This is a genomic window from Nonomuraea thailandensis, assembly GCF_024172165.1.
In the GTDB taxonomy this organism is placed as follows: domain Bacteria; phylum Actinomycetota; class Actinomycetes; order Streptosporangiales; family Streptosporangiaceae; genus Nonomuraea; species Nonomuraea thailandensis.
The window spans coordinates 5,659,818-6,563,976 of sequence record NZ_JAMZEB010000002.1 but is presented as its reverse complement, the minus strand read 5'-3'; the positions used below and the strand labels follow the sequence as shown (position 1 = coordinate 6,563,976).

General features: G+C 71.9%; 873 protein-coding genes, 2 tRNA genes, 2 pseudogenes and 4 riboswitches (2 of these 881 only partly in view). Of the genes and pseudogenes, 524 read left to right on the top strand and 353 right to left on the bottom strand.

Features of this window, described 5'->3' with window-relative positions:
• Nucleotides 1-132, bottom strand: the 5' end (the start) of a protein-coding gene (locus HD597_RS33915) for a YciI family protein (protein WP_253747257.1). 210 nt of this gene lie to the left of the window's left edge; the window shows 132 of its 342 coding nt (coding positions 1-132); it begins with the start codon at nt 130-132; its stop codon lies off the left edge, out of view.
• A 16-nt stretch (nt 133-148) separates the two neighbouring features.
• On the bottom strand, nt 149-763 hold the full coding sequence (locus HD597_RS33910) for an AAA family ATPase (protein ID WP_253747256.1): 615 nt from the start codon (nt 761-763) through the stop codon (nt 149-151).
• A gap of 442 nt (nt 764-1,205) precedes the next feature.
• Between HD597_RS33910 and HD597_RS33905 the strand changes: the two genes are divergently transcribed.
• Nucleotides 1,206-1,919 carry a PaaI family thioesterase gene (locus HD597_RS33905; RefSeq protein ID WP_253747255.1) on the top strand — a complete coding sequence of 238 codons (714 nt, stop codon included), beginning with the start codon at nt 1,206-1,208 and terminating at the stop codon, nt 1,917-1,919.
• A 149-nt stretch (nt 1,920-2,068) separates the two neighbouring features.
• Here the strand turns inward: HD597_RS33905 and HD597_RS33900 are convergent, their stop codons facing one another.
• Complete coding sequence (locus HD597_RS33900; protein WP_253747254.1) at nt 2,069-2,923, bottom strand: alpha/beta fold hydrolase; 855 nt, start codon at nt 2,921-2,923, stop codon at nt 2,069-2,071.
• A gap of 21 nt (nt 2,924-2,944) precedes the next feature.
• Between HD597_RS33900 and HD597_RS33895 the strand changes: the two genes are divergently transcribed.
• Nucleotides 2,945-3,628, top strand: coding sequence for a type 1 glutamine amidotransferase (locus tag HD597_RS33895; protein ID WP_253747253.1), 684 nt, complete (start codon nt 2,945-2,947; stop codon nt 3,626-3,628).
• Here HD597_RS33895 and HD597_RS33890 read toward each other — a convergent pair.
• Nucleotides 3,609-4,157, bottom strand: coding sequence for an HXXEE domain-containing protein (locus HD597_RS33890; protein ID WP_253747252.1), 549 nt, complete (start codon nt 4,155-4,157; stop codon nt 3,609-3,611). The two genes, HD597_RS33895 and HD597_RS33890, sit on opposite strands and share 20 nt — an antisense overlap.
• A gap of 88 nt (nt 4,158-4,245) precedes the next feature.
• Here HD597_RS33890 and HD597_RS33885 point away from each other — a divergent pair, with 88 nt between their 5' ends.
• The 3 genes from HD597_RS33885 to HD597_RS33875 all read left to right on the top strand — a co-directional run bounded on the left by HD597_RS33885 (nt 4,246) and on the right by HD597_RS33875 (nt 8,815).
• On the top strand, nt 4,246-7,173 hold the full coding sequence (locus HD597_RS33885) for a bifunctional [glutamine synthetase] adenylyltransferase/[glutamine synthetase]-adenylyl-L-tyrosine phosphorylase (RefSeq protein ID WP_253747251.1): 2,928 nt from the start codon (nt 4,246-4,248) through the stop codon (nt 7,171-7,173).
• A gap of 81 nt (nt 7,174-7,254) precedes the next feature.
• Complete coding sequence (locus HD597_RS33880; RefSeq protein ID WP_253747250.1) at nt 7,255-8,268, top strand: hypothetical protein; 1,014 nt, start codon at nt 7,255-7,257, stop codon at nt 8,266-8,268.
• Nucleotides 8,269-8,287: 19 nt separating this feature from the next.
• Nucleotides 8,288-8,815, top strand: coding sequence for a GNAT family N-acetyltransferase (locus HD597_RS33875; protein WP_253747249.1), 528 nt, complete (start codon nt 8,288-8,290; stop codon nt 8,813-8,815).
• 41 nt (nt 8,816-8,856) lie between these two features.
• Here the strand turns inward: HD597_RS33875 and HD597_RS33870 are convergent, their stop codons facing one another.
• Nucleotides 8,857-9,699, bottom strand: a complete 843-nt coding sequence (locus tag HD597_RS33870; protein WP_253747248.1) for a LysR family transcriptional regulator — start codon at nt 9,697-9,699, stop codon at nt 8,857-8,859.
• A 72-nt stretch (nt 9,700-9,771) separates the two neighbouring features.
• Here HD597_RS33870 and HD597_RS33865 point away from each other — a divergent pair, with 72 nt between their 5' ends.
• A complete protein-coding gene (locus HD597_RS33865; protein ID WP_253747247.1) occupies nt 9,772-11,016 on the top strand; it encodes an MFS transporter in 1,245 nt (414 codons plus the stop codon).
• Between the two features lie 59 nt (nt 11,017-11,075).
• Nucleotides 11,076-11,777: a B3/B4 domain-containing protein gene (locus HD597_RS33860; protein WP_253747246.1), complete on the top strand. Its 702-nt coding sequence runs from the start codon at nt 11,076-11,078 to the stop codon at nt 11,775-11,777.
• 10 nt (nt 11,778-11,787) lie between these two features.
• Here the strand turns inward: HD597_RS33860 and HD597_RS33855 are convergent, their stop codons facing one another.
• The 4 genes from HD597_RS33855 to HD597_RS33840 all read right to left on the bottom strand — a co-directional run bounded on the left by HD597_RS33855 (nt 11,788) and on the right by HD597_RS33840 (nt 15,708).
• Nucleotides 11,788-12,741, bottom strand: coding sequence for a phage baseplate protein (locus HD597_RS33855; protein WP_253747245.1), 954 nt, complete (start codon nt 12,739-12,741; stop codon nt 11,788-11,790).
• A gap of 103 nt (nt 12,742-12,844) precedes the next feature.
• On the bottom strand, nt 12,845-13,360 hold the full coding sequence (locus tag HD597_RS33850) for a calcium-binding protein (protein ID WP_253747244.1): 516 nt from the start codon (nt 13,358-13,360) through the stop codon (nt 12,845-12,847).
• Nucleotides 13,361-13,585: 225 nt separating this feature from the next.
• Nucleotides 13,586-14,203: a hypothetical protein gene (locus tag HD597_RS33845; protein ID WP_253747243.1), complete on the bottom strand. Its 618-nt coding sequence runs from the start codon at nt 14,201-14,203 to the stop codon at nt 13,586-13,588.
• A gap of 230 nt (nt 14,204-14,433) precedes the next feature.
• Nucleotides 14,434-15,708 carry a tyrosine-type recombinase/integrase gene (locus tag HD597_RS33840; RefSeq protein ID WP_253747242.1) on the bottom strand — a complete coding sequence of 425 codons (1,275 nt, stop codon included), beginning with the start codon at nt 15,706-15,708 and terminating at the stop codon, nt 14,434-14,436.
• Nucleotides 15,709-16,244: 536 nt separating this feature from the next.
• Here HD597_RS33840 and HD597_RS33835 point away from each other — a divergent pair.
• The 20 genes from HD597_RS33835 (at nt 16,245) to HD597_RS33740 (ending at nt 30,314) form a co-directional block, all read left to right on the top strand.
• Complete coding sequence (locus HD597_RS33835; protein WP_253747241.1) at nt 16,245-17,309, top strand: hypothetical protein; 1,065 nt, start codon at nt 16,245-16,247, stop codon at nt 17,307-17,309.
• Nucleotides 17,306-17,617, top strand: a complete 312-nt coding sequence (locus HD597_RS33830; protein ID WP_253747240.1) for a hypothetical protein — start codon at nt 17,306-17,308, stop codon at nt 17,615-17,617. Before HD597_RS33835 ends, HD597_RS33830 begins: the two co-directional genes overlap by 4 nt.
• A gap of 414 nt (nt 17,618-18,031) precedes the next feature.
• Entirely contained in the window at nt 18,032-19,090 is a 1,059-nt protein-coding gene (locus HD597_RS33825; RefSeq protein ID WP_253747239.1) for a hypothetical protein, read from the top strand.
• Between the two features lie 22 nt (nt 19,091-19,112).
• The gene (locus HD597_RS33820) at nt 19,113-19,262 is read left to right on the top strand and encodes a hypothetical protein (protein ID WP_253747238.1); all 150 of its coding nucleotides are present in this window, start codon (nt 19,113-19,115) and stop codon (nt 19,260-19,262) included.
• 23 nt (nt 19,263-19,285) lie between these two features.
• Nucleotides 19,286-19,852: a hypothetical protein gene (locus HD597_RS33815; RefSeq protein ID WP_253747237.1), complete on the top strand. Its 567-nt coding sequence runs from the start codon at nt 19,286-19,288 to the stop codon at nt 19,850-19,852.
• Nucleotides 19,853-19,992: 140 nt separating this feature from the next.
• A complete protein-coding gene (locus HD597_RS33810; protein ID WP_253747236.1) occupies nt 19,993-20,160 on the top strand; it encodes a hypothetical protein in 168 nt (55 codons plus the stop codon).
• Nucleotides 20,161-20,234: 74 nt separating this feature from the next.
• The gene (locus HD597_RS33805; RefSeq protein WP_253747235.1) at nt 20,235-20,513 is read left to right on the top strand and encodes a hypothetical protein; all 279 of its coding nucleotides are present in this window, start codon (nt 20,235-20,237) and stop codon (nt 20,511-20,513) included.
• A gap of 11 nt (nt 20,514-20,524) precedes the next feature.
• Nucleotides 20,525-21,253 carry a protein phosphatase 2C domain-containing protein gene (locus tag HD597_RS33800; protein WP_253747234.1) on the top strand — a complete coding sequence of 243 codons (729 nt, stop codon included), beginning with the start codon at nt 20,525-20,527 and terminating at the stop codon, nt 21,251-21,253.
• Nucleotides 21,250-21,654 (top strand): hypothetical protein, encoded by a 405-nt coding sequence (locus HD597_RS33795; RefSeq protein WP_253747233.1) that lies wholly within the window; start codon nt 21,250-21,252, stop codon nt 21,652-21,654. The genes HD597_RS33800 and HD597_RS33795 overlap by 4 nt, the downstream gene beginning before the upstream one ends.
• Nucleotides 21,651-22,097: a hypothetical protein gene (locus tag HD597_RS33790; RefSeq protein ID WP_253747232.1), complete on the top strand. Its 447-nt coding sequence runs from the start codon at nt 21,651-21,653 to the stop codon at nt 22,095-22,097. Before HD597_RS33795 ends, HD597_RS33790 begins: the two co-directional genes overlap by 4 nt.
• Complete coding sequence (locus tag HD597_RS33785) at nt 22,097-22,351, top strand: hypothetical protein (protein ID WP_253747231.1); 255 nt, start codon at nt 22,097-22,099, stop codon at nt 22,349-22,351. The genes HD597_RS33790 and HD597_RS33785 overlap by 1 nt, the downstream gene beginning before the upstream one ends.
• A gap of 49 nt (nt 22,352-22,400) precedes the next feature.
• Nucleotides 22,401-23,042, top strand: coding sequence for an ArdC-like ssDNA-binding domain-containing protein (locus HD597_RS33780; protein ID WP_253747230.1), 642 nt, complete (start codon nt 22,401-22,403; stop codon nt 23,040-23,042).
• Complete coding sequence (locus HD597_RS33775) at nt 23,039-23,278, top strand: hypothetical protein (protein ID WP_253747229.1); 240 nt, start codon at nt 23,039-23,041, stop codon at nt 23,276-23,278. Before HD597_RS33780 ends, HD597_RS33775 begins: the two co-directional genes overlap by 4 nt.
• A gap of 59 nt (nt 23,279-23,337) precedes the next feature.
• Nucleotides 23,338-24,954: a DUF3560 domain-containing protein gene (locus HD597_RS33770; protein WP_253747228.1), complete on the top strand. Its 1,617-nt coding sequence runs from the start codon at nt 23,338-23,340 to the stop codon at nt 24,952-24,954.
• A 58-nt stretch (nt 24,955-25,012) separates the two neighbouring features.
• Nucleotides 25,013-26,185 (top strand): hypothetical protein, encoded by a 1,173-nt coding sequence (locus HD597_RS33765; protein WP_253747227.1) that lies wholly within the window; start codon nt 25,013-25,015, stop codon nt 26,183-26,185.
• A gap of 77 nt (nt 26,186-26,262) precedes the next feature.
• On the top strand, nt 26,263-26,493 hold the full coding sequence (locus HD597_RS33760; protein ID WP_253747226.1) for a hypothetical protein: 231 nt from the start codon (nt 26,263-26,265) through the stop codon (nt 26,491-26,493).
• Nucleotides 26,487-28,406, top strand: coding sequence for a DNA cytosine methyltransferase (locus tag HD597_RS33755; RefSeq protein WP_253747225.1), 1,920 nt, complete (start codon nt 26,487-26,489; stop codon nt 28,404-28,406). The genes HD597_RS33760 and HD597_RS33755 overlap by 7 nt, the downstream gene beginning before the upstream one ends.
• A 72-nt stretch (nt 28,407-28,478) precedes the next feature.
• Nucleotides 28,479-29,267, top strand: a complete 789-nt coding sequence (locus HD597_RS33750; protein WP_253747224.1) for a hypothetical protein — start codon at nt 28,479-28,481, stop codon at nt 29,265-29,267.
• Nucleotides 29,267-30,025, top strand: a complete 759-nt coding sequence (locus HD597_RS33745; protein WP_253747223.1) for a hypothetical protein — start codon at nt 29,267-29,269, stop codon at nt 30,023-30,025. Before HD597_RS33750 ends, HD597_RS33745 begins: the two co-directional genes overlap by 1 nt.
• A 13-nt stretch (nt 30,026-30,038) precedes the next feature.
• Nucleotides 30,039-30,314, top strand: a complete 276-nt coding sequence (locus tag HD597_RS33740) for a hypothetical protein (protein WP_253747222.1) — start codon at nt 30,039-30,041, stop codon at nt 30,312-30,314.
• Between the two features lie 43 nt (nt 30,315-30,357).
• Here the strand turns inward: HD597_RS33740 and HD597_RS33735 are convergent, their stop codons facing one another.
• Nucleotides 30,358-31,386, bottom strand: coding sequence for a hypothetical protein (locus HD597_RS33735; RefSeq protein WP_253747221.1), 1,029 nt, complete (start codon nt 31,384-31,386; stop codon nt 30,358-30,360).
• A 346-nt stretch (nt 31,387-31,732) separates the two neighbouring features.
• On the opposite strand from HD597_RS33735, the gene HD597_RS33730 reads away from it, so the two are divergent.
• Nucleotides 31,733-32,011 (top strand): HU family DNA-binding protein, encoded by a 279-nt coding sequence (locus HD597_RS33730; protein ID WP_253747220.1) that lies wholly within the window; start codon nt 31,733-31,735, stop codon nt 32,009-32,011.
• Between the two features lie 68 nt (nt 32,012-32,079).
• Nucleotides 32,080-32,667 carry a YkgJ family cysteine cluster protein gene (locus HD597_RS33725; protein ID WP_253747219.1) on the top strand — a complete coding sequence of 196 codons (588 nt, stop codon included), beginning with the start codon at nt 32,080-32,082 and terminating at the stop codon, nt 32,665-32,667.
• Nucleotides 32,668-32,680: 13 nt separating this feature from the next.
• Here HD597_RS33725 and HD597_RS33720 read toward each other — a convergent pair whose 3' ends face one another.
• Entirely contained in the window at nt 32,681-33,214 is a 534-nt protein-coding gene (locus HD597_RS33720) for a hypothetical protein (RefSeq protein ID WP_253747218.1), read from the bottom strand.
• Between the two features lie 170 nt (nt 33,215-33,384).
• Between HD597_RS33720 and HD597_RS33715 the strand changes: the two genes are divergently transcribed.
• The 8 genes from HD597_RS33715 to HD597_RS33680 all read left to right on the top strand — a co-directional run bounded on the left by HD597_RS33715 (nt 33,385) and on the right by HD597_RS33680 (nt 36,922).
• Nucleotides 33,385-33,942 (top strand): hypothetical protein, encoded by a 558-nt coding sequence (locus HD597_RS33715; RefSeq protein ID WP_253747217.1) that lies wholly within the window; start codon nt 33,385-33,387, stop codon nt 33,940-33,942.
• Nucleotides 33,939-34,298 carry a hypothetical protein gene (locus tag HD597_RS33710; RefSeq protein WP_253747216.1) on the top strand — a complete coding sequence of 120 codons (360 nt, stop codon included), beginning with the start codon at nt 33,939-33,941 and terminating at the stop codon, nt 34,296-34,298. Before HD597_RS33715 ends, HD597_RS33710 begins: the two co-directional genes overlap by 4 nt.
• A 69-nt stretch (nt 34,299-34,367) precedes the next feature.
• Nucleotides 34,368-35,072 (top strand): hypothetical protein, encoded by a 705-nt coding sequence (locus HD597_RS33705; RefSeq protein WP_253747215.1) that lies wholly within the window; start codon nt 34,368-34,370, stop codon nt 35,070-35,072.
• Complete coding sequence (locus tag HD597_RS33700; RefSeq protein WP_253747214.1) at nt 35,069-35,467, top strand: hypothetical protein; 399 nt, start codon at nt 35,069-35,071, stop codon at nt 35,465-35,467. Before HD597_RS33705 ends, HD597_RS33700 begins: the two co-directional genes overlap by 4 nt.
• Nucleotides 35,464-35,793, top strand: a complete 330-nt coding sequence (locus tag HD597_RS33695) for a hypothetical protein (protein WP_253747213.1) — start codon at nt 35,464-35,466, stop codon at nt 35,791-35,793. Before HD597_RS33700 ends, HD597_RS33695 begins: the two co-directional genes overlap by 4 nt.
• A gap of 50 nt (nt 35,794-35,843) precedes the next feature.
• On the top strand, nt 35,844-36,059 hold the full coding sequence (locus HD597_RS33690) for a hypothetical protein (protein WP_253747212.1): 216 nt from the start codon (nt 35,844-35,846) through the stop codon (nt 36,057-36,059).
• Complete coding sequence (locus HD597_RS33685; RefSeq protein ID WP_253747211.1) at nt 36,059-36,259, top strand: hypothetical protein; 201 nt, start codon at nt 36,059-36,061, stop codon at nt 36,257-36,259. The genes HD597_RS33690 and HD597_RS33685 overlap by 1 nt, the downstream gene beginning before the upstream one ends.
• Nucleotides 36,260-36,463: 204 nt before the next feature.
• Entirely contained in the window at nt 36,464-36,922 is a 459-nt protein-coding gene (locus tag HD597_RS33680; RefSeq protein WP_253747210.1) for a GntR family transcriptional regulator, read from the top strand.
• 78 nt (nt 36,923-37,000) lie between these two features.
• Here the strand turns inward: HD597_RS33680 and HD597_RS33675 are convergent, their stop codons facing one another.
• The 5 genes from HD597_RS33675 to HD597_RS33655 all read right to left on the bottom strand — a co-directional run bounded on the left by HD597_RS33675 (nt 37,001) and on the right by HD597_RS33655 (nt 39,631).
• Complete coding sequence (locus HD597_RS33675; RefSeq protein WP_253747209.1) at nt 37,001-37,225, bottom strand: hypothetical protein; 225 nt, start codon at nt 37,223-37,225, stop codon at nt 37,001-37,003.
• A 126-nt stretch (nt 37,226-37,351) separates the two neighbouring features.
• Complete coding sequence (locus HD597_RS33670) at nt 37,352-37,492, bottom strand: hypothetical protein (protein ID WP_253747208.1); 141 nt, start codon at nt 37,490-37,492, stop codon at nt 37,352-37,354.
• A gap of 73 nt (nt 37,493-37,565) precedes the next feature.
• Nucleotides 37,566-38,672 carry an MAB_1171c family putative transporter gene (locus HD597_RS33665; protein ID WP_253747207.1) on the bottom strand — a complete coding sequence of 369 codons (1,107 nt, stop codon included), beginning with the start codon at nt 38,670-38,672 and terminating at the stop codon, nt 37,566-37,568.
• Nucleotides 38,669-39,046 (bottom strand): hypothetical protein, encoded by a 378-nt coding sequence (locus HD597_RS33660; RefSeq protein ID WP_253747206.1) that lies wholly within the window; start codon nt 39,044-39,046, stop codon nt 38,669-38,671. Before HD597_RS33660 ends, HD597_RS33665 begins: the two co-directional genes overlap by 4 nt.
• A gap of 168 nt (nt 39,047-39,214) precedes the next feature.
• Entirely contained in the window at nt 39,215-39,631 is a 417-nt protein-coding gene (locus HD597_RS33655) for a helix-turn-helix domain-containing protein (protein WP_253747205.1), read from the bottom strand.
• Between the two features lie 304 nt (nt 39,632-39,935).
• Here HD597_RS33655 and HD597_RS33650 point away from each other — a divergent pair, with 304 nt between their 5' ends.
• A complete protein-coding gene (locus tag HD597_RS33650) occupies nt 39,936-40,223 on the top strand; it encodes a hypothetical protein (protein ID WP_253747204.1) in 288 nt (95 codons plus the stop codon).
• Between the two features lie 97 nt (nt 40,224-40,320).
• Here the strand turns inward: HD597_RS33650 and HD597_RS33645 are convergent, their stop codons facing one another.
• Nucleotides 40,321-40,845, bottom strand: coding sequence for a hypothetical protein (locus HD597_RS33645; RefSeq protein WP_253747203.1), 525 nt, complete (start codon nt 40,843-40,845; stop codon nt 40,321-40,323).
• A 284-nt stretch (nt 40,846-41,129) separates the two neighbouring features.
• Between HD597_RS33645 and HD597_RS33640 the strand changes: the two genes are divergently transcribed.
• From HD597_RS33640 to HD597_RS33495, 30 genes are all read left to right on the top strand, one after another.
• Nucleotides 41,130-41,429, top strand: coding sequence for a hypothetical protein (locus HD597_RS33640; protein ID WP_253747202.1), 300 nt, complete (start codon nt 41,130-41,132; stop codon nt 41,427-41,429).
• Between the two features lie 19 nt (nt 41,430-41,448).
• On the top strand, nt 41,449-41,655 hold the full coding sequence (locus HD597_RS33635) for a hypothetical protein (protein ID WP_253747201.1): 207 nt from the start codon (nt 41,449-41,451) through the stop codon (nt 41,653-41,655).
• Nucleotides 41,652-41,855 (top strand): hypothetical protein, encoded by a 204-nt coding sequence (locus tag HD597_RS33630; RefSeq protein WP_253747200.1) that lies wholly within the window; start codon nt 41,652-41,654, stop codon nt 41,853-41,855. Before HD597_RS33635 ends, HD597_RS33630 begins: the two co-directional genes overlap by 4 nt.
• Complete coding sequence (locus HD597_RS33625) at nt 41,852-42,826, top strand: hypothetical protein (protein WP_253747199.1); 975 nt, start codon at nt 41,852-41,854, stop codon at nt 42,824-42,826. Before HD597_RS33630 ends, HD597_RS33625 begins: the two co-directional genes overlap by 4 nt.
• A complete protein-coding gene (locus HD597_RS33620) occupies nt 42,826-44,538 on the top strand; it encodes a recombination directionality factor (RefSeq protein ID WP_253747198.1) in 1,713 nt (570 codons plus the stop codon). Before HD597_RS33625 ends, HD597_RS33620 begins: the two co-directional genes overlap by 1 nt.
• Entirely contained in the window at nt 44,538-44,957 is a 420-nt protein-coding gene (locus HD597_RS33615; protein WP_253747197.1) for a hypothetical protein, read from the top strand. Before HD597_RS33620 ends, HD597_RS33615 begins: the two co-directional genes overlap by 1 nt.
• Before the next feature lie 57 nt (nt 44,958-45,014).
• Nucleotides 45,015-45,269, top strand: coding sequence for a hypothetical protein (locus HD597_RS33610; RefSeq protein ID WP_253747196.1), 255 nt, complete (start codon nt 45,015-45,017; stop codon nt 45,267-45,269).
• A gap of 48 nt (nt 45,270-45,317) precedes the next feature.
• Nucleotides 45,318-45,701: a hypothetical protein gene (locus HD597_RS33605; RefSeq protein ID WP_253747195.1), complete on the top strand. Its 384-nt coding sequence runs from the start codon at nt 45,318-45,320 to the stop codon at nt 45,699-45,701.
• Nucleotides 45,698-46,051: a DUF1523 family protein gene (locus tag HD597_RS33600; protein WP_253747194.1), complete on the top strand. Its 354-nt coding sequence runs from the start codon at nt 45,698-45,700 to the stop codon at nt 46,049-46,051. The genes HD597_RS33605 and HD597_RS33600 overlap by 4 nt, the downstream gene beginning before the upstream one ends.
• Nucleotides 46,048-46,431, top strand: coding sequence for a hypothetical protein (locus tag HD597_RS33595; protein WP_253747193.1), 384 nt, complete (start codon nt 46,048-46,050; stop codon nt 46,429-46,431). The genes HD597_RS33600 and HD597_RS33595 overlap by 4 nt, the downstream gene beginning before the upstream one ends.
• A complete protein-coding gene (locus HD597_RS33590; protein WP_253747192.1) occupies nt 46,428-46,661 on the top strand; it encodes a hypothetical protein in 234 nt (77 codons plus the stop codon). Before HD597_RS33595 ends, HD597_RS33590 begins: the two co-directional genes overlap by 4 nt.
• Nucleotides 46,658-47,209 (top strand): RuvC family protein, encoded by a 552-nt coding sequence (locus tag HD597_RS33585; RefSeq protein ID WP_253747191.1) that lies wholly within the window; start codon nt 46,658-46,660, stop codon nt 47,207-47,209. The genes HD597_RS33590 and HD597_RS33585 overlap by 4 nt, the downstream gene beginning before the upstream one ends.
• On the top strand, nt 47,206-48,132 hold the full coding sequence (locus tag HD597_RS33580; protein WP_253747190.1) for a hypothetical protein: 927 nt from the start codon (nt 47,206-47,208) through the stop codon (nt 48,130-48,132). The genes HD597_RS33585 and HD597_RS33580 overlap by 4 nt, the downstream gene beginning before the upstream one ends.
• 46 nt (nt 48,133-48,178) lie before the next feature.
• Nucleotides 48,179-48,475 (top strand): hypothetical protein, encoded by a 297-nt coding sequence (locus tag HD597_RS33575; protein WP_253747189.1) that lies wholly within the window; start codon nt 48,179-48,181, stop codon nt 48,473-48,475.
• A complete protein-coding gene (locus HD597_RS33570; protein WP_253747188.1) occupies nt 48,475-48,771 on the top strand; it encodes a WhiB family transcriptional regulator in 297 nt (98 codons plus the stop codon). The genes HD597_RS33575 and HD597_RS33570 overlap by 1 nt, the downstream gene beginning before the upstream one ends.
• Nucleotides 48,765-49,025: a hypothetical protein gene (locus HD597_RS33565; RefSeq protein ID WP_253747187.1), complete on the top strand. Its 261-nt coding sequence runs from the start codon at nt 48,765-48,767 to the stop codon at nt 49,023-49,025. Before HD597_RS33570 ends, HD597_RS33565 begins: the two co-directional genes overlap by 7 nt.
• Complete coding sequence (locus tag HD597_RS33560; protein WP_253747186.1) at nt 49,015-49,380, top strand: hypothetical protein; 366 nt, start codon at nt 49,015-49,017, stop codon at nt 49,378-49,380. The genes HD597_RS33565 and HD597_RS33560 overlap by 11 nt, the downstream gene beginning before the upstream one ends.
• Nucleotides 49,373-49,945 carry a hypothetical protein gene (locus HD597_RS33555; RefSeq protein ID WP_253747185.1) on the top strand — a complete coding sequence of 191 codons (573 nt, stop codon included), beginning with the start codon at nt 49,373-49,375 and terminating at the stop codon, nt 49,943-49,945. The genes HD597_RS33560 and HD597_RS33555 overlap by 8 nt, the downstream gene beginning before the upstream one ends.
• Nucleotides 49,945-50,409: a hypothetical protein gene (locus HD597_RS33550; protein ID WP_253747184.1), complete on the top strand. Its 465-nt coding sequence runs from the start codon at nt 49,945-49,947 to the stop codon at nt 50,407-50,409. Before HD597_RS33555 ends, HD597_RS33550 begins: the two co-directional genes overlap by 1 nt.
• Nucleotides 50,406-50,843 (top strand): hypothetical protein, encoded by a 438-nt coding sequence (locus HD597_RS33545; protein ID WP_253747183.1) that lies wholly within the window; start codon nt 50,406-50,408, stop codon nt 50,841-50,843. The genes HD597_RS33550 and HD597_RS33545 overlap by 4 nt, the downstream gene beginning before the upstream one ends.
• Nucleotides 50,843-51,388, top strand: a complete 546-nt coding sequence (locus tag HD597_RS33540; protein WP_253747182.1) for a hypothetical protein — start codon at nt 50,843-50,845, stop codon at nt 51,386-51,388. Before HD597_RS33545 ends, HD597_RS33540 begins: the two co-directional genes overlap by 1 nt.
• The gene (locus HD597_RS33535; RefSeq protein ID WP_253747181.1) at nt 51,385-52,545 is read left to right on the top strand and encodes a hypothetical protein; all 1,161 of its coding nucleotides are present in this window, start codon (nt 51,385-51,387) and stop codon (nt 52,543-52,545) included. Before HD597_RS33540 ends, HD597_RS33535 begins: the two co-directional genes overlap by 4 nt.
• 33 nt (nt 52,546-52,578) lie before the next feature.
• Nucleotides 52,579-53,103, top strand: coding sequence for a J domain-containing protein (locus HD597_RS66060; RefSeq protein WP_308210739.1), 525 nt, complete (start codon nt 52,579-52,581; stop codon nt 53,101-53,103).
• Nucleotides 53,104-53,185: 82 nt separating this feature from the next.
• Nucleotides 53,186-54,157, top strand: a complete 972-nt coding sequence (locus HD597_RS33525) for a hypothetical protein (protein WP_253747180.1) — start codon at nt 53,186-53,188, stop codon at nt 54,155-54,157.
• The gene (locus HD597_RS33520; protein ID WP_253747179.1) at nt 54,154-54,324 is read left to right on the top strand and encodes a hypothetical protein; all 171 of its coding nucleotides are present in this window, start codon (nt 54,154-54,156) and stop codon (nt 54,322-54,324) included. The genes HD597_RS33525 and HD597_RS33520 overlap by 4 nt, the downstream gene beginning before the upstream one ends.
• Before the next feature lie 1,376 nt (nt 54,325-55,700).
• On the top strand, nt 55,701-56,339 hold the full coding sequence (locus tag HD597_RS33515; protein ID WP_253747178.1) for a hypothetical protein: 639 nt from the start codon (nt 55,701-55,703) through the stop codon (nt 56,337-56,339).
• Nucleotides 56,340-56,423: 84 nt separating this feature from the next.
• On the top strand, nt 56,424-57,116 hold the full coding sequence (locus HD597_RS33510; RefSeq protein ID WP_253747177.1) for a hypothetical protein: 693 nt from the start codon (nt 56,424-56,426) through the stop codon (nt 57,114-57,116).
• Between the two features lie 290 nt (nt 57,117-57,406).
• Nucleotides 57,407-58,066, top strand: coding sequence for a TFIIB-type zinc ribbon-containing protein (locus HD597_RS33505; RefSeq protein WP_253747176.1), 660 nt, complete (start codon nt 57,407-57,409; stop codon nt 58,064-58,066).
• 207 nt (nt 58,067-58,273) lie between these two features.
• Nucleotides 58,274-58,513, top strand: a complete 240-nt coding sequence (locus HD597_RS33500; protein ID WP_253747175.1) for a MerR family transcriptional regulator — start codon at nt 58,274-58,276, stop codon at nt 58,511-58,513.
• A 25-nt stretch (nt 58,514-58,538) separates the two neighbouring features.
• Nucleotides 58,539-58,760 (top strand): helix-turn-helix domain-containing protein, encoded by a 222-nt coding sequence (locus HD597_RS33495; protein WP_276083093.1) that lies wholly within the window; start codon nt 58,539-58,541, stop codon nt 58,758-58,760.
• Between the two features lie 28 nt (nt 58,761-58,788).
• Here HD597_RS33495 and HD597_RS33490 read toward each other — a convergent pair whose 3' ends face one another.
• Nucleotides 58,789-59,163, bottom strand: a complete 375-nt coding sequence (locus tag HD597_RS33490) for a hypothetical protein (RefSeq protein ID WP_253747173.1) — start codon at nt 59,161-59,163, stop codon at nt 58,789-58,791.
• Between the two features lie 215 nt (nt 59,164-59,378).
• Between HD597_RS33490 and HD597_RS33485 the strand changes: the two genes are divergently transcribed.
• The 4 genes from HD597_RS33485 to HD597_RS33470 are packed head-to-tail and all read left to right on the top strand — an operon-like array spanning nt 59,379 to nt 61,038.
• Nucleotides 59,379-59,618, top strand: a complete 240-nt coding sequence (locus HD597_RS33485) for a hypothetical protein (RefSeq protein WP_253747172.1) — start codon at nt 59,379-59,381, stop codon at nt 59,616-59,618.
• Nucleotides 59,615-59,899, top strand: coding sequence for a hypothetical protein (locus HD597_RS33480; protein ID WP_253747171.1), 285 nt, complete (start codon nt 59,615-59,617; stop codon nt 59,897-59,899). Before HD597_RS33485 ends, HD597_RS33480 begins: the two co-directional genes overlap by 4 nt.
• Nucleotides 59,896-60,864, top strand: coding sequence for a tyrosine-type recombinase/integrase (locus tag HD597_RS33475; RefSeq protein ID WP_253747170.1), 969 nt, complete (start codon nt 59,896-59,898; stop codon nt 60,862-60,864). Before HD597_RS33480 ends, HD597_RS33475 begins: the two co-directional genes overlap by 4 nt.
• 9 nt (nt 60,865-60,873) lie before the next feature.
• A complete protein-coding gene (locus HD597_RS33470) occupies nt 60,874-61,038 on the top strand; it encodes a hypothetical protein (protein ID WP_253747169.1) in 165 nt (54 codons plus the stop codon).
• Between the two features lie 8 nt (nt 61,039-61,046).
• On the opposite strand, the gene HD597_RS33465 is transcribed toward HD597_RS33470, so the two are convergent.
• Complete coding sequence (locus HD597_RS33465) at nt 61,047-61,388, bottom strand: peptidase inhibitor family I36 protein (RefSeq protein WP_253747168.1); 342 nt, start codon at nt 61,386-61,388, stop codon at nt 61,047-61,049.
• Between the two features lie 124 nt (nt 61,389-61,512).
• Nucleotides 61,513-62,217: an HNH endonuclease family protein gene (locus HD597_RS33460; protein WP_253747167.1), complete on the bottom strand. Its 705-nt coding sequence runs from the start codon at nt 62,215-62,217 to the stop codon at nt 61,513-61,515.
• Nucleotides 62,218-62,377: 160 nt separating this feature from the next.
• Here HD597_RS33460 and HD597_RS33455 point away from each other — a divergent pair, with 160 nt between their 5' ends.
• From HD597_RS33455 to HD597_RS33445, 3 genes are read left to right on the top strand one after another with little or no spacing between them, the layout of a single operon-like run.
• Complete coding sequence (locus HD597_RS33455; RefSeq protein ID WP_253747166.1) at nt 62,378-63,436, top strand: hypothetical protein; 1,059 nt, start codon at nt 62,378-62,380, stop codon at nt 63,434-63,436.
• Nucleotides 63,433-64,074 (top strand): ParB/RepB/Spo0J family partition protein, encoded by a 642-nt coding sequence (locus HD597_RS33450; protein ID WP_253747165.1) that lies wholly within the window; start codon nt 63,433-63,435, stop codon nt 64,072-64,074. The genes HD597_RS33455 and HD597_RS33450 overlap by 4 nt, the downstream gene beginning before the upstream one ends.
• 34 nt (nt 64,075-64,108) lie before the next feature.
• Complete coding sequence (locus HD597_RS33445; protein WP_253747164.1) at nt 64,109-65,191, top strand: GNAT family N-acetyltransferase; 1,083 nt, start codon at nt 64,109-64,111, stop codon at nt 65,189-65,191.
• Here the strand turns inward: HD597_RS33445 and HD597_RS33440 are convergent.
• Nucleotides 65,188-65,562: an ASCH domain-containing protein gene (locus HD597_RS33440; RefSeq protein WP_253759581.1), complete on the bottom strand. Its 375-nt coding sequence runs from the start codon at nt 65,560-65,562 to the stop codon at nt 65,188-65,190. The genes HD597_RS33445 and HD597_RS33440 overlap by 4 nt on opposite strands.
• 38 nt (nt 65,563-65,600) lie before the next feature.
• Here HD597_RS33440 and HD597_RS33435 point away from each other — a divergent pair, with 38 nt between their 5' ends.
• The 22 genes from HD597_RS33435 to HD597_RS33330 all read left to right on the top strand — a co-directional run bounded on the left by HD597_RS33435 (nt 65,601) and on the right by HD597_RS33330 (nt 82,285).
• Nucleotides 65,601-66,086, top strand: coding sequence for a hypothetical protein (locus HD597_RS33435; RefSeq protein WP_253747163.1), 486 nt, complete (start codon nt 65,601-65,603; stop codon nt 66,084-66,086).
• Entirely contained in the window at nt 66,083-67,369 is a 1,287-nt protein-coding gene (locus HD597_RS33430; protein WP_253747162.1) for a PBSX family phage terminase large subunit, read from the top strand. Before HD597_RS33435 ends, HD597_RS33430 begins: the two co-directional genes overlap by 4 nt.
• A 206-nt stretch (nt 67,370-67,575) precedes the next feature.
• On the top strand, nt 67,576-68,127 hold the full coding sequence (locus HD597_RS33425) for a hypothetical protein (protein ID WP_253747161.1): 552 nt from the start codon (nt 67,576-67,578) through the stop codon (nt 68,125-68,127).
• Between the two features lie 32 nt (nt 68,128-68,159).
• Entirely contained in the window at nt 68,160-70,160 is a 2,001-nt protein-coding gene (locus tag HD597_RS33420; RefSeq protein WP_253747160.1) for a hypothetical protein, read from the top strand.
• 13 nt (nt 70,161-70,173) lie between these two features.
• Complete coding sequence (locus HD597_RS33415) at nt 70,174-70,470, top strand: hypothetical protein (protein ID WP_253747159.1); 297 nt, start codon at nt 70,174-70,176, stop codon at nt 70,468-70,470.
• A 9-nt stretch (nt 70,471-70,479) separates the two neighbouring features.
• The gene (locus HD597_RS33410) at nt 70,480-70,743 is read left to right on the top strand and encodes a hypothetical protein (protein ID WP_253747158.1); all 264 of its coding nucleotides are present in this window, start codon (nt 70,480-70,482) and stop codon (nt 70,741-70,743) included.
• Nucleotides 70,740-70,904, top strand: a complete 165-nt coding sequence (locus HD597_RS33405) for a hypothetical protein (RefSeq protein WP_253747157.1) — start codon at nt 70,740-70,742, stop codon at nt 70,902-70,904. Before HD597_RS33410 ends, HD597_RS33405 begins: the two co-directional genes overlap by 4 nt.
• A 66-nt stretch (nt 70,905-70,970) precedes the next feature.
• Nucleotides 70,971-72,491: a phage portal protein gene (locus tag HD597_RS33400; protein ID WP_253747156.1), complete on the top strand. Its 1,521-nt coding sequence runs from the start codon at nt 70,971-70,973 to the stop codon at nt 72,489-72,491.
• Nucleotides 72,491-73,810, top strand: a complete 1,320-nt coding sequence (locus tag HD597_RS33395) for a phage minor capsid protein (RefSeq protein WP_253747155.1) — start codon at nt 72,491-72,493, stop codon at nt 73,808-73,810. Before HD597_RS33400 ends, HD597_RS33395 begins: the two co-directional genes overlap by 1 nt.
• A gap of 75 nt (nt 73,811-73,885) precedes the next feature.
• Complete coding sequence (locus HD597_RS33390; protein ID WP_253747154.1) at nt 73,886-74,647, top strand: hypothetical protein; 762 nt, start codon at nt 73,886-73,888, stop codon at nt 74,645-74,647.
• 50 nt (nt 74,648-74,697) lie between these two features.
• Nucleotides 74,698-75,636 carry a major capsid protein gene (locus tag HD597_RS33385; RefSeq protein WP_253747153.1) on the top strand — a complete coding sequence of 313 codons (939 nt, stop codon included), beginning with the start codon at nt 74,698-74,700 and terminating at the stop codon, nt 75,634-75,636.
• A complete protein-coding gene (locus HD597_RS33380; RefSeq protein ID WP_253747152.1) occupies nt 75,633-75,917 on the top strand; it encodes a hypothetical protein in 285 nt (94 codons plus the stop codon). Before HD597_RS33385 ends, HD597_RS33380 begins: the two co-directional genes overlap by 4 nt.
• Entirely contained in the window at nt 75,904-76,245 is a 342-nt protein-coding gene (locus tag HD597_RS33375) for a hypothetical protein (protein WP_253747151.1), read from the top strand. Before HD597_RS33380 ends, HD597_RS33375 begins: the two co-directional genes overlap by 14 nt.
• A 3-nt stretch (nt 76,246-76,248) precedes the next feature.
• Nucleotides 76,249-76,638, top strand: coding sequence for a hypothetical protein (locus HD597_RS33370; protein ID WP_253747150.1), 390 nt, complete (start codon nt 76,249-76,251; stop codon nt 76,636-76,638).
• Nucleotides 76,635-76,946 (top strand): hypothetical protein, encoded by a 312-nt coding sequence (locus HD597_RS33365; RefSeq protein WP_253747149.1) that lies wholly within the window; start codon nt 76,635-76,637, stop codon nt 76,944-76,946. The genes HD597_RS33370 and HD597_RS33365 overlap by 4 nt, the downstream gene beginning before the upstream one ends.
• Nucleotides 76,937-77,299 carry a hypothetical protein gene (locus HD597_RS33360; RefSeq protein ID WP_253747148.1) on the top strand — a complete coding sequence of 121 codons (363 nt, stop codon included), beginning with the start codon at nt 76,937-76,939 and terminating at the stop codon, nt 77,297-77,299. Before HD597_RS33365 ends, HD597_RS33360 begins: the two co-directional genes overlap by 10 nt.
• Entirely contained in the window at nt 77,296-77,742 is a 447-nt protein-coding gene (locus HD597_RS33355) for a minor capsid protein (RefSeq protein WP_253747147.1), read from the top strand. Before HD597_RS33360 ends, HD597_RS33355 begins: the two co-directional genes overlap by 4 nt.
• Nucleotides 77,743-77,811: 69 nt before the next feature.
• Nucleotides 77,812-78,288: a phage tail tube protein gene (locus HD597_RS33350; protein ID WP_253747146.1), complete on the top strand. Its 477-nt coding sequence runs from the start codon at nt 77,812-77,814 to the stop codon at nt 78,286-78,288.
• Nucleotides 78,285-78,800 (top strand): DUF7426 family protein, encoded by a 516-nt coding sequence (locus HD597_RS33345; RefSeq protein ID WP_253747145.1) that lies wholly within the window; start codon nt 78,285-78,287, stop codon nt 78,798-78,800. Before HD597_RS33350 ends, HD597_RS33345 begins: the two co-directional genes overlap by 4 nt.
• Before the next feature lie 35 nt (nt 78,801-78,835).
• Nucleotides 78,836-78,973, top strand: a complete 138-nt coding sequence (locus HD597_RS33340; RefSeq protein WP_253747144.1) for a hypothetical protein — start codon at nt 78,836-78,838, stop codon at nt 78,971-78,973.
• 68 nt (nt 78,974-79,041) lie between these two features.
• A complete protein-coding gene (locus HD597_RS33335; protein WP_253747142.1) occupies nt 79,042-81,414 on the top strand; it encodes a phage tail protein in 2,373 nt (790 codons plus the stop codon).
• A 1-nt stretch (nt 81,415) separates the two neighbouring features.
• Nucleotides 81,416-82,285 (top strand): hypothetical protein, encoded by an 870-nt coding sequence (locus tag HD597_RS33330; RefSeq protein WP_253747141.1) that lies wholly within the window; start codon nt 81,416-81,418, stop codon nt 82,283-82,285.
• On the opposite strand, the gene HD597_RS64905 is transcribed toward HD597_RS33330, so the two are convergent.
• Complete coding sequence (locus HD597_RS64905; protein WP_276083092.1) at nt 82,276-82,410, bottom strand: hypothetical protein; 135 nt, start codon at nt 82,408-82,410, stop codon at nt 82,276-82,278. The two genes, HD597_RS33330 and HD597_RS64905, sit on opposite strands and share 10 nt — an antisense overlap.
• Before the next feature lie 74 nt (nt 82,411-82,484).
• On the opposite strand from HD597_RS64905, the gene HD597_RS33325 reads away from it, so the two are divergent.
• The 9 genes from HD597_RS33325 to HD597_RS33285 all read left to right on the top strand — a co-directional run bounded on the left by HD597_RS33325 (nt 82,485) and on the right by HD597_RS33285 (nt 91,252).
• Nucleotides 82,485-85,202 (top strand): phage tail protein, encoded by a 2,718-nt coding sequence (locus tag HD597_RS33325; RefSeq protein ID WP_253747139.1) that lies wholly within the window; start codon nt 82,485-82,487, stop codon nt 85,200-85,202.
• Nucleotides 85,203-85,206: 4 nt separating this feature from the next.
• Nucleotides 85,207-85,677, top strand: a complete 471-nt coding sequence (locus HD597_RS33320) for a hypothetical protein (protein WP_253747138.1) — start codon at nt 85,207-85,209, stop codon at nt 85,675-85,677.
• Nucleotides 85,677-85,841, top strand: a complete 165-nt coding sequence (locus HD597_RS33315; RefSeq protein WP_253747137.1) for a hypothetical protein — start codon at nt 85,677-85,679, stop codon at nt 85,839-85,841. The genes HD597_RS33320 and HD597_RS33315 overlap by 1 nt, the downstream gene beginning before the upstream one ends.
• 121 nt (nt 85,842-85,962) lie before the next feature.
• The gene (locus tag HD597_RS33310) at nt 85,963-88,605 is read left to right on the top strand and encodes a phage tail protein (RefSeq protein WP_253747136.1); all 2,643 of its coding nucleotides are present in this window, start codon (nt 85,963-85,965) and stop codon (nt 88,603-88,605) included.
• Between the two features lie 24 nt (nt 88,606-88,629).
• Nucleotides 88,630-89,283 carry a hypothetical protein gene (locus HD597_RS33305; protein WP_253747135.1) on the top strand — a complete coding sequence of 218 codons (654 nt, stop codon included), beginning with the start codon at nt 88,630-88,632 and terminating at the stop codon, nt 89,281-89,283.
• Nucleotides 89,280-89,618: a hypothetical protein gene (locus HD597_RS33300; protein WP_253747133.1), complete on the top strand. Its 339-nt coding sequence runs from the start codon at nt 89,280-89,282 to the stop codon at nt 89,616-89,618. The genes HD597_RS33305 and HD597_RS33300 overlap by 4 nt, the downstream gene beginning before the upstream one ends.
• A 28-nt stretch (nt 89,619-89,646) precedes the next feature.
• A complete protein-coding gene (locus tag HD597_RS33295; RefSeq protein ID WP_253747132.1) occupies nt 89,647-90,609 on the top strand; it encodes a peptidoglycan recognition protein family protein in 963 nt (320 codons plus the stop codon).
• A gap of 32 nt (nt 90,610-90,641) precedes the next feature.
• A complete protein-coding gene (locus tag HD597_RS33290; protein ID WP_253747131.1) occupies nt 90,642-90,938 on the top strand; it encodes a hypothetical protein in 297 nt (98 codons plus the stop codon).
• 53 nt (nt 90,939-90,991) lie between these two features.
• On the top strand, nt 90,992-91,252 hold the full coding sequence (locus HD597_RS33285) for a hypothetical protein (RefSeq protein WP_253747130.1): 261 nt from the start codon (nt 90,992-90,994) through the stop codon (nt 91,250-91,252).
• Between the two features lie 88 nt (nt 91,253-91,340).
• Here the strand turns inward: HD597_RS33285 and HD597_RS33280 are convergent, their stop codons facing one another.
• From HD597_RS33280 to HD597_RS33240, 9 genes are all read right to left on the bottom strand, one after another.
• The gene (locus tag HD597_RS33280; protein WP_253747129.1) at nt 91,341-92,111 is read right to left on the bottom strand and encodes an endonuclease/exonuclease/phosphatase family protein; all 771 of its coding nucleotides are present in this window, start codon (nt 92,109-92,111) and stop codon (nt 91,341-91,343) included.
• Nucleotides 92,093-92,596 (bottom strand): HAD family hydrolase, encoded by a 504-nt coding sequence (locus HD597_RS33275; RefSeq protein ID WP_276083091.1) that lies wholly within the window; start codon nt 92,594-92,596, stop codon nt 92,093-92,095. The genes HD597_RS33280 and HD597_RS33275 overlap by 19 nt, the downstream gene beginning before the upstream one ends.
• Before the next feature lie 328 nt (nt 92,597-92,924).
• Nucleotides 92,925-94,121 carry a hypothetical protein gene (locus HD597_RS33270; protein WP_253747127.1) on the bottom strand — a complete coding sequence of 399 codons (1,197 nt, stop codon included), beginning with the start codon at nt 94,119-94,121 and terminating at the stop codon, nt 92,925-92,927.
• Complete coding sequence (locus tag HD597_RS33265) at nt 94,118-95,083, bottom strand: thiopeptide-type bacteriocin biosynthesis protein (RefSeq protein WP_253747126.1); 966 nt, start codon at nt 95,081-95,083, stop codon at nt 94,118-94,120. Before HD597_RS33265 ends, HD597_RS33270 begins: the two co-directional genes overlap by 4 nt.
• Nucleotides 95,065-96,195: a lanthionine synthetase C family protein gene (locus HD597_RS33260; RefSeq protein WP_253747125.1), complete on the bottom strand. Its 1,131-nt coding sequence runs from the start codon at nt 96,193-96,195 to the stop codon at nt 95,065-95,067. The genes HD597_RS33265 and HD597_RS33260 overlap by 19 nt, the downstream gene beginning before the upstream one ends.
• Nucleotides 96,192-99,248, bottom strand: a complete 3,057-nt coding sequence (locus tag HD597_RS33255; RefSeq protein ID WP_253747124.1) for a lantibiotic dehydratase — start codon at nt 99,246-99,248, stop codon at nt 96,192-96,194. The genes HD597_RS33260 and HD597_RS33255 overlap by 4 nt, the downstream gene beginning before the upstream one ends.
• A gap of 72 nt (nt 99,249-99,320) precedes the next feature.
• Complete coding sequence (locus tag HD597_RS33250; RefSeq protein WP_253747122.1) at nt 99,321-99,506, bottom strand: FxLD family lanthipeptide; 186 nt, start codon at nt 99,504-99,506, stop codon at nt 99,321-99,323.
• 11 nt (nt 99,507-99,517) lie between these two features.
• On the bottom strand, nt 99,518-100,789 hold the full coding sequence (gene fxlM / locus HD597_RS33245) for a methyltransferase, FxLD system (RefSeq protein ID WP_308210736.1): 1,272 nt from the start codon (nt 100,787-100,789) through the stop codon (nt 99,518-99,520).
• Nucleotides 100,790-101,695: 906 nt separating this feature from the next.
• Nucleotides 101,696-102,046: a hypothetical protein gene (locus HD597_RS33240; protein WP_253747120.1), complete on the bottom strand. Its 351-nt coding sequence runs from the start codon at nt 102,044-102,046 to the stop codon at nt 101,696-101,698.
• Nucleotides 102,047-102,573: 527 nt separating this feature from the next.
• Here HD597_RS33240 and HD597_RS33235 point away from each other — a divergent pair.
• Together HD597_RS33235 and HD597_RS33230 are read left to right on the top strand one after the other, a co-directional pair.
• A complete protein-coding gene (locus tag HD597_RS33235) occupies nt 102,574-103,938 on the top strand; it encodes an NsdA family TPR-like regulatory protein (protein ID WP_253747119.1) in 1,365 nt (454 codons plus the stop codon).
• A complete protein-coding gene (locus tag HD597_RS33230) occupies nt 103,935-104,831 on the top strand; it encodes a phosphotransferase family protein (RefSeq protein WP_253747117.1) in 897 nt (298 codons plus the stop codon). Before HD597_RS33235 ends, HD597_RS33230 begins: the two co-directional genes overlap by 4 nt.
• A 15-nt stretch (nt 104,832-104,846) precedes the next feature.
• Here HD597_RS33230 and HD597_RS33225 read toward each other — a convergent pair whose 3' ends face one another.
• Nucleotides 104,847-105,593: a GntR family transcriptional regulator gene (locus HD597_RS33225; RefSeq protein WP_253747115.1), complete on the bottom strand. Its 747-nt coding sequence runs from the start codon at nt 105,591-105,593 to the stop codon at nt 104,847-104,849.
• 290 nt (nt 105,594-105,883) lie between these two features.
• On the opposite strand from HD597_RS33225, the gene HD597_RS33220 reads away from it, so the two are divergent.
• The 10 genes from HD597_RS33220 (at nt 105,884) to HD597_RS64900 (ending at nt 112,577) form a co-directional block, all read left to right on the top strand.
• Nucleotides 105,884-106,240 carry a WhiB family transcriptional regulator gene (locus tag HD597_RS33220; RefSeq protein WP_253747113.1) on the top strand — a complete coding sequence of 119 codons (357 nt, stop codon included), beginning with the start codon at nt 105,884-105,886 and terminating at the stop codon, nt 106,238-106,240.
• Nucleotides 106,237-107,502 carry a DUF2637 domain-containing protein gene (locus HD597_RS33215; RefSeq protein ID WP_253747112.1) on the top strand — a complete coding sequence of 422 codons (1,266 nt, stop codon included), beginning with the start codon at nt 106,237-106,239 and terminating at the stop codon, nt 107,500-107,502. Before HD597_RS33220 ends, HD597_RS33215 begins: the two co-directional genes overlap by 4 nt.
• Nucleotides 107,502-107,924 (top strand): hypothetical protein, encoded by a 423-nt coding sequence (locus HD597_RS33210; protein WP_253747110.1) that lies wholly within the window; start codon nt 107,502-107,504, stop codon nt 107,922-107,924. The genes HD597_RS33215 and HD597_RS33210 overlap by 1 nt, the downstream gene beginning before the upstream one ends.
• Before the next feature lie 161 nt (nt 107,925-108,085).
• Complete coding sequence (locus tag HD597_RS33205; protein ID WP_253747109.1) at nt 108,086-108,310, top strand: hypothetical protein; 225 nt, start codon at nt 108,086-108,088, stop codon at nt 108,308-108,310.
• 2 nt (nt 108,311-108,312) lie between these two features.
• Nucleotides 108,313-108,759 (top strand): hypothetical protein, encoded by a 447-nt coding sequence (locus HD597_RS33200; protein WP_253747108.1) that lies wholly within the window; start codon nt 108,313-108,315, stop codon nt 108,757-108,759.
• Nucleotides 108,760-108,773: 14 nt separating this feature from the next.
• Complete coding sequence (locus HD597_RS33195; RefSeq protein WP_253747106.1) at nt 108,774-109,187, top strand: hypothetical protein; 414 nt, start codon at nt 108,774-108,776, stop codon at nt 109,185-109,187.
• On the top strand, nt 109,184-110,035 hold the full coding sequence (locus HD597_RS33190; protein WP_253747105.1) for a hypothetical protein: 852 nt from the start codon (nt 109,184-109,186) through the stop codon (nt 110,033-110,035). Before HD597_RS33195 ends, HD597_RS33190 begins: the two co-directional genes overlap by 4 nt.
• A gap of 45 nt (nt 110,036-110,080) precedes the next feature.
• Nucleotides 110,081-111,982: a hypothetical protein gene (locus HD597_RS33185; RefSeq protein ID WP_253747104.1), complete on the top strand. Its 1,902-nt coding sequence runs from the start codon at nt 110,081-110,083 to the stop codon at nt 111,980-111,982.
• Nucleotides 111,979-112,278 (top strand): hypothetical protein, encoded by a 300-nt coding sequence (locus HD597_RS33180; RefSeq protein WP_253747103.1) that lies wholly within the window; start codon nt 111,979-111,981, stop codon nt 112,276-112,278. Before HD597_RS33185 ends, HD597_RS33180 begins: the two co-directional genes overlap by 4 nt.
• Nucleotides 112,279-112,283: 5 nt before the next feature.
• Complete coding sequence (locus HD597_RS64900) at nt 112,284-112,577, top strand: helix-turn-helix transcriptional regulator (RefSeq protein WP_308210735.1); 294 nt, start codon at nt 112,284-112,286, stop codon at nt 112,575-112,577.
• 192 nt (nt 112,578-112,769) lie between these two features.
• Here HD597_RS64900 and glnA read toward each other — a convergent pair whose 3' ends face one another.
• A complete protein-coding gene (glnA, locus tag HD597_RS33170; protein WP_308210734.1) occupies nt 112,770-114,194 on the bottom strand; it encodes a type I glutamate--ammonia ligase in 1,425 nt (474 codons plus the stop codon).
• A 115-nt stretch (nt 114,195-114,309) separates the two neighbouring features.
• Nucleotides 114,310-115,416, bottom strand: coding sequence for an HK97 gp10 family phage protein (locus HD597_RS33165; RefSeq protein ID WP_253747099.1), 1,107 nt, complete (start codon nt 115,414-115,416; stop codon nt 114,310-114,312).
• Nucleotides 115,417-115,493: 77 nt separating this feature from the next.
• On the opposite strand from HD597_RS33165, the gene HD597_RS33160 reads away from it, so the two are divergent.
• The 3 genes from HD597_RS33160 (at nt 115,494) to HD597_RS33150 (ending at nt 117,571) form a co-directional block, all read left to right on the top strand.
• Complete coding sequence (locus HD597_RS33160) at nt 115,494-115,955, top strand: RDD family protein (protein ID WP_253747098.1); 462 nt, start codon at nt 115,494-115,496, stop codon at nt 115,953-115,955.
• Nucleotides 115,956-116,021: 66 nt separating this feature from the next.
• Nucleotides 116,022-116,636 (top strand): TetR/AcrR family transcriptional regulator, encoded by a 615-nt coding sequence (locus tag HD597_RS33155; protein ID WP_253747097.1) that lies wholly within the window; start codon nt 116,022-116,024, stop codon nt 116,634-116,636.
• Nucleotides 116,633-117,571 carry a glycoside hydrolase family 113 protein gene (locus HD597_RS33150; RefSeq protein ID WP_253747095.1) on the top strand — a complete coding sequence of 313 codons (939 nt, stop codon included), beginning with the start codon at nt 116,633-116,635 and terminating at the stop codon, nt 117,569-117,571. Before HD597_RS33155 ends, HD597_RS33150 begins: the two co-directional genes overlap by 4 nt.
• On the opposite strand, the gene HD597_RS33145 is transcribed toward HD597_RS33150, so the two are convergent.
• The 14 genes from HD597_RS33145 to HD597_RS33080 all read right to left on the bottom strand — a co-directional run bounded on the left by HD597_RS33145 (nt 117,552) and on the right by HD597_RS33080 (nt 133,163).
• Nucleotides 117,552-118,316, bottom strand: a complete 765-nt coding sequence (locus HD597_RS33145; protein WP_253747093.1) for a class I SAM-dependent methyltransferase — start codon at nt 118,314-118,316, stop codon at nt 117,552-117,554. The genes HD597_RS33150 and HD597_RS33145 overlap by 20 nt on opposite strands.
• The gene (locus tag HD597_RS33140; RefSeq protein WP_253747092.1) at nt 118,316-118,996 is read right to left on the bottom strand and encodes a DUF4191 domain-containing protein; all 681 of its coding nucleotides are present in this window, start codon (nt 118,994-118,996) and stop codon (nt 118,316-118,318) included. The genes HD597_RS33145 and HD597_RS33140 overlap by 1 nt, the downstream gene beginning before the upstream one ends.
• Before the next feature lie 67 nt (nt 118,997-119,063).
• Nucleotides 119,064-121,475: a beta-glucosidase family protein gene (locus tag HD597_RS33135; RefSeq protein WP_253747091.1), complete on the bottom strand. Its 2,412-nt coding sequence runs from the start codon at nt 121,473-121,475 to the stop codon at nt 119,064-119,066.
• Between the two features lie 97 nt (nt 121,476-121,572).
• Nucleotides 121,573-122,367 (bottom strand): alpha/beta fold hydrolase, encoded by a 795-nt coding sequence (locus HD597_RS33130; protein WP_253747090.1) that lies wholly within the window; start codon nt 122,365-122,367, stop codon nt 121,573-121,575.
• 14 nt (nt 122,368-122,381) lie between these two features.
• The gene (locus tag HD597_RS33125) at nt 122,382-122,768 is read right to left on the bottom strand and encodes a VOC family protein (RefSeq protein ID WP_253747088.1); all 387 of its coding nucleotides are present in this window, start codon (nt 122,766-122,768) and stop codon (nt 122,382-122,384) included.
• Nucleotides 122,769-122,858: 90 nt separating this feature from the next.
• Nucleotides 122,859-123,815: an AraC-like ligand-binding domain-containing protein gene (locus tag HD597_RS33120; RefSeq protein WP_253747086.1), complete on the bottom strand. Its 957-nt coding sequence runs from the start codon at nt 123,813-123,815 to the stop codon at nt 122,859-122,861.
• A 134-nt stretch (nt 123,816-123,949) separates the two neighbouring features.
• Nucleotides 123,950-124,879, bottom strand: coding sequence for a lipoyl synthase (gene lipA / locus HD597_RS33115; protein ID WP_253747085.1), 930 nt, complete (start codon nt 124,877-124,879; stop codon nt 123,950-123,952).
• A gap of 42 nt (nt 124,880-124,921) precedes the next feature.
• Nucleotides 124,922-125,902 (bottom strand): M48 family metalloprotease, encoded by a 981-nt coding sequence (locus tag HD597_RS33110; RefSeq protein ID WP_253747083.1) that lies wholly within the window; start codon nt 125,900-125,902, stop codon nt 124,922-124,924.
• A gap of 129 nt (nt 125,903-126,031) precedes the next feature.
• Nucleotides 126,032-126,724 carry a lipoyl(octanoyl) transferase LipB gene (gene lipB / locus HD597_RS33105; RefSeq protein WP_253747082.1) on the bottom strand — a complete coding sequence of 231 codons (693 nt, stop codon included), beginning with the start codon at nt 126,722-126,724 and terminating at the stop codon, nt 126,032-126,034.
• A 37-nt stretch (nt 126,725-126,761) separates the two neighbouring features.
• Nucleotides 126,762-127,499: a Type 1 glutamine amidotransferase-like domain-containing protein gene (locus tag HD597_RS33100; RefSeq protein WP_253747080.1), complete on the bottom strand. Its 738-nt coding sequence runs from the start codon at nt 127,497-127,499 to the stop codon at nt 126,762-126,764.
• 40 nt (nt 127,500-127,539) lie between these two features.
• Nucleotides 127,540-128,433, bottom strand: coding sequence for a TIGR01777 family oxidoreductase (locus tag HD597_RS33095; protein WP_253747079.1), 894 nt, complete (start codon nt 128,431-128,433; stop codon nt 127,540-127,542).
• A gap of 324 nt (nt 128,434-128,757) precedes the next feature.
• Complete coding sequence (sucB, locus tag HD597_RS33090; protein ID WP_253747077.1) at nt 128,758-130,239, bottom strand: 2-oxoglutarate dehydrogenase, E2 component, dihydrolipoamide succinyltransferase; 1,482 nt, start codon at nt 130,237-130,239, stop codon at nt 128,758-128,760.
• 38 nt (nt 130,240-130,277) lie between these two features.
• Entirely contained in the window at nt 130,278-131,642 is a 1,365-nt protein-coding gene (lpdA, locus tag HD597_RS33085; RefSeq protein ID WP_253747076.1) for a dihydrolipoyl dehydrogenase, read from the bottom strand.
• Between the two features lie 51 nt (nt 131,643-131,693).
• Nucleotides 131,694-133,163, bottom strand: a complete 1,470-nt coding sequence (locus HD597_RS33080) for a leucyl aminopeptidase (protein WP_253747074.1) — start codon at nt 133,161-133,163, stop codon at nt 131,694-131,696.
• A gap of 105 nt (nt 133,164-133,268) precedes the next feature.
• On the opposite strand from HD597_RS33080, the gene HD597_RS33075 reads away from it, so the two are divergent.
• Genes HD597_RS33075 through HD597_RS33065 form a run of 3 tightly spaced genes read left to right on the top strand, consistent with a single transcriptional unit; the run spans nt 133,269 to nt 135,570 of the window.
• On the top strand, nt 133,269-133,616 hold the full coding sequence (locus tag HD597_RS33075) for a GntR family transcriptional regulator (RefSeq protein WP_253747072.1): 348 nt from the start codon (nt 133,269-133,271) through the stop codon (nt 133,614-133,616).
• The gene (locus tag HD597_RS33070; RefSeq protein ID WP_253747071.1) at nt 133,613-134,578 is read left to right on the top strand and encodes a hypothetical protein; all 966 of its coding nucleotides are present in this window, start codon (nt 133,613-133,615) and stop codon (nt 134,576-134,578) included. Before HD597_RS33075 ends, HD597_RS33070 begins: the two co-directional genes overlap by 4 nt.
• On the top strand, nt 134,575-135,570 hold the full coding sequence (locus HD597_RS33065) for a CPBP family intramembrane glutamic endopeptidase (RefSeq protein ID WP_253747069.1): 996 nt from the start codon (nt 134,575-134,577) through the stop codon (nt 135,568-135,570). Before HD597_RS33070 ends, HD597_RS33065 begins: the two co-directional genes overlap by 4 nt.
• A gap of 27 nt (nt 135,571-135,597) precedes the next feature.
• On the opposite strand, the gene HD597_RS66055 is transcribed toward HD597_RS33065, so the two are convergent.
• Nucleotides 135,598-136,578: an adenosylcobinamide-GDP ribazoletransferase gene (locus HD597_RS66055; RefSeq protein WP_308210732.1), complete on the bottom strand. Its 981-nt coding sequence runs from the start codon at nt 136,576-136,578 to the stop codon at nt 135,598-135,600.
• Nucleotides 136,579-136,612: 34 nt separating this feature from the next.
• On the opposite strand from HD597_RS66055, the gene HD597_RS33050 reads away from it, so the two are divergent.
• A complete protein-coding gene (locus HD597_RS33050) occupies nt 136,613-137,413 on the top strand; it encodes an ABC transporter ATP-binding protein (protein WP_253747067.1) in 801 nt (266 codons plus the stop codon).
• Nucleotides 137,414-137,463: 50 nt separating this feature from the next.
• On the opposite strand, the gene HD597_RS33045 is transcribed toward HD597_RS33050, so the two are convergent.
• Together HD597_RS33045 and HD597_RS33040 are read right to left on the bottom strand one after the other, a co-directional pair.
• Complete coding sequence (locus HD597_RS33045) at nt 137,464-138,471, bottom strand: bifunctional adenosylcobinamide kinase/adenosylcobinamide-phosphate guanylyltransferase (RefSeq protein WP_253747066.1); 1,008 nt, start codon at nt 138,469-138,471, stop codon at nt 137,464-137,466.
• Between the two features lie 172 nt (nt 138,472-138,643).
• Nucleotides 138,644-139,300: an SCO2322 family protein gene (locus tag HD597_RS33040; protein ID WP_253747063.1), complete on the bottom strand. Its 657-nt coding sequence runs from the start codon at nt 139,298-139,300 to the stop codon at nt 138,644-138,646.
• An 82-nt stretch (nt 139,301-139,382) separates the two neighbouring features.
• Between HD597_RS33040 and HD597_RS33035 the strand changes: the two genes are divergently transcribed.
• Nucleotides 139,383-139,589 (top strand): hypothetical protein, encoded by a 207-nt coding sequence (locus HD597_RS33035; protein WP_253747062.1) that lies wholly within the window; start codon nt 139,383-139,385, stop codon nt 139,587-139,589.
• A 65-nt stretch (nt 139,590-139,654) separates the two neighbouring features.
• Here the strand turns inward: HD597_RS33035 and HD597_RS33030 are convergent, their stop codons facing one another.
• A complete protein-coding gene (locus tag HD597_RS33030) occupies nt 139,655-140,653 on the bottom strand; it encodes an aldo/keto reductase family protein (RefSeq protein WP_253747059.1) in 999 nt (332 codons plus the stop codon).
• A gap of 57 nt (nt 140,654-140,710) precedes the next feature.
• Here HD597_RS33030 and HD597_RS33025 point away from each other — a divergent pair, with 57 nt between their 5' ends.
• Nucleotides 140,711-141,691, top strand: a complete 981-nt coding sequence (locus HD597_RS33025; RefSeq protein ID WP_253747058.1) for an SMI1/KNR4 family protein — start codon at nt 140,711-140,713, stop codon at nt 141,689-141,691.
• 3 nt (nt 141,692-141,694) lie between these two features.
• Here the strand turns inward: HD597_RS33025 and HD597_RS33020 are convergent, their stop codons facing one another.
• Nucleotides 141,695-142,279: a DUF3043 domain-containing protein gene (locus tag HD597_RS33020; protein WP_253747057.1), complete on the bottom strand. Its 585-nt coding sequence runs from the start codon at nt 142,277-142,279 to the stop codon at nt 141,695-141,697.
• 152 nt (nt 142,280-142,431) lie between these two features.
• Here HD597_RS33020 and HD597_RS33015 point away from each other — a divergent pair, with 152 nt between their 5' ends.
• The 7 genes from HD597_RS33015 (at nt 142,432) to HD597_RS32980 (ending at nt 149,405) form a co-directional block, all read left to right on the top strand.
• Nucleotides 142,432-143,259, top strand: coding sequence for a PspA/IM30 family protein (locus HD597_RS33015; RefSeq protein WP_276083088.1), 828 nt, complete (start codon nt 142,432-142,434; stop codon nt 143,257-143,259).
• Nucleotides 143,256-143,534, top strand: a complete 279-nt coding sequence (gene pspAA, locus HD597_RS33010) for a PspA-associated protein PspAA (protein ID WP_080041207.1) — start codon at nt 143,256-143,258, stop codon at nt 143,532-143,534. The genes HD597_RS33015 and pspAA overlap by 4 nt, the downstream gene beginning before the upstream one ends.
• Before the next feature lie 4 nt (nt 143,535-143,538).
• On the top strand, nt 143,539-144,438 hold the full coding sequence (gene htpX, locus HD597_RS33005) for a zinc metalloprotease HtpX (RefSeq protein WP_308210731.1): 900 nt from the start codon (nt 143,539-143,541) through the stop codon (nt 144,436-144,438).
• A gap of 7 nt (nt 144,439-144,445) precedes the next feature.
• The gene (gene pspAB / locus HD597_RS33000; RefSeq protein ID WP_253747055.1) at nt 144,446-145,003 is read left to right on the top strand and encodes a PspA-associated protein PspAB; all 558 of its coding nucleotides are present in this window, start codon (nt 144,446-144,448) and stop codon (nt 145,001-145,003) included.
• Between the two features lie 47 nt (nt 145,004-145,050).
• Nucleotides 145,051-146,541 (top strand): alpha/beta fold hydrolase, encoded by a 1,491-nt coding sequence (locus HD597_RS32995; protein WP_253747054.1) that lies wholly within the window; start codon nt 145,051-145,053, stop codon nt 146,539-146,541.
• Between the two features lie 91 nt (nt 146,542-146,632).
• Entirely contained in the window at nt 146,633-148,741 is a 2,109-nt protein-coding gene (locus tag HD597_RS64895; protein WP_276083087.1) for a protein kinase domain-containing protein, read from the top strand.
• A gap of 55 nt (nt 148,742-148,796) precedes the next feature.
• Nucleotides 148,797-149,405: an SIMPL domain-containing protein gene (locus tag HD597_RS32980; RefSeq protein WP_253747052.1), complete on the top strand. Its 609-nt coding sequence runs from the start codon at nt 148,797-148,799 to the stop codon at nt 149,403-149,405.
• Nucleotides 149,406-149,408: 3 nt separating this feature from the next.
• Here HD597_RS32980 and nadA read toward each other — a convergent pair whose 3' ends face one another.
• Nucleotides 149,409-150,566: a quinolinate synthase NadA gene (nadA, locus tag HD597_RS32975; protein ID WP_253747051.1), complete on the bottom strand. Its 1,158-nt coding sequence runs from the start codon at nt 150,564-150,566 to the stop codon at nt 149,409-149,411.
• A gap of 157 nt (nt 150,567-150,723) precedes the next feature.
• Between nadA and erpA the strand changes: the two genes are divergently transcribed.
• Together erpA and HD597_RS32965 are read left to right on the top strand one after the other, a co-directional pair.
• Entirely contained in the window at nt 150,724-151,077 is a 354-nt protein-coding gene (erpA, locus tag HD597_RS32970; RefSeq protein WP_185106933.1) for an iron-sulfur cluster insertion protein ErpA, read from the top strand.
• 107 nt (nt 151,078-151,184) lie between these two features.
• Nucleotides 151,185-152,171 carry a carbohydrate kinase family protein gene (locus HD597_RS32965; RefSeq protein ID WP_253747050.1) on the top strand — a complete coding sequence of 329 codons (987 nt, stop codon included), beginning with the start codon at nt 151,185-151,187 and terminating at the stop codon, nt 152,169-152,171.
• A gap of 76 nt (nt 152,172-152,247) precedes the next feature.
• Here the strand turns inward: HD597_RS32965 and HD597_RS32960 are convergent, their stop codons facing one another.
• The 3 genes from HD597_RS32960 to HD597_RS32950 form a co-directional block, all read right to left on the bottom strand.
• Nucleotides 152,248-152,682: a CBS domain-containing protein gene (locus HD597_RS32960; protein WP_253747049.1), complete on the bottom strand. Its 435-nt coding sequence runs from the start codon at nt 152,680-152,682 to the stop codon at nt 152,248-152,250.
• Between the two features lie 86 nt (nt 152,683-152,768).
• Complete coding sequence (locus HD597_RS32955) at nt 152,769-153,014, bottom strand: sulfurtransferase TusA family protein (RefSeq protein WP_225273752.1); 246 nt, start codon at nt 153,012-153,014, stop codon at nt 152,769-152,771.
• Entirely contained in the window at nt 153,011-154,153 is a 1,143-nt protein-coding gene (locus HD597_RS32950; RefSeq protein WP_253747048.1) for a cysteine desulfurase family protein, read from the bottom strand. The genes HD597_RS32955 and HD597_RS32950 overlap by 4 nt, the downstream gene beginning before the upstream one ends.
• A 201-nt stretch (nt 154,154-154,354) precedes the next feature.
• On the opposite strand from HD597_RS32950, the gene ctaC reads away from it, so the two are divergent.
• The 4 genes from ctaC to HD597_RS32930 all read left to right on the top strand — a co-directional run bounded on the left by ctaC (nt 154,355) and on the right by HD597_RS32930 (nt 158,570).
• Nucleotides 154,355-155,137, top strand: coding sequence for an aa3-type cytochrome oxidase subunit II (ctaC, locus tag HD597_RS32945; RefSeq protein ID WP_253747047.1), 783 nt, complete (start codon nt 154,355-154,357; stop codon nt 155,135-155,137).
• Entirely contained in the window at nt 155,134-156,807 is a 1,674-nt protein-coding gene (gene ctaD / locus HD597_RS32940; protein WP_253747046.1) for an aa3-type cytochrome oxidase subunit I, read from the top strand. Before ctaC ends, ctaD begins: the two co-directional genes overlap by 4 nt.
• Complete coding sequence (locus tag HD597_RS32935) at nt 156,807-157,220, top strand: cytochrome c oxidase subunit 4 (RefSeq protein WP_148438045.1); 414 nt, start codon at nt 156,807-156,809, stop codon at nt 157,218-157,220. The genes ctaD and HD597_RS32935 overlap by 1 nt, the downstream gene beginning before the upstream one ends.
• A gap of 144 nt (nt 157,221-157,364) precedes the next feature.
• Entirely contained in the window at nt 157,365-158,570 is a 1,206-nt protein-coding gene (locus HD597_RS32930) for a L,D-transpeptidase (RefSeq protein ID WP_253747045.1), read from the top strand.
• A gap of 573 nt (nt 158,571-159,143) precedes the next feature.
• Here HD597_RS32930 and trpD read toward each other — a convergent pair.
• Both trpD and HD597_RS32920 read right to left on the bottom strand, forming a co-directional pair.
• Nucleotides 159,144-160,193, bottom strand: a complete 1,050-nt coding sequence (trpD, locus tag HD597_RS32925) for an anthranilate phosphoribosyltransferase (protein ID WP_253747044.1) — start codon at nt 160,191-160,193, stop codon at nt 159,144-159,146.
• A 6-nt stretch (nt 160,194-160,199) separates the two neighbouring features.
• On the bottom strand, nt 160,200-160,625 hold the full coding sequence (locus HD597_RS32920; RefSeq protein ID WP_253747043.1) for a response regulator: 426 nt from the start codon (nt 160,623-160,625) through the stop codon (nt 160,200-160,202).
• Nucleotides 160,626-160,804: 179 nt separating this feature from the next.
• Here HD597_RS32920 and ctaE point away from each other — a divergent pair, with 179 nt between their 5' ends.
• Genes ctaE through qcrB form a run of 4 tightly spaced genes read left to right on the top strand, consistent with a single transcriptional unit; the run spans nt 160,805 to nt 165,046 of the window.
• The gene (ctaE, locus tag HD597_RS32915) at nt 160,805-161,461 is read left to right on the top strand and encodes an aa3-type cytochrome oxidase subunit III (RefSeq protein WP_276083084.1); all 657 of its coding nucleotides are present in this window, start codon (nt 160,805-160,807) and stop codon (nt 161,459-161,461) included.
• 14 nt (nt 161,462-161,475) lie between these two features.
• The gene (gene qcrC / locus HD597_RS32910) at nt 161,476-162,285 is read left to right on the top strand and encodes a cytochrome bc1 complex diheme cytochrome c subunit (protein WP_253747041.1); all 810 of its coding nucleotides are present in this window, start codon (nt 161,476-161,478) and stop codon (nt 162,283-162,285) included.
• Complete coding sequence (gene qcrA / locus HD597_RS32905; RefSeq protein ID WP_253747040.1) at nt 162,282-163,394, top strand: cytochrome bc1 complex Rieske iron-sulfur subunit; 1,113 nt, start codon at nt 162,282-162,284, stop codon at nt 163,392-163,394. Before qcrC ends, qcrA begins: the two co-directional genes overlap by 4 nt.
• On the top strand, nt 163,391-165,046 hold the full coding sequence (gene qcrB / locus HD597_RS32900) for a cytochrome bc1 complex cytochrome b subunit (protein ID WP_253747039.1): 1,656 nt from the start codon (nt 163,391-163,393) through the stop codon (nt 165,044-165,046). Before qcrA ends, qcrB begins: the two co-directional genes overlap by 4 nt.
• A 550-nt stretch (nt 165,047-165,596) precedes the next feature.
• On the opposite strand, the gene HD597_RS32895 is transcribed toward qcrB, so the two are convergent.
• Together HD597_RS32895 and HD597_RS32890 are read right to left on the bottom strand one after the other, a co-directional pair.
• A complete protein-coding gene (locus HD597_RS32895; protein ID WP_043638385.1) occupies nt 165,597-165,884 on the bottom strand; it encodes an Lrp/AsnC family transcriptional regulator in 288 nt (95 codons plus the stop codon).
• A gap of 17 nt (nt 165,885-165,901) precedes the next feature.
• Nucleotides 165,902-167,626, bottom strand: a complete 1,725-nt coding sequence (locus tag HD597_RS32890) for a DEDD exonuclease domain-containing protein (protein WP_253747038.1) — start codon at nt 167,624-167,626, stop codon at nt 165,902-165,904.
• A 75-nt stretch (nt 167,627-167,701) separates the two neighbouring features.
• Between HD597_RS32890 and HD597_RS32885 the strand changes: the two genes are divergently transcribed.
• From HD597_RS32885 to HD597_RS32875, 3 genes are all read left to right on the top strand, one after another.
• The gene (locus tag HD597_RS32885; RefSeq protein ID WP_253747037.1) at nt 167,702-169,207 is read left to right on the top strand and encodes a serine/threonine-protein kinase; all 1,506 of its coding nucleotides are present in this window, start codon (nt 167,702-167,704) and stop codon (nt 169,205-169,207) included.
• Nucleotides 169,197-170,675, top strand: a complete 1,479-nt coding sequence (locus HD597_RS32880) for a serine/threonine-protein kinase (protein ID WP_253747036.1) — start codon at nt 169,197-169,199, stop codon at nt 170,673-170,675. Before HD597_RS32885 ends, HD597_RS32880 begins: the two co-directional genes overlap by 11 nt.
• Before the next feature lie 88 nt (nt 170,676-170,763).
• Nucleotides 170,764-172,335 (top strand): hypothetical protein, encoded by a 1,572-nt coding sequence (locus HD597_RS32875; RefSeq protein ID WP_253747035.1) that lies wholly within the window; start codon nt 170,764-170,766, stop codon nt 172,333-172,335.
• Nucleotides 172,336-172,508: 173 nt separating this feature from the next.
• Here HD597_RS32875 and HD597_RS32870 read toward each other — a convergent pair whose 3' ends face one another.
• Genes HD597_RS32870 through HD597_RS32860 form a run of 3 tightly spaced genes read right to left on the bottom strand, consistent with a single transcriptional unit; the run spans nt 172,509 to nt 174,834 of the window.
• The gene (locus HD597_RS32870; protein WP_253747034.1) at nt 172,509-174,122 is read right to left on the bottom strand and encodes a PH domain-containing protein; all 1,614 of its coding nucleotides are present in this window, start codon (nt 174,120-174,122) and stop codon (nt 172,509-172,511) included.
• A complete protein-coding gene (locus HD597_RS32865) occupies nt 174,119-174,610 on the bottom strand; it encodes a PH domain-containing protein (RefSeq protein WP_253747033.1) in 492 nt (163 codons plus the stop codon). Before HD597_RS32865 ends, HD597_RS32870 begins: the two co-directional genes overlap by 4 nt.
• A complete protein-coding gene (locus HD597_RS32860) occupies nt 174,607-174,834 on the bottom strand; it encodes a hypothetical protein (RefSeq protein WP_253747032.1) in 228 nt (75 codons plus the stop codon). The genes HD597_RS32865 and HD597_RS32860 overlap by 4 nt, the downstream gene beginning before the upstream one ends.
• A gap of 111 nt (nt 174,835-174,945) precedes the next feature.
• Between HD597_RS32860 and HD597_RS32855 the strand changes: the two genes are divergently transcribed.
• On the top strand, nt 174,946-176,208 hold the full coding sequence (locus HD597_RS32855) for a sensor histidine kinase (protein ID WP_253747031.1): 1,263 nt from the start codon (nt 174,946-174,948) through the stop codon (nt 176,206-176,208).
• Nucleotides 176,205-176,870: a response regulator gene (locus tag HD597_RS32850; RefSeq protein WP_253747030.1), complete on the top strand. Its 666-nt coding sequence runs from the start codon at nt 176,205-176,207 to the stop codon at nt 176,868-176,870. The genes HD597_RS32855 and HD597_RS32850 overlap by 4 nt, the downstream gene beginning before the upstream one ends.
• Here HD597_RS32850 and HD597_RS32845 read toward each other — a convergent pair.
• Complete coding sequence (locus HD597_RS32845; RefSeq protein ID WP_253747029.1) at nt 176,852-177,823, bottom strand: phosphotransferase family protein; 972 nt, start codon at nt 177,821-177,823, stop codon at nt 176,852-176,854. The two genes, HD597_RS32850 and HD597_RS32845, sit on opposite strands and share 19 nt — an antisense overlap.
• Nucleotides 177,824-178,162: 339 nt before the next feature.
• Here HD597_RS32845 and HD597_RS32840 point away from each other — a divergent pair, with 339 nt between their 5' ends.
• The 6 genes from HD597_RS32840 (at nt 178,163) to HD597_RS32815 (ending at nt 185,219) form a co-directional block, all read left to right on the top strand.
• Nucleotides 178,163-179,395, top strand: coding sequence for an NYN domain-containing protein (locus HD597_RS32840; RefSeq protein ID WP_253747028.1), 1,233 nt, complete (start codon nt 178,163-178,165; stop codon nt 179,393-179,395).
• Nucleotides 179,396-179,500: 105 nt separating this feature from the next.
• Entirely contained in the window at nt 179,501-180,454 is a 954-nt protein-coding gene (locus HD597_RS32835; protein ID WP_253747027.1) for a C40 family peptidase, read from the top strand.
• 422 nt (nt 180,455-180,876) lie between these two features.
• A riboswitch (cyclic di-AMP (ydaO/yuaA leader) is annotated at nt 180,877-181,041 on the top strand.
• Between the two features lie 73 nt (nt 181,042-181,114).
• On the top strand, nt 181,115-181,639 hold the full coding sequence (locus HD597_RS32830; RefSeq protein ID WP_253747026.1) for a C40 family peptidase: 525 nt from the start codon (nt 181,115-181,117) through the stop codon (nt 181,637-181,639).
• Between the two features lie 99 nt (nt 181,640-181,738).
• Nucleotides 181,739-182,560, top strand: a complete 822-nt coding sequence (locus HD597_RS32825; protein WP_253747025.1) for a gluzincin family metallopeptidase — start codon at nt 181,739-181,741, stop codon at nt 182,558-182,560.
• 38 nt (nt 182,561-182,598) lie between these two features.
• Nucleotides 182,599-184,104, top strand: a complete 1,506-nt coding sequence (locus tag HD597_RS32820; RefSeq protein ID WP_253747024.1) for a M48 family metallopeptidase — start codon at nt 182,599-182,601, stop codon at nt 184,102-184,104.
• Nucleotides 184,101-185,219: a glycosyltransferase family 4 protein gene (locus HD597_RS32815; protein ID WP_253747023.1), complete on the top strand. Its 1,119-nt coding sequence runs from the start codon at nt 184,101-184,103 to the stop codon at nt 185,217-185,219. Before HD597_RS32820 ends, HD597_RS32815 begins: the two co-directional genes overlap by 4 nt.
• Here the strand turns inward: HD597_RS32815 and HD597_RS32810 are convergent.
• The 4 genes from HD597_RS32810 to HD597_RS32795 all read right to left on the bottom strand — a co-directional run bounded on the left by HD597_RS32810 (nt 185,216) and on the right by HD597_RS32795 (nt 189,315).
• Complete coding sequence (locus HD597_RS32810) at nt 185,216-186,133, bottom strand: carbohydrate ABC transporter permease (protein ID WP_253747022.1); 918 nt, start codon at nt 186,131-186,133, stop codon at nt 185,216-185,218. The two genes, HD597_RS32815 and HD597_RS32810, sit on opposite strands and share 4 nt — an antisense overlap.
• On the bottom strand, nt 186,130-187,002 hold the full coding sequence (locus tag HD597_RS32805; protein ID WP_253747021.1) for a carbohydrate ABC transporter permease: 873 nt from the start codon (nt 187,000-187,002) through the stop codon (nt 186,130-186,132). Before HD597_RS32805 ends, HD597_RS32810 begins: the two co-directional genes overlap by 4 nt.
• The gene (locus tag HD597_RS32800; RefSeq protein WP_253747020.1) at nt 187,002-188,288 is read right to left on the bottom strand and encodes an ABC transporter substrate-binding protein; all 1,287 of its coding nucleotides are present in this window, start codon (nt 188,286-188,288) and stop codon (nt 187,002-187,004) included. Before HD597_RS32800 ends, HD597_RS32805 begins: the two co-directional genes overlap by 1 nt.
• A gap of 142 nt (nt 188,289-188,430) precedes the next feature.
• Complete coding sequence (locus tag HD597_RS32795; RefSeq protein ID WP_253747019.1) at nt 188,431-189,315, bottom strand: aldo/keto reductase; 885 nt, start codon at nt 189,313-189,315, stop codon at nt 188,431-188,433.
• A gap of 64 nt (nt 189,316-189,379) precedes the next feature.
• On the opposite strand from HD597_RS32795, the gene HD597_RS32790 reads away from it, so the two are divergent.
• Nucleotides 189,380-189,760 carry a MerR family transcriptional regulator gene (locus HD597_RS32790; RefSeq protein ID WP_253747018.1) on the top strand — a complete coding sequence of 127 codons (381 nt, stop codon included), beginning with the start codon at nt 189,380-189,382 and terminating at the stop codon, nt 189,758-189,760.
• 36 nt (nt 189,761-189,796) lie between these two features.
• Here HD597_RS32790 and HD597_RS32785 read toward each other — a convergent pair whose 3' ends face one another.
• The gene (locus HD597_RS32785; protein WP_253747017.1) at nt 189,797-191,545 is read right to left on the bottom strand and encodes an AMP-dependent synthetase/ligase; all 1,749 of its coding nucleotides are present in this window, start codon (nt 191,543-191,545) and stop codon (nt 189,797-189,799) included.
• A 163-nt stretch (nt 191,546-191,708) separates the two neighbouring features.
• Between HD597_RS32785 and HD597_RS32780 the strand changes: the two genes are divergently transcribed.
• From HD597_RS32780 to HD597_RS32750, 7 genes are read left to right on the top strand one after another with little or no spacing between them, the layout of a single operon-like run.
• Nucleotides 191,709-192,476, top strand: a complete 768-nt coding sequence (locus HD597_RS32780; RefSeq protein ID WP_253747016.1) for a metallophosphoesterase family protein — start codon at nt 191,709-191,711, stop codon at nt 192,474-192,476.
• Nucleotides 192,477-192,536: 60 nt separating this feature from the next.
• The gene (locus HD597_RS32775; protein ID WP_253747015.1) at nt 192,537-192,971 is read left to right on the top strand and encodes an SRPBCC family protein; all 435 of its coding nucleotides are present in this window, start codon (nt 192,537-192,539) and stop codon (nt 192,969-192,971) included.
• A 1-nt stretch (nt 192,972) separates the two neighbouring features.
• On the top strand, nt 192,973-194,181 hold the full coding sequence (locus HD597_RS32770; protein ID WP_253747014.1) for an ArsA family ATPase: 1,209 nt from the start codon (nt 192,973-192,975) through the stop codon (nt 194,179-194,181).
• A gap of 47 nt (nt 194,182-194,228) precedes the next feature.
• Nucleotides 194,229-194,654: a DUF5304 family protein gene (locus tag HD597_RS32765; protein WP_253747013.1), complete on the top strand. Its 426-nt coding sequence runs from the start codon at nt 194,229-194,231 to the stop codon at nt 194,652-194,654.
• 13 nt (nt 194,655-194,667) lie between these two features.
• Nucleotides 194,668-195,600, top strand: a complete 933-nt coding sequence (locus HD597_RS32760) for an ROK family glucokinase (protein ID WP_253747012.1) — start codon at nt 194,668-194,670, stop codon at nt 195,598-195,600.
• Nucleotides 195,601-195,623: 23 nt separating this feature from the next.
• A complete protein-coding gene (locus tag HD597_RS32755) occupies nt 195,624-196,319 on the top strand; it encodes an endonuclease/exonuclease/phosphatase family protein (RefSeq protein ID WP_253747011.1) in 696 nt (231 codons plus the stop codon).
• A 38-nt stretch (nt 196,320-196,357) separates the two neighbouring features.
• On the top strand, nt 196,358-197,503 hold the full coding sequence (locus HD597_RS32750; protein WP_253747010.1) for a hypothetical protein: 1,146 nt from the start codon (nt 196,358-196,360) through the stop codon (nt 197,501-197,503).
• 22 nt (nt 197,504-197,525) lie between these two features.
• On the opposite strand, the gene HD597_RS32745 is transcribed toward HD597_RS32750, so the two are convergent.
• Both HD597_RS32745 and HD597_RS32740 read right to left on the bottom strand, forming a co-directional pair.
• Nucleotides 197,526-198,002 (bottom strand): hypothetical protein, encoded by a 477-nt coding sequence (locus tag HD597_RS32745; RefSeq protein WP_253747009.1) that lies wholly within the window; start codon nt 198,000-198,002, stop codon nt 197,526-197,528.
• A 46-nt stretch (nt 198,003-198,048) separates the two neighbouring features.
• On the bottom strand, nt 198,049-198,807 hold the full coding sequence (locus tag HD597_RS32740) for an alpha/beta hydrolase (protein ID WP_253747008.1): 759 nt from the start codon (nt 198,805-198,807) through the stop codon (nt 198,049-198,051).
• Between the two features lie 178 nt (nt 198,808-198,985).
• Here HD597_RS32740 and HD597_RS32735 point away from each other — a divergent pair, with 178 nt between their 5' ends.
• Nucleotides 198,986-199,702: a lysophospholipid acyltransferase family protein gene (locus HD597_RS32735; RefSeq protein WP_253747007.1), complete on the top strand. Its 717-nt coding sequence runs from the start codon at nt 198,986-198,988 to the stop codon at nt 199,700-199,702.
• Nucleotides 199,703-199,714: 12 nt separating this feature from the next.
• On the opposite strand, the gene HD597_RS32730 is transcribed toward HD597_RS32735, so the two are convergent.
• Entirely contained in the window at nt 199,715-200,176 is a 462-nt protein-coding gene (locus tag HD597_RS32730) for a MarR family winged helix-turn-helix transcriptional regulator (protein WP_253747006.1), read from the bottom strand.
• A gap of 83 nt (nt 200,177-200,259) precedes the next feature.
• On the opposite strand from HD597_RS32730, the gene HD597_RS32725 reads away from it, so the two are divergent.
• Complete coding sequence (locus HD597_RS32725; RefSeq protein ID WP_253747005.1) at nt 200,260-200,685, top strand: DoxX family protein; 426 nt, start codon at nt 200,260-200,262, stop codon at nt 200,683-200,685.
• Between the two features lie 19 nt (nt 200,686-200,704).
• Here HD597_RS32725 and mmuM read toward each other — a convergent pair whose 3' ends face one another.
• The 3 genes from mmuM to HD597_RS32710 form a co-directional block, all read right to left on the bottom strand.
• On the bottom strand, nt 200,705-201,571 hold the full coding sequence (gene mmuM / locus HD597_RS32720) for a homocysteine S-methyltransferase (RefSeq protein WP_253747004.1): 867 nt from the start codon (nt 201,569-201,571) through the stop codon (nt 200,705-200,707).
• Nucleotides 201,572-202,390, bottom strand: a complete 819-nt coding sequence (otsB, locus tag HD597_RS32715; protein WP_253747003.1) for a trehalose-phosphatase — start codon at nt 202,388-202,390, stop codon at nt 201,572-201,574.
• A 97-nt stretch (nt 202,391-202,487) separates the two neighbouring features.
• Nucleotides 202,488-202,991: a Crp/Fnr family transcriptional regulator gene (locus HD597_RS32710; RefSeq protein ID WP_253747002.1), complete on the bottom strand. Its 504-nt coding sequence runs from the start codon at nt 202,989-202,991 to the stop codon at nt 202,488-202,490.
• Between the two features lie 74 nt (nt 202,992-203,065).
• Here HD597_RS32710 and HD597_RS32705 point away from each other — a divergent pair, with 74 nt between their 5' ends.
• On the top strand, nt 203,066-203,329 hold the full coding sequence (locus HD597_RS32705) for a YciI family protein (RefSeq protein WP_253747001.1): 264 nt from the start codon (nt 203,066-203,068) through the stop codon (nt 203,327-203,329).
• Nucleotides 203,330-203,403: 74 nt separating this feature from the next.
• Here HD597_RS32705 and HD597_RS32700 read toward each other — a convergent pair whose 3' ends face one another.
• Both HD597_RS32700 and HD597_RS32695 read right to left on the bottom strand, forming a co-directional pair.
• Complete coding sequence (locus HD597_RS32700; protein WP_253747000.1) at nt 203,404-205,875, bottom strand: VIT domain-containing protein; 2,472 nt, start codon at nt 205,873-205,875, stop codon at nt 203,404-203,406.
• Nucleotides 205,872-206,822, bottom strand: a complete 951-nt coding sequence (locus tag HD597_RS32695) for a helix-turn-helix domain-containing protein (RefSeq protein WP_253746999.1) — start codon at nt 206,820-206,822, stop codon at nt 205,872-205,874. Before HD597_RS32695 ends, HD597_RS32700 begins: the two co-directional genes overlap by 4 nt.
• Before the next feature lie 116 nt (nt 206,823-206,938).
• Between HD597_RS32695 and HD597_RS32690 the strand changes: the two genes are divergently transcribed.
• On the top strand, nt 206,939-207,406 hold the full coding sequence (locus HD597_RS32690) for a Dps family protein (protein ID WP_253746998.1): 468 nt from the start codon (nt 206,939-206,941) through the stop codon (nt 207,404-207,406).
• 359 nt (nt 207,407-207,765) lie between these two features.
• Entirely contained in the window at nt 207,766-208,788 is a 1,023-nt protein-coding gene (locus HD597_RS32685; RefSeq protein ID WP_253746997.1) for an alkaline phosphatase PhoX, read from the top strand.
• A gap of 6 nt (nt 208,789-208,794) precedes the next feature.
• Here HD597_RS32685 and HD597_RS32680 read toward each other — a convergent pair whose 3' ends face one another.
• Nucleotides 208,795-209,388 (bottom strand): TetR/AcrR family transcriptional regulator, encoded by a 594-nt coding sequence (locus tag HD597_RS32680; RefSeq protein ID WP_253746996.1) that lies wholly within the window; start codon nt 209,386-209,388, stop codon nt 208,795-208,797.
• A 92-nt stretch (nt 209,389-209,480) separates the two neighbouring features.
• Between HD597_RS32680 and HD597_RS32675 the strand changes: the two genes are divergently transcribed.
• Complete coding sequence (locus HD597_RS32675; protein ID WP_253746995.1) at nt 209,481-211,667, top strand: MMPL family transporter; 2,187 nt, start codon at nt 209,481-209,483, stop codon at nt 211,665-211,667.
• On the opposite strand, the gene HD597_RS32670 is transcribed toward HD597_RS32675, so the two are convergent.
• On the bottom strand, nt 211,636-212,484 hold the full coding sequence (locus tag HD597_RS32670; protein ID WP_253746994.1) for a bifunctional helix-turn-helix transcriptional regulator/GNAT family N-acetyltransferase: 849 nt from the start codon (nt 212,482-212,484) through the stop codon (nt 211,636-211,638). The genes HD597_RS32675 and HD597_RS32670 overlap by 32 nt on opposite strands.
• A 94-nt stretch (nt 212,485-212,578) precedes the next feature.
• On the opposite strand from HD597_RS32670, the gene HD597_RS32665 reads away from it, so the two are divergent.
• Both HD597_RS32665 and HD597_RS32660 read left to right on the top strand, forming a co-directional pair.
• Entirely contained in the window at nt 212,579-213,484 is a 906-nt protein-coding gene (locus HD597_RS32665) for a lactonase family protein (protein ID WP_253746993.1), read from the top strand.
• A 52-nt stretch (nt 213,485-213,536) separates the two neighbouring features.
• Nucleotides 213,537-214,928 (top strand): N,N-dimethylformamidase beta subunit family domain-containing protein, encoded by a 1,392-nt coding sequence (locus tag HD597_RS32660; protein ID WP_253746992.1) that lies wholly within the window; start codon nt 213,537-213,539, stop codon nt 214,926-214,928.
• An 80-nt stretch (nt 214,929-215,008) separates the two neighbouring features.
• Here the strand turns inward: HD597_RS32660 and glpK are convergent, their stop codons facing one another.
• Nucleotides 215,009-216,478 carry a glycerol kinase GlpK gene (glpK, locus tag HD597_RS32655; protein WP_253746991.1) on the bottom strand — a complete coding sequence of 490 codons (1,470 nt, stop codon included), beginning with the start codon at nt 216,476-216,478 and terminating at the stop codon, nt 215,009-215,011.
• 132 nt (nt 216,479-216,610) lie between these two features.
• Between glpK and HD597_RS32650 the strand changes: the two genes are divergently transcribed.
• Complete coding sequence (locus HD597_RS32650) at nt 216,611-217,636, top strand: 6-phosphofructokinase (RefSeq protein ID WP_253746990.1); 1,026 nt, start codon at nt 216,611-216,613, stop codon at nt 217,634-217,636.
• Between the two features lie 140 nt (nt 217,637-217,776).
• Here HD597_RS32650 and HD597_RS32645 read toward each other — a convergent pair whose 3' ends face one another.
• Both HD597_RS32645 and HD597_RS32640 read right to left on the bottom strand, forming a co-directional pair.
• Complete coding sequence (locus HD597_RS32645; RefSeq protein ID WP_253759575.1) at nt 217,777-218,550, bottom strand: MHYT domain-containing protein; 774 nt, start codon at nt 218,548-218,550, stop codon at nt 217,777-217,779.
• Nucleotides 218,551-218,654: 104 nt separating this feature from the next.
• Nucleotides 218,655-219,503, bottom strand: coding sequence for an MHYT domain-containing protein (locus tag HD597_RS32640; RefSeq protein ID WP_253746989.1), 849 nt, complete (start codon nt 219,501-219,503; stop codon nt 218,655-218,657).
• A 111-nt stretch (nt 219,504-219,614) separates the two neighbouring features.
• Here HD597_RS32640 and macS point away from each other — a divergent pair, with 111 nt between their 5' ends.
• The 3 genes from macS to thiI all read left to right on the top strand — a co-directional run bounded on the left by macS (nt 219,615) and on the right by thiI (nt 222,642).
• Nucleotides 219,615-220,715 carry a MacS family sensor histidine kinase gene (gene macS / locus HD597_RS32635; RefSeq protein ID WP_253746988.1) on the top strand — a complete coding sequence of 367 codons (1,101 nt, stop codon included), beginning with the start codon at nt 219,615-219,617 and terminating at the stop codon, nt 220,713-220,715.
• 20 nt (nt 220,716-220,735) lie between these two features.
• Nucleotides 220,736-221,377: a response regulator gene (locus tag HD597_RS32630; RefSeq protein ID WP_253746987.1), complete on the top strand. Its 642-nt coding sequence runs from the start codon at nt 220,736-220,738 to the stop codon at nt 221,375-221,377.
• Between the two features lie 68 nt (nt 221,378-221,445).
• The gene (gene thiI / locus HD597_RS32625) at nt 221,446-222,642 is read left to right on the top strand and encodes a tRNA uracil 4-sulfurtransferase ThiI (protein ID WP_253746986.1); all 1,197 of its coding nucleotides are present in this window, start codon (nt 221,446-221,448) and stop codon (nt 222,640-222,642) included.
• Nucleotides 222,643-222,671: 29 nt separating this feature from the next.
• On the opposite strand, the gene HD597_RS32620 is transcribed toward thiI, so the two are convergent.
• Both HD597_RS32620 and aroF read right to left on the bottom strand, forming a co-directional pair.
• On the bottom strand, nt 222,672-222,959 hold the full coding sequence (locus HD597_RS32620) for a YiaA/YiaB family inner membrane protein (protein WP_253746985.1): 288 nt from the start codon (nt 222,957-222,959) through the stop codon (nt 222,672-222,674).
• Between the two features lie 110 nt (nt 222,960-223,069).
• Nucleotides 223,070-224,086: a 3-deoxy-7-phosphoheptulonate synthase gene (gene aroF, locus HD597_RS32615; RefSeq protein WP_253746984.1), complete on the bottom strand. Its 1,017-nt coding sequence runs from the start codon at nt 224,084-224,086 to the stop codon at nt 223,070-223,072.
• A 253-nt stretch (nt 224,087-224,339) separates the two neighbouring features.
• On the opposite strand from aroF, the gene HD597_RS32610 reads away from it, so the two are divergent.
• From HD597_RS32610 to HD597_RS32590, 5 genes are all read left to right on the top strand, one after another.
• Entirely contained in the window at nt 224,340-224,936 is a 597-nt protein-coding gene (locus HD597_RS32610) for a molybdopterin-dependent oxidoreductase (protein WP_253746983.1), read from the top strand.
• Between the two features lie 54 nt (nt 224,937-224,990).
• Nucleotides 224,991-226,151, top strand: coding sequence for a sensor histidine kinase (locus tag HD597_RS32605; protein WP_253746982.1), 1,161 nt, complete (start codon nt 224,991-224,993; stop codon nt 226,149-226,151).
• A gap of 66 nt (nt 226,152-226,217) precedes the next feature.
• On the top strand, nt 226,218-226,958 hold the full coding sequence (locus HD597_RS32600) for a LytR/AlgR family response regulator transcription factor (protein ID WP_253746981.1): 741 nt from the start codon (nt 226,218-226,220) through the stop codon (nt 226,956-226,958).
• Nucleotides 226,955-227,269 carry a hypothetical protein gene (locus HD597_RS32595; protein WP_253746980.1) on the top strand — a complete coding sequence of 105 codons (315 nt, stop codon included), beginning with the start codon at nt 226,955-226,957 and terminating at the stop codon, nt 227,267-227,269. The genes HD597_RS32600 and HD597_RS32595 overlap by 4 nt, the downstream gene beginning before the upstream one ends.
• Complete coding sequence (locus tag HD597_RS32590) at nt 227,266-228,792, top strand: sodium:solute symporter family transporter (RefSeq protein ID WP_253746979.1); 1,527 nt, start codon at nt 227,266-227,268, stop codon at nt 228,790-228,792. Before HD597_RS32595 ends, HD597_RS32590 begins: the two co-directional genes overlap by 4 nt.
• A 391-nt stretch (nt 228,793-229,183) precedes the next feature.
• On the opposite strand, the gene HD597_RS32585 is transcribed toward HD597_RS32590, so the two are convergent.
• On the bottom strand, nt 229,184-230,023 hold the full coding sequence (locus HD597_RS32585; protein WP_253746978.1) for a deoxyribonuclease IV: 840 nt from the start codon (nt 230,021-230,023) through the stop codon (nt 229,184-229,186).
• A gap of 163 nt (nt 230,024-230,186) precedes the next feature.
• Between HD597_RS32585 and uraD the strand changes: the two genes are divergently transcribed.
• From uraD to HD597_RS32550, 7 genes are all read left to right on the top strand, one after another.
• Nucleotides 230,187-230,678, top strand: a complete 492-nt coding sequence (uraD, locus tag HD597_RS32580; RefSeq protein ID WP_253746977.1) for a 2-oxo-4-hydroxy-4-carboxy-5-ureidoimidazoline decarboxylase — start codon at nt 230,187-230,189, stop codon at nt 230,676-230,678.
• The gene (gene uraH, locus HD597_RS32575; RefSeq protein ID WP_253746976.1) at nt 230,675-230,974 is read left to right on the top strand and encodes a hydroxyisourate hydrolase; all 300 of its coding nucleotides are present in this window, start codon (nt 230,675-230,677) and stop codon (nt 230,972-230,974) included. The genes uraD and uraH overlap by 4 nt, the downstream gene beginning before the upstream one ends.
• Complete coding sequence (pucL, locus tag HD597_RS32570) at nt 230,975-231,838, top strand: factor-independent urate hydroxylase (RefSeq protein ID WP_253746975.1); 864 nt, start codon at nt 230,975-230,977, stop codon at nt 231,836-231,838.
• 5 nt (nt 231,839-231,843) lie between these two features.
• Nucleotides 231,844-232,704, top strand: a complete 861-nt coding sequence (locus tag HD597_RS32565) for an FAD binding domain-containing protein (protein ID WP_253746974.1) — start codon at nt 231,844-231,846, stop codon at nt 232,702-232,704.
• 34 nt (nt 232,705-232,738) lie between these two features.
• Nucleotides 232,739-233,209, top strand: a complete 471-nt coding sequence (locus tag HD597_RS32560) for a (2Fe-2S)-binding protein (protein WP_253746973.1) — start codon at nt 232,739-232,741, stop codon at nt 233,207-233,209.
• Nucleotides 233,206-234,579: an 8-oxoguanine deaminase gene (locus HD597_RS32555; protein WP_253746972.1), complete on the top strand. Its 1,374-nt coding sequence runs from the start codon at nt 233,206-233,208 to the stop codon at nt 234,577-234,579. The genes HD597_RS32560 and HD597_RS32555 overlap by 4 nt, the downstream gene beginning before the upstream one ends.
• Before the next feature lie 94 nt (nt 234,580-234,673).
• Nucleotides 234,674-234,886, top strand: coding sequence for an EF-hand domain-containing protein (locus HD597_RS32550; protein WP_253746971.1), 213 nt, complete (start codon nt 234,674-234,676; stop codon nt 234,884-234,886).
• Between the two features lie 41 nt (nt 234,887-234,927).
• Here the strand turns inward: HD597_RS32550 and HD597_RS32545 are convergent, their stop codons facing one another.
• The gene (locus HD597_RS32545) at nt 234,928-236,115 is read right to left on the bottom strand and encodes a winged helix DNA-binding domain-containing protein (RefSeq protein WP_253746970.1); all 1,188 of its coding nucleotides are present in this window, start codon (nt 236,113-236,115) and stop codon (nt 234,928-234,930) included.
• Between the two features lie 148 nt (nt 236,116-236,263).
• Here HD597_RS32545 and HD597_RS32540 point away from each other — a divergent pair, with 148 nt between their 5' ends.
• The 4 genes from HD597_RS32540 to alc all read left to right on the top strand — a co-directional run bounded on the left by HD597_RS32540 (nt 236,264) and on the right by alc (nt 241,071).
• Nucleotides 236,264-237,580: a nucleobase:cation symporter-2 family protein gene (locus tag HD597_RS32540; protein ID WP_253746969.1), complete on the top strand. Its 1,317-nt coding sequence runs from the start codon at nt 236,264-236,266 to the stop codon at nt 237,578-237,580.
• Between the two features lie 82 nt (nt 237,581-237,662).
• A complete protein-coding gene (locus tag HD597_RS32535) occupies nt 237,663-238,820 on the top strand; it encodes a glycerate kinase (protein ID WP_253746968.1) in 1,158 nt (385 codons plus the stop codon).
• Entirely contained in the window at nt 238,817-240,127 is a 1,311-nt protein-coding gene (allB, locus tag HD597_RS32530) for an allantoinase AllB (RefSeq protein WP_253746967.1), read from the top strand. The genes HD597_RS32535 and allB overlap by 4 nt, the downstream gene beginning before the upstream one ends.
• The gene (gene alc / locus HD597_RS32525; RefSeq protein ID WP_372513632.1) at nt 240,127-241,071 is read left to right on the top strand and encodes an allantoicase; all 945 of its coding nucleotides are present in this window, start codon (nt 240,127-240,129) and stop codon (nt 241,069-241,071) included. The genes allB and alc overlap by 1 nt, the downstream gene beginning before the upstream one ends.
• A gap of 23 nt (nt 241,072-241,094) precedes the next feature.
• Here alc and pknB read toward each other — a convergent pair whose 3' ends face one another.
• From pknB to HD597_RS32505, 4 genes are all read right to left on the bottom strand, one after another.
• The gene (gene pknB, locus HD597_RS32520) at nt 241,095-243,020 is read right to left on the bottom strand and encodes a Stk1 family PASTA domain-containing Ser/Thr kinase (RefSeq protein ID WP_253746965.1); all 1,926 of its coding nucleotides are present in this window, start codon (nt 243,018-243,020) and stop codon (nt 241,095-241,097) included.
• 152 nt (nt 243,021-243,172) lie between these two features.
• Nucleotides 243,173-243,928, bottom strand: coding sequence for a thiazole synthase (locus HD597_RS32515; protein WP_372513427.1), 756 nt, complete (start codon nt 243,926-243,928; stop codon nt 243,173-243,175).
• Nucleotides 243,921-244,121, bottom strand: a complete 201-nt coding sequence (gene thiS, locus HD597_RS32510) for a sulfur carrier protein ThiS (protein ID WP_225273877.1) — start codon at nt 244,119-244,121, stop codon at nt 243,921-243,923. Before thiS ends, HD597_RS32515 begins: the two co-directional genes overlap by 8 nt.
• A complete protein-coding gene (locus HD597_RS32505) occupies nt 244,118-245,407 on the bottom strand; it encodes an FAD-dependent oxidoreductase (RefSeq protein WP_253746964.1) in 1,290 nt (429 codons plus the stop codon). Before HD597_RS32505 ends, thiS begins: the two co-directional genes overlap by 4 nt.
• A riboswitch (TPP riboswitch) is annotated at nt 245,376-245,492 on the bottom strand. (Overlaps the previous gene by 32 nt.)
• Nucleotides 245,493-245,551: 59 nt before the next feature.
• Between HD597_RS32505 and HD597_RS32500 the strand changes: the two genes are divergently transcribed.
• From HD597_RS32500 to thiE, 3 genes are read left to right on the top strand one after another with little or no spacing between them, the layout of a single operon-like run.
• Nucleotides 245,552-246,715 (top strand): NAD(P)/FAD-dependent oxidoreductase, encoded by a 1,164-nt coding sequence (locus tag HD597_RS32500; RefSeq protein WP_253746963.1) that lies wholly within the window; start codon nt 245,552-245,554, stop codon nt 246,713-246,715.
• A 30-nt stretch (nt 246,716-246,745) separates the two neighbouring features.
• Entirely contained in the window at nt 246,746-247,120 is a 375-nt protein-coding gene (locus HD597_RS32495; RefSeq protein ID WP_225273880.1) for an Rv2175c family DNA-binding protein, read from the top strand.
• Nucleotides 247,098-247,736, top strand: coding sequence for a thiamine phosphate synthase (thiE, locus tag HD597_RS32490; protein ID WP_253746962.1), 639 nt, complete (start codon nt 247,098-247,100; stop codon nt 247,734-247,736). Before HD597_RS32495 ends, thiE begins: the two co-directional genes overlap by 23 nt.
• A 226-nt stretch (nt 247,737-247,962) precedes the next feature.
• On the opposite strand, the gene HD597_RS32485 is transcribed toward thiE, so the two are convergent.
• Nucleotides 247,963-249,030, bottom strand: a complete 1,068-nt coding sequence (locus HD597_RS32485) for a polyprenyl synthetase family protein (RefSeq protein WP_253746961.1) — start codon at nt 249,028-249,030, stop codon at nt 247,963-247,965.
• 146 nt (nt 249,031-249,176) lie between these two features.
• On the opposite strand from HD597_RS32485, the gene metF reads away from it, so the two are divergent.
• Nucleotides 249,177-250,043 carry a methylenetetrahydrofolate reductase [NAD(P)H] gene (gene metF / locus HD597_RS32480; RefSeq protein ID WP_253746960.1) on the top strand — a complete coding sequence of 289 codons (867 nt, stop codon included), beginning with the start codon at nt 249,177-249,179 and terminating at the stop codon, nt 250,041-250,043.
• A gap of 146 nt (nt 250,044-250,189) precedes the next feature.
• Here the strand turns inward: metF and HD597_RS32475 are convergent, their stop codons facing one another.
• On the bottom strand, nt 250,190-250,762 hold the full coding sequence (locus tag HD597_RS32475) for a GNAT family N-acetyltransferase (RefSeq protein WP_253746959.1): 573 nt from the start codon (nt 250,760-250,762) through the stop codon (nt 250,190-250,192).
• A 10-nt stretch (nt 250,763-250,772) separates the two neighbouring features.
• Nucleotides 250,773-251,249 carry a YbaK/EbsC family protein gene (locus HD597_RS32470; RefSeq protein ID WP_253746958.1) on the bottom strand — a complete coding sequence of 159 codons (477 nt, stop codon included), beginning with the start codon at nt 251,247-251,249 and terminating at the stop codon, nt 250,773-250,775.
• A gap of 92 nt (nt 251,250-251,341) precedes the next feature.
• Between HD597_RS32470 and HD597_RS32465 the strand changes: the two genes are divergently transcribed.
• Both HD597_RS32465 and HD597_RS32460 read left to right on the top strand, forming a co-directional pair.
• Complete coding sequence (locus HD597_RS32465; protein WP_253746957.1) at nt 251,342-252,160, top strand: L,D-transpeptidase family protein; 819 nt, start codon at nt 251,342-251,344, stop codon at nt 252,158-252,160.
• A gap of 102 nt (nt 252,161-252,262) precedes the next feature.
• On the top strand, nt 252,263-254,041 hold the full coding sequence (locus HD597_RS32460; protein ID WP_253746956.1) for a hypothetical protein: 1,779 nt from the start codon (nt 252,263-252,265) through the stop codon (nt 254,039-254,041).
• Here the strand turns inward: HD597_RS32460 and HD597_RS32455 are convergent.
• Nucleotides 254,038-254,439 carry a winged helix-turn-helix transcriptional regulator gene (locus tag HD597_RS32455; RefSeq protein ID WP_253746955.1) on the bottom strand — a complete coding sequence of 134 codons (402 nt, stop codon included), beginning with the start codon at nt 254,437-254,439 and terminating at the stop codon, nt 254,038-254,040. The two genes, HD597_RS32460 and HD597_RS32455, sit on opposite strands and share 4 nt — an antisense overlap.
• 82 nt (nt 254,440-254,521) lie before the next feature.
• Between HD597_RS32455 and HD597_RS32450 the strand changes: the two genes are divergently transcribed.
• Nucleotides 254,522-255,403 carry a Rossmann-fold NAD(P)-binding domain-containing protein gene (locus HD597_RS32450; protein WP_253746954.1) on the top strand — a complete coding sequence of 294 codons (882 nt, stop codon included), beginning with the start codon at nt 254,522-254,524 and terminating at the stop codon, nt 255,401-255,403.
• On the opposite strand, the gene HD597_RS32445 is transcribed toward HD597_RS32450, so the two are convergent.
• Together HD597_RS32445 and HD597_RS32440 are read right to left on the bottom strand one after the other, a co-directional pair.
• Nucleotides 255,387-255,935, bottom strand: a complete 549-nt coding sequence (locus tag HD597_RS32445) for a hypothetical protein (protein ID WP_253746953.1) — start codon at nt 255,933-255,935, stop codon at nt 255,387-255,389. The genes HD597_RS32450 and HD597_RS32445 overlap by 17 nt on opposite strands.
• Before the next feature lie 91 nt (nt 255,936-256,026).
• Nucleotides 256,027-256,632 (bottom strand): TetR/AcrR family transcriptional regulator, encoded by a 606-nt coding sequence (locus tag HD597_RS32440; RefSeq protein WP_253746952.1) that lies wholly within the window; start codon nt 256,630-256,632, stop codon nt 256,027-256,029.
• A gap of 96 nt (nt 256,633-256,728) precedes the next feature.
• Between HD597_RS32440 and HD597_RS32435 the strand changes: the two genes are divergently transcribed.
• The 3 genes from HD597_RS32435 (at nt 256,729) to HD597_RS66050 (ending at nt 259,032) form a co-directional block, all read left to right on the top strand.
• Entirely contained in the window at nt 256,729-257,925 is a 1,197-nt protein-coding gene (locus HD597_RS32435) for a cytochrome P450 (protein ID WP_253746951.1), read from the top strand.
• 6 nt (nt 257,926-257,931) lie between these two features.
• The gene (locus HD597_RS32430; protein WP_253746950.1) at nt 257,932-258,123 is read left to right on the top strand and encodes a ferredoxin; all 192 of its coding nucleotides are present in this window, start codon (nt 257,932-257,934) and stop codon (nt 258,121-258,123) included.
• Between the two features lie 132 nt (nt 258,124-258,255).
• Nucleotides 258,256-259,032, top strand: a complete 777-nt coding sequence (locus HD597_RS66050) for an SAV_6107 family HEPN domain-containing protein (RefSeq protein WP_308210728.1) — start codon at nt 258,256-258,258, stop codon at nt 259,030-259,032.
• A gap of 611 nt (nt 259,033-259,643) precedes the next feature.
• On the opposite strand, the gene bldD is transcribed toward HD597_RS66050, so the two are convergent.
• The 6 genes from bldD to HD597_RS32395 form a co-directional block, all read right to left on the bottom strand.
• Nucleotides 259,644-260,138, bottom strand: coding sequence for a transcriptional regulator BldD (gene bldD, locus HD597_RS32420; protein ID WP_026214021.1), 495 nt, complete (start codon nt 260,136-260,138; stop codon nt 259,644-259,646).
• A gap of 301 nt (nt 260,139-260,439) precedes the next feature.
• A complete protein-coding gene (locus HD597_RS32415) occupies nt 260,440-261,393 on the bottom strand; it encodes a universal stress protein (RefSeq protein WP_253746948.1) in 954 nt (317 codons plus the stop codon).
• Between the two features lies 1 nt (nt 261,394).
• A complete protein-coding gene (locus tag HD597_RS32410; protein WP_253746947.1) occupies nt 261,395-262,816 on the bottom strand; it encodes an amino acid permease in 1,422 nt (473 codons plus the stop codon).
• Nucleotides 262,817-262,826: 10 nt separating this feature from the next.
• Entirely contained in the window at nt 262,827-263,762 is a 936-nt protein-coding gene (locus tag HD597_RS32405; protein WP_253746946.1) for a carbamate kinase, read from the bottom strand.
• Between the two features lies 1 nt (nt 263,763).
• A complete protein-coding gene (gene argF, locus HD597_RS32400) occupies nt 263,764-264,768 on the bottom strand; it encodes an ornithine carbamoyltransferase (RefSeq protein WP_253746945.1) in 1,005 nt (334 codons plus the stop codon).
• An 11-nt stretch (nt 264,769-264,779) separates the two neighbouring features.
• Nucleotides 264,780-266,024: an arginine deiminase gene (locus HD597_RS32395; protein WP_253746944.1), complete on the bottom strand. Its 1,245-nt coding sequence runs from the start codon at nt 266,022-266,024 to the stop codon at nt 264,780-264,782.
• 275 nt (nt 266,025-266,299) lie between these two features.
• Here HD597_RS32395 and pyrR point away from each other — a divergent pair, with 275 nt between their 5' ends.
• The 29 genes from pyrR (at nt 266,300) to HD597_RS32250 (ending at nt 297,349) form a co-directional block, all read left to right on the top strand.
• The gene (pyrR, locus tag HD597_RS32390) at nt 266,300-266,857 is read left to right on the top strand and encodes a bifunctional pyr operon transcriptional regulator/uracil phosphoribosyltransferase PyrR (protein WP_253746943.1); all 558 of its coding nucleotides are present in this window, start codon (nt 266,300-266,302) and stop codon (nt 266,855-266,857) included.
• Nucleotides 266,854-267,771, top strand: a complete 918-nt coding sequence (locus tag HD597_RS32385) for an aspartate carbamoyltransferase catalytic subunit (protein ID WP_253746942.1) — start codon at nt 266,854-266,856, stop codon at nt 267,769-267,771. Before pyrR ends, HD597_RS32385 begins: the two co-directional genes overlap by 4 nt.
• Nucleotides 267,768-269,054 (top strand): dihydroorotase, encoded by a 1,287-nt coding sequence (locus tag HD597_RS32380; RefSeq protein ID WP_253746941.1) that lies wholly within the window; start codon nt 267,768-267,770, stop codon nt 269,052-269,054. The genes HD597_RS32385 and HD597_RS32380 overlap by 4 nt, the downstream gene beginning before the upstream one ends.
• Entirely contained in the window at nt 269,051-270,157 is a 1,107-nt protein-coding gene (gene carA, locus HD597_RS32375) for a glutamine-hydrolyzing carbamoyl-phosphate synthase small subunit (protein WP_253746940.1), read from the top strand. Before HD597_RS32380 ends, carA begins: the two co-directional genes overlap by 4 nt.
• Nucleotides 270,144-273,431 carry a carbamoyl-phosphate synthase large subunit gene (gene carB / locus HD597_RS32370; RefSeq protein WP_253746939.1) on the top strand — a complete coding sequence of 1,096 codons (3,288 nt, stop codon included), beginning with the start codon at nt 270,144-270,146 and terminating at the stop codon, nt 273,429-273,431. Before carA ends, carB begins: the two co-directional genes overlap by 14 nt.
• Nucleotides 273,432-273,469: 38 nt before the next feature.
• Nucleotides 273,470-274,321 (top strand): dihydroorotate dehydrogenase electron transfer subunit, encoded by an 852-nt coding sequence (locus HD597_RS32365; RefSeq protein ID WP_253746938.1) that lies wholly within the window; start codon nt 273,470-273,472, stop codon nt 274,319-274,321.
• Entirely contained in the window at nt 274,311-275,288 is a 978-nt protein-coding gene (locus tag HD597_RS32360; RefSeq protein ID WP_052424271.1) for a dihydroorotate dehydrogenase, read from the top strand. The genes HD597_RS32365 and HD597_RS32360 overlap by 11 nt, the downstream gene beginning before the upstream one ends.
• Nucleotides 275,289-275,313: 25 nt before the next feature.
• Nucleotides 275,314-276,006 carry an orotidine-5'-phosphate decarboxylase gene (pyrF, locus tag HD597_RS32355; RefSeq protein WP_253746937.1) on the top strand — a complete coding sequence of 231 codons (693 nt, stop codon included), beginning with the start codon at nt 275,314-275,316 and terminating at the stop codon, nt 276,004-276,006.
• Between the two features lie 446 nt (nt 276,007-276,452).
• Entirely contained in the window at nt 276,453-276,776 is a 324-nt protein-coding gene (gene mihF / locus HD597_RS32350) for an integration host factor, actinobacterial type (RefSeq protein WP_020541698.1), read from the top strand.
• A 100-nt stretch (nt 276,777-276,876) separates the two neighbouring features.
• Nucleotides 276,877-277,485, top strand: coding sequence for a guanylate kinase (gmk, locus tag HD597_RS32345; RefSeq protein ID WP_253746936.1), 609 nt, complete (start codon nt 276,877-276,879; stop codon nt 277,483-277,485).
• Nucleotides 277,486-277,489: 4 nt separating this feature from the next.
• Complete coding sequence (gene rpoZ / locus HD597_RS32340; RefSeq protein ID WP_080041099.1) at nt 277,490-277,759, top strand: DNA-directed RNA polymerase subunit omega; 270 nt, start codon at nt 277,490-277,492, stop codon at nt 277,757-277,759.
• A gap of 8 nt (nt 277,760-277,767) precedes the next feature.
• On the top strand, nt 277,768-278,958 hold the full coding sequence (gene coaBC / locus HD597_RS32335; protein ID WP_253746935.1) for a bifunctional phosphopantothenoylcysteine decarboxylase/phosphopantothenate--cysteine ligase CoaBC: 1,191 nt from the start codon (nt 277,768-277,770) through the stop codon (nt 278,956-278,958).
• A 138-nt stretch (nt 278,959-279,096) separates the two neighbouring features.
• Nucleotides 279,097-279,420 (top strand): hypothetical protein, encoded by a 324-nt coding sequence (locus tag HD597_RS32330; protein ID WP_253746934.1) that lies wholly within the window; start codon nt 279,097-279,099, stop codon nt 279,418-279,420.
• A 128-nt stretch (nt 279,421-279,548) separates the two neighbouring features.
• Nucleotides 279,549-280,736: a methionine adenosyltransferase gene (gene metK, locus HD597_RS32325; RefSeq protein ID WP_253746933.1), complete on the top strand. Its 1,188-nt coding sequence runs from the start codon at nt 279,549-279,551 to the stop codon at nt 280,734-280,736.
• A 431-nt stretch (nt 280,737-281,167) separates the two neighbouring features.
• Nucleotides 281,168-283,603, top strand: a complete 2,436-nt coding sequence (locus tag HD597_RS32320) for a primosomal protein N' (RefSeq protein WP_372513426.1) — start codon at nt 281,168-281,170, stop codon at nt 283,601-283,603.
• A 49-nt stretch (nt 283,604-283,652) separates the two neighbouring features.
• Complete coding sequence (locus HD597_RS32315) at nt 283,653-285,122, top strand: hypothetical protein (RefSeq protein ID WP_253746932.1); 1,470 nt, start codon at nt 283,653-283,655, stop codon at nt 285,120-285,122.
• 37 nt (nt 285,123-285,159) lie between these two features.
• Nucleotides 285,160-286,497, top strand: coding sequence for a hypothetical protein (locus tag HD597_RS32310; protein ID WP_253746931.1), 1,338 nt, complete (start codon nt 285,160-285,162; stop codon nt 286,495-286,497).
• A gap of 72 nt (nt 286,498-286,569) precedes the next feature.
• Nucleotides 286,570-287,118, top strand: coding sequence for a peptide deformylase (def, locus tag HD597_RS32305; RefSeq protein WP_253746930.1), 549 nt, complete (start codon nt 286,570-286,572; stop codon nt 287,116-287,118).
• Between the two features lie 4 nt (nt 287,119-287,122).
• A complete protein-coding gene (gene fmt / locus HD597_RS32300) occupies nt 287,123-288,049 on the top strand; it encodes a methionyl-tRNA formyltransferase (protein WP_253746929.1) in 927 nt (308 codons plus the stop codon).
• A 36-nt stretch (nt 288,050-288,085) separates the two neighbouring features.
• Nucleotides 288,086-289,648, top strand: a complete 1,563-nt coding sequence (locus tag HD597_RS32295; RefSeq protein WP_253746928.1) for an RsmB/NOP family class I SAM-dependent RNA methyltransferase — start codon at nt 288,086-288,088, stop codon at nt 289,646-289,648.
• Between the two features lie 27 nt (nt 289,649-289,675).
• Complete coding sequence (locus tag HD597_RS64890) at nt 289,676-290,686, top strand: phosphatase PAP2 family protein (RefSeq protein WP_308210727.1); 1,011 nt, start codon at nt 289,676-289,678, stop codon at nt 290,684-290,686.
• Nucleotides 290,687-290,698: 12 nt separating this feature from the next.
• A complete protein-coding gene (gene rpe / locus HD597_RS32285) occupies nt 290,699-291,361 on the top strand; it encodes a ribulose-phosphate 3-epimerase (protein ID WP_253746927.1) in 663 nt (220 codons plus the stop codon).
• A gap of 35 nt (nt 291,362-291,396) precedes the next feature.
• Nucleotides 291,397-292,206 (top strand): oxygenase MpaB family protein, encoded by an 810-nt coding sequence (locus HD597_RS32280; RefSeq protein WP_253746926.1) that lies wholly within the window; start codon nt 291,397-291,399, stop codon nt 292,204-292,206.
• Nucleotides 292,207-292,283: 77 nt separating this feature from the next.
• A riboswitch (FMN riboswitch) is annotated at nt 292,284-292,414 on the top strand.
• Between the two features lie 110 nt (nt 292,415-292,524).
• Nucleotides 292,525-293,940, top strand: coding sequence for a bifunctional diaminohydroxyphosphoribosylaminopyrimidine deaminase/5-amino-6-(5-phosphoribosylamino)uracil reductase RibD (gene ribD, locus HD597_RS32275; protein ID WP_253746925.1), 1,416 nt, complete (start codon nt 292,525-292,527; stop codon nt 293,938-293,940).
• Nucleotides 293,921-294,511, top strand: a complete 591-nt coding sequence (locus tag HD597_RS32270; RefSeq protein WP_253746924.1) for a riboflavin synthase — start codon at nt 293,921-293,923, stop codon at nt 294,509-294,511. Before ribD ends, HD597_RS32270 begins: the two co-directional genes overlap by 20 nt.
• Nucleotides 294,508-295,170, top strand: a complete 663-nt coding sequence (locus tag HD597_RS32265; protein ID WP_253746923.1) for a nicotinamide mononucleotide transporter family protein — start codon at nt 294,508-294,510, stop codon at nt 295,168-295,170. Before HD597_RS32270 ends, HD597_RS32265 begins: the two co-directional genes overlap by 4 nt.
• Nucleotides 295,167-296,384, top strand: coding sequence for a bifunctional 3,4-dihydroxy-2-butanone-4-phosphate synthase/GTP cyclohydrolase II (locus HD597_RS32260; protein WP_253746922.1), 1,218 nt, complete (start codon nt 295,167-295,169; stop codon nt 296,382-296,384). The genes HD597_RS32265 and HD597_RS32260 overlap by 4 nt, the downstream gene beginning before the upstream one ends.
• Nucleotides 296,385-296,397: 13 nt before the next feature.
• Nucleotides 296,398-296,865, top strand: coding sequence for a 6,7-dimethyl-8-ribityllumazine synthase (gene ribH / locus HD597_RS32255; protein WP_253746921.1), 468 nt, complete (start codon nt 296,398-296,400; stop codon nt 296,863-296,865).
• A gap of 19 nt (nt 296,866-296,884) precedes the next feature.
• Nucleotides 296,885-297,349 carry a PH domain-containing protein gene (locus tag HD597_RS32250; RefSeq protein WP_253746920.1) on the top strand — a complete coding sequence of 155 codons (465 nt, stop codon included), beginning with the start codon at nt 296,885-296,887 and terminating at the stop codon, nt 297,347-297,349.
• Here HD597_RS32250 and HD597_RS32245 read toward each other — a convergent pair.
• On the bottom strand, nt 297,346-297,594 hold the full coding sequence (locus HD597_RS32245) for a hypothetical protein (protein WP_253746919.1): 249 nt from the start codon (nt 297,592-297,594) through the stop codon (nt 297,346-297,348). The two genes, HD597_RS32250 and HD597_RS32245, sit on opposite strands and share 4 nt — an antisense overlap.
• A 202-nt stretch (nt 297,595-297,796) precedes the next feature.
• On the opposite strand from HD597_RS32245, the gene HD597_RS32240 reads away from it, so the two are divergent.
• The 4 genes from HD597_RS32240 to HD597_RS32225 are packed head-to-tail and all read left to right on the top strand — an operon-like array spanning nt 297,797 to nt 301,385.
• Nucleotides 297,797-298,663, top strand: coding sequence for an AAA family ATPase (locus HD597_RS32240; protein WP_253746918.1), 867 nt, complete (start codon nt 297,797-297,799; stop codon nt 298,661-298,663).
• Nucleotides 298,656-299,732, top strand: coding sequence for a vWA domain-containing protein (locus tag HD597_RS32235; protein ID WP_253746917.1), 1,077 nt, complete (start codon nt 298,656-298,658; stop codon nt 299,730-299,732). The genes HD597_RS32240 and HD597_RS32235 overlap by 8 nt, the downstream gene beginning before the upstream one ends.
• Nucleotides 299,725-300,816 carry an XdhC family protein gene (locus HD597_RS32230; protein ID WP_253746916.1) on the top strand — a complete coding sequence of 364 codons (1,092 nt, stop codon included), beginning with the start codon at nt 299,725-299,727 and terminating at the stop codon, nt 300,814-300,816. Before HD597_RS32235 ends, HD597_RS32230 begins: the two co-directional genes overlap by 8 nt.
• A complete protein-coding gene (locus HD597_RS32225) occupies nt 300,813-301,385 on the top strand; it encodes a nucleotidyltransferase family protein (RefSeq protein WP_253746915.1) in 573 nt (190 codons plus the stop codon). The genes HD597_RS32230 and HD597_RS32225 overlap by 4 nt, the downstream gene beginning before the upstream one ends.
• 83 nt (nt 301,386-301,468) lie before the next feature.
• On the opposite strand, the gene HD597_RS32220 is transcribed toward HD597_RS32225, so the two are convergent.
• Nucleotides 301,469-302,356 carry an endonuclease/exonuclease/phosphatase family protein gene (locus HD597_RS32220; RefSeq protein WP_253746914.1) on the bottom strand — a complete coding sequence of 296 codons (888 nt, stop codon included), beginning with the start codon at nt 302,354-302,356 and terminating at the stop codon, nt 301,469-301,471.
• A 93-nt stretch (nt 302,357-302,449) separates the two neighbouring features.
• Here HD597_RS32220 and HD597_RS32215 point away from each other — a divergent pair, with 93 nt between their 5' ends.
• The 3 genes from HD597_RS32215 to HD597_RS32210 all read left to right on the top strand — a co-directional run bounded on the left by HD597_RS32215 (nt 302,450) and on the right by HD597_RS32210 (nt 304,989).
• Nucleotides 302,450-303,490 carry an LLM class F420-dependent oxidoreductase gene (locus HD597_RS32215; RefSeq protein ID WP_253746913.1) on the top strand — a complete coding sequence of 347 codons (1,041 nt, stop codon included), beginning with the start codon at nt 302,450-302,452 and terminating at the stop codon, nt 303,488-303,490.
• 60 nt (nt 303,491-303,550) lie between these two features.
• Entirely contained in the window at nt 303,551-303,634 is an 84-nt protein-coding gene (locus HD597_RS66970) for a putative leader peptide (RefSeq protein WP_372513631.1), read from the top strand.
• Nucleotides 303,635-303,708: 74 nt separating this feature from the next.
• Nucleotides 303,709-304,989 carry a dicarboxylate/amino acid:cation symporter gene (locus HD597_RS32210; RefSeq protein WP_253746912.1) on the top strand — a complete coding sequence of 427 codons (1,281 nt, stop codon included), beginning with the start codon at nt 303,709-303,711 and terminating at the stop codon, nt 304,987-304,989.
• Nucleotides 304,990-305,028: 39 nt separating this feature from the next.
• Here HD597_RS32210 and HD597_RS32205 read toward each other — a convergent pair whose 3' ends face one another.
• Both HD597_RS32205 and HD597_RS32200 read right to left on the bottom strand, forming a co-directional pair.
• Entirely contained in the window at nt 305,029-305,238 is a 210-nt protein-coding gene (locus HD597_RS32205) for a helix-turn-helix domain-containing protein (RefSeq protein WP_253746911.1), read from the bottom strand.
• Entirely contained in the window at nt 305,238-305,843 is a 606-nt protein-coding gene (locus HD597_RS32200; protein WP_253746910.1) for a DUF2975 domain-containing protein, read from the bottom strand. The genes HD597_RS32205 and HD597_RS32200 overlap by 1 nt, the downstream gene beginning before the upstream one ends.
• Before the next feature lie 155 nt (nt 305,844-305,998).
• Here HD597_RS32200 and HD597_RS32195 point away from each other — a divergent pair, with 155 nt between their 5' ends.
• The 8 genes from HD597_RS32195 (at nt 305,999) to HD597_RS32160 (ending at nt 313,102) form a co-directional block, all read left to right on the top strand.
• Nucleotides 305,999-307,600 (top strand): serine/threonine-protein kinase, encoded by a 1,602-nt coding sequence (locus HD597_RS32195; protein WP_253746909.1) that lies wholly within the window; start codon nt 305,999-306,001, stop codon nt 307,598-307,600.
• A gap of 65 nt (nt 307,601-307,665) precedes the next feature.
• On the top strand, nt 307,666-308,703 hold the full coding sequence (locus tag HD597_RS32190) for a M24 family metallopeptidase (protein ID WP_253746908.1): 1,038 nt from the start codon (nt 307,666-307,668) through the stop codon (nt 308,701-308,703).
• A gap of 25 nt (nt 308,704-308,728) precedes the next feature.
• Nucleotides 308,729-309,289, top strand: coding sequence for an elongation factor P (gene efp / locus HD597_RS32185; protein WP_253746907.1), 561 nt, complete (start codon nt 308,729-308,731; stop codon nt 309,287-309,289).
• Between the two features lies 1 nt (nt 309,290).
• Nucleotides 309,291-309,701 carry a transcription antitermination factor NusB gene (nusB, locus tag HD597_RS32180; protein WP_185106722.1) on the top strand — a complete coding sequence of 137 codons (411 nt, stop codon included), beginning with the start codon at nt 309,291-309,293 and terminating at the stop codon, nt 309,699-309,701.
• Nucleotides 309,702-309,931: 230 nt separating this feature from the next.
• Nucleotides 309,932-310,273: an MmcQ/YjbR family DNA-binding protein gene (locus HD597_RS32175; protein WP_253746906.1), complete on the top strand. Its 342-nt coding sequence runs from the start codon at nt 309,932-309,934 to the stop codon at nt 310,271-310,273.
• Between the two features lie 106 nt (nt 310,274-310,379).
• The gene (locus HD597_RS32170) at nt 310,380-311,162 is read left to right on the top strand and encodes a methyltransferase domain-containing protein (protein WP_372513630.1); all 783 of its coding nucleotides are present in this window, start codon (nt 310,380-310,382) and stop codon (nt 311,160-311,162) included.
• A 60-nt stretch (nt 311,163-311,222) separates the two neighbouring features.
• Nucleotides 311,223-312,464: a DNA polymerase IV gene (locus tag HD597_RS32165; protein ID WP_253746904.1), complete on the top strand. Its 1,242-nt coding sequence runs from the start codon at nt 311,223-311,225 to the stop codon at nt 312,462-312,464.
• A 230-nt stretch (nt 312,465-312,694) separates the two neighbouring features.
• Entirely contained in the window at nt 312,695-313,102 is a 408-nt protein-coding gene (locus tag HD597_RS32160) for an SCO2097 family morphological protein (protein WP_253746903.1), read from the top strand.
• A 416-nt stretch (nt 313,103-313,518) separates the two neighbouring features.
• Here HD597_RS32160 and HD597_RS32155 read toward each other — a convergent pair whose 3' ends face one another.
• Genes HD597_RS32155 through HD597_RS32145 form a run of 3 tightly spaced genes read right to left on the bottom strand, consistent with a single transcriptional unit; the run spans nt 313,519 to nt 318,270 of the window.
• Nucleotides 313,519-315,951, bottom strand: coding sequence for a transglutaminase TgpA family protein (locus HD597_RS32155; RefSeq protein WP_253746902.1), 2,433 nt, complete (start codon nt 315,949-315,951; stop codon nt 313,519-313,521).
• Nucleotides 315,948-317,210 (bottom strand): DUF58 domain-containing protein, encoded by a 1,263-nt coding sequence (locus tag HD597_RS32150; RefSeq protein ID WP_253746901.1) that lies wholly within the window; start codon nt 317,208-317,210, stop codon nt 315,948-315,950. The genes HD597_RS32155 and HD597_RS32150 overlap by 4 nt, the downstream gene beginning before the upstream one ends.
• A gap of 31 nt (nt 317,211-317,241) precedes the next feature.
• Nucleotides 317,242-318,270, bottom strand: a complete 1,029-nt coding sequence (locus tag HD597_RS32145; protein WP_372513424.1) for an AAA family ATPase — start codon at nt 318,268-318,270, stop codon at nt 317,242-317,244.
• A 414-nt stretch (nt 318,271-318,684) separates the two neighbouring features.
• Here HD597_RS32145 and mraZ point away from each other — a divergent pair, with 414 nt between their 5' ends.
• The 19 genes from mraZ (at nt 318,685) to HD597_RS32050 (ending at nt 342,611) form a co-directional block, all read left to right on the top strand.
• Entirely contained in the window at nt 318,685-319,116 is a 432-nt protein-coding gene (gene mraZ, locus HD597_RS32140; protein ID WP_185106715.1) for a division/cell wall cluster transcriptional repressor MraZ, read from the top strand.
• 221 nt (nt 319,117-319,337) lie between these two features.
• The gene (gene rsmH / locus HD597_RS32135; protein ID WP_253746899.1) at nt 319,338-320,303 is read left to right on the top strand and encodes a 16S rRNA (cytosine(1402)-N(4))-methyltransferase RsmH; all 966 of its coding nucleotides are present in this window, start codon (nt 319,338-319,340) and stop codon (nt 320,301-320,303) included.
• Nucleotides 320,293-321,153 carry a hypothetical protein gene (locus HD597_RS32130; RefSeq protein ID WP_253746898.1) on the top strand — a complete coding sequence of 287 codons (861 nt, stop codon included), beginning with the start codon at nt 320,293-320,295 and terminating at the stop codon, nt 321,151-321,153. The genes rsmH and HD597_RS32130 overlap by 11 nt, the downstream gene beginning before the upstream one ends.
• A 1,043-nt stretch (nt 321,154-322,196) precedes the next feature.
• Entirely contained in the window at nt 322,197-323,927 is a 1,731-nt protein-coding gene (locus HD597_RS67360) for a peptidoglycan D,D-transpeptidase FtsI family protein (protein ID WP_465263954.1), read from the top strand.
• 40 nt (nt 323,928-323,967) lie between these two features.
• Entirely contained in the window at nt 323,968-325,497 is a 1,530-nt protein-coding gene (locus HD597_RS32120) for a UDP-N-acetylmuramoyl-L-alanyl-D-glutamate--2,6-diaminopimelate ligase (protein ID WP_253746896.1), read from the top strand.
• Complete coding sequence (locus HD597_RS32115) at nt 325,497-327,011, top strand: UDP-N-acetylmuramoyl-tripeptide--D-alanyl-D-alanine ligase (protein WP_253746895.1); 1,515 nt, start codon at nt 325,497-325,499, stop codon at nt 327,009-327,011. Before HD597_RS32120 ends, HD597_RS32115 begins: the two co-directional genes overlap by 1 nt.
• Nucleotides 327,008-328,063 carry a phospho-N-acetylmuramoyl-pentapeptide-transferase gene (mraY, locus tag HD597_RS32110; RefSeq protein WP_253746894.1) on the top strand — a complete coding sequence of 352 codons (1,056 nt, stop codon included), beginning with the start codon at nt 327,008-327,010 and terminating at the stop codon, nt 328,061-328,063. Before HD597_RS32115 ends, mraY begins: the two co-directional genes overlap by 4 nt.
• Complete coding sequence (gene murD / locus HD597_RS32105; RefSeq protein WP_253746893.1) at nt 328,063-329,439, top strand: UDP-N-acetylmuramoyl-L-alanine--D-glutamate ligase; 1,377 nt, start codon at nt 328,063-328,065, stop codon at nt 329,437-329,439. Before mraY ends, murD begins: the two co-directional genes overlap by 1 nt.
• Entirely contained in the window at nt 329,423-330,712 is a 1,290-nt protein-coding gene (ftsW, locus tag HD597_RS32100; protein WP_253746892.1) for a putative lipid II flippase FtsW, read from the top strand. Before murD ends, ftsW begins: the two co-directional genes overlap by 17 nt.
• Nucleotides 330,713-330,724: 12 nt before the next feature.
• Entirely contained in the window at nt 330,725-331,801 is a 1,077-nt protein-coding gene (murG, locus tag HD597_RS32095; RefSeq protein ID WP_253746891.1) for an undecaprenyldiphospho-muramoylpentapeptide beta-N-acetylglucosaminyltransferase, read from the top strand.
• Complete coding sequence (gene murC, locus HD597_RS32090) at nt 331,798-333,195, top strand: UDP-N-acetylmuramate--L-alanine ligase (RefSeq protein ID WP_253746890.1); 1,398 nt, start codon at nt 331,798-331,800, stop codon at nt 333,193-333,195. The genes murG and murC overlap by 4 nt, the downstream gene beginning before the upstream one ends.
• 337 nt (nt 333,196-333,532) lie before the next feature.
• A complete protein-coding gene (locus HD597_RS32085; protein WP_253746889.1) occupies nt 333,533-334,201 on the top strand; it encodes a cell division protein FtsQ/DivIB in 669 nt (222 codons plus the stop codon).
• A gap of 336 nt (nt 334,202-334,537) precedes the next feature.
• Nucleotides 334,538-335,995, top strand: a complete 1,458-nt coding sequence (gene ftsZ / locus HD597_RS32080) for a cell division protein FtsZ (RefSeq protein WP_253746888.1) — start codon at nt 334,538-334,540, stop codon at nt 335,993-335,995.
• 112 nt (nt 335,996-336,107) lie between these two features.
• Entirely contained in the window at nt 336,108-336,800 is a 693-nt protein-coding gene (locus HD597_RS32075; RefSeq protein WP_253746887.1) for a YggS family pyridoxal phosphate-dependent enzyme, read from the top strand.
• Nucleotides 336,801-336,938: 138 nt separating this feature from the next.
• On the top strand, nt 336,939-337,439 hold the full coding sequence (locus tag HD597_RS32070) for a cell division protein SepF (RefSeq protein ID WP_253746886.1): 501 nt from the start codon (nt 336,939-336,941) through the stop codon (nt 337,437-337,439).
• Nucleotides 337,440-337,519: 80 nt separating this feature from the next.
• Nucleotides 337,520-337,813, top strand: coding sequence for a YggT family protein (locus tag HD597_RS32065; protein WP_253746885.1), 294 nt, complete (start codon nt 337,520-337,522; stop codon nt 337,811-337,813).
• A gap of 105 nt (nt 337,814-337,918) precedes the next feature.
• Nucleotides 337,919-338,797: a DivIVA domain-containing protein gene (locus HD597_RS32060; protein WP_148434854.1), complete on the top strand. Its 879-nt coding sequence runs from the start codon at nt 337,919-337,921 to the stop codon at nt 338,795-338,797.
• A gap of 77 nt (nt 338,798-338,874) precedes the next feature.
• Nucleotides 338,875-340,953, top strand: a complete 2,079-nt coding sequence (locus tag HD597_RS32055; protein WP_253746884.1) for a hypothetical protein — start codon at nt 338,875-338,877, stop codon at nt 340,951-340,953.
• Nucleotides 340,954-341,369: 416 nt separating this feature from the next.
• Nucleotides 341,370-342,611 (top strand): MFS transporter, encoded by a 1,242-nt coding sequence (locus HD597_RS32050; RefSeq protein WP_253746883.1) that lies wholly within the window; start codon nt 341,370-341,372, stop codon nt 342,609-342,611.
• Nucleotides 342,612-342,657: 46 nt separating this feature from the next.
• Here the strand turns inward: HD597_RS32050 and ileS are convergent, their stop codons facing one another.
• Nucleotides 342,658-345,804 (bottom strand): isoleucine--tRNA ligase, encoded by a 3,147-nt coding sequence (gene ileS / locus HD597_RS32045; protein WP_253746882.1) that lies wholly within the window; start codon nt 345,802-345,804, stop codon nt 342,658-342,660.
• A 461-nt stretch (nt 345,805-346,265) separates the two neighbouring features.
• On the opposite strand from ileS, the gene HD597_RS32040 reads away from it, so the two are divergent.
• The 3 genes from HD597_RS32040 (at nt 346,266) to HD597_RS32030 (ending at nt 348,155) form a co-directional block, all read left to right on the top strand.
• Complete coding sequence (locus HD597_RS32040; protein WP_253746881.1) at nt 346,266-346,655, top strand: TraR/DksA family transcriptional regulator; 390 nt, start codon at nt 346,266-346,268, stop codon at nt 346,653-346,655.
• A gap of 65 nt (nt 346,656-346,720) precedes the next feature.
• Nucleotides 346,721-347,233, top strand: coding sequence for a signal peptidase II (lspA, locus tag HD597_RS32035; RefSeq protein WP_253746880.1), 513 nt, complete (start codon nt 346,721-346,723; stop codon nt 347,231-347,233).
• Entirely contained in the window at nt 347,226-348,155 is a 930-nt protein-coding gene (locus tag HD597_RS32030) for an RluA family pseudouridine synthase (protein WP_253746879.1), read from the top strand. The genes lspA and HD597_RS32030 overlap by 8 nt, the downstream gene beginning before the upstream one ends.
• A gap of 9 nt (nt 348,156-348,164) precedes the next feature.
• On the opposite strand, the gene HD597_RS32025 is transcribed toward HD597_RS32030, so the two are convergent.
• From HD597_RS32025 to HD597_RS32000, 6 genes are read right to left on the bottom strand one after another with little or no spacing between them, the layout of a single operon-like run.
• Nucleotides 348,165-349,478: a serine/threonine-protein kinase gene (locus HD597_RS32025; RefSeq protein ID WP_253746878.1), complete on the bottom strand. Its 1,314-nt coding sequence runs from the start codon at nt 349,476-349,478 to the stop codon at nt 348,165-348,167.
• Between the two features lie 9 nt (nt 349,479-349,487).
• Nucleotides 349,488-349,799 carry an AzlD domain-containing protein gene (locus HD597_RS32020; protein ID WP_253746877.1) on the bottom strand — a complete coding sequence of 104 codons (312 nt, stop codon included), beginning with the start codon at nt 349,797-349,799 and terminating at the stop codon, nt 349,488-349,490.
• Nucleotides 349,796-350,458 carry an AzlC family ABC transporter permease gene (locus tag HD597_RS32015; protein WP_253746876.1) on the bottom strand — a complete coding sequence of 221 codons (663 nt, stop codon included), beginning with the start codon at nt 350,456-350,458 and terminating at the stop codon, nt 349,796-349,798. The genes HD597_RS32020 and HD597_RS32015 overlap by 4 nt, the downstream gene beginning before the upstream one ends.
• Nucleotides 350,459-350,469: 11 nt before the next feature.
• The gene (locus HD597_RS32010; RefSeq protein ID WP_253746875.1) at nt 350,470-351,312 is read right to left on the bottom strand and encodes an AraC family transcriptional regulator; all 843 of its coding nucleotides are present in this window, start codon (nt 351,310-351,312) and stop codon (nt 350,470-350,472) included.
• A complete protein-coding gene (locus HD597_RS32005; protein ID WP_253746874.1) occupies nt 351,309-353,138 on the bottom strand; it encodes a serine/threonine-protein kinase in 1,830 nt (609 codons plus the stop codon). Before HD597_RS32005 ends, HD597_RS32010 begins: the two co-directional genes overlap by 4 nt.
• Nucleotides 353,139-353,151: 13 nt before the next feature.
• Nucleotides 353,152-355,029: a serine/threonine-protein kinase gene (locus HD597_RS32000; protein WP_253746873.1), complete on the bottom strand. Its 1,878-nt coding sequence runs from the start codon at nt 355,027-355,029 to the stop codon at nt 353,152-353,154.
• A gap of 285 nt (nt 355,030-355,314) precedes the next feature.
• Between HD597_RS32000 and HD597_RS66040 the strand changes: the two genes are divergently transcribed.
• Nucleotides 355,315-356,241: a chorismate mutase gene (locus HD597_RS66040; protein ID WP_308210725.1), complete on the top strand. Its 927-nt coding sequence runs from the start codon at nt 355,315-355,317 to the stop codon at nt 356,239-356,241.
• On the opposite strand, the gene HD597_RS31990 is transcribed toward HD597_RS66040, so the two are convergent.
• On the bottom strand, nt 356,195-357,202 hold the full coding sequence (locus HD597_RS31990; protein WP_253746872.1) for an SGNH/GDSL hydrolase family protein: 1,008 nt from the start codon (nt 357,200-357,202) through the stop codon (nt 356,195-356,197). The genes HD597_RS66040 and HD597_RS31990 overlap by 47 nt on opposite strands.
• Nucleotides 357,203-357,401: 199 nt before the next feature.
• Nucleotides 357,402-358,742, bottom strand: coding sequence for an amino acid permease (locus tag HD597_RS31985; RefSeq protein ID WP_253746871.1), 1,341 nt, complete (start codon nt 358,740-358,742; stop codon nt 357,402-357,404).
• A 166-nt stretch (nt 358,743-358,908) separates the two neighbouring features.
• On the opposite strand from HD597_RS31985, the gene dnaE reads away from it, so the two are divergent.
• Complete coding sequence (gene dnaE / locus HD597_RS31980) at nt 358,909-362,436, top strand: DNA polymerase III subunit alpha (RefSeq protein WP_253746870.1); 3,528 nt, start codon at nt 358,909-358,911, stop codon at nt 362,434-362,436.
• 76 nt (nt 362,437-362,512) lie between these two features.
• Nucleotides 362,513-363,895 (top strand): amidase, encoded by a 1,383-nt coding sequence (locus tag HD597_RS31975; protein WP_253746869.1) that lies wholly within the window; start codon nt 362,513-362,515, stop codon nt 363,893-363,895.
• 14 nt (nt 363,896-363,909) lie between these two features.
• On the opposite strand, the gene HD597_RS31970 is transcribed toward HD597_RS31975, so the two are convergent.
• Complete coding sequence (locus tag HD597_RS31970; protein ID WP_253746868.1) at nt 363,910-364,431, bottom strand: hypothetical protein; 522 nt, start codon at nt 364,429-364,431, stop codon at nt 363,910-363,912.
• Nucleotides 364,432-364,493: 62 nt separating this feature from the next.
• Here HD597_RS31970 and murA point away from each other — a divergent pair, with 62 nt between their 5' ends.
• Both murA and HD597_RS31960 read left to right on the top strand, forming a co-directional pair.
• Complete coding sequence (murA, locus tag HD597_RS31965; protein ID WP_253746867.1) at nt 364,494-365,804, top strand: UDP-N-acetylglucosamine 1-carboxyvinyltransferase; 1,311 nt, start codon at nt 364,494-364,496, stop codon at nt 365,802-365,804.
• Between the two features lie 53 nt (nt 365,805-365,857).
• On the top strand, nt 365,858-368,185 hold the full coding sequence (locus HD597_RS31960; RefSeq protein WP_253746866.1) for a transglycosylase domain-containing protein: 2,328 nt from the start codon (nt 365,858-365,860) through the stop codon (nt 368,183-368,185).
• 45 nt (nt 368,186-368,230) lie between these two features.
• Here HD597_RS31960 and ybaK read toward each other — a convergent pair whose 3' ends face one another.
• Nucleotides 368,231-368,725 (bottom strand): Cys-tRNA(Pro) deacylase, encoded by a 495-nt coding sequence (gene ybaK, locus HD597_RS31955; RefSeq protein WP_253746865.1) that lies wholly within the window; start codon nt 368,723-368,725, stop codon nt 368,231-368,233.
• Between the two features lie 98 nt (nt 368,726-368,823).
• Here ybaK and HD597_RS31950 point away from each other — a divergent pair, with 98 nt between their 5' ends.
• The gene (locus HD597_RS31950) at nt 368,824-369,291 is read left to right on the top strand and encodes a MarR family transcriptional regulator (RefSeq protein ID WP_253746864.1); all 468 of its coding nucleotides are present in this window, start codon (nt 368,824-368,826) and stop codon (nt 369,289-369,291) included.
• 31 nt (nt 369,292-369,322) lie between these two features.
• Here the strand turns inward: HD597_RS31950 and HD597_RS31945 are convergent, their stop codons facing one another.
• A complete protein-coding gene (locus HD597_RS31945) occupies nt 369,323-370,225 on the bottom strand; it encodes an AraC family transcriptional regulator (RefSeq protein WP_253746863.1) in 903 nt (300 codons plus the stop codon).
• A 55-nt stretch (nt 370,226-370,280) separates the two neighbouring features.
• Here HD597_RS31945 and HD597_RS31940 point away from each other — a divergent pair, with 55 nt between their 5' ends.
• Nucleotides 370,281-371,402: an MFS transporter gene (locus HD597_RS31940; protein ID WP_253746862.1), complete on the top strand. Its 1,122-nt coding sequence runs from the start codon at nt 370,281-370,283 to the stop codon at nt 371,400-371,402.
• Between the two features lie 106 nt (nt 371,403-371,508).
• Here HD597_RS31940 and HD597_RS31935 read toward each other — a convergent pair whose 3' ends face one another.
• From HD597_RS31935 to HD597_RS31920, 4 genes are all read right to left on the bottom strand, one after another.
• A complete protein-coding gene (locus HD597_RS31935; protein WP_253746861.1) occupies nt 371,509-373,296 on the bottom strand; it encodes a trypsin-like serine peptidase in 1,788 nt (595 codons plus the stop codon).
• A 90-nt stretch (nt 373,297-373,386) separates the two neighbouring features.
• Nucleotides 373,387-374,391 carry a non-homologous end-joining DNA ligase gene (ligD, locus tag HD597_RS31930; protein ID WP_253746860.1) on the bottom strand — a complete coding sequence of 335 codons (1,005 nt, stop codon included), beginning with the start codon at nt 374,389-374,391 and terminating at the stop codon, nt 373,387-373,389.
• A gap of 48 nt (nt 374,392-374,439) precedes the next feature.
• On the bottom strand, nt 374,440-374,634 hold the full coding sequence (locus HD597_RS31925; protein ID WP_253746859.1) for a hypothetical protein: 195 nt from the start codon (nt 374,632-374,634) through the stop codon (nt 374,440-374,442).
• A 48-nt stretch (nt 374,635-374,682) separates the two neighbouring features.
• Nucleotides 374,683-375,606, bottom strand: coding sequence for a hypothetical protein (locus HD597_RS31920; protein WP_253746858.1), 924 nt, complete (start codon nt 375,604-375,606; stop codon nt 374,683-374,685).
• A gap of 370 nt (nt 375,607-375,976) precedes the next feature.
• On the opposite strand from HD597_RS31920, the gene hisD reads away from it, so the two are divergent.
• From hisD to hisF, 9 genes are read left to right on the top strand one after another with little or no spacing between them, the layout of a single operon-like run.
• The gene (gene hisD, locus HD597_RS31915; RefSeq protein WP_253746857.1) at nt 375,977-377,284 is read left to right on the top strand and encodes a histidinol dehydrogenase; all 1,308 of its coding nucleotides are present in this window, start codon (nt 375,977-375,979) and stop codon (nt 377,282-377,284) included.
• Nucleotides 377,281-378,351, top strand: coding sequence for a histidinol-phosphate transaminase (locus HD597_RS31910; protein ID WP_253746856.1), 1,071 nt, complete (start codon nt 377,281-377,283; stop codon nt 378,349-378,351). The genes hisD and HD597_RS31910 overlap by 4 nt, the downstream gene beginning before the upstream one ends.
• Nucleotides 378,348-378,941, top strand: a complete 594-nt coding sequence (gene hisB, locus HD597_RS31905) for an imidazoleglycerol-phosphate dehydratase HisB (protein ID WP_148434876.1) — start codon at nt 378,348-378,350, stop codon at nt 378,939-378,941. Before HD597_RS31910 ends, hisB begins: the two co-directional genes overlap by 4 nt.
• Nucleotides 378,938-379,093 carry a CG2302 family histidine operon protein gene (locus HD597_RS31900; RefSeq protein ID WP_185106672.1) on the top strand — a complete coding sequence of 52 codons (156 nt, stop codon included), beginning with the start codon at nt 378,938-378,940 and terminating at the stop codon, nt 379,091-379,093. Before hisB ends, HD597_RS31900 begins: the two co-directional genes overlap by 4 nt.
• Entirely contained in the window at nt 379,087-379,725 is a 639-nt protein-coding gene (hisH, locus tag HD597_RS31895) for an imidazole glycerol phosphate synthase subunit HisH (RefSeq protein WP_253746855.1), read from the top strand. The genes HD597_RS31900 and hisH overlap by 7 nt, the downstream gene beginning before the upstream one ends.
• A 7-nt stretch (nt 379,726-379,732) precedes the next feature.
• Nucleotides 379,733-380,062 (top strand): hypothetical protein, encoded by a 330-nt coding sequence (locus HD597_RS31890; protein WP_253746854.1) that lies wholly within the window; start codon nt 379,733-379,735, stop codon nt 380,060-380,062.
• Nucleotides 380,063-380,785, top strand: coding sequence for a bifunctional 1-(5-phosphoribosyl)-5-((5-phosphoribosylamino)methylideneamino)imidazole-4-carboxamide isomerase/phosphoribosylanthranilate isomerase PriA (gene priA, locus HD597_RS31885; RefSeq protein WP_253746853.1), 723 nt, complete (start codon nt 380,063-380,065; stop codon nt 380,783-380,785).
• Between the two features lie 21 nt (nt 380,786-380,806).
• On the top strand, nt 380,807-381,217 hold the full coding sequence (locus tag HD597_RS31880; protein ID WP_253746852.1) for a Rid family hydrolase: 411 nt from the start codon (nt 380,807-380,809) through the stop codon (nt 381,215-381,217).
• On the top strand, nt 381,214-381,975 hold the full coding sequence (hisF, locus tag HD597_RS31875; RefSeq protein ID WP_253746851.1) for an imidazole glycerol phosphate synthase subunit HisF: 762 nt from the start codon (nt 381,214-381,216) through the stop codon (nt 381,973-381,975). Before HD597_RS31880 ends, hisF begins: the two co-directional genes overlap by 4 nt.
• A 39-nt stretch (nt 381,976-382,014) precedes the next feature.
• On the opposite strand, the gene HD597_RS31870 is transcribed toward hisF, so the two are convergent.
• The 3 genes from HD597_RS31870 to HD597_RS31860 form a co-directional block, all read right to left on the bottom strand.
• The gene (locus HD597_RS31870) at nt 382,015-383,376 is read right to left on the bottom strand and encodes a glutamine synthetase family protein (RefSeq protein WP_253746850.1); all 1,362 of its coding nucleotides are present in this window, start codon (nt 383,374-383,376) and stop codon (nt 382,015-382,017) included.
• 61 nt (nt 383,377-383,437) lie between these two features.
• Nucleotides 383,438-383,599: a hypothetical protein gene (locus HD597_RS31865; protein ID WP_169789240.1), complete on the bottom strand. Its 162-nt coding sequence runs from the start codon at nt 383,597-383,599 to the stop codon at nt 383,438-383,440.
• A gap of 190 nt (nt 383,600-383,789) precedes the next feature.
• Nucleotides 383,790-384,419, bottom strand: a complete 630-nt coding sequence (locus tag HD597_RS31860) for a TIGR03085 family metal-binding protein (RefSeq protein ID WP_253746849.1) — start codon at nt 384,417-384,419, stop codon at nt 383,790-383,792.
• A 116-nt stretch (nt 384,420-384,535) separates the two neighbouring features.
• Between HD597_RS31860 and HD597_RS31855 the strand changes: the two genes are divergently transcribed.
• Together HD597_RS31855 and HD597_RS31850 are read left to right on the top strand one after the other, a co-directional pair.
• Nucleotides 384,536-386,320, top strand: coding sequence for an ABC transporter ATP-binding protein (locus HD597_RS31855; protein ID WP_253759566.1), 1,785 nt, complete (start codon nt 384,536-384,538; stop codon nt 386,318-386,320).
• The gene (locus HD597_RS31850; RefSeq protein ID WP_253746848.1) at nt 386,317-388,134 is read left to right on the top strand and encodes an ABC transporter ATP-binding protein; all 1,818 of its coding nucleotides are present in this window, start codon (nt 386,317-386,319) and stop codon (nt 388,132-388,134) included. Before HD597_RS31855 ends, HD597_RS31850 begins: the two co-directional genes overlap by 4 nt.
• Before the next feature lie 15 nt (nt 388,135-388,149).
• Here the strand turns inward: HD597_RS31850 and HD597_RS31845 are convergent, their stop codons facing one another.
• Together HD597_RS31845 and HD597_RS31840 are read right to left on the bottom strand one after the other, a co-directional pair.
• The gene (locus tag HD597_RS31845) at nt 388,150-388,539 is read right to left on the bottom strand and encodes an ATP-binding protein (protein ID WP_253746847.1); all 390 of its coding nucleotides are present in this window, start codon (nt 388,537-388,539) and stop codon (nt 388,150-388,152) included.
• Nucleotides 388,532-389,368 (bottom strand): MEDS and STAS domain-containing protein, encoded by an 837-nt coding sequence (locus HD597_RS31840; RefSeq protein ID WP_253746846.1) that lies wholly within the window; start codon nt 389,366-389,368, stop codon nt 388,532-388,534. The genes HD597_RS31845 and HD597_RS31840 overlap by 8 nt, the downstream gene beginning before the upstream one ends.
• Before the next feature lie 152 nt (nt 389,369-389,520).
• Between HD597_RS31840 and HD597_RS31835 the strand changes: the two genes are divergently transcribed.
• The 10 genes from HD597_RS31835 (at nt 389,521) to HD597_RS31790 (ending at nt 399,960) form a co-directional block, all read left to right on the top strand.
• On the top strand, nt 389,521-389,856 hold the full coding sequence (locus HD597_RS31835; RefSeq protein ID WP_253746845.1) for an STAS domain-containing protein: 336 nt from the start codon (nt 389,521-389,523) through the stop codon (nt 389,854-389,856).
• A 52-nt stretch (nt 389,857-389,908) separates the two neighbouring features.
• On the top strand, nt 389,909-390,256 hold the full coding sequence (gene hisI / locus HD597_RS31830) for a phosphoribosyl-AMP cyclohydrolase (protein WP_253746844.1): 348 nt from the start codon (nt 389,909-389,911) through the stop codon (nt 390,254-390,256).
• A 7-nt stretch (nt 390,257-390,263) separates the two neighbouring features.
• Nucleotides 390,264-390,851, top strand: a complete 588-nt coding sequence (locus HD597_RS31825; protein ID WP_253746843.1) for a Trp biosynthesis-associated membrane protein — start codon at nt 390,264-390,266, stop codon at nt 390,849-390,851.
• Between the two features lie 108 nt (nt 390,852-390,959).
• Nucleotides 390,960-391,547: a DUF4190 domain-containing protein gene (locus tag HD597_RS31820; RefSeq protein ID WP_253746842.1), complete on the top strand. Its 588-nt coding sequence runs from the start codon at nt 390,960-390,962 to the stop codon at nt 391,545-391,547.
• A gap of 158 nt (nt 391,548-391,705) precedes the next feature.
• Nucleotides 391,706-392,275: a CD225/dispanin family protein gene (locus HD597_RS31815; RefSeq protein WP_253746841.1), complete on the top strand. Its 570-nt coding sequence runs from the start codon at nt 391,706-391,708 to the stop codon at nt 392,273-392,275.
• Nucleotides 392,276-392,322: 47 nt separating this feature from the next.
• Entirely contained in the window at nt 392,323-392,754 is a 432-nt protein-coding gene (locus HD597_RS31810) for a DUF2752 domain-containing protein (RefSeq protein ID WP_253746840.1), read from the top strand.
• A 131-nt stretch (nt 392,755-392,885) separates the two neighbouring features.
• Complete coding sequence (trpC, locus tag HD597_RS31805; RefSeq protein WP_253746839.1) at nt 392,886-393,725, top strand: indole-3-glycerol phosphate synthase TrpC; 840 nt, start codon at nt 392,886-392,888, stop codon at nt 393,723-393,725.
• Nucleotides 393,726-393,763: 38 nt separating this feature from the next.
• Nucleotides 393,764-394,969 (top strand): tryptophan synthase subunit beta, encoded by a 1,206-nt coding sequence (trpB, locus tag HD597_RS31800; protein WP_253759564.1) that lies wholly within the window; start codon nt 393,764-393,766, stop codon nt 394,967-394,969.
• A 125-nt stretch (nt 394,970-395,094) separates the two neighbouring features.
• The gene (gene trpA, locus HD597_RS31795; RefSeq protein ID WP_253746838.1) at nt 395,095-395,889 is read left to right on the top strand and encodes a tryptophan synthase subunit alpha; all 795 of its coding nucleotides are present in this window, start codon (nt 395,095-395,097) and stop codon (nt 395,887-395,889) included.
• Nucleotides 395,890-395,982: 93 nt separating this feature from the next.
• A complete protein-coding gene (locus HD597_RS31790; protein ID WP_253746837.1) occupies nt 395,983-399,960 on the top strand; it encodes an endo-alpha-N-acetylgalactosaminidase family protein in 3,978 nt (1,325 codons plus the stop codon).
• Here the strand turns inward: HD597_RS31790 and HD597_RS31785 are convergent.
• Together HD597_RS31785 and HD597_RS31780 are read right to left on the bottom strand one after the other, a co-directional pair.
• Complete coding sequence (locus tag HD597_RS31785; protein ID WP_253746836.1) at nt 399,947-400,594, bottom strand: VC0807 family protein; 648 nt, start codon at nt 400,592-400,594, stop codon at nt 399,947-399,949. The genes HD597_RS31790 and HD597_RS31785 overlap by 14 nt on opposite strands.
• A complete protein-coding gene (locus HD597_RS31780) occupies nt 400,591-401,196 on the bottom strand; it encodes a TetR/AcrR family transcriptional regulator (RefSeq protein ID WP_253746835.1) in 606 nt (201 codons plus the stop codon). The genes HD597_RS31785 and HD597_RS31780 overlap by 4 nt, the downstream gene beginning before the upstream one ends.
• A gap of 194 nt (nt 401,197-401,390) precedes the next feature.
• On the opposite strand from HD597_RS31780, the gene HD597_RS31775 reads away from it, so the two are divergent.
• The 4 genes from HD597_RS31775 (at nt 401,391) to HD597_RS31760 (ending at nt 404,522) form a co-directional block, all read left to right on the top strand.
• Nucleotides 401,391-401,867, top strand: a complete 477-nt coding sequence (locus HD597_RS31775; RefSeq protein WP_253746834.1) for a MauE/DoxX family redox-associated membrane protein — start codon at nt 401,391-401,393, stop codon at nt 401,865-401,867.
• Nucleotides 401,867-402,631, top strand: a complete 765-nt coding sequence (locus HD597_RS31770) for a DsbA family protein (RefSeq protein ID WP_253746833.1) — start codon at nt 401,867-401,869, stop codon at nt 402,629-402,631. Before HD597_RS31775 ends, HD597_RS31770 begins: the two co-directional genes overlap by 1 nt.
• 110 nt (nt 402,632-402,741) lie before the next feature.
• A complete protein-coding gene (gene lgt, locus HD597_RS31765; protein ID WP_372513422.1) occupies nt 402,742-403,821 on the top strand; it encodes a prolipoprotein diacylglyceryl transferase in 1,080 nt (359 codons plus the stop codon).
• Entirely contained in the window at nt 403,818-404,522 is a 705-nt protein-coding gene (locus HD597_RS31760) for a VIT1/CCC1 transporter family protein (RefSeq protein ID WP_253746831.1), read from the top strand. The genes lgt and HD597_RS31760 overlap by 4 nt, the downstream gene beginning before the upstream one ends.
• 662 nt (nt 404,523-405,184) lie before the next feature.
• Here the strand turns inward: HD597_RS31760 and HD597_RS31755 are convergent.
• Nucleotides 405,185-405,346 (bottom strand): hypothetical protein, encoded by a 162-nt coding sequence (locus tag HD597_RS31755; protein ID WP_253760010.1) that lies wholly within the window; start codon nt 405,344-405,346, stop codon nt 405,185-405,187.
• Between the two features lie 681 nt (nt 405,347-406,027).
• Between HD597_RS31755 and HD597_RS31750 the strand changes: the two genes are divergently transcribed.
• Together HD597_RS31750 and HD597_RS31745 are read left to right on the top strand one after the other, a co-directional pair.
• The gene (locus tag HD597_RS31750; RefSeq protein WP_253746830.1) at nt 406,028-406,738 is read left to right on the top strand and encodes a hypothetical protein; all 711 of its coding nucleotides are present in this window, start codon (nt 406,028-406,030) and stop codon (nt 406,736-406,738) included.
• Between the two features lie 419 nt (nt 406,739-407,157).
• Nucleotides 407,158-407,679, top strand: a complete 522-nt coding sequence (locus tag HD597_RS31745) for a hypothetical protein (protein WP_253746829.1) — start codon at nt 407,158-407,160, stop codon at nt 407,677-407,679.
• A 282-nt stretch (nt 407,680-407,961) separates the two neighbouring features.
• Here the strand turns inward: HD597_RS31745 and HD597_RS31740 are convergent, their stop codons facing one another.
• Nucleotides 407,962-409,674, bottom strand: a complete 1,713-nt coding sequence (locus HD597_RS31740; protein WP_253746828.1) for a bis-aminopropyl spermidine synthase family protein — start codon at nt 409,672-409,674, stop codon at nt 407,962-407,964.
• A 259-nt stretch (nt 409,675-409,933) separates the two neighbouring features.
• Here HD597_RS31740 and gltB point away from each other — a divergent pair, with 259 nt between their 5' ends.
• From gltB to pyk, 7 genes and pseudogenes are all read left to right on the top strand, one after another.
• Complete coding sequence (gene gltB, locus HD597_RS31735; protein ID WP_253746827.1) at nt 409,934-414,439, top strand: glutamate synthase large subunit; 4,506 nt, start codon at nt 409,934-409,936, stop codon at nt 414,437-414,439.
• A gap of 13 nt (nt 414,440-414,452) precedes the next feature.
• The gene (locus tag HD597_RS31730; RefSeq protein ID WP_253746826.1) at nt 414,453-415,931 is read left to right on the top strand and encodes a glutamate synthase subunit beta; all 1,479 of its coding nucleotides are present in this window, start codon (nt 414,453-414,455) and stop codon (nt 415,929-415,931) included.
• A 307-nt stretch (nt 415,932-416,238) separates the two neighbouring features.
• Nucleotides 416,239-416,460, top strand: a complete 222-nt coding sequence (locus HD597_RS67355; RefSeq protein WP_465263881.1) for a hypothetical protein — start codon at nt 416,239-416,241, stop codon at nt 416,458-416,460.
• Nucleotides 416,415-416,708: pseudogene (locus HD597_RS67350) on the top strand (aldo/keto reductase); the annotation flags it as partial. The gene HD597_RS67355 and the pseudogene HD597_RS67350, both read left to right, overlap by 46 nt.
• Before the next feature lie 229 nt (nt 416,709-416,937).
• Complete coding sequence (locus HD597_RS31715; RefSeq protein WP_253746825.1) at nt 416,938-418,692, top strand: S8 family peptidase; 1,755 nt, start codon at nt 416,938-416,940, stop codon at nt 418,690-418,692.
• Entirely contained in the window at nt 418,689-419,039 is a 351-nt protein-coding gene (locus HD597_RS31710; RefSeq protein WP_253746824.1) for a DUF2784 domain-containing protein, read from the top strand. The genes HD597_RS31715 and HD597_RS31710 overlap by 4 nt, the downstream gene beginning before the upstream one ends.
• 35 nt (nt 419,040-419,074) lie before the next feature.
• Nucleotides 419,075-420,505 (top strand): pyruvate kinase, encoded by a 1,431-nt coding sequence (gene pyk, locus HD597_RS31705; protein ID WP_253746823.1) that lies wholly within the window; start codon nt 419,075-419,077, stop codon nt 420,503-420,505.
• Nucleotides 420,506-420,821: 316 nt separating this feature from the next.
• Here pyk and dapD read toward each other — a convergent pair whose 3' ends face one another.
• The 3 genes from dapD to HD597_RS31690 all read right to left on the bottom strand — a co-directional run bounded on the left by dapD (nt 420,822) and on the right by HD597_RS31690 (nt 423,278).
• Nucleotides 420,822-421,787, bottom strand: a complete 966-nt coding sequence (gene dapD, locus HD597_RS31700) for a 2,3,4,5-tetrahydropyridine-2,6-dicarboxylate N-succinyltransferase (protein WP_253746822.1) — start codon at nt 421,785-421,787, stop codon at nt 420,822-420,824.
• Between the two features lie 90 nt (nt 421,788-421,877).
• Complete coding sequence (locus tag HD597_RS31695; RefSeq protein ID WP_253746821.1) at nt 421,878-422,300, bottom strand: pyridoxamine 5'-phosphate oxidase family protein; 423 nt, start codon at nt 422,298-422,300, stop codon at nt 421,878-421,880.
• Between the two features lie 36 nt (nt 422,301-422,336).
• Nucleotides 422,337-423,278, bottom strand: a complete 942-nt coding sequence (locus HD597_RS31690; RefSeq protein ID WP_276083072.1) for a LysR family transcriptional regulator — start codon at nt 423,276-423,278, stop codon at nt 422,337-422,339.
• Between the two features lie 71 nt (nt 423,279-423,349).
• Here HD597_RS31690 and HD597_RS31680 point away from each other — a divergent pair, with 71 nt between their 5' ends.
• Nucleotides 423,350-424,198 (top strand): SDR family NAD(P)-dependent oxidoreductase, encoded by an 849-nt coding sequence (locus HD597_RS31680; protein ID WP_253746820.1) that lies wholly within the window; start codon nt 423,350-423,352, stop codon nt 424,196-424,198.
• Nucleotides 424,199-424,334: 136 nt separating this feature from the next.
• Here HD597_RS31680 and HD597_RS31675 read toward each other — a convergent pair.
• Nucleotides 424,335-424,408 (bottom strand) — tRNA-Leu (locus tag HD597_RS31675).
• Nucleotides 424,409-424,498: 90 nt separating this feature from the next.
• Here HD597_RS31675 and HD597_RS31670 point away from each other — a divergent pair.
• From HD597_RS31670 to HD597_RS31660, 3 genes are all read left to right on the top strand, one after another.
• Nucleotides 424,499-425,083 carry an ANTAR domain-containing response regulator gene (locus tag HD597_RS31670; protein WP_253746819.1) on the top strand — a complete coding sequence of 195 codons (585 nt, stop codon included), beginning with the start codon at nt 424,499-424,501 and terminating at the stop codon, nt 425,081-425,083.
• A gap of 152 nt (nt 425,084-425,235) precedes the next feature.
• Complete coding sequence (locus tag HD597_RS31665) at nt 425,236-426,525, top strand: ABC transporter substrate-binding protein (RefSeq protein WP_253746818.1); 1,290 nt, start codon at nt 425,236-425,238, stop codon at nt 426,523-426,525.
• 230 nt (nt 426,526-426,755) lie between these two features.
• On the top strand, nt 426,756-428,072 hold the full coding sequence (locus tag HD597_RS31660) for an ABC transporter substrate-binding protein (RefSeq protein ID WP_253746817.1): 1,317 nt from the start codon (nt 426,756-426,758) through the stop codon (nt 428,070-428,072).
• 86 nt (nt 428,073-428,158) lie between these two features.
• Here the strand turns inward: HD597_RS31660 and HD597_RS31655 are convergent, their stop codons facing one another.
• The gene (locus HD597_RS31655) at nt 428,159-429,013 is read right to left on the bottom strand and encodes a hypothetical protein (RefSeq protein WP_253746816.1); all 855 of its coding nucleotides are present in this window, start codon (nt 429,011-429,013) and stop codon (nt 428,159-428,161) included.
• Nucleotides 429,014-429,201: 188 nt separating this feature from the next.
• Here HD597_RS31655 and HD597_RS31650 point away from each other — a divergent pair, with 188 nt between their 5' ends.
• Nucleotides 429,202-430,497 (top strand): ABC transporter substrate-binding protein, encoded by a 1,296-nt coding sequence (locus HD597_RS31650; protein ID WP_253746815.1) that lies wholly within the window; start codon nt 429,202-429,204, stop codon nt 430,495-430,497.
• Nucleotides 430,498-430,555: 58 nt separating this feature from the next.
• On the opposite strand, the gene HD597_RS31645 is transcribed toward HD597_RS31650, so the two are convergent.
• The 6 genes from HD597_RS31645 to HD597_RS31620 all read right to left on the bottom strand — a co-directional run bounded on the left by HD597_RS31645 (nt 430,556) and on the right by HD597_RS31620 (nt 435,883).
• Nucleotides 430,556-430,960: a hypothetical protein gene (locus tag HD597_RS31645; protein WP_253746814.1), complete on the bottom strand. Its 405-nt coding sequence runs from the start codon at nt 430,958-430,960 to the stop codon at nt 430,556-430,558.
• A gap of 58 nt (nt 430,961-431,018) precedes the next feature.
• Nucleotides 431,019-431,813, bottom strand: coding sequence for an ABC transporter ATP-binding protein (locus HD597_RS31640; protein ID WP_253746813.1), 795 nt, complete (start codon nt 431,811-431,813; stop codon nt 431,019-431,021).
• Nucleotides 431,810-432,808, bottom strand: a complete 999-nt coding sequence (locus tag HD597_RS31635) for an ABC transporter ATP-binding protein (RefSeq protein WP_253746812.1) — start codon at nt 432,806-432,808, stop codon at nt 431,810-431,812. The genes HD597_RS31640 and HD597_RS31635 overlap by 4 nt, the downstream gene beginning before the upstream one ends.
• Nucleotides 432,795-433,796, bottom strand: coding sequence for a branched-chain amino acid ABC transporter permease (locus tag HD597_RS31630; RefSeq protein WP_253746811.1), 1,002 nt, complete (start codon nt 433,794-433,796; stop codon nt 432,795-432,797). Before HD597_RS31630 ends, HD597_RS31635 begins: the two co-directional genes overlap by 14 nt.
• A 16-nt stretch (nt 433,797-433,812) precedes the next feature.
• On the bottom strand, nt 433,813-434,949 hold the full coding sequence (locus tag HD597_RS31625; RefSeq protein WP_253746810.1) for a branched-chain amino acid ABC transporter permease: 1,137 nt from the start codon (nt 434,947-434,949) through the stop codon (nt 433,813-433,815).
• A 589-nt stretch (nt 434,950-435,538) separates the two neighbouring features.
• Nucleotides 435,539-435,883, bottom strand: coding sequence for a PaaI family thioesterase (locus tag HD597_RS31620; protein ID WP_253759558.1), 345 nt, complete (start codon nt 435,881-435,883; stop codon nt 435,539-435,541).
• Between the two features lie 131 nt (nt 435,884-436,014).
• Between HD597_RS31620 and polA the strand changes: the two genes are divergently transcribed.
• From polA to HD597_RS31590, 6 genes are all read left to right on the top strand, one after another.
• Nucleotides 436,015-438,705: a DNA polymerase I gene (gene polA, locus HD597_RS31615; protein WP_253746808.1), complete on the top strand. Its 2,691-nt coding sequence runs from the start codon at nt 436,015-436,017 to the stop codon at nt 438,703-438,705.
• 94 nt (nt 438,706-438,799) lie between these two features.
• Nucleotides 438,800-439,921 (top strand): polysaccharide deacetylase family protein, encoded by a 1,122-nt coding sequence (locus HD597_RS31610; protein ID WP_253746807.1) that lies wholly within the window; start codon nt 438,800-438,802, stop codon nt 439,919-439,921.
• A gap of 192 nt (nt 439,922-440,113) precedes the next feature.
• Nucleotides 440,114-441,595 carry a 30S ribosomal protein S1 gene (gene rpsA, locus HD597_RS31605; RefSeq protein ID WP_253746805.1) on the top strand — a complete coding sequence of 494 codons (1,482 nt, stop codon included), beginning with the start codon at nt 440,114-440,116 and terminating at the stop codon, nt 441,593-441,595.
• A gap of 229 nt (nt 441,596-441,824) precedes the next feature.
• On the top strand, nt 441,825-442,958 hold the full coding sequence (locus HD597_RS31600) for an epoxide hydrolase family protein (RefSeq protein WP_253746803.1): 1,134 nt from the start codon (nt 441,825-441,827) through the stop codon (nt 442,956-442,958).
• Nucleotides 442,959-443,087: 129 nt separating this feature from the next.
• Complete coding sequence (locus tag HD597_RS31595; protein ID WP_253746801.1) at nt 443,088-444,563, top strand: alpha/beta hydrolase; 1,476 nt, start codon at nt 443,088-443,090, stop codon at nt 444,561-444,563.
• A gap of 13 nt (nt 444,564-444,576) precedes the next feature.
• Entirely contained in the window at nt 444,577-445,047 is a 471-nt protein-coding gene (locus tag HD597_RS31590; RefSeq protein ID WP_253759556.1) for a GNAT family N-acetyltransferase, read from the top strand.
• A 268-nt stretch (nt 445,048-445,315) separates the two neighbouring features.
• Here the strand turns inward: HD597_RS31590 and HD597_RS67345 are convergent.
• Nucleotides 445,316-445,624, bottom strand: a pseudogene (locus HD597_RS67345) (Clp protease N-terminal domain-containing protein); the annotation flags it as partial.
• A gap of 34 nt (nt 445,625-445,658) precedes the next feature.
• On the opposite strand from HD597_RS67345, the gene coaE reads away from it, so the two are divergent.
• Nucleotides 445,659-446,261, top strand: coding sequence for a dephospho-CoA kinase (gene coaE, locus HD597_RS31580; protein WP_253746800.1), 603 nt, complete (start codon nt 445,659-445,661; stop codon nt 446,259-446,261).
• Between the two features lie 77 nt (nt 446,262-446,338).
• Nucleotides 446,339-447,730, top strand: coding sequence for a glycoside hydrolase family 43 protein (locus HD597_RS31575; RefSeq protein WP_253746794.1), 1,392 nt, complete (start codon nt 446,339-446,341; stop codon nt 447,728-447,730).
• On the opposite strand, the gene HD597_RS31570 is transcribed toward HD597_RS31575, so the two are convergent.
• Nucleotides 447,727-453,462, bottom strand: coding sequence for a WD40 domain-containing protein (locus HD597_RS31570; RefSeq protein WP_253746792.1), 5,736 nt, complete (start codon nt 453,460-453,462; stop codon nt 447,727-447,729). The two genes, HD597_RS31575 and HD597_RS31570, sit on opposite strands and share 4 nt — an antisense overlap.
• Before the next feature lie 105 nt (nt 453,463-453,567).
• Here HD597_RS31570 and HD597_RS31565 point away from each other — a divergent pair, with 105 nt between their 5' ends.
• The 3 genes from HD597_RS31565 to HD597_RS31555 all read left to right on the top strand — a co-directional run bounded on the left by HD597_RS31565 (nt 453,568) and on the right by HD597_RS31555 (nt 456,245).
• Complete coding sequence (locus HD597_RS31565; protein WP_253746784.1) at nt 453,568-454,572, top strand: hypothetical protein; 1,005 nt, start codon at nt 453,568-453,570, stop codon at nt 454,570-454,572.
• Complete coding sequence (locus HD597_RS31560) at nt 454,565-455,218, top strand: hypothetical protein (RefSeq protein ID WP_253746782.1); 654 nt, start codon at nt 454,565-454,567, stop codon at nt 455,216-455,218. The genes HD597_RS31565 and HD597_RS31560 overlap by 8 nt, the downstream gene beginning before the upstream one ends.
• An 88-nt stretch (nt 455,219-455,306) precedes the next feature.
• Nucleotides 455,307-456,245, top strand: a complete 939-nt coding sequence (locus HD597_RS31555; protein ID WP_253746780.1) for a hypothetical protein — start codon at nt 455,307-455,309, stop codon at nt 456,243-456,245.
• Between the two features lie 31 nt (nt 456,246-456,276).
• Here the strand turns inward: HD597_RS31555 and HD597_RS31550 are convergent, their stop codons facing one another.
• Entirely contained in the window at nt 456,277-456,525 is a 249-nt protein-coding gene (locus HD597_RS31550; protein WP_253746774.1) for a hypothetical protein, read from the bottom strand.
• A 647-nt stretch (nt 456,526-457,172) separates the two neighbouring features.
• Between HD597_RS31550 and HD597_RS31545 the strand changes: the two genes are divergently transcribed.
• Nucleotides 457,173-457,958: a class I SAM-dependent methyltransferase gene (locus HD597_RS31545; RefSeq protein ID WP_253746766.1), complete on the top strand. Its 786-nt coding sequence runs from the start codon at nt 457,173-457,175 to the stop codon at nt 457,956-457,958.
• Between the two features lie 12 nt (nt 457,959-457,970).
• Here HD597_RS31545 and HD597_RS31540 read toward each other — a convergent pair whose 3' ends face one another.
• The 3 genes from HD597_RS31540 to HD597_RS31530 are packed head-to-tail and all read right to left on the bottom strand — an operon-like array spanning nt 457,971 to nt 461,610.
• On the bottom strand, nt 457,971-458,744 hold the full coding sequence (locus tag HD597_RS31540) for a sporulation protein (protein ID WP_253746764.1): 774 nt from the start codon (nt 458,742-458,744) through the stop codon (nt 457,971-457,973).
• A gap of 9 nt (nt 458,745-458,753) precedes the next feature.
• Nucleotides 458,754-459,995 carry an SPFH domain-containing protein gene (locus HD597_RS31535; RefSeq protein ID WP_253746758.1) on the bottom strand — a complete coding sequence of 414 codons (1,242 nt, stop codon included), beginning with the start codon at nt 459,993-459,995 and terminating at the stop codon, nt 458,754-458,756.
• Nucleotide 459,996: 1 nt separating this feature from the next.
• Nucleotides 459,997-461,610 carry an SPFH domain-containing protein gene (locus HD597_RS31530; protein WP_253746756.1) on the bottom strand — a complete coding sequence of 538 codons (1,614 nt, stop codon included), beginning with the start codon at nt 461,608-461,610 and terminating at the stop codon, nt 459,997-459,999.
• A 140-nt stretch (nt 461,611-461,750) separates the two neighbouring features.
• Here HD597_RS31530 and HD597_RS31525 point away from each other — a divergent pair, with 140 nt between their 5' ends.
• Genes HD597_RS31525 through HD597_RS31505 form a run of 5 tightly spaced genes read left to right on the top strand, consistent with a single transcriptional unit; the run spans nt 461,751 to nt 466,556 of the window.
• Nucleotides 461,751-462,665 (top strand): ABC transporter ATP-binding protein, encoded by a 915-nt coding sequence (locus HD597_RS31525; protein ID WP_253746754.1) that lies wholly within the window; start codon nt 461,751-461,753, stop codon nt 462,663-462,665.
• Nucleotides 462,662-463,516, top strand: coding sequence for an ABC transporter permease (locus tag HD597_RS31520; protein ID WP_253746748.1), 855 nt, complete (start codon nt 462,662-462,664; stop codon nt 463,514-463,516). Before HD597_RS31525 ends, HD597_RS31520 begins: the two co-directional genes overlap by 4 nt.
• 14 nt (nt 463,517-463,530) lie before the next feature.
• Entirely contained in the window at nt 463,531-463,764 is a 234-nt protein-coding gene (locus HD597_RS31515) for a helix-turn-helix transcriptional regulator (protein WP_185106606.1), read from the top strand.
• Between the two features lie 35 nt (nt 463,765-463,799).
• Nucleotides 463,800-465,908 (top strand): excinuclease ABC subunit UvrB, encoded by a 2,109-nt coding sequence (gene uvrB / locus HD597_RS31510; protein WP_253746747.1) that lies wholly within the window; start codon nt 463,800-463,802, stop codon nt 465,906-465,908.
• 57 nt (nt 465,909-465,965) lie between these two features.
• On the top strand, nt 465,966-466,556 hold the full coding sequence (locus tag HD597_RS31505) for a PepSY domain-containing protein (protein ID WP_253746746.1): 591 nt from the start codon (nt 465,966-465,968) through the stop codon (nt 466,554-466,556).
• Nucleotides 466,557-466,672: 116 nt separating this feature from the next.
• Here the strand turns inward: HD597_RS31505 and HD597_RS31500 are convergent, their stop codons facing one another.
• The gene (locus tag HD597_RS31500) at nt 466,673-467,434 is read right to left on the bottom strand and encodes an alpha/beta fold hydrolase (protein WP_253746744.1); all 762 of its coding nucleotides are present in this window, start codon (nt 467,432-467,434) and stop codon (nt 466,673-466,675) included.
• Between the two features lie 59 nt (nt 467,435-467,493).
• Between HD597_RS31500 and HD597_RS31495 the strand changes: the two genes are divergently transcribed.
• Nucleotides 467,494-468,027 (top strand): PadR family transcriptional regulator, encoded by a 534-nt coding sequence (locus tag HD597_RS31495; protein WP_253746742.1) that lies wholly within the window; start codon nt 467,494-467,496, stop codon nt 468,025-468,027.
• Nucleotides 468,028-468,313: 286 nt separating this feature from the next.
• On the opposite strand, the gene HD597_RS31490 is transcribed toward HD597_RS31495, so the two are convergent.
• From HD597_RS31490 to HD597_RS31480, 3 genes are all read right to left on the bottom strand, one after another.
• Nucleotides 468,314-468,769, bottom strand: a complete 456-nt coding sequence (locus HD597_RS31490; RefSeq protein WP_253746740.1) for a hypothetical protein — start codon at nt 468,767-468,769, stop codon at nt 468,314-468,316.
• Between the two features lie 446 nt (nt 468,770-469,215).
• The gene (locus HD597_RS31485) at nt 469,216-469,530 is read right to left on the bottom strand and encodes a hypothetical protein (RefSeq protein WP_253746739.1); all 315 of its coding nucleotides are present in this window, start codon (nt 469,528-469,530) and stop codon (nt 469,216-469,218) included.
• A 59-nt stretch (nt 469,531-469,589) separates the two neighbouring features.
• Entirely contained in the window at nt 469,590-470,201 is a 612-nt protein-coding gene (locus HD597_RS31480; protein WP_253746737.1) for a hypothetical protein, read from the bottom strand.
• A 120-nt stretch (nt 470,202-470,321) separates the two neighbouring features.
• Here HD597_RS31480 and HD597_RS31475 point away from each other — a divergent pair, with 120 nt between their 5' ends.
• Together HD597_RS31475 and HD597_RS31470 are read left to right on the top strand one after the other, a co-directional pair.
• Complete coding sequence (locus HD597_RS31475; RefSeq protein WP_276083071.1) at nt 470,322-471,122, top strand: glucose 1-dehydrogenase; 801 nt, start codon at nt 470,322-470,324, stop codon at nt 471,120-471,122.
• Nucleotide 471,123: 1 nt separating this feature from the next.
• Entirely contained in the window at nt 471,124-471,921 is a 798-nt protein-coding gene (locus HD597_RS31470) for an alpha/beta fold hydrolase (protein WP_253746735.1), read from the top strand.
• A gap of 168 nt (nt 471,922-472,089) precedes the next feature.
• On the opposite strand, the gene HD597_RS31465 is transcribed toward HD597_RS31470, so the two are convergent.
• Both HD597_RS31465 and HD597_RS31460 read right to left on the bottom strand, forming a co-directional pair.
• Entirely contained in the window at nt 472,090-472,698 is a 609-nt protein-coding gene (locus tag HD597_RS31465; protein WP_253746732.1) for a DUF4126 domain-containing protein, read from the bottom strand.
• A gap of 4 nt (nt 472,699-472,702) precedes the next feature.
• Nucleotides 472,703-473,611 (bottom strand): choline kinase family protein, encoded by a 909-nt coding sequence (locus HD597_RS31460; protein WP_253746730.1) that lies wholly within the window; start codon nt 473,609-473,611, stop codon nt 472,703-472,705.
• 68 nt (nt 473,612-473,679) lie between these two features.
• On the opposite strand from HD597_RS31460, the gene HD597_RS31455 reads away from it, so the two are divergent.
• The gene (locus HD597_RS31455) at nt 473,680-476,040 is read left to right on the top strand and encodes a GcvT family protein (protein ID WP_253746729.1); all 2,361 of its coding nucleotides are present in this window, start codon (nt 473,680-473,682) and stop codon (nt 476,038-476,040) included.
• Between the two features lie 43 nt (nt 476,041-476,083).
• Here HD597_RS31455 and HD597_RS31450 read toward each other — a convergent pair whose 3' ends face one another.
• From HD597_RS31450 to HD597_RS31440, 3 genes are read right to left on the bottom strand one after another with little or no spacing between them, the layout of a single operon-like run.
• Entirely contained in the window at nt 476,084-476,848 is a 765-nt protein-coding gene (locus tag HD597_RS31450) for a GntR family transcriptional regulator (protein WP_253746727.1), read from the bottom strand.
• A 45-nt stretch (nt 476,849-476,893) separates the two neighbouring features.
• Complete coding sequence (locus HD597_RS31445) at nt 476,894-478,021, bottom strand: NAD(P)H-dependent flavin oxidoreductase (RefSeq protein WP_253746725.1); 1,128 nt, start codon at nt 478,019-478,021, stop codon at nt 476,894-476,896.
• 45 nt (nt 478,022-478,066) lie between these two features.
• A complete protein-coding gene (locus HD597_RS31440) occupies nt 478,067-478,681 on the bottom strand; it encodes an acyltransferase (RefSeq protein ID WP_308210723.1) in 615 nt (204 codons plus the stop codon).
• 140 nt (nt 478,682-478,821) lie between these two features.
• Between HD597_RS31440 and pyrG the strand changes: the two genes are divergently transcribed.
• The 11 genes from pyrG (at nt 478,822) to HD597_RS31385 (ending at nt 490,713) form a co-directional block, all read left to right on the top strand.
• A complete protein-coding gene (pyrG, locus tag HD597_RS31435) occupies nt 478,822-480,483 on the top strand; it encodes a CTP synthase (protein ID WP_253746721.1) in 1,662 nt (553 codons plus the stop codon).
• Nucleotides 480,484-480,569: 86 nt separating this feature from the next.
• Nucleotides 480,570-481,799 (top strand): TIR domain-containing protein, encoded by a 1,230-nt coding sequence (locus HD597_RS31430; RefSeq protein WP_253746720.1) that lies wholly within the window; start codon nt 480,570-480,572, stop codon nt 481,797-481,799.
• Between the two features lie 21 nt (nt 481,800-481,820).
• Nucleotides 481,821-482,432, top strand: a complete 612-nt coding sequence (locus HD597_RS31425; RefSeq protein ID WP_253746718.1) for an NUDIX domain-containing protein — start codon at nt 481,821-481,823, stop codon at nt 482,430-482,432.
• 6 nt (nt 482,433-482,438) lie between these two features.
• Entirely contained in the window at nt 482,439-483,344 is a 906-nt protein-coding gene (locus HD597_RS31420) for a site-specific tyrosine recombinase XerD (RefSeq protein ID WP_253746716.1), read from the top strand.
• Between the two features lie 124 nt (nt 483,345-483,468).
• Nucleotides 483,469-484,404 (top strand): ParA family protein, encoded by a 936-nt coding sequence (locus HD597_RS31415; protein ID WP_372513629.1) that lies wholly within the window; start codon nt 483,469-483,471, stop codon nt 484,402-484,404.
• Nucleotides 484,401-485,219: a segregation and condensation protein A gene (locus tag HD597_RS31410; protein WP_253746712.1), complete on the top strand. Its 819-nt coding sequence runs from the start codon at nt 484,401-484,403 to the stop codon at nt 485,217-485,219. Before HD597_RS31415 ends, HD597_RS31410 begins: the two co-directional genes overlap by 4 nt.
• Nucleotides 485,220-485,601: 382 nt before the next feature.
• Nucleotides 485,602-486,198 carry an SMC-Scp complex subunit ScpB gene (scpB, locus tag HD597_RS31405; protein ID WP_372513628.1) on the top strand — a complete coding sequence of 199 codons (597 nt, stop codon included), beginning with the start codon at nt 485,602-485,604 and terminating at the stop codon, nt 486,196-486,198.
• Nucleotides 486,195-487,868: a pseudouridine synthase gene (locus tag HD597_RS66035; RefSeq protein WP_253746711.1), complete on the top strand. Its 1,674-nt coding sequence runs from the start codon at nt 486,195-486,197 to the stop codon at nt 487,866-487,868. The genes scpB and HD597_RS66035 overlap by 4 nt, the downstream gene beginning before the upstream one ends.
• Nucleotides 487,869-487,936: 68 nt before the next feature.
• The gene (gene aroH, locus HD597_RS31395; protein WP_253746709.1) at nt 487,937-488,296 is read left to right on the top strand and encodes a chorismate mutase; all 360 of its coding nucleotides are present in this window, start codon (nt 487,937-487,939) and stop codon (nt 488,294-488,296) included.
• A 90-nt stretch (nt 488,297-488,386) separates the two neighbouring features.
• Complete coding sequence (locus tag HD597_RS31390; RefSeq protein ID WP_253746706.1) at nt 488,387-489,490, top strand: prephenate dehydrogenase; 1,104 nt, start codon at nt 488,387-488,389, stop codon at nt 489,488-489,490.
• 74 nt (nt 489,491-489,564) lie between these two features.
• Nucleotides 489,565-490,713, top strand: a complete 1,149-nt coding sequence (locus HD597_RS31385; RefSeq protein WP_253746704.1) for an NAD(P)/FAD-dependent oxidoreductase — start codon at nt 489,565-489,567, stop codon at nt 490,711-490,713.
• A 61-nt stretch (nt 490,714-490,774) separates the two neighbouring features.
• Here the strand turns inward: HD597_RS31385 and HD597_RS31380 are convergent, their stop codons facing one another.
• Genes HD597_RS31380 through HD597_RS31370 form a run of 3 tightly spaced genes read right to left on the bottom strand, consistent with a single transcriptional unit; the run spans nt 490,775 to nt 492,727 of the window.
• A complete protein-coding gene (locus HD597_RS31380) occupies nt 490,775-490,969 on the bottom strand; it encodes a DUF2795 domain-containing protein (RefSeq protein WP_253746702.1) in 195 nt (64 codons plus the stop codon).
• Between the two features lie 20 nt (nt 490,970-490,989).
• On the bottom strand, nt 490,990-491,886 hold the full coding sequence (locus HD597_RS31375) for a glycosyltransferase family 2 protein (RefSeq protein ID WP_253746700.1): 897 nt from the start codon (nt 491,884-491,886) through the stop codon (nt 490,990-490,992).
• Complete coding sequence (locus HD597_RS31370) at nt 491,879-492,727, bottom strand: glycosyltransferase family 2 protein (RefSeq protein WP_253746699.1); 849 nt, start codon at nt 492,725-492,727, stop codon at nt 491,879-491,881. Before HD597_RS31370 ends, HD597_RS31375 begins: the two co-directional genes overlap by 8 nt.
• Nucleotides 492,728-492,846: 119 nt before the next feature.
• Between HD597_RS31370 and HD597_RS31365 the strand changes: the two genes are divergently transcribed.
• The 5 genes from HD597_RS31365 (at nt 492,847) to aspS (ending at nt 498,526) form a co-directional block, all read left to right on the top strand.
• A complete protein-coding gene (locus HD597_RS31365) occupies nt 492,847-493,476 on the top strand; it encodes a TetR/AcrR family transcriptional regulator (protein ID WP_253746698.1) in 630 nt (209 codons plus the stop codon).
• Nucleotides 493,473-494,822, top strand: coding sequence for a carotenoid oxygenase family protein (locus HD597_RS31360; RefSeq protein WP_253746694.1), 1,350 nt, complete (start codon nt 493,473-493,475; stop codon nt 494,820-494,822). Before HD597_RS31365 ends, HD597_RS31360 begins: the two co-directional genes overlap by 4 nt.
• Before the next feature lie 54 nt (nt 494,823-494,876).
• Nucleotides 494,877-495,533, top strand: coding sequence for a (d)CMP kinase (gene cmk / locus HD597_RS31355; RefSeq protein WP_253746692.1), 657 nt, complete (start codon nt 494,877-494,879; stop codon nt 495,531-495,533).
• Between the two features lie 39 nt (nt 495,534-495,572).
• A complete protein-coding gene (gene der / locus HD597_RS31350; RefSeq protein ID WP_308210722.1) occupies nt 495,573-496,967 on the top strand; it encodes a ribosome biogenesis GTPase Der in 1,395 nt (464 codons plus the stop codon).
• Nucleotides 496,968-497,263: 296 nt separating this feature from the next.
• Nucleotides 497,264-498,526, top strand: a complete 1,263-nt coding sequence (gene aspS, locus HD597_RS31345) for an aspartate--tRNA(Asn) ligase (protein WP_253746688.1) — start codon at nt 497,264-497,266, stop codon at nt 498,524-498,526.
• A 77-nt stretch (nt 498,527-498,603) separates the two neighbouring features.
• Here the strand turns inward: aspS and HD597_RS31340 are convergent, their stop codons facing one another.
• Genes HD597_RS31340 through HD597_RS31330 form a run of 3 tightly spaced genes read right to left on the bottom strand, consistent with a single transcriptional unit; the run spans nt 498,604 to nt 501,501 of the window.
• Nucleotides 498,604-500,322: an MFS transporter gene (locus tag HD597_RS31340; protein WP_253746686.1), complete on the bottom strand. Its 1,719-nt coding sequence runs from the start codon at nt 500,320-500,322 to the stop codon at nt 498,604-498,606.
• Between the two features lie 10 nt (nt 500,323-500,332).
• Nucleotides 500,333-500,983, bottom strand: coding sequence for an LppX_LprAFG lipoprotein (locus HD597_RS31335; protein ID WP_253746680.1), 651 nt, complete (start codon nt 500,981-500,983; stop codon nt 500,333-500,335).
• A gap of 59 nt (nt 500,984-501,042) precedes the next feature.
• Nucleotides 501,043-501,501, bottom strand: a complete 459-nt coding sequence (locus tag HD597_RS31330; protein WP_253746679.1) for a MarR family winged helix-turn-helix transcriptional regulator — start codon at nt 501,499-501,501, stop codon at nt 501,043-501,045.
• Nucleotides 501,502-501,534: 33 nt separating this feature from the next.
• Between HD597_RS31330 and HD597_RS31325 the strand changes: the two genes are divergently transcribed.
• Nucleotides 501,535-502,467 (top strand): cation diffusion facilitator family transporter, encoded by a 933-nt coding sequence (locus HD597_RS31325; RefSeq protein ID WP_253746676.1) that lies wholly within the window; start codon nt 501,535-501,537, stop codon nt 502,465-502,467.
• A gap of 92 nt (nt 502,468-502,559) precedes the next feature.
• Here the strand turns inward: HD597_RS31325 and HD597_RS31320 are convergent, their stop codons facing one another.
• The 11 genes from HD597_RS31320 to HD597_RS31270 all read right to left on the bottom strand — a co-directional run bounded on the left by HD597_RS31320 (nt 502,560) and on the right by HD597_RS31270 (nt 513,518).
• Nucleotides 502,560-503,156: a 4'-phosphopantetheinyl transferase family protein gene (locus tag HD597_RS31320; protein WP_253746674.1), complete on the bottom strand. Its 597-nt coding sequence runs from the start codon at nt 503,154-503,156 to the stop codon at nt 502,560-502,562.
• Between the two features lie 17 nt (nt 503,157-503,173).
• The gene (locus HD597_RS31315; protein WP_253746672.1) at nt 503,174-503,878 is read right to left on the bottom strand and encodes a hypothetical protein; all 705 of its coding nucleotides are present in this window, start codon (nt 503,876-503,878) and stop codon (nt 503,174-503,176) included.
• On the bottom strand, nt 503,875-505,242 hold the full coding sequence (locus tag HD597_RS31310) for an MCE family protein (RefSeq protein WP_253746671.1): 1,368 nt from the start codon (nt 505,240-505,242) through the stop codon (nt 503,875-503,877). Before HD597_RS31310 ends, HD597_RS31315 begins: the two co-directional genes overlap by 4 nt.
• Complete coding sequence (locus tag HD597_RS31305; protein WP_253746670.1) at nt 505,239-506,237, bottom strand: MCE family protein; 999 nt, start codon at nt 506,235-506,237, stop codon at nt 505,239-505,241. The genes HD597_RS31310 and HD597_RS31305 overlap by 4 nt, the downstream gene beginning before the upstream one ends.
• The gene (locus tag HD597_RS31300) at nt 506,234-507,259 is read right to left on the bottom strand and encodes an MCE family protein (protein ID WP_253746668.1); all 1,026 of its coding nucleotides are present in this window, start codon (nt 507,257-507,259) and stop codon (nt 506,234-506,236) included. Before HD597_RS31300 ends, HD597_RS31305 begins: the two co-directional genes overlap by 4 nt.
• Nucleotides 507,256-508,275, bottom strand: coding sequence for an MlaD family protein (locus HD597_RS31295; protein WP_253746667.1), 1,020 nt, complete (start codon nt 508,273-508,275; stop codon nt 507,256-507,258). The genes HD597_RS31300 and HD597_RS31295 overlap by 4 nt, the downstream gene beginning before the upstream one ends.
• A complete protein-coding gene (locus HD597_RS31290; protein WP_253746666.1) occupies nt 508,272-509,315 on the bottom strand; it encodes an MCE family protein in 1,044 nt (347 codons plus the stop codon). Before HD597_RS31290 ends, HD597_RS31295 begins: the two co-directional genes overlap by 4 nt.
• Nucleotides 509,315-510,328, bottom strand: a complete 1,014-nt coding sequence (locus HD597_RS31285; RefSeq protein WP_253746665.1) for an MCE family protein — start codon at nt 510,326-510,328, stop codon at nt 509,315-509,317. Before HD597_RS31285 ends, HD597_RS31290 begins: the two co-directional genes overlap by 1 nt.
• Before the next feature lie 4 nt (nt 510,329-510,332).
• Nucleotides 510,333-511,187, bottom strand: coding sequence for an MlaE family ABC transporter permease (locus HD597_RS31280; RefSeq protein ID WP_253746664.1), 855 nt, complete (start codon nt 511,185-511,187; stop codon nt 510,333-510,335).
• Nucleotides 511,187-511,978 carry an MlaE family ABC transporter permease gene (locus HD597_RS31275; protein ID WP_253746662.1) on the bottom strand — a complete coding sequence of 264 codons (792 nt, stop codon included), beginning with the start codon at nt 511,976-511,978 and terminating at the stop codon, nt 511,187-511,189. The genes HD597_RS31280 and HD597_RS31275 overlap by 1 nt, the downstream gene beginning before the upstream one ends.
• A gap of 136 nt (nt 511,979-512,114) precedes the next feature.
• Nucleotides 512,115-513,518: an aminopeptidase P family protein gene (locus tag HD597_RS31270; protein WP_253746661.1), complete on the bottom strand. Its 1,404-nt coding sequence runs from the start codon at nt 513,516-513,518 to the stop codon at nt 512,115-512,117.
• Nucleotides 513,519-513,656: 138 nt separating this feature from the next.
• Here HD597_RS31270 and HD597_RS31265 point away from each other — a divergent pair, with 138 nt between their 5' ends.
• The 4 genes from HD597_RS31265 to HD597_RS31250 all read left to right on the top strand — a co-directional run bounded on the left by HD597_RS31265 (nt 513,657) and on the right by HD597_RS31250 (nt 517,342).
• A complete protein-coding gene (locus HD597_RS31265; RefSeq protein ID WP_253746658.1) occupies nt 513,657-514,085 on the top strand; it encodes a CBS domain-containing protein in 429 nt (142 codons plus the stop codon).
• 24 nt (nt 514,086-514,109) lie between these two features.
• Nucleotides 514,110-514,778, top strand: coding sequence for an Rv1352/Rv1906c domain-containing protein (locus HD597_RS31260; RefSeq protein ID WP_486348743.1), 669 nt, complete (start codon nt 514,110-514,112; stop codon nt 514,776-514,778).
• Between the two features lie 117 nt (nt 514,779-514,895).
• A complete protein-coding gene (locus HD597_RS31255; RefSeq protein ID WP_253746654.1) occupies nt 514,896-515,669 on the top strand; it encodes a cyclase family protein in 774 nt (257 codons plus the stop codon).
• Nucleotides 515,666-517,342 carry a thiamine pyrophosphate-binding protein gene (locus HD597_RS31250; RefSeq protein WP_253746653.1) on the top strand — a complete coding sequence of 559 codons (1,677 nt, stop codon included), beginning with the start codon at nt 515,666-515,668 and terminating at the stop codon, nt 517,340-517,342. Before HD597_RS31255 ends, HD597_RS31250 begins: the two co-directional genes overlap by 4 nt.
• Before the next feature lie 95 nt (nt 517,343-517,437).
• Here the strand turns inward: HD597_RS31250 and dhaM are convergent, their stop codons facing one another.
• The 3 genes from dhaM to dhaK all read right to left on the bottom strand — a co-directional run bounded on the left by dhaM (nt 517,438) and on the right by dhaK (nt 519,480).
• Nucleotides 517,438-517,815, bottom strand: coding sequence for a dihydroxyacetone kinase phosphoryl donor subunit DhaM (dhaM, locus tag HD597_RS31245; RefSeq protein WP_253746652.1), 378 nt, complete (start codon nt 517,813-517,815; stop codon nt 517,438-517,440).
• Nucleotides 517,816-517,882: 67 nt separating this feature from the next.
• On the bottom strand, nt 517,883-518,500 hold the full coding sequence (dhaL, locus tag HD597_RS31240; protein WP_253759548.1) for a dihydroxyacetone kinase subunit DhaL: 618 nt from the start codon (nt 518,498-518,500) through the stop codon (nt 517,883-517,885).
• A complete protein-coding gene (gene dhaK / locus HD597_RS31235) occupies nt 518,500-519,480 on the bottom strand; it encodes a dihydroxyacetone kinase subunit DhaK (RefSeq protein WP_253746646.1) in 981 nt (326 codons plus the stop codon). Before dhaK ends, dhaL begins: the two co-directional genes overlap by 1 nt.
• A 54-nt stretch (nt 519,481-519,534) precedes the next feature.
• Here dhaK and HD597_RS31230 point away from each other — a divergent pair, with 54 nt between their 5' ends.
• Complete coding sequence (locus HD597_RS31230; protein ID WP_253746645.1) at nt 519,535-520,701, top strand: cytochrome P450; 1,167 nt, start codon at nt 519,535-519,537, stop codon at nt 520,699-520,701.
• A gap of 18 nt (nt 520,702-520,719) precedes the next feature.
• A complete protein-coding gene (locus tag HD597_RS31225) occupies nt 520,720-521,466 on the top strand; it encodes a lysophospholipid acyltransferase family protein (protein WP_253746644.1) in 747 nt (248 codons plus the stop codon).
• 16 nt (nt 521,467-521,482) lie between these two features.
• Here the strand turns inward: HD597_RS31225 and HD597_RS31220 are convergent, their stop codons facing one another.
• From HD597_RS31220 to HD597_RS31210, 3 genes are all read right to left on the bottom strand, one after another.
• On the bottom strand, nt 521,483-522,496 hold the full coding sequence (locus tag HD597_RS31220) for an ABC-2 transporter permease (RefSeq protein ID WP_253746643.1): 1,014 nt from the start codon (nt 522,494-522,496) through the stop codon (nt 521,483-521,485).
• Nucleotides 522,497-522,571: 75 nt separating this feature from the next.
• Nucleotides 522,572-523,378 carry a serine/threonine-protein kinase gene (locus tag HD597_RS31215; RefSeq protein ID WP_080040917.1) on the bottom strand — a complete coding sequence of 269 codons (807 nt, stop codon included), beginning with the start codon at nt 523,376-523,378 and terminating at the stop codon, nt 522,572-522,574.
• A gap of 56 nt (nt 523,379-523,434) precedes the next feature.
• Nucleotides 523,435-524,682, bottom strand: coding sequence for an MFS transporter (locus HD597_RS31210; RefSeq protein ID WP_253746642.1), 1,248 nt, complete (start codon nt 524,680-524,682; stop codon nt 523,435-523,437).
• A gap of 68 nt (nt 524,683-524,750) precedes the next feature.
• Here HD597_RS31210 and HD597_RS31205 point away from each other — a divergent pair, with 68 nt between their 5' ends.
• Nucleotides 524,751-525,335 carry an ArsR/SmtB family transcription factor gene (locus HD597_RS31205; protein ID WP_253746641.1) on the top strand — a complete coding sequence of 195 codons (585 nt, stop codon included), beginning with the start codon at nt 524,751-524,753 and terminating at the stop codon, nt 525,333-525,335.
• Nucleotides 525,336-525,447: 112 nt separating this feature from the next.
• Here the strand turns inward: HD597_RS31205 and HD597_RS31200 are convergent, their stop codons facing one another.
• The 4 genes from HD597_RS31200 to HD597_RS31185 are packed head-to-tail and all read right to left on the bottom strand — an operon-like array spanning nt 525,448 to nt 528,464.
• Nucleotides 525,448-526,077, bottom strand: a complete 630-nt coding sequence (locus HD597_RS31200) for a DJ-1/PfpI family protein (protein ID WP_253746639.1) — start codon at nt 526,075-526,077, stop codon at nt 525,448-525,450.
• Nucleotides 526,074-527,045, bottom strand: a complete 972-nt coding sequence (locus HD597_RS31195) for a GlxA family transcriptional regulator (protein WP_253746637.1) — start codon at nt 527,043-527,045, stop codon at nt 526,074-526,076. Before HD597_RS31195 ends, HD597_RS31200 begins: the two co-directional genes overlap by 4 nt.
• Before the next feature lie 55 nt (nt 527,046-527,100).
• Nucleotides 527,101-527,244 (bottom strand): hypothetical protein, encoded by a 144-nt coding sequence (locus HD597_RS31190; RefSeq protein WP_253746636.1) that lies wholly within the window; start codon nt 527,242-527,244, stop codon nt 527,101-527,103.
• Nucleotides 527,241-528,464 carry an MFS transporter gene (locus HD597_RS31185; protein ID WP_253746634.1) on the bottom strand — a complete coding sequence of 408 codons (1,224 nt, stop codon included), beginning with the start codon at nt 528,462-528,464 and terminating at the stop codon, nt 527,241-527,243. The genes HD597_RS31190 and HD597_RS31185 overlap by 4 nt, the downstream gene beginning before the upstream one ends.
• Before the next feature lie 99 nt (nt 528,465-528,563).
• Between HD597_RS31185 and HD597_RS31180 the strand changes: the two genes are divergently transcribed.
• Nucleotides 528,564-529,649: a helix-turn-helix domain-containing protein gene (locus HD597_RS31180; RefSeq protein ID WP_253746632.1), complete on the top strand. Its 1,086-nt coding sequence runs from the start codon at nt 528,564-528,566 to the stop codon at nt 529,647-529,649.
• Between the two features lie 114 nt (nt 529,650-529,763).
• Here HD597_RS31180 and pruA read toward each other — a convergent pair whose 3' ends face one another.
• Nucleotides 529,764-531,389 carry an L-glutamate gamma-semialdehyde dehydrogenase gene (gene pruA, locus HD597_RS31175; RefSeq protein WP_253746630.1) on the bottom strand — a complete coding sequence of 542 codons (1,626 nt, stop codon included), beginning with the start codon at nt 531,387-531,389 and terminating at the stop codon, nt 529,764-529,766.
• The gene (locus tag HD597_RS31170) at nt 531,390-532,307 is read right to left on the bottom strand and encodes a proline dehydrogenase family protein (protein ID WP_253746629.1); all 918 of its coding nucleotides are present in this window, start codon (nt 532,305-532,307) and stop codon (nt 531,390-531,392) included.
• 76 nt (nt 532,308-532,383) lie between these two features.
• On the opposite strand from HD597_RS31170, the gene HD597_RS31165 reads away from it, so the two are divergent.
• Nucleotides 532,384-533,475, top strand: coding sequence for a PucR family transcriptional regulator (locus HD597_RS31165; protein WP_253746628.1), 1,092 nt, complete (start codon nt 532,384-532,386; stop codon nt 533,473-533,475).
• Nucleotides 533,476-533,592: 117 nt separating this feature from the next.
• On the opposite strand, the gene HD597_RS31160 is transcribed toward HD597_RS31165, so the two are convergent.
• From HD597_RS31160 to HD597_RS31140, 5 genes are all read right to left on the bottom strand, one after another.
• The gene (locus HD597_RS31160; RefSeq protein WP_253746627.1) at nt 533,593-534,459 is read right to left on the bottom strand and encodes an alpha/beta fold hydrolase; all 867 of its coding nucleotides are present in this window, start codon (nt 534,457-534,459) and stop codon (nt 533,593-533,595) included.
• 173 nt (nt 534,460-534,632) lie between these two features.
• Nucleotides 534,633-535,349: a glycoside hydrolase family 16 protein gene (locus HD597_RS31155; RefSeq protein WP_253746625.1), complete on the bottom strand. Its 717-nt coding sequence runs from the start codon at nt 535,347-535,349 to the stop codon at nt 534,633-534,635.
• A 22-nt stretch (nt 535,350-535,371) separates the two neighbouring features.
• Entirely contained in the window at nt 535,372-536,814 is a 1,443-nt protein-coding gene (locus HD597_RS31150) for an AAA family ATPase (protein WP_253746623.1), read from the bottom strand.
• Between the two features lie 85 nt (nt 536,815-536,899).
• Nucleotides 536,900-537,952 carry a glycosyltransferase gene (locus HD597_RS31145; RefSeq protein WP_253746621.1) on the bottom strand — a complete coding sequence of 351 codons (1,053 nt, stop codon included), beginning with the start codon at nt 537,950-537,952 and terminating at the stop codon, nt 536,900-536,902.
• A 157-nt stretch (nt 537,953-538,109) separates the two neighbouring features.
• Nucleotides 538,110-539,942 carry a SpoIIE family protein phosphatase gene (locus HD597_RS31140; RefSeq protein ID WP_253746618.1) on the bottom strand — a complete coding sequence of 611 codons (1,833 nt, stop codon included), beginning with the start codon at nt 539,940-539,942 and terminating at the stop codon, nt 538,110-538,112.
• 58 nt (nt 539,943-540,000) lie between these two features.
• Between HD597_RS31140 and HD597_RS31135 the strand changes: the two genes are divergently transcribed.
• Nucleotides 540,001-540,720, top strand: a complete 720-nt coding sequence (locus tag HD597_RS31135; protein WP_253746616.1) for a GAF and ANTAR domain-containing protein — start codon at nt 540,001-540,003, stop codon at nt 540,718-540,720.
• 27 nt (nt 540,721-540,747) lie between these two features.
• Here HD597_RS31135 and HD597_RS31130 read toward each other — a convergent pair whose 3' ends face one another.
• On the bottom strand, nt 540,748-541,104 hold the full coding sequence (locus HD597_RS31130) for an STAS domain-containing protein (protein ID WP_253746615.1): 357 nt from the start codon (nt 541,102-541,104) through the stop codon (nt 540,748-540,750).
• A gap of 178 nt (nt 541,105-541,282) precedes the next feature.
• On the opposite strand from HD597_RS31130, the gene HD597_RS31125 reads away from it, so the two are divergent.
• Nucleotides 541,283-542,053, top strand: coding sequence for a SigB/SigF/SigG family RNA polymerase sigma factor (locus HD597_RS31125; protein ID WP_253746614.1), 771 nt, complete (start codon nt 541,283-541,285; stop codon nt 542,051-542,053).
• Between the two features lie 16 nt (nt 542,054-542,069).
• A complete protein-coding gene (locus tag HD597_RS31120; RefSeq protein WP_253746613.1) occupies nt 542,070-542,486 on the top strand; it encodes an ATP-binding protein in 417 nt (138 codons plus the stop codon).
• 58 nt (nt 542,487-542,544) lie between these two features.
• On the opposite strand, the gene HD597_RS31115 is transcribed toward HD597_RS31120, so the two are convergent.
• The 4 genes from HD597_RS31115 to HD597_RS31100 form a co-directional block, all read right to left on the bottom strand.
• Entirely contained in the window at nt 542,545-542,745 is a 201-nt protein-coding gene (locus HD597_RS31115) for a hypothetical protein (RefSeq protein WP_225274243.1), read from the bottom strand.
• Between the two features lie 6 nt (nt 542,746-542,751).
• Nucleotides 542,752-543,531, bottom strand: coding sequence for a hypothetical protein (locus tag HD597_RS31110; protein ID WP_253746611.1), 780 nt, complete (start codon nt 543,529-543,531; stop codon nt 542,752-542,754).
• Nucleotides 543,532-543,536: 5 nt separating this feature from the next.
• Nucleotides 543,537-544,088, bottom strand: coding sequence for a hypothetical protein (locus HD597_RS31105; protein ID WP_253746609.1), 552 nt, complete (start codon nt 544,086-544,088; stop codon nt 543,537-543,539).
• A gap of 68 nt (nt 544,089-544,156) precedes the next feature.
• Nucleotides 544,157-544,621 carry a helix-turn-helix domain-containing protein gene (locus HD597_RS31100; RefSeq protein ID WP_253746607.1) on the bottom strand — a complete coding sequence of 155 codons (465 nt, stop codon included), beginning with the start codon at nt 544,619-544,621 and terminating at the stop codon, nt 544,157-544,159.
• Nucleotides 544,622-544,678: 57 nt separating this feature from the next.
• Here HD597_RS31100 and HD597_RS31095 point away from each other — a divergent pair.
• A tRNA-Pro gene (locus HD597_RS31095) sits at nt 544,679-544,755 on the top strand.
• Nucleotides 544,756-545,212: 457 nt separating this feature from the next.
• On the opposite strand, the gene HD597_RS31090 is transcribed toward HD597_RS31095, so the two are convergent.
• Nucleotides 545,213-546,097 (bottom strand): pyridoxamine 5'-phosphate oxidase family protein, encoded by an 885-nt coding sequence (locus HD597_RS31090; RefSeq protein WP_253746604.1) that lies wholly within the window; start codon nt 546,095-546,097, stop codon nt 545,213-545,215.
• A 61-nt stretch (nt 546,098-546,158) separates the two neighbouring features.
• Nucleotides 546,159-546,611 carry a VOC family protein gene (locus tag HD597_RS31085; RefSeq protein ID WP_253746603.1) on the bottom strand — a complete coding sequence of 151 codons (453 nt, stop codon included), beginning with the start codon at nt 546,609-546,611 and terminating at the stop codon, nt 546,159-546,161.
• Between the two features lie 128 nt (nt 546,612-546,739).
• Here HD597_RS31085 and HD597_RS31080 point away from each other — a divergent pair, with 128 nt between their 5' ends.
• Complete coding sequence (locus tag HD597_RS31080) at nt 546,740-547,369, top strand: CGNR zinc finger domain-containing protein (RefSeq protein WP_253746602.1); 630 nt, start codon at nt 546,740-546,742, stop codon at nt 547,367-547,369.
• 47 nt (nt 547,370-547,416) lie between these two features.
• On the opposite strand, the gene HD597_RS31075 is transcribed toward HD597_RS31080, so the two are convergent.
• From HD597_RS31075 to HD597_RS31055, 5 genes are read right to left on the bottom strand one after another with little or no spacing between them, the layout of a single operon-like run.
• Complete coding sequence (locus HD597_RS31075) at nt 547,417-548,847, bottom strand: aldehyde dehydrogenase (protein WP_253746601.1); 1,431 nt, start codon at nt 548,845-548,847, stop codon at nt 547,417-547,419.
• A gap of 1 nt (nt 548,848) precedes the next feature.
• On the bottom strand, nt 548,849-549,049 hold the full coding sequence (locus HD597_RS31070) for a tautomerase family protein (RefSeq protein ID WP_148438837.1): 201 nt from the start codon (nt 549,047-549,049) through the stop codon (nt 548,849-548,851).
• A gap of 1 nt (nt 549,050) precedes the next feature.
• Nucleotides 549,051-549,833, bottom strand: coding sequence for a 2-keto-4-pentenoate hydratase (locus tag HD597_RS31065; protein ID WP_253746599.1), 783 nt, complete (start codon nt 549,831-549,833; stop codon nt 549,051-549,053).
• 3 nt (nt 549,834-549,836) lie between these two features.
• Entirely contained in the window at nt 549,837-550,727 is an 891-nt protein-coding gene (locus tag HD597_RS31060) for a VOC family protein (RefSeq protein ID WP_253746595.1), read from the bottom strand.
• Nucleotides 550,724-551,365 (bottom strand): class II aldolase/adducin family protein, encoded by a 642-nt coding sequence (locus HD597_RS31055; protein WP_253746594.1) that lies wholly within the window; start codon nt 551,363-551,365, stop codon nt 550,724-550,726. Before HD597_RS31055 ends, HD597_RS31060 begins: the two co-directional genes overlap by 4 nt.
• A gap of 89 nt (nt 551,366-551,454) precedes the next feature.
• On the opposite strand from HD597_RS31055, the gene HD597_RS31050 reads away from it, so the two are divergent.
• A complete protein-coding gene (locus tag HD597_RS31050) occupies nt 551,455-552,033 on the top strand; it encodes a PadR family transcriptional regulator (protein WP_253746593.1) in 579 nt (192 codons plus the stop codon).
• A gap of 27 nt (nt 552,034-552,060) precedes the next feature.
• Here HD597_RS31050 and HD597_RS31045 read toward each other — a convergent pair whose 3' ends face one another.
• The 4 genes from HD597_RS31045 to HD597_RS31030 form a co-directional block, all read right to left on the bottom strand.
• Entirely contained in the window at nt 552,061-552,984 is a 924-nt protein-coding gene (locus tag HD597_RS31045) for a GNAT family N-acetyltransferase (protein ID WP_253746592.1), read from the bottom strand.
• Between the two features lie 89 nt (nt 552,985-553,073).
• Nucleotides 553,074-553,706: a TetR/AcrR family transcriptional regulator gene (locus HD597_RS31040; protein WP_253746591.1), complete on the bottom strand. Its 633-nt coding sequence runs from the start codon at nt 553,704-553,706 to the stop codon at nt 553,074-553,076.
• A 42-nt stretch (nt 553,707-553,748) separates the two neighbouring features.
• Nucleotides 553,749-554,075: a hypothetical protein gene (locus HD597_RS31035; protein WP_253746589.1), complete on the bottom strand. Its 327-nt coding sequence runs from the start codon at nt 554,073-554,075 to the stop codon at nt 553,749-553,751.
• A 142-nt stretch (nt 554,076-554,217) separates the two neighbouring features.
• Complete coding sequence (locus HD597_RS31030; RefSeq protein WP_253746587.1) at nt 554,218-554,580, bottom strand: nuclear transport factor 2 family protein; 363 nt, start codon at nt 554,578-554,580, stop codon at nt 554,218-554,220.
• A gap of 165 nt (nt 554,581-554,745) precedes the next feature.
• Here HD597_RS31030 and HD597_RS31025 point away from each other — a divergent pair, with 165 nt between their 5' ends.
• From HD597_RS31025 to HD597_RS30970, 12 genes are all read left to right on the top strand, one after another.
• Nucleotides 554,746-554,937 carry a hypothetical protein gene (locus HD597_RS31025; RefSeq protein WP_253746586.1) on the top strand — a complete coding sequence of 64 codons (192 nt, stop codon included), beginning with the start codon at nt 554,746-554,748 and terminating at the stop codon, nt 554,935-554,937.
• A gap of 99 nt (nt 554,938-555,036) precedes the next feature.
• Nucleotides 555,037-556,050 carry a zinc-dependent alcohol dehydrogenase family protein gene (locus tag HD597_RS31020; RefSeq protein WP_253746585.1) on the top strand — a complete coding sequence of 338 codons (1,014 nt, stop codon included), beginning with the start codon at nt 555,037-555,039 and terminating at the stop codon, nt 556,048-556,050.
• 63 nt (nt 556,051-556,113) lie between these two features.
• On the top strand, nt 556,114-556,884 hold the full coding sequence (locus HD597_RS31015; RefSeq protein WP_253746583.1) for an IclR family transcriptional regulator: 771 nt from the start codon (nt 556,114-556,116) through the stop codon (nt 556,882-556,884).
• A gap of 68 nt (nt 556,885-556,952) precedes the next feature.
• Nucleotides 556,953-557,801: a fumarylacetoacetate hydrolase family protein gene (locus HD597_RS31010; RefSeq protein ID WP_253746582.1), complete on the top strand. Its 849-nt coding sequence runs from the start codon at nt 556,953-556,955 to the stop codon at nt 557,799-557,801.
• A gap of 55 nt (nt 557,802-557,856) precedes the next feature.
• Nucleotides 557,857-560,619, top strand: coding sequence for an FAD-binding and (Fe-S)-binding domain-containing protein (locus tag HD597_RS31005; RefSeq protein ID WP_253746581.1), 2,763 nt, complete (start codon nt 557,857-557,859; stop codon nt 560,617-560,619).
• A gap of 57 nt (nt 560,620-560,676) precedes the next feature.
• Nucleotides 560,677-560,829, top strand: coding sequence for a hypothetical protein (locus HD597_RS31000; protein ID WP_253746579.1), 153 nt, complete (start codon nt 560,677-560,679; stop codon nt 560,827-560,829).
• A gap of 100 nt (nt 560,830-560,929) precedes the next feature.
• Nucleotides 560,930-561,844 (top strand): LLM class F420-dependent oxidoreductase, encoded by a 915-nt coding sequence (locus tag HD597_RS30995; RefSeq protein ID WP_253746577.1) that lies wholly within the window; start codon nt 560,930-560,932, stop codon nt 561,842-561,844.
• 171 nt (nt 561,845-562,015) lie between these two features.
• The gene (locus HD597_RS30990; protein WP_253746576.1) at nt 562,016-563,626 is read left to right on the top strand and encodes an FAD-dependent oxidoreductase; all 1,611 of its coding nucleotides are present in this window, start codon (nt 562,016-562,018) and stop codon (nt 563,624-563,626) included.
• A gap of 16 nt (nt 563,627-563,642) precedes the next feature.
• Nucleotides 563,643-564,848, top strand: coding sequence for a cytochrome P450 (locus HD597_RS30985; protein ID WP_253746574.1), 1,206 nt, complete (start codon nt 563,643-563,645; stop codon nt 564,846-564,848).
• 73 nt (nt 564,849-564,921) lie between these two features.
• Nucleotides 564,922-566,076, top strand: coding sequence for an L-talarate/galactarate dehydratase (locus HD597_RS30980; RefSeq protein ID WP_253746572.1), 1,155 nt, complete (start codon nt 564,922-564,924; stop codon nt 566,074-566,076).
• Between the two features lie 3 nt (nt 566,077-566,079).
• Nucleotides 566,080-567,204 (top strand): L-talarate/galactarate dehydratase, encoded by a 1,125-nt coding sequence (locus HD597_RS30975; RefSeq protein WP_253746570.1) that lies wholly within the window; start codon nt 566,080-566,082, stop codon nt 567,202-567,204.
• 10 nt (nt 567,205-567,214) lie between these two features.
• Nucleotides 567,215-567,931, top strand: a complete 717-nt coding sequence (locus tag HD597_RS30970) for a FadR/GntR family transcriptional regulator (RefSeq protein ID WP_253746568.1) — start codon at nt 567,215-567,217, stop codon at nt 567,929-567,931.
• Between the two features lie 6 nt (nt 567,932-567,937).
• On the opposite strand, the gene HD597_RS30965 is transcribed toward HD597_RS30970, so the two are convergent.
• The 5 genes from HD597_RS30965 to HD597_RS30945 all read right to left on the bottom strand — a co-directional run bounded on the left by HD597_RS30965 (nt 567,938) and on the right by HD597_RS30945 (nt 572,745).
• Nucleotides 567,938-569,212 (bottom strand): glucarate dehydratase family protein, encoded by a 1,275-nt coding sequence (locus tag HD597_RS30965; protein ID WP_253746566.1) that lies wholly within the window; start codon nt 569,210-569,212, stop codon nt 567,938-567,940.
• The gene (locus HD597_RS30960; RefSeq protein WP_253746564.1) at nt 569,209-569,604 is read right to left on the bottom strand and encodes a universal stress protein; all 396 of its coding nucleotides are present in this window, start codon (nt 569,602-569,604) and stop codon (nt 569,209-569,211) included. The genes HD597_RS30965 and HD597_RS30960 overlap by 4 nt, the downstream gene beginning before the upstream one ends.
• Nucleotides 569,601-571,112, bottom strand: a complete 1,512-nt coding sequence (locus tag HD597_RS30955) for a tripartite tricarboxylate transporter permease (RefSeq protein ID WP_253746562.1) — start codon at nt 571,110-571,112, stop codon at nt 569,601-569,603. Before HD597_RS30955 ends, HD597_RS30960 begins: the two co-directional genes overlap by 4 nt.
• A 9-nt stretch (nt 571,113-571,121) precedes the next feature.
• Entirely contained in the window at nt 571,122-571,673 is a 552-nt protein-coding gene (locus HD597_RS30950) for a tripartite tricarboxylate transporter TctB family protein (protein WP_253746560.1), read from the bottom strand.
• Nucleotides 571,674-571,737: 64 nt separating this feature from the next.
• The gene (locus tag HD597_RS30945) at nt 571,738-572,745 is read right to left on the bottom strand and encodes a tripartite tricarboxylate transporter substrate binding protein (protein WP_253746558.1); all 1,008 of its coding nucleotides are present in this window, start codon (nt 572,743-572,745) and stop codon (nt 571,738-571,740) included.
• 169 nt (nt 572,746-572,914) lie between these two features.
• Here HD597_RS30945 and HD597_RS30940 point away from each other — a divergent pair, with 169 nt between their 5' ends.
• From HD597_RS30940 to HD597_RS30930, 3 genes are all read left to right on the top strand, one after another.
• Entirely contained in the window at nt 572,915-573,829 is a 915-nt protein-coding gene (locus HD597_RS30940; RefSeq protein ID WP_253746556.1) for a LysR substrate-binding domain-containing protein, read from the top strand.
• A gap of 136 nt (nt 573,830-573,965) precedes the next feature.
• Nucleotides 573,966-574,880 carry a 5-dehydro-4-deoxyglucarate dehydratase gene (gene kdgD / locus HD597_RS30935; RefSeq protein WP_253746554.1) on the top strand — a complete coding sequence of 305 codons (915 nt, stop codon included), beginning with the start codon at nt 573,966-573,968 and terminating at the stop codon, nt 574,878-574,880.
• A 9-nt stretch (nt 574,881-574,889) separates the two neighbouring features.
• The gene (locus tag HD597_RS30930; protein ID WP_253746553.1) at nt 574,890-576,212 is read left to right on the top strand and encodes an enolase C-terminal domain-like protein; all 1,323 of its coding nucleotides are present in this window, start codon (nt 574,890-574,892) and stop codon (nt 576,210-576,212) included.
• 24 nt (nt 576,213-576,236) lie between these two features.
• Here HD597_RS30930 and HD597_RS30925 read toward each other — a convergent pair whose 3' ends face one another.
• The gene (locus HD597_RS30925) at nt 576,237-577,103 is read right to left on the bottom strand and encodes a DUF72 domain-containing protein (protein ID WP_253746552.1); all 867 of its coding nucleotides are present in this window, start codon (nt 577,101-577,103) and stop codon (nt 576,237-576,239) included.
• A gap of 69 nt (nt 577,104-577,172) precedes the next feature.
• Between HD597_RS30925 and HD597_RS30920 the strand changes: the two genes are divergently transcribed.
• The gene (locus HD597_RS30920; protein ID WP_253746551.1) at nt 577,173-578,030 is read left to right on the top strand and encodes an NAD(+)/NADH kinase; all 858 of its coding nucleotides are present in this window, start codon (nt 577,173-577,175) and stop codon (nt 578,028-578,030) included.
• Nucleotides 578,031-578,366: 336 nt separating this feature from the next.
• Here HD597_RS30920 and HD597_RS30915 read toward each other — a convergent pair whose 3' ends face one another.
• Complete coding sequence (locus HD597_RS30915) at nt 578,367-578,834, bottom strand: adenylyltransferase/cytidyltransferase family protein (RefSeq protein ID WP_253746549.1); 468 nt, start codon at nt 578,832-578,834, stop codon at nt 578,367-578,369.
• Between the two features lie 171 nt (nt 578,835-579,005).
• Between HD597_RS30915 and HD597_RS30910 the strand changes: the two genes are divergently transcribed.
• Complete coding sequence (locus HD597_RS30910; protein ID WP_253746548.1) at nt 579,006-579,458, top strand: ATP-binding protein; 453 nt, start codon at nt 579,006-579,008, stop codon at nt 579,456-579,458.
• Nucleotides 579,459-579,530: 72 nt separating this feature from the next.
• The gene (locus tag HD597_RS66030; protein WP_253746547.1) at nt 579,531-580,724 is read left to right on the top strand and encodes a cytochrome P450; all 1,194 of its coding nucleotides are present in this window, start codon (nt 579,531-579,533) and stop codon (nt 580,722-580,724) included.
• On the opposite strand, the gene HD597_RS30900 is transcribed toward HD597_RS66030, so the two are convergent.
• Together HD597_RS30900 and HD597_RS30895 are read right to left on the bottom strand one after the other, a co-directional pair.
• Nucleotides 580,704-581,957 (bottom strand): RNA polymerase sigma factor, encoded by a 1,254-nt coding sequence (locus HD597_RS30900; protein ID WP_276083067.1) that lies wholly within the window; start codon nt 581,955-581,957, stop codon nt 580,704-580,706. The two genes, HD597_RS66030 and HD597_RS30900, sit on opposite strands and share 21 nt — an antisense overlap.
• Before the next feature lie 13 nt (nt 581,958-581,970).
• The gene (locus tag HD597_RS30895; protein WP_253746545.1) at nt 581,971-582,312 is read right to left on the bottom strand and encodes a YciI family protein; all 342 of its coding nucleotides are present in this window, start codon (nt 582,310-582,312) and stop codon (nt 581,971-581,973) included.
• Between the two features lie 266 nt (nt 582,313-582,578).
• Here HD597_RS30895 and HD597_RS64870 point away from each other — a divergent pair, with 266 nt between their 5' ends.
• Complete coding sequence (locus tag HD597_RS64870; RefSeq protein WP_276083066.1) at nt 582,579-582,713, top strand: hypothetical protein; 135 nt, start codon at nt 582,579-582,581, stop codon at nt 582,711-582,713.
• A 20-nt stretch (nt 582,714-582,733) separates the two neighbouring features.
• On the opposite strand, the gene HD597_RS66025 is transcribed toward HD597_RS64870, so the two are convergent.
• Entirely contained in the window at nt 582,734-583,705 is a 972-nt protein-coding gene (locus HD597_RS66025) for a helix-turn-helix transcriptional regulator (RefSeq protein WP_253746544.1), read from the bottom strand.
• Nucleotides 583,706-583,826: 121 nt separating this feature from the next.
• Between HD597_RS66025 and thrS the strand changes: the two genes are divergently transcribed.
• The 4 genes from thrS to HD597_RS30870 all read left to right on the top strand — a co-directional run bounded on the left by thrS (nt 583,827) and on the right by HD597_RS30870 (nt 588,605).
• On the top strand, nt 583,827-585,068 hold the full coding sequence (gene thrS, locus HD597_RS30885; protein ID WP_276084301.1) for a threonine--tRNA ligase: 1,242 nt from the start codon (nt 583,827-583,829) through the stop codon (nt 585,066-585,068).
• Nucleotides 585,069-585,157: 89 nt separating this feature from the next.
• Complete coding sequence (locus HD597_RS30880) at nt 585,158-587,161, top strand: TRAP transporter permease (RefSeq protein ID WP_253746541.1); 2,004 nt, start codon at nt 585,158-585,160, stop codon at nt 587,159-587,161.
• Entirely contained in the window at nt 587,158-588,108 is a 951-nt protein-coding gene (locus HD597_RS30875) for a TAXI family TRAP transporter solute-binding subunit (RefSeq protein WP_253746540.1), read from the top strand. Before HD597_RS30880 ends, HD597_RS30875 begins: the two co-directional genes overlap by 4 nt.
• Before the next feature lie 26 nt (nt 588,109-588,134).
• Complete coding sequence (locus HD597_RS30870) at nt 588,135-588,605, top strand: DUF1850 domain-containing protein (protein WP_253746537.1); 471 nt, start codon at nt 588,135-588,137, stop codon at nt 588,603-588,605.
• Here HD597_RS30870 and HD597_RS30865 read toward each other — a convergent pair.
• Entirely contained in the window at nt 588,561-589,529 is a 969-nt protein-coding gene (locus HD597_RS30865) for a magnesium transporter CorA family protein (RefSeq protein WP_253746536.1), read from the bottom strand. The genes HD597_RS30870 and HD597_RS30865 overlap by 45 nt on opposite strands.
• Nucleotides 589,529-590,236 (bottom strand): DUF72 domain-containing protein, encoded by a 708-nt coding sequence (locus HD597_RS30860; RefSeq protein WP_253746535.1) that lies wholly within the window; start codon nt 590,234-590,236, stop codon nt 589,529-589,531. Before HD597_RS30860 ends, HD597_RS30865 begins: the two co-directional genes overlap by 1 nt.
• Before the next feature lie 93 nt (nt 590,237-590,329).
• Between HD597_RS30860 and HD597_RS30855 the strand changes: the two genes are divergently transcribed.
• The 3 genes from HD597_RS30855 to HD597_RS30845 all read left to right on the top strand — a co-directional run bounded on the left by HD597_RS30855 (nt 590,330) and on the right by HD597_RS30845 (nt 593,392).
• Nucleotides 590,330-591,931: a YibE/F family protein gene (locus HD597_RS30855; protein ID WP_253746534.1), complete on the top strand. Its 1,602-nt coding sequence runs from the start codon at nt 590,330-590,332 to the stop codon at nt 591,929-591,931.
• An 82-nt stretch (nt 591,932-592,013) separates the two neighbouring features.
• Nucleotides 592,014-592,601 carry a hypothetical protein gene (locus HD597_RS30850; protein WP_253746533.1) on the top strand — a complete coding sequence of 196 codons (588 nt, stop codon included), beginning with the start codon at nt 592,014-592,016 and terminating at the stop codon, nt 592,599-592,601.
• A 47-nt stretch (nt 592,602-592,648) separates the two neighbouring features.
• On the top strand, nt 592,649-593,392 hold the full coding sequence (locus HD597_RS30845; RefSeq protein WP_253746531.1) for a DUF427 domain-containing protein: 744 nt from the start codon (nt 592,649-592,651) through the stop codon (nt 593,390-593,392).
• 168 nt (nt 593,393-593,560) lie between these two features.
• On the opposite strand, the gene HD597_RS30840 is transcribed toward HD597_RS30845, so the two are convergent.
• A complete protein-coding gene (locus tag HD597_RS30840; protein ID WP_253746529.1) occupies nt 593,561-594,286 on the bottom strand; it encodes an alpha/beta fold hydrolase in 726 nt (241 codons plus the stop codon).
• 248 nt (nt 594,287-594,534) lie between these two features.
• On the opposite strand from HD597_RS30840, the gene HD597_RS30835 reads away from it, so the two are divergent.
• On the top strand, nt 594,535-595,488 hold the full coding sequence (locus HD597_RS30835; protein WP_253746527.1) for an alpha/beta hydrolase: 954 nt from the start codon (nt 594,535-594,537) through the stop codon (nt 595,486-595,488).
• Between the two features lie 31 nt (nt 595,489-595,519).
• Entirely contained in the window at nt 595,520-596,671 is a 1,152-nt protein-coding gene (locus tag HD597_RS30830; protein WP_253746524.1) for an alpha/beta hydrolase, read from the top strand.
• On the opposite strand, the gene HD597_RS30825 is transcribed toward HD597_RS30830, so the two are convergent.
• The 3 genes from HD597_RS30825 to HD597_RS30820 form a co-directional block, all read right to left on the bottom strand.
• On the bottom strand, nt 596,646-599,195 hold the full coding sequence (locus HD597_RS30825; protein ID WP_253746523.1) for a tetratricopeptide repeat protein: 2,550 nt from the start codon (nt 599,193-599,195) through the stop codon (nt 596,646-596,648). The two genes, HD597_RS30830 and HD597_RS30825, sit on opposite strands and share 26 nt — an antisense overlap.
• Before the next feature lie 139 nt (nt 599,196-599,334).
• The gene (locus tag HD597_RS64860) at nt 599,335-599,466 is read right to left on the bottom strand and encodes a hypothetical protein (RefSeq protein WP_276083065.1); all 132 of its coding nucleotides are present in this window, start codon (nt 599,464-599,466) and stop codon (nt 599,335-599,337) included.
• Nucleotides 599,463-599,864, bottom strand: a complete 402-nt coding sequence (locus tag HD597_RS30820; protein ID WP_253746522.1) for a TetR family transcriptional regulator — start codon at nt 599,862-599,864, stop codon at nt 599,463-599,465. Before HD597_RS30820 ends, HD597_RS64860 begins: the two co-directional genes overlap by 4 nt.
• Between HD597_RS30820 and HD597_RS30815 the strand changes: the two genes are divergently transcribed.
• Entirely contained in the window at nt 599,863-600,741 is an 879-nt protein-coding gene (locus HD597_RS30815) for an FAD-dependent monooxygenase (protein WP_253746521.1), read from the top strand. The two genes, HD597_RS30820 and HD597_RS30815, sit on opposite strands and share 2 nt — an antisense overlap.
• Here the strand turns inward: HD597_RS30815 and HD597_RS30810 are convergent.
• The 3 genes from HD597_RS30810 to HD597_RS30800 are packed head-to-tail and all read right to left on the bottom strand — an operon-like array spanning nt 600,738 to nt 604,935.
• A complete protein-coding gene (locus HD597_RS30810; protein WP_253746519.1) occupies nt 600,738-602,000 on the bottom strand; it encodes a M20/M25/M40 family metallo-hydrolase in 1,263 nt (420 codons plus the stop codon). The genes HD597_RS30815 and HD597_RS30810 overlap by 4 nt on opposite strands.
• Nucleotides 601,997-603,853, bottom strand: a complete 1,857-nt coding sequence (locus HD597_RS30805) for a dipeptidyl-peptidase 5 (RefSeq protein ID WP_253746518.1) — start codon at nt 603,851-603,853, stop codon at nt 601,997-601,999. Before HD597_RS30805 ends, HD597_RS30810 begins: the two co-directional genes overlap by 4 nt.
• A 5-nt stretch (nt 603,854-603,858) precedes the next feature.
• Nucleotides 603,859-604,935, bottom strand: coding sequence for a C39 family peptidase (locus HD597_RS30800; protein ID WP_253759546.1), 1,077 nt, complete (start codon nt 604,933-604,935; stop codon nt 603,859-603,861).
• An 85-nt stretch (nt 604,936-605,020) separates the two neighbouring features.
• On the opposite strand from HD597_RS30800, the gene HD597_RS30795 reads away from it, so the two are divergent.
• Nucleotides 605,021-606,352: an SWIM zinc finger family protein gene (locus tag HD597_RS30795; RefSeq protein ID WP_253746513.1), complete on the top strand. Its 1,332-nt coding sequence runs from the start codon at nt 605,021-605,023 to the stop codon at nt 606,350-606,352.
• On the top strand, nt 606,349-609,333 hold the full coding sequence (locus HD597_RS30790) for a DUF6493 family protein (protein ID WP_253746511.1): 2,985 nt from the start codon (nt 606,349-606,351) through the stop codon (nt 609,331-609,333). Before HD597_RS30795 ends, HD597_RS30790 begins: the two co-directional genes overlap by 4 nt.
• 63 nt (nt 609,334-609,396) lie before the next feature.
• On the opposite strand, the gene HD597_RS30785 is transcribed toward HD597_RS30790, so the two are convergent.
• Nucleotides 609,397-610,506, bottom strand: coding sequence for a DUF5925 domain-containing protein (locus HD597_RS30785; RefSeq protein WP_253746506.1), 1,110 nt, complete (start codon nt 610,504-610,506; stop codon nt 609,397-609,399).
• 274 nt (nt 610,507-610,780) lie between these two features.
• Between HD597_RS30785 and HD597_RS30780 the strand changes: the two genes are divergently transcribed.
• The 5 genes from HD597_RS30780 to scpA all read left to right on the top strand — a co-directional run bounded on the left by HD597_RS30780 (nt 610,781) and on the right by scpA (nt 618,512).
• Nucleotides 610,781-612,646, top strand: coding sequence for a CASTOR/POLLUX-related putative ion channel (locus tag HD597_RS30780; RefSeq protein ID WP_253746505.1), 1,866 nt, complete (start codon nt 610,781-610,783; stop codon nt 612,644-612,646).
• A 19-nt stretch (nt 612,647-612,665) separates the two neighbouring features.
• The gene (gene mtnA / locus HD597_RS30775) at nt 612,666-613,604 is read left to right on the top strand and encodes an S-methyl-5-thioribose-1-phosphate isomerase (RefSeq protein WP_253746504.1); all 939 of its coding nucleotides are present in this window, start codon (nt 612,666-612,668) and stop codon (nt 613,602-613,604) included.
• 81 nt (nt 613,605-613,685) lie between these two features.
• Nucleotides 613,686-614,456 carry a peptidoglycan recognition protein family protein gene (locus HD597_RS30770; protein WP_253746503.1) on the top strand — a complete coding sequence of 257 codons (771 nt, stop codon included), beginning with the start codon at nt 613,686-613,688 and terminating at the stop codon, nt 614,454-614,456.
• Between the two features lie 154 nt (nt 614,457-614,610).
• Nucleotides 614,611-616,368, top strand: coding sequence for a methylmalonyl-CoA mutase subunit beta (locus HD597_RS30765; protein ID WP_253746502.1), 1,758 nt, complete (start codon nt 614,611-614,613; stop codon nt 616,366-616,368).
• Nucleotides 616,365-618,512: a methylmalonyl-CoA mutase gene (gene scpA / locus HD597_RS30760; protein WP_253746500.1), complete on the top strand. Its 2,148-nt coding sequence runs from the start codon at nt 616,365-616,367 to the stop codon at nt 618,510-618,512. Before HD597_RS30765 ends, scpA begins: the two co-directional genes overlap by 4 nt.
• A gap of 136 nt (nt 618,513-618,648) precedes the next feature.
• On the opposite strand, the gene HD597_RS30755 is transcribed toward scpA, so the two are convergent.
• Complete coding sequence (locus HD597_RS30755) at nt 618,649-620,679, bottom strand: serine/threonine protein kinase (protein ID WP_253746498.1); 2,031 nt, start codon at nt 620,677-620,679, stop codon at nt 618,649-618,651.
• A gap of 112 nt (nt 620,680-620,791) precedes the next feature.
• Between HD597_RS30755 and meaB the strand changes: the two genes are divergently transcribed.
• The 5 genes from meaB to HD597_RS30730 all read left to right on the top strand — a co-directional run bounded on the left by meaB (nt 620,792) and on the right by HD597_RS30730 (nt 627,016).
• Entirely contained in the window at nt 620,792-621,751 is a 960-nt protein-coding gene (gene meaB / locus HD597_RS30750; protein WP_253746496.1) for a methylmalonyl Co-A mutase-associated GTPase MeaB, read from the top strand.
• Between the two features lie 165 nt (nt 621,752-621,916).
• Entirely contained in the window at nt 621,917-624,316 is a 2,400-nt protein-coding gene (locus HD597_RS30745) for a CehA/McbA family metallohydrolase (protein WP_253746495.1), read from the top strand.
• Between the two features lie 4 nt (nt 624,317-624,320).
• Nucleotides 624,321-625,262, top strand: a complete 942-nt coding sequence (locus HD597_RS30740; RefSeq protein WP_253746492.1) for an acyltransferase domain-containing protein — start codon at nt 624,321-624,323, stop codon at nt 625,260-625,262.
• Between the two features lie 63 nt (nt 625,263-625,325).
• Nucleotides 625,326-625,946 (top strand): TetR/AcrR family transcriptional regulator, encoded by a 621-nt coding sequence (locus tag HD597_RS30735; RefSeq protein WP_253746490.1) that lies wholly within the window; start codon nt 625,326-625,328, stop codon nt 625,944-625,946.
• Nucleotides 625,943-627,016 (top strand): acyltransferase family protein, encoded by a 1,074-nt coding sequence (locus tag HD597_RS30730; RefSeq protein ID WP_253746488.1) that lies wholly within the window; start codon nt 625,943-625,945, stop codon nt 627,014-627,016. Before HD597_RS30735 ends, HD597_RS30730 begins: the two co-directional genes overlap by 4 nt.
• Here the strand turns inward: HD597_RS30730 and HD597_RS30725 are convergent.
• Genes HD597_RS30725 through HD597_RS30715 form a run of 3 tightly spaced genes read right to left on the bottom strand, consistent with a single transcriptional unit; the run spans nt 626,974 to nt 629,349 of the window.
• The gene (locus tag HD597_RS30725; protein WP_253746484.1) at nt 626,974-627,375 is read right to left on the bottom strand and encodes an acyl-CoA thioesterase; all 402 of its coding nucleotides are present in this window, start codon (nt 627,373-627,375) and stop codon (nt 626,974-626,976) included. The two genes, HD597_RS30730 and HD597_RS30725, sit on opposite strands and share 43 nt — an antisense overlap.
• Nucleotides 627,372-629,126, bottom strand: a complete 1,755-nt coding sequence (locus HD597_RS30720) for an AMP-dependent synthetase/ligase (protein ID WP_253746482.1) — start codon at nt 629,124-629,126, stop codon at nt 627,372-627,374. The genes HD597_RS30725 and HD597_RS30720 overlap by 4 nt, the downstream gene beginning before the upstream one ends.
• A 49-nt stretch (nt 629,127-629,175) precedes the next feature.
• Entirely contained in the window at nt 629,176-629,349 is a 174-nt protein-coding gene (locus tag HD597_RS30715) for a hypothetical protein (RefSeq protein WP_253746480.1), read from the bottom strand.
• A 314-nt stretch (nt 629,350-629,663) separates the two neighbouring features.
• On the opposite strand from HD597_RS30715, the gene HD597_RS30710 reads away from it, so the two are divergent.
• Together HD597_RS30710 and HD597_RS30705 are read left to right on the top strand one after the other, a co-directional pair.
• The gene (locus tag HD597_RS30710; RefSeq protein WP_253746479.1) at nt 629,664-631,049 is read left to right on the top strand and encodes an ABC-F family ATP-binding cassette domain-containing protein; all 1,386 of its coding nucleotides are present in this window, start codon (nt 629,664-629,666) and stop codon (nt 631,047-631,049) included.
• A gap of 37 nt (nt 631,050-631,086) precedes the next feature.
• Nucleotides 631,087-632,064 (top strand): hypothetical protein, encoded by a 978-nt coding sequence (locus tag HD597_RS30705; RefSeq protein ID WP_253746476.1) that lies wholly within the window; start codon nt 631,087-631,089, stop codon nt 632,062-632,064.
• Between the two features lie 81 nt (nt 632,065-632,145).
• Here the strand turns inward: HD597_RS30705 and HD597_RS30700 are convergent, their stop codons facing one another.
• Together HD597_RS30700 and HD597_RS30695 are read right to left on the bottom strand one after the other, a co-directional pair.
• Nucleotides 632,146-632,418 (bottom strand): TFIIB-type zinc ribbon-containing protein, encoded by a 273-nt coding sequence (locus HD597_RS30700; RefSeq protein WP_253746473.1) that lies wholly within the window; start codon nt 632,416-632,418, stop codon nt 632,146-632,148.
• 58 nt (nt 632,419-632,476) lie between these two features.
• Nucleotides 632,477-633,331, bottom strand: a complete 855-nt coding sequence (locus HD597_RS30695) for a phosphotransferase (RefSeq protein ID WP_253746472.1) — start codon at nt 633,329-633,331, stop codon at nt 632,477-632,479.
• A gap of 18 nt (nt 633,332-633,349) precedes the next feature.
• Here HD597_RS30695 and HD597_RS30690 point away from each other — a divergent pair, with 18 nt between their 5' ends.
• Nucleotides 633,350-634,237, top strand: coding sequence for a TIGR03619 family F420-dependent LLM class oxidoreductase (locus HD597_RS30690; RefSeq protein WP_253746470.1), 888 nt, complete (start codon nt 633,350-633,352; stop codon nt 634,235-634,237).
• On the opposite strand, the gene HD597_RS30685 is transcribed toward HD597_RS30690, so the two are convergent.
• From HD597_RS30685 to murQ, 3 genes are read right to left on the bottom strand one after another with little or no spacing between them, the layout of a single operon-like run.
• Nucleotides 634,234-634,614 carry a VOC family protein gene (locus HD597_RS30685; RefSeq protein ID WP_253746467.1) on the bottom strand — a complete coding sequence of 127 codons (381 nt, stop codon included), beginning with the start codon at nt 634,612-634,614 and terminating at the stop codon, nt 634,234-634,236. The two genes, HD597_RS30690 and HD597_RS30685, sit on opposite strands and share 4 nt — an antisense overlap.
• Before the next feature lie 31 nt (nt 634,615-634,645).
• Nucleotides 634,646-635,701 carry a serine hydrolase domain-containing protein gene (locus HD597_RS30680; RefSeq protein ID WP_253746465.1) on the bottom strand — a complete coding sequence of 352 codons (1,056 nt, stop codon included), beginning with the start codon at nt 635,699-635,701 and terminating at the stop codon, nt 634,646-634,648.
• Between the two features lie 31 nt (nt 635,702-635,732).
• Entirely contained in the window at nt 635,733-636,632 is a 900-nt protein-coding gene (gene murQ / locus HD597_RS30675; protein WP_253746463.1) for an N-acetylmuramic acid 6-phosphate etherase, read from the bottom strand.
• A gap of 58 nt (nt 636,633-636,690) precedes the next feature.
• On the opposite strand from murQ, the gene HD597_RS30670 reads away from it, so the two are divergent.
• Nucleotides 636,691-637,803: an exo-beta-N-acetylmuramidase NamZ family protein gene (locus tag HD597_RS30670; RefSeq protein ID WP_253746460.1), complete on the top strand. Its 1,113-nt coding sequence runs from the start codon at nt 636,691-636,693 to the stop codon at nt 637,801-637,803.
• A 5-nt stretch (nt 637,804-637,808) separates the two neighbouring features.
• Here HD597_RS30670 and HD597_RS30665 read toward each other — a convergent pair whose 3' ends face one another.
• From HD597_RS30665 to HD597_RS30630, 8 genes are all read right to left on the bottom strand, one after another.
• On the bottom strand, nt 637,809-638,660 hold the full coding sequence (locus tag HD597_RS30665; protein ID WP_253746459.1) for a GNAT family N-acetyltransferase: 852 nt from the start codon (nt 638,658-638,660) through the stop codon (nt 637,809-637,811).
• Nucleotides 638,660-639,670, bottom strand: coding sequence for an ABC transporter ATP-binding protein (locus HD597_RS30660; RefSeq protein ID WP_253746458.1), 1,011 nt, complete (start codon nt 639,668-639,670; stop codon nt 638,660-638,662). Before HD597_RS30660 ends, HD597_RS30665 begins: the two co-directional genes overlap by 1 nt.
• Entirely contained in the window at nt 639,667-640,653 is a 987-nt protein-coding gene (locus HD597_RS30655) for an ABC transporter ATP-binding protein (RefSeq protein WP_253746457.1), read from the bottom strand. The genes HD597_RS30660 and HD597_RS30655 overlap by 4 nt, the downstream gene beginning before the upstream one ends.
• A gap of 4 nt (nt 640,654-640,657) precedes the next feature.
• Nucleotides 640,658-641,566, bottom strand: a complete 909-nt coding sequence (locus HD597_RS30650) for an ABC transporter permease (RefSeq protein ID WP_253746455.1) — start codon at nt 641,564-641,566, stop codon at nt 640,658-640,660.
• A complete protein-coding gene (locus HD597_RS30645) occupies nt 641,563-642,570 on the bottom strand; it encodes an ABC transporter permease (RefSeq protein WP_253746454.1) in 1,008 nt (335 codons plus the stop codon). Before HD597_RS30645 ends, HD597_RS30650 begins: the two co-directional genes overlap by 4 nt.
• A 3-nt stretch (nt 642,571-642,573) precedes the next feature.
• A complete protein-coding gene (locus HD597_RS30640) occupies nt 642,574-644,406 on the bottom strand; it encodes an ABC transporter substrate-binding protein (protein WP_253746452.1) in 1,833 nt (610 codons plus the stop codon).
• A 144-nt stretch (nt 644,407-644,550) separates the two neighbouring features.
• Nucleotides 644,551-645,519: a zinc-dependent alcohol dehydrogenase family protein gene (locus HD597_RS30635; RefSeq protein ID WP_253746449.1), complete on the bottom strand. Its 969-nt coding sequence runs from the start codon at nt 645,517-645,519 to the stop codon at nt 644,551-644,553.
• Between the two features lies 1 nt (nt 645,520).
• Nucleotides 645,521-646,711 carry a M20 metallopeptidase family protein gene (locus HD597_RS30630; RefSeq protein WP_253746447.1) on the bottom strand — a complete coding sequence of 397 codons (1,191 nt, stop codon included), beginning with the start codon at nt 646,709-646,711 and terminating at the stop codon, nt 645,521-645,523.
• 53 nt (nt 646,712-646,764) lie between these two features.
• Between HD597_RS30630 and HD597_RS30625 the strand changes: the two genes are divergently transcribed.
• The 3 genes from HD597_RS30625 (at nt 646,765) to HD597_RS30615 (ending at nt 648,999) form a co-directional block, all read left to right on the top strand.
• The gene (locus tag HD597_RS30625; RefSeq protein WP_253746445.1) at nt 646,765-647,553 is read left to right on the top strand and encodes an HAD-IIA family hydrolase; all 789 of its coding nucleotides are present in this window, start codon (nt 646,765-646,767) and stop codon (nt 647,551-647,553) included.
• Between the two features lie 212 nt (nt 647,554-647,765).
• Complete coding sequence (locus HD597_RS30620) at nt 647,766-648,389, top strand: DinB family protein (RefSeq protein WP_253746443.1); 624 nt, start codon at nt 647,766-647,768, stop codon at nt 648,387-648,389.
• 187 nt (nt 648,390-648,576) lie between these two features.
• Entirely contained in the window at nt 648,577-648,999 is a 423-nt protein-coding gene (locus HD597_RS30615; protein WP_253746441.1) for a hypothetical protein, read from the top strand.
• 18 nt (nt 649,000-649,017) lie between these two features.
• Here the strand turns inward: HD597_RS30615 and HD597_RS30610 are convergent, their stop codons facing one another.
• Nucleotides 649,018-649,551, bottom strand: coding sequence for an NADPH-dependent FMN reductase (locus HD597_RS30610; RefSeq protein ID WP_253746439.1), 534 nt, complete (start codon nt 649,549-649,551; stop codon nt 649,018-649,020).
• A 310-nt stretch (nt 649,552-649,861) separates the two neighbouring features.
• Nucleotides 649,862-650,791 carry an acyl-ACP desaturase gene (locus tag HD597_RS30605; RefSeq protein WP_253746437.1) on the bottom strand — a complete coding sequence of 310 codons (930 nt, stop codon included), beginning with the start codon at nt 650,789-650,791 and terminating at the stop codon, nt 649,862-649,864.
• Between the two features lie 77 nt (nt 650,792-650,868).
• On the opposite strand from HD597_RS30605, the gene HD597_RS30600 reads away from it, so the two are divergent.
• On the top strand, nt 650,869-651,309 hold the full coding sequence (locus HD597_RS30600) for an NUDIX hydrolase (RefSeq protein ID WP_253746435.1): 441 nt from the start codon (nt 650,869-650,871) through the stop codon (nt 651,307-651,309).
• A gap of 79 nt (nt 651,310-651,388) precedes the next feature.
• Here HD597_RS30600 and arfB read toward each other — a convergent pair whose 3' ends face one another.
• The gene (arfB, locus tag HD597_RS30595; protein ID WP_185106439.1) at nt 651,389-651,796 is read right to left on the bottom strand and encodes an alternative ribosome rescue aminoacyl-tRNA hydrolase ArfB; all 408 of its coding nucleotides are present in this window, start codon (nt 651,794-651,796) and stop codon (nt 651,389-651,391) included.
• 176 nt (nt 651,797-651,972) lie between these two features.
• Between arfB and HD597_RS30590 the strand changes: the two genes are divergently transcribed.
• The 3 genes from HD597_RS30590 to HD597_RS30580 all read left to right on the top strand — a co-directional run bounded on the left by HD597_RS30590 (nt 651,973) and on the right by HD597_RS30580 (nt 655,047).
• Nucleotides 651,973-652,794, top strand: coding sequence for a hypothetical protein (locus HD597_RS30590; RefSeq protein WP_253746434.1), 822 nt, complete (start codon nt 651,973-651,975; stop codon nt 652,792-652,794).
• Complete coding sequence (locus tag HD597_RS30585) at nt 652,791-653,384, top strand: HAD family hydrolase (protein ID WP_253746433.1); 594 nt, start codon at nt 652,791-652,793, stop codon at nt 653,382-653,384. The genes HD597_RS30590 and HD597_RS30585 overlap by 4 nt, the downstream gene beginning before the upstream one ends.
• A 94-nt stretch (nt 653,385-653,478) precedes the next feature.
• Nucleotides 653,479-655,047, top strand: coding sequence for an alkaline phosphatase D family protein (locus tag HD597_RS30580; protein WP_253746432.1), 1,569 nt, complete (start codon nt 653,479-653,481; stop codon nt 655,045-655,047).
• A 258-nt stretch (nt 655,048-655,305) separates the two neighbouring features.
• Here HD597_RS30580 and HD597_RS30575 read toward each other — a convergent pair whose 3' ends face one another.
• A complete protein-coding gene (locus tag HD597_RS30575) occupies nt 655,306-657,321 on the bottom strand; it encodes an efflux RND transporter periplasmic adaptor subunit (protein ID WP_253746431.1) in 2,016 nt (671 codons plus the stop codon).
• Nucleotides 657,322-657,467: 146 nt separating this feature from the next.
• On the opposite strand from HD597_RS30575, the gene HD597_RS30570 reads away from it, so the two are divergent.
• Genes HD597_RS30570 through HD597_RS30545 form a run of 6 tightly spaced genes read left to right on the top strand, consistent with a single transcriptional unit; the run spans nt 657,468 to nt 663,447 of the window.
• On the top strand, nt 657,468-658,625 hold the full coding sequence (locus HD597_RS30570; protein WP_253746430.1) for an efflux RND transporter periplasmic adaptor subunit: 1,158 nt from the start codon (nt 657,468-657,470) through the stop codon (nt 658,623-658,625).
• Complete coding sequence (locus HD597_RS30565; RefSeq protein ID WP_253746429.1) at nt 658,622-659,392, top strand: ABC transporter ATP-binding protein; 771 nt, start codon at nt 658,622-658,624, stop codon at nt 659,390-659,392. Before HD597_RS30570 ends, HD597_RS30565 begins: the two co-directional genes overlap by 4 nt.
• A complete protein-coding gene (locus HD597_RS30560) occupies nt 659,389-660,645 on the top strand; it encodes an ABC transporter permease (protein ID WP_253746427.1) in 1,257 nt (418 codons plus the stop codon). The genes HD597_RS30565 and HD597_RS30560 overlap by 4 nt, the downstream gene beginning before the upstream one ends.
• A gap of 11 nt (nt 660,646-660,656) precedes the next feature.
• On the top strand, nt 660,657-661,184 hold the full coding sequence (locus HD597_RS30555; RefSeq protein ID WP_253746424.1) for a hypothetical protein: 528 nt from the start codon (nt 660,657-660,659) through the stop codon (nt 661,182-661,184).
• Complete coding sequence (locus HD597_RS30550; RefSeq protein WP_253746423.1) at nt 661,181-661,873, top strand: response regulator transcription factor; 693 nt, start codon at nt 661,181-661,183, stop codon at nt 661,871-661,873. Before HD597_RS30555 ends, HD597_RS30550 begins: the two co-directional genes overlap by 4 nt.
• The gene (locus HD597_RS30545; RefSeq protein ID WP_253746421.1) at nt 661,870-663,447 is read left to right on the top strand and encodes a sensor histidine kinase; all 1,578 of its coding nucleotides are present in this window, start codon (nt 661,870-661,872) and stop codon (nt 663,445-663,447) included. Before HD597_RS30550 ends, HD597_RS30545 begins: the two co-directional genes overlap by 4 nt.
• Nucleotides 663,448-663,557: 110 nt before the next feature.
• On the opposite strand, the gene HD597_RS30540 is transcribed toward HD597_RS30545, so the two are convergent.
• Nucleotides 663,558-664,943 (bottom strand): FG-GAP and VCBS repeat-containing protein, encoded by a 1,386-nt coding sequence (locus tag HD597_RS30540; protein WP_253746419.1) that lies wholly within the window; start codon nt 664,941-664,943, stop codon nt 663,558-663,560.
• 151 nt (nt 664,944-665,094) lie between these two features.
• Here HD597_RS30540 and HD597_RS30535 point away from each other — a divergent pair, with 151 nt between their 5' ends.
• The gene (locus tag HD597_RS30535) at nt 665,095-666,324 is read left to right on the top strand and encodes a cytochrome P450 (protein ID WP_253746417.1); all 1,230 of its coding nucleotides are present in this window, start codon (nt 665,095-665,097) and stop codon (nt 666,322-666,324) included.
• A gap of 71 nt (nt 666,325-666,395) precedes the next feature.
• Here the strand turns inward: HD597_RS30535 and HD597_RS30530 are convergent, their stop codons facing one another.
• From HD597_RS30530 to HD597_RS30515, 4 genes are all read right to left on the bottom strand, one after another.
• Complete coding sequence (locus tag HD597_RS30530) at nt 666,396-667,805, bottom strand: MFS transporter (protein ID WP_253746414.1); 1,410 nt, start codon at nt 667,803-667,805, stop codon at nt 666,396-666,398.
• Nucleotides 667,806-667,948: 143 nt separating this feature from the next.
• Complete coding sequence (locus HD597_RS30525) at nt 667,949-668,545, bottom strand: TetR/AcrR family transcriptional regulator (protein ID WP_253746413.1); 597 nt, start codon at nt 668,543-668,545, stop codon at nt 667,949-667,951.
• 754 nt (nt 668,546-669,299) lie between these two features.
• A complete protein-coding gene (locus HD597_RS30520; RefSeq protein WP_253746412.1) occupies nt 669,300-669,980 on the bottom strand; it encodes a biliverdin-producing heme oxygenase in 681 nt (226 codons plus the stop codon).
• A gap of 98 nt (nt 669,981-670,078) precedes the next feature.
• Nucleotides 670,079-670,861: an alpha/beta hydrolase gene (locus HD597_RS30515; protein ID WP_253746410.1), complete on the bottom strand. Its 783-nt coding sequence runs from the start codon at nt 670,859-670,861 to the stop codon at nt 670,079-670,081.
• Between the two features lie 598 nt (nt 670,862-671,459).
• Here HD597_RS30515 and HD597_RS30510 point away from each other — a divergent pair.
• From HD597_RS30510 to HD597_RS30485, 6 genes are read left to right on the top strand one after another with little or no spacing between them, the layout of a single operon-like run.
• Nucleotides 671,460-672,281 (top strand): STAS domain-containing protein, encoded by an 822-nt coding sequence (locus HD597_RS30510; RefSeq protein ID WP_372513420.1) that lies wholly within the window; start codon nt 671,460-671,462, stop codon nt 672,279-672,281.
• A 2-nt stretch (nt 672,282-672,283) separates the two neighbouring features.
• Nucleotides 672,284-672,649, top strand: a complete 366-nt coding sequence (locus tag HD597_RS30505; protein WP_253746408.1) for an STAS domain-containing protein — start codon at nt 672,284-672,286, stop codon at nt 672,647-672,649.
• Nucleotides 672,646-673,047, top strand: coding sequence for an anti-sigma regulatory factor (locus HD597_RS30500; RefSeq protein WP_253746407.1), 402 nt, complete (start codon nt 672,646-672,648; stop codon nt 673,045-673,047). Before HD597_RS30505 ends, HD597_RS30500 begins: the two co-directional genes overlap by 4 nt.
• Nucleotides 673,044-674,063: an ATP-binding protein gene (locus tag HD597_RS30495; protein ID WP_253746406.1), complete on the top strand. Its 1,020-nt coding sequence runs from the start codon at nt 673,044-673,046 to the stop codon at nt 674,061-674,063. Before HD597_RS30500 ends, HD597_RS30495 begins: the two co-directional genes overlap by 4 nt.
• Complete coding sequence (locus tag HD597_RS30490) at nt 674,056-675,723, top strand: ATP-binding response regulator (protein ID WP_253746403.1); 1,668 nt, start codon at nt 674,056-674,058, stop codon at nt 675,721-675,723. Before HD597_RS30495 ends, HD597_RS30490 begins: the two co-directional genes overlap by 8 nt.
• On the top strand, nt 675,720-677,288 hold the full coding sequence (locus HD597_RS30485) for a fused response regulator/phosphatase (protein WP_253746399.1): 1,569 nt from the start codon (nt 675,720-675,722) through the stop codon (nt 677,286-677,288). The genes HD597_RS30490 and HD597_RS30485 overlap by 4 nt, the downstream gene beginning before the upstream one ends.
• Nucleotides 677,289-677,551: 263 nt before the next feature.
• Here HD597_RS30485 and HD597_RS30480 read toward each other — a convergent pair whose 3' ends face one another.
• The 4 genes from HD597_RS30480 to HD597_RS66020 form a co-directional block, all read right to left on the bottom strand.
• On the bottom strand, nt 677,552-678,049 hold the full coding sequence (locus tag HD597_RS30480) for a hypothetical protein (RefSeq protein ID WP_253746398.1): 498 nt from the start codon (nt 678,047-678,049) through the stop codon (nt 677,552-677,554).
• 202 nt (nt 678,050-678,251) lie between these two features.
• Complete coding sequence (locus tag HD597_RS30475) at nt 678,252-679,625, bottom strand: phenylacetate--CoA ligase family protein (RefSeq protein ID WP_253746397.1); 1,374 nt, start codon at nt 679,623-679,625, stop codon at nt 678,252-678,254.
• Nucleotides 679,626-679,683: 58 nt separating this feature from the next.
• The gene (locus HD597_RS30470; protein WP_253746395.1) at nt 679,684-680,340 is read right to left on the bottom strand and encodes a response regulator; all 657 of its coding nucleotides are present in this window, start codon (nt 680,338-680,340) and stop codon (nt 679,684-679,686) included.
• A complete protein-coding gene (locus HD597_RS66020) occupies nt 680,337-681,782 on the bottom strand; it encodes a sensor histidine kinase (RefSeq protein ID WP_253746393.1) in 1,446 nt (481 codons plus the stop codon). Before HD597_RS66020 ends, HD597_RS30470 begins: the two co-directional genes overlap by 4 nt.
• Nucleotides 681,783-681,958: 176 nt before the next feature.
• On the opposite strand from HD597_RS66020, the gene lon reads away from it, so the two are divergent.
• The 6 genes from lon (at nt 681,959) to HD597_RS30435 (ending at nt 690,190) form a co-directional block, all read left to right on the top strand.
• Nucleotides 681,959-684,319, top strand: a complete 2,361-nt coding sequence (gene lon, locus HD597_RS30460) for an endopeptidase La (RefSeq protein ID WP_253746392.1) — start codon at nt 681,959-681,961, stop codon at nt 684,317-684,319.
• A 404-nt stretch (nt 684,320-684,723) separates the two neighbouring features.
• On the top strand, nt 684,724-685,677 hold the full coding sequence (locus HD597_RS30455; protein WP_253746391.1) for a methionine ABC transporter ATP-binding protein: 954 nt from the start codon (nt 684,724-684,726) through the stop codon (nt 685,675-685,677).
• Nucleotides 685,674-686,330 (top strand): methionine ABC transporter permease, encoded by a 657-nt coding sequence (locus HD597_RS30450; RefSeq protein ID WP_253746390.1) that lies wholly within the window; start codon nt 685,674-685,676, stop codon nt 686,328-686,330. The genes HD597_RS30455 and HD597_RS30450 overlap by 4 nt, the downstream gene beginning before the upstream one ends.
• Before the next feature lie 9 nt (nt 686,331-686,339).
• Complete coding sequence (locus tag HD597_RS30445; RefSeq protein ID WP_253746389.1) at nt 686,340-687,179, top strand: MetQ/NlpA family ABC transporter substrate-binding protein; 840 nt, start codon at nt 686,340-686,342, stop codon at nt 687,177-687,179.
• A gap of 86 nt (nt 687,180-687,265) precedes the next feature.
• Nucleotides 687,266-688,801, top strand: coding sequence for an AMP-binding protein (locus tag HD597_RS30440; RefSeq protein WP_253746385.1), 1,536 nt, complete (start codon nt 687,266-687,268; stop codon nt 688,799-688,801).
• A 156-nt stretch (nt 688,802-688,957) separates the two neighbouring features.
• Nucleotides 688,958-690,190 carry a S1C family serine protease gene (locus HD597_RS30435; RefSeq protein WP_253746384.1) on the top strand — a complete coding sequence of 411 codons (1,233 nt, stop codon included), beginning with the start codon at nt 688,958-688,960 and terminating at the stop codon, nt 690,188-690,190.
• A 140-nt stretch (nt 690,191-690,330) separates the two neighbouring features.
• Here HD597_RS30435 and HD597_RS30430 read toward each other — a convergent pair whose 3' ends face one another.
• The 8 genes from HD597_RS30430 to HD597_RS30395 form a co-directional block, all read right to left on the bottom strand.
• Nucleotides 690,331-691,071 carry an ABC transporter permease gene (locus HD597_RS30430; protein ID WP_253746383.1) on the bottom strand — a complete coding sequence of 247 codons (741 nt, stop codon included), beginning with the start codon at nt 691,069-691,071 and terminating at the stop codon, nt 690,331-690,333.
• The gene (locus HD597_RS30425) at nt 691,064-691,945 is read right to left on the bottom strand and encodes an ABC transporter ATP-binding protein (protein ID WP_253746382.1); all 882 of its coding nucleotides are present in this window, start codon (nt 691,943-691,945) and stop codon (nt 691,064-691,066) included. The genes HD597_RS30430 and HD597_RS30425 overlap by 8 nt, the downstream gene beginning before the upstream one ends.
• Nucleotides 691,945-692,268 carry a winged helix-turn-helix domain-containing protein gene (locus tag HD597_RS30420; RefSeq protein WP_253746381.1) on the bottom strand — a complete coding sequence of 108 codons (324 nt, stop codon included), beginning with the start codon at nt 692,266-692,268 and terminating at the stop codon, nt 691,945-691,947. Before HD597_RS30420 ends, HD597_RS30425 begins: the two co-directional genes overlap by 1 nt.
• Nucleotides 692,265-692,885, bottom strand: a complete 621-nt coding sequence (locus tag HD597_RS30415; RefSeq protein ID WP_253746379.1) for a hypothetical protein — start codon at nt 692,883-692,885, stop codon at nt 692,265-692,267. Before HD597_RS30415 ends, HD597_RS30420 begins: the two co-directional genes overlap by 4 nt.
• 218 nt (nt 692,886-693,103) lie before the next feature.
• Nucleotides 693,104-694,933, bottom strand: coding sequence for an amino acid ABC transporter ATP-binding/permease protein (locus HD597_RS30410; RefSeq protein ID WP_253746377.1), 1,830 nt, complete (start codon nt 694,931-694,933; stop codon nt 693,104-693,106).
• Entirely contained in the window at nt 694,930-696,672 is a 1,743-nt protein-coding gene (gene cydD, locus HD597_RS30405) for a thiol reductant ABC exporter subunit CydD (protein ID WP_253746375.1), read from the bottom strand. Before cydD ends, HD597_RS30410 begins: the two co-directional genes overlap by 4 nt.
• A 6-nt stretch (nt 696,673-696,678) precedes the next feature.
• Nucleotides 696,679-697,443: a cytochrome d ubiquinol oxidase subunit II gene (locus HD597_RS30400; RefSeq protein WP_253746373.1), complete on the bottom strand. Its 765-nt coding sequence runs from the start codon at nt 697,441-697,443 to the stop codon at nt 696,679-696,681.
• A 13-nt stretch (nt 697,444-697,456) separates the two neighbouring features.
• Complete coding sequence (locus HD597_RS30395) at nt 697,457-698,629, bottom strand: cytochrome ubiquinol oxidase subunit I (protein WP_253746372.1); 1,173 nt, start codon at nt 698,627-698,629, stop codon at nt 697,457-697,459.
• Nucleotides 698,630-698,715: 86 nt separating this feature from the next.
• Here HD597_RS30395 and HD597_RS30390 point away from each other — a divergent pair, with 86 nt between their 5' ends.
• Nucleotides 698,716-699,051 (top strand): PadR family transcriptional regulator, encoded by a 336-nt coding sequence (locus HD597_RS30390; protein ID WP_253746370.1) that lies wholly within the window; start codon nt 698,716-698,718, stop codon nt 699,049-699,051.
• A gap of 21 nt (nt 699,052-699,072) precedes the next feature.
• Here the strand turns inward: HD597_RS30390 and HD597_RS30385 are convergent, their stop codons facing one another.
• A complete protein-coding gene (locus HD597_RS30385; protein WP_253746368.1) occupies nt 699,073-699,741 on the bottom strand; it encodes a permease prefix domain 1-containing protein in 669 nt (222 codons plus the stop codon).
• A gap of 101 nt (nt 699,742-699,842) precedes the next feature.
• Here HD597_RS30385 and HD597_RS30380 point away from each other — a divergent pair, with 101 nt between their 5' ends.
• From HD597_RS30380 to HD597_RS30370, 3 genes are read left to right on the top strand one after another with little or no spacing between them, the layout of a single operon-like run.
• Complete coding sequence (locus HD597_RS30380; protein WP_253746367.1) at nt 699,843-700,196, top strand: VOC family protein; 354 nt, start codon at nt 699,843-699,845, stop codon at nt 700,194-700,196.
• On the top strand, nt 700,193-700,534 hold the full coding sequence (locus tag HD597_RS30375; protein WP_253746364.1) for an ArsR/SmtB family transcription factor: 342 nt from the start codon (nt 700,193-700,195) through the stop codon (nt 700,532-700,534). The genes HD597_RS30380 and HD597_RS30375 overlap by 4 nt, the downstream gene beginning before the upstream one ends.
• Nucleotides 700,512-700,958, top strand: a complete 447-nt coding sequence (locus HD597_RS30370; RefSeq protein ID WP_253746358.1) for an SRPBCC family protein — start codon at nt 700,512-700,514, stop codon at nt 700,956-700,958. The genes HD597_RS30375 and HD597_RS30370 overlap by 23 nt, the downstream gene beginning before the upstream one ends.
• Nucleotides 700,959-700,977: 19 nt before the next feature.
• Here HD597_RS30370 and HD597_RS30365 read toward each other — a convergent pair whose 3' ends face one another.
• Nucleotides 700,978-702,276, bottom strand: a complete 1,299-nt coding sequence (locus HD597_RS30365) for a pentapeptide repeat-containing protein (protein ID WP_253746357.1) — start codon at nt 702,274-702,276, stop codon at nt 700,978-700,980.
• Between the two features lie 271 nt (nt 702,277-702,547).
• Here HD597_RS30365 and HD597_RS30360 point away from each other — a divergent pair, with 271 nt between their 5' ends.
• Nucleotides 702,548-702,922 (top strand): thioredoxin family protein, encoded by a 375-nt coding sequence (locus tag HD597_RS30360; protein WP_253746356.1) that lies wholly within the window; start codon nt 702,548-702,550, stop codon nt 702,920-702,922.
• 56 nt (nt 702,923-702,978) lie between these two features.
• Here the strand turns inward: HD597_RS30360 and HD597_RS30355 are convergent, their stop codons facing one another.
• The 3 genes from HD597_RS30355 to HD597_RS30345 form a co-directional block, all read right to left on the bottom strand.
• Complete coding sequence (locus HD597_RS30355; RefSeq protein ID WP_253746355.1) at nt 702,979-703,752, bottom strand: SAM-dependent methyltransferase; 774 nt, start codon at nt 703,750-703,752, stop codon at nt 702,979-702,981.
• 194 nt (nt 703,753-703,946) lie between these two features.
• Entirely contained in the window at nt 703,947-705,284 is a 1,338-nt protein-coding gene (locus HD597_RS30350; RefSeq protein WP_253746351.1) for a class II 3-deoxy-7-phosphoheptulonate synthase, read from the bottom strand.
• Nucleotides 705,285-705,375: 91 nt separating this feature from the next.
• Nucleotides 705,376-706,572, bottom strand: coding sequence for an FAD-dependent oxidoreductase (locus tag HD597_RS30345; protein ID WP_253746350.1), 1,197 nt, complete (start codon nt 706,570-706,572; stop codon nt 705,376-705,378).
• 121 nt (nt 706,573-706,693) lie between these two features.
• Between HD597_RS30345 and HD597_RS30340 the strand changes: the two genes are divergently transcribed.
• Together HD597_RS30340 and HD597_RS30335 are read left to right on the top strand one after the other, a co-directional pair.
• Nucleotides 706,694-707,572, top strand: a complete 879-nt coding sequence (locus HD597_RS30340) for an anti-sigma factor (RefSeq protein ID WP_253746347.1) — start codon at nt 706,694-706,696, stop codon at nt 707,570-707,572.
• 46 nt (nt 707,573-707,618) lie between these two features.
• Nucleotides 707,619-709,838, top strand: coding sequence for a M64 family metallopeptidase (locus tag HD597_RS30335; RefSeq protein ID WP_253746346.1), 2,220 nt, complete (start codon nt 707,619-707,621; stop codon nt 709,836-709,838).
• A 5-nt stretch (nt 709,839-709,843) separates the two neighbouring features.
• Here the strand turns inward: HD597_RS30335 and HD597_RS30330 are convergent, their stop codons facing one another.
• The 8 genes from HD597_RS30330 to HD597_RS30295 form a co-directional block, all read right to left on the bottom strand.
• Entirely contained in the window at nt 709,844-710,824 is a 981-nt protein-coding gene (locus HD597_RS30330) for a phosphotransferase family protein (RefSeq protein WP_253746345.1), read from the bottom strand.
• Nucleotides 710,825-710,834: 10 nt separating this feature from the next.
• Nucleotides 710,835-711,833: a LacI family DNA-binding transcriptional regulator gene (locus HD597_RS30325; protein WP_253746344.1), complete on the bottom strand. Its 999-nt coding sequence runs from the start codon at nt 711,831-711,833 to the stop codon at nt 710,835-710,837.
• Nucleotides 711,814-713,223, bottom strand: a complete 1,410-nt coding sequence (locus HD597_RS30320) for a GH1 family beta-glucosidase (RefSeq protein WP_253746343.1) — start codon at nt 713,221-713,223, stop codon at nt 711,814-711,816. Before HD597_RS30320 ends, HD597_RS30325 begins: the two co-directional genes overlap by 20 nt.
• Entirely contained in the window at nt 713,220-714,050 is an 831-nt protein-coding gene (locus HD597_RS30315; protein WP_253746342.1) for a carbohydrate ABC transporter permease, read from the bottom strand. The genes HD597_RS30320 and HD597_RS30315 overlap by 4 nt, the downstream gene beginning before the upstream one ends.
• Nucleotides 714,047-715,003 carry a carbohydrate ABC transporter permease gene (locus HD597_RS30310; protein ID WP_253746341.1) on the bottom strand — a complete coding sequence of 319 codons (957 nt, stop codon included), beginning with the start codon at nt 715,001-715,003 and terminating at the stop codon, nt 714,047-714,049. Before HD597_RS30310 ends, HD597_RS30315 begins: the two co-directional genes overlap by 4 nt.
• Before the next feature lie 58 nt (nt 715,004-715,061).
• Nucleotides 715,062-716,402 carry an ABC transporter substrate-binding protein gene (locus HD597_RS30305; RefSeq protein ID WP_253746340.1) on the bottom strand — a complete coding sequence of 447 codons (1,341 nt, stop codon included), beginning with the start codon at nt 716,400-716,402 and terminating at the stop codon, nt 715,062-715,064.
• A 370-nt stretch (nt 716,403-716,772) separates the two neighbouring features.
• Complete coding sequence (locus tag HD597_RS30300) at nt 716,773-718,017, bottom strand: RNA polymerase sigma factor (protein ID WP_253746339.1); 1,245 nt, start codon at nt 718,015-718,017, stop codon at nt 716,773-716,775.
• Nucleotides 718,018-718,123: 106 nt separating this feature from the next.
• Nucleotides 718,124-718,564, bottom strand: a complete 441-nt coding sequence (locus HD597_RS30295; RefSeq protein WP_253746338.1) for a YciI family protein — start codon at nt 718,562-718,564, stop codon at nt 718,124-718,126.
• Between the two features lie 286 nt (nt 718,565-718,850).
• Here HD597_RS30295 and HD597_RS30290 point away from each other — a divergent pair, with 286 nt between their 5' ends.
• On the top strand, nt 718,851-723,521 hold the full coding sequence (locus tag HD597_RS30290) for a hypothetical protein (protein ID WP_253746337.1): 4,671 nt from the start codon (nt 718,851-718,853) through the stop codon (nt 723,519-723,521).
• A gap of 9 nt (nt 723,522-723,530) precedes the next feature.
• On the top strand, nt 723,531-724,067 hold the full coding sequence (locus tag HD597_RS30285; RefSeq protein ID WP_253746336.1) for a FixH family protein: 537 nt from the start codon (nt 723,531-723,533) through the stop codon (nt 724,065-724,067).
• A 43-nt stretch (nt 724,068-724,110) separates the two neighbouring features.
• Here HD597_RS30285 and HD597_RS30280 read toward each other — a convergent pair whose 3' ends face one another.
• Nucleotides 724,111-724,743: a response regulator transcription factor gene (locus tag HD597_RS30280; RefSeq protein ID WP_253746335.1), complete on the bottom strand. Its 633-nt coding sequence runs from the start codon at nt 724,741-724,743 to the stop codon at nt 724,111-724,113.
• A gap of 129 nt (nt 724,744-724,872) precedes the next feature.
• Nucleotides 724,873-725,736, bottom strand: a complete 864-nt coding sequence (locus tag HD597_RS30275; protein ID WP_253746334.1) for a LysR family transcriptional regulator — start codon at nt 725,734-725,736, stop codon at nt 724,873-724,875.
• A gap of 58 nt (nt 725,737-725,794) precedes the next feature.
• Here HD597_RS30275 and HD597_RS30270 point away from each other — a divergent pair, with 58 nt between their 5' ends.
• The 3 genes from HD597_RS30270 (at nt 725,795) to HD597_RS66015 (ending at nt 730,193) form a co-directional block, all read left to right on the top strand.
• A complete protein-coding gene (locus tag HD597_RS30270; RefSeq protein WP_253746333.1) occupies nt 725,795-726,613 on the top strand; it encodes an alpha/beta fold hydrolase in 819 nt (272 codons plus the stop codon).
• Nucleotides 726,614-726,690: 77 nt separating this feature from the next.
• The gene (locus tag HD597_RS30265) at nt 726,691-728,376 is read left to right on the top strand and encodes an ATP-binding cassette domain-containing protein (RefSeq protein ID WP_253746332.1); all 1,686 of its coding nucleotides are present in this window, start codon (nt 726,691-726,693) and stop codon (nt 728,374-728,376) included.
• Nucleotides 728,373-730,193 (top strand): ATP-binding cassette domain-containing protein, encoded by a 1,821-nt coding sequence (locus HD597_RS66015; protein WP_253746331.1) that lies wholly within the window; start codon nt 728,373-728,375, stop codon nt 730,191-730,193. The genes HD597_RS30265 and HD597_RS66015 overlap by 4 nt, the downstream gene beginning before the upstream one ends.
• 85 nt (nt 730,194-730,278) lie before the next feature.
• On the opposite strand, the gene HD597_RS30255 is transcribed toward HD597_RS66015, so the two are convergent.
• On the bottom strand, nt 730,279-730,836 hold the full coding sequence (locus tag HD597_RS30255) for a CGNR zinc finger domain-containing protein (RefSeq protein ID WP_253746330.1): 558 nt from the start codon (nt 730,834-730,836) through the stop codon (nt 730,279-730,281).
• 85 nt (nt 730,837-730,921) lie between these two features.
• On the opposite strand from HD597_RS30255, the gene HD597_RS30250 reads away from it, so the two are divergent.
• Nucleotides 730,922-731,797, top strand: a complete 876-nt coding sequence (locus HD597_RS30250; RefSeq protein ID WP_253746329.1) for an alpha/beta fold hydrolase — start codon at nt 730,922-730,924, stop codon at nt 731,795-731,797.
• A 115-nt stretch (nt 731,798-731,912) separates the two neighbouring features.
• Here the strand turns inward: HD597_RS30250 and HD597_RS30245 are convergent, their stop codons facing one another.
• The 3 genes from HD597_RS30245 to HD597_RS30235 all read right to left on the bottom strand — a co-directional run bounded on the left by HD597_RS30245 (nt 731,913) and on the right by HD597_RS30235 (nt 734,751).
• A complete protein-coding gene (locus tag HD597_RS30245; protein ID WP_253746328.1) occupies nt 731,913-732,623 on the bottom strand; it encodes a CHAP domain-containing protein in 711 nt (236 codons plus the stop codon).
• 12 nt (nt 732,624-732,635) lie between these two features.
• Nucleotides 732,636-732,772, bottom strand: a riboswitch (cyclic di-AMP (ydaO/yuaA leader).
• A 117-nt stretch (nt 732,773-732,889) separates the two neighbouring features.
• Nucleotides 732,890-733,843 (bottom strand): Gfo/Idh/MocA family protein, encoded by a 954-nt coding sequence (locus HD597_RS30240; RefSeq protein ID WP_253746327.1) that lies wholly within the window; start codon nt 733,841-733,843, stop codon nt 732,890-732,892.
• Nucleotides 733,844-733,929: 86 nt separating this feature from the next.
• Complete coding sequence (locus tag HD597_RS30235; RefSeq protein ID WP_253746326.1) at nt 733,930-734,751, bottom strand: aldo/keto reductase; 822 nt, start codon at nt 734,749-734,751, stop codon at nt 733,930-733,932.
• Nucleotides 734,752-734,849: 98 nt separating this feature from the next.
• Here HD597_RS30235 and HD597_RS30230 point away from each other — a divergent pair, with 98 nt between their 5' ends.
• Both HD597_RS30230 and HD597_RS30225 read left to right on the top strand, forming a co-directional pair.
• A complete protein-coding gene (locus HD597_RS30230) occupies nt 734,850-735,794 on the top strand; it encodes a hypothetical protein (RefSeq protein WP_253746325.1) in 945 nt (314 codons plus the stop codon).
• 2 nt (nt 735,795-735,796) lie between these two features.
• Entirely contained in the window at nt 735,797-736,963 is a 1,167-nt protein-coding gene (locus HD597_RS30225; protein WP_253759544.1) for a DUF6716 putative glycosyltransferase, read from the top strand.
• Here the strand turns inward: HD597_RS30225 and HD597_RS30220 are convergent.
• The 5 genes from HD597_RS30220 to HD597_RS30200 form a co-directional block, all read right to left on the bottom strand.
• Nucleotides 736,947-738,182, bottom strand: a complete 1,236-nt coding sequence (locus tag HD597_RS30220; protein WP_253746324.1) for a polysialyltransferase family glycosyltransferase — start codon at nt 738,180-738,182, stop codon at nt 736,947-736,949. The two genes, HD597_RS30225 and HD597_RS30220, sit on opposite strands and share 17 nt — an antisense overlap.
• Before the next feature lie 2 nt (nt 738,183-738,184).
• Nucleotides 738,185-739,165, bottom strand: a complete 981-nt coding sequence (locus tag HD597_RS30215; protein ID WP_253746323.1) for a glycosyltransferase family 2 protein — start codon at nt 739,163-739,165, stop codon at nt 738,185-738,187.
• Between the two features lie 28 nt (nt 739,166-739,193).
• Nucleotides 739,194-741,236: an N-acetylneuraminate synthase family protein gene (locus HD597_RS30210; RefSeq protein ID WP_253746322.1), complete on the bottom strand. Its 2,043-nt coding sequence runs from the start codon at nt 741,234-741,236 to the stop codon at nt 739,194-739,196.
• A 73-nt stretch (nt 741,237-741,309) separates the two neighbouring features.
• Nucleotides 741,310-741,975 carry a response regulator gene (locus HD597_RS30205; RefSeq protein ID WP_253746321.1) on the bottom strand — a complete coding sequence of 222 codons (666 nt, stop codon included), beginning with the start codon at nt 741,973-741,975 and terminating at the stop codon, nt 741,310-741,312.
• The gene (locus HD597_RS30200; RefSeq protein ID WP_253746320.1) at nt 741,972-743,468 is read right to left on the bottom strand and encodes an ATP-binding protein; all 1,497 of its coding nucleotides are present in this window, start codon (nt 743,466-743,468) and stop codon (nt 741,972-741,974) included. Before HD597_RS30200 ends, HD597_RS30205 begins: the two co-directional genes overlap by 4 nt.
• Before the next feature lie 92 nt (nt 743,469-743,560).
• Between HD597_RS30200 and HD597_RS30195 the strand changes: the two genes are divergently transcribed.
• Nucleotides 743,561-744,901 carry a cation:dicarboxylate symporter family transporter gene (locus HD597_RS30195; RefSeq protein WP_253746319.1) on the top strand — a complete coding sequence of 447 codons (1,341 nt, stop codon included), beginning with the start codon at nt 743,561-743,563 and terminating at the stop codon, nt 744,899-744,901.
• 71 nt (nt 744,902-744,972) lie between these two features.
• Here HD597_RS30195 and HD597_RS30190 read toward each other — a convergent pair whose 3' ends face one another.
• The 3 genes from HD597_RS30190 to HD597_RS30180 form a co-directional block, all read right to left on the bottom strand.
• Nucleotides 744,973-745,791 carry an SAM-dependent methyltransferase gene (locus HD597_RS30190; RefSeq protein WP_253746318.1) on the bottom strand — a complete coding sequence of 273 codons (819 nt, stop codon included), beginning with the start codon at nt 745,789-745,791 and terminating at the stop codon, nt 744,973-744,975.
• A 34-nt stretch (nt 745,792-745,825) separates the two neighbouring features.
• Nucleotides 745,826-747,175 carry a sensor histidine kinase gene (locus HD597_RS30185; RefSeq protein ID WP_253746317.1) on the bottom strand — a complete coding sequence of 450 codons (1,350 nt, stop codon included), beginning with the start codon at nt 747,173-747,175 and terminating at the stop codon, nt 745,826-745,828.
• A 64-nt stretch (nt 747,176-747,239) separates the two neighbouring features.
• Complete coding sequence (locus tag HD597_RS30180) at nt 747,240-748,733, bottom strand: glycoside hydrolase family 13 protein (RefSeq protein ID WP_253746316.1); 1,494 nt, start codon at nt 748,731-748,733, stop codon at nt 747,240-747,242.
• A gap of 297 nt (nt 748,734-749,030) precedes the next feature.
• Here HD597_RS30180 and HD597_RS30175 point away from each other — a divergent pair, with 297 nt between their 5' ends.
• The 8 genes from HD597_RS30175 to HD597_RS30140 all read left to right on the top strand — a co-directional run bounded on the left by HD597_RS30175 (nt 749,031) and on the right by HD597_RS30140 (nt 760,564).
• Nucleotides 749,031-750,302 carry a sugar ABC transporter substrate-binding protein gene (locus HD597_RS30175; RefSeq protein ID WP_253746315.1) on the top strand — a complete coding sequence of 424 codons (1,272 nt, stop codon included), beginning with the start codon at nt 749,031-749,033 and terminating at the stop codon, nt 750,300-750,302.
• Nucleotides 750,303-750,306: 4 nt separating this feature from the next.
• The gene (locus tag HD597_RS30170) at nt 750,307-751,875 is read left to right on the top strand and encodes an ABC transporter permease subunit (RefSeq protein WP_253746314.1); all 1,569 of its coding nucleotides are present in this window, start codon (nt 750,307-750,309) and stop codon (nt 751,873-751,875) included.
• Nucleotides 751,876-751,877: 2 nt separating this feature from the next.
• Complete coding sequence (locus HD597_RS30165; RefSeq protein WP_253759542.1) at nt 751,878-752,711, top strand: sugar ABC transporter permease; 834 nt, start codon at nt 751,878-751,880, stop codon at nt 752,709-752,711.
• 5 nt (nt 752,712-752,716) lie between these two features.
• Entirely contained in the window at nt 752,717-754,495 is a 1,779-nt protein-coding gene (locus HD597_RS30160; RefSeq protein ID WP_253746313.1) for a glycoside hydrolase family 13 protein, read from the top strand.
• A 58-nt stretch (nt 754,496-754,553) separates the two neighbouring features.
• Nucleotides 754,554-755,807 carry a right-handed parallel beta-helix repeat-containing protein gene (locus HD597_RS30155; protein ID WP_253746312.1) on the top strand — a complete coding sequence of 418 codons (1,254 nt, stop codon included), beginning with the start codon at nt 754,554-754,556 and terminating at the stop codon, nt 755,805-755,807.
• 135 nt (nt 755,808-755,942) lie between these two features.
• On the top strand, nt 755,943-758,033 hold the full coding sequence (locus HD597_RS30150) for a protein kinase family protein (RefSeq protein ID WP_253746311.1): 2,091 nt from the start codon (nt 755,943-755,945) through the stop codon (nt 758,031-758,033).
• The gene (locus HD597_RS30145; RefSeq protein WP_253746310.1) at nt 758,030-760,228 is read left to right on the top strand and encodes a serine/threonine-protein kinase; all 2,199 of its coding nucleotides are present in this window, start codon (nt 758,030-758,032) and stop codon (nt 760,226-760,228) included. The genes HD597_RS30150 and HD597_RS30145 overlap by 4 nt, the downstream gene beginning before the upstream one ends.
• A 33-nt stretch (nt 760,229-760,261) precedes the next feature.
• The gene (locus HD597_RS30140) at nt 760,262-760,564 is read left to right on the top strand and encodes a hypothetical protein (protein WP_253746309.1); all 303 of its coding nucleotides are present in this window, start codon (nt 760,262-760,264) and stop codon (nt 760,562-760,564) included.
• Between the two features lie 91 nt (nt 760,565-760,655).
• Here HD597_RS30140 and HD597_RS30135 read toward each other — a convergent pair whose 3' ends face one another.
• On the bottom strand, nt 760,656-761,231 hold the full coding sequence (locus HD597_RS30135; protein ID WP_253746308.1) for a TetR/AcrR family transcriptional regulator: 576 nt from the start codon (nt 761,229-761,231) through the stop codon (nt 760,656-760,658).
• 53 nt (nt 761,232-761,284) lie between these two features.
• On the opposite strand from HD597_RS30135, the gene HD597_RS30130 reads away from it, so the two are divergent.
• From HD597_RS30130 to HD597_RS30100, 7 genes are all read left to right on the top strand, one after another.
• Nucleotides 761,285-764,401, top strand: a complete 3,117-nt coding sequence (locus HD597_RS30130; protein ID WP_253746307.1) for a bifunctional cytochrome P450/NADPH--P450 reductase — start codon at nt 761,285-761,287, stop codon at nt 764,399-764,401.
• Between the two features lie 180 nt (nt 764,402-764,581).
• Nucleotides 764,582-765,187, top strand: a complete 606-nt coding sequence (locus HD597_RS30125; RefSeq protein ID WP_253746306.1) for an ACT domain-containing protein — start codon at nt 764,582-764,584, stop codon at nt 765,185-765,187.
• A 69-nt stretch (nt 765,188-765,256) separates the two neighbouring features.
• Nucleotides 765,257-765,769 carry a MaoC family dehydratase gene (locus HD597_RS30120; protein WP_253746305.1) on the top strand — a complete coding sequence of 171 codons (513 nt, stop codon included), beginning with the start codon at nt 765,257-765,259 and terminating at the stop codon, nt 765,767-765,769.
• A gap of 10 nt (nt 765,770-765,779) precedes the next feature.
• Entirely contained in the window at nt 765,780-766,943 is a 1,164-nt protein-coding gene (locus tag HD597_RS30115; protein WP_253746304.1) for an acyl-CoA dehydrogenase family protein, read from the top strand.
• 60 nt (nt 766,944-767,003) lie between these two features.
• A complete protein-coding gene (locus tag HD597_RS30110; RefSeq protein ID WP_253746303.1) occupies nt 767,004-768,086 on the top strand; it encodes a cation diffusion facilitator family transporter in 1,083 nt (360 codons plus the stop codon).
• Between the two features lie 145 nt (nt 768,087-768,231).
• Nucleotides 768,232-769,545: an acyltransferase family protein gene (locus HD597_RS30105; RefSeq protein ID WP_253746302.1), complete on the top strand. Its 1,314-nt coding sequence runs from the start codon at nt 768,232-768,234 to the stop codon at nt 769,543-769,545.
• 426 nt (nt 769,546-769,971) lie between these two features.
• Nucleotides 769,972-771,165, top strand: coding sequence for a CysS/YqeB C-terminal domain-containing protein (locus tag HD597_RS30100; RefSeq protein WP_253746301.1), 1,194 nt, complete (start codon nt 769,972-769,974; stop codon nt 771,163-771,165).
• A 19-nt stretch (nt 771,166-771,184) separates the two neighbouring features.
• Here the strand turns inward: HD597_RS30100 and HD597_RS30095 are convergent, their stop codons facing one another.
• Nucleotides 771,185-771,808, bottom strand: a complete 624-nt coding sequence (locus HD597_RS30095) for an FMN-dependent NADH-azoreductase (protein WP_253746300.1) — start codon at nt 771,806-771,808, stop codon at nt 771,185-771,187.
• 139 nt (nt 771,809-771,947) lie between these two features.
• Nucleotides 771,948-773,240, bottom strand: a complete 1,293-nt coding sequence (locus HD597_RS30090) for an ABC transporter ATP-binding protein (protein ID WP_253746299.1) — start codon at nt 773,238-773,240, stop codon at nt 771,948-771,950.
• A 240-nt stretch (nt 773,241-773,480) separates the two neighbouring features.
• Between HD597_RS30090 and HD597_RS30085 the strand changes: the two genes are divergently transcribed.
• Genes HD597_RS30085 through HD597_RS30075 form a run of 3 tightly spaced genes read left to right on the top strand, consistent with a single transcriptional unit; the run spans nt 773,481 to nt 776,853 of the window.
• Entirely contained in the window at nt 773,481-774,941 is a 1,461-nt protein-coding gene (locus HD597_RS30085; RefSeq protein ID WP_253746298.1) for a glycoside hydrolase family 13 protein, read from the top strand.
• A 5-nt stretch (nt 774,942-774,946) separates the two neighbouring features.
• Nucleotides 774,947-775,972: a LacI family DNA-binding transcriptional regulator gene (locus tag HD597_RS30080; RefSeq protein ID WP_253746297.1), complete on the top strand. Its 1,026-nt coding sequence runs from the start codon at nt 774,947-774,949 to the stop codon at nt 775,970-775,972.
• On the top strand, nt 775,969-776,853 hold the full coding sequence (locus HD597_RS30075) for a carbohydrate kinase family protein (RefSeq protein WP_253746296.1): 885 nt from the start codon (nt 775,969-775,971) through the stop codon (nt 776,851-776,853). Before HD597_RS30080 ends, HD597_RS30075 begins: the two co-directional genes overlap by 4 nt.
• On the opposite strand, the gene HD597_RS30070 is transcribed toward HD597_RS30075, so the two are convergent.
• Complete coding sequence (locus tag HD597_RS30070) at nt 776,835-778,046, bottom strand: MFS transporter (RefSeq protein WP_253746295.1); 1,212 nt, start codon at nt 778,044-778,046, stop codon at nt 776,835-776,837. The genes HD597_RS30075 and HD597_RS30070 overlap by 19 nt on opposite strands.
• 207 nt (nt 778,047-778,253) lie before the next feature.
• Here HD597_RS30070 and HD597_RS30065 point away from each other — a divergent pair, with 207 nt between their 5' ends.
• Nucleotides 778,254-778,874, top strand: a complete 621-nt coding sequence (locus HD597_RS30065; protein WP_253746294.1) for a bifunctional 4-hydroxy-2-oxoglutarate aldolase/2-dehydro-3-deoxy-phosphogluconate aldolase — start codon at nt 778,254-778,256, stop codon at nt 778,872-778,874.
• A 5-nt stretch (nt 778,875-778,879) separates the two neighbouring features.
• On the top strand, nt 778,880-779,599 hold the full coding sequence (locus HD597_RS30060) for a FadR/GntR family transcriptional regulator (RefSeq protein ID WP_253746293.1): 720 nt from the start codon (nt 778,880-778,882) through the stop codon (nt 779,597-779,599).
• Nucleotides 779,600-779,685: 86 nt separating this feature from the next.
• Here HD597_RS30060 and HD597_RS30055 read toward each other — a convergent pair whose 3' ends face one another.
• Nucleotides 779,686-780,582 (bottom strand): alpha/beta fold hydrolase, encoded by an 897-nt coding sequence (locus HD597_RS30055; protein WP_253746292.1) that lies wholly within the window; start codon nt 780,580-780,582, stop codon nt 779,686-779,688.
• 133 nt (nt 780,583-780,715) lie between these two features.
• Here HD597_RS30055 and HD597_RS30050 point away from each other — a divergent pair, with 133 nt between their 5' ends.
• Nucleotides 780,716-781,621: a D-isomer specific 2-hydroxyacid dehydrogenase family protein gene (locus tag HD597_RS30050; RefSeq protein WP_253746291.1), complete on the top strand. Its 906-nt coding sequence runs from the start codon at nt 780,716-780,718 to the stop codon at nt 781,619-781,621.
• A gap of 3 nt (nt 781,622-781,624) precedes the next feature.
• Here HD597_RS30050 and HD597_RS30045 read toward each other — a convergent pair whose 3' ends face one another.
• The 7 genes from HD597_RS30045 to HD597_RS30015 form a co-directional block, all read right to left on the bottom strand.
• The gene (locus HD597_RS30045) at nt 781,625-783,601 is read right to left on the bottom strand and encodes a protein kinase domain-containing protein (RefSeq protein ID WP_253746290.1); all 1,977 of its coding nucleotides are present in this window, start codon (nt 783,599-783,601) and stop codon (nt 781,625-781,627) included.
• 159 nt (nt 783,602-783,760) lie between these two features.
• Nucleotides 783,761-784,903, bottom strand: a complete 1,143-nt coding sequence (locus tag HD597_RS66010) for a cytochrome P450 (protein WP_253746289.1) — start codon at nt 784,901-784,903, stop codon at nt 783,761-783,763.
• A 125-nt stretch (nt 784,904-785,028) separates the two neighbouring features.
• The gene (locus tag HD597_RS30035) at nt 785,029-785,820 is read right to left on the bottom strand and encodes an IclR family transcriptional regulator (RefSeq protein WP_253746288.1); all 792 of its coding nucleotides are present in this window, start codon (nt 785,818-785,820) and stop codon (nt 785,029-785,031) included.
• Between the two features lie 99 nt (nt 785,821-785,919).
• Nucleotides 785,920-786,645, bottom strand: coding sequence for an XdhC family protein (locus HD597_RS30030; protein WP_253746287.1), 726 nt, complete (start codon nt 786,643-786,645; stop codon nt 785,920-785,922).
• Between the two features lie 64 nt (nt 786,646-786,709).
• Entirely contained in the window at nt 786,710-789,043 is a 2,334-nt protein-coding gene (locus HD597_RS30025; RefSeq protein WP_253746286.1) for an aerobic carbon-monoxide dehydrogenase large subunit, read from the bottom strand.
• Nucleotides 789,044-789,054: 11 nt separating this feature from the next.
• Entirely contained in the window at nt 789,055-789,513 is a 459-nt protein-coding gene (locus HD597_RS30020; protein WP_253746285.1) for a (2Fe-2S)-binding protein, read from the bottom strand.
• 2 nt (nt 789,514-789,515) lie between these two features.
• Complete coding sequence (locus HD597_RS30015; RefSeq protein WP_253746284.1) at nt 789,516-790,379, bottom strand: FAD binding domain-containing protein; 864 nt, start codon at nt 790,377-790,379, stop codon at nt 789,516-789,518.
• Between the two features lie 86 nt (nt 790,380-790,465).
• On the opposite strand from HD597_RS30015, the gene HD597_RS30010 reads away from it, so the two are divergent.
• Complete coding sequence (locus HD597_RS30010) at nt 790,466-791,374, top strand: LysR family transcriptional regulator (protein WP_253746283.1); 909 nt, start codon at nt 790,466-790,468, stop codon at nt 791,372-791,374.
• On the opposite strand, the gene HD597_RS30005 is transcribed toward HD597_RS30010, so the two are convergent.
• From HD597_RS30005 to zwf, 7 genes are all read right to left on the bottom strand, one after another.
• Nucleotides 791,375-794,527: an NACHT domain-containing protein gene (locus HD597_RS30005; protein WP_253746282.1), complete on the bottom strand. Its 3,153-nt coding sequence runs from the start codon at nt 794,525-794,527 to the stop codon at nt 791,375-791,377. It abuts the gene before it with no gap.
• Between the two features lie 65 nt (nt 794,528-794,592).
• Nucleotides 794,593-797,844 (bottom strand): P-loop NTPase, encoded by a 3,252-nt coding sequence (locus HD597_RS30000; RefSeq protein ID WP_253746281.1) that lies wholly within the window; start codon nt 797,842-797,844, stop codon nt 794,593-794,595.
• Between the two features lie 4 nt (nt 797,845-797,848).
• The gene (locus tag HD597_RS29995; protein WP_253746280.1) at nt 797,849-798,538 is read right to left on the bottom strand and encodes a hypothetical protein; all 690 of its coding nucleotides are present in this window, start codon (nt 798,536-798,538) and stop codon (nt 797,849-797,851) included.
• Nucleotides 798,539-798,687: 149 nt separating this feature from the next.
• Nucleotides 798,688-799,299, bottom strand: coding sequence for a bifunctional 4-hydroxy-2-oxoglutarate aldolase/2-dehydro-3-deoxy-phosphogluconate aldolase (gene eda / locus HD597_RS29990; RefSeq protein ID WP_253746279.1), 612 nt, complete (start codon nt 799,297-799,299; stop codon nt 798,688-798,690).
• Nucleotides 799,300-799,383: 84 nt separating this feature from the next.
• A complete protein-coding gene (gene glk / locus HD597_RS29985; RefSeq protein WP_253746278.1) occupies nt 799,384-800,349 on the bottom strand; it encodes a glucokinase in 966 nt (321 codons plus the stop codon).
• 162 nt (nt 800,350-800,511) lie between these two features.
• The gene (gene edd, locus HD597_RS29980) at nt 800,512-802,443 is read right to left on the bottom strand and encodes a phosphogluconate dehydratase (RefSeq protein ID WP_253746277.1); all 1,932 of its coding nucleotides are present in this window, start codon (nt 802,441-802,443) and stop codon (nt 800,512-800,514) included.
• Complete coding sequence (gene zwf / locus HD597_RS29975) at nt 802,443-803,933, bottom strand: glucose-6-phosphate dehydrogenase (protein WP_308210717.1); 1,491 nt, start codon at nt 803,931-803,933, stop codon at nt 802,443-802,445. Before zwf ends, edd begins: the two co-directional genes overlap by 1 nt.
• Nucleotides 803,934-804,076: 143 nt before the next feature.
• Between zwf and HD597_RS29970 the strand changes: the two genes are divergently transcribed.
• Both HD597_RS29970 and HD597_RS29965 read left to right on the top strand, forming a co-directional pair.
• Nucleotides 804,077-805,291, top strand: a complete 1,215-nt coding sequence (locus HD597_RS29970; protein ID WP_253746276.1) for an ROK family transcriptional regulator — start codon at nt 804,077-804,079, stop codon at nt 805,289-805,291.
• A gap of 156 nt (nt 805,292-805,447) precedes the next feature.
• Nucleotides 805,448-806,197, top strand: coding sequence for a VOC family protein (locus HD597_RS29965; protein WP_253746275.1), 750 nt, complete (start codon nt 805,448-805,450; stop codon nt 806,195-806,197).
• Between the two features lie 394 nt (nt 806,198-806,591).
• Here the strand turns inward: HD597_RS29965 and HD597_RS29960 are convergent, their stop codons facing one another.
• On the bottom strand, nt 806,592-806,963 hold the full coding sequence (locus HD597_RS29960) for a hypothetical protein (protein ID WP_253746274.1): 372 nt from the start codon (nt 806,961-806,963) through the stop codon (nt 806,592-806,594).
• A gap of 553 nt (nt 806,964-807,516) precedes the next feature.
• On the bottom strand, nt 807,517-809,091 hold the full coding sequence (locus HD597_RS29955) for an ABC-F family ATP-binding cassette domain-containing protein (RefSeq protein WP_253746273.1): 1,575 nt from the start codon (nt 809,089-809,091) through the stop codon (nt 807,517-807,519).
• A 149-nt stretch (nt 809,092-809,240) separates the two neighbouring features.
• On the opposite strand from HD597_RS29955, the gene HD597_RS29950 reads away from it, so the two are divergent.
• From HD597_RS29950 to HD597_RS29935, 4 genes are all read left to right on the top strand, one after another.
• Nucleotides 809,241-810,071, top strand: coding sequence for a TetR/AcrR family transcriptional regulator (locus HD597_RS29950; protein ID WP_253746272.1), 831 nt, complete (start codon nt 809,241-809,243; stop codon nt 810,069-810,071).
• A 106-nt stretch (nt 810,072-810,177) separates the two neighbouring features.
• A complete protein-coding gene (locus HD597_RS29945) occupies nt 810,178-810,783 on the top strand; it encodes a response regulator transcription factor (protein ID WP_253746271.1) in 606 nt (201 codons plus the stop codon).
• A gap of 23 nt (nt 810,784-810,806) precedes the next feature.
• Nucleotides 810,807-813,023 carry a histidine kinase gene (locus HD597_RS29940; RefSeq protein WP_253746270.1) on the top strand — a complete coding sequence of 739 codons (2,217 nt, stop codon included), beginning with the start codon at nt 810,807-810,809 and terminating at the stop codon, nt 813,021-813,023.
• Nucleotides 813,024-813,101: 78 nt separating this feature from the next.
• Nucleotides 813,102-814,562 carry a multicopper oxidase family protein gene (locus HD597_RS29935; RefSeq protein WP_253746269.1) on the top strand — a complete coding sequence of 487 codons (1,461 nt, stop codon included), beginning with the start codon at nt 813,102-813,104 and terminating at the stop codon, nt 814,560-814,562.
• 23 nt (nt 814,563-814,585) lie between these two features.
• Here the strand turns inward: HD597_RS29935 and HD597_RS29930 are convergent, their stop codons facing one another.
• Both HD597_RS29930 and HD597_RS29925 read right to left on the bottom strand, forming a co-directional pair.
• Complete coding sequence (locus HD597_RS29930) at nt 814,586-815,152, bottom strand: hypothetical protein (protein ID WP_253746268.1); 567 nt, start codon at nt 815,150-815,152, stop codon at nt 814,586-814,588.
• Nucleotides 815,153-815,257: 105 nt separating this feature from the next.
• Nucleotides 815,258-815,959: a DUF2470 domain-containing protein gene (locus HD597_RS29925; RefSeq protein WP_253746267.1), complete on the bottom strand. Its 702-nt coding sequence runs from the start codon at nt 815,957-815,959 to the stop codon at nt 815,258-815,260.
• 78 nt (nt 815,960-816,037) lie between these two features.
• Here HD597_RS29925 and rpsD point away from each other — a divergent pair, with 78 nt between their 5' ends.
• Nucleotides 816,038-816,652 carry a 30S ribosomal protein S4 gene (gene rpsD / locus HD597_RS29920; protein WP_253759538.1) on the top strand — a complete coding sequence of 205 codons (615 nt, stop codon included), beginning with the start codon at nt 816,038-816,040 and terminating at the stop codon, nt 816,650-816,652.
• A 66-nt stretch (nt 816,653-816,718) separates the two neighbouring features.
• Here rpsD and HD597_RS29915 read toward each other — a convergent pair whose 3' ends face one another.
• Nucleotides 816,719-817,588 carry an ion transporter gene (locus HD597_RS29915; RefSeq protein WP_253746266.1) on the bottom strand — a complete coding sequence of 290 codons (870 nt, stop codon included), beginning with the start codon at nt 817,586-817,588 and terminating at the stop codon, nt 816,719-816,721.
• A 121-nt stretch (nt 817,589-817,709) separates the two neighbouring features.
• Here HD597_RS29915 and HD597_RS29910 point away from each other — a divergent pair, with 121 nt between their 5' ends.
• Nucleotides 817,710-818,024 carry a DUF4190 domain-containing protein gene (locus HD597_RS29910; RefSeq protein WP_253746265.1) on the top strand — a complete coding sequence of 105 codons (315 nt, stop codon included), beginning with the start codon at nt 817,710-817,712 and terminating at the stop codon, nt 818,022-818,024.
• A gap of 30 nt (nt 818,025-818,054) precedes the next feature.
• Here HD597_RS29910 and HD597_RS29905 read toward each other — a convergent pair whose 3' ends face one another.
• A complete protein-coding gene (locus HD597_RS29905) occupies nt 818,055-819,413 on the bottom strand; it encodes a S8 family serine peptidase (protein WP_253746264.1) in 1,359 nt (452 codons plus the stop codon).
• 187 nt (nt 819,414-819,600) lie between these two features.
• On the opposite strand from HD597_RS29905, the gene HD597_RS64840 reads away from it, so the two are divergent.
• The 3 genes from HD597_RS64840 to HD597_RS29890 all read left to right on the top strand — a co-directional run bounded on the left by HD597_RS64840 (nt 819,601) and on the right by HD597_RS29890 (nt 824,493).
• Complete coding sequence (locus tag HD597_RS64840) at nt 819,601-821,640, top strand: spermine/spermidine synthase domain-containing protein (protein ID WP_276083057.1); 2,040 nt, start codon at nt 819,601-819,603, stop codon at nt 821,638-821,640.
• 239 nt (nt 821,641-821,879) lie between these two features.
• A complete protein-coding gene (locus HD597_RS29895; RefSeq protein ID WP_253746263.1) occupies nt 821,880-823,220 on the top strand; it encodes a hypothetical protein in 1,341 nt (446 codons plus the stop codon).
• 55 nt (nt 823,221-823,275) lie between these two features.
• Nucleotides 823,276-824,493 (top strand): cytochrome P450 family protein, encoded by a 1,218-nt coding sequence (locus HD597_RS29890; RefSeq protein WP_253746262.1) that lies wholly within the window; start codon nt 823,276-823,278, stop codon nt 824,491-824,493.
• Between the two features lie 10 nt (nt 824,494-824,503).
• Here the strand turns inward: HD597_RS29890 and HD597_RS29885 are convergent, their stop codons facing one another.
• Both HD597_RS29885 and HD597_RS29880 read right to left on the bottom strand, forming a co-directional pair.
• Nucleotides 824,504-826,276, bottom strand: coding sequence for an LCP family protein (locus HD597_RS29885; RefSeq protein ID WP_253746261.1), 1,773 nt, complete (start codon nt 826,274-826,276; stop codon nt 824,504-824,506).
• A gap of 134 nt (nt 826,277-826,410) precedes the next feature.
• The gene (locus tag HD597_RS29880) at nt 826,411-827,694 is read right to left on the bottom strand and encodes a neutral zinc metallopeptidase (RefSeq protein ID WP_253746260.1); all 1,284 of its coding nucleotides are present in this window, start codon (nt 827,692-827,694) and stop codon (nt 826,411-826,413) included.
• Between the two features lie 267 nt (nt 827,695-827,961).
• On the opposite strand from HD597_RS29880, the gene HD597_RS29875 reads away from it, so the two are divergent.
• Nucleotides 827,962-828,831 carry a LysR family transcriptional regulator gene (locus HD597_RS29875; RefSeq protein WP_253746259.1) on the top strand — a complete coding sequence of 290 codons (870 nt, stop codon included), beginning with the start codon at nt 827,962-827,964 and terminating at the stop codon, nt 828,829-828,831.
• 139 nt (nt 828,832-828,970) lie between these two features.
• Here HD597_RS29875 and HD597_RS29870 read toward each other — a convergent pair whose 3' ends face one another.
• From HD597_RS29870 to HD597_RS29860, 3 genes are all read right to left on the bottom strand, one after another.
• On the bottom strand, nt 828,971-830,149 hold the full coding sequence (locus HD597_RS29870; protein WP_253759535.1) for a ScyD/ScyE family protein: 1,179 nt from the start codon (nt 830,147-830,149) through the stop codon (nt 828,971-828,973).
• Nucleotides 830,150-830,268: 119 nt separating this feature from the next.
• Complete coding sequence (locus HD597_RS64835) at nt 830,269-831,615, bottom strand: sensor histidine kinase (protein WP_308210715.1); 1,347 nt, start codon at nt 831,613-831,615, stop codon at nt 830,269-830,271.
• Nucleotides 831,608-832,282, bottom strand: a complete 675-nt coding sequence (locus tag HD597_RS29860) for a response regulator transcription factor (protein ID WP_253746258.1) — start codon at nt 832,280-832,282, stop codon at nt 831,608-831,610. Before HD597_RS29860 ends, HD597_RS64835 begins: the two co-directional genes overlap by 8 nt.
• A gap of 178 nt (nt 832,283-832,460) precedes the next feature.
• Between HD597_RS29860 and HD597_RS29855 the strand changes: the two genes are divergently transcribed.
• From HD597_RS29855 to HD597_RS29845, 3 genes are read left to right on the top strand one after another with little or no spacing between them, the layout of a single operon-like run.
• Entirely contained in the window at nt 832,461-833,639 is a 1,179-nt protein-coding gene (locus HD597_RS29855) for a LolA family protein (RefSeq protein WP_253746257.1), read from the top strand.
• On the top strand, nt 833,636-834,622 hold the full coding sequence (locus HD597_RS29850) for an ABC transporter ATP-binding protein (protein WP_253746256.1): 987 nt from the start codon (nt 833,636-833,638) through the stop codon (nt 834,620-834,622). Before HD597_RS29855 ends, HD597_RS29850 begins: the two co-directional genes overlap by 4 nt.
• Nucleotides 834,609-835,586: an ABC transporter permease gene (locus HD597_RS29845; RefSeq protein WP_253746255.1), complete on the top strand. Its 978-nt coding sequence runs from the start codon at nt 834,609-834,611 to the stop codon at nt 835,584-835,586. Before HD597_RS29850 ends, HD597_RS29845 begins: the two co-directional genes overlap by 14 nt.
• Nucleotides 835,587-835,660: 74 nt before the next feature.
• On the opposite strand, the gene HD597_RS29840 is transcribed toward HD597_RS29845, so the two are convergent.
• The 3 genes from HD597_RS29840 to HD597_RS29830 form a co-directional block, all read right to left on the bottom strand.
• Nucleotides 835,661-836,089, bottom strand: a complete 429-nt coding sequence (locus tag HD597_RS29840; RefSeq protein ID WP_253746254.1) for an alpha/beta hydrolase — start codon at nt 836,087-836,089, stop codon at nt 835,661-835,663.
• 315 nt (nt 836,090-836,404) lie between these two features.
• On the bottom strand, nt 836,405-837,127 hold the full coding sequence (locus tag HD597_RS29835; RefSeq protein WP_253746253.1) for a YcnI family copper-binding membrane protein: 723 nt from the start codon (nt 837,125-837,127) through the stop codon (nt 836,405-836,407).
• Nucleotides 837,128-837,175: 48 nt separating this feature from the next.
• Nucleotides 837,176-837,715 carry an MFS transporter gene (locus tag HD597_RS29830; protein ID WP_253746252.1) on the bottom strand — a complete coding sequence of 180 codons (540 nt, stop codon included), beginning with the start codon at nt 837,713-837,715 and terminating at the stop codon, nt 837,176-837,178.
• 129 nt (nt 837,716-837,844) lie between these two features.
• Between HD597_RS29830 and HD597_RS29825 the strand changes: the two genes are divergently transcribed.
• From HD597_RS29825 to HD597_RS29815, 3 genes are all read left to right on the top strand, one after another.
• Nucleotides 837,845-838,318, top strand: a complete 474-nt coding sequence (locus HD597_RS29825) for a hypothetical protein (RefSeq protein WP_253746251.1) — start codon at nt 837,845-837,847, stop codon at nt 838,316-838,318.
• A gap of 143 nt (nt 838,319-838,461) precedes the next feature.
• Entirely contained in the window at nt 838,462-839,052 is a 591-nt protein-coding gene (locus HD597_RS29820) for an RNA polymerase sigma factor (protein ID WP_253746250.1), read from the top strand.
• A complete protein-coding gene (locus HD597_RS29815) occupies nt 839,045-840,022 on the top strand; it encodes a CU044_5270 family protein (protein ID WP_253746249.1) in 978 nt (325 codons plus the stop codon). Before HD597_RS29820 ends, HD597_RS29815 begins: the two co-directional genes overlap by 8 nt.
• 20 nt (nt 840,023-840,042) lie before the next feature.
• Here HD597_RS29815 and HD597_RS29810 read toward each other — a convergent pair whose 3' ends face one another.
• The 3 genes from HD597_RS29810 to HD597_RS29800 are packed head-to-tail and all read right to left on the bottom strand — an operon-like array spanning nt 840,043 to nt 842,472.
• A complete protein-coding gene (locus tag HD597_RS29810) occupies nt 840,043-840,789 on the bottom strand; it encodes an ABC transporter ATP-binding protein (RefSeq protein ID WP_253746248.1) in 747 nt (248 codons plus the stop codon).
• A 5-nt stretch (nt 840,790-840,794) separates the two neighbouring features.
• Nucleotides 840,795-841,583, bottom strand: a complete 789-nt coding sequence (locus HD597_RS29805; RefSeq protein ID WP_253746247.1) for an ABC transporter permease — start codon at nt 841,581-841,583, stop codon at nt 840,795-840,797.
• A complete protein-coding gene (locus HD597_RS29800; RefSeq protein ID WP_253746246.1) occupies nt 841,576-842,472 on the bottom strand; it encodes an ABC transporter permease in 897 nt (298 codons plus the stop codon). The genes HD597_RS29805 and HD597_RS29800 overlap by 8 nt, the downstream gene beginning before the upstream one ends.
• A gap of 127 nt (nt 842,473-842,599) precedes the next feature.
• Here HD597_RS29800 and HD597_RS29795 point away from each other — a divergent pair, with 127 nt between their 5' ends.
• The 3 genes from HD597_RS29795 (at nt 842,600) to HD597_RS29785 (ending at nt 846,257) form a co-directional block, all read left to right on the top strand.
• Entirely contained in the window at nt 842,600-843,580 is a 981-nt protein-coding gene (locus tag HD597_RS29795) for an alpha/beta hydrolase (protein ID WP_253746245.1), read from the top strand.
• An 89-nt stretch (nt 843,581-843,669) separates the two neighbouring features.
• On the top strand, nt 843,670-844,506 hold the full coding sequence (locus HD597_RS29790) for a siderophore-interacting protein (RefSeq protein ID WP_253746244.1): 837 nt from the start codon (nt 843,670-843,672) through the stop codon (nt 844,504-844,506).
• Nucleotides 844,507-844,586: 80 nt separating this feature from the next.
• Nucleotides 844,587-846,257 (top strand): serine/threonine-protein kinase, encoded by a 1,671-nt coding sequence (locus HD597_RS29785; RefSeq protein WP_308210714.1) that lies wholly within the window; start codon nt 844,587-844,589, stop codon nt 846,255-846,257.
• A 497-nt stretch (nt 846,258-846,754) separates the two neighbouring features.
• On the opposite strand, the gene aceA is transcribed toward HD597_RS29785, so the two are convergent.
• Entirely contained in the window at nt 846,755-848,041 is a 1,287-nt protein-coding gene (gene aceA, locus HD597_RS29780; RefSeq protein ID WP_253746243.1) for an isocitrate lyase, read from the bottom strand.
• Between the two features lie 257 nt (nt 848,042-848,298).
• Here aceA and HD597_RS29775 point away from each other — a divergent pair, with 257 nt between their 5' ends.
• Entirely contained in the window at nt 848,299-849,771 is a 1,473-nt protein-coding gene (locus tag HD597_RS29775) for a helix-turn-helix domain-containing protein (RefSeq protein ID WP_372513417.1), read from the top strand.
• A gap of 3 nt (nt 849,772-849,774) precedes the next feature.
• On the opposite strand, the gene HD597_RS29770 is transcribed toward HD597_RS29775, so the two are convergent.
• On the bottom strand, nt 849,775-850,635 hold the full coding sequence (locus tag HD597_RS29770; protein ID WP_253746242.1) for a diacylglycerol/lipid kinase family protein: 861 nt from the start codon (nt 850,633-850,635) through the stop codon (nt 849,775-849,777).
• A gap of 127 nt (nt 850,636-850,762) precedes the next feature.
• On the opposite strand from HD597_RS29770, the gene HD597_RS29765 reads away from it, so the two are divergent.
• From HD597_RS29765 to HD597_RS29755, 3 genes are read left to right on the top strand one after another with little or no spacing between them, the layout of a single operon-like run.
• On the top strand, nt 850,763-851,440 hold the full coding sequence (locus HD597_RS29765; RefSeq protein WP_253746241.1) for a DUF2271 domain-containing protein: 678 nt from the start codon (nt 850,763-850,765) through the stop codon (nt 851,438-851,440).
• Between the two features lies 1 nt (nt 851,441).
• Nucleotides 851,442-852,338, top strand: coding sequence for an FAD:protein FMN transferase (locus tag HD597_RS29760; RefSeq protein ID WP_253746240.1), 897 nt, complete (start codon nt 851,442-851,444; stop codon nt 852,336-852,338).
• Nucleotides 852,335-853,525: a ferric reductase-like transmembrane domain-containing protein gene (locus tag HD597_RS29755; protein ID WP_253746239.1), complete on the top strand. Its 1,191-nt coding sequence runs from the start codon at nt 852,335-852,337 to the stop codon at nt 853,523-853,525. The genes HD597_RS29760 and HD597_RS29755 overlap by 4 nt, the downstream gene beginning before the upstream one ends.
• On the opposite strand, the gene HD597_RS29750 is transcribed toward HD597_RS29755, so the two are convergent.
• Entirely contained in the window at nt 853,420-854,259 is an 840-nt protein-coding gene (locus tag HD597_RS29750) for an AfsR/SARP family transcriptional regulator (RefSeq protein WP_253746238.1), read from the bottom strand. The genes HD597_RS29755 and HD597_RS29750 overlap by 106 nt on opposite strands.
• A gap of 251 nt (nt 854,260-854,510) precedes the next feature.
• On the opposite strand from HD597_RS29750, the gene HD597_RS29745 reads away from it, so the two are divergent.
• Both HD597_RS29745 and HD597_RS29740 read left to right on the top strand, forming a co-directional pair.
• Nucleotides 854,511-856,106: an FAD-dependent monooxygenase gene (locus tag HD597_RS29745; protein WP_253746237.1), complete on the top strand. Its 1,596-nt coding sequence runs from the start codon at nt 854,511-854,513 to the stop codon at nt 856,104-856,106.
• Nucleotides 856,093-856,980 (top strand): cyclase family protein, encoded by an 888-nt coding sequence (locus HD597_RS29740; RefSeq protein WP_253746236.1) that lies wholly within the window; start codon nt 856,093-856,095, stop codon nt 856,978-856,980. The genes HD597_RS29745 and HD597_RS29740 overlap by 14 nt, the downstream gene beginning before the upstream one ends.
• A 158-nt stretch (nt 856,981-857,138) precedes the next feature.
• Here HD597_RS29740 and HD597_RS29735 read toward each other — a convergent pair whose 3' ends face one another.
• Genes HD597_RS29735 through HD597_RS29695 form a run of 9 tightly spaced genes read right to left on the bottom strand, consistent with a single transcriptional unit; the run spans nt 857,139 to nt 872,932 of the window.
• Entirely contained in the window at nt 857,139-857,513 is a 375-nt protein-coding gene (locus HD597_RS29735) for a FixH family protein (RefSeq protein ID WP_253746235.1), read from the bottom strand.
• Entirely contained in the window at nt 857,510-858,805 is a 1,296-nt protein-coding gene (locus HD597_RS29730) for a DUF8832 domain-containing protein (RefSeq protein ID WP_253746234.1), read from the bottom strand. Before HD597_RS29730 ends, HD597_RS29735 begins: the two co-directional genes overlap by 4 nt.
• Nucleotides 858,805-859,305 (bottom strand): acyl-CoA thioesterase, encoded by a 501-nt coding sequence (locus tag HD597_RS29725; protein WP_246546880.1) that lies wholly within the window; start codon nt 859,303-859,305, stop codon nt 858,805-858,807. The genes HD597_RS29730 and HD597_RS29725 overlap by 1 nt, the downstream gene beginning before the upstream one ends.
• Nucleotides 859,278-860,549, bottom strand: coding sequence for an MFS transporter (locus HD597_RS29720; protein WP_253746233.1), 1,272 nt, complete (start codon nt 860,547-860,549; stop codon nt 859,278-859,280). Before HD597_RS29720 ends, HD597_RS29725 begins: the two co-directional genes overlap by 28 nt.
• Nucleotides 860,546-861,484, bottom strand: coding sequence for an AfsA-related hotdog domain-containing protein (locus tag HD597_RS29715; RefSeq protein ID WP_253746232.1), 939 nt, complete (start codon nt 861,482-861,484; stop codon nt 860,546-860,548). Before HD597_RS29715 ends, HD597_RS29720 begins: the two co-directional genes overlap by 4 nt.
• On the bottom strand, nt 861,481-862,233 hold the full coding sequence (locus HD597_RS29710) for a thioesterase II family protein (protein ID WP_253746231.1): 753 nt from the start codon (nt 862,231-862,233) through the stop codon (nt 861,481-861,483). Before HD597_RS29710 ends, HD597_RS29715 begins: the two co-directional genes overlap by 4 nt.
• Before the next feature lie 4 nt (nt 862,234-862,237).
• Nucleotides 862,238-865,282 carry a type I polyketide synthase gene (locus HD597_RS29705; protein ID WP_253746230.1) on the bottom strand — a complete coding sequence of 1,015 codons (3,045 nt, stop codon included), beginning with the start codon at nt 865,280-865,282 and terminating at the stop codon, nt 862,238-862,240.
• Nucleotides 865,275-871,226 (bottom strand): type I polyketide synthase, encoded by a 5,952-nt coding sequence (locus tag HD597_RS29700; protein WP_253746229.1) that lies wholly within the window; start codon nt 871,224-871,226, stop codon nt 865,275-865,277. Before HD597_RS29700 ends, HD597_RS29705 begins: the two co-directional genes overlap by 8 nt.
• Nucleotides 871,223-872,932: a fatty acyl-AMP ligase gene (locus HD597_RS29695; RefSeq protein WP_253746228.1), complete on the bottom strand. Its 1,710-nt coding sequence runs from the start codon at nt 872,930-872,932 to the stop codon at nt 871,223-871,225. The genes HD597_RS29700 and HD597_RS29695 overlap by 4 nt, the downstream gene beginning before the upstream one ends.
• A gap of 112 nt (nt 872,933-873,044) precedes the next feature.
• Between HD597_RS29695 and HD597_RS29690 the strand changes: the two genes are divergently transcribed.
• Nucleotides 873,045-873,701: an HAD family hydrolase gene (locus tag HD597_RS29690; RefSeq protein ID WP_253746227.1), complete on the top strand. Its 657-nt coding sequence runs from the start codon at nt 873,045-873,047 to the stop codon at nt 873,699-873,701.
• An 80-nt stretch (nt 873,702-873,781) separates the two neighbouring features.
• On the opposite strand, the gene HD597_RS29685 is transcribed toward HD597_RS29690, so the two are convergent.
• Nucleotides 873,782-874,411, bottom strand: a complete 630-nt coding sequence (locus HD597_RS29685; RefSeq protein WP_253746226.1) for a MerR family transcriptional regulator — start codon at nt 874,409-874,411, stop codon at nt 873,782-873,784.
• A 150-nt stretch (nt 874,412-874,561) separates the two neighbouring features.
• Between HD597_RS29685 and HD597_RS29680 the strand changes: the two genes are divergently transcribed.
• The 5 genes from HD597_RS29680 (at nt 874,562) to HD597_RS29660 (ending at nt 881,246) form a co-directional block, all read left to right on the top strand.
• Nucleotides 874,562-875,566, top strand: coding sequence for an aldo/keto reductase (locus HD597_RS29680; protein WP_253746225.1), 1,005 nt, complete (start codon nt 874,562-874,564; stop codon nt 875,564-875,566).
• The gene (locus HD597_RS29675) at nt 875,563-876,621 is read left to right on the top strand and encodes a hypothetical protein (protein ID WP_253746224.1); all 1,059 of its coding nucleotides are present in this window, start codon (nt 875,563-875,565) and stop codon (nt 876,619-876,621) included. Before HD597_RS29680 ends, HD597_RS29675 begins: the two co-directional genes overlap by 4 nt.
• Nucleotides 876,622-876,721: 100 nt before the next feature.
• Nucleotides 876,722-878,863 carry an MMPL family transporter gene (locus HD597_RS29670; protein ID WP_253746223.1) on the top strand — a complete coding sequence of 714 codons (2,142 nt, stop codon included), beginning with the start codon at nt 876,722-876,724 and terminating at the stop codon, nt 878,861-878,863.
• A gap of 286 nt (nt 878,864-879,149) precedes the next feature.
• Entirely contained in the window at nt 879,150-879,779 is a 630-nt protein-coding gene (locus tag HD597_RS29665; RefSeq protein WP_253746222.1) for a LuxR C-terminal-related transcriptional regulator, read from the top strand.
• Between the two features lie 39 nt (nt 879,780-879,818).
• On the top strand, nt 879,819-881,246 hold the full coding sequence (locus HD597_RS29660) for a DHA2 family efflux MFS transporter permease subunit (protein ID WP_253746221.1): 1,428 nt from the start codon (nt 879,819-879,821) through the stop codon (nt 881,244-881,246).
• A 10-nt stretch (nt 881,247-881,256) separates the two neighbouring features.
• Here the strand turns inward: HD597_RS29660 and HD597_RS29655 are convergent, their stop codons facing one another.
• The 4 genes from HD597_RS29655 to HD597_RS29640 form a co-directional block, all read right to left on the bottom strand.
• Nucleotides 881,257-881,763 carry a hypothetical protein gene (locus HD597_RS29655; protein WP_253746220.1) on the bottom strand — a complete coding sequence of 169 codons (507 nt, stop codon included), beginning with the start codon at nt 881,761-881,763 and terminating at the stop codon, nt 881,257-881,259.
• Between the two features lie 48 nt (nt 881,764-881,811).
• Entirely contained in the window at nt 881,812-883,140 is a 1,329-nt protein-coding gene (locus HD597_RS29650; RefSeq protein WP_253746219.1) for a trypsin-like serine peptidase, read from the bottom strand.
• Between the two features lie 129 nt (nt 883,141-883,269).
• On the bottom strand, nt 883,270-884,034 hold the full coding sequence (locus HD597_RS29645) for an HpcH/HpaI aldolase family protein (protein WP_253746218.1): 765 nt from the start codon (nt 884,032-884,034) through the stop codon (nt 883,270-883,272).
• A gap of 218 nt (nt 884,035-884,252) precedes the next feature.
• Entirely contained in the window at nt 884,253-885,173 is a 921-nt protein-coding gene (locus HD597_RS29640; protein WP_253746215.1) for an aldo/keto reductase, read from the bottom strand.
• A gap of 136 nt (nt 885,174-885,309) precedes the next feature.
• Here HD597_RS29640 and HD597_RS29635 point away from each other — a divergent pair, with 136 nt between their 5' ends.
• The 6 genes from HD597_RS29635 to HD597_RS29610 all read left to right on the top strand — a co-directional run bounded on the left by HD597_RS29635 (nt 885,310) and on the right by HD597_RS29610 (nt 890,847).
• Nucleotides 885,310-886,596 (top strand): four-carbon acid sugar kinase family protein, encoded by a 1,287-nt coding sequence (locus tag HD597_RS29635; RefSeq protein ID WP_253746213.1) that lies wholly within the window; start codon nt 885,310-885,312, stop codon nt 886,594-886,596.
• A complete protein-coding gene (gene pdxA / locus HD597_RS29630) occupies nt 886,593-887,591 on the top strand; it encodes a 4-hydroxythreonine-4-phosphate dehydrogenase PdxA (RefSeq protein ID WP_253746211.1) in 999 nt (332 codons plus the stop codon). Before HD597_RS29635 ends, pdxA begins: the two co-directional genes overlap by 4 nt.
• A 16-nt stretch (nt 887,592-887,607) precedes the next feature.
• Nucleotides 887,608-888,390: a DeoR/GlpR family DNA-binding transcription regulator gene (locus tag HD597_RS29625; protein ID WP_253746209.1), complete on the top strand. Its 783-nt coding sequence runs from the start codon at nt 887,608-887,610 to the stop codon at nt 888,388-888,390.
• Nucleotides 888,391-888,464: 74 nt separating this feature from the next.
• On the top strand, nt 888,465-888,845 hold the full coding sequence (locus HD597_RS29620; RefSeq protein WP_253746203.1) for an ArsR/SmtB family transcription factor: 381 nt from the start codon (nt 888,465-888,467) through the stop codon (nt 888,843-888,845).
• Nucleotides 888,845-889,744, top strand: coding sequence for a cation diffusion facilitator family transporter (locus tag HD597_RS29615; RefSeq protein ID WP_253746201.1), 900 nt, complete (start codon nt 888,845-888,847; stop codon nt 889,742-889,744). The genes HD597_RS29620 and HD597_RS29615 overlap by 1 nt, the downstream gene beginning before the upstream one ends.
• A gap of 176 nt (nt 889,745-889,920) precedes the next feature.
• Complete coding sequence (locus HD597_RS29610) at nt 889,921-890,847, top strand: glucosyl-3-phosphoglycerate synthase (protein ID WP_253746200.1); 927 nt, start codon at nt 889,921-889,923, stop codon at nt 890,845-890,847.
• A 169-nt stretch (nt 890,848-891,016) separates the two neighbouring features.
• On the opposite strand, the gene HD597_RS29605 is transcribed toward HD597_RS29610, so the two are convergent.
• Nucleotides 891,017-891,592, bottom strand: a complete 576-nt coding sequence (locus HD597_RS29605; RefSeq protein ID WP_253746199.1) for a TetR/AcrR family transcriptional regulator — start codon at nt 891,590-891,592, stop codon at nt 891,017-891,019.
• 85 nt (nt 891,593-891,677) lie between these two features.
• On the opposite strand from HD597_RS29605, the gene HD597_RS29600 reads away from it, so the two are divergent.
• Together HD597_RS29600 and HD597_RS29595 are read left to right on the top strand one after the other, a co-directional pair.
• Nucleotides 891,678-892,913, top strand: a complete 1,236-nt coding sequence (locus tag HD597_RS29600) for an MFS transporter (RefSeq protein ID WP_253746198.1) — start codon at nt 891,678-891,680, stop codon at nt 892,911-892,913.
• A 94-nt stretch (nt 892,914-893,007) separates the two neighbouring features.
• Nucleotides 893,008-894,216 (top strand): acyl-CoA dehydrogenase family protein, encoded by a 1,209-nt coding sequence (locus HD597_RS29595; RefSeq protein ID WP_253746197.1) that lies wholly within the window; start codon nt 893,008-893,010, stop codon nt 894,214-894,216.
• Nucleotides 894,217-894,250: 34 nt separating this feature from the next.
• Here the strand turns inward: HD597_RS29595 and HD597_RS29590 are convergent, their stop codons facing one another.
• A complete protein-coding gene (locus tag HD597_RS29590; RefSeq protein ID WP_253746196.1) occupies nt 894,251-894,547 on the bottom strand; it encodes a hypothetical protein in 297 nt (98 codons plus the stop codon).
• Between the two features lie 130 nt (nt 894,548-894,677).
• Between HD597_RS29590 and HD597_RS29585 the strand changes: the two genes are divergently transcribed.
• Both HD597_RS29585 and HD597_RS29580 read left to right on the top strand, forming a co-directional pair.
• Nucleotides 894,678-895,706 carry a LacI family DNA-binding transcriptional regulator gene (locus tag HD597_RS29585; protein ID WP_253746195.1) on the top strand — a complete coding sequence of 343 codons (1,029 nt, stop codon included), beginning with the start codon at nt 894,678-894,680 and terminating at the stop codon, nt 895,704-895,706.
• Between the two features lie 40 nt (nt 895,707-895,746).
• A complete protein-coding gene (locus tag HD597_RS29580; RefSeq protein ID WP_253746194.1) occupies nt 895,747-897,102 on the top strand; it encodes a mannitol dehydrogenase family protein in 1,356 nt (451 codons plus the stop codon).
• 50 nt (nt 897,103-897,152) lie between these two features.
• Here HD597_RS29580 and HD597_RS29575 read toward each other — a convergent pair whose 3' ends face one another.
• The gene (locus tag HD597_RS29575) at nt 897,153-898,193 is read right to left on the bottom strand and encodes a PP2C family protein-serine/threonine phosphatase (RefSeq protein ID WP_253746193.1); all 1,041 of its coding nucleotides are present in this window, start codon (nt 898,191-898,193) and stop codon (nt 897,153-897,155) included.
• Nucleotides 898,194-898,443: 250 nt separating this feature from the next.
• Between HD597_RS29575 and HD597_RS29570 the strand changes: the two genes are divergently transcribed.
• From HD597_RS29570 to HD597_RS29545, 6 genes are all read left to right on the top strand, one after another.
• Complete coding sequence (locus HD597_RS29570) at nt 898,444-899,604, top strand: hypothetical protein (RefSeq protein WP_253746192.1); 1,161 nt, start codon at nt 898,444-898,446, stop codon at nt 899,602-899,604.
• The gene (locus HD597_RS29565) at nt 899,601-900,944 is read left to right on the top strand and encodes a DUF8832 domain-containing protein (protein WP_253746191.1); all 1,344 of its coding nucleotides are present in this window, start codon (nt 899,601-899,603) and stop codon (nt 900,942-900,944) included. Before HD597_RS29570 ends, HD597_RS29565 begins: the two co-directional genes overlap by 4 nt.
• A complete protein-coding gene (locus HD597_RS29560; RefSeq protein WP_253746190.1) occupies nt 900,941-901,336 on the top strand; it encodes a FixH family protein in 396 nt (131 codons plus the stop codon). Before HD597_RS29565 ends, HD597_RS29560 begins: the two co-directional genes overlap by 4 nt.
• Nucleotides 901,337-901,515: 179 nt before the next feature.
• Nucleotides 901,516-902,457, top strand: coding sequence for a sulfite exporter TauE/SafE family protein (locus tag HD597_RS29555; RefSeq protein ID WP_253746189.1), 942 nt, complete (start codon nt 901,516-901,518; stop codon nt 902,455-902,457).
• 8 nt (nt 902,458-902,465) lie between these two features.
• Nucleotides 902,466-902,945 carry an RrF2 family transcriptional regulator gene (locus HD597_RS29550; protein WP_253746186.1) on the top strand — a complete coding sequence of 160 codons (480 nt, stop codon included), beginning with the start codon at nt 902,466-902,468 and terminating at the stop codon, nt 902,943-902,945.
• Nucleotides 902,946-902,965: 20 nt separating this feature from the next.
• Nucleotides 902,966-903,520, top strand: coding sequence for a hypothetical protein (locus tag HD597_RS29545; protein ID WP_253746185.1), 555 nt, complete (start codon nt 902,966-902,968; stop codon nt 903,518-903,520).
• A 213-nt stretch (nt 903,521-903,733) separates the two neighbouring features.
• On the opposite strand, the gene HD597_RS29540 is transcribed toward HD597_RS29545, so the two are convergent.
• Nucleotides 903,734-904,159 carry the end of an endo-1,4-beta-xylanase gene (locus HD597_RS29540; protein WP_253746184.1) on the bottom strand. Its footprint extends 615 nt past the window's final position, so the window shows 426 of its 1,041 coding nt (coding positions 616-1,041); the start codon falls outside the window, past its right edge; its stop codon occupies nt 903,734-903,736.

The following is a 904,159-nucleotide window of genomic DNA, read 5'->3' as shown; positions in this document are numbered from 1 at the left end:
GGAGAAGAGCCAGGCGCCGGCGGCCTTCATCTCCTCCTCCAGCGCGCCGAGGTCGCGCACGATCGGTTCGAGGATCTCGGGGCCGGGCGGCTCGCCGTCGGGCTGGTAGATGGTGAGCACGTATCGCTGCATGATTCGCTCCTTCCGCTCAGCCCTTGTACGAACGGCTCGGCCGCGGATCGACATCCGGCGCCGGATCGAACACGATCGCCTCCAGCAGCCCCGCCTCCGCCCGGTTCACGATGTACGCCCCCGCCGCCGGCGCCGGGTCACCGCCCTTGACCCGCGCGAGCAGGCTGTCCCACCTGCGCTGGTGCCGGGCGAACGTCCTGGGCGCCACCACCCGGCCCCGCTCCCGCTGCCCCGCCAGCGCCTCGCCGGGCGGCGCGTCCAGCAGGAGCAGGTGGAAGCCGGCGCCGTGCCGGCGCGCCAGCCAGGCGAAGCCGCGCAGCACGTACGGGCCGCAGCCCCGGTTGTGCGCCACCACCGGGTGGCCCTGGGTCAGCGCCTGCCGGATGCGGGCCAGGTGGGTGACGAACACCACGGCGCGGCGCACCGGGTAGGGGGCCCAGGCGATCCTGCCGTCCCAGTGCCGCCTGGACTGCGCTGAGTCGATCACCACGACCGGGCCGGAGGTGACGGGCAGGCTCTCGGCGCCGTGCATGCCGTACAGGCGCCGCAGCAGCGTGGTCTTGCCCGCCCCCGGCAGCCCCGTCAGGATGACCAGGGCCCCTGGCGGATACCGCAGCCTCGCCCCGTCCACGCGCAACACCCTCCCCGCCCGGTCCGCCCTACGCTACCTCTGCCGCGCCAGCATAGGGCGTGTGGTCCCAGCCTCTCCGAGGATGGGGTGAGACGCGCACGACACTCCTTGATCGAGGAGAATCGGCCGTTTGGTCGCGGCAGGCGGGAAACCTCGTTAAGGTACTGCCGACGCCTTGATCGGCCTCACTCCCGGAGCGGTTCGGAGTGAGGCCGATTTTCGTTGCTTCTGACCCCCGAGTCACATCCGAGCGATGTGCGGCGCCTAGCGTCTCGTTACCCGGTGGAGGGAAGTTTCGGGCCCCTTCAAGGCGTTATGGAGACGTACCGAGCGGCCACAGGACCCCCGCATCCTAGGTAAACCGGGGGTCCAGTAAAATCGGCCTGCTCTTTATGATATTTCCGGACTTTTCGCCTGGCGTGGCGATATAGGAGGGTGTGGCATGACGACGGCTGCCCTGCAGACCGTGTTGACCGTTCCCGAGCGCTTCCGTGGTCCCGTGGGCGTCGCCAACGGCGGCTGGATCGCCGGCACCATGGCCGAGGCGCTGAACGGTGGCCGATCAGCCGTCGAGGTCACGCTGCACGCCCCCACGCCGCTGGAGACGGAGCTGCGGCTGGAGCACGTCGCCAACACGGTCTCCCTCTCGCACGGCGACAAGCCGCTGGTCGAGGCGATCCCCGTGGCCGAGGAGCTGCAGGGCCCGGGGTTCGTGCCGTTCAACGACGCCGCCCGCGCCGAGGCCGGGTTCGCGGGGCTCAAGGCGCACCCGTTCGCGGAGTGCTTCGCCTGCGGCCTGCGCGAGCCGGGCGACGGCCTGCGCATCTTCCCCGGCCCGGTGGAGGGCACCGACCTCGTGGCGGCCGGCTGGCGGGTGCCGTTCACCGTGAGCGGCGAGGACGGCGTGCCGGCCTCGATCGTGGGCGCGGTGCTCGACTGCATCACCGGCTGGGCGCACTTCGGCCCTGGTGAGAGCGCCCTGCTCGGCCGCCTGGCGGTGCAGATCCACCGCCCGGTGCTGCCCGGCGGCCGCTACTCGGTGGTGGCCCGCCCGACCGGGCGCGACGGCCGCAAGATGTACGGCCAGAGCGCCATCTACGAGGCCGACGGCACGCTGGTCGCCGCCGCCCGCGCCACGTGGATCGCTCCACGCTGACCCGCTCTCCACGAAGGCCCCCGAGTCGCTTCCCGGGGGCCTTCGCCATTCCCGGAGACCGGCTCAGGCCCGTGTCGGCTCAGGCCCGTGTCGGCTCAGGCCCGTGTCGGCTCAGGGAGGTGCGGAGGTCCGTGACAGTGGCCGGGGTGTCAGCGTGGCGAGGTGAGGCGGTCCACCACCGTGGCCACGCAGCGCTCGTCGAACAGGATCGTGTAGTGGTTGCAGCCGGGCACCACCTCGTCCCGCAGCCCGGGCAGCCGGTCCGCCCACGGCCGCGCCAGGTCGTCGGGCAGCATCCCCGTCGGCTGGTCGAGCAGCCCGCGCGGAGCCCTGAGGAGGCGCAGCGGCGCGGTGATCGCCTGCAGGGCCGCCGCGACGGCCTCCCGTTCCAGGAGCAGCCACCGCCCGTCCTCCAGCACCGCCTCGCCCGCCACCCGCGACCGCAGCGCCCCCTCGGGCCCGGTGAGGTCGTAGCGCACGTACGCCTCCACGTCGGCGTTCCAGCGGCCGGCGAAGGCGGGATGCGCCTTGAAGAAGTCCACGTACGCCTCCGCCGAGGGGAACGTCTGCCGCAGCCGCGCCAGCGCCGGCCCCAGCGTGGCCTCCAGCGCCGCGCCGGGGTCCATGCCCTCGGGGATCGGCGGCAGCGGGATGCCTCCGTCCACCAGCACCACCCCGGCGAACTCGCGCCGCGCCCCGGCCAGCGCCGCCACGTACGCGCCCATGGAGTGCCCCGTCAGCACGGCGTCCGGTCCGGCTCCGACGTGATCGGCCACGCGCAGCACGTCCTCGGCGTGCCTGGGCAGCCCGTACGGGCCGGGCAGGGACGCGCTGTGCCCGCGCCCGCGCAGGTCCATGGCCACCAGTGACCAGCCGTCCGGCAGCCGTCGTCCCACCGCGGCCCACGCCATCAGGGACGCCGTGATGCCGTGGACGGCGATGATCGTGCGCGGGCCCGTGCCGAAGGTGGCGATCCGCAGCCCGTCGACCTCATCAATCCTCATAAACACCACATAATTACGCATATGCGAATCACCGTCATCGAACACGAGGCCGAGGCCGGGCTCGGCTACCTCGCGCAGTGGCTCGGGCTGGACTGCGAGGTCGTGCGGCCGTACCTGGGGCAGGAGGTCCCCGCGCGGGCGCGGGACGGGCTCGTCGTGCTCGGTGGCGCGGCCGCCGCCTGGGAGGACGAGCGCAGCCCCTGGCAGCCCGCCACCCGCGACCTGCTCCGCCGGGCCGTCGATGACGCCACCCCCACCCTGGCCGTCTGCCTGGGCGCGCAACTGCTCACCCTGGCCTGCGGCGGCGTCGTCGAGCGCGGCGCGAACGGGCTGGAGGTGGGCGCCCGCGAGGTGGTCGCGCTGCCCGCCGCCGGCTCCGACCGGCTGCTGTCAGGCGTCTCCGGCACGGTCGTGGCCGTGCAGTACCACCAGGACGCCATGACCAGGCTGCCCGACGGGGCGGTGCCGCTGATGACCGGCTCCCAGTACCCGAACCAGGCCTACCGGCTCGGCGAGGCGGCCTGGGCGGTGCAGTTCCACCCCGAGGCCACGCCGGAGATCTTCGCCTCGTGGACCGCGGACTCGGACCTGGACGCGGCCGAGGACCTCAACGCCGAGGTCAAGGCCGCCGAGAGCGCGCTGGTGGCGACCTGGCGCCCGGTGGCGCGGGCGTTCGCCGACGTGGTCAGGAACGGTCCCGCCTGAGGCGGGGGCCGTGCGGCCGGGCCGGCCTCGCCCGGCGTGCGGTCAGGGCGTGCGCGAGCGCGTGCACGCCCGCCAGGACCAGCGGGAACGCCGCCACGGCCGCCCCGGGCCCGCGCGCGGGCACCCCGGCCCGCCGCAGCCGCCGCCACGCCCACACCGAGTACGGGATCACCACGACAGGCGCGGTCACCACTCCCGGCGTGTACCCGCGGAACAGCGCCGCCTGCGCCAGATGCACCACCCCGTGCACGCCGAACCCGGCCAGCGCCGCCTGGAACACCGCGCTGCGCCCGCCCGTACGCGCCCCCAGCCCCGAGGCCACGGCCAGCACCCCGCCCATCAGCCCGATGGCCACGCTCGCGTGCGCCTGCGACAGCTCCATCCGCTGCCACGGCATCTGAGGCAGGCGCTCCTCCAGCCGGGGCCGCGCCGTCCGCGTCCACCGCGCCATGGTGGCCAGTTCCTCGGCGTCGTGCACCGCCCAGGCGGCCAGCAACCCCCACGCCACCCCCGCGGGAACCCGTCCCATCGCAAGCCTCCTCACCATCCGCGAAACGCAACGCAACGTTGCGTTCGCATGTTACGGCGAAACGCGCGATTGCTGTCAAGATGGAGGCGTGCCCAGGATCGAATCCACCGCCGCGCGGCTCGCGAAGCTCGGCTTCGCCGACGGAGCCAGGGCGGCGCAGCTCGTCCGCCAGTCGGAGGCCGACCTGGACGACATCCTGGAGTCCCTGGTCACCGTGGCCGACCCCGACCAGGCCCTGGTCTCGCTGACCCGCCTGATCGAGCGCGAGCCGGCCGTGCTCGGCGCCCTGCGCGCCGACGAAGGGCTCAAGGACCGGCTCCTGGCCGTGCTCGGAGTCAGCGCCGCGCTCGGCGAGCACCTCGTCCGCCATCCCGGGCAGGTGGCCCGCCTGGCCGAGCCCGCCCTCGGCGAGGCCAGGGCCGAGCTGCTGCGGGCGGTCGGCGCCGAGCCCGGCGAGAGCGAGCCCCGCGCGGCCGAGGGTGGCAACGGCGCGCTGGCGGCGCTGCGCGTGGCCTACCGGGGCCGCCTGGCGCACCTGGCCGCCCGCGACCTGACCGGCCAGGCGACGCTCAGCGAGGTCACCGCCGAGCTGTCCGACCTGGCGGGCGCCGCGCTGGAGGCCGCGCTGGCCGTCGCCCGCACCGAGGTCGAGGCCGAAGAGGTCCGCTTCGCGGTCATCGGCATGGGCAAGTGCGGCGCCAGGGAGCTCAACTACATCAGCGACGTCGACGTGATCTTCGTGGCGGAGCCGAGGGAGGGCGCCGACGAGGCCAAGGCGCTGCGCGCCGCCACCCGGCTGGCCCAGGCCATGATGCGGGCCTGCTCCGCCACCACGCCCGAGGGCTCGCTGTGGGAGGTGGACGCCGGGCTGCGCCCCGAGGGCCGCTCGGGGCCGCTGGTCCGCACGCTCGCCAGCCACCTCGCCTACTACCGCCGCTGGGCCAAGACGTGGGAGTTCCAGGCGCTGCTCAAGGCCAGGCCCGTGGCGGGCGACCTGGAGCTGGGCGCCGCCTACGTCGAGGCCGTCAACGAGCTGGTCTGGACGGCCGCCACCCGCGAGCACTTCGTCGAGGACGTGCAGGCCATGCGCCGCCGCGTCGAGGCCCACGTGCGGGCCGAGGGCGAGCGGCAGCTCAAGCTCGGGCCCGGCGGGCTGCGCGACATCGAGTTCGCGGTGCAGCTCCTGCAGCTCGTGCACGGCAGGCTCGACCCGCTGCTGCGCCGCAGGGGCACGCTCCCGGCGCTGGCGGCGCTCTCGCGGGGCGGCTACGTCGCCCGCGACGACTCGCGCGGGCTGGCGGAGGCGTACTCGTTCCTGCGGCAGGTCGAGCACCTGCTGCAGCTCCACCGGCTGCGGCGCACCCACATCGTGCCCACCGGCGAGGCAGACCTGCGCAGGCTGGGCCGGGCGCTGGGCATGCAGGCCGATCCGGTGGGGGAGTTCACGGCGCGGTGGCGGCGGCACGCGATGGAGGCGCGGCGGCTGCACGAGAAGCTGTTCTACCGGCCGCTGCTGCAGGCCGTGGCGCGGCTGCCGGAGTCGGAGGCGCGGCTGTCCACCGCCGCCGCGGCGGCCCGGCTGGAGGCGCTCGGCTACGTCGATCCCAGGGGCGCGCTGCGCCACATCGCCAACCTGTCCACCGGCGTGTCCAGGCGGGCCGCCATCCAGCGCACGCTGCTGCCGGTCATGCTCGGCTGGTTCGCCGACACGCCCGACCCCGACGCGGCGCTGCTCGGGTTCCGGCAGGTCAGCGACAAGCTGGGCAGCACACCCTGGTACCTGCGGCTGCTGCGCGACGAGACCGCCGTGGCCGCCAGGATGGCCCGGGTGCTCGGCACCAGCCGCTACGCCACCACCCTGCTCATGCACGCCCCCGACGCGGTGGCCATGCTGGGCTCCGACGAGGAGCTGGCCGTGCGCCCGCCGGAGTCGCTGCTCGGCGAGGCGTCGGCCGCGGTCACCCGGTACGCCGGCGACCCCGAGACCGCCGTCACGGCGGTGCGGGCGCTGCGGCGCAAGGAGCTGTTCCGCACGGCCGTGGCCGACCTCTCCGGCCTGATCGACATCGAGACCGTCGGCACCGCGCTGTCCCGGCTCAACGACGTGACCCTGCAGGCCGCGCTCGACGCCGCACTCAGCAAGGCCGCGAACGTCACCTCCTTCGCGGTCATCGCCATGGGCCGGCTGGGCGGCCTGGAGTGCTCCTACGCCAGCGACGCCGACGTCATGTTCGTGCACTCGCCGCTGCCCGGCGTGGCCGAGCGCGAGGCCACCGACGCCGCCTTCGCCGTGGCCAACGAGCTGCGCAGGCTCCTGTCCCTGCCCGCCCCCGACCCGCCCCTGATCATCGACCCCGACCTGCGCCCCGAGGGCCGCCAGGGGCCGCTGGTGCGCACGCTGGCCTCGTACCGGGCCTACTACTCCCGCTGGTCGTCGCCGTGGGAGTCGCAGGCCCTGCTGCGGGCCCGCTTCTCGGCAGGGGACGCCGAGCTGGGCGCCGCGTTCACCGCCATGATCGACGAGCTGCGTTACCCGCAGGGCGGTCTCCAGGACGACGCGGTCAGGGAGATCCGGCGGCTCAAGGCCCGCATGGAGGCCGAACGGCTGCCGCGCGGCGCCGACCCCGCCCTGCACACCAAGCTCGGGCCCGGCGGGCTGTCGGACGTGGAGTGGGTGGCCCAGCTCCTGCAGCTCCGGTACGCCGGCACACGCCCGTCGCTGCGCACCACCCGCACGCTGGAGGCGCTGCGGGCCGCCGTGGCGGAGGAGCTGCTGGCTCCGGCCGACGAGGCGGTGCTGGCGGAGGCCTGGCGGTTCGCCTCGCGGGTGCGCGACGCGATCATGCTGGTCAAGGGGCGGCCGGGAGACAGCGTGCCGCGCGACGCGGGGGAGCGCAGGATGCTCGCCCAGACGCTCGGCTACCCGCCGGACGGCTCGGAGGACTTCCTCGACGACTACCGGCGCGTCACGCGGCGGGCCCGCAAGGTGGTCGACCGGGTCTTCTACGGCGCCTGATCCTCCCCATCTGTCAATGCCGTGCGTCATTGCGGTGATACAGGGCGTGGGTGTATCAAGGGCGCCGTGTTATCCGTATACGTGGATCTGGCCTTGGGCCTGGTGGTCGCATTCCTGCTGCTGTCGCTGCTGGTGAGCGGCCTCAACGAGGCGTTCGTACGGCTGCTCTCCATCCGCAGCAAGTTCCTGTGGGCCTACCTCAGGGACACCCTGGACGGCGTCGGCGAGAAATCGCCGTCGTGGCTGCCCGCCAGCGTCCGGGACGTGCTGCTGGCGCTGCCGTTCGGGCGCGACCCCCGGCCCAGGCACAGCGACAAGCCCGCGCCCGCCCAGCTCGGCGAGATGCCCGCGGCCAAGACCGGCGACTCCATGATGAACCTGCTCTACGAGCGGGTGCGGGAGATCGACCACGCCAAGCGGGGCAGGACGAGCATCGCCAACATCCCGCCCGAGCGGTTCTCGGTGGCCGTGATGGAGCTGGCCGCGATGGAGAACGGCGACATCCCCGAGTTCCTGAAGAAGCTGCAGCGCATCGACAGCCCGCTCTACGGCCATCTCAAGGGCCTGTGGGAGAGCGCGCAGGGCGACCTCGACCGGTTCAGGAAGGGGGTGGAGAGCTGGTTCGACGGGGAGATGCAGCGGCTGTCCATGCTCTACAGGCGCTACGTCAAGTGGGTGCTGGCCGTGCTGGGCCTGGTGGTGACGCTGCTGTTCTCGATGGACGGGTTCGAGTACGCCAAGACGCTGCTGCGCGACAACGCCTTCCGCGCCTCGGTGACGGCCGTGACCGAGGCGGGGCCCGACGCGTACGACGAGCTGAGGCGGCAGTGCACGGGCGGCGACCCGGTGCCGTGCGTGACCGAGCTGCTCAGCGAGCCCGCCCTGGTCAAGGTGATGGGGCAGGCGATGGTCAGCGTGTCGATCCCGGCGCAGGGCGAGCCGAGCGTGCAGGGGAACCTCCCGGTGTGGTGGGATCGCATCACCACGCCGAGCCACTGGCCGGGTTTCCTGCTGACGTACGTGGCGCTGCTGTTCGGGGCGCCGTTCTGGTGGGACGTCTTCCGGCGCATCACCGGGATCAGGTCGCGGCGCTGAGCCGCGTACGCTGGGCCGGATGGAGACAGAACGGCTCATCATGCGCAGATGGCGCGAGGAGGACAGAGAGCCCTTCGCGGCCATGAACGCCGATCCCGAGGTGATGGAGCACTTTCCCGCGCGGCTCACGCGCGCGGAGAGCGACGGGCTGGTGGACAGGATCGAGGCGCAGTTCGACCGGCTGGGCTACTCGCTGTGGGCGCTGGAGGTGCGGGGGAGCGGGGAGTTCATCGGCTTCACGGGGCTCGCGCTGCAGACGTTCGAGGCACCCTTCCTGCCCGCGGTGGAGATCGGCTGGCGGCTGGCGCGCCCGGCCTGGGGGCACGGGTACGCGATCGAGGCCGCCAGGCGGGCCACCCGGTACGCCTTCGAGGAGGCGGGGCTCGACGGCATCATCTCGATGACCGCCGTGCCGAACCTGCGCTCCCAGGCCGTGATGCGGCGGCTGGGCATGACCAGGGACCCGGCCGAGGACTTCGACCATCCGCGCGTGCCGAAGGACAGCCCGCTGCGGCGCCACGTGCTCTACCGCCTCAGCCGCCCCTAACCGGGCCGGCGGCGCCGGCGGAGGGGAAGCGCGCCCGGGGGTCACGCGGCGCTCAGGGCGTACAGGACGTCGCGCAGGGACGGCTCGCGCTCGCGCATCCAGACCAGCCGCAACGCGAGCGCGGGCGCCTGGAGGTCCAGCTCGACCAGCGCCCCCGAGCCGAGAGCCGTGCCGAGCGCGAAGTCCGGCAGCAGCGCCGCTCCCAGCCCCTGCCTGGACCACTCGCGCGCGGTGGTGATGCTGGTCAGCTCCCGGCGCGGCACCTCCCTGCCGAACACCTGGTCGGCCGCCAGCCGGATCGAGCAGCCGGGCGGGCTGACCAGCAGCGGCTCCCGATCGCCGCCCGGCGCCGCGACCAGCGACAGCCGGACCTCGCCCAGGTCCAGGTGGTCCATCCCGGCCGGCCGGGCGAAGCCCAGCCCGCCGACCCGCTCGCCCAGGTCCAGCAGCAGCGCCGCGTCGAGCCTGCCGCCCGCCACCGCCTCCAGCAGCGGCTGCCTGGTGAGGGACTCGACGCTCACGTCCAGGTCGGGGCGGCGCTGGGCCAGGCGGCGGATCACGGCGGGGAGCTTGGCGGCGGCCAGCATCTCCAGCGCGCCGATCCGCACGCGGCGGCGCGCGCCCGTCACGGCGCGCCGCACCTCGTCGGCGTGGTCCAGCAGGCCCTGCGCCCGTTCCAGCAGCGCCGTGCCCGGCCCGGTCAGGCGCATGCCCCGCGCTGTCCGCTCGAAGAGCGCGACGCCGAGGCCGGCCTCCAGCCTGCGCACCTGCTCCGACACCGTGGCGGGGGCCAGGCCCAGGCTGTTGGCGGCCGCCGTGACGGAGCCGGACGCGGCCACGGCCACGAACCCCCTCAACTGCCGCAACTCCACATCCGCCAGCATACGGCTTTCCCGGACGCTCCCTGCGGCTGCGCCTGTTGAGCCGCGTGGCCGCGTTTCAGCAGGCTGAGGGGCATGTTCGGTTTCTCCCTCGGCTACTTCCTGGTGATCCTCGACACCACCGTCCTGACGATCGCGCTGCCCGACCTGCGGGCCTCGCTCGGCGGCTCGCTGGCCGGCCAGCAGTGGGCCGTCAACGCGTACACGGTGGCCTTCGCCGCCTGCCTGCTCACCGGTGGGGCGGTCGCCGACAGGTACGGCGCGGCGCGGACCTTCAAGCTCGGCGTGGCGGCGTTCGGCGTGCTCTCGCTGCTCAGCGCCGCCGCCCCGGACCTGGGCGTGCTGATCGGCCTGCGCGCCCTGCTCGGGGTGGCGGGCGCGCTGTGCACGGGCGGCTCGCTCGGCCTGCTCGCCGAGATGTTCCCGGAGCGCGCCGCCCGGGCCCGCGCCACCGGCCTGTGGGCGGCCATCACCGGCAGCGCGCTGGCGGCCGGCCCGCTGCTCGGCGGCCTCCTCGTGGACCTGTACGGCTGGCGCGCCGTCTTCCTGCTCAACCCGCCCATCGCCCTGATCAGCCTGCTGGCCGTGCGCGGGCTCGCCTCGCCGCGCGGCGGACGCGCCATCGACTGGTGGGTCCAGGTGCTGGCCTGCGCGTTCCTCGGGCTGGTCGCCGAGGCCCTGATCGACTCCGTGGCCGTGGCGGCGCTGCTGTCCGTGGCCGTCCTGGCCGTCCTGGTGCTCGCCGAGCGGCGCAGCCACGCGCCCGCGCTGCCCGGCGGCCTGCTCGCCGCCACCTGGCCGGAGCTGCTGGCGGGCACGGTGGCCAACTTCGCCTTCTCCGGCGCACTGTTCGTGCTGACGCTGCTGCTGCAGGACACCCGCCACCTCAGCCCGACGGCCACCGGGCTGGCCCTCCTCCCGCTCACGCTGCCCATGACGGTGAACCCGCTGCTCACCGGCCGCCTGGTGGCCCGCTACGGCCCGCGCCCGCCGATCCTCGGCGGCCTGGCCCTCATCGCGGCGGGCCTGGCCGGGACCGCGCTCACCGGCGTGCTGACGCCCTGGCTCGTGGTGCTGGGCTTCGGCCTGTCGTTCGTGCTGCCCGCCCTGATGGCCGGGATGGTCAGCAGCGCCCCGCCGGGCACGGCCGGCGCCGCGGGCGGCGTGCTCAACGCCTTCCGCCAGGTCGGCGCCACCCTCGGGGTGGCGGTCATGGGCGTCATCGGGCGGCCCCTGCTGGCGGCGGCCGTCCTGGCGGCGCTGACCTGCGCGGGCTACGCCCTGGCCGCGCGCCGCGCCCGCTCGGCCGCCACCGCCTGACGGGGCGACCGGAGTATCGTGAGTGGCCCGGCGACAGCGGCCACGACGATGGGGTGCACGTGTTCTTCCAGCATTCGAGCGACATCTGGCGCGACTTCCCCGAGCTCGTCCCGGGAGCCCTCTACGCCGAGGGCATCACCCCGGACGCCGTCCCCGACGCCCGCATCGCCGCGCACTCGGAGCGGGCCGCCGCCCGGCTGGCGGGCGCATCCGAGGGCGAGCTGCCGGAGATCCAGGCGTGGCGGCGCACCTTCACCCGGATGGGGCTCAAGCCGACGCAGTACAGATGCGCCTCGGAGGCCCTGCTGCGCCGCTTCAGGAAGGAGGGCTCGCTGCCGCGCCTGCACCCCCTGATCGACCTGTGCAACGCGGTGTCGGTCGGTTACGCGATCCCCGTCGCCGTCTTCGACGTCTCCCGGATCACCTCGTACGTGGAGGTGCGGCACGCCGCGGGCGACGAGACGTACCTGACCTTCGGCGGCGAGACGGAGCACCCGCCGGCCGGCGAAGTGATCTTCGCCGACGCGGAGGGCAGGGCGCACGCCCGCCGCTGGACCAACCGCCAGAGCGGCCACTCGGCCGTGCGCGACACGACGGCGAACGTGCTGATCGTTGCCGAGGCCCTGCACGACACGGCGGCCAGGGACGTCGAGTCGCTCCTGGCCACGCTCACCGAGGAGCTCAACGGCCTGTGGCCCGTCACCCCCAAGTCGGCGATCCTGACACCCGCCGCTCCCCGGTTCGAGTTCCCCGGCCAGTGAGGCGGCCTGCTCAGATCAGCTCGGTCTTGTAGAAGATGCTCGCCAGCCGCGGCCCCGGCTCGGAGGCCAGGCCGAGGCACAGCCGCGGCGCCCCTGAGACGATCTGGATGCCCATGCCCTCCGGCTCCCGGTAGTTCAGCGACTTGCCGGCCACGCTCCTGGCCCGCTGCACCTGGTTCCCGGTGCGCAGGTCCAGGCAGGTGAGGTAGGTGTTGCCGGGAGGCGGGCTGATGTCGTAGGAGTTGCCGGTCAGGACGTAGACGAAGTTCCCGTAGGCCGCGTACCCCTGGAAGGTGCCCAGGCCGCCCGGCTGGGCGATGTCGTACAGCTTCTGGGGCGAGCCCGCCTTGACCGACGCCAGCGTGAACACCGCGAACCGGAACGAGCCTCCGGCCCAGTACCGCATCACCAGGCGGCCGGTGGACGGGTCGATCGTGCACGTGGTGTTGGTGGCGCCCGCGACCGGCGCGTACTTGGTGAGCGCGGAGGACGAGGTGGTCAGCGTCCGCCCGTTGACGAAGGTGAAGCGGCACAGCCTGCTGCCACGGGAGCTGCCGTCGCTGGAGACTCCGTCGGTCTCCGTCCACAGGTGGGCGGCCGACCCGGACGGCTCCACGCCGATCTGCACGCCGTGGCCGAAGCCCATGAGGTACATGTGGCCGAGGATCGTGCCCGACAGGCTCAGCTTCGTCAGGCACAGGTGGCCGGCCGCGTCCGAGCCCGCGCCGTTCTTGACCTGGACGGTGTAGATGTGGCCGTGGGCGTTGTCGATGGCGAACGACTGCATGACCGTCTCGTCGTACAGGGCCTTGCGCCAGATCAGCGACGTGGAAGGGGCGGTCAGCTCGAAGCGGCCGTCCGCGGCGGAGGCGGCCCGGGCGGGGGTCAGCGCGGTGGTGGCGGTGACCGCGGCGCCGAGCTTGAGCAGGCCTCTGCGGGTGACCGGAAGCGGGGAGATCGTCATGCGGCGTCCGTTCGGCTCGGGTCGGTTGCGTGATCAGCACACCCTAGCGGCGGGCGCGCGAAGCGGCCCTCCCGTCCCGGGGGAGGGACGGGAGGGCCGCCGATCAGCTCTCGCAGTTGACCTCGGTCTCGGCCGTGCACGAGTCGACCCCGTCGCCGCCCTGGGCGCTGTCCACGCCGGCGTTGCCGGACAGGAAGTCGTTGCCGGGGCCGCCGTCGAGGAAGTCCCTGTCGGACCCGCCGGAGAGCCTGTCGGTCCCGGCGTTGCCGATCAGGGTCGTGTCGATGGTGGAGGAGGTGACGCGCACGACGTCGTCGCCCGAGCCCATCCTGGCCTGCACCGACAGCTGCGTGGCCGGGCACGACACGACGGCCCCCAGCTGGACGCAGGGGGCGCCGCCGGAGGTGACCGAGTGCAGGACCGAGCTGATCCGCACGCTGTTGCCCGACTGGACGACGTCGATGCTGTCGTTGCCGGTCGTGCCCTGGATGATCACGATCCCGCCGACGACCCGGGCCGTGGCCCCGGCCGCGTGTGCGGGCGCCGCCAGGGCGGCCGTGGCGCCGAGGGCGGCGGTGGTCAGCGCGAGCGCGGCGAACTGCCGACGAACACGGAACATGGTTTTCTCCTGGATCTTGTTCACGGAATCTCGTACGCCGTGAAGTGAAGCAGGAGCTGTCGCGCGGCTCCGTGTCCTAATCCATGCAACAGGTGTGCTCTGCGGTATCGCGGGGCCAGTCGCCTGCCTCGTAGGGGATGATCTTGGACAGGCGGCGGGGGAGCAGCCTGCTGTGGCCGCTGGTGGTCAACACCGATCCGGAGAGCTCATCGCCACGGTGCGGGGCTACGCCTCACCTGAACGGTCCAGCCCCGGGCGGAGGCCGGCCGGCGGGAGGCTCTCGGCGGCCGGAGGGCCAGGCAGCCTGCCCAGAAAGGTGTTGAGCTGCCAGTCGTAGGTGCCGGACGCGCCTGTCTCCCTCATGCCGATCTCACGCTTGACGACTCTGTAGAACTCCCCGCGGGCACGGCTCGTCGCCTTGATCGCGGAATCCCAGGACAGGTCCGCCTCCTGCCCGGTGGCGATCAGCTCCAAGCGGAAGACGGCCTCGTGCCACCTTCTTCCGGCCGCGATCGCTTCGTCGCTGCCGAAGAGCAGCACGGCTTCCCAGCTCACCGTCCGGCCTTCCTCCGCCGCGGCCAGGTCCGCATCGGAATACTCCGGGGCCAGGAAGTTCAGCTCGGCGCCCACGCCCCGCTGGGAGGCCAGTTTGACGCAGATCGAGATGGTCTTCTTGATGGCATGCGCGTAGTCCATGTAAGCGACCACGCGCCGCTCGTCCCACCTGGTGGCGAGCTGCCGTTTCCACCTCTTGTGCTCGGTGAGCGCGGTGACGCTGTACGTCCCGACCGCGCCCAGCAGGACGCCGATCAGTGCGGGAAGCTGGTCCACGAAATTCTGCAACTCGCACGACCTTCCTCGGGACGCCAAGGACGCATCACTGTCTTGGAATATAGTGCGCGGCGCCGGTCCGGGCGCGGGATCGGCTGCTCGAAGCCCGGTCGTGCATGCGCAAACGGCCCGGCATCGCGAGCCGATGCCGGGCCGTTGCGTTCCGGTTCTGTACGAGAACCAGCCGTCACACGTCGTAGGTGTGATCTACAGGCTGTACTGACCTGCTGATCCCTTGATCGTTAAGGGTGCTGTTCCGGCTCTGTTCCGGTCTCCGGGACTTCATGGCGGAACGCCGTGTCGATGACGTTCGCCGCCCGGCCTTCGGTGCCAGCGATCAGGTGCGTGTACACCCGGAGCGTGTACCCAGGGTCCATGTGCCCCAGGTACTCGGCCAAGGCCTTGACGGACACGCCGGCGTCGAGCAGCAAGCTGGCGTACATGTGCCGCAGGGCGTGCATGCCGTGCTTGCGGTTCCTCTGGTTCCGACGCCCTGGCACCCGCGCGTCGAGATCCGCCTGAGTGACCACGCCTGCCCGCACAAGAGCGGGCTTCCAGACGTAGGTGTTGATGTAGTTGCGGTTCAACGCCTTGGACTCCCGGCTGGTGATGATCAGCCGCAAGGTGATCAACTCCCCGTCCAGTTCCTCCCAGGGCAGAGCGACCTCCCGGGCCGGAAACCGCCCCAGGTACTCCCGTAGGACCTGGGCAACCGACTCGGGCAGAGGAATCGTCCGCTCGCGATCATGCTTCGGCAGCCCGAACAGCAGCTTGGAGTCGAGCATCTTCAGTTGCTGCCGGATGTGGACGATGCCCTTGTCAAAGTCCACGTCGTCCACGGCCAGACCGAAGATCTCGCCCTGGCGAAGCCCGAGACCCGCGCCCAAGGTCGCGAGGATCCGGTACCGCTCTGCAAGCGCCTCGGTCACCGCCTGCAGACGCTGCATCGACCACGGCACTACCTTCCGTGCCTCGGCCTTGGGCTTCTTGACGACCTTCGACGCGCACGGATTCTTGGCGATCAGGTCATCATCCACGGCGCTCTGCAGGAGCTGATCGAGAAAGGCCAGCACGCGGTTGGCCGTGCTCTTCGCCAGCCGCTTCTCGAGCTGCTTGACCCAAGCACGGATCTCACTCGGCCGGAGTGAGCCGATCTCCCGCTGCCCGAACTTCGGCTTGATGTGCACCCGCCAGTAGATCTCGTAGATCTGCCGGGTGGACGGGTCGGCAGTGAGGGACGCCAGCCAGCCCTCCTCGCCCTCGACGAGGGCAGCCAGGCGCGTCTTGCCGCCGTTCGGGTCGATGTAGTTCCCCCGCATCTTGTCGGCCTCCATCATCGAGCCGTGCTTCTCGGCCTCCGTCTTCTTGATGAACGCCTTCGTCTGCTCGCGGCCTTCGAGGTTCGTCCAGATCGCTAACCAGCGCTTTCCTTTCCCGTGCCGGGCGGTCTGTTCGCGCTTCTGTGCGCCGTTCGGGTCCGTCACGGTCTTGAACCACAGGTCCTTGACGCGGGCCATCGTGCTTCTCCTTGAGGGGTGGGGGTCGGCGCGCGGCGAGGCTGCTCCGGTCTGACGGTTTCGCCTGGTCGCGGGCCTGAGGCCGCGTGAACCCGTCATCAGCGGGGTCGTCCCGTCGCGCTTGGTGATCTCTGCGCGCACGTCTCGTATAGACGCAGAGAGCGCGCTATGGTGTGTCTGACACGTCAGACGCGTCGAGTTGTATTATTTGTATCACACGAGACCGCCGGAACACGGCGAGAGCCCTCCAGGTCGCCACCCCTCAGGAGCCGCCCCAGGCCAGAGAACGAAAAAGGCGCCCCCCGCCGAAGCGGAGAGCGCCTTCACATCACCAGTGACACCGCACCCCTGACCGGCCCACAGGTTGGTCGCCCAGGCCGATCGGGAGGTGCCCCAGATGCTAGGAGCCGAAGATATCACCTCGCCCAGCGTTCCCCTCGGCGCGCCCGCACCACCGGCGCCCATCACGGCCGAACGCCTCACAATCCTCGTCCAGCCCATCCCGCGCGGCGGTCCTGTCGGCTGTCCCCGAGGGCATGCGGCGCACTCCCTCCCAGCAGGCGTTCCTTCGCGCCGTCAAGGAGTACCCTGACGCGCTCGCGCTGAAGTGCCACGCCTACCGCAACCTGACAGAGGTAGCGGGCAAGCTCGCCGACTGGGCCGACTGGACCACGCTGACGACCCGCCCGACCGAGCAGCGCATCGCTGATGACCTCGACCTGGCGCTGTCCACCGTGAAGCGCTGGATCCGGTGGCTCCGCGAGCGCGGCTTCCTCGGCGTCGTCGAGGAGGGCACCACGAACCGCTACCGCAGAGGCAACCAGTTCGGGCTCACCGAAGACGGCCTGGGGAACCGGGCGGCCGTCTGGGTGCTCTGCACGCCTGCCCCCGAGCTGGACGAAGGCGACGCGCGCACCGACAAAACGACAACTGAACCCCCTTCCTTGACTCTCCCTAAGAGAGTCAAGGAAGGTCCTACGCACGCGCGCGAGGAAAGATCATCTCCGCGCCGCCGAAACCGAATCTCGACGACGACCGAGACCGCCGCCACGCCGGGGACTCGCAAGCACGCGCTCCAGGTCGCCCAGAAGATCCACGACGCCAGCACCACCCTGCGGCGGCTGTCCCCGTGGTACATCCGGCACCTGACCAGGGTCTTCGTCGCTGCTGGTTGGACCGCCGCCGACGTGCTGCACGCCCTCGACCACCAGCCGGACGGGGCGGCCTGGACGTACACCTGGACCAGCCGCGACCAGATCCGCAACGTCCCGGGCTGGGTGCGGTTCCGGCTGTCGGCGTGGCTGAACGAGCACGGCCGGCCTCTGCCCGGCAAGTCGCAGCGGCTCGCTGTGGCTGCCGCCCAGCTCCGCGCTGAGCAGGCCGTCATGCACGAGCGGCTGCAGGCGATGCACGCTGGACGCGTCGGTGGGCCGGTCGAGCCTGCTCCGAGGCTGAGCAGAGCGGAAGCCCTCGCGGGCCCCCCTGCGGCAGAGCTGGGCTCCTCGTCTGGCCCGGGTGAGACCTACCGGGCGGCGCGCGCAGCGTTGGACGCGAAGCGGCTGCAGCGGGAGGCCGAGCGCCTTCGGTGGCTGGCGTCGTGAGCGACGAGTACGCCGAGCGGGCGCAGCGAGCACGCGATCTGCTGGCGCGATCGTCACCGGCTGCTGCTCGGGCGATACGTGCCCGTGAACAGGAGGCGGCGCGTCCGCGCCGGGTGGTGGAGGAGGGGCGGTGGGCCTGGATCGACGCGAAGGTGCAGCAGTCGATCGAGGGGCAATCCCGGCTCGTCGAGACCTCGCCGCCGGAAGTCGAGCCGAAGGTGGAGGACGAAGAGGCGGAGCGGCGCCGGGTGTCGTTGGCGCGGGCGCGGATGCGGGCCCGCGCGTACCGACAAAACGACAAATCCTGATCTACGCGGTAAAGGCGAGAGCCGGGGAGCGTAAACCCTCTGGACCCGTGCTGTACGCGCGTCAGATCAACGGAGACGAGCATTCGGTGTGCGTCTGATACATATAACGCGTCAGATGCTTTGAATCGCTTAGAGCGCGTCTGACGCGTTAATCGGATCGTTATGGAGTAGCTTGATCACCGCACCCCTTAATATCTACTCCACCCCCTCGCATGTGTTAGCGTCGGAGACGAAACACCACGAAACACCGCTTCTGAACAGCCGAAACGCCAGACAGAACGCCTCCACCGGCACCACCGCCCGGCTGGACATGCCCGACAAGATGTGCTGATAGCGGCACCGCAATCAACCAACAGGCTCCGGCCCCGCGACCGCCACGGTCGCGGGGTCGCGGCATGTCACAAGGGAAACGACATGACCACGATGATCGCCCGAACCCACACCGAACTGCTCATCACAGTCAAGGCACTCCGCTACGCGGGCGGCACCACCAGCCAGATGCTCGCAACCATCGCCCGGCTCCTGACCGACCCGGCCACCCCCGACCAGTACGAGGACAACCTGCACACCGTCACCCAGACCGCCGCCCACCACTTCGCCTACGAGAAGGACACCGGCCTCACGTCGTACCCGGAGGACGCCACGTACGACGACCTCACCCCCGAAGGTCAGATGACCGTCCTCCGGCACGTCGTCTTCGACCTCGGCGAGCGCAACAAGCCGGCCGAGACGTCCCCCGTCACGACCAAGGCGACCGACGCGGCCACCCGCTACCTGGCCAGGGCAATCGACGAGCCCGACACCTTCGCCCTGGGCCTCGACGGCGCGTCCCTACCGCCGCACCACCTGGTGGCCATCGCCGAGGCCGAAGCGGACACCGAAGACGGCGAGACGACGCTGTTCCCCCTGCCGAAGATCGTCGCCATCCTGGACACCGGCGTCCCCCTCGGCAACGAGGCACTCGCGCTGGACGGTCTGCTCGACCGTAACGGCTGGAAGCTGACGGGCGAGAGCGACAGTCACCCCGACAACGACGCCCACGAGGTCGCCCCGACCGACCCGCAGAAGACGCCGCCCGCCGTCGAATACCACGACGGCCGCCCCATGCCGTACTACATCGCTGGCCGGAAGAAGCTCGACGAGCGCGGCTCGCTGATGGACGCGCTCCTCGTGGCCACGTTCACCGCCGCCCAGGCCACCGACCCCGCTAAGTGGGGCCTCGACCACACGGGCGTCGAGCTGCTGCTGACCAGCGCCACCCGCGCCGCCGTGGACGACCGGCTCGACTACGAGCAGGTCGTCCGGGGCAACGCCGGTCTCGACTGCAAGCGGCGCCTGTTCGCCGCAGCGTGCGCGGCGATCGACACCGCGCTCGACGTGATCAGCGAGCGCGCCACCTGCCGCACCTGCGACGGTCCCGCCCTCTCCCGCACGACGCACGGCAAGCCCGTCTGCGCCAACACCGGCCACTGACCGCACGAAAGGACCAACGAACATGCTGAGTGACCTGATCGACCTGCCCGAGGGCTGGGAGTGGAGCGTCTACGGCGACACCCCGATCTGCCCGGACGGCTACGAGATCGAGGTGGACGGCTCCTGCCCGGACGGCCACGTCTCGCCCCTGCTCGCCATGGGTCTCATCTGACCCCGTCACCCGAACGGAACATCATGGACACCACCACCCGTGGCATCGCCGAAGACCTGCTGCTCGTCCTGCGCCGCCTCAACCAGGCCGATAACCAGAAGCTCGCCCGCGACCCCGGCCCGTACGGGCACGCCCGGCGAGCTCTCGTCGCCATCATGGAGACCGCAGACTGGGGCCCAGTCCACGCCGACGAGGCGATCCGGCACGCGATGCAGGAAGGCTCCACGCTGTTCGACGCCATGCTGGCGACTCGCACCGGCGAAATCGGTACCGCAATCAACACGATTACCTCGACGAACGCCATCATCACCGAGATCAGTGACGAGCTGGCACAGCAGATCGCCGACGCGATCGGCGAGCACTTCCACGGCGACCGCAACTATTGGCCGCAGGTCATGGACGCCGACTGGGACGACGGCAGCGGTCGCGTCATCGTCTGGGATCACGGCCTGGACGACTGGACGTTCCTGGCCAGCCACGGCGGCCGGCTGGACTGCTCGCCGGTGGAGTACGAGCCGGTTCCGCTGCCTGAAGGCGTGTGGGTCGAGCCGGTCAACCCGGCGGCGCTGCGCGTCATGGCCCTCGCGTAGGCGCGGGAACGCCGATGGCCGGGCCTGCCACAGGCCCGGCCATCCCAACACCACAAAGTCTTCATCGCCACGAAGACCCAGTGCCGTCCAGCGTAACGCACGTATCCGGCCGAGAGAGACCGCCCGAAAGGGGAGCATTCGTGAACAGTCCAGCCGCCGATCGGGACCGTCACGTCACCGAACAGGAGCCGGAAACCATCACCAGCGTGTTCCCCGTCGAGATCCACGACCAGTGCGGCGACTGCTGGGCGCGCGCCGACGCGCCCCCGAAGGAACACCACGTCGCCTGCTCCATCAACTGGAACTAGCCGATCACACCTTGCCCTGCCCCAGGGGCGGCGGCCCGGGGCGGCTCGGCGCTGCCCACGAGAGGACCAGCACCATGCCTATGCAGCCCAACCGCAGCGCGTCCGGAATCATCAACCGGCTCCGCGCTGACGGGTTCACCGTGAACATTCCCAATGAGCCGTACCGCCGCATCTACCAGCTCCGGCTCAGCCGCGGCCTGTACTTCGGCACCCTCGACGTCTCCGCCGCCAAGGGCCGCGCCCTGCGGATCTCCCTCACCTGGCAGACCAACCTCAGCACCCGCAAGCGCGACGGCGCGACCCAGATCATCGGCCTCCTCAACTGCCTGCCCGAGCAGGGCTGGAACAACTGAAAGGCAATCCCATGCCCCTCCTGTACGTGCCGGGCGTCGCCCGCGTCTTCTACGACAGCATCCAGAACAGCCGCCACACCCAGGCCGACTACGTGGCCGTCCTCGACGGCTCCTGGGCGCTGGCCGTCGCGGTGTGTGACGGCGCGGGCGACGACTCCGACGCGGCCGACGCCGCCCAGATCAGCGCGCAGATCGCCGCGGCGGTCACCGGCTCCACCAACAGCGGTGTCCAGGGCCTGCACGCGGCCCGCACCTACCTGCAGCAGCGCAACGAGGACGCCCCTCCCGGTCAGGAAGGCATCACCACGGCGGTCGTCGCCGCGATCACCCCAGGGCTGCTCGACATGGCCTGGGCCGGCGACTCACCCGCCTGGGCCGTGCTCCAGGACGGCAAGGTCATCCCGCTGACCGTGCCCTCCTGCCACCCGTGCGGGACTCCGTGCAACGTCGAGGAGAAGCACGAGGGCGAAGGCACCTGGCCGCACCGGCTGCTCATCTACACCGACGACTACGCCCGCATCATCCTCGCCTCGGACGGTCTGACCGCGCACCTGCCGCTCGCTGGGCGGGCCGACCACATGAACGCGATGCTCGACGACCTGGCGCGCATGGCCGCGCCGGACCTGTCCGGCGAGTACGTCGCGGCGTCGCTGCTCGACATGGCCAGGCAGGGCCGTGGCCGCGACAACACGACAGTCGCCGTCATCGACCTCATCCCGCGCGAGGGAGAGCCCGAGTGACGAGCACTCTGATCGGGCTGCTGCTCGCCGCGAGCCCGGCCTGGATCACGCGCGTGCAACTCCGGACGGCCGACGAAGGCGACCGCTTCGACCCGCGGCACCTGACGGCCGCGCTGACCCTCGGCGACGGCGACAACGACACCGAGATCTCCGAGGTCGAGGAGTACCCCGCCGCCCGCCTGATCGTCGGCCGGCTGTCGCACCCCGGCGACCGGCCACGCAACGAGCTCGCTGCAGTGCTGCTCAGCCACTACTTCCCGCCCGCCGCCAACCGGTGGTGGCTCGACATACGCGGCGGCGTCATCATCACCGGCCTGTGCCAGTGCGGCGCCCCCGCGGACCTCCCCAACCCTGTCTACGACACGGCACGCGTCGTGTCCGCACTGAGAGGCACCCGATGAGCAGGAGAATCAGGCCCGCCACCAACCCGAACACCAGCCACAGCGTGATCACCACGAGGGCGCGGGTGTGCGGGTGGGCCATCGAGCCCGGCGCGACCGACGACGGCACGACGGAGCTGATCCTGACTCGCGACGACTGGAAGATCGTCGTGGCATTCCAGGGCAGCACCGCGCTGGCGGCCGCCCTTCAATACCCCGGCCGGTCGAAGCCCTCGGAGCTGATCGGCAGCGAGCAGTTGGCCAGCTTCCTGCGCGGCAACCGGGAGCAGATGCAGGCGTTCCGCATCGACCAGCGGGTCATCGTCGGCGACCAGGCCGGGACGGTGAAGGACATCAGGCCTGACGACGAGACGAAGGTCCGGCTCATCGTCCGCTACGACAGCGGCACCACGGGCAGCCCGCTGACCACGCACGTCCGAGCCGAGGGCGAGGTGGCGGTGTAGTGTCCCGCGACCCCGATGAGCCCGAAGTCCTCATCGAGGACGGCAAGCTCGTCTGCCCCTGGCCCAATTGCCGCGCCGTCAACAACATCGTCGAACTGGACGTGGCCAGCCGAGAGAACGTCCTGTCCCTCTCGGAGAACGGCGTGATAACCGCGCACCTCGGCGACAGCAGCTTCGAGAGCGACGGCTACGAGTGCCTGGCGTGCAACCGCGCCGTGTCCATCCCGGACAGCCACGAGATCACTCACTCCTAAGCGCTAAAAGCGCTACCGCAATCGCCAACTGAAAAGGGAGAAGGCCGCAATGGTGACCGCCAAGAAGCGCAAGCGCCGCCCAGTCACCCAGGCGCAGAAGGACCGCAGCGCCGCCAGCCGCACCGGAGCACGCGAGGCGCTGCACGCCTACGCCGTGCTGTGCCTGACCAACCCAGCCGAGCTGGAGCACTTCCGCGACATCGCGGCGAGCATCGGCTGGAAGCTCGACCCCGCCAGCGACGAGCCCGGCTACTCGCTGCAGAACGCGTTGCTCCTCGCGGCGCAGCGCCGCCCCCTCACCCACTGCGGCGGCTTCGACTACTGGCTCAGCCAGGGCCGCGCCGTGGCCGAAGGAGAGAAGTCGCTCGGCACGTGGCGCCACGTCGGCCGGAAGAAGACCGACGAGGAGAAGGCCAAGGAGAAGGAGCAGGCCGAGGACGGCTGGCAGTCCTCCAAGCGCGGGCCGCGCTACTACGTGAAGAAGGGCACGTTCGACGTCGCCCAGACCGTGCCGCGCGCCCGGTGCCCGTACTGCGGCACCGCCCCGGCCGGCGAGGACGACCGCACCACGCAGTGCCCGCCGGACTGCGCCGTGTTCGCGCCCCGGGCCGGCTCCAAGCCTCCCCGCGTGATCGTCGTCGAGCTCATGCAGGCCCAGCTCCTGGAGTCGGACGAGGACGGCGAGGAGTGAACCTCGACCCGGCGACGAAGGGTGGCCGCCGCCAACTCGCCCGCAACGCCCGCGGCTACGGCTACTACGACATCCCGGCCAGCCCGGGCCAGGGGCGGCACTACCAAGTCGTCTGCCTGCTGTGTCGCGAGCGGGTCAGTGCCGCGTGGGAGAGCGACAAGACCCGAATCGCGCTGCTCGACGGCGCGATGGACGACCACCTGCTCCACGACTGCGAGCACGGCCCCCAGCAGTAATCCACCCCCGCGCAGGGCGGCGGGTGGCTGCTGCCCTGCGCCTCACCTGATGAGGCACTTTGATCACGATCAAGCACAACCACGAAGACGGCACCCTCGTCTATGGCACCCGCAAGGGCGACGGCGTGTTCGACATCATCCGCAAGTGGGAGAACGGCAACTTCAGGTTCTTCCCCTCCCTCCGCATGATCGGGCTGCGGAACTCGCGTGACCGGGTCGCCGACCGTTGGGCGATCAACGCCGCGGCGAAGGCCTTGCGCGAAGCGGGGTTCGAGGTCACCGTCGAGATCGACGACGAGCACCGCGACCACGCCCAGGTTCTGGAGGACAAGGCCGAACGGCTCGAAGACCGCCGCGACGCGCTGGAGGCGAAGGCCGGGCGGCACGCTGGCGCGGCGGCCGCCGCGCACGAGCGGGCGCACCAGATCAGTGAGCGGTTCGCCGCGGGTCAGCCCATCCTGGTCGGTCACCACTCCGAGCGGGGTGCCCGGCGCGACCGGAAGCGGATGGACCAGGCGATGCGTAAGAGCATCGACAAGGACAACCAGGCGCAGAGCGCCGCTGAGCGCGCCAACGCGGTCGGCAACCAGATGCGGCGCTCCGCGACTCCGACCGTGACCGCGCGCCGAATCAAGACGACTGAGGCCGAGCTGCGCAAGATCGAGCGGTCGTTGGAGGGCTACACCCGCAGGCACCTCGACCACCAGGGGAAGCCGATCTACATCGATCCTCACGAGGCCGCCACCGGCGACCACCGGGAGATGCTGCTCGCCCGCAAGGCCCAGCTCGAGAACCAGCTTGAGTACGACCGGGCGCAGCTCGCCGCGGCGGTCTCAGCGGGCGAGTACATCGAGTGGGGCAAGCACAACGTGCACATCGGCGACACCGTGCACTACTGGGGGATCCGGGCACGCACCGTGGTGAAGGTCAACAAGGTCACGGTCGCCGTCGAGTCTGGCTACTCCTGGCCCGACAAGGTGAAGTACACCGACATCCGCCGAGTCGAGTGCCCGCACGGCGAGGACGGTCCGGCCGTCCTCGCGCCAAATCAGCCCGCGAAGAAGGCCCTGGGCAGGCCGAAGGTCGATGTGCCGAAGCTCGACACCGAGAAGCTTCGGGCGACCGCGACTATGGCCAACAACATGACGGTGGGCCGGGACCGGGAGGCGTTCGTGTCCCCACCCGCCGTAGTCGCCAAGCTGCTGGACCTGGCCGACGTCCAGCCCGGCATGATGGTGCTCGAACCCTCAGCGGGCACCGGCAACATCGCGGCGGCGGTCGTCGAACTGGGTGCCGTCGTGTCCTGCATCGAGCTTGACCAGGGCCTCGGTCGCGTTCTCTCCGAGCGTGTCCCCGGCGCGAACAGCATCCACATCCGGGACTTCTTCGACATGGAGCCGGGCGAGGAGCTGTTTGACCGCGTGGTGATGAACCCGCCGTTCTCCGGCGGCAAGGACATCGCGCACGTCACCCACGCCCTCCGCTTCCTCAAGCCCGGAGGCAGGCTCGTCGCTGTCATGGCCGCCGGGGTGATCTTCCAGCAGTTCAAGGCGGCTGAGAAGTTCCGCGCCCTAGTTGAGGAGCGCGACGGCGAGTTCGAGCCTCTGCCTCCCGAGTCGTTCGCTCCGGCCACGGCCATCAACACGGTCGTCGTGGTCATCCCCGCCGAGCAGTAGCCGCCGACCGAACGCGCCCCCGCCCCGAGCGAGAGGCGGGGGCCTCTCCGGAGACCCCGTGAAGATCATCTTCTCATACGGGCTCGGCCTGGACTCGACGGCGATCCTGCTGCGTTGGCTCACCGAGCCAGCGTCGCGCTGGTTCGACCTGCGAGACCTCGTGATCGTGACGGCGCAGACCGGAGACGAATGGGTGGAAACCGCCTACCTCGTCGAACAGCACATCTACCCGCTGCTCGCCCGCCACGGCGTCCGCACCATCCAGGTCGCCCGAGCTGGCCGCCGCCAGGCGGACGGCATCGTGATCCTCGACGACACCACCCACCCGATCCTGTGCCTGACGTCAGCGCCAGGCGCCTACCGGCTCAGCGAGGAACTGCTGTCGGTAGCGACCGTGCCTCAGTCCGGCGGCATCAGGAAGTGCAGCCTGAAGTTCAAGGGCTGGGTCCTTGACCAGATCATCGCCCAGATCGTCGGCAACGAGGAGTTCGTCCACGTCATCGGCTTCGAGGCGGGCGAAGCCAAGCGGATGATGCGTGACATGCCGCTCGGCCCCGGCACGCGGATCCCGTCCTACCCGCTGATCGAGTGGGGCTGGTACCGCGACGACTGCGAGCAGTACGTCCTCGACCGGCTCGGCGTGCGATGGCCGAAGTCAGCGTGCGTCCAGTGCCCTTACGCATTTTCCCTGGCAGAAGGCCGGGACCGGACCATCCCGCGCTACCTGGCCAACCCCTATGAAGCGCTGCTCGGCCTCACGATGGAGCACCTGGCCGTCGCGGTGAACCCGCGCCAAGGGCTCCTCGCCGGCCAGCAGTTGTACGACCTGATCGCCTCGAACCCCGACAGCGGGCCGCTCCTGGACCTGTTCGAGCGGCACCTTGACCGGATGCCGTGGGCGATCTACGACGTGCGCCGCGCCATGGCGGCCAAGCCCGGCGACGCGATGGCCCGCGGCCAGACCCACCGGTCGCTGGAACTCCTCGTCGAGGGCACCCGCGCCGACATGCTCGCCCACCTCGACCGGGCCGCGTACCTGCTCGGCCGCGAGGTCGAGACGGACGGCCGCCACCACCGGGTGTGGCTGCGCACCCGGAACCTCTACTACCCGTGCGTCGAGCACATCCTGACCGCCGCGCCCGCGCTGGCGAACGACAAGACCTATCGCTCCTTCGAGACGGCATGGCTGGCCGGGCTCAACGGGCCCGCCCAGCTCTCGCTCTCGTTCTAACCCCTCGCTATTCGCGAAAGGCAACACCACAGATGAACCGCCACTCCGCAGTACCCCCTGCCCAAAATCACTCCGCGATGGCGCTTGTCAAGGCGAGCCGAGCCTTGCGGGCCGTGTCCGTGTTCTGGTCATTCCCTGGCCGCTACGAGGCGGTCGTCACGGCCACCGGCCGCATCATCTACCGCCAGCTCCCGGAGATGATCCGCGTCCCGTTCCCCACGGAGGGCGAGCTGGCGAAGGCCGTCGCGCAGACCCGCGCCGCGCGGTCCGCCGCCGAGGAGTCGTCCCGCAGGGAGTCCGGGTGCTGAACCGGCTTTTCCCCGACGACATCGACGTTGTCGAGATGTTCGCGGGCGGCGGCGGCTCTGGAACCGGGATCGCCGCCGTCCCTGGCACCAAGATTAGGTTCGCTGCCAATCACGCCAAGCCCGCGAAGTGGACGTACGTCGAGAACCACCCCGACGTGAACTTCTGGCTCGGCGACGTCCAGCAGGCCGATGCCATCGAGAAGTTTCCGTACGCCAGCTTTTTCTGGGCCTCGCCGGCCTGTCCAGCGTTCTCCACGGCCTCGGGCGAGACGCGGTACTTCGACAAGGAAAACCAGATGGCCCTCTGGGCCGACGACCTGGACAACCTGACCGAGCACCAGAAGACCCGCATCCGGTCGAGGGCTCTGATGGAGGAGGTCGTCACTTACCTGCGCCACTGCCAGGAGAAACACGGCAAGCCGGTGCTCGGGTTCGGCGTCGAGAACGTGGTCCAGGCGAGGTTGTGGGCGCACTGGGACCGGTGGATCCGGGAACTGCGGAAGCTCGGCTACATCATCCAGATCCACGCCGTAAACGCCGCGCACGTGCAGGGACGCACCACGCTGCCGACCCCGCAGTCCCGCGACCGGATGCTTATTTCCGGCATCCACGAGAGCGTCGGGCGCACGCCGAACTACCGCAAGTGGTTCGACCCGTACGCCTTCTGCCCCCGCCACGGCGGATGGGTGCAGGCCGTCCGCGCGTGGAAGAAGCGCGGCGTGGACGTGGGTGTCTACGGCATCAAGAACGGCCAATACGTGTGGGTGTGCCCCGAGGCCGCGTGCCAAGGCCAGCTCATCGAACCGCCCCGTCTCCCGGCTGCGTACACGATCGACTGGACCGACCTCGGCACCCCGATCGGCTCCAGGAAGAAGACGAAGAAGAAGCCCGAGGGCCTGGCGCCCAAGACGATCGCCCGCATCCGCGCCGGGGTCGAGGAACACTGGATCAAACCGTTCATCACGCCCGCGGGCGGCACCTGGAACGACGGGCCCAGGGGAGTGGACGAGCCGATCCCCGCGCTCACTACGCGGGAGGCGAACGCGCTCGTCGTGCCGTGCGAAGGCCGCGACGGGAAGGTGGCACGGCCGGTCAGCATGCCGAAGCGGACCAGCACCACCCGGAACGAGGATGGCATCGCCTTCCCCCCGGACGCGCAGCCAGGCGTGTTCCCCTCGTTCCTGTCGCTCATGCGCTCGGGCCGACCGCGCAACACAGACCCGACCACGGACCCGCTGGCCACCCTCGTCTCGGACGGCTCCAACCACGGGCTGGCTACTGACCCAGCCTTCAAGGACGGCATGTTGCCGCTGATGTTCCCGTTCCGGGGCGGTGGCGACGAGTTCAAATCCCGGCCCGCGTTCGAGGACCCCGCGCACGCGGTCACGGCCGGCGGCTTCCACCACGGGCTCGGCGTCCCTCCCGGCTGGCAGCCGCCGCCAGCGCTGCTCATGCGCAACAACGGCAGCCGGGGCGACGGGCGCGAGCACGTCACCCCGACGAGCGAGCACATGCGGACGGTCACCACGACCGGGCACCAGTCGCTCGTCACCGCGCCGCCTGGCCTGCCCCTGCCGGAGACGCTGCTCATGGCGTACTACGGCAACGGGCGCACGCAGAGCGTGGACGAGCCCCTGGGGACGATCCCAACCCGGGACCGGTGGGCGCTGCTCACCCCGGACGGCCAGATCGACGTGTCGTCCATCCTGTTCCGGATGCTCCGGATCCCGGAGCTCCAGCGGGCCCAGTCGTTCCCGGACCGCTACGTGTTCGTCGCCGACAGTGCCCGAGACAAGGTGAAGCTCATCGGCAACGCGGTCCCGCCGCCCATGGCCGAGATTCTGACCTGCGCCCTGATCGAGGCGTTCCTGGGGATCGAGCTGTCTCGTTTCGAGTACGACAACGCAGCTTGAGCCGCTGATTGCGGTCCCGCTTCCGGCCCCGCCCGTACGGCGGGGCCCTTCTCTTCAGCGAAGGAGATCGTCATGGCCACCCGCCATGTCGTGCAGATGAGCGGCGGCATCGGCTCGTTTCACGCCGCCCGGCGAGTCAAGGCCCGGTACGGCACGGACAACCTCGTGCTGCTGTTCGCCGACACCCTCACCGAGGACGAAGACCTCTACCGGTTCATGGACGACGCCAGCGCCCACCTGGGCGTCGCACCGACCATCGTCGCGGACGGCAGAACGCCGTTCGAGGTGTTTTTCGACGTCAAGTGGCTCGGCAACTCGCGGCTCGCGCCCTGCAGCAAGCACCTCAAGCAGGTGCCGTGCCGGAAATGGATGACCGAGCACTGCGACCCCGACCACACCATCGCCTACGTCGGATTCGACCACGCAGAGACTCGACGCCTGCCGGGCACCGTGGCCGGCTGGTCGCCGTGGCAAGTCGAGTTCCCCATGTGCGACGAGCCGCACTGGGGCAAGGACCGCATGCTCGACGAGTGCAGGGCGCTCGGCATCGCGGTGCCTCGTCTGTACGAGCTGGGCTACGAACACAACAACTGCGGCGGCCTGTGCGTCCGAGCCGGGCGCGAGCAATGGCTGCTCACGCTGGAGAAGTTCCCGGAGCGGTACGCCTACGCCGAGGAACTGGAGGAGAAGTTCCGCGTCACGCACGACAAGGACGTGGCGATCCTCACCGAGACTGTCGCCGGGGTCAAATACCCGCTGACGCTCGCGGAGCTGCGCCGCCGGTATGAGGCCGGGCTGGTCCGTCGTCGCAAGAAGGTCCGGCAGCCGAGTCTGTTCGACACCGCGGCGGCTTGCTACTGATGTACGCGCCGCTGTATCTGGCGCCGCCGTCCACCGCGCGGATCCGGGAGCACGTCCACGCGCGCCGGCTCGGCGCCATCCTCACCCCCTCCTCGGGCAACCGCGTCCCCGAGGAGGGCTGGTGGGCCGCCGACTCTGGCATCTTCGGCAGCACGTACGTCGGCGACGAGGCGTACATGGAGTGGCTGGAGGAACGCGCGCCGTTCGCCGACCGGTGCTTGTTCGCGACCGCGCCCGACCTCCCCTTCAACGCGTTCGCCACCGTGAACCGCTCATACCCGTACCTCGACCGCATCCGGCGAATGGGATACCCGGTCGCGATGGTCGCCCAGGACTACCTCGAATTCTGCGACTGGTGGGCCTGGGAGGACTTCGACTGCCTGTTCATCGGCGGATCAACGTCCTGGAAGCTCAGCCCCGCAGCCGCCGTGCTCGCGCGCGCCGCGTGCGCTGCCGGGCTGTGGGTCCACGTCGGGCGGGTCAACTCGTTCAAGCGGATGCGGTACGCCGCGGCGGCGATGGACGCCGACTCCGCTGACGGGACACTCCTCGCCAACGGCCCAGACAAGCACCTGCCGTCCGTTCTGCGCTGGACGTGGCAACTGCTGCTTGAGAAAGCGCCGTCGCTGATCGACGCGTGCGAGCTGGTCCACGACCCGTACGACGGCCGCTACGACCTCGCCTCCACACGCCCGGTCACGGCTCCACCGCGCACCCCCGCCCACGCGCCCGAACCCGTACAACTCACCCTGATCTGAAAGGGGCCCTCTGATGTCCGTTATGTGCTTCCACTGCCGTGAACCGCTCGACCAGTGCAGGCGCGCCCTGCTGCAGGACGCTACCGACAAGGCGGTCAAGGAGATCGGCTTCGCCGCGCTCGCCGCCGAATCCGACGACCAGGCCGTGCAGACTGTGTCCGCGTGGGACGCCGCCCGCGCGGTCAACGACTTGGTGGACCTCATCGTCGCCCAGAACTACAGCATCACCGTGGACGAAGCGTACGAGCAGGCCCGCGCGCTCATCGACGGCCACATATGGGCTCATTAAAGGAAGTCGCACGCGGCTAAACGCTCTGTCCATGCCGCATCGATCAAAACGTGGAGGCTTTTTCAGTATTTGCCCCTCCGAGGCCGATGGCCGACATGAGCCGGTCCCACCAAAAGGGAGCCCCGAACATAAGGGCTACGATTGTCGCAATAAAGCCTAACCAGTGAGGAGGAGTGATAAGTCGCTCCATCCACTCTACGCCGTTCCAGTGTGCAGTTGGCGGGCCAGTAGAGAACGACATGCTGATCGGTGCATTGCCGAATACCTGGATGATCGGTGGTTGGCTGAGGCAGTAGGATCCGCCCTCTTCTAGGCGGCACCTTGCGGCAAGCGGTTCGGCGATTGTGTCGTTAGCAGATAGCAGGCTTCGGAGGGCGTTATCGTCGATAATTGCTTGGACGTATTCAAATGAGTCTATTGTAAAGAAAATTGTCAGTAGTGTACTGAGCACCATCAACGGGCCCCGGGTGTGGCGGCGATAAAGCCTGTTCAACTGCTGCATCTCGGCCACGAACCACTCTTCTACTCCTCGCTGGAACCGATCGTAGTCGCCTTGCGAGCCTGCCCAGAGTGCACTTAACGGCGCATGCGCTGGACTGTGCCTGGCTTTCATAGAATCGAGCATCTGTTCCACGCTACTGAAAGCCTCAGAAATTTCGCTGATCGCTAAGGCGAAGCGCTTAGCTGGAATGTGACTAATGCTGGTACGCCTGCCTCTAGCATGGTCCATTTCGCGAATGCGCTCGTATAGTAGCTCGGTGAACGTGCAGTTGGGGAGTTTGGACGCATCAGGCAAAGGCGGCGGAGGCTCGTCTGAATACGCTGGGCGCGGATCCCTGGTGAAGCGCAAGATGCGAACGGTGCTGGCCGTGGAGACTGGTAGCCAGCCTTCGCCGGTAGCAATTCCGCCATCTAGAGTGTCGCGTAAGTATGCCCACAGAAATTTGGGGCGTGTGGAGAACGCTGCGAATATTGCCTCGCTGATTCCGTACACCACCAGCGAAAGGATCACAAAGGCTGCGACGAGGCTAACGGCGAGATCTAAAACAACGCTTCCCATCTTGGCCACCACCTTGCTAGGAAAACTGGCCACTTTGTGTGTCGCGGCCAGGCGTCACATCGTTACGACTGTCGACGAGTCGATGGAGTGATACGCAACGGCCTGTTGCTGGTCGATACGCCCGGTGGCGTCAGCCTGTGTGGTGGGATGCCGCATCATCGCGCAGAAGAGGTTCTGGCCTGACTAGGGCCAACTCTCTCGCCCGCAGTAGGCAGATCGGCAGCAATGGGAACCCGTGCCCTGTGGAGCCGGTAGAGCGCTCACGGTTGCGCAACTGGCGCGAATGATGTGTCATATGCGTCTGGCGCGTACTCTACGGTCTCGTGTCAATCCATCGTCACTCTCGGGGGAGTGCAGCGTGAACAAGGCAGACATCATCGAGGAGTTCCGCCAGCGGACCAACGCGCCGTCCCGCGCCGCCGCGGCGCGGGGCGTCCAGGCGTTCATCGACATCATCGTCGGCACCGTCGCCGCCGGTGGTGAGGCCCGCGTCGGCGGGCTCGGCGTGTTCGACCGCAGCTATCACAAGGCCACGGCCCGCCGGAACCCGAACACCAACGAGGTGGTCGAGGTGCCCGGCAAGTGGGTCATGCGGTTCAAGGCGGCCACGAAGGTCAAGGCCGCCGTCAACAAGTAACACCAGCTCGTCGGCGGTCCGCTGCGGGGGCGCGGACCGCCGACGTTTCCATTTGCGAAGGACACCACGTGAAGCGATCTGACATGGACGCCGCCCTCGACGAGCTGTACGCCGCGGTGCCGCAGCCAGGCTGCAAGGGCTTGTGCGTCGATAGCTGCGGCCCGGTCGGGATGAACCCGCGCGAGCACCAGCGAATCCGGGAGCGAGGCGTGAAGATTCCGCACCACCGGGACGCGCTGGCCCAGCTCATCGAGACCGGCGACTACACCTGTCCTGCGCTGAAGGACGGGCAGTGCAGCGTGTACGACGTCCGGCCGATGTCCTGTCACCTCTGGGGCGCGGTCGAGTCGATGCCGTGCCCGTACGGCTGCCGGCCCGAGGAAGGGCTGCTGCCGGACGCAGAGGGGCACGCGCTGCTCGCGCAGTCCCTCGACGTCGGCAAGCCGGACCCGCTCGACGCCGAGCAGCTCGGACGTCTCAAGCAGCGGTTCGACGACCCGAACTTCCGGCGCACCCTGAAGGAGTACGTGCAGGAGAACCGGCCCGCCGCGAACCCGGAGAAGACCCTTGAACGCTGGCGCAGCAAGGCCGCCGACTACGGCTTCAGCATGCCCGCGGGGACGGCCGGAGAGCGACAGCGCCGCTGGCGTGGATGAGGCAGCGGCTCAGTTACTCGGAGTCGTCCTCGTCCACATTGACCAGGTCGCGCTCGTCGAGGTATGCCTCCATGGCGTCGTTGAGGACGGCCATTCCGCCCATCGCTTCCTGTCTGCACGCGGCGGCGAGCCTGGCCCTCGTGTTCCGCTTGAGCCGGACCGTGGCAAGGGGCGCGACGGGGTATGCGCGAGGTGTGCCGGGCATCTGGCTGGGGTCGCGCGGCAGCGCGAGGTCGGCCTTCTTGATCGGTTCAGGAAACTCGGTCTTGATGGGCGGCTGCAGCGCGTCGCAGTACGCGTTGATCGCCAGCTCCCAAGCTTCTTGCGGACCCCGACCGTCTTCTTCAAGAGCCGTGGTGAGGCGGTCGTCGAGGTGCTGGTACAGGTAGATGCTAGTGGGGGCGAGGCCGGTCCATCGGACTGCTCGAACCCGCCGTGACCCAGATCGGCGTGTTGATTGCGGCCCCGCTTCTTGCTGCTGCTCGGTGGTGAGGTCATCGAACAGGGCGAGGTGCGAGTCCTGCGACGGCTCCGGGGTGTGCGACATGTGTGGCTTCCTGTGGCTGTGCTGTGGCGTTTGATCTCACCGTACGGGGTCCGTGTCGCGCGTGTCGCGTGTAGCGTCCCCTGCTGCTCATTTCCCAAGCTCACAAGTGCAACCCTCCTAGTTATCCATATCGCCCTACTTAATGTAATATAAGAGTGATCGCAATGCGCATGATCATTTTCTTACGCAACCTGGTGGCACGCCGCTACCGGCACCAACACTGCAACCCGAAGGGCGTTCGCATGGAAACCCGGCTCTACACCCGCACCAACCCCAACAACGGCCAGATCGAAATCAAGCACTACGAGATCATCCCCAACGCCCGGCCCGACGAGATCGGCCCCGTCTTCCAGACCCACTTCTGGGGGACAGAGGCTCCGGCCGACTTCTTCGCCAACCACGACTACTACGACGACGTGGACGTGCTGTGCCTCGCGGACATCTACTCGGACACGTTGGACGGACCGCTGCCCGACTTCCTCGAAACCACCTGGAAGGAGCACGACGCCGAAGGCTGGGTCCTCCTGCCCACGCCCGAACCGCACGAGTACACCTGCGCAGGCTCGCCCGTCGCAGTCCTCCGTGCGGACGGCAGCAACATCATCGAGATCGCCGCCCTGCCCGGCAGTCGCACCGTCGAGGGCAGTCTCGAAAGGATCACCCTCGAAGAGGCTCTGGGGCTCATCAACAGCCTCACCGACGCCATCGAGGAAGAGAAGTGGGCGTGACCGGGCAGCAACGTGTGCGAGAGACGTTCCGCCTCGGCTTCTACGCATGGAACGTCACCGCCGCCATGCGCATCGTCGAGGGCCGCGAGCCCGACTGCATCCAGGTAGAAAGGGCCGCCGCGCTGCTGTGGCTGGTCTACGTCAATAAGGCCCACGCCGCCACCGTGGACCTGACCCGTCCCCTGATCCTCGTCCCCTTCGAGGGTACCGGGAACATCCCCATCGACGGCTGGCACCGCATCTGGAAGGCCAGGCGCGAGGGGATCGAAACGCTTCCCGCGCTCGCCCTCACGTCCGAGGAAGAGTTCCGAGTTCGCATGCACGGCGGCGACAAAGGCCCTGGTTATCTCCGCTAAAAGCGCTAACACAATCAGCTTCCTCGCCCGCCCGGGCGGGGAAGCTCCCCCCTCACACGGGAGAAGCACGTGAAGAAACTCGCCTTCCTCGACCTTGAAACGACCTCCCTCGACGAACGCCACGGCGACCTTTGGGAGATCGGCCTCATCATGCGTGACCTGCGCCAGCCGATCAGGACCGACATCGAACACTGGTGGCAGGTCCGCCCGGACCTGACGCTCGCCGACCCCAACGCCCTGAAGGTCGGCCGGTACTACGAGCGGTGCCGCGTCAGGCGCTCGCCCATCGGCGCTGGCCGGAAGCTCTCGCCCGCCATCAACCTCGGCAGTCCGTGGATCCACGAGTACACCGGCGAGCCCCCGGCAGAGGGCGACTGGTACATGCAGGCCAGCGCCGGAAGCATCGCCGCCACGATCGCCCGAGAGCTGGACGGTGCCACCATCGTCGCCAACAACCCGACCCACGACCGGAAGTTCGTGGACAAGTTCCTGCGGGCCAACGGGCAGCTCCTCACCGCCCACCACCGCATGATCGACATCCGCGCCCTGCTGATCGGCTACGTAGACGGCCGACTGTCCGCCTACGACGGCAAGGTGGACGAGGCGTTCGGAGCCGAGGCCGTGCCGTACGTTGAGGACTGGCTGGGCGGCTACATGGACAGCCCGTCCTGGGAGATCGTTGGCGTCGCCCAGGACGCGGGCACCAAGCACACCGCGCTCGGGGACGCCCGCCTCGACCGCGATGTGTACGACGCGATCCGGTGCAGCCGATGACCAGCATCTCTGGCTACATCACTCGCGACGAGATCGCCCAGGTGGCCGGACTGCTGTGCGCCAAGCCCGGCGAGTCGGCCGAAACCGCATCCGTCCAGGCCACCGCCGTCGAGGGGCAGTACGAGAACGCCCTCACCCTCACCCGAGCCTGGGTCGAGGTGCAGGAAGTCCGAGATGAAGCCCGGAGGGACGCCGACCACTACGGCGGCACCTGGGAACTCCACATGCCCAACCGGCCCGAGCTGTTCGACCTCGAATACGACGACGAGGACCAGCCGATCTACAGCCACCCTGAGGACTACGACGAGGCCGAAGACCGGCGCGTGGCCATCGAGATCGTCCGCACGCTCAGTACCCGGTACGGGCTGACGCCATACGAGATGCGGCCGCAGTGATCTCCTCGTGGGACGTCTTGTCCCTGATCTGGGCGGTCGGCGTCGCCCACACCGCGCCGCGCATCCTCAAGCGGTGGTCCCTCATCACCACCTGCGACCCGATCGACCTGTGCCAGGGCTGCCGCGACGAGCGCAGGCACGTCAAGCAGGACGCCATGGTCTACGACGTCATGGGCCCCGTCGGCGGCGCGCTGCAGGTCCTGATCGAGGCGTCCATCTGGTACCTCCAGCCGTTTATCCCCGCACTGCGCAAGCTCGCAGGGCGGGAGCCGCTGCCCACCTGCTCCAAGGGTTCATGCCTGGCCTACACCCGGAGGCAGGCGTGAGCGCGCACGACAATCTCTCCATCCCCACCTCCACCGAAAGGAACCCCCTCATGAAGCCCACCATCCGCGTCGTCGTCTGCCTCGTCGCGCTGCTGCTCATGCTGGCGATGTGGCTCACCTTCGCCTATCTGATGAAGGACACCGGCCTGATCACGTGGATCCTCGGTCTGGGCCTGGTCGCGATGCTCGTCATGGGCAACTGGGTCACCGAGCTGGCCGCCGACCAGCCGGCCGGGCGCGAGCCCGCGCAGGGCAGTGAAAAGTGATGGCCGTTGACTTCAGCCACCTTGGCGTCACCGACGATCAGGCGCGCGACCTCTTCAAGCTCGGCGCGGCGGTCTGTGCCGCCGCCGACCTCAAGTTCAACACGTTGTGGTGGGCCCTTGACCACTTCGAGAACGAGGACGATCTGGTCGAGACCGGCGCCAAGGTGTGGAAGCAGATCGAACAGGACGGGTCTGCCTGACGGTAGGCGATGCTGACGGGCGGCCCGGCGTAAGCTGGTCGCGCGTATCTGCACAAATACGCGGGGAGCCCCGGTGCCGTTTGGCGCCGGGGCTCCCCAGTCTTCGGCTCGTCGCCTTCCCGCCCGATCGGCAGACCCCTAATGTCTATAAAGGTTCCCGGTATGTATACTTCGGCCATGACGAAGCGAGGCCCACGGGGTCCAGTGCCGATCTACCAGGTGATCGTCAACGCCATCAAGGACGACATCGCCGCCGGCAAACTTAAGCCCGGCCAGGCACTCCTCACGGAAGCCGAAATGTGCGCGACCCACCAGGCGTCACGGCTGACAGTGCGCAGAGCCCTGGAGGTGCTGCGCGAGGCAGACGTCATCTACACCATCCGTGCCGATGGCTCCTACGTCGGACCGCGCGACGCTCCGCAGATCCGCGAGCCGCGTGAGTTCGAGAAGATCGCCGCCGACCTCGCAGAGGGCATCAAGCGGGGTGACTACGGGCCGGATCAGGTGCTGCCCTCGCAGTTGGAGTTGATCGAGCAGTACGGCGTGGCCAAGAAGACCGCCAGTGCCGCCGTGGCTTTGCTCCGTGAGCAGGGATGGGTATACACCGTGCCCGCGATCGGAACGTTCGTCACAAGCCGCGATAAATGGCCGAATATCCGTTGACCTGCGGGGTTGTGTCCGCGTTTGCGATTACGGGCATGGAGCCGGGCAGATTGTGACCTGTCCGGCTCCATGTGTTTCTCAACGCTCGACGCGCTCGTATCCGCCATCCATCGCGTAAACATCGACGATTGACGCTGCGGGGCGCCGGCGCACAGCCGCCAGCGCGCTGACAGCGACGATTAGCCCGGCCGCCACCATGAAGGCCACGTCTAGGCCCTCGACTTCACGGGACCCGACGGCATGGACGAGAAACACCGCAAACGTCACCGTGCCCACGACAAAGACCAGCGCGATTGCTGCCATCGCTCGTGTCATGATCTAGTCCCATTACCTCTCGTTGCGCCTCCGCAGTGCGTCGGCATCAAGAATCGTTAATGGTATGACGATCTTGTACTGGCTATGGTTGACGTCGGACGCCGATTTAACGTCTCACAGCAAAATTACGAGCGTCGCCCAGGTGGCCGCCGCCCCGGTCGCGGTACGCGCGAGCACCTGAGCAGGCGTGTGGTCGCGGATCTCCGTGCGAGCCCATCCGATCAACGCCACCACGACGGCGCCGACAGCGAGCACTCGCAGTGGTGCTGGCAGGATCAAGCAGGGGACGTTCCGGCCTACAGCAGATGTGCGGTTACGAAAAGCTTCGTCAAGACGCGAGCTGTGCGGCTCTCTCGGCGCTGATCTTCTTGAACTGTGCCGAGACCTGACGCAGCCATGCCGCCTCCCTGCTCACCTTGTCCGTGCTGTCTTCTTCGCCAGTGAGATCCGGACCAGGGATCCGTCCAGTCGGCACCCCCGACTCTTGACCGGCGCGGGCGGCTTTCAATGCCTCGGCAACCCACTGGGCCACCTCGGCGGGATCGCCGTTCGCAGGCGGTTCGTGGACCGAAGTGAGGTTCAGCATCCCGTCCTGGATCTCCACCATTCGGCGCACGAGACGGGTCTGCAGTGAGCCCTTCATACCGAGCGACACGGTTGGGTACTGGCGGACGATCGCCTCCCACAGGGGCTGCAGTTCCCGCAGTTCGGCCCGTTGCCGCAGGCGGGTGGTCGCTGCGCGCCAGGCTGGAATTGACGTGCCCGCCGTGATGAACACGATGCAGATGAGGAACGACGTCTTGTGCAGCACCAGGATTTCCCGCCAGGTGGTGGCCGGGTTGATCAGGTGCGCCACGTTCACCACCATGACGTGGCCACGGTTGACCACGCCGGCGAGGTTCCCGATGGTGGACAAGATCAGCCCGAACCGCAGGAGCGGCGGTGCAAGCCGCGCATGCTGGGCGAACATCCAAGCCGCGGCGCATCCGCACGTCATCAGCCACGCGTCGAACGCAACCAGGTAGATGCGGCCCTGAATGGCGGTTTCCCCGGGTCCGGTCGCGCCGTCCGCCCAGTAGATGCGGCCCCCGCGCGAAAGAAACATCACGAACAGCAAGACAATGACGGCCAGCGCGGTCGGCCAGACCCAGCGAGCCCGGGACGGCCGATCCCGGCGGGTGATCGCCTCTACATACGCCAGCAAACACGCCGCTGAGGCTAGGCCGGTGACGTGGCGGAGCAGAGTAGCCAACTCGGTGCCAGTGGTGGTGTCCATCCATTCGACAACGGGTGCCGCTGAGAACACCCTGGATAAAGCGAGGGCAGTAAACGCGGCCCACAGCATTCGCTGCTCGAATGAATGCCGGGCGGACCGTATGCGGGAGATCGACGCCCCCCACAGCAGCACGAGGGCAATCCAGTCCACAACGCTCACGCGTCGTCGCCTCCAAGGTCGTATCCGAATGTTTTGCCGATCTTGCGCAGGCCCTCGTCGCCGCCTTCGGGCGGGGTGTGGGCGCGCGTCAGGATGAGCGTGGCGAGCTTCTCGGCGTCGCGCTCCTCGACGGTCTCGTATCGGCTGCGTGCTGCCATTCCCGTCACCGAGAGCCCGAGGAGTCGGCGCATGGCCTCCTCGACATCACCGCCGACCTTGCCGTGGCCGAGAAGCATGTGGGAGACCTCATGCAAGACGATGTTGACACGCAGCAGCCCGGCGGCACCGGGAGCGACGAAGATGTGGTCGGCCTTCGTCGTCGCGACCCATATCCCGGATACGGCGCTGGCGGCCTCGGCGGGCAGGTCGAGCATGTGCAGGGGGCGCTTCCGTACGGCCCGGATTCGAGCGATGAAAGCATCCAGGGTGAACGGCTGCGGGAGCGGCGCCGTTGATAGGGCAGCCAGTAGCGTGGGGGACGGCAATATCACAACCTTTCGGTCAGGCCTGCGACAGGCTACCCGCGCCCGTGATCGGATCGCCTACTGCACGTCTGTGTTGCCGTGGAGTTGCTCGGCTTGGCGCATCGCCTCGACCATCTTCTCGATGGCCTCCAGCGAAAGCGGGGACAGGCCGACCATGCGCTCGGCGATGTTCTGCACGCCGAGTTCGGCCAGGCCCTCGCGGACCGTTTGGTGTCGTTGCTGGTCCTCTGCGCTGAGCTGCGGTGGGGGCGGGTCCTCACCGAGAAGCCAACTGACCGACACGTCAAACAACTGCGCTAGCGCGATTACGACCTCGGTTGAAGGGTTGGTGCGCTTGCCCCTCCGCAGACCGCTGATGTAGGCGTGGGTGATGGCCAGATCCGGATGGGTGCGCTTCATTTCGCGCTGGGCTTGACGGGCGGACCAGCCCTTGTCCTTCAACGCTTCTTCTAGCCGCTCGGCGAAGGTCGCCACAGCCACCCCATTCCTCACGCCCGGCTTGCCCTATTCGGACGCCGTTCGCCTACATTAAGCCTGATTGCCAACGGTACACGACCGGCAGGAATGGTAGCCGTCAGTTGACAATATTCATCTCTGCGGGAAAGATCGTTTGCTCTGGCAGTAAGCCAGCCGACAAGCTTGCCAGCCTCCGTCGCCGGTCTTTTCTCCTGCTGAGTCGGAGCCCGATGCGGGGGTACTAAGAGGTGTTCGGACTGGATCCGTCCGTGCACATCGGCGGTATGTGACGTCGGCGGCGGAGAGGACGGGGACCAACTTCATGATCAGTTACGAGGCGCGCGTGTGGCTGCTCAGCATGGCGACTATGTCGGTCGTGAGCTGGGTGGCGACGGCGTCTTGCCTTCTCATCCTGATCGACATGGACAAACTGACCGGCCAGGCGGCGGTGCTGCTGCTGGCGTGGATCATGGCTGTATCTGCACCAGTAACGTTCCACGCCATCTCGGGCTGGCGGCGCGTGCGCACCGTTCGCCGAGTGCTCGCGCTCGGCCAGAAACAACGCACGGCCGTTCGAGGCTTTGCTGAGGAGATCACTAGCCTGCGGTGAGAATGGTTGTCAAGCCGCTGGGGAAGACGTTGGCGTGCGGGGTCTCCGCGTAGTTCCAGCTTGGTGCCTAGGCGTTGCGCCACTGGATGAACGACCGCTACTTGCGTCGGAAGATGCGCAATTGGGCGCCGTACGCCTTCAGCGTTGACTCAACGTTCGACAGCAGGATCTTCTCCATCTCGGCCTTCTCGGCGGCTGTAACGCCACGTAGCGCGCGGATTTCGCCAAGCATCTTCTGAAGTATCTGCTGCAGGGAGTCGGGAGCGAGCTTCGGGTCGATGTCCGCAAGCGCTGGGTCGGCCGCAGTGCGCTCACGGATCCACTCGCGGAACAGTTCGGCCGCCATTGGCCGGCTCCGCTCGTACAAGTCGTCTGGCGTGACGAGAGGCTCGCCCGCCAGGTCGTTGATCGCGGCTGCCATGAGCACGAGTTCCCGGTCTTCCGGGATCCTCTCGCCCGATTCGATGCGTCGCCAGGTGGGTTCGGACATCGCTTCGCGGGCCAGTTCCTTTGCGCGTGCGGCGGCGGCGCGGGTGGGGATGCCTCGCTTGAGCCCTCCGGGATTCTTGCGACGATCAATGAGGTACTGAACTACTTCTGAGGGCTGATTGAGGTCGGCCACGGCGAGTTGGGTGTCCCTTCAGGGTGTTTGATGCGTCATACGAGTCTGGCGCAACGGTATCAACTGACGCGTCAACGCGTGATATGTCATCGCGAAGTTGCTGATTACATAGCGTGACATACGCGAGGTAGCTGCGATGACGCATAAGACGCGTCAGACGTTGCGTGGTGCGTCAGGACGCGATAGTGTCGGTTATGTCGGTGTGATCGTGTGCGACCGAAACGGGAACGCACAGATGAACACCCGGCAAACCAAACCCCCAAGCCACGGAGCGTCATATCGCCATGCCCAACGGCATCCTTCGCTGGGAAGACCCGGCGCCTGTCAAAACCCCCACCAACAAGGAGTACGAGCCGATCGCCGCCGAACTCCAGAAGAACCCCAACCGATGGGCTGTCGTCGCAGAAACTCCCGACACCCCTGAAGGCAGGCGTGACGCCAACCGCCTGTACAACGCAGTCAAGAACGGCTACCGCGGCTTCCGCAACGACGACAGCGGAACGTTCCAAGCCGTTACCCGCACCATCACCAAGGACGGAGGCGGCAAGGCTGTCCTCGTCCACGTCCAGTACGTCCCCCGCTAACAGCGGTGCCGCATTCAGCATGACCAACATCACGCAAGCGCCGCCTCCCGACGACCTGGCGCAGCTCATCGCCACAAGAGCTGCCGAGCACTGGAACTCCGACGCCAAGTCCGCGCTCACCCGTCTGCTCGCCGACGTCCTCGGCGACTACGACGCCGCCTATCAGCTCGTCGAGGAGACCGGCCGAAAGCTTCTGGCCGCCGAATACGAAGAGGACCCCCAGTGACCCCACCGAGCCCTGCGCTCCCCACCGAAGCGGAGCTGACCGCCTACCTCGGCGCTCTCAATACCGACGACCCCCAGCTCACGCCAAGCCGACCGAGCTACCGCGGCGGGCCCGCCCTCGACCCGATGACCGAGGACGAATACCGGTTCGGCTGGTTCGGCCAGGCCGACTATGACGGGCACCTCGGCGGTGGTGCGTGAGCATCACCATCCGCGAGGACGAGCGCGACGAGTACGACCCGAGCCACGCCGTCCCCACCAGCGCAGGCCGCTACTACTGCGACCCGATGCTTGCCCCGGACGACCCCAACCGGATGAAGATCTCCGTCACCAACGCCATCGACCAGCACATGATCGAGGCCCTGGCCCCCGCCGCCGCGAGGGACACCGCGATCTGGCTGATGGACAACCTCCCCGCCGCGAACCGCGCGGCCGCCGACCCCGACGACATGGAAGCGTTCATCAAGCTGGCCAAGGCGCAGTACCGAGTCCAGTGGGACAAGAAGGCTGACCTCGGCTCTCGCGTCCACGCCATCGGCGAAGCGATCAATCTCGGCAAGGCGTACATCCCTGACGAGGAAGCCGAACCGTTCGTCGAGTCCTACCGCCAGTTCCTCGCCGACTTCGGGGTGGACCTGCGTCGCGACATCATGACGGCCGAGTGCACGGTGCTCAACCGCACGATCCCGTACGGCGGTACGAGCGACATCTGGGCCCGCTTGCGGTTCCCCGGCCCGACGTCGCCGATTGCGCCGAAGTTCAAGCCGCGCGCGGTCCCAGCAGACCCGATCCCGACCCCGTCCGGGCTGTGGCTCATCGATATGAAGACCTCGCTGACCAAGCCAGCCAGCGCCGTCTATGACGACTACCTCCTGCAACTCGCAGCGCTGCGGAACGCAGAGGTTGCCCTGGTGTGCCCGCCGTCGTGCAGGTACGGCGAGACCGACGACCACGACGCCAGCCACGAGTTCCCCGTTCCGGAGTTTGCGGGCGCAGCGATTCTCAACCTCCGTACGAACGGCTACGGCTTCGTGCCGCTCCCGGCCGACCGTGACGCGTTCGACGCGTTCTGCGGGCTGCTGCCGCTCGCGCACTACGTCCACGGGCTCGAAATGCGCGGCCACAAGCCCATTCAGCCCCCGAGCAAGACCACCAGGAAGGACGCCGCCTGATGCCCATCGACCCCTCCGTACTGCAGCGCCGCCACTGGCAGGACGGCCGGATCCGCCTCGGCATCAAGAAGATCAGCCGGAACGGCAAGGAGTATCCCAGCAAGATCGACACGTTCCGGTTCACGTCGCCGTCCGAGGACATGATCCGGGGCGTCGCCGAGAAGTACGGCGGCGAGGTCAAGCCATGGAAGTCGCCGCAGGGACCGCAGTTCGAGGTCATCACCAACGCGCAGCGCATCCCCGTCATCGTCCCGCCCAACGGCCTGAGCCAGAACATGGAGCTCTGGGACGGCAAGCTGTGCATCCGCCGCTGCACTGGCGTCGCGATGCAGGCTCCGTTCGTCGGCCCGTGCCTGTGCGGGGCGGACGTCGAACTCAAGAGGCGGCCGTGCAAGCCCCACACCCGACTCGGTGTCTTCCTCAAGGAAGTGCCCAGCCTGGGCCTGTGGCGGCTGGACAGCAAGGGCGGCAACGCCGCAGCCGAGCTGCCCAACGCCGCCGAGTTCCTGGCCCACGCGGGGACGTACGTGGACGCCTGGCTGTACGTGGCCGAGCGCACCGGCTCGTTCCTCGACCCGAAGGACAACGTGGTCAAGGCGACCACGTACATGGTGCCCGGCCTGACGATCGAGGGTATCGGCTTCGACGAGCTGATGTCGGGCGAGGTCGCGCGCCGCGCCGAGCTGGGCCGCGGTGGTGGCGGTCAGCGGGCGATCGAGGCCGCGCCCGCGACCGACTACCTTGCGATGATCGAGGCCGCCACTGACCGAGATGCGGTCGTGGCCGTCTGGAGGACCTCCAAGCTCGACCCCGCCTGGCAGGGACGAGGAGAGGAAGTCGAGGCCGCGGCCAAGGCCCGCGTCGCCACCTTCCCCCCGCCGCCGGACAAGAACGCCCCACAGGGACAACCCGCCTCGGCCGCTGCACAGCCGGACGAGCGCAATGCTCCGCGCGAGGACCCTCCGCACAGCCCGGCGCCAGCCTCGGACGCGCCGCCGGCGGCGAGTGACCCCGAAGCGGACCGGATCCGCCAGCACATCATGACCGCGTGGGCGGGAACGACGAGCCAGCTCCACACCGCGTTCCGCGACCGCACCGGCACCACCATGAAGAACGCGACCCTGCAGCAGCTCCAGCAGTTCGCCGACCAGCTCGGCCAGCCCGCCGCAGGTCCGATCGCGGACGAACCCCGCAAGGCGTCCGAACGCGCCGAAGCGCTCCTCGAGGCCGCCCGCGCGCAGAACACCGCGGCGCCGGCCGACGACGGCGACGACATCGTGGACGCGGTGGTCGTCGAGGACGAGGAGCAGCCGAAGCCCACCGCCAAGGCGCTGCGCGACCTCGGCGTGTGGTTCGGCGAGGCAGGAGTTACGGGCCACACCGGCAAGGGGTCGGCCGCGAAGAACGACGAAGCTCGATTCGCCTGGATCACCGAGCACATGGGCGTCACCGTCACCTCGACGAAGGAGCTCAACGCCGCCCAGGTGAACGACGGGGTCAAGCTGCTCATGCAGCAGGCCGCCGCCCGCCGCAAGGACCTGCAGCAGCGCATCGCCGCCGTGTGGTCCGACCTCGGCGGCACCAACCAGCAGTTGCCCGCCGCGTTCGAGCAGGCCATAGAGACGCCAGTTGGTGGGGCATCAAACGCTGACTTCGCTGCCTTCCTTCAGAAGCTCAGCGACGGAGAAGTCACCCCGGACGGCGGCCAGTGATGCGCCTGACCAACGACCAGCGTGCGGCACTCCGCGCTGACCGACTCACCCGAGACAAGCGCGAGCGTGAGCGGCGTGCCACCACTTTCGCCGAGATCGCGCACCACGCAGGAACGTGCCAAGACCGCCGCAACTGCCTGCTCTGCAAAGCGTTCCGGCTGCTCGTCGAGTACATACCCGAACCTACCGTTCGCGAGGACTACGCCAACATCCGTCACCAGCTCGACGAGCAGCGGGAGCGCCTGGAGCGGATCCGCGACGTGCACCAGAACCTGTCCGAAGCCGCTCGTCTCGGAACGCCGCTGGCCCGCACTGTCCACGACGCCGCGTGGGTCGTCCTCGTCCGCCTCGCCAACGCCTGGCACGGCGAGGAGGTCGAGGACCCGTACACCCCGCTCAAGCCCGACTACTTCATCTGATCAACCTCGGCCCGGCGTTGCACTGCCGACGACGGGTCCGCCCCTCAAGGAGTCCCCATGAAGTCCATCACCGTCGAGTACGACGACGTCACCCCCGCCACGGTCGAACATCGGCTGACCGACCAGGAAACCGTCCTCGCGATGGGGAACCGCCGCTACCCCGCGGCGCTAAATGACCGGGCCGCCCTCCTGGAGGCCCTGCAGATCGCCGACAAGCTGTCCGGCGCCGTCGTCGGCTGGCGCGGCGACATCGTGGCCTCGCTGCAGAAGCTCGACAACGAGCGGTACGCCCGCGAAAACGCCGCCATCTGACCTCAGCATCGTGACCGGCCCGCGCCGACACCGACCACTAAGGAAGTCATGAGCCGCTACACCATCCCCAACCCGCCCGACTCACCCGAAGACCGCGTCATCACGGTCGGCTGGGATGCACCTCTCAACACTTACTGGGCCACGGCGTTCGACCCTCCCGCCTCCATCGACGGGGAGGACGTCGAGGTCTTCTGGATCGGATACACCCCATGCGAGCTGCCCGACGTCGAATCCCTCGCCACCGCGCTCCGCAAGCACGGCGTCGAGATCCCTCCCTTCACCGTGGAAGCGCTACGCGTGGACAAACCGGGCGAAGGGGAGAGCTTCGCGGGCCGGCCCGCGACCAAGCTCATCGCCGAGATGACGAGGCCGTACGTCCCCGCCGACCAGCAGGCGCGCATCGACGTCGCTCTCCAGGGCGGTGGCCGATGAGGCGCCACGACGTCGAGGTCATCGGCGGGCTCATCTTCTTCGCGCTCATCCTCGCGATCATCATCGGCGTCGCGGTGGCGAAGACCGGCACCGGCCGCATCGAGACCGCCACCGTGGAGTCGAAGGAGCGGGTCTGCGACAGCAGCCGCTCGTGCAGGTACCTCATCTTCACGGATCGGGGCGTGTATGAGAACACGGACGCCTGGCTGAGCTTGAAGTTCGACAGCTCCGACATCTACGGCGCGATCAAGCCCGGCCGCACCTACCGGCTCAAGGTCAACGGGTGGCGCGTCGAAGTCACCTCGTCCTACCCCAACATCCTCAGTATCGAGGGCGAGGTCACGAAGTGAAGACCAGGTTCGAGATCGCCGTCGCGAAGGTTGAGCCGTACCAGAAGTACTTCGTGCTCGGCGTGTTCGTCGCGTTCTTCGGCGGCCTGGTCGTCTTCGGCGGTGTGTGGGCGCTGGTCATCGCGACCGTCTGCATGTTTGTCGGCATCCTCCTTGGGCTGATCGTCGGCGCCGAGATGATGCGACGCGACATCGAGACCGAGATGATCGGGCTCCGAGCCCAGTACGAAGCCGCGTCCGAGCTGGCTTACAAGCTGAACGAGGAGCTGAGCGGGCAGGTGCAGCGGGCCGAATCGGCCGAGCGTGACCTGCTCGCCACCGCCGCAGAGAAGACCGCGCTGCGCGCCAAGCTCGACGCCCGCGAGGGCGGCACCACGTGAAAGACGTCCTGGCGGCGATCGGCGCGCTCACCGTGCTGGCCGCCGCCGGGATCGTCGTCCTCTCACTCCTCGCCCATCGCGCTGAGCGGCGACGCTCCCGCAGCAACCGCGACCAGCGGGCCGCCCGGCCGGCCGAGCAAGTCGCCGCCAACCCCGCATTGTGGTCCGACTTCTTCCTTGACCACGACCTACACAAGGTCCTCAGAACCCCGAAGGAATGGAAACCGTGATCCCCTTCCACGTCGTCGGCCTCGACCTCTCCCTCACCGCCACCGGCATGGCCAACGGCCTCGGCTGGTGCGAAAAGGTCGGCCGAGACGGCATCACCAACATGCCCCTGCTCACCAAGTACCGGACGCTCAACGACCTGGCCAGTCGCATCATCGTGCTCACCAGGGCCGAGCACGCCCACCTCGTCCTCGTCGAGAAGCTGGTGTTCAACCGGCAGGACGGTGGCCGCGGCGGCGCCGGTGAACGCTCGTACCTCTACTACCGGACGATGGGCATCATCGCGGAGGCCGGGGTGCCCGTCGTCGAGGTGCCGCAGGCCACGCTGAAGACGTACGCGCTCGGAAAAGGCAGCGGCAGCAAGGGCGAGATCGTCGATTCGATCGCCCGCCGTCTGCCGATGTTCGTCACCGGGGGCGACCACAACATGGCCGACGCCGCGACGCTGGCCGCGCTGGGTTCCGACCACCTCGGGCACCCGCTCGCGGACATGCCGAAGGCGCACCGCGCCGCGCTGGACAAGCTGACGTGGCCGGAGATGACCCAGTGAGCCGGGACGCGGTCGCCGAAGCACGCCGCCGCTATGGGCAGGAACGCGACAAGAAAGTGAAGGCGGGCACCTGGCGGGGCCTTGTCGATGCTCAGCAGGCACGCCAGCACGTGTTGCAACTGCACAGGACCTGGCTCATCAGCTATGAGGCCATCGGCCAACTAGCCGGGCTGACCCACACGGCTGTTCGCCACATCATCGAGGGAAGCGCATACCGGAAGCTCCCTCCACCAGCTCGGATCTCGGCGCGGACGTCCGACGCAATCCTCACGGTCACTGTGGACGACCTGCCGGACCACCACCTGATCAACGCGGTGGGATCGATGAGACGCCTGCGCGCGCTCTCCGTCGCAGGCTGGCCCGTGCGCCACGTGGCCGACCACATGGGAGCCAGTTGGGACAGCCAGAAGCAGCTCCGACGCGGTGAGAGAACAACGGTCCTCCTCCGGACCGCGCGCCAACTGCGGGAGACGTATGAGGAGCTGGTTGGTCTCGACCCGTACGAGCACTGCCGCCCTGCTGTTGTGACCAGCACCAGCACTCAGGCAGCCGCGAGCGGCTGGTATCCAGCGGCAGCGTGGGCCGACGTCATCGACGACCCCGAGGCCAAACCGTGGCAAGTCGTTCGCTGCTCCTACCCGACCTGCATCAACGGGTCGAAGGACGAACGCCTGCTGTGCGACACCCACCTCAAGCTGCTCCAGAAGAGAGGCACCCTCGACGGGGCCCGCCTCATGCGTAACACCCAGGCCCTCCTCGAGGACGCCCGGTTCATCCTCGCCACCGACCCGCCGATCAACCCGAACACGCAGCAGATCGACGGAGAACGACTCGCTGAACGGCTCGGCACCACCTGGGCAGCCCTGGAACGCCTCCTGATCCGGGCGGAGCTCAACCTCGGCAAGCTGCGCCAGACAGCATGAGCCGACAGCGGTACCGCAATCAAGCGGATGAGCAGGAGAAAGGCCCATGAGTAACACGGCGACCGAGGTCATCACCGACGCCCTCACGTCCGCCGCCCCCAACGCCACCGACATCCTCGACGCGCTCGGCAACGCGGGATACCGAGTCATCCGGCCCGAATCCGCGCCGGCCTGGATCCCCGTCACGCCGAGGAGCCTCGCCAAAGCGCAACGCGTCGCAGAGCTGATCAACACCGGCAAGACGCTGCAGCAGATCGCCGCTGAGACGCGGATGTCGCTACGCCAGGTCGAACGGTACAGCGCCGCCGCGCGCGAAATGGGGCTCACCGAGCGGAGGCGTTGATGTCCGCCCACAAGGGGTGGCGGAACAGCGCCGCCTGCCGGGGCCAGAACCTCGCCCTGTTCTTCGGCCCAGGCGAAGGCGAACCCCGCGAGACCCCCAAGCAGAAGGAAGCCCGCATCGAGCGGGCCAAGCAGTTCTGCCGCACCTGCCCCGTCCTGACCGAATGTCTGGACTTCCATCTGCAGGCCAGCGCAGCGCAATACGGCGTCGCCGGAGGCCTCGACGAAGACGAGCGCAGCGCCTACCGGCGCCGCCTGCAGCGCAAAGCAGCACGAGAAAGGAGAACCCCATGCTGACCAAGGCAGCCGAGAGGGCGATGGAAGCGCTCACACAGCGCATCTACGACCGTGACCGCACCGATCCCGAGGAACGGGACAGCACTACGGATTTCGCGTTCGAGTTCATCGTCTGGCTCCGCGCCAACGGATGGGACCACATCCCTCCAGCCGTCAAGCCCGCGCCCCCCGCACCTCCGAGCGGGCTCCACGGTCCAGCCATCGCCCGCCAAGCCCTGGCCCAGATCGGCAGGGGAGACGGCGATGGCCGATGACCTCGACGACGACAAGGCGTTGGTGCCGTTCGACGAGTTCGGCAACCTCCTGCGCGCCGCATGGACCCCGGAAGGCGAGATCGTGTGGCGCGCTCCGGAGCCGTTCACCGCACGACTCCAGCTCGGCCAGTTCGCGCGCGGCCGCGCCGCCGGCTACGTCGTGTGGCTCGACGACGAGAGCCGCATGTTCCCCATGTCCATGACGGAATTCGTCGAGACCGTCCGCACGGTCGGCGTCGAACCCGGCGGCCACGTCGAAGCCGAGTGGATCGCCCACCGCCGCGGCGGCGCGTACGGCATTCAGCTGTACATGTCGCGGCGGGAACGACGTCAGGTGCGGCGCGGCCATGACTGAGCGGGTGCTGGCGCAGCCGTCCGGATGCCGCTGGTGCGGGCTGGCGCAATACGACCACTTCCAGCGGTGGTCCCGAGAAGTCGGCTTCCATCGCTACGCCCCGCCGACGCAAGACCAGATCAAGCAGCGCATGAAGGCGCGCCGGACCATGCAGGGCCAGCGCGCCTCTCACGTGATCATCGACGAGGCCACGAAGTGGCCCGCCCCCGAAAGGACCGACATGCCCGTCACTGAAGCCCCCTACGACGAGCGGGGCAACCTCATGCACTACCCGAAGCGCAACGCCGAGTGGCGACCCAATGAGCCGTTCACCGCCACGCTGCGCATCACCGGGTGGGAGCGCGGCCGGTCGGCAGCACGGTTCTTCCTAGCCGACCAGGACGACCACGAGTTCCCCATGTTCCTCAAGGACCTCTGCACGATGCTCAACGCCACCACCGTCAGCCGGGGCACGGTTACCGGCCGCTGGCACGTGGTGAAGCGAGGCGAGAACTACGGGCTGAGCTACCTCGGGCCGGCCGACGACGATCAGGCGCCGACCACCGGACGGGAGGTGCAGGTCTGATGGCCATCGGAGTGGATCGCGAATCCCTGGCCTGGGCAGCGGGCTTCTTCGACGGTGAGGGCCATGTCCACTACGGAGTGACCCGCCGAACCGAGGGCGGCACGCCGTACCGGCGGATCGGAATTTCCATCGCTCAGTCCGACCGCGAACGTCTCGACAGGTTCGCTGCCGTGATTGGCGTCGGCAAGGTGAACGGCCCCTACAACAGCCGGAACGAGCGAGCCAAGCCGTTCCACCAGTGGGCCGTGAACACCTTCGAGTACGTGCAGCACACGGGCGTCGTCATGTGGACGTGGCTCGGGCCGGCGAAGCGCCAGCAGTTCGATCGCGCACTGACCTCGTGGCTCTCGTACGTGCCAGAGGCAGTGCCCTGCCAGCACGGGGACGACCGTGCGCGATGCCGCGAGTGCCGCTCCGAGGCGACACGGCGCGGTTGGGAGACCCGAAGGAGAAAGGCGTCATGACCAGCGAGCAGGCCGAAGCGCGCACCCTGACCGACTGGCGGGGCAACCCGTACACGGTCGGCACCACCGTCTTCTACCCGCGCATGTCCGACCGGTCGTGCGAGATCCAAGAGGGCGTCGTCATCGACATCTGGGACGCCGTATACGAGTACGGCAAGTGGCGATGGGTCCGGTTCGACCCGGCCAACCCCAAGCACCAGGCCGAAGCCGCCAAGCCGGACGGCCGCATTGTCACCAAGGTCAAGGTCCAGCCGACCGGGCTGGGCTCCCGCAACTTCGGCCGAGCCGACAGCACTCTCGTCCAGGACGAGCAGGGCCGCCTCGTTCACGACGAGCTGGGCAGGCCGGTCTACGAGGTCGGCGAGCTCAAGCCTGCGGTCATCGAGATCATCCAGAACATCACCGTCGCCACCTGCACCCACAGGGACGGCTGATGCTCGACCACTTGACGCCGAGCGAGCGCGCCGTCCTGCTCGTCATGCTCAAACGCAGCCTCGACGACCAGCTCGTCCCGCCCGAAGCCGCCGACCACGTCCGGCAGCACTTCCGGACCCAGCTCGAAACCCTCGTCAGCCTGCGCCCCGCCACCCTGGTCTACACCGGGTGGCGGGGCGCCGCCCGTCACAGAGTCCGAGCCGACCTCGAGTCCACGCTGGCGCGAGCCGGCGGACGCCTCCACGTGATCGTCGGCTACAACCCCGACACCGACGACCCACCCGGCGGCGACCGGTGGACGTACGAATGGGCCAACTACACGCCCGGCGTCACCGTCGAGACGCACCCCGCGCCCTGGCACATCCCCGAGCTGGCCAAATCCGCCGGACCGTACCGCAACGGGTTCATGCTCGGGCTCGCCGCCGGCCGCGGGGGCGCCTTCGAGGTCCTGGCCCACCTGCACCCCGCCAGCAAGGGGGCAGCGGGGACCGCCGCGTACGCCGACCACCTCGGGCTGCGCATCCGGAAGGAGCCCGCCAGATGACCAACAAGTCCGACGTCAAGAAGCTCGTCGAGGCCGAGACGGAACGCCTCGGCTTCACGATGCAGCTCGCCAACGGCAAGTTCCTGATCACCAACCCGGAGAACGGCCGCACCGGCGAGATCCCGCTGCAGGCCATGGGCCGCGGCCTCGACAACTACAAAACCAAGATCCGATCCCTGCTGAACGACCACCCCACGAAACCCTCACCCATGGTCGCCGCCACCGACCCCGCCACTCAGAAAGCCGACACCATGCCCCGTGACACCTGGTGGAGCGTTGACGAACTCGTCGGCGCAGCCCTCGCGAACGGCATCAAGCCGTACGTGTCAGGAGGACTCCTCCACACCCCCGGCCCCGTCGAGTCCAAGTCGTACGCGGACATGCTGCACGCCCGCGAGGCCGAGGTAATCGCCTACCTCACCAAGAACACCACCACCGCCACCACCGAAGGAGACACCACCGTGCCGAAGATCGGCGACACCGCCACCGTCGTCAGGACCAAGCCCCGCGACATCTTCGCCGACGCCGAAGCCCTCTGGGGACTCCTCCGCGACGCGGCCCGCGAGCAGGGAGACGAGCGGCTGACCAACGGCGGTGTCGTCGGCGTGCAATGGCAGGGAGCCCTCTCCCAGATCATCAAGACCGCCTGCCCCGACTGGGACACCATGCACGAGCAGGAAGTCCGGCAGTACCTCAACCGGACCGAGCACACCCGCTGCCACCGGCCCCGCGCCAACCCGCCCGTCTGGTGGATCGCGCTGGATTGGAACGACGGCGGACTCACCATCACCAAGACCACGCCGAAGCCCGATCCCCGCACCGTCGCGGCTGCGGCCGGAGTGAAGACACCCGAGCGGAAGACCAGCGGAAAGACTGCCGCGCTCGCCCCGGCCGTTGGGATCACGCCGCCGGCCACCGCAGGCCCCGCGCTGCGGGCACTCCTCGGATTCGAGCAGGCCATCCAGCGGACCGAGGCCGAGCGGGACCAGGCCATCCGCGAACGCGACGAGGCCCGCACCCAGCGCGACGAGGCCCGCGCCGCCCACGCCGACCTCCTCGTCGAGCTGGACGAGATGAAGGCCGACCGCGACCAGGTGAAGACGGAGCTCGACGCCATCAACGCCGTGTTCGCCCGGTACAACGGAGGTACCGCGTGATCGAACTGTCCGATCGGGACACGGAGGGGCAGGATGCTGTCTCCTTCTGACCTCAAGCCGTGCCAGGGCAGCAAGACCACGATGCCCTGCGGCAAGAAGGTTCGGTGGACTCGCGCAGCGAGCGGTGCCCAGCTCGCTGTGGACCCCGCCCCGCACCCGGACGGCAACACCGCCGTGTGGAGGGACGTCCACAGGGTGCTCCGGTCACGGCGCATCACCGAGGACGAGCCGATCGCCCCGTGGGAGAAGCGGATGATGCCACACGCCGCCACCTGCGCCGGACGACCGCGCGCCCAGACCCCGCCGCCACCGCGGCCCCCGCGCAGACACGCCCCGGCCGGGCGGCTGTATGACCTGCTCGGCGTCGCCAGCACGGCGACCCCGGACGACATCAAGAAGGCGTACCGCAGGCTGGCCCGCCAACTCCACCCCGACGTCAACCCCGACCCGGAGGTGGCCGGGCGGTTCCAGGAAATCGGGGACGCGTATCACGTCCTGTCCGACCCACGCCTGCGGCAGACGTACGACCTGACGGGGCGGCCACCACGAGCCGGATGACAGCTAAAAGCGGTACCGCTATCGTTGCGGGACGCCTCTTCCCTCGGTGGCTCCCTTGGAAAACCAGCACGTAAGGGGCCTGATGGGTTACAAGTTGGCCGACGAGGTGGCGATCAACGCGCCGAAAGCGACCCCGCCGAGGGATCTGCTCGCGCTGATCGCCATCGCCCGGCGGATCAACGACGCGACTCGTACCGGCTGGCTGACCCGTGAGGAGATCGCCCACTGGGCGAGGATCGACGTGCGGTCGGTCAAGGCGATGCGGGAGCGGCTGGTCGAGGCTGGGCTGCTCGTCGTGCTCGAAACCGGGGGCGGCCGCCGGAAGGCGACCGTGTTCTACATCCCTCCGATGCCCGGGTACTTGCCGGGGCAGCCGCCGCGTCCCCTCGATCTGGAGCTCGAAGCGGGACCTTCGGACTTCCCCGTATCGGTGCCGCGCGACCCGAAACGGGGAAGTCCAGACTTCCCCGTTTCTCCTGTGGATGACGCTGTGGACGACCGGGAGGCCGGTGGAAAAGGGGGAAGTCCAGGCTTCCCCGTTTCCGGGACTGAAAGGGGGAAGTCTGGACCGCAAAAGGGGAAGTTTGGAGGCAAAAGGGGGAAGTCTGGACTTCCCCCCAATCCTCTCTCCACTCCTCAACTTCAATCCTCTTCATCTCCGTACGGGGTCGAGGAGGAACCGACCCGACCGGCCGCCGACCACCACCCAGAAGACGACGAAAAGATCAACAAGGAGGACGACAACCCCAACACCCCCAGCCGCGCCGCCAGAGTGATCACCAAACGCATCGGATGCCCCCTGGACGAAGCCGAGCGGATCGCCCAGACGATCGCCCGCGACAACCACGTCCGCAAAGCCCTGCACCTGTACGTCGCAGGCATCCCCGCAGCAGACCTCCGAGGCTGGCGCGAGACCACGCGAAACCAGGAAGCGCAGGAGCAGACCAAGGCCGCGCGGACCACCCGCCCGGCCGGCCGATGCCACATCCACTTCCAGACGCTGCCCTGCATCGGGTGCGCAGCCGACGCCAAGGCCAGGAAGGACCACACGTGATCCACCACCTGGACCAGCACACCCAATGCTGGGACGAGATCCACCACTGGACCGGTGAACAACTCGCCGCGCACATGGCCACACTCGAAGCCCTCACCCGCGTTGGCACACCACACAACCCTGTGACCAGCGCAAATGCCGAAAACAACCACGAGCCGCAGGCCTGAAACCACGCGAAAACAACCCCCAGAGCAGCCAAAACGAGCCGGAAACCCATCAGCACGAGCCGAGCACACCTCCTCGTCGCTGATGGGTTTTCGCATGTCCCTGGAGACGCCTTTGACGCATCTGACGCACCGCAGAAGATGAGACGCATCCTGTGCGTCTCTGAGAGCGACGCTGAGCGACGATCACCGCGTGTCCGGTACATGGAGTGCCCCCTTGGAAGTGAAGCGCTCTGCGTAGATCTGAGAGCGTTCTAGCGATATCAAGATCGCGAAATGCGAGCCGGGGGTGGGCTATGCGTCGCTAGTCGGCGAACCTGGCGAATAGGTGCCAATGCAGACGATCAGCCTCGCTGACGATCAGTCGAACGTGTATTCGATTTGCCTCCAGGCCGCCCCGTTTTGTGACATAATCGTTATAAATCCGCCGGAAAACTGTTACCAAAATCCACCCCCTTAAAGGTCATTATCGCCCTACTCTTTGTCATGTGCAGATACGAACAAGCGAACGGCTCGCGTGGCTCACCGCAGTAGCGGCGCTCGCGTTCCTGGTAGCGAACACGCAGGCAGGAGGGGATGTGGCCACGGCAACGCTGGTAGCGGACGAACCAACCGCAACCGTCACCGTCAGCGGTCCGCCCGGACCGCCCGGACCGCAGGGCCCGCAAGGCGACCCCGGACCGGTCGGACCAAAGGGAGACCAGGGCGACCCCGGAGTCACCGGACCTCCCGGACCGCAGGGCGACCCCGGGCCGATGGGAACCCCCGGACCTTCCGGCCCGCCCGGACCCCAGGGCAACCCCGGCCCAACGGCGACCGTCACCGCCGTACCGGTCCCCGGACCCAAGGGTGACAAGGGCGACACCGGACCCCAGGGCGAGCAGGGCGGCACCGGCCCCAAGGGCGACCCCGGACCGACCGGACCGCAGGGCGACCCCGGCCCCACCGGGAGCGCCGGACCCACCGGACCGACCGGCCCCGCTGGTACCGGTGAGCCCGGACCGACCGGAGCCGCAGGGCCCGCCGGGCGCGACGGAACCGCCGGACCGTCCGGCAAGCCAGGATCGCCCGGACCCAAGGGCGACCAGGGCGACCCCAGCACGGCCGACACAGGCGATCCCGGCAAGCTCAACGCGGCGAACACCGCCACCGGCGACCCCGTAACTGTGTGGTCCGCATGGGCCGCCGCCCTACTGGCAGTCGGAGCCGCAACGCTCGGACTGCTGATCAGATGGCGACGCCGCAAGCGCAGGCATACCAGCGAAACCGCTGCTCAGCCTGCTGAAAGCGGTACCGCTATCGACGGCACGCAGCAGCTCTAACGAACCGCCCGCCCGGACTGTCCGGGCGGGCACCCAACACCACGAAAGGCACCACCAATGAAGATCAGCACCAACCCCGCCGAGATCTACGACGCCATCGAGCGCGTGACCATCGCCCACAAGGCCACGTTCTCCCGGCAGGGCATCTCCCGCCCGACCGGCTTCGCCGTGATCGGTCTCGCCGCAACCGGCCGCCTTGACGAACTGGCCGCCGCCAGCGCTGAGGGCAGCGTGGCCGACCGGATCATGACCGGGGATGAGCTGAAGGACCTTCCCGCCGAGTGCATCGCCACGCGCGGCACCGGCAAGAGCGCGGTCAAGTTCACCACCTATGCCCTGATCGGCATGCACGCAGCCGCTCAGGTTGGGTTCGGTCAGGCGACTCTCACCGAGCTAGGCAAGGTCCCCGGTACCAGCGCCACCAAGGTCCAGAACTTCCTGTCTGAGCTTCCCGAGATGGCCGAGTACCGCAAGGAAATCGAGGCCCGGAAGAAGGCCGCCGCGAAGACCGCCGCCGACACGGCCGCCGTCCGCCTCGTGTGGAAGTTCGCCGAGAAGTTCAAGGCCCCGCACAACGAAGAGACGTACGCGGAGGTCATGGAAGATCGTGGCCTGTCGTTCGACCAGGTCAAGGCGACCATTGCGCTTCTGAAGGCTGACTCCGAGGTCAAGGCCGCCGAGAGCGCCGACGCCTAGCAGCACCGGGCGCGCCCGTGTCGCCACCACGGGCGCGCTCCCCACCCCTCACCAACCAACACCGCAGCGCCGCAGGGAGCCCCCATGTTCACCGTCACCCGAGACCAGGCCGAGAACGCCCGCGACCACGCCATGAACGCGCACCGTAGCGCGACCGATCACCAGGCCACATGCCGGAAGTGCCAGACGGAAGGCGTTCCGTGCGAGCTTGGCGGCATGTTGCAGAGCGGCGCAGTCAAGATCGGCAAGGAAGCTGCGGATGCCCTGGCCGCTTACCTCCCGGTCGGCAGCACCGTGATCTACACCGGGCATGTCGCCCGCTACCGGGACCGCGTGTGGCTGGTCGCCGGGCTCGCCTCACGCGCCCCCTGGTCGGGATACACGCTCGCCACGAACGGCCTTGCCCGGATCACGGCCAGTCTCCCCAGCATCGCACTAAGCAGCGTCGAAGCGCAGCGACGCGAGCACATGCGAGCCGTGAAGCGTGCCGTTGAGCCGTGCGCCGAAGTGCTCGCGCACTACGTCGTGCACCTTGACCCAACCGTGAGCATGAGCGACGCCGGGAAGATCTACTTGTCGTGGACCTCATCGGACTACGCCCGTGCCGAGCGTCGAGCGGTTAACCAGGGCGGCGACGCATCCGGCCAGTACATTGGCGCGGCGCTCTGGCTCTTGCAGACGATCCGGTCTCACGTGCAGCGCAAGGCGTGGCACGAGATTGAGCACGACACAGACCGCGCTCGCAAGCTGCGCGATCACGTGAAGGCGAACGCGTAGCGCGCACCGCGCCGACCAGCGCCGGACCGCATCGCGCGGTTCGGCGCTTTCGCATGCCCCTGGGGGTACCCCGGATCGGGGCCGGCCAGTGCTGCATTCGGCTTGGTGCCTGCGAAAAGAATTTGATCTTGTAGCCTGGTGGGCGTTTTCGTCTCGGGGTCGGGGGTGCCGTGTCTGGTCTTGCTTCTGGGGTGTCGATGGTTCGGGGCGCGTGTATGGGCCCGTGTAATGGGCGTCAGCGTCGGGCGTGGGCTGCTTTCGAGCGGGCGCGCGATGAGCATGCGGACCTGGTGGACGAGTGGGTGAGGAAGGGCGAGGCCGGTGAGCCGCCTGCCGAGCCGGAGGTTCCGGAGTTGCGTTGGCGGCCGGGGGCTCCGCTGGTGTGCGGTCGGTGTACGGCGTCGGTTCGGGCAGCGCTGTTGGAGGTGGATGGGTTCGCTGCGCAGCTCGCTCGGGAGGCGGATGGGTTCCGGCCGCCGTCGAAGTGGTCGAGGGTGTCGGGGTCGAGGCCGAAGCCTGCGGTGTCGCCGGTGGGGGAACTGCTGGAGAAGCTGACGGGCGGGCTGCTCGACTTCGAGGATCGGGCGCGGGTGTGGCTGCGGGCGGGGCCGCGTCCGAGCGGGGTCCGGTCGGCGGTTGCTCGGTCGCGGGCGGTGGGTTGGCTGTCGGAGTCGGGTCGGCTGGAGAGCGTCCTCGTTCGTGAGGACCTGGTGGGCCTGGTGGACTTCGTCTTGTCGTGGCGGCTGGTGCTCGAACGGATGGTGGGGGATGAGCCGCCTGCGTGGACGCCGGCGCGGTGCCGGTGTGGCGAGCGGTCGTTCCGCTGGGACGTGAAGGCAGGCTTCTACGTGTGCGCGTCGTGTGGGACGCACGTTTCGGAGCGGGAGGTGTCGGGGCGGGTTGAGGAGGAGGCAGGTAGCGGGAGTGTGCGTGTTGGCGGTGCGCGCTGAACCTCGGGGGCTAGTGTTGTCCATGTCCTTTGAGGACCAGGTTGGAAGAGGGCTCCCTGTTGCAGCGGGGGGCCCTCGCAATCCTCGCTGATTGCGGTTCCGCTGTCGGCTTGCGCCTGGTGATGCGGCTGTGTAACACTTCCAAGCGACGGAGAGACTTGTGCCCTCGGACCGATCATGGTTCGGGGGCTTTCCGCTGTTCGGGGGGTGTTGGTGTCCCCTGCGACGGCGAAGACCGCTGCTGTCCGGCTGGGCCGGGAGGCGGTGACGATCCGGCAGTGGGCGCGCAGGTATGGCGTCCGGGTGCTGGGCCGGGTTGGCCGCGAGGTCGTGTACGACTTCGCCGACTTGGCGACGATCGAGGGCTGCATCTGGCGGGGCGACGAAGTGCCCGAGACGCCGGAGGGCCGGGATGCGTTGCGGGTTCGGCTGGCGGCGGCTGCGTGAGAGCAATCAGACAGGGGTGGCTGTGATGGTTCGGAAGTATCAGCGGGTGTCCGGTGCCGAGCGCGAGACGCTGAAGGCGGAGCTGAAGCGCCGGTACCTGGACGGGGAGTCGATCCGGGGGCTGTCGCTCTCGACGGGCCGCTCGTACGGGTTCGTTCACCGGCTGCTGGAGGAGGCGGGGGCGCCGCTGCGGCCGCGGGGCGGTAAGCAGAGGCTGGCCCGCGCGCTTGCGGCGGTCAGCGAGTGATCTAGCTAATCGGGGCAGTCGGCCGCCCTTACCGAAAGTCCCGGAAGAAGTACCAACTGGCCGCAGCAATGCACAGCCCGAAGAGGGCGATCGGCCCCCACAGCATGAATTGCAGCTCGACGACCCCCAACGTCCGGCTGAAGAAGGTAACCGGGTTGACCCAAAGACCCAGCGTGGCAGCAGGGATGGCGAGCACGAGCTTTACTGCCCGGGTGCGTCTCGACTTGGGCAGAGGGCGTACCCATCTCAGCTCCGAGACCACTTTCCCGCCGGACAGCCAGCCCAACACCGCATACAACAGGGCAGACCACCAGAGTGCATGCTGCAGTTGCAGTTCGGCCGTGGCCGCTCCCAACCCGATGACCGCCCCTAGGTGGAGGACGCCGAACTGCCAGGTGCTCATTCCTGCAGCGCCACGCCAACTCCGGGTATGCCCAAACCAAAAGACCATGCGCCTATCTTCGTGGCTCCTGGCGGGACGGGTCCCGGCTTCGGTGAGATCGCATTACGGTCTGACGGTGCGGCCAAGATCGCTGAGATGGGAACATAATTCACGTTATGTTCCGCTCTGCGTGGTACCGTCACGAGTGATCCACATCCCTCGTGAAAGGTGCTCTCATGAGCAACCCCAGCAGTGACCGGCTCCACCCGGCCGCCGCGTTCGACACCCTGATCGCTCGTGTCCGGTTCCGCTGGCCCGACGCGACCGGCGAAGGAGTCGCCGCCGCCCTGCAGTCCCGCGACCCGCTCCTCCCCGAGCTGTACGCGCACGCTCGTCCCGAGCTGGAAGCGCTCGCCGTCGGCAACCCAACTCTGCGGGCGCTCCTCGACGAACTCTCGCATGGCGGTACTCGGTGAGCATCGACTACTCCGACCTCTTCCGCCAGGACGAGCCCGAGCACGCCCGCCGCGAGCACACCTCCGAGCGGCTGAGCGACATCATCGCCCAGTACGAGGGCATCGACCTGCGCTCGGCGTCCATCACCGCGGCTGTCCTCAGCGCGGTGATCCGCCAGGCCCGCGAGCATCCCGAGTACACGGCGGACGACCTCGACGCGATCCTGTCGCTGGTATGCGCCAAGCTGTCGATCCGCGCGAGCGTCGAAGAGGCGTGCGAGCACTTCGGCGGTGAGGGATGACCGGCGAGCTGGTCCAGGCGCCGCGCGGCGACCTCGCGCTCCCGCTCGACCTCCCGCCGATCATCCTCGACCTGACCCGGGCGTGGCTGTGGTCGTATGACTCGCCGCACACCCGCGAAGCGTACGAGCGGAACATCCGGCGCTGGTTCCAGTTCTGCGCGGAGACCGGCCTCGACCCGCTGGAGGCACGCAAGCCGCACGGCGACGTGTTCTCCCGCTGGTACCAGGAGACGGCCCGCCGGCCGCCAAAGCCGAAGACGGTCGCTCAGGTGCTGTCGTCGGTGTCGTCCTGGTACGAGTACCTGCACGAGACCGAAGCCCTCGACGCCAACCGGTTCAAGAAGACGCGGCGGCCGAAGATCCCGCGCAAGCACTCCGAGACGGTCGCGCTCACCAAGGGAGAGGCGCAGGATTTCCTCCGGGCGGCCGACGCCGACCACGGCCGGGAACGGCTGCGCACCGCGGCGCTGATCCGGCTGCTGCTGCAGACCGGGATCCGCATCTCCGAGGCAATCAACGCGCAGATCGACGACCTCGGGTTCGCCCGCGGGTACCGGACGCTGCGCATCACGGTGAAGGGCGGCGACACGATCACCCGACGTCTGCCGGTGGAGACGACGCACACGCTGGACATCTACCTCGCTGAGCGGGCGCGCCGCGAAGGGATCGAGCTGCAGGACCTGACGGGTCCGCTGTTCGCGACCTCGACCGGCCAGAGCTGGAGCAGGTCGAAGGCGTTCGAGCTGGTGCGGCGCATCGCCATGCAGGCGGGCATCACGTCGAAGGTGGGGCCGCACTCGTGCAGGCACACCTATGCGTCGCTGGCGCAGGAGGCCGGCGTGGCGATGCGGCAGATCCAGCTCGACCTCAACCACGCCGACGTGTCCACGACGGAGATATATCTGCACAGCCGGGATCGGCTGGAGAAGGACGCCTCTCAGGTGGTGGCGTCGCTACTGGAGTAGGAGGGTCACGTGCCCAGGTCGAGAACGAGCGCACTGGACAAGACGGCGTGGCTGCACCACTGCGGCGCGGTCAACCTGGGCACGTGGACCGACCGTGCGCTGTGCGGCGGCTGCCGGTACTCGGTGGGGCACGCCGAGGACGTGGAACAGTACCGGCTGACGCGCGTCTGGTGATGGGTCCGTTACGACCGCCAACTGTAGGACTCCAGGCCGGTCTTCCACGTGCCCGGCGCGAGGGTGGCGTCCAGCGCGCCGCATTGGGTGTCCCGGTAGAAAGCCCACGGCCTGTTGGTGTTGTTGTAGATCGTGCGGGCTGGCTGGGTGGGAGTGACGTCGCACCAGTCGGAGACGGGCTGGTAGAAGAACACCTCTCCCTGGAAGCCGTCTCCGGTCCAGAAGCAGACGTAGCCCTGAGCGCATCGATGGCTGGGCACTGCAGCGGCGGCGGGCTGCGCGACTCCCGCAGCAAAGGTGAGGGCTGCGGCGCTGGTCAGGCTGGCCAGAACGCGGCGAGTAAGGGACATGATGACCTCCATGGGTCCTCGGGAAGGCGTACTGCCTCGGATGGCGGAGGAGGATGGGGCCCGATCGCCGGATGGCTGACAGCTCCTCCGGTGGCGGGGGTTGTGATGCCGAGATGGCAAGCGATCAAGGGGTGGGCTGTTCGTCCAGGGGTACATTGGGGCAGCCGCGGGCGATTGCCTCCAGGGTCTCCTTCTCCCGGTCGTCCACAGTGAGCTGCCAGCGGCGTTTGATCGCGGTCCATTCGGCCACGTACCGGCAGCGCACCGGCTCGTCCGGGGGTAGCCACTCGGCGGGGTCCCGGTCGGCCTTCTGCCGGTTGCTGCGCTGGGTGACGGCCACCAGGTGGTGTTCGGCGTTTAGGTCATTGGCGTAGGCGACGCGCCGTTCGACGGTCCACGCCGAGGCGCCGGAGTCCCAGGCTTCGGCCAGCGGGACGACGTGGTCGATGTCGAGTTTGTCGGCGCTGTCCACGGTGATGCCGTCGTAGTAGGAGCGCCAGATGCCGCCGGTGAGCGTGCATTTCTGGCCGATCTCGGGTGCGGTGACGGCCTCGGCGATGAGGACCTCGCGGCGGGTATCGCAGCCATCGTGATCGAGGTCGATCCATAGGCGCGCCGATGGGGTCTTGTGGAAGCTGGTGCGTTTGTAGCCGTCGCGGCTCTCGGTTGCTGCTGGCAGTTCAGTGACCGCGTCCCACAGGAGCAGGGGTGGCGGTGCCTGTTCGGCGGCTGGCTTGGCGAGGGCGGGAGACGTGTAGACGGGCGTGGAAGTTATCGCGCTCATGATTGCGGCGGTGATGAGAAGTGAGGGCCGACGCAGGAAACCCATGATCCTCCGGCTAGCAGCGAAGTGTATTCAAATGACTCCACTACGTAATCATGTCTGGTAGAAGGCGCGTTACCGCCTGTGAGGTAACAGAACACTGTCCTGGCCCGCTGCTTCCGGCGGGGACCGGGTTTCCCCCTCTCACCCCTCGGAGGTCACTGGCGTGCGCTGGCACAGCGTCAACTACAAGGCAGAGGACGACAGCCAATCACTCGTCGATCGCGGGTGGTGGCTGTCGGACCTGCCCCGCCTCATGCTCATCTGCCGCCTGCGCGGCCACCGGCCGGTCGTGGACGGCTATGGCCCGTGCGAGCCCGGCCTGCACGCGGCCCGCTGGATCGTCTGCGACCGGTGCGGAGTCCGGCCCAGCCCGCAAGGGTCGCTCGACCCCGCGAAGTACCAGGTGGGCGACCCGTACAGCGGGCCGTGGATCCCGCTCACACGGGTACTGGCGGCCGACGCGTGGATGGCGATGCTCGGACTACGCACCGCGCCCGTCCACGATGCCGACAAGGGCAAGCCCGGCCCGTATCCGGAAAGCCCGCGGGGCGCCATCGGTGGACAGGTCGTCGTCGGCAGTCGAGCTCTTCCCGGCTTCTCGATCGGGTTCGAGGTCGGCAACGCAGGCAGCGATCACATGCTGGACGCACACCTGCGGCTCGGCCGACTGCTGGCCATCTACGTGCACACCGAGGGATACGGCAGGTGGGTGCAGCGCCGACTCAACCCGACCGGATATGAGTCGCGCGAGGTCCGCCTGGCCATCGGCGAGTGGCAGTACCGGTGGGCTCTCTGGGGCCGCAGCGGATACTGGGACAGCGCCGCCCCGTGGTGGCAGCAGGGTTACGCCAGCTTCGACCTGATGGAGCGCCTGTTTGGGCCCAAGCGGTACAGCTACGAGCCGGTCGGCGACGAGCAGGTGGGCGTCGTGCGGATGCCCGAGGGCGATCAACACGAGGTGCGTCTGCAGCTTCAGCGGGAACGACTCGGCCGGCCGCGGCTGCGGTGGCGCGACCGCCTGTCCTGGTCGGTGCAGTGGACGGCCACCCCCGGCATCCCGTACCGGGAGGGCCGCTCGATCGACTCGTGGTCCGTCGAGGTCGATGACGAGGTGGTTGAGAAGGGCACGTGGCAGGTCGCCGCGCTGATCGCGCTTGGCGCGAAGATGTCGCAGATGCGGACCCGGAACGGCTACCGGCCTCGGGCCGAGGAAGGCGGGTGAGCGCGTCCATGCCCGCCATCGTTTCCCAGACCTACCGCATGGTGCCGGTCGCCGATCTCGAACCGCACCCGGACAACCCGCACCAGGGCGACGTGGACGTGATCGCCAAGTCGATCGAGAAGAACGGCTTCTACGGCACGATCCTGGTCCAGAAGTCCCGGATGCGGATCATCGCCGGTGAGCACCGCTGGCGGGGCGCGAAGGCCAAGGGTCTGGGCCAGGTGCCCGCGCTGATCCTCGACGTGGACGACGCCGCCGCGCTGCGCATCCTCCTCGCCGACAACCGCACCGCCGAGATCGGCGGGTACGACGACCAGGCCCTTGCCGAGCTGCTGCGCAGCCTCGACGACCTCGACGGCACCGGCTGGACGGAGCAGGATCTCGACGACCTGGCCGACGCCATCGCCGCCGACAACGCGGTGGCGCTTTCCCCCGACCGCGCTCCGGCTCCGGGCGGTGGCCGCGCCGACCAGGCTGGCACCGACGACGAGGAGGAGTTGCCCGAACCGGGCGACGCCGAGACCCATACGCGGCCCGTCGTCTGGGGCGTGGTGGTCACCTGCGACAGCGAAGCGCAGCAGGTGCAGCTCCTCAACCAGCTCGCCGGTCAGGGCTGGAGCGCCCGCGCCCTGATGTAACCCCGCCGCCCGCTACCCCTTGGAAGGTCGTGCTGTGCGAGCCGAGATCACCGTGTCGGCACCGGTCCACCGGACCGCCCGCGTCCTCCAGATCCAGGGCCTGTTCGACGTGCCCGTGGAGGAGCGGCTGAGCAATTCCTGGGCGATGGACCTGCCGATCGAGGAACGGCCGTGGAGCGTCGGCCTGATCGTCGGCCCCTCGGGAGCCGGGAAGACCAGTATCGCGCGGCATCTGTGGCCCGACCACATCGTCAGCCCGCACACCTGGTCCGATGACCGGTCGCTGGTGGACGACTTCCCGGCGGACATGTCCATCAAGGACATCGTGGCGCTCCTCGGCGCGGTCGGCCTGTCCTCCCCGCCGGCGTGGCTCCGGCCGTACCGGACCCTGTCCAACGGGGAAGCGTTCCGGGCAACGATCGCTCGGGCCCTGGCCGAGTCGGGAGAACTGGTCGTCATCGACGAGTTCACGAGCGTCGTGGACCGCCAGGTCGCGCGGGTCGCTAGCCACACGATCCAGAAGACCGTACGGCGCAGCGACCGCCAGTTCGTTGCGGTGACATGCCATTACGACGTGCTGGAGTGGCTGCAGCCGGATTGGGTGCTGGACGTCTCGACGGGCTCGTTCGAGTGGAGGTCGGTTCAACCCCGGCCCGTGCTCCGGCTCGAAATCCGGCCGGTCGATGGGCAGCTCTGGCCCGTCTTCGCACGCCATCACTATCTGAGCACGGAGCTTCACCGCTCCAGCAAGAAGTTCGCCGGGTTCATCGACGGCGAGCCGGTCGCGTTCCTGGCTTACCGCCACTTCCAGCACCCCGCGACGCGGAACCTGAAGATGGAGCACCGGTTGGTGGTCTTGCCGGACTATCAGGGGCTCGGTATCGGCGTCCGATTCTCCGAGTGGATGGGGCAGCGGCTGTACGAGCAGGGATTCCGCTACCGATCGGTGTCCAGCCATCCGGCGCTGATCGCCTACCGGAGCGGATCGCCGCGGTGGCGGATGATCCAGGGCCAGAAGAAGCTCGGCACCCGCTCCAAGCACCAGTGGATGCACGCGCAGACGCTCGACCCGCGCCGTCTCGGCGTCGTGTCGTTCGAGTACGTGGCGCCGCGCTAGGCCGCGAAAGCCTTCGTCCAACCGGCCGGAGCCGGCCGTAGCCCGAGCGCGCCGACAGCGGCCATCGGCGTGACCGCTGGTCGCGCGTCAGTGACCAGCCAGTGATTCTCTCCCGGGCGGGCCCATGGCGAGGTGCTGTCCTGGCGGATCTCGACGAGGTTCACCGACCCGACGATCGCGCCGCGCAGCAGCGGCCCGTCGAGGGCGACGCCCAGCTCCTCCATCAGCTCGAAGCCTTCCGCGTCGGTCTTGAGGCCCGCATGGATCAGGAGCCTGCCCCGATACGGCGTGACCCAGCTCCGGTTCTCCACGTCCTTGATGCCCGTGACGAGCAACGCCGCCCATGGCTGCCGGACGGTCAGCATCCGCATCCGCACCCGAGAAGCGTAGTAGATCAGGAGCTGCCCTCATGGTCGTCAGCAAGGCCCGTCAGGTCGAGATCTCCCAGCGGCGCTACCAGGCCGTGCAGATGCGGATCGCTGGGGTGTCTCCCACGGTCATCGCTGATCGGCTGGGCTACTCGGGCGCGGCCTCGGTGTCGAAGGACATCGACCGGGCGCTGCAGAAGGCGGCCAAGCAGGAGCAGATGGCCAGCGAGCAGCTTCTCAAGCTGGAGATCGACCGGCTCGACCGCATCATGGCGTCGCTGTGGCCGAAGGTAGTCAAGGGCGAGGTTCAGGCCTGCGAGACGGCGCTGAAGTGCATCAACCGGCGATCGACTCTGCTGGGCCTGGACCTGATCAACCGCAACGGCATCGCGGATGGCGACATGGCGTCGCTGCTGGGCAACCTGCTGATCCAGATCCAGCAGAAGCACGCCATCCCCGACCCCGACACGGACAGCATCGTCGAGGCCGAGGTGATCGGCGAGATCGAGTCGGGGGACGGCCTGTGAGCACGCCGGCGCCGACGCCGCTGAACCTTTCCCCTAAGCAGTTGAGGTCGATCGGCGAGTCCACGGCGCGCTTGAACATCTGGAGCGGGGCGATCCGGTCGGGCAAGACGATCGCCTCGCTGCTGCGGTGGGTTATGTACGTCGCCAACGCGCCGCGCGGGGGCTCGTTGGTGATCGTGGGCAAGACGAGCGACACCATCGCCCGTAACGTCTTTGACGTGCTGCAGGACCCGGCGATCACCGGCCCGATCGCGCGGCGGATCATCTACACCCGGGGTGCTCCCACGGCGAACATCCTCGGGCGGCGTATCGAGATCATCTCGTCGAACGACGCCCGGTCGGAGAACCGGCTGCGGGGTATGACCTGCGCTGGGGCGTACGTCGATGAGATCACGCTGATCGAGCGGGAGTTCTGGGACCAGCTCTTGGCCCGGCTCAGCGTCACGGGCGCCAAACTCTTTGGGACGACAAATCCCGATGCTCCGAACCACTGGTTGAAGCGGCAGTTTCTCGACCGGAAGTATGAGCTTGACCTGCGGCATTGGCACTTCCGGTTGGACGACAACACGGCGTTGGATCCGGCGTACGTCAAGGCGCTCAAGGCCGAGTACACCGGGCTTTGGTACAAGCGGTTCATTGAGGGCCGCTGGGTCATGGCCGAGGGCGCGATCTACGACATGTTCGACCCGGACCGGCACGTCGTCGCCGAGTTGCCGCCCATGGAGCGGTGGCTGGCCTTGGGCGTTGACTATGGCACCGTCAATCCGTTCGACGCCATCCTCATCGGCGTGTCCACCCCCGACGACCAGGGGCAGCGGCGCATCTACCTCGCCAGCGAGTTCCGCTGGGACTCCCGCGCCGAGCGGAAGCAACTCACCGACGCCGAGTACAGCCAGAAGCTCGGCGCGTGGCTGGACAACATCCCCGACACCTATGGCCCTGGCACCCGCGGGGTACGGCCGCAGTGGGTGGTGGTGGACCCGTCCGCCGCGTCGTTCATCACGCAGCTCCAGCGCGACGGCTTCACCCCGACGATGGGGGACAACTCCGTCAACGACGGTATCCGCACCGTGTCCAACCTGCTCGGCGCTGACCACCTGCGGGTGCATAGCTCGGTGTCGGGGTTCCTCGACGAGGTCGGCTCGTACGCGTGGGACGACAAGAAGGCTGAGAAGGGCGATGACGTCCCGGTGAAATTGGACGATCACGCGCTGGACGCTGCCAGGTATGGCCTGCACACCACGCAAGCGGCCTGGCTGCCGCTGCTGCAGCCGGTCTACTGACCTCATGATCGTGCACCCCCGTTCTGTGGCGGGCTGAGGGGTGCGCTGCTCCGCACGTCCACCCGCGTGCGTCGAGCACCAGGTGCGGTCCCGGCCCTGTAGTTGAGGGGCTACCAGGCCGGGGCCGCGCCTACGCCACGCTGTGCATTTCACAACGTCAGGGCCATCCGCGGCGGGTGGCCCTTCTGCATGTCCGGGAGGGCACTATGCGGGAGACCGCGCGACTGACCGAGGGAAGCCACCTGGCGGCCGGTGTGGGCCGCCGCGACACCGCGCGGTGGCGCTGCACCTGGCGCCTGGAGAAGTTCCACGGTGACGACACCGGCCCGCACGCCGTCCCGTTCGAGGTGATCGAGCGTGAGGGCAACGCCCTGATGTACGGCGGGGTGTCCGCGCTGTGGCACCGCCTCACCGGCGGCACTGCCGTGACCGCGTTCGACGCGACCAACGCGAGGGTCGGCGTCGGCGACGGCACCGCCGCGGTGGATCCGCTGCAGACCGACCTTCAGGGGACCAACAAGGTCCGCAAGGGCATGGACGCCGGATACCCGCAGCACACCGACAGCACCGGCGCCGCCGCCAACACAGTCACCTTCAGGGCGACGTTCTCGACCAGCGAGGCCAACTTCGCCTGGGCCGAATGGGCGATCTTCAACGGCGCGTCCGGCGGGCGGATGCTCAACCGCAAGGTAGAGGGCCTTGGCACCAAGACCAGCGCCGCGAGCTGGGTGTTCACGGTGCAGCTTTCCCTGACCTGAGCCACGCGACTGCCTGACGGGGAGGGGACGCGGTGGCGACCATCCTGGAGGACTTCGAGGACGCAACCCTCAACCTCACCATCACCGGAGACTGGGCGAGGACTCAGGACTCGGCGGCTTCGGGCTCTTGGTCGCTGAAGAGTCTCGACATCGACCATCTCGGCACCACGGAGGCCAAGGTTGCCGTCCCAGCCCAGGCGACGAGTCTCACCTTCTATTACCGAGTCTCCACTGAGCCTGATTGGGACGACTTCTACGTCCTGATCGACGGGGTTCAGGCGTTCGAGCCCCTGTCGGGCAACATCCCGTGGGCCCAGGCCACGATCAACGTGACCGGCGCGTCCGAGGTGGTCTTCCAGTTCACCAAGGACGACTCGGTCAACGACCCACTTGGCTTCGACGCGGTCTGGATCGACAACCTGTCGTTCACCGTCCCCGACACGGGCACGCCCAAGAGTTCCACCGACAGCGCAGCGCTCGCCGAGGCGGCCAGCGTCGCCCACGTGCCAGAGGTGGCCAAGACCAACAGCGACAGCGGGCGTCTGGTCGAGGCGCGTTGGACGGGCGAGCCGCAGGCGGCGGGCACACCACCGTCAGTCCGCTCGACATCAACGGGGACGTCCGGCTCGTCGAGCTACAACGTCACCGCTCCCGCCGGTGTGGTCGCGAATGATGTGCTGCTTGCGGTCCAGGCGGCGGATCGCGGGACCACCACGAACATGACGACCCCGAGCGGGGGTAGCGCCTGGCAACCGCTGGATGCGCTGGACGGCACCAGTGGGCTGGGCGTCATCCAGGCGGTCCGGGTGTGGTGGAAGCGTGCCGGGTCGTCCGAACCGACCTCGTTTGTGTTCGCGCAGGGTAGCGGCTCGGACGGCGCCTGCTTGATCGTGGCCATCAAGGACGCGTCGCTGACGGCGGTCCCGAAGATCATGCGCTCGACAGACGGTACCGGCCTGAACGTCACGACACCAGGGATAACCCCGGACTCGGGAAGCGACCTGGAGGTCCGGCTGGTCGCGGCCTACGCGCTCGGCGCCACCATGACCTTCATCTCACCGGCCGGGCTCACCCCGTTGACGAGGGTCCAGTCGCGCACCTACACCGTTCTGGCAGCGGCGGCGCGTGCTCTGCAGTCCAACGCGGCTACCGCCTCGGCCAACTTCGTGGCTTCGGTTGATGAGGTGGAGTGGCGGGCCGGCTACACCTTAGCCATCGCCCCGGCTGTCACTGGGCCTCCGCAGGAGACCAAGTCGGCATCCGACACGGGGGCCGTGGTGGAGGCGTCTGCGGTCACCGTCCTGCCGGACGGAATCCCGAAGGCGGCCAGCGACACCGGAACCCTGAGCGCAACGGCCGCGGCCACGGCCGACATCTCCTCGTTGGACGCGGCGGCGCTGGCGGAAGCTGCGGTCATCGCCAGCGAGCAGCCCAGCGCCGATCAAGCGTCGTTGATCGAGACGTCGATGCTGACGGTCGGCTGGTCGGGTGCTGACCAAGCGGTCTTCGCCGAAACCGCCCAGGTGGGCGTCCAGGTGACCACCGGCGACAGCGGCACACTGGCCGAATCGGTGGCCATCGCCGAAACGATCGGCCCGATCTCCAGCGACCACGCGCTGCTGAGCGAATTCGCGGCGCTGGCGGTGGCGACGGCGACCGGAGACCTCGGCGCGCTGACAGAAGTCGCCGAGGTGGCCGTCCTCAAGCAGGCCAGCGACTCCGCCCAGATCGTCGAGTTGGTCGCGCTGAGCCTGGCGTCGGCCGACAGCGCAACGCTCGTCGAGACGGTCCAGGGCGAGGCCGCGATCACGGCTGGCGACATCGCCTTCATCGACGACCAGGCCGTAATCGAGGCTCCCCGGTCCGCGACGGACGCGGCGGTCCTGGTCGAGACGGCCACCGTGACAAGCCTGGGCCGGGACGTCACCGGGCTTGGCCCGATCTACCGCCGCTGGTCGGCGGGTTCCCCATACCGCAGGTACTCCGCTGGTGAACCGCGCCGCGACTGGGGCGCAGGCTCACCGCGAACGTAGGGAGGACTACCCCATGGAACCGATTTTCTCCCTTAGCCGGGAGTTCCTGTACATCCCCGTCAAGGGCCCGTCCGGTGGTGAAGGCGTGCAAGTCGCTTTCACAAACGAGGACGGCGAGCCGATCGAGACGGACTGGCACGCCGCAACGTGGGACAACCACAGCGCCGCCGGGGCTGACGCGAAGATCCTCGTTGGCCCTGGCGGTGACGGCGCGGTGGCGCTGGCCGAAGGCACCTACCGGGCGTGGGTCCGGGTGTCCGCTCTCGTCGAGAAGCCCGTCCTTCCCGGCGGGCTTGTCCCTGTCATCTGAGGAGACTTCATGCTTCGCATCCCAGCCACCGGCGATATCGTCCGTTATCGCGGTCGGCAGGGCCTGCACGCCGTGCGCGCCGCGATCGTTACGGCGGACACGACGACGCTCGACCCCGAGGGCGTCAAGATCGGCGCAGTGCCCCCGCTGGACGACGAGTCGCACGTCCACCTGTGGGTGTTCACGCCTGGCCAGCTCGGCGGGTTCCACGAGTACAACGTCGCGCTCGGCGCAGAGCCCGGCACGTGGCACTGGCCGGTGAAGGCCGGATGACCCAACAGGCGATCACCTGGCGACAAGCCGCCGCTCACGCCGCTGCCGTCCTGGAGCGCGCCGACTGCGAGCCCAACCCGGACATGGTCGAGGTCAAGGTCTCCATAGCCGACGGCTGGACGCAACTGGCCGTCGCCCTGTCGGAGATCGAGAAGACATGAGGAGGGTGGCCGATGCCGCTTCCCGAGCGTAATCAGGAGTGGCCGCCGCCAGCGATCCGACAGGAGATGCGGCTCTACGACACTCACGGCGCTTGGTACGGCGGTGACCCGGACAAGCTGGCGCAGGTGTATGAAGGCAACCGGGCAGCGCCGATGGTGGGGATGGACCCGAAGGGCTGGGACCGGCCAATCGGTCGCCTCGGCGGCTACCTCGGGCGGGCGGTCCGCTACTTCTGGGGGACGCCCACCCCGGCGGCGCAGTCGCGGGCGACGAAGCTTCACATCCCGCTGGCCGCCGACATCGCCGCCACCAGCGCCGACCTGCTGTTCAGCGAGCCCCCGACGCTGAAGCTGAAGGGCAAGAAGGGGCAGCAGCGGCTCGACTCGGTGCTGCACGAGGCCGGCGTGTACGGCAGCCTGCTGGAGGCCGCCGAGTTGGCCGCCGCGTACGGGGGCGTCTACCTGCGGGTGGGCTGGGACACGACGATGGCTGACCATCCGGTCGTGGACGCGCTGCCGCCGGACGCCGCTGTGCCCGAGTTCCACAACGGTCGGCTCAAGGCGGTGACGTTCTGGCGGGTCGTGTACGAGGACGACCGGTCGGGCGAGGTGTGGCGGCACCTGGAGAAGCACGAACAGGGCCGCATCTTCCACGGCCTGTACTTGGGCGACGAGGATCATCTGGGCCGACAGATGCCGCTGGAGGATCACCCGGCGACCGCCGAGTTTGCCGAGCTGGTGGACGAGGACGGCGGGTTCGACAGCGGGTTCGAGCGTGGCCTGCTGGTCGAGTACATCCCGAACATGAGGCCGCACCGTTCGATCCGGGGCACGGCGATCGGCCGCTCGGACTATGCGGGCGTCGAACCGCTGCTCGATGCGTTGGATGAGACGTGGACGAGTTGGATGCGGGACCTGCGGCTCGGCAAGGCGCGAATCATCGTCCCGGAGATCTACTTGACGACGGCCGGGCGCGGGCAGGCAGCGTCGTGGGATCCGGACCGGGAGATCTACAGCCCGCTGGGCGGCATGCTGCCGTCGCCGCAGAACCCCGGCGGCATGATTACGCTCAGCCAGTTCAAGATCCGCGTGCAGGAGCATGCGGACACGTCGAAGAACCTGGTGGAGCAGATCGTTCGCGGCGCCGGGTATGCGCTGCAGTCGTTCGCAGAGGGGAGCGGTGGCCAGGCCAAGACGGCGACCGAGATCCACATGGAGAAGCACCGGTCCTACTCGACACGTGGCCGGAAGATCGGTTACTGGACACCGCGGCTCGCGTGGCTGTCGGAGGCGATGCTGGCCGTCGATCACGCCGTGTTCGGGACGAAGGTCGTGGCCGAGCGGGCGACCGTGGAGTGGCCGGACGGTGTCATGCCGGACCCGGAGTCGATGGGCCGCACCCTGGACATGCTGAACCGGGCGCAAGCCGTGTCCCTGGACACGAAGGTCCGGTGGGTGCATCCCGACTGGGACGACGTGCAGATCCAGGCCGAGAAGGAGCGGCTTCGCGATGAGCTTGGGCTCAACGTGCCGGACCCGGCCACGCTGGGCGAGACGTGGATCCCTGACGCGACCGGCGAGGACTGATGTCGATCACTCCAGCCGCCGCTATCGAGGAGGGCCTGGAGCAAGCGCGGAAGGTTGCCGCCATGTACGCCGACGCGGAGATGGCGCTGCTGGAACGCATCGCGGCGCGAGTCGGCAAGGACCTCGACAACGACGACGGCGACGACTGGGCGGACAAGCGGCTCGCCGAGGTGACCCAGCTCCGCAAGGAAGCCGAAGCGATCGTCCGCCGTCTGCAGGCCGCTTCGAGGGCAGCCGCACAGGCCGCGGTGCTGGACACGTGGGCCGCAGGCATGGATGCCGCGGTGCGCGGTGCCGTGCTGCAGGTCCATGACCGGAAGGTGCGGAAGCGGCTGGCCAAGGTGCTGGAGGACGCGAAGAACCTTGGCGCGAGCCGGGGCATCAACGCCGGCCAGGGCGTTGCGGAGTTGGCCGCGCAGACCGTCCGCATGGTCACGTCGGTGCATGAGGGCGCGCTGCGTGCGGTGGACGACCTCTACCGCAACGTCATCGCTGAGGCGGCCAGCCGAGCGTTGATCGGCGCGGAGACTCGGCGGGAGGCGGCGCAGCGGGCACTCGACCGGTTCACGGCCGAAGGCATCAAGGGCTTCACCGACTTGTCCAACCCGCCCAGGACATGGAGCATGGCCAGCTACGCCGAGATGGCCATGCGGACGGCGACCGCGCGGGCGGCGGTGGACGGGCATCTGGCGACGCTGCGCGAGGCCGGGATCAACCTGGTGAGCGTGTCGCGGCTGCCGTACACGTGCGACCGGTGCGCCCGCTGGGAGGGCGAGGTGCTGGCCCTGTCCGGGGCGGCCGGGATGCGCGTGGAGGAGAACCCGGCGACGGGCGTGCAGGTGTTCGTCCATGTCGCTGGGACGGTCGCGGAAGCGCGGCTGGCGGGTCTGCTGCACCCGAACTGTGGGCACAGCCTGAACGCCTACCTCCCTGGTGTGTCGAGGCCAGCGCCTGTCGTGCAGTCGAAGGCCAACTACAGGGAGTCGCAGCGGCAGCGCTACCTGGAGCGGAAGGTCCGGGAGACCAAGCGGCGCGCGGCGGTTGCGCTCGACGACGATGCCCGCGCGAAAGCGGACGCCAAGACGGCCGACTATCAGCGGCAGCTCAAGGAACTGGCGAAGGCAACAGGGCTGCGGCGCAAGACCGGGCGGGAGAAGGACAACGCGCCGCCCGCAGACCTGGATGAGCTGACCGACAAGCAGCTCACTGACCTGGCCAGCAAGTTCGGCCACGACGAGCAGGCGTTGGCCCGACTGGAGCAGGAGATGAACCGCCGCGACGAGGCCGCAGCCAAGCAGGAAACCCGCTCGAGCGCATAGACGCGCATTCTCGGGCTCGCCAGGCGCGGGCCTTTCCCATGTTCCGACGACACGCTCCAGGAGGGCGATCTCGTCATGCCTGAAAACACTGTGCCGACCACCGATGGAAGCGGCGAAGGCCAGCCGCAGCAGGAGCAGAACCCTCCGGCTGGGGCCGAGGTCACGCCGCCCGAGCAGTCGGCGACCGACGATACGGCGGTCAACCCCGACGCGAAGCGGGTGGACCAGCTTCCGCCGTGGGCGCAGAAGCTCATCAAGGACACCCGCTCGGAGGCGGCCGACTGGCGGTCCAAGCTGAAGGACGCGCAGAAGACGGCCGACGAGGCGACCGCCCAGCAAGGGCCGTCGCAGGAGGAGATCACCCAGCAGGTCAAGACGGACTTCGCTCAGCAGATTGCCAAGGCCCTGGGCCTGGCGGCTGAGGAAGAGAAGCCGATCGACCCGCAGAAGGTGATCGAGACGCTGACGGCCGAGCGGGACACCACGGCCAAGGAACGCGACTCGGAGAGGGAGCGGCACCGCCGCGCCCTGATCGAGCTCGCGGTCCACCGTGCCAGCCAGAAGGCCGGCGCGGATCCGGACGCCCTGCTCGACAGCAGGAGCTTTTTGAAGGCGGTCCGGGACATGGATCCGGACGCTGACGACTTCTCCACTTCACTCACCGAGATCATCACGACCTCGGTGGAGAACAACCCGAAGTTCAAGGCGGCCACCCAGGCGGGGCCGCCAGCCAGGAGCGGAGGCGAGTTCACCGGCGGGCCTGGTGAGCGAGCGTCGAGTTCCGAGCCCTCCATCGACGAGTTCCGCGCCAGGCGTAAGAAGCGCGCCTCGTCCTAATCACTAGAAGCGGCACCGCTTTTAGCTTCCTGAAGAGGTGAAAGGCCCGAATGGCTAACACTTTCCTGACCCCGAGCATCATCGCCAAGGCGGCGCTCGCCACGCTCTATGAGACGTGTGTGATGGCTCAGCTCGTCCACCGTGACTATGAGCAGGAGTTCGTATCTCGTGTGGGTGACACGATCTCCGTGCGGAAGCCCGCTGTGTTCCAGGCGAACGAGTTCAACAGGGCGCAGGGCATCCAGATTCAGAACGCGTCCGAGGGCAGCGTGCCGATCACGCTGAACCACTTCAGCGACGTCTCCTTCGCGGTCACCGCCGAAGAGTTGACCTTGGAGATCGAGGACTTCGGTACGCAGCTCCTCAACCCGGCGATGGAGGCGATCTCGCAGAAGATCGACCGGGACATCCTGAGCCTGCGGAACGACATCGTGCAGCGGGTGGGCGTCCCGGGGACGACGCCTGCGGGCGTCACCGGCGAGGTGATCCACCCGTACGACGACCCGAAGACGGCGATCGACGCGCGCAGGGTCCTCAACCAGAGGAACGTGCCTGCGGCGGATCGTCATCTGGTGATCGGCCCGGAGATCGAGGCGCTCTGGCTGTCGGATCCGCTGTTTCATCAGGCCGACGTCAGGGGGGACACGGACGGTCTCCGCGAGGCTTCGTTGGGTAGGCGGGTTTTCGGTCACGATGCCTTCCAGACGCAGAACATCGACGCGCCGACCGGTACGCCGTCCGCTGGCCAGCCGAACACCGAGGTCGGAGTGGCTTTTCACAGGACGGCGTTCGCGTTGGTGACGAGGCCCTTGGTGCTTCCGCAGGGTGCGGCCAACGCTGCGGTGGAGAGCTACAAGGGGTTTGGGGTCAGGGTGGTGATGGATTACGACATCTCCAAAAAGCAGGACATCGTGTCGGTGGACTGCCTCTACGGCGTCAAGACCCTCGACGCCAACAGGGCCGTGCTGATCCACGGGGTCGCGGCGTGACCTACGTCTACCGCAACGCCAACACCGGGCAGGTGGTTCCGCTCGAACAGCGAGACCCCTGCCTGGACATGTTGGACAACTGGCGGATCATCGGCGGGCCTGAGCCCGCCGACGCGTCCGGTCCGGCTTCGGCCGGGCCGGCCCGCCCATCTGAGCACGACAACAAGGCCGCGTGGGTCGAGTACGCGGTCTCGCGCGGCATGCCCGAGAGCGACGCCAAGGCGTTGTCGAAGGCCGCGCTGATCGAGGAATTCGGGGAGGCCCCAGATGGCGAGGACTGATCTGGTCGTCCGGCCCATGCCGCGTACCGGCGTAGCGCTCGGCGCTGGCCTGGTCGCGGCCAACGCGGATGGCAACGCCTTCGACCACACCGCGCGGCGCATGCTGCTGCTCAAGAACAGCAACGGCGCGCCCGCAGCGGTGACCGTGCAGATCCCTGCGACGGTCGAAGGTCAGGACGTGGTGGACCTGCCGGTCGCCGTCCCGGCGAACGATTCCCTGCTGCTGCCGCCGTTCAGTGCCGTCTACCGGCAGGCCAACGGCAAGGTGTACATCGACTATGCGGCCCCGGCAGGGCTGACGGTCGGTGTGATCGAGCAGCCGGCGTAGCCCATGGCATACGCGACGGCTGCCGACTTCACGGCATACAGCGGCAAGGCCGCGCCTGACGACATCGACCGGCGGCTGGAGCGCGCGAGCGAGCGGATCGACGAGATGCTGTTCGCCTCGATCTACCCGACCGACGACGCGGGCATGCCCACAAGGCCGGAGGACATCGAGGCGATCAAGCGGGCGACGTGCGCGCAGGTCGCGTGGACGGTCGCCGTGGGCGATGAGTTCGGCGTTGCCGCCGCCTTCGGCCGGGTCGCGATCGGATCGGTCCGGCTGGAGCGTGGCGGCTCCGGGGACGCGCCGCCTCCTCGGTACTCGCCGGACGCCTCGTCGATCCTGCAGCGGGCGGGGCTGCTACCCGGCTACATCCTCGACGGGAGCGTGTGGTGATGCTGCCCGAGTGGCTGCTGCGCCACAAGGCGATCATCGAGCCGTTCCAGGGAGACGGGGCCTACGGGCCGGTGTACGGGGAGCCGTTCGAGTCCCGCTGCCTCGTGGACGACGAGCGGCGCCTGGTGCGGGACGCACAGGGAGCCGAGGTCGTCAGCGATACGACCGTGTTCTTCCCTCCAGGCACGACCTGCCCGGAGGGGAGCAGGGTCACCGTCAACGGGCGGCAGACCACAGTCATCACGAGTTTTGCCCGCGACGGCGGCGGATTGCCGACGCCGGACCACGTTGAGGTGGTGTGCCGCTGATGGCCAGAGCCAGATTCAACGCCAAGGTCAACGCGGAGGAGATCACGGCTGAGATCCGGCGCGCGGCCGGGCGCGGCCTCCGTCATGCCACCGAGCATGTTCTGTCGGTGTCCAATCAGCGTGTCCCGCATGACGAGGGCACGCTGGAGCGGTCGGGTGCGGCCGTTGTCGATGAGAATGAACTGCGTAGCGTCGTCTCCTACGACGGCTCGTATGCGGTGCCGCAGCACGAAAACCTCGACTACAAGCACAAGCCCGGCCGGACCGCGAAGTTCTTGGAACTCGCGGTGCGTGAGGAGCGCGAGGTGGTCAGGTTGCTGATCGCCAAGCAGATCCGGCAGGTGCTCAAGTGACCTGGACTCGTGATCTGCTGACCGGGTTTGCCGTCCTGCTAGGCGAGGCCGGTGTGGCGACGTGGAATCCCAACGGGATCTACACGGCCAACCAGACGGCGCTCACGATCGGTGGTCTCCCGGCATCCCCGGACACGGCCATCGCGCTCGCGGTGTACGGCGTGGGCCAGATGGGCGACGACGTTGAGCAGCCGGACTCGGCCGTGCAGATGCAGGCCCGGTTCCGGGCGAAGACGGACCCGCGGGTTGTGGACGACCTGGCGGACGGCGTGTTCGACGCGATCCACGGCCTGGCCAACGTGATGCTCTCGACCGGCGTTCAGGTGCTGCTCGCGCGGCGGACGCTGGTCGCGCCGCTCGGCCGCGACAGCTCGGGCCGGTGGGAACGGGCCGACTCTTTCGACCTGATGTGCCACCGGCCGTCGCCGCACCGCGACGCCTGACCTCTCCCCTTTCCCTGCTGAAAGCGGTCCCGCTTTCAGTGTTCCAGCATGCCCTTTCAAGGAGTGATCATGGGCCTGCGTTCCCTGCTCGCGAAGGACTGGAAGCTCGACGTCAATACAGGGCCCGACTTCGAGAACCCCATCTGGACGTCGGTCAAGGGCTTGACGTCCTTCCAAGAGACCACCGACGACAACACGGAGGACGACGGCGACTTCGACGACGAGGAAGGCTGGGGCAGCTCCGTCGTGACCGGCCGGACCTGGCAGATCGAGGCCGAGGGACGGAGGAAGCGGACCGACGCCGCAGTGTTCACACCCGACCCGGGGCAGGAGGCCATCCGGAAGGCGGCCCGCAAGGTTGGCTTCGGCGCGAACATCAAGGTCAGGTGGTACCGCAGGGACGGCGCTCCCGACGCCTACGAAGGCGTCTGCACCGTCTCCGAGTTCGTCAAGGGCGGCAGCGTGACCGACCTGGAGCCGTTCTCGTTCACTCTGCTGGGCCAGGGCGAGCCGGTCGAGATCGAGAACCCGGTGGTCACCCCGTGACCCAGTTCCAGGACCTCGACGAGTTCTTTGACGACACCTTGCCGCTCCCGGTGGGCGGGAAGTGGTACGTCGTCCCGCCTCCCGACGCTGAGGTCGGTCTGCTGTGCCAGCGGCTCATGAACGCCAGCCTGGCCGCTGAGCAGGGCGACACGGTGGATGACCCCAAGCTCAACGAGCTGGTTGAAGTCGTGCTCAACGACGACGAGGAGCGCGACCTGTACCAGCGCATCCTCGGGCCGGTGTGGGACGAGCTGCACGCCGACAAGGTGAAGTGGCCTCGCATCCAGCACGTCGGCGCGACCGCGCTGGTGTGGGTCGCCGCCGGTAAGGACGCCGCCGCGAAGATCTGGGCCTCGGGCGGCTCGGGGGAAGCCCAGGCCCCGAATCGGGCGACGCGCCGGGCGACGGCAGCGGCGGCGACATCGACCCGGTCTCGGGGATCCGTGACTACTACGAAGACGACGGCTTCTCGGTCTCGAAAGGCCGCACCGTCTCGTGGCAAGACATCCTGACGCGCTGGGCGCTCGTCGAGCCCGACCTGCATGAGGTGTACGGCATCGACCTCGGCGAGCCCGGCGTGCTGCGCACCCGCTCGTGGCGGTGGCTGCGGACGCGGCTGCACGGGCTGCTGACGTGTGACTCGCGTTTGGCCTGCGCCCTCGACCCGGGCGAGGGGCGGCAGTGAGGCGGGCCTTCGACATGTGTTTTCCCGCCGCGGCTTCACCCGCCCGAGACTCCAGGAGGTGAATCCCGGTGGCGCTGAATGTCGGCGAACTGTTCGCTGAGATCAACGTGAAGGACCGGGGCGCGACCGTTGTCCGCCGGTTCATGACCTTCATGCGCGACGCCGCGAAGAAGATCGACATCGACGTGGGCGCGGTCGCCAAGCGCGCCGGGTCGATGGGCGTCGAGTTCACCGGCGCGGCGCTGAAGGCGGCCACCCTGGCGGCGTCGATGGCTGCGGCGGCGCAGAGCGCGGTCGGTCTGGTCGCAGCGCTGGCCCCGGCAGGCGGCATTGTCGCTGCCCTTCCGGGCATGATCGCGCTCGGTGTCGGCGCGATGGCTGTCCTCAAGGTGGCTTTGGCCGACGTGGGCGACGCCTTCGGCGCAGCCCTTGGCGATGATCCGAAAAAGTTCGAGGAGAGCCTGGCAGGGCTCTCACCTGCGGCGCAGGCAGCCGCCCGCGAGCTGCACTCGGTCAAGCCCGCGATCGACGGTCTCAAGAGCGCCGTCCAAGACGCCTTCTTCCGGCCGCTCGCGGGCCAGATCCGGGCGGTGGCAGACGCGATGGTCGGGCCGCTGCGGACCGGCATGCAGGGCGTGGCCAGAGAGTTCGGTCTCGCCGGCGCAGAGGTGGCGCGGTTCGCCTCGTCGTCGGCGACGGTGGCAGCGATCTCGTCGATCTTCAGTTCGCTGCGATCGGCGGTCGCCTCGATCCAGCCCGCGATCCAACCACTCCTGGCTGGGTTTCGCGACATCGCCGTGGTCGGTGCGTCTTGGTCGTCGGGACTGGTTCCCGGTATCGCGGCTGCGGCTCAGCGGTTCGGAGAGTTCCTGTCCAACGCCGCTAAAAGCGGTACCGCACTTAGTTGGATGCAGGGTGCGCTGGACGTGTTCAAGCAGCTCGGGCAGGTCGGCGGCGACCTGGTCGGCATCGTCAAGTCGGTCTTTTCGGCGATGTCCGCTGGCGGGTCGAACGCTCTCGGAGTGCTCGGGCAGCTTCTTGATCAACTGAACCAGTTCCTGGCGAGCGCGGAGGGCCAGAAAGCGCTCGTCGCGATCTTCGGGGCGTTGTCGCAGGTCGGCTCAGCCCTGATGCCCATCTTCAAGGCACTGGGCGGCGCGTTGGCGTTGGTCGCGCCGCATATCGCGTCCATCGCGACGGCGCTGGGTCCTGGGCTCGCCGCTGCGGTCTCGGCGCTCGGGCCGGCTCTGGCCGCTCTGGGGCCTGGGTTGACCGTGGTCGCCCAGATGCTCGCACAAGCGTTCGCGAGCCCTGAGCTGCAGTCCGGGCTGCTCATGCTCGGTCAGGGGCTCTCTGCAGCTCTCGTTGCAGTCGCTCCGCTGCTACCAGCGGTAGCGCAATTAGCGGGCATTCTGGGCCAGGTCCTTGGCATTGCGCTGAGTAACATCTCGGCTGCGCTCGGTCCGCTGATCAGCGCTTTTTCGAGCGCCCTGCAGCCTGCCTTGGCGTCCATTTCGTCCGCTTTTGCCCTGCTCGGACCTGCAATGCAGCCCGTTTATGCAGCTTTTGGGCAAATTGCGGGCGCAATTGTGCAATCCGTGCTGCCGCCGATCCTGCAGCTCGCCCCGTCGCTGCTAAATGGGCTAGTTCCTGCCTTTATTGAACTGATTAATGCCGTCAAACCGCTTATTCCGCTTTTGGCCGATTTGCTTGTAATGGCGATCAAGGACATCCTGCCTGCGGTCGTCCCGGTCATCCCGATCGTGACTCAGCTCGGAGTCGCCTTCGTGCAGATGGGCGCCAAGGTGGCCCAGATCGTCGCGCAGATCAAACCTGCCATCGAGGCCGGAGTCGCGATCTTCCGCTGGATGTACAACATCCTCGTCGGCAATTCGATCATCCCCGACATGGTCACCGCCATCGGCACGTGGATCGGCACGAAGCTCATCGGCTGGTTCTCGGCGCTCCCAGGCAAGATCAAAAACGCGGTGTCCTCCATAGGTCCGACCATGGCGGGCATCGCCCAGGACGTCGTTTCCGGCTTCTGGAACAAACTCCAGTCGCTGGCCAGCGGCCTGTACAACAACGTCCGCAACTTCTTCGCCAACATCGTCAAGAGCGCCAAGGACGCCCTCGGCATCAAGTCGCCGTCGAAGGTGTTCGCCCAGATCGGAGCCTTCATGATGCAAGGCATGTCGATCGGCGTGGACAAGGGCCGCGGGCTCGTCGTGTCCTCGCTGAAGAAGGTCGCCGGGCTCGCGACGAGGACGGCGATGCCGGACCTGTCGGTGCCGGGCGTGACCGTCCCGGACGGTCTCGGCGGTGGGCGCGCCTTGTCGCGGACGGTGGTGAACGTGACGAATCACTACCCGCAGGCCGAACCCACGTCGGTGACGGTGAACCGCAGCCTGCAGTACGTGGGCGCGATGGGGGTGATCTGAGGTGCCGAGCTACTCACTCGACGGGGTGCCGCTCGACCACCCGGCCGGCTGCTGGCGACTCAAGAAGGGGACGCAGCGCAGGCCGTTGCCCGGCGCGCGGGCCGTCAAAGTCAGCGTGCCGGGCCGGCACGGTGACATCCCGGTCGTCGGCCTTGACCTGGAGGCCACCACGTTTGGCCTGACGTTCAAGGTCACCTCGGCCACCCCTTCGGGGGCTGATGGCGGCTATGAGCAGATGGAGCGCAACCTGGAGGCGCTGTCGGCGCTTCTCGGCACCCGGCATCGGCTGATGAAGTTGCGCTACCAGGCGGGCAACCTCGTCCGCGTCGCCGACGTGACGATCAACGCAGCCAGCGAACCGGAGGTCAACACCGGGGCCGCGACCGCCCGCATCACGGCCGTGGTCGAGGTGCCGGGCGCGCTGTGGCGGGACGACTCCGAGTCCACCTGGGCGGGCGCGCCCGATCAGCTCGCCCAGGCGGTGACCACGCTGGCGGGGGCGACCGGGCCCATCGTGGACGCGCTGCTACGGTTCACCGGCCCGGCCGTGCAACTGTCCATCGGGGACGTCGCCACGGGCGGCTGGGTGTTGCGTCCAGGTGGCCTGCTGGCGGGGCAGCGGCTGCTGATCGACTGTGGCCGGATGCGGGCCGCGGTCGTCACCTCGGACACGTGGGACCTGGCCGCCGGGGATGACGTGACGGGGGAGATCGACGCGATCGGCCCTGGCTCGCAGTTCCGGTGGCTGCACCTGACGTCGTCCGTCGCGGTGGCCGATCCGTTCAGCCGCGCCGTACTGGTTTCGACCTCGGCGACGAGCACCGACGCCCCGTCCAAGGTGGAGATCAGGGCGCGTCGCGCCTACCTCTGACCGGTCTGTGCCCGGCTCTGCTTGGCGGCGGCGATCAGCCGTTGCACCAGGAGCTCGATGTCATCGGCGTCGAGCTCCGGCGGCCACACGGCCGGGAGCATGATGATGCGGCCACGCGGAGTCACTTGGACGTCGATCGGGGGCCGTGAGGTGAAAGCGATCACAATGCTCCACATTCTTCCGTAGGAGGAGGTCGCGCGTGACCTTCGATCTACGGCTCGTGGCCTATGCGCCTTTCGGCGACCGCCTTGGCGTGCTCCCGCATCCGCTGTCGGTCGAGACCGGCTGGCCGCTCAACGACGTGCCGAGCTTGAAGATCGCCTACACCACCACAGCGACCGGCGCGGCTATGCTCGACCAACCGTGCGAGATCGCCACCGAGTGGAGCACGGACGGCACCGTGTGGACCGAAGCGTCGGACTCGCGGTTCCTGCGCATCAAGCGCCGCGGCGACGCCTCCGATACGACTGGGCTGGCCAGGTTCGAGCTGCCGGGCCTCGTGTGGATGCTCCGCAAGATCGTGCTCCATCCCGGTGCGGCGCCGCTGGTGGACGGCAAGAGGGCGTTCCTCAGCGCGACCGCAGGGGAGATCTTGCAGACGTTTATCGGGGAGGCCAAGGGCCGGGGCGCGGTGCCGCTCCTGCAATGGGACTTCACCCCGGACGAGGACAGCGCGGGTCAGGAGTGGGACAAGGTCATCACGATCTACTACCAGCCGGGCATGGACGCGCTCACGGCGCTGCAGAACCTCGCCGAGCAGGGCGTGTGCGACTTCCGCACGTCCGGCCGCACCGTCCAGGTGTTCAACGCCGACACCGCGATGAGCCGCGACCTGGCGTCCGGGCCCAGCCCGGTGGACCTGCGGTACGGGCGCGACGTCGCCGAAGCGCCCGACGAGGGCACGCTGGAGGACACGGCGTCGTCGGTCCTCATCGTCGGGGACAACGGGCTCGTCAAGACGTTCACCAACCCCGCCGCCGTCCAACCGTGGGGCCCCTGGGAGCAGTACGTGGGCGCGGGCGGCGTCTCCGACGAGGGCACTGCGACGATCCTCGCGCAGTCCGCGCTCGAGCGCGCCGGAGGCGAGCGGGTGCAGCGCACGCGCGGCGTCGTTTTGTACGGGGCGCGCTGGCTGCCGCTGAAGGACTACCGGCCTGGTGACCGGGTGCTCGCGCCGGGGGACGGTGGGGCGCTGGAGTCGTTGCGGGTCCGGCAGGTGACGTTGGCGCGCAGCTCGACGGGCGTGCTCGGCGGGTCGCTGGTGCTGCATGACCGGTTCCTGGAGCGGGACATTCGGCTGGCCAGGCGGACAGCCGGTATCGTCGGTGGTTCGACCGCTGACGGAGGGTCCGGCGCGCGACCGGCCCCGGAAGCGCCGGAGCCGCGCACGCCGGCGGCCCCGGCCGGGCTGGTCGTGAACCCGCTCCCGTACATCGACGAGCACGGCCTGCCGCACGGGCAGGTGACGGTCTCGTGGGGCGCGGTCACCTCCGACGTCGGCGGGGTCGCGTTGAACGTGGGCGGCTACGAGCTGTTCATGCGGATCAACGAGACCGGCGCACCGTGGTTCCTCGTCACCTCGACCGAGGCGGGCGACACCACGGCGACGTACTCTCCGCTCGTCATCGGCGAGGCGTACGCCTTCAAGGTGAGGGCGGTGAACCTCGGCAAGGTCGGGGCTTTCTCCGAACCGGTGGCGGTGACGATCCCTGACGACGACGAAGCGCCGCCGGTGCCCACCGCTCCGCAGCTCTCCGCGCGGCTCGGCGTGGTCCGGGCCACATGGGACGGGCTCGGCGTCGGTGCGGTGCCGATGCCGCCGGACTTCCTGCACGTCCGCGTGTGGATGCAAGATCCGCTCGCGCCCGGCTGGTCGGAAATCGGCGTGCTGGGCGAGGCTGGGGCGATCCTCGTCCCGGGCCTGCCGTACGGCGCGGACCGGCAGTTCCGGTTCACGTCCATCGACAGGTCCGGCAACGAGTCGGCCCCGTCCGCGTCGGCGACGATCGCCGCGGTGCAGCTTGTCCGGGGTGACGCCGCGAACGAGAGCATCACGACGGGCGCGTTGGCCGCGAACGCGGTCACCGCCGACAAGCTGGCCGCCGGGACGGTCGAGGCCGAGCACATCACGGCCGGCGCGGTGGTGGCCGACAAGCTCGCCGCGGTGCTGACGTTGTCCACGCGGGTCGTCGCGGGCAGCGCGTCCGGTGCGCGGGTCGAGCTCAACAGCTCGGGCCTGGTGGCGTTCAACGGCTCCGGCCAGCAGACCGCCAGCATCTCGGCGGCCACGGGCGCGGTGTCCATCGTGGGTCAGCTCGCGTCCGGGGTGACCGGCGCGCGGATCGTGGTCAACCCTGCGGGCGCGGCAGCTCCGGAGATCCGGTTCATCCCCGGCAGCGGGATCAATCAGTCGCGCATCTACAGCGACGGCTCCCGTTTTGCCGGGGAGGCGACGCTGGTCATGGAGTCGGGCACCAACCAGGCGAGCACCGCGATGTGCCGTCTGGTCCACGCGGCTGGCTTCTGGCAGGCGGCCATCTTGAACCCGTCGAACGGTGAGCAGCGCGGCGGCGCGGTGTCGGCGGTCGAGGGGCAGGCGTCGATCGGGTGGATGCACCCGAGCCAGCAGGACCAGCTCCTCGTGTTCGACCAGTCCGGGACGTTCCACCGGGGGACGTGGCTGTACGCCAACGACTCCGGCTTGATCATGCTGTCGGTCTCGGTGTCCAGGGGCGCCACCTACTACCAGGTGGCGCTCGGCTTCTCCTTTCCGAGCGTGCCGAAGGTCACGTTCACGGCTGAGCAGACCACGACCATGCAACTCTTCAGCCGCACCAACAGCGACCTGTTCTTCTTCGATCCGTCCGCCGGGACCTCGCCGTCGGCGCGGACGTTCCACATTTGGGCCTGGAGGTGACGCGGTGCCGGACGAATGGCAGGTCACGGAGGTGACCGACACGGCCGACGAGTCGGGGCGGGTCGAGGCGTGGGAGATCACGCTGACCCGCGCCACCGATGGGGTCACGGTCGGGCTGTTCCTGCCGAAGGTGGCGATCGAGTCCACCGCCGTGGCGTGCGCGCTGGCCTCGACGGACGAGGCGATCGACGTGCTGATGCACCGCGCGGTCCACCCGATCTACGAGCCGAACCTGCCCGAAACGAACCCGTGGCAGCTCAGCGGCGAGCAGGCCCGCGCCGCCGTGCTGGAGCGGGTCGAGCGGTGCAAGCGCGACCACGCGACCGTCACGACAGCCGTGCTGAAGGCTCGTACGGCGGCCGCGCGGAAGGCGGCTGACGTGCTCGCGCCGCTGCGAGGGGTGAGGATCGACCCGGTGAAGGCTGCGGCCACGCGACTGGAGCAGCAGCGGGCGCTCCTGTTGGCGGGGACGTGATGGAGGACCTGGTGGTCGAGCCGGGCCGGATTATCGCCGTGCTGCGCCGCCGTATCGAGGAGCTGACGTACGAGAACGCCGTGCTGTCGGCGGCGGTCGATCAGCAGCGCGACGAGATCAACGACTTGAGAGGGACCAGCAGTGCAGGTGATCATCTCGGGTGAACCCGTGGAGTTCGCGCTACGGCTGGCGGCGTACGCGCCGAACGGTGGTCGGCTGGGTGTGCTGCCGCAGCACAGCGGGTTCGAGCTGGGCGACCCACTGAACGACGTGCCCAGCCTCAAGGTGACCTACCCGGACGGCGGGTTGAACGCGGACCTCATCGCGGGGCATTGCGAAGTCGCGGTGGAGTACGCAGCCAACGGCGGCTCGTGGGTTGAGCCGCCTAACGCGAGGTTCCTGCGGATCAAGAGGAGCGGCGACAGCACGGATCGTACCGGTTCCCGGTCGTACGATCTGCCGGGCTGGGCGTGGATGTTGCGAAAGGTCGTGCTGTACCCGAACAGCGCGATGGTGGACGGCAAGCGCCAGTTCAACGCGGTGTCGTCGGGCGAGATCCTGGCGACGTTCATCCAGGAGGGGAAGGCGCGCGGCGCGCTGACTCACCTGGAATTCAACTTCTCTCTGTCGCAGGACAGCGATGGGAAGGCGTGGGCGAAGGCGCTGACGCTGGCGATCGAGCCGGGCAAGGACCTGCTCAGCGTCCTGATCAACTTGGGCGAGCAGGGCGTGCTCGACTGGCGGATGCAGGGCCGCGAGCTGCAGGTGTTCAACCCGGACACGGTGCTCGGCAAGGACCGCGCGTCCGGCCCAGCACCGGTTGACCTGCGGCTTGGCCGTGACGTCACCGAAGCTCCGGACACGGGGACGCTGGAAGACGCCGTGTCAGCTATCTTGATTGGCGGCGAGGCTGGCCTGTCGGTCGAGGTGACCAACGAGGCCGCCGTCGCACCGTGGGGTCGCTGGGAGACCTACCAGTCGCAGAGCGGCGTCTCGGATGTGGGCACGGCGAGGCTGCTGGGCGAGAACGCCCTGGAGCGGGTCGCCCGCGAACGGGTGCAGGTCACCCGCGGCCTGATGTTCGACCGCGCGCGGTGGCTGCCGTTCGAGCACTACCAGCCGGGGGACTATGTGCTCGCGCCGGGCGACGGCGGGGCGATGGAGTCCCTTCGGCTGAGGCAGATCACTCTGTCGGTGGACACGGACGGTCAGGCCGGTGGCAACGTCGTCTTGAACGATCGTTTCCTGGAGCGCGAGATCAGGTTGGCCAGGCAAGCCGCCGGGATTCTCGACGGCGGGGTGGGGTCGGGCGGTTCTGGTGGTGAGCCGGCTCCGGAGACGAACAACCGGACCCCGGCCGCGCCGCAGGGTCTCGTCGTTGATCCGGTCGCCTACCTGGACGAGAACGGGTTCGCCCGAGGCCAGGTGACGGCGAGCTGGGCGGCGGTCAACTCCGACGTCGCGGGCGTCGCGTTGTCCATCGACGGCTACGAGCTGTACGCCCGGGTCAACACCGCTGGGTCGCTGTGGATGCAGATCGCCGTGACCGACGAGACGACGGCGACGTTCTCCCCGCTCGTGGTGGGCACCGAGTACGCCTTCAAGGTGCGGGCGACGTCGGCCGGGATGAAGGGCGACTTCTCCGGCCAGGTGGTGCGGCTCATCCCGGACGACGCGATACCGCCGCCGGTCCCGACGCAGCCGCAGCTCACGACACGCCTCGGAGTGATCCACGTGGGCTGGGACGGCCGGGGCGTCGGCGATGTCCCGATGCCGTCCGACTTCTCGGTGATGCGGGTCTGGATGCAGGACCCGCTCGCGCCCGGGGCAGCCGTGGTCGGGCACTTGGACGCGGCCGGGTCGGTGGTGGTGCCCGGCCAGCCGTACGGGGCGGACCGAGAGTTCTGGTTCACCGCGCTGGACCGGAGCGGCAACGAGTCGGCCGAGTCTGAGCACGCCGTGATCGCGACACAGCCGCTGGTGGACACCGACTTGATCGGCGCGATCATCGACGGTGCCGAGCACATCATCGACGGCACGATCCCCGGCGACGCGAAGATAACAGCCAACACCATCACCGGCCGGCTGATTCAGGCATCCGCGATCCAGGCCGGGCACATCCAGGCCAACGCCGTCGAGGCCGACAAGATCGCAGCGGGAGCTATCCAGGCCGGGCATATTGCGGCCAACGCGGTGACAGCGGGCACCGTTGCCGCTGGGGCGATCACGGCGAACAAGTTGGCGGCCACGGCCATCGACGGTAAGACCATCACGGGCTCGAACATCAGGACCTCAGCGACCGGCCGCCGCATCGACTTGCAGCCTCCTGGCGCGTCGGTGCCGGAGATGCGGTTCTACCCGAGTAGCGGCACGAATTACACGAGCCTGGCAACCTACGACGATTGGTTTCCGGGCGAGGCGACGTTCGAGATCACCTCCGGCACGAACCAAGGCCGGACCGCGGCGTCGTCCACGGTGGTCGCCGCCGGGTTCTTGTCGATGCAGGTGAAGGACTCCTCGCTGTCCTCACCGAACGGCGGCCTGATGGAGATCGCCGAGGGGTACGCCCGCTACGGCTACTTCAAGGACGCCGCCCGAGAGCAGTACTTCTGGTTCGACAACAGCGGCAGGACCAGGCACGTCGGGAAGTGGTGGGACTACACCCAGCAGGGCAACACCGCGGGCGTCTTCGCCGGCTCGGTGACGTTCGGGTCCGGCCAGTTCGCGGCGTTCACCTACGGCGCCACGATGGCCTCCAACATGGGGCCGGTTTGCACCATGCGCGACGGGGCCGCTGGTAACAGCGGCAGCTCGTCGTTCAACCCGAACGCCTACTGGTGCGTGATCGCGTCGTCCGACACCGGATTCACGGCCAAGAGCAGCACCACCACGAGCAAGGCGTACTACTTCTGGAGCCATCGACACTGAACAGGGGACACAGTGCCGCAGATCATGACCACGTGGGATGCCGAACTCGCGTACAGCCACACCTACATGCGCCCAGGCGCGGAGGCCGCGGACGGGAGCCCTGACGGGGCAGCGGAACCCTTGTGGGGCATCTACCTGGTCAACGCCGCTGGCGAGGACGGTGTACAGGCTTTTCCACACTCCGCGTTCGAGTGGCGGGCCGCCGAGAACGGGCTTGATCCGGACGACGTGGCCACGCTGCTGGACGTGATCCTGCACGAAGGGGCTGTGCCCAGCCGCAATGACGCCCTGGTGCACGACGACCCGGCGGCGCTGGCCGTGCTGCAGGAGACCTACGGCCTGCCGGGCGTGTTTACGCCGGGGGTCGCCGATGAGACCCGCCGCCAGGCGTGCCTCGCGCGCATCGCTGCTGTGAAGCGGCACAGACTTCTCATTACCGCCGCTCCGCAGACGGACCGGCAGGGGGCGCTGGAGTACGTTGGCTCCTCCCGTATCGCGCCCGTGGATCCGCTGGCCCCGATCAAGGAGCTGACGCGGATCGACCCGGTCCGTGTGGCGGGCAAGCGCGCGTTCCTCGACTGGGTTCGGGCGACGTCGGAGGACCCGGCTCGGCCCTCGTTCTTCGTTAAGCCTCCGGCCACGTTCGTGGGCATGAAGCCCAACGAGGTGGTGACGTGAGCGACGAGTCGCCGAACCTGGCACTCGCGCTGGAGACGCTGCGCCGCCTGGTCGAGGTGGGATTCGAGCGTACGAACGGCAGCACCGCGCTGATCCTTCAGCGCTTGGACCAGGTGGACGACCGGCATGCCGAGTTGGCGCGACAGGTTGAGCAGGACCGCGCTGCGGCTGAGCTTCGGTACGCCGCGTTGGAGGCCCGTCTGGACACGGTGGAGCGGGAGGCCGTGACACGGTCCCAGCTCGCGGACCGAACCAGGCAGATCATCGCCGTCGTAACTGTGCTGGTTGCCGTGGCGGGCGCGGTGATCGCGCTCATCCAGCTCACTCGCGGCTGACCAGCCGCAACCAACCAAGGAGAACGCCATGCCATGGCTGACGCAGCTCGCGGAGGTCGCGCAGAAGACCGGCTTCCCGGTGACGGAGGTCGGCGGGTGGAAGACCCGTGGCCACGGGCCGCAGGGCTCCGTAGAGGGAGTCGTGTGCCACCACACCGCCGGGTTCAATGATCGGCACGTCGTGGTGAACGGCAGGCCGGGCCTGGACGGGCCGCTCAGCCACATCTGGCTGCAGCACACCGGCCGGATCTGGGTCGTCGCCGCCGGGCGGTGCTGGCACAATGCGCCGTCCACCAGCTCCCACCACATGAACTCCACGAGCATCGGCATCGAGGCCGAGAACGACGGCCGCATGCCGTGGCCGCAGGTGCAGCTCGACGCCTATCACGCGCTGTGCGCCGAGCTGTGCCGCGAGTTCGGCCTGTCGGCGGACAGGATCAAGGGCCACAAGGAGGTCAACACCGGCAAGGTGGACCCCCACTCGATCAACATGAACTCGTTCCGGTCGCAGGTGACTGCGCTGATCAAGAACCCCGGAACGCCCATCAAGCAGGAGGAAGACGTGCCCGAGGTGATCTCTCTGGGGGCCGGTGAGGACCAGGACGTCCCGGCCAGCGGCGAGCTGGCGGTGCGCTGGCACACGGAGTACGCGGACGATCCGCCCGGCCACAACGCGGACGGAGTCGCGGTCCTGGCCAAGGCGTCTCGCTGGTGCATCGTGGACGGCCTGGTCAAGGTCCGCGGCCTGAAGCCGGGCACGGAGATCGACGTGGCCTGGTCGCGCTACTCGCGGGACGGCAAGACGTTCGACGACGACGCCTGGCGGCTGTCGTTCCGCGCCGACGCCAACGGCCGGGTGGAGCAGTCCGTGGGCGGTCAGTTCGCGCTCAACACCAAGCACCAGCTCCGGCTGCGGATCATCAACCCGACCGACGCCGCGGCGGTGGTCGAGAAGGTGACCATGGCCAAGATCGCTATGTTCCAACGCTAAAAGCGATTCCGCTTCTGACAGGAGGCATTTCCATGTCCACGCCTACTGAGACCGCGCCGACGATCGGCCGGATCGTTCACTACAAGCTGTCCGGCCATGACGTCTCCATGATCAACCTGGAGTCGATGCAGTCGTTCGGCGGCCAGAGCGTCATCCGCTCTCCCGCCAAGCTCGGCGACGTCCTCCCGGCGATCATCACTCGCACCTACGAGGGCAGCGGGTCCGCCGTCAACCTCCAGGTGTTCCTCGACGGCAACCACAGCTACTGGGCCACGTCGCGCTCCCAGGGCACCGACCACGGCCAGTGGTCGTGGCCGACCCGCGCTTGATCTTCCCGTTGAAGCTTCTCGCCCAGGTGGCGGGCTGTCCCGAAGGAGGGGCTATGCACGCAGATCCCCAGATCACCTACTCCAAGCCGCCCGTCGAGGCCAAGGTTAAGGCCATGGGCCTGACGGCCTACCTCGCTGGTGTCGCCGGTATGGCGGTGCTGCAGGCGGTCGCCGACGACCCGTCCATGATCGCGTTCCTTCCCGACTGGATCGAGGCGATCGCGCTCCCGCTGGTCCCGACCGCTCTGGCGGCCGTGGCCGGCTTCAAGGCCCAGCACACTCCGCGGCCTGACATCCCGGCCGACCAGCGATAGGTCTTGCCGTTGACGAATGCGCCCCGCTCCTCCCAGATGGGAGGAGCGGGGCGCCTTTTCGCTTTTCACCCTGTAGCAGGTGCATCGTTCATGGCATGACGATTTCCATTTCACCCACGACGGGGCGATGGTCAGACAGCGGCTCGTCCTCCTGGACGACGTGGTGGCTGATGAGCGCTTCCCGCGGCAGGTTGGTGTGGATGCGGTCACACCTGTAAGGGAGGGGACGGCTGACGGTCGGGACGATATCGCCCAGCAGTGCACCCATGTCGCGGAGGCCCGCTTCCTCCAACTCGACCGCTGGACTCCGGTCGAGCTTCTTGCGCACCTTCAAGGGCTGTGAATTGCAGCTTGGCGGAAGCGTGTCCGTGATGGAGAAGGCGTTCATGTCCCCGCACAAGATCGTTGGACGCCCGCGTTGGGAGAGCAGACTGCACGCCTCGGCCTCTCCCCGCCGCTCGTCTGGTGAGGATGGCGCGAAGTGGACGTTACCCAGGACAGCTTCCGTACCTGCGACCTCCACCAGTAGACCGCAGAGAGCGTGCCACCAGGTTCCCGCCTGGTCATGGCGTTCCTCGATGACCCTGATGGGGTCCCGGACGAGCCAGGCCAGGTGACAGCCGTGGTGGGCACTAGACACGGCCCAGGCCCGCATGCCCAGGGCCTGTTCGATTTGCCAGAGCCGCCGCCACCCGTTCATGTGAAAGTTCTTGAGTTCCTGGAGCGCCAGGGCGTGAAGATCGAGGCCGGCCAGCATCTCAACCTGCCGCCGGAGCCGGGAGTCATCGCGGCCGTCGTCGTCGAGGCCGCCCTCTTTCAGGTTGTAGGTGCCTACCCGAATCATGGTCGCAGCGGCCACGGTGACCTCCTCAGAAGGTCGGCAAGCTCATCAATGTGCGTGATCATCACGGCGCCCGCCGGCAGGACTTCGCCCGTACGTAGAGCGCCGTCGTGGCGTATCAGTACAGCGCCCCCAAACCCGTACTGGAGCGCCCCCACGACGTCGTTGGTGAGGTTGTTGCCGACCGACATCACCTGGTCTGGTGGCACGCCAAACGTGGCGATCACCCTGCGATAGAACTCCCGAGCAGGTTTGCCGACTCCGACCTCCTCCGACGTCACCACCGCATCGAACATGTCCTCGATCCCGGCTTGCCGTAGCGCAAGCGAGCGATCCTGGCCCGGCCTATTGTTGCTGGACAAGGCCAGGGCATAGTCAAGATCGTGCAGCTCGCGCACCGCGATAATCGCGCGGGGGTCCACGGGCCTTTGCCCGAGCACGGGATCGACGTGTGTGTTCGGGGCAGAGAGTGTGCCGCCGTAGTCCACAGAGATGCATCTCATGGTTTTCCTCTTGAGCGTCTGAGAAGCCAGACGACGACGTTGGCTCGGCTGGGCCTGCGCAGAAGCCGCACCACCCGCTTCCAGTGATCGCGTAACTCGGCGTTCTCAATGCCGGGCGGCCAGCCGTAATAGCCGCCATCAGGAGTGGGGAGGGGAACCAAGGTTAGGTCCTTCGCTGGTGGTGCTTCTGTCGGGAGACTCGGAAGCATCGCGGCCGTGGGACGACGGTCAGCGTCCTCGTCCCACGGCCGCGTCGCCCCGGACCGGGCCGAAACCGGGGCGGCTGCCGTGGCTGATCTGCGGGGGTTCGCAACCACGGTGGGGTGGCCTATTCCGGGACGCCGCTGTTGACAGTGCTAAAGGTTGGCGGAGCCTGCTGCGGGATGCTGTCGCTTCGCAGCCGGTGTGCCCCTGTGGGTAAGCCGAGGCTTCGCTCGATCGCGATCTCACTCATCTCCACGGCTGCGAGGAGGTCGGCCAACACGGGGACTGGGATCGTGCCGAGTCCAAGCCCGGCAGCCTGCACGGCCGAGGTGAGCGCCTGCTTCTCAGCTCCGATGAGCATCGCTCTGCACCGGTCATGCGCGAGTATCTCTCGCGCGACATACCCGTCTGCTGACGTGAGGGCGTCGTTGATGAGGCGTGCGTAGGCTGGGCCGATCTTTCCGACAGCCGCGAGGGACGTGAGATCGACGACCGCCAGGCCCAGGCGGGCTTGAAAGACGGCGTGTCCCGGCGCTGACCTGCTGGCGAGATACCGTCCGATCATCAGATCGGCCTCGTGCTCCGCAGGCCGGTTGCCAGCGAGATGGCACATCACCGTCAGGCACGCCGCGACCTGCTCCTCCCACGGCTCGGTGAGTGTGCTGTTGTTCAGCACTGCGAGCGCGGTTTCCGTGTCGCCAGCAAGGCAGGTGGCCACGATCTTGACCTGGCGGCCGTCCATCAGGTGCAGGCCGATTCCCTTGTTGCGCTCGATGTGGGCGAGGGCGTCTCGCCAGCGGCCGAGGCGTACGAGGGCGCGGGCGCCTTCAGACAGGTAGACGCGATATGCCCAGACACGTAACTCTTGGTACTCTTCTGGGCTGCCGGTCAGGTCCCGAGTCGGCAGAGTTCGGCCCTCGATTATGGCCTCCGTGTTGGTGGCGATGGCGTGGTGGAGGGTGTCGAGCAGGGCCCATGCCGTTGCCGCGTCGCCTGCGCGCAGGCGCAGGCGAGCAAGGTTGATGGCTGGTTCGAGCATGTGTCTGGCCTGGCGGATGGTGAGGTGACCAACCCGGTGGTATGGGGCGATCTGACGCCAGCACAGTTCTTGCGCGAGGTCCGGCAGGTCGCAGTCGCTGGCGATGAGCGCGGCGGTGTTGAGTGCCTGGGCGGCGGCAAGTAGAGGCTCGGCCGCGTGCTTCGTACTGCGGGCGAGGCTGCCGACCTCGGCGATCCGCTCGGTGAGGGGCGAGTAGGGAGGGCGGGGCCGGTTGACCAGCGGCCACCACCGGGTGAGCTGGGCAACGTCGGGTGTCGTCATGGCCGGCTCCCGGCGGGTAGGAGTGCTTCGCACGCTGCACGGCTGAGGACGCCCTGTGTGGTTGCGGGCAGGCCGAGCCTGTTCCAGTGGAAGATCACGTGGTGGCCGAAGATGTGGCGGATGCCGCGGGTGAGGTGCCCGGCGGTGGCGGCCTCGTACAGGGATTGCCCGGCGTGGCGGAAGTTGTCGGCCCACGGTGCGGCGAAGGCGAGCGGCCCGGCGGGGGTGATGGGGCCGAGAGGGGAGGCGACCAGAGGGCGGATCTTGTCGGCCAGCGCCTCCAGTTGGCCGGGAGGTGGGGTTTCGGGCAGGGGGCGGAGTTCGGCGACGCGGTGCCAGACGTCGCCGCGCTCGAAGCGGTCCAGGGACGTGCTCAACATGGTGCCGAGGAGCAGCATCGACACCTCTCTGCGGCCTACATTCGCCGCCGGGCGCCGCAGATAGGTGACGATGTGTCGGCTGTCGGCGCAGAACAGGTCGTGGGCGATGTCCATGCCGGTTCCGCTGCCGAACGCGGCGGTTTCCGGCTCGTAGATCGCCGTACCCCAGCGTGAGATCGCCCCAGAGCTGGCGAGGTCGTTCAGCGCGGCGTTGACCGCTGTTCTCGTGTCGGTGGTGGCGGCGCGCAGGCGTAGCCGCAGTTTCAGGCCGGGCTTCTTGCGGATGAACCACCAGGCGTCGACCAGGTCGTGAAGGCTGTCCAGGTGCTGGCCGAGGGCGGTAACTGCGGCGTCGGCGCTGCCGGGGAACTTCACGTTGATCTGGTACCAGTCGTGCCCGGCGGCGTGTGTTTCGAGCGCCTCGCGGCCGGCGTTCTGGTAGAGCTCGACCATCGCGGTGAGGTTCTCCGGAGGTGTGTTGATGGCGGATGCGGCCACCTTGATGGGCGTGTCGGATAGGACCGCGAGTACGGCCTTGGTCAGGTCAGCAGGTGCGGTGGTGGTCAGGTGATCAGTAGACATGTGTCCCATCCCGAGTGCGGGGGTAGGTTGCGGGCGGCCGTGTTCAACGCAAGAGCCAGACCCGCGGACCCGGTGAGCAGGCTGCCGTCGGCGTGCGCGTCGGCTTGGTCGAGCATCGCCGCCAAGGCGGGCAGACAGGTGGCGATGTCGGGGGTGAGGGCGTCGCGGGCAGCTCGCCACGCGGTCTGGTAGACGCCGGCGACGCCGTGGCAGAGCCCGGGGTCGGTGAGATACGCGAGCTGGGTGGGGTCGGCTAGGCAGGCGGCGAGGGCATGCTCGGCGAGGTGTTGCCGGGTGGTGTCGCCGAGGGCGATGGCGGCCATCTGCTGAGCGCGGGCGATGCCCACGGTGCCGTAGCACCAGGAAGGGCGGCCAGGCCCAAGCAGCCGTGTTCGGCCGCACTCCAGGTCTGCGCGGGTGATCCACTGCGGCCACCACGGTCCGGTCTCTCCGTCCTGCTGCCATGCGTCGAGGAAGGCGCAGATTCGCCGGATGGCGTCGGTTTGGCCGTCCACGGCGATGCCGTCGCGGAGCGCGATGGCGAGCAGAGCCAGGACGCCCGTGATGCCGTGTGCGATCCCGAGGTTGGCGTGCCCGCCTGGGGTGGGGACGGTGGAGGCAGGATCATGGGCGACCCACCAGCCTGGGAGTTTGTCCAAGGTCGGGCAGGTCAGCCGTACCAGGTGGCTCAGGATCGGTTCGAGGATCCCGGAGTCGGGCAGGTGGCGCAGCAGCAGGACGGCGATCCCGGTCAGGCCGTGGAACAGGTCGTGGTCCGCGAACCTCGCCGCCTCTCCATCTGCGGTCCGGGCGGTCACGCCGGCCAGGCGGCGTTCGGCGAGTCGGATGACGTGCGCGTCGATGGCGGCGGTGGCACGGTCGTAGCGGCCCGTCCGGGTGGCGTGCAGGGTGAAGCTGATGGCCGGGGCACCGAAGTAGAGCCCGGCCTGGTCTGCAGCACTGATCTCGTTGCTGGTGGCGGCCGTGATCCACGCGTGCGCGGTGTGCCATGGTTGCACCCCGGTGTGGGCGCGTTCGATGTGGAGCAGCGCGGTTCCGGCTGCGCCTGAGGCCAGCGACTGCGCCATGGGCTCGTTGGCAGGAGCGGTCATCGTTGGTCCTGTTCGGCGCGGGCCAGGACGCGCAGGGCGGCGGCGCGGGCCAGCCGGTTGGTGACGCTCTCAACGTCGGGATCGACGCCGAGGGCGCGCACGTGGTGGTCGTGCAGCAGGGACCGCAGCACGGTAATGGGCGCGTGGCGATGGCGGGAGAGCTGGGCGCTGTAAACGTTGAGCGTGGCCCGCCGTACAGTCCACGCGCGGGCCACCTCTTCCCCGCCCGCGTGTTCTCGGAGAGCCCGGTAGCCGTTGGCGGGCTCGGCCAGGAGCCGGCTCGTGTCACGTAGCGTCCGGTCGAGCTCCCCATACTCTCGCGGAAGCTGGTTGACCAGCCATCCGTACCCGTCGCCCGAGGAAGAGGCGAGCCCGGCGGCAAGATCGGCCATCGACGCCGCGGCGATCGCCTGATCGGGCAGGCCGGAGCGGGAGGCCATGGTGATCTGGGCCAGTGCCGCAGCCGAGTCAGCGGCGGCGACCCGATGCGAGGTGGCCAGCGCCGTGCCGGGACCGTAGCGGCCGGTCTGCGGCTGGTAGGCGGCCAGGCGCAGACGGGCGAGGAGCCCCTGCGTTTGCAGGCGGGCGGCGAAGTCGGCCAGGCGGGCAGCCGCAGCGGCGTACTGGTCAGGGCCGGACAATTGCAGGTAGAGCCAGAGCTGCTGGAGACTATCGGGCCGAAGGGTGTCGCGGTGACGGCGGAACCACCAGCGCTCCAGATCGAGGGCTTGCAGGAGCCGAGGCAGATGGCTGGTCAGGATCTCGTCGTAGCGGGCGGGGTGACCGGACAACTGCGCGTGAACCACGTCGCCGGCGCCGGGCATCAGCATCGCGGTGGGCCGCTCCATGACAGCAGGTGGGGCAGGGCCGCTGTGGGCAGACGGGGCGGCGGTCAGCGTGGCAAGGAACTCGCAGGCCCGGCCAGCCCAGTCTTCACGGGGATGTTCGCGGAGTTCGACCTGTCCGGCGCGTTCGAGACGGGTCCGCAGCAGGCTCCGGTCTAGACGAGCGTCGAGGTCGAGCGGAAGCCGGGCCTCCTCCTGGTACAGCACCACCCAGGAGGGGACGCGCCATCGGTCACGCCACGCGGCGAGGTGCTTGTCCCACCTCTGCGTAGAGTCGCGCCGCGTGCCCAGGTCGGAAGCGGTGAGGATCCAGCGGGCCGGGGCCAGCACCGTCCGGCCGTAGCGCAGGCGCGGCAGGTGCGGCAGCTTGCGGGCCGCGCCCCAGTCGAACAGCCCGTAGACAGCGTGGCGAGCGCACGGCACTCCAGCAAGGAACCGGGCCAGCGGCGGAGTGTGTGCCGACGCCTCCAGCGCGTGCAACGCCCAGGGCACAATGCGGCGGCGGGTCGAGATCTGGACCAGATACATCTGGGTCGCGTCAGCGGTCACCGCGAGGTCGTCCACGTTGATCGGGACCGTACCGGTAGTGGGATGCTCGGCGAGGTGGATCACTGCGGGCAGGAGTCGCGGGACTCGGACGACGTTCTCGTTGTGTCTGCGGCGGGGCGGGAAGGACAACTGCGCCGCCACCGCCTCACCGTCAGGTGCAAAGGAGGCAGCCAGTAGTTCCCGCTCCTGTGGGGGCAGCAGGTGGGCGAACCGGCCGGCCATGCTGCTGCTGGTCCTCGGCGCACCGGTCACCCACAAGACGAACGCGCCCCGTGTGACCGCGTCCGCCGATGCCGCCTCCAGATGGAAAGGCAGCTCGGCGCGCTGTGGGACGACCATCTCTCCGGGGTTGCCGACCGTCAGGTCCTGAATCAGCGGCTCAGTCAGCGTGATCTCCGCGCGGCCGTCCACCATGGCCTGCTGGATGAGCGCCAGCAGGACGCTGTCGCGGCCACTCAGAGGTCGCACAGGCCGGCCACGCGCCGCGCCGATGAAGTCAGCGGGAAACCCGAGTCCTGAGTCTGCGATCAGTTCCCGTACCGGTACGAGGGCGCCCGGCCCGTATAGTGCCCGGAACGCGAGGTGATAGTCCCGCCAGACTTCCGGCCCGAACGGGCGAGTGGTCAGGCGCAACAGCACCGACGCGGCCGCGGCTGCCTCGTCGAAGACGGTGCGCGGCAGGCTGATCCGCCCGTCCACTGCGGTGTCGGCGGCCAGCACGGTATCGGTGCCGCCGCAAGCGGAGATCATCCGATCTGCGACGGTGGCCATGTCGGCGTGCGCCAGCGGATCGCCCGCAGGAGGGCGGGTCAGTTGATGTTGAATGTCTTCGAGGTCCTGCAGAAGGTCCGCGATATCGGCAAGGTCGTTGCCGGCGGCGTGCAGATGGCTGATCACGTGTGGCAGGCCGTCCACAACGGTTGAGGGCGGACGCAACGCGGTGAGCAGGAACCCTTGCGCGACGAGACTCGCCAGCATGTCAGTGATCGTGGCGCGTGTGGAGGCAGGAAACGCCGCGTGGAGCTGCTCGGCGAGGCAGCCGAACGTGACCGAAGCGCTTGCCGCCTTCAGGGCGAGCTGTACGGGCCGGGTGTGGCGGATCGAGACCTCGGTCAGTGGGCCCGGCCGCCCGGCGCTGGGCCGGTCGGTGATGGCAACCCTGTCGCCACGTACGAAGCACGAGTTGTTGACCACCACTGGCAGGCGGGCCAAGAGTTCGGGATGACTCTCCAGCCGGTCAACGAGCGCGGCGAGCCATTGTCCATCGGCGCGTATCGCCACCCGGTGATCGGGGCCGAAGCGGAGCGCTGCGGCAGGCCCAATGTTTGCTGGTGTGATCCCGGCGAACAGCCCGAACGGGGTCGGGCGGCGATGCCAGCGCACCAGATAGGACGCCACTGCCCGCGTGAGCCGCCGTAGCTGCTCGGCGCTCGCCGTCTCGCAGGTGACGATGTCGAGCCGTCCGGCCAGTGACGGGCTGGCCAGGCGCAGAGCTGCCCGTACGTCGGGACGCGCCCAGATCTGGGTCAACCATCGCCGATCGGTCTCTGCCTGGGCGGCGGGATCGTCGTGGTGGTCGGGCACGTCTAACCCGTCCGGATAGGTGCTCACCCGGGCCAGCATTGGGCCGGAGGGCGAGAAGAACAGCGCTGATCTCATGATCCTCCGCCTCAGGGGTGGGGCTGTCGGCGCCGCCAAGGGCACGGCACCGACAGCGGGGTTACGTCGTCGTCAGAACGGGTCGGCGACGGCGGTGGCGCAGGAGCTGTTGCACGAGGGGTTGCAGTTGTCGTCGGTGTTGCACGCCAGTACGGGCAGCGGCACGCTCGCCTCGATCACGCGCATGTCGAGCTCGAACTCGTCAGGGATCTCCTCGGCAGCCAACCCCTGGGGTGCCTCGACGATGTTGATGGACACTGTTTCCTCCTTCACTGGGTGGGTGGGGCTACCTGGCTCCGAGCAGCTACGTCGGGCCAGGAGATCGTGATCTTCGTGTGGCGCTTGTCGATGACCATCGCGCGCTCGGGCAGCGCCTCGGCGGGGGTGTCGATCGGCCAGACGGCGAAGTCCGGACTGGGGCCGTTGCGGTAGTCGCGGTCCCACACCCGCACCTGTTCCATGATCGCCGTAGCGATCCGGGATCCGTGAGGGCCGTAACCGTGCGCTCCCATCTCGACGATGCCTTCTCCGGCCGGTCGGACCGACAGGTAGGCGAAGGAGTCGCCGTCGTCGTCGAGCGCGGCGAACGGGAACTGGCGTCCACCCGGCTCGACCGCGACTCCTGGACCACCGTCGCTGGTGTCCACGGCCAGGTGGCAGAAGCCTGGGAGCGCGGTCGCCATCCACAGCGCCAGGTCCGGGAACGGTTCCGACCTCTGGACGGTCACTCCAGACCAGGCCGCGGCGGGCTCACCGGCCAGCACGCCATCGAGAGCGCTGGGCCGATGCAGGTTCCCGTCGTCGAAGCGCAGCCCGACCTTTGTCCCCTTCAGTAGCCACAGGTGACCGTCGTTGGCGCCGGCGCCCTGCATCCAGACGAACCCGGAGACCGCCTGCGAAACAGCGACGAGGTGATCGTTCGTAGGCTCAAGGGCGAGTGACCGGCTGATTCCCTTCATCCGCAACGGGACGACGATTCGGCCTCCAGGGGCGAGCTGCTCGCGCCAGGCCGGCGGGATATCCGGCGCTCCGACCGTGACCACGATCCGGTCGTAAGGGGCGTTGTCTTTCAGGCCGTACTCGGCGTCGCCGATGGCCACCCGCACCCGCTCGTATCCGGCTGTGTCCAGGCAGGCGCGGGCCTGGCTGATCACGTCGGCGTCGATGTCCATCGTCGTCACTTGGCCGGTCGGTCCGACCACCTCGGCGAGCAGCGACGCGAAGTAGCCGCCTGAGCCGATCTCCAGTACGCGCATCCCCGGCCTGATGTCGGCCTGCACGAGCTGCACGGCCTGGGTGGCGGGCGCGGACATGGTGGAGATCAGTACGCCGTGCTCGCTGCGCTTGACCTCGACGATGTCCTGCGCATACGCCTTATCCAGTGCCACCCCCGGGGCGAAAAGGTGCCGGGGAACCGTACGGAACGCGGCCTCGACCGGCACGGGGAGCGAAAAGCCCCATTCCGTGCAGAGAGCCGCCACGTCGGCGGTCATGGCGTCACGCAGGGCGGCGGCGTCCTGGACGCCGTTGTCGGTGATCACGGGTACATCCCTCTTCTTGGTTGTGATGGGCAACTGGTCGATGGTGGCTGTTGGCAAGCCGCTCCGGGGTTAGCCGCGCCGGGACCTGCCTCTGGAGGAGGTTGCCGGGCTCAGGCCAACCCGGTCATGACGCCACTTTGGCCGCGTGCTGGTGGCCTGAGGACAGCTCGATCCACGCCTTGGCGGCGCGAGCGTAGGGGCCTCTGGCGGTCTGCTCGTGGCCGCCGTTGGCCGCGCGGCGTCGGACGAAGAACTGAGAATCCTCGGAGCAGAGGATGAACTCCTCGCAGCACGACGACTCGACGACGCACAGGAGGGAGCCTCTTGGGATATGCGGTTCCCAGCGGTACATGGGGATCACTTCCGGATGGCGCGGCGGCACGCCCTGCGGGTGTGAGCCGGGGCCGCCGCGCCTGGTGCTGGTTCCGGAGGTGCAGGGGTCGCGCCTCCGGTCTCGGATCGGTTGGAACCCCCACCCTCTGCTCGCCACGACACCAGTCAACCGGCAGGTCGTGAGGGTGAGGATGGTGGGCGCGACGACGTGACGCCCATGGGGTGTCCCGGCGTTGTGCGCCCAGGGAAGGTGAGGGAGGCGAGCAGACGGCCGCCTAGATTCGCCTCCCTCGGCCCCAGCCGACAGTTCGACGGCGCCTCGTGAGGCGATGTCGAGGGGAAGAGATGATGGCCGGGGGTTGGGGCTCGCAGCCCACGGCGGCCAGGGGCTCCACCGTGGGACTGCGAGTTGTAGGCGGCGCGAGCCTGCACAACGGTGCTGAATTCTGGACAAGGCCCGCGCCGGAGTGCGCGGCCGGCCATTGATGAGCCGTCCTCGACCGGTCGCGCCAAGACGCGGCGTAGCAACGCTCGCTGCTCGCGGTGCCGCCTGCCTGACCGCGTCTCGCTGGATCACCCGAACACCTCCTGAAGGAATCCGGGGGGTACGTGGACGGCCACGGGCGGGTGCGCCGGGATGGCTGCCGCCACCTCGTTCAGCAGTACCTGGTCGATGTCGAGGACGTTGCGCCACAGCTCGCGCAGGTTGGTACCCACGACGGGGGTGTTGACGTCCATGGCGTAGGCGGGGAACGCGCGGAATTTGCGGCCCCAAGGTTCCCACATCACCTGCCAGCGGCCTCCCCAGGACTCCTGCAACTGCGCAGCCAGGAACTGGGCCTTGTCGTCACTCAGTACCTCCGTGGCGTTGCGGGCCATGGATTCGTCATCGGATGAGGGGCTGGTAGGTACGTCGATCGTCATTAGAAGGCCTCAAGGCGGATATCAGGGGAGTGGAAGCTGACCAGGGACTTCACCGTCGCTGCGGAGCGACACGATGGGGGGTGCGGCCGACGGGCATTCCTGACCCTCGCGGGCGGGCCACGCAAGGACCTGCCAGACGACGTTCAGGGCGTGGTCTTCGGTAGCCATGCTCATGGCGGTCATGAGGAAGAGGCGCGCAGCCGTGTCGCACTGGGCGGTGGGCAGGTTCAACGTGCCACTCGGCCGCCAGGTCTGGCCCCGGTCGAACGACACGAGGAGGGCCACCCACGCCGAGTCGCCTGGTAACACCGGGACGCCGGCAGGGCGGGCGCGGGCGAGATGGTGGTCCTCGCCAAGAGCCTGCATCGTGTGCTGCTCCTCACGTGCGGTGAAGGGTCCCTTCCACCTTGGAGTCACGTCGGGCGCTTGGGAACGCCATCGAGTGGGGCAGTCAAGGGGCAGATTGGGGGCAGATTCGCGGGCCTGCCGACGCCGTGCTGTGCGACGATGCCCGCGGGAGGTGCGCCATGTCGGAGCCGAATCTGCTGCTGCAGCGGGCGCGCGAGCGGCTGCCGTCACCGACCGCGCCCGGGGAGCCAGCGTCGCGGCAGGACCTTGCTGACCTGGTCAACGCATGGATGCTGCACCACAAGAAGCAGACGGGGTCGTGGACGGCCAACTATGTCGGCAAGTTGGAACGCGGCATTGTGCGCTGGCCCAACGCCGCCTATCGGGAAGCGCTGCGCTCCGTCTGTGGGGTAGATGAGGACAAGGATCTCGGACTTGCCCGCCCACAGCGGCGCAAACAGGCCGTTACCGTTGCAGATGTGGACCGTAAGCAGTTCATCCGTACTGCGATGGGGGCGGCCGCGTCAGCCTCCCTATCCGGTCTGGCCATGCCTGGCCAGACCATCAGCCCGCCTGCAGTCGTCAAGCCCTCCGACGTCACCGAACTACGAACCATCGCCCACACCTTCACCACCTGGGATCACACCTACGGTGGCTGCCTGGTCCGCGAGGCTGTCAACGGGCAACTGCGGTTCGCCGTAGGACTGCTCAAGCAGTCCCGCTGCCCGGCCAAGCTGCATGATGCCCTGTACTCGGCAGTCGGCTGGCTGGCGCACGCGGCCGCATTCATGGCCTTCGACGCCTACGCCCACGACGACGCTCGGCAGATGTTTGCCCTCGCGCTCACCTGCGCTGAGGAGGCCCAGGACTGGCACCTGCGCGCCAAGGTGCTCTCCAGCATGGCACGGCAAGCCATCTGGGTCGGGGATGCCGACGACGGGCTCACGCTGGTGGAGTTCGCTCTCGTACGCTCCGACCGGCTCACCGCCGGTGAGCGCGCCATGCTGCGGTCCGCTCAGGCGCGGGCGTTCGCGAAGCTCGGCCGCGTGGCCGAGACGTGGCAGGCCGTCCAGGAGGCCGACAAGGAGTTCAATCGCATCCATCCCGGCGAGGAGAAGCCGTGGATGCGGTACTACGACGCCGCCCAGCACCAGGGCGACACTGGCCATGCTGTGTTCGACTTGGCGATCGCCGACCGATCCGTCAGCAAGGTGATCGACGGGAAGGTTATCAGCGAGGCGGTCAACGCCCAGTACGTGGCCGAAGCGTCGGCCCGGCTCTCCGGTGCGGTCGCCGGGCATACCGCCGCCTACGTTCGGTCCCGGGCGATCAGCGGCATCAAGCTCGCCTCCCTGACGATGGCGGCCGGGGAAGTTGAGGAGGCCGCTGCGATCGGCACGCGTGCGCTTACGGACGCGGGCACCGTGCGTTCACGCCGCGCACAGGACGACATGCGGGAGCTGTCGCGGTTCGCCCACCCACACGAGCGGCAGCACCCGGTAGCCGTGTTGCGGCACCGCATCCGTGAGGCGGTCCAGGTATGACCGACACCACGAGTACCGAAGTGGCCGCCCGGGACGCGCTCGATGTGGCCGGCCGTCACGCTGGGCTCGATCCGGTAGGCGCTGAGCTTATCCGGCTGGGCGAGAATGCCTTGTTCAGGCTCCAGTCCGGGGTTATCGCTCGTGTCACTCGCACTGGCCAGTTCGCTGCGGCGGCACGTGAGGTGGCTTTGGCCAGGTGGCTGGAAGCGAACGACGTGTCAGCCGTGCGAGCGTGGCCCGACGTTGAGCAGCCTGTTGAGGTGGACGGCCGCGCGGTCACCTGGTGGTGGGAGCTGCCGCCGCACAAGGAGGGGACGGCGCTGCAGGTGGCGGTCGCGCTTCGGCGCCTGCACGACCTGCCGTTGCCGTCGTTCGACGTCGGCCGTCTGGATCCGTTCGTGCGGCTTGCCGATCGGATCGAGCGGGCCACGACCCTTGAGGACGAGGATCGGCTGTGGATGCGCCGCCATCTGGCCGTGCTGGAAGCCCGGTACGCCAACCTGCCTGACGGGCTGCCTGAGTGCGTCGTGCACGGCGACGCCTGGATCGGGAACGTTGTTTCCACGGGTGACGGTGAGGTGGTGTTGCTCGATCTGGAGCGCTGCTCGGTTGGGCCTCCGGAGTGGGACCTGACGTCCACGGCGGTGAGGGCGTTCACGATGGGCCGGATTACGGCCGAGGAGTATGACCGGTTCGCGCGGGCTTACGGATATGACGTGACGGCGTGGGCCGGGTTCGAGGTGCTGCGGGATATCCGCGAGTTCCGGATGACGTGCATGGCCGCCCAGGTCGCGGCTGAGAACCCCGCGCGGCAGGATGAGATCATGCTGCGGCTGGCGTGTCTGCGTGGCGAGCGCGGACCCCGGCCCTGGAGTTGGACGCCGGTGCCTTAATGGGATCTCTCCTGCTCAGGATGAGGAGAGCGGCACTCCCCGGTCTCGAATGTGAAAACGTAGCGGGTTCGCGACGCGGCGGAGCAGTTCGTATATGCGGCCTTCCTCATCATGGGTGGTCCGGGTGATGTCGTAGACGGGGCTGCCTTCGCTCATCTTCAGTTCCTTCGCCTCCTTGTCCGTGCAGGGCCGAACCCTCGTGGTGAGGTCGGCGTTGCTGGTGTTCGGGTTGATCCGGGACAGCGCGACGTCGAACGCTTCGGGGGTGAGGGCGTTGGACGGTACGTCGCCGAAGATCGATTTCGGGTACCAGACGCGGTCACGGAAGACGGCTGTCCGCTCGCCGATGACGGCTATGCGCGACCACCACACGATGGGATCGCCCTCGTTCAGGTCGAACAGCCGCGCCAGAAGATCGTTGGCGGCACCGGCGCGAATCCGCGAGTCTTCTTGGAAGCGGCCGGTAACGCGGGCGCGATGGCAGGCTTCTCCCCAGTTCTGGTGCTCATAGTGCGGTGCGATCGCTACCGGCACGCCCACGCAGACCGGCGGCTGAAGCACCATCATGCCTCTGTTGGCGACGCGCCAGATCAGCCCCTCGGCCTTCAACCCCTGCATTGCTCGCGTGATCACGGCCGCACTGACGCCGTAGGACTCTTTGAGCTGTTCAGTGTGCGGAAGAAATTCATCGACCGGGTAGCTGCCGTCGAGGATTTTGGCCCGAAGGTCGTCCAGGACCTCGGTGAACCTCTCGACGGGCACGGGCGAATCCTCTCCACGTTGCTGTTCAAGCTGGCGTTGATCGTATTACGAGCGGCGAGAGAGCGCGCGTCTCACCTGGGGGCTTGACAGTGATCGTCGAGTCATGCAGCATGACTCTCTACAAAGTTGTTTACTAGCAAACACAGACTAGCAGGGCATGAAAAAAGCGGCCTCCGCTCCACCGGAAAGCCGCTCGCCACAAGCCCCCTGCGGGCCCACGCCCGGAACTCCACTTCCAGGCGGGGCCCTTAACACCAGGTCTCTCCCCTCGTGAAAGGAACTGGGACCCGATGTCCAGCCACATCGTGGCATCACGCCGCCACACTGTCACATCCGACCCCGAGCGCCAGGCCGCTGCCCGCCTGCGCGAGCTCGACGAACTTCTCCTCACCCCCGCGGCGGTGTGCCGCAAGCCGGGCGCTGACCCCGACGACTGGTTCCCCATCGCGGAGACCGCCGACGCCTACGACGAGGCGAAGAAGCGTTGCTCTGGCTGCCCCTTCACCGGGCTGGCCGGCCCGTGTGTCGAGCGTGCGCGGCTCCTGCCGTACGACCCGGTGGGCGTCATCGGCGGCACCGACCCCGAGCTGCGCCGACAGCTCGGCATCGGCACGTACGTCGAGGGCTACGACGGGGTGGCAGCATGACCACGCCCCGCACGCTCACGCAGGCCGAGCACAACGCCATCAACGCCGTTACCATCGCGGTCGGCGTCCTCGGCGTGATCGGTTTCGTCAACTCCTTCAAGAAGGTCATGGACGCCGCGGCGCCCACCTTCGGCGGGCTCGCGTTCACCGTCCCGCTCGGGATCGACCTCGGCATCCTCGCGTTCTCCGCGCTGGACATCGTGCTGGCCCGCATGGAGATGCGGATCATGTGGCTGCGGCTCATCCCGTGGGCGCTGACCGGCGCGACGGTTTACCTGAACATCGCCAGCGAGGAGACCCTGTTCGGTGTCGTGGCCCACGCCACGCTGCCGCTGCTGTGGGTCATCGCGGTCGAGGTCGGCGCGCACGTCGTCCGCAAGCGGGCGAAGCTGTCGAACCCGACCCGCATGGACAAGATCCGCATCTCTCGCTGGATCCTCGCGCCGCTGCGGACGTTCGGCCTGTGGCGGCGGATGGTGCTGTGGGAGATTCGCTCCTACTCCGATGCCCTGGGCCGCGAGCGTGACCGGGTGCTGGCCAAGACGGACCTGCAAGACCAGCACGGCCGTCTGTGGCGGTGGAAGGCGACGCGTCGGGAGCGGGCGCTGTACCGGCTCGGCGAGCTCGCTCCGGTGACGCAGCCGCGCGCGATCGAGGCTGGCACGGGTGTCACTTCCCCGGCTCCCGTGCCAGCCGAGGTGAGCGACGCGGCCAGTGGCACGACGGCTGGCACGGTTGGTGTCACGGCCAGTGGCACGACGGATGGCACGACGGGCGCGCGCTGGCGTGACGTGCGTGTCACAGGCGATGGCACGAAGAACGGCGCCGTGTCACGCGGCAACGGCGTGACACCGACCGTGTCACCGACGCCCGTGTCACCCCCCATCAAGCCTGCGGCACGCCGCCCGAATGGCACGCGTCAGGGCACGGCCGCGCCACCCACTGACAGAGAGCTTGAGCAGCGCATTACGTGGCTGCACAACCTCGCTAAGGGGAAGCCCGGCATGACCGTGGCAGAGCTACGTGACGCGGTGCTCGACGAGTACAAGGTGAGCCCCCGCACGGCTTACCGCTACATCGAGAAGGCCGGACTTGGCGACCGTGACGCGGCTGATGGCACAAGCGGTGGCACGGCTGGTGACACGGGTGACACACCCGATGACACGGGTGACACGGCCGATGGTGTGACCCTTGACACGACTGACAACGACGTGGCACACGCCGCTGACACACCAACTGACGACGGCGAGGGAGCGAACTGATGACGACCAGCCAGACGAACCAGGCGACCGAGTGGTCCTGCTACGTGCCGATGTGGGACGACGCCAACGACGAGTTCCACAACGGGTGGCTGTCCTACCGGACCGACGATCCGTACTTCGTCCACTTGGAGATCGAGGACTGGCACGCCCCGGTGGTCGCGCCCCGCGATGTCCTGCTGGACGGCCTGAACGAGCGGGCCGAGTGCCTGTCGAAGCCGGACCGCACCGCACTGAGGATCGAGCCGGCCTCGGACGGCAGACACGTGCTGCTCGGGATCACGCAGGGAGACCTCCTGCTGGGCGTGTTCCGCGCCCCCGCCGACATCCTCACCCGGCACGCGCTCGGCTTCTACAAGCTGGTGCCGACCAGAGAGGCGCGGATCGACTGGGACGCCGTGATCGCCAACCTCATGCGGACGTGACCGACCGTGACCAGCCGTCAGGCGGTGTTCGCCACCGACCAGAGCCGGAGCCCGCCACTGCGCGGCGACCCAACGCGCGCAGGTGTACGTGCGCGCACGTGCGCGAGAGCATACCACGGCCCCGCCAGCCGTAACCGTCCGTGACGATCGGGAGGAGTCACGTGCCCACCAAGCCGACCCGCCGCCAGAGCCGCAAGATGCGCTTCCACGCCCGCATCAAGGGCGCGGAGAGTCCGAAGGCCGCGTTCCACGAGGCCGTTCGCTACCTCGCGGCCGAACTCGCCGACAAGCACAACGCGGACGAGACCGAGGGCGATCGGCTCTACACGCACTACGCCGCCGAACTCCGGAGCAGCGGCGACGACGTCAACCGTCAGAGGAGGTGACCATGCGCAGCATCCGCTCCCCGTACCCCACCGAGTCGCAGCCGAAGGACGAGCAGCCCGACCAGGCCGCCGAGCAGCCCCAGATTGCCGAGGAGGCCGAGCAGGTCGCCCCCGTCGTGCCCCTGCGCGACGACCAGCCCCAGACGCCCGCGAAGCCCGCCGCGCCGCGACTGGACCAGCTCGTCGAGTTCGTCCAGGGCCCGCTGTCGGACTGGATCGCCCGCGAGCGGCCCTCCTATCTGGCCTCGCCCATCACGTTCATCCGGGAACGGTGGTCGCCATCGTGGCTGCCGGGCGACGTCGGCGCGCTGGTGTGGGCCTGGCGGGTGCTGCTGCTGGCCCGCGCGCTCCTCTACACGGCGTTCTACATCCCCGCTATGACGATCTTCCTGCCCGAGCTGACCACGGCCGCGCTCGTCGCCTACCTCATCCTCCACTTTTTTGCCTGAAAGGACCCCTCACCGTGGACAACCTGCTCGTTGGGCTCGGCGCCTCGACTGCCCTGCTGCTGGCGGTCGGCATCGTGCTCATCTGGAAGAAGGTCGCGCCCAAGTTCACCGCCTGGTGGATGCTCGCGGCCGGCTTCGGCCTGATCGGCACGTTCTTCGAGACCATCGTCCGCACCGCCACCGGACGGCTGCACCCCATCGTCCCGGCGGTCGCGCTCGGCATCTGCGGCACCATCTGGGTCGCGGACGTGTGGGGCAAGTCGAACAAGGTCGGCCGCGCCACCGCGCTCGTCGCTGCGCTCATCCCCACGCTGCTGGTCGTCAGCGCCATCAGCATCTTCGGCGTCAACACGGCCGACCTTGGGCGCGACGTCAAGAAGGCGTGGCAGGAGACCGTGACGGCCGATGTCAAGGAGGGCCAGAAGTGATCACCGTCTTCCTGGTGCTGGCCCTGTCCGGGGCCATCACCGTCGCGCTGGTCAAGCGCCCCGATGCTCGCGCCGCCACCATGGGCGGCCTCCGGGCCGGTACGGCGGCGGCTGACGTTGAGTTCCGCGAGGGGTTCACTGCCGCCCGCACCCACTACGACCAGGTCCAGAAGTACCTCACCCGCCCCACCGCGTCCGGCGCCCCGCCGGGGCCGCGCAACCTCCGCTGGTGGACATCGCTCGTCTTCGGAGTCGTCGGCGGCACCACCGCGGCGGTCGCGGGCGGAACGTACGGGCTCCTCAAGGTCCTCGGCGGTGCCGTCCGGATCGGCCGCCAGGCCACCGAGGGTGCCCGTCAGGCATACCGCGACTACCAGTCCACCCGCGAGATCGAGGAAGCCGAGGTGGTCGAGGACACCGAGGAGGAAGCCCCACAGACCGAGGAGGAAGCCCCCGAGGAGACGCCCGAACTGTCGGCCGCCGCCGACACCCGCGACCAGAAGCCCGTCACCGACCTGACCAAGTACGACACCACCGAAGGGACCATCGTGAACGCCGAATTCGTCTCGTTCCCCCAGCTCAAGCACGACCACGATACCGCCAACACCGACATGATGCAGGTCGCCGCCGCCATCGACGGTCAGGTGGCCGGCCTGGCTGCGAAGCGCATGGGCCGCGGCGCGCTCATCGCGGCGCTGATGGCCGCGCACGAGACCGCGACCCTGCTTGCCGCCCAGCACGCGGAGATCGCCGCCCTGGCCGCCGCGCAGTCCACGGTGGCCGAGGCTCACGCGGCGGTCGGCGGCGTGGACAACGTGGCCGACAAGGAGGCGTACGCGGGCGGCTGACGCTCGGCCGTACGTCCAACATCATCCAGGTGAAAGGAGCCGTCGTTGTCCAAGGTCAGCAAGCAGAAGCCGACCGATGAGGTCGCCCGTACTGTGAAGCGGGTCGCGTTTCGTCAGCGGTACCGCATGGTGATGGCGGCTCCGTTCGCCTGGTTGATGGCGCTACCGCTTTCAGCGGGAATCTACCTGCTGCCGGTGCACCCGGCCGTGGCCGTCCTCATCGCGGCGGCCACGGTCGTGGTCCCGATCCGCAAGGCAGTCCAGGCCCGCCAGAACGTCGCCGCCGCGGCGTTCGGCGCGGCCTGGCTCATGGCCACCGCGCCCATCGGCCCCACGGGGCTGGTGGCCCAGGTCGGGGTGGCCGGCTGGCTGGCGTTCGCGCTGCTGCACTGGCGACGTCACCGACGCTTGCCCCTGCCCGGCCGTACGGACGACTTCGACGAGAAGCTGCACATCACCGTCGAACAGGTCGAGATCGACCCCGAGGTGGCACGGATCATCAAGCGGTTCAACGAGCGCCTGGCCGCCAAGGGCAAGGCGCTGGACGGCATGACGCTGACGACGCCCAAGCGGATCGACGCCGGGTACCGCACGGAGATCCAGGCCGTGCCGGGCGAGAAGGAGACGAAGGACATCATCGCGGTCGCCGGGAAGGTGGCGTCGGCCTTCCAGACCTCGATGCAGCTCGCCGTGCTGGAGCCGTCGCCCTCGGGCGACAACTCCCGCGCCCTGTTCACCCTCCTCCAGGAGGACACGCTGGCCGAGGTGCGCCGGTTCGAGGACATCCAGCCCCGCATCGGCAAGGACGGCCGCGCGCACGTCGGGTTCTTCTACGACCTGCAGCCCGCGCACTGGGCGTTCTTCACGAAGTCGGGCGGCATGCGGCACGGCATCATCGTCGGCGACTCCGAGGCAGGCAAGTCCCGGTCGGTGGAGACGCTGCTCGGCCTGGCCCACCTGTCCGACAAGCTCGCGACGGTGCTGATCGACCCGCAGGGCGGCTCCGTGCCGGACTGGAACGGGCGCACCCACCGCTGCGCCCTGGGCGAGGACGCCTCCATGGGCGAGCTGGAGATGTGGCACTGGGTGATGCGCCGCCGCGTGCACCACCTCGCGCAGATCCCATGGGTGGACGAGGACGGCGACGAGCGGTGCGGCAAGACCCACCTCGTGCCGGGCGATCCCGACGCGGACGGCATGACCGGCATCTTCTTCGTCCTGGAGGAGGCGCCGGAGCTGCTGCTGAACGACGTGCACGGCAAGAAGGCCGTGGCCCTGCTCGCGTCCGGCGCGAAGACCTGGCGCAAGGGCGGCTGCGGCCTCCTGCTCGTCGCGCAGGACCCGAACATGACCGAGCTGGGCGGGTCGGTGACGCTGCGGGCGCAGCTCCGCAAGAACGCCTGCGCGCTGCGGACGCAGACGCCCGGCGCGGCCTACCAGATGGGGCTCCCGCAGGACCCGTCGCTGCTCCCGGCGACGTTCAAGGACGGGACGCTGACGCAGGGCCTGGCGTACCTGTCCGGGATCGACCGGCGGGCCGCGCTCATGCGGTGGCTGTACACGCAGAAGCCGAAGCTCATCGCCCGACAGCCCGCCGCCGGCCGGATCGACGACCTGACGATGGGCTGGATCGAGGAGTACGCCAGCGCGAAGAAGGACGGGCGCGAGCCGCGCGCGGGCAAGCCCGCGACCTCGGAGCCGCGTTCGACGCCTGGTGACGTGAAGGCCGCGATCATCGACGTGCTCGCCGACGCGGAGGGCCTGGCGCTGGAGCTCGGGGAGCTGCTGCACCTGGTGCTCAAGCGGCGGGTGACGGCGCCGCCGAGCGAGATCCACACGCAGCTCAAGAGGCTCGTAAAGGACGGGCGGGTGTGGCTGGTTGGCAAGGACGGGGGAGAGGCGTACGCGCTTCCTGAGGAGATTCTGGAGCGTCTGGAGGTCCGATGAGGGCGTTGGCTCGGGTCGAGATGGTGGCGGCGTGGCTGGCGGTGGTCTGGGCGGCCGCGCCGCTGGCGCAGGTGTCCACTGCGGGCCTGGCGATGGCAGTGCCGCTCATCGTCGTGCTGGGCGGTGCGGCGCTCGAGAAGTTGGAGCGGCACGGGGCGGGGGCGGTCGGTATCTCGCTGACTGCGGTCGCGCTGTGGTGGCTGGCGGCGACCACGTGGGGCGTGACGGGGGGCAGCGCGCTGGTGCTGTCGGCGGCCGCGGTTCTGATATCCGATGGGGCTCTGGAGGCCGACTAGCAGTGATGACGCATATGACACGTCATGTGCGACAATGGCGACTAGGGCACGGTAACGACAAAGAACGACAAGTGCCCGAAGGGCGGCGCGCTCGTGAAGGGAGATCGGTGGCAGCGAAGCATCTCACTCCGGAGGATCTTGCGGAGCGAATGGGAGTGCCCGTCATGACCGTCTATGCCTGGAACTCTCGCGGCGGCGGCCCGAGGTACATGAAGATCGGCAAGCATGTCCGGTACAAGCTGGCCGACGTGGAGGCGTGGGAGAACCGGCACTACGTGGAGCAGGTAGCCGTCTGCTAAATGCGTTACCGCTGTTAGCGTCTTGATCAGCGCCAGAGGGGCCCGGCACCGTTTGCGGTGCCGGGCCCCTCTGTTCCGGTTCTGTTCCGGCTGACGTTGCTCAGCAACGACAAACAACGACAACTAACGACAAGGTTTCCGCAGCTCAGCGGCCATTCAGAGACCGATCGCCGAGGCCGGGAAACCTTGCCGTCACACGTCGTAGTAGAGCTCGAACTCGTGCGGGTGCGGGCGCAGCCGGATCGGGTCGACCTCGTTCTCCCGCTTGTAGGCGATCCACGTCTCGATCAGGTCGGGCGTGAACACGCCGCCCTCGAGCAGGTAGTCGTGGTCGGCCTCCAGCGCGCTGAGCACGTCGGTGAGCGAGCCGGGCACCTGCGGGATGTTGCGGGCCTCCTCCGGCGGCAGCTCGTAGAGGTCCTTGTCGACCGGCTCCGGCGGCTCGATCTTGTTGCGGATGCCGTCGATGCCCGCCATCAGCATCGCCGAGAAGGCGAAGTACGGGTTGCACGACGGGTCCGGCACGCGGAACTCGATGCGCTTGGCCTTCGGGTTGGAGCCCGTGATCGGGATGCGCACGCAGGCCGAGCGGTTGCGCTGCGAGTAGACCAGGTTGACCGGGGCCTCGTAGCCGGGAACCAGACGGTGGTAGGAGTTGACCGTCGGGTTGGTGAAGGCCAGCAGCGACGGCGCGTGCTTGAGCAGGCCGCCGATGTAGTAGCGGGCGGTGTCGGACAGGCCCGCGTAGCCGACCTCGTCGTAGAAGAGCGGCGAGCCGTCCTTCCACAGCGACTGGTGGCAGTGCATGCCGGAGCCGTTGTCCCCGAAGATCGGCTTGGGCATGAACGTGACCGTGTGGCCGTACTCGAGGGCCGTGCTCTTGATCACGTACTTGTAGAGCATGAGGTTGTCGGCGGTCTTGAGCAGCGTGCCGAACTTGAAGTCGATCTCCGCCTGACCGGCCGTGCCGACCTCGTGGTGCTGCATCTCGACCTCGATGCCGGCCTCGATGAGGTTGCGCACCATCTCCGAGCGCAGGTCGGTGAAGTGGTCCATCGGCGGGACGGGGAAGTAGCCGCCCTTGTAGCGCGGCTTGTAGCCCAGGTTGCCGCCCTCGGTCGCCTTGCCGGTGTTCCAGGCGCCCTCGATGGAGTCGATGTAGTAGTAGCCGGCGTTCTGCTTCGTCTCGAAGCGCACGTCGTCGAAGATGTAGAACTCGGCCTCGGGGCCGAAGTACACCGTGTCGGCGATGCCCGTGCCCTTGAGGTACTCCTCGGCCTTGCGGGCGACGTTGCGCGGGTCGCGGCTGTAGGCCTCGCCGGTCAGCGGGTCGTGCACGAAGAAGTTGAGGTTGAGCGTCTTGTGCTGGCGGAACGGGTCGACCACGGCGCTGGACGGGTCGGGCAGCAGGAGCATGTCGGACTCGTGGATCTGCTGGAAGCCGCGGATCGACGAGCCGTCGAACATGAGACCGTCGGTGAAGACGCTCGCGCCGAAGTTCTCTGCCGGGAAGGTGAAATGGTGCGTCGTCCCCGGCAGGTCGGTGAACCTGACATCGACGAACTGCACCCCTTCGTCGCTGATGAACTTCAGGACGTCGTCGGCGGAGTTGAACACTCTCGAACCTCCCTGGGGACTGGCCATCATTGCGACGCTAGGGCGCGGCCGTTTCCGTATGGTGTCTCGATTGTTTCGCACGTGTTACGCAGGGTCAGGGGCCGGCAAAGGTGGTTCACGTGCCCGTGGAGGCCTGGCAGTTGTACCTGGGCTGAGGTCCGTCCAGCTCGTACGGGTCCACGGGATCGCCGGCCGGATTCTTCGTGCTGGGAGCAGAGCCGTCGTAGGAGGGGTGGATGAAGCCGCCGTCCACGTCGCAGCGGGCAGGCGTCGCGTACCCGCCCGACTTCCGCACCCACACGACGAGCTCGCCCGCCTCGCGGTACACCAGGAACGTCCCGCGCTGTCGCGTGAGGAGCCGGATCGTCGTGTCCGGCTGCCCCGGCCGCCGGACGGCGTGCACGATGATGTAGTCGGTCTCCAGCTCGGCGCCCTCGCGCCCGTCCAGCTCGAACGACGTCAGCTTCGTCCTGCCGCGTACCTTGATCACGTCGCCGACCTGCTCGGCGGTCCCGGGCGCGAAGCTCGTCACCCACCAGCGGGTGTCCCCGGGGCCCTCGCGGTCGAGGCGCTCGCCGAACCAGGACCGCTCCTCGGGGTGGAGCAGCTTCATGAACGCCTTCGGCTCACCGCCCATGAGCGTCTCGCGGTCGAGGTGGGCCGCGGCCAGCAGCTCGCGGATCCGCGCCATCCCCTCAGCCACGTCCTTCTTCGACAGCCCGCCGATCGCCTTGGCCTCCGGCATGACGAAACCGGCGGCGCCCTCCGCCCAGTCCTCCGCCTCGGACCCGGCGAACGGTCCCTCGGAAGTGGCCTCCGGGCCCGCCTCGGCGACGGCCGGTGACGCCGGGGGAGCCGCCACCGGCATCGTCTGCCCGGCCACTGCGCCCGTGGGGGCGAGCAGGTCGGGGCGGAGCGTGATGACGACGCCCGCCGCCGCGATCACCGCCGTGATCCCGGCGACCGCCGGCCAGACACGCCTGGCCCTGCGCCGGGGCTCATGCGGGCGCGGCGTGGCGTCCCACACGGTGCTGTCCCAGGCGGGCCTGTCCCATCCGGCGCGTTCCGCGTTCCGGCGTAAGCGCCCGGCGTCCTCGCTCCTGGCCCGCCGTGACGCCCTGGCCTCCTTCTTCGCCGCCTCGCGCATCTTGCGCTGCTGCTCGGCGTCTATCTGCGCGACCAGCTCGTTGAACCGCTGGTCAAGGTCATCCCCGTGTGGCATGGCGTACATGATGGCCGGTCCGTGACGCGGTTGGGTCACAATCAGGACCGGCCCACCGGGCGGCTACCGTGGAGGGTATGAGCAGCAACGAGCCTCGGTGGACGCAGACCTGGCTGGGCGGGGTCAGGGCCGCCGGCGTCGATCTCGGATATCCCGGGCAGCGCCTGGGCCTGCCCGAGGAGGGCAGCGGATCGATCGCGGGCTGGGGGCGCCGGATCGGCGCGCTCGTCATCGACTGGATGATCTGCACCTGGGTGGTGGTGCAGCTGCTGCTCCGGATGAACCCCGCCGAGTCGCCGTGGGCGCCCGTGCTGGTCTTCGCGCTGCAGTACCTGGTGCTGGTCGGGTGGATGGGCCAGACGTTCGGGCACCGGCTGATGGGCGTCAGGGTCGCCGCGATGGACGGCGGCAACCCGCGGCTGCTGCCCGTCGCGGTGCGTACGGTGCTGCTCGCGCTGGTCGTGCCGGCCGTGATCTGGGATCGCGACCACCGCGGGATCCACGACCGCGCCTCCAACACGATGGTCGTGCGCATGTAGCCGAGGTTACCGACGAAAAACCGTACCGGGTTTAAATTTATACCCGGTACGGTTTATGCTGTCCGCATGATGGCGGGGCTCAGGGAGCGCAAGAAGGAGGAGACCCGGCGGCGGATCTCCGAGGTGGCGCTGCGGCTGTTCGACGAGCGCGGGTACGACGCGGTGACGGTCAACGAGGTCGCCGAGGCGGCCGGGGTCGCCAAGGTCACCCTGTTCAACTACTTCCCGAGCAAGGACTGCCTCGTCCTCGACGCGGTCAGGGACGACACGGCCGCGGTCGTGAAGGGGCGGGCCGAGGGGCAGCCGCCGCTCGCCGCCCTGCGCGCGCACTACCGCGGCATGGCCGGGCTGGGCACCGGCGAGATGGACGTCGAGGGGCTGCTGACCAGGATCCGGGTGATCTCCTCCAGCCCGGCGCTGCTGGCCGGGGTCTACCAGACGAACATGGCGCAACGCTACGAGCTGGCCACCGCCCTCGCCGAGGCGGGGGCCGGCCGCGCGGCGACGCTCATGGCCGGGCAGGTCACGGCCGCCGTCACCACGTTGCAGGAGGCGTTCTTCCACCGGCTCTCCACGGGGGTGCCGCTGGAGGAGGCGGGGCGGCTCCTGGAGGAGGAGGTCGAGCTGGCGTTCGACCTCCTGGAACACGGCTTCTCATCCATCGAGGGGGATGAATCTTGAAAAAGGGCATCAACTACGACACCGGGTTCCTGCCGGGTGACGGGATCTCGCGCAGGGCGTTCGACGCCGGCACCGTCGCCCGCGAGATGCGGGTCATCGCCGGCGAACTGCACTGCCAGGTCGTCCGCGTCTCCGGGCGCGACCCCGTCCGGCTGGGCGTGGCCGCCGAGCAGGCCGCGGCGGCGGGCCTGGAGGTCTGGTTCGCGCCGTTCCCCGTGGACCTCCCGGAGCGGGACGTCCTGGAGCTGTACGCCGACTGCGCCGCGCGGGCCGAGTCCGTACGGCGCGGCGGCGCCGAGGTCGTCTTCGTCGCCGGCTGCGAGACCAGCGCCTTCTGCCCCGGCTACATCCCCGGCGACGCCTACCTGGACCGCCTGACGTGGATGGCCACGGCAGGCATCGAGGAGTGGACCGCGCTGGGCACCGGCATGGACGTCTTCAACGCCTTCCTCGCCGAGGCCGCGCGGACCGTCAGAGCGCGCTTCGGCGGCCGGATCACCTACGCCGCCGGGCCGTGGGAGCTCATCGACTGGAGCCCGTTCGACCTGGTCGGCACCGACGCGTACCGGGCGGCCTACAACAGGGACACCTTCGCCGACGAGCTGCGCGCCCACTTCGAGCACGGCAAGCCGGTCGCGGTCACCGAGTTCGGCACCTGCGCCTACCAGGGGGCGGGGGAGCTGGGCGGCATGGCCTGGTCGGTGCCCGCGGGCGCGGTGCGCGACGAGGGGGAGCAGGTCCGCTACTTCACCGAGCTGCTCGACCTCTTCGAGCGGGAGGGCGTCGAGACCGCCCTCTGGTTCACCTTCGCCGGATACACGCGGTTCGGGGAGGACGACCTCGGCTCCTACGGCGTGGTCAGGATGCTGGACGAGACGCGCTGGGAGCCCAAGCAGCTCTTCCACGCCATGGCGGCTAGGTATTCGCGCAGCTGAAGATGGCCGTGCCGGGCAGGTGACGGCCGCGCAGGGGGCTCCAGCCGCCCCACACCTCTTCGTGCCCCTCGGGCCACTCCGGCTCCAGCAGCCCGGTGATCGTCAGGCCGGAGGCCGCCAGCAGGTTCACCCAGTCGGCCATCGTGCGGTGGTGCTCGACGTAGGTGAGCGCGCCGTGCTCGTCGCGCTCCTCGTACGGGGCCCGGTCGAAGTACGACCGGTCGGACGTGAGCCCCCGCGGCCCCGGATCGTCCGGGAAGGCCCACCGCACCGGATGACTCACCGAGAACACGAACCGCCCGCCCGGCCGCAGCACCCTGCGCACCTCGCGCAGGACGGCCGCGGGATCGGCCACGAACGGCAGCGCGCCGTACGCGGAGCAGGCCACGTCGAAGGAGCCGCCGGCGAACGGCAGCGCCTCCGCGTCGGCCTGCACCACCGGGACGCGGACCCCCGTGTCGAGGTCGATGCGCCGGGAGTGGCGGAGCTGGCGGTGCGAGAGGTCGAACGCCGCCACCCGCGCGCCCTGCCCCGCCAGCCACCGGGCGCACTGGGCGGCGCCGCAGCCGATCTCCAGCACCCGCCGCCCGCGCACCTCGCCGAGCAGCCGCGCGTCGGCCTCGTCGAGGCCCTCAGGGCCCCACACGAAGCCGTCGTCGCGCAGGAACGAGCCGTGCTCGACCTGGTACTCGTCGGCGTTGCCGTCCCACCAGCCGCGGTTGGCCCGCGACGAAGGAGAGAGCACTAGCGCATCTTGGGGCCGCGCGGCATGCGGGCGCCCTTGGGCATCGGGCCCTTGGGCATCGGCATGTTGCGCGGCAGCGAGCGCAGGCGGTCCTTCACCTCGTTGACCGACGGCTTCTTCAGGTTGCGCGGCAGCTTCATCAGGTGCCGCTGCAGCTTGCCGAGCGGCACCTGCCCCTCGCCGTCACCGCACTGGACGTCGTAGATCTCGACGCCCAGCACCACCCGAGAGATGCGCTGCTTCTCGGCCTTGAGCATCTTCGCCACCCGGTTGCCCGGCCCCTCCGACACCAGCACGACGCCCGGGTAGCCGACCACCAGGTGCACGATGTCCTGGTCGCGGTTGACCGCGATGGCCGGGGTGACCTGCCAGTTGCCGCGCATGCCCTGCAGCACGGCCGCCGCGGCGCCGGTCTGGCCGTGCAGGATCGAGTACTGGGCCCTCTGGGCGAGCTGGCCGAACACCACCAGGCCGACGGTGAGCGCGGCCAGGATGCCGATGAACACCGCGTACCACACGTAGCCCGTGACCAGACCGATCACGACGACCACAGCCAGCGTGCCCACCGCCGAGAGGAAGACGATCGGCATTCCCTTGGGATTGGCCTGCTTGATGATCTGCGCGATCATGCGGAGCTGCTTGATGCGCCCCGGCTTCTCTGAGTCCTCGGACTTTGCCATGCTCAGAAGGATACAAACCAACTGGTGCAGGAGGGAAAACGCGCCCCCGGCCGTTCTCCGGCTGTGACTAGATCTTCACCGTAGCCGACAGCCTGAGGTCGGCCGAGCTGCGGCCGGCCTCCACCGTCTGCTCGCCCGACACCGTGCGCCAGCCGTCCTCCCACACCTGGAAGGCCCGTTCCGGCAGGAACAGGGTCGTGACCACCGTCTGGCCCGGCTCCGCCTCCACCACGTCGAAGGCGGCCAGCCGCCTGCGCGGCCCGGCGTAGACCTGCACGACCTCGCGTCCGGGCCGCGTGCCGGTGTTCGTGACGGCCACGCTGACGCTGGTGCCCTCGGCCGCGATCGAGTCGTACGACCAGGTCGTGTAGCCCAGGCCGTGACCGAACCAGAACGCCGGCGGCCGCTCGGCGCGCCGCCACGCCGGATACCCGGTGAAGACGCCCTCGTCGTAGAACACCTTCCCGTCCACCGGCGTCACCGCCGCCACCGGCGCGTCCGCCAGCCGCTCCGGCCACGTCGTCGGCAGCCGCCCGCCCGGCTCGGCGTCCCCGAACAGCACGTCGGCCAGCGCCTCCCCCGCCTCCTGCCCCGGGAACCAGGTCAGCAGCACCGCCGCCACCTCCGCCAGCCACGGCATCTCCACCGGCGAGCCCGCGTTCACCACGACCACCGTGCGCGGGTTGGCGGCGGCCACCGCGCTGATCAGCTCGTCCTGGCGGCCCGGCAGGCGCAGGTCCGGCCGGTCGAAGCCCTCGCTCTCCACCTCCGGCGTCGTCCCGGCCACCACCACCGCCACGTCGCACGCGCGCGCCACGCGCACGGCCTCGGCCATGAGCTCGTCGTCGCCGGGCGTCGGCTCCGCGTGGCCGAGCGTGAACGACACGATCGCCATGCCGCCGAACAGCCCCGGCGGATGGGCCAGGGTCAGCTCGTACGTCTCGCCCGCCGTCATCGGCACCCCGACCCGTTTCTCGGGCGGCGACAGGAAGGCCACCGCCGGGTCGCCGGCGTCCAGGCCGATGCTCTCGTCGAGGACGGCCTCGCCGTTCACGGTGAGCGTGAACGCGCCCACGCCGGCCACCGACAGCTCGTGCTCGCCGCTCTCCCTGGCCGTGTACGCCGCGCGCAGCCGGACCGTCCTGAGCCTGGTGGCGTCCACGCCGGGCGGCAACTGGCCGAGCCAGCGCGCCTCGCCGGTGGCCAGCGGCTGCTCGCTCAGCACGGCGCCCGAGCCGTCCAGGAACTGAGCCGTGACGGGGCCGGGGAGGGGGGACAGGCGGATGCGGGGGTCGGTGCCCAGGGCGTACCGGACCTCGGTGCGCCCGGACAGGCCCTGCAGCGGCGAGACGATCCGGTCGGGGAAGACCTGGGCGCTGCCGCCGCCCATCACCCGCGCCTCCCGGGCCGCCACGCCGATGAGGGCCAGCGCCGGGGCGCCCTGGAGGGGGAGGACGCCGTCGTTGGTGAGCAGGGTGAAGGCGCGGGCGGCGATCTCCCGGGCGAGCGCCACACCGTCGACGACCTCAGGACCGGCGGCGCCCGGCGTGCCGGTGGCGCCGGCCGGGCCGTTCGCCTCGTCCGCGCCGGCGGTGCTGCCGGCGCCGGCACGGCTGCCCGCGCCGGCCGGGTGGAGGGCGCCGACGCGTTGGGCCAGGCGCAGGATGCGGCGGACGCGGTCGTCCACGGCCGATTCCGGCACCCGCCCCTCACGGACGGCCGCCTCCAGCCGTGGGCCCCAGGGCCCGCGCGGCCCCGGCATGGCCACGTCGGTGCCGCCGAGCGCGGCGGCCTCGGTCGAGCGCACCGCCGTCCAGTCCGACACCACGAAGCCGTCGAACCCCCACTCGTCCTTGAGCACCCCGTGCACCAGCTCGGCGTGCTCGGTCATGGTGGTCCCGTTCACCGAGTTGTAGGCCGTCATCATCCCCCACGCCCCGGCCCGCACCACCCGCTCGAACGGCCGCAGGTACAGCTCGCGCAGCGCCTGCTCCCCGGCCACCACGTCCACGGTGAACCGGTCGGTCTCGAAGTCGTTGGCGACGAAGTGCTTGGGCGTGGTGGCGACCCCGCCCTCCTGCACGCCCTCGACGTACGCCGCGCCGATCTCACCCGTCAGGTACGCGTCCTCGGAGAAGCACTCGAAGTGCCGCCCGCCGAGAGGTGAGCGGTGCAGGTTGAGCGTGGGCGCGAGCAGCACGTGCACGCCCTTGCGCCGCGCCTCCTGGGCCAGCAGCGCGCCGGCCCGCCTGACCAGCTCCACGTCCCAGGTCGCGGCCAGCGCCGTCGGGCTCGGCAGGGCGATCGAGGGGTCGGCGGCGCTCCACTGCTCGCCGCGTACGCCGATGGGCCCGTCGCTCATCACGAGCCGGTCGAGCCCGATCTCGGGCAGCGGGGGCAGCGACCACATGTCGGCCCCGGTCAGCAGGCGGATCTTGGTGGGCAGGTCGAGGCGGGAGATCAGTTCATCCAGGTCCACGAGCACAGTGTTCACCAGAAAACCGAGCGCCCGATAGGTTTGTGACCTTTGCGTAACGCAAAGCCCGTCGGGCCGCCGGTGCGAGGACCGGCGGCCGTCAGGCCGTCACGAAGAACTCCAGCAGCTCGGGCACCAGCGCCTCCGGCGCCACGTTGTGCGCCTGGTCGTCCAGCACCCGCCGTACCGCGCCGGGCACCGCCGCCGCCACCGCCAGCCCCGCGTTCGCCATCCACGCCGCGCTGTCGGCCCCGTTGAGCACCAGCGTCGGCTGCGTGATGCGGGCCAGCCGCCCGGCGGGCAGGGCGTTGCCCGGGCCCAGCACCGCCGCCTCGTAGGCCAGCGTGTGCGCCACGGCCTCCATCTCCGCCCACGCGGGGTGCGCCCGCATCCCGGCGACGGCCTCGCGCGGCAGCTCGGCCGCCTCGACCATGAACCGCTCCACCGCCTCGCCCCGCCGGCCCATCGTGACCAGGTCGGCGAGATGCTCGGCGAAGTCGAGGGGGAGGGCGGGCGCGCTGTCGTCCACGTGGTACGGCGGCTCCCACACGGCCAGCTTCGTGATCGACGGGTTGACGACCGCAGCCTCCAGAGCCAGCGCCGCGCCCGACGAGCCGCCGAACACCATGGCCGACCCGCCCGCCGCCTCGACGACCGCGGCCAGATCCTCGATCTCCCGCTCCACCGCGTACGGCTGGACGTCACCGCTGCCGCCGCGCCCGCGGCGGTCGTAGTTGCAGACCGTGAACCACCGCGCCAGGCCGTCGGCGATGGCGGTCATCAGCGGATGCCGCCGATCCGAGAACGCGCCCTGGACCAGGACGACCGCGGGGCCCGCACCTCGCCGGTCGTAGGCGATGAGGGTCCCGTCGGCCGACTTCACCGCATCGGACATGACCGTCTCCGACTTCACTCGGTCGGCGGCACCAGGCACAGCACCTCCCAGTGGTGTCCGTCGAGGTCGGCGAAGCCGCGCTGGTAGCGGGGGCCGCCCTGCTGCGGGACGCCCGCGGGGGTGGCGCCGGCGGCCAGCGCCTTGTCCACCAGCTCGTCGACCTTGGCCGGGTTCTCCACGCCGAGGCACAGGATCGCCTCGGTGCTCCTGCCGGAGTCGGCGATCTCCTTGGTGATGAACGAGCCGAACACCGGCTCCTCCAGCAGCATCACCTGCGTCTGCTCGCTGATGATGACCGACGCCATGCCCTGGGCCATGCCGAACAGGTTGAAGCCGAGCTCGGTGAAGAACTTCGACGACCGGTCCAGATCCTTGACCGCCATGTTGACGAAGAGCTGCATCTCCAGATCCCTTTCTCGTCTGCGTGTGCCCTCAGTCTGCTCGGACAGGGCCCCGCCGGTCTTGGATCTGGACGCCAGGAGGATTGACGATCAGCGCACGGTGTGGGCCCGGCGGTACTCGGCCGGCGGCATCCCGTACGCCTGCCGGAACAACCTGGAGAAATGCGCCGCGTCAGGCAGCCCCCACCGGGCGCCGACCGCGCTGACGGACTGGCCGCCGCCCGAGATGAGCTCAGCGCGGCACCGTTCGAGGCGGCGCTGCCGGATCCAGGCGGCCACCGTCGTGTGCTCCGACTCGAACAGGCGGTGCAGGTAGCGCACGGAGATGTGGTGCGCCGCCGCGACGGTCGCCGGGTCGAGGTCGATCTCGCCCAGCCGCCGCTCGATGAACGCGTGCACCTCCATCAGCAACGTACGCTGCCGGGCGTCGGCGGGCAGCGACCGCGCCTGGTCGAGGCGCTCGGCCACGGCGGCGCTGACCAGGTCCGTCACCACGCTCGACAGCCGCGCGGCGCTGCCCGGCCGGTAGGTCTCGTGATCCAGCGCCACCCGCCGCAGCAGCGGCACGGCCAGCGCGGCGGCACCCGACTCCGCCCCGATGGGCAGCGCGGCCAGCTCCGCCACCGCGTCCACGGGCACGGCGAGCTGCTCGCGCGGGAGGCTGAACACCGCCAGCCGCACCGCCGAGTCGTAGGCCAGCTCGTACGGCCGGGAGAAGTCGTAGATCGCGAACTCGCCCCTGCTGAGCTGCGTGTTACGCCCGTCCTGGGACAGGCGAGGGCTGCCCGACAGCGTGAGCACCACGCGGTACAGCTCGGGGTTGTCGCGGTGGATCATGCCGGGGGTGCGGTGGACGCTGTGCGGCGTGGAGGTCCGGATCCGGCCGACGCCCACGGCCCCGAGCTTGCCGAACTCGATCTCGCCACGTAACGGCGCGTCGGGATCGATGCGCAGGTCGAGCGGCCCAAGAGTGTCGCAGACGATGCTGCGCCAGGCGTCGTGCCGGCGCGCCGCGGGCAGGTCACTGGTGCGGATCAGCACGGCCATGCGAGTCGCCCCTCCGTCGGCTGCGGTGCCATGCTAACCGTTTTGCGATCGCCCGAACGGAACGCCGCATTTCCGGACGGCCTCCGGACATGAAGGAGCCCCGGGATGAGGCTCCCGGGGCTCGGACGCCGTGATCAGGCGCTCTGGCGGGCCTCGATGGCCTGCTTGTAGAGCCGGCCGGCCCGGTACGACGAGCGCACCAGCGGCCCGGACAGGACCCCGGCGAACCCGATCGCCTCGGCCTCGGCCTGCAGCTCCACGAACTCCTCCGGCTTGACCCACCGCTCCACCGGGTGGTGGCGCGGCGTCGGCCGCAGGTACTGGGTGATCGTGAGCAGGTCGGTGCCGGCCTCGTGCAGGTCGCGCATGGCCTCGACGATCTCCTCGCGCGTCTCGCCCATGCCCAGGATCAGGTTGGACTTGGTGACCAGGCCGGCCTCGCGGGCCGTCGTGATCACGCCGAGCGAGCGCTCGTAGCGGAAGGCCGGGCGGATGCGCTTGAAGATCCGCGGCACCGTCTCGACGTTGTGCGCGAACACCTCGGGCTTGCTGGAGAAGACCTCCTCCAGCTGCTCGCGGTTGCCGTTGAAGTCGGGCACCAGCAGCTCGACGCCGCAGTCGGGCAGCAGCGCGTGGATCTGGCGCGCGGTCTCCGCGTAGAGCCAGGCGCCGCCGTCGGGCAGGTCGTCGCGGGCCACGCCGGTCACGGTCGCGTACTTCAGGCCCATCTGCTGGACGGACTCGGCCACCCTGCGCGGCTCGTCGCGGTCGTATTCCTTCGGCTTGCCCGTGTCGATCTGGCAGAAGTCGCAGCGGCGGGTGCACTGGTCGCCGCCGATGAGGAAGGTCGCCTCGCGATCCTCCCAGCACTCGTAGATGTTCGGACAGCCCGCCTCTTCACAGACCGTGTGCAGGCCCTCCCGGCGCACGAGCGATTTCAGCTCGGTGTATTCGGGGCCCGTCCTCAGCTTGGTCTTGATCCACGGGGGCTTGCGCTCGATAGGGGTTTCGGCGTTACGCACCTCCAGGCGGAGGAGCTTTCGGCCTTCAGGAGCAACGGTCACGTTCTCAGCTTACGTCCGCCGCGGCAGCGACCCGGTCCAGGGTCAGGAGATGAGCCCGAAGCCCCGGATCGCGCGGGCGTAGTGGGCGGCCAGCTCCTCGTCGATCCGCGCGGAGCGGGCGCTGTCGAGCAGCTCGGAGTGCGGGTCGGCGGCCAGCACGCCGTCCCTGGTGAGCCGGAACCTGGCCAGCGCGCCGTTCCTGATCGCCGCCACGCTTTCGCCGCGCAGCGCCGCCGCCTGCATCGGCGCCAGGTAGCCGCCTCCGCCGGCCAGCTCGGCCAGCTCGGTCAGGTCCTCCTCCGAGGAGACCCGCAGGGCCAGGGTCCGGTGCCTGGTCAGGGCTCGGCGCTCGCCGGAGCGGGCCAGCCGCGTCAGCGCGTACCGCGCGAGCAGGACCGGCCCGCCCAGCACCCGCCCCACGATCCTGCCGAGCAGACCCGCCACCTGGTACGTGGTGTCCGGCGGGCTCAGCGCCCCCAGCGAGGCCGTGATCTTGTCCTGGGCGTCCTCCCTGGCCTTCAGCGGCGTGGCTCCCACCAGGGCGTCCCGCCACGACTCCAGCGTGTCCAGCGCCTCGCGCACCACCCGCTCGTCGCCGGTGGGCAGCGCCGCGTACGCGGTGGCCAGCAGCGTCACCCGCTGCTTGGGCGGCAGCGCCAGCCACAGGGGCAGGCCGACCACCAGCACGGGGGTGCGCGCCACGCCGACGCGGTCGTAACCGGTCAGCGTGGTCAGGTCCCTGACCGCGACCTTCCTGGGCCGCCTGACCCCGATCCGGTCGGCCACACGGTCGGCGAGCTCGTACAGCTCCTCGGCGGAGGAGCGGTCGAGCACCTCGGCGTCGGCGGGCAGCCTGCCCAGGCTGGGCCGCAGCGCCCAGCCGATGGCCAGGCTCGCGCCGCCGAAGATCCACGAAAGAACAGATCCCGGGTCACGCAGGATGATCCACCCGCCCAGCGCGACGAACGCCACCGTCAGCAAGTGCACCATGAGCGCGAGCACGAGAGCGCAAAGACGCGTCACACAGGCGATGGTAAGCCGGGAACGCGCGCCTACCAGATGCCGATTCGGTCAACGACCCCGGCCGGCTGCTCCGCCGCGGCCCCCCGTCAGGGGCCGCCAGTGGCTTCTCAGCGGCTTCTCAGCGGCTTCTCAGCGGCGGAGCAGGTCCTCTTCGTGCAGGTCGAACGGCTCCTTGCCGAGCGCCTCCGCCAGCCGCTTCTCCGCGATCGGCATGACCTCCTCGACCACGATCCGGCGGCCCGTCTCGGCCGACAGGGAGGTGACGCCCACGTCGGGGATGCCGCACGGCGTGATGCGGTTGAACCAGCGCGGGTCGTTGGCGCAGTTGAGCGCGAAGCCGTGCATGGTCACGCCGCGCGCCAGCCGCAGGCCGACCGCGCCGAGCTGGCGGTCGGGCAGGCCGAGGGCGGCGTCGCCGACGGCCCAGACCCCCGCCCGGCCGGCCACCCGCCTCGCCGTGACCCCGAAGTCGGCGCACACCTGGATCATCGCGTCCTCCAGGCGGCAGGCGAACGCCACCACGTCGGTGATCGCCACGATCGGGTAGGCCACGAGCTGCCCAGGACCGTGCCAGGTCAGGCGCCCGCCGCGATCGACGTCGACGACGGGGGTGCCGTCGGAGGGACGCTCGTGCGCGGCGGTGCGCTTGCCCGCCGTGTAGACGGGCGCGTGCTCAAGGATCAGGACGGTGTCGGTGAGCTCTCCGGCGACCCGCTTGCCGTGCACCCAGCGCTGCAACGACCAGGCCTGCTCGTAGGGGACGTCGACGCCGAGTCGGACGATGGCGAGTGCGTGGGGATCGTCCCCGGGGATGGGGCGCATGAGCCTATTGTGCCGTTCCCTCACCATTGAAGGGTAATCAGGGGGTCAGCAAGCGTGGCTCGATCCTGAACTCCTTTACCTTCCCCGCACCGTCGGGCTCCACCTTGTACGCGTAGTTACCCGGCTCCGCGCTCACGGCCTGGATGAACTCCGTGCCCACGTAGTGCAGGCCCACGTTCTCGTCGGCGGCGTACCCGCCGGGCAGCTCGCCCTCCGCCACCGACCGCTGCAGCAGCGGCCGGCGCTGCGGCTCGGAGTTGTAGTGCACCCCGCACGAGTACGGCAGCAGCGCCAGGCCCTCGGCCCACACGTGCAGGTCGGGGCCGAAGGAGTCGGTGTTGCCGCCGACGTGCCAGCACAACGCGCCCGCGCTCTGCCCCGACAGCACCACCCCGGCCCGCCACGCCTCCTCGAAGGCCTCGTCGAGCCCGTGCAACCGCCACAACGCCATCAGGTTCGCCACGCTGCCACCGCTGACATAGATCATGTCCTGCTCCAGGAGCCACGCCCGCGGATCCGGCACGTTCGGCATCGGGAACACCGTCAGGTGGCTCACCTCGACGTCCCAGCCGGCGAAGGCGCCGTACATCTTCAGCACCCAGTCGGCCGAGTCGCCCATCGCCGTGGCCACCAGGCCGAGCTTCGGACGGTCCTGGCCGGTCAGGTCGAGGCCGTAACGCAGCAAGGCACTGGCCTCGATCTGGCCGTGGCGCCTGCTGGGGCGGAACGACCCGCCCCCGATGGCGAGGATGTGCGACTGTCCTGACCGGGTCATGTCAGATTTCTCCCAGGTGCTAGAAGGATGGGACGGCCTTCTACAGTACGGCGCGCAGCGCCTCGTCGAGACGCGTATGCGCGAAGCGGTAGCCGCCGGCCGTCAGCTTGGCCGGCTTCAGCCTATGGCTGACCAGCAGTCCTTCGCGGGCGAACTCGCCCAGCCCCGCTGCCAGCGCGAACGCCGGCACCGGGATCGGCATCGTGCCCCGGCGCAGGGCCTTGCCGAGGGTCCTGGTGAACTCGGCGTTCGTGACGGGCGAGGGGGCCGTGAAGTTCACCGGGCCCTCGACGTCCCCGGTCGCGAGGACGTGCAGCGCCGCACCCACCCAGTCGTCCACGCTGATCCACGACCAGTACTGCCGGCCCGTGCCGAGCGGCGCGCCCAGCCCCATCCTGAAGATCGGCAGGATCCGGCCGAGCGCCCCGCCGTGCCCGCTCAGCACCAGCGACGAGCGCGCCAGCACCGTCCTGATCCCCGCCTCGCCGGCCCGCAGCGCCTCGGCCTCCCACCGCTCGCACAGGTCGGACAGGAATCCGCGGCCCTTGCCCTGCTCCTCGTCGATCAGCCGGTCGCCGGTGTCGCCGTAGAAGTCCATGCCGGAGGCCGACAGGAGCACCCCGGGCGGCGCTGAGAGCTCGCGCAGCGCGTCCACCAGCACCCTGGTGCCCTGGGTGCGGCTGGTGACCAGCTCGCGCTTGTACGCGGGCGTCCACCGCCTGCCGGCGATCGACGCGCCCGCCAGGTGCACGACGGCCTGCGACCCTTCGAGGGCGGCCAGGTCCACGACCTGCTCCGCCGGGTCCCAGAACGCCTCGTCGTCCCTCTGCGGCGGTCTGCGCACCAGGCGGACCACCTCGCGCCCCTCGGCCCGCAGCGCCTCGACCAGCGCCGTCCCGAGCAACCCCGACGCGCCCGTCACGATGATCGCCATGACCCCACAGTACGCCGGGCCTGCCTCCGGACACCTTTCACCGTGCCGTGGACCCTCCCGCCGTACTCCGGCCGGTGTCCTCGGAGCAAGGCATGGGCCATGCCGGCCGGGCCCCGAGCTCGATGGAGACGCCCGGAGGGAAGCCGCCGCAGGGCGTGGGCGGCGGAACCCCGGCTCCGCCACCCGGTCACGGCCGAGCCGAGCGCGCGGACGCGCCTGGCGTGGCGCAGGCATCGGCGTGCGGAAGGCGAGCGCGGCCGGAAGCGAAAGGCCGGGCGGCCCCGTGGGAGCCGCCCGGCCGATCAGAGACCCGGAGGTGCCGCGTTACGCGAGCCCGAGCTGAGCCTCGAAGCGCCCCTCCTCGAGACGACGCTTGATCGTCGTCAGGAAGCGGGCCGCGTCGGCGCCGTCCACCAGGCGGTGGTCGTAGGTCAGCGCCAGGTAGACCATCGACCGCACCGCGATGACCTCGCCCTCGGGCGTGTCGATCACCACGGGCCGCTTCACGACGGCGCCCGTGCCGAGCATGCCGACCTGCGGCTGGTTGAGGATCGGCGTGTCGAACAGCGCGCCACGGCTGCCGGTGTTGGTCAGCGTGAACGTGCCGCCGGTGATCTCGTCGGGCGTCACCTGGTTGTTGCGGGTGCGCTCGGCGAGGTCGGTGATCTTGCGGGCGATGCCGGCGAGGTTGAGGTCACCGGCGTTCTTGACGACGGCCGCGAGCAGCCCGCGCTCGGTGTCGACCGCCATGCCGAGGTTCTCCACGTCGAAGTACGTGACCTCGTTGGTCTCGTTGTTGATCGTGGCGTTCAGCTTGGGGTGCTGCTTGAGCGCCTCGACCGTGGCCATCGCGAAGAACGGGGTGAAGGTCAGCTTCACGCCCTCGCGGCGGAAGAAGTCGTCCTTCGCCTTCGCCCGGAGCTGCGCGATCTTCGTCACGTCGACCTCGACGACCGACGTGAGCTGCGCCGCCGTCTGCAGCGACTCGACCATGCGCTTGGCGATGGTCTGACGCAGGCGCGACATCTTCTCCGTACGGCCACGCAGCGTGGTGTCGACCTCCACCGGCTCGGGCGCCGCGGCCACGGGGGCGGCCTGGGCGGCGGGAGCCTGAGCGGCGGCGGGGGCGGCCGCGGGGGCCGGGGCGGCCGGCTGGGCGGCGGCGGCCTTGTCGCGCTGCGCCTTGGCGGCCTCCAGGACGTCCTGCTTGCGGATCCGGCCGCCCACGCCGGTGCCGTCGATGGCGTCGAGGTCGACGCCGTGCTCGTTGGCCAGCTTGCGCACCAGCGGCGTCACGTACGGGCTGTCACCCGAGGGTGCGGCCGGAGCGGGGGCGGCGGGCTGGGCCGGGGGAGCGGCCTGCGGCGCGGGCGCCGGGGCCGGGGCGGGGGCCGGGGCGGGGGCGGGCGCGGGCGCGGGAGCCGGGGCGGCCTGGGCCGGAGCCGGCTGCGGGATGGAGGAGGCCTGCGGGGCGGGAGCGGGCTCGGGCTGCGGGGCCGGAGCGGGCTCGGGCTCCGGAGCCGGGGCGGGGGCCGCCTCCGGCGCCGGGGCGGCGGCGCCCGGCTGGCCGTTCTCGTCGATGATGGCCAGCTCGGCGCCGACCTCGACCGTCTCGTCCTCAGCCACGACGATCTTGGTGAGCACGCCGGCGGACGGCGACGGGATCTCGGTGTCGACCTTGTCGGTCGAGACTTCGAGGAGCGGCTCGTCGGCCTCGACGCGCTCGCCCTCCTTCTTCAGCCAACGGGTTACCGTGCCCTCGGTAACGCTCTCGCCGAGCTGGGGCATCTGTACGGAGACCGGCATCGTTATTCTTCTCTCGCGTTCTGATCTCGAGGGCTGGATTAGTTGTGTACGTGCAGCGGCTTGCCGGCCAGGGCCAGCATCGCCTCACCCATGGCCTCGGACTGGGTCGGGTGTGCGTGGATGAGCTGGGCGACCTCTGCGGGCAGAGCCTCCCAGTTGTAGATGAGCTGGCCTTCCGTGACGAGCTCGCCGATGCGCCGGCCCACCATGTGGACGCCGACGACGCGCCCGCCCTTCTCGGCGATGACCTTCACGGCGCCCGCGGTGCCGAGGATCTGGCTCTTGGGGTTGCCCGCCAGGTCGTAGACCTGCTCGACGGTCTCGATGCCGCGCTCGGCCGCCTGTGCCGAGGTCAGGCCGACCGAGGCCACTTCGGGGTCGGAGTAGGTGATGCGCGGGACGCCGGCGTAGTCGATGGGCGGCGGGTTGAGGCCGGCGATGTGCTCGGCCACCATGATGCCCTCGGCGAAGCCGGCGTGCGCGAGCTGCAGGGTCGGGATCAGGTCGCCGATGGCGTAGACCCCGGGCACGGAGGTCTGGCAGTGCTCGTCGACCACGACCGCGCCGCGCTCGATGGCGATGCCCTGCTCCTCGAAGCCCATGCCCGCCGACACCGCGCCGCGGCCGACCGCGACGAGCAGCAGCTCGGCGTCGAGGGTCTTGCCGTTGGCCAGGGTCACGACCACGCCCGTCTCGGTGGTCTTGGCGCTGTCGAAGAAGACGCCCAGCTCGTACTTGATGCCGCGGCGGCGGAAGGCCCGCTCCAGCAGCTTGGAGCTGGACTCCTCCTCGGTCGGCAGCAGGTGCGGCAGCGCCTCGACGATCGTCACCTCGGCCCCGAAGGAGCGGTAGACGCTGGCCAGCTCGACGCCGATGACGCCGCCGCCCAGCACGATCACCGACGTGGGCACGCGGTCCATCTTCAGCGTGTGCTCGCTGGTGATGACGCGCTCGCCGTCGATCTCCAGGCCCGGCAGCGACTTGGGGGCGGAGCCCGTGGCCAGGACGACGTTGCGGCCCTCGTAGACCTCGGAGCCGACCTGGACCCGGCCGGCGCCGACGAGGCGGCCCTCGCCTTCGACGATCGTCACGCCCGCGGCCTTCAGCAGGCCCTGCACGCCCTTCCAGGCCCGAGTGACGATCTTGTCCTTGAAGGCGTGGACGCCCTGGACGTCGATGCCCTCGAAACGTGCCTTGACGCCGTACGACTCGCTCTCGCGGGTCTCGTCGGCGACCTCGGCGGAGTGCAGCAGGGCCTTCGTGGGGATGCATCCCCTGTGGAGGCAGGTGCCGCCGATCTTGTCCTTTTCGATCAGGGCGACCGACTTGCCCAGCTCAGCCGCCCTCAGGGCACAGGCGTAACCGCCGCTGCCGCCCCCTAGGACGACGATGTCATAGGCCACGGGAAGGCTCCTTGTCGGGGTGTTCGTGATGCCGTCATCTTTTCATTTGTTTCAGATGCTCGCGTGCCGCTCTGCGAGTCCGATGAGGGTGCGGGTGATGGCGCCCGTGCCGCCCTTCGGGGTGTAACCGTACGGCTCGCCCTTGTTGAAGGCGGGACCGGCCATGTCGATGTGCGCCCAGCGAACCCCGTCGGGCACGAACTCCCGCAGGAAGATGCCGGCCGTCAGCATGCCGCCCCACCGCTCCGGGTGGAGGTTGGCCAGGTCGGCGATCGGCGAGTCGAGGCCCTTGCGCAGCTCCTCGGGCAGCGGCATGCCCCACGCGCCCTCGCCCGCGGCGCCGGCGGCCTCGACCACCAGCTCCCTGATGGCGTCGTCGTTGGACATGACGCCCGCGGTACGCCAGCCGAGCGAGACGATCTGGGCGCCGGTGAGGGTGGCCACGTCGACGATCAGGTCGGGGGAGTCCTCGGCGGCGCGCGCGATGCCGTCCATGAGCACCAGGCGGCCCTCGGCGTCGGTGTCGAGCACCTCGACGGTCTTGCCGCTGTAGCTGTGGATGACGTCGGAGGGGCGCTGCGCGGTGCCGCTCGGCAGGTTCTCCGCCAGGCAGAGGTAGCCGACGGCGTTGACCGGCAGGCCGAGGCGCGCGATGCCGATCACCGCGCCGAGCACGGCCGCGGCGCCGCCCATGTCGGACTTCATCCAGTCCATGGCGGCGGACGGCTTCAGCGACAGGCCGCCCGAGTCGAACGTGATGCCCTTGCCCACGAAGGCGAGCGTCTTGCCGGCCTCGGGGTGGCGGTAGGAGAGGCGGACCAGGCGCGGCGGGTTGGCCGAGCCCTGGCCGACGCCGACGAGGCCGCCGTAGCCGCCGTCCCTGAGCTGCTGCTCGTCCAGCACCTCGACGGTGAGGCCCGCCTTGCCGCCGACCTCCTCGGCGAGCTCGGCGAACCTGGCCGGCCACAGGTCGGACGGCGGGGTGTTGACCAGGTCGCGCACGAGGGAGACCGACTCGGCCAGCACGCCGGCGCGCTCGGCCGCGTCGCCGGCCTGCCCCGACAGGACCGTGAGCTCGGCCACGGGGGCCTTCTGCTCGCCGTCGGTGCGGTAGCGGGCGAAGGCGTAGGCGCCGAGCAGCGCGCCCAGCGCGACCGCCTCGGCCTCCTGCGCGGTGCCGGCGGGCAGCGCGAGCGCGGCGCGGGCGGTGCCGGCCAGGGAGCGGGTGGCGGCGCCGGCGGCGCGGCGCAGATCCTCGGGGCCGGGGGCGTCGCCCAGGCCGACGGCGACCAGCAGCGGGGCGGTGACGGCGCCGAACGTCGGCAGCTTGACCAGCTCACCCGCCTTGCCGGAGAACGCCACCGCGCCGAGCGACGGGGCGAGCCTGCCGCCGAAAGCGGCCTCCAAGGACTCGGCGCCCACGGCGGGGACGGGGCCCTCCTGGCCCGGCAGGAAACCGACGATCAACGCGTCGGTGTCGACGGAGACTGGATCTGCTGAGTTCAGCCGCACAGTGGTCACGTAAACCGATGCTATCCACGGTTTCTGCGTACTCACAAACAGGGGTTCATCCTACAAATCGTTGGTCAGCGTCATCTGAGTAATAGTGCTAGTGTCATTAGCACCATGTTGCTGACGCTCGACCTCAATGACGCGCGCCCCCTCCACGAGCAGGTGGCGGGCGCCATCCGCCGTGCCATCGGCGAGGGCTCCTACCGGCCGGGCGACCGCCTGCCGCCGGCCCGTGACCTGGCCGCCGTGCTGGGCATCAACCCCAACACCGTGCTGCGCGCGCTGCGCGACCTGCGCGACGAGGGGCTGCTGGAGTTCAGAAGAGGCCGCGGAGTCAGCGTGGCCGGCCGCGCGGACGGGCGCGCCCTGCTCGTCCAGCGCGCCCGCGAGCTGCTCGACGAGGCCAAGAAGTACGGCTACAGCCGAGAAGACCTCATCACCATCGTGGAGGAACTGACGTGAGAGCCCGTGTCGCCGCCGTCGCGTGGTGGCTCGCCGTGGCCACCGCACTGCTCCTGGCGCCCCTGGCGCTGCGCGACCGGCTGCCCGAGCCCCTGGCCACCCACTGGGGGTCGTCGGGCAGCGTGCCGGACGGGTCGAGCTCGTTCACGGGTCACCTGATCACGACCCAGGTCCTCTGGGCCGCGCTGTGGCTGCTGTTCTTCCTGCTCGGCCGGGCACGCGACCGGCGCGCGGCCCGGATGACCTCCACCGCGTGCCTGGTGGGGATGGGCGTGCTCCTGCTCGGCGTGGACGCCTCGACGCTGGCCGTCAACCTCGGCGCCGCCACGTGGCGGGAGGCCCTGCTGCCCGGCTGGCACATCCCGGCGGTGATCGGGGCCATGGTCGCGGCAGGGGCGCTGGCCGCGTACCTGAGCAGGGGCGCCCCCGACGAGGAGCCGGAGGGCAGCGGCGCGCGGCCCGTGCTCAGGCTCGGGCCGGGCCAGCGGGCCGTCTGGGTCAGCCGCGTCGTCAACCCGTGGCTCGCCGCCGCCACGCTCCTGGCGCTGGCCTTCACCGCCGTGATGGGCGTGCTGACCCTCTCCGGCGCGGCGCCCGGCGGCTTCGTGGCCGGGCTGCTGCCCGCCCTCGTCATCATCCTCGTCGTCGGGCTCGCGACCGTGGCCGTCTCCGTCAGGGTCGGCGACGACCTGATCACGATCGGCTTCGGCCCGCTGGGCTGGCCGGCGCGCAGGATCCCCCTGTCCAAGGTGGAGTCCGCCTGGTCGCAGATCCGCCGGCCGGGCGAGGTCGGCGGCTGGGGCTTCCGCGGGCTGCCCGGAAGCGCCACCATCATGCTGCGCGGCGGCGAATGCCTGGTCCTCCGCTACCGTTCCGGCGGTCAGCTCACCATCAGCATCGACGACGCCGAGCGCGGCGCATCCCTCATCAACGCCCTCATCGCGGAGCGTGTCCAGCCATGAAAAGACCCCTGCTCGTCTTCACCGTCCTGGCCTTCGGGCTGTCCTGGGCCGTGGCGCTGCCCCTGTGGTTCGGCGGCGGGCTCGGCTCGCCGCTGATGCTGGTGCTCGGCGCGCTGATGATGTTCACCCCCAGCGTGGGCGTGCTCGGCGTGTGGGCCGTCTCGCGCACGCCGTTCCGCGAGTTCGCCAGGCAGACCGGCCTCACGCTCGGGGAGCGCAAGGGCCGCACCGCCGTGCTCGTGCTGACGGCCTGGCTGGGGGTGCCGCTGCTGGCGTTCCTGGCCATGGGGATCAGCGCCGCCCTGGGGCTGGTCGCGCTGGACCTCGACCGGCTCAGCATGTTCGGCGCGGCCTACCGGGCGGCCGGCTCGGCGGCGCCCGCCGACCTGACCACGCTGGCCATCGTGCAGATCCTGATCGCCGTCGTGGCCGGGCCCGTCCTGAACGCCATCCCCGCGCTGGGGGAGGAGTGGGGCTGGCGCGGCTGGCTGGTGCCGCGGCTCGTGTCCGCCAACGGCATGCTCGCCGGGCTGCTGCTGTCCGGCTTCGTCTGGGGGCTCTGGCACGCCCCGCTCACGCTGCTCGGCTACAACTACCCGAGGCTGGGCTCCTGGGCGGCGCTGGTGTTCATCGGCTTCTGCGTGCTGGCCGGGGTGGTGATGGGGTGGCTGCGGCTGCGTACGGGCAGCGTGTGGCCCGCGGTCGTGGCGCACGGCTCGCTGAACGCCATCGCCGGGGTCGCGCTGCTGCTGGGCGACGCCGCGGACCCGCCGAACGAGCTGCTGGCCGGCATCACCGGCGTGGTGGGCTGGGCGCTGCTCGCGCTGCTCGGCGCGGCCCTGCTCCGCTTCTATCCGGTACGCCCCGCGCGTCCGGCCGAAGCCGCCGATCCCGCGGCGCCGACCGAGAGCGCCGAGCCCGCCGAACGCGCCGAGCCCGCCGAACGCGCCGAGCCCGCCGAACGGGACGAGCGCGCCGAACCGGTCACCTGAGCCGCCCGGCCCTGGCCTCGCGGCGGCTCAGCCGAGGATCGCGCAGACCACCAGGGTCGCGGCCGTGGCCGTCTCGACGAGGGCGCCGAGCACGTCGCCGGTGATGCCGCCGAGGCGCCGCCTGGCGTGCGCGAGCAGCAGCAGGGCGGCGCCGAGCCCGGCGAGCAGCGCCACCGGCGCCACCACGAGCCCGGAGAGGCCCTGCCCGGCGCCGCTCCCGCCGGACACCGCCACCATGCGGACGTCCTGCGGCTCCTCCTCCCGCAGGACGAAGGCACCGTTGGACCGCGGGCCGGGCGGCGGCGACTGCGCGCACCAGGAGCTGCCGGCGTCATCGGGCGAGCAGGCCGACCTGGCGTAGTACTTCTCCTCGAAGAGCACCGTGCCGGGGTCGGGTCCGGGGCCGCCGCTCCACGCCCACAGGCCCGTGCCCGGCGCGGAGAGCAGGCCGATCACGGCCGCGGCGAGCAGCGCGGCCACGGTGGCGAGCCAGACGGCCGGGCCCCGTACGGTGCCGGCGACCATCGCGCCGAGCCCGTCGGGGCGGGCGGCGGGCACGCCGGAGCGGCAGGCCCAGGTCAGCGCCAGCCGGCCGGCCACGCACGCCGTCACCAGGGCCCAGAGCCCGGTGTCGGCGAGTGCCACGACCTGCACGAGCAGCGTCAGCACCAGCGTCATCACGCCGAACGGCCCGATGTCCGACTTTTTCATGATGTCGAGGGCCTGGCCGGCCGGCTTGCCGCTGCCCAGCCCGTCGGCCAGGTCGGCCAGCCCGTCGAGATGCAGGCCGCGGGTGAGCAGCGCCAGCAGCCCGAGCGCCAGCGCGGCGCCGAGCAGCGGCGGCGCCGGCGGCAGCAGCGCCAGACCGGCGATCAGCCCGAGCAGCAGCCCGACCGCCGGGGCCAGCGTCATCGCCTGCCCCGCCACCTGCCGGTCCACCCGCTCGACCCGCACGGGCAGGACGCTCAACGTGCCCACGGCGAACCTCAGCCCGTCCATCAGCCGCATAACGCAGGATCCTAGGGCCCACTAGTGTGGCGGGATGCACGTGGTTGAACTGGAAGGCGTAGGTGTCCGGGTCGTCGGCAAATCGCTACTGGACGGCGTCGATTGGCAGGTGGACTACGGCGATCACTGGGTGATCCTCGGCCCCAACGGCGCGGGCAAGACGACGCTGCTGTCGCTGGCGGCGGCCGTGCGGCATCCCAGCGAGGGCACAGTCAGGGTGCTCGGGCACCGGCTCGGCCGGGTCGACGTGCGCGAGCTGCGCCGTCACCTCGGCCTCGTCGCGGAGAGCCAGCGGCTGATCGACGAGGAGCTGATGGAGGAGGAGGGCGCCACCGCGCACACCGTGGTGCTCACCGGCCACACCGGGACGAGCGTTCCGCTGTGGGACAAGTACGGCGACGCCGAGCGCGAGCGCGCCCACCGGTTGCTGGCCGACCTCGGCTGCAAGGACCTGGCCGACCGGAAGTTCCGCGTCTGCTCGCAGGGGGAGCGGGCCAGGATCAGGGTCGCCAGGGCCCTCATGGGCGACCCCGCCGTGCTGCTGCTCGACGAGCCGTTCGCGGGGCTCGACCTGCCCGCCCGCGAGGACCTCATCTCCGCCGTGGAGGACCTGGCCACCACCAGGCCCGTGCTGACCACCGTCACGGTGACGCACCACCTGGAGGAGGTGCCCGCGACGACCACGCACGCCATGCTCATGCGCGACGCCCGGGTGCTGGCCGCGGGGCCGGTGGCCGACGTGCTCACCTCCGCCGGCCTCAGCGACTGCTTCGGCCGTCCCCTTCACGTGGATCGCCTGGACGGCCGCTGGTACGCCCGCGCCGCCCGCTCCTGACCATCCCCCCGGCGGGCCGGAGCGGCGACGAGACGGCCGGTGGTGGCGGTTCAGAGCTCGATGAGGCGGCCGGCGACCACCAGGGCCACGTACTCCGACTCGGCCGCCAGGCGCTCGTTGAGCCGTCCCAGGGCGTCCCTGAACGCCCGCCCGCTCGACGTGGCCGGCACCACGCCCATCCCCACCTCGTCCGACACCGCCACGATCGGCTCGGGCGCCTGGCGCCACGCAGCCACGAGGTCGTCGCAGCGGGCGGCGACCGGGGCACGATCGCCCTCCCAGGCGCCGTGCTCGTCGAACACCGCCGCCACCCACGTCCCCAGCCCGTCGATCAGCAGCGGCCCGGTGGCCGTGCGGATCGCGGTGACCAGGTCGGTGGTCTCGGCGGTGCTCCAGTGCGCGGGCCGCCGCTCCCGATGCGCCCGCACCCGCGCCGCCCACTCACCGTCGCCCGCGCCGCCCGGCCCGGTGGCCACGTACGTCACGTACGGCTCGGCCGCCAGCCGCAGCTCCGCCTCGGCCGACTTCCCCGACCTCGACCCGCCCAGCAGCAGCGCCCGCCCGGCCGTCCGGCGCGCCGGCCCGGCTCCCCGCCCCGGCGCCACGTCCAGCCCGGTCCCGTCGGGGACGGCCCGCGCACCCCACAGCCGCAGCCGCCTGGCCAGCTCCTCCTCCGACCGGACCCGGTGATCGAGCCCGACGGCCACCACCGTGGTCCCGTCGTCCACCACGCCCGCCCGCCGCAGCTCCCCGAGGCGCTCCGGGCGGTCGAGGAGGTCGATGAGCACCGCGTCGTACCTGGCGGACCCGCCGGAGGGAACGGGGTGTCCCTGGGGCAGGCAGAGCAGCCGTGAGCCGTCGGGCCCCGTCAGCCCCAGACCGTCGGCGCAGGGCCGGTATCCGGCGGGCGGATCGGTGAACGGGAACGGGATCGCGCCGTCCACGACCAGCCCGAAGGGGCGGCGGTGGCCGGGGGGCAGGGCCGAGCAGGAGGCGCAGCGGCATCCGGGCTCCGGCCAGCCCGCGCTCCCCGCCGTACCGGTGAGAAGGACTTCCACCGCGCCGAGCGTACAAAGCCGCCGTCACCCCGCCCCCACCGGGCCGCCACAGCCGGGGTACCGCCGGGCCACCGCCGGGGCACCGCCGGGCCACAGCCGGGCCACCGCCGGGCCACCGCCGGGCGCAGAACGCGGCCGGGGCGCGGGGCGGTCGGTGGCGCGAGCGGGTCGCCTAGCGGCCGGAGCGGGTCCTTGAGCGGCGGCGGGTGGCGACGGCGGTGCCGGACGCCAGCAGGGCCAGAGCGCCCGCGCCGGCCACGATCAGCAGGGCCGGCGGCCCGGCCGCGGCGGTCGTGGGCAGGGCGGCGGTGAGGGCGGTGCCGTCCTGCGCGGGGGAGCCCGGGTAGCCGTCCACGGACGTCACGCCGCCCGCGCCGTCCACGCGGACCTGGGCGGCCGCGGCGAGGAGCTGGGCCGTGGTGGCGTTCTCGGCGCCCGCCACGCACGCCGGCGCCGCCTGCGCGGGCGGTCGCTCGCCGGGGTGGGCGTCGGCCTCCGCGTCGCCGAAGTCCAGCGCCAGCACCACGCGCTTGTGGCCCGAGCCGGCCGTGTCCCTGCCGCACACCGCCTCGAACGAGGGCAGGTCCCCGCCGGGAGGCTCCCAGGCGGCCCCGTCCGGCGCCACCGAGAAGCGCCAGCCGACCACCGAGCCGTCCGGCGGCGAGTCCTCCGGCGCGGCGGCCAGCCACGCGGTCCCGTCGCTCAGCCAGACGCTCCACGCCCGCGTCGCGCCCCCGGGAGAGGGTGAGGCGAGGGCGGAGGAGGGGAGGGAGAGGAAGGCGGTCACCCCGAGGGCGACCCCCGCCACAACACGATACGCGCGCAGCATCGATTGACCTCCAAGCTCGGGAGTAGGGTTCCAGTGCCTGCGGAGGGTGCGCCGGCGAACCCGCGGAAAAGGAGCGTATGGCATGACATGGCGATGGCGTTATGAAAATGCAAATGGTGGTGAGGTAACCGATCGCCCTTTGCCGCGAGAGGTTTTTCCGAGCCAGGCCGACGCGGAGTCCTGGCTCGGCGAGAACTGGCGTGAGCTGCTGGATTCGGGAGTTGAGCAGGTCGCGTTGCTCGATGAGGACCGCGTCGAGTACGCGGGTTTGTCATTGCGTCCGGAGTGATTCCCGGACAACGAAAAACCCCTTGAGCGCAATTGTGGCTCAAGGGGTTTTTGTTTCGGAGGGGGTTACGGGCGCGAAGCCGGGCTCTGCGTCTTGGCGGGGTCGCGCTCCACGACCGAGCCGAGCACGTCGTCGATGCGCTTGAGCACGTCGGCCTCCAGCTTGACGCCGGCGGCCTTGACGTTGTCACGCACCTGCTCGGGCCGGCTGGCGCCGATGATGGCGCTGGAGACGTTCGGGTTCTGCAGGACCCACGCGACCGCCAGCTGGGCCATGGACAGGCCCAGGTCGGCGGCGATCGGCTTGAGCTCCTGCACGCGCGTGAGCACGTCGTCGTTCATGAACCGCGAGATCATGGCGCTGCCGCTCTTGTCGGTGGCCCGCGAGCCCTCGGGCGGCTGCTGGCCCGGCAGGTACTTGCCGGTCAGCACGCCCTGGCCGATCGGCGACCAGACGATCTGGCCCAGGCCCTCCTGCTCGCACAGGGGGACGATCTCCGACTCGATGACCCGCCACAGCATGGAGTACTGCGGCTGGTTCGACACGAGCCGGTCGAAGCCCATCTCGTCGGCGATCTTCAGAGCGCGGGCGATCTGGTCGGCGTTCCACTCGCTCACGCCGACGTAGAGGACCTTGCCCTGGCGGACGAGGTCGTCGAACGTCTTGAGCGTCTCCTCCAGCGGAGTCTCGGAGTCGAACCGGTGCGCCTGGTACAGGTCGACGTAGTCGGTCTGCAGCCGGCGCAGCGAGCCGTGGATCGACTCGGTGATGTGCTTGCGGGACAGGCCCCGGTCGTTCTTGCCGGGCCCGGTCGGCCAGTAGACCTTCGTGAAGATCTCCAGCGACTCCCTGCGGACGCCCTTGAGCGCGCGGCCGAGCACCTCCTCGGCCTTCGTGCCCGCGTAGACGTCTGCGGTGTCGAACGTGGTGATGCCCTCGTCGAGCGCCGCCTGCACGCACTGCTTGGCGGCGTCCTCCTCGACCTGGGAGCCGTGGGTGAGCCAGTTGCCGTAGCTGATCTCGCTGACCATGAGACCACTGCGACCAAGGTGACGGAATTCCATGGGTCCGACCTTAATCCCGGCACATGGGATGATCCGATTCGGGATAGGGTGCGCGACGTGCTGAAGCTCGTTCGGCTGGCGCTCACCGCGGCCATCCTGACCGCGATCGCGGTACGGCTGCGCCGCCGCGCCCGCATGCCGGAAAGGCGGATCGTCACCAGGGCCCGTTCCGCGGCGGCTCCCCGCACGCGGATGGGATGGGTTTGGGTCGGCATCGCCGCGACCGTCGTGGTGACCCTGACGGTCGCGCTGGTCCCGGGGAGCGGGCGGACGGCCACGACGGCGCCTGGCGCCTGGATCCTGCACGTGACGGAGAGTGAGGCGGAGGTGCCGCCCCAGTCCGCGCGCGAGCGGCTGAGCGCCCAGCCGTCCACGCCTGCGACGCCGGCCGAGATCCCCGACCCCTACTGCTCGCCCGCGCCCCGCCCGATCACCGTGCGGCCCATCGACCCGCGGGTCAAGCGGGCCGTGGACCGGCAGTGGCGGCGGATCGAACGGTGGCTGAAGGCGAACGCGCCGCGCACGTACCGCACGCTCGGCGCACCCGGCAGGGCCCGCACGATCGCGATCGCCGAGGCGCAGATGGGCGTGGACTTCCCGGACGACCTGCGCGCCTCCCTGCTGCGCCACAACGGCTCGCGAGGGGCGGACGGGTTCGGATTCGGAGCCTGGTTCTCCGGCGCGTCGAACCTCGGCATCCGCGACATCAGGGACACCTGGCGCCACATGTGCCGCCTCGACCCCACCGACCGCGGCGTCGAGCCCTGGGAGGAGCTCTGGAGCGGCCGGTTGATCCCGTTCCTCTCCTTCTCCGGGCGGGAGGACGGCTCAGCGGTGTGGGCCGTGGCCGACTCGGCCGACGGCGCGGTCGGCTGGGACGACACGATCGCCGGCCTGACGCGGAGAGCGCCGTCCTACTACGCGCTCATGCGGGCCGTGGCCGACGCCCTGGAGAAGGGAACGGAGTTCGACGGCCGGCGGCCCGCGGTCAAGCGAGGCGTGCTGCGCTGGGAGAACGTGGAGTACGGCAACCCATAGCGGCTAGCGCTTCGGCGGCACCGGCTTGCCGCCGGGCAGCACCTGGGGCGGCGGGAAGCGCAGCTTGCGGATCTGCAGCGCCCGCATGGCCGCGTAGAAGCCCACGCCCTTGACGCTCTCGCCGGGCAGCTTCTCGGCCACCAGCTTCTTCACCTTCCACGACACGAAGACGGAGGTGAAGAGCACGCCGATCATCATGATCGGCCAGCCGATCGTGACGACGTAGCCGAGCACCTGCGCGCGGATCGCCATCGGCCACGGGATCCAGGTGGCCAGCAGGATGACTAGCGAGAACGGCAGGAAATACTGGCTCGGCAACCGCCGCGAGTCGACCCAGTCGCGCGCGAACTTGCGCGCTGGGCCCTTGTCACGAACGGGAAGATACCGTTCGTCACCTGCGAGCATGCCCTGACGGGCGCGCTCGCGCTCGGCGGACTGCTTGGCCCGCATCTGCCGATATGCCTCTTTGCGGTCCTTCGGCGCGGAGACATATTGGCGCCGCTTGCCCTCGGCTTCCCGGCGCTTGGGTGTGGGACGACCTTTACCCTGGGGCTTAGGATCGTCAACGGGGACGGGGGTGTCGTCCACGGAGGTTTGGGAACGGCGTCGCAACACACGTCAACCCTACCTGGACTGCAACTTAGTGACGCCCCCGTGCGTTATGCGTAGGGTAATCCCAAGGCGGCTGCGCTGCATTGGGATTGACACCAGCACGACCTAGAAGGGGACGGCCGACGCGCATGAGCGTGATGAAGAGACTTTCGATGATCTTCAAGTCCAAGGCCAACAAGGCCCTGGACAAGATGGAGGATCCGCGCGAGACCCTTGACTACTCCTATCAGCGGCAGCTCGAGCTGCTGCAGAAGGTGCGGCGGGGGGTGGCCGACGTCGCCACCTCGCGCAAGAGGGTGGAGCTCCAGATCACCGGCATTGAGAAGCAGGCCCAGCGGCTGGAGGAGCAGGGCCGCAAGGCGCTGTCCGTCGGCCGGGAGGATCTTGCCCGTGAGGCGCTGCAGCGCCGGTCCAGCCTGCAGACGCAGATGGCGGACCTGAAGGTGCAGCACGACAACCTGCAGGCCGAGGAGGAGAAGCTGACCACGGCTTCCCAGCGGCTGCAGGCCAAGGTCGACTCCTTCCGCACGAAGAAGGAGACGATCAAGGCGACCTACACCGCCGCCGAGGCGCAGACGCGCATCAACGAGGCGTTCTCCGGCATCTCCGAGGAGATGGGCGACGTCGGCCTGGCGATCCAGCGCGCCGAGGACAAGACGGCGCAGATGCAGGCCCGTGCCGGCGCCATCGACGAGCTGCTGGCCAGCGGCGCGCTCGACGACTTCAGCGGCACCCGCGGCGACGACATCCAGGCCGAGCTCGACCGCATGGGCGGCGGCATGGACGTCGAGCTGGAGCTGGCCAGGATGAAGGCCGAGCTGGGCCAGGGCCCGGCGCCGAAGTCGGCGATCGAGCAGGGCCAGCCGCAGCAGCAGGGCCAGCCCCAGCAGCAGGCGCAGCCCCAGCAGCAGGGCGGCCAGACCCAGCAGTACCGCCAGCCTGGGGAGGGCGCATGATTGTCAGGATCATGGGCGAGGGTCAGGTGGAGATCTCCGCCGACGACATCTCGGTCCTCAACGAGCTGGACAGCGAGCTCGAAGCGGCCATCGAGGCCAGCGACGAGAAGGCCTTCAGGGTCAAGCTGCACGCGTTGCTCGACAAGGTGCGCCACGTGGGCAAGGCGCTCCCCGACGACAGCCTTGAGCCGTCAGAGCTGATCCTTCCCCCCGCGGACGCCTCGATCGAGGAGGTCCGGGAGATGCTGGGCGACCAAGGCCTCATCCCGGGCTGAGCCCGTGCGTACGCGGTTCGCGTCCGACCGCGGCCTGACCAGCCGCATGGTCGTGACGATGTTCCTGCTCGGGCTGCTCTACGTCGTGTTCGTCGGCGTCCTGATCGCCCTCGGCGTACGGGCGCTGACCGTCCTGGTGCTGGCGGGCGGCCTGCTGCTGGTGCAGTACTTCCTGTCCGACCGCATCGCGCTGTTCGCGATGCACGGTCGGGAGGTCTCGCCGCAGGAGGCCCCTGAGCTGCACGGCCTGATCGACCGGCTGTGCGCCCTGGCCGACATGCCCAAGCCGCGGGTGGCGATCGCGGATTCCGACGTCCCCAACGCGTTCGCCACCGGCCGCAACCAGAAGAAGGCGGTCGTCTGCGTGACGACCGGCATCCTGCGCCGCCTGGAGCCGCAGGAGCTCGAGGGCGTGATCGCCCACGAGCTGTCCCACGTCGCCCACCGCGACGTGGCCGTCATGACGATCGCCTCGTTCCTCGGGATCGTGGCGGGCCTGATGACCAGGTTCGCGCTCTACACCGGGCTCGGTGGCCGCCGCAACGGCGGCCAGGGAGGGCTGCCCGTCGGCGCGATCATCCTGCTGGTCTCCGTCATCGTGTACGCCGTCAGCTTCCTGCTCACCCGCGCCCTGTCGCGCTACCGGGAGCTGGCAGCCGACCGGGCGGGCGCCCTGCTCACGCAGCGGCCGTCGGCCCTGGCCAGCGCGCTGACCAAGGTGACCGGCGACATGGCCAGGATCCCGACCAGGGACCTGCGCGAGGCGGAGCCGTTCAACGCCTTCTACTTCGCCCCGGCGCTGGCCAAGGGCCAGAGCGTGGCGAACCTGTTCGCCACGCACCCGCCGCTGGAGCGCCGGCTCGAACAACTCGCCGACATCTCCCGGCAACTAGGAAGGGGCTGAACACCGCATGGGCTGGCTCGACGCGCTGCTCGGCCGGTCGAAGCCGGTCAAACCCAACCTCGACGCGCTGTTCGCGCTGCCGTCGGCGGCCGTGACGCTGCAGGCGGCGACCGGGCTGGTGCCCACCGGTCTCGGCTCCGTGGCGTTCAGGGCCGCGGAGGGCGGCGCGTTCGCCACGGCGGAGAGCGACGCCAAGGCGCTGCTGGGGGAGCGCGTCGAGGAGTCCGACGACGGCTACGGCTACACCTGGCTGCTCGCGCGCCGCCCGGCGGAGGCGCTCGGCGACCTGGTCACCGAGTTGCACGCGGTCAACTCCACGTTGGAGGGGGCCGGGTTCGGGCCCTCGCTGCTGTGCTCGCTGGTGTCGTTCGCCGGTGAGGGCGGCCGGCGGCTGGCCGTGGTCTACCTGTACAAACGCGGAACCTTCTACCCGTTCGCCCCGGTACCGGGGCAGAAGCGCGACAATCCGCTCGAATTGCAGGCCAGGGGAGCTCTGGAGGGCGAGCTGCCGCTGGAGAAGGATCTCAGCCGATGGTTCCCTGTCTGGGGCGCTCCGGGGCTCTGACCGGGGCGCTCATGGGCACGGGTAGCCCGGAGTGATCTAATTGTTACGTGGAGCGAAGGTTGTTCGTGCTCGCCGCGTCCGCGTTCATCGTGGCGGCGGTGCTCGGCAGCGCCTGGGTGACCGGCCAGTTCACCACGCCCGCCGTGGACAGGACCGAGGGGTACGTCAGCGAGCTGGCGGCCGGCGACCAGCCGTGGACCAGGCTGTTCCGGGTCAGCGACGTGCTGTCGGGGCTGGCCTGCCTGGCGGGGGTGGCGCTGGTGCCGAGGGTGGCGCGCGAGTGGCCGGGCTGGCTGGCGCTGGCCGCGTTCGGGCTCCTCACCCTCGTGGCCGGGCTGTTCCCGCTCGACTGCGCCGCGCTCAGCGATCCGCTGTGCGGGCGGCGGGAGACGTCCTTCTCGCACGTGGCGCACGCGCTGGCGCGGGTGCTGGGCACGGTCGCCGTGCTGGCGGCCATGGCGCTGCTCAGCGCGCGGTGGGCGTCGCGGGCGTCGTGGCTGTTCACGTGGCTGACCTTGGGCACCACCCTGCTCACCGCGATCGCGCAGGTCGCGGGGCACGGCGTGGGGCTCGCGCACCGCGCCCAGCTCACGACGATCGCGGTGTGGCTGGTGTACGTCGCGTTGCGCCTGCTCGTGGCCGACGACCCCGAGGAGGCGGGGCCGAGGATCGCGCCCGGCCGCATGGGAGGGGTGGGCGGAGCCCGCGTCCGCATGGACGACGCCCCGGCCTGGAGCGGCACGGGCAACGGCGCGGATCCCGCGCGGGACCGGTGCGCGGGCGCGGATCCCACGGGGGGCGGGCGGCCGCATGTCGTCGTGCAGGGGGCCGGGCCCGCGGTGCTGATCACGGCGGGGCTCGCGGGCGCCTGGTTCCACTGGGACGCGGTGGCGGCGCGGCTCGCGAGCGGTCACCAGGTCATCCGGTTCGACCGGCCCGGCCTCGGGCTCAGCCCGTGTGCCCCTGGCCCGCCCACCCTGTACGGCGAGGTCGCCCGGCTGGCCGCGCTGTCGCCGGCGCATCCCCAGCAGGTGACGCTCGTCGCCGACGGGACGGCGTGCTGGCACGCGGAGGCGTTCGCCAGGCTGCACCCGCTGTGCCTGGCCAGGCTGGTGCTGGTGGAGCCCGCCTGCGCGGGTGAGCGCCGGCCGCTGCCGTTCGCCGGGACCGCGGGCAGATGGCTGCCCGCGCTGGGCCGCACCTGGGCCGCGACCGCCCTGGCCCGCCTGGCGGGGCCGCCGGCGCACCGGCTGCTCACCGGGACGGCCGACCCGTCGGGCGTCTACGGCACGGGCAGGGTGCTCGCCGCGGCGGCGGGGGAGTGGCTGGCCCGCCGCCGCATGGCCGCCGACCTGCGCCGGTTGCGGGCCGAGAAGCCGTTCCCCGAGGTGCCCGTCACCGTGATCAGCTCCGGCGACGCCGACGGCTGCGCCGGCCACCTGGCGGGCGAGCTCGCGGCCGAGCACGTACGCCTGCCGGGGGCCGGCCACCTGCTCCAGCTCCGCGCCCCCCAGGCCGTCGCCGACGCCGTCACCTGAGCCGGAACCCCGCGCCTTCCCCGAACACATGACGGAACCCGGGGCGAACCACCAGAATGGCGGAAAAGACGCCACATAGGGGGAGTCGCCAATGCCGGACCTCGCGGCCCTGAGACCAGGGGACCCCGCGACGGTGGGCGAGTACCGCCTGGCCGGGCGGCTCGGCGAGGGCGGGCAGGGCATCGTCTACCTCGCCACGAACCCCGCCGGCACGAAGGTGGCGCTCAAGCTCCTGCGCTCCGACCTGGCCGGCGACGCCGAGGCGTCGGAGCGGTTCGTCCGCGAGGTGGCGCTGGCCAGGCGGGTGGCGCCGTTCTGCACGGCCCAGGTCGTCGAGACCGGCCTGTTCGGCGGGCGGCCGTACATCGTCAGCGAGTACATCGACGGCCCCACCCTGACCGACGTCGTACGCGAGCAGGGCCCGCGCTCCGGCACCTCGCTGCACCGGCTGGCCATCGGCACCGTCACCGCCCTGGTCGCCATCCACCAGGCCGGCATCGTGCACCGCGACTTCAAGCCGTCGAACGTGGTGCTCGCCTCCGACGGGCCGCGAGTGATCGACTTCGGCATCGCCAAGGCGCTCGACCTGACCTCGACGCTCACCGGCGCGGTGATCGGCACGCCGTCGTACATGGCGCCCGAGCAGCTCACCGAGACCGGCCCCGGGCCGAAGTCGGACCTGTTCGCGTGGGCGTGCACGCTGCTGTTCGCCGCGTCGGGGCAGCCGCCGTTCGGGCAGGACAGCGTGCCGGCGGTGGTCAACCGGATCCTGCACAACGAGGCCGACACCGGCTCGCTGACCGATCCCGCGCTGCGCGCGCTGGTCACGGACTGCCTGGCCAAGGATCCCGCCCGGCGGCCCTCGTCGAGCGAGGCCCTCATGCGCCTCCTGGGCCACGCCCCCGGCGGTCCCTCCGGCCGTGTCCCGCCCGCCGATCCCCGCGCTCACGCGGCGCCCGCCCCGTCGCCCGGGCTGCTCCAGCAGGGCACGGCGGCGGCCGCGCCAGGGGGCGCCGGGAGTGGCGCCGCGGGTGGCCCGCCAGGCGGGGCCTCAGGCGGCGCGCCGGGCAGGCCGCCCGCGGTGCCCGGCGCGTACCAGCCGCCGGGGCCGTACCTCCAGGGGCCGGCCACCAGGCCCGCGGGGCGCCGGCGTACCGGATGGGTGGTCGCGGGCGGTGTCGCGGGCGCGCTCGTGCTCGCCGCCGCCAGCGCGTTCGTCGCCGTGCGCCTGTCGGGGATCCCGGAGCGCACCACCTCACCGACGCCGAGCACCGCGGCGATCACCACCTCGGCCCCGCCCGGCACGACGGCGCCGCCCGCCACCCGCCCGCTCAGCCTCCCCGGCACGTCGGTGAAGCTGGAGGAGCGCGACGGCGACCCCATCAGGCTCGCCTCCTACACCGTGGACGGCGGCAAGCGCCTCTACGTCAGGAAACACGCCACCGGCCGCTTCGCCTCCGACCCCCGCTACTTCGAGTACGCCCTCGACCCCGCCACGAACCGGGCCCTGGGCACCGACGTGGACTACAGCACCGACCTGTACGCCACCGTCTCCATCATCGACCACGTCAGCGACGCCAGACGCGTCGTCGAGCTCAGCCCCAAGCCGGTCTTCCCCACCACGCCCCGCTGGTCGCCCGACGGCAGGTACGGCCTGGTCACCCTCTACAAGGGCGCCGACGGCAACGCCGTCGAGCACGGCTTCGGCATCATCGACGTGGCCGCGGAGAAGGGCCGGGTGTTCGAGATCAAGGACGAGGGCGCGGGGGAGTGGCGCTTCTTCTGGGACGCGGACGGCCGCGCCGTGGGCACGTGGACCGGCGGCCGGATGAGGTTCTACGACCTGAACGGCAAGGTGGTGCGCACGCTGACCGGCGTGGGCACGCCCGTGTGGGTGGAGGGCGACGACATCTCCCCGTCGGGCACCCGGTTCCTGGCCCACTGCACCTCGGCGGGCACCTCGCTGTGCGCCCGCCCCACCTCGGGCGGCGACGCAGAACCGATCACGATCCCGTTCGCCAGCAACCGGCTCATCGGCTGGTGGGACGACGACCACCTCGCGGTGTGGCGGGCCAGGGGCGGCGGGTACGAGGCCGTGGTGATCGACCTGGCGGGGAAGGTCTCCCGGGTGCTGGCGACGGCGGGCAAGAAGGCCGAGTTCGACAAGATGGGCTTCCGCTTCAGCCGGGTCTCCCCGTAGCTCCGCCCGCCGTTCTAGGATCAAGGCTGGACCCGCCCGGAGGGAGCTGGGGCTCGTGGACATCACCGTGACCGGCGAGGGCTCCGTCATGGTCGCGCCCGACATGCTGCGGCTGCACGCGGGCGTCGAGGTCCGCAGGGCCTCGGCAGGGGAGGCGTTCGCCGCCGTGCGGGCCGCCGCGGCCCGGCTGGGGGAGGCGCTCAGGCAGGCGGGCGTCGCGCCGGAGGACCTGTCCACGGCGGAGCTGTTCCTCGGCCCCGAGTACGAGTCCTACCCGAAGGTGTCGGCGTACCGGGCGGCGCAGGGGCTCGAGGTCGTGGTGCGCGACGTGAGCAGGGGCGACCACGTCATCGACACCGTGGTGGGGGTGGGCGAGGAGGCCAGGCTGCACGGCGTGGCCTTCGAGGTGGCCGAGCCGGCCGCCGCGCTGGCGGAGGCCAGGGTCAGGGCGTTCAGGCAGGCCGCGGCCAAGGCCGCCCAGTACGCCGAGCTGGCCGGCCGCCCGCTGGGGCGGGTGGTGGAGGTCTCGGAGCTCAGGGACGCGCCGCCGATGCCGATGCGGCGGATGGGCGCGCAGACCCTGGCGGCCGAGAGCGACGCCTCCATCAGCCCCGGCCGCCAGAGCCTCACGGTGCACGTGACGCTCGGCTACGACTTCGCCTGACGCCTACGGCAGGGCGAGCATGCGGTCGAGGGCCACCTTGGCCCAGTGGGTGGTGTCCGCGTCCACCGTGATCTGGTTGACGACGTCGCCGAGCACCAGCGACTCCAGCGCCCACACCAGGTGCGGCAGGTCGATCCTGTTCATGGTCGAGCAGTAGCAGACCGTGCGGTCGAGGAACGAGATGTTCTTGTCGGGGAAGGTCTGGGCCAGCCGCTTGACCAGGTTCAGCTCCGTGCCGATGGCCCAGCTCGATCCCGCCGGCGCCGCCTCCAGCGTCTTGATGATGTGCTCGGTGGAGCCCACGTGGTCGGCCTTGAGCACGACCTCGTGGCGGCACTCGGGGTGCACGAGCACGTTCACGCCGGGGATGCGCTCGCGCACGTCGTCCACGGACTCGGCCGTGAAGCGGCCGTGCACCGAGCAGTGCCCGCGCCACAGGATCATCCTGGCGCGCTCCAGCTGCTCGCGGCTCAGCCCGCCGTCGGGGCGGTGGGGGTTCCACACCACGCAGTCGTCCAGCGACATGCCCATCTCCAGCACCGCCGTGTTGCGGCCCAGGTGCTGGTCGGGCAGGAACAGCACCTTCCGCCCCTGCTCGAAGGCCCAGTCGAGGGCGCGGCGGGCGTTGGAGGAGGTGCAGACCGCGCCGCCGTTCCTGCCGCAGAAGGCCTTGATGTCGGCGCTGGAGTTCATGTACGTGACAGGGATCACCTGATCGGCCAGCCCGGCGTCCTCCAGGGCCTCCCAGCACTCCTCCACCTGGTCGAACGTGGCCATGTCCGCCATCGAACAGCCGGCCGCCAGGTCGGGCAGGACCACCTTCTGGGCGTCGGTCGTCAGGATGTCGGCCGACTCGGCCATGAAGTGCACGCCGCAGAAGACGATGAACTCGGCCCCGGGCCGCGCGGCGGCCTGCTGGGCGAGCTTGAAGGAGTCACCCGTCACGTCGGCGAACTGGATGACCTCGTCACGCTGGTAGTGATGGCCGAGCACGAAAAGGCGGTCGCCGAGCGCCTCCTTCGCCTTGCGCGCACGCTCCACCAGCTCGGGGTCGGAGGCGGGCGGCAGCTCGCCGGGGCAGTCGACCCCCTTCTCGCTGTGCGGATCGGCGTCCCGGCCGAGGACGTAGAGCGGCAGTCCGGTCTGGGCAGCCATGGCCATACCCCCTTATCGTCGTTTTGACGATACTCATGATGACACACGGCTTCCCGTGGTTATTCCGGGGGAGCCCACCCCGGGAATGTGTGGCATCGCCCAGGTGTTGGTAGCGTCATTAGTAGGACGTCAGAAACAGACAGCCGGGTTAGGGAGTCAGCAGATGACGGTTGAGAGCAGCGAGACCACGGCACAGGGCCTGATCCTGACTGAGGCCGCCGCCGCCAAGGTCAAGAGCCTGCTCGAGCAGCAGGGCGAGGAAGGTCTGCAGCTGCGGGTCGCCGTGCAGCCGGGAGGTTGCTCCGGCCTGCGCTATCAGCTCTTCTTCGACGACCGTTCGATGGACGGTGACGTCGTGTCGGACTTCGGCGGTGTCAGCGTGGTCACCGACCGGATGAGCGCCCCCTACCTGATGGGCGCCTCCATCGACTTCGTCGACACGATCGAGAAGCAGGGCTTCACGATCGACAACCCCAACGCCACGGGCTCGTGCGCTTGTGGAGACTCGTTCAACTAGCGCTCGACCGGCGCTCGAGGGAGGTCCCGCCCGCCTTTGTGCGTGCGGGACCTTCGCGTATTCTCGTGGGGCCCATTGGCCTGCTGACAACGAGGAAGAAGAATCCCGTGCGCATTGCCGTGACCGGCTCAATCGCGACAGACCACCTGATGACGTTCCCTGGCAGCTTCGGCGACCAGCTCATCGCCGAGCAGCTCGACAGGGTGTCACTCTCCTTCCTGGTCGATGATCTCCAGATCCGGCGCGGTGGCTGCGCCGCGAACATCGCCTTCGGAATGGCCTGCCTCGGTCTCAACCCGATCCTGGTGGGCGCCGTCGGCAACGACTTCGCCGACTACCGCTCCTGGCTGGAGCGCCACGGCGTGGACTGCGGCTCCGTGCACGTCTCCGAGACGCAGCACACCGCCCGCTTCCTGTGCACCACCGACGAGAACCACAACCAGATCGCCTCGTTCTACACCGGCGCCATGGCCGAGGCGCGGCTCATCGAGCTGCAGCCCGTCGCGGACCGGGTGAAGGGGCTCGACCTGGTGCTGATCAGCCCCAACGACCCCGACGCGATGCTGCGTCACACCGACGAGTGCCGCCAGCGCGGCATCCCGTTCGCCGCCGACATCTCCCAGCAGCTCGCGCGCATGGCGGACGAGCAGATCCGCCAGCTCGTCGACGGGGCCGCCTACCTGTTCTCCAACGACTACGAGAAGGGGCTCATCGAGCAGAAGACCGGCTGGTCCGACGAGGAGATCCTCGGCCGGGTCGGCGTCCGTGTCACCACGCTCGGCCCCAAGGGCGCCGTCATCGACCGCGAGGGCGAGCCGTCCATCCAGGTCGCCCCCGCCCCCGAGCGCGGCAAGGCCGACCCCACGGGTGTCGGCGACGCCTTCCGCGCCGGCTTCATGTCCGGGCTGGCCTGGGGCCTGTCGCTGGAGCGGTGCGGCCAGATCGGCAACCTCACCGCCACGCACGTGCTGGAGCGCGTGGGCGGGCAGGAGTACGAGCTGGGCCAGGAGGTCTTCCTGGAGCGGTTCGGCGCCGCGTACGGGGCCGAGGCCGCCGCCGAGATCGCCGAGCACGTCCGCTGCTACCACCCCTGAGCCCCGGGAAACGGTGAAGGCCGCCCCGGCTCGCGGGACGGCCTTCACGTGTGCGGCCAGCGCAGCGCGTATGCGGTCAGCGCAGCGCGTAGACCCGGTGCACGAACTCGGCGAGCTGGTCGTCGGGCAGGTGCCTGGCCAGGTCGGCCTCGCTGATCATGCCGACGATGCGGCCTCCGTCCATCACCGGCAGCCGCTTGATCTGGTGCTCCTCCATGCGTGCCAGCGCTTCCTCCACGGTCGCCTCCGGCGGCACCCAGACCAGGCCGGTGGCCAGCTCTCCCGCCGTCACCTGCGCCGGATCGTGACCCGCCGCGACACATTTGACGACGATGTCGCGGTCGGTGATGATGCCCGTCACGCGGTCGTCGGGACCGCACACGGGCAGGGCCCCCACGTCGTTGTTGCGCATCATCTGCGACGCCCGGTCGAGGGTCTCGTGCGCGCCGATGCACTCCGCCCCCGCGCTCATGACGTCGCGGGCGGTCTCGTTCGGTTGTCCGCTGATCATGGCTTCCCCTGCATGTCGATGGACTCGTACGGGAGGCCCCTACCCACCGTGCGGAGCTGAATCAGGCATTTGGGGACGGCCGGAAATCAGTAGTTGCGCATGACGTGGATCGCCCAGCCGCCCTCGGGCAGCTCGTACGACCCGACGTGGCGGTGCGACTTCAGCCTGCACCACGCCGGCACGTCCGTGTACGCGGCCGGATCGTCGGCCAGCACGGCCACCACGGCGTTCAGCGGGACGTAGTTGATCTGTTCGGCCAGCATGATGATCGGGATCGGGCACTTCTTGCCCAGCGCGTCGATCGTCAAAGCCGGCTGTGTCACCTCGGTCATGCGACTCCCGCGTCCTGGCGGATGCGGCGCACCAGCTCTGGCAGCGCGGCGAGGAACCTGTCGACCTCGTCCGCGGCAGCGCCCCTGGGCAGCGACACCCGGACATTCCCATGCGTCAGCACGCCCATCGCTTCGAGGACGTGCGATGGACGAAGCGTACTAGCGGTGCACGAACTTCCGGACGATACGGCGAATCCGGCCTTGTCCAGCTCCGTCAGCAGCGCCTCCCCGTCAACGTACAGGCACGAAAAGGTCACGATGTGCGGCGCCCGGTCAACGGGGTCGCCGATGACCTCCACGTCCGGCACGATCTCCGGGACGGTCTGCCTGATCCTGTCGACGAGCGCGGAAAGTCTCGCCTGCTCGTGCCCGGCCTCGGCGGCCGTCGCGCGCAGGGCCGCCGCCGCGGCGACGACGGCCGGCACGTTCTCGAAGCCCGGCACCCGCCGCCGCTCCCGCTCGTCCTCCGGCAGGTAGGAGCGGAACCGCGTGCCCTTGCGCACCACCAGCACGCCCACCCCCGCGGGGCCGCCCCACTTGTGCGCGCTGGCCGCCAGCACCGACCAGCCCCGCGGCAGCGGCATCCGGCCGGCCGTCTGCGCCGCGTCCACCAGCAGCGGCACCCCGTGCTCGCGGCACGCATCCGCCGCCTCCGCCACCGGCTGCAGCGTGCCCACCTCGTGGTTGGCCGTCTGCAGGCAGGCCAGCGCCGTGCCCGGCCGCGCGACCGCCTCGGCGAACCGGCCGGGATCCACCCGCCCGCTCAGCGCCACCCCCACCGTCTCGACCGTGCCGCCCTCGCGCTCGTGCACCTGACCGGCGTGCAGCACGCTGGAATGCTCGACCGCGCTCGTCACCAGATGGCGCCCGGCCCTGCGCCTTCCGTGTAGGGTGCCGAGGACGCCGAGATGCACGGCCTGCGTGCCGGACGTGGTGAACGAAACCTCGTCGGGGCGCGCGCCGAACACCTCGGCCACCTCCGTGCGGGCCTGCTCCAGCAGCAGGTGCGCGCGGCGGGCCTGGCCATAGAGTCTCGCGGGGTCGGCCCAGCCGGCGTCGATCGCCGTCAGCAGCGCCTCGCGCGCCTGAGGGTGGAGCGGTTCGCTCGAAGCCGCGTCGAAGTAAGCCACGAGACTCATCGTCCCACTTGCGGCACCACCGAGGGGTCGCGCGGTAGGGCGAGGCCCCTGCACGCTAATGTGTCTGCTTGTCAGTCTGTGCTTGATGCAGAAAGAGCAATACGAGCGCCCAAGGGAAAGACTCTTGGGCTTCATCTGTGGGGTAGGCGATCCGTGAGTCCGACTCGCCGTACGACGCGGCGTTCGTTGGCCCGGCGCAGGGTGCCGCGCGCCGCCGCTTTGGCGTTGCTGCTGGCCACTGCTACGGCGTGTGCTAATGACGTCCCCGAGGCCGACTGGTCTCGCGGCCTTCTTCCCGACCACGTCACCCAGCAGGGCGAGATCGTCCAGACGCTGTGGAACGGGGCCTGGATCGCCGCACTCGCCACGGGTGCCGTCGTCATCGGTCTGATCATCTGGGCGTGCATCTTCCACCGCAAGCGCCGGGCCAAGGCCGAGCTTCCGCCGCAGGTGCGTTACAACCTGCCGATCGAGATGCTCTACACCTTGATCCCGCTGGTGATGGTGTCGGTGTTCTTCTTCTTCACCGCCCGCGACAGCGAGGCGCTCGCCAAGGTCGACGGCGACGCGCCGGTCAAGGTCAAGGTCGAGGCCTTCCAGTGGAGCTGGCGCTTCACCACCACCGTGAGCGGCAAGGGCACCAAGCCCGTCGCCGGTGTGCCGGTGAGCGATTACAAGCAGGGCCCGCAGCTCGTTCTGCCGGTGAACACGAAGATCGAGTTCGATCTTCAGACGGACGACGTCATCCACTCCTTCTGGGTGCCGGAGTTCCTGTTCAAGCGGGACGTCATCCCCGGCATCCCCGAGGGCGACCCGGGCCGGAAGTTCCAGATCACGACGCTGAACAAGCCTGGTGTCTACGCCGGCCGCTGTGCCGAGCTGTGCGGTGTCGACCACAGCCGGATGTTGTTCTCCGTGAAGCTCGTTCCGCAGGCTGAGTTCGACCAGTACGTCGCGACCAACCAGGCTGGGAGTGCCCAGTGACCGCCATTCACGAACCCCTGACGACCGCGCCGGTCCGGCCTACGGGAAGCCCCAAGGGTCAGATCATCGCCAAGTGGCTGTCCTCGACTGATCACAAGATCATCGGGCACATGTACTTGATCACGTCGTTCGCCTTCTTCCTCATCGGCGGCGTGATGGCCCTCGTCATGCGGGCCGAGCTGGCGCAGCCGGGGCTGCAGTTCACCAGCAACGAGCAGTTCAACCAGCTGTTCACCATGCACGGCACGATCATGCTGCTGATGTTCGCGACGCCGCTGTTCGCCGGCTTCGCCAACGAGCTGATGCCGCTGCAGATCGGCGCCCCCGACGTGGCTTTCCCGCGTCTGAACATGGTCAGCTACTGGCTCTACCTGTTCGGCAGCATCATCGCCGTCTCCGGCTTCTTCACGCCGGGCGGCGCCGCCTCGTTCGGCTGGTTCGCGTACACGCCGCTGTCCAACGCGATCAACTCGCCCGGCATCGGCGGCGACCTGTGGATCATGGGTCTGGCCCTGTCCGGTCTGGGCACGATTCTCGGCGCGGTCAACTTCATCACCACGATCATCTGCATGCGCGCGCCCGGCATGACCATGTTCCGCATGCCGATGTTCGTCTGGAACGTGCTGCTGACCAGCATGCTCGTGCTGATGGCCTTCCCCGTGCTGGCCGCCGCGCTGCTGGCGCTGGAGTCCGACCGCAAGCTCGGCACCCACATCTTCGACTCCGAGAACGGCGGCGCGCTGCTCTGGCAGCACCTGTTCTGGTTCTTCGGACACCCCGAGGTGTACATCATCGCGCTGCCGTTCTTCGGCATCGTGACCGAGATCATCCCGGTCTTCAGCCGCAAGCCCATCTTCGGCTACATCAGCCTCGTGGGCGCGACGATCTCGATCGCCGGTCTGTCCATCACGGTCTGGGCGCACCACATGTTCCCGACCGGGCAGGTGCTGCTGCCGTTCTTCTCGTTCATGACGTTCCTCATCGCCGTACCGACCGGTGTGAAGTTCTTCAACTGGATCGGCACGATGTGGCGCGGCCACCTGAGCTTCGAGTCGCCGATGCTGTTCTCGGTCGGCTTCCTCATCACCTTCCTCCTGGGCGGCCTGACGGGCGTCATCCTGGCCTCGCCGCCGCTCGACTTCCACATCAGCGACACCTACTTCGTCGTCGCCCACTTCCACTACGTGGTCTTCGGCACCGTGGTGTTCGCGATGTTCGCCGGGTTCTACTTCTGGTGGCCCAAGTTCACCGGCAAGATGCTCGACGACAAGCTGGGCAAGCTGCACTTCTGGCTGCTGTTCGTCGGCTTCCACACGACGTTCCTCGTCCAGCACTGGCTGGGCATGGCCGGCTTCCCGCGCCGTTACGCCGACTACAGCGCGGCCGACGGCTTCACCGACCTCAACATGCTCTCGTCGGTGGGCGCGTTCGTGCTCGGCGCCTCGACGCTGCCGTTCTTCTACAACGTCTGGAAGACCTGGCGCAGCGCGCCCAAGGTCACCGTGGACGACCCGTGGGGCTACGGCAACTCGCTGGAGTGGGCCACGAGCTGCCCGCCGCCGCGGCACAACTTCACCTCGCTGCCGCGCATCCGGTCGGAGCGTCCCGCCTTCGACAAGCGGTTCCCGCACGCTTCCGCCAAGTCCGACCACCCGGAGGTTGAGTCCTGATGAAGGTGCAGGGATGGTTGTTCCTGCTGTGCGGCGTGTTCTTCGCCGGCGTGGACATCGCCTACTGGTTCTGGACCAAGGCCGCGACGGGCAAGGGTGAGCCGGTCGGCACCACCGCCATGGCCATCTCGGTCGGCTTCGCGTTCATGGTCGGCTACTACCTGATGTTCACCGCGCGCCGCATCGGCGCGCAGCCGGAGGACAACAAGCAGGCCGAGATCAGCGACGGCGCGGGCGAGCTGGGCTTCTTCAGCCCGAGCAGCTGGTGGCCGCTGTTCCTGTGCCTGGCGGCGGCCTTCGCCTTCGCCGGGTTCGTGATCGGCTTCTGGATGTTCCTGATCGGGGTCTTCCTGGTGATCATGGCCATGATCGGGTTCGTGTTCCAGTACTACCGGGGTCACTTCTCGCACTGAGCGGATTTACCTGGAGCGGGCGTTCTCCCTTGCGGGAGGACGCCCGCTTTTTGGTGTTCTTTACCAGTGCACGGATGTGGTGATTCGATCACTCAGGGTAATAAAGGAGGCAGAAGTGGGTTGATGGTGGACGAGGGAGTACTCGTGGGGCGCGGAGCGTATGGAACGGCCGGCCTGCTGGCCCTGGCCCTGCTGACGGCGTGCTCGGCGAGCCCCGCCGCCAAGCCACAAGGGGTCGCCATGGCGGGAGGGGCGCGTGGCGCCCCTGTAGGGGTCTCTCCGGCGGACAAGAGCGCCAACGTGCCCACTGACCAGCCCGTGGTGGTGTCGGTCCATGGAGGCAGGCTGAAGAGCGTACGGGTGGAAGGCGGCAAGGCCGGGTCGCTGAAGGGCGTCCTGAGCTCCGACGGCACCCGCTGGCGCAGCGTCGGCAACGCCAGGCCCGGAACCTCCTACACGGTCACGGCGGTCTCCGTGGACGCCTCGGGGCGGGCGAGCGAGACCCGGAGCGCGTTCACCACGGTCAAGGGGAACAAGGTCTTCGACATCGAGAACATCACCCCGAACAAGGACGACACCGGTCTGACCGTGGGCGTCGGCATGCCCGTCATGATCGCCTTCGACCAGCCCATCACCGACCGGGTGGCCATCGAGCGCAACCTGACCGTGCACAGCTCCAAGCCGGTCGAGGGGGCCTGGCACTGGTTCGACAGCCAGCACGTGGACTTCCGGCCGGAGAAGTACTGGCCCGCGCACACCAGGGTGCGGGTGGAGGCCAAGCTGGCGGGGGTGCGCGGCGGGCCCGGCATGTACGGCAAGCGGGACGTACGGCTCGACTTCAAGATCGGCCGGTCGCAGATCACCAAGGGCAGCACCGACGAGCACGTGCTCATCGTCCGGCGGAACGGCAAGAAGATCCGCGCCATGCCGATGAGCGCCGGGCAGGGCGGGCAGTGGAAGTACTACACGACCTCCGGCATCCACCTGGCGATGTCGCGCGAGCCCGTCACCGTGATGACCTCGCCGGGGATCGGGCCCGGGTCGCCGGGCTACTACCGGCTCACCGTCTACAACACCGTGCGGATCTCCAACAGCGGTGAGTACGTGCACAGCGCGCCGTGGTCGGTGGGGTCGCAGGGGAACTCGAACGTCAGCCACGGGTGCGTGAACATCAGCCCGGCCAATGCCGTGTGGTTCCTCAAGAACACGCTGATCGGGGATCCGATCATCATCACCGGCTCGCCTCGGAAGCTGGAACCGACCAACGGGTGGGGGCACTGGCAGGAGAACTGGAAGCAGTGGCTCAAGTGGAGCTCGCTCAAGGCGGGGCCCACCCTGGCGCTGCGCTGAGTCGCTCCCGGCGGCCCGCCACGTGACGGCCTCGGCGCCCGGCCCGCTCGCTCCTGTCGCCACCTGAGCGGGCTGGCCGCCTCGCGCCCGCCGAACGCTCCCGCAGGCCGCCTGCCGCGGCGCCGCTTTCGGCGCTCGCCGTCTGACGTGCTCGCGCGTGCGCGGTGCTTGCGCGCGGTGCGGTGGCTGCGTGCAACGCGGCGCCTACGTGCGCCACGGTGGCTGCATGCGGCGTGGTGCCTGCGCGCGGTGCCTGCGTGCAGCGATGCCTACGGGTCTCGTGGCGCGGTGCCGCGCGGCGTGGCGTCTGCACGGTGCGATCGCACACGCAGCGGGGCTCAGGGGCGCATGCGCGGCGCGCTCTGCGCGCCTACGCGGCCCGGAGACGGCGACGGCGTCAGGTGCCGGTCCTGGGGCGCCTGCGAGATCGTCGTGCCGCCGAGCGCCGAGCGCCGAGCGCCGAGCGCCGAGCGCCGAGCGCCGGGCGCCGAGCGCCGGGCGCCGGGCGACGGGCGACGGGCGCCCGGACCGCCGGGCTCCGCAGGGAGCGGTGGGGAGCCCGGGGAGGGGGTGTCAGGAGGCGGGGCGGAAGGAGCCGCTGGCCTCGATCCAGCGGTCGAGGGTGGCCGCCGCGGCCCCGGAGTCCACCGCCTGGACCGCGCGGGCGTACCCGTCGATCATGGCCGAGTCGAGGTCGTCGCCCGGCCCGTCGAGCGCCACCAGGGCGGCCGCCGTGTTCAGCAGGACGGCGTCGCGCACCGGGCCCGTCTTGCCGCGGACGAGGTCGTGCACGGCCTGGGCGTTGAACGCCACGTCGCCGCCGCGCAGCGCGCCGACGTCGGCGCGCGGGATGCCGAGCACCGCCGGGTCGAACGTGGTCTGCGTCGCGGTGCCGTCCTTGACCACCCAGACCGTCGAGGTGGCGGCGATGGTGAGCTCGTCGAGGCCGTCGTCGCCGCGGAACACCAGGGCGGAGACCCCGCGTTCGGCGAAGACGCCCGCGAGCACCGGCAGCATGCCGGGGTCGTAGACGCCGATGGCCTGGGCCGACGGGCGGGCGGGGTTGGTGAGCGGCCCCAGGAAGTTGAAGATCGTGGGCACGCCGATCTCCTTGCGCGTCGGGCCGGCGAAGCGCAGCGCGGGGTGGTAGACGGGGGCGAAGCAGAACGCGATGCCCGCGTCGCGCGCCACCTGCGCCGTCTGCTCGGGCGTGAGGTCGAGCCTGATGCCCAGGTGCTCCAGCACGTCGGCGGCGCCGCAGGAGGACGAGGCGGCGCGGTTGCCGTGCTTGACGACCCTGGCCCCCGCCGCGGCGGCCACGATGGCGGCCATGGTGGAGACGTTGACGGTGTGCGCCCGGTCGCCGCCGGTGCCGACGATGTCGACGACCGGCCCCTCGACGCTCAGCGGCGTGGCCAGATCGAGCATGGTGCGGGCGAGCCCGACCACCTCGGCCACGGTCTCGCCCTTGGCGCGCAGCGCGATCACGAAGCCGGCGATCTGGGACGGCGTCGCGGCGCCGGACATGATCTCCCGCATCGCCCAGGCCGACTCGTCAGAGGTGAGGTGCTCTCCCGACAGGAGAGCGGAAAGCAGGGTGGGCCAGGTCGTCCGGGAGTCCATGGGCACCTACTTAGCGTTGAGACGGGTGGAGTTACGGCGGCGCATCAGATCGGCCACGGTTTCGGCCAGGACCATGGGCTCCAGGGGCTGCGACACCACCGCGTCGGCCTTGGACCAGTCGGCCAGCCAGCGGTCGTCGCGCCTGGCGATGATCAGGCAGATGGGCGGGCAGTCGTAGACCTCGTCCTTGGCCTGGCGGGCGACCCCCATGCCGCCCGCGGGCTGCGTCTCGCCGTCGAGGATCGCCACGTCGATCTCACCCGAGCCCAGCCACTGGTGGACCTTGGGCTCGGTGGCGCACTCCACGATCTCCACGAAGGGTACGTCGGCCGCGGGGCGCCTGCCGATGGCCTGGCTCACCTCGGCCCTGGTGGCGGCGTCGTCGCTGTAGACGAGGACTTTCATCTTCTCGTCGGTGCTCCCAGTGGACATCGGTCGCGCTCACTATCAGTCGAAGAGGTATGGTCACCTGGGATCGTACCGGTGTGCCGGGATGCAAACCCAGGGCACCATGCCTGGTGGGTGTTATGTGGCAATTATCCCAGGTTGGCTCCCGGTTTGTACCTGCTAACGGGGGGTCGTGCGCCGGACCGACCACCGGAGCCGCAATAATGCTGCCCGTGGCGACAGCATCCGCAATAACTTCGACGACGACAGCACAGTCGTACCGCAGACCGAATCTGGTCAGTGTGGGTACGATCGTCTGGCTGTCCTCTGAGCTCATGTTCTTCGCGGCGCTGTTCGCGATGTACTTCACCATCCGGTCGGTGAGCGAGGGCAAGGGCCTCGAGTGGGGCCCGGCACTCCTTCCTGCAGGCGCAGAGGCCGCAGAGGGAGTCGCTCACCTGAACATCCCGTTCGCGACGGCCAACACGATCATCCTGGTTCTGTCGAGTGTGACGTGCCAGCTGGGCGTGTGGGCCGCAGAGAAGGGGCAGGTCGGAAAGCTCCGCTTCTGGTACATCGTCAGCTTCCTCATGGGCGCCGTCTTCGTCGCCGGGCAGCTGTACGAGTACATGGAGCTGGCGTCAGAGGGCGCGACCTTGTCCGCTAACGCCTACACCTCGGTGTTCTACCTGACGACGGGCTTCCACGGCCTGCACGTGACCGGTGGCCTGATCGCGTTCCTGTTCATGCTGGGACGCACGTACGCCGCGAAGCGCTTCACGCATGAGCAGGCCACCAGCGCGATCGTCGTGTCCTACTACTGGCACTTCGTAGACGTCGTCTGGATCGGTCTTTTCGCGACCATCTACATCATTCGTTAAGGAACGGGATCTCTGTGACTAGGATCACCGCTTGGCGGCGGCATCCCCTCGCGAGATACGCCGTCCTGATTTTGGCCTTGGCGCTGGTCGGGATGGTATACGCCGCCTTTGTCCAGGCGGGTAAGCCTGCCGACGCGGCACTGGCGACAGGCAAGGTCGATGACGTGGCCGAGGGCAGGAGCCTGTTCGAAGCGCACTGCATGAGCTGCCACGGCACCAACGCGCAGGGCACCACGACGGCGCCCACGCTCATCGGCGTCGGCGCCGCGGCCGTCGACTTCCAGATGAGCACCGGCCGCATGCCGGCCGGCGCGCCCGGCCCCCAGGCGCCGCGCAAGCCGCTGGCCGAGTGGGTCGACGAGACGAAGATCCGCCAGATCTCGGCCTACGTGCAGTCGCTCGGCGGCGGCCCGCAGGTGCCCGGCGCCGAGCAGGTCGACCCGAAGCTCGGTGACGCCGGCAAGGGCGGCGAGCTCTTCCGCGCCAACTGCATCCAGTGCCACAACTGGGTCGGCGCCGGTGGTGCGCTGACGCAGGGCAAGTACGCGCCCAACCTCAATGAGTCGACGCCGACGCAGATCTACGAGGCGATGATCACTGGCCCGCAGGCCATGCCGGTCTTCAACGACACGACGATCACGCCCGAAGAGAAGCGCAGCATGATCGCCTACATCACCCAGGTTCGTGAGCAGAGAGACCCGGGCGGTTTCGCCCTCGGACGTATTGGCCCGGTCACCGAAGGTCTCGTAGCGTTTGTGGTGGGCATCGCCGCCCTCGCACTCGCCGCCATCTGGATCACCGCGAAGAAGCGACAGAAGTCATGACAGACAACGAGCACGAGATCGAGCAGCCGGATGAGCGCGTGCCCAAGCGCGTCATCGGCACCCCCGCGCCGGGCACCTCGATGCTCGGCACGGCGGAAACGGCAGAGGCCGACCAGGACGTCCCCGGCGTGACGCTGCAGGACCCGGTCAAGGCCCGCAAGGCCGAGAAGATCGTGGCGCTGTGCTTCACGATCACGTTCCTCGCGGCCATCGCGTTCATCATCTCCTACGTGTACTTCCAGGTCGGCAGCCCTGAGGCGACGGGCAACTCCAACCTGGCGCTGGGCAGCACGCTCACGATCGCGATCCTGGGTCTGGCGGTCGGCATCGTGATCTGGGTCCGCCAGATCATGCCGAAGTACGCGCTGATCCAGGAGCGCCACACGATGGCCTCCGAGGAGGAGGACCGCGACGTCGTCGCGGACACCTTCCTGCGGGGCGCCAACGAGAGCGGCTTCGTCAAGCACAAGCTGCTGCGCCGCACCCTGCTGCTGGCGGCCGCGCCGCTCGGCCTGGTGCCGCTGGTGCTGCTGCGCGACCTCGACAACAACCGGATGCCGGGCTCGAAGTTCAACGAGCAGCTGCGGCACACGGTGTGGGGCGAGAAGAACAAGGAGGGCAAGCCGCTCAGGCTCGTCGTCGAGGGCACCGGCCAGCCCATCAGGGCGGCCGACTTCAACTCGCCCGGCGGCATCCTGTCGGTCGTCCCCGAGGGGTACGAGCACGACCTGACCGCTCTGGCCAAGGCCACGCTGATCCTGATCAAGTTCCGTCCGGAGGAGATCAAGGGCGGCACCAGGCTCAACTGGACGCACGACGGCATCGTCGCCTACTCCAAGATCTGCACCCACGTGGGCTGCCCCGCCGCCCTCTACGAGCAGAACACCCATCACATCCTCTGCCCGTGCCACCAGTCGACGTTCGACGCCGCCGACGGCGCCAAGGTCATCTTCGGTCCGGCCGCGCGGCCGCTGCCGCAGCTGCCGATCGCCGTGGACGCCGAGGGCTACCTCGTCGCGCAGGGCGACTTCGACGTGCCCGTCGGTCCCAGCTACTGGGAGCGCGGTGACGCGGAGGCCGCGGTCAGGGAGAAGGGAGGCCAGGCATGAGTGATCTGAAGGCCGTGCCCAAGGCCATCGCCGGCCCGTCGAACTTCCTCGACGAGCGGCTCGGCGGTGCCAACGCCCTCAAGCGCAACCTGCGCAAGGTCTTTCCCGACCACTGGTCGTTCCTGCTGGGTGAGATCGCGCTCTACTCCTTCATCATCCTGCTGCTGACCGGTACGTTCCTGACGTTCTGGTTCAAGCCCAGCATGATGGAGGTCGCCTACGACGGCTCGTACGCGCCGCTCAAGGGCGTCATGATGTCGGAGGCCTACGCGTCGGCGCTGGACATCAGCTTCGACGTCCGGGGTGGTCTGCTCATGCGGCAGATGCACCACTGGGCGGCCCTGCTCTTCGTGGCCGGCATGATGGTGCACGCGCTGCGCGTGTTCTTCACCGGCGCCTACCGCAAGCCGCGCGAGATCAACTGGATCATCGGCGTGCTGCTGCTGACGCTGGCGCTGGCCGAGGGCCTGACCGGTTACTCCCTCCCCGACGACCTGCTCTCCGGCGCCGGTCTGCGGATCACCGAGGGTGTGGCGATCTCGCTGCCGCTGGTGGGCACGTACATCACGTTCTTCCTGTTCGGTGGTGAGTATCCCGGCGAGGCGGTCATCTCCCGGTTCTACTCGCTGCACATCCTGCTCATCCCGGGCATCATCCTGGCGCTGGTCACGGCGCACATGGTGCTCATGTGGGTGCAGAAGCACACGCAGATGCCGGGCAAGGGCCGCGGCAACCAGAACGTGGTCGGCGCGCCGTTCTACCCGGCCTTCATGGCCAAGGCGGGCGCGTACTTCCTGTTCACGCTGGGCGTGATCAGCGGTCTGGCGACGTTCACCCAGATCAACCCGATCTGGCTGTTCGGGCCGTACACACCGGCGGACGTGTCGGCGGGCTCGCAGCCCGACTTCTACATGGGCTTCCTCGAAGGCGCGCTGCGCATCATGCCGGCATGGGAGATCAACCTCTTCGGCACGTCCCACGCGGGCACGCTGCCACTGAGCGTGATCATCCCGGCGCTGGTGCCGATGGGCATCATCATGACGGGCCTGGCGCTGTATCCGTTCCTGGAACGGTGGGTCACGGGCGACAACCGCGAGCACCACGTGGCCGACCGCCCGCGCAACAACCCGCACCGCACCTCGATCGGCATGGCCGCCATCACGTTCTACGGCGTGCTGTGGCTGCTCGGCGCGAACGACGAGATCGCGGCGAACTTCCACGTGAGCCTCAACCACACGACCTACGCGGGCCGTGTGCTGATCTTCGTCGGGCCGGCCCTGGCCTACCTGATCACCTACCGCATCTGCCTCGGCCTGCAGCGCTCCGACCAGGCGATCATCTCGCACGGTGTGGAGTCCGGCGTGATCAAGCGGCTGCCGCACGGTGAGTTCATCGAGGTCCACACGCCTCCGTCGGAGGACATCGAGGCTCACATGCGCGGCAAGGAGCCGGTGCCGATGCTGCCGGTCGACGAGGACAGCTCGGGCATCCCGCCGAAGGGCATGCGCGGGCCCGTCGGCAAGCTGCGCGGGCGCATGTCCAAGGCGTACGGCGGGGAGAAGATCCCGATCGACGACGGGCATGGGCACGAGCACGAGGACGAGCACGCCGCCATCGGCAGCGGTGGTGACGAGCGCAGCATCACCCACTGAGTCCTGACGCCACAACCGCACGGGCCCGGAACGAGAGCAGTTTCTCGTTCCGGGCCCGTCGGCGTTCGGCGGGGGTTCCGGCGCGCGCGCACGTGCGCCTGGGATGCGGCTGACGGGGCGCGCACGCGCACGCGCACCCGGGCACAGGCGCGCTGGACTCGCGTGGCGTACGGGCGGACGCGCTGGACTCGCGTGGCATTCGGGCGGACGCGCTGGACTCGCGTGGCATTCGGGCGGACGCGCTGGGATCGGCGCGGCGGGCCGGACACGGCCCGCTCCCCAAGGAGGCTCGGGCAGGCGCGGGTGGACGTGGTGCGCAGGTGTGATGCGGGGCGGTGGGGGCGCGGCGTCGCTCGGCGCGAGCGATGCCCGGACGTGCGGGCACGCAGGCGTGGGGCGTGGGGAGGACCGGGCGAACTCCTGGTCCGCCCGTGACGGGCGGGCACGCGGGCTTCGGGGACGTGGCGTCGCGCGGGCGGCAGTCGCGTCGTCCGTTCAGCCCGGGGCGGGGGCGCGCGTCAAGGCGGGGCCGGACGGCCCCGTGGGTGGGTCAGTCGGCCTCGGGGAAGCCGATCGAGAAGGCGGCGTCCAGGTCGTGCTTGGAGTAGGCGCGGAAGGCGATGTGCGTCTCCGTGTGCAGCACCCCGGCGACCTTGTTGATCCGCCCCGGCACGACCTCGGCGATCTCCTCGTACGCCGCCACCCTGACCATGGCCAGCAGGTCGTACTCGCCGGTGATGGAGTAGACCTCGCTGACCCCCTCGATCTCGGCGATCGTCTGGGCGACCTCCGGGATCCGGTCTACCTCTGCGTTGATGTGGACGATAGCCGTGACCATGTATCAACTCTATCGTTTCACCTCAAAGGTCGCCCCTCCCGAGGGCGACGTTGGTCGAGATGCCGGTAAGCGAGGTCAATGCGGGCCTTGTGCCGCCCCGCGCCGAAGGCGGGCAGGCTCCACTCGCCCTCCACCTCCACCAGCCGCACCCCTGGCGACTCCAGCCAGCGCAGGATGCACTCCGTCTCCTCCGCGCTGGCCGCGTGCACGGGCCCCGGACCCGGGATCACGACCTCGGCGGTGGCCTTCAGCGAGGCGACGAAAGGGGTCGGATGGGCGCCCTTCGGCATGACCCCGGCGGCGGCGAGCCGGCCGTAGCGGACCACGTGGATGTCCCACCCGCCGCCGAAGGCCGGGCTGGCGGCCACGAGCTGCGGGATGCGGGTGATGGCGCTGAGCCGCTGCATGCGGGCCGCCGTGCGGACGAACGCGGCCAGCCGGTCGCGATCGACCGACGCCTCCTCGTAACGCTGCTCGACCGACAGCCGCTCCATGCGGGCCGAAACCGCGCTGAAGACGGGCGAGGCGTCGAGGGTCATGGCGCGGCGGGCGCTCTCGACGTGCAGGGCGTACTCCTCGGGGCTCTGCCTGCCCTCGCAGGGCGCGCCGCAGCGGCCCATCTCGTGCAGCACGCACGCCGCCCGCCGGGTGCGCAAGGTGACCGGCTGGGTGCACTGGCGCAGCGGGATGGCCTCGTGCAGGGCGATGCGGGCGTCGTCGGCCAGGCGGGTGCTGGTGAACGGCCCCAGGTAGGTGGCGCCGTCGTCCTTGAGATCGCGGACGATCGACAGCCGCGGGAAGACGTCGGCGGTGAGCTTGAGCCACACCACCTTCTCCGGGAAGCGGGAGCGGCGGTTGTAGCGGGGCTTGGCGCCGCCGATCAGCCGCAGCTCGCGCACCTCCGCCTCCAGCCCGGTCGAGCAGACGATGTGCCGCACCCGCTCGGCGATGCCGATCATCTCGCGGATGCGGGGACGGGTCTCGCCGGCGGTGAAGTAGGAGCGCACGCGGTTGCGCAGGTTGGTGCTCTTGCCGATGTAGAGGACCTCGCCGCGCTCGTCCTCGAACAGGTAGACGCCGGGCGCGTGCGGCACCGACTCGGCCAGATGGCGCTTGCGCTGCTGCTCGGGCGTGGGGGCGCGGACGAACGACTTGAGCTCCTCCAGCGTGTGCACCTGGAAGGAGCCGGCCCGCTCGATCAGCCCGTGCAGCACGTCCACGGTCGCCCTGGCGTCCTGAAGGGCGCGGTGGCACGGCTCGACGGGGCTGCGGAAGAACCGCGCGAGCGTCGCCAGCTTGGCGTTGGGCGTCTCGTCGCGGGTCAGCACCCGCCTGGCCAGGTCGACGGTGTCGACGACCGGATTGGCCGGCGGGGGATAGCCGAGCGCGGCGCAGGCGGCCTTGACGAAGCGGGTGTCGAACCCCGCGTTGTGCGCCACCAGCGTGGACCCGCGGATGAACTCCAGGAAGCTCGGCAGCACCGACTCGATCTTCGGCGCGGCCATCACCATGGCGTCGGTGATGCCGGTCAGCACGGAGATGAACGGCGGTATCGGCCCTCCAGGATCGACCAGCGTCGAGAACTCGCCGAGCACCTCGCCCGCCCGCACCTTGACCGCCCCGATCTCGGTGATGGAGTCCTCGGCGGGCGAGCCGCCGGTCGTCTCGAGGTCGAACACGACGAACGTGACTTCGCTCAGCGGCGTGCCGAGCTCGTCGAGAGTGACTTGAACCGGATCCACGAACCAAGACCATAGAGAGCGGGACCGACAGGAACGAGTAAGCACCCCTCTTGATCCTTAGTTACCCTTCCCTTTATGTCCGCGGGAAGACTTGCCGGCCGTTACTCCCTGGTGCGCCCGCTGGGCGCGGGCGGCATGGGGAAAGTGTGGCTGGCCAGGGACGAGATGCTTGATCGCGAGGTGGCGGTCAAGGAGCTCACGCTGCCCGAGGGCATGTCCGACAAGGAGCGCCACGACCTCGTGACCAGGGCGGTGCGCGAGGCGCAGGCCATGGCGCGGCTGCGCCACCCCGGCATCGTGGCGCTGCACGACGTCGTCGTCGAGCAGGAGCGGCCGTGGCTGGTCATGGAGCTGCTGCGGGGCCGCACGCTGGCCGAGACGGTGCGCGAGTTCGGGCCCATGCCGCCCGCGCACGCCGCCAGGGTGGGCGCCGACGTGCTCGAGGCGCTGATGGCCGCGCACGCGCAGGGCATGCAGCACCGTGACGTCAAGCCGGGCAACGTGTTCCTGACCGAGAGCGGCCGGGTGGTGCTCACCGACTTCGGCATCGCCAGGCAGGAGGGGCAGGCCACGCTCACCGAGCAGGGGCTGATGATCGGCTCGCCCGGGTTCATCGCGCCGGAGCGGCTGGAGGGGCAGCCCGGCGGGCCGGCCGCCGACCTGTGGTCGCTCGGGGCGACGCTGCACGTCGCGCTGACGGGCGCGCCCGCCTACGAGGGCTCGGCCGCCCAGCGCATCCGGGCGACGCTGACGCAGCCGGTGCCGGCCATGCGGGGCCCGCTGGGCCCGCTGGTGGCCGCCGTGATGGCCTACCAGCCGGCCGCCCGGCCCGATCCGCGCTGGGTCGTGCACGCGCTGCGGCAGGTGGCGGCGGGCGGCGCGCTGCCGCAGATCCCCGCCGGCGCCGAGGTGACGGCGCCGCGCGCGGCGGGGCGGCGCGGCCGGGCGCGGCTGTGGATCGCCGCGGCGGCGGCGGTGGTGGTGCTCGCGGCGGCGGGGGCCACCGGGTTCGTGCTGATGAACCGCGACGGGGGCGCAGCCGGCGCGTTCACCGTCCCGATGGACGTCTGCACGCTCATGGGCGGGCAGGAGGTGGGCAGGCTGCTGCTCACGCAGAGCCCGCCCAAGGGCGTGCCCGACTCCGACGAGATCGGCCCCAAGTGCGGCTGGCCGCTGGCCGGCACCGGGGTGGGCCTGCAGGTGCAGAAGGACTCCGACACCGTCGACCCCTGGTCCATGACGGAGGACTCGGCGCGCAGGCTCTTCCAGAACCAGCACCGCTACTGGACCAAGTACGACTCCGTCGACTGGAGCTGGCCGGAGATCGGCGTGAAGCAGCCCATGCGGGCGGTCCGCACGCCGGTGCGCCAGGTGACCGGCATCGGCGAGGAGGCGTTCGGCTTCGAGCTGAAGGGACCCACGGGCCGCATGATCTCGGCCCTCGTCTACTACCGGCTGGCCAACCTGGTGGTGAGCGTCGAGTACACCACTCTCAGCGACAAGCCGACCGACGAGAACATCAAGCAGGCGGCCCTGAAAGCCGCGCAGGCGAGCGAGCGGGCGTTGCGCGATGCCGGGTGACCTCTACTTGCTCGCGGGCCGTTACCGGCTGATCGAGCGGCTCGGGCAGGGCGGCGCCGGCACGGTGTGGCGGGCGATCGACGAGATGCTCGACCGGCAGGTCGCGGTCAAGCAGGTGCGCGTTCCCGAGGGGCTGGGGCCGCGGGAGCGGGCGGAGTTCGCCGACCGGGCCATGCACGAGGCCAGGTCGGCGGGGCGGCTGCGCGACCCGGCCATCGTGCTGGTGCACGACGTGGTCCTCGAGGGCGACCAGCCCTGGATCATCATGGACCTGACCACCGGCCGCTCGCTCGACAAGGTGATCAAGGAGCGGGGGCCGCTGCCGCCGGACTTCGTGGCCGCGGTCGGGCTGCGCGTGCTGTCGGCGCTGGAGGTGGCGCACCGGCACGGCCTGCTGCACCAGGACGTCAAGCCCGCCAACATCCTGCTCGACGCCGACGGCACGGCGATGCTCACCGACTTCGGCATCGCCGCGCCGATGGGCGGCAGGGGCGACATGTTCGGCAGCGCCGGCTCGCCCGGCTACATGGCTCCCGAGCGGCTGAACGAGCAGCCGTCCGGCCCGTCCGCCGACCTGTGGTCGCTGGGCGCGAGCCTCTACACGGCGGTGGAGGGCCGGGCGCCGTTCGAGCGGGCGCTGCCCGCGGCCGTCGCGGCGGCGGTGCTGCTGCACGAGCCGCCGTTCCCGGCCAGGGCCGGGCACGAGCTGGGCGGCCTGCTCATGTCCATGCTGGCCAAGGACCCCGCGGTCCGTCCCACGGCGGCCCAGATCCGCCAGGCGCTGAGCCGGCTGACGGGCCCCGCCACGGCCCCGCGCCACCGGCGGGAGCGTTCCCGCAGGTGGTGGCCGGTGCCGGCCGCGCTCGCCGCCGTCGTGGCGCTGGGCGCGGGCGGCTGGTACGCCGCCGCCGCGCTCACCGGGCAGGAGACCGGCAGGTACGCCACGGCGCCCGACCCGTGCACCCTGCTCACCGACGCCGAGGTCGCCCGGCTGGTGAAGGGCGCCCCGAAACGCAGCCTCACCAGGCCGGGCGAGTGCCAGTGGCTCATCCGCGAGGGCACGGTCCCCGCGCGCAGCCTCATCGTGCGCGTCTGGGCCGAGCAGCCCACCGGCGGCCTCGGCGGCCCCGAGGTGGCGCAGCGCCGCTTCGCCAGCGAGAAGAGCACCCGCGCCGCCGCCGAGGGCATGGGCCAGCGGCAGGCGTACGGCGGGGTCACCGACGTCACCGGCGTGGGTGAGGCGGCGATCGCCCAGAACGGCTTCAGGTTCTACATCACCTCCAACGAGAGCGGCACCGCCGGCAGCACCCTGCTCTTCCGCACGAGCAACCTGCTGGGCGAGGTGGTCTGGCGGCGCGAGGACGTGCCGGCCGACGTCTCGCCGGGCAAGGAGGCGGCCGACAAGATGGCGGACCCGGAGACGGCCATCGCCGCCGCCCGGCTCATCACGGCGGCGCTCGCCAAATGAGACATAGCAAGCACACATGGTGCAAGCGCCTTGCAAGGTGCGTGACTACTATGTCTCCCCGCAAGTCAGGGCAACCCCAGGAGTCCCCGTGAATCCCGGCAGCGAGTTCCAGCCGCCCGGCACCCCTCATCAGGGGCCGGGCGGGCAGTTCCAGCCACCGGGCCCGCCGCCCCCGCCGCCGGGCTGGCCGCCCATGCAGCCACCCATGCAGCCACCTTCGCAGCAGGGCATGCCGCCCATGCCCCAGCCGCCCCAGCCGCCCCAGCCGCCGCGGCGCCCGGCCTGGCTCCTGCCCACCCTCGCCGCCGCGCTCGTCGTGCTGGTCGCGGCGGGCGGTGTGGGGGCCTACTTCCTGTACGGCAAGGTCTCCGGCGGCACGCCCTCCGGCACCGGCTCCTCATCGCCCGCCAAGCGGCCCGCGGCCGCCGCGACGGCTCCCGACGTGTGCGCCATGCTGCCCGAGGAGGAGGCCGAGCGGCTGGTGCCCGGCGCGACCGTGGGCAAGTCGTCCCGCGACAGCGACTACACGGTGAACTTCAGCTGCAACTGGACCAACCAGCGCATCTCGTTCGGCGAGTTCTGGCGCAACCGGGAGATCGACGTCAAGATCGCGCAGCACAAGGGCGAGGGCGCCAAGACGGGCCGGGCGATGGCACAGAACTCGTACGAGGTGGAGTACCGCGGCGGCAAGTACGGCGAGACCGCCAAGCCGTCGCTCGAGCCCGACGAGAAGCAGTACGTCTCCCCGGTCAAGGACATCGCGGGCGTCGGCGACGCCGCGTTCGCCCAGTACATCTGGCGCCGCGACGGCAAGCTGCACTGGTACGCCTACGGCACCGCGCACGCCCGCGTCGGCGACATGACGATCCAGGTCAGGTTCCAGGCGGGCCAGCAGCGCAAGGACGCGCAGATCCTGAGCAACGACAGCACGCAGGCGATCACGGAGGAGAACGCCGTCCGCGAGGTGAGCGGGCTGGTCGGGCACTTCGCCAAGGGCGTGGCGGCCTGGCAGGCGCAGCACCCCGGGATGCTGGCCAAGGCCGAGCCGTCGGCGGCGGCCACCGTCACGCCGACCGTGGCCCCGACGCCCTCGCCCACCGTGCTGGCCTCCTTCCCCGCCGACTGCGAGGCCGTGACGGAGACGGCCACCCGGCTCGTGCCCGAGCCGACGACCCGCGCGCGCGGCACCGTGGTCGGCGACGACAACCAGACCGAGTGCCGGTGGCTCAACCGGGAGCTGTCCGGAGGGCCTGGCATCGCGAAGATCCGTAGCGCGCTGATCACCGTGCACCGGTTCACGAACCGGGCGGGGGCGGCCGACGAGCCCGCGGCCAAGGCGTTCTACGCCGGCCAGTACGGCCGGGCCAAGACCACCGGCGAGTCCTCGATGGGGGCCATCACCTGGGGCGAGCTGAGCGAGGTCAAGGGGCTGGGCGACCAGGCGTGGAAGCAGTTCGTGCAGAGCAGGAGCGGGGAGGTCTCCGCCTCCAGCGGCTCGGTGATGATCCGCCAGGGCCCGGTGGTGGTCACCGTCGACTACTCGGGCCACCAGCGGCCCGAGGGCGAGGCGACCAACTCGCCCGAGGTGACGTTCATGCCCGAGAAGGAGGCGATGGCCGGCGCGCTCACCCTGGCCAGGGCCTACCTGAAGAGCGGCTGAACGGGGCGCGCCCCCGGCTTTCGTGACCCTGACTCGTGATCTGTGGCAACGGTTAATGCGGCTGCAACCCGGTTGCAAGCGGGACAAATACGGTTATGTCTGCAAGCACCTGAGCCGCGCGATCACGTTTGTCCAGTACAGGGGCATGGGCAAACCGTGGGGGATCTCGCGGCTCATTGCTTTTCCCGGGTCAGGAAGGGCTCCAGCAGCCCGGGGACGGCCTGAGCGGCCAGATCGAGGCCGTCGCCGCGGCCCACGTCCACCACGTCGTAGCGACCACGGCCCGCCGCCGTCGTCGCCGAGACCGTCAGCAGGCCGGAGCGCCGCTGGAAGTACGACTCGGTGAAGGTCCAGCCCGCGATGCCCCCGCGGTCGAGCGCGACCGTGCGCCGCACCACGGCGCCCCTCCTGGCGACCAGGTGCCGGGGGCCCAGCGCGTGGCCGAGGCTCGCGGCGCCCGCCAGGGCGTGCCACAGCCCGTACAGCAGCACCGCCATCGGCCCGAGCCACACCCAGCCGCCCAGCCGGGCGTTCACCCAGCCGCTCACCCCGGGCACCCAGCCGCTCACGTCGGACGCCCAGCCGCTCACCCCGGGCCATGGCGCCGCCCCACCCGTGCCGGTGACCAGCGCCGTGACCAGGCCGGCGATCAGAGCCGCCGTGGCCGCCCGGACCAGCCGCCTGCGCCTGGCCGCGGCGGGGTGCGCCACCAGCGCGGGCAGGCCGGCGCCGGTGATCGCGGCGGCGACCCGCATCGCCAGGGCGCGCGGCATCGGCGGGGTGAGCGCGGCGGCGTCCTCGCTGTCGGTGTCGGCGCTCCTGCCCAGCCCGGTGGCGACGGACCTGAGCCGGGCGGCCCCGGCCAGCCGCAGCAGCAGCGGCTCGCCGATCTCCACCCCGCGCAGCCTGCGCTCCTCCAGCGTCAGCGACCGGCTGGTCAGCAGGCCCCTGCGCATCCTGAGCCTGCCCGGCTCCCGCTCCAGCCGGTAACGCCCCCACGACTCGGCGAACAGCAGCACCGCGCCCAGCACGCCCACCACCACGTTCGCCGCGACCACCAGCGGGACGGTCAGCAGCGGCTGCGCCGCCAGCCACTCCCACAGCTCCGTCGCCAGGCGGGTGGTGAACCTCTTGAGCCCGAACGAGTCGAGCGCCTTGTACAGCGCCCCGAGCACCACGGCCGCGCCCGTGAACGTCCACACCGACAGCGGCGCGTACCTGATCCACGACCACCTCAGCTCCGCCAGCGGTCCGTCTCCAGCCTCGGCCTCCTGGGACTGGCGCAGCAGGGTGCGGCGCAGGGCCTCGGCGTCGTGCCTGCTCAGCGGGTCGAGCTTGAGCTCCGAGCCGTCCTGCGCGTGCTCTCCCGTGCCCACCTTGACCACGGTCAGGCCGAACATCCGGTTCACCGGGTCGGCGCGCAGGTCGACGCTGCGCACCCGGTCCCGCGGGATCGAGCGGTGCTGGCGGGTCGTGATGCCGGAGCGCAGCTCCAGCCGCTCGGGGGTGAGCCGCCAGCGGGTGGTGCGCAGCCTGAGCACGTCGTACGCGACCACGCCGGCGACGATCAGCACCGCCGCGCCCGCGCAGACGGCCACGATCCCGCCCACCGGCCAGTCGCGGCCCGCCAGCAGGCGCACCAGCCCCGCCGTGGCGCCGGCCACGATCGCCAGCGACTTGACCGCCGACGCCCACAGGCTCCGCCGCGCCGGCGCCTGCCACCCGCCGTCGCCGGGAGCGCCTTCCGCGCGCAGTTCCGCCGCGGGCGGGGTGCCGTAGGCGTTCACGTCGCGTCGCCCGGAGTGGCCTGGGTGATGGCGGTCAGGCGTTCGGCCAGCTCGGCCGCCACCTCGTGGTCCAGGGCCTCGATCTTGACGGCCCCGGCCGACGAGGCGGTGGTCACCGTGACGTCCGCCAGCCCGAACAGCCGCTGCACCGGCCCCCGCGCGGTGTCGACCCGCTGGATCCGCGACATCGGCGCCACCCGCCAGGTGTGCGTCAGCCACCCCTTGCGCGTGTAGACCGCCTGGTCGGTGACCTCCCACCGCTCCACCCGGTACGAGGCCCGCGGCGCCACCACCGCCAGCGCCAGGCAGCCCGCCGCGAACACTCCCGCGACCGCGCCCAGCCACACCGGCCGCTCCGTGAACAGCCAGTACGCCGCCACGGCCGCCCCCGCCACCGGCACCATGAGGATCAGCCACTGCACCGTCCACCACGCCACCGCCCGCGGATCGGCCCGGTGGCGCGGCGGCCGCAGCATGGTCGTGCTCATTCGGCGTCCTCCACCCTGTCCATGGACTCGGCGACGGCCAGCAGCGCGAAGCCGAGCACCCCCATCACGATCGCCGCGAACACCTCGTATCCCTCCAGCAACGGCAGCACGTTGACCACGAGCAGGTCGTGGGCCCACCGCCACCATCCGAGCAGGCCGTTCACCAGGCCGCCCACCCCTTGCAGGATCAGCAGCCAGCCGAACACCTTCAACACCGCTTGCATGCCGTCAAGCCTCGCCGGCGCACCCGCTCGCCCGCGTCGGCCGTTGGTCTGGGCAGGCACCGACTTTGGTCGCTGTCGCGCTGCCCTCGGTAGGGCCTAACCTCGATGAACGTGACGGAACTGCGGGGAGACGGCGCCGCCACCTCCGAATACCGGTGGGCGCTGCCGTCGGTGCTGCTCGGCGACGGCAGCGCGGGCGGGCGCGTGCGGCGCTCGACGCGCGACTGGATCGTCGACATCCTCATGTTCCTGTTCGCGTGCGGCCTGACCTTCCTGTCCCTGGTCGAGCTGGACGCGCAGCGCACGCCCGAGCTGCTGATGCTGATCGAGCAGGTCGCGGGGGCGCTGGCGTGCGTGGCGGTGTGGCTGCGGCGCAGGTGGCCGGTCGCGCTCGCGATCGTCACCGGCCTGCTCTCGTCCTACCTGGAGATGATCGGCGGGGCCTCGGTGGTCGCGCTGTTCACGGTGGCGGTGCACCGCCCGTTCAAGATCTCGGGGCCGGTGACGCTGCTGAACCTCCTCACGCTCGCCCCCTACGTCATCCTGCGGCCGCAGAGCGATCTCGACCGCTCGTGGGCGGCGGCGCTGGGCGTGGCGATCGTGCTGACCGTGTTCGCGTGGGGCATCGTGATCAGGGCCAGGCGGCAGCTCGTCTGGTCGCTCAGGCAGCGCGCCGACAGCGCCGCCGAGGAGGCCAAGCGGCTCGAACGCGAGCGCATCGCCAGGGAGATGCACGACGTGCTGGCCCATCGCATCTCGATGCTGAGCCTGCACGCGGGCGCCCTGGAGTTCCGGCCCGACGCGCCGCCCGGCGAGATCGCCAGGGCCGCCGGGGCGATCAGGGCCAATGCCCACCTGGCGCTGCAGGACCTGCGCGAGGTGATCGGCGTGCTGCGCCACTCCACCTCCGAGGGCGAGGGCGAGGGCACGGTGCCGGAACGGCCCCAGCCCACCCTCGCCGACCTGCCCGCGCTGGTCGAGGAGTGCCGCCACGCGGGCATGGACGTACGGCTCGGCCTGCGGGCCGACGGCGCGCCCGAGGGGCTGGGCCGCAACCTCTACCGCATCGTCCAGGAGGCGCTCACCAACGCGCGCAAGCACGCGGGCGGCGCGCCGGTGACCGTCACCGTCGAGGGCACACCCGGCGGGCGCCTGTCGGTGGAGGTGCGCAACCCGCTGGGCCCGCGGCACGGCGGGCGCCTGCCCGGGGCGGGCACGCGCATCCCGGGGGCCGGCGCCGGGCTCATCGGGCTGACCGAGCGGGCGGAGCTGGCCGGCGGCAGGCTGGAGCACGGCGCGACGCCGCAGGGGGAGTTCCTGGTACGCGCCTGGCTGCCGTGGCCGGTGGAGACGACTCGGGAGGACGACGCATGACCGCTGACAGGCCGATCAGGCTGCTCATCGTGGACGACGACGCGATGGTGCGGGCCGGGCTGTCGATGATCCTCGGCGGCGTGGCCGACATCGAGATCGTCGCGCAGGCCGGTGACGGCTCCGAGGTGCCGCCGCTGGTGGGCGAGCACCGGCCCGACGTCGTGCTGATGGACATCAGGATGCCCGGCATCGACGGGCTGACCGCCACCGAGACGCTGCGCCGCGCGCCGGAGCCGCCCGAGGTGGTGGTGCTGACCACCTTCCACGCCGACGCGCAGGTGCTGCGGGCGCTGCGCGCCGGGGCGGCCGGGTTCCTGCTGAAGGACATCGCGCCCGGTGACCTGGTGCAGGCGATCAGGAAGGTGGCCGCGGGCGAGCCGATCCTGTCGCCCGCGGTGACGCGGCAGCTCATCACCCACGTCTCCGACGGCGGCGGGGCGGGGGAGCGCGGCGAGCGCGCCAGGCGGCTGCTCGGCCGGCTCAGCGAGCGGGAGCGCGAGGTGGCCACGGCCGTCGGGCAGGGCAAGTCCAACGCCGACATCGGGCGCGAGCTCTACATGAGCGTGCCCACGGTCAAGGCGCACGTCTCGCGGATCCTCACCAAGCTGGGCCTCAACAACCGGGTCCAGGTGGCGCTGCTGGTCTACGACGCCGCGTCGTAGTCGCCCAGCAGCTCCTCGATGGTGGCCCGGTGCAGCACCAGATCGTCGGGGTCGTCCGGCATGGGCAGCTCGCCGAAGTGGACCCTGCGGTGCCAGATCCTGGCCATGATGACGCCGTGCCGCAGCGCCGCGTACATCTCGTAGAAGTCCAGGTCGCGCGGCTCGTAGCCGGTGAGCTCGCGGTAGGTCGCGCAGACGTCCTCGCGGCGCATGAACCCCGGCATGCCGGGCAGGCCCGCGCTGACCGTGATGTCCTGGAAGAACCGGTGCAGGAAGATCATCCAGGACAGGTCCAGCTCGCGCGGCCCGATGGCGGCCATCTCCCAGTCCAGCACCGCGACCGGGTCACAGCCCTGGTACATCACGTTGCCGATCCTGGCGTCGCCCCACGTCAGCACGTCGGGGCCGGGGTCGTCCGGCCAGTGGGCCTCCAGCCAGCCGAACGCCCGCTCCAGCAGCGGGACCCGGTGCTCGCCGTGCGCCCACTCGTAGTAGGCGCGCTGCGCCTCGACGTGCGCGCGCAGCCCGGCGGCGCCGAACGGGGCCAGCTCCCCGGGCGTGAACTCGGTCTGGTGCAGCGCCGCCAGGATGCCCACGCTGGCGTCCTGGAGCCGGCGCTGGTCCTCGGGGGAGGCGTCGTACAGCCAGCCGCCGAACGTGTACGGCATCACGTCGGGCGGCACCTCGCCCTCGGCCCGCTCCATGACGAAGAACGGGGTGCCGAGCGGGCCTGGGTCCGGTTCGAACCACAGGGGCCTGGGCGCTGGGATCCCAGCTTTTTCCCTGGCCAGGCGCATCATCTCGAACTGGGCGCGCAGATCGTAGGAGGGAAAAACCGGAACGGCTTCCACCGCAGGTGCGAGCCTGGCTACGCAGCGCGTGCTCCGCCCGCCCCAGGTGGCGGTGAAGAACAGGGTCTCGCTTGACAGGCCGTTCTCCGACGGTCTGGACATCTCGGACACCGTGGCGTTCGCACCGACTCGGGCGCTCAGCCAGACGGTGGCACGTTTCCGCAGTTCTTCGAGGTCACGGGTGGAAGTGCGCAACTGTTCCGTCACAGGGGGCCTCCCGGTTGGACATGTGCCCTTCGACAGTCGTATACCCCCTAGCAAGCGCTTGTCCATACAGGAGTGGCCGTTACGGTCAGGTACGCAACAGCCGTACCCTTGTCTGAAAGGGCATGTCGCGAAGGGACAAGTGGGATGAGTTCAGCGGGTGAAGGCCTGTCTCGCCCGCTTCCCGAGCAGGTGCGGCTCAACGTCGTGGATCTGGCTTCCCAGGTCCTCGGTTCGATGCCCGCTGCCACCATCCCGGCCCCCCTGCGTGGCATCGCCAAGTTCGACCCCCGCAAACGGGCCAAGCTGGGCGGCGCGCCCATCGCCGCGCAGCTGGAGAACGACAAGAAGTTCCGCGAGCTGGTCGCCGAGTCGGTGGCCGCCGGGTGGCCCGAGCTGGTCGCCTCGCTCGCCGAGGGCAACGTGCCACCGGCCGCCGACCCCGTGCTCGTGGCCGCGGCCGCGTACCTGACCCGGCCGCCTGGCTGGGCGGAGATGATCGACGCCGCCCGCGCCGACCTGGAGCAGTCGGCGGTGGCCGCCGAGGACCAGGAGCGCGAGGAGACGGTCACCCGGCTGCGCGAGCAGCTCGCCGGGCAGAAGAGCGCCGCCAAGGAGGAGGCCGACCGGCTGCGCGAGCAGATCAAGGCGGCCCGTGTGGAGAACTCCGACCTGCGCCGCAAGCTGCACGACGCCCGGGAGAGGGCCAAGGCCGCCGCGCGGCGGGCCGAGGAGATGGAGCGGGCGGCGGAGGAGGCCAGATCGGCCGCCACGGCCGCGGGCAGCGCCGGCGAGTCCGAGCTGCGGCGGCTGCGCGAGCGGGTGGCCGACGTGGAGAAACAGCTCGAGGCCTCGCGCCGGGCGGCCCGCGAGGGCAGGAGCATCGAGGACGCCCGCATCCGGGTGCTGCTCGACGCGCTTCAGGACGCCTCGGCGGGGCTCCGCCGCGAGCTGGCCCTGCCCACCACGATCAGCCGGCCCGCCGACTCGGTCGCGGCCGTCACCGGCGAGCGCCCCGGCGTGCGCGGCGTGCCCGCCCGGGCCCTGGCCGACGACGACCCGCAGCTCCTCGACCAGCTCCTCGCGCTGCCGCAGGTGCACCTGATCATCGACGGCTACAACGTCACCAAGACCGGCTACGGCACCCTCACCCTCGCCGACCAGCGCACCCGGCTGATGACCTCGCTGGGCGGGCTGGTGGCGCAGACCAGGGTCGAGGTGACGGTCGTGTTCGACGGCGCGGAGCTCAACGCGCCCGTGCAGGTGGTGGCGCCGCGCGGGGTGCGGGTGCTGTTCAGCGCGCCGGGGGAGATCGCCGACGACCTCATCCGGCAGCTCGTCCGCGCCGAGCCGTCCGGGCGGGCCATCGCCGTGGTCTCGTCCGACCGGGAGGTGGCCGAGTCCGTCAGGCGGATGGGCGCCAGACCCGTTCCGTCTGGTTTGCTACTGCGCAGGCTGGGCCGCGCATAAATTACGAATTGGTAGGTTTGGCGATACCCCGCCTGCCACTTCTGTACTATTTCGCCCCAGGTGTAATCCCTGGGAGGCGATACAGTGAGGTTTGGCCGGGTACCGGTGGCCGCGGGTCTCGCGTTCGGACTGGTGCTGACCCCGCTGGGAGCTGCCCTCGCCGATCCTCGCCCGACCTTGGCGCAGGCCAAGGCGAAGCTGGAGAAGCTCAACGACAAGGCCGACAAGGTCGTCGAGCAGTTCAACCAGGCGAACGAGCGCTACAAGTCGGCCAAGAGCACCTACACGAAGCTGAACGACAGCTACAAGCGCAAGCTGCAGACGGTCGCGGACCTGCGCGCGCAGGTGATCGGGATGGCCGTCGAGAGCTACAAGCTCGGTGAGGACGTCACCTCCTGGCCCGGCATGTTCGGGGCCGACAACCCGCGGGCGATGCTCTCGGGCTGGGCCGTGGCCGGGCAGCTCTCCCAGGAACGAGCCGAGAAGCTGGCCGCCTTCGACCGCGAGAACAAGGGGCTGAAGGCCGAGCGCGACAAGGCCGAGGTGGCGCTGGACGACGCCGAGAAGGAGCGCGACTCCGTCGAGAAGGAGCGCGCCGAGATCCGCAAGCTGATCGCCGAGCAGAAGAAGCTGCTGGACCGGCTGGGGGCGTACAACCCCGGCAATCCCAACAGCACGGGCATCAAGTACACGGGTCCCGCTTCGGGCAGCGCGGCGGCGGCGCTGCGGTTCGCGTACGCGCAGGTGGGCAAGCCGTACATCTACGGCGGCACGGGGCCGCGTGGCTTCGACTGCTCCGGGCTCACCCAGGCGGCCTGGGCGGCGGCCGGCGTGTCGCTGCCTCGTACGACGTGGCAGCAGTGGTCGTGGGGAGCGAGCCGGAAGGTGTCGCTCGACGCGCTGCAGCCCGGGGACCTGATCTTCAGTGAAGGGCTCGGGCACGTCAGCATGTACGCGGGCAACGGGCAGATCGTCCACGCGCCCCAGACGGGCGACGTCGTCAAGGTCGTCAAGCTTTCGGCGTACGGCCGTTCCCTGGTCGGAGCGGTCCGCCCGTAACCGTCCCCGGTCGCTGGTTCCCGGGTCTCCGACGCCATTGCACTACGATCGAGCGTCGTAGAGCGCTGCCCGTGTTGGGAGCGCGCCCAGTGGCGTTGCTCACGTTCAGAGCGCGACAAGTGTGACGTAAGTTACAAATAAGACCTGACAATCATGGCGTTCCCGAAGTGTGAGCAGGGTCACATTTCAGTAACGGAACCTGGTGTTCCAGCAGGGGTTTCCGACTTGACTCCACCCTCTGTCTGATCTTTACAACCTGACTCACCCTTTGCCGTTCCTTGACCTTTCGGCGTAGCTTCTGGCGTCGTCGCGGTGAACAAGCCATGTCCCCGCGGTCCCCGCATCGGTCCCTCCCGATGTGAGACAGATAAAAAAATCCGCCGGTCGCACCCCGAGCATCCCCGCATCGCATTCGGATCGGGGCACGCGGCCTGCCGAATCCGTGCAGCCAGGAGGCACGGAGCCGGGGACCCACGCGATCCCACCTCCCCAAGGGATCAGGGGTGAATCGGCGCGCCATCGCGCCGTAGGGCGACTTCCACGCCCGAATCCGTCAGCTAACCCGGTAGGCGTTCGTGGAAGATTCAAGGAGAAATCCTGTCTAATCCCCTGCAGAACCCCCGCCTGTCCCGCCTTGCCCTGAGTGGCGTAGCACTCACGATGACCGTGACGGCCGGAGGTGCGATCCTCCATGCCCCAACGGCTCAGGCGGCGACGACGAGCGATGTGACCGCTCTGACGACGGTGAAGGCGGAAACCACCGCCAGGACGTCGCAGAAGGCCACGGCGGCCCAGCGAAGGGCGGCCAAGCTCGCTCGGCAGAAGGCTAAGGCCCTCAAGGCCCTCGCCGTGGCCAAGAACCAGATCGGTGACCCGTACCGGTACGGAGGCACAGGGCCTGGTTCGTTTGACTGCTCCGGTCTCGTCCAGTTCGCCTGGAAGAAGGCCGGCGTCAAGCTCCCGCGTGTGGCGAGCAGCCAGTTCGCCCGCACCAGGCACAAGGTCTCCTGGCGCAATCTCAAGCCCGGCGACCTGATGTTCTTCAGCGGGCTCGGCCACGTCGGCATGTACGTCGGCAAGGGCAGAATGATCCACTCACCGCGGACAGGTGAACGGGTACGCATCGACAAGCTGAGCGGATGGCGCCGATCGTCCTTCGTAGGCGCGGTTCGTCCCGGCATGTGAAGAAGCCCCGTCCGGATTCTTGGAGGATTTCCTGGATTCGGACGGGGCTCTCGCACGTCCGGAGCTCTCAGCAGGCAGGGAGCACTACGATCGGGCATCGTGTCCGAGCAGGTGAGCCGGCGAGCGGTGGTGACGGGCCTCCTGCTCCTCGTCCCCGCGGCGGCCGCCCCGCTGCCCGATTCCCCCGTCCTTCCCCCCGAGCTGCGCGACCTGTGGCCGGGACGGCCCCCGGTCGTCAGGCGGGGAGCCCGGTCCACCGTCGCGGGCCCCGGCACGGTCCCGCCCGGGCGGCTCGACGAGCTGGCGCGCAGGGCCGACAGCGCGGGCGCGCGGGTCTCGGCCGTGCTCGGCAGGCCCGTACGCCCCCTCGTCGTGCTGCCGGAGTCGGGCCGCGACGCCGCCCGCCTGGCCCGCGCGGGGCGGCTCGACGGGCTGGCCGCCGTGGCCGACGGCCGGCGCGTGATCGTCGTGCCCGAGGCGTTCGCCACCCTCACCCCCACCGGCAGGGACGTGGTCCTCACCCACGAGCTGACCCACGTCGTGGCCGGCACCGACGGCCTGCCCGTCTGGCTGTACGAGGGTTTCGCCGACTACGTCGGCTACCGCGACGCCGGGCTGCCGGTGGCCACGGCCGCCGCCGAACTGGCGGCCGAGGTGCGGGCCGGGCGGCTGCCGAGCGCTTTGCCCGGCCCTGAGGCTTTCGTGGCCGACGGGCGTGACCCCGGCCGGCTCGCGCGGGCGTACCAGGAGGCCTGGCTGGCGTGTCGCTTCCTCGCTGACCGGTTCGGTGAGGGGACCCTGGTGAGGCTCTACCGTGAAGCCCGGGCGGCAGGCGTCGATCGGGCGCTCGCCTCGCTGGGGCTCTCCGTCGCCACGCTGACGGCACGGTGGCGCGCATACGTGCGGGATCGGCTCGTGTGAAGGGGAGGCAGATGGACGATCGCAGAGACGCTGGAGACGTGACACGGGAAGAGGAGGTGACAGGCGGCGCGATGGCCGCCGTCGGCGCCGCCGGCCATCCGGGCGAGGACCCGGCCCGCGGCGAGCGCGCCGGCACCGGTGAGGGCGCGCCGAGCGGGCCGGGCACGGGTGAGGGCGCGTCGAGCGGGCCCGGCACCGCGGGAGAGGGCCCGTACGGGAGGGAGGCGGCGGATTCGGAGGACGCCGCCCGGCCCGGGCGAGCCCGCCCCGGCGACACGGAGGCCCCCGTGACAGGAGAGGACGGCGAGGACGGCGGGACCCGCCCCGCGGCCATCGCGCTCGTGCTGCTGGGCCTGGTGATCCTGGCCGTGGCCGCCTTCAGCACCCCCTGGCGGGTGCTCACCGGCGGCCCGCCCGACCCGGCCCGCGACTTCAGCGCCGCCCAGATCGCCCGGTCGCAGGCGTTCGACGCGGCCACCACCCTGCCGAGCTACCTCTCGCTGGCTCTGACGGTCATCATCGCGGGCATCCTGGTGGCCACCCCGTTCAGCGCCAGGGTGCTGGGCAGGCTGCAGGGCCCGTGGTGGGTGCGGGTCGTCCTGGGCGCACTGGTGATCACCGTGCTCGCCGAAGTGATCAGGTGGCCTCTCGGCATCTGGGTCGAGACGATCCTGCGGGACTACGGCCTGTCCATCCAGGACTGGGCCGGCTGGGCGGGCGACCGGCTGAAGAACCTGGGCGTGGAGGTGGTCCTGCTCTGCGTCATGCTGCTGGCCCTGGTCGCGCTGGCGCGCAGGGTCAGGCGCTGGTGGATCCCCGCGGCGGTGGGCGCGTTCGCGCTGACGGTGGTGACGTCGTTCGTGTACCCGGTGGTGTTCGAGCCGCTGTTCAACGACTTCAGCTCCATGCGGCAGGGCCCGCTGCGCACGAACCTGCTGGAGATGGCCGAGCGTGACGGCGTGCCGGTCGAGGACGTGCTGGTCGCCGACGCCTCCCGTCGCACGACGGCGCTCAACGCGTACGTGTCCGGCTTCGGCGCCACGCGCCGCATCGTCGTCTACGACACGCTGCTCCAGGCCCCGCAGCGCGAGGTCGAGCTGGTCGTGGCGCACGAGCTGGGCCACGCCAAGTACGACGACGTGCTGTACGGCACGGTCATCGGCGCCCTGGGCGCCGGCTTCGGCGCGATCGCGCTGTTCCTGGTCCTCAAGCCGCTACGGCGGCGCACCGGCGTCACCTCGATCACCGATCCCCGGGCGGTCGGCGTGGTCATGGGCCTCATGACGGTCGGCTCGCTGATCATGGGCCCCGCGCAGAACGTGATCAGCCGGCACATCGAGGCCAGGGCCGACGAGCACGCGCTGGACCTGACCAGGGATCCGGCCACGTTCATCGCCATGCAGAAACGGCTCTCCCTAACCAATATTTCCGACTTGTCGCCGGATGCGGTGGAATATGTGCTCTATGCCTCCCATCCTTCCGGCCCTGAGCGCATCGCGGCGGCCCGCGCGTGGGCCGAGCTGAACGGCGTCCCCGCGCCGTGACCCACCCCGGCGGCCCGGCCGGCGACACCGGCGGCAGCGTGCTCATCGTGACGAACGACTTCCCGCCCAGGCCGGGCGGCATCCAGTCGTTCGTGCACGGGCTCGCGCTGCGCACCCCGGGCGTCGTGGTCTACGCCCCCGCCTGGCCCGGCGCCGCCGAGTTCGACCGGCGCCAGCCGTACCGGATCGTGCGGCACCCGACGCGGCTCATGCTGCCCACTCCGGCCGTCGCGCGCACGGCGGCCGGGCTGGTGGCCGAGCACGGCGTGCGGACCGTGGTGTTCGGCGCGGCGGCGCCGCTGGGCCTGCTCGCCCCGCGCCTGCGGCGGGCGGGCGCGCGGCGGGTGGTGATGCTCACCCACGGTCACGAGGCGTCGTGGGCGAGCGCGCCGGGCTTCCGCTCGGTGCTGCGCAGGATCGGCGGGCACGCCGACGTGGTGACCTACCTGGGCGAGTACACGCGCCGGCGGCTGGCCGCCGCCATCCCGGCGGGCAAGCTCGTCCGGCTCGCGCCCGGCGTGGACGTCGGGCAGTTCCACCCCGGCGCCGTTAGGGCCGAACCGGGTCTGGCGGGGCGGCCCGTCGTGCTGTGCGTCTCGCGGCTGGTGCCGCGCAAGGGCCAGGACCAGCTCATCAGGGCCTGGCCCCAGGTGCTGCGCGCGGTGCCGGAGGCGGTGCTGCTGCTGGTGGGCGGCGGGCCGTACCGCGGGAAGCTGGAGCGGCTGGCGGCGGGGCAGGAGTCGGTCAGGTTCACCGGCACGGTGCCGGCGGCCGCGCTGCCGGGGTACTACGCGGCGGCCGACGTGTTCGCGATGCCGTGCCGGACCAGGCTCAAGGGGGTGGACGTGGAGGGGCTCGGGATCGTGTTCCTGGAGGCGTCCGCGACCGGGCTGCCGGTGGTGGCGGGCGCGTCCGGCGGCGCGCCCGACGCGGTCAGGGCCGGCGAGACCGGGCTGGTCGTGAACGGGGAGGATGCGGGCGAGGTGGCGCACGCCGTCGTCGAGCTGCTGACCGACCCCGACAAGGCACGCAAGATGGGCGCGGCCGGCCGCGACTGGATCACCCGCGAGTGGGCGTGGGACCAGGTGGCCGCCCGCTTCCACCAGTTGCTCTAGCCTTTCGTGGAGCCGAGCGTGAGCCCGGCCACGAACTGCTTGTGCAGGAGCTGGAAGACGACCAGCGTCGGCAGCGCCACCAGCATCGAGCCGGCGGCCAGCAGGTTGTAGTCGGTGAAGAACTGGCCCCGCAGGTTGTTCAGCGCCGAGGTGACGGGCAGCTTGTCGCCCGACGACATCAGCACCAGCGCCCACAGGAAGTCGTTGTACATCCAGGTGAACTGCAGCGTGGACAGCGCCGCCAGCACCGGACGGCACAGCGGCAGCGTCAGCCGCCAGTACCGCTTCCACACCCCCGCCCCGTCCACCAGCGCCGCCTCGGTGATCTCCTCGGGGATCGTGCGCATGAAGTTGGCCAGCACGAAGACGCAGAAGCCGAACTGGAACGCCACGTGGACGAGGATCAGCCCGAGATAGGAGTCGTAGAGCGACTGCGAGTCCGACAGCCACACCGGCAGCGGGACAAGCGTGTAGAGCGTGTAGAGCGGGGTGATGAGGACCTGCGGCGGCAGCAGGTTGCCCGCGGTGAAGACGATCAGCAGCGTCTTGCGGCCCGGGATGCGCAGCCGTGCGATCGCGAAGGCCGTGAACGAGGCCAGCAGCAGCGTCACCACCACCGCGGGCACCACGATGATGAACGTGTTGAGGTAGTAGCGGGGCAGCCCGGCCTGCGTCCACGCCTGCGTGTAGTAGCCGAGGGTGAGCTGCTCGGGCAGCGAGACGTACCCCAGGCGGGCCGTCTCCTCGTACGGCCGCAGCGAGGCGTACACGGCCAGCACCAGCGGCAGCAGCCACCCCAGCGCCACCAGCCCGAGGAAGGCGTGCAGCAGGACCCGCAGCGGCCGGACCGGCCGCCTCGCCGGTGGGCGCCCGGCCTGGGCCGGGGGAGCGGAGGCGGGTGCGGTGAGAGTCATCGCTCCTCCCTGAAGAGCTGCGACAGGTACGCCACGATGAACCCCATCGAGATCACCAGCAGGATCACCGCGATCGCCGAGCCGAACCCGATCCTGCTGGCCTCGCCCACGATGTTCTCGGTGACCAGCACCGACAGCAGCTCCAGCCCGTTCCTGCCCTTGTTGACGGCGTAGACGATGTCGAACGCCCGCAGCGCCTCGATCACGGTGATGACCAGCACGATCACGTTGACCGGCCGCAGCGTCGGGAACACCACCCGGAAGAACGCCTGACGCTCGTTCGCCCCGTCGATGGCCGCGGCCTCCTTCAGCGCCGGATCGACCGCCTTGAGCCCCGCCAGATAGATGATCATGACGTAGCCGACGTGCCGCCAGCCCGCCGCGACCATGACGACCCAGATGTTGATGGAGCTGTCGCCCAGCCAGTCCACGCCCAGCCCGGTCACCGCGTTCAGCACGCCGTAGTCGGAGGAGTAGACGAGCTGCGCGATGAAGCCCACCACCGCCAGCGACAGCACGACCGGCATGTACAGGGCGCCCTGGTAGAAGCGCGACAACCGCAGCCGCCGGTCCAGCAGCACCGCGCAGAACAGCCCGAACGGCGTCGCGACCAGCCCGAGGAAGCCCAGCCACAACACGTTGTTGCGGACCGCCGACCAGAACGGCGGGTACTCGGCCGACAGGTCGTGGTAGTTCTGGCCCCCGATCCACTCGATGGGCCCGATCCCGTTCCAGCCGGTGCCCGACAGCCCGATGGAGGCCAGCGTGGGCCCCCAGATGACGCTCACGTTGACGGCGATGGCCACCCCCAGCCCGATGACCAGGACGGTCACGTCGCGGGCGGAGTAGCGACGGGTCTTGACGGCCATCAGCGGAAGATGTTCGCCTTCTGCTTCTCGATGCTCGCCAGCAGGGAGTCGATCTCGGCCGGCTCGCTGACGAACGACTGCAGCGACGGGATCATCACGGTGGAGGCGAAGTCGGGCCGCGTGTCACGGTCGAGGAACTGGGCGATGTGCGTGGCCTTCGACACCAGCTCCGCGCCGCGCTTCTGCAGCGCGCTGTAGCCGGAGGTGTCGGCCTTCGAGCTCGCGGCCAGCGTGCCGGGGTCCAGCTTCGTGGCGACGTCCTGCGAGGACGGCTGGGCGAAGTGCTTGAGCAGGGCCTTGGCTCCCTCGACGTTCCTGGCCTTGGCGGAGATCATGTAGCCGTCGATGGGGGCGTCGATCGAGTCCGTCCCGTGCGCGGGGTCGATCTCGGGGAAGGTGAAGAAGTCGAGGTCGTCGCGGTCGGCCTCGGGGAACTGCTGGGCGACGAACATGCCGAGCAGGTACATCCCGGTCTTCTTCTGCGCCAGCGACTGCCCGGCCTCCTGCCACGTACGGCCCAGCGCCGCCGGCTGGTGGTGCTCCATCAGCCCCCGCCACGTCTCGAACACCTGCTTGACCCGCGGATCGGTCCACGACTCCTTGCCCGCCATGAGCGAGATGTGGAAGTCGTAGCCGTTCGTGCGCAGGTTGAGGATGTCGAACGTGCCCATCGCCGGCCAGCCGTCCTTGTCGGCGAACGCGATCGGGACCAGCCCGTCGGCCTTCATCCTCCTGGCCAGCGCGGTGAGCTCGTCCAGCGTGGCCGGCGGCTCGTACCCCTTCTCCTGCCACACGCTCTTGCGGTAGAAGACCGCCCACGGATAGTAGGTGAACGGGATGAAGTACTGCTTGCCGTCCACGCCGGTCGACTGGTCCTTGAACGCCTGCGTGTAGTTGCCGCCGATCTCCTGCCACACGTCGGAGATGTCGACGGCCAGCCCCTGCTCGGCGAAGAACTGCATGCGGTAGCCCGCGAACCAGGTGAACACGTCGTCGGGCGTGCCCCTGAGGTAGCGGTTGATGTTCTCCTGGAACGTGTTGTGATCGACCGTGTTGATCCGCGTCGTGGCCTGGGTGAAGGCCTTGACCACGGTGTCGAGGGACTTCTTCGGGATCTCGTCGGAGGCGTTCGAGCCGATCGTCACCGTGCCGAGGTCGCCGCCGGACCCGCCGGGCGCGGGGGCCGGGCTGCCGGAGCCGCACCCGGCCAGGACCGCGGGGACGCCGAACGCGGCGGCGGTGCCCAGCAGGAGATTGCGGCGTGAGATCGGCGGCCGTTGGTTCATGGGGGTGCCTCCTTGCCGGACCCGTCAGAATCCCCCGAGTTCGCTCACCTTTCCTCATCGAAAAGCCAGCATTTCTGACTGTCAACGGACAGAATCGGACCGCTGTGCGGTGGCGTCCCTACCGAGACCGTCGCGTGACCGGCTAGACCGCGCGGGAGAGGCGGTCGTACTGGTCGTCCGTCAGCTTGACGGACAACGCGGCCACGTTCTCCTCCAGATGGGCGATCGAGGAGGTCCCGGGGATCGGGATCACCGTCGGGGAGCGGCGCAGCAGCCAGGCCAGCGACGCCTGCGCCGCCGTGACCCCGATCTCGGCCGCCACCTCCGCCAGCGGGCTCCCCGGCCCCGCGTGCGAGCCGGCCGCGAACGGGAACCACGGCAGGAACGCGATCCCGCGCTCGGCCGCGTAGTCCACCACGGGGTCGTGGTCGCGGGTGCTCAGGTTGTACAGGTTCTGGACGCTCGCGATGGGCGTGATCTCCGCGGCCCGGCGCAGCTCGTCCACGCCCACCTCCGACAGGCCGATGTGGCGCACCTTGCCCTCGTCCCTGAGCTGCTTGAGCGCGCCGATCTGGTCCGCCAGCGGGTACTCGGGGTCGATGCGGTGCAGCTGGAGGAGGTCGATGCGCTCCACGCGCAGCCGGCGCAGCGCCAGCTCCGCCTGCTGCCGCAGGTAGGCCGGGTGGCCGTGGGTGACCCACTCGGTGGGCGACGGGCGCAGCACGCCGATCTTGGTGGCGATCGTCACGCTTCCCGCGTACGGGTGCAGCGCCTCGGCGATCAGCTCCTCATTGGCGCCCAGGGCGTAGGCGTCGGCCGTGTCGAACAGGTCCACCCCCAGCTCGGCGGCTCTGCGCAGGAGCGCGATCGCGCCGGCGCGGCCGGCCGGGGGACGCCAGATGTGTGCCTCGGCGGCGGACGGCGCGGGCTCCGGGCCGTCGGCCAGCCGCATCGCGCCGTAGCCGATCCGGCTCACCTGAAGGTCGCCGCCGATGGAGAAGATCTCACGTGCAGGAATTTCGCTCATGACCGTCACGCTAGGACTTCACATAGATGTGAGATTCAAGCCGGAACGCTGTGAGGAGCGTCACATGAGGATCGGGGCGTTGTCGCGCGAGACCGGGGTCAGCCCGAGGCTGCTTCGCTACTACGAGGAGCAGGGATTGCTGGCCTCCCACCGCGGGGAGGGCGGTCACCGGCGCTACGACGCGGACGCGCCCGTCGTCGTCCGCCGGATCCGCACGCTGCTCGCCGCCGGGCTGCCGACCAAGGTCATCAGGGACGTGCTGCCGTGCGCGTCCGGCTCGGGCGAGGTGCTCGACGCCTGCACGCTGGGGCACCTGCGCGACCGCCTCGCGGGCCTGGAGGTGCAGCTCGCCGAGATCCAGGCGACGCGCGACAGCCTGGCCGCGCTCGTGGCGGACACGGAGCGGGCGAGCGGCCCGGCCGCATCCCTGGCGGGCGCGGCCTGACCACGACGACCCCGGAGCCCTTCCCCGGGGGAGGGCTCAGTGGCCGCTGTAGAGGTCGTCGACGTCCTTGGCGAAGTCGCGCATCACGAGGCTGCGCTTGACCTTGAGCGTGGGCGTGAGGTGCCCGCTCTCCTCCGTGATGTCCGCGTCGAGGATGGTGAACTTCTTGATCTGCTCGGCCTTGGACACCGTCAGGTTCGCCCGGTCCACCGCGCCCTGGATCTCCGCCTGCACCTTCGGGTCGCCCCGCAGCTCGGAGATCTTCGTGCCGGCGGGGACGGCCTCGGGGTCGAGCGTGATGAGGGCGGCCACGAACGGCCGGCCGTCGCCGACGATCATGGCCTGGGAGATCAGGGGGTGCGCCCGCAGCGCGTCCTCCAGCGGCCCGGGGGCGACGTTCTTGCCCGCCGCCGTGACCAGGATCTCCTTCTTGCGCCCGGTGATCCGCAGGTAGCCGTCGGCGTCGAGCTCGCCGATGTCGCCGGTGTGGAACCAGCCGTCCGCGTCGATCACGTCACCGGTCGCCGAGTCGTTCTTCCAGTAGCCGTCGAAGACGTTGCGGCCCCTGGCCAGGATCTCGCCGTCGCCGTCGATGCGCAGCGTGACGCCGGGCAGCGGCTTGCCGACAGTGCCGATCTTGTTGGCGCCGGGCATGTTGACCGAGACCGGGGCCGAGGTCTCGGTCAGGCCGTAGCCCTCGAAGACCTCGATGCCGACGCCCCTGAAGAAGTGGCCGAGCCGGTCGCCCAGGGCCGAGCCGCCGCACACCGCGGCCGACAGCCGGCCGCCGGTGGCCGCGCGCAGCTTGGAGTACACCAGCTTGTCGAACACCGCCCGCTGCAACCGCAGCCCGAGCGGGGCGCCGCCGGAGCTCTCGGCCTTGCTCCAGGCCACCGCCACGTCCACGGCGCGGGCGAAGATCTTGCCCTTGCCGCCCGAGATGGCCTTCTGCTCGGCGCCGTTGTAGACCTTCTCGAACACCCGGGGCACGCCCAGCAGGAACGTCGGCTGGAAGTCCTGGAGGTCGGGCGCGACGTTCTTCATGTTGGGGGTGTGCGCCATGACGGCGCCCGCCTCGAACAGCACGACCTGGATCATCCGCGCGAAGATGTGCGCCAGCGGCAGGAACAGCAGCGCGGCCGGGTCCTTGCGGGCGAACAGCGGCTCCAGCGGCCCGCGCAGCACGTTGAGCGCGGTGAACAGCAGGTTGTCGTGGGTGATCCGGCAGCCCTTGGGCCGGCCCGTGGTGCCCGAGGTGTAGACGACCGTGGCCAGGTCGGCGGAGGAGACGAGCTTCCTGCGCTCGTCCACGTCGGCGGCGGTGACCTCGCCGGTCTCCAGCGTGCCGTCCACCCGCCAGAGCGACTTCAGCTCGGGCGCCGCCTCCCTGACGGACTCCTCGTGCCCGTCGAGCTCGACGAACGCGGCCTTGGCCTCGCTGTCGTGCAGGATCCACCTGACCTGCTCGACGGAGGACGTCTCGTAGATCGGCACGGTCACCCCGCCGACGGCCCAGATGGCGTAGTCGACCAGCGTCCACTCGTAGCGGGTGCGCGACATGAGCGCGACCCGGTCGCCGTGCTCGACGCCCGCCGCGATCAGCCCCTTGGCCACCTCGACCACCTGGTCGCGGAACTCGGCCGCGGTGACGACGGGCCAGCCCGCGCCGGCCTTGCGGCGCATCACCACCGCGCCGGGCTCCTGCTCCGCGCGCCGGAAGACGGTGTCGGCCAGGCCCGCGGAAGCAGGCACGTCGACCAGGACGGGGACGCTGTACTCGCGCACGAACTCAACTCCTCTTCGGGGACCGCCTGGACGTTACCGCCTTAAGTTACGCGCCGGTAGCTCCGTCATAGAGGCGTTATGAAGGGCGTTTCCCACGCTAGCAGCCACTACCGGTCCGTACGCGCACCGGAAACGCCGATCGGGACGGGCTTAGGATCTCCTCATGAAGGTGCATGTCGTCAGTGACGTCCACGGCAGGGCCGACGCCCTGGCCGGCGCGGCCGACGGCGCGGACGCGCTGATCTGCCTCGGCGACCTGATCCTGTTCGTCGACTACGACGACCACGCCCAGGGCATCTTCGCCGACCTGTTCGGCGCGGAGAACGCCAGGCGGTTCATCGAGCTGCGCACGGCCAAGCGGTTCGACGAGGCCAGGGCCATGTCGGCGCGGCTGTGGGCCACGCTCGACGGCGATCCGCGCGAGCACATCGAGCGCAACGTGCGCGCCCAGTACGACGCCCTCTTCGCCGCCATGCCCACCCCCGCCTTCCTCACCTACGGCAACGTCGACCTGCCGCGCCTGTGGGCCGACTACCTCAGGCCCGGCCACCAGGTGCTCGACGGGCAGGTGGCGGAGATCGGCGGGCTGCGGTTCGGCTTCGTCGGCGGCGGGCTCAAGACCCCCTACCGCACCCCGCACGAGATCACCGACGAGGAGTACGCCGCCAAGGTCGAGGCCGTCGGCGAGGTGGACGTGCTGTGCTGCCACATCCCGCCCGCGCTGCCCGAGCTGCTGTACGACGTGGTGGCCCGGCGGTTCGAGCGCGGCAGCGAGGCGACGCTGGAGGCGATCAGGCGCACCCAGCCGCGCTACGCCCTGTTCGGCCACGTGCACAACCCCCTGCGCGCGCGTGCCCGCGTGGGGCGCACCGAATGCGTGAACGTGGGGCATTTCCGGGGGAAGGGCGTGCCGTACGTCCTCGAATGGTGATCTGACCGGCACCGTGCAGCGGTCCGCCGCGGTCGGCGGTTTGTGCACTACGGTGGTCGCATGTCTGATCGCACCACTTCGAGCATCACCATCGGCGCCCCGCAGGCCGACGTGATGGCGGTCATCGCCGACTTCCCCTCCTACCCGGAATGGGCCGGGCAGGTCAAGAGCGCCGAGGTCCTCAGCACCGACCCCGACGGCAGGCCGCGGACGGTGCGGTTCGCCCTGGACGCCGGCCCGATCAGCGACACCTACGCCCTGGCCTACACCTGGGAGGGCGACGGCGTGCGCTGGCAGGTGGCCGAGCCGGGGAAGATGGTCTCCGACCTCCGGGGGAGTTACCGGCTCGCCGGCGCGGGCAGTGGCACCGAGGTGACGTACGAGCTGACGGTCGATCTCAGCGTGCCCATGATCGGCCTGATCAAGCGCAAGGCGGAGAAGGTGATCGTGGACACCGCGCTGAAGGGCCTCAAGAAGCGCGTCGAAGGCCGCTGAGTTGAGCCCGCGGGTCCTGCTCTTCACCGGCAAGGGAGGCGTCGGCAAGACGACGGCCGCCGCGGCCACCGCCACGCTCGCCGCCGGCCGCGGCCTCAAGACGCTCATCATCTCCACCGACACCGCGCACTCGCTGTCCGACGCGCTGGCCGCGGGGCCCGGGGAGATCACACCCGGCCTGCACCTGCACCAGGTCGACACGCAGAAGACGCTGGAGCGCCACTGGGGCGAGCTGCAGGACTACGCCAGGGGAGTACTGGTCGAGCTGGGCCTCGACCAGATCACCTCCGAGGAGATCACCGTCCTTCCGGGCGCCGAGGAGATCATCGCCCTGCTGGAGCTGCGCGAGCACGCCCGCGCGGGCCGCTGGGACGTGATCGTGGTCGACTGCGCGCCCACCGCCGAGACGCTGCGGCTGCTGGCCCTGCCCGAGGCGCTCGACTGGCACGTCAACCGGCTCATGCCGGTCGGGCGCAAGCTGGTGCGGCTCGCCGCGCCCTTCGTGCGCAGCGTGGCCCGCGTGAGCGCGCCCGGCGAGGACGTGATGAGCGCGGGCGAGCGCTTCCACCGCGGCCTCATGGAGGTCCGCGAGCTGCTCACCGGCGACCACGCCTCCGTCCGGCTCGTGCTCACCCCCGAGTCCGTGGTCCTCGCCGAGGCCAGGCGCACCCTGACCTCGCTCAGCCTGTACGGCTACCGCGTCGACGCCGTCATCGCCAACCGGGTCTTCCCCGGCGAGGGCGCCGACGAGTGGCGCGCCCGGTGGGTGGCGGCGCAGTCGCGGCTGCTGGCCGAGGCGGAGCAGTCGTTCGCGCCGCTGCCCGTCCACGTCGTGCCGTACCTGCCCGCCGAGCCCGTCGGCAAGGACGCCCTGGCCGGCCTGGGCGCGGCGATGTACGGGGAGTCCGACCCGTTCGCCCCCCACGCCGTCGAGCCGCCGCTGCGGATGAGCGCCGACGAGCTGACGCTGGCCCTGCCGGGCGCCGACCGCGGCGACGTCGACCTGGCCCGCAAGGGTGACGAGCTGATCGTCACCGCGGGGCCGTACCGGAGGATCCTGGCGCTGCCCGCGGCGCTGGCCCGCAGGAAGATCGGCGGGGCGGAGCTGCGCGACGGCGTGCTGCGCGTGCGCTGGGCCACCGGCGGGAGCCCGCCCGGGAGCGCGGGGTCTGCACTACCGTTCAGCTCGGGGAGCGAATCCGCCACCTGAAGAGTTGAACATGGAGGAGCGACCCCAAAACGCCAGGGAGGGCCAAGATGAGCGAGAGCCAGGACAGAGACCCCATCGGGACGGTAGCCGACGAGGCCCGCAAGCTGTTCGACTCGATCCAGGGGCGGGCCACCCGCCAGGTGGGCAGGAGCGTGTTCAACTCCTTCACCGGCGGCGGCGGCAGCCGCAGGGAGCGGGACGTGTGGGAGGAGGCGGTCTCCGAGCCGCACGACGAGTACATCTGCCGCGCCTGCCCCGTCTGCCGGGCGATCGCGGCGCAGCGCGAGTCGGGCGGCGACGTGACCGGGCACCTGATGGCCGCGGGCGGCGAGCTGTTCGCCGCCTTCAGGGGCGCGCTCGACGCGCTGAGCAGGCCCGCGCCGCGCACCAGCGGGCCGCGCGACGACCGGCCGGATGACGACCGGCGCGACGGCGACCGGCGCGACGACGTGGAACACATAGATCTGAACTAGGGAGACACGGGGCATGCTCACGATCGGTGTCGACATCGGCGGGACCAAGGTGGCCGCCGGTGTGGTCGACGACAATGGCGAGATCGTCGAACACACGCTCAGGCCCACCGCCGCCGACCGCCCCGACGTGGTCGCCGAGACGGTGGCCGACGTCGTACGCGAGCTGTCCAGGGACAGGACGATCGAGGCCGTCGGCGTCGGCGCGGCGGGCTTCGTGGACGAGACCAGGTCTGTCGTGCGCTTCGCGCCCAACCTCGCCTGGCGCGAGGAGCCGCTGCAGAAGAAGATCAGCGGCCTGGTCGGCCTGCCGGTCGTCGTGGAGAACGACGCCAACGCCATGGCCTGGGGCGAGACCCGGTTCGGCGCGGGAAGGGGCCAGTCGCACGTGGTCTGCCTGACGCTCGGCACCGGCATCGGCGGCGGCATCGTCATCGACGGCGCGCTCTACCGGGGCCGCTGGGGCATGGGCGCCGAGCTGGGCCACATGCAGGTCCTGCCCGGCGGGCGGCAGTGCGGGTGCGGCAACATCGGCTGCTGGGAGCAGTACGCCAGCGGCCAGGCCCTGGTCAAGGAGGCCAGGGAGCTCGCCGAGGCGCATCCCGAGCAGGCCGCCACGCTGCTGGGGCTGGCCGGCGGCAAGATCGAGGGCGAGGAGGTGACCGAGGCCGCGCGGCAGGGCGACGAGGCCTCGCTGGCCGCCTTCCGCAACCTGGCCGACTGGCTCGGGCAGGGCATGGCCGACCTGGCCGCCGTGCTCGACCCCGGCTGCTTCATCGTGGGCGGCGGCGTCTCGCGCGCGGCCGACCTGTTCATCGACCGGGCCAGGCAGGCCTTCGCCGAGCGGCTCACCGGCCGCGGGCACCGGCCGCTCGCCGAGATCAGGCTGGCCGAGCTGGGCGCTTCCGCGGGCGTCGTGGGAGCCGCCGATCTGGCCAGGCAGCGCTGAGCGGCGCACCTGACGATCCGCACGTGACGGTCAGGGTCGGGACGTACAACCTGCACGGGCTGCGCGACAGCCTGCCCGCGCTCACCAGGGTCATGGCCGCGGCGCGCGCCGACGTGCTGTGCGTGCAGGAGGCGCCCAGGTTCGGCCGCTGGCGGGCCAGGCGGGCGGCGCTGGCCGCCGCGGCGGGCCTGGCCGTGGCGACGCCGGACAGGGCGGGGGGAGTGGCCGTCCTGGTCGGGCGGCGCGCCCGCGTGCTGCACGCCGAGAGCCACCGGCTGCGCGCGTTCCTCGGCCTGGAACGGCGCGCGCTGGCCGTCGCCGTGGTGCAGGCCGAGGGGGCCCGGCTGGCCGTCGGCTCGCTCCACCTCGACCTCAGCGACCCCGCCAGGATGCATCACGCCGCCGAGGCCGTGGCGCTGATGGAGGGCGTGGCCGCCAGGCACGGCGCCGTCGTCCTGCTCGCCGGCGACGTCAACGAGCACCCCCACCGGCCCGCCTGGCGTTACCTGGCCGGGCGGCTGGCCGACTGCCACGCGGCGGCGCCCGAGGGCGACGGGCTGACGTTCCCCGCCGCGAGGCCGTCCGCGCGCATCGACGGGGTCTTCGCCGCGCGCGGGACGCACGTCGTGTCGTGCGGGGGAGTGGACGCCTCGATCGCCGATCTGACCGGGGCAAGCGACCATCTCCCGGTCGTCGCGGAGTTGCGAGTTGGGCACTAGCGGGCATGTCAGGCTCTCCAGCCCGTAGCATTTCCTTCATGACCCGTCGCTCTCAGCGGCGTGCGCTCTCCTTGATCCTGGCGACGTTCGTGGCCTGGTCGCAGGTCACGCCCGCCGCGCATGCCGATCCCCGCCCCGCGCAGATCGAGGCGTGGCAGCAGTCGACCAGCGTGCGCCTGCAGGCCGACGGCTCACTCTCCGACGTGCTGGCGATCTCACCGGGCGACGTGTGGGCGGTGGGCCAGCAGGAGATCTGGGACGTCTGGAAGAACCGCGGCACCATCCGCCACTGGAACGGCAGCAGGTGGGCCGAGATCGGCATCCGCGACAACACGGCCGCGGGCAACCTGCGCGGCCTGGCCGCCGTCTCCTCCTCCGACGTGTGGGCGGTCGGAGACGGGCACGACGGGCTGCCGTTCCTCGCGCACGGCGACCAGGCGGGCTTCGACCGGGTCAGGCCGCTCTGCGACCCGCCGGGGTCCGACCGGGTCAGGCCGCCGTGCCTGCGGGCCGGCGACTGGCTGGGCGGCATCGACGCCAAGTCGGGCAAGGTCGTGGCGGTCGGCAGCCGCGAGAAGAACGGGCTGATCCTCACCGGCCAGGGCAACAACTGGACCGTGCAGGCGACCAAGGAGCAAGGCGCCCTGTACGCGGTGTCGGGCGGCTTCGCCGTCGGCGACACCGGCACCGAGCCGCTGATCGTGCACTACTCGGGCGGCTCGTGGAAGTCCATGCCCTTGCCCTCCATCCCCGGCGGCTACCTGCGCGACGTGCAGGTCGACAACTCCAAGCGGGCGCTGGCCGTCGGCGGGGTCTACCGCGGCCCCGGCGACATCTCGCCGCTCGCCCTGACCTGGAACGGCAAGCGGTGGCGCGAGCTGCGCCTGCCGCGCTCCGAGGCCAGGCTGTACGGCGTGACCGGCGACGGCAAGGGGCGCTACTGGATGACCGGCTACGACCCGGCGCGGGCCGCGGAGCCGTTCATGCTGCGCTGCGAGAAGGGCGATTGCGAGACGATCAGGGGCGGCGCCCAGCAGGGCAGGAGCAGCGTGCGGCTGCAGGCGGTGGCGTACCTGGCGGGCAAGAGCACGGTCTGGGCGGTCGGCCACGCCGTCGACACCAAGGACCGCTACACCGACGTGGTGGAGTCGTTCGCGCCCAGGACCACCACGTCGAAGTCGTAGGCCCTCAGAGGTCGTAGCCCCCCTAGAGGACGGCGCCGTCGTCCCAGCCGGAGTCGTTGGGCGGCCCGTCGCCCATGCGGACCACCAGCGCCACGAACCCTCCGATGAACGCCGCCACCGCGGTGAACAGCGCCCACCCCTCCATGTGCCAGCTCGCCATGGCGGCGACCAGCAGGTAGGCGGGGCCGCCGAACAGCGCCACCCACGCCAGCTTGGTCGCCAGGTCGAGCTTGGGCAGCGGAGGGGGCGGCGGAGGCTCGAAGTGGCCCTCGTCCTCCTCCTCGCCGTCGTCGCCGCGCTCCGGCGGGGCGTCGTCGAGGACGGTGCCTGTCGCGGGCTCCTGCTCCTCCTCCGGCGGTTTGACCACCCGGCGGGTCGGCTCGGCAGGAACGTTCTCGCTGTCCGGCCATGGCTGGTCGGCCGAGTCGTGCTCGGCGGTGTCGTTGAAGGACGCGACGATCTGCCGCCAGACCTCGTCCTCGTCACTCTGGGGCGTCACCTAGATGGGCCTCTCCGCAGCGATCGCGACTTCCCCCTGGGTGCGATCAGTCCCTCTGCAAGGGTACCGAGGCATGTGTCCGGATGAAGTCGAGGCTCCCGGCAAAGATCCTGTCGGCATCGTTGTCAAGCGTCGCAACATGGTAGCTATCGGTAAGCTCCTCGATCGTGGCCTGCGGGACCTTCGCGCGTATGATCGCGACACTCGTCGGCTTCACCACGTGGTCCTCCGTGCTGTGGAAGACCAGCAGCGGCTGCGTCAGCTTCTTCAGGTCGGCCTGCACCAGCGACCACAGCCCGGGCAGCGAGGCCGCCGCCTTGACCGGGGTGCGGGTGTAGGCCAGCTCGCGCACGCCGGGCTTCTTGACGTCGTTGGCGACGCCGGGCACCGACGGCACGAACCATTTGAGCAGCGGAGCCAGCTTCAGTAACGGCACGTCGTTGGCGATCGACGGGTTGACCACCATGATCCCCGAGATCGCCGGCCCGTGCACCTCGGCCAGCCGCAACGCCAGGCAGCCGCCCAGCGACAGCCCCGCCACGAACACCTCCGCGCACCGGCCCTGGAGGTCGGCGAACGCCTTCTCCACCTCGGCGTACCAGTCCTCCCAGCGCGTCCTGTTCATCTCCTGCCACCTGGTGCCGTGCCCGGGCTGGCGGGGGAGCGAGACGCTGACCCCGTGCCGGGCAAGGTATTCACCCCACGGCCGCAGGGACTGCGGCGTGCCGGTGAACCCGTGACACAGCAGCACGCCGATCTGGCCTGCTTCGTGGTGGTAGGGCTCTGCGCCTGGCATGAGCGGCATAACAGCTCCTCTGTGCCGTTTCATTCCGGCAATTTCCGCCGGAACGGCCCGATCGTCGCATGTTCCGGGGTATTTGTGCGAGAGCTGATGTAGGAGCATGGCCGTCGAGATGGGAAGATGACTCTGCCCGCAGCTGACGATGCCCGCCGACGAGAAGTGCGCAGGAAGAGGTGCCAGGGTGTTCTACTGGGTGGTCAAGGCCATCTTGGGGCCGTTCCTCCACCTCATCTTCAGGCCGTGGACCGAAGGTGCGGAGAACGTGCCGAAGCAGGGGCCCGCGATCCTGGCCGGCAACCACCTGTCCTTCGCCGACCACTTCTTCGGCCCGCTGCAGATCCGGCGCAAGGTCATCTCCCTGGGCAAGGCCGACTACTTCACCGGGCGCGGGATCAAGGGCTTCTTCACCCGGCTGTTCTTCAGCGGCGTCGGCACCGTGCCGATCGACCGCTCGGGCGGCAAGGCCAGCGAGGCCGCCCTGCGCACCGGGCTGCGCGTGCTGCGCGAGGGTAACATCCTGGGCATCTACCCCGAGGGCACCCGCACCCCCGACGGCCGCCTCTACAAGGGCAAGACCGGCGTGGCCAGGCTCGCCCTGGAGTCGCGGGTGCCGGTGATCCCGTGGGCGATGATCAACACGTACGAGATGATGCCGCCGGGGCGGCTGCTGCCCAAGCTGGGCATCAAGCCGGGCGTGCGGTTCGGCAAGCCCCTCGACTTCTCCCGCTACTACGGCATGGAGGACGACCGGCTGGTGCTGCGCGCGGTGACCGACGAGATCATGTACGCGCTGATGGAGCTGTCGGGCCAGGAGTACGTCGACAAGTACGCCGCCAGCGCCCGCGTCGAGATGGAACGCGCCGCGCGGGCCGCCGCCTCGGGCGGCAAGAGCGAGTGATCGCGGGAGCGGTCAGGCCGAGGACCGTAAGGCCTCTTCCGTCCTGCGCATGGCGCTCGTCATCGTGCGCAGCTCCTCCCGGCTGAGCCGGTCGATCAGGAAGGCGCGCACGACCTCCAGGTGACCGGGAGCCACCTGCTCCAGGCAGCGCGCGCCCTTCTCCGTCAGCACCGCGAGCACGCCGCGCTCGTCGGACGGGCATGTCGCCCGCTCGACCAGCCCCGCCTTCTCCAGCTGGGTGATCTGGTACGTCAGCGCGCTCTTCGACACCACGACGTCCCTCGCCAGCTCCGTCATGCGCATCTGGCGGCCGGGGGACTCCGACAGGACCACCAGGATCTCGTACTGCGGGTGCGTCAGGCCGGCGGCGGCCTTGAGCTGCTCCTCGATGCGCCGCTCGAGCAGGTGGGAGGTCGACACGAAGGCGCGCCATGCCGCCATCTCGGTCGCGTCCAGCCATCGGGTGTCCGTCACCGATTCAGTGTACTGTCGTTCGAATTTGAACAAATCACTGCTAGAGTCGTTGTTCAAATCTGAACAACCATCGAGGAGTCCGCATGGTGGATCAGGCGCGTCCCTTCGTCCTGTTGCTGGCGAGGGTCGCCATCGGGGTGATCTTCCTGGTGCACGGCTATCAGAAGTTCGCGACGATGGGGATCGCGGGCACGACCAAGTTCTTCGAGTCCGTCGGCATCCCGCTGGCCGGCCTGGCCGCCCCGGCGGTGGCCGTGCTGGAGGTCGCCGGCGGCCTGGCGCTGATCGTGGGCGTCGCGCTGCCGATCGTCGGCACGCTGCTCGCCCTGGACATGCTGGGGGCGATCGCCTTCGTGCACGGGGCCAACGGGCTGGCCGGCGACGGTGGCTACGAGTTCGTGCTGGCGCTGGCGGCGGCCAGCCTGGCCGTCGGGTTCACCGGAGGCGGCGCGCTGGCGCTCGACCGCGTCCTGCTCCGCCGCCGCAGCCCCGCCACCGCGACCGCCTGACGGCTCTCGCCGTCCGGGCTCAGGCCAGCCGGGTGCGGATCTGCCTGATGTGCTCCGGTGTCGTGCGGCAGCAGCCGCCGATCAGCGACGCCCCCGCCCGCTGCCACTCCTGGGCGGCCCTGCCGTACTCGACCGGGTCGGCCAGGCCCGTCCAGCGGCGGGCGGCGGCGTCCCAGGCTTCGCCCGAGTTGGGGTAGACCACCACGGGCAGGCCGCCCGCCAGGCACCCGATGAGGCCGGGGATGTGGCGCGGCGCGGTGCAGTTCGCGCCGACGGCCAGCACCTGCGGGTTTCCCGTGAAAAGGGCCGCAGCCTCACGGATCGGGGTGCCGTCGTTGAGCCGCTCGCCGTCGCGGCACGAGAAGCTCACCCACGCCTTCACCCCCGGCGTGCGGGCCAGCAGCGCGGCCAGCGCCCGCGCCTCGACCAGGGACGGGATCGTCTCGCAGGCCAGCAGATCGGCCCCCGCCGCCGCCAGGATCTCCCAGCGCGGCAGGTGCCAGGCGTACAGGCCGTCCTCGTCGAGATCGTAGTCGCCGGTGTACTCGGCGCCGTTGGCCAGGTAGGCGCCGTACGGGCCGACCGAGGCCGCCACCAGGCCGCGCCCGGCCTCGTCGCGCGCCTGGGCGGCCAGCTCCACCGACAGCCGGATCAGCCGCTCGGCCTCGACCACGTCCAGCCCGCGCCGCGCGAACCCCGGCAGCGTCGCCTGATAGCTGGCCGTGGTCGCCACGTCGGCCCCCGCCGCGAAGTAGTCGGCGTGCGCGCGCCGGATCAGCGCCGGCTCCTCCAGCAGCAGCCGCGCCGACCACAGCGCGTCGCTCAGATCCGCGCCGAGCTCCTCCAGCCGCGTGGCCAGCCCGCCGTCCAGGACAAGTGTCGTCACTTATCCAGCGTACGGGGCCGCCGGAAATGCGCGGATGACGTGGTCGAGCATGGCCGGGGTGTCCTCCGGCGCGTCGATTGTGAAGTCCGCCCGGCGCGCCAGCTCGTCACCCGTCTCCCTGTTGGCCACCGCGACCCTGACGCCCAGGAACGCCGGATCCCGCGCCTCCCGCCCCCGCAGCGCGTCGAACGCCCGGCCGTCGGACAGGTCGTCGCCGAAGTACCAGGCCCGGGCGAGCGTCTCGGTCTCGCGCTCGACGATGGTGCCCTTGTCGCTCTCGATCGGAGGTCTGAGCTCGACGACCATGCGCCCGTACTGCTCCCGCAGGCCCAGCTCGGCGGCCTTCGCCGAGGCCCACCGCTCCACCGCGCCGCGCAACGACGGCGCCGCGCGGTAGTGCAGCGCCACCAGCAGCGCCTTGTCCTCCACCAGCACCTCGCCGGGCAGCTCGCGGGCGGCGTCGGCGGCCACCCGGCCGATCACCGGGGCCCAGGCGCCCGCTCCGGCCTCCGTGCGCACCCGGCCGTCCACGACGGTCTGCATGCCGTACAGGCCGAACAGGCTCAGCCGGGGCACGGCCGCGAACCGCTCGCACAGGAACGCCGCCGGGCGGGCCGAGACGATGGCGACCCTGCCGACCAGCCCCGACAGCAACCGCAGCCGCTCCACCGCGCCGGCCACCGGGAACACGGCGGCGGGATCTCGCATGATGGGGGCGATCGTGCCGTCGAAGTCGAAGAAGAACCCTGACTTCGTGCTCTCCGAGACCGTGGCGTGCACCGCTTCGGTGAAGCGGAGGGGGGCGCGAGAGGTCGCCATGCTCAGTGACTGTAGAACAGCCCGACCGGTTCGGACAGACGCCTGTTCGCGATGCGTCCGGGGCCTCGTGGGAGTGCGGCCGGCTGGTGCCGGCGGGTCACGTGGTGGGCGTGGGGAGGGCGGCGGCGCAGCGGCGTACCAGCCAGGTGGCCACCCGCGACGGCACGTCCCGCACCGACGCGTCGAGGAGCCGCTCGTCGAGGTCGCGCACGGTCGTGGCGAGCGTGCGCAGCAGCCGCGCCGCCACGGACGGCTCCGCGCCGACGAGCTCCAGCACGGCGGCGCGTGGAAGGTACGCCACCTCCACCGCCGTCAGCGCCGTACGGGTGGCGCGATGGGGCCCGTCAACCAGCAGGGCCGTCTTGTCGAAGGCCACCGGCGCCTCCTCCACGGCCAGCACCACCTCCCGGCCCTCCGCGCTCACCCGCGCCGCCCTGACTCTCCCGGCCAGCAGCACGATCAGGTGGTCGGCCGGATCCCCCTCCGTGCACAGCACCTGCCCGGCCGCATACCGCCGCCGGCGGGCCCGCACCGCCAGCCCGCGCAGCCGCTCCTCACCGAGCTCCCCGAACATGGGCAGGTCGGCCAGCGTGTGCGTCATGTATCCCGTGATACACCACGCCGGTGCCCCGCGATGCTGAGCGCGAGGGCGGCCGGGGCCTGACGTGCGGGGGCATGGCGAGATACGTGGTGCAACTGGCCTTCGAGGGCGGCCCCCGGCGGCTCGCGGCCCGGCCCGCGCACCGGGAGCACCTGCGGCGGCTCAAGGAACGGGGGCGGCTGGTGACCGCGGGGCCGTGGGCCGACGACAGCGGGGCGTTGCACGTCTACGAGGTGGCGGACGAGGCCGAGCTGCGGGCGATCCTCCAGGAGGACCCGTACACGGCGGTGGACGGCTACGAGATCGTGCTGCTGAGGGAGTGGACTCCGATCATGTGACGCCCACGGCCACCCGGCCTGTGCGGGGCCGCCGCCACCGCGCCGTGACGGTGGCGGCGCGCCCCGCGGGCCGGTCAGGCGCGCTTCCAGAAGGGGCCGCGCCGCTCGCCGCCGGCAGGTCCGGGCGCCGGGGACGGGGAGCCGCCACCGGTGAGCGCGGTCAGCACCTCGACGGCGCGATCGTGCAGCGCCTGCGCGTCCGCGCCCGGCCGCTCGGCTCCCTCCAGCTCGCGGGCCAGCGTCTCCAGGTTCTCGTTCCCGCCGAGGAAGGCCGCCAGGGCCGCGAGCCGGGTCCCCAGGTCCGCCAGGTACAGCAGGTCGGGGGCCGGGAGAGCCTTGAGCCGGTCGAGCTCGGCGGAGAGCTGCGGCCGTACCGCGTCCAGGCGGTGCGCGGGCCGCGCGCCCGGCCTGCCCCAGCGGCCGCCTCCGGGAGCGGCCGGAGCGGGCATCGGCGGCCCGCCGGACGCGGCCGGCCGCGGCGCCCCGCCATGAGCCGGGCCTCCAACACCGGGACCGCCAGGACCGCCACCGGGACCACCGCCAGGACGCCCGCCGGGACCGCCACCGGGAGCGCCGGCGGGGCCGCCGAACACCGGGCCGCCCTCCTGCGCGCCACCGCCCACGAACCCCTGGTCCAGGTCGGCCTGGCTGAGCCCGGGCGCGGGCATCCGCATCCGGGGCGCCGCCATGGGGGCGGCGGCCAGCATCATGCCGGACGCGAACGCGCCCGCCGCCGGCGCCGCGCTCGGCAGCTCCCAGCCGCTCGGCGGCTCGACCGGCTGGATGACGCGGTGCTCGGGCCCCTCGCCGGCGACCTGCCTGGTGTCGACGGCCACGTACGCGGTGAACCGGCAGAGCACGCCGTACTCCAGCGACGTGCGCACGATGCGCTGCTCCAGGTCGTGCTCGCCCATGGCGTAGCGGTCCTCCAGCTCGCGCAGGTGCGCCCGCGCCCACACCGCGCGGATGGCCGGACTGTCCGTGCTCACACCCGGCACCCGCTGCTCCCAGGGCGCGCCCGACGCCGTCCCGCGCACGGTGACCGAGGAGCCCTCGCGGTAACGCCCGTACGCGCGCAGCGGCACGCCGGGGAAGATCGAGCCCAGGTGGGTGACCGTGTCGGGTTCGACGTCGAGGTCCTTGAGCGACAGGCCGGTCACCAGGGGAGCGCCGATCCTGCGGTGGATGGCGTCCATGGCGGCGTCGAGCCGGTCCTCCGACTCGACCAGCTCGCACCGCCCGGCGCCGAGCCCGGCCAGCCGGCCGAGGAACCCGGCGTTCACGGCGCGGTCGATGCCGACCGTGTGCACGCGCATGGCCGACAGCGCGCCGCCCGCCTGCTCCAGGATCTGGTCCTCGTTGCCCACCTGGCCGTCGGTGACCAGCACCACCACGCGTTCGCGTCCGCTCTCGGCGCCGCCCAGCAGGGTGGTGGCCTGGCGCAGCGGTTCGAGCAGCTCGGTGCCGCCGCGGGCGTCCACCCTGGCCAGGTGCTCGACCGCGCGGTACCGGTTGCGGTCGGACGCCTCCACCAGCCCCTCGAACGCCTGCTCCACCACCGAGTCGAAGGTCAGCACCGCGAACCTGTCCTGCTGGGTCAGCGTGTCGACGATGCGCGCGGCGGCCCGGCGGGCGCAGACCATCTTCCAGCCGCCCATGCTGCCCGAGCGGTCGAGCAGCAGCACCAGGTCGCGCGGCGTCCGGGTGGCCTGCAACGGCGGCGGCAGCACGGTGAGCGCGAACGTTCCCCGGTCGTCGAGCTGCAACGACGTGGAGGCGTCGAACGACAGCCGCAGCACGAAGTCCCGGTCGAGCCGCTCGCCCGGGCGCAGCCGTACGGTGTGGCCCTCCTCCTCGACCACGTGCAGGCTGGAGGCCAGCTCGCGCAGCTCCAGCCCGGCCGCGTCCACGGTGGCGGTCAGCGACAGCCGTACGGGGTCGGGGAAGCCCGGCAGCAGGACCGGCGGGCTGATCCTCGACGCGTCGGGCACGGCGTCGGTGTCGGGGGCCGTGCCGTCACCGGCCGGCGGGCCGTCGATCGGGCTGCCCGGGATGTAGCGCGGGGCCACGACCAGCGGGAACCTGAACGTCGCCGCGCCGTCCTCGTACGGCAGGGGCTGGCTCATCGTGAGCTTCACCGAGACGCGCTCGCCGGGCAGGATGTTGCCCACCCTGATCGTGAACACGTCCGGCCGGTCCTCCTCGGCGATCGCAGCCCGCCTGCCCTCGCGCAGCGCCCTGTCGTAGTCCGCCCTGGCCTGGCCGCGCTCCTTCAGCACGCCCTCGATCACCCGGTCGTCGGCCTCCATCCGGAAGCCGGTGACGGCCGCCCTGTCGGGCAGCGGGAAGACGTACGTGGCCTCCAGCGTGACGTCGAACGGGTTCCTGAAGCCCTGCGTGACCTCCACGCCGGCGATCAGGCCCGAGATGTCCGCGGAGACGTCCACGCTCTCCAGCGGCAGGTTGCCGCGCTCGGTCAGCAGCGCGCCGAACCCGGCGTCCGGCACCGGCAGGCACCGTGCGGGCTCCAGCGAAGTGATCCTCATATCAGCTCCCTCTCTTCGAGCACCGCGAGCAGCGGCCGCGCGGCCGCCAGCACCGCCTGAACGTCCTCCTCGGACGGCGCCCGGCCCGCGTCCAGCACGAGCCGCACCCCGTCTCCCAGCCTGACCCCCGTCACCACCTCACCACGTGCCCCGCCTCCGGCCGCCCTGACACGCTCCTGACCTTCGCCGGTCCGCGCCGCCGTGCGGGCAGAGCCTGCTCCGCGGGAGCGCTCGCGGCGCGGCGCGCGCGCGTCGTGGGACGGGCGTGCGCTCCTTGGTGCCCCGGACTCGGGCGCCGGTGAGCCATGCTCGGGCGCCGGTGAGCCATGCTCGGGTGCGGGTGCGGGTGCGGGTGCGGGTGCGGGTGCGGGTGCGGAGGGCTCGGGCGCCGGTGCGCCGGGCGGCGCTTCGTGAGCGGGCGCCGCGCCGCTGCCCGGCCGCTCGGCCCAGAACCGGTCGCGCACGGGCTCGCCGCCACCCGCCGCTCCGGCTCGCGCCCCGTCGGCCGCCGCCGCGGGCACGTGGCCGGCCACGTCCGAAGGCCCGCTCGCCGACGGCCCGCCCAGGCCGTGCGCCGCGGGCAGGTCGTCGGGGCGGTGGGTCGCCGGAAGACCGTCCGGGGCGTGCGGCGGGGCCTCCAGGCGGGCCGCCGCCTCCAGCATCCGGTCCGTGGCTCCCGCCAGGGCCGCCTGGATCTCCGCGATCGACCGCCCGGCCGCCTGCAGCCGCTTCACGGCGACGAGCTGCAGCAGGTGCCGCCGCCCGTACCGGGCCACCCGGCCGCGCCGCGTGAGCGGCGGGTCCACCAGGCCGATCGTCGTGTACCACCTGATCAGCCGCTCGCCCGGCACGTCGCGGACCCGCCCGTTGGGCGGTGACGGCGCGCCGGCGCGCAGGGCGCGGGCCGCGTGCTCGGCCAGCTCGCCGATCGTCCAGGTGTCACTCATGGACCCACAATGACACTGTCACTATTACACTGTCAATGACGTCGGGAAGCGGAAGATCTGAGGCTCCAATCTCGTTCTCAAATGTGTAAATTCCGACCTCTGGGGAGGAAGTAGACATGGCTACCATCACCGGCCCGCTCTCGGGCGACGCCAAGAACACCGTCGCGGAGGCCCTCCAGGGTGCTCTGGTCGACCTCATCGACCTGTCGCTGGTCGCCAAGCAGGCGCACTGGAACCTCATCGGCACCCACTTCCGCTCTATCCACCTCCAGCTCGACGAGGTCGTCGCGCTGGCCAGAACGCATATGGACACCATCGCCGAGCGTGCCGTCGCCCTCGGGGTCAACCCGGACGGCCGCGCCGCCACGATCTCCCGCTCCAGCAGGCTCCAGCAGCCGGAGAGCGGCTGGATCGAGGACGGGAAGGTGCTGGCGACGATCACCGACGTCCTCGACGGCATCAGCAAGCGCATGTACGAGCGCATCCGGGCCACCGAGGAGGCCGACCCCGTCACCCAGGACCTGCTGATCGCCGTGGCGCAGGAGATCGACAAGCAGCACTGGATGTTCCAGGCTCAGCGCTGACCCGTCGCGAAGAGAGCCCGGGCCCCGAGCCCGGGCTTTCGCATGCGTCAGCCTCGCGCCCGCCCGCTACCGGCGGGCGGCAGGCGGCGTGTCCGTCCCCGCCACGGTGATGTCACCGGCGCCCGGTCCCGGCGCGAGGGCGGCGTCCTCTGCGGGCGGTCCGCCGTCACCGACCGTCACGACGCGGCAGGCCGGCGGTTCGCGTACCTCCCCTAGCTGCCCCTAGCTGTACGGAACGTCACCGCGCACGGACCACCCGGCGAACCGAAGCCGGGGTTTGCGCAGAGTTTGATGTCGCGAGTCCCTGCCATTCATGTCGGTGCGGTCGACTAGCGTGGCACCTAGAGGGAGGCCCCACGATGTCGCGCAAGACTCTCCTCCGCACGGGCCCGCTCGTGACGGGCGGCGTCAGCCCGTACGGTCCGCTCGGCCTGGCAGGCACGGGCGGCCTGGCGCTGCCCCCAGGGTTCGCCGGCCGGATCGTGGCCCGCTCGGGGCAGAAGGTCGCCGGCCTGACCTGGCACGCCGCCCCCGACGGCGGCGCCTGCTTCCCCGACGGCGACGGCTGGATCTACGTGAGCAACTCCGAGCTGCCCCTGCTCGGCGGCGCGTCGGCGCTGCGGTTCCGGGCCGACGGCAGCGTCGGCGACGCCTACCGCATCCTGTCGGGCACCGATCTCAACTGCGCCGGCGGCGCCACGCCGTGGCACACCTGGCTGTCGTGCGAGCTCGGCCACCGGGGCCGCGTCTTCGAGTGCGACCCCTACGGCGCCCGCGCCGCCCGGCCCAGGCTGGCCATGGGGCGCTTCAAGCACGAGGCCGCCGCCTGCGACCCCGAGCGGCACGTCATCTACATGACGGAGGACGAGCCCGACGGCTGCTTCTACCGCTTCCGGCCGAGCGACTGGGGCGACCTGACGGAGGGCACGCTGGAGGTGCTGTGCGCCTCGGGCCACTGGCAGGCCGTGCCGTCGCCGGCCGCCCTGCTCAAGGAGGCCCGGCACCAGGTGGAGGGCGCCCGCCACTTCGACGGCGGCGACGGCTGCCACTACGCCGGAGGGGTGTGCTACTTCACCACGAAGGGCGACACCGGCCTGTGGGCGTACGACGCCCAGAGCTCGACCCTCGACCGGCTCTGCGAGGGTGTGCGCGCCATCACCGCAGCCCCCTCCGGCGACCTGTACGTGGCCAGGGAGCGCGCCGAGATCGACGTCATCGCGCCCGACCGGGCCGTGACGCCGTTCCTCAGGCTGGAGGGGCACGACGGGGCCGAGCTGACCGGGCTGGCTTTCTCGCCCGGCGGCGAGCGGCTCTACTTCTCGGCCAGGCGCGGCCGCACCGAGGGGCACACGTTCGAGGTGAGCGGCCCCTTCCGCCCCTGACCCCGGTCATTCCAGGTAGCGCACGAGCATGAGCTTGAGCTCGCCGACGAGCTCGGCCGACCGCTCGGGCGCCGACGAGGTGATCATCGGCATCACCGCCTTCACCGTGGCCAGCGCCATGGTCCCGGTCAGCAGCGCGCGTTCCTCGGGCAGCGAGGGGGAGCGGCGGCGCAGCATGGCCGCGATGTGCCGGGCGATGTCCTCGTGCAGCCGTTGCGACGCCGCCGCGAGCTGGTCGCCGGTGGCCGAGCCGTACAGCAGCGACCAGTACGCGGGCGAGGCGCTCTTGAACCGCACGCTCTCGTCCACGAGCTGCCCCACCAGCGCCTCCAGGGGCACCTCCGGCGTGACGGCGGCCAGCCGGCCGGCCCAGAACTCCTGCCGGTCGACCGTGTAGCGGGCCACCAGCCCGTCGAGGATCTCCTCCTTGTTCCTGAAGAACTGGTACAGCGACCCCGGCGACACCCCCGCCCGCGCGGCGACCTGGTTCGTGGTCAGCTCCGGGTAGCCGACCTCGGCGATCACCAGCTCGGCGGCGTCGAGGATCTCGGCCATGCGCTTGAGACCGCGCGCCTGCCGGCGGACCGTGCGTTCAGCCATGGGTCTCCTCGTTGACAAATGCGAGCATTTACTTGTATTTCTGGGTCCGGAAGTGAAACACGAGCAGTTTACCGAGTTTTCGGGGAGACCTCATGGTGACCACCCGCGCCCGCCCTGCCCGCCGAGCGACGGCGGGCCCGCCGCTGCGCAGGCTGGGCTTCCTGCTCGTCCGCCACCGCCGGCTGGTGCTCGCGCTGGCCCTGGCCCTGCTGATCGGCGCCGGCGTGCTGGCGGCGGGCGCGGCGTCGGGGCTGTCGCTGGCCAGGTTCGAGGCGCCGGGATCGGAGTCGGACCGGGCGCAGGCCGAGCTGGAGAAGCGGTTCGGCACCGGCAGTCCCGACATGATCTTCCTGGTGACGGCGCGCGGCGGCACCGTGGACGACCCCGCCGTCGCGGCCGCGGGCAGGGAGCTGACCGAGCGCGTCGGCCGCCACGAGGGCGTGGCCGAGTCCGCCTCGTACTGGACCCGCGGCAGGCCCGCCACGCTGCGCAGCGAGGACGGCAGGCACGCGCTGGTCGTCGTGCGCATCCCGGGGGACGCCGACCACGTGCGCGCCGAGGTCCTGCCCGGGCTCGTGCCCGGGATCACCAAGGGCACGGATCTGCTGCAGGTGCGGGCCGGGGGCGGGGAGGAGGTCTTCCGGGAGACCGTGCCGCTGGCCAGGCAGGACTTCGTCCGGGCCGAGCTGGTCATCTTCCCGCTGGCGTTCGTGCTGCTCTGGCTCTACCAGCGGCGCGCCATGGCGGCCCTGGTGCCGATCCTGGCCGGCGTGTACGCCATGGTGCTCGGCCTGGCGCTGCTCAGCGGCGTCCTGCTGTTCACCGAGATCTCCACCTTCGCCCTGAACCTGACCCTGGCCATGGGCCTGGGCCTGGGCATCGACTACTGCCTGTTCGTCATCCAGCGTTTCCGCGAGGAGACGCGGCGCGGCGCCGGCCGGGCCGCCGCGGTCGCCGGGGCGGTGGAGCACGCGGGCAGGACGGTGCTGTTCAGCGGCCTGACCGTGGCCTCGTCGCTGGCCGTGCTGTTCGCGCTGCCGTTCGACTTCCTGCGCTCCTTCGCCTACGCCGGGATCGCGGTCGTCCTGGGCGGCCTGGTGGCGGCGGTGATCGTGCTGCCCGCCGTGCTGGCCACGATCGGCGGCACGATGCTGCCCAGGCGGGACCGCCCCGAGCGGGCGGACGGCTTCTGGCACGGCCTGGCCACCCGGGTGATGCGCCGTCCGCTGGTGACCGGCGGGCTGGCCACGGTGCTGCTGCTCGTGCTCGCCTCGCCGTTCCTGGGGCTGCGTTTCGGCGTGGCCGACGACCGCATCCTGCCGCCGGAGGCCTCCTCCCGCCAGACCCAGGAGGTCATCCGCCAGTCCTTCCCCGCCGAGGAGACCGACGCCATCCAGCTCGTCTCCAGGGACGCCCGGGCGGGGGACGTCTCCGGCTACGCCGCGAGCCTGTCCAGACTGCCCGGGGTGGCTCAGGTGGACTCGGCGGCGGGCTCGTACGCGGGCGGCACGCGCGTGGGCGACGGCGACCCGGCCAGGTTCCGTGGGCAGGGGCAGGGCACGTGGCTGTCCGTGGTCCCGTCCGCGGCGGCGCTGGCCGACGACCCCGTACGCCTGGTCGAGGCCGTACGCACGGTGCGGCCGCCCTTCGAGGTGCTGGTCGGCGGCTACCCCGCCGAGTTGTCCGACTACCGCTCCTCCGTGGTGGACCGGCTCCCGCTGCTGCTGGCGCTCATGCTGGGCGTGACGTTCGCCGTCCTGTTCCTCATGACCAGGAGCGTGATCATCCCGCTCAAGGCGACCCTGTTGAACGTCCTCAGCCTCGGCGTGATGTTCGGCGCCCTCGTCTGGATCTTCCAGGACGGCAACCTGTCGGGCCTGCTCGGCTTCACCCCGACGGGCACGCTCGACCCGAGCATCCCGATCCTGATGCTCTGCGTGGCCTACGGGCTGTCGATGGACTACGAGGTCTTCCTGCTCTCCCGGATCAAGGAGGAGTACGACAGGACGGGCGACACGGAGTCGGCCGTGGCCACGGGCCTGCAGGAGGGGGCGCCGCTGATCACGGCGGCCGGCGGCATCCTGGCGCTGACGTTCGCCGCCTACGCCACGGCGTCGGTGACGTTCGTGCAGATGCTGGGCGTCGGCATGGCGGTGGCCGTGCTGGTGGACGCCACCGTGATCAGAGCGGTGCTGGTGCCGAGCCTGATGCGCCTGGCGGGCCCGCTGAACTGGTGGCCGGACCGGCCTAGAGCTCGCGCGACCACATCTGCTCGGTGACCTCGACGCCGTTCTCCATCCCCTTCTCCTGCGAGTCCAGCTCGAACCCGGCCGCCTGGTAGATGCGCCGCGCGCTGGTCAGGGAGTCGCGGGTCCACAACTCGATCCGCTTGAACCCCTCGGCCCGCGCGTGCCGCAGGCACTCGTCCACGAGCCGCCGCCCGATGCCCAGCCCGCGGGCGGACGGCTCGACGAGCAGCATCCGCAGCTTGGCCGTCGTGTCGTCCTGCCGCACGCAGAACACGCATCCGGCCCGCTCCCCGTCCACCTCGGCGATCCATCCGGCGTCGCGCGAGAAGTCGAGGTCGCTCACGATCCTGGCGACGAGCTGCTCGAACTCGGTGCCCCAGCCGTACTCGGCGCTGTAGAGCGCGCCGTGCCGGTAGACGACCCAGCCCAGGTCGCCGGTGCGCGGCGGCCTGATCACGTACGGCGCGCCCGCCTTCCCACCGCCCAGCAGCCGCCTGATCGCGGCCATGCCGGCGACCAGCCGCTCCTGGTCAGCCTCCGGCAGGCCGCCCAGCAGCGCCGCGATCTCCTCCGACGAGCGCCGGTCGAGCGCCGCGAACACGTCGGCCCCCGCCGGGGTGAGCCCGACGAGCTGCTTGCGCGCGTCGGCCGCCGAGCGCTCGCGGGTGACCAGTCCGTCGCCCTCGAAGCGGGCCAGGATCCGGCTGAGGTAGCCCGCGTCCAGGCCGAGCAGCCCGCGCAGCTCGCCGGTCTCCATGCGCTCGGCGTGCGCGAGCTCGAACAGCACCCTGACCTCGGTCAGCGAGTACGGCGAGTCGAGCATCCCCGCCTGGAGCGCGCCGATCACCTTCGTATAGAACCGGTTGAAGGCTCTGACCTCAGAGACTCTTGCTTCTGTCAACGAACTCATTGCCATAGTCAACCATAGGAGGATCCCCGCTGTGAAGCACGTGCGCATAGGCGGATACGGCCCCGGCATCGTCACCATCGGGGGGGACCTCACCAGGGTGACGTCCCCCTCGTTCCTGGCCGCCCACCCCTCGCTGCCGGTGCTGTACGCCGTGGGCGAGCTCGAACGCGGCTGGCTCACCGCGTACCAGGCCCAGGGAGCGGAGCTCGCCCCGCTGGACGAGCGCCCCAGCGAGGGCCACAGCCCCTGCCACGTCGCCGTCGATCCCGAGGGCGGCCTGCTCGCGGCGGCCAACTACGGCGACGGCACCGCCACCCTCTACCGGCTGGACGAGCGGGGCGCGTTCGCGGGGGAGCCGATCGTGCTGCGCCACACGGGCTCGGGCCCGGACGCCCGGCGCCAGGAGGGCCCGCACGCCCACCAGGCCGTCTTCCACGACGGCCTGCTGCACGTCTCCGACCTCGGCACCGACGAGATCCGCCGCTACCGCCACGACGGCACCCCGCTGGAGCCGATCACCCTGGCCCCAGGCACCGGCCCGCGGCACTTCGCCTTCGCGGGCTCGCGCCTGTACGTGGCGGGGGAGCTCGACGGCACCGTCACCCTGATCGAGGGCGAGCACCGCACGGTCGTCCGCGCCTCCCGCCACGAGGGCGGGAACGCCCCCTCCCACCTGCAGCTCCACGGAGACCTGGTCTACGTCGGCAACCGCGGCCCGAACACGATCTCCGTGCTGCTCGCCGCCGACCTGTCACCGGTGGCGGAGGTGCCCTCCGGCGGCGACTGGCCCAGGCACTTCGCCATCGACGGCGAGCGCATGTACGTGGCGAACCAGTACTCCGACACGGTCACCTCCTTCCGCCTCGAGGACGGCGTGCCGGTGCCGGACGGGGAGTCGTACGAGGTGCAAAGCCCGGCCTGCGTGCTGATCATGTAAGGAGTTCGCCAAGTCGGGTCCCGCCGGGGCGTCCGGTCCCGACCATGGGCACGTGCGCAAGATCCTGCTCGCCCTCGCCCTGCTGGCCGCCGGCTGCGGCGAGGCGCCCGCCGTCAAGCCGCCCGCCGGGCCATCGGCCGATCCGCCCGTCACGCGGGAGGTCGCCAAGCCCTCCGTCGCCGACGTGCAGGAGTCGTGGCGGATCACCCGGCAGGGCGCCGAGCACGAGATCGAGGGCTACGCCGACGAGGTGAGCGTGCTGCCGGGAGAGCGCTTCCGGCTGCACGTCTCCACGACCGCGCCGCGCTTCTCCGCCCGCGCCTTCCGCATGGGCGCCAACCCGTCGAAGGTGTGGGAGTCGGCGGCGGTGCGGGGGAGGCGGCAGGGGGCGGCGCGGGTCGTGGACGGCACGGTGACCGCCGCCCACTGGGCCCCGTCGCTGACCGTGGACACCACCGGCTGGCCCGAGGGCGCCTACCTCGTCAGGCTCGACGCCTCCACCGGCGCCCAGCGCTACGTCCCGATCACCGTGCGCTCGGCCTCCACCGCCGGTCGCGTGGTGATCGTGAACGCGGTCACCACCTGGCAGGCGTACAACCTGTGGGGCGGGCGCAGCCTCTACACGGGCCCCGGCGGGTACGGGTACCGCTCCCGGGCGGTCACCTTCGACCGCCCCTACGACGGCACCGGCGCCCGGCTCTTCCTGGACTTCGAGGAGGAGGCGCTGGCCGTGGCCGAGCAGAGCGGGGTGCCGCTTGCGTACCTGACGAACCTGGACCTCGTGCCGGGCGCGCTGGACGGCGCCCGCGCGGTGATCTCGCTCGGCCACGACGAGTACTGGTCGCCCGGCATGCGCAGGGCCGTGACCGGCGCCAGGGACCGCGGCACGAACCTCGCCTTCCTCGGCGCCAACGCCGTCTACTGGCGCATCGCCATGCGCGGCAGGCAGGTCGTGTGCGACAAGGAGCGGGTCTGCGAGCTGTGGCGGGAGTCGGAGCCGGAGAGCTCGCTGATCGGGCAGATGTACGACTGCTTCCCGGCCGAGGGGGTCTACCGGGTCAGCAGGCCGGGGCACTGGATCTTCGCGGGGACGCGGGGGCGGCGCTTCCCCGGGATGGTCGGCGTGGAGACCGACAAGGTGTCGCGGGGGTCGCCGCCCGGTGTCCAGGTGCTGGCCGAGTCGCCGTTCTCGTGCGGCGGGCGGGCCAGCGTCACGCACAGCACGTACTACACGGCGCCGAGCGGGGCCGGGGTGTTCGCCTCCGGGACCATGCGCTGGGTGTGCGCGCTGCGCGGGCGGCGGTGCGGCCACGGCGTCACCGACTCCGCCGCCGCCTTCACCCGCCGGGCCACGCTCAACCTCCTCACCCGCTTCGCCAAGGGCCCGGCGGGCCACGCCGAGCCGGGCGCGCAGCCACCGCGCCCGGCCGCCCGGGTGCCGTGACGCCGAGCTCAGGGGCCCCGTGAAGGCGGCGGTCAAGAGGTCCGCGACGCCGAGGGGTCAGGGGCCGGGACGCCGGGCGTTCAGGAGTCCTGAGCGCCCGCCGTCGCGAGCCGGACGGCCGCCCGCCACCGCTCGTAGGCGGCGTCGTCGCGCTCGCCCGGCTCGAAGCGCCGGTCCAGGTGCCAGGTCTTGCGCAGCTCGCTCAGCGACCCCCACACGCCCGCCCCCAGCCCGGCCAGGAACGCCGCCCCGAGCGCCGTCGTCTCCTGGATCGCCGGCCGCTCCACCGCCGCGCCGAGCTGGTCGGCCTGGAGCTGCATGAGCAGGTCGTTGGCGCTCGCCCCGCCGTCGGCCTTCAGCACCGGGACCGACCCGCCGGTCATCGACTCGACCACGTCCCGCACCTCGAACGCGATCGCCTCCAGCGTGGCCCTGACCAGGTGCGCCCGCGTCGTGCCGCGGGTGATGCCGGTGATCAGCCCGCGCGCCTGCGGATCCCAGTGCGGCGCCCCCAGGCCGGTCAGCGCGGGCACGAACACCACCCCGCCGCTGTCGGGCACCGTGCGCGCCACGGCCTCCGACTCCGGAGCCGTCCCGATCACCCCGAGCCCGTCGCGCAGCCACTGCACCGCCGCCCCGGTCACGAAGATCGACCCCTCCAGCGCGTACGTGCGCTCGCCCGACGGCGTCTGCCAGGCCACCGTGGTCAGCAGCCCCGACTCCGAGCGCACGATCTCCCCGCCGAGGTTGGTCAGCACGAACGAGCCCGTGCCGTAGGTGCACTTCACGTCGCCCACGTCGAAGCAGGTCTGCCCGAACAGCGCCGCCTGCTGGTCGCCCGCGACCCCGCTGATCGGCACGTCCAGCCCGAGGAAGGCCGACGGCTCCGTGCGCCCGATCGGCCCGTGGTTCGGCACGATCCGCGGCAGGGCCGCCTCCGGCACCCCGAACAGCTCACAGAGCTCCGGCTCCCAGGCGCCGGACTCCAGCCCGTACAGCAGGGTGCGGGAGGCGTTGGACGGGTCGGTGACGTGCCGCGCGCCCGCCGTCAGCCTGGCGATCAGGTACGAGTCCACAGTCCCTATGGCCACATTTCCGGATTCGACCCCTTCCCAGACGCGGGGGTCGTTCTCGGCCAGCCAGGTGAGCTTGGTGGCGGTGAAATAGGGGTCGAGGCGCAGCCCGGTCAGCTCCGACACGCGCGGCTCGTGCCCCGCCTCGCGCAGCCGCCCGCACAGCCCGGCCGTGCGGCGGTCCTGCCACACGATCGCCCGCCGCGGCGCCGCCAGCGTGCGGCGATCCCACAACACGGCGGTCTCGCGCTGGTTGGTGATGCCCACGCAGGACGGCGTTTGGGTGGTTGCGCGCAGGGCGGTGGCGCAGGCCGACAGGGTGGCCTGCCAGATGTCCTCGGGGTTGTGCTCGACCCGGCCGGGCTCGGGGAAGTGCTGCGCGAACTCCTCGTACCCCTTGGCGATGATCTGCCCGTTCTCCGTGACGAGCAGCGCCGTCACCCCGGTCGTACCGGCATCGATCGCGAGCACAGTCATGAAAATTCCTCCGGGGTGAGGGTTTAGTTTTTCGGGCTGGCGTTTGGTCTAGACCACTGCGTGTGATGCCGGGCACAATGCGAGTCTGACATCAAGGTCTGGTTCGTGACCCCTATCTGGGAGGAACCCGCCATGCGTATCGGAGTGCTCACCGGAGGCGGCGACTGCCCCGGGCTCAACGCCGTGATCAGGGCAGTGGTGCGTAAGGGGGTGAGCGTTTACGGCCATGAGTTCGTCGGCTTCCGTGACGGCTGGCGCGGCCCTCTCGAAGGCGACACGATGCCACTGGACATCCAGGCCGTCCGCGGCATCCTGCCACGCGGCGGCACCATTCTGGGCTCCTCCAGGACGAACCCGATGAAGATCGAGAACGGGGTCGGCCGGATCAAGGAGAATCTGGCCGCCACCGGCGTGGACGCCCTGATCGCCATCGGCGGGGAGGACACGCTCGGCGTCGCCAAGCAGCTCTACGACCGCGAGGTCAACGTCGTGGGCGTGCCCAAGACCATCGACAACGACCTGTCGGGCACCGACTACACCTTCGGCTTCGACACCGCGGTGAACATCGCGATGGAGGCCATCGACCGGCTGCACACCACCGCGGAGTCCCACCACCGGGCGCTGATCTGCGAGGTCATGGGGCGGCACGCGGGCTGGATCGCGCTGCACGCGGGCATGGCCGGCGGCGCGAACGTCATCCTCATCCCGGAGAAGCCGTTCGACATCGACCGGGTCTGCGAGTACGTCGAGTCCCGCTTCCGCACCCGTTACTCGCCGATCATCGTGGTCGCCGAGGGCGCGCACCCCATCGAGGGGCAGATGGAGCTGCAGACGGGCACCCTCGACGCGTTCGGCCACGTGCGCCTGGGCGGCGTCGGCGAGGTGCTGGCCAAGGAGATCGAGAAGCGCACCGGCAAGGAGGCCCGCACCACGGTGCTCGGCCACATCCAGCGCGGCGGCACCCCCACCGCCTACGACCGGGTGCTGGCGACCAGGTTCGGGCTGCAGGCGATCGACGCGGCCCACGAGGGCGACTACGGCAAGATGGTCGCGCTACGCGGCACCGACATCGTGCGGGTCGGCCTCGACGAGGCCACGGCCGAGCTGAAGACCGTGCCGGTGGAGCGCTACTCCGAGGCCGAGGTGTTCTTCGGATGACCGGCTGAAAGCGGCTTGCAAGCGGGCGGCCGTACCTTCGAGTCAGCGGGGTTGCCGCTACAACCCCCTCGAGGTACGGCTTGCGCCGCGGAAAGTCGGCGGCCCACCACCCGCGTCGCAAGCCGTACCCGGCACATGGCTCAACTGCGGGGCGTGCCGAAGAGATCGACTTCCGGCGCGCCCTCGTCGCGTCCGCGCAGCCGCTCCCTGTACTCCGCCTCGCTGCGCAGCTCCTTCTCCGAGGGCGACAGGATGACGGTGAGCAGCAGCCCCACCGTGATCACGCTGATGCCCACGATGAGCGGCAGCAGGAAGTCGATGGCCCGCGCGCCGGGCACGGCCGTCATCTCCGCGTGCGACGAGACCGACATCGAGGACATGCCGGTGTAGTGCATGCCCGAGACGGCCACGCCCATGAGCAGCGCCGCCCCGCCGATCCTGAGCGCCCCGCTGACCCGCAGCGTGAACCAGAGCGCCACCGTGGCCGCCGCCACCGCGATGAGCACCGACAGCGTGACGACCACCGGGTCGTAGCTGACGTGGGCGGACATGTTCATGGCCGCCATGCCCAGGTAGTGCATGCCGGCCACGCCGAGCCCGGTCAGGACGCCGCCGCCGACCAGGAAGCCCAGCCGCTCGCCGCCGTGGGCGGCCATGAACAGCCCCATGCCCACGACCACGACGGCGAGGAAGGCGGACGCGGCGGTGAGCGGCACGTCGTACCTGATCGCCAGGCCGCTCACGGAGAAGCCGAGCATGGCGATGAAGTGCATCGTCCAGATGCCGGTGCCGCCGATCGCGAAGGCCGCGCCCACGAGCCACCACCTGGCCTCACGCCCGCCGATCAGCCTCGCACGCGAGGTGAGCAGCAGGCCGAGCATGGAGCCCACGCTGGACATGACGTACGCGAGCACAGGCGTCAAGAGCCCGTGGGAAAAATGATCGATCGGCGACATTACCCCACCCATCCCCTACGCACCGATAAGGGAGTATGAGCAGGGAGTGGCCGCGTGCGCAACTACCTTCGCCGAGCCTGCATCGGCTGTTGGCGCGGCATTGGCGTGGGGTACGTGAGTTGTTGCTGATGAGCGGTGCGACGGCGCAGCTCCAGCTTCGCGATGAGCTCCGCGTCCTCGTGCAGTTCCTCCTCCGAGGGCGACAGGATGACCATGAGGAGCATGGTCAGGGTGATGAGGCTGATCACGGTCATGAGGGGCACGAGGAAGTCGAGCGCGTCGGCGCCGGCCACGACACCGGGCTCACCGTCGACCGAGACGTGCATGGCGTACATGCCGGTGTAGTGCATGCCCGCGACGGCCACGCCCATGACGAGGGCGGCGCCGGTGATCCAGATGGGCTTCTTGACCCGCAGCGTGAACCACAGGGCCACGGTCGCGGCCACCACCGCGATGCCCACGGAGGCGGCCACGGTGAGGCGGTCGTAGGAGACGTGGGCGGACATGTTCATCGCGTACATGCCGAGGTAGTGCATGGAGGCCACGCCGAGGCCGGTCAGCAGGCCGCCGCCGAGCAGCGCGAGGATCCGGCCGCCGCCGTAGGAGACCAGGAACAGGCCGGTGCCGACGACCACGATGGCCACCACCGCCGAGGCCACGGTGAGCAGCACGTCGTACTTGATCTGCGTGCCCTCCACCTCGAAGCCCATCATGGCGATGAAGTGCATGACCCAGATGCCGGTGCCGCCGATGGAGACGGCCGCGCCCAGCAGCCAGCGCACGCGGGCGCCGCCGCGCGAGGCGTGGGCCTGCGCGGTGAGCCGCAGTCCGAGCATCGAGCCGATGCAGGACATGACGTAGGCGAGCAACGGCGTGATCAGTCCGTAGGTGAAATGATTCACAGCGGTCATCTATCGGTTCCTTGCATTAGGGGTTCCCGGATTGTGCCATCCCGGATGTCCCTTTCGCTTGGATATCCGAACTATCTGTCAACTGCCGTGTCGGAAACATGAGAAAGGCTCATGGCTATCGAGGGGCCCTTCTGGCGGGCGATCGCGGTCTTCCGCCTCGCCTCGCTGGTGTACGCCGCCGTGCTGATGGCCCAGCACCGCGGCTACGAGCAGCCGCTGATCGGCTGGCTGGTCATCGGCGTGATGGCGCTGTGGACCGCCGCGGCGACGTTCGCCTACTCGGCCGAGCCGCTGCGCCGGTGGCCGCTGCTGACCATCGACCTGATGGTGACGATGGCGTGCCTGCTCACCACCCCGTACGTGCAGGGCGCCCAGCAGGTGTCGATGGGCGCCATGCCCGTGCCCGCGACCTGGATCGCCGCGCCCGTGCTCGCCTGGGCCGTACGCCACGGCAGGCGCGCGGGCACCCTCTCGGCGGCCGTGGTCGCGGCGGGCGAGCTGTGGTCACGGTCGCGGGTCGAGGAGGCGGCCGTCCTGATCAACGAGACGGTGCTCCTGCTCATGGCGGGCTGGCTGGTCGGCCACATGGTCCGGCTGGCCAAGCGGGCGGAGGAACGCATGCAGCGGGCCGCCGAGATGGAGGCCGCCCAGCGCGAGCGGGAGCGGCTGGCCCGCGACATCCACGACTCGGTCCTCCAGGTCCTCGCCCTGGTGCAGCGGCGCGGCCGGGAGCTCGGCGGGGAGGCGGCCGAGCTGGGCCGCCTGGCGGGGGAGCAGGAGGCCGCGCTGCGCGAGCTCGTCTCGGTCGGGCCGCCGCCTCCCCTCGGCACGATCGACCTGCGCTCCCTCCTCGCCCGGCACGGCTCGCCCTCGGTGACGGTCTCGACGCCGGCCACGCCGCTGCTCCTGCCCGCCGAGGCCGCCGCGTCCGTCGCGGCCGCCGTCGGCGCGGCCCTGGACAACGTCCGCGCGCACTGCGGTCATCAGGCCCGCGCCTGGGTGCTGGCCGAATTCCTGGACGGCACGGTCACGGTCACGGTCAGGGACGAGGGCCCCGGCATCCCGGAGGGCCGGCTGGAGCAGGCCGCCGCGGACGGGCGCATGGGGGTGGCCAGGTCGATCCGTGGGCGGATGGCCGAGCTGGGCGGGAAGGTGTCGATCGTGAGCGTTCCCGGGCAGGGCACCGAGGTGGAGATCACCCTGTCCGCCTGACGAACGCTTACAGTTGCGCCATGGTGCGGGTCATGGTGGTGGACGATCATCCCATGTGGCGCGACGGCGTCGCCAGGGATCTCACGGAGGCCGGTTACGAGGTCGTGGCCGCCGTGGGGGAGGGGCGGCAGGCGGTCAGGGTGGCCGCCGCGGTGCTGCCCGAGGTCGTCGTGCTCGACCTTCGGCTGCCCGACCTGTCCGGCCCCGAGGTGGCGGCCCGCCTGGCGCAGGTGGACCCGCCCCCCAGGGTGCTCGTGCTGTCGGCCAGCGCCGAGCAGGAGGACGTGCTGGAGGCCGTCAAGGCCGGCGCCTGCGGATACCTCGTGAAGTCGGCCGGGCGCGAGGAGTTCCTCGACGCCGTGCGCCGCACCGCCGACGGCGACGCCGTGTTCACCCCGGGGCTGGCCGGGCTGGTGCTGGGGGAGTACAGGCGGCTGGCCGTCGCGCTGGAGCCCACCGAGGGGCCGCGGCTGACCGAGCGGGAGACCGAGGTGCTCAGGCTGGTGGCCAAGGGGCTGTCGTACAAGCAGATCGCCGAACGGCTCGTGCTGTCGCACCGCACCGTGCAGAACCACGTGCAGAACACCCTCGGCAAGCTCCACCTGCACAACCGGGTCGAGCTGGTGCGATATGCGATCGAGCGGGGGCTCGACGCGGACTAAACTCGGATGGTCGCGGCGTTCCCTTCAGCAAGCGCCGCGCTCATCCCCATTCTCCCGGAGGTTCCACCATGACGATGTCCGCCCTGGGCGAGCCGTGCGTTCTGCTCAAGCTGGGCGAGATCGTCCTCAAGGGCAAGAACCGCGAGCTGTTCGAACGCCGCCTGATCGCCAACATCCGCGATGCCCTGCAGACGGTCGGCGTCCAGGTCGACGTGCGCAAGCGGCACGGCGTGATCGCGATCTTCCTGCCCGAGGGCGCCGCCGCCGAGCAGGCCGAGGCCGTGGCGCAGCGGGTCGCCGACGTGCCCGGGCTGGTCTGGATCCACCAGGCCTGGCGGGTCGCCAAGGACCCCGACGCCGTGCTCAAGGCCGGCCTGGAGCTGGTCGGCGAGAGCGAGGAGGCCAAGCGGGGCGCCCGCTTCGCGGTCCGCTCCCGCCGCCGCGACAAGCGCTTCCCCCTGCGCTCCAACGAGCTCGACCGGCTCGTGGGCGGCGCCATCAACGACGAGTACGGCCTGCCCGTCGACCTGAAGAACCCCGAGCTGACGGTCTCCATCGAGGTCGACAGGGACGAGGTGTTCGTCTTCACCGGCGGCATCCCCGGCCAGGGCGGCCTGCCCGTCGGCAGCAGCGGCCGGGCCCTGGTGCTCATGTCGGGCGGCATCGACTCGCCCGTGGCGGCGTACCGGATGATGCGGCGCGGCCTGCACGTCGACTTCCTGCACTTCTCCGGCATCCCGTTCACCACGTCGGAGTCGATCTACAAGGCGTACGCGCTGGTCAGGAAGCTCGACCGGTTCCAGGGCAAGTCGCGCCTGTGGGTGGTCCCGTTCGGCAAGGCCCAGCAGTCCATCCGCACCTCCGGCCAGGACCGGCTGGCGGTGATCGCGCAGCGGCGGCTGATGCTCAAGACGGCCGAGGAGGTCGCCCACCGCATCCGCGCCGCCGCCCTGATCACCGGCGACGCGCTCGGGCAGGTCTCCTCCCAGACGCTGGCCAACATCACCGCCCAGGACAACGCGGTGGAGCTGCCGATCCTGCGGCCGCTGGTCGGCTGGGACAAGACCGAGATCATGGCCGAGGCCCGGCGCATCGGCACGCTGGAGATCTCGGAGCTGCCCGACGAGGACTGCTGCTCGCTGCTGGCTCCCAAGCGCGCCGAGACGCGGGCCAAGATCGAGGACCTCAAGCAGATCGAGAAGCGGCTCGACGCGGAGGAGCTGTGCGTGCAGCTCGCCGACTCGATCCAGGAGTACACCCTGTAGCCGGGCATCGGGGTAGCCGGGCTTCGTGGCTACGCGTCGACCTTGAACGGGTCGTGCTCGGCCAGGAGCTTGTCCAGCCGGGCCTGGTCGACGCGGTTGCTGACCTCCGACAGCTCCTGCCGGTCCCGTACGACCTTGCACAGGGTGACCGTGGAGGTGACGACGTACAGGAGGCCGAGCCCGAGGAACGCCCTGATCCAGCCCTCGACGGGCAGGTAGACCAGGGCGATCACCACGGAGGTCAGCGAGACGGCGAACGACAGGACCGCCTGGACGTAGAACGCGGTGGTCTGCGTGGGCTGAATGGGCTTCGTCATGTGGCCATGGTGCGGCCCGGGCGAAGCCCGGCGCATGAGGACAAGTACTCAAGTTACCCATGAGTACAACCGGCGGGCGGCTCGTGGCCGGCCGGTCGTGCCCGGGCCGATCAGGCGGCCGTCTTGCCGAGCAGCGGCGGGAAGTCGGTCATCACCTGCGCCAGCTCGCCCAGGTCGGTGTCCACCAGGGCCTGCGGCCCGTCGCAGAGCGCCTGCTCGGGCTGCGGGTGCACGTCGATGATGACACCGTCGGCGCCGACCGCGATGGCCGCGCGGGTCAGCGGCAGCACCAGGTCGCGCCGCCCGCCCGAGTGCGACGGGTCGATGATCACCGGCAGGTGCGACAGCCGCTGCGCCACCGGCACGGCCGAGACGTCGAGGGTGTTGCGGGTGGCCGTCTCGTAGGTCCGCACGCCCCGCTCGCACAGCACGATGTCGAGGTTGCCGCGCTGGGCGATGTACTCGGCCGCCATCAGCCACTCCTCGATCGTGGCCGTCATGCCGCGCTTGAGCATCACCGGCCTGCCGGCCGCGCCCACCTCCTGCAGCAGCGCGAAGTTCTGCATGTTGCGGGTGCCGACCTGCAGCATGTCCGCGTACGAGGCCACCATCTCCACGTCACGGGCGTCCACGACCTCCGTCACGATCGGCAGGCCCGTCTCCTCGCGCACGTCCGCCAGGATGCGCAGCCCCTTCTCGCCCAGCCCCTGGAAGGCGTACGGGGACGTGCGCGGCTTGAAGGCCCCGCCACGCAGCAGCACCGCCCCGGCCGTCTGCGCCATCCTGGCCGCGGCGAGCGTCTGCTCCGGCGTCTCCACCGCGCACGGCCCCGCGATCAGCGTCACGGTGTCGGGGCCGATCGGCACGCCGCCCACGTGGACCGTGGAACGTTCCGGATGGTTCTCCCTGCTGACCAGCTTGTACGGCGTGGACACGCGCATCACGTCGCGCACCCCCGCCATGCCGCGCAGGCTCGCCGCGTCGAGCTGCGTCACGTCGCCGACCAGGCCGACGATCGTGCGCCGCACCCCCTTGCTGACGAACGCCTCCACCCCGGCCGCCTCGACGACGGACACGATCGCCTCGATGTCGGCGGCGGTGGCCTCGGGCCCCATCACGATCACCATGTGCTTGCTCCTTGCTGAAGGGAAACTGCCGGGAAAAACAAGAAGGCCCCGGGTCCGATCGGACCCGGGGCCTTCGTTCGCCTGTCTGCTAGCGCAGCACCAGATGGCGAACGGACTCGGGTCCGCCGCCATAGGAAAACAGGAACGCTGCGTGCATAGTCCGCAAGCTTACCGCACCGCACCCGCTCGCGAACCACTCACGACCCGATGGCAGGATGGCCCAAGACGCGAGACCGGGTTGAGGGGAGTGATCGTGGAGGAGTCGCGCCTGCCTCCAGGCCAGTACGTCCCGCGCGGCCGACCCGTGATCCACTACGGCAGGGTGCCGGCGTTCAAGCCGGACTCCTGGGACTTCCGGGTGTTCGGGGCCACGGCGTCGGGCGAGGAGCACCGCTTCGACTGGGGCGAGTTCGAGCAGTTGCCACGCGCCACGCGCATCGCCGACTTCCACTGCGTCACCAAGTTCTCCCTGATGGCCAACGAGTGGCGCGGCGTCACCCCGGCCACGATCATCGAGGCCGCCCCGCCCGACCCCGGCGTGCGCCACGTGATGATCTGGGCCGAGTACGGCTACAGCGCCAACCTGCGGATGTCCGACTTCACCGCGCCCGGCACGCTGTTCGCCATGGAGCTGGACGAGAAGCCGCTCAGCCCCGAGCGCGGCTTTCCCCTGCGCATCGTCGTGCCCCACCTGTACGCGTGGAAGAGCGTGAAATGGGTGCGCGGCATCGAGTACCTCCTGGAGGACCGCAGGGGCTTCTGGGAGGAGCGCGGCTACCACAACGTGGCCGACCCGTGGGGCGAGCAGCGCTACTCCTACCAGGAAGAACCCGGAGAGGGCCCACCCTGACACAACTCCCGGTTTTCCCCCGGGCACGCTCCGTTATTGGTTACGGTTTCCAGCATGCTGACCACCGTGTGCGTGGCGCTGTGCTCTCTGACCTTCCTCCTGGGCTTCGGGCTCGCCCGCGCGCCATGGCGCGGCCGGGCGGTGCCGGCAGAGGCTCACAGGGCGGACGACGCGACGTACACCACGCTGCACCTCGCCGCGATGGCGGCCCCCGCCCTGCGGGCGGGGCTCGACCGTGACTCCGCCCGCAAGGCGGTGCGGCACCTGCGCACCCTGCTCGGCACCTCCGCCGTCGCGATCACCTCCACGGAGGCCGCGCTGGCGTGGGACGGGCCGTGCACCGACGACGTGCTCACCTACGCCCGCGCCACGCTGGCCGCCGGGCGGGCCCAGGTGTTCCCCGGGCAGCCGCAGGGGCCGGAGCTGGGGGCGGTGGCGGTGCCGCTGACGGTGGACGGCACCGTGGTGGGCGTGCTGGCCGCCTTCGACGGCGAGGTGAGCGCCGCGCTGGTGCGTACCGTGAGCGAGGTCGGCCGCTGGATCTCCGGCCAGCTGGAGCTGGCCGAGCTCGACGCCTCCAGGCGGCGCGCGCTGGAGGCGGAGATGCGCGCCCTGCGCGCGCAGATCTCGCCGCACTTCGTCTACAACGCGCTCACCACGATCGCCTCGTTCGTCCGCACCAACCCCAAGCGCGCCCGCGAGCTGCTGCTCGACTTCGCCGACTTCTCCCGCTACGCGCTGCGCAGGGCGCACGACTTCACCACCCTGGCCGACGAGCTGACCTGCGTGGACCGCTACCTGCTGCTGGAGCGCGCCCGCTTCGGCGACAAGCTGCGCTTCAGCATGCAGGTGGCCCCGGAGGTGCTGCCGGTGCCGGTGCCGTTCCTGTGCCTGCAGCCGCTGGTCGAGAACGCCATCAAGCACGGCATGGCCGGGCGCGGCGGCCCAGGCGAGGTGCGGGTCGTGGTGCGCGACGCGGGCCCCGAGGCGCACATCACGGTCGAGGACGACGGCGCCGGCATGGACCCCGAGTGCGCGCGGCGCATGCTGGACGAGGACCCGGCGCGCGAGGGCAGCGGCATCGGCCTGGCCAACGTGGACCTGCGCATGCGCCAGATCTACGGCGACGGCTACGGCCTCGTCGTGGAGACGGCGCTGGGCGCGGGCACGAAGGTGCGGCTGCGCGTGCCCAAGACGCAGCTTAGCTCTTTGTAGTCAAAGTCTTACTCAATGCTAGCGTGGCGCTGGTAACCTCTGCTTTCATACGACAGCGTGGTGGACATGCTGAGAGTGCTGGCCGTTGACGACGAAGTGCCTGCTCTGGAGGAGCTGGCCTACCTGCTGCGCCAGGACGACCGGATCGAACACGTCACGACCGCGGCCGACGGCGTCACGGCGCTGCAGGACATGGTCCAGATGATCGGCGGCGGGGAGCGGCTCGACGGGGTGTTCCTCGACATCCGCATGCCCGGTCTCGACGGGCTCGACCTGGCCAGGCTGGTCGGCGGCTTCCCCAGCCCGCCCAGGCTGGTGTTCGTCACGGCGCACGAGGAGTGCGCGGTGCAGGCGTTCGAGCTGGAGGCGGTCGACTACCTGCTCAAACCCGTCAGGGCCGAGCGCCTGTCGGAGGCGGTGCGCAGGCTGGAGGCCGCCGCCAACCCGGTGCCGGACCCGGGCCAGGACGAGGTGATCCCGGTCGAGCTGGGCGGGCGCACCAGGTTCGTGCCGCAGCAGGCCGTCTGGTTCGCCGAGGCCAAGGGCGACTACGTGCGCCTGCACACGGTCGACGGCAGCTACCTGGTGCGCATGTCGCTGGCCGCGCTGGAGCGGCGCTGGTCGGATGCCGGGTTCATCCGCATCCACCGCAGCACGCTCGTCTCCGGCCGGCACGTCAGCGAGCTCAGGTTCGAGGGCGGGCGGGTGACGCTCACCGTCGGCACCGAGACGCTGCAGGTAAGCAGGAGGCACAGCCGTCAGGTGCGCGAGCAGCTCGTGCGCCAGCACCGAGGAGTCATCTCGTGACCGGCGGGCGCCGCGTCGTGGTGTCGCGGCGGCCTCCCCCGCTCGCCGCCCGCGGCGCGCCGCGCCCGTCAGGTGACGCGTCCGGTGACGCGCCCGGTGACGCGCCCGGCGTGCCCGCCATCGTCGGCCTGCAGTTACGGCGGGCGCTGCGCACCGTGGCCGCCGTGGCCGGGCTGCTGGTGGGCGTGCCGGTCCTCGCCGCGTGGGTGCCCGGTCCCTGGGGCTGGGCGGCGATGTCGGTGGCGGTCCAGTGCGCCTGGGTGGGCCTGTCCCTGCTGCAGCTCAGGTGGGCGGAGCGGCTGGAGAGATGACCGTCGCGGTGCTGACCGGGATCGCCTACGTGCTGGTTCTGGGCGTCGTGGTGGGCGCCGCGCGACCGCGCCGCTCCAGCGGCGCCTCCGACTTCTACGTGGCGGCCAGGGCGGTTCCCCCCTGGTGGAACGGCGCCGCGATCACTTCCGAGTTCACCTCGGCCGCCGCGTGCCTGGGCGCGGCCGGGCTCATCGCCACGCACGGCTCGCCGATGTTGTGGTACCCGGCGGGGGCCGCCGCCGGGTTCGTCGTCATCCTGGCCCTGGTGGTCGCGCCGCTGCGGCGGTCGGGGACGTACACGCTGCCGGACTTCGCCGAATGGCGGCTGCGCTCGGCGCCGCTGCGCCGCTTCACGACCTGTTTCGTGCTCGTCGTCGGGCTGGCGTTCCTGGTCGCCCAGCTCCACGCCGCCGGGGTGGTGGTGCGGCTGCTGACCGGGCTGCCGCCGTGGCTGGGCTGGGCGGCCGTCGCGGCGGCGGCGCTGACCGTGGCGTTCGCCGGCGGGATGGGGAGCGTGACCAGCGTGCAGGCCGCGCAGTTCTGGCTGAAGCTGGCGGTGTTCCTCGGGGTCGGGGCGGTGTGCTGGGGGATGGCCGGCACGTCGCTGGTCACCGGGCCCATCACCGAGCCCGTCACCGGGCCCGTCTCGTGGCTGGAGGGCGCCTACCGGGCCGGCGGCGGAGGGCTGGCGGGGGCCGGCGACCCGTCGCTGCCCGGCGTGCTGGCGGTGCTGGTGGCCTGCGCGCTGGGCACGATGGGGCTGCCGCACGTGATCGTGCGCGTCTACACCAGCAGGGACGGGCGCGGCGCCCGGCGCTCGATCCTGGCCACGCAGGTCCTGCTGGCGCTGTTCGGCGTCGTGCCGCCGCTGTACGGCATTCTGGGGAGCGTTCACGTGCGCGGTGCCGAGGCGGACGAGATCGTGCTCCTGCTGCCCGCCACGCTGCTCTCCGGGGCCGTGGGGGACGTGCTGACGGGCCTGCTGGCGGCCGGGGCGTTCGCGGCCTTCCTGGCCACCTCGGGCGGCGTGCTGGTGGCCGTCGGGGGCGCGCTGTCGGCGTGCCTGTCGCCGCCGGGGGTGCGCTCGTTCCGCGCGGCCGTGCTCGTGGTCATGCTGGCCGGGCTGGCCCTGACGGCGGTCACCGGCCCCGGCGTGTCGATGGCGCTGGTGCTGCTGGGCTTCTGCCTCTCCGCCGCCACGTTCTGCCCGATGCTGGTGCTGGGCATCTGGTGGCGGCGGCTGACGGACGCGGGCGTCGCGGCCGGGTTCCTGGCCGGCGGGGGCGTGACGGCGGCGCTGGTGCTCGCGGAGCAGGCAGGCGTGAAGATGGGCGCGCTGACTTCCTGCCCCGCACCGGTCGCGGTGCCGGTCTCCTTTGCCGCCATGGTGGTGATATCCCTGGTCACACCGGGTCGAGTGCCGCGGGTGGCGGGCCGGATGTTGGCCAGGATGCATGTGCCCGAGCATCTCGCGGGCCCCCTGACCTACCGCTCGTCGCATGGCGACGACCGCTGGTCGTGACACCACTCTCCGTACATCGACGACTACGGACCGTTCGACGAGCTGACCGTAAACAGGGTTTCGCCCGCAAGATCGCAACCGTAGTGTTTCGGCATCGGAAGCCATCCCGGCGCACCGGGGGGACGGGCCGCAAGGCTCATCGAGAAGCCCGGTGCGCGGGGTTCACCGGCGACGCGCAGGTCGCCGCGGCTGTCGGGCCCCTTACCGGGGGGTGGGGCCCGCCACGCCGGACGTGAAGGGGCGCCCGCTGAGGCCGCTGGCGCGGCCCCGCGATCCGGCCTTCGGGGGCGGTCGGATCGCGTGAGCGGGCGCCCCTATCACGGTTGCCGCTCCGGTGGGGGTTTTATCCCCGGCGCTTCAGGCGCCCGGGCTCCGACGGGCTTCGTCCCGCTCAGCCGTCCCTGAGCTTCTTCAGCAGCGCGATGTCCTCGGCGTGCTTGGGCGCCTTGCCCGGCGTCTCGATGCAGATCGGCACGCCGGCCACCGCCGGGTGCCGCATCATGTCGGCGAACGGCCGGGCGCCGATGTGCCCCGCCCCGATGTTCTCGTGGCGGTCCTTCTTGGCGCCGCACACGTCCTTGGAGTCGTTGGCGTGGATCAGCCTGAGCCGCCCCGGCGCGATCGTGTGCAGCGCGTCGAACGTCTCCCGCACCCCGCCCTCGGCGGCCAGGTCGTGACCGGCGGCGAAGGCGTGGCAGGTGTCGAGGCAGACGCAGGCCCGCGGATGCCAGTCGAGGGCGGCCAGGTAGGGCTCCAGATCCTGGACGGTGGCGCAGAGCATGGCGCCCTGGCCCGCCATCGGCTCCAGCAGCAGGTCGGGCCCGCCCTCGGGGATCTCGTCGAGCAGCGGCAGCAGGTTGTCGTGCACCTGCCGCAGCGCGTCGTCGCGCGGCTGCGTCACCGCCGAGCCGGTGTGCACCACGACCCCCCTGGCGCCGGTCTCCACCCCGCGGCGCAGAGCGTGGCGCACGACCGCGATGGAGTTGGCCAGCGTCTCCGGGCTGGGCGAGCCGAAGTTGACGAGGTACGGCACGTGGATGAACGCGGCCACCCCCGACTCGGCCAGCCTGGCGTCCTCGTCGGGCCTGCCGTCGTTGAGCGCCCAGCCTCGCGGGTTGGTGACGAAGACCTGGATCATCTCGGCGCCGATCTCGGCCATGTACTTGAGGCCGCCCGTCGCCAGGCCGCCCGTCACGGACACGTGTCCGCCGATCAGGGAAGTTGGGGTCATGATGGCTCACAGTGTAGGCGCAGCCGCTGACCGTTTCCGTCGCGGCGACACGCGCCCGCCGGCCCCGATTGGAGCATGACACGAAAAGTGTCCGGCATCCGGACCGGGAGTTGGGAGTTCTGGCGGATGGACCGGGCACGAAGCGCGTGTGTGTACTTCTGACATGCTCACCGACTTCAACGCCAGGTCCCCGGCCGAGGCGGAGGCGGACCTGCTGGCCTGCTGCGCCTCCCGCGCGTTCGCCGGGAAGGTGGCCGCGCTGCGGCCGTACGCCGACCAGGAGCGGCTGTTCGACGCCGCCGGGGCGGCGGTGCAGGAGCTGGCCTGGGACGACGTCCTGGAGGCGCTGAGCGCCCATCCCAGGATCGGCGAGCGCCCGGGCGGCGACGGCAGGGAGGCGTCGTGGTCCCGGCAGGAGCAGTCGGGCGTGGAGGACGGGCTGCGCGCGGCGCTCGCCGAGGGCAACCGGGCCTACGAGGAGCGGTTCGGGCACGTCTACCTCGTCTGCGCCACCGGGCTCACCGGCGCCCAGATGCTGGCCAGGCTGCGCGAGCGGCTGGGCAACGACGAGGAGCGCGAGCGCGCGGTCGTGCGGGCCGAGCTGGCCGCCATCACCCGGCTGCGGCTGGGCAGGCTGGTGGGGGAGGGGCCATGAGCTTCTCCACCCACGTGCTCGACGCGGTCACCGGCCTGCCCGCCGCCGGCCTGCGCGTACGCCTGGAGCACGACGGCGAGGTCGTGGCCGAGGGCCGCACCGACGACGACGGCCGCATCAAGGGCTGGAACCCGGGCGCCGGCGTGCACCGGGTCGTCTTCGACACCGGCGGCTACCTGGAGGACACCTTCTACCCGGAGGTCGTCGTGACCTTCACGATCACCGACCCCGACCGGCACCACCACGTGCCGCTGCTGCTCAGCCCGTACGCCTACTCCACCTACCGAGGGAGCTGAATGATCGTCAAGCTCGGCGCCAACCGCTACGGCAAGGCGGAGACCAGGCTCGTGCACGTGCGCAGGGACGGCCCCGTGCACCACGTCAAGGACGTCAACGTCAGCACCTCCCTGTCAGGCGACATGGAGGCCGCGCACCTGACCGGCGACAACTCGGCCGTGCTGCCGACCGACACGCAGAAGAACACCGTGTACGCCTTCGCCAGGCGGTACGGCGTCGGCCAGATCGAGGAGTTCGCCCTCCGCCTGGCCAGGCACTTCGTCACCACGCAGCCCTCGATCCGGCACGCCAGGGTGACGATCGAGGAGTACGGCTGGAACCGCGCCGGCCCCCACTCCTTCGTGCGCCACGGCGGCGAGGTGCGCACCTGCGTGGTCCACCACGACGAGGACGGCCGCACCACCGTGCTGTCCGGACTGCGCGACCTGGTGGTGCTGAACTCGACGGGCTCGGAGTTCCACGGCTACATCACCGACGAGTACACCACGCTCCAGCCGACCACCGACCGCGTCCTGGCCACCGCCGTCACCGCCCGGTGGCGGCACGCCGCGACCGGGTCCTCCTCCTACGCGAAGTCGTTCGAGGAGGCCAGGCGGTGCCTGATCGACGCGTTCGCCGGCACCCACAGCCTCTCGCTCCAGCAGACCCTGTACGCCATGGGCGAGCGGGTCCTGACCACCTGCCCCGAGATCTGCGAGGTCAGGCTGTCCATGCCGAACAAGCACCACTTCGCCGTGGACCTGTCGCCGTTCGGCCTGGACAACGACAACGAGGTGTTCCACGCCGCCGACCGGCCGTACGGGCTCATCGAGGGCGGCGTGCTGCGCGAGGACGCCCCCGACGCCGGATTCGCCTGGGAGTAGGGGAGATGGACTTTCTGCGCCCCACGACGTGGGAGGAGGCGCTGGCCGCCAAGGCGGACCAGCCGGAGTCGGTGCCCATCCAGGGCGGCACCGACGTGATGGTGGAGATCAACTTCGACGTGCGCAGGCCGCCCGCGCTGCTCGACCTCAACCGGGTGGCCGAGCTGCGTGAATGGTCGATGACCGGCGGGCTGTGCCGGGTGGGGGCCGGGGTGCCGTACGCGGCGGTCGTCGGCGAGCTCGGCGGCCCGCTGCCGGGGCTCGCGCAGGCGTCGCGCACGGTCGGCTCGCCGCAGATCCGCAACCGCGGCACCGTCGGCGGCAACCTGGGCGCGGCCTCGCCCGCGGGCGACAGCCATCCGCCGCTGCTGGCCGCCGGGGCGGTGGTCGAGGTGGAGTCGCGCGACCGGGGGGTCAGGATGATCCCGGCGGCCGAGTTCTACCGCGGGGTCAAGCGCAGCGCGCTGGAGCCGGACGAGCTGATCAGGGCCGTGCACGTGCCGCCCGCCACGGGGCCGCAGTACTTCTCGAAGGTCGGCACGCGCAACGCGATGGTGATCGCGGTGTGCTCGTTCGCGATCGCGCTGCACCCGCGCGAGCGGCGGGTCGGCACCGGCCTCGGCTCGGCCGCGCCCACGCCGCGCCGCGCCCTGGAGGCCGAGGAACTGCTGGCCGCCGAGCTCGACTGGGACGCGCCGCTGGCGCCCGCGCTGGTCAGGCGGTTCGGCGAGCTGTGCGCGCGGGCGGCGGCGCCGATCGACGACGTGCGCGGCACCGCCGCCTACCGCGTGCACGCCATCGGCGTGCTGGCCCGCCGCACGCTCACCTGGGCCTGGAACGACCACCTGGAGAAGAGGGCCGCCTGATGCCGGCGCGTCACCTGGGAAGGAGGGCCGCCTGATGCGCGTGAGCTTCACCGTCAACGGCCGCGAGGAGAGCGCCGACGGCGTCTGGGAGGGCGAGAGCCTGCTGTACGTGCTGCGCGAGCGCCTGGGCCTGCCCGGCTCCAAGAACGCCTGCGAGCAGGGCGAGTGCGGCTCCTGCACGGTCTACCTGGACGGCGTGCCGGTCTGCGCCTGCCTGGTCGCCGCCGGGCAGGCGGAGGGGCGGCGGGTGCGTACCGTCGAGGGGCTGGCCGACGGCGACCGGCTCGACCCGGTGCAGGAGGCGTTCGTGGAGTGCGGGGCCGTGCAGTGCGGCTTCTGCACGCCCGGGCTGGTCGTGCAGGCGCACGACCTGCTCGAACGCTGCCCGCGCCCGTCGGACGCGGAGATCAGGGAGGCGCTGGCGGGCAACCTGTGCCGGTGCACCGGCTACGAGAAGATCCTTGACGCCGTACGCCTGGCCGCCTCCCGCAAGGAGCCCCGATGATCATCGAGAACGTGCACGTGGCCCCCGTCGCCGGCCCCGAACTCGAATCCGGATACATCCGCATCGATGGTGACCGGATCGCCGAAGTGGCGGCGGGCCCCGCGCCCGAGGCCCCGGGCGTCCCCCGGATCGACGGCACCGGCTGCCTGGCCACCCCCGGCCTGGTCAACACCCACCACCACCTCTACCAGTGGGCCTCGCAGGGCCTGGCCCAGGACGCCACGCTGTTCGAATGGCTGGTGGCGCTCTACGACGTGTGGGCCGCCATGGACGCCGAGGTGGTCGAGGGCGCGGCCACCGCCGGGCTGAGCTGGCTGGCGCTGTCGGGCTGCACCACCACCAGCGACCACCACTACGTCTTCCCCAAGGGCAGGGGCGACCTGCTGGCCGCCGAGATCGAGGCCGCCCGCGCCGTCGGGCTGCGCTTCCACCCGGCGCGCGGCTCCATGGACCGGGGGCGGTCCAAGGGCGGCCTGCCGCCGGACGAGGTGGTCGAGGAGCTGGACGACATCCTGAGCGCCACCGCCGAGGCCGTGGACGCCTACCACGACCCGTCGTTCTCCTCGATGCTGCGCGTGGCGGTCGCGCCGTGCTCGCCGTTCTCCGCCAGCGCCGACCTGATGACCGAGTCGGCCGTCCTGGCCAGGCAGAAGGGCGTACGGCTGCACACGCACCTGGCCGAGACCCTCGACGAGGAGGAGCACTGCCGCGAGCAGTTCGGGCTGCGTCCCGTCGACTACATGACGAAGCTGGGCTGGCTCGGCCCCGACGTGTGGTTCGCGCACGCCGTGCACCTCAGCGACGACGACATCGGCAGGCTGGCCGCCACCGGCACCGGCTCCGCGCACTGCCCCTCCTCCAACGGGCGGCTCGGCGCGGGCATCGCCCGGGTGTCGGAGATGCTGCGGCGCGGCGCGAACGTGGGCCTCGGCGTCGACGGCAACGCCTCCTCCGAGCTGACGCCGCTGGCCGGAGAGATGCGGCAGGCCCTGCTGTTCCAGCGCGCCAGGTACGGGCCGCGCGCGCTCACCGCCCGGCAGGCGCTGGAGCTGGCCACCCTGGGCGGCGCGCGCAACCTGGGACGTCAGGACGAGCTCGGCTCACTGGAGCCAGGCAAGCTGGCCGACATCGCCCTGTGGCGGGTGGACGGCCCCCACGCCGCCGCCGTCCCCGACCCGGTCTGCGCGCTCGTCTTCGGGCCCGTGCCGCCGCTGGCCAGGGTGCTGGTGGGCGGGCGCACGGTGGTGGCCGACGGCGAGCTGCGCACGCTCGCCCACGACGAGGCGGGGCGCGCCGGGGTGCGGGCGCGGCGGCGACTGGCGCGGCTGGCGGAGGAACGCGGCTTCACCGCCGCCGAGCAGATCCACTGAGAACGGGCTCGCAGGAGGCGCCCGGCCTCATGAGTCCATGAGGCCGGGCCCACTAGGGTGGGATTGTCCTGAAACGAGTAGGAAAGGCGGTCCCGTGTCGGCGGAACTCCCAGACGAGCGGCTGGCGGAGCTCAAGATTGCGTTCGCCTCGATCGACACCGACGGCGACGGCTACATCAGCGAGGCCGAGCTGAAGCGGCACTTCCCCGACCTCCCGGCGGAGGCGCTCGGCGCGATGAGCCAGGAGGCCGACTCCGACCAGGACGGCCGCTACTCCTTCGAGGAGTTCGTCCGCACGGTCTCCTAGGAGGCTGCCTCCTAGGAGGCTGCGCCAGCCTCCCGGGTTCCTCAGGGACGCGACAGCGCCCGCTCCAGCGGGGTGCGGAAGCGGGGAGTCACCCTGACCTCGCCGAGCCAGGCGGCCAGCCCGGCCGCCTCGGCCTCGATCGCGGCCACGGCCTGCCCGCCGGCGTCCTCCAGCAGCCGCCAGACGATCTCGCCGTCCGGCCGCTGCGCCCAGCCGCCCACGACCCGGCCGTCCCACCACACCGTCGGCCCCACGTTGCCGTTGCGGTCGAACAGCTCTGCCCGGTGCTCCTGCGGCAGGTACCAGTCGCGCGCCTGCCAGCCCATCGGCGTCGGGTCGAGCGCGGGCAGCAGCGCCGCCCAGGGCTCGGGCGCGGCGACCCTCCTCCCGTCTGCCAGCGTCACGTGACCCGCGATCTCCTCCTCGTCGCCGGGCAGCACGTAGCCGGCGCCCTCGTCCAGCTCGACGGTCACCGCGCCGACGGCCGCCAGCGCCCGGCGCACGTCCTTGAGCGTCCAGCCGGTCCACCACTTCAGGTCCGCCTCCGTGCCGGGCCCGAACGCCGCCAGCCACCGGGCCACCAGCTCCGCCTGCGCCTCGTGCACGGCCAGCTCGGCCATCTCCGGCGCCAGGCCCCAGTAGTGGGTGCCGCTGACCCAGGTGCCGGCCGCGCGGGCCCGCCGTACCAGCAGGCCGTCCATCGCCATCAGGGCCAGCAGCCGCGAGCCGATGCTCACCACGCCCTCGTACGGCTTGCCCACGGCCACCCTGACCTGCTCGCGCAATCGCGGCTCCAGCCTGCCCAGCCCGGCCGCCGTGGCGTCGCCGGACTCCGCCAGCAGCCGCAGCACGGACGCCTCCACGTCCTTCAGCCGCGCCTCGTCCCAGCCGCCCTCGCCGAACGTCTTCAGCACCGACGCGCGCTCCTTGCGGGCGATGGCCAGCGTCGAGGAGTGGTGCACCACCGGCACCAGCTCCGCCGGCACCACGAACACCGTGCGCCGCATGCCGGTCATCCGCACCAGCGTGCGGTCGGCGTACAGGGCCCGCTCGACGGGCTCGGGGCCCGGCGCGGCCAGGCGCGCGCCCGCCGACAGGAACACCGTCGCCGGGTCCGTGCCGTGCAGCGCCACCACGGCCGCCGCGGCCTCCTCCGGGGTGGCCGCCTTGCCCGCCACCCGGTGCCGCACCGCGAGGCGGGCCCGCCGCTGTACCTGAGAAATCCGCACAAACGCCCCCTTTCTGGTGGTGAGCCTAGTTGGAGGATCACACATCTGGAGCCGGGTTCGAGGGGCGCCGGTTGATGGACCCGTGCATAGGTTCGCGCGCACGGTGCCGGTTTCACTGGAGATCACCCCCCGAACCTGGAGTTGACCCATGAAGAGTGAGGTGCATCCGGTCGACGCCCGCCTGCCGGCCGCGCAACTCGGCGCGCTCGGGCTGCAGCACGTGCTGGCGATGTACGCGGGAGCCGTGGCGGTGCCGCTCATCGTGGGCGGCGCGCTGAAGCTGCCACCCGACCAGCTCGCCTACCTGATCAACGCCGACCTGCTGATCAGCGGCATCGCCACGCTCATCCAGTGCGTCGGCGTGTGGCGATTCGGCGTCCGGCTGCCCATCATGCAGGGCTGCACGTTCGCCGCCGTCACCCCGATGGTGCTGATCGGCACCACCCAGGGCGGGCTGCCCGCCATCTACGGCGCCGTCATCGTGTCAGGGTTGCTCGTGGTGGCAGTCGCGCCCTACTTCGCCAGGATCGTGAGGTTCTTCCCGCCCCTGGTCACCGGAACCATCATCACGATCATCGGGATCTCGCTGCTGCCCGTCGCCGCCCGCTGGGCCGCCGGAGGCGCGGGCAGCCCCACGTACGGGGAGCCGCGCAACATCGCCATGGCCGCCGCCGTGCTGCTGTTCATCCTGGCGATCCACCGGCTGTCCAAGGGCTTCCTGGGCCGGGTCGCGGTGCTGGCCGGCATCGCCGCCGGCACGCTGGTCGCGATCCCGCTCGGCTTCACGGACTTCTCGAACGTGGGCTCGGCCGACCTGTTCGGGATCAGCACGCCGTTCGCGTTCGGGCTGCCGACCTTCCACGTCACCGCGATCATCTCGATGTGCGTGGTCATGCTCGTCTCCATGACCGAGACGACCGGCGACTTCGTGGCGGTGTCGGAGATGACCGGCTCCGAGCTCACCCCCAGGCGGCTGGCCGACGGGCTGCGCGCCGACGGGTTCTCCACCGCGCTCGGCGGCGTGTTCAACACCTTCCCCTACACCGCCTTCGCGCAGAACGTCGGGCTCGTCGGGCTGACCGGCGTACGCAGCCGCTGGGTCGTGGCGACCGCCGGCGGCATCCTCGTGGTGCTCGGCCTCATCCCCGTGCTCGGCGCGGTGATCGCGGCCATCCCGCAGCCGGTGCTGGGCGGCGCGGGCATCGCCATGTTCGGCACCGTGGCCGCCTCCGGCATCCGCACGCTGTCGAAGGTGAGCTTCGAGGGCAACCACAACCTGGTCATCGTGGCCGTCTCCATCGGCGTGGCCGCCATCCCGGTCGGCGCCCCGGACTTCTACGACCGGTTCCCCCACTGGGCCCAGACCATCCTGGACAGCGGCATCAGCACCGGCAGCCTGCTGGTGATCATCCTGAACCTGGTCTTCAACCACCTGCGGTCTGCCCCGGCCGAGCGCGGGATGTGATGATGAGTCACGCCTTCCTGCCCGCTCGCACCGGGCAGGAAGGCGTGTCTGGACATTGTTCATCATCAGGTGGGAGTTCGTAGTGGTTCAGCATGTTCTGGTCGCCCCGGACAAGTTCAAGGGGTCGCTGACCGCCGCCGAAGTGGCCGCCCGGGTGTCGGCCGGGCTGGGTGTGCCCACGGTGGAGCTCCCGGTCGCCGACGGCGGCGACGGCACCGTGGACGCGGCCGTGGCCTGCGGCTTCGACCGGATCACGATCGAGGTGACCGGGCCGACGGGCGAGCGCGTCCCCGCCTCGTACGCCTGGCAGCCCGCCGGCACTGCCGTGGTCGAGTTGGCGGAGGCGTCCGGCCTGCGCCGCCTGCCCGGCGACCGCGAGCCCCTGACCGCCACCAGCTACGGCACCGGCGAGCTGATCGCCGACGCCGTGCGCCGCGGCGCCAAGCGCGTGGTGCTCGGGCTGGGCGGCAGCGCCTGCACCGACGGGGGAGCGGGCATGGCCCAGGCGCTCGGCGCCCGCCTGCTCGACGCCGCCGGCGACGACCTGCCCAGGGGCGGGGCGGCGCTGAAGGAGCTGGACCGCATCGACCTGTCGGGCTTCATGAACGTCTCGGGCGTGGAGTTCGTGGTGGCCAGCGACGTGGACAACCCGTTGCTCGGCCCGCACGGCGCCGCCGCCGTCTACGGCCCCCAGAAGGGCGCCACGCCCGGCGACGTGCGGACGCTGGAGGCGGCGCTGGCCCGCCTGGCCGCCGTCGCCACCGCCACGCACGGGCTGATGGGCGCCGTCGAGCACGACGACGTCGTGCGCGCCATGGGCGTGGCGGGGGCGCCGGGAGCGGGCGCGGCCGGCGGGGTCGGCTTCGCGGCGCTGGCGTTCCTGCACGCCGAGATCAGGCCCGGCATCGACTACCTGCTCGACCTGCTCGGGTTCGGCGAGCTGGTCCAGGACGCCCGCCTGGTGATCACCGGCGAGGGGTCGCTGGACGAGCAGTCGCTGCGCGGCAAGGCCCCCGTCGGCGTCGCGCAGGCCGCGGCCAGGGCCGGCGTGCCCGTCGTGGCCGTCTGCGGGCGCCGCACGCTCACCGACGCCGAGCTCAAGTCGGCGGGCATCGAGGCCGCCTACGCCCTGACCGACCTGGAGCCCGACCCGGCCCGCTGCATGGCGGAGGCCGGCCCCCTGCTCGAACGTCTCGCCACCCGGCTCGCCGCCGACCGCCACCTGGAGGGCAATGGATGACCCCGTTCGATCTCGTCGTCAGGTCCCGCAGAACCGTCACGCCCGAGGGGGAGCGCGCGGCCGCCGTCGCCGTACGGGGTGAGAAGGTCGCCGCCCTGTACGACTACGCCGCGCCCCTGCCCGCGGCCGAGGAGGTGGACCTGCGCGACCTGGCGCTGCTGCCCGGCCTGGTCGACACGCACGTCCACGTCAACGAGCCCGGCCGCACCCACTGGGAGGGCTTCGCCAGCGCGACCAGGGCCGCGGCGGCCGGAGGCGTCACCACGATCGTCGACATGCCGCTCAACTCCCTGCCTCCCACCGTCTCCTGCGAGGCGCTGGACGCCAAGCTGAGGGCCGCCGAGGGGCAGTGCCACGTGGACGTCGGGTTCTGGGGCGGGGCCGTGCCGGGGAACGCCAAGGAGCTCGCGGCGCTGCACGGGCGCGGGGTCTACGGGTTCAAGTGCTTCATGTCGCCGTCGGGCGTGGCGGAGTTCCCGCCGCTCGGGCCCGCCGAGCTGCGGCCCGCGCTGGAGGAGATCGCCTCCTTCGGCGGGCTGATGATCGTGCACGCCGAGGATCCCGAGCTGCTGGCCGAGCCGGGCGGGCCGGGTTACCGCGAGTTCCTGGACTCGCGGCCGGGGGCGGCGGAGCGCAGCGCCGTCGCGCGGGTCGTGCGGCTGGCGGAGGAGACCGGCTGCCGGGTGCACGTCCTGCACGTCTCCAGTGCCGAGTGCCTGGAGGTGCTGGAGACGGCCCGGGCCCGCGGCGTGCCGGTCTCCGCCGAGACGTGCCCCCACTACCTGACGCTGGCGGCCGAGCAGGTGCCCGAGGGGGAGACCGCCTACAAGTGCTGCCCGCCGATCCGCTCGCAGGCCAACCGGGACCTGCTGTGGGAGGGGCTGGCGCGGGGCGTGCTGAGCTGCGTCGTGTCCGACCACTCGCCCTCGACGGCCGAGCTCAAGGTGCCCGACTTCGCCGCCGCGTGGGGCGGCATCGCCTCGCTCCAGCTCGGGCTGACGGCGGTCTGGACCGAGGCCGCGCGCCGCGGGCACGGGCTGGCGGACGTGGTCCGCTGGATGTCGGCCGGCCCGGCCGCCCTGGCCGGCATCGCCGGGAAAGGCGGGATAGAGGCCGGCAACGACGCCGATCTCGTGGCCTTCGACCCCGCCGCCGACACCCTCGTCGACGCCGCCCGCCTGCACCACAAGAACCCCGTCACCCCCTACCACGGCCGCACCCTCAAGGGCGCCGTCCTGACCACGTGGCTGCGCGGCCGGCCGGTGGACGGCCGGCCGCACGGACGACTGCTCCTGGAGAGGCGATGATGAGCTCCTTCACCACGCTGCCCGACCTGGCCCTGCGCACCTGCGGCGGCTCGGTGGTGGCCGCCAGCGACGAGTCGTTCGCCGAGAAGGAGAGCCTGATCAGGCCCGGCAGGCCCGGCTTCCGGCCCGAGACGTTCGGCGGCAAGGGGCAGGTGTACGACGGCTGGGAGACCCGGCGCAGGCGCGAGCCCGGGCACGACTGGGCCCTGGTGCGGCTGGGGATGCCGGGCGTGATCCGCGGGGTGGTGATCGACACGGCCTGGTTCAGGGGCAACTATCCCACCCACGCCTCCGTGGAGGCCGCGGCCGTCGGCGGGCACCCGTCACCGGCCGAGGTGCTGGCGGCGCCGTGGACGCAGATCGTGCCGCTGTCGAAGCTCGGAGGCGACGCCGAGCACGCCTTCGAGGTGCTCGACGAGGGCCGCTACACCCACGTCCGGCTCAACATCCACCCCGACGGTGGCGTCGCCCGGCTGCGCGTGCACGGGGAGGCCCGCCCCGACCTGACGGTCCACGACGGGCTCGGGCTCGACCTGGCCGCGCTCGCCAACGGCGGGCTCGTCACCGCCTGCTCCGACGAGTTCTACTCCGCGCCCGACAATGTCATCGCGCCCGGCCTGGCCAGGCACCAGGCGGAGGGCTGGGAGACCGCCCGGCGGCGCGACGGGGGCAACGACTGGCTCGTCATCCGGCTGGCCGGGCGCGGCGTCGTCAGGCTGGCCGAGATCGACACCACCAACCTGCTGTTCAACGCGCCCGCCGCGGTGGCGCTGACCGGGCTCGACGGGGAGCGCGAGGTCGAGCTCCTGCCCAGGACCCGCCTCCAGCCCGACACGCCGCACCGCTTCCGCCTCACGTCCGTGGAGCCGGTCACGCACGTGCGCGTGGACATCTACCCGGACGGCGGGCTGGCCAGGGTCCGCCTGCACGGCCACCTGGCCTGACCCCCGGCCGCGCGCCGGGCGGATCACTGCCAGAGGTAGACGGTGCTGCCGGCCGGGCGCTCGCTGTTCGGGAGCGGCCGCTGGTACTGCACCACGCCGCCACCGCCCAGCCGCTGCACCTGCACGCGGAAGCCCAGCGCCTCCAGCTCGGCCTTGGCGTCGTTGACGTTCTTGCCGATCACCCCGGGCACCAGGGCGAACTGGTCGCCGTCCCTGGCCTCGCCGTGCCTGCGGAAGAAGTCCCAGATGTCGGTCTGGCAGCGCGCCACCGTCACCATGACCTGCGCGCCCTTGTCGACCTCGGCCTTGGCCTTGGGCGCCTGGGCGATGACCGTGCACGGCTCCGCGTCGTCGTCGACCTCGTTGACCTGCACCTGGAAGCCCTGGCGGCCGAGGAACTCGGCGGCCTGGTCCTTCGGCATCCCGCCCACGTCGGGCATGGTGAGCCCGGCGCTGACGTAGATGTTGACCTTGGCGCCCTCCTTGAGCCTCTCACCCGACTGCGGCGAGGTGCGGATCACCCTGTCGCGCTCGACCTCCGGGTTGGCCAGGCGCTTGACGACGCCGACGGTCAGCCCGGCCCCGGCGATCTCGGCACGGGCCTCGTTGGGGGTCTTGCCCTCGACGTTGGGCACCACGATGCGCTTGGGCCCGAGCGAGAGCACCAGCGTGATCGTGGAGCCCTTCTCCAGCTCGGCGTCGGCCGCCGGGTCGGTGCTGAGGACCAGGCCCTCCGCCACCTTCTCGTCGTGGCGGCCCTCGGCCTTGCGCATCAGCAGCCCGGCGCCCGCGAGGTTCTTCTCCGCCGAGGTGAGGTCCTTGCCGACCAGGTTGGGGACGATGACGTACTCGGGCTGGGAGAAGTACCACCCCGTGAGCCCGACCGCCACCACCATCACGGCGGCGAGGACGACCAGGAACCAGTTGGGCCGGAACCCGCGCCGCCGCTCCGGCGCCTCGGCCCGCGGCTGGATCAGCGTGTGGGCCGGCGGCGGCTGCGGCATCGACGGCGCGCCGAACGGCGCCGAGGCCATGCCCGGGGACGCGGCGAGCGGCTGGGAGTGCGACATGACCGGGCCGGTGCCCGGCGGGACGGTCGTGCGCGGCAGCATGCGGTGCGCGTCGACCGCGGCCACGAGCATCGCGGTCGCGTCGGCGGGCCGGTGCTCCGGCTCGCGGGCGGTCGCGCCCGCCACCAGCGTGTCGATCAGCGGCGGCACCTCCGGCACCAGCGACGACGGCGCCGGGACCGTGTCGTGGACGTGCCGGTAGGCCACCGACATCGGGGTCTCCCCGTCGTACGGCTGCTGCCCCGTCACCAGCTCGAACAGCATGATGCCCGCGGCGTAGACGTCGCTGCGCACGTCGGCGGCGCCGGTGATGACCTGCTCGGGCGCCATGTAGCCGACCGTGCCGATCATCACGCCGGTACGGGTCTGGTTGGTCGCCTCGATCGCCTTGGCCAGGCCGAAGTCGACGACCTTGACCCGGCCGTCGTCGGTCATCAGGACGTTCTCGGGCTTGACGTCACGGTGGACCATCCCGGCCTGGTGGGCCGCGCCGAGCGCGGCGAGCACCGGGATCATGATCTCGAGCGCCTCACGGGCCGGCACCCTGCCGCGCTCGCGCAGGATGTCGCGCAGGGTCTTGCCCGGGACGTACTCCATCGACAGGTAGACGACGTCGTTGTCGGTGCCCTGGTCGAAGACGTGCACCACGTTGGGGTGCGAGAGGCTGGCAACCGATTTGGCCTCGCCGATGAACCTTCTGACGAACGCCGGGTCCTCGGCGAGCGAGCGGTGCATGACCTTCAGCGCCACCGTCCGGTCGAGCCGGATGTCCAGCGCGAGGTAGACGGTCGCCATACCGCCCCGGGCGATCCGGCTCTCGATGCGGTAGCGCCCATCGAGGAGCCGCCCGACCAGGGGGTCCGCAGTCGTCGTATCCACCCCGCTGAGTTTACGGGCGTTTTGCCACCGGCATGGCCTCGGCGCCCGAAACCGATGCGGAGACGTTCCCGTCGGAACGCCCCCGCTGCGGCTTCACCGGCACATCGGCCCCTGCGGTCACGGCCGCATCGGCGGTGACCCGGACGGGGGTCCTACGGTGTCGTCGGGGACGAGGCCTCGGCGTAGCGGCGGCGCGGGATGCGGCCCGCCTGCCGCGCCAGCCGCCCGGACACCACGGCCGCCTTCATGGCCGCCGCCATGAGGTCGGGCCGCTGCGCCCTGGTGACGGCCGTGGCCAGCAGCACGGCGTCGCAGCCCAGCTCCATCGCCAGCGCGGCGTCACTGGCCGTGCCGATGCCGGCGTCGAGGATGACCGGCACGGAGGCGGCCTCCACGATGAGCTCGATGTTGTGCGGGTTGCGGATGCCCAGGCCCGAGCCGATCGGCGCGCCCAGGGGCATCACGGCCGCGCAGCCGGCCTGCTCCAGCCGCCGCGCCAGCGCCGGGTCGTCGCCGATGTACGGCAGCACCACGAACCCGTCGGCCACCAGCCGCTCGGCCGCGTCGAACGTCTCGATCGGGTCGGGCAGCAGCGTGCGCTCGTCGGCGATGACCTCGAGCTTGACCCAGTTCGTGCCCAGGGCGTCCCTGGCCAGCCGGGCGGTCAGCACGGCCTCGCCCGCGGTGAAGCACCCCGCGGTGTTGGGCAGCACCTTGATGTCGCGCTCGCGCAGCACGTCCAGCACGGAGCCGCGGGCGCCCGGATCGAGCCTGCGCATCGCCACCGTGGTCAGCTCGGTGCCGGACGCAGCCAGCGCCTGGTCGAGCACTTCCAGCGAGGGCGCGCCGCCCGTCCCCATGATGAGCCGGGAGGAGAACTTCTCCCCGGCTATGATCAGATCATCCACCTTGCACCGCCGTCAGAACCTCCACGCGGTCACGGTCGCGCAGCGCCGTCGTCTCCCAGGTGCTGCGCGTGACCACCTCGTCGTTCACGGCCACGGCCACTCCGGTGGTGGCCGAGGTCAGGGTATGCACGGCTTGCGCCACGGTCATGCCGTCGGCCACCTCGTGGGTGGAGCCGTTGATCACAACAATCATGAAATTTCCCGAAATCTCCCCGGCGCGCACAGCGCCGCCAGTTCGCTCTCCTCGCCCAGCAGGATCGCGGTCGTGAGCGGGGCGAGCAGCACGCCGCCCCGGTGGTGCCCGGTCGCGTACGCCAGCCCGGGCGTCCTGCCGGGGCCGATCAGCGGCAGGTTGTCCGGGGTCCCCGGACGCAGCCCCGCCACCACGTCGGCGACCTCCAGCTCGGTGACGCCCGGCACCAGCTCCCTGGCGTCCCGCAGCAGCTCGTAGAGCCCGCCGGCCGTCACCCTGGTGTCGAACCCCATCTCCTCCTGCGTGGCCCCCACCACGAGCTCGCCGTCGCCCCGGGGGACCAGGTAGACGGACGAGCCGTGCACGGAGCCGCGTACGCACCGGCTGAGCAGCGGCTGCGGCGAGCGCAACCGCATGATCTGGCCCTTGACCGGCCGCACCGGCACCTCGGCCAGCTCGGAGCTCCACGCCCCGGCCGCCAGCACGACCCGCTCACCCCGCACCTCGTGGGGGAGGACCTCCCGCGCGGCGGCGTCAGGACCGGCGGCGTCCGGGCCGGTGGTGTCCGGGCCGGTGGCCCTCCGGAGGTCCGGGCCGTCCTCGGAGGCCGGCGGCGCGAGGCGGACCCCCGCGACCCGGCCGCCCTCGTACAGGAGCCCGGTCGCCCGGGCCCGCACCACGGGGACGTCCAGCCGTTCCAGCGCGGCCAGCAGGGCCGCTGTCACGCGGCGCGGGTCCACCCACGCGTCGCCGGGCGCCAGCAGGCCGCCGCGCACGGAGGGGGCCAGCATGGGCTCCAGGCGGCGGCACTCGCGCCCGGTGAGCCGCTCGACCGGCAGCCCAAGCTTCTCCATGTACGCGGCCAGCTCGTCCAGCGCCGCCAGGTCGTCGGCCCCGAACGCCACGTCCAGCGTCCCGTCGGCCCGCAGGTCCAGCCCGCGCACCTCGGCGAACCCCGGCCCGGCGCCCGATTCGACGCTCGATGCCGGCCCTTTGCCCGCGGCCGGGCCTGTGCCCGCGGGCAGGCCCGCGTCGGCGGCCAGTTCGGCGGCGAAGGCGGGCCAGCGCCGCAGCGAGGCCACCCCCAGCCGCAGCAGCGGCGCCTCGGTGTAGGTCACCTCACTGACCGGGGCCAGCATCCCCGCCGCCGCGTACGAGGCCCCCCTGCCGGGGGCCGGGTCCACCACGGTGACGGCCCGCCCCGCGCGTGCCGTTCGCCAGGCCACGGAGAGCCCGACGACCCCGCCACCCACGATCACATCCACCTGCGCTCCCTTCGCCGGCATGATCCGGATCAGGTGTCTTGCGGTCGAAGGCCCGGTAAAGCCTTCCTCTCAGCCCGGTTACGGCCGGACTCCCGCGCGTCTTACAACGGACAGCCTACGGCCTCGGTGCGCTGTCCGAGCACGCCCCCCGTTATGGTCATCAACGTGAACCATGTCGTGGTGGTGGGAGCGGGCCTGGCCGGAGTGCGTACGGTGGAGGCCCTGCGAGGGCGCGGCTTCACCGGCCGGATCACGCTGATCGGGCAGGAGCGGCACCGGCCCTACGACCGCCCGCCGCTGTCCAAGGCCGTGCTGAAGGGCGAGGCCGACACCAGCTTCGTCGACACCGACCTGGAGACGCTCGGCGTCGAGTTCTGGCCGGGCGTCGGCGCCAAGTCGCTGCGCGCGGGCGTCGTGGAGACCACCGAGGGCGAGGTCGCCTACGACGGCCTGGTCATCGCCACCGGAGCCGACCCGATCCGGCTGCCCGGCGACGGCCCCCAGCACGTCCTGCGCACCCTCGACGACGCGCACGAGCTGCGCGCCATGCTCGTCCCAGGAGCCCGGGTCGCGATCATCGGCGCCGGCTGGATCGGCGCCGAGGTCGCCACCGCGGCCCGCCGCGCCGGCTGCGAGGTGACGGTCGTCGAGTCCGCCTCCGCCCCGCTCTCGACCGCCGTCGGCGCCGAGCTCGGCGGGCGCACGCTGTCCTGGTACGACGGCATCGACCTGCGGCTGGGCACCATGGTCGACTCGGTGGACGAGGGCGGTGTGCGGCTGGTGGGCGGCGAGTTCGTCGAGGCCCACGTGGTCGTCACCGGCATCGGCGTGCGCCCGGCCGTCGAATGGCTCGCCGACGCAGACATCGACCTGCACAACGGCGTCGTCACCGACGAGCACCTGCGCACGTCGCTGCCCGGAGTCGTCGCGGTCGGCGACTGCGCCGCCTGGTGGTCGCGCCGCTGGCGGACCCGGCTGCGGGTCGAGCACTGGGACACCGCGCTCAACGCCCCCGAGGTCGCCGCCGCGACGCTCCTGGGGGAGGAGGCGGTGTACGACCCGGTGCCCTACTTCTGGTCGGAGCAGTTCGGGCACATGCTCCAGTACGCCGGCCATCATCCCGCGGGTGACCGGCTCGTTCACCGCGGCGAACCCGAGGGCAAGTGGTCGGCCGTGTGGCTCGCCGGAGACGGCACCCTGGCCGCCGTACTGGCCGTCGACCGGCCCCGCGACCTCGTACAGGGGCGCCGGATCATCGACGCGGGCTCGCGCCTCGACCCGGAACGCCTGGTAGATCCACAAGTACCCCTACGAGATTGTGTTGTTTGAGCAAGCACGGCATGTGGTAGTTGTGGTTTCGTGACGCTTTCTGTTGCACAGATCGACCGGGAGACCGACCAGCTCGTTGACGAGTGGCTCACCCTCCCCGAAGTGGCCTCGCGCCTCGACCTTCCGATCGGGCGGGCCAAGCAACTCCTCCGGGACCACAAGCTCCTCGGCGTGCGCCGGGGCAGCGGCGGGCCACAAGTGCCCGCGGTGTTCCTCGATGGAAAGGACGTGATGAAGGGCCTGCCCGGCACGCTGACCGTGTTGCAGGACGCCGGCTACGACGATGTCGAGTCGCTGCGCTGGCTCTTCACCCCAGACGAGTCCCTGCCAGGGTCGCCCATCGAGGCGATCAAGGCCGGCCGTCACACAGAGGTCAAGCGGCGTGCCCAAGCCCTCGCTTTCTGAGGCCCGCCTCTATCTCTGCACAGACGGCCGCCGCGACCGCGGCGATCTGGCAGAGTTCCTCGATTCGGTGCTGGCCGGAGGCGTGGACATCATCCAGCTGCGGGAGAAGGGCCTGGAGGCCCGCGAAGAACTCGCGCTCCTCGAAGTCTTCCGCGACGCCTGCGACCGGCACGGCAAGCTGCTGGCCGTCAACGACCGGGCGGACATCGCCTACGCCGCCCGGCCCGACGTGCTCCATCTGGGGCAGGACGACCTTCCTGTGACGGTCGCGCGAGAGATACTCGGCGACGACATCGTCATCGGACGGTCCACCCACTCCGCTGCCGAGGCTTCCGCCGCGGCCGTGGAGGAGGGCGTCGACTACTTCTGCTGCGGCCCCGTCTGGCCCACCCCGACCAAGCCCGGCCGCCCGGCTCCCGGCCCGTCGCTGCTGCGGCACGCGGCGTCGCTGGAGACGTCGCGGCCGTGGTTCGGGATCGGCGGCATCGACCTCGGGAATCTGGACGAGGTGATGGCGTTCGGGGTGCGGCGCGTGGTGGTGGTGCGGGCGATCACCGACGCCGACGACCCCGGGGCGGCGGCGGCGGAGTTCGCCAAGCGGCTGTCGGCCGGCTGAGCACAGGGGCGCCCGCTTCTCGCCGCGGGCGCCTCCACGCCGGGCGGCTGCCTGGCGTGCGCGGGCTTGTGCCGTGCGGTGCTTCCGCGCTGCGGCGTTCGGCGCCGCCTGCGTCAACGGCCCGCAAGCGGCAGCGCTCGCACGCCCGCGTCGCCTCGCGAGAGCCGCGTCGCCCCCGCCAGGCGCGTCGTACCCTCGCGCCCCGATGGCGGCGCGAGGGTGACGGTCACGTCCTGCGGGAGGTGGCCGCGATGGCGAGGTCGGTGAGCGCCGCCCGGGACTCGGAGGTGACCGGCGCCGTGTCGAGGGCCGCCAGCGCCTGCCCCAGGTAGTCGCCGATCAGGTCCTCGCACTCCTGCAGCGCTCCCGTGCCGTCGATGATCCCGCGCAGCGTGGCGACCCCGTCCTCGTCCAGCTCGGGATCCCCGAGGAGCCGCCGCACGGTCCGCGCGTCGGAGGGGGTGGCGGCGGCCAGGGTGCGGGCCACGAGCATGGTGCGCTTGCCCTCCCGCAGGTCGTCGCCGGCGGGCTTGCCCGTCTGCGCCGGATCGCCGAAGACCCCGAGGATGTCGTCACGGAGCTGGAAGGCGATCCCGACCCGCCGCCCGTACCCGGTGCACAGGTCGTCCACCCACGGCGCGAGCTCGCGGGCGGCGAGCGCCAGGCCGAGCCTGAGCGGCTGCTCCACCGAGTACTTGCCGCTCTTGAACAGCGCCACCCGCAGCGCCGACTCGAACGTGTTCTCCCCGTTGGCCTGCTCCAGCAGGTCGAGGTACTGCCCGCACATCAGCTCGCTGCGCATGTGGTCGTGGACGGGCTGGGCCACTTCGAGGGACTCGCGCGGCAGCCCGCTGGAGCGCCACATCTCGCCCGACCAGATGAGCAGCAGGTTGCCGAGCAGGATCGCCGCGCCCTCGCCGAACTGCTCGGCCGAGCCGTACCAGCCGGACTTCTCGTGCATCGCCTGGAAGCGGCGGTGCGCGGACGGCATGCCGCGGCGCAGGTCGCTCTTGTCCATCACGTCGTCGTGCACCAGCGCGCTGGCCTGCAGCAGCTCCAGCGAGGCCGCGGCGGTGAAGATGCCGGGCACGTCGGTGCCGCCGGCGCCGCGCCAGCCCCAGTAGCAGAACGCGGGGCGCAGCCGCTTGCCGCCGGACAGCAGCTCGTCGGCCGCCGTGCGCAGCGGAGCGAACTCGGGGTCGTCGGCGGAGGGCAGCTTCCGCTCGACGAAGTCGGCGAGGGCACGCTCCACCTGGGCGCGCAGGGTCTCCATGCCGGCGGCGTCAGTGGTCATGCCCCTGAGACTAGTGGCCCCGGGGACAGGTCCGGATCTCCAGGTGGCTCCTCTCACCCGCCGGCTCGAGGATGTGACGGTAACCTTGCCTCATGGCGCTTGGTCGACCCTCCATACGGCCCGATCGTGTTCCCACCGTCCGCGAGATGCTCGCCTCCGGTGGCCGGTCGTTCTCGTTCGAGTTCTTCCCCCCGAAGACCGACGAGGGCGAGCGGCAGCTGTGGCGGGCGATCAGAGAGCTGGAGTCGCTGCGGCCGACCTTCGTGTCGGTGACGTACGGCGCCGGCGGCTCCACCCGCGACCGCACGGTCGACATCGTCGAGCGGATCGCCCACGACACCACGCTCACCCCTGTCGCGCACTTCACCGCGGTCGACCACTCGATCCGCGAGCTGCGGCACCTCGTGGGGCGCTTCGCCGACGCCGGGGTGCGCAACATCCTGGCCGTGCGCGGCGACCCGCCCGGCGACCCGATGGGCGAGTGGGTGCAGCACCCCGAGGGCGTGCTCTACGCCGAGGAGCTGGTGCGGCTGATCCGGCAGGCGGGCGACTTCTGCGTCGGCGTGGCGGCCTTCCCGTTCAAGCACCCGCGCTCGCCGTCCGTCGAGTCCGACACCGACTACTTCGTCGCCAAGTGCCGGGCCGGGGCCGACTACGCGATCACGCAGATGTTCTTCCAGGCCGACGACTACCTCCGGCTGCGTGACCGGGTGGCGGCCAAGGGCTGTGACACGCCGATCATCCCGTGCGTCATGCCGGTCACGCAGATGAGCACGATCGCCAGGTCGGAGCAGCTTTCCGGGGCGCCGTTCCCGCCCGACGTGGCGGCCAGGTTCGAGGCGGTCAAGGACGATCCGGCGGCGGTGCGGCGGCTGGGCATCGAGCACGGCGCCGAGCTGTGCCAGCGGCTGCTCGACGAGGGCGCGCCGGGCATCCACTTCATCACGTTCAACCGGTCGAGCGCGTCGCGCGAGGTGTTCCAGCGGCTGGAGCGGCTGCCCGCCTCCGCGTGAGTGAGCGCCCGCCACCCGCCCGCAGGGGGATCGGGCGGGTGACGGGCAGGGGAAGATGGGCGGCGGGTAAAGGGTCGGCTACTTTCCGTCATTGATCGTGCCCCGCGTCATGGCACGGCAAACCCTCAGGTCATGGCTTTACCAGTTCAGGTCAAGGGCAGCGGGCGGCCCGCGATGGCGTACTCCTCCGAGCCGCCGGGGAAGACGAACCTCGTCAGCAGGTCGCCGAAGCCCATGCTGGCGTAGAGGTGGCGGGCGGCCGTGGGCTGGTCGTGGGTGGACAGCACGGCCGAGCGCTCGCGGCGGCCGGCGCACAGCGTCGTGATCATGGCGCGGCCGACGCCCTTGCCCTGGTAGTCGGGGTGCACGTGGATCTCGGCCAGCTCGAACGCGTGCCCCATCCAGGCGTGCGCCGCCTCCTCGCCCAGGCGGTCGGCCAGGCCCCGCAGGACGACGTCGTGCCACCACTGCCCGGGCGCGCCCCGGAATCCGTACGCGAAGCCGACGGTCACGGGTTCCGGAGCGGGCATATCTGGGGATGAATCACGCAATTCCGCGAAATAGCACTGAAAATTGGGATATGTCGCGTGATTTCGCATGATGGTCTTGCGGCCGTTGATCTGCTCCTCCGGCGGGTTCATGGCCGCCGTGTAAATATCGATCACCGTCTCCAGCCGCTCGGTGAACTCGGCCGGCCCGGCCCCGCGAAACTCGATCACTCGTCGCACACTACTCGACGTCCACCGGCGTGCCTGCGGTGATCCGCACGAGCTCGTCGAACGTCGTCGGGAACACCGTGTGCGGATGCCCGCCCGCGGCCCACACCACCTCGTGCTTGCCCAGCCAGTTGTCCACCAGCGTGCGCACGGGCGCGGGATGCCCCACCGGGGCCACGCCGCCGATGGGCTGCCCGGTGGCCTCCCTGACGAACTCCGGCGTCGCCCGGCGTACCCGCTCGACCCCCGCCGTACGGGCGATCAGGTCGACGTCCACCCGGTGCGCGCCGCTGGTCAGCACGAGCAGCGGCGCGCCGTCGGCGTCGAAGATCAGGCTGTTGGCGATCGCGCCCACCTCGCACCCGAGCTGCGCCGCCGCGGTCGCGGCCGTGGGCGCCTTCTCGGGCAGGACCACGATCTCGCCGTTCGCGCCCAGTGCGCGCAGAGCGGATTCCACGATGACGGCGTTCGCAGGCAACTTCTCAGACATGGGGACACTCTAAACATATTGACGCCCCTATTACCCATTCCTGGTAAGTGGTGTAGGGTCCCCTGATCCGTTCTTTAGGAGAGGTGGTACGGGTGCGGGTTCGACGGCTGCCCGGGGTGGCTGCTCTTCTGACGGCCGGAGCGGTCGCCGTCTCCGGTTGCGGCACGCAGCACGCGGAACGGCGGGCAGAGGCTCCGCCGCCCGCCTCCCCTCCCGCGGCCGCCGCCCAGCAGGGCCCGTCCGCCGTCACTCCCGAGCCCGTGATCGCGCCGCGCAAGACGCTCCGGCTCGGCGCCAAGGGCAAGTCCGTCACCTGGATGCAGAAGCGGCTCAAGGAGCTCGGCTACCGCCCCGGCAGGATCGACGGCCAGTACGGCGGCACCACGCTGGCCGCAGTCTGGGCGTTCCAGAAGGTCAACGGCATCAAGCCGACCAGCACCATCGCCAAGCGCACGTGGCAGGCGCTGGAGACGCCCAGGGCGCCCAAGGTCCTGGTCCCGAACGGCAAGGCGACCCGCGCCGAGGTCAACCTCAGCAAGCAGGTCATGGTCCTGTACGTGCGCGGCCAGGTGAAGCTGATCACCCACATCTCCTCCGGCAGCGGCGTCCCGTACTGCGAGACCACCACCTGGCAGGGCAAGGAGCAGCGCTTCTGCGGCTCGGCCCGCACGCCGACGGGCGACTACCGCACGACGTGGCGGGTGGGCGGCTGGCACAAGTCGTACCTGGGCGAGCTGTACAACCCGATCTTCTTCAACGGCGGCATCGCCTTCCACGGCGCGCTGTCGGTGCCGCTCTACCCGGCCTCGCACGGGTGCGTGCGCATGCCCATGAACGTGGCCGAGGAGCTGCCCGGGCTGCTGGGCAAGGGTGTCCCGGTGCACGTCAAGGGCGCGTACAAGCGTGCCTGAAGCCGGATAACGCCCGCATAACCGAAATCGGTGACAGGCCGGTTATCCGTGGTCTGGTGAGCTTCCCCCGAACTTCTGGGGGATCTCATGACTACGGCTTTCATGCTGAGAACGCCCGCTCCGCCCGTACCCCGGAGCGGGGCGGCGCCGCGGGTGCGGTGGCTGCTCGCCGCCGGATGGGTCGCGCAGGTGGCGCTGCGGCTGTGGCTGAACCGCTACCACGGCGCGCCCGTGGCGAACCCGGACGAGACCGGCTACCTCCTGGCCGCCCGATGGCTGGCCGGCGGCGCGGGGGCCGATCTGTCCGGCTCGACCTTCTACCAGGCCGGGTACGCGCTGCTGCTCGTGCCGATCTTCTGGCTGACCTCCGATCCCGGGCTCGCGTACCGGCTGGCCGTCGGGGTGGGGGCGGTGGCGGCGGCGAGCGCGTACCCGGTGGCGTACGTGCTGCTGCGGCGGCTGCGCGTCGGCAGGCGGGCGGCGCTGGCGCTGGCGTTCACGGCGGGATCGTCGCCCTCGCTGCTGGTGTTCTCCGGGTTCGCGCTGGCCGACGCGGTCCTGCCGGTGGTCGTGCTGGGGTGGCTGGTCGCGCTGCACGACCTGGTCGCGGGCGGGCCCCTGCGGCGGCGCGTGGCGGCCGGGGCCGCCGCCGGCGGGCTGGCGGCGTACGCGATGGCGGTGCACCTGCGGGGGACCGTGATCGTGGCGGTGTGCCTGCTCGTGCTGGTCGCGCTGTGGCGCAGGCTGCCGCGCGCGGCCCTGATCGCGACGCTGGTGAGCGCGGTCGCGGGCGCCGTGGCCGGGGACGCGCTCAACGGGGCGCTGCGGGCCGCGCTCTACCCCGGCGGGCCCCGTGACCTGTCGGGGCTGCTGGTCGAGCGCCTCACGAGCCTGGAGGGGCAGGCGTGGGCGCTGTCGGGGGCCGCCGGGCAGCTCTGGTACCTCGTAGCCGGCACGTGGGGCCTGGCGGGCGTGGGGCTGGCGGGCGCGGCGGCCCTGCTGACGCGGCGATCGGCGCCGTTCGTGCCGCGCGTCCTGGCGGGGGCGCTGCTGACGCTGACCCTGGGCATCGCGTACGCCTCCTCGGCCGCCCTGCCGGACGAGCACCGGGTCGGCAACTTCGCCTACGGCCGCTACCTGGCGTGCGTGGCGGTGGCGTGGACGCTCGTGGGCATGCTGGTCCTCCTGCGCGCGAGACGCCTGCCGGCCGCGCGGGCTTCCGCGGCGGGTCACGCGCAGGCGGGGGCCGGGCGGGCTTCCGCGGCGGGACGCGCGCAGGCCGGGGCCGGGCGGGCTTCCGTGGCGGGACGCGGACTGTCCGGGGCCGGGTGGCTCTCGGTGGTGCGGCACGTGGTGGCCGCTGCCGGGTTACTCGCCGTGACCGGCGGCGTGGTCGCCTGGTACGCGGGGGACCGGCTGCACCGGCACGCCTTCATCGCCTTCGACTTCCCTGAAGTGATCTTTCTCACGCAGCGGCCCGGCTCGCTCGACCTGGTCGCCGCCTCCCTGTCCGCCCTGGCGCTGCTCGCCTGCCTGGCGGGCGCGGCCCTGGCCCGGAGGCCCGCGGTGCTCGCCACGGCCGTCCTGGGCCTGATCCAGATGGCGTTCGTCGTGCACCTGGCACCCGCCCCGCCGGCGCCGGGCCCCGACTGGCTGCCCGCGCCGTCTCCGCCCGGCCGGGTGGCGGTGGAGGCGGGGGTGAAGTGGAACGTCTGGGTGCCGCTGTCGTACCGCGTGTGGTGGACCGGGATCGAGCGCTTCCGCGGCACGCCTCCCGAGGGCGTCTGCACCGCCGTCGTCCCGCAGGAGGCCGGGCCGCCGCCGGCGGGCTGGACCGTCACCGGCGCCCGCCACGGCTGGGTCACCTGGTCGCGCTGCTAGCCCTCGCCGGGATGCCCGGCGTCCCAGCGGGTGCGGGCGTCCTCCATGGCGTCCTTGTGCTCGCGCGACCAGTCGGCCAGCCGCTGCACGGCCTCGGCGAGGCTGCGGCCCATCGGCGTCAGCCGGTACTCCACCTGCGGCGGGATCGTCGCGAACGCCGTGCGCTCGACGAGCCCGTCGCGGCACAGCCGCCGCGTCGTCAGCGTCAGCATCCGCTGCGAGATGCCCGGCACCGCCCGGTGCAGCTCCCTGAACCGGCGCACCCCCTTGGCCAGCTCCACCATCACCAGCACCGTCCACTTGTCGCCGATGCGGTCGAGCACGTCCCTGATGCCGCAGTCGTCGTCCCCGCACGGGCCCGCGGCCTGGTGGGTTACCTCCGTGTGCGCGACTGACATGAGAGTGCCTCCTTACGGCGAGCGCGGGGCCTCGCCCATGCTGGGGTTCGTTTCACCTGGCAGATCCACATTAGGGGGACCCATGATTGTCGTGACGGGCGTGTCCGGGGCACTGGGCGGAGCGATCCTCGGCGGGCTGCGGGCCGCCGGCGGGCCGCAGGCCGCGGGGGCCAGCAGCTCGGGCGGCGGAGCCGGGGTGCGGCTCGCCGACTTCGACCGGCCCGCGACGCTGGAGCGGGCGTTCGAAGGGGCGCGGGTGCTGGTGTTCGTGTCCGCCGGGTACGCCGAGGACGACGTCGTGCTCGCCCGGCACGGCGCGGTCGTACGGGCCGCGGCCGCCGCGGGCGTCGAGCACGTGATCTACACCAGCCTGGCGGGGTCGGGGGAGCGGCTCACGATCGCCCTGGCCCACCGGTGGACCGAGGCGCGGCTGGCCGAGGCGCCCTTCGACGTCACGGTGCTGCGCAACGCCCTGTACGCCGAGATCCCCGCCGGGCTGGCGCTGGCCGGCGTCCACGCGGCGGCGGACAGCGGGGTGTTCGCGGCTCCTCTCGGCGAGGGGCGGGTGTCGGTGGCGGCCAGGCAGGACCTGGCCGCCGTGGCCGTGCGCGTGGCGGCCGAGGCCTGGCAGGACGTCGTGTCGGGCGGGGCGCGGCGGCACGCGGGCAGGACGTACGAGCTGGAGGGCGTGAGCGCGGTCGGCGGGCACGACCTGGCCGAGGTGCTCTCCGAGGTGCTGGGGCGGCCCGTCGCCTACCGTCCGGTGCCGCTGGGGGACGCCAGGGCGGGGCTGGCCGGGCTGGAGGCGTACCAGGCGGGCCACACGATCTCGACCTTCTCCAACATCGGGGCCGGCCTGCTGGAGGCCGGGCGGAGCGACCTGCCCGCGTTCCTGGACGCGCCCCGGCCGGCCCGCGACCTGATCGCGGCGACCGTGCGGGCGGGCGTCAGCCCTGCCCGTTGACCTCCGCGGCCTCCGGAGGCGGCTGCGGGGCCGCGCGCCTGCCGTGCGCGGCGGCCATGACCATCCCCACGGCCTGCGCCAGCCCGCCGGCCAGCAGCAGCCAGGCCGTGTACGGCTGCCACCAGGGCAGGCCCGCGAGGAAGTCGGGGGAGTCGTACAGGCCGGCCAGCCCTCTGACGGGATTGAACAGCGCGACCGCGAACCCCAGCGCGTAGGGGACGATGAGCACGCCCGACACCACGAGGATCAGCGCCCGGCCGCGCCGCTCCCGCAGCAGCAACACCCCGAAGACCAGGTAGGCCACCGCCGCCAGGCCCACCACCATGGCGGTCCACCAGGTCAGCCGCCACGTGTCCACGCCCAGCGAGGTCAGCCCCGACCCGTCGATCCTGCCGCCCTCCCACTCGGGGCCGGTGGTCTGCGCGCGCACCGCCGCGCGGACGGCCAGATGGCCCGCGCCCGCGTACGCCGCCGCCAGCACCGGCCCCAGGGCCAGCAGCACGAGCCCCGCCGGGCGACCGCTTCCCGCCATCCGCTCTCCCCTCCCGCGGCGGTTTCCGTGAGACAGCTTCTCAGAAGGAGCCGGGCGCTCTGCACGCGCGATCGCGCGGAGCGGACGGGCGCTACCCGAGGGCGCGCAGGCCGGAGATGGCGACCTCGGCCGCGCGGCGCGCGGTGCCCAGGATGTCCGCCAGCGTCTGCTCGTCCTCCAGGGTGGCCATGACGCCCAGCTTGACGGCCCCGATCAGCGCGCCCACCGCCGCGGCGGCGTCCACCCGCGTCAGCTCGGGGAACGCCTCGTGCAGCCCCTCGGCCAGCTTGAGCTGGGTGTCGAACAGCAGGAGCAGCGCCCGCGCCTGCAACGCGGGCTCCGTGAGGATCAGCCGCACCCGCAGCGCCGCGTCCTCGCTCGTCAGGTCCTGGTACGAGACCGCCTGCTCGAAGCTCTCCTCGACGATCCTCATCAGCACGCCGGTCACGCTCTCGTCGGGGCGCCTGCCCTCCAGCACCCCGAGCGCCAGGTCCAGCCGGGCCGCGGTGTCGTAGAAGACCACGTCCTCCTTGCCGGCGAAGTAGCTGAAGAACGTGCGGGTGGACACGTCGGCCTGCTCCGCGATCTCCGCGAGCGTGGTCTCCTCGAAGCCCTTCTCCAGGAACAGCCGCAGCGCCGCCTCGATCAGTGCCTGACGCGTGCGCTGCTTCTTGCGCTCCCGGAGCCCTTCCACCATGCCGGAACTATACTGCACGTCCTAATTGTTTTCATCCATTGAAATTTTGCATTCAATGAGGTTTTCTGGGAGGGAGAGCTCGGAAAGGAGCGGAACATGTCAGAACTGACCCTGCCCACCGCCCGCCAGCGCCCCCTCGACCCGCCCGACGAACTCACGGCGCTGCGACAACAGGGCGCGATCCACCGCATGACGTACGCCGACGGCCACCAGGGCTGGCTCGTGACCGGCCATGCCGCCGCCCGCGCGGTGCTGGCCAGCCCGCACTTCAGCAACCGGCCCGAGCACATGCACCCGCCGATCCCGTCCGCCCGGATGGAGCTGGCGACCAGGCCGGAGCAACTGCGCGTGCCGCCCGGGTTCTTCCTGCGCATGGACGCGCCCGAACACACGCGCTTCCGCAGGCTGCTGACCGGGCAGTTCACGGTGCGCCGGATGAAGACGCTGGAGCCCCGCATCGAGGAGATCACCGACGCCTGCCTCGACGCCATGGAGGCCGCCGGCCCGCCCGTGGACCTCGTCCAGGAGTTCGCGCTGCCGATCCCCTCGCTGGTGATCTGCGAGCTGCTCGGGGTGCCGTACGAGGAACGCGCGCAGTTCCAGGCCGACACCAAGGTCCTGGCCAGCCTGGAGGCCAAGGCGGACGACGCGATCGCGGCGCTCGGCGGCATCTCGGCCTACCTCCACGGGCTCGTCCGGCGCAAGCGCAAGGAGCCCGGCGACGACCTGCTCAGCGGGCTCGTCGAAGGCGGGGAGCTGAGCGACGAGGAGCTGACCGGGGTCGGGGTGCTGCTGCTCATCGCCGGGCACGGGACGACCGCCAACATGCTGGGGCTGGGGACGTACGCGCTGCTCACGAACCCCGGCCAGCTCGCCGCCCTGCGCGACGACCCCTCCCTGGCGGACAACGGTGTCGAGGAGCTGCTGCGCCACCTCACGATCATCCATCTGGGCCCGATCCGCTCGGCGCTGGAGGACGTCGAGATCGAGGGCGTCACGATCAGGGCCGGTGAGACCGTCACCATCCACCTGCCCACCGCCAACCGCGACTCCGCCCGCTTCCCCGACGGCGAGCGGCTCGACGTCACCCGGCCGGCCGGCGGGCACCTGACGTTCGGCCACGGCATCCACCAGTGCCTCGGCCAGCAGCTCGCCCGCGCGGAGATGCGCATCGCCTACCCTGCGCTGCTGCGCCGCTTCCCTGGCCTACGCTTGGCGGTAACACCCGAGGAGGTGCCGATGCGCTCGGACATGAGTATTTACGGAGTGCACCGCCTCCCTGTCACTTGGTAGGTCGCGATGGAAATCAAGGCAGATACGACGGTGTGCATCGGTGCGGGCATGTGCGCGCTGACGGTGCCGAAGGTGTTCGACCAGAGCGAGGACGAGGGCACGGTCCTCCTCCTGCAGGACGAGCCGCCGCAGGAGCTGGAGGAGGCCGTTCGCCGCGCCGTGACCCTCTGCCCGTCGGGGGCGATCTCGGTCTCCTGACGCGGGCCGCGTCTTGACACCGCCCTGACAGCACCCGTTCGCCGTCGCCGCATCCCTGACCGCGGCGGCGGCTCTTTCGTCTGCGCCGTCGCCGACCGGGCCGTCTCCGTCGCGTGTCGATCCTTTCACTTCATGGTCATCGAACCTATGTTCGTGGATCGGTTGACAACGGGGCGTGATCGAAATTATGTTCGACCTAGTGACGGTGGGGCTCGCGGCTCAACGTCACCAGGACCTGGTCGCGGGCCGTTCGCTTCTCCAAGCGATTCCCGCGGCCAGGTTCCCGGGCGAAGGGTGCGTCCTCGTCGTCGGCGGAGACGAGTGGGCGTGTCCTGGCCGGACGGGGAGAGGGGAAGCTCCTCGTCCGGCCTGCCCGGCGGAAATGTCGGTGGCGTCTGCGATTGTTGGCTCCATCGGCGCAGAAGCCGGACGCCGCCCACGACTCCAGAGGAGGCGCGCAAGATGGCACCACGGCCTAGAGACACGCCCGGGCCCCGGCTGTCGCCTGCGGTTCGGGCACACCTGACCGATTCACGTTCCTGCCTGGCGGAGGCGACCGGCGCTCGCACCCCGGCATCCCGATATGTGGCCGCCCACCTGGCGGCTCTGCGAGCGGCAGCGGCGATCCTCGCCGCCCACCCCCGTCCCACCGAGGGCCGTCGTCGCCGGCTGCGCAGCGCCTGGGAGCTGCTGCCCGAGGCGGAGCCCGACCTGGCCCAGTGGGCCTCCTACTTCGCGGACACCGCCGCCAAGCGCGCGGCCGCGGAGGCGGGGATGGTCCGCCGGATCAGCGCGGCGGACGCGGACGAGATCCTGGCGGAGGCGGAGACGTTCGTCTCGACCGTCGAGGGCATCCTCGGGGTCCCTAGCCAGCCGCAACTTCCGGTGGACGTGCCGCTGGCGGGCTGAGCCCCGGAGGCATGATTCCGCGGCCGTGAAGGGGCTGCGGAGGCGCGATTTCGCGCCGCCACGACGGCTCGGTGCTGCGCGGCCAGGAAGGCTTGGCCTTGCGCCGTCCCCGAGTTCGGCGCTGCACTGCCCCACGCCGGCTTGCCCGAGCCCTGCGGCCCTCGCCGCCGCCTCACGCCCTCCAGCCGACGGGACGGACCACGACGCGCCGGCCGGGCGTTCGGGCACTGCGCGGGCGGCCACTGCGGGGGCAGCCACCGCGCGGGCGGGATTCGCGTGGTGAGAACCGAGGCGGTCGCACGTGTCGCGGGTCAGGTGCTGAGCCGGCCGGATGCTGAGCCGGCCGGGCGTGGCGAGGGTGAGGCCGCGCCGGGAGCGTGCGCGTGCCGGGGCGTGCGCGTGCCGGGAGCGTATGTGCCGCGATGACGCCGGACATGCCGATGGGCTCGCCGGAGTGCGGCGAGCCCATCGGTCGGAGCGGGCGACCTGCAAAAACCACGGGTCTCGAAGCGGCCTCACGAAGCCGGAACGAGCTGCTGACGGGACCGTCTCGCGACCCGGAAACGGACTCGGGACCACAAGAGCCCCGAGACCCGGACGAACTCAGGACGTCAGAACGACTCCACGGCCCGGCGGGCCTCGGCGTCGAGGACGCCCCAGCTGATGAGCTCCTCGGTCAGCTCGCTCGGCGACTTGTCGTAGATCACGGCCAGGGAGCGCAGGTCCTCCTGGCGGATCGACAGCACCTTGCCGTTGTAGTCGCCACGCTGGCTCTGGATGGTGGCGGCGTACCGGGCCAGGGCTCCGGCCTTCTCCTTCGGCAGCGTCGCGAGCCGCTCCAGGTCGATCACAAGCTTGGGCGTCGGCCCGAGCGGGCTGGGGGCGGCTCCGCCCGGCAGCAGCTCGGAGACGGGCACCCCGTAGAAGTCGGCAAGCTCGGCAAGCTTCTGCACGGTCACCGCTCGGTCGCCACGCTCATAGGAGCCCACGACTACGGCTTTCCACCTGCCACGCGACTTCTCTTCGACTCCATGCAGGGACAGGCCCTGCTGGGTGCGGATGGCGCGGAGTCGTGCACCCAGCGACTTTGCGTACTCAGACGGCATCGTGTGGCCCCCCGGCTCTCGTATGTATCGCTCTCAGTAGATTGTGCTCCCTTGCGGCGTATGCCCGGGCCACCGGGGGGTCTGGTGCCTGGGTCGGCACCATCGGTAGCCATGGCTCTGGGTTTACCCCAGAACGCCGCGCGGTGTGGTTACGCACAGTGACGGTAAAGGGGTGGACGCCTAAGGTCAAGCTGATTGGAAAAAAGATGCCGAATCCGGTCCGGTACGGATCGCCACAATCGCCCCTCATGTCCCAGTGGCAACGATGACTTCGTCAGGTTTTGACGAGAAATTCCCGCGGTCAGGGCTCACGAGTGAGAATCATGACAGGGCAGGTCGAGGCCCGGACGATCTTCAGCGAGGTGTCCCCGAGGAAGACCCGCCTGAGTGGCCCGGTGTCGCTGGAAGCGCATATGATCATCTCGCCGGGCAGCCACGAGGTCGTCCCGAGTGCCTGGGCCACGTTGCGGCCCTCCAGCACCTCGACCTCCACGGGCAGCCCCGCGGGCTGCCCTCCGGGTCGTCGTCCCGACGGCCGCTGGCCTCGCGCCGCCGCGTGGAGGTCGGCCGCCGCCTGGTCGCGCAGGCGTACGAGCATCTCTTCCTCGATCCTCGCCCGCCTGCCACTGCTGATCACCAGGGTGACGAGCCGCAGCGGCACGCCGAGCGCCGCGGCCGTCCGCGCCGCGTCCGTGACCGCCGCGTCGCAGCCGGGGCCGCGCCGGTAGGCGACGGTGAGGCGGTCGATGGCGGCCGGCGGCCGGTCGCCGTAGCCGCGCGGGGCGAGCAGGACGGGAACGGAGGAGGAGTGCAGGAGCTGGTCAGCGGTGCTGCCCACCGAGATGCGCCCCCTGCCGCCGCCAGGGGCCGAGCCGATCACCACGACGCCGGCGCCGCGCCTGCGCGCCAGCTCCACCAGCCCGCGCCCGCTGCCCCGGTGAGTGTGCGCGACGAACTCGACGCCGCCGCCCTCAAGCCCGCCGCCTCCGGCCCCGGCGCCCCGGCCCGCCCGTCCGGCGAGTTCGGCCACCAGCTCGCGGGCCTGGGCGAGCGTCGCCTCGGCCTGCTCGCGCAGGTAGGCGCGCCAGGCGCTCTCCTCGGCCCTGGCGGGCCCCGGCGTGGAGCGGGCCGGCGGCTGCACGGTCGCCACCGTCAGGCGGGCGTGCGCCTGCCCGGCCAGCAGTACGGCCAGCGCCAGCCCGTCGCGCCCCCGCGATCCGGGGCCATAGCCGGCCAGCACCTCGTCGAGCTTCATCTCAGCGCACCTCGGCATTCAGCCGCGAATGGCCATAGCCGTACAGGAAGTAGCAGATCAGCCCCGCGAGCATCCACAGCCCGAACGCCAGCCAGGTCACCCCGGCCAGCCCCGCCATGACCACGACGCACATGATCGCGCCCAGCACGGGGGTGACGGGGAACAGCGGCGTGCGGAAGCTGCGCGGCAGCTCGGGGCTGCGGTACCGCAGCACGAGCACGCCGACGTTGACGATGGCGAAGGCGAACAGCGTGCCGATGCTGGTCGCCTCGGCGAGCTGCCCGAGCGGCACCAGCCCGGCCAGCACGGAGATGAACGCGGCCACGATGAGGGTGTTGGCGATCGGCACCTGCCGCCGGGGGTTGACCTTCTGGAAGATCCGGGGGATGAGCCCGTCGCGGGACATCGCGAACAGGATGCGCGTCTGCCCGTAGATGACGGTGAGCACGACGCTGGCGATGGCGATGACCGCGCCGAAGGAGACGATCAGGCCGGGCCAGGTGGCGCCCACGGCCAGGTCGGCGATGTACGACAGGCTCGCCTCGGTGTTGTCGGGGTCGAAGTCGGTCCACGGCATCGCGCCGACGGCGGCCAGCGCCACGAGCACGTAGACGGCCGTCACGATGGCCAGGGACAGGATGATCGCCAGCGGCAGGTCGCGCCTGGGGTTCCTGGCCTCCTCACCGGCGGTGGAGGCGGCGTCGAAGCCGATGTAGGAGAAGAAGACCTGCGAGGCCGCCGCGGTGATGCCGGCCACGCCCATGGGGGCGAACGGCGCGAGGTTCCCCGACTGGAAGGCCGTGAAGGTCACCACGCAGAAGAACAGCAGCACCGCGATCTTGATGAGCACGAAGAAGGCGTTCGCCCGGGCGCTCTCGGACGCCCCGTACAGCAGCAGCCACGTGGCCAGCAGCACGATGACGATCGCGGTGACGTTCACCACGCCGCCGTCCTGGCCGGGGGAGCGGGTGATCGCCTCGGGCAGCTCGAAGCCGAACAGCGCGCGCAGGAACGAGTTCAGGTACTCGCCCCAGCCTACGGCCACGGCCGCCACGGAGACGGCGTACTCCAGCATCAGGCACCAGCCGCAGATCCAGGCCACGAGCTCGCCCAGCGTCGCGTACGCGTAGGAGTAGGACGAGCCGGACACCGGGATCGTGCCGGCCAGCTCGGCGTACGACAGCGCGGAGAACAGCGCCGTGACCGCCGCCAGCACGAACGCCAGCACCACCGCCGGCCCCGCCTTGGGCACCGCCTGCCCGAGGATCACGAAGATCCCGGTGCCCAGCGTCGCGCCGACGCTGAAGAGCGTGAGCTGCCACAGCGACATGGTGCGCCGCAGCTCGCCGCCCTCGCCGTGACCGCCCTCGGCCACGATGCGCTCCGTGGGCTTGGTACGCAGGAGCCGCCGGGCCAGTGTCATCGGACACCCCCTACAACGTGCTCGTCAGCGGCCACCGGCCGTTGGGTGTGACGATGGTGCCCGCTGAGCCGCCGAGTATGCTCCCGGCGTCCTCCAGCCTGCCGATGGCGGCCATGTCGCCGGTCGTCTCCACGAACCGGCACACCGCCTCCACCTTCGGCCCCATCGACCCGGCGGGGAAGTCGAGCGCGCGCAGCTCGTGCGGGGTGGTGTGGCCGATCTCGCTCTGGTGCGGCGTGCCGAAGCCCCGCATGACGCGCGGCACGTCGGTCAGGCTGAGGAACGCGTCGCACTCCAGCGCCTCGGCCAGCATCGCGGTGGTGAGGTCCTTGTCGACCACGCCCTCCACGCCGGTCAGCCGGCCGCGCTCGTCGCGCACGACGGGCACCCCGCCGCCGCCCGCGCACACCACGATCACGCCCTCGCCCACCATCCGCCGGATCAGCCGCGTCTCGACGACGCGCTGCGGGGCCGGGGACGGGACGACGCGCCGCCAGTGCGGGCCGTCCTGCCGCACCGTCCAGCCGTGCTCGGCGGCCAGCTTCTCGGCCTCCTCCTGCTCGTAGACCTGGCCGACGAACTTGGACGGCTCGGCGAAGGCCGGATCGACCGCCGACACCAGCGTCTGCGTCACCATGGCCAGCACCTGCCTGCCGGGCAGCGCGTTCTGCAGGGCCTGCTGCATCCAGTAGCCGATCAGGCCCTGCGTCTGCGCGCCGAGCGCGTCGAACGGGTACGGCGCGTTCAGCCCGGGGTCGGCGGCGCTCTGCATGGCCAGCAGGCCCACCTGAGGGCCGTTGCCATGGGTGATGACCAGCTCGTGCTCGGCCGCCAGCGCGGCGAGCGCCCTGGCGGCCGCCCGTACGTTGGCGAGCTGTACGTCCGCGTCGGGCCGCTGCCCGCGCCGCAGCACCGCGTTGCCGCCCAGCGCCACGATGACCCGCATGTCAGCCTCCCAGCGTCGCGACCATGACGGCCTTGATGGTGTGCAGCCGGTTCTCGGCCTGGTCGAAGACGATCGAGCGCGGCGACTCGAAGACGCTCTCGGTCACCTCCAGCGCGTCGAGCCCGGTCTTGTCGTACAGGTCGCGCCCGGCCCGCGTCCGCGTGTTGTGCAGGGCGGGCAGGCAGTGCATGAACCGCACCGACGGGTTGCCGGTGGCCCGCACCACCACGTCGTTGACCTGGTACGGCAGCAGCAGCTTGATCCGCTCCTGCCACAGGTCGGCCGGCTCGCCCATCGACACCCACACGTCGGTGTAGAGGAAGTCCACGCCCCTGACGCCCCTGCCCAGGTCGTCGGTGACGGTGATCCTGGCCCCGGTGCCGGCGGCCAGCTTCTCGGCGGGCCCCGCCGCCGGCTCCGGATCGGGCCACAGGGCCCTCGGCGCGACCAGGCGTACGTCCATGCCCAGCATCGCCCCCGTGACCAGCAGCGAGTTCCCCATGGTGGTGCGCGCGTCGCCCAGGTAGGCGAACGACACCTCGCGCAGCGGCCGGTCGCTGTGCTCCCGCATGGTGAGCATGTCGGCCAGCGTCTGCGTGGGATGCCACTCGTCGGTCAGCCCGTTCCACACCGGCACCCCCGACAGCGCCGCCAGCTCCTCGGCGTGCTCCTGCCTGGAGCCGCGGTACTCGATGCCGTCGAACATCCGGCCCAGCACCCGCGCGGTGTCGCCGACCGGTTCCTCGTGCCCGAGCCGGGCGCCGGACGGGTCCAGGCACGTGGCGTGCGCGCCCTGGTCGCGGGCGGCCACCTCGAACGCGCAGCGCGTCCGCGTGGAGCTCTTCTCGAAGATCAGCGCGAGGTTCCTGCCGCGCAGCCGCTGCCGCTCGGCCCCGGCGCGCCTGGCGGCCTTGAGCTCCGCCGACAGCCGCAGCAGGAAGCCGAACTCCTCCTGGGTGAAGTCCAGCTCCTTGAGAAAGCTGCGGCCCCGCAGGTCCACCGCCATGTGTCGTCCCCCTAGACGGCGTCGCGCTCCAGCGGGCAGCTCATGCACCGCGGCCCCCCGCGCCCCCTGCCGAGCTCGCTGCCCCTGATCGTGATCACCTCGATGCCGTTGTCGCGCAGGTGGTTGTTGGTGGTGGTGTTGCGCTCGTAGGCCACGACCACGCCGGGCTCCAGCGCCAGCCCGTTGCAGCCGTCGTCCCACTGCTCCCGCTCGGCGGCGTAGACGTCCTGGGTGGGAGTCAGGACCTTTATGTCGGGCAGGTCGAGGGCGTGCGCGATGGCCCTGTGCATGTCCTCGGGCGGATGGTCGGTGACCTTGAGCTCCTTGGACGTCTCGCCCGGCTCGATCGTGTACGCCGGCAGCATGCCCAGGCCGGCGTACTTGGTGAACACGCCCACGTCGAGCATCGTCATCACCGTGTCCAGATGCATGAACGCCCGCGCCTTCGGCATGTCGAGCGCCACGATCCGCCGCGCGGACCCGGCGCTGAACAGCCGCTGCGCCAGCATCTCGACGGCCTGCGGCTGGGTGCGCTCGCTCATCCCGACCAGCACCGCGCCCCGCCCGATGACCAGCACGTCGCCGCCCTCCATGGTGGCGGGGGCGACAGGCTGGCCGGGCATCCAGCAGTGGTAGCCGCCCTGCCCGGGCCGGTCGAAGCCGCCGGCGAACGTCGGGTGGTACATGTAGACGGCCTCCATGTTGACCGTCTCCCGCATGCGGGCCTTCTTCTTCATCGCGTTGATGGACACGCCGTCGTAGATCCAGCACGAGGTGTCCCGCGTGAACAGGTGGTTCGGCAGCGGCGGCAGGATGAAGTCGTCCTCGCCCGTGGCGTGGAAGGTCACCGACTTGGGGTCGCAGCCCATCGCGACCAGCTCGCGCTTGGTGATGCCGCCGGTCAGGTAGACCTGCAGCGTGGCGGAGTCCATCCCGTCGAGCGTGTTGCGGACGTCGTCGATGGCGCCGGGGCCGAGCCAGCGCTCGTCGATGACCGCGTCGAGGATGTGCTTGCGGGCCTCGGGGATCTCGACGGTCTCCCTGAGCAGGTCGGCCAGCAGGTGGACACGGATGCCGCGGCCCGTCAGCACCTGCTGGAACTCCTCGTGCTCCTCGATCGCGCGCTGCACCCACAGCACGTCGTCGAAGAGGAACGCGTCCTTGCTGGTGGGGGTCAGCCGCTTCAGCGCGAGGTCGGGCCCGTGCAGCAGGACCTGCCGCAGGTGCCCGACCTCGGAATCGACATGGAACGTCATCTGTCCTGTATCCCCCTCCAGGAAGCGGAAGTCACGCCCGACCCCCGCCCCGCGCGCCGGGTAGACGTGCCCCGCGCGGGCCGCCCCGACACGGCGCGGTGCGGGAAATTACCTGATCCAGGACATCGCCCTGATCCGCGACCGTGCCGTCGCTCCCCGTACGGACGCCGGGGGAGGGTGCCCGCGTTGTACCTGGTAGCCCCTGGTACTGTGTGTCCCGACCAACACCCTTTTAAGACCCGTCCCGTGAGGCGGGAAAGGTGGTGAGCTTCGCCATGTCCGCACCCTCGGGCGATTCCAGGGCCGTCCTGGAAGCCCCGGACATCCACCGGGCGCTGACCCGGATCGCGCACGAGATCCTCGAGCGCACCAAGGGCGCCGGCGACGTCGTCCTCCTCGGCATCCCGACCCGCGGCGCCACGCTGGCCCGCCGGCTCGGCGACCGCATCGAGCAGTTCGAAGGCGTCAAGATCCCCGTCGGCTCGATCGACATCACGATGTACCGCGACGACCTGCGGCGCGGGCCCGTGCGCCCGCTCGGCCCCACCGAGCTGCCGCCCGACGGCATCGACGGCAAGGTCGTGGTGCTCGTCGACGACGTCCTCTACTCCGGCCGCACCGTGCGCGCCGCGCTCGACGCGCTCAACGACCTCGGCCGGCCCACCGCCGTGCAGCTCGCCACGCTGGTCGACCGCGGCCACCGCGAGCTGCCCATCCGCGCCGACTACGTCGGCAAGAACCTGCCGACCGCCAAGAGCGAGAAGGTCAAGGTCTACCTGCAGGAGATCGACGGCCGCGACGCCGTCCTGCTCATGAAGGAGGGCGCCAGGTGAATCGGCACCTGATCTCCGCCGGAGACCTGACCCGGGACGACGCGCTGCTCATCCTCGACACCGCCGAGGAGCTGGCGAGGGTCTCGGAACGTTCCATCAAGAAGCTGCCCACGCTGCGCGGGCGCACGGTGGTCAACCTGTTCTTCGAGGACTCCACGCGCACGCGGATCTCGTTCGAGGCGGCGGCCAAGCGGCTGTCCGCCGACGTGATCAACTTCTCCGCCAAGGGGTCGAGCGTGTCCAAGGGCGAGTCGCTCAAGGACACCGCGCTCACCCTGGAGGCGATGGGCGCCGACGCGGTCGTCATCCGCCACAGCGCCTCCGGCGCGCCGCACCGCCTGGCCAACTGGGTGCGCGGCAGCGTCGTCAACGCCGGCGACGGCACCCACGAGCACCCCACGCAGGCGCTGCTCGACGCCTTCTCCATGCGCCGCCGCCTGGGCAGCCTGGAGGGCCGCAGGGTCACCATCGTCGGCGACGTGCTGCACAGCCGGGTCGCCCGCTCCAACGTGCTGCTGCTGCACACGCTCGGCGCCGAGGTCACCCTGGTCGCGCCGCCCACGCTGCTGCCGGTCTCCATCGGCACCTGGCCGTGCGAGGTGTCCTACGACCTCGACGCGGTGCTGCCGAAGTCCGACGCGGTGATGATGCTGCGGGTGCAGAAGGAGCGGATGAACGCCGCCTACTTCCCCAGCGAGCGCGAGTACTCCCGCCGCTACGGCCTCGACAGGGACCGCTTCGCCAAGATGCCCGACGAGGCGATCGTCATGCACCCGGGGCCGATGAACCGCGGCATGGAGATCGCCGCCGAGGTGGCCGACTCGGCTCGCTCCACCATCGTCGAACAGGTCGCCAACGGCGTGACCATCCGCATGGCCGTCCTGTACCTGCTGCTCGGGGGAGAGATCGCATGATCATTCGCAACGTGAGGATCCTGGGCGCGGAGCCCGCCGACATCCGGGTCGAGGACGGCGCGATCGCCGAGATCGGGCCCGGCCTGGCGGGCGACGACACGCTCGACGGCGCGGGCGCGATCGCGCTGCCCGGCCTCGTGGACCTGCACACGCACCTGCGCGAGCCCGGCCGCGAGGACGCCGAGACCGTGCAGACCGGCACCCAGTCGGCCGCGCGCGGCGGCTACACCGCCGTGCACGCCATGGCCAACACCTCGCCCGTCGCCGACACCGCCGGCGTGGTCGAGCAGGTCTGGCGGCTGGGCCGCGAGTTCGCCCACTGCGACGTGCACCCGGTCGGCGCCGTCACCGTCGGCCTGGAGGGCAGGCAGCTCGCCGAATTGGGCGCGATGGCCGACTCGGCCGCCCGCGTGCGGGTCTTCTCCGACGACGGCAGGTGCGTGGACGACGCGGTGCTGATGCGCCGCGCCCTGGAGTACGTCAAGGCGTTCGACGGCGTCATCGCCCAGCACGCCCAGGAGCCCAGGCTCACCGCCGGCGCCCAGATGAACGAGGGCGTCATCAGCGGCAGGCTCGGCCTGACCGGCTGGCCCGCGGTCGCCGAGGAGGCGATCATCGCCCGCGACTGCCTCCTGGCCGCCCACGTCGGCTCCCGGCTGCACGTCTGCCACGTCTCCACGGCCGGCTCGGTCGAGATCCTCCGCTGGGCCAAGTCCAAGGGCTGGAACGTCACCGCCGAGGTGACCCCCCACCACCTGCTCCTCACCGACGACCTCGTGGAGGAGTCGCCGGTGGGCGCCTACAACCCGATCTACAAGGTCAACCCGCCGCTGCGCACCCGCGCGGACGTCGAGGCGCTGCGCGCCGCCCTGGCCGACGGCACGATCGACATCGTGGCCACCGACCACGCGCCCCACCCGGTCGAGGACAAGGAGACCGAGTGGTCGGCCGCGGCCATGGGCATGGTCGGCCTGGAGACCGCGCTCAGCGTGGTCCAGGAGGCCATGGTCGAGACCGGGCTGCTCGACTGGGCGGGCGTCGCCCAGCGCATGTCCGTCGTGCCCGCCCGCATCGGGCGCCTGGCCGGTCAGGGGCAGCCGCTCGAGGTGGGCGCCCCGGCCAACATCACGCTGTACGACCCGTCCGTGCGGACGAAGGTGGACCCGTCCGCCTTCGCCTCCAAGAGCCGGAACACCCCGTACGAGGGGATGACGCTGCCCGGCCGGGTAGTGGCCACGTTCCTGCGCGGCAGGCCGACCGTTCTCGAAGGGAAGCTGGTTTGAACACTGCGGTGCTCGTCCTGGAAGACGGCCGCGTCTTCCATGGCACTCCATACGGCGCCGAAGGCGAGACGTTCGGCGAAATGGTCTTCAACACCGGCATGACCGGCTACCAGGAGACCCTCACGGACCCGTCCTACCACCGGCAGATCGTCGCCATGACGGCGCCGCACATCGGCAACACCGGCGTCAACGACGAGGACCCGGAGTCCCGGCGCGTCTGGGTGGCCGGTTACGTCGTGCGCGAGCCGTCCAGGGTGGTCTCCAACTGGCGGGCCAACCGCTCGCTCGACGACTACCTCAAGGAGCAGGGCGTCGTCGGGATCGCCATCTCCGGCACCCGCGCGCTCACCCGCCACCTGCGCGAGCGCGGGGCCATGCGCGCCGGCATCTTCAGCGCGCCCGGGGCGCCGGTCGAGGAGCTCGTCGAGCGCGTGCGGCAGTCGCCCCGGATGGAGGGCGCGGACCTGGCGCGCGAGGTGGCCACGGGGGAGACGTACGTCGTGCCCGCCGTCGGCGACAAGCGCTTCACGGTCGCGGCCGTGGACCTGGGCATCAAGGGCATGACCCCGCACCGGATGGCCGAGCGCGGCTGCGAGGTGCACGTGCTGCCCGCCGGCGCCACCTACGAGCAGATCATGGCGGTCGAGCCCGACGGCGTGTTCTTCTCCAACGGGCCGGGCGACCCCGCCACCGCCGACGTGTCGGCGCTGCGAGGGGTGCTGGAGGCCAGGGTGCCGTTCTTCGGCATCTGCTTCGGCAACCAGCTCTTCGGGCGGGCCCTCGGGCTGTCCACGTACAAGCTGCGCTACGGCCACCGGGGCGTCAACCAGCCGGTGCAGGACGTGCGCACCGGGAAGGTGGAGATCTCCGCGCACAACCACGGGTTCGCGGTGGAGGCGCCGCTCGACGGGCCGTTCGAGACCCCGTACGGGCAGGCCGAGGTGAGCCACGTCAACCTCAACGACCGCTGCGTCGAAGGGCTGCGCCTGCTCGACGGCCGCGCCTTCAGCGTCCAGTACCACCCCGAGGCCGCCGCCGGCCCGCACGACGCCGCCTATCTTTTCGACGAGTTCTGCGAGGTCATGACCCGTGCCAAAGCGTGAGGACATCCAGTCGGTCCTGGTGATCGGCTCGGGGCCGATCGTGATCGGCCAGGCGTGCGAGTTCGACTACTCGGGCACCCAGGCGTGCCGCGTGCTGCGGGCCGAGGGCTTCCGCGTGATCCTGGTCAACAGCAACCCGGCGACGATCATGACGGACCCGGAGTTCGCCGACGCCACGTACGTCGAGCCGATCACCCCGGAGTTCGTCGAGAAGATCATCGCCAAGGAGCGGCCCGACGCGCTGCTGCCCACGCTGGGCGGCCAGACGGCGCTCAACACCGCCGTGGCGCTGCACGAGTCGGGCGTGCTGGACAAGTACGAGGTCGAGCTGATCGGCGCCGACTTCGACGCGATCCAGGCGGGCGAGAACCGCGAGAAGTTCAAGGACATCGTCGCCAAGGTCGCCCGCGAGCACGGCCTGAACGCCGAGTCCGCCAGGTCGGCCATCTGCCACACCATGGACGAGTGCCTGGCCGCCGCGAACGAGCTGGGCTACCCGGTCGTCGTGCGGCCCTCGTTCACCATGGGCGGCGCCGGCTCCGGCTTCGCGTACACGGAGGAGGACCTGCGCCGCATCGCCGGCGCCGGGCTCGACGCCTCCCCGACCACCGAGGTGCTCCTGGAGGAGTCGATCCTCGGCTGGAAGGAGTACGAGCTGGAGGTCATGCGCGACAAGGCCGACAACGTCGTCATCGTCTGCTCCATCGAGAACATCGACCCGATGGGCGTGCACACCGGCGACAGCGTCACCGTGGCGCCCGCGCTGACCCTGACCGACCGCGAGTACCAGAACATGCGCGACGTCGCCATCGCGGTCATCCGCGAGGTCGGCGTCGACACCGGCGGCTGCAACATCCAGTTCGCGGTGGACCCGCGCACCGGGCGCATGATCGTCATCGAGATGAACCCGCGCGTGTCGCGCTCGTCGGCGCTGGCCTCCAAGGCCACCGGCTTCCCGATCGCCAAGATCGCCGCCAAGCTGGCCATCGGCTACACCCTCGACGAGATCCCCAACGACATCACCAAGGAGACCCCGGCCTCCTTCGAGCCGACGCTCGACTACATCGTGGTGAAGGTGCCGCGCTTCGCGTTCGAGAAGTTCAGGGGCGCCGACCAGACCCTCACCACGCACATGAAGTCGGTGGGCGAGGCCATGGCCATCGGCCGCTCCTTCCCCGAGGCGCTGCAGAAGGCGCTGCGCTCGATGGAGAAGAAGGGCTCCTCCTTCACCTGGGCCGGCGACGTCGCGCCCAAGGACGAGCTGCTGACGGCCTGCCGCACCCCGCACGACGGCCGGCTGCGCACGATGCAGCAGGCCATCAGGGCCGGCGCCACGCCCGAGGAGCTGTTCGAGGCCACCAGCGTGGACCCGTGGTTCATCGACCAGCTCTTCCTGCTGCACGAGGAGGCCCAGGCGGTCGCCGCGGCCGACGACCTGACCGCCGAGGTGCTCGAGCGGGCCAAGCACCTCGGGTTCAGCGACGTGCAGATCGGCGAGATCCGCGGCATCGACGAGGCCAGGGTCCGCGACCTGCGGCACGCGCTGGGGCTGCGGCCGGTCTACAACACGGTCGACACCTGCGCCGCCGAGTTCGCCGCCAGGACGCCCTACCTCTACTCGACCTACGACGAGGAGAGCGAGGTCCCCTCCGGGGAGCGGCAGAAGGTCATCATCCTCGGCTCCGGGCCCAACCGCATCGGGCAGGGCATCGAGTTCGACTACGCGTGCGTGCACGCCTCGTTCGAGCTGTCGCGGGCCGGGTTCGAGACCGTCATGGTCAACTGCAACCCCGAGACCGTCTCCACCGACTACGACACCTCCGACCGGCTCTACTTCGAGCCGCTCACGCTGGAGGACGTCCTGGAGGTCGTGCACGCCGAGCAGCAGACGGGCCCGGTCGCGGGCGTGATCGTGCAGCTCGGCGGCCAGACGCCGCTCGGGCTCGCGCAGGCGCTCAAGGACGCGGGCGTGCCCGTGGTCGGCACCTCGCCCGAGTCCATCCACCTGGCCGAGGAGCGCGGCGCGTTCGGGCGGGTGCTGGCCGAGGCGGGGCTGCCCGCGCCCAAGCACGGCACCGCGCTGACCGTGGCCGAGGCGCTGGAGATCGCCGAGGAGATCGGCTACCCCGTGCTCGTGCGGCCCTCGTACGTGCTCGGCGGGGCCGGCATGGCCATCGTCTACGACGAGCAGACGCTCACCACGTACATGGCGGCCCAGGAGGGCGGCCACCCGGTGCTGGTGGACAAGTTCCTCGACGAGGCCATCGAGATCGACGTGGACGCCCTCTACGACGGCGAGGAGCTGTTCCTGGGCGGCGTCATGGAGCACATCGAGGAGGCCGGCATCCACTCCGGCGACTCGGCGTGCGCACTGCCGCCGATCACGCTCGGCGGCGCCGACATCAAGGCCATCCGCGCCGCCACCGAGGGCATCGCCGCCGGGGTGGGCGTGCGCGGCCTGCTGAACGTCCAGTACGCCATGCACGCCGGCATCCTGTACGTCCTGGAGGCCAACCCGCGCGCCAGCCGCACGGTGCCGTTCGTGTCCAAGGCCACCGGCACGCCGCTGGCCAAGGCGGCGGCCAGGGTGATGCTCGGCGCGTCGATCGCCTCGCTGCGCGAGGAGGGCATGCTGCCCGCCGAGGGCGACGGCGGCACGCTGCCGCTCGACGCCTCGATCGCGGTCAAGGAGGCGGTGCTGCCGTTCAACCGCTTCCGCGGCGTGGACATCGTCCTGGGGCCCGAGATGCGCTCCACGGGCGAGGTCATGGGCATCGACGAGTTCTTCGGCATCGCCTACGCCAAGTCGCAGGCGGGCGCGTACGGCCGGCTCCCGACCAAGGGACGCGCGTTCGTATCCGTGGCCAACAGGGACAAGCGTGCGATGATCTTCCCTGTGAAGGCGCTCGCGGATCTCGGGTTCGAGATCCTGGCCACCGAGGGGACCGCCGAGGTGCTGCGCCGCAACGGCGTCCATGCCAAGATCGTGCGAAAGCACAGCGAGGGGACGGGTCCCGGAGGTGAGCCCACGAGCGTGCAGGCCATTCTCGACGGCGAGGTCGACCTGATCGTCAACACGCCCTTCGGCAGCCCGGGCCAGTCGGGGCCGCGGCTCGACGGCTACGAGATCCGCACGGCCGCCGTGCTGCGCGGCATCCCGTGCATCACCACGGTCTCGGGCCTCGCGGCGGCGGCGGCCGGCATCCAGGCGATCGTGCGCGGCGACGTCGGCGTACGGTCTCTCCAGGAGCACGCACAGGCACTCCGGGGCTGACCCCGCACGGGAGGTGAAGACGACTGGCCGGCACACCGGTGCAGGTGACGGGCACGGTGCTGACGACGCGCCGGGTCGACGCCTACCATGCGCTGACGGTGGTGGCGCCCGGCATCGCCGAGCGTTACCGCCCCGGCCACTTCGTCTCCGTGGCGGTGGGCGGGCCGTACACGTCGATGGTGACGCGCCGCGCGCTGTCCATCCACGACGTGAAATCCGACTACGGCGGCACGGTGGAGCTCGTCTTCACCGTGCGCGGGTCGGGCACGGCCTGGCTGGCCGAGCGGCGCGCCCGTGACACGCTCGACCTGGTCGGGCCGCTCGGGCGGCCCTTCCCGCTGCCACGCGACCCCGTCCACTGCGTGCTGGTCGGCTCCGAGTACGGCTCCGCCGTGCTGTTCCCGCTGGCCGACGCGCTGCTGGCGCGGGGCTGCCGGGTGGACTTCGTGCTCGGCGGGGCCGGGGCGGAGCGCGTGTTCGGCGCGATGCGGGCCCGCAGGATCGCCCAGACGACCACGCTGACCACCGAGGACGGCTCGCTCGGGCTGCGCGGCAAGGTCACCGACGCGCTGCCGTCGGTGATCGCCGACACGCGCGCCGACGCCGTGTACGCCTGCGCGCCCATGGAGACGCTGCGGGCGGTGACGGCGGTGGCCATGGAGTTCGACATCCCGGTGCAGGTGGCGGTCGAGGAGGCCATGGCCTGCGGCATCGGGGTGTGCATGACGTGCGTGCTGCCCGTCATCGGTGACGACGGGGCCACCAGGATGGTCAGGGCGTGCGCCGAGGGGCCGGTGTTCCGGGGGGAGCGGGTGCGCTTCGAGGACGTGGGAACGATCCCGTTCGACGCGCTCGGCGCCCCCGGAGGCGGTGCACGACATGTCAGTTGATATGCGGACGTTTCTGGCGCACGTGGAGCTCGCGAACCCCATCACCACCGCCGCCGGCTGCGCCTCCTCGGGGCGGGAGCTGGCCCAGTTCTTCGACCTGCACCGGCTCGGCGCGCTGACCACCCGCTCGATCACCATGGCCCCGCGCGCCGGCCGTCCCACGCCGCGCATGGCCGAGACGCCCTCGGGCATGCTCAACGCCGTCGGGCTGCAGGGGCCGGGCATCGAGGCGTTCCTGGAGCGGGAGCTGCCCTGGCTGGCCCAGCGCGGCATCAAGACCATCGTCTCGATCGGCGGCGGCACCGTCGCCGAGTACTCCGAGCTGGCGCGCAGGCTCGCCGACGCGCCCGGGGTGACGGCGCTGGAGGTCAATCTCTCCTGCCCGAACATGGAGGACCGCGGGCGCGTCTTCGCCCGCGAGGGCAGCGCCGCGGCCGAGGTGATCGCCTCCGTGCGCTCCATCATGCGCTACGACGTGCCCGTCGTCGCCAAGCTCGCGCCCGACGTGGCCGACATCGTCTCCGTCGCGCGCGCCTGCGTGGACGCGGGGGCCGACGCGCTGTCCATGATCAACAACCCGCTGGGCATGGCCATCGACACCGAGGCGCTGCGTCCCTCGCTCGCCGCCGTCACCGGCGGCCTGTCGGGGCCGGCCATCCTGCCGCTGGCCGTGCGGTGCGTCTGGCAGGTGCACGCGGCCCTGCCCGGGGTGCCCCTGATCGGCGTCGGCGGCGTCATGACGGGCAGGGACGCCTTCCAGCTCGTCCTGGCGGGCGCCTGTGCGGTCGGAGTGGGCACGGCGCTGTTCCACGACCCCTATGCCTGCCTGCGCATCGAACGCGAGCTTGAGGAGCTCCTGAGGGCCCGCGGCTTCCAGCGGCTGGCCGACGCCGTCGGCCTGGCGCACCGCCCGCCGGGGAGCGCACCCCGGCACCTGCTAGTCGATACCGAGGAGAGCACGCCTTGACTCCCGATTGTCTGGAGAGCACGTCTTGACCCCCGCACCGATCGCCGTCGCTCTCGACGCCCCCGACCTGGAGACCGCCGCCCGGTGGGCCGCCCTGGTCACGCCGCACGTCAGCACGGTCAAGGTGGGCCTTGAGCTCTACCTGCGCTACGGGCCCGACGTGATCGCCTCCGTGCGCGGGGCCAGCGGCGTACGCGTGTTCCTCGACCTCAAGCTGCACGACATCCCCAACACCGTGGCCGGGGCCGCGCGGGCCGTGGCGCGGCTGCGTCCTTCGATCCTGACCGTGCACGCCGCCGGCGGGCCCGCCATGATCAGGGCGGCCGTGGAGGCCGCGCCGCACACCCGGATCGCCGCCGTCACCGTCCTGACCTCGCTCACCGAGGGCGACCTGGAGCGCATCGGGCTCGCCGGGCCGGCCGACGCCGCCGTGCGCCGCCTGGCAGCGCTGTCGGTCGAGGCGGGCGCCACGGCGCTCGTGTGCTCGCCCAACGAGGTCTCGGCGGTGCGCGCCGAGGTGGGCGAGGAGATCACCCTCATCACGCCCGGCGTGCGCCCCACGGGGGCCGCCACGCAGGACCAGATGCGCGTCGCCACGCCCGAGCAGGCTCTGGCGGACGGCGCCGACCTGCTCGTGATCGGACGGCCCATCACGGGCGCGGCCGACCCGGGAGCGGCGGCCGCGGCCATCGCCGCCTCGCTCCGCCGCGCCACCTGAAACAAGCGCCGGTCTGAGACGAGCGCCGGTCTGAGACGCGCCGGTCTGATGCGCATGCCCTTTCAGGCACATGCCCTCTGAGGCGTCCGCCCGGGCATGCGTCGCCCGCCGCCACGCGCCGCACCTGCCGGGCCCTGCTCACAAGATCATAATGCATCCGCAGGTGATCGCGTGACCGGGTTTCGGCCCTGGTGTAGGCCGGGTTTCGGACATTGGCGGGTGGCGGGCCCGGGCGCGCCCTTGCGTTTCGCGACACCGGCGCGAGCCGACGCGCGAAGGGGGAAGTGAGGGCGATTTGATCAGCACAATGTGATTTTACGAACACGCAGAGTGATGAAGTGGATTTTGTCGCGAGAGAAACCGCTCTTGACGTTGCTTAGGGGGCGATGACCAGCTAGTTTCCCATCCCGTCCGAGTACATCGACAGAAATTCGAGGTGACCCGGCGTGGCTCTTCCTCCCCTGACCCCTGAGCAGCGCGCCGCAGCTTTGGAAAAGGCTGCCAAGGCCCGTAAAGAGCGTGCCGAGGTCAAGAACCGGCTCAAGCATGGCGCGGTTTCTCTGGCTGAGGTGCTCAAGGATGGGCAGACCGACGACGTCATCGGCAAGATGAAGGTGTCGGCACTGTTGGAATCGCTCCCCGGCGTGGGCAAGGTCCGCGCCAAGCAGCTCATGGAGCGGCTTGCCATCGCCGAGTCCCGCCGCGTGCGGGGCCTCGGCGCGAACCAGAGGGCCTCCCTCGAGCGCGAGTTCGGTGGCAACGAGAGCTAATCTCTGTTCCACACGAAAGCGCAGGTTCAACGGGGGGTAGGAAGTGACCGACAGGTCCTGGTCCGGCGAAGTCAGTGCCCACGAGGCGGTCGGACCGGAAGTGGAAGTCGACTTCCCGCCCTTGAGCGAACGGCGGCTGACGGTCCTCTCAGGGCCGTCGGGCGTCGGCAAGTCCACGGTCGTCGCCGAGCTCCGGCGGGCGCACCCCCAGGTGTGGCTGTCGGTCTCGGTGACCACCAGGAGGCCCCGGCCCGGCGAGGTCAACGGGATCCACTACTTCTTCGTCGACGGCGAGGAGTTCGACCGGCTCGTGGAGTCGGGGGAGCTGCTCGAGTGGGCGGAGTTCGCGGGCAACCGCTACGGCACGCCGCGCGAGCCGGTGCTGAAGAAACTCGCCGACGGGGTGCCCACCCTGCTCGAGATCGACCTCGAGGGCGCCAGGCAGGTGCGCAGGAGCATGCCGGAGGCGCTGCTGGTGTTCCTGGCCCCGCCCACCTGGGAGGAGCTGGAGAAGCGGCTGCGCGGGCGCGGCACCGAGCCGGAGGACGTCATCGCGCGCCGGCTGGAGGCCGGGCGGGTCGAGATGGCCGCCGAGTCGGAATTCGACCTGACACTGGTGAACACGAGTGTCCAAGACGTGTGCCACCGGCTGATAGCCTTGATGACTGACCCTCAGGGGGTCACGACAACCACCAACCGAGAGGTCTGACATCGTGGCAGGCACCACCCCGGCCGCGGAGGGCATCACCAACCCGCCGATCGACGCGCTGCTCGACATCGTCGACAGCAAGTACTCCCTGGTGATCATGGGCGCCAAGCGCGCCCGCCAGATCAACGCCTACTACTCCCAGCTCGGCGAGGGCCTGCTGGAGTACGTCGGGCCGCTGGTCGAGACGCACGCGCAGGAGAAGCCGCTGTCCATCGCGCTGCGGGAGGTCTCCGAGGGCCTGCTCAACGCCGAGCCCATCGAAGGCGCGGCCTGACCCCTTCGATGAAGGTCGTCCTGGGCGTCAGCGGCGGCATCGCCGCGTACAAGGCGTGCGAGCTGCTGCGGCTGTTCACCGAGTCGGGCCACGAGGTGCGGGTCGTGCCGACCCGCGAGGCCCTGAAGTTCGTGGGCGCGCCCACCTGGGCCGCCCTGTCCGGCAACCCCGTGTCGCCGGAGGTGTGGGACGACGTCCACGAGGTGCCGCACGTGCGCATCGGCAAGCGGGCCGACCTCGTCGTGGTGGCGCCGGCGACCGCCGACGTGCTGGCCAAGGCCGCGCACGGGCTGGCGGGCGACCTGCTCACCAACACGCTGCTGACGGCGACGTGCCCGGTGGTGTTCGCGCCCGCGATGCACACCGAGATGTGGCAGCACCCCGCCACGCGGGCCAACGTCGCGACGCTGCGCGAGCGGGGCACCGTCGTGATCGACCCCGCGGTGGGCCGGCTCACCGGCGCCGACACCGGCCCCGGCCGGCTGCCCGACCCCGCCGAGATCTTCCAGGTGTGCCTGCGCGTGCTCCGTGGCAGGCCGCAGGACCTGGCCGGCCGCAAGGTCGTCGTCTCCGCGGGCGGCACCCGCGAGGCCATCGACCCCGTGCGCTACATCGGCAACCGCTCCTCCGGGCTGCAGGGCTACGCCCTGGCGCGCACGGCCGCCGCCCGGGGCGCCGAGGTCACGCTCGTCTCGGCCAACGCCGCGCTCCCCGACCCCGCCGGGGCGAAGGTGGTGCGGGTCGAGTCCACGGCCGAGCTGCGCGACGCCGTCCTGGCCGCCTCCACCGGCGCCGACGTGGTGGTCATGGCCGCCGCGGTGGCCGACTTCCGCCCCGCGACACGGCACGACACCAAGATCAAGAAGACCGACGGTGAGCCCGAGGCCATCCATCTCGTCAAGAACCCCGACATCCTCGCCGAGCTCGGTGAGCGCCGCCGTGCGGAGCCGGGTCCTTCGGTGATCGTGGGCTTCGCGGCCGAGACGCACGACGTGCTGGCCAACGGGCAGGCCAAGCTCGCCCGCAAGGGCTGCGACCTGCTGGTGGTCAACCAGGTGGGGGAGGGCCTGGCCTTCGGCACCCCCGACAACGCGGCCACCGTGCTGGTGGCGGGCGGGGATCCGGTCGAGGTGCCGTTCGGGCCCAAGGAGGATCTCGCCGACGCCGTGTGGGACCTGGTCGCCGTACGGCTCGGGTGAGTCGGCGGAAACTCGTACAAAGCGTACAGACCTGATTACTCGATCACCCGTTGCAACAAACCTCTTTGCCTGCGGATACTTGGGGGCAAGGGGGTTGGAATGCCGGTGGGTTCTGCTGTCAGGGAGCGTTGTAGAACATTGCTCGGCGATCAGGGGGAGATCCATTACGTCTTCCCCGCGTTCTCCGAGGGTTCGGCGGGGACGGGCAACTTCTTGATCGTAGTCACCGGCACGGCCATCTCCGTGCTGGCCACGAGGACCCTCAGGATCGACAGGCCGGTGTCGGTGTTCGCGGAGTTCCCGCGGCACACCAGGCTCGGCCCCATCCTGCCGGGAAACGTTCTCGAGCTCGGCTCGATCGTGTTCGAGTTCGATGAGGAGTACGCCGCTGTGGTGTCGGCCGCGGACGCGGAGATCTTCGCCCCGGAGATCCTGCCGGCCGATCCCCTGCCCGAGCTCTGATGGGAGACATATGGTGGACAGTTTCGCGACCTGGCGCCTGGTAGGGCTAGACTTCGGCGAGGCCCAGCCGTGCCCATTGGTCCCGGGCCTTACATCCGTCAGCAGCCGCTGCATGAGGAGCCACTGAGTTGTCACGTCGCCTGTTCACCTCCGAGTCGGTCACCGAAGGCCACCCGGACAAGATCGCCGACCAGATCAGTGACGCGATTCTCGACGCCATGCTCAAGGACGACCCCAAGAGCCGGGTCGCCGTCGAGACGATGATCACTACCGGCCAGGTTCACGTCGCAGGCGAGGTCACGACCGAGACCTACGTCGACATCCCCGGCGTCATCCGCGAGAAGATCCTGGAGATCGGCTACGACGCCTCCCACAAGGGCTTCGACGGCGCCTCCTGTGGCGTGTCGGTGTCCATCGGCGCGCAGTCGCCCGACATCGCCCAGGGTGTCGACGACGCCTACGAGCACCGCGTCGACGGTGACGGTGACGAGCTCGACCGCCAGGGCGCCGGTGACCAGGGCCTCATGTTCGGCTACGCCTGCCGCGAGACCCCCGAGCTGATGCCGCTGCCGATCACGCTCGCCCACCGGCTGGCCCAGCGCCTGTCCCAGGTGCGCAAGAGCGGCACGGTGCCCTACCTGCGCCCCGACGGCAAGACCCAGGTCACGATCGAGTACGACGGCGACACGCCCGTCCGCCTCGACACCGTCGTGGTCTCCACGCAGCACGCCGCGGAGATCGACCTCAAGGAGATGCTGGCTCCCGACATCAAGGAGCACGTGGTCGACCCCGTGCTCGCCGGCCTCGAGCTCGACACCGAGGGCTACCGCCTGCTGGTGAACCCGACCGGCCGCTTCGAGATCGGCGGCCCGATGGGCGACGCCGGCCTCACCGGCCGCAAGATCATCATCGACACCTACGGCGGCATGGCCCGCCACGGTGGCGGCGCCTTCTCCGGCAAGGACCCGTCCAAGGTCGACCGCTCGGCCGCCTACGCCATGCGCTGGGTCGCCAAGAACGTCGTCGCCGCCGGGCTCGCCGACCGGTGCGAGGTGCAGGTGGCGTACGCGATCGGCAAGGCGCAGCCGGTGGGCCTGTTCGTCGAGTGCTTCGGCACCGAGAAGCTGCCCGTGGAGAAGATCCAGGAGGCCGTGCTGCAGGTGTTCGACCTGCGGCCCGCCGCGATCATCCGCGACCTCGACCTGCTGCGGCCGATCTACTCGGAGACCGCCGCCTACGGGCACTTCGGGCGCGAGGGCTTCTCCTGGGAGTCCACCGACCGCGCGGAGGCCCTGCGGACCGCCGCGGGTCTGTGACCCCTGACGTTCGCTGACCGGTGCCGTCGCCCTGAGGGGGCGGCACCGGTTTTCGCGCGCCGCCGGGTTTCATGGCGTCCGGTTTCTGTGCCCGATCTTCGCGTCGCCCGATCTTCGCGTCGCCCGATCTTCGCCCCCGGCCCGATCTTCGCGCCGCCCGGTTCTCGCGGCGTTCGATCTTCGTGTCGCGGGGGTTCGCCGCGCCCGATCGTCGCGTGACCCGGTCCCGTGTTTCGCGTCGCCCGGTTTCCGGCGGGCCTGAAGGCCGGTTCCGGTCCGCGGGAGCGCGTCTTCCAGCGTGCGCACTTTCGGCGGGCCCGCGGATGCCGAAGGGGCGCGTGGGGCGGCGGTGGTCCGGCCGCCGCGGCGGCTCGCGCCCGATGATCACGTCGCGGGCGTGGACGCGAGCGCGGGTCTGGTAGACCTACTGCGTGACCCCTTCCTCCGACGACGCGCTCCTGCCGCTCGAAGCCGTGCGGCCCGCGGCGTCGTCGAAGGACACCAAGGGGGCGCCCGTCCCCGCCCCCGAGAACCCCGTGGCCAGGGTCGTGGTGGACAGCCCGCTGCCGCACCTCGACCGGCCCTTCGACTACCTCATTCCCCGGACCATGCACGAGACGGCCGAGCCGGGGGTGCGGGTGCGGGTGCGGTTCGCGGGCAAGCTCGTGGACGGGTTCCTGCTGGAGCGGGTGCCGGAGAGCGAGCACGAGGGCCGGCTCACCCCGCTGGAACGCGTGGTCTCGCCCGAGCGGGTGCTCACCCCGGAGATCGCCGGGCTGGCCAGGGCGGTCGCCGACCGGTACGCGGGCACCCTCACCGACGTACTCCGCCTGGCCGTCCCGCCCCGCCACGCCAAGGCCGAGTCGGAGCCCCCCAAGACCGACCCGCCCCCGGATTCCCGGGGCCAAGGGCCGGGCCCGTCACCACACCCATCGGCGGCCCCGAGCACGAGCGGCGCCCCTCATCCTCCGAGCGGGAGCGGCGCGGCTCCCGCCTCGAGTGCGGCCGGTGCGGCGTACGTCCCGGGCGATGGCGGCGCGGCGCAGGCCGTGAGCGCGTGGGACGCGTACCCCACGGGGCCCTCCTTCCTTGACGCGTTGCGTGACGGACGGGCGCCCAGGGCCGTGTGGTCGGCGTTGCCCGGGGCGCGGGGCTGGGCCGGCGCCGTGGCCGAGGCCGTGCGGGCCACGCTGGACGGCGGCAGGGGAGCGGTCGTCGTGGTCCCCGACGGGAAGGACGTGGCGCTGGCCGACGCCGAGTTCGGGCGGCTGCTCGGCCCCGGCAGGCACGTGGCGCTCACCGCCGACCTGGGCCCCGCCGAGCGGTATCGGCGGTGGCTGAGGGTGCTGCGGGGCCAGGTGCGGGCCGTGGTGGGCACCAGGGCCGCCATGTTCGCCCCCGTCGCGGAGCTCGGCCTGGTGGCCATCTGGGACGACGGAGACGACCTGCACGCCGAGCGCCTGGCCCCGTACCCGCACGCCCGCGAGGTGCTCGGCCTGCGCGCCCACAGGACCGGCGCGGGCATGCTCATCGGCGGCTACGCCCGCACGGCGGAGGCCACCCAGCTCATCGTGAGCGGCTGGGCCAGGCCCATCGTGGCGGCGCGCACGACGATCAGGACCCTGGCCCCCCGCGTACGCCCGGCGGGCGAGGACGCCGAGCTGGCCAAGGACCAGGCCGCCCGCCTGGCCCGCCTGCCCAGCATCGCCTGGCGCGCCCTGCGGCTCGGCCTGGAGAGCGGCCCCGTGCTGGTACAGGTGCCCAGGCGCGGCTACCTGCCCGCCCTGGCCTGTCAGCACTGCCGCGCGCCCGCCCGCTGCGTCCTGCCCCCCACCCGCACCGGCCCCCGGCACCCCGAGCCGGCCCCAGCCCCTGCGCACTCCGCGTCGAGCGCGCACACCGGCGCCCTACCGGCCGGGCAGGCGCAGATCGCGCTGGGCAACTCAGAACAGGGCCTGCCAGGCGCGGGTTCGGGCCTCCAGGGTGAAGGCCTTCACGGTGCGGGCCTGACGCGCGCGGAGTCGCCGGGGCAGGGATCGCAAGGCCCGCCGGGCGGGCAGGCTCCGCCCGGCGGATGGGGTCCGGGCGGTCAGGAGCCGTTGTGCCATGGGCCGCTGGCGCTCAGGGGCGGCCACGCGGCGCCGTACTGCCGGTGGTGCGGCCGGGTGGACGCCGACTGGCGGTGCTCGTCCTGCGGCAGCCCGCGCCTGCGTGCCGTCGTCACCGGCGCCAGGCGGACGGCGGAGGAGCTCGGCAGGGCCTTCCCGTCGGTGCCGGTGCGGACCTCGGGACGCGACGGCGTGCTGGCCACCGTGCCCGCCGGCCGCGCGCTGGTCGTCGCGACGCCGGGCGCGGAGCCGGTGGCGGAGGGCGGGTACGCGGCGGCCGTGCTGCTGGACGGGTGGGCGCTGCTCGGGCGGGCGGACCTGCGGGCGGCCGAGGAGACGCTGCGCCGCTGGATGAACGCCGCGGCCCTGCTGCGCCCCGCCGCCGAGCTGGTCGTGCTCGGTGACGCGGCGCTGCCGTCCGTACAGGCACTGCTCAGGTGGGACCCGGTCACGCACGCCGAGCGGGAGCTCGGCGACCGCGCCGAGCTGGGGTTCCCGCCGGCGGTGCGGATGGCCACGCTCACCGGCGCGGCCGCCGCGGTCAGGCAGATGCTGGACGAGATGCGCCTGCCGCCCGACGCCCAGGTGCTCGGCCCCGTGCCGGTGGACGAGTCCGGCCAGGAACGCGCCATGATCCGGGTGCGCCGAGCAGGGGGAGCGGCGCTGAGCGCCGCGCTCAAAGGGGCCAGCGGGGTTCGTGCGGCCAGAAAGACACCAGATGTCGTGAGGGTGAGTGTCGACCCGCTCGACCTGATTTAGACCGTTTCCCCGATTCGCTCATCCGTTGGTCACCCGTTAGCGTGCCCCTGTGTCGATCGAATGGGTGAACCAGGCCATCGACGACCTGCGTGCATGGGGGCGTGCGCGGGAAGTCGAGGTGGACGCGGACGAGGTCCGCCTGCTCTGCGACTACGCCAGCGACTACCTCAACGTCAACGAACTGGGGGATTTCACCCCTGAGACCTTCGACGAATTGCTGCTGTCCATCTACCCGCGCAAGGTCATCGCCCCTCCGGAGAGCGCGCCGGAGACCATCGCCGCCGCCCGCACCCTCGTCGACTACCTCGACGAGGCCGCCCGGGTGAGCGGCGGCACGGCCGCGCGGATGCGCGAGCGGCTCGACGACATCGCGCCCCGCATGCCCGAGGCGCTGGCCGACACCTCGAACTTCGGCATGGCCAAGAGCCTGTTCAGCTCCATCGGCCCCGAGTCGCTGGAGCAGTCGGTCGCCATCCCCTCCGGCGAGCTGCCCGACCTGGGCGAGGCGCCCTGCGACTGCCCCGGCTGCACCCCGCTGCCCGCCGTGCGGCTGGCCGCGCCGGAGGAGCTGCGTGCCGCGCTGGACGGCGTTGCGATGCTGGCGGAGGAGCCGCTGCCCGCAGGCGGCGATCCGCTGACCGCCTGGGCGCAGCGCGTCGCCCACCTGCTGGAGCAGGACACCGGCGGCGCGGTCACCGGGTCGGCGGAGCTCGACGAGGGGCTCTACGACCTGTTCGACATGATCTACCGGCTCCAGGTGCGGGTGCCCGTCACCGTGATCGGCGAGTACCTCGACGAGATCGCCGGCGAGGGCGAGGCCGACCTGGCCGCCGTGCTGGGCCGGCTGGAGCGCACCGGCATCGTCAGGGTCGACGGCGACCGCGCGGAGCTGACGCCCCTGGGCGTCTGGGGGCTGCGCGAGCACTACCTCTCGCTCGGCGTCGAGGCCCCGCAGGCGCCCGACCTGGCCGAGGCCGACGCGCTCGGGCTCATCGAGGGGCTGCTCGACGGCGTGCCCACCGAGATCGCCGAGGGCGACATCAGCCGCTGGCTGTCCGGCAGGGAGGCCGGCGAGGCCGCCGCGGAGCTGCTGGCCGCCGCCTCGGGCGCGCCCGCGGTGGCCCGCGGCATCGCCATCACCATCGTCGACCGCCTGGGCGCCGAGGCCGAGCCCGCCGTCCGCGGCTACCTGGAGGACCAGGAGCTGCGCCCGCACGCCATACACTGGCTTGCCGCCAGGAAGCTGCCGGCGCCGCCGCTCACGCAGGACGAGCTGCTCTGGGTCAGCGTCGACATGCTGGCCCTGGCCATGCCCGCGGCCGAGGAGGACCCGGAGATCTTCGCCGAGAACATGGCGGCCTCCGGCCCGCCGGCCCACCTCATCGAGGAGATGTGGCGGGTCGACCACCCCGACGTCGTCGAGGTCCTGGAGCTGCTCGGACGTTCCATGCCCGACGGCACGGTGGCCAAGGCGGCGCGCAAGGCCGCGTTCAAAGCCCGCTCCCGGGCGATCCGTTGAGTACGCTCATGTGACCGGTGTGCAGTAAGTTTCGTGGGTGGCAAACAACGTCTTCGACCTCGCCGAGCTGCGCAAGCTGATCGATGAGCAGGCCGCCGTGCCTCCACGGCCCCCTGAGGAGACTCACGTGGAGCATGAGGCGCTGACGTTCCCGCCGGTCCTGCCGGCGCCCGACGCCGAGCTGGCCCGGGCGGTGCCCACCGTGCCGCTCGTGGCCGACGCCATCAGGCTCACCACGTGGACAGGAGAGCGCCAGGTCACCCCCGAGGGGCACCTGAGCGAGCCCGACGCCGCTGCCGCCGCCGCGGAGCTCGGCCTGCCCGCCTCCCGCCTGCGCCTGATCTGGATCGTCGCGGTCAACACCGGCCTGCTGCAGATCCTGGGCGGCCGCGCCTCGCGCGGGCCGCTGTCGATGCAGCTCACGGTCGAGGCCACGCTGGAGTTCTGGGACGGCGTGGTGATGGACGTGCTCGACCGTGCCGACGACGGCCTGACCGGCTCCGCCGTGGTCGACGGTCACCTGGCCGAGATGCTGGCCACGATCTACTCCGTACGATCGGGGGTGGCCACGGCCAACCTCGCCCGCGGCATCCTGCAGTCCCACGAGGTCGCCTGCGCGCCCGGCCCCGTCGAGATGCGCAAGATCGCCGCCGCGCTGCCCGCGGAGCTGCTGGAGGCGCTGTCGCTGCTGACGTACTGCGGGCTGGTCGAGCAGACCGCCGCCGGGCGCACCGCGCTCACGCCGCTCGGCGTCTGGGCCATCCGCCGCGATCTGCTGCGCGAGGGGCACGACGCGCCGACCGCCGCGGAGGTGGAGGTGTTCGCCGACCTGTCGGCGGCCGAGCTGGTCGAGGCGCTGGTCAAGGGCAGCGCCACGCAGAGCGCGGTGGCCGGCTGGCTGGAGCGCCGCTCGCCCGAGTCGGCCGCCCGCGACCTGATCGAGATCGCCGCCTCCGGCACGGCCGGGCAGCGCGGCGCCGTCGGCGCGATCCTGGAGGAGCTCGGGCCGGAGGCCGAGGCCCCGGTCAGGCAGGCGCTGGAGCATCCGCTGACGCGCCGCTACGCCGCCTCCTGGCTGCACATCCGCGACCTCGAGGCTCCCACGCTCAGCCCCGAGGACCACACCTGGATCGCGGTCGACTCGCTGGCCGCCCTCATGCACCTGTCGGGCCCCGCCGCGGGCCGCATCGACCCGCCCGAGCCCGGCGAGGACCTGATCAAGCTGGTGGGCGAGATGCCCGCGGTCGGCCACCCCGACACGATCGCCGTGCTCGACATGCTCGCCGCCGCCCACGACGACCAGGCCGTGGTCAAGGCGGCGCGCAAGGCCGCGATGAAGGCCCGTTCGCTGGAGCACGCGCGCCGCAGCGGCTAGCGCGGGCCACCTGATCGGGCCCGCACCTGCACTAAACTGGGCTGATCCACGCTTGAGAACGGAGTGACCCCCTTGGCGATCCAGTCGATCCGGCTGTTCGGAGATCCGGTGCTGCGCACCCCGGCGGCCCCTGTCGTCGACTTCGACAAGGAGCTGCGCAAGCTGGTCAAGGACCTGACCGACACGATGATGGACGCCCCGGGCGCGGGCCTGGCGGCCCCGCAGATCGGCGTCGGGCTGCGGGTGTTCACCTACTACGTGGACGACCGGCTCGGCCACCTGATCAACCCCGACCTCGACCTGTCCTCCGAGCTCGACGAGGAGGGCGAGGAGGGCTGCCTGTCCTTCCCCGGCCTGTCGTTCCCGACGCCGCGCGCCATCCGCGCCGTCGCCAAGGGCTTCGACATGCACGGCGAGCCGGTCACGCTGGAGGGCACCGACCTGATGGCCCGCTGCTTCCAGCACGAGACCGACCACCTCGACGGCATCCTGTTCATCGACCGCATGGACGTCAAGCAGCGCAAGCTGGCCATGAAGGCCGTACGCGAGGCGGAGTGGAGCGGCCTGTCCGCCCCCGTGATCAAGGTCTCGCCCCACGCCACCGGCGGAAAGGCACTCTGAGAGCATGCGTCTGGTCTTCGCGGGCACGCCCGAGACGGCACTGCCGTCGCTGCGCACCCTGATCGACTCGCCCCGGCACGAGGTGGTGGCGGTCGTCACCCGCCCCGACGCGCAGTCGGGCCGCGGCCGCAAGGTCCACCCCTCGCCGGTGGCCGAGCTCGCGGAGGAGGCGGGCATCGAGGTGCTGCGCCCGCAGAAGGCCGGCGACCCCGCCTTCCTCGACCGGCTCCGGGAGCTGGAGCCCGACTGCTGCCCCGTGGTCGCCTACGGCGCCCTGCTGCCGCAGTCGGCGCTCGACGTGCCCCGTAACGGCTGGATCAACCTGCACTTCTCGATCCTGCCCGCCTGGCGCGGCGCGGCGCCCGTCCAGCACGCGATCCTGCACGGTGACGAGATCACCGGGGCGAGCACGTTCCAGATCGTCAAGGAGCTGGACGCCGGGCCCGTCTACGGCGTGGTGACCGAGGAGGTCCGCGCCTCCGACACCAGCGGGGCGCTGCTGGAGCGGCTGTCGGTGTCGGGTGCCGGGCTGCTCGCCGCCACCCTCGACGGGGTCGAGGACGGCACCCTGGAGGCCCGCCCGCAGCCCGCCGACGGCGTCACGATCGCCCCCAAGATCGCCGTGGGCGACGCGCGGGTCGACTGGGGCAAGCCCGCCATGCACGTCGATCGGCTGGTCCGGGCCTGCACCCCCAATCCGGGGGCGTGGAGCGAGTTCCGGGGGCAGCGGGTGAAGGTGGGGCCCGTGCGGGTGGTGGCCGGCGAGCGGCTGGCGCCCGGGCAGGTCGTCGCCACGAAGACGGCCGTGCTGGTCGGGACTGCCAGTGACGCGGTGGAGCTGGGTGAGGTGCAGCCGCAGGGCAAGCGGTTGATGGGGGCCGTGGAGTGGGCTCGCGGGGTGCGCCCCGAGGGTGACGAGGTCTTCAAGTGATCATGTTGCCGGCGGCGCGAGCGAGAGTTTGAGGCGATGAAGACCAGGGGGCAGCAGGGGGGCGGCGGCAGGCGCGGCGACGACCGGGCGGGAAGGCCGCGCAGGCCGTCGCGTGACCCGGCCCGCAACGCGGCGTACGACGTGGTGCGGGCGGTGGACGAACGCGACGCGTACGCCAACCTGCTCCTGCCGCGGCTGCTGCGCGATCGTGGCATCAAGGGCCGCGATGCCGCGCTGGCCACCGAGCTCGCGTACGGGACGCTGCGCGGTCTCGGCACCTACGACGCCATCATCGAGCTGTGCAGCGACCGCGCGCCCGACCCCGACGTGCGCGACGCGCTGCGGATCGGCGCCCACCAGCTGCTGCGCATGCGCGTTCCGCCGCACGCGGCCGTCGGCACGACCGTCGATCTGGTACGCCTGCGCATCGGCCAGGGGGCCGCCAAGTTCGTCAACGCGGTGCTGCGCAAGATCGGCTCCAGGACTCTGGAGGAGTGGGTGCCCATCGTGGCGCCCGACCCGGCCGTCGACCCGGTCGGTCACCTCGCGGTCGCCTACGGTCACCCGCGCTGGATCGTCTCCGCCTTCCGCGACGCGCTCGGCCCGGCCGACGAGATGGCCGACCTGCTCGACGCCGACAACGCCCGTCCCCTGGTGACGCTCGTCGCTCGGCCGGGGCGCAGCTCGGCGGAGGAGCTGCAGGACGCCGGCGCCCTGCCGGGCCGATACTCCCCGTACGCCGCCTATCTGCGCGAGGGGGACCCGGGGCAGATCGAGGCCGTGGCCGAGACGCGCGCGGCCGTCCAGGACGAGGCCAGCCAGCTCGTGGCGCTCGCCCTCACCCGGGTGCCGGTGGCCGGCGACGGTGAGGAGCTGTGGCTCGACATGTGCGCGGGGCCGGGCGGCAAGGCCGGGCTCCTGGACGCCATCGCCACCCACGGCGATCTCGCCGGGCTGAGCGAGGAGGCCCGCCGCCGGACGGGCGGCGACGCCGGACCCGGCTCCGCGAGCGATGACGCCGGACCGCGCTCCGAGGCTGGTGACGGCTCCGCGGGCGTTGGCGCCGCACCGGGCTCTGCGGGCGGTGCCGGTGAGGCGTTTCCGGGTGGGGCGCGGTTGCTGGCCGCCGACGTCCAGCCGCATCGGGCGCGGCTCGTCTGGGAGACGACCAGGGACGCGTCCGTGGTCACCGCCGACGGCACCGAGCCCGCGTGGCGGCCGGGCGTCTTCGACCGGGTCATGCTCGACGCGCCCTGCACCGGGCTCGGCGCGCTGCGGCGGCGGCCCGAGGCGCGCTGGCGGCGCGACCCGGCGGGCATCGCCGACCTGGGCAAGCTGCAGCGGCGGTTGCTGGAGACGGCGCTCGACGCCGTGCGCCCGGGCGGCGTCGTGGCCTACGTGACGTGCTCCCCGCACCTGGCCGAGACCCGGGTCGTGGTGGGCGACGTCCTGGCGCGCAGGACGGACGTCGAGCAACTGGACGCCCGCGACTACCTGCCGGAGGTCGAGGGGCTGGGCGACGGGCCGCACGCCCAGTTCTGGCCGCACCGGCACGGCACCGACGCGATGTTCCTGGCCCTGCTGCGCAAGATCACCTGACACGCCGCCCGGCCGTGTGGTCCGATCGTGAACGTGGATCTTCTGGACGATTTGCACCTGGCGGAGCTGGCACCGATCATCTGGCTCCAGAGCTGGCCCGGCGTCGTCCGGCCCGTGCTGGAGCTCGTGTCGGTGCTCGGCACCGACACGTTCTTCCTGCTCTGCCTGCCGCTGCTCTACTGGTGCGTCAACCCGGCGCTGGCGCTGCGGCTCGGGTTCACCGTCCTGGCGGCCGCCGCCACGAACGCGATCGGCAAGCTCGCCGCCCACCAGCCCAGGCCGTACTGGATCGATCCGAGGATCCACGCGTTCTCCGCCGAGGGGGCCTTCGGGCTGCCCTCCGGGCACGCGCAGATCGGCACCGCGGGCCTGGGGCGGCTCGCGGCGGCGGTGGCGCGGCCGTGGGCGTGGTGGACGGCCGGCGTGATCGTCGCGCTGGTGTGCCTGAGCCGCGTGTACCTGGGCGTGCACTTCATCTCGGACGTGGTCGCCGGCGTGCTGCTCGGGCTCGCGGTGCTGGTGCTCGTGCGGCGGCTGGAACGGCCGGCGACGGCGTGGTGGCGCGGGCGGCCGCTGTGGGTGCAGCTCGCCGCGTCCGCGGTGCTGTCGGGCGCGCTGGTCGGCTGCGCGGCGCTGGCCAACGCGCCGTACGCCGGATGGGTGGTGCCGCCGGGCTGGAGCTTCGCCGGGGCGATCGACCCCGAGAGCCTGGACGCCGTGGTGAGCATGGCGGGGGTGCTGCTGGGCACGCTGGCCGGGGCGTCGATCATGTACCGGCTGGGGTGGTTCGACGCGGGCGGGTCGCTCGGCGCGCGGGCCGGGCGGTGGGTGATCGGGACGGTCGTGGCGGTGCTCATCTGGTACGCCGAGCGCGAAGTGCTGCCGCAGGGCGCCGCGGGGACGTACGTGGGATACGCGGTGCTGACCCTGTGGGTGCAGGTGGGGGCGCCGGTGCTGTTCATCAGGCTCGGGCTGATGACCCGGAGGGGGAAGCAGACTCAGGACGCCGGGCGAGGGCGGGCCGGCTCGGGTCACTAGACTAGGGAGATCATGGCCGTACAGATCTCGCCCAGCATCCTCGCCGCCGACTTCGCCAGGCTCGCCGACGAGGCCGCCGCCGTGCCGAACGCCGACTGGCTGCACGTCGACGTCATGGACTACCACTTCGTGCCCAACCTGACCCTTGGGCTGCCCGTGGTGGAGGCGCTGCGCAAGGCGACCGACACCCCGCTCGACTGCCACCTCATGATCGCCGACCCCGACCGCTGGGCGCCGCAGTACGCCGAGGCGGGAGCGGGCAGCGTGACGATCCACGCGGAGGCGGCCAAGGCACCCGTCCGCACGTTGCGCGAGATCCGCTCGCTCGGCGCCAGGGCGGGGCTCGCGCTCAACCCCGCCACCGCCGTCGAGCCGTACGAAGACCTGCTCGGCGAGGTCGACATGCTGCTGCTGATGACCGTGGAGCCGGGCTTCGGGGGCCAGAAGTTCCTCGACGTCGTGCTGCCGAAGGTCCGGCGGGCCCGCGAGCTGATCGGGCGGCACGGCGGCCGGGTCTGGCTGCAGGTCGACGGCGGCGTGGACGCGGGCACCATCGAGCGGTGCGCCGAGGCCGGGGCCGACGTGTTCGTGGCCGGAAGCGCCGTGTACGGCGCCTCCGACCCGGTGGCCGCGATCGACGGGTTGCGCGCCGCCGCCAATCGCGCCGTCTCCTGACATGAACCCTGCATCACCTGGGTAATTCTTCACTTATGAGCGACCATGGGATCTTCGGGCCCCGCTCGGTGACGTGGCGGGTGATGGGCGAGCCGATCCTGCTGGTGGGCGGCATTCGCGCGCTGCTGATGCAGGGGCTGCACCCGAGGGCGATGCGCGGGGTGCTGCAGAACTCGGCGCTGATGGATCCGCAGGAGGCCTGGTCCCGGTTCGTGCGCACCACGGAGTTCGTCCGCGTGCGCACCTACGGCACCCACGCCGAGGTCGAACGCGCCGGCCGCCGCGTGCGGAAGATCCACGCCAAGCTGACCGCGTACGACCCCGACACCGGGGTCACCTTCCGGCTCGACGAGCCCGACGCGCTGCGCTGGGTGCACGTGGGCGAGGTCGATTCGTACCTGTCGGTCGCCCGCCGGGCCGGGGTCGGGCTGTCGGACGCCGAGGCGGACACGTTCGTGGCGGAGTGGCGGCGGGCCGCCGAGGTCGTGGGGCTGGAGCCGGCGGACGTGCCCGGCTCGGTGGCGGAGCTGCGCGACTACATCGAGGCCGAGCGCCCGGGGCTGCGGTTCGTGCCCGAGGCCGCCCATCCGCTGCGCCTGTCGCTGAACGCTCCGCTCCCGCGCCTGCTCACGCCGCTCAAGCCGGCGATGCCCGCGCTGACGCTGCTGGCGTTCGCGACGCTGCCGCGCTGGGCGAGGAGGCTGTACGGGCTGCCCGCCACGCCGGTCGGCGACCTGTGGGCGACCGCCACGCTGCGTACCCTGCACACCGGGCTCGGCCTGGTCCCGGGGCACGTCCGCTACAGCCCGGCGGCGCGGCGCGCGCACCGGCTGATGGCCGCCTGAAGCGAGCGCTTGGTTGTTTTTCCGGGGGTGGTCGCGTGCTCGGCCACCGGCATGGCAAACTGGTATGCGAAGAGAGCTAGCGTGCTCCGGGGTCGGTGAAATTCCGAACCGGCGGTGACAGTCCGCGACCCGGCCGATGCCATCGGCCGGTTGACCCGGTGAAATTCCGGGACCGACGGTTAAAGTCCGGATGGGAGGAAGCGCGCGAGGTGTCCGGTGTCCCAGCCGGGCGCCTGCCGTGATGCGTCTGCCGCATCATGGTGAAATCCCCCGGGGCCCGCCGTGGCTTGGAGCTACTGGCGAGTAGGAGACCCGGGGTTGGAGACACCCGCGCAGGACGCCGCGCACATGGCGCGCGCCGTCGAGCTGGCCGCGCACGGGCACGGCACCACCAGCCCCAACCCCGTCGTCGGCTGCGTCGTGCTCGACGCCGCCGGCCGGGTCGCGGGCGAGGGCTTCCACGCGTACGCCGGCGGGCCGCACGCCGAGGTGGTCGCGCTGGCGCAGGCGGGGGAGCGGGCCCGTGGCGGCACGGCGTACGTGACGCTGGAGCCCTGCGACCACACCGGCAGGACGGGGCCGTGCAGCCGGGCGCTGCTGGAGGCGGGGGTCGCGCGGGTCGTGATCGCCGTGTCCGACCCCAACCCGAAGGCGGCCGGCGGCGCGGCCCGGCTGCGGGGCCAGGGGGTGGCCGTCACCGCCGGGGTGCTCGCCGAGGCGGCCGAGCGGGTCAACGAGGAGTGGCTGACCTACGCGCGGCTCGGGCGGGCCCACGTGACCTGGAAGTTCGCCGCCACGCTCGACGGGCGGTCGGCGGCCGAGGACGGCACCAGCAAGTGGATCACCTCGCCCGAGGCCCGGGCGGACGTGCACCGGCTGCGGGCCGCCTCCGACGCGATCGTCGCCGGGATCGGCACCGTGCTGGCCGACGACCCCCACCTCACCGCCCGCCCCGCCGCCGTGACGCGGGCCGATGCGGCGGGCTCGGCCGTCGCGGTGCGAGAGGTGACTCAGGGGCGCTCCGGAACCGCGGGGCAGGCGGGCGCTGAGGCGCTTGACGGCCGTGGCGGCCGTGGCGGGCGTGCGGACGGCACAGGACGTTTCGACGGACGCGACGGCGCGGCTGGGCGGCCCGAGAACGCAGCCGGGCGGCCCGACGGCGGGGCCGGGTGGCCCGCGAGCGCGGGCGGACGGCCGGAGATGGCGGCCGGGCGGCCCGAAGGTGCTGCCGGGTGGCCCGCGAGCGCGGGCGGGGGTGCGGAGCCCGGTGGGCGGGTGCCGTTGCGGGTGGTGGTCGATGCCGGGGCCAGGACGCCGCAGTCCGCCCGGGTCCTCGACGACCAGGCGCCCACCCTCATCGCCGTCGCCGACGACAGCGACACCACGCTCAAGGCCGACCTGCTGCGGCTGCCCCGCCGTGACGGCGGGCTCGACCTGGAGGCGCTGCTGCGGGAGCTGGCCGCGCGCGGCGTGGTCAGCGTGTTCCTGGAGGGCGGGCCGACGCTGGCCGGTTCGTTCGTGCGGCAGGGGCTGGCCGACCGTGTGGTGGCGTACCTGGCTCCGGCGCTGCTGGGCTCGGGACGGGCCGCGCTGGGCGCGGCCGGGGTGGGGACGATCGGCGAGCTCCACCGCCTGACTTTTGACGAAATTTCCCCCATCGGGCCGGATGTGCGGCTTATTGCCCGGCCCGCACGCAACGAGGCAGGGAGTAGTGATGTTCACCGGAATCATTGAGGAAAAGGGCGAAGTGGTGGCCATCGACCAGGCGGGCGGCGGCGCCCTGCTGGCGGTGCGCGGCCCGGTCGTCACCTCCGACGCCAAGCACGGCGACTCGATCGCCGTCAACGGCGTGTGCCTCACGGTCGTCGAGGTCAAGGACGACGTGTTCACCGTGGACGTGATCAAGGAGTCCCTCGACCGCAGCTCCCTGGGCGGCCTCGCCGAGGGCTCCGCGGTGAACCTGGAGCGCGCCGTACGCGCCGACCAGCGCCTCGGCGGCCACATCGTGCAGGGCCACGTGGACGGCACCTCCGTCCTGCTGTCCCGCGACCCCGGCGAGAGCTGGGACGACCTGCGCTTCTCCCTGCCCGGGCCGATCGCCCCCTACGTCGCGGAGAAGGGCTCGATCGCCATCGACGGAATCAGCCTGACGGTGACGACGGTTGACGACGACAGCTTCGGCGTGAGCCTCATCCCGACCACGCTGAAGCTCACCACGATGGGCGAGCGGCAGGTGGGTGACGTGGTCAACATCGAGGTGGACGTGATCGCGAAATACGTGGAGAGACTGGTGGTCAGGCGATGAACTGGCTCAACGCCGGATTCGAGATTTTCGGCACGCATGTGCTCTGGACCGACCTGGTGGGCAACATCGCCGCCCTGGCCACGGTCCTGCTCGCCATGCGCAAGTCGATGTGGACGTGGCCGGTGCAGTTCGCCGGGGCGGTGTTGTTGTTCGCCGCCTCGATCAACGCGCATGTGACCGGCAACGCGCTCAAGCAGGTGCTGTTCGCGGGCCTGGCGATCTACGGCTGGTGGGCGTGGCGGCGCGGCACCCAGGACGGCGGGCGGCTGGCGGTCAGGCCCGCCCACTGGTGGGAGCGGTCGATGCTGATCGGCGTCATGCTGGTGGGCACGGCCGTCATCGGAGTGCTGTTCTACGTGACCGGCCTGTCGTGGGGCGCTTCCGTGCCGGGGCCCAAGGGTATGGCGCTGGTGGCCGCCGACGCCTACATCTTCGTCGGCAGCGCGATGGCCACCTGGGCGCAGGGCAGGGCGCTGGTGGACTTCTGGATCGTGTGGGTGGCGGTGGACCTGGTCGGGGTGCCGCTGGCGTTCAGCTCGGGGCTGGTGGTCTCCGGAGCGGTGTATGGGGTGTTCTTCGTGCTGGTCCTGATCGGGTTCGTGAAGTGGTTGCGCGAATACCGTACGGGGCCCCTGGGCGTGGCGGCGGTGGCGCAGTGAACGACATCAAGCTCGACCCGATCGAGCGGGCGATCGAGGACATCCGCAACGGCAAGCCCGTGGTGGTCGTGGACGACGAGAACCGCGAGAACGAGGGCGACCTCATCTTCGCCGCGGCCAAGGCCACGCCGGAGCTGTGCACGTTCACGATCAGGCACACCAGCGGCATGATCTGCGTGGCCATGGAGGGCAAGGAGCTCGACCGGCTCGGCCTGCCGCTCATGGTCTTCCACAACAAGGAGCGCATGCGCACGGCGTACACGATCACCGTGGACGCCCGCGACGGCGTCAGCACGGGCATCTCGGCGGCCGACCGGGCCAAGACCATCCGCACGCTCGCCGACTCGGCCACCGAGCCGAACGAGCTGGTCCGCCCCGGTCACGTCTTCCCGCTGCGTTACCACGAGGGCGGCGTGCTGGCCCGGCGCGGCCACACCGAGGCGGCCGTCGACCTGGCCAGGCTGGCGGGGCTGTCGGCGGCCGGCGCGCTGGCCGAGGTGGTCAACGACGACGGCACCATGTCCAGGCTGCCCGAGCTGCGCCGCTTCGCCGACGAGCACGATCTGGCGCTGGTCTCCATCGAGCAGCTCGTCGACCACCGGCGGCGGGCCGAGAGCATGGTCACCAGGGTCGCCGAGACGCGGCTGCCGAACACGTACGGGATGTGGCAGGCGTTCGGGTACGCCAGCGCGCTCGACGGCGGCGAGCACGTCGCGCTCGTCTACGGCGACCTGTCCGGGGGCGAGAACATCCTGGTCCGGGCCCACTCGGAGTGCCTGACGGGCGACGTGTTCGGCTCGATGCGGTGCGACTGCGGGGTGCAGCTCGACAACGCCATGTCGGCCATCGCGCAGGAGGGCCGCGGCGTGATCGTCTACCTGCGCGGGCACGAGGGCCGGGGGATCGGCCTGCTGGCCAAGCTCAAGGCGTACAGCCTCCAGGACAACGGCAGCGACACCGTCGACGCCAACGTGGAGCTGGGCCTGCCGGTGGACGCGCGGGAGTTCTCCAACGCGGGGCAGATCCTGGCCGACCTGGGGGTCAAGTCCATCCGGCTGCTCACCAACAACCCGGCCAAGCTCAAGGGCATGGACGGGTACGGCATCAAGGTGCTCGGCCGCGAGCCCATGCCGGTGGCCATGAACCCCTACAACGAGCGTTACCTGAAGGCCAAGCGCGAGCGCCTCGGCCACGACATCTCGGAGGCGTCATGATCGGGGAGAACGAATGAGCGGCGAAGGACGGCCGGGAGTCGCGGCGCCCGACGCGTCGGGGCTGACGGTGGGCGTGGTCGCGGCGAGCTGGCACGCCAAGATCACCGACCAGCTCGTCTCGCGGGCCGTGCAGGCGTGCGACGACAGCGGCGCCAGCGCGACCGTGGTACGGGTGCCGGGCTCGCTGGAGATCCCGGTGATCGCCCAGGCCCTGGCCCGCCGCTGCGACGCGGTGGTGGCGCTGGGCGCGGTCATCCGCGGCGAGACGGCCCACTTCGACTACGTGTGCGACTCGGTGACCTCGGGCCTGACCAGGATCTCGCTGGATGAGGAGACGCCGATCGGCAACGGCGTCCTCACCGTCGAGAACATGGACCAGGCGCTCGACCGCTCGGGCCTGCCGGGGAGCAAGGAGGACAAGGGGTATGAGTCGGCCATCGCCGCGCTCGAGACCGCCCTCCTGCTGCGGACCCTCCACTGACCTGCGGTAGGTTTCCTTCGTGCCAGAGCCCGTATCCCCTCCGCCCCTGCCCGTCACCTGGCGTCCGCGCCGGGGCCGCGTCGTCGCCTACGGCTTCGCGGTCGTGATCGTGCTGGGGGCGGTGGTGATGGCGGTCTTCATCGCGCAGCCGTTCAAGCTGCCCGACCGGGTGGCGATCGTGGCGTTCGGGTGCGCGGTGGCGTGGGTGCTGCACATGCTGGGCCGGGTGCGGGTGGAGGCGGACGAGAAGGGCCTGACGATCGTCAACGCCCTCCGCACCCAGCGGGTGACGTGGCCGGAGGTGCTGGAGGTCACGATGGTGACCGGCGATCCGTGGCCGCGCCTCGACCTGTCGGACGGGCGTACGGTCGGGGCCATGGGCATCCAGGGCTCGGAGAAGGCCCGCGCCCGTCAGGCGACGGCGGAGCTGCGCGCGCTGGTCCGGGAGCGCGGCGAGGCGCCCGAGGCCCGGCCCCGGGCCTAACCCGGCTCGGCGAAGAGCTCGTCGACCGTGTCGACGGTGAGGATGCGGATCAGCCACTGCTGCAGGAGCTCGAGGTCCTCGCAGGTGGCGATCGCTTCGCGCTTCTCCGGGCTGATCCACAGGAAGCGGGTCTGCAGGGCGATGTCGATCGCCCTGCGGGCGGCGGTGATCTTGCGCTGCTCTCTGGTGGCTGGCGAGACGTGGTGGTCGTCCCACGACTCGGGCATGCCTGGGGGAACGGGCATCAGTCCTCGACCGGGATCTCGGCCGCCGTGACGGCGGTGACGGAGCACGGGGTCAGATCGGTGGCAAGGCGAGGGGGCATGCCTTGTCATCCTCTCGTTCGGTGATCAAGATCTTACACGCTGTCATGGCTGCTCCGGGTGAATATCGCCGAAGCGGGTGTCGACGTAGCCTGAAGGCGTGCTGCGGCGGACAATCAGGGCAATGGACATCGAGTCGCCGGACAAGCTCATCGAGCTTCTGGACCGGCACGCCTACCTGGCCGACGAGGGGCTGGCCACGGCCGCCTTCCTCGCGTTGCGGATGGGGCGGCCGCTCTTTCTCGAAGGGGAGGCGGGCGTCGGCAAGACGGAGCTGGCCAAGACGCTCGCCACGCTGCTGAAGGCGCCGCTCATCCGGCTCCAGTGCTACGAGGGCCTGGACGCCGCGCAGGCGCTGTACGACTGGGACTTCGCCCGCCAGCTCCTCCACCTCAAGGCCGCCGAGGCCGCCGGGATCACCGACGTGAGCAGGCTGGAAGGGGAGATCTACGACCGCAGGTTCCTGATCGCCAGGCCGCTGCTGAAGGCGATCGAGACGCAGCCGAGCGTGCTGCTGGTGGACGAGATCGACCGGGCGGACGACGAGTTCGAGGCGTTCCTGCTGGAGGTGCTCTCCGACTTCACGATCTCGATCCCCGAGCTGGGCACGGTGAAGGCCAGGACACCGCCGGTGGTCGTGGTGACCTCGAACCGGACACGCGAGGTGCACGACGCGCTCAAGCGGCGCTGCCTCTACCACTGGCTGGAGCATCCGAGCTTCGACCGCGAGGTGGCCATCCTGCTGCGCCGGCTGCCCGCCTGCACCGAGACGCTGGCGACGCAGGTGGCGCGGGCGGCCGAGCGGCTGCGGCAGGCCGACCTGGTCAAGCCGCCCGGCGTGGCCGAGACGCTGGACTGGACGGAGGCGCTGCTGACGCTGGGAGCCAAGGAGCTCGACCCCGACCGGGCCGCCGCCACGCTGGGCGCGGCGCTGAAGTACCGGGAGGACGTGGCGGCGGTGATCGGCAACGGGCTGCTCTCCCATGGATGAGCTCGCCGCCACCATGACGGGGTTCGCCAGGACGCTGCGCGCGGCAGGCGTCGCGGCCGACCACGAGCGGACGCAGAGCCTGCTCAGGGCGCTCGACCACCTCGACGTGACCGACCCGGACGAGGTGTACTGGGCCGGCCGGCTGACGTTGTGCGCCGGCCCCGACGACCTGCCCCGCTACGACCGCTGCTTCGCCGCCTACTTCGGCGGCACCAGGGCCGCGCTCTCGCGTACGGCGACCACGAGCGTCACCCGCCACCTCGCCGAACGGCAGGGCGACGGCGAGAGCGGCGACGACGACGGCACGCCCGCCCCCGCCACCGCCAGCCGGATCGAGGTGCTGCGGCACCGGGACGTCGCCAGGCTCACCGAGGCCGAGCGGGCCGAGGTGCACCGCATGATGGCGCTGCTGAGGGGCGGCAGGGCACGACGGCGGTCGCGGCGCTTCGAGAGCGCCCACCGGGGCGTTCTGGACCAGCGCCGCACCATCCGCGACGCGCTCAGGAAGGGCGAGGTCGCCAGGCTCCGGCACCGCAGGCACACCACCCGGCCGCGTACGGTGGTGATGTTCGTGGACGTGAGCGGCTCGATGGCCCCGTACGCCGAGACCCTGCTGCGCTTCGCCCACGCGCTGGTCAGGAACGAGCCGAGGGCCACCAGGGTCTACTCGGTCGGCACCCGGCTCACCCCGGTCACGGCCGAGCTGCGCCACCGCGACCCCGGCACCGCGCTGAACGAGGTGTCCAAGGTCATCCCCGACTGGAGCGGCGGCACCCGGCTGGGGGAGGAACTCAAGGAATATCTCGCCCGTTTCAGCGCAAGGGGCGCGATCGTGTTGATCGCCTCCGACGGGTGGGAACGAGGAGACCCGGAGCTGCTGGGCGCGCAGCTGGCGAGGCTGGCCAGGCAGGCGTACCGGGTGATCTGGGTCAACCCGCACAAGGGGTACGCGGACTACCAGCCGCTCACCGGCGGCATGCGGGCCGCCCTGCCGTACCTCGACGACCTGGTGGCCGGGCACAGCCTGGCCGCCTTCGAGCAACTCAGCGAAAGGCTCGCGCATGCGTGACGTGCTGCCGGAGATCATGAAGTGGTGGCGGTCGGGGCTCAGGTTCGGGCTGGCCACGGTGGTCGGCACCTGGAGCAGCGCGCCCAGGGCGCCGGGCGCGGCGATGGCGGTGCGCGGGGACGAGGTGGTCGGCAGCGTCTCGGGCGGCTGCGTCGAGGGCGCGGTGTTCGAGCTGGCCTCCGAGGTCGAGACGCCCGTCCTGCAGCGGTACGGCGTGAGCGACGACGACGCCTTCGCCGTCGGGCTCACCTGCGGAGGCATCATCGACATCCTGGTGGAGCCCGTCTCCATCGAGACCTTCCCCGAGCTGGGCGAGATCGCGGCGTCGGTGGAGGCGCACGAGCCGGTCGCCGTGGCCACCATCGTCTCCGGCCCCGGTCAGGCCGGCGCCCGCCGCGTCATCTGGCCGGACCGCGCCAAGGGCACGCTCGGCCTCGAACGCCTCGACGACGCCGTGGACGACGACGCCCGCGGCATGCTCGCCCAGGGCCTGACCGGCCTGCGGCACTACGGCGGTCAGGGGGAGCGGAGGCTGGACGACCTGGCGGTGTTCGTGCACTCCTTCGCGCCGCCGCCGCGGATGCTGGTCTTCGGGGCGATCGACTTCGCCGCGGCGGTCGCCAGGGTGGGCAAGTTCCTCGGCTACCACGTCACGGTGTGCGACGCGCGGCCGATCTTCGCCACCGCCAAGCGTTTCCCCGACGCCGACGAGGTCGTGGTCAAGTGGCCGCACGACTACCTGGCCTCCGTGCAGGTGGACGAGCGCACGGTGATCTGCGTGCTGACCCACGACCCCAAGTTCGACGTGCCGCTGCTGGAGGTGGCGCTGCGCACCGGCGCCGGGTACGTCGGCGCCATGGGCTCGCGCCGCACCCACGAGGACCGCCTGGCCCGCCTGCGCGAGGCCGGGCTCACCGAGGCCGAGCTGGCCGGGCTGAGGTCGCCGATCGGCCTCGACCTGGGCGCGCGCACGCCGGAGGAGACGGCCGTGTCGATCGCCGCCGAGCTGATCCAGCTCCGGTGGGGCGGCTCGGGCGCCCCGCTGTCCACGACACAGGGCCGCATCCACCACGAGGCGCCATGAGGTCGTCCAGGACGGCCGGGCTGCTGCTGGCGGCCGGCGAGGGGACGCGGCTGGGCAGGCCCAAGGCGCTGGTCGAGTTCGCGGGCGAGCGGCTGGTGGACCGGGGCGTGCGGACGCTGGAGGAGGGCGGCTGCCACCCGGTCGTGGTCGTGCTGGGCGCGGCCACGGTGCAGGTGCGCGGGGCCGTCACCGTACGCAATCCGGGCTGGGCCTCCGGCATGGGGTCGTCGCTGCGGGTCGGGCTGGCCGCGCTGCCCGAGGAGGCCGAGTCGGTCGTCGTCGCGCTGATCGACCAGCCGCTGATCGGGCCGGGCGCGGTACGCGCGCTCATCGCCTCGAAGGCCGCCGGGCTGGCGGTCGCGACCTACGGGGGCCGGCGCAGGAACCCCGTGCTGATCACCCGCGCGCACTTCGCCGGCGTGGCCGGCCTGGCCGTGGGCGACGTCGGGGCGCGGCCGTACATGAAGGCGCATCCCGAGCTGGTCACCGAGGTGCCGTGCGACGAGCACGGCGACCCGGCCGACATCGACACGCCGGAGGACCTCGCCCGCCTGGAGCCACGGGCGTAGGCCGCCGGTCCTGGAGCCGCCGGTCCTGGAGCCGCCGGTCCTGGAGCCGCCGGTCCTGGAGCCGCTGGTCTGGAGTCGCCGGTCTAGAGCCGCAGCGAGGCGATCGCGGCCCGGTGGTCGCTGCCGGTCGCCGGGGCCACGCCCGCCTTGGTCGCCGTCATCCCCTTGAACAGGATGTGGTCGGGCCGGGTGACGGGGAACTCGGCCGGCCAGGTGAAGCCGAACCCGTCGCCGGCCGCGACCTGCGCGTCGGTCAGCGGCGGCGTCAGGCCGCGCATGCCGCGGTCGGTGGTGGCGGTGTTGAGGTCGCCGAGCAGCAGGATGCGCTTGCTGCGGTCGGCGTCGATGAGCTTGCGCGCGTGCGCCAGCGAGGCGTCGCGCGTGGTGGTGTGCCCGGGCCTGGCCGAGGCCAGGTGCATGACGTAGACGGTCACCTTGCCCTTGGGAGTGGTGATGATCGCGCGCAGGGCGCGCGGCCAGCCGAGGCCGACGTCGAGCGGCTCGGTCCCGCTGATCGGGTAGCGGCTCCACAGGCCGACCGTGCTGACCGGGTAGTGGTACTTGAACATCTTGTTGAGCTGCTTGGCCGCGGGCCCGCCCCTGGTCAGCTCCTGCGCGGCCAGCACGTCGAGGTCCTTGGCGATCACGCGCACGGCCTCGCCGGACGCGCTGTTGCGCACGCCCACGTTGACGGTGCCGACGGCCAGGTCGCTCGGCCCGCCCGGCGGCGTGCGGAAGAGCGTGGAGCCGAACATGAAGGCCCACACCACCCCCGGCACCAGCGCCGCGGCGGCGGCGGAGGTGGAACGTGCCACCGCGGCGGCGGCGAGCAGCACGGGAACGGCCAGCCCGATCCAGGGCAGCAGGCTCTCGAGGACGGGCGTGAACCCGCCGAGAGCCGGGATCAGCCCGTGCCCCGCCAGGGCCGCGGCCACCACGACGGACACGACGATGACGAGCCGACTCAGCACCCGAACCAGGCTAGCGGCTCCCGCCCCGCATCGCCGACGCGATAACATGGCCGAGTCGCAACAGAACATCATTCGGTCCAGCGGGAGCCCGGCATGCGCATCGGTATGGCACTCAAGTACTCGGGTGGTTTCAAGGAGTCCGTGGCCGAACTGGCCGACTACGAGAAGGCCGGGCTGGACATCGTGTTCGTGGCCGAGGCCTACTCCTTCGACGCGGTCAGCCAGATGGGCTACATCGCGGCCAAGACCGAACGGCTGGAGATCGCCTCGGGCATCCTGCCGATCTACTCACGCACGCCGACGCTGATGGCGATGACGGCCGCGGGCCTCGACTACGTCTCCGACGGGCGTTTCACGCTCGGCATCGGCGCCTCGGGGCCGCAGGTGATCGAGGGCTTCCACGGGGTGCCGTACACCGCTCCCCTGGGGCGTACCAGGGAGGTCATCGAGATCTGCCGCCAGGTCTGGCAGCGCGAGCGCGTCCAGTACGAGGGCAGGCACTACACCGTGCCGCTCCCCGCCGGCCAGGGCACCGGCCTCGGCAAGCCCCTGAAGATCATCAACCACCCGGTCCGCCCCCGCATCCCCATCGTGGTGGCCGCCATCGGGCCCAAGAACGTCGAGCTGACCGCCGAGCTGGCCGAGGGCTGGGAGCCGATCTTCTACGTGCCCGAGAAGGCCGCCGACGTCTGGGGCCCCGCGCTGGCCGCGGGCAAGGCCAGGCGCGACCCCGAGCTGGGCGAGCTCGACGTGATCGCCCAGGCCAGCCTGGCCATCGGTGACGACGTGGCCGGGCTGCTGGAGTTCGGGCGGCCGATGGCGGCCCTCTACATCGGCGGCATGGGCGCCAGGGGCAAGAACTTCTACAACGACCTGGCCAGGCGCTACGGCTACGAGAAGGAGGCCGAGCTGATCCAGGACCTCTACCTGGCGGGCAGGAAGGAGGAGGCCGCCGCGCAGGTGCCGGCCGAGCTGCTGGAGAAGATGTCGCTGGTCGGCAGCGAGGGTTACGTGCGCGATCGGGTGCAGGCGATGAAGGAGTCGGGCGTGACGACCCTGAACGTGACGCCGCTCGGCAGGACGCACGAGGAGCGCCTCCGCCTGATCGAGACGATCAAGGAGTTCGCCGCATAGTGAAGTAGATCACCCGTTTTGCGGGGAATGCTCCGCTTTTCACGGCTGTTGTAGCTCCTCGTGAGGTTTTCCCTGGTGGTCGTGTGGCTCGTAGAGCGGCTGCACATCGACCTGTGCCGGTTGCACGGGTCGCTCTGTAGCTGACGGCTGTCGTCCGTCCACACCCCTCACCAGGCGTGCCGTTCCGGCATGCCCTTCTCGCGAAGGCTTCCTCATCCGTGAAGAGATTCTCCTTCTCCCTGCAGCTCCTGCTGGGCCTGGCCGTCGGCGTGGCCCTGGGCTTCGCCGCCAAGATCTGGGACGTGGCCTGGCTCGCTGAGACGCTGAAGCAGGTCGGCCAGATCTTCGTGCAGCTGCTCAAGCTGGCCGTGCCGCCGCTGGTCTTCACCGCCGTGCTGGTCAGCGTGGCCAATTTGCGCAACGTCAACGGCGCGGCCCGGCTCGCCTCCAAGACGCTGCTGTGGTTCCTGATCACGGCGTTCGTCTCGGTCTCGCTGGCGATCGGGCTCGGCCTGCTCATCAACCCCGGCCAGGGCGTCACCCTCGACACCGGCGCGGCCAGGCCGTCGGACACCCAGGGCACCTGGCTCGACTTCGTCACCGGCATCCTGCCGACCAACGTCGTGACGGCCTTCACCGAGGTGAACGTCCTCCAGATCGTGTTTCTGGGCGTCGTCCTCGGTGCGGCGGCGATGGCCGTCGGCGAGAAGGCCGAGCCGTTCCTGAACCTCGCCCGCTCCGTGCTGGAGCTGGTGCAGAAGGCGCTGTGGTGGGTCATCCGCCTGGCTCCCATCGGCACGGCGGGCCTGATCGGCAAGGCCGTGTCCACGTACGGCTGGGAGCTGCTGGCGCCGCTGGCCAAGTTCAGCGCCGGGGTCTACATCGGCTGCTTCGTCGTGCTGCTGGCCGTGTACCCGACGCTGCTCGCCGTGTGGGGCAAGGTCAGCCCCATCACGTTCTTCCGCAACGCCTGGCCCGCCATCGAGCTGGCCTTCGTCTCGCGCTCCTCGGTCGGGACGCTGCCGCTGACGCAGCGGGTCACGGTCGAGCGCAACGGCGTGGACCGCGACTACGCCTCGTTCGCGGTGCCGTTCGGGGCCACCACCAAGATGGACGGCTGCGCCTCGGTGTACCCGGCGCTGGCCGCGATCTTCGTGGCCCAGGTGTTCGGGGTGCCGCTCGGCTTCGGCGACTACCTGCTGATCGCGTTCGTCTCTGTGGTCGGCTCGGCCGCCACGGCGGGCCTGACCGGCGCCACCGTCATGCTGACGCTCACGCTCAGCACCCTGGGGCTGCCGCTGGAGGGCGTCGGGCTGCTGCTGGCGATCGACCCCATCCTCGACATGATCCGCACCGCGACCAACGTGGCCGGCCAGCTCGTGGTGCCGGTGCTCGTGGCGCGCTCCGAGGGGCGCCTGGACACGGCGGTCTTCAACGCGCCGCCGCAGTCGCTCGACCGCGCGCCCGCGCCGCGCGTGCCCGAGCCGGCCGCGCTCTGATCCGGTTCGATCGATGAGGGGGTGGCTCCGGCCGCCCCCTCATTCGTATGTCAGCAGGTCCCCGGGCTGGCAGCCCAGCGCCTCGCACAGGCGCGCGAGGGTGGAGAAGCGCACGGCCTTGGCGTGGCCGTTCTTCAGGATCGACAGGTTGACGACGGTGATCTCCACGCGGTGCGACAGCTCGGTGAGCGTCATGCCGCGCTCCTTGAGCATCTCGTCCAGCCGCACCCTGATGATCGGCTCGGCCATCAGATCGTGGCCTCGACCTCTTCGAGCAGGGCCAGGCCCCGGCGGACGATCTCCGAAACGCCGAGCGCGGCGAGCCCCGCGACGACGGCGCCGACCAGCTCGCCCGACGGCAGGTAGAAGGGGTGGGTCTCGGCCAGCAGCATGGGGGAGAGTATGGCCTGCGCCGCGGCGCCGAGCACGGCCGACACGGCCGAGCCCGCGATCAGGATCCACCCGAGCCTGCGCAGGTGATCGGCCGTGGCCGTGGAGAACAGGGCACGGTCGCCCGACCTGGCCCTGCGCAGCGCCCGTACGACTGTGAACAGCGCCAGCAGGCCCGTCGCCGTGCCCGGCGCCCACATCAGCAGGTAGAGCAGGCCGGCCAGCGGCGAGGCCCCGCGCGGGCGGACCGTCACCTCGGCGGTGACGTTCTCGACCGTCGCGCCGCCGACGGTCATGCCCGCCGTCGGCACGTCGAAGACCTGCAGGGGGATGCCCATGCCCTTCGCGGTGCCGAAGAACGCGATCGCGGCGTTGGCGATGAGACCGGCCAGGGCGCCCAGGACGCCGAGGACCAGGCCGATGCTCAGCAGGGTCTCGAGTCTGATGATCCAGCGAGTTGGCATAACGATAATCGTAAATAACGAAAGTCGTTATGTCGAGGGCGGCGGCGAGTGAAGGTGGGGCGGGCGGGGGTGTGAGGGCCCTATCGTGGGTCGGAAATCCTGATATTCGAGTAATTGGCGGGGATATGTCCGACGGGACGGAGCGTGCGCCGTCGTTGGTCGCTGACCGGTACCGGCTCGACGAGCGCATCGGCAGCGGGCCGATGGGCGAGGTGTGGCGCGGGTACGACACGCGGGCCGACTGGGTCGTGGCCGTGAAGGTGCTGGGCGCCAGGGCGGCCGGGGCCGCCACCCGGGAGGTGCTCAGGCAGCACGCTCAGGCCGTGGCGCGGGTGATCCATCCGAACGTGGCCATGGTCCTCGACGTCGGTGACCACGAGGGGGCTCCGTTCCTGGTCATGGAGTACCTCGTCGGGCTCAGCCTCGGTGAGGAGCTGGCCGCGCGCGGGCCCATGAAGATCGTCGAAGTGTGCGACCTGATCGGGCAGGCCGCCGCCGGGCTCGACGCCGCGCACCGGGCCGGGGTGGTGCACGGGCGGGTCGGTCCCGACAGCTTCCGGCAGGCCGCCAGCGGGGTGCTCAAGGTCGTCGGGTTCGGGATGGACGAGCGGGGGCCGGCGCCCGCCGCGAGCCCGTACGTGGCGCCCGAGCGGGCCGCGGGGGAGCCGGCGCAGGCCCCGGGGGACGTGTACGCCCTGGGGTGCGTGTGTTACGAGCTGCTGTGCGGGCGGCCGCCCTTTGAGGACGGGGCGCCGGGCCGGGAGGCCGTTGCGCCGAGTGCGATCAGGCGTGAGGTGCCGCCCGAGCTGGACCGGCTGGTGCTGGCCATGCTCGCCGAGGACCCGGCGCGGCGGCCCGCCAGCGGCGAGGCCATCAGGCGCGCGCTGGCGGCCATCGCCCGGCCGAAGCCCGGCCCGGCCGGCTCGCCGGTGACCGGCGTCTCCCTGCGTGACCCCGGCCTCGGCCCGGGCGCCGCGGGCGCGATGGGCGCGGGCGCGGGTGCCGCGGGTGCGGGCGGCCCCGGCGCGGGCCCAGGCGGCAATCCAGGTGCGGGCAACGCGCCGACCGGGGGCTACGGGAGTCCGGGGCAGGGGGCGACGGAGGTCTTCCAGGCCGGGGCGCTGGGCGGGGCGCCGCCCAGGGCCGGGGACACCGCGGTCTTCCAGGCGGCCGACCTGGAGCCGGAGCCGCCCTCGTCCCCGAACCGCAAGCTGATCGTCCAGCTCGGCGTCGCCGTCGTCGTCATCGCGGCCGCGACCGTCGGCATGGTGCTGTGGGCGGGGGCGCGCGAGGAGCCGCAGGTCGCGCAGAGCACCCCGACGGTCGAGATCATCACCCCGTCCGCGACGCCCAGCACCCTGCCGCCCTCCCCGGAGCCCTCGCAGGACCCCGTGGTCACCGCCGGTCCCGGGGAGGACTCCGACGGAGATCCCGACCACCTGCGCGAGACCTCCAATCCCAGGGCCACACTCGGGGAGGAGATCCCGCCCGGCGGGTACGCCAAGTGGCTGCAGGAGTTCGACGCGGCGCTGATGGCCCAGCAGGGCATGGGCGGCATCAACCCCGAGGTCGCGGGCAAGGCCCGGGAGAAGCTCCGCAAGGCGGCCAAGAAGTTCGGCGAGGGCAAGCCCGACGCCACCCTCGGCCAGATCGCCGACATCTACCGTGACCTGACCAGGGCGCAGGAGAGGGGCGACATGGCGCCGGAGGGCCCGGCTGTGGAGTTCATGGGGGAGTGGCGGCTCCCCAGCCGGTAGGCGGCCGGCATCTGGGACACGACGGGCAATAGTGACAAGAGGGGCGTTACACGTACATTGGGCGGATGACCTTCGACTACGCGGCTCGCCGGGCGCGGCTCGCCGGGCTGCTGCCCGCCCACGAGGTCCACGCCCTGCTGGTCACCTCCCCCGTCAACGTCCGCTACCTCACCGGCCTGACCAGCTCGAACGCCGCCGTCCTGATCAGGGCGGACGGCACTGCGCTGCTGGCCACCGACAACCGCTACATCGAGGCGGCCCGCAGGCTGGACGTGCCGTCGGCCGAGGCGAGTGACGTGGCGGGCAGGCTGGCGGCGCCGGGCACCGGGATCGAGGCCGCGAGCATGAGCGTGGCCGCCTACCGCCGGCTGGGGGACGGGCTCGTGCCGCTGGGGCCGGTGGTCGAGGTGCTGCGCGCGGTCAAGGACGAGGCGGAGCTGGAGCTGATCCGCACCGCCTGCGCCATCACCGACCAGGCCTTCGCCGACGTCTGCCCGCGCATCGCCCCCGGGATGACCGAGCGCGAGGTGGCCGGCCTGCTCGAACGCCGCATGGCCGAGCTGGGCGCCGACAAGCCCGCGTTCGACACGATCGTGGCGTCCGGCGAGAACGGCGCGATCCCGCACCACACCCCCACCTCGCGGGAGCTGCGCGCCGGTGACCTGGTGACCATGGACTTCGGCGCCCGCTACCAGGGCTACCACGCCGACATGACCAGGACGGTCAGCCTCGGCCCGCCCGCCGGCTGGCAGCGCGAGGTCTACGACCTGGTCGCCGCCGCGCAGCAAGCGGGCAGGCACGCCCTCGCCCCCGGAGCGCGGGCCGGAGAGGTGGACGAGGCAGCCCGCTCCGTCATCGAGGGCGCGGGACACGGCGGGCACTTCAGGCACGGTCTCGGTCACGGAGTCGGGCTGGAGATCCACGAGGAGCCGTTCCTGGGCCCCTCTCGGACCGGTAGACTAGAGGATCGAGTTCCGATCACCGTCGAGCCCGGGGTCTACCTCCCTGGCCGGGGCGGCGTCCGGATCGAGGACACCCTCGTGACACGTGAGGGCGGGCCGGAACTTTTCACGAAGACGACCAAGGAGCTGCTCGCCCTTTAGAGCGGCCGCACGCGGGAGAGAACGAGTGGCGACGACCAACGACCTCAAGAACGGCATGGTGCTGAAGCTCGATGGCGGTGAGCTCTGGGCCGTTGTGGAGTTCCAGCACGTCAAGCCGGGCAAGGGCGGCGCGTTCGTGCGCACCAAGCTCAAGAACGTCCTCTCCGGCAAGGTCGTCGACAAGACCTTCAACGCCGGTGTGAAGGTCGAGGTGGCCAACGTCGACAAGCGCGAGATGCAGTACTCGTACAAGGACGGCGACGACTTCGTGTTCATGGACACCGAGACCTACGACATGGTCAACGTGCCCAGCGCCACGGTCGGCACCGCCGCCAACTACATGCTGGAGAACACCCTGGCCACGGTGGCCTTCAACGAGGGCTCCGCGCTCTACGTCGACCTGCCCGCCGCCGCCGAGCTGACCATCGCCGAGACCGAGCCCGGCCTGCAGGGCGACCGCTCCACCGGCGGCACCAAGCCCGCCAGGCTGGAGACCGGCGCCGAGATCAAGGTGCCGCTGTTCATCACCACCGGCGAGAAGGTCAAGGTCGACACCCGCAGCGGCGAATACCTCGGCCGGGCCTGAGGTGTCGGCACGGGGCAAAGCACGCAGACGGGCGCTCGACATCCTCTTCGAGGCCGAGTTGCGCAGCGAGGATCCGCTGAAGATCCTCGCTGAGCGCGTGGAGCGGCAGGAGCCGCCGGTGAACGAGTACACCTCGGCCATCGTCGAGGGCGTCGCCAGGCACCACGCGCGCATCGACGAGCTGATCACCACCTACGCCGAGGGCTGGACACTCGACCGGATGCCCGCGGTCGACCGCAACCTGCTGCGCGGCGGCACGTACGAGCTGCTCTGGATGCCCGACGTGCCCGAGGGCGTGGTCATCAGCGAGTGGGTGCACCTGGCGGGGGAGCTGTCGACCGACGAGTCCCCGCAGTTCGTCAACGGCCTGCTGGCCCGCTTCAAGCAACTCAAGCCAAGCCTCACCCTTTAGACACCCCCTTTGGTCACGGGTTCGCGGGCCGGGGCCGCGCGTTCGGGGTACGTTCTGACCACGCCGGCCCGCACCACGGCTTGCGAGGCGAGGGACGTGTACCGGTCCGCGGTCAGGCGTCGCATCCGTCAGCCCGGGGCGGGTGCCTGACCGTGTGGCCGAGCTCGTCCGGAAAGTGGCGCGTCACCAGCCGCGACGCGCCCCTTTTCATGTCCGGCTAGCGTGGGCTCATGGTGACCGAGGACGACGTGCGCGGGCTCGCGCTCGCGCTGCCCGAGACCTCCGAGAAGCTCATGTACGGCACCCCCGCCTTCTACGTGCGGGGCAGGTGGTTCGCCCGGATCAAGGAGGAGGGCGACCTCCTGGTGCTCCCGGTGGCCTCGCTGGAGGACAAGCAGGAGCTGATCGCCGCCGAGCCGGGCACGTTCGGCAGCACGCCGCACTACGACGGGCACGCCGTCGTGCTGGTGCGGTTCGGGGCGGTGGACGCCGGGGAGCTGGGCGAGCTGCTGACCGACGCGTGGCGGCTGAGGGCGCCCCGGCGCCTGGCCGCGTCCCTGGGCGACGGGTGAGCGCAACGGGTATCGGCGGTGGGGAGCGGGAGCTCTCGCGTACGGCGTAGGCTGGGCCCGACCACGAAGAACAGCCGTTCGCGACGTGCACCTTCGCGGCGTGCACATGTGCGGGGAGAGAGGCGAGCCGACGTTGCGTGCAGAAGGCGTCACCACGGGGACCCCGGCGGTGCGGACCGCCGTCGTCTGGGACGCGTTGCGCTCCATGCTGGCCGAGCGCACGGCGGCCACCGGCCGGGAGTCGCTCGACATCGTCGACGCCGGCGGCGGCACCGGCGGGTTCGCCGTGCCGCTGGCCGCGCTGGGCCACGCCGTCACCGTCGTCGACCCCAGCCCCGACTCGCTGGCCGCGCTGGAGCGCCGTGCCAAGGAGAAGGGCGTCGACGTGCGCGGCCTGCAGGGCGACGCCGCCGACCTGGGCGAGCTGCTCGACCGCGACTGCGCCGACCTGGTCCTGTGCCACAGCGTGCTGGAGTACGTCGAGGACCCGATCAGCGCGCTGACCGCGGTCGCGACCCTGCTGCGCAGGGGCGGGGCCGTCAGCGTGCTGGCCGCCAACCCCGTCGGCAGCGCCATCCACCGGGCGCTGTCCGGGCAGTTCGACGAGGCCGTCGCCGTGCTGGCCGACCCGGGCGGCACCTGGGGCGACCGCGACCCCACACCCAGGCGCTTCGCCGCCGACACGCTCGTCGAGCTGCTGACCGCGACCGGGTTCGTGGTCGGCGCGATCCACGGCGTGCGCGTCTTCACCGACCTGGTGCCCAGCAGGCTCGTGGACGGCGAGCCGGGCGCCGCCCAGGCGCTGGTGGCGCTGGAGCAGGCCGCCTCGACCCATCCCGTGCTGCGTGACATCGCCACGCAGCTCCACGTGCTCGGCCACCGCAACTGAAGGAAGTTCGCATGCCTGCTCCCCTCGGTGTAGAACGCGTGTTCGGATAGACTCGGAGGCGTGTCTCGCAAGCAGATCACCGGCATCGGCCCCGCTCCGCGGACCGGGGTCGATGACAGCGGCTGCCCGATCCTCCATGTCGACATGGACGCCTTCTTCGCCAGCGTCGAGCTGCTCGACCGTCCCGAGCTGCGCGGGCGCCCGGTGATCGTGGGCTCGCCCGCGGGGCGCGGCGTCGTGCTCAGCGCCACCTACGAGGCCAGGGCCTTCGGCGTGCACTCGGCGATGCCCATGAGCAGGGCGCGCCGGCTCTGCCCCCAGGCCACGATCATCCCGCCCAGCCACGGCAAGTACTCCGAGGTCTCCAGGGGGGTCATGGAGATCTTCCATTCGATCACCCCGCTGGTGGAGCCGATCGCCTCCGACGAGGCGTTCCTCGACGTCGGGGGCGCGCGGCGGCGGCTCGGCGCGCCCGCCGCCGTGGCGGCCATGATCAGGGAGCAGGTGCTCGACCGCTACGGCATCACGTGCTCCGTCGGCGTGGCGAGCAGCAAATTCGTGGCAAAGCTGGCCTCCAAGCAGTGCAAGCCCGACGGGTTGCTGGTGGTGCCCGCCGGCCAGGTCGTCGACTTCCTCCATCCGCTGCCCGTGTCCGCCCTGTGGGGGGTCGGCGAGCGCACCGAGCAGTCCCTCGTGCGCCTGGGCATCCGCACGGTCGGAGATCTGGCCAGAGTGCCGTCCAGCACGCTCCAGCGGGAGCTGGGGCAGGCCGTGGGGGGCCACCTGGCGGCGCTGGCCTGGGGGCGTGACGAGCGGGCCGTGACCGCGCACGTGCCCGACAAGAGCATCGGCAACGAGGAGACGTTCGCGGCCGACGTGGACGATCCCGAAGTGATCAAGCGGGAGCTGCTGCGTCTGTCGGAGCGGGTGGCGGCCCGCATGCGTAAGGCCGGTCACGTGGGAAGAACTGTAAGTGTGAAGCTACGCCGAGCCGATTTCACCACGATCAATCGCTCGCGCACGCTGCGTGAGCCGACCGACGTGGCACAGGTGATTTACGCCACCGCCTGCGAGCTGTTCGAGGCGGCCGGGCTCGATCGGGTGCGGTTGCGCCTGGTGGGGGTCCGGATGGAGAACCTGCGGCCGGCAGACGAGGCCACCCGCCAGCTCGCTCTGGGGGAGAAGGAGACCGGGTGGCGCGAGGCAGAGCAGGCCATGGACAAGGCGATCCGAAGATTCGGACCCGATGCGGTGCTCCCGGCGTCGCTAGTACGTGGCAAGCTTGATGAAATAGAGACATGACGTTCGATGTGCGGACATGCTGGGGGCGTCCGTGTCAGGATTTTGGGGGAAGGGGGGCGAGATGGTCCACAATAGAGCCATGACGTCACCTCCGGTTTGGTCTGCGTTGGACGTTTGCTTTCGCCTACGTCTACAGCCTCGTATTCTGGGGATAACCGACCGCGAGGTTCGGACACCCCGTGTCGTCCGTTGCCGTCTTCCCCGTCCTGGGGCTGTCCTTGGGAGGCGCCGTGCCGCTCTCTGAGCACGAGCAGCGCTTGCTCGACCAGATCGAGCAGGCCCTCTACGCCGAGGACCCGAAGTGGGCCAACACCGTAAGGATCAGCGACCCGCGCAGCCATTACAAGCGTCGCCTCATCAAGGCCTCCATCGGCTTTGCTGTCGGTGTCGTGACCATGATGGTCGGCGTGGTGTTGAGTGGCGCTGCCCTGATCCCGCTCGGCGTCGGCGGTTTCGTGGTCATGCTCGCCGCGTGTCTGTGGGGCCTGTCCAGTTGGAAAAAGATGAACGGGTTCGGTGACTCCGCTCCCGCCTCAGGCGCGGCTCCGCCTCCGGGCAAGCAGGCCCGTAGAGGCAACCGGGGCACTTTCATGGAGCGCATGGAAGAGCGCTGGCGCCGTCGCCACGACGAGCGCTGACGCGGCGACCGGCAGAACCACGGCGTGCGGCCGCCCCCTTCGGGGGACGGCCGCACGCCGTGCGGTCGGTGTGCACGCGGAGCTCGGCGCCCCGCGCCCTCGCGAGCTCCCGGCACCGCCACGCCACCCGCACCACCGCCGCCTCGCTGGTCGCAGCGCCGCCGCGTCGGTCGTACCGCCGCCGCGCCGGCCGCAACTCACCGTCCCGATCGCAGCGCCGCGTCCGCCGCAGCTTCGCCGCGTTGGCCGCACCGCTCTCGACGGTGCCGTCCGCGGCTTTCTCGGCGGCGCTGGATCCTCCGCAGGTCTTGACGGCCGGGCGTCGCCCGCCGGGGAAGACGGGCCCGACGGCACAGACAAACGGATGGCGGTCGCCCCCAGGGGGACGACCGCCATCCGCGTGTCAGGCCGGTGCCTCAGCCGCCCTTCTGGGCCGCCGTCCGGCGCAACCTGATCGTCTCCAGCAGATCGAACCCGTCCAGCAGCCGCTCGCCCAGCAGCCGCAGCCGGCGCAGCGTCGACGGGGGCAGCAGCACCGCCCGTACCCGCCGGCCGCGTGACACCGTGGCCGCCAGCGCCTGCCGTACCTTGCGCAGGTCCTTGTTCATGGGCTCGATCCGGCCCGGCTCCCGGGCGAACAGCACCCGCTCGACCGCCGAGGCGATGGCCGCGACGGCCGCCGCCGAGCCGGCGTCGAACTCGTACTGCTGGGTCAGCCGCCGGGCCAGCGCCCGCGGGGTCTCGCTGGTCTCGCGGGCCATGCCGTAGTCGTACAGCACGTCGTCCAGCTCGGCCCACGCGGCGGCCACCGTGACCTGGTCGCGGCCCGACACCATCCTGGCCGTCAGCTCGTCGGAGGGCTGTGACACCTTCCAGCCGAGGCTGCGCACCCGCCGGTTCCTGGTGATCAGCCGCACCATGGCCGGGATCAGCAGGACGAGCACCAGCGCCGCCGCCCCGATGCCGATCTTGCCGATCAGCGGCATCGAGTCGTCCGGCGGCAGCGCGCCGGCCGCGACCGTGCCCTCGCGGTCCAGCTCGCGGATGTTGCGCCGGGCCGACGGGTTCTGCGGCTCGTCGGCGGAGGAGCTGGTCGCCCCCGGCGTCGGCGTGCTGCTCGCCCCCGGCGTCGGCGTCGGCCGCGGCTCCGCGTACGACGGCACGCGAGCGCTGCCCTGACCGGCCGCCCCCGACGGGGTCGGCTCGAACGGCAGCCAGCCCACGCCCTCGAAGTACAGCTCCGGCCAGGAGTGGGAGTCGTTCGTGCCGACCTCCCACCGGTCGCCGACCTGCACGCCGCCCGTGTAGCCGATCGCCACCCGCGACGGGATGCCCACCAGCCTGGCCAGCACCGCCATCGACGCGGCGAACTGCTCGCAGTAACCGACCCGGTCACTGATCAGGAAGTTGCGCAGCGCCGAGCTGTTGTGCCCCTGCGTGCGCAGGTCGTACTGGAAGTTGCCCGGCCTGGTGAAGAACTCCTGCAGCTTCAGCGCCGCGTCGTAGCTGGTCCTGGCGCCCGCCGTCTCGTCGTTGGCCAGCTTCCTGATCTCCGGCGGCAGGTCCTCGGGCAGGGCGAGGAAGCGCTCGTCCACCTCCGGCCTGATGCCGTCGAAGGAGTCGAGCAGGTCCGCGGTCGGCTCCGGCTCGCTCGTCGACACGTCGTACTCGATGCCGGCGGCCTCCTCGCGGGTGGAGAAGACCATGAGCGTGTCCACGTCGGCCCGCCAGTCGCCGTCCACCCTGATCTCCCGCGCCGGGTACGGCAGCGGCAGGAACTGCAGCCGCGCGATCTCGTCGCTGATCTGGACGTTCGTGACGACGTTGTTGATCTTCACCTCGGGGCCGAGCCCCGGCGGCTCGGGCAGCGGCCCGTTCTCCGTCCTGTTCTCCGGCGCGCCCTTGGGCTGCGTCATGCCGAACTGCTGGCCGTCGAAGGTGTCCAGCGCGTAGATCCGCAGGTAGCGGGGCTTGTTGTCGGAGCTGTCGTAGGACAGGACCACCCGCCGCTCCGGCAGGTCGAGCTGTCCCTTCAGGTTGGCGATCGGGTTCGGGATGCTGATCGAGTTGCCGGGCCCCGAGCCGCGCCCGCCCACGCCGAACGTGAAGAACGACACCGGCTCCATCGCCGGCAGCGCCGCCGGCAGCAGCACGGCCAGCAGGATCGCGGCGAACCCGATGCGCTTGCCCGACAGCCGCAGGCCGGTGGTGTCCGCCTGGGCCCCGCCGCCGGCCGGCGCGCTGGTGGCGGCCTGGCGGGTGCGGCGCACCAGCACCGCCCTGCCCCAGTGGCCCACCCGCTCGCGGCCGTCGGCGATCAGCAGGCTGACGAAGCCGAGCGCGGCCACGATGAACGCCCACCAGCTGATCGGATCGGTCAGGATCGTCGCCGGCACCGTGGCCAGCGCCAGCAGCGGCAACCCCGACAGGGCCGCTCGCCGCACCCGCGCGGCGAGCAGGTCCACGGCGATCGCGATCAGCGCCACGCCGCCGGCGGTCAGCAGCGTGATGCCCTCGGTGTCCGGCACGGGGGCCGCGAAGCGCTGGATGTCGGCCCAGCCGACGCCCAGCAGCCTGGCCAGCTCCAGCACCGATCCCTTGGTGGGCACCACCAGCGCCCACGCCTCCTCGGAGGCGAAGGCCGCCGTCAGGTAGATCCACGTCGCGGCCGCGCCCAGCAGCGGCGCCGCCCACGCGGGCAGGGACAGGCGGCTGCTCAGCAGCCCCGCCGCCACCACGGCCAGCACGGCGCCGAGCGAGGTCCAGAACCAGTTGCCGCCCTGGAAGAGCGGGGAGAGCAGGAAGGCCGCGGTGAACGCGGCCACTCCCGAGGCGATCGTCAGTCTCATGCCGCCCCTCCCGTGGGGTTGAGCGCGTACCTGCCGCGGTTGCCGGCGTCCTGCCAGACGGAGGCGATCGAGGTGCCCGCGGGCAGGTTCACGATGCGCCAGCCGTACCCGGCCAGCACGGTCTGCACGGCCTGGTGGTTCTCCTCGGCGGCCCGGTCGCGGCCCTCCCACGTGCTCACGTCGAGCAGGACGGCCACGCCGGTGATGCCGCTGTGCCGCAGCCTGGCCAGCTCCCTGGCCTCCTCGGCGTCCATCCCGCCCAGCACCGCCACGATCAGCCCGTCGCCGCCGCCCGAGCGCAGCGCCGAGATGCCCATCTCCAGGGAGCGGGCCGGGCTGTGCCGCACCACGGCCAGGGTGTCGAGCAGCGAGTAGCTCAGACCGGAGTCGGTCAGGTGCTCGGCGCCCTGGTCGGTGACGAGCCGCAGGCCCAGGCCCTCGTGGGCGAGGTGCACGCCGATCGAGGCAGCGGCCGAGACCGCCACCTCGAACGACGAGCGCGGGCCCTCGCCGCGGTGGGCGTGCCTGCGCGTGTCCAGCAGGAGCGCGCCGCGGCTCTGCCACTGCTGCTCCTCGCGGCGCACCATCAGCTCGCCGTAGCGGGCCGTCGAGCGCCAGTGCACCCGGCGCAGGTCGTCGCCCTGGCGGTACTCGCGCGGCGCCACGTCGTCGTCGCCCGCCGCCGCCACGCTCCTGGTCCTGCTGTCGCCACCGCCCGTCCACTCACCCGACAGCCGGACGTGCGGCAGCGCCGCGACGTGCGGCGTCACCACCAGCGTGTCACTGATCGTGAACGAGCGGGTCAGCTCCACCAGCCCGAACGGGTCGGCGATGCGGATGGACAGCGGCCCGATCGTGTACCGGCCGCGCAGGTCCGAGCGGACCCGGTAGTCGATCTCCCGCACGCCGCGCGGCTCCACCCGGTCCAGCACGAACCGGGGTCGCACGCCCAGCGCGTACGGCACCGTGTCCTCGATGAGCAGCAGGCCGGTGGGCAGCCTGGTGACGTTCTCCAGCCGCAGGGTCACGGTGGCCTCTCCGCCCACCTCGGCCCTCGGCGGGTCCAGGCGCCTGGCGCAGCTCAGCCGGTAGCGGGTCCGCGCCACCACCATCGCGGCCAGCAGCGGCAGCGTCGTCACCAGGACGCCGATCCTGAACAGGTCGTTCTCGCCCAGCAGGAACGCCATCAGCAGGGCCGCGATCCCGGACGCGAGGAACGACCTCCCCCTGGACGTCAGGGCCCTCAGTCCGGCTCTCACTGTGCCTCACTCCACGTACGCCGCTGTCTCATCAGCGGGTCTCCGGCACCGGCACGCGCCTGATCAGATCCGTCACCACCTGCTCGGGCAGGCGGCGCTGCCCCTGGGCCTCGACGCTGGGCAGCAGGCGGTGCGCCAGCACCGGGATGGCCAGGTCCTGGAGGTCGTCGGGGATGACGTAGTCGCGTCCGGACAGGGCCGCGTGCGCCCGCGCCGCGCGTACGAGCTGCAGCGTGGACCGGGGGGAGGCACCCAGCCGCAGGTCGGGGGAGTGGCGGGTGGCCACGACGAGGTCGATGGCGTACTTCTTGACCGCCTGGGAGACGTAGACGCCGCGTACGGCCTCGATCAGCGCGCGCACCTCGGCGGTCGTGGCGACCGGCTCGAGCTTGTCGAGGGGCGAGGTGCCCCCGTGCACGTCGAGCATCTCCAGCTCGGCGGTCGGCTCGGGGTAGCCCATCGCGACGCGCGCGGTGAAGCGGTCGCGCTGCGCCTCGGGCAGGGGATAGGTGCCCTCCATCTCGATCGGGTTCTGGGTGGCGATCACCATGAACGGCGCGTCGAGCTGGTACGTGTGCCCGTCCACCGTCACCTGGTGCTCCTCCATGCACTCCAGCAACGCCGACTGCGTCTTGGGAGAGGCACGGTTGATCTCGTCGCCCACCACGATGTTGGCGAAGACGGGCCCTGGCTTGAACTCGAACTCTCTGGTCTGCTGGTTGTAGGCGCTCACTCCGGTGATGTCGCTGGGCAGCAGGTCCGGGGTGAACTGGACCCGTCGCACAGGACAGTCGATGGAGCGGGCCAATGCCTTGGCGAGCATCGTCTTGCCGACACCCGGCACGTCCTCGATCAGGAGGTGGCCCTCCGCGAGCAAGACGGTCAGCGTGAGGCGGACGGCATCGCTCTTGCCCTCGATCACCGATTCGATGGCCTGCCGAATCCGGTGGGCTGTGGAGACCAGCTCGTCGAGCTGGGGAGGGACGTCATGGGTTACTGCCACCAGGCCTCCATGAGAAGTGCGACGGCTGTCCCGGTACGGTGCCTTTGCGGGAGCCATGCCATTCCTTTTCCATTGTCTGTACGACCCTACGACGCTGCGGGTTCTTGAGCGACATTTGCGGATATTCCAGCGAACACCGGCAAAGTTCCTGTTCTTGTGGCATGGCAGTGCGAATCCGGTGACACAGCGGACCCCGCGGAGCGCCCCACTTTCCCCCACCCGGGCACCCCCGGTCCCCGCGAGCCCTGTTTCCACGGGCTTTTCAACCCTCGACACGCCCATGAGGGTTGACCCCCCGCGCACCGCCCCCCACCCTGCTCCATCGCTCTGACCTGCGGTAACGCAACGGAAACCGATGATGAAGACGGTTCGAATCAGTTGACGGTGGGGAGAAGTGGAGTATGGTGGTGCGCAGTGGAGAGCCCGGTGCACCAGCGCTGAGCGCTCCACGAGGCACGGGAGGTGGGGCCGATGTTCCTCGGCACCCATCAACCGCGTCTGGACGACAAGGGACGGCTGTTCCTGCCGGCTAAGTACCGTGAGGAGCTGGCGGAGGGTCTTGTGATCACCAAAGGCCAGGAGCGATGCCTCTACGTGTTTCCCGTGGAGGAGTTCCAGCGCATAACCGAGGCTCTCAGCACCGCCCCGGTCACCGCCAAGGCGGTGCGTGACTACAGCCGCGTCTTCTTCGCCAGCGCGTCCGACGAGAAACCAGACAAGCAAGGGCGCATCACGATCCCGCAGAGCCTCCGCCAGTACGCGGGGCTGGAACGTGACTGCGTCGTCATCGGGGCCAACACCCGGCTGGAGATCTGGGACGCACAGGCCTGGGACACCTATCTCAGCGCGCAGGAGCAGGCGTTTTCCGAGCTGTCGGAGGAGGTGCTGCCAGGGATCTTGTAGTGACCACGGTCGATCCGTCGGTGATGTCGTTCGGCGAGGTCTCCACCCGCAACCACTGTCCGCAGCTGATGCACCTTCCCCGGTGTCAGATGGCGGGCGTCCACGAAGAGGGTGCGGATGGGGACCTGGCCGGGCGGCTCCGGGTGGGGACCCAGGAAAGGACCGGCGAACGATCGATGAACGCGTCATCCGCGAGCAAGGACGCGAGAGGGGGGTTGGAGATGGGCGACGACGTCGGCACGGGCGGTCACGTTCCGGTGCTGCTCGAGCGCGTTCTGGAGCTGCTGGGCCCCGCGCTCTCCGTGCCTGATCCGGTCGTCGTCGACGCCAACCTCGGCCTCGGTGGCCACTCGGAGGCCCTGCTCGCCGCCCACCCCGGGCTGCATCTGATCGGGATCGACCGCGATCCCTTCGCCATCGACTTCTCCACGCGCAGGCTCCGCCCGTACGCCGACAGGATCACCCTCGTCCACGCCTCCTCCGCCGACCTGGCGGGCGTGCTCGCCCGCACGGGCCGCACCGCGATCAACGGGGCGCTGTTCGACCTGGGCGTCTCCTCGCCGCAGCTCGACGAGGCGGAGCGCGGTTTCGCCTACTCCTACGACGCTCCGCTCGACATGCGCATGGACACCTCGCAGGAGCTGACGGCCGAGCAGGTGGTCAACACCTACGACGCCGCGGAGCTGACCCGCATCCTGCGCGTCTACGGCGAGGAGAGATTCGCCCCGCGTGTCGCGGGGCTGATCATCAAGGAACGGGCCAAAGAGGCAATAACGTCTACGAAGCGGCTGGCGGACATCGTCCGCGAGGCGATCCCCGCCGCGACCCGGCGCACCGGGGGCAACCCGGCCAAGCGCACTTTCCAGGCTTTGCGCATCGAGGTGAACGCGGAGCTGTCCGCCCTGGAGGCGGCGCTCCCCGCGGCACTCGACGCGCTGGTGCTCGGCGGGAGAGTCGTCGTGCTCTCCTACCACTCACTCGAGGACCGGCTCACCAAGCAGGCCCTCACGGCGCGAACCAGGGACACCAGCCCTCCCGGGCTGCCCGTCCCGCTACCGGCTCACCAGCCGAGGTTCCGCCTGCTGACGAGGGGAGCGGAGCTCCCAAGCGACGAAGAGCTCGCCCGCAACCCGCGGGCGGCCTCGGCCCGGCTACGGGCGGCAGAGAGGATCCGTGTTGACGACTGAGCAGGAGACCGGCAAGGGCACGCCCGGCCGCCGCGCCGTGCCCAAGACGGGCACGCGCCGCTCGGCGACGGGGCACCAGCCCAAGCCGCGTCCCCGTCCTGACACGCGGCACGAGCCCGAGGCCAAGCGCTCGGCCGCCGAACGGGCCCGCGCCGAGGCCGCCGGGAGGCGGCCGGCCGACGAGCGCGCGCGGGCCGACGCCGACGGCACGGCGCCCGCCGCGGGCCGCGCGCGCGGCGGCGCCGGTGGTCGCGAGGCCGCTGGGCAGGCACGCGGTGCCGCGAGCCGTGAGGCCGCCGGCCGGGTGCGCGAGGCCGCAGGCCGTGAGGCCGCTGGGCGGGTGCGTGAGGCAGCCGGTCGTGAGACGGGTGAGCGCGCGCGTGAGGCCGCCGGTCGTGAGACGCCGGCCGACGAGCGGGTGCGGGGCACGGGCCGCAGGACGCCGGTCGTCGAGCGGGTTCGTGGCCAGGCCGCCGCCAGGCGGCCGCTGGGCGGTCGCGCGCGTGCCGAGGCGGCCCCGGGCCGTCCCGCGCCGCGGCGCGGTCCCGCGCGCCGGCAGCGGGCCCCGTTCGTGCTGCTCGTCGTCGGGCTGCTCTGTGGCGGCCTGGTGAGCCTGCTGCTGCTCAACACCATGCTCGCCCAGGACGCCATCACCGACGCCACCCTGCGCAAGGAGATCGCCGAGGCGCGGCTGCAGAACGAGCAGATCGACCAGGAGTACCAGCGCAAGACCCAGCCCGGCGTCATCGCCGACCTGGCCGAGAAGCAGGGCTACGACCGCGACTGGAGCGAGGTCGACAGCTGGAGCAGCGCGGGCGACCAGGCGAGCCGGGTGGACACGGAGCGGTGAGGGAATCAGGCGGCAGGGGGCAGGGTCCCGGCCGCGGCGCTGGCGGCGCCGGCTCTCAGGGAGGGCCTGGCGCCGCTCGTCGTACGCCGGGAGGTCCGGGGCGGACGGGGCGTCAGGGCGGCGCCTCCCGTTCGGACGGGGGCCGTTCCGACGGGTCGGGCCGTCCGGCGTCGCCGGAGAACCCGCCGCGACGCCCGCGCGACCCCCTCGACCTGCCGTTCGGGCGTGACACGTTCGGGCGCGACGACGACCGTGACCGGCCGGGGCGCGACTCCGGCGACAACGCGCGCGGCCGGAGCGGGCGCGACTCCGGCGACGAGCCGCGCCGCTCCCGGCAGGAGCCGGCCGACGACGCCCGCTCGCGTCCGGAGACCGGTGACGGCGCCCGCAGGCGCTCGCGCGACGGTGAGCGGCCGAGGGGGCGCGACGAGGGCGACTCCCCGCGCGGGCGCGGCGCCCAGGGCCGCGAGGACACCGACCGGCCCAGGGGGCATGGTTCCCGGGGGGCCGGCGACGAGCAGCCGAGAGGGCGTGGCTCCCGGGGGACCGACGACGGCGAGCGGCCGAGGGGGCGTGGTGGCTCCCGGGGCGGTGAGGACGACGAGCGGCTCAGGGGCCGCGTGCAGGGGCACGACGAGCGTGCCCGCGGTCGCGCGGGTGATCGGCCCGGTGATCGGCCCGGTGATCGGCCCGCAGCGTCCCGGGGCGCCGGCTCTGGAGGCGTGGCGGCTCGCGGGTCCGGCGCGCGGCGTGAGGCCGGGCGCACGGGCGCGGAGAGCGGGCGTTCCAGGGCCGAGAACGGCCGTACCGGTGCGGAGAGCGGGCGTTCCAGGGCCGAGGCCGGGCGCGGCGGGGCCGAGCCGGGCCGTGGCGGAGGCGAGGAGGCCCGGCGCAGGAGCAGGCAGGAGGACGGGCCGCAGCGCCGCGCCCAGCCGGGCGGCTCCCGGCCGGAGGCGCGCGAGCGGGTGGCCCGGCGCGGCGGTGACGTGCCGCCGCCCAGGGGCCCGCGCCGGCCGCCGCCCAGGCCGCCGCGCCCGCCGCTGGTGCTGCGGCTGGGCAGCCCGCGCAGGCGGATCAACTTCGGCCTGATCGGCATGACGTTCATCCTGTCGATCTTCGCCGGCCGGCTGATCCAGATGCAGGGCCTCGACTCCAAGGTCTACGAGGAGGCCGCGGCCGACCAGCGCCAGCACACCGAGACGATCCCGGCCAAGCGCGGCTCGATCACCGACGTCAACGGCCACGACCTGGCCGTCACCGTCGAGGCCCGCGAGGTGTCGATCGACCCCTCCAAGGTGCCCGCAGGCGTGCGCGCGAACATCGCCAAGATCCTGGCCCAGCAGCTCGGCAAGGACGAGCAGGAGATGGCCGCCAAGCTGGGCAGGACCGGCACCCACTACCAGCTCCTGGCCAGGGACGTCGAGCCCGTCGTGGCCACGCGCCTGCTGCAGCAGCGCGTGCCCGCGCTGTCGACGAAGAAGACCTACAAGCGGCTGTACCCGGCGGGCGACCTGGCGGGCAGCCTGATCGGGTTCGTCGGCGACGAGGGCAACGGCCTGGGCGGCATGGAGCAGGCCAGGAACTCGCTGCTGGCCGGGCACGACGGCGAGCAGCGCGTGGAGACCGGCCGCGACGGCCAGCGCATCCCGATGACCAGCAGCCAGCGCACCGCGCCCGTCGACGGCCAGGACGTGCGGCTGACCATCGACCGCGACATCCAGTGGGCCGCCCAGAAGTCGATCGGCGAGCAGGTGCAGAAGTCCGGGGCCGACAGCGGCACCGTGATCGTCATGGACGTGCAGACGGCGCAGATCGTCGCCATGGCCAACGCCCCCGAGCTCGACCTGAACGACTGGCGCAAGGCCCCCGAGTCCCGGTACGTCAACAAGGCCGCCGCCGACGTGTTCGAGCCGGGCAGCACCAACAAGGTGATCACCGCCGCCGCCGCGCTGGAGGCCAAGGCGGTGACGCCCGACACGGTCTACCAGGTGCCCGACCGGATCAGGTGCGCCGACCAGGTGCTGCGTGACGCGCACGCGCACAAGGTGGAGGCGCTGACGTTCCGCCAGGCGATGGCGCAGTCCAGTAACGTGGCCACGGTCATGGCGGCGCGCAAGGTCGGCAGCCAGAAGCTGTACGAGATGCTGAAGGCGTTCGGGTTCGGCTCCGCGCCGGGCGGCGGCGTGCCCGGCGCGGAGGCGGGCCTGCTGCCCGACTACCGCAAGTGGTCGGGCAGCCAGAGCTGCACGGTCGCCTACGGGCAGGGTGTTTCCGTGACGGCGCTGCAGATGGCCAGCGTCTACCAGACCATCGCCAACGGCGGCGTGAAGCTCGACCCGCAGATCGTGGCGGGCACGACGGACGCCACGGGCAGGTTCGTCCCGGCTCCTGCCGGTAAGCAGACCAGGGTGGTGAGCGAGACGACGGCCAGGGAGATCACGACCATGCTGGAGAGCGCGGTGGGCGAGGAGGGCACGGGCCAGCTCGCGGCCATCGACGGTTACCGGGTGGCGGGCAAGACGGGCACGGCCAACCGCTACGACGCCGAGCTCGGCCGCTACGACGGCTACACCGCCTCGTTCGTCGGGTTCGCGCCGGCCGACAAGCCCCGCCTGGTGGTGCTCTCGGTGGTGCAGAACCCGAAGAAGGGCCACTTCGGCGGGCAGTTGGCGGCCCCCGTGTTCAAGGATGTGATGACGTTCGCCATCAAGAGCAAGAAGATTCCTCCCACAGGCTCCGCCGCGCCGACGGTGCGTACGCGCGCCGGACAGTGACCAGGGAAGGTACGCTCTCGCCGTGCGTCCCCCGTCGTCTATGCGTCCCACGACCAGCCCGCCTCGCCCGCTGACCGGGCTCGCGACCATGCTCGACGCCGATTCGGGCACTGCGCGGTCGCCTCATGCCGCGCTGACCGGCGTCACCATCGACAGCCGCAACGTCAGGCGCGGCGACCTGTACGTAGCGCTGCCCGGCAACCGGGTCCACGGCGCCACGTTCGCCGCCGACGCCATGGCCGGCGGCGCCGTGGCCGTGCTCACCGACCGGGCGGGCCGCGACGCGGCCGTGGCCACCGGGCTGCCGGTGCTCATCGTGCCCGACCCGCGCGCCCTGCTCGGGCAGATCTCCTCCTGGGTGTACGGGCAGCCGGCCCACGACATCCAGGTCCTCGGCGTCACGGGCACCAGCGGCAAGTCCACCACCACGTTCATGCTGGAGGCGGGCCTGCGGGCCGCCGGTCACCGGGCGGGCCTGGTGGGCGGCGTCGAGATCCACGTGGGCGATCTCCGCTTCCAGCCCACGCTCACCACGCCGGAGGCTTGCGACCTGCACGGCCTGTTCGCGCTGATGCGCGAGGAGGGCGTCACCGCGGCCGCCATGGAGGTCTCCAGCCACGCGCTGGCGCTGGGCAGGGTCGACGGCATCTACTACGACGTCGCCCTGTTCACGAACCTGTCGCAGGACCACCTCGACTTCCACAAGGACTTCGAGGACTACTTCGCGACCAAGGTGAAGCTGTTCCAGCCTGAGCTGAGCCGCGCCGGGGTGACCAACCTCGACGACCGCTACGGGCGCGAGCTGCTCGGCCTGGCGAAGGTGCCGATGACCACGTTCTCGGCGCTGGGCGACCCGGAGGCCGAGTGGCGGGCGGTGGACGCCAGGCTCGGCTCCGACGGCAGCGTCTTCCGGGTGGTCGGCCCCGGCGGCGTCGAGGCCGACGCGAGCGTCGCGCTGCCCGGCCCGTTCAACGTGGCCAACGCGCTCGGCGCCATCGTCACGCTCGTCGAGGCCGGGGTGCCGCTGCACACGGCCGTGCACGGCGTCGGCTCGCTGAGCGGGGTGCCGGGGCGCATGCAGCGTGTCACGGGCGCCGGTGACGGCTTCCAGGCCGTCGTGGACTACTCGCACAAGCCGGGGGCCGTCGAGTCGGTGCTGCGCTCGCTGCGTACGGTCACGGAGGGCACGCTGACGATCGTGCTCGGCTGCGGCGGCGACCGCGACAAGGGCAAACGGCCCATCATGGGCCAGATCTCCGCCGAGCTGGCAGATGTGGCCATTTTCACGAGCGACAATCCCCGCTCCGAGGATCCGCTGGCCATCCTCGCGACGATGATGGAGGGAGCGCTCCGCGTTCCGCAGCACGACCGCGCTCATGTGATCATTGAGCCCGACCGCGCGGCCGCCATCGGCCTGGCGATCGCCCGGGCCGGGCGCGGCGACGTGATCGTCGTAGCGGGCAAGGGTCACGAGCAGGGCCAGTACGTTTCAGGCGAGGTGATCCCCTTCGACGACCGCGAAGTGGTCGCCGGAGCGATCGACGCACGCAAGGAAAGCAGGAAGCACTAATGATCCCGTTGCCGCTGGCCAGGATCGCCGAGATAACCTCGGGCGCCCTGTCGGGCATGGCCGATCCCCGCGCGGTGGTGCGCGGGCCCGTCGTGATCGACTCGCGGGCCGTAGAACCGGGATCCCTGTTCGTCGCCATCAAGGGCGCGCGGGTCGACGGTCACGACTACGCCGCGCACGCCATCCGGGCCGGAGCCGTCGCCGTGCTGGCCTCCAGGCCGGTCGAGGCGCCCGCGGTGATCGTGCCCGACGCCGCCGCCGCGCTGGCCGAGCTGGCCGCCGCGCAGGTCCGTACGCTGCCGAACGTCACCGTGATCGGCGTGACCGGCTCGGCCGGCAAGACCAGCACCAAGGACCTGCTGGCCCGGCTCACCGCCAGGGTGGGCTCCACCATCGCGCCCCAGGGCAGCTTCAACAACGAGCTCGGCCACCCGCTGACCGTGCTGCGCGCCGACCTCGACACCCGGTTCATGGTGCTGGAGCTGGCCGCGCGCAACATCGGCCACATCAAGGAGCTGACCCGCATCGCGCCGCCGCAGATCGGCGTGGTGCTCAACGTCGGCACGGCGCACCTCGGCGTGTTCGGCGGCAAGGAGGCCATCGCCAAGGCCAAGGGGGAGCTGGTGGAGTCGCTGCCGCGCTCGGGCGTGGCGGTGCTCAACGCCGACGACCCGCTGGTGCGCGGCATGGCCACGCGCACCGAGGCGCGGGTCACCTACTACGGGCGCGGCGAGTCGGCCGCGATCAGGGCCGAGGGGGTGGTGGTGGACGCGCGCGGGCGCGCCTCGTTCACGCTGCGCACCCCGTCCGGGGCCGCGCACGTGTCGCTGCAGCTCTACGGGGAGCACGCGGTCGAGAACGCGCTCGCCGCGGCGGCGGCCGGCTACGAGCTGGGCCTGCCGGTGGCCACGATCGCCGAGGAGCTGTCGGAGGCCACCCCGCGCAGCCGGTGGCGGATGGAGGTCACCGACCGGGCCGACGGCGTCACCGTGGTCAACGACGCCTACAACGCCAACCCCGACTCCATGAGGGCGGCCTTCTCGGCGTTCGAGGTGCTGGGCAAGGGGCGGCGGCGCTTCGCGGTCATCGCGGCGCTGCGGGAGCTGGGCGACGAAGGGCCCGCGCTCAACGCCGAGCTCGGCCGGCTGGCCGGCGGGGCGGGGCTCGCGGGGCTGATCGTCGCGGGGCCCGACGCCGAGCCGGTCCTGGCGGGCGCGCACGCGGCCGCCCAGGCGAGCGCCCAGCCGAGCGCTCAGACGGGCGCTCAGACGCCCACCCAAGCGGGCGTTCAGGCGGGCGGTCAGGCGGGCGCTGCGCAGGCGCCGGACGGCGCGCCTCCGGGGGCGCCCGGCTACGGCGAGCCGGTGCGGATCGTGCACGTGCCCGACGCCGAGGCCGCGGCGGCGGAGCTGGCCGTGTGGCTGCGGCCCGGTGACGCGGTGCTGATCAAGGGGCCGAGGGCGATGGGTCTGGAGCGGACGGCCGAGCTCGTGCTCGGAGGTGCCACCCAGTGATCAACATCGTCATCGCCGGCGCGGTGGGACTCGTCCTGTCGATGCTCGGCACCCCCCTGGCGATCAGGCTGTTCTCCCGGCGCGGCATCGGTCAGAACGTCCGCGAGGAGGGCGTGCAGGCCCACCTCGGCAAGAAGGGCACGCCCACGATGGGCGGCATCGTCTTCGTGCTGGCCGCGCTGCTCGCCTACGGAGCCTCCCATCTGGCCACGCTGGAGCCCCCGACCGTGTCGGGGATGCTGGTGCTGTTCCTGATGACGGGGCTGGGCGCGGTCGGGTTCCTCGACGACTTCATCAAGATCTACAAGCAGCGCAGCCTCGGCCTGCGCAGCGGTGCCAAGGCGCTCGGCCAGCTCGTCGTCGGCGCGGTCTTCGCCGTCCTGGTGACCCGCCAGCCGAACGTCTACGGCATCACCCCCGCCGAGACCCGCGTGTCGTTCCTGCGTGACATCGGCCCGTCGATCGGCATCGTCGGGTTCACCATCTGGGTGCTCATCATGATCGTCGGGTTCTCCAACGCGGTGAACCTCACCGACGGTCTCGACGGCCTGGCCAGTGGCGCGACCGGCGCCGTGCTGGCCGCGTACGTGCTGATCGGCAACTGGCAGCTGCGCAACAACTGCATCGACCAGCTCGGGCCCAACTGCTACTGGGTGCGAGATCCGCTCGACCTGTCCGTGGTGGCCGCCGCCGTGCTGGGGGCGCTGATCGGGTTCCTGTGGTGGAACGCCCCGCCCGCCCGCATCTTCATGGGCGACACCGGCTCGCTGGCCCTGGGCGGCGTGCTGGCCGGGCTGGCCATCGCCACCCGCACCCAGCTCCTGCTCATCATTCTCGCCGGTCTGTGTGTGATCATCACGCTGTCGGTCATCATCCAGGTCGGGTCCTTCAAGATGACCGGCAAACGTGTGTTCAGAATGGCCCCCCTGCAGCATCACTTCGAGCTCAAGGGCTGGGCCGAGACCACGATCGTGGTCCGTTTCTGGCTGATCGCGATCCTGTGCGCGGCGCTCGGGCTGGGGCTGTTCTACGTGGAGTGGATGCCCAAGTAATGAGTTACACCTGTGTGGCCGGGCTCGGAGTGTCCGGCACCGCCGTCGCCAAGGTGCTGGCCGCGCGCGGCGAGCGGGTCGTGGTCGTCGAGGCCGTGGAGGGCGAGCGGCAGCTCGCCGCAGCGGCCGAGCTCGCCGGGACCGGCGTGGAGACCCGGTTCGGCGAGATGACGCTGCCGGCAGGGGTGACGCGCGTGGTCACCACCGGGTGGGCGCCGCACCATCCGCTGATCGCCGCCGCGCTGAGCGCCGGGGTGGAGGTCGTCGGCGAGGTGGAGCTGGCCTGGCGGCTGCGGCCCGCGCAGGCCGCGCCCTGGCTGGCGCTCACCGGCACCAACGGCAAGACCACCGCGGTGCGCATGCTCACCTCCATCCTCCAGGCCGACGGCCGAAAGGCGCTGGCCGTGGGGAACGTGGGCGTGCCCGTCGTGCAGGCCGTCGCGGAGCCGTACGACGTGCTGGCCGTCGAGCTGTCCAGCTTCCAGCTCCACTGGTCCGGCACGCTGGCCCCGCACGCCGCGGCCATCCTGAACGTGGCGCCCGACCACCTCGACTGGCACGGGTCCATGGAGGAGTACGCCGCCGCCAAGGGCCGCATCTACGAGCGGGCCGGCACCGTGATCTTCAACGCCGACGACCCCGAGGCCGCCCGGCTGGCGGCGCCGTACTCGGGCGCTGTCGGGTTCACGCTGCGGGTGCCCAAGCGGGGCGAGATCGGCGTGGTGGAGGACCTGCTGGTGGACCGGGCGTTCGTGGCCGATCCGGTCGAGGCGGCCGAGGAGCTGGCGACGCTGGAGGACATCCGCCCCTTCGCGCCGCACAACGTGGCCAACGCGCTGGCCGCCGCCGCCCTGGCCCGCTCGCTCGGGGTGCCGTCCGAGGCCGTGAGCCAGGGGCTGCGCGACTTCGTGCCCGACCCGCACCGGCTGGCCCACGTGGACCGGATCGGCGAGGTCGACTACGTCGACGACTCCAAGGCCACCAACCCGCACGCCGCCGCGGCGGCGCTGGCGTCGTACCCGTCGGTGGTGTGGGTGGCGGGCGGGCTGCTCAAGGGCGCCGACGTCGACGACCTGGTACGCCAGGCCGCCCCCAGGCTGCGCGGCGCGGTGCTGCTGGGCGCCGATCGCGCGAGGATCGCCGAAGCCATTGCGCGACACGCGCCGAATGTCCCCCTCGTGGACATCCCCGATCGGGACACTGGTGCGATGGAAAAAGTCGTCACCGAAGCCGCGCGGCTGGCCTCCCCCGGGGACACCGTGCTGCTGTCCCCGGCGGGGGCTTCCCTCGACATGTTCGCGAACTATCCGGCGCGGGGGGAGGCCTTCGCGCGTGCCGTACGTGAGCTGAAGCAGCGACATGAGCGCGAGCGCTGAGGAGCGGGTCCGGCCGCCCGCCCCCGCCCGCGAGGGCCCGCAGGGGTGGGCGCGCGAGCAGCTCGGCACGCTGAAGGAGCTGCTCGACCGGCCGCTGACCACCTACTACCTGATCATCATGTGCAGCGCGCTGCTGCTCGCGCTGGGGCTGATGATGGTGCTGTCCGCCTCCAGCATCGAGGCGCTGCAGAAGACCGGCAGCCCGTTCTCGTGGTTCATCAAGCAGTCGCTGTCGGCCGCGATCGGCGTGCCCGTCATGTACGTGTGCTCGCGCCTGCCCGTCAAGTTCTTCCGCTGGGCCGGCTACCCGCTGATGGCGCTGTCGATCATCGCGCTGGTCATGGTGCTGTTCATCGGCTCCTCGGAGCTGGGCGCGCAGCGGTGGATCTACATCGGCCCGCTGACCATCCAGCCGTCCGAGCCGGCCAAGCTCGGGCTCGTCCTGTGGGGCGCCGACCTGCTGGCCAGGCGGGCGCGGCAGGGCCGCATCGAGTGGCGGCAGATGCTGATCCCGCTCATGCCCGGCACCGCGATCCTGGCCGTCATGGTCATGCTCGGCCGCGACCTGGGCACCACGCTGGTCCTCTTCATGATCTTCCTGTCGCTGCTGTGGGTGGTGGGGGCGCCGATCAAGCTGTTCGGCGGCATCATGGCGCTGGCGGTGCTGGCCGCGGTCATCATGATCAGGGTGGAGCCGTACCGGATGGCGCGCATCGGCGCCTTCCTCGACCCGTGGGCCGACGCGCAGGGCGCCGGCTACCAGGCCGTCCAGGGGCAGATCGCGATGGGCTCGGGGAGCTGGTTCGGGCTGGGCCTGGGCAGCAGCCGGCAGAAGTGGAGCTGGCTGCCGCACGGCGAGAGCGACTTCATCTTCGCCATCGTCGGTGAGGAGCTCGGGCTGATGGGCACGCTGATGGTGGTGGCCCTGTTCGGGCTGCTCGGCTACGCGGGGCTGCGCGTGGCCGTCCGGGTGAACGACGCCTTCATCAGGCTGGCCGCCGCCGCCATGGTGGCCTGGATCGTCGGGCAGGCGACCGTCAACATGGGGGCCGTGCTGAGCGTGCTGCCGATCACCGGCATCCCGCTCCCGCTGGTCTCGTACGGCGGCTCCGCGCTCCTGCCCACCCTCGCCGCGCTCGGCATGCTGCTGTCGTTCGCCAAGCGAGAGCCAGGGGCGCGTGAGGCCTTGGCGGCTCGTGGCCCCGGACCGGCCGCCCGGGCCCTAAGCTGGCTTGGCCTGGGGGGCACGTCCAGAGGCCGAGCGACACGTTAGGGAGTGACCGAGATGAGGGTGGTCCTCGCCGGTGGGGGGACAGCCGGGCACATCGAGCCCGCGCTCGCCCTTGCGGACGCGCTGCGTCATCTTGACGGGAGCGTCGGCATCACCTGCGTGGGCACGGAGCGCGGCTTGGAGACGCGGCTCGTGCCTGCCAGGGGCTACGAGCTGGAGCTGGTGCCGGCCGTGCCGCTGCCCAGGGCGATCACTCCGAGCCTGCTCACCGTGCCCGGCAGGCTGGCCGGGGCGATCAACGCCACCGCGGCGATCCTCGACCGGGTCAAGGCCGACGTCCTGGTCGGTTTCGGCGGGTACGTGGCGACCCCCGCCTACCTGGCGGCCAAGCGGCGCGGCGTGCCGATCGTCGTGCACGAGGCCAACCCGCGCCCCGGCCTGGCCAACCGGCTGGGCGCGCGGCTGACCGACCACGTCTTCAGCGGCTTCCCCGACGCGGCGCTGCCCAAGGCCGAGTTCATCGGCACGCCGTTGCGGCGCGACATCGTCACGCTCGACCGGCTGTCCACGGGCGACAAGGCGCGCTCGTGGTTCGGGCTGGAGAACGACCGGCCGACGCTGCTGGTGTTCGGCGGCTCGCAGGGCGCCAGGTCGATCAACGAGGCGGCGCTCGCCGCCGCCCCCGTGCTGCGCCGGGCGGGCGTGCAGGTGCTGCACGTGCTCGGCCCGAAGAACACCGTCGAGCGCGAGCCGCCGCCCGGCGACCCGCAGTACGTCCTGCTGCCCTACATCGACCGCATGGACCTCGCCTACGCCGCCGCCGACCTGGCCCTGTGCCGCAGCGGCGCGCTGACCTGCGCGGAGCTGACCGCGGTGGGGCTGCCCGCCGCGTACGTGCCGCTGCCGTACGGCAACGGCGAGCAGCGCATCAACGCCGAGCGCATCACCGCCGGCGGCGGCGGCCTCATGGCCGACGACGCCGAGTTGTCACCCGAATGGATCATCCACAACGTGCTGCCCGTCCTCCACGACCCGGAGCGGGTCGCCGTCATGTCGGAGGCCGCCTCCAGACTGGGGAGGAAGGACGCCGATATCATGCTTGCCAGGAAAGTGTTGGAGATAGCCCGATGAGTCTCGTGAAGCTGGTCGATCCCGTGTCCGTCGAAGAGCTGGGGCGGGTGCACTTCATCGGCATCGGCGGCGCGGGGATGTCGGGCATCGCCCGCATCCTGCTCAAGCGCGGCGTGCGGGTGACGGGCAGCGACGCGCGCAGCTCCGAGCAGATCACCGAGCTGCGCGAGCTGGGCGCCACCGTGCACATCGGGCACGCCGCCTCCCACATCCGCGACGTCGACACCGTGGTCGTCTCCACCGCCATCCGCGACTCCAACCCCGAGCTGGGCGAGGCGCTCAAGCAGGGGCTGCGGATCATCCCGCGGGCCGCCGCGCTGGCCTCCGTCATGGCCGGGCGCACCGCCGTCGCCATCGCCGGCACCCACGGCAAGACCACCACCACCTCGATGCTCACCGTGGCGCTGCAGAAGTGCGGCGCCGACCCGTCCTACTGCGTGGGCGGCCAGCTCGTCACCACCGGGCTCGGCGCCGACGACGGGCACGGGCGGGTGTTCGTGGCCGAGGCCGACGAGAGCGACGGCTCCTTCCTCATGCTCGCCCCCGACATCGCCGTGGTGACCAACGTCGAGGCCGACCACCTCGACAACTACGGCGACCCGCGGGCCGTGCACGACAGCTTCGCCCGCTTCGCCGAGCGGGTCGGCTCGCTGCTGATCGTCTGCGCCGACGACCCCGGCGCGACGGAGCTGGCGCTGCGGGCCAGGGAGCGGGGGCTGCGCGTCAGGACGTACGGCGCGCAGGGCGAGGACTACCGCGTGTCCGGGGTCAGGCCCGACGGGTTCGGCACCGTCTTCACCATCGAGGGCCGGGGCGAGGTGCGGCTGGCCGTTCCCGGGGCTCACAACGCGCTCAACGCCACCGCGGTGATCGCCGTGGCCGACGAGCTGGGGCTCCCGTTCGAGGAGATCAGGGAGGGCCTGGGGGCCTTCACCGGGGCCAAGCGGCGCTTCGAGGCCAAGGGCGAGGCCGGGGGCATCGCCGTGTTCGACAGCTACGCCCACCACCCGACCGAGCTGACCGCCGACCTGAGGGCCGCCAGGGACGTCGTGGCGTCCTACTCCGGCACCGGGCGGGTCATCGCGATCTTCCAGCCGCACCTGTACTCGCGGACCCGGTTCTTCGCCGACGAGTTCGGCACGGCCCTGGGGCTGGCCGACGAGGCCATCGTGCTCGACGTCTACGGGGCCAGGGAGGACCCGGAGCCCGGGGTGTCGGGGGCCATGGTGGCGGGGCGGGTGCCGCTGCCGCCGGAGCGGGTGGCGTACGCGCCGGACCGGTCGGCGGTGCCGGGGATGGTGGCCGAGCGGGCCCGGCCCGGGGACATCGTGCTGACGATGGGCGCCGGTGACGTGACGGAGCTGGGGCCGCAGATCGTGGCGCGGCTGTCCTGAGTGCTGCCCGCCTGCGCGACGCGCGCATGCGGGCCCATGCGTGGCCGGGCGCCGACGGCGGGCGCCCGGCCTTCTCTTGCGCCGCATCCCCGCCGGCGTTCGCCTTCGGCGGCGGGCCCCGGCCCGTGCGGGGAGCGGCGGGGTTCCGGCCCGTGCGGGGAGCGGCGGGTTCCGGCTCGTGCGGGGACGCGGGGGAGCGGCGGCCCCGGCCCCGTGCGGGGACGCCGGGGAGCGGCGGGCGTCCGGCGGGGCGGGCGTTTGGGCGTGGCGCGCGGGTGTCGGGCCGCGCGTCGGCGTAGGTTCGGTGCCGACATGAGCCGCGTTCGGTGGGAGGGCGATGAAGGCGCGCACGGCGTTCCTGGTGTTGCTGACGGCAGGGGTGGTGGGCTCGGCCGCGTGGCTGGTGTTCTTCTCGCCCGTGCTGGGAGTGCGTTCGATCGAGATCGTGGGAAATCTCACAGTCCCCAGCGAACGGATCGAGCAGCAGGCCGGCGTGGCGGACCTGCATCCTCTGGCGACCGTGAACCTCGCCGACGTCGAGACCCGCGTCCTGGGCATCAGACAGCTCGCCTCGGCCAAGGTCGACCGGATCTGGCCCGGCACCCTCAAGATCGAGGTGGTGGAGCGCCGGCCGGTCGCCGCCGTCCAGGCGGGCGACAAGGTGGCCATCGTCGACGGGCAGGGCGTGGTGATCGAGCTGAAGTCGGCCGTCCCGCCCATGGTGCCGCTGCTCAAGGTGGACCGCCCGCAGCAGGGCGACCCGGCCATGATGGCCGCGCTCAAGGTCATCGAGGCGGTGCCCGACGAGGTGGCGGCCAAGGTCAGGCAGGTGCGCGCGGGCACGGCCGAGGGCGTGACGCTGGTGCTGTCGGACGGCCGTACCGTCATCTGGGGCGGCCCGGACCGGCCCGAGGAGAAGGGCCGCATCCTGAGCTCGCTGCTCAGGCGCGAAAGGTCGGTCACCCTGTACGACGTCAGCTCGCCCGACGTGGTGACCCTGAAGTGATCGTGATCGTCAGGGTCTGGCAACTCAGGGGCAAGGGCATGGCCGAGCCTGTGCGAGGCGGGGGCCGCGGCGTGAGAGCCTGTAAGCCGGACTTTCGGCGAAGGAGGGCCGCCACCAGGCGCGACTGCGGAGCGAAACGGACAGCCCGCGACACGCCGGACGTGCTTGCGGCGCGGTTAGTTGACCCGCCTGGAGCGTAACTCCTACTGTCCGTATCAATCCTCAGGTTGACATAAATCTAAATCTCAACCTGAGGTTGAGAGTTACCCGAACTGACAAAAAGCGGAGACGATCCGCACCGAAATGGCAAGTCAACGAGCGGAAAGGCCCCTCGTCGTGGCAGCACCGCAGAACTACCTCGCGGTCATCAAGGTCGTCGGCATCGGCGGCGGCGGAGTCAACGCCGTCAACCGGATGATCGAAGAGGGACTCAAGGGCGTCGAGTTCATCGCGATAAACACCGACGCCCAGGCGCTGCTGATGAGTGACGCCGATGTGAAACTCGACGTGGGCCGCGAGCTCACGCGCGGACTGGGCGCGGGCGCCAACCCCGACGTCGGCCGTAAGGCCGCCGAGGACCACCGTGAGGAGATCGAGGAGGTCCTCAAGGGGGCCGACATGGTCTTCGTCACGGCGGGCGAGGGCGGCGGCACGGGCACGGGCGGCGCACCCGTCGTGGCCAACATCGCCAGGTCGCTCGGCGCGCTCACCATCGGTGTCGTGACCAGGCCCTTCAGCTTCGAAGGACGGCGCAGGGCGTCGCAGGCGGAAGCCGGCATCGAGACCCTGCGCGACGAGGTCGACACCCTCATCGTGATCCCCAACGACCGGCTGCTGTCGATCTCGGATCGGCAGGTGAGCGTGCTCGACGCGTTCAAGGCCGCCGACCAGGTGCTGCTGTCCGGTGTCCAGGGCATCACCGACCTGATCACCACCCCTGGTCTGATCAACCTCGACTTCGCCGACGTGAAGTCGGTCATGTCGGGCGCCGGCTCGGCCCTCATGGGCATCGGCCACGCGCGCGGCGACGACCGCTCCGTGGCGGCGGCCGAGATGGCCGTCTCCAGCCCGCTGCTGGAGGCCAGCATCGACGGCGCGCACGGCGTGCTGCTGTCGATCGCGGGCGGCTCCGACCTCGGCCTGTTCGAGATCAACGAGGCGGCCCAGCTCGTCTCCATGGCCGCCGCGCCCGACGCGAACATCATCTTCGGCACGGTCATCGACGACGCCCTCGGCGACGAGGTGCGCGTGACCGTGATCGCCGCGGGCTTCGACGACGTGCCGGGGCCGGCGGAGAAGCAGGCGCCGCGCCCGGTGGGCCGCGCGCCCGCGCCGCCGCCCGCCGCGGCTCCCGTCTCGCCTCCGCGGCCGAGCGCGGCCGCCCCGAGCGTGAAGTCGGAGCCGCCCGCGCCGCGCCCTGAGGTGCGTCCTGAGCCCCGTCCCGAGCCGCGCGCGGAGTTCAGGCCCGAGCCGCGCCCCGAGCCCCGTCCCGAGCCGCGCGCGGAGTTCAGGCCCGAGCCGCCTCGGCCCGAGCCGGTGCGCCCGGTAGAGCCGGTGCGCGAGGTGCCCCGCGAGGCCGTGCGCGAGACGGTGCGCGACTCGCTGCGTGACACCGGGCCCGGCGACGACCCCGCGGACGAGCCGTCCGGCCCCGTCTCGATCCCCCGGCCCGCGCCCGAGCCCGCCAACCCGCCCACGCCCATCACCTCCCGCATGTCGGAGCCCCCCAAACGTCCTCGGGTGATCTTCGAGGAGCAGGAAGAGGAACTCGACGTTCCCGACTTCCTCAAGTAGCCGTCAAGTACCCGCGCCTGACGCCGCTCCCCACAGGGACACGGGAGCGGCGCCGTCGTGCGTACGGGGTGCCGGCGAGGACACCCGAAGTGAGGGGGAGGGGAAGAGTCACGTGAGAAGGGACGAGATCGCCGCCGGTCTCGCCGAGGTCGACGCGCGCATCACCGCGGCGTGCCACGCGGTGGGCCGCGACCGGGGCGAGGTCACGCTGATCGCCGTCACCAAGACGCGTCCGGCCGAGGACGTGCGCATCCTGGCCGAGCTGGGCGTGCGCGACGTCGGCGAGAACCGCGACCAGGAGGCCGCCCCCAAGGCGCACGAGCTCACCGGCCTCCCGCTGACCTGGCACTTCGTCGGCCAGTTGCAGACCAACAAGGTGCGCTCCGTGGTCGGCTACGCCGACGTGATCCACTCCGTCGACCGGGTCAGGCTGGTGGAGGCCATCAGCGGCGAGGCCGTGCGCCAGGGCCGCCGGGTCGGCTGCCTGGTGCAGGTCTCGCTCGACGACGATCCCGCCAGGGGCGGCGTGGCCCCCGCCGGCCTGCTGGAGCTCGCCGACGAGATCGCGCTGACCGAGGGCGTGTGGCTGGGCGGCGTCATGGCGGTGGCGCCGCTGGGCGAGGAGCCCGCCAAGGCCTTCGCCCGGCTGCGCGAACTGGCGCTGCGCCTCCAGGAGCAGCACCCGCGCGCCACCATGATCTCGGCCGGGATGAGCGAGGACCTCACGGAGGCCATCGCCTACGGCGCGACACACGTGCGGGTCGGTACGGCGTTGCTCGGTCGTCGCAAGCCCTTCGTCAGGTAATGTCCCCTCAAGTGGGTCTTCAGGCCCATGACCAAGTAGAGGTCGATCAGCGGTGAGCTCCAAGGGGGTACGGCTACCGCCTCGGACACGGCGACGGGCCCGAGCGAGTGCGACCATGAGCAGGAGGACGACGTAGCGATGGCCGGCGCGATGCGCAAGATGGCGGTCTACCTCGGTCTCGTGGAGGACGACCGCTACGAGAGGTACGAGACCTACACCGACGACTACACCTACGACGACGAGGTGCAGCGGCCCGGCGAGGAGCGTGCCGTGGCGGTCCAGGAGCGCGAGGACGAGCCCGACGCCGGGGCGCCCGCACCGAGGCCCACCACGACGATCCTGGAACGCCGCACGACCGATCTGGCCCGCATCACCACCCTGCACCCCCGCACGTACAACGAGGCCCGCACCATCGGAGAGCACTTCCGCGACGGCACCCCGGTCATCATGAACCTGACCGAGATGGTTGACAGTGACGCCAAACGGCTCGTTGATTTCGCGGCAGGTCTGGTCTTTGGCCTACACGGCAGCATTGAACGTGTTACCAACAAGGTGTTCCTGTTGTCCCCTGCCAATGTCGAGGTGACTGCCGAGGACAAGGCTCGAATCGCGGAACGCGGGTTCTTCAATCAGAGTTAGAGTCTCTGTATGCCTATCGGACCCAACCCGGTCTCGCCGAGGCCGGGCGGGCACATCAGAAGTGGAGGCGCGGCCGGGCCGTGGAGATCATCGGTGGGATCTTGGTCGTTGTCCTGTCTCTCTACTTGGTGCTGCTCATCGGCAGGATGATCTTTGAGACGGTGCAGGCGTTCGCCCGCCAGTGGCGGCCTTCCGGTGTCGTCCTGGTGCTGGCGGAGGCCACATACACCGCAACTGACCCACCCCTCAAGTTCCTCCGCCGTTTCATTCCTCCGCTCCGGTTGGGTACGGTGGCCTTTGACCTAAGCTTCACTGTCCTGTTCATCGTGGTCCTGATCTTGATTCAGATCGCCGGATCGCTCGGTCCGCGATGAACGGTGCCTGTGGGGCGCCGGTCGTGATCCAACTCGTGTCCGCGCTGAGGTGATTCGGGTTACCGTCCTCCGGACAGACTCCAAGCGCGCCAAGGAGACCAAAAAATGCCGCTGACGCCCGCTGATGTGCGGAACAAGCAGTTCAGTACCACCCGGCTGCGGCCGGGCTACGACGAGGAAGAGGTCGACGCCTTCCTCGACGAGGTGGAGGCTGAGCTCGACCGCCTGATCCAAGAGAACGAGGAGCTCCGCGCCAAGCTGGCCGAGTGCCTGCGCGGGAAGGTGCCGGGCGGCATGAACATGCCCATGGCCTCCGCCCCGGTCCAGGAGCAGCCCAAGCCCGAGATGATGGCGCCGCCGCAGCCGGAGCCCATGCGGGCCCCCGAGCCGCCGCCGATGCAGCAGCAGCCGCCGGTCCCCGTGGCGATGAGCATGCCTCCCGCCGAGGACAACATGGACACCGCGGCCCGCGTGCTCGCGCTCGCCCAGCAGACCGCCGACCAGGCGATCTCCGACGCCCGCCGGGAGGCGGACGAGACGGTCACCCGCGCCCGCCGCGAGGCCGACGAGATCCTCACCAAGGCCCGCCGCCAGGCCGAGCAGGTCATCGGCGACGCCCGCGCCCGTGCCGAGACGCTCGAGCGCGACGCGCAGGAGCGTCACCGCCAGGCCATGGGCTCGCTGGTGCAGACCCGTGACGAGCTCGAGCGCAAGGTCGAGGAGCTGCGCAGCTTCGAGCGCGAGTACCGCAGCCGCCTCAAGCTCTACCTGGAGAACCAGCTCGCCGAGCTGAACGTCTCCGCCGAGGGCAGCGGTGGCTTCCCGGTGATGTCCGGTGGTCCGCAGGGTCAGGCTCCCGCCATGTCGCACGCCGTGCCTCAGGGTGGCCAGCAGCCTCTTCCCGGTGGTCCGAGCCCGTTCGGTGGCGAGGCTCCGCAGGGCGCCTTCCCCGGCGGTGACGGTCCGCACAACGACCGCCGGTAAAGTAGCGGGTCACTAGGACCTGACACTCGAAAGAGCCCCCTGTGATCCTTATCAGTGCTGGTTTGGTGCTCGCGGCAGTGGTTCTGCTGATCGCGGGCTTCGTACTGGCGAAGCCGTTCCTGATCATGTGGTCCATCGTGGTCAGCGTGCTGTCCGCGCTGTTCCTGGTGATCGGGGCGTTCCTGCGGCGGAACGAGCTTTTTCCCGGAGGTGGGCAGGCCGCTGCGCCGGCCACCCCCCCGAAGGGGCTCATGCCGTCCGCGCCGCCGTACAACCAGACCGCTCCGATGGTTCACCCGCAGCACCCGCAGCCGCGGCAGCCTCCGCAGGCGCATCCCCACGCGCCGCAGCGTACGGCGACCGCACCGGGCCCCGTCCCGCGCAGGCCCGCGCCGACCGGCATCTCGCCGGATGCGATCGTGCTGGTGATCCCCGGGCGCAAGCGCTACCACGTGCCGGGCTGCAGGCAGCTGATCGGCCGGGATCACGAGGAGCTCACCCACGAAGAGGCGCGCGAGGAGGGCTTCACGCCCTGCACGGCGTGCCTTCCGGACGCAGCGCTCGGCGGGCGGCAGCTACCGCCTGCCGCCGACCCCGAGCCCGCCGTCACCCCCGGCCCCGCCGCCGACGTTCCCACGGCGAGCCGGGCCGAGACCTCCGCGGAGACCCGCGACGTACGTCCGCCGGTCGCCCCGCCGAAGCCCGACACGAAGGCTTCCACCCCCAGCCCGGAGCCTGCCGCCTCCCACGAGGAGGAAGGCGCCACCGGGTGGTTCGGCCGCCCCTCCGCCGCCCCCGCGGGCCAGGCCAAGGCCACCTCTCCGTCCGCCGCCCCCGAGCCCGGCTCGGATGACGAGCAGGCGGACGACGCACAGACTTCCTACTTCCGGCCGCCGCCCTTCGCGCGCCAGGCCGGCTCCTCCTCCGGTGAGCCCGGTCCGGGCCCGGACGAGCCTTCTTCCTCTTCCTCTTCCTCCTCCTCCGACGAGACGGAGACGTCGCCGGGCAACCCCCGGCCGGTGGGCAAGCCCCAGCGGCCCGCCGCCACCACCCGCAGTCCCGAGCAGCCGGGCGGGCCGGGCGCCAAGCCCGTGGCCGGGCAGCCGGGCACGAAGCCCGCGGTCGGGCAGCCGGGTGCCAAGCCCGAGAGCAGGCCCGCGCAGTCCGGCACGACGCCGGGTGTGAGGTCCGGGGAGGCCGGCGCGAGGCCGGGGCAGGCCGGTTCGACCTCCGACCCGAGGCCCGGGCAGGCCGGCGCGAGGCCGGGGCAGGCCGGTTCGGCGTCCGGAGCCAGGCCCGGGCAGCCGGGTGCGAAGGCCGAGAGCAGGCCCGGGCAGGCCAACGGCACGTCCGAGCGGCCCGGTGCCGGTGCGGGGCAGGCGGGTGGCAAGCCGCAGACGCCCGATGCCAAGCCGGAGAGCGCCGGCGCGAAGACTCCAGCGGCCGGCGCGAAGGCTCCGGCCGAGGGCGCGAAGAGCCCGACGGCCGGTGGCAAGCCTCAGACCTCGGGTGGCAAGCCTCAGACTCCCAGCGGTGAGCCTCAGACGGCCGCCGGTAAGGGCGGGCCGGCGGGCAGGCGTGTCGAGGACGATGACGTGTCGGGGCCCGCGACGGCGCCGCAGCCGCGGGTGACCGCGTCCGGGATGCCTGTCGAGCCGACGGGTGGTGGCGCCAAGCGTCCGTCCGGGGCTGGTGAGGAGTCGCCGTCGTCCGGGGAGACCGCGATCCTGCACGAGCGGCCCGCATCCTCGGCCGAGTCGACGGCCAAGCCCAAGGGGCCGCTGCCTCCGGGTGCTCCGGCCAAGCCCTCGGCCGCCAAGCCCGCCGCCGTCCCCGGGAAGACCACATCCGAGCGGCCGCCTGCGCCCAAGTCCGGGGTCGCCAAGGGGGAGCCGCCGCACAGCGCGGAGAGCCCCACGGGCGGCGCGGCCGGTAAGGGCGACGAGCCCGGCAAGGGAGGCACCGGCGGCGGCAAGGGCGAGCGGCCGGGCACGGTGAAGGTCATCGTCGGCACCCGCCGCTACCACAGCACCGCCTGCCCGTTGATCCGGGGCGCGGGTGAGACCGGCGTGGAGACGATGACGCTGGCCGCGGCCGAGGCTGCCGGGCTGACGAGCTGCTCGGTGTGCCAGCACGACCGCGAGACGGTCGGCTGAGCGCCGGTCGCGCAACGGTCGCTTGTGCGCCGGTCGCGCAACGGTCGGTCCAGTGCCGAGCGCGGAGGGGCCGGCTGAGCGCTGGACGCGACCGGCTCGGCTGAGCGCCGCCTGCTGATCACGATCCCTGTCCACGGCCTCCCGCATGAAGCGGGGAGCCGCGCTGGCATGCGCGGCCCGAGACGGGGCGGGCTTCTGCCTGCCAACGCGCCCCGACGCCGGGGCGGCCGGCCGGTGGCCTTGGGCGCGAGGTCGGGTAGGCCTGATCAGCGGTGCCGGTGGGCCGGGTGATCAGGGGTGTGGGGTGCGCTGGTTGACGGGAGGGGTGGGGGCCGGTAACGTGCCCCACCCCTGGCGACGCTTCCGGAGCTGCGGGTGGGGCTTGGCCACCCACCGCACTCCCTGGAGGCTCCCAGATGTCCAGCCGTTCGCCGTTCCACCGGCGCGACTTCCGGCTGCTCCTGCTCGGCCAGACCACCACCCAGCTGGGCACCCAGGTCAGCGGCGTGGCGATTCCGCTGCTCGCCGTCGTGACCCTCGACGCCTCACCCCTGCAGCTCGGCCTCGTCACCGCCTCGGGGACGGTCGCGTTCGCGCTGATCGGCCTGCCCGCCGGCGCGTGGATCGACCGCCGGCGCCGCCGCCCCCTGCTCGTCGCCGCCGATGCGGCCCGCGCGGCGCTGCTGGCCACGATCCCGCTCGCCGCGTTCCTCGGGACGCTGACCATCGCGCAGCTCATGATCGTCTCGTTGCTGGCCGGCGTGGCCAGGGTCTTCTTCGACGTCGGCTACCAGAGCTACCTGCCGTCCGTGGTCGGCCGGGCCGGCCTGCTCCACGGCAACGCGGCGATGGAGACCGTCCGCGCCTGCGGCCAGGTGGCCGGGCCCGGCGCCGGAGGCTGGGCCGTCACCGTGCTCGGCGCCGCGAACGTCGTGCTCGCCCAGGCCGTCACGTTCGCCGTCTCGGCCGCGTCGCTGCTGGCCATCAGGGCTCCCGAGCCGCCCCCGCGGCCCCGGCAGGGCAGCCTCGTCGCGGAGGTCGGGGAGGGGCTGGCGTTCGTCGCCAGGACCAGGGTCCTGCGTGCGACGGCGATCACCAGCGCCGCCGGCAACTTCTCGTTCGCGATCGCCTCGGCGGCGAGCTTCGTCTTCATGGTCCGCACGCTCGGCCTCGCACCCGGCGCGATCGGGCTGGTGCTCGCGGCCGGCTCGCTCGCCGCCCTGGCCGGCGCGGCCCTCACGCCGCGCCTGGCCCGCCGTGTGGGCTCGGCCCGCGTCATCTGGCTGTCCCTGGCCGTCACGGGCCCCGTCGGGCTGCTCGGCCCCCTGGCGCAGCCGGGCTGGGCGGTGGCGCTGCTGGTGGCCGGCACGGCGGCGGGCGAGCTCGGCCAGATCGTGTACGCCGTCACGAACGTCAGCCTGCGCCAGCGCCTGTGCCCCGAGCGCATGCTCGGCCGGGTCAACGCCACCATGCGCTTCCTCATGATGGGCCTGTTCCCCCTGGGCGCCCTGCTCGGCGGGGTGATCGGGGAGGCGGCGGGGCCGCGGCAGGCGCTCTGGGCGGCCGCCGTCGTCATCCTGCTGTCACCGCTGCCCGTGTACGCGGCGCTGCGCGGGATCCGCGACGCCGAGGACGTCGCGCCCTGGGACGGGCCCTGAGCACGTGGGGCGGCACCCGGCCCGGGTGCCGCCCCTCATGAACGCGTCAGGCGCGGCGGAGCTGGAAGGTGAGGCCGAGGTCGGCGTCCGTGTGGGACGGCAGGTCCGCGGCGGAGCCCTCCGTGATGGCGGTAGCCAGGACCTCCTCGCCGACCACGCGACCCTCCGCGCGCAGCGCCGCGGCGAGGTCGTCGGACGTGGCGGCCCACCACAGCTCGATCCGGTCGGTGATCGACAGGCCGGTCGACTTGCGGGCCTCCTGCACCAGGCGGATGACCTCGCGCAGGAGGCCGGCGCGGCGCAGCTCGTCGGTCAGCTCCAGGTCGAGAGCCACGGTCTCGCCCGTGCCGGTGCCGATGGCGCCCGTCTCGACCGCCCAGCCGGAGCGGGGCTGCTCGTTGACGATCACCTCGTCGGGGCCGAGCATGATCTCGCCGAGCTCGTCCGCCTCCACCATGACCGTGGCGCCCGAGCGCAGGGCCCTGGCGACGCGGGTGGCGTCGGCGGCGGCCACGGCGGCGGCCACGAGCTTGGTCTGCGAGCCGAAGCGCTTGCCCAGGGCCCGGAAGTTGGGCTTGACCGTGTAGGACACGAGGTCGGCGCTGAAGCCGGACATGTCCTCCAGCGTCTGGACGTTCAGCTCGTCGGCCACCAGGCCGCGCAGCTCGCCGGGCAGCGACGGCCAGCCGTGCGCGCCCACCAGGGCCCGCCGCAGCGGCTGGCGCGTCTTGACGCCCGAGGAGGCGCGGGCCGAGCGGCCCAGCTCCACCAGGCGCCGCACGAGCACCATCTGGTCCGACAGCGCCGGGTTCAGCAGGTCCTCGCGCACCTCGGGCCAGGGGGCCAGGTGGATCGAGGAGGGCGCGTCGGCCGGGCGCAGGACGTCCCACAGGTAGTCGGTGACGAACGGCGTGACGGGCGCCATCAGCCGCAGCACCGTCTCCAGGCACTCGTACAGGGTCGCGAACGCGTCCTGCGAGCCCTGCCAGAAGCGGCGGCGCGAGCGGCGCACGTACCAGTTGGACAGGTCGTCGAGGAAGTCGGCCAGGCGGCGGCCGGCGCGCTGGGTGTCGTACTCGTCGAGCGCCGCCGTGACCTCGGCCACCGTGCGGTGCAGCTCGGCCAGCGCCCACCGGTCGAGCAGCGGGCGCTGCGCGGCCGGGGTGGCCTCGGCGAGCATGGCCGGCGACCAGGACTCGGCGTTGGCGTAGAGGGTGAAGAACGACGAGGTGTTCCACAGGGTCAGCAGGACCTTGCGGACGATCTCCTCCAGCGTGCCGTGACCCACCCGGCGCGCCGCCCACGGCGAGCCCGCGCAGGCCATGAACCAGCGCAGCGCGTCGGCCCCGTGCTGGTCCATCAGCGGGATCGGCTCGAGGATGTTGCCCAGGTGCTTGCTCATCTTGCGGCCGTCCTCGGCCAGGATGAGGCCGAGGCAGAGCACGTTCTCGTAGGAGGACTGGCCGAAGACGAGCGTGCCGACGGCCATCATCGAGTAGAACCAGCCGCGCGTCTGGTCGGTGGCCTCGCAGATGAACTGCGCCGGGTAGACGCCCTCGGGCTTGCCGCGCTCGCCCCACTGGGCGAACGGCATGGAGCCCGAGTCGTACCAGGCGTCGATGACGTCGGGCACGCGCGTGGCCAGGGCGCCGCACGACGGGCAGTCGAAGGTGACGTCGTCGACGAACGGGCGGTGCGGGTCGAGGGCCGAGACGTCCTGGCCGGACAGCGCGCCGAGCTCCTCCATCGACCCGACGCACGTCACGTGCGACTCGTCCTGCGAGCACACCCACAGCGGCAGCGGCGTGCCCCAGTAGCGCGAGCGCGACAGCGACCAGTCGACGTTGTTGCGCAGCCACTCGCCGAACCGGCCCCACTTGATCGTGTCGGGGTACCAGTTGGTGTTCGCGTTCTCCGCCAGCATCCGGTCCTTGACCGCGGTGGTGCGGATGTACCAGGAGGGCAGGGCGTAGTAGAGCAGCGCCGTGTGGCAGCGCCAGCAGTGCGGGTAGCTGTGCTCGAAGTGGCCGCCGCGGTAGAGCAGGCCGCGCGCCCGAAGGTCCTCGGTCAGCTCCTCGTCGGCGTCCTTGAAGAACCTGCCGCCGACCATGGGCACGTCGTCGAGGAAGCGGCCGTCGGGGCCGATCGGGTTGACGACCGGCATCTCGTACTTCCTGATCACGGCCATGTCGTCGGCGCCGAAGGCGGGCGCCTGATGGACCAGGCCGGTGCCGTCCTCGACCGTGACGTAGTCGCCGAGCACGACGTAGTGCGCGCCCGGGATGTCGACCAGGTCGAACGGGCGGTTGTAGCTGGTGTGCTCCAGCTCGCGGCCGGTGAGGCGGGCCACCTCGGTGGCGCCCTCGCCGAGCACCGACAGCAGGGGCTCGGCCACGACCAGCACCTCGCCGCCGGCGGTGCGGGCCGCGACGTAGGTGACGTCGGGGTGCACGGCGACGGCCGTGTTGGAGACGAGAGTCCAGGGCGTGGTCGTCCAGATGAGCAGCGCGGCGCCCAGCTCGGCCAGGGGGCCGGAGGTCACGGGCATGCGGACGTAGACCGAGGGGCTGGAGACCGTCTCGTACGCGCCGGGCTGGCCCAGCTCGTGGTCGGACAGGCCGGTGCCGCAGCGCGGGCAGTAGGGCGTGATCCGGAAGTCGCGGAACAGCAGCCCCTTGTCGAAGATGACCTTCAGCGACCACCACACGGACTCGACGTAGGACGGGTCCATGGTGCGGTAGGCCTGGGACAGGTCGATCCAGTAGCCCATCCGCTCGGTCATCTGCTCGAACGCGTCGACGTGCCGCAGCACCGACTCGCGGCACTTGGCGTTGAACTCGGCGATGCCGTACGTCTCGATGTCGCGTTTGCCGGACAGGCCCAGCTCGCGCTCGACGCTCACCTCGACCGGCAGGCCGTGGCAGTCCCAGCCCGCCTTGCGCGGCACGCTGAAGCCGCGCATCGACTTGTAGCGGGGGAACAGGTCCTTGAACACGCGCGCCTCGACGTGGTGCACGCCGGGCAGGCCGTTGGCGGTGGGCGGCCCCTCGTAGAAGACCCACGCCGGGTTGCCCGCGTTCTGCTCCACGGAGCGCTCGAAGATCTTCCCGTCCCGCCAGCGGTCGAGGACCTCGCGCTCGAGCGCGGGCAGGTCGACCTGCGCGGGAAGAGAGCGGAATGATGGGGAAGACATCTCGGGCGTGACCTCCACGCTTGATCGGCCGGTATGGCTGGACGCGTGAAGGGACGAAGCCTGGCGGCTCCGCGGTACCACCCTTCTTGACCCCGCCTCGGGCGGGGCCCTCTTCTTTTGGCCTGCTGCCGGTTCTAGTGAGCTCGCGAGAGCCGTTCTTCCGGCGGCTCCGGGGTGATATCCCTCACAGTCGGGCCCCATCGACGCCTTGCAGACTCAAACCATAACGCAGAGTGGGGGCGAAGGCTTCCTTGTTTTCCTGGTGGCGGCGCCCCCGCTGCCGGTACGCCAGTCGTAAACGGCGCAAAGATGTGGGAATGGACGCCTGCGGGGAGGAGTTGAATGCGCGAGGCGGGATAGTACGGGGGAGGTAAACCGTCCGGCGGGTCGTTTGCCGTTCCGTTATCTGGATCCTAAGCTGCCCGCACCATTCACGGCCTTGATCAGCAATGGAGGCAGCCATGGCGGCAGTCACGCAGACCGCTACACCCTCGACGTGGTCGGATGAGGAGCTGGCCGAGGTACGCGGCAGGCTCCAGGAGGAGATCGACGAGCTCGAGGCGGACATCCTCCGTCACGAGTCGGAGATAGCCTCGGGAGACGTCACCCAGGGCGCGGGCGACGACCAGGCGGACGCCGGCGCCAAGACGTACGAGCGCGAACGCGAGATCGCCCTTACCCTGAATGCGCGCGATCTGGTCGCGCAGAACGAACGTGCGATCGCCAGGATCGACGCAGGGACCTATGGAGTGTGCGAATCGTGCCACAAGCCGATCGGCAAGGAACGCCTCCAGGCGTTCCCGAGGGCGACGCTGTGCGTGACCTGCAAGCAGAAGGAGGAGCGCCGGTAACCGGCTCCGACGCAGGCTCGGGAGGCGCTGCGGGCAGGCCCCGCCGGCGCCTCTTCGCCGTCCTCGTGACGCTGGCGGCCCTGATCTACGCCGCCGACCTCGCCACCAAGACGGTGGTGCTGCGCACGCTCGAGGGCGAGCCGCCGCTGGTCGTCATCCCGGGGGTGCTGCAGTTCCGGGTGATCTTCAACTCGGGCGCCGCGTTCAGCATCGGCACGGGGATGACGTTCGTCTTCACCCTCATCGCGGCCGGCGTGGTCGTGGCGATCGTGCGTACGGCGCGCAAGCTCGGCAGCCGCTCCTGGGCCGTCACGCTCGGCCTGCTGCTGGGCGGCGCGACCGGCAACCTCACCGACCGGCTGCTGCGCTACCCGTCGGGGATCGGCCGCTCCTCGCAGCTCCAGGGGCACGTCGTCGACTTCATCGAGGTGCTGCCGGGCAACTTCCCCGTCATCGACTACTTCCCGGTGTTCAACATCGCCGACTCGGCGATCGTCTGCGGCGGCATCCTGGCCGTGATCCTGGCCTGGCGCAACGTGCAGATCGACGGCTCCAGGGAGGTGGCCAAGGATGACTGAGCAGCGCAGCCTGCCCGTTCCCGACGGGCTGGAGGGCGAGCGGCTCGACGCGGCGCTCTCGCGGCTGTTCGGCTTCTCCCGCACCCGCGCGGCCGAGCTGATCACGGCCGGCGAGGTGCTCGTGGACGGCCGCCAGCCCGCCAAGTCGGACCGGGTGCACGCGGGCGCGTGGCTGGACGTGACGCTGCCGCCGCCGGTGACCACCCCCATGCCGGTGGCCGAGCCGGTGCCGGGCATGGCCATCGTGTACGAGGACGACGACCTCATCGTGGTCAACAAGCCCATCGGGGTGGCGGCCCACCCGACCGTCGGCTGGACCGGCCCGACCGTCATCGGCGGGCTGCTCGGCGCCGGGCACACGATCGCGACCAGCGGCGCCGCCGAGCGCCAGGGCATCGTGCACCGGCTCGACGCCAACACCACGGGCGCGATGGTGGTGGCCAAGAGCGAGCACGCCTACTCGCGGCTCAAGCGGGCCTTCAAGGAGCGCACGGTCGACAAGCGCTACCACGCGCTGGTCCAGGGGCATCCCGACCCGTTCAGGGGCACGGTCGACGCGCCGATCGACAGGCACCCGGCGGGCGACGGCCGGTTCGCGGTGGTGGCCGGGGGCAAGCCGTCCGTCACGCACTACGACACGGTCGAGGCGTTCAGGGCCGCGTCGCTGCTGGACATCAAGCTGGAGACCGGGCGCACCCACCAGATCAGGGTGCACATGTCGGCGCTGCGCCATCCGTGTGTCGGAGACCTGCTGTACGGCGCCGATCCGACGCTCGCGGCGCGGCTGGGGGTCACCCGGCAGTGGCTGCACGCGGTGGCGCTCGGGTTCGAGCACCCCACGTCCGGGGAGTGGATGTCGTTCAGCACCGACTATCCGCAGGACCTGCAGAAGGCGCTGGACCTCGTCCGCGCGGAGTCCTGAGCCCGCCGCTCAGGAGTCCTCCTCCTCCGGCTCCTCGCCGTCGTCGGCCGCCTGGCCGGTCTGCGAGCCCTCGACCCGGCCGGGGCTCTCGTCCTCCTTGCTCTTGGCCGGCTTCGGCTCCTTGGTGGGGCTCTTCTTGCTCGCGCTGGGCGACGGGCTGCGCGGCTGTTCCCGGGTCGGCGGCGGGGTGCTGCGCGGCGGCGGCGTCGTGGTGCCCTGGGGCTGGACGCCCTGCGGGGCCGGGCTGCTCTCGGGCCGGGTGGTCTTCAGCTCCGGTGTGGGGGATTCGTACACGGTCGTCGCCTCGGTGGTCACCACGGCGGGCGCGGGGCTGGGGGAGATCGCCTCGCCCGGGCGCTGCGACCACCAGGCCGCGCCGCCGGTGACCAGCCCGACGAGCAGCGCGCCCCCGGCGATCGCGGCCAGCGGCAGCAGCCGCCGCTTCGAACGCCACGGCCGCGGCCCTGACGGCACGGTGACGGGGCCGGTCCGCTCGGGGGCGGCGCCCGTCAGGATGGCCGCCAGCCGCCGCTCCGCCTCGTCCAGCGACATGCGCTCGGCCGGGTCCTTGCGCAGCAGCCCGTGCAGCACCGGGGCGAGCGCGCCCGCGCTGGTCAGCGGGCGGGGCTCGGCGTGCATGACGGCCCCCAGCGTGGCCAGGGCGTTGTCCCGCTGGAAAGGGGAGTGGCCCTCCACGGCCATGTACAGCGTCACGCCCAGCGACCACATGTCCGAGGCGGGCCTGGCCTGGCCGCCCGCCGCGCGTTCCGGCGCCATGAAGGCGGGGGTGCCGACCAGGATGCCCGTCCTGGTGACGGGCGCCTCGTCCTCCGTGGTGGCGATGCCGAAGTCGGTCAGCACCGCGCGGCCGTCCTCCGCCAGCAGCACGTTGTCGGGCTTGACGTCGCGGTGCAGCACGCCGGCCGCGTGCGCCGCGCGCAGCGCCTCCAGGAGCTGTACGCCGACGCGGGCGACCTCGGCCGGCGGCATGGGCCCGTCCTCGCGGATCAGGGCGCCCAGCGTGCGCGAAGGCACGAGCTGCATGACGATCCAGGGGTGACCGCGCTCCTCCAGCACGTCGTAGACGGTGGCCACGCCGGGGTGCGCCACCCGGCCCGCGGCCCGGGCCTCGCGGAAGGTGCGCACGGCGAACTCGTCACGCTCGGGGCCGGACATGTTCGGCGGCGGCAGCACCTCCTTGACGGCCACGTCCCGGCCGAGCACCTCGTCGTGGGCGTGCCACACCATGCCCATGCCGCCCTTGCCGATGGTTTTGAGCAGCCGGTAACGCCCACCGACCACCAAGCCAGCTGAATCGGACATGCACGGCGACTACCCCAGAAGCATCCGGGCAAGCGCGGTGACGACGGCCGCCGACGCCAGCACGACGAGGAACGGCGCCCGCAGCAGCAGCGCCACCACCGCCGCCCCCAGCCCCGCCGTACGGGCCGGATCGAAGCTCAGCCCGCCTTCCGCCGTGAACGTCTGCACCGCGACCAGCGCCGCCAGCAGCGCCACCGGCACCAGCTCCGCGAACCTGCGCACCCGCGGATGGTCCAGCACCCGCCGGGGCGCGGCCAGGCCCGCCAGCTTCAGCGCGTAACAGCCCAGGCAGACCGCGGCGATCGCCCACCACAGCGTCATCGCAGCACCACCACCAGCACCACGGCCGCCGACAGCAGCACCGGCACGCCGGCAGGCAGGAACGGGGTGGCGCACAGGGCGATCGCCGCCGCCCCGGCGGCCAGCCAGCGCAGCTCGGCGCTCTCGGCCAGCCGCGGCCACAGGATGGCCAGGAACGCCACCGGGCCCACCACGTCCAGCCCCAGCACGGCGGGGTCGCCCAGGAACGAGGTGCCGTACGCGCCGGCCAGCGTGCTGAGGTTCCAGGCGATGTACAGGCTGGCGAACGTGGTGACGAAGCCCGTGCGCGCGGCCCGGGGGTCCGGCTGGGCCATGGTGACGGCGGTGGTCTCGTCGATGACGCCGTGGGCGGCCAGCAGCCGGCGCGGGCCGCGTACCCGCAGGAGGTTGGCCAGGCGCAGGCCGTAGAGCGTGTTGCGGCCGCCGAGCAGCAGCGCGCCGAGCGTGGCGGCCACCAGGTCGCCGCCCGCGGCGACCGCGCCGGTCAGCGCGAACTGCGAGGCGCCCGTGAACGCCAGCAGGCTCAGCACGCACGCCTGCGGCACGGACAGGCCCGCGGTGACCGCCGCGGCGCCGAAGGCGATCCCGGACAGCCCCACGGCCAGTCCCACGCCGAGACCGTCCCGCACGGCGGCGGAACGGGAGGTCGTCTCTTCCATGCCGCCCGAGGTTAGGCGTTGGGTGAATCGCCCGTCTTGTACGTTCCTGCAGCGCGCTGATAGGCGGCGGGCGGAACACCCACGACGCGCTTGAAGTGACGGTTCAGATGCGCCTGGTCGGTGAAGCCCACCTCGGCGGCCACCTGCGCCGGCCGCACGCCCGACTGCAGCAGGTGGCGCGCCTGGCGCACGCGCAGCGAGGTCAGGTACGCGTGCGGCGGCAGCCCCGTCGCCGCCTTGAACGCCCGCAGCAGCGCGAACGGCCGCGCCCCCACCGCCCCGGCCAGGTCCTCCAGCGTCGGCGGGTCCACGAGGCTCTCGTGCAGCAGCTCGAGCGCCATCCGCACCGCCCGCCTGCCCTCCGCCGGCAGCACCGTGACCGGCCTGGGCGTGGTGTGGCGGGCCACCAGCCGGGCGAACAGCGTGCGGCTCAGCGTCGAGGCCGCCAGCGCGTCACCCCGCTCGGCCGCCTCGTGCGCTCGCGCCAGCAGCGCCGCCACCTGGTCGTCGCGCACCACCTGCCGCGGGAAGTGCGGCGTGCCGCGGGGCGCCCCCAGCTCTGCCGCGATGCCGCTCAGCGCGTCGATCGAGGGATAGAGCATCCGGTACGCCCACCCGCCCGGCACGCCCGCCTGGCCCGTGTGCACGGAGTCGGGGTTCACCAGGACCAGCTCGCCCGCGCCCGCCCGGTGCAGCGTGCCCCGGTAGTCGAACTCCTCCACGCCCGCCACGATCAGGCCGATCGCGTAGCCGTCGTGCGCGTGCCTGGAGAAGCGGTGGGTGACGTAACGGGCCTTGAGCAGGTCCGTCTCCGGCACCGCCGGGTGCCGCCAGAATCGGGCCTGCTCCTTCACAGCGGCCTGAACGTCCTGGCGAACGTCTCGAAGTAGTGCAGGTCCGTGGCCCAGCTGGAGCTCGGGGTCTCCCAGTACAGGGCGTACGGGCGGCCGTCCTCGGTGTGGAAGCCGCGGTTGATCACGTGGATGGTCCGGCCGCCGCGCACGCGGGTGAACTCCCAGTCGGCGGCCTTCACGCCCAGGTAGTCGAGCGGGGTGATGCCGATCCGCTTGTACCGCTGGAACTCGCCCTTGGCCCGGATCTCCTTCTCCAGGCCGAGCCAGTGCCGCACCGGGTCGTCCCACGGGATGTCGGGGACGGTCCACTCCACGATCAGGGTGCCGGAGCTGCCGGGGCCCTTGATGGAGATGCTGTCCCGGGCCGGGTTCTTCGCCGGGCGCCACCGGTCGGGCATGGCGATCTGGAAGCGGCCGATCGCGCTCCGGTAGGACCGCCACCCCGCCGGGACCGCAGTGCGGGTGGGCCGTGGTGTGGGCTCTGGTGTGGGCTCGGCGGTCGTGGGGGACGGGCTGCCCTCGGCCGGGCCCGTGGTGGTCCCCGTGCTGGGAGATGTGCTGGGAGACGTGCTGGGAGACGTGCTGGGAGACGCGGTGGGGGACGTGCTGGGAGACGCGGTGGGGGAGGCGGCCGTCCAGCGGTCGGACAGCAGGACGCCGCCCGTGCCCAGCACCGCCACGGTCGCCAGCGCCGCGGGCAGGCCGATCCACAACGCCTTGCGGCGGGCGCGGGCGGGCCCGCGCCGCTGCCCGGGCGCCGTCGTGTGCGAGGGGCTCGTGTGCGAGGGGCTGGGGTGCGGGCCGGTGCCGGCCGTCTGCCAGCCGGTCTCGCGCTGACCGGTGCCCGCCCCCGGCTGCCAGGGCGGCGCCGCGTCAGGCGCGCCAGGCTGAGGTGTGAAGACGCCAGGATGCGGAGCGGGGACGCCCGGCTGCGGGGCGGCGCCGCCATGATGTGCGGCGGGGGCGCCAGGATGCGGTGTGGGGGCGCCCGGGTACGGGGCGGGGGCGGCGGGCGTGCCGGACGGCGGGGCGGAGGCGGCCTCGTACAGGAGCCTGGCGGCCTGCGCGGCGGGCAGCCGCGCGCCCGGGTCGCGGCGCAGCAGCCCCATGATGACCGGCTCCAGCACCCCGGCCCGCATCGGCGGCTCCGGCTCGTCGCGCAGCACCGCCGCCACCGTCGCCGCCCACGAGTCGCGCTTGAACGGCGGCCGGCCCTCGACCGCCGCGTACAGGGTGGCCCCCAGCGACCACAGGTCGGACTCGGGGCGCGCGGGATCGCCGTTCAGCCGCTCCGGCGGCATGTACGCGGGCGTGCCCACCAGCCCGCCCGTGGCCGTCAGCCCCGCCTCGGTCTCCATGGAGGCGATGCCGAAGTCGGTGAGCACGACGCGGCCGTCGTCGGCCAGCAGCACGTTCTCGGGCTTGACGTCACGGTGCAGCACCCCGGTGGCGTGCGCGGCCCGCAGCGCGTCGAGCACCCGGCCGCCGATCACCGCGACCTGCGCCGGCCGCAGCGGCCCGCTCTCGCCGACCACCTGCGCCAGGGAGCGCGAGCGGACGAGCTGCATCACGATCCACGGCCGGCCGTCCTCCTCCACGACGTCGTGGATGACGACCACCGAAGGGTGGTCGAGGCGGCCGGCCGCCCGGGCCTCCCTGATGGTCCTGCGGTTGAGCTCGGCCCGCTTGGCGTCGCCGACGCCCGTGTAGCGGACCTCCTTGATCGCGACCGTACGGTCGAGCAGCTCGTCGTGGGCCCGCCAGACGACGCCCATCCCGCCCTCGCCGAGCGGTTCGATGAGGCGATAGCGGTTGCTGACGTGCACGCCGCGAGCCTACCTACTTGGGAGGCACGAACGTCGCGCAGAACCCTTCGAAGAAGTCGTAGTCCTTCTTCCAGTGGCTGCTCAGCGTGTGCCAGTAGATGGCGTACGACTTCCCGTTCTCCGCGACGAACCCCCGGTAGCGGATGCGGCTCTTGCCGGTGTTGGTGGGCCAGTAGAAGTCCCAGTCGGCGGCGGCCTCGCGGTAGTCGGCCTTCTCGATGCCGATCTTCTTGTAGCCGCCGTACCGGTCCTTGAGGCTGGGCTCCAGCTTCTTCCAGCCCTTCAGCGGGTCCTTGCCCAGCTTGGGCATCTCCTCGACGCGCACGTGCGCGTTGGACGCCCCGCCGGGTCCCTTGAACTCGACGCCCCTGCCGCTGCGGACCCACTCGTCCCAGCCCTTGGGCAGGCCGATCTTGAAGCCGAGCTTCTTGTCCGTGTAGTACTTCCACCCGGACGGCAGCGGGTCCTTCTCGGCCTCCTTGGTCTCCTCGGGGGCCGAGGTGGGCGAGGCACTCGGGGACGCCGAGGGGGAGGACGAGACCGTCGGCGAGGGCGAGGGCGGCTGCGAGGCGGGCGTGCTCGGCGACGCCTGTGACGGGCTCGTCGTGACGGCCGCCGCACGCGCGCCGGCGTGCTGCCTGGTCTCGTCGTCGGGAGCCGAGTTCAGGCCGAGGTAGCCGCCCACGGCCGCCACCAGCAGCACCGCGATGGCCGCCGCGATGACGATCGTGGGCTTGCGCTGCGGGTCGGGCCTGGCCGCGTCCATCGTGGACTCGGCGGGCGGCCGCGGCGGCTCGGCGGTCGGCGTCTGCGTGATGCGCGCGCCGGTCTCGGGCATGGCCTCCTGGGAGGCGCGGTCGGCCAGGAGGTTCGGGTCGGTCGGAGTGTCGTCCTCGACGGGCTCGTACGGGCGCCTGGCCTTGGCGGGGCGCTTCGGCCTGGCCGGCGGCGCGGCGGGGCGCTTCTGCTCGGCCGGGGCCGGCACCTGCAGCTCCTGCGCGGCGGGGAACTGCTTGGTGAGCGGCGGGTTCGACGGCCCGGTGGAGCCGCTGTCCGGCTCGGCGGCGATCATGGCGCGCAGGGCCCGGCGCAGCATGCGCTGCGTCTCCTCGTACGTCAGCCGCTGCACCGGCTCCTTGACCAGCAGCCCGCTGATCACGTCCGAGAGCGGGCCCGCGTGCGTGGCGGGGTCGGGCTCGTCGGTGAGCACGGCGTGCATGGTGGCCAGCGCCATCCCGCGCTCGTGCGGGGAGCGGCCCTCCACCGCCGTGTAGAGCGTGGCGCCCAGCGACCACAGGTCGGACTCGCGCCGCGCGGGCAGGCCCTTGAGCCGCTCGGGCGCGATGAACGCCGGCGTGCCCGCGAGGCCGGTCACGGTGAGCTGCGTCTCGGTCTCCAGCGTGGCGATGCCGAAGTCGGTGAGCACGACGCGGCCGTCGTCGGCCAGGAGCACGTTCTCGGGCTTGACGTCGCGGTGCAGCACGCCCGCCTCATGGGCGCGGTGCAGCGCGTCCAGCACGGCCAGGCCGATCTCGGCCACCCGCTTGGGCGGCAGCGGCCCGTCCTGCTTGATCACGGCGCCCAGCGAGCGCGACGGGACGAGCTGCATGACGATCCAGGGACGTTCATCCTCCTCGATCACGTCGTGCACGACGATCACGTTGGGATGCTCGAACCTCGCCGCCGCCCTCGCCTCGCGCATCGTGCGCCGGTTCAGCAGCTGCACCTCCTCGCCCAGGGCGGCGGCGTACCTGACCTCCTTGACCGCGACCGTGCGATCCAGGAGCTCGTCGTAGGCGCGCCAGACGATGCCCATCCCGCCCCTGCCGATGGGTTCCTGCAGCTGGTAGCGGCCGGCGATGCGGCGTCCGTCCTGCTTGCGATCCGACATCAACGGCCTCAAACCCTCCTCTAGGCCAAGAAATACTCTCATGGGCAGGGATCAACGGCGACTCGCCCGAAGGCCAGTCCGTCATGTGAGAAGCGCCGCCCAGCAGGTGGAGGCAGGGGTGTAGGGTTCAGATATGACTTGTCGTCGCTACGCGTTTACCGAGCCGGCTCCGGGAGAGCCGGTCGTCAGCTAGCGACCACCTGGAGCCGGCACGAGGCAGAGACAACCGTCTCTGCCTTTTTCGTTTTCCGCCGGCTCCGCAGGCCGGCCGAGTGAGGAGTCGGGATGTCATCGGCCTTGGAACGGCACGGCGTCGCCGTGGGCGGCCTTCTCGTGGGCGCGGGGCCCGCCGTGGTGATCGGCGACCGGCTGAGCCTGCGCACGGACGCACGGGCGTCGCGCCCGGGTGCCGCGCCGGGGGACCCGCACGCGGCGTCGCGCCCGGGTGCCGTGCCCGCGGACCCGCACGCGGCGCTGCGGGCGGGTGTCACGCTCGCGGAGCCGGCCACGGCGGCCGATCTGCCCGCCATCGCCGAGCACGCGGCGGCCGTGGTGGTGGGGGCGTCGTGGACGCGTGACATCCCCCTCGTGCGCGCCGCGGCCGGGCTCGGGCTGCCGGTCGTCGTGGAGCGGCGGGCCACGGCCTCCATGGAGGAGTGGCTGGGGCTGGCCGCCTACTGCGCGGGCGAGGGCGACGGGCGGGTGATCCTCTGCGAGGGTGGCCGCCGACCCGACCTGGCGCTCGTACGCGCCGCGCGGGCCGCGTCGGGGCGTCCCGCGCTGGTGGACGTCTCGGGCGACATCGGCCTGTCGGCCGCCGCCGTCGCGGCGGGCGCCGACGGCCTGATCATCGGCACCGGCGGGGAGACGTCACCCGGGGCGGAGCGGCGGGTCGCCGAGGAGGCCGTGACGGTCGTCGGCGCGCTGCTGCGCGACGAGACGCCCGGCACGCTGCCCGAGTGCAGGCAGGCGATCGACCGGGTGGACGCCGCCCTGGCCACGCTGCTGGAGCGCCGGGCCGAGCTGGCGGGCACCGTGCAGCGGCTCAAGCCCGTCGGCGGCTTCGCCGGGCGCGACCTGGGCAGGGAGCACGACGTCGTGGCCAGGATGGCCGTACGGGCGCCCGCGCTGGGCGAGTCGCGGCTGTCGGCCATCATGAACGCCGTCATCGAGGCGGGGCTGCACCTTGCCGAGGAGCGTTCGGGTCGGTGACCAGGACGTTGTTCATCGGCCGGCCGGGGCCGGCGGCGATCTGCCCGGTGATGAGCCCGGCGAAGCGGCGGTAGCCGTCACCCGTCGGGTGGTAGCTGCGCGCGTTGACCCGCAGCTCGTCCATGTCGAGCGCCAGCCCGTTCAGGAACGGGCGCGGCCGGCCCACCTCGTGCCCGGTGAACGCCTCGTAGGCGTCCACGTACTCCGCGCTGCCCGGCGCCCCGAACGCCGCGATGGCCCGGTCGAACTCCGCCACCACCGCCCCCACCGTGTCGTTGAGCCGCCGCGTCATGGTGTTCAGCCAGCGCTGGTCGGCCACGGTCAGGTTGTCGACGCTCTCCACCGGGTCCGCGGGGAACGGGCGCGGGTAGCCGAGCACGATGACGCGCGCGGCCGGCGCGCGCACGCGCACCTCCCTGAGCACCTTGAGCATGCTCGTACGCAGCTCCTCGATGCGCCGGTTGACCGCGGCGTCCTGGTCGACGCAGGCCGACGACCACGGGATCTTGACGATGCAGCCCGTCAGCACCCGGGAGAAACCGGCGTCGTTGCCCCCGATGCTCAGCGTCACCAGGCTCGCCGCCGCGCTCACGCGGGTGATCTGGGGCGGCTGGCCGTGCTGGCCCGACAGGAGCTGGCGGGTGGTGGCGCCGCTGCAGGCGTAGAAGGCGGTGCCGCCGCCGAACCGGTAGGCCTGGGCGACGAGCGGCACGTACGAGCCCTCGGAACGGTGGCAGCGGCCGGCCCCGTCGTTGACCGGCGCCTGGCTCAGCTCCCACACCCCCTCGCCCGAGGAGTAGGAGTCGCCGAGCGCCACGTACGTGCCGCTCTGCGCCACCTGCACGGCCGTCAGCCTGGTGATCCGCGGTAACTCGCCCCGCGGCGCGGCGCCGGTGGGGCAGCCCGCGTCCAGCACGGCGCAGGCCAGCTTGGGGTAGAGGTCCAGAGGCAGGCACGCCACGGCCAGCGCGACGCCGATCGCGGCCGCGGCCGCCGTCCGGACGATCCTCCGTCTCGCAGCGTCCAGTGCGACCTCCCTGCCCGGCGACTCCTCTGCTGCGCCATCGAGACTACCCAGCGGCCCCGCCGCCGCGGGCGCTCCGGGACGGCGCCTCTCAGGACGGCGCCTCTCAGGACGGCGGCTCCCGGGACGGCGCCTCTCAGGACGCGCGGCGGCGCCGCACGGTCCACCAGCCCGCGGCGATGGCGACGACCAGCAGGGGGATCAGGTAGAACGCCACCCGCTGGTCCTCGTCGGCGAACGGCATCAGCAGCACCACCAGCGCCAGGAACGCGAGCGTGAGCCAGTTGGTGTAGGGCGAGCCCGGCATCGGGAAGGCCGAGCGGTGGCCCGAGCGGCGCAGCCGGGTCTGGCAGTGCACCAGCACGCCCCACGTCGTGATCACGCCCAGGGACGCCACGGCGGTCGCGATGTTGAAGGCCCGCTCCGGCAGGAAGTAGAACAGCGCCACCCCCGCCAGGAACATGAGCGCGGTGAACAGGATGCCGCCGATCGGCACGTGCCGGGTGCTGAGCGCGCCGGCGAAGCGGGGCGCCTCCTGCTTCATGGCCATCGAGCGCAGGATGCGGCCGGTGGCGTACAGGCCGGAGTTGCAGGAGGAGAGCGCGGCGGTGATCACGACGAGGTTCATGGCGTCGGCCGCCCACGGGACCCCCAGCCCGGAGAAGACCGTCACGAACGGCGACGTGCCCGCGCTGTAGGCGGTCCACGGCAGGACCATGGCCAGCAGCGCCACCGAGCCCACGTAGAAGATCGCGATCCGCCACACCACGCCGTTGATGGCCTTGGGCATGATCTCGTGCGGCCTGGCCGTCTCGCCCGCCGTGATGCCGACCAGCTCGATCGAGGCGTACGCGAACACCACCGACTGCAGGCTCATCAGCACCAGCGGGAACCCGGTCGGGAAGAACCCGCCGTGCGAGACCAGGTTGTGCGGCCCCGCCTCGCCGACCGCGAACACCACCAGCACCAGGCCGACGACCAGGAACACCGTGATGGCCACCACCTTGAGCATGGCGAACCAGAACTCCAGCTCGCCGAACAGGCGCACCGACAGCAGGTTGACCGTCATGACGAAGGCGAGCGCCAGCAGCGCCGTGAGCCACTGGGGGAAGGCGGGGGCCCAGTAGTGGATGTAGGCGGCGATCGCGGTCAGCTCGGCGACGCCGGTGGCGGCCCAGTTGATCCAGTACATCCAGCCGCTGGCGAAGGCCGCCCACGGGCCGATGAACTCGCCGGCGTACTCGACGAACGAGCCGGAGACCGGCCGGTAGAGCACGAGCTCGCCGAGCGCCCGCATGACGAAGAACGCCGCCACCCCGGCGGCGGCGTAGGAGAGCACCAGGGCGGGCCCGGCGGCCGCCAGGCGCCCTCCGGAGCCCAGGAACAGCCCCACGCCGATGGCCCCGCCGATGGCGATCATCTGGACCTGGCGGTTGCCCAGCGCGTGCGTGTATCCCTCTTCGGTCTGCGTGCGCACCCCGTGACTCCTCGATCACCCAGTGTGAATCCGAGGATATCGGTGCTGCTGATCGCCGCGCCGCGCGGCGCGCCGGTCCCCGGGGCCGCCGGATGGGCCCCGGGTTGTCGGCCGGGGCCACTAAAGTCAGATGCCACAACCCATCGAGACCGGGAGGCGCCGCTCCATGTCGTCCAGCGACTCGTTCGTGCACCTGCATGTACATACGGAATACTCCATGCTGGACGGGGCGGCCCGCCTCAAGCAGATGTTCAAGCAGGTCGGCGACCTGGGGATGCCCGCGATCGCGATCACCGACCACGGCAACATGCACGGCGCCTACGACTTCTACAAGCAGGCCACGGCCGCCGACATCAAGCCGATCATCGGCATCGAGGCGTACGTCGCGCCGGAGTCGCGCCACAACAAGAAGCCGGTGCTGTGGGGTGAGCCGCACCAGAAGCGCGACGACGTCTCGGCGGGCGGTTACTACACCCACATGACGATCTGGGCGCGCAACAAGACGGGCCTGCACAACCTGATGCGGCTGTCCTCGCGCGCCTACACCGAGGGCTTCGTGCGCAAGTGGGCGCGCATGGACGCCGACATCCTGGCCGAGCACGCCGACGGCCTGATCGCCACCACCGGCTGCCCGTCGGGCGAGGTGCAGACGAGGCTGCGGCTCGGCCAGTACGACGAGGCGCTGAAGGCCGCCGCGAAATTTCAGGACATCTTCGGCAAGGACAACTTCTTCCTGGAGATCATGGACCACGGCCTCGACATCGAGCGCCGCGTCCGCGACGGCCTGACCAGGATCAGCAAAGAGCTGAACATCCCGCCGCTGGTGACCAACGACTCGCACTACACCTACGAGTCCGACGCCTCCTCCCACGACGCCCTCCTGTGCATCCAGACCGGCAAGCAGCTGTCCGACCCCGACCGCTTCCGCTTCGACGGCTCCGGCTACTACATCAAGAGCGCCGACGAGATGCGCGCGGTCGACTCCTCCGACCTGTGGGCCGAGGGCTGCCGCAACACCCTCCTGGTGGCCGAGAAGGTCGACGCGACCGGGTTCTTCGAGTTCAAGAACCTCATGCCGACCTACCCCATCCCCGACGGCATGACGGAGAGCGCGTTCTTCCGCCAGACCGTCTGGGAGGGCATGGACCGCCGCTGGCCCGAGGGCTACGACGAGGAGCACCGCAAGCAGGCCGAGTACGAGATCGGCATCATCGAGCAGATGGGCTTCCCGAGCTACTTCCTCGTGGTCGCCGACTTCATCATGTGGGCCAAGCAGAACGGCATCCCGGTCGGCCCCGGCCGTGGCTCGGCCGCCGGCTCGCTGGTCGCGTACGCGATGGGCATCACCGACCTCGACCCGCTCCCGCACGGCCTGATCTTCGAGCGGTTCCTCAACCCCGAGCGCGTGTCCATGCCCGACGTCGACATCGACTTCGACGAGCGCAGGCGCGGCGACGTGATCCGCTACGTGACCGAGAAGTGGGGCGCCGACAAGGTCGCCATGATCGCCACGTTCGGCACCATCAAGGCCAAGGCCGCCATCAAGGACGCGGGCCGCGTCCTGGGCTACCCGTACGCGCTGGGCGACCGCGTCTCCAAGGCGTTCCCGCCCGCCGTCATGGGCAAGGACATCCCGCTGTCCGGCATCTTCGACAAGGACCACCCGCGCTACGCCGAGGCGGGCGAGCTGCGCCGGCTCTACGAGGAGGACGTCGACGTCAAGGCGACGATGGACCTCGGCAAGGGCCTGGAGGGCCTGATCAGGCAGACCGGCGTGCACGCCGCCGGCGTGATCATGTCCGCCGAGGTGCTGACCGACCACGTCCCGATCATGCGCCGCGACTCCGACGGTGCGATCATCACGCAGTTCGACTACCCGACCTGCGAGACGCTCGGCCTGCTGAAGATGGACTTCCTGGGCCTGCGCAACCTCACCATCATGGACGACTGCCTCAAGATGATCGAGGCGACCACCGGTGAGAAGATCGACCTGCTCGCGCTGCCGCTGGACGACCGCAAGTCGTACGAGCTGCTGGGCAAGGGCGACACGCTGGGCGTCTTCCAGCTCGACGGCGGCGGCATGCGCTCGCTGCTGCGCCTCATGCGCCCCGACAACTTCGAGGACATCTCCGCCGCCCTCGCGCTCTACCGTCCCGGCCCGATGGGCGCCAACTCCCACACCAACTACGCCCTGCGCAAGAACGGCCAGCAGGACATCACGCCGATCCATCCGGCGCTGGAGGAGCCGCTCAAGGACATCCTCGACACGACCTACGGCCTGATCATCTATCAGGAGCAGGTCATGGCCATCGCCCAGAAGGTGGCCGGCTTCACCCTCGGCGCCGCCGACCTGCTGCGCCGGGCGATGGGCAAGAAGAAGAAGTCGGAGCTGGACAAGCAGTACGCCGGCTTCGAGGCGGGCATGCTGGAGCGGGGCTATCCCGCCGAGGCCATCAAGGCGCTGTGGGACATCCTGCTGCCCTTCTCCGACTACGCCTTCAACAAGGCGCACACCGCCGCCTACGGCCTCATCGCTTACTGGACCGCCTACCTCAAGGCCAACTACCCGGCCGCCTACATGGCCGCGCTGCTGTCGTCGGTCAAGGACGACAAGGACAAGTCGGCCCTCTACCTCAACGAGTGCCGCCGCATGGGCATCAAGGTGTTCCCGCCGGACGTCAACGACTCCGACTTCGACTTCACCCCGCGCGGCACCGACATCCGCTTCGGCCTGTCGGCCGTCCGCAACGTCGGCGGCAACGTCGTCGACGGCATCATCGCCGCGCGCAAGGAGAAGGGCCGCTTCGGCGACTTCAAGGACTTCCTGCGCAAGGTGCCGGCCATCGTCTGCAACAAGCGCGTGATCGAGTCGCTGATCAAGGCGGGCGCGTTCGACTCGCTGGGCCACGTGCGCAAGGGCCTGGTCATGGTGCACGAGCAGGCCGTCGACGCGATCATCGACATCAAGAAGAACGAGGCCATCGGCCAGGACTCCTTGTTCGGCGCCATCGACGGCGGCGAGGACCAGACGTTCGACGTGCAGATCCCGGTGGGCGAGTGGGACAAGAACACGCTGCTGCAGTTCGAGCGGGAGATGCTCGGCCTGTACGTGTCCGACCACCCGCTGTTCGGCGTGGAGCACATCCTGGCGGCCGGGGCCGACTGCTCGGTCGCGGCCGTGCAGGACGAGAGCCGGGCCGACGGGCAGGTCGTGACCGTGGGCGGCATCCTCAGCGGCGTGCAGCGCAAGGTCACCAAGAAGGGCGACACCTGGGTGCTGACCCAGCTGGAGGACCTCGCGGGCTCCATCGAGGTGATGATCTTCCCGTCGGCGTACCAGCTCTGCTCGACGCTGCTGGCCGAGGACGCGATCGTGTTCGTCAAGGGCCGGATCGACAAGCGGGAGGACGTCGCCAAGATCATCGCGATGGAGGTGACGGCGCCCGACCTCACCGTGGAGGCAGGCGGGCCGCTGCTGGTGAGCCTGCCGCTGACCCGCTGCACGCCGCCGGTGGTCGGGCGGCTGAAGGAGATCCTCACCACGCATCCGGGCACGTCCGAGGTGCATCTTCAGGTGCACAACGGGCCCAAGACGACGGTGATGCGGGTGGACGACCGGCTGCGGGTCTCACCCTCGCCGGCGCTGATGGGCGACCTGAAGCAGCTACTCGGCCCGGCGTGCCTGGGGGCGTGATCTCCACGTTCCGGCAGGGCGTTGCCGGCAACCCTCGCCGTCGCCCCGCCGGAGCCCGTGGGGCAGGATCGCAGGCGTGAGCGAACTGCATTTCCTGACCGCGACCGAGCTGGCCCGGCTGATCAAGGCCCGGCAGGTGAGCGCCGTGGAGGTCCTCCAGGCCCACCTCGACCGGATCGAAGAGGTCAACCCGCACGTCAACGCCATCGTCACCCTCGTGGCCGAGCAGGCCAGGCGGGCGGCCGAGGCGGCCGACGCGGCCCTGGCGTCCTCGGGGCCGCGCGGGCCGCTGCACGGCGTGCCGGTGGCGCACAAGGACCTCGTCGACACCGCCGGGATCAGGACCACCTACGGGTCGCCGCTGTTCGCCGACCACGTGCCCGAGCAGGACGACCTGATCGTCCAGCGGTTGCGCGCGGCCGGGGCCGTCACCGTGGGCAAGACCAACACCCCCGAGTTCGGCACCGGCTCCCACACCGTCAACGAGGTGTTCGGCGCCACCAGGAACCCCTACGACCTGTCCAAGTCCGCCGGAGGCAGCAGCGGGGGAGCGGCGGTCGCGCTGGCGACCGGGATGGTGCCGCTGGCCGACGGCTCCGACATGGGCGGGTCCCTGCGCAACCCCGCCTCGTTCTGCAACGTCGTCGGCCTGCGCCCGACGCCCGGCCGGGTGCCCGACATCTCCGACATCAACGCCTGGTACACGCTGAGCGTCTCCGGCCCCATGGCCAGGACGGTCGAGGACGTGACGCTGATGCTCGGGGTGGTCGCCGGGTTCGACCGGCGCTCGCCGTACTCGATCAAGGAGGTGTTCGCGCCCGAGCCCGAGCAGGGGGTGGCCGGGCTGCGCGTGGCGTGGAGCCCCGACCTGGGCGGGCTGCCCGTGGACCCGCGGACGGCGGCGGTCACCGCGACCGCGCCCGGGGTGTTCGAGCGGCTCGGGGCGCGGGTGGAGCAGGTCGAGCTGGATCTGGGCGACGCCGAGGACGCGTTCCGCACGTACCGGGCGTGGAACTACCTGCTGGTCCACGGCGACAAGAGCGGGCTCGGCCCCAACACGGCCTGGAACGTCGAGCAGGGCCGCAAGGTCACGGGCGCCGACCTGGCCAGGGCCGAGACGGCGCGCAGCCGCCTCTACCAGCGCATGGCCGCCTTCTTCGACACCTACGACGTGCTGATCGCGCCCGTCAGCCAGGTGCCGCCGTTCCCGATCGAGCAGCCGCACGTCAGCGAGATCAACGGGCAGAGGCTGCCGGACTATCTGGCGTGGATGCGCTCGGCGTACTGGATCAGCGTGCTGCACGCGCCGGCCGCCTCCGTGCCCGCCGGGTTCACCGAGGACGGGCTGCCGGTGGGGGTGCAGATCGTGGGCAGGCCGTTCGAGGACGCCAGGGTGCTGCGGGTGGCGCGGGCCTTCGAACAGGCCACCGGCCACGGCCTGCGCCGCCCTCCGCTCTAGCCCGCCGCCCGCTCTCAGTTCGGGCCGAGACCTCCGTAGGGGGCGCGCAGCGGCGACTCGCGGTAGCCGTGCATGCCCTCCAGCAGCCCGAAGAACCCCACGGCCAGCAGCGGCCAGGACACGAGCACACCCTGCGCGGTCAGCTTCAGCGCGCCAGGCACGATCTTCGCCCCCGTCGCGCTGGGGGCCGCCTCGACCACGACGGCTCCCAGCGTGAACGTGGACCCCGTCCACAACGTCAGGTACGCGGCCGCCACCCCGCCCGCGCACAATCCCAGCAGCACCGGCAGCATCCACCGCCGCGCCGAGAACCAGGCCACTCCGCCGCACAGCAGCCCGAGCCCGCCCGTGATCACCGCGAACCAGCCGTCGGCGGCGATCAGCGCCTGCGTGGTCGGATCGGCCAGCACCGTGCCCTGATCGGTCACCTGGTACGGCGCCCGCGGCGTCAGCCCCGACCAGAGCAGCCCGGCGGTGACCCCGAGAGCGGCGAGTGTGAGGACAGTTACCGCAAAAGCGCGTACTTCCCTCGTCACGCCACTCCCCCTCACATGTCCGTCCGAATCAGCTCGATGGTATCCCCGGCTAGGCTCACTCCGTGATTGCAGAAGAGGTCTGGCAGATTGAACCCTCCGGCCCGCTCCGGGGAGACGTCGAAGTACGCGGTTCCAAGAACGGCGTGTCCAAGCACATGGTCGCGGCCATGATGGGCAACGGCGAGAGCAGCATCCACAACGCCCCCGAGGTGGGCGAGGTGGAGATCACCGCCGCCATGCTGCGGGCGCTGGGCATCAACGTCGAGATCTCCCGCACGGAGATCAGGATCGAGAAGGGCGCGGAGATCGAGCCCCGGGTCCCCGACGCGTTCACCGGCCTGAACCGCATCCCGATCCTCATGCTCGGCCCCCTGCTGCACCTGGCGGGGGAGGCGTTCGTGCCGCTGGTCGGCGGCGACCCGATCGGGCGGCGGCCGGTGAACTTCCACGTGGACGCCCTGCGCGCGATGGGCGCCGAGGTGCAGGTGGGCGACACCGGCATCTACGCCAAGGCCAAGCGGCTCAACGGCACCCGGATCGAGCTGCCGTACCCGAGCGTGGGCGCCACGGAGACGGTGCTGATGTCGGCGGTGCTGGCCGACGGCAAGACCGTGCTGAAGAACGCGGCCACCGAGCCCGAGGTGGTGGAGCTGGCGCTCTTCCTGCAGCGGATGGGGGCCAGGATCGAGCTGTCGCCCGACCGCAGGATCGTCATCGAGGGCGTCGAACGGCTGCGCGGCGCCCAGACCTGGCTGACCGGCGACCGCATCGAGGCGTTCTCGTACCTGGCGGCGGGCCTGGTCACCGGCGGCGAGGTGCGCGTGCACGGCTGCCCCCAGGACCGCCTGGTCACCGCGATCACCACGCTGGCCAGGATGGGCGCCCAGTTCGACATCAACGACGAGTACCTGTGCGCCACCGCGCCCCCCGAGGGCCTGCGCTCGGCGGCCGTGCAGACCGACACCCACCCCGGGTTCATGACCGACTGGCAGACGCCGCTGATGGTGCTGTTCACGCAGAGCCAGGGCATGTCGGTGCTGCACGAGACGGTCTTCGAGAACCGCCTGGTGTACGTGCCGGCGCTGCAGAAGATGGGCTGCGAGATCGAGGTGTTCGACCAGTGCCTCGGCGGGCCCGCCTGCCGCTACCACGACACCAACGCCCGGCACTCGGCCGTCGTGCGCGGGGTGTCCAGGCTCAAGGGCGCCGACGTGACGCTGCCCGACATCCGGGCCGGCTTCTCGGCGGTGCTGGCGGCGGCGGTGGCCGACGGGCCGTCCACGCTGCGCGGCGTGCACCACATCGAGCGCGGCTACCACCGGCCGTTCGAGCAGTTCGTGTCGCTCGGTCTGAACATCACACGTCAACGGTAAAGAGGCTGGAAGCGGGCGTTTGCCACTGATCGGGACGTCGCACATCATCTGACGTGACCGTACTCAGATCCGTCGGGGCGCTCGGCCTGGCGGGGGCGCTCGGCGGGGTACTGGCGGCCGCGCTGGCCGCCCCGCTGGTGGGCGGGGGCGGCCTCGCGGCGATGAGCGTCACGAACACCTTCGTGGAGCTGCCGCCCGCCCCGCGCGAGGAGCCGCTCTCCCAGGTGACCAGGCTGCTGGACAAGGACGGGCGGCCGTTCGCCCAGTTCTACGAGGCCAACAGGACGGCCGTCCGGCTCGGCGCCGTCGCGCCCGTGATGCGCAAGGCCATCGTGGCGATCGAGGACGCCCGCTTCTACGAGCACGGCGGCCTCGACGTCAGGGGCACGATCCGGGCGCTGCTCACCAACACCCAGGCAGGCGGCATCCGGCAGGGCGGCTCGTCCCTGACGCAGCAGCTCGTCAAGAACATCCTGGTGGAGAGCGCGCGCAGCGACGCCGAACGCAACAAGGCCCGCGCCCCGAACCTGGCCCGCAAGATCACCGAACTGCGGCTGGCGCTGGCGCTGGAGAAGAAGTACCGCAAGGACGAGATCCTGGAGCGGTACCTGAACATCGCCTACTTCGGCGCGGGCGCGCACGGGGTGGAGGCGGCGGCCAGGCGCTTCTTCTCCACCTCGGCCTCCCGGCTGACGCTCGGCCAGGCGGCCACGCTGGCGGGCGCGGTGCGCATGCCGTACTCGACCGACCCCTCGCTCGGGCAGGAGCACAGGGAGCGCCTGAAGATGCGCCGCGACCTCGTGCTCGACCGCATGGCGGGGCTCAAGCAGATCACCCCGCAGGAGGCGGCGAGCGGCAAGGCGGCGCCGCTGGGCATCCGGCTGCGGCCCGAGCCCGGCGGCTGTGCCCAGAGCCAGTACCCGTTCTACTGCCTGTACGTGCAGCAGGAGCTCCTGTCGAACCCCGTCTTCGGCAACACGGCCCGCGAACGGCAGCGCCGGATGGCCAGGGGCGGCCTGACGATCAGGACCAGCCTCGACCCGATCGCGCAGCGCGCCGCCGAGCGGGCCATCCGCGAGCACGTCTCGCCCGAGGACACCGAGGTGGCCGCCGAGGCCATGGTGGAGCCGCGTACCGGGCGGATCAGGGCGATGGCCGCCAGCAAACGCTTCGGCCGCAACCCCGGCAACCGCAAGAACGGCCCCAAGACCACCTTCAACCTGCCCGCCGACGTGGCGCACGGAGGCGGGCAGGGCTTCCAGGCCGGCTCCACGTTCAAGGTGTTCACCCTGGCCACCGCGTTGCAGCAGGGGTGGCGCTTCGGCGACGGCTTCCAGACGCCGGGGTCGCTGGTGCCCGGGCAGGGCTACCGCGACTGCTCGGGCAGGCCCGTCAACGACCCGAACACCCGCGTGCTGAACGCCAGCGGCGAGGGCGAGGGCGGGCCGCACAGCATCGAGACCGGCACCTGGAAGTCGGTGAACATCTTCTACATGATGCTGGAGCGCAAGGTCGGGCTCTGCAACGTCGTGCGCATGGCCAGGACGCTCGGCGTCACCAGGGCGGACGGGGAGCCGCTGAAGGAGGTGCCGACGTTCACGCTGGGGGTCAACGAGATGGACCCGGTGACGGTCGCGGCGTCCTTCGCGGCGTTCGCGGCGCGGGGCCAGTACTGCCGGCCGCTGGCCATCGTGGAGATCACCGGCAGGGACGGGCGGCGCACGCACGTGCCGCCGTCGTGCGAGCAGGTGATCGAGCGGCCCATCGCGGACGCGGTCAACCACGTGCTGGAGGGCGTGTTCGACAAGGGCACGATGAAGGGGCAGAGCATCGGGCGGCCCGCCGCCGGGAAGACGGGCACCAACAACGGTTACACCTCGGCCTGGTTCGCCGGCTACACGCCGCACCTGGCGGCGGCGGTCAGCGTGGGGGACATCCGGGGGTCCTACCGGTTCCCGCTGCAGGGGGTGCAGATCGGGGAGCGGCACTACGGGTCGGTGCAGGGGGCGTCGCTGCCGGGGCCGATCTGGGTGGAGTCGATGGGGGCGGCGCTGCGGCGTACGGAGCCGCGCGGGTTCACCAAACCTGACATGTCACGCTTCGGCGGAGGACACACGCCGGGGCTGGAGAAGGCGCTGGCGGAGGAGGAGCGCAAGAGGCGAGGCAACAACCCGTTCGGGCGGCGGACCCGGCGGCTGTTCGAGTGGCTGCTCGGGCAGAGCCCGGGCCCGTCCGTGGCGTTGCCGCCGCGCGAGCCCGACCGGCTCCGGAACCGGCCTCGGCGGGACCTCCCGTGGCTGGACCGGCCGCGCCGCGACCGCGCCGCCCGGCCGCACCCGGGCCGGGTGCGCGAGGGACGCCGGCACAACCGCAGGGGCTGAGCCGCCGGCCGCCGCCACGGCGGTTGGCTGCCGTATGAGCGGGGGTCAGCCGGTCTTGCCGATGGGGGCCGTGACCGCGCGGGTGAGCGTGATGAGGTTGTCGGGAGCCGTCTCGATCTGCAGCCCCCGCTTGCCCGCCGAGAAGTAGATCGTCTCGAAGTCGAGCGCCGACGAGTCCACCACGGTGGGCAGCTGCTTGCGCTGCCCCAGCGGGCTGATGCCGCCGACGACGTACCCCGTCACCCGTTCCACCTTGGCGGCGTCGGCCATCGCGGCCCGCTTGCTGTTGAGCGCCCCCGCCAGCGCCTTCAGGTCGAGCTTGCCCGCCACCGGCACCACCGCCACCGCCAGCCCGCTCTCCACCTCGGCGACGAGCGTCTTGAAGATCCGCTCGTACGGCACGCCGAGCGCGTCGGCGGCCTCCTCGCCGTAGGCCTGGGCGGCGGCGTCATGCTCGTACGGGTGCAGCGTGAACTCCGCCTTGGCCTTGGCCAGCGCCATCGTGGCAGGAGTGCCCCCGGTCCTGGTTTTGCGCGACATGGTTGTCGACCCTAGCGCGGCCACCGCCGTCGGACACGCGGCGCTTCCCCTCTGCGATACTCATCGAGATGGTTGCCGGCAAACCCACAGAGGAAGCGATGCCCACGGACGGCCCGACCGTCGACCAGGGAGTGCGGGAGATGCTCCTGCTGATGCCGCGGCTGGTCGCGCGTGCCAAGCGCATGCCGGTCCCCGAGCAACTGCGGGACTTCGCGCTCACACCCCGCCATCTGACCCTGCTGGCCCTCCTGCTGCACGACGGCCCCGCCACGGTGAAGACGCTGGCCGGCAGGCTGGAGATCGCGTCCACGACGGTCAGCCTGATGGTCGGTGACCTGAGCCGGCAGGGGATCCTCGTCCGGACCGAGGACGAGCGCGACCGCCGGCGCACGATCGTGAGCATCAGCGACGCGCACCGCGACGCGATCGAGGGCTGGCTGGCCGCCGGCGCGGACGCGTGGCGAACCGCCCTGGAGCCACTGGCTCCGGCCGAGCGGCAACTGGTCATCGACGCGCTGCGCACGTACGAGCGCGAGACGATGAAGCGCACCGGGCAGCCCGACTGACCCTCCCGGCTCGCGCGCGGCGCCTTGCCTTCTACGCCTGACGCGGCCCGGCCGCCGGTCGCAGGCGGCCGGGGGTGTAGCCGAAGGCCCTCCTGAACACGTCGATGAACGCGCTCGCCGACGCCCACCCGCACCGGTGCGCCACGGCGGTCACCGGGGTGCCCTCGGCGAGCAGGAGGAGGGCGTGGTGGAGGCGGAGCTGGGTGCGCCACTGGGGGAAGGTCATGCCCAGCTCGGCCCGGAAGAGGCGGGCCAGCGTGCGGTCGCTGGTCCCGGCCATGGCGGCGAGCCGGGCCAGGGTGCTGTTGTCGGCGGGGTCGCGGTGCAGGGCGGCGCAGACGGCGGCCAGGCGCGCGTCACTGGCGGTGGGCAGGTGGAGCGGCTGCTCGGGGGCGTGCCTCAGCTGGTCGAGCAGCACCGCCAGCAGCCGCCCCCGCTCCCCGCCGTCCCTTCCGCCGCCGTCCCTGCTGCTGCCGTCCCTGCTGCTGTCGTCCCTGCTGCTGTCGTCCCTTCCGCCGGTGTGCCGCTCGCCGCCGCTCCTCCCGTCGCCGTCTCGGCCGGTCCTCCCGTCACCGCCTCGGCGGTCGCTTCGGCGGCCGTGATGGTCGCCGGTGTAGGCGATGATCAGCTCGCGGAGCAGGGGGCCGACCGCCAGCACCGCCGGCCGGTCCAGCCCGAGCGGGTTCTCCGTGAGGCCGACCAGGCGCAGGTCGGTGTCCCCGTGGGCGCGGTGCTCGTGGACGGTCCCGGCGGGCACCCACAGGGCCCGGTTCGCGGGGGCGACCCAGGTGCCGGCGCCGGTGGTGACGGAGATGACGCCGCGGCTGGCGTACGCGATCTGGTGGGTGTCGTGACGGTGCGCGTCGATGCCCGCGCCCGGCGCGAGGGGACGCCGCCCGGTGGGTGCTTCGGGCAGATGGCGGATTTCCATCATGGATTGGCATGTTATCGGAAGCGAGCCAACCGCCTCCGAAGACAGGATCGAAGGCGTGAACAGGATCCCCATGCTCGCCGCCGGTCACGCCACCGTGGACTTCTACCAGGGCGCGGTGCCCGCCCTCGTGCCGTTCCTGGTGGCCGGGCGCGGTTACGGGTACGTCGCCGTCTCCGGCATCGTGCTGGCCGCCACGCTCCTGTCGTCGATCGTGCAGCCGATCTTCGGCGTGCTGACGGACAAGTGGCGCATGCCGTGGCTGATCCCGGTGAGCATGATCCTGGCGGGAACGGGGGTGGCCGTCTGCGGGGTGTCCGACTCGTACGCGCTGACCTGGCTGGCCGCGGCCCTGTCCGGGCTCGGTGTGGCCGCCTACCATCCCGAGTCCGCGCGCCTGGCCAGGATCGCCAGCGAGGGCAGTCACGTGCGGATGAGCTGGTTCTCCACCGGGGGGACTCTGGGGTTCGCGTCGGCGCCCGTGCTGGTGACGCCGCTGCTGGCGGGGTGGGGCCTGGGCGCCTCGCCGCTCCTCGTGCTGCCCGCCGTGCTGGGCGCGATCGTGACGCTGCCCGCGATCAGGGCGCTGGCCGGCAGCGCCGGGACGGCACGGGCCGCGGGGCCCGGCTCCGGGCGGGACGACTGGCCGTCGTTCGTCCGGCTCACGCTGGTGATCGTCTTCCGCTCGGTCGTGTACGTCGGGCTGAGCGCCTTCGTGGCCCTCTACATGGGCGGCGGCGCGGCCGGTGCGGTGGCCCTGTTCGTGCTGTTCGCGGGCGGGGCGGTGGGCACCGTGGCGGGTGGCAGGACGGCGGCGCGCCTGGGCCGGGTACGGACGATGCGGCTGTCGTACGCGCTGGCCGTGCCCGCGGTGGCCGGCGTGGTGCTCGTGCCCGGCCCCGCCGCGTACGTCTTCGTCGCCGCCTCCTCCATCGCCCTGTACGCCCCGTTCTCCCTGCACGTGACGCTGGGGCAGGACTTCCTGCCGACCCGGGTGGGCACGGCCAGCGGCGTCACCCTGGGGCTGGCGGTCAGCGTGGGCGGCCTGGCCGGCCCGCTGGTGGGCGCGGTGGCCGAGGCGGCCTCGCTGCGTACGGCGCTGGCGTGCCTGATCGCGTTCCCCGTGCTGGCGCTGCTCATGGCCCGCACGATCAAGGAGCCTGCCCCGGCGGCCGCCTGACCGGGACGCCCGCCCGGCCGGACACCGGGATGCCTGACCACGGTGCCTGCTCGATCAGGGACTGACCATGATGCCTGCCGATCAGGGCCTGACCGCGGTGCGGGGCCTAACCGGTGGTCGGGAGCCGCAGGGCGCTGGTGTTGTCGCGCTGCGTCGGGTCCAGCCGGCTGGAGGTGACGCGCGCCGAGAGGGACAGCCGCCGGGGCGCGTCGCCGGCCACGCGGACGCGGGCCCGCAGCCGTACCGGCCTGCCCGGATGGATGGTGCCGATCGTGCAGGCGGCCTCGCGCGCGCCGCGCCTGCAGGTGGCGCCGCTGATCGAGACCAGGGACGCGCCGGGCGGCGCGGTGAGCGTGACGGGCACCTGGGCGGCGGCCAGCAGCCCGCGCATGGTGACGGTGGCCGTCACCGTGGCGGTGCCGCCGCGCCTGACCGGCCGCCCGGGCCCCGACAGGCTGACGGACAGCGCGTCGTACACTCCGCGCGGGTCGGCCCGCTTGACGATCGCGCCGTAACCCTCCGGGTTGATCGCGTTGGCGACCGAGTTGCCCTCGGCCTCGCCGTCCTCCTTGCCCGCCGACAGCACGCCGACCAGGTCGCCGGTGCCCTTGATCACCCACGGCCCGCCGCTGTGCCCCTTGAACAGGTGGCAGTTGAACGTCTCCAGCCGCCCCGCCTTCGACGCCGTGCCCGCCATGCGGGCGGCGAGCATGGTCTCGGCGTGGGCGATCCCGAGCGCCTGCGTGGTTCTGGCCAGGCACCAGAGCTGGTCCCTGCCGTCGTACGGCTTCCTCCCGAGCAGGCCCGGGTAGCCGGGGGTGGCGATCGTGTGCCTGCCGCCCTGGTTGAGCAGCGGGGTGAAGGCGCCCACGGCGTCCTGAAGGGTGCCGTTGCGCCGGCCGACCTCGATGAGGGCGATGTCGTAGATCGAGTTCCAGTCGCCGCCGGGCGTCCCGGTGTAGCCGTCGGGCTTCCACGCCTGCCGCCCGCCCCACCGCCCGTACGGCTCGCGCTGCCGAACGGTGGTCGCTCGGCCGTCGTAGGCCGGCACGAACGCGAAGCTGGTGTGCCAGCGGCCGGTCGTCGAGCCCGCCGGCACGCCGTACACGCAGTGGGCCGCCGTGACGATGAGCAGCCCGGAGGCCGAGCGGACCACCGAGGCGCTGCAGGAGTCGCCGTTGCCCGCCGCGTTGACGAAGAACAGGCGGCCGGTGATCCGGCTGGCCGCCGCGGAGGTGTACGGGCGCCGGACGCGGGCGTAGCCGTTGGTGTCGCCACCGGGGGTGATGCGTTTGCCCGAGGGCACGCTGAACCGCCGCTCGGCCGCCCCGCCGCTCCCGCCGGACTCCTCACCCGCCTCCGCCCCGGCCACCATCCCCGCCCTCGCGTCGGCCCCCGCGCCGGCCCCCGTGCCTGCGTCCGTCCCCGCGCCCGTGCCGGCCTTCGTGCCTGTGCCGCTTGCCGTGCCTGTGCCGCTTGCCGTGCCGGTGTCCGCCGCCGCGCCTGCCCCCGTCCCGGAGCCCGGACCCGGGGTCGGCACGCTCGCCGGCAGGTCGGTCGCCTCGGCCTTGGCCTGCTTCTCCGCCGTCCAGTACCGCACCGCGCGCCCGGGCCGCATCACCGGCGACGCCGCCGCCCCCCAGGACCGGTCGGCCCGCACGACCGGCGCGCCGGACGACGTCTGGGCGGTGACCGGCGCGTCGGACGACGCCTGTGCGGCGGACGACGCCTGTGCGGCGGGCGACGTCCGGGCGACCGGCGCGGCGGACGACGAGTGTGCAACGACCGGCGCCGCGGGCGACGTCCGGGCGGCGGGCTGCTGGTCGGCGACCGCGGGGAGCGCGAGTGTGACGCCGGCCAGCGTGGTCAGCGTGGTGACCAGAGTTCTCTGCACATTGTCCCCCGAGACCGCTCGATGACCTTGTGTTCACTTTAAGTCACCAAAAGGTGACGAAGTGTTGTCCCGGGGTGTGTGTCGGGTAAATCAGCCCGCGGCGGCGTCACCCGCCCCGGGCAGCAGCTCGGCCGTGGTGGCCTCGTGCGGCTCGCGGTCGGGCCGCAGCCCCCGCCACGACGGATGCCGCAGCCGCCCGTCACCGGTGACCTCGGCGTACTGCACCTCGCCGACCACCTGAGGCTCCACCCAGTGCGCGTCGCGGGCGTGCTCGCGCGGCACCACCTCGTCGAACGGCGGCTCCGCCCGCTCCAGCGGCGCCAGCCGCTCCAGCAGGTCGCGCAGCATGGCCTGGGTGAAGCCGGTGCCGACGTGCCCGACGTACCGGAGCCGGCCGCGCAGGTCGTACGCGCCGAGCAGCAGCGACCCGATCATCCCCGCCCGCCGCCCGCCGCCCGGCTTCCACCCGCCGATGACGACCTCGACCGCGCTGACGTTCTTGACCTTGGTCCACTCGCCGCTGCGCCGGCCGGGCCGGTACGGCGAGCTCATCCGCTTGCACACCACCCCTTCGAGCCCGAGCTGCCGCGAGGAGTCGAACGCCCGCGAGGCGTGGTCGGCGAACCAGACGGGCACCTGCCACCGGTACCCGGGCCGCACGGTGCCCTCCAGCAGCTCGCGCCGGTCGGTGTAGGGCCGCGAGACCGTGCTCGCGTCGCCGAGGTGCAGGATGTCGAAGGCCATGTACGTCACCGGCACCACCCTGGTCAGCTCCGCCACGGCCGCCGGGTTGCGCTGGTGCATCCGGGGCTGCAGCGCCTCGAAGCTGGGCCGCCCGGCCTCGTCGAAGGCCACCACCTCCCCGTCGAGCACGGCCGCGCGCCCGCCGGTGGCGCCGGCCATGAGCTGCAGCTCCGGGTAGGCGGGGGTGATGTCCTTGCCGTTGCGCGACATCAGGCGGACGGCGCCGTTCTCGACATAGGCGAGGGCGCGCACGCCGTCCCACTTCATCTCCACGGCCCAGTCGTCACCCTGGACGGAGGTCAGCGTCCCGAGCTGGGCCAGCATCGGGGCGTAGGCCGGCAGCCGAACCATGGTGCATGCCGTACCCCGTCCGCTTGATCGACAGTGGTGAACAGGGGTCTACAGATGGTCAAGTGGCCTGTCTTCCACCAGTTCGGCCAGATCCACGCCGTGCCGGCCGAGATCGGCGACCATGGCGCAGTAGCCGCGCAGGTAGGTGCGGCCGTTGACCTGGTGGGAGACGCGCAGCAGCGGGCGATCGTCCAGGATGATCGCCTCCACGAGGATGCCGCCGGGCCCACGCCACTGTCCCATGCCGGTAAGAGTAAGTGCCCGGACATAATGGACAGGTAATAAAGCGCCTCACGGGAAGGCCGGACCGGGCTCCGGAGCGCCGTCCGGCCATGTGCGCCGCAGGCGCAGCACGGCCGCGGGCGCGTCGGGCGACTTCACGAACGCGTCCTTCAGCGGGAAGCACAGGTAGCCGCCCGTCGTCCAGATGTGGTGGCCGCCGAGGTCGAAGCAGCGGGCGCCGTGCTCGTCGTGCCTCGGGAAACCGGCCATGGCGAAGTAGAGCAACCCGGAGTAGACGCCGCCGATGCCGTAGACGTCGATCCGGCCCTGCTCGCCCGGCTCGACCAGCAGGTGCGAGTGGACGGTGTCGGAGCTGGGCCAGGGGCTCGTGTTGCCCACCCCGTGCGTGTAGCTGCCGGTGAACCGCCCGTGCCCGGGCACCGCGATGTCGACCGTGCCGCCGACCGCCCACCCGCCGGACGCGGTGACGGCCTTGCGGATCTCGCTGCCGACGGAGTAACGCAACCGCGCGCCGCCCCCGACGACGGCGGTGGCGGCCCGCCACGGGTAGCGGGCCGCCAGGCAGCCGCCGAAGGCCAGGTGCCCGGCGTAGCGGGAGATCAGCTCCTCGAAGTGGTCGAGCACGAGCCTGGCGGTGGCGTGACGGGCGCGGTGGTCGATGATCGCGGTGCCGCGCGCCCGCTCGGCGTCGCTGAAGCAGCCGGGGCACACCTTCCGCACCTCGGCCCACCGCTCCTCGCACGGCTCCACCCCGGAGACCGTCTTCCACTGCGCGCCGCGCGGCACGCCGGCGGCGGCGACGTGCGCGGGGATCGCGTAGCCCGGGTCGGTCCCCGGGCGGACGAGCGGGATGCCCGCCACCGCGTCGGACTCCACGTCCTCGACCTGGTGCAGGGCCGCCGCGTGCTGGGCAGACGCGCAGACCGCCACGCCGAGGTGGTGTGTGTCCGCGCCGGTGTTGTCGTGGTGCATGAGACGGCCCCCCTGCGACACGTTCCCTGCCGTAAAGGCGACGTAACGTTATTTTTTGATTACTCTAAGTTTTTCTTGGTCCGGAGTGTTAGAAGCCGCCCGTCCCGGGCAGATGTGACCCCTTGAGCTTTTCCCTGTCGTGGCCGTGCCCCCGTGACGGCCACGGCTCCCGCCCCGGCAGGCCCGGTCCGGGGTGATGGTGGCCGCGGGGCGCGCGTCGGCGAGCGCCCGCCCCGCGGCCTTCACCCCGTACGCCCGCCCGTGCGTCCACTCGGCCCGTCCACTCGGCCCGTGCGTCCACTCGGTACGACGACATGTCCGGATCGTGGACAGAACCAGATTCAGGGCCCGGACTCCGTAGACTGTCAGGGTGATTTCCCGTATTGACATGCGCGGTTCTCTTCCGGAGGATCTGCGCGACGTGCTGCCCCGCGCCGAGCTCGACGTCGAGGCCGCCCTGGAGAAGGTGCGGCCCATCTGCGACGACGTGCGCCATCGCGGGGCGGCAGCCGTACGGGAGCTGACCGCCAGGTTCGACGGTGTCGAGATCGCCTCCGCCCGCGTGCCCGCCGAGGCCCTGAAAGGGGCGCTCGCCGAGCTCGACCCCAGGGTCAGGGCGGCGCTGGAGGAGTCGATCAGGCGGGCCAGGCTGGTCCACCGCGACCAGCGCCGGGCCGACGTCACCACCGAGGTCGTGCCCGGCGGCACGGTGACGGAGCGGTGGGTGCCGGTCGACCGCGTGGGCCTCTACGTCCCCGGCGGCCGCGCGGTCTATCCCTCCAGCGTGGTGATGAACGTCGTGCCCGCGCAGGAGGCGGGCGTCGGCTCGCTGGCCGTGGCCAGCCCGGCGCAGAAGGAGTTCGGCGGGCTGCCGCACCCTACGATCCTGGCCGCGTGCGCGCTGCTCGGCGTCGAGGAGGTCTACTCCGTGGGCGGGGCGCAGGCCGTGGCCATGTTCGCGTACGGCACCGAGGACTGCGCCCCGGTCACCATGGTCACCGGGCCGGGCAACATCTACGTGGCGGCGGCCAAGCGGCTGCTCAAGGGCGTCATCGGCATCGACTCCGAGGCGGGCCCGACGGAGATCGCCATCCTGGCCGACGAGACGGCCGACCCGGTCCATGTCGCCGCCGACCTGATCAGCCAGGCCGAGCACGACACCATCGCCGCCGCCGTGCTCGTCACGACCAGCGCCGAGCTGGCCGACGCCGTCGAGAAGGAGCTGCCGGGCCAGGTCTCGGCCACCAAGCACTCCGGGCGCATCACCGAGGCGCTGAGCGGCAAGCAGTCGGGCATCGTGCTGGTGAGCTCGATCGACGACGGCCTCAAGGTCGTCGACGCCTACGCCGCCGAGCACCTGGAGATCCACACCGCCGGCGCCGCGGCCGTCGCGGCCCGCGTGCGCAACGCGGGAGCGATCTTCGTGGGCACCTACGCGCCGGTCTCGCTCGGCGACTACCTCGCCGGCTCCAACCACGTGCTGCCCACGGGCGGCTGCGCCTGCCACTCCAGCGGCCTGTCGGTGCAGTCGTTCCTGCGCGGCATCCACGTCGTCGACTACAGCCGCGACGCCCTCGCCGGCGCGGCGGCCCACGTGTCGGTCCTCGCCGACGCCGAAGACCTGCCCGCACACGGCGCGGCGATCCGCGCCCGATTCGACTGGCGAGTGCCCGAGTGAACCTCGACGACCTGCCCATCCGCGACGACCTGAGGGGCAAGACGCCGTACGGCGCGCCCCAGATCGACGTCCCGGTCCGGCTCAACACCAACGAGAATCCCCACCCGCCCTCGCCCGCGCTGGTCGCCGACCTGGCCAGGGCGATCGGCGAGCAGGCGGGCGAGCTCAACCGCTACCCCGACCGCGACGCCGTCGAGCTGCGCGCCGAGCTGGCCGCCTACCTCGGCCACGGGCTGACGACCGAGCAGGTGTGGGCCGCCAACGGCTCCAACGAGGTGCTCCAGCAGATCCTGCAGGCCTTCGGCGGCCACGGCCGCACCGCCATGGGCTTCGAGCCGTCCTACTCCATGCACCCGATCATCACCAGCGGCACCAGCACGGAGTGGGTCAGGGCCAGCCGCGAGGACGACTTCTCGATCGACCCCGGCAAGGCCGTGGCCGCGGTCGAGGAGCACCGCCCCGACATCGTCTTCATCACCTCCCCGAACAACCCGACGGGCACCGCCCAGCCCCTGGCCACGATCGAGGCCATCGCCTCGGCGGCGCCCGGCATCGTCGTGGTGGACGAGGCCTACGCCGAGTTCGCCCGCGAGGGCACGCCGTCGGCACTGACCCTGCTGCCCGCGCATCCGCGGATGATCGTCACCCGCACGATGTCCAAGGCGTTCGCCATGGCGGGCACCCGCGTGGGCTACCTGGCCGCGCACCCCGCGGTGGTGCAGGCGCTGCTGCTGGTGCGGCTGCCGTACCACCTGTCGACGCTCACCCAGACGGCGGCGCGCGTGGCGCTGCGGCACCAGGAGGAGCTGCTCGGCAGCGTCGACGAGCTGCGGCGCGAGCGCGACGCCACGGTGACGTGGCTGCGGTCCAAGGGCCTGGCGGTGGCCGACTCCGACGCCAATTTCGTGCTGTTCGGGCGTTTCCCCGAGCGCCGCACGGTGTGGGAGGGGATGCTGGAGCGCGGCGTGCTCATCCGCGAGGTGGGCCCGCCCGAGTGGCTGCGTGTCTCGATCGGCACCAGCGAGGAGATGGCGGCCTTCCGCGCCGCCCTGGAAGGAGTGCTTTGAGCCGCGTAGGTCGCATCGAGCGTGTCACCAAGGAGACCTCGGTCCTGGTCGAGGTGAACCTCGACGGCACCGGCCGGGTCGAGGTGGCCACCGGGGTCGGGTTCTACGACCACATGCTGGCCCAGCTCGGCAAGCACGGGCTGTTCGACCTGACCGTCAAGACCGAGGGCGACCTGCACATCGACTCCCACCACACGATCGAGGACACCGCGCTCGCGCTGGGCGCGGCCTTCCGCGAGGCGCTGGGCGACAAGTCGGGCATCAGGCGGTTCGGTAGCGCATCGTGCCCGCTGGACGAGTCGCTCGCCCAGGTCACCGTCGATCTGTCCGGCCGCCCCTACCTCGTGCACCACGAGCCCGAGGGCATGGCGCCGATGATCGGCCCCGAGTATGACACGACGATGACCCGCCACATCCTGGAGTCGTTCGTCGCGCAGGCCGCGATCTGCCTGCACGTGCACGTCCCCTACGGCCGCAACGCCCACCACATCGTCGAGGCCCAGTTCAAGGCGCTGGCCAGGGCGCTGCGCGAGGCGTCCGAGCTCGACCCCCGGGCCACGGGGGTGCCCAGCACCAAGGGCGTGCTATGACCGACAACGTCCTGGCCATCGTGATGGTCTTCCTCGGGTTGTTCCTGATCGGTGGCGTGTTCTCCCTGGGCAAGCAGGGGCTCAAGATCGGTGCGGCCGTCTGCGCGCTCGGCGCGGCGATGGCGATCACGGCGGGGGTGCTGTGGTGGTGAGCAAGAAGAAGGTCGTGGTGCTCGACTACGGCTCGGGCAACCTGCGCTCCGCGGAGCGCGCCCTGGCCAGGGCGGGCGCCGAGGTGACCGTCACGCCCGACTTCGAGGCGGCGCAGGAGTGCGACGGGCTCGTCGTGCCGGGCGTGGGCGCGTTCGAGGCGTGCATGAAGGGGCTCAAGGGCGTGCGCGGCGAGCAGATCGTCGGCCGCCGCCTGTCCGGGGGCCGCCCGGTGCTGGGCATCTGCGTCGGCATGCAGATCCTGTTCGCCAGGGGCGTCGAGCACGGCGTCGAGACCGAGGGCTGCGGCGAGTGGCCCGGCACGGTCGAGCGGCTGGAGGCGCCGGTGCTGCCCCACATGGGCTGGAACACCGTCAAGTCCCCCGCGGGCAGCGTGCTGTTCGCCGGGCTCGACGCGGCCACCCGCTTCTACTTCGTGCACTCCTACGGCGTGCGCGAGTGGGAGCTGCGCCCCGGCGACGGCTTCGCCGAGCCCGCCGTCACGTGGGCCGAGCACGGCGTGCCATTCGTGGCCGCCGTGGAGAACGGCCCGCTCATGGCCACCCAGTTCCACCCCGAGAAGTCCGGCGACGCCGGAGCCCACCTGCTGCGCAACTGGTTGCAGACGCTGTGAGCCCGTCATGAGCAAGGAACGCGCGCGCCGCAGGGCCGAGCGGGAGGCCGAGCGGGCGCGCGCGATCCGGGCCAACGAGGAGCGGCAGGCCCGCCGGGCGCGCCGCCGCACCCTGGTGGCCCGCCTGACCCCGCGCCCGGTGCGGTTCTACCGCCAGGGCGGCCTGCTGGCCCGCCGCCACCGCGCCCAGAACGCGGTGGTGGCGCTCGGCTTCCTGCTCGTGCAGGTGATCGTCTGGCTGATCTGGGGCTCGTTCCCGCTCAGCTTCGGCGTCCTCATCCTCTCCCTGCTGCTCGCACCCGTCGTCGTGACGCTCGCTTTCGACCGGAGGACCTGAATGTCGCTCGTTTTGCTGCCCGCCGTGGACATCGTGGACGGCCAGGCCGTACGCCTGACGCAGGGCGAGGCCGGCACCGAGACCGTCCACGGCGCGCCCCAGGCCGCCGCGCTGGCCTGGCAGGAGGCGGGCGCCGAGTGGATCCACATGGTCGACCTCGACGCCGCGTTCGGCCGGGGGAGCAACCGCGAGCTGATCGCCGAGGTGATCGGCAAGCTGGACGTCAACGTGGAGCTGTCCGGCGGCATCCGCGACGACGAGTCGCTGGCCGCCGCGCTGGCCACCGGCTGCCGCCGGGTCAACATCGGCACCGCCGCGCTGCTGAACCCCGAGTGGTGCCGGAAGATCATCGCCGAGTACGGCGACAGGATCGCGGTCGGGCTCGACGTGCGCGGCACCACGCTGGCCGCCCGCGGCTGGACCGAGGACGCCGGCGACCTGTGGGAGGTGCTCGACCGGCTGGAGGCCGACGGCTGCCCCCGCTACGTGGTCACCGACGTGACCAAGGACGGCATGATGCAGGGCCCCAACCTCGACCTCTACCGCCGCATCTGCGCCCGCACCGACAAGCCCGTCATCGCCAGCGGAGGCGTTTCCAGCCTCGATGACCTGGTCGCACTGGCTTCTCTCGTCCCGGTCGGAGTGGAGGGCGCCATTGTGGGCAGGGCGCTCTACGCTCACGCGTTCACGCTGGAAGACGCGCTTTCCGCGGTGCGCGTGTAACTCTTGCCGGGAGGGGGCGAGATGAGCGTCAGCAGCATCGGCATGGAGAGCACCGGTTACAGGGTGTTTTCTGGCGGCATCTGGGAGGAGAAGTACGGCTACGCCCGTGCCGTGGTGGCGGGCGAGCGGGTGATCGTGTCCGGTTGCACGGCCACGGTCGACGGAGAGGTGCGGCACGTCGGAGATCCGTACAAGCAGGCCCTGACCGCGATCGACATCGCTCTCGAAGCCGTCCTGATGGGCGGCCTGACGAGGGAGGACGTCGTCATGGTCCGTTACTACGTGGTGGAGCAGCGCCACTTCGACCCCGTCGGACAGGCCATCCACGAGGTCTTCTGCAAGGTACGCCCCGCCTGCACCGGGGTGCGGGTGGCCGGGCTGGTCGACCCTAGAATGCTGGTAGAGATCGAGATCGAGGCACTGCGAACATGACCGTGGCGGTAAGAGTCATCCCCTGTCTCGACGTGGACGCCGGACGCGTGGTCAAGGGCGTCAACTTCGAGAACCTGCGCGACGCGGGCGACCCCGTCGAGCTGGCCAGGCGCTATGACGAGGAAGGCGCCGACGAGCTGACCTTCCTCGACATCACGGCGTCCTCCGGCGAGCGCGAGACGATGTTCGACGTGGTGCGCAGGACGGCGGAGCAGGTGTTCATCCCGCTCACCGTCGGCGGGGGAGTCCGCGCGGTCGAGGACGTGAACCGGTTGCTGCGGGCGGGCGCCGACAAGGTGTCGCTCAACACGGCCGCCATCGCCAGGCCCGAGCTGCTCACCGAGGCGTCCAGGCGGTTCGGCGCGCAGTGCATCGTGCTGTCGGTCGACGCGCGCCGGGCTCCGGGCACGGAGAGCGGCTTCGAGGTGACGACGCACGGCGGCCGGCGCGGCACCGGGATCGACGCGGTGGAGTGGGCCGCCCGGGGCGAGGAGCTCGGCGTGGGCGAGATCCTGCTCAACTCGATGGACGGCGACGGCACGCTCGACGGCTACGACCTGGAGATGCTGCGCGCGGTCCGGGCGGCCGTGCGGGTGCCGGTGATCGCCAGCGGTGGCGCGGGCCGGCTGGAGGACTTCCCTCCGGCGGTGGCGGCAGGCGCCGACGCCGTGCTCGCGGCCAGTGTGTTCCACTTCGGCACGCTGAAGATCTCCGAGGTCAAGGACACGCTCAGGATGGCGGGGCACCCCGTCCGCTGAGCGGCTCGCCCCGGGCCGCGCCGCCCGGGGCCCAGAGCCTCAGAACACCCGCAGGTGGTGGAAGAGCTCGTAGGCGACGTCCTTGCCCTTGAACGCCGCCGCCTCGGACCGCTTGACGGCCAGGTACGCGCTGCGCCGCAACGGCCCGAGCGCCTCCATGAGCACCTCGTCGCCCTCCAGCGCGTCGAGCGCCTCGTCCAGCGACCGGGGCAGGCGGGGATAGCGGCCGGGGACGGTGTCGGGGTCGACGTCCACCGCCTCGCCGGGGTCGAGCTTGCGCCGGATGCCGTCGAGCCCGGCGTGGATGACGGCGCCGAGCGACAGGTAGGGATTGGCGGAGGAGTCGGAGGGCTTCAGCTCCAGGTTCGGCTCGCCGCTCTCGCCCAGCGGGGAGCACACCCGGACCGCGGCCTCGCGGTTGTCGGGCCCGTACACGGCGTAGGCGCTGGCCCACGTGCGGGGCGCCAGGCGCCGGAAGCTGTTGACGCTGCCGCAGGTGAGCGCCGTCAGGGCGGGCAGGTGCGCGAGCAGGCCGCCGATGAAGCCGTCGCGTACCTCGCTCTCCTCGGCGAAGACGTTCTGCGTGTCGTTCCACAGCGACAGGTGCAGGTGGCAGCCGTTGCCCGCCTGGTCGGCCAGCGGTTTCGGGGCCAGCGAGGCCCACATCTGCATGCGCATGGCCACACCGCGCACGGTCTCGCGGTAGATCACGTGGTTGTCGGCGGCACGCAGCGCGGGCGCGTGGCGGATCGACAGCTCCTGCTGCCCGGGGCCGAGCTCCGGGTGGTAGTGCTCGACGCGCAGCCCCTGCGTCTCCAGGGCGCGGATCAGCTTGATCGTGTAGTCGTGGGCCGTGTCGAAGCCCGTGGCGGCATAGCAGAGCGAGTCGTCGAGCGGCACCAGCCGGTCGGGGCCGCCCGCCGGGTCGGGCAGCCGCCGCCCGAGCGTGAACTCGGGCTCGAAGGCCGCCACCAGCGTGTACCCCTCCGTCCTGAGCTCGGCGACGGCCTCCTTCAGGAACGTCCGTGCGCACGCCCCCCACGGGCTGCCATCGGGCAGGCACAGGTCCGACAGCATGGCCGCCGCGCCAGGGGCGTGAGGCAACGGGACGTACGTGGACGGATCGGGGACAATGCGCACCTCGCCCACCGGTCCCAGATGCTCGACCTCCTGGAGCTGGTCGAGCATGTTCATCGCCATCATGGCCACCGTGTGCCCGATGCCCGTGCTGAGCCGTTCGGCCAACCGTGACCGGGATGCCGCCTTCCCACGAATCACGCCACCGTGGTCGGCGTACAGGAAACGGATCAGCTCGATACCCTCGAGCTCCGCTCGCTCGAGGATGCGCCGCGCCTGTGGGTCGAGCTGATGAGGTTTGGTGCCGCTGGGGCGATCTCTCATCCTGCCTGCGTAACACGATCTGGCAGCGCGGGGAAGCACCTGACGCAGACAGAACCTACGGTCAGGTCAGAACACTTGAGAAGAACACGGCCAACTGATTAGCTCCTTGGATGATTCCGTCGAACACACCGTTGACCGCGGCGGCGGCTTGGGCCGGCCGGGTGAACAGGTAGAAGACCACGAACGCGACAGCCACGTAGGTGATCACCTTCTTGACCTGCATGGGGGGCCTCCTGCAGTCCATTCCCAGCCGTATATACCCGGATCTGGGCGATCCCTAGGCATCTTCTGTGAAGATGTACATGATCCTAACCGGGGGGCTTCTTACTCATGCCATGGTACGGGCAGGAGATTACCCGCGAGCGCCTTCCGCATCGGGATTTCCGCGGTAGCACGGCAACCTCGGAGACGGCTCAGACCCCCAGAGTGGCCTCCCGCAGCCGGGTGACGGAGCCGGGGTCGCCGGTGAGCTCCACGCGGGCGTGAGCCTGCCGCCCGAAGCAGAACATCAGCAGCTCCGCCGCCTTGCCGGTGACCTCCACCCGCGAGCCGCCGCGCGGCCCGCCGAGCGCCACGCCGCCGCCGAGGCGGTGCAGGACCACGCCCACCGGCGACTTGCGCAGCATGAGCCGGGCGCCGGTGGAGACCCGCTTCCAGATGAGCGCCTCCAGGTCGGCGGGCAGCTCGCGCGGCTGCCACGCGGGCTGGGCGCGGCGCACGTCCTCGTGGTGCACGAACAGCTCAAGTGTGTTGACGGCCTCGTCGAGCGCGGGCAGCAGGCCGTACACGCCGCCGGGCTTGCGGATGACGCCGACCAGCTCGGGGAAGGGATGGCGGGCCTTGAAACCGTTCTGGACCGAGGCGGTGTAACCGGCCAGGGCCTTGATCGCTATGCCGCCCATGGCGTCCGGCCTGCGCTCGCGCACCGCGAGGTGGGCCGCGAGGTCGTAGGCGGTCCAGCCCGCGCAGAGGGTCGGCGCGTCGGGGCCGAGCCGGTCGAGCAGGTCGCAGAGCGCGGAGCGTTCGCCACGAGCGTGAGTCACGTGCCCAACCCTACCGCTGGGAATAACCACCTGATCGGGAGTGATACTGACATACGGAGAAACATCAGATCTGAGAGGAAACCCACCGAGTGGCGAGCAAGGTCACCTCGGCCGTGATGCGTCAAGGGCTCCGTGTCCTTGGGGTGGCCATTCGCACGGAGAAAGCGGTGTTCACGCTGGCGGTCGTGGCCAGCGCCGTCTACGGAGGCATGACCGTCGCCTCCGCCTGGGCGCTGGGCTGGGCGACGCAGAACGTGGTGCTGGCCTCGTTCGCCGACGGCGACGTCACGGCGGGCGCGCTGTGGACCGGCACGTTACTGATCCTCGGTACCGCGCTGCTCAAGGCGCTCGGCGTGGCCGGGCGCCGCATCCTTGCCGGCGTCATGCAGTACCGCATGCAGGCCCGCTCGCGCCGCGACGTCACCAAGCAGTACCTGCGCCTGCCGCTGTCGTGGCACCACCAGCACCCCACCGGACAGCTCCTGTCGAACGCCAGCGCCGACGCCGAGGCCGCCTGGGCCCCGCTCGCGCCGCTGCCGATGGCCGTGGGGGTGATCGTCATGCTGGTCACCGCCGCCGTCGCGATGTTGTTCACCGACCTCGTGCTCGCCCTGGTGGGCTTCCTCATCTTCCCGGCCATCGCCGTGCTGAACCTGGTCTACCAGCGCAGGCTCAGCCCGCTGGCGACCCGCGCGCAGCAACTGCGCGCAGAGGTGAGCGAGATCGCGCACGAGAGCTTCGACGGCGCGCTCGTCGTCAAGACGCTCGGCCGGGAGGAGCTGGAGACCGAGCGTTTCCGGCGGCGCGCCCACGAGCTGCGTGACGCCAACATCGCCGTCGGGCGGGTGCGCGGGCTGTTCGACCCGATGCTGGAGGCGCTGCCCACGCTCGGCGTGCTCGCGGTGCTGGCCGTGGGCGCGGCCCGGCTGTCCGCCGGCGCGATCGACGCCGGCGGCCTGGTGCAGGTGGCGTACCTGTTCACCCTGCTCGCCTTCCCCATCAGGGCGCTGGGCTGGGTGCTGGCCGAGCTGCCGCGCAGCGTCGTCGGCTGGCAGCGGGTGCAGGCCGTGCTCGACGCGACCGGCTCCATGGAGTACGGCTCCACCGCCTCGGTCTCCACGACCCCGGCGAAGCTGGCGGTCGAGGGCGTCTCCTACGCCTACGGCGAGGCCGAGGTGCTGCACGACGTCACCTTCGAGGTGCCCGCCGGCCGCACGGTCGCCCTCGTGGGGCCCACCGGTTCCGGCAAGTCCACGCTCGTCCAGCTCCTGGCCCGCCTGGTCGACCCCGGCTCGGGCCGGGTGCTGCTCGACGACGTGGACCTGCGCGAGCTGCCCTACGGCGGCGTGGCCGGGTCGGTCGCGCTGGTGCCGCAGCAGACGTTCCTGTTCGACGACACCGTGCGCGGCAACGTCGCGCTCGGCGCCGAGACCTCCGAGGAGGACGTGCGGGCCGCCCTGCGCCTGGCCCAGGCGGACGGTTTCGTCGAACGGCTGTCCGACGGCCTCGACACCCGCGTCGGCGAGCGCGGCGCCTCCCTGTCGGGCGGCCAGCGCCAGCGCCTGGCCCTGGCCCGCGCGGTCGTGCGCCGCCCCCGCCTGCTCGTCCTCGACGACGCCACCTCCAGCGTGGACCCCCAGGTCGAGGCCAAGATCCTGTACGGCCTGCGCGACGCCGCCGAGGCCTCGACCGTCGTGGTCGTCGCCTACCGCATGGCCACGATCGCCCTGGCCGACGAGGTCGTCTACCTGGACAAGGGCCGGGTGGTGGACCGCGGGCCGCACGAGGAGCTGATCGAGCGCTGCGCCGGTTACCGCAACCTGGTCACCGCGTACGAGCGCGAGGAGGCCGAGCGCGCGGCCATCGAAGTCGAAGAAGCGGTCGAAGGGGTGCAGGCATGACGGCCCAGAGCACGGCGAAGGGCACGGCCAAGGGCACGGCGCAGAACATCCGGAGCGACGCGGAGCGCTCGGCGCTGGCCACGGTCCGCCATGGCCTCTCGCTCACGCCGGAGTTCCGCAAGGGCCTGGCGGGCACGCTGGCGCTGGCGGTCATCGCCACCATCGGCAAGATCATCGTGCCGATCGCGGTCCAGCAGACGATCGACACCGGCCTCAAGGGCGGCGTGCCCGACATTCCGTACATCACCACCGCCGTCCTGATCTGCGCGGCGGCGGTCGTCCTGACCGCCCTGGCCGGGTACGTCATGAACGTCCGCCTCTACAAGGCCACCGAGGCCTCGCTCGCCACCCTGCGCGTACGCGGCTTCCGCCACGTCCACGACCTGTCGGTGCTCACCCAGAACACCGAGCGCCGCGGAGCCCTGGTCTCCCGCGTCACCAACGACATCGACCAGATCAGCAACTTCATGCAATGGGGCGGGCTGATGATCATCGTGGCGCTCGGCCAGCTCCTCGTGGCCACCGTCCTGATGTTCGTCTACTCCTGGCAGCTCACCCTGCTGGTCTGGGTCTGCTTCATCCCGCTGATGATCGCCCTGCCGCGCTTCCAGCGGCTGCTGTCGCGCGCGTACACGGTCGTCCGCGAGCGCACCGGCGACATGCTCGCGGCCGTCAGCGAGTCCGTCGTCGGCGCCACCGTCATCCGGGCCTACGCCTCCGAGCGGCGCACCGCCGAGCGCATCGACCAGGCGGTCAACGCCAACAGGAAGGCCCAGACCAGGGCGCAGACCATCGTCGGCTTCGTCTTCCCGCTGACCGAGATCGTGGCCGCCGTCGCCATCGCCGGCATCGTGCTGCTCGGCGTGCGGCTCGGCCTGTCGGGCGAGATCTCGCAGGGGCGGCTGGTGGCGTTCCTCTTCCTCGTCACGCTGTTCGTCTCGCCGCTGCAGACGGCCACCGAGGTGCTGAACGAGGCGCAGAACGCGGTCGCCGGCTGGCGCCGCATCCTCGGCGTCCTCGACACCCCGCCCGACGTCGCCGACCCCGGCGAGAAGGGCGTGACGCTGCCCCGAGGCCCCATCGAGGTCGCCTTCGAGGACGTGCACTTCTCCTACCCGGGAGGCGCGCCCGTGCTGCGCGAGGTCACCGTGGGCATCCCGCCGCGCTCCCGCGTCGCCGTCGTGGGGGAGACCGGCTCGGGCAAGACCACGTTCGCCAAGCTCCTGACCAGGCTGATGGACCCCGGCTCCGGGCGCGTCACCGTGGACGGCCACGACCTGCGCGACGTGCGCTTCTCCTCGCTGCGCGAGCGGATCGTCATGGTCCCGCAGGACGGCTTCCTGTTCGACGGGACCCTGGCGGACAACATCCGCTACGGCAGGCCCGAGGCCACCGCCGAGGAGATCGAGCTGGCGATGACCGAGCTGGGCCTGGCCGACTGGCTGGAGGGCCTGCCCGCCGGCCTCGGCACCCCGGTCGGCCAGCGCGGCGAGTCCCTGTCGGCCGGCGAGCGCCAGCTCGTCGCCCTGGCCCGCGCCTACCTCGCCGACCCCGACCTGCTCCTGCTGGACGAGGCCACCTCGGCGGTGGACCCCGCGACGGAGGTGCGGCTGGCGCGCGCGCTCGAAGGCGTCACGCGCGGCCGCACGGCCATCTCGATCGCGCACCGCCTGTCCACGGCGGAGAACGCCGACGAGGTGCTGGTCTTCGACGCCGGTCGGCTGGTGCAGCGGGGGCCGCACGCGGACCTGGTCAAAGAGCCCGGCGTGTACGCCGACCTGCACGCCTCGTGGATCTCGGCCGCCCGCTCCTGACCCCTGGCCCGGCCGCTATCCACGGATGGCGGCGAACGTCACGGTCGTGCCCGCCGGCCCGGACACGATCGTGATGTGATCGCACAACATGCTGGTCAGCCACAGGCCCCGCCCGCGGAAGTCGAACCCCTCGGGCGGGCGCATGTCGCCCATCCACCCGGCGGGCAGCCCCGGCCCCTCGTCGCTGACCTCGCACCACAGCCGCTCGCCGTGCGACCACAGCCGCAGCCGCCCGTGCCCGCCGCCGTGCAGGACCGCGTTCGTGGTGACCTCGTTGACCGCCAGCACGAAGTCCTCCAGGCGCCTGCCGGTGAGCCCTTCGTACCTGGCGTGCTCGGCGACGGCCCTGCGCAGGAACGTGATGCGCCCCCGGGCGAAGGCCGCGCAGAGCACCTGCCTACACATCGTCCACCCTGCGCACGGCGACGTACTCGTCGGCGCCGATCAGCCGCAGCACGCGGGCGGTGGAGTCGCGGCAGACGACCGTCGTGGCGCCGCGCGGCCTGGCCATCGCCGTGACGGTCAGCAACTGCGCCGAGCCCGCGTCGATGAAGTCCAGCCCGGCCGCGTCGATCACGATCTCGCCCGGCTCCTTCTCCAGCCGCGCCAGCAGCGAGGCGAACGCCGGCCGGTTGGTGAGGTCGATGTCCCCCCACACCCGCAGGCCGGCCGGCTCGAAGGTGCTGGCGAAGCGCAGCAGCGCCTGCTCCGGCGCGATCGGATGCACGGAGGCGGCCCGGTCGATGGCGTCGCGGGGGAAGAGCGCGCGGTCGTACTGGCACACGGCCGCCAGCCACCGCTCCCCGAACAGCTCGTTGGTCGCCGCCTCGAACGCCGCCTGCTCCGGCGCGTCACCCGCCCCCCAGGAGGCGTCGACCAGCGCGTACACGCCGTGCTGGCCGTGCTTGCGGGCCCGGTCGTAGGCGTCGGCCAGCCCCGCGTACACCCGCTCGGGGTCGAGGCGGCCGCCGGTGAAGTGGGTGTCGGCGCAGTCGAGGATCTCGATCTGCCCCGCGGACTCGGCGTCGGCGAACCCGGGCACGAGCGGCGCCAGCCACCCGCGCGTCCGCTCCGGGCTGTCGGCATGCGTGATGATCACGATCTTGGTCCGGCGGCGCAGGCCGTTCACCGTGAACAGCCTGGTGGCCGTCCTCCGCTCCCGCTCGCCCTCGAACGGCAGGCAGACATGATCACCGAGGTCGGGATCGAGGACGGAGCCCGCGACGTCCACCACGATGGCCTCCCCCCCGGCGCGCGTCGGGACGAAAGTACTCCGATCCCCGCCATCACGTAGCGCATTCTCGGCAAAACCCACTGTGACGCGACGCAGACCGGTGTACCTTTTCGGCGGGGCCGCCCGCGGGAGGGGTCGTGAGGAGCATGGGCGTGGATGTGCTGGAGATGTCGCGACGCCGACACGGTGAGCTCGTGGTGGTCAGCCTGGCGGGTGAGGTGGACGTCGACAACGTCTCCCAGGTGCGCAAGTGCCTGGACGAGGCGGTGGCCACGGCCGAGCCCCGGCTGGTGGTGGATCTGAGCGCGCTGACCTTCATCGACACCACGGGGCTGGGGGTGCTGGTGCGGATGCTGGCCTCGCTGCGGGACCGCAACGGGACCATGGCCCTGGTGGCGCCCGACGGGCAGGTGCTGCGGCGCCTGCGGCGGACGAACCTGGCGCCGCTGTTCCCCATCTACGACACGCTGTCCCAGGCCCTCGCCTGAGGTCGCCCGCGCCTGTGCGGGGGGCGGGAGACGGTGCTGGTTGAATGGGTGCATGTCCCTTGACCCCAAGATCGCCGCGCGGCTGAAGCGCAACCCTGAGGGGCTGGTCCCGGCGATCGCCCAGCAGTACGACACCGGCGAGGTCCTCATGCTCGCGTGGATGAACGACGAGGCGCTGCACCGGACCCTCACCACCGGCAGGGCCACCTACTGGTCCCGCAGCCGCCAGGAGTTCTGGGTCAAGGGCGACACCTCCGGCCACGTCCAGCACGTCAAGTCCGTGGCGCTCGACTGCGACGGCGACACCGTCCTGGTGCGGGTGGACCAGGAGGGCGCCGCGTGCCACACCGGCGACCGCACCTGCTTCGACGCCGACCGGCTCGAGATCGTGCTCGGCTGAGGGCGTCGTGGAAACCGAGAGGCCGCAGGCCGGCCGCCGGGAGTTGTGGGGCTGGGTGGTGGCGACCGCGCTCGGCTGCCTGCTCGTGCTGGTGGCCGCCGGGCAGGCCTGGGCGCGGGTGTCGCAGGGGTTCGAGGCGGTGGCGCCCACCGGGAGCGATCTCGGCCCCGCGCTGACGCCCATGGCGCTGGCCGGGCTGGCCGGGGTGGTGGCGGTGCTGGCCACCAAGGGTGTGGGGCGCCGGCTCGTCGGCGTGCTGCTGGCGCTCTGCGGCGCCGGCGCTGCGGCGGCGACGTGGGCGGCGCTGAGCGGCGGCAACGTGACCGGCTGGCTGCGCGAGCAGAACGCGTTGCACGGCGCCACCGACATTCCCTGGCAGAGCGCGCCGCTGTGGCCGGGCGTGGCGGTGGCCGGTGCGCTGCTGATGGTGGCGGGCGGGATCGTGGCGGCCGTCCGCGGCGGCAGCTGGGCGGGCATGTCGGCCCGCTACGACCGGGGCCCGGGAGCGGGCTCCGAGGCCAAGGCGCAGGTCAAGGACGACAGGGCGCTCTGGGACGCGCTCGACAGAGGAGACGATCCCACGGATTCCCGGTGAGACCGGCTCTGTCGAATCCTCCACTGTTCTGAACCATTGTCTGCTTGGCAAACGTTTCCTCAATAAGCTGCCGTTGCAACTCGCCACGGAACTATGAGGAGCCAGCTCATGACCTACGGGGATCAGGGCGCCAGCGGCGGCTACGGGCAACAGCCGCAGAGCGGGGGCGGATACGGGCAGCAGCCCCCCGGCTACGGCGGCGGTTACGGGCAGCAACCGCCGAGCGGAGGCGGCGGATACGGCCAGCAGCCGCAGAGCGGGGGCGGATACGGGCAGCAGCCGCCCAGCTACGGCGGCGGTTACGGCGACCAGCCGAACAGCCAGCAGAACCTCGGCTACGGCCAGCTTCCCCCGAGCGGCGGCTTCGGTTACGGCCAGCAGCCGCCCCCCGGCTACTACCCCCCGCCGCACCCGCCGCGCTCCACCAACGGCATGGCGGTGGCCTCGCTCGTGCTGGGCATCATCGGCCTGATCTTCTGCGGTCTCACGAGCATCCCGGGCGTGATCCTCGGGCACATCGCGCTCAACCGGATCAAGAAGACGGGCGAGGAGGGCTCGGGCATGGCGGTGGGCGGCCTCGTCACGTCGTACATCACGGTCGTGATCTGGGTGCTGTGCTGGGTCTTCTTCGGCGCGTTCTTCCTGTGGGCACTGGGCCTGTCCGCCGCGGCCACCTCGTCCTCCTACGACTACTGACCGGCCGGTAATGTGCCGAATGTCTAGCCGGACCGTGACGACCCGCTTGCGGTCCGATTACGAATTGTCCGCAAAATGGACGTTCGTCCACGTAGGAGATGCATTCTCGCTAGGCTGCCGCGCGCAACTCAAAGATGACGACATGAGGGGTCATGAGCATGAGTTACGGTAACCAGGGCGACGGCGGTTACGGCGGCGCCCAGCCTCCTGGCGGCGGCTACGGCCAGCAGCCGCCCAGCGGCGGTGGCTACGGCGGTGGCTACGGCCAGCAGCCGCCGAGTGGTGGTGGCGGTTACGGCCAGCAGCCTCCCTCCGGTGGTGGCTACGGTCAGCAGCCGCCGAGTGGTGGCGGTTACGGCGGTGGCTACGGCCAGCAGCCGCCGAGCGGTGGCGGTTACGGCCAGCAGCCCCCGTCGGGCGGCGGCTACGGTGGCGGTTACGGCGGCCCCGGGGGCAACCCGCCGGACAACCAGCTCGTCCCGGCCATCCTCACCACCCTGTTCTGCTGCCTCCCGCTGGGCATCGTGGCGATCGTGAAGTCGTCGCAGGTGAACCAGAAGTGGCAGGTCGGCGACTACGCCGGCGCCCAGGTGGCGGCCGACGAGGCGAAGACCTGGTGGAAGCGCAGCCTGATCTTCGGCGCCATCGGCATCGGCCTGATCATCATCGCGTACGTGCTGTTCTTCGTGATCCTGGCCGCCAGCGTCTCCACGACGTACTCGTACTAGGCCGCGCCACGATCAGCGGCACGCACCGGAAGGCGGATACTGGGGACATGAGCCTCGCGACAACCGAGCGGCACGGGACACGGCGCGTCAAGGGCCTGCTCGCGCCACTCGGTGTTGCGGCCGCCGCCGGCGCGGTGTTCGCGGTCGTCGGCGTGATCGACCCGAACGAGCCGGGCCACTACCCGACGTGCCCGTTCCTGTGGGCCACCGGCCTGTACTGCCCGGGTTGCGGCACGCTGCGCACGGTCCACGCGCTGGCCCACCTCGACCCGGTCGCCGCCCTCGGCCTCAACCCCCTCGCCGTCGCCATGATTCCGTTCCTGGTGTTCTGGTGGGGCCGATGGGTGGTGCGGGCGTGGCAGGGCCGGCCCCGGCGCACCACGCTGGCCCATCCGGCGTGGCTGTGGGCCTTCCTCGCCATCGTCATGGTCTACTGGGTCGTCCGTAATCTGCCTTTCGGGGCGTTCCTAGCTCCATAGGCGGCGTCCACATGGGGACCGGTGGTGAGGTGACCCCGTAGGGGCCGATACCATCGCAGGACAAGGCAGAGAGCGGACGCGACGCGAACTCTCCGCCACCCCCAGAAGCCGACCGGAGGGACCTCAAGCGCGTGAGTGAGCGGACGGAAGGGCCGAGTGTCCTCGACGACATCCTCGACGGGGTGCGCGCCGACCTCGCCGCACGACAGCAGTCCGTGTCGATCGACGAGCTCAAGCAGCGAGCCGAGCGGGCCAGGGCGCCCCGCGACGCGATGGCCGCACTGGGAGGCGACCGGATCTCGGTGATCGCCGAGGTCAAGCGCTCCAGCCCGTCCAAGGGCGCGCTCGCCGCGATCGCCGACCCGGCGGCGCTGGCCGCCGACTACGAGGCGGGCGGCGCGCACGTCATCAGCGTGCTGACCGAGCGCCGCAAGTTCGGCGGCAGCCTCGACGACCTGGCCGCGGTCCGCGCCCGGGTGGACATCCCGATCCTGCGCAAGGACTTCATCCTCACCTCCTACCAGCTCTGGGAGGCCCGTGCCTACGGCGCCGACCTGGCCCTGCTCATGGTCGTCTGCCTGGAGCAGGAGGCGCTGGTCTCGCTCATCGAGCGGGCCGAGTCGATCGGGCTCACCCCGCTGGTCGAGGTGCACACCGAGGAGGAGCTGGAGCGGGCGGTCGCCGCCGGCGCCCGGGTCATCGGGGTCAACGCGCGCAATCTCAAGACACTCGAGGTCGACCGCGATGTCTTCGCGAAGATCGCGCCGAAGATCCCCGATAATGTGATCAAGATTGCCGAGTCGGGCGTGCGCGGCCCGCACGACCTGCTCGCCTACGCGCGGGGCGGCGCGGACGCCGTCCTGGTGGGCGAGAGCCTGGTCACCGGCAAGGACCCGCGCAAGGCAGTGGAGGCGTTGGTGACCGCCGGCGCTCATCCGTCGACGCGCCCCGACCACTCAGCAGAGGGATAGCAGTGGCAAACGAAGGCACCATCCTGACGGCCGCCGACCTGGCGGGCAACGGCGCGTACGGCGACGACCCCGACGTGCACGGCAAGTTCGGCATCTTCGGCGGCCGGTACGTGCCCGAGGCGCTCATCCCGGCGCTCGACGAGGTGGCCGCCACCTACGAGAAGGCCAAGAACGACGCGCAGTTCCTGCGCGAGTTCGACCATCTGCTGCGCACCTACGCGGGCCGTCCCACCACGCTGACCGACGTGCCGCGCTTCAGCGAGCAGGCCGGCGGCGCGCGGATCGTCCTCAAGCGCGAGGACCTCACCCACACCGGCGCCCACAAGATCAACAACGTGCTCGGCCAGGCGCTGCTGACCAAGCGGCTGGGCAAGAAGCGGGTGATCGCCGAGACCGGCGCGGGCCAGCACGGCGTGGCCACCGCCACCGCCGCGGCCCTGCTCGGCCTGGAGTGCGTCATCTACATGGGCGCGGTCGACTGCGAACGCCAGGCGCTCAACGTCGCCAGGATGAAGCTGCTCGGCGCCACCGTGGTGCCGGTCACCAACGGCTCCCAGACGCTGAAGGACGCCATCAACGAGGCCTTCCGCGACTGGGTGACCAACGTCGACACCACCCACTACCTGTTCGGCACCGTGGCGGGCCCGCACCCGTTCCCCGAGATCGTGCGCGACTTCGCGCGCATCATCGGCGTCGAGGCCCGCCGCCAGATGCTGGAGCTGACCGGCAGGCTGCCCGACGCGGTGTGCGCGGCGGTCGGCGGCGGCAGCAACGCGATCGGCATCTTCCACGCCTTCATCGGCGACCAGGACGTCAAGCTGCACGGCTACGAGGCCGCCGGTCACGGCCTGGAGAGCGGCGAGCACGCGCTCACGCTCACCGCCGGCTCGGTCGGCGTGCTGCACGGCTCGCGCACCTACGTCCTGCAGGACGACGAGGGCCAGACGATCGAGTCGCACTCGATCTCCGCCGGGCTCGACTACCCGGGCGTCGGCCCCGAGCACGCCTGGCTGAAGGACTCCGGCCGCGCCACCTACCACGGCGTCACCGACGACCAGGCGATGGCCGCGTTCTCGCTGCTGGCCAGGACCGAGGGCATCATCCCCGCCATCGAGTCCTCCCACGCCCTGGCGGGCGCGCTGGAGCTGGGCCGCGAGCTCGGCCCCCAGGCGACCATCCTGGTTAACCTCTCCGGCCGCGGCGACAAGGACATGGGCACGGCGATGAAGTACTTCAACCTCTAGGATCTTCCGGCGTCCCACGATCGCCGACGACCCGCGCCGGGCCGGCGACTCACCGGCGCGGGGATTCTGGGGCGGGCCCGCGGCAGGGCATCATGGGAAGACTTCGACCTTCGAAACGGACAGACATGACGACTCTTCAGACGGTTTTCGCCAAGGCGAAGGCGGACAACCGGGCCGCGCTCGTCGGCTACCTGCCCGCGGGCTTCCCCACCAAGGGTGGCGACGTCGCCGCCGCCGCGGCCCTGGTGGAAGCCGGCTGCGACGTCATCGAGATCGGCCTGCCCTACTCCGACCCGCTCATGGACGGCCCGACCATCCAGGACGCGGTGCACAGGTCGCTGACCAACGGCACCCGCATCGCCGACGTGATGCGCACGGTCGAGGGGGTGGCCGCCACCGGCGCCGCCACGCTCGTCATGACGTACTGGAACCCGATCGACAAGTACGGCGCCGACCGGTTCGCGCGTGACCTGGCCAACGCGGGCGGCGTGGGCACCATCACGCCCGACCTGACGCCCGAGGAGTCCGAGCCGTGGCGGGAGGCGTCCGCCGCGGCGGGCATCGACACGGTGTTCCTGGTCGCGCCCAGCTCCACCGAGGCGCGCATCAAGGCCGTCGTCGACTGCTGCACCGGTTTCGTCTACGCCGCCTCGCTCATGGGCGTCACCGGCGCCAGGGAGACCGTCAACGTCGCCGCCGAGGGCCTGGTCAAGCGGACCAAGGCGCACACGGACCTGCCGGTGTGCGTGGGCCTCGGGGTCGGCACGGGCGCGCAGGCGGCCGAGGTGGCCTCCTACGCCGACGGCGTGATCGTGGGGTCGGCGTTCATCCGCCGCATCCTCGACGCGCCCGACGAGGCGACCGGGCGCGAGTCCATCGGAGCGCTGGCCAGGGACATGGCCAAGGGCGTGCGCCGCTGAGCGTGGCCTGACACGGTGATCTGACCGGGCGCGGTTCCCCAACGGGGGGCCGCGCTTTACCGTCTATGTCAGACGGTCCCGGGAGGACAGGTCATGCGTCCCTTGTCACTGGCAGCAGCCCTCACCCTCGCGGCCACGGCCATGGCCGCCCCCATCTCGCGGCCCGCACCGCCCGCGCCCGCGCTCGCCGCCCCGCTCGCCGCCCCGCTCGCCGCGCCGCTCGCCGCCCCGGCCCCGCCGCCGGAGCAGGCGGCGGGCCAGGAGCCGCCCGGGGCCGCGCGGGGCGCGGGCCAGGAGCCGCCCGGGCCGGAGCCGACCCCGACCTATGAGCTGCCGTCCCCCGAGCACTCGCCCACCGGGGCGGCGCCGCCGAGCTCCACCGCGCAGGACCTGCCGCCCACCCCGGTGCGGGTCGCCGAGCCGATCGTGATCGCGTCGGCGGCCCTGCGCGTGGAGCTGGACCCGGCCTTCCCGCGCGTGCTGCGCTACACCGACCGGGCGAGCGGCGCCACGCTCGGCGGCGGCACCGCGGTGCCCGCCGTGGTGCTGAACGGGCAGCCCAGGGCCGCAGACGTGCGGCTGACCGGCAACGACGGCGCGACCGCCCGCTACCTGCTGGACCTCGGCGACGGGGTCGCCCTGCGGGCCGGCATCGGGGTCAGGGGCAGGGTGACGACGTTCGCGATCGACGAGGTGATCGACACCGAGGCGTTCCGGGTCGGCACCATCGACCTGCCCGGCCACGACCTGGTGTCCGTGTCGAGCACGCAACCGGGCGCGGCCACCGCGTTCACCCGCCTGGACCCGAACTCCACCCGCACCGCGGACGTCTTCGCCCGGGTCACCGCGGACACGGCGGCCGAGGAGACACCGGCCGGGGCGACGTACGCGATCGTGCACACCGACCGGCTGGCCGCCGCCGTCGAGACGAACTCCACCTACGACCGCCCGTCCGGCGCGACCGACAGGGACGCCGCCCGGCTCTGGCACCAGGCCAGGAAGGACCCGGACGGCACCGTGCGGGTGGGCGTGTGGAGCGGCCAGTGGACCCACCGCGCGAGCGGCTCGCCGTTCACCGAGGCGCGCCCGTGGGCCAAGGTCGTGCTCACGCCCGACGCCAACGGCGACGGCACGCTCGACTGGCAGGACGGCGCGATCGCGTTCAGGAGCATCGCGATCAAGGCGCTCGGCGCGGAGGAGACCAGGGACCGGGTGGTCACGCACATCCCGTTCAACTTCTCCAGCCAGGCCACGCACCCGTTCCTGCGCACGCTGGACGACGTCAAGCGCATCTCGCTGGCCACCGACGGGCTCGGGCAGCTCGCCCTGCTGAAGGGCTACCAGTCGGAGGGGCACGACTCCGCGCACCCCGACTACGGCGGCAACCACAACCGCCGCGCGGGCGGGCTGAAGGACCTCAACACCCTCCTGGAGGCGGGCAGGGCGTGGAACGCCACGTTCGGCGCGCACGTCAACGCCACCGAGGCCTACCCCGAGGCGAGGAGCTTCGACGAGCAACTCGTGAACAAGGACGCCGAGGGCTGGAACTGGCTCGACCAGGCGTACCTGATCGACCAGCGCGGCGACCTGACCAGAGGCACGCTGGCCGCGCGGCTGTCCCGGTTGCGCGAGGAGACGGACAGGAACCTCGCGGTGCTGTACGTGGACGTCTTCCGTCCCTTCGGCTGGGTCGCCGACCGCACGCTGGCCGAGCTGCGCGCGCAGGGCTGGCAGGTGACCACGGAGTGGTCGGACAAGCTGGAACGTTCGTCGCTGTGGGCGCACTGGGCCACCGACCTCGACTACGGCGGCGTCACCAACAAGGGGCTGAACTCGCAGATCATCCGGTTCGCGCGCAACCACGAGAAGGACGTCTGGAACGCCCACCCGATCCTGGGCAACGCCCGCATCGTCGAGTTCGAGGGCTGGACGGCGGAGAACGACTACACCGCCTTCTACCGCAACATCTGGGAGCACAACCTGCCGGTCAAGTTCCTCCAGCAGCAGCGGATCATGGACTGGAACGCCGACGAGATCGTGTTCACCGGCGGCGTGCGCGGCACCTACCGGGACGGCAGGCGCGAGCTGTTCGCCGGCGGGCGCAAGGTGCTCGACGGCGGCACGTACCTGCTGCCCTGGCACGGCAGGCTGTACCACTACAACCCGGCGGGCGGCGAGAGCACGTGGGAGGCCGACCGGCCGATGAGCGTGTACGAGCTCACCGACCAGGGCCGCGTCCCCGCCGGCACGGTCACCCCGTCGGGCGGGAAGATCACGCTGAGGGCCGAGGCGGGCGTGCCGTACGTGCTCTACCCCGGCCGGGCGCCCAGGCGGGCCGATCCCGGGTGGGGGCAGGGGAGCGGCCTGCGCGATCCGGGCTTCAACGGCGACCGGCTCGCCGGCTGGACCGTCAGCGGGCCTGTGAGCGTGGAGCGCAACGCGCTGGGCCACCGGGTGGCGCTGCTCGGCGCGGGCGCGCAGGCGCGCCTTGAGCAGCCGCTGAGAGGTCTGCGGCCGGGCCGCACCTACACCGCGTCCGCGTTCGTCGAGGTGGAGCCGGGCCGGACGCGCGCGACCACGCTGGAGGCGGGCGGGCAGTCGGTGACCGTGCCGCGGTCCACGGCCAGGAACCACATCGCCTCCGACGAGAAGCACGACACCTACTTCCAGCGGGTGAAGGTGACGTTCACGGCGTCCTCCCCGTCCTCGGCGCTGCGGATCACGGCCGCCGCGGCCGAGGGGGAGGTGCGGGTGGACGACGTGCGCGTCTTCGAGCGGGAGCCGGCGGGCGCGGTGGAGACGTTCGAGTCGGTGGAGCCCGGGTGGGGGCCGTTCGTGAAGGGGGACGCGGGCGGGTCGTTCGACGCGCGCACCCACCTGTCGGAGCGGCACGAGCCGTACACGCAGGCAGGCTGGAACGGCAAGACGGTGGACGACGTGCTGAACGGCGACTGGTCGCTGAAGGCGCACGAGGAGCGGCAGGGCCTGATCTACCGTACGGTGCCGCAGACCGCGCGGTTCGAGCCGGGGCACGCCTACGAGGTGTCGTTCGCCTACCAGAACGCGCTGGCCGGCGCCTACCAGTGGGTCACCGGTTACGACAAGGGCGGCGCGAGCGTGGAGACGCGCCGTACGCCGATCCCCGAGCGACGGGTCACCGCCCGGTTCGGCGAGCGGGTCGTGGCCGGGTGCGGCGACGTGTGGGTGGGGCTGCGCTCGCTCCAGCCGGAGCAGGCCGGGGCCGACTTCGTCCTCGACGACTTCGCCGTCACCGACCTCGGGCCCGTCCCCGGCGCGCAGGCGTGCGGGACGCTGGAGGTGAGGCCCGCCTCGCCGGCGTTCGAGCAGGGCGCCGTCAGCGAGGTCACCACCACCTTCACCAACCTCGAGGAGGTGGCGGTGCGGGACGTGGCCGTGCGGCTCGACGTGCCCGAGGGGTGGACGGCGGAGGGCGACGGCGGCGGCTCGGTGGAGCCCGGCGGGAAGCTGGCCACGACCTGGCGGGTCACGCCGCCCGCCGGCGCGCCGTACGGCACGTACGAGCTGGCCGCCACCGCCTCGTACACGGTCGGCGGCGCGGCCAGGACGCTGACCGGCTCGGCGTCCGTGCGCACGCTGCCGCCGCCGCCCTCGGCCGACGCGTACGCCAGTGACCTGGAGTGGGTGAGTGCGGACAACGGCTGGGGACCGGTGGAGCGCGACCGGTCCAACGGCGACATCGGCCCGGCCGACGGCGGGCCGATCGTCGTCGGCGGGCGGGCGTTCGACAAGGGGCTGGGCACGCATGCGCCCGCCAAAGTGCGTTTTTTCCTGGGCGGCCGGTGTACGGCGTTCACGGCTTTCGTCGGCGTTGACGACGTGCAGGCCACGCGGGGTTCCGTGGAGTTCGGCGTGGTGGCCGACGGGGTGGAGAAGGCGCGCAGCCCGGTGCTGCGGGCCGCCGACGCGGCGTACGAGCTGAGCGCCGACGTGACCGGCGCCCGGTACGCGGACCTCGTGGCCGGCGACGCGGGGGACGGCATCGGCAACGATCACGCGGACTGGGGCGAGGCCCGGTTCAGGTGCTCCTGAGCACGGCGTAGAGAGGGGACCAGCGGTTGTAGATGCCGGTGGGCACCAGGTAGACGTTCATGGCGACCTGCATGAGCAGCAGGAAGACGATGTACTGCGCGGTGTTGACCCCCGGCACCGCGTCGATCGGCAGGGCGTAGGCGATGACGATCCGCACCACGGCGTCCAGGAGCAGGCCGACGCCCCACATGACGCTCGCCACCCGCCAGATGCGCCGGAAGGCGGGCAGCCGCTCCCACAACACGTCCCAGGACTCGCGGTTGGGGCCGATCCGGCCTTCCAGGACGAACCGGGTGAACACGAATGCCAGCGGCCGCTCCCCGCGCGCGCTGACCAGGAACCACAACCCGCCGGCCGCCGTGAACCAGCCGTCCTTGGCCAGCAGGAGCCGCGGGTCGTCGACGAGGACGGACACGGCGGCGCTCGCCAGCATCATGGCCGTCATGTAGAGGCCCAGCCGGTCGGGCCTGCGGCGGCGTACCAGGTCGGAGACGACGCTGACGCCGGGCACGAACGAGCTGATCACGAACGCGGTGTGGGCCTCGACGCCGCTCGCGCGCAGGACGTAGTAGAGCGCCACGGTCAGGCCGACGTCCACGGCCAGCGTGAGGAGCCCTCTCGACCTGACGCTCATGCGCGGGTCGCCCTGGCGAACAGCGCGGCCAGCTCGTCGGCGTACTCGGCCAGGTCGGCGCCGGGGTCGGCCTCCAGCAGGAACGGCAGCCCGTCCAGCGACCGCTGGACCGTCATCGCCATCACCCGCGTGCTGAACGGCCCGAACTCGCCACTCTCCTGCCCCCACGCCAGCAGGCGCTCCAGGTGGGCCAGCTGAGACAGGTCCGTGGCCGCGTCCTGTGCCGCCGTGCCGCCCTCCGGGCGGAAGTTGAGGAAGATCTCCGTGGCCGCGCGCATCTCGGCGCGGCGGTCGCCGAGGTACTCCACCAGCGAGCGGATGTAGGTCTCCAGCGCGCCGGAGGCCGTCCGCTGAGCGCTGACGCGCTCGTGCATGAACCGGCTCAGATCCCCGTAGATGGTGGCGATGGCCTGGCCGATCAGCTCGTCCTTGCCGTCGAAGTGGTACGAGATCAGCCGCGTGCTGCTGAGCCCGGCCCGCTCGGCGATCCGGGCGAAGGACGCCTGGTGGTAGCCGAGCTCGGCGATGGTCTCGATGGTGGCGGCCACGATCTGCGCCCGCCGGGCGGAGCTCGTGACCGACTCATCTCGTTTTACTGGCATGAGTAATTTTTAACTTAGATGAGTAAATGAGGCAACCCTCCCAGCTCCAGAGCGGGAAACTCGCTTAGCTGACGCTTATCCGCGACGTGATGCGATGGGATCCGGGTACTGTGCGCATTCCGGCGCAGAGACAGAGGAGAACGCTTGTGGCCGCGTCACTACCGTCACCTTGGGCGAGATGGGCGATACCCTGGGTGACGACCGTCGCCCGCTTGGTTCTGGGCGGGGTGCTGATCGCGGCGGGTGCGCTCAAGATCGGCAATCCGGCCGACTCCGTCGTGGCGGTCAAGGCCTACCAGTTGCTGCCGGAATCGATCGCCGTCGCGGTGGGCTACGCCCTGCCGATCCTGGAGATCGTCGTCGGCGTGCTGCTGGTCGTCGGCCTGCTGACCAGGGTGGCCGCGGTGATCGCCGCGCTGCTCATGCTCGCGTTCGTGTTCGGCATCGGCTGGGCGTGGGCGAAGGGCCTGCGGATCGACTGCGGCTGCTTCGGCGGCGGGGGCCAGCTCGGAGCCGGGCAGGAGCCGACCTACCTGCTCGACATCCTGCGCGACTTCGGCCTCGTGCTGCTCGGCGCGTGGGTCGCGCGTTTCCCGCCGGGCCGCTTCGCGCTCGACGGGGCCCTCGGTCTCGGGGGCGATACTCATGATGAGGACGAGGGGGACGAGTGATGGGCAAGGGCGAGCGTACGAAGACGAAGTCGCAGTCGGCGCGCGACAAGATCAAGGCGCAGCAGGCCGCGCAGCGGGCCCGGGACAAGCGCCGCAAGACGGTGACGTACGTGACTGCGGGCGTCGTCGCGGTGGCCGCGGTCGGGCTCGGCTGGTGGTACGCCGCCAGCATCTCGCGCTCGGAGGAGGCCACCGGCGCCCTCGCCCCGATCACCGTGCAGGCCGACGGCACCGCCGTGATGGCGAAGGCCGGCGTCACCGCGCCGGTCGTCGACATCTACGAGGACTTCCAGTGCCCGGCCTGCAAGGAGCTGGAGCGCGTCAGCGGCCAGACCTTCAAGAACCTCGCCGCCGAGGGCAAGGCCAAGGTCGTCTTCCACCCGATCACGATCTTCTCCCAGGAGCCGACCAAGTCCAACTCCGTGCGCGCGGGCAACGCCGTCCGGTGCGTCGCCGACGGCAAGCAGTGGATGGCCATGCACGACCTGCTCTTCAAGAACCAGCCCTCGGAGAGCGAGGAGGGCTTCAAGGTCGACCAGCTCAAGCAGTGGGGCAAGGAGGCCGGGGTCACCTCGCCCGGCTTCGACCAGTGCGTCACGTCCAACAAGAACGCCGACGCGCAGCTCGCGTACAGCAAGAAGGTCAGCCAGGAGCAGAAGCTCGATCACACGCCGACAGTGAAATTGAACGGCACAGAAATAGACAATCAGGTACTGTTCAGCCCGGCGCAACTTCGCGATGAGATTACGGGGGCGGCCAAGTAGCCTCGCTTCCGCTACCCTCACCTGACATGCCCCTTGCCTCGATTCCCAGCCCTTCCCAAGGGGTCTGGTATCTCGGAATCATCCCGATCCGGGCTTATGCGCTATGCATCGTGCTCGGCGTCATCGTCGCGGTCTGGCTGAGCGAGCGCCGCTGGCGCGCCCGCGGTGGCCAGAAGGGGACGATCATTGACATCGCGGTCCCCGCGGTCATCTTCGGCCTGATCGGCGGCCGCCTCTACCACGTCATCACCGACTGGCAGACGTACTTCGGCAGCCGCGCGATCAAGGAGCCCATCCAGGCCCTGTACATCTGGGAGGGCGGCCTCGGCATCTGGGGCGCGATCGCGCTCGGCGGCGTCGGCGTCTGGTTCGCCGCGCGCAGGCGCGGACTGTCCATGACGGCTCTCGCCGACACGATCGCCCCCGGCATCGCCTTCGCGCAGGCCATCGGCCGCTGGGGCAACTGGTTCAACCAGGAGCTGTACGGCTCGCCGACCACGCTGCCGTGGGGCCTGGAGATCGACATCGACCACGGCGGCGAGCCCGGCGTTCTCTACCACCCGACGTTCCTGTACGAGTCGCTGTGGGACGTCGCGCTCGGCTTCGCGCTCATCTACGTGGGCCGCCGCCTCGCGCTGCACCACGGGCGGCTGTTCGCCCTCTACGTGGCCGGCTACACGCTCGGCCGCTTCTGGATCGAGGGGCTGCGCATCGACCCGGTCGGCGGCGTGGACCACGCGGTGGAGTTCCTCGGGCTGCGGATCAACCAGTGGACCTCGATCGTGCTGTTCATCGGCGCGCTGGTGTACTTCTGGGCGACCAGGAACAAGACGGGCGAGGAGATCGTCGTCTCACCGTCGGCGCACTACGAGCCCGGCGCGGAGTCCGCCGACCCGGCCCACGCCACCGGCCAGGCCGACCCCGGCACGGGCGAGTCCTCCACGGCCGACACGCCCGAGGCGCCGGAGAGCCGCGATTCCGAGCCTGACGCCGAGGCCGGCGAGACCCCGGCCGACGAGAGCCCGAAGGCGGAGACGACCGCCGGCGAGGCTCCGGAGGCCGGGACGACCGCCGAGGAGGCTCCGGAGGCCACGGACGACACGCCTTCGGCGGCCACCGGCGAGGATGACGACGACCGGGCGAAGCTTTCCGGCACCGAGCCCGTGACGAAGGAGAAGAACTCGCGATGAACGGTCGCGCGGAGGTCCACCACCGACATCGCGACGTCACCGGAGGCTGGTTGCGGCCCTCGGTGTTCGGCGCGATGGACGGCCTGGTGTCGAACTTCGCGCTCATCGCGGGCGTCGCCGGTGGCACCGCCAACACCAGGGTGATCGCGCTCAGCGGCGCCGCCGGGCTCGCCGCCGGAGCACTGTCCATGGCGGGCGGGGAGTACGTCTCGGTGGCCAGCCAGCGCGAGCTGGCCCAGGCCGAGATCGCCGTCGAACGGCACGCGCTGGCCCACCACCCCGAGGACGAGCGGGCGGAGCTGGCCCAGACCTTCGTCGACAAGGGCGTGACGCCCGGCCTGGCCGCCGAGGTGGCCAGGCAGATCTCCGCGCACCCCGAGCGGGCCCTGGAGGTCCACACCCGCAACGAGCTGGGCGTCGTCCCGGGGGATCTGCCGTCGCCGGTGCTGGCCGCGGTCTCGTCGTTCCTGTCGTTCGCGGTGGGGGCGGTGCTGCCGCTGATGCCGTACCTGTTCGGGGCTCAGGGGCTGGAGGTCTCGGCGGTGGTCTCGTCCGTGGCGCTGTTCGCGGCAGGGGCGCTCGTCTCCACCGTGACGGCGCGGAGCTGGTGGTACTCAGGGCTGCGCCAGCTCCTCGTGGGCGCCGTGGCGGCGGGCGTCACGTTCGCCCTCGGCAACCTGATCGGTGCGGCGGGGTTGTGATGGCTCGTCGCAGAGGCCCGTCCGGCTCCGGCGGCGGGCGGTCGAACGGCGACCGCTCGGGCCGCACCCGAGGCACCCGCTCCACCCCTGACACCCACACGCCGGACACCGACGGGCGGGGCACGCACGCTTCCGGCCCTCACGCCCCCGGCACTCACGGCCCCGGCACTCACGCCCCCGGCACTCACGCCCCCGGCACCGACGGGCGCGGCTTTCCGTCTCCGGCCGCCGACGGCTGGTCGGCCGGGGGTGGCGGCGACCGGCGAGGCCCCGGCACGGACGGTGGCGGCTGGGCGGCCGGCGGCACGGGCAGCGGTGGCTGGGCTGCTGCCGGTGGCGCGGACAGCGGTGGCTGGGCCGGCGGCTGGCAGGGCACTGGTGGTGGCTTGGCAGCGTCCGGCGCCGGCGGGCACGGCCGGCGTCCGTCCGGCACTGACGCCGGCGGTTGGCCCGTCGCTTCCGGCGGGGGAGTGGGCGGCACCGATGTCACCGGCTGGCCCGTCGTCGGTGCGCCCGGCGGCGGCCACGCCGCGGGAGGCACGGACGATGGCGGCTGGTCCGCGGCCCGCAACCGCTCTGCGGGCGGCACGGACGGCGGTGGCTGGTCCGCGGCCCGCAACCAGCCCGTGGGCGGCACGGACGGCGCCGGTTGGCCGGTGGCTTCAGGCGGGGGAGTGGGCGGCACCGATGTCACCGGCTGGCCCGTCGTCGGTGCGCCCGGCGGCGGTCACGTCGGGGGTGGTACGGATGGTGGCGGTTGGCCCGTGGCGGGCGCCCATGGTGGCGGCCAGGCTGCGGGTGGCACGGACGGTGGTGGCTGGCACGCGAGCGGCGATGGCCGGTCCGAGGGCGACGCGGAGGGGGGCAGGCGGTCGTCGGGGAGCCGCGGCGGCCGGAGGGCGTCCCGTTCGCGCGGCTCGCGATCCGCTGAACCGGTCAGCGGCGACCGGCAGGCCGCGGGCACGGACAGCAGCGGCCGGCCGGCCACGGGCGCGGACGGCATCATGTCCTCGTCAGGAGAGGACGACGGCACCTGGCTGCCGAGAGACCTGCCCCACGTACGCCCGGCGAGGAAGGTCCAGACCGGCGGACGCCCGGGGAACGATCGTCGCCGGAGCGCGGACGGTGGCGCCGACGTCGATGGGGGCGCAGGGCCCGACATGGCCGGATGGGGCGACGAGGCCCCGCAAGGCCGTGAGACCAGACGTGGCCACGAATCCGGAAGTGGTCGCGAAGCCGGAAGTGGTCGTGGGGCCGGAAGTGGTCGTGGGGCCGGAAGCGGTCGCGAAGCCGGAAGTGGTCGTGGGACCGGAAGCGGTCACGAAGCCGGAAGTGGTCGTCGGGCCGGAAGTGGTCTTGAGGCTGGAAGCGGCCCCGAGACCGGGGGTGGCGATGGAGCCGATCCGGCGGCGGCGGGCTCCCGGAAGCGGCGCCGTACCCCCCGCTCGGACTGGCAGCTTCCCCTGCTCACCGACTGGGGCTTCCGGCCGGAGCAGCAGCGGCTGATGGTCATCATCGCCACGGTCATCGCCGTGCTGGCAGGCGGAACGGGTCTGGTGGTGGCCATCACCAGCCTGGGCACGTACAAGCCGCAACAGCAGACCAGCGGCGCAGTGCTCGGCCCCGACGCGGCCGTGCCGCAGGTGTTCCACGGGTGGGGCTCGCCGAAGCTGTTCGAACCCCTCGGCGAACGGAGCAAGGACGGGAAGGCACTGACCGAGAAGGAAGTGTTCAGCGAGGGCGAGCTCGCCGTCACCAAGAAGCTCAAGCTCAAGCTCGTCGCCAAAGAGCTCGACGCCGACTGCTCGGCCGCGCTGTGGGGCGGCACCCTCCTCCAGCGGGTCTCGGACGCGGGATGCACCCAGGCCGCCCGCGGCCTGTACGCCAGCTCCGACGGCCGGTACGTCGGCCAGTACACGCTACTCAACCTCAAGGACGGCACGTCGGCCGCCGAGCTGGTCGAATCCTTGAAGACCCTTTACCGCGGCGGCTGGGCACTCCCCCTGACCTCCGCCAAGGCGTCCTTCCCCGGAGGCGGCTACTCCGAGGCGGGCGGCTACGCGCTGGGCCACTACGTCGGGCTGGTGTGGATCGGCAAGGTGGACGGCACGGAGCCCACCACCAAGGACGACTTCGTCTCCCTCACCCTGGCCCTGCGCGGGGCGGAGAAAGCCGTCTACCGGCGCGTCGTCGCGATCACGGGATCGGCCTCCTGATGGCCCGTACCGGCCCCGGCCCGGCTTCCTCGGACGACCCCACCTCGGCCCGCGACACACTTTCCGGAGCCTCCGCCTCGGCACAGGGCAGCCCTTCCGACGGCGCCACGCCCGCACAAGGCATGGCCTCCGGCGGCCCCGCGCCGGCAGCAGGCAGGGCTTCCAGCGCGGCGGGCGGGCCTCCCGGCGCCCCCGGGTCAGCACGCGGCAGGGCTTCCGGCGGTCCCTCGTCAGCACGGGACACACCCTCCAGAGGTGCTGCGTCGGCACAAGGCAGAGCTTCGGGCGGCCCCGGTCCGGCACCGGAACCGACCTCCAGCGACCCGTGGGACGAGGATCGTAACGATCGCCCCAAAACCAGGCTGCTCGTCATCGCCGCAGCCGTCGTCGTCGCAGCGGCCGTCGGCGTCGGCGGATGGTTGTGGCTGGGCCGCGAGCAGCCCCGCCCCGCCACCTTCCACGCCGAGCCCACCTCCGCCTTCTACGCCGCCATCGACACCCGCCAGAACGACGCCGCCCCGCTGACCCTCCAGGAGGTCTTCACCGCGGACGGCAAGACCCTGGGCAAGATGAGCCTGGCCGCGACCCGCGAGTTCACCGACTGCGACGAGGCCCTCTGGGGCGTCACGGCGTCCGGGTGCACGCAGGCGCTCCAGGCCACGTACGAGGGCGGGTCCATGTCCGGCCAGTTCGTCATCTTCAACCTCGCCGACGGGCGCGCCGCCGACGCGCTGGTGGCGGCGCTGCGCAAGAACGGGTTCGTACGGCAGGGCATCGCGTTCGAGGCCACCGGCAGCCGGGCGCAGGCTCGCGCGATGGGGCACTACGTGACGGTGAGCTGGGTCGGCGGCACGGCCTCCGCGCAGGACCTGGTCACGACCCTCGTCGCCCTCGACGGCCTCGGCCGCGTGGTCCAGGGCCGCATCATCGCCGCCATCTGACCCCGCCCGGCCCTGGGCCGTCCCGCTACGGGAAACGAGGCGCCGCCAGCGAGGCCCGCTGGACGCGGTTTCGGTGTTGTGGATGGGGTGCTGGACGCCTCTGCGGGTGTGGCGGCGGGATGTGGATGGGGCGCTGGACGCGCCTGCGGGGGTTGCGGCGGTAGTGAGCGGGTCCGCCGGCCAGAGGCTCAGGCCCCGTTGGAGGAGGCGGAGACTCCAGGCGGAGGCGGTGACGTGCCTTCGGCCGGTGATGTGACAGGGGTGTCCGGTGCGGGCTCCGGGTCAGGGGGTGGTGCCGGTCAGGGCCCTGACCGTGATGGTGACCGCGTCGCGGAGGGCGGACAGGCGGTGGAGGGGGGCCTCCAGCGGGGTCAGGTCGTCGGACCAGTCGGCCGCCTCCCGGATCAGGGTGCGGGCCTCGTTCTTGGTCAGCGTCGTGCCCTGCGCCCTGGCCAGCGCGATGAGGGCCTCACGCCACGTGTTCGCCAGCTTGGCGTGGCCGTTGTCCAGGATCCGGCGCAGCACCGTGTCGACGTCGCCCTCGGGCTGCGGCCGGCGGACGACGTCCAGGACGCCCTCGCCCGCCGCGTCGAGCACGTACACGGGCGACAGTGCCGCAGGCAGGCGCGGCGGGAGGCCCGAGCCCACGACACGGAGGTGTGCGGCGCGGGAGGCCAGCAGGAGGCGGGGGAGTGCGGCCTCCAGGCCGGCCGGGACGGCCACGGCCACCCGGGCGGGCGCGGCGGCGTACGGCTTGGCGAGCCAGGTCGAGAGCTTGACCCGAGGCTGGGCCAGGGACTTGGGCCAGTCGCCCACCAGAAGCTCGGCCTCGAACCCCGCCAACGCCGTCGGGGCCGCATGAGGGCCTGTGACCCCCGGCTGAGCCGTCGCGGGCGCGGACACCGCCTCACCGGCCTCTGCCTGCGAGGCCCCTGCCGGCGTGCTCGTGGCAGCGCCCTGTGCCTGCCCGGCTCCTGCCTTCGTCCTGGCGTTCGCGGGCACCGCCGTGGCGGCCTCGCCTCTCGAAGCCCCGGTGCTCTCCACGGCCTGCGGGCCCTGGGTGTAGATGGCGGTGGTCTGGCGGCTCAGGCGGGACTGGACGGCCGGGCGGGTCTTGGTGGTGGGGCGGAGGATGTACAGGTCGGCGGCGGAGCCGATGGCTTCTGCTCCGAAATACCGGTTGAAGTCGGGGTAGATCGCTTCGTACGTGAGGTTGAGCTCCGCCAGCTCCTGCTGCACCTTGAAGGCCAGCAGCGGCGTACGCTCACTGGCCCCGTACGCCAGCAGCACCCGCCCCCCGTCCTTCAGCCCCTCGACGGCGCGGGCCACGAACAGGCCCGTGCCCTCCGGCGTGTACGGCGGGTCGGTGAGGGCCAGGTCGTGATCCCTGGCCGACTGGGGGAGGCCGAGGCGCAGGTCGGCCCAGCGGGTGCGGACGCCGAGCCGCTGCTCGTCGAGGTAGGCCAGGATGCGCTCGTCGACGTCGACCACGGTCACGTCGGTCTCGGGGTGCACGAGCTTGACCGCCAGGGAGGTCAGGTCGTGGTCGCCCACGCAGAGCAGGCGCGCCCCCGGCAGCCAGAAGCGGGCCCCGAGCAGCAGCGCCCGGCGCAGCACCGTCTCCGGCGTGGCCGAGACGTGGTCGAGCACGTGGCGGGCGCGCGGGGCCTTGGCGATGAGCGTGGTGAGCCGGTCGAGAGCGGGGCCGTAGTGGGGCAGGAGGTGCGCCACCGGGTCCTCGGGGGGCGGGGCGACGGCGATGAGCTGCTGGTAGGCGGGCGTGTCGGCGAGCGGGACGCGGAAGCGGTCGCCGTCGTGCTCCAGCACCAGCTCGCGCAGCAGGGCCTCGACGGTGCGCCGGGACGTGGCCGTATCCCTGACCAGATCCGCCAGGGACCACCACTGGCCGTCGCACACGAGGGCGAGGGCGTGCCTCAGCCGCCTGCTGTCGGCCCCGGCCTCGGTGAGCAGGCGCTCGACCCCGTCACGCTCCATGACCCAAACCCTATCGGCTCGCGGGCACTCGCTCCCCCTGGCGGAAATCGCTGCGCCGCACGGGAATTTCGGTGGTCAGGCTCAGGGTTTGGGATAGGGAGTTCGGATGTCGAGATGGGCGCGAAAGTTCGTAATGCGGACGCGGCGGGCACCATTCCGGCAGGGTGAGGTAACCTCTACCCACGATATGCAGCAGGGCCAACGTCGTCCCTCGCCTGTGAAGCAGTTCTAGACAGACGAAGACGACGGGAGGGATTCAATGCCTGCTGCCCACCTCGGGTTCCCCGAGCCCCAGGGCCTGTACCACCCCGCCAACGAGCACGATGCCTGCGGTGTCGCCATGGTTGCCGACGTCGCCGGGCGCCGTGATCACGGCATCGTGGTCAAGGCGCTGACGGCGCTGTGCAATCTTGATCACCGGGGGGCCAAGGGTAGCGAGCCGGACACCGGCGACGGAGCCGGGATCCTGACGCAGATCCCCGATGGGTTCTACCGGGCGGTCGTGCCGTTCACGCTGCCCGAGGCCGGCGCGTACGCCGCCGGCATCGCCTTCCTGCCCTTCGACGGCGAGGCCAGGGCCACGGCCGTGCGCCTGATCGAGGAGATCGCGGCCGAGGAGGGCCTGACCGTGCTCGGCTGGCGCGACACGCCGGTCGACCGGGAGCTGCCGGGGCCGAGCGCCCGGGCGGTCATGCCGCACTTCGCCCAGCTCTTCGTGTCCGACCCCGAGGGGCGCACGGGGCTGGAGCTGGACCGGCTCGCCTTCTGCCTGCGCAAGCGGGCCGAGCACGAGGCCGACGTGTACTTCCCCTCGCTGTCGTCCCGGACGGTCGTCTACAAGGGCATGCTCACGCCCGACCAGGTCGAGCCCTTCTTCCCCGACCTGAGCGACGAGCGTTACGAGAGCGCGATCGCGCTGGTGCACTCGCGTTTCTCCACCAACACCTTCCCGAGCTGGCCGCTGGCCCACCCGTACCGGTACATCGCCCACAACGGCGAGATCAACACGGTCAAGGGCAACCGCAACTGGATGCGCGCCCGCGAGGCGATGCTGGCCTCCGCCCACATTCCGGGCGATATTTCGCGACTTTTCCCCATCTGTGACCCGGATGGCAGCGACACCGCGAGCTTCGACGAGGCCCTGGAGCTCCTGCACATCGGCGGCCGGAGCCTGCCGCACGCCGTCCTCATGATGATCCCCGAGGCGTGGGAGAACCACACCGAGATGGATCCGGCGCGCCGGGCCTTCTACGAGTTCCACTCCACGATGATGGAGGCCTGGGACGGCCCCGCCTCGATCACGTTCACCGACGGCACCCTGGCCGGCGCCGTGCTCGACCGCAACGGCCTGCGCCCCGGCCGCTTCTGGGTGACCGCCGACGGCCTGGTCGTGCTCGCCTCCGAGGCCGGCGTGCTGGACATCGAGCCTGAGGACGTCGTCCGCAAGGGCCGCCTCCAGCCGGGCCGCATGTTCCTCATCGACACCGCCCGCGGCAAGATCATCGAGGACGACGAGATCAAGGCCGAGCTCGCCGCCGAGCTCCCTTACTCCGAGTGGCTGCACGCCGGTCTCGTCCGCTTCGAGGAGCTGCCCACCCGCCGGCGCGAGATCCCCACCCACGAGGCGCTGGTCAAGCGGCAGCAGACCTTCGGCTACACCGAGGAAGAGCTGCGCATCATCCTGTCGCCGATGGCCAAGACCGGCATCGAGCCGATCGGCTCCATGGGCACCGACACCCCCGTCGCCGTGCTGAGCGAGAAGCCGCGGCTGCTGTTCGACTACTTCACGCAGCTGTTCGCGCAGGTCACGAACCCGCCGCTGGACGCCATCCGTGAAGAGCTGGTGACCTCCCTGGCCAGCACCATCGGCCCGGAGGGCAACCTGCTGGACCCCGGGCCCAGCTCCTGCCGCCAGCTCGTGCTGCCGTACCCGGTGATCGACAACGACGAGCTCGCCAAGATCATCCACATCAACGACGAGCACGACCTGCCGGGCTTCCACCCGTACGTCATCAGCGGCCTGTACGAGGTCGCCGGCGGCGGCCAGGCGCTGCTGCGGCGGCTGGAGGAGATCAGGGCCGAGGCGTCCAAGGCGATCGCCGACGGCGCGCGCATCCTCGTGCTGTCCGACCGCGGCTCCTCCGACGCGCTCGCGCCGATCCCGGCGCTGCTGTTGACCGGCGCGGTGCACCACCACCTGATCCAGGAGAAGACCCGCACCAAGATCGGCCTGGTCATCGAGACCGCCGAGGCCCGCGAGTGCCACCACATGGCGCTGCTGATCGGCTACGGCGCCGGGGCGATCAACCCGTACCTGGCGATCGAGACCATCGAGGACCTCGTCGACACCGGCGCGCTGGAGCTCGACAAGCACAAGGCCGTCCGCAACCTGATCAAGGCGTACGGCAAGGGCGTCATCAAGGTCATGTCCAAGATGGGCGTGTCCACGGTCGCCTCCTACACCGGCGCGCAGATCTTCGAGGCGCTCGGCCTGAGCCAGGAGGTCATCGACTCCTGCTTCACCGGCACCACCTCGCGCCTCGGCGGCGTCGGCTTCGACGTGCTGGCCGAGGAGGTCGCGCAGCGTCACCGCCACGCCTACCCGCGGGTGGAGAACGCCCACCGCAGGCTCCAGGTCGGCGGCGAGTACCAGTGGCGGCGCGAGGGTGAGCCGCACCTGTTCAACCCCGAGACCGTCTTCAAGCTGCAGCACGCCACCAGGACCCGCCGCTACGAGATCTTCAAGGAGTACACGAACCTCGTGGACTCCCAGGCGGAGCGGCTGATGACCCTGCGCGGCCTGTTCAAGCTGCGCAAGGGCAACCCGATCCCCATCGAGGAGGTCGAGCCCGTCTCGGAGATCGTCAAGCGGTTCTCCACGGGCGCGATGTCGTACGGCTCCATCTCGATGGAGGCGCACGAGACGCTCGCCATCGCGATGAACCGGCTCGGCGGCAAGTCCAACACCGGCGAGGGCGGCGAGGACCCCGAGCGCCTGTACGACCCGGCCCGCCGGTCGGCGATCAAGCAGGTGGCCTCCGGCCGGTTCGGCGTCACCTCCGAGTACCTGGTCAACGCCGACGACCTGCAGATCAAGATGGCCCAGGGCGCCAAGCCCGGCGAGGGCGGCCAGCTGCCCGGCCACAAGGTCTACCCGTGGATCGCCAAGACCAGGCACTCCACGCCCGGCGTCGGCCTCATCTCGCCGCCGCCGCACCACGACATCTACTCGATCGAGGACCTGGCCCAGCTCATCCACGACCTGAAGAACTCCAACCCGGAGGCCAGGGTCCACGTGAAGCTGGTCGCCGAGGTCGGGGTCGGCACGGTCGCGGCCGGCGTGTCCAAGGCGCACGCCGACGTGGTGCTCATCTCCGGCCACGACGGCGGCACCGGCGCCTCGCCGCTGACGTCCCTCAAGCACGCGGGCGCCCCGTGGGAGCTCGGCCTGGCCGAGACCCAGCAGACGCTGCTGCTGAACGACCTGCGCGACCGCATCGTCGTCCAGGTGGACGGCCAGCTCAAGACCGGCCGCGACGTCGTCATCGCCGCGCTGCTGGGCGCCGAGGAGTACGGCTTCGCCACCGCTCCGCTGGTCGTCTCCGGCTGCGTGATGATGCGCGTCTGCCACCTCGACACCTGCCCGGTCGGCGTGGCCACGCAGAACCCCGAGCTGCGCAAGCGCTTCACCGGCAAGCCCGAGTTCGTGGTCAACTTCTTCGAGTTCATCGCCGAGGAGATCCGCGAGTACCTCGCCGAGCTGGGCTTCCGCTCGCTCGACGAGGCGATCGGGCACGCCGAGCTGCTCGACATGACGGCGGCCGAGGACCACTGGAAGGCCAGCGGCCTGGACCTGTCGCCGATCCTGCACCAGCCGGAGCTGCCCGCGGGCACCCCGCTGCGCCGCACGGTCGAGCAGGACCACGGGCTGCAGCACGCGCTGGACAACACGCTCATCCAGCTCGCCGAGGGCGCCATCGCCGACGGCACCCCGGTCACGCTGGAGCTGCCCATCCGCAACGTGAACCGCACGGTCGGCACCATGCTCGGCTACCAGGTCACCAAGCGGCACGGCGGCAAGGGCCTGCCCGACAACACGATCGACATCTCCTTCACCGGCTCGGCGGGCAACTCGTTCGGCGCGTTCGTGCCGCGCGGGATCACGCTGCGGCTGACCGGCGACGCCAACGACTACCTCGGCAAGGGCCTGTCCGGCGGGCGGATCACCGTCCGGCCGCACGACGAGGCCCCGCTCGACGGCCACATCATCGCCGGCAACGTCGCCCTGTACGGGGCCACGTCGGGCGAGGTGTTCGTCCGCGGCGTCGTGGGCGAGCGGTTCTGCGTGCGCAACTCCGGCGCCACGGCGGTCGTGGAGGGCGTGGGCGACCACGGCTGCGAGTACATGACCGGCGGCAAGGTCGTGGTGCTCGGCCAGACCGGGCGCAACTTCGCGGCCGGCATGTCGGGCGGCGTCGCGTACCTGCTGGACCTCGCGCCCGAGCGGGTCAACCGCGAGATGGTCGCCATCGAGGCGCTCACCGAGCAGGACGCCGAGTTCCTCAAGGAGACCGTCGAGAAGCACTTCGCGGAGACCGGCTCGCCGGTCGCCAAGGCGCTGCTGGCCGACTGGGACGCGGCGCTCACCAGGTTCGGCAAGATCATGCCGACCGACTACAAGAGGGTGCTGGAGGCCGCCGAGGCCGCCCGCATCGAAGGCCGGGACATCGACGAGGCCGTCATGGCGGCCGCGGTCAAGGGATAAGGGGGCGTACCGAATGGCTGACCCGAAGGGTTTTCTCACGCACGACCGGGAGCTGCCGGCGCGCCGCCCCGTGGACGTCCGGATCAGCGACTGGCGCGAGGTCTACCAGGACTTCTCGCAGGAGAAGCTGACCAAGCAGGCGGCCCGCTGCATGGACTGCGGCATCCCGTTCTGCCACAACGGCTGCCCGCTGGGTAACCTCATCCCCGAGTGGAACGACCTCGTCTACCGCACCGACTGGCGCGAGGCGATCGAGCGGCTGCACGCCACCAACAACTTCCCGGAGTTCACCGGCAGGCTCTGCCCGGCTCCGTGTGAGGCGGCGTGCGTGCTCGGCATCAACTCCGATCCCGTGGCGATCAAGCGGGTCGAGGTCGAGATCATCGACCGCGCGTTCGCCGAGGGCTGGGTGACCCCGCAGCCGCCGGCCGTCAGGACCGGCAAGAAGGTCGCGGTCGTCGGCTCGGGCCCCGCCGGGCTCGCCGCAGCCCAGCAGCTCACCCGGGCCGGCCACGACGTGGTCGTGTTCGAGCGGGCCGACCGCATCGGCGGGCTGCTGCGCTACGGCATCCCCGAGTTCAAGATGGAGAAGCGGCACATCGAGCGCCGCCTGGAGCAGATGCGGGCCGAGGGCACCGAGTTCCGCACCGGCGTGAACGTCGGCGTCGACATCACGGCCGCCGAGCTGCGCGAGCAGTTCGACGCCGTGGTGCTGTCCGGCGGCGCCACCCAGTGGCGCGACCTGACGGTGGCCGGGCGCGAGCTCAAGGGCATCTACCAGGCGATGGAGTACCTGCCGCTGTCCAACAAGGTCCAGGAGGGCGACTTCGAGGTCTCGCCCATCTCGGCCGAGGGCAAGCACGTCGTCGTCATCGGCGGCGGCGACACCGGCGCCGACTGCATCGGCACCGCGGTCCGGCAGGGCGCGGCGTCCGTCACCCAGCTCGAGATCATGCCCCAGCCGCCGCGCAGCCGGCCCGGCAGCCAGCCGTGGCCGACGTTTCCCATCCTGTTCAAGACGGAGAGCGCCCACGAGGAGCTGGAGGACGGCGGCGGGCAGCGCGTCTACGCCGTCTCCACCACCGAGTTCGTCGGCGACGCGGACGGCAACGTGCGCGCGCTGCGGCTGGTCGAGGTCGAGGGGCCGCAGAGCGGCTTCAAGCCGATCGCGGGCACCGAGCGGGAGATCCCGGCCGAGCTGGTCACGCTGTCCATGGGCTTCGTCGGGCCGGAGAAGGGCTCGCTGCTGCAGGACCTGGCCGAGGTCGGCGGTGACGGCTTCTTCGACGCCAGGGGGAACGTGGCGCGCGACAAGACCTACATGTCCAAGGTGGACGGGGTCTTCGTGGCGGGCGACATGGGGCGCGGGCAGTCGCTGATCGTGTGGGCGATCGCCGAGGGGCGCGCCGCCGCCTCCGGCGTCGACCGCTTCCTCACCGGCGACACCGCCCTTCCCTACCCGATCCTTCCCACTGCTCGTCCGCTCGTCTGATGTGCTGGACGGCCCGGTCCCGCGGGGTCGGGCCGTCCTGCGTCCTTCATCGGTCACGGCAGGCCGGCGTCACCGCCACCCGCCGCACGTGGCCGAGGGCCTCCAGGAAGACGCCCGCTGAACCCGCACGTGGCCGGCCGCCGTCACGCGCGCTCTCTTGACCGTCCGCGTGGTCAGGCCGCACAGGCGCGCGCGATGGCGTCGAGCACCCGCTGCGATCCGGGATCGGCGGCCCGGTGGATGATCAGCCGCTGCCCGGGCGCCTGCAGATCGAGTACGGCCTGATCGAGCGGACGGGGAGGGCGACCTGATCCCCATGGGCCGCGAGCTGGGTCTCGGCGTGATCCCCTGGTCGCCGCTGGGCAGCGGCGTGCTCACCGGCAAGTACACCCGGGCCGACCTGGCCCACGAGATCTCCGCCGACCCGTCGGGGACCCGCAGGAACGTGGGGCGGCCGACGGATCCCTCACCGAGCGCTCGCTCGGCCTCGCCGAGGTGGTCAAGCGGGTGGCCGGCGAGCCGGGAGTGACGCCGTCGCAGGTGGCGCTGGCCTGGACGCTGCTGAATCCCGGCGTGACGGCGCCCATCGTGGGGGCCCGCACGCCCGCTCAGCTGGAGGACAACCTGGGCGCGCTCGACGTGCGCTTCACCGGCGCGCAGCTCGCCACGCTCGCCGAGGCCAGTGAGGTGGAGCTGGGCTTCCCGCACGAGTTCCTGCGGCGGCCGATGGCGCGCGGGGTCGTCTCGGGCGCCGTCACGCTCGACACGGCCCGCTGAACGACGCGCTCGCTGAACGATGTTGCCGGAACACCACTCTGAGGGGCCGGCCGGGAGGCGGGCGCGGGGTGGCGCGGGACCGGCGTGACGGCCCTGGCCAGGGGTGGAGCGGGCCTCCGGTGGAGGTCCGCTTCGTCGTTAATCGACCGAAATTTCACCACTAAGTTGCATCAGGAGATTACTGTCGGGAAGATTCAGGTTCTGCGGCAAGTCGGTGGATGGGGGAAGAATGCGGCGGGTCGCCTCGGGCTTGACGGCGCTGGTCGCCGTGGTGTCGCTCGGCGCCTGCACGCCGGCCGCGTCCCGTGACGCCGCCACGCCGCGGGCCGAGTTCCTCGTCTTCTACGACTTCGGCAAGCGGCACCAGGCCGAGGCCGCCGTGGAACGCGCCGGTGGCACCACGGTCTCCGCCGACACCAGACTCGGCTACCTCATGGCCGCCGGCTCGGGCGCCGGGTTCGAGGAGGCCGTGGGCGCGGACCCGGCTATCGCCGGCGTCTCCCCGGACCGCCGCATCGGCTACGCCCCCTCCCGCCCCGCCACGGCGGACACCGCCCGCGCCGCCGAAGCAGCCCGTACCGCCGAAGCCGCCCGTGCGCGGGAAACGAGCACCGCCGCGGAGGCCGCCCGTACCGGAGCAGGCGCCCGCCGGACCGCGGAGGCAGCCGCGGGAAGGGCCGCGTTCCCCGACGAGGACGCCTTCACCAAGAAGACCAGGGGCGAGCCGCTCGCCGGCCGCCAGTGGGACATGCGCATGATCGGCGCCGACCGCGCCAACGCCAAGGCCCCCGGCACCCGCCAGGTCCTCGTCGGCGTCATCGACACCGGCGTGGACGGCAAGCACCCCGACATCGCCCCCAACTTCAACCGCGAGCTCAGCCGCAACTTCGTCACCGACAAGCCCAAGGACGAGTACGGCGAGACGCTCGACGGCCCGTGCGAGGCGTCCGGCTGCAAGGACGCCGTGGACGTGGACGACGACGGCCACGGCACCCATGTCGCCAGCACCATCGCCTCCCCGCTGAACGGCATCGGCATCGCCGGCGTCGCCCCCGGCGTGCAGATCGTGAACCTCAGGGCCGGCCAGGACTCCGGCTTCTTCTTCCTCAAGCCCAGCCTCGACGCCCTCACCTACGCCGGCGACATCGGCGTGGACGTCGTGAACATGAGCTACTTCGTCGACCCCTGGCTGTTCAACTGCGCGAACAACAAGGCCGACACCAAGAAGCAGCAGCTCGAACAGCAGGGCATCATCACCGGCATGCAGCGCGCCCTCGACTACGCCCGCCAGCGCGGCGTCACGCTGGTCTCCGCCCTCGGCAACGGCTCCACGGACCTCGGCCGCCCCCAGGTCGACAAGCAGAGCCCCGGCTACCCGAAGGGCGACGAGAAGGAGCGCAAGGTCGACAACTCCTGCCTCAACGTGCCCGCCGAGTCCAACGGCGTCATCTCCGTCTCCGCCCTCGGCCCGTCCGGCCGCAAGGCCATCTACAGCGACTACGGCAACGAGCAGACCGACGTGGCGGCGCCCGGCGGAGACGTGCTCGACGGGCAGGGCACCCAGGCCACCCGGTCGATCCTGGCCGCCGCGCCCGAGCACGTGCTGCGCGCCGCCGGCCGCATCGACGCCAAGGGCGAGCCGAAGGGCGCCGACGTCGTCAAGGACTGCACCGGCGGCGACTGCTCCTACTACCAGTACCTCGAAGGCACCTCGATGGCCTCGCCGCACGCCGCCGGCGTCGCGGCGATCCTCGTCAGCCGTTTCGGCAAGCCGGGCAAGGGCGGGCTCGACCTCGCCGCGGCCACGGTCGAGCAACTCCTGTACAAGACCGCGACGCAGAAGGCGTGCCCCACGCCCCGCCAGTACGTGTACAAGATCTTCGGGCAGACCGAGACGCACGAGTGCGAGGGCACCCCGGCCGACAACGGTTTCTACGGCCACGGCATCGTGGACGCCTGGAAGGCCGCTACCGTCGAACCATGATGTATCGCCTCCTCGCGGACGCCGCGATGGTGGTGCACTTCTCCTTTCTCGTCTACATGGCCGTGGGCGGGTTCCTCGCGTGGCGCTGGCGGCGTACGATCTGGGCGCACCTCGCCGTCGCCGCCTGGGGCGTGCTCTCGGTCGTGACCGGCGTCGAGTGCCCTCTCACCCTCGCCGAGGACTGGGCGCGCCAGGGCGCGGGGCAGGAGGGGTTACCCGCCAGCGGCTTCATCGACCACTACATCGAGGGCGTGATCTACCCGCAGGAGTACACGAACTTGGCGCGACTTGGGGTCGCCGTTCTCGTTCTGTTCTCCTACGTCGGGTACGTTCTCCGTCGTCAGTGACTGCCAAGTGGTCTGTACCAATTAAGGTAGGACTCGTGACTCGTCGCGCGAAAATCGTCTGCACCCTAGGCCCCGCCACATCCTCCAAAGAACGTCTCCGCGAGCTGATCGCCGCGGGCATGGACGTGGCACGGTTCAACCTCAGCCATGGCAATCATGACCTGCACAGAGAGGTTTACGACCGGGTCAAGGAGGTGGCGGCCGACCTCGGCCGCGGTGTAGGCGTGCTCGCCGACCTGCAGGGCCCCAAGATCCGTGTCGGCACGTTCGAGGAAGGCCCCGTCAGGCTCGGCTTCGGCGACGTCTTCACCATCACCACCGAAGACGTGCCGGGCGACCGCGAGCAGGTCTCCACCACCTACAAGGGGCTGCCCAAGGACGTCCGCCCCGGTGACACGATCCTCGTCGACGACGGCCGCCTCGTGCTCGAGGCCACCCGCGTCGACGGCGAGCGCATCATCACCCGCGTCGTCATCGGCGGCATGATCTCCGACAACAAGGGCCTCAACCTCCCCGGCGTCAACGTCAGCGCCCCCGCCCTCACCGACAAGGACGAGGCCGACCTGCGCTGGGCGCTGCGCACCGGCTTCGACATGATCGCCCTGTCCTTCGTCCGCCGCCCGTCCGACGCCGACGTGGTGCGCAACATCATGGAGCAGGAGGCCGTCCGCCTCCCGCTGCTCGCCAAGATCGAGAAGCCGCAGGCCGTCGACCGCCTCCCCGACATCGTCGAGGCCTTCGACGGCATCATGGTCGCCCGCGGCGACCTCGGCGTCGAGCTGCCCCTGGAGCAGGTCCCGATCGTGCAGCGGCGCATCATCGAGCTCTGCCGCGAGAAGGCCCGCCCGGTCATCGTCGCCACCCAGATGCTCGACTCGATGATGAACGCCCCGCGCCCCACCCGCGCCGAGGCCTCCGACGTGGCCTACGCGGTCATGGACGGCGCCGACGCGGTCATGCTCTCGGGCGAGACCTCGGTCGGCAACTACCCGATCGAGGCCGTCTCCACGATGGACCGCATCGCCTGCGCCGCGGAGAAGTCCTCCCTGCACGCCACCCACACGCTGGAGCGCATGCCGGAGACCACCGGCGGCGCCATCGCCCGCGCCGCCGCCGAGGTGGGCGCGATCGTGGGGGCCAAGGCGCTGGTGGCGTTCACGATGTCGGGGGAGACGGCACGCCGCCTGGCCCGCTACCGCTCGCCGATCCCGCTGCTCGCCTTCACCTCCGCGCCGCACGTGCGGGGGCAGCTTTCGCTGACGTGGGGGGTGGAGACGTTCCACGTGCCGTTCGTGCACCACACGGATGACATGGTGCGGCAGGTGGAGGCGTCGCTGCTGTCGCTGGGGCGGCTGGAGAAGGGCGACAAGGTCGTCATCGTGGCCGGCTCGCCTCCCGGCACCCCGGGCTCCACCAACGCCCTGCGCGTCCACACGATCGGCTCCGCCGTCTCCCACGCACACTGATTCATGAAAGGGCCACTCGCCGTACTCCGGCGCGTGGCCCTTTCATGTAACGGTCTCTGACCCCGGTGTGATGTTCTTCTTCTACGCTGCGACGTGGTCCGCCACCCGCCGCACGCCGGCGGACGGCCCTCCAGGAAACGGCCTCTGACCCTTCACCGGCTGAGCGCCGTAACGCGAGCCCAAGTGGGCCGTCGGCGTGGTCACACACCGGCCAGGGCGCCCCACCTGCCTTCCGTGGCCGGGCCAGGGCCGGGCCCGGAGACGGTGATGGGGCGGCGCGTCGAGGCGCTGCCCCATCGGCGTGTTGGCAGGGCGGTCAGTCGTTGGCGTGCAGGGCCGCGTTGAGTTCGATGCCGCCGCCCTTGCGGGGGAGGGCCTCCACCGCGCCCGACTGGGAGTTGCGCCGGAGCAGGATGCCGTCGGAGCCCGACAGCTCGGCCGCCTTGACGACCGTGCCGTCCGGCAGCGTGACCCGCGTGCCCGCCGTGACGTACAGGCCCGCCTCCACCACGCAGTCGTCGCCCAGCGAGATGCCCACGCCCGAGTTGGCGCCCAGCAGGCAGCGCTCGCCGACCGAGATGACCTGCTTGCCGCCGCCCGACAGCGTCCCCATGATCGAGGCGCCGCCGCCCACGTCGGAGCCGTCGCCGACGATCACGCCGGCCGAGATCCGGCCCTCGACCATGGAGCTGCCGAGCGTGCCGGCGTTGAAGTTCACGAAGCCCTCGTGCATGACCGTGGTGCCGACCGCCAGGTGGGCGCCCAGCCGCACCCGGTCGGCGTCGGCGATCCGGACGCCGGAAGGCAGCACGTAGTCGACCATCCGGGGGAACTTGTCCACCCCGTACACCGTCACCGCGCCCCTGGCCCGCAACCGCAGCCGCGTGCGCTCGAAGTCCGGCACCGGGCACGGGCCGAAGTTCGTCCACACCACGTTGGCCAGCAGGCCGAAGATGCCGTCCAGGTTGACGCCGTGCGGCTGGACCAGGCGGGAGGAGAGCAGGTGGAGGCGCAGGTAGACGTCGTGCGCGTCCACGGGCGCCTCGGAGAGCTTGGCGATGCCGGTGCGGACCGCCACCACCTCCACGCCCCGCGCCGCATCGGGGCCGGCCAGCTCGGCCAGCTCCCCGGCCTCGTCGGCCGGGAGCCGCTGAGTGCCCGAACGGGGCGCGTCGCCCAGCTCGGGGGCGGGGAACCAGGTGTCGAGTACGGTGCCGTCGGCGGCGATGGTGGCGAGGCCGACGCCGAACGCGCCGGTCGAGGTGGGATCGATAGCAGTCACGGCCCCAAAAATACCGTTTCCCAGGTCAGCGCGGGGCCCCGGGCGCCCAGAGCCTCGCCCTTCTCATCCCGGCTTCCGAGGCCGGTGGTGTCAGCTCACCGCGCCCAGGTCGGCCGAGAGCCAGTGCTCCGGGCGCATTCTGAAGGTCACCAGCGCGTGGAGGTCCGAGCCCTGCACGTAGCCGGACACCGCGTCCGGCGGCAGGTAGCGGGCGGAGATGCGGGTCAGGTCGTCCAGGGTCGTCGGGGTGGAGCGCACCACAGGGCCCTCCACCGACACGTAGCGGTAGGTCGGGCTGACCCGTTGCGCCAGTATCGAGAACCGGCCCGCCTTCGCGATCAGCCTGGCCTTGTGCGAGTCGCCGTCCGTCAGGAACCGGATCTCGCCGCCAGGGCTGTAGTCGTACCAGACCGGCACGACCAGCGGCGCCCTGCCGTCGCCCGCCTCCACCGCCAGGCTGGCGATGTGCGACTCCGCCAGGAACGCCTCCCGCTCCGCCACGTTCAACGGCATCCCGCCCCACCCCCGTGTTCTTCGATCTTGACACGCCTATTCCCGGTGGGAGCGATCCCGAAAAGTCCCCACCATGCCAGGAGCGCCGGCCACGACCTCCGCTCCCGTCCGGGGTGCGGCGGCCTCTGCCGCCGTCCCGGTCGTGGTCACCTCTGCCCCTGTCCGCCGCGCGGCCACCTCCGCCGCCGTGCGTACGAACTCGGCCAGCGCCCGTGACCGGGCCCCTTCCGGCCAGGCCAGCACCACGGTCGTCGGCGCCCCGTCGAGCACCGGCACGCACGCCAGATCCCGCCGCACCTGGTCGCGCACCGACTCCGGCGCCACCACGATGAGCCGTCCCACCACGACGAACTGCATCAGCATCCCCGGGTCGCTCGCGTCCGGATGGGCGCCCGGCCAGCGCGGCGTCGGGTCGGCGTCGAGCTCGGCCAGGCGTACGTGGCCGCGCCCCGCCAGCGGGTGGTTCGCCGCCATTACCGCCACGCTGCCCTCCTCCAGCAGCGGCTCGCTGTCGAACCCCGTCAGGTCCTCGTACGGGCTGTGCAGGAACGCCACGTCCGCCGTCCCGTCACGCACCAGCCGCGCCCGCTCCGCCACCCCGCACAGCGCCAGCTCCACCGCCACCGCGCCGGGCCGCGCCCGGTAGGCGGCCAGCACGTCCGGCAGCAGCCCGCCGTCGCCTCCGGGTTTGAGCGCGACGACCAGCCGCGGCTCGCTCAGCCCCGCCCGGCGCGTACGGGCCGTGGCGGCGGACACCGCGTCGAGCACCTTCGCGGCCTCCCTGGCCAGCACCTCGCCCGCGGGGGTCAGCGACACCCCGCGGCTGTTCCGCTCGAACAGGCGCACTCCGAGCCGCCGCTCCAGCTTCTGGATCGCCCTCGACAGCGGCGGCTGCGCCATGCCGAGCCGTGCCGCCGCCCGCCCGAAGTGCAGCTCCTCCGCGACGGCCGCGAAGTAGGCCAGCTCGCGCGTCTCCATACCCTCAGGGTATTGCTCGCGACCCATCCGGTGTTGGCCCGCGGACGGCCGCCGATGGTGTGCTTCCAGACATGACCGAAACCAGCACCGCCCTGGTGACCGGGGCGAACAAGGGCATCGGATACGCGGTCGCGGCCGGCCTCGCGGCCCGCGGCATGACCGTCCTGCTCGGCTCCCGTGACCGCACCCGCGGCGAACAGGCCGCCGCCCGCCTCCGCGCCGAGCTGACCGCCGCCCGGAAGCACCCCGAGCCGCCCTCCGACGCGCACCAGCACGCCGAGACGCCGGCCCACTCCCGCCCGCACCCCGAGACGCCGGCCGACGGGCGCCTGCGCGAGGAGTCGGCGCCCGACGTGCGGGCGATCGTTCTGGACGTCACCGACCCCGCGACCGTCGAGGCCGCCGCGGCCTCGCTCGACCGTCTGGACGTGCTGGTCAACAACGCCGGCATCTCCGGCCCCACCTCCCAGGCGCCCGGCGACACCCCGGCCGCCATCATGCGCGAGGTCCTGGAGACCAACGTCATCGGTGTCCTCATGGTCACCGACGCCATGCTTTCCCTGCTCAGACGCTCACCCGCCCCGCGCATCGTGAACGTCTCCAGCGGCGTCGGCTCCCTGCACCACCACACCGACCCCGACCACTACCTGTCCGCCCTCCCGCCCATGGCGGCGTATCCGCCCTCCAAGTCCGCCCTCAACTCCCTGACCGTCCAGTACGCCAAGCAGCTGCGCAAGGACGGCATCCTCGTCAACGCCGCCGCCCCCGGAGCCTGCGCCACCGACTTCACCAAGGACCTGCCGTACGCCATCACCCGCACGGCGGCGCAGGGAGCGGCCGTCATCATCCGGCTGGCCACCCTGGGGCCCGGCGGGCCGACGGGAGGCTTCTTCGACGACGCCGGGCCCGTGCCCTGGTGACGGCGGCCGGCATTACGGTCAAGCATTTTCGGCCATCGGTCACGGAGTGCGATATCGTGCATGCGGAGAGTGTCGCAGCCGGGTACGACAAAACCGCCGGGCTCGGAGGCCGGGCGGTCGGTCGGTGTCACATGAGTGCCCCGGGTGGGATTCGAACCCACACTGAATGGATTTTGAGGCCATCGACTCTGCCGATTGGTCTACCGGGGCGGCGAATGTCCGGGCTGTGATCTCGTAGCGTAGCGCTCCGAGCCGCACCGGCGTGGATCTAATCTACCGGACGTCTGTACTCTTCTGCTCGTGAGTACGCAGCGGCGAGTAGTGATCGCGGAAGACGAGGCCCTGATCCGCCTCGACCTCAAGGAGATGCTCCAGGAGGACGGCTACGTCGTCGTGGGCGAGGCCGGTGACGGTGAGCAGGCGATCCGGCTGGCCGCCGAGCTGCGGCCCGATCTCGTCATCCTCGACGTGAAGATGCCGGTGCTCGACGGCATCTCGGCGGCCGAGCGCATCGTGTCCGAGCGGATCGCCCCGTGCCTCATCCTGACCGCGTTCTCCCAGCGCGACCTGGTCGAGCGGGCCAGGGACGCGGGGGCGATGGCCTACCTGGTCAAGCCGTTCACCAAGGCCGACCTGGTGCCGGCGATCGAGATGGCGGTCAGCAGGCACGAGGAGATGGTGGCGCTGGCGGCCGAGGTCTCCAGCCTGTCGGAGCGGCTGGAGACGAGGAAGCTGGTCGAGCGGGCCAAGGGGCAGCTCATGGCGCAGCACGGCTGGACGGAGCCGCAGGCGTTCCGATGGATCCAGAAGGCGTCGATGGACCGGCGCCTGAGCATGCGCGAGGTTGCTCAGATCGTTATCGACGACACGGCGGAGCGATCCTGAAAAAGCCCTATATCAGGTGATTTAGCCCGGCGGGTTGTGGTGCGGTCACGAGTGGGCATCCAACCGGCTTCGGCTGCTTACGCAGGGGGCGTCCCGGCGCGTAACTGATGGTCGGACGGAAGGTCCGCTCATCTCGATCGGAGACGCACTCCATGATCCGCATTTTCCGCGCGCCGCTCGCCGTCACCGCGGCGGTTCTGGCGCTGGCGGCGTGCTCGCCCGGCGACACGACCGCCGGCACCGCCCCCTCCGGCTCCGCTTCCGCCCAGCCGCCCTCGGCGTCGGCGCAGGGGGACGGCACGCTGAGCATCGGCACGGTGCTGCCGCAGACGGGGTCGCTCGCCTATCTGGGCCCGCCCATGTTCGGCGGCGTCGACCTGGCACTCAAGGAGATCAACGAAGCCGGCGGCGTGCTCGGCAAGCCGGTCGCCAAGTCCGACACGGACTCGGGGGACACGACCACGAACATCGCCTCGCAGTCGGTGGACAAGCTGCTGACAGAGAAGGTGGACGCGATCGTCGGCGCCGCGTCCTCGTCGGTGTCGGAGTCGATCATCGACAAGATCACGCGGGCGGGCGTGGTGCAGTTCTCGCCGGCCAACACCTCCGACAAGTTCACCACGATCGAGGATGACGGCCTGTACTTCCGCACGGCGCCGCCGGACAAGCTGCAGGGGCGGGTCCTGGGTGATCTGGTGGTCGCCGACGGCAACGACACCATCGGGATCCTGGCCATGCAGGACTCCTACGGTTCCGGCCTGGCCGACCAGGTGACCAAGACGGCCCAGGACGGCGGCGCGACGGTCGTGGAGCGGGTGGACTACGACCCGAAGGCGGCCGACTTCTCCGCCGACGTGGCCAAGATCAAGGCCGCGAACCCGAAGGGCATCGTGCTGATCGGGTTCGAGGAGACGTCGAAGGTCGTGCAGGAGCTGGTCAAGCAGGGCCTGACCAGCGACAAGTACAAGTGGTACATGGTGGACGGCAACATGTCGAACACCAACTTCGCGCAGACCCCGAAGGGCACGATGGACGGGGTCAAGGGCACGCTGCCGGGGGCCGAGGCGCCCGAGGCGTTCCAGAAGCGGCTGCTGAAGGTGAACCCGGAGCTGGCCGAGTACACCTACGCGGCGGAGTCGTACGACGCCGTGACGCTCATCGCGCTGGCCGCGGAGGCGGCCAAGGCCGACACCGGCGCGGCGATCGCGGGCAAGCTGGTGGAGGTCAGCAAGGGCGGCACGAAGTGCACCGGGTTCAAGGAGTGCGCCGACCTGCTGAAGGCGGGCACGGACATCGACTACGACGGCGTCAGCGGGCCGGTGGACTTCAACGACGTGGGTGACCCGTCGGTCGCCACGATCGGGGTCTACCAGTACAGGGCCGACAACACCTTCGACGCCGCCAAGGCGATCGAATATCGCCGGGGGAACATCGACGGCTGAACCGCCCGGCTCTTTCGCCCTGGCCCGGATATTCCGGGCCAGGGCTCTCTGCTTTACCGGCGTGTCCGTAACTCTCCTGAAACAGAGCATAACTCTCCGTATTTAGGACATTACGATCCAGTATAAAAGTCAGGTAAGAACTCCCCATCTCCGTGCCGGACAGGCATGCTGAGCTCGGAAAACGCGGCGAGGGTGATCGTCTCTTCGCCGAGATAGGGGGAGTTTCTTCTATGAACCGCATTGCTCCGATGGGGCGCCTGCTGGCCGTGGCGGCCGCGGCGAGCCTGGCTCTGACGGCCTGCGGCGGCGAGACGGCCGACCAGACCGCCTCCACCGCGCCGTCCACCGCGACGTCCGCCGCGGCGTCCACGGAGGCCTCCTCGGCGCCGGCGGCGAAGGGTGACGGCACGCTGACCATCGGCACGGTCCTGCCGCAGACCGGTTCGCTGGCCTTCCTCGGCCCGCCCGAGTTCGCCGGTGTGGACCAGGCCGTCAAGGAGATCAACGAGGCCGGCGGCGTGCTCGGCAAGCCGGTCACCAAGGTGCACACCGACTCCGGCGACACCACCACCAACATCGCCTCGCAGTCGGTGGACAAGCTGCTGGGCCAGAAGGCCGACGCCATCATCGGCGCCGCGTCCTCGTCGGTGTCGGAGTCGATCATCGACAAGATCACGGGTGCCGGGGTGGTGCAGTTCTCGCCGGCCAACACCTCCGACAAGTTCACCACGATCGAGGACAACGGCCTGTACTTCCGTACGGCGCCGCCGGACAAGCTGCAGGGCCGCGTGCTGGGCGACCTGATCGCGGCCGACGGCAACGACACCGTCGGCATCCTGGCCATGCAGGACTCCTACGGCTCCGGCCTGGCCGACCAGATCACCAAGACGGCCGAGGCCGCCGGCGCCAGCGTCGTGGAGCGGGTGGACTACGACCCCAAGGCGGCCGAGTTCTCCGCCGACGTGGCCAAGATCAAGGCCGCGAACCCGAAGGCCGTCGTGCTGATCGGGTTCGAGGAGGGTGCCAAGGTCGTCGCCGAGCTGGTCAAGCAGGGGCTGAGCGCCGACAAGGTGAAGTGGTACATGGTGGACGGCAACATGTCGAACACCAACTACCTGAAGATGCCCAAGGGCACCCTCAAGGGCGTCAAGGGCACCATCCCGGGCGCCGAGGCGCCGGAGGAGTTCAGGGAGAAGCTGAAGAAGCTCGACCCGAAGCTCGACGACTTCACCTACGCCGCGGAGTCGTACGACGCGGCGAACCTGATCGCGCTGGCCGCCGAGGCCGCCAAGGACGACAGCGGCACCTCCATCGCGGGCAAGCTGGCCGAGGTGAGCGGCGGCGGCGAGAAGTGCAAGAGCTTCAAGGAGTGCGTCGACCTGCTGAAGGCCGGCAAGGACATCGACTACGACGGCATCAGCGGGCCCGTCGAGTTCGACGCCGCCGGTGACCCCGCGGTGGCGACCATCGGGGTCTACCAGTACGGCGACGACAACAAGTACGCCAGCAAGGCGCTGGAGTACCGCACCGGCAAGATCGAGGGCTAGTCCCTCCTCCGTGCCCGGCCCGCAGGCGGAGACCCCCACCTGAGCTTCAGGAGCCCTGCCTGCGGGCCAGGGGCCCGGCCTGGGGCTCAGGAGCCGAGGTCGCAGGCGCGCCGGGCGTAGGAGATGAGACGGTCCTGGACGGGCTTGGGCGGGGTGACGATCACCACGCGCTCCTCGCCGCCGTCCACCGACGCCCGCACCGGGAACAGGAACGCCTTCTTGGCCTCGGCGAAGGCGTGTCCGTCGCAGCGGGCGGGGACGAGCTCCAGCGGCACCTCCAGCCGCTGCGCCCCCGCCGCCAGCGTGCCCAGGGGCCTGCGCTCGGGGGTGACGATGTAGTGGGTGGTGCCGCCGACGTCGGAGAGCGTCACCGCGCCCTGCCCGCGCCGCGTGACCACCAGGCTCGTACGCATGACCCGCTCGGAGTCCGGCCCCGCCTCCGTCCAGGAGGGCCCGAACTCGATGCTCGCGCGCTGCTTGACGAGGAACTCCGAGCACTCGTCGCGCAGCAGCCTGGTCAGCAGCGGGTCGGGGTGCGGCACCTCGAAGACCACCTTGCGGACCTGCTCGGACCCGGTCCGCAGGTGGGCCACGACGGTCGCCGGCTGCACCTGGGGCAGGCCCTCGGGCCGGCAGTTGGCGGCGCCGTACATGATGGGCAGGTCCGTGCGCTCGGTCTTCCTGATGACGGCGTCGGCCTGCTGCGGCGGCAGCGTCTTGAAGGACGGCGTGACAAGCTGGACGTCGGCGAAATAAACAGGTGTTTCACTAGTATTTCGGACAGCCACTTGAAGCACGTGCACCGGCTCGTCCGAGCGATATTGGGCCAGCGAGACCGACACCCCGGGCGGTGGTCCGGCGGGTGGGGGAGAGGGCGGCTCGGTGGAGCCGCAACCGGTGGCGAACGCGACCAACAGGAGCAGAGGCGTTTTGCGCTTCACCTGTCGCACATTAAGCGCCGGTGCGCAGCTCTCGTAAGTTGAGGAGTGATTACGACTCCGCATCCAAGTGCCGACAGTTCCCCAGCGGATCTGGTTCGAGTGTGCAGCAATTTTGTACGTTTCCTGCATTCGATCGGGAACGCTCGGCGGTGCTGAGGATCCCGGCCTGGAATCGGAGGAGACACTTCATGATCCGCATTGCTCCCGTGGGGCGGGCGCTGGCTGTCGTGGCTGCCACCAGCCTCGCCCTGACAGCCTGCGGTGGTGGCGGCGGTGACACCGCCACTCAGGCTTCCCAGAGTGCCGCGCCTGCCTCATCCGCGCCCGCGGCGAAGGGTGATGGCACGCTGACCCTCGGCACGCTGCTGCCCCAGACCGGTTCGCTGGCGTTCCTCGGCCCGCCCGAGTTCGCGGGCGTCGACCTCGCCCTCAAGGAGATCAACGAGGCCGGTGGCGTGCTCGGCAAGCCCGTGGCCAAGTTCGACACGGACTCGGGCGACACGACCACCAACATCGCCTCGCAGTCGGTGGACAAGCTGCTGGCGCAGAAGGCCGACGCCATCATCGGCGCGGCGTCCTCGTCGGTGTCCGAGTCGGTGATCGACAAGATCACGGGCGCGGGCGTGGTGCACTTCTCCCCGGCCAACACCTCGGACAAGTTCACCACGATCGAGGACAAGGGCCTGTACTTCCGTACGTCCCCCCCGGACAAGCTGCAGGGCCGCGTGCTCGGTGACCTGATCATCGCCGACGGCAACGACACCGTCGGCATCATGGCCATGCAGGACTCCTACGGCACCGGCCTGGCCGACCAGGTCCAGAAGACGGTCACGGACGGCGGTGGCGAGGTCGTCGAGCGCGTCGACTACGACCCCAAGGCCGCCGACTTCTCGGCCGACGTGGCCAAGCTGAAGGCGAAGAACCCCAAGGGCATCGTCCTGATCGGCTTCGAGGAGACCGCCAAGGTCGTGCAGGAGCTGGTCAAGCAGGGCATGCCGGCTGACAAGCACAAGTGGTACATGGTGGACGGCAACACGTCGAACACCAACTACGTCAAGATGCCCAAGGGCACGCTGACCGGTGTCAAGGGCACGATTCCGGGCGCCGCGGCTCCGGAGGAGTTCCAGAAGAAGCTGACCACGGTCGACCCCGACCTGGAGGACTTCAGCTACGCCCCCGAGTCGTACGACGCGGCGAACCTGATCGCGCTGGCCGCCGAGGCCGCCAAGAGCGACGCGGGCGTCGACATCGCCACCAAGCTGGAGGAGGTCAGCAAGGGCGGCACGAAGTGCAAGAGCTTCAAGGAGTGCGTCGACCTGCTGAAGGCGGGCACGGACATCGACTACGACGGCGTCAGCGGTCCGGTCGAGTTCGACGCGGCCGGTGACCCGGCCGTCGCCACCATCGGCATCTACCAGTACGGCGACGACAACAAGTACGCCACCAAGGCGCTGGAGTACCGCACCGGCAACATCGCCGGCTGATCGAACACGATCCAGGCATCACCAGAAGGGCCCGGCCGCCTCGGCCGGGCCCTTCGCCCTATCCACCGCATTCCGCCACGATCCGGTCGGCGGCGGCGCGGTACTGCCTCAGCAGCGCCACCTGCCGCTCCCTGGGCACGTCGTTCTTCGACAGGGCCCCGGTGGTGCTCCTGACGGTCTCGGCGGCCTCCCGCAGCGAGCCGGGCAGCCGGTCGCCGAACTCGCTCGTGATGCCGTGAGCCTCGGCCAGGCGGCCGATGACGGCGTCCTCGAAGTTCTGCCGGTCCTCCTGGCCCTTCGGCTCCAGCATGAGGCCGGCGTACCCGATGGCCGAGACCACGCGGTCGCAGGGGCTGTCGGTGGGGTCGCCGCCGGTGCTGTACTTCCGCGAGGAGGAGGCGCCCTCCTGGCAGCCGGCGAGCAGGGCGGGCAGGATGAGCGCGACTGCCGCGAAACGTTTCACACGAGTCATTAAAAAACGGAGAAGGGGCCCGCGGGGAGCCCCTTCTCCGTTTCGCCGGTTACGCCTTGGCCAGCGTCCCCAGGTACAGCTCGATGACCTTCGGGTCGTCGGCGAGCTGCCTGCCGGTGCCGGTGTAGGCGTTGCGGCCCTGGTCGAGGACGTAACCCCGGTGGCAGATCTGCAGGCAGCGCCGCGCGTTCTGCTCCACCATGATCACCGTCACGCCGGCCTTGTTGATCTGCTGGGCCTGGATGAAGACCAGGTCCTGCAGCTTGGGCGACAGGCCCGCCGACGGCTCGTCGAGCAGCAGCACGGAGGGCTCGGTCATCAGGGCCCTGGCCATCGCCACCATCTGCCGCTCACCGCCCGACAGGGAGCCTGCGCGCTGCTTGCGCCGCTCCTTGAGCGCGGGGAACAGCTCGGCCACGAACTCGAAGCGCTCCTTGAACTTCCCCGGCACCTGGAAGGCGCCCATCTCGAGGTTCTCCTCGATGGTGAGGCTGGGGAAGACGTTGTTGGTCTGCGGGACGTAGCCGACGCCGCGGGCCACCAGCGAGTGGGCCTTCATGTTCGTGATGTTCTCACCCTTGAGCACGACCGTGCCGCTGCGGATGGTGACCAGGCCGAACATGGCCTTGAGCAGGGTCGACTTACCGGCGCCGTTGGGGCCGATGATGCCGATCAGCTCGCCGTCCTTCACGTACAGGTCGGAGCCGTTGAGGATGTTGACGCCCGGGAGGTAACCCGCGATCAGCTCGTCGCAGCGCAGCACCGCGTCCTCGGCGCCCTCCAGGTGGGCGCTGCGGTCGGTGACGGCGGCCTTCGACTGGACGGGCGCTTCGTCGGCGCTCACTTCTGCTTCTCCTCTGCGGTCTCGGGCTCGGGGGCGCTCGTCCCCCCGGTGGTGCCGTCGGTCTCGTGGATCTCCGCCTCCAGGGCCGCCTCAGCCTCGTGGAGCTGGGCCTCCAGCTCGCTCTCCGACAGCGGCGCGTCGTGGTGGGCGCCCAGGTAGGCGTCGATCACGCGCTCGTCGGACATGATCGTCGAGGGCGGGCCCTCGGCGATGACCGCACCCTGCGCCATGACGATGACCCAGTCGCTGATGTCGCGGACCATGTCCATGTCGTGCTCCACGAACAGCACGGTCATGCCCTGCTCGCGCAGGTCCTTGACGTGGCCCAGCAGCGACTGCGTCAGCGCCGGGTTCACGCCGGCCATCGGCTCGTCGAGCATGACCAGCTCCGGCCGGACCATCAGCGCGCGGGCCATCTCCAGCAGCTTGCGCTGGCCGCCGGACAACGATCCGGCGAAGTCGTCGCGCTTGGCGTCGAGCTTGAAGCGAACCAGCAGCTCCTCGGCCCGCTCGGTGATCTCCTCCTCCTGCCCGCGCCAGACGCCCGGGATGAGGGCCCGCCAGAAGTTCTCGCCTTTCTGCTGCTGGGCGCCCAGGCGCATGTTCTCCATCACCGTCAGGCGCGAGAGCGCCTTGGTGAGCTGGAACGTGCGCACCATGCCGGCCCGCGCCACCTTGTGGGCGGGGACGCCGTTGATGGGCCGCCCGTTGAACGTCCACGTGCCGGAGTCGGCCGTGTCGAAGCCGGTGAGCTGGTTGAAGAACGTGGTCTTGCCGGCCCCGTTGGGGCCGATCAGCGCGGTGATGGAGCCGCGCTGGACCTCGACGTGGTTGACCTCGACGGCGGTCAGGCCGCCGAAGCGGCGCACCACGTTGTCCGCCACGAGGATCGGGTCCGGCTTGGGCACTCCGGGATCGCGGGCCAGGTCCTTGAACGCGGCCAGCGCCGCCGCCTTGCGGTCGGTGGCGGCCACAGTCGTCTCAGCGTCGTGCATCGATCGCTATCTCCCTCTTGTCACCCAAAATGCCCTGCGGCCGGTAGATGAGCAACAGGATCAGACCGAGGCCCACCAGGATCCACCGCATGGCACCGACCTGGTTGGTGTCCAGGAACGTGATGTACCCGGCGGCGACCGCCTCGGTCATCACGTTGTAGAACAGAACCAGGAGCACCCAGAAGATCATCGAGCCGAGCACGGGGCCGAGCACGCGTGCGGCGCCGCCGAGGATGAGCATCGTGTACATGTAGAAGGTGGTCTCGGTGCCGAACACGTCGGGCTGCACCGAGGCGTAGCCGAGACCGTAGATGAAGCCGCCGAAGCAGCCGATGACGCCGCCCAGGACGAGCGCCTGCATCTTGTACGAGAACACGCTCTTGCCCAGGCTGCGCACCGCGTCCTCGTCCTCGCGGATGGCCTTGAGCACGCGGCCCCACGGGCTCTTCATCAGCAGGTAGACGACGAAGCTGAACAGGGCGATGAGCACCCAGCCCACCGTCAGCACCCACATCGTGCGGTGACCGAACAGCAGCGGCACGGGCCCGAGGTTGAAGCCGTACTCCCCTTCGGGGAACGGGTTGAGCGCGTAGAAGCCGTCGGAGAAGCCGCGCTGGCCGTCGGAGCCGCCGAAGACGCTCTTGAACTGCACCGAGCGGAAGATGAGGCGGACGATCTCGGCCGCGGCGATGGTGACGATGGCCAGGTAGTCGGCGCGCAGCTTCAGCGTCGGTATGCCCAGCAGGATCGCCAGAACCACGGCGGCGGCCAGGCCGACGAAGATGCCGACCCAGAACGGCAGGCCCATGACGGTGACCGTGACGGCCAGGCCGTAGCCGGCCACGCCCATGAACGCGGCCTGCCCGAAGTTCAGCAGGCCGGTGTAGCCGAAGTGCACGTTGAGGCCGATGGCCCCGATGGCGTACAGCACCGTCTCGACGCCTACGGCTGCCTTGATGGTGGTGCTGAGAATCGTGATCCAGTCCATTCTGATCCTCCCCCGATCAGCCGATCCGCTCGCGGCGGCCGAGAATGCCCTGCGGCCGGACGAGGAGCACGATGATGAGTACGGCGAGTGCGCCCACGCTCTTGAGCTCCGGCGGCACCCACAGGGTCGAGACCTGGATGAACAGGCCGACCACGAGCGAGCCCACCAGAGCGCCGAAGGCGGTGCCGAGCCCGCCCAGCGTCACGCCGGCGAAGATGAGCAGCAGGACGTCCTGGCCCATCGTGTACTTCAGGTTCTGGGAGAGGCCGAGCATGACGCCGGCCAGCGCGGCGATGGCGCCGCCGAACGTCCAGATGATCCTGATGACCCGGTCGACGTTGATGCCGGACGAGGCCGCCAGCGCGGGGTTGTCGGCCACGGCGCGGGCCGCCTTGCCGGTGCGGGTGCGCAGCAGCGCGATGCCGACGATGATCAGGACCGCCAGCTCGATGCCCATGGCCACGAAGTTCTTGGGGGCGGCCGAGATGGGGCCGAACTCGACGCCGGGCTGGGCGGTGTACTGGGCGTAGGCCTCGGTCTGGCCGCCGAAGAAGATCAGGAACACGTACCGGAGGAAGAGCGCCACGCCGATCGAGATGATCATCATGGCGATCGTGCCGGTGCCGCGCCTGCGCAGTTGCCCCCAGAACAGGCGGTCCTGGAGGTAGCCGAGGACTCCGGCGACGATGACGGCGATCACCGCTGCCGGGATGAGATGCAGCCCGAAGCCTATGTTGAAGGCGTAGGCGAGGATGGCGCCGAGCGTGACCAGCTCGCCGTGGGCGAAGTTGGTCAGGCCGGTGGTGCCGTAGATGAGCGACAGGCCAAGCGCGGCCAGGGCGATGATCAGGCCGAGGTTCAGGCCCTCGAACGTGAGCTGCGCCGCCTGCGCCCAGAACGTGCTGGTCTCACCGCCGCCCTGCTGCTGGTTCGCGGCGCCCTTGGGCTGCAGGGCGTACAGGACCGTGGAGCAGTTGCCCTCGTAGACCGTCGGCGTGCGGATGTTGTTGCCACCCCGCACCTCGGCGTTCTGCGGAAGGCTGGCGGGGTCCAGTGTGACCTTGTACTTGCCCGGCTTGTCGACCTGTACGTCCCAGGTGCCTTCCGCGTTTGTCGTGACCGTCTCGACGGGTTGTCCGCCTTCTGTGGTCACAGCGAGTTTGGCGCCGTTCACTGGCTGGCCTTGGAGTTTGAGTGTTCCCCTCAATCCCTGGCAGTCGGCGGGGCCCGCGTGGGCGGGCCCGGCCAGCAGGAAGATGAGTCCACCCAGGAAGGCCGTGAACGCGATCACGGCTCTGCGCAATGGTGCTCCCTCAAAGTAGGTCAAGGCGGGGTTGTGCCCCTCCATCTCGACACGCGCGCATCGCAGGCACAACTGGGATGCAATGGCGGGAGCTTATTCCGGCAGCGCCCGGTTCAGTATCGTTCGTCACCAATTAGTGACATGTGTGTGTCACTGATGTGAGGAATCAACAAGCCTGGTCAGGGCCTAAATGAGGCGAGACGCCTGGCGCTGCGGCGGAACGAATCGGTAACGATCAGTGTAAAACGTGGACGAGCCCGCGGGGGCGGCCTTTGGGGCCATGTAGGGATCCCCTTGACGTTCGCGAGAGCACCCTCGCAGACGTGGGGCCGAACACGTTTTCTACTGGGCCTCCCCGCGGGCTCTGATGCGACCACGGTAGCGACCCGCGGGGGGCATGCGCAAAGGGTCGGCGAAAGTAACGGACGCGACGTAAGCGTTATCGGTCGCGCAACATGCAGGTGAGACGCGAGGTGCAGACGCGACGGCCCTGCTCATCGGTGATCTCGATGTCGTACGTCGCCAAAGTGCGGCCGCCGTGCAACCGTGTCGCGACCCCGGTGACGTATCCGGAGGTGGCCGAGCGGTGGTGGGTGGCGTTCAGCTCGATGCCCACGGCGATGCGCTCGGGACCGGCGTGGACCGCCGCCCCCACCGAGCCCAGCGTCTCGGCGAGCACGGCCGAGGCCCCGCCGTGCAGCAGCCCGTACGGCTGCGTGTTGCCCTCGACCGGCATGCGGCCCACGACCCGCTCGGCCGTGACCTCCAGGAACTGGATGCCCATCCTGTCGGCGAGGGTGCCCTCGTGCAGGTCGCCGAATATCGAGACATCCAAGGGATTGGTCTGCGTCAAAGTGCCGCCTCCACTCTTCCGAGCTCGGGTTTTCTGTCGGAGACGCAGACTAGGCTGCGTACGTGCCGAAGAGTGAAGTGACCCCCAGCCGCCCGTGCCTGCTGCTGCTTGACGGGCATTCCCTGGCCTACCGCGCGTTCTACGCGCTCAAGGACGCCAACCTGATGACCACCGACGGTCAGCACACCGAGGCGGTCTACGGGTTCACCTCGATGCTGACCAACATCCTGCGCGATGAGCAGCCCACGCACGTCGCGGTGGCCTTCGACCGGTCGGAGCCGACGTTCCGCCACGAGGAGTACGCCGAGTACAAGGCCAACAGGAGCGAGACCCCGGAAGACTTCCGCGGTCAGATGCAGCTCATCTTCGAGCTGCTCGACACGCTGCGCATCCCGCGCATGTCCAAGGCGGGCTTCGAGGCCGACGACCTCATCGCCACCCTGGCCACCCGCGCCGCCGGGCAGGGCATGAACGTCCTGATCGTCACCGGCGACCGCGACGCGCTGCAACTGGTCGACGAGCACGTCACCGTCCTGATGACGCGGCGCGGCATCAGCGACATGACCCGGTTCACGCCGGAGGCGGTGGAGGAGAAGTACGGCCTCACCCCCGCCCAGTACCCCGACTTCGCCGCTCTGCGCGGCGACCCCAGCGACAACCTCCTGAGCATCCCCAGCGTGGGGGAGAAGACCGCCGCCAAGTGGGTGCGCGAGTTCGGCTCCCTGACCGCGCTGGTCGACCGCGTCGACGAGGTCAAGGGCAAGGTCGGCGACAAGCTGCGCGAGCACGTCGCCCAGGTCCTGATGAACCGCCGGCTCACCGAGCTGCTGCGCGACGTGCCGATCGACGTCGAGCTGGGCGACCTCCAGCAGGGCGCCTGGGAGCGCGAGGAGATCAACAAGCTGTTCGACACCCTGCAGATCCGCGGCGAGCTGCGCGAGCGGGTGTTCAAGGTGCTCGGCACCGGCGAGCAGGAGCCCGAGCAGGGCTTCGAGGTCGAGACCGTGCTGCTCGGCCCCGACCGGGTCGCCGGCTGGCTGTCCGCGCTGCCCGAGGGCCGCGCCGGGCTCGCCTTCAAGGGCTCCTACGGCAGCGGCACCGGCCGCATCGACGCGATCGCGGTCGCCTCGCCCGACGGCACCGCCGCCTACATCGACCCCGTCAAGCTCACCGAGGGCGACGAGGCGGCCCTGCGGGCCTGGCTGGGCGACGACGCCAAGCCCAAGGCCGTGCACGACGCCAAGGGGCCCATCCTGGCCCTCTGGGCGCAGGGCATGGAGCTGCGCGGCCTGAGCTGCGACACGGCGCTGGCCGCCTACCTCGCCATGCCGGGCCAGCGCACCTTCGCCCTGGAAGACCTGGCCAGGCGCTACCTGTACCGCGACCTGCGGGCCGAGGAGGAGCCCAACGGCCAGGCCGCGCTGTTCGGCGACGACGAGGACGCCCCGGCCAAGGACCTCGCGCTGCGCGCCCACGCCGTGCGCGAGCTGGCCGAGGCCCTGGAGACGTTCCTGGCCGGGCGCGGCGGCACCCAGCTCCTGGCCGACGTGGAGCTGCCGCTGCTGTCGGTGCTGGCCGAGCTGGAGCGGGCGGGCATCGCCGTCGACGCCGAGTACTTCGCCGGTCTGGAGGCCGAGTTCGGCGCCGCGGTCAAGCACGCCGTCGAGGAGGCCCACCGCGCGGTCGGCGAGCAGTTCAACCTGGGCTCGCCCAAGCAGCTCCAGGAGATCCTGTTCACCCGGCTCAACCTGCCCAAGACCAAGAAGATCAAGACCGGCTACAGCACCGACGCCGACCAGCTCGCCTGGCTCGCCACCCAGACCGAGCACGAGCTGCCCACGATCATGCTGCGCCACCGCGACCAGCAGAAGCTGCGCACCACGGTGGAGGGCCTGATCAAGGAGATCTCCGACGACGGGCGCATCCACACCACGTTCAACCAGATCATCGCCGCCACCGGCCGGCTGTCGTCGGAGAAGCCCAACCTGCAGAACATCCCGATCCGCACCGCCGAGGGCCGCCGCATCCGGCAGGGATTCACGGTCGGCGAGGGCTACGAGACGCTGCTGACCGCCGACTACAGCCAGATCGAGCTGCGCATCATGGCGCACCTGTCGGGCGACGAGTCGCTGATCGAGGCGTTCGAGTCGGGGCACGACTTCCACCAGGCCACCGCGGCCAGGGTCTTCGACCTGCCGCCCGAGCAGATCGACGGCGAGCTGCGGGCCCGGATCAAGGCGATGAACTACGGCCTGGCCTACGGCCTGTCCGACTTCGGGCTGTCCGGCCAGCTCAACATCCCGGTGTCGGAGGCGCGGGCGTTGAAGGAGGAGTACTTCCAGGAGTTCGGCGGCGTGCGCGACTTCCTCAACGCCATCGTCTCCCAGGCCCGCACCGACGGCTACACCGAGACGATCATGGGCCGTCGCCGCTACCTGCCCGACCTCACCAGCGACAACCGCCAGCGCCGGGAGATGGCCGAGCGCATGGCGCTCAACGCCCCCATCCAGGGCTCGGCCGCCGACATCATCAAGGTGGCCATGCTCCACGTGCACCAGGCGCTGCGCGAGGAGGGGCTGGCCTCGCGGATGTTGCTGCAGGTCCACGACGAGCTGGTGTTCGAGGTGGCCACGGGCGAGCTGGAGCGGCTCACGCAGCTCGTGTGCGACCAGATGAACGCCGCCTACCACCTGCGGGTGCCGCTGGAGGTCTCCGTGGGCGTGGGCCGCACCTGGGAGGACGCGGGGCACTGACCGAGGGCCGCCGAGGCGGCGCGGAAGCGCCGCTTCTGCCCCGGATTCTCCACTAACCTGGGGAAACCGTCTTCACCGAGCGGCCGGGGGTTTCGTGCGGATACCAGGGTCCCTTCCGCGGATCATCGGCGTCGCGAACATCGCCGTGATCACGGTGGCCGTCGTCGGCCTGAGCCTCCTGCCGGGCGAGCCGCGGCCCCCGGTCAGACCGAAGGAGGCCGTCAAGGCCGGGCAGAGCCCCGCGCCGGCCGGATCCTCCGCCCCGTCGCCCGCTCCGTCCACCAGCCCGGTCGGGCAGCCGCCCGGGGTGGTGGCCACGCCGGAGTTCGCCCGGCAGGTGCGCGCCAACGAGGCGGGGCTGGTGCCCGTCCTGATGTACCACCGCATCCTGGCCAAGCGGCACGCCTCGCTCGACCGCACGCCCGACCAGCTCAGGAAGGAGCTGGAGAAGCTGGCAGAGCAGGGGTACGTGCCGATCACCGCCAGGGAGTTCGCCGCCGGGGACATCCGGGTGCCGGCGGGGAAGCATCCCGTCGTGCTCACCTTCGACGACGGGCACCCCAGCCACTTCGGGCTCGACGCGAACGGCGCCCCGCTGCCCGGCACGGCCGTGGCCGTGATCCAGGAGGTGGCCGGCCGCCATCCGGGCTTCCGGCCCGTGGCCACGTTCTGGGTCAACAGGGAGCCGTTCGGGCTGCGTGACAGGGCCTCGCAGCAGGCCGCCGTGCGGTGGCTGGTCGATCACGGCTACGAGGTCGCCAACCACACCTGGGGCCACCCCAATCTGAGGACGCTCAGGCACAAGAAGGTCAGCGAGCAGATCGTCAGGGTCGAGCGCCTGCTCAAGAAGCTCGGCGCGCCGCCGTCGCAGACGATGGCCCTGCCGTACGGGTCGATGCCCCGGCCCGGGAAGGCCGCGCGGAGCGGATCATGGGACGGCACGCGGTATGATTTCGCGGGCGTGTTCCTCGCGGGAGCCGAGCCATCGCTTTCGCCCTACGCGAAAAAGTTCGACCGCGGGGCGATCCAGCGGATCCAGAGCAACGGCAAGAAGGGCGAGTGCCGCAAATGGTGCTCGCAGTACTGGCTGGAATGGCTGGACAAGCACCCTGATGAGCGCTATGTGAGCGACGGCGATCCGGAGCGCATCTCCATCCCGGAGGCACTACGGGGTAATATCGTCGCCAAGCGAGGGCTCGAGGTCATCGCCTACTGACGTCCTCCCGGATTGACCCAGTGGCGAAGGTCTCATATGCTGATCGCTGCGCTGTGGGCTCGCGCGCGCCTCAGACGGAGCGGGCTCGCGCTCGGTCACGTCGATGTCGTAATTCCTCGGCTTGATGCGGAAGAGGGCCTGCCGCGCATCCGCCACATCGACATCCTGTCCGCGTTCGGAGCAATTCCACACATGACGTCCAGCACTGAGGCCACCTCGAGCACCCCGCAGGTAGCGGTCAACGACATCGGGTCCGAGGAAGCCTTCCTCGCGGCGATCGACGAGACCATCAAGTACTTCAACGACGGCGACATCGTCGAGGGCACCGTCGTCAAGGTCGATCGAGACGAGGTTCTTCTCGATATCGGCTACAAGACCGAGGGTGTCATCCCCTCGCGTGAGCTTTCGATCAAGCACGATGTCGATCCTGCTGACGTCGTGGAGGTCGGGGAGCACGTCGAAGCCCTGGTTCTCCAGAAGGAGGACAAGGAAGGGCGCCTGATCCTGTCCAAGAAGCGGGCTCAGTACGAGCGCGCCTGGGGCACGATCGAGAAGATCAAGGACGAGGACGGCATCGTCACCGGCACCGTCATCGAGGTCGTCAAGGGTGGTCTCATCCTCGACATCGGCCTGCGAGGCTTCCTGCCCGCGTCCCTGGTCGAGATGCGCCGTGTCCGCGATCTGCAGCCGTACGTCGGCCGCGAGCTCGAGGCGAAGATCATCGAGCTCGACAAGAACCGCAACAACGTGGTTCTGTCGCGCCGCGCCTGGCTCGAGCAGACGCAGTCGGAGGTCCGCCAGACCTTCCTCAACACCCTCCAGAAGGGTCAGGTCCGCAAGGGCGTCGTCTCCTCGATCGTCAACTTCGGTGCGTTCGTGGACCTCGGCGGCGTCGACGGTCTGGTCCACGTGTCCGAGCTGTCCTGGAAGCACATCGACCACCCGTCCGAGGTGGTCGAGGTCGGCCAGGAGGTCACGGTCGAGGTCCTCGACGTCGACATGGAGCGCGAGCGCGTCTCCCTGTCGCTCAAGGCCACGCAGGAAGACCCGTGGCAGCAGTTCGCCCGCACCCACCAGATCGGCCAGGTCGTGCCGGGCCGCGTCACCAAGCTGGTGCCGTTCGGCGCGTTCGTCCGGGTCGAGGAGGGCATCGAGGGCCTGGTCCACATCTCCGAGCTGGCCGAGCGCCACGTGGAGATCCCGGAGCAGGTCGTCCAGGTCGGCGACGAGATCTTCGTGAAGATCATCGACATCGACCTCGACCGTCGCCGCATCAGCCTCTCGCTGAAGCAGGCCAACGAGGGCGTCGGGACCGAGGTCGAGTTCGACCCGACCCTGTACGGCATGGCGGCCACCTACGACGACCAGGGCAACTACATCTACCCCGAGGGTTTCGACCCCGAGACGGGCGAGTGGCTCGAGGGCTTCGACAAGCAGCGCGAGGAGTGGGAGCGGCAGTACGCCGAGGCCCAGCAGCGCTTCGAGGCCCACAGGAAGCAGATCGAGGAGGCCCGCAAGGCCGAGGCGGAGGCCGGCGAGGCCGCTCCCTCGACCTACCAGGGCGAGACGCCGGCCCAGGCCGGCAGCTCCTCGTCGGCTCCGGCCAGCGGCGCGCTCGCCTCTGACGAGGCGCTCGCGGCTCTGCGCGAGAAGCTCGCGGGCGGCCAGAGCTGAGGTCCTGCTTGAGGACTTCGGCCGCCTGAGGCACAGGTAGTCGCGAAGGCCCCGCACGGTTCGCCGTGCGGGGCCTTTCGCTTGCCCGGGAAAGGGCTGGGATCTTTCGCTTGTCCGGGGAGCGGGCCGCACCTGTCCGGGAACACGCCCGGAGGGCCGGGCCTTCACCTGTCCGGGAACGGGATAACGCGGAACGATCCTTGCCGCATTGCCGTCTACGTTCAGGGGCATGGACGAGATCAAGCCTTTCCGCATCGACATTCCGCAGGCCGACCTGGACGACCTGCGAGCACGGCTGCGGCGGACCCGATGGGCCGCGCAACTGCCCGGAGGGTGGAGCAGGGGCGTGCCCGTGCGCTACGTGCGCGAGCTGGCCGAGTACTGGGCCGGCGGGTTCGACTGGCGGGCCCAGGAGTCCAAACTCAACGCCTTCCCGCAGTTCACCACCGTCATCGACGGGCAGCCCATCCACTTCCTGCACGCGCGCTCGCCCGAGCCGGACGCCCTGCCGCTGATCATGACGCACAGCTGGCCCAGCTCCGTGGCCGAGTTCCTGGAGGTGATCGGCCCGCTCACCGACCCGCGCCGGCACGGGCTCGACCCCGATGCCGCCTTCCACGTCGTGGCCCCGTCGCTGCCCGGGTTCGCGTTCTCGCCGTTCCCCGAGCCCGCCGACGAGCGGCCGTGGAGCGTCGAGCGGGTCGCGCGGACGTGGGCCGAGCTCATGCGCGGGCTCGGGTACGAGCGGTACGGCGCGCACGGCAACGACGCCGGCGCGCTCGTCACCCCCCAACTGGCCGCGCTGGACAGCGAGCACGTGGTGGGCTCGCTGATCACCGCCGGGCTCGGCATCCCCACGGGCCGGCCGGGCGAGCTCGACGGGCTCGGCGAGAGGGAGCTGGCCGAGCTGGAGGAGCTGACCGCCTGGACGAGCGGGGGCAGCGGGTACGGGCCCTACCTGGCGGCCCGGCCGCAGACCCTCGCGTACGGGTTCGCCGACTCGCCGGTGGCGCAGCTCGCGTACCTGGTGGAGCGGTTCAAGGAGTTCGACGGGTGGGGGACGGGCAAGGAGCCCGTGGAGCGGGACCTGGTGCTCACCAACGCCAGCCTGTACTGGCTGACGCAGACGGGCGGCTCGTCCTCCTGGACGTACTACGAAGGCGCCGCCGGGCTGCCGATCTCCCAGCGGGCCGTGCCCACCGGGGTCACGCACGGCGGGCCGGAGGTGATGCGGCGGATCGCCGAGCGTGGCAACGACATCGTGTACTGGGGGCAGGCGCACAGCCCCAGCCACATGGTCGGCATGGCGGCGCCCGACACGCTGGTGACGGGCATACGGGACTTTTTCCGGATGATTCGCTGAGGCCGCCGGAAATTTTACCCAAGGCTCTTTGCAACCCCCTGACCTGCGAGATCACGCGCTGGGAAACTGAGCGGCGGCGCTGGTGGTCGCGACTCTCCCAGGGGTGACGCAGTGGGCATGGTTCAGCGGATGGTCCGGGCGACGGCCGTGCTGGCGACAGCCGTCGCCGCCTGTCTCCCGGCCACCCCCGCACCCTCCGCGGCCGCCCCGCCCGCCGGGCCGGTGTGGCAGGGGTGCGGCGACGGGCTGGAGTGCGCGAAGCTGTCCGTGCCCGTCGACTGGGCCAGGCCGCGCGGGCCGCGCACGGAGATCGACCTGGCCAGGATGCCCGCCCGCGACCCCCGCGGCGGCCTCGGCCCGCTGGTCGTCAGCACCGGCTCCGAGTCCACCGTCCAGGGCGTGCGGGCGCGGCCCGACGGCGTGAGCGAGCTGGCGCGCTGGTTCGACGTGGTGTTCGTCGAGTCGCGCGGGATCGGTGATCGGGGGAGCGCCGCCACCGTACGGTGCTCCGTGCCGCAGCCCGACCCCCGCCGCCTCCAGCTCACCCCTGGACCGGCCGCGTGGCGCGCCCACGCCCGCGACAACGCCGCCTACGACCGCAGCTGCCGGATCGCCGCCGGGCCCGCCTACGCGGGCCTCACGTCCTGGCAGGTGGCCCACGACCTCGACGCCGTACGCGCCGCGCTCGGGCAGCCGCGGCTGCGCTACTTCGGCAACGCCTACGGGGCCGTGTACGGACAGGCGTACCTGAAGCTGTTCCCGCGGCGCGTGGAGCGGATGTACCTGGAAGGGGTGCCCGACCACGGCGAGCCCGGCGTGGGGCGGCGGCTGATCGCGCACGCGCGGGCGGCCGAGCGGCAGCTCGCCTCCTTCCGCGCCTGGTGCGCGGGGCGGCTGGGCTGCCCCCTCGGGGGTGACGACGCCGTGGAGGTGCTCGACGGCCTGCTCGGACGGGCGCCCCTGCCCGCCGCCTCCGGCCGCCCGGTGGACGAACGCGAGATCGTGGCCGCCGTGCTCGCCGGGCTCGTCTCGCAGCGCTGGCCCGAGCTGGCCCGCGCCCTGTCGGCGGCCGAGGCGGGCGACGCGAGCGCACTGGCGGCGATGGCGGCGCCCGGGCAGCCCGTGGCGCCCGCGACGGTGACGCGGTCGCTGCACTGCCACGACTTCATGCCCGCAGTGCCCGGGTACCGGCGGTTCCTGGCGATGGAGTCGCGCCTGCGGTCGATCGCGCCGCGGGTCGGCTGGCTGACCGGCCGGTACGAGGTCGGCCGCTGCCTGGGCATCGCCGGCCGCCCGAGCCGGCCCCCCTCCGCGGCCGGCGGCGACCCGGCGGCCGGGGTGCGGGCACGCAAGGCCCCGTCCGTGCTGGTCGCGATCGGGCGGCTGGACCTCGAGAGCCCCGCCTCCGGCGCCGCGCGGGCGGCCGGCCGCATCCCCGGGGCCGCGGTGCTCTGGCACGGCGACGGGCACGGCGCGTACCTGCTGCAGGGCACCGCCAAGCTGCGCGCCACCTGCCTGCGCTCGCGCGTGCACGACTTCCTGGTCAACGGCACCCCGCCCCGGGCCCGTACACGCTGCCCGGGGGAGCTGACCGCCGTGAGATAGGCTGCCGCAGGTGGTGATCGAACGAGCGGAGCCCGCGGACGCGGGCGAGCTCCTCACTCTGCAGCGCGCGGCGTACCTCAGCGAGGCCCAGCTCTACGGCGACCCGTACATCCCGCCCCTCGTCGAGTCGCTGGAGCAGGTGCGCAAGGTCATCGAGGGCGCGCTCGTGCTCAAGGCGCTCGACGGCACGCGGATCGTCGGCGCCGTACGCGGCCAGATGTCCGGCACCACCTGCCTGGTGGGCCGCCTCGTCGTCGCCCCCGACCGGCAGGGTCAGGGCCTGGGCACGGCCCTGCTGGGCGCCCTGCACGAGGAGCTGCCAGAGGCCGAGGCGTTCGACCTGTTCACGGGCCACCTGTCGGAGGGGAACCTGCGGCTCTACCGCCGTCTGGGCTACCGGGAGACGAGCCGCGAGCGGATGGACGATCACCTGACGGTGGTGTACCTGCGCAGGACGCCAGATCGATCCCCTCCTCCGCGATGATCACGGCGCGGCCCAGGTCGTCGTCCACCCAGTTCCACGCCCACCGCCACTCCGAGCCCGCCGGATGCTCGGCGTTCAGCCGGTCGAGCACGGCCTGCAGCCCGGCGGCGGGCACCACGATCTGGTGCCGGCCCCGCCAGGGCACGTGCTCGGGCGCGTCCAGCGGCGGCACCCGCACCCCGTGGCGCCGCAGCGCCGCCAGCACCTGCGCCGGCGACACCCCGAACGGGTGCAGCGGCGTCGCCCCCCGCTCCACCTCGGCGTCGTGGGCCAGCGCGATCAGCCAGTGCTCCGGCGACGGCGCCCGCTCGCCCTCGGCCAGGGCCAGGCCGGTCGCGATGCCGGACAGCCGGTGGAAGGCCGGATTGGCGAACCCGCCGCCCCGGTGGTGCCCGGGCCGCCCGTGACGGGGCAGGAGCTCCAGGGCGCGCTCGCGGTCGAGCCCGGCCTCGTTCAGCACCCGGGCGGCGAGCGAGTCGCCGCCCAGCAGGGCGAGCACCACGTGCCACGGCCCCACCCAGTCGTCTCCGGCGGCCGCCGCCTGCTCGTGGGCGGCCCGTACGATCCAGCTCACCATGCTCTGATGATGCACCTTGGAATAGGCTGCTGGGGTGCTGAAGATCGGACTGACCGGCGGCATCGGCTCCGGCAAGAGCGAGGTGGCCAAGCGGCTGTCGGCCGCGGGCGCCATGGTGATCGACGCCGACAGGATCGCGCGTGAGGTGGTGGAGCCGGGCACACCCGGCCTGGCGCGGGTGACGGCCACGTTCGGGGAGGAGGTGCTGCGGCCGGACGGCTCGCTCAACAGGGAGAAGCTGGGCTCGCTGGTGTTCGCCGACTCCGAGAGGCTGGCGGCGCTGAACGCGATCGTGCACCCCCTCGTGGGGGAGCGGGTGGCGGAGCTGCAGCGCGCCGCCGCCGACGACACGATCCTGGTCTACGACGTGCCGCTGCTGGTGGAGAACAACCTGGCCCCCATGTACGACGTCGTCATCGTCGTCGACGCCCCCGACGACCTGCGCATCAGGCGGCTGGCCGAGCACCGCGGCATGCCGGAGGCCGACGCCAAGGCACGCATCGCCGCCCAGGCGAGCCGCGAGGAGCGGCTGGCGGCGGCCGACTTCGTCATCCCCAACGACGGCTCGCTGGAGGAGCTGGACGCGCGGGTGGCGCAGGTCTGGCAGGAGCTGCTCGGGCGCGCCGCCCGCGGCTGAGCCGGCGGGTTGACGGCCTGACCGGGATCCGTGACGATCGGAAAGCTCGCCCGGCAGGATCACCGGAAGGAACGCCCATGCCGCGTCCCTGGCGTGCCGCCCTGGCCGCTCTGACCGTCGCCATGACCGTGCTCGTCCCGGCCGGAGAGGCGGGCGCGGCGGCGCAGTCGTTCCGCAACCCGGTGAACCCGTCCGCCGACCCCAGCCTCATCCACCACGACGGCAGCTACTACGTGGCCACCACGCGCGGCGACCGGATCGGCATCTGGCGCTCGCCCAGCCTCGCCACCCTGCTGGCCGCGCCCGAGCAGGTGGTCTGGCGCGACAGCGACCCCACCCGCAACCGGCAGATGTGGGCGCCCGCGTTCCGGCATGTCGGCTCCCGCTGGTACCTCTACTACACGGCCTCCGACGGCGTGGACGCCAACCACCGGATGTACGTCCTGGAGTCGGCGGGCGACGACCCGATGGGCCCGTACACGTTCAAGGCCAGGATCGCCGACTTCGGCGAGTACGCCATCGACGGCGAGCCGATCACCCACAACGGGCAGTCCTACTTCCTGTGGAGCGGCCCCGGCCGCGGCCTGGGCGGCCCCGCCCAGCTCTACATCGCCAGGATGAGCAACCCGTGGACGGTCACCGGCGGCCGGGTCGCGATCCCGGCGGACGGCGGCTGCACCGAGGTGCGCGAGGGCCCCACCCCGCTCCATCGCAACGGCAGGACGTTCCTCACCTACTCCACCTGCGACACCGGCAAGCCGGACTACCAGCTCTGGATGAAGAGCATCGCGGACGGCGCCGACCCCATGGTGGCGGCGAACTGGAAGCAGCACCCCGGCCCGGTGTTCTCCCGCAACGACGCGACCGGCGTGTGGGGCCCCGGCCACCACTCGTTCTTCCGCTCGCCCGACGGCACCGAGGACTGGATCGCCTACCACGGCAAGAACACCGGCACCTACACCTACGACTTCCGCACCACCCGGGTGCAGCGGTTCAGCTGGAACGCCGACGGCACCCCGAGCTTCGGCCGCCCCCTGGCCGCCGGCGCCACCCAGCAGCTCCCGTCCGGTGATCCCGGCGCCGCCACCTCGGTGATCAACGACTTCGACGCGCAGGTCACGTACGCGGGGACGTGGCAGTCCGGCTCCGGCTGCGGCAACCAGTGCTTCTGGAGCGACGACCACTGGAGCGGCCAGGCCGGCGCGACCGCTACCGTCACCTTCACCGGCAGCCGCGTGGCCCTGCTCAGCGTGCGCGACCGGGGCAACGGCATCGCCGCCGTCTCCATCGACGGCGGCCCCGAGCAGCGCGTCGACTACTACAGCGGCATCCGGGTGGGAGAGCAGCTCAACTACCTGAGCCCCGTCCTGCCGCGCGGGCAGCACACGCTGCGCGTGCGGGTGACGGGCGAGCGCAACCCCGCCTCCGGCAGCACGGTGATCAGCATGGACCGGATCGAGGTGTTCTAGAAGGGCGAGTCGAGCGGCACCTGCCGCACCTCCGGCAGGTACGGCTCCAGCTCGCCCGGCTCGAACCGCGACAGCCCTGCCACGTGCCAGAACTGCCCGCCGGGCTCGCCCTCCGCCTTGTACCGCCCGTCAGGCGCCATCGCCGCCCACCCCTCGGGCAGCCCGAGCAGGGTCGCCCGCCGCTCGCCGCCCGCCCAGAGGATCACCAGGCCGTCGTCGCCCGCGCTGGCCAGGAGGTCCCCGGCGGGGCTGAAGGCCACCGACCAGACCCTGCGCGCGTGCCCGGCCAGCGTGTGCAGGAGCTGCCCGGTGGCGGTCTCCCAGACGCGCACCAGCGCGTCGTCGCCGCAGGTCGCCAGCCGCTCGCCAGAGGCGTCGAACGCCAGGCTCCACAACCTTCCGTCGTGGGGGCCGAGCGTGCGCACCAGGCGGCCGGGGTGCCGCTCCCACACCAGGGCCAGGCCGTCGTCGCCGGCGCCGGCCAGGTGGCGGCCGTCCGGGGAGAAGGCGACGGAGCAGACCCGGTCGTGGTGTCCCTCCAGCCTGGCCACCAGGAGGCCGGTGCCCGCCTCCCACACGCGGACCCCGTGGTCGTCACAGCCGGTGGCCACGAACGCGCCGTCGGGACTGAACGCGATCGAGCGCACCCGCCCCCGGTGGCCCGCCAGCTCGCCCACCGGCCGCCCGGTCGGCCGGTGCCAGATGCGCACGCTGTCGTCGTCGGCGATGGCCAGCAGGCTGCCGTCGGGGCTGAACGCCTGCGCCCACACGTGCTCGGTCCCGGCGTTCAGCTCGCGCTCGTGCTCGCCGGTGGCGGCGTTCCAGAAGTGCACGCCGCCGTCGTCGCCCGCGGTGGCCAGGACGGGCCCGGCGGGGGAGAAGGAGGCCGAGAGCAGCCGCCCGTGCGAGCCGGTGAGCTCGCGCAGCCGCCGCCCGGTGCGCGGCTCCCACACCCGCACGACGCCGTCGTTGCCGCTGGTCGCCAGCATCGTCCCGTCGGCGCTGAACCGGACGGAGGAGACGCGCCGCCCGTGGCCGCGCAGCACCCGCTGGCACCGGCCGCTCTCCGCGTCCCACAGCCGCACGGTGCCGTCGTCGCCGGTGGTGGCGAGCTGCTGCCCGCCGGGGCTGAACGCGAACGGCCAGACCGAGCCGCGGTGCCCCGTCAGCTCGGCCCGGCGGCCCGAGCCGAGCCGCTGCAACCGGATGACGCCCTCGGCGTCGCCGCTGGCCAGGACCTGCCCGTCGGGGCCGAACGCCACCTGCTGGACCGCCGCGGCGTGGGTGGTGTGCACGCCTCGGGCCCCGCCGGAGGTCTCCCACACCCGTACGCTGCCGGCCGTGTCGCCGGTGGCCAGCAGCGAGCCGTCGGGCGAGAACGCCACGCAGCGGACGCCGCCCGCGTGCCCGGTCAGCTCGTGGGCGAGCTCCCACGTGCGGGTGTCCCACAGCCTGACCGTGCCCGCCCCGTCGCCGGTGGCCAGCAGGCGGCCGTCCGGGCTGTGCAGGGCGCGGCAACCGCCGCCGTGGTGCTCGCCGAGCGCCGTCTCCTCCGCCCGTCTGGAGCCGAGCGCCGTCTCCTCCGCCCGTCTGGAGCCGAGCGCCGTCTCCTCCGCCCGTCTGGAGCCGAGCGCCGTCTCCCTCGCCTGCCCGGAGCCGAGGTTCCAGACGCGCACCACGCCCGCCGAGTCGCCGGTCACCAGCGTCTGGCCGCCGAAGGATGCGCTGCGGACCGGCGCCGCGTGCCCGGCCAGCTCGTGCGCGAGCCGCCCGGTGGCCGTCTCCCACACGCGGACGACGCCGTCGCCGCCGCCCGCCGCGACCAGCTCGCCGGAGGCGTCCAGCCGCAGCGGCCAGACGCCGTCCGGATGGCACTCCAGCCGGTGCAGCGGCTCGCCGCTCAGGGCGTCCCACAGCCGCACGACGCCGTCACCGGCCGCCGTCGCCAGCAGGCCGCCGGCGAACGTGACCGCGTACACGCGGCCCCGGTGACCTCGCAGCGTGCGCACCGGCGCGCCGCCGGCGCACAGCAGCACGCCGCCGTCCGCGTCGCCGACCGCGACCGTGGCCCCGTCGGGGCTGTAGGCGATCGGCTCGGGCAGAGGGCCGGTCCGCACGCGGTAGCCGTACGGGACGCCGATGACGGGCGGCGCGAACTGCGCCTCGACCGGCTGCCCCGGCACCACGGCGGCGCCGGGCAGGCGCGGTGGCGCGCCGGTCACGTCGATCAGCGCGGCCCGGTGCCAGCGGGCGCCCTCGATCTCGGCGCCGCTCAGGTCCACCCGCGTCAGCCGCGCCCCCGACAGGTCGGCGCCGCGCAGGTCGGCTCCGGTGAGCAGGGCGCCGTCGAGCCGCGCGCCGATCAGCCTGGCGTCGCGCAGCGCGGCCCGGGACAGGTCCGTGCCGGACAGCGTGGCCCCCGACAGGTCGGCGCCGGTGAGATCGACCCCGCTCAGGTCCCTGCCCGACAGGTCCTCGCCCCTCAGCCCGGCCCCGCGCAGGTCCGCGCTCGCGGGCGTGCGCAGCCTGGCGGAGATCTTGACCGCGTTCGCCCTGGACACCTCGCCGGGAGGCGGGCTCTCAGCCCACGCCCGCAGGGCCCGCACGTCGGCCAGGTCGCACAGGAACTCCACGGTCAGCGCCGACAGCGGCCGGCGCGCCAGCAGCACCGGCCCGTCCAGCACCGGCCCGTCCAGCACCGGCCCGTCCCACACCGGCCCGTCCAGCACCGGTCCGTCCGATGCCCGGCGGTTGAGCGCCGGTCCGTTGAGCGCCGTGGCGATGTGCCGGGCGACCAGCCACTCCATCACCGAGGAGTGGATGAACCCGAACCGGCCCTCCTCGGTACGCACCAGCAGGCTGCCCGAGCCCATGCGGAACGCGGCGTGCGCGGCCGTGAGCCGCCCGCCGGCCAGGCCGGTCAGCGTCTGGCCGATCTCGGTCAGCTCGTCGAGGGCCAGCAGCGCCTCGCCGGACTCCCACAGCCGCACCGCCAGCGCCGTCACCGCCTGCCACAGGTCCTCGGCGGTCAGGCTCGCGGGCGAGCCGGGGGTCCTGGCCCGCCGCTCCTCGAAGGCCAGCCACGAGGTGAGGATCTCCTCGTACAGCAGGGCGGGGCCGAGCACGCGGCGGGCCCCGGCGACCGTGCGCAGGCGGTCGGCGCCGAGGTCGGCGATGAAGCCGAGCATGCGCGGGTTCTGCGCCAGCGCCGGCAGGTCCTCGATCTCCTCCATCAGCGCCATGCGGGCGCCGGCCTCCTCGCCGCCGCCGAACCGGTTGGCCAGGTAGGCGCGGATCTGGCCGGGCGTGAAGTCCTCGACGCTGAGCACCCGGCGCTGCGGCAGCACCCCGACCATCTCGCCGAGCGAGGTGAGCACCTGACTGTGCGAGGTGAAGTGCTGGGTGCGGCCGGCGACCACGATCTTGGCCTTGTCCTCGGCCGCCGCCAGCAGGGTGGCGAGGTGGTCGGCCGCCCGGTCGTAGGTCAGCCGCGTCACCAGCTCGTCGAACCCGTCGAACAGCAGCACGATCCGCCCCTGCCGCAGCAGGTAGCGGAACGCCTTGAGGTCGATGACCTCCTCGCCGTGGCCCGCCAGGTGCGCCGCCACCAGCTCGTCCACCGAGTGCGCCTTGTCCAGGTCGCGCAGCTCGATGAGGATCGGCGTCAGGTGCGGCAGCTCGGTCGGGACGCGCCGGGCCAGCTCGCGCAGCGCGAACGTCTTGCCGTGGCCGAAGCCGCCCAGCAGCAGCACGAAGCGGCCGTGGTCGGCGGCCAGCAGCCGCATCAGCTCGTCGGTCAGGCCGTGCCGCACCTGGCCGCCGGGGCGGTCGAGCTCGCGGTAGCGCTGCGGGACGTACAGGGCGGGCGGATAGCGCCGGTCGGAGGTCAGCCCGGCGGTCTGCTCCGCGACGTAACCGCTCAGATCGAGCAGCCCCTGGAACTCGGTGAAGCTGCGCAGCCGCACGCCCACGCGCATCAGGTCGTCGCGCAGCGAGCGCGGCGCCGGCGGCCCCTGGTAGACCAGCTCGGCGGCCAGGCCGACGGCGTGCGCCAGCCGGACGAACCCGGCCGCGGCGTCCTCGTCCAGCGCGCCCGCGTGCGCGCCGATCATCGTCTGGCGGACGAACCCGTCCTCGGCCTGGGTGACGACCAGATGCGTGGCGAACCTGCGGATCTTCACCCGCTCGTGCCTGGCCTCGCACACCTCGGTGACCCGGTCGAGCAGCAGCTCCACCGGGCTCGGCCCGTGCTCCTCCTCCTCGGCGGCGGGCGGCAGCGCGGGCGGGCTCTGCCCGGTGAACGGGGCCTGCGCGGCCCGCCATCGGCCGCGCACCGGCTCGGGAGGCTCCTGGCCGGGCGTCCATGTGCGCAGCCCGCCGGGGCCGATCTCCACGAGCCGGTGCCGCCCCGGCTCCGGCGCGCCGGCGCGCCCCTCGGCGGCCTGCCCGGTGCCGCCGTGCAGGAGCAGGTTGAGCCGGTGGCCCAGCAGCCGCTCGAACGCCGGCGCGTCCCTCAACTCCTCCGGCGGATGCCCCATCGCGCCCAGGCGCAGCCACCCGAGCTCCTCGTAGGGCCGCAGCCGCTCGGCGAACCAGGCCGCCTGCGCCTCACCGATCATCGCGTACGCGTCGCGCTCCAGATGGCTCATCGCCATCGTCGAGTTCAGCCCCGCCACGACCACCCTCAGATCGGGCACCTCGAACAGCGTCCACGGCTGCCCGGCGTCGAACACCCGGTCGTCCAGCCCCTGGTAGACCTCGCCGAACAGGGTGGCGAAGTGGCGCCACTTGGGCCAGTAGGGCGGCTGCGGGCGCACGTCGTCGGCCTCGCAGGTCAGGAAGTACGCGCCGGCCGCGGCCCTGGTGACGTCGCGCGGGCCCGGCAGCAGCACCAGGCGGTGCGGCTCCAGGCCGAGCAGCAGCCGCAGGCCGGTCACGAACCGGGTCGCCTGCGCGAACTGCCCGAGGCCGCCGGAGTCGGTCAGGTCGCCGCTGACGACCACCAGGTCGGGGCGGGGCATGCCGCGGTCGTACAGGGCGGTCAGGTCGGCCCAGATGCGGGCCTGCAGGTCCTCGGGCGTGAGCGGGTCGCCGGGGCCGGGCAGCGCCCGGCCGAACCGGGGGCCGCCGACGTGCAGCACGCTGATCGACTCCCGCCCCCACCTCTCGCCGGGCACGGCCGGGAACGCGGGCGGCCTGACCAGCGTGCGCCGGGCCCTGGCCCGTTCGGCGGGCGGCGGCAGGGCCGACGGGAGCGGCGGGACCACCGAGCCGTCGGGGAAGGCGGGCGCGGCCTCCGGCTTGGCCCGGCCCGCCAGCGCCTCCCTCACCCGGCCCAGCAGCAGCCCTCTGGCCTGGGCCGGGTCGGTGACGCCGGCCAGGTCCACCCAGATGAGCGTGGACAGCAGGCCCTCCACCTCGACGTCCTGCAGCCGGACCGTGACCAGCCGGGCCGACGGGTTGTCGGGCTCGCTGCGCAGCGCCGCCTGCCACTCCAGCCGGCCGTACCGCGAGGACAGGTAGTTCGTCGAGAGCAGCGCCACGACGAGCCGGGACTCGCTGACGCCGCGGTCCATGAAATCGATGAAGTTCGTGCCCGGGACGAAATCCCAGATCTGGATCATGGTCCGGTAGCCGGCGGCCTCCAGCTCCCACGCGATCCACGCAGCCCATGCCTCGTCGGCCGGTGAATAGCTGATGAAGATGTCCACCGGCCTGCCGTCCCGCGCCATCTGCTCAGTATTACGGAAATCGGCGGCGAACATATCCGCGTTCGGCTCCGCGTGCTATTTCTTGATTGTCTTGCCGCCGCGGCAAGGATTCCGTGGAGGTCGCGCATGCAGGGCAAGAGGGTGCTCAATTGGCTGGGCTCCAACGCGGAGGCGCTGATCGCCCTGCTGATCGCCGTGGTGGCGGGCGTCCTGGGCATCATGGGCGTCGCTCCGGCGCAGCTCATCGACGCGGCGACATTGCTCACCATCGCCGCTCTGGCACTGGCGTTGCTGCGCGACCGGTGGCGTACCGATGCCGAGCCGCGGGCGCGCGAAGCGCTCATGAAGGCCGAGTCGGCGTTACATGAATTTCCTTCGCACGTGTCCCGGATCAACACTCTGGAATCGGTCATCGGGGATACGCGGATCGCCTTGGGAGAGGCTTCGATGGTCCGCATTCTGGTCGGCCAGGAGATCGACCGGGCGCTGTCCGAAACCCGGTCCAACGCCCGTGAATGGCATTTCAAGGGCGGCACCGCGACGTTCGTCCGGGCGGTCGTGATTCCCGAGTGCGTACGCAACGCCCGGCGCAACCGCCGGGTCCTGAGCATGCGGCTGGAGGTCCTCGACCCCAGGAACGAGAAGTTGTGCGAGCGGTACGCCAACTACTTCCGCCGGATCGTGGACGATCCCAACGAGGACGAGCAGTCGTGGACCGGCGAGGGCACCCAGCTCGAGATCTTCGCCACGATCCTGGCGGCCTGCTGGTGGAAGCAGCGGTACCCGCCGCTGGAGATCCACGTCGCGCTGTCCGCGCACATGAGCATCTTCAGGTGGGACATGACGCAGGACTGCCTGATCGTCACCGAACGGGGCCCCCGGTTCCCCGCCATGATGTTCAAGGAAGGGCGCTTCTACTACGACTACTGGCGCAACGAACTGCGCGAGAGTTTCGCCCAGGCGTTCCCGCTGGCGTTGCATCTCGCGCCGCAGCTGAGCGATGAGCCTACGGTGGAGGAGACGCGCGAGTTGTTCAGCCGGCTGGGGGTCGATCTGCCCGATGCGTATTCGGACGAGCACGTCGGAGAAGTCATCAAGCAGGCCATCCGCGCCGCGAATCCCTATGCTTGACGGGCACGGCGCCGCCGTCGCGCTCCGGCGCGGGCACGGAGTCGTGGCGGCCCGATGGTGCGGGCAGGTCCTGTCCGGGATCCTGCGCTGCGGCGGGGACCTGCGCGCGGTACGCCATCCGCTGGAGTTCGTCTGCGTCCCCCTGCACCGGGCGCGCGGCGGCGCCGGGGTGTGCCTGCACGTGTGGGAGGGGGAGGAGGACGTCGTCAACCCCGTCGTGCACTCGCACAGCTGGGACCTTCACAGCCACGTCCTCGCGGGCACCGTGCTGAACGAGCGCATCGCCGTCTCCCCTCGCCCGGAGCACGGCCAATGGCAGGTCTACCAGGTGAAGGTCGGTGACGAGGCGGACGAGATCGCGCCCGCCGGCGGCCTGGTGGGCCACGTGACGACGGCACTGGACACGATCCGCCGCGGGGAGCAGTACCACCTGCCCGCCGGGGCGTACCACCGCAACGGGCATCGGGGAGCGGCGGCCACCGTCGTCCTCGGCGTCCCCCGTCCAGGCGTGCGCGACACCGTGCTGGGCCCGCCGGGGCAGCCGCCGAGGTCGGAGCGCCGGGAGGTGCTGTCCCGGCAGGCGGCCCTGCGCGCGCTGGAGCCGATGCTCGCGGCGATCGAAAGGGCGGGCGACGCCCCGGCCTGAGACCGGCGATCACGGTTCCCGCACATCTGTTGACGCTCCGTCCGCTCTTTGAGATCCTGCGGCGGGGCACGACGAGAACGGGGGGGAATTGAACGGTTCTTCCATTCCCGGATGGCTGCGCCGGATGACCCGGGCGCAATTGGCGTGGGCGGTCGTCGGGCTGGCCGTCCTCGTGCTCGTGGCAATCATCGCCAGGGGAAACCTGGAGGAGATCTACAAGCAGCAACCGGATTTCGTGCTGGGCTCGTTACTCGCCATCGTCGGTTTCTGCTTCGCCAAGGCGTTCACGCGCACCGCGGTCAACTCCGCCCTGGAGATGATTCGCGGGGACCGCAGCGTGGAAGTCGCCGGCGAAATGGACAAACAGTTCGCCCGGCGCCTGCACGACCGCAACGTGCATTCCGACCTGGCTCTGGCCAAAAGAAATGTGGTGGCCGCCGCCCGGCGCTCCGCCGAATTCTACGACCTCCAGTCGAAGGACCCCCGGTTCTACATCAACGCCCCTCTGATGCGGGTGATTCTCGACGACCTCGACGAGGCCCTGGCGAGCATCATGAACCTCGAACGCGCCGTGGAGAGCCCGGACGCCCAGAGCGCGTTCGTCCTGCCCGTCGACGTGCGCTCCGAGCTGGGTGACGTGCTGCGCGACGTGCGCGAGGCGGTCCAGCGCAGGAACGAGACCTACGAGGCCCTCGTCGCGCAGTTCGAGCGCGCGCCCGCCGACGATCTGTGGGGCGCCTTCGCCGTCCTGTCCTCCGACACCCTCAAGGCGCTGCGCGACCTGGAGGCGCTGATGGCCAAGTGCCTCGTCCAGCCGCCCGACGGGCGCCTCACCGCCCTGGCCGGCTACATCGCGGCGGCGCTGCGGCGCGCCCACGAGGTCGACAACCTGATCAGCACCAAAGCCCTGGCTCGCCCGGCGGCGATGGCGACGCTGATCGAGGATCTCGCCCACGCCCAGGACAAGCTGGCCCGCATCGACCTGGGGCCACGCCTGACCATCGGCGGCAAGGCCCTGACAGGTTGACCCCACGGACACGGGGCCCCGCCGGGCAGGCTCACGCGGCGGCGGGTTCCAGCCTGTACGCCTCGGCGACCGCCTTCAGCGCCCAGCCCATCCGCCGGGCGTACGCGTCGGGGTGATCGCCGGCCTCCTGGGCCACGTACGCCGCACACCAGGACGGGTCGCCGCCGCACGCGCACAGCCGCTCGGTCACGGCCTCGCGGATCCGGAACGGGGACGGCGCGTCGGACGGCTGAACGGCGGTGACGAAGAGCACCTGCGCCAGCTCGATCGTGGTCATCATGTCGGGCTCCTCTCCGCGGTGGTGCCGTTCTCCGGCACCCTCTGAGTAGACGTCGAACGGCGGCCGAACTCATCGACAAAGGACACACAACATCTGTGGATTTCTCCTCACCGGAGGGGGAGCCCCGCCGCGGCAGCGCCTCGCGGGCGAGACCGGCGACGTCGCGGTCGGCGTAGGACCCGGGCAGGGGCATCCCGATCCGCTCGAACAGCTCCCGCGCCTCCACGACGGTGGGCTCGTGCCGAGCGGCGCCTTCCCGGCGGCCTCCAGCGCGAGCTGCCGCTTGTCCCTGCGGGCGGCGGCCACACCCGGGCAGCGTGACCGCGCGCGGGTAGGCGCTGGCTCCGCCCCTGAAGCTCCACCGGGAGGCGCCCTCGCGGGCCTCGGCGTAGGAGCGGGCGATCTGGCCGCTGCCCGGCACCCTGACGAGTTGCACGGAGCCGAGCGCCTTGAGGGTGCTGCGAGCCAGGGCCTCGACCTCCTCCAGGCGGGCGCGCCGCGATCCGCCGATCAATCCAGTCCCCGGGGTCATGGTGACGACCGCGCCGGGCGGCCCGCCGGCGTACGGAATCGTCCCCCGGCCCTGGCGCAGGACGCCGCAATATTGCCTCGCGCCCGGATCGGGAGCGCTTCTAGGATCGGAGGGCATGATCATCGATCCCGCTGTCATGGGCTACTACGAGCGCGGAGGCGAGCTGACGCGCCTGCGGCAGGGCCGGGGCCGCCTGGAGTACTGGCGCACGCGTGACGTGCTGCGCCGCGTCCTGCCGCCGGCGCCCGCGCGGGTGCTGGACGTGGGCGGCGGCACGGGCGCGCACGCCGAGTGGCTGGCCGCCGAGGGGTACGACGTCGAGCTGGTCGACCCGGTGCCGATGCACGTCGAGGAGGCGGGGAAGCTGCCCGGGGTGCGCGCCCGCCTCGGCGACGCCCGCGCGCTGCCGGTCCCCGGCGGCGAGGCCGACGCCGTCCTGCTGCTCGGCCCTCTCTACCACCTGCCCGACCGCGCCGACCGCGTGCGGGCCCTGGCCGAGGCCCGCCGCGCCGTCCGGCCCGGCGGCGTGGTGGCCGCGGCCGTCATCAGCCGGTACGCGGCCCTGCACGACAGCGTCTACCTCGGCGGGCTCCTGCTGGAGGAGCGCCGGAAGGTCGAGTACGGCACCCTGGAGACAGGCGTGATCATCTCGGGCAGGGAGGGCGGCTTCCGCGGCTACGGGCACCACCCCGACGAGATCCTCGGGGAGTTCACCGACGCCGGCCTGCCCGAGCCGCGCCGCTACGGCGTGGAGGGCGCCTTCTGGCTCTACGGTGACGTCAACGACTGGCTGGACGACGAAGGGCGGCGCGAGCTGCTGCTCGACGCCGCCCGCCGCCTGGAGTGCGAGCCGTCGCTGCTCGGCGTCAGCGGCCACCTGCTCGCCGTGTCGCCCGCCTGACGGCCCGGGGGATCAGAACCAGCCGCGGTGGCGGGCCATCTGCTCCAGGCCGCGCTGCAGGGCCGCGTCCGCCTCGTGCGGCGACTGGTCGTAGCGCACCGTGAAGCGGTTGTAGGCGTCGTGGCTGGAGGTCAGGAAGCCGCCCCGCTTGTCGGCCTCCAGGATGACGTCCATCTGCCGCGGCCCGGCGATGAACGTCAGCTCCAGCTCGTTGAAGTAACGCCGCCACTGCCCGCCCGCGTAGTACTCGATCTCCTGGAAGAACGGCATGGTCGAGCCGTACAGGGTGCCCCGCTCCAGGTCGGCCTTCTTGAACTGGAAGCCCAGCCGGTCGAGCGCCCCGATCACGTGCTCCTGGGCCGGCAGCGGGCTGACGAACAACGGGTCGAGGTCGCCCTTGTCGAGCGCCCCCGCCAGCGCCAGCTCCGTCTGGACGCCCAGCTTCATGCCGTGCAGCGGATGCCCGGCGATCGCGCTGATCGGCGTCTCCCACGGGATCGGGATCTCGAACGTCTGCTGGTGCTGCGCGCCCGACGCCAGCTGGAAGGTTCCGGCCACCTGCTGGCGCAGGAAGCTGTAGGACGTCTTGTACTCGTTGTCGCCCTGCTCGACCTCGACCACGGCGGTGAGGTCGATGTAGATGCCCTCGACCTTGTAGTCGGAGTTGCCGCCACGGAAGTGCACGACGCCGCGCAGCGGCTCGCCGGGACGCACGCCCGTGTTGGTCAACACCGTGTCAACCTCGACGCCCGCGCCGAACGCGGCCATCAACTTGCGGAACACCATGGGGTTCTCCTATGCGGAAGGTGTGTGGCCGTTCATGTGGCCTGTTCCCGTACCCGAGATGCGGGGGAGCAGCTGGGCCAGGAGAAGGGTGGAGAGCGCGGAGTCCGACTGCCCCTGCTGGGTGCGCACGACCAGCGGCTGGGGTGCGTTCTCCGCCAGTTTGGCGCCCACGTCGAGGCGCCTGCGGGCCAGCTCGTACTGCAGCACGGCCCGGTTGTCCCGGTACGACTCGGCCAGCCGGCGCAGCGCCTTGGCCTCGTTCTCGGCGGCGGTCAGCTCGGCCCTGCCGCGCGCCTCGATCTCCCACGTCACGCGCTGCGCCTCGGTCTCCTGCTCCTCCAGCATGCGCGCCACGTCCTTGCGCGCCTTGTTGTGGGCGGCCTTGACCTCGACGACGCGGGCGTCACGGGTCTTCTTGGAGCGTTCGATCTCCATCAGCAGCGTGTCGATGCGGCGCTTGCGGGTCAGCTCCCACTCGCGCTCGTAGGCCGACAGCTCCTTGGCCACCTTCTCGCGGGTGGCCAGGTGCTGCTGGTACTGGTCGGGGAGCTGCACGTCGGGGATGTTGGCGCCGGTGATGCGCACGCCGTAGCGGCCGAGCTGGCGGTTGAGCGCGTCCTGCATGTCGCCGACGTCGGAGCCGCGCAGGTCGTACGCGCGCTCGGTGTTGACCCTGCGGCTGCGCTGCCGGATCGCGTCCTGCACCGCGCTGGACAGCACCAGGTCGAAGTTGCCCGCGCCGATCGTGCGGACGAACGCCACGGGGTCCACGATCCTGAACTTCAGGAAGAACTCGATCGACTTCAGCGGCACGTTCTCGGCGGTGGGGCAGGCCACGATCGGCGCCGAGTACGGGATCTCGGTGGAGGTGTCGACGACGGCGTCCACCCGGTCCCACGGCAGCCAGAGGTAGTGGCGGCCCGGCGGCAGCGTGCCGGTGATGGCGCCCCAGCGGCTGCGCACGCCGGTGGTGCCCTCCTCGATCTCGATGATGGCCTTGCGCCACATCGTCAGCAGCGCCAGCAGCAGGAACAGCAGCGCCGCGAACGCCCCGACGAGCTTGAAGTCGGTCAGCGCGGCCATGCCGGCGAAGTAGACCGCCAGGAACACCAGCGTCATCCAGGCGAAGCCGCGCCGGTCCTTGGGGATGACGACGGGCACGAGCTGGCCCTGCTCGCCGCCGCGCAGCAGCTGGCGGATCTCACCCCAGGAGGCCAGCGATTCCTTGATCTTCGAGAACTCGCGGCTCATCTCAGACCTCCTTCCCGGGCAGCAGGCGCTCGACGGTGCGTTCCAGATCGTGGTCGGGCTCCGGCGTCTGCGCCGGCATCCGAGGGGGCTCGGCCACGTCCGCGGCGGCCTTCTTGAGCAGCGCGGCGATCTCGTCCTCGCGCTCGCGCACGCGGGTGGCGATCTCGTCGAGCCTGCCGCGGATGGCGGCCATGTCCTCGGCGGAGAACAGCGCCGCGTCCTTGCCGCCCACGAGCTGCTGGGCCAGGGCCAGGAAGTCGATGTCGGTCTGCTCACCCACCTGCACCACCTGCGGCAGCCTGGTGGCGACCGACTCCAGCTTGGCCAGCAGGTCCTGCTGGAAGCGGTAGTCGAGGATCTCGGGCGCCTCGGCGGCGGACAGCGCCCTGATGTCCAGCGCCTGCGCCTCCAGGAGCGCGGCGTTGGCGTTGGCCGTGGACTCGGCCTCGACCAGGCGCTGCCTGGCCTGCGCGGTGGCCTGGTGGCTGGCGCGTTCGAGCGCGGTGTCCATGCGGGCCTGGTAGCCGGCGATCTCGGCCTGGATGGCGCTCAGCGTCTCCTGCAGCCCTGCCAGCTCCTTGACCAGGTCGCCCTCGTTCTGCTCCTTGCGGAGCTGGAGCTCGTACTCGTAGGTGTAGGCCTCCTTGGCGACCCGGACCATCTCGGGGGCGGCCAGGTCCATGCGGTATTCCTGGCTGGACGGCTCGGCGTGGGTGATGTTCACGTCGGTGAGCCGTACGGCGGGCAGGAACTGCTGGTTGAGGCTCTCCAGCATGCCGAGCGTGCTCTCGCCGACGAGGTCGTAGATCTCCTCGGCCCGCTGGGCGTAGATGAGCGAGCGGGTGACCTCGCTGATGGCGTTCTGCAGCTTGGACTGGAAGCCGCTGACCGAGCCGAGCACGAAGATGAACTCCGCCGGGTTCTCGATCCTGAACTGCAGGAACAGGTCCACGCTGGCCTTGACGCCCTGCTGGGTGGGGGCCTCGCTGATCGGCGCGTTGAACGGGTACTCGCGGGTGGTGTTGACGATGTAGCTGACCCGCTTCCACGGGTTGAACAGCGTCACCCGGCCCGGGTCCGCGATGTGCACCAGCTTGCCGAACTGGGTGATGAGCGCCTTGCAGCCCTCGGGCACCATCACCACGCTGCGCCGCCACCACAGGAACACCGCGGCCAGCACCAGGACGACCCAGTAGTGCGGGCCGAAGACCACGTCGGCGTTCGGCACGATGTTGCCGAGCGCGCCGATGAGGCCGAGCGCCACGAGGATGCCCAGCGGCACGACCACCTTGGCGGTGCTGCCCTTGGGGATCACCACAGGCGAGATGACGTGCATGCCGTTCTCGGCGAAGCTGCGGTTGACGATCTCGCCGGCTTCGTTGAGCGAGGCGGATCTGGCCTCGATGACGGTGCCGACGGAGGCGCCGCCGTCACGGGCGGCGGCGAAGTCGTGCGGGTTCAGCCTGAAGCCCGGGGCCTGGCCGGCCAGCTGCCCCGCCTGGTCGACGACCTGCCCGACGGCCTGCCCCATGGCCTGCCTCACGTCACCCCCTTGGGCCACCGCTTGGGCCATGCCCCGTCCTGCCTGGATCAGTGCCTCTCTGGGTCGTGACATCGAACCTTCCTTTTCCGCTACAGGCGATTCCGACCGTATCGGGTGTGACTTACTGTTCGCTTGCAATGCGGTGTCATATGTGTATTGCCTCCTGTAGTAGATGTGCTATAGATGTAGTAGACCTACTATGTGGAGGATTGATGGGAGCGGTGAAGGAGCTCGCAGGCGGTGTCGACCTCGGAAAGAACGCCGCCGCCATCGAGGTCGCGGGGCTGCGGATGGCGTACGGCGAGAAGGAGGTCCTGCGGGACGTCGCCTTCACCGTCAGTCCCGGCGAGGTGATCGCCCTGCTCGGGCCGAACGGCGCCGGCAAGACCACGACGATCGAGATCCTGGAGGGCTTCAGGAAGCCGTCCGCGGGTCACGTGCGGGTGCTCGGCGTCGAGCCCGCCCGCGGCGACGAGCGCTGGCGCGCCAGGCTCGGCGTCGTGCTCCAGTCATGGCGCGACCACGGCCGCTGGCGGGTGCACCAGCTCCTGCACCACCTCAGCCGCTACTACGAGCCGTACGCGCGCCCGGACCGGCCACCGCTCGACACCGCAGAGCTGATCGGGGCGGTCGGGCTCACCGAGCAGGCCGGGCAGCGGATCAGGCAGCTCTCGGGTGGCCAGCGGCGCAGGCTCGACGTCGCCATCGGCATCGTCGGCCGGCCCGAGGTGCTCTTCCTCGACGAGCCGACCGCCGGGTTCGACCCGCAGGCCAGGCGCGACTTCCACGACCTCGCGCACCGCCTGTCGGACCTGGACGACACCACGATCCTGCTCACCACGCACGACCTCGACGAGGCGGAGAAGCTCGCCGACCGCATCCTCATCCTGTCCGGCGGCCGGATCGTCGCCGACGGCAGCCCCGACAGCCTCACGCGCGAGTTCTCCCGCGACGCCCAGGTGCGCTGGAGCCGCGACGGCGAGCACTTCGTGCACGCCACCCAGGACGCCACGGGCTTCGTCCGCGAGCTGTTCGAGCAGTACGGCGGCCAGATCGGCGACCTGGAGGTGCGCCGGGCCACCCTGGAGGACACCTACATGACGATCGTCAAGAAGGAGGAAGGGTGAACCCCACGCTGCACGCCGCCCGGCTCGGGGTGACCCGCGGGTGGGTCGAGTTCAGGCAGCAGCTCACCAGCGCGCAGGACATGGGCTTCACCGTGGTGAGCACCGCGGCCCTCGTGGTCGTGCTGTACTTCCAGCGCGACGCGACGCTGCCCGGCACCGGCGTCTCGCTGGCCGCGGCGACGCTGCCCGGCCTGGTGGGCCTGATGATCCCGCTCAACGGGCTCATGGGAGCGGTGGGCGCGCTGTCCGTCGAGCGCGAGGACGGCACCCTGCTGCGGGCCAAGGCCGTGCCGCAGGGCATGGTCGGCTATCTCGTCGGCAGGATCGTCATGCTGTCCATCACCACGATCTGCTCCGTGGCGGTGATGCTGACCGCCGGGCTGTTCTTCGTGCCCGGGCTGCTCGGCATCGGGGCGGGAGGCTGGCTCACCCTGGCCTGGATCGCCCTGCTGGGGCTGCTGTCCTCGCTCCCGCTCGGCGCGATCATCGGCTCCCTGGCCAAGAGCCCCCAGTCCGCGGCCGGGCTGGCCATGCTGGCCGTCGGCGTGCTCACCTCGGTCTCGGGCATCTTCTACCCGATCACGGCGCTGGCCGGCTGGCTCCAGGCCGTCGCCCACGCCTTCCCGCTCTACTGGCTCGGCCTGGGCATGCGCTCGGCGCTGCTGCCCGACGCGGCCGCCGCCGCGGAGATCGGCGGCTCCTGGCGGCCCGTGGAGACCACGCTCGTGCTGCTCGTCTGGGCCGTGGCCGGGCTGCTGCTGGCGCCCCCGATCCTGCGCAGGATGGCCAGGCGCGAGTCCGGCTCGGCGATGGAAGAGCGCCGTCACCGGGCGATGCAGCGCGTGACCTGAGAAACTACGGCCTGATGAGTGAGACCGTCTACAACCGCATCGCGCTGCTGCGCGCAGAGCGGAACGTGACCCGCAGGCAGCTCTCCGACGCGCTGGGGGTGCACTACCAGACCATCGGCTATCTCGAACGCGGCGAGTACAGCCCCAGCCTCTACCTGGCGCTGCGCATCGCCGAGTATTTCGAGGTGCCCGTCGAGGTGGTCTTCTCCACCACGCCCTTCCCCCGGATAGGGGAGCGGACGGCCTGACTGTTTCTGTCGGTCGGGCCGCCTACAGTGGCAGCATGCGACCGGTCACTGATTTGCAGCGGAAGGTGGCGCCCTTCGAGGTCGTCACCGAGATGACTCCATCGGGCGACCAGCCTACGGCCATCGCCGAGCTGGAGCGCCGCGTCAAGGCCGGGGAGAAGGACAACGTCCTGCTGGGCGCCACGGGCACCGGCAAGACGGCCACGATCGCCTGGCTGATCGAGCGCCTGCAGCGGCCCGCCCTGGTCATGCAGCCCAACAAGACGCTCGCCGCGCAGTTCGCCAACGAGCTGCGCGAGATGCTGCCCAACAACGCGGTCGAGTACTTCGTCTCGTACTACGACTACTACCAGCCCGAGGCGTACGTCCCGCAGAGCGACACCTACATCGAGAAGGACTCCTCGATCAACGACGAGGTCGAGCGGCTGCGCCACTCGGCCACCAACTCGCTGCTCACCCGCCGCGACACGATCGTGGTCGCCTCGGTGTCGTGCATCTACGGCCTGGGCACGCCGCAGGAGTACGTCGACCGCATGGCCCGCCTGCGCGTCGGCATGGAGACCGATCGCGACCAGCTCCTGCGCCGCCTGGTCGACATGCAGTACACCCGCAACGACCTGGCCTTCACCAGGGGCACGTTCCGGGTGCGCGGCGACACGATCGAGATCATCCCGAAGTACGAGGAGCTCGCCGTCCGCATCGAGATGTTCGGCGACGAGATCGAGAAGCTCTCGACCATGCACCCGCTCACCGGCGAGGTCATCACCGAGGACGAGGAGCTCTACATCTTCCCCGCCTCCCACTACGTCGCCGGCGAGCAGCGCATGGCCGCCGCCGTGGCCGGCATCGAGGCGGAGCTGGCCGACCGCCTGGCGGAGCTGGAGCGGCAGGGCAAGCTGCTGGAGGCCCAGCGGCTGCGCATGCGCACGACGTACGACATCGAGATGATGCGCCAGGTCGGCACCTGCTCCGGCATCGAGAACTACTCGCGCCACATGGACGGCCGCGAGGCGGGCAGCGCGCCCAACACGCTGCTCGACTACTTCCCTGAGGACTTCGTGCTGGTCCTCGACGAGTCCCACCAGACCGTGCCGCAGATCGGCGCCATGTACGAGGGTGACGCCTCCCGCAAGCGCACGCTGGTCGAGCACGGCTTCCGGCTGCCGTCGGCGCTCGACAACCGGCCGCTGAAGTGGGAGGAGTTCCTGGAGCGCATCGGGCAGACGGTCTACCTGTCGGCCACGCCGGGGCCGTACGAGCTGGGGCGGGTCAAGGGCGACGTGGTGGAGCAGGTCATCCGCCCGACCGGCCTGGTCGACCCCGAGATCGTGGTCAAGCCCACCAAGGGCCAGATCGACGACCTGGTGCACGAGATCCGCGAGCGGGCCGAGCGCGACGAGCGCGTCCTGGTCACCACGCTGACCAAGAAGATGTCCGAAGACCTCACCGACTACCTCCTGGAGCTCGGCATCCGGGTCCGCTACCTGCACAGCGAGGTCGACACGCTGCGCCGCATCGAGCTGCTGCGGGAGCTGCGCACCGGCGAGTTCGACGTGCTCGTCGGCATCAACCTGTTGCGCGAGGGCCTCGACCTGCCCGAGGTGTCGCTGGTGTGCATCCTCGACGCCGACAAGGAGGGCTTCCTGCGCTCGGAGACGTCGCTGATCCAGACCATCGGCCGCGCCGCCCGTAACGTCTCGGGCCAGGTGCACATGTACGCCGACAAGATCACCCCGTCGATGGAGCGGGCCATCGACGAGACCAACCGGCGCCGTGCCAAGCAGATCGCCTACAACGAGGCCAACGGCATCGACCCGCAGCCGCTGCGCAAGAAGATCGCCGACATCCTCGACTCGCTGCAGCGCGAGGACGCCGACACCCAGCAGCTCATGGGCGGCGGCCGGCAGCAGTCGCGCGGCAAGGCCCCGGTGCCCGGGTTCGCCGCCCGGCAGGCGGGCCAGCACGCCAAGGCCATCGCCGGCGAGATGCCGCGCGCCCAGATGGAGTCGCTCATCGAGTCGCTGACCGAGCAGATGCACCAGTCGGCGGCCGACCTCCAGTTCGAGGTGGCGGCCCGGCTGCGCGACGAGATCAAGGAGCTCAAGCGCGAGCTGCGCGACATGCGCGAGGCGGGGGTTCAATAGGACGTATGCCTTCTGACCTGGGCGAATGCTTCACCCCTGGGTGGGCAGCGTCCAGGTATGAACAAGACGCTCATCGGGGCCCTGGTCGGCGCGTCGGTGCTGGCGGGGGGCTGCGGCGCCGTGCCGCACGAGGCGAGGCTGGCCGTCCAGTCCTCGCCGACCATCGGCACCCCCACGGCCACCACCGCGCCCCCGGGGAGCCCCACGAGCTCCCCGGGGGCGGGAGACCTCAAGCAGGCCGCCAAGGCGGCGCTGGGCGCGGTGCCGGGCTCCACCCTCGTCTCGATCGAGACCGAGGAGAACGGCCGGCTGTGGGAGGTGCAGGTCGTCGGCGAGGACGGGACCGAGCACCAGATGGACGTGGAGGCCGGCAAGGTCGTCAGCGGTCCCACCACCGAGCAGGAGGACGCCGACGACAAGGCCAAGCACCGCGCGCGGGTGTCGGCGAGCAAGGTCGACTACGCCCAGGCTGCCGACAAGATCGCGGCGGCGGTGCCCGAAGGGCGGATCACCGAGCTGAACCTGGACATGAAGCAGGGCAGGACCGTCTGGGAGGCGGACGTGATCGCGCCGGACGGGGCGAAGCACGAGGTCGCGGTGGACGCCGCCACTGGCGCCGTCACCAGGACCAACAGCGCCACGACGTGACGCGCGCCGCGAGGTGACGTGTGCCGCGAGGTGACGTGTGCCGCGAGGTGACGTGTGCCGTGGCGTCATGCGTTGTCCTTCGGCCCGCAGGTGGGCTGCGGGCCGAAGGCGGCGCGTCAGGAGAGCAGGCCCGTGAGCGTGCGGGCGAAGGCCTCAGGGTTGTCGAGCATGATGTTGTGCCCCGACTCGGGGATCTCCAGCACCCGCACGCCCGCCTCCCGCAGCTCCTCCGCCCCGGCCGGCTCGTCGCCCTCCGGGTGCAGGAAGGCGCGGGGGATCGCCAGCCCGGCCAGCAGCTCCCGGACGGTGGGCGGGGACATCTCGGCCAGGCTGACCGCCGTACGGTGCAGGGCGCGCAGGTCGGCCAGGCGCATCGTGGACCACCAGTGCGGCCCCACCCGATCGCGCACCTCCTTCCACCCTCCCGCCACGAACTCCTCCTCGCCGAAGGCCACGATGCCGCTTCCGCCCGGCCGGACCGGCGTGCGGGGATAGGGGTCGAGGTTGGCGTCGACCAGGATCAGGCGGGCGACCAGCTCGGGATGGCGCGCGGCCAGGATCGTGGCCACCGCCCCGCCCATGCTGTGCGCGATCACCGAGGCCCCGGCCACCCCGGCCTTGCGCAGCCCCGCCGCCAGGGCCTCCGCGTGGGCCTCCAGCGTGTACGGGAAGTCCTGCGGCCGGTCGCTGATGCCGAACCCGAGCAGGTCGATCAGGAGGGACCGGTGCCGGGGCAGGAGGGGGTGCGCCGCCACCTCCGCGTAGTACGGGGCCGAGGTGGCGCCCAGACCGTGAACGTAGACACGCGCCGGCTCCTCGCCGGGCAGCTCCACCCAGCGCATGCGGGCGCCGCTGGGGTGAACGATGGCATCGTGCATGACGGATCTCCTCATGTATCGGGGCCAATATATATCGGCATCGAGGTATGCTGACAGCCATGTTGGAGCTGGCGATACTCGGGTTCCTCAGGGATCGGCCGTTACACGGCTACGACCTGCGCCGCAGGGTGGCGGCGCTGATGGGGCACGTGCGCCCGGTGGCCGACGGCACGCTCTACCCGGCCATCAAGCGGATGGCCGCGGCCGGGTGGCTCGTCAGGAAGGACGAGCCGGGCGTGGCCGCCGCGCCACGGCGCATGTTGTACCTGACGCCCGAGGGGCGCGCGGAGCTGGAGCACCGGCTCCGGGTCCCGGACGAGCTCGACATCAGCGACGAGAACCGGTGGTTCATGCTGCTGGCCTTCCTGCGCCATCTGGACGAGCCGAAGGAGCAGGCGGCGGTGCTGCGCAGGCGGCTGGCGTTCCTGGAGGAGCCGACCAGCTTCTTCTACGACGGTGAGCGGCCGATGGCGGCCGAGGAGTTCGGCGACCCCTTCCGGCAGGGGCTGCTGACCATCGCCCATGCCACCAGCCAGGCCGAGCTCGCCTGGCTGCGCGCCACCATCGAAACCCTGGAGACCCCTGACGCCTGACGCCTCTCGGGCATGCCGGGCCAGGCGGTCCCACGCCCGTGGTGACCCCGTGGTGACGGGCCGCCTCCGGTTGGACAGCCGGCCCGCGCTCGCCCCATCCGGGCGCGCGAGGCGGCCTGTGCCCGTCGCGAAGGAGCAGCGTCAGGCGGCGAGGCGGCCCGTGGCCGGGCGAGGGGGCCTCGGGGTCTGGGACGCCCACGCTCGTCCTGAGGGGGCCGTGCCGGGCGGGGGAGGCGGTCCGCGCTCGTCCCGAAGGGATCGCGTCGGGCATGAAGGGCCGGGCGTGTCAGGGGAGGAGGCCGGCCTCCTCGCGGAGCAGGGTGGCCAGGGCGTCGGGGTCGGCGTCGGTGACGCCCTTGGCGGCGAACCAGGTGGCGACGTTGCGCGCGTCGCGGTCGAGGAACGCGCCCGGCCCTTCGTCCGCCTGCGCCAGCCGCGGAGCCGCGTACCCGCCGGGCGTCCCGGCGAACTCATGCAGGATCTCCGTCCCCACGATCTGCACCCGGGTACGGCACCGGCACTCCAGCTCCCCCAGCCGGCGCAGCGCCGAGAACTCGGCCACCGCCCGCTGCGCGGCGATGACCTGCTTGCCGAAGGCCGTACGGCCCGCCACGGCCCGGTTCATGCGGTCGTCGCGGGTCCTGCGGCCCTCCAGGTAGCCGGCGTCGCGATGGAAGAGCCGATGCTCGGCGGAGCGGTACCGCTCGGCGGCCGGCAGGCAGACCCGGTCGGTGCCCGGCACGCCGCGGGAGATCAGACGGACGTCGGCCTCCTTGCCCGTCGTGAGGATGCCGTGCTCGGTGCCGACGGCGGCCCGGCTCGGTGACGAGCCGGTCAGGGTGGGATCGCGGCCCCTTCTCCGTCGGCGTGCTCTGGTCCCAGGTGGACCAGCGGTCGCCTTCCGGCGGGCCGTCGTGCGCCTCGGGAGGCGGTCTCGAGCCGTTCGAGGTCGTCGGCGTCGAGGGCGTGCTTGCCACGGCGGCGGTGTTGCGAGTGCTTCGGCACGGTGGGGCGACTGCAGGTCTGAGGCCCACCGGCCGGCCGCGATCAGGTCGGCTGACGTCCGGTGGAAGGGAATGAGGACGCGGAAAACGGCACGCGAACAGTCGTCGTCACGGTCTCACCCTCCCTTCGTGCAGCGGTGATCGACACGAGCCACGGCCGGTGTCGCCGCAGCCCGTTCACCGCTCAGCGCCGGACCTTCTCCAAGTCGAGGTCGACGTCCACGTCGAAGCCGATGTTCGTCCGCAGCCGCCTGCGGTGGATGCCGGTAGGGACGTATGCCGTGACCGCGGGCTCCAGCTCGAACGTGTACACGACGGGTATGCCGTCTTCCTGCTCCACTCGCCGGAAATGCTTGATGCCCGCATCCGAGTACTTGATGAGTGACCCGTCGATCAGTTCGACGTGCCGGGGCGCGTCAGGGGGAAGGTGATCGAGCATGTCGGCGGTCCACCCACCCGGAGGCGCCGGGTAGAACCACTCGGGAAGGACCGTGCTCATCGGAGCATCTCCTCGGCGAATCTCACGCCTCGCATCCATGGTGTCACAGGACGTGACCCTCAGGGGCGGTCCTTGCGTTCCTCCATCGAGCGCCGGTAGAGCTCGTCGATCTGGTCCAGGGGATCGGGGGCGGGGGCGTGGCGGCGGGCCTCGATCTCCAGGTCGGTGCGGGAGGTGAGGTCGGCGATGCCGGTGGCGGTGTGCTGCACCTGGTCGCCGAGGAGGTCGGCGCGGATGCGGGCGCACATGGCCGTCAGCTTGGCCTGGTGCTCCCTGAGCCGGTCGAGGGTGGCGTGGTCCACGTACGGCGACACGCGGCGCTGCTGGGCGTACATGCCGAGCTGCCCGTCGTGCACGTCGGCCTGGGACGTCAGGTCGGCCAGGAGGCGGGGCAGGTCGCCCAGACCCCAGCCCAGGCTCTGCGCGTGCTCGACCGCCTGGCGGGTGAGGGAGACCTCGCGGCGCAGGTCGAGGCGGAGCCGCTCGACCTCGGCGGCGTCGCCCGTGCCCATCGCGTTGACGTGCGTGCTGAGGCGGGCGGTGGCCTGCTTGGCCCGGACCGCGGCCTTCCTGCCCAGCTTGACCAGGAGGTAGATGCCGACGCCGCCCAGGAGCAGGAGGAACGCCAGGATCACCAGCACGATGACAAGGAACTCGCCGATCTTCGCCACCTCCCGTTGGTGTTCGTGACTTGAAGGATAGTCGGCTCCGGAGGTTCAGGCGCGCCCGCGCGGGCGCCGCGGTGAGCAAGCAAGCTCTTGATCGGATCCGGCCCGTGTGTTTCAGTGCACATGTCTTCCCAACCACCCCTAGGAAGGGCGTTCAGGGTGCTTGACGGCAAGGTTGTGATCATCACAGGCGGCGCCCGCGGCATGGGGGCGGCCACCGCCCGGCGCTGCGTCGCGGCAGGGGCTCGGGTCGTGGTCACCGACGTGCTGGTGGAGGAGGGCACGGCGACCGCCAAGGAGCTGGACGCCCGCTTCGTCGCGCACGACGTGACGAGCCAGGACGCCTGGGCGGCCGTCGTCGCCGAGACCCTGGAGGCTTACGGCCGGATCGACGGCCTGGTGAACAACGCCGGCATCGCCACCATGCTGCCGATCGAGCAGCAGCCCCTGGAGGAGTTCCAGAACGTCCTGCAGGTGAACCTGGTCGGCACCTTCCTGGGGCTGAAGGCCGTGGTGGGGCCGATGCGCGAGCAGGGCGGCGGCGCCATCGTGAACCTGTCGTCGGTCGCGGGGCTGTTCGCGCTGCCCATGACCGGCGGGTACGGCGCCTCCAAGTGGGGGGTGCGCGGGCTGACGAAGATCGCGGCACTGGAGTTCGGGCGGGACCGGATCCGCGTCAACTCGGTGCATCCCGGGATGATCGTCACCCCGATGACGCAGAGCCTCGGCGCCGTGTCGGGGGAGGGCACGTTCGGGCTGGCCGCCGCCGGGCGCTGGGGCGAGCCGGAGGAGGTGGCGGAGGCGATCGCGTTCCTGCTGTCCGACGCCGCCTCGTACGTCACCGGCGCCGAGCTGGCCATCGACGGCGGCTGGACCGCGGGGGAGGGCTCGCTGCTGCCCCCGCCGAAGGCGCCAGGGGCCTAGGGTGCCGTACGCGGAGGTCGGCGAGGGCGTCCGGCTCTTCTACACCGACGACGGCGCGGGCGGCCCGGCGCCGCTGCTGCTGGTCCACGGCTGGGGGACCGACTCGCACCAGTGGTCGTGGCACATCGACGCGCTCGCCTCCGCGCACCGCGTGCTCGCCGTGGACCTGCGCGGCCACGGCTACTCCTCGGTCCCGGAGACGGGCAACACGCCGCGCGCGATGGCCGAGGACCTGAACGTCCTGCTCGACAGCCTGGGCATCCCCCAGGTGGTCGCGATCGGGCACTCGATGGGCGGCCAGGTGGTCTCCATCCTGGCCGTTGAGCACCCGGAGCGGGTACGGGCGCTGGTCACCCTCGACCCCGGCTACGGCATGTCGGCCGAGATCGCCCGCGGCTTCCCCGGGATGATCGCCGGCCTGCGGGGCGAGCGCCCCCACGAGGTGGCCGAGCGCATCGACGAGTGGTGCACGAACGCCGCCACCCCGCCCGTCATCAGGCGCTGGCACAAGCGCAGGCTGTACGGGATGCCGCCGCACGTGCTCGTCCAGGCGTTCGAGGCCATGTTCACCGGCCCTGACGCCATCGGGGTGCGCCCGGCCAGCGACGGCTACCTGGCCCGCAGGCAGTGCCCGGTGCTGTCGATCTGGGCCGACGCGGGGCGGGCGAGCTGGGAGGCCGGCCTGCTCAAGGACCCGGCGTCGGTGGTGCTGTCGTGGGAGGGCGCGAGCCACCGGCTGCACGAGGAGCGCCCCGGCGACTTCGTCACCGCCGTGGAGGGCTGGTTGCGCCGCCTGTGAAGGGCCCGGCGGCACAGGATGTCCCGCCGGGCGCCAACGCGCGTGAGCGTGCCAGGGTTGGGGGCCACGGATTGACGCTCACACGTCTCGATCCCTTTGTTCGCTACCTCGCACCCACCGTAGGAGACCGCGCGGGGCCGGCGCGTCAGCCTGCGGGCGGATCGCGGGTCAGCCTGGCGGGTGATGACCCCTGGCCGCCCTCCTGCGGGCGCGGAAGCGGCGTACCCGCCGCAGCAGCCACCACGCGGCCACGGCCAGCACCAGCAGCGTGACGATCACCAGCGCGGGCAGGAACACCGCGATCAGGCTCATCCCGAACGACCCGGCGTCCTCGACCGTGCTGACGACCGGGGCGCCGACGCCCGCCGTGCCCGCGTTGATCACCGGGCGGGCGGCGGCCTTGACCGCGTGCACGCCCAGCGCCAGCACGATGCCCAGCAGCCACCCCACCCAGGGGCGCTCGGTCATCCAGGTCGAATTCTCCAGCTCGGCGGCGGCACTCGTGGCGGAGAAGACCACGCCGCCCGAGGCCGGGCGCACCACGGTCTGGACGGCGTCGTTGACGCTGTCGACGGCGGGCACCTTGTCGAGCACCATCTCGGCCACCAGCAGCACCGCGAGGATGGCCAGCACCCCCCAGTTCGACAGCCAGGAGTAGCCGTCGGGCAGCCGCACGGCGTCGGTGACGTTCGCGAGCACCCCCACGACCAGGAGCGGGATGTATGCGTTCAGCCCGGCGGCCGTGGACAGCCCCAGACCGGTCAAAGCGGCCAGCATGCCCCTAGTCTGCCCGGGCCGCCTCCTCCATGAGGCGCTGCAGAGCGGGATCGGTGAACTCGGCCACCGCCCGGTCGTACTTCTCCATGCCCCACGACCAGAAGTCGAAGTCGATGCTCTCGTTCGCGCCGTCCTGGATGGAGGCCCACAACGTCCAGCCGTACTTGGACATGAGGCCGAGCAGGCGCGCCCGGGCGATCTTGTTGCGCAGGCGGCGGCCGTAGTAGGCGGTGACGAGCTGCTCCAGGTGCCCGGGCGGCAGGGCGGACTCGCTCCAGATGTTGCCGAGCTCGAAGCAGGGGTCGTTGTTGCCCGCGTACTCGTAGTCGATCAGCCAGAGGCGCTCGCCGTCGTCCAGGATGTTCCCGGGCAGCAGGTCGTTGTTACACGGAACCGTCCCTTCGTCTCTGAGGGCAAGACATTTCCGGATCTGGGTGACGGTGGGCATGAAGTCGAGATAGCGGGGCGGCAGCCGGAAGCCACGCTCGCGGACGATCTCCAGGTAGCGCCGCTGCACCTCGAACATGTCGAAGTCGCGCACGAACCGCGGCCCCGCGTGCAGCCGCCGGCACGCCTCGGCCACGCGCGGCAGGTTCGCCTGATCGTGCAGGTCGGCCTCCGTGAACGTGTGGCAGCCGGGCAGGTAGCCCACCACCAGCACCCCGAGCCCCGGCAGGTAGTCGTGCACCGGCGCGCCGACCCCCGCCCGCGCCGCCGCGATCGAGTTGGCGTGCTCGGCGTCCCTGTCGATGGCCAGCAACGCGCCGTCGCTGGCCCACACGCGCACCACGTACGCGCCGGACGGCGTCGTGACCTTGTAGTTGTGGTTGGTGAGCCCGCCGGGCAGCTCCTCCACGGAGCGCGGCACGCCGGACAGCAGGGGGATGCGATCGAGGACCTCGGGCGCGGCCATGCTCGATGCTAGCCCCGCCACCCCGAACGGTCTAGACCTTTAACGGCGTGCCGGTTAGCCTCGCGACCATGAGCGACTCGGCCCGGATCGTGATCATCGGCGGCGGGGTGGGCGGCGCGTCCGTCGCCTACCACCTCACCCGACTCGGCGAACGTGACGTCGTCCTGCTGGAGCGGGACGAGCTCACCAGCGGCTCCACCTTCCACTCCGCCGGGCTCGTCGGTCAGCTGCGCGCCGATCCCACGCTGACCCGGATGAACCAGTACTCCGTCGAGCTCTACCGCACCCTCGACGCCGGATGGACCGAGTGCGGCGGCATCAAGCTCGCCTCCACGCCCGAGCGGATGGCGGAGATCCGCCGCCAGATCGGCTGGGCGCGCACGTTCGGGCTGCCGCTGGAGGAGATCTCCGTGGCCGAGGCCGTGGACCTGTTCCCGCTCATGGACCCGGAGGGCGTGGTCGGCGCGGCGTACCTGCCCACCGACGGTCAGATCGACCCCTCCCAGCTCTGCTACGCCCTGGCCACCCGCGCCCGCGAGGGCGGCGTCACCGTGCGCACCCGCACCCGCGTGCTCGGCGTCACCGTCGAGCGCGGCCGGGTCACGGGCGTGCGCACCGACCAGGGCGACATCGCGTGCGAGATCGTGGTCAACTGCGGCGGCATGTTCGCGGCCGAGATCGGCCGCATGGCCGGCGTGCGGGTCCCGATCGTGCCCATGTCGCACCAGTACGTCGTCAGCGACGCCTTCCACGACCACACCGGCCTGCCCACCCTGCGCGACCCCGACCTGCTCGTCTACTACCGCCAGGAGGTCCAGGGCCTGGTCATGGGCGGATACGAGCGCCAGTGCGCGCCCTGGACGGCCGGCCCAGGCGCCTACGACGCGGTGCCCGGCGACTTCAACGGCCGCCTCCTGCCGGAGGACTGGCCGAGGTTCGAGGAGATCTCCGACAACTCCCGCGTCCGCGTGCCCGCCATGGCCGACGTCGGCATCCGAAAGCTGATCAACGGGCCCGAGGCGTTCACCCCCGACAACGAGTTCTGCCTCGGGGAGACCGAGGTCGCCGGGTTCTTCGTCGCCGCAGGCTTCTGCGCCCACGGCATCGCGGGCGCGGGCGGCATCGGCAAGGTGATGGCCGAGTGGATCGTCGAGGGCGAGCCCAGCATGGACCTGTGGCACATGGACGTGCGCCGCTTCGGCCGCCACTACCGCTCGCCGTCGTACACGATCAAGCGGGCGGTCGAGAACTACGAGACGTACTACGACATCCGCTACCCCGGTCACGAGCGGTCGGCGGGCCGGCCGCTGCGGGTCTCGCCCGCCTACGGCTGGCACGCCGGCCACGGGGCCGTCTTCGGCGAGAAGTCCGGGTGGGAGCGGGTCAACCACTACGCCGCCAACGAGCTTCCCGGCGAGGAGGAGCGCCCGCACGGGTGGGCCGGGCGGCTGTGGTCGTCCGCGATCGGCGCCGAGCACCGGGCCACGCGCACGGCCGCCGGGCTGTTCGACGAGAGCTCGTTCGCCAAGATCGAGGTCACCGGGCCCGACGCCGCCGCGCTGCTGGAACGGGTGTGCGACAACCGGGTCGCCAGGCACGTGGGCGCCGTCACGTACACGCAGGCGCTCAACCGGCGCGGCGGCATCGAGTGCGACTTCACCGTCACCCGGCGCGGCGAGGAGGAGTTCCTGATCGTCACCGGCACCGCGTTCGGCGCGCACGACCTGGGCTGGCTGCGCAAGCAGGCCGCGCACACCGGGTCCAGAGCCCGGATCGCGGACGTGACCGGGCAGTACGCGTGCTTCGCGCTGTGGGGGCCGCGGGCCCAGGAGGTGCTGGGCGGGCTGACTCCCGACCCGCTGGACTTCCCCTTCATGGCCGCGCGCGAGCTCACCGTGGGGGACGTGCCGGTGCTGGCGCTGCGGGTGACGTTCGTGGGGGAGCACGGGTGGGAGCTGTACTGCTCCAGCGAGTACGGGCTCGGGCTCTGGCAGACGCTGTGGCGGGCGGGGGAGCCGTACGGGCTGGTGGCCGGGGGGTACAAGGCCATCGACAGCCTGCGGCTGGAGAAGGGGTACCGGGTGTGGGGGGCCGACATCGGGCCCGAGACGACGCCGTACGAGGCGGGGCTGGGGTTCTGCGTCAAGAACGACAAGGACTTCCTCGGCAGGGACGCCCTCGACCCCGCGCCCGCGCGGCGGCTGCGCTGCCTGACGCTGCGCGATCCGCGCGCCGTCGCGCTGGGCAACGAGCCGGTGCGCGTGGACGGGCGGGTGGAGGCCCGGGTGACCTCCGGCGGTTACGGGTACACCGCGCGGGAGTCGATCGCCTACGCCTACCTGGAGGCCGAGCCGGGGACGCCGGTCGAGGTCGAGGTGGAAGGACGGTGGGTGCCGGGGGTGGTCGTCAAGGGCCCGCTGGTGCCGTGATCGGGCCCGCGTCCCCAGGCGTGCCCGTGACGCGGGCCGCCCCTCAGGCGGGCTCCGTGACGCCGCTGCGTACCGAGATGCGGACGCGGTCGGGGCGGAACAGGTCGAGCGCGTACTCCACCGGCGTGCCGCCCGCCGCGTAGGCGGTGCGCTCGATCAGCATCAGCGGCGCGCCCGGCTCGATGCCCAGCTCGGCGGCCTCGGCCGGCTGGGCGATCACCGGGTCGAGGTGCTCGACCGCGGTGCGCGGCTCCAGGTCGTACCGGGCGGCCAGCAGCGCGTACAGCGAGCCGGTGAGGTCCTGGTCGAGCAGGCCGGGCAGGTCGGGGAAGTACGAGCGCTCCAGCGCCACCGGCGACCGGCCCGCCGAGCGCACCCGCGCCACCTCGTGCACCGGCGAGCCGGGCGCGACGCCCAGCGCCACGGCCGCGGCGGCGGGCGCGGGCACCGTCGCGGCCCGCAGGATCCGCGCCTCGGCCCGCAGGTGGGCGCGGCGCATCTGCTCGGTGAACCCGGCCAGCCCGGTCAGGTCGCAGTCGACGCGCGGGCCGGGGCCGGGCTCGGCGACGAAGGCGCCGCCCGACCTGCCGGGCACGCGCAGCAGCACGCCGTCGCGCTCCAGGGAGGCCAGCGCCTGCCTCAGCGTCATCCTGCTCACGCCGAGCCGCCCGGCCAGCTCCCGCTCACCGGGCAACCGGTCGCCCGGCACCAGCTCGCCGGCCGCGATCGAGGCCAGCAGCCAGCGCTCGATCTGGGCGTGCGCCGGGACGCCGGTGCCGCGTTCCAGCTCAGGCGGAGTCCCGACCACAGGCGCAGGTTACCTTCTGGGAAAGAACGGGCAAACGCCCGGGTCTCACTCCGCAGACAGCCGGTGCAGCCGCTCGATCGCCTCGCCGAACTCGCCGATCATGTCGTAGACCACGTCCTTGGCCGGTCTCACCTGGTCGAGCTGGCCCACGACCTGCCCCACGAAGTAGTTGACCAGCTCCACCGCTCCCGGCTCGCCCTTCTCGGCCGCCGTCCCGATGCGCGCCATCGCGCCCTCGGCCAGCAGCATCTGCAGCGGCATCCCCAGAGCGCCCGGGCTCTCCTGGCCGGAGTCCCACTCCTCGGTCCAGGCGGACTTGAGCTGGCGGGCCGGCTTTCCCGTACGGGAGCGCGACCTGACCGTGTCCAGCGACGACGCCGCCAGGAACTTGGCCTTGACCGCCGGCGCCGTCTCGGCCTCCTCGGTCGTCAGCCACACCGAGCCGCACCACACGCCTTCGGCCCCGAGCGCCATGGCCGCCGCCATCTGCCGTCCCGACGCGATCCCGCCCGCCGCCAGCACCGGGACCGGCGCGACCGCGTCCACGACCTGCGGGACCAGCACCATCGTGGAGACGTCACCGGTGTGACCGCCCGCCTCCGTGCCCTGCGCCACGATGAGGTCCGCGCCCGCCGCCACCTGCCTGCGGGCGTGCTCGACCGTGCCCACCAGCGCGGCCACCGGCACCCCGGCCTCCCTGGCCCTGGAGACCATCTCGGGCGGCGGCGGCCCCAGGGCGCTGGCGATCAGCCCGATGCGGTGCTTGAGCGCCACGTCGATCAGCCCGGTCGCCCCGGCCGCCGTCACCCTCCTGCCGAACTCGTCGGCCACCGCCGTCATGGGCTGGCCCGGGGCGCTGACGCCGTACTTGGCCAGCAGATGGGTGACGAAGTCGCGGTGGCGGTCGGGGACGGCCTCCATGAGGTGCGTGCGCCGGTCGAGCGCGGAGGCGTCGATCTTGCCCGGGACGAGCACGTCCACGCCGTACGGGCGGCCGCCCACCCGTTCGTCCAGCCAGGTCAGCTCCGTGTCGAGCTGCTCGGGCGAGTACGCGACCGCGCCCAGCACCCCGAAACCGCCCGCGTTCGTCACGGCGGCCACCACGTCGCGGCAGTGGCTGAAGGCGAACAACGGGAACTCGATGCCCAAACGCTCACAGATGGCGGTCCGCATGGAACGACGCTAACTGTCAGAACCTTGTTCGGTCCAGAGGGTGACTCAGGGGAAGGTGTCCAGCGTGATCGGCGCGTGCCAGCCGAGCTCCGGCGTGTAGCCGCGCACGCGCTTGGCGGGCACCCCCGCGACCACGCTGTGGTCGGGGAACTCGCCGCGCACCACGGCGCCGCCCGCCACCACGCACTGGCGTCCCAGCGTGGTGCCCGGCAGGATGATCGCGCCCGTGCCCAGCCAGGAGCCGGAGCCGATGGAGACCGGGCTGTTGCGCGGCCACTGCCGCCCGATGGGGATGTCCGGGTCGTCGTAGACGTGGTTCTGGTCGGTGATGTAGACGTACGGGCCGGTGAAGACGTCGTCGCCGATCTCGACCGACTGGTGCGCGACGATGTGCGAGCCCCGGCCGATCGAGCAGCTCGCGCCGATCCGCAGGATCGTGTCGGGGCCGAGATCCCGGTCGGGGACCATGCCGCACGACATCGACACCCGCTCCCCGATGAGCGTGTGGTCACCGATCTCGATCCACTGCTCGCCGAAGATCGCGCCAGGGGGGAACGCGATGCTGACCCCGGGGCCGAGCCGGCGGAATCGGTAGCCGGCGGGACTGGCCGGAGAAATCTCACCGGCGTGCCGGATCGCCGCGTAGGTACGGTGAATCAACGCGCCCAAAGCCCGCCGAACTACTGACATAGGGACCAAAGTTACCGCTAGGTCATGCCGTTCAGGCATGTGAGGGGCGTTGTTTGATATCCTGAGAGCCCGTGGACACTTCGACCACACCTCGAGCCACGGGAGCCCCTTTGCGCAGCGCATCGCAAACCAAGCATCTGTTCGTCACCGGCGGTGTCGCCTCCAGTCTCGGCAAGGGGCTCACGGCATCCAGCCTCGGTCGCCTGCTCAAAGGGCGCGGTCTCAGGGTCACCATGCAGAAGCTCGACCCTTACCTCAACGTCGACCCCGGCACCATGAACCCGTTCCAGCACGGCGAGGTGTTCGTCACCGACGACGGTGCCGAGACCGACCTCGACGTCGGCCACTACGAGCGGTTCCTCGACACCCACCTGCACGGCTCGGCCAACGTGACCACCGGGCAGGTGTACTCCAACGTCATCGCCAAGGAGCGGCGGGGCGAGTACCTGGGCGACACCGTCCAGGTCATCCCGCACATCACCAACGAGATCAAGGACCGGATCCGGGGGATGGCCGGCCCTGACGTGGACGTCGTCATCACCGAGGTCGGCGGCACGGTCGGCGACATCGAGTCGCTGCCGTTCCTGGAGGCCGTGCGCCAGATCAGGCACGAGGTCGGGCGCGACAACGTGTTCTTCCTGCACGTGTCGCTGCTGCCGTACATCGGCCCGTCCGGCGAGCTGAAGACCAAGCCCACCCAGCACAGCGTGTCGGCGCTGCGCAGCATCGGCATCCAGCCCGACGCGATCGTGCTGCGCTCCGACCGCCCCGTGCAGGCGGCCATCAAGCGCAAGATCAGCCTGATGTGCGACGTCGACGAGGACGCCGTCGTCTCCGCCGTGGACGCGGCCTCGATCTACGACATCCCCAAGGTGCTGCACTCCGAGGGCCTCGACGCCTACGTCGTGCGCCGCCTCGGCCTGCCCTTCCGCGACGTCGACTGGAAGGAGTGGGAGCAGCTCCTGCGCCGCGTTCACCGGCCCGCCAAGGAGGTCACGGTCGCGCTCGTCGGCAAGTACATCGACCTGCCCGACGCGTACCTGTCGGTCACCGAGGCGCTGCGCGCCGGCGGCTTCGCCAACGACGCCCGCGTCAACATCCGCTGGGTCAAGAGCGACGACTGCGAGACGCCCGAGGGCGCCGAGCGCGAGCTCGACGGCGTGGACGGCGTGCTCATCCCCGGCGGCTTCGGCGTCCGCGGCATCGAGGGCAAGATCGGCGCGATCCGCCACGCCCGCGAGAACAAGATCCCGCTGCTCGGCATCTGCCTCGGCATGCAGGGCATGGTCATCGAGGCCGCCAGGAACATGGCCGGCATCGAGGCCGCCAACTCCGCCGAGTTCGACCCCGACACCAAGCACCCGGTCATCTCCACCATGGCCGACCAGGAGGACGTCGTCGCCGGCGAACGCGACATGGGCGGCACCATGCGCCTGGGCAGCTACACCGCCAAACTCGGCGAGGGCACCCTGGCCAGGCAGCTCTACGGCGGCAAGGCCAAGGCCGACGAGCGCCACCGCCACCGCTACGAGGTCAACAACGCCTACCGCGAGCAGCTCGAGCAGGTCGGCCTGGTCTTCTCCGGCCTGTCGCCCGACGGCCGCCTGGTCGAGTACACCGAGCTGCCGACCGACGTGCACCCGTTCTTCATCGGCACCCAGGCCCACCCCGAGTTCCGCTCCCGGCCCACCCGGGCCAACCCGATGTTCAAGGGGCTCATCAACGCCGCCCTCGCCTACGCCGACAGCCGCGTGGTCCAGACGGTCAACTGACTGCGGGCAAGGCGGACGGCAGTAGCCGACCCGGGCCCGTCTCTGGCAGTATCGCGGCATACAACCGTGGCCAAGGGGCGGGCTCGATGCGCGTCTTCATCTGCTACAAGAAACGCCTCCTCCGGCAGGAGGAGGGTGTGCAGGTCGTCCAGGACAACACCAAGGCCGAGATCCTGCACTACATCCTGGCGCAGCACGAAGAGTACGAGCCGTGGATGGACGACGCCGCGCTGATGGCGGGGATGCGGTGGGAGACCGAGATCTACCGCCAGATCCTGGCGAGCGACGTGCTCCTGGTGCTGATCGGCCCTGGAACGTCCCGATCGGAGTGGGTCCGCCGGGAGCTCGCCCTGGCGACCGCGCTCGGCCTGGCGATCGTGCCGCTCGGCTTCGAGCTCTCCGACGAGGAGATGGTCGCCGAGGTCAAGGCGCTCAACCTGGCCGACCGGCAGTACGTGATGACCCGCAACATCGCCCTGGCCCGCGGCGACGCCCTCATCCTGGAGCTGGCCGGAGCGCTGGACCACGGCGCCCGCGCCACCGCCGAGCGGCAGGGCAGGCGGCGGCCCCGCCGCACCAAGGCCAGGGACGACCAGCGGGCCGCCGGCTTCGAGCTGCCGGGCGGCGTGGCCCTTCACCTGGCCAGCGGCGACATCGCCCGGGTCAGGGGCATCGACGCTCTGGTCAACCCCGAGAACGACTACATGCAGATGGCGCGGTTCTTCGAGAGCCACACCGTCTCGTCGCTGCTGCGCCGGCGCGGCGCGACGATCAAGGCCGGGCTGTACGTCGACACCATCCAGCAGGAGCTGGACTGGCAGCTACGCGAGCGCGGCAGGCCGGTGCAGGCGGGGGAGGCGTTCGCCACCAGCGCGGGCGGCCCCGGCAGCGACTTGGCGAAGGTCAACCGGGCGCGGGCGATCCTGCACGTCGCCGCCGTCCAGGCGGTGGACGCCGAGAGCAAGGTCATTCCCTACAAGCACCCCCACCAGATCCAGGCGGCGGTCCGGTCCGTCATGGCCGTCCTTTCCGACATCAACGCCGCCGAAGGGGTGTTCTCCCCTCCGGCCACGCCGCAGCGGGCCGAGCAGGAACGCCTCGCCGCCCTCGGCGACGGCAGGCTGCGCAGCGTGATCCTGCCCCTGTTCGGCACGGGGCAGGGCGGGGCCGAGACCTCCGAGGTGATCCGGCCGATCATCGAGGGTCTGGTCGACACCACGGAGCTGGTGCCTGACGTGCGGGAGATCTACATCTCCTGCTACGCACAGGAAGATCTTGACATCGTCGCCCGAGAGGTCGCCGTGCGACTTGCTTGATCTCCGCGTTACGGTGGGCGAATGCACGTTCGCGACACGGCAGACAAGTGGGAGGTCGTCTCCTCCACCGAGCGTCTGCGCACCAGGTTGCTGAAGGTCACCACGGACGCGGTCCGCATGCCGGACGGAGAGGTGGCCGAGCGGGACCTGATCTCCCACCCGGGCTCGGTCGTCGTCGTCGCGCTGGACGAACGCGGGCGCGTGCTGCTGCTGCGCCAGTACCGGCACGCCGTCAGGCACCTGCTGTGGGAGGTCCCCGCCGGGCTGCGCGACCGCCCCGGCGAGCCGCTGGTCGACCTGGCGGCACGCGAGCTGGCCGAGGAGACCGGCTACCGCGCGGACACCTGGCACACGCTGCTCGACCTGTTCATCACTCCCGGCGCGTCGGACGAGCGCTCGCGCGTCTTCCTCGCCCGGGGCCTGAGCGCCATTCCCCCCGAGGAGAACCACTATGTGCGCATGCACGAGGAGGCCGACATGCCGACCGTGTGGATGCCACTGGAGGAGGCGGTTCAGCGCGTACTCTCGGGGATGATCCACAATTCCCCGACCGTGGCGGGTATCCTCGCCGCGTACATGGCTTCGGCTGAGGGATTCGCGCGGTTGCGGCCCGCCGACGCACCTGAGGAGTGACTTCACGTGGAGGCGGTGCTCTCCAGCTACCTCGCCCACCTGGCCGTGGAACGCGGCCTGGCCGCCAACACGCTCGCGTCCTACCGTCGTGACCTGCGCCGATACTTCGAGCACCTCCAGGCGCGCGGCCGCCTGGAGCTGGGCGAGGTGGGCGAGGCCGACGTGCTGGCCTTCCTGGCCGCGCTGCGCGAGGGCGACGGCGAGCACCCCGCCCTGGTCGCCAGCTCCGCCGCCCGCGCCGTCTCCGCCGTACGCGGCCTGCACCGGTTCGCCCTGCGCGAAGGCGTCACGGCCCACGACCCCGCCCACCAGGTACGCCCGCCGCGCCAGCTCCGCCGGCTGCCCAAGGCCATCGGCGTGGACGAGGTCGAGCGCCTCATCGCCGCCTCCGGCCCCGACGGCGCGCCCCTCACCCTGCGCAACCGCGCCCTCCTGGAGGTCCTGTACGGCACCGGCGCCCGCATCTCCGAGGCCGTCGGGCTGGCCGTGGACGACCTGGAGGACGACCAGGTGCGCCTGCACGGCAAGGGCGGCCGCACCCGCGTCGTGCCCCTGGGGAGATACGCCCGATCGGCGCTGGACGCCTACCTCGTACGGGCCCGGCCCGGGCTGCTGGCCCACGGACGCGGCACCCCCGCGGTCTTCCTCAACGCCCGCGGTGGCCGCCTGACCAGGCAGGGAGCCTGGGAGGTGCTCCAGGCCGCCGCCGAGCGCGCCGGACTCGACGGGATAAGCCCCCACGTACTCCGGCATTCCTTCGCAACCCACCTGATCGACGGCGGCGCTGACGTTAGGGTGGTACAGGAGTTGCTCGGCCATGCCTCTGTGACGACCACTCAGGTCTACACCCTGGTCACGGTCGACAAACTCCGCGAGGTCTACGCCGCGGCGCATCCACGCGCCCGGCAGTGATCTATAGTCTTTTGGGACGTGCGCCGGCCCACGGCGTGCCGCCTTGCCGCGTTAAGTGGTGACGCCATAGTGTCCGTCCGGACGGTCCGGTTCGGGATCGTCAGGGAGGTTCGAGCTGGTGACTGTGACGACCAAGGGTTCGACCCCGGGGACCCCCGACAACCCCTGGGGCGACACGAAGACCAACGCGCCTTCCAACGGCGTCAATCTCGGCCCGACACAGCGGCCCCGGCCGGTGTTCCCGGAGCCGGTGCCGCCGGCGGTGCACGGCCCGGCGCGCGTGGTCGCGATGGTCAACCAGAAGGGTGGCGTCGGCAAGACCACCACCACCATCAACCTGGGCGCCGCGCTCGTCGAATGCGGCCTCAAGGTGCTGCTGGTCGACTTCGACCCCCAGGGCGCCCTGTCCGTCGGCCTGGGCATCAACCCGCTCCAGCTCGACCTGACCGTCTACAACCTGCTCATGGAGCGCGGCGTCACCGCCGAAGAGGTGCTGCTGCAGACCGGCGTCGAGGGCCTCGACCTGCTGCCCAGCAACATCGACCTGTCGGCCGCGGAAGTGCAGCTCGTCACCGAGGTCGCCCGCGAGCAGGTGCTCGGCCGCGTCATCAAGCCGCTGCTGCCGCACTACGACGTGTGCCTCATCGACTGCCAGCCGTCGCTCGGCCTGCTCACGATCAACGCGCTGACCTGCGCCCACGGCGTGATGGTGCCGCTGGAGTGCGAGTTCTTCGCCCTGCGCGGCGTCGCCCTGCTCATGGACACCATCTCCAAGGTCCAGGAGCGGCTCAACGAGGAGCTCGAGATCGAGGGCCTGCTGGCCACCATGTACGACGCCCGCACCCTGCACGGCCGCGAGGTGCTGGCCCGCGTCGTGGAGGCGTTCGGCGACAAGGTGTTCCACACGGTGATCAACCGCACGGTGCGCTTCCCCGACGCGACGGTGGCCGGTGAGCCGATCACCACGTTCGACCCGTCGTCCCTCGGCGCGAACGCCTACCGTGAGCTGGCCCGCGAGGTGCTCTCGCGCTGGCCGGCGCCTGCGACAATGGCCAGGTGACCACCGAGCAGCCGCCGCCCCAGGGCTTCCAGGTCCACCTGGACGTCTTCGAGGGTCCGTTCGACCTGCTCCTCGGCCTCATCGCCAAGCACAAGCTCGACATCACCGAGGTCTCGCTCTCCAAGGTCACCGACGAGTTCATCTCCTACATCCGCTCGCGCGGCCCCGAGTGGGATCTCGACCAGACCAGCCACTTCCTGCTGGTCGCGGCCACCCTGCTCGACCTCAAGGCGGCCCGCCTGCTGCCCACCGGCGAGGTGGAGGACGAGGAGGACCTGGCGCTGCTGGAGGCCAGGGACCTGCTGTTCGCCCGGCTGCTGCAGTACAAGGCGTACAAAGAGGTGGCCAAGGTCTTCGCCGGGCGGATGGCGGAGGAGGCGCTGCGCTTCCCCCGCACCGTGGGGCTGGAGGAGCAGTTCGCCAACCTGCTGCCCGAGCTGATCCTCGGCATCGGCCCCGAGCAGCTCGCCCGCATCGCCGCCAAGGCCTTCACCCCCAAGCTGCCGCCCACCGTCAACCTGGGGCACGTCTACCAGCCGCTGGCCAGCGTCAAGGAGCAGGCGGCGATCCTCGTCATGCACCTGCGCCGGCTCCGGCGCGCCACCTTCCGGGCGCTGGTCGCCGACTGCGACGGCACCATCGAGGTCATCGCGCGGTTCCTGGCCGTGCTGGAGCTCTTCCGGGAGTCGGCGGTGACGTTCGAGCAGATCGAGCCGCTGGGTGACCTGCACGTGACGTGGACGGGCTCCGACGAGGGGGACGTCGCGGTGGGCGACGACTACGAGGAATCCGCGGAGAAACCATCCCATGACTGACGACAACCCGCTGCCCAACCCCCGCCGCTCCCCCGACTCGGAGCCGCCCCTGCCCGTCTGGATGACCCTCCCGGGCTCCCTCGCCCAGCCGGGCGCGCCCGAGGTGGAAGCCGAGGACCCCGAGTCGCAGGGGCCAGGCGTGACGGGGGTGTCCGAGGAGGTGGACACACCGGCGGCTGCGGCGGAGGCCGTAGTGGAGGCCGCGGTGGACGCCGAGGTGGAGGCCGAGGAGGGCGATGCCCCGGACGCGGCCGAGGCCGCGCGCGCTCTGGAGCCGTCCGAGACCGCTGCCGTGGAGTGGGCGCCCGCCGAGGCTGCAGGTGCGGCGGAGGCGGAACCGGCCGACGTCGCGGGTGCGGTGGAGGTCGACCCTGCCGACGTCGTGGGTGGGGCGGAGGAGGCCGCCGAGGCCCATGGGGCCGTCGGGAGTGAGGCGGGGCCGACGCTGGAGGCGGCGTTGGAGGCTATCCTGCTCGTGGTGGACGAGCCCGTCGCCGAGGTGACCCTCGCCCAGGTGCTGGAACGGCCCACACACGAGGTGAGTGCCGCTCTTCGCGCACTGACGGCGGAATACACCGCCGCCGGGCGGGGTTTTGACTTGAGAGAAGTCGCGGGTGGCTGGCGGTTCTACACGCGAGCCGACTGCGCGCCACTGGTCGAGCGATTCGTACGCGACGGCCAGCAGACGCGGCTGACCCAGGCCGCGCTGGAGACACTCGCGGTCGTGGCCTACCGGCAGCCGGTGAGCCGTGCCCGCGTCGCCGCGGTGCGCGGCGTCAACAGCGACGGCGTCATGCGGACGCTCGTCGCCAGGGGGCTGGTCGAAGAGGCCGGCACCGACCCGGAGAGCCAGGCAGTGCTCTACCGGACAAGCTCATACTTCCTTGAACGTCTGGGACTGCGGGACCTGAGCGAGCTCCCCGAGCTCGCGCCCTTCCTCCCGGACGACGTGGAGAATCTCGAGGAGACAACAAAGTGATCAACAGGCGCAGCACCCCGTCCGGTGATGGACGCGGTCGTGGACGCGCGGGCGGCTCCGGCCGTGGCGGGCGTCCCGCCTTCCGCTCCGACGACACTCGTGGCGGCACCCGAGGCGGCTTCCGCCGCGACGACGAATCCCGTGGCGGCGGCCCCCGCCGCGAGGGCGGCTTCCGCGACGACACCCGCCGCGACTCCCTGCGCGCCGACCGGGGCGGCAGCCGCGCCCGGTACGGCGGCGGGCGCGACGGCGAGAACGAGGGCCGTCCCAGCCGCGACGACCGCTTCGGCCGCGACGACCGGCCCGGCCGCGATGACCGCTTCGCCGGCCGCGGCGACCGCCCTGCCCGTGGCGGGCGCGATGACCGCTTCGGCGGGCGTGGTGATCGGCCTGCCCGCGATGACCGCTTCGGCGGGCGTGGTGATCGGCCTGCCCGCGATGACCGCTTCGGCGGCCGGGGTGACCGGCCGGTCCGTGGCGAGCGCGATGACCGCTTCGGCGGGCGTGGCGAGCGTCCCGCCCGCGAGGAGCGCTACGGGCGTGGTGAGCGTTACGACCGCGCACCCCGCCGCGACGAGCGGGGCGGCGGTTACCGTCCCGAGGGCCGTGACGAGCGCCGTGAGGACCGCCGTGACGTGCGGGCCGGCGGGTTCAGGGCCGGGCGGAGCGGGCGTCGCGAGGACGCCGCGCCCGGGCCGGCGACGAGCTCGACCCGCTCCCGCTACGGCAGGCGCGACGGCGACGATCGGCAGGGCGGAGCCCGCGCGCCGCGCGCCCCGCGCCGCGACGACGTCCAGACCATTGGCGGCGGCGCCAGGCGCGGCGGCGGCTCGCCGGGTTACGGCAGCCCGCAGCACGACCGCATCAAGGCCGCGCGGCAGCCCATCCGCGACCGCGACCTCTTCCCCGAGGGCTACACCGACGAGCGCGACACCACCGAGGTCCCGGGCGGCGTGCGGCTGCAGAAGGTGCTCGCCCAGGCGGGCGTGGCCAGCCGCAGGGCCTGCGAGGAGATGATCGGCGAGGGCCGCGTGACCGTGAACGGCCAGGTCGTACGGAGGTTCGGCGCCAAGGTCGACCCAGCGACGCAGGTCATCCACGTGGACGGCAAGCGCATCCCGACCGCGCCCGACCTGGTCTACTACGCGCTGAACAAGCCCATCGGCGTCGTCTCCACGATGGACGACCCGCAGGGCCGCCCGTGCCTGGCCGACTACGTCGAGGAGCTGGCTCCGAGGCTGTTCCACGTGGGCCGGCTCGACACCGAGACCGAGGGCCTGCTGCTGCTCACCAACGACGGCGAGCTGGCCAACAGGCTGACGCACCCCAGCTACGGCGTGCAGAAGAAGTACTGGGCCAAGGTGCCGGGGCCGATCCCGCGCGACCTGGGCCGCAGGCTCAAGCAGGGCATCGAGCTGGAGGACGGCATCGCCAGGGCCGACGCGTTCTCGATCGTGCAGGAGCACGGCCAGCAGGCGCTGGTCGAGGTCGTGCTGCACGAGGGGCGCAAGCACGTGGTGCGGCGGATGCTGGAGGAGGCCGGTCACCGCGTGATCGACCTGGCCAGGATCGAGTTCGGGCCGGTGAAGCTGGGCAGGACCAAGCCGGGCACCGTCAGGGCGCTGAGCTTGAAGGAAGTCGGCGAGCTGTACGCGGCGGTGAAGCTGTAATCTGGCCGGACGAAGGAGCCCGTGCGAACCTCCGCACGGGCTTCGCGGCTATGGAAGGGACGAACCACATGGTGCGGGCGATCCGTGGGGCGATCCAGGTGGACGCCAACGACCGCGAATCGGTCATCTCCGGGACGACCGAGCTGGTCAGCGCGATCATGGAGCGCAACAGCCTGTCCCCGGACGACGTGATCAGCGTGTTGTTCACGGCCACGCCCGACCTGACGGCCGAGTTCCCGGCGCTCGCGGCGCGCAAGCTGGGCTTCCACGAGGTGCCGCTGATCTGCTGCACCGAGATCGACGTGCCGGGGGCGCTGCCCCGTGTCGTACGGCTCATGGCCCACGTGGAGTCCGACCGCCCGCGTTCGGAGATCCAGCACGTCTATCTGCGCGGTGCGGTGGCGCTGCGCCAGGACATCGCCCAGTAGCCGGCCCCCGTACCACCCCCGTTCAAGCGCGCGGCAAGCCGGCCGCGCGACACTACCAGCCCGTACGACCCGATAAATCAGGACATCGTGATGGATCTTCGTACCGTGCTCGTCGTCGGCACCGGTCTCATCGGCACTTCAGCGGCACTGGCGCTGCGCAAGCGCGGGGTGCGGGTGCTGCTCGCCGACCGCGACCAGGGCGCCGTGCGGCTGGCCCGTGAGCTGGGCGCGGGCGAGGAGTGGCAGCCGATGAAGGGCGGGCAGGCGGCGCAGGCGTCCGAGCGGGCAGACCTGGCGATCATCGCGGTGCCGCCGGCGTACGTGGCGAGCGAGCTGCTGGAGCTGCAGCGCATCGACGCGGCCCGGTTCTACACCGACGTCGCCAGCGTCAAGGCCGAGCCCATCCACCGGGCCGCGCAGCTCGGCTGCGACCTGGCCGCCTACGTCGCCTCGCACCCGCTGGCCGGCCGCGAGAAGTCGGGGCCCGGCGCGGCCAGGGAGGACCTGTTCCTCGGGCGGCCGTGGGCGCTGTGCCCCACCGAGGAGGCCGACCCCGAGGCGAAGGCGGCGGTGCTGCGGCTGATCGAGCTGTGCGGCGCCAACGCGGTCGAGGTCAGCGCGACCGACCATGACCGCGCGGTCGCCGTGGTCTCCCACGCGCCGCACGTGGCCGCCTCCGCCGTGGCCGCCCGCCTGGCCGACGCCACGGACGTCGCGCTGGGGCTGGCCGGGCAGGGCGTGCGCGACGTCACGCGGATCGCGGGCAGCGACCCGGGGCTGTGGCTGGGCATCCTGTCCGGCAACGCGTCCCCGGTCGCCGAGGTGCTGGAGGCCGTGGCCAACGACCTGGCCGACGCGGCGAGCGCGCTGCGCGCCCTGGCCGAGGGCGACGGCACCGCCACCAACGAGATCACCCAGTTGCTCAAGCGCGGCGTGGTCGGCCACGACCGCATCCCCGGCAAGCACGGCGGCCCCGCCTCCTCCTACGCCGCCGTCCAGGTCGTGATCGGCGACAGCCCCGGCCAGCTCGCCCGGCTGTTCCAGGTGTGCGACGAGGTCGGCGTCAACGTCGAGGACGTGCGCCTGGAGCACGCCCCCGGCCTGCCCCTGGGCATCGCCGAGCTGTCGGTGGAGCCCGACGCGGCCGGCGCGCTCACCGAGGCCCTGCGCGAGCGCGGCTGGCAGGTCCCCTGAGGCGATCTCCGCGCCGATGTCACATCCGCGCCTCCCCGATCCGTCTGCGAGCACGAATCGAGGAGGCAACGAACATGACCGAGATCCTGGTAATCGGCGGAGGCTACACCGGCGTCACGGCGGCCATCAGGGTCGCGCGCAGGACCCGCTCCACGGGCGCGCGCGTCACGCTGGTGAACGCCTCGCCCAGGTTCACCGAGCGGCTGCGCCTGCACCAGACGGCGGCGGGTGAGCGGCTGGCCGACCATGCGCTGACCGAGGTGCTGGCGGGCAGCGGCGTTGCGTTCGTGCTGGGGCGGGTGGCCGCGATCGATCCGGTACAGCGGCAGGTGCGGCTGGACGCCGGCCGCACCCTCGGCTACGACAAGCTGATCTACGCGCTCGGCACGATGACCGACGCGGGCGTCCCCGGCGTCGCCGAGCACGCCCACGTCTACGACGACCACGCGGCCGCCGTCCGCCTCGCGCAGCACCTGGACACCCTCGCCCAGGGCACGGTGGTCGTCGCCGGCGGCGGCCTGACCGGCGTCGAGTCGGCCGCCGAGCTGGCCGAGGCCCGCCCGCACCTGCGCGTCGTCCTGCTCACCAGGGGACGCCCCGGCTCGATGATGGGCCAGGGCGCGCGGGCGTACATGGACAGGGTGCTGGAGCGGCTCGGCGTGGAGGTGCGCGCGGGCGTGCACATCACCAAGGTGCTGCCCGACGGCGTCGAGCTGGACGACGGCGAGCTGATCCACTCCGACGCCACGCTCTGGACGACCGGCACCAAGGGCCTCCCCCTGGCCGCGGAGTCGGGGCTGAGCGTGGACGAGCGCGGCCGGATCGTGGTGGACCCGGTGCTGCGGTCGGTCTCCCACCCGGACGTCTACGCCGTCGGCGACGCCGCCGCGGTCACCCAGAAGTTCGGCGTCATGCACGGCACCTGCCAGGGCGGCATCCCCACGGGGCTCGGCGCGGCCGACTCGCTGGCCGCCACGCTGCGCGGCAGGACGCCCCCGCCGTTCAGGTTCGGGTATGTGCACCAGCCCGTGAGCCTCGGCCGCCGGGACGCCGTCATCCAGTTCACCCGCCCCGACGACACCCCGCGCCGGTGGTACCTGACCGGGCGCGCGGCCATCGCCTACAAGGAGACGGTCAGCAGCAGCCCGATCATCACGTTCAAGCTGCTCAAGCGTGGTCTGGTGCCGGTCTGGACGTTCGGCCTGACGGCCGGGCCGTCGTGAGCGGGCGCGGACGCGCGGTGGGCGGGGCCGGGACCGGCCCCGCCCACCGCACCCCCACGCATCAGCGTCTGGTGACCGCCTCACTGACCGCGTTCGGGCCGTCGTACTGGCGGTCGGGCATGTTCTGCAGCGCCTGGACGATGTCGTCGCCCGCGTCGTGGTCGCGGGCGGCCTGGACCAGGTCGTCCCTGGAGGCGGGGTAGTCGACCCCGCTCAGGTGCTTCTGCAGGTCGATCGGGTTGGGTGCAGTGCTCATATCCGCCTGCTGCCCCCCGTTCACGAGACGTAACGGCGGGCCCGCGAGTTCTCCTGGGACGCCTCCAGGCTGGCCAGCCTGGCCTCCACGCGGGGCGGCACGCGCCGCCGCTCGGCCAGCACCCACGGCAGCCCGCGCAGGGCGTCCAGGGCCGCCAGCGCCGAGACGCGGTCCCGCGGCACCGTCCTGGCCAGGTGCACGGTGCGCCGCAGCGCCGCGCGCAGCGGCCGCCGCAGCCACGTGAACCACAGCGTGTTGCGCAGCCCCACCCGCCGCCTGCCGTGCGCGTCACGCTGCGCCGAGGCCTGGTGGTGGACGGTCAGCTCCTCCAGGTAGCACAGCTCCCAGCCCGCCGTGGCCAGGTCCACGGCCAGCAGCTCCTCCTCGCCGCCCAGCCACAGCCGCCGCGAGAAGCCGCCGCACTGCAGGAACGCCTCCCGCCGCAGCACCGACGCGCCCGCCAGGAAGCTGCCCAGCGCGGGGCCGGGCAGCCAGCCGGGCCCGGTCACGGGGGAGTCGCGCAGTTCGGCCACGATCGGGTCGTCGCGCCCGCCGGGCTCGGCCAGGATGCGGGCCGTCACGACGGCCAGTCGGGGATGGGCGTCCAGCGCGTCGGCGGCCCGGGCCAGTGAGCCCGGCGCCCACCAGGTGTCGTCGTCGGCGAAGGCCACGTACGGCGTGCGCAGCCGCTCCACGCCCACGTTGCGGCCCACCGCGCCCAGGTTCTCGTCCAGGGCGACCACGTCCACCTCGGGATAGGCCCGCGCGACCGCCTGCGCGGTGCCGTCGGCCGAGCCGTTGTCCACCAGCACCACCTGGGGCCGCTCGGGGAGCGCGAGCAGGCGGCCCAGCGCGGTGAGCACCTCCTCGCGGCGGTTCCAGGTGATCACGACGGCGCCCACGCGCGGATCAGTCATCGCTGCGCTCCAGCGTGCGCCGCGCCCGTTCCACGGAGACCGGCAGCCCGCGCCGCTCGGCCAGCGCCCGCGGCAGCCTGCGCACCGCCGTGCGCAGGCCCTCACGGCCCGCGGAGCCGCCCCTCAGCGCCTCAAGGGAGCGCCTGGCCACCACCCGCCACGGGCGGCGCAGCACGGCCGTCAGCACGGCGTTGCGCGCGGCCAGCACCTGCCTGCCGCGCGGGTCCCTGGCCGGCGAGGGGTGGTGGTGCGCCACCACGTCGTCCACGTACGCCAGCCCCCATCCCTTCGCGGCCAGATCCACGGCCAGCCGCTCCTCCTCGCCGAAGAAGAAGATCACGTCGTCGAACCCTCCCGCATCGAGGAACGCCTCCTTGCGCACCACCGCCCCGCACGCCAGGAACCCCAGCACGCTCGGCCCCGGCAGGTCAGGCTCGACGCCGAGCGGGGAGTCGCGCATCTGCTCCGACACCGTGTCCAGCCGCTCCTCCGGGCCCACCAGCACGCGCGCGCCCAGGACCGCGAGCCGCGGATGGGCGTCCAGCACGTCGGCGGCCCGATCCAGCGCGCCGGGCGCCCACCAGGAGTCGTCGTCGGCGAAGGCCACATAGGGGGTCTCGGCCATCTGGACGCCGATGTTGCGGCCGGGGGCGCCGAGGTTCCTGCCCGCCTCGACCACGTGGACGTCGGGGAAGTGGCGCCGGACGAAGGTGACGGTGCCGTCGGTGGAGCCGTTGTCCACGAGGATGACCGGGCGCGGGTGCAGGGGGAGCGAGCGGGTCAGCGCCCGCAGCCTGTCCTTGCTCGCCACGACCACCGTGACGCGGGCTCCGTTCTTCACACGATGTCACTTACCGGAGGGGACGGCCTTACTCCTCCGGCGGCGCCGTTGACGGGCCCTCCGGGAAGGCGTATGAAGAGAGGTAACAGTGTTACCGCAAAGAAACGGCGTTACCCACCATGACGGTTTCCGCGTACCGGCAGGCCCAGCGCGAGGGGCAGAGCGTCGTCAGGGCGGCCGTCCTCGACGCGGCCAAGCGGCTGCTCGTCACCGAGGGCCCGGCCGCGCTCACCGTGCGGCGGATCTCCGGCGAGGTGGGCTGCTCGACCAAGGTGATCTACACCCTCTTCGGCGGCAAGGACGGGCTCGGCGAGGCGCTCTGGCTGGAGGGGTTCGCCCGGTTCGAGCGGGCGCTGCTGGCCGTGCCGCCGCACGACGACTCCCTCGAACTGCTGCACCGGGGGCTGATGGCCTACCGGGAGTACGCCCTGAGCGAGCCCGACTACTACCGGGTCATGTTCCTGGGGGCGCTGCCGGGGCTGAAGCCGAGCCCCGAGGCGGTGCGGGCGGCCAGGCGCACGTTCGAGCTGCTGGTGCGCGAGGTGGCCGGCTGCCTGGAGGCCGGGACGCTGCGCGGGGCCGAGGCCGCGGAGATCGCCGACGTGTTGTGGATGGCCGTCCACGGCGCCGTGAGCCTGGAGATCCTGGGCCACTTCGACGGGGACGTGGCCGCGCGGCGTTACCGCCTGCTCTGCGCCTCGGTGCTGACGCCGTTCCTGGCTTCCGACGATGAAAGGGGCACGCCATGACCACTCCCTTCAAGGACGGATTCGCCCCGGTGAACGAGGAGATCACCGCGTTCGACCTCGACGTCACCGGCCGCATCCCGGCCGAGCTGAACGGCCGCTACCTGCGCAACGGCCCCAACCCGCTCAGTCTCGACGACACCAGCGCCGGCCACCTGTTCTTCGGCGAGGGCATGGTGCACGGCGTGCGGCTGCGCGACGGCCGCGCCGAGTGGTACCGCAACCGGTGGGTCCGCAGCGCCCGCGTCGCCGAGCGGCTCGGCGAGGAGCCCAGGCCGGGGCCCGTGCACGCCGGCCTCGACTTCTCGGCCAACACCCACGTCATCGGGCTGGGCGGGCGCACGTTCGCCACTGTGGAGGCGGGGGCGCTGCCGTACGAGCTGGGGTACGAGCTCGACACCATCGGCGCGTGCGACTTCGACGGCGGGCTGCCGGGCGGGTTCGCCGCGCACACCCACCTCGACCCGGTCACCGGCGAGCTGCACGCGCTGGCGTACTTCTTCGGCTGGGACCACCACCAGCACCTCGTGCTCGATCCCAAGGGCGTGGTCCAGCGGGTCACGGACATCCCGGTCGCCGACAAGCCGATGGTGCACGACTTCGCGCTCACCGAGCGGTTCGTGGTGATCTACGACCTGCCGGTCACGTTCAGCATGGCCCACGCCGAGCGGGGCGACCGGCTGCCGTACGCGTGGAACGACGACCACCCCCCGCGCATCGGGCTCATGTCGCGCGAGAGCGGCGACCTGCGGTGGGTGGACGCGCCGCCGTGCTGGGTCTTCCACACGCTCAACGCCTACGACGACGGCGGCGAGGTGGTCGTGGACGTGGTCAGCTACCCCAAGGGGTTCGTGGACGCGCGGCTCGACCTGGGTGGCTCGCCCGCGCTGGACCGGTGGCGGATCGACCTCACCACCGGCCGGGTCCGGCAGACGCGGCTCGACGACCGCGCCCAGGAGTTCCCGCGCATGGACGAGCGCCGCACCGGCCGGCCCTACCGCTACGGCTACACCGCCGCCACCCGCGAGCTGGTCGACCTGGTGGGCGGCGAGCTGGAGGACCTGCCGGACGAGGCGTTCCACAACACGCTGATCAAGCACGACCTGCGGCGGGGCACGCAGGAGTCGCGGCGGCTCGGGCGCGGCGCGTACGCGGGCGAGCCCGTCTTCGTCGCCGCGGGGGAGGCCGAGGACGACGGCTACGTGCTGTCGTTCGTCAACGACCCGTCCCGGGGAGCCGCCGACCTGGTGATCCTCTCGGCGCAGGACTTCACCGGCGAGCCGGTCGCCACCGTGCACCTGCCCGCCCGGGTGCCGCTCGGCTTCCACGGAAGCTGGATCGGCGACTGACGCGGAGGCGGTAGCCTCTTCAGGTTGGACCTAACACGTGAAGAGGGAGAGGCCGTGACCGGTCTGGTCGTCGCCATGGACGGCCCTTCGGGGTCGGGTAAGTCGAGCGTGTCGCGCGGAGCCGCCCGCGCGCTTGGCCTGCGTTACCTCGACACCGGGGCGATGTACCGCGCGATGACCTGGTGGATGCTCCAGCAGGGCGTCGACCTGGCCGACCCCGCCGCCGTCGCGGCCCGCTGCGGCGAGCCCGCGATCGTCTCCGGCACCGACCCCGACGGCCCCGCCATCCACGTCGACGGCGTGGACGTGGCGGAGCCGATCCGGCGGGCCGAGGTCACCGGAGCGGTCTCGGCCGTCGCCGCCGTGCCCGAGGTGCGCGCGCGGCTCGTCGCGCTGCAGCGGGAGATCATCGGCGCCGGTGACATCGTGGTCGAGGGCCGCGACATCGGCTCGGTCGTCTGGCCCCGGGCCGCCGTCAAGATCTACCTGACGGCCAGTGCGCAGGCCCGCGCCCGCAGGCGCAGCGCCGAGGTGGCCGGCTCCACCGTGGAGGCGCAGCAGGAGGCCATGGCCAGGCGTGACACCCTGGACTCAACACGTAAGACGGACCCGCTCTCGATGGCGGCTGGCGCCATCGAGCTCGACACCACCGCGCTGACCCTGGATGAGGTCGTCGCGGAGGTGCTGAGACTGGTCAAGGAGCGCACCTGAACCGTTCAGGTGCGGTACTCACTGTAAGGACGAAGAATCGTGTCAACGGGGGATTGGGTCGAGGCTGACCTCGACGAGCTGGAGATCGACGAGCAGGAGCACCACAGTGCGCCGCTGCCGGTCGTCGCCATCGTCGGACGGCCGAACGTCGGCAAGTCCACGCTGGTCAACCGCATCATCGGCCGCCGCGAGGCAGTCGTCGAGGACGTGCCGGGCGTCACCCGCGACCGCGTCACCTACGACGCCAACTGGCGGGGCCGCCGCTTCACCGTGGTCGACACCGGCGGCTGGGACCCTGACGCCACGGGCATGAACCTGCGCATCGCCGAGCAGGCCCAGGTCGCGGTCGAGCTGGCCGACGTGATCGTGTTCGTCGTGGACGCCACCGTGGGCGCCACCGACGCCGACGAGATCGTGGGCTCCGTGCTGCGGCAGTCCGGCAAACCGGTCATCCTGGCCGCCAACAAGGTCGACAACCAGCAGCTCGAGCTGGAGGCCGCCGCGCTGTGGTCCCTCGGGCTCGGCGAGCCGTACCCTGTCTCGGCCCTGCACGGCCGATCCAGCGGCGACCTGCTCGACGTGATGCTCGACGCGCTGCCCGAGACGCCCGCGGTCACGTTCGGCACCGAGCGCGGGCCCGCCCGCGTCGCGCTGCTCGGCAAGCCCAACGTCGGCAAGTCCTCCCTGCTCAACAAGCTGGCCGGGGAGGAGCGGGTGCTGGTGGACCCCATGGCGGGCACCACCCGCGACCCCGTGGACGAGCTGATCGAGCTCGGCGGGCGCACCTGGCGCTTCGTCGACACCGCCGGCATCCGGCGGCGCGACCGCGAGCTGCAGGGCGCCGACTTCTACGCCGCCATGCGCACCCGCGCGGCGCTGGAGCGCACCGAGGTGGCGATCGTGCTGATCGACGCCAGCGAGCCGCTCACCGAGCAGGACCTGCGCATCATCGGCCTGGTCATCGAGTCCGGCCGGGCCATGGTGGTGGCCTTCAACAAGTGGGACCTGGTCGACGAGGACCGGCGCTACTACCTGGAGAAGGAGATCGACCGGCAGCTCGTCCGCACCCCGTGGGCGCTGCGGGTCAACATCTCCGCCAAGACCGGCAGGCACGTCGACCGGCTCGTGCCCGCCCTGGAGAAGGCGCTCGACTCCTGGTCCACGCGGGTGCCGACGTCCCGGCTCAACGCGTTCCTGACCGAGCTGGTGCAGCAGACCCCGCCGCCGGTGCGGGGCGGCAAGCAGCCGAAGATCCTCTTCGCCACGCAGGCGTCCGTCGAGCCGCCCAAGTTCGTGCTGTTCACCTCCGGGTGGCTGGAGGACACCTACCGGCGCTTCATCGAGCGGCGCATCCGCGAGGAGTTCGGCTTCGCCGGGTCGCCGATCGAGGTGACGATGAAGATCCGCGAGAAGCGCCCCAAGAAGGACAAGTAATCGTTTTGCCGCCGGTCCCGCGTTGATCGTAGGATCGGCGGCAACACGTTGACGGAGACGAGTAGCCAGCGGGCCCGCACGGGCCGAGAGAGCCGCCGGTAGCTGCGAAGGCGGCGCCGTGCCCCGCCGGTGAAGACACTCCCGAGTGCGGGGAGGAAATGCCCCGCCGGCCTGACCCCCGTCACAGGGTCGCCGAGGCCGTCCCCGTCGCGGGGCGGCGAAAGTGCGGTGGCACCGAGAGCTCCCTTCTCTCCCGCACTCCCAAGGGGTCATGCACTTCCTTGACAGGAGCTGTGATGATCTCTCGTGTCATGTCGGCGGAGCTCGCTGAGCACGCCGGCCAACGAGTGACGATCGCCGGTTGGGTCCATCGCCGCCGGCAACTCAAGTCCGTGTCCTTCCTCGTCGTCCGGGACCGTACCGGCCTGGCGCAGGTGGTCGCCACCGGCGACCTGCCGCCCGAGGAGAGCGTCGTCCGGGTCACCGGCACCGTCGTCGCCGGCGAGCAGGCGCCGGGCGGCTACGAGCTGGTCGCGCCCGAGGTGGACGTGCTCGCGCGGCCGTGCGCGGCGCCGCCGTTCGACCTCTACAGGCCCGCCGTCGGGGCGGCGCTGCCGACCGTGCTCGACCACGCGCCGGTCGCGTTGCGGCACCCGCTGCTGCGGGCCGGGCTGGAGATCTCGGCCGCCGGCGTGGCCGGCTTCCGCGAGACGCTCGACCGGCTCGGCTTCACCGAGATCCACACACCCAAGATCGTCGGCTCGGCCACCGAGTCCGGCGCGAACGTCTTCGGCATCGACTACTTCGGGCGGCCCGCCTACCTCGCCCAGTCGCCCCAGTTCTACAAGCAGGCGATGGTCGGGGTGTTCGAGCGGGTCTACGAGGTGGGGCCCGTCTTCCGCGCCGAGCCGCACGACACCGTACGGCACCTGGCCCAGTACACCAGCCTGGACGCCGAGCTGGGCTTCGTCCGCGACCACCGGGACGTGATGGCCGTGCTGCGGGAGGTGGTGGCGGGCATGACGGAGTCGGTACGCCTGCGCGCCGCCGCCGCACTCGACCTGCTGGGCCTCACCCTGCCCGCGGTGCCCGCCGAGATCCCCGCCGTGCACTTCACCGAGGCGCAGCGGCTGACCTCCTCCGGCGAGCCCGACCTGGCGCCCGCGCAGGAGCGGTGGCTGTCGGAGTGGGCGGAGCGGGAGCACGGGTCCGCCTTCCTGTTCGTCACCGGGTACCCGATGGCCAAGCGGCCGTTCTACACCCATCCCGACCCCGAACGGCCCGCGTACTCCAACGGGTTCGACCTGCTCTTCCGCGGGATGGAGCTGGTCACCGGCGGGCAGCGGCTGCACCGGTACGACGACTACGTGCGGGCGCTGGCCGAGCGGGGTGAGGGGACGCAGGCGTACGAAGGGTATCTGCAGGCCTTCCGGTACGGGATGCCGCCGCACGGCGGGTTCGCGCTGGGGCTGGAGCGGTGGACGGCGCGGCTGACCGGCGCGGCCAACGTCCGCTGGGCCACCGCGTTCCCGCGCGACCTGCACCGGCTCTCGCCGTGACCTGAAGCGTGCCCGCCCCGCTCCTGCGCGGGGCGGGCCCGCTCCGCACGGTTCAGGCGGGCCCGCTCCGCACAGGTTCAGCGGCGCGGCATGAGGACGGCGACCGCCGCACCCGCCGCGCAGATGAACGCCGTCACCAGGAACATCTCGGTGTACTCGGTGTGCAGGGCCGCCTGCACCGCGGCGGTGTAGTCGGCCAGCCGCCGCTGGTACGTCTCCGGATCCACGCCGAACGGCAGCGGCGTGTCCAACCGGGCCGTCAGCGACTGGAAGCGGTAGAACCCCCACGCCGACACGGCCGCGATGCCGATCAGCATGCCCATCATCCTGGCCACCACGACCGCCGCCGACGCCACCCCGTGCTGCGCCGCCGTGCTCACCCGCAGCACCGCCGACGACACCGGCGCGATCACCAGGCCCAGGCCCAGGCCGGCGACCACCAGGTCGCGGTCCATCACCAGGCCCGACCCGGCCAGGTCGAGCGGCCAGCGGCTCATCAGCCAGTAACCTCCGGCCGCCAGCGCCATGCCCGCCACCGCCACGACCCGGTCGCCCAGCCTGCGCGCCAGGAGCCCGCCCAGCAGGGCCGCGACGGTCAGTGCCGCCAGGAACCTGGCCAGGACCAGCGACGCCGCCAGCGCCTCCTTGCCGAGCAGGGTCTGGGCGGCGAGCTGCACGAACACCATGGTCACCAGGAGCGCGGCCCCGGCCAGGAAGCTGACGCCCAGAGTGGCCAGCAGCGGGCCCTTGCGGGTGGTGGTGAGGTCGAGCAGGCGTACGGGGGAGCGGATCTCCCACCAGACGAAGGCCACGGCCACCAGCACCCCGGCCGCGATCACCGGCGGGCCCCACGGCGGGAGGACGGCGGTGGCGGGGTCGGGGTTGTACAGGCCCACGACCAGCAGGCCCAGCGCCAGCGCGAGCAACGCCCCGCCGACCACGTCCATCCGCCCGTCCACCCGCCCGTCCACCCGCCCGGTCACCGCCCGGCCCGCCACCGTCGCCGGTGCGGTCGCGGGCACGCCCGGTGTGCCCGCCGTCGCCGGTGCGGTCGCGGGCACGCCCGGTGTGCCCGCCGCCGCCGGTGGGGTCGCGGGCGCGCCCGGTGTGCCCGCCGCCGCGGGATCCGCGTCGAGGGACGTGGCGTCCTCGCGGGCGGACGGGCGGGTGGACGGGCGGGTGGACGGGCGGGTGGACGGGGTGCCGGGCGGGACGGTGAAGTGGATGGCCAGGGCGGCCAGGGCGGCGAGCGGGACGTTGATCCAGAAGATCGCGTGCCAGCCGCCCAGCTCGACCCCCGCGACCACGGCGCCGGGAATCCCGGCCAGCAGCCCGCCGTACAGGGGCCCGAGCGCGCTGCCCAGCTCCTGCGCCGCCCCCACCGCGCCCAGGGCGATCGGCCGCTCCCGCTCCTCCCACAGGTCCCCGATGAGCGCCATCGTGATGGGCAGCAGCGCGCCTCCCGCCACCCCCTGCACGGCACGCCCGGCCACCACCATGACCTCCCCGGCCGCCAGCGCCGTCAGCACCGAGCCGAGGGCGAAGGCCGCCAGGCAGGCGTGGATCAGGGGGCGGCGGCCGTACCGGTCGGAGAGCTGGCCGAGCAGCGGCATCGCGGCGACGTACCCGAGCAGGAAGCCCGTCACGATCGGCGTGGCCCGCTCCAGGTGGTTGAGCGGGATGCCGACGTCCTCGGCGATGTCGATGAGGACCGTCACCACCACGTACGCGTCCAGCGCCGCCAGCAGCACCACCGCGCCGCCTGTGCCGAGCACCACCCGGCGGGCGCGCCTCATCCGGCCGGCCTCACCCGGCGGCGGGCGGCGTGATCGTCACGGGGGCGTCGTAGTCGCTGAACGACACCGTGACCGTACCGCCCTGCAACGGCAGGCTCGCCTTGGTGAGCCTGCTGCTGGCCTGGTCGATCCAGACCCTGCCGTTCACGCCCTGAGTGACGCCCGGCACGATCGGCGCGACGACGTTCGCGGGGAAGGTGGTGGCGACCCGGTAGGAGCCGTCCTCGACGCCCTCCACCTTGGGCTCGGTGGCCGAGGCCAGGAGCTGCGCGATGCCCTTGGTGGGCTCCAGGATCACCGACGGGTCGTAGAACTGCGCGAGCTGCGCCCGCGTCATCTTCTGGAAGCCGCCCGTCGGCCCCTTGAAGTGCACCGTCTCCCCGACCAGGGCGAAGGAGACCTCCTGCAGGGTGCCCAGGATGTCGAGCGTGAGCGTGCCGTCGGCGTCGCCCTCGGCCGTGAGCCGGCCGTCGGCCTTCTTGACCGGCACCTGCGGCTTGCCCTCGGTCGCGATCGAGAAGCCGGCCGACTTGACGGCCTTCATGGACTCCGAGGCCTTCTTCATCAACTCGGGCCCGGCGGGCAGCTCGGCCCCGCCGCCGCCCGATGAGCACGCCGCCGCCAGCGCGAGCGCGGCCACGACGAGGAGTCTTCTGAGCATGACCGGATCGTATCGACCACCGGCGGAGGCCGTGCGCCGTCGCCGGTATCGGTTGGGTGTCAGCGCAGCTTCTTCAGCTGCTCCACCAGAGGCGCGTACGCCTCCTCGATCGCGTCGAGCTGGTCGTCGGTGAGCCGGTCGACGAAGTGCTCGCGGACGCTCGCCACGTGGAACGGGGCCACCCGCTGGATGGTGTCCCACCCCTCGTCGGTCAGCACCGCGAACGTGCCCCTCCGGTCGTCACGGCAGTCCTCCCTGACGACCAGGCCCTTGGCCTCCATGCGGGAGATCTGGTGCGACAACCGGCTGCGCGACTGGATCGTCGCGTCGGCCAGGTCGCTCATCCGCATGCGCCTGCCCGGGCTCTCGGAGAGGTTGACGAGGATCTCGTAGTCGTTCAACGAGAGCGAGTGCTCCTGCAGCTCGCGGTCGAGCCGGTGCATGAGGAGCTTGTGCAGCGCCAGGTGCGTACGCCAGGCACGCTGTTCGGCGGGTGAAAGCCAGCGAGGCGCGCTCATGATCTCAATCTATCGCACGTACAGTGGAGCGCCATGGGAGAGGGCAAGCCGGGGGAGAGCTTGGGCACCGTGCTCGTCGCCGGCGCCGCGAACCTCACCATCGCGCTGGCCAAGCTCGTCGCCGGGCTGATCGGCGGCTCGGCGGCCATGCTCTCCGAGGCGGCGCACTCGGCGGCCGACACCGTCACCGAGCTCCTGCTGCTGGTGGCGGTGCGCCGCTCGGGCAGGCCGGCCGACCGGCGGCACCCGTTCGGGCACGGCAAGGCCGGGTTCTTCTGGGCCATGATGGCGGCGGTCGCGACCCTGGTGGGCGGGGCCGGGTTCTCCGTCACGCACGGGCTGCACGAGATCAGCCACGGCGAGGAGCTGTCCGACCTGACGCCGTCCTACGTCGTGCTGGCCGTCTCGTTCGTCATCGAGGCCGTCTCGTTCGCCAAGGCGTACAGGCAGTTGCGGGGCCAGGCGCGCCGCTACGACGTGACACCCGTGCGGCTGGTGCGGCTCACCTCCGACACCGCGCTGAAGGCCGTGCTGTTCGAGGACGCCGCCGCGCTGGCCGGGCTGCTCATCGCCGGTGCGGGGCTGCTCGGCTCGCAGCTCACCGGCTCCGCGCTCTGGGACGGCGCCGCGTCGGTCGCGATCGGGCTGCTCCTGGTGGTCATCGCGCTCATCCTGATCCGGTCGAACCTGTCGCTGCTCATCGGCCAGGCCGCGCCGCAGGGGGTCGAGACCGGCATCCGGGCGGTGCTGCTGGCCCAGCCCGAGGTGGAGGACGTGGTCGAGCTGCTGACCATGATGATCGGCCCCGGTGAGGTGCTGGTCGCGGCGAAGATCGACTTCAGGGACGAGGCCGGCGCGGCGGGGGTGGAGCTCGCGTGCGAGGAGGTGGACCGGCGGCTGCGGGAGCGGATCCCCGGGGTCAGGCAGGTCTTCCTCGACCCGACCCCGACGCTCCGCCGTTCATGACCCCCGCACGGTCTCGCCCCGCCGCCGTTCATGGCTCCCCGGACGGTCTCGCCCCGCCGCCGTTCATGATCTCCGGGAGGGCCGCCTGCCGTTCATGATGCCTGGCCGGGGATGGGCACGCGCCGGGCGGGGCTGTCGGTGACGACCGCGACCCTGATGTCCGGGCCGGCGCTCCACTCCAGCAGGTGTCGGCCGGCCAGGTCCTCGCCGCCCTCGCTCACCTTGTCGAGCGTCAGCTCGCCGCGCTTGATGAGCGCCTCCTTGCGGGTCCAGTGCCGGATCAGCTCGTCGTTGCCGGTGACCATCGCGCGCTCGCGCGGGGTCAGCACGCGGTCGGCCAGCACCGTGTCCAGGGGGCCGGGTCGTACGCGCTCGGCGTCCGCCCCGATGTTGCCGGGACCCGCCGCCGCGCACACGTAGCCGCGCGTGTGGCTGAAGCTGACCCCGAGGTCGGGGGCCTGCTCGATGGACGGCCTGCCGTGCCCGAAGCCGTGCAGGTCGCAGTACTGCAGCAACGTGAGCTCCGCGGGGTCGGCGCCGAGCACCTCGGCGGCGCACAGCCGGACCAGGAGGTGGGCGGCGACGAAGATGGTGCGGTCGTGGTCGAACTTGAAGCGGGCGGCCCGCTCCAGCTCCACCTCGGTGAGCCATTCGTCGGGGGCGCGCACCTCGTCGGGGCGACCACCCATCGCTAAGGGGCCGATCGTCAGTCCTTCTTCTCGTCGCCGTTGAGGTTGTACTGGTCTTCCGACGCCGCGCCGAGCACGGTCACGTCATGAATCTTCCAGGTCCCCTTCTCCTTGACAAGGCTGATCTTAAGGTGCGAGTCCTTGACGGAGCGGATCGCCTCCGAAGTGTTCACCTGCTGGTCCACCACGACGATGGCGTGGGCGGTGGCCTCGTCCACGTCCGCCAGGTAGACCTGGCGGACGGTGGCCTGCGAGGTGGCCTTGAGCTTGACGATGACCTGCGCCATCGCGCCGCCGAACGCCGCGTCGTACGTGGTCAGGAAGTCGCCCGTGGCCTGGGCGGCGAGGGTGGAGCGGGTGCTCTGGAGGTCCTGGTAGTCGTAGCTGAGCAGGGCGCGGCTGAACGCGCTCGCCGCGCCGGACACCTCCAGGCGCAGGGCGCGCTCCGACTCCAGGCCGGCGCGGGCGTCCTGGGCCTGGGCGGCGGAGATCCACTGCAGGACGGCGGTGGCGGCGATCGCGGCCACCAGCATCGCGGCCAGCGCCCCGGCGACCTTGGCCCGCGTGAAGCGCCTGCCCCGGGAGGGCGGCTCGTCGCCGCGCGTGGTGTCCGCGTCCGGCTCCGCCCGCGAAGCGTCCTCGGGGCCGGACTCCGGGCCGGCCGGCGGGGCGTCCTCCGTCTCGGGCTCGGCCTGCGAGGCTCTCTCGGGCTCGGCGGTCATGGTGACTCCTCACGGCGGCGGGCGGCCCGGCCCGCCGCGATCCAGCCCACGATGCCACCGCTCACCACCACGGCGAGGAAGATCGCGGCAATCAGCGGGGCGATGTCCATCGGGGTTCCTGACGCGGCCCGGGTGCCGGCCACGCCCTTGGGCGACTTGGTGCTGGTCTCGGGGGAGGGCTCCGGGGTGTCCTGCCCGGAAGGCCGCTCGGCGGGCCGGGAGGCGGCGGCGTGCCGGTCGTCGTCCGGGGCGGGACCGGAGTCCGGATGGCCGCGATCGGGGCCGGGCTCGGGGTCGGGCTCGCTGTCGGGGCCGGGCGCGCGGGAGGGGCAGGAGCGCACCTTGGGCACGGTGGGCGGCCCGAGCGGGCCCGCGTACTCCTCGGCCGGCGCCGGCCCGCCCGGCACGCTGAAGATGAACGACGCCTTCCCGTACACGGTCCCCCCGCGCCGCTCGCTGATGTCGTCGGCCAGGGTGAGCGCGGTCGGCACGATGCCCAGCAGGTGGTGCACGTTCCGCTCGGTCGCCGCCGAGAAGGCGGGCTGGTGCGGCAGCCCCGCGGCCGTCAGCAGGCACGAGAATCCCGGCCTGGACGTCCGCACGGCCGCGTCGAGCTGCGCGAACACGCCGGGCCCCTGGTCGAGGAAGGCGTTGAGGTCCGTCCGGGACGCCCGCAGCGCCGCCGTCACCGTGCTCAGGTCCGAGATCCCGGAGGCCAGCTCGCCGCGCCTGCCGGCCAGCGTGTGGGTGAGCCGGGTGAGCTGCACCGACAGGTCGTCGAGCAGCTCGGTGTTGTCGGCGAGGGTCCCGGTCAGGGCGTGGGCGTCGTCGACGATGCGCCTGATCGCGGGCGCCCGCCCGTCCAGGGCGACGGCCAGCTCGTGCACGACGGTGTCGGCGTCCTCGGGCGGCACCGCGTTCAGCAGCTTGCCGACCCCTTCGAACAGCTTCTTGTAGTCCAGCGGCACGGTCGTCCTGGCCAGCGGGATCGTGTCGCCGGGAGCCAGCTCGGGCCCGGTGACGCCGGTGGGCGGCGGCGAGAGCGCCACGTACGGCTCCCCGATGGCCGAGCGGCGCCGCACCTCGGCCGTGACGCCCTTGGGCAGCCGGATCTCCCTGTCGATGTCCAGGCCGACGACGATCCTGCCCGGCGCCAGCCGCACGTCGCCGATCTTGCCGACCCGGACGCCCAGGTACGCCACGTCGAACCCGCGGATCAGCCCGGGGGAGGAGACGAACTCGGCCGACACCCGGTACGGCCGCTCGATCGCGTCCAGCCGGATGATCGTGCTGAACGCCCAGACCGTCATGACGATCCCCAGCAGCACGAAGAACCCGAGGTTGACGTAGATGCGGCTTCTCATCGCGGCGGCTCCAGCAACAGGCTGAAGTCCCCGCCCCGCTCGCGAACGGGGGTCCCGCGCACGCTCGGCAGCAGGCCCTTCAGCCACACGTAGATCAGCACCTGACCATTGACGGTGATCGGCGGCGTGTCGATGAACGCCTGCAGCTTGGCCACCAGCGCCTTCAGGTCCTCCTTGCCCCGCTGCATGGCCGTGGAGACGGCCTCCAGCTCGCGCAGCAGCGTGCGCAGCCGCTCGGCGTGGCGCGGGTAGACGGTGAGGTTGGCCTGCTCGGCCAGCCTGGTGAGCGCGACGATCGTGTGCTTGACGTGCCGCCGGCCGTGCGCGAGGCGTTCGGTGGCCGCGGCCAGCGTGCCCGGCAGCCGGTCCAGCTCGGCGCTGCCCTCGGCCAGGTCGTCGCCGAGCCTGGCCAGGGCGTCGATGGAGGTGCCGAGGTCGCGGCGGGCGGCGGCGTAGGCGTCGGTGACCTGCGCGGTCTGCTTGATCAGCCGGTTCACCTCGTCGCCCTGCCCGGCGAAGGCCGTGGAGGCGGCGTCCAGGACGGCGTTCACGTCCTGCGCGCCGAGCGCCTCGATGAGCGGCCCGGCCTTGGCGGTGACCTGCTCGATGTCGGGCTCGACCGAGGTCTCGGCGATGGTGGCGCCGTCCTTCAGGTACGGGCCGCCGGCCAGGCTCTTCCCGGCGGGCGGGGCGAGCTGGACGTAGTTCTCGCCGAGCACGGACGTCTTGGCGACGGTGGCCGTGCTGCCCTCGGGCACCCGGTGCGCCGACTGGACCGACATGGTCACCCTGGCCCGGTAGCCCTCCAGCCGGATGCCGGTGACCGTGCCCACGCGTACGTCGGCGATCTGCACGCTGTGCCCGGCCACCAGGCTCTGCACGTCGTCGAAGACGGCGTGCAGGGTCATGTCGCCGGTGGTCGCGCCGAGGGTCTGCAGCGAGCACCCGGCGGCCAGGGCCAGCGCCGCCAGCGCGGCGGCCGGCCGTCCGATCATCGTGAGCCTCCCCGGCGTTCGAAGGGGCAGTTGCTCAGCCCGGCGGGCAGGCACGGCACCGGGCCCAGGTTCAGCGCGTCGAACAGCGGCGTCAGCCACGCCCTGGTCATCGCGTTCAGCACGACGCGGATCTTGAGCACGTGCTGCTTGCGGTCCCAGGAGTCGATCAGGATGTCGGCGAAGTCGGCGGCGCCCTTGACGGCGCGCGCGGTGGAGGCGCTGTTGGCCCGGACCGTCAGCACCAGCTCGGCCAGCGTCGTGGCCGCCCTGGGCAGCCGTTCCGCGTACTGCTCGATGATCACGTCGCCGCGCCGCACGAACCCGGCCATGGCCGTGACGAACCCGCGCAGCCGCTGTCGCTCCTCCGCCAGGATCGCGCTCGCCTCGGAGAAGGAGTCGATGGCGCCGGTCACCTGGCGCTCGCGCCGGTTGAGGCTGGTGGCCAGCTCGTTCAGGCTCCTGGCCAGGTCCACGAGCTGCTGGTCCTGCTTGGCCAGGACGCCGGTGAGGTCGGCGGTGTCGGCGATCGCGTCGTTGATCGTCCTGCCGCGCCCGCGCACCCCGTCGGCCAGGTCGCCCGCCACGTCACCCAGCTTCTCGTCGTCGAGCGCGTCGGTCAGCTTGGTGAACGCGTCGAGCGCCTCGTCGATCTCCACCGGCAGGTCGGTGCGCTCCAGCGGGATCGTCGCCCCGGCCTGGATCCGCTCGTCGCCCGGCTTCCACGGCGGGTGGAGCACGACGTTGCGCTCGCCCAGCGTGTTCTGCGGCGCGACCACGGCCTTGACGCCGGACGGCAGCGGCACGTGCCGGTCGATCCGCAGCTCGACCCGCACCTTGTCGCCGGATATCCGGATCCGGTCCACGTACCCCGCGTCGAGTCCCATGACCTTCACCCGCGCCTCCTCGTACAGGGAGGGCGCCTGGCTGAAGATCGCCACCAGCAGGTACGGCCCCGCCCCGCCCACCGAGCAGCCGGAGGCCAGGAGCGTCCAGGCGAGCAGCACCGCCGCGAGCCGCCTCACCGCTCGCTCTCCCTGTCCTTGGCGATGGCGGCCAGCACCTCGGGGTTGATCGGCCCCAGGCCCGTGGCGATGGCCTCCAGCCACGGCCCCTGCCCGCCCATCGTGGCCAGCCCGGAGAACGTCGGCCCCGCCCACGCCAGCAGCGAGTTGAGCCGCCCGGTGCTGCCGCTGAGCCGGGTGGTGATGGCCGCGTTGTCGTCGAGCACGCGCACCAGCGTCTTCTCGTGCTCGGTGATCAGCCGGGTGGTGCTCCGCACCAGGTCGCTGCCGTCGCCGAGGATGGTGCGCAGCTCGTTGCGGCGCCTGCGCAGCTCGTTCAGCATCACCTCGACGGCGTCGATGAGCCGCCCGAGCTGGGCGTCCTTCTTCTCCAGGACCTCCATGACCCTGGTGCCGTTGTCGAGCAGCCGCTGGAGCTGTGGCTCGCTCCTGCTGATGGTCTGCGACAACTCGCCGATGTTGTCCAGGAGCCGGGTGACGCGGCCGCGCTTGAAGGTGTCGAGCTTGCCCAGCTCGGCGAGCAGGTCGTCCACGGCCTCGGTGTCGAGCCGCTCGACCAGCCTGGTGGCGTCCTTGACGGCGTCGTTGACGAGGGTGGGCACGCCGGTCCGCTGCACCGGGATGCGCCGCTGGGCCTCGGGGAGCTGGTCCAGGTACGGGGGCGCGACGGCGCCGGTGAGCCTGACGTACCGGCCGCCGAGCAGGTTGGACAGGGCGACGTCGGCCCGTGTGGAGCGGCCGAGCCGCACGCCGTCGTCCACCTTCCAGGTGACGACCACGTGCCCCTGGCCGTAGTCGGCCCGCACCTCGGTCACCTTGCCCACCCGCACCCCGGCGACGCGCACGTCGTTGCCGGTGCGCAGCCCGCCGGAGTCGACGAACACCCCCGACACGGTGTAACCGCCTTCCAGCAGCCCGAGGTTGCCGACGAGGAACGTGGCCACGAGGACGACGGCCAGCGTGGCCAGCGACACCAGGCCGACGGCGTGCTTGTTGCGATCACGGAAGGACTTCACCGGCCCACCAGCAGCTTCCTGAGGTCCTTCTCGCTCTGGATGCGGGTGTTGCGCAGCGGCGGCGGCGTCTGCATCCCGTACGGGCAGGGCGCGGCGCTGAGCGCCAGGCAGGGGACGGCGGTGATGAAGTAGTGGCCCCGGTTGACCGACGAGTACGCCCGCGTGAGCAGCGGCGGGAAGGTGCCGACCACCTTGTCGATCTCGCCCACGTGCCGCCTGATGCCGCCGGTGAGCCCCGACAGGTTGTCCACCAGCCGGCCGAGCTCGTCGGCGTTCCTGCCGAGCACCTCGTCGGAGGTGTGGAAGGTGGCCGACAGCTCCACCAGCGCGTCGTCCACGAGCCGCCGGTTGTCGGCGAACGCCTCCGACAGCGTGACCAGGTTGTCCACCAGCCGCTCGATCTGCGCGTCCCGCTTGGCCACCACGCCGGTGACGGTGGCGTAGTCCTCCAGGAGCCGCTCGATGGTCTGCTTGCGCTCGGCGACCGTGGTGGTGATGGCGTTGACGTTGTCGAGCAGGCGCGGGATGTTGCGGTCGTTGCCCTTGAGCGAGGTGGCGGCGGCCGTCAGGAGCTGGTTGATCTGCTCGGGGTCCAGGCTGCGGGTGAGCGGGCCGAGGTCGCTGACCAGCTCGCCGATGTCCACGACGGAGGAGGTGCGGGTGATGCGCGAGCCGGGCGGCAGCCTGCCGGGCGCGGTGCCGGGCAGCAGGTAGACCACGCGCTGGCCGACGGCGTTGCGCCAGCGGATCGCGGCCTCGGTGTCCGTCGGCACCCTGACCGCGTCCTGCACCTCCATGGTCACCTCCGCCCGCCCGTCCACGACCCTGATCGAGTCCACCTGGCCGACCGGCGCTCCGGCGATCTTCACCTGGTCGCCCTCGACCAGCCCCGACACGTCGTCGAAGACGGCGGTCAGCCGGTAGCCGCCGCCCGTGCTCACCCGGGCGATCTGCACGGCGATGAACACGATCAGCGACACGGTCAGGCCGATGAACAGCACGAAACGCAGGAAGGTCCAGCGGCGGCGCACGCGTTCCATCAGCGCCTCCCGTCGGTCGGGCCGCAGGCGCCGACGATCAGCTCGCAGATGTCGGTGGCCACGAACGCCTCCACCTGGAGCTGGCGGCTGTTGCCCGGGCCCGGCGCCTCGATCAGCTCGTTCAGCAGGTCCACCAGCCTGCCCAGGCCGCGTACGCCGTCGCCCGCCAGGCCGAGCTGGGCGTAGATGAGCGCGGCCACGCGCTCGCCCGAGTGCACGCCGGCCCGCAGGTTCTGCCGGTGCTCGGCCAGGCCGTGCGTGACCTGGCCGGAGACCGAGGTGATCTCCTGCAGCAGCACGCGGACCTTGTCGGCCCGCTCCAGCAGGTCCGGCGTGATGACGTTGACGTCGGAGGAGATGGCCACGAGGTCGTCGCCCTTGTCCGACAGGGCCGTGCCCAGCAGCGCCGCGTCGTGCAGGAACTGCCTGGCCCGCTGCCGGTGCCGGTGCGCCACGTCCACGACGTCGCCGGCGTCGCCGATCAGCTCCCGCAGGTCGCTTCCCTGACCCTCCAGCCCCTTGGCCAGCGTGTGCACGATGACCGTGACCTCGCGCGGATCGACCGCGTCCAGGCCCTCGTAGGCGTCGCCGAGCGTGCCGGACAGGTCGAGCGGGTCCCGGGTGTCGGTGATGACGGCACCGGCGGCCAGGTAGGGGCCGGTGGTCTCGCCGGAGCCCGGCTCCAGGCCGACGAACTTGGGGCCGAACACCGACGCGGGCTCCACGGTGGCGACCGTCGTCCTGGGCAGCCTGACGGTCACGTGCATGGTGACCACGGCCCGGCCCCCGGCGTCCAGCGACAGGCCCGTCACCTCGCCCACCGTGATGCCGCGGATCTTGACGGGGGAGCCGGTGTCGAGGCCCTGGCCGGCCCGGCCGAACACGGCGTCGATGCGGGTGCCGGGGACCTGGGTGGCGGCGCGCACGGCGTACAGGGCCGCGGCGGCGAAGACGGCCAGCACGGCCAGCGCGATGCCCAGCCGGGCGGCGAGAGGGAGATCAGCTCGGGCCACCGGCTCACCCCGTCAGCGGTATGTTGCCGCCGCCGCCCCAGAACAGGTACGACAGCAGCAGGTTGAGCAGCACGATCGTGACGATCGACTGGCGGATGGCCCGGCCCGCCGCCACGCCCACGCCCACCGGCCCGCCCGTGGCGTGGAAACCGTGGAAGCAGTGGATCACGATGACGGCGAAGGCGAACACCGCGACCTTGGCGACGCTGAACACGATGTCGCTGACCGGCAGGTACAGGTAGAAGTAGTAGTCGTAGACGCCGGGCGCCAGCCCGAACAGCACGGTGCACATCAGCCGCGTGGCGAAGAAGCTGGCGAACAGCGCGATGAGGTAGATCGGCACCAGCGCCAGCAGCGCCGCCACGACGCGGGTGCAGATCAGGTAGGTGAAGGCGTTGATGCCCATCACCTCCAGCGCGTCGATCTCGTCGGAGATCCGCATCGCGCCCAGCTCCGCCGTGAACGACGAGCCGACCTGCGCCGCCAGCGCCGTGGCCGCGATGATCGGGGTGATCTCGCGGACGTTGGCGAAGCTGCCGACCAGCCCCATGAACGACTCCGCGCCGATGGCCTGCAACCCCTGGTAGCCCTGCAGGCCCACGGTGGCGCCCACGACGAACGCCATCGTGAACACCACGAAGATCATGCCGCCGCCGATGACGGTCGCCCCGACGCCGACGACGACGTCGCTGACCTGCCGGATGACGACCTTGAAGTACTTCAGCCGCAGCACGACGTCGCGCACGGAGTAGAACAGCACCCGCCACACGAACAGCGGCCAGTCGGCCAGCGAGGCGAACCGCTCGGCCGCGTCCCGCCCCTTCAGGGCGATCCGCAGGCCGGCGGTCCGCGTGACCATCAGAGCGACCTCGGCGGGTAGGCCAGGAAGTACACGGCCGAGATCACGTAGTTGAGCGTGAACACCAGCATGAACGTCACCACGGTGGCCTGGTTGACCGCCCGGCCCACCCCGACCGGGCTGGTCGCGCACGTCATGCCCTTCCAGCAGGCCACGCCCGCCGCGACGAACCCGAAGATCCACGCCTTGAACAGCGTCACGTACAGGTCGGAGGCCACGACCAGCGACAGCGCCCCGTCGAAGTACGCGCCGGGCGTGACGCCCTGCACGACGACGTTGAAGAAGTAGCCGCCGGCCGCGCCCGCCACGATGACCAGCGGGCACAGGCAGACCGCGATCGTGCTGGCCGCCCACATGCGCGGCGTGACCAGGCGATGGATCGGATTGACCGACATGACCTCCATCGCGCTCAGCTCGTCGCGGATGTGCCGCGCGCCGATGTCGGAGGTCATCGCGCTGCCGCCGGCCCCGGCGATGAGCAGCGCGCTGGCCAGCGGCGCCACCTCGCGGATGAGGCCGACGAAGACCGCGCTGCCGGTGGCGGAGCCGGCGCCGAGCTGCCTGGCCAGCTCGCCCACCTGTAAGGCCACGGTGGCGCCCAGGGGCAGGGCGACCAGCAGCACCGGGACGCTGGTGACGCGGGCCAGGAACCAGCACTGGTCGACGAACTCCCACCACCAGCGCCTGACGTCCCAGCTCCGGCGCAGGCCCTCCAGGACGATGACGAACAGGTCACCGACCTGGCCGAGGGCCGAGCCGGCCCGCCGCCCGACGTACCCGGACCAGGCCATCACCACCTCCGCCGCCTACGGATCGCCAACCCTACTGACGGGTTGTCCAGTAGGCCATGGCTTGGCGGGAATTTGCGCGAAAGGTATGAGGGCCGGCTCGTCCCTTGTCAGCCGGGTACGAATAGTGGCCGTTCCGTTACAGCAGGGCGCCCATCCACGACTCGATCTCGTCCGGGTGGCGGGGCAGCGCCGACGACATCAGGGTGGCGCCGCCCGCGGTGATGACCAGGTCGTCCTCGATCCGGATGCCGATCCCGCGCAGCTCCTCCGGCAGCGTCAGGTCGTCCGGCTGGAGGTACAGGCCCGGCTCGACGGTCAGCACGTGGCCCTCCTCCAGGACGCCGTCCAGGTAGACCTCGGAGCGGGACCTGGCGCAGTCGTGCACGTCCAGGCCGAGCATGTGGCCGCTGCTGCACAGCGTGTAGCGGCGGTACAGGCCCGTCTCCATCAGCTCGTCCGTGGACTGCTTGAACAGGCCCCAGTCGCGCAGCCCGTCGCAGATGACGCGCATGGCCGCGAGGTGGAAGTCGCGGAAGCGGGCGCCGGGCCGCAGGGCGGCGATGGCGGCCGTCTGCGCCTGGTACACCAGCTCGTACGCCTGCCGCTGCACGGCGCTGAAGCGGCCGGACATCGGGAAGGTGCGGGTGACGTCGGCGGTGTAGAGGGTGTCGGCCTCGACGCCCGCGTCCATCAGCAGCAGGTCGCCGGCGTCCAGCGCGCCGTCGTTGCGGATCCAGTGCAGCACGCAGGCGTGCGCGCCGGCGGCCACGATGCTGTCGTAGCCGACGGCGTTGCCCTCCAGGCGCGAGCGCAGCCCGAACACGCCCTCCAGGTACCGCTCGCCCCTCGGGTGGGCGAGGGCCTGGGGCAGCGCGCGCACGACGTCCTCGAAGCCGCGCGCGGTGGCGTCCACGGCGCCCTGCAGCTCGCCCAGCTCCCACTCGTCCTTGACCAGCCGCATCTCCGACAGGAACGACTCCAGCTCCGCGTCACCGTCGCCCCGCGGGACGCGGGCGTCCACCGTGGCGTCCACCGTGGCGTCCACCCCGCGCAGCACCCTGGCCGGGCCCGTGAGGTCCAGCTCCCTGATGTGGGCGCAGTCGAGCTGGTACAGCTCGGCCGCCTCCGCCAGGTCGGGGCGCGGGCCGGCCCAGAACTCGCCGTAGCGGCGGTCGCGGTAGAACTCCTGGCCCTCCTCGCGCGCGGCGCGCGGCCTGACGTACAGGACGGCCTCGCCGGACGGCTCGATCACCAGCACGTCGTCCGACTCGCTCGCCCCCGTCAGGTACGAGTACGCGCTGTGCGGCCTGAACCGGTAGTCGCTGTCGTTGCTGCGCACCTTCAGCGTGCCCGCCGGGATCACCAGCCGCTCGCCCGGGAACCGCTGCGCCAGCGCGGCCCGCCGCTTGGCCGCCCAGGGGGCGATCGGCCGCGCGCTCACCTCGGCCGCGCCTCGCCTCCCCCAGCCGGTCCGCATGAACGCGGCCAGCTCCTCGGTGACGGGCAGATCGTGGCTTCCGGTGTTGAGCGGCTCGGTCATCTGGCAGTCCTTGGGTGATATTTCGGTCTCTGTACGGAATTTCGTACGCCAAGCAGCCTACGGGACCCATTGACTCCGTCCCCACGGGCTTGTTTGCCTGGATGCAGGCTTGGAAGACTGAGGGCAGAGGTGATGCACATGCTCATCGGGACGATCCTTCGCGGCAAGGGCAGTGGCGTGACGACCGTGGCGCCCGACGCGACCGTGCGGGAGTTGCTCGCCAAGCTCGCGGAGCACAACATCGGAGCCGTGGTCGTCTCGACCGACGGCGAGGTCATCGAGGGGATCGTCTCCGAGCGGGACGTCGTGCGGCGCCTGCACGACCGCGGCGCCTCGATCCTCGACGCCCCGGTCTCGGCGATCATGACGACCGAGGTCACCACGGTCGGCCCCGGCGAGAACGTCGACTCGCTGCGCCGCACGATGACCACGCAGCGGTTCCGGCACATGCCGGTGGTCGAGGAAGGCCGGCTCATCGGCATCGTGAGCATCGGCGACGTGGTCAAGAGCGCCATCGAGGAGCTGGAGACGGAGAAGGCGTCGCTCGTCGACTATCTCCACCGTTGACAGGGATGGCACGCTTGGTCCGTGATGTACGGGCCTCCGCCTCCTGACCATCCCCGGTACCCCGAGTACCCGCGTGCGACGAGCAGTCCGCCGATCATCGTGCTCGTCGCGGGGCTCGCCGCGCTGCTGGGCTTCCTGCTGGGCGTGCTCATCGGGTACGGGGCGGGGACGACGGCGGAGGAGGAGCCCGAGCCCAGGGTCACGGTGACCGTCGAGGACACCCCGCCGGAGCAGACGGCCCCCGCCGACACCTCGCCGCCCCCGGCACAGACCCAGCCGGGTCAGACGCAGCCCGGTCAGACGCAGCCGGGCCAGACGGGGCAGCCCCAGCCCGGCCAGACGGGGCAGCCGCAGCCAGATCAGACCGGGCAGCCGCAGCCAGGCCAGACGGGGCAGCCTCTGCCGGGTCAGACGCAGCCCGGTCTGTCGACTCCGGGCGGCGGCGCCACCGGTCCCGCCGTGGACCTGTCCTCCCTGCTGCGCACGCTCGTCGTCGGCACCGACATCCAGCCCGGCACGTACCGCACGACCGGCCCCATGTCCGGCTTCCCGATGTGCTACTGGGCCAGGCTGCGCACCCCGACCGGCGGCGTGATCGCCACCGGCATGCCGAACGGCCCGGCCACCGTCACGATCCAGGCCACGGACAAGGCGTTCCAGACGGGCGGCTGCGTGGAGTGGACCCGCGCCTGACGTGCTGCGGCGGCTGTCCCGCGGCCTGGACGGGACCCGCATCCGCCTGCCGCTCCAGGTGTTTGCACTGGTAGGGCGAGCGTAGGAAGATTCGCTCAACCCACCAAGGAGGAAGACATGTCGGTGTTGCGGAGCTTTGTCGACAGTGTGCGCAGCGGCGCCATCGAAGTGATCGACCTGACCGCGCCCCTCTCGGCGCAGACGCCGATCCTCCAGTTGCCCGAGCCGTTCGGCAACACGATCCCGTTCCGGCTGGAGGAGATCAGCCGGTACGACGACCGCGGCCCGGGCTGGTACTGGAACGACATCCACACCGGCGAGCACACCGGCACCCATTTCGACGCCCCCGTCCACTGGGTCACCGGCCGTGACGGCCACGACGTCTCCCAGGTGCCCGCGCGCAGCCTGATCGCGCCCGCCGTGGTGCTCGACTTCACGGCCGAGGCGTCGAAGGACCCCGACTTCCTCCTGCAGATCGACCACGTCAAGGAGTGGGAGCGGGTCAACGGCCCGCTGCCCGAAGGCGGCTGGCTGCTCTACCGCACCGGCTGGGACACCCGCTCCGGCGACCAGGCCGCCTTCCTGAACGCCGACGAGACCGGGCCGCACACGCCCGGCGTCTCCGTGGAGTGCGCGCGGTGGCTGGCCGACGAGACCCCGATCCTGGGCATCGGCGTCGAGACCGTGGGCACCGACGCGGGCGCCGCCCACTCCTTCGACCCCGCCTTCCCGTGCCACTCCTTCCTCCTGGGCGCCGGCAAGTACGGCCTCACCCAGCTCCGCAACATCGACCGCCTGCCGGCGACGGGCGCCGTCGTGGTCGCGCCGCCGCTGCCCATCGTGGGCGGCTCGGGCAGCCCGGTGCGCGTGCTGGCCCTGGTGGAACGTTGATCGTCGCGGAGGCCGTCGGCCGGGCCCTGGCCGCGTGCGGGGCGGGGGCCGTCTTCGGGGTGGTCGGCAGCGGCAACTTCCACGTCACCAACGCCCTCGTGGCGAGCGGCGCGCGCTTCGTCGCCGCCCGCCACGAGGGCGGCGCCGCCACCATGGCCGACGCCTACGCCCGGATGAGCGGGCGGGCCGGCGTGGTGTCGGTGCACCAGGGGCCGGGGCTCACGAACGCCATGACGGGCCTGACGGAGGCGGCCAAGAGCCGGACGCCGCTGATCGTGCTGGCCGGCGAGGCCACCGAGGCCCAGTCCAACTTCCACATCGACCAGGCCGCCCTGGCGACCGCGGTGGGGGCGGTGGCGCTGCGGATCACCTCGGCGCAGGCCGCCGTGGAGCAGGCGGTGCGGGCGTACCGGGTGGCGGTGGAGGAGCGGCGCACGGTGCTGCTGAACCTGCCTCTCGGCGTCCAGGCCGCCCCCTACGAGGGGCCCGGCGACGTGGCCGGGCACGTCGCCGGGCTGCTCAGCCCGGCTGGCGCCCTCGCCGGGTCGGTGCCGGAGGGGGCGGGGTCCGCCGGGTCGGTGGCGGAGGCCGAGGTGGCGGCGCTGGCCGGGGCCCTGGAGGCGGCGCGGCGGCCGGTGTTCATCGCCGGGCGCGGCGCCAGGCACGCGCGGCGCGAGCTGGAGGAGCTGGCCGCGCGGACGGGCGCGCTGCTGGCGACGTCCGCGGTGGCCAGGGGCCTGTTCCGCGGCAGCCCGTGGGACCTGGACGTGTCCGGCGGGTTCGCCACGCCGCTGACCGCCGAGCTGATCCGCGGGGCCGACCTGGTCGTCGCCTGGGGGTGCGCCCTGAACATGTGGACCACCCGCCACGGCTCGCTCATCTCACCCGGCACCCGGGTGGCGAAGGTGGATCTCGACGCCGCGGCGCTCAACACGCACGTCCCCGCCGACCTGGGCGTGGTGGGCGACGTGGCCGGGGTCGCCCGGGCCGTGACGGGCCGGGCCACGCAGGCCTCCGGCTACCGGACGCCCGAGGTGGCGGAGCGCATCCGGGCCGAGGGGCGCTGGCGGGCCGTGCCGTACGAGGACGAGAGCGGCGGCGGGAGGATCGACCCGAGGACGCTCACGATCGGCCTGGACGAGCTCCTGCCCGCGGAGCGGATCGTCTCCATCGACTCCGGCAATTTCATGGGATATCCGTCGATGTTCCTTGATGTCCCGGATGAGGGAGGGTTCTGCTTCACGCAGGCGTTCCAGTCGGTCGGGCTGGGGCTGGCGACGGCGATCGGCGCCGCCGTGGCCCGCCCCGACCGCCTCCCGGTGGCCGCGCTCGGCGACGGCGGCCTGCTCATGGGCCTGGCCGAGCTGGAGACCGTGGTGAGGCTCGGGCTGCCCATGGTGATCGTCGTGTACGACGACGAGGCGTACGGGGCCGAGGTGCACCACTTCGGGCCGCACGGTCACCCGCTCGGCACGGTCACCTTCCCGCCGGCCGACCTGGCCGCCATCGCCCGCGGCCACGGCCTGGCCGCCGTGACCGTCACCCGCCGCGAGGACCTGGCGGGCGTGGCGGGCTGGCTGGACGGCCCGCGCGACCGGCCGCTGCTCGTCCACGCCAAGGTGACGGGGGAGCGCGGCTCGTGGTGGCTGGAGGAGGCATTCAAGGGCCACTGAACGCACCCGCCCGCGAGCCGCCGAGCGCACCTGCCTCGCGAGCCGCCGGGCGCAGGCGGCTCGCGGGCGTCAGAGCTTGCGGAAGGCGCGGGGCGTCAGAGCTTGCGGAAGGCGCGGGCCTCCTCGGCCGCCTCCAGCACCTCGGCCAGCGGGGCGCCCACGCCCGCCGCCACCGCCGCCGCGACGGCCCCCTCCACGAACGGCACGTCGGCCACCACCACCCGCCCCTCCTCCTCCAGCAGGCGGGCGGTCAGCACCGAGCTGCCGAGATCCGGGATGATCACCACCCCGAGCCCGCTGTCGACGCTGCGCACGGCCGCCTTGATGAGGTCCACGCTCGTGCCCAGCCCGCCGTCCTGCGTGCCCCCGGCAGCCGCCACGGGCGCGTCCTCGCCCGCGATCCCGCGCGCCAGCGCCGCCGCCTCGGCCGCCAGCCCGGCGCTGTGCGAGACCAGCACCACACCCACCTTCACGCCGCCCCGCCACCTCCCGTCGTCGCGCCGCCGCCGCCCGCCCCGGGACGTGCCCGCCCCGCTACGGTCATCCGGCCACGGTGGCCAGCGCCGTCATGAACAGCGCCGCCGACGCCGCGCCAGGGTCCTCGTGCCCGATGCTGCGCTCGCCGAGGTAGCTGGCCCGCCCCTTCCTCGCCTGCATCGGGATCGTCGCCTTGGAGCCCTCCGCGGCCGCGCGCGCCGCCTGGTCGAGCGCCTGGCGCACCCCCACCCCGTCGCGCACGGCCAGGGCCAGCGCCCGCGAGGCGGGGGCCAGCGCGTCCACCATGGTCTTGTCGCCCAGCGCGGCCTTGCCCAGCCGCTCGACCGCCACCACGCCCTCCTCGAACGCCGCGGCGAACCCGGCCAGCGTCACCGGCGTCTCCAGCACCTTGCCCATCTGCCGGAACAGCGACCCGTACAGGGGCCCGGAAGCGCCGCCGACGCGGCGGATCAGCGTCGCGCCCGCCGTCGTCAGCACGTGCGCCTCGGACTCGAGGGCCGTGTCGGCCAGCGCCTTGAGCACTTCGGTGAGGCCGCGGTCGAGGTTGGTGCCGTGGTCGGCGTCGCCGATCGCCGCGTCCAGCCGGGTCAGCCGGTCGCGGTCGGCGCGCACGAGCCTGGCCGCCTCCTCGAACCAGGCCACGAACAGCGCGGTCTCCATCACCGCCCCCAGCGCAGGCCGGGCGTCTCGACCGGCGCGTCCCACAGCCGGGTCAGCCTGTCGTCGAGCCGGCAGACGGTCACGGAGAAGCCCTGCATCTCCAGGCTCGTCACGTAGTTGCCCACCAGCGACCGCGTCACCCGCGCCCCCTTGCCCCTGACGAACGCCGCGACCTCCGCGAACACCACGTACAGCTCCATGAGGGGGGTGCCGCCCATGCCGTTCACCAGCACCAGCAGGTCGCCCTGGAGCGGCAGGTCGCCGTGGATCGCCTCCATGGCCACGCCCGCCAGCTCGCGCGCCGACACCATCGCCACCCGGGCCCGCCCGGGCTCGCCGTGGATGCCGATGCCCAGCTCCACGTCCGTCTCCGGCAGGTCGAACGTGGGCTTGCCGGCCGCCGGGACCGTGCAGGAGGACAGCGCGACGCCGAACGACCTGCTGCGCTCGTCCACCTCGGCCGCCACGGCGGCGACCTCGGCCAGCGGCGCGCCCTCCTCGGCCAGCGCCCCGGCCATCTTCTCCACGAACAGCGTGGCGCCGGTGCCGCGGCGGCCGGCCGTGTAGAGGGAGTCCTGGACGGCCACGTCGTCGTCGACCAGCACGCTGGCCACCTCGACGTCCTCGACCAGCTCGGCGGCCATCTCGAAGTTGAGCACGTCGCCGGTGTAGTTCTTGACGATGTGCAGCACCCCGGCGCCGCCGTCGACGGCCCTCGTGGCGTCGATGATCTGGTCGGGGACCGGCGAGGTGAAGACCTCGCCGGGGCAGGCGGCGTCCAGCATGCCGTGACCGACGAACCCGGCGTGCAGGGGCTCGTGCCCCGAGCCGCCGCCGGAGACCAGGCCCACCTTGCCCGGGCGGGGGCCTTGCGCCCGGTAGACCACCCGGTCGCGGACGCGCAGCGACGGGTGGGCCGCGGCCATGCCGTTCAGCGCGTCTTCAACCACGGAGTCCGCCGAGTTGATGAGCTTCTTCATGGTCAAAACATCTGCCCGTTTTCACGACCGTGCAAGCGTCGTAGCGTGGGCGGGGTGGATGTCGTCTACAACCCGTACGATCCCGCGGTGAACGACGAGCCTTACCCCGTCTACGCGCGGCTGCGTGCGCGAGCGCCGCTGTACCACAATCCCGATCTCGGCTTCTGGGCGCTGTCCAGATACGCCGACGTCTCGGCCGCGCTCACCGACAGCTCGCTGCTGTCCAGCGACCACGGCCCCATGCTGGACCCGGGCGCGTGGGGGCCGCACGCGCGCACGTTCCTGTCGTTCGTGGCCATGGACCCGCCCGAGCACACCCGCATGCGCGCCGCCATCTCCCGCGGCTTCACCCCGCGCCGGGTCGCCGCGCTGGAGCCGATGATCAGGCAGATCGCCCGCGGGCACATCGAACGGGCGGTCGAGCGGCGGACGTTCGACTTCGCCCGCGAGATCGCGGCCAGGCTGCCGCTCGACGTGATCTCGGAGCTGGTGGGGGTGCCGCCGTCCGAGCGGGCGCACGTGCGCAGGAACTTCGGCTCCCTGCTCATGTACGACCCGGACGGCAGGATGGCCGAGGACGGGCTCAAGGGCGTCATCGGGCTCGGCGACTACTACCGCTCGATCGTGGCCGAGCGCAGGAAGGCGCTCCGCGACGACCTCGTCTCCGTGCTCACCGCCGACGACGAGCTGACCGACGACGACATCGTGGCGTTCCTCTTCCTGCTCATCGGCGCCGGCGCGGAGACCACCACGCACCTGCTCAGCGCCGCGTGGTACTGGGCGTGGCGCAACCCCGCCCAGCGCGCCGCCGCCTTCGGCGGGGCGATCGAGCAGTGGGTGGAGGAGTCGCTGCGCTACGACACGCCCGCCCACGGCATCGCCCGCCGCCTCACGCGCGAGACCGACTGGTACGGCGTCCGTGTCCCCAAGGACGCCAGGATGTGGCTCCTGATCGGCTCGGCCAACCGCGACGAGACGGTCTTCCCCGGCCCCGACGTCTACGACCTGGCCCGCGACACCGGCCGGGCCATCAGCTTCGGCTCCGGCCGCCACTACTGTCTGGGCGGCCCCCTGGCCAGGCTGGAGGGCCGGGTGGCGCTGGAGGAGCTGACGCGGGCCGTCGCGCCCGGTTACGACATCGATCCGGCCGGCATCAGGCGCACCGCCCACGGCAACGTGCGGGGCATGGTCAGCCTCCCGACTACCGTGACACCCGTCTGAGTAGGTTACCTTCTGCACATGGCTGAGATCGTGTACCCGCCGGTGATCGCCGCCGCGCGGACCCTCTTTCGCGTGCTCGACATCCGCTTCCACATGGAGGGCACCGAGCACGTGCCGCGGTCCGGGGGAGCGGTGCTGGTGAGCAACCACATCAGCTACCTCGACTTCATCTTCGCGGGGTTCGCCGCGCTGCCGTCGAAGCGGCTGGTGCGCTTCATGGCCAAGGAGGACGTGTTCACGCACCGGATCTCGGGGCCGCTCATGCGTGGGATGCATCACATCCCGGTGGACCGGGGGGCGGGCGCGGGCTCGTACGCGACGGCGCTGCGGATGCTGAAGGCGGGGGAGGTCGTCGGCGTGTTCGCCGAGGCCACGATCAGCCGCTCCTTCACCGTCAAGGAGATCAAGAACGGGGCGATCCGCATGGCCATGGCCACCGGCACCCCGATCATCCCGGTGAGCCTGTGGGGCAGCCAGCGGCTGTGGACCAAGGGCAGGCCGCGCAAGCTGCTGCAGCGCCACGTGCCGCTGTCGATCCTGGTGGGGGAGCCGATGTACCCCAAGCGCGGCGAGAACGTCGACGAGCACACGGCCGACCTGCACGCCCGCCTGTCGGAGCTGGTGGACCGGGCGCAGCGCACGTACCCGGAGGTGCCGCAGGGCGTGTGGTGGCAGCCCGCCCACCTCGGCGGCACGGCGCCGACGCCCGAGGAGGCCGCGGCCATGGACGCCGCCGAGGCGGAGGCCCGCGCCAGGCGCGACTGAGGGCCGGCGTCCCCGGCTACCCGGCGGGACGGCCGCCTTGGGGATGGCGGTCGCGCCAGATGAGGAAGACGACGCACGACACCAGCGCCCAGGCGGCCAGCACCAGGAACGGCATCAGCCGCTGGTGCCCGCCGAAGTAGACGGCGGTGTGCTGGGCGTTGATCGAGGCCCCGGGCGGCAGCCACCGCCCGATCGCGCCCAGCGGCGACGGCAGCAGCGGCCACGACACCGCCCCGCCCGAGGACGGGTTGCCGAGCAGCACCATCAGCCCCCAGGTGGGCACCATCGCCCAGCGCCGTACGAGCGTGTTGAACATGGTGAAGACCATCCCGGAGGCGAACATGGTCAGCGCCAGGATGAACCACGACTCCAGCAGGGGCAGGTCGAGCGCGCCGAGCCCCCAGTCCACGACGGCCACGATGGACAGCCCGCCGAGCACGGCGTACGCCATCGTGAACGCGATGCGCTCCCACGCGGCCAGCGCGTCGGCGTTGACGCTGAGCTGGACGGCCCCGATGAACCCGATGACCACCGCCGCGAGGGTGATGTAGAACAGCGCCAGCCCGCGCGGATCGCCCCGCTGCAGCGGCTTCATGTCCTGGACGGTCAGCCGCACCCCGACGCGCGGGGCCACCTTCGGCGCCGCCTCGGTGAGCAGCTCCGCCACCGACGCCCCTGAGGCGCTCGACACGTACAGCGTGACGTGGTCGCCGTGCACCGCGACGACGCCGAAGACCCGCTGCTCCTCGACCGCCTGCCTGGCCCGCTCGAAGGAGCCCTCGAAGGACAGGGCGAGCGAGGCGTTCAGCGCCTGCTCCATGCCGGCGGCGAACGCCCTGCCGCGCACGGTCTCGTGGCTGACGCCGACCACCGCGACCGGGACGCGGTGCGGGGTGGGGTCGGCCATGGCGTAGGTGTAGGACCCGGCGAAGAGCCCCGCCGCGGCGGCGAGGATCAGCACGATCACGGTCGCCGGGAAGAACGGCGACCCCTTGAAGGCCGTCCAGTGGCGGCTCGTCCGGTCGTCCATGCCCACCCACGCTAGGCACGCGGGCGCCGCGGTCCCCTCGCCGACACGCGGGAACCGCCCCGGGGCGTCACGCCGTCAGATGGCCGCCTGGTACGCGCTGGCGCGCATGCCCGCCAGCAACCCCGCCGTCTGCTCCGGCGTGTACCTGCGCACCGGATCGTGGTGCAGCAGCCCCTCGATGAGCGGCCGCATCACCCCCGCCCGCCGGGGCGGCGGGTACGGCCCGCTGCGGGCCATGCCGAGCACCGTGGCGGCGTCCTGCCCGGGGTAGGGCGGCTGGCCCTCGATGGCGCTGTAGAGGGTGGCGCCGAAGGACCACATGTCGGCCTCCTTGCTGGCCGGCCCGCCGTGCAGGCGCTCGGGCGCCATGAAGGCGGGCGTGCCGCGCAGGCGGCGGGAGGTGGTCATGCGGATGTCGCCCTCGGCGGTCGCGATGCCGAAGTCGGTCAGCACCACCCGGTCGCCGGTCAGCATGACGTTGGCGGGCTTGACGTCACGGTGCAGCACGCCGGCCTGGTGGGCGGTGCGCAGCGCCGCGAGCAGGTGCTGCCCGATGGCCGCCACCGACTGGGCGGGCAGCGTGCCCACCTGCGAGAGCAACTGGTGCAGCGAGAGCCCGTCGAGGTACTCCATCACGATCCAGAGCTTGCCGCCCTCCTCGATGAGGTCGTGGACCGTGATGATGTTCGGGTGCGTGAGCCCGGCTGCCATCCGCGCCTCACGCAGCACCCGGCGGCGCACCATCTCGGCCTCACCGGCCAAGGTCAGCTCCTTAAGCGCCACCGTACGGTGGAGGAGCTGATCGAACGCCCGCCAGACGACGCCCATCCCCCCACGACCGGCCTCCTCATTCAGGAGGTACCGTCCGCCGATCTTCCGCATACCATCCCCTCAAGCTCGGGGATAATCATGTCACCTCAGCACAGGCTGTAGGGTGCCTAACGTGATCTGGATATGTCGGAAAGTGTAGGTTCGCTGGTCAGAGGCCCAGAAAATTGATCTGACAAAGCGCGCCACACCAGCCCGACTGCCACCAAACATACTCCTGTGGCGCCCACGAGGGCGGCCGTAAGCCCCGCGAGCTCCGCCACGACGCCTCCGAGGACCGCTCCCAGCGGCATCCCGCCCATCCCGACGAGGCGGTATGCCGAATTGACCCTCCCGAGGAGCGCGGCCGGGATCAGCCGCTGCCGGGCCGAGATCACCAGGACGTTCCCCGCGGCGCCGACCACGCCCCACAGCACGGCGGTCGGGTAGAGCGTCCAGGGCGACGGCACGAGCACCGGCACCAGGAGCAGCACGCTGGTGGTCAGCCAGTTGCCCACGAGCGTCCGCAGGTCGCCGAACACCGCCGCCGCCCGGCCGGCCAGCAGCGACCCGAAGATCGCGCCCGCGGCGAAGGCCGTGGTCATGAGGCCGTACTCGCCCGGCTCCAGCCCGATCCGCGACCCGTCGCCGACCGCCCACAGCACGAAGACGGCGAAGTAGCCGGCGTTGGCGAGGTTGAGCAGGCCGGCCGTGATCGCGAGGCTGCGCAGGATCCGGTGGCCCCACAGGTAGCGCAGCGCCTCGGCGATGTCGGCCCGCATCGGGCGGCGCTCGGGCGGGCCGGGGAGCCGGTACGAGCCGCGCATGCCCAGCAGGAGCAGTCCCGCGGCGCCGTACAGGACGGCGGGGGCGCCGAAGACGGCCGCGGGCAGCGCCACGACGAGGAGCCCCGCGACGGGGGCGCCGACGAAGTCGTTGCCGATCATCTGGGCGGTGGACACCCGGCCGTTCGCCCGGGTCAGCTCCCCTCCGGGGACGGTCATGGGCAGAACGGACTGCGCCGACAGGTCCGCGAACACCTCGCACACCCCCGCCAGCAGCACGGCGGCCAGCAGCAGCCAGAGGTTCAGCAGGCCGAGCACGGCCAGGGCGGCGACGGCGGCGAGGAGGGCGGCGCGGACGAGGTTCGCCCACACCATGACGCGGCGGCGGTCGGCCCGGTCGGCGACGGCGCCCGCGTGCAGCGCCAGCACCAGCCACGGCAGCGTGGCCGCCGCTCCCGCGAGGGAGACCAGCGTGGGGGAACGGGTCATCGTCACGGCCAGCAGGGGCGCGCCGATCTTGAGTACGCCGTCCGCCAGGTTGGACAGCCCCGTGGATGACCACAGGAAGGCGAACGATCGCCCGAGACGTGCCACGGCTCGCTCCGATAATGTGTAAGGAAAAGTGTGCACAGGTTTCTTTGCAAAGATAGGCTTGCACAGTCATGCAGATCAAGAGCTTCTCCGGCCGTACTCTCGGCGCGAACGCGCTGAAGTCGTTCGCCCACCCGTTGCGCCTGCGCATCTACCAGCTCATCGAGGAGCACGGCCCCTCGACGGCCACCGGCCTGGCCGCCCGGCTCGGCCAGAACACCGGCGCCACCAGCTACCACCTGAGGGAGCTGGCCAAGCACGGCATGATCGAGGTGGTGGCCGGGATGGGCCGCGGCAAGGAGAAGTACTGGCGCGTCACGCCCGGCGGCTTCTCCTACGGCGAGGCGCGCCCCGCCGACCCCGAGGTGGCGGGCGCGCTCGACTACCTGCTCGACGACCTGGTGCGCACGCGCGGCGCGGAGCTGGCCCGCTGGCGCGAGGAGTCGGCCACGGCGCCGGAGGAGTGGGTGCAGGCCGGCGCGTACGGGCGGCGCTCCCTGCGGCTCACCCCGGAGGAGACGGCGCTCATGCGGGACCAGGTGTTCGAGGTGCTGGAGCGGTACCGCGCGCTGTCGGAGAGCGGCGACCGCGACGGGACCGGGCACGTCGTGGTGCACTTCGACGTCCTGCCCGTGGGCACCGGAGACGGCGGATGACCTGGGGGCCGGGCCACGGGTGCCGGCCTGGAACGGCGCAGGACCGGAGGGGCGGCGCCCTCGTCCCGGGCTGGAGGGACGGGGGCGCCCGCTCCACGCGGGAGCGGGCGGGTCAGGGGAGCGGGAGCAGGTTCAGGGCGCGCTCCATCATGGCCCGCGAGGCCGTCTTCGCCGAGCCGCCGTCGAACGGCGGCTGCGGGTCGTACTCGATCAGGAGCTGCACGCTGCGCGCCGTCTCCTCGTCGCGCGCCTGCCCCAGCAGGGTCAGCGCCATGTCGATGCCCGCCGAGACCCCCGCCCCCGTCACGATCCTGCCCGCGGTGACCACGCGCTCGCTCACCGGCTCGGCCCCGTACTTCGCGAGCTCGCCGAGCACCGACCAGTGCGAGGTCGCCGGCACCCCCTCCAGCACCCCCGCGGCGCCGAGCAGCAGCGAGCCGCTGCACACGGAGGTCGTCCACCGCGTGTGCTCGTGCGCCTGCCTGATCCACCCCACCAGGGCCTCGTCGGACAGCGCGTCGAAGGTGCCGCTGCCGCCCGGGACGACGATCACGTCCGGCGCGGGCAGGTCGGCGTACGAGGCGGTGGCGTTGATCGTGAGTGTGCCGTGGTCGTCGGGGACCGGCCCCGGCCGGTCGGCCACGAACGTGACCGTGCAGCCCGGCGAGAAGGCCAGCACCGTGTACGGCCCCACCGCGTCGAGCGCGGTGAACCGGGGATAGAGCGGGATGGCTACGTTCATGGGCCTGGCCTTTCCTGAGCGTGGAATCGTCTGCGATGGTCGCCGGGCGAGATCCGCCAGTGGCGGCGGAAGACCCGGTAGAGCGTCTCCTGCGTGCCGAGACCCGCCTGCCTGGCCACCGCCGCCAGCGGGAGACCGGTCACCTCCAGCAGCCGCCTGGCGATGTCGGCCCGGCTGCGCTCGACGTACCGTCCCGGTGACAGGCCGGTCTGCTCGGTGAAGACTCGGGAGAAGTGACGCTCGCTCATCCCGGCGCGCGCCGCCAGCGCGGGCACGCTGAGGTCGGCGCCCGGGTTGGCGTCGATGTAGGCCTGCAGCTCCCTGAGCGGCTCGCTGCGCGGCGTCATGGCCCGCATCGGGGTGCTGAACTGGCTCTGCCCGCCCGGCCGGTGCAGGTACACCACGAGGCCGCGGGCGACGTCGCCGGCGAGCGCGTGGCCGTGGTCCCTGGCGACCAGCGCCAGAGCCAGGTCCACGCCCGACAGCACGCCGGCCGAGGTCCAGACGTCGCCGTCCTCGATGTAGAGCGGGTCGGGGTCCACCTCGACGGCGGCGTACCGGCTGCCGAGCTCGCTGGCGGACAGCCAGTGCGTGGTGACCCGCCGGTGGTCCAGCAGCCCGGCCTCCGCCAGCAGGAACGCGCCGTTGCAGACCGAGGCCACCCGGCGCGCGCCGGCGGCCAGCCGCACGATGTCGCCGATCAGCTCCCGGTCCTCGACGTGCCCGGGCACGCTCAGCCCGCCCGCCACCAGCAGCGTGTCCACCGGCCCCGCGACGTCGCCGAGCGCTCCCGCCATGACCGTGACGCCGTTCCCCGCGGGCACGGCGCCACCGCCCGGCGCCGCCACCTCCACCACGTAGCCGCCGCCGGGCGCGAACAGGCTCGCCGTCCCGAACACGTCGGCCGGACCGGCCATGTCGAGGAGCTGGAACCCGGGGAAGACGACGATCAGGACCCGTCGCTGCATGTTCCTCATGCTGGTCGCGCCGCCCGCGTGGCGTCAACGACACGAATATTGCAGATTACGCCATGGGGCCGCCGAGGATGACGACGGGCGCGGCCTCCACGTCCATGCGGCCGCCCTCGACGCCCGCGCCCACGCCCACGCCCGTGACCTGCCCGGCGAAGGCGAGCGCAGCGGCCGCCGGCAGGGGCGCTCCCCTCACGAGCCTGCTCGCGCCCGGCGGCGTCCCTGATCCTTCTCGGCGGCGACGGCGGAGGCGGACAGCAGCGTCGCGGCGGAGAGGCCGCCCCAGAGGGCGGCCGAGCCGTGGGAGGCGAGAGCGGTGATGACCGCCGGGGAGACGGCGAGCCCGAAGCCCGTGGACAGCTGGAAACGGGCGAGGGCACGTCCCAGGAGATGGGCCGGGGCGAGGGCGGTGACGAGCGCGGTGGCGCTGCCGGCGTAGATGATCTCACCGATGGTGCAGACCACGGAGATCGCGGTGACGGCCGGCGCGGCCCAGCCGGGCCCCAGCGAGGTGGCCGCGAGGAAGCCGAGGTAGGACGCGGTGAGCACCACGCCGGCCAGAGCCAGCACGGCGCGCCGGGAGAAGCGGGACATCAGGACGGTGACCGGAACCTGCAAGGTGACCACCAGCACCGTGTTCGCCACGAAGACGGCCGCCGGCCACACCGGGGAAGCGTGCAACTGCGTCACCAGGATCACAGGCAGCGCGATCTCCGGGACGTTGAGGCAGAAGACGTAGATCACGTTGGCGGCCAGCAGCGCGCGCATCCGGGGCGCGGGCCCGCCGGTCCCGCCCGTGACCGGAGCGGCGGCCGGATGCGTGCGCAGGCGGACCGACCAGGCCAGGGCCGCCGCGGCGAGATAGGCGAGCCCGGTGACGGCCGCCAGCGCCTGCAAGGCGGTGGCGCCGCCCGCCAGGCACGCGGTCGCGAGCAGGGCGCCCGCCCCCAGGCCGGCGTTGCGCAGGGCGCGGCCTGCCGCCAGAGCGGCGTCACGCTCGCGGCCATGGGCGAGCGTGGCCACGAGAGCCGCGTGGGCGGCCGGCCAGGCCTGGTTGCCGATGCCGAGGAAGAGCGCCGCCGTCGCGAACAGCCAGACGTGCCCCGCCGGGGCGGCCAGCAGCAGCGCCACGCCCGCCACCCGCACCAGCATCGAGGCCGCCACGACCGTGCTGCGTGCGCCCCGGTCAAGCCACCGGCCGGCCGCGGGCATGCACGCCAGGCCCGCGACGACGCCGGCCGTCATGGCGATGCCGGTGACCGGCGCCGACAGCTGCAGCACCATCACCCCGTAGAGCAGCAGGAAGGGCCGCAGCAGGCCGGTGCCGAGCGCGTCCACGGCCAGGGCGACGGCATACCGTGGCCCTCCGGAGGCACGGACGAGGGCGCGCGGCCGGATCTTGGTGGTGGTTGCCATGGCGTCAACGATGCGGCCGGCCGCCAGGCGGGCTGCGCCGGTTGACGGACACCGTCAATCGAGGCGGTCGCCGGCCGTCCGGCCCGCGATGATGAGGGGATGACGTTGAGGATCGACATCGGCGGCCCGCCGTCCGGGCGGCTGCGGTTCGCCGTCTCCCCGCTGGCCGAGCTGACCGCGATGCTGCACGTGCTGGCCGAACCCGGGCATCACCCGCAGTTCGCCGGCTGGGCCGGGGACGTCTGGGCCGGGCTGCGGCCGGAGCTGGCCGAGCGGCTCAGGGAGGCGGAGTTCCTCTGGCGTTCCTCACGGGCCGACTTCCTGGTCCCCGCGCGTCCCCGGCCGACCCTCGCCGAGGAGCTGGACGATGTGGACCGGATCGACGACGAGTCCTACGTGAGCGCCGCGCTCATCACCACGTGCGGCAGCAACCGGGTCAGCTTCGCCGGGCCGTCGCCGCTCGCCGACGCGACGGCGCGCGAGCGGGCCCTCAACCTGGCCCAGGCCCGCGGCGCGCTCCAGGAGGCCTTCGCCGAACGGCTGCTCGCCGACCCCGCAGCCGTGCGGGCGCGGGTGCGGCAGACCCTCGAACAGTGCGCCGAGGCCTTCTTCGACGCCGCCTGGACGGGCGTCGCCATGCGACTCGCCACCGACCTGCGCCTGAAGAACGACCTGCTCAAGCGCCAGGGCGCCGGGGCGGCACTCGCGTCGGTCTCCGGCGCCCTCACCCTGGCGCCGGACGGCGACCGCATCATCGTGGACAAGCTGCAGGACAACGCGACCGCCGCCCACGGCAACGGGGTCACCTTCCTGCCCAGCGTCTTCGGCCGCCCGCACCTGGTGGTGCTCCACGCCCCCGGGTGGCAGCCGGTGGTGCAGTACCCCGTGGCCGAGGCGGGCCCGTCGGAGCCGGTGTCGCTGGAGACGGTCACGCGGCGGCTGGAGGCACTCGCGCACCCGGTACGGCTGCGGCTGCTGCGCACCCTGGCCCGCGGCCCGCACACCACCGGTGAGCTGGCCCACGCCTGGGAGCTCTCACCCCCGGAGGTCTCCCGCCACCTCGCCGTGCTGCGCCGCGCGGGCCTGCTCACGGCCCGGCGGCACGGTCGTTACGTCCGCTACACCGTCAACGTCCCCGACCTGACGGCGCTGGGAGCCGACCTGCTGACGGCCGTCCTGCGCTGAGTGACTCCGGTCCGCCGACACGCCGCCTTCGAGCCATCGTCCGGCTCGCCGGGCCGCCCGGCGGGGGACGCCCGGCCGGGATGCCCCGGCCCGAGTGTCCATCGCCCTTGGCGCTCAGCCCATGTGCGGGTAACGGTGGTCGGTCGGCGGCACGAACGTCTCCTTGATCGCGCGGGCGCTCACCCACCGCGTCAGGTTGAAGATCGAGCCGGCCTTGTCGTTGGTGCCGGACGCGCGCCCGCCGCCGAACGGCTGCTGGCCCACGACGGCGCCCGTCGGCTTGTCGTTGACGTAGAAGTTGCCCGCCGCGAAGCGCAGCCGCTCGGCGGCCGTGGCGATGGCGTAGCGGTCCTGGGCGATGATCGACCCGGTCAGCGCGTACGGGGCGACGCCCTCCATCTGCTCCACGACCCGGTCGTAGTCGCGGTCCTCGTAGACGTGCACGCCGAGGATCGGCCCGAAGTACTCCTTGACGAAGATCTCGTCGGCCGGGTCCGCGCACTCCAGCACGGTCGGCTTGACGAAGTAGCCGACGGAGTCGTCGTAGGAGCCGGTGAGCACCTCGATGTTCGAGGCCGCGCGTGCCCGGTCGATCGCCTCCTTGTGCTTGGCGAACGCCCGCTCGTCGATGACCGCGCCCATGAACGTCGACAGGTCCGCCGCCACGTCGCCCACCGTCAGAGACTCGGCGGTGGCGACGAAGTCGTCACGCATGCGGCTCCACACCGAGCGCGGCACGTACGCCCGCGACGCCGCCGAGCACTTCTGCCCCTGGTACTCGAACGCGCCCCTGACCAGCGCCGTCGTCAGCACGGCAGGGTCGGCGGAGGGGTGCGCGAGCACGAAGTCCTTGCCGCCGGTCTCCCCGACCAGGCGCGGGTAGGCGTGGTAGGAGGAGATGTTCTCGCCGATCGTGCGCCACAGGTGCTGGAACGTCGCGGTCGAGCCGGTGAAGTGGATGCCCGCGAGCGCCGGGTGCCCCAGCGCCACCTCCGACACGGCCTGCCCGTTGCCCGTCACCAGGTTGATCACGCCCGGCGGCAGCCCCGCCTCCTCCAGCAGCCGCATCGTGAAGTGCGCGGCGAACTGCTGCGTCGGGGACGGCTTCCAGACGACGACGTTGCCCATCAGCGCGGCCGAGGTCGGCAGGTTGCCGGCGATCGCGGTGAAGTTGAACGGCGTGATCGCCAGCACGAAGCCCTCGAGCGGCCGGTACTCCATCCGGTTCCACACGCCCGGCGAGGAGATCGGCTGGTCGGCGTAGAGCTGACGGGCGTAGGCCACGTTGAAGCGCAGGAAGTCGATCAGCTCGCAGGCCGCGTCGATCTCCGCCTGCTGCGCCGACTTCGACTGCCCGAGGACGGTCGCCGCGTTCAGCGTCGCCCGCCACGGGCCCGCCAGCAGGTCCGCCGCCTTGAGGAAGATCGCCGCACGCTCGTCGAACGACAGCGACCGCCACGCCGGCGCCGCCTTCAGCGCCGCACCGATGGCGTCCTGCACGTCCTGGGCCGTAGCGTCGTTGGTACGGCCCAGGACGGAGGCATGGTTGTGCGGCTGCACCACGTCGATGGGGGCGCCGCCGCCGAGCCGCTGCTCGCCGCCGATGGTCATGGTCAGGTCGAGCGACGCTCCGGCCAGCTCCTTGATGCGGCCCGCCAGCGTCTCCCGCTCGGCGCTGCCGGGCGCGTAGCCGAGCACGCGCTCGTTCGCCGGCGCCGGGACGTTGCTGATGGCATCCATTTACTTACCCCCAAGGGCACGAAGGAAGAAGGCGACGTTGGCCGGGCGCTCCGCGAGGCGGCGCATGAAGTAGCCGTACCAGTCGTCGCCGTAGGGGACGTACACGCGGACCGTGTGACCGGCTCCCGCCAGGGCCTCCTGCCGGTCAGTCCTGATTCCGTAGAGCATCTGGAACTCGTGGTCGCCGATCGTCCTGCCGAAGCGGTCGGCGAGCAGCTCGGTGATCGCGATCATGCGGTCGTCGTGCGTCGCCACCATGGGGTACCCCTTCCCCGCCATGAGGATCCGCAGGCATCGCACGTACGCCTTGTCCACGTCCGTCTTGCCCTGGTGGGCCACCGACGCGGGCTCGCGGTAGGCGCCCTTGACCAGGCGCACGCGGGAGCCCTCCGAGGACAGGTCGCGGCAGTCCTGCTCACTGCGGAACAGGTACGCCTGGATCGCCACGCCCGTCGCCGGGTAGTCCTCGCGCAGCTTGCGCAGGATCGACAGCGTGGAGTCGACCGTGGTGTGGTCCTCCATGTCGAGCGTGACGGTCGAGCCGCTGGCGGCCGCGGCGGCGCAGATCTCGCGGGCGTGCTCCAGCGCCATCGACTCGTCGAGCCGCTGGCCGACGGCCGACAGCTTCACCGACACCTCGCCCCGGGCGCCGAGGCGGAGCGGCTCGACGGCCTGCAGCAGCGTGATGTAGGCGTTCGCGGTGTCCTCGGCGGCCCGCGCGTCGAGCGTCTCCTCGCCGAGGTGGTCCACGGTGACGGCGAGGTTCGCGTCGCGCAGCCGTTCGATCGCGGCGCGGGCCTCCTGGACGCCCTCGCCCGCGACGAACCGCTGCACGACCTTCTTCGTGAGCGGGAAGCCTGACACGGAGCGGCGTACGACGCCGCTTCTGGAAGCGGCGAGCAGCAGTTGACCCAGCATGCGTTCAGTCTAGAAACCGCAGCTCAGAGGGGGCCATCGACGGGCGTAACGCCGCTTGTGGCAGGCTGTCGTACAAATGCACAACTCGGCTGACCTACAAGAGATCGTCGACGAGATCGCCGCCCGGCTGGGCGCGTCCGCGACGCTGGAGGACCGTTCGTTCCGGCTGCTGGCGTACGGGGCGCAGCACGGCGACATCGACACGGTCCGCCAGGAGTCGATCCTGCGCCGGCGCGCCACAGGGGAGGTGCGCGAGTACTTCGAACGCTACGGCATCGCCAGGGCCGGCGGGCCGGTCAGGATCCCCGCCGACGCCGAGCTCAAGGTGCTGGCCAGAGTCTGCTGGCCGCTGCGCCACGCCGACGTCACCTACGGCTACCTGTGGCTGCTCGACTCCGGCGAGCTGACCGACGAGACCCTGCGCGCCGCCGCGCCGCTCGTCGCCAGGGCCGCCGCCGCGCTCGCCCAGGAGGCCAGGAGCCGCCAGGACCTCGGGCACGGCCTGCGCGCCCTGCTCTCCGCCGACCCCGAGGAGCGGGCCGGCGTCTCCATCGAGGTGCCGGGCCCGGTCGCGGCCATCGCCGTACGCGAGTCGCAGGAGCGCGTGGCGGCCCTCTGGACGCTCCCGCGCGGCGTCCTGGCCCGCGCCGGCTCCCCTGTCGCCCTGCTCGCCCCCGCCCACCTGGCGGCCGAGGTGGCGCAGACCCTGCAGAGCGCGTACGGCACCGCGGCCGGCATCGGCGCCCCCCGCGCCGACCCGGCCGACGCCTGGCTGAGCTGGCGCGAGGCCCGCCAGGCGCTGCGCATCGCCGAGCACTTCCCCCGCCACGCGCCCATCGCCCGCTGGGAGGACCTGGGCGTGCACCGCCTGCTGGCCCGGCTGGGCCAGGCGGACCTGCGCGAGCTGGCAGGCGAGACCGCGGCGCTGGACACCGAGCTGGCCCAGACCGTGGAGGTCTACCTCGACCGGGGCGGCCACGCGCAGAGGACGGCGGCCGAGCTCGGCATCCACCGGCAGACGCTCTACTACCGGCTGGGCAAGGCCGAGCGCCTCATCCACCGCGACCTGTCGGACGGCGACGACCGGCTCGCCGTGCACATGGGGCTGAAGGCCGCCCGGCTACGCGCCCCCGACGCTCCGGGCGGCCCGGCCGTCACCCGTCCCTGAGGCTCGCCGGCGGCCCCGTTACGCGCCCGCGCGACCGGCGATCGGCCCGGCGGTCACGTGAGGCTCGCGGGCGGCCGGGCCGTACGCCGCTCATGAGGCTCGCGGGCGGCCGGGCTGTCACGCGGTCAGGACCTGCCTCAACGTGACGGCGAAGGCCTCGGGCTGGCCGGGCATGCCGAACTCGTCGCCCATGAAACCCCCGTGGTTGCTGGGGAACGTCACGGGCTTCGCACCGAGCCCCTCGGCCACCCCCTCGCCCCCGCGATGGGCCATCTCCCCCTCCGACTCGGCGCCGACCCCCACCACGACGCGGGTCGAGGCGGCCCGCAGCGCCTCGAAGTCGGGCTCGTAGTGCGTGCAGGTGATGAGGTTCTGCCCCAGCAGCGGGTCGTCGCGCGACCCGTCGTCCTGCGTCGGCATGCCCATCATGGCCGGATCCTGCACCGGCAGCTCCTTCGGATCGGCCGGGAACTCGCCGCGGTGCGCCGTCACCGAGATGAACATCGCCATCGCCGGCCCGAAGCCCTCCCGCTCGTACGTCTCCCGCATGTGCCTGATCGCGGCCATCACCCGCTCCCGGTCCGGCAGCACCTTGGCGACCGGCGGCTCGTGCGCCACCAGCGTGCGCACCTGCTCGGGATGCCGCGCCACCAGCGCCAGCGCGTTCACCGCGCCCCCGCTGCTGGCGAAGACGTCGACCGGGCCGCCGCCGATCGCGTCGATCAGCCGGTGCAGGTCGTCGGCGTGCAGCTCGGGCGTGGACTCGGTCAGGCCGTCGGTCCGCCTGCTGCGGGAGACGCCGCGCGGGTCGTACGTCACGACCGTGCGGTCCTGGAAGAGGCCGGCCAGGGTGGTGAAGCCGGTGGCGTCCATCGGCGAGCCGATCATCAGCAGGGGCGGCTCGCCGCTGCCCCCGGCCTCGCGCACGTCGTAGGCGATGGTGGCGCCGGGCACCTCGAGGGTGTGGGTCTTGGGCTCGGTCATGGGGTCGCTCCTTCTCGTCGGTCGTCAATCTAGACCAGGGAGCCGACAGAAACTCATCGGCCTGAACCCCGGCCCGCGCCGGCCGCCGGCAACACCGCTGGATCGGCGAGCGGGGCCGCCGTGTCGCCGGGGCACCCGGACCGGGAGGACGCCGCGATGCCGGGCGTCCTGCCTCAACGAGCCTTGTAGACCTTCACCCAGTCCACGTACATCGAGACGGTGTCAGGCGTGGAGGAGTCGCGGCAGCGCGGCTCGCACACCACGTCGTTCTGCAGCGCGAGCCCCATCCGCCGCCCCTCCGGCACGTGCGCCCCCCGATAGTCCCAGACCTTCCTCCCGTCCACCCAGAACGTCAGCCGCCCCGGCAGCCAGTCCACCGCCACCGTGTGCCAGCGCGTGAAGTCGCCCCGCAGCACCTTCCTGGCGCGGCCCTGCCCGCTGTGCACGAAGATCCCGCCGCCCTGCCGCCCGGGGTCGACGATCTCGGCGAAGTTGACCTCGGCGTACGCCTCGTCCTGGGAGGCCGGCCAGAGCAGCGCCACCGGCGTGTACCCGGCCCCTGCCTCCGCCTTGAACCTGACCTCCCACCGGCCGTACTCCTGGGCGAGCCTGGTCGCCACGCCGCCCGACAGGTCCTTGCCGCCGTACAGGCCGCCCTTGAGCCGCAGCACGCCGCCGGAGACCGAGGCGGCCCTGCCCGTGCGCGGGTTACGCGTGGCCTGAGGGGAGTGGTAGATCATCCAGCGGTTCGTGTCGATGGCGGAGCCGTTGAAGTTCTCCACCAGGACGGGGCGGCCCCAACCCGAAGAGGGCTGCGCGTGCGCGGTCTGGGGGAGGACGGCGACGCCGGCGAGCGCCACCGCCGCCACGATCGGGCTGCGTGTAGGCATGCGGTCCATCGAAGCAAAGATCTCACTCGGATAACAACCCTTCTGTCCCATCCGTCACTCTGGGCACGGGGCGGGGAGCGGGCCGCGGGGCGCCGAGCAGCGAGCGGGTGAGGGCCTCGTGGCCGTGCAGCATCTCCTCCAGCGCGACGGTCAGGTGGGCCATGCCGGGCCGGTCCGGGGCGGGGTCCTCGCGCAGCGACTCCAGCACCGCGCGGCGCAGCAGCTCCTTGAAGAACGACGCGGTCATGCCCTCGGTCCTGGTCACCAGCCGCTCCAGGTCCGGCTCGGCCAGGTGGCCGGCGCCGTACAGGCGCAGCAGCGCGGCCCGGCGGACCGGGTCGGGCCTGGGCACCTCCACGGCCAGGTCCACCCGGCCGGGGCGGCCGGCGAGGGCCTCCTCCAGGAGGTCGGCGCGGTTCGTGGTGAGCACGAACGTGACGTCGGCGTCGGCGCCGATGCCGTCCATCGCGTCGAACAGCGTGAACAGCAGCGGGCTGCCCTCCTCCGAGAAGCGGCGCTCGTGCGCGATCAGGTCGACGTCCTCGACCACCACGATGGCCGGCTGCAGGCGCCTGGCCAGGGCCGCGGCGTCGGAGACGGCGCGCAGGGCCGTGCCGGCCATGACCACCACCGTCACGCCCGGCATGCGGCCCATCAGGTAGCGCACCGTGTGGGTCTTGCCGGTGCCGGGCGGGCCGTGCAGCAGCAGGCCGCGCTTGAGGTGCCGGCCACGGGCCAGCAGCGCCCGCGCGTGCCGGCCGATGCCCGCCACGTGCCGCTCCACCGTCTCCAGGACGCCCTCGGGCAGGATCACCTCGTCAGGGCCGAGCGCCGGGCGCGGCAGGAACGTCACCAGGCTGTTGCCCCGGTGCTCCGAGACGCCGAACGTGAGGATCTGGCCGCGCATCACGTCGTGCCGGCGCATCAGCCGCTCGATCTCCTCCCGCGCGGCCGTGGCGCTCGCCCGCGACGCGGCGATCACCTCGACCCGGCAGCCCTCCCTGCGGAACATCTCGGCCGGCCCGCGCATGCCGATCAGGATGGGCGCGCCGTCCGGCGCGAACGTCTCGACCAGGCCGAACGTCACGACGTCGATCGTCTGGTCCGGGCCGGTCGCGGTGGTGGCGTAGTCGACGGCGCCGATCTCGAAGTGCTCGAAGCCGCGCCTGGACATGGTCAGGATGTCGATGGTGTCGCTGTGCGACCGGCCCTGCCCCGACACGCCGTACCAGGCGGGCTCCCCCCTGGTCTCCAGGTACGCGTCCACGCCGCGCTGGAGGCTGGCGTGCTCCCAGTTCTGGAAGGACTGCGTGACGCACACCAGGTCCCTGAGCGCGCAGGACAGGTGCTCCGTCACCCTGGCCGCCAGCTCGGAGACCGGCTGCGAGTCGTCGATGACCTTGTGGGCGTCGTTGAAGAGCTTCTGGATGGCACGGGCCAGCGCCTGCGCGTCTTGGAGGTCCATGCGCGCACGATCCCACACGGGGGACGGTCTGGAAACGGCTCCGGCAGGTGGCCACCGCCACCTGCCGGAGTGAGTGCCGAAGGGGTCAGGCGCAGGCCGCCTCGTAGACGCGTACGAGCTCCTGGCTCACCCGCTCCCACGAGTAACGCGAGCGGGCCCGGTCGGCGCCCGCGTAGCCCAGCGCGGTGCGCAGGGTGGGGTCGTAGAGTAGCTCGCGGGCCAGCCGCGCGGTGCGGGCGGGCCGGTCCGGCGGCACCAGCAGGCCGGTGACGCCGTCGATGATGGAGTCGAGGTGCGCGCCCACGGCCGAGGCGATCACCGGCACGCCGCAGGCCATCGCCTCCAGCGCCACGATGCCCGTCACGGCCTCGCGCGGCACCGACACCACGGCGTCCGCGCTGCGCATCAGCTTCGGCACGGCGGCCCGCTTCACCTGGCCGAGCAGCGTCACCCGGTCGGACACGCCGAGCTGCTCCGCCAGCGCGCGCAGGCGGCGCGCGTCACGGTCCTGGTCGAGGTCCTCCGGCTCGGGCCCGCCCGCGATGACGAGCTCGACGTCGCCGAGCCCCGGCAGCGCCCGCACGATGGTGTGCGCGCCGCGTTCGATGGACAGGGGGCCCACGTGCACGAGGCGCTTGCGGCTGCCGCGCGTGGCGACCGCGCCCCGCCGCTGGAAGCGCTCGGTGTCCACGCCGTACGGCACCACGGCGATGTTGCCGCGCGGCACGCCCAGCCTGATCAGTGCCGACTCCTCGTCGCCCGAGCCCGCGATGACCGCGTTGGCCCGGCGGCCGAGTGCCCGCTCCAGCTCCATGTGGGTGGTGTCGACCGTGTGGAACGTCTGCGTGACGGGTACGCCGAGCCCCTTGGCGCCGGCCACCGCCACCAGCCCGCCGGTCCACGAGTGCGCGTGGATCACGTCGGGACGATCCTGGCTCCACCGCTTCATCAACTGGTTGCCGACCTCGTTGAGGTAGGGCACCACGTCGTCACTCGTGAGCTCCTTGGCCGGGCCCACGTCGATGTGCTCCAGCGTGACACCCGGGGCCACCCGCGTCTTGGGCTTGCCATCGGTGTTGTCACGGCGGGAGTAGATGGTGACGTGATGCTCGCGCCCCAGCTCACGTGCTACGGACATGATCCGGTGGCGCTGGTTACCGTTTGCGGAAGCGACGATCGCGATATTCATGGCACACCTCAGCGTGGAAAGCCTTAAAGGTGTGCCTGCGTCTTAGGCACGTCGTTCTACTTCTCCGACCATACCCAGATTTTCGTCGATCGCAAACCCCCGCAGATCAGACACCTCGCAGCGCGAAGACCACGATCTCGTCCCAAACCTGGCCGCCGGAGAACGTGTGCCGGTCCGCCTCCACCGCCTTGACCACGGTGGACGGCGCCTGGCCGGCGCACCGGCTGAGCACGTCGGCCAGCCGCTCCTCCCCGTACGGCTCGCCGTGCTCGTTCCTGGAGGAGATCAGCCCCTCCGAGTACAGCAGCAGCGTCTCGCCGGGGGCGATCGTCAGCGTCTGCACCCCGGTCTCCGCCTCGGGCGAGATGCCCAGCGGCACGCCGCCGCCCGCCGCGAAGCGCACGCCGCCGTCGGGCTGCAGCGTCACGGCCGGATGGTGCCCGGCCGACGACAGCCGGATCTCCCGCCCCTTCACGAACCCGGCCACGGCCATCACGAACATGCCCGTGCCCTGCCTCACCAGGGCCTGGTTGACCTTGCGCATCACCAGGTCGGGATCGGTCTCCCAGACGCTCAGCACGCGCAGCCCGCCGCGCACCATGGCGCTGACCGAGGCCGCCTCCTCGCCCTTGCCCGCGGCCCCGCCCAGCGCGAAGCCCCAGCCGCCCGAGACGGGGAACACGTCGTAGAACTCGGCGCCCACCGACGAGCCGGGGTGGTAGACGGCCGCGGCCTCGTAGCCGGGCACGTCGGGCAGGTTGCGCGGGGCGACGCTGGCCGACAGGGCGTCGGCGGCCCGCGAGCGGCTCTGGAAGCTGCTCTGGGCGCGTACGGCCAGCCCGATCTGCAACCCCACCTCCTGCAGCACGGCCAGGTCCGCCAGCGCGAACGGCGGCCTGTCGTGCGCCCGTACGAGCGTCAGCACCCCGTCCGCGCGGCCCAGCGGCACGCACAGCACCGAGCCGGCGCCCATGGTGGTCAGCAGCGGCCCGTCGGCGCAGAAGCCGAGCAGCGTGTCGTCGTCGACCATCTCCAGCACCATGCCGGAGCCGCGCTCCAGCACCTGCAGCACGAGCTGGCCGGCCGACGGGTCGGCGGACTCGACCTGCCGGACGAGCTCGCCCAGCGGGTGGTTCTTGGGCGCCATGACGACCGAGCGGCGCAGCGCCCCGTCGCGGACCACGTCGGCGATCACCCAGTCGGCCCACTCCGCCGCCAGCAGCCGCGAGGCCCGCTGCAGCGCGACGGGGCGCAGCAGCGCCTCCTCGTCAAGCAGCAGCCTGCCCATGCGCGTCAGCAGGTCCTGCCGCCGGGCCGCGGCCACCAGCAGCGCGCCGTCGCTCTGCTCGGGCCGGCGCGCGCCCGGCTCGGGGAGCTGCACCTCGGTCGGCAGCGCCACCGCCGCCACCATCTGCTGCGGCTCGCCCGGCATCGTCAGCCTGGTCAGCGCGAGCTGGACGGTGTGCGTGCGCCCCTGGTGCGCCAGCCGCGTCTCGAACGCCGCCGGCTGCCCGGTCTGCAGCACCGACGTCAGGTGCGAGCGGAACGCCGCCCGCCGCGACACGTCCACCAGCAGCGGGAACGAGCGCCCCACCAGGTAGCCGTCGGGGCTGCCCAGCACGCGGGAGGTCTCGGGGTTGATCCGCCGCACCACGCCGCCACCGTCGAGCACGATGACGGGCACGGGGAAGGCCCGCAGGACCTGGCGCAGCAGCTTCAGCTCCCGCTGACCGCCGTCCTTGCGGCCGCCGGCCCGCTTGGGAGCCTTGCGCAGCTCCTCGCGGGCCTCGGCCAGCAGCTCGGCGGCGGTGTCGAGCTCGGCGAGCGCGGCGTCCAGCGTGGGCGCCAGGTCGGCGGGGTAGGCGGCCCTCGCCTCACGCAACGAGGTGACGCGCCCGCTCAGCGCGTCAAGCGCGTGTTCGAGGTCCGGCATGGTCATGGTCTGACGCTACGCCACTCGGGATAATGCTAGCCATAAGGGGTAGAAGCTTGTTGCTATGGAATCGACCGCGATGATCACCCCTGGACTCGCCCGAGACCTCGCCGCACTGGGCCGGCTGGGGGAGGACACCTCAACAGAAAGCGTACTGCGCGGCCTGACCACAGCGCTGGCCACCGGCGTCCCCAACTGCTCAGGCGCCTCCGCCGAGCACTGGCGCGACCACCGGGTCACCGTCTCGGGCTCCCACAGCGAGCTCATCATGCTCGTCGAGGGCGAGCGCGAGCTCGGGGAAGGCCCCTCCATCGAGGCGCGGCAGAGCGGCGGCCGTGCCACGGTCACCGACGTGCTCAAGGAGACCCGCTGGCCCCGCTACGACGCGCTGGCCACCCGCTGGGGCGTGCGCTCGGTGCTCGTCGTCCCCATCGAGGCGCCGCCCGACCTGCTCGTCGTGGGCCTGTACTCCGTACGGCCCGGCGCCTTCTCCCCGCAGGGCGCGGGCTCGCTCGCCGACATGCTGACCGAGCAGGTCGGCGTGGCGATGGCGAACATCTGGGAGTTCGAGGAGGTGCGCACCGACCACGCGCAGCTCCAGGAGGCCCTGGCCGGCCGCTCGGTGATCGACCAGGCCAAGGGCATCATCATGCAGACCAGCGGCTGCACCGCCGAGGCCGCCTTCGAGGAACTGCGCAGGATCTCCCAGCACCACCAGGTCAAGGTGGCCGACCTGGCCAGGCTCCTGGTCGACGAGCACCAGCGCAAATCGGCGCGGCGCTGACGGGCCGGCCGGTCGCTCGCCGGCCGGTCACTTGATGGCGGACAGCGCATCCTCCAGCGTGTCGTAGAGCGGCAGGCGCTGAGCCAGGCCGGTGATCCACATCACCTTGGACTTGGAGTATTCGACCCCGATCAGGGCGAACTTGGCGCCCGCCGCCAGGCTCGTCTGCCAATGGTGGACGATCAGCCCGAGGGCGCGCGAATCCATGAACGTCACCCCGGCCAGATCCAGGATCAGGTCCGAGCCCGCCATCGCGAGATAGTCGGCGAACTGGGCCCGTGTCGTGGCGTCGAGCACGCCATCGACCCTGACCACGGTGATCTCGTCCACGGTCGACGACGTCAGGCTGAGGGCCGCCACTGGCTCCTCGCCGTTCTCCGGCATTGTCACGGAGCAACCCTACTGTCACCACGCGATCGGGGAATACTTCCCGCCGCATGGGGGATACTGGAGCCGAAGTCCAGCAGAGGGCTTCGGTCTCGAGAGTAGAGCGAGGCGTGCCTCTGCATGGGCTTTTTTCCATGCGTGGAAGGCCGCCCTGCGACCCATATGAGGAGCAGCGATGGCTGTGCAGGAATACGTCCTCGAGGAGATGACCGCGGAAGAACTCCTGGCCGAGATGGTCAGGGAAGAGACGCCCGACAGCCACAGGGAACGCCTGCGCGAGCGCATCGTCGAGATGCACCGGCCGCTCGCCATGGAGATCGCCCGGCGCTACCGCTACCGCGGCGAACCTTTGGAAGATCTCCTCCAGGCCGCGTATGTTGGCCTGATGAAGGCCGTCAACGGCTTCGACCCGACCCTCGGGCACGCGTTTCGCGGGTACGCGGTCGTGACGATGACCGGCGAGGTCAAGCGCCACTTCCGCGACCGCACCTGGGCCATCCGGGTGCCCCGGCTCTACCAGGAGCGGCGCTCCGAGCTCAACCGGCTCGTGGCCGACCTCAGCCAGGACCTCGGCCGGTCGCCGACCGTGGCCGAGCTGGCCGCCAAGATGAACATCAGCGAGGAGGACGTTCTGCTCACGCTCGACGCCTCCGCCGCGTACAGCACCCTGTCGCTCGACGCGCCCCTGGGCACCGACGACGACGCCGCCTCGCTCGGCGACGTCATCCCCGAGGACGACGACACGCTGAGCAACATGGTCGACAGGGAAGCCGTCAAACCGCTCATCGACGCGCTGCCCTCCCGCGAGAAGCACATCCTGCTGCTGCGCTTCTTCGGCAACATGACCCAGGCCGAGATCGCGGCCGAGTTCGGAATCTCCCAGATGCATGTTTCGCGCATTCTCCGCAAAGTTCTCGACCAGCTTCGCACCGAGCTGGTCGGCTGACGAGGGCGGTCGCCGGGTGAACGAGGACGTCGAGCCTCAGTCGGGCTACACGAGCCCGCCACCCGGCGCGCCCGTGAAGTCGCTGCCGTTCCGGCTGCCGGATCTGCCGGAGGTCCGCCAGTTCGCCGAGGACGAAGCCCGGGCCGTCGGCATGCCGGAAGAGGTCATCGGCGACTTCGTCATCGCCGTCAACGAGGTGGCGACCAACGCCGTCACCCACGGCGCCGCCGACGCCCGCATGCGCACCTGGGTGATCAGCGGGGATCTGATCGTCGAGGTGCACGACGAGGGCGCCTGGAAGCCGGGCCCCCTGCCGGGCGCCGTGGGCGGCATGGGGCTGTGGGTCGCGCGCCTGCTCTCCTCGGACCTGACCCTGCGCGTCGGCAGCGGCGGCAGCACGGTGATCATGAGGTTCCCCGGCAAGGGCGGCTGACCCTCCAGAACGTGGATCGCCGGGCGGCACGGCCGCCCGGCGATCTCGTGTGACTCGTCTATCGGCGGGCCCTGCCGCCGCGCCAGTTGCTGTAACCCGTGCGGATGCTGGCCGTGCCGACGCCTGCCTGGTGCAGGGCCAGCAGGGTCAGCCCCAGCAGGACGAACGTCATGCCGGAGAACCCGCCGGGAATCGACGCGCCTACCAGGTCGAGCAGGAAGCCCAGCCCGAAGATGATCGCTGCGATGACCGCGAGCATGTCATGTCACCTCATTCCCTGACTCTGGAACGGATCGGGCTGCGAGGTCGTCTGCGCCGGCTGCGCCGGTGACTTGCTGGACAGCGCCAGCAGGCGCTCCAGGACCGTCCTGTAGTCGCGCAGGGCCAGGCGGAGCTGCTCCGTGTCGGCGGTGCTCCCGGTCTCCTTCCAGCGGTCCCGCAGGGCGTTCGTCCGGTTGGACAGGGTGCTGGTGAGGGACTCCACCACCTCGTTGACCAGCCCGTCCGCCCGCTGCACGGCCTGGCCGGGGTCGTCCACGAAGGAGGACTGCAGGTCGCGCCAGCGGGCCTGCACCTCGGTGGGGTCCTGGTCGAACAGCACGATGTCGTCGGGGGCGGCGTGGGAGCCGGGGGTGACGTGGGCAGGGTCGGGCTCGGCCAGCATGTCGCCGTCGGTCCTGGCGTACGGGTCCCGGTAGGAGGCCTCGTCGTCGGGGCCGGAGGCGCCGGGAGCGGGGGCGACGGGAACGGGGGCGCCGGGGACGGCGGTGCCGGGGACGGCGGCGTCAGGGACGACTGTCGCGTGCTCGTCGCCGTCGCGCGGGCCGCGGCCCGTCCCTTCCTCCTCCTCCTCGTCGTCGTGCCGGGCAAGGTTCTCGGTCCTGGCCTCGCTGCGGGCGAGCTCGTCGCCGTCGACGGGGTCGTCCCTCAGCGCGTCCCTGTCCCTGTCCCTGTCCCTGTCGTGATCGTTGTCGTGGTCGTAGTCGTTGTCCTGCACATCGTTGCGCTGCTGCTGCGACGGAACCTTCAGCTCGTCGCTGCTCATATCGTTCACCGTCCTCGGGTGGTCTCCTGCAGCAGCTCCTCGAACAGCGCGCGGTAGTGCACCATGGCCTGCCGGAGGTCCTCGGTGGAGGCCTCCTTCCTGGCCGCGCGCCCGCTGATCTCGTGAGCCGTCCGGTAGTGGTCGATCGTCGCGGCGTGCCCCACCGACAGGTCGGACACCCGCTGCTCGAAGTCCTCCGTGGGGTAGCCCCGCTCCGCCATGACCGCGGTGACCAGCTGGTCGGCCTCGGTCACCGCGAACCCGGGTGCGTCCACGAAACGTTCCTGCACCTCGGTCCACCGATTGGCGTAGGTGTCGCGGGACTCCTGCGTCAGGGGGCGGATGTCGAGCTCCGCATGGCGCTGCTCGCGGCCGAGCAGCTCCTGCTCCGCCTCGCGGCGGTTGTTGTCGTGCTCGGCGACTATGCGTTCGTACTCCGGGCCGAAGCGTTCGCGGAGATGGGCGCGGCGCTTCTGTTGCTGCAGCACGAAGTATCCGACTGCGGCGAGCGCCACCACCGCGACCACGACGACGGCCACCCAAGCCCAGGTGGTCATGATGTTCGCCTCCGGTCTCTGTGTCGAGACCAGCGACTGCCCTCGAACGGCAGGTCGAAACGCCTTTCTCAGCGAGCGTCAAGTGCCTTCCTGGCCGCGGACAGCACGGACGCGACATGCGAGCCCTGTGGGGCGGCGGGTGCCTCGGTGAAGCCCGTGGCGGCGTCGTAGCGCACGTCGAGCCCGGCGTCGACGAGCCGCTGCGCCCAGCGCAGCGCCGTGTTCAGCCGCTCCGCCGCGGGCGGCTTGCCCTGGGCCGCGGCCGACAGGTTGCGCAGGTTCGTGGCCGGCCCGGACTGCGCGTGCGCGCGGGCCAGCTTCCACGGGAGCGCGGCGCTGTGGTCCAGCATCGGCCTGGCCAGCCCGGCGGCCCGCTTGGCCTGCAGCACCCCCGACTCGCTGACGCCGAAGTGAGCGGCCAGCTCCTGCACGCTCATCCCCTCGGCCACCCGCCGGGTCAGCTCCTCGCGATCAATGGTCGGCTTGCGCCCCACCTGGCCGCCTCCGCTCCCGCTCTCCGTGTACGCGTGCACGTCCGATGTGCGCTAAGGTTATGACGTCTCGCCCCCCACGGGGGCGGCCGACACAGCCGGGACGTAGCGCAGCTTGGTAGCGCACTTGACTGGGGGTCAAGGGGTCGCAGGTTCAAATCCTGTCGTCCCGACCAGGGTTCGCTGGTCGATCAGGGTGTCACTCATCGGGGTGGCACCCTTTCGCGTATGAGGAACGCTTCGTGGACTGGTCACGGCAGAGTCCGACCTTCACCTCCGGCCGGCCGGTCCGGAGCGCGGCGCGGGCGCTGGAGGCGGCGCTCGGCATCGTGCTGGAGCAGAAGCACGACCGGGCCGACGAGAGTCCTGGTCCATGCCACCAGCGGGGTCGGGAGCGTCGTCGAGGCGCCGACAGCGGCGGGCTTCACAGTCACGGGCCGTGACCCGTTTCCCCGGCTGACGTCCAGGAGGCCGCCGCGGTCTGGGAGCGGCGCCTCGAAGGCGAGTACGCGGCCGGCTACGTCCATCCGGACGAGGCCGTCCGCATCCTGCTGGAGTTGCACGAGCGGTGGCTCGGGCGGCCAGGCGCCCGCTGAGGGCCGCACACAGCGGCCCTGACGCAGGCGGGACGGGTCAGGCGGGGTTGTGGCGCGAGTAGGCGCCGAAGGACCAGCGCTGGGGGAGGCCGCCGGTGATCTGGACGACCCGTTCGACGTCGAAGTCGATCAGGCGTTGCGCGCCCGGCACGGCGGCGGCCCGGCCCGGGTCCCAGTCGACCCGGGCGCGGCCGGTCAGGTGCAGCGTGTGCCCGCTCTCCCAGTCCAGGAAGAGCAGGCCGCAGCGCGGTTCGAGCTCCAGGTTGCCCAGCGTCATGTACATCGAGTTGCCGCGGTAGTCGGGCCAGGTCAGCCGGCGGGCGCCGGACACCGTGACGAATCCGGGGTTGCCGCCCCGGTGCGAGGCGTCGGCACCCAGCCCCGCCACCCGGGTGGCGACGAAGAACGTGTCGGCCCCGGCGATCCACCGCCGCTGATCGGCGGTCAGCTCGCCGGTGACGCGTGCGGTCCCGCTCCGCGCGGGCGCGGCGTCGGCGTAGGTGCGGGTCTGGATGTACTTCGGGCAGTTGGCGTACACCTGCTCGGTGTGCACCACGAGCCGGGCGCCCTCGCGGCGGGCACGGCCGTTGACCCGCATGCGCCTGCGGGTGGACGGCTCGATCGCGAGGATGCCGATGTCCCGTCCGGTGTCGAACGCGCCGGCGAGCGGATCGCCCGCGCCGGGCAGCCCGTCGGCGACGACGGTGCGGTCGCCGGGCGCGGTGATGAACCCGGGCGGGCCGGTGAGCGCGCCGGCCCACGGGGCGCCGGTCCCGTCGGCGGCCGCGATCACCACCAGGCGTTGCCGGCTGAGGAACTCCGCGGCCACCGGGGGGACGGCCGCCCCCACGGCGGCCGATCCCCGGTGGCCGGCCGTCACGCCGGCGCGGAGCTGTACCGCGCGTTCGCCTCGGTGAAGCATGGGTGATCCCTTCGGTTGCCGGCCCGGGCCGCGGCGTGCGGCCCGGGCGCGAGCGGCCGGGTTAGAAGAAGCCGCAGGTGGGAGAGCCCTGGACGGGCGCCGGTGCGAGATCGGCGCCGGTGGGCGCGTAGATCTCCAGGCGGATGCCGTCCGGGTCGGAGAAGAAGACGCCGCCGGAGGCCGCGCCCTCCCCGTGCGGCACGATCCCGTCGTAGGCGAACTCCACCCCGAGGCCCCGCAGAACGGTCTCGGCGCGGCGCACCGCCTCGAGGTCGGGCACCTGGAACGACAGGTGGTGCAGGCCGGGGCGGTCGGCGGCGAACGTGCCGTCGCTCTGCTGCCACAACGTGACCAGCAGGGCGCCGTCGCGGCCGAGGAAGGCGAAACTGCGCTCGCCGTCGGTCCGCTCGGCCATGACGTCGAAGCCGAAGACCGTGCCGTAGAAGGCGGTGGAACGTGCCAGGTCGGTCACGTTCAGGGCGACGTGCCCGGTCTGCAGGGCCGGTGTGCTCATGCGGAACTCCAAGCTGGGCGGGAATGGACAGGCCGGCAGCGCCGTTTCTAATGGAAGTAATTACGGCTCGCCATTAGAATGCTGGCAGTCGTTTCTAGCGGTGTCAACTCAGAGGTAGCGTTAGAACGGTGGATGTGGCACACCTTGCGGGCGGCGGCGCCCCGCTCCTGGGCGAACCGGCGCCGATCGAGCTCGGCAACACCTCGTACGCGGCCAGAGGCCGTCCCAAGGAGGGGCTGCAGAGCGCCGAGCACCTGGCGGCGTGGCTGCGTGACATGCGCCCGCGCCTGGCGGTCACGCTCACGGACGCCGATCTGGACGGCGTGACCGACGACGACCTGCACGCCGCCAGGGAGCTCAGGGACGTCATCCGCTCGCTCGCCGCCGCGGCCGTGGCCGGCCGCGAACCTGACCCGGGAGAGGTCGAGACCCTGAACCGGCACGCGGGCCGGGCCCCGCGGTGGCGCGAGCTGCGCACGACCCCCGAGCCGCGCGTGGTGGTGCGCACCGCCGGCCGGCCTGTCGCCGCCGCGCTCGGGTGGCTGGCCGAGGAGGCCGTCGGCCTGTTCGCCGGGCCGCTGCGCGGCGAGCTGCGCGCCTGCCACGGCCCCGGCTGCGTGCTGCACTTCGTGCGCGACAGCCCGCGGCGCGAGTGGTGCTCACCCGGCTGCGGCAACCGCGCGCGGGCCGCCCGCCACTACGCCAAGGTGCGGCAGGGGCCCCGGGACGAGACCGCGGCGGGGGAAACGGAAAGCTGAACGGCGCCCGCGCGCAGGAAACGCGGGCGCCGTGCCGGTGGGGGTCGTCAGCTGATCTGCATGACGACGGCCTTGGGCTCGGTGAAGAACTCGCGGCTGAAGGTGCCGCCCTCGCGGCCGACGCCCGAGTCGCCGACGCCGCCGAAGGGGGCGCGCAGGTCGCGGACGAAGAAGCAGTTCACCCAGACCGTGCCGGCGCGCAGGCGGGCCGAGACCCGGTGGGCGCGTGACAGGTTCTCGGTGAACAGCATGGCGTTGAGGCCGTAGCGGGTGCCGTTCATGAGCGCCACGACCTCGTCCTCGGTGTCGAACGGGGTGACCGTGACCACCGGCCCGAAGATCTCCTCCCGCTGGTGGCGGCCGGTGGCGGGCATGCCGGTGACGACCGTGGGGCGGACGAACCAGCCGTCGCCGAGCCCGCCCGAGTGCACCGTCCCGCCCTCGTCGGCGACGGTCTCGACGTAGCCGCGGACCTTGCGGTAGTGGGTCTCGGAGGCCAGCGGGCCGATCTCGGTGCTCTCCTCCTTCGGGTCGCCCAGGCGCATGGCCTCGGCGCCGGCCGTGAAGCGGGCCAGGAACTCCTCGAAGACCGGCCGCTGCACGTACAGGCGGGAACCCGCCAGGCAGACCTGGCCGGCGTTGGTGAAGATCGCGCGAAGTGACCAGCTCACCGCGTTGTCCAGGTCGGCGTCGGCGAAGACGGCGTTGGCGCCCTTGCCGCCGAGCTCCAGGCTGACCGGCACCAGGTGCCCGGCGGCGGCGGCCGAGATGGCCCGCCCCGTGGCGGACTCGCCGGTGAAGGTGATGCGGTCGATGCCGGGGTGCTCGGTGAGCGCCTGGCCGGCGGAGCCCGGGCCGTAGCCGTGCACGACGTTCAGCACGCCGGGCGGCAGGCCCGCCTCCAGCGCCAGGCGCGCCAGGATCGTGGCGGAGGCGGGGGTGTCCTCGGCGGGCTTGAGCACGACCGTGTTGCCCCACGCCAGCGCGGGCGCGATCTTCCAGGTCTCCAGCATGAGCGGGAAGTTCCACGGCGCGATGGCGGCGGCCACGCCCACGGGGTCGTAGCGGGTGTAGGCGTGGTGGCCGGAGTCCATGGGCAGGGCCTCGGCGGGCGTCAGGCGGGCGTGGTCGGCGAAGAAGCGGAAGTTGTCGGCGGAGCGGGGCACGTCCTTGCCGCGGCTCTGGGAGATCGGCTTGCCCATGTCGCGGGTGTCGGCCAGGGCCAGCGTGTCCGTGCCGGCGATGATGAGGTCGGCCAGGCGGTGCAGCAGCCGGCCGCGTTCGGCGCGGGTCATGCGCGGCCAGGGGCCCTCGTCGAAGGCCCGCCGGGCCGCGGTGACGGCCAAATCCACCTCGGCGGCGCCGCCGAGCGCCACCTCCGCCCAGGGCTCGCGGGTGTAGGGGTCGACGTCGGCGAACGTCTCGCCGCTCGCGGACTTCACCTCCGCGCCGTCGATCACGTGTCCGAAGAATTCCATGTCAGCCTCCTCGGGAGTCTCGTTCGGCGAGCGTCTCGTCGCCTGCCGCCCAGTGGGTGCGCGGCACCTCGCGTACGATCACCCGGATGCTCTGCGCGGGCGCGCCGAGCGAGCGCTCCACGGCGGCGTGCACCTCGTGGATGAGCGCCCGGATCGCGGCCGGCTCGCGCCCCTCCGACAGCGTCACCTCGACCAGCGGCACGTCACACCCCCGCCACGGTCAGGCCGCCGAGGCCGGCGAAGCGTACGGTCACCGACGAGCCGCGCCGCAGCGGCACCGCGTCCGTCATCCCGCCCGTCAGCACGATCCACCCGGCCTCCAGGGCCAGCCCGCGCTCGGCCAGCGAGTTCGCCGCCAGGGCCAGCGCCTGGCCGGGATGGCCCTGGACGGCGGCGCCGGTCGCGGTGTCCACGACCTGGCCGTCCACCTCCAGCACGCAGCCCAGCAGGGACAGGTCCAGCCCGCCGGGCGCCAGGCCCACCGGGCCGATGCCGAAGAGGGCGGACGAGGCGTTGTCGGCGACCACGTCCGGCAGCGTGAACCTGAAGTCGCGGTAGCGGGAGTCGATCACTTCGAACCCGCCGTGCACCGCGCCCACCGCCGCCATCGCCGAGGCCGCCGTGACGCCGGGGCCGGCCAGGCGGTCCTTGAGCACGAAGACGATCTCGGGCTCGACCCGCGGATGGATCAGCTCGTCCACCTGGACGGGCGTGCCGGCGGGAAGCACCATGGCATCGGTCAGCCACGCGGTCAGCGGCGCGTCGATGCCCATCCTGAGCTGCTTGGCCCGCGAGGTGAGGCCCAGCTTCACCCCGACGACCGTCTCGCCGGCGGCCTTCCTGCGCTCCAGCAGCACGTCCTGGGCGCGGTAGGCGGTGGCCAGGTCCAGGCCGGGCCACTCGTCGGTGATGGGGCCGCGGTCCGCGCGGGTGCGCTCCGCCTGCAGCAGTACCTCGGCGGTGCGCTCGATGGTCCAGTCGGTCATGTTTCAGCTCTGCCCTAGTGGCCGGCGGATCTGGGGCTGGGTGTGCACGCGGCGGGTCGGGCCCTGCCACATGTCGATGGAGCCGGGCTCGGCCGGGTCGAAGTAGCGGGGCCGCCAGGCGTCCTCGTCGGTGATGAGCCGCACGCCCCAGGAGTACTCGTACGTGATGCCCTCGGGGCCCTTGAAGTAGACGAAGACGGCCGTGGACTGCGGGTGGCGGCCGGGGCCCATCTCGATCTCGACGCCGTTGGCCTCCAGGAAGTGCCAGTTGCGCATGACGTCGTCCAGCGAGCCGACCTGGAAGTTGATGTGGCACAGGCCCGGCTGACTCCCCTGGAAGACGGCCAGCTTGTGGTGGACCGGGTCGATGCGCATGAGGCACGCCCAGTCGCCGATCCAGTCGGAGACGCGGGCGTTGAAGTGGCCGTTCCAGAAGCGGTACGCCTCGCGCACGTCGGGGGCGTCCAGGCACAGGTGGCCGAACTCGGTGATGCCGGCCGCGCGGCCGCCGTGCACGGGCGCGGTCAGGGTGACCTGGTCGATCGCCAGGTCGACGCGGTTGCCGAAGGGGTCGTCGAAGGCGATGAAGTCGCGGACGCGGCGGGAGCGGGCGGCCTTGGCGTCGCCCCGGGCGACGGCGATGCCGGCCTTCTCCAGCTCGGTCTCGGCGGCGGCCAGCGCGTCCTCGTCGCGGACCAGGAAGCCGGAGCTGATCACCCCGGACTCGCCCCCGACCAGGGCCAGGCAGTGGTGGCGCTGGTCGGCGCGCAGGTAGGCGACGCCGTCCTCCTGGGCGGTCAGCTCCATGCCGACGACGTCCACGGCGAAGCGCACGGCGGTGTCCAGGTCGGCGGCGCCGGAGCGGACGTAGGCGATGTCGGTTAACTCGATCATGACGACTCCCGGAGATGGGACCAGATGCGGTCGGACAGTTCGGATCGCACGGCCCGCCACGCGTCCTGCTCGGCGGGCGTGAGGGGAACGGGGGTGCCCGCGGCGGCGGTGGCGTTCATGCGGGCGCTGGCCTCCAGCACCCACATCAGGGCCACGGCCTCGCCGACGCTCGCGCCGACGGTCACCGCGCCGTTGCCCCGCATGACGAGGGCCGGGGCGTCGCCCAGGCGCTCGGCCAGCGCCCTGCCGCGGGCGCGGTCGCGTACCAGCACGGCGTCGTCGAGGACGGGCACCTGCGGGCCGAGGAACGCGCCCTGCCCGTGCAGCGGCAGGATCGGCACCCCTGCCGAGGCCAGCGCGGTGGCGGTGGGCGGCTGCGCCCGGCAGATCGCGCCCGCGCCGGGCCGCGCCGCGGCGATCTCGACGTGGATCCACGCCTCGCGTGGCGCGCCTCCGGGCAGGTCATCGGCGTCGATCGGGATCTCCGCGTACGGAGAGCCGGGGCCGAGCGTGCCCAGCGGCACCGGCGGCGTCATGAGCAACCGGCCGCCCGGCAGCCGCGCCGACACGTGCCCGAACGCGGTGACCAGCCCGGCCGCCGCGAGCACCCGCCCCGCGTCCGCCAGCTCTGTGTTCACCCAGGACCTCCCTCGTTGATCAGGCAGGACCATACATGTATCTCGATACATGTTCTAGGGGTTCTGTCGCCCTCCCTATGCTGAGGGGCATGTCGCTTCAGCACGCGCTGCTCGGCGTCCTGGAGGCGCGCCCGATGAACGGGTACGAGCTGACCCGCTTCTTCGAGGCCGCCCCGCGCTGGGTGTGGTCCGCGCCGCACAGCCAGATCTATCCGACGCTGCGGCAGATGGAGCAGGCCGGCCTGATCGAGGGCCAGCAGGAGATCCGCGGCACGAAGCTGAGGCGGATGGTCTACTCGATCACCGAGCGGGGGCTGGAGGAGCTGCGCGGCTGGGTGAGCACCGGCCACTCCGCGCCGCCGGTGCGGGACGCGTTCTTCCTCCAGGCGCTCTTCTTCGACATGGTCGACCCGGAGGAGGCCGCGTCGGTGCTGCGGGCCTACATCGAGGGGCAGGAGAAGCTGATCGCCGAATGGCGCGCGCACAGCCAGGCGCTGCTGGCCAAGGAGACCGATCTGCTCAGGGAACGGCTGAAGAACCGGCCGCCTGCCGAGCACGACCGGATCGCCAGGCTGAAGGCGCATGTGTTCGACGGCCAGATCGCCGTCGCGCAGGCCCGCGCCGACTGGGCCCGGGAGAGCCTGCGCCTCCTGGCCGGGGACGCCTGAGCGCCCCCGCCCGGCGGGCGGCGTTCCTCAGCCGAGGTCCGGATGGGGGATGTAGCGGTCGGGGTGGATGAGGGCGAGTGCGGCGTCGTCGGCCATGAGGGTGTCCAGGTCGCGGATCCGCCAGCCGGCCGCGATCAGCGCCGGTACGAGAGGATGCGGGCCCGGAACGGCGATCTTGCCGATGTCCGGCGTCGTGGTGGCGGCGAGGGCGGGTGCCGCGGTCTTCGCGGTGCCCGGTGTAGCGGTGCCTGGTGTCGCGGTGCCCGGCGTCGTGGTGCCCGGCGTCGTGGTGGCGGCGAGGGCGCCCAGAACGGCGTTCGCGCAGTCCTGGGGCGTGGCGCCGCCCGCCGGGCCGATCAGCACGCCGCCGGCGGTGGCGCGGGCGAAGGCGTATCCCTCGCCCGCCGCGTACGCGGTGACCCCGGGCAGGGCCGCGTGCCAGGCGAGCGTCCGACGGCGGTCGCCGCCCGCGACGGCGGCGTCCAGGGCCGCGACCTCGCCGGCGGACGTCACGCGCACGCGCGGGGCGGGCAGGCCCGCCGCCGGGCCGGTCAGGTAGAGCAGCGGGCACCACGGACGCAGCCCGTGCCGCACGTACAGGCCCAGCGCGCGAGGGTCGGACGAGGCGAAGGTCGCCCTGGGGCCGTCCGCGGCGAGCAGCCGCGCCAGCAGGGCCCGGCCGAGCCCCGACGACTGGTGGGCGGGCAGCACGAACAGGTCGGCCAGGTGGGTGAGCTCGCCCCTGCGCAGGGTGCCGCCGAACCCCAGCGCGAGCCCGTCCTCCTCGCCGGGCGGGGCCGGGGCGAGGAGCAGCGTGCCGAAGGCGCGCTCGGCGTCGAGGAAGTCGGGGGAGCCGGGCCGCCAGCCGCCCAGCAGGCCGAAACGCCGGGCCACGCCGCGCACGGCCGGCATGTCGTCCTGCGTCGCGGCCCGCACACCGGTCTCCAGCACGTCCCTCGCCCCTCTGTCCGCTCCGGCTCAGATTCTAGGGAACGCGGGGATCCGGGGCGGTCCGGTCAGCGCGTGATCCCGGGTGGCGGTCAGTCGTGGTCGGGGGTGGTGCCGGGTGGCGGCGTCGGTCGTGGTCCGGGAGCCCGGCCGGTGAGGTAGCGCTGGAGCGCGGGGGCGACCCAGCCGGCCAGTTCGTCCGGCCCGGCGGCGACCAGCGCGTCCGCCCGGACGGCGTAGCGGGTGATGGCCAGGCCCACGAGCTGCCCCGCGGCCAGCGCGGCGCGCAGCTCGGGCCGGTCCACGCCGAGCCGCCGCGTGACCTCGCCCAGCATGTCGTCGGCCAGGAAGCTCCTGATCAGGGCCGCGGCGGGCTCGCTGGTCGCCGCCGAGCGCATCAGCCCCAGCAGCGGGCCGGGCCGCTCCACCTCGCCCAGCAGGCCCAGGACGTAGGTGACCAGCCGCTCGCCCAGCCTGCCCCGCGGGCCGTCCAGCAGCATGGCCACGGCCCGCTCCGGCTGGAACACGTCCGTCACGACCGCGCCGAACAGCTGCTCCTTGCTCCCGAAGAACCGCCGCACCAGGGCCGGGTCCACGCCCGCCGCGGCGGCCACCTGGCGCATGCTGGTGGCCTCGAAGCCGCCGGTGCTGAACGCCTCGGCCGCCGCCGCCAGGATCTCCTCCCGGGTGGTGGAGGCGCCCGGCCGCCGTCCTGTCCTGTTCATGGAGGTGAGGTTAGGCCCTGAAGCCTGCTCATGGAGGCGAGGTCATGGCCTGAAGCGCACCGGCCGGGCGACGGCCTCGCTCGCCCGGCTCACCACGACCTCGCCCCGGTGCGCGGCGGTCTGCTCGACGCCGAACCGCTCGCCGAGATCGCGCTGGAGCTCGGCCACCGTGGCCTCCGAGCGTACGGCCGCCTCCTCGTCGTCGTAGATCGTGATGGTGATCGCCGTGCCGTCGCCGGTGTCGACGGCGCTGTAGAGGACGGCGCCGACCTCCTGGGGGACACGGTCGGCGTACTCGTGGTCGACGGCCGAGACCATCGCCTCGACCGAGCCCGGCGCGGTGCTGTAGTGGCGGACGACTGCGTACATGGCATCTCCTGATCGCCAGAGGGCGGGTTCGTCTGACCCGACTCTAAAGTCCTCATGTGGGGACTTTCAAGTCCTCGGATGAGGACTTGTGGAGAGGAGGTGACGCCCGGCCCCCCCGGGCTGCGCGGAGACCCGTGCCCGGCTACGGCGCGTAGACGGGGGCGAGGTCGACGAAGATGCGGTAGTCGTAGATCAGACCGTCGGAGCCGGTGCGCCAGATCGACACGGCCGGGACGCCGACGTCCTTGCCGTCGAGCCGCCGGTAGGTGACCTCGGTCTCGGCGATGGTGTCGCCACCGGCCTCCCAGGTGCGCACGATGCGGTGCCGCAGGCCGCCGATGGTGGCGAAGAACGTCCGGAGCCCGGCGGCGATCGCCTCGCGGCCGACGGCCGGCTCGGCGTTGGCGAACACCAGCGTGGCGTCCTCGGACAGCAGCTTCACGAACTCGTCGGGGTCGAAGGAGTCCACTACCCGGAAGACGTGCCGTACCGCAGCGACGGACATGCCGATCACCCCTCACGTGATCAGGATCGTTGCTGGGGACGATACGGGAGCAGGTGCGGCGCGCAACTAGCAGAAAAGGGAGGATTCGGGGTGGACGGGCGGGGGTGTGGAGCCGATCCTGGTGAGGAGCACGGTCGTGATCACCGGTCGACTGAAGGAGCCCCCATGAAGTTCCGCACCCGGACCCGTCGTGCCGCCGCCGCGACCGGCGCGCTGCTCGCCGTGCTGGCGCTGGGCGCCTCCCCGGCGCGGGCCGACGGCGCGTCGGACCCGTGCTCCGACGCGACCGTGGTCCGCACGCCGCAGCTCGCCATGGTGCTGGCCGACGGCGAGTCGGGCACCAAGCGCCCGCTGTGACGGTGCCCGTGGTTCGGTAACCATCGAAGTTTGACAGCCATCGAACTTCCGTGCTGGAGTGGACCCCTGCGTTCCCCCTGTGACGGAAGGACTTGTGCGATGGCCAGGACGGTGGTGTTCCGCGAGCTCGGCGGGCCTGAGGTGCTGCGGCTGGAGGACGTGGAGGTGCGCGATCCCGGGCCCGGCGAGGTGCGCGTCCGGGTGGAGGCCATCGGGCTGAACCGGTCGGAGGTGCTGTTCCGCTCGGGCCTGTACATCGAGCCCGTGAAGCGGTTCCCCGCCACGCTGGGCACGGAGGCCGCCGGCGTCGTGGAGGCGGTCGGCGCCGGGGTGACCGGCCTGCGGCCCGGCCAGCCGGTCAGCACGGTGCAGACGTTCTCGATGAACGACTACGGCGTGTACGGCGAGAGCGTCGTCGTGCCCGCCGCGGCGGTGCTGCGCCGCCCGGAGGGGATCGGCGCGGTCGAGGGCGCCGCCGTGTGGATGTCGTACGTGACGGCCTACGGCGCCCTGATGGAGACCGGCGGGGTCCGGCCCGGTGACACGGTCGTGCTGAACGCGGCCTCCAGCAGCGTGGGCCTGGCCGCCATCCACGTCGCCGACCGCCTCGGCGCCACGCCGATCGCCCTGACCCGCACCGCCGCCAAGAAGGAGGCGCTGCTGAAGGAGGGCGCGGCGGAGGTGATCGTCACCGGGCCCGAGGAGGGCGTGAGCGGGGAGGACGTGGCGGAGCGGGTGCTGGCGGCCACCGGCGGCCGGGGCGCCGGGCTCGTCCTCGACGCCGTGGCGGGCCCCGGCGTGCGGGGCCTGATGAGGGCGGTCGCGAGCGGCGGCATGCTGCTGGTGTACGGGGCGCTGAGCGGGCAGCCGACGCCCTATCCGGGGATCGAGCTCGGCATGCCGGCGGTGGCCATGCGCACGTACACGATGCTGGAGACGACGAGAAGGCCCGAGCGGCTGCGCCGCGCGGAGGCGTTCGTGGCGTCCGGGCTGCGCTCGGGAGCCTTCAGAGCCGTCGTGGACCGCACCTTCGAGCTGGACGAGATCGCGGCGGCGCACCGCCACCTGGAGTCGAACGCGCAGATCGGCAAGATCGTCGTCACCGTCCCCTGACCCGTGCCGGCCGGCGAGGACGCCAGCTTTCGCATGCCGGAACGATGGTCTAGGGTTCGGAACATGTCCGAGCTGAACCCCGCGGACAAGCTCGTCGGCTCCGACCGCGTGCTGGCGGTGCTGGCCGAGCTGGCGCGCCATCCCGACGGCATCGGGCTGGAGGAGATGGCGCGGGCGGTGGCCAGCCCCAAGCCGACGGTGCACCGCGCGCTGGCCGCGCTGCGCCGCGCCGGCTTCGCCGCCCAGCACGGCCACGGCCGGTACGTCCTGGGCGACGAGTTCCTGCGGATGGCCTTCGCGCACCACGAGGCCCGGCCCGACCACGTCCGCGTCATGCCGGTGCTCAGGGCGCTGTGCGAGCGCCACGGCGAGACGGCCCACTACGCCGTGCTCGACGGGCACTCGGTCGTCTACCGGTCCAAGCTCGACCCGGCGACAGGCGCGGTGCGGCTCAGCTCGGTGGTGGGCGGGCGCAACCCGGCCCACTGCACGGCGGTCGGCAAGGTGCTCCTGGCCGACGCGCTCAGGACCGAGGACGAGGTCCGCGCCTGGGCGGGGGGCCGCGTGCTGGAACGGCCGACCGGGCAGTCGATCGGCACGGCGGGGGAACTGCACGCCGAGCTCGTACGCATCCGCGAGCAGGGCTACGCCACCGACGACCAGGAGAACGAGCCCGGCGTCAACTGCGTGGCCGTCGCCGCCTACCTGACCTCGCCCACCGTGCCCAGCGGCGCGATCAGCGTCAGCGGCCTGGCCTACCGCACCCCGCTGCGCAGGCTCGTCGAGGACGTGCCCGCCATCCGGGCCATCGCCTCGGGAGAGGACCTCCCGTGACGCGCACCGCCGGGCGGGCGTACGCGGCCTGCCCACGCCCTACCGGAACCCCTGCTGAGAGAGACCCCATGTACCTCATGCGCATCGGCGCGCCCGGCGCCGAGAAGCCGGTCGTCCGCGTGGACGACACCCACTACATCGACGTCTCCGACCTCACCCCCGACTTCGACGAGCGCTTCTTCGCCTCGGGAGGGGCCGCGACGCTGGCCGGGCGGGTGGCCACCGGCCGGCCCCAGGAGTTCGCCGGCGAGCGGATCGGCGCGCCGATCGCCCGGCCGCACCAGATCCTGTGCATCGGCCTCAACTACAGCGACCACGCCGCCGAGACCGGCCAGGCCGTGCCGGACGAGCCGATCCTGTTCACCAAGTCGCCCAACACGCTCGTCGGCCCGTACGACGACGTGCGCATCCCGCGCGGCTCGACCAAGACCGACTGGGAGGTGGAGCTGGGCATCGTCATCGGCCGCCGCACCTCCTACCTCGACTCGGCCGAGGAGGCCAGGGGCGCGATCGCCGGCTACTGCGTGGTCAACGACGTCAGCGAGCGCGCCTTCCAGATGGAGCGCGGCGGGCAGTGGAGCAAGGGCAAGTCGGCCGAGACGTTCAACCCCGCAGGGCCGTGGCTGGTCACCCCGGACGAGCTCGCCGACGTCAGGAACCTCGGCATGTGGCTGGACGTCAACGGCGTGCGCCGCCAGACCGGCACCACCAAGACGATGATCTTCGACCCGTACGTCATCGTGCACCACCTGAGCCAGTTCATGGTCCTGGAGCCCGGCGACCTGATCAACACCGGCACCCCGCCCGGCGTGGGCATGGGCCACGACCCCCAGATCTGGCTCCAGCCGGGCGACGTGATGGAGTTGGGGATCGAGGGCCTCGGCAGCCAGCGTCAGCAGGTCGTCGGCCCCCGCTGAGCCATCACCGCCGAAGGCCCTCGCCGCGGGCCCCTGGAGAAAGACCGGAGTGAGCATGAGTCTGACCGCACCCGACCCCGCCGTCCTGGCCGCGGTGGAGGCCGCCGTCCCGGGGATCGCCAGGGCGCGGGCGAGCGACCGGCTCGGCCTGGCTCACGACGCCTCCCACTACCTGCTCACCCCGCAGGCCGTGCTGGTGCCGGAGAGCGCGCAGCAGGTGGCGGCGCTGCTGCGGACGGGGCTGCCGCTGACGTTCCGCTCGGGCGGCACCAGCCTGAGCGGGCAGGGGGTCAGCGAGCACCTGCTCGTGGACACCCGGCGGCACTTCCGCGCCATCGAGGTGCTGGACGGCGGGGAGCGGGTGCGGGTGCAGCCCGGCGCGGTGCTGCGGCAGGTCAACGCCCGCCTCGCCCCGTACGGCCGCAAGCTCGGCCCCGACCCGGCCAGCGAGTCGGCGTGCACGATCGGCGGCGTCGTCGCCAACAACTCCAGCGGCATGACCTGCGGCACGCACGCCAACACGTATCAGACGCTGGAGTCGATGACGATCGTGCTGCCCAGCGGCACCGTCATCGACACCGGCGCCCCCGACGCCGACGAGCGGCTGCGCGCGCTGGAGCCCGCCCTGGCGGAGGGCCTGCTCAGGCTGCGCGACCGAGTCCGGGAGAATCCGGACTCGGTGCGGCGCGTCCAGGCCCAGTTCTCGCTGAAGAACACCATGGGCTACGGCCTGAACAGCCTGCTCGACCACGACACGCCCGCGCGGATCCTCGCCCACCTCGTCATCGGCAGCGAGGGCACGCTCGGCTTCGTCGCCGAGGCCGTCTTCCGCACGGTCCCCGCGCACCGGCTGGCCGCGACCGGCCTGCTCGTCTTCCCCACCCTGCGCCAGGCCATGGCCGCCATGCCCCGGCTGGTGGAGGCCGCCCCCGCCGCCGTCGAACTGCTGGACGCCGAGTCGCTGCGTGTCGCCCGCACCGACCCCAAGGCCGGCGACCTGCTGCGCACGCTCACCGTACGAGAGCACGCCGCCCTCCTGGTCGAGTGGCAGGAGTCCGAGGAGGACCTCCTCGCGGCGCGCGAGCTTGCGGCCGGGGAGCTGCTCCCCGAGCTGGAACTGGCCGTCCCCGCCGCGCTGAGCAGGGACACGGGCGGCCGGGCCGCGCTGTGGCACATCCGCAAGGGCCTGTACGCCTCGGTCGCCGGCGCCCGCCCCAGCGGCACCACCGCCCTGCTCGAGGACGTCGCCGTCCCCGTGCCCGCCCTGGCCGAGCTCTGCGACGAGCTGAACGCCCTGTTCGCCCGGCACCGCTACGATCGCAGCGTCATCTTCGGCCACGCCAAGGACGGCAACCTGCACTTCATGCTCAACGAGCGCTTCGACACCGAGCTGGAGCGCTACGCCGCCTTCACCGAGGACATGGTCGAGGCCGTCCTGTCCAGGGGCGGCACGCTCAAGGCCGAGCACGGCACCGGCCGCGTCATGGCCCCGTTCGTGCGCCGCCAGTACGGCGACGAGCTGTACGAGGTGATGCGCGAGATCAAGCGCCTGTGCGACCCGGACGGCACGCTCAACCCGGGCGTCGTGCTCACCGAGCGGGACGACGCCCACCTGCGCGACCTCAAGCACGTGGTCACCGTCGAGCCCGAGGTGGACCGGTGCGTGGAGTGCGGCTACTGCGAGCCCGTCTGCCCCAGCCGCGACCTGACCACCACCCCGCGCCAGCGCATCGTGCTGCGCCGCGAACTGGCCGCCGCTCACGAGGCGGGCGACCACGCCCTCGCCCGCGAGCTGGAGGCCGAGTACGGCTACGACGCCGTCGACACCTGCGCCGTGGACGGCATGTGCGCCACCGCCTGCCCCGTCGGCATCAACACCGGCGACCTGACCAAGCGCCTGCGCGCCGAACGCCACGGCCGCGCCGCGCGGCAGGGCTGGAAGAGCGCCGCCAGGCACTGGGACGGCGTCACCCGGGCGATGAACCTGGCCCTGGACACCGCCGCCGCGGCCCCGCCCGCGCTGCCCGAGGCCGCGAGCCGGGCCGCCCGCGGGATGGCCGAGGCCGTGCCGCAGTGGAGCCGCGACCTGCCGCGCGGCGGGATGCGCCGCCGCCCGCTGCCGAACGCCGAGGCCGACGCGGTCTACCTCCCCTCCTGCCTGAACACCATGTTCGCCCCCGCCGACGGCGGCCCCGGCGTGATGATCGCCTTCGCCCGGCTGGCCGGGCGCGCGGGCGTGCGGCTGCGCGTGCCGGAGGGCATCGGCGGGCTGTGCTGCGGCACGCCCTGGTCGTCCAAGGGCTACTCCGACGGCCACGAGGTGATGGCCGGCCGCGTCCGCGACGTGCTCCTCGAAGCGACGGACGGCGGCCGTGTCCCGGTGATCAGCGACGCCGCCTCCTGCACCGAGGGCTTCGGCCACCTCGGCCTGGAGGTGACGGACGCGGTCGCCTACACCGCCGAGCACCTCCTGCCCCGCCTGGCCGTCAAGCGCCGCCTGCCCTCCCTGGCCCTGCATCCCACCTGCTCCTCCACCCGCCTGGGCCTGGACACCGCCATCGACCGGATCGCCCGGGCGGTCGCCGAGGAGGTGACGGTGCCGCAGGGCTGGCAGTGCTGCGCGTTCGCCGGCGACCGCGGCCTGCTGCACCCCGAGCTGACCGCCTCGGCCACCCGGGCCGAGGCCGCCGGCGTGCGGGCCGGGAGCTTCGCCGCGCACGCCTCGGTCAACCGCACCTGCGAGCTGGGCATGACGCGCGCCACCGGCGAGCCGTACCACCACCTCCTCGAACTGCTCGACCGCGCCACCGCGCCCTGACCGGCGCCGGGCCGCCTTCCGGGGCCTGAGATCCGTACGGGCGGGCAGAGACCCACCATGCACGCCCTCGACATCCTGGCCGTCATCGCCCTCCTCGCCGGCATCCTCCTCGCGCTCACCCAGAAGGTGTGGCCGGTGGCGCTGCTGTGCCTGGGACTGTTCCTGGCCGTCCTCGCCGACGCCGGCGTGATCCCGGCGCAGGCCCCGTGACCGGGATGGCCGGGAGCACGGCACGTCATTAACCTGCCTCGACCATGGGCTGTCTATCGTGGATCTTGCCAAGCCCGGTCCGACGAGGTGGTGGAGCGCGATGCCGGAGACGAGCGAGATCGAGGCGCTGAAGCGGCGCATGGGGCGCGTGGGGGTCTGGAACGCCACCCTCAGCCGGGAGCCGGCCTCGTTCGAGCGGGAGGCCGCCGCGGAGATCGAGAGCCTGGGCTTCAAGACGTTGTGGGTCGGCGAGACGCCGAACGGCAAGGAGTCGCTGGCCCACGCGGCGATCCTGCTGGGCGCCACCAGCAGCCTCACGGTGGCGACCGGCATCGCCAGCATCTGGGCGCGCGACCCCGTCGCCGCCGCCAACGGCGCCAACGCGCTCGCGGAGGCGTACGAGAGCCGCTTCCTGCTCGGCCTCGGCGTCAGCCACGCGCCCGCGGTGACGGCACGCGGGCACGACTACCGCAAGCCGGTGTCGGCCATGCGCCACTACCTCGACGCCATGGACGCCTCCGAGTACGCCGGCCCGCTGGCGGAGTCCGCGCCCCGGGTGCTGGCCGCGCTGCGCCCGAAGATGCTGGAGCTGGCCGCCCAGCGGGCCAGCGGGGCGCATCCCTACTTCGTGCCCCCGGAGCACACCGCCCGCGCGCGAGCCGTGCTCGGCCCCGAGCCGCTGCTGGCGCCGGAGCAGACCGTCCTGCTGGAGACCGACCCGGACCGGGCGCGGCGCATCGCCCGCCAGTTCACCTCGCGCTACCTGGCGCTGCCGAACTACGCCAACAACCTGCGCGAGCTGGGCTGGAGCGACGAGGACCTGACCGAGGGCGGCAGCGACGCGCTGGTGGACGCCATCGTGGCGTGGGGCGATCCCGAGACCATCATCGAGCGGGCGCGCGCGCATCTCGACGCGGGCGCCGACCACGTCTGCATCCAGCCGCTCACCGGCAGCGCCGAGGAACTGCTGGAGCACCTGCGCATCCTGGCCCGCGCCGACATCATCGAGACCTGATCCCGCCGCCCGTGACGGTCCCGGCCTCGGCAAGGGCAGGAAAAGGATTGGAGCGGGCGCGCTACGGCCCGCGGCGGCGGGGAAGAGCTCAGGGAGCCGGGCCCGCCTCCGGCGCGCAGGGGCGGGGCGCTCCCCACCGGTAGCCGTCGCGGTCAACCGGGGGAGAGGCTTGTGCGAGTCGTCGTCGATCTGACGCGCTGCCAGGGTTACGGGCAGTGCGTGTTCCTCGCGCCGGACGTCTTCACCATGCACGACGAGGCGCTCCTGTACGACCTGCAGCCCGCCGACGAGCAGCGCCGGCACGTGCTCAGGGCGGCGGCGGCCTGCCCGGTCCAGGCCATCCACCTCGACAGGACGGCGCTGCCCATGCCGCCGCCCGGCCGGCAGCAGGCCGGGCCGCAGCCCCCGGCGACCGGCGCCGCGTCCAAGGACGGCCGGATCGTGATCGTGGGGGCCTCGCTGGCCGGGGCGCGGGCGGCCGAGGTGCTCAGGCGGGAGGGGTTCGCCGGGTCGCTGACCATGATCGGCGACGAGACGCGGGAGCCGTACGACCGGCCGCCCCTGTCCAAGCAGGTGCTCACCGGCCAGGTGCCGCCCGAGCACACGCTGCTGCCCCGCCTGCGCGAGGTGGAGGCCGAGCTGCTGTTCGGCACGCCGGCGACCGGGCTGGACGTGGCGGGCAAGCGCGTACGGCTGGCGGACGGCAGGGAGATCGGCTTCGACCGGGTCCTGCTGGCCACCGGCACCCGCGCCCGCCCGTGGCCCGACGCGGCCGAGGGCGCGCTCGAAGGCGTGCACACGCTGCGCGACGCGCGCGACGCCGCCGAGCTGCGGCAGTCGCTGGCCGCCGGCCCGCGCCGCGTGCTGATCCTCGGCGCCGGGTTCACCGGCAGCGAGATCGCCTCCGTCTGCCGGGAGCTGGACCTGCCGGTGACGGTCGTCGAGCGCGGCCCCGCCCCGCTCTACAACGCCATGGGCGGCGTCATCGGCGACGTGGCCGCGCAACTCCAGCGCGACCACGGCGTGGACCTGCGCTGCGGCACGACGGTCACGGCGCTGGAGTCGGACGGGAACGGGCGGCTGAGCGGGGCCCGGCTGTCGGACGGCAGCACGGTCGAGGCGGACGTGGCCGTGGTGGCGCTCGGCTCCGTGCGCAACGTGGAGTGGCTGCGGGACTCCGGGCTGGCCGCCGGGGTGTGGGGCGTGGCGTGCGACGCGGGCTGCCGGGCCGTGGACATCAACGGCCTGGTCACCGACGACGTCTTCGTGGCCGGCGACATCGCCCGCTTCCCGCACCCGCTGTACGAGTACCAGTTCATGAGCCTCGAACACTGGGGCAACGCGGTCGCCCAGGCCGAGATCGCCGCGCACAACATGGTGAGCGACCAGGCGCACCGCTGGCCGCACCTGTCGGTGCCGGTCTTCTGGTCCAGCCAGTTCGGCGTGAACATCAAGTCGGTCGGGGTGCCCACGTTCGCCGACCAGGTGGTCTTCGCCCAGGGCTCGCCGGAGCGGCGGCGGTTCGTCGCCGTCTACGGCTACCAGGGCCGGGTCACCGCGGCGGTCACCTTCGACCAGGCCATGTGGCTGGAGTTCTACCGGCACGAGATCGAGCGGGCGGCGCCGTTCCCGCCGGACTTCCGCCACGTCGGCGGCGGCGCGGACGGGCAGCCGGCGGCCGCGCGGGTCCCCGAGCGGCTGGTGGCCGCCGCGGGGGCGACGGTCGTGGTCACCGGCCACGACCCGGCGGAGCGCCGCGCCTCCCTGGTGCACCCGCACTGAACGGCAGGAGAAGAGCATGAACGTCCTGAAGCAGATCCTCGACCCGGCCGCCCGCGCCGACCCGTACCGGTTCTTCGGCGCGCTGCGCGAGAGCCCCGTGACGTTGCAGGACGACGGCTCGTACCTCGTCAGCACCTACCGGGAGATCGTCGCCCTGCTGCACGATCCGCGCATCAGCTCCGACCGCCGCAACCTCGACAGCGCCGCGCCCCACGACCCGGACCTCGACCCGTCCTTCATCGGCCTCGACCCGCCGGAGCACGACCGGCTGCGCCACCTGGCCATGCGGCACTTCGGCCCGCCGCACTCGCCGGGCACGGTCGAGCGGCTGCGCCCGAAGATGCTCGGCCTGACCACCTCGCTGATCGACGCGCTGGCCGGCAGGAACCGGGCCGACCTCGTGGACGAGGTGGCCTACCCGCTGCCGGTGGCGGTGATCTGCGCGCTGCTCGGCGTACCGGAGGAGGACGAGCCGCGCTTCCACGCGCTGGCGGACGAGGTCGTCGAGACGCTCGGGCCGGGGGAGGAGGACCGCGCGGAACGCGAGCGGGCGCGCAGGGCGGCGTCCATGGAGCTGTCGCGCTACCTGGCCGGGCTCGCCGAGGCGCGCGGCCGGGAGCCGCGGGACGACATGCTGTCGGGGCTCATGACCTACCGCGGCCCCGAGGGCGGCATGACGCAGGACGAGGTGGTGGCCACGTCGGTGCTGCTGCTGATCGCCGGCCACGAGACCACGATCAACCTCATCGCCAACGGCATGCTCACCTTCCTGCGCCGCCCCGAGCTGCTGGAACTGCTGCGCGAGGACCCCGATCTGATCATCCCCGCCGTCGAGGAGCTGCTGCGCTACGAGCCGCCGGTGCAGTTCGTCTCCTCCCGGGTGGCGCTGGACGACATCACGATCGCGGACACCACGATCCCGGCAGGAGCGCCCGTCGTGCTGGCCATGGCCGCGGGCAGCCGCGACCCCGGCCACGTGGCGCGGCCGGACGAGTTCGACCTCGACCGGCCGCGCAACGAGCACCTCGGTTTCGGAGGTGGCGTGCACTACTGCTTCGGCGCGCCGCTGGCCAGGACGGAGGCGCAGATCGTGCTGAACGAGCTGGTGCGCAGGCTGGACAATCCGCGGCTGGTCGCCGACCCGCCGCCCTACCGGCCGAGCGCCGTCCTGAGGGGCCCGCGGCACCTGGTGGTGGAGTACGACGGCGTCGCCCCCGCCTGACAGGCGGAACCGGTGCGCGAGGACCGTCGGTCCCAGAAGTTGTCATACGACTTATGGAGTCATACGATGACGGATGAATCTGCCGCCGACCATGCCGAGGACCTCCATGGACCGCATCCGCCACGTCGCACTCTCCTCCGTCACGCTCCCGCTCGACGTCCCCATCAGCGACGCGAAGGTGCTGACCGGGCGGCAGAAGCCGATGACCGAGATCGCCTTCCTCTTCGCCGAGATCTCCACCGAGGACGGTCACAGCGGCACCGGCTTCAGCTACTCCAAGCGGGCCGGCGGCCCCGCCCAGTACGCGCACGCCAAGGAGGTCGGCGAGAACCTGCTCGGGCAGGACCCGTCCGACATCGGCAAGGTCTACGAGTCGCTGCTGTGGGCCGGCGCGTCGGTCGGCCGGTCCGGGGTGGCGACGCAGGCGCTGGCCGCGATCGACGTGGCGCTATGGGACCTGAAGGCCAGGCGGGCCGGGCTGCCGCTGGCCAAGCTGCTGGGCGCCTACCGCGACTCCGTCAGGACGTACAACACCTCCGGCGGCTTCCTGCACGCGCCGATCGAGGAGGTCAAGGCGCGGGCGACGCAGTCGCTGGCCGACGGCATCGGCGGCATCAAGATCAAGGTCGGCCAGCCGGACATGAAGGAGGACCTGCGCAGGCTCGCGGCCGTGCGGGAGCACCTGGGCGACGGGGTGCCGCTGATGGTGGACGCCAACCAGCAGTGGGACCGGGCGAGCGCGCTGCGGTTCGGCCGGGCGGTCGAGGACCTGGGTCTGGTGTGGATCGAGGAGCCGCTGGACGCGTACGACGCGGAAGGCCACGCGCAGCTCGCCGCCGCGCTCGACACCCCGATCGCCACCGGCGAGATGCTCTCCAGCGTCGCCGAGCACGTCCGCCTCATCGAGGCGCGCGCCGCCGACATCATCCAGCCCGACGCCCCGCGCGTCGGCGGCATCACCCCGTTCCTGCGCCTGGCCACGCTCGCCGACCACGCGGGGCTGCAGCTCGCGCCGCACTTCGCCATGGAGATCCACCTCCACCTGGCCGCCGTGTACCCGCGCGAGCCGTGGGTCGAGCACTTCGAGTGGCTGAACCCGCTGTTCAACGAGCGCCTGGAGACGCGGGACGGCCGCATGATCGTGCCGGACCGGCCCGGGCTCGGCTTCACGCTCAGCGACCAGTGCCGCAAGTGGACGGTGGACTCCGTCGAGTTCGGGAAGGCCTGAGCCGTGCGCGTGGAGTCGGTGCGGTTCTGCCGCTACGCCGTGCCCCTGGCCCGGCCGGTCAGCGACGCCAAGGTGGCCACCGGGCGGCAGCGTCCCCTGGCCCGGATCGACGTTCTGACCTGCGAGATCGTCACCACGGACGGCCTGGCGGGGCTGGGGTTCTCCTACACGACCCGGGCGGGCACGCCGGCGCAGTTCGCGCACGCCGGGGAGGTCGGCGAGCTCCTGCTGGGCGAGGACCCCGCCGACATCGGCAGGATCTACGACCGGCTGCTGTGGGCGGGCGCGTCGGTGGGCCGGTCCGGGGTGGCGACGCAGGCGCTGGCCGCGATCGACGTGGCGTTGTGGGACCTGAAGGCGAAGCGGGCCGGGCTGCCGCTGGCCAAGCTGCTGGGCGCCTACCGCGACTCGGTGCGGGTCTACAACACCTCCGGCGGCTACCTCCAGGCCCCGATCGAGGAGGTCGAGGAGAAGGCCACCGAGTCGCTGAAGAACGGCATCGGCGGCATCAAGATCAAGGTCGGCCAGCCCTCGATGGGGGAGGACCTGCGGCGGCTGACGGCGGTCCGCGAGCACCTGGGTGACGGGGTGCCGCTGATGGTGGACGCCAACCAGCAGTGGGACCGGGCGAGCGCGCTGCGGTTCGGCCGGGCGGTGGAGGACCTGGGTCTGGTGTGGATCGAGGAGCCGCTGGACGCGTACGACGCCGAGGGGCACGCGCAGCTCGCCGCCGCGCTCGACACCCCGATCGCCACCGGCGAGATGCTCGCCGGAGTCCCCGACCTGGTCCGCCTCGTGGACCTGCGGGCCGTGGACTTCCTGCAGCCCGACGTGCCCCGCGTCGGCGGCATCACCCCCTACCTCAAGGTCGCGGCGCTGGCCGACCACGCGCACCTGCAGGTCGCGCCGCACTTCGTGATGGAGATCCACGTGCACCTGGCCGCGGCCTACCCGCGTGACTCCTGGGTCGAGCACATCGAATGGCTCTCGCCGCTGTTCGAGGAGCGGCTGGAGATCGCGGACGGGCGGATGGCCGTACCGGACCGGCCGGGGCTCGGCCTGACCCTCTCCGGGCGGGCGCGGGACTGGCGGCTGGACGAGGTCGAGTTCCACGTGGACGGCCGGTAGATTGTCCGCCGTGCCGCCCGATCACAGACTCGACCGCGACACCGGTCGCGGCCTCGCGCACGAGCTCGTCGAGCGGCTCAAGGCCCGCATCCTGGCCGGCGAGATCCAGCCGGGGCAGAAGCTGCCCACCGAGTCGTCGCTGATCCAGGAGTTCGGGGTCAGCCGCACGGTGGTGCGCGAGGCCGTCTCGCGGCTGCAGGCCGCCGGGCTCGTCGAGACCTTCCAGGGGCGCGGGTCGTTCGTGCTGGCGCTGCCCGCCTCCACGGCGTTCTCCGTGGAGGCCTCGCAGGTGCGCACCCATCGCGACGTCCTCGACATGATCGACTTCCGGATCGGCGTCGAGTCGGAGGCGGCGGGGCTGGCGGCGGAGCGGCGCACGGACCTGCAGCTCAAGGCGATCGAACGGGCCCTGGTCGACCTCGGGCGGATCGGGGAGCAGCCGAGCCACGCGGTCGAGGCCGACTTCGAGTTCCACCTCAAGATCGCGCTCGCCGCGAACAACCGGTTCTACGCCGATCTGCTCACGTCGCTCGGGCCCATGATGATCATGCTGCCGCGGACGCGGCTGGAGCACGTCTACACGGTCTCCGACGCCACCCACTTCACGCGGGTGACGCTGGAGCACGAGAACGTCTACCGCGCCATCGCCGGCCAGGACGCCGCGGCGGCGCGGGCCGCCATGCGCCTGCACCTGTCCAACTCCCGGGCCAGGCTGCAGGCGCCCTGACCGCGGTTACCAGCGAGCGGTGTTCGGGGTGAAGCCCGGGACGATCGAGCGCATGTACGCCGTGTCCTCGCGCCCCCGCTGCCCGCACCGCACGTACTGCTCGTGCAGGGCGGCCAGCGCGTCCTCGTCCAGCTCGACGCCGAGCCCCGGCCCGGTGGGCACGGCGACGGCGCCCTCGCTGAACTCCAGCGCCCCCGGCTTGACGACCTCCTCCGTCTTCCACGGGTAGTGGGTGTCGCAGGCGTAGGTGAGGTTGGGGGTGGCGGCGGCCAGATGGGTCATGGCGGCCAGGCTGACCCCGAGGTGGGAGTTGGAGTGCATCGACAGGCCCATGCCGAACGTCTCGCAGATGCCCCCCAGCAGCGCCGAGCGGCGCAGGCCGCCCCACAGGTGGTGGTCGGAGAGCACGACCTGCACGGCGTCCGCGGCGACCGCGGGCTTGAGGTGCTCGAACGAGATCACGCACATGTTCGTGGCCAGGGGGAGGTCGGTGTGCCTGGAGACCTCGGCCATGCCGGGGATGCCGGGCGTCGGGTCCTCCAGGTACTCCAGCACGCCGGAGAGCCGGCCGGCCGCCTCGATCGAGGTCTCGACGGTCCAGGCGCCGTTGGGGTCGATGCGCAGCGCGTGGCCGGGGAAGGCCGCCGCCAGGGCCTCGACGGTCTCCCACTCGTGGCGCGGATCGTACACGCCGCCCTTGAGCTTGACGGCGGTGAAGCCGTACTCCGAGATCATCCGCCGCGCCTGGCCGACCATCTGCTCGGGCGTGCGCCCCTCGCCCCAGGTGTCCTCCTCGTGGCCCGGGTGGCCGGCCCACTTGTAGAACAGGTACGCCGAGAACGGCACGCGGTCGCGTACGGCGCCGCCGAGCAGGTCGCTCACCGGCCGGCCGAGCGCGCGGCCCTGAAGGTCCAGCAGCGCCACCTCGAAGGGCGACACCACGGTGTCCACGGCGCTGGAGACCTCCAGCATGCCGCCGAAGCTCGCGCCCGCGCCGTCCGTGGAGGCGCCGAGGGTCTCGCTCACGATCCGGCGCAGGGCGTGCAGGTCGAAGACGTCCGCGCCGGGCAGGGCGGCGGCCACCGCCTCCAGCCGCTGCACGTGCGCCGTGTCGGCGTAGGTCTCGCCGAGGCCGACGAGCCCTTCGTCGGTGTGCACCTGGACGATGGCCCGCAGCACGTACGGCTGGTGCACGCCCACGACGTTGAGCAGGGGCGGGTCGCGGAAGGCGACGGGCGTGACGACGACCCGGCTGATCCGGCCGGCCTCGCGAGGACTCACTGGGCCGCCTTCACCGTCAGCACGGGGACGGTCGACTCCATGAGGATGCGCTGCGCCTCGCTGCCCATGATGAACTTGCCCACCAGCGACCGGTGCCGCAGCCCGATCACCACGAGCGTCGCGCCGGTCTCCTTGGCCAGCGCCTCGAAGGTCTCGGGCAGGTCGTCGTCGTGCAGCGGCTGGCGCAGCTCGGCGTCGACCCCCGCCTCCTGGGCCCGGCGCAGCAGCTCCGCGCCGGCGGCATCGTCGATCTTGTGCTCATCGATGGGGGCGCCGCGGCGCGGGGAGTTCACGATGATCACGCGCTCCCCGCGCAGTCTGCCCTCGCGCAGGCCCGCGTCGACGGCGGCCTCGCCCTCGGGCGTGGGCAGGTAACCGACGAGGATGGTCATTTGGTCTTCTCCTCAACACGATCATCGGATGTCTTGCGGCGTATCGCCTTGCGGATCAGCGGCCAGGCCGCCACCACCAGGATCACGGCGAAGATCGTCCCCGAGATGGGCCGGGTGAGGAAGCCGGTCGGGTCGCCGCCGTAGATCAGCAGCCCCTGCCGCGCGGAGCTCTCGATCATCGAGCCCAGCACGAACGCCAGCACCAGCGGCCCCGGCTCGAAGCCGAACTTCTTCATCAGATACCCCAGCACGCCGAACACGATCACCAGGAAGATGTCGTAGACCTGGTTGCGCACCGTGTACGCGCCGAGCAGCGTGATCAGCACCGTGATCGGGGCCATGATGGCCGGCCGCACCCGCAGGATGCGCACGAAGACGCCCACCATCGGGATGCTCATGATCAGCAGCAGGATGTTGCCGATGTACATCGAGTTGATGACGCCCCAGAACACGTCGGGGTGCTCGGTGACGAGCTGCGGCCCCGGCTGGATGCCCTGGATGAGCAGCGCGCCGAACATCAGCGCCATCGTCGCGTTCGCCGGGATGCCGAGCGTCAGCAGCGGGATGAAGGAGGAGGTCGCGGCGGCGTTGTTGGCGGTCTCCGGCGCGGCCACGCCCTCGACCGCGCCCTGCCCGAAGCGCTCGGGCTGCTTGGCGCGCCGCTTCTCCAGCGCGTACGCGGCCAGCGACGACAGCACCGCGCCACCGCCGGGCAGCACGCCCAGCACGAACCCGATGAGCGAGCCGCGCCCGATCGCGCCTCCGGCCTGCCCGAGGTCCTTGCGCGACGGCCACACGTTGCCGACCTTGGCCGGCGAGTGCACCTTGTTGTGCCGCTCCTCCAGGTTGTAGAGGATCTCGCTGAGGCCGAACAGACCCATGGCGATCGGGATGAAGTCGATGCCCTCGGCCAGGTTCAGGCTGCCGAAGGTGAAGCGCTCGGCGCCGGTGAACGTGTCGCGGCCCACGGTCGCGATCAGCAGGCCGACGCAGGCGGCGATGATGGCCTTGAGCTTGTTGCCGTTGCCGATCGAGGAGATCAGCAGCACGCCGAGGATGCCCAGGGCGGCGTACTCGGGCGGCCCGAAGTCGAGCGCGAACCCGGCCACGACCGGGGCGACGAGCGTCAGGCCGATGATCGAGACCGTGCCGCCGACGAAGGAGCCGATGGCCGCGATGCCCAGGGCCGTGCCCGCCTTGCCCTGTTTGGCCAGGGCGAAGCCGTCGAAGACGGTGACGACGGAGGACGCCTCGCCGGGCAGGCGGAGCAGGACCGAGGTGATCGTGCCGCCGTACTGGGCGCCGTAGAAGATGCCCGCCAGCATGATGATCGCCGACACGGGCCCGATGCCGTACGTGATCGGCAGCAGGATGGCGATCGTCGCGCCGGGCCCGAGGCCGGGCAGCACGCCGATGAGCATGCCGATGATGACGCCGATGAGGCAGTAGAGCAGGTTGGTCGGCTCCAGGACGACGCCGAAACCGTCGAGGATCGGGGAGATGTCCATGTGACTTTCTCAGATGAGGCGGGGGAGCGGGATCTGCAGCAGCAGCACGAAGAGCACGTAGAACACGGCCACGGCGCCGATGCTGATCACGATGGAGGAGCGCCACGACTCCTTGCCCAGCCAGCGCAGCCAGATGAACATCAGCAGCAGCGAGGGGATCTCGAAGCCGATCACCGGCAGCAGCGCGGCGAGCCCGACGAGCGTCACCAGGCCGACCGCGGTCAGCAGGCTGGAGCGGGAGAACCGCTCGGTGTCCTGCAGGCCGCGGCCCGTGACGACGAGCACCGCCGACAGCACGATGATGACGACGCTGATGGCGAACGGCCACAGGCCGGGGCCGGGCTGGGTGAGTTGCCCGAGCCCGAGCGCGTACGAGCCGACCGCACCGAAGACGCCGACGGCGAGCGCCACCACAGCGGCCGCGACCTGCGAGATCGGGCCCGCGTGCGGCGGCCTGGCCTCCTCCAGCTCAGCCTGGAGCCGGTCGGCCTCCTCCTGGAGGTCCATCGCGACAGCGGCCTGGTCAGGCTCCGCGCCGGGCGGCTTCGTGGGGTCGGACATGGATGATGCACACTCCTTTGTGCCGGCGACGGCGGCGGCCGGTGTGCCCGGCCGCCGCTGCGCATCAACCGGCCAGGTTGATGCCGAACTTGTCGAGCTGCGCCTTGAAGGTGGTGGAGTCGTTCTGCAGCGAGGTGAGGACCTCCTGCGGGGAGACCTCCATCGGGGTGAGCGAGTTCTCCTCGTTGAACTTCTTGTACTCCGGCGTGGCGAACGTCTTCTTGGCCGCGTCGAGCAGCTTGGTCTTGACGTTCTCCGGCGTGCCCTTGGGCGCGGTCAGGAAGCGGTACTGCGTCACCAGGACGTCGTAACCCTGCTCCTTGGCCGTCTTCACGTCGGGCAGGTACGGGATGCGCTCCTGCGAGAAGACGGCGAGCGGGACGAGCTTGCCGCCCTTGATGTTCTCGATGGCCTCGCCGATCTGCATGGTGGACACGTCCACCTGGTTGCCCAGCAGGGCGGTCAGGTTGGGGGCGCCGCCGTCGAAGGGCACGGCCGTGGCCTCGACGCCGGCCGACTTGAAGGTCAGCGCGGAGGCGAGCTGGGCGCCGGTGCCGACGCCGGTGGTGCCGTACCTGATCGTCTTGCCGGCCTTCTTCAGGTCGTCGATCGACTTGAAGCCGGACTGCGTGCTGGTCGCCATGACGTAGTCGTCACGGGAGATGCCGGTGATGACGTCGAACGAGTCGATCTTCGTGGCCTCGGCGGCCGACACCGTCAGCGGCGTGATCGTGAAGAGCGAGGCGTTCTGCACGGCGATCTTGTAGCCGTCGGCCTTGGCCGACTGCAGCTCCTTGGCGTTCAGCGCGCCGTTCGCGCCGGGCTTGTTCAGCACCGGGGTGGAGACGCCGAGCTCCTTGCCGATGCCCTGGGCGAGCGCGCGGGTGATGAGGTCGGTCGAGCCGCCCGCGGAGGCGCCCACGCTGAACTCGATGTTGCCCGTGGGATAGTCGCCGTCCCCGCCACCGGAGGAGGTCGTCTTGACACCACCACAGGCGGTCAGCGCGATCGCGGCGGCGGCGCCGACGACACCCAGGAGGATGCGGCGGGGGGCTGTCCGAGATGTCGGCATTGACTTCTCCTTCATGCGGGCGGGAGCCGCCCGTGGATCTTCGTGAAGCGGAGAGGGAGGTTGCGTAAGGTTACGGCAAGGTTTCCGCTCTGTAGTCTCCGGAGACTATGGACCAGCCTCGATGCCTGTCCAGGCTCAATTCGGTATCGAGTGATACCCTTCATGCATCATGCTAACACTCGATCAGATCAGGGCCTTCGTGGCGGTCGCCGAGGAGCTGCACTTCGGCCGCGCGGCTGATCGGCTGCGCATGACCCAGCCCCCGCTGAGCAGGCACATCCAGAAGCTGGAGCGCGTGATCGGGGTGACCCTGCTGGAACGTGACAACCGGCGCGTGGTGCTCACCGACGCCGGGCGCGGGTTCCTGGAGGACGCCCGCCGCATGCTCTCCCTCGTCGACACCGCGGGCGACCGGGCGCGCCGGATCGCCAGCGGCGCGGCGGGCACCGTACGGCTGGGGTTCACCGCCGTCTCGGCCATCAGCATGCTCGGCGCGCTGCTGCGGCGGCTGTCGGAGCAGCTCCCGGAGATCGACGTGATCCTGCACGAGCGGGTGACCGCCGGGCAGGTGGACGGCCTGCTGCGCGGCGAGCTCGACCTGGGCCTGGCCCGCCCGCCGTTCGACATCGACACGCTCGACTCCCGCGTCGTCTTCCGCGAGCCGCTGTGCGCCGCCGTGCCGCTCGGCCACCCGCTCGCCGGGCTGGGGCGGCCGCTCGCCCCCGACGACTTCGACGGCCTGCCGGTGATCAGCTACAACCCGGTCCAGTCGCGCTACTTCCACGAGCTGACCGTGCGCTTCCTCACCAACGCCCACCCCAGGATCGAGCAGCAGGTCCACCAGATCCTCACCGCCGTGCTGCTCGTCGCGGCCGGCCGGGGCGTGGCGCTGACGCCCGCCAGCGCCCGCTCGCTCGGGGTGGACGGCATCGCCTTCTGCGACCTCGTGCGCGGCGGTGGCGACCCGCTGGACGGCGAGGGGGGCACCGGCGAGCCGGTCGAGCTGCACGTCATCTGGAGCCGCGAGTCCACCAACCCCGCGCTGGCCCGCGTGCTCGAACTGCTGCCGGACCTGGAAGCGTGATGATGCTCGATGGGTATCGCCGGATACATAATCGCACTTGGACAAGTATCGCCCCACTTCCTTAGCCTGTCGGCGTCAGTCCTTACCGGCGGTGCGGGAGAATCCCACGACCGCAAGTGAAGCGAGGAGCGTCCACATGCCCCGTTACTCCCCGCAGGAGCTCGCCACACAGCTCAAGAGCGGTCTGCTGTCGTTCCCCGTCACCCATTTCACCCAGGACCTGGAGTTCGACGAGGCGGGCTACCGCGAGCACCTGGCGTGGCTGAGCTCGTATCCTGTGGCCGGCCTGTTCGCGGCCGGAGGCACCGGCGAGGGCTTCTCGCTGACCGCCGAGGAGATCGACCGCGTGGTCCGCGTCGCGGTGAGCGAGGTGAACGGCAAGGTCCCGGTCATGGCCCCCGCCACCGGCGGCACCGCCAGCGCCGTCGCCCAGGCCAGGGCGGCCGAGGCCGCCGGCGCCGACGGCATCCTCCTCATGCCCCCCTACCTCACGGAGGCCGGCCAGGAGGGCCTGGTCGAGCACGTCTCCGCGGTCTGCCGCGCCAGCGGCCTCGGCGTGATCGTCTACAGCCGCGCCAACGCCGTGCTGAACGACCGCTCCGTGGCCGCCCTGGCCGAGCGGAACGAGACGCTGATCGGGTTCAAGGACGGCGTCGGCAACATCGAGAACCTCACCCGCATCTACGCCTCCGTCGGCGACCGCCTGGCCTACATCGGCGGCCTGCCCACCGCCGAGACGTTCGCGCTGCCGCTGCTGCAGCTCGGCATGAGCACCTACTCCTCGGCGATCTTCAACTTCGTGCCGCAGTACGCGCTCGACTTCTACGCCGACGTCCGCGCCCAGGACCGCGAGGCCGTCTACCGGCGCATCCGCGAGTTCGTGCTGCCCTACCTGGACATCCGCGACCGCACCAAGGGATACGCCGTCTCGATCATCAAGGCGGGGCTGGCCGCCGTCGGCCGCCCGGCCGGCCCGGTGCGCCCGCCGCTGTCGGACCTGAAGGACGGCGAGCTCGCCGAGCTGACCGCCCTCATCAACAAGATCAGCTAGGGGGCCTGCTTGTCTCCCACGATCCAGCGCGTGGAGGTCGTCCCGGTCGCCGGGTACGACAGCATGCTGCTCAACCTGAGCGGCGCCCACGGCCCGTTCTTCACCCGCAACGTCGTCATCGTCACCGACTCCGACGGGCGCACCGGCCTCGGCGAGGTGCCCGGCGGCGAGGCCATCAGGCGGACCGTCGAGGAGGCCGGCGAGCTGCTGGCCGGCCGGCCCGTCGCCCGCTACCGCTCGCTGCTGCGGACGGTGGCCGAGCGGTTCGCCGCCAGGGACGCCGGCGGGCGCGGCCTGCAGACCTTCGACCTGCGCACCACCGTGCACGCCGTCACCGGGCTGGAGTCGTCCCTGCTCGACCTGCACGGCCAGTACCTCGGCCTGCCCGTGGCCGACCTGCTCGGCGAGGGGCGGCAGCGCGACCGGGTGCCGATGCTGGGCTACCTGTTCTACGTCGGCGACCCCGGCAGGACCGACCTGCCGTACCTGGTGGACGACGGCGGCGACGACGCCTGGTCCAGGCTGCGCCGCCGCGAGGCCCTCACCCCCGACGCCGTCGTCGCGCTGGCCGAGGCCGCGCAGGAGCGCTACGGCTTCGCCGACTTCAAGCTCAAGGGCGGCGTGCTGCCCGGCGAGGAGGAGGTGGAAGCGGTCAAGGCGCTGGCCGCCCGGTTCCCCGAGGCGCGCGTGACGCTCGACCCCAACGGCGGCTGGCTGCTGTCGGAGGCCGTACGGCTGTGCCGCGGCCTCGGCGGCGTGCTCGCCTACGCCGAGGACCCGTGCGGCGCCGAGGGGCGCTTCTCGGGGCGCGAGACGATGGCCGAGTTCCGGCGCGCCACCGGCCTGCCGACCGCCACCAACATGATCGCCACCGACTGGCGGGAGATGGCCCACGCCATCCGCTCCGACGCGGTGGACATCCCCCTCGCCGACCCGCACTTCTGGACCATGGCGGGGTCGGTCCGCGTCGCCCAGCTCTGCCACGACTTCGGGCTGACGTGGGGCTCGCACTCCAACAACCACTTCGACATCTCGCTGGCCATGTTCACGCACGTCGGGGCCGCCGCGCCGGGCGAGATCACGGCGCTGGACACGCACTGGATCTGGCAGGACGGCCAGGCGCTCACCACCAGGCCGTTCCAGATCACCGGCGGAGCGATCGAGGTGCCCGACACGCCCGGCCTGGGCGTCGAGCTCGACCGGGACGCCCTGGCCGCGGCCCACGAGCTCTACCTGCGCCACGGCCTCGGTGCCCGCGACGACTCCGTCGCCATGCAGTTCCTCGTGCAGGGCTGGGCCTTCGACCCGAAGCGGCCCTGCCTCGTCCGCTAGAAGGAAGCAGCCCTGCCGCGTCCGCTAGAAGAGGGTCAGCGGCTCGTCCGGCGCCGGGCCGTCCGGCATCGGTTCGGGCAGCGGGTCCAGCTCCGGGACGCCGGCGCGCACCTCGTCGTGGAAGCGGCGGGCCAGCCGCAGCGCGTCGGCGTTGTCCGGGGTGTGCACGAACACGGTCGGCTCGCGCCCCTCGCGCAGCCACCGCGTGACCTGCTCCACCCACGGCCGCCAGCCCTCGATCGTGCGCTCCTCGGCGTCGCGCCCCAGGTAGCGCACGATCGGGCGGGCGGTCAGCGCGCGCGTGCGGCGCGGCACGCGCGGCTTCTTCGTCCACGCGTCGCGCTCGGCGTCGCTGGTGGGCGGGGCGGCGAACATGACCGTCGTGTCGAACGGCACCCATTCGGCGTCCGCGGGGGCCAGGACGCGCTCCAGCAGGCGCTCGGAGCGCTCGTCCTCGAAGAACGCGCGGTGACGGACCTCCACGGCGTAACGGTGGCCCTTCGGGAGCCTCCTCAGGAACGCCGCCAGCGTGCCCAGATCGGCGGGGGAGAAGGAGCCGGGCAACTGGATCCAGAAGGCGTGCACCCGCGGCCCCAGCGGCTCCATCGCCTCCAGGAACGCCGCCAGCTCCGCCTCGGCGCCCGCCAGGCGGCGCTCGTGCGTGATCGGCTTCGGCAGCTTGATCACGAAGCGGAAGTCGTCCGGGGTCTGCGCCGCCCACGACTCGACCGTGGCCCTGGACGGGGTGGCGTAGAACGTCGTGTTGCCCTCCACCGCGTCGCACCAGGTGGCGTAGGCGCGCAGGCGGTCACCGGGGCCGAGGTGGCCGGGCAGATACCGTCCTTGCCAGCGCGCATGTGTCCACATCGCGCATCCCACGTGAAGCCGCATGGGCATGACGTTATCGCCACCCGCGCCCCCTGGCGTCGCCGCCGATCGGGTGGCCGTAGTGTGGGCGGCATGGGCATGGTCGGGACGGTCGGGCTGGTTCTGCATCCGCAGCGCGACTCCAAGAAGGCGATAGACACGATCCTGCGGTGGGCCGCGGGCAAGGGCGCCACCGTGCTCGGCCTGCCCGAGGAGGTGGGCCGCATCGACTGCACCGCCGTCCCGGTGGACGCCACCACGCTGGTGGAGCGGGCCGACCTGCTGGTCGGGCTCGGCGGCGACGGCACGATGCTGCGCACCATGCGGCTGCTGGCCGGGCGGCCGACGCCCATCCTGGGGGTGAACCTGGGGCGGCTCGGGTTCCTCGCGGAGATCGACGTGGACGAGCTGCCCGCCACGTTGTCGGCGATCGACGAGCACGCGTACACGATCGAGCCGCGCATGGCGATCCGCAGCTCGGTGGCCGGGGTGCAGGTGACCGCCTTCAACGACATCGCGCTCGTCCGCACCCCCGGTGACGGGCTGGCCGGCGTGTCCGTCACCCCGTCGGGCAGCCCCTTCGTCCGCTACTCCGCCGACGCCGTCATCGTGGCCACCTCCACCGGGTCCACCGCCTACAGCTTCTCCGCCGGCGGGCCGATCGTCTCGCCGCGGGTGGAGGCGGTGCTGGTGGTCGCCGCCGCCGCGCACTCGTCCTTCAACCGGGCGCTGGTGCTGCCGGCGGACGAGGAGGTCACCCTCCAGGTCCTGCCCAGCAGCGGGCGCCTGGCCGTGGAGGTCGACGGGGCCGTGGTGGGGCACCTGTCCCCGGGCGACAGCGTCACGGTCACGGCGTGGCCGGGGGCCGCCAAGGTGGTGCGGCTGGGGACCACGTTCTACGAGCGCGCCCGCCGCAAGCTCCGCGTCGACGGCAGCGCCGAGGCCTACTGACCGCCCCGCGCCCGCGCCCGTTCCGGTCCCGCGCCCGCGCCCGTTCCGGTCCCGCGCCCGCGCCCGTTCCGGTCCCGGTCCCGTGCTCGTTCCGGCCCGTCCCGGACCTGGCGCCGGATACGCGGCGGGCGCACGCCGCGTGCGGTGGTGCTTGCGCGCGTGCCGACTTGGGCGGCGCGTCGCGGGCACGCGGTGGCGCCTCCGCAGACCGGGCACCGGGCGGAGCGGCGGGTGCTTCCTGGGTGCCGAGGCAGCACACGGCGCGTTCCCGTACGTGCCCGGCCGGTCAGTGAGGCAGCCCGCGCCGGTGCTACGGCGAGGGGCAGGGCGGGTGGGTCAGCCCTTGCCGGCCGCGTTGACGATGCGGGTGGTCGAGCGGTCCGGGATGGCGTTCATCTCCCAGCACTCGGCGCCCAGGATCGCCGCCGCCGCGGCGCGGGCCCCCGCGTGGGGGTCGCCGGCTGTGTGGGCGAGGGCGGAGGGGCGCATCGGGGCCAGGAGGTCGATGTAGTCCTCGGGGCCGTGCGCGTCGGGCGGCCCCGTCACGATGAAGACGCCGGTGACGAAGCGGAGCGCGGCCAGCACCTCGGCGCGCTCCGCCGATGGGTTGAACGGGCGGGTCGGCCCCTTCCACGCGCGCACGCGCGGATCGTCCTCGACGCCCACGACCAGCGGCAGCCCGCGCGCCGCCACCGCGCCGAGATAGCGCACGTGGCCGACGTGCAGAATGTCGAAGACGCCGGTCACGACCGCCGCCCCCGGCCGCTCGTACGGCTGCGTCCAGACGGCCTCCAGGCTGCTCACGCGACCTCCTGCTCCCCCACGGGCCTAGACGACTCGTCGATCGCAGCGTACTCGGTCGGTGAACCGGGACGCGCAAGCGACCTCGGGAAAGGTCATTCCTACCTTTTCGCGATAATCTCCGGGCGCCCCCCGAGGCGTCTCATATCGGCACCGGATTTGGGGGAGGTCACCGTGGCACCGCCGGACTCGCACCACGTGAACGGGGATGATCGGACCGGCACCGGTGATCTCGTGGTCCGGTTGCCGGGAATGCCGTCCCAGGTGGCCAGGGCGAGAGAGCTCGTCACCGCGGCGCTCGGCCGCGACCACCCGCTCTACGACGACGTGGCGCTGCTCACCAGCGAGCTGGCCACGAACGCGATCCTGCACACCAGGTCCGGCGCCGGCGGCTCGTTCACGGTCAGCGTGGCCAGCTCGGCGACGGCGGTGCGGGTGTTCGTGGCGGACGGCGGGTCGGAGGAGCCGCCGTGCGTGTGCCGTACGAGCATGCACGCCACGAGCGGCCGCGGCCTGCCGCTGATCGAGGCGCTCAGCCACCGCTGGGGCTTCATCAGGGAGGCCGGGGCGACGACGGTCTGGTTCGAGCTGCTGCGGGAACGGGCGCCCGCCCGCGTGGCCGTCTGACCGTCTTGATCCGCGGCCGGTCCCGAAGGACCATGGTCAGCGGGATCCGCGTACGGACGGGAGACACGGGGCGTGAGTCGGGACGACGGCGACGCTCGGAAGATCGAGCGGCCAGGCACGGGGCAGCGGCAGGCCTGCCCGATCCATCGGGCGGACGACGGCACCTGGCAGGTGAGCGGTCTGGCGGCGGCCCGTGCCGTGCTGCGCAGCGAGGCCACCGTCCAGGCCGGGCTGGGTGTCGAGACGGTGGAGAAGCTGCCGGCCAGGGTCCGGCGGCCGGTGTTGTACCGCGACGGTCCCGAGCATCGTGAGGACCGGCGGCAGACGGCGCGGTTCTTCACGCCCCGCCGCGTGGACGAGCGGTATCGCGGGCTGATGGCGGAGGTCGCCGACCGGCAGCTGGCGAAGCTGCGGGCGGCGGGCCGGGCGCAGCTCTCCGAGCTGAGCTTCGGGATGGCGATCGAGGTGGCGGGCGCGATCATCGGGCTCACCTCCGGCAGGCCGGGGATCCGCGAGCGGCTGGAGCGCTTCTTCCCCGAGAAGTACGGCAAGCCCGGCCTCACCAGCCTGCACGGCCTCTACTGGACCGTCAGGCAGAACGTCAACTGGCTGCGCGTCTACCTGGCCGACGTGCGCCCGGCGATCCGCGACCATCGCCGCGAGCCGCGCGACGACCTCATCTCGCACCTGCTGGACGACGGCTGCTCGGAGGCGGAGATCCTCGGCGAGTGCCTGACGTTCGCGGCGGCCGGGATGGTGACCACGAGGGAGTTCATCTGCGTGGCGGCCTGGCACCTGTTCACCGACGACGCGCTGATGGCCCGCTACCGGGAGGCGGACGAGCCGGAGCGGCTGGCGGTGCTGCACGAGATCGTGCGGCTGGAGCCGGTGGTCTCCCGGCTGCGGCGGCGCACGACGGCCGCGATCGAGCTGCCCGGCGACGGCGGGCCGGTCACGGTGCCGGCGGGCGCGCTGGTCGAGGTGCTGGTCGACGAGGCCAACACCGACCCCGCCGCCGTGGGCGCCGAGCCGCTGGCGGTGCGGCCGGGCCGGGCCGACGGCGACGGCACGGGGGCCGCGGCGCTGGCGTTCGGCGACGGCCCGCACAAGTGCCCGGGATCGGGTGTCGCGATCCTAGAGACGGACGTCTTCCTGACCCGGCTGCTGGCCATGGAGGGGGTCGGGATGGCGGCGGCCCCGAGGGTGACGTTCAACAACGACATCGGGGGATACGAGATCAGGGGGTTAGTCGTCGCCCTCTCCTGAGCAGGCCTCCAGCCTGCGCCGCAGGTGGGCGCGCTCGGGCTCCGTGCCGGCCCAGCCGAGGGCCTGGCGGTAGGCGTCGGCGGCGGCGCGGTGGCGGCCGAGCCGGTGCAGCAGGTCGCCGCGCGCCGTCGGGTACGGATGGTAACCGTTCAGCCGCGGCTCCCCGGCCAGCTCGTCGAGCAGCGCGAGCCCGGCTTCGGCGCCGTCGCGCATGGCCACCGCCACGGCCCGGTTGAGCGCGATCACCGGCGACGGGGCGAGCGCGAGCAGCACGTCGTACAGTGCCACGATCTGCGGCCAGTCGGTGGTTGCCACGTCGGCGGCCTCGTCGTGCAGGGCGGCGATGGCGGCCTGCACGCCGTACAGGCCGGGCGGGCCGCCGGTGAGCGCCTCGACGACCAGGCCCTGCCCCTCCTCGATCATCGTGCGGTCCCACCGGGAGCGGTCCTGGTCGTCGAGCAGGACCAGCTCGCCGTCCGCGCCGATCCTGGCCTCGTGGCGGGCGTGGACGAGCAGCATCAGGCCGAGCAGCCCGGCGACCTCCCGCTCCCCGGGCAGCAGCCGGCGCAGGATGCGCGCCAGCCGGATGGCCTCCTGCGCCAGGTCCGGCCGCTGCAGGTCGGGGCCGGTGCTGGCGGCGTACCCCTCGGTGAAGACGGAGTAGATCACCTGGAGTACGCCGGGCAGCCGGCCGGGCAGCTCGTCCGCGCCCGGCACGCGGAACGGGATGCGGGCCTCGCGGATCTTCTTCTTGGCCCGCACGATGCGCTTGGCCATGGTGGCGGGCGGCAGGAGGAAGGCGCGCGCGACCTCCTGCGTGGTCAGCCCGGCCAGGCAGCGCAGGGTCAGCGCCACCCGGTCCTCGGCGGGCAGGGCGGGGTGGGCGCAGGTGAAGAAGAGCTGCAGCCGCTCGTCCGGCAGCTCGCCGCCGGTGCCGGCGGGCGCCGCGGGGCCGGCGCGCTCGGCCTCCACCTGGAGGACGGCCAGGCGGGCCGCGTACGTGCGGTCGCGGCGCAGCCGGTCGACGGCCCGGCGGCGCGCGGTGGTCATCAGCCAGGCGCCCGGGTTCGGCGGCACGCCGTCGGCCGGCCAGTGCACGAGCGCCGCCTCGACGGCCTCCGAGGCGACCTCCTCGGCCAGGTCCAGATCGCCGAAGCGGCGCACCAGGGCCGCGAGGAGCCGGCCCCGCTCCTCGCGGAAGACCGCCTCGACGGAGGATCCCACTCCCGCCATCACAGCCCCCGGCTCAGTCGAACTCGGCGACCGGGCGGACCACGACGGAGCCGCCGCCGCGCGCCCCGGGGCAGCGGGCCGCCCAGTCGAGGGCGACGTCGAGGTCGGGCACGTCGATGACGTAGAAGCCGCCGAGGATCTCCCGCGTCTCGGCGAACGGCCCGTCGGTGACGGTGGGCTCGCCCGACGCGTTGACGCGGACGGTCGTGGCGGTGGTGAGGTCGGCGAGCGATTCGCCCGCGACGTACACGCCCGACTCCCTGACGGTCTTGTCGTAGGCCACCCACTCCTCGAACGAGGCCGTCTCGGCGTCGCTCTCGGTGGCGGGGCTGTTGATCAGCAGCATGTACTTCATGCCGGTCTCCCTGTCGTCTCGCGCGGCCGGAGTGCCGCGTCGCCATGTCTACGAACGGGACGAGCGCGGAAGGACACGCCCCCGGAACTTTTTTATCGCGACTTCCGGACGCCGGAGGGACGGGGGCCGCGCGGCCTTCCGGGTGCTTGGTTTTACGTGGTGAAGTCGCCGTCAAACCCTGGCGAAATGAGTGGATATGTCATGGTTTAGGGCGATTTGCATAGCTATCGTGGAGTACGAGGGAGTGATGATGCGGGGGAGGAGTCATGGCTGGAATCTCGGGCATCCACGAAGGCGGAGGCGGCCGCTGCCGCCGTCGCCGCTGGCGTCGCCGCTGCCGCGGACGCAGGCGCTGGTGGGGCGGCGGCTGGGGCGGCTGGGACGACTGGGGCTGGTGGTGAACCAGGCCCGCTGAGGCCGCTCAGAGATCGAGGCGGCACAGGCCCTCGGCCAGGGCCTTGGTGGTCAGGCGGGTGCGGCTGTCGCAGCCCAGCTTGGCGAAGATGTGCTCCAGATGCGTGGTCACGGTGCGGACGCTGAGCACCAGCGCGGCCGCGATCTGCGGATTGGAGTCACCCGCCGCCACCCGGGTCAGCACGTCCACCTCACGCCCCGTCAGGTCGTACGGCAGGGGGCAGCGCCGCTCGGCCGCCACGGCCCCCTGCAGAGTCCCCTGGAACCCCACGCCGGCCCGCAGCAGCCGCACCTCGTGCCAGCGCCCGTCGGCGCCCGGCCAGAGCCCGTGCCGGCTCAGCTCGCGCGAGTCGATGAACGACCGCGCGTACGCGGCCATCGCCGGATCGTCCCACAGCGCGGCGGAGACCTCGTGCCCCGGCACCTCGCGCCGCGTGCCCACCCGGTCGTAGGCGACCGCGCGGAAGCCGGGCGGCAGCCCCACCGGATCGATCACGCACCTGCTCAGGTCGGTGACGTGCGCCAGCATCGGGCTGAGCGCCGCCACCAGCGCGCCCGTGAGCCCCGGGAACGCCTGCCTGGAGGCCAGGTGCAGCAGCCCCGTGTAGCGGCCCTCGCTCAGGAACAGCGGCGCCGTCAGCCCGGCCCGCCAGCCGTAGGGGGCGAGGTGGCGGCGGAAGTACCGCTCGGTGTCCGGCTCCGGCATGGGAACGGGCGCCCGGGTGGCGATGGCCCTGCGGTAGGCCGCCAGCCCGGCGTACTCCTCGGCCGCGTCGCGGTCGATGCGCGCGTGACCGTCGGAGATCACGCTGTGGTGGCGCCCGGTCGCGGGGTCGTACGCGACGAACTCGTAGGCGTCGAGCGGGACCACGCGGCGCAGCGCCGCCATCGCCCCGTGCGCGCCCCCGCCGCCCGCCACCTGGTAGCCGACCTCGGCGAACGCCTGGAGCTGGCGCACGTCCACGGTGATCTGGGCCACGGTGCTTTTATATCAGTTGGCGTTTTCCATGCCGAAGATCTACGCGGGGCCGGATGCTATGGTCGTGCACATGCAGCGCGCCTCCGTCACGTCGACGCCGGACACCGTCCCGGCGCGCTGACTGCATGCTTCCCGGGCGGACGCCCGGGACTGCTGGTCGTTCGCCCTTTCCACGGAAAGGATGATCATGAACGACCACCGCAGGCTCGGCCGTGAGCTGGGCATCTTCGACACCGATCCGCTGATCGGCGCCGGCCTGCCCTTCTGGCTGCCCGCCGGCGCGGCCGTGCGCAAGGCCGTCGAGGACTACGTGCACGAGCTGGAGCGCCGCAACGGATACCAGCACGTCAACTCGCCGGTGCTGGGCAAACGCGAGCTGTACGAACGCTCGGGGCACTGGGCGCACTACGCCGAGGACATGTTCCCGCCCATGGAGGTGGGCGGGGAGGAGTTCGTGCTGCGGCCCAGCCTGTGCCCGCACCACGCGATCGTCTACCGCTCCCGGCAGCGCAGCCACCGCGAGCTGCCGCTGCGCATCGCCGAGCTGGGCGGCATGTACCGCTCGGAGCTGTCGGGCGTGCTGGGCGGGCTGACCAGGGTGCGGGCCATCCAGCTCAACGACGGCCACGTGTTCTGCGCGCCCGACCAGGCCGCCGCCGAGGTGTCGGCCGCGCTCGACCTGATCGAGGCCGCGCACGAGCGGCTCGGCATCCGGGCCGCGCGCTACCGGCTGTCGCTGCGCGGCGAGGGCGCGAAGTTCGTGGACGACCCCGCCATGTGGGCGCGCTCGGAGTCGGTGCTTCGGGAGGTGCTGAAGGAGCGGGGCCGCGCCTGCGACGAGGAGCGCGGCGAGGGGGCCTTCTACGGCCCGAAGATCGACATCCAGATCGCCGACCCGGCCGGCCGCGAGTCGACCCTGTCGACCGTCCAGGTCGACTACTTCCAGCCCGAGCGCTTCGACCTGCGTCACCCGGGCGGCGAGCGGCCCGTGATGGTGCACCGCAGCGTGGTCGGCGGCCTGGAGCGCCTGGTCGCCCACCTCATCGAGGTGCACGGCGGCGCCTTCCCCGCCTGGATGGCGCCCGTGCAGGCGGTGGTGCTGCCGCTGTCGGACGCCGAGCACGCCGGCGCCGAGCAGGTGCTGCGCCGGTGCGTGGAGGCCGGTCTGCGGGCGGAGCTGGTGCCCGCCGGCCGGGGCAGCCTCGGGGCCAGGATCAGGGCGCACCGGCTGGTGCCGTACCAGCTCGTGGTGGGGCCGCGCGAGCTGGCGGGCGGGGGAGCGGCGGTGCGGCTGCGCGACGGGAGCCAGGTGGGGGAGGTGCCGATCGAGCAGTTGGCCGCGCGATCACGACCGTTCGGCTGACGAGCGGAAATCAAATGCATAACAGAGGCTTCCCTGATCACGTAAACGGCTCGTAAAGTCCCTCCAACGCCGTGTCGGGGAGGACGCACTTGACCGAGCTGAGCGATCGTGAGGCCGAACTGGTCTCGGCCCACGAGCAGGAACGTCCGGCGCGGCAATTGGGCGGGCCGCTCAAACTCGGCGTGTGGATCGTGGGCGGGCTGCTTTCCGCGTATTCGCTGATGGTGGTCTTCCGGCCGGTCGAGGCGATCGAGCACCGGATGACGTTCCTGGCGGTGGCGCTGCCGCTGGTCTTCCTCTGTTACCGCTCCGGGACGGCGCCGTACGTGCGGCGCCTCCTGCGGCGCCTCCGGCCGCGGCCGGAGCGCGTCGTCGCGGCGGATGGGCCGCAGGGGGATGGGCCGCGGGTGGAGTGGCCGAGCGGGCTCGACTGGGCGCTGGCGGCGGCGTCGCTGGCGGTGCTGCTCTACCCGCTGCTGGACATCGACGCCTTCCGCGACCGGGGCTCGGGCGCGGCGCTGACGGACATGGACATCGTGGCGGGCGTGGTGCTGACGGTGCTGCTGCTGGAGGCGGTACGGCGCACGGTCGGCTGGGCTTTCGCCATCATCTGTATCGTTTTCCTGATTTATGCGTACTACGGCTCATATCTACCGATTGATTGGACTATCGGGCATATCGGGTTTGATATCGGGCAAATCGTGTCGCAGCTCTACACCGGCACCGAGGGTTTCTTCGGCGTGCCGATGCAGGTGGCGGCCAGTTACATCATCCTGTTCACCATTTACGGCGCGGTGCTCGACTACTCGGGCGCCAGCAAGTTCTTCATCGACCTCAGCTTCGCCGCCTTCCGTAAATCCCGCGCCGCCCCCGGCCGCACCGTCACCACCGCCGGCTTCCTGCTCGGCACCGTGTCCGGCTCGGGCGTGGCCACCACGGTCAGCCTGGGCAGCGTGGCCTGGCCGGTGCTGCGGCGGGCCGGCTACCCCAAGGAGCCCGCCGGCGGCATCCTCGCGGCCGGCGGCATCGGCGCCATCCTGTCGCCGCCCACGCTCGGCGCGGCGGCGTTCATCATCGCCGAGTACCTCGGGGTCAGCTACCTCCAGGTGCTGCTGTACGCCACGATCCCCACGCTGCTGTACTACCTCGGCATCTTCCTGGCCATCGAGATCGACTCGCGCCGCTTCGGCACCCACGCCGTGCAGGTGGACGCGCCCAGGGCCGGGCGGCTGCTGCTGCGCTTCGGCTACCACTTCAGCTCGCTGATCCTCATCGTCGTGCTGATGGCGATGAACCGGTCGGCGTTCCAGTCCGTGGTGATCGCCACGGCGGTCGCGTTCCTGCTGTCGTTCCTGGACCCCGCGCACCGGATGGGGCCCAAGCGGATCGGGCAGGCGCTGGCCAAGGGCGCGCTGGAGGTGCTGCCGGTGACCGCGGTCTGCGCGGCGGCCGGCATCATCGTCGGCGCGATCACGCTGACCGGGCTCGGCCAGAACCTGGCCGACATCATCGTGGACATCGGCGCCGGCAACCTGATCATCACCACGGTCATGGCCGCGATCGCGGTGCTCCTGCTGGGCCTGGCCGTGCCGGTGACGGCCAGCTTCATCATCGCGGCCGTGATCATCGGGCCGGCGCTCTTCGACCTCGGCGTCACCAGGCCCGAGGCGTACATGTTCGTCTTCTACTACGCGGTGCTGTCGGAGGTGAGCCCGCCCACGGCGCTGTCCGCGGTCGCGGCGGCCGCGATCACCGGCGGCAACACGTACAAGACCATGATGATGACCTGGCGTTACACGTTGCCGGCCTTCCTGGTGCCGTTCGCCTTCGTGCTGACGCCCAACGGGCAGGCGCTGCTCGGGCAGGGGCCGATCGGCACCGTGCTGCTCATGACCGCGGTCTCGGCCGTCGCGGTGGCCGCGCTGGCCATCGCCACCGGCGGGCTGGCCGCCCTGCCGGAGCGGCTGCTGGCGGCGGTGGCCGCGGTCCTGCTGCTGTTCCTCGAGCCCGTCCCCATCGTCGCCGGTCTGGCCGTGCTGGCCGTGGCCGCCGTCATGCACCTCATCAGAAGCAGGAGAAGGAGAGCAGCGTGAAGCGGATACTCACGATCGTCGCCGCCGCCGTCCTGGCGGCGGGCTGCGGCGGCGGTGGCGCCGGCGGCGGCTCCGGCAACCGGCTGTCGATCGCCACGGGCGGCACGACCGGCGTCTACTACGTCTACGGCGGCGGCCTGGCCCAGCAGCTGTCGGCGAACATCGCCGACACCCGGGCCACCGCGTCCGTCACCTCGGCCTCCGTCGAGAACATCAAGCTGCTGGCCTCGGGCAAGGCGCACATCGGGTTCTCCCAGTCCGACACGGCCGCCGACGCGGTCAACGGCAAGGACACCTTCACCGCCAAGCAGCCCGTCAAGGCCATCGCCCGCATCTACGACAACTACACGCACGTCGTGGTCGCCCCCGGCGTCCAGGCCACCAAGGTCGCCGACCTGAAGGGCAAGCGCGTCTCGCTCGGCCCCGCCAACTCCGGCACCCAGGTCGTGGCCAGGCGCATGCTGGAGGCGGCCGGGCTGAACCCCGACACCGACATCACCAAGCAGCAGCTCTCGATCAACGAGTCCGTGCAGGCGGTCAAGGACGACACGATCGACGCGTTCTTCTGGGTCGGCGGCCTGCCCACCGCCGGCATCACCGACCTGGCCACCAGCAAGCCCGACATGAAGATGCTCGACACCGGCGACGTGCTGGCCAAGATGCAGTCCACGTACGGGCAGCAGTACGTCGCGCTGAACGTGGACATGGACGCCACCTACAAGCTGCCCGGCAAGCTCCAGACCGTCGGCATCGCGAACGTGCTGCTGGTGCCCGACTCGATGAACGAGCAGCTCGCCTACGACATCACCAAGACCCTGTTCGAGAAGAAGTCCGAGCTGGCGAAGGTGCACCCGGAGGCCCAGAAGCTCGACCCGGCGATGGGACAGCAGGTGGAGCCGGTCGCGCTGCACCCGGGGGCCGCGCGTTACTACAAGGAGAAGGGCTGATCCGCCTGCTCCTGGCGCTCGCGGCGGTGGCGGCGCTCGGCACCGGCGACGGCGCCGGGCGCCTCACCGTCAACGGGCTCCCCATCACCCGGGGGTTCGGGATCGGCTACGTGCACTCCGTCTACAGGGCTCCCTCCGCCGAGCTCTTCACCGTGGACGGCCCGCGCTTCACCATGCGGGCCGTCGTTTCGGTCAACGAGGGCGTGCTCGACTACTACGCGGTGGAGGGCGAGCGGGCGCGCCTGCCGGGCGGCCTGTGGCTGCTGCGGCTCGCCGAGCCCGCCACGTACGAGGAGCTGTCGCTGCTGACGACCTCCATCGGCCGCAGGACGGTCATCTCGGGCGGGCGCTGCCTGCCCCTCTACCCGGCCTCCGGCGCCGGCGAGGTGCGGCTGTCGCTCGCGCTCACCCGGCAGGTCACGAGCAGGCCGTGCCCCGGCACCTTCGCGGCCCTACAACCAGTCCTTCTTCTTGAACACCGCGTACAGGCCCGCTGAGGCCAGCGCCACCAGCACCGAGGACGTCCAGAAGCCGACGGGCGTCCCCGACCCCGGATAGGGCACGTTCTGGCCGTAGAAGCCGGTGATCGCGGTGGGCACGGCGATGATCGCGGCCCAGCTCGTCACCCGCTTCATGATCTCGTTCAGCCGGAAGCCCTGCTGCGACAGGCGCGTCTCGCGGACGTTCGCCAGCATGTCGCGGATGGACTCCACCCACTCGGTGACGCGCAGGACGTGGTCGTGGACGTCCTCGAAGTACGGCTTCATGACAGGGTCGGCGATGAGGTCCTGGTCGCGGCGGAGCAGGGTGCCGACCACCTCGCGCATCGGGAAGGTGAGCCTGCGCAGCTTGGTGGTGTCCTTGCGCAGCACGTACATGGAGTGCTGCAGCGCCCTGCTGTCGCGCACGCCCTGCACGAACAGCGCCTCCTCCATCGCCTCGACCTGCCCGTCGAGATCCTGCACCAGGTCGAAGTGCTGGTCCACGACGTAGTCGAGCAGGCCGTGCAGCAGGAACGTCACCCCGTGGCCGGCCATGCGGGAGGCGGCGTCCCAGCGCCTGACCACCCCGCCGATGTCGAAGCGGTCGCTCTCCCGCACGGTGACCAGGGCGTTGGCGGTGACGAAGACGTTCACCTCGACGGGGACGATCCGGCCCTCCTCCAGGTGCAGGCCGTACACGGTGATGAACAGGTGGTTGTCGTAGACGTCCACCTTCGGCCGCTGATGGTCGGTGAGCACGTCCTCCACCGCCAGCTCGTGCAGCCCCAGCTCCTCGCCGATCACGGCCAGCCGATCGGGCGACGGGGCGCACAGGTCGAACCAGACCGCGTTCGCCGGGTCCGCCACGTGGTCGGAGACCTCCTCGATCGGGAAGCCTTCCTTCTCCAGGACGCCGTTCCGGTAAAGCCGCGTGTGCACTAGCCGAGTCTGACAAATCGCCTGGCGTTCCGCACGGCCGCCCCTCCCGGGTCGTTGTTGAAGTAGACCCAGGCGTCCTGCCAGCCCGCCTCGCGCACCCGGGCGGCCCAGGTCCGCAGCGAGCTCTCGCCGTACTCCCAGCCGGAACGGCCCTGGTGCAGGCGCACGTAACCCCAGCCGGCCGTACGCCACAGCGGGCTCACCGGCCTGCCCAGCCGGTCGGCCCAGCACAGGGCGGCCCCGCGCGCGACCAGGAGCTGCCGCACCTCCTCCGTCCACCACGAGTCGTGGCGCGGCTCCACCGCCACCCGCACCTCCGGCGGGAAGCAGCCCAGGCACCGGTCCAGCCTGCCCGGGTCGGCCCTCAGCGTCGGCGGGAGCTGCAGCAGGATCGGGCCGAGCTTCTCCTTCAGCCCGGCGGCGGCGCCCATCAGGCGCGCGACCGGCTCCTCCGGCTCCTCCAGCCGCTTGATGTGGGTGAGGAACCTGCTGGCCTTCACCGCCATCACGAAGCCGGGCGGCGTACGCTCGCGCCAGGCGGCGAACGACTCCTGGCTGGGCAGCCGGTAGAAGGCGTTGTTGCTCTCCACGGTGGCGAACTCGGCGGCGTACGTCTCCAGCCAGAGCCGCTGCGGCACGCCCTCCGGATACAGGACCCCGCGCCAGTCCTTGTACTGCCACCCGGAGGTGCCCACCAGCCGTGTCATGGCATCTGGCCTACCCTGTGAGGTCGCGTGCAGTACAACTGTCCTAGTTCGTCACCCCTCTAGTCCCGCATACCGAGGAGGACCTTTCACGCGATGGGCGCCAACCACGCGCACGGCACCGCCGTCCCCAGCTCGCGGCGCACGGTGGTGGCCGGCCTGGCCGTCCTGGTGCCGCTGGCCGTCGTCACGCTGATCGCCCTGGTGTGGCTCTGGCCGGCCGGCGGGACGGACGCCGCCCCGGCGCAGTCCGGCGTGCAGCGGCTGACCGGCACGGTCGTCGGCGTCACGCTCAGGACCTGCCCCGCCGCCGTCGAGGGCTCGCCCCAGCCCGACCCCGCCACCTGCGGGAACGCCGTCGTGAAGGTCGGCGAGGGGCCCGACGCCGGTCAGGACGTCGAGCTCCGCCTGCCCGGCGGGCCGGGGGCGCAGCACTTCGCCGTGGACGACGAGGTGATCCTGCTGCGCGGGGCCGACGGCGCGTACCAGATCTCCGATCACGACCGGGCCGTGCCGCTGTGGCTGTTCGGGGCGGCGTTCGCGCTGGCGGTGATCGCCTTCGGGCGGTGGCGGGGCGTGACGGCGCTGGTGGGGCTGGCGGTCACGTTCGTGCTGCTGCTGACGTTCGTGATCCCCGGCATCCTGGAGGGGCGGCCGCCCATGCTGGTGGCCATCGTGGGCGCGGCGGCGATCATGCTGGCGGTGCTCTACCTGACGCACGGCTTCTCGCTGTCCACCTCCGTGGCCGTGCTCGGGACGCTGGCCAGCCTGGCGCTCACCGGGGGGCTGTCGTACGCGGCGCTGGGGTTCGCCCGGCTCAACGGGGTCACCGACGACAGCGCGCTGGCCCTGGACATGAGCCTGTCCATCGACACGCAGGGGCTGCTGCTGGCCAGCATCATCATCGGCGCGCTGGGAGTGCTCGACGACGTCACGGTCACGCAGTCGGTGACGGTGGCCGAGCTGGCCCACGCCAACCCGTCGTACGGCTTCGCCAAGCTCTACCGGGCCGCGAGCCGGATCGGGCGCGCGCACATCGCCTCGGTGATCAACACCATCATCCTGGCGTACGCGGGGGCGTCGCTGCCGCTGCTGCTGCTGTTCAGCATCGGGGAGCAGCCGCTGGGCGAGGTCATGTCGACGCCGGTCATCGCGCAGGAGATCGTCCGCAGCATCGTGGGCACGCTGGGGCTCATCGCGGCCGTTCCCATCACGACGGCCCTGGCCGCCCTCACGGCGTCGCGGCGGCCGGCGGAGGCGCCCGCCGAGGAGGATCATGCCGGCGTCGGCCCGGAGCGGGGGCCGCGGGCGAAGGCGTCCCGGCGGGGTGAGGGTTTCTTCGGAGCGCAGGACACCGAGGACGACGGGTTCTTCTCCCGGCAGGCCGATCGCGACGGGTTCTTCTCCCGGCAGGCCGATCACGACGAGGACGACGGGTTCTTCGCGCCGCAGCCCCACGCGGCGCCGCCCGGCCACCGCGGGACCGCGCCTTCGCCGTCCCCCGGCCTTTCCGTGCCACCCGCGCCCTTCGCGCCTTCCGCGCCTTCCTCGCCACCCGCGCCCTCCGTTCGTGAGGACGTCAGCGCCGCACGCGGCGACTTCTTCACGCCGCAGCCGCGCCCCGACGCGCCCTCCCGCCCGGAGCCGTCCCCCGCCCAGGACCGCCCGGCCCGGCACCGCCGCCGCACGGGCCACTAGCGAGGAAACCGGCCGCCGCCACCCCCCGCCACGTGGCCCCGTTGCGCGGCGCGGGTGCCATGATCGCGTAATCTTTCCTGACATGACGGCCGACCTGGTGGCAAGACGGGTGACGAACGTGCTGGCACCGCAGGTGCTGGTGATCGTCATGCCGCCGCTCGTCGGCCTGCTGGCGCAGGGATGGTCCGGGGCGGCCTGGGGGCTGGTGGCGTCGGCGTTCTGCGGCGGGGTGCCGGCGGCGGTGATCGCGGTGGGCGTGCGGTCGGGCAAGCTCGACTCCCACCACATCGTGGACCGCACCCGCCGTACCGGCCCGCTGCTCGCGGCCGTGGCGGCCGTGCTGGTGGCGCTGGCGCTGCTGGTCGCGATGGGCGCGCCGACGTTGCTCGTCGCCACCGTGACGGCCATGCTGGCCGCCCTGGGCGTGACCGTGCCGATCACGTTGCGCTGGAAGATCTCCTTCCACGCCGCCGTCTCCGCCGGCACGGTCGTGGTGCTCACCCACGTCCTGCCCGCGTGGCCGACCGCGATCGCCGGGGCCGCCGTCGTGGGGCTGGTGTGCTGGGCGAGGGTACGCCTCACGCACCACACCTGGGCCCAGGTCGCCGTGGGGGCGGTGGCCGGCACCCTCACGACCTGGGCGACGCTGAGCGCCTTCGGCCTGGGCTGAGCCCGTACCCGTGGAATAGGAGCGCGGCCGGCGGGGTTGGCGCGAACATGGATGCCACGAACCGCGGCCGGGTGCGTGTCGAGCGCACGGCCAAGCGCGTGCGGACCTATCTGGGCGGCCGGGTGGTGGCCGACACCACCTCCGCCCTGCTGGTGTGGGAGGTTCCGTACTATCCCACCTACTACTTCCCGCTGGACGACGTGGACGAGTCCGCGCTGAAGGCCACCGGAGCCACCAAGCGCTCCCCGAGCAGGGGCGACGCGGTGGTCTACACCGTCACCTCGGGCACCGCCGAGGCCGCTGACGCGGCCCTGGCCTACCCGGAGTCGCCGCTGGAGCAGATCCGGGGGCACGTCCGCTTCGAGTGGGACGCGATGGACGCCTGGTTCGAGGAGGACGAGGAGGTGTTCTTCCACGCGCGCGACCCGTACACCAGGGTGGACATCCTGGCCAGCTCGCGGCACGTGCGGATCGAGGTCGACGGCGTGACCGTGGCCGACTCCCGCAGCCCGCGCATCCTCTTCGAGACCGGCCTGCCCACCCGGTACTACCTGCCGAAGACCGACGTGCGGCTGGACCTGCTCGAGCCGACCGGCACCGCCACGCACTGCCCGTACAAGGGCACGGCCGAGTACTGGGCGGTCAACGGCAAGAAGGACCTGGCGTGGTCGTACCGGACGCCGCTGCCCGAGAGCACGAAGGTGGCCGGGCTGATCGCGTTCTACGACGAGAAGCTCGACGTGTACGTGGACGGCGAACTGCAGGAGCGGCCGAAGAGCAAGTTCGCCTGACAGGCGGCGGGCCCACGGTACGGCGGGGCCGCGGTGCGGCGGGGCCACGGTGGGGCGGGGCCACGGTGGGGTGGGCCCACGTTGGGGTGGGCCCACGGTGGGGTGGGCCCGCGGTCGGGGTGCCGCGGCAGCGCGGCCAGGGCGCGTCCGCCGGCGCCCGCCAGGCCGTCACGCGGCGGCGCGGACCGCTTCCAGGATCACGGCGGCGACCTCCTTCGGCCGCGAGAGCGCGACGGCGTGCGAGGCGCCGTCGAGCTCGACGGTCCTCGCCCCCGCCCGCTGGGCCCCGAACCGCTCGACCTCCGGGTTGATCGCCTGGTCGGCGCCCGCGACGACGGCCCAGGAGGGCTTCGACCGCCAGGCCGCGGCCGTCGCGGTCTCGGCGAAGGCGCCGGCCGCGAGCGGGCGCTGGGTCACCGCCAGGACGCGGGTGTCCTCGGCGGGCAGGTCCGCGGCGAAGATCCCGGGGAACGCCTCGGGCACGATCGTCACCTCGACCGCGGGATCGCCGCCCTCGACCGGGTAGGTCGCCTGCCGCAGGGAGGAGACCAGCGGCGAGGCGGGGAACCGGCCCTGCAGCTCGCCCAGGCTCTCGCCCTGCTCCAGTGCGTAGGCGGCGACGTAGACGAGGCCCGTGACGTTCGGTGCGACGCCGGCCACGGTGATGACCGCGCCGCCGTAGGAGTGGCCGACGAGGACGACGGGGCCCTCGATCTGGGCGGCCACCGACGCGATGTAGGCCGCGTCGGCGGACAGGCCGCGCAGCGGGTTCGGCGGGGCGACGACGGGCACGCCGTGCTGCTGGAGCTCGGCGATGACGCCGGACCAGCTCGCGGCGTCGGCGAACGCGCCGTGCACGAGGACGACGGTCGGGGTGGGGGCGCTGTCGGTCATGGACGTGCTCCTCATGAGCGCTTGAAGGGAACGGCCGCCGGGTCGGGCGGCCGAGCTGACAGGGAACGGCCGCGGGGGCGGGCGGCCGCGCTGACATCGGGTATCCAACCGGGCGGGTGCGGCGGGCACGAGGCGGAAGCACCAGCAGTCGCCACTTCTGCCTGTTGTTCTGCCTCGTGCGGGAGACGGGCGGTTGCTTGGATGGCAGTGCACCGAAAAAGCACTGTTTGTCGTATTTGGAGTGGCATATGAGCAAGCCCGTCCTGGAACCGGCCGCGCAGGCCTTCGCCGACGCCACCGCGCAGCCCCCGTACCTCTTCCAGCTCCCGCCGGCCGAGGGCCGCAAGGCCGTGGACGAGGCCCAGTCGGGGCCGGTCGACCTGCTCCCCGTGGACGAGGAGTGGGTGGCCGTCGCCGGCGGCCCGACCGGTGAGGTCAGGGCGCGCATCGTCCGCCCCGCGGGCCTGACGGGCGACCTGCCCGTGATCATCTACATCCACGGCGCGGGCTGGGTGTTCGGCAACGCCCACACCCACGACCGCCTGGTACGCGAGCTCGCGACCGGCGCCGGCGCCGCCGTGGTCTTCCCCGAGTACGACCTGTCGCCCGAGCACCGCTACCCGGTCGCCATCGAGCAGAACTGGGCCGTCGCCCGCTGGGTCGTCACCGAGGGCGCGGGCAAGGGCCTGGACCCGTCGCGGATCGCGGTGGCCGGCGACTCCGTCGGCGGCAACATGAGCGCCGCCCTGACGCTCATGGCCAAGGAGCGCGGGGGCCTGGAGCTGCGGCAGCAGGTGCTCTTCTACCCGGTGACGGACGCCTCCTTCGACACCGGCTCCTACCAGGAGTTCGCCGAGGGGTACTTCCTGCGGCGCGACGGCATGCAGTGGTTCTGGGACCAGTACACGACCGACCCCGGCCGGCGCGCCGAGATCACCGCCTCCCCGCTGCGCGCCACCGCCGAGCAGCTCGCCGGGCTGCCCCCGGCGCTGGTCATCACCGCCGAGGCCGACGTGCTGCGCGACGAGGGCGAGGCGTACGCCGGCAGGCTGCGCGCGGCCGGCGTGCCGGTGACCGCCGTGCGCTTCCAGGGGGTCATCCACGACTTCGTCATGCTGAACGCGCTGCGCGAGACGCACGGGGCGGGCGCGGCGATCGAGCTGGCCGCCGGCACCCTCCGCAGGGCGCTCGCGGCCCGCTGACCCTGACCCGCGTTCGGGAGGACTCGCCCTCATGCCCCGCCATCCGGAGCCGCCTGCCCCCGCCCAGGCCGGAACGCAGGCCGGGGCGCCCGGTACGGCCCGGATAGGGGCGCCCGGTACGGCCCGGATGGGGGCGTCCGGGGTGGCGCAGGCCGGGGTGTCCGGGGTGGCGCAGGTCGAGCGCGTCAACGCCGCGGGCCGCGTCCCGGTCGTGTTCCTGCACGGCCTGTGGCTGCTGCCCCGGAGCTGGGACCGCTGGGCGGCGGTGTTCGGCGAGGCGGGGTTCGAGGCGGTGTTCCCAGACTGGCCCGAGGACCCGCCGGGCACGTCCGCAGGCGGGCAGGAGACGTCCCCCCGGACCGCTGGGCACCTCGCGCCCGCGTTCCGGGAGGGACGGCCCGTGCCTCCGGGTTCCCGGACCGCGGGGCACGTCCCGCCTGCGTCGCGGGAGGCGGGGCGAGTGCCGCCCGTCCCCTGGACGGTGGGGCAGGTGGCCGGGCACGTCGCGGACCTGATCGGCCGCCTGGAGCGCAGGCCCGTCGTCGTCGGCCACTCCTTCGGCGGCCTGCTCGCCCAGCTCCTCGCCGGGAACGGCCTGGCCGCCGCCACCGTCGCCATCGGCCCCGCACCCGGGTGCGGCGTCCTGCCGCTGCCGATCTCCCCGCTGCACGCCGCCGCCCGTACCGAAGGCGCCGCCGGGCCCGGTGCTGCACCCGCACCACTGCCCGGTGGCGCCGGCCCGCCTGTCAGCGCCGGCGGGGCCGGGAACGCCGGCGGGGCCGGGAACGCCGGCCGGGCCGTTCCGCTCACCTACGACCAGTTCCGGTACTCCTTCGCCAACGCCGTCGGCGAGGAGGAGGCCAGGTGGCTGCACGAGCGGTTCGCCGTCCCCGCCCCGGGCGTGCCGCAGCCGCGGGCGGCGGCGCTCGACCCGTGGAACGACCGGGAGGCGGACGCCGCCGCCCCTGCCCGGGGACCGCTGCTGATGATCTCCGGCGAGCTGGACCGCACCGCGCCGTGGGCCCTCACCCGCGCCGCCTACGAGCGGCAGTCCCGCAACGCGCACCACCGCACCGAGATCGCCGAGCTCCCCGGCCGCGGTCACTCGCTGATCGTGGACGGCGGCTGGCGCGAGGTGTGCGGCACGGCCCTGGCCTTCATCGAGCGGTTCGTGTCCCCGTGATCGCCTCGTCGCGCTGCCTGCGCGTCCGCGCCGCCCGGACGCCGTCACCGGCGCTCTCGTACAGCTCCACCGCGTCCTGGAACGCCGCCCGCGCCTCCTCCACCCGGCCGAGGCGGGCCAGCGCCTTGCCCAGGCCGATCAGCGACACCGCCATCGACCGGCCGATCGGGCGGGTGCGCATCCGCTCCAGCGCCCGGGTGTAGTGGTCGGCGGCCTCCTGCCAGCGGCCGAGGGCGAGGTAGTCGGCGCCCGCGCCGTCCAGCGCCGCGCCGAGCGCCTGCGTGATCAGCTCCTGGTCGCCGCCGAAGGCCGGGTCGCCGAGCCGGGTGATCATGTGCAGGTTGTGCTCCAGGGACTCCTCGACGCGGCCGAGCCGGTGCAGGCTGCTGGCGACGCTGAGCGCGGCGTGGGCGTAGCCTTCGGTGTCGCCCGCCTCCAGCAGGTACGCCGCCGCCTGCCGGGCGTAGCCCAGCGCCGTCTCCTTGCGCGCGGGGTCGTCCAGGTGCCACAGGGCCCAGGTGGCGTAGGTGAGCGACCACCCCTGCTGGCGCACGTCGCCCGCCTCGCCGGCCAGGCGCATCGCCCGCAGCGCGGTCGCCTCGGCCTCCTCGAAGCGGGCCAGGCAGTACGTCTGCGCCCACGACAGGTAGTTGAGGTGCACCGCCTCCAGGACGGGCTCGCCCAGGGCGCGGGCGGCGGCGCAGGACAGCTCGAACACCTCCGGCCAGTGCCCCCAGTGCATCCACAGGTCCGAGAACCAGTGCATGGCCTCGGCCACCTCGACCACGCGGGCGTGCTCCCCGCGGCGGGCCGCCTGGCGCAGCGCGGCCAGCCAGGCCTGGTCCTCCAGCCGCAGCCAGTCCTCGGCCGCCTGCCTGCTGCCCAGCTCCACCAGGGAGCTCCAGCCCGGCGGGGGCGCGCCGTAACCCGGCTCGAACCAGCGCCCGGCGACCGTCGCGACCTCCAGCAGCCAGTCGTCCATCCGCCGCCGCGCCTCCCGGTGCGCCTCGATGGGCTCCTCCTCGGCCAGGCGGGCGCGGGCGAACAGCCGTACCAGGTCGTGGAAGCGGTAGCGGCCCGCGTGCGGCGACTGCAGGAGGCCGAGGTCCACCAGCTCCTCCAGCGCGTCCTCGGCGGCGAACGGGCCCAGCTCGGCCAGGACCGCCGTCAGCGGCGCCCCGAAGCCGGGCCCGGCGGCCAGAGTGAGGCGGCGGAAGCTCCGCCGGGCCTGCGGGGAGAGCTGCCGGTACGACAGCGCGAAGGCCGTGGCGACCGACAGGTCCCCGGCGGCCAGGGACTCCACGCGCCGGCCCTCGTCGCCGAGCCGGGCGGCGAGCTGTCCCGGCGTCCAGGCGGGGCGGCTCTGCAACCGGTTGCCCGCGATGCGCAGGGCCAGCGGCAGGTTCCCGCACAGCCGCGCCACCTGCGCGAGGCCGTCCGGGTCGGCCGCGGCGCGCCGGTCGCCGACGATCGCGCGCAGCAGCGTGGCCGACTCGTCCGCGGCCAGGTGCGCCAGCGGGATCCGGTGCACCCCCTCCAGCCCGGCCAGCGGGCGGCGGCTGGTGACGATCGTCATGCCCGGCCCCTCGGCGGGCAGCAGCGGGCGGACCTGGGCCTCGTTCGCCGCGTTGTCCAGGATGATCAGGCAGCGCCGCTCGCGCAGCAGGGCCCGGTACTGGCCGGCGCGCTCCTCCTCGTCGGCCGGGATGCGCCGGTCGGGCATGCCCAGCGCCTTCAGCAGCACCGACAGGGCTGTAGAGGGAGGGACCGGGACCGCGTCCATGCCGCGCAGGTCCAGGTAGAGGCGGCCGTCGGGGAACGCGGGGGCCAGGCGGCCGGCGGCCTGCACCGCCAGCGCCGTCTTCCCGATCCCCGCAGCCCCGCAGACCGCCACCACCACCGCCGCCCCACGCCCGCCCCCGGCACCCGCACCCGTGCCCGCAATCGCGCCTGTGCCCGCACTCGTGCTCGCGCCCGCGCCTGTGCCCGCGCCTGTGCCCCGGCTCGCGGCCTCGTCAGCGGGGTGGCCCGCGACGGCAACCGTGTCGTCGCTGTCCGCCCGGATGCCTGGCCCGTCAGGGTCGCCTGGACCGTCCCCTCCATCGGCATCGCGACGTCCGCCCGGCCCGGTGGTGGTGCCGTCGTGGGCCGGGCCGTCCGTGCGGTGGGGGAGGGCGGAGCCGGTGGCGCGGGCGGCGAGACGGTCCAGGACGAGCAGCTCTCGCGTGCGTCCGGTGAAGTCGCCGACGCCGCGCGGAAGCTCGCAGGCCCCGGCCACCGGCGCCTCGGCGGGCCGGGGACGGCCCGCCCGGGAGGCCTCCGACAGCGCCGCCCGCTGCTCGTCGCCGAGCCGCAGCGCGTCGGCCAGCGCCTCCACGGTACGCCGCTGCGGCCCCCGGCTCGCGCCGCGCTCCATGTCGCCGATCGCCCGCACGCTCACGCCCGACGCGTGGGACAGCTCCTCGATCGTCAGCTTCGCGGCGTGCCGCAAGCTCCGCAGCAACGTGCCGAACGACCCGGCCAACCATCCTCCTCGCGCTCACCCTCAGCAAAACCCGGCATATCGGCTATATATAGCGAAATGCCTCAGCTTGACGTTATCCGGCCCCGTCCGGTGCTCGCCGCCCAGCATCGGCGCTGGACCGGGCGTCCCGGGGCCACCGTCAGGGGAGCTCGCTCTCCAGGCCTCTGATCAGCAGGTCGAGGGCCTGTGCGAAGTCGGCCTCCGGATCGACGCCCCCGCCCCGCGCCCACCGCAGCAGCCGGCTGAAGTGCGGCAGCGCGACGGGGTTCATCTCGGTGATTCGTCGAACCCGCCCGCGTACAGGGCCCCCACCAGGGCGTCCACCCGCGACATGGCGGGCACGGAGGTCGGGTTGGAGCGGTCGGTCACCAGCGCCAGCGGCACCACAGGGTGGCGGCGGAAGGCCCGGTACATGCTCAGCGCCGCCGACCGGATCTGCTCCTGCCACGGCAGCTCCGGATCCGGCAGCTCCACCTGGGCGAACACCCGCTCCGCGATGCCGTCGAGCAGGTCGGCCTTGTTCGAGACGTGGTTGTAGAGCGACATCGCCTCCACGCCGAGCACCTTGGCCAGGCGGCGCATCGACAGGCCGTCCAGGCCCTCCTCGTCGGCCAGCGCCAAGGCCGCGTCGAGGACCTTCTCCCTGTTCAGCGGCTCGCGTCGGGCCATGTGCGACGTCCTCGTCGGCGGCGGGCCTGTCGGGCTGCTGCTGGCCTGCGAGCTCAAGCTGGCCGGAGCCGACCCGCTGGTCCTGGAGGCGGCCGACGGTCAGGAGCGCAGGACGCGCAGCCTGGGGCTGCGCTCGCTCAACGCCCGTACGGTGCAGTCACTGGCCCTGCGCGGGCTGGTCGAGCCGGTCGAGCGGGCCCAGTGGGAGATGCTCGACGCGCCGGCCGGGGAGCGTCAGGACCCCGCCGGGGCCGACGTGGTCGCGCTGATGCTGGAGATCCTGCGCAAGGGGCAGATCAGGGGCCACTTCGCCGGGCTGCCGCTGCTGGACCCGGCGGGCGGCGCCGCGTACGTCATGCTCAGGCAGGACCGGCTGGAGGAGATCCTCGCCGAGCGCGCCGCCGCGATGGGCGTGCGGATCCGGCAGGGACGCGCGGTGACGGACGTCGCGCAGGACGAGTCCGCCGCCTCGGCCACGCTCGCCGGCGGGCAGGTCGTGCGCGGGGCGTACCTCGTGGGCTGCGACGGCGGGCGCAGCGTGGTGCGCAGGCGGGCGGGGTTCGCGTTCGACGGCACGCCGCCGACCATGACCGGGCGGACGGCGGTCGCCGAGCTGGCCGATCCGTCCCTGGTGACGTCGTCGCTGCGCGGGCCCGGCGGGCTGGTGAACCTGTCGCTGGTGCCGGGGGAGATCGCGACCATCGAGTTCGACGGCGGGCCCGGTGACCGGGACGCGCCGATGGCGGGGCGAGCGCGATGCTGGTGCGGCCCGACGGGTACGTCGCCTGGGCGGGCGAGCCGGGCGAGGCGGCCGGCGCCCTTGCCACGTGGTTCGGCCCGCCCGCCCGTACGGCGGCGTGACGTCCGGACGACCTAGGCGAACAGGCGGGTCAGCACCCGGGTGCCGAACTCCAGCCCCTCCACCGGCACGCGCTCGTCCTTCCCATGGAACATCCCGAAGTAGTCCAGATCGGGCCGGAGCATCAGCGGCGCGAACCCGTACCCCTTGATCCCGATCCTGGCGAACGACTTGGCGTCCGTGCCCCCGGCCATCACGTACGGCACCGGTCGCGCCATCCCGTCCTCCGCCACCAGCGCCCCGGCCAGCTCGTCGAAGAAGGCCGACGGGTACGGGGCGTCGGGCGCGTCCTCCAGGTTCACGAACTCGCGGGTCACCTTCGGCCCGAGCAGCTCGTCGATCGTCGACAGGAACTCCTCCTGCATCCCCGGCATGAACCGCCCGTCCACGTGGGCGGAGGCCGTGGAGGGCACGACGTTGACCTTGTACCCGGCGTCGAGCATGGTCGGGTTCGCCGAGTTGCGGATCTGGCTCTTGAACAGGCTGCCCAGCGGCCCGAGCCGGGCCGCCTCGGCGTCCAGCCGGTCCAGGTCGATCGGCTGCCCGGTGATCTCCGACAGGCTCTGGACGAGCGCCGCGACCGTCGGCGTCAGCCGCACGGGCCACTGGTACGCGGCCACCCGCGACAACGCGTGCACCAGCGTCGCGACCGGATTGTCCACGGCCGGCCGCGACCCGTGCCCGGCCACGCCGTGCGCGGTCAGCTTCATCCAGGCGGTGCCGCGCTCGCCGACCGCGATCGGGTACACCCGGTGCCCCTGCGAGTCCACGCTGAACCCGCCCGACTCGCTGATGGCCTCGCTCACCCCGTCGAACAGCTCCCGGTGCTCCATCACGGCGTGCCGCGAGCCGTAGTCGCCGGTGGCCTCCTCGTCCGCGAGGAACGCCAGCACCAGGTCCCGCCTGGGCCGCTCGCCCCTGGCCCGCATGCCGAGCACGGTGGCCAGGGTCATCGCGCACGAGCCCTTCATGTCGACCGCGCCCCGCCCGTACACGCAGCCGTCCTCGATCTCCCCGGAGAACGGGTGCATCCGCCACTCGGCCGGGTCGGCGGGCACCACGTCGAGGTGGCCGTGCACGAGCAGCGCGTCGGGCGAGTCGCCGTCCATCCTGGCCACGACCGTGGTCCGCTTGGGCGCCGACTCGAACACCACCGGCTCCAGGCCCGCGTCGGCCAGCAGCGTGGCGACGTACTCGGCGGCCGGGCGCTCGCCGGAGCCCGGGTTCGTGGTGTCGAACCGGATCAGATCCGAGCAGATCTCGGCAACGCTCTTCATGCTCTCCCCTTCAACGCAAGCGGCGGCACTTCCGGTGTGTCCATGCCGAAGATCAGCCCGTAGAAGGCCAGCTCGGCCTCCAGCACCGCGACGACAGTCTCCTCCCTGCGCCAGCCGTGCTGCTCGCCGGGGAAGGTCAGCAGGGCCCACTCTTTGCCGTGCCTGTCCAGTTCGGCGGTGAACCGCTCGGCCTGCGAGACGTCCACGATGGCGTCCTCCAGGCCGTGCAGCATCAGGCACGGGCCCGAGGCGCGGAAGGCGTTCAGCAGCGGGGAGCGCTCGGTGTAGCGCTGCCGGGTCTCCGGCAGCGGGCCCACCAGCCCGTCCAGGTAGCGCGACTCGAAGTCGTGCGTCTCGGCCGCCCAGCTCTCCGGGTCGGTGATCGCGTAGTGGGCCACGCCGCCCGCGAACACGTCGCTGTGCACCAGCGCCGCCACCGTGGTCCAGCCGCCCGCGCTGCCGCCCCTGACGGCCAGCTTGGCGGCGTCGGCCCGGCCCAGCTCGACCAGGCCGCGCGCGACCTTGGCGCAGTCGTGCACGTCCACCACGCCCCACTGGTGGCGCAGCCGCTCCCGGTAGGCGCGGCCGTAGCCGGTGGAGCCGCCGTAGTTCACCACGGCCACGCCGATGCCCCTGCTGGTGAAGTAGGCGATCTCCAGGTCGAGCATGACCGGCAGGTTCCCGGTGGGGCCGCCGTGCGCGAAGATCACGTACGGTCCGGGCCCCTGCACCCCGGACGGCGGGTACAGGTGCGCGTGCACGCCCTCGACCGTCACGGCCTCCGGGGTGGGCAGCAGGTCGCGGTCCGGCAGCGCCTTGCGCGGCGACACCACCTCGTGCGCGCCGTCGTCCAGGCCGACCAGCGTGACCTCCAGCGGCGTGTACGGCGTCGCCCCCACCGCCGCCACCTTGCCGTCCGCGGCCGACACGGTCGACGACCAGTGGGTGGCCGCGCCGCCGATCTCCCGCAGGTCGCCGGTCGCGGGGTCCAGCACGCCCAGGCGCCGGTGGTCGGCGGTGCCGTAGACGACGGCCAGGCGGCCGTCCCCGGCGACGGCGAGGCAGGTCAGGCCCGGCTTCCAGGCCGCCGCGCCGAACTCCAGCTCCATCGGGGTGAGGTTGCGGGAGGGGGATCCGTCCAGGGGGACGAGGTGTACGTTCCACCAGCCGGTCGGGTCCGTCACCGCGTACAGGCTCGTGTCGTCGCGCCACTCGGCCTGGAACACCGACTCGCTCGGGCCGCCCGCGACCACCTCGTACGGCCCGGCCGTGCCGTCCCCGGACAGCGGGGCCACGCACAGCTCGGTGCCGTCCCACGGCATGTTCGGGTGGTCCCAGCCGATCCAGGCCACCCACCGGCCATCGGGGGAGATACGGGGATTCATCAGGAAATGCTGGGCCTTGGCGATGACCCTCACCGGGCCGCCGCCCAGCGGCACCGCCACCAGGTCCCGCACGTCGGCGAGCTCCCTGACCGCCCACACCTCGTCCCTGCCCGGCGGCAGGTAGAGGTCGCCGTAGCGCGACGGGCCCTCCGGGGTGAGCGCCACGGGATCGCCGCCGTCCAGCCGGTACAGGCGCTGGTCGGCCCAGTTCGTGAAGACCAGGCCGCCGCCGGGCAGCGGGCGCCAGGAGCGGCCGCCGTACTCGACGAGCCGGTTGCGGGCGTTCCAGCCCGGCGGGAGCGCGTCGACACGGGAGCCGTCCGGCAGGCGGCGCACCACGCAGCGCCTGCCGCCCTCGTGCGGGCGCGGCTCGTCCCACCAGACCTCGACACCGGAGGGCGTGGCCACCGCCTCCACCCACTGGGGGCCGCCGTCGATATGGGCCACGTCGATCGGTCGAATGCTCATCGAACTCACCAATTGCCGTTGGTACAAGGAGGAAGAGGAACGTCAGGGGGATGGAGCACGTACGCGATGCCGCCGCTGCCCGAGCTCCTGAGCCACACGTGCTCGAACGCGGCCCGCGGGTAGACCCGCCGGACCTCGGCGTCGCGGGGCGCGGCCGGGTCGTTCACCACGATGTCGCCCCCGGTGGTGAAACCGGTGACGACCAGGATGTGGCCGCTGGTGGAGTAGCAGGATCCGGGCAACTCGTGCACCTTGAACGACTGCGACGTGATCACCGGGATGCCGGCCCGTACGAACTGCTCCAGCTCAGCCGCCGACCGCAGCCGCGTCACGAACCCGGACAGCCCGAACCGCCCCGCGTACGCCACGTTGAACGGCCAGTTGCCGGTGCCCTGGTAGCTCTCGTCGTACGTGCCCGCCGCCGCGTGGTCCACGGCCGGGGCCGGATCGCCGTCGCCCACCCAGGCCAGCTCGCCGGGCGCGGGCCCGCGGTCCCAGTAGGACAGCACCATGGCGACCGAGGCCGGGCTGCACCAGTTGACGCCACCGCCGTCGTAGCGCACGTGGTGCCCGGCGTGCGCGTGCTGCGAGCGCCGCGGCACCGCGAGCTCCACGGCGCCGCCGGGGCCCGGCGTGCTCGGCGCGGGCGGCAGCCGCGGCAGCGCCGAGGCCATCACGCCCAGCCCGGTCACCCGGGCGCCGTCGCCGTGCCGCGTCACCCGCACCTGGTAGGCCGTCACCGGCTGCCTGGCCACGAACGTGTCCACCGCCACGTCCCCGTGCTCGTCGCCCTGGCCGGGCACCGAGGTGCGCGGGGCGCCGTGCTCGGACCAGCGGCCCATGACGTACCACTTGGTGCGGTCGCCGGAGGCGGTCGTGGCGCGCAGCGCGATCTCGATCCACGCGCCCGGCGGGGTGCGCGCGGTCCACGACGGGACGATCTGGGTCGCGGCGAAGCCGATCGGCCGCTCCTCGCTCAGCCACTCACCGGCACGTCCTTCGCCGGTGGGCCCTTCGTCGGCGGGCACCGTGAAGCGGGTGAAGGCGACATGGGCCAGATCGACGGTGAGCACCAGGCACATTGTGGTTTCGCACTCCATGTCGCACATCGGAAGGTTTACGTACCGGCCCCGAATTGTGTCGGTGATCATCTCTATGGTTCGGGGCATGACATCAGCGGTACAGGCATACACCTACACCGGGCCGTCCGTGCTGGCCGACGGCAGGCTCGGCCTCTCGACGTCCGGTGGCACGGCGTTGTCCGGCCCGCGGGCCCATCCCCGGTTCTTCAGCGGGCTGCTCACCCACGCCGCCCCGGCCGCCGCCGGGCTGCTGGCCGTGGCCGACGTGGCGCTCACCCGCTACCACCAGCCCCGGCCCGGATGGACCCGCGACCCGGTCGTGACGTGCGACGGCGAGCGGCTCAGGTTCGAGTCGTTCTCCGCCTGCGGCGGCGTCTACGCCCGGCTCGACGTGCTCGCCCTCGACGGCGACGTGCTCGACCGGGGCACCACCAACGTCGACGTCAACGGGCCGCTGCGCGAGGCGCTGGCCAGGGTCGGCGGCAAGGACCCGCTGCACGTGGGCGTCGGGGCCGACGAGCTGACCGTCACGACGCTCGACGGGGCGGTGGTGGAGAAGAAGGTGCCGCTGCCGTCGCGGTGGCTGCGCGGGTTCGCCGAGGTGCAGGTGATGGCCGCCGGGTGGGACCTGCGGGCCGAGCTGGCCGGGCCGCAGGCCGTACGCTTCCTGCGCTCCCTGCCCAAGGGGGCCCGCTCCACCCTCTGGGCCGTGCCCGCCGGTCGCGACCTGCGGCTGTCCTCGGCCGCGGCGCGCGGCGGCGTGTGCCTGCCGGGCACCGGGCGGGTGGCGACGCTGTTGCCGCTGCTCAGGTTCGCCAAGGCGCTGCGGGTCTACGGCCCGGCCGACGGCTCGTCCACCGCGAGCGCGTGGGAGCTGGAGCTGCCCGGCATGCGCTACACGCTGGCCGTCTCGCCCCAGCCGTCGCGCGGCTTCTCCGGTGAGGGCCAGGTGCTCGACGACCTGGCCACCGACGAGGCCGGGGCCGACGCCGACGTGGTCGGCATGCTGCTCAACTTCGAGCCCACCGTCGAGCTCGGGCTGCTCGCCGACCGCTCCGGCCTGCCCGTCGAGCGCGTACGCGCGGCGCTCACCCAGCTCGGCACCTCCGGCAGGGTCGGGTACGACCTGCACGAGGCCGCCCACTTCCACCGCGAGCTGCCCTACGACAAGGACCAGGTGGCCGAGCTCAATCCGCGTCTGATCTCGGCCAGGAAGCTCGTCGAGGCCGGCGCCGTCCGCCTGCTGCCCGACGGGCAGGCCGAGGTCACCACGGGCGGCGGCGTCCGGCGGGTGGCCGTCGGCGACGGGACCTGCACGTGCCCGTGGTGGTTCGACCACCGGGGGTCGCGCGGGCCGTGCAAGCACGTGCTCTCGGCCAGGATCGCCGTCCGGCTGGCGGTGGAGGCCACACCGTGACGCCGCAGACGCCGGCCGGCGGGACGGGGGTGTGGGAGCCGGTGGTGGCCGCGCTCGGCACCGGGGACCTCGACCTGGTGGCCGACCGGGTGCTGGCGCTCGACGAGCGCGCCCGCCGGGAGGTGGCCGCCGCCCTGCCCGCGTACATCCCCGTGGCGGAGGAACGCGCGCAGGCCCGCCGGCACGAGTACGAGACCAGGCGCGCCCGCGAGGCCGAGGCCGCCTGGCGCGAGCACGTACGCGCCGAGGAACGCGCCGGCCGCACCGTTCACGACCACGAGCGCCGGCAGTGGGAGGTCCCCCGGCACCTCTGGCTGGTCTCCGGCGACGAGAGCTGGGCGGCCCCGCTGCGGGTGGCGGGCGCGGCGGCCATCGGCGGAGCCGCGGCCGTCGTCGCCTGGCTCAACCGCCGCGACCTCCAGGACCGCTGGCCGTGGGACCGCCGCACCGCAGACGTCCTCGAACGCGTGCTCTCGGCCCGCCCGGCGGCCTGGCAGGCCGACTTCGCCGCCCGCGCCACGCTCAGGCTCCGCGACACCCCGCGCCGCCGCGCCGCCCGCGACCCCATGGCCGGGCTGGTGCTGGCCATGCTGCGGCGCAGCGGCGCCACGCCGCCCCAGCACGACCCGCTCGTGGTGGCCTGGGCCACCGGCACGCCCATCGCGGCCGAGCTGCGCGCGGACCCGCTGCTCGACCACCTCCTGCCCCGGCTGTTCGAGGCGGAGGGCGTCGGCGCCCTGCTGCGCGACGAACGCGCCGACCCGCCCGCCCCCAGGAGCTGGCTGGCCGCGCTCAGGAAGCTGCAGCGCGAGGGCCGGATCGGGCGCGAGGTGCTGCTCGACGGGTGCCTGCGGCGCTTCCTGCGCGGCGGGCAGGCCGCCGACCTGCGCTTCTTCGTACGGTTGCACGAGCTGCTCGAACCCACCTACGACGAGGTGAGCAAGCGGCGCAACGACTACCTGCGGCTGCTGCCCGTCGCGCCCGGCGCCGTGGCCGAGCCGATGCTCAGGCACCTGCGGCGGCTGGAGGACCTCGACCCCGGCGACGTGACCGAGGCGGTGCGGGCGCTGCTGTCGCGCGGCGAGCGCAAGCTGCTGACGGCCGGGCTCACCTGGCTCGACGAGGTCGCCCGCGATCCGGCGGCCGAGCTGGAGCCGCTGGCGCCCGCCCTGGGGTACGCGTTCGCCTGCGAGTCCGCCGACGTGCAGGGGCGGGCGGTGCGGCTGGCGGTCAAGCACGCCAAGCGGTTCGGCGAGGCGGGGGCGCGGGCCGTCCGGGAGGCGGCCGGCGTGCTGCCGCAGGAGCTGGGCGAGACGCTGGCCTCGGTGCTCGGCGGAGAGGCCGCCGGCGATCCGCGCGAAGCCGACGGGTTCGCGCCGGTGCCGCTGCCGCCGCCGGCCTCCGCTGCCGCGTTCCCCTCGCCTGTGGTGGTGGCGGGGGATCTGGAAGGGCTGCCCGACGGCGGCCGGTGGGAGGCCGCCGAGCTGTGGCTGGCCGGGGTGGTGCGGCTCCACGCGAGCGATCGCGACGGGCTGGCCGCCCGGCTGCGCGGGCTGATGCCGGGCGTGGCGCCGCCGGCGGGGCGGTGGCAGGCGGTCTGGCACTGGGCGTGGGAGATCGCGCGGCTGGTGCTGGCGGCAGCCGGTGACTCCGGTGGCACGGCGCCCGCGAGAGGCGAGGCGCCCGGTGGCGGGGTGCTCGCGAGGAGCGAGGCGCCGGGTGGCGGGGTGCTCGCGGCGGGGGGTTCTCGGCTGCCCGAGGCCGGTGACGTGCCGGGTCCGCACCTGTTCCTGCTGCGGCGCTGGGCCGAGGTGTGTACGGCGATCGAGGCCGGGACGCTGCCGCCGTACCTGCTGGCCGAGCCCACCTCGACGACCGGCCACCTGGACGGCGCGGTGCTGGTGGAGCGGCTGGCGGGATACGAGCGGGCGGGCGCCGGGGCCCTGCCCGCCGACCTGCGCCAGGCGCTGCTGAGGCTGCCGCGCGGGACCGCGCCCGAGGTGGTGGCGCGGGCCGGGCGGCTCACCTCGGCGGCGGGCCGGGCGGCGGCACGCTGGATGAGCGGCGAGCGGCCCGAGCCGGTCGCGGAGATCGCCTGGTGGTACCACCCGCCGGCGGGCACGCCCGGGTGCGGTGACAGGCGGGTGTACGGCGAGGACCACGAGCCGGTCGCGACGGGAGCGGTGCTCCACGAGCTGACGGCGCACCTCCACGTGACAGCGCCGCCTGACGGCGAGCTTCCGGGCGGCGAGCTTCCGGGCGGCGAGCTTCTGGGCGGCGAGCGTCTGACGGCGCCGGCCGCCCGGCTGCCGGGACGCGAGCGCATCGCGGAGCCCGTGCCGGTCGGGGAGCTGCCGGTCGGGGCCGTGGAGCACCGGTTGAAGGAGCACGACGGTTACATGCGCTGGTGGCCCTACCTGATGCCGTCCGACCGGGAGGCCGTCGCGGCGCACCTCGTGCCGCACCTGACCGAGCGGTGGCTGCGGGCCCGCGCCGAGCCCGCCCAGGCGTGGGCGCTCGCGCTGGCGGACGGGCCGATGGGCGAGGCGGGCGCGCTCGTGCAGGCGTACTTCGCGGCCGACCGGGCCTGGTGCGCCGACCCCGGGGAGCGCGCCAGGCCCCTCGTGGAGCTGGCCGCCCGGGGCGCGCTGGCCGCCGAGGAGGTGGGGCGGCAGCTCGCGCTGCTGGTCCGCCGGTCGGACCTCAAGCCGGGGCCGGTGTTCGAGACGCTGGAGAGCGCGGCGGCGCTCGGCGCCCACCGGGAGGTGTGGCGGATCATGACGGGGTTCCTGGCCGTGTACCTGCCGGGGCAGGGGGAGCGGCCGCACTCCCGGCACGCTCAGGGGCTCACGTTCGCCCTGCGGGCCGCGCGGTGGGCGCAGGCGCGTGGGGCGGTGGCCTGCGTCGCCGAGATCGCGCGGCGCCGCGCCTCGAACAACTTCGTCCGGGAGGCCCGCAGGCTGCACACCTACCTGATGTGACGGCCCGCGGGGCCCGCTGACGTGCTCGTCCCCACTCCCGCAACACGCGGGTGGGGACGAGGATCAGAGGTACAGGCCGGTGGACTCGTCGCCCGGCACCGGGGTGATGTCGCGGCCGGAGCGCAGCGCGTACAGCTGCGCCAGCGTCGCCCCCGACGGCCCGACCCCCTCGGAGGACCCCAGCCAGGCGGCGGCCTCCTCCTTGCTCAGCGGCCCCACCTCGACCTGCGCCAGGCAGCGGCCGGGACGGACGACGGCGGGGTGGAGGCGGGCCAGGTCCTCGTTGGTGGTGATCGCCACCAGGACGTCGCGGCCCTGCCCGAGCAGCCCGTCGGTCAGGTTGAGCAGGCGCGAGAGCCCCTGCCCCGCCTGCGCCTTGGCACCCGAGCTGATCAGCTCGTCGCAGTCTTCCAGGACCAGCAGGCGCCAGCGCTGCGCCTCCTCGTCGGTGTCGTAGCCGACCGCCACCTCCATGAGGTAGCCCGGCTCGTTGAACAGCCGCTCGGGGTCGAGCACGCAGTCGACCTGGCACCACTCGTGCCACTGCTTGGCCAGCGAGCGCAGCAGCGTGGTCTTGCCGGTGCCGGGCTGCCCGTGCAGGAGGATGAGCCGGCCGTTGACGTCGGCCGGGGTGATCGACATGAGCCGGTCGAGCGCCGGGCGGACCTTGGCCGAGTAGTTGGCGCTGATCTCGCCCCAGGGCTGCGCCGTGATCGGCTTCTCCGAGCGGGTGCCGCCGTGCATGCCCCGCCACCAGAAGCCCATCTCGACGTGGTCGGCTTCGGGCACGGGCTCCTCGGCGCCCTCGATGCTCTCCGCCAGCACGGTCTTGGCCAGGTCCTCGTTGACCGCCGTGACGCTCACCGTCGCGGTGCGGTTGCGGTGCCGGATGACCCGCAGGGTCCAGCCGTCGCCGCTGATCAGCCGCGACTCCGAGCCGTCCTCGACCCGCGCGGTGCGCAGCACCTGCCCGCCGGCGGGGGTGAGCGTGGCCTCCGGGCGCACGCGCTCCAGGTTGGCCAGGCGCGACCACGGCTGCGCGCCCGTCGCGAACGGCGACAGCGCCAGCGCGTCGATGACGTCGATGGCCGAGTCGGCGTCGTCGATCCAGATGTTCATCGGGAGCTCAGCGGACTCGGAGCTGGGGAACGGCACCTCCCTGATCACAGACATACCGTTGATGATCTCCGTCTCTGGGCCGGATGTCGAAGGGTTTTGGCTGGGGATCCGGTGAGTTTCGTCCTCAGCGTACCGGGTGGGGGAGCGCCTCGCCCGGGCACCGCGCACGTACCGCCCCGGCCGGGACGGTACCGGTATGTTTCGGGTTTATCGGGGAGTGGCGTGATTTGCGGGGGTCTGGGAGGTTGCCCGTCGTCATGCGGAAGCCAAGATCGCCCGGTACCGTGTCTTCGGGCCAAATCACTCCTTACTCGGAGGTATCGGGGAAGTGTCGAAGATCACGTTCCGCGAGCGGGCGCGGTACTGGTTCGACAACACCATGTCCAGGGGCACGGCGTCGCTGATCGGCTGGCTCGCTGTGGTGTCGGTCGGGCTGATCGTGGTCGTCGCGGTGCTCACGATGTGGCTGGCGCCCGGCGAGCCCGAGGGCGTGGGTCACGCGGGCGAGGTGCTCTGGATCGCTCTCATGCACGCCCTGACCCCCGGCAAGGTGGCCAGCGACAAGGGCTCGCTGGCGTACATGACGGTGATGTTCGTCTGCTCGCTCGGCGGCCTGTTCATCGTCAGCATGCTCGTCGGCCTGCTCTCCAACGGCCTCAAGCAGAAGGTGGACCGGCTGCGCAGGGGGCGTTCGCGGATCGTGGAGTCCGGGCACACGGTGATCCTCGGCTGGTCGGACCAGGTGTTCACGATCGTCGCCGAGCTGGTCAAGGCGCACGCCAGCCAGAAGGGCTCGGTGATCGCCGTACTCGCCGAACGTGACAAGCTCGAGATGGAGGAGGCTGTCCGCGAGCACGTCGGCGACCTCGGCAGGACCCGCATCGTCTGCCGCACCGGCCGCCCCACCGAGCCGCGCGACCTCGCGCTGATGAACCTGGCCGCGGCCCGCTCCGTCGTCGTGCTCTCGCCCGAGGGCGACGACCCCGACGCCCACGTCATCAAGATCCTGCTCGCCCTGGCCAAGCGCCGCGGCGCCCACCCGCCGGTGGTGGCCGGCCTCACCTCCAGCCGCAACGCCGCCGCCGCCCGCCTGGCCGGCGGCCCCGACGTGCACCTGGTCGACTCCGACGACACCGCCTCCCGGCTCATCGTGCAGTCCTCCCGCCAGTCCGGCATGTCGGTCGTCTGCATGGACCTGCTGAACTTCGACGGCGGCGAGATCTACCTGCGCACCCCGAAGAAGCTCGTCGGCGTCACCTACGGCGAGGCGCTGCACGCCTACCAGACCGCCTCCGCCATCGGCCTGCGCCGGCCCTCCGGCGTCGTGCTGAACCCGCCCGCGGACACCGTCATCAACGCCGACGACGAGGTCATCGTCATCGCCCACGACGACTCCCACGTCCGCCTGGCCGCCGGCATGCCGGCCATCGACGAGGCCGCCATCGTCACCACCGGCACGGCGCCCACCGAGCCCGAGCGCACGCTCCTGCTCAACTGGAACGGCCGCGCCGAGCAGATCATCCGCTACCTCGACGGCTACGTGGCCCCCGGCTCCGTCCTGGAGGTCGCCGCCGACCACCCCAAGGCCGGCACGAACCTCGCGGGCCTGCGCAACCTCACCGTGAACGTCAAGGACTGCGACACCACCGACAGGTTCGCCCTGGAATCGCTCGGCGTCGGCCTCTTCCAGCACGTCATCGTGCTCTCCGACGACCGCTTCGACCCGCACCACGCCGACACGCGCACCCTCATGACGCTGCTGCAGCTACGTGACATGCAGAGCACGCTCGGCGAGCACTACTCGATCGTCAGCGAGATGCACGACGAGAACAACCGCGCCCTGGCCGAGGTCACCGAGGCCGACGACATCGTGATCAGCGACACCGTCATCGGCCTGCTCCTGGCCCAGCTCGCCGAGAACCGCCACCTCGCGGACGTGTTCGCCTACCTCTTCGACTCTCAGGGCTCGGAGATCTACCCCCGGCCCGCCGGCGACTACGTCAAGACCGGCACGCGGGTGTCGTTCGCCACCGTCGTGGAGTCGGCGCGGCGCAGGGGCGAGACCGCCATCGGCTATCGCAACGCCACGGCCCGCAACGACCCGCCGCACTACGGCATCGTGCTCAACCCCGACAAGTCCGAGCCCATCGTGCTGGGCAGACGGGACTCGGTCATCGTCCTCGCCGAACGCTGAGGTGAGTTAGCGTTTGCCCGTGAGGACCATCGACTGGGTCGACGGCGCCGTCGAGCTCGTGGACCAGACCCTGCTCCCCGACAAGCTGGTGACGTTGCGCATCCACACCGTCGGCGAGCTCATCGAGGCCATCCAGCGGCTGGCCGTGCGCGGCGCGCCCGCGCTCGGCGTGGCGGGGGCGCTCGGCGTCGTGCTGGCCGACGGCGACCCCGGCCGGATCGCCGCGCTGCGCGCCGCCCGCCCCACGGCCGTCAACCTCGCGTGGGGCGTCGACCGGGCCGCCGCCCACCTGAACGGAGGCCGCGAGGCGGTGCTGGCGGCGGCGCTGAAGGTGCGCGACGACGACATCGCCGCCTGCCGCGCCATGGGCGAGCGCGGCGCGGACCTGCTCGAAGGCGACCGCCTGCGGATCATGACCGTGTGCAACACCGGCGGCCTGGCCGCCGTCGAACGCGGCACCGCCCTCGGCGTCGTGCAGACCCTGCACGAGCGCGGTCGCCTGGCCGAGGTGCTCGCCCTGGAGACCCGGCCGCTGCTCCAGGGCGCCAGGCTCACCACCTGGGAGCTGGCCAGGATGGGCGCGCCGCACCGGCTCATCGCCGACTCCGCCGGGCCGTACCTGCTGGCCAAGGGCGGGGTGGACGCGGTGCTCATCGGCGCCGACCGCATCGCCGCCAACGGCGACACCGCCAACAAGATCGGCTCGTACGCGCTGGCGCTCGGGGCGGAGCGGGCCGGGGTGCCGTTCGTGGTCGTCGCGCCCGAGTCCACCATCGACCAGGGCACCCCCTCGGGCGAGCACATCGAGATCGAGGACCGCGGCCCCGGCGAGATCGTGACCGTCAGGGGCGTGCGCGTCGCCCCGGAGGGGACACAGGCCTCCAACCCGGCGTTCGACGTGACCCCGCACGACCTGATCAGCGCGATCGTGACCGAGCAGCGGGTGATCAGACCGTAACCGAAATCCCCGATCTCCATGACCGGTGCGCGTCCCCCGCGTTACGCTCGGTCGTCCCCATAGCGAGACTCGGAGATCACCGTGGCCATCGACCTGGTGTTACGGCGTGACTGGAACGCGCGTGCGCCGCGCGGCGACTACACACAGCTCGACTCCACCAAGGGAGTCAAAGTCCACTACACCGGCGGCAGGGTGGATCCGGCGATCGTCTCCGACCACAGCCGGTGCGTGGCCCTGGTGCGGTCGATCCAGGGCTACCACATGGACGGCAACGGCTGGATCGACATCGGCTACACCTTCGTGGCCTGCCCGCACCGGAAGGTGTTCGAGGGGCGCGGCCTGTACCACCTGCCCGCCGCCAACGGGCCGGGGCTCAACGCCGGTCACTACGCCGTGCTCGGGCTGGTCGGCGACTCGGGGCTGCTCCAGCCGCCCGACGGGGTCCTGCACGGCATCCTCGACGCCGTCCAGTACGTGCGCGACCACGGGCGCGCCGGCAAGGAGATCAAGGGGCACCGCGACGGCTACGCCACCGACTGCCCCGGCGAGCCCCTCCACTCCTGGGTCAGGCGCGGGGCGCCCCGGCCCGGCGGCGGCGACGGCACCCCGGAGCCGGGCGCGCCGCCGTTCCCCGGGCGGTTGCTGAAGTACCCGCCGGTCATGCGGGGCCAGGACGTGCGCACCTGGCAGGCGCGGATGCGCGAGCGCGGCTTCGACCTGGCCGCGGACGGGGCGTACGGGGCCGAGTCGCGCGAGGTGTGCGTGCGGTTCCAGCGGGAGCAGGGCGTGGCCGCCGACGGGATCGTGGGGCCGGTCACCTGGCGGCTGGCCTGGGAGGCGCCACCCGGCTGAGCAGTGCGGCTCCCGGGCGGCTCCCGGGGGATTCCGGGCCGTTCACGGGGGATCCCGGGTGGCTCCCGTGCCGTTCACGGGGGGATCCCGCCCGGATCATGGCGGGCGACCCCCGGGGTTACTGGCGCGTGGCCGTTCCGCCTACTATCCGAACATGGAACTGGCAGCGGGGTTCGCGTCCATCTCACGAGACGACTGGCGCGCGCTGGCGGCGGAGGTCCTGCGCAAGTCGGGGGTCGAGGCCGGCTCGCCTGAGGAGGCGCTGTCGAGGCAGACCTACGACGGGGTGACCATCGCGCCGCTGTACGACGCGGACGACCTGCCGGGCGATCCCGGCCCGCCGGGCGTCGCCCCCTACGTGCGCGGGGCCCGCGCCGTCGCCGGGTGGGACGTCCGGCAGCGGCACGCGGTGGCCGACCCGGAGGCCGTGATGGCCGATCTGGAGAACGGTGTCACGTCGTTGTGGCTGGTCGTCGGTGACGGCGCCATCCCGGTGGGCGAGCTGGGCGCGGTGCTGAAGGACGTCTACCTCGACCTGGCGCCGATCGTGCTGGAGGCGGGGGATCGGACCCGCGAGGCCGCCGAGGTCCTGTTCGGCCTGGCCGCCACCCGCAGCTCCGCGCTGAGCGGCAATCTGGGGGCCTCCGCGGTCTCCGGGGGCGACGGGGTCGAGCTGGCGCTGCGCTGCGCCGCCGAGTACCCGGGGCTGCGGGCCGTCATGGTGGACGCGACGCCGTACCACGACGCGGGCGGCAGCGACGCCGAGGAACTGGCCTGCTCGATCGCCAGGGGCGTCGCCGAGCTGCGGGCCCTCACCGGCGGCGGGCTGTCGGTGGAGCAGGCGCTGGGGCAGCTCGAGTTCCGGTACGCCGCCACCGCCGACCAGTTCGCCACCATCGCCAAGCTGCGGGCCGCGCGCCGCCTGTGGGCCAGGGTCGCCGAGGCCTGCGGCGCCCCCGAGGCGGGAGGCCAGCGGCAGCACGCCGTCACCGGCTCGGCCATGATGACCTCCCGCGACCCCTGGGTGAACATGCTGCGCACCACCGTGGCCTGCTTCGCCGCCGGGGTGGGCGGGGCGGAGGCCGTCACCGTGCAGCCGTTCGACGCGTGCCTCGGGCTGCCGGACGACTTCTCCCGCCGCATCGCCCGCAACACGCAGTCGCTGCTGCTGGAGGAGTCGGGGCTCGGCCGGGTGATCGACCCGGCGGGCGGCTCCTGGTACGTCGAGCGCCGCACCGCCGACCTGGCGGCGGCCGCGTGGGCGTTCTTCCAGGAGATCGAGGCGGCCGGAGGCATCACGGCCTCCGCCGAGCTGGTGTCAGGGCGGATCGCCGCCACGCGCGCCCGCCGCGCCGACGACATCGCCCACCGCCGCCTGCCGATCACGGGCGTGAGCGAGTACCCCGACATCAACGAGAAGCCCGTCCGCCGCCGCAAGGCGGTCCCGTCCCGGACCGGCCTCGCGGCGCCCGGGGCCGACGAAGGGGCCGTGCGGTACGCGGAGCCGTTCGAGCGGCTGCGCGACCTGGCCGACGCGCAGCCCGAGCGCCCTACGGTGTTCCTGGCCACCATCGGCCCCCTCGCCGCCCACACGGCCAGGGCCGCGTTCGCCGCGAACCTGTTCCAGGCCGGCGGCCTGGCCACCGAGACGGCCGGCCCCGGCACGGACCCCGAGCAGATCGCGACCGCGTTCGCCGTCAGCGGCGCCACCGTCGCCTGCCTGTGCTCCAGCGACAAGCTGTACGCCCAGCACGCCACCGCCGTGGCCGCCGCCCTGCGCAGGGCGGGCGCGAGAAAGGTCTGGCTGGCGGGGAAGGGACGCTACGAGGGCGTGGACGACAACCTGCACGCCGGTTGCGACGTGCTGGCCGTGCTCCGCGAGACGTTCGACGACCTGGAGGTGACCCGATGATCCCGGACTTCTCCGGCATCCCGCTCGACCCCCTGCCGGAGCGGGCGGCACCGGCTCCGGAGCCGCGGGGCGAGCCGTGGGAGACGCCCGAGGGCATCGCGGTCAAGCCCCTCTACACCGCCGCCGACCTGCGGGGCCTCGACTTCCTGCGCACGTACCCCGGCGCCGCGCCCTACCTGCGCGGCCCGTACCCCACCATGTACGTCAACCAGCCCTGGACCATCCGCCAGTACGCGGGATTCTCCACGGCCGAGGACTCCAACGCCTTCTACCGGCGCAACCTGGCCGCCGGGCAGAAGGGCCTGTCGGTGGCGTTCGACCTGGCCACGCACCGGGGCTACGACTCCGACCACCCGCGCGTGGCCGGCGACGTGGGCATGGCCGGGGTGGCGATCGACTCGATCTACGACATGCGGCAGCTCTTCGACGGCATCCCGCTGGACCGCATGTCGGTGTCCATGACCATGAACGGGGCGGTGCTGCCGGTCCTCGCGCTGTACATCGTGGCGGCCGAGGAGCAGGGTGTCGCGCCGGAGCAGCTCTCCGGGACCATCCAGAACGACATCCTCAAGGAGTTCATGGTCCGCAACACCTACATCTACCCGCCCGCGCCGTCGATGCGCATCATCTCGGACATCTTCGCCTACACCAGCGAGAAGATGCCGAAGTTCAACTCCATCAGCATCTCCGGCTACCACATCCAGGAAGCCGGGGCGACCTGCGACCTGGAGCTGGCCTACACGCTCGCCGACGGGGTCGAGTACCTGCGGGCCGGGGTCGCGGCCGGCATGGACGTCGACCGGTTCGCGCCGCGCCTGTCGTTCTTCTGGTGCATCGGCATGAACTTCTTCATGGAGGTCGCCAAGCTCCGCGCCGCCCGGCTGCTGTGGGCCAAGCTCGTCTCCGGGTTCGGCGCCGGGAACCCGAAGTCGCTGAGCCTGCGCACGCACAGCCAGACCTCCGGCTGGTCGCTGACCGCGCAGGACGTGTTCAACAACGTCGCCCGCACGTGTGTCGAGGCCATGGCCGCCACCCAGGGCCACACCCAGTCGCTGCACACCAACGCCCTGGACGAGGCGCTGGCCCTGCCCACCGACTTCTCCGCGCGCATCGCCCGCAACACCCAGCTCCTCCTCCAGCAGGAGTCGGGCACCACGCACGTGATCGACCCGTGGGGCGGCTCGTACTACGTCGAGCGGCTCACCCACGACCTGGCCGAGCGAGCCTGGGAGCACATCCAGGAGGTCGAGGCCGCCGGCGGCATGGCCAAGGCCATCGAGGCGGGGCTGCCCAAGCTGCGCATCGAGGAGGCCGCCGCGCGCACGCAGGCCCGCATCGACTCCGGCCGCCAGCCGGTGATCGGCGTGAACAAGTACCGCGCGAACGCCGACGAGGACATCGAGGTGCTCAAGGTCGACAACAGCGCCGTACGCGCCCAGCAGCTCGACAAGCTGGCCCGCCTGCGCGCCGAGCGCGATCCCGAGGCCGTGCGGCACGCCCTCGACGCGCTCACCAAGGCCGCCGGCCACCCCGCCCCCGGCCTGGAGCACAACCTGCTCAAGCTGGCCGTGGACGCCGCCCGCGCCAAGGCCACGGTCGGGGAGATCTCCGACGCGCTGGAACGGGTGTTCGGCCGGCACGCCGAGCAGGTGCGTACCATAACCGGCGTGTACCGGGACGAGTCCGGATCAGCCGGCAACATCGAACGGGTCCGCGCGGCCTGCGCCGGCTTCGAGCGGGCCGAGGGCCGCCGGCCGCGCATCCTGGTGGCCAAGATGGGGCAGGACGGTCACGACCGCGGCCAGAAGGTGATCGCCACGGCCTTCGCCGACCTGGGGTTCGACGTGGACGTCGGCCCGCTGTTCCAGACGCCCGAGGAGGTCGCCAGGCAGGCGGTCGAGGCGGACGTGCACATCGTGGGCGTCTCGTCGCTGGCCGCCGGGCACCTCACGCTGGTGCCCGCGCTGCGCGAGGCCCTGGCCGAGCTGGACGCCGCCGACATCATGATCGTGGTGGGCGGCGTCATCCCGCCCGGCGATCACGACGAGCTGCGGGCCGCGGGCGCCGCCGCGATCTTCCCGCCGGGGACCGTGATCGCGGACGCCGCCCTGGACCTGCTGGAGCAGCTCCGCGACCGCACGTGAGCCCGCTGCCCCGGAGCCCGTCAACGGCGCTCCGGGGCCGGCGGCGGCGCTGACGGGACGGCGCTCCCCGGCGTCTGCGGCGCCCGCGATGTTGTCTGCGGCGCCCGCGATGCCGTCCGTGCCGCTTGCGAGCCCGTCAGTAGGCCGCTTCCTCGCCGCACATGGTGACGGAGATCGTCCGCTTGGCGGTGACGGGGGCGGTGATGCGCAGGGTGACGGTGTGGGTGCCGCCGCTGCTCGTGAGGGTGCTCGGCGCGGTCAGGTAACGCTGGCCGTTCTCGGCGATGGTCGCCGTCGCGCGGCCCGCGGTGGCGCCGTCGATGAGCCAGGTGTAGGTGAACGTCACCGGGGCCCCCGTGCGGCGTACCAGCGCCTGGAGCGTCACCTCGCCGCCCGCCCAGCACTCGCCGGACATGGTGCCGCCGGGGCGGACGTACATCACCCTGAGCCGGTCCGCGGCGGCCGTCGGGGTGCCGGAGACGGCCTGGCCGTCGCTCGGGACCGTGCTGGGGGTGCCGTCCGTCTGCGGGGTCGGCCTGGTCGTGCGGGTGCGCCTGGGAGCCGGGGTGGCGGCGGACGTGGTGGGAGCGCCGCTGGTCACGGCGACGTTCTTGGTCTTGGGAGTGGGGGTGGTGGGGGTGAGCCAGACGATGGCGGCGCCCAGCGCGCACACGGACACGGCGGAGACACCCGCGATCATCACCTTCTTCACCCGGCGCCCCCTGCGCCGCTTCGGCTGCGGCGCCGGCGTCCCGTTCCCATGCGGCTCGTTCCCGTACGGCCCGTTCCCGTGCGGCTCATTCCCGTACGGCCCGTCTCCGTGCGGTTCGTCCCCGTACGGTCCGTCCCCGTGCGGCCCGCCCGCGGGCGGGTACTGCGCCGCCGGAGGGTCGTCGAACGCCACCGGAGCGCCCAGCGGCCCCCTGCGGTCCGAGACGCCCGGGGCTGCGAACGCCGCCGTGGCCTGGGACGCCGCCGCGCCGCCGAACGGCTCCCGCGCCGGGGACGGGTGGGAGCCCGGCGCGGCGGGCGGCTGCTCGACCTGCGAGGAGAGGTCGAACAGCGCCTGCAGCGGCGAGGTCGCCGGGCCGGGACCCTCGTGCGTGACGGCGGGATCGGCATGAGAGCGGCCGTGCTCGGGCCGCGGGCCACGGTGCTGCGCCGGGCCGTGCGCCTGCTCGGGAGCCTGGACCTGGCCGTGCATGTGCGGCTGGGTGGGTGGCTGGGTGGGGCCGCGCCTGCGCAGGGCGTCCCTCGGGTCGGCGGCCGGGGGCCGGACCGGGGGATGGTCGACGGTGTCCTGCCAGGCGTCGCGCGGGTCGGAGGGCGCGGGCGGCTCCGGGACGCGGGACGGCTCAGGAGCGGCGTACGGCGTGGCGGTCTGCCGGGACGGGGCCGTCAGGCGGAGCAGGACGTCGCGCATCGACGGCCGGGCCGCCGGATCCTTGGCCAGGCAGGCCGTCACGACCTCGCGCAGCGGCCGTCCCAGCTCCCCGAGCACCGGCTCCTCGCGCAGGATGCGGTTGATCACCGCGGGCAGCGAGTCGTCCCCGAACGGCGGCACGCCTGTCGCCGCGAACACGAGCACGGACGCCCACGAGAACACGTCGGCCTCGGCCCCGACGGGCCGCCCCGCGAGCTGCTCGGGCGCCATGTAGGCGGGCGTGCCCACGATGTTGCTGGTCGCCTTCATGCCCGAGCTCAGCGCCGCGGCGATGCCGAAGTCGACCACCCGCGCCCCGTCGGGCCCGAGCAGGACGTTGGCCGGGGTGAGGTCGCCGTGGACGACGCCGGCCTGGTGGATCGCGTCGAGCGCGGTCGCGGTCGCCACGGCGAGCCGCTGCAGCTCCGCCGCGCCGCGCCGGCCCGCCTGCTGCAGCGAGGGCCCGTCCACGTACTCGGACACGATGTACGGCCTGCCGCTGGTCGAGGCGTCGAGCACCTGCGCGAGGCAGAACGGCTCGACGTTGCGCGCGGCGGCGATGTCCTTGACCAGGCGTTCGCCCACGGCCAGCCCCTCGCGCAGCACCTTGACGGCGACCGGGGTTCCGTTGCGTGCCTGGCCGAGGTAGACGACACCGTGGCCGCCCGCGCCGAGCCGCCCGACCAGCCGGTAGGGCCCCACCGCTGCCGGGTCGCCCTCGCGCAGGGGTTCGACGTTGGGCATGAGGGGAGTGACTCCTGTGACGGCTGAGACAAGAACATCGAGCACCCTACTGGCAAAAGTCAAGACTTGTCAGAAGTTAGGCTGATCAACTGCGAAGAAAGGGGTTGGTGGGGTGCACTCGCTGGAGGACTACGCCCGGGGTGTGCGGGCGGGCTCCCGTACCTGGATCGCCCGCGCGATCACGCTGGTCGAGTCGACCAGGCCCGACCACAACGCGCTCGCGCAGCGGCTCCTCGTCGAGCTCACGCCGCTGTCCGGGCGGGCCCGCAGGGTCGGCGTGTCGGGGGTGCCGGGGGTGGGCAAGTCCACGTTCATCGACGCGCTCGGCACCCGGCTGACGGCCGCGGGACACCAGGTGGCCGTGCTGGCCGTGGACCCGTCCTCCACCAGGACGGGCGGCAGCATCCTCGGCGACAAGACCCGCATGTCCAGGCTGGCGGCGGACCCGGCGGCGTTCATCCGCCCCTCGCCGACCTCCGGCACGCTCGGCGGCGTCACCAAGGCCACCAGGGAGGCCATGGTCGTGGTGGAGGCGGCCGGGTTCGACGTGGTGCTGGTGGAGACCGTCGGCGTGGGGCAGTCGGAGACCGCGGTGGCCGACATGGTGGACACGTTCCTGCTGCTCACCCTGGCCCGCACCGGCGACCAGCTCCAGGGCATCAAGAAGGGCGTGCTGGAGCTCGCCGACGTCATCGCCGTCAACAAGGCCGACGGCGAGTACGAGCTGCCGGCCAGGAAGGCGGCGCGCGAGCTGTCGGGCGCGCTGCGCCTGCTCCGCTCCGACACGACCCCGCCTCCCGTGCTCACCTGCAGCGGGCTCAGCGGCGCCGGGCTGGAGGAGCTCTGGCGGCGCGTGCTGTCCCACCAGGACACGATCGACCTGCCGGCCAGGCGCCGCCGCCAGCAGGTGCGCTGGACGTGGACGCTCGTCCAGGACCGGCTCCTGGCGGAGCTGCGCGGCGACCCGGAGGTGGCGGCGATCAGCGGTGAGGTCGAGCGCGAGGTGCTGTCGGGAGAGCTGACGCCGGCCCTCGCTGCGGAAAAAATTCTGTCCGTGTTCAAGAGGCTTTGACCTGAGTTATGGCCCCGTAGAGCCCGACATCGGAGCTGCATCGGTACTCCCCGGGTGGAGATACATCCCCCGGGGATGAGAAAACCCCCTCTCCGCGGAGGTAGCCGAACCGGGCGGCTGCGTGATGCATGTCACGATGTCGCGCAACCGATGGGGAGGGCTCATATGGGTGCGGAATCGATGCTGCCCGGCAGGGTGACGGAGGCGCTGGAGGAGTACGGGCGCCTCCTGGGCGAACACGGGATCACCTGGGGCGAACCGGAGATCCATTACGTGAAGTTCTTCGCCAGGCGCAGGGTGCTGCCGCCCACGTTGTTCGACCGGTTCTGGCAGCTCGTCCTCGAAGCGGTGGCCGAGAGCCATCCCGACGAGCCGCGGGACCAGCTGGCCGCCAGGCTGGCCGAGCCCGACTACGACCGCGTGCTGCGCGACACCCTGGACGGCGAGCTGCCCGGGCACCTCGTCGCCGTGCGGATAGAGCCGGACACCGTCGCGCTCGAAGGCGCCCCGCGCACGGTGCTGCTGCCCTCTGAGCCGCCCGCGGCGGACCGCCGCGGCAGGCGCCGGGCCAGGGACAAGCCGTTCATGGTGCTGCCGGGCGGCGCGCGCACGGCCGACGACGGCGGCGCCGCGGCACCGCTCTGCGGGCCGCTCCCGGCGGACGGGCCCCTGCCCGAGCCTTCGTCCGAGCCCCCGTCCGGGCCCCAGTCCGCGGACAGGCCGATGCTCGCCGTGATGCTCCCCGGGCGCGGCGAGGAGCGGATGTCGCTGCTCATCGACTCCAGGCGGGACACGCCCTGCCTGGTCAGCGTGGACGAGACGCAGCGCCTGCTGCCCCCGCACGGCGCCTGGCTGGTCGAGGTGGACGAGGAGAGCATGATCATCGCCGACGGCGTGCGCGTCCGCCTGGACACCCTGCTGCGGCCCATCCCGTCCGCCACGCTGCGCCTGGTGGCAGGCGTGCCCTGCCGGTGGAGCGTCGTGGCGAGCGACGGCAGCGGCTGGTTCCCGCCCGACGTCCCGCACCGCTACGACTACCACGGCCGCCCGTACTTCCACGGCGACGACCTCCGCGTCGAGGTGCCCTGCATGCAGCTGACGGTCACGGCGGCCAGGGGCATGGAGCACGACGAGGCCAGGACCCGGCTGGTCCCGCGCCCCGGCGGCGAGCACCTGGTCGAGCTGACCCCCGCGCGCCTGTACGACGCCGCCGCCCGCGGCTGGTACGGCGGCGACCTGCACGTGCACCTCAACTGGGCGGGCGACCTGGTCGCCGTGCCCGCCGACGCGGCCGCCGCCCAGCACGGCGAGGACCTGCACGTGCTCAACCTGCTGGCGGGCAACGTCTCCGGCAGGCGCGTGTACGACCGGGAGGCGCTGGAGCACTGGACGGACCGCGACCTGCCCTGGTCCGACGCCACCCACGTGGCCAGGATGGGCGTCGAGTACCGCAACGACCTGCTCGGCCACATCTACGCCTTCGCCCCCCGCGCCGCCCCCGGCCGCTACCACACCGGCTTCGACGGCGACGCCGACTGGCCGCCGAACGCCGACGGGCTGCGCGAGCTGCGCGGCCTCGGAGCGCTCGTCGGCTACAGCCACCCTTTCCGCACGCCCATCGCCGACGGCGACCCGCCCAAGGGCATCGTCTCGCCGGTGCCGCGCAACTGCGCCGCCAGGGAGCTGGTCGCCGACGCCGCCCTCGGTCTCGTGGACAGCCTCGACGTGCTCACCCACGCCTCGATCCCGGCCACGGCGTCGGTCTACAGGCGGCTGCTCGGCGCGGGCAACCGGCTGGCGGTGACGGCGGGCACGGACGCGATGATCTCCTTCACCCGCTCCGACAACCAGTCGAACCCGCCCGGCTGGGCCCGCGTCTACGCCCGCGTCGAGGGCGAGCTGAGCGCCCGCTCGTTCGCCGCGGCCGTGCGCGCGGGCCGCACGTTCGCCACCACCGGCCCCTGGCTGGAGCTGTCGGTCGACGGCCACGGCCCCGGTCACGTGCTCCACGCCGGGAAGGGCGAGCGCATCAGCGTCACCGCCACCGCCATCGGCCCCGAGGTGACCGCCGTGCGCATCCGCACCGCGGAGGGCGTGCGGGCCGGAGCCGAGCGGCTGCCCGCCGACGACCGCCACGGCCACCGCAACGGCCACGGCTACGGCACCGGCAACGGTCACAGGGCCGGGTCCGGGTACAGCGCCGTTCACGGCGCCGAGTACAACCCCGTTCCCAGCGCCGCCCACTGGAGCAGGGGCGAGGACCGGCTCACCGTGACGGCCGAGCTGCGCGTGGACGCGCCCACGTACGTGGTGGCCGAGGTCCTGTGCGACCCGCACCCGCGCACCCTCACCGCCACCGGCTACGCCCTGACCAGCCCCGTGTACGTGGACGTGGACGGCGGGCAGGTCGCCAGGCAGGAGGACGTGCGCTGGTGCCTGGAGTGGCTGGACGGCCTGGAGAACCTGATCAGGCAGCACGGCCGGCTGGCCAGCCCGTACCAGTTCGGCGACCACATGTCCCTGCTCCAGCAGGCCAGGGCCGTTTACCAGGGGCGGCTAAGCTGATCCGATGGACGTCAAGGCCCTGCTGCACGCCCATCCGGAGTGGCTCGCGCACCTGGAGTCCGCCGACGGCCCCGACCTCGTCCTGCCCGCCGCCCCCGTCACGGAGCTGCTGCGCCTCACGGTGCCGCACGAGGACCTCGCCGCGGTGCTGGCCTCCAGGCCGGAGCCGGGCAGCGGGCAGTGGTGGCTGGCCGAGCGGTGCGTGCGCTCGCTGGTGTCCACGATGGGCCGCCTGGACGGCCCGCCGTTCTTCCAGCCGCTGCCCGGGCTGGGGCCGTACTTCTACGTGCACGTCTTCCTCGGCGCGCTGCCGCACACCCTGGCCTACCACCGGAAGCTCGGCATCGCGCCGGAGGTGTCCTGGGCGACGCTGGCCGACCTGGGCCGCTGCATGGCCGTGCACCGCAAGCGGCACGGCACGGGCGGGCTGCACGCGCCCTTCTGGCTGATGCTGCACACCAGGGGCATCCTCTACGCGCTGGGGCGGCTCCAGTTCAACCGCGACACGCTCAGCCCCGGCGTCGGGGCGGCCGTCCAGGCGGCGGGGATGCCGGCGGGGCCGGGGTCGCCCTCGCTGGGGGTGCACATCCCCGACTTCCTCGGGCCGATGACGCCGGCCGCCTGCGACGCCTCGTTCGCGCTCGCCAGGGAGTTCTTCCCGCGGCACTTCCCCGGCGAGCAGGTCAGGGTGATGACGTGCGGGTCGTGGCTGCTGGACGACCAGCTGGCCGCGTACCTGCCGGCCGATTCCAACATCCTCGCCTTCCAGCGGCGCTTCCGCCTGCTGGAGCGGTTCGGCGACGGCGACCTGCTGGGCTTCGTGTACGGCGAGCGCGCGGGCGACCCCGCGGGCCTGCCCCGGCGCACCCGGCTGGAGCGGGCCATCGCCGACCACCTCGCATCAGGCGGCGCCTGGTACGGCCGCGTCGGCTGGCTTCCCTTCTGATCCACCCGGCTGAAAATCTGACCGCCCGGCCAATACAGCATCCATGCGTGCTAGATTCTGGCCATGCGGTCAGAAATTGAGGCGGGCGGCCAGAAGGCACGCTCGTTCATCGAGGAGGCCAGGCGGGCGCAGATCATCGCGTCCGCCATCGAGGTCATCGCCGAGGTCGGGTTCGCCCAGGCGTCCCTGGCGCGGATCGCCGCGCACGCCGGCATCAGCAAGGGCGTCATCTCCTACCACTTCGCCGGCAAGGACGAGCTGATGGAGCAGGTCGTCGAGCACACCTACGGAGCCATCGCCGAGCACGTCTTCGCGAAGATGGACGGCATCTCGACGGCGACCGAGCTGCTCAGGACGCACGTCATGGCCGTCGCCGAGCACATGCTCGGCCACCGCACCCAGGTCAGGGCGCTGGGTGAGATCTTCGGCAACCTCAGGACCGCGGACGGCAGGCAACGCTACGGGATGCACACCAACGAGGAGCTCTACCAGGGGATAGAGCTCGTCTACCGGCTGGGGCAGTCGAACGGGGAGTTCCGGCAGTTCGACATGCGCGTCATGGCCGTCACCCAGCAGGCGGCCATCGACCACATGTTCGCCTACTGGATCACCCACCCGGGACACGACCTCGAAGCACACGCCACCGAACTCGCCGACTTGATGGAAAGGGCGTGCCGAGCATGAAGACGGGGACCAGAACCAGGCTCTACGCGATCGACAACCTGCGGATATTACTGACCGTGCTCGTGGTCGCCCACCACGTCGCCATCACCTACGGCAACATCCCCCTCTGGTACTACGTCGAGCCCGCCCAAGACCCCTCGGGGATCGCGCTCGACATGCTGGTCGTCACGAACCAGGCGTTCTTCATGGGGTTCTTCTTCCTCCTGTCCGGCTTCTTCACCCCCGGCTCCTACGACCGCAAGGGCGCCCGCGTGTTCGTGCGCGACCGGCTGGTGCGGCTGGGCGTCCCGCTGGTGGTCTACATCCTGCTGCTGCGGCCGCTGGCCGACCTCGGCGGCGCGCTCGGCCGGGGTGACGAGCCGTTCTGGCAGTACTACCTGCGCACGTGGGACCCGGGGCCCATGTGGTTCGTCGAGGTGCTGATCGTCCTCGCGCTGGCGTACGTGGGGTGGCGCGCCGTGCGAGCGCCCCTCGACCAGCGGCCCGCGCCGCTCGCCGTGAAGTGGATCGTGCTGTTCGCGGCGGGGCTGGCGGCGGCCACGTTCCTGTGGCGGCTGCTCGTGCCGGTCACCAGTTACTGGCCGATCGTCGGGCTGCCGACTCCGTACTTCCTGCCGCAGTACGTCTCCCTGTTCGTGCTCGGCTGCGTGGCCTTCCGCCGCGGCTGGTTCGAGACGCTGCCCGCGCGGGCCGCGGTGCTCGGCTTCACCGCCGCCGGCGCGGCGACCCCCCTGCTGCTGGTGCCGGCGCTGTTCACCTCCGGGCCGCTGTCGACGGCGCTGATGGCGGCCTGGGAGTCCGCTCTCGCGGTCGGCCTGATCATCGGCTTCACGGTGTGGTTCAGGGAACGGCACAACACGCAGGGGCCGCGCGGCCGGTTCCTGGCCGAGCACGCCTTCACCGTCTACATCATCCACCCGCTCGTGCTGGTCGGGCTGGGCTGGGCGCTGCGCTGGCTGGAGACGATCGCGATCGTGAAGTTCGCGGCCATGCTGGTGCTCGCGCTGCCGTTGTGCTGGTGGGTGGCCTATCTGGTGCGGTCGCTGCCGGGGGCCAAGCGGGTGCTCTGAACGAGCATCCCCGGCAGCGGGGAGGGGCGGCCGTCGCGGACGCACACGTACGTGACCGTGCCGACCGCGACCAGCTCCTCCCCGCGCCGCATGGTGAACGTCATCGTGAGCGAGGTGGAGCCGATCCTGGCAGGCTCGCTCTCCACCGCCAGCACGTCGCCCAGCCGGGCGGGCGCGTGGTGCTCGCAGCCGCTGACCTTGACCACCAGGTCGGCGCCGTCCTGCCGGAGCCGCTCGTAGCCGCCCCTGGCGCCGAGCCAGTCGAGGAAGGCGTCCTCGAAGTACTCGTAGTAGCGGGTCGCGTGCATCATGGCCTGCGCGTCGCAGTGCCGTGGCCGCACCGGCAGGTGGGAGATCACTCGTAGAAGGAGTCGAGCGTCGTGCCGTGCCGCTCCTCCACGGCCTTGCGCTTGATCTTGAGGCTGGGCGTCAGCTCGCCCGTCTCCACCGAGAAGTCCTCGGCCAGGATCGCGAACTTCTTGACCGTGGAGTAGCTCGCCTCGCCCTCGTTGACCTGCTTGATCGCCTTCTCGACCTCGGCGCGCATGCGCGGGTGCTCGCGCAGCTCCTCGGGCTCGGCGGGCAGCGACTCGGCCTGCGCCCACGGCTTGACCACGTCCATGTCGAGCGTGACCAGCGCGGTGACGTAGTTGCGCCGGTCGCCGTGCACGAACACGTGCGAGACGAACGGGCAGGCGGCCTTGATCCGGCCCTCCAGGTAGGTGGGCGCGACGTACTTGCCGCCCGAGGTCTTGATCAGCTCCTTCTTGCGGTCGGTGATGCGCAGCCGGCCGGCCTCGTCGAGCTCGCCGATGTCGCCCGTGTGCAGCCAGCCGTCCTCCAGCGCCTCGGCCGTCTCCTCGGCCAGCCCGTGGTAGCCGCGCATGATGCCGCGCCCGCCGATGAGGATCTCGCCGTCTTCGGCGATGCGCACCTCGGTGCCGGGCAGCGGCAGGCCGACCGTGCCGAACCGCACCGACTCGGGCCGGTTGAGGAAGCTGCCTGCCGACGACTCCGTCAGCCCGTACCCTTCGAGGATCGTCAGGCCCGCCGCGTCGAAGAACTCGGCGACCTCCTGGTTCAGCGGGGCGGCGCCGGAGATGAAGAAGCGGATCCGGCCGCCGAAGCGGTCGCGCAGCTTGGCGAAGACCAGGCGGTCGGCCAGGGCGTACTCGGCGCGGGTGGTGGCCGGCACCGCGGCGCCGCGCTGCCGGGCGGCGACGACCCGCCGGCCGGTCTTGCGCGCCCAGGTGAAGATGCGCAGCTTGAGGCCGCCCTCGCGCTGCATGTTCGCCACGACCGTGTTGTGGATCTTCTCGAAGATGCGGGGCGCGGCGGCCATGACGGTCGGCTTCACCACGCCGAGGTTCTCGGCGATCTTGTCGAGGCGGCCGTCGATCACGGTCGGCACGCCGATGCCGATCATCACGACCTCCAGCAGCTTGCCGAAGGAGTGCGACAGCGGCAGCCACAGGAAGTGCAGGTCGGACGGCGAGATCAGGTCGATCTCGCGCACCGCGCCGGCCGCGTAGAGCCAGTTGTCGTGGGTCAGCTCGACGCCCTTGGGGCGGCCGGTGGTGCCGGAGGTGTAGATCAGGGTGGCCAGGTCGGTCTCGGTGATGGCGTCCACCATGGCGTCGTAGTCGCCGTCACCGCCGCTCAGCGAGCCGAGGGTGATCACCCAGCCGTCGTCGCTCGCGGACCCGTCGATGACGATCACCTGGGTGACGTCGGGGAGCTCCTTCTGGACGGACCTGAGCTTGGTCACCTGCTCGTCGTTCTCGGCGATGACGATCGTGCTGTTCGAGTCGGTGATGACGAAGGCGGACTCGGCGGCCGTGTTCGACGGGTAGATCGTGGTCGTGGCCGCCCCCGTGGCCAGCACCGCCAGATCGCAGACGATCCATTCGAGGCGGGTGGAGCACAGGATCGACACGCGGGTGCCGGGCCCCGAGCCCAGGCCGGACAGCGCCAGCGCCAGGCCGCGAACCCGCTCGCCCACCTCCCGCCAGGTCAACGAGGCCCACCCGTCGTCCGAGGGCACACGGTAGGCCTCGGCGTCGGGGGTCGCCGCGATGCGGTCGCGCAAAAGGGAGGGAATGCTGGACATGCCTGACCTCCTGGGGGTGTAGGGCCGACTCTAGGACGACGGCACCGTCTCAGTCGATGGTCATCTTCGAACGCCTGCCCGGAGTGGCCAGGCCGACCATCCGCGCAGTGCGCACCTCCCAGACGCCGCAGGAGCACCTCAGGTACGACACCACCCCCTCCGAGGTGCGGTGGGAGGAGACGACGGTCATGGAGAGGGGGTCGTGCAGATCTCTGGAGTGCATGATTCCAACCTGATGTCATGGCCTTGGGCATTTCAACGCTTACGGCGGCATCCGGCTCCTTGCCACGTGATCGGCCGGTCACATATACTGCCGCACGTCCTATCGCCGACCCGTGGGGGCAGCTGACGTGAGGATCTGAGGTCGCGGGCACCGCGCCGTCCGGCCCTGTCATGGCCATGCGCGCATCACCTGGACCTCAAGGGCATCCTCGCCCCTTGCCGCGGACTTCGACTCCGAGTTCCCGGGTGTCGCGCGTGTATGCGGTGTTTCCCGCCAAGTCACGAAATTTCGATTTTTGTGATGGGAGCCGCCTCATGCCTTGTTCCATTGTCGTCGATCACGTCTCCTTCGCCTGGCCCGACGGGGTCACCGTGCTCGACCGGCTCGACGCCGCCTTCCCCGCCGGACGTACCGGGCTCATCGGGGTCAACGGGTCGGGCAAGTCCACCCTGCTCAAGATCATCGCGGGCGGGCTGACGCCGCGGTCCGGATCCGTGTCCGTCTCCGGCGTGGTCGGCCACCTGCCGCAGAACGTGCCGCTCGGTGCCCGGCGTACCGTGTCGGACCTGCTGGAGATCAGCCGGACGCGGGCCGCGCTGCACGCCATCGAGCGCGGCGACGTGGCCGAGGAGCACTTCACGGCCGTCGGCGACGACTGGGACGTCGAGGAGCGCGCCCTGGCCGAGCTCGACCGGCTCGGGCTCGGCCACGTCGGCCTCGACCGCACGGTCGGCACGCTGTCCGGCGGCGAGACCATCATGGTCGCGCTGGCCGCCCAGCTGCTCAAGCGCCCCGACGCGCTGCTGCTCGACGAGCCCACCAACAACCTCGACCTGGACGCGCGGCGCCGGCTCTACGCCGCCGTCGCCGCCTGGCAGGGGGTGCTCCTGGTCGTCAGCCACGACCGGGCGCTGCTGGAGCTGGTGGACCAGATCGCCGAGCTGCGCGAGGGAGCCGTGCGCATGTACGGCGGCAACCTCGGCGCGTACGAGGAGCAGGTCGCCGCCGAGCGGGAGGCGGCCGAGCGCTCGGTGCGCACGGCCGAGGCCGAGCAGGCCGTGCGCGGCGACGCGGAGATCCGCATCGAGCTCCCGCGCACCGAGGTGCCCGCGGGCCGTACGGTGCTGGCGCTCCCGCTGGAGCCGCCGCGCCGGGTGGACGCGGACTCCGCCGCGGCGGTGCTGGAGACGCTGGTCGTGCGCGGGCCGGAACGGATCGCGCTGCTCGGGCCGAACGGCTCGGGCAAGACCACGCTGCTGCGGCGCATCGTCGCGCACGGCGCCCAGGTGCCCGTCCGCTACCTGCCGCAGCGGCTCGACCTGCTCGACGACGGCCTGAGCGTGGTGGACAACGTTCGGGCCCTGGCGCCGTCCGCCCCGGTGAACGACGTGCGCGCGAGGCTGGCCCGGTTCCTCTTCCGCGGGGAGCGGGCCGACCAGGCCGCCGGCACGCTCTCCGGCGGGGAACGCTTCCGCGCGACGCTCGCCGCGCTGCTGTCGGCCGAGCCGCCGCCACAGCTCCTCCTGCTCGACGAGCCCACCAACAACCTGGACATGGCCAGCGTCCGCCGGCTCGCGCAGGCGCTGTCGGCCTACCGGGGCGCGCTCATCGTGGCCAGCCACGATCTGCCGTTCCTGGAGACGCTGGGGATCACCCGCCGGCTGCGGCAGGACCGGGAGGAGGGACTGACCGAATCGTAATTGACGGTTGGGGATCAACCCGGCGATAGTGTGGCAGGTGGCTACACCCCGGTTGATCTCCAGCTTTCTCGCACTGGTAACGCTCACCTCCGTCGGCGCGTGCTCCTCCGGCGCACTCTCCCCGACCGGAGGCGAGCCCAGGGTCACGGGCGTCGCGGGCGGCAACGGCATCGTTCCCCAGGCGGGCACCGGAGGCGGCCAGACCTCGGCCGCGCTCACGCCTGAGGCGTACAAGAGCGAGCTGGAGAGCCGGCACAAGCCGATGGCCGACGCGATCACCGCGCTGGCGGGCGCGCGCGGCGTCAAGGCGCTGGACCAGCGGGTCGGGCGCGCCGAGGAGGAGCTGAGCGGCGCCGCGGACGCCCTGTCGGCGCTCACCCCGCCCGAGGCCGTGCGCGCCCAGCACGAGACGTACGTGACGAGCCTGCGCGACGTGGCCACCGGGCTGGGCGACACCTCCGGCAAGGTCGGCGCGCGCGACCTGTGCACCTCCTCCGCCGTGCTCGCCGACCTCGGCGACAAGCTGAACGCCCTCGACCAGGCCGGCAAGGCGCTGCAGAGCGCCGGCGACTACCCGGCCGACGTCGTGTCGGTGAAGGCGGGGGAGCGGCAGACCAGGCGGCTGCGCAACGGCACGTTCATCCGCAAGAGCACGCTCAACGGGCGCAGCTCACTGGAGATCGACAACGGCGGCAGCTCCGACGCCGTGGTCACCGTGCTCAAGGGCGGCAGCAAAGTGCTCACCGTGTACGTGCGCAAGAAGGCCAAGTACAAGATCAGAGGCGTGCGCGACGGCAACTACAAGATCTACTTCACCCACGGCGTGGACTGGGACGGCAAGAACAAGACGTTCACCAGGGACTGCAGCTTCGAGCGGTTCGAGAAGACGGTGAAGTTCAGGACCACGTACACCGCCACGCAGATCCTCTGGCACGACTGGCGGATCACCCTGCACTCGATCAGCGGCGGCAACGCCCGCACCGCGCCCGTGGACCCGGACGACTTCCCCGAGTGACCCAGACCGGTGAAGCCGAGGGCCGCGCACTGTGACAGTGCGCGGCCCTCGTCACGCCGGGCCTTGTCAGGCCGGCACTCGTCAGGTCGAGAACAGCATGCCCACCCAGCTGCGCTGACGGTGGTGGCCGCCGTAGTGGCCGCCGCCGTGGCCGCCGCCGTGGTGCGGGGCGCCCCAGGCCGGGCCGGGGGCGGCGGGGGGCGGGGGAGCCGCGTTGTACTGCGACTCCATCCGGGTCAGCGTCTCCAGCTCACCGTAGTCGAGGAAGATCCCACGGCAGTTGTCGCACTGTTCGATGTGGACGCCGTTGCGCTCATAGGTCCGCATGTTCCCGCGGCACTTGGGGCACTGCATCTAGTCGCTCTCCTTGACTTCGAGGTCTCAGGGTGAAACCTACCGCGCGCAACCCCCGTCATGCTCGGACGATTCTGTTGCACGACTCGATTAACGAGTGCTCGACCTCGTCGAGTTCCCGGCCCTCGCCGTCGGCGTTGACCACGGCCACGGCGGCGAGCTGGACGGTCAGCGCGCGGGCGGGCACGTCCAGCCGCGCCCACGGGTCGTCGCCCTGCCCGAGCGCGGGCCCGCCGGAGGCCAGGTACGCCCCCAGGAACCGCTCCCACACGTCCGGTTCGAGCAGCCCCGCCGCGTACCACGCCGCGGGTCTGGCCAGGTCCCACGCCGGATCGCCGACTCCCAGGTCGTCGACGTCGATGAGCAGCCACCGGTCGCGGTGCACGAGCTGCCCCAGATGCCAGTCGCCGTGCGTCAGCAGGCCGGGCAGCGGCGGCGGCTCGGGCAGCTCCTTGAACGCCCGCCTGACGAGCTGCTCCACCGGCCCGTCGCCGGTCATCCGGCCCACCGCCCGCGCGGCCCTGGCGGGCCCGCCGGCGGGCGGCAGCGGGGGCATCAGCGTGAGCGGGACGGCGTGCAGCCTGGCCAGCAGCCTGGCGCCCTCCTCCCACGGCGCCGAGCCGGGGTCGTCGTGGGAGACCGGCCGGCCCGCCGGCCACACCGTCACCGCGCGCCCGCCCGCCGACAGCACCTCGCGCTCCAGCGGGGGCAGCATCACGCCGCTCACCGAGGCCGAGGCGACGGCCCGCAGCCTCGGCCGCAGCGCCTCGGCGTCGTCGCGCGCCGAATGGGCCTTCACCACGACCTCGCCCATGCGTAACACCACGACGTCCGTACGCGTCGGATGTAACACGGGCTTTCCCGTGCCGCCGTACGCCGCGGCGATACCCGCCAGCTCAGCTTCAAGACCCACTCGTACAGACTAGGTCCCATGAGAGTCGGTTTCGCCGTACCCGTGTCAGGGCCCTGGGCCACACCCGAGAACCTGCGCCGCATCGCCGTACGAGCCGAGGAGCTGGGCTACCACGAGCTCTGGACGTTCCAGCGGCTGCTGTACCCGGTCGGGCACCCGATGGGGCCCACCTACCGCTCCGTGCACGACCCGATCGTCACGCTCGCCCACGTCTCGGCCGTGACCAGCCGCATCCGGCTGGGCGTCGCGGTGATCAACGCGTACGTGCAGCCCGTGCTGCTGGCCAAGCAGCTCGCCACGCTCCAGACGCTCTCGGGCGGCAGGCTCACCGCCGGGATCGGGCTGGGCTGGCTGCCGGAGGAGTTCGAGGCGAGCGGCGTCGGCATGGCGCGGCGCGGGCGCCGGGGCGAGGAGTTCGTCGAGGTGCTGCGCAAGGCGTGGACCGACGACGTGGTGGCGCACGAGGGCGAGTTCTACCGCGTGCCGCCCGCCCACGTCGATCCCAAGCCGCTGCCCGGCCCGCCGCCGATCCTGCTCGGCGGCACGGCCGACGTCGCGCTGCGCCGCGCCGCCCGGCTGGCCGACGGCTGGGTCAGCTCCAGCAGGGAGGACCTGGCCTCCATCACCGCCCGGATCGGGCTGATCAAGTCGGAGCTGGACGCGGCGGGGCGGGACGGGAGCGCGTTCCGGCTCGTCTGCCGCGGCTCCACGCAGGTGCGCGCGCGGGACGAGGACCGCCCGCTGACCGGCACCTACGACAAGATCAGGCGCGACGTCGAGGACCTGGGCGCCGCGGGCGTCACGGAGGTCTTCCACGACCTCAACTTCGACCGCGAGATACCCGCCTCCGACGCCGAGGAGGCGATGCGGCGGGCCGAGGAGGCGCTGGAGGCGCTGGCGCCCTAACCGCCGCCGTACGGCACCGTGATGATCTCCAGGTTGTGCCCGTTGGGGTCGGACCAGTAGAGGCCGCGCCCGCCGTCGTTGGTGTTGATCCGCCCCTCCTGCCGGTGGAACGGATCGGCCCAGTACGTCAGCCCGCGCTCCTCGATCCGGCCCCGGATCTGGTCGAACTCGTCCTCGCTGACCAGGAACGCGTAGTGCAGCGACGGCAGCTCGTCGCCCGCCTGCACGACGTCGATCGACACGTCGTTGCCGAGCGAGACCACCCGGAACGGGCCGTACTCGGGCGCGGGCTCCAGGCCGAGCAGCTCGACGAGGTAGTCGGCCGTCGCGTCCCTGTCCCTGGCCGGCATGATGGTGTGGTTCAAGTGGACGGACATGTCTGCAGGCTACGCCAGTGAGGAGCGGCCGTCAGCGTGCGGGGGCGGCCAGTCGCAGCGCCTCGGCGGCCACCGCGAGGCGCAGCTCGCGGATGCCGTCGCGGCCCCGTACGGGATGCACGGCGTTCGTCAGCAGCACCACCGTCAGGCGGCGGGCCGGGTCGACCACCAGGGAGGTCCCGGTGAAGCCCGAGTGGCCGTAGGCGTCGCCGAGCGGGCCCGCGATGGCGGGGTCGCCGATGCGCACGCCCAGCCCGTGCCGGAACGGCGCGCCGGGCACCCCCTGGTCGCGCGTCATCTCGGCCACGCTGCCGGGGCGCAGCACGGGCCCGCCGCCGCGCCGCAGCATCTCGCCGAAGGCCAGCAGGTCCCCGGCGGTGGCGAACAGCCCGGCGTGCCCGGCCACGCCGCCCAGCGCGTACGCGGTCTCGTCGTGCACCTCGCCCCGTACGCACCCGGCCCCCGGGCGCCCGGCCTTGCACTCGGTGGCGGCGATCCGGTCCGCGCGGGCGGGCCGGTAGCAGGTGTCGGCCAGCCCGAGCACGTCCGTGATCCGGGCGCGGACCAGCGCGTCCAGCGGCGCGCCGCCGGCCAGCTCGGCGAGCCGGCCCGCCATCACCATGCCGACGTCGCTGTAGAGGTACGGCCCGCCGGCCGGGTGGAGGACCGGCGTGCCGACCATGGCGGCCATCCGCGCCGCGGCGTCCGCGGCGGGCAGCTCCCGGTCGATCCGGCGGATCGGGGGCAGGCCCGCCGTGTGCGTGAGCAGGCGGCGCGGCGTGATGCGCGGGTCGGCTCCGGGGATCCGGCCCGCCACCGGCTCGTCGAGGTCCAGCAGCCCGTCCTCGGCCAGCGAGAGCAGCACGACCGTGGTGAAGAGCTTGCTGACCGAGGCCAGGTCGAAGACGGAGCAGGGGCCCGCGGGCGGGCGTTCGGGCGCCAGGTTCCCGTCGGCGTCGGCGTAGCGGACGAGCTCGCCGGTGGCGGCCGAGGCCACCACGGAGCCGTCCGCGGCGATCAGCGCGACCGCGGCGGCGCAGACGCGCGGCACCGCGTCCGCCAGGATCGCCTCCAGCCGGTCGCTCATCTTCCCCCTCTTCCCGTAGGTGATCGCCCGCTCAGCCGCTCAGCGCGTCGCTCAGGCGCTCCCCGTGCGACTCCAGCAGCGCGCGGGCGCCGTCGGCGTCGAGGCCGTGCCGGATCATCAGCACCGCGACCTTCGCCTGGCCGCCCGCCGCGTCCAGCGCCGCCCCCGCGGTCTCGCGGTCGGCGCCGGTGATGTCGGCGACGATGCGCATGGCCCGCCCGGCGAGCTTGCTGTTCATGGCCGACATCTCGATCATCGTGTTCCCGTACGTGCGGCCCAGCTTGACCATCGAGATCGTGGAGATCATGTTCAGCACGAGCTTCTGCGCCGTGCCGGCCTTCAGCCGGGTCGAGCCGGTCACCACCTCGGGCCCCACGACCACCTCGATCGCGTGCTCCGCGGCGGCCGACAGCGGCGCGTCGTCATTGCACGACAGGCCGACGGTCAGCGCGCCGCGAAGGGCGGCCTCCGCCAGCGCGCCCAGCACGAAAGGGGCCCGCCCGCTGGCGGACACGCCCACCACCGAGTCGAGCGGTCCCACCTCCAGGTCCTTCAGCGCTGTGGCGCCCCCCTCGGTGTCGTCCTCCGCCCCCTCGACGGACCGGGTCAGCGCGTCCGGCCCGCCCGCGATCACGCCCTGCACCAGCGACGGATCGGTGCCGAACGTGGGCGGGCACTCGCTGGCGTCGAGCACGGCCAGGCGCCCCGACGTGCCGGCGCCGACGTAGATGAGCCGCCCGCCCGCGGCCATCCTGTCGGCGATCGCGTCGATGGCCGCCGAGATCGCCGGGATGACCACCGCGACGGCGGCGGGCACGGCGGCGTCGGCCTGGTTCATCAGGCGGGCGATCCGCTCGGTCGGCAGCCGGTCGATCTGGCTGTAGCGGGGATCGCTCTGCTCGGTGGACAGCTCGGGCAGCGGCTCAATCATGTCGCTAATTTCCACCCTCTACTTCTCTCTTGTAAATATCTTTCAGACAATGGGTTCCATGCCACACGTACGAACCGGAGCAGAACGGCTGGCCACGGACCCCGCCCTCGCGGGAGGCGCCCGCCTCGGCCTGATCACCAACCCCACCGGAGTCCTGCCCGACCTGACCCCCACGGCCGACGCCCTGCTGGCCGCGGGGGTGAAGCTGACCGCGCTGTTCGGCCCCGAGCACGGCATGCGCGGCACCGCCCAGGCGGCGGGGGCCGAGGGCGACACCGTGGACGAGCGGACCGGGCTGCCGGTGTACGACACGTACCAGCTGTCCGGGGAGGCGCTGGACCGCGTGGTGGCGGCCGCCGGCGTGGACACGCTGGTCTTCGACATCGCCGACGTGGGCGCCCGCTTCTACACCTACGTCTGGACCATGTACGACCTGATGGAGTCGGCCGCCCGGCTCGGCCTGCGCTTCGTGGTCCTGGACCGGCCGAACCCCCTCGGCGGGACCGTCGAGGAGGGGCCGCCGCTCGACCCGGCGTTCGCCAGCTTCGTGGGCCGCTTCCCGCTGCCCCTGCGGCACGGCAGGACCGTGGGCGAGCTGGCCGGGCTGTTCGGCCTCGGCGTGGACCTGACGGTCGTCACGATGGAGGGCTGGCGGCGCGACATGACGTACGGCGAGACGGGGCTGCCCTGGGTGATGCCCTCGGTCAACATGCCGACCCCGGACACCGCGCTGGTCTATCCGGGCACCGGTCTCGTCGAGGGCACGAACTTCTCCGAAGGGCGCGGCACGACCCGGCCCTTCGAGCTGATCGGGGCTCCGTACGCCGACGCGCGGCTCGCCCCCGCCCTGGCCGCTCTCGGGCTGCCGGGTGTGCGGTTCAGGGAGGCGTGGTTCACGCCGACGTTCCACAAGCACGCCGGCGTCCCCGTCCGGGGGGTGCAGCTCCACGTGCACGACCGTGACGCCTTCAGGCCGGTGCTGACGGGCCTGTCCATCCTGCACGTGGCCCGCACCCTCTACCCGGGGGACCTGCGCTGGCAGGGGCCCGAGCTGTTCCTGGACCACCTGTGGGGGTCCGGCGCCCTGACCGGGTGCCTGGAGGCCGGCGCCGACCCGCGCGAGCTGTGCCCGCCGCCGCGCCGTCCCGAAGGATCGTTGCTCTACCGCTGAGGCCATCACGCCAGGTCGCGCCGGTAGAGCCAGAAGACGCGCTCCGCCCGCGCGCCAACAGCGCGCGAGTAGAACCGCAACGGCCCCACCCACCCGATCTGGGCGCTGTCCTGGCCCGCGGCCCGCTGCTCCGCCAGGCACCTGCGGAGCAGCACCCGGCCCAGCCCGAGGCCGCGCGCGCCCGGAGCGGTGCCCATGGGGCCGAACCAGGCGGGCCGCGCGCCCCAGGCGGCGAAGCCCAGGATCTCGCCGTCGCGCTCGGCGTAGTGCAGCCCCGCCCCGGTGACCGCCTCCCAGGCCCACCGCTCGTTCCAGTGCTCCTGGACGAAGGCGGCCACCCGCTCGCGGTCCGCGCCGGCGGCGTGCACGGTGACGCCCGCCTTCTCCAGCCGCGTCAGGTCGTCCTCGACGGACAGGTCCGCACCCAGGTCGGCCGTCATGTTCCAGGCCACGTGGTAGCGCTCGTAGCCGAGGCTCTCGGCCAGGCAGGCGGCGGCGGTGTAGCGCACGTCGATGCCCGGCCAGGCGTAACACGGCGGGTTCCCGGCGAAGCGGGCCTGGCGCGCCCCCTGCTCGCGCAGCCACTCCTCGGCAGCGCGCACCAGCGTCCTGCCGCGCCCCTCGCCCCTGGCCTCCGGACGCACGGCGAGCAGGTCGAGGTGCCCGACGCCCGGGTCCTTGTCCGACATCGAGGCCATGACCACGCCGCCGTCCACGGCCAGCGCCGTCCACCGGCGCCCCGCGGGGGGCCGCGACAGGTGCCCGACCAGGGCGGCCCCCTCGCCGGCGTCGAGCGTCAGCGCGGCCTCGGCGATCCCGGCCGCCGCGGCCAGGTCCGCCGCCTTGACAGAGGACATCACACCTCGCTCATCGGGCGGGCGATCACGCTGCGCCGCTCGGGGTAGAAGCACGCGTGCTCCTGCGGCACACCCTCGGTGACCTGCAGCAGCGGCCGCTCGCCCGCGCACCGCTCACCCTGGAACGGGCAGCGGCGGGCGAACAGGCAGCCCTCGTCCGACTGGCTCTCGTCCAGGGACTCCAGCGGCACCACGGGCTGCTCGCCCGGCTGCTCCAGCCCGTGCAGGACCGGGATGGCCGACAGCAGCGACTGCGTGTACGGATGCACGGGGTCGGCGATGATCGTGTCCACCGGGCCGCGCTCGACGACCTGGCCGCGGTAGATGACGTACAGCTCGCCGTCGCCGCCGATGTAGCGTGCCGTGGCCACGTCGTGCGTGATGAACAGCACGCTCACGCCCAGCCGCTCGCGCAGGTCCTTCAGCAGCGCCAGGATGCCCAGCCGGAGCGAGACGTCGATCATGGACACGGCCTCGTCGGCGACCAGCATCTCCGGGTCCACGGTCAGCGCGCGGGCGATGACCACGCGCTGCCGCATGCCGCCCGAGAGCTGGTGCGGGTAGCGCGACAGCACCGTGCCCGGGTCCAGGCCGACCAGCGACAGCACCTCGGCCGCCCGCTCGTCGATCCACTGCCGCGAGCGCCCGGTCTGCCCGGCCCGCAGGGCCAGCGGCGCGTGCAGCGTCTGGTGGATGGTCCTGGTCGGGTTCAGGGCCGAGTACGGGTCCTGGTGGATCATCTGGATCTTGCGGAAGTGCGGCTGGCGCTGCTTGGGCTTCAGCCCCGACATGGAGACGCCGTCGATGGCGACCTCCCCCTCGTCGTACGACTCCAGCCCCGCGATGATCCGCCCCAGCGTCGTCTTGCCGCACCCGGACTCGCCGATGAACGAGGCCGCGCCGCCCTTGGGGATCGCGAAGTCCACGCCCCGCAGCGCCCGCACCTCGCGGGCCCCGAGCAGCTTGCCGCGCTGCTTGAAGGTCTTGACGACCCCGGTACCGGTGATCATGCATGCTCCTTGACGGATACGGCGTGACAGGCAACGGTCCTGGGACCGTCGGCCACCGCCTCCGGGTCCACGGTGTCGCACACGTCCATGCGCAGCGGGCAGCGCTCCCTGAACACGCAGCCCTGCTTCGGCACGGTCGCCAGCGTCGGGGGCCGGCCCGGCAGCGCCCGCGCCTCGTCGATGTCGCCGACGAGCCGGGGGATGGCCCTGATCAGGCCCTGGGTGTAGGGGTGGCGGGGCGCGCCCAGCACCTGCCTGGTGGGGCCCTGCTCGACCAGGCGGCCGCCGTACATGACGGCCAGCCGGTCGGCCACCTCGGCCACCACGCCGATGTCGTGCGTGATGACCAGCGTGGTCAGGCCGCGCTCGGCGTGCACCTCCCGGACGATCTTCAGGATGTTCGCCTGGGTGATCATGTCGAGCGCCGTGGTGGGCTCGTCCAGCACGACCAGGTGGGCGTTGAGCACCAGGGCCAGCATGATGCCCACGCGCTGGCGCATGCCGCCGGACAGCTCGTGCTGGTGCGAGTCCAGCACCCGGGCGCCGTCCAGGCCCATCCTGCCCAGCAGCTCCCTGGCCTCGCGCACCAGGCCGCGCAGGTCGTCCACGCCGTGCGAGCGGCCCAGGTCGAGCAGTTGCTTGCCGACCGTCTTGAGCGGGTTGAGGCTGTTCTGGGCGGCCTGGAAGACGTACCCGATGTGCTTGCCGCGGGCCTTGCGGAGCTGCTCGCCCTGCAGCCCCACCACGTCGCCGAGCCCGTCGATCTCGACGCTGCCCGCCGCGATCCTGCCGGGCGGCTGGACGGCGTTGAGCAGCGACAGCGCCAGCGTGGACTTGCCGGAGCCGGACTCGCCGACGATGCCGGTGATCGACCCGGGCTCCAGCGTCAGGCTGACGTCCCGGACGGCGGGCAGCTCGCCCGCGGGGGTCTTGTAGACGACCGTCAGGCCGCCGATGCGCACTCCCGGCGCTTGCTTGACCACGGGCCTACTCCTCGCGCAGCCGGGGGTTGAAGATCTCGTCCATGGCGTCCACCACGAGCACGATGCCGAGCGTCAGCAGCAGGATCGCCAGCAGCGGGGCCAGCAGGTAGCCGAGCGCGGTCGGCGTGATCATGGCGCCGGCCTGGAAGACGGCCAGGTTGAGCATGACGCCCCAGTTGTCCGACTCGTACGGCAGCACGCCGAGGAAGAACAACCCCACCTGCGAGTAGACGGCTCCGGTGACCGAGATGAGCATGTTCATCGCGATGTACGGCGCCATGCTCGGCAGCAGCTCCTTGCCGATGATGTGCGTCGTGGACAGCCCCAGCCCGCGCGCCGCCTCGATGAAGCCCCGCTCGCGCAGCGACAGCGTCTGCGCGCGCACCGCCCGCGCCACGCCGCCCCAGCCGAGCAGCCCCAGCACCAGGCCCATCTGGATCGGGCTGCCGAACTGCCACACCGTCGCCAGCACCAGCAGCAGCGGCAGGCCGGGGATGGTGAGCTTCATGTCGGTCAGCCGCATGAGCACGGTGTCCCAGCGGCCCCGCTTGAAGCCGGAGTACAGGCCGATCGCGGTGCCGACCACGACCGTGATGAGCGCGGTGACCGCGGCGGTCAGCAGCACGTACCGCGAGCCCTTGATCACCAGCGCGGTCACGTCGCGACCCTGCGGGTCGGTGCCGAACCAGTGCTCCCAGCTCGGCGGCCGGGTGAGGGCGTTGGGATCGGTGGGCAGGTGCTCGGGCAGGATCATCGGCCCGAACACGGCCATGAGGACGAAGCCGAGGAGGATGACCACCCCGGCCATCCGGCTGGGCTTGCGCCGCATGACCCGCCACACCCCGCGCCAGAAGTTGCGCCGCATGGCCGAGGCGGTGGACGAGCCGGTCTCGGGGATGAGCGTCGCGCTCACGACGCCTCCTCTCCGCTGCGGACCCGTGGGTCGATCACGGTGTAGAACAGGTCGGCCACGATGTTGGCCAGGATGGTCGCGACCGTGATCAGCAGGAAGGCCCCGCTCATCACCGCGAAGTCGCGGTCCTGGACGCTGGTGATGAGCAGCCAGCCGAGCCCGGGATAGTTGAAGATCTTCTCGATGAACACCGCCCCGCCCAGCAGCAGGCCCAGCGACAGGGCCAGCAGGGTGAACAGGGGCAGGATCGCGTTGCGCGCGATGTAGCGGAAGATGATCGAGCGCTTCACGCCGCGCAGCTCGGCCGCGAGGATGAAGTCGTCGCCGAGCACGGTCACCACGCTGGACTTCATGGCCAGGATCCAGCCGCCGTACGCCGAGAGCGCGTAGGTGACGACCGGCAGGACGGCGTGCTCGACCAGCGAGCCGATGTAGCCGGCGTTGAAGCCCGGCTCGTAGAGAATGTCCACCGACCCGGCATCGGGCAGGATCGGGATCAGCGTCGCGAAGATCACCACCAGCAGCATCGCCAGCACGTACTGCGGGATGCCGTGCAGCAGCGAGCCGGTGACGGCCAGCGCGTCACCCAGCTTGCCGGTGCGCTTGATGGCCGCGAACACGCCCAGGATGACGCCGACGAGGAAGCTGAGCAGCGTGCCCGCCAGCACCGGTAGAACGGTCCACTTGGCGGCCTCGCCCAGCACGTCCACCACGGGGGTGCCCGCCCTGGTGACGGATTCGCCGAGGTCGAGGCGCACCAGGCCGGACAGGTACTCGGTGTACTGCTGCCACAGCGTGCCGTCGGGCTGGAACCCGTAGAGCACCTTCACGGCCTGCGCCGCCGCCTCGGGCGACATGCCTCCTTCGATGAGCTTCTCGTACCGGGCGGCCATGGGGTCGCCCGGGATGTTGTTGACGATGAAGAAGGTGATCGTCGCAACTACGAGGATCATGACGACACCGCGGGCCAGGTGGCCCGCGAGTCGCCGTGCGATGAGCGTCATAGGCTACTGCTTCGCCTTGATCAGACCTTGCTGGATCCACACGCCCGACATGAGCACGCTGCCGCCGCCGCGCAGGATCTCCTCGTCGTGCGGCCAGCCGGTGAACCGGTTGTTGTTGACGAACAGGGTGTTGACGTAGTCCCAGAGCTGGATGACCGGGAGGTCCTGGTTGGCGGCCTTGGCGAGCTGGGCCATGATCGGCTTGGCCTCCTCGGCGCCGACCGTGTTCAGCTTGGCGGTCAGCTCACCGGGGTTGACCTTCTGGCCGTCGACCTCGATCTCCTCGGGGCCGCCCATCCAGTTGTTGTTCTTGCCGGGCGCGGAGTGCGAGACCTTGTTGCCGACGTTGGACCAGCCGTTGGAGGCGCCGTAGAGGCGCTGGTAGATGTCGTACGGCGCGGGGCCGAGCGCCATCAGCCAGAAGCCGACGTCGTACTTGCCGGCCGCCAGCTCCTCCAGGTAGAGCGGGTAGTCGGCGGTCGTGACGACCTCGGCGTCCACGCCGGCCTTGACGAGCTGGCTCTTGATGTTCTCCTGGGCCGACAGCCAGTCGGTGAACCCGGACGGCGCGTGCATGGAGACCTTCCACGCCGAGCCGTCGGCCAGCGTCCACTTGCCGTCCTTCTTGGTCAGGCCGGCCTGCTCGAACTCGGCCTCGGCCTTGGCCACGTCCGCCTTGTACGGCTCGAGCTGCGGCACCGTCTCCGGGATCCACGCCTGCGCGGCCTTCTGGTGGATGCCGCTGGTCGTGGCGGCCGGCGTGCCGCCCTCGGGCGAGGCGACCTTGGTGACCTGCTCGCGGTCGATGAGGTAGGCCAGGCCGCGGCGCACGTGCACGTTGTCGTACGGCTTCTTGCTCTGGTTGAAGGCCATGCCGACGGCGACCGGCGAGTAGCCCTTGATGACCTCGTTGCCCGGGGCCTGCTTGATGCGGTTCATCACGTCGCTCGGGGTGGCGGTGAAGCCGGCCTGGTCGAGCTTGCCCTGCGTGAGGTAGTTCCAGATCTGCTCGTTGCCGGTGTAGTTGAGGAACTTCACCTGAGCAGGGGCCACGTTCGCGGCGTTGTAGAAGTTCTTGTTCTTGACCAGCAGCGCCTCGGACGGGTTGACCCGCTCCAGCACGAACGGGCCGGCGCTGACGTCCTTCGGCGGGGCGAAGGCGATGACCTTCTCACCGAGGGCGGTGATCTCCTCGCGCGCCTTCTCGGCGTCGGCGCCGTCGCCCCTGGCGGCCTTGAGCTTGTCCCAGAAGTCGGCCGGCAGCACGCTGCCCCACACGTGGGCGGGCAGGACGTTGGTGTCGAGCACGCCGCGGGCGAACTTCGGGCTGGGGTTGGCCATGTCCTGGGTGATCTTGAGGGTCTGCGGGTCGACGACCGTGACCTCGGCCGCCGCCCCCGCCGCGCCGGGCGTGATCGAGAAGGCGGTGCTGCCCTGCGTGTAGGCGATGCCGATGGACATCTTGACGTCGTCGGCCGTGACCGGCTTGCCGTCGGACCACTTGGCGTTCGGCTGGAGCTTCAGCGTGATCGACGAGTTGTCGGGCGCGATCTCCCAGCTCGCCGCGATGCCGGGCAGAGCCTGGTTGGGGTCGGTCAGGTGGTTCTTGACCCAGCCGATCCGCATCGCGTTGTAACCCACGAAGGAGTTGCCCTTGGGGTTGTACGGGTTGGCCGGCGCCGTCGCTTCGAGGCCCGGCCTCGTCACGTCGATCGTGGTGAAGAGCCCGCCGCCGCCACCGCCGCCCGAGCCGGATGTGTTGGTCGAACCACCGCTGCATGCCGCAGTCGCGGTGGCAAGGCCCAGCAACGTCACTACCGCTGCCAGTCGCTTCATTTGCCGCTCCGGGGGATGTCTCTAGGGATTGACCGGACATTACGATCGGGCCCGATCGACGTCAATAATCTCCAGAGGTTGTGAGGTTAATGTAACTTTCCTTCATGAGTGTATGGACTGGTGCTTATCTCCATCAAGTGCTGTTCAGTCCATGATCAGGACGGCGGCCCCGTTCACCCGCCCCGCCGCCAGATCGCCCAGCGCCCGGCCGGCCTCCTCCAACGGGTACGTCACCGTCGTCACCCGCGGTGGATGCGCCAGCGCCAGCTCCAGGTAGGCCCGCCCGTCGGCCCTGGTGTTGGCCGTCACGCTGCGCAGCGTGCGCTCCTGGAACAGGTGCCGCTCGTAGTTCAGCACAGGTATGTCGGTGAGGTGGATGCCCGCCACCGCGAGCGTCCCGCCCCTGTCGAGGGCCTCCAGCGCCGGCGGCACCAGCTCGCCCACCGGCGCGAACAGGATGGCGGCGTCCAGCGGCTCCGGCGGCCGGTCCTCGCCGGCCGAGGCCGCGCCCAGCTCCAGCGCCAGCTCCCGTGACGCGGGCGACCTGCTGACCGCGTGCACCACCGCGCCCTGGGCGATCGCGGCCTGCGCCGTCAGGTGCGCCGAGGCGCCGAAGCCGTAGATCCCCAGCCGCCCGCCCGGCGGCAGCTCGCACCGCGCCAGCGCGCGGTAGCCGATGATCCCGGCGCACAGCAGCGGCGCCAGCTCCACGGCGGGCCGGTCGCCGGGCAGGGGATAGACGTAGTCCGCGTGCGCGACGACGTACTCGGCGTATCCGCCGTCGGCGTCCCACCCGGTGTAGGCCGACCTGGGGCACAGGTTCTCCATACCCCGCAGGCAGTACCGGCACGTGCCGCAGGTCGAGCGCAGCCACGCCACGCCCACCCGCTCACCGGTGCCCTCGACGCGGCCGACCACCTGGTGGCCGGGCGAGGTGCGCGGGCGGCGCGGCTCCAGATCGCCCTCCGCCAGGTGCAGGTCCGTACGGCACACGCCGCACGCCTCCACCTTCACCAGCACCTCACCGGGCCCCGGCTCGGGCACCTCCCGATCGGCCGGGACCAGCGGCCCGGACGCCATCGGCCCCGGCCGCCCGACCACCCAGGCGCGCACGTCAGGCCGACAGCCGCGCGTGCGCCAGTTGCGCGTAGAGGGCGGCCCCGTCGGGCAGCACCGCGTCGTCGAAGATCGCCTCGGGGGAGTGGTTGTACGGCGCCGTCGCCGGATCCCGGTCCGGCGGGCAGGCGCCCAGGAACACGAACGCGCCCGGCACGTTCTCCAGCACGTACGAGAAGTCCTCCGACCCCATCACCGGCTGCGGCGAGACGAAGTACCGCCCCGGCCCGAACAGCTCGTCGGCCGTCCTGCCGACGAAGCCCGCCTCGCTCCCGTCGTTGACCGTCACGGGGTAGCCGTTGTTGAACGACGCCTCCACCTCCAGCCCGTGCGCCGCCGCGATGCCCTGCACGACCTCCACCAGCCGCCGCTTGACCAGCACCCGGTTGTCCTTGCTGAAGGTCCGCACCGTCGCGTCGAACCTGGCCTCGTCGGGGATCACGTTGTCGGCCGAGCCGCCGTGGAAACTGCCCACCGTCACCACGACCGGGTCGAACACGTCGAACGTCCTGGTCACCATCGTCTGCAGCGCCGTGACCATCTCGCAGCCCGCCTGGATCGGGTCCAGCGACCGGTGCGGGCTCGAACCGTGACCGCCGCGCCCCTTCACCGTCACGCAGAACGTGTCGGCCGCCGCCATGATCGGCCCCGGCCTGGACGCGAACAGCCCCGGAGGCAGCATCGCCGACACCACGTGCATGCCGTACGCCGCCACCGGCCGCGCGCCGGCCGCGTCCAGCACCCCCTCCTCGATCATGTGCCTGGCGCCGTGGTGACCCTCCTCGCCCGGCTGGAACATGAAGATCACATCGCCGGCCAGCTCCTCGCGCCGCGCGCTCAGCAGGTGCGCGGCCCCCGCCAGCATGGCGGTGTGCAGGTCGTGGCCGCAGGCGTGCATCTGACCGGGCAACTGGGAGACGTAGGCCAGATCGTTCTTCTCGGTCACGGGCAGGGCGTCCATGTCGCCCCGCAGCAGGACCGCGGGGCCCGGCCTGCCGCCCCGCAGCACGGCGGTGACGGAGCTCAGCGCCGTCCCCGTCTTGATCTCCAGTGGCAGTCCCTCCAGCGCCGCGAGCACCTTCTCCTGGGTGCGCGGCAGGTGGAGCCCCAGCTCCGGGGTGGTGTGCAGCGAGTGCCTGAGCTGGACCAGTTCGTCCCGCATGTCCTGGGCGGATTCAGTGAACGACATGAGGAACATTGTTCACGTGCCGGGCGGGAAGTCGATAAGGCGCGCTCGGTACGATGGGCCACGTGACTCAGCGTAAGCGGATCGACTCCTGGTTGTCCGACATGGACGGCGTGCTCGTCCACGAGGGACGACCGGTCCCAGGTGCGGACGAATTCATCAAGCGGCTCAGCGAATCGGGCAGGAAGTTCCGGGTGCTGACCAACAACTCGATCTACACCCAGCGCGATCTGTCCGTACGTCTGGCGGGCGCGGGCCTCGCCGTGCCGCCCGAGTCCATCTGGACCTCCGCCCTGGCCACCGCCCAGTTCCTCGACGACCAGCGCTCCGGCGGCTCGGCGTACGTGATCGGCGAGGCCGGCCTGACCACGGCGCTGCACGAGGTCGGCTACGTGCTGACCGACCTCGACCCCGACTACGTGGTGCTCGGCGAGACCCGCACCTACAGCTTCACGCAGATCACCCGCGCGATCCGGCTCATCGAGAGCGGCGCCCGCTTCATCGCCACCAACCCCGACCCGATCGGCCCCTCCACCGAGGGCTCCCTGCCGGCCTGCGGGGCCGTCGCCGCCATGATCACCAAGGCGACCGGCGTGGAGCCGTACTTCGTCGGCAAGCCCAACCCGCGCATGATGCGCAGCGCGCTCAACGAGATCGAGGCCCACAGCGAGACCACGGCCATGATCGGTGACCGCATGGACACCGACATCGTCTCGGGCATGGAGGCGGGGCTGTTCACGATCCTCGTGCTCACGGGCGTCACCCAGCGACACGAGATCGACCGCTTCCCCTACCGGCCCTCCCTGGTCGTCGACTCGGTCGCCGACCTGATCGACCTCATCTGACCCACCCCCCTCCCTCCCTCGGACTCCCGCGGCGCCGCCCCCGCCCGCTCCGGCGTGGTGCGGGCGCGTCCGTTCCGCGACGGCGGCGTGAGCTCGCCGCGTTCTTCCCTCTCAAAGGACCTCGCCGGAGTACGGCGGCGCAGGGGAACGGCAGTGAGAAGCCCGGGTGAACCTGACGGCCGTTGACAGGTAAGCGTGGCAGGCTCGGCACCATGACCCGCGTCTACCTCGAACTAGGCCCCAAGAAGGTGTTCGCCTGCTCCCTCGACTGGCCCGGCTGGTGCCGGATCGACAAGGGCGAGGAGGCGGCACTCGACCGGCTCATCGACTACGCCCCCCGCTACCGCGTGATCGCCGAACGGGCCGGGCTGGCGTTCGAGCCCGGCGAGCCCCGGGTGGTGGCCACGGTGCAGGGCACGTCGACGACCGACTTCGGCGTGCCGTACGAGGTGCCGGACCTCGACCTGGAGCCGCTGCCCGCCGCCGAGGCCGAGCGCGAGGTCGCCCTGCTGCGCGCGGCCTGGGAGCTGTTCGACGAGGTCGCCGCCGTCTCGCCGGAGGAACTGCGCAAGGGCCCGCGCGGCGGCGGACGGGACCGGACGAAGATCATCGACCATGTGACGGACGCCGAGCGCGCCTTCGCCAGGAAGGCCGGCGTGCGGCACAAGCCGTACAAGTCGATCGAGGACCGGGACGCGATGCGCGCGGAGCTCGCGCAAACGCTGTCGCGCCCCTGGGAGCCGCCGCCCGCGACCGCCTGGCCGCCCCGCTACGCGCTGCGGCGCATCGCCTGGCACGTCATCGACCACCTGTGGGAGATCGAGGACCGGCGGTAGCGGGTAGAAGATTTCTCCACCCGCCCGGACCGGCCGTCACGCGGCCGGATCAGGGACGGCGCCGTCGCCGCCGGCGGGCCCGGTGGAAAGAACCACACCCCCGCTTTTCTCCCTGCTCGCTGCCGCCCTTGACGGCCTGCGACGATGAGTTGACGCGAGGCCGAACGGTGAGAAAAGGCAGGGGTGCGTGGACATACGGGCGGAGATTCTCGACCTGAAACTCCGTGTCGAGGATCTTGAAACCACCACGGAACGGGTCAGGGAGTCACGGGAGCAGGAGGAGCTCCTGCGCGAGGTCATCGACCGGTCCAGGAAGCTGCAGGCGGAGATGGCCGCACTGCGGGCCGACCTGGCCGAGGCGCGGGCCGGGCTGGGGGAGGAGGTCGCGGCGGTCGGCACCGAGGTCGAGGGGGTCAGGAGAGCGGTCGCGGCGCCCGCCGGGTCACAGGGCGACCAGGACGACCAGGACGGCGAGGACGACGTGCGTACGGAGATCGCCGTCGAGTTCGCGGTCATCCGGTCGGAGATCGAGCACGAGTTCAACTTCCTGCGGTCCGAGGTCATGGACCTGGCCATCAAGCTCGACCGGCTGAGCCCCGGCGCCGGCTGACCCCCGCTAGCCCGCTGATCAGAGGGAGAGGGCGGGCTCCATCACCCCGGCGGGGCACAGTTGCCGGATCACGTTGCGCACCTGGGTGCGCAGGTCGGGGGCGGCCAGGCGGCCGTCCTCGTCGAAGTGCGGCCAGCTGGGCGAGATCACCAGCTCGGCCCCCATCACGACGGCGCCCGCGCCCAGGAGCTGCTTGTACAGCTCCGCCTGCGCCCACATGGCCCCGCAGGCGCGCGCGCTCGCGCTCATCACCGCCACGTGCTTGCCCGACAGGCCCTCCCGCGCCGACATCCAGTCCAGCGTGTACGCCAGCTCCAGTGGCAGCAGGCTGTGCTCGGGCGCGGTCAGCAGGATCGCGTCACCGCCCGCGACCAGCGTGAGCAGCTCCCTCGCCGGGGCCGGGACGGGGCCGGGACGGTAGGCCGGGATCTCGCCCAGTCCCCGCCACACCTCGAAGCCGATGCCAGGCGGCAGCTCGCCGCCCGCCGCGTCCAGCAATCTGGTGATGAATGACCCCGCGTGGAGGCTGGCGGCGATCCCGATGATTTTCACCCTTGCTCCCCAGGGGTTCCGGTGTTACCGGGAACCTGCCCGATGCCTCGGATGTCCAAGACCATCAGCGGGTCAAGAGGCGCACAGACATTGCCGTCCGAACGGGACGCCGCCTGGCGCGTCCCGTCACGTCCGGCAGGGCGGACACCGTGTTGAGGGGTGGCCCGCAGGAGCGAGACGGGGGGAGCACCGGCGCTGGGGGGCTGGCTGCGGCGCCGGGTGCTTGTCGCGGACGACGAAGGCGGCCTGTCCTGCTGTCAGGCGGCGGCTGCTGTCAGGCGGCTGCTGTCAGGCGGCTGCTGTCAGGCGGCTACTGGCGGGCGGCGGCGCGGGCGCGGCGCTCCTCGCGGCGCTCCACGAACTTGGCGGCGGTCGCGTCCGCCTTCGCCAGGAACTCCGACAGCTCCTCGCGCGCCTTCTCGCCGTCGGCGTCCAGATCGGTCTTGTCGAACACCGACCACTGCCGCAGCACCGGCATGAGCACGTCGTCCAGGTGCAGGCGAAGGTCGTAGATGCCCTCGTTCGCGATGATCATGGCCTTGCGGGCGAAGCCGTCCATGCCCTGGCCGGGCATCTGGAACGTGGTGACCACGTCGGTCACGGCGCGCATGGTCTGGTTCGGGTCGAGCTCGAAGGCCGCCTTGAGCAGGTTGCGGTAGAAGAGCATGTGCAGGTTCTCGTCGGCGGCGATCCTGGCCAGCAGCCGCTCGCAGCCCTCCTCGCCGGACGCCCTGCCGGTGTTGCGGTGCGCGATGCGGGTGGCGAGCTCCTGGAAGGAGACGTACGCGAGCTGCTGGAGCATCGTGTCGTACTCCGTCATGAAGCCGCTCTCCATGTGCGCCATGCGGGCCCGCTCCAGCGCCACCGGGTCCACGGCGCGGGTGACGGTCAGGTAGTCGCGCAGGGCGGTGCCGTGACGGTCCTCCTCGGCGGTCCACCGGTGCACCCAGGTGCCCCAGGCGCCGTCGCGGCCGAACGTCGTGGCGATCTCGTGGTGGTAGCTGGGCAGGTTGTCCTCGGTGAGGAGGTTGACGATGAGTGATACGCGGGCCGCCTCGGGCAGTTTGGAGTGCCCTTCCTCCCACGCCTCGCCCCCGTAGATGCCGTCGAAGTTGCGGCCTTCGCTCCACGGGATGTACTCGTGCGGGAACCACTCCTTCGCCACCTTCTCGTGGCGGTTGAGCTCGACCTCCACGACCGGCTCGAGGGCGTGGAGGAGCTCCGTCTGAGTCATCGCCATAAAAGATCTTCTCCTTCAGGTTACGGTACCGTAGGTTAGGCTACCCGAAGGACATACCGGTCAAATAGTGTGTACGTATGCGACCTAGTGTCCGTGGTGTCCTGCTCGACCACGACGAGCGGCTGGTTCTCTTCCGGCGCACGGTCCCGGGCCGCGCGCGCTACTGGTCCGTGCCCGGCGGCCACGTGGAGCCGGAGGACGGCTCGCTGGAGGACACGCTGCACCGCGAGCTGCTGGAGGAGCTGGGGGCGACGGTCTCCGACGTGACCTTCCTGGTGACCGTCTCCTATCCGTGGCGGGGCGAGGTCAAGACACAGCACGTCTTCGGCTGCCGCCTGGTGTCCATGGACCCGGAGCTGCGGCACGGGCCCGAGTTCGAGGATCCTTCGCGCGGGTTGTACGAGGTGGAGCGCGTGCCGCTGGAACGTTCTGAGATCTACGCGCGCAACCTGATCCCGGAGGCGGTGGCCGGCTACCTCTCGGCCAACATCGCCGCCCTGCCCCGCCTCATCGGCTGACCGGGGCCCGCGCACCCGGGCGTGTCCAGGGGCCGGCGCAGGCTCCAGGGGTTGCGCGCGCCGCAGGCTCCAGGGGGCCCTACGGGTTGCGGCGCAGGCGCTTGACGTCCGAGCGGTGCTTCTTGGCGGCGATGCGGCGCTCGACGGAGCCCCGGCTGGGCTTGGTCGGACGGCGGCGCTTGGGCGGCGGGGCGACGGCCTCGCGCAGGCGCTGCGCCAGGCGGTGCGCGGCGGCCTCACGGTTGCGCAGCTGCGAGCGGTACTCGGAGGCGGCGATGGTGATGGTGTCCGAGCCCAGCCGTTCGAGGGCGCGCGCCTTGAGCGCGGGCGGCAGCGCCGTGCTGGCGGCCACGTCGAAGCTGAGCTCCACCCGGCTGTCGGTGGTGTTGACGCCCTGGCCTCCCGGGCCCGAGGAGCGGGAGAAACGCCAGACGAGCTCGATGTCGGGAATGACGATCGAGTCGTTGACGACCAGCGGGCCGGGCATGCTCAGAGCTCCTGTTCGCGAAGCATTGCGTTCGTAGTGACATGTCACCGTATCCGGCCGCCCCATGCCACCCGCAACGGCATTTTCCGCACAGAGCCGTACCCGGCCCGCCCGCTGACGGCGGACTGCAAGCAGCGTGTGGCAGTATGCCGCCAAAAAGATCACGGGGAGGCGCGGTGGCCGTCATCGTCGGCGTGCACGGGATCGGCAAGTACAACTACTACCTCCAGGCGGGCAGGTCCGCCACGGGGGCGGCCGAGGCCATGCGGGCCAAATGGGACCGGTACCTGCACCTGGGGCTCGGCGGGGAGCCGCGGGCGTACTTCGCCGAGATCGCCTACTTCTCCCACCTCCTCAACGACGGCGACGACGAGTACGGCGCGGCGGCGCCGAGGAAGGCCATGGAGCTGCAGGCCCAGCAGGTCCTCGCCGGCTGGGCGCGGCAGCTCGGCGTGGGCGAGCACGTCACGGGGGCGCTGAAGTCGTTCACCGGCTGGTTGCTGGAACGGCTGGACGGCAGGTCGGCCGCCTTCGCCAAGCTGTTCGCGCCCGAGGTGGCCGCCTACCTCACCGACCAGACCCGGCGCGAGAAGTCGCGGCAGGCCGTGGCCGAGTGCATCAGGAAGAACCGGCCGAAGGTGGTGATCGCCCACTCGCTCGGCAGCGTGGTCGCGTACGAGGCCCTGTGGGCCAACCCCGACCTGGAGGTGGACCTGCTGCTGACGCTCGGCAGCCCGCTCGGCATGCGCAACGTCATCTTCGAACGGCTCCTGCCCGCCCCCGTCAACGGCCGCGGCGAGCGGCCCAAGGGCGTCAGGCGCTGGGTGAACATCGCCGACAAGGACGACATCGCCGCCATCCCGCCCGCGCTGACCGGCAGCTTCACCGGCGTGGACGTCGAGCAGCTCGTCAACCTCGACTGGATCGACTTCCACACGGCCGGGAAGTATCTGGGCTGCCCGGCGCTGGACCCGCATCTGCGACCATTCCTGGCATGACATGGATAGTCTTCGACTACGGCGGTGTCCTGTCCCTGCCGCAGCCCCGGTCCGACGCCGACGCCATGGCGCGGGCCATGGGGGCCGAGCCCGAGGAGTTCAGGCGCGGCTACTGGGAGCACCGGCTCGAGTTCGACCGGGCGAGCCTGAGCCCGCACGCCTACTGGTCGGCGGTGCTGGGCCGGCCCGCCGCGCAGAACGAGGTGGCGCGGCTGGTGGCCATGGACGTCGCGAGCTGGGCCTACCCCAACCGAGGCACGATCACCCTGCTCGGCGAGCTCCTGGAGGCGGGCCGCGACGTGGCGCTGCTGTCCAACGCGCCTGTGTGCGTCGGAGACGGCCTGGACGAGCTGCCCTGGGTCGCCGCCATCGGCCACCGCTTCTACAGCGGCAGGATGGGCCTGGTGAAGCCGGACAGGGAGATCTACGAGGAGCTGGCGCGCGGGCTCGGCGCCGACCCCGCCGAGATCGTCTTCATCGACGACCGTCCGGAGAACGTCGAGGGCGCCGAGCGCGCCGGCATGACCGGCGTGCGGTTCACCGACGCCACCGCGCTCCGCGCGGCGCTCCCGCGCGTGCCGAGGGCCTGACCGCCGGCGGCGCACGCTGACCGACCGATGCTGTTCACCCGCGCTTGACTCCGCAGTCACGGCGGAGTCAGCGCAGGTGGACATACCTGGGATCGTGGACCGCAGAGCCTTCCTGACAGCGGCGACAGCCGGCCTTCTCCTCCCGCAGCCCGCCGCCCCGGCGGCCGCCGCCTCCTCATCCAGAACCCTCAGAGCCGACCCGTTCACGCTGGGCGTGGCCTCCGGCGACCCCTCCGCCGACGGGTTCGTCCTGTGGACCAGGCTGGCCGTCGACCCGCTGGGCGGCGACGGCCGCGGCGGCATGCCCTCCCGCGACGTCGAGGTGGACTGGCAGGTCGCCACGGACGAGCGCTTCGCCAGGGTGGTCGAGTCCGGCACGGCCACCGCCGGGGCGGGCGCCGCCCACAGCGTGCACGTCGAGCTGAAGGGGCTGGAGCCGGGGCGCGAGTACTTCTACCGGTTCAGGAGCCAGGGCCGCCTCTCGCCGGCCGGCCGCACCAGGACGACGCCGGCGGGGGAGACGCCGCTCAACTTCGCCGTCGCCGCCTGCGCGCACTACGAGCACGGCTACTACACCGCCTACCGCCGCCTGGCCGAGCAGGAGCCCGACCTGGTGGTCTTCCTCGGCGACTACATGTACGAGTACGGCCCCAGCGGCTACACCGCGCTGGCCGGCCGCGTACGCACCCACACGCCCGGCAAGTGCGAGACCCTCGCCGACTACCGCCTGCGGCACGCCCAGTACAAGAGCGACCCCGACCTGCAGGCCGCCCACGCCGTGGCGCCGTGGCTGATGTCGTTCGACGACCACGAGGTGGAGAACAACTGGGCCGGCCGCGTCTCCAGCACGGGCGCGCCCGGCTTCGAGCGGCGGCGGGCGCAGGCGTTCAGGGCGTACTACGAGAACATGCCGCTGCGCCGCGCCAGCCTCCAGGGCGCCGCGCTCAAGGTGAACCGGCGCATCTCCTGGGGCACGCTGGCGCGCTTCCACCTGCTCGACACCCGGCAGTTCCGCGACGACCAGGCCTGCCTGGACGGCGTGCGGGCCGGCTGCGACGAGCGGCTGGCGGACGAGCGCACGCTGCTCGGCGCCGACCAGTGGCGCTGGCTGGAGAGCGGCCTGAACGACTCCACCACCTGCTGGAACCTGCTCGGCCAGCAGATCATGGTGGCGCACCGCGACTACAAGATCGGGCCGGGCCGCGAGGTGAACCTGGACTCCTGGGACGGGTACGCCGCCGAGCGCACGCGGCTGCTGCGGTCCCTGTCGCGCACGCCCAACCCCGTGGTGCTGACCGGCGACGCGCACATGCACCACCTGGCCGAGCTCAAGACCGACTTCGACGACCCCGACGCGCCGGTGGTGGCCAGGGAGCTGGTGGCCTCCTCGATCGCCAGCGACGGCGACGGGTACCGGGACCGTACGTGGATCTCGGAGGCCCTCCAGGAGAACCCGCACATCTCCTACATCGACCAGCGGCGCGGCTACCTGATGGCCCGGCTGACCAGGGACGAGCTGTCGGTGGACTTCCGGACGCTCGACTACATCTCCCGCAGGGGCGCCCGCGCCAGGACCGCCCACCGGCTCACGATCCCGGCGCTCACCGGGGCGGCGGCCGCCGGACAGGCGGCTCCCCGCGTCGGGTGGGGCGTCGTTGGCTGAACGTCCGCTGGGAGCCCGCTGAGGATCCGCTCAACCGTTTCGTCCACATGGTGAGACCCGGCCGGACTCCTGGTGGCAGGTGGATCGGAGTCCGGCCGGGCGTTGGCCGGCCCGGGCGGGCGGGTGGTATCCGTCCGGACCGGCCGGCTCAGGTGCCGGCGCGCCTCCCGGCCTCCGGTGCCCGCCGGCTTCGGCGCGGCGCGGACCGGCCGGCGTGGTGGCTTCCGCGCGGCGCGGACCGGCAGGCGTGATGGGGGATCACGCGTCCGGCCAGCTTCCGTCGGGGAACTCGCCCGACGTGGTGCCCGACATGACCACCTGGTCGGTCTCCGACAGGCCCGAGACGACCTCCACGTACTGGTCGCCGCGCACGCCCGTCCGCACCGCCTTCGCCGAGTCCCGGCCGCCGGAGCGCACGGTGACCACCTGGGTGCCGTCCGGCCTGGTGCGCACCGCCGCGGCCGGCACGTAGACCGCGTTCCTGGACTCGTCCGTGGTGATCGTCACCGAGGCGGTCTGGCCGAGCATCAGGCCCGCGGGCGGCTCGTCGAAGGCGAGGGTGACCGGGTAGCGGACGAGCCGGCCGTCCACCGTCGCGGTCGGCGCGATGGCCGTCACCGTGCCCTGGTACTTCTCGCCGCTCCTGGTGGCCAGGGTGATCTGGGCTTTCTGGCCTAGCTTGAGCCGGTTCACGTCGGACTCGGTGACCATGGCGGAGATCTGGAGCTCGTTCAGGTTCCCGAGGCTGATGAAGGTGCCGGTGCCCGCCGCGTCGCCGGTCCTGCCGGCGATCGACAGCACCGTTCCGGAGGCCGGAGCCACGATGCGGGTGCCCCGTACGGCGTCGGCGGCCTCCTCCAGGGCGGCCTCGGCGCGGTCCACGTTCGCGGCGGCCTGCTCCTCGCTCGTCCCCGCCCTGGAGGGCTGGCCGGTGCCCGGGGCGGCCTGGTTGCCGGTGCCGGTGTTCCCGGTTCCCGGCGGGGTGGCGCAGGGGCTCTGCGAGGGGCGGGCGCCCGTCGTGGGCCTGCCGCTCGCCGTCGGCTTCGCGGTGGTGGACGGCTTGCCGGTGGCCGAGGGCCTGGCCGTGGTGGACGGGCGCGCGGTGGCGGAGGGGGAGCCCGTGCCGGGCGGCTGCCCTTCCGGCCTGCCGGTCCCGTCGCCGCCGGTCCCGTTGCCGCCGGTGTCGTTGCCGCCGTTGGGAGCGCCGGCCGTCGGGGTCGCGGTGACCGTCGTGGTGACGGTGGCGGTGGCCGTCACGGTGGCCGTCACGGTGACCGTCACCGTGGGCTGGGGCTCGGGGTCCGTGGGGCCGGGCGTCGCCGTGGCCGTCGGATGCGGCGTGAGGTCGGGCGTCGGGCTCGCCTTCGCGGCCGTGCCGGTCTTCTCGTCGGGCGGCGCTGTGGGGCCCAGCGCGCCGTCGGCTCCGCCGCCGTGCGCCGTCGCCGGGCTACCGCCGGCGCGTCCGGCCGGGCCCGCACCGCCCTGCCCGGCGGGGTCGCCTGCCTGGGCGGCCGGGCTTCCTCCGCCCGTGGACCGGGGCGCGGGAACGCCCGTCACGACGCCGCCGGTCGGGGTGGCGGGGCCGGAGGGAGCGGCGCCTCCGGTCGGGGCGGGTGCGGTGCCGGTCGCCTTGCCGGAGGGGGCCGGGGTCGCGCCGTTGGCGGGCGACGTCCCGGCGGCGGGCGTCGCGGGGGCGCAGGTCGTCCCGGAGGTGCCGCCACCGGCCGACGAGGCCCGCCCGCCGGTGCCCGCCGAGGACGCGGCGGACGGTCCCGCGCCGGTGCCGGTCGCGGCCGATGCCCCACCGCCCGTGCCCGCCGAGCCACCCGTCGGGTTGCCGGTCGAGTTGCCCGTCGGGTTGCCGGTCGAGTTGCCGGTCGTGGTGGCCGCTGAGGTGCCCGTGGGCGTGGAGGTGCCGGAGGACGCCTGCTCCAGCGCCTCCTCGGCCGCCGCCAGATCGGCCCTGGCCGCCGTGTGCGCCTCGCGCGCCGCCCGCCCGTCGATCCTGGCCAGGACCTGGCCCTTCTTCACCTTGGCCCCGACCTTGACGTACACCTTGGTCAGCGTCCCCGGGGAGCCGAACGCCAGGTCCCTGCGCGAGCCGTCCACGGTGCTCCCCGCCGCGCTCACCGAGGCCGTGACCAGGCCGCGCTGGGCGGAGGCCAGCCGTACCCGGACGGTGGGCGGGGTGTCGTCGCGCAGCGCCAGCGCCAGGCCGGAGCCGGCCACGAGCACGGCGAGGGCGAGGCCGCCCAGCGCGAAAGTCGGTCTCATGACGGCACATCATGGCCGCGCAGGATCGCGGCAGCCTGCGAGCACCCTCAGAGTTGCCTGTGGGCCCGCACCGGGCCGCAGGCTCCCAGCGGACGTTCAGCTTGCCCACGGCTGCGGCGCAGCCTTGTGTGCAAGGGTCCTCGCTCGTGAAGGTGTCGATCAGGCGCAGAGCGCTGATTACCAACGGAGCGCTCGCGGTGCTCCTGCTCGGCGGCGCCGGGCTCGCCTACGCGCAGCTCGGCACGGGACAGGCCGCGGGCGAGAGCGCCGTGCGGACGGTGACCGCGGGCCGCGGCTCCGTGACGGCCTCCGTGTCCGCCTCGGGAGCGGTGGAGAGCTCCCGATCCAGTGCGCTCTCGTTCGGGACGAGCGGGACCGTGGAGAAGATCTACGTCAAGGCCGGGGACAAGGTGTCCAAGGGCGACATCCTGGCCAGGCTGGACGACGCAGCCTCCCAGGAGAGCCTGTCGGCCGCCAAGGCCACGTACGAGAGCGCCGTCGACGACGGGACCGGCACGGCCCAGCTCTACGCCGCCTACGTCAAGGCCCGCAACGCCTACAGGCAGGCCCAGCGCACGGTCGCGGGCACCGTGCTGAAGGCGCCGTTCAAGGCCACGGTCACCGCGGTGAACGGCTCGGTGGGCGGCACCGCCGCGGGCAGCGGCCAGAGCTCCACCGGCAGCACTGGCAGCACGGGCGGCACCGGCAGCACGGGCGGCACCGGCGGCACGGGCGGCACGGGTTCCTCCGGCTTCGTCGAGCTGGCCGACACCACCCGGCTCCAGCTCGTCGGCACCTTCACCGAGTCGGACGCCGGCAAGCTCAAGCAGGGCCAGGCGGCCTCGATCACGTTCGACGCGCTGCCGGGCGTCACGGCCACCGGCGAGGTCACGCAGATCCAGCCGGTCGCCTCCACCAGCGACAACGTCGTCCAGTACCCGGTCACGATCACCTTCACCAAGGTGCCCGACCAGGTCAGGCTGGGCCAGACCGCCACCGTCGAGGTCGTGGTGGGCCAGGCGGAGAACGTCGTCACCGTCCCCTCCACGGCGATCTCCACCAGCGGCGGCCAGACCACCGTCACCGTGCTGGAGAACGGCAGGCAGACCAGGACCCCGGTCGAGGTGGGCGTTCAGGGCGCCACGCTGACCGAGATCAGATCCGGCGTGTCGGAGGGCGACCAGATCGTGCCCCCGGCCACGACCACCGGCACCACCGGCAACGGCGGCGGGATGATGCGCGGCGTCGGCGGCACCGGAGGCTTCCCCGGTGGCGGCGGCGTGCCCGGCGGAGGCGGGCGATGACGGCCGCGGGCCTGCGCGCCGTGGACCCCGTGCCGGTCCTGCGCGTGCGGAACCTGGTCAAGGAGTACGGCGAGGGCAACGCCACGGTACGCGCCCTGCGCGGCATCAGCCTGGACGTCCAGCAGGGCGACTACGTGGCCATCATGGGCGCCTCCGGCTCCGGCAAGTCCACGCTCATGAACATCCTCGGCTGCCTCGACGTCCCGACCTCCGGCACGTACTCCATCGACGGCGCCGACGTCGGCCTGCTCGACGAGCACCAGCTCGCCATCCTGCGCAACCGCAGGGTCGGCTTCGTCTTCCAGTCCTTCAACCTCATCCCGCGCATGAGCGCGCTGGCCAACGTGGAGCTGCCGCTCGTGTACGGCGGCGTCGGCCAGGCCGAGCGGCGCGAGCGGGCGCTGGCCGCGCTGGCGCAGGTGGGCCTGACCGACCGGGTGCACCACGAGCCGAACCAGCTCTCCGGCGGCCAGCAGCAGCGCGTGGCCGTCGCCAGGGCCCTGGTCACGGCCCCCGCGCTGCTGCTGGCCGACGAGCCGACCGGCAACCTCGACACCGCCTCCACCGGCGACGTCCTGGAGATCATGGACAGGCTCAGCGCGTCCGGCCGCACGATCGTGCTGATCACGCACGAGGACGACGTGGCCGCGCACGCCAAGCGGGTGATCAGGCTGGTGGACGGCCAGATCGTGGAGGACCGCCGCCAGGCGCCGGTGGACGGCCCGCCGCCGCGCGTGGCGGACGAGGACGGGGCGGTCGCCCGGTGAACCAGATCGAGATCCTCCGCTTCGCGCTGCGCGGCCTGCTGGCCAACAAGATGCGCAGCGCGCTGACCACGCTCGGCATCCTCATCGGCGTGGCCGCGGTCATCATGCTGGTCGCGGTCGGCGAGGGCTCCTCGCAGAGCATCCAGCAGAACATCCAGCGCCTCGGCGCGAACACGCTGACGATCTCCCCGTCCTTCTCGGGCGGTGGAGGCGGGGGCGGCGGCATGCGCGCGCCGGGCGGCGGGGGCGGGAACACCGGGCCGCGCACCCAGGCCAGGCAGCTCAGCCTCGCCGACGCCAAGGCGCTGACCGACAGGACGCTCGCCCCGTCGGTGCGCAGCGTCTCGCCGGTGGTCAACGCCTCCTCCTCGACCGCCGCGTACGGCGCCGCCAGCCACGCCGTCTCGCAGTTCGTCGGCACCTACCCCAGCTACTTCGAGGCCGTCAACAAGCCCGTCGCGAAGGGCACGTACTTCTTCAACGACGACGTGCTGGCCGCCAGGAAGGTCGTGGTGCTCGGCCAGACCGTGGTGGAGGAGCTGTTCGGCTCCGTGGACCCGATCGGCAAGCAGATCAGCGTGTCCGGGGTGCCGTTCACGGTGGTCGGCGTGCTGAAGGAGGCCGGGTCCACCGGCATGCAGGACGCCGACGACGTGGCCATCGCGCCGCTGCCGGCGGTGCAGCAGAGCCTGAGCGGGTTCGGCTCGCTCGGCCAGATCGTCGTGCAGGCCACCGGGGCGGAGACCACCACGTCCGCGCAGGCCGAGGTCACGGCTATCCTCAACCAGCGGCACGGCATCACCAACAACAACCCCGACTACCGCATCCTCAACCAGGCCACCCTGCAGGAGACCGTCAGTGAGGCGACCGGCACCTTCACCGTGCTGCTGGCCGCCGTCGCCGCGATCTCGTTGCTGGTGGGCGGCATCGGCATCACCAACATCATGCTGGTGACGGTCACCGAGCGCACGCGCGAGATCGGCATCCGCAAGGCCATCGGCGCGCCCAGGAGCGCGATCCTGGGCCAGTTCCTGATGGAGGCGACGCTGCTCAGCCTGGTCGGCGGGCTGTCGGGGGTGCTGGTGGCGTTCCTGGGGACCAGGTTCACCATCGCCGGCATCGAGCCGGTCCTCGTGCCGTCCTCGGTGGTGCTCGCGCTCGGCGTGTCGCTGGGCATCGGGCTGTTCTTCGGCAGTTACCCCGCCAACAGGGCGGCCAAGCTCAGGCCGATCCAGGCCTTGCGCCACGAGTAAGGGAGAAGGACATGGACAAGCTGGACTCCTCGCCGTTCCCCGACGACCTGCGGGAGGAGCTCGCCGTCCAGCCCGCCAAGGGCACCTCGAAGGTCACGCTGGCGCTGGCCGCCGGGGTCGTCCTGGTGGCGGGCATCCTGATCGGCATCCAGGCGGAGAGCTGGTTCGGCGGCGCCGACGCGCCGCCGCAGGCCGCCGCCCAGCAACGCCCCGTGAACGGCGGGTACGGCCAGCAGCGCGGCCAGATCCCCGGCAGTGGCCGGCAGCAGCCGGACGGCGGGCAGCGGATCGGCGGCACCGTCGGCACGGTCGAGAAGGTCGAGGACGGCAAGGTGTACGTCAAGACCATGGACGGCTCCACCGTCACCGTCACCACCACCGACCAGACCACCGTGCAGATTTCCCAGCCCGGTAAGGTCTCTGACCTGGAGACCGGCACCACGATCGTGGTGCGCGGCAGGCAGGGCGCCGACGGCGCGGTCGCCGCCACCTCGATCAGCCAGGGGAGCCAGGGATTCCAGGGAGGAGGCCCACGATGAGCGAGCCCGAGGCCAGGCTGCTGGTGGTCGACGACGAGCCCAACATCAGGGAGCTGTTCTCCGCCAGCCTGCGCATGGCCGGGTTCGAGGTGCTGACGGCGGCCGACGGCATGGAGGCCCTGCGGGTGGCCGAGGAGAGCACGCCCGACCTGGTGATGCTCGACGTGATGCTGCCCGACCTGGACGGCCTGGCGGTCGCGGGAAGGCTGCGGTCCCGCGGCCGCCGGGTCCCGGTGCTGTTCGTGACCGCCAAGGACACGCCGGAGGACCGCATCGCCGGGCTGGGGCTCGGCGAGGACTACGTGACCAAGCCGTTCAGCCTGGAGGAGGTCATCGCCCGCATCCGGGCCGTGCTGCGCAGGACCAGGCGCGGCACCCCGCCGCCGAACCGCCTGCGCGTCGCCGACCTGGAGCTGGACGAGGAGAGCCACGAGGTCTGGCGCGACGGCGTGCCCGTGCGGCTGTCGCCGACGGAGTTCCGGCTGCTGCAGTACTTCATGCTGAACACAGGCCGGGTGCTGTCGAAGACGCAGATCCTCGACCACGTCTGGAACGGCGACTGGCGCACCGACGTCGGCCTCGTCGAGTCGTACGTGTCCTACCTGCGCCGCAAGGTCGACACCGGCGAACGCAAGTACCTGCACACGCTGCGCGGGGTCGGCTACATCCTGCGCCCGCCGCGCGTATGAGCAGGAGCGGCGGACCCCCGGCCGGGCCTTCCGGCGGGCCCGGGAAGCGGCGGCTGCGCGAGGCCCTGGGCGGCCTCAGGAAGCAGCTCTCCAGGGCGCCGCTCTGGCTGCGCCTGGTCTCGGCCACCCTCCTGCTGGTGACCATCGCGATCACGGCGACCGGCCTGTTCGCCGTGCGGCTGCTGCGCAGCTACCTCGTCGAGCGGGTGGACGAACAGCTCCGCGTGGCCACCGCGCCGCGCGACCCGCCCCCGCCGCCCGTGGAGCTGCGCCCCGGCGGCCGGCCGCAACGCTACTTCGGGCTCTTCCACGGTGTGGTGCTCGGGCCGGGCGGCGAGCTCGTCAGGACCATCAGCGAGTCCACCGAGGAGCACACGCCCGACCTGCCGCCGCTGACCCTCGCCGAGGTCGTCGAGCTCAGGGGGCGGCCCTTCACCGTGGAGTCACGCGACGCCGGCGGCCCGAGCTGGCGGGTCGTCGCCGTGCCCACGCGCGGCGGCCAGAGCCGCATGATGGCCATCAGCACGGCCGACGTGGACGCGACGGTCTCCCAGCTCATCCTGATCGTGGCGGCCGGCGGCGGCAGCACGCTGATCGTGCTCGGGTTCGTCTGCTACGGGCTGGTACGCCGCAGCCTGCGCCCCCTGCGCCAGATCGCGAGCACCGCCAACGACATCGCCGGCGGCGACCTGTCGCGCCGCGTGCCCCTCTGGGCAGGCACCACCGAGGTCGGCAAGCTCGGCCGCTCGCTCAACACCATGCTCGCCCGGATCGAGGTGGCGGTCCGCGAGCGCGAGGAGGCCGCCGAGTCCGCCCGCAGGTCCGCCGTCTCGGCCCGCGAGTCCGCCACGGCCGCCAGGCGCTCGGAGGAGCTGATGCGCCGGTTCATGGCCGACGCCTCCCACGAGCTGCGCACGCCGCTGACCTCGATCAGGGGCTTCGCCGAGCTGTACCGGCTGGGGGAGGAGAAGGACCTGGCCGAGGCCGTACGGCTGCTCAGCCGCATCGAGGGGCAGGCCGCCCGCATGGGGCTGCTGGTGGAGGACATGCTCCTGCTGGCCCGGCTCGACCAGCGGCGCGCGCTGGCGATGCGGCCCGTGGACCTGCTCAGCCTGGCCGCCACCGTCGTCATCGACGCGCAGACGCTGGCGCCCGACAGGAAGATCGAGCTGGTCCGGCTGTTCGGCGGCGAGGGCGACGTGGTCGTCACCGGCGACGAGCCCCGGCTGGGGCAGGTGCTCAACAACCTCGTCACCAACGCGCTCACCCACACCCCGCCCGGCACCCCGTTCCAGGTGCGCGTGGGGCTTCATCCGGACGGTGACCAGGCCGTGGTGGAGGTGGCCGACGAGGGGCCCGGGTTCTCCGGGGAGGTGGCCGAGCGGGTCTTCGAGCGCTTCTACCGGGCCGACCCCGCCCGCGGCGCCGGAGGGTCGGGGCTCGGGCTGTCGATCGCGGCCACGCTGGTGGAGGCGCACGGCGGGATCGTGCTGGCGGAGAGCGAGCCCGGCAAGGGCGCCCTGTTCCGGGTCATCCTCCCGACCCGGCCACCGGACCCCGGCCCCGAGTCGTAGCCCGCCGCCTCGGCCCGCCGTCGCGGTGAGCCGGCTGCCCGTAGCCCTCGGCCCGCCGTCGCGGTGAGCCGGCTGCCCGTCGCCTCGGCCTGCTGTAGCGGTGAGCCGCCTCAGCCGAAGGTGTAGCCGTACAGGCCGGTCCCCTTGTCGAGCTGCCGCACCTTGCCCAGCCTGACCCGCCCCGACTCCCGCCTGCTCCCCGGCGCGTACATGATGATCCCCTGATCGGGCGCCGCCACCACCAGCCCGTACACCGGCGGCCGCTTGGCCAGTGACCGGTACCGCTCCCAGCCGGGCAGCGCGGCCACCGACGCCCCGAAGTCCTGCCCCTTGCCCTTGACCAGCAGGTTGCCCACCCGCGTCAGCCCGCCTGAGGAGCGCCCGGCGAGCACCTGCACGGCCTTCTCGCCGGGCACGCCGATGGCCAGCTCGTCGTTGCCGTCGCCGTTGAAGTCCCCCGCGGCCAGTGAGGCCCCGAACCGGTCGTAGTAGCGGGGCCTGCCGTCGAGCGTGTTCTGCGACCACGCCTCGGTCCTGTCGGTACGCAGCCCGGCCCGCGAGCCGTACAGGACGTCCACGGTGCCGTCACCGTAGTCCATGGCCCGCTGGTTGGCGCTCAGCCCCTCGCCCGGCACCCCGATCGCCAGGTCGGCCTTGCCGTCGCCGTTGAAGTCGCCGGTCGCCAGCGAGGCGCCGAAGTTGTCCCACTTCTCGGCGGCCCCCTTGATCCCCGGCGTGCTCTGCGTGAGGAACCGGGCCCGTTTCCCCCGCACGTCGATCACGGTCACCGAGCCCTGCCCGTCCTTGCTCACACTGTCGGCCGGCGCGCCCACGGCCAGCTCGTCCCGCCCGTCGCCGTCGAAGTCGCCGGTGGCCAGCGACGCGCCCCACTGGTCGGTGACGTTCGCCCCCTGCCGCACCCACGGCGTCTTCTGCGTGATCTGGTACGCCTTGCGCCCCTTCATCCCGTACACCGTCACCGCCCCGCCCGACCGGTGACCCGGCGCGCCCACCGCGAGCTCGTCCCGCCCGTCCCCGTCCAGGTCCCCCGCCGCCAGCGAGGCCCCGAACCGGTCGCTGGACGGCTTGACCAGCTTCAGCTCCTTCCCCGCCACGAGCCCCGCCGGTGACCCGTCGAAGATCTGCACGACCCCGTTCCCGTCGCCCCCCGGCACCCGCTCGCCCGCGAACTCCTCCGACACCCCCACCGCCAGGTCCGCGCACCGGTCCCCGTTGAAGTCGCCCACGGCCAGCGCCGACCCGAACGAGTCACCCGGCTCGGCCCCCTTCTGGGTCAGCTTCGCCTTCTCGCCGGACCCGTACATGACGGTGACGGAGCCTGCCCTGGCGGCGTCGTACGGGGCGGCCACGGCCAGGTCGGGACGGCCGTCGGCGTCGAAGTCGAGCGGGTGGCCGCCACACGCGCGGGCGGCGGCGGCCGGAGCCGCTCCTGAGGCTAGCGGGACGATCAGACAGGCGGCGAGCAGCGCATTCATACCGGAAGTAATGACCAGGCAGGTCGAACCTGGCCTGAACGGCACGAGAACGGGCCAGGAGGGCAGGATGCACATTCACGAGCGTTCCCGCCGCCGGATCGGGCCCGCTCCGAAGGGCTCCCGGGGCACGGGAACGTGCCACCATAGACGGGTGGACATCGACCTCGCTGATCTGGATTTCTGGCGCAAACCCCTCAAAGAGCGAAACGAGGCGTTCGCCCGGCTCCGGCAATTGGAGCACCCGGTGTTCTTCCCGGAGAAGAAGGTGCCCTTCCTCCGCTCGGGCAAGGGCTTCTACGCCCTGGTCCGCCACGCCGACGTGGTCGAGGCCAGCCGCAACGCCAAGATCTTCTCCAGCGAGCCGGCCGTCACCAACCCCGAGCCGCCGAGCTGGGTGAAGCAGGTGTTCGGCGAGTCGATGGTCAACATGGACGACCCGCGCCACGCCCGCCTGCGCCGCATCGTGACGCGCTCGTTCAGCCCCAGGATGCTCGCCGGGCTGCAGAGCGACATCGAGGCCACGTGCGGGCGCATCGTGGACGACGTGGTCAGGGACGGCCCGCGCGACTTCGTCACCCAGGTCGCCGCCCGGCTGCCCATCCACGTCATCTGCGACATGCTGGACATCCCGCAGGAGCTGCGGGAGAAGGTGCACCAGCACGTCGACATCTCCACCGCCTACACCGGCGTGCGGCCCAGCCTGGCGCGCAGCGTGCAGATGGCCGGGCAGAACATGCTGGCCCTGCTGGCGCTGCAGCGCATGGTCATCAAGCTCGGCCACGAGCGCGTCGCCGACCCCAAGGGCGACCTGGTCTCCCTGCTGGTCAACGCCAACCCCGACGGGGAGAAGCTGACCGACAAGGAGCTCGGCTCGTTCTTCTCGCTGTTGCTGGTGGCCGGCAACGAGACGGCCCGCAACACGATGGCCCACGGCATCAGGCTCCTGACGGAGAACCCGGCCCAGCGCGAGCTGCTGATGAGCGACTTCGACGCGCACATCAACGGCGCCGTCGAGGAGATGGTCCGATACGTCTCGCCCATCATGCAGTTCCGCCGCACGGTCACCGAGGACCACTCGCTGCGCGGCCTGGAGCTGAAGAAGGGCGACAAGGTCGTGCTCTTCTACGGCTCCGCCAACCGCGACGAGTCGGTGTTCCCGAACGCCGACACGTTCGACATCACCCGCGACACCAAGCCGCACGTCGGCTTCGGCGGCCCCGGCCCGCACTTCTGCCTGGGCGCCAACCTGGCCAGGCAGGAGATGCGGACGATGTTCCGCGAGCTGCTGACCCGGCTGCCGGGCATCCGCTCGGTCGGCGAGCCCGAGCTGCTGCTGTCGAACTTCGACAACAGCGTGCGCAGCCAGGCCTTCACCTTCTGATCCGACCGCAGGCTTCTGACCGGCGGCTTCTGGTCCGCGGCTGCTGACCGGAGGCGGGCCAGGCGGGCTGGTCAGTCGTCGGCGGCCAGGACGTTCGTCCTGATCGTGAGGAACGTGATCAGCGCGGCCACCACCATCATCGCCGCGCTGATCAGCATCGCCGTGCGGAAGCCCGCGTCGAACACCCGAGGCTGCTCGAACGCGTCTCCCACCAAGCCCACGAGCGGCGGCACCGCGGCCACGGCCAGCAGGCTCCCGGTGCGGGCCACCGCGTTGTTCACCCCGCTGGCCGTGCCCGCGAGCCGCTCCTCGGCCGTGGCCAGCACGGTCGCCGTCAGCGGCGCGACCGCCGCCGACAGCCCCAGCCCGAACACGAACACCGCCGGCAGCACCTGCAGCGGGTACGACGCGCCGAACCCGATGGTGCTCATCAGCACGAACCCGCCTCCCGCCACCAGGATCCCGATCGTCATGGGCCAGCGCGGCCCCACCCGCTTGGCCAGGTCTCCGGCCCGCGCCGACAGCAGCAGCATCAGGATCGTCGTCGGCAGCATCGCCAGCCCGGCCGCGATGGGGGAGAACCCGGACACCACCTGGAGCTGCACCACCAGCAGGAAGAACACCACGCCCATGGCCGCGTACATGATCAGCGTCACCACGTTCACCGCCGTGAACACCCGGTCGCGGAACATGCCCACCGGCACCAGCGCGTCCGGCGACCTGCGGATCTCCACCACCACGAACGCCAGCGCCAGCGCCAGCCCGGCCACCAGCGGCACCGACACGCCCTTCTGGATCAGCCCGTACGTGATGCCGGCCAGCGCCAGCGCCGCCAGCACCGAGCCGAGCACGTCGAAACGGCCCGATGCCGCCTCGTCCCTGCTCTCCGGCACGTGCCGCAGCGTGACGAACACGACGAACGCCGCGAACGGCAGGTTGATCAGGAACGCCCACCGCCAGCCTGCCGACTGCACCAGCCAGCCGCCCAGCAGCGGCCCGATGGCGCTGGCCACGCCGCCGAGCCCGGACCACACCCCGACCGCCCTGGGCCGGTCGTGCCGGACGAAGGACGCCTGGATGATGGCCAGAGAGCCGGGCGTCAGCAGCGCCCCGCCGATGCCCTGCAGCGCGCGGGCGCCGATGAGGAACTCGATGTTCGGCGCCAGCCCGCACAGGGCCGACGCGACCGCGAACCAGACCGTCCCGACGAGGAAGAGCCTGCGGCGCCCGTATCGGTCGCCGAGCGAGCCGCCCAGCAGGATCAGCCCGGCCAGGGTCAGGGTGTAGGCGTTGATCGTCCACTGCAGGCCGGCCATGCCCGCGTCGAGCTCCCGCCCCAGGAACGGCAGCGCGACGTTGACCACCGTGCTGTCGAGCATCGCCAGGCCGGAGCCGAGCACGGTCGCGAACAGGATCCACCGGCCGCGTGCCGACTTGAGCGCGACGTGTTCTCCGTGCACGAGGGCGGGATTGTCGGTCATGGGGCCATCCTGTCACCGGGCCCCGACAGTCTCCCCGCCACCCATCACCTGCAACCCGCGCCGCCGCTGATCGCCTGCCACCTTCGCCTGCGCCGTTGCCTGTCGCCCAGGCCCGCCGCCCGCCGTCGTCCGGGGGTGGTGGGTCAGCCGTTGCCCAGTGCCCGCAGCACGAACTCCGACACCAGCTCCCCGGCCGTCTCCACCGTCACGTCTCCGCTGATCAGCGGCACCCGCTCGGCGCCGATGACCGCCAGGATCATCCGCGCAGTGGCGTCCACGTCGAGCGCGCGGAAGTCACCGGCCTCGATGCCGTTGTCCAGGATCTCCACCAGGATGCTCTGCATCGGCGCCACGTGCTCGGCCAGCCGCTGGTAGGCGTCGGGTCCGAGCGCGGCGCTGAGATCGGCCGCCCCCGGGTGCGGATGCGCGAGCAGCCCGGTGAGCTGCAGCCGTACGAACGCGCGCAACCGGTCGGCGGGCGAGGCCCCCGCAGGCAGCTCCCGCTCGTAGCTGTCGATGAAGTAGCGGGTGACGCGCTCGGTGAACGCCAGCAGCAGCGCCGCCTTGTCGGGAAAGTAGTTGTACAGGACCGTACGGGTGATGCCGGCCTCGCCGGCCACGTCGGTCATGGAGATGGCGTCGATGCCCTGCACCCTGGACAGGCGCGAGACGGCCTGCAGGATCCGATCACGCGTCTGGGCGCGGTGCTCGCCGATCGTGGCGGCCGAGATGCGGGGCATACGCCCATGGTAGGCCGGGGCGCGCCGGAAGTTCCGCACTATCGCTGCGGCTCCTACGTTCAGGGGTGACACCTCGGCCCTCGGAAACCCCAGGCGACACGCTGATAACAGCGTTCGCACCCTCCAAACGGGCTGGCGCTGACTCCGTGGCTTCGCCACGGGCTCGGGCCGGGGTCCTGTAGCCCGAGCTGAGCGCCTGCACCTGGCGGTGGTACCGCTGCAGAGCTCCGGCTGGGAGCGTCGGCTCCAAGGTCCGAGCTGAGCCCCTGCGTCCGGTGGTGTCGGGTCCGCAGCCTCGCTCGGACTTCGGGCTGGGAGTGTCGGCCCCGAAGCCGCGTCCGCGGGCGGGGGTGTCGGCTCCGTGGGCCTGCCCGGCGGTCTCCGGCCGCTGGCACTGGTGCCGGCTCTGGAGCCCTCGGACGGCCTCGGCCGGGTGGTGCCAGCACTGTGGCCCACCCCAAGGGCGGGACCAGCGTTGGAGCCGCACCTGAGGGCGGTAGCAGCGTCGGAGCCGCATCTGAGGTACCAGCGTTGGAGCCGCACCCGAGGGCGGGTATCAGCGTTGTGGTCGGGCCCGGAGCGGTGTCGGCGCTGCGGCTTTGCCTGAAGCGGTGCCGGCTGCGGCCCCAGGCGGGTCTTCGGCTGATGCCGTTGTCAAGGCTGTAGCCCCGCCCCCAGGGCCGTCAAAGGCGTAGCCCGGGCCCCAGGGCCGTCAAAGGCTGTAGCGCCGGGCCCGGGCCGTCAGTGGTCGGGCTCAGGCGGCGGCCTTGACCACGTGCCTGAGCTCCGTCAGCACTTCCGTGTTGAGCTGGTAGGCCAGCCTGACCTCACCGATCAGGCGCTGCTGCTCCCGCTCGTCCAGCTCCAGCCCCAGCACGTCCAGCCGCGAGCGGTAGTCGTTCTTGAACCGGGGCAGGCTGCCCAGCTCGTCGAAGAAGTAGAAGTCGACGCCCCCGCCCTTCGCGTAGCCGTAGATCTTCTGCAGCTCCATCCGGATGAACTGGCCGCCCGACAGGTCACCCAGGTAGCGGGTGTAGTGATGGGCGACGTAGCCGCCGGGCCAGTCGGCGACCTGGTGGATGCGGGCCACGAGGGTGCGGGTGGACTTCGACGGGGTGATCCGGTCGCGCCAGCCCTGGCCGTAGATCGTCGCGAGGTCGCGCTCCAGTGCCGGCTCCCGGTACAGCTCGGGGAACACGAAGCGGCCCGCCACCGGGTGATCCGCCAGCTGGCGTGACACGCCGTCGAGGGCGACGTACGCGAAATAGTGCTGGGCGACCATCTCGCCGTAGTCGTGCTCGCTCAACCGGCCGCTCATCAGCGCTGAGAGGTAGCCCTCCGACTCCGCCGACTGGTGGTCGGCCCAGGTGGAGTTGCGCAAAGTTTCGGAGAACGACGTGGTCACGGCCCACCTCTGCTCGTGCTGGCGTTTCATGACGAAGTGTCACAAACGTCGGCGTCCGACGTCAAGCTGATGACGACACCATGTCATCAAAGCCTGCCTCCTCCGACACGTACCCAGGAACGCGGGAGTCAAGAGCCGTCCTGCTCTCGGGTCACCTCCCGGTGGCGGCCGAGGGCGATCAGGGTCAGGTTGCGCAGGGACGGGGTGCCCGGAGTGTAGTAGTCGCTGTGGCCGCCCGTGCCCGTCTCGAAGCGGCGGGCGCCGTACGCGGCCTGCATCGGGTCGGTGCCGAACCCGAGGGGGCCGAGCTTGGCCTTGGGCACGAGTCTGATCCAGTCGTCGTCGCCGAGCCCGGCCCAGATCCGGACCCCGCCCGAGGGGGTCTCGCCTCGGACGTCGAGCCCCTCGGCGCCCTGGCGGGCTGCGCCGACGCCGGGGCTGCCGATGAAGGCGAGGTCGGCGATCGGTAAGCCCGGGGCCGCGAGGGCGCAGGCGTAGGAGCCGTAACTGTGGCAGAGGAGGCTGATCGGGGCGGGGGTGCGCCGGCGCAGGCCGGCGACCGTGCGGCGGAGCTCCTGGGCGCCGGCGACGGCCGCCTCGTCGGTGAGGGCAGCCAGGCTCAGGGTGGGTGGTGAGTCGTAGCCCAGCCATGCCATCACGGCCAGCCGCTCGTGGGGAGCCAGCCGGGCGGCCTCCGCCAGCAGGGCGCGGGCCGCGCCTCCGGGGTGCCTGGTGCTGGAGTCGAACGTCGCCACCCTGGTGTCGGCGCCGGGCACGATGATCGCCACCCGGTCGGCCGTCGCCAGGTCGCTGCCGTAGATCCTCACCAGCCGCTCGCCCGGCTGGGACGGCGACAGCAGGAGTGTGCCGATCACCGCGACGCTGCTCGCGATGGCAAGGTTTCTGAGCATGGTGCGACGTTATGGAGAAGGGGATGTGACGCGCGTCACCGCGGAGTTTGAAAATCGGCGTCATACCGGAGGGTGATGCGGATTCGATGGGGTGGAGGCGGCAGGCACGACCCCATCCGCCTTCCAACGGTGAGGTGGAGGGCGAAGGAGGTGCGGGGTGGGATCTCACCCGGCGTGGTGCGGGGGATGCCACGGGGCCGAGGGCGGGAGCGTCGCCGGGGCGTGGGGTGAGAGATGTCACCAGACAAGGGGCCGGGGACGTCACCGGTTGTGGGTGCGGGGGACGTCACGGAGCGTGGGGGCCCGCTGGTCGCGGCCGGTCGGTGCCAGGGGCCGCCGTACAAGGAGAAAGCGCTGGCCACGTGGACGAGGGCGAGCGCCGGCGTGGAGCCTGATCGTGCCGGTGGGCGGCGCGGTGCCGGTGGTGCGGAAGAGCGCGCAGTCACCCGGCGTGGGGGTGGGGCGGAACCGGGGTCCGCGGGGCCCCGGAACGGCGCAGTGGATCCGATCGGAGTCCCTGGCACCGACAATCCGCACTAGCATACGAGCAACTAGCCAGCCGCCCTCCATGGAGAGATCTTTGTCCGTTCATGCCGATGTGACCAGGCGACGCATCGAAGAGCTGCTCCGCCTCCACCAGGAGCAGATCGTCCGCCGCTGGGCACAGATCGCCAACGCGTCGTCCGAAGAGCTCACCGAGCTCTACCAGGCGCTGCTCACCTCACTGGACGAGGGCAAGAACGACCTCGCCGACGTCCGTGGCCTGCTCGCCGAGCTCTCGCGCTCGCGGGCCCGCGCCGGGTTCGCCCCGGCCGACACCGCCAGGGCCGTCTTCGGCCTGAAGGAGGCGCTGTACGAGGTCGTCGAGCTCGACACGGAGAGTGTCGAGGCGGCACGCGGCTTCATCTGGTTCTCCAGGCTGATCGACGACCTTGGCCTGTTCACGTTCGAGACGTACGCGGAAGCCCGCGAGAAGATCATCCTCGACCAGGCCGAGCAACTCCTGGAGCTGTCCACCCCGGTGGTCAAGCTGTGGGAGGGCATCGTGGCGGTGCCGCTGGTCGGCACGCTCGACTCCGCCAGGACCCAGGTGGTCATGGAGAAGCTGCTGCAGACGCTGGTCGACACCGGCGCCGAGCACGCGGTCATCGACATCACCGGCGTGCCCGCCGTCGACACGCAGGTCGCCCAGCACCTGCTGAAGACGGTCGTCGCCGCCCGCCTGATGGGCGCCGAGTGCGTCATCTCCGGCATCCGCCCGCAGATCGCGCACACCATCGTCACGCTCGGCATCGAGTTCGGCGACATCGTCACCAAGGCGTCCCTGGCCGACGCGCTGGCCCACGCCTTCAAGCACGCCGGGATCCACGTGAGCGGAGCTCGCGATACGCGCATCGCGATCCGGGCGGAGAACGGATAGCCGTGCAGCGCATACCCATCCTCAAACTCGGAGACGTCCTCATCGTCTCCATCCAGGTGGACCTGGAGGACCAGGGCGTGCTCGCCCTGCAGGAGGACCTCGCCGACGCGGTCGTCCAGAACGGCGCCAAGGGCGTGATCATCGACATCTCCGCCGTGGAGATCGTCGACTCGTTCATCGGCCGGATGCTGGCCACGATCGCCTCCATGTGCAGCATGCTCGACGCCCAGACCGTGGTGGTCGGCATGCGGCCCGCCGTGGCGATCACGCTGGTGGAGCTCGGGCTCTCGCTCGGCGGCGTCCGTACGGCACTCAATCTGGAGAAGGGGGTTGCGCTACTGGACCACATCAGGAGCGCGACCAGGTGAGCGGCGAACGCGAGGTCGTCATCGCCGGCAGTGCGGACGTCGTCGGCGTCCGCCAGCTCGTCAGGAGCCTCGCCGTGGAGGTGGGCCTGTCCCTGGTCGACCAGACGAAGATCATCACAGCCGCCAGCGAGCTGGCGCGCAACGCCCTGGTGTACGCCGGTGGCGGCGACGTGCGCATGGAGGTTGTGCAGAAGGGGCTGCGGCGCGGCCTCAAGCTGGTCTTCAGCGACGAGGGCCCCGGCATCCCCGACCTGGAGCAGGCCCTCACCGACGGCTGGACCACCGGCGGCGGCCTGGGGCTGGGCCTCGGCGGCTCGCGCCGGCTGGTCGACGAGTTCGACCTGGTCTCCGAGCCGGGCAAGGGCACGACCGTGACGGTGACGAAGTGGTCGCGATGACCGGCTGGGTCCGCGCCGAGGACCCCAGCGCGGTCGGCGCGGTACGCAGGAAGGCCGTCGAGCTGGCCGAGGCGGCGGGTTTCGACCAGACGCTCATCGGGCAGACGGCCGTGGCCGTGAGCGAGGCGGTCTCCAACCTCGTCAAGCACGCCATGGAGGGCACCGTCATCGTGCGCCCCCATCCGGAGGCCCCCACCACGGTCGAGCTGATCACCGTGGACAAGGGGCCGGGCATGGCTGACGTGGCTCGCGCGCTGCGCGACGGCTACTCGACCTCGGGCACGCTGGGCATCGGCCTGGGCGCGATCTCCCGCATCGCCACCGGCTACGACGTGCACTCCCTGCCGGGCAAGGGCACCGTGCTGGCCATGCACTTCACCGCGGGCGCCGCGCCGGGGCCGCCGCTGCGGGCCAGCGGGCTGACCAAGCCGATCGGAGACGAGACGGTGTGCGGCGACGGGTTCGCCATCGCCGAGGCGGGCCAGGTCACGACCGTGCTCGTCTGCGACGGGCTCGGGCACGGCCTCATCGCCGCGCAGGCCACGCAGCGGGCCGTGGAGCTGTTCCTCGCCGTACGGGACCAGGAGCCGGTCGCGATCGTGGAGCGCCTGCACGCCGGCATGAAGGGCACCCGGGGCGGCGCGATCGCGGTGGCCCGCGTCGAGCGGGGCCAGGTGCACTACGCCGGGCTCGGCAACGTCTCCGGCTGGGTCGCGCACGCCGAGGGCAGGCAGGGGATGGTGTCGGTGCCGGGGATCGCCGGCCACCAGGGCGGGCGGCTGCGCCAGTACACCTACGAGCTGCCCGGCTACGCCACCGTCGTCCTGCACTCCGACGGGCTGACGGAGCGCTGGGACCCCAAGCTGCTGCCCGGCCTGTTCTCCCGCACGCCCGCCGTGATCGCCGCCGGGCTGATGCGCGAGGCGGGCAGCAGGCGCGACGACGCCTGCGTGGTGACGGTCAGGCCCGCCCAGGAGAGCGCGCCGCCCAGCCAGGAGACGACGCGGCATGGCTAAGCCCGAGGCCGAGGTGACCGAGCTCATCCGCGTCCGGCTCGACGCCGACCAGGACGTCTTCGTCCTGCGCCGGCTCGGCCGCGCCGCCGCCGAGCTGGCCGGCCTGGAGCCGCAGGACCAGGTCCGCGTGGCGACGGCGCTCAGCGAGGCCGGCCGCGAGCTGTTCGGCACCGGCTCGATCGCGGTCCTCGCGCTCGGCGACCGGCACCTGTTCATCACCCTGGAGCACGAGCGGCACTCCGACCTGTCCGGCCTGGAGGGCCTGAAGCTGGCGGGCAGGCTGGTCGACGAGATCATGGTGAACGAGGGCAGCGTCACGCTCGCCAAGCGGCTGCTCGCCCGCCGGCCGCCCGTCCCGGTGGCGGAGATCCGCGCCAGGCTGACCGCCCTCTCCCCGGTCTCCGCCATGGACGAGCTGCGCGAGCAGAACAGGGAGCTGGCCGAGACGCTGGAGGACCTCCTGCGGCTCAACGCCGAGCTGGAGGAGACCAACTCGGGCGTGATGGCGATGTACAACCAGCTCTCGGCCGAGCTGGAGGAGACCAACAGGGGAGTGGTCGCCCTGTACGCCGAGCTGGACGAGAAGTCCAGCCAGCTCAGGGAGGCCAACGAGGCCAGGAACCGGTTCTGGGCCACCGTCAGCCACGAGCTGCGCACCCCGCTGAACTCCGTGATCGGCCTGGTCAGGCTGCTGATCGGGCCGGGCGGCGACCCCATGACGGAGGAGCAGGCCCACCAGGTGCGGCTCATCGGCAGCTCGACCGAGACCCTGCTGGAGCTCGTCAGCGAGCTGCTCGACATGGCCAAGGCCGAGTCGGGCCGCCTGGACCCGCAGCCGTCGGCCGTGGAGCTGACACGGATGGCCGAGCAGCTCCACGTGATGCTGCGCCCGAACGCCAGCAACGGCGTCGAGCTGCGCCACGAGGTGGCCGCCGAGGTCGCCGAGCTGTACGTGGACGAGGTCATGCTGCTGCGCATCCTGCGCAACCTGCTGTCGAACGCGGTCAAGTTCACCGTACGCGGCGAGGTCCGCCTAGAGGCCCACCTCGACCAGGCCAAGGGTGAGGCCGTCATCGTCGTGGCCGACACCGGCATCGGCATCGCGCCGGAGCACCTGACGCGGGTGTTCGAGGACTTCTACCAGGTGCCGGGCTCCCTCCAGGTCAGGTCCAGGGGCACGGGCCTGGGCCTGCCGTACGCGCGCAGGCTCGCCGAGGCGCTCGGCGGCACGCTGGAGCTGGCCAGCACGGCGGGCGAGGGCACCGCGGTCACGCTGCGGCTGCCGCACTACAGCGGCCCGCCCGAGCTGGAGCGCGTGCTGATCGCGGACGACGACGAGGTGTTCCGCGCCGCCGCCCGCCGCATGCTGCACGGCTTCGCCGCGAACGTGGACGAGGCCGCCGACGGCGCCGCCGCGCTCGACCTGATGGCGGTGAGCCCGCCCGACGTGATCCTGGTGGACCTGCTCATGCCGCGCGTGGACGGCCACGTGCTGCTCCAGCGCATGGCCGAGGACGAAAGGCTGGCGGGCATCCCGGTGGTGGTGGTCACGATCGCGCCCCAGCGCGCCTCCGGCGGCGTGGTCGTGCTGGACAAGCACGGGCTGCGCAGGGAGGACCTGCTCCAGGCCATCCGCAGCGCGATGGGAGGGCAGGCGTGAGCGAGACGGCGACCGTGCTGGTGGTGGACGACACGCCGACCAAGCGCTACATCCTGTCGAGCTGGCTGCGCCGCGCCGGGCATCAAGTGATCGAGGCGAGCGGCGGCGAGGAGGCGCTGGCCACGCTCGCCACCCAGCACGTGGACCTGGTCATCCTGGACGTGCGGCTGCCCGACATCCCCGGCCACGAGGTGTGCGAGCGGATCAAGGCCGACCCGGCGACCGCCTCGATCCCCGTCATCCAGGTGTCGGCCGACGCCATCACCGTGGCCGACCGCGCGGAGGGGCTGGAGCGGGGCGCCGACGCGTACCTGGCCGAGCCGATCGAGCCGGCCGAGTTCGCCGCGACGGTGGAGGCCATGCTGCGCTACTACCGGGCGCGGTGGCGGGCCGAGCAGATGGCCGAGCGCCTGGCGGGGCTGGCGGACGTGACGCTGCGCATGAACGAGGCCGAGACGTTCGACGAGCTGCTGTCGGTCGCGGTCGAGGGCTCGGCCGGTGTGCTGGGCCGCTTCTGCGGCACGCTGGCGCTCCTGCCCGACGGGCGCACACGCCGTTTCCGCGCCCGCCCCGGCGAGCCGGCCACCTCCCATCCCGCCGGGCCCGACCTGCTGGACCGCCTGAGCGGCATGGTGCAGCGGGAGGCGCAGCGCTCCCACGTGTTCACGCTGCACGCGCAGGAGTGGCGCGGGCTGCTGCCGGACGTGCAGATCGAGGGCAGCAGCACGGGCGTGCTCTGCCGCACGAAGAACTCCGGCTCGCCCATCTACCTGGGCGTGGAGAGCGAGCCCCCGCTCGACGCCGACGAGGTGAACCTGCTGCGCCAGCTCGGGCAGCAGCTCGCCCTGGCCGTGGCCGCGCTGCGCGCCTACACCGAGGAGCACGCGATCGCGCTGACCCTGCAGCGCAGCCTGCTGCCCACCCGCATCCCCGAGGTGCCGGGCCTGCGGGTGGCGATGCGCTACCAGCCGGCCGCCGACAACATCGAGGTGGGCGGCGACTTCTACGAGGTGCTGCCGATCGGCGACCGGGTGCTGGTGGCCATCGGCGACGTGGAGGGGCACTCGCTGCACGCCGCGACCGTGATGGCCGAGCTGCGGCACGCGATGCGGGCCTCGTTCATCGGGCAGGTGGACCTCAGCGCCTCGCTCGACCTGCTCAACCAGATGATGCGGCGCTACCACCCGCGCATGACGGCCACCCTCTGCCTGATGCTCATCGACCCGGCCACGGGCGAGGTCGAGGTGGCCAACGCCGGCCACATCCCGCCCCTGTTCGCCGGGCCCGGCGGCACCTACCACCACCTGGGGAACCTGCTGCTGGGGGCGCTGCCGGAGACGTACACGGTGGACCGGCTGAAGCTGCCGCCAGGCGGGACGCTGCTGCTGTTCACCGACGGGCTGGTGGAGGACCGCGCGATCTCGCTGGACGAGAGCCTGGAGAGGGCCAGGGAGCTCGCCGAGACCGTCGAGGACGACCTGGAGGAGTTCGCCGAGCGCATGCTGGACGCGTTCGGGGTGCGCGAGGACGACGTCGCGCTGGTGGCCGTGCGCCGCGAGCCCTGACCCGGCTCCGCGGGGCCAGGGCCGGGCCAGCGCCAGGGCGGGGCCAGGGCTCCGGTGGGAGCCCGCCGGCGTCGAGCAGGAACGAGCCGCGCGCCGGGTCGAGCCGCCGTCCGTCGCCGTGGTCGGGCAGCAGCTCGTACGGCAGCGTGAAGCCGCGGCTCCCGGACACCTGGCGCGGCCATTCGTGCACGTACTCGACCGACGCCCCGCCCTGCGCCCGCAGCCGCGCGACCAGCGCCGCCTCGGCGGCGTCGCCCCAGGTGTCAGGCCGGCCGAGACCATGTTCGCGCCACGCCCCGCTCGGAGGTGATCACGTCCTTGATCCTGGCCGGGCGCGGGCCCTCCGGGCCGGGGACCGTCCAGGTGGGCGGCTCCGCGGGGCCGTCCCAGGGCGTCTCGCCGACGTCGCGGACGCGCAGCCGCGCCATGTCCCACATCGCGCGGCGGAAGCCGTCCACGGTACGGCCGGCCATCTGGACGCGGTAGAACCAGTGCCAGTCGCGGAACAGGTCGAACTCCTCCACCGTGCCCAGCTCGCGCGCCCCGCCGCCCTCCCGCGGCACGGCAGGGCGGCCGGTGTACTTGCGCTGGCCCGGGTTGAACAGCTCCGCGCCGTTCCGGCCCCACTCCGTGGCGACGTCCACGCCGAAGCGGCCGAACGCCTGGGCGAACGCGTACCGGTTCGTCGCCTTCAGACAGGCGACGAAGCCCCACAACTCGCCCTCGTCCACGGCGCCGCCGGGGGAGGGGCCGGTCGCCATGACGGCCGGCCACGTGGCCGTGGTGAAGGCCGTCGCGTCCGGAGGGACCCGGGCCCGGCGAGCGAAGCCGCCGGCCAGGCGAACAACCGGCCGAGATCATCCAGCATGTGCCGTCACCTGCCCCGTCGAAGCGCCGACCTCCCTGACGGTAGGCCCCGCCGCCCGTGTCCCCCCAGGGGCCGCGCTAGGGAAAACTCTGGGCCTACCGGGTGTAACGGTGCTTGGCGCCCGGCGGGAAGTAGTCCGGGTCGCCCGACTCCCGCAGCCTGATGAACGGCGTCTGCTGCGGTACCGGCACGTACGCCGCGAACTCGCTGTTCAGCCGCAGCAACTGCGCCAGGATCGACTCGCTGACCGCGTGGGCGATCTCCTCGGAGGGCTTCTCCCCGGGCATCAGCTCCACCGTCACGGTCAGGTGCCGGTCGTGCCGCTCGTCCTCGGCCGCCTCCAGCACGAACTTGCCCGTCACCCACGGGCTCACCCCCGGCTGCTCCAGGCCGATCGCGATGTTCTCCGGGTAGACGTTCGCGCCGTAGTAGGACACGGTGAAGTGGCTGCGGCCGAAGACGTACACGAACGGGCGCTCGGGCCCGTCCGCGTACGTCTTCGGCCGCGGCTCGAAGCCGTGCCGCCGCACGAAGTCCAGCAGCTCCCGGTACGGGAGGACGCCGCCCTCGTCGGCGATGTGGTAGCGGACGAGCGGGACGCCGTTGTCGCCGGAGAACAGCAGGGTGCCCTCGTGCTCCTCGAAGAAGCGCACACCGGGGTCGTACTGCACGAGCGTCGGCAGCCGCGACTCGCCGAACAGCTCCCTGGCCTGCCGGGGCCGGGCGGACAGGAAACGGCGGATCTCCACCGACAAGGGGGTCTCGTTGCCCAGGACGCCCGCGTCGGCGGTGCCGTACAGGGAGGCGATGCCGCGTACGGGGTCGGCGATGCCGGCCCGCTCGGCGACCAGCGCCCGCCACTCCTCGCTGAACACCTCGCCCGCCGTCACCAGCCTGACGTTCCAGCTCGCCCAGGGCAGGTCCTCGGTGTCGATGACGTTCTTCAGGAACGGCGGGTAACCCAGCAGCACGACCTGGTCGAAGTGCGGCGCCAGCTCGGGGATCACCCGCACGATCTCCCGCCGGTCGGTGCCGGGGGCGACCACGGTGATCGGGTAGCCGCGCTCGGCCAGGTGGCGGCAGCAGGCGACGGTGAACAGGCCGCCCACCCAGGTGCCCAGGGCGAAGCAGACCACGGCCAGCGTACGGCGCTCGCGGGCGGCGAACGAGCCGCCGAACACCTCCTCGAACCGGTCGGCGATCACCCGCTCGTCCGCCGCCGAGCGCGGCCAGAACGACGGCACGCCCGTGGACCCGGAGGAGACGGCGATCAGGTCGCCGATCACGCCGTTCCTGCACAGGTCCGGCAGGGGGTGGCGGTGGGTGTAGTTGTCCTTGGTCGTCATGGGGAGCCGCGCGAAGTCCGCCGCGGCCGTCACCTTCGCGGGATCGACGCCGTGCTCGGCGAGGAACCTGCCGTAGGCGGGAACGGTGGCCGCCACCTGATGGAAGAGCTCAACCGGGTCCATCCGCCGACTGTACGACGCGGGCCGGTGGAGGGGAACGCGAGTGACCGCACGCGCGCGGTCACTCGCCCGGGCGCACCAGCCCCGTCTCGTACGCGTACACGATCGCCTGAGCCCGATCGCGCAGGCCGAGCTTCATCAGCATCCGCCCCACGTGCGTCTTGACCGTCTGCTCGGCCACGAACAGCTTCTCGGCGATCTCCTGGTTGGACAGCGCCTGCGCGACCAGGCTGAGCACCTCCGTCTCCCGCTCGGTCAGCTCGTCGAGGCGCCGCCCCGCGATCGGCCGCGGCGCGCCCATCCGGGCGAACTCGGTGATCAGCCGCTTGGTGATCGCCGGGGCGATCAGCGCCTCCCCGGCCGCCACCACGCGGACGGCCTCGGCGAGCTGCGCGGCCGAGGCGTCCTTGAGCAGGAACCCGCTGGCCCCGGCCCGCAACGCCTCGTAGACGTAGTCGTCGAGGTCGAACGTCGTCAGGATGAGCACCTTGGCCGTGCTCTGCCGTGCCATGAGCTCCCTGGTCGCCTCCAGGCCGTTCATGACCGGCATGCGCACGTCCATGAGCACCACGTCGGGGCTCAGCTCGGCGGCCCGCTCGACCGCCTCCCGCCCGTCCGCCGCCTCGCCCACGACCTCGATGTCGGGCTGGCCGCTCAGGAACACCGTGAACCCGGTGCGCACCATGCCCTGGTCGTCGGCGATCAGAACCCGGATCAAACGCTCTTCCTCTCCGCGATCGGTAACGCCGCGAGCACCTCGAAGCCTCCACCGGCGACGGGGCCCGCGTCGAGCGTGCCGCCGAGCAGCACCGCCCGCTCCCGCATGCCCACCAGCCCCTGCCCCGCCCCGCGCGCCTCCTGCGCCGTGCCGGGCTCGGTGCCCGCGCCGTTGGCGACGCGCAGCCGCAGCTCCTCGCCCCGGCGGGCGATCTCCACCGCGACGGTGGCGCCGGGCGCGTGCCGCATCGCGTTGGACAGCGACTCCTGCACGATCCGGTACGCCGACAGCTCCACGGCCTGCGGCAGCCCGTCGAGCGCGCCGGACCGCTTGACCAGCACGGCCAGCCCGGTGGCGCGCGCGTTGGAGACCAGCTCGTCGATCCGGTCGAGCCCCGGCTGCGGCGCGGTGTCGGTGCGGCCCTGGGGGTCGCGCAGCACGCCCAGCACCTGGCGCAGCTCCGCGATGGCCTCCAGCGACAGCCCCCGGATCTCGGCCAGGCCCGCCTCGAGCTGCGCCACGTCGCCGGCCGCCTTGAGCGGCACCGCCTCCGCCTGGATGGCGATCACCGACATGTGGTGCGCCACCACGTCGTGCAGCTCGCGGGCGATGCGGGCGCGCTCCTCCAGCACCGCCTGCGCGCCCTCCGCCTGCCGCGTGCGCTGCTCCTCCTCCACCAGGCGGGCCGTGGCGGTGCGCCGGGCCCGCACGTTGTAGCCGAACAGCACGGCGACCGACGCGATGATCGAGGCGATGAACATCGAGTCGGGGTGGACGATCCACAGGGTGAGGACCGTGAGGACCCACACGCCCGCCGTGATCCGCCGCTCGCACCGGACCGCCACCGAGTAGAGGACCAGCGGGTACATGATGATCGCCGTGATGATGTAGGGCGGCTCGCCTTCGCCGATCGAGAGGGTCAGCCAGATGACCACGGGCGACATCACGAAGGCGACCCGCCACGCCGCCAGCGGCCACCGGTCGCGCAGGGCGACGGGCAGGGAGACGCCGATCGCGGCCAGGTAGGAGAAGATCAGCGGGGCGGGACCGTGCGCGGCCGGGTCGGCGGCGTAGGCGCGGGCGGCGCTCTCGTTCCAGTCGAGGGTGGTGCTGATCGTGATGCCGTACAGGACGAACGCCAGCAGGAGGTCGGCCACCTGGACCAGGTCCCACGACTGGTAGGGGACCAGCGCCTCCATCTGGCGGGGGACCTTCAGCCGCAGGCGGCGCGTGGCGGGCGGGGGATCGGCGTCCCCCTGGAACAGGGCCAGCGCGAACGGCCGCCCGACCACCTGCCCGGCCCGCTTGACCCGCTCGGCCCGCTCGCCCCGCCCCTCGTCACGCGCGCCGGCGGTCTCGGCGGCGCCCTCACGCGCCCGCCCCCACGGGCGCAGGCGGGCGAGCGACCGGCCGAGCGAGCGGGCGCGCTGGACGAGGATCACCTGGTCAAGCTTACGAGCGCACGCGCGCCGGGTCGTCACCCCAGGGTCTGACGTTCCCGTCACCCGAAGGTAGCGATTACATCATTACGATCGCCGTGAGCGAACATCGGCAAGGAAGGGAACAGGCAGGGGCTCCGATGAGTTGAGCCGGTATAACTCAACCCTTTGGAGTTCGCATGAGTGAGAGCTTGATCCTCCCGGTCCTGCCGCTGGACGACGAGGTCGTCCTGCCGGGCATGGTGGTTCCGCTGGACCTGTCCGACTCCGAGGTGCGCGCCGCCATAGACGCGGCCCGTGCATCCGGTGGCAACAAGCCACGGGTCCTCCTCGTTCCCCGGATAGACGGCCGTTATGGCGCGATCGGCGTGCAGGCCGTTGTCGAGCAGGTCGGGAGGCTGCCGGGCGGCGAGCCCGCCGCCGTCGTGCGCGGCGTGAACCGGGTTCGCGTGGGCACCGGCACGACCGGCCCCGGCGCCGCACTGTGGGTCGAGGCCGAGACGATCGACACCGTCGCCGCCGGTGAGCGCGCCCAGGAGCTGGCCAAGGAGTACAAGGCGCTGGCCACCACCATCCTGCAGAAGCGCGGCGCCTGGCAGGTGGTCGACCAGGTCAACACGATCGACGACCCCTCCGTGCTGGCCGACAGCTCCGGCTACACCCCGTGGCTGAGCACGGCGCAGAAGGTCGAGCTGCTGGAGGCGGCCGACCCGGCCGAGCGGCTGGCCAGGCTGATCGAGTGGTCCCGCGACCACCTCGCCGAGCTCGACGTCGCCGAGACGATCCGCAAGGACGTCCAGGAGGGCATGGAGAAGCAGCAGCGCGAGTTCCTCCTGCGCCAGCAGCTCGCCGCCGTCCGCAAGGAGCTCAAGGAGCTCAACGGCGACTCCACCGAGAGCGAGGAGGAGGACTACCGCGCCCGGGTGGAGGCCGCCGACCTGCCGGAGAAGGTGCGCGAGGCCGCGCTCAAGGAGGTCGACAAGCTGGAGCGGACGCCCGACCAGTCCCCTGAGACCGGCTGGATCCGCACCTGGCTCGACACCGTCCTCGACATCCCGTGGAACGACCGCACCGAGGACAACTACGACATCGCCGGCGCCAGGGCCGTGCTCGACGCCGACCACACGGGCCTCGACGACGTCAAGGACCGCATCATCGAGCACCTGGCCGTGCGCAAGCGCCGCCAGGACAAGGGCCTCGGCGTGGTGGGCGGCCGCCGCAGCGGCGCCGTGCTGGCCCTGGCCGGCCCTCCCGGAGTCGGCAAGACCTCGCTGGGCGAGTCCGTGGCCCGCGCGATGGGCCGCAAGTTCGTCCGCGTCGCGCTCGGCGGCGTCCGCGACGAGGCCGAGATCCGCGGCCACCGGCGCACCTACGTCGGCGCGCTGCCCGGCCGCGTCGTGCGCGCCATCCGCGAGGCCGGCTCGATGAACCCGGTCGTCCTGCTCGACGAGGTCGACAAGGTCGGCGCCGACTACCGCGGCGACCCCACGGCCGCCCTGCTGGAGGTGCTCGACCCGGCGCAGAACCACACGTTCCGCGACCACTACCTCGAGGTCGAGCTCGACCTGTCCGACGTGCTGTTCCTGGCCACGGCCAACGTCCTGGAGGCCATCCCCGGGCCGCTGCTCGACCGCATGGAGGTCGTCACGCTCGACGGCTACACCGAGGACGAGAAGGTCGCGATCGCCCGTGACCACCTGCTGCCCAGGCAGCTGGAGCTGGCCGGGCTGACCGCCGAGGAGGTCAAGGTCGAGGACGCGGCGCTGCGCAGGCTGGCCGCCGAGTACACCCGTGAGGCCGGCGTGCGCTCGCTGGAGCGCTCGGTCGCGAGGATCCTGCGCAAGGTGGCGGCCAAGGACGAGCTGCCCGTCACCGTGGGCGAGAGCTCCCTGGTCGACTACATCGGCCGGCCGAGGTTCGTGCCGGAGTCGTCGCTGCCCGAGGCCAAGCAGCGCACCTCGGTGCCCGGCGTGGCCACCGGCCTGGCGGTCACCGGGGCCGGCGGCGACGTCCTGTACGTCGAGGCGTCCCTGGCCGACCCGGAGACCGGCGAGACGGGCCTGACCCTGACCGGCCAGCTCGGCGACGTGATGAAGGAGTCGGCGCGGATCGCGCTGTCCTACCTGCGCTCGCACGGCGCGGAGCTGGAGCTGCCGGTCACCGCGCTGAAGGACCGCTCGGTGCACGTGCACTTCCCGGCCGGCGCGGTGCCGAAGGACGGCCCCTCGGCGGGCGTGACGCTGACGACGGCGCTGGCCTCGCTCCTGTCCGGGCGGCAGGTGCGCGGCGACGTGGCCATGACCGGCGAGATCTCGCTGACCGGGCGGGTGCTGCCGATCGGCGGCGTCAAGCAGAAGCTGTTGGCGGCGCACCGGGCGGGCATCACGACCGTCCTCATCCCGGCCCGCAACGAGCCGGACCTGGACGACGTGCCCGAGGAGGTCCGCAAGGAGCTGACCATCCACACCGTCAGCGACGTGCGCGAGGTGCTGGACATCGCGCTCACGTCGGCCAAGGTCGCCTCCTCCGTGGCGGCCTGACCCCAGGACGAACGCCCCGCCGCGCCCGGCCTTCCCAGGGCGCGCGGCGGGGCGTTCGCATGCCGGCGCTCACGCGCAGTGATGCAGATCACGAAACAGATCAGGAATATGGGGATCTAACCCCGGCGTTAGCAAGGGCGTGAACGAGGCATACGCGACCGGTCGCGGCGTCCCCATGATGGGGGCCGCGTGTCGCCGCATGCGTATGGGGCGAATGCCTGCCCGTTAAGAGCGACCCGTCCCGCCCGTTCTCCTCGAAGGCCATCATGATCGCACCTGGTTTCGTGCTGCGCAGGCTGAGCCACCTGCCCTTCCACCCCGGCACCCGCTGAGGGCCGGAGCCCTCCTCCACCGGTGATGTACGTTCCCGCGGCCCCGGCCGCCCTCAGTCATGGGGATTCCCAGTGATCCAGGCTTCAGGCCTGCGCAAGCAGTACGGCACGACCGTCGCGTTGGACGGCGTGGACCTGCACGTGCGCGAAGGCGAGATCCACGGCGTGCTCGGCCAGAGCGGCGCCGGCAAGAGCACGCTCCTGCGCTGCGTCAACCTGCTGGAGCGCCCCACCGCGGGCACCGTCACCGTCGCCGGCCAGGACCTCACCGCGCTCGCCGACCGCGACCTGAACCGCGCCAGGCAGCGCATCGGCATGATCCACCAGCACTTCGCCCTGCTCTCCTCCCGCACGGTCGCCGGGAACGTGGCCTTCCCCCTGGAGGTCATGGGCGTGCCCAGGGCCGAGCGCGAGCGCCGCGTCGGCGAGCTGCTGGAGCTGGTCGGACTGGAGGGGCGCGGCAAGCACCGCCCCCACCAGCTCTCCGGCGGCCAGAAGCAGCGCGTCGGCATCGCCAGGGCGCTGGCGGGCAACCCGTCGGTGCTGCTGTCGGACGAGGCCACCTCCGCGCTCGACCCGGCCACCACGCAGTCGATCCTGGCCCTGCTCAAGCGGCTGAACGCGGAGCTGGGCCTGACGATCCTGCTCATCACCCACGAGATGAACGTGGTCAAGAGCGTCTGCGACTCGGTCGCCATCATGGCGCAGGGCCGCATCGAGGAGTCCGGCTCCATCGCCGACCTGATCAGGACGCCGGGATCCCGACTGACCAGGGAGATCTTCCCGCTGCCCGAGCCCGCGCCGTCCGGCTCGGTGACGCTGACGTTCACCGGCGAGCCGGGCCGGCCCGTGGTGTCGGAGGTGGTGCGCAAGTTCGACGTGGACCTGAGCATCCTCGGCGGCTCCATCGAGGACCTGGCCGCGGGGTCCGTCGGCCGCCTGCGGGTGGCGCTGGACGGGGCCGAGGCCCCTGCCGCGCTGGCGTACCTGCGTGATTCCGGACTGATCGTGGAGGAGGCGCCGTGACCTGGGAAGAGATGCTGCCGCTGCTGTGGCCGGCGACGGTGGAGACCGCCGTGATGGTGGGCTGGGCCACGCTGTTCACCGTGCTGCTCGGGCTGCCGCTGGGCGTGGCGCTCGTGGTGTTCGACCGGGACGGGCTGCGGCCGCTGCCCGCGTTCAAGTCGGGGCTCGGGTTCGTGGTCAACATCGGGCGGTCGCTGCCGTTCATCGTGCTGATGATCGCGATCATCCCGTTCACCCGGCTCGTCGTCGGCACCACCATCGGGACCGCCGCGTTCGTGGTGCCGCTGACCGTGGGGGCGGTGCCGTTCTTCGCCCGGCTGGTCGAGACCGCGCTGCGCGAGGTCGGCACGGACGTGGTGCAGGCGGCCCAGGCCATGGGTGCGAGCAGGACCGAGATCGTGCGCAAGGTCCTGCTGCCCGAGGCGCTGCCCGGCCTGGTGGCGGGCCTCACCGTCACCGTCGTCGCGCTGATCGGCTACTCCGCCATGGCCGGCACGCTCGGCGGCGGCGGGCTGGGCGACCTGGCGGTCCGGTACGGCTACCAGCGGTTCGAGACGCTCCTCATGATCGTGACGGTCGTGCTGCTGCTCGTGATCGTGCAACTCCTGCAGAGCCTGGGCGACTGGGTCGCTCGGCGCCTTTCGCATAAGTAAGGAAAAATCATGAAAATTCACCGCCTTGTAGGTGCCGTCGCGCTGGCTCTGTCGCTCGCCGCATGCGGCACGTCGCAGTCCGCGACGGGGACCGGCGCCGACACCGCGGCGTCGCAGGGCGCCGACGCCGTGCTGAAGGTCGGCGCCAGCCCCGTGCCGCACGCCGAGATCCTGAACTTCGTCAAGGACAACCTGGCCCCGGCCGCCGGCCTCAAGCTGGAGGTCGTGGAGTTCACCGACTACGTGCAGCCGAACGTGCAGCTCGACGAGGGGCAGCTCACGGCCAACTTCTTCCAGCACAAGCCGTACCTCGACGACTTCAACTCCACCAAGGGCACCAAGCTGAGCTTCGTCACGCCGGTGCACCTGGAGCCGCTCGGCCTCTACTCCAAGAAGATCACGGACGTGTCCGCCCTGGCCAGTGGCGCCACCGTCGCCCTGCCCAACGACGCCACCAACCTCGGCCGCGCCCTCAAGCTGCTCGCCGACAACGGCCTCGTCACGCTCAAGGACGGCGTCGGCACCGCCGCCACCGAGCGCGACGTGACGGGCAACCCGAAGAACCTGCAGTTCAAGCCGCTGGAGGCGGCGCAGCTCCCGCGCTCGCTGGAGGACGTGGACGCCGCGGTGATCAACGGCAACTACGCCATCGAGGCCAGCCTCAAGCCTGCCACGCAGGCGCTGGTGCTGGAGAAGACCGAGGGCAACCCGTACGTGAACGGCCTGGTCGTGCAGGCCGGCCACGAGAAGGACGCGAACATCGTCACCCTCGGCAAGCTGCTGCAGGACCAGAAGGTCAAGGACTTCATCAAGCAGAAGTACGAGGGCTCGGTCATCGCCGCCGAGTGACCCGCAGCCGCGGCCTCGACGGGAGGCCGCGGCTGCACCACGCGGGTTCTGGCGCGGCGGGCGATCAACCGAATACTGTTCTGTTCATGCATCCGGGAGCCATCGCAGCCGTCACCCCCGACAAGCCCGCTGTGATCATGGCGGGCTCCGGGCAAGTCATCACCTTCCGCGAACTGGACGAAGAGTCGAACCGCCTGGCCCACCTGTTCCGCGCGGCGGGGCTGCGGCCGGGTGACCACATCGCGTTCATGCTCGCCAACCACCCCCGCTTCCTGGCCATCGCGTGGGCCGCGCACCGCTCGGGCCTGTACTACACCCCTGTCAGCTCGCGGCTGCAGACCGACGAGCTGGCCTACATCGTCGGCAACTGCGGGGCGCGGGTCTTCATCTCCAGCGCGGACCTGGCCGCCGTCGCCACCTCGATCACCGGCGCGACCCCCGGCGTCGAGCTGCGCCTCATGCTGGACGGCGTGGCCGAGGGCTTCGAGTCGTACGAGGAGGCGGTGGCCAAGCAGCCGGTCACCCCGATCGAGGACGAGTGCCTGGGCGCCGACATGCTCTACTCCTCCGGCACCACGGGCCGCCCCAAGGGCGTCAAGCTGGCCGCCACGCACGGCCCGCTCGACGAGCCCGGCATGTTGTTCAAGCTGATCCAGGGCCTGTTCGCGCCCACGCCCGACAGCGTCTACCTCTCGCCCGCGCCGCTCTACCACGCCGCGCCGCTGCGCTACAGCCTGACCTTCCAGCGGCTCGGGGCCACGGTCGTGGTGATGGAGCGCTTCGATCCCGAGCGGTACCTGGCGCTGGTGGAGCGGTACGGGGTGACGCACTCGCAGCTCGTGCCGACGATGTTCATCAAGATGCTCAAGCTGCCGGAAGAGATCCGCGCCAAGTACGACATCTCAACACTCCAGTACGCCATCCACGCCGCCGCCCCCTGCCCCGTCCCCGTCAAGGAACAGATGATGGACTGGTGGGGCCCCATCATCCACGAGTACTACGCGGGCACCGAGGGCAACGGCTTCCTCTACGTCGGCCCCGACGACTGGCTCCGGCACAAGGGCACGGTCGGCCGCTCCCTGCTCGGCGTCGTGCACATCTGCGACGAGGACGGCGACGACCTGCCGCCCGGCGAGCACGGCACGATCTACTTCGAGAACGGCGGCCGCTTCGAGTACCACGGCGACCCCGACAAGACCCGCTCGTCCCAGGACCCGCTCGGGCGCGGCTGGACCACCCTCGGAGACATCGGCTACCTGGACGAGGACGGCTTCCTGTACCTCACGGACCGCCGCTCGTACATGATCATCTCCGGCGGCGTGAACATCTACCCGCAGGAGGCCGAGAACGTGCTCTCGGTGCATCCGAAGGTGGCCGACGTGGCGGTCTTCGGCGTCCCGGACGAGGAGATGGGCGAGCAGGTCAAGGCCGTGGTCGAGCCGGTGTCCATGGCCGAGGCGGGGCCGGCGCTGGAGGCGGAGCTGATCGCGTACTGCCGGGAGCAGCTGGCGCACTACAAGTGCCCCAAGTCGGTGGACTTCCGCGAGGAGCTGCCGAGGCACCCGACGGGCAAGCTCTACAAGCGGCTGCTGCGCGACGAGTACTGGCCGGCGGCCGGGTAAAAATCATGGAGATCTTTCCGGCCCGGCATCCCCCGGCCCCACCTCGGTCGATAAGGGCTTCGTCAGGCCGGGCCGACCCCGCTGAATCATCGGCTTAACCAGGTCTTACGCGCTTGTTGACACCCTTGAATCATCGGGATTTGAGGGAGATGGAAGATGAACGCGAACGAGCCTCGCGAGCAGGGCACCGGCGGGTGGAGCCAGTTCGGCGCCACCCCGCCGGCCGCCGGGGGCTTCCCCCGGCGGGACACGATCGCCATGGAGGTGCCCGCACCCCCGCCCCCTCCGCCGTCGGGGAAGCACGGTCTCACCGCCGCGCAGAAGGCCATCGCGGGACTGGCGCTGGCCGCGATGGCGGTCGGCGGCGGTGTCGTGGGGGCCGTCGTCGCCACCTCGTTCCAGCCTGAGCCGGTCGCCAGTAGCAGCCCCAGCTCGCCCAGCCCCGTCTTCAGGTCCGCCTCCGACCAGCTCACCGTGGCCGAGGTCGCCGCCAAGGTGCAGCCCTCCGTCGTGATGATCCAGGGCCAGAGCGGCGAGGGCTCCGGCGTGGTGCTGTCGGAGGACGGGCTCATCCTCACCAACAACCACGTGGTCGTCGGCGCGGGGCAGGGCGGTCAGATGACCGTCAAGTTCAGCGACGGCAAGACGGCCAAGGCCAGCGTGGTCGGCACCGACCCCGCCACCGACCTCGGTGTCATCCGCGCCGAAGGCGTCTCGGGGCTGACCGAGGCCTCGCTCGGCGACAGCGACCAGCTCAGGGTCGGCGACTCGGTGCTCGCCATCGGCAGCCCGCTCGGCCTCGACGGGTCCGTCACCGCCGGCATCATCAGCGCCCTGGACCGCACGCTCAACCTCGGCGACGACCAGCCGCAGGTCCCGCCGGGCTGGGGCGAGCAGCGGCAGCAGCAGAGCGCGCCCACCACCATCGGCGGCGCCATCCAGACCGACGCCTCCATCAACCCGGGCAACTCCGGCGGCGCGCTGGTCAACGCGGCGGGCCAGCTCGTCGGCATCAACACCGCGATCGCCTCGCAGGCCGCCGGCGGCGGCGTCGGCTTCGCCATCCCGGTCAACACCGCCAAGCAGGTGGCCGACCAGCTCATCAGCACCGGCAAGGTCACCCACGCCTTCCTCGGCGTGAGCGTCACCGACGCGACCGGCGACGTGCCCGGAGCCCTGGTCCGGCAGGTCACCGCGGGAAGCCCGGCCGAGCAGGCGGGGCTGAGGGAAGGCGACCTGATCACGAAGATCGGCGACAAGGCGGTTGACGGAGGCGATACGGTTGTCGGGCAGGTCAGAGGTTTCAAACCGGGCCAAGAGGTCAAGATCACATATATGAGGGATGGCGCGACCCAGGAGGTCAACGTCACGCTCTCGGAGAACAAGTAACAAGGACCCCCTCATGGACGGGTGTGCCGTTGAGATCGCTGCGGACTCGGCGGCACACCCCCCCGGTCACCGGGCCCGGCTTCCACGCTGAAGCGGGCCCGTTCCCCTAGGAGGCTCGTCCCCCTAGGAGGCTCGTCCCCTTAGGAGAAGCGCCGGCCCTCGTCGCGCCGGTAGGCCCAGGCCGCCGCGATCGCCGCCACCACGGTCCAGCCGGCCAGCGAGATCAGCGCCACCGCGTTCGGGGTGGTGCCCGCCGTGACCGCCCACAGCAGCTCGGCGACGCCCCGCGTCGGCACGTACGGGGAGACGACCTCGATGAAGTCGGGCAGGATCGCCGGCGGCAGCAGCAGCCCGCCCACGATCGCCATCGGGAAGAACAGCACCTGCGAGGCGGCGATCGCCGCCTTGGCCGACATCACCGACCCGATGAACAGGCCCATCAGCATGAACGGCACCACCCCGACGACCAGCGCGCCCAGCCCCAGCAGCAGCCGCAGCGGCGTGGTCGTGGCCTCGGTGAGGAACGCCGCCACCAGCAGCACCGGCACCACCGAGACCAGCGTGCCGGCCAGCGCCGCCAGGATCCGCCCGGTGAAGCGGGGGACCGGGCCCGCGGGCAGGGTGCGCAGGTACGGGTTCCACGGCAGCTCGCGGTCCTGGGCCACGGTGATGCTCAGGTTGACGAGCGTCCCGGCCATCGCGCCGAAGAACATCATCGACCCCGTCGCCATGGTCGCGGCCCTCGGATCGTCGCCCGCGAACGGCACCACGAACGCCACCATCGAGATGGCCGGGAACAGCGAGCTCGCCAGCAGCCCGACCGGCACCCTGAGCTGCTCCAGCAGGAAGAGTCTCGTGTGCGCGACGACCAGCTCAGGCATGGGCCGGCTCCTTCGTGGTGAGGGTGAGGAAGGCCTCCTCGAGGGTGGTGGGCCTGATCTCCAGGCCCGAGAACGGCGTGCCGCTGCGTACGAGCTCGACGACCAGCCGGTCGGGGTCGGTGGTCATCAGGCTGACCCGCCCGTCCACGCGCTCGGAGCCGAGCACGCCGGGCAGCTCGGGCAGGTCATCCGCGACGAGCGAGACGCGCCGCACGCCCACGATGTCGCGTACGGCGCGCACGGTGTCGTCGGCCAGCACCCGGCCGGAGCCGACCACCACCACCCGCTCGGCCAGCGCCTCGATCTCCTCCAGGTAGTGGCTGGTCAGCAGCACCGTGCCGCCGCCCTCGTGGAAGGACCTGATGCCCTCCCAGAGCGTGCGCCGGGCCTCCACGTCGAGCCCGGTCGTCGGCTCGTCCAGGAAGACCAGCCGGGGCTTGCCCGCGAACGCCAGCGCCACCGCCAGCCGCCGCCGCTGCCCGCCGGACAGCCCGCCGACCTGCCGCCTGACCAGGTCGCTCAGCCCGAAGCGGGCCAGCAGCTCGCCTCTGTCCTCGCGCTCGGGGAAGTGCGCCGAGACGAAGTCGACGATCTCGCCGACCCGTAACGTCTCCGGCAGCCCCGTCTCCTGCGGGGTCACGCCGATGCCGCGGCGCATGACCGGATCCCCGGGCGAGCCGCCGAACAGCTCGACCGCGCCCGACGTCGGCCGGCGCAGCCCCACGAACAGGTTGATCAGGGTGGACTTGCCCGCGCCGTTGGGGCCGAGCAGGCCGACCAGCTCACCCGCCCTGATGTCGAGCGAGACGCGGTCGAGCGCCAGCACGTCGCCGTATCGGCGGGAGACCTCGATCGCCCGGGCCAGAACCGTCATCACGAGCCTCCAGCGTTGTCGAGCAGGGTGCGGATCGCCGCGGTGTAGTCCTCGAACGCCAGCCGCCCGCGCTTGGTGAGCCGCGCGAACGTGACCGGCGTGCGGCCCCGATGCGTCTTGTTGATGGCCACGTATCCGGCCTCCTCCAGCTTGGTCAGATGCACCGACAGATTTCCCGCCGTCATGCCGAGCAGGTCCTTCAGCGAGTTGAAGGCCATCTCGTCCCCCTCCGCGAGGACGTTGAGCGTGGCCACCACCCGCAGCCTGGCCTGGGCGTGGATGACGGGGTCGAGCTCGGGCAGCGCCCTGTCGTCCGCGGTCACGTGCGCAGCCTCACCACGATCCCCACGGCGATGAACCCGCCGCCCAGCAGCACCGCCGACAGCAGCGCGTGCCAGCCGGCGCCGAGCAGCACGCCCAGCCCGTTGACGCCGGCGATCCAGACGCCGAAGAAGAACATCGGCCAGGCCAGGAAGACCGCGCCGCCCGCCATGTACAGCACCGCCACCAGCATCAGCGAGCTGCCGCCCCACATCAGGCCGCTCTCCTGGGGCGGCAGGTGGGGGCTCATCCTGGAGCAGATGATGTTCATGAGCAGGAAGCCCGCGAACCAGGAGTAGCCGAACATCGCCCCTCGCGCGTTCGAGTCTCCGCGGACCCGTCTGTTCATCCCCACGAAGCCGCGCGCGGCGACGGCCCCCGCCACGATCAGGCCCGCCAGCAGCACGCCCACGGCCTGCGGCTGGGAGATCGGCGCGTACGGGCGGCCGTCGAGGCCGTAGTGCAGGAACAGCGCCGTGAAGCCGAGCAGCCAGGCCACGCCCCACGGGATGTAGAGCAGCAGCGGATCGCCGGAGAGCCACTTGGCGGTGGCGGCGCTCTGCTCCTCGATGACGCGGAGCATCTCCTCGGGACTCGGTGCGCGCTCGTCTTCCGTCATGCAAACCCCTCGATCCTGCAAAGTGGTTTGAATCGTAAACCTCATAGCGCCGCCAACTCAAGTCACCGGACGGAACGGGCAGGCTCGCGGGCCCCTGGCCGGGCGCGTGGCTCAGCGGCCCGCAGGCGGGCGCGGGCCTACCGGCCCGCAGGCGGGCGTGCGCTCAGCGGCCCGCACGCGGGTGCGGGCTCAGCGGCCCGCTGGTGGGTGCGGGCCGGTCATCGCCTCGTCAGGACCTCGGACTCCCACAGGTCGCGGTAGTAGCCGGGCACGGAGACCAGCTCGTCGTGGCGTCCCCGCTGCACGACCCGGCCCTCCTCCAGCACGACGATCTCGTCGACCGACTCCAGCCCCTTGAGCCGGTGGGTCACGAGCAGCGTCGTGCGGTCGCGGGTCACGTCCAGCAGGTCGGCCATCAGCCGGTCGGCCGTCTCCTCGTCCAGCGCCTCGGCCGGCTCGTCGAGCAGCAGCACCGGCGGGTCGTACAGCAGCGCCCTGGCCAGGGCCAGCCGCTGGAGCTGGCCGCCGGACACGGTCCTGCCGTCCTCGCCCAGCTCGGCGTCCCAGCCGGTGCGCTCCACCCAGCCGTCGAGCCGGGCGTCCCGCACGGCGCGCCGCAGCGCCTCGTCGTCCGCGTCGGGGCCGGCCAGGCGCAGGTTGTCGCGCAGGGTGGCGCGGAAGATGTACGGGTCCTGGGTCAGGCCCGTCATCAGCGCCCGGACGTCGTCGCCCGCCAGGTCCCCGAGGCCGACGCCGTTGACGGTGATGCGGCCGGACTCGGGCTCGACCAGGCGCATCAGCGCGGCCAGCAACGTGCTCTTGCCCGCCCCGCTGGGGCCGACGATCGCGACCCGCTTGCCGGGCGTCAGCCGCAACGACACCCCGTCCAACGCCGGCCGCCCCGCCCGCTCCGGCGCTGCACGCTCGTCCAGCGCGGGCCGGTGGGCCCGGCCCGGTGCCGGCTCTCCGGCCTCTTCCGGTGCGGGCCGTCCGGCCCCGTCCGGCGCCGGACGGCCGCCGTGCGCAGCGTCCGGCGGGACCTCGGGCAGGTCCGAGGTCGCGTGGCGGACCACGAGGTCGTCGATCTCGATGGTGAGCGGCGCCTCGGGCCGGGGCGCGGGCGCGGCGGGCTCCGTGGTGGCGGGGGAGGCCGAGCGTACGTCGCGCAGCCGCCGCAGGGCGGCGGTGATGCCCGCCATCCGCTCGCCGGCCGCGGCCAGCGGCAGCACCGGCTCGAAGGCGACCAGGGACGTCAGCGCCAGCACCGCCGTGCCCACCGACGACGCTCCGGCGCCCTGAGCCAGCAGCACGACGCCCGCCACCGTCAGCCCCTGCACCAGGGTGCCCCCCGCCAGGGCGGCGGCGTGCACGCGCGCCTGGCGGCGCTCCAGCGCGGCCAGGGACTCGTCGGCCGCCAGCGCCTTGGCCAGCGCCTCGTCATCGGCCCCGTACGCGGCCAGGTCGGCGGAGCCGTGCACCAGGTCGGCCACCCGGCCGGCCAGCGCCGCCCGCGCGGGGGCGATCCTGGCCGACCAGCGGCGCGCCGCCGCCGCGGTGCCCGCGGGCAGCGCCACCCCGGCCACCAGCAGCCCGGCCACCAGCACCAGCGCGGCCGACGGCAGGATCGCCAGCCCGACGACGACCGCCGCCAGCCCCGCCATCGCCGCCGCCGCGGCGGGCAGCAGGCAGCGGACCAGCAGGTCCTGTACGGCCTCGGTGTCGTCCACCATCCGGCTCAGCAGGTCGGCGCCGCCGTGGCGGGGGCGCTGGGGCGGGACGAGGGCCTCGTACAGCCGCTCCCGGGTGCCCGCCTGGGCGCGCAGGGCCACGTCGTGGCCGGTGAGGCGCTCGGCGTAGCGGAAGACGCCCTTGCCGGTCGCGAACGCCCTGGTGGCCACGATCGCCACGCTCAGCGCGGCCAGGGGCGGCTGCTCGGCGGCCCTGGTGATCAGCCACGCGGCGGCGGCGATGAGCCCCAGCCCGGCCAGGTCGGCCGCCGACCCCGCCAGGACGGCCCACAGCAGCCGCGTCCCCATCCGCCGGTTCATCGCGCGCTCCCCTCGCTCCGCACCGCCGCGCGGGGATCGGCGGGGGATCGGTGGCGGGTGGTGTCGGAGACGACACGGCCGTCGTGGACGCGGATGACGCGGTCGGCGAGGTCGATCATGGCCGGGCGGTGCGCGACGATGACGGCCGTGCGGTCGCGGGCCAGGTCCGCGGTGCCCGACACCACGGCCGCCTCGCTGCGCCCGTCCAGGCGGGCCGTGGGCTCGTCCAGGAGCAGGACCGACGCGGCCGGGCGGCAGAAGGCCCTGGCCAGGGCGATGCGCTGGCGCTGACCCGCCGAGAGGTCGGCGCCGCGCTCGCCCAGCACCGTGTCGAACCCCTGGGGCAGGGCCGCCACGAAGTCCGCGTGCGCCGCAGCCGCGGCCCTGCGCACGTCGTCCGGCGAGGCCGAGGGCGAGCCGAGGCGGATGTTGTCGGCCACCGAGGTGGCGAACAGGTGCGGGCGCTGCGCCACGAACGCCAGCCGGGCCCGCCAGCCCACCAGGTCCAGGTCGCGCAGGTCCGTGCCGTCCACGAGGACCCGGCCCTCGGACGGCCGGACGAAGCCGAGGATGAGGTGGAGCAGCGTGCTCTTGCCGCCGCCGCTCTCGCCGACCAGGGCCACCCGCTCGTGCGGGCCGATGGTGAGCGAGACGTTCTCCAGGGCGGCGCCGTCGCGGCCGGGATAGCGCACGGTGACGTTCTCCAGCCGGATCTCCGGCGCCCCGCGCCGCTCGCCGGCCGCCCCCGGCGTCTCCCCGCGCTCGCCGGACGCCTCGGGCCGGGCGGCGTCGTCCTCCGGCCGATCCAGTACGGCGAAGGCCGCGTCGGCGGCGGCCACCCCCTCCATGGAGGCGTGGAAACGTGTCCCCATGGCCCGCAGCGGCAGGTAGGCCTCCGGCGCCAGCAGCAGCACCAGCAGCGCCGTCGTCAGATCCAGCGACCCCCCGAGCAGCCGCAGCCCGATCGGCACCGCGACCAGCGCCAGCGACAGCGACGCGCACAGCTCCAGCACCAGCGAGGACAGGAACGCCACCCGCAACGTCCGCATGGTGGCGGCGCGGTGCGCGTCGGCGATCTGCTGGATGACGGTGGCCTGGTAGCGGGCCCGGCCGAAGGCGCGCAGGGTGGGCAGGCCGCGCACCACGTCCAGGAAGTGCCCGCCGAGCCGCGACAGCGCCACGAACTGCTTCTCGGTGACCGCCTTCGTGGTCATCCCGACCAGCGCCCCGAAGACGGGGATGAGCGGCAGCGTGACCAGCACGATCACCGCGCTGGCCAGGTCGGCGGCGAACAGCCGGACCAGGACGGCCACGGGCACCACGGCGGCCACCGCGATCGCGGGCAGGTAGCCGGTCAGGTAGTCGTCGAGCCCGTCGAGGCCGCGCCCCGCCAGCGTGACGAGCTCGCCGGAGCGGTGCGCGGCGAGCCGGGCGGGGCCGAGCTCGCGCAGCCGCTCCAGGAGCCGGTGCCGCAGCGCGGACTTCACGCCGGTGGCGGTGCGCCCGGCGAAGACGCCCTGCGTCCAGGCCAGCAGCGCCCGCACTCCCACCACCCCCGCCAGCGCCGCCAGCGCGCCCCCGGCGGCCGCGGGGGCGAATCGCCCCGACAGCACTCCGGCCAGCAGCTCGGCCTGCACCAGCACGAGCAGCCCCGCCAGCACGGCGGCGGCCATGGTGAGGCCGAGGTGGAGGCGGACCGAGCGCTCGGCCCGCATGAGTGCGAGAAGATCCTTGTGCACGTTCCCTCAGAAGAACGACGGGAGCCGGAAGGCGTCCTTGCCTGGCCGGAAAGTGCGCCATACCCATACTTGCGCCCCGAGCATGATGGGTGCGACGGGCAGGACCATGACACTGAGCACATTCAGCGTGGCCGCCGGCGCGCTGTGGTCCAGCAGGTACGGCATCGCGCCCGCCAGCACTCCCAGCGCGGGCAGCGCGGCGACGAGCCCCGACACCATCAGCACCCACCCCGGTCTGGTGGCCCCGAACACGCCCGGAGTCCGCCAGGCCAGGAACGTCCAGCCGTGGAAGGCGAACAGCAGCGTCACGACCATGCCGAGCAGGAGCCCGAGCGGGTGCACGGGCGAGGACTCGAAGCCGGTGGCGGCGGCGTACAGGGCCATGCCCCAGCCGACCGACAGCCCGAGTGAGCCGAACGCGATCGCCGCGTCCCACAGGCCCCGCCACGCGGAGCCGTCGAGCCTGCGGCGGAACCACAGCCCGGCGTCGCGCAGCACCCAGCACAGCAGCATGGCCACGACCAGCGGGTACAGCCCGAACAGCACCTTGCCTTCGAGCAGCGGGTAGACGCCGAACATGGTCCCGGCGACCGCCACCAGCCACACCTCGTTGGCCAGCACGTACGGGGCCATGGCGGCCACCATCCGGTCCCGGTTCGCGCGCGTCCTGCCCAGCACGGGCAGCAGCAGGCCGACCCCCAGGTCGAAGCCTTCGAGCGCGAAATATCCGGCCAGCAGCACCGTGAAGACGGCGAACCAGATCACTTCCATGTCCAGACGCTCCTCAGTGGCTCAGCGCGGGGGTGCGCGGCTCTTCGCGGTCGGTGGCGCCGAGGTCGAGGGCGTGCGGGCCGCGCCTGATCACCCGGGCGATGAGGACGTAGTCGACGACCGCCAGCAGCCCGAGCACGGCGGTGAACCCGATGAGCGAGGTCGTCACCATCCCCGCGGTCAGGCCGGGCGACATGGCGTCGGCGACGGTGAGCCGCTCCCAGATCATCCAGGGCTGGCGGCCGATCTCCCTGGCCATCCAGCCGAGGATGGACAGGACGAACGGCAGCGGCGTCATCGCGATCAGGATCGGATGCGTCCACCGCGCCCGCGGCAGGATCCCGATCATCGGCAGCATCACGAACAGCACGACGAGCCCCAGGAGCTGCCCGAACTCGATCATGAGCCCGAGCGGGACGGCCGCGGCGGTGTTGTGGCTGCCGAACTTGCCCTCGGGGACGCCGGCGAACTGGGCGTACCCGAAGCCCATGGTCAGCAGCATCCCGACGGCCGCCGTCACCACGCCCATCCGCAGCGACCGGCCGAAGAACTCGGTCTCCTGGGCCCTGCGCCGCAGCCGGTACGCGCTCGCCCCCACCAGCACCATGCCCCCGGTGAACAGTCCCGCCCCGATCACGTGCGGGAAGGAGAAGACGAGGGTCTGGTTGGTGAGCAGCGCGCCGAAGTCGACCAGCTCCATCCGGTCGCCGCTGACGACGGCGCCGGCCGGGTTCTGCAGGAACGAGTTGGCCACCATGATGAAGAACGCGCTCGCGTACGCCGTCAGCGTCACGAGCCAGATGCACGCCAGGTGCGCCCACCTGGGCAGCCGGCCCCAGCCGAAGATCCACAGGCCGAGGAACGTGGACTCCAGGAAGAAGGCCACCAGGGTCTCCATGGCCAGCGGGGCGCCGAACACGTCGCCCGCGTAGTGCGAGAGCCCGCTCCACGCCAGGCCGAACTGGAACTCCATCACCAGCCCGGTCACGATGCCGAGGGCGTAGTTGATGACGTAGATCTGCCCCCAGAACCGCGTCATCCCCTCGTGCAGCGGCTTGCCCGACATCGCCCACCGGGTCTGCATGATCGCCACCAGCGGCGCCAGTCCCAGCGTGAGCACCACGAACAGGAAGTGCAGGCTGCCCGTCACCGCGAACTGTGTTCGCGCCAGATCCAGTACGTCCATGAGCGCTCCGTTGTTGTGCCTACCTACATATAGACAGCCTACATGTAGACTGGCTACTTAGCGGAACGGTGTTTAGGATCAGAGGCATGAACCCGGATGCGCTGCGCGGGCACATGGACGCGCTGTTGCTCTCAGTGCTGGAGCGCGAGCCGTTGCACGGCTACGCCATCATCGAGGCGCTGCAGGAGCGCAGCGGAGGCGCGCTCACCGTGCCCACGGGCACCGTCTACCCCGCGCTGCGCAGGCTGGAGCGCATCGGCTACCTGTCGAGCGAGTGGGCGACGGTGGGCGGGCGCAAGCGGCGCACGTACCGGCTGACCGACTCGGGCAGGAAGCAGCTCCAGGGGGAGCGGTCGGCCTGGCAGGAGTTCACCAGCGTGATCGGCAGCGTCCTGCGGTCGGAGGCGAGCGCCGTGCGGTGAGCGGGGCCGGCCCGCGCCGGCTCAGCGGGTGGAGCCGGAGGCCCGCGTCATGCGCACGCAGCGCGTGGCGCAGTAGATCTGGATGCCCCACATGGCCGACGTCACCAGGTTGGCCAGCAGGGCGGGCAGGCCGTGCAGGGTGTTGGGCGACTCCATGCCGAACGTCATGAGCAGGCTCAGCCCGGCCGTGATCGGCAGGGAGGCGAAGACGAGCACGCCCAGCGACCTGGTCGCCAGCCTCGGGCGGCGGATCCAGCGCGCTCCACGGCTCAGCGCGAACAGCACGAGCCCGCCGTACAGGCCGGTGCCGAGCTGGACCAGATCGAGCAGCACGGAGCTGGGGGAGTACCACCAGGGCTGGCTGAGCCAGACGTCGTCGGTGGCGGGATAGATCCGCCACAGGACCGACCACATGGCCACGGTGATCGGCACGCTGATGAACAGCAGCACCCCCAGCCGCCGCCCCGCGACCGCGGTCAGCTCGGCCTGGTAGCCGGGCGCGACCTCGTGGACCTCGCCGAACTCCGCCACCGCCCGCCGCTCGGCCTCCACCCGCGCCAGCCCGCCGGCCTCGAGCGCGTCGGCGGTGTCCACCAGGCTGTCGCGCGCCTCGACGACCAGGTCGCGCTTGGGGCCGTGGGGGCCGCTCAGGACGCCGTCGAGCTCGGCCACGTAGTCGTCGATGAGCATGTGCCCGAGTCTACGGAAGGCGATCTAGGGGGTCCATCGGGGAGCACCCTGAGATTGGTCCGGGTTGTCATGTAGGAAAATTCCTACGTATAGTGGCTGACATGCCAATCTCCTCCATCCTCACGGTCACCGTGCCCGTCGCCGACCAGGAACGGGCGCTCGGCTTCTACGCCCGCGTGCTCGGCTTCGAGGTGCGCACCGACAACCCGTTCCCGATGGGCCGCTGGCTCACCGTCGCGCCCAAGGGCGCCGAGACGACCCTGCTGCTGGCCTCCTGGTTCCCTGACATGGCCCCGATCGGCGGCCTCGTGGTGGGCGCGCCCGACCTCGACGCGCTGGCCGCCCGGCTCCAGGAGCACGAGATCGCCTTCCAGGGCCCGAGTGAGGAGGCGTGGGGCCGCCAGCTGCTGTTCCACGACCCGTTCGGCAACGGATTCGTGGTCAGCCAGGCGTGAGCGCCGATCACGTCTTCACCGCGCTGGCCAGCCCGGCCCGGCGCGAGCTGCTGCGCCTCCTGCTCGACGAGGGCGCCCAGCCCGCCGGCCGGCTGGCCGAGCGGTTCGACATGAGCAGGCCCAGCGTGTCGGAGCACCTCAAGGTGCTCAGGGACGCCGGGCTCGTGGCCGAGACCCGCAGGGGAAGGGAGCGCCACTACCGGCTGGAGGCGGGGCCTCTCATGGAGATCCGCGACTGGCTCACCCCGTACGAGCGGTTCTGGCGCGAGCGCCTGACCGCCCTGACCGACCTCCTCGACGAAATGGACGACGACCATGACGCACGACCGGACCGCTGAAGACCTGCGCGCGATCAGGCTCGACCAGTTCATCGCGCATCCGCCCGCCAAGGTGTGGCGGGCGCTCACCGAGCCCGACCTCGTCGCCCGCTGGCTCATGCCGGGCGACTTCAGGCCCGAGGTGGGGCACCGGTTCACGTTCACCACGCAGCCCAAGAAGCAGGTCGGCTTCGACGGGGTCGTCTACTGCGAGGTGCTGCGGATCGAGCCGGAGAAGCTGCTGCGGATCAGCTGGAGCGACAACAAGCGGGCCGACTGGACGGTCACCTGGCGGCTGGAGCCCGAGGGGAAGGGCACGCGGCTCTTCCTCGACCACGAGGGCTTCGACCCGGGCGACGAGCTGCAGCAGCTCTCGCGGCGGATCATGGGCGGCGGCTGGCCGCGCATGTTCGGCGCCATCGAGCTGATCGCCGCCGAGCTCTGACCAGCCGGAGTCACGAAGGTCAGGGGTGCAGGGCCGGGCCGACGGTCCCGGGGCGGTGGCCGGCGTGGGAGGCCGAGCTCCACGCGACGGCCGCCGCCATCAGGGCCATCACCAGCGCGAGCCAGACCGCCGCCCGGCCCATGCGCATCCCGTACCCGCACAACAGCCACGACACCGACAGCCACCACCCGTGACCGGCCTGCCGGCGCATCTCCATGGCGGCGAAGGCGAAGTCGGCCGAGGTGGCGCTGTCGGAGGGCCGCAGCCCGGCGTAGAGCGCCGCCAGCCGGTCGGGGGAGGCGCCGGGGTCGCCGGGATCGCCGGCGCGGCCGTGCAGGGTGCGCTCGTCGGCCAGCACCCGCCGCCGCGAGAACCACCGCACCATCGGCCACCGCATGCTCACCCGCACCCCGCGCGGCGTGAGCGCGAACGTGCACTCCTTCACCCGCACCCCGGCAGGATGGGCCAGCCCCGCGAACCGGCACGCCGACAGGTCCAGCCCGAACAGCTCCAGGCTGGCCGCGTCGACCTGCCGCAGCGACGTCAGCGTGGACCTGCCCCGCCCCATGACGGTGGCGGGTCCGCGCAGCACCGCTCCCTCCAGGTCGGCCTGCGAGTCCGTCAGCCGCACGGTCGTGGGGCCCCGCACCTCCAGGTGCCGCAGGTCGACCCCGCACCGCGCGGCCGCCACGTCGAGCAGTCCGTCGGCGCGCGCCCTGGCCGCCGAGAGCCGCCCGGTGGCCGACAGGTAGGCGTCCGCGGCGAAGTGCGCCGCCTCGAACCCGGCGTGCCCGCTGACCTTGCGGAACGACAGCGTACGGCCGAAGCGCGCCCCCCTGAACGCGGCCCCGTCGCCGAGCCGGGCGCCGTCGAAGGTGGCGTACCCGTCGAACCTGGCCCGCTCGCACGACAGCCCGTGCCCGAACACGGCCTGGCTGAACAGCGCGTCACGCGACATCACGGCCCGGTCGAGCGAGACGTGCCCGCGCGCGGTGACCCCGTGGAAGGACAGCTCCCTGGTGAACCGCACGCCCGCCAGCGACACGTTGCCCTCGAAACGGGCGCCGAAGAACGAGGCCAGCCGGTCGAAGCGGGCGCCGTCGAGCGAGACGTCCCCGGCGAACGTCACCCCCGACAGCCTGACGTCGCCGGTGAACCTGGCCCGGTCCAGCCGCATCCGCCCGGGCCGGCGGCCGGCCGCGTCGAGGACCCTGGACAGCAGGTCGCTGGTGACGGTGGTGCCCCGCAGGTCGATGAGGCGGCCGGGGGCGAGCGCGCTCAGGGCCGCGCCGAGTTGCTCGGGATCGAGGTGAGCCATGCACAAGCCGGACGGCCGGCTAGCGACTCCGGTGCAAGCAGCCGAATACGCGCAGGTGACCCAGTCCATGCATGGGTGATACCCGTCGCGGCCGGTGTCAAGGTTCGCTGATTTTTTGTCTCCTCATGTTTGTGCGGAAACAGCCGGTCTGAATTGCGTCGTACACCTGTGTCCTCCAGCGGGCGGCGAGGTGCGCCGGAGCATGGAATGCTGGTGATGGGTACGTGGTTGAGACGGATGCATTGCCAGCGACACGAGCGAGGAGCCACTTGTGGCGACCATCGAAGTAACCGAGAAGAACTTCAACGACATCGCCGACAAGGGGATCGTGCTGCTCGACTTCTGGGCCGAGTGGTGCCCGCCGTGCAAGAAGTTCGGGCCGATCTTCGAGCAGGCGTCGGACAAGCATGACGACATCACCTTCGGCAAGATCGACACGGATGCCGAGCAGGGGCTCGCGCAGGGGTTCGACATCACCTCGATCCCCACGCTGATGGCCATCCGTGACGGCATCGTGGTCTTCGCCCAGGCCGGCGCCATCCCGGCGCCCGCGCTCGAGGATCTGATCAGCCAGGTCCGGGCGCTCGACATGGACGCCATCAGGGCGGAGCTCAGCGAGGAGCTGAAGAAGGCCCAGCAGAACTGACCGTCATGCGAGAAGGCCCCGCCCATGTGGCGGGGCTTTCGCGTTCCCGGGGCAGGTCAGAGGGCGGGCTTGCGGCCGACGCCGACGTAGCCGAAGTTGATGCCGTTGCCCGGCGCCGACGGGTCGTCGGGACGCCAGCCGTTCGGGAACGTCAGCCCCGGCTCGGCCAGCTCGTAGCCCTCGAAGAAGCGCAGGATCTCCTCGCGGGTGCGCAGGTTCAGCGAGGCCGTGGCCTTCTTGTAGATCTCCAGGGCCTGCGGGGTGACGTCCGGCGTGGGGTCCACGGCGTGGCTGATGACCAGGTGGCTGCCGGGCGCGCTCGCCTTGCGCAGCTTGGCCACCACGTCGTAGGCGACCTCGTCGGGGATGAAGTGCAGGATCGCCAGCGCCAGGAACGCCACCGGCTGCTCGAAGTCCACCATCCCGCCCAGCTTGTCGAGCAGCGCGTCCGGCTCGCGTACGTCGGCCTGGAGGAAGTCGACGTTCTCCTTCCTGGCCAGCAGCGCCCTGCCGTGCACGCACACCACGGAGTCGTAGTCGACGTAGACGACGCGGGCCTCGGGGGCGATCTCGTGCGTGTTTCCCTGGGTCGGCAGGCCGGCGCCGAGGTCGACGATCTGGCGCACGCCCTGGTCCACGAGGTACCGCACGGCACGGCGCAGGAAGGCACGGTTGGCGCGCGCGCCTACCTTGGTGTCCGGGAAGTTCTTGAGGATCTGCTCCGCCGCCGCCCGGTCCGCGGCGAAGTTGTCCTTACCGTCGAGGTAGTAGTCGTACATACGCGCGACGTTGGGGACGTTGGGGTCGACCCCCTCCGGAGCACTATCCACATCTTCTCCCGAAAAATGGGCTCTTTTCGGGGTGATCATAGCTCTGGAACCTGCGGTGATACCGGGAATTCGGTTCACCTGTGGAATGAGAGGTAAATCACTCGAACGGGCTGTGATGACGCGGACGCGGGCCGGAGTGTTCTCCGGCCCGCGTCGGCACGTGCGGGCGATCGGCCCCTGAGCCGGGCCCCGGGTCAGCCGCGGTAGAGCTCCGCCACCCGGAAGGCCAGGTCGAGCGACTGGCCGCGGTTGAGGCGCGGGTCGCAGGCCGTCTCGTAGCGCGTGGCCAGGTCGGTCTCGCCGATCTCGAACCCGCCGCCCACGCACTCGGTCACGTCGTCGCCGGTGAACTCGATGTGGATGCCGCCCGGGTGCGTGCCCAGCGACCGGTGCACCTCGAAGAAGCCGGCCACCTCGTCGAGCACGTCGTCGAGGCGGCGCGTCTTGTGGCCGCTCGGCGCCTCGAACGTGTTGCCGTGCATCGGGTCGCAGATCCAGGCCACCTTGGCGCCGGTCGCGGTGACCTCCTTGACCAGCGCGGGCAGGTGCTCGCGGATCTTGGAGGCGCCCATGCGGGTGATGAACGTGAGCCGCCCCGCCTCGTTGGCCGGGTTGAGCTTGTCGATCAGCGCCAGCGCCTCGTCGGGCGAGGTCGTCGGGCCGAGCTTGACGCCGATCGGGTTGCGGATCTTCGAGAAGAAGTCGACGTGCGCGCCGTCGAGCTGGCGGGTGCGCTCGCCGATCCAGACCATGTGCGCCGACACGTCGTACGGCAGCCCCGTACGCGAGTCGATGCGCGTGAGCGCCTGGTCGTAGTCGAGGATGAGCGCCTCGTGCGAGGAGTAGAACTCGACCGTGTGGAACTCCTCGGGGTCGGCCCCGCACGCCCGCATGAACGCCAGCGCCTGGTCGATCTCCCTGGCCAGTTGCTCGTAGCGGCGCCCGGCGGGCGACTCGGACACGAAGTCCTGGTTCCACGCGTGCACCTGCCGCAGGTCGGCGTAGCCGCCCTTGGTGAAGGCGCGCGCCAGGTTGAGCGTCACGGCGGAGGAGTGGTACGCCTTGAGCAGCCGCCACGGGTCGGGTCTGCGCGCCTCGGGGGTGAAGTCGAAGCCGTTGACCATGTCGCCCCGGTAGGCGGGCAGCTCCACGCCGCCGCGCGTCTCGGTGCCCTTGGAGCGCGGCTTGGCGAACTGCCCGGCCACCCGGCCGATCTTCACCACCGGCACCCGGCCCGCGTACGTCAGCACGATGGCCATCTGGAGCAACGTCTTCAGCTTCTGGCGCACGTTGTCGGCCGTCGCGCCGGCGAAGGTCTCGGCGCAGTCACCGCCCTGAAGGACGAACGCCTCGCCGCGGGCGACCGCGGCCAATTGCTCCTTGAGCTGGTCGCACTCGCCGGCGAAGACCAGCGGGGGCAGGCCGCCGAGCTCGGCGACAACCTTGTCGAGCTCGCCGCGGTCCGGCCAGTCGGGCTGCTGCGCCGCGGGGAGGGCTCGCCAGGAATCGAGATCCACTAGATTGCTGCTCACGAGATACGAGGGTATTCCACTGGCTCGGCACCACCGACCCCCTTGTCCACGTTGTGAGAATGCGGTTATACGCAGACGAACCCAGGGGCGGTCAAAGTTCCTTTACGGTGACGTGCTCGGGCCGTACGCCGTGGCCGATGAAGCGCGGCGCCACCCGGTTGAGCAGCGGGATCCTCGTCAGGTCGCGAGGCAGCCCCGACGGGTCGAGCCGATGGGTCAGCGCCGGGCCGATCACCAGGTTCTGCACCAGCCGCTGGGCCGCCTGCGTGACCCTGGTGGGGAGCATGCGCCGGCGCTGCACCCGGTGCAGTGCCGCCTCCGGCACCGGCGTGCCCGAGGCGAGCGGGCCGGCCAGCAGGTTGGCGGTGGCCACGGCGTCCTGCACGGCCAGGTTGATGCCCACGCCGAACACCGGCGACATGGCGTGCGCGGCGTCCCCGACGCACAGGAATCCGGGCCGGTGCCAGCGGCGCAGCCGGTTGATCGCGACCGTGAGCACGCTGACGTCGTCGTACGAGCCGATCTCCCCGATCCGGTCGCCCAGCCACGGCAGCAGCGCGGCCACCGGGCCGCGCAGCGCGTCGATGCCCTCCCGGACCAGCCCGTCGTAACCGCCCTTGAGGATCAGGTAGGCGAGCTGCCAGTAGCTCTCCCGGTTGATGGCGACCATCATGTGCCCCGGCGAGATGCGCAGGAACGTGTCGTCGCGGTCGCCGGGCTCGCGGGGGAGCCTGAACCACACCACGTCCATGGGCGCGCCGAGGTTCTGCGGCACCAGGCCGGCCCGTCCGCGCAGCACCGAGTGCCGCCCGTCGGCGGCGACCGTCAGCTCCGCCCTGATCTCGTGCTCGCCCGAGGGGTCGCGGTAGCGCAGGCCGCGCACCGCCCCGCCCTCCCTGATGAGGTCGTGGGCCTCGGCGTTCATCAGCAGCCGGAACCCCGGGTAGCGCCCGGCCGCCGACGTGATGAGGTCGAGGAAGTCCCACTGCGGAACGAAGGCCACGTACCGGTATCGGCCCGGCAGCCGGCGCAGGCTGGCGATCCGCACGTCGCCGCGGTCGGTGGCCAGGAACAGGTCGTACGCCTTGCGGTGCGGCAGCTCCAGGAACTCCCGTGCCAGCCCCAGCTCGTCGAGCACCTGCAGCGTCGAGGGGTGGATCGTGTCACCCCGGAAGTCCCGCAGGAAGTCGCCGTGTTTCTCCAGCAGCGTCACCTCGACGCCCGACCTGGCCAGCAGCAGGGCGAGCATCGCCCCGGCGGGCCCGCCGCCCGCTATCACGCATCCCATAATTCACCACCTAATGAGATTGTGCCATCTCATGCGAAATGAGCAAGGCTCCCGGCCATCCGGCGTGCCCGAGCGGGCGAAGTACATGCAGTGAGCCGCCTCTCACACACAGGGAGTGGAAATGAAGGACGAACTCCACACCCTCTCTGGCGCCTACGCCGTGCACGCACTGCCGTACGCCGAGTGGGTGCTGTTCGAGAAGCACCTGCATGCGTGCGGCACGTGCGCGGCCGAGGTGCGGCAGCTGCGCGAGACGGCCGCGAGGCTGGCGGAGACGGTGGCCGAGCGTCCGCCCTCCGGGCTGCGGCGGCGCCTGCTCGACGCCGCCTCCAGGTCCCGCGGCTTCGAGGACCCGACCCAGCAGCCCCGCGACGACGGCCCGACCGTCTGGAGACGCCCGCCGCCCGCCGCCCCGCCGGCCGGGGAAGAGCGGCAGCCGGCGACGCTCAGCCTGCCGCCGGAGCGGCCCGGCCACCGGACGGGCCCGCAGCTGCCCGGGACGGCCGGCGGCGGGCAGGTCGTGCCGCTGCGGCGCCGGCGTTCGAGGACGGCGGCGGTGCTGGTCGCGGTCTCCGCCGCGGCGGCCACCGTCTCCGGCGTGGTCGCCTTCGACGCCCGCCGCGACCTCAGCGACCTGACCAGCAGGAACGAGGAGATGGTCGCGGTGCTGGCCGCGCCCGACGCCGAGACCATGCGCGAGCCCGTCACCACCGGCGGCACCGCCACGGTCGTGATCTCGCGCGACATGGGACGCATGGTGTTCACCTCGTCCGGCCTGGCCGACCTGCCCGGCACCAAGGGATACGAGCTGTGGCTCATGGGCCCGGACGGGCCGCGCCCGGCCGGCCTGCTCGACCGGCGGCAGGACGGCGTGAGCCACCCCATGATGCTGGCCCCGCTGGACCGCGACGGGCACGTCGCGCTCACGGTCGAGCCGGCGAGCGGCTCCGAGCGGCCCACCACGCAGCCCGTCATGCTGGCCGAGCTGCCCGAGGCGTGATCGAACGGGGATGGACGGGCGGCCCCGGCGGCCCGATAGTTCGATCATGCGTATTTTCGCCGCCCTGACACTGGCCGCCGCCCTGTTATGCGTGTCCCCAGCGGCACCCGCCTCCGCCGCCGAGCCCGGCTCGGCCACGGTCGTGCCCGTTCAGGTGACGGGCGCTCCGGCCAAGAGATTCAACCTGATCATCCTCGGTGACGGTTACACCGAGGCCGAGCAGGCGAAGTTCCGTGCCGACGCCGACCGGCACCTGAACGTGATGTGGTCGATCGAGCCGTTCAAGTCCTACCGCAACTACATCAACGTCTACCGCGTCGACATCGTCTCCGGGGAGTCGGGCATCAGCTGCGACCCCGGGCTCGACGCGCCGCGCCGCACGACGCCGCTCAGCATGGGCTTCTGGGGCCGCTGCAACCCCGCCAGCGTCCAGCGCCTGATCACCATGGACAACGCCGCCGCCACCCGCTACGCCGACCTGGTCACCGGCACCGCCTCCGGCAACCGGCAGATCCTCGCCCTGGGCAACAGCGGCACGTACGGCGGGGCAGGCGGCTCGTACGCCACCGCCTCCGGCAGCAACAGCATGTCCGCCCTGATCAGCCCGCACGAGCTGGGCCACTCCCTGGGCGGCCTGCAGGACGAGTACGACTACTACCAGCGCGGCGTCCCCGGCGGCGCGTACACCGGCCCCGAGCCGTCCAGCGCCCACCACACGCTGCTGACCGAGCAGGAGCTGCTCGACCAGCGCAGGAAGTGGTGGCGCTGGCTGGGCGAGCCCAGCGAGTCCGGCGGCCCCATCGGCCGCTACGAGGGCGGCCTGTACTACACCTCGGGCGTGTGGCGGCCCAGCGCCCACTCGATGATGAAGACCCTCGGCTACTACTTCGACCAGGTCAGCCGCGAGGTCATGACCCAGCGCATCACCGCCAAGACCATGCTGATCCAGGACGCCACGCCCGCCGGCGCGCCGGTCGGCGCCGACCGCGTGCTCTGGGTCGAGCCGATGCGCCCCGTCAGCCACTCCCTGGTGACCACCTGGACCGTGGACGGCAAGGACCTGCCCGGCGACCGCGACTCCCTCGACCTGCGCACCCTCGGCCTCGCGCCGGGCACGCACACCGTCACCGCGACCGTCTCGGACCCGACCGGGTTCGTCCGGGACCCGGCCATCAGGGCCGCCATGACCAGGACCCGGTCCTGGACCGTGGACACGGCGGTCACCACCCCGCCGGACGGCCTGGAGCCCGCGTTCGTCTCCTCCACCCCGACCGACCGGCCCCTCGGCCGCGACGACGTCGTGTACGTCGAGACCACCCACCCCGCGGCCACCGTCCCCGAGGTCACCTGGACCCTGAACGGCCGCACCTACCAGGGCACCGACCTGGACCTGGAGAAGCTGGACGCCGAGCCGGGCACGCTCACGGCGACCCTCGGCGGCAGGACCCTCACCTGGACGATCGACGCCACCGGGCCGCGCACGGCGTACGAGCTGTCACGGCCGCTGGCCCGCTCCGGCGACACCTACGTCTACAACGGCCCCTTCACCATGCGGCTCACCGGCACCGACGACCGCGACGGGTACGTGGTCTCGGAGTCGCGGGTGGACGGCGACGGCTGGTTCAACTACTTCGGCTGGCCCACCTCCTCGGAGCTGCCCTGGACGTTCTCCGAGCAGGGCACGGTGATCGACTCCCTCGTGTACGGCAAGCTGCCGCGCGGCAGGCACGTCGTCGAGTACCGCTCGATCGACGCCGCGGGCAACTACGGCAAGGCCAAGAGCTTCACCGTCACCACCATCGCCCCGCCGCCCGCCTGCACCAGGACCGTCACGGGCGCCCACCGCGGCCCGCTCACCGTCACCGGCGGCGTCACCTGCCTGGACGACGCCCAGGTCACGGGGGTCGTCACGGTCGGGCCCGGCGCGTCGCTGGTCGTCACGGGCGGCCGGATCACCGGCGCGCTCAGCGCCTCCAGGGCGGCCGAGGTGCACCTGCTCGGCGCCCGCGTGGACGGCGCACTGGCCGTGAGCGGCGCGGCCGGGCTGACGGTCGTGGGCGCCGACCTGCGCGGCGCCGTGCTGCTCAGCGGCAACACGGCGCCGATCCTGTCGGGCAGCACGATCAGGGGGGCGCTCGCCTGCACCGGGAACACGCCCGCCGACCTCGGCGTGCCGAACACGGTCAAGGGCGGTGGCCGCTGCGGGCAAGCCGGTGGACAGCCCGCCGGACGCGCGTACGAGGCGGTCCAGCACCCCGCCGGGTGACGCCGTCAGGACGCGCGCACGAGGCGGTCCAGCACGCCGCTGAGTGAGGCCGTCGCGAGATCGCGGACCCTGGCGTACTCGTCCGGCGGGTACTGCCGGGGTCCGTTCTCGATCAGCAGGATCAGGTACAGGTAGGCGCGGTAGAGGTCGAGCCTGGTGCGCGCCGCCGGCGTCAGCTCCAGGGGGGTCACCTCGCGGTACCCCGCCAGCAGCGGATCGTCCTCCGCCAGCTCACCGAAGATCGTCGGCGTGACGAACTCGGCCAGCGGGTCGCCCCAGAAGGCCCGCTCGTGGTCGATGATCGCCTGAATCCTGGGCGTCCCGCTCAGGTCGAGGAAGACGTTGCCCGCCCACACGTCGAAGTGCACCAGCCGCGGCGTCGTCACCTCGTCCAGGGCCGGCGCCGCCGCCTCGAAGACCGCCAGGATCTCCCCGGCGGGCAGCGGCAGCGGTGTCGGGTACCGCTCGGTGTCGCCGAGCAGCGCCGCCGTCATCGCCAGGAACGCCTCGCGCCACGTCGCGCCGGTGATCCCGGCGTGCGGGTAGCCGAACACCTCGCCCGTCACCGCGTTGAACCTGGCCAGATGCCCGCCCAGCTCCCTGCGCAGCTCCGCGTGGTTGTCCGGCTTGACGTCGTTCCACGACACGCCGTCGAGCGCGGCCAGCAGCAGGTAGTCGCCGCCCAGCACCGGGTCGTCGTAGCCCGCCCGCAGCAACCCGGCCACGGGCACGCCCGCGGCGGCGGCCAGGCCGATCGCGGCGGCCTCCATGCGCAGCAGGTTGCGCTCGTAGCTGAGCTGCTCCAGCTCGGGCGGGGGAGACAGCTTGAGCACCGCCTCGCGCCCGTCGTCCAGCTTCAGCCGCCAGACGGCGTTGGCGTAGCCGTCGGTCAGCTCGGTCGCGGCCGTGACGCCCGCGCCCACCGCCCGGCGCACCAGCGCGCCGAGCTCGGCGTCGGATAACCGGCGCTTGGTCCTGCTGTCCACGTGACCCCTCTCAGGCGGATTCCCTGCGCACCAGGTGCGTGTCGAGGATCACGACGGGCTGGCGCAGCTCCTCGCCGTTGATCCTGGCCACCAGCAACTGTGCCATCTGCCGGCCCATGGCCTCGGTCGGCTGGTGCACGGTGGTCAGCGGGGGATCGGCGTGCAACGCCGCCTTGGAGTCGTCGAACCCGATCACCGCCACGTCGCCCGGCACCGACCGGCCCTCGGCCTTGAGCACGCGCATCGCGCCCAGCGCCATCGGGTCGGACGCGGCGAACACGGCGTCGAGATCGGGATGGGTGCGCAGCAGCTCCTGCATCGCCGTCGCGCCGCTGTGCTCGGAGAAGTCGCCGTAGGCGACCAGCTCCGGCAGGCCCGACGGCAGCAGCGCGTCGCGGTAGCCCGACAGACGGTCGACGCCCACGCCCATGTCCTGGGACCCGGCGATCGTGGCGATCGCCCTGCGGCCCAGGCCCAGCAGGTGCTTGACGGCCTGCCGGGCCCCTGCCCTGTTGTCCATGTCCACGTAGCTGTAGGGGTCGAGGCCGACGGGGCGGCCGCCCAGCACGGTCGGCACGCCCATCGCCTCCAGCCTGCCCGGCAACGGGTCGGCGCCGTGCAGCGACAGCAGCAGCACGCCGTCGACGTGCTGGCCCGTCAGGTAGTGCTCCAGCCGCGCGTGCTCCTCCGGGGTGCGCGCCATCGCCAGGATGAGCTGCAACCCGGTCTCGGCCAGCGCCGAGCCGATGCCGCGGATGGTGCCCGCGAAGTACGGCTCGTCGAAGACCCGGAACTGGGACTCGGACACCACCAGGGCCACCGTGTCCGTGCGGCGCGTGACCAGGGCCCGCGCCGCACGGTTGGGCACGTAGCCCAGCTCGCGGATGGCCAGCTCGACGGCCTCGCGGGCCTTCGCGCTGACGTTCGGCGAGCCATTGATGACTCTAGACACCGTGCCCCGGCCCACCCCGGCCCGAGCCGCGACTGCCTCAAGAGTCGGTCGGTTCATGGCGCCTATTCTGCCGGATGATCTCCGCGTACCAGAGCGCGCTGTCCTTGACCAGCCGTTCCTGCGTCTCGAAGTCCACGCGAACCAGGCCGAACCGCTTGCCGTAGCCCCACGCCCACTCGAAGTTGTCCATCAGTGACCAGGCGAAATACCCCTCCAGGGGCACGCCGGCGTCGATGGCCTGCTTGCAGGCGCCCAGGTGGGCCTCCACGTACGCCAGCCGCTCCCGGTCGTGGATGCGGCCCTCGTCCAGCACGTCCTCGAAGGCCGCGCCGTTCTCGGAGACGACCATCGGGATCGGCGGGTAGTCGCGCGCCACCCTGGTGAGGATCTCCACCAGGCCGCCCTCGTCGATCTCCCAGCCCATCGCGGTGACCGGCCGGCCGCCGTTGACGAACGACACGTGCTCGCTGCCCACCCACGGGGAACCCGAGTCCGTGGGGGCCGCCGCCGCCGACTGCGCGCCTCCCGGTGCTCCCGAGACCGTGAAGCGGCTGTAGTAGTTGACGAGCAGCACGTCGATGGGCGCGTTGATGGTCTTCATGTCGCCGGGCTCGATGAAGTCCTTGTCGAACGGCAGGTCCGCCAGCACGTCCTCCGGGTAGCGGCCCAGCAGCAGCGCGTCCAGGAAGAAGCGGTTCTGCAGGCCGTCGATGCGGCGGGCCGCGTCGAGGTCGCGCTCGCTGTCGGTCTCCGGGGTGATGGCGTACAGGTTCACGCAGCCGCCGACCCTGCGTGCGTTCATCGCCTGGACGGCCAGCCCGTGGGCCAGGTTGAGGTGGTGCGCGCCCCTGATCGCGTTCTCCGGCTCGCGCCTGCCCGGGGCGTGCTCGCCCGAGGCGTAGCCGAGGAACGCGGCGCACCATGGCTCGTTGACCGTGCTGAAGGTGTGGACGTAGTCCTTGAGCGCGTCGTGCACGGCCGCCGCGTACTCCGCGAAGCGGTAGGCCGTGTCACGGTTGGGCCAGCCGCCCCTGTCCTCCAGCTCCTGGGGCAGGTCCCAGTGGTAGAGGGTCAGCCACGGGTCGATGGCGTGCTGGCGCAGCTCGTCGCAGAGCCGCTTGTAGAAGTCCAGGCCCTTCTGGTTGACGGCGCCGGAGCCGGACGGCTGGATGCGCGGCCAGGACACGGAGAACCGGTAGGCCGACAGGCCCAGGTCCGCCATGATGGCGACGTCCTCGCGGTAGCGGTGGTAGTGGTCGATGGCCACGTCCGCGTTGTGCCCGTTGAGCACCCGGCCCGGCGTCGCGGTGAAGGTGTCCCAGATCGACACGCCGCGCCCGTCCTCGGCGACGGCCCCCTCGATCTGGTACGCCGACGTCGCGGCCCCCCACGCGAAGCCCGCGGGGAAGCGCAGTCCGGTACGCGTCTGTTCTTCTTGAGTCGTCACGCCTTGACCGCACCTTCCATGAGTCCGCCGACGATCTGACGGCCGAAGAGGACGAAAACCAGCACGAGCGGGATGATGGACAGCGCCGTGCCCGCGAAGATCAGCGAGTATTCCGTGGAGAATCTCGCGTTGAGCCCGTTGATCGCGATCTGGACGGTCGGGTTGTCCTGGTTGAGCACGATCAGCGGCCACATGTAGTCGTTCCACATGAGCATGAACGTGTTGATGCCGAGCACCGCCATGCCGGGCCGGACGGCCGGCAGCACGACGTTCCACCAGATCCGCAGCGTGGCGGCGCCGTCCACCCGGGCGGCCTCGACCAGCTCCATCGGCACCGACTGCCGGGTGTACTGCGTCATGAGGAACACGCCGAACCCGTTGAGCAGGTACGGCAGGATGACCGCCTTGAGAGTGTTGGTCCACTCCAGGCTCACCATGAGCCGGTAGAGCGGCACCACGCCCATCTGCTGCAGCGGGACCGCCATCGTCAGCAGCACGAGCAGCAGCAGCGCGTTGCGGCCCTTGAAGTTCAGGTTGGCGAAGGCGAAGCCGGCCAGCGTCGAGATGAGGATGACGGAGACGGTGACGACGGTCGCCACGATGAACGAGTTCGTCAGGCCCAGCAGGAACTGCGCCTCCGGGTGGGTGAGGACCCGCACGATGTTGTCGCCCAGGTTCCCGCCCGGCAGGAACTTCGGCGGCGAGGCCACCGCGTCCGCGTTCGTCCGCGAGGCGATGACCAGCATCCAGTACAGCGGGAACGCCGAGACGAAGATGGCCAGCCCCAGCAGAACCCTGGTGAGGACGGTCGGTTTCCAGACGGTCATCGCGTGCCCCCGATCCTGCGCACGAACAGGAAGTTGATGGCTGCTCCGATGAGGATCAGCAGGAACAGCAGCCAGGCGGCCGCGGAGGCGTAGCCGTAGTCGAACTCCCGGAAGGCCTCCTTGTAGACGAACATGGCCACCGTCTGGAACTGGCCCTGGGAGCCGCCGTCGGGGTTGCCGTTGTAGAACGTCATCGGCTCCGAGAACAGCGTCAGGCCGCCGATCGTGGAGTTGAGCACCACGAAGATCATGGTCGGGCGCAGCATCGGCAGCGTGATCTGCCAGAACTGCCGGCGGCGCGAGGCGCCGTCGATCGAGGCCGCCTCGTACAGGTCCTTCGGGATCGTCTGCATGCCGGCCAGGAAGATGATCGCGTTGTAGCCGGTCCAGCGCCAGTCGACCATGGTGGCGATCGCGATCCACGACGGGACGCGCTCGGCCCGCCAGTTCGTGTTGTCGACCCCGAACAGGCCCAGCAGGTAGTTGACCAGACCCCAGTCGCGGGCGAACAGCTGCGTGAACACCACCGCGACCGCGACCACCGACGTGACGAGCGGAAGCAGCACGCTCATCCGGATCGGCAGGCGGAACTTCATGTGCTTGTTGAGCGCGTTGGCCAGGAACAGGGCCAGGAACATCTGGGGGACGGTGGCGATGAGGAACATGGCCACCGTGTTCACCGTGGCGCGCCAGAAGTCGTCGTCACCCAGGAGCGCGGTGTAGTTGCCCAGCCCGGCCCACTCCGTGGTCCCGGTCAGGTCGTAGTCGTAGAGCGAGTAGTAGAGCGTGAAGGCCAACGGGAAGAGCCCGAAGGCGGCGAACAGGATGAAGTAGGGAGACACCAGGGCGTACGGCATCGCCTTGACGTCCAGTCGGGAACGCCAGCGGCGGCCGGGCGGGCGTTCACGGCGATGGGTGTTCCGTGACGCCCGCGGAAGGGTGTCGAGGCTCATAACAGACCTTTCGGCGGCAACATGCCCGGCCCGCGGCTGGCGGGCCGGGCGGGGAGGATCAGCCCGCGGCCTTCACCGCGTCGTCGACCAGCTGCTGCCAGGCCTTGTCGTGAGAGACGGAGCCGTCGTCCATGCCCTGGATGACCGACTCGATGGCGTTCTTGACCTGGGCGTGCTTCACGCCGAGGAAGACCGGCTGGAGGCTCGCCGCGGACTTGGCGAAGATCTCACCGATGGGGGCGTCGTTGAAGAACTCGTTCTTCGCGCCCTGGACGGCGGTGTCCTGCTGCGCCTTCGTGTTGCTCGGCATGTTGCCGAAGTCCGTGAAGACGGTCGCCTGCGTCTGCGCCTGCGTCAGGTAGTCGGCCACCATGGCCGCTTCCTTCGGGTGCTTGGTCTGCTTCGGCACGGCCAGCCAGGAGCCGCCCCAGTTGCCGCCGCCACCGGGCACCGAGGCCACGTCCCACTGGCCCTTGGCGTCGTCGCCGGCGTTGCCGCTGACCACGCCGAGCATCCAGGAGGGGCAGCCGAGCGTGGCGAACGAGCCCTTCTGGGTGCCCGTCGCCCACTCGTCGGTGAAGTTGCGCAGCTTGGCGGTCAGGCCCTGCTGGGTCATCTTCTGGGCGAAGTCGAAGGCCGTCTTCACCGCCGGGTTCTTGTCGACGATGAGGTTGTTGCTCGTGTCGAAGTAGCTGACGTTGCCGTTCTTGGCCGCCTCCTGGTAGAGGACGACCTGGTACAGCGTGTTGGTGCCGTCAGCCCACTTGGTGTCCTTGACCTTGCCCTGGAACTTCTTGCCGACGTTCATGAACTCGTCCCAGGTCGGCCACAGGGCGCTGACCTCGTCACGGTTCGACGGCAGACCGGCCTTCTCGAACAGGTCCTTGCGGTAGCAGATGCTCATGCCGCCGATGTCGGTGCCCAGGCCGAACAGCTTGCCGTCGGCGGCGACGCCGTTCTCCCACTTCCACGCGGGGAAGTCGGCCTTGCGGGACTCCAGGCCGTACTCCTTCAGGTCGGCCCACCACTCGGAGCGCGCCTTGGCCAGGCCCATGCCGCCCTCGTCGATGCCGACCACGTCGCCCGCACCGGAGCCGGAGGTCAGCCACTGGATCATCTGCGGCCAGTACTGCTGCTCGAACTGGTCGGTGAGGTTCTCGTGCTTGATCTGGATGTCCTTGTGCTCGGCGTTCCACTTGGCGATGGCGTTCTTGTAGCCGAAGTTCTCGCCGCCGCCGAACGTCTGGACCCGGATCGTGACCGGCTGAGCCGCCCCCGACGAGGCGGGAGCGCTGGACTCCGTGGTGGTGCCGCCGGAACCACAGGACGCGACGGTAAGCGCCACCGCGGCCAGGGCCGAAGCCGCGGCGATACCGCCGCGACGCTTGCTGATCATCATGGTGGACCCCTTCTCGGGTGAATGTTGGGGGAGTGCACCGCGGCACGCGCTCCGCCGCGGTGGGAGTCTTTGGGAGCGCTCCCACAAAGGGTGCACTCAGCGGGTGAGGACGTCAATCCCGCGAAACGTAACCGTTACCAATGGTGCAGTTTGGACTGTTGAAACTGGCTTTAGTGGGATAAACACCCCAAAGAGCCGATTGGGAGCGCTCCCACCTCAAGAGGCACTTTTCGTGTCACATCAAGGGCATGTCACCCGCACCGCCGGCCCTTTCCCCCGGTCACGAGGCCCAGTCACCGGTCGCGGCGGCGCGCGGACGGCCGTACCGTAGGCGCGTGAACCTTCCCGCCGCGCCCGAGAGCCGCGAGGCTCAGCCGCGCCCGCAGGCGGCGGCGCGCTCCTCCAGCAGGGCGCGCTCGCGGGCGTTGCGCGTCATCCCCGCCGCCCGCTCGAACTCCGCCCGCGCCTCCTCCGCCCGGCCCAGCCTGAACAGCAGATCCCCTCGTACGCTGGGCAGCAGGTGGTAGTCCCTGAGCGACGGCTCGGCCACGATCTGGTCGAGCAGCTCCAGCCCCGCCGCCGGGCCGTAGGCCATCGACAGGGCCACCGCCCGGTTGAGCTCCACGACGGGCGAGCGGGACATCCTGGCCAGCGCCTCGTACAGCTCGGCGATCCGCACCCAGTCGGTCTCCTGCGGGGTGAGGGCGCGGGCGTGGCAGGCGGCGATGGCGGCCTGCAGCGTGTACGGCCCCGGCGTGCCCGACAGCTCCTCGGCGTGGCCGAGCGCCGCCAGGCCGCGGCCGATGAGCAGCCGGTCCCAGCGGGCCCGGTTCTGCTCCAGCAGCAGGATCGGCTCGCCCGCGGGGCCGACCCGGGCGGCCGAGCGGGACGCCTGGATCTCCATGAGCGCGACCAGGCCGTGCACCTCGGGCTCCTTGGGCATCAGACCGGCCAGCACCCGCCCCAGGCGCAGCGCGTCCTCGCACAGGCCCGGGCGCATCCAGTCGTCGCCGGCCGTGGCGGAGTAACCCTCGTTGAAGATCAGGTAGATGACCTCCAGCACCGACGACAGGCGCCCGGCCAGCTCCGCGCCCTGCGGCACCTCGAACGGCACCCGAGTGTCGGCCAGCGTGCGCTTGGCCCGCACGATGCGCTGGGCCACCGTGGACTCCGGGACCAGGAACGCCCGCGCGATCTCGTCGGTGGTCAGGCCGCCGAGCACGCGCAGCGTCAGCGCCACCCTGGCCTCCACCGACAGCGCGGGGTGGCAGGCGGTGAACACCAGCCGCAGCAGGTCGTCCTCGATCTCGTCGACCTCGGGCAGCTCCTCCTCCAGGTCGAGGCGGTGGCCGAGCTCGACGAGGTTGCGCTGGAGGCGTTCGTTCCTGCGGATGAGGTCGATGGCGCGGCGCTTGGAGACCGTCATCAGCCACGCGCCGGGGTTGCGCGGCACGCCCGACTCCGGCCACTGCTCCAGGGCGGCGACCAGCGCGTCCTGCGCCAGCTCCTCGGCCAGGCCGACGTCGCGCACGAGCCCGGCGAGCCCGGCGATCAGCCGGGCCGCCTCGATCCGCCATACCGCCTCGATGGCACGGTGGGTGTCTGAAGCCGTCACCGGGCCATGAGACCAGCCGGGCGCGCGCCCCGCAACCCGGCCGGACCCGGACGGGCCGCGGGCTGGTCAGGCACTCAGGTCAGGCGCCCGGTGTCAGGCACTCAGTTCAGGCGTCGGGGTCCTCCACGCCGAGGCGCTCGCGCAGGGCCTCCTCGCGGGCGCGCTCCTGCGGCGGCAGCGAGTCGTCCGGGACGTCGGCGGCGTCGAACACCCGCCACACGTCCAGCCCGACGCCCTCGGCCCCCGGCGGCACCGGCACCCGCAGAGCCCACTCGATGGCCTCCTCGCGCGACTTGACCTGGATCAGCCAGAACCCGGCGATCAGCTCCTTGGCCTCGGTGAAAGGCCCGTCGATCACGCTCGCCCTGCCGCCGCTGTAGGCGATCTGGGCGCCGTACGAGCTGGGGTAGAGCCCTTCGCCCGCCAGCAGCACCCCGGCCTTGGTCAGCGACTCGTTGTAGGCGTGCATGTCGTCGACCAGCTCCTGACTGGGCAGCGCCCCGGCCTCGGTCTCGGCGCTCGCCTTGCCCACGATCATGAACTTCATCGGTGTCTCCTTCGAGGGATTCCTGCCGTCTCACCGACGCGTCGAACGGCTGCGGGGCGGATCGACACGGCCGGAGGACATTTTCCCGCCCCCGGGCCGCGCTCGTGGCCGATCCGGGTCGCGGAGGTGGACCTGCCCGGTCACCGCGTTCGCGCGGCCGGGCCGACTTGTGGACCGCGGGGGTCAGGTTGCGCCCGCGTCGTTGATCGCGCTCCCGCCGCGCGCGGTACTGGCGGGGTGGCCCTCACGCCCCAGTCCCCCGCACCCTCAGCGAAAGGAGCGCGTGGTGCACACCCATGCGGTGGCCGACCTGTCCACGGTCGGCCTGGCGGGAATCGCCCTCGCCGTGGTGCTCGTCAGGATCGGACGCCGCGGCCTCGGGCCGCGTCTGCTCCTGGGAGCGGTGGCCACGGCGTGGCTGGTCGCGATGGGCGGAGGGATGTGGAGCTTCAGCACGGCGCTGGCCGAGCGGGCTCCCGCCGCCGCCGATCCCTGCACGACGAGCGCCCCGGTCAGGACGTTCGGCGTGTCGCTGATCAACATCCCGCTCTTTCTCAACCGCTTCGGTGACGTCGTCCCCGAAGGGCGCATGTACGTCCTGGACGAGAACGTCGCCGTCGTACGGTCCACGTTCAAGAAGGCCGCCGACCCGTTCGCCCAGCGCGACCTCGTCGAGCCGCTCACCCTGCGGGTCAACAAGGGCGACTGCGTGGCGGTCACCTTCACCAACAGGCTGCACGAGCCCGCCCCCGACCTGGAGTTCGACCCCGGCGAGTCGGTCTTCACGCTGCCGGGCGAGACCCTCGTCGCCACCCCGGGCGCGGTCACCACGGCCAAGCGCCAGTTCGCCCCGTCCAAGTCGGCGCGCAAGGTGCAGTTCGACACCTCCGAGGCGCCGCACGCCTCGATGCACTTCGACGGGCTGACCTACGACGTGACCACCTCGGACGGCACGGCCGTCGGCAACAACGCGCCCTCCACGGCCGCGCCGGGCGCGTCGGTGTCCTACCGGCTGTTCGCCGGCGTGGAGGGGGAGTTCCAGTTCAAGGACGGCGCCGACCTGAGCTCCCACCAGACCGGCGCCGGCAACTTCATCGGCTCGCACGCCTTCGGCGCCTTCGGCGCGATCATGGTGGAGCCGCCGGGCGCCACCTGGGTCGACTCCTCGACCGGCCAGCCGATCAAGTCCGGCACCCGCGCCGTCATCCGGAACCCGAACGGCAAGGACTTCCGCGAGCAGGTCGTGTTCATGCACGACGAGGTGGAGGCGCAGCCGGGCATCCTGACGCGGCTGTGCCGCGGCGACGAAGGCGAGGGCGGCGAGGAGAGCGGGAGCTGCGTCGAGCCGACCGCGGCGGAGCTGGCCAAGCTGAAGGCCGGCACGCTGCCGGACCTGTCGGGCGGCGACGCCGACGCGCTCGTCCAGGGCGAGGTGCCCGTCAAGCTGGAGTGGTTCGCGTTCAACTACCGGGCCGAGCCGGGGTTCAACCGGGAGGAGGTCGGCTGTCCCGCAGCCACCCGGGCCGCGCAGGGCTTCAACGCCGCCGAGTGCATCGGCGAGGAGACGAGCCTGTCGTCCTGGCCGTTCGGCGATCCGGGCGGCGGCGACCTGGTCTTCCCCAGCTACCGGGGCGAGCCGACGCAGTTCCGGCTGATCCATCCGGCCGAGTTCGAGACGCACACGTTCCACCAGCACGTCAACCGCTGGCCGTTCGACCCGCAGGACGAGGGCGGCCTCGACGAGATCAGCAAGGCCACGCACCACATCGCGGTCACCAACGCGCTCGACGTGCAGGCGGTCAGCCCCGGCTCCCACTACTCGCTGATCATGGAGGGCGGCGCGGGCAGCGCCCACGACGACAAGCCGGCGACCTTCGGCGACATCATCTTCCACTGCCACCTGTATCCGCACTTCGCCAACGGCATGTGGGGGCTGAACCGCACGTACGACAAGCTGGAGGACGGCACCCGGCGCAACCCCGACACCACGCAGATCCCCAGGCTGATCCCGCTCGCCGACCATCCGGCGCCGCCGGCGCCCACGGCCGACGAGCCGGGGTTCCCGCACTTCATCCCGGGCAAGTTCGGCTTCAAGGGGCCGAAGGCGCCGCTGTCGGTCGCCGAGCGCAAGACCGGCGCCGTGTTCCCGCCGACCGCGGCGGAGATCCGCGCCGCCGACGACCGCGGCCAGGTGCCCGGCGGGTTCTTCCAGGACCCGTGCCCGGCCGCCCGCTCGGACGGAAAGCCGATCCCGGTCAAGACGTTCTTCGTCTCGGCCATCCAGATCCGGCAGGGCTACACCGGAGGCGCCCTCCAGTGGAACAACCCGCAGAGCCGCATCTACGTCGGCGGCACGACCTCGGCCGAACGGGACGCCAAGGTCGCCGCGATCAGGAACGGCGAGAAACCGGAGCCCTTCTCCCCGCTGCTCAACGTGGGTGACTGCGTCGTCTACCACCTGCGTAACGACCTGCCGGCCGACTTCGGCGGCACGGTCTTCGACCGGCGGCAGATCACCAACGAGGTGGGCATCCACCAGCACATGGTCCAGTTCGACGTGCTGTCCTCCGACGGCGCGGCCAACGGCTGGAACTACGACCAGGGCGCGGACGCCGCCGCGCCCGACAAGGAGTACACCTACCGGGACTTCGTGCACGCCGACACGGCGACGAACTCCTTCCACGACCACTTCTTCCCGAACGTGCACCAGGACAACGGCCTGTTCGGCGGGGCCACCATCCATCCGCCGGGCTGCACGTTCCACGACTCGGAGTCGGGGGCGCAGGTCAGCATCGGCACGATCGTCGACGTGCGGTGCGTCCCCACGACCGACTATCACGGCAACCCCACCGACGGAGAGTCCTACCGGAACTTCTCGCTCTTCATCGAGGACCACGTGCCGATGTTCAAACCCGCCGACGCGAGCGATCCCAACGACGACCGGTTCGTCACCCCGGAAGGCGTGCCCATCTTCCCGGCCAAGTTCCCCTCCAGCGCCGACGACCAGGGCGTGATGGGCATCAACTACCGGCTTGAGCCGTTCGAGCGCCGGCGCGCGTTCGACCCGGCGGGCATGTTCCGGGCCGAGAGCCTGCCCAACACGCCGATCCCCCGGGCGTTCGAGGGCGACAAGGTCAAGTGGCGGCTGTTCCAGCTCTCACAGGAGGAGTCCCACGGGTTCAACCTGGACAGGTTCCGGTGGCGACAGGAGCCCAACGACCCGCAGTCACCCCTGGTGCAGGCGCAGCACATCGGCATGCTGGAGTACTTCGAGATGCGCCTGGACATGGGCTACGAGCTGCCCAGCCCGATGGACCCGTTCTTCGTGCGCTCCTACCTCTACAACTACGGCGGCGCCGACGACTGGTTCCTCGGCACGTGGGGCATCCTGGAGGTGCGCGGCTGCAACGGCGCCCAGTCCTACACCGGCAGGCTCCAGCTCCTGCCCGGGAGCGACCCGCCGCCCTGCGCCAATCCCGGGCCCGCCGCCCGGGACGAGAAGGCGGCCAGGCTGCCGGTCGTCGGCGAGAACAACCCCTGCCCGCAGGCGTCCGACGGCACGATCACCGCGCCGGTCAAGAGGTACACCGTGGTCGCCTTCAACCACGACATCACCTACAACAAGGCCGGTGACCACGACCCGCACGGCGCGATGTACGCGCTGGAAGAAGACGTGGCGGCGATCAAGGCCGGCACCAGGAAGCCGGAGCCGCTCGTCATCCGGGCCAACGCCGGCGACTGCGTCGAGGTGACCCTGAAGAACCAGCTCGACCCGGCCAAGATGCAGCCCCACTGCTTCGAGGGGACGGAGCCCGGCCAGCTCGGCTTCCGCGACCCGTCGCAGGGCGGGTTCACGCTGCCGGGATGCCTGGACCAGCCGCCCAGGAACGAGCACAACGTGCCCGGCTTCAAGCCGATGCCGGTCAGCGCCAAGGTGGGATTGCGACCGGCCATGGTCGACTACCACGTGCAGGGTGCGGGATCCGACGTCGGCTGGAACTCCCCGGACACGCTGGTGGGCGTGGGGCAGTCGCGCCTGCTGCGCTGGTACGCGCCGGAGGAGGACGGCGCGACGGGCCTCGGTGTGCTGCAGGACTACGCCGACCCGCTCGGCCACGGTCACCACGGCCTCTTCGGCGGGCTGGTGATCGAGCCGAAGGGGTCGACGTACAAGGACCCGAGGACCGGAGCCGACCTGAGGAGCGGCGTGGACGCCGTGATCGTGGACCCGAACGGCAAGGACTTCCGCGAGCACGTGATCCTCATGAACAGCGACCTGTCGCTCTTCCGCAAGGACACCAACGGCAACGTCGCCGACGACCAGCCGGTGCCCGACAACTTCGACCTGTCCCTCACCCCTGGCCGCCAGGCCGACGACCCCGAGGACCAGGGCGAGTTCGCCGTCAACTACAACAACGAGCCGTGGAGCCACCGCTACGCCGTGAACCAGGACCTGGCGAAGATCTTCTCCAGCACGGTGCACGGCGACCCGGCGACGCCGCTGTTCCGGGCCTACCCCAGGGACCCGGTACGGCTGCGCGTGGCGCAGGTGGTCGGGGACCCCCGCTCGACGGGCTTCGCCCTGCACGGGCACACCTGGCGGCGCTCCCCGGACGACCCGCAGTCGCAGATCGCGGCCTTCCAGGGCCAGTTCAACCCCGGGGTCGCCTACAACATCCACCTCGATCCCGCCGTGACGGGCGGCGCGGGCGGGCCCGCCGGCACTCCCGGCGACTACCTCTACCGCTCGGGCACGCTGGCCCGGCACCTCACGGGCGGGCAGTGGGGCATCTTCCGCGTCCTCGGCGCCAAGCAGCCGGACCTCATCGAGCTGCCGGACCACCCGTTCGGCACGGCGCCCGCCAGGGCGGCTTCGAACGGCGCGGCAGGCGCCAGCGGGACCGCCGGTGCCAGCGGGACGGCGGCTGTGAACGGCATGCGATCGCGAGCAGAGTAGGAGCGTCCGATGGCGATGACGAGGACGAAGGCGACGAAGCGGACCCGGCCCGCCAGGCCGGATCCGGCCGGGCAGACCCGGACCCGCGCGTTCCGCGTCGGCTTCCTGGTCGGCGCCGGGTCGGGGCTGACGGCTGCCACGCTGATCACGGCGCTGGCGTTCGTCGTGACGGACCCGGTCCCCGCCCCGCCCGCCGCCGGCGCGGTGCCGAGCGCCACCGCCCCCGCGCCGGCCGGCGTGCCGGGCATCCATGTCGTGGCCCGCCATCTCGGCGATCTCAAGGTCAAGGTGGAGGCGCAGGTCAGCACCAGGACCTACGACCCGCTCGGGCGGGCGAGCGTGGCCCTGTACGCCGACATGGTCGCGATGCCGATGGCGCATCGCACGGGGCCGATCACGATGGCCGAGGTGCCGGGAAAGGCGGGGTGGTACGCGGCCGAGGTGGTGGTGCCGATGGTCGGTGAGTACGACATCCAGGTCAGCGTGCAGCGCCCGATCCCGGGCGAGGCGCACGCCAGGGTGCGGGTGGGCACCCAGCCGGGCTGAACCGCGGGCCGCCCCGGCACGCCCGTGCCGGGGCGGCCCGCGGTCAGAGGAGCCCGGCCTTGGCGGCCGCCAGCAGCGCGCCCGCCCTGTCGGTCGCGTCCAGCTTGGTCAGGATCGGCTTGAGGTTGCGCTTCAGCGTCGACTGGCTGATCGCGAGCTGCCGGGCGATCTCGTCGTTGCGCATGCCCCGCGCGACCAGCCGCAGGATCCGCAGCTCGTGCGCGGTCAGGTCGGGAGCGGGCCCGCCGGGCTCGCGGAAGACCAGGCCGGAGGCGACCCCGTCGATCACGACGTCACCGGCGCCGATCACCTCGAGCCCGCGTAACAGGCCGCGCGGATCGGCCTCGGCCGAGAAGAGCCCGCTCACCCCGAGCCGCATCACCTCCCGCGCGCCGCCCGGGTCGATGGCGCCCACCACCAGCACGATCTTCACCGTCGGCACCGTCTCCCGCAGCCGCCGGACCACCCCGATCAGCATCGGGTGCAGCGAACGCACATCGAGCAGCGCGATGTCCGGGACGCGCGTCTCCACGGCACGGCGGTACTCGTCGAGCCGGCGCACCACGGTGAGCACGCTCAGGTCCGAGGAGATCTCGCGCAGGAGCGCCCCGAACGCCACGGCCTGAAGCAGTGACCCCTCCACCATGACGACGACACGGGTCAGATCGTCATGCAAAGCCCGTTCTCCACTCGTCTGCCCCCAAGACGATGATTTTGGACCGTTTGAGATCGAGACTGACCCCGAAGCAGCCGCCCGTCAACCCCGCCTGTCCCATCCGGTCGGACACCGCGCCGACCAATAAATCTACGATGTAAAGGCGGCCAGCTCGTCCAGGAAGGCGCGCACCGTCGGCGCGCAGTCCTCCAGCGACGGGACGGCCAGCGCCAGCGACCGCGTCATCCCCGGCTCCAGCGGCCGGGTGACCACTCCGGGCAGGCCGGCGGGCAGGCCGAGCGCGGGCACGATGCTGACGCCGAGCCCCGCGCCCACCATCTCCAGGATGGCGGCCGGCCCGCTCGCCTCGAACGCGATGTCCAGCGCCACCCCCGCTGCCATGGCCGCTCCCGTGATCAGCGGGCGGCAGCCGGCGGTGGTCAGGATGAACGGCCGCCCGGCCAGGTCGGACAGGCGCACGGCGGGCCTGGCGGCGAGCGGGTCGCCGGCCGGCAGGGCGCTCACCATGTCGTGCGTGCTCAGGTGCACGGTGTGCAGGCCGGGGGCGGGGAGGGTGACGACGCCGACCTCGGCCGCGCCGCGCCGCAGCCAGTCGCGGACGTCGTCGTCCACGCCCTCGAACAGGCGGACCCTGACCTGCGGGTAGCGGTCGGTGAAGGCGCGCAGCAGCCGGGCGACGAGCGTGCCCGTGGCGCTGGGAAGGCTGGCCAGGCGCAGCTCGCCGGTGATCCGGCCGCTGGCGGCGGCCACGTCGGCGCGGATGAGGTCGAAGTGGCGCAGCGCCTCGCGGGCCCGGGCGAGCGCGCGGCGGCCGGCCTCGGTGAGGGCGATGCCGTCGCGGTGGCGGACGAACAGGGCCGCGCCCAGCTCGCGCTCCAGGCTCGCGACGGCGCGGCTGACGGCGGGCTGGGACATGCCCACGAGCTCGGCCGCGGCGGTGAACCCGCCCTGCTCGGCGACCGCGATCAGCACTCTGAGCTGCGCTAACGTCATACCGACATACCCTAATTGGTATTTGACCGGGCAGCTGGCAGAACATCATCGTTATGCCATGTCCACACGCATGACGATCGAGGTTGACGGGCGGCGGGCCAGCTATCTGACGGCCGGCGAGCGGGGTCCCGTGGTGTTGCTGCTGCACGGCACGTACTGGAGCCGGGTGTGGGAGCCGGTGCTCGACCGGCTGGCCGCGGCGGGGCTGCGGCCGGTCGCGGTCGACCTGCCGGGGCTGGGCCGCTCCGAGGGTGAGCTGACGGCGGAGACGGCCACGGTTCCGGCGCTGGCGGCGTGGGTGGGCCGCTTCGCGGCGGCGATCGGGGAGGCCGGGCCGCTGGCCGTGGCCGGCCACGACATCGGCGGCGGGATCGCCCAGCACCTGCTGGCCGGCGGGGTGGCGAAGGTGCGCGGGCTGGCGCTGGTGAACGCGGTGACGTACGACTCGTGGCCGGTGCCGGCGGTGGCGCGGTACCGGGATCCGGCGGTGGTGGCCGGCACGACGGTGGAGGACCTGCTGGCCGCGCGGCGCCAGGCGGTCACCGCCGCGCTGGCCCGCCCGGCCTCCGAGCAGGAGGTCGCCGGCTACCTCGACCCCTGGAACGATCCGCGGGTCTGCCGGTCCTGGATGGCGCTCGCGGCCGCGGCCGACGGCCGGTACACCCTGGACCTGGTGCCCGCGCTGCGGGCCGACGAGACGCCGAAGCTGCTGGTGTGGGGGGAGGCGGACACCTTCCAGGAGGTGCGTCACGCCGAGCGGTTCGCCGCGGAGATGCCGAACACGCGGCTCGTGCGCATCCCGGGGGCGGGCCACATCCCCATGGAGAACGACCCGGAGGGGGTGGCCTCGGCACTGGCCGCGTTCTTTTCGATGTGACCTCATTGGTTTGACCGGTCGGGCGGGGCCGGGTTACGGTCGCGTGCATGGCAGACCGATGTGGTCACATTGGATTGATGGCATTGCTGCCGCTCGCCGGGGCGCGGCGGGCGGTGCCGTTCGCGGGGCTCGCGGCGGGGGCGGCGGTGCTGGGGCCGCTGAGCACCGTTCCGCTCGGCCTGCTGGCCTCCGGCGGCGGGCTCGCCGCGCTGGCCGGGCTGCTGGGGCTGCTGCTCGCGCAGGAGCTCTGCGCGGCGTTGCGCGAACCGGCCGCGGCCGCGGTGGCCCGCCGCGTCGACGGGGTGCTGCGTGCGCGCGTCCGCGCCGCGACGGCCGCCCTGCCGCTGGAGCGCCTGGAGAGCCCGCAGGTGCAGGCGGACGTGCGGCTGGCCCTGCACGGGCACCGCGGCCGGACGGCGGGGGCGGCGGCGGTGGCCGCGGCCGGCGAGCTATGCCGGCTGGCCTCGGCGGCGCTGGGGGCGGTGGTGCTGTCGGTGCACGTGTGGTGGCTGGGAGCCGCCGCGCTCATGCTCGCCGTGGCCCAGAACCGGCGCATCGAGGCCATGCTGGTCGGCCCCGGGGGAGTGGAGGCGCTGGCCGACAGCCCCGATCAGGCGCGGCGCCGGCGGCGGGCCGACTATCTGGCCGGGGTGGCCGGCGGCCCGGGCGGCGCCGCCAAGGAGATCCGCGTCTTCGGGCTGGAGTCGTTCTTCGTCGGGCGTTACGTGGCGGCGATGCGCGCGTACCTCGCCCCGCAGGCGCGCGGGCGGCGGGCCGTGGTCCGCGGGTATGGGTGGGTGCTGGGGGTGCAGGCGGTCGCCGCGTGCGGCACGTTCGCCGTGCCGGCGTGGCAGGCCGGGGCGGGGCGGCTGGAGGCGGGCGCGCTGGCGCAGTGCGTGGTGGCCGCGCTGCTGGTCTTCGCGTACGGGGCGGGCGGCCACCACATGTTCGACCTCGCCCACGGCGCCGAGCCGTTCCGTGCCGTCACCCGCCTGCTGGAGCCGGTGCCCGCTCCGCGGCCCTCCGGGACCGGTGGCATCGAGCTCACCGGCGTGACCTTCGCCTACCCTCACGCCGCGGCTCCCGTCCTGGACGGTCTCGACCTGCGGGTGCGGCAGGGGGAGCGGCTGGCGATCGTCGGCCGCAACGGCGCGGGCAAGACCACCCTGGTCAAGCTGCTCACCGGCCTCTACACCCCGCAGCGCGGCACCGCCGCCACGTGCCCGGCGGCCGTGGTGTTCCAGGACTTCGTGCGTCACCCCCTCCCGCTGCGTGACAACGTCCGGCTCGGGGATCCGGCATTCGAGGGGACGGACGCCGACGTCCTGGCGGCGCTGGAGGCGGTCGGCGCCCTCGACCTGCTGGACGTCCTTCCGCAGGGTCTCGGCACGCCGCTGTCGCGCGCCTTCACCGGCGGACACGACCTGTCGGGCGGCCAATGGCAGAAGGTCGCCCTGGCGCGCGCCGTGTACGCCCTGAACGCCGGCCGCCACCGAGCCCTGATCGTGGACGAGCCCACCGCCCACCTGGACGCCCGCGCCGAGCGGGAGGTCTTCGAACGGCTCCTGGACGGCACCCGGGGGCGCACCCTGGTGCTCATCTCGCACCGCTTCGCCACCGTCCGGCGGGCCGACCGGATCGTGGTCCTGGAGGGCGGGGCGATCACCGAGCAGGGCAGTCACGCCGAGCTGATGGGCGCGGGCGGGCACTACGCGCGCTGGTACCGCCTCCAGGCGGACCTGATCACCAGGGACGATCGGTGACCGGCGCGTGGGGCACCCTCCGCACCCTCCTGGTCCTGGCCTGGCGGACGGACCGGAGGGCCGGGCTCGTCCTGGTCGCGTTCCTCCTGACGGGCGCGGTCGGCCACGGCCTGGTGGGGGTCTTCCTGCGCGAGCTGACCGACGCCGCCACCGCCGGCCGTCCGGCGCCGGCCGCGCTGTGGGCGCTGGCGGCGGGAGGCGCGCTGGCGGCGGGCGTCGCGCTGGGGCGGGCCGAGCTGGCGCTGATGCAGGAGCTGGCCGAGCGGATGGGCGTGGCCGTCCAGGAGGAGATCCTCACCCTCACCTCCGGCATCCCCACGATCGAGCACCTGGAGCGGCCGGCCTGCCTCGACCGGTTGCAGACCCTGCGCGAGGAGAGCCTGCAGCTCTACTTCACGGTGTGGGCGCTGGCGCTGGTGGGGGAGCACGTGGTGCAGATCGGGCTCGGCGTGGCGCTGATGGCCGCCGTGCATCCGCTGCTGCCGCTCCTGCTCGGGGGCGCCGCCCTGCCGTCGCTGCTCGTACGGGGCCGCGCCGCCCGCCGGCTCGACGCCGCCGCCGAACGCACCGCCGAGACCGCGCGGCTGGAGCAGCAGTTGTCCGAGACGGTCACGGGTGCGGAGCCCGCCAAGGAGGTGCGCCTCAGCGGGGCCGCGCCCGCCCTGGACGGGATGGCCGCGCGGCGCTGGGAGGAGGTGTCGGCCGTGCGGGCGCGGGCCGGGATCCGGGCGGGGCTGCTCACGTTCGCCGGCTCGGCCACGTTCCTGGCCGGGTACGCCGGCGCGCTCGGCCACACCGCCTGGCTGGCGGGGCAGGGGGCGGCCACGGCGGGGGACCTCGTGCTGGTGGCCACGGTCGGCGTGCAGTTCGTCACGCAGGCGTCGCGGCTCGCCTTCCACGCCGGCTCGGTCGCCGCCGGCCTGCGCGCCGCCGCCCGCCTGGCCTGGCTCCGCGCCTACGCGTCCTCCTCGCCCGGCCTCGGTGGGCAGAACGCGTCGTTCTCGCCCGACCGTGCCGGATCGCGTACCCACAGCCCGCCCGAGCGGCTGACCGGCGGCATCACCCTGCGCCAGGTGTCGTTCACCTACCCAGGCACCGGCCGCCAGGTCCTGCACGAGCTCGACCTGCACCTGCCCGCCGGCGCCACGGTCGCGCTGGTCGGCGCGCACGGCTCGGGCAAGACCACCCTGGCCAAGCTCCTGTGCGCCCTCTACCGGCCGGATCGGGGTGAGATCCGGGCGGACGACGTCCCCCTCCACGTCCTGGCCCCTCAGGCTTGGCGGCGGCGCGTCAGCGCCGTCTTCCAGGACCTGGCGCGCTTCGAGCTGACCGCCGCCGAGACGGTCGGCGTGGGCGACCTGCCCCGTCTCGACGACCGTGGCGCCGTGGCGGCGGCCCTGGCCCGGGCGGGCGCCACCGGCCTGGTCGAGGCCCTGCCCGGGGGTCTGGCCACCGAGCTGGGCGACACGTTCGCACGCGGCCACCGCCTGTCGGGCGGCCAGTGGCAGCAGCTCGCCCTGGCGCGCGCCTCGATGCGCCGCTCCCCGCTCCTCCTCGTCCTGGACGAGCCGACGGCCTCGCTCGACGCGCCGGCGGAGAGCGCCGTCTTCGCCCGCTACGCCGAGGCCGCCCGCCGCCACCCCGGCGCCGTCACCCTCCTGATCACCCACCGCTTCCCGACGGTGCGGACGGCGGACCTGATCGTCGTCCTCGACTCCGGCCGCATCGTCCAGCAGGGCACCCACGCCGGCCTCGTCGCCCGCCCCGGCCCGTACGCCGACCTGTACGCCATCCAGCGCGACGCCTTCACCACCTGAGCGGGCACGTGAGCATGGCCGCCTGAGCGGCCACGTGAGCATGGCCGCCTGTGCGGGCGTCTGAGCGGGGCCGCATGGGCGGTCGTCAGGCGGGCGGCTTGTGGCGCCGGTAGTGGCGGGCGACGCGGACCCGGTTCCCGCACCGCGCGGCCGAGCACCAGCGGCGGCGCGGATGCGCGGGCAGGAACACCATCACGCAGTCGTCCGCCTCGCACTCACGCACCAGGGCGACGGCCGGATCGGCCAGCAGTTCGGCGGCGGCCTCGGCCAGCCACGCCGCCAGCCGCTCCCCGGCCGAGCCGCTGACCCGCCGGCGGGCCGCGGTGACGGCCTGCCCGTCCCAGGACAGCTCGGTGATGGCGGGCGCGGCACGCTGGGCCCGGTTGAGCGCCGCGAGATCGTCCGCCGGCGGCCCGGTGCCGCGCCGGACGCGGTCGAGGGCGCGCGCGACGTGCTCGCGGACCCGCCGCACGGCGGCCACGTCGGCCTCGGTCAGCTCCCCCGGCAGGGAGATCCGGCCGGCCTGGAGCCGTAGCCAGGCCCGCAGGTCCTCGGGCGTGGTCAGCAGGTCGCCACTGGCCGTCCGGGTGTTGACCAGGTCCAGAGCCAGCGGCTCCCCGGTCAGCGGACCGAGCTCACTCATGTCTCTAATGCTACAGCTCCCGGTTGACCCATTAGAAGCTCGCCCGCTATACCTAATGCATCACCTACGTCAGAAGGAATTAGGAATGCTTCCCGAGATCGCCCGCATCAGCCACCGCCACCTTGACGTGGACGGCGTCCGCGTCTTCTACCGCGAGTCGCACCCCGGCCGCGCCGACGCCCCCGTGCTGCTGCTCCTGCACGGCTTCCCGTCCGCCTCGCACCAGTTCCGCCGCCTCATGGACGTCCTCGGCGCCCGCTACCGGCTGATCGCCCCGGACTATCCCGGCTTCGGCCACACGCAGGCGCCGCCCGGCTTCACGTACACCTTCGACCGGCTCGCCGACGTCACCGAAGGGTTCGTGCGGCGGCTCGGGCTGACGCGCTTCGTGATGTACGTGTTCGACTTCGGCGCGCCGGTCGGCTTCCGGCTGGCCGAGCGGCACCCGGAGTGGATCGCCGGGCTCGTGATCCAGAACGGCAACGCCTACACCGAGGGCCTGTCCGGCGGCGCCCGCGACTTCGTCGCGCTCCGCCCGTGGACGCCGGGCGCCGAGCGGACGATCCGCGACCTGCTCACCCTGGACGGCACCCGCGGCCAGTACGAGACCGGCGTCCCCGACCCTGCCGTGATCGCCCCGGACGGCTGGACCCTCGACCAGCACTTCCTCGACCTGCCGGGGCGCAAGGAGGCCCAGGTGGCGCTCGCCTTCGACTACCACTCCAACGTGGAGCGGTACGAGCGCTGGCAGGCCTGGCTGCGCGCCCACACCCCGCCGGCGCTCATCACGTGGGGCGGCGACGACCCGTTCTTCCCCGAGCCCGGCGCCCGCGCCTACCTGCGGGACCTGCCCGGCGCCGAGCTCCACGTGTTCCCCACCGGGCACTTCGCGCTGGAGACGCACCTGCCGGAGATCGCGCCGCTCATCGCCGCCTTCCTCGACCGGACCTGGGCAAGGTAGCGAGCCGGTCCGGCAGCACCCGGGAACGCGACGAGCGCGCGTCCCCGGGGTGGGGACGCGCGCTCGTCGCGTCACATGGAAGGCAGAGAGCGGGCTCCCGGCCTGGAACGTTCCGTCAGGAGGCGTACTGCGGGTAGCCGTAGCCGACGACCTGCGACTTCGGACGGATGCGCTCTTCGACCTTGCCGTTGCCGGTGTTGCCCTCGATCGTCGAGATGGTGCCGTTCTGGTTGTCCTTCACGACGAACCCGACGTGCTGGATGTCGCTCAGGCTCTTGCCGCCGTCCCAGGCGAAGAACACGACGGCGCCGGGCTTGGCGGCGGTGCCCCAGCGGTCGTTGGCGGCGAACCACTTGGCGTGGGCGACGGTGTAGGCGTCCCAGCCGACCTGCGGGCGGGCGCCGGTCTGCTCGCCGACCCAGGAGACGAACATCGAGCACCAGGCGGCGTTCAGGTACGCGGCGCGGTTGCCGCCGTCGCGGGCGACGGTCTCGCCGGCGCGCTGGGAAGCGGCGTACCACTGCTGGAACTTGGTGCCGCCGCCGTAGGCGTTCTCGGAGGTGCCGACCTGGGCCTTGGCCAGGGCCAGGACCTGGTCAGCGGTAACGTTGATCTTGGTCTCGGTGCGGTCGTCCGCCGCGCCGGCCTTGTGGGCGGCGATGGCGGCGTCCGGGTGCCTGGCGGCGGTGGCCGCGGCGACGCCCGTGGCGGTGTCGGCGCTGGCGGTCATGGCGTTGACGCCGAGGGCCGAGGCGATGACGGTGGCGCCGAGGGCGGCGCGGGCGATGTTGGTCTTCGAGACAGCGGTAAGACGGTGCTTGGCCATCGAGGGAGGTGCTCCTTGCTTCCATGCCGCTTACCGGGTTAGCTGACGGGCTCGGGCGTGGAAGCTGCCCTACGGCACCGGAGTGCCGATTCGCCCCAAAGACATGGGTCCCCGGTTCCGCCCTGAGGCGGATTCAGCGGTCGCAGGACGATCCTGCGATGTTTCGTGCGATGGTCTGACATAGCCGGACAAACCGGGCGTATGCCTCAAGATGCCCCATAAGGTAATACATGAGGCAAGAGGATTACAAATCCATAAAAGCTCAGCTAGGCAATCTGCCTGCGAGCGTCGGCCAGAAGCCCCAGCATGGCAAGGGATTCGTCAAGAGGCATGATCGAGGATTCGGTCCTGCCTTCGGCCGTGGCGGCGCGGACTTCGCGAAGCTCTCCGGCGTATCCGTTGTCCGCCGGATCGAGCACATGCTCTTCCGGCTCCATGGAGGGCCCGGTGAGAACGATCCGCTGCGGAGCCCAGAACGGAGCCTGGAGGTCCGCCCGCATCTGACTACCTACAACACAGGCCGTGTTCGGGTAATTCCCGAGCAATGAGGCCGCCACGAGAGCGTGTCGGCCACCGGGGTAGAGCAATACGCCGGCCGCCTCCGCATCCACCCCGCTCGGGGCCAGGGATCCGGTGATGCGCAGGTCAGAGGGCATGCCCAGGAGCAGCTGGGCCAGCCCGAACGGGTAGATCCCCAGGTCCAGCAGGGCCCCGCCGCCCAGCTCCGGAGCCCACAGCCGGTGGGCCGGGTCGTAGGGCGCCGCGAAGCCGAACGTGGCCTGCACCGAGCGGAGCTCGCCGAAGCGCGGATCGGCCGCGAGGCGCTGGACGAGCGGGTTGAACCGCATCCACATGGCTTCCATCAGGAACACGCCCGCCTCGCGCGCCAGGCGCACCATCTTCTCCGCGTCGTCCACGGTGGCCGCCAGCGGCTTCTCGCAGAGCACGGCTTTACCTGCGGCGATGGCCATCTCGGCGACCTGCAGGTGCTGCGCGTGCGGGGTGGCCACGTAGATGGCGTCCACCCCCGGGTCGGCGCACAGCCGCTCGTAGGAGCCGTACGCCGACTCCGCCTCCAGCGCGGCGGCCAGGGCCTGGGCCCTGGCCAGGTTCCGCGATCCGACGGCTGCCACGCGCATGCCGGGCTCGGCCGCGATGGCGGCCCCGACCGTACGCGCGATGCCGCCGGTCGCCGCAATTCCCCAAGTGAAATCTCGCACGCGGAGATGTTATAGGGGAGGTAAAGAAAGGGTTATGGGGGGATATGTCATCAATGGCGTGGCGTCACAAAAGTCACGCCGGTCACTTACGTCAGGTTGAACGTGTCGGGATCCGGCCCGAGACGCTCCCCCCTGTTCATGGCGCCGATGGCCGACATGTCCTCGCTGTCGAGGATGAAATCGAACACGCCGATGTTCTCCTTGATGCGCGCGGGCGTGACGGACTTCGGGATCACCACGTTCCCGAGCTGCAGATGCCAGCGCAGCACGATCTGCGCGGGCGTCCTGCCGTACTTCTCCGACAGCACCGACAGCGCCGGGTCCGACAGCAGCCCCTTGCCCTGCCCCAGCGGGCTCCAGGCCTCGGTGAGGATGCCGTTGGCCTCGTGGAAGGCCCGCATCTCGCGCTGCTGCAGGTACGGGTGGAGCTCGATCTGGTTGATGGAGGGCGTGATGCCGGTCTCGTCCATGAGCCGGGTGAGCGTGTCCACCGTGAAGTTGGAGACCCCGATGGCCCTGACCCGGCCGTCACGGTAGATCTTCTCCATCGCCTTCCACGCCTGCACGTACTTGTCCTGCTGCGGCACCGGCCAGTGGATCAGGAACAGATCCAGGTGGTCCAGGCCCAGCCTGGCGAGGCTCTCGTCGAAGGCGGCCTCGGTGCGGCCGTGGTCCCCGTTCCACAGCTTCGTGGTCACGAACACCTTCTCGCGCGGCAGGCCGCTGCCGCGCACGGCCCGCCCCACGCCCTCCTCGTTGCCGTAGGCGGCGGCGGTGTCGACGTGCCGGTAGCCGGCCTGGAGCGCGGTGGCGACCGCCTGCTCGGCCTCTTCGGCCGGGACCTGCCAGACGCCGTACCCGAGCTGCGGGATCTGCACGCCGTCGGTGTTGAGCATGAGCGAATTCATACCCTCCATTGTTCACGCCGCGTTTCTGAGGGCTTAAGGCGGTGGGGCTAGCTTGAAGCGGTCGTTAACGCGCCATCACCCCGCTGGGAGGGCAACGAGTGGTCGAGCAGGCGTCGGCCTGGGTGGAGTCCCCGCTCCAGATGCTGTGCGCCGTCGAGGCCCACCACGCCGGGCTTCTCGGCCCCGAGACGGCTGTCGTGCCGCGGGCGGGCCTGCGGCCGCTGAAGGCCACGCGCCGCGAGCTGCGCTCCCTGGGGCTGCCCGACGGGCTGGTGCTGGCCGAGCCGCGCGAGCGCATGCCCAGGCGCGTGCAGGCCGTCGGGGACGCCTTCTCCGGCAAGGTGCAGCTGCGCTGGCTCACCTCCCGGCCGGGCCGCATCGTCATCGTGGACGACGGGCTGGCGACGCTGCGGCTGCTCGAACTGCTCGCCGCCGGCCCGTACCGGCCGCTGCTGCGCGCCCGCGCCGAGCCCACCAGGCTGCGCGCCGCCCTCGGCGTGGCGGCCGCGCTGCGGCTGCGCCTGAGCAAGGTGTCGGTCTTCACCGCCCTGAACGTGGACGACAAGCTGGCGCAGGCCGTCCGCCAGGCGGGCGTCGACCTCGTCCGCCACGACTTCGCCTGGCTGCGGGCCCAGCCGCCCAGCACCGAGAGCCCGGCCGAGCGCACGGTCGTGCTCGGCACCTCCCTCGTGCGCAACGGCCTCGTGCACCGCGACCACTACCTGCGCTGGCTGACCGACCTGGCCGCGCGCGAGCCGCTGGCCTACTACCCGCACCGCCGCGAGGACCCCGTGGACGTCGCCCTGATCCGGGAGCGCCCCGGCATCACCGTCCACGACGCAGGCGCGCCCGCCGAGCTGACGCTGCGCGGCCTGGACCCGGGCCAGCGCGTGCTCAGCCTTCCCTCGACCGCGATCACCTCGCTGCGGGTGCTGCTCAGCCCGCGCGGTGTCGCCGTCGAGCCCGTGGACGTTCCAGATGACTGGTGGACCAGCAGGGCGGCCCCCGCCCTGCGATCGCATTTGACCGGAGTGTCCAGTTGAAAGTGTTGGCGGTCGCCGACTCCGACTCGTATCTGAAATGGGCGGCCTGCCTGCTCGGTGACCTGCCTCCGGGCTGTGTGACGGAGCTGGTCGTGGTGCGCACGCCGATCGCCCCCTCGCCGGAGCAGATCGCCGCCGCGGTGAACGGCAGCGCGGGCGCGCCGCCGCCGGTGTTGTCGGCGCGATCCGTGCGGCGGCTGGCCGAGCGGACCAGGCCCGACGTGATCCTCGTGGCCTGCACGGGCCCCGTGGTGGACGTGCTGGTGGCCGAGGTGCTGAACGACCTGCGGCCGCGGCCGGTGTTCGTCAGCGGGCTGCCCGGCATCTCGGTGCCGGCCACGGAGAAGGCGTGGTTGTTCCGCAGCGGCTGCGACCTGTTCGTGGTGCACAGCGAGCGGGAGGTGGCGGAGTTCTCCGAGATCGCCGCCAGGCTCGGCGGGGGAGGCGCGGTCGGCCTGGCCCGGCTGCCGTTCCTGCGGCCGGAGCCGAGCGCGCGGGGCGGCAACCGGGTGGTGTTCGCCACGCAGGCCAAGGTGCCGCGGGGGCGGGAGGAGCGCGAGCGCATCCTGCTGTCGCTGGCCGAGCTGGCCGGGCGCCGCCCCGACCTCGACGTGGTGGTCAAGCTGCGCGCGCTGGAGGACGAGCGGCAGACCCACAACGAGCGCTTCCACTACCAGCGGCTGTGGCGGGAGCTGGGCGAGCCGGGACGGCTGGCTTTCGAAGCCGGCTCGATGCAGGACCAGCTCCAGCGGGCCGCCGGATTCGTCACGGTGAGCTCGACGGCGGCCCTGGAGGCCATCGCGATGGGCGTGCCGTCGCTGGTGCTGCGCGACTTCGGCGTGAGCGCCGAGATGATCAACCTGGTGTTCGAGGGCAGCGACCTGCTGGGCACGCTGGAGGAGCTGGCGGCGGGCGAGTTCCGCGACGCCGCCGGAGCCTGGTGCGCGGCCAACTACTTCCATCCGGCCGAGCGCAACGACTGGGCGGGGCTGCTGAGCGGGCTGGTCATCTCCCGGCCGCGCGTGCCCGCCAGGTCGCTGCTCGACGGGCCGGAGCACGCGGCGGGGCGGCGCCGGGCCCGGCTCCGTGTGGAGGTGCCGCCCAAGATGTTGCGGGTGGGCTACCGGGCCAAGCGCCGCATGCGCCGCTACCTCAGATCGCTGACCTGATCTTCTTGCGGATCCTGGAGAGCGTGCTGGGCTTCTCCGCGAAGCCCAGCGTCTCCAGGCGCTTGCGCTTGAAGTAGCGCCGGTCGAAGTCGATGCGGTCCGGCCGCAGGCCGGGATAGGTCTCGGCCTGCATGCAGTAGCCGACGGACCGCACGAGCGCCTGCAGGTCCGTGACCGGCGGGCGCTCGATGTGCCCCTGCGCCGACAGCCTCGGGAGCATGGCGTCGACGATGGTGGCGGGGATGCGGTTGCTGTTCTCGTACGGGGCCAGCCGCTCCAGCACCAGGTCCGTGCCGTAGGAGGCCACCTGCAGCCCGAAGTAGCGCTGCGCGGTCACCAGCCCCGTGGAGAAGCAGCCCACCACCAGCTCGGGCCGCAGTGCCGCGAAGCACACCTCGGCGGGCACGCTCTCCCCGGCCACCGACAGCCGCACCCCTAAGGGATCGGCGGCGGCGCGCAGGAGCTGGGCGTGCCGGCGGCCGGCGGCCGGGTGCGGCTTGAACACGACGTCGGTGTGGCCGCGGGCGACCAGGGCCTTCAGCATGGTCTCGTGCAGCCCGGCCTCCTCCTCCGGCGTGAGCAGCTCCAGCGCCGACAGGTACTGGCCGAGGATGATCGCCTGCCCGGCCATCATGTCGGGCGCCGTCGCGGTGACCTCGTGCACGATCGACAGGAATCGCTCGTCGGGCAGGATCTCGGGGGCGACGCCGTACTCGCTGAGCAGCAGCGGCTTCAGCCCCGGCACCAGGTCGAGGTGGATCAGCCGCTCGATGCGGCGGAAGATCTCCGCGGGCAGCGGGTCGCGGGTCGGGCCGTAGCTCATCAGCCCGTCGGAGTAGACCGAGATCGGGCAGTCGCGCACCAGGCCCGCGATCGTGCGCGCCGGCGGCACCGCGATCGACTCCAGCACCAGTTCCTCGGCCCCGTCCAGGCCCCAGTGGGAGCGGATCAGGCGCTCCATCATCGGCACCTCGATGACGCGGGCCCGCCAGTCGGAGGGGTGCAGCGGCGCGATCAGCTCGTTCCACGAGTGCACCTCCTCGAAGCGGGAGCGCAGCGCGGCGAAGCCTGGCGTCCTGTCCAGCGGGGTCGCCACCTCGGGGATGGCCGCGTTGTTCGAGACGATCAGGACGCGGCGGCCGTCGCCGAAGCGGCCCTCGTCGATGGCGGCCGCCAGCGACATCGCCCCGAACAGCGTCGAGGCGTAGAAGACCTTCACCTTTAGGACTCCTCCCGGTCGCGGCGGACCCGGACGTGCGGGCTGGGGGGCAGGTCGGGCACCAGGGCCCGCAGGGTGGCCTCGCGTTCCACGGACATCCGCGACACCGACTCGGCCACCAGCTCCGGCGGCAGCGCCCGCACCATCTGCGCGCCGCGCTCGCAGAAGCGGGCGCGCAACGCCGGCGTGAGCCGGTCGCCGATCTCCAGGTGGTGGGCGAGCAGCGCGCAGAAGTTCCGCGCGGCCTTGGGCAGGAACTCCGGCTCCAGGTCCTTGAAGACCAGCTCGAACGCGTCGAAGAAGTGGAGCTGGCGCTCGTCGCCCACCTGGGTCAGCGACCCCGACACCATGCGCCGGTAGAACACCCCGGCCAGCGACGCCACCGCGAACGTGGCGGCCTCCCGGTGCAGCCGCCAGATCCACGGCCGGTCCTCGGCGGTGTGCAGGGAGCCGGGGAAGTGCAGCAGGTCGCCCAGGGAGCGCCTGTAGACGCCGGCCCAGGCGTACGGGTAGTCCACCATGGTGCGCACGCCGGCCGGCAGGATGGCGTCGCGGGGGGCGAGCACCGTGCCCCTCCGCGCCAGCGGGGCACGGTGCACGACCCGTTTACGGCCCTCCACCTGCACGTGGTCGACGCGTACGAAGTCGCAGCCGAGCCCGTCGATCGCCTCGACGAGCCGTGCCAGGTAGCCGGGCGCCAGCCAGTCGTCGCCGTCCATGAACGTGACGTACCGGCCGGTCGCGGCCGACAGGCCCGTGTTGCGCGCGTCCGCCAGCCCCACCGGCGCGGGGTTGCGGATCACGACCAGCCCGGGCAGCTCACCGATGAAGTCGTCGATGATGTCGCCCGTGGCGTCCACGGACCCGTCGTTCACGATGATGAACTCGAAGTCGCCGCGCGCGTTGCGGGACAGCGAGGAGAGCGCGTCGGCGATGAAGCGCTCGCCGTCCCGGATGGGCACGACGACCGAGAGCGTGATCAATGTTGTCGATTCTTCCTGATGCGTACGGTCAGACGGTCACCCGGCGCAGGCGGGCCTTCGGAGCCTCCTCACCGGGGAAGACCCGCTTGACGCCGTCACCCAGGGCCTGCTCGATGATGCGGATGTCGCGGACCAGGTGCTCGAGGCCAGACGGCTCCAGCGAGGCGGCGTGGTCGGAGCCCCACATGGTGCGGTCGAGGGTGATGTGCCGCTCCACGCAGACCGCGCCGAGCGTGACCGCGGCCAGCGAGATCTGCAGGCCGCGCTCGTGGCCGGAGTAGCCGACGGGGACGCCGTAGCGCTCCTTGAGCGTGGTGATCGTCCGCAGGTTCGCCTCCTCCGGAGGCAGCGGGTACGTGGACGTGGCGTGCATCATGATCAGCTTGTCGGTGCCGAGGATCTCCACGGCGGCGTCGATCTCCGACAGCGTCGACATGCCGGTCGACAGGATGATCGGCTTGCCGGTCGCGGCCAGGGCGCGCAGCATCTCGTGGTCGGCCACGCTGGCCGAGGCCACCTTGTGCACCAGGACGTTCATGTCCTCCAGGAACTCCACCGACGGCACGTCCCACGGCGAGGCGAACCAGTGCAGCCCGCGCTCGTCGCAGTACTTGGCGATCTGCGTGTACTCGTCGCGGCCGAACTCGGTGCGCTCCTTGTACTCCAGGTACGTCATCTCGCCCCACGGCGTCTGCCGGATCTGGCCCTTCTGCTCCTCGGGCACGCAGATCGCGGGGGTGCGCTTCTGGAACTTGACCGCCTGGCAGCCGGCCTCGGCGGCCACGTCGATGAGCTGCCTGGCCAGGTCGATGTCGCCGTTGTGGTTGATGCCGATCTCGCCGATGACGTACACCGGCTCGCCGTCGCCGACCAGCACGTCGCCGATCGCCACCGGGGCGAACTGCGGCCGGGTGCGCACCGCCACGGGAGCCGGCTCGGGCTCCGGCCGGGCGGCCACGACGCGGTCGCACAGCTCGCGCACCGCGCCGGCCCCGCCGGCGGCGGTCAGCACCACGCGGGCGGCGGCGCGCACGCGCGGGTGGGCCTCAGGGGTGGCGACGGGCCAGCCGACCTCGCCCATCGGGCCCAGGTCGTTGACGTCGTTGCCGACGTAGGCGACGCGGGCCGGGTCGAGGCTCTCGATGCGCAGCCAGTCGCGCAGCACGGTCCGCTTGTCGGCCAGGCCCTGCAGCACGGGCACGCCGAGCTTGCGGGCGCGGGCCGCCACGACCGGGTTCTGCTCGGTGGACATGATCAGGACCTTGACGCCGGAGCGCTTCAGCAGCGAGACGCCCATCCCGTCGGAGCGGCTGACCAGCACCATCTCGCGGCCGTCGGAGTCGACGTAGGCGCGGTCGTCGGTGTGCACGCCGTCGAAGTCGGTGATGACGGCGTCCACGTCGATCGGCTCGGGCTGGTCGATGAACGGGGCGAGTGCTCGCACGAGCTCCAGGTCCTCCGGGTTGTCGATCTCGATGGCGTGCTGGGCGGGCACCGGCTGGACGGCGATCTCGCCGAAGAAGCGGTGGCCGTGCTCGCGCAGGCCCGCGGTGCGCATGACGTAGAAGGCGCCGTTCTCGCGGAACTCGGGCGCGCGGTCCTGCCGGCGCTGCCGGACGGCCGGGTCGTGGTTGACACCGCCGCCCGTGGCCGTCCAGAGGAACTCGTGCGTGGGCAGCCCGGACACGACCGAGTCGGCCTCGCCGTCGAGCACCTTGCGCACCGCCGCGGACAGGTCATCGGGGTCGATGAACGCGCTGGTGGCCTGCACCAGCACGACGACCTCGGGCTCCTCGCCGAGGGCGTCGAGCGCGTGCAGCACCGCCGACTCGCTGGAGGCGGTGGCGCCGCTCAGCTCCGCCGGGCGCTCCACCACGATCGCGCCCGCCTCCCTGGCGGTCTCGGCGATCCCGTCGTGGTCGGTGCTGACCACGACCTGGTCCACCAGCTCGGCGCGCAGGCAGGCCCGCACCGCCCGGGTGACCAACGGGACGCCCCCGACCAGGGCGAGGTTCTTCAGGGGTACGCCCGCCGAACCTCCGCGGGCGGGAACAACGGCCAGGACTCGCAAGGTGTGTCTCCTCAGTGCATCGGATTGCACCCAGAAGCTAGAGGGCCGGATTGAACGGCCAGCGTCACCACCATTAACTTTCCATGGGGATCCGGTAGAGCAACTCTGGCCGGCCCACCCCGCCGTACTGCGGGATGCGGGCCGCCACACCCACCTCGACCAGGTATTCCAGGTATCTGCGAGCCGTCACGCGAGACACTCCGATCGCATCCGCCACGGCCTGCGCGCCCATCCCTTCCGGGTGCGCGCGCAACTGCGAGGCCACGGTGTCCAGGGTGTCGCGTGCCATGCCTTTCGGCAGCTCCGAGGGACCGCGCAGGGCGCCGAGCACCCGGTCCACGTCACCCTGCCCGACCGCCAGGCCCGCCTGCTCCTTGAACCGGGCGTAACGCGACAGCTTCTCCGCCAGTGTCGCGAACGTGAACGGCTTGAGCAGGTACTGGGAGACTCCCAGCGACACCGCTGAACGGACCATGGCCAGATCGCGAGCGGAGGTGACCGCGATCACGTCGCACATGAGGCCGCCCGCCCGCACCGCGCGGCACACGTCCAGGCCGTGCATGTCGGGCAGGTACAGGTCGAGCAGGATGAGGTCCACGGGCCGCCGGCGCAGGAAGCGCAGCGCCTCCGCGCCCGACCTGGCCACGCCCGCCACCTCGAAGCCGGGCACCCGCTCGACGAAGATGCGGTTGGCCTCGGCGGTGATCTCCTCGTCCTCGACCACCAGCACGGAGATCATGACGTCGGCAGCCTCACCGTGAACGTCGAGCCCTTGGCCTCGATCGTGCCGCCCAGCCGCCGCACCGCCTGACCGACCAGGGCCAGGCCGAGCCCGCGGCCGTCGCCCTTGGTGGTCCAGCCCTTCTCGAACGCCTCCGTGCCGGTCAGCCCCGGCCCGTCGTCGGACACCCTGATCAGCACGTGCCGCTCGCCGGCGCTCAGGTGCACCTCCACCCGGGAGGCCGCGTCGATGGCGTTGTCGATCAGGTTGCCCACGATCGTGACCAGCTCGCGGGCGTCCAGGCCCAGGTCGTCCAGCTCGCTGTCCTGGGTGATCACCAGCTCGGAGCCGCGCTCGGCCGCCTCCGCGCTCTTGCCCAGCAGCAGCGCCGCCAGCACCGGCTCGCGCACCGCGCCCACCACGCGGTCGGTCAGCTCCTGCGCGGCCCGCAGCTCCGCCGTGCCCAGCGCCACCGCCTGCTCGGTACGGCCCAGCTCCACCAGCGTGATGACCGTGTGCAGCCGGTTGGCCGCCTCGTGCGCGGCCGAGCGCAGCGACTCGGCGAAGCCGCGCTCGGCGTCGAGCTGGCCGGTCAGCGCCTGCAGCTCGGTGTGGTCGCGTACGGTGACGACCGTGCCGAGCCTGCTGGCGGCGCTGTTGACGGCCAGGACCCGGTCACCGGCCAGGTGGATCCGCTCCTCGCCGGCGGTCGGCACCTCCCGCAGGCCCAGCTCCCGCACGTGACGGCCCTCGGCGTCGGCGGGCAGGCCGAGCAGCAGGCGCGCGGCGTCGTTGCACAGCGTCAGCGTGCCGTCCCTGCCGATCAGCAGCAGCCCCTCCCTGACGGCGTGCAGCACCGCGTCGTGGTGGTCGTGGATGCGGCCCAGCTCGACCGGCCCCAGGCCGTGCGTCTGGCGGCGCAGCCGTACGGTGACCAGCCAGGTGCCCGCGGCGCCCAGGCCGAGCGCCAGCGCCACGATCAGGCCGCCCCAGGCGAGCTGGCCGCGCAGCCTGGCGCTGATCCTGTCGATCGTGATCCCGGCGCTGACCAGCGCCCGCACCCTGCCGTCCGCCATGACGGGCGTCACCGCCCGCTTGGAGGCGCCCAGCGTGCCGGTGTAGGTCTCGGTGAACGTCTCGCCCCGCAGCGCCGGCTCGATGTGGCCGAGGAAGCGCCTGCCGATCTCCGCCTCGTTCGGGTGGGTGTAGCGGGTGCCGTCCGTCTTCATGATGGTGATGAAATCGACCCCCGTCGCCGCTCGCGCCCGCTGCGCGTACGGCTGCAGCCGTACGGTCGGATCCCGCTCGCCGAGGGCCTCCAGCACGTCGGGCGACGTCGCCACGGTGACCGCCACGGCCCTGGCCGTGGCGCCCGCCTCCTCCTGCAGCAGCTCGTGGGCCTGCAACAGGGCCAGCACCGCGCCCCCCGTCGCTGTGACGGCGACCACGAGCAGCTGCAGGACCAGCATCTGCCCTGCCAGGCTCCAGCGCCGCATCGGATTCCCCTCCATGTACGAAACTTACGCAATGGTGACCTGCATCACTCGTGAGGCGCATAGTCGCACATCAGAAGGTCCCTCAAGAACCGCCGGAGAACCCCCCTATGCGCGATCGCACCCGCTATCTCTACCTGGCCGTCATCGTGGCGGTCCTGCTCGGGATCCTGGTCGGCTTCATCTGGCCGGACGTGGGCAAGGAGCTCAAACCCCTCGGCACCGGCTTCGTGGCGCTGATCCAGATGGTGATCGGCCCCATCATCTTCTGCACGATCGTGCTCGGCATCGGCTCCGTACGCCAGGCAGCCCAGGTCGGCAAGGTCGGCGGGCTCGCCCTCGGCTACTTCATCGCCATGTCCACGGTCGCCCTGGTCATCGGCCTCGTCGTGGGCAACCTGATCGACCCGGGCTCGGGGCTGCAGCTCACCGACACCGCCAGGCAGGCCGCCGAGGCGGAGGCGGCCAAGGGCGCGGACGCCAGCACCGTGGACTTCCTGCTCGGCATCATCCCCGAGACGGTCGTCTCGGCGCTCACCGACGGCTCGGTGCTGCAGGCGCTGCTGGTCGCGCTGCTCGCCGGGTTCGCGCTGCAGGCCATGGGGCCCAAGGGCGCGCCGATCCTGCGCGGCGTGGAGCACTTCCAGCGGCTCGTGTTCCGCATCCTCGCCATGATCATGTGGGCGGCGCCGGTCGGCGCGTTCGGCGCGATCGCGGCCGTCGTGGGTGCCACCGGCATCGAGGCGCTCAAGAGCCTGGCGATCATCATGGTCGCCTTCTACGTGACGTGCGTGCTGTTCGTCGGCGTGGTGCTCGGCACGATCCTGTGGCTGGTCGCCCGGATCAACCTGTGGTCGCTGCTGCGTTACCTGGGCCGCGAGTTCCTGCTCATCCTGTCCACGTCCTCGTCGGAGACCGCCCTGCCGCGGCTCATCGCGAAGATGGAGCACCTGGGCGTCAGCAAGACCGTGGCCGGCATCACCGTGCCGACCGGCTACTCCTTCAACCTCGACGGCACCGCGATCTACCTGACCATGGCCACGCTGTTCATCGCCACGGCCACCGGGTCGCCGCTGGAGTTCGGGGAGCAGGTCGCGCTGCTGCTGTTCATGATGATCGCCTCGAAGGGCGCCGCCGGTGTCACCGGCGCGGGCCTGGCCACCCTGGCGGGCGGGCTGCAGGCGCACCGGCCCGAGCTGGTCGACGGGGTGGGCCTGATCGTGGGCATCGACCGCTTCATGTCCGAGGCCAGGGCACTGACCAATTTCGCCGGCAACGCCGTGGCGACCGTGCTCGTCGGCACCTGGACCGGGGAGTTCGACCGGGACCGCGCGGAGCGGGTCCTGACCGGCCAGGCGCCGTTCGACGAGGCCACGCTGCTGGACGACGACGACGCGGACGGGCAGGACGGCGAGCCGCGCGAGCCGGCCAAGGAGCTGTCCCCGGCCTGACCCGGCCCCGGGGCCCCGGTCCGCCGCCGTCTGGCGCGGCGGACCGGGGCCTCAGCGTGTGCGGGCCGGGGTCAGGGCTTGCGGCCGATCCCCGCGTACGCCATCCGCGCCATGTCCTCGTCCACGAAGACCGGGTTGAGCGGGTCATGGAACGGCCAGACCTGGTGCGCCGGCAGCCCCGTGGCCAGGCCGGGCGGGATGAGCTCGAAGTCGCCGAAGAAGGCGCGGATCTCCGTCCCCGGCCGGGGCGTGAAGTCGGCGTTGGCCTTGCGGTAGAAGTCCGTGACCTGCGCGGCCCGCTCCGAGGCCACGTCGTTGGTGACGTGCGAGACGGCCAGGTAGCTGCCGGGCGCGAGGGCGTCGCGGTAGGCGGCCATGAAACGCTGCGGCTCGTCCTGGTCGCCGATGAGATGCAGGACGAACATCATGAGCACGGCCACCGGCCGGTCGAAGTCGATCAGCCCGCGCACCCCGGGGTCGGAGAGGATCTCCTCCGGCCTGCGGCAGTCCCCCAGCACCATCGCCACCCGGTTCGGGTCGGCCAGCAGCGCCCTGCCGTGCGTGGCCACCACCGGGTCGCTGTCCACGTACACCACCCGCGCCTCGGGGGCGTGGCGCAGCGCCACCTCGTGCACGTTCTCCTGCGCCGGCAGGCCGGAGCCCAGGTCGAGGAACTGGGTGACGCCCTGCTCGCAGAGGTAGCGCACCACCCGGCCGATCAGCGCGCGGTTCTCCCTGGTCCCCTCGCGCACCTCGGGCATCACGCTCAGCACCATGTCACCGAGGTCGCGGTCGGCCTTGAAGTTGTCCTTGCCGCCGAGGAAGTAGTCGTACATCCGCGCCGCGTTGGGGATGTGGGGGTTCACGCCCTGCGGCGCCTGTTCCGTCATGCCTTCCATGATCCACGACCACGGCGAGGGAAATCTACCGATTCGCGATCGGCAGCCGCAGGACGAACCGGGCGCCGCCCCGGCAGTCGTCCACGCGGATCTCGCCGCGGTGCGCCATGGCCACGTCCCGCGCGATGGCCAGGCCCAGGCCCGTGCCGCCCGCGTCGCGGCTGCGGGCGGCGTCCAGGCGGGTGAAGCGCTCGAAGATGCGCTCGCGGTCGCACTCGGCGATCTCCATGCCGTCGTTCTCGACCGCCAGCACCGCCGTGCCCGGCTCCTGCTCGGCGACCGTGACACGGACGGTGTGCTCGGCGTGCCGCTGGGCGTTGTCCAGCAGGTTCGTCAGGACCCTGGCCAGTTGCAGCCGCACGCCCTCGACCACCACCCCGTCGGCCAGCTCCACCCGCACGGGCAGCTTGTCGCTGCGGACGGCGAGCTCCTTGCGCACCAGGTCGGCCAGGTCGATCCGCTCCCTGGCGACGTCCACCCGGGAGCCGATCCTGGCGAGCAGCAGCAGGTCCGTGATGATCGCCTCCAGCCGGTCCGTGTCGCGCAGCGCGCTGTTGACCAGCGCCCGCATGTCGGTGTCGTCCGGGTAGAGCTGGGCGCTCTCGAGCTGGGCGCGCAGGCCGGCGATGGGGGTGCGCAGCTCGTGGGAGGCGTCGGAGGCGAACTGGCGCTGCTGCTCGGCCGAGCGTTCCAGGCGGGCCAGGGTGCCGTTGACGGAGCGGGCGAGCTGGGCCACCTCGTCGTCGCCCGGCGGTTGCGTGACGCGGTGGCTGAGGTCGCCGGCGTGCACGGCGTCCAGCTCGGCCCGCATGGTCGCCACCGGCCGCAGCGCCCGGCCGGTGACCAGCCACGTGGCCCACGCGGTCAGCCCGATGAGCAGGGCGACCTCGGCGAACACGATGACTTCGAGCGTCCGGTCGGACAGCACCTCGGGCGTCCTGCGGCCGGCGTAGACGATGGGGGAGTCGGCGAACATGCTGACCCGCACCGCCGTCAGGTGCACGCATTCGGTCGGCAGGCAGCTCGTGGTGCTGATGACCCGGTTCCTGGCGGTCGGGTGCACGTCGCTGAGCGGCGGCAGGTTCCTGGCGGCGTCGCTCGTGCTCAGCAGCCGCCCGTCGGGCCCGACGACCTGGATGAGGTCCACCGGCGGGTGCGGCACCGGGATGGCGGCGCCCATGGGCAGGGCGCCGCCGCGCATCTCGTAGGCGATCCGCTCGGCCGTGTCACGGGTCTCGCTGAACACGTTGGCGTTGATCACCGACCTGGTCACCAGGACTCCGGCGATGCCCACGGGGATGAGCACGAGGGCGGCTACCGCCGTCGCGATGAGGGTGACGCGTCCGCGCAGGGACCTGGCCCACCAGGGTGCCATCCATCGAGGCTACCGAGCGTGATCTTCGACAATTGCCGCGTAACGGGAAAGGTTTCGCCAATCCCTAGCGCTGGATCCAGACCGTGGTGTCCGGCGGGATCGTGCCGTCGGCGGGCAGCGGGCCGCTGGACAGCAGCACCTCGCCGGGCAGGTCGAGCGTCACCGGCTGCTCGCCGGTGTTGAGCACCACGACCAGGCCCGGGTCGCGCTCGATGGCCAGCACGTCCTTGGGGGTGTCGAGCCACTTCAGCGTGCCGCCGCCGAGCGCCGGGTGCTGCTTGCGCAGCTTGAGCGCGGCCCGGTAGAGGTTCAGCGTGGAGCCGGGGTCGTCCTCCTGGGCCTGCGCCGACAGCGCCGCCCACCCGGCCGGGATCGGCAGCCACGGGTCGCGCCAGCCGAGGTCGCCGGTGGACGTCCAGGGCAGCGGCACGCGGCAGCCGTCGCGGCTCTCGCCGCGGCGCAGGAACGCGGGGTCCTGGCGCAGCTCGTCCGGCAGGTCGAGCACCTCGGGCAGGCCGAGCTCCTCGCCGTTGTAGAGGTAGGCCGAGCCGGGCAGGGCCAGCATGAGCAGGGTGGCCGCGCGGGCGCGGGCCAGGCTGCCGTGCCGGGTGACGTGGCGCGGCTTGTCGTGGTTGGACAGCACCCAGGTGGTGGGCGCGCCGACCAGGTCGGCCTCGCGCAGCGACTTCTCGATCACGGTACGGAACGACTTGGCGTGGAAGTCCGCCATCATGAACTCGAAGTTGAACGCCTGGTGCAGCTCGTCCGGCCCGACGTAGCGGGCCAGCCGCTCGGGCGAGGAGACCCAGGCCTCGGCGACGGCCATGCGCCCGCCCGGGTAGGAGTCGAGGATCGGCCGCCACTCGCGGTAGATGTCGTGCACGCCGTCCTGGTCGAAGTACGGCACCCGCTCGTCACCCAGCATCTCGGCCTGCGGGCCGTCCTTCTGGCCCACGTCCGGCAGCCCGTCGGCCTTGATCATGCCGTGCGCCACGTCCACGCGGAAGCCGTCCACGCCCCGGTCGAGCCAGAAGCGCAGGATGTCGCGGAACTCGGCGCGCACCTCGGGGTTGTCCCAGTTGAGGTCCGGCTGCTCGGGGGCGAACAGGTGCAGGTACCACTGCCCGTCCTCGACCTGCGTCCACGCGGGCCCGCCGAAGATGGACTCCCAGTCGTTGGGCCGGTCGCGGAAGACGTACCGGTCGCGCAGGCCGGCCTTGAACCAGGGGTGCTGGTCGGAGGAGTGGTTGGGCACCAGGTCCACGACGACCCGGATGCCCAGGCCGTGGGCTTCGGTGATGAGCGCGTCGAAGTCGGCGAGCGTGCCGAACATGGGGTCCACGTCCCGGTAGTCGGCCACGTCGTAGCCGCCGTCGGCCATGGGGGAGGTGTAGAAGGGGCTCAGCCAGATGGCGTCCACCCCGAGCCGGGAGAGGTATCCCAGGTGCTGGCGGACGCCTTCCAGGTCCCCCATGCCGTCACCGTTGGCGTCGGCGAAGCTACGCGGGTACACCTGGTACACGACGGCGTCACGCCACCAGTCGTCGTTGCCGAGCATGGCTGTCCTTCCCCCGGAAGACCCGAGATGTCGGGTGATGTTCCGGTCAACGATGTCGCGATCACCAGAGAACGGTCAAGTGCAAGTTGCGGAAAGTTGCGGACCGAGTCCTTCAGCATAGGTGTGCTCAGTCGCGAGGTCAGACGGGGTGCAGCCGATGTGGATCAGGTAACGCTCTTTCGCAAGTTCTTCCAATTCTTGCAAAGAGCCGCTAACGTCCCGGAAACGTTCGAGCTTTCATCTCCGGCGGCGGCGCCTGTGGCGCCGCCGTTCCTCCGTGACCTCAGGAGGTCCTCCATGCGCATGCGGGCACTGGGTGTGGCAGCACTCGCGACCCTGGCGTTCGCCGCGACGGCGTGCGGTAACACCCCGTCGGCCGCTCCGACGACGGAGCCGGGCGCGTCCGCCCCGGCCTCGGCGGCCGCGGGCGGCGGCACGCTCGTCATCTGGGCCGACCCCCTGCGGGTCAAGCCGCTGCAGCCCTTCGCCGAGCAGTTCGGCACCGAGAACGGCGTGACCGTCGAGGTGAAGGAGATCAGCAAGGACAACCAGATGACCTTCCTGACCGCCTCCCAGCAGGGCAGCGGCCCGGACGTCATGATCGGCGCCCACGACTGGATCGGGAACCTGGTGCAGAACGGCGCCATCGACCCGGTCACCTTCACCGAGGAGCAGAAGGCGTCCTTCTCGGCCAAGGCCATCCAGGCCGTGACGTTCGACGGCCAGATCTACGGAGCCCCGTACGCGCTGGAGAACATCGCCCTGATCCGCAACACCGACCTGGCCCCCGACGCGCCCGCCACGATCGAGGACATGATCGCCAAGGGCAAGGAGCTCAAGGAGGCCGGCAAGGTCAAGGAGGTGCTCTGCCTCCCGGTCGGCCAGAAGGGCGACGCCTTCCACGTCTACCCGATCTTCGCCTCCGGTGGGGGCGCGCTGTTCGGCGCCACCGCCGGCGGCGACCCCGACCCCAAGCAGGTGCTGCTCGGGTCCGAGGACTCCGTCAAGGCGTTCGGCAAGCTCAAGGAGCTCGGCGAGAAGGGCGACGGCGCGCTGCGCACCTCGCTGACCAACGAGAACTACATCGTCAACTTCGCCGGCGGCAAGTGCGCCTACCTCGTCTCGGGCCCGTGGGCGATCAGCGAGGTCAAGAAGGGCGGCGTCAAGTACGACATCAGCGCCGTCCCCGCCTTCAAGGACGGCAAGCCCGCCACCCCGTTCGTCGGCGTGCAGAGCTTCTTCGTCGCCTCCAAGGGCAAGAACAAGGCCCTGGCCCAGGAGTTCGTCGCCAACTACGTGACCAACAAGGACGTCGCCAAGGCGCTCTACGACGCCGACCCGCGGCCCCCGGCGCTGACCGCCGCCCTCGAGGAGGTCCAGGCGGGCGACCCCGACGCCGCCAAGTTCCTGGACGCCGGCAAGGACGGCATGCCGATGCCCGCCATCCCCGAGATGGCCGCCATCTGGGAGCCGTTCGGCATCGCCGAGAACGCCGTGGTCAGGGGCGGCGACGCGGCCAAGGCCGCCGCGGCGGCGCAGAAGGCCATCGACGGCGCGCTCAAGAACTGACGACATGGCTCTCGACGTGCGTCAGGCCGCTCCCGCCGGCGTGCGGGAGCGGCCCCGCCGGGAGATCACCACGGCGTTCGTGGTGAGCAGGATCGCGGTGCTCGCCGTGGCGGCCGCGATCCTGCTCTACGCCGCGCCGCCGCTGGCCGCCGCCGGGTCGTGGGTCGCGCTGGGGCTGCTGTGCGCCGTCAGCGCGGTCATCGCCTACCTCTACCTGACCCGGCGCTTCATCCCGGCCAAGTACCTCATCCCCGGCACCGTCTTCCTGATCGCCTTCCAGGTGTTCCCGGTCGTCTACACGCTGACCACCGCGTTCACGAACTTCGGCGACGGGCACCGCGGCGACAAGGCCGCCGCCGTCACCGCCATCGAGACCGGCTCCGTCCGGCAGGCGCCCGGCTCGCCCGAGTACACCCTGTCCGTCGCCACGCGCGGCGAGGAGCTGGTGTTCCTGCTGGTGGACCCGGCGACCAAGCAGGTCTCGCTGGGCACCGCCGACGGGCTGACCCCGCTGCGGGGCGCCCGGGTCGGCGTCACCGGCAAGGTGCTCGCGGCGCCCGGCCTGACCGTGCTCAAGGCGCCCGAGGCCGCCGCCCGCGGGCAGGAGGTCACGGCGCTGGCCGTGCCGACCGGCGACGGCGTGATCAAGGCCAACGGGCTCAGCCGCGCCGTCGAGGGCAAGGCCGCCCTGGTGTACGACGCCGCCTGCGACTGCGTACGCGGCAACGGCGACACCTGGACGGCCGACGAGAGCCAGGGATACTTCGTCAACGCCAGGGGCGAGCACCTGGCGCAGGGCTGGCAGGTCAACGTCGGCCTGGACAACTTCGCCCGCGTGCTGACGAACCCCACCATCTCCGGCTACTTCGCGGGAGTCCTGGGCTGGAACCTCGTCTTCGCCCTGGTCTCCGTGCTCGGCTGCTTCGGGCTCGGCATGGGCGTCGCCCTCGCGCTGCACCACCCGCGGATGCGCGGCACCCGGTTCTACCGGATCGTGCTGATCCTGCCGTACGCGATGCCGGCCTTCGCCATGCTGCTGGTCTGGCGCGACATGTTCAACCGCGACTTCGGCCTGATCAACCAGATCCTCGGCGCGGAGATCGACTGGCTCGGCCAGACGGGGACGGCCAGGCTCGGCGTGCTGCTCGTCAACATCTGGCTCGGCTTCCCGTACATGTTCCTCGTCACCACCGGCGCGCTGCAGGCCATCCCGCGCGAGCTGACCGAGGCCGCCTCCATCGACGGGGCCACGCCGTTCAAGGCGTTCCGCCGGGTGACGCTGCCGCTGCTGCTCGTCGCGCTGACGCCGCTGCTGATCTCGGCGTTCGCCTACAACTTCAACAACTACAACGCCATCGCGCTCACCACCGACGGCGGGCCGTTCCCCGCCGACAGCCCGCAGGTGGGCGGCACCGACCTGCTCATCACCTACACCTTCAGGCTGGCGTTCGGCGCGGGCGGCGCGCAGTTCGGCTTCGCGGCGGCGATCTCGGTGTTCATCTTCGCCATCGTGGCCGTCATCTCGGCCGTGGCGTTCCGCCGCACCCGCAGGCAGGAGGAGGTCTACGCGTGAAGATGACGCTCCGGCACGTCTTCGTGCTCGTCGTGTGCGCGTTCGCGGTGTTCCCGATCCTGTTCGTGCTCTCGGCCGCGATCAACCCGATGGGCACGCTGGCCTCCACCGAGCTGCTGCCCACGGGCGCGAGCCTGAACAACTTCGCCAACCTGCTGACCTCCGACACCTATCCCTTCGGCCGGTGGTTCTCCAACTCGGTGTTCATCGCGCTGACGTCGTCGTTCGCCAGCCTGCTGCTGTCGATGTTCGCCGCGTACGCCTTCAGCCGCATGCGCTTCGCCGGCCGCCGGGTCGGCATGATGGCGCTGCTGCTCATCCAGATGTTCCCGCAGTTCCTGGCCATCGTGACGATCTTCATGATCTTCACCGAGGTGACCGAGCTCTACCCCGCCTTCGGCTTCAACACCGTGTGGGGCCTGCTGCTGCTCTACCTCGGCGGCGCGCTCGGCGTGAACACCTGGCTGATGAAGGGCTTCCTCGACACCGTGCCCAAGGAGCTGGACGAGGCCGCGACCGTCGACGGCGCCACGCACGCCCAGATCTTCTGGCGGGTCATCATGCCGCTGGTCACGCCGATCCTCGCGGTCACCGCGCTGCTGGCGTTCATCGGCACCATGAGCGAGTTCCTCATGGCCAACGTGTTCCTGCGCGACACCGGGAGCAAGACCCTCGCGGTCGGCATGTACGGCATGATCGCCGGCGACCACCGCAACGCCAACTTCGGCATGTTCGCCGCCGCCACCCTCATTACCGCCGTTCCGACGGTCGGTGTGTTCCTCTGGTTGCAGAAGTACATCGTCTCCGGCCTGACCGCCGGAGCAGTCAAGGGATAGGTGCAGTGCTGCGATTTCTGGGGGAGCCGCATCACGACGGCTCGGCTCTGTACGTCTCCGACCAGCGGCCCCGGCTCGGCGCGCGCGTCACGCTCTGGCTGCGCGCGCCGCTGGTGGCCGGGGTCACCGCCGTGCACGTCCGCGCCGTGCACGACGGCGAGCCGCGCTACTTCGAGGCCGCGGTGGACGGGGGCAGGCAGGCGAGCGGGTACGGCAGGACCGACGTCTGGTGGCGGGCCGAGATCACCGCGGTCAACCCCGTCACCCCGTACCGCTTCCTGCTGCACACCACGGGCGGGCAGCGGTGGCTGACCGCGGCCGGGCTCGCCGCCCACGACCTGACCGACGCCGGCGACTTCCGCCTCGTCTGCCACCAGGCCCCGCCCGAGTGGATGTCGGACGCCATCGTCTACCAGATCTTCCCCGACCGTTTCGACCGCTCCCGGCCCATGCCGGAGCCGCCCGACTGGGCGCTGCCCCGCGACTGGGACCGCGACCCGGTCATCCCCAGCGGCGCCGGCACCGCCGAGCAGTTCTACGGCGGCGACCTCGACGGCGTCACCCGCCGCCTCGACCACATCCAGAGCCTCGGCGCCGACACCGTCTACCTGACGCCGATCTTCCCCGCCCGCTCCAACCACCGCTACAACGCTTCCACGTTCGAGCACGTGGACCCGCTGCTCGGCGGCGACGAGGCGTTGCACCGCCTGTCCGGCGCGCTGCACGCGCGCGGCATGCGGCTGCTCGGCGACATCACCACCAACCACACCGGCGACACGCACGAATGGTTCACCGCGGCCGTCTCCGACGTGAACGCGCCGGAACGCGAGATGTTCTACTTCGACCCGGTGACGGGCGACTACGAATCCTGGTGGGGCTTCAAGTCGCTGCCCAAGCTCAACTGGGGCAGCGACCTGGTGCGCGCCGAGATGACGGCCGTGCTCAAGAAGTGGCTCGGCCCGTTCGACGGCTGGCGCGTGGACGTGGCCAACATGACCGGCAGGCGCGGCGCCGACGACTACGCGGCCGAGGTCGCCGCCCTGCTGCGCGCCGAGCTCGGCCCCGACGCCGCCTACATCGCCGAGCACAACCACGACGCCACCCGCGATCTCGACCGCGACGGCTGGCAGGGCACCATGAACTACGGCGGCTTCACCCGCCCCGTGTGGGCCTGGCTGCGCGGCCCCGGCTGCGACCTGGAGCACTTCCTCGGCGTGCCGGGCGGCGTGCCGCACCGCGACGGCGCCGCCACGCTGGCCGCGTTCAGGTCGTTCGCCTCGCAGATGTCGTGGCGCTCGCTCGTGCACTCCTGGCAGCTCCTCGACTCGCACGACACGCCCCGCGTCCGCACCGTGACCGGCTCGCGCGAGCGCCACCTGCTCGCCGCCGGCCTTCAGGCGACGCTGCCCGGCACGCCCATGGTCTTCGCCGGCAGCGAGTACGGCCTGACCGGCGTGAACGGCGAGCACTCCCGTACCCCCATGCCCTGGAACCGGCCCGCCGACCAGGACCTCCAGACGCTGGCGGGCTACCGCGACCTGTTCGGGCTGCGCCGGGCCGAGCCCGCCCTGCGCCACGGCGGCCTGCGCTGGCTGCACGCCGACGCGGACTGCCTGGTGTTCGCGCGCGAGACGTACGACGAGACGATCCTCGTGTCCGCGCGCCGCGCGCCCGGCGAGCCGCTCGCCATCGGCACGCACGCGACAGGCCTCCACAACGCCGAGGACGGCGACGTGATCCCGGGTGAGGGACCTTCGCTGCGTGTGTGGCGCCTCACACGCTGATGACGCTACGGTGGCCTCTGCCGACTCTCCCGTCCCAACTAGATAGTGGTGTGCTCGTATGAGGTTGCTGTCCGTGGCCGTGCTGGCCTCGCTCCTGCCTGTCGTACCGTCCACGGCCTTCGCGGCCACTGCGGGCACCACCTACTACGTGGACTCCCGCGGCGGTGACGACGCCGCCGACGGCACCACCGCCGCCACCGCGTGGAAGTCGCTGGAGAAGGTCGCCGCCGCCGAGCTCAAGCCGGGCGACACCGTCGCCTTCAAGCGCGGCGGCAGCTTCACCGGGCCGCTCAAGCTGGAGGCGAACGGCACGGCCGCCCAGCCCATCACCGTCAAGGCGTACGGCAGCGGCCCGCTCGCCAAGATCAGCGGCACCGACGACGACTGCGTGGTCGTCAACGGCGACCACTGGAAGATCAGCGGCCTGCGCGCGTCCAACTGCCGCTGGGCCGGCTTCGAGCTCGGCGGCGACTCCAACGAGCTGAGCCGGGTCGAGGCCGACCGCAACATCGCCGGCGTCTTCGTCACGCCCACCGGCTCGCGCAACACCATCCGCGACAGCGTCCTGACCGACAACAACCGGATGAGCGTCAACGACGACGGCGGCGACAACGACTCCGGAGCCTTCGGCGTGCTCCTCAACGGCGACGACAACGTGGTGACCGGCAACACCATCACCGGCAGCTTCGCCAAGAGCGCCGACTACGGCACCGACGGGGCCGCCGTCGAGATCTTCAACGGCGACCGCAACAAGGTCACCCACAACATCTCCAGGAACAACGAGACGTTCACCGAGCTCGGCGCCCAGAAGGGCAAGACCGCCGGCGGCAACCTCTTCGCCTTCAACGTCGTCACCTCCTCCCGCAGCCGCGGCTCCTTCCTCATCACCCGCGGCTCCCGCCACATCGTCGGCCCCGTCAAGGGCACGATCGCCGTGCACAACTCCGTGTACCTGCCGGCCAAGGACACCATCGGCTGGTCCTGCCACGACGGCTGCTCCCCGTCGATCCTGAAGCTGCGCAACAACGTGATCGCGGTCGGCGGGGAGGCCGGCTGGGAGGACGGGGCCGGGGCCGACGAGGCCGGCAGCGTCTACCAGGGGCGGACGGCCACGTTCAAGCTGGGGCCCAAGTCGGTGGTGGCCGATCCCAAGTTCGCCTCCAGGACCGACCTGCGGCTGCGGGCGGGGTCCCCGGCGCTGGGCCGCGGGGTGGCGCTGACGGCGAAGTGGTACGGCGGCAAGGCCTTCGGCAAGGACGTCAAGGGCAAGGCCCTGTCGGGCCCGCTGGACGCCGGGGCCTACCAGCAGTAACCCCTGGCCAGGAGGAGCCCCGGGGCGGCGCGCCTCCGGCCGCTCTGGACCGTTCCGGCGCCTGCCGTTGCGAGGCGCCGCCACCATGATTGATCATTTATGGGTGGACGGGCGAGGGGGGCGCGGGACATGCCGGTGATCCAGCCACTGCGTGCGGGAGATCCTTCCGAGATCGGGTCATATCGGCTCGCGGGAAGGCTGGGCGCGAGCACCTACGTCAGCGAGCCGGACGACGGTGAGCGGGTGGTCGTCAGGGTCCTGCCCGCGGACGTCGATCCCGGGAGCTTCCTGGAGGCCGTCGAGCCGCTCCAGGACGTCTCGGCCTTCTGCACGGCGCAGGTCCTCGGCTCCGGCACGCTGGAGGACGGGCGGCCGTTCGTCGTCAGCGAGCACATCGACGGGCCGACGTTGCGGGAGGCCGTCGCCGCGGGGCAGCGGCTGCGCGACGCGGCGTTGCACCGGTTCGCGGTGGGGACGGTGACCGCCCTGGTCGCCCTGCACCAGCTCGGGTGGGCGCACGGCGAGCTGGGGCCGGACACGGTGGTGCTCGGGCCGGACGGTCCCCGGGTGATCGGGTTCGGGCCGGCGCGGGCGATGGCGTCCACCGGCGAGGCCACGACCCGCACGGTGGACGTTCCCGCCTTCACCGCTCCGGAGCGGTTACAGGGAGGGGTGGCGGGGCCGGCCGCTGACCTGTTCTCGTGGGCGGCGACGGTCGCGTACGCGTCGTCCGGGCGTTCGCCCTTCGACGGCGGCTCGATGGCCGGGACGGTGAACCGCGTCGCCAACGCCGCGCCGGAGCTGCCGGAGCTCGGTGACCTGCGGGAGCTGGTGCTGGCCTGCCTGGACAAGGATCCGGCGCGGCGTCCGTCCGCGAGCGACGCGCTGTTGCGCCTGGTCGGAGAGACGAGCTTCCTGACCGGTACGGTGCCCGCCGCCGTCCCGGGAGGCGCGCCCGGAGGTGAGGCGGGCGCGGCGGAGCAGGCGGACGGTGGGGCGCCGGAGCCGGTCGCGCCGCCGGTCGCGGCGCCCGGGCGGCGCAGGAGCACGGCACTGGTCGCGGTGGCGGCGTTCGTCGCGGGAGCCGTGTTGTCGGGCGGCGGCGTGTACGCGCTCACGGGCCGGAGCGCGACACCCTCCCGCCCGCCTGCCGCCCTGCACTCCGCCCTCTCGCCCTCCACCACCCTGCCCTCCACCCCCCTGCCCTCCACCACCCTGCCTGCCACCGCGCCGCCGACGCAGGCCACAGGGGCGGTGCCGACGCAGGTGGCCGAGGCGGTGATCACGGCGGCGCCCCGGATCACGGCCGGTGCGACGGCCGCGCCCGTGCCGTCCGTAGCCAAGAAGGCCGACAAGAAGGTCAAGCTGCCGGACCTCGGCGCCACCCTCCACGAGCACACCTCCGACGCGGTCCGCCTGGCCGCGTACCTGCAGACCAAGGAGCCGTTCAGCGCCTTCGCCCGCGACACCACGGGAGCGTTCAAGCAGGTCGGCTTCGGCGAGGAGCCCGCGGTCTCCCCGGACGGCGCCTGGGTCGTCCTGAACCCGTGGCTGAAGTTCCAGGACTCCGACCTGGACCAGGTCAGGTTCGTCAACCTCAGGACGGGCGAGCGGTTCACGGTCGCCACGGTGAAGAAGCCGCGGCAGACGTGGTTCCCGGTGTGGTCCCGCGACAGCAGGCGGGTGGTGCTGTCGGTCACCGACGAGAAGCGGACCAAGATCAGCGGCTTCGCGCTGGTGGACCTGACCGCCAGGACCGCCAAGGTGGTGGAGGCGGAGTACTCCGACGACATCAGCCTCGCCTTCACCTTCACCCCGGACGGCGGGCTGGCACGCGGCTACCACGACGGCGACACCAACGGCATCGACTTCTACAACGACGCCGGCCAGGTGACCCGGAGCATGCACTGGGTGGGCAAGCCGCGCAACCGCGACTGGTTCTCCCCCTCGGGCAGGCTCTTCTACACCGTCTGCCCCAAGGGCGGGGAGCTGTGCGTGTGGAACGCCGAGACGGGCGTGCGGGTGGCCACGGTCCCGGGGATCAGCCCCGACGCCAACCTGCTCGGCTGGTTCGACGAGGCCCACCTGCTCCTCCAGCAGCCGGACAAGAAGAACGACAAGCGTGCCGAGGTGCGCATCCTGGACCTGGCCGGCGACGTGTCGCGCGTCCTCGCTGACGTCAACCCGCTCAACGGCGCCCTGAACTGGGCGCCCGTGGCGCGGTGACGGCCACCCCGCTGGTCGCCGGTGACCCCGCCGAGGTGGCCTCGTACCGCATCCTGGGCCGGCTCGGCGAAGGCGGCCAGGGCGTGGTGTACCTGGGGGAGTCACCGCAGGGCGAGAAGGTCGCGGTCAAGGTGCTCCGATACGGCCCGGCCGCGGACGGCGGGGCGGGCGGCGGGGCGGACGAAGGGATGGATTTCGCCCGGGAGATCGAGCTGACCCGCCGCGTGAAGGCGTTCTGCACCGCGAACGTGCTGGCGACCGGTGACCTGGACGGGCTGCCGTACATCGTCAGCGAGTACGTGGACGGCCCGTCGCTGGCCCAGGTGATCGCCCAGCGCGGGCCGCTGCGCGGCGCGGAGCTGCGCCGGCTGGCGATCGGCACGCTGACCGCGCTGACGGCGATCCACCAGGCGGGGGTGGTGCACCGCGACCTCAAGCCGGGCAACGTGCTGCTCGGCCGGGACGGCCCGCGGGTGATCGACTTCGGGATCGCGCGCGGGCTGGACGCGGGCGAGCGCACGGCCGCCGAGCTCGTGGGGACGCCGCCGTACATGGCGCCTGAGCAGTTCTCGGGGGCGGGCTCGGGCCCGGCGGCCGACCTGTTCGCGTGGGCGTGCACGATCGTGGCCGCGGGCACGGGCCGGCCGCCGTTCGGCTCCGCCCACCTCCCGGTGGTGATCAACCGCATCCTCACGGCGGAGCCCGAGGTGGGCGAGCTCCAGGGCGATCTGCGGGAGCTGGTGCTGCGCTGCCTGGCCAAGGAACCCGCCGAGCGCCCGGCGGCCTCGCGCGCGCTGCTGACCCTGCTCGGACATCCCGTGCCGCCCCGGCGCCTGCTCGCGGCCGGCCGGCGATCCGCGTCCCCACCGGAACCGCGGCCCGCGCCCGGCCCTGTGCCCGAGCCGCAGCCCATGCCCGGCCAGGGGTCCGAGTCGCGGCTCGCGGCCGGGCGGGCGTCCGGGGTGTCGTCCGGACCGCGGCCCGGGGCCGGGCCGGGGTCCGGCGCACCGGCCGGGTCGCAGCCCGGCGGGCCTGAGGTGCGGGCAGCCCGCCGCCAGCACCACCAGCGGCGGATCCGGTACGCGGCCGCCGGTGCGGCGCTGGTGGTGCTGGCGGCGGGCGGCGCGGCGCACGTCCTGACGCGGACGCCCGGCGAGCAGGCCGCCCAGGCGGTCACGCCCTCGCCCGAGCGCTCGGCACCCCCGCCGGAGCGCTCGCCGGCCTCGCCCGAGGGCTCGTCGCCCTGGCCCGGGGGCTCGTCGCCCTCGACCGAGCGCTCGCCGTACACGCTCGCGAAGCCGATGCGGACCTCCTCGACGGCGACCGTCCGTCTCCCCGACTGGTCGATCACGGTGCACGACAACCCGGACGACCCCCTGTGGGTGTCATCGGTCTTCGGCGTGACGGACGACGCGGCGACGGGCCACCCGGCGTACGTCCGTGACCCCGCCTCGGGAGCGTTCACCTTCTTCGGCAACTTCCAGACGCCGGTGGTCTCCCCAGGCGGCCGATACGTCGCCGCCCTGGGCCTGGGGACCCTGGCCCGCACCGACTTCAACGTGCTGCGCCTGGTGACCCGCCGCACCGGTGAGGACGTCCAGATCCGCACCTCCGACAAGCCCGGCGACACCACCGACCTGCGCTGGAGCGACGACGAACGCCTGCTCCTGACCGTCCACGAGGGCACGGGGAAGGACCGGCGCGCCACCGGCTTCGTCGTGGTGGACCCGGTCACGCGGGCCGTCACCGCCCGCGACGTCCCCGGCGGCGGCGCCGGCCCGTACGTCTGGGGTCCGGGCGACAGCGTGCTGCACCAGGGCCGGGACGGCACGATCCGCCTGCACGACCTGAAGGGCGCCGAGCTGCGCTCGTTCACCGGAGCGGGGGAGCTCCTCGCCGCCAACGCGGTGACCGGCCCGAGGTACGGCACGGTGTTCAGCACCCGGTGCCCGCCGCCGGGGCGCGACCTGTGCCTGTGGGACGCCGCCACCGGCCGGCGCGCGGCCGAGGTGCCGCTCGGCGACGGCCACGAGTTCCAGGGCTGGCTGGACGGCGAGCACTACCTCGCCACCGCCTCCGGCGGCGGACGCACCAGGTTCGTCATGGCGGACCTGCGGGGCAAGGCGGTGCGCACCCTCGCCGAAGGCCCGGCGAAGGAGCTGGACAGGGTGACGGTCTCGCTGACCGTTCGATGACGGTCTCCGACCGGCCGGGGCTAGAGTGGCGGCGTGGTCCCAGATCTTCGCCAGCCGCTGGTGCGGCAGCTCGCCGAGTCCGACACGCCCCGCCACTACTGGCACCTGGGCGACGAGGACGGTCGGGCGTGGCTGTTCGAGAGCGTCGAGGGTGACGAGCGCGAGCAGTGGGCCGTGCGGCAGGTCGAGGTGGGCGCCGACCGGGGCGCCCGCCGCTACTGGTGGCGGCATCTGCAGGACGAGTACGGCTTCCTGACCGACCAGCCGCTGGAGGTGTGGGAGCTGACCGAGATCACCCCGGAGGCGTTCGAGGCGGTCTGGGAGGCGGCGGGCTGAGACCCGTCACGCTCAGCCGCACCGCCCAGCCACACCAGGTCAGCCGCACCGCCCAGCCGCACCGCCCAGCCGCACCGCTCAGCCTGAGCGCTCAGGCGGACCGTTCAGATGGCCCCGACAGCCCGGCCAGCCCGCCGATGATCAGCCTGATGGCCGTGTCGAAGCCGCGCTCGACCTCGTCGGCCGGCAGGTGCCCCGTCGTCTCGGCGATGACGAAGCCCGTGACGAAGGCGTGCAGCACGTCGCTCGTCCGCCGCAGCTCCGGCTCCGGCACCCCGGCCAGGCGCAGGATGCGGTAGAGCGTCTGCCAGATGACCAGCCCCCGGTCCGCGATGATCTCGGGGTGGTTGTGCAGGTGCTGCCACATGGCCGGATGCTCCAGCGCGTTGCGGTGGTAGGCCAGGGCCAGCGCCCGGAGCTGGTCCTGCCAGGGTGAGCCGTCGTCCGGCGGCAGCTCCATGCGCTGCGCGGCCGTCGAGCAGATCAGCCTGATCAGCGCGTCCTTGTTGTCCACGTGGTGGTACAGCGACATGGGGTTGACGTCCAGCTCGGCCGCCAGCTTGCGCATGGACAACCCTTCCACGCCGCCCTGGTCCATCAGACGCAGGGCGGTGGAGCTGATCTCTTCGAGAGTCAGGGGTGCGCCCCTGCGCGCGCTCACTGCCATACACCGTATGGTAGCTTCAGCCATACGGTGTATGGCTATGGAAGGGAGCACTCATGGCTCGGATCCCCGCCCCCGCGGGCCTGCCCCTCGTGGGCAACACGCTGCAGGTCCCCTCGCACGCGCCGGTGGAGCACTTCGTCAAGGTCGCCTCGCAGTACGACGAGGGCATCTTCCAGCTCGAGATCGCCGGTCGCAGGGTCGTCCTCGTCTACGACCCCGACCTGGTCGCCGAGGTGTGCGACGAGAGCAGGTTCGTCAAGCGGATCAGGCCGCCGCTGTCGATCGTGCGCGACTTCGGCGGTGACGGCCTGTTCACGGCCGATCATGACGAGCCGGTGTGGGGTCACGCGCACCGCATCCTGATGCCGGCCTTCAGCCAGCGCTCGATGAAGGCGTACTATCCGCAGTTCCTGGAGGTCGCCGAGCAGCTCGTCGCGTCGTGGGCAGCCCGCCAGGGGGAGGACCTGCCCGTCGCCGACGACATGACCAGGCTGACCCTCGACACGATCTCGCTGACCGGGTTCGGCTACCGGTTCAACTCCTTCGACTCGCCGCGGCTGCACCCGTTCCTGGAGGCCATGGGCGGGGCGCTGACCGAGGCCATGCACCGCAACCAGCAGCTCCCGTTCGTGACCAGGCTCAAGAAGCGGAACGAGGAGAGCTACCGGCGCGACATCGCCACCATGCAGGAGCTGGTGGACGAGGTGATCAGGCAGCGCCGCGCCGAGGGCGGCAACGGGGCCGCCAAGGACCTGCTCGGGCTGATGCTGGAGGCGTCCGACCCGCAGACGGGCGCCCGCCTGTCCGACGAGAACATTCGCAACCAGGTCCTCACCTTCCTGATCGCCGGCCACGAGACCACCAGCGGCCTGCTCTCCTTCGCGCTGTACAACCTGCTGCGCGAGCCGCACGTGCTGGCCCGCGCGTACGAGGAGGTGGACCGGCTGCTGCCGGGCGACGAGCCGCCGGCGTACGAGACGATCATGAAGCTGGACGTCATCCCCCGCGTCCTGGAGGAGACGCTGCGGATCTGGTCGCCGATCCCCGCCTTCAGCGTGGCCGCCGAGCGCGACACCATGATCGGCCCCTACCTCATCCCCAGGGGCCAGGGCGTCGGCGTGCTGCTTCCGCCGCTGCACCGCAGCCCCAAGGCGTGGGAGCGGCCGGACGAGTTCGACATCGACCGCTGGCTGCCGGAGAACAAGCAGAGCCACCACCCCGCCGCGTACAAGCCGTTCGGCAACGGCGAGCGAGCCTGCATCGGCCGCCAGTTCGCGCTCACGGAGGCCAGGCTGGCGCTGGCGATGATCCTGCGGCGCTTCGCCCTGTCCGACCCGAACGTCTACCGCATGAAGACGAAGCAGACGCTGACGCTGAAGCCCGACGGGTTCACGCTCAGGGTCCGCGAGCGGCGCGCGCACGAGCGGGCCGTGCCGGCCGCGCTGCCGGAGCGGGAGAGCGAGCAGCACGACATCGCGGTGACCGGCGTGCCGCTCACCGTCGCCTACGGCTCCAACCTCGGCACCAGCGCCGACATCGCCGAGCGGCTGGCCGAGCGGGCCGGGCGGGCCGGGTTCGCCACGACACTGACCACGCTGGACGAACTGGCGCCGCCCGCCGAGGGGCTGCTGATCGTGGTGGCCTCCTCCTACAACGGCAAGGCGCCCGACAACGCGCAGATCTTCGACGCCCTGGAGGCGCTGCCCGACCTGTCCGGGGTGCGGCTGGCCGTGCTGGGCTGCGGCAACACGCAGTGGCCCACGTACCAGGACTTCCCGCGGCGCGCGTACGAGAAGCTGACGGCGGCGGGGGCCGTCCCGCTCATCGAGCGGGGCGAGGCCGACACGGACGGCGACTTCGACGGCGACGTGTCGGCGTGGACGGCGCGCCTGTGGGCGGCGCTGGCCGAGGAGTACAGCGCCGACGCCGGCGCGGCGGGGCCCCGCTACGAGATGGACGTGCTCAGCGAGGCCGAGGTCAGGCCGTCGGTGGTGTCGGAGCGGGCCTTCCCGCTCACCGTCATCTCGAACGAGGAGCTCACCGGCGACCCCGAAGGGCTCTGGGACTTCTCGGCCGAGGCGCCGCGCCCCGGCGTGCGCTCCATCGTGGCCAGGCTGCCCGAAGGGGTGACGTACTCGGCGGGCGACCACGTGGCCGTCTTCGCCAAGAACGACCCCGAGCTGGTGGAGTGGGCGCTGCGCTGCCTGCGCGTCCCCCGCGAGCAGGTCGTACGGCTGCGCGCCGCCGGCGCGACCCACCTGCCCGTGGACACGCCCGTCACCGCCGGGCTGCTGCTGACCGAGTTCGCCGAGCTGCAGGAGGTGGCAACCCGCGCCGACCTGGAGGCGCTGGCCGCGCACACCGCCTGCCCGTGGACCAAGGGGCAGCTCGCCGAGCTGACCGCGGGCTACGCCGACGAGATCCTCGCCAAGCGGGTCTCCCCGCTGGCGCTGCTGGAGCGCTTCCCGGCGATCGAGCTGCCGCTGCCGGTGTTCCTGGAGATGGCCGGGCCGATCAAGCCGCGCTACTACTCCGTCTCCTCCTCGCCGCTGGCCGATCCGGGCGTGGTCCGGCTCACCGTCGGGCTGGTGGAGGGCCCCGCCTGGTCCGGCGCCGGCACCTACCAGGGCATGTGCTCGGCGTACCTGGCGGGGCTGGAGGAGGGCGAGGTGTTCTACGGCTACGTCCGGGTGCCCGCGCCGCCGTTCCGGCTGCCGGACGACCCGGCCACGCCGGTGATCCTCGTCGGCCCCGGCACCGGGTTCGCGCCGCTACGCGGCTTCCTGGAGGAGCGGGCGCTGGGCGGGGCGACGGGGCGCGCCGAGGTGTTCACCGGGTGCCGCCATCCCGAGCACGACCTGCTGTACGCCGACGAGCTGGCCTCCTGGGAGCTGGCCGATGAGGTGAGCGTGCACCGGGCGTACTCGGCCGTGGCGGGGCATCCGTACCGGTTCGTGCAGGATGCCGTGGCGGCGCGCGCGGACGAGGTGTGGGAGCTGCTGGAACAGGGCGCTCACGTGTACGTCTGCGGTGACGGGCTGCGGATGGCGCCCGCCGTACGGCAGGCCCTGCTGGACATCCACCGGAGCAGGACCGGTGGCGAGGACGGCGCCGCGTGGCTGGCCGGGCTGGAGGCGGGCGGGCGTTACCAGCAGGACGTGTTCGCCTGACCCGCGGGCCGCCGACCCGCGTGGCACAGGATGCCGGGCGGAAAACCTCAACTTCCCTTTATCGACAATCCGGACTTAACACTGCATCTTGGGATATAACCGCAGCATGCGCGACATATCCGTGGAACATGCTCGAAACCTTTCCACGGCACTGTGAGAGCTCCTGGAAAGGGGGCGGAAATGCTGCTGCGACTGAGGGTGTCGTTGCCCGACCGGCCGGGTGGGCTCGGCCAGGTCGCCAAGGCGCTGGGCGCGCTGGGAGCGGACATCCTGCAGGTCACCGTGCTCGAACGCGAGGCCGGCCGCGCCGTGGACGACTTCACCGTCTCCTGGCCGGGGCCGGTGACCGCCGCCGAGGCGCGGGAGCGGCTGTCCGCCATGCCCGGCGTCCGGGTGGAAGGCGTGTGGGCCACCAAGGAGGTGCCGGGCTCGGCCCCCGACTACGACCTGCTCATGCACGTGGCCGCCGAGCCCGCCAGAGGTTTCGCCACCCTCGTGGACGCCCTGCCCGCCCTGTGCGGCGCGGAGTGGTCGGTGGCGGTGGCCGACGGAGCCGTGCGGCACGCCTCGCTGGCCGCGCCCGCCGAGTTCGAGCTGCCGGAGTCGCCGCCGCGGGCCATCTGCGTGGACGCCAAGGAGGTGCGGCTGATGTTGCTGCCCGTGCTCACGGCCGGGCTGCACGTGGTGGTGGCGCGGGCGGAGGGGCCGGTGTTCCACCGCGCCGAGGTCGAGCGGGCCGCCCGCATCGTGGACGTGGTCTCGAAGCTGGCGGCACGCGCCTCCTGACATGATTGACCGAACAATCATCTGGTCACTAACGTGGGCCTCCTGATCGCGTAGCAACAGGAGCAGCCCGTGACCGTGCACGAGCCCGCCATCGGCCGCTACTACGAGGACTTCACCGTCGGCGACGTCTACCAGCACCCCATGGGCCGCACGATCAGCGAGGCGGACAACACCTGGTTCACGCTCCTGACCATGAACACGAACCAGAACCACTTCAACGCCCACCTGGCCGCGAAGTCGCCCACCGGCAAGATCATCGTCAACTCCGGGCTGAGCGTGGCCATCGTGCTCGGCCTGTCCGTCATCGACGTCAGCCAGACCGCGATCATGAACCTGGGCTGGGAGGAGATCAAGCTCACCCACCCGGTGTTCGTGGGCGACACGCTGTACGCCGAGTCCAAGGTGACCGCGAAACGGGAGTCGAAGTCCCGCCCGTACGCCGGCATCGTCACCTGCTACACCCGCGGGCTCAACCAGGACGGCGACGAGATCATGTCCTGGACGCGGACCGTCATGGTCTACCGGCGCGACGCCCCGCACGACAAGGGTTACTTCCCCCAGGCCAGCACCGGCCCGCTCTGAGGAGAGCCACATGGACTTCGAGCTGACCGACGAGCAGAAGGCGTTCCGCGAGACCCTGCGCGCGTTCGTGGACAAGGAGATCGTGCCGGTCGCCACCGAGTGGGAGCACTCCGGGCGCTACCCGGCCGAGATCGTCGAGAAGATGAAGCAGATGGGGCTGTTCGGGCTGTCCGTGCCCGAGGAGTACGGCGGCATGGCGGCCGACATGGTGTCGTTCGCGCTGGTCTTCGAGGAGATCGCGCGCGGCTGGATGGGCGTGGCGGGCACCATCGGCTCCCACTCGCTGGCCTGCTGGATGATCTCCCGGCACGGCACCGAGGAGCAGAAGCGGCTGCACCTGCCCGACCTGGCCACCGGCGCGCGCCGTACCGCGATCGCGCTGACCGAGCCCGGCGCGGGCACCGATCTGCAGGGCATCCAGACCCGCGCCGTCCGCGACGGCGACCACTACGTCGTGACCGGCACCAAGACGTGGATCACCAACGCCCGCCACGCCGACCCGCTGCCCGTCCTCGTCAAGACCTCGATCGCCGAGCCCGCCCACAAGGGCATGTCGGTACTGCTGGTGGACCCGTCGTCGCCCGGCTTCGGCGTCAGCCGCGACCTGCCCAAGCTCGGCTACAAGGGCACCGAGACGTGCGAGGTGGTGCTCGACGAGGTGCGCGTGCCGGTCTCCTGCCTGCTCGGCGGCGTCGAGGGGCGCGGCATGCAGCAGGTGCTCGGCGGGCTGGAGCTGGGTCGCGTCAACATCGCCGCCCGGGCCGTCGGCGTCGCCCAGGCCGCCTACGACGCCGCGCTCGGCTACGCCCGCGAGCGCACCGCCTTCGGCCAGCCGATCGCCGACTTCCAGGCCGTCCAGCTCAAGCTCGCCGACATGGCCACGGAGATCCAGGCCGCGCGGCTGCTCACGTACTGGGCCGCGTCCCAGGCCGACGGGGGCAGGCGGGTGGACATGGAGGCGGGCATGGCCAAGTACTTCGCCTCGGAGGTGGCGCTCAAGGCGTCGCTGGAGTCGATGCGCATCCACGGTGGGTACGGGTACTCGCAGGAGTACGTGGTCGAGCGCCTCTACCGGGACGCGCCGCTGATGGCGATCGGCGAGGGCACCAACGACGTGCAGCGGATGGTCATCGCCCGCGCGCTCGTCTCGGGGAAGGGCAAGGTCGGCTGGTAGGCGGCCGAGCGCGACTCCTTATCCTGACGAAAGGGACGAAGGGCGCAAGCGAGGGATGCCATGTCCGACCAGCACGACCATGAATCCGATCATGAACCCGCTCACGGGCACGGGCATGGGCACGGGCATGGGCGGGCGGAGGGCGGGCGCGGCGGGATCGGGGCCGTGCTGGGCAGGATCGGCCACGCCATCGCCCCCCACAGCCACGACACCTCCGACAAGACCGACAGTGCCCTGGAGGCCAGCGACCGGGGCATGCGCGTGCTGGCCGTCTCGTTCGCCGTGCTCATGGTCACCGCCGCCGTCCAGGCCGTCATCGTCGCCGCCTCGGGCTCCGTCGCGCTGCTCGGCGACACGCTGCACAACTTCGCCGACGCCCTCACCGCCGTGCCGCTGGCGATCGCGTTCTCGGTCGGCCGCCGCGCCGCCGACCGCCGCTTCACCTACGGCTACGGCCGCGCCGAGGACCTGGCGGGCATCGTCATCGTGCTGCTCATCACCGCCTCGGCGGCGCTGGCCGGGTACGAGGCGGTGCGGCGGCTGCTCGACCCGCAGGAGATCAGGGCCGTGGGCTGGGTGGCCGCGGCGGCGGTGATCGGGTTCGCCGGGAACGAGTGGGTGGCCCGCTACCGCATCAAGGTGGGCAAGGAGATCGGCTCGGCCGCGCTGGTGGCCGACGGCCTGCACGCCAGGACCGACGGCTTCACCTCGCTGGCCGTGCTCCTCGGCGCGGGCGGCGCCGCGCTCGGCTTCCCCGTGGTCGACCCCGTCGTGGGCCTGCTCATCACGATCGCCATCGGCTTCGTCCTGCGCGACGCGGCCCGCGAGATCTACCACCGCCTCATGGACGCCGTGGATCCCGCGCTCGTGGACGACGCCGAACGCATCCTGGCCACGGTGGACGGGGTGCGGCGGGTGGAGTCCGTACGGCTGCGGTGGATCGGCCACGCGCTGCACGCCGAGGTGGAGATCCTCGTCGATCACGACATGTCGGTCGTGGCGGCGCACAAGGTGGCCGTCGAGGCCGAGCACCGCCTCATCCACGACCTGCCCCGGCTGCGCGCCGCCACCGTGCACACGGACCCGGACGGCCCGGACGGCGCCGACCACCACGCCAGCCTCACCGCCCACCGCGACCCGTGAGGTCCAGGATCCGTGAGGTCCAGGATCCGCGAGGTCCAGGATCCGCGAGGTCCAGGACCCGTGAGGTGCGCCCGGCCCTTCGAGGGAGATCTCCGACCCCGCCGATCCCGGCATCACCGCGGCCGGAAAGGGTAGGTTGGGGCGAGTGTCCGCAGCCGCCCTTCCCGCCGTCACGCCGCCCGCCCGTCCAGCCGCGCGACTCGCCTGGCTGGACGCCCTGCGCGGCATCGGCGCGCTCGCCGTGGTGGCCGAGCACCTGCTGCCGTGGTTCCTGCCCGCGCTGCGGCCCTACTGGTTCAGCCTGGGCGTCTACGGCATCCTGGTCTTCTTCCTGGTCAGCGGCTACATCATCCCGACGTCCCTGGAGCGCCACGGCGACGTCAGAGCCTTCTGGATCAGCCGCTTCTTCCGCCTCTACCCCCTCTACCTCGCGGTCATCGTCCTCGTCCTGGCCCTTTCGTGGTGGGTGCCGGTGCGGGGGGAGGTGCCGCGCGACGGGAGCGCGGTGGCGGCGCACGCGACCATGCTGCTCGACGTCGTCAGCGTCGGCGGCGTGGCCGACACCATGTGGACGCTGTCGTACGAGATGGTGTTCTACCTGCTCGTCACGGCGCTGTTCCTGATCCGCGGGCACGATCGCAGCGGGCTGCTGTCGATGGGGTTCGCGGCGGGGGCCGTGGTGGTGGGGCTGGTGGCGTCGGGCGCGGTGCTCAAGGGCGGGTGGCCGGCGTACGTGTCGTGCGCGGTGTTCGTCGTCGGCCTGGCCGGGGTGCTCCTGGGCAGGCTCCGTACGCTGTCGGCCTGCGTGCTCGGCCTCATGGCGGTGACGTTGCTGGTGCTGAGCAGCCGGGTGCCGTGGCTGGGCACGGCGGTGCTGGCCGTGATGTTCGCGGGCACGGCGATCCATCGCTGGGAGCGCGGGACCGGCGGGTTGTGGCCGGTCGCGGTCACCTCGGCGCTGGTCGCGATCTCGCCCCTGTGGGCGATCGAGAGCGGCTGGTGGTGGGTGGAGGCCGACGTGTGGATCACCACGATCGCGCTGGCCGGCGCCACGTTCGCGATCGGGATGGCGCTGCGCGGGCGGCGGCTGCCCCGGGTGCTGGTGTGGTTCGGGCTGATCAGCTACTCGCTCTACCTGGTGCACCACCCGCTGCTGAAGTACTTCGTGGAGATCTCCGGCGACCTGCGGCGGGCGGACCTGCCGGTGCAGCTCGGCATGTCGGCGCTGGCGCTGGCCGTGGTGCTCGGCGCCAGCGCGCTGACCTACCGCTACGTCGAGCGGCCCATGCAGGAGCTGGGCCGCCGCGTGTCACGCCGGAGCCGTCACGGGCTCCAGGGCGGCGGCGATCAGCGGGTGGCGAGCCAGGACACCGGAGACGACGGGGTCCTCGGCCATCAGGAACGCCAGGTGCCTGACCGCGTGCGCGACCACGTTGGCCAGGCCGACCCGCTCGGGTGACGGCGTCGCGGGCGCCTCGCCGCGGGCGATCTCCAGCACCGGCACCTCGACGGCCGCCAGCCACGGCTCCGGATCGGGGCAGATCGCGTACGTCAGCACGATCCTCCCGCCCGGCTCGTGCCGCCAGCTCGTGGAGTGCACGACCACACCCGGGTCGCCGGCCGTGACGCCGGCCAGCCTGCGGGCGGCCTCGTCGGGGCTTTCGCCGTGTAGTGGCCGGGTAATGGCATGCCGGTATGACCATCGCCTGTCGGTGCCCACCCGTAGCATGAGCGTCTCAACCGAGACCACGTGTCTCCCCGTCACCGACGACAACTTACTGCCAATCATATGCAACTGCGTTCATGAGGCATATGTGTCCTGGTCTTGAAACTTCGCGGCGGGCCGGGTTGTAGTCGAGGGCGTGCGAGAGAGAGGCCGAGACTGATGCCCGGTTTGCTGGTGCTGATGGGGTCGGGCGAGACGAGCCCGACCATGGTGGAGATCCACCGCGCCGCCGCGCGGACGCTGCGCGCGGGGGCGCGGGCCGTGCTGCTCGACACCCCGTACGCCTTCCAGGAGAACCGCGCCGACATCTCCGCCCGCGCTCGCGGATACTTCGCCCGCAGCGTCGGCCTGGATGTGGAGGTGGCGCCGGCGATCACCGGCGCCGACTGGGTGTTCTCCGGCCCCGGCAGCCCCACGTACGCGCTCGACAGCTGGGCCGGCTCCGGCGTGGCCGGCGACCTGCGGGCCAGGATCCGCGCCCGCACGGGCGTGACCGTGCTGGCCTCGGCCGCCGCCTGCACCGCCGGCCTGGCCACCGTGCCGGTCTACGAGATCTACAAGGTCGGCGCCGAGCCCCACTGGCGCGAGGGCATCGACCTGCTGGAGCCGCTCGGGCTGCGCGCGGTGCTGATCCCGCACTTCGACAACGCCGAGGGCGGCACCCACGACACCCGCTACTGCTACCTCGGCGAGCGCCGGCTGTCGCGCATGGAGCGCGAGCTGCCGCCCGGCACGGCGGTCCTCGGGCTAGACGAGCACACCGCCCTGATCATCGACCTGGAGACCGAGTCGGTGCGCGTCTCGGGCCGCGGCGGCCTGACCGTGCGGCGGCCCGGCTCGCTCACGGTCCTGCCCACAGGCACCGGCACCGACCTCGCCGAGCTGCGCCGCCTGGCCGAGGGCCGCGCCGGCGCTCCCGTCCCGCTCCCGGCTCGCGGCTCCGTGGCGGGCGCGCCCGCCGAGGTGACGCTGGAGGAGTCGATCCGCTCCTGCGAGGAGCTCTTCAAGATCGCCGCCGACCGGCCCGACATGGTGGCGGCGGCGCAGGCCGTGCTCGACCTGGAGGCGGAGATCGTCAAGTGGGCCGCCGACACGGAGGAGGACTCGGGCGGGGTGGAGCAGGCCAGGGAGCTGATGCGGCTGCTGATCGCCCGCCTGGGCGAGCTCGCCCAGGCGGCCGGCCGTCGCTCCGAAGGGCTGCCCGCGCTGGTGGAGCCACTGCTGGAGCTGCGGGCGGAGCTCCGGGGGAAGGGGTGTTACGACGTGGCGGACGCGTTGCGGGACGCGATGGCGCGCGGCGGCGTGGCGGTCGAGGACACCCCCGGCGGCCCCCGCTGGTCGGCGGTTTCCTGAGCGCCTCGCGGCCGCGCCGTTAGAACGTCCTGGCGATCTGCCTGGCGCGTTCGTCCGCCTGCTTGCGCTCGTCCTCGTACGAGCCCGTCAGCGTCGGATGGTGCCGGATCGTCCGCACGTCGCCCACGCCCGCCCACCTCAGCCACTCCTCGAAGAACGTCGACTGGAAGTCGATCCCGAACTCCGGCCCCAGCCCCGGCCCCCACACCGCGCTGGTGTAGACGACGGCGGCGCGCTTGCCCGTGACGAGGCCGCGGTAGCCGGTCCCGGGGTGCACGTCGAAGACCATCGCGGGCTGGCTGACGACGTCGATGAACTGCTTCAGCTTGTACGGCACCCCCGCGTTCCACATCGGCACGCTGAACAGGTACCGGTCGTAGGCGTCGAAGCGCTCGAACGTGCGCACGGCCGCGGCCCACGCCTGCGCCTGCTCGCCCTGCGGGGTTCCGCCCCCGAACACGGTCATCTTGGCGTGCGCGGCGGCCGGGCCGAACTCGGGGAGCGTGCCGTCCCACAGGTCGAAGTGGTCGGCGGAGGAGCCGGGGTGGGTGGCGAGGTATTCGTCGGTGAACGTCCGGGCGACGGCCAGGGAGATGGACTCCGCTCCGCGCGGTGAGGCGGAGATGTGCAGCAGGCGGCTCATGGTGCCGGGTCCCTTCGGTGGAGAGGAATCGGACTGTGGTCCGGTTATCTGAGCCGACAATACGGACTATGGTCCGGTTGGTCAAGCGAAAGAAGGCCGGGCGCCGTCGGGCGGCACCCGGCCTGGGGGCGGGGGAGTGCTAGCGGCGCGGCGGGTCGATGCGGGCGCCGTCCGGGGTGAAGATCATGATGCGGGACAGGTCCACCCCGACCTTGGCCGCGTCGCCCGCGCGCCAGATGGGCCGGCCGCCGAGCCGGACGATCAGGTCGGAGCGGCGGTGGATGCCGCTGTTGGGGTTCGCGCCGACCTGCTCCTGGTCCTGCCACTCCTGCTCCTGGCGCGGGAACAGCCGCCGCACCAGGCCCGACAGCTTGCCGGTGCCGTTCTTGTCGCCGTTGGCGCGCCCGCCCCGGCTGCGCGGGTCCGGCGGCTCGGGCACCGGTACGGCCGGCATTCCGCACTCCAGGTACGCCAGCCACTCGTGCCCGTGGTACTCCAGCGCCCGCACCCGCCCGAAGAACGCCGGCCCCTCGTACGACTCCGGCACCGGCGCCAGCCCGTCCGGCCGCAGCCCCACCAGGACCTGCCCGCCGGTGTGCTGAGAGATGGCGTACGCCCTGGGATCGCTCCACGGCATCGTGAGCCGGTGCGGGCCGAAGTCGAGCATCACGTACTGGTTCTGCGGAGTCCTGACACCCGCCGCCAACAGGTTCAACTGCTGGGAGTTGAGAAAGGCCGCCACGAAGGCCGTCGCTGGATCGTTGTAAATCTGGGCCGGAGTGCCGACGTCCTGGAGGACGCCGCGATTGAGAATCGCGATCCGGTCCGCCAGCGTCAGCGCCTCCACCTGGTCGTGCGTGACGTAGATCGTGGTGACGCCGAGCGACCTGACCAGCGCGGAGATCTCCATCCGCAGCTCGGTGCGCATGCCGGCGTCCAGGTTCGACAGCGGCTCGTCCATGAGGAACAGCCTGGGCTGGCGCACGATCGCCCGGCCCATCGCCACCCGCTGCCGCTGGCCGCCGGAGAGCGTGCCCGGGCGGCGGTCCAGCGTCTCGTCGATGTGCAGCGCCTTGGACAGCTCCGTGACGCGTTCGCGCACCATCGCCGGGTCGGACTTGGCGATCTCCAGGGGAAAGGCGATGTTCCCGCGCACCGTGCGGTGGGGGTAGAGGGCGCCGTTCTGGAAGACCATCGCCACGTCGCGGTCGCGCGGGGCCAGGTGGTTGGCCATCTGGCCGTCTAACCAGAGCTCACCTTCGGTGATCTCCTCCAGGCCCGCGATCATGCGCAGCAACGTGGACTTGCCGCATCCGGAGGGGCCGAGGAGGACGAGGAACTCGCCGTCTTCCGCCCGTAGGCTCAGCCGGTCGACTGCGAGGTAGTCGCCCGGATACACCTTGGTCACTTTGTCGAGAACGACCGAGCTCATGGGCTCACACCTTGCGCGCGTGTCACCTGTGACGAGGCTGATTGAAGAGGTAGTACATCGCGCCTTAACGCTAGATGTCCACCCTTGACATAAAGAATCTCTTTCGTGCGTGTTTCGGACGGGAGTTTTGGGTGTCCGTACGCCCAAATTTCCGGATCTGGTGGGCGTGGAAGGACTTGCGTAAAGTTGCGGAAAAGGCTTTCATAGTCGGGACGTTCGGGGGATGACTCGGGGGAGACCATGACCGCTTGGTGGCGAGACGCCGCGATCTACCAGGTCTACGTGCGCAGTTTCGCCGATGGCAACGGCGACGGCATCGGCGACCTGATCGGTGTTCGCGATCGCCTGCCGTACCTCGCCGACCTGGGCGTGGACGCCATCTGGCTGACGCCGTTCTACACCTCGCCGATGGCCGACTTCGGCTACGACGTGGCGGACTACCGCGACGTCGACCCGCTTTTCGGCTCGCTCGCGGACGCCAAGGCGCTCATCGACGAGGCCCACGAGCACGGGCTGCGGGTCATCGTGGACGTCGTGCCGAACCACACCTCCTCCGCCCACCCCTGGTTCCAGCAGGCGCTGCGCGGTGAGAGACGCGATCGTTACATCTTCCGCGACCGGCCCAACGACTGGGAGTCGATCTTCGGCGGGCCCGCGTGGACGCGGGTCGAGGACGGGCAGTGGTACCTGCACCTGTTCGACCCCTCCCAGCCGGACCTCAACTGGGACAGCGAGGAGGTGCGCGGCGAGTTCCTGTCGATCCTGCGCTTCTGGCTCGACCTGGGCGTCGACGGCTTCCGCGTGGACGTCGCGCACGGCATGGTCAAGCCGGCGGGCCTGCCCGACATCGGCCGCGGCAACCAGGCCAGGATGGTCGGCAGGGAGCCGGTGCCGTTCTTCGACAACGACGGCGTGCACGAGATCCACCGCACCTGGCGGGCCGTGCTCGACTCCTACCCCGGCGAGCGGATCGGCGTGGCCGAGGCCTGGGCGCCGACCCCCGAGCGGCTGGCCAGGTACGTCCGCCCCGACGAGCTGCACCAGGCCTTCAACTTCCACTACCTGTTCGCCCCCTGGGACGCCGCCGAGCTGCGCGCCGTGATCGACTCCTCGCTGGCCACGGCCGGCTCGGTCGGCGCGCCGACCACCTGGGTGCTGTCGAACCACGACGTCAAGCGGCACGTCACCCGCTACGGCAGCCTGGCCCGCGCCCGCGCCGCCGCGCTGCTGACGCTCGCCCTGCCCGGCTCGGCCTACGTCTACAACGGCGAGGAGCTCGGCCTGCCCGAGGTGCTCGACCTGCCGGCGGAGCTGTGCCAGGACCCGCAGCGGCTGCGCGACCCCGACAGCGGCCGCGACGGCTGCCGCGTGCCGATGCCGTGGACGCGCGACGGCGGCTGGACCGAGCCGTGGCTGCCCATCCCCGCCGCGTGGGCCGAGCTGAGCGTGCAGGCCCAGCGCGGCGTGCCCGGCTCGACGCTGGAGCTGTACCGCCAGGCCCTGCGGCTGCGCAGGGAGATCGACGGCGAGCTGGTTTGGCACGACTCGCCGGAGGGCACGCTGGTGTTCTCCCGCGGTACGTTCGTCTGCGCCGTCAACCTGACCGCGAGCCCCGTGGACCTCGGCTTCGACGGCGAGCTCCTGATCGCCTCCGATGTCCCTGGAGCAGCGGATTCGGCGGCCTGGTGGAAAGTAAAGTAAGTGCCATGAACGGTCACGCTCGCCTAGCCGACATCGCCGCCCAGGCCGGGGTGAGCGAGGCCACGGTCAGCCGGGTCCTCAACGGGAAACCCGGAGTCTCGGCCGCCACCCGCCAAGCGGTGATGACCGCGCTCGACCTCATGGGCTACGAACGCCCGCCCCGCCTGCGGCAACGCAGCAACGGGCTGGTCGGCCTGGTGACGCCGGAGCTCGACAACCCGATCTTCCCCGCGTTCGCGCAGGCCATCGAGAAGGCCCTGACGCAGCACGGCTACACGCCCGTGCTGTGCACGCAGCTGCCCGGCGGCGCCCCCGAGGACGAGTTCACCGAGCTGCTGGTCGATCGCGGCGTGAGCGGCATCGTGTTCGTCTCCGGGCTGCACGCCGACACCACCGCGCGGATGGACCGCTACACCCGGCTGACCGACCGCGGGCTGCCGATCGTGCTGGTCGACGGCTACAGCGAGCACATCGACGCGCCCTTCATCTCGCCCGACGACCGCATGGCCGCGCGGCTGGCCGTGCAGCACCTGGTCGACCTCGGCCACGAGCGCATCGGCCTGGCGCTGGGGCCGCGCAGGTTCGTGCCGGTGATCAGGAAGATCGAGGGTTACCGGCAGGCCATGGCGCAGCTCCTCGGCGCCGACGGCCTGGACGACCTGATCGCGCACTCGCTGTTCTCGGTCGAGGGCGGGCAGGCCGCCGCCGCCCAGCTCCTGTCCCGCGGCTGCACCGGCATCGTGTGCGCGAGCGACCTGATGGCGCTGGGCGCGATCCGCGCCTGCCGGGAGAAGGGGCTGTCGGTGCCCGGTGAGGTGTCGGTGGTCGGCTTCGACGACTCGCCGCTGATCGCGTTCACCGACCCGCCGCTGACCACGGTGCGCAAGCCGATAGGAGCGATGGCCTCGGCCGCCGTGCAGACCCTGCTCGAAGAGGTCAACGGCGCGCCCGCCAAGCACGTCGAGCTGATCTTCCAGCCGGAGCTCGTCGTGCGCGGCTCCACCGGCTCAGGGCCGCTGGTCAACCGGTGAGGGCCGACGTCCTGGTCCTCGGCGGGTCCGGGGTCGACACCACCGTGTACGTGCCCGAGCTGCCCCTGCCCTACCGCGACACCTACCACGTGCCGCCGGTCGTCGACCGGATCGGCAACACCGGCTCCGGCGTCGCGCTCGGCTGCCACGCCCTCGGGCTCGGCGTCGTCTTCGCCGACCTCATCGGCGACGACCCGCAAGGCGCCCTGATCCGCCACGCGCTGCGCGGGATCGACTGCCGCTGGGGCCCGGCCGAGGCCGGCACCACGCGCAGCGTGCTGCTCGTCGGCCCCGACGGGCGCCGGCTGTCACTGCACGACCCGAAGGCCACGCCCGGCGAGCGCCTGCCGGAGGAGCTGTACACCGGCGTCGACGCCGCGCACGTGCACGTGTCGATCACCGAGCGCTGCCGCGACGTCTTCCCCGGCCTGGAAGGCAGGCCCGTCTCCACCGACCTGCACGACTGGGACGGCGCCGACGACTACCACAAGGACTTCGCCTACCGCTCCGACCTGGTGTTCCTGTCGGCCACCGCGCTGAAGGACCCGGCCGCGGCGATGCGCGGCATCCTCGGCCGCGGGCGCGCCCGCACGGTCGTGTGCACGCGCGGCGCCGACGGCTGCCTCGTCCTGACCCGCGACTCCGGCGAGGTGCGCGCCTTCCCCGCCGCCCCGCTGCCCGGCCCGGTGGCCGACAGCAACGGCGCGGGCGACGCGTTCGTCTCGGGCTTCCTGTACGGCCTGCTGCGCGGCAGGCCGCTGGAGGAGTCCGTACGGCTGGGCGCCGTCGCCGGCGCGCACGCCTGCACGGTCACCGGCACGCACGAGTCGCCGATCAGCGAGCCGCTGCTGCTGGCCAGGGCTCAGGCGTCGGCAGGCTGACGCCGGTCGAGCTCCCGCCAGGCCCGGCAGACGAAGGGCGGCACGGAGATCAGCAGGTAGACGCCGGTGAAGACGAACAGGGTGGCGCCGAGGCCGATGACCGCGGTGAGCGCGCCGGCCAGCAGCCCGCCGAGCGGCATCCCCGCGTACGCGGCGGCCGTCATCGCGCCGATCACCCGGGCCCGCAGCGGGGCGGGGATCCGGCCGTACTGGAGGATGCCCAGGATGGGGTTGATCGCGCCCGCCGCGAACCCGGACATCGCCGTGACGGCGAGCGCGGCGGGGAACGGTGCGCCCAGGGCCAGCACCAGCACGCGCGGCACCCCGGCCACCAGGAAGCACCATCCGTACGTCAGCCGCATGGGTAATCGGTCGCCGGCCGTCCCGTACACGATGGTCCCGGCCACCGCGCCGGCGCCCAGCACGCCGGTGAGCAGCCCGAACGCCCGCGGGTCGCCGGTCATCTCGCGCGCGTACAGCGCCAGCAGCACCTGTGTCACGCCGGTGTCCAGCAGGTTCACGACCACGATCATCGCGGTGGCGCTGACCTGCAACCGGTCCCGCCACAGGAAGGCCAGCCCGGCGCGCAGCTCGCCGGCGTACCCGCCGGAGTCGCGCCGCGCCCGTCCCGCCCGGGGCACCCCCGCGGCGACCAGCGCCGCGGACAGCAGGAACGTCACCCCGTCCACCAGCAGCAGCATGCTCGGCCCGAGCCACAGGATGAGCACCCCGGCCAGCGGCGCTCCCACCATCGCGGCCCCGCGGTGGACGCCGTCGTAGGCGGACGTGGCCCGCTCGATCCGCACGCCGGCCGCCGCGGCCAGGTCGGGCAGCATGGCCTTGCGCGCGGTCTCGCCCGGGGTGGCCGCCAGCCAGCGCAGGAACAGCAGCGCCAGCAGCAGCGGGTAGCTCAGCCCGGTGGTCAGGAAGAGCGCCGGCACGGCCAGCACGATCAGCCCGCTGACCAGGTCGGACAGCACGCTCACCGTGCGGAACCCGAGCCGGTCCACGATCGTGCTGCCGAAGGCGGCGGAGATGACGATGGGGAGCGTCGTGGCGAACGAGGCCACCCCCGTGAGCACGGCGCTGCCGGTGGTCTCCAGGACGAACCACGGGACGGCGAGGAGGCAGAGCATGGTTCCCGTGACGGAAAGGGCGGTGGCGGCCAGCAAGGTGATGAATGCACGCCTCACGCGGTATGCCCCCGGGCAACGATTCCGATTGTCAGCGTTCCTCATGGGCGGCTTGTGGTCAAGGGAGCATGTTTGCATAGGCATGTCGTATATAAGGTGATTTGATAGTACGATTCCGGAGATCACGCCGTAAGACCGTCCACTGCCAGGGGCTCGCACATGACGGCTGAGAGTCGGACGCTGTTGATATCCGAGAAAAGGAGTCCCATGTACCGCTGGGAGATCGTGCGGGCGGTCACCGCGCAACGAGTGTTCGGGATCGTCAGGAGCGCGGGCCCGCAGGAGGCGGTGACCGCCGCCGAGGCCGTGCTGGACGCGGGGCTGCGGGCCGTGGAAGTGGCGCTCACCACGCCCCGGGCGCTCACGGCCGTCGCGCGCCTCACCGAGCGGCGGCCCGAGGCGCTGGTGGGCGCCGGCACCGTGCTCGACGAGGCCGCCGCCAGAGCCGCCGTCGAGGCGGGGGCGCGCTTCCTGGTCTCGCCCAGCCTGCACCCCGGGGTGATCCGCACCGGGCACCGCTACGGCGTGCCGGTCTTCCCCGGCGTCGCCACGCCGACGGAGATCGTCCGGGCACTGGAGGAGGGCGCGGACGCCGTGAAGATCTTCCCGGCGTCGGCTGTGACGCCGTCCTGGCTGCGCGCCGTGCGGGCCGCGCTGCCGCAGGTCCCCGCCATCCCCACGGGCGGCGTGACCGTCGACGACGCCCCGGGCTGGATCGCCGCCGGCGCCGTGGCCTGCGGCATGGGCTCCGCGCTGACCTCGGGCGGCGCGCAGGCGGCGGGGGAGCGGGTCGCGGCGCTGCTCGCCCGCCTCGCGCAGGCGGGCTGACGGGCGTGAAACTGCAGGGCCTGCACGGACAGGTGGTCGACGGTCTCGGCCGCTCGCTCGCCGCCGGCGAGCTGCGCGCCGGCGAGGTGGTGCGGCTGGAGGACGTCCAGGAGCGCTTCGGCGTCTCCCGTACGGTCGCCCGCGAGGCCGTACGCGTGCTGGAGTCCAAGCGGCTGGTCAGCAGCCGCCCGCGCGTCGGCGTCACCGTGCGCCCGATGAGTGCCTGGAACCTCTACGACCCCCAGGTGATCCGCTGGCGGCTCACCTCGCCGGGGCGCGAGGCGCAGCTGCGCGAGCTGGCCGAGCTGCGGGCCGCCGTCGAGCCCGCCGCCGCCGCGCTGGCCGCCCGGCACGCCGGGCCCGCGGTGCGGCAGGAGCTCGTGGAGCACGCGCGCGCCCTGACCGCGGCCGCGGCGGCCGGCGACAAGGAGGGTTTCGTGACCGCCGACGCCGCCTTTCACCGGGTGCTGCTCGGCGCGGCGGGCAACGGCATGTTCGCCCAGCTCGCCGAGGTGACGGAGGAGCTGATCGTGGCCCGGCGCGACCTGCTGCTCCTGCCCGAGCGGCTCGACAACCCCGCGGTGCGCCGCCACCTCGACGTGGCCGCGGCCGTCGCCGAGGGCCGCGGCGAGGACGCGGCACGGGCGGCCGGTTCGATCGTGGCGGCGGCGCGGGACGAGGTGGAGAGCATCCTCGGCGGCACCGCCTGCCCGCTCGTCACGTAACGGCGCGAGCGCGCCCCGCGCTGCCCGCGCCGGTCGCGCCGGTCGCGCCGGTCGAGCCGCAGGGTGCGAGGGTGCGCCCGTCGGCGTCAAGCGGTCGAGCCGGAGGGGGGTCCCTGCGCGGTCGCGGCGCCCGAGGCCAGGGCCCGCAGCTCGTCCGCGATCGACGGCCACAGGCCGCGCGGCAGGTCGTGACCCATGCCCGGGTACAGGACCAGCCGCGCGCCGGGGACGGCCGCGGCGATCTCCCTGGCCGACCGGACGCGCACCACGGGGTCGGCCTCGCCGTGGATGACGAGCGTGGGCACGGTGACGCCGCCCAGCCGCGGCAGCAGGTCGCCGGCCGCCTGGAGCGCGGCGGCCTGGCGCATCGAGCCGGGGCCGGGCTCCGGGCACCGGTCGAACATCGTCAGGGCGATCTCCCGCCACATCTCCTCGTCGAGCGGGTGCTCGGGCGTGGTGAGCGGCCGCACCGCCTCGACGAACGCCCGCGCGTAGCCCTCCCGCCCGGGCGCCGGACGCCGCAGCCCCTTGCCGATCATGCGCAGGATCGCGCCGGGACGCATCCTGCCGAGCCGCCACCCCGCGTACGAGGCGGCCAGGCCGAGCGTGCGCACCCGGTGCGGCCGGCGCAGCGCCGTGAGCTGCGCGATGACGCCGCCCGCCGCCGCGCCGAAGAGGTGGGCGCTGTCCCAGCCGAGCGCGTCCATGACGGCCACCGCGTCGTCGGCCAGGTCGTCCAGCGTGTACGCGGGCCGCCTCCTGGACGCGCCCTCGGCCTCGACCCGCGTGGACAGCCCCGAGTCGCGGTTGTCGTACCGGACCACCGCGAACCCCCTGGCCCCCAGCTCGGCGCAGAGCCCGTCCGCCCAGGCGACCATCTGCAGGGCCGTGCCGACGATCAGCAGCAGCGGCTCCCCCTCGCGAGGCCCCATCCGTTCGTAGGCGAGCTTCACCCCACCGTTGTGCGCGAACTCGATCGGCATCCCGCCGCCCCCTTGTTCAGTTTTTTCAATGCACTCGCATTTTAACCCGAGGGGCAGGGCTCGGTCGATCCGGACATCGCGTGCGATATATGCTCACTCGTGATCAACGTGCTATGACCGGGAGGCTGCCCCGATGACCGTCGCCGTCCACGTCGGCCCCGAGCCCGTGCCCGCGCTCATCGACGCCGTCCGCCGCGCCGGCGCCCGCGTCGTGCCCCTGGCCGAGGCCGAGGCGATCGTCTACTACGGCAACGACGACCCCGGCGAGGTGCGCTCCATGCTGCACGAGGGCATCCGCTGGGTGCAGCTCCCGCACGCGGGCGTCGAGCGGTGGGCCGACGCCGGCGTCATCACCGACCACCCCGTCTTCACCGCCGCCACCGGCTCGTACGGGCGGCCCGTGGCCGAGCACGCGCTGGCCCTGATGCTGGCCGCCGCGCGCGGGCTGTACCGGCTGGCCAGGGCCACGACATGGTCGCCGAACACGTCGAGGGAGCTGGCCGGGTCCACGGTCGCGATCGTCGGCGCCGGCGGCATCGGGCGGGCGCTGATCGGGATGCTGGAGCCGTTCGCATGCCGGGTGGTGGCGGTCAGCGACAGCGGCGAGGTGCCGGGGGCCGCCGAGGTGCTGCCTCGCGCCCGCTACCGCGAGGCGCTGCCCGGGGCCGGCTACGTGGTCGTCGCCGCGCCCGCCACGCCGGGCACCCGGGGCATGTTCGGTACGTACGAGTTCGAGCTCATGCGGCAGGACGCGTGGCTGGTGAACGTGGCCAGAGGCGGCCTCGTCGTCACCGACGAGCTGGTCGAGGCGCTGCGCGCGGGCCGCATCGGCGGGGCGGCGCTCGACGTCACCGACCCCGAGCCGCTGCCCGACGGCCATCCGCTCTGGTCGCTGGAGAACGTCCTGATCACGCCGCACTCCGCGAACCCGCGGCCCGCCTACTGGCGCGGCCTGGCCGAGCGCGTCACCGCGAACGTGCGCCGCTTCCGCGACGGCGAGCCCCTGGAAGGGGTCGTCTCCCCGGCACGCGGTTTCTAGCTCCTAGGGGAGGTTGAGCCGGGCGCCCGTGCTCAGGCCCGAGTCGTGCACCTCGAGGCCGACCGGCTCCAGCTCCTTCGGCAGCTCGAACACCAGCGCGCCGGTGAACGAGGCGCCCGCCTCGATGCGGATCGGCGTGATCTCCTTGCCGCCCTTGTCGAGCAGCTTGGTGCCGCCGTGCAGCTCGTCGTCCTCGTCGATGAGCTTCTGCTGGCCGGGGTAGAGCACCCTGGCCTCCTCGCCGACGTTCCTGACCTGCACGCCGATCTGGCAGGTGCGCTCGGCCGCGGCCTTGGCGGGCTTGGGGCACTTGGCGTCGGTCACGGCGAAGCGCAGCTTGCCGTCCTGCACCGGCCCGTCCGCGCCGACGGCGGGCGAGCGGAACACCCAGGCCAGCACCGCCAGCAGCACCACCATGAGCACCACGGCGATCACCAGCGCGGTCAGGCAGCCGGCGAACACGCCCCGCTTCGGCCTGGCGGGCCGGTAACCGGGCAGCCGCCCCTGACCGGTGGCCGAAGGGTCGGGCAGCGGCCCCTGGCCGGTGGCCGAGTGGTGCAGCGGGGCCTGGCCGGTCGGGTGCGGCGGCGGCATCTGGCCGGTCTGGGGCGGTAACGGCCCCCGGCCCGCGCCCCGCGGCCCGCGCGAGGAGCCGGGCGTCGGCCCGGTCCGCTCGGCCGGCGACGGGCCACGGCCGGGCATGGGCGTCGGCCCCGTCCGCTCGGCGGGCGGCGGCTGCTGCGCCACGTGCTGCGCACCCGGCACGGGCTGCGGCCCCCTGGCCGCCCCCGGCGTGGGCCCGGTGCGCTCGGCTGGGGAGGGAGCGTGGCTCAAGCCAGGACCGGCTCCCGTGCGCTCGGCAGGAGAGGGCACGTGGCCCATCCCCGGGCCGGGCCCGGTGCGTTCGGCGGGGGACGGCGCGTGGCTCATCCCGGGGCCGGGCCCGGTGCGTTCGGCGGGGGACGGCGCGTGGCTCATTCCGGGCGTGGGGCCGGTGCGCTCGGCGGGCGGCGGCTGGGGCGCCCGGTGCTGCTCCGGGTGGTGGGGCGGCCTGGGGGCGTGGCCCGTGCGGTCGGGCGGCGGCATCAGCGGGCCGAACTCCGACGGGTTCCACGCGTTGGTCAGGTGCTTGGTGGCGGCGAGCTGCGCGGCCGGCTCGTCGGAGGCCTCCACCAGCTCCAGCAGCAGCTGCCGGGCCGCGGGCCGGCGCGCCGGGTCGGGGTGGATGGCCGCCGCGACCAGCCGGTCCAGCGGCGCGGGCAGCCCCCGCAGGTCCGGCGGCGCCTGGCGAGCCCTGGCCGCCATCACGTACGCGTCGCCCTCGCCGAACGGATGCCCGCCCAGCCCCGCGTACGCGATCAGCGACCCCCACGCGAACACGTCGCCCGCCGGGCTCGACACCCCCTCGAAGACCTGCTCGGGAGCGATCCATCCCGGCGTGCCCATCACCATGCCGGCGTTGGTGTGCCGGGAGTGCACGTGCGTCGAGCGCGCCAGGCCGAAGTCGATCACCCGCGGCCCGGCCAGCGTCAGCATCACGTTGGCCGGCTTGAGGTCGCGGTGCACCAGCCCGGCGGCGTGGATGGCGGTCAGCGCGGCGGCCACGCCCACGGCGGCGGCGTGCAGCACCGACGGCGACAGCGCGCCGTGCTCGATGAGGTGGTCCTCCAGCGAGATGCCGTCGATGTACTCGGTGACGAGGTAGAGCACGCCCCGGTCCTCGCCGTGGTCGAGCACCCGCGCCGTGCAGAACGAGGCCACCTTGCGCGCGTTGGACACCTCTTCGTGGAAGCGTGCCCGGTAGACGGGGTCGGCGGTGTAGTCGCGCCGGATGGCCTTGAGCGCCACCCGCGAGCCGTCGGCCGCCTTGGCGAGGTAGACCACGCCCATGCCGCCCGAGCCGAGACGGCTGATCAGCTCGTAGGGGCCGATCGCCGGCGGATCTTCCGGCTCAAGAGGAGTGCCTGCGGAGCGCCCCAACGTCGCCGTCCTCTCGCCGTCGTCATCCCGTCTCAACCCGAACCGTTCCTCCCGCCGGTTCGTTCCGCTGGCAACCTTCTGGCAACCCGAACCGTTCCGCCGCCCGGCATCCCGTTTGTACCCCAGACTCTAACGGAGGAAGGGCCTGTCCGTAGGACACTAGCTCCCAGGAGGGTCGCGCCGGAGTGGCCGCATGGCCACCCGCAGCCGCGCGAGATCGATCGCGTGGGGGAGCGGCCGGTGCTGTGAGATCAGCCGCCCGACCGGCTTGGGGCGGGCCGCGCTCAGGACGGCCCCGAGGAAGGCCGTGCCGACGGCGAGCGTCAGGTGCATGCCGCCGCAGCCGGGCCGCGCCCACCACTCGTGCGCGGCCGTGCCGTCCAGCCAGATCTCGGGCGCGAACGTGTTCGCGTACGGCAGTCGCCGGCTGCGCTGGTGTGCCGCGATGGGCACGAGCACGGTGGTGCCGGCGGGCAGGACGCTGCCGTACCATTCGGTCTCGGCGGTCGTGACCCGCGCCAGGGCGGGCACCGGCGGCCACAGGCGCAGCCCTTCGCGCAGGCACGCCCGCAGGTGCTCCGGGTCCTTGCGGGCCGCCTTGCGGTGGGCCGGGTGGGCGGCGAGCAGCGCCAGCGTCTGTGTCAGGCCCGCCGCGGTGGAGCCCAGCCCCATCAGCCAGAACGCGGCGTGCATCAGCGCGCGCGACTCGTTCTCCGGCGTCTCGGCGATCAGCCCCGCCAGGCTGCCGGGCTCGGCGCGGCGCAGGTGGTCGATGATGCGGGCGTCGTAGCGCCCGGACAGGAGCTCCTGGCGCCGCCTGGCCCGCCACCGGCCGGCCCGCGTGACGCCTTCCAGCAGCCGGGTGAGCTCCTCGTCGGCGGCCGCGCCGTCGCCGTACACGCAGCGCCTGGCCACGCGCTGCCAGCAGGCGTTGAGCCGCGCGTGGTCCACCACCCCCTCGGTGAGCCCGGCGGCCTCCTGCCGGGCGATCTCGATGAAGCGCGGGCGCAGCACGTCCGTGGGCAGGCCGAACGGGCGCTCGTCGAGGGCGGGGGCGTAGGCGTCGTCGTCCTCGGCCAGCACGCGCAGGGCGTCGCGCTTGGACATGACCAGCAGGGCCCGGCCGCGCAGGCCGCGGACTAGCACGGGCCGGCCGCCGTACCGGGACTCCAGGGTGGCCAGCAGCGCGCGGGCCCGCAGCGGGTCGCGGCCCCGCGTCAGGTGCGGCGTGCCCGGCGGGACGAGGGTGGCCGCCAGGCGCAGGCTCTCCAGCAGGGTGGCCCTGGGCAGTCCCCTAGGCACGTGTGACCTTCCGCGCTCTCATGCGTCGATGTGATCGCTCGGGGCGCGCGTTCGCAATGAGGAGTTTCGGTCAGTGGAACACTTCCGGTCTCAAGATTCGCGAGTGTTCCGGTGACCGGAACGCGTCACGCGGGCAGGAGCGCGGCGGAGATGGCCTGGGCGGCGCCCCGCACGGAGATGCCCAGCTTGGCCAGCGGCGCCAGGTGAGCGGGCGCGGCCACGCCGACCGACATGCAGACCCGCCCGCCGGGCCCGAACACCGGTGCCGCCACACAGGCCACACCCTCGGTGAACTCCTCCTGCGAGTAGGCGATGCCGTGCCGGCGGACCTGCGCCAGCTCCCGTTCGAGCCCGGCCAGGTTGGTGATCGTGCGGCGCGTCAGCCGCTCGAACGCGCCACGCGCCATCAGCTCCTGGCGCAGCCTCGGGTCGAAGGCCAGCAGCGCCTTGCCGGTCGCCGTGCAGTGCAGCGGCGCGCGGTCGAGGCCGTCGGAGCGCGAGCCGACGCGGTTGTGGCCGTACAGGCGCTCGACGTAGCGGGCCTCCAGGCCGGACGGCACGGCCAGGTTCACCGTGTGCCTGGTGGTCTCGAACAGGTACAGCAGATAGGGCAGCACCACCCGGCGCGTGCCGGGCACGCGCGCGCGGGTGATGCCCGCCATCGACTCCAGCAGCTCGCCGGGCAGGTACGCGTTGCCCACCCGGCGGGCCAGCTCACGCGAGCAGAGCACGCCCAGGATCCGGTGCGCGGTCGACTTGGGCAGGCCCGTGCTGCGGCAGAGCTGCGACAGCGTGACGGGACGGGAGGCGGCGCCGAGCGCGAGCAGGATGTCGATCCCGCGCTCGAGGCTGCCGGGCTGGGACGCGGGGCGCTCGTCCGTCATCGTCTGCGCTTGGCTGACCGTTTCCGTCGGCATGGACCTCCCTTTCGCTCTCCGGATAGCGGAAGGGGCTTCCCGGGGCTCGGCTTTACAGTTCCTGGCGTACCCGGTCGCCGCGCGCTGATACCCCGCCGATCAGCGCAGCCGGATGATCTCGGCGTACACCGAAACAGCAACCTCACCAGGCGTTCTGGCCCCAATGTCCAGGCCTGCGGGCACGTGGACGCGTTCGCCTCCCTCCACCCGCGCCAGCACCGCCGCGCCCCGTCTGCGGCTGGCGATCAGCCCCACGTACGGCACGCCCGCCGCCAGCGCCTCGCGCAGCACCGGCTCCTCTCCCACGCCGTGCGAGGCCACCAGCACGGCGGCGGTGCCGGTCGCGACGGGGCCCGTCCCCGGCTCGACCGTGTACCCCATCGCCCGGCCCACCTCGGCGAAGGCCCGCGCGATCGGGCTGTCGCCGTGCACGCGCACCAGCCTGGGCGGCGAGACGGACTCCAGGAAGATCTCCAGCGTGCCGCCCGACAGGCACGGCTGGCCCACGGCCACCAGGCCTTCCTCCTCGCGCTGCGCGTCCTCCTCGGGGGTGATCCGCAGCAGCGTGGCCGCGCCGGTGCCCATCAGGCGCAGGCCCTGCGCGCGTACGGTGTCGGTCGCGCACACGCCGCCCACGAACCCCTCGATCGTCCCGTCGGCCAGCACCAGCGCGCGGTCGCCCGCCTTGGCGCTGGTCGGCCGCTGCGCGCGCACGACGGTGGCCATCACGTACGGCTCCCGCCCCGACCGCAGCCCCGCCGCCCTCGTGTCGAGGTCGGCGACGGGCCGCGGCCGGGACGTCGGCATGCCCAGGAACTCGGTCACAGGCCCTCCTTCGCCGGGCCTGTGACCGGGGCGCTGCGTCTGATGGCGCGCCTCCTCCGGTCGCTCACGGAATCGCCAGGTCCGTACGGAACGGGTCGCCGTTGACGACGCGCCACACGTTCGCCGGCGTGAGCGGCATGTCGGCGTGCCGCACCCCGTACGGCCCGAGCGCGTCCACCACGGCGTTGACCACGGCGGCGGGCGAGCCGACCGTGGCCGACTCGCCGACGCCCTTGGCGCCGATCGGGTGCGTCGGCGAGGGCGTGACGGTCTCGCCCAGCTCCCACGACGGGCACTCCATCGAGGTCGGCAGCAGGTAGTCCATGAACGAGGCCCCCAGGTGGTTGCCGTCCTCGTCGAACGCCATCACCTGCATGAGCGCCATGCCCACCCCGTCGGCCAGGCCGCCGTGGATCTGCCCCTCGACGATCATCGGGTTGATCCGCACCCCGCAGTCGTCCACCGCCACGAACCTGCGCACCTTCACCTGCCCGGTGCCGGGATCCACGTCCACGACGCAGATGTAGGCGCCGAACGGGTAGGTGAGGTTCGGCGGGTTGTAGACGGTGACCGCGTCCAGGTGGCCCTCGACGCCGTCGGGCAGCTCCAGGTTCGAGTGGGCGGCCAGCGCGATCTCCGCCAGCGACTTGCCGGTGGACGGGTCGCCCACCACCGACCACCTGCCGTCGGCCCACTCCAGATCGTCCGGGGAGGCCTCCAGCATGGCCGCCGCGACGATCTTGGCCCGGTCCCGCACCTTCCTGGCCACGATGGCCGTGGCGGCCCCGGAGACGGGCGTGGAGCGCGAGCCGTACGTGCCGAGGCCGAACGGCGTCTGGTCGGTGTCGCCGTGCACCACCTCCACGTCGTCGGCCGGGATGCCCAGCTCCTGCCCGACGATCTGGGCGAACGTGGTCTCGTGCCCCTGGCCCTGCGACTGGCACGACACCCGCAGCACCGCCTTGCCCGTCGGGTGCACGCGCAGCTCGGCGCCGTCGGCCATGCCGAGGCCGAGGATGTCCATGTGCTTGCGCGGGCCCGCGCCGACCGCCTCGGTGAAGAAGCTGACGCCGATGCCCATCAGCTCGCCCCTGGCCCGCTTGTCGGCCTGCTCGGCGCGGAGCTTGTCGTAGCCGGCCATGTCCATGGCCAGGCGCAGCGCCTTCGGGTAGTCGCCCGAGTCGTACTCCCAGCCGGTGGGGGAGGTGTAGGGGAACTGGTCGGGCTTGAGCAGGTTGCGCATGCGCAGCTCGGCCGGGTCCATGCCGAGCTCGGCGGCCAGCACGTCCACCAAGCGCTCGACCAGGTAGACGGCCTCGGTGACGCGGAAGGAGCAGGCGTAGGCGACGCCGCCCGGGGCCTTGTTCGTGTAGACGCCGGTGACCTCGCAGTGGGCGGTCTCGACGTCGTAGGAGCCGGAGAAGACGTGGAAGAACCCGGCGGGGAACTTGGTCGGCTGCGCGGTGCCGTTGAACGCCCCGTGGTCGGCCAGCACCTTGACCCGGATGCCCTGGATCTTGCCGTCGCGCGTCGCGGCGATCTCGCCGCGCATGTGGTAGTCGCGGGCGAAGGCCGTGCTCATGAGGTTCTCGGAGCGGTCCTCCATCCACTTGACCGGCTTGCCGGTGACGATCGAGCCGACGATCGCGCACACGTACCCCGGATAGATGCCGACCTTGCCGCCGAATCCGCCGCCGATGTCCGGCGAGATCACCCGGATCTTGTGCTCGGGCAGCCCGGCCACCATCGCGTACAGCGTGCGGTGGGCGTGCGGCGCCTGCGTCGGGCACCAGACGGTCAGCTTGCCCGTGACCTTGTCGAAGTCCGCGAGAGCGCCGCACGTCTCCAGCGGGGCGGGGTGCACGCGGGGATAGATCATGTCCTGCGCGACCGTCACCTCGGCCTGCTCGAACACGGCGTCGGTGCGTGCCCTGTCGCCGGCCTCCCAGTCGAAGATGTGGTTGCCGGTACGCCCTTCGAGGTCGTCGCGGATGACCGGGGCGCCGGGGTCGAGGGCCTTCCTGGCGTCGATGACCGCGTCGAGGGGGTCGTACTCGACGTCGATCAGCTCCAGCGCGTCGCGTGCCGAGTACGCGTCCTCGGCCACCACGAACGCGACCTCCTGGCCCTGGAAGCGCACCTTGTCCGTGGCCAGCACCGCCTGGATGTCGTTCGACAGGGTGGGCATCCAGGCCAGGTTCAGCCCCGCGAGGGTCTGGCCGGTGATGACCGCCTTGACCTTCGGATGCGCCTCGGCCGCGCTGGTGTCGATGGAGACGATGCGCGCGTGGGCGTGGGGGCTGCGCAGGACGGCGCCGTACAGCATGCCGGGCAGGCGTACGTCGTCGGTGTAGTTGCCGCGCCCGCGGATGAAACGGGCGTCCTCTTTGCGGTGCATGCGTCCATACGTCATTTGGCTTCAGCCGCCCATCGGATCGAACGGACGATGTTCTCGTAACCGGTGCACCGGCACAGTTGCCCCGAGATGGCCTCGCGGATCTGTGACTCGTCGGGGTCGGGGTGGCGGTCGAGCAGCGCCCGCGCGGTCAGCAGCATGCCCGGCGTGCAGAACCCGCACTGCAGCCCGTGACACTCCACGAACCCCTTCTGCACCGCGTCCAGCTCGCCGTCGCGCTCCAGCCCCTCCACCGTGGTGACCTCGTGCCCGTCGGCCATGACGGCCAGCACCGTGCACGACTTGACCGGCACGCCGTCGAGCTGCACCGTGCACACCCCGCAGTTGGAGGTGTCGCAGCCCCAGTGGGTGCCGGTCAGGTCCAGCTCGTCGCGCAGGAAGTGCACGAGCAGCAGCCGCGGCTCGACGTCCCTGGTGTACGACTGCCCGTTCACGGAGACCGTGATCCGCATGCTCAGATCCTCCCTGCGGCCTTGGCCAGGGCGCGCCTGGTCAGCTCGGCGGCCAGATGGCGCTTGTAGTCGGCGGGTCCGCGCTGGTCGGCGTGCGGCTCGCAGTGCTCGGCGGCGATCAGGCCCGCCTGGGTGAACGCCTCCTGATCCGGCGCCCGGCCGTCGAGGTAGGCCTCGGCCTCGGGGGCGCAGAAGTGGCCGGCGCCGACCGCCGTCAGCCCGATGCCCGCCTGCGCGATCACGCCGCCCTCGATCCGCAGCACCGCTCCGGCCGCCGCCACGGGCCAGTCGCCGACGCGCCGCTCGACCTTCTCGTACGCGCTGCCCGTGCCGGGCGCGACGGGCACGCGGAGCTGGATCAGCAGCTCGTTCGGCTCGACCGCGGTCTCGTAAGGCCCCTGGTGGAATTCCCTGACAGGCACGGTACGCATTCCGCCCGGCCCCTGGATGACCGCGGTCGCCCGCAATGCCGCGAACACGGCAGACAAATCTTCCGAAGGATCTCCTTGGCAGAGAGAACCGCCAACGGTCCCCCGATTTCGTACTATTGGGTCAGCGATAACACGCTCCGCATCCCGAAATATCGGGAAAAGGTCGGTGGCGGTGGCGCTCTCCAGCAACTCCGTGTGCCGCACCATCGCCCCGATGGCCAGCTCGTCGCCCTCCACGGCGATGCCGCCCAGCTCGTCGGCCAGGCCGTTGATGTCGATCAGTGCCTCCGGCTGGGCCAGGCGGAGCTTCATCATCGGGATGAGACTGTGCCCACCTGCGACGACCCTCGCCTCGGGGCCGTAGCGCTCCAAGAGCTCCAGCGCGTGCGGGACGCTGTCCGCTCTCTCATATTCGAACGTCGCGGGAACCTGCATGAGAGCACATTGCTGTTCCCGATTTGTCGCGACAATCCGCAAATAAGGCTTTCCTTAATGCGGGCCGGAGAACTAAGAAGGGAAACGTGACTCTCAGCCAGCTCGGCGCGTTCGTCTTCGTCGCCCGCCTCGGCTCGGTCAAGGCCGCCGCGCGGGCGCTCGGCGTCAGCGAGCCCGCCGTGTCCCAGTCGCTGGCCCAGCTCCGCCGGCACCTCGGCGACCCGCTGGTGACCCGCTCCGGCGACCGCATGGTGCTCACCGAGGGCGGCCGCCGGCTGCTCGGCATCGCCGCCCAGATCGTCGCGCTCGGCGCCGAGGCCGTCGCCGCCGTCCAGCCCGGCCATCCCGCCCGCCTGCACGTGGTCATGGACGCGGGCCTGGCCGAGTACGTCGCGGGCCCGCTGCTGTGCCTGTTCAGCCAGCGCAAGTCGGTGGAGGCCACCACCGGCGTGTCCGCGACCGCCGAGATCCCGCTGCTGCTGGCCAGCCGCCTGGCCGACGTCGCGCTCGGCGCCCAGGCCGCGGGCGAGGGGCTGACGAGCCGCCCGGTGCTGCGCTGCCGCCTCATCGTGGTCGGCTCGCCCCGGGGCCGCCGCGACCACTGGCTGGTCGGCCCGTCCGGCACCGACCCGGCCAGCGACACCAGCCGCTTGCTGCGCCTCCTGCGCGTCCAGGAGCCTCAGGTGCGCGTCTTCGCCAACCAGACGGCCGCCTGGAAGGCGGCGGCCGAAGGCGCGGGCGTCGCGCCCGCCACCGCGCACCTGGTGTCGTCGCAGTTACGCCGGGGCGAGCTCGTCCCCATCGAGACGCCCGCCACCCCGCTGCCCGCCTACTGGTACGCCACCGCCCTGGACCCCGCCACCCGCTCGGTCGCCGCGGGCACCTTCCTGGACTTCCTGACGACTCCGGCGGCCACGCAGATCATGCGCACCCCGGACGAGGGCATCCCGCGCAGCCGCTTCCGGCCCCCTGTGCACGTGTCGATCTGGAGCTGATCAGGTGCGGTGGAGCCGCCTGCCGAACAGGTGGCCGTTGCTCACCTCCTGGCCCTCCATGAGGTGCACGTTCAGGCGGGTGTTGGTCGCCAGCGGCGCGAGATCCAGGCCGGGAGGGCAGTCGGACAGCCAGAGCGTCCGCAGCCCCGGCAGCCCCGCCAGGGGTGAGAGATCCCGCACCGAGGTCCTCGCGAGCTGCAACGATCGGAGCGTGCGGCATCCCGCGATCGGGGAGAGATCGTCGAACCCCGGGACCTGCCAGAGGGCGAGCGTCTCCAGCGGGAGCCGGGAGAGCGAGTCCAGGCCGGCGAAGTCCTCGCGGTCGCCGAGCACCAGGTCCCGCACGCGGGGGGCACGCTCCACGAGCTCGCGCGCGCAGGCCAGCAGGGGGGTGCCGGAGAGCGTCAGCGCCTGCATGCGGTCAAGCGGGGGCAGGGCTTCCCACGCGGTCAGGGAGGCGGCGCCCGTGATGTGCAGGGCCCGCAGCCTGTCGAGGCGGCCGAGGACGGCGCAGTCCGCGAGCCGGGGCACGTCGGCGAGCTGCAGGAGGGAGAGGTTCCGGAGACCGGTCAGGAAGCCGGCTGTCTCGACGCCGACCACGGTGAGAGCCGTGAGCGCGCCGAGCCGGCCGAGCGTGTGCAACTGCGCCTCGTCGAGAACGTGGCTCAGGTGGAGCTCGGTCAGCGTTTCGCGATGGGCGAGCAGCGGGCTGAGATCTTTCACCGCCTTCATGGTGAGCAGGATGTCCTTCTGCGGCGGAAGCTCGCGCACGGCCTCCAGCTGCCCGGCGGTGGTCACGTTGAGCCGTGGCGGGGTCGTCATGGCGGAGAGCACCTGCCGGGCGTAGGCGTGCGGCTCGAAGTACCGCCAGCTCCTGACCAGCTCGTGATGTACCCGCTCGTCGGCGGCGTAGCGGGCCAGCAGGGCGAGAGCCGCCGGGCCGTTGATCAGCTGAGCGGTTCTGGCGCAGGCCAGAGCGCCGGCGGGGGAGAGGCCGCCGAGGTCCGCCGGTAACCGGTCGAGGACCACCTGCCCGGCCGGCGCCAGCGAGCGCGCCGCGGTCGTGTCCCGCGGCGGGACCAGGTCGTCCAGGCACCGGTCCACCGCTTCCCGCAGCCGCTCCGGCACCGACGGCAGGGTCTCCAGGCACGCGCACACCAGGACCTTCAGCCGCCGCGCGCGCCGCGGCTCGGCGGCGACGCGGGACAGCAGCCCGCCGAGCAGCTCCTCGCGCAGCGGCCCGTTCGCGTGCCCGGCCGTCATCACCACGACCTCGCGCCACTGGTCGCGATGCGCGTTCGAGACGAGGGGCTCGACGTCGCCCACCTCCGCGGCGGCCCGCGCGGTCAGGTACTCCTGCATGGTGCGGTGCACGAAGTCGATCCGCCCCTCCGCCGCCTCGCGGATCACGCCGCTGCGCTCCAGCAGGTAGCCGAGCACCTGCGCGCCCGTGGCCGTCACGCGGGGCATGGTGGCGACGACCCTGCTCGCCCAGGCCAGCGCGGCGGGCTTGGCCAGCTCCACCCGGTTGGTCACCGACAGCTGCCAGGCCAGCTCCTGCAGCACCTGGACCTTCTGCGGCCGGTTCAGATGGACCTCGCCGTAGCTGGGGATGACCCGCTCGGCGTCCCTGCGTTCCAGCAGCATCTCCAGCGCCGCCGCGTACAGGCCCATGCGGTCGGGCGGGAGCTGGGAGGCCCGGTCGAGGTTGAGCGCGCACAACATGGAGGCCAGCAGCGGTGTGGCCGCCAGCGCGCGCAGATGCGGCGCGCTCTCCAGGTGCGACAGCAGCCGCGCCTGCACCACGGGCAGCTGCTCGGGCGGGCAGGGCAGATCCGCGCTGCTCCTGATGGCCTCGTGCCAGTGCTCGACCAGCGCCCGCGTGTCCGCGGGCGTCATCCGCTCCAGGAACGCCGGGGCGAACCCCTCCTCCTCCAGCCACGACGACGAGGCGGCCGACGGGCGGCTGGTGACCAGGACCTTGATCTCGGGGAACTCGGCGAGCAGCCCGCGCAACCACGGCCTGATCGCCCTGCGCTGCCCGCCGGTCAGCTCGTCCACGCCGTCGATCAGCAGCAGCGCCCGCCCGGACGCGAGCCGCCGGTGCACCCATCCCGCCGGCATGAGCCCGGCCAGCGCCCCGGCGGTCAGGTCCAGGAACTGCTCCGGCCTGGGCAGCTCACGGTCGGCGTAGCTGCGCAGCTTCACCAGGAACGGCACGCACCCGTTCCAGCCGGCCAGCTCGCCCTCGAACCCGCCCCGCGCGGCGGTGATCGCCAGCCAGCGCAGCAGCGTGCTCTTGCCGCCCCCGGCCTCGCCCCGCAGCAACATCCGGCGTCCCCGGCCGAGCGCGCTCTCCGCGCGCATGGTCGCGGGCTCCTCGGGGGCGTCGTGCCACGCGGCATGGGCGCCCGCGGACTGGGCGGCGGTGACGGACAGGCTGATGTAGGCCACGCTCAGCGACGTGCGGGGCCGGAAGCGTTCGACTCGCACGCCCAGCAGCTCCAGGTTGTCGAGCGTCCGGGAGACGTGCTCCAGGTAGCGGCGGTCGAAGGCGGCGTCCCTGTCGGTGCCGTCCGGGGCTTCCAGCGTGCGTACGGGCAGCCGCTCCAGCATCGCGGCCAGCTGCTCGCCGAGCCCCGACAGCCGCGAGAGCGTCTCGGCGGCGGCCCGCGGCTGGAACTCGGGCAGGTGGCGGACGACCCTGACCAGGCAGTCACAGCACTCGTCGAGCACCACCTCGTACAGCCGTGCCTGCCCTTCGTCCAGGTCCCTGGGCGCGGGCAGGACCCGGCGCACCTCGCGCGCCAGCCGCACCGGATCGGCGTCGGCGGCCAGCAGCGCGTGGTCGGACAGGTCCGCGCGGGCGAGCGTGCGCTGGACCTCGGCGGGCACGACCTCCCTGTCGTCGTCGCCGAGCCCCGGGAACTCGTGCCCGCACAGCTTCATCACGCGCGTCGTCACCGCGTCCGCGATGTCCTCGAGCTGCCGCTGCGCCTTGCGCCGCACCAACTGGTCGGGGAAACGCGTACGCATCAGCTCGACGAGCGGCAGCCGGCCGCTCTCGCCGGTCGATCGGGCGGTCAGCCAGGCGCGCATGGCACGCTCGCCCACCGCGGTGCCCACCTTCAGGGCGGCAGTCTCCAGAGCCACCTGATCATTATCCGGCGACTCCGCCGGACCCCACTCCTCGAAGGGCGTCCGCACCGGGCGGCGAACTACATCGGCACGCTGATGAGCCGCCGGATCTGCGGCTCGTAACGGTCCGCGACTTCCAGGAACTGGTGGTTGTTGTCACAGACGTTCTTGCCCAGCTCACAGACGTCCAGGATCTGGCTCCCGAGGTCCAGGAGCTCTTCTCTCGACACCATCGACTGGCAGGCCTTCATCCAGTTGAACCCGTCACGGACCATTACGGCGAAGGTGTGTGGCGAGTCCGACCCCTTGCGCCTGGCGATCCCCTCCAGGTCATCGAGGGCCTTCTTAGCCTCGGCGAGCGATGTGCCGTCCTTCGGATACATCGTCGCGTGGCGGAGACGGATGGAGCTACTGGTTGTCAGGACGAGATGGTCGGTTGCGCCGCCTTCACATCCCGTCGCCGAGTGCAGATGGTTTGCCGCTATGGACAACTCCCCGCACTCCAGCTCGAACTGACCGCGTTGCAGCCAGTAGTGGAAGTCTTCGTGCAGCAGGTCGTGAACGGAGTCGTAGATGGAGCGTACGTCGCCGTACGGGATCTTGCTCTTCTTCATCATGTCGTGGTTCAGCAGGCGGACCATGACCATGCGGTACGGGTCGTCATGCCGTGCGATGTGACCGCCGCGTTCGGCGTAGAAGATCAGCAGCGAACGGACGATCTCCTTCAGAAAAGCCGGCTGCTCCTTGAGGATCGAGTCGACGACCGTATCGGCGAAGGTTTTCTGCCTGCACCGCAACGAGCCCTCGGGCGTGCGGTTCAGCAACCGCTGCCGCACCAGGACGTCGATCGCGCGCACCGTCTCAAGATCAGGCGCCCCGCGTGACACGATTTGGATGAGGTCGCCTTCGTCGACGCCGTGCTGCTTGTTGATTGATTCGGACTGGAGGAAGCTCACCGCTGCGTAGATGAGCTTGCGGTCGTCCGAGAGCTGCTCGTACTCGCTGCGGACCTTGTCCTCGAACCGCAGGCGGGTCACCACCTCGATCATGGCGGCGAGCAGACTACGGCCGCTGAGCTGGCGCAGCTTCTCCACGCGCTGCCGCATGAGGCGGTGCTCCTTCAGGATGCCGAGCAGCCCGTTGTCCTTGAGAATCTTCACCAGCTTCTCGAGGTCATCGTCGTTCAGCGGGTCGTCGGCCGCCACCTCACTCGGGCGGAACGTCGCGTCGAGCACGTCCTCGCGCGTTCTGCGCACACTCGCCACCACCAGGGTCTGGCCGCCGGCGTTCAATTGCCGCAGCAGCGTGGCAGCGTGGCTGCTGAAGATCGCCACGTCGTCGACGAACATGGCGTCCGGCCTCAGATCGAGGACCTGGTCGACGACGGCCTTGCGTGAGCGCGTGGTCTCGCGGTCGATCCAGCCGACCGTCTTGCCCTTGCGGTGCAGGTAGTAGGCGAAGTGCATGAGCGCGGTCGTTTTTCCCGACCCTGCCCGGCCCTTCACCAGCACGATTGGCCGGCCTTTGTCAGCCCGAGCCACGGCGGCCTGCCTGATGGTGTCGACCACTGACAGCTTCGCCGCCTTGCCGTCGACGATGTCCCCCCATGTCGGATCGTGTCCCTTCAGGAAGTCTTTGCTGCCGGCCGGCCTGCTCTTGATCATGGAGGACAGCAGCGAGACGCCCTTGCCGAGGCGAGTCTCATCGATCAGTGCCATCCGCCGGTCCAGGCCGATGCGAAGCTGCTGGATGCCCGAGTGCAGCCGGGAGAGGGCGAAGTCGGCGGGATCCCGCCTGATGTGCATCAGGTTGTTGCGGCGCAGCCGGGCACGGTCGGCCGGTGTGCCCTCCGCAGTGATGACGAATCGGGCGGGTGAGTTGTCGTGATCCTGGGTCGCGATCAACTCCATCCAGTCCCACAGGGTCTGACTGCTCGCGGAGGCCGCCATCCATACCATGGGGTAGAGCAGTGCGTCGGTCTGGAACTGGCGGAACCACTGGTCCCTGGGGGTGGTGCGGCCAGCGACCGGACCGAAGTCGACGGAAGCGAGATCGTCGCCGGCGATGCCATTCATGGCGATGATCTGAACGTCGATGGCGGGATCTTCCACAGGCCGTTCATGGCAGGCGTTGAAGACTCTGGCGTTGATCTGATCGTCGCTGTCAGCGACGGCCTTGAGAGCATTCGAGCCGGTGAAGTCGTAGATGCGCCACCACGGGCTGCGCAGCAGGTTGCGCGCTGCCGGCAGTTGAGCCGTCTTGGACACCTGCAGCTGTTGCAGAAGACTCTGAAGCTGCGGTTCGGTCAGGGTGGTGACGGCGTTGGGCCAGATGCTGCGCATTGGAGGGGGAGAGGACGGCACGTTGCCGTACGTTCTGATGGTGATCTGCTGGCGCAGTTCGTCGGGGTCGAGAACCTCCTTCACTGCACCGGAAACGAGGACGAGCACCATGCGGCCGGATCCCACCTGATCGTAGAACTCGTTCAGGTGCGCCGCCTCGTCGTAGGGCTCCGCAGCCTCCGATTCGGGGGCGGGCTCCTGCCTTGCCGGGCGCCGGATCAAGGTGATCTTCCTGCCTCCGGCCTCGTCCATCACTACGGGCCGTCCCTCTTGCGCGAGCTCCACCCGAAGCAGCCGGTACGGCCTGTCCACGGCGGTCCAGACGGCGTTCCCTCGTGGCCCGGTCAACAGCAGCGTCGAGCCGTCCAGCGGGAGTCCTGGCGGCAGCGCAGCAGGCTCCGCTGCCGCGATCACTGTCAGGTCATTGTCGGCCTTCCAGGCGGAGTAGTCGCCGCCGACGGCGTGTGAGAGCTGCTCGGCCGCGCAGACCGCGAGCGTGTGGTCCAGTGGTTCGGCGACCATGCGAAACACCGTGTTGACCGCGACCAGGCCCACCTGCAGGTCTCCCATGGCGATCCGGCTGCTGCCCTCGCCGGGCAGCAGCCCCGGCCGCCACGCCTCGGCCGTGTAATCCCCTGCCCAGGCCACGAAATCCCTGAAGACGCGGCTGTGCATGGCCTCGACGATCTCGGTGTACTCGCCGCTCCACAGACCCGCCTCGGTGTCGTGCCAGTCCTTGACCAGGGCCCGCTTGACCAGTTGTCCGGCCGCGTTCGCCCGCAGGTCACCCATTCCGGGTAACGGCAGCACGAGGGGCTGGGTGTCGTGGCTGTAGCACTCCAGCAGGACCTCGTCGAGTGCGTTCTTGCCGAACGCCGCGATCACGTCGAGGCGGTGTCCCCGCTTGTGCAGTGTGCGGACGCTGTCGAGGATCGGCCCGATGTCGCTCACCTGCGGGCCCAGGCAGAGGAGGTTGAGGTGTTCGTTCATCTCACTACTCACGCGATCCGATGGTCTTGATGCTCGCCCGGGGAATACGCAGGACGGTCACGCCGGGGGCGCAGGTGTCCCGCTTGACGGCGATCTCCACGAACGAGGTGGTGAGCGTGGCCTCCTTGACGCTTCCCTCGATCGGATTCGGCGGCGGGAACCGGCAGGCGCCGGTCAGGCTCGCGAGCCCTTTCTGATCGAGGATGATCATGCCGGGCACGCTCTTCTCGGCCGGACCTACCAGGACGGCCAGCGCGAACGTCAGGGCGCTCAACGAGAGGGCCGCTATGGCGGTTCTTGTTGCCCATTTCTGACGTTTATCTACTTCATCAGTTTCGATGTCTGCTTTGTGGAGGACTTTGGCCACGAAATCGTCGGCATCAGTTGCCTCGCGAATCTTGACGAGCTGATGCACGGGCAAGGAAATGGCCCACACGTACAACATGGCGGCGCACAACCACAGCAGCACGGAGAAGACGCCGGCTGCGCGGGTGGCGAGGGGATGGCCCGCGAGCGCGGTGAAGGTCAGTGCGGCAACGAGGCCGCCGGCGAAGAGTGTGATGGTGGACCCCGCCGTCTGTGCCCTCGTTCTGGCGCTGGTGCCCGAGCGCACGCGCCCCTCGTAATAGGCACCGCCGACCGCATCGACGACCTTGTCCAGCAATTCACTGCGACCTTCGAAGCCGGACGTCATCGGTCACCATTCCAACGACAGGAGAGAGGGTGACTTAAAATAGCACGTTCCAGGATCTAAGTTCAGATTTGCGCCCATGGTCCAGATAGAAACGACACGAGCCGAGGCAGTCTTGCTGCCTCGGCTCGTGTCCCGTCTGAGTTCGCGAGCTACCTGAGCGCCGCCGCCTCCGCGGCCAGCTTCTCCACGCGCGCCCAGTCACCGGCGGCCAGCGCGTCGGCAGGGGTCAGCCAGCTCCCGCCGACGCAGCCCACGTTCGGCAGCGCGAGATAGTCGCGGGCGGTCTCCGGCTTGATGCCGCCGGTCGGGCAGAAGCGCACGTCGGGCAGCGGCCCGGACAGCGACTTGAGGTACGGGATGCCGCCCGCGGCCTCGGCCGGGAAGAACTTCAGCTCCTTGATCCCCCGCTCCACCAGGGCCATGACCTCCGACACGGTGGCCGCGCCCGGCAGGTACGGCACGCCGCTGGAGTCCAGTGCCTCCACCAGCGACAGGGTGGTGCCCGGCGAGACGAGGAACTTCGCCCCCGCCGACACGGACGCCGCGATGTCCTCGGTGCTCCGGATCGTCCCCGCGCCGACCGTGGCCTCGGGCACCTCCTCGGCGATCCTGGCGATGGCCTCGCGGGCGGCGGGCGTGCGCAGGGTCACCTCGATGACCGGCAGGCCGCCGGCCACCAGGGCGCGGGCCATCGGGACGGCGGTCCCGGCGTCCTCGATCACCACGACGGGGATCACTGGAGCGAGATCGAGCAGGCTCATGGGGTTACTCTCTCCTCGTCGGCCTCTCTCGGCCTTCGGCTTGTCTCGTACAACGGGGTCACCTGCCCAGCAGGCGGGCTTCAGTCAGCCCACCAGCTCCGTGCGGGCGTGCTGGCTCAGCCAGGCCGCCGCGCCGGTCATCCCGGGCTGGGCCGCGACGATCAGCACGGTGCCGATCTCCGACAGGTAGGCGGCCATGTCGGGGTTGTCCTCGAAGCGCGTACGGAAGGCGCTGGCACGCACGCGCTCCACGATCCGGGGCAGCACCCCGCCGGCCAGGTAGACCCCGCCCCGGGCGCCGAGCGTCAGGGCCACGTTGCCGGCGAAGGTGCCGAGCATGCCGCAGAACACCTCGACCGTCTCGGCGCACAGCGAGTCGTCCACCCTGGCCACGATGTCGGAGGCGGTCAGGCCGGGCGCGGTGACGCCGTTCACCAGGGCCAGCGCGCGGTGCAGGCGCACCAGCCCCGGGCCCGACAGCAGGTGCTCGGCCACCACGTGCGGCAGGCCCTGCGACTGCATCGCGCGGACGATCTCGATCTCGCGCGGCTCGAACACCGGCACCGTGGCGTGCCCGCCCTCGCCGGGGATCGCCGTCCAGCCGCGCTCGGTGGGCACCAGCCCGCCCACGCCGAGCCCGGTCCCCGGGCCCAGCACCGCCTTGACGCCGTGCTCGGGCGCGGGCCCGCCCAGGGACACCAGCTCGTCGCCCGCCAGGTGGGGCAGCGACACGGCCAGCGCCTCGAAGTCGTTGAGCAGCCGCGCGTACGGCACGCCGAGGTCCCGGATGGAGCCGGCCCAGTGAGAGTTCGTGAGCCGGTAGTGGTCTCCGTCGATCGGGCCGGCCAGCGCCAGACAGGCCGCCCCCGGCCGCACTCCGCCCGCGTGCTCCGCGAGATAGGCGGCTACGGCGTCGGGGAGGGTGGGGTAGTCGGCGCCGGGCAGGACCGCGACGTTCGACGGGCGCGCCCCCGGCGAGGTGACCAGGCCGAACCGGGCGTTGGTTCCCCCGATGTCGGCGACGAGCCACGGAAGGTCAAAGGCACTCACGGATACCTCCGGCATTCGGGGCGGCGTCAAGATCGCTCGCCGTACACCGAAGGATCCCACGATCGTTCACGTCTCCCCATGCGGGGTGGTGCGGACGTACGGGCTCAGGAGCGTTCAGCGCGCGCCAAACGGACATGAAGCACCGTACAGGTGGATACTGTGTCACCGGACCAGCGCGCCGACCGGCGCCCCCGTCTCGAGGTGGGAGGAGCCCGCCTCGGCGGGGAAGCCCAGGCCGGGGCCGTGGTGCGGCGACTCGGCGCCGCTCACCCCGAAGATCCCGGCGCCCTGCTCGGCGTGCCCCGCCATCCGGCGGAAGGCGGCGAACAGCTCGCGTCCCGTGCCGACCCACTGCGCGTCGCTCAGCGGCCGGCCCTCCGGCGTACGGCGGGCCAGCTCCTCGGCCGGCACCAGCAGCTCCAGCGTGCCCGCCGCCGAGTCCAGCCTGATCACGTCGCCGTCGCGCACCAGCGCGATCGGCCCGCCGTCGGCCGCCTCGGGCGACAGGTGGATGGCCGCAGGCACCTTGCCCGACGCGCCCGACATGCGGCCGTCGGTGACGATCGCCACCCGCTGCCCCCTGTCGAGCAGCACGGCCAGCGGCGAGGTGAGCTTGTGCAGCTCGGGCATGCCGTTCGCGCTCGGGCCCTGGTAGCGGATGACCGCCACGAAGTCCTGCCCGTCCAGCTCGCCCGCCTCGAACGCCTTCAGCAGGTCGAGCTGGTCGTGGAAGACCTTGGCCGGCGCCTCGATGACCAGGTGCTCCGGCTTGACCGCCGAGACCTTGCTGACGGCGCGGCCCAGGTTGCCCTCCACCATGTGGATGCCGCCATCGGCCGAGAACGGGTCGGCGGCCGGGCGCAGCACGTCCAGGTCCTTGCTGCCGCCGGTGACCGGCGCCCAGACCAGCTCGCCGTCCACCAGCTCGGGCGCCTCGCGGTAACGGTCGAGGCCGGGGCCCGCCACGGTCATGACGTCCCCGTGCAGCAGCCCCTCGTCCAGCAGGTCGCCGATGAGGACCTGCATGCCGCCGGCGTCGCGGAAGTGGTTCACGTCCGCCTGGCCGTTGGGGTAGATCTTGGTCAGCGACGGCACGACCTCGGACAGGCAGGCCAGGTCGTCCCAGGTCAGCACGATGCCCGCGGCGGCGGCCATGGCGACCAGGTGCAGCGTGTGGTTCGTGGAGCCGCCGGTCGCCAGCAGGGCGACGCAGGCGTTCACGATGGACTTCTCGTCCACCAGCTCGCCGATCGGCGTGTACTCGGCGCCGTGCGCGGTGATCTCCACCGCCCTGCGCCCGGCGGCCCGCGTGAGCGCGTGCCGCAGCTCGGTGTGCGGGTTGACGAACGTCGAGCCCGGCAGGTGCAGGCCCATGACCTCCATCAGCGCCTGGTTGGAGTTCGCGGTGCCGTAGAAGGTGCAGGTGCCGGGGGAGTGGTACGACTTGGCCTCGGCGTCGAGCAGCTCCTCCCTGCCGACCTTGCCCTCGGCGAAGAGCTGCCGGGTGCGGGCCTTGACCTTGTTCGGCAGGCCCGAGGCCATCGGGCCGGCCGGCACGAAGATCGCGGGCAGGTGCCCGAAGTGCAGCGCCCCGATGAACAGCCCCGGCACGATCTTGTCGCACACGCCCAGCAGCAGCGTGGAGTCGAACATGTCGTGCGACAGCGCGATCGCGGTGGACATGGCGATCACGTCGCGGCTGTAGAGCGACAGCTCCATGCCCGCCCGGCCCTGCGTGATGCCGTCGCACATGGCCGGCACGCCGCCCGCCACCTGCGCCACGCCGCCCGCCTTGCGCACGGCCTGCTTCAGCTCCGGCGGGTACGTCTCGTACGGCTGGTGCGCCGACAGCATGTCGTTGTAGCTGGTCACGATGGCCACGCCCGGCTTGGCCGAGCCGCGCAGCGCCGGCTTGTCCTCGGCCGGGGCGCCCGCGAAGCCGTGCGCGAGGTTCGCGCAGCCGAGGTGCGCCCGCGCCGGGCCCTTCGCCCTGGCGGCCTCGCCCTCACGGCGGATCCGCTCAAGGTAAGCGGTACGGCTGGCGGCACTGCGCTCGGCGATGCGGTCGGTGATCTCCTGGATGACGTGGTTCATCACATTTCCTCCTCGTGCCAGGCACGACCGCTGCGGCCGAGCAGCTCGTGGGCTCCGGCGGGGCCGGTGGATCCTGCGGGGTAGGGCTCGGGCAGCGAGGGGCCGGCCTGCCAGGCGTCGAGGATCGGGTCGATCCACCGCCAGGCCGCCTCGACCTCGTCGCGGCGCATGAACAGCGTCGGGTTACCGGCCAGCACGTCCATCAGCAGCCGCTCGTACGCCTCGGGCACGCGTGCCGTGAACGTCTTGCCGAAGCTCAGCGACAGAGGCACCGGCTTGAGCGTCGTCTCGCCCGCGCCCGGCTCCTTGGCCATGATGTGCAGCTCGATGCCCTCCTCCGGCTGGAGCCGCAGGACGAGGCGGTTCGGGGCGCCGCCGGGGAAGATGGAGTGCGGCACGTCCTTGAACTGCACCACGATCTCCGAGCGCCGGTACGGCATGCGCTTGCCGGTGCGCAGGTAGAACGGAACCCCCGCCCACCGCCAGTTCTTGACCTCCGCGCGGATCGCGGTGAACGTCTCCACCCGCCGCGAGGCCTCGTTCGGCGGGGTGGAGGCGGGCTCGTCGAGGTAGCCCACCATGTCGCCGGCCTCGGTGTACTGGCCGCGCACGGTGAAGCGTTCCACCTCGCCACCCGTGATCGGGCGCAGCGCCTGCAGCACCTTGACCTTCTCGTCGCGGATGGCCTCGCGGTCGTTGCGGGCCGGCGGCTCCATCGCGGTCAGCGTCAGGAGCTGCAGCAGGTGGTTCTGCACCATGTCGCGCAGCGCGCCCGCGTGGTCGTAGTAGCCGCGCCTGCCCGGCGTGCCGACCGTCTCGGCGGCCGTGATCTGGACGTGGTCGATCCACAGCGAGTTCCAGATCGGCTCCAGGAAGGCGTTGGCGAAGCGCAGGACCAGCAGGTTCTGCACCGTCTCCTTGCCCAGGTAGTGGTCGATGCGGAAGATCTGGCGCTCGTCGAAGATGGCGCCGACCTCGTCGTTGATGCGCTGCGCGCTCGTCAGGTCGTGGCCGAGCGGCTTCTCCAGCACCACGCGCGAGCGCGGCGTCACCAGACCGGCCTGCTCCAGCTCGCGGCAGAACGGCCCGAACGTCCTGGGCGGGCTGGCCAGGTAGTACACCCGGTCGCGGGCCTCGTAACCGGCCAGCAGCTCGGCCAGCGCGCTCCACCCGGAGGAGTCCTCGCGGCCGACGTCCACCGACACGTGGTGCAGGCGGCCCAGGAACCGCTGCCAGTGGCTCTCGTCCTCCACGGGGAGCCCGCTGCGTACCTCGGCGTCCACCTTGCCGCGGAAGTCGGCGTCGGTCAGGCCGCCCCTGGACATGGCGATGACGCGGGTCTCCGGGGAGAGCCGGCCCTCCCTGTCGCTGTGGTACAGCGCCGGGATCAGCTTGCGCATGGACAGGTCGCCGGTGCCGCCGAACACGACGAGGTCGGCGGTGTGGGCGGCGGGGCCGGCGGAGTTGGCGGCGGTTTCGGCGGTGGACACGGTGCGGGACTCCGAGTGATCTACCAAGCAGGGACAGAACGGACACTAACGAGAGTTTGGGTCTCACACAAGCGGAGTTTTGGCATTTGAGATAAAAAAGTCACGACTTTTCATGACACAACCGCATGTGGTTCACTTAGCCGATGCCTCGACGTACCGCTGCCGCCCTTGCCACGAGTGGCGAGGTGCTGCGCCTCATCCGCACCGGTGAGGCCGTGACGCGGGCCGACCTCGGCCGGGTGACCGGCCTGTCGCGCCCCGCGGTGCAGCTGCGCGTCGGCGAGCTGCTCGAACGCGGCCTGGTCGTGGAGCGCACCGACGCTCCCTCCACCGGCGGGCGGCCGCCGGTCCGGCTGGAGTTCAACGCGGCGGGCGGCGTGGTGCTGGTGGCGGCGCTCGGCGCCTCGCGGACCCGGGTCTCGGTCTGCGACCTCGCCGGGGCCGAGCTCGTCGGGCGCGAGTTCGCGATGGACGTGGAGCAGGGGCCCGGCACCGTGCTGCCGCTGCTCATGGACACCTGGGACGAGCTGCTCGGCGACCGGCCGCGCTCGATGATCCAGGGTGTCGGGATGGGCGTGCCCGCCACGGTCGAGTTCGCGCAGGGCCGTACCGAGAGTGCCCGCGTCATGGCCTCCTGGACCGGCGTCGTCATCCCGCCGATCATCCGCGAGCGCTTCTCCGTTCCCGTCCTCGTCGACAACGACGTGAACGTGCTGGCCATCGGCGAGCACCGCGGCGCGTACCCGGACCTCGACGACCTGATGTTCGTGAAGATCTCCACCCGCATCGGCGCCGGCGTGATCGCCGGCGGCGGCATCCTGCGCGGCGCGCTGGGCGCGGCGGGCGAGATCGGGCACATCCCCGTGCTGGACGGGGGCGGCGTGTTGTGCCGCTGCGGCAACTACGACTGCGTCGACTCCCTGGCCAGCGGCACCGCGCTGCTGCGCGAGCTGCGGGCGAGCGGCAAGGACGTCAGGACGATCGCCGACGTGACCGCCCTCGTACGGGCCGGCGACGCCGAGACCATGGCCACGGTCCGCGAGGCCGGCCGGCGGATCGGCGAGGTGCTGGCCGGAGCGGTGAACATCCTCAACCCGTCGGTGGTGGTGCTCGGCGGTGACATGGCGGAGGCGTTCGGGCCGCTGGTGTCGAGCATCCGCGAGGTCGTCTACCGCCGCTCCACCGCCCTGGCGACCCGGCGGCTGCGCATCGAGCCGAGCCGGCTGGGGGCGGGGGCCGGGATCAGCGGGTGTGCGGTGATGGTGCTGGATCATGTGCTGTCGCCCGAGGCCGTGGACGAGACCATGACGCTGACGGCGCTGCGGCGCGATCGGGTACCCGCCACCGAAGCGGGCTGAGGCCGGGCCCGCCACGGACGCGGGCTGAGGCGAAAACCTGTGGAGGATCACCAGGGCGCATGCCAGCATGGCCGATGTCGCCCTCTGCCTGGCGAGTGGCCTTTCCACGGCGAGAGGCGGCGCACCCTTGGCATCGATCGCTCTTACAGATCGGAGGTGCGAAGCGAAGTGACCTGTCACCTCGACGCGCTCTGCTTCGACGCGCACGACCCCCTCACTCTCGCGCGCTTCTGGGCCGGCGTCCTGGGCTGGGAGACGGCCGACGACCCGCAGGGCGGCGTCACGCTCCTGCCGGGCGATGACACCGGGTTCCGGCTCCGGTTCCTCCCCTCGCAGGAGAAGAAGGTCGGCCAGAACCAGATGCACTTCGACCTGACCAGCACGTCCCTGGAGCAGCAGGAGGAGACGGTGGCCAGGGCGCTCAGGCTCGGCGGCCGCCACATCGACATCGGGCAGGGCCCGGAAGAGGAGCACGTCGTGCTCGCCGACCCCGAGGGCAACGAGTTCTGCGTCATCGAGGCGGGCAACAAGTTCCTCGCCGACTGCGGGTTCATCGGAGCGCTCGCGTGCGACGGCTCGCAGGAGACCGGCTACTTCTGGAGCGCGGTGCTCGGCTGGCCCCTGGTCTGGGACCAGGACCAGGAGACCGCCATCCGCTCACCGCACGGCGGCCCCAAGATCACCTGGGGCGGCCCGCCCCTGGAGCCGAAGACCGGCAAGTACCGGCTGCACTTCGACCTCGCTCCTCCCGCCGGCGGTGATCAGCGGGCGGAAGTCGACCGGCTCATCTCCCTCGGGGCAACGCCCGTCGACATCGGCCAGGGCGAGGAGGCCGGCTGGGTCGTCATGGTCGATCCCGACGGCCACGAGTTCTGCGTTCTGCCCCCGCGCCTTCCCGCCGCCTGATCGCTCGCCCGGCGCGCGGGTGCTCAGCCCTCACCGATCGCGGCCGGCTCATCCGGCCGTGGCGGGGCGGAGAGCCGGCAGCACGGAGAGCCGGCAGCACGGAGAGCCGGCAGCACGGAGAGCCGGCAGCACGGAGAGCAGGCCCGCCTCGCCTGCTGCGCCACTCGCCACCTGCACCCTGATCGCGACATTGGGAAACGGAGCCAGCGCCGCCACCAGCCACCATCGTGGCAGCCTGAAGAGCCGGCCGAGCAGCATGCCGGCGAGGAAGGGGGCAAGGAGCAGCGGATCGTGGCGGGGAGGTCGTCGTCCGGGCCGTAGATGTACAGGAAGAGCTCCATCAGCCCGATCCCGCTTCCCATGATCGCCGTCCGCGACAAGGCGAGATCTTCAGTCAGGTCAGTAGCCGATCCTCTTGGGGGTCGAAGCAGTTCAGGCCCAGCCGAGTCGCGACCTGGACCCCGTACGCGGAGGCTTCCTCCGCCCGGCTGTACACCATGGGAAAGTAGATGTACGGCCCTGCCGCCTCGCCGATCAGCGGAGAGGTGGACCAAGGAATGTCCTCGTACTCGTCGTCATCTTCATCCACCTCGTCCAGGTCCGGCCACCGTCGCAGGAGCTGCTCGACGAACATCGCGATCGTAGGAGTGGGCGGAAAGTCCACGTCCGCATCGATGTACTGCTGGTACAGGGCATTGTGCCTCTCTCCGGCTTCCTGATCGCTTGACGGGCGTTCGCCCTCCCACACAGCAAGGTCGTAGCTCATGCACAGAGGATGGCACCTCCGACGTCTTTGATCACCACATCCTGCACCGTGCAGGACGCCCCGACCGGGAAGACAAGGACTGCCGGGCCCTTTCAGCGCGCCACGTGGTAGGGGTGGCAGCGGGTCTCGACGGGTTCGGGTTCCACCCGGGCGCTTGCACTGCGGAAAGTACGGAATGCCGCCACCGGATACACCCTGACCAGGTACTCCTAGATCAACCCCGGCTCGGCCGCCTGGGCGGTGAGAGCCGCGCCGCCGATCGCGAGGTCGCCCCAGCCCCGGCTCGGCCCGCAACCACTCGATCTCCTCCGCCAGGCCGCGGGAGGCCAGGCGGGCGTTGCCCTCCACGGCGGACAGCGTGGTGGAGAGCACCGCCCTCGCGAGCGCCTTCCAGAGCGTGGGTCACGCTGCGCGTCGGGGGCCTCCTCGGTGCCGGGTTCGCCGGTACGACCGCCGGGCGCCGTGGAAGGCATCGGGGTTCGCGCGGGATTCTGAGCGACCCATGGCGCGAGGGGGACCTCAGCGGCAGGCGATGGGCGCAGGTCTCTCAGCGTCAGAGGTCCCAGCGCGGTGCGTCGCTCTGCCGTACCAGCCCGTCCGCGCCGAAGATCAAGTAGCGGTCCAGGTCGTCGGCGAACCAGCGGTCGTGGGTCACGGCCAGCACCGTGCCCTCGAAACCGGCCAGCCCGGTCTGCAGGGCTTCCGCGCTGGCCAGGTCCAGGTTGTCCGTCGGCTCGTCGAGCAGCAGCAGTGTCGCGCCCGACAGCTCCAGCAGCAGGATCTGCAGCCGCGCCTGCTGCCCGCCCGACAGCGTCTCGAACGGCTGGCCGCCCGCCGGCGCCAGCTCGTAGCGGGCCAGCGCCGCCATCGCCTCGTTGCGGGTCATCGCGTGCTCGTGCATGACCACCTCGGCCGCGGGGCGGCCGCGCAGGTCCGGGCGCAGGTGGGTCTGGGCGAAGTGGCCGGGGGAGACGCGGGCGCCCAGGCGGGCGACGCCGGTGTGCACGATCGGCTCGCCCGCCAGCAGGCGCAGGAAGTGGGACTTGCCCGTGCCGTTCATGCCGAGCACGCCGACGCGCTCGCCGTACCAGATCTCGGTCGAGAACGGCCACAGCAGCCCGCTCAGCTCCAGCTCCTCGCAGACGACGGCCCGCTTGCCGGTGCGGCCGCCGCGCAGCCGCATGCGGACGTTCTGCTCCTTGGGCGCGCGCTGGGGCGGCCCCGCCCGCTCGAAGCGGTCCAGCCGCGTCACCGCCGACTGGTACGCCCCCGCCAGCGCGTCGTTGCCGGCCGAGCGCTGCCGCAGGACGTGCACGAGCCGCCGCAGCCGGGCCCGCTCCTCCTCCCAGCGCTGCCGCAGCTCCTCCAGCCGCTCCTTGCGCCGCCTGCGGGCCTCGGCGTAACCGGCGAACCCGCCGCCGTGCACCCACACACCCCGCCCCTCGACCGTGATGATGCGGTCGGCGGCCTCGGCCAGCAGCCGGCGGTCGTGCGAGACGAGCAGCACCGTCTTGCCCGAGCTCCTGATCGCCCGCTCCAGCCACTGCTTGCCCCGTACGTCCAGGTAGTTGTCGGGCTCGTCGAGCAGCAGCACCTCGTCGGGCCCGCGCAGCAGCGCCTGCAGCATGAGCCGCTTCTGCTCCCCGCCGGACAGCGTGGTCAGGCTCCGGTCCTTGATCTCCTCGTACGGGAGCCCGAGCGCCTCGGTGGCGCACACGTCCCACACCAGCTCCAGCTCGTAACCGCCGGCGTCGGCGTAGTCGGCGATGGCCTGGGCGTAGCCGAGCTGCCGCTCCTCGTCGTCGCGTGCGGCGATCGCCGCCTCGGCCCGCTCCAGCGCCGTCCACGCCTGCCCGATCTGCCGCGGTGCCACGCTCAGCAGCAGGTCGCGTACGGTGCCCTCGCCCAGGAACTGCCGCATGACGCCGATCCCGCCCGTGGCGGCGACCCGTCCCTCGACCGGGGTCACCTCGCCCGCGATCAGCCGCAGCAGCGTGCTCTTGCCCGCCCCGTTCGGCCCGACCAGCGCGGCCTTGGCGCCGTCGCCGACCTTGAACGACACCTCCAGGAGCAAGGGGCGCCCATCGGGCAGCAGGTACGTCACCCCGCTCACGTCGACATGCCCCACCGTGACCTCTCCTTCTCGCGTGGCGTTCCGGCCGAGCGGCTTCGATCCCCGACGCGCCGGGTGCGTCTCGATCGATGGTCTGGCTTCTGGACCGGTGTTCCATCCACTAGACCATTGATCCGGTCGTCGTACAACGTATTATCTTCCGGGTGGACAACGTGTGGTCGCGCAGTCAGAAGGCGCCGAGGCAGACGCTCACGCTGGAGCGGATCGTGGCGGAGGCGGTGGCGTTGCTGGACGACGAGGGCGTGGGGCGGCTGACCATGCGCCGCCTCGCCGAGCGGCTCGACACCGGCTCGACCACGCTCTACTGGCACGTCAAGACCAAGGACGACGTGCTGGACCTGGCCATGGACGAGGTGTTCGGCGAGGTGAGACTGGACGACCTCATCGATCTCATCGACCTGATGGACCTGACCGATCCGGCCGGTGCAGGTACTGGCGGTGTGCATGGTGCTGACGGTGTCGGCGGCGGTGCCCACGGTGTCGGTGGTGCTGGTGGTGCTGGTGCAGGCGCGGGCGGTGCCGCTCGTGTCACCGGGGTCACCGGGGCCACCGGTGCCTCCGGTGCTGGCGGAGTCAGCGGTGCCGGTGGTGACTGGCGGGCGCCGGTGCGGGGGCTGATGCGGCGATGGCGGGCGGCGTTGCTGCGGCATCCGTGGTCGGCCACGCTCCTCGACCGCCCGCTGATGGGTCCCAACGCGCTGCGGCGCACCGAGTTCCTGTACGAGACGCTGACCGTCGCCGGGTTCGCCGCGCCGAAGACGGCCGCCTACAGCCTGTCGAACTACGTGATGGGCTCGGTGATCATGCAGGTGACCTGGGAGCGGAGCGGCGACACCGACACCGGCGCCTTCCTGCGTGAGCGGGCCGACCGTTATCCGGCGCTGGCCGAGCACGGGCTGGAGCACGACTGGGACGCGACCTTCGAAGAAGGGCTCGGCTACCTCCTGGAGGGGATGGCCCGCTCCCGCGCCTGAGGCGGCCCGTTGCGCCCGTCGCGTGGATCTTTCATGATCCACGATGAAGATCTCACGAGATGGTAGAAATGGGGCGAAAGTAGGGCCTTGAGGCTAGGAGCAAGGAATGATCCGGGTTCTGCTCGCCGAGGACATGCACCTGGTCCGCGGCGCGCTGGTCGCGCTGCTCGACCTCGAACCCGACATCAAGGTCGTGGCGGAGGCGGCGACCGGTGACGAGATCGTCCCCAAGGCGCTGGAACACGGCCCCGACGTGGCGGTGCTCGACGTCGAGCTGCCCGGGGTCGACGGGCTCACCGCCGCGGCCGAGCTGCGCCGGCGGGTGCCGGGCTGCCGGGTGCTGATCGTGACGAGTTACGGCCGCCCGGGCAACGTGCGCAGGGCGTTCGCCGCGCAGGCGGCCGGGTTCATGGTGAAGGACGCCCCGCCCGGTCGGCTCGCCGACGCGATCAGGAGGGTCGCGGCGGGGGAGCGGGTGGTCGATCCGCAGCTCGCCGTGGCGGCGCTGGAGGCGGTCGAGAGCCCGCTCAAGCCGCGCGAGCTGGAGGTGCTCCGGCGCTTCGCCGGCGGTGAGGACGTGGAGCAGATCGCGCAGGCGCTGTTCCTGTCCGTGGGCACCATCCGCAACTACCTCACCCGGATCGTCACCACGCTGCACGCGCGCAACCGGCTGCACGCCGTGCGGATCGCCCAGGACGCCGGGTGGCTCTGAGGCGGCTCCGAAGTGGCCCCGAGGTGGCTCTGGGCCCGGCCGGCTCGGCACACCTGGGAGCACTGAACCCGGTCCGCCTGGTCCTGGTGTTCATCGGCGTGACGGGGCTCCTGCGGGTGAGCTTCTACTTCGTCGTGCAGGAGTTCGACCTGCTGACCGTGGTCTGCGTCGCGGTGGTCGCCGCGCTCCAGGTGCCGATCTCGCTGCCGGGCCGGCGGCGGTTGTCCGCCGTGCTCTTCCCCGTGCAGGCCGTGGTGAACTACCTGCCGCTGCTCGCCGATCCCGCGAGCTGGGAGGTGGGAGGGTCGGGGTTCGTCGCGGCCTCGGCCCTGCTCGTGGTGAGCGGTCCGCCCGCGTGGGTGATCCTCGGGCTGATCGCCGCCGTCGAGGGCGCCGTCGCACTCGCCCACGACCGCCTCCCGTACATGGTCTACTACGCGATCATCGCCCCGATCAATGTCGGCCTGATGCTGTACGGAGTCAGCAGCCTCGCCGTCCTGCTGCACCAGGTGAGGCGGGAACGATCCGAGCTGGCCGCCAGGGCCGGGGCGGTCGAGCGGCTGCGGCTGTGGGGGCGGATCCACGACCTGGTCGTACGGAACGTCGCCGCCGTCGAGCAGCTGACCCGGCAGGCACGGGAGGCCGGCGGCCGGGGTGACGCGGCGGCGGCGCGGACGGCGGTGGGCGCGGCGGTCGCCCTGGCGCGGGAGACGCTGGAGAGGGTGCGGGCACTGCCGCCGGCCGACGAGGCGATCCCCGTGCCGCCGCGCGAGGACGACAAGCGCATCCTGCGTCTGGCCACGCCGATCCTCGTCGTCGCCCACGTGCTGTTCATCGGGCAGGCGGTGTTCTACTTCGCCGGCGACGCCGAGCGCGGTCCCGGCTTCACGCACGCCGCCTACCTCGTGCTCTTTCCCGTCACCTTCGCCCTGCAGCTCTGGCATCTGGCGGCGCTGCGGTCCAGCCCCCGGCCCGGAACGCTGGCCTGGACGCTGGCCGCGCACGCGCTCGCCATCTACGCGCCGCTGGCGCTCGGTGAGGGCTCGGGGCTGCTGGCCTCGGGGTTCTTCGCGGGCGTTCTCCTGCTCTACCTGCCGTGGCGGGTGGCGTGGCCGCTCAGCGTGGCGATGGGCGGCGTCGCCGCGGTCGAGGAGGCGCTCAGCCTGGGCCCGATCGCCGGGGTCTATCCGTTCTTCAGTGTCCTGAGCACCGCCGTGGCGGTCTACGGTCTCACCCGGCTGGTGGATCTCGTCGGGGAGCTCGGCCGGACCCGGGCCGAACTCGTCGAGGTGGCGGCTCTGCGTGAACGGCTCAAGGTGGGCAGGGACGTCCACGACCTGCTCGGCCGTGGCCTCACCACGATCGTCCTGCACGCGGAGCTGGCGCTGCGGCTGCTCGGCCAGGACTCCGGCCGGGCTGCGGAACAGGCGGCCGGCACGGATCCTGATCGGGTGGTCGACCCGGGCTCAGGCCGGGTGAGCGGGCGGGCGGTGGATGCGGAGGCCGGTCGGGTGGACGCGCAGCTGGAGCGCCTGGCGGAGGCGGCGCGGGCCGCGCTCTCGGACAACGTGGGGTTGGGTGCTTCCGGCCGGGCCCTGTCGCTGGCCGCCGAGATCGACTCGGCCAAGGCCGCGCTGGAGTCGGCGGGCGTGGCCGTGCTGACCGCCGTCACGCCCGTGACCGGTACAGCCGCACCCAGGTCCGGGACGGCCGCGTCCACGCAGGTGCCCGGGAGAGCCGCGCCTGTGACAGGCCTGGTCCCGACCGTGGCTGTGGGCGTGGGCGGGATCGGCGCGCTCGTGATCGGGCTGCCCGTAGCCGTGACCGAACGGCCCAGCCCCGCGGCCTGGACAGCCGAGACCATGGCCACCCCGCCTGCTCCTACGGCCGTCCACCCGGACGCGACGGACGCGACGGACGCGCCGGACGAGCTCATGGAGGGGCCGGCCGGGCCCGTGCTGGCGGTGGTGCTGCGCGAGGCGGTCACGAACGTGCTCAGGCACGGCACCCCCACCGAGTGCGTGATCGAGCTCACCGTCCAGGACGGCCACGTACGGCTTCGGGTGACCAACGACGGGGCCGCGCGCGTCCAGGAGCCGGAGCCCGGCTCGGGGCTGCGGAACCTGCGCGCCCGCCTGGCCGCCATCGGCGGCGACCTCACCACCACCCGCACCGGCGACCGCTTCGAACTGCTCGCCCGCACCCCGGTCGATCATGAGGATCTCACGACCACGAGGTGAGCCAGGCGACTGTGCCGCAAGGCCGCCGCTGCAGGACAGTGGGTCCGCCACACCCACACGAAAGATCATCCGGGGACCATGAACCGTCGACAGTTCCTCGCCATCGCCGCCCTCTCCGGCCTGGCCTCCGCCTCCGCCTGCGGCTCCGGTGAGCGGCCCGCAACGGCCGATCCGGCCGCCTTCCGTACGGAGCTGCGGGTGCCACCGCTGCTGGAGCCGAAGCCGGACCGGGACGGGACGCGGCACTTCGCGCTGACGATGCAGCGGGGCCGCAGCGAGCTCCTGCCGGGCAGGCCGGTCGAGACCTGGGGTTTCAACGGCCCGCACCTCGGCCCCACGATCCGGGCGGCCCGCGGCGACCGGGTGCGGATGACGGTCACCAACCGGCTGGCCGAGGCGAGCACCGTGCACTGGCACGGCATGCGGCTGCCCGCGAAGATGGACGGCGGCCCGCACCAGATGATCGAGCCGGGCGGCACGTGGAGCCCGCACTGGACGATCGACCAGCCCGCCGCCACCTCCTGGTACCACCCGCACCCGCACGGCCGGACCGCCATGCACGTCTACCGCGGCCTGGCCGGCATGTTCATCGTCGACGACGGGGACACGCCGGAGCTGCCCTCGACGTACGGGGTGGACGACGTGCCCCTCGTCCTCCAGGACAAGGAGCTCGCCGAGGACGGCTCGCCGACCGGCGACGTGCTGAGCGGCACCTTCGGCCTCCTGGGCGACCGCATGCTGGTCAACGGCGTCCACGCGCCGTTCATGACCGTGCGGGCGGAGCGCGTGCGCTTCCGGATCCTGAACGGGTCGAACGCCCGCAGGTACCACCTCGTGTTCGGCGACGGCCGGAGGTTCCACGTCGTCGGCAACGACGCCGGGCTGCTGCCGGCCCCGGTGGAGGTGGAGCAGGTCTCGCTCTCGCCGGGCGAGCGGGCGGAGGTCGTGGTGGCGTTCGCGCCGGGCGAGCAGGTGTTCCTGCGCACCGTCGCGGGCGGCGACGACATCGACGAGGGCGACTTCGACCTGCTGAAGCTGGTCGCGGCGCAGCGGCTCACCTCCTCACCCCGCCTGCCGGCCCGCCTGGCCGCGCCCGCCCCGATCGTGGTGCCCGCGAACGCCGGAGTCCGCCGGTTCCGGCTCAACGGTCATGACGCCATCAACGGCAAGGAGATGGACCTGTCCCGGATCGACGAGGTGGTCCCGGCCGGCGCCACCGAGATCTGGGAGATCGAGAACACCGTCTACGCCCACAACTTCCACATCCACGAGGTGGCCTTCCAGGTGCTCGACGTGGACGGGGACAAGCCGGCGGCGTACGCGAGCGGCCACAAGGACACCGTCTACGTGCCGCCGAAGAGCACCGTCCGGCTCGTGGTGAAGTTCGGCGGCTTCACCGACCCGGTGACGCCGTACATGTACCACTGCCACATCCTCCGGCACGAGGACTCCGGCATGATGGGCCAGTTCGTGATCGTCGAGCCCGGCACCGAGAGCCGGGTGTCCCGGACGATCGCCACCCCGCACCTGTCGCACTGACGGGAGCACGCGCGGCCCCGGATTCACCCCTTCGGGCCCCGGGTCTTGCCGTTCCCCTGGGGATTCCTGGTGTGGCCGGGTGGCGTGCGCTCGGACGTGGTGACCGCCGGGGTGGCGGGCGCGGTGGCCGGCGGGCGCGTGGCGGCGGGCGTCGCGGACCGGCTCGGGGCCGGAGTGCGGGAGCGGGTGACGCTGCTGGCCGGTGACGGCGCGGCCGTCCTGGTCCTGGTGCGGGCGGGCGCCGGCGTGGAGCTGCGTGCCGCCTGCGGGGTGGTGACGAGCGGCCGGGCGCTCATCGGCCCTGGCGACTGCACGCCGGTGGAGCCGGGCCCGGGCTCGGCGTCGAGGTCGGGGTCGGCGTCGACGTCGGCGTCGGCGTCGGGGTCGGCCTCAGGCCCGGAAGGGGAAGCGGTGGCGCCGGGGCCGCCCGCGTCGACCCGGGTGCCGTTGAACGCGCCGCCGACGAAGACCGCCGTGCAGGCGAGCAGCAACGTGCCGCACAGGACGCCGACGATCGTCAGCATCCGCCTGCGCCGTCCGTCCTGGTCGGCGGATCCCGCCGTGCCGGTTCTGCGTCGTGCCTCACTCACGGTCAAGGATCGTAGGGACTGCGGCCCTCGCATCCGGCCGAAGGCGGAATTTGCGGGACGAAATGTGATCAACCGCTGCTGTCAGCCGACTCTGACAGCAGGCTGTCAGCAGGTGCAGAGCAGCCCGCGCAGCGACGTCTCCAGGCACACGCCGGAACGCGCGGGGCTCGGCCAGGGGAAGCGCACCAGCGACTCGTCCACCCGCACCGTGGCCCCGAACCGGTCCAGCTCCCACAGCCACACCTCCGCGGCCGGCTCGCCGAGCTGCTGCGCGACACCGGCCGCGAGCTGGGCCCGGTGGGAGGCGTTGACGTGGGCGAGCACCCGCTCCGCCGTCTCGGTGAGCGGATCGGGTGCCGCCCCCAGGTAGTCGTCGGCGTCCAGGACGCCCGACTCCTGCCCGGTCAGATAGACCACCTGTCCCACGTCCAGCCGCAGCAGCCGGGGCGCGTCCGGCCGGCCGAAGCGCTCCAGCGCGTCGAACAGGGTCTCGTCCGCGGTGTGCGCGGCCACCGCCACGGCCGCCGAGCGGGCCTCGGCCTCCGGCACGGCCTCCGCCCAGCCCTGCACCTCGATCAGCCCGCGCGGGTGGGTGACGGTGCCCAGTTGCCGCATCGCCGTCAGGTTCACCGCCACCACGGCGTCGCCGCGCAGCCCGTGCAGGGTCTCGCCGGGCCGTACGAGCAGGATGGGGCGGCCGCGCTCGTCCACCCCGCCGCGGGCGGGGGAGGGGGCGCCGTCAACGGAGAGCTTGGCGACGTTGGCCGTCGCGGCGAGGGTGCGGACCCGTTCGGGGATCGGCAGCATGGCGGCCTCCTTGAGAGCGTCAATAGTGGTAGGTTAGCCTTACCTAAGTAAGGATTACCTAATCACATCGAGGTGAACGTGCGCTACACCGGCCCGAAGGTGCGACTGTCGCGTCGCGCGGGCGTCCCGCTGACCAGGAAAGCCGTCCGCTACTTCGAACAGCGCCCCTACCCGCCGGGCGAGCACGGCCGCAAGACGAACCGCCGCAACACCGGCGACTACGGCCTGCGCCTGATGGAGAAGCAGAAGCTGCGCTGGTACTACGACGTGTCGGAGCGGCAGCTGCGCCGCTACTGGGACCTCGCCGTGCGCAAGTCGGGCGCCTCGGGCGCCGAGCTGGTCACGATCCTCGAGAGCCGCCTGGCCTCGCTCGTGCTGCGGGCCGGCCTGGCGCCGTCGATCTACGCGGCCCGGCAGTACATCAGCCACGGGCACATCGCCGTGGACGGCCGCAAGGTGGACATCCCGAGCTACCTGGTCAAGCCGGGGCAGGTCATCTCGGTGCGCGAGCGCTCGCGCAGGATGCAGCCGTTCGTCGCCGCCGCGGAGGGCGTGTACGCCGACGAGCGCACGGCCGCGTACCTGTCGGTCGAGCTGCAGGAGCTGCGCTTCACGCTGGTCGACCGGCCGCAGCGCGAGCAGATCGCGGTCCCGGTGGACGAGCAGCTCGTGGTGGAGTTCTACTCCCGCTGACCAGGCCCCGGCCCGCTCCCGCCGGCCCTGGGAGCGGACCGGCCGGAGCGAGCCCGGGGGAAGCGGTCACGCGGACCGTGACCGCTTCCCCCGGGCCTTCTTCATGCCCGCGGGCGGGCCCTGGGGCGCCGTCTCGCGCAGGGCGCGCAGCTCGGCGACCTCCTTGCGCAGCGCGGCCAGCTCGTCCAGGATCTGCTGGGTGTGGGCCCTGGTGTCCTCCATGATGTGCGCCGAGGTGTCCTCCAGCGCCGCCCGCTCCTCGGCGTTCTCCTCGTCCATCGCGCTCACCACGACCGCGAGGAACAGGTTGAGCACGACGAACGTGCAGACGAGGATGAAGATGGTGAAGAAGATCCACGCGGTGGGGTGCCGGCTCATCACCTCCCTGGCGATGTTGCCCCAGTCGTCGCCCGTCATCGTCTGGTAGAGGGTGAACAGCGAGGTCGGCAGGCTGCCGAAGCGGTGGGGCGCCGTCTGCCCGTACAGTTTCGTGGCCATGACGGCGGCCACGTAGAGCACCAGCGACAGCAGCACCACGATCGAGCTCATCCCCGGCATCGCGCGCAGCAGCGCCGACACCACGCGGCGCAGGCTCGGCACCACCGACAGCAGCCGCAGCACGCGCAGGATCCGCAGGGCGCGCAGCACCGACAGGCCGCCGTTCGTGGAGGCGAAGGCGATGGCCACGATGAGGGTGTCGAAGAGGTTCCACGGGTCGCGCACGAAGGCGGCCCGCTCGACGTAGAGCTTGGCGGCCAGCTCGGCGGTGAAGATGTAGAGCGCCACGTGGTCGACCACGGTCAGGAGCGTGCCGTACTCCTCGACGACGGCGGGGAAGGTCTCCAGGCCGAGGGTGGCCGCGTTGATCAGGATGACGCCGATGACGAACCGCTGGAAGTGGCGGTGGGCGAGCAGGGCGCGGGTGCGTTCACGCACGGGGGCAGGGCTCCTCGGGGGTGGATCATGGGCCCTACCATGATGACGCATGATGATCAAGTAGGAGACTGTGGTATAAAAGCGCACCTGTCGCTGTCAAAGGTGAGGGGGTGCCGCGACCATGTCCTATCCCGATTACGGTCCCGGCAATTACGGGCCGCCGCCGCAGAGCCATCCCAACGGCACGGTCATCCTGGTGCTCGGCATCGTGAGCCTGGTGGCCTGCATGTTCACCGGCCCCTTCGCCTGGTCCATGGGCAACAGGGCGCTGCGCGAGATCGACGGGAGCGGCTACTTCTACGAGAACCGCGGCATGGTCCAGGCGGGGCGCATCTGCGGCATCATCGGCACCGTGCTGCTGATCGTCACCTTCTGCTTCGTGGCCCTCGGCGTGACCCTGGGCGTCATCGGCGCCGTCATGGAGTGCTCCTCCTAGAGGGCCCCCGCCCCTCAGAGGAGGAGGGGATCAGGCCCCGTTCCTGAACCGCTTCTGGAGCGCGGCGATGATCCCCGCCGGATCCACGGTGCCGTAGCCGTAGTCGTAGTCGAACCCGACCTCGCTGCGGTCCTCCGCCGTCCTGCGCAGCAGCGCGCGGAGCTGGGCCGGTGACAGCCGGCTCGCCGGCCAGCGGGTGCGCACCGCCGCCACGAGCCCCGCGGCGACCGGCGCCGCCGCCGAGGTGCCCGAGTCGGGCCGCCCCGCGCCGAACGCCCTGGATCCCAGGAAGTGCGTGTACGCGCAGACGTCCGGCTTGCGCGCGGTCAGCCGTCCCGGCCCCTGCGAGGAGTACCCCACCCGCTCGCCGTTGACGTCGATGCCGCCCACCGACAGCGCCCTGGGATGCGAGTTGGCGCCCACGATGGGCCGGCCGGAGTAGGCGCAGCGGCCGTCCGGGCAGTCGCGCCCGCAGTTGCCGGCCGCGAACAGCACGTCGGCGCCGGCCTGGTCGAGCGCGGCCACCATCAGGTTGAACGGGTGCGCCGCGTTGTCGGAGTAGTTGCCCGGATGCCCGACGGGAAAGTCCCACTCGGGCGAGAACGAGCCCCACGAGTTGTTCACCACCAGCGTCCGCGACCCGGCGGGCTGGGCGTCGAGCACGGTGCGCAGGTGCGCGAAGGCGGCCACCGCGTCCGACAGCAGCCCGTCCAGCGCCGAGCCGCCGGGCCGGGTGGACAGCAGCACCGGCAGGTCGATCAGCGTGGCCTGCGGGGCGGCGATGAGCGCGTCGAAGGCGCACATCGTGCCGTGGTCGATCTCGAACTCGCCCGGCCTGCCGGCCACGCCCGAAGGGCTCCAGCACCGCTCGGCGTCGACCGTGACACCCCTGCCGAGCTGCCTGGCCGTGTGCGCGGCGTTGATCCCGGTGTCGAGCACGGCCACGGTCACGCCGTCGCCGTCGAGCCCTTCCGCGTGCAGCCCCGGCACGTTCAGCAGCCGCTCGACGTCGTGCCAGTCGCCGGAGGGCGGATCGCCCCCGCACACCGGGGTGGACTCGATGACGGGGTCGGCGAAGACGCCCACCACGTCCGGCCTGAGCGCGGGCAGCAGCGCGACCCTGGCGGTCAGCTCGTCGTCCGAGATCGTGCCCCGCACCAGCACCGAGGCGTCCTCCGCGGCCAGGGAGTAGTCCAGCGGCTGGCTGAGCGAGAGCGGATCGCCGCCCGCCGCGGGCACCGGGCGTGGCACGGCCACGGGCGTGAACGCGGGGTCGAGCTCGACGCCCGGCAGCCCGTCGGCGACGTCGGCCGTGGTGGCGGTCTGGCCGGGGTCCACGACCGCCGCGACCAGATCGGGGGAGGGACGGAGCTGGATCAGGATCCGCATGTGTCACCACCGAGACGTTTGTGGAGGGAAACGAACCTCCCAACATTCCTTCATCCGCCCGGGCCACGTCCAGCGGATCTGAGGTGTTTTGACCTGCGGAAACTCCCTAAGTGGGGCGAAGCGGACGACATTTGTTCTGGGACGTCAGACTTCCTTGTTTTCGGTCTGTTCACTACGGTGAGGCCTTATGACGCTCCAGGCGCAAAAGCCGGTCCACGACGGCGAAAAAGCCCACTGGCTGGCGGTGCGGCCGCGGCTGGTCCTCGCCAGTGCCTTCATGCTCTTCCTTGAGCTGGCGCTGATCCGGTGGACCGGGTCGAACATCGTCCATCTCAGTTATTTCACCAATTTCGTGCTGCTCGGCTCCTTCCTCGGGATCGGGCTCGGTTTCCTGCGCGTGGGGCGCTCGCAACGGCAGCCGTACTACTCGCCCATCGTGCTGGCCGTCCTGGCCATCGTCGTGCTCACCTTCCCCGTCACCGTCAACCGCGACACCGAGGGCGTCCTGTACTGGACGAGCCTGCACACCAGCGGGCCACCCGCGTGGGCGATCCTGCCGGTGATCTTCTGTGCCGCCGCGGTCGTGCTCATGGGGCCCGCCGAGCTGGTCGGGCGCTGCTTCCCCGAGCTGCCGCGCCTGGAGGCCTACCGCTACGACCTGATCGGCAGCCTGACCGGCATCGCCGCGTTCACCGCGCTGTCGTTCCTCAGCGCGCCGCCGGTGTTCTGGGGCCTCATCGCGGCCGTCTGCTACGGCCTGCTGCTCGTGCCCAGGCCGCGCGTGCTCTACGTGGGGCTCGTGACCGTGCCCTCCCTGGTCGTGGTCGGGCTGCTGCTGGCCGAGACGCTCACCGCCGGGGCGATCTGGTCGCCGTACTACAAGGTCACCACCAAGCAGCTCGTGCAGGTCGGCATCCCCGTCACCGACATCGCGGTCAACGGCATCCCGCACCAGCAGGCCGTGCCCGCCTACGCCCGCCTGCAGTGGGAGGCCCAGTACGGCCTGCCGTACGAGCGCACGACCAAGCCGCCCAAGGACGTGCTCATCGTCGGCGCGGGCAGCGGCACCGACGTGGCGATCGCGCTGTCCAAGGGCGCCACCCGCGTCGACGCCGTCGAGATCGACCCCAAGCTGCGCGAGCTCGGCGGCTCGGTCCACCCCGACAGGCCCTACCAGGACCCGCGCGTCACCACCCACGTCACCGACGGCCGCGCCTTCCTGGAGCGCACCGGCGACAAGTACGACCTGATCCTGTTCGCCCTGCCCGACTCGCTTACCCTCGTCTCCGGCGCCAGCTCGCTGCGCCTGGAGAGCTACCTGTTCACCGAGGAGGCCATGCGGGCGGCCCGCGCCCACCTCAGGCCGGGCGGCACGTTCTCGATGTACAACTACTACCGCGAGAGCTGGCTGGTCGACCGCCTGGCGGGCACCATGCAGCGCGCCTTCGGCCACAAGCCCTGCGTGGACGTGGTCAGCACCGCCGGCCAGCAGGCCGTCATCACCGCCGGCCTGGCCCCCGCCGACCAGCGCTGCGCCGCCGAATGGCCGGGCGCCGCCCCCGGCACGCCCGAGCCCGCCGACGACGACAGGCCCTTCCTCTACCTGAAGGAGGGCACGATCCCGCCGATCTACGTCATCACGCTCGGACTGATCCTCATCGTCAGCCTGCTGGCCGTGCGCGTCGTGGCGGGCCCGTACCGGCGGATGCGCCCGTACGCGGACCTGTTCCTGCTGGGCGTGGGCTTCATGCTGCTGGAGACCAAGAGCGTGACCGGGTTCGCGCTGCTGTTCGGCACCACGTGGGTGGTCAACGCGATCGTCTTCGCCGGCGTGCTCGTCGCGGTGCTCGCCGCCGTCGAGGTGACCCGCCGCTTCCGCACCCCGCCGCTGCCGGTCATGTACGGCGTGCTGTTCGCGGGCCTGCTGCTGGCCTGGCTCGTGCCGAACGAATGGCTGCTGTCGCTCCCCGTCCCGCTGCGCGCGGTGGCCGCCGTGACGGTGGCGTTCCTGCCGATCTTCGCCGCGAACGTGGTGTTCGCCAAACGTTTCGCCGACACGGCCGACGCGACCACCTCTTTCGGCGCGAACCTGCTGGGCGCCATGGTCGGCGGCTGCCTGGAGTACGTCGCCCTGGTCATCGGTTACAAGGGTCTGCTCATCGTGGCGGCCCTGCTCTACGTGGGCGCTCTGGCCCTGCTGCCCAGGAAGAACTCCGCGCTGGTGTGACCGCTCCGGAAATACCGCTGAGCATTTCCGAAATGTTCTCAGTAATTCCTTGACCGATGGTCAGATGAACGGTTTCCGGCATGGGTTGATTTGTCGGTGACCACGAGGTGAGGTAGAGATACCAGCCATGCCTTGATCGCGATGATCGTTTGTCTGCGAAAAGCGAAAATTCATCTTCTCGAAACGGAGGTACGAGATCGGGGGTGACGTCCGGTAAACCCACGAGCAAAGGTGTAATCATGGCGACACAAGGGGCAGCAAGGATAGATGTCGAGCTCGCCCTGCGGCAGGAGTCCGACCCGGTGCCCGCCGGTCGTGCCGAGCAGATCGCCGCGGTGCTCCCGAAGGGAGTCCTGTTCGCGGCCTCCGCGCCGCCCGCCGCAGAGCAGGCGCGGGCGCCGCAGATGGAGTGGACCCTCACCTCCGCCTGGCCCTACCAGGGCCGCACCGCCACCGGCACCGCCGCCGTCCACTACGCGGCCGGTCACGAGCGCCTCGTCCGCCCGATGATCCTGGCCGACGGCTTCGGCTACGGGGCCAGCGACCTGCGGGGCCTGTGGCACCACCTCGACACGCCCTACCCGCCCCACCAGCAGCGGCTCCTGGGCCAGCTCCTCGCCCAGGGCATCGACGTCGTCCTGCTCGGCTTCGGCGCCCGGCACATGCACATCCAGGCCAACGCCGGCGTGGCCGCCACCTGCATCCGCCGCGTCATCAGCGAGCGGGCCGGCAACGCGCCGCTGATCGTCGGCGGCCTCGGCATGGGCGGGCTCGTCACCCGCTACGCGCTGGCCGAGATGGAGAACCGCGGCGAGGACCACCAGACCGCGACCTACCTGTCCTACGACGCGCCGCACAACGGCGCCTGGATCCCGCTGATACTCCAGCAGCTCGCGTACTTCGCCCAGAGCCTCTCCCCGGCCGAGCCCGGCCAGGCGGCCCTGATCGCCAGCCCCGCCGCCCAGCAGCTCCTGTGGGCGTGGGTCGAGAGCGGCCGCTACTCCGGGCCCGTCGCCACCGCCAGCCCGCTGCGCACCGAGTTCCTGGAGGACCTGCGCCGCGTCGGCTGGTTCCCGGTCCGGCCGCGCAAGCTCGGCGTGGCCAACGGGGCCGCCGACGGCACCGGCAGGAACGTGCCACCCGACCATCTCGTGTTCGAGTGGAGCGAGCTGGGCGGCCTCGTCGGCGCCACCGTGCGCACGCAGCCGGAGCGGGGCGTCAACCGGCACCTCGGCGGCATGCGCGCGGTGCCGATGTGGGCCAGCAAGAGCTACACCAGCGACGTCGGCGCCTTCGACGGCGTGCCGGGCGGCACGCTGCCCCTGTACGGCATGCTCGCCGACAAGCTGGGCGCGCCCATCGCCGGCCGGTACAGATCCACCTGCTTCGTGCCCTCGGTCAGCGCCGTCGCCCTCCAGTACGACCCGCTGGAGTGGCCGGTCGACCTCTACACCGACATCACGTCCCTGTCGCCCGAGCAGAGCCAGCTCGACGACTACCAGTGCGACTCGCACAACTCCGAGCACGGCGAGGTGACAGGCGTGCTCGCCGACTGGATCCTGGGACAGCTCGGCAAGTAGCGGCGGCGCGGCGGGCCCTGCCGCCCGCCGCCCGTCCACCCTGGAGTCCGCACGCATGCTGAACGAGATGTTGCCCGGCTACGAAGGGCTGGTGGCCGACCCGTACCCGGCCTACGCCGACCTGCGGGCGTCCGGCGAGCCCCGCCTGGTGACCCTGCGCAACGGCCTGTACGGCTGGCTCGTGACCCGCTACGACGACGCCCGCGCCGCGCTCGCCGACCCGCGGCTGAGCAAGGACCCGCGCCACGCGCCCGCCGACTGGCGGGAGGCGGGGCGCGGGCGGCCGCTGGAGGACCGGTCGGGGCTCGGCACGCACCTGCTCACCACCGACCCGCCCGAGCACACCCGGCTGCGCCGCGTGGTGTCGGGGTTCTTCACGCCGCGCCGGCTGGCGGGGCTGCGGCCGGGGATCGAGTCCGCCGCCCGCGAGCTCGCCGCCGGGCTGTCGTCCGGGGCCGACCTGGTGGGCGACTTCGCCGCGCCGCTGCAGTCCGGGGTGCTCTGCGACGTGCTCGGGGTGCCGGCGGCCGACCGTACGGACTTCCAGCGGTGGACGGCGGCCGTGGTGTCGTCGTCGGATCCGGGGGAGCCGGGGGAGCCGGGGGACCCGGACGCCAGGCCCGCGGCGCTGCGGGCGCTGGGCGCGTACGTGGGCGGGCTGGCCGAGGGCAAGCGGCGGGCGCCCGGCGACGACGTGATCAGCGCCATGATCGCGGCGGCCGAGGACGGCGACCGGCTGAGCGGGGACGAGCTGCTGTCGATGATCTTCCTGCTGCTCGTGGCCGGGCACGAGACGACGGTGGGGCTCGTGGGGCTGGGCACGTACACGCTGCTGCGGCACCCGGAAGCGCTGGAGCTGCTGCGCGCCCGGCCCGAGCTGATCGAGCAGGCCGTGGAGGAGCTGCTGCGCCACGACAGCCCCGTGGAGCTGGCCACGTGGCGCTTCGCCCTGGAGCCGGTGGAGATCGGCGGGGTCGTGCTGCCGGCCGGGCAGCCGCTCCTGGTGGCGCTGGCCGCGGCCAACCGCGACCCCCTCAGGTTCGCCGGCCCCGACGTGCCCGACCTCACCCGGCAGGACAACGCCCACCTGAGCTTCGGGCACGGGCCGCACTACTGCCTGGGAGCTCTGCTGGCACGCCTCGTCGGGCGCGCGGCCCTGGCGGAGGTGGCCCGGCTGCCCGGCCTCGCGCCGGCCGTGCCGATGGAGCGGCTGCGGTGGCGTGCCAGCCTCACGGTACGGGGGCCGCGCGAGCTGCCCGTGACGTTCGGCTAGCCCGCCGGGCTCAGAGGCCGCAGAGGTCGTCCAGGGACTGGGCGCCGGCCTTCTGGGTGTTGCGGGTCGGCGTCTGCGTGGGCGTGGCCGTGCGGGGCCTGGCGGGCGTGGAGCCGGTGACGCTCGGGGAGGCGCTCACGTTGGCCGTCTGGGCGCGGCGGGCCGGGCGGAGCGAGTCGCTGATCGCCTTCCTCGTCGCCGTACGGATCTTGGCCCAGTCGGGGCGGCCCGAGTAGAACTCCGGCGGCACGAACTGCAAGCTGGTGATCCTGGCGTCCTTGACCTTGACCGCCAGCTCCACCAGCGGCTGCACCAGGGGGCGCGGGATGTTGGTCTGGGCCAGCCGCTTGGCCGCGCCGGCGATCTTCTCGAACCTGCTGAGGATCACCGTGGGGGTCGCCTGCTGGGCGAAGGCGCCGATGACGCAACGCTGGCGGGACATGCGGGAGAAGTCATCGCTTCCGACGCGGGAGCGGCCGTACCACAGGGCCTCCTCGCCGGAGAGCTTCCGGTAACCGGCCTTGATCGTGCCCGCGGTGCCGTAGAGGCCGCCCCACTTGACGTCCTGCTCCACCCTGATCTTCAGGCCGCCGATGGCGTCCACGAGGTCGGCGAAGCCGTACATGTTCATCAGCATGTAGTAGTCGATCTTGAGGCCGAGGGTGAAGCCGATGGCGTCCATCAGCGCGCGCGGGCCCTGGTTCTTGGCGCCCATGAGCTGCGGGTTGTCGTTGGCGTACTGCCAGACCTCGTTGAGCAGGCCGCCGTTGGGCAGCTCGGCCATGAACCCGTTCGGGAACTGCTTGTGCAGCGGGGAGGAGGCGGGGAAGCGCACGTGCTGCATGTTGCGCGGGAGGCTGAACAGGACGGTGGCGCCGGTCTTGAGGTCGACGCTGGCCACGTTCATGCTGTCGGTGCGCACGCCTGTCCTGTTGCCGGCCGCGTCGCCGCCGATGAGCAGGAAGTTGACGCGCTCCTTGTCGCCCCAGGGGTTCTCGGCGTCGTGGGTCACCTGCGGCTGGCCCGGCTCGGGGGTGGACTTGAAGATGGACCCGACCGCGTCCCTGAGGGTCACGACGTAGTTGGCGGTCAGCGCGAACGGCGACATGACCGCCACGCACAGCACGCCCACCACGATGCCGGTCAGCACCTGGCCCTGCTGGGGCAGCCTGTTCGGGCCGAGGACCACGTAGGAGGTCACCACCACCGCGAACCAGCCCAGCGCGAGCACCGAGGCGAGGACGACCACCAGGACCATGTTCGAGTCGTCCACGAGGATGGACGCGTTGGCCAGGTCGCCGGCGATGCTCAGGCCGTAGGCGAGGGCCGCGAGCAGCAGCACCGCGTACACGCCGACCAGCGCCAGCCCGGTGCGGCGGCGCCCGGCCCGCAGGTGGGCGGCGCCCGGCACGACGGCGGACAGGGCCGTCCAGCCGAGCACGGCGGCGGGGGTCAGCGGTCTGGCGAAGCGCGGCGCGCCCGAACCGGAGCCGGAGCCGGAGCGGAGCTTGCCCAGGCGCGAAGTGGTGGGGGACCTGCCAGGCGCGGGGGGCTCACCGGGTCTGCCAGGGCCGGGCGGGCGGCGGGCGGACCCGGCGACGAGCTTTCCGGGGGCCGGCCCGCCGGTGGCGTCAGGAGCGGAGGCGCCCGCGGCGTCAGGAGCCGGGGCGCCTTTGGCGTCCGGCGCGGGCCTGCCGTTCGCGCCGGAATTCGGGCGCGATCGTCGCGTGGGGCGCCGTTTCCTGCCTTCCGGCGTGGTGTCTACCCCATCGCGATTGCTCACACCTGGCTCCTTACACGCCTACCAGGCAAAACCCACGTTTTGCCCCCCGATCGGCACAAGATTGCCAGGATTCTAGTCCCCATACCTGGACATCAGAGACATGTGCCCAAGCTGAGATGAACGCCACGGGACCATCAGGAGACTGTTGAGGACGGCGCCAGCCACGTATTGCACTGGTATGCCTGGTTCCTCTCCCACCCCTGGCGGAACCACCGTCCGCTGTTCACCGGCTTGCCGTGGTCGCGCGGATAACCCGGATGGTCGCCCACCTGGCTGAAGAACCAGAACAGCCGGGTGCGGTTGGACGTGTTCACCGGGTACGTCGCCGCGACCGACCGCATCCACATGGCGCCGAAGCAGTTGGCCTGCAGCTCCAGCCGCCGGCTCAGCGCCAGCTTGCCGCTCTGGCTGGAGGAGTCGAGGGTCGCGGACCACCAGGAGTTCATCAGGCCCGTGAGGTTCTGGACGTGGTGGCCGTACTCGTGGGCCATCATGCCGATGATGCCGCCGTGCCAGGTGATGATCTGGCCGTAGCCGGCGGCGTTGCCGCGGCCCCTGGCCATGGCCGAGGTGGACGCGTAGATCGTGTTGTTCTGCGGGCAGTAGTACGGCACCGTGCTGCCCGGCGACGGGTAGTCGCCGCAGGCGCCCCGGCCGCTCTGGGCCGCGACGGCGTACCTGGGCGGGCTGAACCTGAAGCCCTGCTTCTCCAGCACCGGCTTCCAGGCCCGGTCCATGCACCTGCCGGTCTTGATGATCAGCGACTTGAGCTGGCTGTGGCTGAAGATGCTGGCGTTGCCGGCCGGGCAGTTCAGCCGCGGCAGCACGCCTGCCCGGTAGACGCTGTTGTTCTTCAGGCTCGTGTTCACCGTCACCTGGGCGGGCGGCGTGACGGTGGTCGAGGGCTCGTCGTCGTCCTCGCTCTGGGCCGGCGTGGGCTGCTGGCTGCGCGACGGGTCGGGCTCCGGGTCCTCGGTGGCCCTGAAGGACGGCTCCTCGGACGGCTCGTACGTCGGGACCGCCACCGGCGTGGAGGTGTCCGAGCCGGACGAGGCCGACAACATCACCGCCCCGACGACGATGAGCACGAACAGCGCCGCCAGCGAGCCGAAGACGGCGCCGAGCACCCCGAGGACCCCCATCCCCGACTTCCTCGGCTGCGGCGGCCGGTGCCACTGCTGCGGCGGCATGGGCGGCGGTGGTGGTGGCGGCGGAGGCGGAGGGGGCGGCTGCTGCCGGTACGGTTGCTGCCCGTACGGCGGCTGGCCGTGGGGCGGCTGCCCGTACGGCGGTTGCGGGTAGGCCGGCTGCTGCTGGTAGGGGTTCGGCGGAGGCGGGGGTGGCGGCGGCTGGGGCGGCTGCGGGTAGGCGCCCCCCTGCGGCTGCGGCTGCCGGTATCCGGGTGGCGGCCAGGGCAACGAAGGAGGCCGCTGGGGCTGCCCTGGCCCCTGTGGCGGGGGTGGATACTGCCCGTTCCCTGTCACCGTGTCTCCCCGTAGCCCCGTTGTCCGAAATGGAGGCACTTGCCGTGCGACTTGTCGGACCCTTGCCAAATTTGGGGCAAAAGCATACTGATTTATCACCCGTCACGGATGTAGCAGTGCTCGGTTACAGTCCGAAATCATTCGAGGTGATCTCCGCTATCTCCCGGTCCGGGAGACGGGCGTTGTCCTAGCTTCTTTTGCATGAATCTCCAGCAGCTCCGCTATGTGGTCGCGACTGCGGAGCACCGCACCATGACCGACGCGGCCAGGTCGCTCTACATCGCGCAGCCTGCGCTTTCCCGCGCGATCCGCGATCTCGAGCGCGAGCTCGGCATGACGTTGTTCGCCCGGTCCGGGCGCGGAGTGGTCGTCACCGCGCAGGGACGCCGGGTGGTCAAGCTGGCGAGGGAGGCACTCGACGCGGTCCACGAGATCGAGGGCCTGGCCAACCAGATCACCCCCACCGACGCGGAGCTCCGCATCGCGTCCACCCCCAGCCTCGAGCCAGGTCTCGCGGGGCGGCTGCTGCCCGCCTACGCGGCCGAGCATCCAGGCGTACGCGTGCACATCGTGCGCTGCGACGGCAGAGACGGCGTCGTCAGCGCCATCAGGGACCAGCGGGCCGACCTCGGCCTCACGGACCTGCCCGTGCCCACGGACCTCATCACCCACCCCCTCGAACGCCAGGAGATCGTCCTGATCTCCCCACCGGGGCTCGACCTGCCCAACCCGGTGCCGATGGGCAAGCTGCACGGCATGCGCCTGGCACTGCCCGCCCGCGGCAGCATGCGGCGCAGGGAGCTCGACGCGATGTTCGGCAAGTACGCGGTCACCCCGGTGGTCGTGCTCGAGACCGACGAACGCAACGGCTGGCTCAACGCCGTCCGCGCGGGCCAGGCGTCGCTGCTGTGGTACCGCGGCATGGCCGAGCAGGCCGGACGCGCGGGCCTGGTGGTGCGCTCGCTCGAACCCGCGGTGCGCCGCGTGATCGCCGTCGTGCACGCCCGCCGCCGCCTCCCGCTCATCGCCCAGGACTTCCTGGCCACCGCGGAGAAGGGAACCGCCGCCTGACGACTCCTTTGGGAACGATCCATTTCCCGTCTCGCGTGACCTGACGGAGCACGAGACGACAGCAGCCACGTGGGGCCCGGCATCGGCGCCGCGCCCCTGATGGCCTCCGGGAGCCGACGGCCGCCCGGCAATCCCGCCGTCAGCCCGTGATCCGCAGCACCTCCCCGGACCCCGCCAGCGTGCCCCTGTTGGACACGTAGTACGCGCCGTCCGGCCCGGCCGCCACCCCCGTGGGGGTGAACAGTCCTTCCCTGGCGATGAGCGTCCTGGTGCCGTCACGCTCGACGCGGTGCAGGGCTCCCGCCGGGTCGCCCGACAGCAGCCCGCCGGCGGCGATCTCCAGCACCAGCAGCCGGCCCCGCCGGTCGAAGGCGACGTCCACGATGTTGGTGAAGCCGGAGGCGTACACCCGCGGCCGCTCGCCCGGCGCCAGGCGCCACACACTGGCTCCCCCCACGGGGAAGGGGAAGCCGGTGAGCTGGCCCACGTACAGGGCGCCGTCGGGGCCGCGGGCCACGCTCGTCGGCACGGGATGCATCGGGATCTCGCCGCCGCCTGGCCCCGGCACGAGACGGACGTCGAACACGGCGACCGTCGAGATCCGGCCGCCCGGGCGCACTCGCAACAGGTCGTTGGCGCCCGCGTCCACGACCAGCGCCCCCGCGCCGTCGGGCAGCACCGCGTACGGCTGGCTGTCCGGGCCGGTGCCCGGCCGGCCCTGGTCGGGATCGTGGGCGGCCTCGTACGCGCCCAGGTCGGCGACGCTTCGCCAGCGCTTGCCCGATGCCTTGACCAGCGTGGCGACGGCGGCCCCGCCCGGGCCGAGCTGCGCGCGCCTGGCCGGGTCGGTGCCCAGGCCGATCGGGATGAGCAGCCCGCCGCGCGCCGCGGCCACGTCGTGGGCGCCGAGCACCTCGCTGAGGTCCGGCGTGCCGAGGGACGGCAGGCCGGTCACCACCCGGTGCTGCCCGGCCTTCGAGACGGCCGTCACGGCTCCCGTGGGGCCCAGGCAGAACGTCTGGTTCTGGGCGCCGACGATGCACGGGCCGGGGCCGCCCCTGCCCGCCTCGGCCACGTAGAGGACGCCGCCCGGGCCGAAGCTCAGCCCTCTGGGGTTGTCCAGCCCCGAGGCGATCACCGTCATGGCCCGCCCGGCGGTCCCGCCCGGAGCGGCCTGCCCGATGCTCCCGTGCGGCGCGGCCGGGCGAGGGCCGGAGCCGGCCGCGGCCGGCACGGCGGTCACGGCGAACGCGAGGCCCACCGCGAAGGCGGCGGCCGGGAGGGCGCGGCCGCCAGGCCGCCCGCGTGCTGCGCGCATGCCCCGTGCGTAACACGGCAGGCGCCCGGTGACCAGGGTCCGGCCCTCCAAGGTGACAGGAATGGTCTGGCGGGCCGCCCCGGGGCGCGGGCCCCGGCACGCAGCGCGAGCGGCCCGCGTCAGCCGGCCACCGGGAGGCGGACCACGGCCCGCAGCCCCGGCTCGGCGTCCTCCAGGACCACCGTGCCGCCGTGCGCCCGCACGGTCTCGCGCACGATGGCCAGCCCCAGCCCCGCGCCGCCCTCGTCCCTGCTGCGGCCGGAGTCGAGCCGGGTGAAGCGGTTGAAGACCCGCTCGCGATCCTGCTCGGGAATGCCGGGCCCGTCGTCGGTGACGGTCAGCACGCCGTCGGCGGTCAGCGCCACCTCGACCTTGGATGCGGTGTGGCGGACCGCGTTGTCCATCAAATTCGTCAGCACCCGGCTCAGGTCGAGCGCGTCGCCGCGGACCACGACCGGGTCGCACACCGTCAGCCGCGCCTCGGCGTAGCGGTCCGCCGTCTGCCGCACCACCTCGTCCAGGTCGACCGGCTCGCGCCGGGCGGGCACGCCGCCGCGCTCGTCCAGCCTGGCCAGCGCGAGCAGGTCCTCGGCCAGCCGGGACAGCCGCATCGTGTCCTCCAGCACGCCCTCGGCCGTCTCCTGCCAGTCCTGCCCGTCGGGATGCCCGAGCGCCACCTCCAGCTGCAGCCGGATGCTGGCCAGCGGGCTGCGCAGCTCGTGCGCGGCGTCGGAGACGAGCGCGCGCTGGCGCTGCTCGGCCTCCTCCAGTCTGGCCAGCATGTCGTTGAGCGTGGTGGCCAGGGAGTGCACCTCGTCCCGCGACTGCGGCACCGGCAGCCGGCGCGACCTGGCGGTGTGCGTGATGTCCGCCGCGCCCCTGCGCAGCGCCGCGATGGGATGCAGCGTACGGCCGATCATCAGCCAGCTCGCCACCGCCAGCAGCACCACCAGCGCCGGCGTGCCGACCAGCAGCACCCGCCCGGCCGTGACCAGGCTGTTCTGGATCTCGCTGATGGGACGGGCCGCCACCACCGTCTGCCCGTGGTCCGCGCTGAGCACGACGACCCGCAGGAACCCCGGGATCGCGTACGGCCGCCCGTCCAGCAGCGTCGCCTCCCCGCGCTGCAGCACCCGCGCCCTGGCCCGGGCGTCCAGCATCGGCACCAGCCGGTCGGCGCCGTACGTGACGTGCGTGATCCGCCCCCGCGCGTCGAGCACCTGCACGATCGTGCCGTCGTGCGTGGTGATCGGGCTGGTCAGCGTGCCCGCGTCGGCCGCCACCCGCACCGCCTGGGCCTGCGCCCTGGTGGAGTCGTCCACGGTGTCCATCAGGGCCCGCTCCAGCACCGTCACCAGCACCGTCGCCGACAGGGCCAGCGCCAGCGCGAGCACCGCGGCGGCGGCCACCGTGAGCCGGAAACGCAGCCCCTGCCGCCGCCACCAGACCAGCGGCGAATCAGCCACCGTCGCCTGCCAGCCGGTAGCCGGCGCCGCGCACGGTCTGCAGGGCGTTCCTGCCGAAGGGGGCGTCGATCTTGCGGCGCAGGTAGCCGACGTACACCTCGACCACGTTCGGGTCGGTGTCGAAGGTGTCCCACACGTGCTCCAGGATCTCCGACTTCGACACCACCTCGTCCCGCCGCCGCATCAGGTACTCCAGCAGCGCGAACTCCCGGGGCGTCAGCTCGACCGGGCTCTGCCCGCGCTCCACCCGGCGCCTGGCCGGGTCCAGCGACAGGTCGCCCGCCATCAGCACCGACGGCCGCCGGCCCGCGTCGCGCCGCATCAGCGCCCGCAGCCTGGCCACCAGCACCACGTACGAGAACGGCTTGGTCAGATAGTCGTCGGCGCCCAGGTCGAGCCCGTCGGCCATGTCGTACTCGCCGTCCTTGGCCGAGAGCATCAGGATCGGCACCCAGTTCTCCTCGGCCCGCAGCTGCTTGCACACGTTGTAGCCGGACAGCCTGGGCAGCATGATGTCGAGCACCACGACGTCGTAGTCGCCCTGCCTGGCGGCGTGCAGCCCCTCCTCGCCGTCGTGCGCGAGATCCACGGCGAACCCCTCCGCCTGCAGCCCGCGCTGCAGCGCGGCCGCCATCCGCCGCTCGTCCTCGACGACAAGTACCCTCATACGGCAATTCTCCCGTCCTCGCGCTGAGACAACGCTGAGAAGCCTGAGAGTCATCTCAGACGGCTCCCACTCCACCAGGGGGAACCTGCCTGGCCTGAGAGCCGTCTCAGACTGTCTCAGGGTTGCCACAGGAAGCATGACGCAGGCTCTGGGCATCGACATACCGTTAAGGAGTGAGATGCGCAGAGGCACGTTCGTGAGGTGGGGAGTGCCGATCGCGGCCGCGGCCGTGATCGGAGCCGCGATCGGCGCCGGCCCCGTCATAGCCGCGGTCAGCGGCGACCCCGTGCTGCCTGAGCGCTCGGCCGGGCAACTGCTCGCCGACGCGGTGGCGGCCACCAGCAGCAAGGGCGGCATCCCGCCCATGTCCGGCACCGTGCAGCAGACGGCCTCGCTCGGCCTGCCGGCGCTGCCGGCGACCGGCGCGGTCTCGCCGCTCAGCCTGCTGTCCGGCTCGCACGAGGTGAAGGTCTGGTACGGCGCGAGCGACAAGCTCCGCGTGGCCATGCCGACCCAGCTCAACGAGACCAACCTGATCCTGAACGGCGGCCAGGCCTGGTACTGGGACAGCGCCACCAACACCGCCACCAGGCTGACCGTCAAGCAGGGCGCCGGCGGCCCGGCGGCGCACGCCACGCCGCTGCCCCAGGAGACCGAGCTGACGCCGCAGCAGCTCGCCGAGCGGCTGCTGGCCAACGCCGACCAGCACACGGCGGTCCGGGTGATCAACACGGCGGAGGTGGCCGGCCGCCCGGTCTACCAGCTCGTGCTGGCGCCCAAGGAGGAGAGCTCCCTGGTGCAGGAGATCCGGATCGCCCTCGACGGCGAGACGTACGTCCCGCTCCAGGTCCAGGTGTACGCCAAGGGCTCGGCCGAGCCGGCGTACCAGATCGGGTTCACCCAGGTGACGTTCACCCCGCCGGCGGCGGAGAACTTCACCTTCACCCCGCCCGCCGGCGCCAAGGTGGAGGAGCGGACGCTCGGCCTGAACGAGGACGACACCGCCACCGCGGAGAAGCGCGCCGAGCACGCCAGGGAGGTCGCGGACGACCTGAAGGTCGTCGGACAGGGCTGGTCGGCCGTCGCGGTCGTGCCGTTCTCCCTGTCGGACCTGACGGCGGCCCGGCAGGCCGGGACGCCCGAGGGCGGCGAGGGCCGCTTCGGCGGCGGCCAGGGCGGCGACCCGGCCGCGCTGGTCGACAGCGTGCTCAAGTCCGCCACCCCGGTGAGCGGCACGTGGGGCTCCGGCAGGCTGATCAGGACCAAGCTCGTCACGGCCCTGCTGACCGACGACGGCCGGCTGCTGGTCGGCGCGGTCACCCCGGAGGAGATCACCAAGGCGGCGGGCGTCAGGTGACCACCGTCACGCAGGAAGCGGGGGCGCCCTTCGGGGCGGCCCCGCCCTCCGGGGACACCGGCGAGGGCGCCGCGATCCGCACCCGGGGGCTGACCAAGCGCTTCAAGGGCGGCCAGGTCGCCGTGGACGCGCTCGACCTGACCGTGCCGCGCGGCTCGGTGTTCGGCTTCCTCGGGCCCAACGGCTCGGGCAAGACCACCACCATCCGCATGCTGCTCGGCCTGGTCGCGCCCACGGAGGGCGAGTACTCCGTCCTGGGGCTGCCGCAGGCCCGGGCCCTGCCCAAGGTGGGCGCGCTGGTCGAGGGGCCGGCCTTCTACCCGTACCTGTCGGGCACGGCCAACCTGATGCGCTTCGACGCGGCCGACCCGACCGCGCACCGCGGCACCGCCAAGCGGCGGATCGCCGACGCGCTCGACCGGGTGGGCCTGGCGGCCGCCGCGGGCAAGCGGTACCGCAACTATTCGCTCGGCATGCGCCAGCGGCTGGCCATCGCGGCCGCGCTGCTGGGGCCGCGCGAGCTGCTCGTGCTCGACGAGCCGACCAACGGGCTCGACCCGCAGGGCACCCGCGAGGTGCGCACGCTGGTCAAGGAGATCGCCGCCGAGGGCACCACGGTGTTCGTCTCCTCGCACCTGCTGGCCGAGGTCGAGCAGATGTGCACGCACGCCGCGATCATGCGTACCGGCAGGCTCGTCGCGCAGGGCACGATCGCCTCCCTGAGCGGCGGCCTGACCGCCCGCATCAGGGTGGAGACGCCCGGCCCTGACGACGCCGCGCGGGTGCTGGCCGGGCTCGGCCTGGCCGACGTGCGCGCCGAGGGCCGCGAGGTCACGGCGGAGCTGGGCGGGCACGCGCCCGAGCAGGTCAACGCCGCGCTCGTGGGGGAGGGCGTGGCCGTACGCGGGCTGGCCGTGGTCCGGCCGAGCCTGGAGGACGTGTTCGTGGGACTGACAGGGGAGGGCTTCGATGTCGACGGGTGAGGACCCTGGTGCGGCCGGTGCGCGCACGGCCACGCTCGGGCCGCGGCGCACGCCGGGGCTGGTCCCGGTGACGGAGACCATGCGCACCACCGAACGCCACGAGCCGGAGCCCGCGCCCGCGGCCCCGCCCGAGCCGGCGGCGCGGGCGACGTGGGCGTTCTGGCGGCTGCTCGGCTCGGAGCTGGGCCTGACCTTCCGCCGCCCGCGCAACCTGGCCATGCTGGCCGTGCTGGGTGTCGTGCCGGTCGTGGTCGGCGTCGCGCTGCGCATGTTCGGCTCGTCCGACGACGACATGAGCGGGCTCGTCCAGGACGTGGCCGGCAACAGCCTCATGCTGACGTTCGTCTCGTTCTCGTTCCTGGTGCTGCTGCTGATGCCGGTGGCCGTGAGCGTGGTGGCGGGCGACTCCATCGCGGGGGAGGCCGGGGGCGGCACGCTGCGCTACCTGCTGGCCGCGCCGGCCGGCCGTACCCGGCTGCTGGTGATCAAGTACCTCAACGCGGTCGTCTACGCGTACGCGGTGACGGCGGTGGTCGCGCTGTCGGCGCTGGTGACGGGGCTGGTGCTGTTCCCGGCAGGGGACGTGACGCTGCTGTCCGGCACCACGGTGCCGCTGGCCGAGGGGCTGCTGCGCATCGCCATCTCGGTCGGGTACGTCGGAGCCGGCATGGCGGCGCTGGCCGCGATCGCGCTGGCGCTGTCGGTGTTCACCGAGGTGTCCATCGGGGCCATCGCGGGGACCGTGGTGCTGGTCATCGTCTGCCAGGTGCTGCGGGCCATCCCGGAGCTGAGCTCGATCACGCCGTACCTGCTGCCGACCAGGTTCACCAACTTCGACGCGGTGCTGCGCGCCCCGATCGACGTGGCGGCCCTGCGGGACGGGCTGCTGACGTTCGGGGCGTACATCGTGCTGTTCGGCTCGATCGCGTGGGCGCGGTTCTCCGGCAAGGACATCACCTCCTGATCACCGCCCCGGGACGTCCGCAGCGCCCGCCTTCCAGAGGTCGAGGGGTCATCGCAACACGTTCGCCGGCGGGCTCACTCGTGGATCAGGGCGGTGATGTCGTCGAACAGCCGCTCCTGGGCGGTGGCAGCCTCCGGGGAGGTCAGGTCCATGCCCTGGATGAAGCCGTGCTCCAGGCCGGGTTCTTGGCGGTGCGTCACGTGCGCGCCGGTCTGCGCCAGTCGATGGGCGTAGGCGTCGCCTTCGTCGCGCAACGCACGCGCGGTCTGCGGGTCCGGCGTCCAGCCCGCGCTGTCGCCCGCCACCGCCGCCGGGGGCGCCCAGCGCAGCACCGCGGCCACGTCCTCGATGGCCGCGGGGTAGGGATGCCGGGGCGCGCGCCGGTGATCGACGGCCAGCACCTCGACGTCGCGGGCGTCGGCGATGCGCCGGCACGTGCGGTCGTGGGTGTCGAGGTCGCCACGTTCAGGTGGGTCAGGGAGCGTCTCGTCCGATCGGGGCAACGGGTGAGCCAGACCAGTGTGATCGCCGGGTCGATGGCGGCTGCCCCCTCTCAGACCTGGTGCCCAGTCAGCCGCGGGTCGCCGGCAGATGTGCGAGGCGTTCAGCTGGGGAAGTACTGGCGCGGCGGACCGGGGGCGCCACCGATCACATCGGTGGCGCCCCCAGACGCTTACCGGTCGGATCGCGTCCGTTGCGCCGGCGCCGTCAGGTCCTCCCGGATCTCGGAGTCCGCCGCATCCCCTCATCCGCGATGTGCGACGACCGCTGGAAGAGAAGGAGTGACGGCGGGCCCTCGTGTTCAGCAGGGGCAGGGCTCAGGCGGACGGGCGGCGGCGCAGGCCCAGGGCGCCGATCACGACGCCGATGACGCCCACGGCCAGCCCGGCCCCGCCGAGCAGGCGGGCGGTGCCGTCCGAGGAGGAGGCCGCCGCCACCGGCGCCACCGACGGGGCGGTGGCGGGTGCCGTGGCGGGCGCGGTGGCGGACAGGGTGGCCGTGCCGGCCTTGTCGGCGGCGGGCACCAGCTTGAGCAGGGGCGCCGGGTGCTCGGGCTCCGTGCCGTCGGCCTTGGGAGCCTCCGACCAGTCCACGACCTCGCCCCCGGAGTACGTCTGCTTGGTCGGGAACATCAGCGAGTCCACCTCGGGCAGCTGCCCCATGGACACCTCGAACTCCTGGAACTCCCCAGGGTTGATCTTGCCGCCCTCCCAGACGACCTTGGTGACGGCCTCTTCGAGGTCGCCGTACTCGGTCTTGACCGGCGCGGGCAGCTTGCCCTCCGTGACCTTGACCGTCCATCCGGGCACGGGCTTGACGGAGACGAAGGCCAGCGGGTGGTCGGTGGGGAAGGAGACCTCGATCTTGGTGGTCGAGGCGTTGTCGCGCTCGTTCGGCACCCGGAACGCGACCTTGGTGAACCCGCCCTGCTCGGCGGTGCCCGGCTGGATGGTGACGTGGGCGAAGGCGGGCAGGGCCAGGCCGGCGGTGAGCGCGGTGGCGGCGGCGAGCACGGTGGCCGCACGGCGTACGAAGGACATGTCGGAAGCTCCACTTGGGTGATGGGGGATGAAAGGGGTGTCAGAAGGTCAGGCGGGAAGTGGAGGACCACGCCTGGCCACGCTGTGCCGGAAACCCGGCTGCGGAGGCACCACCCTGGTGCGGACGATCGGCGCGCCGGGCCACGACACGGGCGCGGCGGCCGGGGAGAGCAGGACGACGAGGCGGCGCCCGATTCGGCGCAGCAGCGACCACAGCGCGGCCTCGCCGCGCGACAGCCACAGGCCGGTGATCACCGTGGCGCTGAGGTGCGTGAGCAGCATGCCGGCGTTGACGGCCAGGCCGCCCTGGGCGTGCCCGTGCACCGACACGTAGGAGGCGCCCTCGCCGGCGAACAGCTCGTGCAGCCCGACCTGCGCGCCGACCAGCATCAGGTTGATCGTGCCCGCCGAGCGCTCCCTGCCGCACAGCGCCAGCCCCAGCGCGGACACGCCCGCGAGCCCGAGCGCGGCGGCCCAGGGCGCGGGAGCGGCGCCGCCGCCGAGGACGTGGGCGAGCGCGGCCAGGGTCACGCAGACGGCGGCGAAGGCGGCCGTCCGCGCGAGCCGGAGGGGAAGTCGCGCGCGCATGGGTGTGCTCCATGCTCTCACGGGGCAAGGGAGGATGAGACCTCGAGTCCCAAGCTGCTCAATGCCTGGTCCGAAAATGGCATTTGTCGCTAGGGTCGTGCCGATCGCGCTGACATAGAGGTGAGAACGTTGCGGCACTTAGGTGGTTTGCTGATCGGCCTGGTGGTGACGGCGGCCGTGCTCGGGGGCGGCGGATGGGCGGTGCAGCAGGCCGTCGGCAACGCTGCGGCGAACCCACCGGACAACCAGCGGATGTGGATCGCGCTCGGCGCGATGGCCGCGGTGGGGCTCGTCGCGGGCCTGGTTATGGCCGGCCGGATCTCCCCGCTGGCGACCTTCGTCCCGTCTATGGTGCTGCTGGCCTGGACGGTCGTGTACGCGCTCGACATGAACCGGGCGCTGTCCTTCATCCCGACCGAGCCCTCGGTCAACCAGATCGTCCGCGACGCCGGCTTCGGCGCCAGGACTCTCCTCACGACAGGTGTGTTCGCGCTGCTCGGCGTGGCCCTGTTCATACCCGTGCTGATGCCCTCGCGGTGGTCGCGCCGCGACGACGAGCTCGACGAGGACTACGAGAGCACGCCCGAGGGCAGCTACTACTGATCCTCGTGAAGATTTCGGGCGCGGCCGTCTCCCTGCGGGGAGGCGGCCGCAGTCGTGTGACGTAGGTCACAGCGAAAAGCGCGAACTCCTCCCCGTCCTGCGGGCGAAAGCCAGCGGACACACCGTACGGACGGGAGCGACATGTGATCGACGAACTGCCCGGCAGGCCGGCCGACTCCGAGCTGATCCGGCGGTCCGAGCAGGTCCCGGAGATCTTCGCCGAGCTCTTCGACCGGCACGCGGCGGCCCTTCGCCGCTACGTCGCCAGACGGCTCGGGGAGTCGCTGGCCGACGACGTCGTCTCCGACGCGTTCCTGGCCGCGTTCCGCCGGCGCCGCCACTACGACGCGAGCCATCCCGACGCCCGCCCCTGGCTGTACGGCATCGCCGCCCGGCTCATCCAGCGTCACCGCCGGGTCGAGGTCAGGCTCTACCGGGCCCTGGCCCGCACCGGGGTGGACGAGGTCACCGAGCCGTACGCCGACAGGATCGACGACCGCGTCGCGGCGCAGCAGGCGGGCCTGGCCGCGGCGCTGGCGGACCTGCCGGCCGCCGACCGCGAGGTGCTGTTACTGGTGGCCTGGGCGGACATGACGTACGAGGACGTGGCCAGGGCCCTGGGCATCCCCATCGGAACCGTCCGATCCCGCCTGCACCGCGCCAGGGTCAGGACCCGCAGGGCGCTCGGCGGAAGCGACCCCACCACGGCACGAGAGGAGTCCTTCGGTGGATGACCTGCGATCCCTGCGCGAGTTGCGTGCCGTGGTGCCGGAGCCGGGCGAGGAGTGGACGGTCCAGGAGCGCCGCCGGCTGCTGCGCCGGATGCGCACCCGCAGGCGCGGGTTCGGCCGCGCCCTCCTGCTGGCGGGCGCGCTGGCCACCGCGGCCGCGGTCGCCCTGGTCGCCGTCCGGCCGCAACCCCCCGCGCAGCCCGCTCCGCCGGCCCGGCCGCGGACCGTCCAGCTCGACCCGGACACCGTCCTGGCGCGGGCGGCCGACACGGTGGGCAGGCGCGAGGCCGGCGAGGCGCCGCTGCCGACGCAGTGGCAGTACACCAGGACCCTGGACAAGCAGCCGACCCGCGACACGGTCGAGAGCAGGGAGTCCTGGATACGCTACGACGGCAAGCAGAGCGCCGGCTTCGGCGAGGACGGCAGGCTGTCCGTCCGGGACATCCCGCCCGACCCCGGTGACGACGACCTGTCGCCGCAGCAGTACGACAAGAAGCTGCGCGAGCTGCCCACCGACCCGAAGCGGCTGCTCGCCAAGGTGACCAGGGACCGGCACTGGATCGACTACCCCAGGGAGGAGGGCGTCCCCCACGTCGTCGCCCCCGACGCGGACCGCGCCTACGGCGTGATCATGCTCTACCTCAGCCGGTACGGCGTCATGCCGCCCAAGCTGGAGGCGGCCCTGTTCGAGGCCCTGGCGCTGATCCCCGGCGTCCGCGTCGAGCAGGGCGTCACCGACGCGGCCGGCCGCGGCGGCCTGGGCGTCTGGCGCGACACCGGCAGAGGGGACGTCCCTTACCGCAGGTACCACATCCTGGACCCGCGCACCTATCGCTACCTGGGTGAGAGGACGGTCTGGCTGCGCGACGAGTACTTCTTCGACGACAAGGAGCCCAGCGTCCGCGAGGGCGCGGTGTGGGCCACCGCCCTGCTGACCTCGGTCATCGTGAACCGCCCCGGCCAGCGGGGCTGATCAGGCGGTGGCCCCGTGCGTCACGGGGCGGTGCCCGTGTAGAGGCGGGTGACCACCTCCTCCAGCGACGACTGGCCGGGAGCCGTGGCCATCAGGTCGTCGAGGGTGCCGTCGAACGCCAGCCGCCCGTGGTCGATGAGCATGACCCGGCGGCACAGGCGCTCGATGTCGCCGAGGTCGTGCGTGGTCAGCAGCACGGTCGTGCCCCGCTCCGCGTTCAGCCGCAGCAGGAACTCGCGGATACCGGCCTTGCTGACCACGTCGAGCCCGATCGTCGGCTCGTCGAGCACCAGCACGTCGGGCGCGTGCAGCAGCGCCGCCGCCAGGTCGCCGCGCATGCGCTGGCCGAGGCTGAGCTGCCGCACCGGCGTGCGCAGGAACTCGCCCAGGTCCAGGGTCTGCGTGAGCTCGTCGAGCCGGGCGGCGAAGGCCGTGCGCTCGACCCGGTAGAGGTGCCTGATCAGCTCGAAGCTGTCGCGCAGCGGCAGGTCCCACCACAGTGTCGTCCGCTGCCCGAACACCACCCCGATGCGCCGCGCCAGCGTCGTGCGGCGGCGCGAGGGGTCCATCCCCGCCACCCTGACCTTGCCCGAGGTGGGGGTCAGGATGCCGCACAACATCTTGATCGTGGTGGACTTGCCCGCGCCGTTGGGGCCGAGGTAGCCGACGAACTCGCCCGCCGACACCGTGAACGACAGGTCGCGCACGGCGTGCACGACGTTCCGCTTCACCTTGAACGAGCGTCCGGCCCGGTCGAGCTCGATCATTCGCCTCAACTCCCCGTCGATCTGTAGTGCCGGATGCCCTGCCGCCAGACCAGCGCGGCGACCAGGGCCAGGACCAGCGCGGCGGCCGGTCCGAGGAACCGCATGAACGCGGGCGTGCCGAAGGGGTCGTCCCGGCCGAGCACGTACAGGCCGGGCTGCCAGTTGACGAACGCCAGCGGCAGCACGTACGTCACGCCCCTGACCAGGTCGCGGCCGTAGACACTGAGCGGGTACTGGGTGAGCTGGCTGCTGCCGTAGGTCAGGCTGTTGACCACCTCGGGGGCGTCGGTCAGCAGGAACTGCAGCGCTCCGGCGATCGTCCACAGCGCCGCGAAGATGACGATGCCGGTCGCCACCATGACGGGGATCATCCAGGCCCGCCCCCAGCCCGGGTCGAGCGCGGCGACGGCGTAGCCGAGCACGAGCGCGGCCTGGAGGATGCGCCCGACGCGGGTGGCCATGAAACGGTCGGCGGCGAGCTGGACCCACGCCCCGGCCGGCCTGATCAGGAAGGTGTCGAGGGTGCCGGCCTTGATGTGCCCGCTGACCCGGTCGAGGTTGCTGACGAACGTGTCGCAGATGGTGAAGGCCAGGCCGGCCGTCCCGTAGAGGAACAGCACCTCCTCGCGGGAGAACCCGGCCAGGGTGGTGGTGTTGGCGAAGATGATCAGGATGACGCCGACGTCGATCGCGGCGATGACGAAGCCGAGCACGATCATCATCACGAACGAGACCGGGTAGGCCGCCGCGGCGCGGGTCCAGGCCCACACCAGCAGGAAGTACGTCCTAACCACCCTGGATCACCACCTTGTGGCGGATCGCCCGGGTGCCGAGGGCGCCCAGGCCGAGCAGGACCACGGCCCACAGCGCCTGGACGGCGAGCGTCTCCAGCACCGGGGCGGTGCCCAGGTAGAGGTCGGTGGGCAGTTGCACCATGGCGGCCCAGGGCAGCGCCATGGCCAGGTCGCCGAACCAGCCGGGGAACAGGTGCAGCGGCACCAGCATGCCGCTGAAGAACGTGCTCAGGACCATCGACAGGACCGCGACGCCGCGGTCGTCGAGCAGCCAGCAGACCGACAGCGCGACCAGGTAGCGCCAGCCGAAGCTGACGACGACGGCGATCGCGAAGCCGAGCAGGAACGCCAGCCACTGGGCGGGCGTGGCGGGGACGTGGATGCCGAAGATCGCGGCGCCGAGCAGCATCGGCGGGATGCCGCGCACCAGGAACAGGTACGCGGCCCTGCCGAGGTCCTCGGCGAGCGTCCAGAGCTGCAGCGAGGCGGGGCGGACCAGGTCGAGTGCGATGTCGCCGCTGCGGATGCGCTCGGGGAGGGCGAGCCCGCCGCCGAAGAGCTGCATCGGCCCGATGAAGGCCTGGGTGACGAAGCAGAAGGTGACGGCGTCGGTGATGTCGTATCCGGCCAGACCGGGGCGGGCCTGCCAGAGCGCGATCAGCGTGTACGCGCGCAGGATGCCGAAGACGCTGTTGGTGAACGCGCCGGCGACTGCGGCCCAGACGTAGGTGGCGTGTTTGCGGAAGCCGTACCGGACGAGCCGGGCGTAGAGCGGGAAGGTTTTGCACCTCCAGGGGGTGATGGCACGGTCACGGAACGTGCCTGGACCCGCGCACGGGTCTGCCGGTGGGAAACACGGATTATCCGTCGCGGGATCGGCGGCCCGCAACGGGATTAACGGGGCCAGGCGGAGCGCCTGCGAGTCATCGTGCCGAAATATCCGCGTAAGAGATGAGTTACTTACTGGCCGGTAGGGATTTCGCGAGAGGGGAACAAATCTCCTGAAAGGGGGCGGTATGCGAGTCGACAGGGACGTGATCCCGGAGTATCCGCTGAGCTGGCAGGCCCGGGCGCTCACCGGCCTCCTGCGCGGCACCGTGAAACCGGCCTCCAGCCTGCTGATGCGCCATCCGCTGGCCCTGTCGGGGGCGGCCCGGCTCGGCGAGCTCGCCCGGGTGGTGAACGTGCCGCATCCCGAGCACGTCGCGGTCGTGCCGGCGGCCTTCTCCGAGTGCGGCGGGGAGTGGGTGCGCGGCGGCCAGGGGCTCGACGAGCGCAAGGTGGTGCTCTACTTCCACGGCGGGGGCTACTTCTCCTGCTCGCCGCGCACCCACCGGCCCATCACGTGGCGGCTGTCGGCGGTGGCCGGGCGGCCGGTCCTGGCGCTGGACTACCGCCAGGGCCCGGTGCACAGGCTGGCCGACTCCCTGGCCGACGCGCTGGACGCCTACGGCTGCCTGCTGCGGCGCGGGCACGTGCCCCGGGACGTGATCCTCGCGGGCGACTCGGCGGGCGGCCATCTCACGCTGGCGACCCTGCTGGCGCTGCGCGACAGGGGCCTGCCGCTGCCCGGGGCGGCGATCTGCCTGTCGCCGTGGGCCGACCTCACCGACTTCCCGCGCCGGGCGAACCGCTGGCAGGACCCCATGCTCCCGGCGAGCAGGGTGCGCTGGCTGGCCCGCCGGTGGACCTCGGGCCTGGACCCGTGGGACCCGCTCGTCTCACCGGTGCACGGCGACTTCGCGGGGCTGCCGCCGCTGATGATCGTCACGGGCTCGACGGAGGTGCTGCGGGACGAGGCCCGGCGGGTGGCGCAGAGGGCGCGGCTGGCGGGGGTGCCGGTCAGGTACGAGGAGTGGCCGCGGATGCCGCACGTCTTCCCTATCCTGGCCGACGTGCTGCCCGAGGCGCGGCTGGCCTTCCGGCACATGTCGCAGTTCGTCCAGGCGGTGGCGGAGCTGCCGTCCGAGTCGATGGAGGGCTCGGCGGCCGCCTGATTCTCACCGCTCGGTTCGAGGAAGTAGGTCTACGGCCACACCCGCGGGCAGTATAAGGTTAGGTATACCTAACTCAGGGGGACTGTCCTATGGCTGACAAGCGTACGGATCACCACCGGGGTGTCGTCCAGCGTACCGAGCGCCTCTCGCGCAACATGGTCCGCGTGGTCGTGGGCGGGGACGGGCTGGCGGAGTTCGCCACCAGGGGACTCACCGACCACTACGTCAAGCTGGTCTTCCGCTGCGAGGGCGTCGAGTACCCGCAGCCGTTCAGCGTGAAGGCGTGCCGCGAGACCATGCCGCGCGAGGTCTGGCCGAAGCTGCGGACCTACACCGTGCGCGCCTGGGACCCCTTCACCCGCGAGCTCACCCTCGACTTCGTCGTGCACGGCGACGAGGGCCTGGCCGGCCCGTGGGCCGACCACGCGCGGCCGGGCGACGAGCTGCTCATCCTGGGCCCCGGCGGCGGCTACGCGCCCGACCCCGAGGCCGGCTGGCACCTGTTCGTGGGCGACGAGAGCGCGCTGCCCGCCATCGCCGCCTCGCTGGAGGCGCTGCCCGACGCCACACCCGCCCGCGTGCTCATCGAGGTGGACGCGCCGGAGGACGAGCTGAAGCTGGAGACCGCCGCCGACGCGCGGATCAGGTGGCTGTACCGGGGTGACCGCCCGGTCGGCGAGCGGCTGGTCGCCGCCGTGCGCGAGCTGGACTTCCCCGGCGGCGACGTGCACGCGTTCGTGCACGGCGAGGCCGGGTTCGTCAAGGAGCTGCGCCACCACCTGCGCCTGGAGCGGGGGATCCCGCTGGAGCGGCTGTCCATCTCCGGTTACTGGCGGCTCGGCGTGGACGACGAGGCGTGGCGTCAGGTCAAGAGCGACTGGAACCGTCAGGTCGAGGCCGAGGAAGCCGCCGCAATCGCCTCCTGACGCACGAATCGCCTGCTTCCCCACCTCTTACTTACCTCGGAGGAATGATCGCCTTTCCTCCGATACCCCTTGTGTAAGACATGCGGAAAGCCCGCCCCGGATGCCGCCACAGTGTGCCTTGCCATGACACTGATCAGGAGAGGCGAAACCGGATGGCGCGTGGTGCGAGCGAGCTGCCTCCTGGCGTGCGACCGCTTACGGTGGGGGACCCGGTCATCATCGGCCGATACCTGCTCCTCGGCCGCCTCGGAACGGGCGGGATGGGAGTGGTGTATCTGGCGGAGCACCCTCAGGGGGGCCTCGTCGCGCTGAAGACGCCGCATGCGGTGCATCTCAACGATGCCACGTTACGGGCGCGCTTCGCTGAGGAAGTGGCTTTCTCACGAAGATTGGTGCCCTTCTGCACGGCGGCGGTCGTCGAGGACGGCACCGACAGGGACCGCCCCTACCTCGTCACCGAGTACATCCCCGGCCCCGCGCTCTCCCAGGTCGTCAAGGCAGGCGGGCCGCTGGCGCCCGACCTCGCCTACGGGGTCGCCCTCGGCGTCGCGGCGGCGCTCGTCGCGGTGCACGAGGCCGGGCTGGTGCACCGCGACCTCAAACCGGGCAACGTGCTGCTGTCGGAGAAGGGGCCGCGCGTCATCGACTTCGGCATCGCCCGCGACGTGGACACGCTGGCCGCGCACACCCAGGCCGGGCAGGTCATGGGCAGCCCCGGATGGGTGGCGCCCGAGCGGCTGACCGGCGGGGCCGCCCTGCCCGCCTCCGACGTCTTCGCCTGGGGCTGCCTGGTGGCCTTCGCCGCCACCGGGCACCACCCGTTCGGGGGCGGCGAGCCGGACGTGCTGACCCGGCGCATCCTGTTCGACCCGCCGCGCGCCGAGCGGGTGCCGGCCCTGCTCAGGCCCGCCGTCTCGGCCGCCCTGGCCAAGGATCCGGCCGACCGGCCCAGGGCCGCCGACCTGCTGCGGGCGCTGCTCGCCGCCGGGGGAGTGGGGGATCCGTGGGAGCTGCGCCAGGCGGTGGAGGGCGTGCTGGGGAAGATGTGGACGCCTGTCCCGTACCCGCCGGGAGGAGGGCTGGTACGCCTGGTGCGGGAGCCGTCCGAGGAGGAGGTGGAGCGTTCCGGGACGCGCAGCCGGCGCGGTCACGGGAGGTCGCGGGCAGGGGCGAGGGCAGGGTCGAGGGCAGGGTCGAGGGCGAGGTCGCGGGCCCAGCTCTCGCAGGCCAGCTTCGCGGCGCTGGCCACGGTCTCGATCGCGGCCATCACGGTGATCGCCGCCTCGGGCGGGGACGGCCTGAGTGTCGGCGGTGGCTCGCTGCTGCCCGGAGACCCGCCCGCCGTACGGTCCTCGGGCAGTGCCGGCTCGACCGTCCGTCCCACGGTCGTCACCAGCAGGAACCCGCCGCCCGTGCAGCTCGCGACGCGGACGGCGGCGCCGGGCACGCCCACGGTGTTCGTCACGCAGACCAGGACGAAGGGGCCCGACGTCGTGCTGACACCCTCGGGTGAGCGGCGTGGCACGTTCCGCCCCACGCAGACCAGCGGCCCCGGGGACCAGGGCGGGGACGAGGGGGAGGCGTGCGCGTCCCCGGCGGCCCGCAGGCGCGGCAACGCGGCCGCTCGGCGGGACTGCCCGCAGCCGTCGGGATCGATCAGCACGATCCCGCAGGACGGCCCGGGTGAATCGCCGGATCCGTCCGGCTCGCCCTCGGACACTCCGGCGACGACCGGCACCGCCACCCCCTGACACCTTCTACGGGAGGCGGCGCCGGGCCGTCAGCCGAGGCATAAGGAGGCGCCGGCGCACATCGGCGGTCTCGCGCCGGTGGCGGGCCGGGTGGCGGCCGGGGTGGCGGTGAGGATGCGGCGGCGCCGGGCGAGGTGATGACCAGGGTGCGGCCGTGGCGGGCGGGCACGGCGCCGACCAGGGTGCCGACCAGGGTGCCGAACAGGGTGCCGAACAGGGTGCCGAACAGGGTGCCGGGCGAGGTGTCGCAAGGTGCCTCCTGACACGGGCGGTGGTGCTGGTGCCAGTGTGGTGAAACGGTACGCGAGTGGCTGTGCCGCTGGTCACAGCCCTGCTGTGCCTTCAGTGACACCCCCGCTGCGCCGTCCCCGCGTAGTGCCCGGTGACTCCCGCGCGAAAGGGGCGGGCCGCGCCGGTGCTGGGGGGACCGGCGCGGCCCGCCTTCGCCGGGGGAACCTTCCCATGCCCTGGAGGTGGCCGGCGAGCTCAGCGGGGGATCAGTGGCCGAACTGCTCCTCCTCGGTCGACCCCCGCAGCGCGGTCGTCGAGGAGTCGGGCGCGACGGCGGTGCTGACCAGGTCGAAGTAGCCGGTGCCGACCTCGCGCTGGTGCCTCGTCGCGGTGTAGCCCCGCGACTCGGCGGCGAACTCGGCCTCCTGCAGCTCGACGTACGCGGTCATGCCGTCCGCCGCGTACCCCTGGGCCAGGTCGAACATGCCGTAGTTCAGCGAGTGGAACCCGGCGAGGGTGATGAACTGGAACTTGTACCCCATGTGCCCGAGCTCCCGCTGGAACTTGGCGATGGTGGAGTCGTCCAGGTGCTTCTTCCAGTTGAACGACGGCGAGCAGTTGTAGGCCAGCATCTGGTCCGGGTACTCGGCCTTGATCGCCTCGGCGAACGCGCGGGCCACGTCCAGGTCGGGCGTGCCGGTCTCCATCCAGAGCAGGTCGGAGTACGGCGCGTACGCCAGGCCGCGCGCCACGCACGCCTCCAGCCCGTTCCTGACCCGGTAGAAGCCCTCGGGCGTGCGGTCGCCGGTGGTGAAGGCCTGGTCGCGCGGGTCCACGTCACTGGTCAGGAGCGTCGCGGCCTGGGCGTCGGTCCGCGCGATGACCAGAGAGGGGACGCCGGCGACGTCCGCGGCGAGGCGGGCGGCGTTCAGCGTCTTGACGTGCTGGCCGGTCGGGATCAGCACCTTGCCGCCCAGGTGGCCGCACTTCTTCTCGGAGGCGAGCTGGTCCTCCCAGTGCACGCCCGCGGCGCCGGCCGCGATCATGCCCTTCATCAGCTCGAACGCGTTGAGCACGCCGCCGAAGCCGGCTTCCGCGTCCGCGACGATGGGCGCCAGCCAGTACGGGGCGTCATCGTCGTCCTCCGACCAGGTGATCTGGTCGGCGCGCAGCAGCGCGTTGTTGATGCGGCGCACGACGGCGGGCACGGAGTTGGCCGGGTACAGGCTCTGGTCCGGGTAGGTGTGCCCGCCCAGGTTCGCATCCGCGGCCACCTGCCAGCCGGACAGGTAGATGGCCTTCAGTCCGGCCCTCACCTGCTGCACCGCCTGGTTGCCGGTGAGCGCGCCGAGGCTGTTGACGTAGTCCTCGGTGTGCAGGAGCTGCCACAGCCGCTCGGCGCCGAGCCGGGCCAGCGTGTGCTCCTCCTGGACGCTGCCGCGCAACCTGATCACGTCTTCCGCGCTGTACGTGCGCTCGATGCCCGCCCAGCGAGGGTCGTTGTCCCATTCGTCCTGCAGCTGCTCGGCAGCTCCCTTGAGGCGATCGCTCATTGTTCGCTCCTTTGTCGTCCCCTGGGGCTCACGCCGAGTCTCTGCCCTGGCGCGTACCCCCAAACAGTCCGAAGAGGAGAGAAGAACGACGAATCTTCTGCTTATGTGCATTACTCGCGCGTACTCAACAGTGAAGAAATCGCAACTTTTACCGTTGGCCTAGACCAATCGAGCGCGAGGAACGCCCGGCGCGACCCCCTCAACCGTGACGCCGGGAAGGCTAGAAAATGGGCCGAATTTCTGTCTAAGATTCCGGCATGGCCTCCTTGCTGGGCGAAGAACCGCTGTCTTTGACGCAGGAGCTGGATCTGATCGCGTTTGGCCAGCGCCTGCGCCACCTGCGCAAACAGCGCGGCCTGACGCTGTCCGACCTCGGCTCGCGCGTCGGCAGGGCGCCCAGCCAGCTCTCGCTGCTGGAGAACGGCAAGCGCGAGCCCAAGCTCTCCCTGCTCAAGTCGCTGGCGACCGCCCTGGGCGTCCCGGTCGAGGAGCTGCTGCGCCGCCAGCCGCCCAACCGCCGCGCGCAACTGGAGATCGCGCTGGAGGAGGCCCAGCGCGACCCCGTCTACGCCGGGCTCGGCCTGCCCCGGCTGAAGGTCTCCGCCCGCGTGCCCAACGACGTGCTGGAGCACCTCCTCGGCCTGTACGGCGAGCTGCGCGCCCGCCAGGCCCGCGGCACGGCCACCCCCGAGGAGGCCCGGGTCGCCAACGCCGAGCTGCGGCGCAGGCAGCGGGAGGTGGGCAACTACTTCCCCGACATCGAGAAGGCCGCCGCCCAGGCGCTGGAAGCGGTCGGCTACCGTACCGGCGCCCTGTCACAGAGCACGATCCAGGGCCTGGTCACGCACTTCGGCTACACCGTGCACACCGCCCAGGACCTGCCCCGCTCCGTGCGCTCCATCACCGACCTGCGCAACCGCCGCATCTACGTCAAGCACGAGCAGCTCGGCATGCACACCCCGCGCACGATCCTGCTCCAGACGCTCGGGCACCTCGCGCTCGGCCACGGCAAGCCCCGCGACTTCGCCGACTTCCTGCGCCAGCGCACCGAGGCCAACTACTTCGCCGCCGCCGTGCTCGTCCCCGAGAAGGCCGCCGCCCTCTACCTCCAGGAAGCCAAGTCCGACCGGGCGCTGTCGGTGGAGGACCTGCGCGACGTGTTCGCGGTGTCGTACGAGATGGCCGCGCACCGCTTCACCAATCTCGCCACCCACCACCTGGGCCTGGTGTGCCACTTCGTGCGCAACGACGCCGGCGGCACCATCTACAAGGCCTACGAGAACGACGGCATCGTCTTCCCCGCCGACGAGCAGGGCGCCATCGAGGGGCAGCGGATGTGCCTGCAGTGGTCGGGGCGGCAGGTGTTCGCCTCGCCCGACCGGTTCTCGGTGTACTACCAGTACTCCGACTCGCCCACCGGCACGTACTTCTGCGTGGCGCACGTCGATCCGTCGCGCGAGCGGGACTTCGCGATCACGCTGGGGGTGCCGTACAAGGAGTCGCGCTGGTTCAGGGGCCGCGAGACCACCCACCGCACCAAGTCGAGCTGCCCGAACGGCGACTGCTGCCGCCGGCCGCCGGCCGAGCTGGCCGAGCGCTGGGAGGGGTACGCCTGGCCGTCGGCCCGCGCCAACTCCCACGTGCTGGCCGCGCTGCCGCCCGGCTCGTTCCCGGGCGTGGACGAGGCCGACGTCTACACCTTCCTGGAGCGGCACGCGGCCGCCACCTGAGGATCAGTCCCCGGGCAGGCAGACGGTCAGCGCGCCCGCGGCGATCTCGGCCTTGAACCGGGTGGTGTGCCCGCGCTCGCCGCCGTCGAGCTCGAACCTGAGCGGATGGCCGAAGCGGGCCGAGACCTTCCTGGCGCGCGAGACCCGCACGAACGGCGAGCCGTCGGAGCGGCCGGTGGCCATCCTGGCGAGCACGCGCGCCCACTGCACCGGGCCCCTGGCGGTGGTGATGCCCACCTCCAGCCAGCCGTCGTCCGGCCGGGCGTCGTCGAAGGCCTCGACGCCGGCGGCGATCGTGCTCACGTTGCCCAGCAGGAGGCAGCTCGCGCGGCCCTCGAACCAGGTCGCCCCGTCCAGCTTGATCTTCATCGGCACCAGCGGCCCGCCGACGTGCCGCACGGCCGCCCTGAAGTAGCTCAGCTTGCCGAAGCGCCGCTTGGCCTGCCCGTCCACGTCGGCGATCATCTCGGCCTCGAACCCGGCCCCCGCCATCACCGCGAAGTGCTCGCCGTTCAGCAGGCCCAGGTCCAGCTTCTCGCGCCGCCCGTGGAAGCCGATGCTCACCGCCCGGGCCAGGTCGGCGGGGATGCCGAGGTTGGCGGCGAACAGGTTCGCGGTGCCGGCGGGGAGGATGGCCATCGGCACGCCCGTGCCCGCCAGCGCGTCGGCGCAGCGCTGCACCATGCCGTCACCGCCCCAGACGAACACCAGCTCGGCACCCTCGTCGAGCGCCTTGCGCACCTTCTTGCCTGCCTTCTTGCTCTTCGACACCTCGTGCCAGAGGACGTCGCCGACGTCCTGCTCGCTGATGAGCACGCGGAGCGCGTCCAGGCCCGCGCCTAACGTCTTCTTGCGATGTGCCACGACGGCCACGATGGGGGGCATGGGCTCGGCACTACCCCCGGCGCGTGCGGATATCCCTGTGACGAGATCCATTCCGTCGGCAAAGTGGGTAGTGTTGATGCACACTATCCATACGGAAAGGGCAACCATGTCGGAGCGGACGAGCCGACTGATCGTGCCGATCGTCGTCATCACCGGAGTGGCCACGACCGCGACCGCCGCCTACCTCTCCTACCGCCCCGAGCCGCCGCCCGCCTCGCCCGCGGGCCTGGCCTGGTCGGTGCCGGTCACCGGCCGCCTGGGCCTGGTGCGCATCGACTACGAGCTCCACCGCTTGCCCAGGCTCGCCAGCAACCAGCTCGCCATCTGGATCGAGGACGCGCAGGGGCGTTACGTGCGCACCCTGTTCGCCACCAGCTTCACCGCCAACGGCGGCTTCGAGCGCAGGCCCATGTCGCTGCCCCTGTGGCGCGAGGCGTCCGGGTGGGAGACGGCCACCGACAGCGAGGTCAAGGCGGCCAGCCGTCCCGCCCAGGAGAGCGGCAGGCAGAGTGTCTACTGGGACACCACCGACCGCAGCGGCAAGCCGGTTCCGCCGGGTTCGTACACCTATCGGGTGGAGGGCAATGTGGTGTGGGAGAAGCGGGTGCTGTTCACCGGCTCCATCGAGCTGGGCGACCTGCCGCACGCCTCCCGGCCGCGGGTGGAGTTCCTGCCGGCCGACACCGGGCAGGAGCCCGCGCTCGTCGCCGACGTCCGCGCCGGCTACTCCCCGGGCGAGCGGCCGCCCGCCGGCGCCGTCACGACGTTCACGAGGGGGTCCTGAGGTGAAGGTGCTGCGCGACCGGGTGATGGGCACCGACCTCATGCTCGTCCTGCCGCCGCGGCGGCACGCCCCCGTGCTGGAGTGGCTGCGCACCGTGGAGCGCACCTTCAGCCGCTTCGACCCCGGCAGCGACACCAGCCGCGTGAACGCGGGCGGCCCGGTCGTCGTCTCGGAGCTGTTCCTGGCGGCGCTCCACGAGGCCTGCCGCTACCTCGACGCCACCGGCGGTCTGTTCAGCCCCTTCCTCGGCGCCGAGCTCGCCCGGCTCGGCTACGACACCGACTTCGCGCTGGTGGGCACGCCCGAGGCGGCCCCCGCGCCGCCCCGCGCGGCGGCCCCCGCGGCGGCCCCCGTCGTGCACCTCGACCACGACCGCCGCACCGTGACGCTCTCGCCCGGCCTCGCGGTCGACCTCGGCGGGTTCGTGAAGGGATGGAGCGTGCAGCGGGCCGCCCAGGCGCAGCGCGAGTCGGAGGGGGTGCCGTACGGGATGATCGACGCGGGCGGAGACCTGGTCGCCTGGCGGCCGGAGGGTGGCAGGCCCTGGCGGATCGGCGTCGAGCACCCGCTGCGCGAGCAGCCGATCGGCGTGCTGGAGCTGCCCGCCGGCACGGCGGCGGTGGCCACGAGCAGCGTCGTGCGGCGCAGCTGGCGCGACCGGGCCGGCACCGTGCTGCACCACATCGTCGACCCGCGCACCGGCGAGCCCGCCGGCTCCGACTGCGCGCAGGCCACCGTCATGACCGGCGACCTGGCCGCCGCCGAGGTGTACGCCACCTGCCTCGTCCTGCTCGGCACCCGGGAAGGGCCGCCATGGCTGGCCGGGCAGGACCCGGACGCGCGCTGGATCACCGTCGGCCGCGACGGCCGGGTGCGCTCCTCGGCGGCGACGGCATGACCCGCGTCGCGATCGCGGCAGCGGTCTCCTTCCTCCCGCTGCTCCCGCTCGCCCTGCGGGCCTCCGGTCTCGGCGACGTGGCCAACCTGATCGGCCTGGCCGGCACGCTCGTCATGTGGTGGCAGGTGCTGCTCGGCGTGCGCCAGATCTCCCATCGGCTGGGGGACGACCGGCTGGCCGCCGTGTCGCTGCACCGGTGGCTCGGCGGGTGCGGCGCGTTCCTCGTGCTGCTCCACCCGCTGCTGGAGACCGTCGTCGACCGGCAGGACTGGGCCTACGTGCTGGTGCCCGACTTCACCTGGGCCGAATCGGCGTACGCCTCGCTGGGGCGGCTGGCGTTCGTCATGTTCCTGGTGCTCTGGCTGACCAGCACGCTGGCGCGCCACCTGATCAGGCACCGGGTCTGGCGGTACGCGCACTACCTGTCCTACCCGCTGCTGGCGCTGGTGTTCGTGCACTCCTGGGGGCTGGCGAGCTTCCTCGCGGAGACGCCGTGGCTGCAGGCGTACTGGCTGGGGCTGGCCGTGGTGTTCGCCGGGGTGGTGGCGTGGCGGCTGTCGGTGTCGCGGTGGGCGGCGCCGTACCGGCTGGAGCGGGTCGAGCGGCTGTCGCCGACGGTCTCCGCCTACACGTTCAGGCCGCTGGGCCGCGCGCTCGATCCGCTGCCGGGGCAGTTCTGCTACCTGCGGACCGGCCTGGGGAGCCGCGCCCACCCCTTCAGCGTCGTGCGCGGCGGCGCGGAGCTGACCTTCGCCGTCAAGGACGCCGGCCCGTTCACCGAGCGGCTGCGCGCTCTCGGGCCGGGCGCGGTCGTCCACCTCGACGGCCCCTACGGCGCCTTCACCCGCGAGGCCCAGGACGGGCCCCGGCGGCCGGCGGTGCTGATCGCGGGCGGCATCGGCGTGACCCCCTTCGTGGAGCTGGTGCGGCAGGGCGGCGACCTGCCGCTGTCACTCGTCCACGTGGTGGCCTCGCCGCAGGAGGCGGTGTTCGGCGCGGAGCTGCGCCACCGCCTCGGCGAGCGCTACCTGGAGGTGGTGCGGCCGGAGCGGCCCGCCATCCCGGTCACGCCGCGCGCCCGCTACTTCATCTGCGGCAGCCCCCGCTTCGTCGAGACGACCGCCGCGGGCCTGCGGGCGAGCGGCGCGCGCAGGGACCAGCTGTACACCGAGCGGTTCGACTGCTGATCATCACCCGGTGGGGGCCCGGCGTCCGCCAGGATCCCGTGCTGGAGCCGCCTGGCCTCCGCCGACGGCTCCAGACCGAGCTCCTCGTCCAGGATCCTGCGCAGGTCGTGGTAGGCGAGCAGGGCCTCCCCCCGCCGCCCGCACCTGCACAGGCACTCGATGAGGCGCAGGTGGTACCACTCGTTGAGCGGGTTCCTGGCGATCAGCGTGCGCAGCTCCGCCACCAGCTCCCGATGGTGGCCGAGCCGCAGGTCCGCCTCCAGTCGCAGCTCGACGGCGCGGTTGCGGATCTCCTCCAGGTACGTGAGATGCCGGGCCACGACCGGCCCCGGCGTGACATTGGCCAGCGCGCGCCCCCGCCACAGGCTCAGCCCGTCACGCAGCCGCCGCGACGCCTTCTCCGCGGCGCCGGAGCTCATGAGCTGCCGGCCCTCGGCGACCGAGTCGGCGAACGCCTCCGCGTCGAGCTGCCCCGGCTCGACCCGCAGCAGATACCCGGTCGGCTCGGTGACCAGCATGTCGGCCACCGCGCGGGTGGCGGGCTGGGCCGCCAGCGCCGAGCGCAGATTGTAGACGTGCGTGCGGATCGCGCCGACCCCACCGCCGCGACCCTCCCACAACTCCTCGGCGAACGTCTCCACGTCCACGACCTCGTTGGCGCGGAGCAGCAGCAGCGCCAGGACCTGGCGGGCCTTACGGCCCTTGGGCAGGGATGAATAGGCTTCCGTGCGCACTTCCAGTGGACCGAGAACATTGAATTTGATCATCAAGTGCTCTATTCCCCGTCATTTGCGTACTCTCGAGAGAGAGCCGTTCTGTCGGATGGTACGACGGCCATACCGCCCCTTCCGGGGGTCCGGCGGCGCAGGCTGCCCCAAAGCGGAAGAGGCATGTCTCCTTCGACACATGGGCTGACCCGTTGGATCCGGCCGCTGTCACCCTTCGCTGGAATCGGCCGGGACCACCCCCTGCCTACGGTGGCGCGGTGGACACCGAGAAGATCTCCCTGCCCGTCCTGGTCGTGGGCGCCGGCCCCACGGGGCTGGCTCTCGCGACAGAGCTCCGCAGGCAGGGCATCACCTGCCGGATCATCGACCGTTCCCTCGACAGGCCCGCCCACCAGGCCAGAGCCGTGGCGATGTGGCCGGGCGCGCTGGACGTCCTCGCCCGGCACGGCACCGCCGACGGCGTGATCGCCGCCGGCCTGCGGATGAGCGCCGCCCGCTACTGGTCCGGCTCCAGGAACGTGGCGACCGCCCGCCTCGGCGACTGGCACAACGGCGGCCCCACCATGCTGGGCATCACGCAGCCCGCCGTCGAGGCCGTCATGGTCGCCAGGCTGCGCGAGCTCGGGGTGGCGGTGGAGTGGCGTACGGAGCTCGTCGGGCTCACCGACCACGGCGACCACGTCGCGGTGCGGCTCGACGGCCCCGGCGGGCTCGAAGAGCTCACCGCCGCCTACGTGGTCGGCTGCGACGGCGCGCACAGCGCCGTCCGCGAGCTGTCCGGCATCCCCTTCGCGGGCACCACCTACACGCAGAGCTTCATCCTCGGTGACGGCACGGTCACCAGCGCCGTCCCGCGCGGTGAGGCGCACTACCACCTGCATCCCGACGGCGTGCTCGTGCTGGTGTCGCTGCCGGGCGGCGGCCTGCGCGTCTTCGCCGACGCGAGCACCGCCGGCACGCCCGGCTCCGCGCCCAGCGCCGAGGAGCTGCAGCGGCTCGCCGACGAGCGCGCCCCCTACCCGGTGCAGATCAAGGACCTGCGGTGGAGCACCCGCTTCCCCGTGCACATGCGCCAGGCCGCCGCCTACCGGGCCGGCCGCTGCCTGCTGGCCGGCGACGCCGCCCACGTGCACAGCCCGGCGGGCGGCCAGGGGCTCAACACCGGCATCCAGGACGCCGCCAACCTCGGCTGGAAGCTCGCCCTCGTCCTCAACGGGCACGGCGACGCCGACCGGCTGCTGGACAGCTACCAGGCCGAGCGCTCGCCCGTGGCCGCGCAGGTGCTGCGCGGCGCCCACCAGCAGACCCGGCTGTGGACCGTGCGCTCCCCGATCGGCCGCCTCCTGCGTGACGCGCTGCTCGGCCTGCTCGGCTCCACCGGGGCGCTGGAGCGCCGGTTCATCCCCGCTCTGGCGCAGGACGACCTCGACTACCGCAAGAGCCCCGTGGTCGGCCCGCGTGGCGGACGCCGCGCCATCGGCGCCCGCGGCCTGCCCGACGTCACCGTGACCCCGCTGCGCGGCGACGGCGCCCCGGTGCGGCTCGGCGACCTGCTGGCCGACCCGCGGCACACCCTGCTCGTCATGCCGGGCGTGGACCCGCTCAAGGTGCTGCCGGGTCTGGAGCCGCTGGCCGACCGGGTCGTGCCGCGCGTGCTGGTGTCCAAGGGCAGCGCGTACGGGGAGCCGTACCGGGTGCCGGGCGGCTTCGCGGGGCAGGGGCCGTTGCGCGGCGCGAAGCTCGTCCTGGTCCGGCCGGACGGCTACGTCGCCGGCGCCACCACCGGCGAGGACGCCGCCGCCCTGCTCGCGCCACTGGCCGGCCGGGGGAGGTCGCCCCGTGTGCGCGCCTGAGACGATCATGGCGGCGCTGGAGGGCGAGCACCCGGCGTCCTGCGACGGGCACCACGCGCCCGAGGCCGGCGGGCAGCCGTCCGGCAGGCGGCGGGTGCTGCGCGGGGCGCTGGCCGGTCTGCTCGGCGCCGGCGCGCTCGCCGTGCTGCCGCGGCGGGCGGAGGCCGCGAGCGGGGTGCGCGCCTCACGGGTCCTGGACCTGACGCACCCACTCGGCCCCGACTTCCCGGTGTTCGAGATGTACGTGCGCAGGCCCGCCCGCCGCCAGGTCATGTTCGAGGACGTCATCGGCTTCAACACCGCCGAATGGACCCTCAACGAGCACACCGGGACGCACATGGACGTGCCCGCCCACTCCAGGAAGGGCCTGCCCACCGCCGACCAGGTACGGCCCGAGGACCTCGTCGCCCCGCTGTGCGTCGTCCGTATCGCCGGGCGCGCCGCCCGCGACAACATCACCGAGCTGACCGTGAAGGACCTGCGCGAGTGGGAGCGGCGCAACGGCCCCCTCCCGGAGCGGGCCTTCGTCGCGCTCGACAGCGGCTGGTACAAGCGGGTCACCGACCCTGCGGCGTTCTTGCAGTTCGACGCGCTCGCCCAGGTGATGCGCTTTCCCGGGATCAGCCCGGAGGCGGCCGACTTCCTGATCAACCAGCGTTCCATCGTCGGCTTCGGCACCGACACCAGCAGCCTCGACGTCGGCACCCGGCGCGAGCCGCTCGTGCACCGGATGCTGCTGACCACGGGAAGGTACGGCCTGGAGAACCTGGCCGCGCTCGACACGGTGCCCGAGCGGGGCGCGCGGCTCGTCGTGGGCGCGGTCAAGCTGCGCGGCGGGTTCGGCGCGCCCGTCCGGGCGCTGGCGCTGCTGTAGGCGTTCAGGGTGAGGGACGGCGGTCCCTCGCCCTGAACACGTACGCCCCTCAGGACGCGGACGAGGACCGTCAGCGGGATCGCCCCTCAGGACGTGACGAACACCGTCGGCGGGATGGCCCTTCAGGACGTGACGAACACCGTCGGCGGGATGGCCCTTCAGGACGTGACGAGGACCGTCAGCGGGATGACCTCCTCGCCCGCGGCCCCGGACACGCGTACCGAGACCTCCCACACCCCGTCCATCGTGAACAGGTCACCGTCGGCCCTGAACCGGCCGGGCGCCAGGCGCCGGGCCGCCTCCTCCGGGGTGACGTGCCCCATCTGCGGCATCGTGGCCATCACCACGACGGCGTCGGCCTCGCCCCGTTCCACGATGATGTCGGCCGTCTCGCCCCGCTCGATCGTCAGCGTGACGGCGTATCGCGCCCCGGCCCCCTGCGCCGTCACCGGGCCGGGCCCGGACAGGCAGCCGACGGCGACCGTCATGGCCGCCGCGGCCAGGCATGCCCCGGCCAGCAGGCGTCTCATCACGTCTCGCTCTCCGTTCCCACCGTGACGGTGAAGGGCACGGTCTCGATGGTGGAGCCCGTGACGTACTGCGCCCACGCCAGGTACGTGCCCGGGGCGGGGAAGCTGAAGGTGAAGGCCAGCGCGGTCGTGCGGGTGGGCGTGGCGTGCACGTGGCCGAGGAAGCCGCCCTCACGGTCGCGCACGATCAGGTGGCCGGGCATGCCGAGCCACGGCTGGAGACGGCCGCCCGCCCGCACCTCGACGGTGGTGGGGCGGCCCGCCACCGGCCGCGGCGGGACGACGACCGACGCTGAGGACGCGGGAGGCGCCACCGGGGCCGCCGCGGTGCCGGTGACCTCGAAGGCGCCGGTGACGAGCTGGCCGCCGGAGTCGGTGCGCTCCAGCTCGGCGTGGGCGAGGTAGCGGCCCGGCCGGTCGGCGCGCAGCCGTACCGCGAGGCGGCCGGGGCCGAGCCTGACGGGGTGGAGGTGGCGGAAGCAGGCGCCGTCGGCGCTGGTGACCACCAGGTGGGCCAGCGCCTCGTGATGGAGGGCGAGGTCGTCGGCCGGCCGTCCCGTGGAGCCGTCCACGAGGTCGACCAGCAGCGTGAACTCCGTTCCCGCCGCCGGACGGGCCGGCTGGGTGCTGAAGGCCGCCATCAGGTACGGCCGCCCGCCCGCGCCCCCGGACCCCGCCCCGGACCCCGCGCGGCCGGGCTCGGCCATCGGGGCGGCGCCGTCCGGGACCGGCTCGGGGAGCTGCGGCGACACCACCGCCACGGTGAGTGCCACCACCCCTGCCAGCACGCCCGCGCGCACGGCCAGCGCGGAGCCCCGTCGCGACGTGCCGCCCGTCAGCAGCCCGCCCACCACCAGGATCCCGGCCACGTAGAAGCCGCCGTGGATGACCAGCTCCCACGGCGACGTCGCCGGCACCAGGACGCGCACCGGCAGCACGGACCGCTCGGCGGGGGTGCGCACCTCCAGCTCGTGCGGGCCCGCCCGGAACACCTGCATGCTCACCCGGTACGGCCCCGCCCGGCCCGCCGCCAGCCGCACCGCCGCGCGGGACGCCCGCCCGGTCTCGGTGGAGCGCATCGTCAGCTCGACCGGCAGGTCCGGGACCGGGTGGAACGCCTCGATCTCCACGACGGCGGGGGCGGGAGTCCTGCTCACGCCCCGCACCGTGATGGTCAGCTCCGCGCCGGCGATCGTCTGCGCGATCCGCAGGTCCGCCCCGGGAGCGACCACGTGCGCCGCGGCCGGCGCCGGCCACAGCGCCAGGAGGAGGAGCAGCAGCGGCAGGGCGCGCATCAGTGCAGGTAACGCTTGAGGAAGGTGCGTTCGGGGATGGTGAAGCGCCGCGGCTTGGCGGTGTGCGGGTCGAAGGCCATGATCGTCGAACGGGCCTCGGCGAACACCCCCTCGTCCGAGCAGATCTCCGCGGCCAGCTCGCAGCTGACCCGGTTCACCTTCGTCACCCACGACTCGATCCGCACCGAGCCGTGCCGGAACCTGAGCGGCCTGCGGTAGTCCACCTCGTGCCGCACGATCGCGACCCCCACGGCGGGCAGGCCGCTGCGGTCCTCCGGCGGCGTGCCCGCGTAGTCGAGGAAGAGGGCGATCCGGGCGTCCTCCAGGTACTCCAGGAAGCGCACGTTGTTGACGTGGCCGTGGGCGTCGATGTCGGAGAAGCGCACCTGGCGGTGGTAGACGTGCCGCCTGGGCGTGTGCCGGACCTCGATCGGCCGGGCGGGGGCCGTGAGCTGGGTGACGGCCTCGGTCATCAGACTCTTGATCGCGTGGGTGTCCATGGTGCTCCCGGTCGTTGGAGTGAAGGTCGTCGGGTGGTCATGGAGCGGAAGGGGATCAGGGCGAGCGCCGCCACGGCGGCGGCGCCGAGTCCGGGCAGGAGCGCGGTGCCCACCCCGGCTCGCGCGAAGCCCTCGGCCGCCCAGAGGGTGGCCGCCAGCGCCGGGCCCAGGACGTAGCCGAGCCCGCGGGCGAACTGGAGGTGGCTTGCCGCCCGCTCGGGTGCGCCGACGGCCATGATCAGGGAGTGGACGGGGCCGGCGTACAGGCCCATCCCGGCGCCCACCACCGCGAGCCGCAGCGCCACCTCGGAGGCGGACCACGCGGGGGAGAGGGGCAGCAGGAGCGCCAGCCCGGCGGCGGCCAGCGCGGCGCCGGCCAGGGTGACGGCGCGGGGGCCGATCCGGGCGGTCAGGCGGGTGCCGGTCGCGGCGCCCGCGACGAGCGCCGCGGGCAGACCGATCACGGTCAGGCCCACCAGCGGCAGGCCGGACTGCATGGTCTGTCCCTGGAAGAGGAAGAACGGGCACAGCACGATGACGAGTGCGTCGAGGGCGGCGAGCACCGTGACGGCCAGCAGGGCAGGAACGCGCGCGGCGGGGGACGCGGCCGGGGACGCGGCCGGGAAGACGGCGGAGGAACCGGTCGGCGACGCGGCGGGGGAGGTGGCAGGGGCCTCTGCCCGCGCGCCGGGGGTGCGGGCGGTGAGGGCGAGGAGGCAGAGCGGGACCGGCAGGAGGAGCAGGGCGCGCCAGCCGAGCGGGCTCACCAGCCCCCCGCCCGCCGCCGCCCCGACGAACCCGCCGAGCGTGGCGCAGACGGCCGCGACCGACAGCCCGCCGACGCCGCCGGCCCGCCGCCCACCCGCCTTCCCGCCCGCGCCCGCTACGGCCAGGACGGCGGTCAGGACCGTGAGGAGAGCGGCGAAGGCGGCCAGCACCAGCCGTCCTGCCAGCAGCACGCCGATCCCAGGCGCCAGGGCGCACACCACCGAAACCGCCCCGAATCCGGCCGAACCCCACACCATCGCCCGCCGAACCCCTGCCCGCCGCAGGAACCGCCCGGCAACGGGCACGAACACCACGATGGCGAGCGCGTGGCCGAGCACGACCCAGCGGCTGACCGCCGGGGTGACGCCGAGGTCGTGTTCGACCGCGGGCAGGATGACGTTCCCCGCGCTCAGGTTGAGCGTCAGGGCGAAGGCGATCAGCCCGGCGGCCACGACCGGGGAACGCGGGCGGCTCATGCCGGGTACGGCCCGAGCTCGATGCCCGCCGTCGCCAGCCGCTTGCCGTACTGGCGCAGCTCCAGCCCGACGGTGACGCGCCCGCCGGCCGCCCCCGTCACCTCGGCCGAGCACTCCAGCAGCGCCCCGAACTCGCCGAAGGAGCCGAAGGTCGTCGTGCAGCCGAGCACGGCGGCGACCGGCGAGGCCAGCTCCCCGGCCCGCACCGCCGCGACCACCGCCGCCTGCCGGAACCCCTCGACGATGAACGGCCCGGGCACGTGGTCGTAGGCGTGGTCGAAGTAGGACGGGTGGCTGGTGTCGATCACGTACGGGAAGCGTTCCCCGTCGCCGATGACCACGTTGCGCCGGTCGCGCCGCCCGACGAGCGACGGGTCCAGCGGTGTGACGGCGCTCGCGGCCGGGTCCGGCGGCGGCTTGCTCGCCTGCTGGAACTCCCGCAGCGCCGCGTAGTCGGCCTTGCCGAAGAAGACGACGTCCCCGTTGAAGCTCATGGCGGTGGACGCCCCGATCGTCAGCTCCCCGGACAGCGTCAGGTCGCCCAGTTCGCCGCCCTTGGACTTGTCGTTCACCTGGTAACGCAGGACTCCCTGCAGCGGCGACCGCTCGTCGTCGCGGTAGGCGTCCACGTCGTGGACGCGGAACTGCCAGCGCAGCAGGCTGAACGGCAGCCCGACCGGCACCCCGAAGTACCGGTGCAGCACGACGAACGACCCCTGCCGGGCCGCCTCCGCCGTGGAGAACGGGTCGTGGAACGGGACGAGCCGGTCGAACCAGAGGCTGTGGGCACGCGGCACCTGCACGGCCACCAGGAAGTCGCCGTCCGGCCCTGGAGCGGAGTCGGTGACGAACACCTCGCCCACGGCCTGCCTGTGAGCCAGGGAGCGGGGCACCGTCTGGTCGAAGGTCAGCTTCGCGTACAGGTCAGAGGTCACGACGAACTCCTCGTCAGAGCGTGGCGGGGCGCCAGGCATCGCCAGAGCGTGTCCAGCACCTGGCGTTCGGCGGCGTCGAGGTAGAAGTGGCCGCCGGGGAAACGCGTGGCGGCGAACGCGCCGCTGGTGTGGCGGCGCCAGGCGGACAGCTCGGCCTCCGGGACCGTCGGGTCGTCCGTCCCGCCGAGCGCCGTGATCGGGCACGACAGCGGCGGCCCGGGCCGGAAGACGTAGGAGACGGCCAGCTCCAGATCGGCGCGCAGCACCGGCGCGAACAGCCGCAGCAGGTCGGGCGAGTCACGCAGCGCCGCGGGGATGCCCTGGTAGACGCGGTCCACGGCGTCGATCAGCTCCTCGTCGCCGTCCGGCAGCGTCAGCGGGTACGGCGTGGCGGGCGTGGCGCGGGCGGAGACCACCAGGTGCTCCGGCGCCCGCCCGGCCAGCGTCAGCGCGCGCCCCACCTCGAAGGCCAGCAGCGCGCCCAGGCTGTGCCCGAACAGCGCCACCGGCCCCGGCACCTGGTCGAGCACGGCGTCGGTGATCTCGGCGACGAGCGGGCTCCACTGCCGGGCGAACGGCTCGCTCACCCGGGTGGCGCGGCCGGGCAGCGTCGCCCCCCACACCTCCACGTCCGGGGCCAGGCCGGCGACCCAGCGGCGGAACATCCCCGGCTGCCCGCCGGAGTGCGGGAAACAGATCAGGCGCAGCGCGGCGGCCGGGTTCTCGCCGAGGCGGACCAGTGCGGTCATCAGCTCAGCTCTCCTTCGCGATCATGGTGGCCAGGTCGAGTGCCGTGCCGCCGTGCATGACGCGGAGCAGCGCCTGCAACGGCACCGTGACGCCGAGCTCGCTCTCCGCCTGGCCCTTCAGCTCGACGATCACGAGCGAGTCGAGGGCGAAGTCCGCCAGCGGCCGGTCCTCGGGCACCTGCTCGACGTCGTCGAAGCCGAGGGCGTCGGCGATGCGGCGCCGTACGAACAGGGCGATCGTGCCGGTGCGCTCGGCCTGCGGCACGGCCGTGACCAGGTCGGCCCGCTGCGTCGCCTCTCCCAGCCAGTGGCGGCGCCGCTGCCACGGATAGGCGGGCAGCGGGACGTCGGCGGGCGCGGCGCCGAGCACCGCCTCCCAGTCCACCTCCAGGCCGGCGCGGTAGAGGTCGGCCAGCGAGCGGTCCAGGGTGGCGGACGCCGGCTGGCCGCGCCGCAGGCTGCCCACGGCCCGGTAGCGGACGCCGGCCTCCTCCAGCGTCTCGCCGAGGTCGCGCAGCAGCACCGGGTGCGGGCCGAGCTCGACGAACACCGTCACGCCGGTGGCCGCGATCGCGGAGACGGCGGAGGAGAAGCGCACCGCGTCGCGCAGGTTGCGTCCCCAGTGCGCCGCGCCGAGCTGTCCCGGCTGGACGAGGGCGCCGGTCACCGTGGAGTACATCGGCACCGTGCAGGGGCCGGGCCGCAGGCCCGCCAGCTCGGCGGCCAGCCGCTCGTCCTGGCCGTCGAGCATCGGGCTGTGGAAGCCGTAGCGGCTGGGGAGCCTGCGCACGTTCGCACCGAGGCGTTCGGCGACGGCGCAGACGGCCACCACGGCCTGCCGGTCGCCGGCGACGACGGTGGAGCGCGGCCCGTTCACGGCGGCCACCCCCACCCGGCCCCCGCCCTCGCTTCCCACCCGGTCTACGGCGCCGGTCCCCACCCGGCCATCAGGGCCGGTCCTCGCCAGGGAGCCCGCGGGGGGCGCGCCGGTCCTGAAGCCGCTGGAGCCGATCAGCTCGCGCACCCGGTCGGGCGGCAGCGAGATGCCGGCCATGGCGCCGCCCGCCGCGCCTTCCTCGGCCCGCCGTGCCCGGCGCAGCAGCAGGTCGAACGCCTGGGCGCGGTCCAGCGCCCCGGCCGCGCACGCCGCGGTGACCTCGCCCATGCTGTGGCCGGTCACCGCCGACGGCTCGACCCCCCAGGACCGCCACAACGCGGCCAGCCCGAGCTGCAGCGCGCCGATCGCCACCTGCGCGACCTCCGTCTCGTGCAGCCGGCCGCCGTCGGCGAGCTGCTCCAGGACGGACCAGCCGGCCAGCTCCCGTACGACGGCGTCGCACTCCGCCACCTCCGCCGCGACCACCGGCTCGCGCCGCAGCAGCTCGGTCCCCATGCCGGCCCACTGCGAGCCCTGGCCGCTGAAGACGAACGCCACCCGGGGCGGGCGCGGCGGCACCGCCTGGCCGCCGCCCCCCACCTCGCCCAGCCTGGCCACCAGCTCCGCCGGGTCGGCGGCCGTCAGGCACACCCGGTGCGCCAGATGCGTGCGCCGCGCGCCCGCCGCCGCGCACACGGCCGCCGCCTGCACCGGATCGCATCCGGCCAGCCGCTCGGCGTACGCCCGGGCCAGCGGGGCGAGCGCGGCCGGGTCGCGCGCCGACAGCGGCAGCACGAGCTTGCCCAGCGTGGCCGCGACCACCGGCGGAGGGGGCGGGGCCTGCACGATCGCGTGGGCGTTCGCGCCGCCGAACCCGAACGAGCTGACCGCCGCCAGCGGCGCGTGCTCGCCGCGGGCCAGGCCGGTGAGGGCGGCCGGCGCCGACAGCCTGCTGCCCGCCAGGTCGATCTCCGGGTTCAGCCGCCGCAGGTGCACGTTGGGCGGCACCTGCTCGTGCTCCAGCACCAGCATGGCCTTGATCAGGCCCGTGACGCCCGCCGCGGCCTCCTGGTGGCCGAAGTTCGTCTTCACCGAGCCGAGCGCGCACGGCAGGGAGCCGCCGCCGTACACCTCCCGCAGCGCCTCCACCTCGATCGGGTCGCCCAGCGGCGTGCCCGTCCCGTGCGCCTCGATGTAGGTGACCTGCTCCGGACGCACGCCCGCGTCGTCGAGGGCGCGGCGCAGCAGGTCCGCCTGGGCGCGCGGGTTGGGCGCGGTCAGGCCGTTGGTGCGGCCGTCGTGGTTGGCCGCCGTGCCGCGGATCACCGCGCGCACCCGCCTGCCCGTGGCCAGGGACTCGCGGGTGAGCACGAGCACGCCGCACCCCTCGGCGCGGATGATCCCGTCGGCCGCGGCGTCGAACGTACGGCACCGGCCGCCCGGCGCCAGCGGCAGCACCTTCTCGGTGACCAGCGTGGAGATGGGGTTGAGGATGATGTTGACGCCGCCGGCCAGCGCGATGTCGCACTCGCCCTGCCGCAGCGCCCGCACCGCCAGGTGGACGGCCATCAGCGAGGAGGAGCAGGCGGTGTCCACGGCCATGCTCGGGCCGCGCAGGTCCAGCAGGTAGGACAGGCGGTTGGCCAGCACGCTGTGCGCGCCGCCCGGGGCCGTGTAGGTGTTGATCGTGGCCGGCTCGCCGTACTGGAGGGTGAGGTAGTCGCTGTTGTAGACGCCCAGGAACACGCCGGTGCCAGCGCGCTGCAGCGTCTCCAGCGGCAGGCCCGCGTCCTCCATCGCCTCCCAGGCCACTTCCAGTACGAGCCGCTGCTGCGGGTCCATCTTGGCCGCCTCGGCGGGCGAGATGCCGAAGAAGGCGGCGTCGAAGCCGTCCACCTCGGTCAGCAGCCCGGCCCAGCGGCCGTTCTCGGCGCGGTCGGCCGGCTTGGGGCGGTGGCCGTCGAGCGTGTCGACCGACGGCGTGACGGCGTCGACGCCGTCACGCAGCAGGCTCCAGAACGCCTCCAGGTCCGCCACGTCGCCCGGCAGGCGCACGCCCGCGCCGAGCACCGAGATCGGCTCGTGCCTCGCGCGTTCGGCCTCGGCGAGCCGGGCTCGCGTCTCGCGCAGTCGCACCAGGGCGCGCTCCAGGAGTTCGCGCTGGTCAGTCATGCCGTCCTCCCTTCAGGTCGAGTTCCTCGGCCAGCAACGCGGCGAGCTCCTGCTCGTCGAGCGCGGCCAGCCCGCCGGGCCCGCCCGGCTCGCCGGACATGTCAGGCCCGCCCGGCTCGCCGGACAGACCAGGCCCGCTCGGCTCGTCGGGCACGCGCGGCTCGGCGTCCTGTGCGGTGGTCGTGTCGGGTGCGGCGGGGCGTTCGGCGGCGAGGCGCTGGGCGAGTCCGTCGGCCAGGGCTTCCACGGTCGGGAAGGTGTAGACGACGGTGGCCGACAGCCGCAGGTCGAGCCCGGTCTCCAGGCGGGTGCGCAGCTCCATCGCCATCAGCGAGTCGAAGCCGAGCTCCTGCAACGGGGCGGAGGTGTCCAGGCTCTCCGGGGTGCGGCCGAGGACGGCGCCCACCTGCTCCAGCAGGAAGCGGCGCAGGACGTCCAGCAGACCGGCGGCGGCGGTGGCGGCCAGCGCGGCCTTCCTGACGGCGCCGCGTTCCGCGCCCGCGGCCGGCCGGTCGGCGCTCACCTGCCCGTCCAGCATGCGGGCCAGGTCCGGGCCCAGCCCGGCCCTGCCGAACGCCGCCCAGTCGAACGCCGCCGCCACCAGGTGCCGCCGGCCGCTGCCGAGAGCCTCGTCCAGCAGGTCCAGCGCGACCTCCGGGGACAGCGGCGGCAGGCCGCGCGCCGCCAGCCGCTCGACGCCGCCGGCCGCCACCGCCAGGCCGGTGCCCGACCAGGTGCCCCAGTCGATGCTCTGCGCGGGCAGGCCGAGGGCGGCGCGGTGCTCGGCCAGGCCGTCCAGGAACGTGTTCGCCGCCGCGTACGCGCCCTGACCCGGCGAGCCGAACAGGCCGGCCAGCGACGAGAACAGGACGAAGTGCTCCACCGGCAGGTCCGCCGTCAGCGTGTGCAGGTGCCAGGCGCCGGCCGCCTTGCCCGCCAGCGCGCGGTGCAGGAGGTCGTCGTCGAGCGTGGCGACCAGCGCGTCCTCCAGGACGCCCGCCAGGTGGAACACCCCGGCGAGGTCCGGGGGGATCGTCCTGGCGAGTTGCCCGGCGTCGGCCAGGTCGGCGAGCTCGACCCTGATCTCGGCGCCCACCGCCCGCAGCTCGTCCAGCACGGCCCGCGCCCGCGGGCCGGGGGCGGTGCGGCCGGTCAGGACGAGCCTGCGCGCGCCCTTGTCCACCAGCCGGCGCGCGACGTGCAGGCCGAGCGCGCCGAGGCCGCCGGTGACCAGGTACGGGCGGTCGGGCCTGATGGGCGCCGGGTCGCCGGTTCCCGCCGGGGCCGGCCCCAGCTTCGGCTCCAGCAGGCCGCCGTCGCGCACCCGCACCTGTCCCGGGGCGTCCCGTGCCCGCAGCGCCGCCACCAGGGCGTCGAGGTCGGCCCGCGTGGGGGAGCCGGGCAGGTCCGCCAGCGCGGTGGCCGGCTCGGGATGCTCGTTGGCGATCACCCTGCCGAGGCCCCACACGACGGACCCCGCCGGGCCCGCCGTCAGCAGCCACAGGCGCGGCGGCCGGTCCGGCCACGTCCGGCCCAGCAGGTCCCGCGCCAGACGGAGCGCCTGCGACGCGCGGTGGTGCAGCGTCTCCAGGGCCGCGTCGGCATCGGTCGTGGCGCGGGTGTCCAGGACGCCGCGCAGGCCGCCGTGCCGGGTGACCGCCTCGTCGAGCAGCTCGTCGAGCGGCCGGTCCGCGCCCGCGAGGAGGTACGGCTCGCCCGCCGCGGCCAGTCGTTCCGCCAGGCGTTCGCCCACCGAGGCGGGGCCGCTCGCGGGGACCGGGTCGGCGAGCACCAGCCAGCCGCCCCGGGCCGTGACGGCGGGGCCCGGGATCAGTGGCTGCCAGCGCAGCGTGTAGAGGCGGCCGTCCTCGGCGGGGCGGCGCCGGATCAGGCGGATGCGCAGCCCGGACACGGCCCAGATCACCTCGCCCGTGCCCGTGCCCGTGCCCGCGCTCCTGCCTGTGCTCGGGTCCGTGCCCGTGCCCGTAGCGGTGCCGGTCGCCGGGTCCGTTGCCGGGCCGGGCGCCGACCGTACGGTGACGTCGGCGACCAGCTCGTTCGGGCCGAGCTCGCGGACGACGGCGTGGGCCGTGCCCCGCCGTACGGCGTCGCCGGCAGCGCGTGACCACACGCGCGCGGCCCCCGAGGGCAGGGGCAGGACGCCGGCGGGAAGGGCGCCGCCCGCTGCCGCCGCGACCGTGTGGAAGCAGGCGTCCAGCAGGGCGGGATGCAGGGGCGCGCGATCGGCGTCGAGCCCGCCGGGAAGCTCGAACGTCCCGACCGCCTCCCGGTAGCCGGTACGCAGCCCGGTCAGCCCCCGGAAGCGCGGGCCGTAGTCCAGCCCGGCCGCCGCCAGCCGCTCGTACAGCTCGGCGACCGGCACGTCGCCCGGCAGGTCGAGGGGCGCCGCGGGAGGCGAGGGCGGGGCGGCGTTCCCGGTGACGGCGCCGCGTGCGTGGACCACCGGGCCGCCGCCGCGGTCGGAGGTGATGACGAAGGAGAGCCGTCCCGGCGCTGACGGGCGCAGGGCGAGCTGGAGCCCGGGGTCGCCGTCGGCCGGGCAGGGGTGCGCGAAGACCACGTCCTCCAGCAGCACGAAGCCGGCGACCTCGTCGGCCTGTGCGGCGTCGGCCGGGCCGGCGGCCTGAGCGGCGGCGGCCGGGCTGGTGGCGGCCTGAGCGGCGGCGGCCAGCCAGTAGGCGCCCGGCACCAGCGGCACGCCGTCGGCGACGTGGTCGGCGAGCTCGGGCGCGCCGCCGAGCGACAGCGGCCACAGCCGCAGACCGGGTTCCGCGCCCACGCTCAGCCGGGCGCCGAGCAGCGCGCCGCCCCCGTGACCCGGCGGGACGACGGCCGTGCCCGGCGTGGCGCGCAGCAGGGGGAAGCGCTGCCGGTCCCAGCCGTGGGGCGGGAGAGGGACGTGGGCGGCGCCGGAGTAGAGGGCGTCCCAGGCGATGGCGGCGCCACCGGCGTACAGGTCGCCGAGGGCGCCGAGCAGGGCGCGGGCCTCGTGCTCGTCGCGGCGTACCGAGGAGATGATCTCGACGGGCCGGTCGAGGTGGCCGGCGAGCTCGGCCACCGAGCGGGTGAGCACCGGGTGTGGCGCCACCTCGACGAACAGCTCGTGCCCCGCGGCGATGAGCTGCTCCAGCGCGGGCGAGAAGAGCACCGGCTCGCGGACGTTGCGCCGCCAGTAGGCGGGGCCGAGCTCGGGGCCGGCGGCGGGCTCCGCCGTGACCGTCGAGTTCAGCGGGGTCGTCGCGGGCCTCGGATCGAGCCCGGCGAGCGCCGCGAACAGCTCGTCCTGCAGCGGCTCGACCTGCGGGCTGTGCGCGGCGAAGTCGACGGCGACCCGCCGGGCGAACACCCCGCGCGCCTCCAGCTCGGCGATCACCTCGTCCAGCGCCGCCGGCTCCCCGGACAGCACCGTGGCGCGGGGCCCGTTGACGGCCGCCACCGACAGCCGGTCGTGGCGGCCCGCCAGGGCGCGGTCCGCCTCCTCGGCGTCCAGCTCGACCAGCGCCAGCCCGCCCTGCCCGGTGAGCCGGGTGAGCAGCCTGCTGCGCTCGCAGACGACGCGGGCGGCGTCCTCCAGCGACAGCGCGCCGGCCACGTGCGCGGCGGCGATCTCGCCCATGCTGTGCCCGATCACCGCGGCCGGCTCGACGCCCCACGCCCGCCACGTCTCGGCCAGCGCCACCTGGTAGGCGAACAGCGCGGGCTGCACGTGGGCGGTGCCGCGGGGGGTCAGGCCGCGTTCGTCGTCCCACAGCGGCTCGCCCAGGTGGCGGCTGATCGCCGCGTCGCACCTGCGGATGGCCGCGCGGAACGCGGGCACGGCGTCGGCGAGCTGCTTGCCCATGCCCTCCCACTGGGCTCCCTGCCCGGGGAAGACGAGCGTGGGCCGGTGGGTCCGGCGCCTGCGCGCGTTCGCCTCGTCGCGGGCCTCCGCCAGCGCGGTCATCGCGGTCGCGAGCTCTTCGGGGGAGGAGACGACGACGGCGGCGCGGTGGCGGTCGTGGTCGCCGCGCAGCGCCGCCGCCGCGGCCGCCTCGGCCAGCCAGGCCGGGTCGCCCGCCCTGCCGCGCGCCAGGACGGCCAGCGCCGCCGCCCGGCGCCGCAGGGCGACGTCGGAACGGGCGGAGACGGGAAACAGGTACAACTCGCCGCCGGAGCCGGCCGGGCGGCCAGGGCCGGGCTCGGGCGCCGGCGACTCGCCGCCGGAGCCGGTCGGCCGGCTGCGATCAGGCCGGGGCGCCGACGATTCGCCGCGCGACCCGGCCGGGTGGTCGGAGCGCGGCCGGGGAGGGGGCGAGGACAGCACGACGTGGGAGTTGGTTCCGCCGAACCCGAACGAGCTGACTCCGGCCGTCGCGCAACCGGCCGGCCACGCCTCGTCCCGGCCCGCCGGCGCCGGCACGGGACCGCCCGGCGAGGACTCGGCACCGCCCGGCGAGGACTCGGCGCGGCCGGAGGGCCACGGTTCGGTGCGGTTCTGGACGATGACGGGCAGGCGGTCGAGGCCGAGCAGAGGGTTGGGCCTGGTGAAGTGGACGGTGGCCGGCAGCTCGCCGTGGTGCAGCGACAGCGCCGCCTTGATCAGCCCCGCCACGCCCGCCGCCGCCTCCAGGTGCCCGACGTTCGACTTGGCGGAGCCGATCCGCAGCGGCCGTTCCTCCGGCCGGCCGGGGCCGAGGACCGTGGCCAGGGCCGCCACCTCGATCGGGTCGCCCACCGCCGTGCCGGTGCCGTGCGCCTCGACGTAGTCGACGGTCGCGGGGTCGATGCCGGCGGCGGCGTACGCCGAGCGCAGCACCTCCTCCTGGGCGGGCCGGTTCGGCGCGGCCAGGCCGTTGGTGCGCCCGTCCTGGTTGACGGCGCTGCCGTGGATCACCGCGTAGATCCGGTCGCCGGCGGCCAGCGCGGCCGACAGCGGCCGCAGCAGCACCACGCCCGCGCCCTCGCTGCGCACGTAGCCGTTGGCCCGCTGGTCGAACGGCTTGCACCGGCCGTCGGGCGCCATCAGCCTGCCCTTGCTGAAGCTGAGCGCGATCCGCGGGCTGGTGATGACGTTGACGCCGCCGGCGAGCGCGAGGTCCGCCTCGCCGGCGCGCAACGCCTGGCAGGCCAGGTGCACGGCCACGAGCGAGGAGGAGCAGGCGCTGTCGACGACCATGCTCGGGCCGCGCAGGTTCAGGCAGTACGACAGCCGGTTGGCGATCACGCTGAGCGCGGCGCCGGTGCCGTCGTAGGCCTCCGGCTCGGCGCCCGAGCTGAGCAGGGAGGCGCCGTGGTCGTAGGTGGAGGCGCCGACGAAGACGCCGGCCCGCGCGCCCGACAGGCTCGACGCGGGCACGCCTGCGTCCTCCAGCGCCTCCCAGGCGACCTCCAGCAGCAGGCGCTGCTGCGGGTCCATGCGCGCGGCCTCCCGCGCGGAGATCGCGAAGAAGCCGGCGTCGAAGCTCTCGACGTCGTCGAGGAAGCCGCCCCACCGGGTGTTCATGCGGCCCGGCCGGTCGGGGTCGGGGTCGTAGAGCGCCTCGCCGTCCCACCGGTCGGCGGGCACCTCCCGGATGGCGTCCACGCCCTCGCGCAGCGCGTTCCAGAAGGCCCCGGCCCCGCCGGCGCCGGGCAGCCGGCAGCCGATGCCGACGATGGCGACGGGTTCGCCGCGCGCCGCGTCCGCGGCTCCGGGCCGCTGCGGCTCCGCCGACGAGGTGAGGTACGCGGCCACCGCCTCGATCGTCGGGTAGTCGTAGGCGATCGTCGGCGACAGGGACCGGCCGCTCCACCGTTCCAGATCGCCCGCCAGCTCGACCGCCTGCATGGACGAGAGCCCGAGCTGGGAGAACGGCGTGTCCGGCGACAGGCCGGCGACCGGCGCCGACAGCAGCTCGGCGGTGCGCCGCAGCAGCCACTCGACGGTCTCCTGGTGCGTGGTCATGACGCTCCTTCGAGCTGGGGTGCGGGCACGGCGGCCGTCAGCGTGCCGCTCTCGTAGGCCGCGCGGCAGGCCCGCCGCTGCAGCTTGCCGCTGGACGTCTTCGGCATGGTGCCGGCCGCGATCAGCACGATTTTGTCCACCTGGACGCCGTGCCCCGCGGCGACGGCGGTGCGCACGGCCGGGCCGACCTGCGCGAGCTGCTCCTCGGTGACGGCCGGCTTGACCTCGGCCACCACGACCAGCGGCGCGTCGCCGAACGCCGCCACGCAGCCGCGCCTGACCATGGGATGCGCCGTCTCGGCCGTCGACTCAAGGTCCTGCGGGTAGTGGTTGCGCCCGCCGACGATGATCAGGTCCTTCAGCCGGCCGGAGACGAACAGCTCGCCGTCGTGCACGACGCCGAGGTCACCGGTGCGCAGGAACGGCCCCTCCGACGTGCCGGTCAGGCGGGCGCCGAAGACCTCCGCGCTCTCCTGCGGCCTGCCCCAGTAGCCGTCGGTCACGTCGGGCCCGGCGACCCAGATCTCGCCCACGTGGCCGGGCCGCACCGGCAGGCACGTCTCCGGGTCCACGATCTCCAGCCGGCGCCGCGGGCCGGGACGTCCCGAGCCGACGATGCGGTGGCCGCCGCCGGGAACCAGCCGGCCCTCCTGCAGCGCGTCGAGGTGCACGTCCAGTGTGACGGGGCCGCCCCCGACGGGGGAGCCGGTGGCCATCAGCGTCACCTCGGCCAGGCCGTAGCAGGGGTAGAGGGCGCGCGGGTCGAACCCGTGCGGCGCGTACGCGGCGGTGAACGCCTCCAGGGTGCTCGCCCGCACCGGCTCCGCCCCGTTGAACGCGGCCCGCAGGCTGCTCAGGTCGAGACCCTGCCGATCCTGTACGGGCACCCGCCGCACGCACAGCTCGTAGGCGAAGTTCGGCCCGCCCGACACGGTCGCCCGGTAGGCGGAGATCGCCCGCAGCCAGCGGACCGGCTGCTGCACGAACGTCAGCGGCGGCATGAGCACGGCCTGGCAGCCCGCGTAGAGCGCGAGCAGCACGTTGCCGATCAGCCCCATGTCGTGGAAGAGCGGCAGCCAGCTGACGATGACCGAGTCCTGGCTGAAGTCGCCGATCTCGTGCAGCAGCCGTTCCTGGGCGAGCAGCGCGCGGTGGCCGACCATGACGCCCTTGGGCGAGGCGGTGGAGCCGGAGGTGTACTGGAGGAAGGAGATGCCCGCAGGGTCCGCGGGCACCGGCAGGAAGCCGGCACGGCTCTCGTCGACCTCGCCGGCGCCGATCCACGTCAGCGCCGCGAGCTCGGGGGAGCTGTCGCGGATGAACCGCTCGTATCCACCGGGGCCCGCGAAGAGGACCACCGTGGGCGCGCAGTCCTGCGCGATGGCCCGCAGGCTCGCCGTTCCGCGCCGGGCGTCGAACGGCATCGGCGGATATATCGGGACGGCGATCACGTTCGCGTACTGACAGGCCAGGAACGCGCGGATGAAATCGGCCGAGTCGGGTGCCAGGATCAGGGCGCGCTCGCCCGGCGCCGCGTGTTCGGCGAGCCGGGAGGCCAGCGCGCGGACCTCCAGATCGAGCCGGGCGAAGGTGAGCGAGTGGGATTCACGCTCGCCGTCCGGGAGAAAGCGGTAGACAGTTTGTGAGGCGTTCTCCCGGGCCCGGAAAGCGAGTAACTCCCCGAGTGTCTCTGCAAAGGGAATCATGGGCAGTAATGTAACCAGCCCGGGAAATGCTGAGAATGCCTTTGATCCGGACGTGATCGAGGTTTGATGAGGGCCTGACGGCGGCCTGAGGGAAATGCGTCAGGGTATGAGCGTGACGATTTCCATAAATGCAGTCTGGACGGATTTCGGCGGGGTGCTGACACCGCCCGTCGGCGAGACGTTCTCGGCCTTCTGCACCAGGACGGGCCTGCCGCCCGGCCCGTTGCTGACCGCCGTCGCGACCGTGACCGCGCGCTACGGCACCGACGACTTCATGCTGCCGCTCGACACCCCGCTGGTCACGGAGGAGGAGTGGCTGCGGCAGATCGCCGCCGAGCTGGCCGCGGAGGGGATCGAGGCTCCGATGATCAGCTTCGCCGACGCCTGGTTCGACGGCAGGCGCACCAACGCCGAGTGGCTGGCGCAGCTTCACCGGGTGCGCGAGCGCGGCCTGTTCGTCGGGATGTTGTCGAACATGCCGCCGGCGTGGGAGGAGCACTGGCGGCGCATGGTGCCTCCGGAGGGCGTCTTCGACGACGTGGTCAACTCGGCGCAGGTCGGCTGCAGGAAGCCGGGCCCGGAGATCTTCGAGCTGGCGGCCGCCCGCGCGGGCGTGCCGGCCGCGCAGTGCGTGCTGATCGACGACCTGGCCAAGAACTGCGCCGGCGCGCGGGCGGCGGGCTGGCAGGCGATCGAGTTCACCGGCGCCGCAGCGGCGATCGAGGAACTGGAGGCGCTGCTCGGCCGGTCGCGCCTCGCCTCGACCTGAACGCCGCCCTTCCGGATCGGTCGCGCGTGGCCTCGCGCGTGGCCTCGCGCGTGGCCTCGCCCTGGGTGCCGCCTTCGCGATCAGTCGAGCTGGGCGTCGCCGTAGGCCACGTCCTCGTGGGCGAACCTGCGCAGCGCGCTGAAGACGACGTCGCCGAGCGCCGTCCAGACCACGGCCGTCTCGAGGATCGCCTCCGGCTCGGAGTCCTGGATGAGCTGGCCCAGCTCGGCGTCGGCGACCTCGCGCGCCGCCCTGGCGTAGACCTCCAGCAGCTTCATCTGGTCGGTCTTGCCGAGCCGGTGCAGCGTGGCCAGCGCGGACGTCAGCGTCAGCCGCGCCGGGTTGGTCTGGCGCACCTTCCAGCCGAGCCGCTCGACGAGCGCCTCGGTCTCCTCCTCGGCCGCCTGCCACGCCTCGTCCTTGACCACCTTCGGCGCGAGGGTCATGGCGAACTGGGCCTTGCCCGCCTGGTCGATGAGGCTCATGCCGGGGGCGTCCATCTTCTCCAGGACGTCGCGGGTGGCGGCGACGCTCAGCCCGCCGACCTCCAGCAGCGCCCGCACCAGGCGGAGCCTGCGGACGTGCTCCTCGGTGTACTGGGCCTGGTTGTAGCTGGTGCGCTCGCCGGGGGACAGGAGACCTTCGCGCAGGTAGTACTTGATCGTCGGGACGGGCACGTCGGCCCTGCGGCTCAGCTCCGCGATGCGCATGGTTCCTCCCCTTTCGCCCAACTCGTACCCACGAGCTGGCCCTTGCCAACCCATCGAAAAGGATAGTAGACAGTTCTCGTATCCATTTTTCGACCGGCCTGGGAGTTGATCGTAATGGACTACCGACCACTTGGTCGGACCGGCCTGAAGGTGAGCCCGGTCTGTCTCGGCGGGATGATGTTCGGCTGGTGGGGCGAGAACGGCCCGGAAGAGACCGGGAAGATGATCCAGCGGGCCGTCGACTCCGGGGTGAACTTCATCGACACCGCCGACATCTACGCCGCCGGCGAGTCCGAGGAGCTGATCGGCCGGTTCCTGTCCGAGAGCGGCCTGCGTGACGAGATCGTGCTGGCCACCAAGGTCCACGGCCAGATGGGCGAGGGCCCCAACCGCGGCGGCAACAGCCGCGCCTGGATCATGCGGGCCGTCGAGGACAGCCTGCGCCGGCTGCGTACCGACCGGATCGACCTCTACCAGATCCACCGGCCCGACCCCTCCGTCGACATCGACGAGACGCTCGGCGCCCTGACCGACCTCGTGCGCGCCGGCAAGGTGCGCTACATCGGCTGCTCCACCTTCCCCGCCCACCGCGTCGTCGAGGCCCACTGGGTCGCCGAGCGGCGGCACCGGGAGCGGTTCGCCAGCGAGCAGCCCCCGTACTCGATCCTGGCCCGCGCCGTCGAGGCCGACCTCCTGCCGGTCTGCCGGCAGTACGGCATGGGCGTGCTGGCGTGGAGCCCGCTCGCGGGCGGCTGGTTGTCCGGCCGCTACCGCGACGGCGCCGAGCTGCCGCGGAGCAGGCGCGCCGCGCTGCTGCCCGCCCGCTACGACATGGCGCTGGAGGAGAACCGGCGCAAGCTCGCCGCGGCCGAGCAGCTGGCCCTGCTGGCGGAGCAGGCCGGGATGTCGCTGGTCCAGCTCGCGCTGCAGTTCGTCATGCAGCACCCCGCGGTGACGTCGGCCATCATCGGCCCGCGCACGATGGACCACCTGGAGAGCCACCTGCTGGCCCTCGACGTCCGGCTGACGCCCGACGTGCTGGACGCCGTCGACGAGATCGTGCCGCCCGGGCTGACGATCAACGCCGCCGACGGCGGATGGCGGCCGCCCGAGCTGCTCGATCCCGCCCTGCGGCGCAGAGGGCAGCCGCGATGACGACGACGGCCGCTCCCGTCGCCGCCGGCGAACGCGCGAGCGTCCGCGAGGACCTGGTCACCGTCCTCTGCGGCACCATCATGATCTCCGGGCTGGCCATCGACGGCTGGGCGCACAAGAACGTCATCGACACCCTGGAGGGGTTCTTCACCCCCTACCACGCGGTCCTCTACCTCGGTTACGGCCTGACCGCCGCCTGGACGTTCCGGCTGGCGTACGTGCGGCGCGACCGGCACCCGCAGTGGTGGCGCGACGGCTGGCCCGAGGGCTACCGGCTGGGCGCGATCGGCGCGCTGGTCTTCTTCGCCGGCGGGTTCGGCGACATGATCTGGCACCAGACGATCGGCATCGAGATCGGACTGCTGCCGTCCTTCAGCCCGACCCACATCATCGCCACGCTCGGCGGCATCATCCTGGGCACCAGCCCGCTGCGGTCCTGGTGGGCCTCGGGGGAGGGCGGCCTGCGCGCGGCGGCCGGGGTCGCCTCCATGACGTTCGCGGTGATGGGCATGCTGGTGCTGCTCAACTACGGCGCGTCGATCATGACGGTGGCGCCGACCCGGCCGTACGAGCCCGTGCTGGGCGACTACGGCGGGATCATCGACACGCCCGACGAGTTCCTGGTGGTGCAGGGCGTCTTCAGCTACCTCGTCACCACGCTGCTGGTGACGATCCCGCTGCTCATGATGCACCGGCGGCGCGCCACCATGTTCGCCGGCGCCGCGCTGGTGCTCGGGGTGGCGATCCGGCTGATGGTGATCAACGAGTTCCCGCAGCCCCATCTCACCGTCGCCGCGGGCGCGCTGGCCGCCGCCCTGCTCGCCGACGGGCTCCTGGTGCGGCTCGACACCGTACGGGGGCCGGGCGCGCCGCTGCGGCTGCCCGTGGCGGGCGCGCTCTACGCCGGGCTGGTGTGCGCGGGGCAGCTCGTGGGCCTGCACCTGGCGGCTGGGGTGCGGTGGTCGCCGGAGATGTGGGCGGGGACGGTCGTGCTGACCGTGCTGCTGGGCGGCCTGCTCGGCGGGCTCGCGGCTCGTCCACTTGTTCATCGATAGTGGAAAGCTCTACTATCGGTATCCGAGTCACCTCGTCGAGGGAGAGATGATGTTTGCGACCATCGGCCGCTTCGCAGCACGGCGCCGAACATGGGTGTTCATGGCCGCGATCCTGTTCGTGGTGCTGGGCGGCGTCTGGGGCTCGGGGGCGGGCGGCGTGCTGGGCGGCGGCGCGGGGCTCGACAACCCCCACGGCGAGTCCTCCCAGGCCAACAGCCTGCTCGCCGGCACACTCGGCCGGCACGTGGCGGACGTCGTGGTCATGTACGAGAGCCAGGCCATGACCGTGGACGACCCGCGGTTCAGGCAGCAGGTCGAGGCCGTCGTCGCCAGGCTGCCCAAGGATTCCTACGAGTGGGTGGAGAGCCACTACTCCACCGGCTCGGCCGACTTCGTCTCGGCCGACCGGCACAAGACCTACCTCGCCCTGCAGCTCCCCGGCGCCGTCGAGGAGGAGCAGGTCGTCGTCTACAACAAGATCCTGCCGCTGTTCGACGCCCCCGATCTCACCGAGCGCTTCGGCGGGCTGACCGCGGTGGGCCAGCAGTTCAACGCGATCAGCAACCGCGACCTGGCCCGGGCCGAGCTGCTGTCCTTCCCGCTGCTGATCATCTTGCTCCTGGTGGTCTTCCGCAGCCTCGTCGCCGCGGCGCTGCCGCTGGCCATCGCCGTCCTGGTGGCGGTCGGGTCGCTGGTGGTGCTGCGCGTCGTGGGCGGGCTGGTCGACCTGTCCACCGCCGCGATCAACGTGGTGGTGATCTTAGGGCTGGGCCTGGCGACCGACTACGCGCTGCTCATCGTCAACAGGTTCAGGGAGGAGCTCGCCGCCGGGCGCGAGGTCGAGGACGCCGTCGTACGCGCGACCGCCACGGCCGGGCGCACCGTCGCCGTCTCCGGCATCACGGTCGCGGTCACCCTGGGCGGCCTGATCGTCTTCCCGTCCCGGTTCCTGACCTCGCTGGCCTACGCCGGGGTGAGCGTCGTGCTGTTCGCCGTGATCAGCGCGCTCACCGTGCTGCCCGCGCTGCTGCGGGTGGCCGGGCGCCGCATCGACTCGCTGCGCATCCCGCTGCTCGGGCGGCGCCGCCCCGAGGCCGAGGGCACGAGGTGGTACCGCACGGCGCACGGCGTCATGCGGCGCCCGGTCACGGTCGTGCTGGGCATCACCCTCGCACTGGGCGCGCTCGGCGTCCCGCTGCTGGGCGCGGTCTGGACCCGCCCGGCCGAGTGGGCGCTGCCCGCCGACACCGACAGCGTCGTGGTGACCAGGCAGCTCGCCGAGGAGTTCCCGTACGACCCGACCAAGGTGATCAGCACGGTCGTCCGCATGCCCGGCCCGGCGGACACGCCGGAGGCCAAGGCCCAGCTCGACGCGTTCGCCCAGCGGCTCGACCGGATCGAGGGCGTCGATCGCGCCGAGGTGACGGGCACCGAGGGCGATCTGGCCCGGATCACCCTGGGCTACTCCCTGTCGCCCTACGGGCAGGAGATCAGGGACGTCGTGACCAAGCTGCGCGCCGAGCCGCCGCCGCCGGGTGCGACGGCGCTGTTCGCCAACCGGCCGGCGGCGATCGTCGACATGCTGACCATGATCGCGAACGGGCTGCCGTGGATGCTGCTCATCACCTCGGTGGTCACGTTCGTGGTGCTGTTCCTGGCGTTCGGCTCGGTCACCCTGCCCGTCAAGACCGTGCTGATGAACCTGCTGTCGCTGTCGGCCGCGTTCGGCGCGATGGTGCTGATCTTCCAGGACGGGTTCCTGTCGGGGCTGCTCGGGTTCACCGCGCCCGGGTTCATCGACGCCAACATGCCCGTCATGATCGCGGCCATCGCGTTCGGCCTGGCCATGGACTACGAGGTCTTCATGCTGGCCAGGATCCGCGAGCACTACCTGGTCTCGCGTGACCCGGTGGAGTCCGTGGCGGTCGGCGTGCAGCACACCGCCCGCATCGTGACGGCCGCCGCGCTGCTGCTGGGCGTGGTGGTGGGCGCCTTCGTCATCACGAACGTCACCGTGCTGAAGATGATCGGCGTCGGCGTGGTGGTGGCGCTCGTCGTCGACGCCACCGTGGTGCGCGGGCTGCTCGTCCCGGCGTCCATGAAACTGCTCGGCCGCTGGGCGTGGTGGTCGCCGCGGCCGCTCGCCCGGTGGTGGGAGCGGCACGGAATGCCCGAGCCCGAGCAGAGCGTCGTCCCGCTGACGCCACCGGTCAACGTCCCTGATTCGGCTGTCCGGAACTAGGTCCGAATTGAGCTCGTCCACCTGGTGGGCAGGTGGACGGGCTCTCTTTGATGATTGGAAACACCGAGGACATATAGATATCGACAATCTTCATATTGGAATGGCATTCGAAGTATTGCCTCGCCGATGGCTATTTGGCTATTCTTTCATTGTGAAGCTGGCGCGTTGAGTCAAATTGCCAATTGTGGAACGGTGGGCTGAACGGGCAATGGGAACGAAATCTCCATCGTTAGCGCATGGATGGAACGGGGGGTTCCCCAGGCCGGCGGGCATCAGGATCGTGATCGTGGACGAGCACACGCTGCTGCGTGAGGTCCTGGGAGAGGTGCTGCTGGCGGAGGACGACTTCTGCGTGCTGGCCGACTCGGCGGACTTCGAGTCGTCCGTCGCGCTGATCGCCAGGACCAGGCCGGACATCGTACTGATCGACATCGACAAGCCGCACGGCAGCCCGGGCGGGGCCGTGCGGCGGCTGCGGGAGGCCTCGCCGCGCTCGGTCGTGGCGGTGCTGAGCATGTACGACGACGCCCGGATCGTGCAGGAGATGATCAGGGCGGGGGTGCGCTGCTACCTGCACAAGGGCATCACGAGGCGGGATCTGGTGGCATCACTGCGAAGCGTGGCGGGGGCCGGCGAGCAGGTGACGCTGACGGTCCCGCACGGCACGATCGCCAACCTGGACGCCGACCACGCGGGCCCGCTGTCGAGGCGGGAGAAGGAGGTCATCGCGCTCGTGGCGGCCGCCATGAGCAACCGTCAGATCGCCACGCACCTGTCGGTGACGGAGGGGACCGTCAAGCGGCATCTGCGCAACATCTTCCACAAGCTGGGCGCCGTGTCGCGGATCGACGCGGTCAACAAGTACAAGGCGCTCGGCGAATCCGCGACCTATCCCTGGTCTGCCGCGAATGGATGATAGTGGTAAGCTTAGCTATCCATATTCAGGGAGGCCGCGATGCAGTTGCGCACGTTCCTGATCGCGGGGGTCGCCAGCTTCATGGCGGCGCTCGACACTCTCGTCGTCACCACGGCCCTGCCCACGATCCGGGAGCAGTTCGGCGCATCGCTGGAGAGCATGGAGTGGACGGTCAACGTCTTCACGCTCTGCTACGCCGTCTTCCTGCTGACCGCCGCCGCGCTGGGTGACAGGTTCGGCAGGAAGCGCGTGTTCGTCCTGGGCCTCGTGCTGTTCACCGCGTCGTCCGCGGCGGCCGCGATGGCGGGCTCCATCGGCCTGCTCGTGCTCGCCCGGGCGATCCAGGGGCTCGGCACCGCCATGATCATTCCGCTGGCGCTGACGCTCCTGGTGAGCGCCACGCGGCCGGAGCGGCGCGGCGCCGCGATCGCCGGCCTCGGCGGCATGGTGGGGCTCGGCATCGCGCTCGGGCCCTGGATCGGCGGCGCCGTGGTCCAGTACGGGTCGTGGCAGGCCGTGTTCTGGATCAACGTGCCGGTGGGGCTGGTCCTCGTGCCGCTGGCCGCGCTGCTGCTCGCCGAGGGCGGGCGGGTGCGGCGGCGGCTCGACGTGCGGGGCATCCTGCTCATGATGGCGGGGCTGTTCGGGGTGGTGTTCGGGCTGATCCGCAGCGTCACACTCGGCTGGTCGCACGTCCAGGTGCTGCCGCCGATCGTGGCCGGCGCGGCCGTCCTGGTGGCGTTCGTGTGGTGGGAGCGCGTGGCCGCCGAGCCCGTCCTGCCGCCTCGACTGTTCCGCAGCCGCGGGTTCACGCTGTCCAACGTCGTCTCCACCCTGGTGCAGGGCGGCATGCTGGGCGCGGTGTTCCTGCTGACCCAGTTCCTGCAGCTCGTGCTGGCCTACGGGCCGCTCGACGCGGGCGTGCGGACGTTACCGTGGACGTTGCTGCCCGCCGTGGTCGCCCCGCTCGCCGGCGTGTTCGGTGAGCGGCTCGGGGTCAGGCGGCTGATGGTGGCCAGCGCGGTTCTGCAGGGGGCGGCGCTGGCCTGCTTCGCCGTCGTGGTGGCGCCGGCCGTGCCGTACGCGCTGCTGTGGCCCGGCATGGTCGTGGCCGGGGCCGGCATGGGCCTGTTCTACGCGGTGGCGGCCCGGCAGCCGCTCGACTTCGTCGCGCCCGCGGAGGAGGGGCTGGCCGCCGGCGTGAACAACGCGATGCGGCAGATCGGGATCGTGCTGGGCGTGGCCGTGCTGGCCGGGGTGTTCGCGGCCGGCGGCGGCTACGGCACGCCGGCGCTCTTCGTCTCCGGCCTGCGCGCGTCGCTGTGGGCGGGGGCCGCGATCCTGGCGGTGGCGGCGGTGGCGGCCTGGCTCGTCCCCGCCGTCCCGGCCCGGCGCGATCCCCGCTCGCAGGCCCTCGCGACGGCGGCGAGCGGTGGCGACCAGCCGGCGCAGCCGCTGGCGCCGTGAGCCGCGGCGCTCATCCATGCGTCCTGGCGGCGGCTCTCAGCTCGGCCCATATTTCTCGGCAGGGAATGATGCGGGAGATGAGCGTGACACTCAGAATAAGCGCTCCGCCGCTGAGAACGATCGTGGGCAACAATCCGGCCGGCCCGTGGAGGTGAAATGCCGCCCGATACACGTGGGCGGGAATCAATCCCAGCGGGCCGGTAATCTGGGTGAGATTGATCAGGAGAGTGACCCAGAATGTCCACGCCGCGCCGCGGAGCGCCAGCATGCCCAGGGAGTTTCCCGCCGCGTAGTACGCGAGGACGGCGCGAAACTGGGCCACGAAACCCGGCGCTTCGGCCGACGCCTCCGCCGCTGTCCTGCCGGCCAGGCGTAACGCGACCTCTACCGTCTCGTCGTTGATGACCAGCCAGCCCTGGAGAAGAGCGCAGAGGGCGAAGACGAAAGAGCAGGCGAAGGTGAGAACCCGCAGACGATGATTCCAGGCCAAGGGAATGCCGATGGGCGCCGAAGCCATGTCACCCACCTTTCCAGCGCGCCATTGATCGACGCCTTGAGGCTGCCTTCAAGAGCTTCTCCAATTTAGCATTCCCGGAAGACCGGGTGAAAGGGCGAATTGCGCCATGCGGATTTCCGCCGGGAAAACGATCGCGTGCCGTGCGCGACAAAAGGAGAAGCCACCGCCGGATCCCGGCGGTGGCTGAAAGGCCCGGTTACCCCGGGATGACCGCGCCGCTCCATGACGCGCCGCGGCGGCGTGGACGGCCTGCGTCTCGCCGTCGAAGTACGGTGACAGGCTCGTGTCGTAGCGCAGGTCGGCGTCGGTGTCGGCGACGCTGATGGTCAGGCCGTTGAGGTAGCCCATGCCGGCGGCCTTGTCGTAGCGCGACAACCAGGAGGAGCCGAGGGCGCCTTCCCCGGTGAACGGGGAGCCGACGGCGAGCAGCTCCTCGCCCTTGATGCTGGGCACCACGGCGGTGGCGGTGCGCCCGCTGGAGGTCTCCAGGGTCTCGCCCGGGTACGGCCTGCTGCCGTCGGGGTGCTGGCCGGCCGGGTAGCCGAAGACGTCGATCCTCGCGTCCACCTGCGGCTGGTTCCAGGCCAGGCCCTGCCCGCCGACGTTGTCGCCCAGCCTGCCGAAGTTGGCCAGGTCGCCGGTGGCGGTGGTGACGACGCCCTCGTAGACGGTGACGAACGCGTAGTCGCGGTCGTAGTCGCGGTAGACGTCGAAGTCGTAGTGGCCGAACAGCTGCTTGCCCACGTAGAGACCCGCCGGGGCGCCGGCGCCGGTGTAGCCCGGCACGAAGACCCAGGTGCCGAGCGTGTAGCCGTTGCGCTGGGTGTCGTACACGCAGTGCGCCGCGGTGGCCACGACGTTGCGGTACTGCGACTGCATGGCGGTGCCCGTGCACCAGTGCGGCTGTCCGTCGGCGCCGACGAAGAACACCTTGCCCAGGGTGGTGGGCGTGACGGGCTTCCCCGCGGTGGTCGTGGCGGTCTGGTCCGCGGCGGTGGTGGCGGGCGTGGCGGTTTCGCCCGCGCTGGTCGCGGTGGACGTGGCGGTCTGGTCCGCGGTGGTGGTGGCGGGGGTGGCGGTCCTGGCTGTGGTGGTCGTGGTGGGCAGTGACGGCGGGATGGTGCCGGGCTTGGTGCCGGGCGTGGTTTCGCCGCGGGTGGCGATCTTCTCGACGGCGGTCTGGACGCCGTACGGGGTGGCGGCGGCCAGGTTCGCGCCGCCGTTGCCCAGCCAGAACGACGCGGCCTCGACGGCCGCCGCCTGCGTGGCGGCCAGCGGTCGCGTGGCCACGCTGTAGGCGCCGGCCGGAGACGGCGCGGCCACGAGGAGGGAGGCGAGGAGGGGGACGGCTAAGACACCTGCTGTTCGATTTCGCATGCGATATCTCCCGATCGACAGGAATCTCCGGCGACGACTAGAACACTTGATCGTCTCCGGGCGATGACGCTACCTGCCGTCCTCTCCGCGATCAACAGCTTTTGCGCGGGGGACCGTGCCAAGATCTGCCTACCCGCCCCGGACGGCCTTGAGGTGCGCGGCGGCGGCCTGCTCCAGGTGAACGAGGTCCGAGGCGACCGTGGCGAACGTGAAGCCCTCGGCCAGGCGGCGGGCGGCCTGCTCGCCGGTGGGGTTGTGGATGCCGGCCGCGATGCCCGCCCGCGCGGCGGCCGTGCGGACCCGCTCCAGCGCCGCCTCGAAGACGTCCGCCACCTCGGGATCGTTCGGGAATCTGCCGCCGACGGCCAGGCACAGGTCGGAGGGGCCGACGTACACGCCGTCCAGGCCCGGCACGGCGCAGATCTCGTCGAGGTTGGCCAGCCCGTCAGGCGTCTCGATCATGGCCAGGACCAGCACGCTCTCGTCGGCCTCCGCCGGCGTCGGGCCGATGCGCAGCATGGAGCGCATGGGCCCGTACGAGCGGCGCCCCCCGGCCGGGTAGCGGGCGGCCGACACCGCGCGGGCCGCGTCCTCGGCGGTGTCGATCAGCGGCACGATCACGCCGCCCGCGCCGAAGTCGAGCGCCCTGCCGATGGCCGCCGGCTCCGCCGACTCGACCCGGACCAGCCCGACCGACCGGCCGCCGGCGTCGATGGCCATGAGGTTGCTCAGCAACCCGGCGTTGCCGATCAGGCCGTGCTGGCCGTCCAGCGCGACGTAGTCGTACCCCAGTCTGGCCAGGCGCTCGGTGGCGATGGGCGCGTCGAGCACCACCCAGTAGCCCACACACTGCTCGCGATCACGGATCTTGGCGGCGAACTCGGCTGCGGTCATCGGCTCTCGTCTCCTCGCTTCCGGGGCTTCATCGCTTCCGGGCTGAATCGTTTCCGGGCTTCATCGCGTGTGGCGTCCGGGGTCAACGGCGTGCGGGACTCCGCGGCGCCTGAGGCTTCCACTGCGTCTGGGGCGCACGGTGTCTGGGTCTGGTGGCGTCCGGGGCTCACGGGGCCTTTGGCCTTATGGGGTCCGGGGCCCACGGCGCGTCTGGGGCCTCATCGGTTGTAGGCGGGCATCGGGCCGCGCAACGCGTCGCCCACGGCGTCGCAGGCGGCGGCGACCTCGGCGGGGAGCGGGCCGGCGGCCAGCGCGGCCAGGTTCGCTCGCAGGTGGCCGGCACCCGAGGCGCCGAGCAGCACCGCGCTCACCATCGGCTTGCCGAGCAGCCAGCGCAGCGACAGCTCGGCCAGGGGGAGCCCGGCCTCCAGCGCGATCGCGCCGAGCGCCTCGACGCCCTTGAACAACTCGGCGTCCCAGTACCGCTGCCGGTACATCGCCGCCAGCCGCGAGTCGCCGAACCGGCCGGTCCCCGGAGCCTGGTCGAAGCGGTGCCGGCCGGTCAGCAGGCCGCCGCCGAGCGGGTTGTAGACCATGGTGCGCAGCCCGGAGGTGACGGCGAACTCGGCGTACTCGTCCTCGACCCGCCGCGCCAGCAGGTTGTAGAGCTGCTGGGCGACCACCGGGCGCGGGCTCATCCCGGCGATCTGCCAGGCCGCGTAGTTCGACACGCCCAGGCCGCCGATCTTGCCCTCCGCCATCAGCTCCGCGACCGTGGCCAGCGTGGACTCCAGCGGCGTGGCCCGGTCGGGCTGGTGCAGGTAGAACAGCTCCACGTGGTCCGTGCCGAGCCGCCGCAGGCTGCCCTCCAGCGACAGCCGCAGCCCGGCGGGGGAGAGGGGCGCGTGCCCGGCGGCGTCCGGGTGCGGGATGCCCGCCTTGGTCGCCAGCACGACCCGGTGCCTGCGGCCGCGCAGCAGCTTGCCCAGGATCTCCTCGCCGGCGCCGCCCGCGTAGCCGTTGGCGGTGTCCACGCCGGTGACGCCCGCGTCGAGCGCGAGGTCCAGCATGCGCCCCGCCGTGTCCGCGTCCACGGTGTCGCCGAAGGTCATGGTCCCGAGCACGGGCTCGGCGCTCATCGAGGGCTCCTCTCACGTTCCCGGGGGTGCGGGGAGGCGTCCCGGGTCACTCGCCGACCACTGTGGCAGAACGTGCGCGTTCCGTGCAATACTTGCCGCGCGTCTTGCGCAATTCCATGAGGCTGGAGGGGTGGGCGTGGGAACGGCATCCGTGTTCGTCCTGGCCGACGACCTCTCGGGGGCGGCGGAGACGGCAGCAGTGCTCATGTCGCCCGCCCGTCGTGCGCGAATCGCGCTCTCCGGGCCGCCGTACGCGTTCACGACGCCGGTGCTGGCCGCCGATCTCGACTGCCGGTATCGGGACGAGGCGGGGGAGCTGGTACGGCAGGCGCTGCGGCACGCGGGCGGACGCCGCGTCCTCGTCAAGATCGACTCGTTGCTCCGCGGCAACCTGGCCGCCATGGCCGCCGCGACCCTTCACGCGGCCACACCCCGCGCCGCCACTGATGGCGAGGCCGCTGTTCGTGACACCTCCGCGGCCCTCCCCACGCGGGCATCGCACCCGCCCGCCCCCGCGCTCGTCGTGTTCGCCCCGGCGTTACCGGCCGCCGGCCGCGTCACCGTCGGCGGCGTCCCGTACCTCGGCGGCCTGTCCTTGCGCGAAACGCGCGCCTGGCAGGTGGAGCCCCGCCCCGCACCGGCCTCCATCACCGAGGCCCTGGGCGGCGTGCCGTCCGCGCTCGTGCCGCTCGAAGCGGTCCGCGCCGGCCGCGACACCCTCGCGCGGGCACTGTCGCAGACCGCCGGGCGGATCGCCGTGTGCGACGCGGAAACGGACTCCGACCTCGACGAGATCGTCAGCGCGGCCATGGCGGCCGACCACCGCACCCGCTTCGTCGGCGCGGGCGGCCTCGCCTCCGCCCTCGGCCGCTTCCTGGACACAACCCCCGCTTGCAGCGGCTTTCCGGACGTACCCGCACGCGGCACCAGCAACCGCCCCCTCCTGGTCGTCGTCGGCACCGCCGAGCCGGGGGCGGCCGAGCAGGCGCGCCTGCTCCTCTCGTACGGCGCCCGGCCGATCACCCTCGACGCCGCCAGGGACCTCCACACCACCCCCGCCCACCGTGCGCACTTCGCGCAGCGCCTGCGCGAAGCCCTGCGCACGTCCGCCGCGCTCGCCGTGCTCACGATCAGCGGTCAGGCCCCGCCCACCGCCGCGGCCACGCTCGCCGAGCTCGTCGGCGCCGCGCTCACCGGCCACACCCCCGCCCCCGACCTGGTCCTGACCGGCGGCGAGACGGCCCGGCGGGTTCTCGACACGCTCCAGGTGCGCGAGCTGACCCCTGTGGGCCAGATCCACCACGGCGCCGTCCACTGCCACACCCCGCAGGGCCGCTCGGTCGTCACCAGGCCGGGCAGCTTCGGCGACCGCGACAGTCTCCTGCGCATAGCCGCCCATCTCGCACCCGAAAGGCTGACATGAGCACACCTCTCATCGCCCTCACCATGGGGGACGGCTCCGGCGTAGGCCCGGAGGTCGTCGTCGGCGCCCTGCTCGCCCCCGAGACCGCCGCGTTCTGCCGCCCGGTCGTCATCGGTGACGCGGGACGCCTGCGCAGGGCCGCCGCCTGCCTCGGCGTACGGCCGGAGGTGGTCACCGTGGACGGCGTCGCCGAGGCCGTGTTCGAGCCGGGCCGCGTGAACGTCATCGACCCCGGCCTGCTCCCCGAGGACCTGCCGTGGGGTCAGGTGTCGGCGGTCGCCGGCGGCGCGGCCTACGCGTACGTACGGCTGGCCGCGGAGCTGGCGATGTTCGGCCAGGTCCAGGCCATCTGCACGGCCCCGCTGAACAAGGAGGCCCTGCACGCCGCCGGCCACGTCTACCCGGGCCACACCGAGCTGCTCGCGCACCTGACCGGCACGGAGGAGGTGTCGATGATGCTCTCCACCCACAAGGTGAAGGTCATCCACGTCACCACCCACCTCGGCCTGATCGACGCGGTCGCCCGCATCGAGCCCGGCCTGGTGGAGCGGACGATCCGGCGCGGCCACGCCGCCATGCGCGGCTCCGGCCTCGGCCGTCCCAGGATCGGCGTGTGCGGCATCAACCCGCACGCGGGCGAGAACGGCCTGTTCGGGTACGGCGAGGAGGAGGAGAAGGTCGTCCCGGCGGTCGAGCGGCTGCGCGCCGAGGGCATGGACGTGCACGGCCCGCTCCCGGCCGACACGGCGTTCTTCCTGGCCGGCCGCGGCGACTACGACCTCATCGTGGCCATGTACCACGACCAGGGCCACGGCCCCGTCAAGATCCTGGGCCTGGAGGCGGGCGTCAACATCACGGTCGGGCTGCCGGTGATCAGGACGTCGGTCGACCACGGCACGGCGTTCGACATCGCGGGGAAGGGCGTGGCCGACGCGGGTAGCATGATCGAGGCGCTCCGCCAGGCGGCCGAGCTGTCGTCCGCGCAGGGCGTGTGAGGGAGAGGGGCCGTCGATGGGCCGCGCAGCACAGGTACGCCGTGACGAGATCGTCCGCCTGGCCACCACCACCGGGCTGGCCAGCGTCGAGGAGCTGTCGGCCCAGCTCGGGGTGACCGCCTCCACGATCCGCCGCGACCTGGCTCATCTGAAGGCGGCGGGCCTGCTGGCACGCACGTACGGCGGCGCGATGGCGGTGGTCACCCACCCGGAGGCGTCGCTGCGGCAGCGCGTCGGGGAGGCGTTCGAGGCCAAGCGGGCCATCGCGGCCTGGGCCGCCGCGCAGATCCGCCCCGGCGAGACGATCCTGCTCGACGCCGGCTCGACCACCGGCGCCCTGGCGCACGAGCTGCGCCAGGCGGCGGACCTCACGGTCGCCACCACGGGCCTGAACGCGCTGCAGGAGCTGGTCGGCGCCACGGGCGTGCACGTGGAGTGCCTGGGCGGCACGCTCAGGCAGGTGAGCCAGGGCTTCGTCGGCCCGCTCGCGGAGGCGGCGCTGAGCCGGATGACGTTCGACCGGGTCTTCCTGGGGGCCGACGGGGTGACGGCGGAGGACGGCATCTGCGAGGCCAGCCTGCAGCAGACGCGCATGAAGGAGCTGATGATGGAGCGCTCCCGCCACGTCTACCTGCTCGTGCACGCCGCCAAGCTGGGGCGCAGGCCCTTCCACGCCTGGGCGCGCATGTCCGACTCCTGGACCCTGGTGACCGACACGGCCGCCACCGCCGAGGCGCTGGAGCCCTTCAAGTCCCGGGGCGTGCACCTCGTGACCGTGCCTCCCGACGCGCGGGCGTGAACCTTGACAGCCCGTCACCGTGAGGCCCTATCGTTGTACATATGAATACCTCTTCAGATAACCAGGTTCTGGCGATGGACAGTTGTACCACCCGGGTGGTCGACGCCGAGCGGGTCACCGCGGTGTCGGAGCGGATGCCGCCCGCCGAGGACCTGGCCGACACGGCCGACGTCTTCGGGCTGCTGTCCGACCCGAACCGGTTGCGGTTGCTGGTGGCCCTGCTGGACGGCGAGTTGTGCGTGTGCGACCTGGCGGCGGTGACCGGTCAGAGCGAGTCGGCCGTCTCCCACGCGCTGCGCCTGCTGCGCGCCCACCGCATCGTGGCCGCGCGCCGCTCCGGCCGGATGGCCTTCTACCGGCTGGAGGACCCGCACGTCCGCATGCTGCTCGACCTCGCGCTGGCCCACACCGAGCACACCGAGGCGCTGCACCCCGAACGCGACGGGAACGCCTGATGGGCGCCGGGCACGGCCACGGGCACGCGGGCAGCCGCCACCGCTGGCGGCTGGCGGTCTCGTTCGTGCTGATCGGCGTCTTCTTCGTGGTGGAGCTGGTCTTCGGCCTGGTGTCGGGCTCGCTGTCGCTGCTGTCGGACGCCGGGCACATGGCCGCCGACGTGGTCACGCTCGGCGCGGCGCTGGTCGCCACGAGGATCGCCGTGCGCCCCGACACCACGGGCCGGCGCAGCTACGGCTCCTACCGGGCCGAGGTGTTCGCGTCGCTGCTGGCCGTGGTGCTGATGCTCGGCGTCGCGCTGTACGTCGTGCTGGAGGCGATCGGCCGGATCGGCGGGCCCGCCGAGGTCTCCTCGGGGCCGATGCTCGTCGTGGGCGCCATCGGCCTGGTGGTCAACCTGATCGCGCTGCTGATGCTGCGCTCCGGCGCGGGCGAGAGCCTGAACGTCAAGGGCGCCTACCTGGAGGTCGTGGCCGACACCGCCGGCTCGGTCGGCGTTATCGTGGCCGGCTGGCTGGTCGCGTCCACCGGGCAGGCGCTCTGGGACACGGTCATCGCGCTGGCCATCGGCGTCTTCGTCGCCGTGCGGGCGGTCTCGCTCGGCCGGCAGGTCTTCGCGGTGCTGGGGCAGCACGTGCCCGAGGGCGTCGACGCCGCCGCCGTGGCGAAGGACCTGGCGGCCATCGAGGGCGTACGCGACGTGCACGACCTGCATCTGTGGACGCTGACCTCCGGCATGAACGTGGCCACCGCCCACCTCGTCACCGGCGACCACGGCGACAACCACGCCGTCCTGGACCAGGCTCGCGATCTCCTGCGCCACCGGCACGGCGTCGCGCACGCCACCCTCCAGGTCGAGCCGGCCGACCACCGGGGCTGCGACGAGCTGGGCTGGTGAGCGGCGGCGGCCTCCGGGGCGCGCGAAGCGGCGGCGATCGGCGGGCTGCTCGCGATCGGTGAGGAGCGGCGATCGGTGGGCAGGACTCGGCGAGGGTGCATTTAGGCAGGTGAGCGCGGGGCCGGGGTACAACACCGTATAGAGGCTGATATGTGGGGATTCGGGGGTGGTGTCGCATGCTGCCCGAAGTACATGGCTGGTTGCGGCGCCGTACTTCGTCCGCCGGGGACTGGCCGCTGCGGGACCTGATGGCGGCCAAGGGGGAGACCACGGTCAGCGTGGTGCTCCCGGCTCGCGACGAGCGGGAGACCATCGGGGAGATCGTCGGCGTGATCCGGCGGGAGCTGGGCGCCCTCGTGGACGAGCTCGTGGTCATCGACTCGCGTTCCACCGACGACACGGCGCTGGTGGCGGCCCGGGCGGGGGCCAGGGTGCACGCCCAGGACGAGATCCTGCCCCAGCTCAAGCCGCTCGACGGCAAGGGTGAGGCGTTGTGGAAGTCGCTGGCGGTCACGTCGGGTGACGTGCTGGTGTTCGTCGACGCCGATATCCGGAATTTTCGGGCTTCTTTGGTGCTTGGGGTGCTAGGGCCCCTGTTGGGCGACCCGACCGTGGCGTACACCAAGGGGTGTTATGACCGGCCGCTGAACGGGGCCGGCAACGGCGGCGGGCGCGTCACGGAGCTCGTGGCCCGGCCGCTGATCAACCTGCACTGGCCCGAGCTGGCGGGTTTCGTGCAACCCCTGGCGGGGGAGTACGCCGGGCGGCGCTCGGCCCTGGAGCGGGTGCCCTTCGTCACCGGGTACGGGGTCGAGCTGGGGCTCCTGATCGACCTGCTGGAGCTGGCGGGGCTGGACGCGTTCGCCCAGGTGGACCTCGGGTCGCGGGAGCACGCGCCGCAGTCCACGGAGGCGCTGGGCGGGATGGCGGGGCAGATCATGCTCGCCGCCTGGTCCCGGCTGGAGCGCCAGGGCAAGATCCAGGCGTTCCACGAGCCGTCGGTGCGGCTGGCCCAGTTCCGCCGGGGCCAGGACGGGCACGATGTCCTGATCCGCGACGTCGGGATCGGCGAGCGCCCCCCGATGATCACGATGGCCGGCTGACCACCGATCCGCACCCCGTCAGGCGGCGGCGGCGCGGGCGCTGGACGCCCGTGACACCGGCGGAGGCGTGTGGTCCCACTCCCGCGCCTGGCTGATCATCGCGTGCCGGCGGTGACACGGTTCGCCGGAAGCGGCCCTGTCCCGGCGCGAGCCGCAGCGGATCGGGGAGCTACTTGAGGGCGGCGGTGACGAAGGCGGCGATCTGGTCGCGCATGCCCTCGTGGTCGTCGGCCGCGCCCCGCAGGATGATCCGCGCGAGCTGCGGCATCATCGACGGGAACAACGCCAGCCCCGTCAGCATGAACAACATCCGGGCAGTCTCCGCCGACGGCTCCTTCTCACCCCGGCCCTCCGCCAGCGAGGCCGTCTTGCGGCCGCAGCGCTCCACCCGGGCCTCCTGGCCCTCCAGCAGCTCCTGGCCCCGGTAGTTGAGCGCCTCCCACATCAGCAGCCGCACCAGGTCGGGATGCGAGTGGTAGTAGTCGGTCAGCTTGGCCACGTAGTCGACGGGATCGGCCCCGGGCAGGGCGATCTGGGCCGTCAGATCGTCGAGCGCCTCCGTGATGACCGCGTCGAACAGCTTCTCCTTGCTGCCGAAGTGCCCGTAGATGCGCTCCTTGTTGACGCCGGCGCGCTCGGCGATGCGATCCACGCGCGCGCCCGCCACCCCGTACGCGGCGAACTCCTCCCGCGCGGCCTCCAGCAGGGCGGCGCGGGTGGCGGCGGTCGAGACCTTCGGTGTCATGACGACATCCTAGCCACCAACTGGTTGGTTGCAAACCAACTATCCAGTTGACATCCAACTGGTTGGTTGGTTAGCGTCCCGACCCATGACACTCACCGTTTCCCCCGCCCCGCGGCTACGGCCCCCGTCCCCGGCCACCGCCCCGTTCGCCGCCACGATGACGGCGTTCACGCTGACCGCGATCCTGGTCAGCGGCCAGTTGTACGTCGTGATCCCCCTCTTGCACGACATGGCCGGCGGCTGGGGATCCTCGGCCGGCGGGCTGACCTGGCTGGTGACCGCGTTCGGCATCGGCTACGGCATCGGTTTCCTGGTGTTCGGCCCGCTTTCCGACCGGTACGGCCGCCGCAGGCTGCTGATGATCGGATTGCCGCTGGCCGCCCTGACGACGGCGCTGGTCGCGTTGAGCCCGTCGCCCGAGGTGGCGCTCGGCCTGCGGGCGGTGCAGGGCGTGGCGGTGGCGATGTTCCCGCCCGCAGGGATGGCGTACCTGGGGGAGCGGCTGGAGCCGCGCCGCCGCGTGGTCGCCATCGCGGCGGTGACCGGCGCGTTCCTCGCCTCCGCCGTGTTGCTGCAGGTCGCCGCCCAGCTTCTGGTGGACGTGATCGGCTGGCGCGGCATGTTCGGGCTCTCGGCGGCGGGGTTCGTGCTCGCCGCGCTGGGCGTGCGCGCGGTCATGCTGCCCGACCCGCCCCTCCGGCGTCTGGCCGCAGGATCCCTGCTGTCCGCCTACCGGCCGCTGCCCGGCCTGCTGTTCCACCGGGTGCTGAGCCTGCGCTACCTGGCCACGGTCATGCTGATGGCCGGCTTCGTGGCCGTGTACACCGGCCTGCAGATCTACGGCGGCAGCTCGCCCGCCGAACTGCTCGCGCTGCGTGCGGCGGGGCTGCCGTCGATCGTCCTGATGCCGCTCCTGATGCCGTGGCTGGCCAGGATCCGCATGACCACCAGGGCGGTCGTGTTCCTGGCGGTCGCCGCGCTCGCGCTCGCCGTCATCGGCCTCACCGGCACCGCCGTCCTGGTGCTCCTGCTCGCCCTGTACGTCGCCGCCATCACCGGCGGCCTGCCCAGCATGAACGAGTCGATCTCGGCGGAGGCGGGCCGGGCCCGGGGCACGGCGCTGGCGCTGTTCTCCACCGCGCTCGCGATCGGCGGCAGCGTCGGCCCGCAGGTGGCCGCCGCTTCCGGAGGTCTCACCCCGCTCATGTACGGCCTCGCGACCGGCATGGCGCTGGCCGCCGTGTTCGTCCTGATCTCCACGTGGACGGCCGGAAGGCGATCAGCCGAGCAGCCGCGGCCGGTCGCCTCCCCAGTGCGGTGAGGCGCCGCGCAGGAACTTCACAGACGCCTGGGCATTCCGATGGCGCGCTACCGGCCGGTAAGGTGTTACCACCGGTAACTTGAGGGGGGGGTACATGGCGGGGTTCTGCCCGGAGCCGAGCGACGACGTGGTTCAGGTGCGTGACTGGGTGCACGCCTTCGCCCGCGACGTGATCCGCCCCGCGGGCGCCGAATGGGACGAACGCGAGGAAACCCCCTGGCCGGTCATCCAGGAGGCGGCCAAGATCGGGCTGTACTCCCTCGACTTCTTCGCCACCCAGTGGTTCGAGGAGAGCGGGCTGGCGCTGCCGGTGGCGTTCGAGGAGATCTTCTGGGGCGACGCGGGCATCGGCCTGTCGATCACCGGCACCGGCCTGGCCGCCGCGGCGCTGTCCGCCAACGGCACCCCCGAGCAGATGGGGGAGTGGCTGCCGCAGATGTTCGGCACGGAGAACGACGTCAAACTGGGCGCCTTCTGCGCCTCCGAGCCGGACGCCGGCTCCGACGTCGGCGCCATCCGCACCCGCGCCGTCCCCGACGGCGACGACTGGGTGCTCAACGGCGTCAAGACCTGGGCCACGAACGGCGGCATCGCGAACGTGCACGTCGTCGTCGCCTCCGTCGACCCGTCGCTGGGCACCAGGGGCCAGGCGTCGTTCGTGATCCCGCCGGGCACGCCGGGATTGTCGATGGGGCAGAAGTTCCGCAAGCACGGCATCCGCGCCTCGCACACGGCCGAGGTGGTCCTGGAGGACGTCCGGGTGCCCGGCTCCTGCCTGCTCGGAGGCAAGGAGAAGCTGGAGGCCAGGCTGGCGCGCGTACGCCAGGGCGGCCGGGCGGGCGAGCAGGCGGCGATGCGCACGTTCGAGACCACCCGCCCGTCGGTGGCCGCGATGGCGGTGGGCATCGCCCGCGCGGCCTTCGAGTACGCCAGGGACTACGCCCGCGAACGCGAGCAGTTCGGCCGCAGGATCGGCGAGAACCAGGCCATCGCCTTCCTGCTCGCCGAGATGGCCACCCGGGTGGACGTGGCCCGGCTGCTGACCTGGCGGGCCGCGTGGATGGCCCGCAACGGCCGGCAGTTCGAGCAGGCGGAGGGCTCGATGTCGAAGCTGGTGGCGGGGGAGACGGCGGTCTGGGTGTCGGAGCAGGCGATCCAGATCCTGGGCGGCGCGGGATACACCAGGGAGCACCCGGTGGAGCGGTTCCACCGGGACGCCAAGATCTACACGATCTTCGAGGGCACGTCGGAGATCCAGCGCCTGATCATCGGCCGGGCCGTCACGGGGCTGCCGGTCCGCTGACGACACCGGGGTCCGCCGCCACCCGGCGGAAGAGTCACAGCAGGCCGCAGGCGGCCAGCAAGGCCCGGTCCATGTCCTTCGCGGCCTCGGGGCCGAGGTAGTAATCGGTGAAGCTGAGGTCCGCGCACGCCGCCGGCTCGACGACGGCGGCCGCGGGAGGGGCGGCCACGCTCAGCGCGGTGGTGGCGGCGGCCAGGACGGGAACCGGGATCCCGGAGAGCATCGGGTCCTCGCGGGCTCGTTCGGCACGGCCGTCGCACCGGGCCGCCGGCCGGGTCAAGTACCTGCCGGCGTACGAGCGGATCGTGCCGCCCGCGTTGCGGGCGGACACGTGAGACGTCGCCGCCCCGCTGATCTGGAAAGCTAGGAAAGCGTTTGCCTCGTGCCTTCGGCACCCTGCCGCCGGAATCAGCGGAGAGTAGAGTTGCCGTGGGCAAGAGGGGTGGCAAGCGGAGGAAAGCATGCGGAAAGCGGAGCGTCACGCCACGATCACCGACGTGGCGGCGCTCGCCGGGGTGTCGGTGGGCACGGCCTCCAAGGCGCTCAATGGGCGCGGATCCCTGCGCGAGGAGACCCGGGCACGGGTCAGGGAGGCGGCCAGGCAGCTCAACTTCGAGGTGAACGCGGGAGCGCGGAGCCTGCACTCCGGGCGCACGTACACCGTGGGCATGATCACCACCGACACGATCGGCCGGTTCAGCATCCCGGTGCTCATGGGCGCGGAGGACGCGCTCGGAGCGGGGCAGATGTCGGTGTTCCTGTGCGACGGGCGCGACGACCCGATCCGGGAGCAGTACCACGTCAAGACGCTGCTCAGCCGGCGCGTGGACGGCATCATCGTGACCGGCCGGCGCACGGAGGCCCGCACGCCCATCACGCCCAGGCCGCCCGTGCCCGTGGTCTACGCCTTCATCAGCTCGACCGACCCCGCCGACTGCTCGGTGGTGCCCGACGAGGAGGGCGGGGCGCGCAAGGCGGTGGAGCACCTGCTGGCCATCGGCCGCACCAGGGTGGCGCACGTGACCGGGCCCGAGCACCACCACTCGGCCCGCGCGCGCTCGGCCGCCGCCGTCGAACGGCTCGCCGAGGCGGGGCTCGGCCTGGCGGGGCCGCCGCTGTTCGGGGCGTGGAGCGAGGCGTGGGGGCGGCAGGCCGTGGGGATGCTGCTGACGGGCGGGGCCTCGTTCGACGCCGTGTTCTGCGGCAGCGACCAGATCGCGCGCGGCGTCGCGGACGCGCTGCGGGCGGTCGGGCGGCGGGTGCCGGAGGAGGTGGCACTGGTCGGGTACGACAACTGGGACGTGATGGCGGAGGCCTGCCAGCCGCCGCTGACCAGCGTGGACATGAACCTGGAAGGGCTCGGCAGGACGGCCGCCGAGATGTTGCTGGCCGCCATCAACGGCACACCCTCTCCTGGACGGCACGCCCGGCCCTGCCACCTGGTGGTCCGCGAGTCGACGACGGTGCCGCTGGTGCCGGCGGGCTCATGAGCCGGCCGCCCGTGCTCCAGCCACGAAGGCCCGCCGAACCGTGACGCCGCCCCTGACCCGAGCCGCCGGCGGCCGGCCCGCCGCGCCCGTCCGCATGCTGCATCTCGGGCTCGGCGGCTTCTTCCGGGCGCACCAGGCCTGGTACACCGAACACGCCCCCGACGCCTCCAGGTGGGGCATCGCCGCCTTCAGCGGGCGCAGCACGGGTCTCGTGACGCGGCTGGCCGCTCAGGGCGGGGTCTACACGCTGGTCACGCGGGGTGCGGACGGGGATGCCTTCGAGGTGATCGGCTCCGTCACGGCGGTGCACGGCGGGGGTGAGCACGGGGAGTGGCTGGCGTACTGGCGGCGGCCCGAGCTGGCCGTGGTCACACTGACCGTCACCGAGGCGGGCTACTCGGGCGTACCGGCCACTCGTGGCCCGGGCCCGGGCACCGGCCTCGTGGCAGGGACCGTGGCAGGAACTGTGGCAGGGACCGTGGCAGGGACCGTGGCTGGGACCGTGGCCGGGCGGCTGGCGGCCGGACTGGCGGCGCGGCGGCTCGCCGGGGGAGGCCCGGTGGCCATCGTGTCCTGCGACAACCTGCCGGGCAACGGCGAGCTGACCCGGCGCATGGTCGACGAGGTGGCACACGCGGCGGGGCTGCGGCTCGCGGACGCCTCCTACGTCACCACCATGGTCGACCGGATCACCCCGTACCCGGCCCCGGAGGACGCCGGCCTGGTGGCCGGCGCCACCGGCCGCGCCGACGCCGCCCCGGTCGTCACCGAGCCGTACTCCGAGTGGGTGCTGTGCGGGGACTTCCCCGCGGGCCGTCCGCGCTGGGACGACGCCGGCGCCCGCTTCGTCGCCGACGCGGCCCCGTACGAGGAACGCAAGCTGTGGCTGCTGAACGGCGGCCACTCCCTGCTGGCCTACGCCGGGACGCTGCGCGGCCACACCACGGTCGCCGAGGCCGTCGCCGATCCGGCCTGCCGGGCGTGGCTGGCGCAATGGTGGGCGGAGGCCTCCCGCCACCTGGCCTTTCCCGAGCCCGAACTGGCCGCGTACCGGAACGCCCTGCTGGACCGCTTCGCCAACCCCAGGATCCGCCACACCCTCGCCAAGATCGCGGAGCACGGCTCGCGGAAGCTGCCCGTCCGCATCCTGCCGGTGCTGCGAGCCGAGCGGGCGCGAGGCACGCTCCCCGCCGGGGCGATCCGGGTGCTCGCGGCCTGGCTGCTGCACCTGCGCCAGGCCGCCCCCGCGCGGGACGCCGCGGCCCCCGACGCTTCCGGGCCGCTGCCGGACGCCGCCCGCGCGGTGTCCTTCGGCCTCGACCCGGCCCTGGCCGCCGACCCGGCCCTGATCCATGCGGTCACGAGACAGGCCAGGGAACTGGCCCGGGGGTACTGACCACGGACGCCGGTGACAGCGGGACCAGATGCGCGACGCGCCGCCGAACGTCATTCCTCCGGCCGGTGCAGCAGCAACATCGCCGCGTCGTCCAGCAGCGGCCCGCCCGCGTGCTGGACCAGGTCGGCCCGCAACGCGTCCAGCCCCGCCTGCGGGTCATCCCGCCGCAACAACCCGGCCCGCTCCTCCAGCGGGTAGAACTCCCCGCCCTTGTCGCGCGCCTCGATGACCCCGTCGGTGAAGAACAGGATGCGATCCCCGCCCCCGAACGGCACCCGATGCGCCTTGACCGCCGCCGGCTCCAGGGCGCCCAGCCCCAGGGGCAGGCCGGGGTCGGGCGGGTCGGCGGCGTGCAGGCCGCCGTCGCCGAGGATGAGGAGGGGAGCCGGGTGCCCGAAGTTCACCAGGGTCATCTCCGTCTCGTGGATCTCGGCGATGATCGCGGTGACGAACTGCTCGCCGCCCAGGTGCCGGGTCAGGCTGGCCTCCAGCCGTTCGCCGATGTCGGCCAGGCCGGCCTCGTCGTAGGCCGCCTCCCGGAACGCCCCCAGCACCCACGCCGCCGTCTCGACCGCCGCCAGCCCCTTGCCCTGCACGTCCCCGATCAGCAGCCGCACGCCGTGCGGGGTGGTGACGATCTCGTACAGGTCGCCGCCGATCTGGGCCTCGGCCGCCGCGGAGGTGTAGGAGAGCGCCACCCGCAGGTCGCCCGCGCGCCGGGGCACCGGGCGGAGCAGGACGCGCTGCGCGGCCTCCGCGACCTGCCGGACGCTGGCCAGCTCGCGCTCGCGTTGCAGGCGCAGGCGGCTGGCCAGCATGCTCGCCGCCGTCACCCCCAGGATGCCGACGACCGTGAGATTGTTCTCGAACGTGAACAGCAGGTCGTTGTAGACGGCCATCGGCACGCACAGGGCCAGCGCCGCCGCCCCGACGGCCGCGGTGCGCCGTACGCCGCCCGACACCGAGGCGAACGCGGGGCCGAGGGTGAGGAGCGGCAGGAAGACGAGGTTCTCGCCGGCCAGCAGGTCGGTGAGCGCGACACCCAGCATGACGACGAACGGCAGCCAGCGCAGGATTCGCAGCGACCTCATCCGACCCCCGAGTGAACTCTTCCGACGTACCAGCATCGCGCAGGAAACCCGTCGTTCTCAACCCGGGAGGCCCGGCAGGCCCGCGGCGGGCGATTCCTGAAAACCCGTCACGGGTATTTGGGGATTTTCCCGGGCATTATGGTGAATCGTGTCCGCGCCGGTACGCACCGTGAAAATCGACAAGTTGTTTTTCGGCTCCTTCTCTCCGCTCGATATAGATAGATTCGACCTGACGGAAAGGAGTCAGCACGTGGCATTGGCCGACGCCGGCATCCGGCGATTACTGGTGGATTCGGGGGAGCCCCGGGGATGGGTGTCCCCCAGAGCCGACCTGGTGACGGCGCTGCTGGGGGTGTGGTTCGGGGTCGGGCTGATGATCGACGCCTGGGCGCACACCAATCTGACGGAGTTGGAGACGTTCTTCACTCCGTGGCACGCGGTGTTCTACTCCGGGTTCGCCGTGGTCTCCGGCTGGATTCTCTGGCAGGTGTGGCGCAACGTACGCGCCGGGAGGCAGGGGCTGGCGGCGGTGCCGGCCGGTTATCTCGCCGGACTGGTGGCGATCCCCGCGTTCGCCGCGTTCGGGTTCGCGGACATGATGTGGCACACCATTCTGGGCATCGAGACAAGCCTCGACATCCTTTTCAGCCCTTCACATCTCGGGCTCATCGTGACGATGCTCCTCATCATCACCACACCGCTCCGCTCCGCGTGGAACGCCCCCGACGTCGGCGCCCGGCCGACGCTCGGCCGCCTGCTGCCCGCGCTCATCGGGCTCGCGTTCGCCACCACGCTGGTGTCGCTGTTCCTGTCGTACGGCGACGCCATGCAGTACCGCCCCGCCCGCATCGTCGAGGCGTTCTCCTCGGCGAACGACCCCGGCGCGGACCGGCTCGCCCTGGCGATGGTCATCACCAACGTCGTCGTGCTCAGCCCCGTGCTGCTGCTGGTGCGCCGCTGGATGCTGCCGTTCGGCTCGGTGACCGTCATGTACGCGATCGCCGTGCTCATGCCGGGAGCCCAGACGGAGTTCGAGAACATGCCGGTGCTGCTGTCGTTCGTGGCCGCCGGGCTCGTGAGCGACCTGCTCATCCGCCGGCTGCGGCCGTCGGCTCAGCGGCGCGGCGCCTACTGGGCGTTCGCGGGGCTGTCGGCGTTCGCCACCTGGACGCTCTACATGGGGGTCTCCTCGGTCGCGGGAGGCGGGCTGCCCGCGGTGCCGGAGTTGTGGACGGGGGCGCCGATCATCGCCGGGCTCATCGGGCTGGCGCTCGGGGCGATGTTCCTGCCGAACGCGGTCGCGCTGTCCGGGGCTCCCGCCGGTGCCCCGAGCGGTGCAGAACCGGCCGGCGTCGCGCCGGTCGAGGCCGAGAAGGCCAGGCCCGGTACGGTCGACGCCGAGCGGGCATGATCGTTCGAGCTCTGTGCCTGGCCGCCGCACTCGTGGTGGCGCTGGCCGTCCCCGCCGCGGCGCACAACGTCACGGCAGGGGCGGATCTGCGGATCGCCCAGACGATCGCCGGCGCCGAGGTCACGGTGGTGATCAAGGGAACATCGCGGGTGCCGGGGCCGCTGCGGATCGGGGTGATCGCGTACCAGCCTGTCACGGGGCTGCCCGTCGGCCTCGAGGTCCGTTCGGTGGAGGACGGCCGTGCGGTGACGGGCATGGCGCAGGCGGCGGCGGATCCGCGCTACGTCCAGCTCCGGGTCGAGCGGACCGGGCCGCACGAGCTGAAGCTGAGCGCGGGGGACGAGGTCGCCGTCGTCCCGTTCCGCGTGCTGGTCGAGCGCGGGTCGATGGGCGACCTTCTCATCTACGGCGGCCTGTTCGTGGCCGCGCTGCTGCTGGTGGGCGGCCTGCTGACCGGCGCCACGGCCCGGCCGGGGCGGGCGATGGCGCTGGCCGCCGGAGCCGCGGCCGGGGTGACGGTCGCCGCCATGGTCATCGTCTTCGAGCCGCAACTGCCGCCGCCCGCGCCCGACGGCGCCGCTCCCACCGCCGCGACCCCTGCGGCGGGCGGGCGGCCGTACGCGCAGGCCCGGGTGGAGACGGTGCCCGCGCGGCCGGGTGCGGGGGAGGAGTTCACGCTGCGGCTGGATCTTGTCGACGGCTCGACCGGGCGGCCCGTGGACGATCTCACCGTGCATCACGAGGCGCTCACCCACGTGGTCGTCACCAGCGAGGACGGGCGGTACTTCCGCCACGTGCACCCCTTGCGCACGGCGCCCGGGCGGCTGGAGGTGCGGCTGCGCGCCGACCGGCCCGGCCGGTACCTCGCGCATGCCGAGCTGGAGCGGGAGGATTCGGGCGGACAGCTCGTCGCCGCGGACTTCCAGGTCGGGGGAGAGCCTGCGCCCGCGGACGGCGCGGACGGCGCGGACGGCGCGGACGGCGCGGACGGCGCGAAGGCAGCGGACGGCACAGAGGGCGCAGGGGCGGCGGAGCCCGGTGGGGTCGTGCCGCGGCTGGAGCCTGGCGTGCCGGTCGCCGGACGGCCCGCGACGATCGAGCTGGACGTCCCGGCCGGTGTGCGGCCCTGGCTCGGGATGACCGGGCACCTGCTCGTACGCAGCCAGGACGGTGCCTTTCTCGGCCACGTCCACGAGATGGGCGCCCCCGGATCCCGGCTGCGCTTCACCTTCGGCTTTCCCCGGCCGGGCCGCTACCTCGCCTGGGTCCAGTACGCCACCGGGGACCGCATCGTGACCGCGCCGTTCACCGTGGACGTGACGGCGGCGGAGGCCCGGTGACGAAGGTGAGACCGGCCCTGGTCGCCGGTGCGCTCGTGATCGCCGGGGCGGCGGTGTTCCTCGTGGGCAGGGGCGGGTCGGCTGATCCGATCGATCTGACCACCACCGGTGCCCGCTACGCCGCCACCGTCCTGATCGAGGACCCGGCTCCGGGGCGGGTCGCCGTGGAGATCCAGGTGAGCAAGGGCGATGCCGACAGCGTGGCCGTCTCCGCGGTGATGGCCGACATGGGGCACTCCACGCCTGAGCTGACCGCCACCGAGCGGGAGCCCGGCCGCTTCCTGGCCGAGGGCGAGCTGTTCTCGATGAGCGGCGTCTGGGAGCTGTCGATCCGCCTCGACGGCCCCGCGGGCGAGGAGCAGCTCGCCGTCAAGGCGCTGATCACCGACTGACGCCGCCCGCCGGCGGCGCCCCGACGGTGTCGCCGGCGAGGCGGGGACGTGGCCGGCTGCCGGGCCGCACGGGTGACGGTCGTCATCGTTCCGTGTCCATTCCGAGGGTTGACAGGCCGCCCCGCGCGCTAAATTATTATTCCTACTTGTATAGTAGGAATCGTAGGGAAGGGGAGATCGTGCGAGCGCTCATCCTGCTCGGGCTGGTCGGCCTCGCCGCTCAGCTGGTCGACGGCAGCCTAGGCATGGCCTATGGCGTCACCTCGACCACACTGCTGCTGGCCATCGGCACCAACGCGGCGGCCGCCTCCGCCACCGTCCACCTCGCCGAGATCGGCACCACGCTCGCCTCGGGCATCTCCCACTGGCGCTTCGGCAACGTGGACTGGAAGGTCGTCGCGAAGATCGGCCTTCCCGGAGCCGTCGGCGCCTTCGCCGGGGCGACGTTCCTGTCGAGCCTGTCCACCGAGCTCGCCGCCCCGGTGATGTCGCTCATCCTGCTCTCCCTGGGCGTCTACATCCTCATCCGCTTCACCGCGTTCGGCCTGCCGCGCGGGAACCTGGGCAAGCCGCTGCGCAGGCGCTTCCTGGCGCCGCTCGGCCTGCTGGCCGGCTTCGTGGACGCCACCGGCGGTGGCGGCTGGGGCCCGGTCGGCACGCCCGCCATCCTGGCCAGCGGGCGGCTGGCCCCCCGCAAGGTGATCGGCTCCATCGACGCCAGCGAGTTCCTCGTCGCCATCGCCGCCAGCATCGGCTTCTTCGTCGGCATCGGCTCCGAGAACATCAACTTCGCCTGGGTGGCCGTCCTGCTGCTCGGCGGCGTCATCGCCGCGCCGATCGCCGCCTGGCTCGTCCGGCACATCCCGCCGCGCATCCTCGGCTCCGCCGTGGGCGGCGTGATCGTGCTGACCAACGTCCGCACGCTGCTGCGCAGCGACTGGATCGACGCCTCCGGCGGCGTCCAGACCGTCGCCTACATCGTCATCGCCGTCATCTGGGCCGCCGCGATCGCCTACTCCGTACGCGAGTACCGCCGCGACAAGGCCAACGAGTCGGTCGAGGCGGTGGAGAGCGAGCTGCGTCAGCGTACGACGACAGAGGAGGAGACGGCCTCCGCCTGAGCCGGCCCATGAGAATCTCCGCCCGCACCCAATACGCCCTGGGCGCCATGCTCGCCCTGGCCGTGGCCGACAGCCCGGTGCACGCTGAACGGATCGCCGTCACGCAGGACATCCCCCGTCGCTTCTGCGACAACATCCTGCTTCAGCTGCGCCGGGCCGGTCTCATCCGCAGCCAGCGCGGTCCCGACGGCGGTTACTGGCTGGCCCGGCCGCCCGGGGAGATCGCGCTGGCCGACGTCATCCGCGTCACCGAGGGCGCCGAGCAGGCCCTGCGCCCGTTCTCCCCGGCCGCCGCGCCGCTCGCCGAGATCTGGGACCGGCTGCGCAGCCACGAGGACGCGCTGCTCAGCGAGATCACCCTGGCGGACGTCGTCGCCTCCCGCGACCGCCAGGACGGCCGGGCCGACTCCGGCGGCCTCCCTGACGACCCGCCCGGACCCCATGGCGTGCTCGGGGCCCATGGCCTGGGCGGGCGCGGCGCCCTGTAGGGGAGTGGCAAGCTGGGGCGGTGGCTTTCGGGGTACGCGAGTTCGAGCTGGCGCTGCTGCACCGCATGCGCGACGTGAACGCCGAGAAGGTCGAGGAGACCCTCGGCCTCATCGGCGCCTCACGCGCCGAACTGCGCGAGGCCCATGCCCACTGGACGAGGCTCGCCCACGCCCCGAGGGCTCCGAAGGGGGCCGCCGCCCTGCGGATGGCGCTGGGGCCGCCGCCGTACCGCGGGCGCAGGGCCGCCGGCAGCCTCACCTGCGACGTGCTCCGCTGGCCGCTGCCGACCTGGCCGGGGCTGGCGTACGAGGCGCTGGCCGGCCCCGGTGGCGAGCTGTGGAACCAGTGGTTCGTCCGGCCCTCCGGCGCCGCCACGCCGGCCTTCGCCGACCTGGTCCCCTGGGGGTGCGTCGTGGGCGACGTCGGCGCGAGCTTCCCCGACGCCGTGCAGATCGACGGCCCGGCCCCGCACCACTGGACGGTCGATTTCCGCCACGACGGCCGGACGCATCGCGCCCGCTTCGTGTACGGGCTCCTCCAGCGCCTGGAACGAGCGCCCTCACGCCTGTTCTGAGGCCCGGCCGGCGAGCGGGCCCGCCGGGACGACGGGGCCCAGGTCCTCACGCGGGTGTGAGGATCGTGAGGACCTGGGCGGTGGCCGGGCACCGTCGGCGGAAGGTGCCCGGCCCATCGGGAACGCCGCGTCAGCCCCGGCATCCCGGTCATGGGGAACACCGCACGGGCGGGGCGGGCGGGAGCCGGGCCCCGTGGGGCGCGGGTGACCCGGTCAGCGAGCGTTCTTGACGGCGAGCAGCGCCTGGTAGGCGGGCTTGGGCGCGAGGTTCTCGTCGAGCAGGCACGCCGCCCCCTGCCCCTCGAACCAGCCCGGCACCCACGAGTGCCGGTCGGTGAAGCCCCAGACGGTGAGCTCGCGGCAGGCCCTGACGCTGAGGCAGTCGGTCATGGCCCGGCTGTAGTAGGTGGCCTGGGTGGCCAGCTTCTCCGGGGTCACCGGCAGCTCCATGCGCACGTCCAGCTCGGTGATCGCGACCTCCAGGCCGAGGTCGGCGAAGCGGCGCATGACGTTCGCCCAGTCGCCGGGGTAGTCGTACTGGATGCCGAGATGGCCCTGGAAGCCGACGCCGTGGATCGGTACGCGCTGCGCCTGGAGCTCCTTGACCAGGGACAGCGTGGTCTCGATCTTGGGGGCGTT

Excerpts from the sequence above, each read along its gene's own strand:
- HD597_RS33905 (WP_253747255.1), top strand. The coding sequence starts at position 1,206 with ATGACGACGGCTGCCCTGCAGACCGTGTTGACCGTTCCCGAGCGCTTC.
- HD597_RS33900 (WP_253747254.1), bottom strand. The coding sequence starts at position 2,923 with ATGAGGATTGATGAGGTCGACGGGCTGCGGATCGCCACCTTCGGCACG.
- HD597_RS33895 (WP_253747253.1), top strand. The coding sequence starts at position 2,945 with ATGCGAATCACCGTCATCGAACACGAGGCCGAGGCCGGGCTCGGCTAC.
- HD597_RS33890 (WP_253747252.1), bottom strand. The coding sequence starts at position 4,157 with ATGGGACGGGTTCCCGCGGGGGTGGCGTGGGGGTTGCTGGCCGCCTGG.
- HD597_RS33875 (WP_253747249.1), top strand. The coding sequence starts at position 8,288 with ATGGAGACAGAACGGCTCATCATGCGCAGATGGCGCGAGGAGGACAGA.
- HD597_RS33870 (WP_253747248.1), bottom strand. The coding sequence starts at position 9,699 with ATGCTGGCGGATGTGGAGTTGCGGCAGTTGAGGGGGTTCGTGGCCGTG.
- HD597_RS33865 (WP_253747247.1), top strand. The coding sequence starts at position 9,772 with ATGTTCGGTTTCTCCCTCGGCTACTTCCTGGTGATCCTCGACACCACC.
- HD597_RS33855 (WP_253747245.1), bottom strand. The coding sequence starts at position 12,741 with ATGACGATCTCCCCGCTTCCGGTCACCCGCAGAGGCCTGCTCAAGCTC.
- HD597_RS33850 (WP_253747244.1), bottom strand. The coding sequence starts at position 13,360 with ATGTTCCGTGTTCGTCGGCAGTTCGCCGCGCTCGCGCTGACCACCGCC.
- HD597_RS33840 (WP_253747242.1), bottom strand. The coding sequence starts at position 15,708 with ATGGCCCGCGTCAAGGACCTGTGGTTCAAGACCGTGACGGACCCGAAC.
- HD597_RS33835 (WP_253747241.1), top strand. The coding sequence starts at position 16,245 with ATGCGGCGCACTCCCTCCCAGCAGGCGTTCCTTCGCGCCGTCAAGGAG.
- HD597_RS33825 (WP_253747239.1), top strand. The coding sequence starts at position 18,032 with ATGACCACGATGATCGCCCGAACCCACACCGAACTGCTCATCACAGTC.
- HD597_RS33820 (WP_253747238.1), top strand. The coding sequence starts at position 19,113 with ATGCTGAGTGACCTGATCGACCTGCCCGAGGGCTGGGAGTGGAGCGTC.
- HD597_RS33815 (WP_253747237.1), top strand. The coding sequence starts at position 19,286 with ATGGACACCACCACCCGTGGCATCGCCGAAGACCTGCTGCTCGTCCTG.
- HD597_RS33805 (WP_253747235.1), top strand. The coding sequence starts at position 20,235 with ATGCCTATGCAGCCCAACCGCAGCGCGTCCGGAATCATCAACCGGCTC.
- HD597_RS33800 (WP_253747234.1), top strand. The coding sequence starts at position 20,525 with ATGCCCCTCCTGTACGTGCCGGGCGTCGCCCGCGTCTTCTACGACAGC.
- HD597_RS33790 (WP_253747232.1), top strand. The coding sequence starts at position 21,651 with ATGAGCAGGAGAATCAGGCCCGCCACCAACCCGAACACCAGCCACAGC.
- HD597_RS33780 (WP_253747230.1), top strand. The coding sequence starts at position 22,401 with ATGGTGACCGCCAAGAAGCGCAAGCGCCGCCCAGTCACCCAGGCGCAG.
- HD597_RS33760 (WP_253747226.1), top strand. The coding sequence starts at position 26,263 with ATGGCGCTTGTCAAGGCGAGCCGAGCCTTGCGGGCCGTGTCCGTGTTC.
- HD597_RS33750 (WP_253747224.1), top strand. The coding sequence starts at position 28,479 with ATGGCCACCCGCCATGTCGTGCAGATGAGCGGCGGCATCGGCTCGTTT.
- HD597_RS33745 (WP_253747223.1), top strand. The coding sequence starts at position 29,267 with ATGTACGCGCCGCTGTATCTGGCGCCGCCGTCCACCGCGCGGATCCGG.
- HD597_RS33740 (WP_253747222.1), top strand. The coding sequence starts at position 30,039 with ATGTCCGTTATGTGCTTCCACTGCCGTGAACCGCTCGACCAGTGCAGG.
- HD597_RS33720 (WP_253747218.1), bottom strand. The coding sequence starts at position 33,214 with ATGTCGCACACCCCGGAGCCGTCGCAGGACTCGCACCTCGCCCTGTTC.
- HD597_RS33715 (WP_253747217.1), top strand. The coding sequence starts at position 33,385 with ATGATCATTTTCTTACGCAACCTGGTGGCACGCCGCTACCGGCACCAA.
- HD597_RS33700 (WP_253747214.1), top strand. The coding sequence starts at position 35,069 with ATGACCAGCATCTCTGGCTACATCACTCGCGACGAGATCGCCCAGGTG.
- HD597_RS33690 (WP_253747212.1), top strand. The coding sequence starts at position 35,844 with ATGAAGCCCACCATCCGCGTCGTCGTCTGCCTCGTCGCGCTGCTGCTC.
- HD597_RS33685 (WP_253747211.1), top strand. The coding sequence starts at position 36,059 with ATGGCCGTTGACTTCAGCCACCTTGGCGTCACCGACGATCAGGCGCGC.
- HD597_RS33675 (WP_253747209.1), bottom strand. The coding sequence starts at position 37,225 with ATGGCAGCAATCGCGCTGGTCTTTGTCGTGGGCACGGTGACGTTTGCG.
- HD597_RS33660 (WP_253747206.1), bottom strand. The coding sequence starts at position 39,046 with ATGCTCGACCTGCCCGCCGAGGCCGCCAGCGCCGTATCCGGGATATGG.
- HD597_RS33650 (WP_253747204.1), top strand. The coding sequence starts at position 39,936 with ATGATCAGTTACGAGGCGCGCGTGTGGCTGCTCAGCATGGCGACTATG.
- HD597_RS33640 (WP_253747202.1), top strand. The coding sequence starts at position 41,130 with ATGCCCAACGGCATCCTTCGCTGGGAAGACCCGGCGCCTGTCAAAACC.
- HD597_RS33635 (WP_253747201.1), top strand. The coding sequence starts at position 41,449 with ATGACCAACATCACGCAAGCGCCGCCTCCCGACGACCTGGCGCAGCTC.
- HD597_RS33620 (WP_253747198.1), top strand. The coding sequence starts at position 42,826 with ATGCCCATCGACCCCTCCGTACTGCAGCGCCGCCACTGGCAGGACGGC.
- HD597_RS33615 (WP_253747197.1), top strand. The coding sequence starts at position 44,538 with ATGCGCCTGACCAACGACCAGCGTGCGGCACTCCGCGCTGACCGACTC.
- HD597_RS33610 (WP_253747196.1), top strand. The coding sequence starts at position 45,015 with ATGAAGTCCATCACCGTCGAGTACGACGACGTCACCCCCGCCACGGTC.
- HD597_RS33605 (WP_253747195.1), top strand. The coding sequence starts at position 45,318 with ATGAGCCGCTACACCATCCCCAACCCGCCCGACTCACCCGAAGACCGC.
- HD597_RS33600 (WP_253747194.1), top strand. The coding sequence starts at position 45,698 with ATGAGGCGCCACGACGTCGAGGTCATCGGCGGGCTCATCTTCTTCGCG.
- HD597_RS33575 (WP_253747189.1), top strand. The coding sequence starts at position 48,179 with ATGAGTAACACGGCGACCGAGGTCATCACCGACGCCCTCACGTCCGCC.
- HD597_RS33570 (WP_253747188.1), top strand. The coding sequence starts at position 48,475 with ATGTCCGCCCACAAGGGGTGGCGGAACAGCGCCGCCTGCCGGGGCCAG.
- HD597_RS33565 (WP_253747187.1), top strand. The coding sequence starts at position 48,765 with ATGCTGACCAAGGCAGCCGAGAGGGCGATGGAAGCGCTCACACAGCGC.
- HD597_RS33560 (WP_253747186.1), top strand. The coding sequence starts at position 49,015 with ATGGCCGATGACCTCGACGACGACAAGGCGTTGGTGCCGTTCGACGAG.
- HD597_RS33555 (WP_253747185.1), top strand. The coding sequence starts at position 49,373 with ATGACTGAGCGGGTGCTGGCGCAGCCGTCCGGATGCCGCTGGTGCGGG.
- HD597_RS33550 (WP_253747184.1), top strand. The coding sequence starts at position 49,945 with ATGGCCATCGGAGTGGATCGCGAATCCCTGGCCTGGGCAGCGGGCTTC.
- HD597_RS33545 (WP_253747183.1), top strand. The coding sequence starts at position 50,406 with ATGACCAGCGAGCAGGCCGAAGCGCGCACCCTGACCGACTGGCGGGGC.
- HD597_RS33540 (WP_253747182.1), top strand. The coding sequence starts at position 50,843 with ATGCTCGACCACTTGACGCCGAGCGAGCGCGCCGTCCTGCTCGTCATG.
- HD597_RS33535 (WP_253747181.1), top strand. The coding sequence starts at position 51,385 with ATGACCAACAAGTCCGACGTCAAGAAGCTCGTCGAGGCCGAGACGGAA.
- HD597_RS66060 (WP_308210739.1), top strand. The coding sequence starts at position 52,579 with ATGCTGTCTCCTTCTGACCTCAAGCCGTGCCAGGGCAGCAAGACCACG.
- HD597_RS33525 (WP_253747180.1), top strand. The coding sequence starts at position 53,186 with ATGGGTTACAAGTTGGCCGACGAGGTGGCGATCAACGCGCCGAAAGCG.
- HD597_RS33515 (WP_253747178.1), top strand. The coding sequence starts at position 55,701 with ATGAAGATCAGCACCAACCCCGCCGAGATCTACGACGCCATCGAGCGC.
- HD597_RS33510 (WP_253747177.1), top strand. The coding sequence starts at position 56,424 with ATGTTCACCGTCACCCGAGACCAGGCCGAGAACGCCCGCGACCACGCC.
- HD597_RS33495 (WP_276083093.1), top strand. The coding sequence starts at position 58,539 with ATGGTTCGGAAGTATCAGCGGGTGTCCGGTGCCGAGCGCGAGACGCTG.
- HD597_RS33490 (WP_253747173.1), bottom strand. The coding sequence starts at position 59,163 with ATGAGCACCTGGCAGTTCGGCGTCCTCCACCTAGGGGCGGTCATCGGG.
- HD597_RS33485 (WP_253747172.1), top strand. The coding sequence starts at position 59,379 with ATGAGCAACCCCAGCAGTGACCGGCTCCACCCGGCCGCCGCGTTCGAC.
- HD597_RS33475 (WP_253747170.1), top strand. The coding sequence starts at position 59,896 with ATGACCGGCGAGCTGGTCCAGGCGCCGCGCGGCGACCTCGCGCTCCCG.
- HD597_RS33465 (WP_253747168.1), bottom strand. The coding sequence starts at position 61,388 with ATGTCCCTTACTCGCCGCGTTCTGGCCAGCCTGACCAGCGCCGCAGCC.
- HD597_RS33460 (WP_253747167.1), bottom strand. The coding sequence starts at position 62,217 with ATGGGTTTCCTGCGTCGGCCCTCACTTCTCATCACCGCCGCAATCATG.
- HD597_RS33440 (WP_253759581.1), bottom strand. The coding sequence starts at position 65,562 with ATGCGGATGCTGACCGTCCGGCAGCCATGGGCGGCGTTGCTCGTCACG.
- HD597_RS33435 (WP_253747163.1), top strand. The coding sequence starts at position 65,601 with ATGGTCGTCAGCAAGGCCCGTCAGGTCGAGATCTCCCAGCGGCGCTAC.
- HD597_RS33425 (WP_253747161.1), top strand. The coding sequence starts at position 67,576 with ATGCGGGAGACCGCGCGACTGACCGAGGGAAGCCACCTGGCGGCCGGT.
- HD597_RS33415 (WP_253747159.1), top strand. The coding sequence starts at position 70,174 with ATGGAACCGATTTTCTCCCTTAGCCGGGAGTTCCTGTACATCCCCGTC.
- HD597_RS33410 (WP_253747158.1), top strand. The coding sequence starts at position 70,480 with ATGCTTCGCATCCCAGCCACCGGCGATATCGTCCGTTATCGCGGTCGG.
- HD597_RS33405 (WP_253747157.1), top strand. The coding sequence starts at position 70,740 with ATGACCCAACAGGCGATCACCTGGCGACAAGCCGCCGCTCACGCCGCT.
- HD597_RS33400 (WP_253747156.1), top strand. The coding sequence starts at position 70,971 with ATGCGGCTCTACGACACTCACGGCGCTTGGTACGGCGGTGACCCGGAC.
- HD597_RS33395 (WP_253747155.1), top strand. The coding sequence starts at position 72,491 with ATGTCGATCACTCCAGCCGCCGCTATCGAGGAGGGCCTGGAGCAAGCG.
- HD597_RS33390 (WP_253747154.1), top strand. The coding sequence starts at position 73,886 with ATGCCTGAAAACACTGTGCCGACCACCGATGGAAGCGGCGAAGGCCAG.
- HD597_RS33385 (WP_253747153.1), top strand. The coding sequence starts at position 74,698 with ATGGCTAACACTTTCCTGACCCCGAGCATCATCGCCAAGGCGGCGCTC.
- HD597_RS33375 (WP_253747151.1), top strand. The coding sequence starts at position 75,904 with ATGGCGAGGACTGATCTGGTCGTCCGGCCCATGCCGCGTACCGGCGTA.
- HD597_RS33370 (WP_253747150.1), top strand. The coding sequence starts at position 76,249 with ATGGCATACGCGACGGCTGCCGACTTCACGGCATACAGCGGCAAGGCC.
- HD597_RS33350 (WP_253747146.1), top strand. The coding sequence starts at position 77,812 with ATGGGCCTGCGTTCCCTGCTCGCGAAGGACTGGAAGCTCGACGTCAAT.
- HD597_RS33315 (WP_253747137.1), top strand. The coding sequence starts at position 85,677 with ATGGAGGACCTGGTGGTCGAGCCGGGCCGGATTATCGCCGTGCTGCGC.
- HD597_RS33305 (WP_253747135.1), top strand. The coding sequence starts at position 88,630 with ATGACCACGTGGGATGCCGAACTCGCGTACAGCCACACCTACATGCGC.
- HD597_RS33295 (WP_253747132.1), top strand. The coding sequence starts at position 89,647 with ATGCCATGGCTGACGCAGCTCGCGGAGGTCGCGCAGAAGACCGGCTTC.
- HD597_RS33290 (WP_253747131.1), top strand. The coding sequence starts at position 90,642 with ATGTCCACGCCTACTGAGACCGCGCCGACGATCGGCCGGATCGTTCAC.
- HD597_RS33285 (WP_253747130.1), top strand. The coding sequence starts at position 90,992 with ATGCACGCAGATCCCCAGATCACCTACTCCAAGCCGCCCGTCGAGGCC.
- HD597_RS33275 (WP_276083091.1), bottom strand. The coding sequence starts at position 92,596 with ATGAGATGCATCTCTGTGGACTACGGCGGCACACTCTCTGCCCCGAAC.
- HD597_RS33270 (WP_253747127.1), bottom strand. The coding sequence starts at position 94,121 with ATGACGACACCCGACGTTGCCCAGCTCACCCGGTGGTGGCCGCTGGTC.
- HD597_RS33265 (WP_253747126.1), bottom strand. The coding sequence starts at position 95,083 with ATGTCTACTGATCACCTGACCACCACCGCACCTGCTGACCTGACCAAG.
- HD597_RS33260 (WP_253747125.1), bottom strand. The coding sequence starts at position 96,195 with ATGACCGCTCCTGCCAACGAGCCCATGGCGCAGTCGCTGGCCTCAGGC.
- HD597_RS33255 (WP_253747124.1), bottom strand. The coding sequence starts at position 99,248 with ATGAGATCAGCGCTGTTCTTCTCGCCCTCCGGCCCAATGCTGGCCCGG.
- HD597_RS33240 (WP_253747120.1), bottom strand. The coding sequence starts at position 102,046 with ATGACGATCGACGTACCTACCAGCCCCTCATCCGATGACGAATCCATG.
- HD597_RS33235 (WP_253747119.1), top strand. The coding sequence starts at position 102,574 with ATGTCGGAGCCGAATCTGCTGCTGCAGCGGGCGCGCGAGCGGCTGCCG.
- HD597_RS33230 (WP_253747117.1), top strand. The coding sequence starts at position 103,935 with ATGACCGACACCACGAGTACCGAAGTGGCCGCCCGGGACGCGCTCGAT.
- HD597_RS33220 (WP_253747113.1), top strand. The coding sequence starts at position 105,884 with ATGTCCAGCCACATCGTGGCATCACGCCGCCACACTGTCACATCCGAC.
- HD597_RS33215 (WP_253747112.1), top strand. The coding sequence starts at position 106,237 with ATGACCACGCCCCGCACGCTCACGCAGGCCGAGCACAACGCCATCAAC.
- HD597_RS33210 (WP_253747110.1), top strand. The coding sequence starts at position 107,502 with ATGACGACCAGCCAGACGAACCAGGCGACCGAGTGGTCCTGCTACGTG.
- HD597_RS33200 (WP_253747108.1), top strand. The coding sequence starts at position 108,313 with ATGCGCAGCATCCGCTCCCCGTACCCCACCGAGTCGCAGCCGAAGGAC.
- HD597_RS33180 (WP_253747103.1), top strand. The coding sequence starts at position 111,979 with ATGAGGGCGTTGGCTCGGGTCGAGATGGTGGCGGCGTGGCTGGCGGTG.
- HD597_RS64900 (WP_308210735.1), top strand. The coding sequence starts at position 112,284 with ATGACGCATATGACACGTCATGTGCGACAATGGCGACTAGGGCACGGT.
- HD597_RS33165 (WP_253747099.1), bottom strand. The coding sequence starts at position 115,416 with ATGCCACACGGGGATGACCTTGACCAGCGGTTCAACGAGCTGGTCGCG.
- HD597_RS33160 (WP_253747098.1), top strand. The coding sequence starts at position 115,494 with ATGAGCAGCAACGAGCCTCGGTGGACGCAGACCTGGCTGGGCGGGGTC.
- HD597_RS33155 (WP_253747097.1), top strand. The coding sequence starts at position 116,022 with ATGATGGCGGGGCTCAGGGAGCGCAAGAAGGAGGAGACCCGGCGGCGG.
- HD597_RS33140 (WP_253747092.1), bottom strand. The coding sequence starts at position 118,996 with ATGGCAAAGTCCGAGGACTCAGAGAAGCCGGGGCGCATCAAGCAGCTC.
- HD597_RS33130 (WP_253747090.1), bottom strand. The coding sequence starts at position 122,367 with ATGTCCGATGCGGTGAAGTCGGCCGACGGGACCCTCATCGCCTACGAC.
- HD597_RS33125 (WP_253747088.1), bottom strand. The coding sequence starts at position 122,768 with ATGCAGCTCTTCGTCAACATGGCGGTCAAGGATCTGGACCGGTCGTCG.
- HD597_RS33120 (WP_253747086.1), bottom strand. The coding sequence starts at position 123,815 with ATGGCCGTGCTGATCCGCACCAGTGACCTGCCCGCGGCGCGCCGGCAC.
- lipB (WP_253747082.1), bottom strand. The coding sequence starts at position 126,724 with ATGCGCCCCATCCCCGGGGACGATCCCCACGCACTCGCCATCGTCCGA.
- HD597_RS33100 (WP_253747080.1), bottom strand. The coding sequence starts at position 127,499 with ATGACCCGGTCAGGACAGTCGCACATCCTCGCCATCGGGGGCGGGTCG.
- HD597_RS33095 (WP_253747079.1), bottom strand. The coding sequence starts at position 128,433 with ATGGCGATCATCGTGACGGGCGCGTCGGGGTTGCTCGGGACGGCGCTG.
- sucB (WP_253747077.1), bottom strand. The coding sequence starts at position 130,239 with ATGCCGGTCTCCGTACAGATGCCCCAGCTCGGCGAGAGCGTTACCGAG.
- HD597_RS33075 (WP_253747072.1), top strand. The coding sequence starts at position 133,269 with ATGTTGCTGACGCTCGACCTCAATGACGCGCGCCCCCTCCACGAGCAG.
- HD597_RS33065 (WP_253747069.1), top strand. The coding sequence starts at position 134,575 with ATGAAAAGACCCCTGCTCGTCTTCACCGTCCTGGCCTTCGGGCTGTCC.
- HD597_RS66055 (WP_308210732.1), bottom strand. The coding sequence starts at position 136,578 with ATGCGGCTGATGGACGGGCTGAGGTTCGCCGTGGGCACGTTGAGCGTC.
- HD597_RS33050 (WP_253747067.1), top strand. The coding sequence starts at position 136,613 with ATGCACGTGGTTGAACTGGAAGGCGTAGGTGTCCGGGTCGTCGGCAAA.
- HD597_RS33040 (WP_253747063.1), bottom strand. The coding sequence starts at position 139,300 with ATGCTGCGCGCGTATCGTGTTGTGGCGGGGGTCGCCCTCGGGGTGACC.
- HD597_RS33035 (WP_253747062.1), top strand. The coding sequence starts at position 139,383 with ATGACATGGCGATGGCGTTATGAAAATGCAAATGGTGGTGAGGTAACC.
- HD597_RS33030 (WP_253747059.1), bottom strand. The coding sequence starts at position 140,653 with ATGGAATTCCGTCACCTTGGTCGCAGTGGTCTCATGGTCAGCGAGATC.
- HD597_RS33015 (WP_276083088.1), top strand. The coding sequence starts at position 142,432 with ATGAGCGTGATGAAGAGACTTTCGATGATCTTCAAGTCCAAGGCCAAC.
- pspAA (WP_080041207.1), top strand. The coding sequence starts at position 143,256 with ATGATTGTCAGGATCATGGGCGAGGGTCAGGTGGAGATCTCCGCCGAC.
- pspAB (WP_253747055.1), top strand. The coding sequence starts at position 144,446 with ATGGGCTGGCTCGACGCGCTGCTCGGCCGGTCGAAGCCGGTCAAACCC.
- HD597_RS64895 (WP_276083087.1), top strand. The coding sequence starts at position 146,633 with ATGCCGGACCTCGCGGCCCTGAGACCAGGGGACCCCGCGACGGTGGGC.
- nadA (WP_253747051.1), bottom strand. The coding sequence starts at position 150,566 with ATGGCCATGGCTGCCCAGACCGGACTGCCGCTCTACGTCCTCGGCCGG.
- erpA (WP_185106933.1), top strand. The coding sequence starts at position 150,724 with ATGACGGTTGAGAGCAGCGAGACCACGGCACAGGGCCTGATCCTGACT.
- HD597_RS32960 (WP_253747049.1), bottom strand. The coding sequence starts at position 152,682 with ATGATCAGCGGACAACCGAACGAGACCGCCCGCGACGTCATGAGCGCG.
- HD597_RS32955 (WP_225273752.1), bottom strand. The coding sequence starts at position 153,014 with ATGACCGAGGTGACACAGCCGGCTTTGACGATCGACGCGCTGGGCAAG.
- HD597_RS32950 (WP_253747048.1), bottom strand. The coding sequence starts at position 154,153 with ATGAGTCTCGTGGCTTACTTCGACGCGGCTTCGAGCGAACCGCTCCAC.
- HD597_RS32935 (WP_148438045.1), top strand. The coding sequence starts at position 156,807 with ATGAAGGTGCAGGGATGGTTGTTCCTGCTGTGCGGCGTGTTCTTCGCC.
- trpD (WP_253747044.1), bottom strand. The coding sequence starts at position 160,193 with ATGGACTCCCGGACGACCTGGCCCACCCTGCTTTCCGCTCTCCTGTCG.
- HD597_RS32920 (WP_253747043.1), bottom strand. The coding sequence starts at position 160,625 with ATGTCCACTGGGAGCACCGACGAGAAGATGAAAGTCCTCGTCTACAGC.
- ctaE (WP_276083084.1), top strand. The coding sequence starts at position 160,805 with ATGCTGCCCGTGGCGACAGCATCCGCAATAACTTCGACGACGACAGCA.
- qcrA (WP_253747040.1), top strand. The coding sequence starts at position 162,282 with ATGACAGACAACGAGCACGAGATCGAGCAGCCGGATGAGCGCGTGCCC.
- qcrB (WP_253747039.1), top strand. The coding sequence starts at position 163,391 with ATGAGTGATCTGAAGGCCGTGCCCAAGGCCATCGCCGGCCCGTCGAAC.
- HD597_RS32895 (WP_043638385.1), bottom strand. The coding sequence starts at position 165,884 with ATGGTCACGGCTATCGTCCACATCAACGCAGAGGTAGACCGGATCCCG.
- HD597_RS32885 (WP_253747037.1), top strand. The coding sequence starts at position 167,702 with ATGTCCGCGGGAAGACTTGCCGGCCGTTACTCCCTGGTGCGCCCGCTG.
- HD597_RS32880 (WP_253747036.1), top strand. The coding sequence starts at position 169,197 with ATGCCGGGTGACCTCTACTTGCTCGCGGGCCGTTACCGGCTGATCGAG.
- HD597_RS32865 (WP_253747033.1), bottom strand. The coding sequence starts at position 174,610 with ATGAGCACGACCATGCTGCGGCCGCCGCGCCACCGGGCCGATCCGCGG.
- HD597_RS32860 (WP_253747032.1), bottom strand. The coding sequence starts at position 174,834 with ATGCAAGCGGTGTTGAAGGTGTTCGGCTGGCTGCTGATCCTGCAAGGG.
- HD597_RS32850 (WP_253747030.1), top strand. The coding sequence starts at position 176,205 with ATGACCGCTGACAGGCCGATCAGGCTGCTCATCGTGGACGACGACGCG.
- HD597_RS32845 (WP_253747029.1), bottom strand. The coding sequence starts at position 177,823 with ATGTCCAGACCGTCGGAGAACGGCCTGTCAAGCGAGACCCTGTTCTTC.
- HD597_RS32840 (WP_253747028.1), top strand. The coding sequence starts at position 178,163 with ATGCCCGCTGCCACCATCCCGGCCCCCCTGCGTGGCATCGCCAAGTTC.
- HD597_RS32830 (WP_253747026.1), top strand. The coding sequence starts at position 181,115 with ATGACCGTGACGGCCGGAGGTGCGATCCTCCATGCCCCAACGGCTCAG.
- HD597_RS32810 (WP_253747022.1), bottom strand. The coding sequence starts at position 186,133 with ATGACTCTCACCGCACCCGCCTCCGCTCCCCCGGCCCAGGCCGGGCGC.
- HD597_RS32805 (WP_253747021.1), bottom strand. The coding sequence starts at position 187,002 with ATGGCCGTCAAGACCCGTCGCTACTCCGCCCGCGACGTGACCGTCCTG.
- HD597_RS32800 (WP_253747020.1), bottom strand. The coding sequence starts at position 188,288 with ATGAACCAACGGCCGCCGATCTCACGCCGCAATCTCCTGCTGGGCACC.
- HD597_RS32795 (WP_253747019.1), bottom strand. The coding sequence starts at position 189,315 with ATGAGCGAAATTCCTGCACGTGAGATCTTCTCCATCGGCGGCGACCTT.
- HD597_RS32790 (WP_253747018.1), top strand. The coding sequence starts at position 189,380 with ATGAGGATCGGGGCGTTGTCGCGCGAGACCGGGGTCAGCCCGAGGCTG.
- HD597_RS32780 (WP_253747016.1), top strand. The coding sequence starts at position 191,709 with ATGAAGGTGCATGTCGTCAGTGACGTCCACGGCAGGGCCGACGCCCTG.
- HD597_RS32775 (WP_253747015.1), top strand. The coding sequence starts at position 192,537 with ATGTCTGATCGCACCACTTCGAGCATCACCATCGGCGCCCCGCAGGCC.
- HD597_RS32765 (WP_253747013.1), top strand. The coding sequence starts at position 194,229 with ATGAGCGAGAGCCAGGACAGAGACCCCATCGGGACGGTAGCCGACGAG.
- HD597_RS32760 (WP_253747012.1), top strand. The coding sequence starts at position 194,668 with ATGCTCACGATCGGTGTCGACATCGGCGGGACCAAGGTGGCCGCCGGT.
- HD597_RS32750 (WP_253747010.1), top strand. The coding sequence starts at position 196,358 with ATGACCCGTCGCTCTCAGCGGCGTGCGCTCTCCTTGATCCTGGCGACG.
- HD597_RS32740 (WP_253747008.1), bottom strand. The coding sequence starts at position 198,807 with ATGCCGCTCATGCCAGGCGCAGAGCCCTACCACCACGAAGCAGGCCAG.
- HD597_RS32725 (WP_253747005.1), top strand. The coding sequence starts at position 200,260 with ATGGTGGATCAGGCGCGTCCCTTCGTCCTGTTGCTGGCGAGGGTCGCC.
- otsB (WP_253747003.1), bottom strand. The coding sequence starts at position 202,390 with ATGGCGACCTCTCGCGCCCCCCTCCGCTTCACCGAAGCGGTGCACGCC.
- HD597_RS32710 (WP_253747002.1), bottom strand. The coding sequence starts at position 202,991 with ATGACGCACACGCTGGCCGACCTGCCCATGTTCGGGGAGCTCGGTGAG.
- HD597_RS32705 (WP_253747001.1), top strand. The coding sequence starts at position 203,066 with ATGGCGAGATACGTGGTGCAACTGGCCTTCGAGGGCGGCCCCCGGCGG.
- HD597_RS32700 (WP_253747000.1), bottom strand. The coding sequence starts at position 205,875 with ATGAGGATCACTTCGCTGGAGCCCGCACGGTGCCTGCCGGTGCCGGAC.
- HD597_RS32695 (WP_253746999.1), bottom strand. The coding sequence starts at position 206,822 with ATGAGTGACACCTGGACGATCGGCGAGCTGGCCGAGCACGCGGCCCGC.
- HD597_RS32690 (WP_253746998.1), top strand. The coding sequence starts at position 206,939 with ATGGCTACCATCACCGGCCCGCTCTCGGGCGACGCCAAGAACACCGTC.
- HD597_RS32685 (WP_253746997.1), top strand. The coding sequence starts at position 207,766 with ATGTCGCGCAAGACTCTCCTCCGCACGGGCCCGCTCGTGACGGGCGGC.
- HD597_RS32680 (WP_253746996.1), bottom strand. The coding sequence starts at position 209,388 with ATGGCTGAACGCACGGTCCGCCGGCAGGCGCGCGGTCTCAAGCGCATG.
- HD597_RS32675 (WP_253746995.1), top strand. The coding sequence starts at position 209,481 with ATGGTGACCACCCGCGCCCGCCCTGCCCGCCGAGCGACGGCGGGCCCG.
- glpK (WP_253746991.1), bottom strand. The coding sequence starts at position 216,478 with ATGACTGTGCTCGCGATCGATGCCGGTACGACCGGGGTGACGGCGCTG.
- HD597_RS32650 (WP_253746990.1), top strand. The coding sequence starts at position 216,611 with ATGCGTATCGGAGTGCTCACCGGAGGCGGCGACTGCCCCGGGCTCAAC.
- HD597_RS32640 (WP_253746989.1), bottom strand. The coding sequence starts at position 219,503 with ATGACCGCTGTGAATCATTTCACCTACGGACTGATCACGCCGTTGCTC.
- macS (WP_253746988.1), top strand. The coding sequence starts at position 219,615 with ATGGCTATCGAGGGGCCCTTCTGGCGGGCGATCGCGGTCTTCCGCCTC.
- HD597_RS32630 (WP_253746987.1), top strand. The coding sequence starts at position 220,736 with ATGGTGCGGGTCATGGTGGTGGACGATCATCCCATGTGGCGCGACGGC.
- thiI (WP_253746986.1), top strand. The coding sequence starts at position 221,446 with ATGACGATGTCCGCCCTGGGCGAGCCGTGCGTTCTGCTCAAGCTGGGC.
- HD597_RS32620 (WP_253746985.1), bottom strand. The coding sequence starts at position 222,959 with ATGACGAAGCCCATTCAGCCCACGCAGACCACCGCGTTCTACGTCCAG.
- aroF (WP_253746984.1), bottom strand. The coding sequence starts at position 224,086 with ATGGTGATCGTGATGGGGCCCGAGGCCACCGCCGCCGACATCGAGGCG.
- HD597_RS32605 (WP_253746982.1), top strand. The coding sequence starts at position 224,991 with ATGCTGACCACCGTGTGCGTGGCGCTGTGCTCTCTGACCTTCCTCCTG.
- HD597_RS32600 (WP_253746981.1), top strand. The coding sequence starts at position 226,218 with ATGCTGAGAGTGCTGGCCGTTGACGACGAAGTGCCTGCTCTGGAGGAG.
- HD597_RS32590 (WP_253746979.1), top strand. The coding sequence starts at position 227,266 with ATGACCGTCGCGGTGCTGACCGGGATCGCCTACGTGCTGGTTCTGGGC.
- HD597_RS32585 (WP_253746978.1), bottom strand. The coding sequence starts at position 230,023 with ATGACCCCAACTTCCCTGATCGGCGGACACGTGTCCGTGACGGGCGGC.
- uraD (WP_253746977.1), top strand. The coding sequence starts at position 230,187 with ATGCTCACCGACTTCAACGCCAGGTCCCCGGCCGAGGCGGAGGCGGAC.
- uraH (WP_253746976.1), top strand. The coding sequence starts at position 230,675 with ATGAGCTTCTCCACCCACGTGCTCGACGCGGTCACCGGCCTGCCCGCC.
- pucL (WP_253746975.1), top strand. The coding sequence starts at position 230,975 with ATGATCGTCAAGCTCGGCGCCAACCGCTACGGCAAGGCGGAGACCAGG.
- HD597_RS32565 (WP_253746974.1), top strand. The coding sequence starts at position 231,844 with ATGGACTTTCTGCGCCCCACGACGTGGGAGGAGGCGCTGGCCGCCAAG.
- HD597_RS32560 (WP_253746973.1), top strand. The coding sequence starts at position 232,739 with ATGCGCGTGAGCTTCACCGTCAACGGCCGCGAGGAGAGCGCCGACGGC.
- HD597_RS32555 (WP_253746972.1), top strand. The coding sequence starts at position 233,206 with ATGATCATCGAGAACGTGCACGTGGCCCCCGTCGCCGGCCCCGAACTC.
- HD597_RS32540 (WP_253746969.1), top strand. The coding sequence starts at position 236,264 with ATGAAGAGTGAGGTGCATCCGGTCGACGCCCGCCTGCCGGCCGCGCAA.
- allB (WP_253746967.1), top strand. The coding sequence starts at position 238,817 with ATGACCCCGTTCGATCTCGTCGTCAGGTCCCGCAGAACCGTCACGCCC.
- alc (WP_372513632.1), top strand. The coding sequence starts at position 240,127 with ATGAGCTCCTTCACCACGCTGCCCGACCTGGCCCTGCGCACCTGCGGC.
- thiS (WP_225273877.1), bottom strand. The coding sequence starts at position 244,121 with ATGATTGTTGTGATCAACGGCTCCACCCACGAGGTGGCCGACGGCATG.
- HD597_RS32505 (WP_253746964.1), bottom strand. The coding sequence starts at position 245,407 with ATGCCGGCGAAGGGAGCGCAGGTGGATGTGATCGTGGGTGGCGGGGTC.
- HD597_RS32485 (WP_253746961.1), bottom strand. The coding sequence starts at position 249,030 with ATGACCACTGACGCCGCCGGCATGGAGACCCTGCGCGCCCAGGTGGAG.
- metF (WP_253746960.1), top strand. The coding sequence starts at position 249,177 with ATGCTCGCCTCCGGTGGCCGGTCGTTCTCGTTCGAGTTCTTCCCCCCG.
- HD597_RS32470 (WP_253746958.1), bottom strand. The coding sequence starts at position 251,249 with ATGTCTGAGAAGTTGCCTGCGAACGCCGTCATCGTGGAATCCGCTCTG.
- HD597_RS32460 (WP_253746956.1), top strand. The coding sequence starts at position 252,263 with ATGCTGAGAACGCCCGCTCCGCCCGTACCCCGGAGCGGGGCGGCGCCG.
- HD597_RS32455 (WP_253746955.1), bottom strand. The coding sequence starts at position 254,439 with ATGTCAGTCGCGCACACGGAGGTAACCCACCAGGCCGCGGGCCCGTGC.
- HD597_RS32450 (WP_253746954.1), top strand. The coding sequence starts at position 254,522 with ATGATTGTCGTGACGGGCGTGTCCGGGGCACTGGGCGGAGCGATCCTC.
- HD597_RS32445 (WP_253746953.1), bottom strand. The coding sequence starts at position 255,935 with ATGGCGGGAAGCGGTCGCCCGGCGGGGCTCGTGCTGCTGGCCCTGGGG.
- HD597_RS32440 (WP_253746952.1), bottom strand. The coding sequence starts at position 256,632 with ATGGTGGAAGGGCTCCGGGAGCGCAAGAAGCAGCGCACGCGTCAGGCA.
- HD597_RS32435 (WP_253746951.1), top strand. The coding sequence starts at position 256,729 with ATGTCAGAACTGACCCTGCCCACCGCCCGCCAGCGCCCCCTCGACCCG.
- HD597_RS32430 (WP_253746950.1), top strand. The coding sequence starts at position 257,932 with ATGGAAATCAAGGCAGATACGACGGTGTGCATCGGTGCGGGCATGTGC.
- HD597_RS66050 (WP_308210728.1), top strand. The coding sequence starts at position 258,256 with ATGGTCATCGAACCTATGTTCGTGGATCGGTTGACAACGGGGCGTGAT.
- bldD (WP_026214021.1), bottom strand. The coding sequence starts at position 260,138 with ATGCCGTCTGAGTACGCAAAGTCGCTGGGTGCACGACTCCGCGCCATC.
- HD597_RS32415 (WP_253746948.1), bottom strand. The coding sequence starts at position 261,393 with ATGAAGCTCGACGAGGTGCTGGCCGGCTATGGCCCCGGATCGCGGGGG.
- HD597_RS32410 (WP_253746947.1), bottom strand. The coding sequence starts at position 262,816 with ATGACACTGGCCCGGCGGCTCCTGCGTACCAAGCCCACGGAGCGCATC.
- HD597_RS32405 (WP_253746946.1), bottom strand. The coding sequence starts at position 263,762 with ATGCGGGTCATCGTGGCGCTGGGCGGCAACGCGGTGCTGCGGCGCGGG.
- argF (WP_253746945.1), bottom strand. The coding sequence starts at position 264,768 with ATGGCGGTGGACCTGCGGGGCCGCAGCTTTCTCAAGGAGCTGGACTTC.
- HD597_RS32395 (WP_253746944.1), bottom strand. The coding sequence starts at position 266,024 with ATGACGTTCCATGTCGATTCCGAGGTCGGGCACCTGCGGCAGGTCCTG.
- pyrR (WP_253746943.1), top strand. The coding sequence starts at position 266,300 with ATGTCCGCACCCTCGGGCGATTCCAGGGCCGTCCTGGAAGCCCCGGAC.
- HD597_RS32380 (WP_253746941.1), top strand. The coding sequence starts at position 267,768 with ATGATCATTCGCAACGTGAGGATCCTGGGCGCGGAGCCCGCCGACATC.
- HD597_RS32360 (WP_052424271.1), top strand. The coding sequence starts at position 274,311 with ATGTCAGTTGATATGCGGACGTTTCTGGCGCACGTGGAGCTCGCGAAC.
- coaBC (WP_253746935.1), top strand. The coding sequence starts at position 277,768 with ATGAAGGTCGTCCTGGGCGTCAGCGGCGGCATCGCCGCGTACAAGGCG.
- fmt (WP_253746929.1), top strand. The coding sequence starts at position 287,123 with ATGCGTCTGGTCTTCGCGGGCACGCCCGAGACGGCACTGCCGTCGCTG.
- HD597_RS32295 (WP_253746928.1), top strand. The coding sequence starts at position 288,086 with ATGAAGACCAGGGGGCAGCAGGGGGGCGGCGGCAGGCGCGGCGACGAC.
- rpe (WP_253746927.1), top strand. The coding sequence starts at position 290,699 with ATGGCCGTACAGATCTCGCCCAGCATCCTCGCCGCCGACTTCGCCAGG.
- HD597_RS32280 (WP_253746926.1), top strand. The coding sequence starts at position 291,397 with ATGAGCGACCATGGGATCTTCGGGCCCCGCTCGGTGACGTGGCGGGTG.
- HD597_RS32270 (WP_253746924.1), top strand. The coding sequence starts at position 293,921 with ATGTTCACCGGAATCATTGAGGAAAAGGGCGAAGTGGTGGCCATCGAC.
- HD597_RS32265 (WP_253746923.1), top strand. The coding sequence starts at position 294,508 with ATGAACTGGCTCAACGCCGGATTCGAGATTTTCGGCACGCATGTGCTC.
- ribH (WP_253746921.1), top strand. The coding sequence starts at position 296,398 with ATGAGCGGCGAAGGACGGCCGGGAGTCGCGGCGCCCGACGCGTCGGGG.
- HD597_RS32245 (WP_253746919.1), bottom strand. The coding sequence starts at position 297,594 with ATGCCCGTTCCCCCAGGCATGCCCGAGTCGTGGGACGACCACCACGTC.
- HD597_RS32240 (WP_253746918.1), top strand. The coding sequence starts at position 297,797 with ATGGACATCGAGTCGCCGGACAAGCTCATCGAGCTTCTGGACCGGCAC.
- HD597_RS32235 (WP_253746917.1), top strand. The coding sequence starts at position 298,656 with ATGGATGAGCTCGCCGCCACCATGACGGGGTTCGCCAGGACGCTGCGC.
- HD597_RS32230 (WP_253746916.1), top strand. The coding sequence starts at position 299,725 with ATGCGTGACGTGCTGCCGGAGATCATGAAGTGGTGGCGGTCGGGGCTC.
- HD597_RS32225 (WP_253746915.1), top strand. The coding sequence starts at position 300,813 with ATGAGGTCGTCCAGGACGGCCGGGCTGCTGCTGGCGGCCGGCGAGGGG.
- HD597_RS32215 (WP_253746913.1), top strand. The coding sequence starts at position 302,450 with ATGCGCATCGGTATGGCACTCAAGTACTCGGGTGGTTTCAAGGAGTCC.
- HD597_RS32205 (WP_253746911.1), bottom strand. The coding sequence starts at position 305,238 with ATGGCCGAGCCGATCATCAGGGTGCGGCTGGACGAGATGCTCAAGGAG.
- HD597_RS32200 (WP_253746910.1), bottom strand. The coding sequence starts at position 305,843 with ATGCCAACTCGCTGGATCATCAGACTCGAGACCCTGCTGAGCATCGGC.
- HD597_RS32190 (WP_253746908.1), top strand. The coding sequence starts at position 307,666 with ATGACCTTCGACTACGCGGCTCGCCGGGCGCGGCTCGCCGGGCTGCTG.
- HD597_RS32175 (WP_253746906.1), top strand. The coding sequence starts at position 309,932 with ATGGTGACCGAGGACGACGTGCGCGGGCTCGCGCTCGCGCTGCCCGAG.
- HD597_RS32170 (WP_372513630.1), top strand. The coding sequence starts at position 310,380 with ATGTGCGGGGAGAGAGGCGAGCCGACGTTGCGTGCAGAAGGCGTCACC.
- HD597_RS32155 (WP_253746902.1), bottom strand. The coding sequence starts at position 315,951 with ATGAGACTGACGATCGCCTCGGGAGTGGCCGCGTTCACCGCGGCCTTC.
- HD597_RS32145 (WP_372513424.1), bottom strand. The coding sequence starts at position 318,270 with ATGGCTCCCGCAAAGGCACCGTACCGGGACAGCCGTCGCACTTCTCAT.
- mraZ (WP_185106715.1), top strand. The coding sequence starts at position 318,685 with ATGTTCCTCGGCACCCATCAACCGCGTCTGGACGACAAGGGACGGCTG.
- rsmH (WP_253746899.1), top strand. The coding sequence starts at position 319,338 with ATGGGCGACGACGTCGGCACGGGCGGTCACGTTCCGGTGCTGCTCGAG.
- HD597_RS32120 (WP_253746896.1), top strand. The coding sequence starts at position 323,968 with ATGCGTCCCACGACCAGCCCGCCTCGCCCGCTGACCGGGCTCGCGACC.
- HD597_RS32115 (WP_253746895.1), top strand. The coding sequence starts at position 325,497 with ATGATCCCGTTGCCGCTGGCCAGGATCGCCGAGATAACCTCGGGCGCC.
- murD (WP_253746893.1), top strand. The coding sequence starts at position 328,063 with ATGAGTTACACCTGTGTGGCCGGGCTCGGAGTGTCCGGCACCGCCGTC.
- ftsW (WP_253746892.1), top strand. The coding sequence starts at position 329,423 with ATGAGCGCGAGCGCTGAGGAGCGGGTCCGGCCGCCCGCCCCCGCCCGC.
- murG (WP_253746891.1), top strand. The coding sequence starts at position 330,725 with ATGAGGGTGGTCCTCGCCGGTGGGGGGACAGCCGGGCACATCGAGCCC.
- murC (WP_253746890.1), top strand. The coding sequence starts at position 331,798 with ATGAGTCTCGTGAAGCTGGTCGATCCCGTGTCCGTCGAAGAGCTGGGG.
- HD597_RS32085 (WP_253746889.1), top strand. The coding sequence starts at position 333,533 with ATGAAGGCGCGCACGGCGTTCCTGGTGTTGCTGACGGCAGGGGTGGTG.
- HD597_RS32070 (WP_253746886.1), top strand. The coding sequence starts at position 336,939 with ATGGCCGGCGCGATGCGCAAGATGGCGGTCTACCTCGGTCTCGTGGAG.
- HD597_RS32060 (WP_148434854.1), top strand. The coding sequence starts at position 337,919 with ATGCCGCTGACGCCCGCTGATGTGCGGAACAAGCAGTTCAGTACCACC.
- HD597_RS32050 (WP_253746883.1), top strand. The coding sequence starts at position 341,370 with ATGTCCAGCCGTTCGCCGTTCCACCGGCGCGACTTCCGGCTGCTCCTG.
- ileS (WP_253746882.1), bottom strand. The coding sequence starts at position 345,804 with ATGTCTTCCCCATCATTCCGCTCTCTTCCCGCGCAGGTCGACCTGCCC.
- HD597_RS32040 (WP_253746881.1), top strand. The coding sequence starts at position 346,266 with ATGGCGGCAGTCACGCAGACCGCTACACCCTCGACGTGGTCGGATGAG.
- HD597_RS32030 (WP_253746879.1), top strand. The coding sequence starts at position 347,226 with ATGACTGAGCAGCGCAGCCTGCCCGTTCCCGACGGGCTGGAGGGCGAG.
- HD597_RS32025 (WP_253746878.1), bottom strand. The coding sequence starts at position 349,478 with ATGTCCGATTCAGCTGGCTTGGTGGTCGGTGGGCGTTACCGGCTGCTC.
- HD597_RS32020 (WP_253746877.1), bottom strand. The coding sequence starts at position 349,799 with ATGACGCTGTGGTGGGCGATCGCCGCGGTCTGCCTGGGCTGTTACGCG.
- HD597_RS32015 (WP_253746876.1), bottom strand. The coding sequence starts at position 350,458 with ATGGAAGAGACGACCTCCCGTTCCGCCGCCGTGCGGGACGGTCTCGGC.
- HD597_RS32000 (WP_253746873.1), bottom strand. The coding sequence starts at position 355,029 with ATGTCGGATCGCAAGCAGGACGGACGCCGCATCGCCGGCCGCTACCAG.
- HD597_RS66040 (WP_308210725.1), top strand. The coding sequence starts at position 355,315 with ATGTCATCGGCCTTGGAACGGCACGGCGTCGCCGTGGGCGGCCTTCTC.
- dnaE (WP_253746870.1), top strand. The coding sequence starts at position 358,909 with ATGTCGTCCAGCGACTCGTTCGTGCACCTGCATGTACATACGGAATAC.
- ybaK (WP_253746865.1), bottom strand. The coding sequence starts at position 368,725 with ATGTCGCGCAAAACCAGGACCGGGGGCACTCCTGCCACGATGGCGCTG.
- HD597_RS31950 (WP_253746864.1), top strand. The coding sequence starts at position 368,824 with ATGCCCACGGACGGCCCGACCGTCGACCAGGGAGTGCGGGAGATGCTC.
- HD597_RS31945 (WP_253746863.1), bottom strand. The coding sequence starts at position 370,225 with ATGATGGAAATCCGCCATCTGCCCGAAGCACCCACCGGGCGGCGTCCC.
- ligD (WP_253746860.1), bottom strand. The coding sequence starts at position 374,391 with ATGGTTCGGCTGCCGGCCTACGCCCCGATGCTGGCCCAGCTCGGGACG.
- HD597_RS31925 (WP_253746859.1), bottom strand. The coding sequence starts at position 374,634 with ATGGGACAGTGGCGTGGGCCCGGCGGCATCCTCGTGGAGGCGATCATC.
- HD597_RS31920 (WP_253746858.1), bottom strand. The coding sequence starts at position 375,606 with ATGCACCACGACAACACCGGCGCGGACACACACCACCTCGGCGTGGCG.
- HD597_RS31900 (WP_185106672.1), top strand. The coding sequence starts at position 378,938 with ATGACCGACAACGTCCTGGCCATCGTGATGGTCTTCCTCGGGTTGTTC.
- HD597_RS31890 (WP_253746854.1), top strand. The coding sequence starts at position 379,733 with ATGAGCAAGGAACGCGCGCGCCGCAGGGCCGAGCGGGAGGCCGAGCGG.
- priA (WP_253746853.1), top strand. The coding sequence starts at position 380,063 with ATGTCGCTCGTTTTGCTGCCCGCCGTGGACATCGTGGACGGCCAGGCC.
- HD597_RS31880 (WP_253746852.1), top strand. The coding sequence starts at position 380,807 with ATGAGCGTCAGCAGCATCGGCATGGAGAGCACCGGTTACAGGGTGTTT.
- hisF (WP_253746851.1), top strand. The coding sequence starts at position 381,214 with ATGACCGTGGCGGTAAGAGTCATCCCCTGTCTCGACGTGGACGCCGGA.
- HD597_RS31870 (WP_253746850.1), bottom strand. The coding sequence starts at position 383,376 with ATGAGAGATCGCCCCAGCGGCACCAAACCTCATCAGCTCGACCCACAG.
- HD597_RS31865 (WP_169789240.1), bottom strand. The coding sequence starts at position 383,599 with ATGCAGGTCAAGAAGGTGATCACCTACGTGGCTGTCGCGTTCGTGGTC.
- HD597_RS31855 (WP_253759566.1), top strand. The coding sequence starts at position 384,536 with ATGCGTCAAGGGCTCCGTGTCCTTGGGGTGGCCATTCGCACGGAGAAA.
- HD597_RS31850 (WP_253746848.1), top strand. The coding sequence starts at position 386,317 with ATGACGGCCCAGAGCACGGCGAAGGGCACGGCCAAGGGCACGGCGCAG.
- HD597_RS31845 (WP_253746847.1), bottom strand. The coding sequence starts at position 388,539 with ATGTGTAGGCAGGTGCTCTGCGCGGCCTTCGCCCGGGGGCGCATCACG.
- hisI (WP_253746844.1), top strand. The coding sequence starts at position 389,909 with ATGTCCCTTGACCCCAAGATCGCCGCGCGGCTGAAGCGCAACCCTGAG.
- HD597_RS31820 (WP_253746842.1), top strand. The coding sequence starts at position 390,960 with ATGACCTACGGGGATCAGGGCGCCAGCGGCGGCTACGGGCAACAGCCG.
- HD597_RS31815 (WP_253746841.1), top strand. The coding sequence starts at position 391,706 with ATGAGTTACGGTAACCAGGGCGACGGCGGTTACGGCGGCGCCCAGCCT.
- HD597_RS31810 (WP_253746840.1), top strand. The coding sequence starts at position 392,323 with ATGAGCCTCGCGACAACCGAGCGGCACGGGACACGGCGCGTCAAGGGC.
- trpA (WP_253746838.1), top strand. The coding sequence starts at position 395,095 with ATGACGACTCTTCAGACGGTTTTCGCCAAGGCGAAGGCGGACAACCGG.
- HD597_RS31790 (WP_253746837.1), top strand. The coding sequence starts at position 395,983 with ATGCGTCCCTTGTCACTGGCAGCAGCCCTCACCCTCGCGGCCACGGCC.
- HD597_RS31785 (WP_253746836.1), bottom strand. The coding sequence starts at position 400,594 with ATGAGCGTCAGGTCGAGAGGGCTCCTCACGCTGGCCGTGGACGTCGGC.
- HD597_RS31780 (WP_253746835.1), bottom strand. The coding sequence starts at position 401,196 with ATGCCAGTAAAACGAGATGAGTCGGTCACGAGCTCCGCCCGGCGGGCG.
- HD597_RS31770 (WP_253746833.1), top strand. The coding sequence starts at position 401,867 with ATGGGCAAGGGCGAGCGTACGAAGACGAAGTCGCAGTCGGCGCGCGAC.
- HD597_RS31760 (WP_253746831.1), top strand. The coding sequence starts at position 403,818 with ATGAACGGTCGCGCGGAGGTCCACCACCGACATCGCGACGTCACCGGA.
- HD597_RS31750 (WP_253746830.1), top strand. The coding sequence starts at position 406,028 with ATGGTCATCATCGCCACGGTCATCGCCGTGCTGGCAGGCGGAACGGGT.
- HD597_RS31740 (WP_253746828.1), bottom strand. The coding sequence starts at position 409,674 with ATGGAGCGTGACGGGGTCGAGCGCCTGCTCACCGAGGCCGGGGCCGAC.
- gltB (WP_253746827.1), top strand. The coding sequence starts at position 409,934 with ATGCCTGCTGCCCACCTCGGGTTCCCCGAGCCCCAGGGCCTGTACCAC.
- HD597_RS31730 (WP_253746826.1), top strand. The coding sequence starts at position 414,453 with ATGGCTGACCCGAAGGGTTTTCTCACGCACGACCGGGAGCTGCCGGCG.
- HD597_RS31715 (WP_253746825.1), top strand. The coding sequence starts at position 416,938 with ATGCGGCGGGTCGCCTCGGGCTTGACGGCGCTGGTCGCCGTGGTGTCG.
- HD597_RS31710 (WP_253746824.1), top strand. The coding sequence starts at position 418,689 with ATGATGTATCGCCTCCTCGCGGACGCCGCGATGGTGGTGCACTTCTCC.
- HD597_RS31695 (WP_253746821.1), bottom strand. The coding sequence starts at position 422,300 with ATGCCGTTGAACGTGGCGGAGCGGGAGGCGTTCCTGGCGGAGTCGCAC.
- HD597_RS31690 (WP_276083072.1), bottom strand. The coding sequence starts at position 423,278 with ATGGAGACGCGCGAGCTGGCCTACTTCGCGGCCGTCGCGGAGGAGCTG.
- HD597_RS31680 (WP_253746820.1), top strand. The coding sequence starts at position 423,350 with ATGACCGAAACCAGCACCGCCCTGGTGACCGGGGCGAACAAGGGCATC.
- HD597_RS31665 (WP_253746818.1), top strand. The coding sequence starts at position 425,236 with ATGATCCGCATTTTCCGCGCGCCGCTCGCCGTCACCGCGGCGGTTCTG.
- HD597_RS31660 (WP_253746817.1), top strand. The coding sequence starts at position 426,756 with ATGAACCGCATTGCTCCGATGGGGCGCCTGCTGGCCGTGGCGGCCGCG.
- HD597_RS31650 (WP_253746815.1), top strand. The coding sequence starts at position 429,202 with ATGATCCGCATTGCTCCCGTGGGGCGGGCGCTGGCTGTCGTGGCTGCC.
- HD597_RS31635 (WP_253746812.1), bottom strand. The coding sequence starts at position 432,808 with ATGCACGACGCTGAGACGACTGTGGCCGCCACCGACCGCAAGGCGGCG.
- HD597_RS31630 (WP_253746811.1), bottom strand. The coding sequence starts at position 433,796 with ATGGACTGGATCACGATTCTCAGCACCACCATCAAGGCAGCCGTAGGC.
- HD597_RS31620 (WP_253759558.1), bottom strand. The coding sequence starts at position 435,883 with ATGGGCATCCAGTTCCTGGAGGTCACGGCCGAGCGGGTCGTGGGCCGC.
- rpsA (WP_253746805.1), top strand. The coding sequence starts at position 440,114 with ATGACGTCCAGCACTGAGGCCACCTCGAGCACCCCGCAGGTAGCGGTC.
- HD597_RS31600 (WP_253746803.1), top strand. The coding sequence starts at position 441,825 with ATGGACGAGATCAAGCCTTTCCGCATCGACATTCCGCAGGCCGACCTG.
- HD597_RS31595 (WP_253746801.1), top strand. The coding sequence starts at position 443,088 with ATGGTCCGGGCGACGGCCGTGCTGGCGACAGCCGTCGCCGCCTGTCTC.
- HD597_RS31575 (WP_253746794.1), top strand. The coding sequence starts at position 446,339 with ATGCCGCGTCCCTGGCGTGCCGCCCTGGCCGCTCTGACCGTCGCCATG.
- HD597_RS31570 (WP_253746792.1), bottom strand. The coding sequence starts at position 453,462 with ATGGCGCGGGACGGCAGGCCGGTGGACATCTTCATCAGCTATTCACCG.
- HD597_RS31565 (WP_253746784.1), top strand. The coding sequence starts at position 453,568 with ATGCAGGGCAAGAGGGTGCTCAATTGGCTGGGCTCCAACGCGGAGGCG.
- HD597_RS31560 (WP_253746782.1), top strand. The coding sequence starts at position 454,565 with ATGCTTGACGGGCACGGCGCCGCCGTCGCGCTCCGGCGCGGGCACGGA.
- HD597_RS31550 (WP_253746774.1), bottom strand. The coding sequence starts at position 456,525 with ATGATGACCACGATCGAGCTGGCGCAGGTGCTCTTCGTCACCGCCGTT.
- HD597_RS31545 (WP_253746766.1), top strand. The coding sequence starts at position 457,173 with ATGATCATCGATCCCGCTGTCATGGGCTACTACGAGCGCGGAGGCGAG.
- HD597_RS31540 (WP_253746764.1), bottom strand. The coding sequence starts at position 458,744 with ATGGTGTTCCGCAAGTTGATGGCCGCGTTCGGCGCGGGCGTCGAGGTT.
- HD597_RS31535 (WP_253746758.1), bottom strand. The coding sequence starts at position 459,995 with ATGAGCCGCGAGTTCTCGAAGATCAAGGAATCGCTGGCCTCCTGGGGT.
- HD597_RS31530 (WP_253746756.1), bottom strand. The coding sequence starts at position 461,610 with ATGTCACGACCCAGAGAGGCACTGATCCAGGCAGGACGGGGCATGGCC.
- HD597_RS31525 (WP_253746754.1), top strand. The coding sequence starts at position 461,751 with ATGGGAGCGGTGAAGGAGCTCGCAGGCGGTGTCGACCTCGGAAAGAAC.
- HD597_RS31515 (WP_185106606.1), top strand. The coding sequence starts at position 463,531 with ATGAGTGAGACCGTCTACAACCGCATCGCGCTGCTGCGCGCAGAGCGG.
- uvrB (WP_253746747.1), top strand. The coding sequence starts at position 463,800 with ATGCGACCGGTCACTGATTTGCAGCGGAAGGTGGCGCCCTTCGAGGTC.
- HD597_RS31505 (WP_253746746.1), top strand. The coding sequence starts at position 465,966 with ATGAACAAGACGCTCATCGGGGCCCTGGTCGGCGCGTCGGTGCTGGCG.
- HD597_RS31500 (WP_253746744.1), bottom strand. The coding sequence starts at position 467,434 with ATGCACGATGCCATCGTTCACCCCAGCGGCGCCCGCATGCGCTGGGTG.
- HD597_RS31495 (WP_253746742.1), top strand. The coding sequence starts at position 467,494 with ATGTTGGAGCTGGCGATACTCGGGTTCCTCAGGGATCGGCCGTTACAC.
- HD597_RS31485 (WP_253746739.1), bottom strand. The coding sequence starts at position 469,530 with ATGAGCACGGTCCTTCCCGAGTGGTTCTACCCGGCGCCTCCGGGTGGG.
- HD597_RS31475 (WP_276083071.1), top strand. The coding sequence starts at position 470,322 with ATGTCTTCCCAACCACCCCTAGGAAGGGCGTTCAGGGTGCTTGACGGC.
- HD597_RS31465 (WP_253746732.1), bottom strand. The coding sequence starts at position 472,698 with ATGCTGGCCGCTTTGACCGGTCTGGGGCTGTCCACGGCCGCCGGGCTG.
- HD597_RS31460 (WP_253746730.1), bottom strand. The coding sequence starts at position 473,611 with ATGGCCGCGCCCGAGGTCCTCGATCGCATCCCCCTGCTGTCCGGCGTG.
- HD597_RS31455 (WP_253746729.1), top strand. The coding sequence starts at position 473,680 with ATGAGCGACTCGGCCCGGATCGTGATCATCGGCGGCGGGGTGGGCGGC.
- HD597_RS31445 (WP_253746725.1), bottom strand. The coding sequence starts at position 478,021 with ATGCGGACCGCCATCTGTGAGCGTTTGGGCATCGAGTTCCCGTTGTTC.
- HD597_RS31430 (WP_253746720.1), top strand. The coding sequence starts at position 480,570 with ATGCGCGTCTTCATCTGCTACAAGAAACGCCTCCTCCGGCAGGAGGAG.
- HD597_RS31425 (WP_253746718.1), top strand. The coding sequence starts at position 481,821 with ATGCACGTTCGCGACACGGCAGACAAGTGGGAGGTCGTCTCCTCCACC.
- aroH (WP_253746709.1), top strand. The coding sequence starts at position 487,937 with ATGGTGCGGGCGATCCGTGGGGCGATCCAGGTGGACGCCAACGACCGC.
- HD597_RS31390 (WP_253746706.1), top strand. The coding sequence starts at position 488,387 with ATGGATCTTCGTACCGTGCTCGTCGTCGGCACCGGTCTCATCGGCACT.
- HD597_RS31385 (WP_253746704.1), top strand. The coding sequence starts at position 489,565 with ATGACCGAGATCCTGGTAATCGGCGGAGGCTACACCGGCGTCACGGCG.
- HD597_RS31380 (WP_253746702.1), bottom strand. The coding sequence starts at position 490,969 with ATGAGCACTGCACCCAACCCGATCGACCTGCAGAAGCACCTGAGCGGG.
- HD597_RS31375 (WP_253746700.1), bottom strand. The coding sequence starts at position 491,886 with ATGACTGATCCGCGCGTGGGCGCCGTCGTGATCACCTGGAACCGCCGC.
- HD597_RS31365 (WP_253746698.1), top strand. The coding sequence starts at position 492,847 with ATGACGGTTTCCGCGTACCGGCAGGCCCAGCGCGAGGGGCAGAGCGTC.
- HD597_RS31360 (WP_253746694.1), top strand. The coding sequence starts at position 493,473 with ATGACCACTCCCTTCAAGGACGGATTCGCCCCGGTGAACGAGGAGATC.
- aspS (WP_253746688.1), top strand. The coding sequence starts at position 497,264 with ATGATCTCTCGTGTCATGTCGGCGGAGCTCGCTGAGCACGCCGGCCAA.
- HD597_RS31340 (WP_253746686.1), bottom strand. The coding sequence starts at position 500,322 with ATGAGGCGCGCCCGCCGGGTGGTGCTCGGCACAGGCGGCGCGGTGGTG.
- HD597_RS31335 (WP_253746680.1), bottom strand. The coding sequence starts at position 500,983 with ATGCTCAGAAGACTCCTCGTCGTGGCCGCGCTCGCGCTGGCGGCGGCG.
- HD597_RS31330 (WP_253746679.1), bottom strand. The coding sequence starts at position 501,501 with ATGAGCGCGCCTCGCTGGCTTTCACCCGCCGAACAGCGTGCCTGGCGT.
- HD597_RS31325 (WP_253746676.1), top strand. The coding sequence starts at position 501,535 with ATGGGAGAGGGCAAGCCGGGGGAGAGCTTGGGCACCGTGCTCGTCGCC.
- HD597_RS31320 (WP_253746674.1), bottom strand. The coding sequence starts at position 503,156 with ATGGGTGGTCGCCCCGACGAGGTGCGCGCCCCCGACGAATGGCTCACC.
- HD597_RS31315 (WP_253746672.1), bottom strand. The coding sequence starts at position 503,878 with ATGACCGCCGAGCCCGAGAGAGCCTCGCAGGCCGAGCCCGAGACGGAG.
- HD597_RS31310 (WP_253746671.1), bottom strand. The coding sequence starts at position 505,242 with ATGAGAAGCCGCATCTACGTCAACCTCGGGTTCTTCGTGCTGCTGGGG.
- HD597_RS31305 (WP_253746670.1), bottom strand. The coding sequence starts at position 506,237 with ATGATCGGACGGCCGGCCGCCGCGCTGGCGGCGCTGGCCCTGGCCGCC.
- HD597_RS31290 (WP_253746666.1), bottom strand. The coding sequence starts at position 509,315 with ATGGAACGCGTGCGCCGCCGCTGGACCTTCCTGCGTTTCGTGCTGTTC.
- HD597_RS31280 (WP_253746664.1), bottom strand. The coding sequence starts at position 511,187 with ATGGTCACGCGGACCGCCGGCCTGCGGATCGCCCTGAAGGGGCGGGAC.
- HD597_RS31275 (WP_253746662.1), bottom strand. The coding sequence starts at position 511,978 with ATGGCCTGGTCCGGGTACGTCGGGCGGCGGGCCGGCTCGGCCCTCGGC.
- HD597_RS31270 (WP_253746661.1), bottom strand. The coding sequence starts at position 513,518 with ATGACCGAGCCGCTCAACACCGGAAGCCACGATCTGCCCGTCACCGAG.
- HD597_RS31265 (WP_253746658.1), top strand. The coding sequence starts at position 513,657 with ATGCTCATCGGGACGATCCTTCGCGGCAAGGGCAGTGGCGTGACGACC.
- HD597_RS31260 (WP_486348743.1), top strand. The coding sequence starts at position 514,110 with ATGTACGGGCCTCCGCCTCCTGACCATCCCCGGTACCCCGAGTACCCG.
- HD597_RS31255 (WP_253746654.1), top strand. The coding sequence starts at position 514,896 with ATGTCGGTGTTGCGGAGCTTTGTCGACAGTGTGCGCAGCGGCGCCATC.
- dhaL (WP_253759548.1), bottom strand. The coding sequence starts at position 518,500 with ATGGAGACCGCGCTGTTCGTGGCCTGGTTCGAGGAGGCGGCCAGGCTC.
- dhaK (WP_253746646.1), bottom strand. The coding sequence starts at position 519,480 with ATGAAGAAGCTCATCAACTCGGCGGACTCCGTGGTTGAAGACGCGCTG.
- HD597_RS31225 (WP_253746644.1), top strand. The coding sequence starts at position 520,720 with ATGGCTGAGATCGTGTACCCGCCGGTGATCGCCGCCGCGCGGACCCTC.
- HD597_RS31220 (WP_253746643.1), bottom strand. The coding sequence starts at position 522,496 with ATGGACGACCGGACGAGCCGCCACTGGACGGCCTTCAAGGGGTCGCCG.
- HD597_RS31215 (WP_080040917.1), bottom strand. The coding sequence starts at position 523,378 with ATGCGGAAGATCGGCGGACGGTACCTCCTGAATGAGGAGGCCGGTCGT.
- HD597_RS31205 (WP_253746641.1), top strand. The coding sequence starts at position 524,751 with ATGCAGATCAAGAGCTTCTCCGGCCGTACTCTCGGCGCGAACGCGCTG.
- HD597_RS31200 (WP_253746639.1), bottom strand. The coding sequence starts at position 526,077 with ATGAACGTAGCCATCCCGCTCTATCCCCGGTTCACCGCGCTCGACGCG.
- HD597_RS31195 (WP_253746637.1), bottom strand. The coding sequence starts at position 527,045 with ATGCAGCGACGGGTCCTGATCGTCGTCTTCCCCGGGTTCCAGCTCCTC.
- HD597_RS31185 (WP_253746634.1), bottom strand. The coding sequence starts at position 528,464 with ATGGCAACCACCACCAAGATCCGGCCGCGCGCCCTCGTCCGTGCCTCC.
- HD597_RS31180 (WP_253746632.1), top strand. The coding sequence starts at position 528,564 with ATGACGTTGAGGATCGACATCGGCGGCCCGCCGTCCGGGCGGCTGCGG.
- pruA (WP_253746630.1), bottom strand. The coding sequence starts at position 531,389 with ATGGATGCCATCAGCAACGTCCCGGCGCCGGCGAACGAGCGCGTGCTC.
- HD597_RS31170 (WP_253746629.1), bottom strand. The coding sequence starts at position 532,307 with ATGCTGGGTCAACTGCTGCTCGCCGCTTCCAGAAGCGGCGTCGTACGC.
- HD597_RS31165 (WP_253746628.1), top strand. The coding sequence starts at position 532,384 with ATGCACAACTCGGCTGACCTACAAGAGATCGTCGACGAGATCGCCGCC.
- HD597_RS31160 (WP_253746627.1), bottom strand. The coding sequence starts at position 534,459 with ATGACCGAGCCCAAGACCCACACCCTCGAGGTGCCCGGCGCCACCATC.
- HD597_RS31155 (WP_253746625.1), bottom strand. The coding sequence starts at position 535,349 with ATGCCTACACGCAGCCCGATCGTGGCGGCGGTGGCGCTCGCCGGCGTC.
- HD597_RS31150 (WP_253746623.1), bottom strand. The coding sequence starts at position 536,814 with ATGGACCTCCAAGACGCGCAGGCGCTGGCCCGTGCCATCCAGAAGCTC.
- HD597_RS31145 (WP_253746621.1), bottom strand. The coding sequence starts at position 537,952 with ATGTCCGTAGCACGTGAGCTGGGGCGCGAGCATCACGTCACCATCTAC.
- HD597_RS31140 (WP_253746618.1), bottom strand. The coding sequence starts at position 539,942 with ATGACCATGCCGGACCTCGAACACGCGCTTGACGCGCTGAGCGGGCGC.
- HD597_RS31135 (WP_253746616.1), top strand. The coding sequence starts at position 540,001 with ATGGAATCGACCGCGATGATCACCCCTGGACTCGCCCGAGACCTCGCC.
- HD597_RS31130 (WP_253746615.1), bottom strand. The coding sequence starts at position 541,104 with ATGCCGGAGAACGGCGAGGAGCCAGTGGCGGCCCTCAGCCTGACGTCG.
- HD597_RS31125 (WP_253746614.1), top strand. The coding sequence starts at position 541,283 with ATGGCTGTGCAGGAATACGTCCTCGAGGAGATGACCGCGGAAGAACTC.
- HD597_RS31115 (WP_225274243.1), bottom strand. The coding sequence starts at position 542,745 with ATGCTCGCGGTCATCGCAGCGATCATCTTCGGGCTGGGCTTCCTGCTC.
- HD597_RS31110 (WP_253746611.1), bottom strand. The coding sequence starts at position 543,531 with ATGAGCAGCGACGAGCTGAAGGTTCCGTCGCAGCAGCAGCGCAACGAT.
- HD597_RS31105 (WP_253746609.1), bottom strand. The coding sequence starts at position 544,088 with ATGACCACCTGGGCTTGGGTGGCCGTCGTCGTGGTCGCGGTGGTGGCG.
- HD597_RS31090 (WP_253746604.1), bottom strand. The coding sequence starts at position 546,097 with ATGCTTCACCGAGGCGAACGCGCGGTACAGCTCCGCGCCGGCGTGACG.
- HD597_RS31085 (WP_253746603.1), bottom strand. The coding sequence starts at position 546,611 with ATGAGCACACCGGCCCTGCAGACCGGGCACGTCGCCCTGAACGTGACC.
- HD597_RS31075 (WP_253746601.1), bottom strand. The coding sequence starts at position 548,847 with ATGGAATTCTTCGGACACGTGATCGACGGCGCGGAGGTGAAGTCCGCG.
- HD597_RS31065 (WP_253746599.1), bottom strand. The coding sequence starts at position 549,833 with ATGACCGACTGGACCATCGAGCGCACCGCCGAGGTACTGCTGCAGGCG.
- HD597_RS31060 (WP_253746595.1), bottom strand. The coding sequence starts at position 550,727 with ATGATCGAGTTAACCGACATCGCCTACGTCCGCTCCGGCGCCGCCGAC.
- HD597_RS31050 (WP_253746593.1), top strand. The coding sequence starts at position 551,455 with ATGTCGCTTCAGCACGCGCTGCTCGGCGTCCTGGAGGCGCGCCCGATG.
- HD597_RS31040 (WP_253746591.1), bottom strand. The coding sequence starts at position 553,706 with ATGAACAGGACAGGACGGCGGCCGGGCGCCTCCACCACCCGGGAGGAG.
- HD597_RS31035 (WP_253746589.1), bottom strand. The coding sequence starts at position 554,075 with ATGTACGCAGTCGTCCGCCACTACAGCACCGCGCCGGGCTCGGTCGAG.
- HD597_RS31030 (WP_253746587.1), bottom strand. The coding sequence starts at position 554,580 with ATGTCCGTCGCTGCGGTACGGCACGTCTTCCGGGTAGTGGACTCCTTC.
- HD597_RS31025 (WP_253746586.1), top strand. The coding sequence starts at position 554,746 with ATGAAGTTCCGCACCCGGACCCGTCGTGCCGCCGCCGCGACCGGCGCG.
- HD597_RS31020 (WP_253746585.1), top strand. The coding sequence starts at position 555,037 with ATGGCCAGGACGGTGGTGTTCCGCGAGCTCGGCGGGCCTGAGGTGCTG.
- HD597_RS31015 (WP_253746583.1), top strand. The coding sequence starts at position 556,114 with ATGTCCGAGCTGAACCCCGCGGACAAGCTCGTCGGCTCCGACCGCGTG.
- HD597_RS31010 (WP_253746582.1), top strand. The coding sequence starts at position 556,953 with ATGTACCTCATGCGCATCGGCGCGCCCGGCGCCGAGAAGCCGGTCGTC.
- HD597_RS31005 (WP_253746581.1), top strand. The coding sequence starts at position 557,857 with ATGAGTCTGACCGCACCCGACCCCGCCGTCCTGGCCGCGGTGGAGGCC.
- HD597_RS31000 (WP_253746579.1), top strand. The coding sequence starts at position 560,677 with ATGCACGCCCTCGACATCCTGGCCGTCATCGCCCTCCTCGCCGGCATC.
- HD597_RS30995 (WP_253746577.1), top strand. The coding sequence starts at position 560,930 with ATGCCGGAGACGAGCGAGATCGAGGCGCTGAAGCGGCGCATGGGGCGC.
- HD597_RS30985 (WP_253746574.1), top strand. The coding sequence starts at position 563,643 with ATGAACGTCCTGAAGCAGATCCTCGACCCGGCCGCCCGCGCCGACCCG.
- HD597_RS30980 (WP_253746572.1), top strand. The coding sequence starts at position 564,922 with ATGAATCTGCCGCCGACCATGCCGAGGACCTCCATGGACCGCATCCGC.
- HD597_RS30960 (WP_253746564.1), bottom strand. The coding sequence starts at position 569,604 with ATGACCATCCTCGTCGGTTACCTGCCCACGCCCGAGGGCGAGGCCGCC.
- HD597_RS30955 (WP_253746562.1), bottom strand. The coding sequence starts at position 571,112 with ATGGACATCTCCCCGATCCTCGACGGTTTCGGCGTCGTCCTGGAGCCG.
- HD597_RS30950 (WP_253746560.1), bottom strand. The coding sequence starts at position 571,673 with ATGTCCGACCCCACGAAGCCGCCCGGCGCGGAGCCTGACCAGGCCGCT.
- HD597_RS30945 (WP_253746558.1), bottom strand. The coding sequence starts at position 572,745 with ATGCCGACATCTCGGACAGCCCCCCGCCGCATCCTCCTGGGTGTCGTC.
- HD597_RS30940 (WP_253746556.1), top strand. The coding sequence starts at position 572,915 with ATGCTAACACTCGATCAGATCAGGGCCTTCGTGGCGGTCGCCGAGGAG.
- kdgD (WP_253746554.1), top strand. The coding sequence starts at position 573,966 with ATGCCCCGTTACTCCCCGCAGGAGCTCGCCACACAGCTCAAGAGCGGT.
- HD597_RS30925 (WP_253746552.1), bottom strand. The coding sequence starts at position 577,103 with ATGCGGCTTCACGTGGGATGCGCGATGTGGACACATGCGCGCTGGCAA.
- HD597_RS30920 (WP_253746551.1), top strand. The coding sequence starts at position 577,173 with ATGGGCATGGTCGGGACGGTCGGGCTGGTTCTGCATCCGCAGCGCGAC.
- HD597_RS30900 (WP_276083067.1), bottom strand. The coding sequence starts at position 581,957 with ATGGCGGGAGTGGGATCCTCCGTCGAGGCGGTCTTCCGCGAGGAGCGG.
- HD597_RS30895 (WP_253746545.1), bottom strand. The coding sequence starts at position 582,312 with ATGAAGTACATGCTGCTGATCAACAGCCCCGCCACCGAGAGCGACGCC.
- HD597_RS64870 (WP_276083066.1), top strand. The coding sequence starts at position 582,579 with ATGGCTGGAATCTCGGGCATCCACGAAGGCGGAGGCGGCCGCTGCCGC.
- HD597_RS30860 (WP_253746535.1), bottom strand. The coding sequence starts at position 590,236 with ATGACACGGCTGGTGGGCACCTCCGGGTGGCAGTACAAGGACTGGCGC.
- HD597_RS30855 (WP_253746534.1), top strand. The coding sequence starts at position 590,330 with ATGGGCGCCAACCACGCGCACGGCACCGCCGTCCCCAGCTCGCGGCGC.
- HD597_RS30850 (WP_253746533.1), top strand. The coding sequence starts at position 592,014 with ATGACGGCCGACCTGGTGGCAAGACGGGTGACGAACGTGCTGGCACCG.
- HD597_RS30845 (WP_253746531.1), top strand. The coding sequence starts at position 592,649 with ATGGATGCCACGAACCGCGGCCGGGTGCGTGTCGAGCGCACGGCCAAG.
- HD597_RS30840 (WP_253746529.1), bottom strand. The coding sequence starts at position 594,286 with ATGACCGACAGCGCCCCCACCCCGACCGTCGTCCTCGTGCACGGCGCG.
- HD597_RS30835 (WP_253746527.1), top strand. The coding sequence starts at position 594,535 with ATGAGCAAGCCCGTCCTGGAACCGGCCGCGCAGGCCTTCGCCGACGCC.
- HD597_RS30830 (WP_253746524.1), top strand. The coding sequence starts at position 595,520 with ATGCCCCGCCATCCGGAGCCGCCTGCCCCCGCCCAGGCCGGAACGCAG.
- HD597_RS64860 (WP_276083065.1), bottom strand. The coding sequence starts at position 599,466 with ATGAACCCCGTCGCGCTGCCGCACTTCAGCCGGCTGCTGCGGTGGGCG.
- HD597_RS30815 (WP_253746521.1), top strand. The coding sequence starts at position 599,863 with ATGTGCGACGTCCTCGTCGGCGGCGGGCCTGTCGGGCTGCTGCTGGCC.
- HD597_RS30820 (WP_253746522.1), bottom strand. The coding sequence starts at position 599,864 with ATGGCCCGACGCGAGCCGCTGAACAGGGAGAAGGTCCTCGACGCGGCC.
- HD597_RS30810 (WP_253746519.1), bottom strand. The coding sequence starts at position 602,000 with ATGAAGAGCGTTGCCGAGATCTGCTCGGATCTGATCCGGTTCGACACC.
- HD597_RS30805 (WP_253746518.1), bottom strand. The coding sequence starts at position 603,853 with ATGAGCATTCGACCGATCGACGTGGCCCATATCGACGGCGGCCCCCAG.
- HD597_RS30800 (WP_253759546.1), bottom strand. The coding sequence starts at position 604,935 with ATGTGCCTGGTGCTCACCGTCGATCTGGCCCATGTCGCCTTCACCCGC.
- HD597_RS30795 (WP_253746513.1), top strand. The coding sequence starts at position 605,021 with ATGACATCAGCGGTACAGGCATACACCTACACCGGGCCGTCCGTGCTG.
- HD597_RS30785 (WP_253746506.1), bottom strand. The coding sequence starts at position 610,506 with ATGTCTGTGATCAGGGAGGTGCCGTTCCCCAGCTCCGAGTCCGCTGAG.
- HD597_RS30765 (WP_253746502.1), top strand. The coding sequence starts at position 614,611 with ATGGAACTGGCAGCGGGGTTCGCGTCCATCTCACGAGACGACTGGCGC.
- scpA (WP_253746500.1), top strand. The coding sequence starts at position 616,365 with ATGATCCCGGACTTCTCCGGCATCCCGCTCGACCCCCTGCCGGAGCGG.
- HD597_RS30755 (WP_253746498.1), bottom strand. The coding sequence starts at position 620,679 with ATGCCCAACGTCGAACCCCTGCGCGAGGGCGACCCGGCAGCGGTGGGG.
- HD597_RS30745 (WP_253746495.1), top strand. The coding sequence starts at position 621,917 with ATGGGTGCGGAATCGATGCTGCCCGGCAGGGTGACGGAGGCGCTGGAG.
- HD597_RS30740 (WP_253746492.1), top strand. The coding sequence starts at position 624,321 with ATGGACGTCAAGGCCCTGCTGCACGCCCATCCGGAGTGGCTCGCGCAC.
- HD597_RS30735 (WP_253746490.1), top strand. The coding sequence starts at position 625,326 with ATGCGGTCAGAAATTGAGGCGGGCGGCCAGAAGGCACGCTCGTTCATC.
- HD597_RS30730 (WP_253746488.1), top strand. The coding sequence starts at position 625,943 with ATGAAGACGGGGACCAGAACCAGGCTCTACGCGATCGACAACCTGCGG.
- HD597_RS30720 (WP_253746482.1), bottom strand. The coding sequence starts at position 629,126 with ATGTCCAGCATTCCCTCCCTTTTGCGCGACCGCATCGCGGCGACCCCC.
- HD597_RS30715 (WP_253746480.1), bottom strand. The coding sequence starts at position 629,349 with ATGCACTCCAGAGATCTGCACGACCCCCTCTCCATGACCGTCGTCTCC.
- HD597_RS30710 (WP_253746479.1), top strand. The coding sequence starts at position 629,664 with ATGCCTTGTTCCATTGTCGTCGATCACGTCTCCTTCGCCTGGCCCGAC.
- HD597_RS30700 (WP_253746473.1), bottom strand. The coding sequence starts at position 632,418 with ATGCAGTGCCCCAAGTGCCGCGGGAACATGCGGACCTATGAGCGCAAC.
- HD597_RS30690 (WP_253746470.1), top strand. The coding sequence starts at position 633,350 with ATGAGAGTCGGTTTCGCCGTACCCGTGTCAGGGCCCTGGGCCACACCC.
- HD597_RS30685 (WP_253746467.1), bottom strand. The coding sequence starts at position 634,614 with ATGTCCGTCCACTTGAACCACACCATCATGCCGGCCAGGGACAGGGAC.
- HD597_RS30680 (WP_253746465.1), bottom strand. The coding sequence starts at position 635,701 with ATGAGCGACCGGCTGGAGGCGATCCTGGCGGACGCGGTGCCGCGCGTC.
- murQ (WP_253746463.1), bottom strand. The coding sequence starts at position 636,632 with ATGATTGAGCCGCTGCCCGAGCTGTCCACCGAGCAGAGCGATCCCCGC.
- HD597_RS30670 (WP_253746460.1), top strand. The coding sequence starts at position 636,691 with ATGCCACACGTACGAACCGGAGCAGAACGGCTGGCCACGGACCCCGCC.
- HD597_RS30665 (WP_253746459.1), bottom strand. The coding sequence starts at position 638,660 with ATGTCCTCTGTCAAGGCGGCGGACCTGGCCGCGGCGGCCGGGATCGCC.
- HD597_RS30660 (WP_253746458.1), bottom strand. The coding sequence starts at position 639,670 with ATGATCACCGGTACCGGGGTCGTCAAGACCTTCAAGCAGCGCGGCAAG.
- HD597_RS30645 (WP_253746454.1), bottom strand. The coding sequence starts at position 642,570 with ATGACGCTCATCGCACGGCGACTCGCGGGCCACCTGGCCCGCGGTGTC.
- HD597_RS30640 (WP_253746452.1), bottom strand. The coding sequence starts at position 644,406 with ATGAAGCGACTGGCAGCGGTAGTGACGTTGCTGGGCCTTGCCACCGCG.
- HD597_RS30630 (WP_253746447.1), bottom strand. The coding sequence starts at position 646,711 with ATGTCGTTCACTGAATCCGCCCAGGACATGCGGGACGAACTGGTCCAG.
- HD597_RS30625 (WP_253746445.1), top strand. The coding sequence starts at position 646,765 with ATGGGCCACGTGACTCAGCGTAAGCGGATCGACTCCTGGTTGTCCGAC.
- HD597_RS30620 (WP_253746443.1), top strand. The coding sequence starts at position 647,766 with ATGACCCGCGTCTACCTCGAACTAGGCCCCAAGAAGGTGTTCGCCTGC.
- HD597_RS30605 (WP_253746437.1), bottom strand. The coding sequence starts at position 650,791 with ATGGCGATGACTCAGACGGAGCTCCTCCACGCCCTCGAGCCGGTCGTG.
- HD597_RS30600 (WP_253746435.1), top strand. The coding sequence starts at position 650,869 with ATGCGACCTAGTGTCCGTGGTGTCCTGCTCGACCACGACGAGCGGCTG.
- arfB (WP_185106439.1), bottom strand. The coding sequence starts at position 651,796 with ATGCCCGGCCCGCTGGTCGTCAACGACTCGATCGTCATTCCCGACATC.
- HD597_RS30585 (WP_253746433.1), top strand. The coding sequence starts at position 652,791 with ATGACATGGATAGTCTTCGACTACGGCGGTGTCCTGTCCCTGCCGCAG.
- HD597_RS30575 (WP_253746431.1), bottom strand. The coding sequence starts at position 657,321 with ATGAGACCGACTTTCGCGCTGGGCGGCCTCGCCCTCGCCGTGCTCGTG.
- HD597_RS30565 (WP_253746429.1), top strand. The coding sequence starts at position 658,622 with ATGACGGCCGCGGGCCTGCGCGCCGTGGACCCCGTGCCGGTCCTGCGC.
- HD597_RS30555 (WP_253746424.1), top strand. The coding sequence starts at position 660,657 with ATGGACAAGCTGGACTCCTCGCCGTTCCCCGACGACCTGCGGGAGGAG.
- HD597_RS30550 (WP_253746423.1), top strand. The coding sequence starts at position 661,181 with ATGAGCGAGCCCGAGGCCAGGCTGCTGGTGGTCGACGACGAGCCCAAC.
- HD597_RS30545 (WP_253746421.1), top strand. The coding sequence starts at position 661,870 with ATGAGCAGGAGCGGCGGACCCCCGGCCGGGCCTTCCGGCGGGCCCGGG.
- HD597_RS30540 (WP_253746419.1), bottom strand. The coding sequence starts at position 664,943 with ATGAATGCGCTGCTCGCCGCCTGTCTGATCGTCCCGCTAGCCTCAGGA.
- HD597_RS30530 (WP_253746414.1), bottom strand. The coding sequence starts at position 667,805 with ATGACCGACAATCCCGCCCTCGTGCACGGAGAACACGTCGCGCTCAAG.
- HD597_RS30525 (WP_253746413.1), bottom strand. The coding sequence starts at position 668,545 with ATGCCCCGCATCTCGGCCGCCACGATCGGCGAGCACCGCGCCCAGACG.
- HD597_RS30520 (WP_253746412.1), bottom strand. The coding sequence starts at position 669,980 with ATGAAACGCCAGCACGAGCAGAGGTGGGCCGTGACCACGTCGTTCTCC.
- HD597_RS30515 (WP_253746410.1), bottom strand. The coding sequence starts at position 670,861 with ATGCTCAGAAACCTTGCCATCGCGAGCAGCGTCGCGGTGATCGGCACA.
- HD597_RS30495 (WP_253746406.1), top strand. The coding sequence starts at position 673,044 with ATGACCGGCTGGGTCCGCGCCGAGGACCCCAGCGCGGTCGGCGCGGTA.
- HD597_RS30490 (WP_253746403.1), top strand. The coding sequence starts at position 674,056 with ATGGCTAAGCCCGAGGCCGAGGTGACCGAGCTCATCCGCGTCCGGCTC.
- HD597_RS30480 (WP_253746398.1), bottom strand. The coding sequence starts at position 678,049 with ATGGCGACCGGCCCCTCCCCCGGCGGCGCCGTGGACGAGGGCGAGTTG.
- HD597_RS30475 (WP_253746397.1), bottom strand. The coding sequence starts at position 679,625 with ATGGACCCGGTTGAGCTCTTCCATCAGGTGGCGGCCACCGTTCCCGCC.
- lon (WP_253746392.1), top strand. The coding sequence starts at position 681,959 with ATGAGTGAGAGCTTGATCCTCCCGGTCCTGCCGCTGGACGACGAGGTC.
- HD597_RS30445 (WP_253746389.1), top strand. The coding sequence starts at position 686,340 with ATGAAAATTCACCGCCTTGTAGGTGCCGTCGCGCTGGCTCTGTCGCTC.
- HD597_RS30440 (WP_253746385.1), top strand. The coding sequence starts at position 687,266 with ATGCATCCGGGAGCCATCGCAGCCGTCACCCCCGACAAGCCCGCTGTG.
- HD597_RS30435 (WP_253746384.1), top strand. The coding sequence starts at position 688,958 with ATGAACGCGAACGAGCCTCGCGAGCAGGGCACCGGCGGGTGGAGCCAG.
- HD597_RS30430 (WP_253746383.1), bottom strand. The coding sequence starts at position 691,071 with ATGCCTGAGCTGGTCGTCGCGCACACGAGACTCTTCCTGCTGGAGCAG.
- HD597_RS30425 (WP_253746382.1), bottom strand. The coding sequence starts at position 691,945 with ATGACGGTTCTGGCCCGGGCGATCGAGGTCTCCCGCCGATACGGCGAC.
- HD597_RS30415 (WP_253746379.1), bottom strand. The coding sequence starts at position 692,885 with ATGACGGAAGACGAGCGCGCACCGAGTCCCGAGGAGATGCTCCGCGTC.
- HD597_RS30410 (WP_253746377.1), bottom strand. The coding sequence starts at position 694,933 with ATGAACCGGCGGATGGGGACGCGGCTGCTGTGGGCCGTCCTGGCGGGG.
- HD597_RS30400 (WP_253746373.1), bottom strand. The coding sequence starts at position 697,443 with ATGGAAGTGATCTGGTTCGCCGTCTTCACGGTGCTGCTGGCCGGATAT.
- HD597_RS30395 (WP_253746372.1), bottom strand. The coding sequence starts at position 698,629 with ATGGACGTACTGGATCTGGCGCGAACACAGTTCGCGGTGACGGGCAGC.
- HD597_RS30390 (WP_253746370.1), top strand. The coding sequence starts at position 698,716 with ATGAACCCGGATGCGCTGCGCGGGCACATGGACGCGCTGTTGCTCTCA.
- HD597_RS30385 (WP_253746368.1), bottom strand. The coding sequence starts at position 699,741 with ATGCTCATCGACGACTACGTGGCCGAGCTCGACGGCGTCCTGAGCGGC.
- HD597_RS30380 (WP_253746367.1), top strand. The coding sequence starts at position 699,843 with ATGCCAATCTCCTCCATCCTCACGGTCACCGTGCCCGTCGCCGACCAG.
- HD597_RS30370 (WP_253746358.1), top strand. The coding sequence starts at position 700,512 with ATGACGCACGACCGGACCGCTGAAGACCTGCGCGCGATCAGGCTCGAC.
- HD597_RS30365 (WP_253746357.1), bottom strand. The coding sequence starts at position 702,276 with ATGGCTCACCTCGATCCCGAGCAACTCGGCGCGGCCCTGAGCGCGCTC.
- HD597_RS30345 (WP_253746350.1), bottom strand. The coding sequence starts at position 706,572 with ATGGGATGCGTGATAGCGGGCGGCGGGCCCGCCGGGGCGATGCTCGCC.
- HD597_RS30340 (WP_253746347.1), top strand. The coding sequence starts at position 706,694 with ATGAAGGACGAACTCCACACCCTCTCTGGCGCCTACGCCGTGCACGCA.
- HD597_RS30335 (WP_253746346.1), top strand. The coding sequence starts at position 707,619 with ATGCGTATTTTCGCCGCCCTGACACTGGCCGCCGCCCTGTTATGCGTG.
- HD597_RS30325 (WP_253746344.1), bottom strand. The coding sequence starts at position 711,833 with ATGAACCGACCGACTCTTGAGGCAGTCGCGGCTCGGGCCGGGGTGGGC.
- HD597_RS30315 (WP_253746342.1), bottom strand. The coding sequence starts at position 714,050 with ATGACCGTCTGGAAACCGACCGTCCTCACCAGGGTTCTGCTGGGGCTG.
- HD597_RS30310 (WP_253746341.1), bottom strand. The coding sequence starts at position 715,003 with ATGAGCCTCGACACCCTTCCGCGGGCGTCACGGAACACCCATCGCCGT.
- HD597_RS30305 (WP_253746340.1), bottom strand. The coding sequence starts at position 716,402 with ATGATGATCAGCAAGCGTCGCGGCGGTATCGCCGCGGCTTCGGCCCTG.
- HD597_RS30295 (WP_253746338.1), bottom strand. The coding sequence starts at position 718,564 with ATGAAGTTCATGATCGTGGGCAAGGCGAGCGCCGAGACCGAGGCCGGG.
- HD597_RS30285 (WP_253746336.1), top strand. The coding sequence starts at position 723,531 with ATGGCGATGACGAGGACGAAGGCGACGAAGCGGACCCGGCCCGCCAGG.
- HD597_RS30275 (WP_253746334.1), bottom strand. The coding sequence starts at position 725,736 with ATGACGTTAGCGCAGCTCAGAGTGCTGATCGCGGTCGCCGAGCAGGGC.
- HD597_RS30270 (WP_253746333.1), top strand. The coding sequence starts at position 725,795 with ATGTCCACACGCATGACGATCGAGGTTGACGGGCGGCGGGCCAGCTAT.
- HD597_RS30265 (WP_253746332.1), top strand. The coding sequence starts at position 726,691 with ATGGCATTGCTGCCGCTCGCCGGGGCGCGGCGGGCGGTGCCGTTCGCG.
- HD597_RS30255 (WP_253746330.1), bottom strand. The coding sequence starts at position 730,836 with ATGAGTGAGCTCGGTCCGCTGACCGGGGAGCCGCTGGCTCTGGACCTG.
- HD597_RS30250 (WP_253746329.1), top strand. The coding sequence starts at position 730,922 with ATGCTTCCCGAGATCGCCCGCATCAGCCACCGCCACCTTGACGTGGAC.
- HD597_RS30245 (WP_253746328.1), bottom strand. The coding sequence starts at position 732,623 with ATGGCCAAGCACCGTCTTACCGCTGTCTCGAAGACCAACATCGCCCGC.
- HD597_RS30235 (WP_253746326.1), bottom strand. The coding sequence starts at position 734,751 with ATGAATTCGCTCATGCTCAACACCGACGGCGTGCAGATCCCGCAGCTC.
- HD597_RS30205 (WP_253746321.1), bottom strand. The coding sequence starts at position 741,975 with ATGATCTCCGTGCTGGTGGTCGAGGACGAGGAGATCACCGCCGAGGCC.
- HD597_RS30200 (WP_253746320.1), bottom strand. The coding sequence starts at position 743,468 with ATGGAGGGGAATCCGATGCGGCGCTGGAGCCTGGCAGGGCAGATGCTG.
- HD597_RS30195 (WP_253746319.1), top strand. The coding sequence starts at position 743,561 with ATGCGCGATCGCACCCGCTATCTCTACCTGGCCGTCATCGTGGCGGTC.
- HD597_RS30190 (WP_253746318.1), bottom strand. The coding sequence starts at position 745,791 with ATGACGGAACAGGCGCCGCAGGGCGTGAACCCCCACATCCCCAACGCG.
- HD597_RS30185 (WP_253746317.1), bottom strand. The coding sequence starts at position 747,175 with ATGGCACCCTGGTGGGCCAGGTCCCTGCGCGGACGCGTCACCCTCATC.
- HD597_RS30180 (WP_253746316.1), bottom strand. The coding sequence starts at position 748,733 with ATGCTCGGCAACGACGACTGGTGGCGTGACGCCGTCGTGTACCAGGTG.
- HD597_RS30175 (WP_253746315.1), top strand. The coding sequence starts at position 749,031 with ATGCGCATGCGGGCACTGGGTGTGGCAGCACTCGCGACCCTGGCGTTC.
- HD597_RS30170 (WP_253746314.1), top strand. The coding sequence starts at position 750,307 with ATGGCTCTCGACGTGCGTCAGGCCGCTCCCGCCGGCGTGCGGGAGCGG.
- HD597_RS30165 (WP_253759542.1), top strand. The coding sequence starts at position 751,878 with ATGACGCTCCGGCACGTCTTCGTGCTCGTCGTGTGCGCGTTCGCGGTG.
- HD597_RS30155 (WP_253746312.1), top strand. The coding sequence starts at position 754,554 with ATGAGGTTGCTGTCCGTGGCCGTGCTGGCCTCGCTCCTGCCTGTCGTA.
- HD597_RS30135 (WP_253746308.1), bottom strand. The coding sequence starts at position 761,231 with ATGGCAGTGAGCGCGCGCAGGGGCGCACCCCTGACTCTCGAAGAGATC.
- HD597_RS30130 (WP_253746307.1), top strand. The coding sequence starts at position 761,285 with ATGGCTCGGATCCCCGCCCCCGCGGGCCTGCCCCTCGTGGGCAACACG.
- HD597_RS30125 (WP_253746306.1), top strand. The coding sequence starts at position 764,582 with ATGCTGCTGCGACTGAGGGTGTCGTTGCCCGACCGGCCGGGTGGGCTC.
- HD597_RS30115 (WP_253746304.1), top strand. The coding sequence starts at position 765,780 with ATGGACTTCGAGCTGACCGACGAGCAGAAGGCGTTCCGCGAGACCCTG.
- HD597_RS30110 (WP_253746303.1), top strand. The coding sequence starts at position 767,004 with ATGTCCGACCAGCACGACCATGAATCCGATCATGAACCCGCTCACGGG.
- HD597_RS30100 (WP_253746301.1), top strand. The coding sequence starts at position 769,972 with ATGCCCGGTTTGCTGGTGCTGATGGGGTCGGGCGAGACGAGCCCGACC.
- HD597_RS30095 (WP_253746300.1), bottom strand. The coding sequence starts at position 771,808 with ATGAGCCGCCTGCTGCACATCTCCGCCTCACCGCGCGGAGCGGAGTCC.
- HD597_RS30090 (WP_253746299.1), bottom strand. The coding sequence starts at position 773,240 with ATGAGCTCGGTCGTTCTCGACAAAGTGACCAAGGTGTATCCGGGCGAC.
- HD597_RS30085 (WP_253746298.1), top strand. The coding sequence starts at position 773,481 with ATGACCGCTTGGTGGCGAGACGCCGCGATCTACCAGGTCTACGTGCGC.
- HD597_RS30080 (WP_253746297.1), top strand. The coding sequence starts at position 774,947 with ATGAACGGTCACGCTCGCCTAGCCGACATCGCCGCCCAGGCCGGGGTG.
- HD597_RS30065 (WP_253746294.1), top strand. The coding sequence starts at position 778,254 with ATGTACCGCTGGGAGATCGTGCGGGCGGTCACCGCGCAACGAGTGTTC.
- HD597_RS30055 (WP_253746292.1), bottom strand. The coding sequence starts at position 780,582 with ATGCCGATCGAGTTCGCGCACAACGGTGGGGTGAAGCTCGCCTACGAA.
- HD597_RS30050 (WP_253746291.1), top strand. The coding sequence starts at position 780,716 with ATGACCGTCGCCGTCCACGTCGGCCCCGAGCCCGTGCCCGCGCTCATC.
- HD597_RS30035 (WP_253746288.1), bottom strand. The coding sequence starts at position 785,820 with ATGCCGACGGAAACGGTCAGCCAAGCGCAGACGATGACGGACGAGCGC.
- HD597_RS30025 (WP_253746286.1), bottom strand. The coding sequence starts at position 789,043 with ATGCACCGCAAAGAGGACGCCCGTTTCATCCGCGGGCGCGGCAACTAC.
- HD597_RS30020 (WP_253746285.1), bottom strand. The coding sequence starts at position 789,513 with ATGCGGATCACGGTCTCCGTGAACGGGCAGTCGTACACCAGGGACGTC.
- HD597_RS30015 (WP_253746284.1), bottom strand. The coding sequence starts at position 790,379 with ATGCAGGTTCCCGCGACGTTCGAATATGAGAGAGCGGACAGCGTCCCG.
- HD597_RS30000 (WP_253746281.1), bottom strand. The coding sequence starts at position 797,844 with ATGAACGAACACCTCAACCTCCTCTGCCTGGGCCCGCAGGTGAGCGAC.
- HD597_RS29995 (WP_253746280.1), bottom strand. The coding sequence starts at position 798,538 with ATGACGTCCGGCTTCGAAGGTCGCAGTGAATTGCTGGACAAGGTCGTC.
- eda (WP_253746279.1), bottom strand. The coding sequence starts at position 799,299 with ATGAGCCTGCTCGATCTCGCTCCAGTGATCCCCGTCGTGGTGATCGAG.
- edd (WP_253746277.1), bottom strand. The coding sequence starts at position 802,443 with ATGAACCACGTCATCCAGGAGATCACCGACCGCATCGCCGAGCGCAGT.
- HD597_RS29970 (WP_253746276.1), top strand. The coding sequence starts at position 804,077 with ATGCCTCGACGTACCGCTGCCGCCCTTGCCACGAGTGGCGAGGTGCTG.
- HD597_RS29960 (WP_253746274.1), bottom strand. The coding sequence starts at position 806,963 with ATGAGCTACGACCTTGCTGTGTGGGAGGGCGAACGCCCGTCAAGCGAT.
- HD597_RS29945 (WP_253746271.1), top strand. The coding sequence starts at position 810,178 with ATGATCCGGGTTCTGCTCGCCGAGGACATGCACCTGGTCCGCGGCGCG.
- HD597_RS29935 (WP_253746269.1), top strand. The coding sequence starts at position 813,102 with ATGAACCGTCGACAGTTCCTCGCCATCGCCGCCCTCTCCGGCCTGGCC.
- HD597_RS29925 (WP_253746267.1), bottom strand. The coding sequence starts at position 815,959 with ATGCTGCCGATCCCCGAACGGGTCCGCACCCTCGCCGCGACGGCCAAC.
- HD597_RS29910 (WP_253746265.1), top strand. The coding sequence starts at position 817,710 with ATGTCCTATCCCGATTACGGTCCCGGCAATTACGGGCCGCCGCCGCAG.
- HD597_RS29905 (WP_253746264.1), bottom strand. The coding sequence starts at position 819,413 with ATGCGGATCCTGATCCAGCTCCGTCCCTCCCCCGATCTGGTCGCGGCG.
- HD597_RS64840 (WP_276083057.1), top strand. The coding sequence starts at position 819,601 with ATGACGCTCCAGGCGCAAAAGCCGGTCCACGACGGCGAAAAAGCCCAC.
- HD597_RS29895 (WP_253746263.1), top strand. The coding sequence starts at position 821,880 with ATGGCGACACAAGGGGCAGCAAGGATAGATGTCGAGCTCGCCCTGCGG.
- HD597_RS29890 (WP_253746262.1), top strand. The coding sequence starts at position 823,276 with ATGCTGAACGAGATGTTGCCCGGCTACGAAGGGCTGGTGGCCGACCCG.
- HD597_RS29875 (WP_253746259.1), top strand. The coding sequence starts at position 827,962 with ATGAATCTCCAGCAGCTCCGCTATGTGGTCGCGACTGCGGAGCACCGC.
- HD597_RS29870 (WP_253759535.1), bottom strand. The coding sequence starts at position 830,149 with ATGCGCGCAGCACGCGGGCGGCCTGGCGGCCGCGCCCTCCCGGCCGCC.
- HD597_RS29860 (WP_253746258.1), bottom strand. The coding sequence starts at position 832,282 with ATGAGGGTACTTGTCGTCGAGGACGAGCGGCGGATGGCGGCCGCGCTG.
- HD597_RS29855 (WP_253746257.1), top strand. The coding sequence starts at position 832,461 with ATGCGCAGAGGCACGTTCGTGAGGTGGGGAGTGCCGATCGCGGCCGCG.
- HD597_RS29845 (WP_253746255.1), top strand. The coding sequence starts at position 834,609 with ATGTCGACGGGTGAGGACCCTGGTGCGGCCGGTGCGCGCACGGCCACG.
- HD597_RS29835 (WP_253746253.1), bottom strand. The coding sequence starts at position 837,127 with ATGTCCTTCGTACGCCGTGCGGCCACCGTGCTCGCCGCCGCCACCGCG.
- HD597_RS29830 (WP_253746252.1), bottom strand. The coding sequence starts at position 837,715 with ATGCGCGCGCGACTTCCCCTCCGGCTCGCGCGGACGGCCGCCTTCGCC.
- HD597_RS29810 (WP_253746248.1), bottom strand. The coding sequence starts at position 840,789 with ATGATCGAGCTCGACCGGGCCGGACGCTCGTTCAAGGTGAAGCGGAAC.
- HD597_RS29795 (WP_253746245.1), top strand. The coding sequence starts at position 842,600 with ATGCGAGTCGACAGGGACGTGATCCCGGAGTATCCGCTGAGCTGGCAG.
- HD597_RS29790 (WP_253746244.1), top strand. The coding sequence starts at position 843,670 with ATGGCTGACAAGCGTACGGATCACCACCGGGGTGTCGTCCAGCGTACC.
- HD597_RS29785 (WP_308210714.1), top strand. The coding sequence starts at position 844,587 with ATGCGGAAAGCCCGCCCCGGATGCCGCCACAGTGTGCCTTGCCATGAC.
- aceA (WP_253746243.1), bottom strand. The coding sequence starts at position 848,041 with ATGAGCGATCGCCTCAAGGGAGCTGCCGAGCAGCTGCAGGACGAATGG.
- HD597_RS29775 (WP_372513417.1), top strand. The coding sequence starts at position 848,299 with ATGGCCTCCTTGCTGGGCGAAGAACCGCTGTCTTTGACGCAGGAGCTG.
- HD597_RS29765 (WP_253746241.1), top strand. The coding sequence starts at position 850,763 with ATGTCGGAGCGGACGAGCCGACTGATCGTGCCGATCGTCGTCATCACC.
- HD597_RS29755 (WP_253746239.1), top strand. The coding sequence starts at position 852,335 with ATGACCCGCGTCGCGATCGCGGCAGCGGTCTCCTTCCTCCCGCTGCTC.
- HD597_RS29730 (WP_253746234.1), bottom strand. The coding sequence starts at position 858,805 with ATGCGCGCCCTGCCGCTGCTGCTCCTCCTCCTGGCGCTGTGGCCGGCG.
- HD597_RS29725 (WP_246546880.1), bottom strand. The coding sequence starts at position 859,305 with ATGGACACCCACGCGATCAAGAGTCTGATGACCGAGGCCGTCACCCAG.
- HD597_RS29720 (WP_253746233.1), bottom strand. The coding sequence starts at position 860,549 with ATGAGCCGCCCGCGTTCCCCGGTCGTGGCCGCCGGGCTGATCGCCTTC.
- HD597_RS29710 (WP_253746231.1), bottom strand. The coding sequence starts at position 862,233 with ATGACCGCACTGGTCCGCCTCGGCGAGAACCCGGCCGCCGCGCTGCGC.
- HD597_RS29705 (WP_253746230.1), bottom strand. The coding sequence starts at position 865,282 with ATGACTGACCAGCGCGAACTCCTGGAGCGCGCCCTGGTGCGACTGCGC.
- HD597_RS29700 (WP_253746229.1), bottom strand. The coding sequence starts at position 871,226 with ATGACCACGCACCAGGAGACCGTCGAGTGGCTGCTGCGGCGCACCGCC.
- HD597_RS29695 (WP_253746228.1), bottom strand. The coding sequence starts at position 872,932 with ATGATTCCCTTTGCAGAGACACTCGGGGAGTTACTCGCTTTCCGGGCC.
- HD597_RS29685 (WP_253746226.1), bottom strand. The coding sequence starts at position 874,411 with ATGCGCATCGCGGAGCTGAGCCGCAGGGCCGACGTGCCCGTCCCGACG.
- HD597_RS29675 (WP_253746224.1), top strand. The coding sequence starts at position 875,563 with ATGACGACGACGGCCGCTCCCGTCGCCGCCGGCGAACGCGCGAGCGTC.
- HD597_RS29670 (WP_253746223.1), top strand. The coding sequence starts at position 876,722 with ATGGCCGCGATCCTGTTCGTGGTGCTGGGCGGCGTCTGGGGCTCGGGG.
- HD597_RS29660 (WP_253746221.1), top strand. The coding sequence starts at position 879,819 with ATGCAGTTGCGCACGTTCCTGATCGCGGGGGTCGCCAGCTTCATGGCG.
- HD597_RS29655 (WP_253746220.1), bottom strand. The coding sequence starts at position 881,763 with ATGGCTTCGGCGCCCATCGGCATTCCCTTGGCCTGGAATCATCGTCTG.
- HD597_RS29650 (WP_253746219.1), bottom strand. The coding sequence starts at position 883,140 with ATGCGAAATCGAACAGCAGGTGTCTTAGCCGTCCCCCTCCTCGCCTCC.
- HD597_RS29645 (WP_253746218.1), bottom strand. The coding sequence starts at position 884,034 with ATGACCGCAGCCGAGTTCGCCGCCAAGATCCGTGATCGCGAGCAGTGT.
- HD597_RS29640 (WP_253746215.1), bottom strand. The coding sequence starts at position 885,173 with ATGAGCGCCGAGCCCGTGCTCGGGACCATGACCTTCGGCGACACCGTG.
- pdxA (WP_253746211.1), top strand. The coding sequence starts at position 886,593 with ATGAGCACACCTCTCATCGCCCTCACCATGGGGGACGGCTCCGGCGTA.
- HD597_RS29625 (WP_253746209.1), top strand. The coding sequence starts at position 887,608 with ATGGGCCGCGCAGCACAGGTACGCCGTGACGAGATCGTCCGCCTGGCC.
- HD597_RS29620 (WP_253746203.1), top strand. The coding sequence starts at position 888,465 with ATGGACAGTTGTACCACCCGGGTGGTCGACGCCGAGCGGGTCACCGCG.
- HD597_RS29615 (WP_253746201.1), top strand. The coding sequence starts at position 888,845 with ATGGGCGCCGGGCACGGCCACGGGCACGCGGGCAGCCGCCACCGCTGG.
- HD597_RS29610 (WP_253746200.1), top strand. The coding sequence starts at position 889,921 with ATGCTGCCCGAAGTACATGGCTGGTTGCGGCGCCGTACTTCGTCCGCC.
- HD597_RS29605 (WP_253746199.1), bottom strand. The coding sequence starts at position 891,592 with ATGACACCGAAGGTCTCGACCGCCGCCACCCGCGCCGCCCTGCTGGAG.
- HD597_RS29600 (WP_253746198.1), top strand. The coding sequence starts at position 891,678 with ATGACACTCACCGTTTCCCCCGCCCCGCGGCTACGGCCCCCGTCCCCG.
- HD597_RS29595 (WP_253746197.1), top strand. The coding sequence starts at position 893,008 with ATGGCGGGGTTCTGCCCGGAGCCGAGCGACGACGTGGTTCAGGTGCGT.
- HD597_RS29585 (WP_253746195.1), top strand. The coding sequence starts at position 894,678 with ATGCGGAAAGCGGAGCGTCACGCCACGATCACCGACGTGGCGGCGCTC.
- HD597_RS29575 (WP_253746193.1), bottom strand. The coding sequence starts at position 898,193 with ATGAGGTCGCTGCGAATCCTGCGCTGGCTGCCGTTCGTCGTCATGCTG.
- HD597_RS29565 (WP_253746191.1), top strand. The coding sequence starts at position 899,601 with ATGATCGTTCGAGCTCTGTGCCTGGCCGCCGCACTCGTGGTGGCGCTG.
- HD597_RS29550 (WP_253746186.1), top strand. The coding sequence starts at position 902,466 with ATGAGAATCTCCGCCCGCACCCAATACGCCCTGGGCGCCATGCTCGCC.